A 922,746-nucleotide genomic window follows, 5' to 3' on the forward strand; every position below is an offset into this window, starting at 1 on the left:
GGTTGTCCGTCTGCGGGTGATCGGGGGCTGGTCGCGCGGTTGCCCGCGCTCCTGAAAAGCAGGGTCCGCGCCCCGTGCTTTCCGGCCCGCCAGGGCCGTCCTTCAGGGGCGCGGGGAACCGCGCGTTTCAGGGGCGCGGGGAACTGCGCGAGCAAGGCGGAGCCACCCCCGCCACCCCCGCCTCGTACAAGGCGTGCCCCACCCGCAGCACCACATCGTCCCGATGCCGGGCCGCGACCACCTGAAGCCCCACCGGCAGCCCGCCCCCGTCCACCCCCACCGGCACACTCGCCGCGGGCTGCTGCGTGAGGTTGAACGGATACGTGAACGGCGTCCACCCCGTCCACCGCCGGTACCCCGCCCCGCGCGGCACCTCCACCCCCGCCTCGAAGGCCGTCACCGGCAACGCGGGCGTGACAAGAACGTCGTACCGCTCATGAAACGCCCCCATCCGCCGTCCGAGGTCCATCCGCACATCCACGGCGGCCAGGTAGTCCAACGCGGAGGCCCTCGCCCCGATCTCCCGGATCTCCCGCAACCCGGGGTCCAGCACCTCCCGCCGCCGCGCCCCGAGCCGCTGTGTCACCCGGGCCGCCCCGCTGAACCACAGCGTGTGGAACGCCTCAACGGGATCGGAGAAGTCGGGGTCGGCCTCGGTCACGTACGCCCCGAGCCCGGCCAGCGCCTCCACGGCCCGCCGCACGGCGAGGGCGACGCCCGGCTGCACGGCGACCTGGCCGCCCAGCGAGGCCGAGTACGCGACCCGCAGCCCCCGCACCCCACCGGCGAGCGTGTCCACGAAGGACCCGGACGCGGGCCCGAGCGCCGACCAGTCGCGCGCGTCGGGCCCGCTGATCACGTCGAGCAGCAGCGCGGCGTCCGCGGCGTCCCGGGCCAGCGGCCCCACATGGGCCAGCGTGCCGAAGGCGCTCGCGGGATACAGCGGCACCCGCCCGTACGTGGGCTTCAGCCCGAACACCCCGCAGAAGGCGGCCGGGATACGCACACTGCCACCGCCGTCGGTGCCGAGCGCCAGCGGCCCGGCGCCGAGCGCGACGGCCGCCGCGGCGCCCCCGCTGGAACCCCCGGCCGTGCGGGAGAGGTCGTACGGATTCCGCGTCACCCCGCTCAGCGGCGAGTCGGTGACGCCCTTCCAGCCGAACTCGGGCGTCGTGGTCTTTCCCAGGAAGACGGCCCCCTGCTCCCGCAGCCGGGCCACGGAGGGCGCGTCCTCGTCCCAACTCCCCTTCGCCGAAACGGTTTTGGAGCCCTTCAGGGTCGGTGCGCCCCGCATCAGCAGGATGTCCTTCACCGTCACCGGCACCCCGTCCACCGCCCCGGCCGGCTCACCGCGCCGCCAGCGTTCCTCCGCTGACCGGGCCCGCGCGAGAGCCGCCTCGGCGTCGACGCGCACGAAGGCGTTAACCTCCGGCTGCACGCGCTCGGCCCGCTCCAGGGCGGCGCGCGTCACCTCCACGGGACTGAACTCGCCCTTGCGGAAGCCCTCCACGAGTCGTACGGCGGACAGTTCCGTCAGTTCCGGCATCCGGTTCCTCTCAGGGCGGTTCAGTGCCCGGGCACGTACCCGCGCCGCTTGTCGACCACGTTGGGCAGCGGCTTTCCCGCCTCCCACAGCTCGAACAACTCCACGAACTGGGCGCCGAGTTCGTCCCGCCACCCCACCGTGTCCCCGCTCATGTGGGGCGAGACGATCAGACCGGGCACGTCCCACAGCGGGTCGCCCGGGCCCAGCGGCTCGCGCTCGAAGACATCCAGCGCCGCCCCCGCGATCCACCGCTTCCGCAGCGCCTCCACGAGGGCGTCCTCCACGACGAGCTGGCCACGCCCCACGTTGACGAAGCGCGCGGACGGCTGCATGACCCCGAAGCGCCGGGCGTCGAACATGCCACGGGTCGACCGAGTCAGGGGCGCGGCCACGATCACCCAGTCGGTGCGGGCCAGCAGCCGGTCCAGCTCCTCGGGACCGTGGACGCCGGCGCGCGCGACCCGTCCGACCAGGGCCGTGTGGAGCCCGAGGGCCTTGAGGCGGTGCGCGATCGCCCGCCCGATGGGCCCGGAGCCCACCACGCACGCCCGGCCGCCCGCCACCCGCAGCGACTCCCGGTGCCGCCACTCCCGCCGCCCCTGCAGCTCCCAGGTGCGCGGCAGGTCCTTGGCCATGCTCAGGACGAGCGCGGCGACGTACTCGGCGATCGGCTCGTCGAAGATCCCGCGCGCGTTCGTCACCACGGTGTCGTCGTCGGCGGCGAGTTCGGGGCACAGCAGATGGTCCACGCCCGCGCTCGCGGTGTGCACCCAGCGCGGTCGCGGCCCGTCGCCCGGCCAGGCGTCCCGGACCGCACGGGAGGCGAAGTCCCACACCAGCAGCACGTCGGCGTACGGCAGCCGTTCGGCCAGCGTCGAGGCGTCGGCGTACTCGATCGTGGCCCGCCCGGTGAGCCGCCCGAGCCGGGGGCGCGGCTCGGCGTCGAGGACGAGGAGGTGGGGTCGGTGCGTCGAGGTCATAGGCCTGCGTGAACCTCCGTCGAGGTCATGGACGCGCGAAACCGCCCGTCGTACGTCCGGAGCCGGCCCCGCACCGCTCCCTCACTGACGGAAGCGGCTCGGTCGGCCCCGCGGGATGCTTGTGACATGCACTGATTGACCACGCTCGCACCCGAACCTACCTTCGTCAACACGGACTTGCGCACGGTCTGTCGTCCGCCCATCTCTTTCCGTGAGGCCGGTGGCTGTCATGAACGTCTCCTTCCTCGGTGGACCCCGGCCGCAGCGCGGCGTCGGTGTCATCGCCCCGTTCGACTTCGCCCTCGACCGCGAGCTGTGGCGATGGGTCCCGGACGACGTCTCCCTCCATCTGACCCGGACCCCGTACGTCCCGGTCGAGGTGAGTCTCGACCTGGCCCGGCTGGTCTCCGAGCACGAAACGCTCCACGAGGGGGTACGGGCCCTGAACGAGGTCGCGCCCGCGGTCGTGGCCTACGCCTGCACCAGCGGCAGCTTCGTCGGCGGGATCGCGGGGGAGCGGGCGATGGGAGAGGCGATGACCCGCGCGGGCGCCGCGCACGCCGTCACCACCTCGGGCGCGCTGCTCGACGCGCTGGCCGAGCTGGCCGTGCGCCGGGTCGCGCTGGTCACCCCGTACACCGTCTCGGTGACCCGGTCCCTGGAGGGGTACCTGGCCGAGGCGGGCGTCATGGTCACCGGCCGCGCCTCGCTCGGCCTGGTCCGGCACATCTGGAAGGTCCCCTACCGCGATGTGGTCGACATGGCCCGCCGCGCCGTCGGCCCGACCGCGCCGGACGCCCTCTTCATCTCCTGCACCAACCTGCCCACGTACGACGTCATCCCGCAGCTGGAAGCGGAACTGCGGATGCCGGTCATCTCGGCCAACCAGGTGACGATATGGGCGGCACTGCGTCACCTGGGTACTCGGGCGGTGGGTCCGTACCAGGCTCTGCTCGACGAGTCCGCCAGGCAGACCTTCGGCCGAGGATCCGTACCGCCACCGCCGGTACTGCCGGAAGAACAGGAAGGTTGGGCATGACCGCACTCGGTTTCCTCTACCCGGGCCACTCCGCCGAGGACGACTACCCGCGCATGGAGCAACTGCTGGGCAGTGACGTCCGGTTGGACCTGGTGCACACCGACATCGGCGAGGACGCGCACCGCGTGGACGCCCTGCGCGAGATGGGCGCCCCCGAACGGCTGGCCACCGGCTGCGAGACCCTCCGCCTGTCCGGCGCCGAGGCCGTCGTCTGGGCCTGCACCAGCGGCAGTTTCGTCTACGGCTACGAAGGCGCCCACGACCAGATCCGCGCCCTCGCCCGCGCCGCCGGCCTGCCCGCCTCCTCCGCCTCCTTCGCCTTCGCCCACGCGGCCCGCGAGCTCGGTGCCGGCCGGGTGGCCGTGGCGGCGACCTACCCGGACGACGTGGCCCGCCTGTTCGTCGACTTCCTGGCGGCGGCGGGCGTGGAGGTCCTCTCCGTGCGGGGCGCCGGCATCATCACGGCGGCGGAGGTCGGCACCTGGAGCCTGGAGGACATCCTCGCCCTCGCCCGGTCGGCCGACCACCCCGAGGCCCGGGCCCTCCTCCTCCCCGACACCGCCCTCCACACCGCCTCCCACATCCCGACCCTGGAAAAGGAAATGGGCAAACCGGTCCTCACCGCCAACCAGGTCACCGTCTGGGAGGCCCTGAGGCTGACGGACAGGAGGGTGAACGCGCCGGAACTGGGCGCCCTGTTCACCAGGGAACCCATCGTGCAGATGTGACCACCGGCCCGCCCCGCGCCCCGCTTCTCGCTCGTGCGGGGCGCGGGGCCGTGTCCCCGCGCGGCTGCGACACGTGGGCGGACCGGCCACGACGAGACCCGCGGTCCGGGAACAACCGGAGACTCCCTCCTGTTGCGGCATCTCGTACCCCGATGCCACACGCCCAGCAGGAGGCACCAGCCGTGACCGCAGACGAGATACGAGGCGGAGCCCAAGGCGCCGCCCCCGTCCCCCTCTCCGTCCTCGACCTGGTCACCGTGGGCGCCGGACGCACGGCCACGGACGCCCTGCGCACCAGCGTCACCCTGGCCCGCCAGGCGGAGCGCCGCGGCTACCACCGCTACTGGGTCGCCGAACACCACTCGATGCCGGGCGTCGCCTCGTCCTCCCCGGCGGTGATCCTCGCCCACCTCGCCGCCCACACCACCCGCATCCGCCTCGGTTCGGGCGGCGTTATGCTCCCCAACCACGCTCCCCTGGTCATCGCCGAGCAGTTCGGCACCCTCGAAGCCATGGCCCCCGGCCGGATCGACCTCGGTCTCGGCCGCGCCCCCGGCACCGACGGCGCCACCGCCGCCGCCCTCCGCCGCTCGACCGGGGGGACCCCCATCCGCGAGGGTGCCGACGACTTCCCGGAACAACTCGCGGAGCTGACCCGCTTCCTGGACGACGACTTCCCCGACGGCCACCCCTACCGCCGTGTCCACGCGGTCCCGGGCCCGATCCAGGGCACGTCACCCGGCGGCCTCCAGTCCCCGCACCGCCCCCCTGTCTGGCTGCTGGGCTCCTCGGGCTTCAGCGCCCGCCTGGCCGGCTCCCTCGGCCTCCCCTTCGCCTTCGCGCACCACTTCTCCGCGCGGAACACGATCCCCGCCCTCGACCTCTACCGCGAGTCGTTCCGCCCCTCGCCGGTCCTCGACGCCCCGTACGCGCTGATCGGCGTCTCGGCGCTCGCCGCGGACGAGGAGAAGGAGGCCCGCCGCCAGGTCAGGGCCGCCGCTCTGAACATGGTCCGCCTGCGCACCGGCCGCCCCGGCCTCGTCCCCACCCCGGAGGAGGCCGAGGCGCACGAGTTCAGCGTGGCCGAACAGGACTTCGTCGACACCTGGAACGCGGACGTCCTCCACGGCACCGTCGAGGAGGTCCGCACCCGCCTCGACGACCTCCGCAAGCGCACCGGCGCCGACGAGCTGATGCTCACCACGCACGCTCACAGCCCCGACGTGCGCCTGCGCTCGTACGAGCTGATCGCGGACGCCTACGGCCTGCCGGCAGCCGGGGGCGCTCCTCAGGCCTGAGGACAGGCCGCCGCCCCCAGCAGCTCCGCGATCCGTTCCGGCGGTACCGCGCGGGAGTACAGCCACCCCTGCCCGGTGTCGCAGCCGAGCCGGCGCAGCCGGGAGGCCTGCGCGTCGGTCTCCACGCCCTCGGCGGTCACGGTCAGCCCGAGCCGGTGGGCGAGCTGGACGAGGGCTTCGACGATGATCTCGTCGGCGGGGTTGGGCTGTCCGTCTTCCCCGGTCCCGCCCTCCTGCGGGCTCTCGTACTGGAACCCCCGTACGAACGCCCCGTCCAGCTTCAGCACCGACACCGGGAGCCGGCTGAGATACGCGAGGTTGGAGTAGCCGGTGCCGAAGTCGTCGATGGCGATACGGACGCCCATGTCGCTGAGGGCCCTGAGGGCCTGGAGCGGGCGGCCGGCGGAGCCCATGAGCGCGGACTCGGTGAGCTCCACCTGGAGCAGATGCGGGGCGAGGCCGGTCTCCGCGAGGATTTCGGCGACGTCGGCGACCAGGTCGGAGTCCCAGACCTGGCGGACGGCCACGTTCACGCTGACGAAGATCGGCGCCCGGTCGGGGTGGTCGATCTGCCAGCGGCGGGCCTGCCGACAGGCGGTGGCCAGAATCCACCGCCCGAGCTGGACGATCGAACCGTCCTCCTCGGCCAGTGAGATGAACCGATTCGGCGCCAGCACGCCGAACTGCGGGTGGTGCCAGCGCACCAGCGCCTCGACCCCGCGCACCCCGCCGTCCGCCATGCCCACGAGCGGCTGGTACTCAAGGACGAACTCGCCCCGGCCCACGGCCGCCCGCAGCGTGGAGGACAGGGCCTGACGGGTCATCCGGTGGGCGTTGCGCTCCGGGTCGAACAGCGTCCAGCGGGCCTTGCCGTCGGCTTTCGCCCAGTACAGCGTCGTGTCGGCGGCCTGCATCAGTCCCGTCGCCGTCGTGCTCGCCGACTGCCGCTCGACGACCCCGATCGAGGCGGAGACGGACAGCCGCTGACCGGACAGGTCGAAGGGGAGCTGGAGGGCCTTGAGGACGGAGTCGGCCAGGTCGGCGAGTTGTTCCGTTCCGGTGGAGTCCTCCACGAGCAGCGCGAACTCGTCGCCGCCGAGTCTGGCCACCAGCGGAGCCCCGGCCGCCGTGCCCGCCGTGCGGTGGAGGGCGGCCTTGTCGGCGCACCGGGTGAGCCGCTCGGCGACGGCCGTGAGGAGCTGGTCGCCCACCCGGTGGCCGAGGGTGTCGTTGACCGCCTTGAAGCCGTCCAGGTCCAGGTAGACCAGGCCGGTCCGGCCCGTCCCGGCCTCGTCGTACGCGTCCCGTTCCAGAGCGGCGGAGAGCTGTTCGAAGAAGAGGGTGCGGTTGGGGAGCCGGGTCACCGGGTCGTGCATCTGCAGATGGCGGAGCCGGGCCTGGAGCCGGCGGTTGGCGCTGATGTCGGTGACCGAGAGCAGAACCGCCCGCTCCTCCTCGGGCAGCGGCGCCACCGAGACCTGCACCCAGAGCCAGGTCCCGTCGGGTTGTTTCAGACGGCGCGTACAGCACAGCCGGGCCTGCCGTCCGCACAGCACCTCGCGGTACGCGTGCCGGATGCGGGTGTCCGAGGCCAGGTCCACCAGCTCGGCGGCGACCCGCCCGGCCAGCGCCTCCGCGCTCTCCGCGCCCGTCCCGAGCAGCGTCCCCATGGCCCCGTTGGCGGTGACGACCAGTCCGTCCCGGTCGACGACGGCCATGGCGAGCGGCGCGACGGAGAAGGCGGCAGGGGTGGTGGGACTCTCCTCACCCGGCTGAACTGACGCATTGGCGTGACGTTCTGTAATCGCCGGCCGGACGAGGTCTGCCGCGGGCGCCGGCCCTTGGGACGTTCCGCTCACCGTTCGCTCCCGCAGTGCACTCGTTTTTCGTACGGATCTCATGTGTCTCGTCGGAGCGGCCGAACCACGTACGTAAGGGCGCTCAAGCCGTGTCCGTGCAGGAAAGTGTGCCGATCATAGAGGCTGGCCCCAGAGCCTTCTAGCCACTCTCCAGTCTCCCTGAACAACGACCTGATCCGACAGATCGTTTCTGCCCCTTGCTGAACGGCTTCCCCGCTCCGTCGACCGCTTGTGACGTTCCGTAAGCATCCGGGGTGTCGGCGGCCGGAGTCCATCCGACTTCTGTTCATGCTCTCCTCACCCTTCTGGTGCAGGCAAACAGGGCAAAGTGCTACGAACTCCGAAAATCTGGACGCGTGTCCCCAAGATCCGCATCCGGAGGTCTCCGTGCAGCGTCCGCTCCCCTGGAAGGAAGCCCTCGGCGACCGGGCGCCCACTCTGCGCAGTACAGCGGCCATGCTCACCTCCCTGACCGCGCTCGCGGCGACCTCCCTGATCGCGGCGCCCTCGGTCGCCGTACCGCTGTCGGAGGTGTGCGTGCTGCGGCGTACCCAGGCGCACCACTCGGAGGGCCTCGACACCTGGAACTCCGCGTATCCACGCCCCACCCGCGCCCTCGACGCCGTACTCGTGTTCTTGTCATTCCCGGACGCGACCCCTCTCACCACTCCGGACGAGCTGACCGCCGACCACTTTCCGGCCACCAGCGAGTTCTTCGAACGCGCTTCCTACGGCAAGTTCGCCCTCCACCCGCATCCGCGCCGCGAGTGGCTGGAGATGCCGCAGCCCTCGACGGCGTACGCCATACGGCGTGACTGGAACGCGGCACACCGGGCCGCCTACCTCAGGGACGCGCTCGCCACGGCCGACCCGCACGTCGACTTCTCCCGCTACGACATCGTGTACTTCGTCGCCGACCCCCACGCGCCCGGCGTCGACTCGGACGCGACGAAGGTGGTCAACCTCGAAACCCCGCTGGAGGTCGACGGCGCGGGCCTGCGCCGGGTCGTCACCGTGTTCGAGCGGCACCCGCCGGACCGCCTCGTCCTCGCCCATGAGACCGGCCATGTCTTCGACCTCCCCGACCTCTACCACCGCCCCGTCGACGGCAAGGGCGACTGGGACACCCACGTCGGCGACTGGGACCTCATGGGCAGCCAGTTCGCCCTGGCCCCGGACCTGTTCGCCTGGCACAAGTGGAAACTCGGCTGGCTGGAGCCACGCCAGGTGACGTGCGTACGGGGGACGGGAAGCACGCGGTTGACGCTGGAGGCGGTGGGGGCGGGGCCGAGGGATGAAGGGCGGGTCGACGAGGTGGGGAACGCGGGTGCGGGTGCGGGAGCGGGTGCGGGTGACGGGCTCGCTGTCGGCGGCGCCGGGGTGATGACCGGGGTGCGGGGCTTCGGTGCCGGCCGGGGTACGAAGCTGGCGGTCGTCCGTACCGGTCCCGACAGCGCGCTCGGTATCGAGGCGCGGGGCGCTGTCGGCAACGACGCCTCCGTCTGCACCCAGGGCGTCCTCGTCTACCGGATCCGCAGCGGCGCCGAGTCCGGCACCGGCCCCATCGAGGTGCTGGACGCCCACCCCCACACCGAGTCCTGCGGGGAGGCGTCCGTCTACCCGCCCCTGGCGGACGCCCCGGTGGGCGTGGGCGAGAGCTTCACGGTGCCGGGGGAGGCCGTACGGGTGGAGGTGGAGGGGCGCACGGCGTCCGGGGGGTGGACGGTGCGGATCACGACGGGGCGGTAGGCCGGTGTGCCGGGACACGGAAGAAGCCCCTCGCGAAGGCGAGAGGCTTCTTCCGTGTCGTGCGCCGCCAGGGACTCGAACCCCGGACCCGCTGATTAAGAGTCAGCTGCTCTAACCAACTGAGCTAGCGGCGCCTGCTGACGTCGTAGACCTTAGCACCCTGATCGGCGGGAGGAAAAATCGATACCCGTACGGTCGCGGAGGTATGCGCACGGGCCGCCCGGACGGCCGCCCAGAGCAGTACCTCGGGCCCCGGCAGCCAGGGGCGCCGGGTGTCGGGCGCGACGAGCCAGCGGGACTCGATCCGGGTGGTGCGGGCCGCGTCGGCGTCACCGGTCTCGCCGATACCGCTGGTGGGGTCGAGGTCACCGGTGTGGCGCACGGCGGGGACGGTGACGGCGTCGCCGGTGCCGTGGCAGAGGAGGGGCGGGACGGCGTCGGTGCGGCCGGGGGAGCCCCACTCCTCCCACTCCAGGAGGGTGGGCAGCCGGTGGGCGGTGCCGGGGGAGGCGAAGAGCAGCATCCGCCCCCGGTAGACGGCGACCGGTCCGGAGCCGGGCCCCTCCTCCCATAACCGGTCGAGCATCCGCCGCCCGAAGACCGTCGGCACGCTGACGACGTCGAAGACGGTCCCGCACGACAGCACCACGGGCGCCGTCGGCCGCTCCTCCCACAACGTCAAGGTGCTCCGCGGATACGTTCCTGCCGAGGCCAGCCAAGCGGCCCCGTCCGCCGTGACCCACGCGACATCGCCCCCGCCGTGCGGGTACCTGCCCGTCTCCACTCCACCGCTCATGCGTCCAGATCTACCGCGTGTGACCACCCGACCCCGGGCGGTTGCCCGAAACGGGTACGGGAGGTGGGCAAGTGGGGTACCTTGCCCACCCGGCATATGCCAGGAGGTGTTACCCGGAGAGGTTCTTCCCGGCGCGCGCACTCCAGCCACGTGCAACGGCGCGGCCTGGTTGGCTGTTCTGGTCGACCCCGACTCCGGCCTCGACCCCGACTCCGGCCTCGACTCCGGCCCCGGCCCTGACTCCGGCCCTGACTCCGGCTCCGGCCCTGACCGCGGGCGGCGGTCGGGCGGCGATGGCGTCGGGAGGTCGGGGGTGCCCGCGCCCGACCGCCGCCGGCGTGCTGCCGGGGTTGTCCGCGCTGACGGCCGGCAGCGGAGCCGAGAGCCGGCCGCCCCCAGACCCGCCCTGCCGCACCGCTGGCGCGATGCGGCAGGGCGGGCGCGGCGGCACCCGGCGAGCGCCGGTGAGTGAACCCGCCCCGAGTTCAGCTACCGCGCCGGGTCATGCGAGGCCCCAGCCGCCGGACCCCCGCTCAGATGGACTCCGGACCGCTCACGTCCCGTCCCCGCATCAGATCCCGCCCGAACTCGACCATCCTCTTCGCGTAGTCCTCGGTCCACTCGGCCCGCTCCGCGATGTCCGCCGAGGTCAACCGATCGAACCGCCGGGGATCGGCGAGCTGCGCCGCCGCGATCGCCTGGAACTCCACGGCCCGGTCCGCCGCCGCCCGGAACGCCTGCGCCAACTCCGTCGACCGCGACAGCAACGCCCGCGGATCGTCGATCGACTCCAGATCGAAGAAGTGCTCGGGATCGCCGGCCGCCTCGGCCGGCTCGAAGAGCAGGGGCGCGGGGCGTAGCCGCGGTTCGTGCCGACGCGGCGTGGGCTCCGCCATGTCTTGTCCTCCTCGTACGACGGTTCAGTGGGCCGGTCCCGGGGACGTCCCGGAAGGAGGGCCACCGTCCATTGTCGCGTGACCGCGCAAGTGGGCATCGAGCCCGCCGAGCGCCCCATGAACGGACCCGCAGTTGGTCGCGGGCGTATGGCTCCGGTCAAGATCGTCAGTTGGCGGAGAAGTTCGCGGAAAGGGCTTCGCTGCGCTACGGCCGCCATGACACCCGGTGGTCGGACAGATGGTCGTACGTGGTCATCATCGCCTCCCAGCCGTCCGGGAACTTCACGGTCACCCCGAGCTGGACCGGCTCGGTGGACGGATGGTCGTCGAGGAGGTCGGTCACGCCCGCCCGGCAGACCACGACGCAGGCGTGCCGGTGCCGGGAGGCGAGGACGCACAGGCGCCCGGTCTCCAGGTGGAACGCCGTCGCGTCGGGGCGCCCGGACAGCGGGTGCAGGACGACCGTGACGTCGTACTCCCGCCCCTGGAGCCGGTTCGCCGTGTCCACGACCACGTCCGCGACCCCCAGTTCGGCCAGCGCGGAGCGCACGGCGGCGGCCTGGTCCCGGTGGGCCGTGCCGACCGCGATCCGGTCGGCGGTCAGCGGCACGGGGTCCTCGGACCGCTCCGAGGTCGCCGCGCCACCCCGGTCGAGGAGCCGCCGTACGACCCGCGCGACGGCCCGTACCGCCTCGGGGTCGGTGCGGGGTGTGTGCCGGGCCGGCAGCTCCAGCAGACCCCACCCCGACTCGGCCGCCTCGTCGATGACCCGGTCGGGGGCCGAACCGTCCGACGGCACCGCGAAGGCGAGCCGCCGGTCCCCGTGCCCCGTCCCGCTGCGGAACGGGGTGAACGGATAGAACGCGTCGGAGACCAGGGGCGCGGCGGACGCCGGGAGCCGCCACGACACCGGCAGCCGGTGCTGGGGCAGCTCGGGGTTGTGGGCGAGCAGCGTCGTCACCGCCGAGGCCGACGGGTCGTACGACAGCCCGGCCCACTGCTCGCTGCCCACGATCGCGAACGGGTCCAGTTGCCCGGGGTCGCCCACGAACAGCGCCCGCTCGAACAGCCCCGCCACGGCCAGCAGCGCGTCCGACCGCATCTGGTACGCCTCGTCGACGATCGCGTGCCGCCACGGTTCGACCCCCTTGACGTGCGCCCACTTCGCGGCCGTGGAGATCACGACGTCGAGGCCCGCGAGATCGGCCGCCTTCGTCGACTTCCGTACGTTCGCCAGGTCGTCCAGCGCCTTGTCGTACGGGTCGGTGTCGCTGCTGTGCAGCCGGCCGACCGGGAGGTCGGGGTCCTTCTCCGCGAGGCGGATCACCAGGTCGTCGACCTGCGCGTTCGTCTGCGCGATGACCATCAGCGGGTGCCCGGCGGAGGCGAGTTCGAGCGCGGCACGGACGACGAGGGTCGACTTCCCGGCGCCGGGCGGCGAGTCGACGACGACGCCGCGCGCCTCGCCGTGCAGGGTGTCGCGCAGGATCGCGTCGGTGGCGCGACCGGCGGCGGCCCCGGGGTCGAGCACGGCCTCGGCGGGGGTCACAGGACGTCCTCCTCGGTCACCGGGTCCGGTGGTGGTACGGCGTCGGGTTCACCCGGTGGCCCGCCGTGCGTCCACGGGGTCTCCTCGGGGTCCGGCAGCTTGGCGCCGCCCCGCTGGTCGTGCTCGAAGAGTGTGAAGCAGAGCAGATCGCCCTTCTCGGGCACGGATCCCGCCTCCGGCTCTTTGCCCCGCCCCATCTTGTCCATGATCCGCAGCACGAGGAGGCCTTCCTCCTCCTCGTACCCCACGAACTCCGCCGTCTGCGGCTTCCCGCCCAGCGAGCGGTACACCTTCGCGCGCTCCCCGAGATGCGGCCGGTCCCGCGTCCGTACGGTGACCAGCGGCCGTGGGCTGGGCCGCTTGCCCTCGCGGTACGCCATGACGACATCCGTGACCTCACCGGCGAACGCCTCCCCGGCCAGCCGTCGCCCGGCCATGACGAGCGGGTCGTCGAGGGCTTCCTGGGCGTCGAGCCGGGCCTGTTCGCGCTCCCGCGCGGCCAGTTTGTTCGCGGCGGTGACCGCGTCGTCGAGCCGGGGCTGCGGGGGCTCCCCGGCGACGATCCGGTCCCGGTGGCCGGTGAAGGACCAGCGGTCGCGGGTCCACCGGTCGGCCGCGTGGGCGCCCTCCGGCAGGGCGCGCAGCAGATCGAGGCCGTGCCAGACGGCGTCCCAGGTGGGCCGGGTGCGGCTCTCGACGAGGGCGCGGATCTCCCGCTCGGCGGCGGTCAGCGCACCGAACCGGTCGTCGGCCTCCAGGCCGTCCTCGGCGGCGGCCAGGGCGAGCCGTGCCCGGTCGTACCGCTCGACGGCCGGGGCCAGCAGCTCGTTGTCGAACGCCGGGTCGGTCGCGGGCCCGGAGGGCGGGCACAGCAGCTGGCCCTCGGCGTCCCGCGCCAGCTCGGCCCGCCGCGCCGCCGCCTCGCCCCGTTGCCCCTGCGGGGGGTCGATCCAGGCGAGCAGCGACCCCAGGTGCTGGTCCTCCACCCCGGACTGTCCGGTCGCCCAGTGCCGCGACAACAGGTCGGTGAGCGCGAGCAGCAGGGAGGAGCCCGGCACCCGCGCGCGCTCCCCGAAGTGGGTGAGCCACCGCCCGAGCAACGGCACGCGCGGCGGCGCCGGGTGGGGCGCCTCCGGGTCCTGCTCGGCGGTGCGTCTGAACCGCATGGACCGGCCGAGGAGCCGTACGAAGTCGATGCCCGTCCGGCTCGGCACGATCAACTGCGGGGCGTCCGCGCACAGTTCGACCTCGACCTTGGTGCGCTTGCCGGTCTCCGGGTCGGTTTCGTTGCGCTCGGCCGCCTCCACGACGTCGGCGTGGGCGTCGATGTACGGCAGGACGATGTCCGCCAGCTCGGCCAGGAACGCGAACCGCAGGTCGCGGTCCCGGGGCTGTGGCACCACCAGCAGCCGGGGGGCGTCCCGCTCGGTGCCGACGAGAGCGCCGAGCGGGGCGCCGGCCTCACCGGCGGTGGTGAGCGGCACGAAGACCAGCGGGCGGTCCGAGAGATGCCGGTGGCGGACGGTGGCGGCGGGCTGGGCGCGGCCCGTGCTGACGGCTTCGAGGCGGGCGAGGGTGGCGATCAGCGACACGGAGCCCCCTCCGGGACCGAACCGGGCAGCACGGCCGTGGTCTTCCGGCGCTCGACGGAGACTCCCAGCGCCTCCGCCCGCAGCTCCGCCGCCCTGCGCAGCGCAGCCACGGCGGGGTCGTCCGGGTCGCCGGCCCTGCCGTGAGCCGCCGCCAGGACGTCGTCGACCGTCGTGAGGCCGCCCAGCTCCGCCCGGGTGGCCCGGCCCAGGGACGTCACCGCGCCCTCCGTGCGGGAGCGGGCCCGGCAGTGGAAGGCCAGCTCGCAGGCGGCGAGGCACTCCGGGGCGTAGCTGGCGGGCAGCGCCTCGACGGCGGTCGTCAGCTCCTCCTGGGGGAGGGCGGGGGCGAAACAGGCGTTCTCGGGGAGGGCGTCCGCGATCTCCTCGATGCGCGTCAGCCGGGCCAACTGGCGGCGGGTGACCGCCCGCTGCTTGCGGACGTCCAGCGCGGCGGCCGTCGGCAGGTTGGTGAAGTCCTTGGGGCAGACCAGCAACACCCGGTGGCGGACCTCGGGGACGGGGGTGATCCGGGCGGCGACCTCCTCCAGCGCCAGTACGTAGACCGCGGACTGGCGGGCCGCCGCGCCCACCTTCGCCGGGTCCGCGGAACCGTCCAGCATCGGGAAGGACTTGATCTCGACGACCGACCAGGTGCCGTCCGGGTGGACCACCACCGCGTCCGGCTCCAGGAAGGCGGGGGAGCCCGCGACGTCGAGCGCGAGCATGGGGTGGTCGAGCAGTGCCCAGCCGCCGGCGTCCGTGGCCTCGCGCAGCGCCAGCGCCGTACGGGCGGCGCGGCCCTCGGGGCCGACGGCGGCGAGGTCGGGGACCGAGGCCGCGACCGGCGGCTCGGCGCCGGGGTCCAGTCTCTCGTGCGCCAGCCGCAGCAGCACCGCGCCGCCGTCCGCCTTGACCCGGGCCTCGAAGGCGTTGCCCCGCATGAAGGCGAACTGGGACTGGCCGAAGGCGGAGGGCGAGCCGAGGGCGTCCGCCAGTACCGCCTTGTTCACACCCGCGCCGTCCAGCAGCGCGCGGCGCTCGCAGCCCGGGTTGGCCGCGAGCGCGGCCAGGGCGCGCGCGTCCAGCGCCTTGGGTGGGACCTCGGGTCCGCGCAGCTCAGCGAGCCGCTGCCGGAGCGCCGTCCCCCGCGTCCGAGGGGCTGGCACCCGGCTCGGGTTCGATGATCCGCTGCCGTGGAATTCGCTCACCCGGGGAAGTCTGGCATCCGCCACCGACAACGGGGGAAACCGAGCCGCGTGAGGCGACCGCGCCGGAAGTGACGGGCTCCTCGACGCGCCCCCGCTCCCACCCCTTGACGCGCCCCCGCTCCCACCCCTCGACGGCCGCCCGCCCACCGCCGTCGACCCTGTCACCGGCACCGCCGTCGAACCGGCCTTCGGCCGCCGTCGCGAGGCCGGGTGCGAACCGGCACCGGTCCACGATCCGCAGCACCGGCGGTGTCAGCAGCAGGCCCGCGCCCATCACCGCGGCGCCCGCGACCGCGTCGAGGAAGTAGTGGTTGGCGGTGCCCATCACCACGACCGTGGTGATCAGCGGATACGCGACGGCCGCCGTCCTCACGAGGCGTGAGCCGCCGCCGAAGCGCCACAGGATCACACCGCACCACAGTGCCCAGCCCACGTGCAGGCTCGGCATCGCCGCGTACTGGTTCGTCATGCCGCCCAGGCCCCGGGGTGCGCTGGCCTCGCCGCCCCACCAGCCCCACGAGCTGTAGTGGGCCATGGTGTCGACGAATCCGTGCGACGGGTCGAGCAGGCGGGGCGGGCAGGTGGGGAGGAGGGTGAAGCCGATCAGGCCGATGAAGGTGGAGGTCATCAGCCAGGTGCGGGCCGCGCGGTAGCGCACGGTGTGCGACCTGAAGAGCCACACCAGGAGCACCGGTGTGACCAGGTAGTGCAGCGACGCGTACCAGAAGTCGGCGGGGACGCCGATCCAGGGCTCACGGGTGAACAGGCGGTTCAGCGGGTGCTCGGCGTTGAGCCAGAGGGCCTTCTCGATCCGCAGGATCGCCAGGCCGTGATCGACGGCGCCGGAGGTGTCACCGCGGGCGAGCAGCCGCCCGGCCGAGTACGCCCCGTACACCAGCAGGACCAGCGGCAGCTCGGCCCACCAGCGGAGCCGGGTGCTCGGCGCCGCCTCGGTAACCGGTGCGCCGGTGTCTCTGGTAGCCGGTGCTTCGGTCGCCTCGGTCTGCGGCATCCGAACGTCCTCCCCCGTCTCCGCGTGTGTCGGTGTTCAACTGTGTGTCGCTCAGGTGTGGCCCTTGTGCGGGACGCTGTCCAAGACGCAGAGATCGCCTCTCGGGTTGCCCTCCCACAGCGTGAGCGATGATGGACACATCCGCCTCGCAATTCTCCCTTCTCCCAGAAGGTGATCCGGAAAGGCTTCCCATGGCACCGCGCATTCTGCTGGCCCGGCACGGACAGACGGAATGGTCCCTGCTCGGGAAGCACACCGGCAGGACCGACATCCCCCTTCTCGACGAGGGCAGGCGCGGCGCCAAGCTCCTCGGGGAGCGCCTGCACCGGGCGCCCCTGGACGGGTTGTCCGGTGTCGACGTCCGGACGAGTCCGCTCAGGCGCGCGCGTGAGACCTGTGAACTGGCCGGCTTCGGGGAGCGGGCCACCGCGTGGGACACGCTCATGGAGGTGGACTACGGCGCGTACGAAGGGCTCACCCCCGCCGAGATCCAGGCCTTCCGGCCCGGCTGGCTCATGTGGCGCGACGGCGTCCCCGACGGGGAGACCCTTGAGCAGCTCTCCGCGCGCGCGGACGAGGTGGTCGCGTGGGCGCGGGGCGGGGACCGCGATGTGCTCGTCTTCGCCCACGGCCACATCCTGCGGTCCATAGCCGCGCGCTGGCTGGGCCTCGGCCTCGACTTCGCCGCCCGCGTCCGCCTCAGCCCGACGTCCCTGTCGGTCCTCGGCTGGGCCTACGGTGAGCCGGCGATCGAGTCCTGGAACGACACGGGGCACTTGGCGGGCTAGGCGTTCTGTCGGGCGTGCTTCGAAGGTCCCGTCCGGCTCGCGGCGTCTGGCACGGCACCGCGCCGGAGTGGTCGGGACCGCCCGCGTACGCGCCCGGGACGCGGGCGCCCCTCCGCCGTGCGACGCACCGCACGGGACGCCGCGAGCCCCGCCCCGGGCGGACGACGCCACTTTCGAAGCACGCCCTGGAGGCCGTTCTGAAAGTCCTGTGCCGCCCCGGTGGCACGACTGCCCGCGGCCGGGACGGGTGTCAGCGGCTGTGGCGAGCCGCTATGCCGACCGCGTGGCCCCCGCGTGCCGCTCCAGGAACGCCGACACCCCCGAAGCCCGCCGGTGCGGCAGCAGCACGCGCGCGGTCCCGGCGAGCATCTGCTGGACACGGGAGGACTGGACCTCGTCGAGGAGGTCGAGGACCCGCGTGCCGGCCGCCGTGGCCTCGTCGGGGCGCCCCCCGCGCGCGAGGTCGTCGGCGAGCTCGGCGGTGTAGAGCGCGATGTTGCGGGTGAAGTGCGGATTCTGGAGACCGGCCGCGCGGCGGGCGTGCCGGGCCGCGCGGGGCCAGTCGCCCAGCGTGGACCAGCACTGCGCCTCCAGGCCCTCCAGTTCGGCCTCCCCGTAGAAGCTCATCCACTCGGGGTCCGCGTCGCGGGCCCCGCGCGCGTACAGGGCCTGCGCGCGGGCGAGCGCCTGCTCGCAGCCGGTGCGGTCGGCGAGCCCCGCCCAGCCGCCCGCCTCCCGCAGGGCCAGCAGGGACATCAGCCGTGGCGAGCCCAGCGGCCGGGCGACCCGCTGGGCCGCCTGCGCGGCCCGTACCGCCTCGCGCGGCCGGCCCGCGTCGCGCGCGAGGAAGGCCGTGTTGCAGAACGCGTGCGCCTCCAGGCCCGGGTCCGCCGACGTCCGGGCCGTGGCCAGCGCCTCCGCGTAGTGCGAGCGGGCGTCGTCGAACCGCCCCGAGTCATGGGCCAGCCAGCCCACGGAGACGGCCAGCTCCCCCGCGCCCGCGTACAGGCGGTCGGAGGTGGACTGCCGGGTGGCGCCCGCGTCGAGCAGCGCGTACGCCGCCCGCAGCGGCGCCGAGGCCCTGCGGTACAGCCCGTCCGCGCCGTGCCGGTCGTCGAGCAGCCGGATCCTGCGTACGGCCGCTTCGAGGGCCCCCGCCTCCCCCGTGCCCGCGCGGTGGACGGTACGGCCCGAGGCCGAGGCCGTGCCCGCCAGGGCGAACGGGCCGAGCGAGGCCGCCACCGCGGCGGTACCTCCGGTCATGAACGCGCGACGTTGCACGTCGCTCTCCTCGTGGTTCTGGTACGTGTGCCGCGTGCCCGGCCGGCCGGGCACGCGGTCCGTGCCGCCTCGCGGGTCCTGCGTGTCGTACGTCTCTTGAGTGTCATACCGCTCGTACGCCCCCTGCGTCCCACCCCTCGTCCCGTGCGAGGAGTGCGAGCGGCTCTTGTCGTGAGAGGAGGGCGCCTCCTCGGCGGGACGCGCCCTCCGGCCACGTACCTCCGCGCGGGGCGCGAACCCCAGGTCGGTCAGGGTCCGGCCGGGGAACATATGCAGGAACACCCGTTCGTACGCGTAGTTGGGGCAGCGGATCTCGCCCGCCTCGACCCGCCCGACGTACCGCGCGTCACAGCTCACCCGCTCGCCGATCTCCCGCGCGGCCCGCCGTACCGCGGCGGCGAACTCGCCGGGTGAGCGCTTCCCGCGCAGCTGCCGGAAGGCGAGGTTCGGCCGCTGCGGACGGGGGGACTGGGATGAGGTCACCGATGACGACGCCATGGCCGGGCCCTCTCTCGCGAACCGTCGGACCGTGCCGGATTCAGGAGGACTCGTGTGCGTGCTGCACGGTTGGATCCCCTGTGTCCGGCGGGGCAAGAACGTACCCGCCCCGTCGGTGCCCCCACGCGAGGTTTGGCTACAAACCGGATATCTCATCCTTGATCTGCCATGAACCGCCATCCTTTGCGGCGCGGTTTCGCCGTAGCCGTTGACACACCGGCGCGTTGGGCGAAGTGGAGTTCGGCCCGGGGGGTGGGATGGGCCGGTGTGCGGGCCCGGTCGCCGGAGGGTTGTGGTGCTTCGGCGGCTGCGGGTTCGTCGTGGTGGATCGCGCGGTTCCCCGCGCCCCTTCAGGGCGCCCTTGGCGCCCGGCGTGCCCCCGCACCCGATAATGGCTGAATGGGCAGGTCGAAGAAGGGGCAGGGGCGGCGGGGGCAGGGGGCCGACGCCATGGTCGAGGCGGTCGACGGCGGGCTCGCGGAGCTGGTGCCGGACCGGGACCGGGCGCGGGCGTGGACCCTGCTCGTCGACGGGGCGCCGCAGTCGCATGTCGACCTCGATGATCCGGCGTATCTCTCCTTCGAGTACCAGCGCAGGCTCGGGCATGTCGTCGACCTCGTCGCCCCGCCCGGCCGGCCCGTGCACGCCGTGCACCTCGGCGGTGGCGCGTTCACCCTCGCCCGGTACGTCGCCGCCACGCGGCCCCGGTCCACCCAGCAGGTCGTCGAACGGGACGCCGCGCTCGTCCAACTGGTCCGGCGAGAGCTGCCGTTGGACCCGAACGCGCGGATACGCGTGCGGTCGACGGACGCGCGCGAGGGCCTGGCCAAGGTGCCGGACGGGTGGGCGGACCTGGTGGTCGCGGACGTGTTCAGTGCGGCGCGCACCCCGGCGCACCTGACGTCGACGGAGTTCCTCACGGACGTACGGCGGGTGGTGAAGCCCGGCGGACTCTACGCCGCCAACCTCGCCGACGGCCCGCCGCTCGCCCATCTGCGCGGCCAGATCGCCACCGCCGCCGTCGTCTTCCCGGAGCTGGCGCTGGTCGCCGACCCGACCGTGCTGCGGGGCAGGCGATTCGGCAACGCGGTCCTCGTCGCCTCCGACCGGCCGCTGCCCGTCGCCGAACTGACCCGCCGCGCCGCCTCCGACCCGCACCCCGGCCGCGTCGAGGACGGCAGGGCGCTCACCGACTTCACGGGCGGCGCGGCGCCGGTCGCGGACGCGGCGGCGGTGGCCTCACCCGCGCCGCCGCCCTCGGCGTTCCACTGACCCCCGGGCGGGCGGCGGTCGGGCGGTCACCGTCACGAGTTCCGCCGGCTCGCCGGGTCGACCGGCGGTGACGTACGCCTCGGGTCGTCGATGCCGGGCGGCACCGGGGTGCGGATGTGGATCCGACCGGCCGGTGAGGACGGGCGGGCGACCGCACGGAGGGGGCACCGGGGGGCGGTGCGGCGGCGCGGACCCGCCGGGTTGATCTCGGCCTTCAGGTGGTCGTGGTCGGCGCCTTCGAGCGTCAACTCAAAGCCGTCGCACCGCCCGCATCGCCCGCGTCGCCACCGCCGCGTAGCCGATGCCCACCGCGAGGGAGGCGAGGAGGGCGAGGGTGGGGAAGTCGTGCTGGAGGTGGGGGTAGACCTGGAAGTGGGTCAGGTAGATGTAGAGCGAACTGCCGGCGAGGAGGCCGGCGAGGCGGTTGAGGGGGCCGAGGCTGGGGAGGGTGGGGACCCAGACCAGCAGGGTCAGGCCGGCGATCACCAGGGCCGTGCGCAGGTGTTGGTCCGGTGAGAAGAGGCCGGGGGTGGTGAGCAGGAGGGTCGCCGTGAGCAGCAGGCGTTGCCGGGCCGTGGTCGCGCGGGCGGCTGCCCAGCCCAGGGCGAAGAGCCAGAAGACCACCGTGGGTCCGAGGTGGAAGCGGGCGGGGGCCAGGCCTGGCAGGTCGTAGCGGCCGAGGAGGCCGACGGCCAGCAGGGCGAGGGGTACGCCGAACGGGTGTCGGCGCTCCAGGCGGTCCAGCAGGGGGAAGGCCGTCAACACGGCCAGGGCGACCAGGAAGTAGAGCAGCGCCTCGATGAACCAGTAGTGCCACTCGTGGCGTTCGGTGCCCTGGTCGACGAGGCTGTTGAGGAGGAGGGCGTTGGCGGGGTCGTAGAGACCGGTCATGACGACCGCGCCGGTGATCCACACCGCGCTCGGTACGGCGATCCGGGCGATGCTGCGCCACAAGTGCCGTACGCGCTCGCGGTGTTCGGCGTCGGTGAGGTGGAAGCGGGCGAAGTTGTAGCCCGCGACGCCGATGAGGACGTGGGCGGCGCCCTGGAGAGCGAAGAGCTGGATGTGGGAGCCGACGATCAGGACGATGCCGACGGCGCGCAGGGCGATGCCGGTTTCCAGGGTGCGGCGGGTCCGGGCGGGAGCGGGAGGCGGCTGTTCCCCGGCCGTCGTCGAGGTGGAGGCCGCCGGCGGGCGCAGGTCGCGGATCCGGCGGGTGTGCCAGTCGGGTGGGAGGGCGCCGAGTGCCTGCTCCAGGCGGAGGGACATCTCGACGTAGCAGAGGGAGTCGCCGCCGAGGCCGACGAAGGTGCTGTCCTCGGTGACGTCGGTGCGGTCGAGGATCTCGGCGTAGAGGGCGCGCAGGTCGTCCCCGGGGGGCCTGCTGTGGGTCGTGCGCCCGTCGGCGGTGGGGTGGCCGTCGTCCGTGGAATGCCCGTCGGCGGTGCTTCCGTCGCCGGTGTGGCTCCCGTCGGCCGTGACGCGCCCACCGGTCGTGGGGCTCCCGGTACGCGTGGAGTGCACGTCGCTCGCAACGCGCCCGCTGTCCGTGGGGCGCGCCGGTGCCGTCGCGGAATCCGGCGCTGTCGCCGTCGTGGAAACCGCCGCGGAGGCCGGCGCGGGCGGGCGCGTCAGGCGGCGTACCGCCGCGTAGTCCGGCTTGCCGGTGCTCAGGCGGGGGAGACGGGCTTCGGGGAGGGCGCGGAGGCGGACCGCTCGGGGCGGGAGACCGCAGGACTTCGCCGCGAGCCGCCGCAGGCGGGGCTCGTCGGCGGTGGTGCCGGTGGCGGTGATCGCCAACTCCTCGCCGTCGCCGGTGCAGTACGCCTTCACGCCGTGCCGTTCCAGAGCCGCCTCGACGCGCTGGGGGTCGATGCGCAGACCGAGGATCTTCGCGAAGCGGCTGCGGCGGCCGACGATCTCGTAGAGGCCGTCGGGGGCCTGGCGGGCCAGGTCGCCGGTGCGCAGTTCGGTGATGGTGCGGCCGAGGGCGAGGTCGGCGGGGCTCTCGGCGTAGCCGAGCATCACGTTGGGGCCCGAGTACACCAGCTCGCCCACGTCCGGGCCGTGCCCGGCCCCCCTCACGTCACCCCCGTCCGCGTCGCCGTCGAGCGGGCGCAGGCGGAAGGAGCCGCCGGGGACCGGGATTCCGACGGCCTCCGGCCGGCTGGTGGCGAGGTGGGGCGGGAGGTAGGCCATGCGGGCCGTCGCCTCGGTCTGGCCGTACATGACGAACAGGTCCCAGCCGGAGCGCCGCCCCGACTCGGCGTAACGGGCGACGCGTTCGGGCGCGAGCCGGCCCCCGGCCTGGGTGACCCGGCGCAGCCGCGGCAGTTCCATCCGGTCGAAGCCGACCCGGTCGAGCAGGTCGAAGGTGTACGGAACGCCGGCGAGCGAAGTGGCGCGGGCGGCGCGGAACTCGGTCCAGAAGGCGTCGTCCGCGACCGACCGCTCGGTGAGGAGCAGTCCGGCGCCGCGCAGCAGGTGGCTGTGGATGACGGACAGGCCGTAGCAGTAGTGCATCGGCAGGCTGGTGGCCGCCCGGTCGGTGTCGGTGATGCCGAGGTAGCCGGCGATGGACTCGGCGTTGGCCTGGAGGTTCTCGTGCGAGAGCCGTACGAGTTTGGGGGAGCCCGTCGAGCCGGAGGTGCTCAGCAGCAGGGCGAGGTCCGGGTGGAGGGTGTGGGCGGTCCCGGGGTGGCGCTCGTCGAGGGTGCAGGTGCCGTCGGTGTCCGGGCGGGCCACCACGTCCGGGGCGTAGGCGGCCGTGAGGGAGGCGATGCTGTCGTCGCTGTCGCCGGGGACGAGCAGCACGGGGTGGCCGGCGGAGAGGGCGGCCAGGTAAGTGACCAGCACGTCCGCCCGGTTGGCCCCGGCCAGCAGCACCAGCCGCCGTACGGGCCCGAGTCGCTCGGCGGTGGCGGCGACGCGCTCGGCGAGGGCGCGGTAGGTGACCTCACCCGCGGGGGTCTGGAGGGCGACACGGTCGCCGTGCGCCGCGAGTTCGCGTGCGAAGGGCACCGCGTGCGGTCGTACGGGCTGCCTCGGGAACGGGACCGGGGCGGGGCGGGGAGCCGGGGCGGCGGACGGGGCCCGGACGGGGCCGGAAGGGTGGATCACAGGGCGCGGCCTTTCCGGGACAGCGTCCGCGGGTAGCACGGCCCCCTTGACGCTTAGGCAAGCTTTACCTTATTCATAGCATGTTCATAGTTGGCTAAAAAGCGTCACTTCGCCACTCGCCGATCGACGACGCGACCTGCGGCGTGGCGGCGAGCCACGCAGGAAAGGCACCCACATGCGACGCCCTCTGGCTGGCCGGATCACCGCGCTCCTCGCGGCCGGTCTGCTGCTCCCCGCCCTCGCCGCGTGCGGCTCCGGCGACGACACCGACACCGACGCCAGTGGCTCGGGGGACGGCGGTGACGCCGCCCTCGTCATCTACTCCGGCCGCAACGAGAAGCTGGTCAAGCCGATCCTGGACAAGCTGGAGAAGGCCGTCGGCGCCGATGTCGAGGTGCGCTACGGCGACAGCGCCGAACTCGCCGCGCAGATCCTGGAGGAGGGCGACCGCACCAAGGCCGGGCTGTTCTTCTCCCAGGACGCCGGGGCGCTCGGCGCGCTCTCCAAGGAGGGCATGCTGGCGAAGCTGCCGCAGGCCACCCTCGACAAGGTCGACCAGGCCTACCGGAGCGGCGAGGGCGACTGGGTGGGTCTGTCGGGGCGCGTCCGCGTCATCGCGTACAACCCGGACGAGGTGGCCGCGGACGAGGTCCCGGACAGCGTCCACGACGTGGTGGAGCCCGAGTGGAAGGACAAGGTCGGCTTCGCGCCCACCAACGCCTCCTTCCAGGCCTTCGTCACCGGCATGCGTGTCCTGGAGGGCGACGACGCCACGCGGAAGTGGCTGGAGGACCTGAAGGCCAACGGCGCCAAGACCTACGCCAACAACCTCGCCACCCTCGACGCCGTGGAGGCCGGCGAGGTCTCCCTGGGCCTCGTCAACCACTACTACTGGTACGAGCGGGTCGCCGAGAAGGGCGAGGACGAGGTCGACGCCAGGCTGCACTTCCTGCCCGGCAAGGACCCCGGCGCGCTGATCAACGTGGCCGGCGCCGGCGTCCTCGCCGACAACGGCGAGCAGAGCGCGACCGCGCGGAAGGCCGTGGACTACCTGCTGTCCGAGGAGGCGCAGACCTACTTCGCGGACAGGACGAAGGAGTATCCGCTGGCCGCGGGCGTCACCAGCACCGTCGAGGGGCTGCCGCCGCTGGAGTCGCTCGAATCGCCCGACATCGACCTCGGCAAGCTGGAGTCCCTCCAGGAGACGCTGGCCATGCTCCAGGACGTCGGGCTGGTCTGACCGGCCGTGAGTACAACCGAAGCCACCCCGCGCCCGGCGACAAACCCGGCGGGGCGCGGGGAGGGCGGCGGCGGGAAAGACCGCAGGCCGCCCCTGGTCCTGCTCGTCCCCGCCTGCGTGGCCGCCCTCTTCGCCCTGCTCCCGCTCGGCTACCTCGCCGTCCGCGCGCTCGAACGCGGTCCCGCCTTCGCCTGGGAGGTCGTCGCCGACGAGCGGACGCTCGACCTCCTCGGCCGCAGCCTAGGCCTGACGGCGGTGGTCGTGGCGGCCTGCGTGATCCTGGGGGTCTCGCTGGCCTGGCTGACCGTGCGTACGGCGCTGCCGGGCGCCCGGGTCTGGTCGGTCGCCGCGACGCTGCCGCTGGCCGTGCCCAGTTACGTGGCCGCCTTCGCCTGGCTGTCGGCGGAACCGGACCTCGCCGGGTTCGGCGGGGCCGCGCTCGCCCTGACCCTGGTCAGCTTCCCGTACGTGCTGCTGCCGGTCGCGGCGGCGCTTCGGGGCATCGACCCGGCGCAGGAGGAGGCCGCACGCTCCCTCGGGCACGGCCCACTCCGTACGTTCCTCCGGGTCACCCTCCCGCAGCTGCGCCCGGCGGCGGGGGGCGGGGCGCTGCTCGTCGCGCTGTACGTGCTCTCCGACTTCGGCGCGGTCTCGCTCATGCGGTACGACACCTTCACCCGGGCCATCCACACCTCCTACCGCGCCTCCTTCGACCGCACCCCCGCCGCCGCGCTGAGCGTCGTCCTGGTGGTGATGACGGTGGCCCTGGTCGCCGCCGAAGCCCGTACGCGCGGCCGTGCCGGACACGCCAGGACCGGCGGCGGCACCGCCCGCCCGGCCGCCCCCGTGCCGCTCGGCCGCTGGAAGCCGCTCGCCCTGCTGTGGTGCGGCGCGGTCGTCGCCGTGGCCGTCGCCTTCCCGCTCGGCACCCTCGGCTACTGGCTCACCGTCGGCTCCTCCGCCACCTGGGACCTGGGCGGCCTCACCGAAACCGCCTGGGCCACCCTCGGCGTCGCGGCGGCGGGCGCCGCCCTCACCACGGCCCTCGCCCTGCCCGTCGGGGTGATCGCGGCCCGGCACCGGGGACGCGGGGCCCGGCTCCTGGAACAGGCCGCGTACGCCGGGCACGCCCTCCCCGGCATCACGGTCGCCCTGTCCCTGGTCTTCTTCGCCGTCCGCTACGCCTATCCCCTCTACCAGCGACTCCCGCTGCTGGTCTGCGCGTACGCGGTCCTCTTCCTGCCGGTCGCGGTGGCCGCCACCCGCGCCGCCGTGCTCCAGGCCCCGCCCGTCCTGGAGGACGTGGCCCGCTCGCTCGGCCGTCGCCCCTGGCAGGTGCTCCGTGAGGTCACCGTCCCGCTGGCCGCGCCCGGTGTCACCGCCGGTGCCGCGCTCACCTTCGTCGTCTGCATGAAGGAACTCCCGGCGACGCTGCTCCTGCGCCCCACCGGCATGGACACGCTCGCCACCCGCCTGTGGACCGAGACGGGCGCGGGCTCCTTCGCCGCGGCGGCCCCGTACGCCGCCGCACTCATCCTGTTGGCCGCCGTGCCTTCGTACCTGCTGGGGAGGCACCGGACATGAACAAGCCGCACGCGAAGGACCCGCACGTGAAGGACCCGCATACGAGCGCCCCGCACACGAGTGACCCGCACGCCAACGAGCTGCACGTCGAAGGGCTCACGAAGTCCTACGCGACCGGGACCCCGGTCCTGCGAGGCCTCGAACTCACCGTCCCCGCAGGCGCGTTGGCCGCCGTCCTCGGCCCCTCGGGATGCGGCAAGACGACCCTGCTGAGGATCGTGGCCGGGTTCCTGCGGGCCGACGCGGGCACCGTCCGGCTGGGCGGCCGGCTCCTGAGCGGCCCCGGCGTCCACCTGCCGCCCGAGCGGCGCCGTATCGGGATCGTGCCGCAGGAGGGCGCCCTCTTCCCGCACCTGAGCGTGGCGCGGAACGTGGCCTTCGGGATCGCGGGCCTGCCCCGGGGGGAGCGACGGCACCGTACCGAGGAACTGCTGGAACTGGTCGGCCTCGCCGGATACGGCGACCGGATGCCGCACGAACTCTCCGGCGGCCAGCAGCAGCGCGTGGCCCTCGCCCGAGCCCTGGCACCGCGCCCCCAGCTCGTGCTGCTGGACGAGCCCTTCAACGCCCTGGACAGCGCGCTCAGGGCAGGCGTGCGGGCGGACGTGCGGGCCGCGCTGCGGGCGACGGGCGCCACGGCACTCCTCGTCACCCACGACCAGCAGGAAGCCCTCTCCACCGCCGACCTCGTCGCCGTCGTACGGGACGGCCGGGTCGCCCAGCGCGACACCCCGCAGGATCTGTACCGGCGGCCCGCCGACCCCTGGGTCGCGGGCTTCGTCGGGGACGCGGTGCTGCTCCCCGCCACCGTGAACGGCGACGGCACGGCCCACACCGCGCTCGGCGCCGTCCCGCTCGCCGCCCCGCCGGAGGGAACGCGCACCGGGACCCTTCTGCTCCGCCCGGAGCAGCTCCGGCTGACCGGGACGGCCGCCGAGGGCGCGGCACGGGGCACGGTCACCGACGTCTGCTTCTACGGCCATGACGCCATGGTCACGGTCGTCGTGGACGGGCACGACACCCCCGTCGACGTCCGCGTCGCGGGCCCGCTGCCGGTGCGGGCGGGAGACGAGACCGGCATCCGCGTCCTGGGCGAGGCGACACTGCATCGGCCCGACTGACGTCGTGGGGCCACGGCGTCCCGCATGGGTGTACCTGCCCGTCAGTGACCTGACACACGTCTGTGTCGGTCACGTTTCGACACATGCGGATTACGTTTCAACAAAGCGGGACAGGAAGTCTTGACGTATGACATGACATAGAGCTGTTATGGCGGCCACCGTGTTCGGTCGAGTTGGTTTCTGATTGTTTTCGATCAGTAGTCGGCGAGGGCCATGGAGACCGAACGATCTGCCCCCAGGGAGCCGCACATGCATCTCACACCTTCCGGTCTCTCCATCCCCGGCCCGAGCCGTCGCACCATGCTGCGCGGCATAGGCGGGGCCGCGGCACTCGGCGCGGGAGTCCCCCTGCTCAGCGCCTGCGGCGGCGGTAGCGGCTCGGCCGCCGACCCGAAGACCGTCAGCCTCGGCTCCAACGCGTCCGACGCGGTGCCGAAGAAGGCGTTCGCCGAGATCTACGCGGCCTTCAAGAAGCAGTCCGGGATCACGGTCGACGTGAACACCAAGGACCACAACACGTTCCAGGAGCAGATCAACTCCTACCTGCAGGGCACGCCGGACGACGTGTTCCACTGGTTCGCGGGCTACCGGATGCAGTTCTTCGCGGCCAAGGGGCTGGCCACCGAGATCGACGAGGTGTGGGACAAGATCGGGGGCAACTTCCCCGAGGCGATGAAGGGCCTGAGCAAGGGCGAGGACGGCAAGTACTACTTCGTGCCGCTGTACACGTACCCCTGGGCGCTCTTCTACCGCAAGAGCGTCTTCGCGGAGAAGGGCTACGAGGTTCCCACCACGTGGGACGAGCTGGTCGCCCTGTGCAAGCAGATGGAGAAGGACAAGCTCGTCCCGATCGCCTTCGGCGACAAGGACGCCTGGCCCGCGCTCGGTACCTTCGACCAGATCAACTTCCGCACCAACGGCTACGACTTCCACGTCGAGCTGATGGCGGGCAAGGCCTCCTGGACCGACGCCAAGGTGCGCAAGGTCTTCGACCTGTGGGCCGAGCTGCTGCCGTACCACCAGGAGGGCGCCGTCGGCCGCACCTGGCAGGACGCCGCGCAGACGCTGGTGTCGAAGAAGGCGGGCATGTACCTGCTGGGCACCTTCGTGGGCCAGCAGTTCACCAACCAGGCCGACCTCGACGACCTGGACTTCTTCGCCTTCCCGGAGATCGACCCGGCGTACGGTCAGGACACCGTCGAGGCCCCCACCGACGGCTTCATGATGAGCAAGGCGCCGAAGAACAAGGCGGGCGCGGTCGAGCTGCTGGAGTTCCTCGGCACCCCCGAGGCCGAGCAGATCTACCTCAAGGCCGACCCGAACGTGGTGGCCGCCTCGACCAAGGCCGACACCTCCTCGTACTCGCCGCTGCAGAAGAAGGCGTTCGAGATGATCTCCGGCGCCAAGAGCCTCACCCAGTTCATGGACCGCGACAGCCGCCCGGACTTCACCTCCACGGTGATGCAGCCGGCGCTGCAGAAGTTCGTCCGCGACCCCAAGGGCGTCGACAACCTGCTCTCGTCGATCGAGCGCCAGAAGAAGACGATCTTCGCGTCCTGACGGCCGACGTCCTGACGATCGGCCGGCCGCACACGTGAGCACCCCGCACGCACGAGCAGCCCGCACGCGTGAGCGGCTCGCACGCACGAGCGGCCGGCCGATCGACCGTCCTCACGACTGGATGACCTTCTGACATGACGACCACTCCCACCACGAGCCCGGAGGCGGCCACGCCGCCTCCGGGCTCCGGCCCTGCCGCCGAGACAACCGACAAGAAGGTGCCCCGGGGGCACCGGCGTCTGCTCACCCGCCGTGACCGGCTCACGCTGGGCCTGATGGCGGGTCTGCCGACGATCCTGCACGTCGCCCTCGTCTGGGTCACCGCTCTCGCGTCGATCGCACTGGCCTTCGCCACCTGGGACGGCATCGGCTTCGACTCGATCAAGTGGGTCGGGCTGCAGAACTTCCGTGAACTGTTCACCATCAACCCGCAGTTCTGGCCCGCCGTCCAGCACAACATCATCTGGTTCGCGGCACTCATCCTGATCCCGACCCCGCTCGGCCTGTTCCTGGCCGTGCAGCTGGACAAGCAGATCCGCTTCAGCCGCGTCTACCAGACCGCCTTCTTCCTGCCGGTCGTGGTCTCGATGGCGGTCATCGGCTTCGTCTGGCAGCTCGTCTACAACCCCGACACGGGCCTGATCAACAGCCTCATCGGCGCCAACCAGCCCGGCCACTACATCGACTGGATCGGCGACCCCGACCTCAATCTCTGGGCCATCCTCATCGCCGCCTCCTGGCGCCACGCCGGCTACATGATGATCCTGTACCTGGCCGGCCTCAAGAGCGTCGACCCGTCCCTGCGGGAAGCCTCCGCCCTGGACGGCGCCAACGAATGGCAGACGTTCAAGAGCGTCATCTTCCCCACCCTGCGCCCCACCAACACCGTCGTCCTGGTCGTCACCATCATCGAGGCCCTGCGCGCCTTCGACCTCGTCTTCGTCTTCAACAAGGGCGCCGAGGGCACCGAACTGCTCTCCATCCTCGTCACCAACAACATCATCGGAGAGTCCAGCCGCATCGGATACGGCTCCGCCATCGCCGTCGTCCTCCTGGTCATCTCCCTCGCCGTGATCATCCCGTACCTGATCGCGACCTTCCGGAAGGAGCGGCAAGCGTGAGCACCCTCGCCGACACCACCGCCGCGACCGGCGCTCCCAAGACGCGCACCCCCCTGCGCCCCGCCCGGATCCTCCTGCACCTCTTCCTCGCCGGCGCGGCACTGGCCTGGCTGGCCCCCCTGCTGTGGGCCCTGTACGCCGCCCTGCGCCCCTACGGCGAGACCAGCGACAAGGGCTACGTCTCCTGGCCCGACAAGCTGAACTTCGACAACTTCACGAACGCGTTCACCCAGTCGGACATGACGCACTACTTCGTGAACACGTTGATCGTCGCCGTCCCCGCGGTCCTGCTGACGCTGTTCCTGTCCTCCATGGTCGCCTTCTACGTCAGCCGCTTCGACTTCCGCGTCAACCTCTTCCTCCTGCTGGTCTTCACCGCCGGCAACCTGCTCCCGCAGCAGGTCATCATCACCCCGCTGTACCGCCTGTACCTGCTCATCGACATCCCCGGCATCACGATGAGCGGCAAGCTGTACGACTCCGCGCTCGGCCTGGTCCTCATCCACGTGGCCTTCCAGTCCGGGTTCTGCGCCTTCGTCCTCAGCAACTACATGCGCTCCCTGCCCCACGAGCTGACCGAGGCCGCCCTCGTCGACGGCGCCTCCGTGTGGCGCCTGTACTGGCAGATCGTGCTGCCGCTGTGCAAGCCCGCGATGGCCGCCCTGGCGACCCTGCTCTCCATCTGGATCTACAACGACTTCTTCTGGGCCCTCGTACTGATCTCCACCGGCGAGAACATGCCGATCACCTCGGCCCTGAACAACCTCTCCGGCCAGTACTTCACCGACCCCAACCTGGTCGCCGCCGGCGCCCTGCTCACCGCCATCCCCACCTTGATCGTCTACTTCGCACTCCAGCGACAGTTCGTCAGCGGCCTCACCCTGGGCGCCAACAAGGGCTGATCCACAGGAGCCGACGCCCGCCCGTGCGGGCCGACGCCCCACTCCTGAAAGAGAAGCTTCGTGCACCACCCCTTCACCCACGTGGCCTCCGTGCCCGTGGACACCGGCACCGCGAGGGTCCACGAGGAGGGCCGGCAGTCCCGGAGCGCCGGCGGCGCCTACGCCCTCGACGCGACCCCGTACCGTCCGACCGGCGACAACCGGGTGGAGTCGACGGGCGGCCTGATGGCCTCCAGCGACCGCCTGCTTTCACCGGACCCCTGGGGCGTGACCACAACGCGTCGCCTGCTGAGCGGAGTTGACCGATGAGTCGCGTGTTGTCCGTCCCCGGCATCGCGTACGGCGGTGACTACAACCCCGAGCAGTGGCCCGAGGAGGTCTGGGCCGAGGACGTACGCCTCATGCGCGAGGCCGGCGTCACCATGGTCAGCGTCAACATCTTCGCGTGGGCGCTGCTGGAGCCGCGCGAGGGCGAGTACGACTTCTCCCGCCTGGACCGGATCCTGGCCCTCCTCCACGACAGCGGCATCGCCGCCGACCTGGCCACGCCCACGGCGGCTCCGCCCGCCTGGTTCTTCCGGGCCCACCCGGAGGCCCTGCCGGTCGACAAGGACGGCCGCACCCTCTCGTACGGCAGCCGCCAGACCTTCTGCCCGTCGAGCCCCGCGTACCGCGAGGCGGCCCTGCGGATCGCCCGCGTCCTGGGCGAGCGGTACGCGGACCACCCGGCGGTGGTCATGTGGCACGTCCACAACGAGTACGGCTGCCACAACGCCGAGTGCCACTGCGACACGAGCGCGGCGGCGTTCCGGGACTGGCTGCGGACGAAGTACGACGACGACCTGGCGGCACTGAACCACGCCTGGGGCACGACGTTCTGGAGCCAGTGGTACTACGACTGGGACGAGATCATCCCGCCCCGCCCGACGGGCGCGGTGCCGAACCCGACCCACCAGCTGGACTGGCGCCGCTTCTGCAGCGACGCGTTGCTGTCGCTGTACGAGGCGGAGCGGGAGGTGCTGCGGGAGGCCGCCCCCGGCCTCCCCGCCACCACCAACTTCATGGTGATGCACAACTTCGACAAGCTGGACTACTGGCGCTGGGCCCCGGCGCTGGACATCGTCTCCAACGACCACTACCTCCGGTCCACGGACCCCGAGTCGCAGATCGACATCGCGTTCAGCGGCGACCTGGTCCGCTCCCTCGCGGGCGGCCCGTGGCTGCTGATGGAGCACTCCACGGGCGCGGTGAACTGGCAGCCGGTGAACCGCGCCAAGACGGCGGGCGAGCTGCGCCGCAACGCGCTGGCCCACGTGGCGCGCGGCGCCGACGGCATCGCGTACTTCCAGTGGCGGGCCGCCAAGGCCGGCGCCGAACAGTGGCACTCGGCGATGCTCCCGCACGCGGGCACGGACAGCCAGATCTGGCGGGACGTGGTGCGACTGGGCGCGGATCTCCGGGCGCTGGCGGAGGTGCGCGGCAGCACGGGCACGGCCGAAGCAGCCATCGTCTGGGACTGGAGCGCCTGGTGGGCGGTGGAACTCCCCTCCCAGCCGAGCGGCGAGCTCCGCTTCCAGGACCTCATCCGCGCCTGGTACGAGCCCCTGTGGCGGGCCGGGGTGGCGGTGGACTTCGTACGCCCCGACGCGGACCTCTCCTCCTACAAGCTGGTGTTGGCCCCGAGCCTGTACCTGGTGGACGACGAGGGCAAGGCGAACCTGACGGGCTTCGCTTCGGGCGGCGGCACCCTCGCCGTCGGCTTCCACAGCGGCGCGGTGGACGAGAACTGCCACATCCGGCTCGGCGGTTACCCGGGCGCGTTCCGCGAGGCGCTCGGGGTGCGCACGGACGAGCTGTTCCCGTTGCTGCCGGGGGAGTCGGTGGGCCTGGCCGGCCTGGACGAGAACAGCACGGGGACCCTGTGGTCGGAGCGGGTGGCCCTGGCGGGCGCGGAGGCGGTGGCGTCGTACACCTCCGGCCCGTTGACCGGCGTCCCGGCGGTCACCCGTAACGCCTACGGCTCGGGCACGGCCTGGTACGTGGCCACGCGCCCCGACCCGACGACCCTCGCGTCCCTCCTGGACCGCATCCGTGAGGAGGCGGGCGTGGAGTCGGTCCGCACGACCCCCGAGGGGGTGGAGGCGGTACTGCGCCGGGGCCCGGACGCGGACTACCTCTTCCTGATCAACCATGGGGAGGTGGACGCCGAGGCCGAGGTCTCGGCCGACGCCACCGAGCTGCTGAGCGGCAAGGGGATTGAGGGCGGCTCGGTGAAAGTCGCATCGGGTGACGTGGCGGTCGTTCGGGAACCGCGCTGACCACCTACTGACGATCACGGCGCGCAGGGCCGTGGCTCCGTTGGGGAGCCCGGCCTTGCGCTGTTTTCAGCACGGGGGACCGAATGCAGCGAAGGGCTACCCTCGATTTTGCCCCGATGCGGTGGGTCTTTGACTCGCGCCTGGTCGCTCTGCTCCATTTCGACGATGACTGTAACTCCCGCTCTCTACGGTCGTGTCCGGAGTCACACGAGCCGGGGAGACACGATGGCAGCCACGCGCCACAAGACCAGTTGCCCCGTCGTCACCGTGGCACCGCCCACGCCCGGGGCGCGATGCTCCCCTCGTGCACCGCGCCCCGGCCCCCCGCTTCCCCCCGGAGGGCTCCCCCAGCCCCCGGCTCTCTGCCCCTACGCCGTGGTCGTCACCAGCGGCGGCAGGGCCCCCGTCCTGGCCGCCTGGCTGTACCAGTACGCGCTCGACTTCGGCGTGCGGGTCAGGGTGGCGTAGTCGACGTACACCGCGCCGAACCGCTTCCCGTAGCCGTAGGCCCACTCGAAGTTGTCCATCAGGGACCACAGGTAGTAGCCGCGTACGTCCGCGCCCTCGGCGATCGCGCGGCGGACGGCGCGCAGGTGGCCGTGGAGGTAGGCGATGCGCTCGGGGTCGTGGACCCGGCCGTCCGCGTCCATCTTGTCGTCGTACGCCGCACCGTTCTCGGTCACGTACAGCGGCAGGCCCGGAGCCTCCCGCGCGTACCGCATGATCAGCTCGTGCAGCCCCGTCGGGTCGATGGTCCAGCCCATCTCCGTACGCTCGCCCGGCGTCTGGTGGAAGAGGACGTCGTCCGCGGCCGGCCACGGCGAGTGGTCGCTCGCGCCGTGACCGTCCGCGCGAGGTCCGCCCGCGTCCGCGTCCGCCGCCCCCACCAGCGCCGGCGTGTAGTAGTTCAACCCCAGCGCGTCCAACGGCTGGTTGGCCGCCGCCACGTCACCGTCCTGCACGAACGACCAGTCCGTCAGCGACGACGTGGCGGAGAGCAGGGTCTCCGGGTACACGCCGTGCAGCATCGGGCCGTGGAAGACGCCGTTGGCGAGGTCGTCGATCCTCCGCGCCGCCGCCTGGTCCTCCGGTGAGCTCGTGATCGGCCGTACCACCGAGGAGTTGAGGCTCACCGCGATCGAGTTGCGGGCCGGCATCGCCGAGCGCAGGGCCGAGACGCCCAGCCCGTGCGCCAGGTTCAGGTGGTGGGCCGCGCGCAGCGCCGCCACCGGGTCCGTACGGCCCGGCGCGTGCACCCCGGAGCCGTAGCCCAGGAACGCGGTGCACCACGGCTCGTTCAGAGTGATCCACTGCTCGACGCGGTCGCCCAGCGCCTCGCCCACGATCCGCGCGTACTCGGCGAAGCGGTACGCGGTCTCACGCTCGGGCCAGCCGCCCGCGTCCTCCAGCTCCTGCGGCAGGTCCCAGTGGTAGAGGGTGACGGCCGGCTTGATGCCCTTGTCCAGCAGCTCGTCGACCAGCCGGCGGTAGAAGTCCAGGCCACGCTGGATCGCGGGTCCCCGGCCCGTCGGCTGCACCCGCGACCAGGAGATGGAGAAGCGGTACGAGGTGAGGCCCAGCTCCGCCATCAGCGCCACGTCGTCGCGGTAGCGGTGGTAGTGGTCGACAGCGATGTCACCGGTCTCACCACCGGCGGTCTTGCCCGGGGTATGACTGAAGGTGTCCCAGATGGAGGGCGTCCGGCCGCCCTCCCGCACCGCGCCCTCGATCTGGTACGCGGAGGTAGCCGCGCCCCAGAGGAAGGCGGGAGGAAAGGTCACCGGCGTTGTGGGCTCAGGCATGGAAGCGCTCCCATAGGTGGTCGTCGCAGACCGACGGAGGTGGGTGGGGGAAAGAAGAGCGGGGAGGAAGGGGCCGAGGCTGCGCTGACCCGGCCCCCGGGGAACAAGCGGACGAGGGAGGGCCTCAGCCCTTCACCGCGCCCTGCATGATGCCCCCCACGATCTGCTTGCCGAAGATCGCGAAGACCAGGAGGAGGGGGAGCGTGCTGAGCAGCGCGCCCGCCATGATCAGGGCCTGGTCGGGGGTGTAGCCACGGCCCAGGCCGGCGACCGCGACCTGCACGGTCGGGTTGCCCAGCTGGGTCAGGACGAGGAACGGCCACAGGAAGTCGTTCCAGGTCTGGACGAACATCAGCATGCCGAGGACGGCCATCGCGGGCCGCGCGGTGGGGAACACCACGTGCCAGATCACCCGCCAGCTGCTCGCGCCGTCGACGCGGGCCGCCTCGATGATCTCGTCGGGCAGGGCCTGGAGCAGGTACTGCCGCATGAAGAACACACCGAACGCGTTGACCAGCGAGGGCAGGATCACCGCCTGGAGCTGGTCGGTCCAGTCGAGCTTGGCGACCATCATGTACAGCGGGATCACCTGGAGCTGTGGCGGCACCATCATCGTGCCGATCACGATCAGCATCATGGCGCCCCGGCCCCTGAAGCGCAGCTTGGCGAAGGCGAACCCGGCGATCGTCGACAGGAAGACGATGGTCAGCGACGAAACGCCCGCCACGATCGTCGTGTTGAGGAACGCCTCGCCCAGGTTGGCGTCGGTCCAGGCCACTTCGAGCTTGTCGAGGAGGTTCGCGCCGAACCAGAACGGCGGCGGGGTCTCCGCCAGCCGCGCGTTGTCGCGCGAGGCGGCCACCGCCGTCCAGAACAGCGGGAACAGCGAAACCAGGGTGAACACGATGAGGATGACGTACGCGACGGGCCCGGCGTGGTGCTGCCCGCCCGCGCGCGCCGCCTTCAGCCCGCGCCCGCGCCGCCCGTTCTTCGGCGGCTCCGGGGCCGCGTCGGCCGGGGGTTTGGTGAATGTCGTCGTCACGGCCGGTCTCCTAACTACTGGCGCGCAGCCGGCGCGAGATGACGTAGTTGATGATTCCGACCACGATGAGGATCAGGAACATCGTCCAGGCGATCGCTGAGGCGCGGCCCAGATGCTGGTTCACCCAGCCCTGCTCGTACAGGTACAGGCCGAGCGTCTGGAACTGGTGCTCGGGCCCGCCGGACGCACCCTTGTTGGCGTCGAACAGCAGCGGCTCGGCGAAGAGCTGCGAGGCGCCGATCGTCGACACGACGACGGTGAACAGGATCGTCGGGCGCAGCGACGGCAGCGTCACGTGCAGGAACTGCTTCCAGCGGCTGGCGCCGTCGAGGGCCGCCGACTCGTACAGGTCCTGCGGGATCGCCTGCATCGCGGCGAGGTAGATCAGCGCGTTGTAGCCGGTCCAGCGCCAGATGACGATGGTCGACACGGCGATCTTCGAGAACCACGTGTCGTTCTGCCAGTCGACGGCGTCGAAGCCGACCAGCCCCAGGAACCAGTTGATCATGCCGTAGTCGCGGCCGAAGAGCAGCACGAAGACCAGGGTGGCGGCGGCGATCGACGTGGCGTACGGGGCGAGCATCACGACCCGGTAGAAGGTCGAGGCGCGCAGCTTGTAGTTGAGGATGTGCGCGATCCCCAGCGCCATCAGCAACTGCGGGACGGTCGAGATGATCCCGATGATCAGGGTGTTCTTCGCCGCGTTCCAGTAGAACTCGTCGTCGAAGATCCGCGTGTAGTTGTGCAGCCCCGCCCAGCTCATGTCGGTGGGGGCGGTCAGCTCCACCGAGTGCAGCGAGGCCCAGCCGGTGTAGAGCAGCGGGAACAGGCCGAACGCGACGAACAGCAGGAAGAAGGGGGAGACGAAGGCGTACGGGCTCCAGCGCACGTCCCGCTGCCATCGGCGGGACAGCCGGGCCCGGTGGCGCTTGTCGGCCTCCGACTCCGCGGGCGGGCGGGCCGGGGCCGCGCCCCCCTTGGTGGGGGGCGCGGCGGTGTCGTGCCGTGTGGCCATACCGGTCACTTGTCCAGGGCGTTGTCGATGGTCTTGACGGCGTTCTTCCATGCCTCCGAGGCCGACTTGCCCTGGGTCACGAGGATCACGCCGTTGTCGGTCAGGCCCTGCTGGATGATCTGGTCCTTCGGGCCGATCGTCTGGACCGGGATGTTCGCGGCGGCCTCCGCGAAGATCGTGCCGATCGGCGCGTCACCGGTCATGTCGTTCTTCGCGTCCTTCACCGCGGTCGAGTCGTACGCGGCCGGGGTGCTCGGGAAGCTGCCCTGCACGGCGAAGAGCTTGGCCTGCTGCTCGGGTGCGGTCAGCCAGGCGGCCAGCTTCGCCGCCTCCTCCGCGTTCTTGCCGGACTTCGGCACGGTCAGGAAGGAGCCGCCCCAGTTGCCGGACTTCGGCGCCTGGGCGATGTCCCACTTGCCGGCCGCTTCGGGCTTCGACTTGCCCTTGATGTACCCGAGCATCCACGGCGGGCAGGACATCGCGGCGAACTTGCTGTTGGCGATCGTCGTGTCCCAGGCCGGCTGGAACTGCGTCTGGTTGCCGATCAGCCCGTCCTCGGCGGCCTGTGCCGTGAGGTCGAAGGCGTCCTTGACGGCCGGGTTCGTCTTGTAGATGACCTCGCCGGAGGCGTCGTAGAACCGGTCCTTCTCACCGCTGAGGATCGCCTGCAGCAGACCGCCGGGTGAGTCCAGGAAGGTGGTGCCGTCGGGCGCCTTGTCCTGGTACTGCTTGCCGACGTCGACGAACTTGTCCCAGCTGCCGGCCCACAGCTTGCCGACTTCCTCGCGGTCGGTGGGCAGACCGGCGTCCTCGAAGAGGTCCTTGCGGTAGCAGATGGCCATCGGGCCTATGTCGGTGCCGAGACCGACCGTCTGGCCGTTCGCCGTGGTGGCCTGCTTCCACTTCCAGTCCAGGTAGTCGCCCTCCTTGCCGTACTTCGACAGGTCGAGCAGCTTGTCCGACTGGGTCGCGACGATCTCGGCGATGTTGCCGACCTCGACGCCCTGGATGTCCTGGAGGCCGCTGCCGGTGGTCAGGTGGTTGAGGAGAGCGGGGTAGTAGTTCTCGTTCCGCTCCACGACGGTGTGCTGGACGTCGATGTCCGGGTTCAGCTTCTCGTACTCTTCGTAGAGCCCGGCCTCCTCGAAGCCGAAGGTGCCGAAGAGCCCGAGGGTGATCTTGGTCTTGCCGCCGCCGTCACCGCTCGACGACGTGTCGTCCTCGTCCTTGCCGTCGTCGGCACAGCCGGCCAGCAGCCCGGCGCCCAGCGCGGCGACGGCCGCGATGACCACCGTCTTGCGCGTCCTGCGGGCGATACGGGTGCCCCCGCCCGACCGCGGTCGGGAGTGGGGGAGGGTACGTGCTCGCATTGCGTCCTCCTGATGCCCTGACGTGCCGACCCCCCGGCCAACTGCGTTGTTGGGCCCGTCTTTTCAAGCTTCGGCTCGGGCGGGGAACGTGCGGGATGTGTAAGTGCCAGGTACTGTGGGAGCGCTCCCACAAGTGATGTGTTGAAGAGTCGTCGCTTCGTGCGGGGGTGTCAAGGGAACGAGCGCGGAGAGATGTCTTCGGTTATCGGGCTGTTAACTAACCCGGGGCCGCGGCCCGAGTATGTCCGAAAGTGGTCGGGCACGGCGCGGGTGGGGTGCCGATGGGGCTTCGGCGGCCGACGGGATCGGGCGGTGGGGCCGGGGGGCCGGGCGGGTGCCGGATCCGGATGACCACTTCCCGGGCGTCGTACGAGGATCAGGACTGTTAGATTCCACGCCAGCGCGGTGTGAACGGGAGGCGACCATGGTGGCAGGCCACGGGGCACGGGGCCGGAGCGGTGGGCGGCCGACGCTGGAAGAGGTCGCCGCACGGGCCGGCGTCGGCCGCGGCACGGTGTCCCGGGTGATCAACGGCTCGCCCCGGGTCAGCGACGCGACCCGGGCGGCGGTCGAGGCGGCCGTCGCGGAACTCGGTTATGTCCCGAACACGGCGGCCCGCGCCCTCGCGGCGAACCGCACCGATGCGATCGCGATGGTCGTCCCCGAGCCGGAGACACGTTTCTTCGCCGAGCCGTACTTCTCCGACATCCTCAAGGGTGTGGGCGCCCAGCTGTCCGACACGGAGATGCAGCTCCTGCTCATCTTCGCGGGCGGCGACCGGGAGCGCCGGCGGCTGGCCCAGTACCTGGCGGCGCACCGGGTGGACGGCGTTCTGCTGGTGTCGGTCCACGCGGACGACCCCCTGCCCGATTTGCTGTCACAACTGGAGATCCCGGCCGTGATCAGCGGCCCCCGCTCGGCACACGAGACGCTCCCGTCCGTCGACTCGGACAACTACGGCGGTGGCCGCTCGGCGGTGCAACACCTCATCGAGCGGGGCCGCACCCGCGTAGCCACGATCACCGGCCGCCTGGACGTCTACGGCGCCCAGCGCCGTATCGAGGGCTACCGCGAGGCACTGGAGGACGCCGGCCGCGAGGTCGACGAGCGCCTGATCGTCCCCGGTGACTTCACGGAGGAGGGCGGCCGGCGGGCCATGGCGGAGCTGCTGTCCCGCTGCCCCGATCTCGACGCGGTCTTCGCCGAGTCCGACGTCATGGCCGCCGGCGCCCGCCAGGTCCTGCGCGAGGCGGGCCGCCGCATACCCGACGACGTGGCGCTGGTCGGCTACGACGACTCGGCGATCGCCCGCCACATGGATCCCCCGATGACGAGCGTCCGCCAGCCCATCGAGGAGATGGGCCGCGCCATGATCGACCTCCTCCTCGACGAGATCGCCGACCGCCGTCCGGCGGTGTCACGAGGGCTGGAGCGGCGCCAGGTGGTGCTGCCCACGGAGCTGGTGGAGCGGGACTCTTCCTGAGTTCGGGCGGGGCTGGGCCTGCGGGACGCCGATCGGCCGGCGTCCCGCAGGCGGGCGGCCCGGCAAGCGTGTCGGTGCCGTGCGCGGGTGGACGGATCGGTACCCCGACCGCTGCCGACGGTTTCCGGCATGGGGTGTTTCCCGGTGGGTGCGTGCGGTGGATGGCTGCTCGGCTCGTTCGCCGAGGCCGTGCGTCCCGTCCTTCACGACGGTCGTCGCCGGGGCCGACCACCGGAAGGGGGTGGTCTCCACCTCACCAGGGGGCAGGCGTAGGGCGACGCCACCGTGTGCCCCTCTGTGACCTCCGGCACAACACCGGAAGCAACCCCTCCAACGGCGATCGGCCCCGGTCCGCTGTCGCGGGCCGGGGCCGATGCATCAGGGTGAGTGACGGGACTCGAACCCGCGGCATCCTGGACCACAACCAGGTGCTCTACCAGCTGAGCTACACCCACCATGACCGGCGGTTCACCCGAAGGTCTCCCTGACCGGCCGAGAAAAAGTGTACAGGGTCCGAAGGGGTGCCCGCGCACGCCTTTCGGTGAGGGCGTTCGGCGCCCGGAGGCGGGGCTACCGCCCGGGCAGGACGTGCTTCGCGGCGATCGTGCGGGCCGTGTCCGAGTCGGGACCGGGGTGCGGGACGAAGATCGCCTCGCGGTAGTAGCGGAGCTCGGCGATGGATTCGCGGATGTCCGCCAGGGCCCGGTGGTTGCCGTTCTTCTCGGGGCTGTTGAAGTACGCCCTCGGGTACCAGCGGCGGGCCAGTTCCTTGATGGAGGACACATCCACGATGCGGTAGTGGAGGTAGTCCTCAAGCGTCGCCATGTCCCGCAGCAGGAACCCGCGGTCCGTGCCCACCGAGTTGCCGCACAGGGGCGCCCTGCCCGGCTCCTTGACGTGCTCGCGTACGTACGCCAGGACCTGCGCCTCCGCGTCGGCGAGCGTCGTGCCGCCGGGCAGCGCGTCGAGCAGGCCGGACGCGGTGTGCATCTGCCGCACCACCTCCGGCATGGTCTCCAGTGCCGAGTCCGGCGGGCGGATGACGATGTCGACACCCTCCCCGAGCACGTTCAGCTCGGAGTCGGTGACGAGGGCGGCCACCTCGATGAGCGCGTCGTCGGACAGCGAGAGGCCGGTCATCTCGCAGTCGATCCACACCATGCGATCGTTCATGTGTCTCACCTTACGGCCCGTGACAGCCGTACGGTCCGGTCCTGCACCAAGGGTGATCGGTGCGGGACCGGACCGTCACAGGCCGATGAGGGCTAGGGCGCGCTGCGCTGGCCCGGCAGGCGGCCGGTGGCGTACAGCTCCGGCTTGGCGCCCTCCGCGGAGAGGGACGCCGACGGCGCCAGGGGGCGCTCGCCGAGGCCGTACGCCGGGCCTGGAGCGGCACCGGGGCGTGCTCCGGCGGCACCGGGGGCGGCCCCGGCACACCGTGCGGGCCGTCGTGGTGGTCGCCGGGCTTCTCGCCCTGCGGACGCCGGGCCCGGTACGCCGCCCGGTACGCCGCCGGCGACGAGCCCAACTGCCGCCGGAAGTGCCCGCGCAGCGCCACCGGCGAACGGAAGCCGCAACGCCCCGCGACCTCGTCCACCGAGTAGTCCGACGTCTCCAGCAGGCGCTGCGCCTGGAGTACGCGCTGGGTGATCAGCCACTGGAGCGGGGCGCTGCCCGTCAGCGACCGGAACCGGCGGTCGAACGTACGACGGCTCATGTACGCACGTGCCGCGAGCGTCTCCACGTCGAACTGCTCGTGGAGGTGTTCCAGAGCCCAGGCGACGACCTCGGCGAGCGGGTCGGCGCCGATCTCCTCGGGTAAAGACCGATCGAGGTAGCGCTCCTGGCCGCCCGATCGACGTGGTGGGACCACCAGGCGCCGGGCCAGCGCGCCGGCCGCCTCGTTCCCGTGATCGGTCCGCACGATGTGCAGACACAGATCGATTCCGGCCGCGGTGCCGGCCGATGTCAGTACGTCACCGTCGTCCACGAAGAGCTCGCGTGGATCGACGTGGACGGACGGATAGCGTTTGGCCAGCGTCGGCGCGTACATCCAGTGCGTGGTCGCGGGCCTGCCGTCCAACAGGCCGGCGGCGGCCAGCACGAAGGCGCCGGTGCACAGCCCGACGATACGGGCGCCCTCCTCGTGCGCTCGGCGCAGTGCGTCGAGCGCCTCCTCCGGTGGTGGTGAGGTGATCGAACGCCATGCGGGCACGACCACCGTGCCCGCCCGCGAGATCGCCTCAAGGCCGTTCGGTGCCGTGAGTTCCAAGCCCCCCGTGGTCCGCAGCGGACCTTCCTCGCCCGCGCACACCAGAAGGCGGTAGCGCGGTACGCCGGCGTCCTGGCGGTCGATCCCGAACACCGAAAGTGGTATGGAACTCTCGAAGATGGGGCCGCCGCTGAACAGCAGCACCGCGACGATCTCCTTGCGGCGTCGCCCGGACAGCTTCCGGGCCGCGGCTTCCGGCGCGGCGGTGGAGTCGTGGCTCATCCTGCTAAGCCCCCCTCGGTGGTCGCGGCTCCTCGGTTGTGTCGCTCCTGCACGTTTCCCCTCGGTCCTGCACGAGTCCCCCGCGTAAGACAGTCATGATCGAATCTACTGTGTCCCGTGGTGCCGGCGTGACCAGTTGGCCATCCGGCACATTGTCGACATGGCAACTTGGCGTAAAGCATTCGATCACGAAGCGTTGCACTCGTGGGCCGTACAGGGAAGTGCGCCTCGTCCCCGTGGCCGGTCCACATAGGGTGCGCACGGCCCCTGGGCCCCTTTCGGTGCAGGTCGAACGGGGGGTGGAGGGGCGTTCGGCCAAGGGAGGTGCAGGGCAACGAAGTTGGCTGAAAAGATACGGAGGTGTGCGCGGAAACCGGTCAGTCGACCGGCGTACTCGGGCCGTAGTGCCGTCCGCCCCTGTGCGCCCCGGCGCCCGGGCGTCCGTGCCGGCCGCGCTGGGGGATGCGATCTTCGGCCATCGAACGGGCGGTGCGGGCCGCTCCGCGTTCGGACTGGCGCAGCAGGACGCGGCAGACGCCGGTGACCGCGGCGAGGCCCAGCGCCGCGCCTGTCGCGCCGGCCAGGGAGGTGCCGTACCAGACGAGGACCACCGGGACGAGAACACAACTGAACGCCGCCCAGCGGACCACGTCCGTGGCGGTGTCGGTGGGGTGGGAATGCCGAGGGCTCTGCGGGTTGTGCGGGGTCTCGTGCAGGTCGTGCAGGCCGGGGGGCGCGCCGGATGCGGGGGTGGCGCCGGATGCGAAGGCGGACCGGGGCGCGGCGCGGTGTGCGGACACTTCCGGCTCCCTCCTTGCTCCCTCAAGTGCGGCTTACCGGGGTTCAACGCGTGTTCGACCGGTCGGTCACTGGTTCCGCCGGATCGGGTTTGTCGGCCCTCACGATGGCTCGCAGTCGTCCGGCAGCGCGCACTTCGAGCCATGAGCGCCCCCGGTACGGCGCGGCCCCTCGGTTCCCCGTGTGAACCGGCTGTACGTGGCAGCAACCATTGCGTTACGGGCCGGGGGTCGTGCATGCTCCCTGGAACTCCGCGCAGCCGGTGCGGAATCTGGGCGGAGGAGGCGTGCGGCCGTACCCTTGGGGGTATGGGGTCGGGAAGATGATTCCCGGACACGGCTCCGCCGCACGCTGACGTCCCCCTCCATACGTCCCACACGAGGATCCGAACGCCGAGACACCCATGGCCGCTCACGAATTCTCCGACTCCGCGGACCGCAAGCGCCGGCCCGTCGCCGACCCCGCCGCGACCGACCCCCTGGCGGCGGAGGAACCGCGCCCCGGCTGCGATCCCGCCTTCAAGCACGGCGTCGTCGTCGGTTTCGACGGTTCGACCTCCAGCGAGCGCGCCCTCGCCTACGCCATCGGCATGGCCGGCCGCTCCGGCTCGGGCCTGATCATCGTGCATGTCGCCAACCGGCTGCCCACGACCGTGTGGGCCGGTTGTGAGCCGCCCGTCTTCGTCGACGTCCCGGACCACCGGACCGAGGTCCTCGGACTTGAGCTCGCCTGCGCCGACTATCTCGCCGAGGTGCCGTGGATCCTCGTCGAGCGCGGCGGTGACATCTGCCACGAACTCGAAGAGGTGGGGCGGGAGTACGAGGCCGACGCGATCGTCGTCGGGTCCACGCACGGGATCGTCGGGCGGATCTTCGGGTCGGTCGCCGGACGGCTCGCCAAGCGGGCGCAGCGGCCCGTGATCGTCATTCCCTGAACCACGTCGTCCCCCGAGTCGCCGCATGTCCTCAGCCGTCGTGTCCTGTCGGCGTGCCGTCCCTGCTTCCCGCACGAATCCACTGACGCGTCGACGTGTTCGTGTGCTGGTGAAGGGCATGACCCGACCACCGGTGAAACGACCGCGGGCGCCGGGGTGCCGGGCGGCCCCGGCGTACCGGACGGGGCCCCGTGACGGATGGCGTCACGGGGCCCCGTCTGTCGTCGACCGGGCTGAGCGGCCGGCTTACTCGACCGTCACCGACTTCGCCAGGTTGCGCGGCTTGTCGATGTCGCGGCCCAGGGCCAAGGCCGTGTGGTAGGCGAGGAGTTGGAGCGGGATGCCCATCAGGATCGGGTCCAGCTCGTCCTCGTTCTTCGGGACGACGACGGTCTGGTCGGCCTTCTCCTGCTCGCGGTGGGCCACGGCGAGGATCTTGCCGCTGCGGGCCTTGATCTCCTCCAGGGCGGCGCGGTTCTTCTCCAGGAGGTCGTCGTCGGGGACGATGGCGACCGTGGGGAGGGCGGGCTCGATGAGGGCCAGGGGGCCGTGCTTGAGCTCGGAGGCGGGGTAGGCCTCGGCGTGGATGTAGGAGACCTCCTTGAGCTTCAGGGAAGCCTCGCGGGCCACCGGGTAGCCCCGGACGCGACCGATGAAGAGCATCGAGCGGGCCTCGGCGTACTGCTCGGCCAGCTTCTTGATCTCGTCCTCCTGCTCCAGCATCTCGGCGATCTGCGCGGGCAGCCTGCGCAGGCCCTCGATGATCCGCTTGCCGTCGCGGACGGAGAGGTCACGGGTGCGGCCCAGGTGCAGGGCGAGGAGCGCGAAGGCCACCGTCGTGTTGGTGAAGCACTTGGTGGAGACCACGCAGACCTCGGGGCCCGCGTGGACGTAGATGCCGCCGTCCGCCTCGCGGGCGATCGCCGAGCCGACCACGTTCACCACGCCCAGCACCCGGGCGCCCTTGCGCTTCAGCTCCTGGACGGCCGCCAGCACGTCGTAGGTCTCGCCGGACTGGGAGACGGCGATGTAGAGGGTGTCGGGGTCGACGACCGCGTTGCGGTAGCGGAACTCCGAGGCCGGCTCGGCGTCCGCGGGGATGCGGGCCAGCTCCTCGATCATCTGGGCGCCGATCATGCCCGCGTGGTACGAGGTGCCGCAGCCGAGGATCTTCACGCGGCGGATCTGGCGTGCCTCGCGGGCGTCCAGGTTGAGGCCGCCGAGGTGCACGGTGGAGAAACGGTCGTCGATGCGCCCGCGCAGCACACGGTCCACGGCGTCGGCCTGCTCGTGGATCTCCTTGTGCATGTACGTGTCGTGGCCGCCCATGTCGTAAGAGGCCGCCTCCCACTCCACGGTGGTGGGCTCCGCCGTGGTGCGGGTGCCCTCCGTGGTGTAGGTGCGGAAGTCGTCGGCCTTGAGGGTGGCCATCTCGCCGTCGTCGAGGGTGACGATCTGGCGGGTGTGGGCGACCAGGGCGGCGATGTCCGAGGCGACGAACATCTCCTTCTCGCCGACGCCGAGGACGACCGGGGAGCCGTTGCGGGCGACCACGATGCGGTCGTTGAAGTCGGCGTGCATCACTGCGATGCCGTACGTGCCCTCGACGATGCGCAGCGCCTGGCGGACCTTCTCCTCCAGGGTCTCGGCCTGGGAGCGGGCGATGAGGTGGGTCAGGACCTCGGTGTCCGTCTCGGAGAGGAACTCGACGCCGTCCGCTTCGAGCTTCCTCCGCAGGTCGGCGGCGTTGTCGATGATGCCGTTGTGGACGACGGCGACCGTGTTGTCGGCCGACATGTGCGGGTGCGCGTTGACGTCGGACGGGGCGCCGTGGGTGGCCCAGCGGGTGTGGGCGATGCCGGTGGTGCCCTTGAAGCGGGCGGGGACCTTCGCCTCCAGGTCGCGGACCCGGCCCTTGGCCTTGACCATCTTCAGGCCGGCCGCCTTGGGCGAGGTGACGACTATGCCCGCCGAGTCGTAGCCCCGGTACTCCAGGCGCTGCAGGCCCTCAAGGAGCAGCGGCGCCACGTCGCGCTTGCCGATGTAGCCGACAATTCCGCACATATATACGTATCCCCTAGCCGTAAACGATGCGGCGCAGCTGCCTGAGCGTGAGCTCCGGCGGTGCGACCGTCCGGTATTTCAGGTCCGCCTCGATCCGTTCGAAGATCGCCGAGTTGACCAGGCCCTGGGCCTGGAGCTCGCGGTGGCGGCGACGGACGTAGTCCTCCGTCGTCTCGTCGAAGTAGGCGAGCACGTCCTGGATCACACGCAGTGCCTCGCCCCGGCTGAGGGGCGAGGATCGCGTCAGGTGATCAACGAGTTCGTCGTGCACCCGGTAGATCCTGGGGGACGGGCGGCGGTTTCGCAAGAATCCTGCCCGATATCGGGCAGGGTTCCGTTACCGGTCTTTGGGTGAACATGGAATGTGTTATGCGTCCCTGTGCGCGAGCCGCCCATCCGGCGTCTCGCGTCCCGTCGTCCGAGGAGGCTCGCGTCACAGGCGTTTGAGGACCGCCTGCTTGGCCAGGGTGAACTCCTCGTCGGTGAGCACGCCGGACCTGTGGAGGTCGCCCAGCTCGCGCAGTCGCCGCAGCAGGGCGTCGTGGTCCTCCTCGGCGGTCTGCCGGTCCGGCGGGGTCGGGGCCGGTCGCTTCGGGGCCGGGGCGGCCGGATGCGGGAGCCGGGCCTGGACGGCCGCCGCGACCAGTGCCATCAACGGGTCCTTCTTGAAGCCCCACAGCTCGACGGCGTTCGGGTCGTACTTGGGCGGCGCCTTGGTCGGCGCGTTCCGCACGGTGAAGCGGAGGTGGCCGTTCTCCAGGCCGACGGAGGGGTGCCATTCCACGGCCGCGATGTCCGGCAGCGCCAGCGTCCGCGCACCGGCCGCCGCCTTGGCGTCCTCCGTCTTCCAGTTCCACTCCAGGCGTACGTGGCCGCCGTCGAAGCTCGCGGTGCCGTCCCCGGCGGAGACGGAGAGCGGGACGGCGGGGCCGGGCAGGAGGTAGGAGTCGACGGCGTCGGTGGGCACCTGGTCCAGAAGCAGCGCGTGCCGGATCTCGTCCGTGAAGTACTCGGCGACGCCGTACCGGTCCGACTCGACGCTCAGCTGGTAGGGGTCGTCGAAGTCACCGAGCCGGCCGCCGGTCGCCTGGAGGAGCGGGTCGCAGCCGTCACGCAGCCTGAGGCGCAGCCGCCCCGACTTCTTGCCCTGCTCGAAGGAGATGCCCGCCAACGCGCCCAGCGGCACGGAGAGTTCGCCGAGGGTCTTGCGGAGCAGGCTCACGTTCTTGTCGCGGCCCGGGGTCAGCCGCAGTCTGTCGCCGTCGAAGGTCCACGTGCCGTCCCGCTGGAGGATTTCCGCCATGACAGGGATTCTTCCACCGGCTGGCGGCGTGATGGTCTGGACCTGAATGTTCGGTGACGGGGACGCCCGCAGGTCCCGGCTCGCGGTGCGGGGCCCCGGGTGGGACGCGCTCGGGATTCGGGTACCACCGTTCGCCGCGGGCGCCCTTGGCCCGCGCGGTGGAGACCGGGGCACACGACGGGCACCTCGGAGGACCGTACTCCGAGGTGCCCGCCCGCCGGGGTGGGGCCGTGCCGGTGGCTACAGCCCCGCGATGGGGTTCTTCAGGCTGCCGACGAGCTGCAGCGCGCCCGCCGGGTCCGCCAGGTCGACCATCTGCCTGTTGTCGCGCAGCTGGAGCCGGTTGAGGCAGGACAGCGCGAACTCGGGGGCGAACATGTCGTACCGGGCGAACTTGTCGGCGAGTTCGGGCATCGCGTGCTGGTAGTCGCGGACGGTCTCGGCGACCGTGCGCCAGAACGCCTCCTCCTCCAGGACGCCTTCCTCGGCGAGGCCCGCGGCCAGGAAGCGGAAGAAGCAGTCGAATACGTCCGTGAAGATCGACAGGAGCTTCTTGTCCTCGGGGACGTCGACGCGCAGCCGCTCGACCGCAGGCGGCAGCACCGCCTGCGGGTCCATGACCGCGATCTCCTCGGCGATGTCCTTGTAGATCGCCCGCTCGACCACGCCGTCCTTCAGGACGAGGATGACGTTCTCGCCGTGCGGCATGAAGACGAGGTCGTACGCGTAGAAGCTGTGCAGCAGCGGGGTGAAGTACGCCTTGAGATAGCGGCGCAGCCACTCCGCCGGGGTCAGGCCCGAGCGCTCGACCAGCGCGGCGGCGAAGCCGTGGCCCTCGTGGTCGACGTGGACCAGGGAGGCCATCGTCGCCAGCGACTCGCCCTCCCTCAGCCCGGACACCGGGCTCTCCCGCCACAGCGCGGCCAGCATCTTGCGGTATGCGGAGAACTTGTCGGTGGCGGCCTCGTACTCCAGGTGCCGGTAGCCGACGGCCGCGCGCTCGCGGATGATCGACAGGCCTGTCGACTTGAGGACCGGGTCGTTGTCGATGAGGCCGGCCAGCCAGTCGTTGATCGCCGGGGTGGCCTCCATGTACGCCGCCGAGAGGCCGCGCGTGAAACCCATGTTGAGGACGGACAGGGCCGTCTTCACATAGTGCTTCTCGGGGCTGGAGCTGTTGAAGAAGGTGCGGATCGACTGCTGGGCCAGGTACTCGTCGTCGCCCTCACCGAGGCACACCAGGTTCCGCCGGGCGACCTCGGCGGCGAAGGTGACGGTGAGCTTGTTCCACCACTGCCAGGGGTGGACCGGGATGAAGAGGTAGTCGGCCGGGTCCAACTCCTGCTCGACGAGCACGGAGTCGAAGCGGGCGACCGTCTCCGCGCCCAGCTCCTCGCGCAGGAACGCCTCGTACTCGATGCCCACGCCCGCCGTGAACGCCGCCCGCGAGCGGTGCGCGGCCAGCCAGACCAGGCGGACCGGGCTCGCCGTCTCGGGGGCGTACGAGAGGTACTCGTGGACGCCGAAGCCGAGGCGGCCGTTGTTGGCGACGAAGCAGGGGTGGCCCTCGGTCATCCCGGTCTCGATCGCCTGGAACCCGGCGGCGGCCAGCTCGGCGACCGGCGTCTGCGGCTTGGTGAGCTTGTAGCAGGTGCCGGCGAGGGTGGAGGAGATCTCCTCCAGGTAGACCGGCAGGATCTCCTCGCTCAGGCCCAGGGACTGCCGCAGCTCGATGAAGAAGTCCAGCGCGGCGAGGGGGAGGTCGACGCCGTCCCGTCGACGGGAGATCGAGTCGGCGTCGACCTGCCAGTGGTCGAGGGCGCGGCGGACGGCCGTGAACCCGTAGCGGGTGTGACCGTCGTCGCTGCGCACCTCGAAGCGGCCGTCGGCGGTGGCCTCCGGAGTGATGAGCCGCTCATGGGCGAACTCGGCGAGGGCCTTGCGGATGAGCAGGCGGTTGGCCCGCGCCCAGCGGTGGGGGGACAGATGCGCTACGGCGTCGGACAGGGTCATACGGCTACTCCTCGGGCAGCTTCGAAGAACTGCTCTCGCGTGCAGAAGCTGAGCAGCGCGCGCTTCTCCGGCTTGTCGATCTCGCGCTCGGGGACGAAGCCGACGGCCTCGTTGAGCGCGTGCACGGCCTTGTTGGTGACGTCGGGCTCGACGACGACCCGGGAGGTGGCCGGGTCCTCGAAGAGGTGCGCCATCACGGCGGTGATCACGGACCTGGTGAACCCGTGCACCGGGGTGTCCGTGGGCGGCACCAGGAAGTGCATGCCGACGTCTCCGGGCTCGGACTCGTACAGGCCGGCCAGTTCTCGGTGGGCGGGGTCGTACTTCTCCATGAGGAAGGCGGGCTCGCCGTCGAGCAGCCCCAGCAGGGCGTGTTGGTGCGGGTCGGCCGCGATGTCCGTGTAGGCCCGCTCGACGTCCTCCGGTCCGGCGTCCTGCATCATCCAGTACGCCGCCTTGGGGTGGGTGACCCAGCCGTGCAGCAACTCGGCGTCGCTCAGCGGGTCGAGGGGGCGGAAGGTGAAGGTCATACGGCGAACTCCTGGAACGCGATGGTCTTCTCGACCGGGTAGTACTCGGTGCCGAGCAGCTCGCGGATGATGGACGCGTTGCGGTACGCGCCCATGCCCAGGTCGGGCGAGGTGATGCTGTGTGTGTGGACGCCCGCGTTCTGGAGGAAGACGCCGCGTCCGGTGGTGTCGATGGAGTAGTTGCGGGCCACGTCGAAGCGGCCGTGGCCGTCGAAGAGGAGCCGGTCGTGGATCGGGGCGAGGAAGGCCGGCGGCTGGTAGTGGTAGCCGGTGGCGAGGACCAGGCCCTCGGTCTCGATCTGGTAGTCCTTGCCCTGCTCGTCCTGGCGCAGGCCCAGGATGTAGCGCCCGTCCTCGTGACGCGCGCTGTTGAGGGACGAGTTGGCGAGGAGGCGGGTGGGGACCGGGCGTCCGGCGGCGGTGACGTTCTTCTGGTACAGCAGGTCGAAGATCGAGTCGATCAGATCCCCGTTGATGCCCTTGAACAGGCCCTTGTGCTGCTTCTCCAGCCGGTAGCGGGTCTCCTCGGGCAGCGCGCGGAAGTAGTCGATGTAGTCCGGGGAGGTCATCTCCAGCGTCAGCTTGGTGTACTCCAGCGGGAAGAACCGCGGGGAGCGGGTGACCCAGTTGAGCTGGTAGCCGTGGACGTCGATCTCGGAGAGGAGCTCGTGGTAGATCTCCGCGGCGCTCTGGCCGCTGCCGACGATAGTGATCGACTTCTTCGCCCGGAGCTCCGCCTTGCGGTGCGTGTAGCGCGCGTTGTGGAAGAAGTCGCCGCCCAGGCCCCGGCAGGCCTCCGGGACGTACGGGACGGTTCCCGTGCCGAGGACGAGGTGACGGGCGTGCAGAACGTCTCCGCCGGCCGTCCTCACGGCGTAGAGGCCGTCCTCGTACGTCACCTCGGTGACCGTGGTGCCGAAGCGCACGTTGCCCAGCCGGTTCGCGGCCCAGCGGCAGTAGTCGTCGTACTCGACCCGCAGGGGGTAGAAGTTCTCGCGGATGTAGAACGAGTACAGACGGCCGGAGTCCTTCAGGTAGTTGAGGAAGGAGTACGGGGACGTCGGGTCGGCGAGGGTGACCAGGTCCGACATGAACGGGGTCTGGAGGTGGGCGCCGTCGAGGAACATCCCCGAGTGCCACTCGAAGTCGGGCTTCGAGTCCAGGAAGATCCCGTCGAGTTCGGCGATGGGCTCGGTGAGGCAGGCGAGGCCGAGGTTGAAGGGTCCCAGCCCGATGCCGATGAAGTCATGGGCTCTCACGACGGGTTCAGGAAGCGACGCGGTCAAGGGATTCTCCCAGGTACTGCTCGGCGTGGCCGGCGATCAGGTCGAGTACGGCGCTGATGTCGGCCACCGTGGTCTCGGGGTTGAGCAGGGTGAACTTCAGATAGTGGCGACCGCCCACCTTGGTGCCCGCGACCACGGCGTCGCCGGAGGCGAACAGGGCCTTGCGGGCGTAGAGGTTGGCTCGGTCGATCTCGGCCGGGTCGGTGACGGCCTCGGGGATGTAGCGGTAGACCAGCGTGGAGAGCCGGGGCTCCACGACCACGTCGAAGCGCGGGTCGGCGGCGAGCAGTCTCCAGCCCTCCTCCGCCAGGTCGCAGACCTCGTCGAAGAGCTGCCCGACGCCGTCGGCGCCCATCGTGCGCAGCGTCATCCACAGTTTGAGCGCGTCGAAGCGGCGGGTGGTCTGGAGGGACTTGTCGACCTGGTTGGGGATGCGCTCGGTGACCATGCGGCGCGGGTTGAGGTACTCCGCGTGGTAGGTGGCGTGGCGGAGCGTGGACTCGTCCCGGACGAGCACGGCGGACGAACTCACCGGCTGGAAGAAGGACTTGTGGTAGTCCACGGTGACGGAGTCGGCGCGCTCGATGCCGGTCAGCAGCGCGCGGCGCCTGAGCGAGACGAGCAGGCCGCAGCCGTAGGCGGCGTCGACGTGCATCCACGCTCCGAACTGGCCGCAGAGCTCGGCTATCTCGGGCAGCGGGTCGATGGAGCCGAAGTCGGTGGTGCCGGCGGTGGCGACGACGGCCATGGGGACGAGGCCGTCGCTCTCGCAGCGCTCCAGTTCGCGGGCGAGGGCGACCGTCTGCATGCGCTTGTCGCCGTCGACCGGGATGGACACGACGGCGTCCGGGGCGAGGCCCAGCAGTTTCGCGGACTTTCTGACGCTGAAGTGGCTGACCTCGGAGGCGAAGACGCGCAGTTCGGCGGTGTCGTCGGTCTTGGCCTCCTCGCGGGCGAGGAGCAGCGCCTGGAGGTTGGACTGTGAGCCGCCGGAGGTGAACACGCCGTCGGCGGAGGGCCCGAAGCCGATGCGCTCGTTGGTCCAGTCGATCAGTCTGCGCTCGATCAGGGTGCCGCCGGCCGACTGGTCCCAGGTGTCCAGGGAGGAGTTGACGGCGGAGAGGACGGCCTCGCCGAGCACGGCCGGGATGACGACCGGGCAGTTGAGGTGGGCGAGGTAGCGCGGGTGGTGGAAGTAGACCGCGTCGCGGAGGTAGACGTCTTCGAGTTCGTCGAGGACGGCGGCCGTGTCGTGCAGCGGCTTGTCGAGGTCGATCCGCTCGATGCCGGGGGAGAGGGTGTCGACGGTGACACCGGTGAACGGTCGGTCCGTGGTGGCGAGTCTGGCCGCCACCCGCTCCACGCCTTCGGTCACGGTGCGGCGGTACCGCTCCGCGGTCGTGTCATTGAGCAGGTGCGAGCGCATGGGGAGGTCCTCCGAGCGGGGCGGTCCGGGGCGGGGCGGGGCGGAGAGGTGAGCGTGAGTGTGGGGCGGCATCCCGTCATTCAACTTAGGTTAGCCTAACCTAAGCTATCGAGCCGGAGCTCTGACTCCGCCGTGACCGTGATCACTTCGGTGTCCTCGGCAACTGCGGCTACTCGCCGCGCTCCCGCAACTGCTCCTCCGTCAGGCCCTCACGCCAGTACCCGACGAACGTCACCCGCCGACGGTCGATCCCGCGTTCCCGCACGAGATGCCGGCGCAGCTCCTTCACCCGGCCGGACTCACCGGCGATCCACGCGTACGGCCGTTCGCAGGGCTGCAGTTCGGCGGCCCGGACCGCGTCGAGGGCGGTCGGCGCGCCCTTCCGCCGGACCAGCCAGGTGATCTCGGCGTCGGCCTCGGTGGCCAGGTCCTGGATGTCCCCGGCCTCGTGGACCTCCAGCCAGACCCGGGCCCGCGTCCCCGCGGGCAGCGACTCCAGGATCGCCGAGGCGGCGGGCAACGCCGTCTCGTCCCCCCAGAGCAGCACCAGGTCGGCGTCCGCCGGCGGCCGGAAACGGATCGCCCGGTTGTCGGCGATCGCGGGCCCGAGCAGCACCACCCGGTCGCCGGCCCGCGCCGCCGACGCCCACCGGGACGCGGGCCCTGCGGGCACGGCGGCGCCCGGCTCCACGCCGTGCAGCACGAAGTCGATGTCGATCTCGGTGGTCTCGCCGTGGAGGCCGCGGCGCAGTCCCCGCAGGGTGTACGAGCGCATCACTGCCCGCACGTCGTCCGGCAGTTCCCGCCACGCCTGCCACCAGCCGTCGCCCAGTTCACAGGGCACGGCCGGGGCGTCCTGCCCCGGATGCGGCAGGAAGAGCGAGAGCGACTGATCCCGGCCGTCGGAGTGGAACGACCCGAGATCGTCCCCCGCGAACGAGACACGCACGAGAGACGGCCCCAGCCGCTCCGTCCGCACGACCTGAAGGGCAAAGAAACGGAAGGGGGCGGCTACGGCCGTCGTCATGGGGTGGCTCCTGAATCAGGGGCGGGAGCGTATGCAGGAAAGGGCGAGCCCGGGAAACCCGGGGTCGCGGGGAACCGCGCGGTCAGCCACGACGGGCCCGCGGTTCACCCACTGCCTCAACTGACCTTCTCGGCCTTCTCGATCGCCTCGGCCAGCTCCTCAAGGAGGGGCGCGCACTTGTCGTAGGACAGGATCGGCTCGGGGTTACGGCCGATGACCTGCCCCGCCTCCACCGCAGGCAGCTTCTTCCACGTCGCCTCTTCGATCGCGTCCGGCTGGATCGCCGACGTGCGGTTGTCCATCATGATGACGTCCGCGTCGTACTTGTCGACGTTCTCCCAGCTGAGGTTCTCGAACCAGCCGCCGCTCGCCTTCAGCGCGGCGGCGCTCGGCTCGACGAAGTTCACCCCGAGGGCCTTGAAGTACTCGAGGTCGATGGAGAGGTTGGAGCCGGACACGTAGAAGATGTCCTGGCTGGCGGAACCGGCGAGCACCTTGATGTCGGGCTTGGCCTTGGTGGCCGCGCGCAGCCGGGCGGCGGCGTCCTCGAACCGCTTCTTGGCCGCGGTGGTCTTCTCGGACTCCGTGTCGGCGCCGAGCGCCCCGGCCAGCTCCAGCATGCGCTGCAGCGGCTCGGTCATCTGACGGTCGTAGACGGAGACGCCGACGCTCGGGGCGAGCTTGGCGATCTTGTCCTTGGAGGCCTCGGGCACGTACCAGAGGGTGCCGGCGTCGTCGAACAGCGTCGTGATGAGGACGTCCGGGGAGAGCGCGGCGTACTTCTCGACGTTGAACTCGTCCCAGGTGTTGCCGAGGATGGTGACCTTGCCGATGTCGAGGTCGCCGGCCTGGACGTCGGCCTTGCCGTCGGTCGTCCTGGTCGGCCCGAAGACGCCCTTGACGCCGACGCCGTAGTCGTACAGCGCGGCGGCGACCCCCACGAACGCGACGATGTCCGCCGGCACCTGGTCCGTCCTGACGGTCTCGCCGCGGTCGTCCTTGAACGACCAGGGGCCGGACCCGGCGGCAGCCGACTCCTTGTCGGAGCCAGCGCCGCTGCTCGCGTCCTCGTCCCCGCAGGCGGCGAGGACGGCACCGAGACCGAGTGCGCCACCGGCGGCGAGGATGCCACGGCGGGTGAGGTGAGCGGCTCTGGCGTTGGACATGTGTGTGGCTACTTTCGAACGGGGCGGAGTACCGCCCGAGGGCGAGTTCGAAGATAGGTTAGCCTAACCTCACTGCTTGTCCAGAAGGTGGTCCCGGCAGAGGGGTGCCCGGGTCGACGCCGGTCCTGACCTTTGATTCGCCTGTGAATCTAAGGTCGGGTGGGTTGCTGATGGTCCAACAGGTGGTACCTCGACGTGATGCGCGTGTCTTGCCGTTGCAGGGCCCAGTCCATCCTCAACTCGGCGGACTGGAGATCGTGGGCCGATCGGCCTTGACGGCCTCGGCGACCCGGGACGCCGTCTCGCGCAGCCAGATGTGTGCCGCGTCGTGTGTGTGCACCGGGTGCCACCACAGGGCTTCCTGGAGCGGCACGGCGTCGTAGGGCGGTTCCATGACGCGAACGGGGACGAGTCCGTCCAGCCGCCCGGCCAGACGTCCCTGGATGAGGGCCACCCGGCGAGTGCCGGCGACCAGGAGGGGCATCAGCTGGAAGCTGTCGACGGAGACCTCCACGCGCGGCTCGATACCGAGCATGCCGATCTGGCGGGCGGCGGGTGCGTCGTAGGTGCGCTGGTACGTCACCCACGGCAGGCGGGCCAGGTCGTCGAGGGTGAGGTGTTCGCCGACCTCGGGGTTGTCGTCGGCGACGAGGTAGACCCAGCTGTCCCGGTAGAGCTCGACCGTGGGGAAGCCGCTGATGATGCCGTGTGGCATCAGCAGTCCGTCGGCGGTGCTCAGCAGCGCCCCGGTGTTGTCGATGATTTCCGTAGGTGCCTGTTTGAACCGGAGCCGGATGCCTGGCGCCTCGGCGTGGATGGCGCGGGCGAGTTCGGCACCGAAGACGGCCACCGCGTAGTCGGAGGCGATCAGAGTGAACTCGTGCTCCTCGTGCGCCGGGTCGAAGTCGGCCTGGCTGGAGAAGACGCGCTCCAGCAGGTCGCAGGCGGTGGCGGTGCGGTCGAGGAGGGCCAGACCGAGGGCGGTCAGTTCGTAGCGTCCGCCGGCCCGGGAGAGCAGCTCGTCGTCGAAGTGGTGACGCAGCCGGGCCAGGGCGGCGCTCATGGCGGGCTGGCTGAGCCCGATGCGCCGGCCCGCCCTGGTGACGTTGAGCTCCTCCAGAAGGGCGCGCAGGGCGACGACGAGGTTGAGGTCGAGGCTTGCCAGATTCACGAAGCGTCCCAGTGCCGTGTCGGAAGCGTACGGGTATTTGTCGCCTGGATTGAGATCATCCAGGGAATCGATTTCCCAGATCAGAAGTTACGGGCCAGATTAGTGGAACCGCAATCGGGAGGACATCTCCGTGACATCCGCTGCCGCGTCGGCACCCCTCATCCCCTTCTCCGGCCCGTTCGCCCTCGGCACGCTCTCGGCACCGGGCGAAGCCCGGTGGCCGGGCCTCGTGGCGCCGGACGGCCGAGCGCTCGACCTGCGTACGGCACTGGGTGAACCCGCGCTGACCACGCTCGCGCTCCTGGAGCGCTGGGACGAGGAGCTGCCGCGGCTGCACACCCTCGCCGGGGACCCGACGCGCGACTGGCGGCCGGTGGCGGACCTGGTGGTGCACGCGCCCGTCGAGCCCCGGCAGATCTTCCAGTCCGGCGCCAACTACCGGCAGCACGTGATCGACCTGGCGGTCGCACACCGCGCCCCGGACGACCCGCGCACCGTCGAGGAGGCCCGCGCCGAGGTCGCGGCGGTCATGGACGAGCGGGCCGCCGAGGACCTCCCCTACGTCTTCATCGGCCTGCCGACCACGATCAGCGGCCCCTACGACGACGTGGTACTGCCCGCCCGGGCCCAGAAGCCCGACTGGGAGCTGGAACTGGCCGCGGTGATCTCCCGCCCCACCTACCAGGTCACCGTGGAGGAAGCCCTGGATCACGTCGCGGGCTACACCATCGCCAACGACCTCACCGACCGCGCGACCGTCTTCCGCCGGGACATGCCCCCGATCGGCACCGACTGGCTGCGCAGCAAGAACGCCCCCGGCTTCACCCCGCTCGGCCCGTGGATCGTCCCGGCCGGCTCCATCACGGACCCCTCCGACCTGCAGGTCACCCTGAAACTCAACGGCGAGACCATGCAGGACGAGTCCACCAAGGACATGATCTTCGGCGTCGCACGCTTGGTCTCGTACATCTCCCAGAGCGCCCGACTGCTTCCCGGCGACCTGGTCCTGACCGGCAGCCCGGCCGGCAACGGCATCCACTGGGGCCGGCTGCTGCGCGACGGCGACGTGATGGACGGCTCGGTCACCGGGCTCGGAGCCCAGCGCACCCGCTGTGTCACGGAGGAGGCCCGATGACCGCCGACCGTATCGACCGTACGGATCCCGAGGCGGCGATCGCCGAGGCCGCGAAGGCCTGCTCGAACTGGGGCCGCTGGGGCGAGGACGACGTGCTCGGCACGCTCAACTTCCTCGACGAGGCCAAGCGCCGCGAGGGCGCGGCCCTGATCCGCGACGGCGTCAGTTTCTCCTTGTCACAGGCCTTCGACATGGACGGCCCGCAGAAAGGCTGGCGGCGGCGTACGAACCCGGTGCACACGATGCTCGCCACCGGTACCGACGCCGCCCTGGGCGGCCAGGGCTTTCCGCACGGTTTCGGCGGCGCCGACGACGTGATCGCCATGCCCCTGCAGTGCTCCACCCAATGGGACGGGCTCGGGCACATCTTCGATCACGGCAAGGCGTGGAACGGCCGCCCGGCGGAGAAGGTCGTCACCTCCGAAGGCGACCTGGTCACCGGCATCGAGCACATGGCTCCGCACGTCGCCGGGCGGGGCGTCCTCCTCGACGTGGGCCTGGTCATCGGCCAGGGCGGCGAACTGCCCGACGGCTTCGCCATCACCGAGGAGCACCTGACCGCGACCGCCGCCTCGCATGGTGTGACCGTCGGTCGCGGCGACCTGGTCCTCGTGCGCACCGGGCGGCTGGCACGTGCCCGTCACGAAGGCTGGGGCGACTACGCGGGCGGGCCCGCGCCGGGGCTGAGCTTCAGTACGGCCGGCTGGCTGCACCGGAGCGAGATCGCCGGGATCGCCACCGACACCTGGGGCTTCGAGGTGCGGCCCAACGAGTTCGACCACGCCTTCCAGCCGCTGCACCAGGTCGCCATCCCCCACATCGGTCTGCTCATCGGTGAGATGTGGGACCTCGACGCCCTCGCCGCGCATTGCGCCGCCGACGGCCGGTACGAGTTCTGGCTCACCGCCGCGCCACTGCCCATCACCGGTTCCGTCGGCTCACCGGTGAATCCCATCGCCGTCAAGTAACGCCCCTGGACGGCCGGGCGCGCCGCGCCCGGCCCGCAACACCCCCTTGCCGCTCGAAGTCGCGCGGCACCATCTCAGGGAGAACCCATGGAAGATTCCCGCCTCCGCACCGTCCTCGTCATCGGCGGCGGCGCGTCCGGCAACGCCGTGACCGTGCTGCTGCAGCGGGCGGGTGTCGCCGTGGAACTGATCGAGGCCAAATCCGACTGGAACGTGCTCGGCTCCGGCATCACCCTCCAGGGCAACGCGCTGCGCGTGCTGCGCGAAGTGGGCGTGTGGGACAAGGTCCGGGAGAGTGGCTACGCCGTCGACGCCGTCAGCCTGGCCGCGCCCGACGGGACCGTGTTCCATGTCCAGCAGGACATCCGCACCGGTGGGGACGACCTGCCCGCGACCGTCGGCATGCAGCGGCCCCGGCTCCAGGAGATCCTGTGTGAGGCCGTTCGCGAGAGCGGCGCGACGGTGCGCCTGGGTACCACCGCCGAGGAACTGGTGCAGGACGCGTCCGGCGTCACCGCCCGGTTCAGCGACGGCACCGAGGGGCGCTACGACCTTGTCATCGCCGCCGACGGCGTCAGCTCCCGCACCCGCGCGATGATCGGCATCAGCGACAAGCCCGAACCGACCGGCATGGCCATCTGGCGCGCCCCCGCGCCCCGCCCCGCGGGCGTGGAGCGCATGGACCTGTCCTACGGCGGAACGTGCTACATCGCCGGCTACTGCCCCACCAGCAAGAACACCATCTACGCCTACCTCGTCGAGGCCAACCGCGACCGCGCCTCCATCGACCCGGCCTCGTACGCGGACGAGATGCGGCGGCTGGCCGCACCCTACGGGGGTGTGTGGCCGGAGATCGCCGCGAGCATCACCGACCCCGCCAAGGTCAACTACACCTGGTTCGACCGGCTGCTCGTCGAGGGCTCCTGGCACCGCGGCCGAGTCGTGCTGATCGGTGACGCGGCCCACGTCTGTCCCCCCACGATCGCCCAGGGGGCGGCCATGTCGCTGGAGGACGCCTCCGTACTGGCCGAGATGCTGAGCGAGGAGCAGGACTGGAGCTCCCTCGACGCCCTGCTGACCGGCTTCTACGAACGCCGGATCGACCGTGTCCGCATGGTGGTCGAAGCGTCCGTGCAACTCGGACAGTGGCAGCTGGACGGCGTCCGCGACGCCGACGCACCCGGTCTGATCGGCCGCACGATGTCCGTCCTGAGGGAGACCCCGTGAACCCCGTGAACCCGGTGAACCCCGTGAACCCGGTGAGTCCCCCGAACAGCGCACCGACGATCGACGTCCACGCGCACGTCCTGCTCCCGCCGGTCGAGGACGCCGTCGCCGGACACCCCGGGCTGGCCGCCGCCCGCGATCTCGACGCCCGCCGCAACGGCCCCGAGGCCGTCGCCGTCAGCGGCCCGATGTTCCGGGACCGCATCCCGAGGCTGACCGACGTCAAGGCCCGGCTCGCCGCGATGGACGCCTCCGGGATCGACGTCCAGCTGGTCTCGCCGTCTCCGTCGCACTACCACTACTGGGCCCCCGAGGACCTGGCCCGTACGGTGTGGGAACTTGCCAATGAGGGCACCGCCGCGCACGTCGCCCAGGCCCCGCAGCGGCTGCACGGCCTCGGCCTCGTCCCGCTCCAGCACCCGGGCCTCGCCGTCGAAGCACTCGAGCACGCCCTCGGCCTGGGCCTGCGCGGTGTCGAGATCTCGAGCCACGCGCCGGGACGCGAACTGTCGGACCCCGCATACGAACCGTTCTGGACACGGGCCGAGGAAACCTGCGCGATCCTCTTCCTGCACCCCTTCGGCTGCACGCTCGACGAGCGCCTCAACCGGTGGTACCTGTCCAATACCGTCGGCCAACCGGCCGAGAACGCCGTCGCCCTGTCCCATCTGATCTTCTCCGGAGTCCTGGACAGGCACCCGGGGCTGCGCGTCGTCGCCGCCCACGGCGGCGGCTATCTGCCCACCCACATCGGCCGCTCCGACCACGCCTGGCGCGCCCGCACCGACACCCGCGGCTGCGCCGGCCCGCCCAGCAGCTACCTCAAGCAGCTGTACTTCGACTCGCTTGTGCACGACCCGGACGTCCTGCGCGAGCTGATCCGCGTGGCCGGCCCCGACCGGGTCCTGCTCGGCTCCGACTTCCCCTTCGACATGGGCACCGACGACCCGCTCGGCGCTCTGCGCGACGTCACGGACCTGCCCGCCCCCCACTTCCACGCTGTCCGCGGCGGCAACGCCGCAGCGCTGCTCCGCCTTGTCTGAACCGTCTGAACCGCAAAGAGGAGAACCCCCACCATGAGCGCACGTCTGCTCACTCACCTGCGCCACGTCGACCTGGCCGTGCCGGACTACGACAAGCAGCTCGACTTCTACGCCGGCGTCTGGGGCCTGACCAAGGTCGCCGAAGACTCGGGCATCTCCTTCCTGGCCGCCGAGGGCTCCCCCGAGCAGTACATCGTCCGGCTCCGCAAGGCCGAGGAGAAGCGCCTCGACCTCATCTCCTACGGCGCGGCGAACCCCGCCGACGTGGACACGCTTGCCGAGCAACTCCTCGCGGGTGGAGTGCAGTTGGTCTCCCAGCCGGGCAAGGTCGACACCCCCGGCGGCGGCTACGGCTTCCGCTTCTTCGACATCGACGGCCGCACCATCGAGGTCTCGGCCGACGTCGAGGCGCGCCGGCACCGTCGTGTCGAGGAGAAGGAGTCCATCCCCGTCCGTCTCTCGCACGTCGTCCTGAACTCTCCCGACATCAGCGCCACCCGCGCCTGGTACGAGCAGCACCTCGGCTTCCGGCTGTCCGACACGATGACCTTGCCGCACATGGGCGAGGTCATGCACTTCATGCGGATCAGCAACCAGCACCACTCCATGGCCATTGCCAGCGGTCCGCACACCTCCCTGCAGCACCTCTCCTTCGAGCTGCGCGGCATCGACGAGTACATGCGCGGCTCCGGCCGCGTGATGCGCTCCGGCACTCCCAAGATCTGGGGCCCCGGGCGGCACATGGCGGGCGACAACACCTTCACGTACTTCCTCGACCCGCACGGCAACACCGTGGAGTACACCACCGAGCTCGAAATGCTGGACGAGGACACCTGGCACCCGCACATCTACGACCTGACGAAGCCCGAGAACGCCGACCAGTGGGGCACGTCCAACCCGATGAACGAGATGGTCGCCAAGGAGATGCAGAACGACGTCGACCGCGGCGTCTTCGTCGCTCCGCCGGTCTGACCCCTTGTCCCCGGGGGCTCGGCGCGCTCCCTCGCCCTGCCATGCCGCCGCGCCCCCGGCCTGTGTCAACCCACCCAGCTCCCTAGGACTGCCATGCGTTTCGCCACTTACGAACAGCACGGCCGCAGCCGTCTCGCCACCGTCGAGGACGACGGCGTCCTCTACCCCCACCCCGGCCGAGCCTCGCTTCTCGATCTGATCCAGGCCGGTCCCGAGGCGCTGCGCGAGGCGGGCAACGCAAGCCTGGACGTGCCGAGCGGCCCGCACGTCTCCGAGGTGCGACTGCTGGCGCCGCTCCAACCGCCGTCCGTACGCGACTTCGTCACGTTCGAGGAGCACGTCGAGGGTGTACGACGCAGCATCGACGGAATCCCGGGCGCCCCGGACGCCTGGTACGACGCGCCCACCTTCTACTTCACCAACCCCTACGCGGTCATCGGCCCGAGCGATCCCGTCCCCGTGCCGCCCGGCTGTCAGGCACTGGACTTCGAGCTCGAAGTCGCCGCGGTCATCGGCCGTGAGGGCCGCGACCTCACCCCCGAGCAGGCCCGCGACCACATCATCGGCTACACCATCTACAACGACTGGTCCGCACGCGACCTCCAGTCCCGCGAGATGCAGGTCGGCCTCGGCCCCTGCAAGGGCAAGGACACCGCCACCACCCTCGGCCCCCACCTCGTCACCGCGGACGAGCTGGAGCCCTACCGCGACAGCGACGGATTCCTGCGCCTGGCGCTGACCGCCGAGATCAACGGCGAGGTCGTCGGCAAGGACCTGCTGTCCAACATGAGCTGGACGTTCGAGGAGATGACCGCATACGCCTCCCGCGGCACCTGGGTCCGCCCCGGCGACGTACTCGGTTCCGGCACCTGCGGCAACGGCGGCTGCCTCGCCGAACTCTGGGGCGTACGCGGCCGCCAGGACCCGCCGCCGCTCAAGCCCGGCGACACCGTCACCCTCACCGTCGAGGGCATCGGCACCGTCTCCAACACCGTGGTCGCCGGGGTGGACCCGGTGCCCTTGCCGACCGCCCGCAGACGCCCCCGGCTGCGCCCGTGAACCGCGCGGCGGAATCCAAGCCGGACGGCAGGGTCTTCGTCGTCTCAGGGCCGCGCGCGGACAGGGCGCGGCCGTGGCCGAAGCGCTGACTCGGGCGGGGCGACGGGACGGTGATCGCCACTGATGCCAGCTGCGGCGACCGAGCTGGGCCCGCGAGGGATCCGCGTCGACACCATCCATCCCGGCTTCATCGAGACCGAGATGACCGCCTCCGCCCTCCACGAGGCGAACATCCGAGACACACCGCTCGGCCGAGTCGGCATCGCCGACGAAATCACCCCGCTGGTGGCCTTCCTCCTCTCCGACGACGCCTCCTTCGCCACCGGCACCGAGATCCCCGTCGACGGCGACGCCGGCCTCACCGCACACGACGGAGCCAAGTCCGTCTCCCACACCCTGCGATCGGCCTCCCACCGATCTGCGACCGATCCGCGGCCGACCTCCGACTGAAAGGCCCCACGTGAACAAGGTCAGCGCGAGCGCCGCCGAGGCGGTCGCCGACATCCCCGACGGAGCTTCGCTCGCTGTCGGCGGCTTCGGGCTGTCCGGGGTACCCGCCGCCCTCATCGGTGCCCTGCACGCTCAGGGCACCACCGACCTGAAGGTCGTCTCCAACAACTGCGGTGTCGACGGCCAGGGGCTGGGCGTACTCCTCGCCGACGGCCGCATCAGTCGCGTGACCGGCAGTTACGTCGGCGAGAACAAGGAATTCGCCCGCCAGTACCTCAGCGGAGAGCTGGAGGTCGAACTCGTACCGCAAGGCACCCTGGCCGAGCGACTGCGGGCCGGCGGGGCCGGCATTCCGGCCTTCTACACACCGGCCGGCGTGGGCACCCAGGTGGCAGACGGAGGCCTGCCATGGCGTTACGCGGCGGACGGCGGCGTCGCCCTCGCGTCCCCCGCCAAGGAGAGCCGCACCTTCGGCGAACGCGCGTACATCCTCGAACACGGGATCACCACGGACTACGCCCTCGTCCGCGCCCGTCGCGGCGACACCCACGGCAACCTGGTCTTCAACATGGCCGCCGCCAACTTCAACCCGCTGGCCGCCATGGCAGGCCGCATCACGATCGCCGAGGTCGAGGAACTCGTAGAGCCCGGCGAGCTGCCCCCCGACGCGATCCATCTGCCCGGCGTCTTCGTCCAGCGGGTCCTCGCCCTCACGCCCGCGCAGGCCGCCGACAAACCGATCGAACGGCGTACGATTGCCGCGCCCCAGGCACGAGAGAGGGTGCACAGCTGATGTCCTGGACCCGCGACCAGATGGCCGCCCGTGCCGCCGCCGAACTCACCGACGGCTCCTACGTCAACCTCGGCATCGGCCTGCCCACCCTCGTCCCGGGCCACCTCCCGCCCGGCGTCCACGTCGTCCTCCACTCCGAGAACGGCATCCTCGGCACCGGGCCCTACCCCGGTGAACGCGACGTCGACCCCGACCTCATCAACGCCGGCAAGGAAACCGTCACGGTGCTCCCGGGAGCAGCCTTCTTCGACTCAGCCCTGTCGTTCGGAATGATCCGAGGCGGTCACATCGACACTGCCGTGCTCGGTGCCATGCAGGTCTCCGCGACCGGCGACCTCGCCAACTGGACGATCCCCGGAAAAATGATCAAGGGCATGGGCGGTGCCATGGACCTCGTCCACGGCGCCCGCCGCGTCATCGTCCTCATGGACCACACCGCCAAGGACGGCAGCCCCAAGATCCTCGACGAGTGCACCCTGCCACTCACGGGCCAGGCCTGCGTCCACCGCGTCATCACCGACCTGGGCGTCATCGACGTCACCGACAACGGCCTGGTCCTCGTCGAAACCGCCCCCGGCGTCACCCACCACGACATCACCGCCGCCACCGCCGCGAAACTGCACACCGCCGCTTGAGGCACGACGACCGACACCTCGTCCGCATACGCCCAGGACGAGGTCCGGCAAATGGTCCGGCAAATCACCCTCCAGACCCCGGAACGCCCAGGACCGCACCAACCAGTTCGGTTCGCCTACGTCACCGACGCCAACAGCATCGACCGGAATCGGCCGGCCCTTTCAACCGTGGATGCACCTCGGTTTCCGCCGCGACCATCCCCGTCCCCAGAGGCACACATGCTCATAGTGACCGGCAGTGCGCGGCCCGCCCCGGCGGCCGGAACGAACTGATCGGGGCGACACGCAAGATCACCGAAGCCGCAAGCCGAGGCCGGGACAGCCACGACCCGCTCGACGACCACGGGGCCACGCACACCCAGGGCTTCCTGGCCGGGCACCGATCCCGTATGGGAGAAGCCCGCCCTCACCATCTACCAGGTCAACGACAACCAGGAACGAGGAACCCACGATGAAGAAGCTTCCCGCCAAGCGCGGCCGCGTCGCCGTCATCGGTGCCGGGCCCGGTGGCATGGCCGCCGCACTCTCCGTCCACCAGGCCGGCCACGACGTCGTGCTGTTCGAGCGTTACCCGCACGCCAGACCCGCCGGCAACATCCTCAACCTGTGGCCGCCACCCATCAAGGCACTCGGGCTGCTCGGAGTGAACACCGAGGACCTGGGTGCGCCCTGTACCGCCGAGTTCCGCAACGCCCGCGGCCGGCGCCGGGTCCTCGCGGCCCTTCCGGAGCAGGTTGTCCGCGACTACGGCGGCGGCTTCATCGGCCTGCTGCGCCCCGAGCTGTACGAGCGGCTGCTCGACGCGCTGCCCAAGGGAGTCCTGCAGGTCAACCACACGGTGGAGCGCGTCGAGCAGGAGGAGAGCGGTGTCCGGCTGCACCTCGCGGACGGGCGGGTCCACGAGGCGGACCTCGTGATCGGCGCGGACGGCATCGATTCCCTGGTCCGCCGCACGCTGTGGGGCGACAGCCCCAAGCGGGAGCACAACCTGCACATCTTCGGCGGCTACACCTTCGACGAGAGCGTCGAGACCGAGCCCGGGATGTGCGTCCTCTCCCACACCCGCACTGTGCAGGGCAGCTGGACCGCCATCCGCGACAAGGGACGTGACGGCCACCAGTGGTGGATGCTCGAAGCATTCGACGCAAGCCGGGAATTCACCGGGGACCTGCACTCGACCGCGACCAGGCTCGGCCAGGCCTTCGCCCGTCCGCTCCCCCAGCTGATCGCCGCGACCGACCCCGCGCACGTCCAGCACTGGGTGATCCGCGACCGCAAGCCGCTGAAGCAGTGGTCCAAGGGCCGCGCCACTCTCGTCGGCGACGCCGCTCATCCCACGTCCCCGTACGCGGGGTACGGCGCCGGTATGGCCACCGAGGACGGCTACTTCATCGGCCGCCACCTGGCCGGGGTGGACCTGAGCGACTACGCCGCTGTCCGCCAGGCACTCGACGCCTTCGAAGCCCCCCGCAAGCCGCACACCGCCCGGCAGTCCCAGCAGGCCTATGTCCTCGGGCAGGTCTTCCACCACGCGCCGCGCGCTCTGCGACCGATCCGGGACGCGATCCTGGACCGCACCCCTCTGATGCAGAAGGTGGTCGGTGACTCCACCCCCAGTTCGATCCTCACTCAGCTCGGTGAGATCGACCGGGCCGAAGACCGCTTCACCGCACTCCTCGGCCTCGGCGGGACACACGACACCGCTTCCTGAACCACGTGGCCGGGGCCGCGTTGCGGGGCGGGGCCAAGCCGCAGGCCAACACCCTCAAGCAGGCAAGAAGGAGACGCGTTGCCCAGCTGCGCGGACGCCGAATCCAGTGCCAACTATCCCTCTTTCTCGGTGCGCCAGTGGTGCTGTTGGAGCTGGTAGGTGTCGCTGTGATGGGGCGTCAAAATGGTCAGGGCAAGGAGCGTGGCCAGAGCGGGGATGGTGAGCCGGATGCCGGGCAGGAGTGCCTGGGCGGTGCGGGCGGGGGTGAACCGCGAGGTCAGCGGGGTTGCGGGACTGGCGTCACGGCTTCGACTTTCCCTCGGCGTGGATGGTTTCGGTGGGTCCTGGACCACGATGATGCTGGCAGGTGGTGCTGTACCCAAACTGGACACAGCTGTTCGCGACGCACCTCACGCCACAGCCTTCACCGACCCCCTCAAGCGGCCCCACTCCACCGTCACCGACTTCGCCAGGTTCCGAGGCTGATCCACCTCGTTCCCCCGGGCCGTCGCCAGGCGCAGGCGAAGACCTGCACCGGCACCGTCGCCACCGGCGGCTGGAGCAGCGTCGGCGTGGTGGGGATGTGGATCAAATGGTCGGCGTACGGGACGACCGCCTCATCCCCTCCTCCGCGATCACGATCGTCCACGCACCCCTCGCCCGGATCTTTGTAAGCGGAGCGCTACTACGCGCAGCCGGGTGCGCCGACGGTGCTGCGGCACTCGACCGGCGGTGGGGCGTCGGAGTTGTCGGCGCAGGTCACGGACCAGAACGGCACGGCCTATGTGAACGTGACGCTGGCTGCCGGGAACCGGGTCAAGTTCTCCAAGACGGACCCGTTCGGTGTGGAGCGCACGGAGCATTCGAGCTGGCGCTCGCACCGTTCGTACGTGGGCGGCGGCGACGACGCCTCCTCGGGTCTGGTCCATCTGGGGGCGCGGGTGTACGACCCGGCCACGGGCCGGTTCCTGTCCGCGGACCCGGTGCTGGACCTGGCGGACCCGGTCCAGATGAACGGCTACGTGTACTGCGAGAACAATCCCGTCACCTTCGCCGACCCCTCCGGACTGGCCTCGGAGGGCGGGAACCTGACGGAGTACGGCGGCCCGACCGCCTCACAGGAGGCATGGGCACGGAAAACCCTGAACACCTCCGTCTCCGACATCATCATGTCGGTGGGCTGGGCGGCACTGAAGGAGTTCGTCGGCTGGAACGACGTGACCGGCTGCTTCTCCCGGGGCGATCTGTGGGCGTGCGGCAGCCTGTTCGCCAACGCCATCCCCTGGTACAAGGTCGCCAAGATCCCCGGGGTGTTGAAGGCGGCGTACCGGATCGGCAAGGCCGTCCACGCGCTGATGAAGGCCAAGGAGAAGGCCCGCAAGATCATCGAGATGGCCAAGAAGGCCCGCGAACTCGCCCGCAAGGCCAAGGAAGCCAAACGCAAGGCCGCCGAACGCGCCGCCCAGCTGAAGAAGAAGGCGAAACAGGCAGCCACCAGAGCCGCCAAGAAGGGGGCACAGAAGACCGGCAACGCGGTCCACAAGACCCAGAAGGCCACAACCAAAGCCAAGGAGACGGTCAAGACCGGATACCAGCGGGCCAAGGCCAGAGTCACCGGCGGCAAGGGCGGCAGCTGCCAGGACGAGGACAACAGCTTCACCCCCGGAACCCTGGTCCTGATGGCCGACGGCACCACCAAGCCCATCGAGGACGTGACCAACGGCGACAAGGTCCAGGCCACCGACCCCGAGACCGGCGAGACGGCCGTGGAAACGGTCACCGCCGAAATCACCGGCGAGGGCGTCAAACACCTGGTCAAGGTCACCATCGACACCGACACCGACACCGACACCGACACCGACGGCGACCAGGGCCAGACAACCGCCGACATCACCGCCACCGACGGACACCCCTTCTGGGTCCCCGAACTGGGCGAGTGGATCGACGCCACCGCCCTGACCGCCGGCCAGTGGCTCAGGACCGGCACCGGCACCCACGTCCAGATCACCGCCATCAAGCGCTGGACCACCGCATCAGCCACCGTCCACAACCTCACCGTCAGCGACCTCCACACCTACTATGTGCTGGCGGGGGCTACGCCGGTCCTGGTTCACAACTGCGGTAACGCGGCGACTCATGACGTCGGGAACGTTGTCGATAATCTCGACGACAACGTCTACTTCCATTACACGAGCGAGGGAGGGCACAGTGGGATTTTGGCCGATGACGGCAGTCTCAGGATTGGCGCCAACTCCGCTGGCAAGGTCCATGTGACTCAGGAAATTGGAAGCCCGGCAGAGATCGAGCAGAACATCTTCATCGGTAACCCAATGTATGCCGGAAAAGCTGACTATATGTTCGCCTTCCGGATGCCTGAAGGTGTCGAGCTTGGTCCGGGATCTCAGCCAAATGAGCTGATTACGAGAGGCTCGTTGAAGATTCCGGCGGGGAATGTCCTATTCCACGGAAGGAACCCCTTCTGATGTCAGAACTGGTCGAGTTCGACAACTTTGCCCAGGTGGAGATGCTGCTCCGTGCCGGTATGGAGCTCAAGTTTGAGCTCTCCGGTGATGCGGACGTGCTCAACGGGAGTCCGGTCTATGCGTCGGCGCTGAATCACCTTCGTGAAGGTCTGGTCTCTGGATTGCATTCGAGCTCAACACCAGGGAGAGCGCAGAAACAGGCTGACTGGTATCGGCTCTCGCAGCACCAGCATCGCTGGCGGCTCATTGCGAGAAGGGCTGCCCTGCATCCGCGTTGGCGAGACCTAACCGCGGTCGAAGTGCGTCACTGGGTCGAAACGCTCGCAGCGCCACTCGCAGTGGATGATGGGGCGCTGGAAGCCATCAAGGCGGTAGTCGAAGAGATACTTGATGGTGACTGACGGAAACCCTCTCCGATAATCCAGTCGAGGCCCCACCGGATTTGTTTCCGGTGGGGCCTCCGGAGCGTCTGACGGCAACGGTGACGGCAACGTCAGCGGACGACAGCTGCGGTGGGCGGGACGTCGGGGCTGTCGTCGCCCTAGCCGAGGGCTTCGCCGAGGGAGTCGATGGCCTGGCGTTGGAGGCGGAGCCGAACGTGGGCGTAGACGCCAGCGGTGACGCCGATGTGGGCGTGGCCGAGCAGTTCCTTGATGACGACGAGGTCGACGCCTTGTTCCAGGAGGAGGGTGGCGGTCGAGTGTCGGAGGTCGTGAAAGCGGATGTGGCGGAGCCCGGCCCGGTTGACGATTCGGTCGAAGCGGCGGGTGAGATTGGCGGGGTCGAGAGGGCCGCCGGTCGGGGTCGTGAAGACGAGCCTGTTGTCTGACCAGGCAGTCCCGGCGACTCGGCGCTCTTCCTGCTGTCGTTCCTGGTGGGTTTTGAGGGAGTTGATGCATTCGGTCGGGAGGGCGATGCGGCGTTCCGAGGCGCGGGTCTTGGTGTGCAGGATGGTCAGGCCGCCGGTGGGGGTGCGCTGGAGCGAGCGGTGGATGCTTGCGGTGCCAACTTCGAGGTCGAGGTCTTCCCAGTGCAGCCCGAGGAGTTCGCCCTTGCGGAGTCCGGTGCGGAGGGCGAGCTCGTAGAGAGCGTGCATCCGGTCGCCGCTGGCCGCGTGGAGGAACCGCCGGGCCTCGCTCGCGGTGAAGGGCTTGAAGCGCCGAGGGCGGGGTGCGGGGGTCTTGATGTTCCGGGCGACGTTGCGGGGCAGGTCGTCTTCGCGGACGGCGTGCTCCAGTGCGGACTTGAGAACCGAGTGGACGTAGGTCACGGTCAGTGGGGAGAGCCGTTTGTCGCAGCACTGGCCGATGGCGCAGCACTGCCGCCGGGCCGTGTCCCTTCCCTGGGCGCAGCACTGGCAGGTGGCGCGGAGCCCGTCGAGGAAGGTGCGGACGTCGCGGGCGGTGAGCCGGGCGAGCTTCTTGGCCCCGAGGCCGGGTATGAGGTGGAGGCGGACGCAGGCGGCGTAGCGAGTGTGGGTGTTCTCCCGTACCTGGTGGACGGCGACGCCGTTGAGCCAGTACGTCAGGTACGCGCTGACGGTGCTGTCGGCTGCCGCGACGGGCAGGCCGAGGTTACTGGCGGCGATCTTCTCGGTGAGCTTGGCCAGGGCTTCCTTACGGGTGGTGCCGTAGACGCGGACGCGCTTGCGGGTGTTGCCGGGGGCGAGGACGTACCCGGCGGCTTCCCACCGTCCGTCCTTGCGCTGGTAGACGGTTCCGTCGCCGTTGGCGCGGGAGCGGGTGCGGCGGGATGAGGCGGGGTGCGGCGTGGTCATCAGGCGGCGGCTTCCTGTTCAAGGCGGGCACGGATGAAGTCGGTCAGCGCGTGGGCGGGGATGCGGCGGGCGCGGCCGAGGGTGATCGAGGCGAGCTGGCGGGTGCGGAGCAGGTCGTAGACGGCGGAGCGGCCGAGTTGGAGGCGGTCCATGACCTGCGGCACCGTCAACAGGTCCTCTGGCGTGCTGGGCCCCTGGCGGGGCGCGGCGGGTGTCTGCGCCGTCATCAGCAGCCCCCTTCCGCGATGAACCGCCGCTCCAGTTCCTGGCGGTGCCAGATGGCGGCGGGGGCTGGCTGCTGCCGTCCGGGCCGTCGAGCCGGATGACGGCGTGGAAGCGGACCAGACCGCGCTGCTGGTACTCGGCGACCTTGGCGAAGGAGATCCGCAGGACCGCGTGGGCGGCTTTCTGGGTCATGCCGAGCCGGGCGGCGAGCTCGCGACGCAGGTAAGTGGTGAAGCGGGCCCACAGGGCGGAGGCGTGGGCGTTGAACAGGACCGCGCCCGCGTAGTCGTACGTCGCCGGATTCAGCGGCGTACCGAGCAGGGCGTCCGTTGGTTCGTGGAGCTTGCGGCAGCGGCAGGGACGGACGCCGCCGCCGGGCGTGGTGGGGCGGTTGTGGACGGGGCCGAAGGACGGTGGAGTGAGGGTGACGAAAACGCGCGGGTGGGTGCGGACGGTGTCAGGCACGTCCTTGCCGCCGGAGAGGCCGGCGCGGATGAGGTGGTAGGTGTCGGCGGCGTAGATGCGGGAGGCACCCCGAACGTCTGCAAGGCCCGGACGAAGGCCGCACAGACGGCCCGCCCGGTCGCCCGCTCGACCACCGATGCAATCACGCAGTACCGGGAATGGTCGTCCACTCCGGTCACGACCTTGGCCTCGGTCAGCTCGCCGGTGACCGGGTTGACCAGCACCACCCCGCCGACGATGTCCATCTGCCACAGCTGCATCGGACGGTCCCGCTGCCAGCGCTTGTAATCCGACCGCTTCCGGCGCCGAACCCCCGGCTCCACCAGGCCGTGACGGACCAGGATCCGATAGACGGTCATCCGCGACGGCACCGGCGTGACTGTCCCGGACCGCTCCAGCACGAACGCGATCCGCCGCGGACCCCACTTCGGGTGCTTGCGCCGCAGCTCACACACCGCCGCCTCCACCTCGGCAGAGGCCTGATGCGGACACGACGCCGGCCTACGGCAACGGTCCGCCAACCCGGCCAGACCCGAGGCCGCATACCGGGACTTCCACCCGCTGACCGTCTGCCGCGACACCCCCAGCGACGCGGCGACCTCCGTCACCGTCGCACCCGCCAGCACCGCAAGCACAGCCCGGTATCTCTGCTCGACAACCGACAACTCCACCAGCGCCAATCCCGGCCTCCCCACACGCACCGCAACGACGCGCACAGAAAAGCCGAACACGGCCACTGTCAACCATCAGCTGGGACCGAATTGTCAAGCATCTACCGGGACCGGACATGCGGCGACAGGGTGAGCTGTTCAGAGTTTCTTTACTTGATCAAGGGCGTCCCGCTGACGCGGGCCCTGCGCGCCGGCGGTCGGTGACCGCCGCCCGCTCCTGTCTGCCGCCCCGCTGGCGACGGCCGCCGACCACTCGGCGCGCAGGGCCCAGAGGCATAGGCCGGACTGTCAATCGGAAGCCTCGCTGTCCAACCGCTCAGCAGCAGACCGGCCGGGTTCCCGAGAGGCCGTCCGGCGAGCTCGTACCGCGCGGCGTCAACACCCCGGCGGAGCTGTCGTCCGGAACGCGGCCGTTGTGCCTGGCTGGGACCGTCACGATGGAGATAGCTGGGCTGATGCCGGTGCGGGGTTGAGCGAGACACACGTGACGGGTGATCGGGCGGCGCGCCCGCCGTCGTGGCTGACTTTCTGTGGCTGAGGCCAGAACCTCATGGCCATGGGCACGGCACGCACGTAAGGGCCCGTCCCTGCCGGGGCTGACGAGTGCGGGGGAGCCTCGATCGGCTGCGCCCGGCAGGGACGGGAGTCGGGTGGGTCAGCGCGGTGCGGCGCCTGGGCGAGCGAGGCGGGTCATGTTTGGCGCCAGGTCCGCCAGGGGCGGGTGATGATCTCCCGGTAGGTGTGGTGGGACGGGTTCTGGCCGCAGTGGCGCAGCACCCAGTTCTGCGGTTCGGCGAAGTCCTCGCTTGTCGGCGAGGTTTCTCCGTCCACCGCGCACTGCATCGCGTACAAGACCGGCTCCGCATCCGGCTCGCGGTCGGGCTGGAGAGTCCAGGTCTCGTATCGCAGGACCGAGCGAGGGGTCACCGTCCCCACCTCCGGTTGGCCACGGCCACCTTCGCGCTCAACTCCTCCGTCGGAGTCGGTGGACGTACCTCCTCGGGCGGTACGTCCCACTCCCGGCCACCGCGCGGTGGCCGGGAGTGGGACGTACGGCCCCACATGCCCCATCACCACGCCCACCTTGCCGCTCCGCTGGTCGACCACCAGAGCGCCAGCATCGGGCGAGAGGGTGTGCCCGTCGGCATCAGGGGTGGGGGCCGTCATCGTGACCACCCCGGCGAGGCGGCGCGCGACCGGGCATCCAGTCGCAGGGCGGGAACACATGGGGTGGCGCTCATTCGCACGGTGACGCTCCTCGACGGCGTTGATGCGTGCCCCTGGGCCTGTTGGTGCCGCAGAGTCGGCATCGATCCTCACGCCGGTCACGAGGACGAAGGAACCTCCACCAAACCCCACTGAGGCTCCGCCAAGCTCGTTTCCGCAGTTCAGTGGGGCTGGTGTGATGCGTTGGTGAGGTCCTCACGCTGGCAGGTGGCGTGATCGTCGGGGCGAGATCATCCGCCCGCTCCGTCAGCGCTGTACTTCGCTGTTCGCCAGAACGAGCAGGGCCCGCAGGAGCGTGGTCGCCTGCCGGGTGTCCGTGCGGAGTTTGGTCAGGATCCGCCATGACTTGAGGTTCGCGAAGCCATGTTCGTTGGCGGCGCGTTCGCGGCTGACCAGGCGGTTCGCTTCCCTCTCGGCGACGGTCAGCTTGTGGTTGCGGGTGGCCTTGCGGCCGGTGATGATCACCGGGTCGTCTTCGGGCTTGTCGTCGAGGCCGACGAAGCCGAGGTCGGCCAGGGCGCCGAGGCCGGCTTCCCTCAGGTGTCCGGTGATCTTGTTGTGGCGGGCGGTGGTGATCTCGCTGGACCGGCCGGGCTTGGCCGCGGAGATCCAGATCAGGTTGCCCTTCTCGTCGGTGACAGCGAGAAACAGCAGGCCATGGGCCTTATGTTTGCCGGAGTAGTTCTTCCGGTCGTCCCTCCCGGTGCGGCGGTGGGTGCGGATCAGGGTGCCGTCGAGGAGGACCACGACCCCGCCGCTGCGGGCGATCTTCTTGCATGCGCGGTCCAGGCGCGGGGCGCGGGCGGCCAGCAGCTTGACGACTTCCTTCACCCAGCGGCGGACGGTGGATTCGCCGACCTGGTTGCCGCCGGCCATGTCGGCCAGGCGCTGGTCGTGACGGAGTACGGCGAGCACGATGACGGCCTGCTTACCGGGTTCGGCCTTGCGCCAGACAGAGCGCATCCGGTTGCGGCGTTGGCGTATCAGGTCGGCGACGAGATCGATGGTCCGCTTCGACAGCGGGAGGCGGACCTGGTAGACAACATCCCGAGGGCCCTCGGCGGGCTGGTTTTTGGTCACACACTTACCAACTCCCGCCGGGGGCACTCGCGTTATGGCAGGAATCGGCCCGTCCGGCCAGCGGCGTTACTGGTCAGCGGGGAAGGTAACGCCCGGACGCGGTACGTGAGAGCCAGCCCCGGTCGGCAAGTTTGCGCAGCTGGCCCCGGACCGGCTCGATCTTCGCCGGACTCGCCTCCCGGCCCAGCCCGAGGGCGACGTCCTTGGCCATCACCGGACCGTCCGCCCCGGCCACGATCTCCATGATCCGTCGATATTCTGAGGTCAGGACCTCCAGTCCCATCCCCTCGACGCGGTCCGGCACCACTCGCATCCCGCCCGCACCCGGACCCACCGTCACAACGGCCGGCTCCGGCTCCGGCTCCGGCTCCGGCTCCGGCTCCGGCTCCGGCTCCGGCGACACGATGCCCGGCGGTCGCCGTCCACCATCAGTGGCCTCGGCCCACTGCCCGAACACCACCTCGGCGGCCTCCAACCGGGCGACCTCCGTTTCGAGTTCACCCAGCTCCTTGCGCAGCAGCTCGGCACGTTTCGCCAGCTCAAGCCGCCGCTCGATCGTCCACGCCAGCACGTCCGTCATGAACATCCCTCCCAGCGCAGAACCTACGCGGCGACCCCCGAACCTCACTCCAGAACCCACGAGAACACCTGCGCCAGACGATCTCGTGCTAACGATCACCCCACCTGCCAGCGTGAGGACCTCACCGACCCATCACACCAGCCCCACTGAACTGCGGAAACGAGCTTGGCGGAGCCTCACTCCAGGACGTCCTGCACCGTGTAGAACGTCCCTAGTGCCGTCCTGAGACGAGGGGGAGACTCGTGCCGAACGAGAGACTACGAGCCGTCATGGCGGCGGGAGGCTGGACGTACGCCGCACTCGCTCAGCAGGTCGAGGTCGACCCCAAGTCGGTCGAGCGCTGGGTGAACCTCGGGCGTATCCCACGTCGTGCCACCGCCCTCCAGGCGGCCAAGGCCCTGGGAGAAGACGTGCACGCACTCTGGCCGGCGCTCCGCCAGGCCCGCCCCGCCCGCGCCATCAGCCCTGAGCTGGTGGCGCTCTACGAGCAGCGGGCCGACATCCCCGTCTCGACGTTCACCGACCTGATTGCCCAGGCCCGGGAACGGATCGACATCCTCGTCTACGCGGCCGTCTTCCTCCACGAGGCATACCCCCGGCTGAACGAACTCCTCACCGAACGCGCCGCCGAAGGCTGCACCGTCCGCATCGCGATCGGGGACCCTGACAGGGACAACGTCCAAGCCCGCGGCCAAGAGGAGCGGTTCGGCCACGGCATCGAATCCCGCTGCCGCCTCGCACTAATGCACTAAAGGCCGCTCGCCGGCACCCCCGGCATCGAAGTCCGCATCCACGGAACCACGCTCTACAACTCCCTCTACCGCGCCGACGACCAGCAACTCGTCAACGCCCATGTCTGGGGCGTCAACGCGTACGCCGCCCCCGTATGGCATCTTCGCCGACACGAGGCAGGCGGCATGTTCGACACCTACGCCGAGAGCTTCGGCGCTGTGTGGGCGACGGCAACCCCCGTGCGAGAGGAAGGCTGACCGTGGCCCGCACCGAGTACTACGACGACCCGAACGCGCCCAGGCCGAACAGCATGGTCGTCGCCGCATCCGCCGTCGTCACCGACGACCACGGGCGCATCCTCCTCCAGCGCCGCCGCGACAACGACCTGTGGGCCTTGCCCGGCGGAGGCATGGACCTCACCGACTCCCTGCCCGGCACAGCCGTCCGTGAAGTCAAGGAAGAGACCGGCCTGGACGTAGAGATCACCGGCCTGGTCGGCACCTACACCGACCCGAAACACATCATCGCCTACACCGACGGCGAGGTCCGCCGCCAGTTCAACGTCTGCTTCACCGCCCGCATCACCAGCGGCCAACTGGAGATCTCCGACGAGTCCACCGAACTCCGGTTCGTGCCACCCGAAGAGATCGAGCAGTTGCCGATGCACCACACCCAACGACTCAGGCTCCAGCACTTCATGGAACACCGTGAAATCCCCTACCTGGGCTGAACCGCCTGACGGCAGTAGCGACGGCAACACCCACGGATTTCCACGCACAACCACGGATACCAGCGGAACGCAAAACCCACGCTGACCAGCGAAGAAGCAGGTAGAGGGGTACCGCATAGCACACGTACTATGTGCTGGCTGGCGCCACCCCGGTCCTCGTCCACAACTGCAAAGAGTCGATGGACTTCGTGCATGGGACGAGCTCGTCTCATGCCGATAACATCGAGGCGAATGGGCTCAGTGGTGATGCGGCTCGCGCGAATTCGAGTGGCGGATCTGTTGGGCAGCCAGGGAACCTGTTTACATATCGGGTGAGTCCCGGGGATTCGGACACTCTCAGTGCTGCTGCGACATTCGGTGGAAGTCGCACCGCTTCCGGAGAGCGCCCAGCCATTCTCATCTTCCGCATGTGTAAGTGCACGTACGATCGATTGACGGCAGAAGGTCATATAACTACACGGGTCACTGACGAGGTGAGCGGGAGGGTCGAGCACATCTTTGGCCCAGGAGCGCTGCCGCACCTGCAGCAGGTCTATCGCAGGAACCTATGAGTGCCGTGTGGCCCTGAAAGTGATAGGTGGTGACGTTCGCATGGTCGATCCCGCAGAGTACGACAAAGACATTCCTCGCGTTCAAGAGCATTTGCGTAAATTTGAACGCGCCTTTGGGAAGGTTCGCGGGACCCACAAGGGGCGCCCGGTGGACAAAATTCGGCAGGCCCTCCTGGAAGAATTCGGATCCGAGGGGTTGATCGTGTGGAGCGAAGTTGCGGATGACGCGGCTCGCCGCATTGCCGAAGAGCAGGCGGATGAGGCGTAAGGTTTCCCGCGCATAGGCTGCATCGTTTTCGTAGAGTTGTGACAGCAAACCTGAGGCCTTACAGGTAGTCGGGTCGCCCGGAGGAATCTCACCCCCGGGCTCCCACGGAACGGAACGTGACAGTCTCCCGTCATTCCGCTCTTGTCGTCCTGGTCCTCAGCCCGTCGGGGCCACCCAGGTCCAGTGAGCGAAGTACTTCGGACGGCGCGCATGGCCCTCGGTCAGCCGCCGCAGGGCTTGTTTCATCCCCATCCGGTACTTCTTCCTGATCCACCGCAGCAGGTAGGTGTTGATGCGGTCGAACAGCGGGTATAGCGCCGAGCGATAGAAACGCCCGTAGTAGTTCGCCCATCCCCGGATGAGGGGCCCCGAAGTTTCCGGACAGGCACCCAATAGGGTTGTCCTGAACAAGGAAACGAGGAAGAAGTGGCGCCACCCAGTAAGTACTCGCCGGAGTTCCGCGAGGAAGCCGTCCAGATCGCGTTGAGGTCAGGCAAGACGATCTCCGAAGTCGCCCGGGATCTTGAGTTGAACTCGGAGACTCTACGCGGCTGGGTGAAGAAGTACCAGAAGCAGCAGGAACCGGCCCCTGATGCGGAACTGACGGTTAACGAGCGGGCGCGCCTGAGGGAACTCGAACGACGTAACCGTGAGCTGGAGATGGAAAATTCTTTCCTGAAAAAAGCCGCAGCGTACTTCGCGAAGGATCCCCGGTAGCAAGTAAGTACGAGTTCATCGACGAGATGCGACTCGACACCGAGGAGTACGCATACAGCGTCAATTTCATGTGCGGTCGGCTCGGCGTATCCAGATCCGGCTACTACGACTGGCGCTCCCGCCCGGAATCCGCGACAGCCCAGCGGCGCGAAGATCTGAAATTGCTCATCGAGAAGGCCTTTGACATGTCCGACAGCACCTACGGGCACCGGCGCATCCAGGCCCAGCTGCATCGCTGGGGCGTTGCCGCAGGCGTGGAGCTGGTCCGCCGCCTCATGCGCGAACTGGGCCTGGTGCCCTGCCAGCCACGCCCGAAGAGGTTCAACCTCACTCAGGCTGCGGCCGGCCAGGTGCCAGACCTCGTCGGCCGCGCCTTCACCGCGGATGCGCCCGGTGAAAAGCTCGTCGGCGACATTACCTATATCGCGACCGGGGAAGGCTGGCTGTACCTCGCGACGGTCATCGACTGTTGCACGAAAGAAGTGATCGGCTACGCGATGGACGACCACTACCAAACTCCGCTGATATCCAGGGCGATCCGCAACGCGGCACGGAACAGGAACCTCTCGGCCGGCGCGATATTTCACTCGGACCGTGGCAGCAACTACATGTCAGCCGAGTTCGGGAAGACGCTCGACCGGTTCGGGCTCCGCAGATCTTCCGGTCGCACCGGGATCTGTTTCGACAACGCCATGGCCGAATCATTCTTCGGTGCCCTGAAGAATGAGCGCGTATCAAGGGTGACTTACCTGACCCGCGAAGCCGCCCGGCAGGACGTCACTCGCTACATCGAATTCTGGTACAATCGCAAACGCCTCCACTCGGCGGTGGGCTACCGCCCTCCGCGCGAAGTCCACGCCGAGTACGAGAAGTTGCGAATCGCCGCGTGAAATAGACGGTCAGAAGCCTGTCCGGAAACCGCGAGGCCCCTCACTTGGCCCTCAGTGCGACGGACAACGGACCCGACGACCCACCCTCCGCACACGTCGTCCACTGACGTTGCCGTCAACACGTGAGAAGCCCCACCGGACTGACTCTCCGGTGGGGCTTCTGCTCATTCATTCAGAAATACCTCGATGGCCCGAGCCACCGACGCTGGGGTCGACTCATCATGTGGATCATCCATTCCGAGCATTGGTAGATCCAGCGCCACGCTTACCGAGTCTCCGAATTCATCCCTCACCGTTCTGAGAGACTGGAGCACAGCATAATAGGCAGGGCTGATTTGCTCGAAATCTTCCCTGATGGAGAATTCCCCGTCCCGTTCAACGATCGGACGAAACGGCGGGACGACAATCCACTCCGGCAAGCCGTCACCTCTCGAATTCGACAATACCTGCGCGGTCTCTCTGTTCGGCCTGCCGCCGTAGCGGTCGAATGCCCAAACTCCAGACATCACAAGCACGTCAGTCCGAATCGAGCGGCTACTTTCGTTTACGAACTCGATCGCCATCGATTCAGGCAGCAGCCTCGACCAGCGGTCCAGGGTCGATTGCTGGAGGGACGTCACGTAGATCTTCATCGATTCACCTAAGGGATCGGCATGGAGGGAAGGATACGAACTCGGCCGATCGTACTCATTGAATCCTTCCAGAGCGCGAAGGCATCGATTCCTCCACCGCCGTCAGCGAGATGCTCAATCCTACTCTCCGCAGGAATGTGTTCGGTTCTGATTACGCCACGCACCAGCGTGTAGGCGCCTTCGTCAGGGAACGTCGCATGGGCGGACCTGGCATAGAGAGCTGCACCCTCTGGAGTCGAAGAGAAGTACTTCGATTCGATGCCCCGCGGATTCTGAAAGCGTCGAGTGTCTAAAAGTTGCTTCATCTCGTCATCCTTCACGGCACGGTAGACATATTGCTCACCGTCTTTGAGCTTGCTTCCCCCGCAATTGTGAACCAGGACCGGCGTAGCACCCGCGAGCACATAGTAGGTGTGCAGGCCAAGCCGCCCCTACCTGCAAGTCTGCTGGTCAGCGGGCGATTTGACAGTCGCCGGATGTTCGTGCTCGTGCGCTGGAGTCTGCTGGTGTTGCCGTCACTACTGCCGTCAGTGGTCTACACCGCCTGGGGAATTCCAAGAATTCCGAATGCGTGTCAAGCGGCTTTGTCGTGCGGGGTGAGGCTGATGGTCAGGTCGGCGCCGAGAGCCTGAGCCAGGCGGCGCAGGAGGGGAAGCGTGGGCACGGTCCCGCCGCCTTCGAAGCGGGAGATCTGCGGCTGCTTCATCCCGCACCGCTCGGCCAGCTCGGCCTGGGACAGCCCGAGCTCGATGCGCCGGTCGTGGACGAGTTGCCCGAGCTCACGGGCGAGCGCGGAAGGCGGGTCCTGCATGGTTCCTCCCCGCCTCAGGCCGCTGGGGCGACGATGGTGACGGTGGGCTCGTCTCCGCCGGCGAGGTGCACGTCCACCGTGAGGTCCAGTGCGCGGGCCAGGCGCATGATGACCGCGATGGGCGGCAGCTCGGTGGCCGTCTCGATGCCTTCGATGTCCTCGACGTCGACGTGCATGCGCTCGGCGAGGTCGGCCTCGCTCAGCCCGAGTTGCTTACGCCGGTCGTAGACGGCCTTGCCCAACGTCATGGCGAGCCCGGCCTCTTCGTAGACCCGGTCGTACTCGGGGTCAGCGTCCAGGTGTTCGCCCAGTAGCTGGCGGTGGCGACGGGTCCTCCATTCGCTGTGGTTCATCGGTTCTCCTTGAGGTTGCGGCTGTAGAGGTCGTGCTCGGCGGCGGCTTCATGCTCTGCCTCGCACAATCGCTGTGCGGCGTGGGCGCGGTCCACTTCGGCCTGCTCGCGCATCTTGGTCTTGCGGAACACGGTGAGCAGCACGACACGTCGGCCGGGCGCCAGCCAGTAGGTGATCCGCTGATGGGCATCGCCCAGGCGGAAGCGCAGCTCGCGGAGTTTGCCGCCCAGGTGGCGGGAGTGCGGTTCGTCGAGGGTGGTGGGCTGCTCGGCGAGCAGGTCGGCGACGCGTTCGGCCTGCTTGTAGTGATGGGCGGGAATGCTCTCCAGCCACAGCCGCACCTCCGGCTCGATCTCGATCGAGTACCGCCCGCTGTCCATATCGCCGATGATATATGGCACGGGGTGCGAGAGCGCGACTTCGTAGTTCAGGTCGTGTGCCGTCGCCGCGATCGCAGCCACTCCAGCGTCACACACCCCCGTACTCCCCCCTTCGTCCTGATGCCACGGCGCCGCCGCAAACCAGCGGCAACCTGCCGAGGCGGTGCAGGGGCGGCTTCTTTCGGCGGGATCGGGAGCGGGAGAGGCAGCGTACGGCCGGGCTGGTGCGTCGCCCAGTCTGGCGGCGCGGGTCCGGGGCGGGAGGAGTCGGCCCCGACGGGCGGGCGTGAGGGTCGGCCCCCTGGTCGGCCATGTGCCTGTGATCCGGCCGTAGGACGGTCGTGGGCGACAACTTGCTCCGCCAGGAGCCCGGTTCCGGCTATCCCGGCAATCTGGCCGGTTGCCGCTCGCAGTCCTGGACCGTCCCCTTGCCGGGGCGACCGGCCTCCCGAGCGAACGGCGGGCTTGTCGGCGACGGCGGTCAGCCAATGCGGGCGAGGCCCGCCTTGAACCTCGTAGAGAAAATCTGAACGCACGCCCCGGGCGGCCCGGTGTGTCCCGGACCGCCCGGCATGGTGGGTCAGCGGCCCCGCCCACCGCCGCCCGACTCCAGCGCCTCGACACGAGCGCAAAGGTCGGTGATTTGCTCGACGGCGTCGGCCAGTGCCCGTTCCAACGCCTCGACGCGGGCCGCCGCCTCGCTGACGAGTGCGGTCGCCTCCGGGCTGTCGAGGTCATCAGCATCGTCTACGCCGTGGTCGCGGTGGGCGACGAAGGCACCCTTGCCGGGGCGGGAGACCGCCCACCCGTCCTGTTTCAGCAGGGCCATGGCCTTCTGCACAGTCAGGCTCGAGGCCCCGAACTCCTGCATCAGCATGGCCTGCGTCGGCAGCGCGTCCCCCGGCCGCAGCCCGCCGGAGCGGATCCGCTCGCGCACGGTCTCGGCAACGACCTCGAACGTCAGCGGTACCCCGCTGCCCGCCTGCCTGCGCCCGCGCCTCGCCGCCACCACGCCCGGTCACCCCCCCGCTTTCCACGCCCTCTACCAGCACAATCCGGCCCGGCCAAACCGGGAAACCGGCCCCACACTACCCGCGCCCCACCGCCCACAGAAAGGAATGAGGAGGGATGCACTTGAATGCGCCAGTGGGGCGATGTTAACGTCACGCACTCGCCGGTGATCATCACCGCGCCCCGCCGACCAGCCCTCACTGGTCCGGCCCCCGCGCCCAACTCCGAGGCGCCCCGTTCCCCTGTGAGCCGATCGCTTCGGCCTGCCCACGCCATCCCGCGCCGTACCGCTTCCGCGCTCCCGCCGAAAGGCCTCTTTCCGTATGCCCGCACAGCTTCAACTCTCGTATCCCGCGACCGTTCCAACCGCCTCGCGTCCGTCGTCGGCGTTCACGGCACCGACCTGCCCGGCGGACGTCACCGCCTCTGCGGCGGCAGGGCGGGCGCTGGAGCGTCGCGCCCGGCTCACCGCCAAGCTGGCGAAGCTCGCCGCCACCGGCCAACTCGCAGCCCTCGCACGACAGATAACCGGACTCGGCGGCTGCGCGCACCCGATCCGCCTGACCGGGCACCGTACGCGCCTGGACGCCGTTACCGGTGCGATCCTCGACCACTTCGACTCCGGCCGACTCCCGGCGGGCGAACTGCTGGTCCGCTGCGGCAACCGCCGTGCCACCCGCTGCCCGGCCTGCTCCACCGTCTACCGCTACGACACCTACCAGCTCATCGCCGCCGGACTGCGCGGCGGCAAGACCGTCCCCACAAGCGTCGCCGTGCACCCGCGCGTGTTCGCCACCCTCACCGCGCCCGGCTTCGGGCCCGTCCACAACCAGCCCGACACCGGCCGTTGCCACTGCGGCCAGGTCCACCCCGACGACGACCCGCTCCTCGGCACCCCGCTCGACCCCGAGCGCTACGACTACACCGGCGCGGTGCTGTGGAACGCGCACGCCCCGGCCCTGTGGGCCCGCTTCACCACCCACCTGCGCCGCGAGATCGCCAAGGCCGCCGGGCTCACGCAACGGACCCTGCGGGACCACGCCACTCTCTCGTACGCGAAGGTCGCCGAGTACCAGAAACGGGGCCAGGTCCACTTCCACGCCGTCATCCGCCTCGACGGCCCCACCGGCCCCACCAGCACCCCGCCCGCCTGGGCCACCACCCAGCTCCTCGACCACGCCGTCCGCGCCGCCGCCGCAGGCACCCGCGTCCACCACGAGGGCGAACCGTCGAAGCAACCGCAGCCCGCCGGGGACATCTCCGCGTTCCAGCCCCAAAACTCAGATCGGGCAGAGCGGTTGGTGTTCCGGCTCGGGCGGCAGATCGACATCCGCGCAATCCGCGGCACCAACTTCGCCGGCGGCCCGGTCACCGACCGGCACGTCGCCGCCTACATCGCCAAGTACGCCACCAAGGGCGCCGAGACCATCACCGGCACCCTCGACCGCCGACTCCGCCTCCTCGCCGAGCTGCACAAGTACGACATCACCGACCACGCCCGCCGCATGATCCACACAGCCTGGCACCTCGCCACCAACCGCCGGCACGCCCACCTCCGCCTGCGCCAATGGGCCCACATGCTCGGCTTCCGCGGCCACTTCTCCACCCGCACCCGCCACTACTCCACCACCCTCGCCCACCTCCGAGCCGAACGCACCACCTGGCGAACCGGCCGACCCGACACCCAGACCCCAACCCCGGCGTCGGCTGAGACGCAGACCGGCCAGACGGACGGCAGTCAGGTCAGCGACGACGCCGGACACCTCACTGACCTGGCCGCCGGTCACCGCAACATCGCCGGTCAGCGCGTGGATTCGGACACGATGCTGGTCATCTCCCACTGGCAGTTCGCCGGAACCGGCCTCCTGCCCGAACTCGAACACCTCGCCGACCTCCTGGCCGCAAAACGGCAGACCCGGCCCGAACAACCGACCCGAACCCGCCACTCGGAGCGCCGAGGTGACCGCGCCGGTCAGTCCGCCGGTCACCCGGTCGGCCACGCCACTCATCGGCTGACCAGCACTGTCCGGACGGGGGCCCTCGCGTGACCGCCGGCACCGAACTCCTCACCGTCCCCCAGGTCATGGAACGCCTCCAACTCGGCCGCACCGCTGTCTACGACCTCATCCGCACCCGGCAACTCCCCTCCATCACCCTCGGCCGCGCCCGCCGCATCCCCGCCCCCGCGCTCGACTCCCTCATCACCACCCGACTCGAACAGGAAGCCGCCGCCTGATGACCACGCCCCGCGACACCCCCGCCTCTCACCGTGTGCGCGCCAACGGCGACGGCACTGTCTACCAGCGCAAGGACGGCCGCTGGGAAGCCGCCGGATACGTCCTCGCCCCCGGGAACACCCGCAAGCGGGTCCGCGTCTACGGCACCACCCGCAAGGAAGCTCTGGCCAAGCTCACCGAGAAGATTGCCGCCAGCAACCGCGGCCTCCCCGTCCCTTCCGCTCAGGGCAGCGTGGCCGCGTATCTGACGTACTGGCTGGAGAACGTCGCCGTACATCAGCTCCGCGAGAACACCCACACGCGATACGCCGCCTGCGTCGACCGGTACCTGATCCCCGGCCTGGGCAAGAAGAGGATCACCAAGATCACCGCCAAGGACGTCCGCACCTGGCTCAACCAGCTCCGCACCACCTGCCAGTGCTGCGCACGCGGCATCGACGCCGACCGCGATCAGCCCCGCTGCTGCGCCGCCGGAGCATGCTGCTCCAAGCGGCTCTCCCCACTGACGCTCACGTACATCCACTCCGTACTCAAGTCCGCCCTGGAGCACGCCGTCCGCGAGGAAGAGATCCCGCGCAACGTCGCCCGCAACGTCCGCACCGGCACGCCCCGACCCCGCCGCTTCGAGCCCCTCACCGCCGACGAGGCCCGCCAGTTCCTCACGGCCACGCGCGGACACCGGTTGCACGCGCTGTTCGAACTCGCCCTCCACACCGGACTCCGCAAGGGCGAACTCCTCGGCCTGCACTGGGAAGACCTCGACCTCGGCTCGGGCACCGCCGCAATCCGTCGCACCCTTCAGCGCACCAGCGCAGGCGGGCTCACCACGCTGCCCACCAAGACCCGGGCCTCTGAGCGCCGCATCGCCCTCCCCGCCCGCTGCCTCCAGTCGCTGAAGCACCACCACGAACAGCAGCAGCACGAGTGTGAGGCCGCAGGCACCACGTGGCAGCACAACGGGCACGTCTTCACCACTCCCCAGGGCAGGCCGATCGACCCGACCAACCTCACCCGCACCTTCACCACACTCCTCCGCAAGGCCGGCCTCCGCCGCATCCGCTTCCACGACCTCCGCCACTCGACCGCCACCCTGCTCCTGGAACAGGGCGTCGAACTCGTCGTCATCAAGGAACTCCTCGACCACGCCCACATCGGCGTCACCGCCACCGTCTACGCCCACGTCCGACTCCGACTCCAGCGCCAAGCCATCGACACCCTCAGCAACGCCCTCGGCGACCAGGATGGCGACCCCGACGGCCCGCCCTCCGCACCCGTTGTCCGCTGACGTTGCCGTCAGCGTTGCCGTCAAACGCCATATGGGCCCCGCCCGGAAGTCATTCCGGGCGGGGCCCATATGCATTGATCTGGACGGCCAGCGTCAGCGTATAGCGAGAAACTCACTCACCAGACGGCTACTCGGAAACGTTCAGTCCGATCAGTTCTGGTCGCTTCTCGGGGGCTCCCCAGTCCAAGATCTCACGTAGCTTCATGGACAGGTTCGTGATGTCAACTCCCGAATCACGCAGGTCCACTTCCACGACAGCCGAGATTTCAAGAATCTCCGCGTCTTCAGCTGTGAACTCCAGGTCCAGCATCGCGCCGTTAAGCCGCACGCGCCGCAGACAGCCGTAAACCGTGAACCCCTGCTCGTTCGAGACGTTGTAGGAGTCCATTCCAGACTGCACTTCCTGCTCGTCTGGCTCATAGGTGGATCGCTGGATCGAGAATGATCTCTGAACGCCAGCGTCGTCGATCCCGCTGACGCCTACCTCAAGCGCCTCCTCGTCCTCGTAGTCCTCAAAGAACCCGACCTCTGTGGCGGTCAGCCTCATCTCTAACCTCTCGCCTTCCATGTTCCGGCGCCCTTGGCCCCGTCCCATGTATACGTAACCGACACTCCCAATTCCCTGACCATGCGGTTCATCGCCCCCTTGCACCTTGAGCAGGGCGGAAGCTGGCCTCGCATTGTCACTGCGTCACCAGGACTCAACGGGTACTTACCAGCGAACGGATCGTTCGGAAGTGAGACCTTCGGCCCTGTGGAGGCACCTGCCATACGTGAGAACCGGTGCTCCGTGTGCGTGAAAGCGGAATTATTGGGATAGCCGAGAGCAGCCTCCTCCGGAGTCATGTCACCGCTCTCCAGCTTCACATCGACACGCGTGCTCCCGTCAGGAGCTGTCGCGGTGATATCGCACATGTGGCCGCTGCCGCCGGTGTTATGAACGAGGACCGGAGTTGCCCCGGCCAGCACATAGTAGGTGTGGAGGTCGCTGACGGTGAGGTTGTGGACGGTGGCTGATGCGGTGGTCCAGCGCTTGATGGCGGTGATCTGGACGTGGGTGCCGGTGCCGGTCCTGAGCCACTGGCCGGCGGTCAGGGCGGTGGCGTCGATCCACTCGCCCAGTTCGGGGACCCAGAAGGGGTGTCCGTCGGTGGCGGTGATGTCGGCGGTTGTCTGGCCCTGGTCGCCGTCGGTGTCGGTGTCGGTGTCGGTGTCGATGGTGACCTTGACCAGGTGTTTGACGCCCTCGCCGGTGATTTCGGCGGTGACCGTTTCCACGGCCGTCTCGCCGGTCTCGGGGTCGGTGGCCTGGACCTTGTCGCCGTTGGTCACGTCCTCGATGGGCTTGGTGGTGCCGTCGGCCATCAGGACCAAGGTTCCGGGGGTGAAGCTGTTGACCGCGCAGCTGCCCCCGTCACCGCTGGACTGGTTCCCGGACGCCTTCTTCGCCGGTGCCTGGGCCTGGGCCTGGGGTTTGGAGGCCGACTTCGCCGCCGTCGCCTTCTGGGTCTTGTGGACCGCGTTGCCGGTCTTCTGTGCCCCCTTCTTGGCGGCTCTGGTGGCTGCCTGTTTCGCCTTCTTCTTCAGCTGGGCGGCGCGTTCGGCGGCCTTGCGTTTGGCTTCCTTGGCCTTGCGGGCGAGTTCGCGGGCCTTCTTGGCCATCTCGATGATCTTGCGGGCCTTCTCCTTGGCCTTCATCAGCGCGTGGACGGCCTTGCCGATCCGGTACGCCGCCTTCAACACCCCGGGGATCTTGGCGACCTTGTACCAGGGGATGGCGTTGGCGAACAGGCTGCCGCACGCCCACAGATCGCCCCGGGAGAAGCAGCCGGTCACGTCGTTCCAGCCGACGAACTCCTTCAGTGCCGCCCAGCCCACCGACATGATGATGTCGGAGACGGAGGTGTTCAGGGTTTTCCGTGCCCATGCCTCCTGTGAGGCGGTCGGGCCGCCGTACTCCGTCAGGTTCCCGCCCTCCGAGGCCAGTCCGGAGGGGTCGGCGAAGGTGACGGGATTGTTCTCGCAGTACACGTAGCCGTTCATCTGGACCGGGTCCGCCAGGTCCAGCACCGGGTCCGCGGACAGGAACCGGCCCGTGGCCGGGTCGTACACCCGCGCCCCCAGATGGACCAGACCCGAGGAGGCGTCGTCGCCGCCGCCCACGTACGAACGGTGCGAGCGCCAGCTCGAATGCTCCGTGCGCTCCACACCGAACGGGTCCGTCTTGGAGAACTTGACCCGGTTCCCGGCAGCCAGCGTCACGTTCACATAGGCCGTGCCGTTCTGGTCCGTGACCTGCGCCGACAACTCCGACGCCCCACCGCCGGTCGAGTGCCGCAGCACCGTCGGCGCACCCGGCTGCGCGTAGTAGCGCTCGCTGTAGGCCACCGTGCCGGCCGCGCTCATCGCCACCGTCGCCTCGCCCAGGTACAGCGTGCGCTCGGAGGCGCTGACCGCCATCAGCCGCTGCCCGGAGGCGTCGTAGACGTACTGCGTCTCCGCGTCCGGCTTCCAGGACTGCGCCGGACCGTTCGTGTCACAGGTGTACAGCTGCAGATCCGTGCCCGACGCCGGGTTCGAGGCCGGCACGTCCAGGCACTTGCCGGAGGAGACGTGCTTGAGCTTGCCGCCCGCGGACACGGCGGTCCACTGCTGAGCGGCCTTGCCCGTGCAGTCGGCGATCACCACCGCGGTGCCGTTCGCCGTACCGCCGGCCTTCGGCTCCGCGCACTTGCCCAGCACCTTCAAAGCGCCCGTCGACGCGTCCGCCGAGCCCGCCGCCGCGTCGACGCGGAACTTCTGCGCCTTGGTCCCGTTGCAGGAGTACAGCTGCACCGCCGTACCCGCCACCGTCGACGACCCAGACAGGTCCAGGCACTTGTCCGCCAGGCCCAGCCACGCCCCGGACCCGTTCTCCCCGAACCCGGTGACCTTCCCGACCTGGCCGTCCCACGTCCACTCCAGCGCCTGCTCGTCACCGCCGGACGCCCGCGAGACCGTGTTGCCCGCCTCGTCGTACGACACCGACGCCGCCTCGGTGACCTTCGCCCCGCCGTCCGCCGTGTACGTCGACGACATCCCGGTCAGCGTGTGCGGCTGCGAGCCGTCGGACCTGCCGTAGGAGTACGTCGTCGTCGCGTCCTTGCCGGTGTCCCCACCGGCATCGTGCTCGACCAGCTTCTTCCGGTTGCCCAGCGCGTCGTAGGTGTACGACTGCCAGTACCCCGCGTTCGCGTCCGTCACGTTCCTCGTGCCGTCCGCGTACGAAGGCGCCGCCTCCTCCTTGCCCTCCGCGGCACAGCCGGCCGGCGCCGTCCACGCCTCGGTCAGCTGGCCCAGCGCGTCATAGGTGAAGCACTGCCGGTCCGTCACCCCGTTCGCACGGTCCGCGATCGAGGTGACGTTGCCCGCCGGGTCGTAGGCGTACGCACGGGAGTTGACCCGGTGCCCGGTCACCGCCGTCGTGTCGCTCGTCGACTCCCGGTCGACGATGCTCCGCGTCAGCTCACCCGTCGTCTCGTCGAACAGGTTCGTCGTCCACACCCGGCTCGGCTGCTCGCCGCTCACCGTGCGCAGCACCTCACCGTACGGCGAGTACGAGGTCTCCCCCGTGTACCAGTCATGACCCGACGTCGAGACCGGCAGACCGTCCTCGTTGTAGCGGACGACCAGTTCCTCGGCGTCCAGCGAGCCCACCGCCGGCAGTTTCGCCGACTTCAGCAGGCCCGTCCGCGAGTACGTGTAGCCGTAGGCGTACGTGTCCTGAAGCCCGTATTCGGTCGCGACCGACTCCGGGAGCCTGACCCTCTTGCCCAGCGGCTGGTAGTCGGCCGTGTAGCCGGTGACCTCCGTGGTGTACCCGAGGCCGTCGGTGTAGCGGGTCGCCGACGCCGGCAGGCCCACGCCGCCGGTCAGCGTGTCGTACACCGTCGACGTCAGCCGCTCGCCCCCGGAGCCGCCCAGGCGCTGCTCGACCGGGCGCGACAACTCGTCGTAGCCGGTCCACACCTTCACGCCCCGCGCGTCGGTGGTGGTCACCGGGCGGTTCAGCGCGTCGTACGTCATGCGCGTCGTACCCGTGTCCGGATCCGACGCCGTCACCTGACGGCCCCGCGCGTCGTACGTCCACGACCACCGGTTGCCCTCGGAGTCCTCAGCCGCGACCTGATCACCGCGCTCGTCGAACTCGTACCTCGTCGAGCGGTACTCGGTGCGGTCCTCGTTCGTGAAGGTGTCGACCCGCACGACCCGGCCCAGCGCGTCCGTGTAACTGCGCTGCGCCGCCGCGCCCTCCGGCTCGACCACCATGGAGTGGTCCTCGGCGTACTCGTACGTCGTCGCCTTGCCAGGCTTCTCCACACCCGCCAGATAGGGCGTCTCCGACAGCACCCGGCCCAGGCCGTCGTACGCGTACAGCGTCGCGTTCGCCACCTGGAAGTCCGAGTCCAGCTCGAAGAGGGTCGTCGACGGCGCGCCCTTCACGAAGTACCCGTTGTTGGACTGCGCGATCGTGCCGTTGGCCGAGTACAGGACGTCCGTGATCAGACGGCCCCCGCCGACCGCCGGTTCCTGCCTCTGGCGTTCGCGGCCCAGCCCGTCGTAGACGACCGTGGTCTCGTCGTAGGAGCCGTCGTCCTGGAGCGCGGACGTCACCACCGACACCGGTTCCCCGATGGTGGTGTTGTAGGTGAACTTCACCGCGGGCGCGCCGGACGTGGTCCGCGTGGTGTCGCCCCACGCGGACTTCGCCCGGCCCAGGGCGTCGTACGCGTACCGCGTGACGTGGCCGTTGGCGTCGGTCTCCTTCAACGCGGTCCCGCGGCCCGGTTCGACGACCGTCGTCTCGGTGTGGTTCAGCGCGTTGGCCGTGGTGATCGAGTGCACCTGGCCCGAGCTGGGGCGGTAGGTGGTGGTGTCGGTGTTGCCCTTGGCGTCGGTGGTGGACTTGACCCGGCCGAGGGAGTCGTAGGCGACCGTGCCGTTCTCGGTCCAGCTTCCGCCGCTGCCGCTGATGTCCCAGGTGGTGGTGGCCAGGCCGGTGGCCGGTGTGTCGCCGTAGGCGCCGTCGTCGTACGCCACGCGCGCACCGGAGATCCAGTCGGCCGCCGTCGCCGAGGCCGCCGCGGCGCAGGTGCCGGCGGTGGTCAGGGTCTGCTTGTCCAGGCCGATGAGGTGCTTGCCGGTGTTGTGGACGTACGACATGACGGTGCACGACTCGTCACCCGTCTTGCCGGTGTCGCCCTGCGACTCGACCCGGACCGGCAGGCCGTGGGTGTCCTCGTACTCCGTGACGGTCCTCAGGGTCCGCAGGTCACGGTCGTCGTCCCCGTTGCCGGAGGAACGGTTGTAGGAGAGCGAATCGGGGGTGAGCACCCGCCACGCCTTGAGGGCCGGGATGCCTCCGCCGCGGGCGCGGGAGGCCAGTTCCACGGCCTTCGGCTTGTCGACGGTACGGGTCAGCCAGGTGTCGGCCCTGGCCGAGGCGTAGGTGAGGGTCTCGGCGACGCGGCCCCGGAAGGCCTCCCGGTCCTTGGCGATCTCCTTGCCCGTGGCGTCGGTGACCGCCACCGAACGGGTGCTGCCGTCCGGCAACGGGTCGCCGTGCATGCCGCGGAAGTAGCGGGTCTCGGACATGCCCCGCTTGGTGGACATGTACCGGATGGAGGAGTCGTCGCCCGTGTACGTCCTGACCCGGGCGAAGCCCCGCCACTGGTCGTAGGTGCGCGTCTTCTTCTTGGAGAACTCGGCCTGGTTCAGCGCCCAGGCCGCCCCGCCCACGTAGTCGTACTCCGTGGTGACCGGGTCGACGCCGGTCAGGGCGGGCAGTTCCTGGATGGACTCGACGACGTACTTGTGGAACCAGTCGATGGTCTCCTCGTCCGGGTCCGGGTTCCAGTAGACCGGGAAGCACAGCCCGGTGTTGCTCTGGGGCTTCGGGAAGCCGCTGCCCGTCCTGCAGGCGCCGGTGGGCTTCCTGTAGGTGACGAAGGTCTCGCCGCCGTACTCGCTGACGACCCGCTCGATGCGCAGCCGGTCGAAGAGGGGGTTGGGGTCGTCCGCGCCGCGGACGACCCGGTTGGGCATCGACTCGGTGTTGGCGACGAACCGCACCGGGTTGAGGGTCTCGGTGGTCTCACCGTCGGGGGCGTACCCGGTGCGGGTGAGGGACTCCAGCCACAGGGCGGTGCCCTCGTCGGTGCGGTTGGCGGGCAGGGACTGTTGGAGGACCCAGCGGTCCACCTTCGTCAGGCCGCTGGAGCCCTCGGTGCGCTGGGCCCAGGTGGTGACCTGCGAGAGCCGCTTGCGGGACCAGAAGGTGGGGACCGGTACGTAGCACTCCTTGCCCTGGGCGCAGTACAGGTCGGCCGGGGTGTCGTACCAGATGCGGTTCTGGGAGAAGTTGCCCGAGGTGAAGTTCTCCTCGGAGCAGGTGAGTTCGCCCTCCTTGAAGCAGCGCTCGTCGGTGTCGAACGTGACCCGGGCGATCGGGGCGGCGAACAGGGCGCCGCTGCGCAGACCGTAGTCGATCCGCTTCAGGTAGCCGCCGCGGTGGTAGGAGACGGACGCCTTGTACTTCTGGTCCTTGGCGTAGTGGTTGCTCTCCCGTCCCCACCACAGGGTCATGGCGTTGCCGTGCGGGTCGATGACGTAGTCGAGGTTCCAGCGCCAGGCCTGCTTGCAGAAGGAGTCCTCGAACTTCGCGGTGTAGCAGGGCTCGTCGCTCTGGTTGCCGGCCACGGGGACGGAGAGCACGGAGTTCGTGGTGGGGTCGCCCTCGCTCCAGCCGGGGAGCCTGTGCCGCCCGAACCAGTACTGGGTGCCGTCGCGGGTGGTGACGCGCCAGTACTCGCCGTCGGCGTCCCCGTTGCCGAAGCCGGTGTTCTTCAGCAGTTCGACGCGGGAGCCGTCGCCGTTGGCGGTGACCCAGTCGCCGGTGTCGTCGTCCTTGACCAGCTCGGTCGTCGTGCCGCCGAGGGTGAGGACGGCGTTGTCCGAGCCCCAGCACAGGTCGCTGGTCTTGCGCTTGGCGTTGTTGCCGTTCGTGCGGTCGTCACGGCAGGCCTTGTACGTGCGGGTGACGGAACCCGCGTTGTACTCCCAGCCGTCGCCGATCCAGGAGGCCTGGTTGTTGGTGGCGGACGTACGGCCGTCCACGCCCTGCGAGTTGTAGCCGAAGGCGACGGACGGCGAGGGGCCGCCGGGGACGGTGGGGGCCTGGAGCGGGTACGAGTAGGTGAAGGCGCCGGAGTTGCCGCCCGCCGACCAGGAGCCGGCGGCGACCAGCGGGGTCGCGGAGAAGTCGCCCTTGGAGCCGCTGCCGGAGTCGGTGGCGACCAGGACGGAGGAGGCGGAGTCCGTGTCGGCGGCCTGGGTGGCCGTGCGGTCGCTCGCCGACGACGGCTTGCGGTACAGCGTGTCGCCCACCGTGCCCTCGGTGGAGGCGGCGGCCGTCTCCGTCGTGCTCCCGGTCGCGGTCTCCGTCGTGGTCCCGGAGGCCGTGCCGCCGTCGGCGAGGGCCTCGGTGTCGACGGTGGCGAGGATGCGCCGCTCCAGGTCGGCGGTGCCGTCACCGTCGGCGTCGGTGCCCGTCTTCTGGACGACGTTGTCGGTGGGTACCTCGGTGGGCTCGGAGCAGCCCTCGGTGTCCGGCGTCCGAAGGAAGCACGCGGGGTACTGGACGAACTCCAGCCGGTCCGCCCAGTCGGCGCCGTACAGCTCGGCGAAGTCCGTGTAGTCGAGGGCGATCACGGCGTCGCCGGTGGCCTCGGCGGGCGGGGTGACCTCCAGGGCCAGGCCCTCGACCTCGATGCCGGCGGCCTCGGTGATGTCGTCCTGGTCGGAGAGGACCACCTGCCACTCGCCCTCCAGGGCCGCGGCCTCCTCGGTGGTCGCCTCCTCCGGCGCGCCGACCTCGACCGGGAGTTCCGCGCCGTCCTCACCGACCGGAACGAGGTCGCCGGGGGCGAGACCGGTCAGGGTCTCGGTCGCGGTGCCGCCCTCGGGGGCGGCGATCGCCTCGGGCTCGTACTCCGTGGGGTCCTCGACCTCGGACGTGGTCAGCTCTTCGAGTCGGCCGCCGTTCTCACCCGTGGCCGGTTCGGCATCGGGCAGGTCGACCAGTTCGACGTCGGTGCGGTCGTCGTCGGCCGGGGGGAGGGCGGAGGCCGCGGGGAGCACGCCGACCAGCAGCGCCGCCACGACGGCGGCGATCACTCCGAGGCGGGCCCGCGCCCGTCTCTCCCCGGCGGCACGGGTACGGGGTCGCCGTCTCCGGCCGCACCACGACGGCTGCGACGCCAGCAACGAAAGCAGCGCTGAACGCAGCGACGACAGCGATCCCCACACAGTGGTAGCCCCCAGGCCCATTCGCATGCCGACTCCCGCGGTTCTTTCGGTCACCGCGCCCACAGTTCCGGCAATTGATGAGCCTGAATGCTCTGGGACTTCTTTAGAAAAAGTCAACAAGTGATCAAGTGGGGTGATTTACCTCACAGTGCATTCCATTGCACACTGCAAACGGCAGGGAATTACGGACATGACGAAAAGGAGTCGTGCGACTCTCGCATTTGACCTGATCTGTTGCCTGAAGGTGCAAGAGATGCCTAACTACCCGTCAACCATGAAGAGGAGTGGGGTAGTTCACGGCAGCGTGCCCTATTCGCCCGGTCGGTCTATCGCTCAGGACGCCCACACACCGCACAACGAGCCGCCCACATTCCGCTCCGTCCATCACCGTCACCGCACCGGCGCGGAATCCCACAGGCGTGGCGCGATCCCGACTCGTAGGACATGCTCTGTGCTCGCACTCCACGGACCAGAGGGACACAGGAGCTGGGACGCAAGGGCAGGGGGAAGAGCCGGGAGTAGCGGTGGAGGGAATTCACAGAGTTCTCGGTTCTCCGGGAATTCAGGGGGAGGGGACCCAGAACCGTGGAACGTCGTGGCTTCGGACTGTCCGGGCGGGACGCGTCGGACGCACAGAACACGTCGGACACCCCGGAAGTGGCGGAGGTGCCGGACGCAGCGAAGGGGGCGGACGCAACGGGCTCCGCGGACTCCTCGGTCTCGTCGAACGCGTCGGCCAAGCCCCGCACGTCACGGCGCGCCAAGGCGGGCGTCGTCGGCCTGGTCGCCGCCGCGTTGGGCATCGGGCTGCTCGCCGTCCCGCCCCTGCTCGACGGCTCGGACGGCTCCTCCGACTCCCCCGCGAAGACGAAGAGCGACGCCTCCGGGCCGCTCGACGAGGACGCGGCCCAGGCCCGCGCGGTCTCCGCCGGCAAACGCGTCGAGGTGACGGGCCTGCGCACCGAGACGTCCACCACGTACGCGAAACCCGACGGTTCCTTCGAACTCGTCGCGTACGGGGCTCCGGTGCGGGCGAGGGTGAAGGGGGCCTGGAAGCCCATCGACACCACGCTCACCGAGGTCGACGGCGGCTGGGCACCCAAGGCCGCCGCCGACCCGGTGGTGTTCTCCGGCGGCAGGGGCCGTACGTCCTCCGCCTCCTCCGCCCGCAGGGCCGTGCACCAGACCGTGCGCCAAGCCGTGTACACCGTCGCCGACTCCGGAACCGCCGTCCGTACCACGGACGACACCGACACGTACACCCCGCTGGCGACGCTCACCAGCGACGACCACGAGGTCACCCTCAGCTGGCCCGGGGAGCTGCCGGAGCCGGTGATCAGCGGGGCGAGCGCCCTCTACCGGAACGTGTTCACCGACGTCGACCTGCTGCTGACCGCGCAGGACAGCGGCTTCAGCCACGTGCTGGTCGTGCACACCCCCGAGGCCGCCGCCGACCCCGCGCTCGCCAAGGTCTCGTACGGACTGTCCTCGCCCGACCTGACCTTCCGCCTCGACCCGGTCACCAAGGTCGTCACCGGCGAGAACCGGGCCGGTGAGGAGATCGCCGTCTCCCCCACCCCCTACATGTGGGACTCCGCGGGCGGCCCCGCCGTCACCGAGGGGGACGACCCGGAGCCGGCCGAGCCCGGCGAGGACCCCTCACCCTCGTACTCCGAGGACCCGGACGAGGAGGTCGGCGAGGAGCCCGACGTGCCCTCGGACGGCGACGACACCGCCGCACCCGAGACGACGCCGGGTGACGGGACGTCGGCGGACGCGGCGGCGTACCGGGACGAGGACCTCGGCCACGGTGCCGCCGCCCGGGCGGGGCACGCCGGACACGTACGCACCGGCACGACAACGGACGTGACACGCACCGGCACCACCACGAACGTCGTGCGCACCGCCCTCACCGACAGCGAGGTGCTGGCCCTGCCGGGGCTGGCCGGCCCCGGTGTCGGTTCGCATCTGGCCGTCGCCGACGCGGAGTTGAGCGCGCCGGGCACCGGCTCCACCGCCCTGGGCATCACCCCGGACACGGACTTCACCACCGACGAGGACACCGTCTACCCGGTCTTCGTCGACCCCACGATCTACGGCAAGACCAAGAACTGGACCACGGCCTACAAGAAGTACCCGAGTTCCAGCTTCTACGACGGCGCCAACTACAACAGCGGCACCACCGAGGCCCGGGTCGGCCTGGAGACCACCACCTGGGGCCTGTCCCGCTCCTTCTTCCGGCTCAACTGGGGCAAGAGCATCAAGGGCGCCGTCGTCTCCTCAGCCTCCATCAAGCTGCGGGAGACCTACTCCTGGTCCTGCTCCAACCGTGAGATGCAGGTGTGGCACACCGGAGGCATCTCCTCCAAGACCACCTGGAGGAACCAGCCCAGCTGGAAGAAGAGGATCGGCACCAAGTCCTTCGCCCACGGCTACAACTCGTCCTGCCCCGACGCCTACGTCAAGTACAACGCCAAGTCGATCGCCCAGGACGCGGCCAACGGCGGCTGGAAGGAGTTCACCATCGGGCTGCGCGCCACGACCGAGACCTCCGCGTACGCGTGGAAGAAGTTCCGGGCGGAGGGATCGAGCGCACCGAAACTCACCATCACGTACAACCGCAAGCCGAAGGTCCCGAGTTCGCTGGACCAGGCACCCGGCCCCCGGTGCGACCGCACCAAGCCGTACGCGCACATCGGCAAGCGTGACCTCACCCTGTCGGCCAGGTCCTCGGACCCCGACGGCAACCTGAAGTACCTGCACTTCCAGCTGTGGCGCACCGGCTACGGCGACAGCAAGATCCTGGACAAGAGGGTCGTCACCGCCGCCCGCGCGGCCTCGGCGACCGTCTCCAAGAACAAGCTCACCAACGGCCACACCTACTCGTGGCGGGTGCGGGCCATCGACAGCAGCGGGGCGGCCTCCCGCTACGCGCCCACCGCGGACCCGAAGGTGTGCCGGTTCGTCTTCGACAGCGACGTACCGAACGAACCCCTGGTCACCTCCACCGACTTCCCGGAGGCGGACGAGGACGGCTCGGTGTGGTCCAAGGCCGACTTCGGCACGGCGGGCCGCTTCACCTTCGCGCCCGACGAGGACAAGGACATCACGAAGTTCCAGTACTCCTTCAACACCACCAGCTACAGCACCACCGTGCCCGTCGGCGCGGGCGCCTCGGCGACGGTGACCCGCAAGCCGCCGTTCGCCGGGCCCAACGTCCTCTACGTCCGCGCCGTCGACAGCGCGGGCAACCCCTCACTCGGCACCAAGTACCTCTTCTACGTCACCCCGCGGGACTCCGCCGACAGGCCCGGCGATGTCACCGGTGACGCCATCCCCGACCTGTTCGCCGTCACCTCCGGCGGCAACCTGCGCATGTACCCCTCCAGCACGGCCGGTGACCTGCACGGCAGTCTCGAAGCCGCCCACGAGGACGGCGTCCCGTTGCTCGCCGACCCCGACGAGGACGGCGAGGACCACCTGCCCGGCTACTGGATGGGCGCCGACGGCAACCCGGCCCTCATCGCCCACGGCGGGGACGGCTACCCCGGCGACGGCATCAGCGACCTCTTCGCCCGCATGCCCGACGGGGGGCTGTACGTCTACCCCGGCGACGGATACGGCAGCGTGGACATCGCCCGCCGCATGACGGTCAGGCTGCCGTCCAACGCCCCCGACCCGGCCGTCTTCGACCAGTTCATCGTGGGCGACCACGACTCCGACGGCCGCACCGACCTCTTCGCCACCACCGAGGGCGGCGGCATGTGGGCCTTCGAGGGCTACACCGGCGCCACGTTCACCACCGCCACCAAGATCGCCGCCAGCGCCTGGGCACCGCGCGACCTGGTCTCCATCGGGGACCACGACGGCGACGGCGCCCCCGACCTGGTCTGGCGCTCCGAGGTCTCCGACCGCCTCTACGTCCGCTACGGCGTCAAGGACACGGAGGGCACGGCCGGCGGCTCGACCATCGCCTCCCTCGCCACCGCCGCGGCCTCCAGGACCGGCAAGGACGAGATCTACGCCGAGGGGTGGGCCGAGGGCTCCATGCCGGTCACCCACCTGTACGGCACCCCCGACGTGACCGGGGACGGCATCCCCGACCTCTGGAGCCTCGCCTCCGACGGCAGCGTGAGGTTCTACAAGGGCGGCAGGACGAGTCTCGGCTCCGGCACCGCCGTCATCAGCTCCGGCAGCAAGTGGGCCACCACGAAACTCACCTTCGGCTGATCCGGGAGGGGGACTCCGATGAGCAGGACCGACAACCGCCGGCGGCAGCGGCTCGGGACAGGCCTCGTGCTGTGTCTCGCACTGTCGACCGCCGGTTGCGACACGGAGGGCGGGAGCGGGGCTCCGGAACCGGGCCTGAAGAAGGCTCCCGAGGCGAGTGCGGGCGTGGTGCCCGCCGAGGGACTGGCCGGAGCATCGCTGGCCCCGGGCGATGTGGACGGGTACGCGGTGAAGGCGCCGGCCGCGGGTGACGTGGTCGGGCCGGAGGACGTGCGGGTGACCGACGCGGCGTGTGCGCCGGTGGCGTACGCGCTGGCGGGCACGGTGGCCGGGAAGCCGTCGGCCACGGAGGTCCGGCACGTGGTCGGCGGAGGCGTGACGACGACGGTGGTACTGGCCACCCACGACGAGACGGCCACCCGGGGCGACCAGGCGAACCAGGGCGACCCGGCGAACCGGTCCGCGGCGTCCGCGGCGTTCGCGGGGTCCGCGGAGGCCGTGCTGGAGTCGCTGAGCGAGTCGGCGGACGACTGCGCCTCGGGGTTCACCGCCACCGTGAGCGGCGCGGAGTGGCGGGTCACCGACGTGACCCGCCGGGTCGTCCCCGAGGGGGCGGACCAGGCCCTGGGGCTCGGCGCCACCCTGGAGCGGGACGAGGACGGAGATGAGGGAGACGTGGAGAGGGCGAGTGCGGCCGTCGTCGTACTGCGCAGGGGCAGCACGGTCGCCCACGTCAGCAGCGTCGGCGAGGGCGGGCGCAAGGCCTCGGGCCGGAACGGGGACGGCGTTCCCGTCGAAGTCGTCAACGCCCAGCTGGCCAGGCTCACCTGACGGTCCCGGCAGTACCTTGACGCCTTGGGAACGTCGAGCTGTGGGCGTGTGGAGGGCGGGCTGTGGTCACCGGCGGGTTCTGGTCGCCCGCCCTCGAAGACACAGGTGCTGAGGGTGTCGAGAACGGCGTTCCCACGGAGCGTGCGAGCGGTCGGCGGTCGAGTCGCTCCGCTGACGGACGAGGCGTCAGTCCGTCAGGCCCAGTTCTCGGGCGATCAGCATCCGCTGGACCTCGCTCGTGCCCTCGCCGATCTCCAGGATCTTGGAGTCGCGCCACATGCGGGCGACCGGGTACTCGTTCATGAAGCCGTAGCCGCCGTGGATCTGGGTGGCGTCGCGGGCGTTGTCGACGGCGACGGTGGAGGAGTAGAGCTTGGCGAGGGCCGCCTCCTTCTTGAAGGGGTCGCCCAGGACCAGGCGGGAGGCCGCGTCGCGCCAGGCGAGGCGGGCCGTGTGGGCCTTCATCTCCATGTCGGCGATCTTGAACTGGATGGCCTGGTTGGCACCGATCGGCCTGCCGAAGGCGTGCCGTTCCTTCGCGTACTTCACCGACTCGTCGACGCAGCCCTGGGCGAGGCCCGTGGCGAGGGCGGAGATGGCGATGCGGCCCTCGTCGAGGATGCGCAGGAACTGGGCGTAGCCGCGGCCGGGTTCGCCGAGGAGGTTCTCCGCCGGGACCCGTACGTCGGTGAAGGACAGCTCCCGGGTGTCGGAGGCGTTCCAGCCGACCTTCGAGTAGGGCGCCGCCACCGTGAAGCCCGGCGTGCCGGACGGGACGATGATCGAGGAGATGAGCGGGCGGCCGTCCGGCTTGCGGCCGGTCACCGCCGTGACCGTGACCAGTTCCGTGATGTCCGTGCCGGAGTTGGTGATGAAGCACTTGCTGCCGTTGATCACCCACTCGTTCGTCGACTCGTCCAGGCGGGCTGTCGTCCGGGTCGCACCCGCGTCCGAGCCGCCGTCCGGTTCGGTCAGGCCGAACGCGCCCAGTATCTCGCCGGAGCAGAGGCGTGGCAGCCACTGCTCCTTCTGCGCCGGGGTGCCGTAGAGGTGGATCGGCATCGCTCCCAGGGAGACACCGGCTTCGAGGGTGATCGCCACGGACGAGTCCACCCGGGCGAGTTCCTCCAGCGCGATGCCGAGGGCGAGGTAGTCGCCGCCCATGCCGCCGTACTCCTCGGGGAACGGCAGCCCGAACAGCCCCATGCGGCCCATCTCACGCACGATCTCGTACGGGAACTCGTGCCGCTCGTAGTGGTCGCCGATCTTGGGTGCGACGACCTCGTGTGCGAACTCCTCGACCGTACAGCGGAGTTCTTCCAGCTCGGGGGAGAGGCGGTGGTCCATGAAACGTCACTGCTCCTTGGGGTCCTCGTGGGACAGGGCTCGTACGGTGCGGGACGGGCTGGGTCGGCCCAGGTGTCCGGCCATCCACGCGCTCGTGGCGACGAGGCGGCCGAGGTCGACGCCCGTGTCGATGCCGAGGCCCCGCAGCATCCACACGAGGTCTTCGGTGGCGAGGTTTCCGGTGGCGCTCTTCGCGTAGGGGCAGCCGCCGAGGCCGCCGGCCGACGCGTCGACCGTCGTGACGCCGTGCCGCAGCGCGGCGAGGGTGTTGGCGAGGGCCTGGCCGTAGGTGTCGTGGAAGTGGACGCCGATGGACGGGGTCGGTACGTCCGCGCCGTTCAGGGCGGTGAGCAGTGCCTGGACATGACCGGGGGTCGCCACACCGATCGTGTCGCCGAGGCTCAGCTCGTCGCAGCCCATGTCGAGCAGCGCCCGGCAGACCCGTACGACCTGGGGGACCGGGACCGGGCCCTCCCAGGGGTCGCCGAAGCACATCGAGAGATAGCCGCGGACGTGGCCGCCCTCGGCCTTCGCGCGGGTCACCACGGGGTCGAACATGGCCAGCGCCTCGTCGACCGTCCGGTTGAGGTTGGCCCTGGCGAAGGACTCCGTGGCGCTGGCGAAGACGGCGACCCGCCGGGCGCCCAGCGCGAGGGCACGGTCGAGGCCGCGCTCGTTGGGGACGAGGACCGGCAGGGACACCGTCTCCGGGAGGTCGCCGAGAAGGGGGAACAGGGCCTCGGCGTCCGCCAGTTGGGGCACCCACCTGGGGTGCACGAAGCTGGTGGCCTCGATCGTCGTCAGGCCCGCGTCGGCCAGGCGGTGGACGAACTCCGCCTTCACCCGCGTCTGGACGGTGGCCTTCTCGTTCTGCAGGCCGTCCCGGGCGCCGACCTCGTGGATACGGACGCGGGCGGGCAGGCCGTCGGCGGCCGGTGCGGCCACGGTCATGGGGAGTCCCCGGACGGTCATCCGGCCGCCTCCTCGTCCTCGTGGGGTGCGACGACGGCCAGCACCTGGTCCATGGCGACGGCCGTACCGGGCGTGACGTCCAGCTCGGTGACCGTCCCGGCGTGCGGCGCGGAGACGACGTGCTCCATCTTCATCGCCTCCACCACCAACAGGCTCTGACCCGCCGCCACCTCGTCGCCCACGGCCACCTTCACCACGGTGACCGTGCCGGGCATCGGCGCGGTCAGCGAGTCGGCGCCCGCGTGGGCGCCGCCGGTGAGGGCGGCGGCGACGGGGTCGTGGTCGCGCACGTGCCAGGTGTCGCCGTCGCGGCCGATCCAGTCGGCGGCCCGGTGGAAGGTGTGGCGGACGCCGTCCAGGGTCACGGAGACCTGGTCGTCGGTGACGGTGTGGGAGCCTCGGGGGCGGTGGGTGACGGGTTCGAGTCCCGCCACGCGCAGATCGACGGCCAGGGGGGCCGGTTCACCGCCCAGGCGCCAGCCGTTCGGTACGGAGAAGGGGTCGGTCCAGCCGTCCCCGCGAGGCTTCAGCCCGTCCAGTCGTACGGCCGCCGCCGCCTCGTACACCGCCTCCGGGACCTCGGCCGGGACCAGCCCGTCGGCCTCCCGCTCCACCAGCCCGGTGTCCAACTCGCCCGCCACCACCGCCGGATGGCCCAGCAGCCGGCGCAGGAAACCGGCGTTCGTCTGCACGCCCAGCGTGACCGTCCCGGCGAGGGCCGCGCGCAGGCGGCGCAGCGCGGTGGGCCGGTCGGGGCCGTAGGCGATGACCTTGGCGAGCATCGGGTCGTACAGCGAACCGATCTCGGTGCCCTCGCTCAGCCCGGAGTCGGTCCGTACGCCGTCGCCGTCCGGCTCGCGCATGCGCAGGATCGTGCCGCCGGAGGGGAGGAAGCCGCGCGAAGGGTCCTCGGCGCAGATCCGGGCCTCGACGGCGTGGCCCGTCAGCCGCACGTCCTCCTGGCCGAACGCCAGCGGCTCGCCCGCCGCGACCCGGAGCTGCCACTCCACCAGGTCGACACCCGTGACCAGCTCGGTCACCGGGTGCTCGACCTGGAGGCGGGTGTTCATCTCCATGAAGTAGTAGGAGGAGGGGTCGCCGCCGGGGACGATGAACTCGACCGTGCCCGCGCCGGAGTAGCCGCAGGAGCGGGCCGCCTGCACGGCCGCCGCGCCCATCGCCGCCCGGGTGGCCTCGTCGAGCAGGACGCTGGGCGCCTCCTCGATGATCTTCTGGTGGCGGCGCTGGAGGGAGCACTCGCGCTCGCCGAGGTGGACGGCGTTCCCGTGGCCGTCGGCCAGGACCTGGATCTCGATGTGCCGGGGGCGGTCGATCCACCGCTCGACGAGGAGGGTGTCGTCGCCGAAGGAGGCGCGGGCCTCGCGTCGGGCGGCGGCGATCTCGTCGGCCAGCCCGTCCGCGTCCCGCACCAGCCGCATGCCCTTGCCGCCGCCGCCCGCGCTGGGCTTCAGCAGCACCGGCATGCCGATCTCCCCGGCGGCGCCGGCGAGTTCGGCGTCGGTCAGACCGCTGCCGCTCGAACCGGGCACCACCGGCACGCCGGCCGCCCGTACCGTCTCCTTGGCGCGGATCTTGTCGCCCATGAGGGAGATCGCCTCGGCGGGCGGGCCGATGAAGACCAGCCCGGCGTCGGCGCACGCCCGCGCGAACCCGGCGTTCTCGGCGAGGAAGCCGTACCCCGGGTGCACCGCCTGCGCGTCCGTCCGGGCCGCGGCCTCCAGCAGCCGCTCCACCGACAGATAGCTCTCGGCCGCGGGCGCCGGGCCGATCCGTACGGCCGTGTCGGCCTCGCGTACGTGCCGGGCGTCGGCGTCCGCGTCGGAGAACACGGCGACGGAGCGGACACCGAGGGCGCGCAGGGTGCGGATGACGCGGACGGCGATCTCGCCGCGGTTGGCCACCAGCACTGTGTCGAACATCGTCATTCTCGAAGCCCCCTCACATTCGGAAGACGCCGAACCGGGGGTCACCCAGGGGCGCGTTGGCACAGGCGGTCAGGGCGAGGCCGAGGACCTGCCGGGTCTCCAGCGGGTCGATCACGCCGTCGTCCCAGAGGCGGGCGGTGGCGTAGTAGGCGTTGCCCTGGTGCTCGTACCGGGCGCGGATCGGGTCCTTGAAGGCCTCTTCCTCCTCCGTCGGCCAGTCCGCGCCGCGCGCCTCCAACTGGTCCCGCTTCACGGTCGCGAGGACGGACGCGGCCTGTTCGCCGCCCATCACGGAGATCTTGGCGTTGGGCCACATCCACAGGAAGCGCGGTGAGTACGCCCGGCCGCACATCGAGTAGTTGCCCGCGCCGTACGAGCCGCCGATCACGACCGTCAGCTTGGGGACCCGGGTGCAGGCCACGGCCGTCACCATCTTGGCGCCGTGCTTGGCGATGCCACCGGCCTCGTAGTCCCGGCCGACCATGAAGCCGGAGATGTTCTGCAGGAAGACCAGGGGGATGCCGCGCTGGTCGCACAGCTCGATGAAGTGGGCGCCCTTCTGGGCGGACTCGGAGAACAGGATGCCGTTGTTGGCGACGATGCCGACCGGGTGGCCGTGGATCCGGGCGAAGCCGGTGACCAGGGTCTGCCCGAACTCCGCCTTGAACTCGGCGAAGCGCGAACCGTCGACCACGCGCGCGATCACCTCCCGTACGTCGTACGGCGTGCGGGAGTCGACCGGCACGGCGCCGTAGAGCGTGTACGGGTCCACCTTGGGCTCGACGGCCGGCTCGACCGACCAGGGGAGCGGGCCCCGGGCGGGGAGGGTGGAGACGATGTTCCGCACGATGCGCAGGGCGTGGGCGTCGCTCTCGGCGAGGTGGTCGGTGACGCCGGAGATCCGGGAGTGGACCTCGCCGCCGCCCAGTTCCTCGGCGGTGACGACCTCGCCGGTGGCGGCCTTCACCAGCGGGGGGCCGCCGAGGAAGATCGTCCCCTGGCCCCGGACGATGACGGCCTCGTCGCTCATGGCCGGGACGTACGCCCCGCCGGCCGTGCACGAGCCGAGGACGGCCGCGATCTGGGGGATGCCGGCGCCCGACATCCGCGCCTGGTTGTAGAAGATGCGGCCGAAGTGCTCGCGGTCGGGGAAGACCTCGTCCTGCAGGGGCAGGAAGGCGCCGCCGGAGTCGACGAGGTAGAGGCACGGAAGGCGGTTCTCCAGGGCCACCTCCTGGGCCCGCAGATGCTTCTTCACCGTCATCGGGTAGTACGTGCCGCCCTTGACGGTGGCGTCGTTGGCGACGACGACGCACTCCCGGCCGCCGACCCGGCCGATCCCGGCGATCACGCCCGCCGCCGGCGCCTGTCCCTCGTACATGCCGTCGGCGGCGAGAGGCGCCAGCTCCAGGAAGGGGGAGCCGGGGTCGAGGAGGGCGTCCACCCTGTCGCGCGGCAGCAGCTTGCCGCGTGCGGTGTGCCGGGCGCGCGCCTTCTCGCCGCCGCCGAGCCGGGCCGCGGCCAGCTTGGCGCGCAGCTCCTCGCCCAGCGCGCGGTGCGCGGCCTCGTTGGCCCGATACGCCTCGGCCGCGGGATCTGCCGCGGTCGTCAGCTCCGGTGCCTGGTCCATCGTGCGGTCCCCTCACCCAGTGGTCACTGTTAATGAGCGTTAACGCGTTTCCACCAGGTTAACGACCGCTAACCTCCCTGTCTAGAATCGGCTCCATGGCCACCAGAACCGATGCGCCCACCCGCCGGGAGCAGATCCTGAAGGAAGCCGCCCGCCTCTTCGCCGAGCGCGGCTTCCACGGCGTCGGCGTCGACGAGATAGGCGCCGCCGTCGGCATCAGCGGGCCGGGGCTCTACCGGCATTTCGCCGGCAAGGACGCGATGCTCGCGGAGCTGCTGGTGGGGATCAGCGGACAGTTGCTCACGGGGGCGAAGCGGAGGGTGGTGGAGGCGGACGCCTCCGGGCGGGGTGCCGACGGGGGGCCTGCCGGGCGGGACGCCGAGGCGGTCCTCGACTCGCTCATCGAGGGGCACATCGACTTCGCGCTCGACGACCGGCCACTGATCACCTTGCACGATCGCGAGCTGGACCGCCTCCGGGACAGTGATCGCAAGCTCGTGCGGCAGTTGCAGCGGCAGTACGTGGAGCTGTGGGTGGGGGCGCTTCGCGCGGTGTACCCGGGGCTGGCGGAGCCCGCGGCCCGGTCGGCCGTGCACTCGGTGTTCGGGCTGCTGAACTCGACGCCGCACCTGGGGCGGCCGGGGCCGTTGCCCGGACGGGCGGCCACGGCGGGGCTGCTGCACCGGATGGCCCGGGGGGCGTTCCAAGCGGCGGCCACGGGGGAGTGACGAGCGTTACGGAGGGATTGGTCTGGACGGGCTCGCCTACCCGCCGGTACGGTTGTCTGAGCAAGCGCTTAGCCGTGTCGGGTGAAACCGCAACCAGCGATTGAGGACCCCGGACGGCGAGCGACCACATCCGCGAGAGCGGCGCCGGCTTAGGCGCAGAGAGGGGCCGGCGGTGCGCCGTACGGTGTTCAACGAGGATCACGAGGCGTTCCGGGAGACCCTGCGTGCCTTCATCGAGGCCGAGGTCGTGCCCGTGTACGACGAGTGGTTCGCCGCCGGCCAGGCGCCGCGCGACTTCTACTACAAGATCGCCGAGCTGGGCCTCTTCGGTATCAACGTGCCGGAGGAGTTCGGCGGCGCCGGCATCGACTCGTACAAGTTCGAGGCCGTGATGTACGAGGAGACGGCCCGCGCGGGCGTCCACTTCGGCGGCTCCGGTGTGCACGTGCTGCTCGGTCTGCCGTACATCAAGATGCTGGCCACGGACGAGCAGAAGAAGCGGTTCCTGCCCAAGTTCGTCTCCGGTGAGGAGATGTGGGCGCTGGCCATGACCGAGCCGGGCACCGGGTCCGACCTCGCGGGCATGAAGACCACCGCCAAGCTCAGCGAGGACGGCACGCACTACGTCCTCAACGGCTCCAAGACCTTCATCACCGGTGGCGTCCACGCCGACCGCGTGATCGTGTGCGCCCGCACCGACGCGCCCACCGCCGAGGACCGCCGTCACGGCATCTCCCTCTTCGCCGTGGACACCAGGGCCGAGGGCTACTCGATCGGGCGCAAGCTCGACAAGCTGGGCCTGCGCACCTCCGACACCGCCGAGCTGGCCTTCGTCGACGTCAAGGTCCCGGTCGAGGACCTGCTCGGCGAGGAGAACAAGGGCTTCTACTACCTCGGCCACAACCTCGCCTCCGAGCGCTGGGGCATCGCCTTCGGCGCGTACGCCCAGGCCAAGGCGGCCGTCCGGTTCGCCAAGCAGTACGTCCAGGACCGCACCGTCTTCGGCAAGTCCGTCGCGTCCTTCCAGAACACCAAGTTCGAGCTGGCCGCCTGCCAGGCCGAGGTGGACGCGGCCGAGGCCGTCGCCGACCGCGCGCTCGAAGCCCTCGACGCCGGTGAGCTGACGCCGGCCGAGGCCGCCAGCGCCAAGCTGTTCTGCACCGAGGTCGCCCACCGCGTCATCGACCGCTGCCTCCAACTGCACGGCGGCTACGGCTTCATGAACGAGTACCCGATCGCCCGCCTGTACGCGGACAACCGCGTCAACCGCATCTACGGCGGCACCAGCGAGATCATGAAGTCGATCATCGCCAAGGACATGGGTCTGTAGGCCCGGGAAATCACCGTCCGGTACACCCGACCTCATGAGCCAGGCACCACTTGAGGATCTCCTCGATCTGCTCGACCTGGAGCAGATCGAGGAGAACATCTTCCGCGGCCGGTCCCGGCCCGCCATCGTCCCGAGGGTCTTCGGCGGGCAGGTCGCGGCCCAGGCGCTCGTCGCCGCCGGGCGGACGGTCCCCGAGGACCGGCTGCCCCACTCCCTCCACGCGTACTTCCTGCGCATCGGCGATCCCGGCGCCCCCATCGTGTACACCGTGGAGCGCATGAACGACGGCCGCTCCTTCACCGCGCGCCGCGTCGTCGCCGTCCAGCACGGCCAGCCGATCTTCGCCCTCTCCGCGTCCTTCCAGCGGTACGAGGACGGCCTCGACCACCAGGCCCCGATGCCCGCCGCGCCCGCCCCGGAGACCCTCCCCACCGCCGAGCAGCGGCTCCCGGCGTACGGCCTCGACCCGGCCGTGGTGGAGAAGATGCTGGAGGCCCGGGCCGCCGTCGACCTGCGCTACGTCGACGACCCGCCCTACGGCCGCTACGGCGAGCCTCGCGAACCGCGCTCCCAGGTCTGGTTCCGCGCCAACGGCAAGCTCGACGACGACCCCCTTCTGCACGTCGTCCTCGCCACCTACGTCTCCGACATGACGCTCCTCGACTCCGTCCTGCTCGCGCACGGACGCGGCGGCTGGGCGGTCGGCGATGTCGTCGGGGCCTCCCTGGACCACGCCATGTGGTTCCACCGGCCCTTCCGCGCCGACGAATGGCTCCTGTACGACCAGGAGTCGCCGTCCGCGGCGGCCGGCCGGGGCCTCGGCCAGGGCCGGATCTACACGCAGGACGGCCGGCTCGCGATCTCCGTGATCCAGGAGGGCGTCGTCCGCGCACCGAGGCCGAAGACCCCCTGACCCCGCGGCCCTGGTAGTGCTCCGTTAGGTGGTGCCGACCTGCGGCGATTCGACGACGCGGTGGAATGGACGACGTCCCGGCCACGGCGGTCTCCGCAGGTCGTGACCGGGGGCCGGGCGCCGCCGAAGCCCGGCGCCACTCGGCGGGTCCGCACTCGACGGAGCCCTACCGGCTGTCCTTGAGCCCCGCCTGTTCCAGCAGGTACGCGGTCATCGGGTCGTAGAAGCGCGGGCTGACCACGTGGTCGTCCAGGGGGACCGCGACCTGGAGGGTGCCCTCGGACTCGCCGAGGAAGAGGGCCGGGTCGTTGGAGTCCGCGTAGCCGACGGAGTCGACGCCGAGCTGGCCGGCGCAGCCCGCCCAGCCGTGGTCGGCGACGACCAGGTCGGGCAGCGGCCGGCCGGCGCCCTGAAGTCCCCGGAGGACGGCGCGCATCGGCTCGGGGGAGTGGGTGTGCCAGAGGGTGGCGCCGTGTTCGAGGACGGCGATGTCGGCGAACTGCATGACGTACCCCTCCTCCGTCTGGAGGCCGTCCGGGATGACGACGATCTCGCAGCCGGCCGCGCGCAGCGCCCGAGCCGTCTCGTGGTGCACCTGGAGCAGGCCGCCGGGGTGGCCGGTGGCGAACAGGACCCGCTGACCGCCCTCGGCGGCCTTGCGCAGCCGGGCCGCCATACGCTCCAGCGCGTCGATCGTCAGGTCCGGGTCGATGGTGTCCTGGCCGTAGCGGTACCCCGGGTCGTCGTTCACGCCGACGCGCTCCGCCATCACGGCCAGCACGTCCTGCTCGTCGCTCCAGCGGTCCCCGAGCTCCAGGCCCAGCCAGTAGTGGCGGTTGCCGTTGGCCAGTTCGCGGTAGTGGGAGAGGTTGTTCTCGCGCGGCGTGGCGACATCGCCCGCGATACGCGTCCGTACGAGGTGTTCGACGAGCTCGGCGCGGCTGGGGGTCCCGGGTATCGGCATACGTCCATTGTGAGGCAGACGACTGCGGGAGTCGCGGGCGTCGGGACCGCTGCGACCTGCGTCACTCCGTGCGGCGTTCCGAGTCCGAGCCGGTCCCGACTCGCCAGTAGGATCACATCCAGTAGTACATATCGGAGCATATCTATGCGTGCGCGACGAAGCGTATGCAGGAAGTAGGCAGTTCCCATGAGCAGCAACGAGACGCCCCGCGGCCCGGTCGACTCGCCCCGAGGTCCGGTCGACTCCTCCCGCGTCCCGCGGTACGCCGGGCCCGCGACGTACGCCCGGCTGCCCCGCCTCGACGAGGTGGGCCGCGCGGACGTCGCCGTCGTGGGCGTGCCGTTCGACTCGGGCGTCTCGTACCGGCCGGGCGCACGTTTCGGCGGCAACGCGATCCGTGAGGCGTCCCGGCTGCTGCGTCCCTACAACCCGGCGCAGGACGCCTCCCCCTTCGCGCTCGCCCAGGTCGCGGACGCCGGCGACATCTCCGCCAACCCCTTCGACATCAACGAGGCGGTGGAGGCGGTGGAGGCGGCGGCGGACGAGCTGCTGGGGACGGGTGCCCGGCTGATGACCCTCGGCGGCGACCACACCATCGCGCTGCCCCTGCTGCGCTCGGTGGCCAGGAAGCACGGCCCGGTCGCGCTGCTGCACTTCGACGCCCATCTCGACACCTGGGACACGTACTTCGGCGCCGAGTACACCCACGGCACCCCGTTCCGGCGGGCGGTGGAGGAGGGGATCCTGGACACGGAGGCGCTGTCCCACGTGGGCACGCGCGGTCCGCTGTACGGCAGGCAGGACCTCACCGACGACGAGAAGATGGGCTTCGGGATCGTCACGTCCGCCGACATCTACCGCCGGGGCGCGGACGAGGTGGCGGACCAGCTGCGCCAGCGCATCGGCGACCGCCCGCTGTACGTCTCCATCGACATCGACTGCCTCGACCCGGCCCACGCGCCGGGCACGGGGACGCCGGAGGCCGGCGGCATGACCTCCCGCGAGCTGCTGGAGATCCTGCGGGGCCTGGCCTCCTGCAACCTGGTCTCCGCCGACGTCGTCGAGGTGGCGCCCGCGTACGATCACGCCGAGATCACCGCGGTGGCCGCCTCGCACACGGCGTACGAACTCACCACGATCATGTCCCGCCAGATCGCGCGGGAGAAGCGGGAGAAGGCAGCGCAGTGACCCACGACCACGACCTGGTACTCCGCCCGACGGCCGCCCAGAGGGAGGCCGCGCTGAACCCTCCCCCGGGCCGCAACGGCGGAGACCTGGTCGTGGAGACGCTGGCCGGACTCGGCGCGACGACGGTGTTCGGGCTCCCCGGCCAGCACGCCCTCGGTCTGTTCGACGCGCTGCGCCGCTCGGACCTGCGGTATATCGGCCTGCGGGTCGAGAACAACGCGGGCTTCGCGGCGGACGCGTACGGCCGCGTCACCGGCGAGGCGGCCCCGCTGCTGCTGTCGACGGGACCGGGCGCGCTGACGTCACTGGCGGCGCTGCAGGAGGCGGCGGCGGCCTCGGCGCCGGTGCTGGCGATCAGCAGTCAGGTCCCGACGGCGGGCCTGGGCGGCGGCCGTCACGGTTACCTCCACGAACTCCCCGACCAGGCGGCCTCCTTCAGGGGCGTCGTCAAGTCCGTCCACACCGTCCGCGCGCAATCTCAGATCCCCTCCGCGATCGCCGCCGCGTGGCAGTCGGCGCTCACGGCTCCGCACGGCCCGGTGTGGGTGGAGATCCCGCAGGACGTGCTGCTGGCGAAGACGCCTCTGCCGGTGGTGACGGGGGTGGACGCGACGCCGGAGGAGCTGGTGCCGCGTCCCGAACTGACCGCCGTGGCCGCCGGCCTGCTGTCCCGGGCGGCCCGTCCGGCGATCATCGCGGGCGGCGGGGTCGTACGGGCGGACGCCTCCGGCAAGCTGCGCCGACTGGCGGAACGGCTGTCGGCGCCGGTCGTGACGACCTTCGGGGGAAGGGCGCGTTCCCCTGGACGCACCCGCTGTCGCTCCAGTCCTGGCTGGAGGACCGGCACACGACGGACTTCCTGGAGGACGCGGACGTCCTGCTGGTGGTGGGCTCAGGGCTCGGTGAACTCTCCTCCAACTACCACACGTTCAAGCCCCGGGGCCGAGTGATCCAGATCGAGGCGGACCTCGGGAAGCTGGAGTCCAACCACCCGGCGCTGGGCATCCACGCGGACGCGCGGCCGGCGTTGCAGGCGCTGCTGGAGACGATCGAGGAGCCACGGGAGGACGAGTCGGCGCCGGGGCGGGTCCGCGCGGTGCTCGACCGCGTCCGTGAACGCATCGACGCCCAGCAACTCACCCTGGAACAGGACCTGTTGGCGTCCATTCGACGGGCCCTGCCACCCCGCGCCCCCTCCTTCTGGGACATGACGATCCTGGCGTACTGGGCCTGGTCGGCATTCGATCCGCGGGGCGCGAACACCATGCACTCCGCCCAGGGCTCCGGCGGCCTCGGCTACGCATTCCCGGCGGCCCTCGGCGCGGCGGCGGCCGACCCGACGCAGCCGGTGCTGGCCGTCTCGGGCGACGGCGGCGCGCTGTACTCGATCGCGGAACTGGCAACCGCCCGGCAGTACGACCTGAACGTCACCTGGCTCGTCGTCGACGACGGCGGCTACGGCATCCTGCGCGCGTACATGACCGACGCGTTCGGCGGGACGACCGGCACGGAGCTGACCCGCCCGGACTACGTGGCCCTCGCCGAGTCCTTCGGCGTCCCCGGCCTGCGCACGACCCCCGAGACCCTCGCGGAGGACCTCGCCAAGTGCCTTGCCGCGCCCGGCCCCTCGGTGGTCGTCCTGCCGGTGGTGCCGCGGATGTTCGCGCCGACGCACACGGAGAACCCGGCGCGCACGGAGAACCCGGCGGACCTGTAGAACCCGGCGCACCGGTAGAGCCGGTGGGCGGCGGCTGCCCGGCGTGGACGTGATCCGATCCGCGCCGGAGGCGGCGGTGGTGGTGCCGCCGCCTCCGGGACGGGCCTTACCTCCGCCCGCCGTGCTCCGGCTCAGCGCAGGGCCGCGCCGAACATCGCGTCCGTGTACGGGGCGGACACGTCCTTCGGGCCGAACGCGAGGGCCGACCCGGTGGTCAGGCCGGTGGCCGTGCCGCCGAGGATCCAGACGGCCCCGTTGTCGCTGTTCTCGGTGGGGGAGCCGGCGGCGAGGTCGGCGTGGCCGTCGCCGTCGAGGTCCAGGAGGGCTGTGGCGGCGCCGAACCTGTCGTCCTTCTCGGCGACTCCGGGGACCCCGGCGGTGTTCTGGTGGAAGACCCGCGTGCCGGTGCCCGTGATACCGGAGGCGGTGCCGGGGACGAGGGCGACCGAGCCCGCGTCGGCGATGTCCTTGACATCCTCGTACGCGATGCCGAGGGCGAGGTCGGCGTATCCGTCGCCGGTGACGTCGGCGACGGAGACCGCCGAGCCGACCAGGTCGCCGGACTCCTGCGCGCCGGGGAAGCCGGGGAGGCCCTGGTCGAAGGTCTGCGTGTTCGCCCCGGACGGGCCGGTGGGGGAGCCGTAGGCCACCCGGACCTGGTCGGACCAGCCGTCCGCGCCCACGACCACGTCGTCGTAGCCGTCGCCGTTCACGTCGCCCACGCCCGTGCCCGCCGGATCGCGGCTCACGTCGTCGCCGGGCACCCAACCGCGGGTGAAGCCCGAACCGCCGCCCAGGAGAAGGCGGTTGCCCCAGGTGCCGTCGCCCGTGTAGTGCCACTGGACCAGGTCGTCCCGGCCGTCGCCGTTGACATCCCCGACCTGGCCGGAGACGACCGGGCCGGTGATGGAGGACGGGCCGTCCTCGCAGCCGCCGCCGCTCGCGCAGGAGGCGTCGTCCTCGTCCCAGCCCCACCACAGGGACTTGTCGAGGAGGTTGACTACGGCGGTGGGCTTGCCGGCACGGGATATCGGGCCCTTCCACAGGGCCGCCGGTGCGCCCTCGGGGTCGTCGCCGCCGACGGACCGGGCGGAGAAGAGCGCGAGGTCGGTCCTGCCGTCGCCGTCGAAGTCGCCCGCCTGCGGGGCCGCCCCGAACCCGGCGACGCTCGTACCGCCGGTCAGTCCGGCGGCCGACCCCCAGACGATCACGGAGCCCGCCGCACCGCCCGCGAGCACCAGGTCGCCGTAACCGTCCCGGTCCAGGTCACCCTTGGCGAACGTCGAACCGAAGCGCTGGTTCGCGGTGGCGGAGCCGGGCACGCCGCTCGTCGAACGGCTGAGGAGCTTCTTCTTCGTCGTGGAGATCCCGCTCTTCGACCCGTACATGACGGCCACATAGCCCGCCTTGGCCTTCCCGGACACCGTGGCGTTCGGGGCGGCTATGACCAGGTCGGCGTACCCGTCCCCGTTGAAGTCGTCCGCCACGCCCACGGACGGGGTGGCCGCCGAGGCGGGGCCGAGCGACCAGGCGGTCAGGCCCCCGGCCAGCAGCACCACCGCGGCCAGGGGTGCGCTCACTCGGGCTGTGCGGATACCGCGTCGTGCTCCTGCTCGTGACATGCACGTGCCTTTCGGGTCGGTGGGGTCCGGCGGGCGGAAGTTCCGCGTCCGTGTAGTAGTCCGACTCGAAGGGGGCTCCACCAGTTGTACGTCCGCATGTCATGAATGAGTAACCGACGGCACGCACACGGGGAGACCCCCGGCCGCCGGGCCGGGGGTTCGCACACGGGTGCCTACCAGATCGCCTCGACCCACTCCGGGTGGTCGATGAACGGGTTCCGGTTGCCCTGGTACCTGTCGTAGATGATCTCGTTGCGGCGCTCCTCGAAGGAGTCCGGCGGGTCCTCGTCGTTCCAGGTCTTCAGGACGGAGAGGCGGCCGTGGAAGCGGGTGCTTCCGTTGTTGACGGAGTCGTTGGGCTCCAGGTCGGGCCGGCCGTCGTCGCCCTCGTACCGGACCGCCATGTAGAGGATCATGCGGGCCACATCGCCCTTGACCGCGTCGCGGGGCTCGAAGGAGTTCGAGTCGGCGAGGCTGCCGCCGCTGTCCGTGAAGCTGCTGCCGCCGTTGTCGAAGTCCAGGTTGCCGCGCCGGGCGTTGACCCGTACGTCCTCGGCACGCACGTGGTGCAGGTCGGTGCCCGGACCGGCGGAGGTGCCGAAGCCGCCGTGGGACTGGGCCCACACGTGCTCGCGGTTCCAGTCGCCGGTCGAGCCGCCGTTCAGGGACTTGCTGCGGGAGATGCCGCTGTACAGCAGCTTCACGTTGCCGCTGTTGTCCGGGTCCTGGTCGGTGACCTTCAGCGCGTTCCAGACCGCGGAGTACGAGATCGTCGTCTGGTCGCTGATGATCGTGTGCAGCGAGGACTTCAGGGCCGTGCCGGTCTTGCCGATCGCGTTCGCGTAGTACGTGTCGTCGTACGCGGTCGTCGTCGCCGAGGCGGGAGCGGCGGTGGCCGTCGGCAGGACGACACCGACGAGCACGGCCGACGTCGCGAGTGCGACCGTCTTCCAACTGCGTATCCGCGCAGCGGGCATTGGGGTGTCCCTTCCCAGAGGGCCGCGCGGAACGGGGAGTTGCTGAGGGGAGCCTCGTTCTACGCGGGTTGACTATGTGGGTAACCGAGAGATTGGCATGGACGGGTCACTCGGTGTGTTACCGGGAAGGGGCGATTCGGTGACGTTATCGAAAACAGGGCAACCCTCGTGCCCCGACGGCCCCTCGGTGGCTCCATGTCGAGGGAAGACCCCGATTGACGTGGGGAATCAGGTGTGCTGCGCACATGCTGCGCTGGTCCGGTCCACCGAACGGTCGGAACCGAAGGCCGCCGCATCAGCGCGGCATCCGGAACCGCGGCCCGAATTCGTCTGAGCGGTTCCCGAGACGGCGAGCCCGGCGCGGGTCGCGTCCCGCCGGGTGGTGCAAGCGTCAAGGGCTTCACACTCCGGTCCCCGGCCCGCGACGATCTGTCCGGCGGACGCGGCCCCGCGAAGCGCCCCGGTGGAGCGGCGGAGGGGTCTCATCGGCGGCCGTATCCGACGCGAACTGCGCATGCCGGTCCGCTGATCGTCCACACCATCCGGCGGGACGCCGTCCCGGCGCGTCGGACAGGACTCAGTCCTTCAGGCGCTCCCGCAGTTCGTCGACATCGGCCAGGAACCACGTCTGCTGCCCGCGGTTGCACTCCCGGACGAAGTCGCGCAGGGACGAACTGGCAGTGGTGTGGCGGGACATGTCACCGACGACGGCGAGGCCGACGCGGTACTGGACGAACTTCTGGATGATGTCGCCGGCGACGCGGGTCCGCAGCCGGAAGAACGACTCGTCGAAGCGCTCGACGGGGACGACGACCCATGTGGCGCCCTGGTACCCGGCGTTGCCGATGAGATCCAGAGCGTCGCTCTCACGGGCGATCGTCTCCCCGTCGGGGGCGCACAGGAGAACGGGCACGTCGTGGATCGTCTGCAGGGTGGTCGTCATGGGGGTCGAGGCTACGTTCCGACCGGGCGCGCGGTCGACGCGATTTCGAGGCGGCGGGGACCGGTTCACGCTTCCCGTTCGGGACGCGGCCCCAGCAAGGCGATGAACGAGGCCCAGCTGGCCCGTGAGAGGGCAGGGCGGGGCCGTGGGGGTTCCTTGGAGTCACGGACGGGGCCGGCCAACTCCTCGACCACGCGGTCGACATACTCGCCGACCGCCGGGCGACCGCCCCACGACTCCGTTTCCTGCCGGCCCGGATGGTTGGGCTGTTCGTCCGAGAAGGGAACGCGCGTACAACTTTCGGCCGTCCTTGCGAGTCGACTGGTGTGGACGCGCCGCCGGCGTGCTCCTGTCGTTCCAGGGGATGGGAAGGTTTCATGACTCACCGGATAGCCCGGGTGGCTCGGGCGTCCAGACGGGCTCGCGTGCTCGCCGCGGGGGTCGGGGCGGGGCTGGTCGTCTCGTCGGTGGCGGTGGCGTTCGCGCCGGCCGCCGGGGCCGCGGGAGCGCAGGTCAGTTGTACGTCGAAGCGGGCGGGGCTGGCCGAGAAGCTGCAGGCGGACATCACGGCGGCGCTCGCGAAGCGGAAGGGGACCGTGGCGGTCGGGCTGCACGACCGGGTCACCGGCACGACGTGCACCCTGCGCGGCGGCACCGCCTTCGACTCCGCCAGCGTCGTGAAGGTGACCGTGCTCGCGGCGCTGTTGCACGACGCGAAGAAGAAGGGGCGGTATCTCACCGACCGGGAGGCCAAACTGGCCAACGCCATGATCACCAAGTCGGACAACGCCTCCACCAGCACACTGTGGAAGCAGCTCGGCCTGACGAAGGTCAAGGCGTTTCTCACGGCCGCCAAGATGACCCAGACCCAGCCAGGAGCGAACAACTACTGGGGGCTCACCCGGATCACCGTCCGGGACGAGCAGCGCCTGCTCGCGCTGCTCACCGCCAAGAACAGCGTCCTGAGCGACAACTCCCGCGCCTACATCCTCAAGCTGATGAACAAGGTCGTCACCTCGCAGCGCTGGGGGACCCCGGCCGGAGCGCCGTCGACCGTGAAGGCGCACGTCAAGAACGGGTGGCTGTCCCGGGCCACGCACGGCTGGCGGGTGCACAGCGTCGGCACGTTCAAGGGCGGCGGACGGGATTACACGATCACCGTCCTCACCCACGGCAACCCCGACATGAAGTACGGCGTCAACACCATCCAGGGTGTCGCCAAGGTCATCCACAAGGACCTCGTGCCCGTCACGGCGTCCTCGAGCACGCAGCGGTACGTGCCCACCGACCGGCCCGCGGAAGCGACCGTGCCGGTGCCGACGACCATCACGACCGGCGGCTGATATCGGGGACGTTCACGGCGAGGTCATCTCCGAGCACCGGTGTCGTCCTGCCATGACGCCACGCCCCAAGGCGGGCCGGGTCCGCTTCCGGATCTCCTGCGCGTGCTTGTACGGCGTCATCCGCCGCTCCGAGTACGACTTCACGCACGACGCGTCCACGACGCCGAGCTTGCCCGGCCGGGCAGTCCACGACCTCCCACGGTGCCGCCGGCGGATCACCTCCGAGGAACGTGTCGGCGTAGCGGACAGCGCGGATCCGCACCGTCATCCCGGGCGGTGCCCGTCGGACCGCCGCAGCGCGATCAGGCCGCGGTCGCCGTCCACGAGGAAGAAGCGCTCCAGCCCGGGGCGCGCGCGGGCACCTCACCGAAGGCCCTGTGGGCAGCGGCCTGCTCATCGGTCAGGAATTCCACCGGCACACCCGGACCAGTCCCCGCCGAGGGTGCGCCACGGGTGGCGGCACCTCGGGGCGGGCTCCGGCCCGGGGCCGTCGCCGACCGGTCCTACACCATGCGGACGTGGCTGGTGAGCCGGCCTTCCTCGTAGAGATGGAACGTCAGACCGACAGGGCCGCCGTGGGTCTTCCAGGAGGCGCCCGGGCCTTGTTCCCAGGGCATCAGGGCCGTCGAGGCGATGCTGGGCGCACACAGCAGCGGGCGCCCAGCGAAGGACGTCGTGGCCGCCGTGTGGGCGTGGCCGCAGAGCACGGCGGCCACGTGTGTGTGGCGTCGGAGCACCTCCGCCAGGGCGTCCGGTCCGCGCAGTCCGATGCGGTCGATGTACGGCAGGCCGAGCGGCGCGGGCGGATGGTGGAAGGCGACGAAGGCCGGCCGGTCGGGGGCGGCGGCGAGGGCGTCGTCCAGCCAGTCCAGTGTCACCGGTTCCAGCAGGCCCTCGGACCGGCCGGGTACCGAGGAGTCGCACATCAGCACCCGGACCCCGGCGACGTCCCGGACCTCGTTGACCGGCGCCGTACCACCGCCGCCGAGGAGCACCTCGCGGTACTGCGCACGGGCGTCGTGGTTGCCCGGGCACAGGAGCACCTCGTGGCGCTCGTACAGCGGGGCGAGGAGCTCGACGGCCTGGCGGTACTCCGCCACGGTGCCCCGGTCGGCGACGTCTCCGGTGACCAGCACGGCGTCCACCGTGCCGGGCAGTCCGGTCAGATGGGACACGGCCCGGCGCGTGCGCTCGGCGCTCTCCTCGGTGCCGTCCAGGTGCAGATCGCTGAGGTGGGCCAGTACCGTCACGCCTTCGCCTCCGCCTGGGGCGCCTTGTCCTGTCCGGGCTCCCCGACGTCCCGCCTGCCCGCCCGCCAGCGGGCCCAGGTGCCCAGGCACATGGCCAGGGAGATCGCGAGGACGCCGTAGAAGGTGTCCTGCGACTGGTGCAGCCGCGGGTCGACGTACTGGATCACGTAGGTGATGACCAGGTTCGTCCCGAACAGCATGGAGACCGTGATCGGCTCGGTCCGTACGATGCCCTGCTGGAGCAGGTACAGCGAGATGATCACGCCGACGAGGCTGATGGCGAGGATCGCGCCGACGTTGCCCGGGGAGTACGGGCCGAAGCTGCCGCGCACCACGAGGATGACGAAGGTCGTGACGATCAGGGCCACGAACCTGGAGGCCATCATCTGCCGCACCGACATCCCCGCGTCGCCGAGCCGCTTCGTGTAGTAGGTCACTCCCGACAGCGAGATGGTGGTCAGCACGCACATCACGATGCCGAAGACCAGCTGCCGGGTCGGCACATCCCCGATGGCCGACTCCCCATTGGAGGCCGTGACCAGCAAGTACGCCATGGCGACGATCATCGCTCCGGCCGCGACCAGTTCGAGCGGGAGTGCCTTCGTGCCGGGCCGGAGCTTGAAGCCGAGTGCGATGGTGACGGCCGGGCCCAGGCCGATGATCATCGAGTTGGCCATGGCCGGTTCGAAGACGGTGAACGCGTACAGCACCGCGATCCAGCAGACCGCGGTGGAGACGTTGAGCATCACCACGTCGGCGAGGCAGCGTTTCACCACGACCCTCAGCCCGCGCTTGTCGCGCAGGGTGAAGAAGTAGAAGGCCTGGGCCACCACGAAGGAGTGGAAGGCGATGAACTCCGGTGAGAGATCCTGGACCAGGGCGCCCTCGAACACCGACTTGGTCGAGTTGATGAGGCAGTAGCCCAGCACCAGCAGGGGACCGGCGGCCAGCGCGAGGCGGCGGCTAGACGACATCGTAGAACCCCTCGCCGTCCAGGTAACGGGCCGTCATGTAGTCGTGTGTGACAACGCCCTCCACCTCGTGCAGGAGGTGCACGAGCATCGGGTACGTGAGGTCGTTGACCGTCCGCGAGATCTCCTCGCCAGGCCGCACCTTCAACAGGACGTCGTGGAAGCTCTCCAGCGCGCGCAGGTCCGCCATCTTCGGCAGACCGACGAGCTTGCCCGCCTCGGGGGCGATCATGTTGACGCAGACCGCGTGCCGGGAGACCTCGTACTCGGTGTGCCTGCGTGCCTCGAAGGCCTCCGGGTCCGTGTACGCCAGCACCGTCCACTCCAGCTGGCTCTCGCCGATCGCCGCCCGGGTCAGCAGGGGGAGCATGGCGCCGCACACCCGGGCGCCGGTCTCGACCAGCCGGGGGCCCTGCGGGGTCAGTTTCAGCTCGGTGTGGGCCGGTCCGTTGCGGATGCCGAGCGCGTCCAGCACCGAGAACGCGTACTCCGTCAGCAGGTCCTGCTCCGGCCCCCGGCGAACCATCAGTGCCGACCCGCCGAGCAGGTCGCGTACGCCGTTTACCCCCAGATGCTGGGTCTTCCACACGTCGCACACGTAGTGCTCGCCGTCCAGGCTCACCGTGTTGACGTAGTACTCGGCGCCCACGAGGTACTCCTGGGCGACCACGGCGTCGTTGCGCAGCCCGAGCGCGCTATCCGCGCCGACGAGCGCTTCGAAGGCGGCCCGTACCTCACCGGCCGTGCCGCAGAATGACACTCCGTCGTTGAGCGCGCTGCGGACCGGCTTGAGGACCACGGTGCGGTCGTCCTCGCCGTACCAGTCCAGCAGCGTTGCCAGATCGGTGGCCAGGATCTGGTCGGCGGCGGGCACCCCGGCGGCCTTGACGGTCTCCATCATGCGGAACTTGTCCCGCCGGGCGGTGCTCAGCGCGGTGCCGTTGGTCCGCAGCCCCAGCGCCTCGCTGAGCGCGTCGGCCAGCTCGACACCGATCTCCGCCCCGGGCAGCAGTGCGACCGGGGCGTACGGGGCGACGGCGGCCAGCGTCCGAGCCGTGTCGCCGCGGTGCACCACGGTGGCGAGGAAGTCGCCCGGCCGGAACGACGAGCCGAAGACGTCTGGCGGCTGCTCCAGGCTCTGCACGTGCAGGCAGTCGTAACCGGCGTCGTGGAAGAGGGGTGCGAGGTGGCTGGCGGTGGAGTAGGCGTCGACTATCGCGACGACCGGCCGGTGGCTCTGAGGGGTACTCACGCTGGGGGTTCCTTTACCTGTGGGGCGGGGGTGGAGCGGAGGGGTGACGGTGACACGGACGGCGGCGGCTCTGCGGCTACGGGGCTGGTCAGCCCGCCCTGGCGTCCACAGGTGACTTCGCGTCACCCCTGTCCGGTGCCTGCGGTACGAATGCGCTGTCCGCGTCGAACGTCCCCCGGGAAACGGCCCGTTCCAGCCACCACCCGGCGATCTGCGAGGTGATGACCGCGGTGAGCACCAGGGTCGTGAAGAGCGACGCGTCGACGATCCCCGCGTCGAACGACACCGTGGCCAGCACGATGCCCGGGCCGCCCCGTGCGTTCAGCGCGACCGCGAGATCGAGCGACTCGCTCTTCGGCCGGTCCGAGAGCCGGGCCCCGGCGTACGCGCTCGTGGCCTTCGCCAGGCAGGCCACCAGGATGAATCCGGCGGTGAACCACAGGTCGAAGGAGTGCACCAGATCCAGCTTGAGGCCGACCGTCGCGAAATAGACGGGGATGAAGAACCCCGCGGCGAAACCGCGCAGCTGGCTCATGGAGCCGCCCTGCGCGCTCTCGCCGGTCATGCCGGACAGCAGCCCCACGACGAACGCGCCGAACATGGGAGCGACGCCCAGGAACACACAGCTCGCGGACACTGCCAGGAGCACAGCCATGCGTACGGCCACCGTGCCCGGCGGACGCTCGGCCGCGCCGGCCGTACCGCCCGCTCGGCGCCGCAGCGCCATGGCCACCAGCGTCATCAGCCCGAAGAAGGCCACCGAGGCCACCGAGTGGTAGACGGCGGAGGCGTTGGCCGACGTGACGCCCAGGGTGTGGGCAAGTCCGAAGCCGCCCTCCTCGCCGCCCGCGACCATGCCGAGCGCCACGGAGAGGACCACGTTCAGGATCACGTCCTCGACCACCGCGACCGACAGCACCACCCGGGCGAACCGGGTCCTGATGATGCGCAGGTCGAGCATGATCCGAGAGATCACCGGGATGCTGGTCACGGCGATCGCGCAGGCCAGGACCAGGGTGAGCGCGGAGACGTTGCCGGCCGGTCCGAGGAGGCTCTCGGTGCCGACGGCTCTGACGGCCAGCAGGCCGATCCCGAAGGGCACGGCCATACCGGTCAGGGCGATCATCGCGACGGACCGGCCGTCCTGCCGGGAGAAGACCCTGCGCATCTCCGCCCCCGCCGTGAACATCAGCAGGAGCATCCCGAGCTGGTAGACCAGCATGGTTCCGGAAGCCACCGGCCCCTCGTCGGGGAACAGCCAGGACTCGGCCCGGGGGAGCACCTGACCCAGCACCGTCGGCCCCAGCAGCAGCCCGCCGAGGATCTCACCGATCACGGGCGGCTGCCGGAACCGGGCGAAGAGCCTGCCCATGCCGTGCGCCGCGAACAGCAGGAGGGCGAGTGCCGCGAGGACACGGAAGAGTTCAGTCTGGGACACGGGCGTCCAGGCTGAACCGGGAGGCCACGGCGGAGGTGGAGCCCGTGTACTTGCCGTCGTAGCCGGCCGGCTCGCCCTGCATCGACCAGAACGCCAGCTTCCCGACCACCATCCCGGGATAGACCCGCACCGGGTGCGCGACCTTCATCTCCAGCGTCCACGGAAAGACCGCTCCGCTGTGCCCGAGCGGGGCCGAGAACTGGATCCAGATGCCGAGGGTCGAGGCGGACCGGCAGGCGTACAGGGTGGCCGCGTAGTGCGGGCTGCCCATCGCCTCCATGGTGCCGCCGAGGTAGAAGCGGCCCGGCTCGAGGACCATTCCCCCGGGACCCATCTTCAGGTGCTCGGCCTTCGGCGGCTCGAAGCAGTCGATCGCGTCCTGCTCGTACCGGAGGATGTCGTCGGCGAGCCGGAAGCCGTAGCTGTTCGGCTCCAGGCGCTCCGGGTCGAAGTCGTCGATGTGGATGCGCCCGGCGCGTACCTCGGACAGGATCTCGGGTCCGCTCAGAATCACAGCCAGCTCCCCAGCAGCGCGTGGACGGCCGACCGGTACGCCATCAGGTCCGCCCCGTTGTCGATCACGGCGTCCGGGGTGACCAGGCCGATCTCCCGGGTCGAGCGGTCGGCGCGGGACGGGTCCCCCCGGTCCTCCAGCCGCCGCAGGCGCACCTCTTCGTCGCAGGTGACGCGCAGGACGCGGAAGCCCTGCCCGCGCAGGGCCGGGGCGTCCACGTGCGGGTCGCGCAGGTCGTCGTTGACGACCAGGTCGGCGTCGGTGCCCGCCAGACGGGCGGTGAAGTCCGCGGCAAGCGAGTCGGGGCGGATGCGCCGCATCGCGTCGGCGAGCGCCTCCATGAGGACCTGGTCCTGCGCGCCGTCGTGGAGCTGCGCGCCGGCCTTCCGGTACACCTGCTCCTGGAGGTCGTACAACGGCTTGGCGAGCTTGATCCGGGCGTGGGTCAGGCCCTTGTCCCGGGCGTACTCCTCCATGAGGGAGGCACAGGTGGACTTGCCCGCACCCGCCAGGCCTATGACGGATATCCGCAGCGGGGATCGTCGGCCGGCCGTCATCGTGCGTTCTCCTTGCCGGTGGTCCGGGCCAGGACGGCGTCCGGATCGACGTCGAGAGTGCCCCGCAGCCGCACCATGTCCACGCTGCCGAGGACCGTGCGCAGTTCGGCCAGGCCCCGGTAGAACGCCGTGTAGTCGGGGACCAGGTAGGTCTGCCAGGTGAAGAACGTGGTGTCGACCTGGCGGTCCACGATCTTGTTCAGGTGCGCCCAGCGCTCGTTGCCGTCCGTCAGGTGCCGCACGGTCAGCGGCTCCCCGGGTACGACCTCGGGCAGCAGCAGCGCGGCCAGCCGCTTGGGCTCTGCCGTGAACTCCGCGCCGAGCCACGACTCGAAGACCTCGGGGTCCATCAGGATTTTGTGGCCGGGCTCGTACGTGTCGATCAGGGCGTCCACACCGTCGCGGACCATCTTCTCCAGACGCGCGTCGGCCCGGATCGTGCCCACCCCCACGTACGGGTAGTCGCGCCAGGGGTGGACGAGGATCTCGCCGTCCTCGATCGTGCAGAACAGCTTGTCCCCGGTGAAGTACTTCCAGCCCGGCCGGCGCAGCGCCGACAGCAGGGTGGTGGTCTTGCCCGCGCCCTTGGGACCGGCGATGATCACGGCCTCGCCGTCCCGGTGCAGGCCGGAGGCGTGCAGCACCACCGTGCCGAGGTCCTCCTCGTGCCGGATGACGAGATCGCGCACGAAGTCGAGGATCTGCACCGTGGACCGCTCGGTGATCCGGACCAGGAAGGTGCTGTCCTTCGCCGCGTCGGCCGGGGCGTCGAGCAGCGTGTCCCGGTTGACGTACCGCCGGCGGCCGTCGGTGTCGACGAGGTGCGCGTCGAAGTTGAACTCGGCGGCGTTGCTGCGCCGGATGACCGACTGCGGCAGCTCCCACACCTCGGGCGCGACGTCCGTGTCCGGGTCGTAGGAGTGTACGACGACCGAGAAGGTGACCTCGCCGGCCGGGGCCGGGGCCATCAGGTGCCGGAAGAAACGGCGGACGGGTTCGAACACGCCCTCCGCGTCATCGGCCACGTCGAACCGCACGGTGGTGTGCAGGAAGTTCAGGTAGACAGTCATGCTCAGGCGCTCTCCATCTACGCGGCGCAGGCCGTGAGGGCCCGCAGCAGCTCGTCGGCGTGGGCTTGGAAGGACTGGGACCAGATGGGGTCGAGCAACGGCGCGAGGCCGTCCACGCCCAGTTCGTAGGCGAGGACGAACGAGACCCGGGTACCGGCGCCGGCCGTGGTCAGGGACCACTCGCCCGACAGCCTTTCCAGGTCACCCGCCGTCTGCTCGAAGCACAGCCGCAGCCCCGGCCCGGCTGCCTCCCGCTGCCTCCAGGTCACCTCGCTGCCGTTGAGCAGAACGGTCCACTCGTGGATGCGGAAAGTCCTGTCCGGGTCGGACACCGGTCGGACGGCCACCACGTGCCGGGCCCGGGACGCGACGAGCGCACTGTCCTTGACCCGCGCCCACACCTCCTCCGGGGTACGCCCCTCAATCAGCGTGTCTGCCTGAATCTCAGGCACGGGCACCTCACTTCCGTGTCGCGGACGCTTTCAGGCGGCCTTCATGAGCGGGGCCAGGAACCCGATGTCGAGTCCGGCCGTCCGGGCGAGCTCCGCCCAGATCCGCAGGGTCCGCAGCATGTCCCGCTGCCCCTCGGCGACCAGCCGGTCGGGCAGCTCACCGGGGAAGCCGTCCAGCAGCCGCTCCCACAGCACGTAGATCTCCTCCACCGCGCAGCCGCCGCCACCGAACTCCTCGTGCAGGCCGAAGACGCCGGCCAGCTCGGGGCCGGTCGCGTCGACCACCTCGCGCATCCCGTACTCGAGCGCGAGCGCCAGGCAGTGCGCGTCGTCCACCGCGACCCGCCCCGCCAGACGCTGGTCGATGTCGAGCAGCTGCTCCAGGAAGCGCAGCTTCGCCGCCTGCTGCATCTGCGGCTGCTCGGTGCCCCCTTCGAGGTCCTCGACGTACGCCCGCCCTTCCGCCAGCATCAGCCAGGCGGCCTGCACCCAGACCTCGACGGCCTGCGGGCCCGCCATGACATGCCCGGCCCGTACCGAAGGAAAGGCTGTGAGCTCCCGGGCGCCGCGCGATGTACGCGGCGCCCGGCCGTGGTCCTCGGTCATGTCCGACCAGCCCCTGTCTGTCGTGGTGTGTGCTGTCATCGCCCGGCATCCCGGCCCTGGTAGCCGATCCGCAGCCGGGCCACGCCCGCCCGCAGCGCACGCAGCAGGGAGGCGGCGGCCGGCGCGTCGAGCGCGGACAGCTCGTCCAGGCCGACCGGGCCACGGGTGAACGGCAGATCCGATTCGGTGCCGACCCCGGGCAGCACGACACCGCTGTCCGCCCCCAGCACAGCCGCCGCACCGGGCAGGAAGGCGCGCACCCGGCCGGTGATCTCGACTTCCACCGTGACGGCCCGGGCGGTGCCGGTGGCCCGTACCGCCTCCAGGGCCAGCTCCGCGTACGGTGCCGCCACCGGCTCACCGGCCAGGGCCGGGCCGAGCAAGGTGTGCACGTCCTTGCGGAGCCTTTCCAGGCCGACGGCCACCGTCCGGAGGCTCTCGTCGTGCCATCCGCCCTCAGTCATCAGCCGCGTCCAGCGCAGTACGTACCACTTGCGGGTGGTGTACACGTCGCCGTGGTGCGAGAGCAGGCCGTCCATCAGGTGCAGCAGCACGTTGTACGCGTAGCCCACACGCCCCCGTGTCTCGCCCGCGGTCTCGGCCAGCGTGGTGTGCACGACCTGCTCGATGGCGGTGTGCAGGGCGGCCCGGCTCCAGACCCGGCTGAGGGAGGGCAGCCACCCCAGGTACGGCGCGGAGCCGTCCATCGTGATGCCGTTGACGATGCGCTCGGTCTGCTTGCGGCGTGGTTCGCGCTGCTTGTCCCACGCGCGGAAGCCCGCCACGGTCCGCTCCGCCGGGAGGTCGGCGAGCCGGTCCAGTTCGTCGAGATTCGAGGCGAGTTCGGCCTCGCTGAAGGACACGACCTCCAGGTGGTGACCGTTCTCGAAGATCTTGGTGGATATCCGGGGGCCGTCGATCGCGGCCTCCTGGATCCGGATGAAGTCCAGGTCGCTGGTCGGGTTGGCCAGTCCGTGCACGGGGGAACTGGTCAGCAGCAGCAGACCCGCGCCGACGCGTTCGCGCATCAGCTCCGACAGCCACACGGGGTCCAGGTCCCGGCTCCCCAGGAAGGCCGTCACCTGCGCGTGGCGGCGAGCTGTCAGCTTGTCGGGGGAAAGGCCATGGGGAAAGCCGGACGGCATATCCATCATCTTTTCGTCGGTCGGTTCGAGAGGGCCGTTGCGGTACAGGGCCGCGGGGCCCGGGCCCAGGCCCAGCTGGCCGAGAACCAGGGCGGCCGGCAGGGTGTTGTCGACAGAACCCGCCGCGGTGCCGGATCCGATACCGGGGCCGACCGCCGCGTGGACCGCGTGGAGCCTGCTGTCCCCGGTGTTGACCACATGGGCCCCGGTCTTGGCGACCCGCCGCACCGTCGGGCCCTCCCCGAGCAGCTGGGCGCTCGGCTGGTAGTCGTCGGCCAGGGCGACATAAGCCACCCCCGCGTCCGCCTGCGCACCGGCGAGTGGCTCCCCGTCGCGGTCGAGGAAGCCGGCCACCACGGGGCGGCCCGTCTCGGGGTCGGTGATCGAGGACAGGACGGCCCGCGCGCGCGACATGACCTGGCGGACCCGCACGGGATCGTCGGCCGCGCCCTCGGCGACCCACAGGGAGCCGTTGTTCGCCGGGTGGTAGAAGACCTGGGAACCGGCCGGGTCCAGGGCCCCGTCGGCATCGCGCGCCGCCAGGCCCGCGCGCACCAACTGGTCGTTCAGATACACCAGATGGGTGCTGCCGACCATGCCGTGGTCGGCGCCGAGCACCACGGTGTCCTCCGCGCCGGCCCGGTCCAGGACCCGCCCGAGAATCGCGTCCGACCAGGTGTAGCAGCGCCGGATGTACGACCACACCCGCGCGGACATGTCCGGGCGGTAGGCCGCGCTCCGCTCGTCGCACCAGCCCAGGAACTCATGGCCCACGTCGTCGGTCATCGGCAGGTAGACGACCACCAGATCGGCGTCGTGCGTCTCCAGGACCGCGTCGGTCGCGGCGCCGAAGGACCGGGCCACGCACTCCACGGAGGAGAGGAAGACCTCCTCGGCCGAGCCGTCCCCGCCTTCGGCCAGCCGGGGACCGAACGCCGCCCGGCGGTAGAGCGGACCCACCCCTTCGCCCGCGAAAGGCGGGCACTGCGCCAAGCGGTGCAGCATCTTCGGGTTACGCCCTGCGGTACGCGCCCGCCAGACCCCCGTGTGCACCAGCATCAGCCGCTCGGCCACCCGGACACAACGCATCCACGTGCCGTGGTACCGGTCCAGGCCGAAGGGCTGCCACCCGCCGTCCGGAGAGAGCAGCAGGTGCTCGCCGGCATCGACCCGCACCCGCTCCGATCCGTCCGGGCTCCGCTCGACGGCGGCATCCACGCGGTACGCGCCGATGTCCCAGTGCTGTAATCCGGCACCCGGTTCCAGCATGTGCAGTGCGTGCCGGGTCCGCCGGCCGCTGTACGCCTCCACCGCGCCGTCGACGTGCGGTCCGACGCGGCCGTCGGCTCCGAAGACCCAGGGAACGTGGACCAGCGCGCTGGTCAGGTCGTTCTCGGACATCGCCTCCCACACCGGCGGAGTGGCCGGGAATCCCGGCGCGAAGCCGCTGACCTGGCTGGCGACCCCCTGCCCCGCACCCGGCACGGTGAATCCGGTGACCTGGTGTTCGGCCGGCCAGGTTCCGGTGAACAAGGTCGCGAGGGAGGGCGGCGTCTGGCAGTTGGGGCGCGCGGGGCGTGCCGCGCCGAAGACACCGCGCTCCCGGATGCGTGTGACGGCGGGCAGCGCGCCCTCACGTTCCAGTCGGTCCACGACCCAGTGCGCCCCGGCGTCCCAGACCACCCAGTACACGGTCACGCGACGCCCCACTCCCGGACGAGCCGCGGCAGTCCCGCCACGGAGTCCAGCTCGTGGGTGGCCTGCCCGGTCAGACCTTCCGCCCGCTGGTCCTCGTACTTGCCCGTCCGCACCTGGACGGTCGGGCACCCGGCGGCGCGGCCGCCCGTGATGTCCGTCGTGGCGTCGTCACCGACGACCACGCACGCGGCGGCCGGCACACCGAGGGACGCGGCCGCGAGTTCGAAGAAGTCGGTGGCCGGCTTCCCCAGCACCCTCGCCTCCGTTCCGGAGGCGTACGTGACCGCCGCGACCACCGCGCCGGTGTCCAGGTGGTCCCCGTCGGGCCGCTTGAAGTAGCGGCCCGTCTGCAGGGCGAGCAGCTGTGCCCCGTCCCGTACGGCCCTGAACGCCCCGTCGAGCGAGGCGTAGTCCAGGGTGTCCCGGCAGTCGCCGATCAGCACATGGCTGTACGGGGGTTCGCCGGTCAGGGTCGGCAGCACCTCGCGCAGTTCACGCGAGACCAGCGGGTAGGTGCGGGCGCCCGCGGCGGTCAGCAGCCGTGCGGCCGCCACCACCGGTGTGAACAGTTCCTCCGCCGCCACCGTGAGCCCGTACCCGGCCAGTTCCGCCTGGATCCGCTCGGCGGGCTTGGAGTCGGTGTTGGTCAGGAAGCGCAGTCCCACCCCAAGCTCACGCAGGGCGTCCACCGCCTCCGCCGCGCCGTCGACCACGGCGCCCCGGGCGTACAGGGTTCCCTCCAGGTCGAGCAGGACCGCTCGCACCGCAGCGTCCGTCATCAGCCGACCTCTCGCGCCAGCTCGGGGCGGGCCGCGACGGCGTCCTTGAGGAAGGTGCGCTTGGAGTAGAAACCGCGCTGGTCGTTGAGGCCGCGCGCCCGCAGGAACGCCTCCAGCCAGACAGCGATCTCGTCCATCTCGGCCAGCACCGCGGCCGGGTCGGGCTCGACGGTGACCCGACTGCGCAGGTACTCCAGCTCGCACTGGTTGAGCGTCACCTCGCGGGCCTCGACCAGGCTGCAGTGGTCGAAGAAGACACCGTAGACGTGCCCGGTGCGCACCGACTCGAAGTTGACGTCGTAGCGGACCCGGCGGAAGGACGGCAGGCGGACGGCCTCGACCTTCAGCTCCTGGAGGATGTGGCGCTCGAAGCCGCCGTCGTCTGCCAGGTCGAGCCCGTACGTGTGGCTCTCCCTGCGGTCGAAGGTGTCCTCGGCATACCACTTCCGCTTGAGCAGGTGCTTGCCGTCGGTGGTGGGGATGAAGGAGGCGTAGCCGAGTTCCGCCTCGGTGGGGCCGGTGACCTCGAAGAGGTGGTTGAGGTAGTCCCAGGCCTGGAACTCGTCACGGTATTCCATGATGTAGTCCGGGAGTTCGGCGTTCAGCAGGCTCTGGTACAGCTCGACCGTCAGCGTCCAGACGTCCACCGGCGCAGTCAGCGTGTACTTGTACTCGAGTTCCTTCCCGCTGAAGCACTTGCGGTAGTAACGCTGGTGGTTGTTGAGGAAGAGGAAGCTCTCCGCGTGCAGCCGGACCGCGTCCGGCAGCCACCCCAGCGCCTCGACGCCGGCCGTGGCCACGGCCGTCGGTGTGACGCGGATGAAGCAGGCGTCCTCGTCCAGGAAGCGGATCTGGCTGTGCACATGGGCCCGGTCACCGTCCGCGGTGACGTAGAACAGCGGCACGACCGGCCCGGCGGGCAGACCGGTGACCTCGGTCACCGCCTCGCGCAGGGCGTGGCCCACCAGCATGCCGGGGAAGAGCTCGTCGCCGCGTGCCTTCGCCGTGTGGTGACGGGTCCCGTCGACGGTACGGACCGACAGCTCCAGTGGCCCGAGACGGTCCCAGCGCAGGACGACCGTGTTGCTCGGGAAGTGCTGTTCCACCGGGGCGCCGAGTTCCACGAGGACCACGGGGTCGGTGCCCGCGAGCGGGGCCGTGCCGTTGAGGAGGTGCAGCCCGCCCAGGACCAGCCAGGACCGCCGCACGGCCGGAGCGGTCGCGCACGCGGTGGGTGTGGTGGTGTCGCTCACGGCCGTTCTCCCTTGTGGCTGGTCGTCGCGACAGCGCCGTCGCTGATCACCGCCTCGGCCCCTGAGATCCCGGCGGCGGTCACTGCGGGGATCCCGGCCTCGCGCAGCAGGATCGCCAGGTGCCCCAGCGCGGAGCCCTGGTCGAAGACGAATCCGGCGACGTGGTCGAGGAGGACGGAGAGCACCGCGTACGGCCGCGCGGCGCTGATCACGGGCTTCTCGTCGTACGACGTGACCAGATCGAGGATCCGGGCGAGGCCTTCGTGCTCGGTGACGTCCTGGGACTTGTCGATGCTCACGGCCGGGCCGATGGAGAGGCGGCGCAGGGTCGCGTCGTCGTCCAGGCGCAGGAGCGGCCCCCGGGCCGTGCCGGGTGAGATGCAGACCTCTCCCAGCGCGACCGAGACGGTGTCGTCGCCGCCGAGCACCGAGTAGTCGACGAAGTACAGCGTGCCGCGGTCGAAGACCCATTCGAGGGTCACCGGCCCGTGCCTGGCGTGCATGACCGCCGTGAAGCGGGCCAGTTCGTCGAGGTGAGGGCGCAGAACTTCCCCGCCGGCGGGGCAGGTCACGTTCGCCGTGTCGTCGAATCCCGCCGCCACGTCCGTGACGATGACGGCCTCACCGCCCGCGGTGCCGCGGTTCAGGGCCATCAAGCCCTCGTCGGTGTACTCGACGATGAGTCCGCTCTCGCCCGCCTCGCGGGAGATCACGCCGAGCTCGCCGCGTATGAAGTCGCGCACGATCACCGTGTGCAGGCTCGTGCCGTCCGCGCTCGCTCCGGTGGTGACGGCGAGCTGGCGCGGCACCTCCTCCTTGGGCACCACGATCTGGCGCAGGGTGTCGCCGAAGTCCAGTACGCACTCGTCGGTGCCGCCCGAGAGCGTGCCGCGCAGGGCGGATCCGCCGTCGGCGCCGTGCAGGCCCAGGCCGTTGAAGCGGATGACCCACCCCGCCCCGGTGGACACTCCGTGTTCGTGGGCCAGCCGGTGCGCGGGTCCGCGCTTGGCGGCGTAGCCGCTGTGGACGGCGGCCACCGCACCGAGGCCGAAGCCGGCGGGGAGCTCGTCGACGTACAGCCGGTGCGCCTCGACGACCGGTTCGACGGAGCCGTGGGACTCGCGGGACGCGGTGAGCGGGCGTACCTGGACGAGGTGGACGCCGTCGGCGTCGGCCGCCCACTCGATGTCCACGTCCTGCTCGCGGCTCTCGCGCAGGCGCCGGGCCAGGCCCACGACGTCAAGGAGGACCTCGTGTTCGGCTGCACCGCGCTGGGCCGGTCCTTCGGCCAGCTCGGCCGAGTCGGTGCGTCGCGGCACGGCGACACCGGCGACGAGCTCGTCGGCGAGACCCTCGACGTACTCGACGGACACCCGGTCGCCGTCGCCGTCGAGGCCGGTGAACGCGACGCCGGCGAAGGACGGGTGGACGAGCTTCTGCACGATCACGGCAAGGCGGGGGGCCGGGGAGAAGTGGCCGGCCCGGATGCGGGCGGCGACGGCCGGGGCCTCGTAGTACGAGCGCCAGCACTGCTCGACGGCCTCGATCACGGCGTCGACGCCGCTGACACCTAGGACGGACTGGTGGATCCCGGCGAGACTGGAGCCCTCGGTGTCCTCGTCCAGACCCGAGGACCGCACGGCCAGTTCGGTCTCCGTGTCCGCGGAGCGCGGGAACATCTCGTGCACCCGGGCGGCCAGCAGCTTCCGGACCTGCGCGGGAACACGGATCTCGGCGCCGATCTTCTGGATCTTGGCCACGGAGTCGGTGAAGAAGGCGCCGACAGTGGCCTTCAGGTCCCCGAAGGCGTCGGCGAGTGCGGCGTTCTGCTCGGCGGTGAGCGCGTCGGTGAACTCGCCGGCGGGCACGCAGAAGGCGGGCGGCACACGGAAGTCGTGGCTGGAGGCGGCGAGCTGGGAGAACTTGGGGCCCACCTCGCTCGCGTCGAAGCTCGCACCGAGCCCGGGGAAGCGCTGGCGGGCGAACTGCTTGTCGAAGTCGATGTGGATGTCGCTGGAACGGGGGCCGACGGACCCCTGGTACTTGCCGTCGTAGAGGACGATCTCGCCCTGCGGGCGCCACCACATCATCTGGCCGATGTTGATTCCGGGATACACCCGGACCCGGTTCATGGTGTAGAGCTGCAGTGTCCACTGGCCGGTGTAACCGATGTCCCCCAGACTGGCGGACAGGTTGATGAAGATACCGAGCCGGGCGACCGAGGAGCGCGCCGCGAAGGTGGGCGCGTAGTGCTCGCTGCCCAGCACCTCGATGGTGTGGGCGAGATAGAGCCGGCCCGGTTCCAGGACATAACCGTCGTCCGGGATCTCGATCTCTTCGAAGTCGTTCGTACGCCGGGCATCCAGCGGCATGCCCTGGTAGGTCCGCAGGGTCTTGCCGAGACGGAAGTTGTAGCTGTTGGGGTTGACCTGCTCCGGCGTGAACGGCTCGATGGTGATACGGCCATTCGTCCGTTCTCGCTCGATTTCGGCACCGGTCAGAATCATGGGACGTCCCGTTCGCTCGTTCTCGACAGAAGGTGTGAAGAGCCTCGGATGGCCGACGCGAAGACCGGCCGAAGGAGCGTCAGCCCCAGTCGGTGCCGAAGGCGCCGCCCGCGCTCGTGTCCGCGCCGCCGCAGGTCCCGATCACTCGGCCAAGGCCCGGCCGACGAGAACCGTTTCACGTAAAACGTTCATGAATCCGCCTTGCCTGTGTGTTGAATCTGGTTCATCTGCCTACCGCGGACACTCCTTGCGGGAATGGGCGGCGGGATGAATCACCATGCCAGATCTTGCAGACGTATGAGCGGGCAGAATGGATCAGCAAGCTGCATGGCAGCTTGCTGCCACGCCACGTAGAGGGGGAAAGATGGAAAATGTCGCCAATACGGACAAAGGTAGAGCACCGCAGGAAATCCTCCAGTCCGTGTATGAATATGCTCTGCAATGCGCCTCGGGGGATGCGTTATCGGCCAATTCCGTCAGTGTGAATACCGGCCTGCCCCTCGCAGACGTCAGTGACGCGGTGAGAGAACTCCAGGCCCTCGGACTGCTGCGCGGTGGTCCTGGCGACGAACTGCGGGCGGTGGCGCCCGAGGCAGCCGTGGCCTCCGTCGTCGGGCCCCTCGACCGCGACATCCGGACCCGCCGAGCGCTCGCGGAACAGGCGCGGGCGTCGATCATGGGCTTCCTGCCCGTCTTTCAGTCGAGCCGGTCCTCCCGGGAGAGGGAGAGCGAGTTCGAGGTCCTGGAGGAGCCCACCCAGGTGCGCGCGGTCGTCGCCGACCTGGCGGCGCGGTCGCGCACCGAGATACTCACGGCCCAGCCGGGCGGCGGCCGAGCCGAGGGCAGCCTCAAGGAGGCGGCGCCCAGGGACCGCGACGCCCTCGGCCGGGGCATCCGCCTGCGTGTCCTCTGCCAGCACACGGCCCGGTTCAGCCCGGGGACATCCTCCTACATCGACCACATGACGGAACTGGGCGCCCAGGTGCGGACCTTGGACGACCACTTCAGCCGTCTCCTGGTCTTCGACGCGGAGACGGCGATCATCTCCCTGCCCGCCAACCCGCTGGGCGCGGTGGTGGTCCGCGAACCGCACGTCGTCGCTTTCATCGTGGAGACGTATGAGCGGCTGTGGCTGACGGCGGACCCCTGCGCGGTGGCCCCCGGTGCGCGGGCCGAGGTCGCGGGCGACGTCCGTCAGGCCATCGTCCGTCTGCTCGTCGAAGGGCTGACGGACGCCTCCATCGCCACGCGTCTGGGCATGTCCGTGCGCACCTGCCGCCGCCACATCGCGGACATGATGGAGGAGTTGGGCGCCCAGAGCCGCTTCCAGGCCGGTTACCTGCTGGCGTCGCCGGCCCAGCGGGACCGACGGTTCGCACGCGTAGGGGCGTCGGCATGCCTCCGCGAACGTCCGGGCAGGACCGGGTGACCGAGAACATCAACCGGCGGGCCGCGGACCGTACGCCGTCCGCGGCGACGACGAGGCCCGCCTCCACGCGAGCGGGAACGACAGGGAGAGGCATGACGAGCGATCACCGGACCGGCGAGGGCGAGCGGAGCGTGCACGGACACGTGCACGCTGGATTCGAAGGCGTGCGCGAGGCCTTCGCACAGGTGGTGCGGGAACAGCCGCAGCCCACCGGGCAGCAGCTGGCGGTGTACCGGAAGGGGGTCCGCCTGGTGGACCTCTGGGCCGGCCCAGAGGTGGACGGGGACACCCTGACCGGCGTGTTCTCGGTGAGCAAGGGGGCCGCACACCTCGTTGTGGCGATGCTCGTCCAGGACGGCGTACTCGACCTGGACCGTGCGGTGTGCGCGGACTGGCCGGAGTTCGGCCAGTCCGGCAAGGATCGGATCACTCTGCGGCAACTGCTCGCCCACCAGGCGGGTGTGGTCGGTGTCGACGAGGTCTTCACGATCGAAGAGCTGGCCGACGACCGCCTGATGGCCGAACGCCTCGCCGCGCAGGCTCCCTACTGGACACCCGGTACGGCCTTCGGCTACCACGGGCTCGTCATCGCCGCCCTCACGGGAGAGGTCGTACGCAGGGTCACCGGCCGGAGCCTGCAGGACTGGTGGGAGCACCGTGTCCGCCGTCCGTACGACGTCGACTTCTACCTGGGGTTGCCCGAGGAACTGGAGCCCCGCTACCTGCCCGTACAGCCCGCTGTCCCCGAGCCGGGGGAGAGTGCGCAGAGCCCACAAGAAGTGGGGAGGCTGCTGGAGATAGCCTTCAGTACCACGTACATGCCGGACCTGTCCGTCTTCCCGAACTTCCGGCGCACCAGGTCCCTCGGCCAGGGGTCGGCGGGCGGAGTGGCCTCCGCCCGCGGCGTGGCGGGCGCCTACGCGGCGGTCATCGGAGGGCTGGACGGCAGGCCGGCGCTGCTCACCTCGGACACGATGGAGACGTTCAGCCGGATCCATTCCGAGGGCATCGACGTGGTGGGTGGCGTTGAGAGCCGCTTCGCCCTGGGATTCCAGGTCCTCGACGACCGCTACAAGGCACTGGGGCCGGACGCCTTCGGCCACGGGGGCGCGGCCGGCGCCATGGCGTTCGCCAGCCCGCGCCACGGCCTCGCCTACGCGTACGTTCGGAACCGGTTCGCGCTCGGGGACAGTGCGGACAGGGAGAACACGCTGCTGATCGAAGAGGTGATGAGGTCGGCGGCCCGCGGCAAAGGGTAGGGATGCCCGAAGACCACGCCGGTGGGACGGCCCGGCCGCTCCCTGAAGGCGTCTGGCGCGTCCGGGTTACCAACGAGTCAATATCATCGGTCTTGGCCGAGTCCCTGTGAGGGGTGCGGTGGTGGTCCGCACACGGGGGCGAGGCATGCATACAGAAGGCACCGGACCAGAAGCGATGTCCGAAGCAGGACATCCGCGTTTCCGGATTCTCGGACCGCATTCACGCAGGGCCGTGTCTTCGCGGGGCGCGGGGAACCGTGCGACCCGCCCCCACCGGACCCGCACCCGCTCCGCAACCCCTCTCCCGAGCCCCGCCGCGCGGCGCCCGAGCCGCGCGGCGGGATGAAATCCGCTGCTCCCCGCGTTGGTGCCTTCCGGAAGACCATGACGACGAGGAGGGCACCGCGTGGCCGCGCGACAGGGGGAGGAAGCCATGGGGGAGCCGGTGGAGAAACCCGCGGGTGACAAGGCCGGCGCCGGGTGGGCGCGGCGGCTGGCCGGATACGCCCGGCGGTACCCCAGGGACGTGGTCCTCGCCCTCGGCTCCTCCCTCGGCGGTATGGCCGTGATGGCGCTGGTGCCGCTGATCACGAAGGTGATCATCGATGACGTGATCGGGGACAACACCCGGGACATGGCACCCTGGGCGGCTGCTCTGATCGGCGCGGCGCTGCTGGTGTACGTGTTCACCTACATCCGCCGCTACTACGGCGGCCGGCTCGCCCTCGACGTCCAGCACGATCTGCGTACGGAGATGTACGGGACGATCACCCGGCTCGACGGCCGTCGGCAGGACGAGCTGTCCACGGGGCAGGTCGTCGGCCGGGCGACCAGCGACCTGCAGCTGATCCAGGGCCTGCTCTTCATGCTGCCGATGACCATCGGCAACATCCTGCTGTTCGTGATCTCGCTCGGGGTCATGGCGTGGCTGTCACTGCCCCTCACCCTGGTCGCGGTCGCGGTCGCCCCCGCCCTGTGGTGGATCGCCCAGCGCAGCCGCACCAAGCTGCACCCGGCCACCTGGTACGCCCAGGCGCAGGCCGCCGCCGTCGCGGGCGTGGTCGACGGGGCCGTCAGCGGCGTGCGCGTGGTGAAGGGGTTCGGGCAGGAGGAGCAGGAGACCGGGAAACTGCGCGCAGTGGGGCGGCGGCTCTTCGCGGGGCGGCTGCGCACGATCCGCTTCAACTCCCGGTACACCCCCGCCCTGCAGGCCGTCCCCGCCCTCGGCCAGGTCGCGATGCTGGCGCTCGGCGGCTGGCTGGCCGTGCGCGGGCACATCACGCTGGGCACGTTCGTCGCCTTCTCCACGTACCTCGCCCAACTGGTCGGCCCGGTGCGGATGCTCGCCCTGGTCCTGACCGTCGGGCAGCAGGCCCGTGCCGGCACCGAGCGCGTCCTGGAGCTGATCGACACCGAGCCGACGCTCGCCGACGGGACGAAGACGCTCCCGGCCGACGCGCCCGCGACGGTGGAGTTCGACGACGTGTCGTTCGGGTACGAAGGCGCCTCCGGCAGGACCCGCCCCGTCCTCGACGGGCTGAGCTTCGAGATCCGGCCCGGCGAGACCCTCGCCGTGGTCGGCTCCTCCGGCTCCGGCAAGTCGACCGTCTCCCTTCTCCTGCCGCGCTTCTACGACGTGAGCCGGGGCGCCGTCCTCATCGGCGGCCACGACGTCCGCGAGCTGACCTTCGACTCCCTGCGTGCCGCGATCGGCCTGGTCCCGGAGGACTCGTTCCTCTTCTCCGACACGGTCCGCGACAACATCGCCTACGGCCGCCCGGACGCCACCGACGAGCAGATCGAGACCGCCGCCCGTGCCGCCCAGGCCCACCGCTTCATCGCCGAGCTGCCCGAGGGCTACGACACCAAGGTCGGCGAACACGGCCTGACCCTCTCCGGCGGCCAGCGCCAGCGCGTCGCCCTGGCCCGCGCGATCCTCACCGACCCCCGCCTGCTCGTCCTCGACGACGCGACCTCGGCGGTGGACGCCCGCGTGGAGCACGAGATCCACGAGGCGCTCCAGCAGGTCATGGCCGGCCGTACCACCCTCCTCATCGCCCACCGCCGCTCCACCCTCGGCCTCGCCGACCGCATCGCCGTCCTCGACGAGGGGCGCCTCGCGGACATCGGCACCCACGAGGAACTGGAACGGCGCTCCGCCCTCTACCGCCGGCTCCTCACCGACCCGGACGAGCTGGGCGGCGTCTCGCCCGGCCACACCCCGCCGACGAGCCCGGCCCAGGCCGACGACACCCCCGTTCGCGACTCGATACGGGACGAGCTGGACGCCGAGTTCGACGCCGAGCGGGGTATCACGCCCCATCTGTGGACCGGTGACCGGGAGCCCCGGGACACCGCCTTCGACGGCACCCCCGCCACGCCCGAACTCCTCGCCCGGGTCGAGGCGTTGCCCCCGGCGGACGACACCCCGGGTATCGACGAGGCCCACGCGGTCGCCCCCGAGGACTCGTACGGCCTGAAGCGTCTGCTGCGCGGCTTCGGGCTGCCGCTGCTGCTCAGCCTGGCCCTGGTCGCCGTGGACGCGGGCACGGGTCTGCTGCTGCCCGTGCTGATCCGGCACGGCATCGACCAGGGCGTCTCGCAGGCGGCCCTGGGCGCGGTCTGGGCCGCGTCCCTGCTGGGGCTGCTCGCGGTCCTCGCCCAGTGGGCCGCGCAGATCGGCGAGATGCGGATGACGGGCCGTACCGGCGAACGCGTCCTCTACTCCCTCCGCCTGAAGATCTTCGCCCAGCTCCAGCGCCTCGGACTCGACTACTACGAGCGGGAGTTGACCGGCCGGATCATGACCCGGATGACGACCGACGTGGACGCCCTGTCGACGTTCCTGCAGACCGGCCTGGTCACGGCCTTCGTCTCCGTCGTCACCTTCTTCGGCATCATGGTCGCCCTGCTCGTGATCGACGTGCAGCTCGCCCTCGTCGTCTTCGCGACGCTCCCGCCGCTGATCGTCGGCACGGTCTTCTTCCGCCGGGCCAGCGTGAAGGCGTACGAGCTGGCCCGTGAGCGGGTGTCCGTGGTGAACGCGGACCTCCAGGAGTCGGTGGCCGGGCTGCGGATCGTGCAGGCGTTCCGCCGCGAGCGCGACGGCGTCGCGCGGTTCACGGCCGGCAGCGACAGCTACCGTCAGGCGCGCGTCCGCGGCCAGTGGCTGATCTCGGTCTACTTCCCGTTCGTGCAGTTCCTGTCCTCGGCGGCGGCGGCGGCGGTCCTGATCGTGGGCGCCCGCCGCATCGACGCGGGCACCCTGACGACCGGCGTCCTGGTCGCCTACCTCCTCTACATCGACCTCTTCTTCGCGCCCGTCCAGCAGCTCTCCCAGGTCTTCGACGGCTACCAGCAGGCCACCGTCTCCCTGGGCCGCATCCAGGAGCTCCTGCGGGAGCCCACCTCCACGAAGTCCGCCGACGAACCCCGTCAGGTGCGGTCCCTGCGCGGCGACATCACCTTCGAGCACGTGGACTTCGCGTACGGCTCCTCCGGCGACGCCGAAGCGGCCCTGAGCGGGATCGACCTGACCATCCCGGCCGGGCAGACCGTCGCCTTCGTCGGCGAGACGGGCGCCGGCAAGTCGACCCTCGTCAAGCTCGTCGCCCGCTTCTACGATCCCACCGGCGGCCGGGTCATGGTCGACGGCGCCGACCTGCGGGACCTGGACATGACGTCGTACCGCCACCGCCTGGGCGTCGTCCCGCAGGAGGCGTACCTCTTCCAGGGCACGGTCCGCGACGCCATCGCCTACGGCCGTCCCGAGGCCACCGATGCCGAGGTGGAGGCCGCCGCCCGTGCCGTCGGCGCCCACGACATGATCGCCACCCTCGACGGCGGTTACCTCCACGAGGTCGCCGAACGCGGGCGGAACCTCTCCGCCGGCCAGCGCCAGCTGATCGCCCTGGCGCGGGCGGAGCTGGTGAACCCCGACATCCTGCTCCTCGACGAGGCGACCGCCGCCCTGGACCTGGCCACGGAGGCCCAGGTCAACCAGGCCACCGACCGCCTCGCCGGGCGCCGTACGACCCTCGTCGTCGCCCACCGCCTGACCACCGCCGCCCGCGCGGACCGCGTGGTCGTGATGGCGGACGGCCGGGTCGCGGAGGACGGCACCCACGACGAACTGCTCGCCCGGGGCGGGCGGTACGCGCGGCTGTGGCGGACGTTCGTGGGGGAGCCGGTCCTGAGGCCGTAGGTCTGGGATCCGTGACTTCGCCAGCGATGAAGGCGGCCGGGCAGCGGTGGATCGGCGAAGCCGCGATCGCCTGGACAGCGACCACGTACCGTCGCGATCTCCGTCGGGCCTCTTCCGGTTTTCGGAGTCGGCGAGGAACGCGAGCTCTCTGACGGGCCTTCGCCTCGGATCGGTCGGCTGGACAGGGCGTGTCGGGGTTGGGTTCCCGGCCGGCCTATTTCCGTAGGGCGTCCAGAGTGTCGGCGAGGTCGGTGGTGCGGGGCTGGTTGTGGGGGAGCTTGGCGAGGAGGGCGGCCATGCCGCAGGTGTCGGTGGCGGCGGAGAAGACCAGCCCGGTGCCGATCGCGGCCGAGAGCCAGCGGGCGGGCTTGTAGCGGGCGCCGACGGCGAGTCCGAGAACGACGAGGGAGCCGGCGGCGAGGCGGACCTGGCGCTCCATCGCCCAGGTCGTGGCCGCGCCGTCGGCCCGGGTGAGGGTGTGGCCCTGCTGGGCCCACGCGGTGGTGCCGCCGGTGAGGGTGACGGCGGTAACGTCCGCGGTGGCGAGCTGCTCGCAGGCGGTGGCAGAGCGGGTGCCGGAGGCGCAGACCAGGAGGAGGTCGCCGCGGGCGGCGGCGGCCTTGAGCGCGGGGAGGGCGGTGTGGAGGTGGTCGAGGGGGATGTTGTGGGCGCCGGGGACGTGGCCGGCGGCGTATTCGCCGGGGGTGCGGACATCGATGACGGTGTACTGCTCCAGGCGGGATGCGGCCCGGGCGGGTGCGACGGCGGTGGGGGTGTGCATGAGGGGGTGTCCCTTCGCGGGGTCGGGATGGGGTGTATCGGACACGGGTACAATACCCCTAGGGGTATTGGTGAAGGAGGAAGCGTGGAGTTGGACATGGCAGCCGCGGAGCTGAAGTCGGTCCTCAACCGGCTGCGCCGGGCCCAGGGGCAGATCGCCGGGATCATCAAGATGATCGAGGACGGCCGGGACTGCGAGGACGTGATCACGCAGCTTGCCGCGGTGTCGCGGGCGCTGGACCGGGCGGGTTTCGCGATCATCGCGACCGGGCTGCAGCACTGCATGGCCGAGGGCGGCCAGGCGTCCGGCGACCGTGAGCAGATGCGGGCACGCCTGGAGAAGCTCTTCTTGTCCCTGGCGTGAGCCGTGGAGCTCCGTCATACGCATGCGTCGAGAAGCATCCACGCGGCCACGGTCAGCAGTACGGCGGCGAAGACGCGTTGGAGGAGCGGTCCGGAGACCTTTGCGGCCAGGCGCTTGCCGTCCCAGGCACCGAGGACCGCCGCGCCGGTGAATGGTCCGATGAGTGCCCAGTCCAGGCCGGCCGCGCCGCCGGAGCGGGTCATCAGGGACGCGAGCGAGTTGGCGGTGATGACCAGCAGGCTGGTACCTGTCGCGGCCTGCATCTCGAAGGCCAGGACGGTGACCAGGGCCGGGACGGCGAGGAATCCTCCGCCGACGCCGAGCAGCCCGGTCAAGGCCCCCAGCCCCGCGCCGATACCGGCGGCCTTCACCGGCCGCACCCGTTGTCCGGTGGTGGTCGACGGTGGGGTGGGGCGGAGCATTCTCGCGGCGGCGAGGGCGGCTATGACGGCGAACGCGGCGGTCAGGACGGGCTGCGGCAGTCGGGTGGCGGCGGCTCCGGCCAGGGCTGCGGGGATGAGGCCGGCGGCGGCGAACGCGGTGCCGGCTTTCCAGCGGACGTGTCCGGCGCGGGCGTGGGCGTAGAGGGCTGTGGCGGAGGTGGCGGTGACGATGATGAGGCCGGCTGTGGTGGCCGCGGCCGGGGAGAAGCCGAGCAGGTAGATCAGGGCGGGGACGGCCAGGACGCTGCCGCCTCCGCCCAGTGCGCCGAGCGCGAGCCCGACCACGGCCCCGGCTGTCAGGGCCAGGATCAGAGCACTCACGCTATCGAGCCGCCCTTGCCGCGCTCGTCGACGACCGGCAGGCCCTCCTTCGCCCAGGCGGTCATGCCGCCCTCGACGTCTTTCGCGTCGATGCCGCGTTCGGCGAGGAGCTGTGCGGCCTGCTGAGAGCGGTGCCCGGAGCGGCAGATCGCCACCACCGGTTTCCCGGCCGCCTCGGGCGGCAGAGCAGCGCCTTTGAGCAGGTGTGAGAGCGGCAGGTGCAGTGCGGTGGGTGCGTGTCCGGCCCTCCACTCGGGGTCTTCGCGTACGTCCAGCAGGGCGGTCTGCCCGTCGCTTGCGCGCTCGTGGGCCTGACCGGGGCTCAGGCGGGTCCGGTTGCGTCGGAAGAGGGACACCGGTGTCTCTTTCTGCACGGGGACACGATCAGCGGACAAGGGTGAGGCCGGCGCTGTGAGCGGCGTCGAAGCCGTCGTCGACGGCGACGACGTCCCGCCCGGCCGCGCTCAGGAGGGAGGCGGCGATAGCGGCGCGCATCCCGCCGGCGCAGTGGACCCATACCGTCCCCGCCGGGACTTCTCCGGCACGCTCGTGCACCTCGTGGACGGGGATGTGCACCGAACCTTCGATGTGGCCCCGGGCGCGCTCGGAGGCGCGGCGCACGTCGAGCACCACCATCTCTCCACCAGCGTCCCGGGCCTTCTTCAGAGCGTCGAAGTCCGCGCGGGGGAAGGAGCGCATGCTGCCGCCCTCGCTCAACCACGCGGCGGGATCGCCGGTGGCGGCGGCAGCGGGCCTGTCGATGCCGACCCGCACCAGCTCCCGCTGCGCGTGGGCCAGTTGTCGCGGGCTGTCGGCGAGCAGGGTGAGGGGCTTGCCCCAGGGAATCAGCCACGCCAGGTAGGTGGCGAGTTTCCCCTCTGCCTCGAAGTTGAACGTGCCCGCGACGTGCCCTTGGGAGAACGCGGTACGGCTGCGCAGATCCACCACCCACTCACCGGCCGCCAGCCGCTCGGCGATCTCCCGCCCGCAGACCGTCTTCGGCGGGGTCAGGTCGACCGCTGCGGGGCCGGCGGCATTGAGCGGGCCCATGTGCGCGTAATAGGCGGGCACGTCATCGAGTCCGGCGAGCATTCCGGCGATGAAGGCGTCGACGTCCTTCGTCAGCGCGTCGTTGGTCTTGCGCTCCTGGCCGATGGTGCTGGCATCGCCCTCGGACCGGGAGGACGAGCAGAAGCTGCCGAAACCGTGAGTGGGCAGCACCCGCACCGCATCGTCCAGCTCGGACGCCAGGCGGTGGGCGGAGGCGTGCTGGGCACGGGCCAGCTGCTCGGTCAGTCGCGGCTCGACCAGGTCCGGGCGCCCCACGCCGCCGATCAGCAGCGACCCGCCGGTGAACGCCGCCACCTCCCGACCGCTCTCCGCCAGGACATAGGAGGTGTGGTGGGGCGTGTGGCCGGGGGTGGCCAGCGCACGCAGCGTCAGCCCGGGCTCCACCGTGACGCTGTCGCCGTCGGCGACCGGGACACGGTCGAAGCAGACCCGCGCCGCGGCCGGCACCAGGTACCGGGCCCCGGTCAGCCTCGCCAGCTCCAGGCCGCCGCTGACGTAGTCGTTGTGCACATGTGTCTCGGCCACGTACGCGATCCGCACACCGCGCCCGGCCGCTGCCGCGACCACCCGCTCCACATCGCGGGGAGGGTCGATCACGACGGCCGCCTCCCGGCCTCCCGCCAGGTAGCTGCGGTTGCCCAGGCCCTCGGTCTCCAGCACGTCCACGAAGAACACAGACGGACTCCTTCCCTAAACAATTTACCCGGGGGGTATTCTGGTTCCACCGTAGCAGATACCCCCTAGGGTATTTTTGCGGGCGTGAGGGCCTCCCGGCACCGTGACCGCTCATCCCGCCAGGCCTCTGACGTTTCCGTGGGGGCCAATGCGCACGAAATCGCGGAACTGCGATAAGGGGGGTCTCTTCGGGTTGCCGCCCCGGGGCGCGCAACCGTTCGGCGGGGTTGTGCGTCCGTACACCAGTACGCATGTGGGGCGAGAGGGGCAACAGTGAGCGGGCGTGGAGCGCGCCGGCCGATGGCGCTCGGCCTGGTCGTGCTGACGGCGGCCGGGCTGCTGACGCTGGCCGGGCCGGCGGGGAGCGCGGAGGCCGCCGCCTCTTCGTGTGCCGGGCGCAAGGTGCGGACCCTGGCCTTCACCGGTGGGGCCGTGCACGTCCACCGGAGCGGGCGCCGGGTCTGCGCCGTGACCGTGCGGGGCAAGGGGGGCAAGAAGGGCCGCACATGGATGATGGTCAGCCTGCGGGCCCGCGGCGGCGCGGCGGTGCGGCACCAGGGGTCGGCCCGGCGGCAGACCCTCCCCGTGACGGTGCACGCCGGCCGCCGGCCCGTGCTGATCAAGGCGGCGATCGGCTCGATGCACTACACGTCGAGGTGGATCCGCGTCTGAGCGCCGGTCCCGGTGCCCGCCGCACAGGGTTTTCCCTATCTCCGTCATCTCCGCCCGGAAGCAGTCCAGTTGGCCCCTTTCCTCCCTGGTGCCCCGGCGATCACTCCGATAGCTTCCGGCGCACAGCCGCTGCATAGGGGAGAGACGCATGCGCAAAGCACTCAGATGGGTGCTGTCGCTCGTGGTGCTCATAGGCACGTTGAGCACGGCGGGGGCGGCCACCGCCGCGGAGCCGGACACCGCTGACATCAAGGACCGACTGCTCGCGATACCGGGTGTGAGCCTGACCGAGGAGAAGCTTTACCCGGGGTACCGCTTCTTCGTCCTCGACTTCACCCAGCCGGTGGACCACCGGAACCCGGCCAAGGGCACGTTCCAGCAGCGGGTCACCGTGCTGCACAAGGACACCAGCCGCCCGACCGTCTTCTACACCGGCGGCTACCACGTCTCCACGAACCCCGGCCGCCGCGAGCCCACGCAGATCGTGGACGGCAACCAGGTGTCGATGGAGTACCGCTACTTCACCCCCTCCCGTCCCGCCCCGGCCGACTGGTCCAAGCTGGACATCTGGCAGGCGGCCAGTGACCAGCACCGCATCTTCAGGGCGCTGAAGAAGATCTACGGCAAGAAGTGGATCTCGACCGGCGGGTCGAAGGGCGGCATGACCGCCACCTACTACGAGCGCTTCTACCCCAAGGACATGGACGGCGTCGTCGCCTACGTCGCCCCGAACGACGTGGTGAACAGGGAGGACTCGGCGTACGACCGGTTCTTCGCGACGGTCGGCACCAAGGAGTGCCGCGACCGGCTGAACGCCGTGCAGCGCGAGGCGCTGGTGCGCCGTGAGTCGCTGGAGAAGAGGTACGCGGGGGTCGCCGCCGCCGAGGGCTTCACCTTCGACACGATCGGCAGCCTCGACAAGGCGTACGAGGCCACCGTGCTCGACTACGTGTGGGGCTTCTGGCAGTACAGCCGGCTCGCCGACTGCGACAGCGACGTCATCCCGAAGGACGCCCGGAACGCCACGGACGACGAGATCTGGACGTCCGTCGACACGATCTCCGGCTTCTCCTTCTACGCCGACCAGGGCCTGGAGCCGTACACGCCGTACTTCTACCAGGCCGGTACGCAACTGGGCGCGCCCACGATCCGGTTCCCGCACATCGAGAGGAAGTACATCCGCTACGGCTACCAGCCGCCCCGGAACTTCGTCCCGCGCGACATCGGCATGAGGTTCCAGCCGCACGCGATGCGGGACGTCGACACCTGGGTCCGCGCCAACGCCAAGCAGATGCTCTTCGTGTACGGCGAGAACGACCCGTGGGGCGCCGAACCCTTCCGCCTGGGCAAGAAGGCCCGCGACTCGTACGTCTTCACCGCCCCCGGCGCCAACCACGGTGCCAATGTCGCCGGCCTCGTCGAGTCGCAGAAGGACCTGGCCACGGCCCGGATCCTCAAGTGGGCGGGCGTCGCCCCGGCCACCGTCCAGGAGGACCCCGGCAAGGCGAAGCCGCTGGCGAAGTTCGACTCCAAGCTCGACCGGCGTGACATCGAGCGGGAGATGACGCTCAGGCCGTAACGCGTCCGAGCCGTAGGCGAGTCGAGCCCGGGTGCCGCCGTCCGGCGGCACCCGGGCTCAGACGCTCCGGGACCCTCACACCGGCACGGCGCATCCCACCGGGCGGCCCCCGCCCAACTGCACATACAGGTCCGTGGCGGCCGGGCACCGCGCCTTCGTGTCGACGGCCGCCGTCACCTCGTACTCCGGGTCGTGCCTGCCTTCGCCGTCGCAGGCGGTCTCGCGGACCTCGCCCCGCCCGGCACCGTAGAGGCAGTCGCCGACGATGGTGCGGGGGCCGCCTCCGCCGCCGGGGTCGCCCGGGTGCGGCGGCTGGAGCTTGCGCATGCAGGCGTAGCCCTGGGGCGCCGAGCCGTCGCCGCCCTCGTCCGCGCCGGAGGAGGGCCGGGGCTCGCTGATGTGGAGGACGAAGTCGGTGGTCGGCGGGCACAGCGGCCCCAGAGCCACCCGGCCCCCGTGCCGCGCCACGACCCGGGCGGCGGCGCGCTCACTTGCGCAGGGCACCTCGGTGAAACTGGTCGTCCCGAACGAGCTGCACTCGTCGACCCCGAGGAACGCCGTCCCGTACCCGGACGGCCGCGTCGGCGCGGTCGCGGACGTCCGCTCGCCGGGATCCCCACCCACCCCGCCCGACCAGGCCTGACACCCTGAGAGCGCGGTTGCGGCCAGCGCGACGGCAGCCGCGAGCACCCCCGTACGCCCCCTGCCGACGCGCCGCACTCCTCGCATGGCATACCCCCGATGCACCCCGCCCAGCGTGGCCCGGTGGCGGGGGCCACGCCAGGCGTACCGTGTGCTTTGCGCCCGTTGGGGGTGGTGCGTGAGGTGGGGGGCGTAGCCGCCGTACGTCAGGCCCCGTACGCCGGGCGCGGGGTGCCGGACGTCGGTGCGTCCGGATGTTCCCGTGTCCGTCCGTCAGTACGCCAACGCTCGCGTCAGTACGTCGACCCGTCCGTCAGTACCTCAACCCGTGCCCGACCGGGTACAGCACCCGCGCCGGGTCGTCGGCCCGTTGCACCGGCACCGGCAGTTTCCCGCGGGGTGCCACCCGTCCGGCCAGCACCCGCGCCGCCGCCCGCACCTCGACGTCGGTCCACGAGTACGACGCCAAACAGCCCTTGACCTCCGGCAGTTGAGCCACGTCGTACGGGTTGCGGACCGCGACCGCCACCACCGGGACCCCGGTGGAGAGGAGTCGGGCGACAAGGGTTCTCTGCGTACTGGCCGCCGTCACGTTGTACGTCGCCACGACCACCGCGTCCTGGCCGCGCGCCGCCGCCACGGCCTGGTCGATGACGGCCGGCGTGGGGGCCGTACCGGTCGACAGGCGGGCCGTGGTGAAGCCGAGGGAGGTGAGTTCGGCCGCGAGGACGGCCGTCGGCGGTCCCGTGGTGCCCGACGGGGACGCCGGATCGGCGCCGACCACCAGCACGTTCCGGTGCGTACCACGGGACAGCGGCAGCAGCGGCCCCTCGTTGACCAGCAGGGTCGTGGTCCGCTCGGCGATTCGGTCGGCGGCGTCGCGATGGCGCCGGACCCCCACCACCCGGTCGACGCCCGCGTCACTGACGTACGGGTGCTCGAACAGCCCGAGCTTCGCCTTGAGCCGCAGGATCCGCAGGACCGACTCGTCGAGCCGGGCCTCGGTCAGCTCACCGGCGCGGACGGCGTCCAGGACGGCGTGCCACGCCACGTCGATCGACGGCGGGTTGAGGAGCTGGTCGACGCCCGCCTTCAGCGCCAGTACCGGCACCTGCTCGTCGCCGTACTTCTCCCGCACGCCCCGCATGGCGAGCGAGTCGGTGACGACGACCCCGTCGTAGCCCATTTCCTCGCGCAGCATGCCGGTGAGGATCGGGCGGGAGAGGGTGGCCGGGTCGCCGGAGGGGTCCAGGGCGGGGACCATGATGTGCGCGGTCATGATCGAGTCGATCCCGGCGTGGATCGCGGCCCGGAACGGCGGCGCGTCGAGGGCCGTCCACTGCTCCCGGGTGTGGTCGATGACCGGGAAGCCGTGGTGACTGTCGACGGCCGTGTCCCCGTGCCCCGGGAAGTGCTTGGCGGTCGCCGCCACCCCGGCCCCCTGATAGCCCTTCACCTGCGCGGCGACCAGCCCCGCGACCGCCTTCGGGTCGGCGCCGAAGGACCGTACGCCGATGACCGGGTTGGCCGGGTCGACGTTCACGTCGGCGACCGGCGCGTAGTCCTGCCGGATGCCGATCGCCCGCAGTTCGGCGCCGCCGATGCGGCCGGCCTCGCGGGCGTCGGCGCGTGAGGCGCCCGCGCCGAGGGCCATCGCGCCCGGCAGCAGTGTCGCGGGCTCGCCGACCCGGGCCACGATCCCGTGCTCCTGGTCGGTGGAGACCAGGACGGGCAGTCCGCGCGGGAGACCGAGGGAGGCGCGCTGGATCCCGTTCGACAGACCGGCGATCTGGTGCGGGTCCCGGGTGTTGTGCGCCCACGAGAAGTAGATGATCCCGCCGACCCGGTACTTCGCCAGCAGCTCGGCGGCCGTCCGGACGCCGAGCTCCTGGAGGTTGGCATCGATGTCGGCCTGGTCGGGTGCGGTCGCCGAGTGTCCGTAGACCCGCATCACGAAGAGCTGGCCGACCTTCTCTTCGAGCGTCATACGGGAGAGGAGCGCCCGGAGTCTCTCGTCGTCGGGGTCGCCGGCCCGTGCGTCGGTGCCGAGGGCGAGGGTCGCGGTGACGCCTGCTGCGGCGGCGAGAACGGTACGTCGGGAAGGCACGTGCGCTCCTTGTGGGGGGGATCCGCTGAAGGAAACTTCCGAGGCGTCACGAAGCGTCCGGGGAAGTTTTCTTCCGGTCAGGGGAGTGCACAGTAACGCCGGGGCACAGGGAAACGGCACCCGGCCCACCGGGTCGGCCCTGAGGGGCCGTCACCGGCGCTGTCGGAGGGGGCGCGCCGGTGACGGCGTGCTGCCGGCCGCAGGCGGCGGAGAGGGGTGGTCAGCGATCGCAGCCAGCCGCGAGGCCGACGTCCGCGCTGCGGAGACTCACCCGGCAGCATGCCGGTTGGACGGGGCGGGGCGGGTTCGGGTTCCCGGGGATCGGTTAACCTTCGGGAAGTCGGTGCGGGTGGGTGTGCCGGTGCGCGGGAGAGCTCGGGTGGTGTGTGGTTGCCCGCGCGCACACGGCGGAGCCGCACATCGATACGGCCCCGCGCCCGAGAAGCGGGGGCCGATCACGACCACCTCGGTGTTCTCAGCCATGGTCTCTCCTCCGCTTCAAGGGGGTTCGACCTCAAGACACCGCCGGATCGACCGTTGTGACAGGCGCGCGTGGATTTCTCGGCGCGGTGGCGCGCACGCCGGCGGACTCACCACCGCTGGATGCGGTGTCCGGTGCTCTGCGGCTGCCGGTGGGCCCGGCGGGCCGCCGGTGCGAAGAGGGAGTCGGCGGAGTCGTCCGGGTGCTGCGGCGGTACGTCGGGGCGGTCGGCGCGCCAAGGCTGTCGTGGGCCCTCGCGCCGCCGGACAGCCGACCGGTCCCAGTCCCCCTCGCCCAGCACCAGCATCGGGTCGAACATCACGACCACCCCCGCCAGCAGCAGGAAGATGACCGGCCCGATGAGCATCGGCAGGAGCATGGACATGGGTGACTCGCCGGTGAACGTGCCGCCGGTCGTGCCGTGGAGGTGCACCCCCACCGCGGCCATCCCGGTGTAGTGCATCCCGGACACGGCGACCCCCATGACCAGGCTGGCCCCCAGGCTGGTCAGGAAGCCCCGGATCGACACGGCCGCCCACAGCGCGGCGGTCGCGGCGACGATGGCGATGCCGACGGAGAGGGCGACGACGGCCATGTCGTACCGGATGTAGCCGTTCAACTGGATGGCGGCCATGCCCAGGTAGTGCATGGCGGCCACGCCGAGCCCGGTGACGCACCCCGCCGAGCACAGCGTTGCCGTGCTGACGCCGCGGTAACCCACCGCGAAGACCCCGACGGCGACGACGGCGACGGCCACGACCAGGCTGAGTACCGTCAGCCCCACGTCGTAGTGGATCCGGCTCTCCTTCACCCGGAAGCCGATCATCGCGATGAAGTGCATCGTCCAGATGCCGCAGCCGATGGAGCACGCCCCCATGGCGAGCCAGCCGGGCTTCCAGGACCGCTCGTTGTAGACCGACCTGACGACGCAGCGCAGTCCTAACGCCGCGCCGAGGCAGGCCATGATGTAGGCGGCCACCGGAGTGACCGCGCCGTAGCTGAAACCGTCGACTGTGCCTTGCATATGCCAGATCCCCCGGTACACGGCGAGTTGAGTGTGGCGGGTCGCGGGTGGCAAGTCTGGTGCAAGGCAGGGCGAAGCGCTCCGTTTTTCAAAGGTTACTGTCGGTACTTGCTCAACGGCCGATCGGCTTTGGGTGACTCGGTGCTGATTCGCGGTCAAATCCCGCCCGGACGGGGCCTGAGCTTGATGCTTCAAGCTCAGGCCACACCTTTACGCCGCGTCGTTGAGCAGCCGTCCGAGGTGTGCCCGCCCCGCCGCGAGCAGTTCCGGCAACGGCGCGGCCCCCTCGTACCACCGCTTCTCGTACTCCCAGCAGAGCCAGCCGTCCCACTCCTTGCGGGTGAGGAGGTCGACGCACTCGCCGAGCGGGAGGACGCCCGCGCCGAGCGGGAGGGGGTTCGTGTCGTCGGGGGAGGCGATGTCCTTGACCTGGACGTAGCCGAGGAAGGGGGAGAGGGCGGCGTAGGAGTCGGCGGGCTGTTCGCCGCCGAGCCAGGTGTGCATCACGTCCCAGAGCGAGCCGACGCTGCCGTGGCCGACGGGGCCGAGCACACGGATCGCGTCGGCGCCCGTGCGGTGCGAGTCATGGGTCTCCAGCAGGATCCGTACGCCCCGGTCGGCGGCGTCCTTCGCCGCCGTGCCGAGCCGCCGTGCCGCGACGACGTCGGCCTCGTCCGCGCTCTGCCCGCCGGCGAGGTCGGCGCCGGGGAAGACGCGGACGAAGGGCGCCCCCAGGTCCCGCGCCAGGTCCAGCAGCCGGCGGATCTCCTCCAGTACGGGCCCGTCCTCGCCCGGCGCCGCGACCCGCGCGTAGCCCGCGACCCCCAGGATCTCCACACCCGCCGCCTTGAACTCGGCGACCGCCTCGGCCCGCGCCCCGGCCCCGATCCCCGGGTGCACCGGTTCCTCGGGATGGGCGCGCAACTCGACGCCGTGATAACCGTGTGTGGCGGCGAGACGGACGACGTCAGCGAGGGGGAGACCGGGAACACCGAGAGTGGAGAACGCGAGTTTCATGCCTTCGGACCCTACTCGCCACCCCGCGATGTGCCACCCCACCGGGGTGCGGCGGTGCGGGTCGGCTGTCGGACCGGGACTCCGGGGTGCGTTCGCCGGCCACGGCCCCGACGAGCCGGTCACCGATGAGCGGCCCCCGCGCGTCAGATGTCGCGCCGCTTCAACGGCTTCGTCGCCGGTCCCTGGACGATGGTGCCGTCCGGGTCGAAGCGGGAGCCGTGGCAGGGGCATTCCCAGGTGCGTTCGGCGCGGTTGAAGCCGACCAGGCAGCCCATGTGGGTGCAGCGGGCGGAGACGGCGTGGAGGGAGCCGGCCTCGTCCCGGTGCACCGCGCAGTGGTGGCCGCGGACCCGGACGACCGCACCGTCCCCGGGGGCGATGGCGTCGACGGAGGTGGCCGAGGACGGCGCGAGCCGGTCGCCCACGAAGTGGCGGGCGACCTGGGCCTGGTGCTTGAGGAAGCTCGGCGCCTCGCGCACCGCGCTCAGCACGCGGCGCGGGTCGTACAGGTCGCTCCACGGCGCCTTGTGCCCGGTGATCTGGTCGGCGAGCAGCCGTCCGGCCATGATGCCGCCGCTCATGCCCCAGCCGCCGAACCCGGTCGCCACCCAGGTGTGCCGGCTGCCCGCGTGGAAGGGGCCGACGAGCGGTACGGAGTCGGTGGAGTCGTTGTCCTGCGTCGCCCAGCGGTGAGTGAAGTCGAGCTGCCCGAAGCGCTCGACGGCCCACTCCGCGAGCAGCCCGAACCGTTCGTCGACGTGGCCCGTGCCGGGTGTGAAGTGCTCCCCGGTGACGATCAGCAGCCGCCGCCCGTCCTGGTACGGGGCGGTCCGCACGGAGCGGGTGCGCTGCTCCTGGGTGATGTACATGCCGTGCGGGTCGGCGTCGGCCGGGATCGGCGCGGTGAGCACGAGTTCGCGGCGCGGGGAGAGCCGGGTGAAGAGCAGCGCCCGGTCGAAGACGGGGTAGTGCGTGGCGACCACGACGTCCCCGGCGGTCACCGTGTACCCCGCCTCGGTCGTCAGCCTGCACGGCGTACCCTCCTTGAGCCGCACCACCCGCGTCCGCTCATGGACCAGCGCGCCCTGCCGCACCAGCTCGTCGACGAGGGCCAGCAGGTACCTGCGGGGATGGAACTGCGCCTGCTCCTCGACCCGCACCGCCCCCGCGACCGGGAACGGCAGCCCCGTCTCCGTCACGAACTCGGCGGGCAGCCCGGCCTCCCGCGCCGCCTCCGCCTCGGCCCTCAGCTCCTCGACGCGTCCCTCGTCCTCGGCGTACGTGTAGGCCGCCGCGTCCTCCCAGTCGCACGCGATCCCCAGCTCCTCCACCAGCGCGGCGGCGTGCCGGACCGCCTCCGTCTGCGACCGCGCGTACAGCGCCGCCGCCTCGGCGCCCCGGGTGCGCCGCAGCCGGTCGTAGACCAGCGTGTGCAACGCGGTCACCTTGGCCGTCGTGTGCCCCGTGACCCCGGCGGCGACCCGGTCCGCCTCCAGCAACGCCACGCGCCGCCCCCGCCGCGCTAGCTCCCACGCGGCACTGATCCCCGCGATCCCCGCCCCGATCACCGCCACGTCGACGGCCAGGTCCCCGTCCAGCGCCGGGTGCACGCCCTCCTGGGGCGCGTTCGCGATCCAGTACGACTTCTGCTCGGGCTGCTTGTGCTGCATGGCTCGGGTCCCTTCAGGCGGGCGGTGGGGAGCGGCGCGGGTCGTCCGTGTCGGAGCGGCGGCGGGTGTCGGCGGCGGCCCGTCGCCGGTGGCTGGTGTCGCACCACGGGTAGATGCCGCTGCGACGACAGGTGCACAGGGCCACGCAGAAGCGGTCCGACGACACGGTCGAACCGTCCTCCGACGTGACCTCGACCGGGCCCTCGACCAGCAGCGGACCAGGGCGTTGGACGGTGACGCGGCGGCGTTCAGCGGGGACGTTCGGCACGGATGACCACCAGCTCTTCCTTCTCGTCGCCGTCGCCTCCGTGTGCGTCTCCCAGTAGCCCGCGCTCACGCAGCCATGCGCTCCGCGACCGCAGAACGGGCCCGAAGGCGACCCTGCGATGGTCCACCACCTCGGCCCGCAGCCCCGCCGCCCGCAACTGCGCCAGCGTCCGCTCCGCGTCGCTGAAGGCCGACTGGACCAGCAGCAGCACCCCGCCGGGCCGCAGCAGGGACGGCGAGTCCCGGCAGATCCGGTCCAGCACGAGCCGGCCGTCCCGCCCGCCGTCCCAGGCCCGTGCGTCACCCCGCACGGGTGTGACCCCCTCGGAGCCCGCACCTCTGCCGGGACCCCGCCCCGGACCCGGTCCACGCTCCGGCTCCGGCTCCGGTCCCGGCACGTACGGCGGATTGGAGAGGATGAGGTCGAAGGACCGCCCGGACACCGGACCCAGCAGGTTTCCCTGGACGACCGTCATCGGCAGCCCCGCGAGAACGGCGTTGACCTTGGCGTTGAGGACGGCCCGCCAGGAGATGTCGACGGCCGTGACCCGCGCACCCCGCCGCGCCGCGACCAGCGCGACGGCTCCCGTCCCCGTGCCGACGTCGAGCACCCGCGCCCGCGGGGCGAGGGGCTCGTGCTTCAGGGCGTGGACCAGGAGATCGGTGTCGTCCTGCGGGGCGTAGACGCCGGGCAGGGAGACGGGCAGCGAGAGCGGAATCACGGGGGATTGGCCTCCAGGTCAGTGGTCGGCGGTGGTCGGTCGGTGGCTGGTGGTCGGCGGACGTGGCGTCAGGTCCGCGGTCGTCAGACGGGGGTGCGCAGCGACGACCGGCCCGCCCGCCACGCGCCGAGGAGCCGGTCGGCGAGGGCGTCCTCCAGGTGGTTGGTGGCGTCCACGCCGAAGGCCACGTCGCTGTCCAACTGCGGCTCCTCCTCCAGCAGACCGGCGACGACGTCCCGCCGGACGATCTGCTCGTGTACGGCGTCGGCCTCCACGTGCTCGTCGTAGAAGTGCTCGGCCGCGGCCCCGGCCCCGGTCCGCCGCATCGCGCGGGCGAGGCGCCGGGAGCCGGGGGAGGAGGTGATCTCGACCGTCGCGAAGTGGCCCACCAGGGCGCCGCGCAGGGCGCGGTGCAGGCCAAGGAGGGACATCAGGTTCACCAGGGCGAGTGCCTCGGCACCGGCGGCGTCCACGTAGCGGCCGTACGCCGGGTCGAGCCGCAGGTCGGTCATGAGGTCGGCGAAGAGGCGCGCGTGCACCCGCTCCGCCCGGCCGCCGCCGAACTCGTCGAACTCCACCGCGGCCATCCCCGCCTTCGCCCGCCCCCACAACCGGGGCAGCACCCACGCGTGCGGGTCGGCCTCCTTCAGGTGGTACAGCGAGCGCTGCGCCGCGTACTCACGCACCTGCCACAGCTCGCCCTCGTCCTGCAGGAAGCCACCGACCCCGCCCCCGTCCTCGCCGGCCGGTTCCACGAGCAACTCGTCCAGCGCCTCCTGGGCGCTCACATGCCGCGTGGCCCGGTCGCGCAGCGCTTCGAGGAACGGCCACTCCAGGGCCGCCCGGCACCGCAGCAGCTCCGGGTCCCATTCCAGGTCGGCGTCGACGCCGTCGAAACCCCGGTAGTGCAGTTCGTAGCAGACGTAGAGGGCCAGCTGGAGATCGTCTCCGAAAGGGTCGGCCCCGGCGATCTCCCGGCTGCCCGGCGGCGGCCCCTGCCTCCGCAGACACTCCAGGACGGCAGCCGAGACCCGGCCCCTGCTCTCCGGCAACGCCGGCCCTCTCACCCGGGTCTCCATGCCGCACCGGGTACCCGTGATGCGCGGGTACTCACCTGTGCTCCTGACCGCGGGGCCCACGGCGAGGAGGGCTCCCACGCTCACGGGAGCCCCCCTCGACCGGCGCCGTACTCGGGTACGCCCACGGGCGGTACTCAGCTACGGTCGCGCTTCGCCGAACGCTGCGTGTGCTGAACGCGTTCCTGCGCCTTGCCCTTCAGCTTCTTGGCCTCGCCGCGCGCCCGCTGCAGCTTGCCCTCGCCCTGCTTCTCACGGTCGCCGGTGACCTTCCCGGTCATCTCCTTGGCCTTACCCGTGATCTTGTCCATGTGGCCCTTGCCCTTGTCCTTGTCCTTGGCAGCCATGGTTCCTCCTTGGTGGTGGGGTTGAGGCGATGGCTCTCCCGCCCAACGTAAGGCGGTCCGACAGTGCTCGCGCGCCGAACCATCACCCTGCGTGACACACCCCGATCGTGGGGGCTCAGCCACCTCCCAGAGACGGGGCCGAAGGGGCAGCACTCCTGGAGAACGGGACGCGGAGGGGATGGGGACGGGAGGCAGGGGCGGCTGGGGGGCGAGATCAACTCCCCGCGGCAGACTCCCGAGGTGCCCCGGAAGACCCCCGCACCATCAACTCCCCCCGAACCGTGGCGATCCCCCCCGGCGGCGGCTCCTCCCGCCCCATCGCGATCCGCCCGGCCCGAGCCCCCGCCTCCGACAACGGCAACCGCACGGTCGTCAGCGCGGGAACCGCGTCGATGCTGAACGGCAGATCATCGAAACCGGCCACGGAGACATCGTCCGGAATCCGCAGGCCGGAATCCCGCAGCGCCGCACAAGCCCCCAGCGCCACCGTGTCGTTCGCCGCGACCACAGCCGTCAGCGCAGGGTCCCGCCGCAGCAGCTCCAGCGTCGCCTCGTACCCGGACAGCCGGTCGTAGCGCCCGTACACGGTCCGCCTCGGATCGTCCTCGATCCCGGCCGCGGCCAGCGCCGCCCGGTGCCCCTCCAGCCGATGCCGAGTGGTCGTCCGCTCCTGCGGCCCGGCGATGTACCCCAGCCGCCGGTGCCCCAGTCCGATCAGGTGCTCGGTGAGCCGCTGCCCGCCGCCCCGGTTGTCGAAGGTGATCGCGATGGCCTCCGGAGTGGGCGGCCGTCCGCACAGCACCACCCGCGTCCCGGCCTCCGCCAGCCTGCGCAGCTTGTTGCCGACGGCGGCCAGATGGACCGGATCCTCGACGGCCCCACCGGTGAGCACGACCGCCGCGGCGCGCTGCCGCTGCAACAGAGTGAGATAGGTCAGCTCACGCTCCGGGGAGCCGCCCGTGTTGCACACCACGCCCAGCCGCTCTCCGCCCGCCCGCCCGCCCGGCCCGCCGATCTCGGACTGGATGGCCGCGGCCATGATCCCGAAGAAGGGGTCGGCGATGTCGTTCACGAGGATGCCGACCAGGTCGGAGGTGGCGGCGGCGAGCGCGCTCGCGGGACCGTTGAGGACGTAGTCCAGCTCGTCGACGGCCTTCAGTACCCGCGCACGCGTGGACGCGGCCACCGGATAGTTGCCGTTGAGCACCCGGGAGACGGTCGCGGGCGACACCCGCGCACGGGCCGCCACGTCCGCCAGGGTCACAGTCATCGTTCCTCGTCCTCCGGTGCGCGTCTCGTTCGGGCTGTCGGGGAACCATACGGCCGCGATCACCGTTCGCCCCCTCGAACAACTCGACCCCCTCACGGTCTTGTCCCGACCGCTGCACAGAGGCTAGCTTCTCCTCAGATAGAAAGCGCTTGCTGTCACGCTCACCTCTCCCATGAGTTCTCCGGGCGTACGCGGCGCCGGACGCGTACGCACCTAAAACGAACGCATGAACGAAGGGACCGGCTGTGACACGCAGAACCGTACGGATCGCCATGAACGGTGTGACCGGACGCATGGGCTACCGCCAGCACCTCGTCCGCTCCATCCTCGCCCTCCGCGAGCAGGGCGGCCTCGACCTCGGCGACGGCACCGTGCTGTGGCCCGAGCCGATCCTCGTCGGCCGCCGCGAGCACGTCCTCAGGGCGCTCGCCGAGCGGCACGGCCTGGAGCACTGGGCGACGGACGTGGACGAGGTCCTCGCCGACGAGTCCGTGCAGATCTACTTCGACGCCCAGGTCACCTCGGCCCGCGAGGAGGCGATCAAGAAGGCGATCGCCGCCGGCAAGCACATCTACACGGAGAAGCCGACCGCCACCGGCCTCGACGGCGCCCTGGAACTGGCCCGCCTCGCCAATGCCGCCGGCGTCAAGCACGGCGTCGTCCAGGACAAGCTCTTCCTCCCGGGCCTGCTCAAGCTCAAGCGCCTCATCGACGGAGGCTTCTTCGGCCGCATCCTCTCCGTCCGGGGCGAGTTCGGCTACTGGGTCTTCGAGGGCGACTGGCAGGAGGCCCAGCGCCCCTCCTGGAACTACCGCGCCGAGGACGGCGGCGGCATCGTCGTCGACATGTTCCCGCACTGGGAGTACGTCCTGCACGAGCTGTTCGGCCGGGTGAAGTCCGTCCAGGCCCTCACCGCCACCCACATCCCGCAGCGCTGGGACGAGCAGGACAAGCCGTACGACGCCACGGCCGACGACGCCGCGTACGGCGTCTTCGAGCTCGACGGCGGCGCGATCGCCCAGATCAACTCCTCCTGGGCCGTCCGCGTCAACCGCGACGAACTGGTGGAGTTCCAGGTCGACGGCACGGAGGGTTCGGCGGTGGCAGGCCTCCGAAACTGCCGTGCCCAGCACCGCTCCGCCACCCCCAAGCCGGTCTGGAACCCCGACATCCCCGCCACCTACTCCTTCCGCGACCAGTGGCAGGAGGTGCCCGACAACGCCGAGTTCGACAACGGCTTCAAGGCCCAGTGGGAGCTGTTCCTCAAGCACGTCTACGCCGACGCGCCCTACCACTGGGACCTGCTGGCCGGCGCCCGCGGCGTCCAGCTCGCCGAACTGGGGCTGAAGTCCTCCGCCGAGGGCGTCCGTCTCGACGTACCGGAGATCCAGCTGTGACGATCCGACTGCCGGGCGCGGACGGGCTGTTGAGGCCCTACACCCCCCGCACCGAACCGCTCGCCCTCTCCACGGGCGCCCCCTTCACCTCCCGTACGGTCTTCTCGGCGGCGCACGTCGTCGCCGACCCCTTCGCGGACGTGTCCCCCGACTCGCCCGCCGCCGTCGACTGGGACGCCACCCTCGCCTTCCGCCGCCACCTCTGGTCGCACGGTCTGGGTGTCGCCGAGGCGATGGACACCGCCCAGCGCGGCATGGGCCTCGACTGGGCGGGCGCGGCGGAGCTGATCCGCCGCAGCGCGGCGGAGGCCCACAGCGTCGGCGGCAGGATCGCCTGCGGCGTCGGCACCGACCAGCTCACGGGCCCGGCCTCCCCGGCGGAGATCCGCAAGGCGTACGAGGAGCAGCTGGCCGTCGTCGAGGAGTCGGGCGCCCGGGCGATCCTGATGGCCTCGCGCGCGCTGGCAGCCGCCGCGCGGGGCCCCGAGGACTACCTGGAGATCTACGGCCACCTGCTCCGCCAGGCCGCCGAGCCGGTCGTCCTGCACTGGCTGGGCCCCATGTTCGACCCGGCGCTGGAGGGCTACTGGGGCTCGTCGGACCTCGACGCGGCCACCGACACCTTCCTCGCCGTCATCGCCGCCCACCCCGACAAGGTCGACGGCATCAAGGTCTCCCTGCTGGACGCCCAGCGCGAGATCGACATCCGCCGCCGCCTCCCGCAGGGCGTCCGCTGCTACACGGGCGACGACTTCAACTACCCCGAGCTGATCGCGGGCGACGAGCAGGGCTTCAGCCATGCGCTGCTCGGCATCTTCGACCCGCTCGGCCCCCTGGCGGCGGAGGCGGTCCGGGTCCTGGACACGGGCGACGTGAAGGGCTTCCGGGAGCTTCTGGACCCGACCGTCGAGCTGTCGAGGCACCTCTTCCAGACCCCCACGCGCTTCTACAAGACGGGCGTGGTGTTCCTGGCGTGGCTGGCCGGCCACCAGTCGCACTTCACGATGGTCGGCGGCCTCCAGTCGGCCCGCTCGCTCCCGCACTTCGCGCGCGCCTACGAACTCGCCGACGGCCTGGGCCTGTTCCCGGACCCGGCGCTGGCGGAGGCCCGCATGAAGAACCTGCTCTCGCTGTACGGAGTGTCCCAGTGACCGGTCTTGAGCGTTTCAGCATCAACCAGATGACGGTCAAGCAGCTGACGATGCCCGAACTGGTCGCCGGCTGCGTGGAGTCGGGCATCCCGGGTGTGGGCCTGTGGCGCGAGCCGGTGGCCGGGTTCGGCCTGGAGGCCACGGCCAAGCTGGTCCGCGACGCGGGCCTGGCGGTCACCACCCTCTGCCGGGGCGGCTTCTTCACGGCCGTCGACCCGACGGAGCGGGCGGCGGCCCTGGCCGACAACCGCCGGGCCATCGACGAGGCGGCGACCCTGGGCACGGACACGCTGGTGCTGGTCTCCGGCGGCCTCCCGACCGGTTCGAAGGACCTGCGCGGCGCCCGGGAGCGCATCGCGGACGCCCTGTCGGAACTGGGCCCGTACGCGGCGTCGAACGGTGTCCGCCTGGCGATCGAACCCCTCCACCCCATGTTCGCCTCGGACCGCTGCGTGGTGTCGACGCTGTCCCAGGCCCTGGACATCGCGGAACGCTTCCCGGCCGAGCAGGTGGGCGTGACGGTCGACACCTACCACATCTGGTGGGACGACACGGCCCCGGCGGCCATCGCCCGCGCGGGCGCGTCGGGCCGCATCCACACCTTCCAACTCGCCGACTGGATCACGCCGTTGCCCCAGGGTGTCCTGACCGGCCGCGGCCAGATCGGCGACGGCGCGATCGACATGAGGGAGTGGAAGGGGTACGTCGAGGCCGCCGGCTACACCGGCCCCATCGAGGTCGAACTCTTCAACGACGACCTGTGGGCCCGCGACGGCCGGGAACTGCTGGCCGAGACGGCACGGCGGTTCGTGGAGCACGCGGCGTAGCGCTCCGGTGGCGAGCCGGGAGGGTGTGATGCCCGGCTCGCCACCGGACCGAGACCAGAACGATCTGCGGCCCGTTCCGGTGTGTGGCCGGGCCTCACAGGCAGGAAGCGTGGCTGCCACGATCGCCGCGAGGACCAGGAGGAGGACCGCGACGTGCCTGGCCTTCACCCTTTCCACGGACCGGCCTGCTCATCGGACGACCCGGGCGTTGGGCTTGTTGACGCCGGTCGCCGTACCGGTGCGGTGACCTCCAAGCGCGCGGGTCCGACCCACACGGTGACTGAGTCGTCGACTGTCGCGTCTTGATCCCGGCCTCCGGAGGCCCCGGGGAAGCCGGCCGAGCTGAACAAGCGGACTGGCCGCCGCCTCCGCACACGGGCTGATGACGTACCCGTCGGACCTCGAAAAGCCAACAGACCGGACCATCGGACCACTTGTGGGCGCCGCTACGGTGACCCGCATGACCGACAACAGCTTCTGGACCCTCCCGCCCGACCGCATGGTGCGCGGCTCCATGGGCCACTGCAACATCACCGTTCTCCTCCCGCCGTTCGACGTGGACGCGCGCACGCTTCCCGCCGACGCCCCCGTCCGGGCCGCGGAGTTCGCCGCGTCGTTCGGAACCGTCGACGAGGTTCTGGAAGAGATCGGGCCCCGGTCCGTCCTCGACGTGCCCTACCCGAACACGCGGACCGCCCTCGACGTCGTCCTAGCCGCAGCCTGGGGGGCATGTCCTCGGCTTCAGTGACCCGGCGCTGGCCGACAACGGCAACGACGCCCCGCTCCTGTCCGAGGCCCGCACGCTTCGCGAGCGCTATCCGGACGCCCGCATCGTCGGCCGCGTCCACTTCCACGGCGGGGCCTCCCACACCGAGGACATCGTCTGGCTGCCCGACGGGGCCATGTTCCACGCATCCGGCTGGCCCGGGGACGAACCGTTCGAGGTGACCGGCGATCCGGGCGTCATCGCCTCCGCCCTCGGCATCAGCGCCGAGAAGCTGGAGGACCTCGGCCTGGACGAGGAGGACCCGGCCGACATCGAGTGGGCCGACTTCGCCGCCCTGGCCCTGGGCAAGGCCGACCCCTGGGGGTGGCAGCAGATCCAGACCACGGCCTTCCGCGTACGGCACACCGAGTTCGCCACGTCCACGATGGAAGTGCGGTCCGACGACGCCTCTTACCGGGACACCGACACGCTCTACCTGGGGGGCGGCAAGGTGACCGCCTCCGACGGTGACGACCCCAACCCCAACCCGACTCCCACCCCGACACCGACGCCGACGCCCACGGAGACGGACAAGCCCGATCCGACCCCGACCGGCAAGCCCACCGACGGTGCGGACAAGCCGGACCCGGGCGACACCGGAGACAGGCCGACGCCCCCGGGCGGCGACCTCGCCGACACCGGATCCGACACTCCTGTCGGCCTGATCGCCGCCGTTTCCGCAGCCCTGGCCGCCACGGGCGGTGCCCTGGTGTGGTGGATGCGACGCCGTAGGACCACGGCCGGCTAGCCACCCGACCGTACGGCACGACGCCCCCGCCGGATGCCTCCGGCGGGGGCGTCGCTGTGGGGAGGCGGCCCTTCGGGGGAGTGGGGAGGGGGCGGTCAAGCGGCGACGGTCATGACGTCACCGTCAGCAGGTCGCGCTGGTCCTCCGGCAGTTCCACCTTGTCGGCGTACAGCAGCGCGTGGTCCGGGGCGAAGACCAGCGCCACCTCGCCCGCCAGGCCCCCGTTGCCGCTGAGGACCTGGACGACCTGGTCGCCGAGGCGGACGTCGTACTCGTAGCGGGAGCCGACGTAGGAGCTGGTGATGACCTGGGTGCTGAGCTTGTTCACCCCGGCCGGTATCTCGGCGGAGGCCACGACCTCCAGGCGCTCGGGGCGGACCGCCACGGTGACGGAGTCGCCGGCCGGTACGCGCGCGTCGCTGTCGACCCGTACGACGTCCCCGCTGGAGTCGAGGAGGACGGTGTGCCGGGTGCCGTCCAGGCTGACCACCTTGCCGGTGAGGAAGTTGCAGCGGCCGACGAAGGCGGCGACGGCGGGGGCGGCGGGGCGTTCGTAGATCTCGTGCGGGGTGCCGATCTGGATCATGTTGCCGCCCTCCATCACGGCGATCCGGTCGCTGAGCGCCAGTGCCTCCTCCTGGTCGTGGGTGACGTACACGGTCGTGATGCCCAGGTCCTCCTGGAGCCGCTTCAGCCAGGCGCGGGCCTGCTCGCGGAGTTTCGCGTCCAGGTTGGACAACGGCTCGTCCAGGAGCAGGACAGTCGGCGAGTACACCAACGCCCGTGCCAGCGCCACGCGCTGCTGCTGGCCGCCCGAGAGCTGGTGCGGGTAGCGACCGCTCAGGGCGGCGAGGCCGACCTTGTCCAGGGCCTCGTGGATCAGGGTCTTCTGCTTCTCCCTGGGCACCTTGCGGATGTTGAGCGGCAGCGCGAGGTTCTTCGCGATGGTCATATGCGGCCACAGCGCGTACGACTGGAAGACCATGCCGAGGTTGCGTTCCTCGGGCGGGAGGAAGACCCCGGCGCCCGCGTCCACGAAGGCTCTCCCGCCCACCGCGATCGAGCCCTCCGTCGGCTGCTCCAGACCCGCGATGCAGTTCAGGGTCGTCGACTTGCCGCAGCCGCTCGCGCCCAGCAGCGTGAAGAACTCGCCGTCCTTGATGGTGAAGGTGACGTCGCGCAGGACGGAGTTGTCGCCGAACGTCTTGGCCAGGTTCTTGACGGTCACCTCAGGCATGGTGCTTTCCCTTCATGAGCAGTCCCGCGAGTGCGACGAAGACCGCGGTGATGCCGATCTGGAGGGTGGCCAGCGCGGCGACGGATCCGGCCCTGCCCTGCGTCCAGAGACTGAGCATGGTGGTGCCGAGGATGTTGTTGTCGGCCGAGCTGAGGAAGACGGCCGGGGAGTACTCCTTGAGCATGATCACGAAGGTGAGTACCAGGGCTCCGGCGAACGCCGGGGTGATCAGGGCCCGCAGGACCCGGAAGAAGGTCATCAGCCAGTCGGCGCCGGACACCCGGGCCGCGTTGTCCAGCTCACCGCCGATCTGCATGATCGCCGGTGCGACCGAGCCGAACGCGCTGGGCAGGGCCCGCATGCCGAAGGCGATGATGACGGCGAAGATCGTGCCCTGGAGCACCGAGCCCATCCCGAACGGGGCGAGCGCGAAGGCCCAGAAGAAGCCGATGCCGATGATGATGCCGGGGAGCGACTGGGGGATGAGGGCCAGGTATTCCACCGCCCGGCCCCAGCGGAACGTGGAGCGGCGGGCCACCATCACCGCGAACACGGCGAGGACGCTGACGACCACCGAGCCGACCCCGGCCACGATGAGGCTGTTCCACAGCGACTGCACGTAGTTGTCCGAGTCGAAGACGATCTCGTAGTTCTTCGTCGTGACCGTCCTGAACGGCGACTGGAGCGGGGTGAAGACGAGGGTGAAGGACCGCATCACCAGGCCCGCGATCGGGATCAGCGCGCCGACGATCACATAGAGCCAGATGCACGCGATGCTCACCCACTTCAGCCAGCCCAGGTCGAGCTTGCGGGGGCGGGTCACCTTGCCGCGTACGGAGACGAAGCGGGCGGCGTCCTTCAGCAGCTTCGCCTGTACGGCGACCAGGCTGAGGGTGACCACGAGAATGACCGTGGAGGCGGCGCCCAGCATCGTGTAGTCGGGGTCCACCGACTGAAGTCCGTTGTGGTAGAGGAAGGTCGAGAAGACGTCGATGCGGACGGGCTGGCCGTACAGCAGCGGCACGCTCAGCGTCTCGATCGAGACCGAGAAGACGAGGATCGCGCTGTAGACGATCGGCGGACGCAGCAGCGGCACGATCACCTGGCCGAGGATGCGGAGCGGTCCCGCGCCGCAGACCTGGGCGGCCGATTCGAGCGACGCGTCCGACTGCCTGAGCGCGTTGGCGCAGAAGACGTACGCGATCGGGGCGAGCGCCACGGCCTCCGTGAGCGCCATGCCGGGGATCGAGTACAGGTTCCACGGCACGGAGCCGAAGATCTGCTGGACCTTGACGCTGACGAACCCGGCCGGGCCGTACATGATGATCCAGCCGAAGCCCAGGATCAGTGAGGAGATGAAGAACGGCCACTGCATCGCCAGCGCGATCAGCCGGCCGCCCGGCAGCTTCGTCCGGACCACCACGATCGCCATGGGGATGGCGATGGCGAGGCTCAGGACCGTCGTCAGTGAGGCGAACAACAGGGTGTTCAGGGCGACTTCACCGAAACCGGCCTCGGTGAACAGGTTGGTGTAGCCGCTGAGGGTGAAGGCGCCGCCCGCCTCGTAGAGCGGGCGGTTGCGGATGCTCTGGTAGAGGGTCGGGACGATCGGGGCCAGCACCAGGACGGCCAGGAACGCCAGGACCGCGTACTGGACGACCGTGTCCCGTCCGATGCCGAGGGGGCGGAGGTAGCGCGGCGGCTCGAACGTTTCCGTGGGTGACTCGCCTGCCGGTGTACGGGGCGGCTGGGTGAGGGTTGACATCTGCTCTGACTCCGATCGTCCCTGGGAGGCTGCCTACTTGCGGAGTCCGTCGAAGCGCTCCAGCCAGGCGGCGGCGTCCTCCTTGGTGACCGGCTCGTACTTCACGTGGATGATGTTGTCCTCGCCGACCGCGTCGACGACCTCCTGGTAGGTGTGCAGGCCCTCGCCCTCGACGCCCTCGCGGTACGAGGCCAGACCGCCCTCGGCGATCGCGCGCTGGCCCTCCTCCGAGAGGGTGAAGTCCAGGAAGAGCTTCGACGTCGCCGGGTGCGGCGCCTCGGCGGCGATACCGAGGCCGCGCGGCAGGACGACCGTGCCGTCCTCCGGGAAGACGATCTTCACCAGGCCCGCGCTGTCCTCGACCACCGGGTAGGCGGGTGAGGCGCTGATCAGGAAGCCGGCCGAGTACTCACCGGAGACGATCTTCTCCAGCTGGGTGCCGGAGGAGGTCTCCGGGCGGGTCAGCGGGAGGATCTTCTTCAGGTCGTCCCACGCCTCCGGGTTGCCCTCGGTCAGCGCACGCGTGATCGTGAAGCCGAACGAGCCCTCCGGGTCGCGGACCGTCACCTTGTTCTTGTACTTGTCCTCGTCCGACGTCACGGTCTCCGCGAAGTCCGACAGACTGGTCGGCGGCGTCTCCATCAGCGCCGTGTTGTAGGCGATCGTCATCGGGTCCTGCGACATCGAGTACACGCTCGGCAGCAGTTCCGCGCTCTCGCCCAGCTCCGACAGCTCCGGCGACTCGTACTCCAGGACCGTGTTCTTCCGGGCCGAGAAGTCCGCCCACGCGGTCGCCGCGCTGGAGATCAGCACGTCCGCCGGGGAGGACCCGGCCGCGTTCTCGGAGAGGGTCTTCTGGAACAGCTCGTCGCTGTCCAGCTCGTTGACGGAGACGGTCTTGATGAAGTCGTACTTCTTCTTGAAGTCCCGGACGATCGGCGCCATGTTCTCGTCGCCGAGGTTGGAGTAGACGGTGAGTTTGCCGCCCTCCTTCTTCGCCTCCTCGATCAGGTCCGTGTACTCCGCCGGGTAGTAGTCGGGCACCTGGCCGGCGGAGATCTTGTTCTCCGCCACCTTCGGCGCCTCCTCGCCACCGCCGCATGCGGCCAGGGTGCCGAGCGCGAGGGTCACCGCGAGGGCCGCCGTCAAGGGGCGCCGGGCGGGGCGCCGCCGGGCGGGCGCCGTGCTGGTGACGGCGGGGTGTCCGGTGCCGTTGTGGCTGGATCTGGCCATGGTTCTCCTCCTGGCGCGTGCCTTCTGGCAGCTGTTGCCGGGAGGTTAGGGGCCCAGTTCAGGCCAGTAAATCCTTCACCCGTCAGAGCTCGTACTGCTCGTATTGGTCGTTGTGTTCGTGACGCGAGTCACTCTTGGTGAGCAGGGCTGGACGGCCGCGAACGACCGAAAGACCGTGGGGCCGTGCCCGCGCGACCGCCGTCGTAGGATCGACGGGCCTGAAGGGTTCCTCGACCCGAACGGACGGGCCTCGACTTCCCTACGGCAAGGCGAGGGAGGTTGCCCGCGTCGCCTGGAACCGCCCCCTCGCCGACGTGCTGGTCGCGATGTTCCACCAGGCCGAACAGCCGGCGGCCGAGGCCCTGTTCGCGGGCGAGGACGAAGTGCTCGCCCTCCTTCGCGCCCCCGAACCGCGCGCCGGGTTCCTGGACCAGGGAGGACCGAACCGTGGCCGGAACGGCGGTCGTGCTGGAAGCGGCACCGCATGGCGGCAGGATGCCGGGAGGACGCAGCCGCATCACGTCGCCGACCTCAGATGCGCCGTCAGCTCCTGCAACCGCCCCCACCCCCCGGCGTCCGTACCGTCCCCGAGCGGGTAGTGCAGCGCCGGGCGGGCCGTCGGCCCCAGGTGCACCGCCCGGACCTCGACCGGTGGGCGCCGCGCGTGGTCGAGGCCGATGGTGTGCACGTCGTCCGGGCCGAGCGTGAAGGCCGCCGGCAGGGGCGGTCCCTCCAGACGGGGCGCGGTCGTCAGGTCGGCGCGCGCGACCCGCACGGAGGTCAGCATGGTCATCAGCCCGTGCTCCCTGACCAGGGTCCCGGCCAGCGGCTCGACCCGGTCCAGCGGCAGCTCCTCACCGGCCGCGTACCCGACGGTCAGGACCACGTCCTCCTCCACACCCTTCGCCGTACGCGTCACCCGGACCGTCGCCATGGCGGGCCGGTCGGGGGTGCCGACCACGATCAGCTGTGACGGCTCGGGCGCCCGCTCGCGGGCCAGGTCGGTCAACTGTCTTGGCGACCAAGGCAGGTTGACCGGTTCGGCCGTGCCCCAGCCCGCCGGCGCCGTACCCGTCAGCGCCTCCCAGGCCGCCTCCAGCGCGCCGCCCAGCAGCAGCCGCTCGTCCGGCTTGCGCACGGTACGGAGGGCGACGATCAGCTGCCGGCCCGGCGCCTCGTCCACCGGGCGTGTGAAGGCGCCGGCCACGGTCGCTGTCCCGTCCTGCGCGAGCGCGGGCGAGAACACCCCGTCCCGCCAGCGCAGCACCGCCCCCGACAGCCCGTCGTAGTACCCGCACTCCGGGTCCTGGACGACCCACCGGTTGGGGACGCGGGCGAGGGTCGTACGGGCCGCGGGGGTCAGCCGTACGTGGGGCGGTGTGACGATCTGGAGGGCCCGCCGGGACGCCACGGCCGTGCGCATGATCTCCGCGAGCCAGGTGGTCAGGGCCACCACCGGGCGGTCGACGAGGACGACGGCCGCGTGGTCCGTCACCACGTCCACGGCGGGCTGCCCGGACCCCGCCGACGGTACGGCGGACACGTCCACCACCTTCGTGCTCGCCGCCCCGGGAGGCCAGGTGGAGCCGCCCAGCAGGGCGTTGAGCCGCCCGCACACCACGCCGGCCAGCTGCTCCGCCTCCGGCACCGCCGTGGACGCCCGCGCCTCCGTCCACCAGAACGGGGCTTTGACGCTCAGCCCGAGCAGCCGCTCCGCCTCCCCGGGCACCTGTACCAGCACCGGCGACTCCACGGACACCAGCGGACGCCCGCCGGGCCCGTGCAGCTGGACGACCGCTCCGTCGGCCGCCGCCGACAGGTCCAGATCGGCGCCACCGGCGTACAGGCTCGCCATGAGCGCCCACACGTGGGGCATCTTCGGGGTGAGGGCGATGACGTCCTTGGTCACGGCGAGAGTCCTTGGGGGTTTCCGTCGTCCGCCACGGCGGTCTGGACGAGTCGGTGGGCCCGGCCCCGGCGCACCAGCGTGCCGCGCCCCGTCGGCTGCGCCGAGGCGTACAGGCCGGGGAGGAGCTGGCCCTCACCGCGCTCACCGGTCATCAGCAGCGCGGCCGTGCCCGTCTCGCGGAGGGTCTGGAGCAGCGGCTCGTACATCGCCCGGGAGGCACCCGCCACCCGGCGCGTGATCACGAAGTGCAGGCCGATGTCCTGCGCCGACGACACGTACGGCAGGAACGGTGCCAGCGGCTGCTGCCCCGCGGTGGTGAGGATGTCGTAGTCGTCGACCAGGATCACGATCCGGGGGCCCTGGAACGCGGGCTCGTCGGTCGGCGCGTCCGGGTCGGCGGTCTCCGGCATCCGCTTCTCCAGCTCGCTCGCGATGCCCGTCGACAGCGCCGCCGCGAGCTTCGCGTTGTGCGCGTACCCGCCCCGGTACGGTTCCGGGATCACGCCCCGCAGTCCGCGCCGCGGGTCGAAGACCCCGAAGACCAGCTCCTCGTCCGAGTACCGCTCCACGAGCTGCGCCGCGACCAGCTTGAGCAGGTTCGTCTTGCCGCACTCGTTGTCGCCCAGGACCAGCAGATGCTGGTCCGAGCCGAACAGGTCCAGGAGGGCGGGGGCCAGGGCGTCCTGGTCCACGCCGATCGGGACCCGGTGCGGCTCGGCGACCGGTGACGGCAGTCGGCCGGACGGCAGCCGGGTCGGCAACACCCGTACGGGCGCGGCGAGTTCACCGTGCCAGGTGGAGCGGATCGTACGGGCCGCGTCCTCCAGCGCCGGACCGAGGTCGCCCGTCGACGGCCGCCCGTCGAGGCGGGGGAGGGCGGCCTGCGCGAATAGCTTGCCGTCGGTCAGGACCCGTCCCGGGGTGTCGGGCGACAGCGTCTGGGAGAGCTTGCGGTCCACGCTGGAATCGCTCGGGTCGTTGAGCCGCAGCTCCACCCGCGTCCCGAACATCGACTGCGTCGCGATGCGCACGTCGTTCCAGCGCAGCATGCCACCGACGACATGGATGCCGTAGCCGCCACCGCGCTTGAGCAGGTCCACGACCGTGTCGTCCAGCTCGGCGAACTCGTCGCGCAGCGCGCCGAACCCGTCGATGAGCAGGACGATGTCGGTGGATCCCAGTTCACGCAGCCTGCCCTGCGCGCGAAGCCGCCGCAGCTGGTCGACGGAGTCGATCCCGTGCTCGCGGAACAGCTCCTCCCGCTCGGTCAGCATCGTCCGCACCTCGGCGACCGTCCGCGCCGCCCGCTCCCGGTCGGCCCGCCCGGCGATCCCGCCGACGTGCGGCAGCCCGGAGAGGGCGGACAGGCCGCCACCGACCAGGTCCAGTCCGTAGAGGGCGACCTCGGCGGGCGTGTGGGTGGTGGCGAGCGAGAGCGCGAGGGTCCGCAGCAGCGTCGTCTTGCCGGACTGCGGGCCGCCGATCACCGCCGCGTGACCGCCCGCCACCGTCAGATCGAGCACCCAGTGGCCCTGCCACTGCTTGGCCGGATCGTCCAGCACACCGAGCGGCACCCGCAACGGGCCCTCGGACGCCGACAGTCGAAGCCCGCGCTCGTCCACCTGCACGGGCCCGGCCGCCGCGTCCAGCGTGATCGCGTCCGGCAGCGGCGGCAGCCAGATCCGGCGCACCGGCCGTGCGGCGGAGGCGAGTTGGTCCACCATCACCGACATCACCGTCGGCCCGGTCTCCCGCTTGGCCGCCTTCGGCTCCTGTGGCGCGTCACTCGCGGCGGGTGCGTCGGCGAGCGTGTTGTACGTCGGATACGGCCAGGCCAGCGGCGTGTCGTCCTCCTGCGCGACGAGGGCCGGGCCCCGGTAGGCGCCGGACACGTACCCCGCCTTGAACCGCTCGTACGTCGACGTGTCCACCTTCAGGTAGCCGAAGCCCGGCAGCGGCGGAAGGTGGAAGGCGTCGGTGGTGTCCAGCACGGTCCGCGACTCGTCGGCGGAGAAGGTGCGCAGCCCCAGCCGATACGAGAGATAGGTGTCCAGGCCCTTGAGCTTGCCGCCCTCGATGCGCTGGCTGGACAGCAGGAGGTGGACGCCGATGGAGCGGCCGATACGGCCGATGGAGAGGAACAGGTCGATGAAGTCCGGTTTGGCGGTGAGGAGTTCACCGAACTCGTCGATCACGACGAAGAGATGCGGGAGCGGGTCGAGGTCCGGTCGCCCGGTCGCGCGCAGCGCCGCGTAGTGCCCGATGTCGGCCACGTTCCCCGCGTCCTTCAGCACCTGCTGACGGCGCTTGACCTCGCCCGCGAGGCTGGAGTGCACGCGCTCGACGAGCCCGGCCTGGTTCTCCAGGTTGGTGATCACACCGGCCACGTGCGGGAGATCGGTGAAGGGTGCGAAGGTCGCCCCGCCCTTGTAGTCGACCAGGACGAGCGCCAGGTCCTCGGGGGAGTGGGTGGCGGCGAGCGCCAGCACCAGTGTGCGCAGCAGTTCGCTCTTGCCGGAACCCGTCGCGCCCACACACAGCCCGTGCGGGCCCATGCCCAGCTCGGAGGACTCCTTGAGGTCGAGCAGCACCGGCTCGTGACGGTCGGTCAGTCCGATGGGCACCCGCAGGAACTCACGCTCACCGCGCGGTGCCCACAGATCGGCCAGGTCCAGCACGGCCGGATCGTCGATGCCGAGGAGGCCCGGGAAGTCGACGGGTCCGGTGACCGGGGTGCCCTCGGCGGCCGACTCGGCCGACAGCCGGAGCGGCGCGAGCAGCCGGGCGATCCCCTCGGCACCGGCGGCGGTGACGTCGTCGGAGGTGCCCTGCGCCGTGGCGGCCGGCTGCCCCTCGCCGGCCGCCCTCGCATGCGGGTCGCGCAGGTCCTCCACGACGACCTGCCCGCCCCGCACGGTGATCCGCACCGACACCTGGTCCGGCTCGTGCACCTGTTCCGCCAGCAGATGCAGCACGGTGACGCCCATGTCCGCCAGCCCGACCGCCGTGTCGGGGCGCGGCAGTTCGGCGGCCGTCTCCCCGTACTCGTCGCTCACGACGAGCATGCGGGACGCCAGCCGGAGCGCGCCCCGGTCGGCGAGCCCCCGGCGCACCTCCGCCGCGTACGAGGCCCGTCGGCCCAGCTCGTGCCGGACGTGCCGGGCCAGCTGCGGCAGGCTCGGCGCGATCCGGCGGGCCGCGACCGGACCGTCGTGCTCCTGCCCGTCCAGCACGTGGGGCAGCCACTTGGCCCACTCCCAGTCGGACAGCCGCTCGCCCGGCACCCCGAGCGCCACGGCCACGTCGTCCGGCGCGTGGGTGACGGCGACCTGGACGAGGAGCGCGCGGGCCACCCGCAGCACACCCTCCCGGTCGCCCACCACGCTGACGTTGCCCGCGCGGTCCAGCGGCACGGTGACCGGGCAGTCATTGGCCACCGAGTAGCGGGCCAGCAGCGCCCGCGCCTCGTTCAGCATGAACGGGTCCGGCGGCGTCAGCACCCCGCCCTGGTTCTGCCCGATGGCCAGCTCCGCCACGGGCACGTCACCGGTACCGACCCGCACCCGCAGGAAGTCCGGGTCCTGCCGCCGCCGCTCCCAGAGCCGGGCGGGGTCGCGCACCAGGTCGTACAGCGCCTCCGGGGGCGGGTTCAGCACCCGCGCCTGCTGCCGCCGGTTCCGCTCGTCGGTCCCGAACTCCTCGCGCAGCTCCTCCAGATACTCCAGATACCGTTCCCGCTGCGTACGCCGGGTGCGCTGGGCCTTGCCGCGCTGGGAGAGGAAGAGGGCGACCGCGCCGAGCAGCGCGAAGACCAGCACGACCGCGCCGAGCGCCGCGAACCGGCTGCTCCGGATCACGGTCATCATCACGACCGAGCCCATGACACCCGCCATCGGCAGCAACGCCGTCGCCGCCGACCCCGCCTTGCCCTCCGGCAGGTTCGGTGGCGGCTCGATCGTCCGCGCCGCGGTCGCACCGAGCGGGCGGGTGCGCCGCGCGGGCCGATGGATCACCTGCTGGGTCACGGACGGACCCCTTCTTCCTGTCGGTGGTAGCTCATCGCATCCTCACCGCCCGGGTCATCGCCTCCGCCGCCAGTTTGATCGCCGCGTCGCGGGTCTCCTGGCCCAGCAGGGCGGTGCGTATGGGGCCGCCCTGGGCGAGGTGCCGGTCGTAGGGGACGGCGACGACGTGGACGCCGGACTCCTTGAGGTGGGCGACGGCCGTCCTGCGGTCCAGCGTGAGGTCGGGGGAGTTGGCCGTCAGCGCGACGACCGTCGAGGCGAGCGCGGAGTGCGGCAACCGGCCGAGCCAGTCCAGGACCTGGCGGGTTCCGTTGACGCCCTCGGCGGTCATCGGGGCGACGACCACGCGGGCGTGTGCCGTGTCCATCGCCGTACGGGCCACCTCGCCCGGCAGCGTCTCGCAGTCCACCACCGTCACCGCGAAGTAGCGCCGCAGCGCGAGCGTCACCGTGCGGTACGTACGGATGTCCAGCGGGGCGCCGACCCGGCCCTGGCTCGCGGGCAGCAGCCAGCCGCCGTCCGACACCGGCACCAGGTACCCGGTGACGTCGGTGAGCTGCATCGCCGGGTTCAGGATCCGCGCGAGATCGGCCGCCGCCCAGCGCACCGACTCCGCCCCCATCCGCACGGGCAGGGTGCCGAGCGCCGCGTCCGCCTCCAGCGTGAGCACCGGGTCGTGCCGGTAGTGGTTGAACGTCCGCCCCAGCAGCGCGGTCATCGTCGACTTCCCGACCCCGCCCCGGATGGACGTCACGGCGATCACCCGCCCCGTCGTCACCGGCTGCTGCAACTCCCGCGCGATCCGCGTCTCCTCCGCCACGTCCCGCGCGGCGGACGACGTGAGCTTCCGGATCGACCGCCCCGTACGCCGGGTCACCGAGTCCCCGTGCTGGGGCCGCCCGAGCGCGTGGGCGAGCCTCGGGTCGATCGTGGGCACCGAGTCGGGGGTGGGCAGGGGGGACCGGGGCATACGGGAGCCCCGGGGAGCGGGTGCGGCCGGGGAGGTCCCGGGCGCCGGAGAGGGGTGCCCGCCGGGTTCCCCGGCCTGCCCCGGCCCAGCCGGATCGCCGGGGGCGCCCGGGGTCTGCGCCCCGGCGTGCGGGAGGCCCGCGCGGGGATCCGCGACGGGAGTGTGCGGCGCGGGCGGCTGCACGACGGGCCGCGCGACCGGCGGCTGCACGACGGGCGTCGGATGTGCGGGCTCCTGTGCGTCGGGCCTCGCCTGAAGCGGCTCAGGTTGCACCGGCTCAGGCTGAACCCCCGCAGGCTGAACCGGCAGCGGCTGCACAGGCCCCGATTGAACGGGCAGTGGCCGCTCGGGCACCGAGCGCACGGGCCGCTCACCCTCGGCCCCCTCCGAAGGCCCGGACGGCACGGACGGCACGGATGGCTCGGGCGACACCGACCGCGCCGACGGCTCGGACGGCACCGACCGCACCAACCTCAGCGTCGGCTCGGCCCGCCGGGCCGGTGCTCCGGGCGCCCCCGCCGCACCGGACGCCGAACCCGCGTCAGCCGCTGTACCCGCGTCCGCGTCAGCCTCCGCACCCGCGCCGGAGCCCCTGTCCCCGCCGGGACCGTCCCCGGCCCCCGCCTGCCCCAGCTCGCGCAGTACATCCCGCTGCCAGTCCTCTGCCTGCGCCATGTGCGGTCCCCAGCTCCTAAGCGAAGGTGTCGAGCAGTCGTCCGTACACGCCGAACACGCCGACGAGCAGCGGGAGCAGGGTGATGACGCCGATGGTCTCCAGGGTGTCGCCGAGGCGCCGGAGCCGTACGCGTACGTGCTCGGCGGGCTCCACGGCGAGCACCAGCAGCGGCAGGACGGCGAGGAGGACGAGAACGGCGAGCGGACCGGCCGCCGCACCGGAGTGCTCCAGCCAGGCCGAGACCAGCCGCACGGCGAGCACGGCCGCCGCAGCGATCAGCACCACGACCTCGGCGACCAGCGGGAACGCCCGCGCGCGCAGGGCGAGGACGACCATGGTGACGACGGCCAGCAGGACGGTCCACCGGGTGGGCGCGCGCAGGGCGAACACCCCGGCGGCGGTCGCCGAGACGGCCATGGTGACCGTGGCGAGGACGAGCCCCCGGTGCGTGGCGGTGAGGGCCGCCGCCACCTGGAGGCGGCTCACGGAGGCCCCGCCGGAGCGCCGGTCGTCGAGGCCGGAGAGCCCCGACGCCATCAACGCCAGCCGGGGCAGCAGCCCGAGGACGATCACGGAGACCACCGCGAGGACCGCCCCCATCTCGGCCTGGTCCGCCGCCGACAGCGACACCCCGCCCGACACGAACGCGGCGACCCCCAGCCAGCACACCGCGGCCCCGGCCAGCGCCCCGGCTCCTACCAGCCCGCCCCGCCCGAGAGGGGTGAACAGACCGAGCAGGGCGAGGGTCACGACCCCGGCCGCAGCCATCGCCGCGACCCGGGGTGTGCCGGACCAGTCCTGGGCCTGAGTCAGTGTCGAGGCACCGAGCAGGCCCAGCGCACCGGCCGTGGCGATCAGGGTCGTCGCCAGTCCCCGCTTCCCGAGCCGCCCCAGCAGCGCGCCCGCGAGCGCGGCCACCACAGCGGCGGTGAGGAGCGCGCCGGCCACGGCCCGGGGCTCGTACTCGGCCCGCGCGAACGTCCCGGCGGCCAGCGCCCAGCCGACCGTGGCGAGCCCGGCGGTGATGCGACGGGTGGCCGGACGCCAGCGCCAGGCACGGGCGCCCAGATCCTCGGCCGCCTCGTCCGTGACGTCGTGCACGACGGGTGCCGACGGCGCGTCCTCGGCCCGGACGAGCCGCAGCACGGCGCCGTCCGGGATCCCGGCCGTCTCCAGCGTGCTGTCGTGCGCGAGCGCGGAACCATCGGCGGTGACGAGATGGCGCAGTTCGGGCCGCCCGCCGACCTGGTCGTCGAGCAGCCGCATGATCTCCGGCAGCAGCAGGCCGACCGGCTCCCGCGAGGGCAGCACGAGGTCCACACGCCGCCGCTCGCCCACCAGCGTGACCCGGCTGAGCGCCGTCCGCACACCGTCCGTGGTCTGCCCCAAGGCCCCCGTAGACATCACGCGTTCGAACCTATCACCGGGTAGAAGCGCTGTTCGGAGCTGTGGAAACGCCCGGCGACGGCGTGACCGACGGCGTGACCGACGGCCGCACCGAACTCCCGTACGGACTCTTGCCGATGATGCGGTTCGACACGAAAGACCACCCCACACATCCCGCGCACAGCACCGCCGCGATGACGATCCCGACGAAGACCTTCCCGACCCGTTCGTCCACCGAGCGCCGCTGCCGCTGCGCCCCGAACAGCAGGGCGTCGCGCAGCCGTCGGCGGCGCACCGACACCGACTCCAGCAACTGGCTGTCGTAATCCTGCGCCGCCACGGCCGCCTTCCCCCACTCCCTCACGTCACCCACGTACGCGCGTCCGTCGCCGGCGCGCCCCGGCTCAGCCGATCTGGTCGACCGCCGCGCGGGCCTTGGCCAGCGTGGACTGGGCCGTGCCGTCGTTCTGTTCCAGCGTGGTGCGGACCAGGCGGATGATCTCGCGCACCTCGCCCGCGGCCTTCTGCCAGCGGGCTTCCTTGCCGTGGTAGTCGTCCGAGACGCCGTCGGCCTGGAACTCCGTCATCGCGGCCTTGACGGCTGCGTCGCGGTCGCTGAGCACCCGCTCCAACTGCCCCACGATCGTGCCGAGCGAGGTCTGCACCTCGCCCGAGGCCCCGGTGTCGTACGAACGGCGGTCCTGGTTCTGACCCATGTGGATCCCCCTCCTGATGCTCTCGAAGCTCTCGGTGGCTTATCGGGCGCCGAAGCGGGCCCCGTCGAAGTTGGCCAGGCCCATGTTCTGGTTGGCGTTGTCCTGGGACTCCACGTCACCGGTGCCGAACGCGTTGTCCATGCCCGACTGACCGCCCAGGATCGCGGCGAGCGAGCCGTTCAGGTCGGCGGTGATCTCGTCCGCGCGGTTCTTGAACGAGTCGAACGCCACCTTGCCGGCGCCGTTGAACTTGCCCTCCAGCGGTTCCGCCGCGCTGATCAGCAACTGGATCAGCGTTCCCAGGTCGTCGCTCGATCCCAGTGTGCTCTTGCCGAGGTCCGCCAGGGTCGTCGACCCCATGTCGAACTTCACGTCGTGTCCACCCCCGTCTGTCTGGGTCACCTACGTCTCGAACATGCTCTCCCACACCGCGTTGCACCCGCAACGAGCTTGCCTGTGAAGTGACATCATCGGGACATAGTTCGAACGGGCCTGTGGCGCGGTCGGCCCCGACCGGATGCCGAAAGAACTCTCGTGACACCGTGCAACCCTCTCCGTGCGTCGCGTGTCGTACGTGGCATCAGGACTTCTCGGAGGGGGATCCGGGGGGATCGCGGGAGTTCTGACACGGAGGGGAAAGCCGAGGGGCCCGGTCGAGGACCGGGCCCCTCGAAACGTGTCCACCCGCTCAAAGGTGGCCACCCGCTCAGCAGAACACCCCGCACCGCAACAGCACATTCGAGTACGGCCGCGCCTCCCCGGTCCGTACGACCAGCCGCGCGCCCGCCGACAGCTCCTTCAGCCTCTCGTGGGAGACCAGTTCCAGCTCGGGGAAGCGGTCCTCCAGCAGAGCAGACGCCTCCGGATTCGCCTCGCGCACCTCGTACGCGGCGGTCGCGCCCTCGACCACGATCTCGTCGAGCAGCCCGTCCAGCACCTCCGCGAAGGACGGCACCCCGGCCCGGAAGGCGAGGTCGACCACGCGCGGCCCCCGCGGCACGGGCATGCCCGCGTCGCACACCAGCACCCCGTGCCCGTGCCCCAACTCGGCGACCGCGCCCGCGAGGTGACGGTCGAGTATCCCGGCACGCTTCACTCGGGCCCCCCTCGCGAGGGCTCGGCCGCCTCGTCCCCGGGACGGAACGGCACGGTGCGGCGACCTCGTCGGCGGTCGGGAAGGACACCTGCGCCCCGGCCTTCGTGACGGCGACGGCCCCCACCCGGGCCGCGTACCCGGCCGCCTCGGCCAACCCCGCGCCCGCGCCCAGCTTCCACGCCAGCGCCGCGGTGAACGCGTCCCCGGCCCCCGTGGTGTCCACGGCGTCCACCTTCACCGCCGGCACCCGCACACCGCCCTCGGCGGTCGCGACCAGCGCCCCCTCCGCGCCCAGCGTGACGACCACGGAACACGGCCCGAGCGCCAGCAGCGCCCGCGCCCAGTCCTCCGGCGACCCCGCCAGCTCACCCCCGACGATGACCTTCGCCTCGTGCTCGTTCACGATCAGCGGATCACAGGCGGCCAGCACCTCCACCGGCAGCTCCCGCGGCGGCGACGGGTTCAGCACGAAGCGGACGCCCTCCGGGAGCCGCCGCACGACCTCCACCACCGTCTCCAACGGGATCTCCAACTGCGCCGAGACCACCCGCGAGGCCCGCAGCAGCGCGTCCGCCGACCGCACGTCCCGCGGCGTGAGCTTCCCGTTGGCGCCGGGCGACACCACGATGCTGTTGTCGCCCGACGGGTCCACCGTGATCAACGCGACCCCGGTGGGCGCCCCGCCGACCAGCACGCCCGCCGTGTCGACGCCCGCCACGCGCTGCGAGTCGAGCAGCAGCCGCCCGTTCCCGTCGTCGCCGACCCGCGCCAGCAGCGCCGTACGGGCCCCGAGCCGGGCCGCCGCCACCGCCTGGTTGGCACCCTTGCCGCCCGGATGCACGGCCAGGTCGGAGCCGAGCACGGTCTCGCCGGCCCCCGGCCGGCGCTCGACGCCGATGACCAGATCGGCGTTGGCCGACCCCACCACCAGCAGGTCGTAGTCGTACATGAAGCATCTCCCTGTCTGCGCGGGTGGACTGGAGCCGCACGGCGCCCGGTCGCGCCGACGGGCGGAAGGACCGAAGCACACGGAAGGACCGAAGCACACGGAAGGACCGAAGCACACGGAAGGACCGAAGCGCCCGGAAGGACCGAGGCGGCCGGAAGGTTCGCCCCTCCCGGCCATCGCATGGGGAACGTCTGCCGTATGCCTTCGACGCGCGGCAACTCGTCCGGGTCGCTCACGACGTACTCCTGTTCGTTGCGGGGGACTCGCCGCACGAGTGGCGTACGACGAGACGGGCGGGGAGGGTGACGGACCTGGGGGTGCGCCCCTCGACGCGGTCGACGAGCGCGCGTACGGCGGCCCGCCCCAGCTCGCCCGTCGGCTGGGCGACCGCGGTGACCGGTGGATCGGTGTGCACGAACCAGGGGATGTCGTCGAAGGCGGCGAGCCCGATGTCCTCGGGAACCCGCATCCCGCGCGCGCGGATGGCGTCCAGCGCGCCGAGCGCCATCAGGTTGTCGGCCGCGAACACGACCTCGGGCGGCTCGGGCAGGTCGAGGAACCCCTCGGTGACCCGCCGCCCGCTCTCGGCCTGGAAGTCGCCCTGCCCTGTGTACGCGTCCGGCAGCGGCAGCCCGTGCTCGCCCAGGGCCTCCCTGAAGGCCTCGACACGCTCCTGCCCGGTCGTGGTGGCCGCCGGCCCCGCGATGATCGCCAGCCGCCGCCGCCCGAGCTCGTACAGATGAGCGACGAGATCCCGCACGGCCCCCCGCCCGTCCGCCCGCACCACCGGCACGTCGACCCCCGGGATCCACCGGTCCACGAACACCATCGGCGTGCCGGCCCGCGCGGCGTCCAGCATCAGCGGGGAGCCGCCGTCGGTGGGGGAGACGAGGAGCCCGTCGATCCGCCGGTCCAGCAGGTTCCGTACGTGGTGGTCCTGCAGGTCCGGCCGCTCGTCGGCGTTCCCGATGATCACGCTGTACCCGAGCGCCCGCGCCTCCTCCTCCACCGACCGGGCCAGCTCCGTGAAGTAGGGGTTCATCACGTCGCTGATCACCAGCCCGAGGGTGTGGGTCTGGTCCGTACGCAGCGACCGGGCGACGGCGTTGGGCCGGTACCCCAGCGTCTCGACGGCGGCCAGCACACGCGCGCGTGCGTCCGCACTGACCGACGGATGGTCATTGAGGACCCGCGACACCGTGGCGACCGAAACGCCCGCCTCGGCCGCGACGTCCTTGATGCCGGCCATCGCCGCCCCACCTCCTCGTGGACTCGTGGAGCTCTCGTGGAACTCGTGGAATCGATTACACCGCCGTGTGCGGAGGATTGGAATCGATTACAAGGAGGTAGATCAAGCCCCCGAGACCGGATTGTGACGGGGCGCCGCTCCTCCACCGTCCCCCGCCCTGTCAGCGGCACCCGGTAGCGTCGGATCATGCCCAATCAGACGGGGACCGGCGAGCGCAACCTGGCCGTCCTGGAAGGCGTCCTGGAACGCATCACGTACGCCAACGAGGACAACGGCTACACGGTCGCGCGCGTGGACACCGGCCGGGGTGGCGGCGACCTCCTCACCGTCGTCGGCGCTCTGCTCGGCGCCCAGGTCGGCGAGTCCCTGCGCATGGAGGGCCGCTGGGGATCGCACCCGCAGTACGGCAAGCAGTTCACCGTCGAGAACTACACGACGGTCCTCCCGGCCACCGTCCAGGGCATCCGCCGCTACCTGGGATCGGGCCTGGTCAAGGGCATCGGCCCCATCTTCGCCGACCGCATCACCCAGCACTTCGGCCTGGACACCCTGCAGATCATCGAGGAGGAGCCCAAGCGGCTCATCGAGGTCCCCGGCCTCGGCCCCAAGCGCACCAAGAAGATCGCCGACGCCTGGGAGGAACAGAAGGCGATCAAGGAGGTCATGCTCTTCCTCCAGACCGTCGAGGTGTCCACGTCGATCGCGGTCCGCATCTACAAGAAGTACGGCGACGCCTCGATCTCGGTGGTCAAGAACCAGCCGTACCGCCTCGCGTCCGACGTCTGGGGCATCGGCTTCCTCACCGCCGACAAGATCGCCCAGTCCGTCGGCATCCCCCACGACAGCCCGGAACGCGTCAAGGCGGGCCTGCAGTACGCCCTTTCGCAGGCCACCGACCAGGGCAACTGCTACCTCCCGGAGGAGCGGCTGATCGCCGACGCGGTCAAACTCCTCCAGGTCGACACGGGCCTGGTCATCGAGTGCCTGGCGGAACTGTCCGAGCCGGACGAGGACGGCGAGTCCGGCGTCGTACGGGAGAAGGTGCCCGGTGAGCACGGCGAGCCGGTCACCGCGATCTACCTGGTCCCCTTCCACCGCGCCGAACTCTCCCTCTCCGCCCAGCTGTTGCGCCTCCTGCGCACGGGCGAGGACCGCATGCCCGGCTTCCACGACGTGGCCTGGGACAAGGCGCTGGCCTGGCTGAGGGGGCGTACGGGCGCGGAGCTGGCCCCGGAGCAGGAGGAGGCGGTCCGGCTGGCGCTCACCGAGAAGGTGGCCGTCCTGACCGGCGGTCCGGGCTGCGGCAAGTCCTTCACGGTCCGCTCGATCGTCGAACTGGCCCGAGCCAAGAAGGCGAAGGTCGTGCTGGCCGCCCCCACCGGCCGCGCCGCCAAGCGACTCTCCGAGCTGACCGGCGCCGACGCCTCCACCGTCCACCGCCTGCTGGAGCTGAGGCCCGGCGGCGACGCGGCCTACGACAAGGACCGCCCCCTGGACGCCGACCTGGTGGTCGTCGACGAGGCCTCCATGCTGGACCTCCTGCTGGCCAACAAGCTGGTGAAGGCGGTGCCGCCGGGGGCGCACATCCTCTTCGTCGGAGACGTCGACCAGCTCCCCAGCGTCGGCGCGGGCGAGGTCCTGAGGGACCTGCTGGCCGACGGCAGCCCGATCCCGGCGGTCCGCCTCACCAAGGTCTTCCGCCAGGCCCAGCAGTCCGGCGTGGTGACCAACGCGCACCGGATCAACTCCGGGCACCACCCGGTCACCGACGGCATGAAGGACTTCTTCCTCTTCGTCGAGGACGACACGGAGGAGGCCGGACGGCTCACCGTGGATGTGGCGGCCCGTCGCATTCCGGCCAGGTTCGGGCTCGACCCGCGCCGGGACGTACAGGTACTGGCGCCCATGCACCGGGGCCCGGCCGGCGCGGGCAACCTCAACGGGCTGCTCCAGCAGGCCATCACCCCCGCCCGCCCCGACCTGCCCGAGAGGCGCTTCGGCGGCCGGGTCTTCCGCGTCGGCGACAAGGTCACCCAGATCCGCAACAATTACGAGAAGGGCGAGAACGGCGTCTTCAACGGCACCGTCGGCGTGGTCACCGCGCTCGACCCGGTCGACCAGCGGTTGACGGTCCTGACGGACGAGGACGAGGAGGTGGCGTACGAGTTCGACGAACTGGACGAGCTGGCGCACGCCTACGCGGTGACGATCCACCGGTCCCAGGGCAGCGAGTACCCGGCCGTGGTGGTCCCGGTCACGACGGGCGCGTGGATGATGCTCCAGCGCAACCTCCTCTACACGGCGGTGACCAGGGCGAAGAAGCTGGTCGTCCTCGTCGGCTCCCGCAAGGCGATAGGGCAGGCGGTGCGGACGGTCTCGGCGGGCCGGCGGTGCACGGCTCTCGACTTCCGGCTCGCGCCGCGGGCGGCGGTGAGGACCTCTCGTGAAGACGCGTCGCCCCGTGAGTGAAATCTGATCGATCAAACGAGTCGTAAAGGTCACACAGCCCTTCCAGATGCCGGACGGAAGGGGCAGGATGAGCGGGTTGGCGGCACTCAGTGCCGCCGATAGGCCCGATGGTCGACCCCGAGTGCACTCTCCTGAGCCGATTGGGGGATGGTAGAGACAGTCAGGGCACCTCGAAGATGAGGCACTACGTCGGTGAGGGAAGACGTGAGCGACAACTCTGTAGTACTGCGGTACGGCGACGGCGAGTACACCTACCCGGTGATCGACAGCACCGTCGGCGACAAGGGCTTCGACATCGGCAAGCTCCGGTCCCAGACCGGTCTGGTCACCCTGGACAGCGGTTACGGCAACACCGCCGCCTATAAATCCGCCGTCACCTATCTCGACGGGGAGCAGGGCATCCTGCGCTACCGCGGCTACCCGATCGAGCAGCTGGCCGAGCGCTCCACCTTCCTTGAGGTGGCGTACCTGCTCATCAACGGCGAGCTTCCGACCGTCGACGAGCTCTCCACCTTCAGGAACGAGATCACACAGCACACCCTGCTGCACGAGGACGTCAAGAACTTCTACCGGGGCTTCCCCCGTGACGCCCACCCGATGGCGATGCTGTCCTCCGTGGTCAGCGCCCTGTCGACGTTCTACCAGGACAGCCACAACCCGTTCGACGAGCGGCAGCGCAACCTCTCCACGATCCGCCTGCTCGCCAAGCTGCCGACCATCGCGGCGTACGCGTACAAGAAGTCGATCGGTCACCCGTTCGTCTACCCGCGCAACGACCTCGGCTACGTCGAGAACTTCCTGCGCATGACCTTCTCGGTCCCGGCCCAGGAGTACGACCTCGACCCGGTCGTCGTCTCCGCGCTCGACAAGCTGCTGATCCTGCACGCGGACCACGAGCAGAACTGTTCGACCTCCACGGTCCGCCTGGTCGGCTCCTCGCAGGCGAACATGTTCGCCTCGATCTCCGCCGGTATCTCCGCGCTCTGGGGCCCGCTGCACGGCGGCGCCAACCAGTCCGTGCTGGAGATGCTGGAGGGCATCCGCGACGCCGGCGGCGACGTCGACTCCTTCATCCGCAAGGTGAAGAACAAGGAGGAGGGCGTCCGTCTGATGGGCTTCGGCCACCGGGTCTACAAGAACTTCGACCCGCGCGCCAAGATCATCAAGGCCGCCGCGCACGACGTCCTGTCGGCCCTCGGCAAGTCCGACGAGCTGCTGGACATCGCGCTGAAGCTGGAGGAGCACGCGCTCTCCGACGACTACTTCGTCTCGCGCAGCCTCTACCCGAACGTGGACTTCTACACGGGTCTGATCTACCGCGCCATGGGCTTCCCGACCGAGATGTTCACGGTCCTCTTCGCCCTCGGCCGCCTGCCGGGCTGGATCGCCCAGTGGCACGAGATGATCAAGGAGCCGGGTTCCCGGATCGGCCGGCCGCGCCAGATCTACACCGGTGTGGTCGAGCGCGACTTCGTCCCGGTCGAGTCCCGCTGACCTGCAGCCAAGGGGCCCGTACGGAGAGCCGTCCGTACGGGCCCACTGCTTGCTGCACCGCAGAAGAGGGCGTCGCCCTACGACGAGTGAGCCGGAGAGGCGCGCCGGTGTCGGGACGGCGAACGCGCGGAGGCCCCGAAGGGTCGAGCACGTTCGCCGTCCCGACACCGGCTTCTGCGCCCCGTAGGCGGACCGAGCCCCGAAAAACTGAGAGAAGGCGCCCTGCGTCGCTGGTCCCCCCACGGGCCGGCGAGCAGGGCGCCTTCCCATGTCCCGGTGCGGATTCCCCCACGGGATCCGGCCGGGCGTCTGGTGGCCAGCGCCTGAATCGCTGAGCTGAACGAGTGGAACTCGTCCTTGGTGTGTGCGGTCTGCCGGGACGCGTACGTACGGGAGGGCCGCTCAAAGCTCCCCGGTGCACGTGCCCCGGCAACGCAGTTCCGGGAACGTCCCCCAAGACATCCCCAGATGCCAGTCACGCCCCCCAAGACGCTTCTGACATCGCCAACTTAGACTCACCAACCCCTTCGATGGTTACGCTCACATCACTGTGATCTGCGTCTCTTGCCATATGTCCTGAAGTTGCGCAAGAGGCCCGAAACGGTGATCGAGGTCCCAGCGTAAGGATGATGCGCGAGCCTTGTGAAGAGCTTATGTGAGGCTGCTTCCGGACTCTAGGGGGACTTTGCCCCACGGTCAGGAGAAAGTCCCGAGTCGCAAGCTGTTCGTTACCACGAAAACGGACGAAAAGGCCATTGCGGTCCCGCGGTCATCGGGTTGAGCGGGCCGGCGGCGGCGCCGCCATGTTGTACCCGACGGCCCGGGCCGGATTTCCCCTGATCGTGGCCAGGGTCCGTCGCGACAGCCGGACGACGTCGGTGGCCACCCGCAGGTCCCCGCAGGCGAGCGTCAGGTCGCCGGCCTCGACCGCCGCGCGGCGGAGCCGGACACGGCCGACATGGGGCTCGCCATGGGCACGGGGGCGGACGCCGTCGTTGACCCCGTCCCCGACCGTCGCGACCGTACGGCCCTCGCCCGGGAGCCGGCGGACGATGTCGACCCTGTCCCGCGGCGGCACCTCGGCGATCGCGTGCTCGCAGGAGATGCCGACCGCCCCGCCGCGGCGACGGACCGCGCCCCCGCTCGTTGTCGCCCGTCAGCGGCACCGGCGTGAGCCCCGGCGCCCGCAGCCGCCGTACGGCTTCGGCGCTGGTCTCCCTGGTCGCGTCGGCGACCGTGACGAAACCCGGTGCCAGGCCGTCGCGTGTGACCATGACGGCCGTGTGGCCCACTCGGACGAGCTATACCTCATAGGGGTATAGATCCAAGAGAGGTTGACGGGGCGGCGGGTGCCGGGGATCACGTGGTGGCTCCCCAGGGAGGCCGGGGGCGGTCAGGGGGTCGGGGTGCCTGTGAGGCTCGACGGGCCGGCGGGTGGCCGGTCGCCCACCAGTGGCTCCAGGTAGCGGAGCAGGACGTGCTTCAGTTCCTGGACGTACGCCTCGCGCTCGGCGCCCTCGCGGCCGAGCACCAGCTCCAGGCCGGCCTTGTACACGGCCAGGCAGACGTGTGCGGTGCGTGCGACGTCGGCGGCCGGAGCGTCGGGCAGGGAGGGGGCGAGCAGGGCCTCCACCCGCGCGACCAGGGTCGTGAGCAGGGCGTCGTGCTCCTCGGCGATGCGGCCGGGAACGTCCGGGCCGTGCATCAGCGTGAAGAACACCGGGTGCCGGCAGTTGAAGTCGATGAAGCGGTCGACGGCGGCGGCGACGGCCTCCTCCAGCGGGGTCGCCGGATCGACCGGGGCGAGCGCCTCCCCGTACGTCTCGCGCATCTCGCGCATCAGCCGCTCGCCCAGCTCGATCGCGATCGCTTCCTTGTTCGGGAAGAACTGGTAGAGCGTGCCCGGGGAGACCCCTGCCTCGCGGGCGATTGCGTTGGTGCTGGCGGCGGTGTACCCGGTCTCGCAGAACACGGACGCCGCGGCTTCGAGGAGTTGGGCGATGCGGCGCTCGCCGCGGGCCTGGCGGCGACGCGGCTGCTCCTTCGCCAGGGGCTGGTCCTTCTCCTGGTGGGTGGGCACGCGGTTATCCCCGGCTTTCCGTACGTGATTGACAAACGCGAGTGGTCGCTCGCATTCTGGTGAAACGCGAGCGATCTCTCGTGTTTGCCAGTGTATGGCTCGGCTCTCCCGTGCTGCCTGGCTGCGCACAGCACGGATCAGAGTGAAGGGGACACCGCACCATGACCGAAGTCAACCGGCCACCCCGAGCCGGAGGCTGGACCCGTTTCGTGACCGCCCGCCCCCGGCTCTCCCTGCTGGTCACCCTGGTGCTCACCGCCCTCGCGGTCGTGGCGGGCAGCGATGTGGCGGACCGCCTCGGCAGCGGCGGCTGGGAGGACCCGGGTGCCGAGTCCACCTACGCGACGAAGGCCCTGCAACGCGAGTTCCCCGACTCCCAGCCGAACTTCCTGCTGCTGGTCGACGCGGGCGGCGCCTCGGTCGACGACCCCGCCGTCGCGGCCGAGGCGAAGAGGCTGACCGAGCGGCTCGCCGCCGAGAAGGGCGTCGCGGGCGTCGGTTCCTACTGGCAGACCGGTGCCCCGACCCTGCGCGCCGAGGACGGCGGTGAGGCACTGATAGCGGCCCGCCTCACCGGCGACGAGACAGCGGTGAACAAGACCCTGGACCGCATCGCGCCCGAGTTCCGCGGCACGCACGGCCCGGTCGAGGTCAAGGTCGGCGGCATCCACGCCGTGCGCCACGAGATGCAGACGATCATCCAGGAGGACCTGCTGCGGGCCGAGCTGATCGCCCTGCCGGTGACCCTCGTCCTGCTGGTCATGGTCTTCGGCAGCGCGGTCGCCGCCCTCCTGCCCCTCGGCGTGGGCATCGTCGCCATCCTCGGCACCAACGCGATCCTGCGAGGCCTCACCGAGGTCACCGACGTCTCGGTCTTCGCGCTCAACCTCACCACGGCCATGGGCCTGGGCCTCGCGATCGACTACGCCCTGTTCATCGTGCGCCGCTTCCGCGAGGAACTGGCCACCGGTGCCGAACCCCGGACGGCCATCGCCACCACTCTGCGCACGGCCGGCCGCACGGTCCTCTTCTCCGCCCTCACCGTCGCCGTCTCCCTGGCCGCCATGATGGTCTTCCCGCAGTACTTCCTGAAGTCCTTCGCCTACGCGGGCATGGCCGTCGTCCTCCTGGCCGCCGCAGCCGCCCTCATCCTGCTCCCGGCCGCCCTGGTGCTGCTGGGCGAGCGGGTCAACGCCCTGGACCTGCGCAAGCTGTTCCGGCGCCGCGGGGCCGCCGGGACCGAGGGGGACTCCCCGGCCAAGGAGGCAGGCGCGGCCTGGGGGCGCACGGCAGACCTCGTCATGCGCCGCGCCCCCTACTTCGCCATCGCCACGACAGCCGGCCTCGTCCTCCTCGGTCTGCCCTTCCTGGGCGCGAAGTTCGGCACGGCGGACGACCGCCAGCTCCCCCGACCGCGGAGTCCCACGTCGTCCAGCAGCACATCCGGGAGGGCTTCCCGGGCACCCCCGGCGTCGGCCTTGACGTACTGGCCGAAGGGAAGGCGACCGAGACCGAGTACGCCACCTTCAAGGAGCGGATCGAGGACCTGCCCGAGGTGCTCCGCGTGGAGGGCCCGTTGGTACAGGGCGACTGGGCCTACTTCACCGTGCAGCCGAAGGGCGAGGCGGTCGACGAGGGCGCGCAGCGCCTGGTGGAGGACATCCGGGCGGCGCCCGCCCCATTCGAGACCTCGGTGACGGGCACGGCGGCGGTCCTGGTCGACACGAAGGCGGCGATAGGGGACGGCATCCCCTGGGCACTGTCCTTCATAGCGATAGTGACCCTCATCCTGGTCTTCCTCCTCACCGGCAGTGTGCTGATCCCCCTCCAGGCGGTCCTGCTCAACGCGCTCAGCCTCACCGCGATGTTCGGCGCGCTGGTCTGGGTCTTCCAGGAAGGCCACCTCTCCGGCCTCCTCGCCTTCACCAGTCCGGGTTCCATCGAGACCACCCTCCCCGTCCTGATGTTCTGCGTCGCCTTCGGCCTCTCCATGGACTACGGCGTCTTCCTGCTCTCCCGCATCAAGGAGGAGTACGACCACACCGGCGACCACACCGCCTCCGTCCGCTTCGGCCTCCAGCGCACCGGCGGCCTCATCACCGCCGCCGCCGTCATCCTCGCCGTCGTCATGATCGCCATCGGCACGTCCCGGGTGACCAACACGAAGATGCTCGGCCTGGGCATAGCCCTGGCCGTCCTCATGGACGCCATGGTCGTCCGCACCCTCCTGGTCCCCGCGGTGATGCGCCTGACAGGGCACGCCACGTGGTGGGCCCCGGCCCCCCTGCGGAGGCTCCACGAGCGATTCGGCCTGAGCGAGGGAGAACCGGCGCCGACGAAGCCTCCGGCGGCCACCCCCGAGCGGGAGCCCGTCTCCAGCCGCTCAGGCCCCTGATGCCCCGCCGGGGGGGCACTCCCGACGGGGGTGGCATCCTGGCCGGGGCTCGGCAAGGGGCAGGGACCGGCAAAGTCGACCCCCGGTCGAAAGGTGAGGGACATGCGCGCGGTGACGTTCGAGGAGTTCGGAAAGCCGGCCGGAGTGAAGAACGTCGCGGACCCCACTCCCACACCCCACGGCGTCGTCGTCCGCGTCGAGGCGACCGGCCTCTGCCGCAGCGACTGGCACGCCTGGCAGGGCCACGACCCCGACATCACCCTCCCCCACGTCCCCGGTCACGAACTCGCCGGAGTCGTCGAGGCGACCGGCGCGGCGGTGACCGCCTGGCACCCCGGCGACCGGGTCACCGTCCCCTTCGTGTGCGCCTGCGGCAACTGCCCCGCCTGCGCGGCCGGCGACCAGCAGGTGTGCGAGCGCCAGACCCAGCCGGGGTTCACCCACTGGGGTTCGTTCGCCCAGTACGTGGCCCTGGACCACGCCGACGTGAACCTGGTGGCACTGCCGGAGGAGATGTCGTACGGCACGGCGGCCTCACTGGGCTGCCGCTTCGCCACGGCGTTCCGCGCGGTGGTGACGCAGGGCCGCGTCGCGTCGGGGGAGTGGGCCGCCGTCCACGGCTGCGGCGGCGTGGGCCTCTCCGCGGTGATGATCGCGGCGGCCTCCGGCGCCAGGGTGATCGCCGTGGACGTATCGCCCCAGGCCCTGGACCTGGCCCGGGAGTTCGGCGCGGCGCACTGCGTGGACGCGTCAGCCGTCACGGACACGGCCGCGGCGGTACACGACCTCACCGCCGGCGGCGCCCACCTCTCCCTCGACGCCCTCGGCTCCCCGGTCACCTGCGCGGCCTCCGTCGACAGCCTCCGCCGCCGGGGCCGCCACATCCAGGTGGGCCTGCTCCCGTCCGAGACGGGCACCACCCCCGTCCCCATGGCCCGGGCGATCGCCCTCGAACTCGAACTCCTGGGCAGCCACGGCATGGCGGCCCATGCCTACCCGCCCATGCTGGAGCTGGTCCGGGCGGGCGTCCTCCGCCCGGACCTCCTGGTCACGTCGACGATCTCCCTGGACGCGGCCCCCGAGGCGCTGGCCGCGATGGGCACGGCGCCGGGCAGCGGCGTGACGGTCATCGAGCCGTGGAGCTGACCCGGTCGCCGTCGGGCCACCCCCGATGGGCCGCCCACTCCGGGGCGAGGACCGACATCCGTACGGCATCGATCCACTGCCCGTCCTGCCACAGGGTCTGCCTCTCGACCCCCTCGGCCACGAACCCGGCCTTCTCGTAGGCGCGCCGGGCGCGGGGGTTGTGGGTGAAGACGGAGAGCGAGACACGGTGCAGGCCGAGCTGCTCGAAGGCGTGACCGACCGTCAGCCGCACGGCCTCCGTGCCCAGCCCGCGATCCCGCCCACCGGGACCGATCAGGATCCGGAAGCAGCAGCTGCGATTGGCCTCGTCCCACTCGTTGAGCACGGTCTCGCCCACCAGCTCACCGGTTGCTTGGTTCACGACTGCGAGGTCGAGGCGGTCGGTCTGGTCGTTGCGGCTGCCGTACCAGGAACGCAGCCGGTCCAGTCCGAACGCTTCCGTCGGGCTGCCGGTGAGCCGTACGACCTCCGGGTCGGCCAGAATCCGTGCCATCACGGGCACGTCGTCCTCGGTGAACGGCCGCAGCACGGTCTTGTCACCGGTGAGCACGGGTTTCGCGGAAAGGGTCACCCCTGCATCCTCGGCACCGCGCGGGCACGACGGCAAACCGATAACGGGCACGACGGCGAACCAACAAGCGCTGTGCCCCGTCCCCCCGTTGACACTTCCCACGGGACGGGGCACAGCGCGAGTACGCGGAGACCCGGCCACACGGTCCGGGGCGCGTCACTCCACCGTGCGCCCCCGGTTGCCCGGTCTGGAGGCGACCCAGGCGCGGACGGTGTCGGCGTACCAGTAGGGCTTGCCGCCCTCCACATGGTCGGGCGGCGGCAGCAGCCCGTGTTTGCGGTAGGAGCGGACGGTTTCGGGCCGCACACGGATGTGCGCCGCGATGTCCTGGTACGACCAGAGGCCTCGGTCGGTCATCAGTGGCACCTCCCTGCGCGCACCACGGCGGAGGCCGGGACGACCGTCGGGGAGCCGGGCGCTGCGCTGGCGATCACAAGCCTGTGCCCGGTGAACGACCAGCAGTGGCCACCGGCAAGCCCCCGTCGCCCACGTGTGACCCAGGACGTGCGTACACGTGACATACGTGACAGAGGGGTGTCTTTTGTGACACGAGTGACGAATTGAGGGTCGCGCGGTGCCCGGCGCTTCCGGGCGCACCACCGCTACCGCCCCAGGGGGCGCGCGCCGAGCCGGTCCGGGTGCGGGAGAGTGAGGACCGGGGCAGCGACGTCATGCGGGCCGGCTTCCGTCCCGGAGTGGAGGGTGCCCTTAGGATAGTCAGAATGTCTGGACAAACTATTGACAGGGGTGCTCCGGCGGAGCTAGACCTGTGTCGGAACCGGAGCGCGAAGGGAAGTCGATGGCGTACGACCTGATCACCATGGGGCGGATCGGTGTGGACCTCTACCCGTTGCAGACGGGGGTCCCGCTGCCGCAGGTGACCTCCTTCGGGAAGTTCCTCGGCGGATCGGCGACGAACGTCGCGGTGGCCGCGTCCCGTCTCGGCCGCTCCGCCGCCGTCGTCACCCGCACGGGAGAGGATCCCTTCGGCGACTATCTCCACCAGGCGCTGCGCGACTTCGGGGTCGACGACCGCTGGGTCACCCCGGTGCCGGGCCTGCCGACGCCGGTCACGTTCTGCGAGGTCTTCCCGCCGGACGACTTCCCGCTGTACTTCTACCGTCGGCCCAAGGCCCCGGACCTGGAGATCGGCGCCGACGAGCTGGACCTCGACGCGATCGGCGAGGCCCGGATCTTCTGGGTGACCGGCACCGGCCTGAGCGAGGAGCCCAGCCGTACGGCGACGCTCGCGGCGCTCGCCCACCGGGCCAGGTCCGGTACGACGGTCTTCGACCTCGACTGGCGCCCCATGTTCTGGGCCGACCCGGCCACGGCCCGCCCGTTCTACGAGGAGGCCCTGCGGCACACGACCGTCGCGGTCGGCAACCTGGACGAGGTCGAGGTCGCGACCGGCGTGCGCGAGCCGCAGGCCGCCGCCCGCGCGCTCCTCGACGCCGGGGTCGAACTCGCGGTCGTCAAGCAGGGTCCGAAGGGTGTCCTCGCGGTCAGCAGCAGGGGCGGGTCCGCCGAGGTCCCGCCCCTCCCCGTCGAGGTACTCAACGGCCTCGGCGCCGGTGACGCCTTCGGCGGCTCCCTCTGCCACGGCCTGCTCGAAGGCTGGGACCTGGAGAAGGTCATGCGGTACGCCAACGCCGCCGGCGCGATCGTCGCCTCCCGCCTGGAGTGCTCCTCCGCGATGCCCACCGTGGAAGAGATCGAGGCGGCCGTAGCGGCCGGAGCGGTCCGGTGACCGCCCACGAGCCCGGCGGCCCCACGGCCTCCGAGTCCGGCCGCTCCACCGCCACCCGGCCCGGCCGCCCCGCCGTCACCTCCCAGCCCGGCGGCCCCGCCGTGACCACCAGGCCCGGCGGCCCCACCACCGCCACCGCCAGGGAGCCCGGCCGCCCCGCCGGCGCCGCCCGCGGACCCCTCCCTCCCGTCGACGTCTCCGCCCTCGTCCGTACCCGGGCCCGCCACCCCGAGGCCGTCGCCGAGGCCGCCGCTCGCCGTGTCCGACGTCCCCTGATCGGCGACAGCGGCCGGCTGATGATCGTCGCCGCGGACCACCCGGCCCGCGGCGCCCTCTCCGTCGGTGACCGCGGGCTCGCCATGGCGAACCGCGTCGACCTCCTCGAACGACTGTGCCTGGCGCTGTCCCGCCCCGGCGTGGACGGCGTCCTCGCCACCGCCGACATCCTCGACGACCTGCTCCTCCTCGGCGCGCTCGACGGCAAGGTCGTCATGGGCTCGATGAACCGGGGCGGCCTATCCGGTGCCAGCTTCGAGCTGGACGACCGCTTCACCGGCCACCGCCCCCAGGACATCGAGCGCCTCGGCTTCGACGCCGGCAAGCTCCTCCTGCGCGTCGACTACGACGACCCGGGGTCCCTCACCACCCTGGAGTCCACCGCCCGTGCCGTGGACGCCATGGCCGAGCGGCGGCTCCCGGTCTTCGTCGAGCCGTTCATCAGCCGCCGGGACCCCGCGACCGGCAAGGTCCGCAACGACCTGGGCGCCGAGGCCGTCACCAGGTCGATCGCCATAGCGGCGGGCCTCGGCGGCAGTTCGGCGTACACCTGGCTGAAGGTGCCCGTCACCGAGAACCCCGATGACATGGCCCGCGTGATGGAGACCTCGACGCTGCCCGCCGTACTGCTCGGCGGCGATGTCGGCCAGGACCAGGAGGGCGCGTACGACAAGTGGCGGAACGCGCTGCGACTTCCCACCGTGCAGGGTCTGGTGGTGGGCCGCTCGTTGCTCTACCCGGCGGACGACGACGTGACCGCCGCCGTGGACACCGCCGTAGGACTGTTGTGAGGGCCGCATGACACAGAAGACCGAGCTGTACGTACCCAAGGGCGCCACCTCGAACGACAGGTACGCCGTCGACATCGACCCGGAGCGGGCCGGCTGGACCCACAGCAGCCTGCGGATCGTGGAGCTGGGGCCCGACGGTACGCACCTGTTCACGACCGGGGACAGCGAGTGGATCGTGCTGTCCCTCAACGGCGGTTGCACGGTGCGGGTATCGGGCGAATCCGGCCGATCGGGCGGCGAAGAGGACGCCGAGTTCCAGATCCTGGGCAGGGAGAACGTGTTCGCCGGAGTCTCCGACTTCGTGTACGCGCCCCGCGACGCCCGGGTACAGATCGCCTCCGGCGCGGGGGGCCGCTTCGCTTTGGCAGGAGCGAAGTGCGAGCGACGACTCCCCGCTCGCTACGGCCCCGCGCCGGAGGTCCCCGTGGAAGAACGAGGCAGCGGCACCTGCGCCCGCCAGGTGCGCAACTTCGCCTCCGCCGACGCCTTCGCGTGCGACAAGCTGATCACCGTCGAGGTCATCACCCCCGGTGGCAACTGGTCCTCGTACCCGCCGCACAAGCACGACGAGGACCGGCCGGGGGAGGAGACCGAGCTGGAGGAGATCTACTACTTCGAGATCGACGGCCCGAACGGCTTCGGCTACCAGCGCGTGTTCCCCTCCCGCGAGGGCGGATCCGAGGTGCTGGCCGAGGTCCGCTCCGGTGACGCCGTACTCGTCCCCGACGGCTGGCACGGGCCGTCCATCGCGCAGCCCGGCCACAGCATGTACTACCTCAATGTGATGGCCGGGCCGGGCTCCGAGCGGCAGTGGCGGATCTGCTTCCACCCCGACCACACGGAGGGATACCGATGAGCTCGCGGACCCCGACGACGCGGCTCACCGTCGCGCAGGCCCTGGTGCGCTTCCTCGCCGCCCAGTACACCGAACGCGACGGCGAACGGCGGCGCCTGATCGGCGCCACCTGGGGCATCTTCGGGCACGGCAACGTCGCGGGCCTCGGGCAGGCGCTGATCGAGTACGCCGACGCCATGCCGTACCACCAGGGCCGCAACGAACAGGCCATGGTGCACGCGGCGGTCGGCTACGCCCGGCAGTCGGGCCGGCTGTCCACGCACGCCGTGACGACGTCGATCGGGCCCGGCGCCACCAACCTCGTCACCGGGGCCGCCCTGGCCACGATCAACCACCTCCCGGTCCTGCTCCTGCCCGGCGACGTCTTCGCGACGAGGCCCGCCGACCCGGTCCTCCAGCAGCTCGAAGTCCCCTACGCGGGTGACATCAGCGTCAACGACACCCTCCGCCCGGTGTCGAAGTACTTCGACCGGATCACCCGCCCCGAGGCGCTGGTCCCGGCCGCGCTGCAGGCGATGCGCGTCCTCACCGACCCCGTCGAGACGGGCGCGGTCACCCTCGCCCTGCCGCAGGACGTGCAGGCGGAGGCGTACGACTGGCCGGAGGAGTTCTTCGCCGAGCGGACCTGGACCGTACGCCGCCCGGCGGCCGACGTCGCCGAACTGGCCGCCGCGATCGGTGCGGTCCGCGGGGCCGGCCGCCCGCTGATCGTCGCCGGCGGCGGCGTCCACCACGCCCGCGCCGAGGAGGCGCTCGCCGAACTCGCCGACGCGACGGGCATCCCGGTCGCCTCCACCCAGGCGGGCAAGGGCTCGCTGCGCCACGACCACCCGCAGGACGTCGGCGGCATCGGCCACACCGGCACCGCGACCGCCAACGAACTCGCCCGCACCGCCGACCTGGTGATCGGTGTCGGCACCCGGTACACGGACTTCACCACCGCCTCCGGCACCCTCTTCGCCGCCGACGGCGTCCGTTTCCTCAACCTCAACATCGCGCCCCACGACGGCCACAAGCTCTCCGGGCTGCCACTGATCGCGGACGCGCGGGCGGGGCTCGAAGCGCTCGCTGAGGCGCTGGAACCGCACGGGCACCGGGTCGCGGACGCGTACGTCGCCGAGTACGCGCAGGACAAGCAGCGCTGGGAGCACCGCGTCGACGCCTGCTACGAGGCCGACGAACCGGACACCCGCCCCACCCAGGCCCAGGTCCTCGGTCTCCTCGACGAGATCGCCGACGAGACCGACATCCTCATCAACGCGGCCGGCTCCCTCCCCGGTGACCTCCACAAACTGTGGCGGACACGGTCGCGGGACCAGTACCACCTGGAGTACGGCTACTCCTGCATGGGGTACGAGATCCCGGCCGCGATCGGTGTCCGGATGGCCGCTCCCGGGCGGCCGGTGTGGGCGCTGGTCGGCGACGGCACGTATCTGATGATGCCGACCGAGATCGTGACGGCCGTGCAGGAGAACGTCCCGATCAAGGTGCTGCTCGTGCAGAACCACGGGTACGCCTCCATCGGCGGCCTCTCCGAGACGGTCGGCGGTGAGCGGTTCGGCACCGCCTACCGGCACCGCGACCCCGAGGACGGCCTGTTCACGGGCGCCCCGCTGCCCGTGGACCTCGCCGCCAACGCGGCCAGTCTCGGCATGCGTGTGCTGCGCACACGCAGCATCCGCGATCTGCGCGCCGCCCTCGCCGAGGCACGGGCGGCCGACACTCCCACATGTGTCTACGTGGAGACCCAAACGGCAGACACAGTGTCGGGCCCGCCTCCCGCGCAGGCCTGGTGGGATGTACCCGTGGCCGAGACCGCGACCCGCACGTCGGCGGTCAGGGCACGCGAGCAGTACGACCGGCACGTCTCAACCCGACGCCGCCATCTGTGAGTGAGGAGTTCTGGGCATGACGAAGATCGTCAACCACTGGATCGGCGGCAAGGCCGTCGAAGGCGCGTCGGGTACGTTCGGTCCGGTCACGGACCCGGCGACCGGCGCGGTCACCACCAAGGTCGCCTTCGCGACCGTCGACGAGGTCGACGCGGCGGTACGCACCGCCAAGGAGGCCTTCGCGACCTGGGGCCAGTCCTCGCTGGCGCAGCGCACGGAGATCCTGTTCCGCTTCCGCGCGCTGCTGGACGCCAACCGTGACGCGATCGCCGAGCTGATCACCGCCGAGCACGGCAAGGTGCACTCGGACGCGCTCGGCGAGGTCGCGCGCGGCCTGGAGATCGTGGACCTGGCCTGCGGCATCAACGTCCAGCTGAAGGGCGAGCTGTCGACGCAGGTCGCCAGCCGCGTGGACGTCTCCTCGATCCGCCAGCCGCTCGGCGTCGTCGCCGGCATCACGCCGTTCAACTTCCCGGCGATGGTCCCGATGTGGATGTTCCCCATCGCCATCGCGACCGGCAACACCTTCGTGCTCAAGCCGTCCGAGAAGGACCCCTCGGCCTCCGTCAAGATCGCCGAACTGCTCTCGGAAGCCGGGCTGCCGGACGGCGTGTTCAACGTCGTGCACGGCGACAAGGTGGCCGTCGACCGCCTTCTGGAACACCCGGACGTCAAGGCCGTCTCCTTCGTCGGCTCGACCCCCATCGCCCGCTACATCCACACCACCGCCTCCGCCAACGGCAAGCGCGTCCAGGCCCTGGGCGGTGCCAAGAACCACATGCTGGTCCTGCCCGACGCGGACCTCGACGCGGCGGCGGACGCGGCCGTCTCGGCGGCCTACGGCTCGGCCGGCGAGCGCTGCATGGCCATCTCCGCAGTCGTCGCCGTCGGCGCGATCGGCGACGAACTCGTGAACAGGATCCGCGAGCGGGCCGAGAAGATCAAGATCGGTCCCGGCAACGACCCGACCTCCGAGATGGGCCCGCTGATCACCGCCGTGCACCGCGACAAGGTGGCCTCGTACGTGACGGGCGCGACGGCCGAGGGCGCGGAAGTAGTCCTGGACGGCACCGGCCACACGGTCGACGGCTTCGAGAACGGCCACTGGATCGGCATCTCGCTCCTCGACAAGGTCCCCACGTCCGCGAAGGCCTACCAGGACGAGATCTTCGGCCCGGTCCTGTGCGTGCTGCGCGTCGACACCTACGAGGAGGGCATCTCCCTCATCAACGCCTCCCCGTTCGGCAACGGCACCGCGATCTTCACCCGGGACGGCGGCGCCGCCCGCCGCTTCCAGCTGGAGGTCGAGGCCGGCATGGTCGGCGTCAACGTCCCGATCCCGGTCCCCGTCGGCTACCACAGCTTCGGCGGCTGGAAGGACTCCCTCTTCGGGGACCACCACATCTACGGCAACGACGGCACCCACTTCTACACCCGCGGCAAGGTCGTCACCACCCGCTGGCCCGACCCCGCCGACGCCCCCACAGGCGTCGACCTGGGCTTCCCGCGCAACCACTGAGGCCCGTACAGGTGCCCCGCCCCATCCCTCTCGCGGGAAGGGGCGGGGCACCGCCCTGTCCGGCCCCCTGTCCGGCCCGACCTATCAGCTTGCTGTCAGTCCACCCCGCGCCCCGGCATACCGCGACCGCTGTATGCCGAATTCCTCCCGTACGACCGTGGTATGGCCCACTCTTCCGACCGGAGGGTGCCCCGGGGTGTCGATGGGGACCCTTACCGTTGACGCATGGATCTTCGACAGCCCGGACCGCGACTGCGCGGGGCGCTGCGGCGGAGGCCGCGGCGGACCATCGCCGCCGTGGCCGCCGTCGTCGTGCTCGCCGGCGCGGGCACCTGGACGGCCACCGCCTCGGACGAAGCGGCGCCGGTGAAGCGCACCGACCAGGCCATGGACACGGCCGAGGGCGTGCGCATCGACACCTCTTACTTCACTTCCGGCGCGGGTGGCCGCCGCCCGGCCGTCCTGCTCGGGCACGGCTTCGGCGGCAGCAAGAACGACCTACGGCGGCAGGCCGAGGACCTCGCCCGTGACGGGTACGCGGTCCTGACCTGGTCGGCGCGCGGCTTCGGGAAGTCGACCGGCAAGATCGGGCTGAACGACCCGAAGGGCGAGGTCGCCGACGTCTCCCGGTTGATCGACTGGCTGGCGAAGCGCCCCGAGGTCCAGCTGGACAAGGACGGCGACCCGCGCGTGGGCGCCGCGGGCGCGTCGTACGGCGGGGCGGTCTCGCTGCTGGCCGCCGGACACGACGACCGGGTCGACGCCATCGCGCCCGCGATCACGTACTGGAACCTGTCGGACGCCCTCTTCCCGAACGGCGTCTTCAAGAAGCTGTGGGCCGGTCTCTTCGTCAACACCGGCGGCGGCTGCGACAGGTTCGAGGCCCGGCTGTGCGAGATGTACCAGCGGGTCGCCGAGACCGGGCAGCCGGACGCGGAGGCCGTGAAACTCCTCGACGAGCGCAGCCCCGAGGCCGTCGGCGACCGCATCAAGGTACCCACCCTGCTGCTCCAGGGCCAGACCGACTCCCTCTTCCCGCTCGGCCAGGCCGACGCCGCCGCCCAGGCGATCAAGGCCAACGGCGCTCCCGTGGACGTCGACTGGATCTCCGGCGGCCATGACGGCGGCGACATGGAGACGGCCCGCGTCCAGGCCCGCACGCACGCCTGGTTCGACCGCTATCTGAAGGACGACAAGGGCGCGGACACCGGCTCGGCGTTCCGCGTCACCCGCACCCTCGGCGCCGGCTCCGGCGACGGTGAACCGCGCCTGAGCGGCACGGACGCCGACGCCTACCCGGGCCTGGAGAGCGACCTGCGGCCGATCGCCCTCGCCGGCCGCGAGCAGAGCTTCGCGAACCCGGCCGGCGCCAACCCGCCCGCCGTGTCCGCCCTGCCCGGCCTCGGCGCCGCCGGCGGCCTCGCCCAGCTCTCCTCGCTCGGCGTCGGCGTCTCCCTCGACTTCCCCGGCCAGTTCGCCTCGTTCGAGTCGAAGCCCGTCGCGGACGGCCTCCAGATCACCGGCTCGCCCACGGCCACGGTCCAGGTGAAGTCGACCGGCGAGGACGCCGTCCTCTTCGCCAAGCTCTACGACGTCGGCCCGAACGGCACCTCGCAGGTCCTGCCCTCCCAGCTCGTCGAGCCCGTCCGGGTGGAGGGCGCCAGGTCCGGCAAGGACGTCGAGCTCACCCTCCCGGCCATCGACCACGAGCTGGACGACGGCCACAGCCTCCGCCTGGTCCTCGCCTCCACCGACCTCGGCTACGCCTCCCCGGCCGCCCCGGCGACGTACACCGTCTCCCTCAAGGGCGACCTGGAGGTGCCCACGCCGCTCGGCGGGGCCGACCGGACGGACGTGCTGCCCGCCTGGGTCTGGTACCTGCCGGCCAGCGGCGCGGTGATCGCGGCCCTCCTGCTCGTCACCGGACGCCGCCGCATCGTCACCCCCGCCCCCGATCCCGCGCTGGCCGAGGTCCCGCTCCAGATCACGGACCTGAGCAAGAAGTACAAGAACGGCGACCGCTACAGCGTCCGCGACCTCTCCTTCCGCGTCGAGAAGGGCCAGGTCCTCGGCCTCCTCGGGCCGAACGGCGCGGGCAAGACAACCACCCTGCGCATGCTGATGGGCCTGATCCGGCCCGACGGCGGTCAGATCCGCGTCTTCGGCCGCGCGATCGTGCCGGGCGCCCCGGTGCTCTCCCGGGTCGGCGCCTTCGTCGAGGGTCCGGGTTTCCTCCCGCACCTCTCCGGCCGCGAGAACCTGGAGCTGTACTGGCGGGCCACCGGCCGCCCGGCGGAGGACGCCCACCTGGACGAGGCGTTGGAGATCGCCGGGCTCGGTGACGCCCTGGCCCGCGCGGTCCGCACCTACTCCCAGGGCATGCGCCAGCGCCTGGCCATCGCCCAGGCCATGCTCGGCCTGCCCGACCTGCTGATACTCGACGAGCCGACGAACGGACTGGACCCGCCGCAGATCCGCGAGATGCGCCAGGTCATGATCCGGTACGCGGCGGCCGGCCGCACGGTCATCGTCTCCAGCCACCTGCTGGCGGAGGTCGAGCAGACCTGTACGCATCTGGTCGTCATGGACCACGGGCAGCTCGTCCAGGCGGGCCCCGTCAGCGAGATCGTCGGTTCCGGCGACACACTGCTGGTCGGCACGTCCGAGACCGTGGACGAGCCGATCGTCGAGAAGATCGCCGCCCTTCCGGGCGTCGACTCGGCCGTGCGCACCGACGACGGCCTGGTGGTCCGCCTCGACACCGAGGGCAGCGCCCGGCACCTGGTCGCCGAACTCGTCCGGCTGGAGGTCCCCGTGGAGTCGGTCGGCCCGCACCGCCGCCTGGAAGACGCCTTCCTCACCCTGATCGGAGAGTCCGCATGAGCACGCTGGCCGAGCGTGCCGAGCACGCAGAGCCCGTCGAGGTCGCCGAGGGCTACCGCGCGGGCCGCACCCTGCCCCTGCGGGTCGAGCTGGTCCGGCAGCTGAAACGCCGTCGCACGATGGTCATGGGCGGCATCCTGTTCGCCCTGCCGATCGTGCTGCTGATCGCCTTCCAGGTCGGCGGCACACCGGGTGACGGCAACGGCCGGCTGAACCTGATGGACACGGCCACCGCGTCCGGGGCGAACTTCGCCGCGGTGAACCTGTTCGCCGCGGCGGGCTTCCTGCTCGTCATCCCCGTCGCACTGTTCTGCGGCGACACGGTCGCCTCGGAGGCCGGCTGGTCCTCCCTGCGCTACCTCCTCGCCGCACCCGTGCCCCGCGCCCGGCTGCTGTGGTCCAAGCTCGTCGTCGGGCTCACCCTCAGCCTGGCGGCGCTCGTGCTGCTGCCGGTCGTCGCGCTCGCCGTCGGCACGGCCGCCTACGGCTGGGGCCCGCTGGAGCTGCCCACCGGAGGTGAACTCGCCGCGGGCGCCGCCGCCCAGACCCTGGTGATCACCGTGGCGTACATCTTCGTGTCCCAACTGGTCACCGCCGCGCTGGCGTTCTGGCTCTCGACCAGGACCGACGCCCCCCTCGGCGCGGTCGGCGGCGCCGTCGGCCTCACCATCGTCGGCAACGTCCTGGACGAGGTGACCGCCCTCGGCGACTGGCGCCACTTCCTGCCCGCGCACTGGCAGTACGCCTGGCTGGACGTCGTCCGCCCGCAGCCCGAGTACACCGACATGATCCAGGGCGTCGCGATCTCCATAACGTACGCGCTGGTGCTGTTCGCCCTGGCCTTCAGGGGTTTCGGCCGCAAGGACGTCGTCTCCTAGGTCACCGGAGGATCACCCGCCGGTCTCGACCGGGGCCCGTCGTGGCCGCTTCGAGACGCATCCGCAACACCCCGTAGCGCACATCCGGGCCCCCTCGGCCGTCACAGTCGAACAATCGCCCGCGAAAGGGCGACAGGTGACGTGGCTAGGGGGCCCGGATGCACACGTATCGCAGGACAGGGACGACGACACGACGGCGGCTGGGCACCGTGCTCCTCGCCCTGGGCACGGCCGGCGCCCTCCTCCTCACCGGCTGCGGCCAGAGCGGCGACGGAAGCGACTCCTCGTCGCACGACCGGGGACAGGCCGACAGCCGCCCCGACGACGGCTTCCCGGCCCCGGCCCCCGAGGGCACCGGCGCGGGCGAACGGCGGGGCGAGCGACCGGACGACGAGTCCCGCGACGTCGCCCCGTCCCCCGACCACCTCTCCACCTTCGCCCTCGACGTCGACACCGCCTCCTACGGCTACGCCCGCCGCACCCTGAACGACGGCAACCTGCCCGACCCCTCGACGGTCCGCCCGGAGGAGTTCGTGAACAGCTTCCGGCAGGACTACGAACGCCCGGACGGCGACGGCTTCTCCGTGAGCGTCGACGGTGCCCGGACGAACGACGAGGACTGGTCCCTGCTCCGCGTCGGCCTCGCCACCCGCGCCGCCCAGGGCGACAGCAGACGTCCGCCCGCCGCCCTCACCTTCGTCATCGACGTCTCCGGCTCCATGTCCGAACCCGGCCGCCTCGACCTCGCCCAGGACGCCCTGCGCACGATGACGAACCGGCTGCGCGACGACGACTCCGTCGCCCTCGTCACCTTCAGCGACGAGGCCGAGACCGTCCTGCCGATGACCCGCCTCGACGACAACCGGCACGAGATCCGCGACGCCGTCGGCAGCCTGGAGCCCACCGACTCCACCAACCTCGCCGCAGGGGTCGAGACCGGCTACGAGACCGCGGTGGAGGGCCTGCGCAAGGGCGCCACCAACCGCGTCGTGCTCCTCTCCGACGCCCTCGCCAACACCGGCGACACCGACGCCGAGACCATCCTCGAACGCATCGCGGGCGAACGCCGCGAGCACGGCATCACCCTCTTCGGCGTGGGCGTCGGCAGCGACTACGGCGACGCCCTGATGGAACAGCTCGCCGACCAGGGCGACGGCCACACCACCTACGTCTCCACCGAGGAGGAGGCCGAAGAGGTCTTCTGCGAGGAACTCCCGCGCCACATCGACCTCACCGCCCGCGACGCCAAGGCCCAGGTCTCCTTCGACCCGTCGACGGTCGAGGAGTTCCGCCTGATCGGCTACGACAACCGGCAGGTCGCCGACGAGGACTTCCGCGACGACCGCGTCGACGGCGGAGAGGTCGGCCCCGGCCACACCGTCACCGCTCTCTACGCCGTCCGCATCAAGGCGGGCACCGAGGGCGGCCACCTCGCCACCGCCACCGTCCGCTGGCTCGACCCGGACAGCCGCACCCCGCACGAGGAGTCGGCCGCCCTGGAGGCCTCCGCCCTGCACGACGACCTGTGGGCCGCCGCACCGTACGGCCTCCGGGTCGCCGCCGTGGCCGCGTACTTCGCCGACTCCCTGCGCCGGGACGACGGACGCTGGTCCGGCCTCCCGGCAAGCCCCTCGATCCGCGAACTGTCCTACCGCGCCGACGACCTGGCCGGGGACCGCGAGGACAAGGACGTGTACGCCCTGGCCGAGGCCATCGAGACGGCGGACCGGCTGATGGGTTAGGGGCTGTTCTCACACACCGAGGCCGATGCCCGCACCAGGCCCTCCGCGTGCAGCCGGTCCAGCCGGTGTCCGAAGGCCGACCGGACCGCCGCCACCCGCAGCCGGGGCCCGCACGACGTCCCGGCCCGCAGGGTCCGCGTCTCCTGGAGCGCGGTCAGCAGCTGAGTGGTGATCCGGTCCAGCACCGGCCGGACCTCCTTCACCAGGTCGGGCCGCTCGGTGGGCCGCTCCTCGGGATGCGCGTCCCAGCGGGCGTACAGGCCCCGCTGCACCAGCTTGTTGGCCTCGATCTGGTCCCGGAACACGGCGGTCACCGCCTGCGGATCGAGGCCGAGCCCGGCGGCCCGCGCCGCCACGTCGTCCAGGATCGTCTTCTCCCGTACCGGATCGTCGATCGGCGTGGCCGTCCCGTACTTGGCCGCCGCGACCTTGTCCGCGACGAGCAGCCGCTCGGCGAACAGATCCGTCAGCGCGGTGAGCGAACCGGCACCCGCAACCGTACGAGGGGGAGCGGGGGAGGAGTGGGCGACGGCCGGTACGGCACCGGACAGGGCCACGGCGGACGAGACACAGACGGAGATCAGGACGGACCTGAGGCGATGGGGGCGCATGATCCACGCTTATCACATGTCCCACCCGCCCCCGGGAGTGCGCCGGAAACCATTGAAATTTCCTTACGCGCGGGTAAGTTGACTCGTCGGTAATGAAGCAGTCGTGGGCCTCGGGGAGCCGTGTGATGGGCGTACGCAAGGACTTGAGCCGGGCGAAGCAGCGCGGCGGCCTGGCCGACCGCGTCAGGGTCGAGGTGGTCAAGGACGCGCGGGGTGTCGTCCGTGAGGCACGCACCCCCGCCCTCGTGCCCGGCGCGACGAGCGGCAGCATCGCCGACCTCCCCTTCGTCAACGCGACCGAGGCCCCGGGCGCCGTGGTCCTGCGCCGCGCCGACCACCACGGCGACTACCAGCCGGTGACCGCCACCGCCTTCGCCCGCGAAGTCACCGCAACCGCCAAGGGGTTGATAGCCGCCGGTCTCGAACCGGGCGGCCGGGTCGCGGTGATGTCCCGCACCCGCTACGAGTGGACCGTCCTCGACTTCGCCATCTGGGCGGCCGGGGGCCAGTCCGTCCCCATCTACGCCACGTCCTCGCCCGAGCAGATCGAGTGGATCGTCCGCGACTCCGGCTCCCGCTTCGTGATCGCAGAGACGCCCGAGAACACGGACGCCGTCGCCGCCGCGACCGCCCGGCACTCCCGGCCCCCGCACGTCTGGCAGCTCGACGACGGCACGGGCGCCCTCACCCAACTCGCCGACCTGGGCCGCGACATCCCCGAGGACGAGGTCGCCAAGCGCCGCGCCGCCCTCACCCCCGACACGGCCGCGACCATCTGCTACACCTCCGGCACCACCGGCCGGCCCAAGGGCTGCGTCCTCACCCACGCCAACCTCCACGCGGAGGCCGCCAACACGGTCGAACTGCTCCACCCCGTCTTCCAGGAGGTCAGCGGCCAGGTCGCCTCCACCCTCCTCTTCCTCCCCCTCGCCCACATCCTCGGCCGGACCATCCAGATCGCCTGCCTGCTGGCCCGCATCGAGCTCGGCCACTGCCCGAGCATCAAACCCGCCGAACTCCGGCCCGCCCTCAAGAAGTTCCGCCCCACCTTCCTCGTCGGCGTCCCCTATCTCTTCGAGCGGATCCACGCCACCGGCCGCGCCACCGCCGAACGCATCGGCCGCGGCGCCTCCTTCGACCGCGCCCACCGCGTCGGCGTGCGCTTCGCCCGCGCCCACCTCGACAGGTTCCTGGACCGGGGCCCCGGCCCCACCCCCGGCCTGTACGCCGCCTGGGCCCTGTACGACCTGCTGGTCTACCGCCGCGTCCGAGGAGAACTCGGCGGCCGGATGCGCTACGCCATCAGTGGCGGCTCCCCGCTCGAACGCGACCTCAACCTCTTCTTCTACGCCGCCGGCGTCATCGTCTACGAGGGTTACGGCCTCACCGAGACCACCGCCGCCGCCACCATCGTCCCGCCCCTCAAACCCCGCCCCGGAACGGTCGGCCAGCCCGTCCCCGGCACCGCGATCCGCATCGCCGACGACGGCGAGGTGCTCATCAAGGGCGACATCGTCTTCGGCACCTACTGGAACAACCGGGTCGCCACCGAGGCCGCCCTCACCGACGACTGGTTCGCCACGGGCGACCTGGGCGCCCTCGACGAGGACGGCTACCTCACCATCACCGGCCGCAAGAAGGACGTCCTCATCACCTCCGGCGGCAAGAACGTTTCCCCGGCCGTCCTGGAGGACCGTCTCCGCAGCCGCCCGCCGGTCGGCCAGTGCATCGTCGTCGGCGACAACCGCCCGTATGTCGCCGCCCTGATCACCCTGGACCCCGAGGACGTCGCCCACTGGCTGTATGTCCGCGGCATGCCCGCCGACACCCCGCTCTCGGAGCTGGCGAACGACCCCCGTATGCGCGAGGACGTCCAGAAGGCCGTCGACTACGCGAACCAGGCGGTCTCCCGAGCCGAATCCATCCGCGCGTTCCGCCTGGTGGAGGGCGTTTTCACCGAGGAGAACGGGCTCCTCACCCCGTCCCTCAAGGTCAAGCGCCACGTGGTGACGACGGCGTACGAGGCTGAGATCGAGGCGCTGTACCACAGCTGACGCCCTCCGAGCCGGCTCCCGAACGGCGTCGGCCGCGCAGCACCAGGACTCCCCACGGGCCCTGTTGAGTGACTCCCTACGTGGTCGGCGTCGAACTCGCGAGGCCGCAACAGACCGTTCAGCCCGATGCTCAGCGGACGGCCACCGTCACGGTGCCCACGGTCCAAGCCGGTTACGCCAAAAGGTGCATAACCTGACTACTGCCCTTCAGCCGGATGTATCGGAAATGGTGTGTTTGGAGAGGCCCGTGTTAGTTTCGGTGACGAGTCGGACACGGTCCGTAAGGATGGTCGTGTGCGTGAAGAAATCGGAGACGTGATGAACAAGTTCAAGAGGGCTGCTGCCGTGGCGGCCATGGTCGGCGGTCTCGGTCTTGCCGGTGGCGGGGTGGCCAGCGCCAACGGCGGCGACTACTACGACGTCCCCTTCCCGTTCGCTGTCGGCAACCTGCAGGTCGTGGAGTGCGACCAGGAGTTCGACGGTGGTGCCGCGTTCGCCCCCATCGCCACGGCCACCGGTGACGTGGAGCAGAACATCGGCAACTTCTGCACGGTGATCGGCAGCGTGGACTGACGCCAGGACGTGCCGCGGAGGGGTGTTGACCTTCCGGGGCGTGCACGGAAGGCGCCTCCGGCGGGTGGTGGGACAAGGGTGTGTCTCTTGTTTCCGCTGCCTGTCGGAGGCGTTCTGTTTTGGTTTTCTGTGGCGGCGTGGCGGCGTGGCCGCCGCATCGTTCCGGTGCTTCGGCCTGATGGGTGACTGGCTCCGGCTGTTCTGATTTCCGTAAGGGCGTATAGCGGTATTGATGCTGATGCGTCGCTTGTGTCGGAAATGGTGGACTTGGAGGAGCTTGTGCTAGCTTCGGTGGCGAGTCAAACACGGTCCGTAAGGGCGGTCGTGTGCGTGAAGGAATCGGAGACGTGATGAACAAGTTCAAGAGGGCTGCTGCCGTGGCGGCCATGGTCGGCGGTCTCGGTCTTGCCGGTGGCGGGGTGGCCAGCGCCAACGGCGGCGACTACTACGACGTCCCCTTCCCGTTCGCTGTCGACAACCTGCAGGTCGTGGAGTGCGACCAGGAGTTCGACGGCGGTGCCGCGGTCGAGGCCCCCGTTACCCCGACCGTCGGTGGCGACCTGGAGCAGAACATCGGCAACTTCTGCACGGTGGTCGGCAGCATCGACTGACGTCAGGACGTGCCGCGGTGTCCGCGGGTGGCGTTGCTGCCTGAGGGTGACTGTGCCGCGGAGGGGTGTTGACCTTCCGGGGTGTGCACGGAAGGCGCCTCCGGCGGGTGGTGGGACAAGGGTGTGTCTCTTGTTTCCGCTGCCTGTCGGAGGCGTTCTGTTTTGGTTTTCTGTGGCGGCGTGGCGGCGTGGCCGCCGCATCGTTCCGGTGCTTCGGCCTGATGGGTGGCTGGCTCCGGCTGTTCTGATTTCCGTAAGGGCGTATAGCGGTATTGATGCTGATGCGTCGCTTGTGTCGGAAATGGTGGACTTGGAGGAGCTTGTGCTAGCTTCGGTGGCGAGTCAAACACGGTCCGTAAGGGCGGTCGTGTGCGTGAAGGAATCGGAGACGTGATGAACAAGTTCAAGAGGGCTGCTGCCGTGGCGGCCATGGTCGGCGGTCTCGGTCTTGCCGGTGGCGGGGTGGCCAGCGCCAACGGCGGCGACTACTACGACGTCCCGGCCCCCTTCGCCGTCGACAACCTGCAGGTCGTGGAGTGCGAGCAGGAGTTCGACGGCGGTCTCGCGTTCGCCCCCGTCGCCACGGCGGTCACCGGTGACGTGGAGCAGAACATCGGCAACTTCTGCACGGTGATCGGCAGCATCGACTGACGTCAGGACGTGCCGTGGCGTCCGCGGGTGGCGTTGCTGCCTGAGGGCGACTGTGCCGCGGAGGGGTGTTGACCTTCCGGGGTGTGCACGGAAGGCGCCTCCGGCGGGTGGTGGGACAAGGGTGTGTCTCTTGTTTCCGCTGCCTGTCGGAGGCGTTCTGTTTTGGTTTTCTGTGGCGGAGTGGCGGAGTGGCGGAGTGGCCGCCGCATCGTTCCGGTGCTTCGGCCTGATGGGTGGCTGGCTCCGGCTGTTCTGATTTCCGTAAGGGTGTATAGCGGTATTGATGCTGCTGCGTCGCTTGTGTCGGAAATGGTGGACTTGGAGGAGCTTGTGCTAGCTTCGGTGACGCGTCAAACACGGTCCGTAAGGGCGGTCGTGTGCGTGAAGGAATCGGAGACGTGATGAACAAGTTCAAGAGGGCTGCTGCCGTGGCGGCCATGGTCGGCGGTCTCGGTCTTGCCGGCGGCGGGGTGGCCAGCGCCTACTGTGACGGCGACTACGACGCCCCGGCCCCGTCCGCCGTCGACAACCTGCAGGTCGTGGAGTGCGAGCAGGAGTTCGACGGCGGTCTCGCGTTCGCCCCCGTCACCACGGCCACCGGTGACGTGGAGCAGAACATCGGCAACTTCTGCACGGTGATCGGCAGCGTCGACGACTGAACCGATGCGCGGTTGAGAGGGCGGGTCTCGTGCCTCCGGTGCGACACAGGTCCCTCCAGTGCTTGACGCATCGGACGCCCTGACGGCTCGGGGCCGCAGGGGGCAGAGGTAATGATGTACAGAAAAGGAGACGTCCGGGCTGTGGAAGCTGACGTTTCCTTTTGCTGTTCTGGTGGGGCCGCGACGTTTCGTAGTGGCCGCGAGTCGATCCATGGAGATACGCGTGCGCAGGTTCAAGAACATCATGCTGGTGACAACTGTTATCGGCAGCATCGGCCTGACGGGTGCCGGTGTCGCCCAGGCCCACGATGCTGGTGATGACCAGCCCGAGGTCGCCGTCGACAATGCACAGTTCCTGAAGTGTGAACAGGAATACAACAGCTTCTCCCTGGTCGAGGTCAATGTGCCGATCACCGTCGGGGGCGAGAGCGTCACGAATATCGGCAATTTCTGCACGCAGGTCGCTCCAAGCCGGTGATCGAATGATTGCCCGGAGGCTGGTTCATGCCGTGCGGCCCACCGGAGGCATGTGGTCTCCGGCCCCGGGCCATGCGGCAGTCGCTGAACGAGGAGATCTCGGTTCGGACTGACAATCGAATGAAGCCGGACCTCTCTGCGTGTGCGCAGCGTTGATCCGACACGGACAGCGGCCATCCTCCCGATGGTCGCTGACGTCTTTTCAGCTGTCGGGAGTGACGCTCTCCTGTGGAGTCGAACGGAGCACCGTGTTCATCTCGATATCATCCGATCAGTGCAATTCACATCAGCGGCCAACACGGGGCTATTCGGATGAAGCTTGATGGCTACTCATCCGTAAGGCGGTAACTCGCTTGATCCAGAGGTTTACTGCTGATGCGCCATCGATTCCATCCTTCCCGCCGAAGGGGAATCCGATCCGAATCGCACCTCGGAGGGAACATGACTGATGTGATTATCCTGCCGCGTTGCCCGGAGACGGGGAAGGCGTCGTTCCGCAATGAATCCGAGGCGAGGGACTGGCTGGTAAGGCAGCCGCTGTTGGACAGGATCCCGGATCGCATCTACCGGTGCTCCGACTGTCAGTACTGGCACTTCACCGGGTCCCATCACTGGACGAGTCGGCAAATCGGGTGGCGGCGAAACTATGGCAGGCGTGAAATCACTTCCCGGCGCAACGGTGGGAAGAGAAAAAGGAAGTGACCGCCGCGTCGGCCGGAAGTTCCCACTAATTCGATCAGACTTATTCGATCAGAAAGACAACGAGATTGCGAAAGAACCTGAGCAAGGGAATGGTCGTTACCGCCGCTGCGACGAGCGTGCTGTCCCTGTACGTCGTCCCGGCGTTCGCGGACTCGTCCCATGAGGAGACCTCGGGGGACTCACTCGGCGCCCTGTCCGACACGCCTGCTGCCCTGCCCGCCGACAGCGTCCTCCACGCCCTGGGGAACGGTCCCGCAAGCGCGGGCCCCGACACCAGCGACGTGAGTACCGCACCTGACCTGTCTCCCCTGAACTCCCGCGTCGGCGGCCCGAAGACCAGTGGGTCGCAGGGTGCTGCCCGCGACTCCGCCTCGGCTGACGGCCGCGAGCAAGGGGTCCACGGGCACGACAGTGGTTACGGCGACGACGGTGGTCACGGCCGCGACAGTGGTTACGGCGACGGCGGTGGTTACGGCGGCGACGGTGGTCACGGCCGCGACAGTGGTTACGGCGACGCTGCCGGGTACGGCGACGACTACGGCTATGGCGGCTACGGCGACACACCGCCCACGAAGCCCCCCACCACGCCGCCGGCGTCACCCCCCTCCACCACGCCGCCGGTGTCACACCCGCCCACCACGCCGCCGGTGTCACACCCGCCCACCACGCCGCCGGTGAAGTCACCGCCTACGTCGGCGCCCCCGACCGTTCCGGGCGGCATCCCACCGCGGAAGCCGCCGACCTCGCCCCCGACACAACCGCCCTCCCTCCCCGAGACCGGCGGCAACGAGCAGGTGCTGGCGGCGTCGGGCATCGCCGCGCTGCTGTTGACGAGCGGCGCCGTCCTGTACCGACGAGGCCGAGCCGCGTCCGGTCGATAGCGCTCCGCCCGGGGTGCCGGAGGAACCGCCTCCGGCACCCGGCTCCCTCCGCCGACGGCGCGTCTTTCAGGGGGATTCTCCGCGCCCCCGGCCCACCGGTACGGGGATCGCCTGGGGGGCGGGGCGGCGGTGCGCAGCCGGTGGCGCACTCCTCGTACGAGCGTTGTCGCCGTGAAGGTCGCTCCGTGGACGAAGCGCATGGCGGGGCCGAAGGTAGAGGCCGTCAGCAGGCCTGCCAGAAACAGCCCGTGGCGCGAGGACTCGAAATCCCGCCCGACAGCGGGGGAGCCGTCGGCTGTCGTAGTCAGGCTCGCTCGCAACTCCTCGGAGAGCAGGTCGAGCCGGTCCAGGGCCGCGTGGAATCCCGTGGCCGCGATCACGTGTTCGGTATCCAGGGAGCTCAGCTCCCCAGTCCGGCTCACCGTCTCCAGCCGTACGCCGCCCGGCACCGCACGGGCCGCGGTGACCTCGCGGCCGAGCAGCATCTCCACCACCGGTTCGACCCGGTCCCGCACCCACCAGGCGCCCGCCGGGCCCAGCGCCGTGGCCGAGACACGGGTGCGGGTCGACTCGGGGAGGCGGCAGAAGAGGTCCGGACGCTCGGCGTAGAACCAGTTGCGCCAGCCGCAGCCGAGGCCGCTGTGCGGAGCGCGGGCCGACTGCCACCAGAGGCGCTGCAAGGGCGGCGGCACGTCGTTCCAGCGCAGTTGTCGCGCCCGCGCCAGCAGCCTTACACGCGTGCCTTGTTCGGCGAGGAGCGCCGCTGTCTCCAGGGCTGCCTGGCCGCCGCCGATCACCGTGACGTCCATGCCGCGGAAGCGGCCGAGGTCACGGTGGTGGGTGCTGTGGGTGACGAGTCCGGGCGGCAGACCGCGCAGGGCGGAAGGCACCTCTGTGAAGGGCATGACGCCGACCGCCAGCGCCACCGTCCGGGCGCGCAGCACCTCTCCGTCCTCGGTCACCGCTTCGAAGCCGACCGGACCGGCCGCCACCCGGCTCACCATGCGCTCGTCCACCTCGGGCACGGCGTTGCGTGCGAACCACAGGCCGTACGAGGCGAACGTCTCCACCGGGATCGGCTCCGCGTGACGCGCCGTGAGCCCCGAGGCCGCGCAGTACGCGTCCAGACGCCAACGGCCGGCAGGGTCGGCGAGGTTGGAGGCCCATGGCTCCGACTTCAGGTACATGCCGCGGGCCATGTGGGCCCGCCAGGACGCCATGGGCCGCCCGAGGACGCGCAGGTCGAGCCCGGCGGCCGCGGCGTGCGACGCGATGGACAGGCCGTATGGGCCGGCGCCCACCACCAGCAAGTCGTACATCAGCAACTGCTCGCTTTCTCGTCGTTGGTGAGGGGAGGTGAGGCCGCCTGATGGACCACGCGTACCGGTGCGGGTGCCGACGGGGCCGCGCGCAGCCGCTCCCGCAGTCGACGGGACACGTGGCGGCACCACAGCGTCCACATCGCCCGGCCGGGAGCAGGGTCGTCCGGGGCGTGCCAGGCCAGTTCGCGCCCGCGTCGCGGCGCGGGCCGAAGCGCGGCGAGCGGTGCGTAGTTCTCCACCACGAACGTCCGCCCGATCAGCGGTGCGGCTGCCGGCAGGGGACGGTGCGTCAGGTCGAGATGCAGGGCGCGTACGACGTCCAGTCCGGCGGAGTCGGAGAAGAGCCGGAACTGGGCGCCGGGGCGCGGGTTGAAGTCGAGGAGGTGATAGAGGCCCGTCGTGCCGCAGCGGCGGAAGTCGAGGTCGAGGATGCCGCGGTAGCCGAGCTCGCCGGTGAGCCGCTCGGCGAGCGCCTGCACCTGCGGGTTGGCCGTCCAGCAGCCGACGGTGGTCAGGCCCGCCCCGCGCGGCCACGCCCGCTGCTTGCGTCCCGGCCCTCCCGCGCGCACCACACCGGAACGGTCGGCGTATCCGTGGAAGAACCAGTCGCGGTTCGGACCCGGCGGCAGATACGCCTGCAGCAGCAGCGGGCTGCCGGCCTCCTCGGTGCGCAGATACAGCTCCCGGGCCTGCCGGGCGGAGTTCACCAGCACCGTGCTGTGCAGCGTGCTGTCGGCGGGCACCAGCCAGGGCCGACTCCACTTCGCCACCAGCGGAAGTCCCAGCCGCCAGGCGGCGTCGGCGGCCTGCGCCGGGCTGTCCGGGACCAGGGTCACCGGGTGCGCGATGTCCAAGGACGCGCACACGGAGGCCAGACCGGCCTTGTCGGCGACGCGTTCGGGCAGTGCGCGGGGCCCGGCGGGCAGCAGATAGGAGGGCGCGAGTTGCTCACGCATACGGTCCACGGCGACCGCGCTCGCGTCGTCCATCGGGACCAGGACGGCGGGGCGCGCGATCCGGGTGGCCACCCGGCGCAGCGCGGCGGCGATCTCGCGGGGCGATGACCCGGGTGGCGGCGGGGGATGCATTTCCCGCAGAAAACGCGATCTGGGTACGGGACTTCCCGTGGAATCGGCGACCACATGCACCTCCACTCCTGCTCTGCCGAGCGAACGAACAGCGCCCAGCGTTCCGTGGTGAAAGGGGTTCCGGTCGATCCGCAGCAGAACGGCGGGGACGCGGGTGTCGAGCAGTTGCACGGAATTCACTCCTTCCGCTCGGCTCACCCGTGCGGGCGAGCGAGGCACTCGAAAGCCGTAGCGAAACTGGCGTCATGTCATTTCATGTGACTGACTTCGTTTGACCGGGTGTCAGGAATATGGAAAGCAATGCAGAGGACCAACAGCGGCAGCACAATCGCCAGGACAGAAGACGGCAGGAGACCGGAGGAAGGAGCAGGCATGGTTCTGCAGCAGTGTCGGGCCCGGACCGGGCGACTGGCGGTCGTCGCGGCGGCGGTCGCCGTTTCGGCCGCGCTGGCCTCCGGTACCGGCTTCGCGGCGGGGACGGGGTCCTTCGCCGGCCCTCCCGCTCCGATGGCGGCCACCCCGGCGCCCACGGTGCCCGCGGTGGGCGCATCGGCCGCGCCGCAGGCATCCGCGGTCACCCCGGACGTCACGACTGCGCCCGGCATCGAGCCGTCGGAACAGGCCCCGCCGAGTCCCGCCGCCGCGCCGACGACCTCGGCCCCCGGCGGTGAGCGCCCCGCCTTCGGTGCCTTCCTCGACTCCGGAGTCCGGGGTGTGAACGGCATCAGGGAATTCGGCAGGTGGCTGGGTGGCGCCGAGCCGCGCGTCGGTCACACCTATCTGCCGGGGGACCGTTGGAGCAACATCGAGGGCACCCACCGCTTCCTCGCACCGTGGGCGCGCTGGCGCACGGCGAAGGACGACCGGATCTTCGTCCTCAACGTGCCCATGCAGGAGCGCAACGAGGAGGGTGCCTCCGACGCCGAGGTCAGGTGGCTGCTGCGCCAGGGCGCGGCCGGACACTTCGACCATCACTTCCGTGCACTCGCCGCGCGGCTGGTCGCGTTGAACGTGCCGGACACGGTACTGGTGCTCGGCTGGGAGATGAACGGCACGACCTACACCCATCGCTGTGGACCCGACCCTAGGGCATGGAAGGCGTACTGGAACCGGATCGTCACCGCCATGCGTTCGGTCCCCGGCCAGGAGTTCCGGTTCGATTTCACGCCGAGCCGGGGCCGGGACGCCGTTCCCTGGACGCAGTGCTACCCGGGGGACGACACGGTCGACATCATCGGCATGGACACGTACGACCAGCCGCGAGGAATTACCTTCGACGAGCAGGTGACAGAGCCGTACGGGCTTCAAGCACAAGTGGACTTCGCGAAATCTCATGACAAGCCCATTTCCTATCCCGAATGGGGGCTCTTCCGTAACGGTGACAACGCCGAATACATGCGGCGGATGCTCGCCTGGATCGATGAGCACCAGCCGCTGTACAACACGCTGACCGACTACTGCCCGCACGGTGTCTGGCAGTGCGCGGCCAATCCCGGCTCTTCCCGGGTCTACCGGTCCGCCCTCTTCGGCCGCACGGACGAACCGCCGACGTGGCCCACGCCGCCGGGGTCCCCCGCACCGTTGTCTCCGACGGGCTGCTCGCCGCTGCGCCCCGGCGACCGGGACGAGTACTGGCTCGGCGGGAGGCTGTGCCTGCGTTTCGACTGGTGGTTGCGGACCCGATAGCGGACACCGGCGGCGGGGCCCTCGCGGGTCCCGCCGCCACCGGTCCGCTCCCGGAAGCGACGCAGCAACTCCTTGCCCCGCCGCCGCGCGGCCACGTCGCCGACCACCGCCGACATCAGCGGCGCTGTGCGCCGCCGGGCCAGCAGCAGCCGCTGGTTGACGACGGGTTCGGGGCGCCAGTGGTGTTTGTAGGGCTCGTCGCCGCGCAGCAGGCTCAGTGTGCCCGGTCCGCCGTCACCCGCGCGCTGAGCGCATGCGTCGAGGAGTATCACCGCCACGTCCGCCTTGCGTTCCCGCAGGCGTGGATGGGCGCCGTACAGGTAGCCGCCCGCGAGCCGCCGCGACAGCAGCGTCAGGTCCACGGCCACCACGTCGTCGTCGAGCCGGAACTCGGTGACCACCGCGTCGCCGGAGCACACCATCGGTCCCACGGAGCGCACCAGGTGCTCGCAGAAGCGTGTCTGCAGGTGTTCCGACGTCACGTTCCGGTCCTGCCACTGCAGCCGGTGCAGTTCGAGCAGCCGCTGAAGCGCCGCGCCCACCCGGTCCGCCGGTACGACGTGCCGCTCCACGCCGAGCGACCTCAGCTTGCGCAGCTTGGCGCGGACCCGCTGGGCCTTGCCGGACGCCAGCCGGGACGCCAGTTCGTCCATGGGCACGGCGGGCAGCTCCAGGCACAGCGAGTCCGGAAGCCGGCGGCGCGGCCCGCTCCAGCGCTCGTAGACGCGCTCGACCGCTCCGCCCGGCCGCACCTCGCGGAAGTCGATGAGAGCGGTGCGGGCGGCGGCCGACAGCGCCTCGGCGAGAACGGCGGCCGCCCGGTCCGCCCGCTCGTCGTCGATGAGGACGTCCGCGTAGTCGGAGATCGCCCCGCCGAGCGGTACGAGCCTGGGCACCGGGCCGCGCCGGAGCATCAGGGGCGCGGCGGCCACGAGTTCGGCACCCTCGCGCACGAGCACGAGCCGCAGCCGGCCGGGCCTGCCGTACGAGAGCCACCAGGAGTGCAGCCAGGCGTGGTTCTGGAACGGGGTCGCCGCGCCGCACCGCTCGTACAGCCGCCCCCAGCCCGGGGCCACCTCGGCGAAGGCGCGCCCGTCGGTGACGAGTTCCGTCGTGTACGGGGCGGTCACAGCTGCCCATGCACGTCGGCGGCGGTGGCCGGGCCGGGGACCGAGGCAGGGCGGGCGGTGTCGTAGTCGTCTCTTTCCGTCCGCCTCGGCCGTACGAGCAGCGCCAGGCTGCCGAGCAGGCCGCCCGCGCTCGTGCCGACCAGACCGGTCACCACCGGTGACGCGGACGACGGCTCGGTCGGCCGCACCGCCGGTGAGAACTGGACGAGTTCGACGTGGGTGCTGCTCTTGGTCTTGTTCGCGTGGCGGGTCAGCGCGCGGGTGACCGCGTTGGCCATGCCGGAGGCGAGGCGGGGGCGCGGGGAGGTGGCCGAGACGGCGATCATCGGCGCGTCCGGCGAGGTGGCCGTCCGCACGTTCCGCCGCAGCGTCCGCACCGACACGCCCGCCGACGACTGCGCGTCCCCGAGTACGGCGAGCTGCGTGGCGGCGCGACCGTACGCCTGCGCGAAACCGAGCGCCGAGGTCGGGTCGGAGCTCATGGTGGGTACGGCGACGACATAGCTGGTCGCCGTGTAGGTCGGGGCCTTGAGCGTGCCGTAGGCACCGCCGAGCAGGCCGCCGACGAGCAGGCCGGTCGCGAGCAGCAACCAGGCCCGCAGGGTGCCGGAGCGGGCCGGGCGGCCGGGCTGTCGGCGGAATCGGCTGGGGTTGTCGGTCATGACGAACTGGCTCCCTGGGGTGAGAGGGGCAATGGGCTGGACACCGCTGCCGTGTACACGTCCATGAGCCGGGCAGCGCTGCGGGAGATGCTGTAGTGGTGCGCGGCGTCCGCGGCCGTACGGGGCCGGGGGCCTGCCGCGCGCACTGCGGCGACGGCATCGGCGTACGCCTCGTGGCCGCCGCGCACGCGCAGGGCACCGGCGGCGGCCCGCGGAGGCAGGTTCTCGATCGCCGGGCAGGACGCGTAGAGCACGGGCAGGCCGGACGCCAGGGCCTCCACGACCGCCAGCCCGAAGGACTCCTCCGGGGACGGCGAGGCGAGCAGGTCCATGGCGAACGTGAGCGAGGGCACGTCGGGGCCGGGGAAGCCGTGGGGGACGTCGGGGCGCTCGCCGGTGAACAGGACGCGGTCGGCCACGCCCGCCTCGTGGGCGGTACGGCGCAGGAGGCTCTCCTCCGGGCCGCCACCGACCAGCAACAGCCAGTGGTCGCCCGGGAGTCGGGTCATCGCCCGGATCAGGACGTCGAAGCGCTTGCCCGCGGTGAGGCGACCGATCCCGCCGACGACGTAGGCGTCCTCCGGCAGGCCGAGGCGTCGGCGGGTGTGGTGGCGCCGGGACGCGTCGAAGTCGAAGCGGGCCAGGTCGATTCCGTTGGGAACGACCTCGACGCGAGAGGAGGGCACGCCCCAGCGTCTGAGGCGGTCGGCGACCGCGGGGGAGACGGCGACCGTGGCGTAGCCGAGGCGCTCGCTGGCCAGGTAGAGCGCGCGGACGCCCGGCGTCAGCCTCCGGCCTTCCATCTGGGAGTCGCCGAGGGAGTGCTCGGTGGCGACCACCGCCCTGACGCCGGCGAGTCGGGCGGCCAGCCGGCCGTAGACGCAGGCGCGATAGAGGTGGGTGTGGACCAGGTCGTAGCCACCCGCGCGGATCAGGCGGACCAGGCGGGGGAGCGCGGACAGGTCGTGGTTGGCGCCCATGCCGAGGTGGTGCACGCGGACGCCGTCGGCGACCAGCCCGTCGGCGACGGCGCCCGGGTTGGTGAGGGCCACCACCTCGCAGTCGACGGTGAGGTGCCGCAGCAGCAGGCGGAGCTGTTGTTCGGCGCCGCCGACGCCGAGACCGGTGATGATGTGCAGCGCTCTCATGTCACACGCCCTCCACGGGACGCCGGCGCAGCCGGTGCAGCTTGTGTTTCAGGTGCAGCCGCCAGGCCGTGTCGTTCTGGCCGATGTGCAGACGGGGCAGGGCGTGCCGGCCGGTCAGGGTGCCGGGGTCGATGGCACAGGCGTAGGTGTACCCGGCTTCGCGTACGGCGGCGACGGCGCGCCGGTCGACCGTTCCGTACGGGTAGCAGAAGCCGTCGACCGGAGTACCGGTCAGCTCCGACAGCAGCGCCCTGCTGTCGGCGACCTCCGCCTTCAGCGTGGCATCGTCGGCCCGGGTGAGATCGACGTGCGTCAGCCCGTGCGAACCGATCTCCACGCCCGCGGCAGCCGCCCGCCGGACGCCGTCCGCGGACAGCAGCGGCTTGCGCGGGCCGAGCGGATCCCAGGAGTTGGCGCCCCCGAGCCGGGCGGGCAGGACGAAAAGGGTGGCACCGCAGTTCCAGGAGCGCAGCGCCGGAAGAGCGTGGGAGAGGAAGTCGGCGTATCCGTCGTCGAAGGTGAGGCCGACCAGGCGCCGCCCGTCGCCCCGGGCGCGGGCGGCGAACAGTTCGCGCAGGGACACGCCGCGCAGCTGGTGCCGGCGCAGCCAGGCAAGCTGCCGTTCCAGCCGCTCGGGCGTGACCGTGACGCGGTACGGGTCGTCGGAGCAGTCGCCCACGGAGTGGTACATCGCCACCCACGGGAGCGGACAGGGGCGTGTGGCGGGGCGTCTGCCCGTGCCGACGGATTCAACTGGAACGGCCATGCCTCAGCCTCCGTGTGACGGCACCTACGGAATGAAGCGCGGACGTGCGGCCCTGGGTGCCCAGGGCCGGTCCGAGCAGGAGGAAAACGGCGGTCACGGTCACGCAGCCGACCGCGAAACCCGCCACCGGGGACCCCGGGGCGCTTGAGGCGAACGCCCCCGCCACCGTGGCGACCCCCGCCGCCCGCAGTGGCCTGCCCAGATCGGACAGCACGTGCCGGGTGCGGATGGGAACCCCGCGTGACCCGCTGTGCCGCGCGGCTCGACGGCGGGCCGCGGTCCAGGTCGAGAAGACGAACGAGCTCGGTCCTGCGGGTTCTTCCGCTCGCCGCGCGCTCTTGTGACGGGCGCGCCCGCTCCGTTCCTGCGCGAGGCCGGCGAGCAGCAGCGCGGCAGTGACGGTGATGCCGGCGGCGTTGGCGGCGGCGATCGCCAGCACGCCCCAGGAGCCCACGGTCCCCGCCCCGATCCAGGTGGTCGCGACGACACCCGCGGTCATGGCGCCGATCGGATACCAGGTGGGCCGCCCCGCCGAGAAGTACGTGCGGATCAGCACCCCCACCAGGGTCTGGCCGAGCAGCCCGAGGGCGTACACGCGCAGGACGCCCGCGGTCACCACGGTGTCCTGCGCCGTGAACGCGCCCCGCTGGAACAGGATGGCGATGATCTGCGGCGCGCAGGCGATCACCGTGGCCGCGCCGAAGAGCACCAGGCGGCAGGCCAGCGCCAAGTCCCGCTCCACGCGGTCGCGAGCCCGTTCGGTGTCGCCGTCGGCGAGGGCCTGCGCGACCACCGGAAAGGTGACGGTGCACAGCATCAGCGACAGCGTCATCGGGATCTGGGCCACCTTCTGCGCGTAGTTGAGGTGCGAGATGGCCCCGGCGGGAAGGGTGGAGGCGAGGAAGCGTTCGATCAGGACCTGGGACTGGCGGCACATGGCGAAGAGGAGAACGCTGCTGAGCAGGGCGAGGCTCATCGGGCGTACCTCGGCCGCACCGCCGGAGACGGACGGGCGACTTCTCAACAGTCGTCGCAGGGACGGCAGCTGGACGGCGACCATCAGGAAGCCGCCCACTGCCACACCGGCCGCCGCCGATCGCACGCCCCAGCGCTCGCCGAGCAGGAACATCGCGGCGATGATGCCGGTGTTGTAGGCCACGTAGATCGTCGCGGGCGCCAGGAAGCGACGGTGCGCCCGCAGAGCCGCGCTGCAGTACCCGGCGAGCCCGAAGCTCAGCACACAGGTCGCCGTCAGCCGGGTGCAGTCGGCGGCGAGGTCGGGTTCGGGCAGGCCGGGTGCCAGAACCTCGACCACGTAGGGGGCTCCTACGATGATCAGCGCGGATACCGCGACGAAGCCGAGGGACAGGCGGGGCAGGGTGCTGGCGACGAGGGAGCGAACCGGGTCGCCGGAGGCACCCTGGGCGCGCCGGGCCAGGGCCAGGCTGAAAGCCGGGATCATCGCGATGGCCAGGCCGTCCTCGATGAGCAGCGTGGCGGCGAACTCCGGTACGGTCCACGCGACCAGAAAGGCGTCCGTCTCGACGCCCGCCCCGAAGAGCTGGGCCAGTGTCTGATCCCGCACCAGGCCGAGCAGCGCCCCGGCGACCGACAGCGATGCCGTGATCAGGGTGGCCTTCGCGATGAAGTTCCGGGTGGCCCCAGGGGAGTCGGTGCCGTCCACGTCCTGCGTGGCTGCCCGCGCCGCGGGTACGGCCGCCACGCCGGTCATGCGACTGGGCCCACGCGGAGTCTGCGGCGGGGTCACGGGCATCGCGCCACGCTCTCCCGCTTGTTTCCGATCACCGGAACCGGCCGGGCGGCCGGCTTGTCGCCGTTCCCGACCAGAGCCCACCACGCCACCAACCCGAGGGACACGGCGGTCAGAACGGTGGAGGGGCCGCCGATGTCGGCGTACACGAAGTCGGTGAGCTGCCAGACCAGCAATCCGCAGGCGACCAGCCCGCAGTCGAGGCCGTGCGGCCCCGACGCGCGTGCCCGCACCGTCGCCCGCAGGACGCACACCAGCAGCGCCAGCCAGCTCCCGGCGAACGCCATCAGCCCGAGCAGGCCCTGTTCGCTCAGCACCAGCAGATACATGCTGTGCGGTGACAGCAGCGGCTGCCTCCGGTACGCGGCCCCCGCGCCCTCGGTGTCGCTGCCCGACGACAGCGCCGGCGAGGCGTACGCATCCCGGTACTCGGGGAAGCCCTTCAAGCCGACGCCGGTCAGCGGGTGTTCGCGCCACATGTCGGTCGCGGCGGCCCACATCGTGAACCGGTCGGCGACGGACTGGTCGGGGGCGTCGGTGACCTGTGTGATGCTGTCGATCCGCTCCTGAAGCATCGCCGTGCCGACACCGAGACCGCCCACCAGGACCACGCCCGTCGCGGCTACGACCGCAGCCACCGTGAGCGCGCGCCGCAGCCCGGCCAGGACCAACTGCACCGCGCAGGTCACAGCCGTCGCGATCCACGCGCCCCGGCTGAAGGACATCGCCAGCGGCAGCAGCAGCGCCAGCGCGCACGCGAGGGCGACCGCCCGTTGCCGTACGGACGTCCGCCCGAGCGCGAGGCCGAACGCGCACACGAGGCCGATGCCGACCACCGTCGCCATCCCCATCACGTCCTGTGGCCCGAACGTGCCGACGGCCCGGATCTGCTCGCCCTGGAAGGAGGCGCCGGTCCGGGTGACGTACTGGTGCACTCCCACGGCCCCCTGCCAGCCCGCGAGTCCCACGAACGACCAGGCCAGCAGCCGGAAGTCGCCCGGGCCGCGGATCAGCAGCAGGACCGCCGCGGGGACCAGCACGAAGATCTGCAGATACCGGCCCATACCGGCGATCCCGGCCTCGGGCGAGTATGAACCCAGGGCAGCGACGGCCAGCCCGAGGACCGGCAGTCCCAGTACCAAGGCGGCCGTACGCGGCAAGGGGCGTCGCCGGTCCCGTACGAGGCGGATCGCGCAGAAGAGCACCAGGAACCCGGAGACCGCGTCGGCGGGACCGGGGCCGCCCTCGCTGCTCGGGTCGAGCGGCAGCGCCAGCAGGGCGAGCACGGCCATCACGGGCAGGACCGGTGTCAGGGCGGTGCCCCTGCGCATGAGCGGCGTCTGTGCGAGGCTCATCGTCTCTCAGCTTCCCGTCGGGCGCATGAGCGTGGCCGCGGTGCGCAACAGGATGCACACGTCCTGCCACAGCGACCAGTTGTCGATGTAGAGGTTGTCGAACCGGAAGCGGTCCTCGATGGACGTGTCGCCACGCAGCCCATGGATCTGGGCGAGGCCGGTGATGCCGGTCCGCATACGGTGGCGAGCCGCGTAGCCGGGGTGGGACTCGCTGAACTGCGCGACGAAGTAGGGGCGCTCGGGCCGAGGCCCGACGAGACTCATGTCGCCCCGGAGCACGTTCCACAACTGGAGGAGTTCATCGAGCGAGGTGCGCCGCAGCATGCGGCAGAACCCGCGCATCTCGTGCTCGTTCGCCACACTCCACCGGGTCGCCGCCTCGTGCTCGTCGACGGGACGGTGGGTGCGGAACTTCAGCAGCGTGAACGGCCTTCCGTCCTTGCCGACGCGCTCCTGCCGGAACACCACCCCCGGCCCGTCGCTGATCCGCAGTGTCACCGCGAACAACAGCAACAGGGGGCTGACCAGCAGCAGCAGCGTCGCCGACACGACGATGTCGAAGGCCCGCTTGCCCACGCTGCCGCGTGGCGTCGTAGCCCTTTCCAGACGCCGGCAGGAGAACCCGGCCAGTCGGTCCTTCGTCGCGTACGACGGAGAGTCCGCGTCCAGCTCCCACACCACGCAACCCCGCTCGGCCAGCGCGCTCAGCAGCGGTCCCTGTTCAGCTCGTACGCAGGGGTGGACGGCCAGCACCGCCCGCACGCTGTTCTGGACGACCGCCCTCTCGACCTCCTCACCCGTCGTCAGAACCGGCAGGCCCCCGGCGTCGTCCTTCCGCTCGGCCACGATCCCCACCGGCCGCACCCCGCACCGAGGGTGCCGCAACACGGCAGCGGCCACTCGCTGCGCGGTCGCCGCCGGGCCGATGACGAGCGCGGTGGGAGGGTTGCGCAGCAGCACCGTGCGCCACCTCGCGTGCACGGTGCCGCGCAGCGCGCAGCTCGCCGCAGCCTGCACGGCGAAGCCCACCACAAGGGTGTGCGTGGACAGCGCGTCGTCCGGCCGGTACGCCGCGACCAGTGCGGCGAGCACCAGCCAGGCCACAGCTGTCCGGCGGCAGATGGCGGGCAGTTCGTCGAGGACGCCCGGCCCCGGCGGGCGTGCGCGGGGCGGGCGCAGCAGCAGCGACGCGGCCAGCAGCAAGGCCGACGGGAGCGGGCGGAGCTGAGTTCCGGTCAGTGTCAGAGCACCCAGCAGGGCGGCCGTGCCGTCCGCGACGATCAGGGGCACCGGCGAGGCCGACCGCGCGGGCCGCCCGCTTGCGGGGGACGGGGGCCTCGGGACGGCGCCGCGCGGCGGCATGACCGAGACGGGCGAGTAACCGTGATCCCGGGGCTGTGTGCCGGGGGAGGAGATAGTGCTGTCCGCGGTCACGACTGGATGGACTCCCTGTGCTCCGTGCGTGCGACGCGTGGTGCGGGTCGCACGCCGATCAGATGGCGGTAGACGTCCGCGACCGCCTCGGCCGCGTGCCGCACGTCGTGCGAGGACAGGACGTACTGGAGCCCCTGGTGGCCGAGCGACGCGCGCAGCAGTGGGTCGAGCAGCAGTTCGGCGACGGCCTCGGCCAGCACCGCCGGGTTCTCGGGCGGGACCAGGCAGTGGGAGGCGAGTGAGGGAGGCAGGCTTTCGCGGGCCCCGTCGACGTCCGTGGCCACCACCGGCCGGCCGCAGGCCATCGCCTCCAGCGGGGCCAGCGCCATGCCCTCCCAACGGGACGGCAGCACGACGAGATCTGCGGCCTGATACCAGGGGACGACGTCGGCGACGGCGCCCGCGAACAGCACGGATCTCGGCGCGCCCGCCCGAAGCCGGTCGCGGTCCGGACCGTCGCCGACCAGGACGAGACGCGCGCCGGGCACCCTGCGGGCGACGGTATCCCACGCCCTCAGCAGGACGGCCTGGCCCTTCTGCCGGCACAGCCGACCTACACAGACGACGAGCGGCGCGGCGGGATCGACCTCGTGCAACGGCCCCAGCCCAGCTCTCACGGCACCGACCGGGGCGGGGCGGAATCGCTGCGGGTCGACGCCGTTGCGGATCACGCTCCAGCGCCCGCTGATCCCGGCGCGCACGCCGGTCATGCGCTCCGCCTCGCTCACGCACACCACCTGGTCGGCCCAGCGCGCCCCCCACCGTTCCCACGCCCGCGCGAGCGCCGAGGCGGGCCCGCCGGTGGCCTCGAACGACCAGGCGTGCGGCTGGAACACGGTGGGGATCCTCCCCGGACGGCGAGCCGCCCGGCGAGCCCGGCCTTCGCGCTGTGCGCGTGCACCAGATGAGGGCGCACTTCATCGATGACGCGTGCGAGATGGCGTACCTCCCGGACGAGTGACGGACCCGGTGACCGCGTCGCGTGCCAGTGCCGTACGTCCGCGCCCAGTCGCCCAAGCCCTGTGCTGAGCGGGCTGTCGGGGCAGGCCACCGTGACGGCCAGGCCGGCCGTGAGCTGTGCCTGTACCAGGTCCGTCACGACGCGGGCGACCCCGCCGTCCACGGGCTGGGTGAGGTGAAGGACGCGCGACCGAGGGCCGGTTGATGACGTGTGCATGCGTGATGTCCTCGCTCACGATGGCGCTCGGGACGGGTGAGAACACGCCTTAGCGCTGGGCGTCGACGGCGACGAAGAGCACGCCGGCCCAGATCACGTCCCCCTGGGAGGCGACTCGGAAGGCCAGTTGGTCGCCGCCGAGGCGCAGGCCTGTTCCGAGATCGAACACATCGGAGTCGTAGCCGAGCGTGCGGGCGTACGCCGGCACCCGCTCCGGCCCGGACGCTCCCGGTTCGCTGATCGTGGAGTTCAGGACGTCGTCACGGGGACTGGCGGGGTTGGTGAGGGAGGTGACCTCGGTGCGGTGGGGCAGAGAGGCGGTGGACGTGCGGGTGGTCGTGAGGGTGAGAGTGTCGCCGGTCGCGCCATGGTCGCCGTCGTATGTCACCAGGCCCGCCCGGCCGCCCGCGCCGGCCGGGAAACGCATTCCGCTCAGCCGGATCTCCTGCCCCGCGCCTGACCTCAGTGCGTCGAAGCCGTCCCAGACGGCGAGGTGCCGCAACGGCTGCTTCGGGTTCTCGTACGCCACCACCAGCGTCCAGCCACCCCACGCGCCGGCCGTGGACCGTCCCATCGCCACGTTGACCTGTGCCACGGTGTACAGACCCGGCCCGCTCTCCCTCACCAGCCTCGTGACGTCCGCCGAGGCTTGGAAGGCATCCGCACCGTGCGCCACACGGTGGCCGACGACCGTGTCCGCGAGGACCTCCTTGTACTCCCCGCCTGGTTCGGCGACCAGCACCCGCCCGTTGTCCTCGGGCGGCTTCTGCTCGCCGACGCGCAGGTTGCCGCCCCAGTACAGCCGTGCGTAGCTGACCCGTGAGCCCTCGGGCACACGGACCTCCGCGCGGGAGGAGTTGTAGGTGTTCGGGTCCTTGTCGACGTCGACGTACGTCATGTCGAAGTCGCCGTTCACCCCGGCCCCGCCCTCGCGAGCGGCTGGGCAGGAACGCGCCGTCGACGGCGGGGACTGGTGGTTCGACTGTGGCATACGGCAGGTGATGGAGACGTTGGCCGCGCGGACGATCCCGCCGTGCTGGAGGGCGTGGTACCGCTGGGCGAACGGGAGTTGGCCGGCCTCCTGTGACGACGGTGCGACAGGCGCGACCGCCAGGGCGCTGGCGGGAGCCCACATCCCGGCGAGGGCGAGGGCGCCCACCGTTGTACGGCGCAGCAGGAGGGCTAGGGAGTTGCGCATGACCGGCGTTGGCCTTTCGGAAAGGGGGATGCCAGGGGGCAAGAAGCGATGCGCGTGCTGTAGGGACGCGTCAAGAGGTGCGCAAACTCTAGCCGATATCGGATATAATTCCGTCAAACATGACAAGTGTGTCGGATTAGTGCAGTAAGGGGCGCCCAAGGCTTGCTTCCCACCCCGCGAGGGGAAGCGGGCCCACGGCTCGGAGGTGCCCCCTCCGCACGCGGTTTGCCCGCGCGGCGTATCACGTCCACCTGGCTCCGCAGGCCGCGGGCTGGGTGACGCGGCGAAGGATGCCCCGGCCGAACCGCGCCGGCGCGACGCTGTTCCTTTCCGCTCTTTCTCGTGGCCCGTCCCGGCTTACGGAGTTAAATCCTTCAGAGGTCTCATATGAGTACTCGGCCGTCTTCTGCACGCGGGGTTTCCGGACCGGCAGGCGCTCGTTGTGCACGACGTCAGAATCCGCCCCGGCCAACCACGTTGCCGAAGAAAGGAACTCCATGAAGTCTCTGAAGGCTGCTGCTGTCGTCACCGGGTCCCTGATCATCGCCGGTGCCGCCGCGCCCGCGTTCGCCCAGAACGCCACCGAGGTGGTGCACAAGAGCCTCAACGACACGGTGAACACGCTCAACGAGGGCCCCGTCCGGGCGCAGCCGCTGAAGGGGGACGTGCTCGACGCGAAGGAGAAGAAGGAGGTGCTGCTGAAGGCGGTGGATCGCACGTCCACCGCCCTGGGCAACGGCACTCCGCTGCTGGGCGGTCTGTCGCAGCAGAAGTGAGAACGTCCCCGGCCGCGATTTCCGCCGCGTCTTGATCCGGCGCTTCCGGCATTTCCCGGTGGCTGCTCCGAAGAGGCCGATTCCGCGCCGCGCGGTGTCGGCCTCTGCTTTGTCGGGACTGTCCGTCGCACGGTGTGGCTTCCGTGGCCGGATTCATTTCACCAGCGGTGAGCCTGCACCCGCGATGCTGAAATCCCTTGTTCAGGCGATGTGAGGGGAGTCCGGGGGTTTGGATAGGATGAAGAATTCTTGGTGCCGGCCTACGAGTTGGGTGCGAAGTTCTGGACGAGGGTCCTGGAGCCTGCCTCGTGTGATCATGCTGGCGCGTATGCACCGCTCGGGTGAGGGGACGTCCGAGGCCGGTCGGTGGTCGCCGAGGTCGGTCCCCGGGGAAGCCGTGACCGGGCCGTCACTCGCCGTCGACCCCACGGAGCCCACCGGGCGGAGGCGGGTGCTGCGGGGGTTGTTCGCGTCGGCGGCCGGGGTGGCGCTCGCACCGTCCTTGGCGGCATCGGGGGCGACCGGGCCGGAGGGGGCGTGGTTCCGTGAGACGTATCGCGGACGGCGCATCGTCGGCATCGCGGACGACGCCGGGCGGTTGGGAGATGACGTCTCCGGCGTATGGCACGTCACTGTGGACGGGCGGCCGCTGCACCTCATGCGGCGCGTCGACGGCAGTTGGATGACCATGGTCGACCACTACCAGTCGTATCCGACGCCACTCGCCGCGGCGCGCGCGGCCGTGGACGAACTCGGCCCCACCGCGCGGTTGGCCGCGTCGGGCGGAACCGGCAGCCGCACGGACGACAACGGTACGCCGAACGGCGGACAGGGAACCGAGGGGGATCACCGCCATGGTGTACACGCGTAAGGACGTCAGCACGCTCACCTCCGCCGAGCGGCGCCGATTCGTCACCGCACTGCTCGAGGTCAAACGCCGAGGTGAGTACGACGAGTTCGTCCGCACGCACATCCAGTACTTCGTACCCGACGGCGAGAACGGCCGGCGCACGGCCCACATGGCGCCCTCCTTCCTGCCCTGGCACCGCAGGTTCGTGCTGGACCTGGAGGGGGCGCTGCGCCGCGTGGACGAGTCGGTGACCGTGCCGTACTGGGACTGGACGCGCGACCGCGCCCCGACGGCCGTGCCGTGGACCGAGGATCTGCTCGGCGGCACCGGGCGGCGTTCCGACCGGCAGGTCATGACCGGCCCCTTCGCCTACCGCCATGGCCGGTGGACCGTCAAAGAGGGGATCACCGACGCCCCCTACCTCATGCGGGACCTGGGCCGCTCCCGGGACCCGATCACTCTGCCCACGGCCGGGGACGTGGAGGAGGCCCTCGCGGACCCGGTCTACGACACGGCCCCCTGGGACTCCACGTCCGCCAAAGGGTTCCGCAACCAGTTGGAGGGGTGGGGGCCGGGGCGCGGCGCCGTGTCCTGGCGCAACCACAACCGGGTCCACCGATGGGTCGGCGGCCACATGGTGAGCGGCGCCTCCGTCAACGACCCCGTCTTCTGGATGCACCACGCCTTCGTCGACCTGGTGTGGTCCCGCTGGCAGCGGCGGCACCGGGACACCCGCTATCTCCCCGCGAAGCCACCCGGCCCCGGGGATGCCCAGCAGGGCCGGGTCGTCGCGCGGCACGAGAGGATGCCGCCGTGGGACGTGACCCCGGAGGAACTGGAAGATCACAGCGCGGTCTATCGGTACGCGTAGGAGACACGACCACCTGCGGGTGGGCCTCCCAAGGCCCGGCCCCATCGGGCTTCGTACGCGATGCCGGGCGAGGACCGGCGCGGCCACGAGGACCACGATGCCGATGATCAGCAGGTAGCCCGACCACTCCGTGGCCACTCCGTTGATTCCCGGCACGACGGCGACCGGAGCGGCGGGCAGCAGGACAGCCATGGCGCCTACGCCCCACTCGGGTGGCTGAGCGCGGGCGGTCAGCGGCGCGCGAGTCGACGAAAACGGCTGCTATCCGGTCCGCATGGGCGCGGCGATCCGCTCCACGATCTCCTCGATCCGAACCAGGCACTCGTGTACCTGTGGTGGAGGTGCGCCAAGAGGGTCGTTCACGTCCACGTCACCCCTGCGTGTCGACACGGCACCTCGGCGAGCGGCCGCGCCCTGGACGAGGGTCACCAACCGTGCGACCGGATCCACCACGTCTGCGGCGTCCTCCGAACGCACCAGCCGGGCGAACTCGCGGAAGGTGAACGCACGGGACAACGCGCGCACAGGGGACAGCCGCACAGCGGCCTCACGATGCTCCGTCGCAGCGCCCAGCACCAGGTCCGCGTTTTCGACCATCTCCTTGGTCAGCCGACGGGAGCCCACCCCGTGGGGCTGCACGCCACGTCCGAGGAGGAAGGAGGTGACAGCAGCCGCCATGGGCATACCCGCGACGGCCCGGGTGCCGGCGCTGCTCAGACGGATCACCTGCCGATGCTCGAGCAGCCGGTGCCTGAGCAGGCACTCGGCGAGCGGAGAGCGATAGACGTTGCCGGTGCACACCACAAGTACGTGGAACGGGGGCACGCACCCTCCAGGAGCGGGAAGAAGAGGAGACCAAGACGTGCGGCGCGACGCCGGTGTTCGTCAGTATTCATCCGACATCTTCGCCGGGTGAGGACTTCAAGGAGCGTTTCTTCCCGGCTGTGGTGTTCGGATCGAGATTTCAGGGTCGCGCCATCCGATCGAGCAGCGGTCGTCGGGTGAGCGCCGCGGCCGGACGGGGTGCGGATGCTTCACGGCACCGGCCTCATCGGGAAAGGCGCCACGCCGGCCGGGGTCGGCCTGCAGTGCGCCAGCCCCAGACGCGAGCAGCTTCACTCCTCGCGTCTGGGGGCTGGCGACCGGTCCGGTGATCTGCATACGCCATATGGTGCCTCATCTCCCGAAAATGCCTAACCGGCACTATTCGGTGCTATCTATACGCATACCGTAATCGCGGGTCGGACCGTGCCGTCGCCCGATTCCACTTGAGGAGCGTGAATGCGATGACGGCGTCATCGAAGTGTCGTACCGCCTTGGCGGCCACGGCAGCCTCTGCTGTCCTGGCCGTGGTCCCCGTCGTAGGGGCCCAAACTGCCCACTCCCAGCCGTATCCACCCGATTCCCCGAGCCTGACCCTCACCGCCACCACCGTCGACGCGGGAGACGACCTCGGCTTCACGGGGACCGGTTTCATTCCGGACGAGGAGGTGGGCGCATTCCTCCTCTCGAAGCCGATCAAGCTGGGTCGCTTCACCGCCGACGCGAACGGCACGGTGGAGGGTACCGTCACCATCCCCAAGTGGACTGATCCGGGCAAACACATCTTCCGTCTCAAGGGAGAGGAATCGAAACTGACCCTCTCGGCCGAAATCACCGTGAGGTCGCACAAGCCTCACCCCGGCTACGGTGAGGACCGCTCGTCCGTTCCGTTGGCCGGGCCTCACTTTGCCGACACCGGTGAGACCCGCTCGTCCGCTCCGTTGGGCGGGCCGCATCTCGCCGACACCGGTGAGACCCACTCGTCCGTTCTGCTGGGCGGAGCCGCAGGGCTGCTCGCCCTCGGAGCCGGCACGATGACGGCCGTCCGGCGACGGAAGCGCAACTGAACACCCCGTACACCCCGTTCCATCGGGCAGCTGCGAAGCCTGTGGCAATACCGGCGGCCGACAGCGGATCTTCCGACGCGTGGCCTCGCGTTGTCGTCGGGGGACCCGCTGGCGGCCGCTGCCGCTCTGACCGCCTGAAGCAAGCCCCTCCGGGATGGCTGTCGGCTTCGCAGGCAGCGGGCATTCGCACCTGGATCCGGCCGTCGCGGGACGGCCGCCGTCGAGGAGCGGCATACCGTGGGGCCCTTTCCGCGATGGCGCCGCGGGGTGGGCCGCCGTCGGCCCCGACCCCGGCCGCCGTGGAGTCCGTCAGCGCCGCAGCGTGCCGGACTCGAGATTCTCCACGTACCAGGAGTACGTCCGGGCGATTCCTTCCCGCAGGCCGATACGAGGACCCCAGCCGAGCGCGGTGAGCCGGGAGACGTCGAGGAGCTTGCGCGGGGTACCGTCCGGCTGCTTCGTGTCCCACTCGACGCTCCCCCGGTACCCGACGACGTCCGCGACGAGCTCCGCCAGTTCCCGGACGGTCAGGTCCGTGCCGGTGCCGACGTTGACCGGACTGTCCGCGTCGTAGTGCTCGATCAGGTGCAGACACGCCCGCGCCAGATCGTGCACATGGAGGAACTCCCGACGAGGGCTGCCACTGCCCCAGTTCACCACTCGCCGCGCACCCGACTCCTGCGCCTCGTGGAAGCGCCGCATCAGGGACGGCAGCACGTGAGAGTGCTCGGGGTGGAAGTTGTCGCCCGGCCCGTACAGATTGGTCGGCATGGCGGAGATCCAGGGCAGGCCGTACTGGCGTCGTACCGCCTGCACCTGCAGAACGCCGGCGATCTTGGCAATGGCATAGGCGTCGTTGGTCGGCTCCAGCGGACCCGTCAACAGCGCCTCCTCGCGGACGGGCTGCTCGGCGAACTTCGGGTAGATGCAACTGGAGCCCAGGAACAGCAGCCGCTCCACCCGGTGCTCCAGGGCCGCGTCCAGCATGTTCACCTGGATGCGCAGGTTGTCGGAGAGGAACTCGGCGGGCCGGGTGGAGTTCGCCTTGATCCCGCCCACCCGCGCCGCGGCCAGCACCACCACGTCCGGGCGCAGGACCGCGAACCAGTCGAACACCGCCTGGCGCTCCCTCAGGTCCAGCTCCGCCGAGCCTGGCGCGACCACATCGGTGAACCCCTCACGGCGGAGTTCCCCGCGCACCGCCGAACCGACCAGCCCCGAGCCGCCGGCCACGAACACGCGCGCCGAGCGGTCGAGGGGGCGGTGCACCTTCCCGTCTGATGCCGCGCCAAAGGAATTCACCGCTGAGGCAGCGGCGGCCGGGGGTGCGACACCGGTATTCGTAGAATCAGCCATGAGCTTTGCTCTCCTTCTTCACTTCCGCATTGTGATCCAGGTGGAAACGCTCCACATAGAGTGAATGCGACACACCGTCAGGTGCGGTGTCAGAGGGCAGTTTCCGCATTCCGGCCAGGCGCCCGAGCCGCCGTGCTCTGGGGCCGACTGCCGCCTGCTCTGACAGCTTCGCCGGTACGGACTCCGGTTTCGAGGAAACGAGGCATGGAAGACCGCGCCGCGGTACGCGGCCAGGAACCAGTATGCTGAAGACAGGGATCGGCGACCCCCAAGGCGGGGCCCCTCGCTCACTCGGCTCGCGCCAAGCGCTGGGACGGACTGTTGCGCCGGACTGCCTAAGTGGCTGGCCGCGAGGAAGCCACTGGCAATACCACCGTGTCAGGACGTGCTTCCCGATCGTCTCGCGGCCGCTGAGTCCCGGGTGATGAGGAAGTTCGCATAGCGGCCCGGCGGGACGAGGTCCGCCGTCACGGGCGCCGGTCCCCTGCTGCTGAGATGCTGAATGTGACGGTAGCCCAGGTCGAAAGCGGTCTCCCGTAGCCTGCTCAGCGCTGCCTTGTCCAGGCACTCCGCGATGATGGTCGGGTGGTGGGCGCGGATGCTCTTCTCCATGCCGCGCAGGACCTGCGGTTCGAGCCCCTCCACGTCGACCTTGATGAGGTCGACCGCAAGTCCGTCGAGCACCTCGTCCCCCGTCGTGACCTCCACGTCGACGACGCTCCGGGCGGTCCTCCGGTCCAGGAGTGAGGCCGCCGTCGTGTCGGCGGGGATCCTCAGCCAGGTGCGCCCCGGCGTGTCCGAGAGTGCCTTGTCGATGATGGTGACGCGGCTTTCGAACCGGTTGGCCCGGACGTTGCGGTTCAGCATGCGGGCGGCGACCGGGTTGGGTTCGATGGCCACTGCCTCCAGCTGCGGGTTGGCCCGGCAGGCGAGGAGGGTGTAAATCCCGGAGAACGCCCCGATGTCGACGAACCGGCGGGCATTTCGGGCGAGCCGGTAGACGAGCGGGTGGGTGGTCTCCTCCCAGTGCCGCATGTTGGTCCAGATCAGGCTCCGGGCCAGGATGTCCGCGTCGCTGCTGACGTAGCGGAAGGTGCGTCCGTCGGGGGCCCGCAGGCTCCACTCTCCCGTGGGATGCAGGCGCCCCCACACCGTGCGGGGCACCAGACCTCGCAGGGCCCCGGCGCGGAGAGCCCGTTGGCAGCCCGGAACGCGCATGAAGAGGTCACGTGTGCTGGACAAGATGTCTTTTGAGGGCACGGACGGCAGCATAATGAGGGCATACGGTGTATAGCTCACCTGTGAGGTGTGTTGTTGCGCGGGGGCGGCCGAATTCACTCCGGCGCCGCACTCCGGCATCCCACCGTTGCGCGCAGCTCAGCACCCGGCGGTCGCACCCTCGTTGAGAAGCGCGTCGAGCCGATCCAGTGGTGCGACGCCCCCTCCTTCTTCGGTGGGCGACGCGACGACGTAGTCGTAGTCGATGCCGAGGTTGCGGCTCAAGCGGGCATAGCAGTCGTTGAAGCAGGCAGGAGGGAACACCTCGATCACACGCTCCGCCCGCTGAGCCCACACCAGGTTGGCCAGACCGGCCCCGTGCGGAGCAATGACCGTACGGGCGCCGGCGAACAGCGCGCGCTGCTGCTCGAAGGGCAGGTCTTGGGCGTACACCACGGTGACGCCCGCCTCCCGCATCGCGTGCTCGACCTCTGCCTCGTTCGACAATGCTCGCTTGTGGTCCTTCAAGCGGCTCACGTAGATGGCGTCGACGTCAGCGGGGTCCGTAGGGAAGGCTGCGCGCAGCCGGTCGGTCTCGGCCCGCTGGACGAAGCCGGACATGGGCTCGACGGCGGCGAGGAGGCACGAGTCGACGTGCGCGATGTCGTCCAGGCGGACGATCCTGGCGGGCCCGACCAGGTGCTCGGCAGCCGCCCGCACATAGGCCGGCACGTTTCCCGGTGTCAGGAGCAGTGCCTCGGGCTCGACGCTGAGAGCGAAGACCGCGGCGGGGAGTACCTCGAGCAGCCAGTGGTAATAGCCCGTCGGCGCGAAGGCGACGACGGGACGACCGGTGAGTCGTCTGACCGGCAGCAGCGGTTCGTGGCGGACGTCGCCCCAGCCGAGTGATCGGATGAGGGAGCCGTAGCTCTTCTTCCAGGACGGGGCCGCCGGGCAGCCAGACGAGGCCGCTGTGCGGGCTGACCAGCACATCGTGGAGCCGGTGCGCATGGCGTTCGTCGAACGCCTTGGACCGGCGGAACTGCGGTGGGAAGTCCGCGGGAAAGTCGTACCGCTCGACCACGGCTTCGGTCCTGGTCACCGACTCGCTCACATGCCTGGCGATCCTGGGCTGGTGCATGCGCTCAGTGACGGAGCGCACGTACTCCCGCGGAATTCCTCCTGAGACCGGTCCGAGCAGGGCCTGGTTGGCGGTCCTCGCCAGCAGAACTCGGCCGCGGGCTGTCAGGTCGCGCAGCTTCGGTGTCATACCCCGGAACGCTAAGACCTCGCAGCTGCCGTCGTTCGGTTACGCGCCCACCATCGGGCGCGTATTCACCCATCGCGACTGTGCCGTTATGTGCTGATTACTGAATCAGAGTGATCCCCGGCAGACACACGTGGCGAGGGAGGAAATCGGAGCGGCCGGGCATGCGACATTGGGATCGTGATGCTCCATTCTGAGGATACGGGGTGGTAGGTATGGGTAAACCCCCAATCCGGGATCAGCGCAAGTTGATCGTGGTCGGTCAGGGATACGTGGGGCTCCCGCTGGCCATGCGCGCGGTGGAAGCGGGCTTCTGTGTCGTCGGCGTGGACACGGACGAGTTGCGGGTCAAGCGTCTGGCCTCCGGCGACTCGTACATCGAGGGAATCGGCGATGCGCGTTTGATCAGCGCTCTGGACAGTGGTCGCTACAGGGTGACCACCGACTACGACGCGATCTCCGACTTCGACATCTGCACGATCACCGTGCCGACGCCGCTGCGCGAGGGCGTGCCGGATCTGAATTTCGTGGAATGCGCCGCCCGGAGCATCGCCCCTCATATCACCAGTGGCGCCACTGTGATTCTGGAGTCGACCACATATCCCGGCACCACGGAGAGTCTGCTGCAGCCGCTGTTGGAGGACGGCAGCGGGCTGAAGGCCGGCGTGGATTTCCACCTCGGGTACAGCCCCGAGCGTATCGACCCGGGGAATCCCCAGTGGCAGCTGGAGAACACCCCCAAAGTGATCTCCGGGATCGACCCGGCGTCGCTGCACGACATCGAGCGCTTCTACGCACGCATTGTCGAGCGCACCGTGCCGGTGTCCTCCTGCCGTACCGCAGAGCTGACCAAGTTGTTGGAGAACACGTTCCGCCACGTCAACATCGCCCTGGTCAACGAGATGGCGACGTTCGCCAGGGGGCTGGGGGCCGACATCTGGGAAGCCGTCGAGGCGGCCGACACGAAGCCGTTCGGCTTCATGGCGTTCAGGCCCGGCCCGGGTGTCGGCGGACACTGCTTGCCGGTGGACCCGTCCTACTTGTCGTGGCAGGTAAAGCGGCTGCTCAGGCAGAACGTCCGGTTCATCGCGCTGGCGAACGAGATCAACGATCACATGCCGGACCATGTCGTCTGGCGGATCAGCCGGGGCCTGAACGAACGCGGCAAGTCGGTCAGTGGCTCTCGGGTCCTGCAACTGGGCCTGGCCTACAAGAAGAACACCGGCGACATCCGCGAGTCACCGTCCATCGCGCTCGCCCGGTCACTGCAGAATCTTGGCGCCCGTGTCGCCGCGGTGGAGCCGCACACCGACTCCCATCTCCGTCCCACGGACATCATGTGTGTGGAACTGACCGAAGCAGAGATCCGGGCGGCCGACGTGGTCGTCGTGGCAACCGACCACGACGACTTCGACTATGAGCTCGTCGAGCGGGCCGGGGCGTACATTTTCGACACCCGCAACCGCTGCCGGCGGGGCCACCTCGAGGTCCTGTGATCCCGCCCTCCTCCGGTAATTCGACCAATGGGCGAACTCGTGTGAACCGGGGTGGCAAATGCCGAGCGCCATTCCGCGGCAACCTGAGCAGCGGCATGGGAATTTCGGTGGGGCGGCAAATCCGGAGTGGCAGTTCCGTTCAGAGCCCGGCCTGACTGAGTCTTCATGGGCAATGCATCCGGTAATGATCAGGTGTGCCAGTTGAGGAGTTTCACGTGCCACCAGTCCGCATCGCCGTGCTGATGACCAGTCACAATCGCCGCGCCAAAACCCTGTCCGCGCTCGCCGCGCTCGCTGGACAGCGAGAGCTGCCGGAGGACACCACCGTACGCACCTACCTGGTCGACGCCGGCAGTACCGACGGCACACCCGAGGCCGTCCGCGCGGCCCACCCCGAGGTGGAGGTCACCACGGTCGGCACCGACGTCTACTGGAGCCACGGCATGCGGATCGCGAGCCGCACCAGTCGGCGATCCGGCGAACCGGCCTGGGACTACCAGCTCTGGCTCAACGACGATGTCACGCTGGAGGGAGATGCCCTCGCCGTACTGCTCGACACCGCACACGCGGTCGGACCCGGCAGGGTCGTGGTCGGCGCCGTACGTGCCTCGGCCGAGGACCGCACCACGTACTCGGGGCGCCGCGGCCGTGCGCTCGCCCTGGTCGAGCCCACCGGTCGACCCGAGCCCTGCGACACGTACAACGGCAACGTGGTGCTGTTGCCCAGGACGGTGTGCGAACGGGTCGGCGACATCGATGAGGTCTTCCAGCACGGCATGGGCGACTACGATCACGGATTCCGAGTCCGCCGGGCCGGCATTCCCGCCTATGTGACGCCCTGCCACGTCGGCATCTGCGATCGCAACCCACCGCACACCGGGTCCCGGGAACCGGGCATCGGCGTGCGCGAGGCGCTGCGCCGGATCACCTCGCAGCGTGAACTGCCGCCCCGCCAATGGTGGGTCTACTGCCTGCGGCACTGTTGGCCGAGGGCTCCGCTGCTGATGTTCTCGCCCTATGTGAAGACCGCGGTGCGATGCTCTGTTCGTCGCTCTCCCGCCGGGGGATGATCCCTTGCTACTCGATCCGACGACACTGCTGCTCGGCTGCGCCGCGCTCATCGTCTGCGCGGCGCTCGTCGCGAGCTTCGTCCGCTGGCCCGTCTGGGGAATCGGCCTGTACATCGCCGTCCAGCTCTGGCAGACGCGGCAGAACACGCGCCAGCCACTCCCGGGCTCGGGTCTGGCTCTGTTGCCCACCGATGTGCTGGCCGTGTGTCTGCTGGTCGCTGCCCTCATCATGCTCACGGGGAATCGCGGGCGCCGGGCCCCGGCCCCGCTCCTCGCCCTGTTGGTTTTGACCGCCTATGCGCTGATCCGCGGGTTCGGACTCTTCGGCGTCCAGACGGCCGGCAATGAAGCCCGAACCCATTTCATCCAGCTCTTCTGTGTCGCACTCTTCGTCGCAGTCCTCTCCCCCGGTCGGAACCTGGTGCGCTCAGTCACCCTCATCTGGGTGCTGGCCGCCTGTGCTCTGTCCTGCCTTGCCCTGGTGGGGTGGCTGATCGTCGGTATCGGCTCCAACTCCGACCGGATCATGGTCGACGGAGTGCTCACCGGCACACGCCCGGTAAGCGCTGCCGAAGCAATGATCATCGGCCAGGCGGCCACGATACTGCTGTGTGGTCGCGGCCCTGGGCGGGGGAGAGCGCTGGCTTGGCTGCTCCTGGTGGTCGTCATCCTGGCCCAGCACCGCACCGTCTGGCTGGCCACCGGCGTCATGATCACGGGCTGGTTGCTGTCTCGCCACCGGCGGACAGGATCCCGTGCCGCGGCTCTGGGCGTTCTGGGCTCCCTCAGCACGCTCTACTTGCTGGCCGTTTCCTGGGGAACCGCCGACGAGGTCACCTCAAGTCTCGCCGCCTCCAGTGAAGATGATCGGACGCTGGTATGGCGGATGGAGGGCTGGCACGCTCTGCTGCCGCAGCTCGAAGAGGTGCCGGACTGGCTACTGGGTCTGCCCTTCGGTTCCGGGTACGACCGTGTGATCAACGGAGCACTCGTCGCTGTTTCACCCCACAACTACTATCTGGAGGTCTTGATGCGTCTCGGCCTCCTCGGCGTTGCGGTACTCCTCCTGGTGTATGCCACGGCATGGCGCGCAGCAGGAGCGGACAGCGAGCACAGACTGGTGCTCCGGCTGCTCATCTGCAGCCAGTTGGTCTACATGATCACCTACTCCCTGACCCCCGAACAGGCCGTGATCCTCGGCCTGCTGGCGGCCTGCGCACAGCCGCGCAGCGCACGTCGTCCCCCCACTCTTCAGGAGTCGCCGTGTCCGACAAAACCGCGCTCATCACCGGTATCACCGGCCAGGACGGCTCGTATCTAGCCGAGCTCCTGCTCTCCAAGGGCTATCTGGTGCACGGCCTCATCCGCCGCTCCTCCACCTTCACCACCCAGCGGATCGACCACCTCTACCAGGACCCGCACGAGCCCGACGCCCGCCTCCGGCTGCACTACGGAGATCTGGCCGACGGCTCCCGTATCGCTGCCCTGCTGGAGGGCATCAAGCCCGACGAGGTCTACCACCTGGCCGCCCAGTCGCACGTCCGGGTCTCCTTCGACGAGCCCGAGTTCACCGGGACCACCACGGGCCTGGGCACCACCCGTCTCCTCGAAGCCATCCGGATGACCGGGCTGCCGTGCCGTTTCTACCAGGCCTCCAGTTCCGAGATGTTCGGGACGACCGCGCCCCCGCAGTCGGAGTCGTCGACCTTCCACCCGCGCTCGCCGTATGCGGCCGCCAAGGTGTACGCGTACTGGATCACCCGCAACTACCGTGAGGCGTACGGCGTTCACGCCGTCAACGGAATCCTCTTCAACCATGAGTCCCCGCGCCGCGGTGAGACCTTCGTGACCCGCAAGATCGCCCGCGCCGCGGCCCGCATCGCCCGCGGCGAGCAGGACGTCCTCCACCTCGGCAACCTGGAGGCCCGCCGGGACTGGGGCTACGCGCCCGAGTACGTCGACGCGATGTGGCGCATGCTCCAGCAGGACGAGCCCGGCGACTACGTGGTCGCCACCGGCACCAGCTACAGCGTGCGCGACTTCCTGCGCCTCTGCTTCGAGCACGCGGGCCTCGACTGGGAGAGGCACATCCGCTTCGACGAGCGCTATCTGCGTCCTTCCGAGGTCCCCGACCTGGTCGGGGATGCCTCGAAGGCCGAACGCGAACTGGGCTGGCGCGCCACCGTGCACGCTCCGGAACTCGCCCGGATCATGGTCGACGCCGAACTGGCCGCGGTCCCCATTCCGGCCTCCGAGCGTTCCCTGACGGGAGCCTGAGCGATGATCACCACCGTCCCGCAGCTGAGCCATGTCAAGCCCGTACTGCGCGGTGCCCGTGACCTGCTGATGCGATCGCGAACCTTTCAGCGGGCAGTACGGGCCGGAACCGTACGTGGCCATGTGCCGGTCACCGTCTGGCAGCATCTGCGCCCCACCGGCGTCTGGCAGCTGCACGCACCCGACGGCAGCACATTCCGCTACTACTGCGGCCCGGACGACGTACTCGCCGGGCCGGTGGTCTGGACGGATCTGCGGCTGTGGGAGGAGGCCACCCATCCGCTCTTCTACCGGCTCGCCCGCACCGCGCGCGGTTTCCTGGACGCCGGAGCCTACGCCGGCATCTACACCCTGCTGGCCTGTCAGGCCAATCCGCGGCTGCAAGCCGTCGCGGTCGAGCCCAACCCGGTCGCGGTGCGGATGCTGCGCCGCAACCTCGACGTCAACCATTTCGGGCCCAGGGCGCACGTCGTCGCCAAGGCACTCTCGCAGGCGCCGGGCCGGGCACGTCTCACCGTGCCCGAGCGCATCACCACGGCCACCCTGCGCGAGGGCGCCGACGCCCCCGGGCGCAGCACCGTCGACGTGGAAGTGACCACGGCGGACCTCGCGGTCGGTGACCGGCCAGTCGACCTGGTGAAGATCGATGTGGAAGGCTTCGAACCGGAAGTGCTGCGCGGTATGTCCCGGATTCTGGCCGCCCACCGTCCCGTCGTGATCGCCGAGTGCCTCGACCGGCCCGCTCTGGAACGGCTGCGCTCCACGGCCGCCGAGTTCGGCTACCACCACGTCCAGCACATCGCTCCGCACGCTCCTCTCGCCGTACCGCCCGGCTTCGTCCCTCCCCCACGCCACCAGAACTTCCTGCTGACCACCGCCCCCTTCACCCCCTCATGAGCGATGCCCCGAGATCCGCAGGTCGCGTCCTCTCCGTGGTGAGCTGGGGTTACGGCGGCGCCGCCGTGTCGGTCGTCCTCCAGCTCGGCTACACCGCCTGGACCGCGCGGATGGCGCCGCACAGCGCCTTCGGTGCCTATGCGATCGCTCTCACGGTGACGCAGGTGCCTGGGCTGATCGCCACGGCGGGCCTGGCGACCTGCGTCCTGCGTGCCGAGCAGCTCAGCCGCTCCCTCTTCCGCGCAGCGCTCAGGCTCTCGCTGCTGACCGGCGTGGCCTGCTGGGTGGTCGTCGAGCTCGCCGCCCCGTGGTGCGCTGCGCTTTGGGGGATGCCCGACTTGACCCTCTTCCTCCAGCTGTTGGGCTGCCAGTATCTGGTGGCGCCGACGGGTTGCGTGCTGTTGGCCGCGCTGCGCCGGGTCGGCCTGCCGGGCTACGCAACGGTCGCCGAGCTCACCGGGCAGGTGGCCGGCTGCGTGGTCGCGGCCGTTGTTCTCGCCCGTACCGGCTCCCCTGCCGCCCTCGCGCTGGCCCTTCCGGTCGCGGCGTTCGCCACCTTCGGTCTCTCCGTGTGCGCATCGGCGAAGCTCGTTCTGGCGCGGGACTCGGGCGCTCCGCCCGGCTCCCTGCTGGGACTGTCCGGGTTCCTCACCGGCTTCGCGCTGCTGCGCGCACTCGGAGGCAGTGCCCCGCTGTGGATGGCGGGCCGACTGCTCGGTCCCGGCGCGGCCGGGCTCTGGTCGCGTGCCCAGCTGCTGTCCGACGTACCGGTGAACGTCCTGGTCAAGGGGCTCAACCAGGCAGCCGTACCGTTGCTCGCCGACCGCCGCAGCCAGGGACTGCCCCTGACCCGGCCCGCGCAGCATCTGCTGTACGCCGCCTCCGCCGGATTCGTTGTCTTCGGCGCCCTGGCCGGCGCCGGACCCGCCGTGCTCGCCCTGTTGCTCGGCCCCGGCTGGGAAGGGGCCGTGGCGCTGGTGCCCGCGTTCGCCGTGGGCGCCGCGCTTCAGGTCGTCTACGCGGCCGGATGTGCGCTGGACCTTGCCCGCGGCGCTCAACGTGATCTCGTACGCACTCAGCTGGTTCTGCTCGCCGTCACCGGGGCGGGGCTCGTCGGCGCAGTCGGCTCGCGCGAGCCACTTCCGTTCATCGCGGCTGGAGCGGCCGGGCTGGCCGTCGGCCACGCCGTTCAGTTGGTCAGCTGGTGCAGGACGGACACGCTCGGCGCCGGCGCCGTGGTCCGTGCCCATCTCACGCACCTTGCGGCCGGGGTCTGTCTGGCCGCGGCCGGCAGCTGGGGCGACTCCGCGCTGGGCGGTCTGCCCGGCGCGGCGCTCGCCATGTCTCCCGTACTGCTGGGCTGTTGGCTGTTGCGCGGTCGGCTGCCGGCCTACCAGGCAGCCGCCGGGATCGGACTGCTGGGCCGCCCAGGTCGGCGAGCGAAGAAGCCCGTGACCGTACCCGTTTCCCGGCCGTGAAGGAGCCTTGGAGGAATCCCCGTGCACATCGGCCTCACCGGACCTGTCGACCTCAGCCCTCTGCTGCCCGCGCTGGACCGCCCGCTTCCCGCCGTCCCGACGGGGCCCTCCACCGGCTGGCTGGCCCGCACCTGGCTCGACCAGGGCCACCGGGTCACCGTCTTCGCGATGAGCCACGAAGTGACCTCTCGCGCGGTGTTCGGCTCGGAGCGCCTGCAACTCGTCGTCACGCCGATGCGCCCCTCCAGACAGGTGCGCGATCTCTACAGGTACGAGCGACGGCAGTTGGCAGCCGCACTGCGTGAGCACCCAACCGATGTGGTCAGCGCGCACTGGACGTACGAATACGCACGCGCGGCCATCGCCAGCGGCCGCCTCGCCTTCGTCACCGCCAGGGACACGCCGCTGCGCTGTGCCTGGGAGATGCGCGACGCCTACCGCTGGTTGCGACACACCCAGGCCCTGCCCGCCGTCCACCGTGCCACCGCGCTCAGTGCCAACAGTCCCTACACCGCACGGCACTTGAGGCGCTGTCTGGGGGTGCGCCGACCGATCGAGGTGATCCCCAACGGAGTGCGGACCGACGCTCTGCCCACCCTCTGCGCGCCGCCGCCCGGTGACACGCCCGTGTTCGCCGCGGCTCTGCAGGGCTGGGGGCCGATGAAGAACACCAGGGCGCTGCTGCGGGCCTTCACCTTGGTACGCACGCGGATCCCGCGCGCCAGGCTGCTGCTCCTGGGCTCGGACCACGGTCCCGGCGGTCCGGCGCAGGCTTGGGCGGCGGCCAGGGAAACCACCGCCGGGGTCGAGTTCGCCGGACAACTGCCGCATGCCGCAATGCTGGACCGTCTCGCCACCGAGGCGCACGTGCTCGTCCATCCGTCCCGTCTCGAGTCCTTCTCCATGATCTGTGCCGAGGCCATGGGCATGGGTCTGCCGGTCGTTGCCGGACGGCGCAGTGGCGCCGTGCCCTGGGTGGTCGGCGACGCCGGCCTGCTCGTCGACATCGACCGACCCGACCGGATCGCGGAGGCGATGACTGCGCTGGCCCGGGACGACGAGCAGCGGAAGGCTCTCGGCGCGGCGGGGAGGGCTCGGGTGCGTGGGCACTTCTCGCTGGACGACATCGCGCGGCACTACGTCGACTGGTTCACGACAGCCGATCGGCGTGTGCCCTGACGTACCGTGCGCCCTCCTGCCGTGCCGGCCCCGCCGAGTCGACGACGCACCTCACGCATCGCCCCGGACAAGGGCTTCCAGACCGGGGACGAACCTGGCGGCCATGTCCTCGACCGTGTACCGCGTCGCGTCCGCACGACAGGCCTGTCTCAGCTGAGCCAACCGCTCCGGCCGCAGGAGGAGTCCGGCCACAGCGGCCGCATAGCGGTCGGTGTCCCCGTCGACCACCAGGGCGTTGCGCCCGTCCTCCACATAGTCGAACTCGGGGCCGTGGAAGGGCCAGACACAGGTCACCAGAGGGGTCGCCAGTGCGAAGGAGTCCACCACGCACAACCCGACCGCCCCCGGTGCCAACATGATGTCCGCGGCGGCGCCGAGCAGCGCCTTGTCCCTCCCGTGGGCGGGCCCGACATGGATCACCGCGCCCCCCGCGGCCGCCACCAGATCCCGCTCAGCGCCGTCGCCCGCGACCAACAGCCGGAATCCGGCGACGCGGCGGGCGATCTCCTTCGCCGCGGTGAGCAGGTAAGGGATCCGCTTGTGGCGGTCGAGCCCGCCGATGTAGAGCCCGGTGAGTCCGGGAGTCAACCCGTATCGCTCGCGGACAGCAGTCAGTTCGGCTTCCGTGACCGCGTTCGAGGCGGCGGCCAGCGCCGTGGTGTCGAGTGCGTTGCGCACCACCGTGACCCGCTGCGGCGGCACGCCGGCCCGCACCGCGTACTCACCGCCCGCGTCGGTGTATGCGAAGAACCAGTCGGCCCTGCGGGTCAGCGCGGCCTTGGTCCACCGCGCGGCTGCGCCGTGCCGCACGCAGTGGGTCCGCCCATGGCCCCACAGCGCGACCGGCGTACTGCGCCTGCGGCGGGCGAGAAGCGGATAGGCGTCGAGCTGGTTCAGAGCCTGAGGGAGGACCAGAGCGTCACAGGAGCGCGCCAGTCCAGCGAGTGGGCGCCAGACGATCCGGCGGCTGCCGAGCAACCAGTCGCGCTGGGGCAGCTCGACCGCTCCGGGCAGTACGACATTGTCGCGGCGGGCCACCCAGTCACCGGTCGGCGCGCCGTGGGCAACGGTCAACTCGATGCCCCGACGGGCCAGTTCATCGGCGAGTCGGGCATAGAAGGGGAGTCGGTACGCGGTCAGGTACGGCTGCACGAAGGTGACGCGAGCCTTCCTCGTGCCGGTCATGCCCGGTCCAGGGCTTTCGGCGCACCGCAGAGTTCACCGTAGAGCTGGACCACACGTGTGGTCCAGATCTGCTCGCTGTATGCCTCCTCGTAGACTCGTCGACAGTGGTCACGCAGCCCCGGGAACCGGCTCGCCGCCTCGCGCAGCACCTGGTTCAGCGGGTCGTCCCAGGCGGTGACGGTTCCGGTGCCCTCGCCCCGTACCGCGCCGGGCGCGGCCGATCCCTCGAAGGTGAGCACCGGCAGACCGGCGGCGAGCGCCTCGATGTACACGAGGGGGACAGCGCCCTCGTAGCAACGGCTCGAAAAGACGAGGCCGCGGTACCCCGGCAGCCGGCGACGCAGTTCGGTGCGCTCGAGCGCACCGTGGAACCGCACCGAGCGGGGTGCGGCTGCCCGGCAGGCCTCTTCCAGCGGGCCGTTTCCGATGACGTCCAGCAGCTCGTCGGCCGGCCAGCGTCGCAGCAGTTCAAGGATGCCCTTCTCCGTGGTGAGCCTGCCGACGTACACCCAGCGTTCTCCCGGCTCGGCGTCCGTACCGTTCACTCCGGGCACGAAGTTGGGGATGAGCGCCAGGCGCCGCTCGTCCACCCCGGCTGCGGCGTAGGTGGCACGGCTGAGCCCGGAGAGGACCACCAACCGGTCGGCGCGACGCAACAGAGGGTCGGCAGTGGGGCCGCGGCGTCCAGCCCAGGCCAGCGGCAGCGTGGCGAGCCGGGACCCGCGGTAGCAGCCCGCGCGAAGCCCTGCCCAGCGGTCGCCGTCCGGGCAGCGGGTGCAGACCGCGCCGTCGCGGTAGAGCGTCGCTGCCGCGCACAGTGGGCGGAAGTTGTGCAGGGTCGCCACGAGCGGGCCGTGCCAATCGGTCACCCAGGCCCGGCCGAAGTTGGGGAAGAGATTGTGGACGTGCACGACGTCCGGGGCGAAGGCCCGCAGGTCGGAGAGCGGCGAACGGCCGCGCCCGCCCGCCACGGTGACCGCGCAGCGCATCGCGTACAGCGGCTGGCGCTGCAGCTCGTCGGTGTGTGCGGCGACCATCCGAACCTCGTGTCCGGCCCTGCGTAGCGCCTCCGCCTGGTCGAGGGGGGCCTCGTTCTCGCCGCCGGGAGCGGAGGAACGGTAGAAGCTGTGGACGAGTGCGATCCGCAGCGGCTTCATACGTGCGCCGCCTGTCGTTCGCGGAAGAGCACCACATCGCATTGCAGCATCTGGCCCGACTTCGGGTCGGTGAAGCCGGGGACGACGGACATCAGGGTGAGGCCGAGCTCGGCCTGGAGGAGGGCCAGTGCCTCGTTGAACAGCAGCCCGCCCTCGTACAGCGGGACGAAGGACGTCTCGGTCTGGACACCGACGCATTCCGCCGTGTGCTTGCCCGCACCACGCAGCACGTGTCCCTCGTAACCCTGGACGTCCATCTTCAGGAAGACCCGCTCGCCGGGAATGACGAGCTGCTCCCACAGCTCGTCGAGCCGACGGACCTCGGCGGTCTGCTCACCGGTGTAGGCGGCATGGGGGGCGGCCTGCGAGTGGCGCTCCAGCATGGGGAGGACGGAGCTGCTGGCGCCCGAGTTGCCCGCGACATTCATCACGGTGGTGCCACTGCGGTCGCCGAGCGCGAACGGCAGCACGGTCCAGGACGGGTCCGACGACGCCCGGCGGCGCAGTTCGGTGCCCGGCCCGTTGAGCGGCTCGAAGGAGATGATGCGGCCTCGGTAGCCGCCGTGGCGGAGCATCGTCGCGTAGCCGCCGCAGTGTGCGCCCGCGTCGATGACCACGCTGATCTCGAACTTCTGCAGGAGTTGGACGAGTCGCTGACCCGACCAGTTCGCTGGATAACGGGTGATGTCGATACCGAGCCGCTGTACTGCGCTGCGCGCGCGGTGGAGGAGGGTCACGTCGTACTGCTCCTTTGCCTGCTGTCCAGAGAAACGGGGGCACTCGCACAGCCCCCGCCGACGCATCCGGTGCTGGCACGGTGGGGTCGGGTTCGCAGTGATGCAGGAGCGCGCGTCTGCATTCCGTATTTGCTCCAACCGTCCACACCTTAGTGCGCTTTACTCACATACCCGGAAGGTGACACGACCGGCTCTTCGCTCGTCCGGCGTTCAAAAGATCCGTCGCCGGGCCCGATTCGCAGTGCCGAACGCGTGAATTCCGCCATGTCCGGTCTCATCGTCCCCTCCGGGGCGGATACGGCATGCATAGCGTGTCGTGCGTGACGACCACTTCAACCAAGCCTTCCATGGGGCAGTTGCAGGAGCAGGGACACGGCGACGGGCACGACTACGCCAAGGGTTCGCCGCACATCCGCCACCACAGCGTCCGCGAGCGCGTGATCGCAGAGCTGCACACCCTCGTGGGGGAGGTCATCGACCTGAACGGGGAATGCCGGGTGCTGGAACTCGGCGCCGGGCACGGCACCTTCACCGATCATCTGTTGGCGGCCGGCGCCGAGGTCGAGATGACGGAGATGAGTGCGCCCAGCGCGGCCGTTCTGCGGCAGCGCTTCCGGCACAACCCCAGGGTCACGGTGATCCATGACCCTGACGGTCGGGCGGCCTGTGACGGGGGTCCCCTCGGCGCTGTCGTATGCATCTCCGTGCTGCACCACATTCCGGACTACCTCGGCACCGTCCAGCGGCTTGTCGAGCGCATCGTGCCCGGCGGTGGGTTCCTCAGCATCCAGGACCCGCTCTGGTATCCGCGGCGGTCCGGAATCTCCATGGGAAAGGACCGCAGCGCCTACCTGCTCTGGCGGCTGGGACAGGGTGAATTCCGCCGCGGTTTCGCCACCCGGATGCGCCGCTTGCGCGGAGTGCACGACGAAACAAATGAGGCCGACATGGTCGAGTACCACGTCGTGCGCAACGGTGTGGACGAGGATGCTCTGTGCGGGCTGCTTGCGCCCGCTTTCGAGGAGACGGAGTTGCGGCGCTACTGGTCCACGCAGTCCGGGATGCTGCAAAGCATCGGCGAACGGATCGGGCCACCTAATATGTTCGGAATCGTTGCCCGGAATCGTCGCTGAAATGCGCCTGCGTTGACGGCCTGTCGGCCGGGATCCGAACCGCCGTCCACCGCCGAAGCGGTGCACGGCGGTTCGCAGTCCGGTGAAAGGTCCGAGGTTCGGGTCTGTCTGCTTCAGCCGTGGCCTGCTCTGCTGACCGCCACCAGTGACTTCGGCAGTCCAGCGATGCGTTCGGGCCAGATTTCGGAGTGGGGGAAGCACCGGCGCATCCCGGTGAAGTCCAGCAATTCCACCCATGCCGCGTCGTCGACGGCGGCTCCGAGGCCGGTGGACCTGGTGTGGCCGAAGGGCCAGCGGACCGAGACCTCGGCGCGTGCCCTGAGGGGGAGGAACTGGAATCCGGGGAAGAGCCAGTGCGGTTCGACAGGAAAGTATCGGTACGGGGTCTGAATCCAGTGCTGGTCCGACATCGTGTGTACTGTCTCGGCCAGGCGCAGCCGGTTGGCGTGACCACCGACATGCTCCAGGAGGGAGTTCGAGTACACGAGGTCGAATCGCTCCTTGACCAGCAGGGCGGGAAGAGCACAGGCGTCACCGACGACGGCCGTGACACCCGGCTCGTCGGCCGACAGGGTCTTCGGATCCAGGTTGACGGTGACGACTTGGGCCGGTCTCACCGGGACGAGTCGCCACGCCTCGGGCACTCCACCGAGGTCGAGCACGCGCATGTCGCTCAGCGTCGGGAACCGTCGCAGCAGTTCTGCCCAGCGCTTGGTACGGGCCCGGTGGGAGAGGGAGCCCGGCCTGCCGGGATCGCTGACCACGTTCCGGATCGATGTGCGTGCCAAGGCAGTTGCTGACCTCAGGCGTGAGCCGGCGGAAGGGGATGCGGCGCCGCACGCCCGCGCGCTGCCTGCCGCGTCTGTTGCTTCTGTTGCGCGCGTGGTCACGTCAGGCCTCCTGGGACGGGCGCAATGGCCGTTGCATTTCCTGGTGCGGCGAGGGGCCGATCACCTCGGGGGTCGGCGACTGCCGTTCGAAGGCCGACGCCGCCCGGGGACGGCGTGGCCGCTCGAACGAGGCGCCTGGTGGGGCTTCCTGCGCCATGTCATCGGGCCTCGGACACTCGAACACTCGGACCCGTGGGGCGTCCGGCGTCACAGGGCGCCATTCCCCGTACAGTGCGTGGGCTCGCGGTGCTCCCGCCGACCGTAGCCTGCCGGGTCACCCCCCACAGGAACCGCGCGTTGCCGAACACGTACCGCCGCCACAGGCGGCGCGGCTCGCAGCCGAGACGGAACAGCCATTCCAACCCGTTGTGCTGCATCCAGGGCGGCGCCTGGCGCTTGGCGCCGGCGATGAAGTCGAAGGCCGCACCCACGGCCACGGCGACCACGGGCAGTTCGGCGCACAGTTCGGCGGCCCAGCGGTCCTGTTTGGGCGTGCCGAGGCCCACCCAGACGATGTCCGCTCCCGCGGCGCGGATGTCCGCCGCTTGTTGCCGCAGTTCTTGGGCGGTCAACGGGCGAAAGGGCGGGGAGCAGGTGCCGGTGATCCGTGTCCGGGGGAAGCGCCTCTCCAGTTCCCGGTGCAGTGCGTCCAGTACGTCGGGCGTGGAGCCGAGGAGGTAGTGCCGCAGGTCGGTGTGCTGGCTCAGGGCGAAGACGTCCAGAAGGAGGTCGGGGCCGTACACGCGGGTGCCGGGGAGGGTGTCGTCGCGGTGGAGAAGCTGGCTGGCCCAGGCGACCGACTGTCCGTCGGGCAGGTTCAGGGAGGCCGAGCGGAGGATGCCGTGGAGTTCGGGGTCCCGGTCGGCGAGGGCGAGCGTGTAGGCGTTGGACAGGTGTACGTCACTGCCGCGCTGCATGCCGGAGGCGCCGGGTCCGTCGGTGAGCCCATCACGTGCCTCGCGCATCCGACCGGCCAGGTGCACGACATGGCGGGCCGCGCTGTCGCGGGTGTGCGCGGTGATGGGCACACCGAGGCACTCGACCACGGGAGCCGCCGGCACCGGTGTCGTCCGGCTGCTCGGAGGGGCGGTCATGAGCGGACGGCTTCGGTGCTCGGCGTGGACCCGGCGGGCCGCGTGCCGCTCCCGGCGAAGTCGTCGGGGGCCAGACGCCGGCGGAAGTCGGTGATGGTGTCGCACAGGCCGCGTTCCACGGGAGTCGTGGGCTCCCAGTTCAGCAGTTCGCGGGCCAGGGTGATGTCCGGACGCCGTCGCTCGGGGTCGTCCTGGGGACGCGGGGTGAGCATGATCTCGGAGCCGGACCGGGTGAGCTTGCCGATCCACTGCGCCAGCTCCAGCATGGAGACCTCGTGGGGATTGCCCAGGTTGACGGGTCCGCAGTGGTCGCTGGCCAGCATGAGAAGCAGGCCTTCGACCACGTCGTCGACGTAGCACAGGGACCTGGTCTGGCTGCCGTCGCCGGTGACCGTGATCGGCTCGCCGCGCAGCGCCTGGCGGATGAATGTGGGGATCGCCCGTCCGTCGTCCGGGCGCATCCGCGGCCCGAAGGTGTTGAAGATGCGCACGATCTTGGCGTCCACACCGCGGCTCCTGCGGTACGCCATCGTCAGTGCCTCACCGAAGCGCTTCGCCTCGTCGTACACCGAACGCGGGCCCACGGGGTTCACATGTCCCCAGTAGCTCTCCGGCTGAGGATGGATCAGGGGGTCGCCGTACGACTCCGAGGTGGAGGTCAGCAGGAAGCGGGCGCCCTTGGCGGCGGCCAGGTCCAAGGCGTGCCAGGTGCCGGCCGAGCCCACTCGGAGTGTCTCCAGAGGCAGTCTCAGGTAGTCCGCGGGCGAGGCTGGTGAAGCCATGTGGAAGACGGCGTCCACCGGCCCCGGCTCGTCCACGCCCTGGGTGATGTCCCCGTGGCGGAACTGGAAGTGCCGGTCGCCCATGAGGTGCTCGATGTTCTCGGGGCTGGAAGTCAGGAAGTTGTCCACGCAGAGCACGTCGTGGTCCGCCTGAAGCAGCCGCTCGCACAGATGGGAGCCGATGAACCCGGCCCCACCCGTCACTACTGCACGCATGCAGGTCCTCTCGGCCGCCCCGCCCAGACTGGTGGACGAGGGCAAGCGTCGGTGTCATTGCCGAAGCTCGGATTGATGTCGTGTTTCTATTCATTAGTCAGAATTGAACCGATTGAGACGTCGTGCGGGTCGAAATGCCCCTAGTCAGGGCAGGTTTCACCCGTTCTGCCGTAGAAGGCGAAGGGATGCGGAATGCCGGTATCCACCGCGAAGACGGCTCATCACCGGCCGGCTCCGTGTGGGCGGGCGCACTGGGGAGTCCGGGCGGCCAAGCGGTCCATCGACTGTGCGGGGGCCGCCGTCCTGCTTCTGTTGGTGGCGCCGGTACTCCTCGCCGCCGCCGTCGCGGTGAAGCTCGACACTCCGGGCCCGCTGCTGTTCCGCCAGCGCCGGACCGGCTGGCGGGGCAAGGACTTCCATGTCCTCAAGTTGCGGACGATGCACGTCGGTTCGGAGCGGTTGCGCGCGGCCATGGAGGTGCGCAACGAGGCGGACGGGCATCTCTTCAAGATCCGCGAGGACCCGCGGGTGACCGCTGTCGGGCGGTGGTTGCGCCGTTACTCCCTGGACGAGTTGCCGCAGCTGGTCAATGTGCTGCGGGGGCAGATGTCCCTGGTCGGTCCCCGTCCGCTCCCGGTCGTGGACTCGGCGTTCACCGGGGAGGCCCGTCGCCGCCTGCTGGTCCGGCCCGGGATCACCGGACTGTGGCAGGTGAGCGGACGGTCCGACCTCGCCTGGGAGGACGCCCTGCGCCTGGATCTGGAGTACGTCGACACCTGGTCGGTCAGGCTGGACCTGACGATCCTCTGGCGGACCCTCCCCGCCGTGCTGCGCGGTGACGGCGCCTACTGAGCAGGCGCCCCGCGCGTCGCACGGAGGGGCTCACCTCCACACCCGGCGCGCGGAGGACGTTGCGCGGGGGCGGGCCACGGGTCCCACGAAACAGATCAGCCAGGGAGTGACACCGGATGTCCGAGAGTCGTCGTGGTGCGCCGCGTGTGCAGGAACCCCCGCTCGGCGCCGAGCGGGCCGGACGGATTCCGCGCCGGTGGAAAAAGCGGGTCCTGCCCGTCGTCATCGTCCGCCGACTGCGCGACCGTCGCGTCAGGCTGCCGGTGTACGCCGTGGCGGGACTGCTCCTGGCCGGTGCCGCCTGGATCGCGGTCACCGGAGTGCTCGCCCGCAATGAGCTGCTGGCCGCCCAGCGGAGTCTGGAGGCGCTGCGGAGGCAGCACCTCGCCCAGCCCGCAGTGGACCCGGCCACCGCGGCCGGCCCGCCGACGACGCGGACCGCGACAGCGCAGGACGCGGTGCGCAGCGCCGCCGGCCATGCCGCCCGGGCGCATCGGCTCACCACCGGCCCCGCCTGGTTCCCGGCGGCCCATCTGCCCGTTCTCGGCGGCCCCGTCCGTACCGTACGCGGTATCGCGGAGGCCTCCGACCGGCTGACCCACGACGTGCTCTCCCCCATGGCGCGCACCGTCGCGGAACTCGGTTCAACCGGTACGGACGACGGCCGACACCTGGACCTCTCCGCGCTGCGCCGTGTGGCTCCCCTTCTCGAACAGGCTTCGCGCAGCGCGTCGGAGGTGCGCGCCGATGTCGACGACCTCCCGCACGGAACCTGGCTGCCGGCCACCGACCGGGCGCGCACCGAACTCGCCCGACAGCTCGATCGGATCACCCCTCTCACCCACGATGCCGCCGCGGCGGCCCGGTTGCTGCCCTCGATGCTCGGAGCGGACGGACCGCGGCGGTACCTGGCGGTGTTCGAGAACACCGCCGAGGCTCGTGGTACGGGCGGGCTTCCCGGGGCTTTCGCGGTGCTCAGGACGGAACGGGGCCGACTGAGCTTCGAGTACTTCGGGAACGACACCGAACTGAGCGAGGCGTATGCGGACGTCGACCTGGGAGCGGAGTTCGGCGCGCTCTACGGCCCCGGCGCCCCGACCCGGACGTGGGTGAACTCCAACATGAGCCCGCACTTCCCGTACGCGGCGCGGATCTGGGCCGCGGCGTGGCAGCGGCACAGTGGCCGGACCGTGGACGGCGCCTTCGGCCTGGACCCCGGTGCGGTCTCCGGGCTCCTCGCCGCCTCCGGCCCTGCCCGGCTGCCCGACGGGAGCGTCGTCGCCGCCCACAACGTCGTGGATCTCAGCGAGCGCGCCAGCTACGCGCTCCACCCGGACGTCAAGCGGCGGAAGGCCTACTTCCTCGACGTGGCGCGTGCGGTGGCCATCCGGCTGCTCGGTGCCTCGGCCGACCCCGCGCGCCGGGCCGACCTCTTCTCGGCACTGCACCGGCAGCTGGGAGAGGGACGGATCAAGGTGTGGAGTGCCCACTCGGCGGAGCAGCGCGAACTCCTGGCGCGGTCGTTCGGCGGAGCGCTGCCCAAAGAATCCGCTCCGCTGGCCGGACTGGTCGTCAACAACGCGGCGGGTACGAAGCTCGACTACTACCTCCACCGCCAACTCGTGTGGGCACCGGGCCGGTGCGTCGGCGGCCAGCGAGAAGTCACCGTGACCGTCCGCCTGACCAACCGGGCTCCGGTGTCGGGACTCCCGCCGTACGTCGTCCAGCGGGTGGACGACCCGCCCTACGACACACGGCCAGGCGACAACCGCCTGTTGGTGTCCTACTACGCCAGCGCGGAGGCCACCCTGTCCGGTGCCACCCTGGACGGCCGCCCCACTCAAGTCGGCCACGGCGCCGAGCGGGGCCACCCGGTCTTCACCCTCGATGTCGAGCTGCCCGCGCGCGGCACGCGCACCCTCGTACTCCACTTGCTGGAGCGGCCTTGGGACCGCTCTCCCGTCGTGCTGCGTCAGCCGCTGGTGCACCCCCTGCGGGCCACGGTGCTCCCGAACGGTCCGTGCGTCGGCTGATGTCCCTCGCCGGGGGCATGGATGCCGACGTCATGCCGGACATCCACGCTCCCGAATCGTTTCGGAAGGATCATCCAGTTCAGGCGTTCCGCGTACTCGCCGTGCGCACCGTGACCTCCACCGCTCGGCGCTCGCCGAGTGCCTGCTGAGGCAAGGGCCGGCCGCGGCACGGGAGCTGGTCCCGGTCGGCAGCGCCCGGGACGCACGCCCTGCCGGGCAGGCCGATGGCGGCCGTGACCGCCTCCATCCCGGTACTGGACGCCGCACGCGGCTCCGGCTGACTCAGCGGAAGACCGTCACCCTGCACGTTTTTGCCGGACATCGCGGATATGATCCCCGAGTTAGTGAATGCCCCACATTGCCGCCTATTCATATATCTGGGATGGATGCCTTGGATCTGTCCGACTACCTTCGATTCCTGGTCAGGCGTTGGCGCGCCATCGCGGCGCTGGGCCTGCTGGGAGCAGCGATCGGCGCGTTCGTCACCCACGCCACCACACCGCAGTACCGCGCCACCTCGACGCTTTTCGTGTCTCTTCAGGACAGGGACGACACGGTCAAGCTAAATCAGGGCAACACGTTCGCCCAGGCTCGCGTCCGCTCCTACGCGGAAGTGGTCACCAGTCCCCGCGTGACCGAGCCGGTCGCCGAGTCTCTGCGCCTGGACCTGACGCCCTCACAACTGGCCCGAAAGATCACCACGGAGGTACCCCTCGAAACGGTACTTCTCAAGATCACCGTCACGGACACCCAGCCGTCCCGGGCGGCCCGGATCAGCAACGCGATCGCCCACCGCTTCGCCGAGGTCATCGCTGACATCGAACGACCGGAGGGCGCCCGGCTCTCGCCCGTCCGGCTGAGCATCACCGAGCCCGCACACCGACCGAACGCACCGGCTTCCCCGAACCTGGTGCTCAACCTCGCGCTCGGGCTCGCGGCCGGTCTGGGCCTCGGTACCGGCCTGGCGGTCGCCCGGGAGTCGTTGGACACCTCGGTGCGCAGCCGCAGCGACCTGACCCGGTGTCTCGCCGACACCGGCGGACCGGCCGTACTCGGCAGCGTCGTCCTCGACCAGCGTGCCTCCCGACACCCGGTGGCGACGGACGACGACCCGTTCGGCCGGCGGTCGGAGGACTTCAGGCGGCTGCGCACCAGCCTCCGGTTCGTGGACATCGACGCTCCGCCCAAGGTCATCGCTGTCACCAGCGCAGCACCCGGCGAGGGCAAGACGAGCATCTCGATCAACCTGGCGTCCGCCCTGGCCGAGTTCGGCTCCTCGGTCTGCCTGGTCGACGCGGATCTGCGGCGCCCCAGCGTGGCCCAGACGCTCGGCCTGGTACGGGACGCCGGACTGACCACCGTGATGATCGGCCAGGCGAACGCCGAGGACGTGATGCAGTCGGCGGGCTCCTTCTCGGTGCTGTCCAGCGGGGTGCTGCCGCCGAACCCGGCGGAGATGCTGGGCTCGGCGCAGTTCCGCACCGTGGTGCGCTCGCTCGCCGACCGGTTCGACCACGTGGTGATCGACACCGCGCCGGTACTCCCGGTGGCGGACACACCGGCGATGGCCTCGGCGGTCGACGGCTACCTGCTGGTGGCCCGGTACGCGAAGAGCACCCGGGGTCAGCTCACCGACGCCGTGCGCACCCTGCGAGGCGTCGGCACGACTGTGCTCGGCAGCGTCCTCAACAGGGTGCCCGCCAAGCGCGACAGCGAGCAGTACGGCTACGGGTATGCGTACCGACCCAGGATTTCGGGACGCCGAGACCGGCTCCGGCTCCGGCTTCGGCTTCGGCTTCGGCTCCGGCGTGGCAGGCCGGCGACGATCAGCGACTTCCCCGCGCCGACCGCGCCGGCGGGGAAGGACACCGTCCCGGCGGTCGCCAAGGAAGGCGGAGAGCATCACTGAGCGAAGGGGGGATGCCGCGGACGCCCGGGACCGTGTGGCCGTGCCGGGCGTCGGCGTCCGGCAGGCGTCGCGCCGTCGGACCGGCGTTCGCAGGCGCCGGGCATCCGGCGCGGCGGTTCGCGTCTCCCGGTCGACGGCCCGGTCCGCGCGGATGCGTGCGCTCCTGGCGCTCCCGGCCATCGCGGCCGCGGCCCTGGCGGGTGCGATACCGCTTACCGCGTGTGAGGCTGACGGCCGCTCACCGGTGCGCACGCAGGCCGCGGCCGGGTCTGCCGCGGGGCGGGTCGAGCAACTCGGGGTCAGGGTCCTCGACGTCCTGCCTCATGACCCGAAGGCCTACACACAGGGCCTCGAGATGGCCGGGCGAACGCTCTACGAGGGGACGGGCATGGCCGGCGAGTCGTCGGTCCGTCTGGGCCCGCCCGGCCGGCCTCCCACCGTCCGTGCCGACCTGCCGGCACCGCTGTTCGGGGAGGGGATCACCGTCCTCGGGCCGACGCTGTGGCAGTTGACCTGGCGGGACCACATCGCGATCGAACGGGACGCCGGAACGCTGGCCGAGCTGCGTCGTCTCCCCTACGAGCAGGAGGGCTGGGGGGTATGCCACCAGTCGGGACGCGGGCGGCTGGTCACCAGTGACGGTTCGGCCCGGCTGACCTTCCGGGACCCGCGGACGCTGGCCCCGACCGGTGAACTCCTCGTCACCCTCCACGGCCGTCCGGTGCCGCGGCTCAACGAGCTGGAATGCGAGGGCGACCTCGTGTACGCCAATGTCTGGCCCTCCCACCGGATCGTGCGCGTCGACGCGGGCACCGGCGCGGTGACCGCTCAGATCGATGCCTCAGGGCTGTTGACCTCGAAGGAGCAGCAGCACGCCGAGGTGCTGAACGGCATCGCCGCCGTCCCCGGCACCGATGAGTTCCTGCTCACCGGCAAATGGTGGCCGAAGATGTTCCGAGTGGTCTTCGTCGCCACGTGATCCGGTCTCCGGCCCCGTCGGCAGGGCTGTGCGGACGGGGCGGGGACGGATCAGGGCGGGGGCGGCCGGCGCCCAGGGTGGAAGTGCGCGCATCCCGTCGGCGGTGCGCCTTCCCCGCCACGGAAGCCGCCGCAGCGCCCACAGTGACCGTTGCCCCTCGCCCGGGGACAGCCGTATCGGCGTCGGCGGAGCCGGCCTGACCGATGCGGCGCCCCCTCGGCCGAGTCCTCGACCCCAACAGCTGTGCGAAGTACGGAAGTTGAAGAACGGGCTGCGTGCGACACCCATGCGGCTGAGAATGGGTGGAAACCGGATGATGCGTCGATCTTTACGCCATACTTTCGCCGGGACAGGCAAGTTGGCGGGCCTGCGTGGGCGTGGGGTCCGCTCGGCGGAAGGGCACACATGAGCGACACCATCAAGATGAGCGTTCCGAGCGAGCTCGCGGAACTCCTGGTCACCGACGGCCACGCCACGGTGACACGTGGTCGGCGTAGCTCCCAATGGGCGCTCGACGGGGACTTCCTGGGTCAGACCGCAACCGTGATCGCGCTGCTCCAGGCGCCACAGACCATTGCGTATCTGGCGAGCGCCATCAGGTCGTTGGCTTCCCGGCGCCGCGCAAGCGACCCCGGCAACCGATCGACGCTGTACGTCGAGGCGATCGGCCCGCGCGGGCAGATCCGCTTCGACGGGGAGGCGACCGTGGCGGAGATTGAGCGTCTGCTCCAAGGGACGATTCTCGCCGAGCCGGGCGACCGGCCAGAGATCCGCAACGCCAACGGCAGCGGCACTACTGACGCGGACTGACGGTTCATCACCATGAGGTCATGGCGCCAGCGTTTCGAGTCCTTCGTCGTCACGGCGGTTCAGGGCCACCTGAACGTGGATCTGTTGGCGGAGCTGGAGGACGTCGATGCCGCCGACATCCGGGCTATCGCCCGGCTCTATCAGGTGCTCGATCGGCGGCCCGTGTATTCGGTCGGGCTCGAACACATCGTGTCGACCATTTCCCAGCACTACTCTCGTTCATCGCACAAGCCGCTCACCAGTTGTCTTCTCTCCTCTCTGCTGGATGAGACGGGGCAGGCATTCGAGGGGCTCGGACGCCGGACGGAAGCAGCGGAGTGCCATCGACTTGCTGCCGCCTTGATGCCAGGGGGGCCGGACAGGGTCATTCTTCACCTGCTGTCTGCGGCTTCGAGTGAGCAGCAGTTGCACCTACTCAAACCCCTCACCGTCGATGCGGTCCTCCGGGCACTGCTGTATGAGATCAGTCGTAGCAGCCGCCGCATCCGACGTGCGCGCATCCTCAGCAGCATCGCCTACGCCGCCCACACGACCGGCAACATCGAACGGCTCCGCACCGCCATCGAGGGTCTTGCCAAGACGGCGGACTCACCCGGCTACCGGGCTCTCACCACGTACTACCGGTCCCGTCTCCTGATCGCCACGGGACGCATCGACGAGGGGCTGGCCGCGGAAGCGGAGTTCAGACTCGAGGCGGCCGAAGTCACCAAGAAGGACCGCGCCCACGAGCACGTGATCCTGCTTCGAGCGGCCTTCACGGAAAGCTCCAGCGCCATGGCGCGGGCGTCGGAAGCCGCCCTCCGAGGCGATGACGTGGAGGCGGCCGGATGGTACGGGCAAAGCGCGGAAGAGCTGCCGTTCAGCCCACTCCGGTCGGCGATGCGAGCCTTCTCCGAAGTAGCACGGGTCAACGGCGGCCTGCTGCCCTCATCGGCCGCTCTCCGTGCGTCGCTGTCCCGGCTCTGCGCTGACAACGTGTTCGCAGCCCGCTCGGTGATCGATGTCGAGCTGGTCCTCACGGGGCTGCTGATGAGGGCCGTCGACCTGTACGAAGCGGCCCAGGACAGCGGACGTGACGCGGCGCTCGTGGCGGAAGTCGCGGACTTCCTGGGTGAGTTCCGAGGTGGGACCGCTGTCGGCCGCCCTCAAAGAAGGGACGCGTACGGCAACGACGCGCTCGCGGATCTCACGCTCGTGGGATTCCTTTCGCACACCACCGAGCCGGTGACGCCGACCGACCTCGCGGAGAACTTCCCGGAGCACCACGTCGTATGGGTCAACGTCACCGGCGCGGAAGTCGGCGAGCACTTTCTGACCGTCGTGACACTCCGCCCCGCGAACCCGGTGCCGTGCGTGAGGCGTACCCGGCTCTCGGCCGCCGACGGAAAGGCACTCGCGCAGTGCCTCGACGAGGAATCGGAGGAGGCGCCCGCCGAAGCAGTCCGACGGGTCTCAGGCATGTTCTTCCGCGACGTGGATCCGGACGCCGTCACCACGCGCGTCGTCGTCGTTCCCGACTCGGTCACCTGGTCCATGCCCTGGAACGAACTCGCGCCGCGAAGCGCCCGTGACCTGGTCATCACCATGTCCATGGGTGCCGCCCTGCGTGCACGGCCCGCCCCAGAGGTCGTGCTGCCGCGGGTGATTGGCCTCTTCGACGAGAAAGAGCTCAAAGGCTCCCGTCTCGAAGCGCGGGCCCTGGAAGGGCTCAGCGCACGGGGATGCATCCGCTTCACGCGCGTGCACTCACTGGCCGAACTCCGCAATGCACTGGACACCGCCTCGTACGACATCCTCACGGTCAGCGTGCACGGTACCCAGGGCGACGGCTTCGAGTACCGCATGCTCCTGCCCGATGGACCATCCTCACCCGCAGCCCTCCTCCAGCTTGGGCTCCCCCCGGTGGTCATCCTCGGCTGCTGCTGGTCAGCAAAGTCCACCGAAAGATCCGACACCGCTGCCGCCGCCCTGTCCTGCCTCGTGGCCGGAGCGTCACAGGTCGTGGGCGGCCTCTGGGCCATCGACGACGAGCTGGCCGGGGAACTGCTGTCCGGCACCTACGACCGGCACCTGCGCCAAGGCATGCCTCTCCCACAAGCCCTGCGCGAGGCGCACTTGGCACTCCCACACGACCGCCGTCCCGGAGCCGCGGGGCTCGCGTTCATGGGCCGTGCCTAGCCCTGGCTATTCAGTGGGATTGGCAGAGCTGACACCATGACAGCAGAAAGGTGCCGTTGACCTGCGAGGATGCGAGTGTCTAGGTCGTATCCGTGGCAGAGAGCAAGGCACCTTTCTGGTGGTCGAGAGTACAGGGTGGGACCGTCGGCTGTCCGTGGTGGCTGACGGGAAGAGGCTGGTCGGGCATGCCGGGGCGGTGCTGCTGCGCAGGTGTGCGGACCGCACGGGAGTGACGGAGGCGCTCGCCGGGGTGCTGCCGTCCAGCACGGCCGCAGGCTGGCGGGACCGTGCCGGGGTACTGGTGCACCTCGCGATCGCGATCGTGCTGGGGGCGGCGAACCTTTCGGAGGCCGAGCAACTCCACTTGCGTCGCCGGCCGTTGTTCGGGCTCGCGGCCTCGGACTCCACCGCCCGCCGCACGCCGGCCGCGCTCGACGAGGCCGCCCTGGCGCGGATCGCAAGGGCGCGGGCGGGGGTGCGCCGGCACGTGTGGGGGCTGCTGCACCTGCGGCCGGGCGGCTTCCCGTGGCTGACGGTGGCTGGCAAGCGGCTGACCGGCTGGATCGTCATCGACCTCGACGCCACCATCATCACCTCGGCGTCGAAGAAGGCCGGGGCTGCGGTCACCTTCAAAAGGATGTTCGGGTTTCATCCGCTGGCCGCGTGGTGCGCGAACACCACCGAATCGCTGGCGATGCTCCTGCGACCGGGCAACTCCGGAGCGAACACGGTGACCGACCACATCCGCGTGCTCACCGACGCCCTCGCGCAGATCCCCGGGTCCTCCACGGTGAAAATCCTGGTCCGGGTGGACGGGGCCGGAGCCACCCACGGACTGCTGGAACACCTCGAAACGCTGAACACCACGCGGCGCACGGTCCGCTACACCGTCGGCTGGAAGATCACCGAAGACGACGAGAAGGCCATCGCAAAGCTGCCCGAGGCCGCCTGGGAGACCTCCCTGCACCAGGACGGCAGCCTCCAAGAAGGCTACTTCGTCGCCGAGCTGACCGGGCTGAACACCCGCGAGGGCTGGCCGCAGGGCATGAAGCTGATCGTGCGCCGCGTCAAGCCCACCCGGCGGCACCTGAGGAAACTCACCGCGTTCGAAAAGAAGACCGGCTGGCGCTACTGCATCACCGCCACCAACATCGGCCGCATGTGGGGCACCGCCGGCTCCGGCCACGCCCAGTTCCTGGACGTACTGCACCGCTCCCACGCCTGCGTGGAAGACCGGGTCCGCACCAACAAGGCGATGGGACTGGACAACCTGCCCTCCGCCTCCTGGGAGGTCAACCGCGGCTGGATGCTCACCGCGAACCTCGCCGCCGATCTCGACGCATGGCTGCGGCTGCTGGCCCTGCACGACATCGACGATCTGGCCGAGGCGGAGCCGGACACCATGCGCTTCCGCCTCTACCACCTGCCCGCCCGCCTCGCCGACCACGCCCGCCGCCGATGGCTGCGGATCGAGCGGGCCTGGCCCTGGGCGAAGGCGTTCACCACCTGCTGGCAGCGGCTCACCGCCCTCCCGGCCGTCACCTGACGACCGGCCGCCAGCCCCGACGAAGACCAGGAAGGAGCACGACCAGCACACTCCGGGAGCCGTGGACCCCGGCGCAGCCGCAGCGATAAGCGAAGGCCCCGCCCGCGATCACGCGGAACAAACAGGGCAAACCGACAGCCCGATCAGGCAATCACAGCCGCTGACGAATCGAGGCTAGTACTCCAGCCGGACTTCGCGTCTTGACTTGCGAGGATGTCGAGCGGTGGGAGTATAGCGGGCAGGGCGCCGTCACGGGCGGGTTCTGCCCGCCCGCCCCTCAAAGGAGTGTTGCCGACGGCGGTAGTGGCAGTCGCGGGCCACGGCTTGGCGTCGTCGGCGCCAGTGCGACCAGTTCAGCGCGTGGGTGTGGGCATGGGGGTGTCGGGGAGCGTGAGCTGCCAGGAGCCGCTGCTTCCGCCACGGTGAGCTCGACAACCTCGGTTTCCTCACCGGTGCGGCCCCGTTTCCCGGGCCTGCTCGGTCGGTGCTCCGCGCACCGTCGTTCAGTCGGCGATGTCGACCCCGTATCCGCGTGCGAGGGCGTCGAGGCCGTGGTCGTAGCCCTGGCCGACGGCGTGTAGGCGCCAGACCGGACCCCTGCGGTAGATCTCCCGAGCAGCATGGTGCGTTCGGTGGTGGCGGCGTCCAGGGTGGCCCGGGCGAGAGGCGCCCCTCTGCTGCCGGGGGCCGCACCGATCATCGACAACCGACACACCTTCGGCGAGCGCGCGTCGGGCCTTCGCCGAATCAGACGCCGGCAGCGTGGCCATGCTCTATGCCACGTACGCGCGCTGCATCGTCGGCCAGACCAAGGAACTGGAGGCTCGTATCGAGTCAGCACAAGATCTTTGGGCGCTGGAAGCAGCGGCGGCGTAGTACGACTCAGTGGCAGCGCAGGAGCGCGCAAGGTCATTGGGCACGTCGGTAGGGATCCGCGTACGGCTCCATGGACTGGCGGACCTCCTCCCGGACTGGGTCCATGAGGGGGCCGGGGGCGTAGTAGCGGGCCCTGGCCTTGCCGTGGGGGACGAGCCAGCCGCGGGCCACGAGCTCACGAATGTCACGGATGGCTTGCTGGTCGCTGAGGTCCGCGTCCTGCTGATAAACGGTGCGGCGGACCTTCGCGTCCGAGAAGGCGGGCAGCAGGGCGTAGACGACGCGCTCGTCCAGGCCGGTCGCCTCGACGGCTTCGACGAGGTGGGTCCAGGCGCGGGACATGACATCGAAGCGCCGCTGGGCTTGCTGGGCCTGGCGGTGGTGGGCGGTCAGGCAGAACCGGATCCAGGGGCGAGTGTCCCGTTCCGGACTCCAGTGCGGGCCGCCTACGTCTTCCAGGACCTGGTAGTAGGCGTACGTGTTCTGCCGTCGTCCGAGCCACTCCTCGATGGACGAGAACTCGGGCGGCATCAGTGCCTCGCGGGAGAACACGAGGGTGGAGAGGGCTCGGGACATGCGGCCGTTCCCGTCCTTCCACGGGTGGATCTTGACGAGGTTGAGGTGGGCCATGGAGGCGCGGACGTGTACGGGGACGTCGAGGTCGCCTTCGTTGAGCCAGTCGATGAACTCTCGCATCAGCGCGGGGACGTCCCCGTGGTCAGGTGCGGTATAGGCGGGGACCAGGGGGTCGTCGGGGCTGGTGACGTAGACGGGGCCGTCGCGCCAGCGGCCGGGGCGCTTGTCGAGGTGGTGGCCTTGCAGCATGAAATGCAGGCCGTTGAGCAGCCCGGCGTCGTACCTGAAATCGTCACCGGCGTCGGCGAGGGCCTGGATGTAGGTCATACCGCGCTGGTAGCCCTCCAGCTCCGCGCGCGTTTTCTCGCCGGTCTCCAGGGGTTCCTCGCCGGACATGAGGGCTTCCACATCGTCGACCGTCGCGGCGTATCCCTCAATGGTGTTCGATCCGGCGATCGCGCGGGCGGTGAGGTTGCGGCGCAGTTGGCGGGTCCAGCGGGGGGTGGCGCGGAGCATGTGGCGCAGGGCGCGGCGCATGGCCTCGATCTCGTCGAGAGCCCGACGGTCGTCGGCGTCCAGGGAGGGAGTCGCATACAGCATGACACCATGACACTATTATTGCGTCATGGGGTCAAGTTCGAGAATGTGAGGTACTCGCTTGCGCCGTGTCTCAGGCCGTCTGGAGAGGTTTAGGTAGGGGTTGGATTCCCGCGCCTCAAGGCCTCCAGGTTGCGCGTGCGTGAGTCATAGCCACGAAGAGCAGTGACCGGGCTCTTTGCTCCTTGCGGCGGTAGTGCGCGGGGTCGCTGTCCCGTGGGACGGTTCACGGCATCGCGAGGCGCCAGGCCGTCGCTAAATCCAGCGATGATCATGCGCTGGTATTCGAGGCCCTTGAACCTGTACATGGCGCTGATGTGGGCACCGCTGTCACCACGCGGACCGTCGCAGCCGATTTCGAGGGCTCGGGTGCCGTACTGAGCCAAGGTGTAGGCGATCTCGCTGGCCACGCCCAGCCATTGTGATGACGTACCCACCAGGCATCCCCCTGACCCGGGTTCGACGTAATTCGCGCGTTCTAGAGCTCGCGCGAGGCTGAAGGCGCAGGTCATCGGGCTGCGATGGGCGCGGACGCCGCAGAGTGCCTAGAGACGCGACTTTCCTGATTCACCTGCGTTGGCCTGTGGCTTCGGCCTATCGTCTGGAGCCGTGTACGTGAAGACGACGAAGCGGGAGAACAAGTCCGGGACGGTCCGGTACCTGCACCTGGCCCACAACGAGTGGGATCCGGTGAAGGGGCGGGCGGTGCCGAAGGTGCTGTTCACCTTCGGCCGCGAGGACGACCTGGACCGCGACGCGGTCAAGCGCCTGGTCGCGTCTCTATCGAAGCTGCTGGAGCCGGGTGACGCCCTGGCCGCGACCACCGCACCGGGCCTGGAGTTCACCTCCTCGGTGCCGTTCGGCGGCACCTACGTGCTGGACCACCTGTGGCGCCGGCTTCGGATCGACCAGATCGTGGGCCGGGTCGGGCAGCCCAAGCGGGGTCGCCGCCGGGACATGACCGCGACCGAGCGAGTGCTGTTCGCCCTGGTCGCCAACCGCGCGCTGGCCCCGTCCTCGAAGCTCGCGGCGGCGGACTGGATCACGAACGACGTGCACATCGACGGCCTGGCCGAGACCGGTGAACAGACCTGTTACCGGGCGATGGACTGGCTGCACGAGGTGAAAGACGACCTGGAGAAGCAGGTGTTCGACGAGGTCGCGAACCTGCTGAACCTGGAGGTGGACCTGCTGTTCTTCGACACCACCAGCACCTACTTCGAGCTGGAAGAGGCCGACGAACCGGTCGCCCGCGACGACACCGGCCGCAAGCTGGAGGGCGGCCGGGCAGACAGCGACGCGAAGCAGGTCGGGTTCCGCACCTACGGCAAGTCGAAGGACTCCCGCGACGACCTGCCGCAGATCGTGATCGGCATGGCGGTCACCAGGGACGGGATCCCGGTCCGTTGCTGGTGTTGGCCGGGCAACGCCTCCGACCAGGCCCTGATCCGGCAGGTCAAGGACGAGATGCGGGACTGGACCCTCTCTAAGATCGTGTGGGTGGCCGACCGGGGCTTCTCCTGCGCCGAGAACCGCCGCTACCTGCGCAAGGGCGACCACGCCTACATCATCGGCGAGAAGCTCCGCTCCGGGAGTCCCGAGGTGCAGGCCGCCCTGTCCCGGCAGGGCCGCTACCAGGACGTCGGCGAGAACATGCGCGTCAAGGAGGTGCGGATATCCGACACCGACCGGTTCGTCACCTGCCACAACCCCGAAGCCGCGGAGCGCGACCGGCACATGCGCGGACAACTCGTCGCCCAGCTGACCGACTTGATCGCCGACACCGACAAACTCAGCGACTTCAAGCGGGGCGAACTGCGCGGGAGGATCGCCGACAAGCCGGGCCTGAACCGCTACCTTCGCACCACCCCGGCCGGCAAGCTCCGCATCGACCAGGCGAAGATCAAGGCGGAGGAGAACCTCGACGGAAAGTACCTCCTGCGCTGCTCGGACCCCCACCTGAGCGCCGAGGACATCGCCCTGGGCTACAAGCAACTCCTCGAAGTCGAGCGCGGTTGGCGCGACATGAAGCAGATCATCGACCTGCGGCCCGTCTACCACCGACTCGAAGAACGCATCCGAGCCCACGTCATCCTGTGCTGGCTCGCCCTCCTACTGATCCGGATCACCGAGACCACCACCGGCGACATCTGGCCGCACATCCGACGCGAGCTCGACCGCCTCCATCTGGGCACCTTCACCGGCCCCACCGGAACGTTCCAGCAGGTCACCGCCCTGACGAAGCCCCAGCGAGACCTGCTCGCGAAGCTGGAGATCCCCGTCCCCAAGCAGGTCATCGCGCTTCAGCCCACACCCCGCTGACCAGCTGAAACGCGGCCGCCTAGAGAAACGCCCTCCAGGCGGACACACGCACGTCCACCCAGGTCAAACCCCGGATTCGCGACTCCAGGCTGCCGAATTACGTCGAACCCGGGCCTGACGGATCAGCATGGCCATCCTCGGCACGCCACTGCCGACCCCTGGGTCCAGAGGAGCAGGAAGTATGGACGACGGCAGGGCCCGAGTCGGCCAAACTTTGCGCCTATCCGCGCCTGGCAGGGGTTCCGCCTGGCGTACTCGTCCGTTGGTGCAATGCTGACCTCGGCACAGCTCCAGGGTCTCGAAGATGAAGAGCTGCTTGCGCTGGCCGCCTAGCTAGCGCGAATGTCTTGACCGACCGTCCCCTCAGCCCGGATCCACCGGCTGACGTCTGTGGACCTCCGGGAACAAGGAAGAGCCTTGTGACCTGCGATGATGGGAGTTCTTGAGGCTTCCAGCACGCACGATGACAAGGCTCTTCCGAGATGCAATCTTCCCATGCCGCCGTCCATGTCTGCGCACTCTTCGACGAGCCGAATCTGATCGCGGATGCGGGACTGCTTCCGCTGGTCGCGCTCGCCGAGCGGGTCGGCCTGCCCGGTCTGGCCGCCCAGGTCCGCATCGAGGCTGCCGACAACAGCGGCGGTGCGTATCCGGCGGCCAAGGTGATGTCGCTGCTGGGCGCGATGTGCTCCGGGGCCGACTCCATCGATGATGCCGACCGGCTGCGGCACGGCGCGATGGACCGGGTCTTCGCCGGGATACGCGCCCCGTCCACGCTGGGCACCTTCCTGCGCTCCTTCACCCACGGCCACAACCGGCAACTCCACCGGGTGCACCGGGAGTTCCTGGCCCGCCTCGCGACCCACACCCCGCTGCTTCCCGGCGCCGGGCAGCTGATGTTCATCGATATCGACCCCACCCACCGCCGGGTCTACGGCCGGGCCAAGCAAGGCGCCGAGCACGGGCGCCTGAAGGGGCAGCGCACCCTGCACCCGATCGTGGCCACCCTGTCCACCCCGCTCGCCCGGCCGGTGATCGGTGCGGTCCGCCTGCGCCGCGGCAAGGCGGCCGATGTCCGCGGCGCGAAAAGCTTCGTCGCCCAGGCCCTGGCCATCGCGAAGGACGCGGGCGGAACCGGAATCCGGATGGTGCGGGCGGACAGCAAGTTCTACACCGCCGATGTGGCCGCCGCCTGCCACAGGGCCGGTGCCCACTTCTCCCTGACCACGGGCATGAACCCCTCCGTCGCCGCCGCGATCGGCCGCATCGCCGAGGACGCCTGGGTCCCGATCCGCTACCCCGAGGCGTTCGTGGATCCCGACACCGGCGAGATGGTCTCCGACGCCGAGGTCACCGAGACCGAGTACACCGCGTTCACCGGACGCAAGAAGGCCGAGCAGGTCACCGCCCGTCTGATCGTGCGCCGGGTGCGACGCCTGAACCCGCAAGCAGCCACCGGGCAGGGCGAGCTGTTCGACTCCTGGCGCTACCACCCCGTCTTCACCAATAGCCCCTTCGGCATGCTTCAGGCCGAACTGCACCACCGGCAACACGCCGTCGTGGAACAGGCGATCGCGGACGGGAAGTCCTCCGCGCTCGCCCACCTGCCCTCGGGAAACTTCCAGGCGAACGCCGCCTGGCTGACCCTGTGGGCCATGTCGCACAACCTGCTGCGGGCCGCCGGCGCCCTGGCCTCGGCCTTCCACGCCAAGGCCACCACCTCCACCCTGCGCGCCCACCTGATCCACGTCCCCGCCCGACTCGCCCGCACCGCGAGGACCAAGCTGACCGCCCACCTGCCCGCCAACTGGCCCTGGCAGGGCGCCTACCAGGACTTGTTCGAAGCCGTCCACCACTCGCCATCGACACCCTGACGGCCTCCATCGACACCGCACACTGACGGCCGCACCGGCCACCGGCGACACCACCACCGCCCCAGCCCCGACTCGAAAGACACCTCGGACAGGCCGCGACCCGAGCGCGGCGGGCGCTGCACGCCCTCGAACCCGTGCCCCACACCACCATCAGCCCTCGGCGAGAAATCGGACCTCGGAAACATCAGCCGGTGGATCCGGGCTCAGTGCTGGGCATATGGGGCGGTTCTCCTGTCGTGCCCTCTCAGGCTAACCCCGCAGAGCGGGACGTCTCACCCAAGGCTGACAGAGAGGGGCGAGGCCCGGGGCGGAGAGTACTCGCCGGCACAGGTCCTCGCAGGTGGCGCTGACATGCTTCTCCTCCGGCGTCTCCCACTCCAGCGCTTCCTTGCCGTCGCGTGGCAGCTGAACCAGCACCTGTTGGAGCAGGGCTGCCTGAGCCGCCGTGCCGCCTTGGATATAGCCGAGTGAGTTGCTCCGGTCGAGCCACGGCTTGGCGGGTACGGGCTGGCGGCTGTCCATCTGCTTCCCTTCGTGGCGGTACTCGTAGCTCTTCCTGAGAGTAGATGGAGGTACCGACAACGCCGACGGGTTCCACCGTCAGGACTGCGCAGGGATCGGCTGCGGGGTGGCGGGTCAGGCCACGCCGTGGATGCTGCTCAAAGTATGAACAGAGCAGGTGTCTTTTGCCGCCTGCTCTATGTCCCCCCCAATGGGACGCCAGAATGGGCTCTGACCAGGCATTTCTCGCCCGCAGACGGTGACTGGCCGTGGAACGACTCCCGAACTGGGGGACGCATATGGGACGGGGAGTCCGATTCAGGGGTGTGAATCGGGGCGAAACGGCCTCCGGGGCACCGGAAAAACCCTCCGCGACTGATCTCGCGAAGGGCTAAAGAGCGGCTCTGACCTGCAAAAATGTGCGCCCCCGGCAGGACTCGAACCTGCGGCCAAGCGCTTAGAAGGCGCCTGCTCTATCCACTGAGCTACGGGGGCCGGTTGTGGTGGCATCTGCCGTGGTGCCCGGGTGTGGGCTGATCCGTGACGTTGCCGGGGACAAGGATAGGGCTCCCGGGTCCTTGTCCCTGTTGCTTCGCCTCCGTGGCTCAATGTGGAGGTTCAGTGAAGCGGTCCCGATAATCGCAGGCAGGTACGAATCGTGCACCACTTTTGGCGTCCCGGGCATCGGGTGTTGTGCACTCGTTATGCCTGCGCCCCTCTCATCCCCTCCGCCCCGAGTGTCCTGTCGGCGCGCAGGCGTACTTATATGCTTCAGAAAGTCCACAAAGTTGGGCATTCTTCGCATGTGGTGACCTTGGACGTACGGCCTCAGCTGCTCGACGCGCTCTCCGCCCTGCGCGACCGTGTCGCCGCCGCGCGCTTCCCGCTGCCCCTGGCAGGAGCCCCGCGCGCGCGTGCCAACCGCGACGAACTGCTCGCGCAACTCGACGATTACTTGGTGCCCCGGTTGCGGCAACCCGAAGCGCCGTTGCTCGCGGTGGTCGGGGGATCGACCGGAGCCGGTAAGTCCACTCTCGTCAACTCCCTGGTGGGGCGGAAGGTCAGCGAGGCCGGCGTACTGCGGCCGACGACCCGCACGCCCGTTCTGGTCTGCCATCCTGAAGACCATCACTGGTTCAGTGGCATGCGCGTCCTGCCCAACCTCACTCGCGCGTGGCTGCCTCCACAGGAGCCAGACCAGGACCCGTGCGACGCGCCGTTTCCGCCGGGCGGGGACGGCGGCGACCGCGTACTGCGCATCGAGACCGCCGAGAGCCTTCCGCCCGGTCTCGCCCTCCTCGACGCGCCCGACATCGACTCCCTGGTCGCCGACAACCGCGTGCTCGCCGCCGAACTCGTCTGCGCCGCCGACATCTGGGTGATGGTGACCACGGCGGCCCGCTACGCCGACGCCGTGCCATGGCATCTGCTGCGGACCGCCAAGGAGAACCGGGCCACCCTGGTCACGGTGCTCGACCGGGTCCCCCACCAGGTGGTGTCCGAGGTCTCCCGGCAGTACGGGGCGCTGCTGACCAAGGCCGGGCTCGGCGACGTGCCCCGGTTCACCGTGCCCGAACTGCCCGAGTCCGCCTGGGGCGGCGGGCTGTTGCCGACCACCGCCGTCGCACCCCTGCGCACCTGGCTCATCCAGCAGGTGACCGATCCGGCGGCCCGGCATCAGGCCATGGCCCGCACCGCCCACGGCGTTCTCGACTCGTTGAAGTCCCGGATGCCCGAACTGGCCAGCGCGGCGGCCCAGCAGTACTCCGCCGCACTCCGGCTCACCGCGGCCGTCGACGCGGCGTACGACAGCGAGCACGCGCGCGTGAAGAGGCGTCTGCAGTCAGGGGCCGTGCTCGCGGGCGACGCGCTCAAGCGGTGGCGCAGCTATCCGCTCGACTGCACTGCCGGTGAACTGCTCGACGCCCTCGTCGAAAGCCTCGGCACCCTGCTGCTGTGCGCCGTCACCGCCGCCGACGAGCGGATCGGTGAGGCCTGGCGCCGCGAACCGGCCTCCGTGGCCTCCGGACTGGCGGAACGCAACGTGACACGGGAGAGCGTCGAACACCGGATCGGGATGACCGTACGGCGCTGGCGGCGCGTCCTTGAGGAGTACGCCGAGGAGGAGATGCTCGTCCTCGACCGGAGCGTCGCGCCGGACGCCGAGGTCGTGGCCGCCCTCGTCGCCACCGCCCTGCTGGGCGGTCACCGGGCCCGGTCCGCTGGGGAGGGGCTCGCCGAACGAATCGGGGCACACGGCGCGCTGCGGCTGCGCGACCGCGGTGGACGGCTCCTCACCGAATACCTCGACCGCGCACTCGACACCGAGCGCGACCGCCGCCTCGCACCGCTCGACGCCCTCGACGTCCACCCCGAGCCACAGGCCGAACTCATCGCCGCCCTGTCGGTACTGCAGAAGGAGAGGTGACCGCCGCTGTGACTGCCGTCACTGACCACGCGGATCAGACCGGAGACGGCGCCCCCGAGAAGGGCGACGAGGAAAGCGACAAGAACATCGACAAGAACATCGACAAGAACATCGACAAGGCAGTCGAAAGCGCAGCCGAGAGGGAGGTCGAGAGGACAGTCGACAAGAACGGTGACGACGGTGAGAAGGGCCTTCTTGCAGAGGGCACCTCCGACGACGTGCACTCTGGGGGCCGGGAGAAGGAGGCCCCGGGGAGCGCTGAGGATCAGTGTCCCGAGGCTGCCGCGAAGCGTGACGAGGCCGAGAGCCGCCTCGAAAGCCGTCCGGGGTGCGAGGAGCGCCGGACACGCGTAAACGGTGTCCACGCGCGCGTGCCCGACGGCGACAGGGCCTCCGAGGTGGGCCCGTCCGGCGACCGTTCCGGTCGTACGGAAGCCGATGATCCCTGGGACGACGGGCTCATCGCCCGGCGCGTCACCGCGACGACCGCCGCCGAGCGGGTCCCGCTGGTGGAGACCAGGGTTCCGGTCGTGCAGCCGGTCACCCCGCTCGCGTACGACGGGCCCCTGCGGTCGCGGCTCGACGCGTTGCGGGAGCTGGTGGGTCTGTCCCGTACGCGACTGGACAGCAGGACGCTGGCCGAGGCGGGGCGCGTCCTGGACGAGGCGGCGGCGCGGCGCAGACTCTCGGGGCACCACACGGTCGTCGCCATCGCGGGCGCCACCGGCAGCGGCAAGTCGACGCTGTTCAACGCGCTCGCGGGTGTGGCGATCTCGGAGGCCGGCGTACGCCGGCCCACCACGGCCGCGCCCGTCGCGTGCAGCTGGAGCGACGGCGCGGCGAGCCTCATCGACCGGCTGGGCATTCCGGGGCGGCTGCGGCGGCGGCCGTTGCAGAGCCCGGAGGCGGAGGCGCAGTTGCGCGGCCTCGTGCTGGTGGACCTGCCCGACCACGACTCGGCGGCGGTGCAGCACCGGGAGCAGGTCGACCGGATCCTGGCGCTCGTGGACGCGGTCATCTGGGTCGTCGACCCCGAGAAGTACGCCGACGCCGTCCTCCACGAGCGCTATCTGCGGCCCATGGCGGGCCACGCGGAGGTCATGCTCGTCGTCCTCAACCAGGTGGACCGGCTGCCCGGGGAGGCCGCCCACCAGGTGCTCGACGATCTGCGGCGGCTGCTCGACGAGGACGGGATCGCGCTGGGGGAGTACGGCGAACCGGGCGCCAGCGTGCTGGCGCTGTCCGCACTCACCGGGGACGGGGTGGGGGATCTGCGGGAGGTGCTGGGGCAGTTCGTGGCAGAGCGGGGCGCGCCGGCGCGCCGGGTCCGCGCCGATCTGGACGTCGCCGCCGCCCGGTTGTGGCCGGTGTACGCCAATCAGCGGCGCGCGGGGCTCAGCGAGCGGGCGCGGGACGAGTTCGCCGCGCGCCTGGCGGACGCCGTCGGCGCCACCGCGGCCGGCGAGGCCGCCGAGCGTGCCTGGCTGCGCAACGCCAACCGCGCGTGCGGTACGCCCTGGCTACGGCTGTGGCGGTGGTACCAGGGCTGGAGCGAGTCCCCGACCGGGCGGCTCGACCTGGCGGCGCCCGTGGACGAGGAGGCCACCGCGCGGCAGCGCGTCGAACACGCCGTACGCACCCTGTCCGAGCGCGCCGCGACGGGGCTGCCCGCGCCCTGGGCCCAGGCGGTGCGCGAGGCGGCCGTACGGGGGGCACAGGGGTTGCCCGAGGCGCTGGACGAACTGGCGGCGCGCGCCGGTGCGCCCACGGGACGGCCACCACGGCCCGGCTGGTGGCCCGCCGCGGTGCTCGCGCAGGCGTCCATGACCATCCTGCAGGTGCTCGGCGGGCTGTGGCTGCTGGGGCAGATCATCGGCTTCATGGCACCGAACCTCGGGGTGCCGGTGCTGCTGATGGTGATCGGCATCGTCGGCGGCCCGGCCGTCGAGTGGAGCTGCCGACTGGCGGCACGCGGTCCCGCGAGACGGTACGGCTACGAGGCGGAGCGTCGGCTGCGGGAGGCAGCCGCCGGGTGCGGCCGGGCGAGGGTGCTGGATCCGGTGGTGGCCGAGTTGCTGCGGTACCGGGAGGTGCGGGAGCAGTACGGGCGGGTGTTGGGGGCGGCGCCGGTGGGGTGAGGGCGGCTCCCGCAGGAACAGTTCACCCCGTCGGGTGACGGAGTTTTCCACAACCGGCGGGTAGCACACAGGGCTCAGCGGGCTCGGCCCGACGGCGGCAGTCTGAACACGCGGCGATCACAGCGCACCGGCCCCCACCGCACCACCTCGCACGGTGGGGCGTGGAGGGGCTGGTGCGATCACCGCGACAGACGCAGCAGCCGTACGGGACGGGCCTGTACGCGTGTCCGGTCGGCACCGGTGTCGGTGCCGGCGTGAAGGAGGGGTTCGCGAGATGAACGAGACGATGGTGTGCGTGGTGGGGAACGTGGCGACGCAGCCGGTCTGCCGGGAGTTGTCATCGGGTTCGTCGGTCCGGTTCCGGCTGGCGGTGACCTCGCGGTACTGGGACCGGGAGAAGAGCGAGTGGACCGACGGCCACACCAACTTCTTCACGGTGTGGGCGAGGCGCACCCTCGCCGCGAATGTGGCGTCGTCCGTGTCGCTGGGCGATCCGGTCGTGGTGCAGGGGCGGTTGAAGGTCCGCACCGAACAGCGGGACGGGCAGAGCTGGGCCTCGGCGGACGTCGACGCGGTGGCGATCGGCCATGACCTGGCGCGGGGCACCTCGGCGTTCCGTCGGCCGCCCAGGGGAGAGACGGCGGTGGCCGCCCAGGCGCAGCCGGAGCCCAGCTGGGAGACACCGCCACCCGGTGGCCCGCTCGACATGGCTGCCGAACTGCGGCCGGAGCCCGCCGGTGTGACGTGACATCACCCGCTTCACAAGGGTCGTTCGGCCGAACTGCCGCTTATCAGCGAAGGTGTTGTGAAGAGTCGGCGTGCGCACCTCATGGATTTGTCGATAAGTGCTGTTCGCGAGCTGTGTGAGCGATAACGATTCCGATTCGGATCGGTTGTCCGACGATACGACTGGGAAGTGTGGTGCGCCGTATCCCTAGGATGCCGGGCATAGCTCACGGGGCTTCTGATTCTGCTGGTGGGACCACACCCCCCACGTCAAGGGGTCCTGCTCGAAGGGAAATTCTGTGGTTTCTTCGTTCTCGGCGTCGATCGCCACGTGGTCCGCGCGCAGGCGAGGGGCAGCCCGCGTTGCCGCCGTGTCACTCGCCTCCGGACTCGCCGTCGCGGGTGCGTTCGTCACCGCGGGCCCGGCCGCCGCCGACGAGACGGCGCCGAGCTCGGGCGGAGCGACCGCGACCATGGACGGCCTCAAGACGTACGGGGCGGCCGTGCTCCGCACCGACGGCCAGGAACAGCAGCTCACCGCAGGTCTGTTCGAGATGTTCGTCGACGGCGGCGGCACCCTGCAGACCTACTGCGTGGATGTCCAGAACCCGACGCAGAAGGACGCCAAGTACCAGGAGACCCCCTGGAGCGGCACCTCGCTGGGCGCCAACGAGGAGGCCGGCAGGATCCGCTGGATCCTGCAGAACTCCTACCCGCAGGTGAACGACCTCGCGGCGCTGGCCGCCAAGGCCGGTGCCAAGGGCCTCACCGAGCAGGACGCGGCGGCGGGTACGCAGGTGGCGATCTGGCGATACTCGGACGGGGCCGATGTGACGGCCCTGGACCCGGAGGCCGAGATGCTCGCGGACTACCTGGAGAAGAGCGCGCGGAGCCTGGCGGAGCCGGCCGCCTCGCTGACCCTCGACCCGTCGGCGGTCTCCGGCCGGGCGGGCGAGCGGCTCGGACCGGTCACGGTGCACACCAACGCGGACGGCGTGACGCTGACGCCGCCCTCGGAGGCGACGGCGGCCGGTGTGAAGGTCGTCGACGCGGACGGCGAGGCCGTCATCTCCGCCGGTGACGGCAGCGAGCTGTACTTCGAGGTGCCTGAGGACACCGCGGACGGATCGGCCGAGCTGACCGTGCAGGCCTCGACCACCGTGCCGGTCGGCCGGGCCTTCGCCTCCGACACCCGCAGCCAGACCCAGATCCTCGCGGGCTCCAGCGCCTCCACGGTCTCCGCGACCGCGACCGCGAACTGGGCCGAGAAGGGTGCGATACCCGCACTGTCCGCCGAGAAGAACTGCGCCGAGGGCGGCCTGGACGTCACGGCGGCCAACCAGGGCGACGAGCCCTTCACCTTCGAGCTGATGGGGATCAGCTACACCATCGACGCGGGCGAGACCCGCACGGTGACGATCCCGCTGCAGGAGGACCAGGCGTACGACTTCACGATCAAGGGGCCGAACGGCTTCGCGAAGCGCTTCCGCGGCGTGCTCGACTGCCGGACGGAGACCGAGGCCGGTGCGAGCGGCGACTCGGTCCAGACGCTGAGCGAGCCGAGCCCTGCGACGGTGGGTGGCAACGCCGTCGCCGACTCCGGCGCGGACCTCGCCGAGACCGGCAGCTCCGGCGCCACCCCGGTGATCGGGGGCATCGCCATCGGCCTGGTCGTGATCGGTGGCACGGCGATGATCATCCTCCGCAAGCGGAACCCGTGAAGAGGGAACCGCCGATATCCGCGTTGTGGGCTGTGAGAGAAAGAGCTCCTTGGTAACTCAACAGTGAGTGACCGTGCGGTGACACGCGCGTGCGAGCGGCCCCGGTACGCCTTCAAGGCGCCGGGGTCGTGTCGCTCGTCCGAGGGGGTTCGCCAGCCGGTTTCCGTCGAGGGCTGGCCGTGCGGCAAGATGGGTGGTACTGCCCACTGCCAGATTTCAAGTTGCCGGACGGTTTCTCTTGGCTGAGTACATCTACACGATGCGCAAGACACGCAAGGCGCACGGCGACAAGGTGATCCTTGACGACGTCACGCTGAGCTTCCTGCCCGGCGCGAAGATCGGTGTGGTCGGCCCGAACGGTGCCGGCAAGTCCACCGTTCTCAAGATCATGGCGGGCCTCGAGCAACCGTCCAACGGCGACGCGTTCCTGTCGCCCGGCTACACCGTCGGCATGCTCCTGCAGGAGCCGCCGCTGGACGAGTCGAAGACCGTCCTGCAGAACGTGCAGGACGGCGCCGCCGAGATCATGGGCAAGCTCAGGCGCTTCAACGAGGTCGCGGAGCTCATGGCGACCGACTACTCGGACGCGCTCCTCGACGAGATGGGCAAGCTCCAGGAGGACCTGGACCACGCGAACGCGTGGGACCTGGACACCCAGCTGGAGCAGGCCATGGACGCCCTGGGCTGCCCGCCCGGCGACTGGCCCGTCACCAACCTGTCCGGTGGTGAGCGCCGCCGCGTCGCGCTGTGCAAGCTGCTGCTCGAAGCCCCCGACCTGCTGCTGCTCGACGAGCCCACCAACCACCTGGACGCCGAGTCCGTGCAGTGGCTGGAGCAGCACCTCGCGAAGTACCCCGGCACCGTCGTCGCCGTCACCCACGACCGGTACTTCCTCGACAACGTCGCGGGCTGGATCCTGGAGCTCGACCGCGGACGCGCGATCGGCTACGAGGGCAACTACTCCACGTACCTGGAGACCAAACAGACCCGTCTCAAGGTCGAGGGTCAGAAGGACGCCAAGCGCGCCAAGCGGCTCAAGGAAGAGCTGGAGTGGGTCCGCTCCAACGCCAAGGGCCGCCAGGCCAAGTCCAAGTCGCGTCTGGCCCGCTACGAGGAGATGGCGGCCGAGGCCGACAAGATGCGGAAGCTGGACTTCGAGGAGATCCAGATCCCGCCGGGCCCGCGCCTGGGCAACGTGGTCGTCGAGGTCAACAACCTCAGCAAGGCATTCGGCGAGAAGGTCCTGATCGACGACCTCTCCTTCACGCTGCCGCGCAACGGCATCGTGGGCATCATCGGCCCGAACGGCGCCGGCAAGACGACCCTCTTCAAGATGATCCAGGGTCTGGAGGATCCCGACTCCGGTTCGATCAAGGTCGGCGACACCGTCAAGATCTCCTACGTCGACCAGAGCCGCGAGAACATCGACCCCAAGAAGACGCTGTGGGCCGTCGTCTCCGACGAACTGGACTACATCAACGTCGGCCAGGTCGAGATGCCCTCCCGCGCCTACGTGTCCGCGTTCGGCTTCAAGGGCCCGGACCAGCAGAAGCCGGCCGGGGTCCTCTCCGGCGGTGAGCGCAACCGCCTCAACCTGGCGCTCACTCTCAAGCTGGGCGGCAACCTGCTGCTCCTCGACGAGCCGACCAACGACCTCGACGTCGAGACCCTGTCGTCGCTGGAGAACGCGCTCCTGGAGTTCCCCGGTTGCGCCGTGGTCGTCTCCCACGACCGCTGGTTCCTGGACCGGGTGGCCACGCACATCCTCGCGTACGAGGGTGAGTCCAAGTGGTTCTGGTTCGAGGGCAACTTCGAGTCGTACGAGAAGAACAAGATCGAGCGGCTCGGTGCGGACGCGGCCCGTCCGCACCGCGCCACCTACAAGAAGCTGACTCGGGGCTGATCTTGCGGCACATCTACCGCTGCCCACTGCGCTGGGCGGACATGGACGCGTACGGCCACGTCAACAACGTGGTCTTCCTCCGCTACCTGGAGGAAGCCCGTATCGACTTCCTGTTCCGCCCGGAGAAGGACTTCAAGCAGGGCTCCGTGGTGGCACGCCATGAGATCGACTACAAGCGCCAGCTGGTGCACCGGCACAAGCCGGTGGACATCGAGCTGTGGGTCACGGAGATAAGAGCGGCGTCGTTCACGATCACCTACGAGGTCAAGGACCCGGACCAGGTCTATGTCCGGGCCTCGACGGTGATAGTGCCGTTCGACTTCGCGACGCAGCGGCCCCGCCGGATCACCTCCGAGGAACGTGAGTTCCTGGAGGAGTACAGGGATGAAGAGGAGGAGGCCGTCGCCGCATGACGGTGCTCCACCTCGCCGACGAGGGGGAGGCGGCGGATCTCGCGGCCTTCCTCTCACGGTTGCTCCACTACGACCGTGGGGCCGCGGTCCGCCTCCAGGCGGTCGGCACCGCTCTGGCCGTCTTCGGCCGGCCACCGTCCTTCGAGGTCCTGGCGATCCGCGCGGTGCGCCTCGCCAAGCCGTACGAGGACGGCTTCCACGTCATGCTCGACGTGACCGTGTCGGCCGGTGAACTCCTGGAGTACATCGACGAGTCGGCGGCCACGGCCGTCGTTCCGGGGGCGGTGACCGGGCCGCCGTGGGCCGGGGTGCTTCCCCCGCGCGGCGGCTGGCGGTCTGAGGCTGGGCTGCCTGAGCCGGACGCGTTGCGGGCCATGGTCTCCGCCGCGGTGAGGGAATTCCGGTCCCGGACCGAGGAACTGCCGGCCGAGCGGCGTACACGGGCCGAACTCGACCGGATCGGGCGGGAGATCTGGTCCCGGGCGGTCGGGACCACCCGTCTGCCGGTCCGGGCGGTGCACGCGGCCCAGTCACTCGGCTTCCTCCGTCCCGCGCGGACGGCCGACCCGGTCGGCGAGGCGTCGCTGGGACTGTACTCGTCGGGAGCCTGGCTGCGGTTGCGCACACCGTACGGGGCGATCGCCGTACGGATGGCGGGACTCGGGGCGCTGGACCTCAGCGTCCGCTGAGGCCGCCCGTTTCGCTGGAGCAGTGGCGGGACGGCGGCCGTGAAGGCGCAGCCGACGCGGCCCATGACCGTGGTGAGGACCGTCCAGCCGCACTGACCGTTCGCCGCGTCCAGGCCGGCGAGCCTGACGAACATCCAGTGGCTCGCGTCGTTGCTGTGCGAGCTCGGTCCCCGGGGGAGAGCGCATGTCCGGCGGGCAGGTGCCGTCGATGATCGTGCTGAGCAGACGCTCGGCGAGGCCTTCGCAAGAGCGACATCGTCGGGCCTCAAACCGTCAACGCTTCTGCGGGACTGCGGCGCGGTGCTCGGCCTGCGGTGGGTCGGTCGCGGGCGCAGTCGTCCTGGCCCGTGGTGGATCCGGTCAGCCCGGGGCATTCACCATCGATGCTGCCGCGTACGTGAGGTAGTTCCACAGGGTGTGCTCGTGTTCCTCGGAGAGGCCGAGCTCGTCGACGGCGTCGCGCATGTGCTTCAGCCAGGCGTCGTGGGCCGCGCGGTCGACGGTGAACGGAGCGTGGCGCATACGGAGTCGGGGGTGGCCTCGGTTCTCGCTGTAGGTGGTGGGGCCGCCCCAGTACTGGATCAGGAACAGCGTGAGCCGGTCCTCGGCCGGGCCCAGGTCCTCCTCGGGGTACATGGGCCGCAGGACCGGGTCCTCGGCGACACCCTCGTAGAAACGGCGCACGAGGCGCCGGAAGGTCTCCTCGCCGCCGACCTGCTCGTAGAAGGTCTGCTCCTGAAGTGTGCCTCGCCGAATCTCTTTCACGTCCCCCATGGTCTCAGACACGGAGACGGAGGACTCAAGGCTTAGGACCACCCACGACCGGGCCGGTGACCGCGCCGGTGTGCCGTGGTGCTCGCCTCCGGCCGCCTCTCGCCGCACAGTGGAGGTATGGGCACGCATGCTGTGGACCACGACCTGGAACGCCTCGCCGCCGAGGCGCGGTCGGCGCTGGTGCGCGAGATCGAGGCGAGCGGGGCTTGGGAAGCCGACCCGGAGTGGCGGAAGGCGTTCGAGACCGTCCCCCGGCACCTCTTCGTCCCGTACTACTACGCCGGCGGTTCGGGCGGTTTCGAACGGCGGTGGGGCGAGGAACGCGACCCCCGGCGGCGTGAGCGCTGGGTGCGGGGCGCGTACGCGGACGCCCCGCTCGCCACGCGGGTGCGCGACGGGGAGCTGATCTCCTCCAGCAGCCAGCCCTCGCTGATGGCGAAGATGCTGGCCGAACTGGAGGTGGAGGAAGGCGACAGGGTGCTGGAGATCGGCGCCGGCACCGGTTACAACGCCGCCCTGCTCGCGCACCGGCTGGGTGACGACCTGGTCACCACCGTCGACCTGGACGCCGACATCACGGAGGCGGCGCGCAGGCACCTGGACGCCGCCGGGTACCACCCGACCGTGGTCACCGGGGACGGGGCGCGCGGAGTGCCCGAGCGGGCGCCGTACGACCGGATCATCGCCACCTGCACGTTGCACTCGATCCCGCGCCCCTGGCTCGCCCAGTGCACCACCGGCGCACGCATCCTGACGCCGCTGGCCACGGGGCTGGTACGGCTGCGGGTCGAGGAAGCCGAGCACGCCGAGGGGCGGTTCCTGCACACGTCCGCGTACTTCGTGCCGTTGCGTGGGAGCAGCGAGACGGAGGCGGTGCGCCCGCATCTGGGCGGGTTGCCGCGACAGGCCAGGGACCACGAGCTCTTCCGGTTCCTGCTGGCCCTCACGGCGGGCAGCCTCGACCCGCACGAGGCGCTCGCCCTGTGGCAGCGCGAGGACATGCCCTCCCGTGACCGCTACGGCATCACGGTCCGCGGCGAGCACGCCTGGGCGTGGCTGGACGACCCGGAGGGCCCGTACGCCTGGCCCTTGCCGTGATTCGGACGGCCCGAGGACCCGGACCGACGAGTCGGAGCCGACTGAACCGTTCAGTCGGCCCCGGTCGTTTCGCGGCTGCGGTGCGCGTCAGCCCCGGTGGATGGTGATCGTCGTCCACGCGCCCACGTGTACCCGGTCTCCGTCCTGGAGGGGGATGGGGACGAAGGGCTGGATGGGGTCCTCGGAGCCGTTGACCGTGGTTCCGTTGGTGGAGTTCTGGTCGACGACCGCCCAGCTGCCGTCCGGCTGCTGCACCAGTACCGCGTGCTGGTGGGAGACGCCCGGGTCCTCCGGCGGCACCGAGAGATCGATGTCGGGGGTGTCGCCGGTGGAGTGGCGGCGGCGGCCGATGGTGATCTGGTTGCCGGTGAGGGGACGCCGCTGCTCGGGGGAGTACGCGGGCAGGTTCAGGCCCGCGGCCTCGGGGCCCGAGCGCTGCATCATCGCCATGAAGTAGTCGCGGTCCGGGCCGATGGTCGCGCTCCAGGTCGTCGGCGCCTGCGAGTACGCGGGGCCGGGCGGGGCCTGGGTGGCACCGGGCTGCGGGTAACCGTAGCCGCCGGGGCGGGCACCCGCGCCGCCGGGTCCGCCGGCACCGCCGGGTCCACCGCGCCCACCTGGTTGGCCCGGACCCGTCGAGGACGGCGGGGAGATCACCCAGTCGTCGTCGCCACCGAAGGCGGGGCCCCCACCGGACTGCGGACCACCGGGTCCGCCAGGGCCCCCGGGCTGCGGTCGCCGGGTTTCCTGTGGGAAAGCGGGCGGAGCCGGTGGCCCCGACTGCTGGAACGCCTGCGGTGCCCCACCAGGGCCCTGACCACGGCCCTGGTCACCGGGGCCCTGACCGCCGGGATCCTGGCCACGGGGGCCGCCAGGACCACCCGGTCCACCAGGCCCGCCGAATCCGCCCGGCCCACCGGACCCGCCAGGGCCGCCGAATCCGCCCGGCCCACCGGACCCGCCAGGGCCGCCGGGCCCACCCGGCGTAGGTCCGGGCGGTGGCGGAACCGGTCGTGACGGATCGCCGCTGAAGCCAGAAGGCCCGGGTCGTGACGGATCGCCGCCGAAGCCCGGGGGGCCGGGCCGCGAAGGGTCACCGCCGAAGGCGGACGGGCCGGACTGCCCCGGCCGACCGCCCTGTCCCGGACCAGGCTGTCCGGGCGGACCCGAAGGCCCACCACCGAACCCGGAGGAAACCCCCGGCCCGGAGGGGCTTTCGGGCCCGCCGGGACGACCAGACTGCCCATGACCACCGGGTCCGCCGTGACCCCCGGGACCGCGCGGCTCGCCGAATCCACCGGGACCACCCGGACCGTTAGGTCCGCCCGGTCCGCCCCGGCCCGACGGGTCGCCGCCGAACGGCGGCCCCGACGGGATCGGCTCGGCGGGACGGTTCATCTGTGAGGGTCGTGAGCTCTGGTAGTCGTACGCGTCACCACCGCCGAACGACGGCGGAGGCTGCTGGAAGCGGAGCGCGGGGTTTCCGCCGGCACCGGGCCCGGCACCCGGACCAGGTCCACCGGGGCCCGCTCCAGGCCCAGGCCCGCCCGGACCGGCACCCGGCGACGGCGCCGAGGGCCGAGGCGCGGCCGGTGTGTAAGTCGTCGCCGTGTTGGTCAGGAAGTTCCAGCGGCACTCCTCGCAGAAGGGCGCGCCGCCCTCGCGGGGCGTGCGGCACTGCGGGCAGAGTTCCGGCTCGGCGGCGAGGCGCGGTCGTCCTCCGGGACCCCCGGGGCCCCCCGGTCCCCCCGCGCCCGGGGGAGGTGAGCCGGGCGGCGGGTATCCGTAACCGGCGCCCGGTGGCGGCGGCGGTGGCGGCGGGGGTGGCGGCGGGGGTACGGCACCGGCCATACGGTGACCGCAGACCTCGCACCAGTCGTCGGAACCCGACTGGTGTCCGTTCGGGCAGGTCGGCATGTCGGCGCTTCCCCCTCTCCTTTCCGGCCTCTCGGCCGGGTGCTGTGGCCGCGACGGGCCGGTGTGGCCGGTTCTGTCCGGATCCCCGGTGGGGGAGCCCGGCTCATGTGCAGCGGTGTTTCCGGTTGCTTCTTCTTACTTCTTTACACGAACAGTCTTTGTCGACCGGGTTTCGAGAGTCATCTCGTCGGCCTCCGTGACCTTCGCTTTCAGTCGCACAGTACCTGTCGTCGCGTCGACCACGTCCACCACCTTCGCAAGCAGTTTCGCAGTATCCGCGTTCCCCGACGCGCTCGCGAGCTGAACGGCCCGCCCCAGCTTGGCCGTTGCGCCGTCGAAATCACCGGCTTTGCGGGCGTCCATACCCTGTTGGATGACTTGTGCCAGTTCCGCCTGACCCGTGTAGTGCGCGACCTGGGGGTTGATCGAGGTGGACGCGGCCATGTCGTCGGTCCACACGGCCTTCACCAGGCCCTGGGCGCCGAGGTTCTGCGCCGTGCCGTCGCCGGGCTGCGGGATGACCAGGGACACCCGGGCGGCCAGCATCTCCTGGCCGAGGGATGCGGCCGGGACCTCGACGCAGACGTGGTAGTCACGCGACTCGTCTCCCCACGAGCCGGTCGGGTAGTCCCCGGCGCGCGGTCCCGCCTCACTGCGGCGGTCGGTCAACTCCTCGACCGTGGGGGCCACTTGTTTGACGAACTTGATCTGTGTGCCGACCGGGGTCCACAGCCGCAGGGCGACGTCCGCGACCTCCTTGCCCATGGCCGTCTCCATCATCTGTGTGAAGTCGGCGGACAGGGCGGCCGGGTCGGCGATGATGTCGGCGGTGCCGAGGAGCGCGGAGGCGATCCCGGTGACCTCCTTGACCTCCCAGTCGGTGCCGACTCCACGCGCGTCACAGGTGAACCGTCCGGCACAGGCGTCCAGCGCGGCCTTCAGGTCCTGAGGTGACTCGTGCTCGTTGCGGCCGTCGGTGAGCAGGACGCCGTGGCGTATGGCGACGTCGGCGGAGGCGAGCAGCCGGTCGGCGAGCTTCAGCCAGGTGCCGATCGCGGTGCCGCCGCCCGCGCTGAGCCTGCGCAGCGCCTGCTTGGCCTGGTCCCGGGTGGTGGAGTCGGCGACGGCGAGCCGGCCGCCGCCGGGATAGACCTCGCGGGCCACATGGGTGCCGTCGATCACCGCGAAGTGGACGCCGTCACGCAGGGTGTCGATCGCGGCGGCCGTGGCGTCCCGGGCGTTGCGTATCTTGGTCGGCGGATAGTCCATCGACCCCGAGCAGTCGACCATGACCGCCACGGCGGCGGACGGGCCCTGGCCGGGCGAGTAGAGGTGCGGCGCGGTGACCGCGCTGCCGATGGTGCCACCGCCGGTCGCGCTGACCGTCACGATGGCGTTGACCTCGCGGCCGCCTTCGGGCAGGTACTCGTTCTGGTACACCTCGACCGAGAACTGCGGCACGTTCGACTTCGAGAAATTGGCCATGCCTACTCTGATCCCCCTAGCAGCCCCACTGGTAGCCCCACAGCACGTGGGGTGATGACTGTGCGTGCCCGTGCCCGTGCCCGTGGCCGGACCGGTCCCCTCCGGTCCGGCGGCCGTACCCGCCCGGCCGCCGAGTCGCCCGCGAACATCCCGCCCGCGAGCCCCTCAGGCCGATCCTGCCCCCTGGGGCAGTGCGGGGAACGGCAGGACGGCCACTGTTACGTTGTCGTGGCCGCCGCCGTCGAGGGCGCGGCCGACCAGGACCTGCGCGCAGTGCAGCGGTCGCTCGGCCGCGTCCAGGGGCACGGCCCCGGCCATCTCCTCGGCGGCCTCCGCGTAGTTCCACAGTCCGTCGGTGCACACCACCACTACACCCGGCCGGTCGGGTTTGAAGGAAGCGGTGTGCGGCTCCAGTTCGTACGCGTCCGCGCCGAGCCAGCCGGTGATCGCGTGGGCGCGCTCGTCGGCATACGCCTCGGCCTCGTTCATCAGTCCCGCGGCCACCATCTGTGCCGCCCACGAGTCGTCCTCGGTGAGCCGGGCCGGGGGCGCGCTGCGGTCCACCGGGACCCAGTAGGCGCGGCTGTCGCCGACCCAGCCCACGACGAGCAGGGTCGGGGTGACGACGGAGCCGACGATGGTGCACGCCGGAGCGTTCTGGTGCGGGGAGTGCTGATGGGCCGTCTCCGGCTCCCCCGCCAGGGCGTTGACGGCGTTGGCGGCGGCGACGATCGCGTCGTGCATCGCCTGCTGCGGGTGGGTGCCGCGCGGCAGGGAGTCCAGCAGCGTTTCGCCCGCGGCGCGGGCGGCGGCGAGCGAGGCGTCGTCGGGGCGGGTCGCGGAGGACACGCCGTCGCAGACGATCGCGACGACCGCGGGGGAGCCGTCGGGCAGCGCCGTCGAGGAGATCGCGAACGCGTCCTCGTTGCGGTGGTGGCGCAACCCCCGGTCGCTGACCGCGGCGACCGCGCCCAACTCCTGTTCCACGTGGTCGCGTTCCCGCGGCTGGGCGTGCCCGCAGTTCTCGCAGTAGCCGTCCTCGTCGACATGCCCTCCGCGGCAGGCCACGCACAGCTTCGTGCCGGCCGGCGGTGTGGCCGGGTCGACGGTCCGCGGGTCCGGCGGCTGGGGCGCGGCCAGCGGATACTCGTCGGGCTCGTGGGCCCGGTCGAACCGGACGCCCCGCCCCGGACCGGGCAGGTCGCCGCCGCCCGAGTCGGTGCCCGGGATGTCGGTGGGACGGACCACCGGCCCGGGGGTCTCGGAACTCGGCTCGGAGGCGACGGGCCAGTCCACGGGCATGGCCTCCTCGGGCGGCTCGCCCGCCGTCCCGTTCAGGGTGACGGTCGGCTGGTCCTCCGGCGGCGCGGGCACCGCCGAGAGGTCATAGCCGCACGCACCGCAGAAGCGGTCGTCCGAAGCGAGGGGCCACTCGCAGATCGGGCACTTCGTCAGCGCGGTCGGCTGGGGCATCTGCGACATGAACTACACCCACGTCCGGGGGCGGTAACGGTTGGCACGTTCCACCAGGTCGATCCTCTCATCGCCGCCTTGAGCGAGCCGGGCCAGTGTGCGGTACGACCGCTCCAGTCCGAAGCGGAGGCCGCGTTCGTCCAGCGCGCTGCCGAGCAGCACCCGCTCGCCGGCCGGGGGCGCGGCACCCTGGCTACCGGAGAGTACCCAGTCCAGGGCACAGCCGAGGACCTCTGTGGACAACTGCTCGCGGCGCACCGCGTCCAGACCGTACCCGCCGAGCGCCTCGACCTGCCCGGCGGCGGCGGTCAGGTCCTCCAGGAACGGCGCGTCCGGTACGGCACCGGACGACGCGGTCCCGGGCGCGAGCGCCGCCTCCGTACGGTGTCTGAGCCGCGCCCGTACGGCGGCGACGCGGGCGGCGGTGTAGTGGATGGACGCCTCCGGTACGGACTCCAGGACGCGGACGGCGTTCTGCCGGTCCCCGGCGGTCAGCCGCACCCGGGCGAGCCCGAACGCGGCGCTGACGAAGCTGGGGTCGGTCGTCCACACCAGGCGGTAGTACTCGGCGGCGTTGTCCAGCTGCCCCAGCACCTCCGCGCACAGGCCGAGGGCCAGCTTGGGAGCCGGCTCGCCCGGGAAGGCGTCGTAGATCGCGTCGAAGGACAGTGCGGCGTTCTCGTGGTCGCCGGTGGCGAGTGCGGCCACACCGCGGTACCAGACCACCCGCCAGTCGTCGGGGTGATCCCGCTCCAGGGCGTCCAGGGTGGCCAGCGCGATGCTGAACTCGCCCATCTCCAGGCGGGCCCGCAGTTCCCGCAGCCGCAGCTCCAGGGAGCCGCTGGGCGCCGCGTGCAGCGCCGTGATCAACTCGGTGGGCGCGGAGGCCATGAGGCCCGCCAGGAACCCGGCGTTGGCGTCCCCGGGGTCCACGCGCGGGACGGGCAGCGCGAGGGCCGAGGCGGCGGTGTCCAGCTGCTTGGTGAGCTTCGCGGGGGAGGGCGAGCCACCGGTCAGCAGCGCGGGCGTACCGGAAGGCGAACCGCCGTTCTTCACGGCCGCCTTGTCGCGCCGTGTCCCCAGCCGGGACACCTCCCCGTCCAGCTCCGCGAACAACTCCGTGTCCGTGACCTTCAGTTCGGGCCCGAAGATCGTCGACAGCGCGGGCCGTGCCCGGCCCGTCTGCAGTGAGACGACCTCGCGCAGCACCCCCGTCAGCTGCTCCGCCATCTCCTGCGCGGAGGCGAACCGGCGGGCCGGGTCGGGGTCGGTGGCCCGCACCAGCAGGCGGTAGAAGGACTCGTACTGGCGGAAGACCTCGATGTTGTCCGGGTCGGGCAGGGAGTCCACGAAGACGTTCGTGTAGCCCTGGAAGTCGAAGGTGAGTACCGCGAGCGTACGGGCGACCGTGTAGAGATCGGAGGCCACCGACGGGCCGACGTCGGCCACTTCGGGCGCCTGGTAGCCGACCGTGCCGTAGATGGCCGACTCGTCGTCGTCCATCCGGCGCACCGCGCCCATGTCGATCAGCTTGAGCTGGTCCTCGGTCTGGATCGCGTTGTCGACCTTGAAGTCGCAGTACAGCAGATTGCGGCTGTGGAGGTGGCCGAGCGCCTCCAGGGCCTCGATGCCGTACGCGCAGGCCTGCTCGACCGGGAGCGGATCACGCCGACCGTTTGCCGTGCGGCGGTCGTTGGCGATCTCCTTGAGGGACTTGCCGCCGACGTACTCCATCACGATGTACCCGTCCAGCGAGCCGGTGCGCTGGTCGAGGTGTTCGACGAAGTTGTAGATGCGGACGATGTTGGAGTGCTCGATCTCGGCGAGGAAACGCCGCTCGGAGATCGCGGCGGCCATCGCGTCCTGGTCGCCCGTGTCGAGGAGGCCCTTCAGCACGACCCACCGGTCCGACACCGCCCGGTCTACGGCGAGGTAGATCCAGCCCAGGCCGCCGTGCGCGAGACAGCCCACGACCTCGTACTGGCCGCGCACGATGTCGCCCGAGTGCAGCTTCGGCACGAACGAGTACGGGTGGCCGCACTTGGTGCAGAAGCCCTCCGTGCGCCCCGGCCGGTCACCGCGCGCCCGCCCGACCGGCGCCCCGCAGTCGGAGCGTGAGCAGAACCGCTTCCGCTCGGGTACCTCGGCGGTCTCCAGGACCATCGAACGCGGGTCCGGGCGCGGCACGTCCGGGACCTGGACCAGACCGACGCCGAGCCGCGCCCGCCCGGAGGAGGAGGCGGTTTTGCCGGAACTGCGCACCGACACCGAGCGGCCCGTCGACTTGCCCGACAGGGCGCGCGAGAGCCGGCCCGAGACAGAGCGCCGGGACTGCGAGGAGCGGGCGGACGTCCGCGAGGAGCGCGAGGAGCGTGAGCTGTTCGGCCCGGAGCCGCGTGAGCCCTTGCCGCCCCCGGTGATGCCGGTGGGCGGGGAGGAGACCATGCCGCCGGCCGAGACGACCGGGGCCAGACCGCAGGTTTCGCAGTACAGCTCGCCGCCGCCCACGTCCTCGTACGAACCCGAGCAACCGGGCCGCTGACACGACTGCTGCCGCCCCTGCTCGCTGGCGGGGTCCTCGTCCGTCCGACTCACGATTGCTCCTCCCGCCGGTCCTGGGGGACGCGCGGGCCGGGCACCGAGGTGCCCAGCAGTTCGGCCGCCGCCTGCTGGTAGCGCAGCACCGCCTGCTCGGCGACGCGCAGGTCGCAGGGGGCGCTCCACAGCATGCGGCGTGCCGCGTCATACCGCTCGACCAGCAGCGAGTCCTCCGCGAAGCCGTGCCGGGCGACCTTCGCCTTGTACGCGTCGAGCCGGCCGCGCAGCTCCGCGCGGATCGCCAGCGGTGCGGTCACGGCCGTCAACGACTCGCGAGCGCGCAGCAGTTCGTCGTCCGCCTTCCGCTCCAGGGACTCCAGGAGCGGGGACAGCCGGTGCCACTGCGCGTGTCTGCGGTACTCGGCCGCCATCGCCAACTGCTCCTGGAGCACCGTCGGCGGGCCGCTGACCACCGGCACCTCGGTCGCGGCGATCTTCGCCAGCACCTCACCGCGCGCGCTGCGCGCCTCGGCGAGCGTACGGTCCGCGCGGCTGAGTACGTCCCGCAGCTTCACCAGCCGCGACTCCGCGTCCTGCCGGACGGTCAGCACGGCCTCGATCTCCCGCCGTACGTCCTCCAGGGCACGTGCCTCACGGTCGTACGTGGAGGTGTCCGGCCGGCCGCCGCCGGGCGCCGAACTGCCCGGTGCGGGCACCCAGAAGGCCAGCGGGTCGGAGATGACCCGCTCACGGAGCCCGCTCAGGGTGCGGGTGATCCGCTCCAGGTCGTCACCGGCCGGGTGCTCACCGGGGCGTACGCCGACGGAGTGCGCGAGCTGGCGGGTGCGCTGGAGCTCGGCGGCCAGCAGATCGATCCGGGCGGGCAGCGCGGACCACACGGCGTCGGCGGCCACCACCATGTCCAGCGAGGAGGCGTACAGGTCGTTCATCCGGTCCACCAGCGTGACCAGTGAGAACTGCTCGCTGAGACGGCTCGCGCCGTGCAGCGTCGGCGCGTTCGCCATCGCCGTCGCGGAGCCGGCGACCGTGACGGCCTCGCCGCGCAGCAGCCCGGTCAGCTCCACCAGGTCCTCACGGCTGGACCAGCGGCGCCGGGAACGGATCTCCCGGGCGGAGCGCAGCGCGTCCGTGTACGCGTCGAAGTACGCCCACAGGAGCGTGATCGACGCCTCCGCCGAGGTCCAGCGCTCCTTGGTGACGCCGGTCAGTTCGGCACCTTCGAGCAGCCTGCGGCCCGCGTGGTCCTGCAGGGCGAGCAGCGAGGTCTCGATGGCCTCGTGCTCCGCGCCGAGCCGCGCGAGCGCACGGTCCACCTCGTCCCGGTCCATCACCGGCCCGGTGGATCCCGCGACGCCCATCGATCACCTCTCGCTGCTGTCGGTGTCGGTCATTTCAGTTGGGTCGGTTGCCTCAGTCCCGGTACTTCTGGTCGGCTGGTGGCCGGGAGTCCGCCGAGTTGTCGCCGAGCGTCGCGGACAGCCAGGTGTTGTACGAGGCTTGCCAGCCGTCCTTCAGGTACTCCTCCAGAACCTGGTTGACCCGGCGTACCAGAGCTTCCGCCTCCAGGTGCATCGCCACGCCGTAGTACTCGGTGGTGAACGGCTCGCCCATCAGATCGACCGTCGGGTCCTGTGCCGCCTGGCTCGCGGCGAGGGCGCCGTCGGTGACCACGGCGTCGACCTCGCCGAGCTGGAGCCTTACCAGGCAGTCGAGTTGGTTGGGCGGGTTGACGGAGGTGATGTCGGCGGAGGCGGGCAGCTTGCCGGACTTCTGGTCGGCCTTCAGGATCTCCCAGGCGGTGGAACCGCTGGCCGAGCAGACCCTCTTGCCCGCCAGCGTCCTGCCGTACCCCTTGACGGTGGAGGACTTGGGGGCCAGGACCTGCTGTCCGGTCTTGAAGTACGGCTGGGAGAAGGCGACTTCACGCATGCGCGTGCAACTGATCGTCATGGTGCGGACCACCATGTCGACCTGCCCGGATTCGATCGCCGGGATGCGCTGGTTCGTGGGAACCGCCCGGAAGCGCACCTTGTCGGGGTCGCCGAGGATCTCGTCGGCTATGTGGTGCGCCAGGTCGATGTCGAAGCCTTCCAGCTCGGCGCCCGCGGTGGTGTTGTTCGGGTCGCGGTAGCCCCAGCCGTAGCTGTTCTGGTCGACGCCGACCGTGATGAAGTCGTTCTTCCTGATCCTCGCGATGATCGGGCCGGACTCGTCGGAGGAGGGCCTGAGGCTCTGGTTCTCCGGATCGTCCATGGTGTCGCACTCGTCCGCCCGTGCCTGGGAGCTCCGGGCGACACTCTCGCCGCCGGTGCCCGTGGCGCCGTCGCCGCGTGTTCCGCTGACCGGCAGAACCAGGGCGAAGACGACGGTCAGGGCGCAGAGGACCACCATCGTGCCCACGCCGCCCCAGCCCCTGAGGCCGGCCCGCAGGCGTCGTACCGCACTCATCACTCCCCTTTCCACCGCGTCTCCTCCCGCCGTCACCGGTACTCCGAAAGCCTGCGCCCGATGCCCAGCACCGCGCCCGCCGCGCCCAGCACGGCCAGCACCGCGGCGCCCACCGGGAGGCCGGTCATCGCGTCGCGACCGCCCTGGGCCGCCCGCTCGAACTCGCCTTCCTCGTGCCTGCTCGCGGTGCCCAGGTTGTCGTCGACGTTGTCGAAGCACTCGCGCGTCGGCTTGTCGCCCTGTCGGCATTCGGGCCTCGCCTCGCCGCCGATCACCTGGTCGAGGGCGCATTGGTAGTCGCCCTTGTCGTCGGCCTCGCGGGCACTGTCATGCCGCTCCAGCCACACCTTCATGTTGGCGGAGGCGGCCTTCACGGGCTTCTCGCCGCTGTCGTCGTCGGCGATGTCCTCGGCGGCGGCCAACTGCTTCTCGAGCGTCGCCATGTCGGTGTCGAATTGGAGGTCGAACTTGTCCACGACCTCGCCCTTCGCGTTCTTCGCGGACTCCGCGCCCCGGCTGATCAGCGTCAGGTTCTCGTTGCCGCGGGCGCTGAGGGAGGCGATGCGCGCGTCGTTCAGCGCGGTCAGGGACCGTACGCCGTCGTCGTAGGAGTCGTTCAGCCCCGAGCGGGCGACGGTGTGGCCGACGGCCAGCCACACCAGGACGACCGTGGAGGCGGCCGTCGCCGCGACCAGGCCGTGGTTCAACACCCGGTTCGTTCGCCGGTAGTTGCGCCGCTGGGCCCAGACGAGGCCACCGATGGCGAGGACTCCGAGAGCGATCGCGGCCCATGGATACGACGTGGCGTCGGCGTAGTCCGCACGGAGCCGCTCGTTCTCGTTGTCGTAGATCTCCTTCGCCTTCGGGAGCATCTGCTTCTGCATCTTGTCGTTCGCGTAGCGCAGGTAGGCGCCGCCCAGCGGGTACCCCAGCCGGTTGTTGGCGCGGGCCCGCTCGACCAGACCCTTGTACTCCGGCAGCAGGGCGTTCAGCTCGGCGACGCGCTTCCCCGAGCCGGAGCCGCGCTCCGACGCGGCGGCGGCGGTGGCCAGACCGTCGGCGGCCTCCCGGATCTCCCGCTCGTATCTCTCGCGCGACTCCTGCGTCTCCTGGCCGCCCGCGAGGAAGCCGCTGGAGGCCGCCGTGTTGGCGGCGGCCAGGGAACGGTAGATCTCGGCCGCGGCGGAGCTGAGGGGCTGGCTGCCGTGCAGTACGTCGTCGGCGGCGGCCGAGCGGTCGTTCATCTGCCAGGCGGTGACGGACCCGAACGCGACGACGAGGAGGGCGAGGACGGCGCCGATGACGCGCAGCCGGCCGGGCTCGGTGGTCGCGGCGGCGCGCAGTCGGTCGACGCCCTCCGCGAACGCGGTCCGGCGGGGCGGGCCGCCGTCCGGGGCCGGAGGCGGGAATGGTGACCGGGACGCGTGCGTGGCCTGCGGCGGCACGGCCGGGCCCGGTCCCGCGGGTGGTGCCGGCGGTGGCGCGCTGCCCTTCGGCGTGTATGTCACCTGACCTCCCCCTGGTCATCCGTCCATCACATCCGCCCGCTCGCACGGACGGAGGTGCACGGCCGCAAGTATCGCCGTCGGGACTGACATCGCACAGGCCTTGACTCGATCTTGTTCCCCGATCGTGTCCGTACGTCGTGTGCTTGTCGAACTCCGGTGCGGCACAAGGCTTCCCGCACCACCCCCTGCCCATGAATACGCGCTCCGGTTCGGTTCGGTTCCCGGGGGTTCGAACGCGTTCGAGATGAAAAGTGAGGGGGCACGGGCCCGTCAGGTCACCCTCTTTCGTCATGCGCCCGCACGCGCGCGTGCACGGTCCTCGGCGCGCCCACACGGTCCAGGCCGAGCAGGGCCGTGCCCAGGACAGGGGTGGCGGCGACGCCCCGACCCCGCCCCAGTCACTGGAGACCCGTCTGAGCGCGGGAATGCGGGCGGTGCGGCCGTCGGGGCGCGACTTCGTCACGGGTGGCGGCGAGCTCACTCTCCAACGCCTCCCGCAGCACAGGGAGTTCACATGAGAGCTGGGCGTTGGGGACGGGTCGGCCCGCACCGGGAACGCAGCGCGGCACGGTCGTTCGTGGCACGCGGCACGTAACCGGTGCAGGCGCGCCTGGCCCAGTCGGCCCGGGTGAGCTTGCCCTTGACCGTGAGGGTCCTGTCCTTGACGGCCGGCTCCGGCGTGGCGTTGACCGTGACCTTGGCGATCCGCTGCAGCTCGGCCGTGCCGAGGCCGCCCCACATGGCACCTATGGCGAGCTTGCGCATGAGTCCCCACATTCGAAGCGGCCCCTGGGCGTTGCGCTCCAGAGCAAGGGGCCCACTGTTGGGGTGACAGTAGGCGATCACGCTGGTGGGGGGAACGGGGGGTACCTGTGAAGACGGTGATGAAGCCGCAGGTCGAGTGGATGTGAGCGCTCCGGGCGCCCCGTGCTGGAGCGCCCGGTCATGCAAAAACCCGGATCGTCAGGCGGAGATGCCGTCGATCCGGGCCAACGCGTCGTCCGCGCCGTACGGCTGCAGGTAGGGCAGCCAGCGCGGGTCCCTATGGCCGGTGCCGATGATGCGCCAGGCCAGGCCGGTGGGCGGAGCGGGTTTGTGACGGAGCCGCCAGCCGATCTCGACGAGATGACGGTCCGCCTTGACGTGGTTGCAGCGGCGGCACGACGCGACGACGTTGTCCCAGACGTGCTTGCCCCCGCGACTGCGCGGGATGACGTGGTCGACGCTGGTTGCGACGCCACCGCAGTACATGCACCGGCCCCCGTCACGGGCGAACAGCGCCCGGCGGGTGAGAGGAACGGGCCCCCGATAGGGGACCCGGACGAAACGCTTGAGCCGGACCACGCTGGGTGCGGGGAGTGTGACGGTCGCGCTGTGCAGATGGGCGCCGGATTCCTCCAGGGAGACGGCCTTGTTCTCCAGGACGAGGACGAGCGCGCGGCGAAGCGGTACGACGCCGAGCGGCTCGTACGACGCGTTGAGGACCAGGACGTGCGGCACGGATGCCTCCTTGTACGCCGGCGGCGCGTGGCTCGCGCCGTGGACGATCCGTAGTCAGTCTCCCCTCATGCCTGGTGGAAGCGCCACCATGTCCCGGTAACGGGCTGGGAGTGTTTTCGACCACACCCTGATTCATCCCCCGCTGAGTGCGCCCTTCACTCCCTGGTGAGCGCCCTGTCGCCCTCGAACATTGCGGCGACCTTCACACGATGCCCCGTTAGTGTGGTGGGCCTGCCCGTCCGGTGACCTTTCCGTGACCCGACGGATCTTGACCGCCGCGCCGAGGGCAGATAGCGCACCTGGAGGTATCCGTCGTGTCGTCCGTTTCTTCCCCGCTTCTCCCGCGGGCCGCCGCCTCGCCGTCGCCGTCCCCCTCCCAGACGCCGACGACGCCGGCCGTGCCCACGCTGGAGGACGCCCAGGAGAGCGCGACCAACGCCGCCAGCTGGGTGGAGGAGAACTGGTCCACATGGCTGGCGATCGGTCTCCGCGTCCTGCTGATCGTGGTGATAGCGGCGGTGCTGAGAGTGGTGGTCCGGCGGGCGATCACCAAGCTCATCGACCGGATGAACCGCTCCGTCCCGGACGTCGAGGGCGCCACCCTCGGCGGCCTGCTGGTCAACGTCGAGCGGCGCCGCCAGCGCTCGCAGGCCATCGGCTCGGTGCTGCGCTCGGTGGCGTCCTTCCTCATCGTGGGCACCGCCGCCCTGATGGTCCTCGCCACCTTCGAGATCAACCTCGCCCCGCTGCTGGCCTCCGCCGGTGTCGCGGGCGTCGCCATCGGTTTCGGCGCCCGGAACCTGGTCACGGACTTCCTCTCCGGTGTCTTCATGATCCTGGAGGACCAGTACGGCGTCGGCGACACCATCGACGCGGGCGTCGCCTCCGGCGAGGTCATCGAGGTCGGCCTGCGCGTCACCAAGCTGCGCGGCGACAACGGCGCGATCTGGTACGTCCGCAACGGCGAGGTCAAGCGCATCGGCAACCTCTCCCAGGGCTGGGCCACGGCCGGTGTCGACGTCACCGTCCGCGCCGACGAGGACCTCGACAAGGTCCGCCGCACCCTCCTGGAGGTCGGCGAGGCGATGAGCAAGGAGGAGCCCTGGAACGAAATCCTCTGGGGCCCCGTCGAGGTCCTCGGCCTCGACGACGTCCTCCTGGAGTCGATGGTGGTCCGCGTCGCCGCCAAGACCATGCCCGGCAAGGCCCTCACCGTCGAACGGGAACTGCGCTGGCGCATCAAGAAGGCCTTCGACGCCGCCGGCATCCGCATCGTCGGCGGCGCCCCCGCCCTCGCCGACGACCCGGACGACCCGACGGCGGGCGTGGCGGCCCCGTCGGCCTACGCGTCCACCACGTCACCGCAGTCGGAGCGGGCCACACCGATCGCACCGGCGAGCCTGCCGAGGTAGGGCGGCGCGTACAGGTGTGGACAGGTGGGGGCGCCCGGAGAGGCCCCGGGCGCCCCCACCTGCTGCCCCCCGTCCCGGAAACACCCCCGTGCCTCCCGGGTCGCCGAGTCTCCGCCGCTACGCGGCCCGCCCTCCCACGGCCCTCACGTGTATCGCAGCTCTCCCGGCCGCACGGTCCGGCGCAGCAGCGGCACCGACGTGGCCGCCGCCAGCAGGCAGGCGCCGTAGACCGCGACGGGGACCAGGAGCGCGCCGTAGGGGATCACCAGGATGTTGCCCATGGCCGAGGCGTACGCGACGGCGATCGCCGTGCCGCCGAGGCCGGCGACCAGCAGCGGCGGTGCCAGGGGCAGGGCGGTCTCCAGCAGCAGGGCCCGGCGCAGGGCCTCGTACGGCACCCCGGCGGCGACCTGCGCGGCGAGGCCCCGGCGGCGGGTGGCGAGGGACTCGGCGGTGCCGACGGCCAGCGCGAAGAAGGTGATCGCGAAGCCGACGAGGACGGCGGCGGCGGTCAGGTTCAGACCGGTGACGTAGAAGGACCTGCTCGCGGCGAAGCCCGTCCCGTCGTCGAGGTCCGCCAGCAGCGCCTGCCGCACACCGATGTACCCGGCGCCGACGACGGTCCCCATGACCACGCTCGCGTGGGTGCGGGCCGCCGCCCACGGGTCGGACCGCAGCCGCTCGGCGGCGATCAGCACCGCCGGGCTCCCGGTGCGTGCGGCGAACCATCGGCCGGTCAGCGTCGACACGATGCCCGACAGCAGCACCGCGCCCGCGCCCACCGCGAGCAGCGCGCCGAAGAACACCAGCGGGGTCTGCCTCAGGGAGTTGTCGGGCATGTTCATGCTGGTGCTGGCGACGGCGCCCAGAGCCGCGATCACCAGCAGCGCCACCGCCCCCAGGAACACCCAGCCGGGCCCCCGCCCCGAGCTCGGCCCCACGCGCCGCACCCAGCCCAGCGGGGAGGTCACCACCCGGCGCAGCGCGAGTACGCTCGCGACCGCGCCAAGCACCGGCACGCCCAACGCCACCAGCGCGATCCCCGCCCAGGCCAGGAGGGAGGGGCTGTGCCACTCGCGCAGCAGGAACAGCACGAACAAGAGGGTGGCGACCGCCGAACCGGCCAGGCAGGACACCCCGGTCTCCAGCGCCGCGATCCTGCGCACCTGCCCCGCCGACGCCCCGGCCAGCCGCAGCCCGGCGAGCCGCCGGTCGCGGTGCACGGCGCCCACGCGGGTGCACTGGCCCAGGAACCCGAGCACCGGTATCAGCAGGACCATCAGGGTGAGGATCGCCCCGGCGCGTTCACCCGGGTTGTTCAGCAGTCCGTCGGCGACCGGCACGCTGTACCGGCCCCGCAAGGAGGCCAGCACCGCCGCCGCCATGGCGAAGGCCGTCGCCAGCGCCGCCCCCAGGCCCGTCAGCGTCACCCGCCACCACTCGCGCCGGTCGGAGCCCCCGGTCAGCAGGACGGCCAGCCGGAGGTCGTTCACCAGTGCGTTCACCGGGACACCTCCAGGGGGGCGTCGGCCTCGGAGACCACGACACCGTCCTTCAGGGTGACCTCGCGGTCCGCGTACGCCGCGGTCTGCGCGTCGTGCGTGATCAGCAGTACCGCCGTACCGGACTCCCGGGCCGAGTGCGTCAGCGCCGTCATCACCTGCTCGCTCGCCAGCGAGTCCAGCGCCCCGGTCGGTTCGTCCGCGAACACCACCTTCGGCCCCGTCATCAGCGCCCGCGCCAGCGACACCCGCTGCGCCTGGCCACCGCTCATCTCGCCGGGCCGCTGCTCCTCCTGCCCGCGCACACCGAACCTTTCCAGCCACTCGCCGGCCCGCTCCCGCGCCTCCTTGCGGGAGGTGCCGGCCAGCAGCAGCGGCAGCGCGACGTTGTCGACGGCCGTCAGCTCGGGGATCAGCTGCCCGAACTGGAAGACGACTCCGAAGTCCGTCCGGCGCAACTCGCTGAGCTCCTTCTCGGGGAGCTGGTCGAGCCGCTTCCCGGCGTACGCCACCGAGCCCTCGTCCGGCCGGACGATGCCCGCGAGACAGTTCAGCAACGTTGACTTGCCGCTGCCGCTGGCCCCCGTGACGGCGAGGATCTCGCCCTCGCGCAGCTCCACCGAGGCGCCGCGCAGCGCCCGTGTCCTGCCGTGCTCCTTGACGAGGCCACGGGCCGCGAGCAGCGGCGCCGGGCCGGGGTTCTTCTCGTTCATGCTGCGTCGACCTCCGCGGTCAGGGTGGTCAGCCGGGCCGTGGTGGTGTTCATCCAGCGGAGATCGGCGTCGAGGTGGTTGAGGGCGTAGTCCGCCGCGAGCACGGTCGCGAGATCGGCTCCCGGCGTGGTCTTCACGGCCGTCAGCTCCCGCATCCGCGCCATGTGCGCGGTGCGCTGCGCCTGTAGATGGGCCGCCGGATCGCCGTCGGCGAGGATCGAGACGACGAGCTTGGCGAAGATCTCGTTCGTCACGAATGGCGCGGGCGGCGTGATCTCTCCGGCCCATTTGGCCAGTTCGCGCGCCCCCTCGTCCGTCGAGCGGTACATCGTCCGCTCCGGGCCGCTGTCCGCCTCGGTGCCGTCGACCTCGGCGAGACCGTCGCGGACCAGGCGCTGAAGAGTCGTGTAGACCTGCCCGTAGGCCAGCGGGCGGGCCTGCGGGAAGCGTTCGTCGTGCCGTCGCTTGAGGTCGTAGCCATGGCTGGGTCCCCCTGCGAGCAGCCCCAACAGGATGTGACGGATGCTCATGAGAGCCAGTATGCATCGAGTACATGTACTGAGTGAATAGCGTCGGGGGAGATCGTCCGGCCATGCCGATACCGAGGGAAGCGGGGCCCCGGCGCCGGAGTGATCGGAGTGAACCACACCACGATGTCCCCACACCCACGTCTGCGGCGGCGCCCACTGGGTAGGGCTGGAGTACCCCGGACCCGCACATCGAAGCCGTACGACCACAAGGAGACCCCCGTGGCCACGCCCACCTACCTTCCGACCCTGCCCCGCTCCAAACGCGTCGCGGAGCCCTACGAACTCCGCGAGCCCCACCTCTGTGTCTTCAGCGCCGAGGGCCCCTGCGCCGACGTCCCCCTCACCAGCGAGCCCCCGCTTCCGGACGCCGCCCCTCTCACCAGCGAGCCGCCCCTCGCCGACGCGGCCCCCCTCACCAGCGAACCCACATCCAACGGCGCCGCATCGGGGGTCTAGATGCCACCGCGCCCGGCCGATTCCGACGATCCGCCGCCACCACCGGCGAACCCCGGCCCCCCGCCACCCCCCGCCCCGGCCACCTCCGACCCGCCGCGCCCCGCCCCGGCAGACTCCGGCGATGTGTCACCTGACCCGGCCGACCCCGGCAGGCCGCGCCCCGGCTCCGCCGGCTCCGGCGCGCCGTCGTCGGGCCCGGTCGAGCCGGGGAACCCGCTGTCGGAGGCGTCGCTGGCCCGGCTCGCCGCGCTGCACGGTGTGGCCACCTCCTACAGCCCCTCCCGGGACCGTACGGTCGCCGTCCCGGTGGGGGCGGTCGTGGCCGCTCTCGCCGCGCTGGGCGTCGACGCGCGCACCCCCGAGGCCGTGCGCGCCGCCCTCGCGGCGCGCGAGCGGGAGCTGGCCGAACGGTTGTTGCCGCCGACGGTCGTCTACTGGGCCGGCGGCGAGCTCCCCGCCGCGCTGGCCGCCCTGCCGGACGGCACCCGGCTGCGTATCGAGACGGAGCGGGGCGAACTCCGCTCCACCGTCGAGGAGTTGCCCCCGGGAGCGCACGCCCTGCGGGTCACCGCCCCCGACGGCCGCACCGCCGAGGCCCACCTCGTCGTGGCCCCGCCCCGGCTGCCCGCCCCGCCCGGCCGGACGTACGGTCTCCTCGTCCAGCTCTACTCCCTCCTCTCGCACCGCAGTTGGGGCATGGGCGACCTCGGCGACCTCGCCGAACTCACCGCCTGGGCCGGCCGCGCCCTCGGCGCCGGATTCGTCCAGGTCAACCCGTTGCACGCGGCCGTCCCCGGCACCCCCACCGACCCCTCCCCGTACCGCCCCTCCTCCCGCCGCTACCCCGACCCCGTCCACCTCCGCGTCGAGGACGTCCAGGAGTACGCCCGCGCCCTCACCTCCGCCGACCACCGCGACCGCGTCGGCACGCTGCTGGAAGGGGCCGCGCGGCTGCGGGAAGCCGTCCTGGCCAAGGGCGAGCTGATCGACCGGGACGCGGTGTGGGACCTCAAGCGCGAGGCCCTGGAAGTGGTGCGCACCGTGCCCCTCGGCCCCGGGCGGCGCGCCGCCTACTGGGACTTCCTCGCCGAGGAGGGCGAGGCACTGGAGGACCACGCCACCTGGTGCGCGCTCGCGGAGGTCTACGGCTCCGACTGGCAGCGCTGGCCGACGGGCCTGCGCGACCCCCGCTCCGCCGAGACCGCCCGCGCCCGCGGCGAGTTGATGGACCGCGTCGACTTCCACACCCGCCTGGCCTGGCTCACCGACGCCCAGCTCGGCACCGCGCAACGCTCCGCGCGCGACGCCGGCATGCCCGTCGGACTGGTGCACGACCTCGCGGTCGGCGTCCACCCCGGCGGCGCCGACGCCTGGGCCCAGCAGGAGTACTTCGCGGCCGGCATGTCCACCGGCGCACCCCCCGACGCCTTCAACTCCCGAGGCCAGGACTGGGGCCTGCCTCCCTGGCGCCCCGACCGCCTGGCCGAGTCCGGCTACGCCCCCTACCGCCGTCTCCTGCGCGCCCTCCTCCGCCACGCGGGCGCCCTCCGAATCGACCACGTCATGGGCCTCTTCCGCCTCTGGTGGGTCCCGCGGGGCCAGGCACCGACCGAGGGCACCTACGTCCGCTACGACGCCGACGCCATGCTCGCGATCCTGGTCCTGGAGGCCTCACGGGCAGGCGCCCTGGTGATCGGCGAGGACCTGGGCACGGTCGAGCCCGGCGTACGCGAGGCCCTCGACGCGCGCGGCGTCCTGGGCACCTCCGTCCTCTGGTTCGAGCGCGACTGGGAGGGCACGGGCCGCCCCCTCCCGCCCGAGCGGTGGCGCGCGAACTGTCTCGCCACCGCCACCACCCACGACCTCCCGCCCACCGCCTCCCGGCTGACCTGCGACCATGTCGACCTCCGCCACGGCCTGGGCCTGCTCGCCCGTTCCCTGGACGAGGAACGCGCCGAGGCCGCCGCCGACACGGGCGAATGGCTGGCCCTCCTGACCCGGCTGGGCCTGCTGAACGGCGCCGGCGGCGGCATCTCCGCCCCTTGCGAGGAAGCCCAGATCCAGGCCCTCCACCGCTTCCTCCTGCGCACCCCCGCCCGCATGATCGGCCTCTGGCTCCCCGACACCGTCGGAGACCGCCGCCCCCAGAACCTCCCCGGCACCTGGGACCAGTACCCGAACTGGCGCCTCCCCATCGCCGACGCGACCGGCCGCCCGGTGACCTTGGAGGACCTGGCGGCCTCGCCCCGGCTGCACGCGCTGGCGGATGTGCTGCGGGGGCGGTCGGGGAATGAGGGGGGCGAAGCCTCTTGATCAACCCACCGCTGTGCCACCCCGGACGAGTGTCCCTCCCCGGCGTTGGGTACTTTGGTCCCGTGGACAAGAAGAACACCCTGCGCGTCGGCGCCCTGGCCGCCGGTACGACGCTGATGATGCTGCTCATGTCGTCCCCCGCGCTCGCGCTGACGCGCGACGACGGCGACGACCCGGGTCCGGGCCTCAGCGTGATCGAGACGCTGGGGCTCTTCGTCGTGGCACCGATCGCCCTGTTCGCGGTGATCGTCGGCCTGGTGATGGTCCTGGACAGGTCGACCGACCGCCAGCCGAAGGCCAAGGCGAAGGCCTGACGCCCGCGGCTCCACCGCTTCGCACGCCCGCGGCTCCGCACACCTGCGGTTCCACCGCTTCGCCTTTCGCGTCGCTTCACATCCGAGGGCGCCCCCTCCGCACACCAGTGCGGAGGGGGCGCCCTCGACGTGTTCCATGGCGCGCGGACCCGCCGGGGCGCGGCCGGCGGCCCTTCCGCGCTCCCCAGGGTTACGGCGTCGAACACGCGCCGTGAGACACCGGCGCGCCGCCGGCCGCAGCCCCACCCCGTCCGCAGCGCCTGTGACGCCGAGCGCGCCGCCCGGGTCCGGGTCGCCGCATGCTCGGGAGTCGGACACCCACGCCCCCAGCGGCGGCGACCGGTCCCCGAAGAATCACCCCGTCCGCTCGATGCCCGCCTGGCCGGTGGCGCGGAGCATGGGGCGAGCGGCCGTCGTAGGACCGTGCCGCAACGGCCCGACGGACACGTGGCCCGGGGCGGCGGAGGACGCGGACGGCGTGACGGCCGAGGAGGCAGGGGCCGCGGCGTCGCCGACGGCCGTCTCCCGGAGGCTCACGCCCCAGTCCCCACCACCAGCGTCCGCAGCAGGTCGGCCAGTTGGCCGGTCTGCTCCTCGTCCAGGTGGGAGAGCGCCTCGGTCTGGACGGCCAGGCCCGCGGCGACGGCCTCGTCGGTCAGGCGCAGGCCCTCGTCGGTGAGGGTGACCTGGAGGGCACGGCGGTCGTGCGGGTCGGGGGAGCGGCGGAGCAGGTCCGCCCGTTCGAGCTTGTCGAGGCGGCCGGTCATGCCGCCGGTGGTGAGCATGAGGGTCGCGGAGAGCTGGCGGGGCGAGAGGGTGTACGGCTCGCCGGACCGGCGCAGGGTCGCGAGCACGTCGAACTCACCGCGCGAGATCCCGAACCGCGCGTACGCCTTCTCCATCCGGTCGCCGAGTGACCGCGAGAGCCGGTACACGCGCCCGAACACCTCCATCGCGGTGGTGTCGAGGTCGGGCCGCGCGACCGCCCACTGGTCGATGATCGCGTCGACGGGGTCGCGCAGGGGCTGGTCCGGCCGCTCCGGCCGGTCGGGCTCGGAGCGCTCGGACCGCTGGGGCTGGGGGCTCGCGTTCATGTGAGGAGTATCCGGCGCGGGTCGGTCGGCCGCAAGAAAGCGGCTTGACGGAAAGTTGCTTACCGCTAAGCTAATCGCGAGCAAGTCAGTTGAGCAGTCTCCTCAGCCGCCGCGAAGGGCCGCGTCCCATGACCGCGAAGACCTCGGAGTCCTCCGACTCCGCGAAGACCTCGAACCGCCTCACCCTCACAGCCGTCACCGCCCTGGCCCCCGTCTCCTGGGGCACCACCTACGCCGTCACCACGGAGTTCCTGCCGCCCGACCGCCCCCTGTTCACGGGCCTGCTCCGGGCGCTCCCGGCGGGGCTGCTGCTCCTGGCGGTCTCGCGCACACTGCCGCGCGGGGTCTGGTGGGGGAAGGCCGCGGTGCTGGGCGCGCTGAACATCGGCGCCTTCTTCCCGCTCCTCTTCCTCTCCGCGTACCGTATGCCGGGCGGCATGGCCGCGGTGGTCGGTTCGGTGGGCCCGCTGTTCGTGGCCGGTCTGGCGACCCTGCTCCTCGGCGAGCGGCCGACCGTACGCACGCTCCTCACCGGCATCGCCGCGGCCCTCGGCGTCAGCCTTGTCGTCCTGAAGGCGGCCGGCGCCCTCGACCCGGTGGGCCTGCTCGCGGCCCTCGCCTCCACCGCCTCCATGTCCACCGGCACGGTCCTCACCAAGCGCTGGGGCCGCCCCGAGGGCGTGGGCCCCCTCGCCTTCACCGGCTGGCAGTTGACGGCCGGCGGCCTCCTGATCGCGCCCGTCGCCCTGCTCGTCGAGGGCGCACCCCCCGCCCTGGACGGCCGGGCCGTGGGCGGCTACCTGTACCTGGCCCTCGCCAACACCGCCGTCTCCTACTGCCTCTGGTTCCGAGGCATCGGCCGCCTCCCCACCACCCAGGTGACCTTCCTCGGCCCGCTCTCCCCCCTGACCGCCGCCGTGCTGGGCTGGGCCGCCCTGGGCCAGTCCCTCACCCCTCTGCAACTCCTGGGCATGACCATCGCCTTCACCGCGACGATCCTGGGCCAGCTCCAGCCCCGCGCACGGTCCACGCCGACGCCCCCGAGGCCCCCGGGCAAGCCACCCGCCGGGTCCGCCCCGCGCCGACCCGCCGACGCTCGGGACCACCAGGCTGCCGAACTCTCCGGCTGGCGGCTCACGTAAGGGGGCGCCCGGTGACCACACCGGGCGCCCCCTTACGCGTACGACGGGCCGCCTACTCCGTGGCCGCCGCCGCGTCCGCGGCCTGTGCCCTCAGTGCCCGCTCGACGCCCGCGCGGGACTCGGAGACCAGGCGGCGCAGGGCCGCGTTGGGCTGGGCGGAAGCCAGCCAGGTGTCCGTCTTGTGCAGGGTGTCGGTCGAGACCTGGATGGTCGGGTAGAGGCCGATGGCGACCTGCTGGGCGATCTCGTGGGAGCGGGAGTCCCAGATGGTCTTGACGACCTCGAAGTACTTGTCGGTGTAGGGGGCGAGGAGGTCGCGCTGGTCGGTCTGGACGAAACCGGCGATGACGGCTTCCTGGAGCGCGTTGGGGAGCTTGTCGGACTCGATGACCTGGGACCAGGCCTCCGCCTTGGCCTCCGGGGTCGGGCGGGACGCTCGGGCGGTGGCGGCGTGGCGTTCGCCGGCCGCCGTCCTGTCGCGCTCGTACTCGGCGGCGATCTCCGCCTCGTCGTAGCGGCCCACCGCCGCGAGCCGCTGGACGAAGGACCAGCGCAGCTCGGTGTCGACGGCCAGCCCCTCGATCGTCTGCGTGCCCTCCAACAGAGCCTCCAGGAGGTCCAGTTGCTCGGGAGTGCGGGCGGTCGCGGCGAAGGCGCGGGCCCAGGCGAGCTGGTGGTCGGAGGCGGCCGACGCGGCGCGCAGGTGCGCGAGCGTGGCGTCCGTCCAGCGGGTCAGCAGCGCCTCGCGGGCCGTCGGGTCGGCGTACAGCTCGACCGCCAGCTTCACCTGGCGGTGCAGGGACTGCACGACGCCGATGTCCGACTCCTTGCCGATGCCGGAGAGGACCAGGGACAGGTAGTCACGGGCCGCCAGTTCGGCGTCGCGTGTCATGTCCCAGGCCGAGGCCCAGCACAGCGCGCGTGGGAGGGAGGACTCGAAGTCGCCGAGGTGCTCGGTGACGAAGGCGAGCGACTGCTCGTCCAGGCGGACCTTCGCGTACGACAGGTCGTCGTCGTTGAGGAGGACGACCGCCGGGCGGCGCCTGCCCACCAGCTCGGGTACGGCGGTCAGTTCACCGTCCACGTCCAGCTCGATCCTCCCCCGGCCTTCGGCCGGGGGACCCCCACGTCACGGACCAGCTTGCCGCTCGCGTCGTCCAGCTCGTACAGGCCGACCGCGATGCGGTGCGGGCGGAGCGTCGGCTCGCCCTTCGCGCCCGCGGGCAGCGCCGGGGCTTCCTGGCGGATCGCGAAGGAGGTGATGACGCCGTGCTCGTCCGTCTCGATCTCGGGGCGCAGAATGTTGATGCCTGCCGTCTCCAGCCACGCCTTCGACCAGGCCTTCAGATCACGGCCGGAGGTCTCCTCCAGAGCGCCCAGCAGGTCGGACAGGCGCGTGTTGCCGTACGCGTGCGCCTTGAAGTACGCCTGCACGCCCCGGAAGAACTCGTCCATGCCGACGTACGCGACGAGCTGCTTGAGCACGGACGCGCCCTTGGCGTACGTGATGCCGTCGAAGTTGACGAGCACGTCGTCCAGGTCGCGGATCTCCGCCATGATCGGGTGCGTGGACGGCAGCTGGTCCTGCCGGTACGCCCAGGTCTTCATGGAGTTGGCGAACGTGGTCCACGAGTGCGGCCAGCGCGAGCCGGGGGCGTCCGCCTGGCAGGCGATCGACGTGTACGTGGCGAACGACTCGTTCAGCCACAGGTCGTTCCACCACTCCATCGTCACGAGGTCGCCGAACCACATGTGGGCCAGCTCGTGCAGGATGGTCTCGGCGCGGACCTCGTACGCGGCGTCCGTCACCTTCGAGCGGAAGACGTACTGGTCGCGGATGGTCACCGCGCCCGCGTTCTCCATCGCGCCCGCGTTGAACTCCGGCACGAACAGCTGGTCGTACTTCTTGAACGGGTACGCGTAGTCGAACTTCTCCTGGAACCACTCGAAACCCTGCCGGGTGACCTCGAAGATGGCGTCGGAGTCCAGGTACTCGGCCAGCGACGGTCGGCAGTAGATGCCGAGGGGCACCGACTGGCCGTCCTTCTCGTACACGCTGTGCACGGAGTGGTACGGGCCGACGATCAGGGCCGTGATGTACGTGGAGATACGGGGCGTCGGCTCGAAGACCCAGACGTCGTCCTTGGGCTCGGGCGTCGGCGAGTTGGAGACGACGGTCCAGCCGGGCGGGGCCTTCACGGTGAACTGGAAGGTGGCCTTCAGGTCCGGCTGCTCGAAGCTCGCGAAGACACGGCGGGCGTCCGGCACCTCGAACTGGGTGTACAGGTACGCCTGGTCGTCGACCGGGTCGACGAACCGGTGCAGGCCCTCACCGGTGTTGGTGTACGCGGCGTCGGCCACGACCCGCAGGATGTTGCGGCCCTCCAGCAGGCCGGGAAGCGCGATCCGGGAGTCCTTGAAGACCTCCGCCGGGTCCAGCGCGTCGCCGTTGAGGGTCACCTCGTGGACGGTCGGGGCCACCAGGTCGATGAAGGACGCCGTGCCGCCACGGGTCACGTCGAAGCGCACCGTGGTCACGGACCGGTAGGTGCCGCCCTCCTGCGCGCCGGAGAGGTCGAGATCGATCTCGTACGAGTCAACGCTGAGCAGCTCCGCCCGCTGCTGAGCCTCTTCGCGGGTCAGGTTTGTGCCAGGCACGCTGTCATCTCCTCGGTATGTGTGGGTTGCGTCATCCTTCCATGGCCGTGGTGCCGGTGACCTCCCACGTCTCCCGCCTCTCCCGTGTGTGGCCGCTTCAGGTCCTCCCGCATGCCGCGGAACCTGGCCCGCGGACGGACTTTTGGGCACAGTGCGAGCGGATTGGGGCGCTTGACCTTTCGCGATTCGGCCATCGAATCGGCGTCGTGCCACCGCACGCGCTCAGGGAGACCGACCGGGCACTGCGGCGGCAACCGGCTCTCTGCACACGCCGAAGGGGCGCCCACCGGCATCCGGTGGGCGCCCCGCCACTGTGTCCTGCCCGGTTATTCGCTCAGCTCCGCCGCCACCAGCTCCGCGATCTGCACCGCGTTCAGTGCCGCGCCCTTGCGGAGGTTGTCGTTGGAGACGAAGAGGGCGAGGCCGTTGTCGACGGTCTCGTCGGCGCGGAGGCGGCCCACGTAGGAGGCGTCCTGGCCGGCGGCCTGGAGAGGGGTGGGGATGTCGGAGAGGGCGACGCCCGGGGCGCCGGCCAGCAGCTCCGTCGCGCGCTCCACGGAGATCGGGCGCGCGAAGCGGGCGTTGACCTGGAGGGAGTGGCCGGAGAAGACCGGGACGCGGACGCAGGTGCCGGAGACCTTGAGTCCGGGGATCTCCAGGATCTTGCGGGACTCGTGGCGGAGCTTCTGCTCCTCGTCCGTCTCGTTCAGGCCGTCGTCGACGATCGAACCGGCGAGCGGGACGACGTTGAAGGCGATGGGGCGCTGGTAGACGCCCGGCTCGGGGAAGTCGACCGCCGCGCCGTCGTGCGTCAGCCTGTCCGCGTCCGCCACGACCTTCTGGACCTGGCCGTGCAGCTCCGCGACGCCCGCGAGGCCGGAGCCGGAGACCGCCTGGTAGGTGGCGACGACGAGCGCTTCGAGGCCCGCCTCGTCGTGCAGCGGACGCAGCACCGGCATCGCGGCCATCGTCGTGCAGTTCGGGTTGGCGATGATGCCCTTGGGGCGGTCGGCGATCGCGTGCGGGTTCACCTCGGAGACGACCAGCGGCACCTCGGGGTCGCGTCGCCACGCGGAGGAGTTGTCGATCACGACCGCGCCCTGGGACGCCACCTTCTCGGCCAGCGCCCGGGAGGTCGCGCCGCCCGCGGAGAAGAGGACGATGTCGAGGCCGGAGTAGTCGGCCGTCGCCGAGTCCTCGACCGTCACACCGTCGACGACCGAACCGGCCGAGCGGGCGGACGCGAACAGGCGCAGCTCACGCGTCGGGAAGTCGCGCTCCTTGAGGATCCTGCGCATGACCGTGCCGACCTGACCGGTGGCTCCGACGATTCCGACCCTCACGGCGACTCCTTTTAAGTGGCTTGTCTGTGTCTGCGGCATGGCCGAGGCGTTTCCATCATGCGGTCAGTCCGGGCCCGCCTGTCCAGTCGTTTGAGCGGAAGGCGGGAACGACGGGCCGTGACGCCCCCGGTCCCGGAGCCGCTTCTTTGACCGTCACCCCGGTTGAGCTGGAGGAATTCGTCCTACGGCGGTCCCGTACCGCAAGCTGTGCTGCCTCGACCCTGCCCACGGCACCCGGGCGCACGCGGAGGTGTGACGTACGCCTCTGCGGCAGGCGGTGCGCGGCGGGTCCGGGAGGTCTGCGCCGCGGGCCCGGGGAAAGGTGCGCGGGCGTTGCGAACGTTTCCGCCCGCACCGGCGTCGTAGAGGAAACGCGGGAGGGGAGGGGTGGCTGTGCTGCGCAGAAGGGCGGGCCGCGTCCAGGAGGTGGACGATCCGCCGCACGCGGGCGTCGGCCCCTGGACCAAGGGCGGCGACTCACCGGCGGTGACCGGGAACGCGGGGGACGCGGCGGACACGGGCGCCGACCCGCTGGACGCGGCCCAGGAGCGGCGGGTGCGGGCGGTGCTCGCGCTCGGCGGTGTGCCGCAGTCGGACCTGCCGGACGGGGTGCAGCAGGTACGGCTGCGGCTGCTGGAGCGGGCCGCGAGCGGGCGGGAGGCACCGCGCGACGTGTCCGCGTGGGTGGCGGTCGTCGCCTCCAACCTGGCGATGGACTGGCACCGCGCCAAGCGCCGCCAGGAGCGCCTCGGCGAGCGCCTGGCCTCACTGCGCCCGCCGGCGCACTCCTCCGGCGAGGACTCCAGCGTGCTCTCGCTCGCCGTCGCCCGAGGCCTGGACGAGCTGCCCGACGCCCTGCGCCAGGTCCTCGTCCTGCGCTTCTACGCCGACCTGCCGGTACGAGGGATCGCCGACGAGCTCGGCATTCCCGAGGGCACGGTCAAGAGCAGGCTCCACTCGGCGGTCCGCGCCCTGCGTACCCGCCTGCACGAGGACGAGGTGGTGTGACATGACCGCCCGGGACGACAACCGACACGACGCGGAGCACGGCGACACGGCGCAGGGGCGCCCTGAGCGCGGGAAGCTCGCGGGCGCCGCGTACGACGACCTCGTGTTCGACGGTCCCGCGTACGCCGGCATGGACGCGTTGATGGCCGCGCTCGTCGATGAACCGTTGCCCGAAGAGGCCTCGGGGGACGCCGAGTTCGTGAGGGCGCTGGACGCGGCGGCAGCCGATGTCGCTCTGTTGAGGCAGCAGTTGGGGCTGATCGGGGAGGCGCTGGTGGCGGAAGGGGCCGGGAGCGCGCCGGGGCGACTCGTGGCCGCGGGGGAGGGGGACGCGGCCGGGGCCGAGACGGACCCCGGGGCGGTGCGCGGGCCCGCGGCGGCCGCCCTCCCGCCGGTGAGGCCCCTGCCGACGTGGCGGACCCGCACCCGCCGCGCCCGGAACGTCGCCTTCGGCACCCTCGCCGCCGCGGTGGCCGCCTCCGTCGTCCTCGGCGCGGGCTGGGTCGTCGTACAGGCCGGCGGCGGCGGGGCGAGCACGGCCTCCGACTCGGGGGCAGGCTCCGACGAGGCCGCGAGCAGGGAGGACAGCAGTGCGGGGGGCGGCTCGGACGCCTCGCTCAGTGGGGAGGGGTATGTCGCCTGCGCCCGCCTCATCGTGGAGGGCACCGTCGTCGAGGTCGAACCGGTAGCCGGCGTCCGGCAGGACCGGATCACGGTCGAGGTGGACCGCTACCTCAAGCCCGACAAGGGCGCCGACGAGATCGCCTTCCCCATGGACCACGACGTCGACCCCCGGCTGAAGACGGGCGACCGCGTCCTCGTCGGCATCCCGAAGGGCAGCGCCCAGCCGGACATCTGGACCACGAAGGAGGCGGACATCGCCCGCGACCGGGCCTGGATCGAGCAGGCGCTGCCGGGCTCGCAGGGGCTGTCCTGCGAGTGACCCGCCGAACGCCGAAGGGGCGGGTGTCCTCCCGGACACCCGCCCCTCACGTCCTACCGGTACCGGGGTGTTACGGCGTGACCTTCTCGATCCGCACGCTGCCGGTGCCCGCGGCGGTACCGCGCGCGTTCACCAGCTGGACCTGGCCGAAGAACTCCCGGCCGGCCGGCGCCTCGGCAGCCGCGACGACCTCACCGGAGACGGTCGTCGTGGCACCCGTGCCGAGCTTGACGGCGGTGCCCGCGACCTTCACCTCGCCGAGGGCGGAGGAGAAGAACACGTCGCGGTAGTCGTACGCGGTCGACCCGGCCGGAACCGAGTAGCCGACGACCTCGACGGTGTACTCACCGGCGGTCGGCGACGGGATGGAGACGGACTCCTCGGAGTCGCCGTCCGCGGAGTTGGCGACCTCGTTGCCGTCCGCGTCGTAGACGTACAGGTCGAGGTCGGCGGCGGGGTCCGCCGTGTTGCCGATGGCGACGTCCAGGGACCCGGCGCCCGCGGGCACCTCGACCGTGGAGGTCTGGGTGTCACCGGTCGCGATGGTCGGCCGGTCGGTGTTGGCCGAGCCCAGCGGACCGCCCACCAGCTTGCCGTCGACGGCGGCGAGCGTGTTGTTCACCTTCCAGGAGACGGCGGTCGGGTTGCCGACCTTCGCCTCGGGCACGGTGACGACCTCGGGGTCGAAGTTCGCGCCGTACACGGCGAAGTTCAGCTTGAAGGTGTTGTGGAGTACCGGCGACGTCCGGCGCGACTCGACCTCGAACTCCCAGACGCCGGGCTGCGGGTCGGCGTACGAGCGCACGTCCGGCTTGCAGCCGTTGCCGTCGAGGTGGTTGCTGTAGCAGGTCAGGGAGCTGGTGCTCTCGACCGCGACGCCGTACGGGTGGTTGGCGATGAAGCGGGTCTGGCTCTTGTCCTTCAGCCCGCTGATCGCCACCTCAAGGGTCTTCGCGCCCTCGGGGACGGTGACGAAGTACGACTTGGTGGCGTTGCGCTGGACCTTGCCGGACGCCGAGTGGGTGTACTTCAGCGGCGCGGAGACGACCACGGTGTTGAGGATCTGCTTGTCGATGCCCGGGGTCTTCCAGTCGTCGACCTCAAGGATCGCGCTGCTGATGCCGGAGTTCTCCGGCTTGGCGGCGACCTTCACGGTGACCGGCTTGTTCAGCGGCAGGGAGACCACCCGGCTGCCGACGATCCGGAACGTGTTGTCCCGGTTGTTCTTCAGGCGCAGCTTGTGGCGGATCGCCCGGTCGTCGCCGGACGTACGGGTGATGGTCACGTCGTACGTCTTCTTCTGGCCGGCCTTGAGGCCGCCCTCACGGTCGTAGATGCCGGTGCCGAAGCCCGGGGTCTTGAGCGCGGAGTCGAGCGCCGTGTCGACCGGGGCCTTGACCGCGTAGTCGTGCGCCGTCGCGCCCGCCCTGATCGACTTCCACGCGTCGACGATGTCGATCAGGCCCGCGCCCTCGGCGTACGCCTGCACACCGCTGATGTGGTCCGCGGTCGAGGTCAGCGCGGTGCGCAGCTTCACGGGCGTCAGGTCGATGCCCTTCTGCTTCGCGGCACTGAGCAGCAGCGCGGAGGCGCCGGCCGCCTGCGGGGAGGCCATCGAGGTGCCGTTGAGCATCTGGTAGCCGGCCGGGAGCGTGTAGCCCGCCTCGGGGACCGCGACGCCCGGCAGCCAGGTCTGCGCGGTGTTGATCGCGGCACCGGGCGCGACCAGCGTCGGCGTGAAGCCGCCGTCCTCACGCGGGCCGCGCGAGGAGAAGTTGAACAGCTGGTTCTTCTTGATGACCTGCGAGCCGTAGTTGGCCGCCCAGGTCGCCTTCGAGACGGACGCGCCGACCGAGATCACCTTGTCGGCGAGGCCGGGGTCACCGATCGTGTTGGCGCCGGGGCCGGAGTTGCCGGCCGAGATGACCAGCTGGACGCCGTACTCGTCGATGAGGCGCGTGTAGAGCTCGGCGCGCGCGTTGTTGCCGTCGTTCAGCGCGGGCAGGCCGCCGATGGACATGTTGACGATGTCGACGCCACGGGTGGCGACAAGGTCGATCATGCCCTCGGTGAGCGCGACGTTGGTGCAGCCGGCGGCGAAGAGGCAGGCACGGGAGGAGACGATCTTCGCGCCGGGGGCGGCGCCGTCCATCCTGCCCCCGAAAAGGCCGTTCGCGGCGGTGATGCCGGCGACGTGGGTGCCGTGCTCGCTGGAGATGATGCCGATGTTGACGAAGTCGGACTTCTTGCCGACCCAGTCGCCGCCCAGCGGGTCCATCGGGACGTCCTTGCGGTACTCCACGACGAACGGCTGACGCTCGGCGACCTCGGTCGCCGGGTCGTCGGTGCCGAAGTAGCCGATCTGGTAGCCGTCCTTGTACGGCTTCATCGGCTTGTCGTCGGTGAAGTCGAAGTTCTGGTTCACGTCGACGGTGACCGTGCCGGCCGCCGCGTCGTAGAGCACGCCCCACGCGTCGGTGGTGTCGCCGTCGCGGTTCACGTCGCCCGCGGCGTCACCGCCCGCGGTGATGGACTCGCGGAAGGTGTTGACCGAGTACGAGCCCGAGGGCGCGGTCCAGGTCCGGCCGCCGAAGGTGAAGGTCGGCCCGGAGACCGAGGTCAGCATCGGGCGCCAGGTGCCGTCGCCGTCGGCGATCGGGTCGGTCGCCGTCACCCAGTCGACGATCTTGCGCTCGCCGGTGGTGGTCTTCTGCAGCGCGGGGTGGGCGAGGTCGACACCGGTGTCCAGGACGCCGATGGTGACGCCCCGGCCGTCCGCCTTCCGGTTCTGCTTCACGAAGTCCACGGCGCCCGTCTCGAAGGACGGGTTGTACGGGTTCTTCGCGGGGGTCTTCTTGCTCGGCGCCGGGTACGACTTCGTCGCGGTGCCCCGCGCCTTGGCGCCCTTCTCGGTCTTCGCGACCGGTGACGGGTCGTCGAGGACGATGTCCTGGCGCAGGTCGATGCCGTGCACCGAGGAGAGCTTCGCGGCGGCCGAGATGGCCGAGTCGGCGCTCTTGGTGGGAACCGTGGCGCGGACGTAACCGAGCTTGTCGTCGGCACGGCCCACGGAGCCGCCCTTGACCGCGTCCAGCTGCTCGGCGACCTGTTCGGTCTTGCCGGGCGCGGTGGCGATCATCACGGTGACGTTCTTGGCGCCGTCGGCCTTGGCCTCGGCGAGCAGATCGGCGTCGGCCGAACCGAGCTTGTCGTGCGCGGACTTGACGCCTCCGTCGCCGGGGACGGAGGTGGACGGGGCGTCCGCGGAGAAGGCCATGGGTATCGGCCCGGCCGCGGAGAGTGCGGCGACCAGTCCTGCGGCCACGGCTATGCGCGCCACGCGTCTCGCACCCGGCCGGGGGCCGGGCTGGGGGGTGAGGGTCATCGACATCCCTTGTAGGTAAGGAATTCAGGTGAGAACGAGCTTTGATGATCCGAGCGGCGGGTTCGGATCGGTCCGGTCCGTTATGCGGTCCCGGACGGTCGCTCAGCCTTACTGAAGTGACACATGTTTGGGGAGTGTTGACCGAGGCGGGATTGCGTCATGGCGTAAACCCGCCAGAATCAGTGCGGGGCAATGGTCGCTGATGGTGGGACATTTCGTGGAGTTGGTCTCAGGCGTAGCCGCGCGCGTTCCCGTGAGCTCGCCGGTCACCTGCCCGGTAACGTCTGGGTATGCGCGAGGAGTTGAGGGTGGCGGCCTACGCCGTGTGCGTCCGGGACGGACGGTTGCTGCTGGCCCGCTGGGTCTCCCGGGACGGGATGAGGAAGTGGACCCTGCCCGGCGGCGGCATGGACCACGGCGAGGACCCCTGCGACACGGTCGTCCGCGAGGCCGCCGAGGAGACCGGCTACGACGTCGAGCCCACCGCCCTCCTCGGCATCGACTCCGTCCGGCGCGGCTACCCCCGCCGCCTCGGCACCCACGCCGACTTCCACGGCCTGCGCATCGTCTACGAAGCCCGCGTCACCGGCGGCGAACTCCGCCACGAACAGCACGGCTCCACCGACATGGCCGCCTGGCACCCCCTGGAGGAGGTCCCGGCCCTTGAGCGGGTGGGCCTGGTCGACGCGGGCCTGAGGCTGCGGAGGGAACGCCCGCCGAACGGCCACCTGAGACCGCCGGTCAGCTGCTGAGGCTTTCCGGGGCGCGGGAGCCGCGCGGCAGGCCACGACGCGCCCCCGGCCACGAAACCGTCGAAGCCCCCACGGCGAATGGACGCTGTGCCCCGCCAGATGAACAAGGAGTGACCGCCTGCGCTCATTCCCGCTCACATTCGGGAACCCCCGGTGAACGCGCGCCGCACTCGAAGATCCACGTACGGCGATCGGCGCCACCCGTTGCGGCCTCGTTAACGTCCAGGTCACCCCTGCTGCCAAGCATCAAGTACGAGCGGGAAGCACCGTCGGCCGAAACCCGGTCCAAGGCCCCCGCGACCACTACCGACGCGTTCGCACTCGGGGAGACCGCGCCATGTCGCGCATACGCTCAGTCGCTGCAGCCGCCACCCATCCCGACCGCAGGGCCTTCCTCGCCGCCGCCGGCGCGGTCGGCCTCGCCGCGGGGGCCGGATTCGCCCTGCGGCCGGAGACCGCCGCCCACGCCGCCGCCGAGGTCCCCCTGTCGAACCTCTCGAACAGACAGGCCCCGGCCGCGCCGCTCGCGCCGTACACACGCGGCACGACGCTCGCCTCGGCCGCCGCCCCGCGCGGCACCTCCGGCTACCGCCGCCTCGGCGACGGCCCCGCCTGGCGGCGGGTCGTCCGCGGCGACCTGGCGGCCCCCAGGTCCGGCCGCGAGAACCGCCGTACGGCGCTGGCTTCGTTCGTCCAGTTCACCGACCTGCACGTGGTGGACGTGCAGCACCCGCTGCGCTACGAGTACCTGCGCGCCCGGACCGCAAGCGCCTGGCGCCCGCAGGAGGCCCTTTCGGTGGCGGGTGCGGTCTCGCTCGTCGAGCGGGTGAACGCGCTGCGCGGAGCCCCCGTCACCGGCTCGCCGCTGCACTTCGTGATGACGACCGGCGACAACACCGACAACAACTCAAAGACGGAGCTGGACTGGTTCCTGAAGGTGATGAGCGGCGGCCGGGTCACCCCCAACTCCGGTGACCCGCGCCGCTACGAGGGCGTCCAGAACAGCGGCCTCAAGCTCTACTGGCAGCCGGACGACGCCCTCCGCGACGCCGACAAGCAGCTCGGCTTCCCCCACCTCGACGGCTTCCTCGCCGCCGCGATCCGCGAGGTCAACAGCCCGGGCCTGAACGTCCCCTGGTACTCCACCGTCGGCAACCACGACTCCCTGCCCGGTGGTTGCTACGCCCCCGGCGACTCCTTCTTCGCCGAATTCGCGGTCGGCGGCAGGAAGCTGATGACCCTCGACGAGCAGGCCGGCAAGGCCCTCTGGGACAACGTCAAGAGCGGCGGCGACCCCCGGGGCGCCGACTGGAAGGCCGTGCTCAAGGCCCAGGCGAAGCACATGCGTCCGGTCACCCCGGACGAGAACCGCGCCCCCTTCACCCCGCTGGAGTACCTGAAGGCACACCTCGACCCGGCCCACACGGGCCCCGGCCCGGTCGGCCACGGCTACTCACGGGCCAACGTCGACGCCGGCACCCAGTACTACGCCTTCCGCATCGCCGACGACGTCATCGGCATCAGCCTCGACTCCACCGATCCCGGCGGCCACTACGAGGGCTCGCTCGGGACGGCCCAGCTCAAGTGGCTGGAGCGCACGCTGAAGGAGAGCGCCGGAAACGGCTCGTACGCGATCGTCTTCAGCCATCACACCAGCAAGTCGATGCGGAACCTCCGCAAGGACCCCTCCCGCCCCGGCGAGGCGCGCCACGGCGGCGACGAGGTGCTGTCCCTGCTCGGCCGTCACCGCAACGTGCTGGCCTGGGTGAACGGCCACAGCCACCGCAACCGCGTCACCCCGCACCCGTCCCCGGGCGGCGGCTCCTTCTGGGAGATCTCGACGGCCTCCCACATCGACTTCCCCCAACTGGCGCGCGTCATCGAGCTGGTGGACAACAAGGACGGCACGCTCTCCCTGTTCACCACGTTGATCGAGTCGGCCGCCCCGCACGCCACGGACTTCGCGGACCTCTCGCAGACCGGCCTCGCGGCCCTCTACCGGGAGCTCTCCTACAACGCCCCGGGCCGCCGCGACACCCTCAACGGCACCTCGGAGGACCGCAACACGGAGCTGGTGCTCAGGAAGGGCTGAAAGCCGCTCAACCGGCATTCCCTGCTCAACCTTGCCCCACGCCACAGCGGTCCCTCCCCCGACCGATACTTCTCGGAACCGCCGAGAGGGCCGGACGACAGGGGGAACACCATGTCAGTACGTACGGGTCTGGTGGCGGCCACAGCGCTGGTGGCGGCGGTGGCGACGGTCGCCCCGGCGGTGGCGTCACCGGCCCGAGCCGACCACGGCGCGACCCGGAAGGCCATGGAGGCGGCGGTGAGGGACGGCGTCCCCGGAGTGGCCCTGCAGGCCAAGGACAGGCACGGAGTCTGGAAGGCCACCTCCGGCGTCGGCGACCTCAGGACGGGCAAGCCGCGATCGGCCCACGACCGCTACCGCGTCGGCAGCGTCACCAAGAGCTTCGTCGCGACCGTCCTGCTCCAACTGGAGGCGGAGGGGCGGCTGTCGCTGGACGACCAGGTGGACACCTGGCTGCCGGGCCTGGTGCGCGGCAACGGCCACGACGGCCGTGAAGTGACGCTCCGTCAACTCCTCAACCACACCAGCGGCATCAACGACTACACGTCCGACGAGACCTTCGCCCGCACGTACTTCCTGAAGGACGGCTTCTTCGAGCACCGCCACGACACGGCGGCCCCGCGCGACCTGGTGGCGATCGCCATGAAGCACAAGCCGGACTTCGCTCCCGGCACCGACTGGAACTACTCGAACACCAACTACGTCCTGGCCGGCCTGGTGATCGAGAAGGTCACGGGCCACGCGTACGGGGAGGAGATCCGCGACCGCGTCATCGAACCCCTCGGCCTGCGCGCCACCCTCGTCCCCGGCATCTACCCGAAGGTCCCGAAGCCCAGCAGTCGTGCCTACGGCAAGCTGGCCGAGACGAACACGGGACCGACGTACGACGTCACCGAGCTGAACCCGTCCCTGGCCTACGCGGCGGGCGAGATGATCTCCGACTCGGGCGACCTCAACCGTTTCTACACGGCGCTGCTCAAGGGCAGGCTCCTGCCGCCGAAGCAGCTCGCCGAGATGAAGACCACGATCAAGCTCGACGAGTACCCCCACGCCGGCTACGGCCTGGGCCTCATCGGGCGCGAGCTCAGCTGCGGGATCACCGTCTGGGGCCACGGCGGCGGCATCCACGGCTCCATTTCGGAAGCCGTCACCACGGCCGACGGCCGCCACGCCCTGGCGTTCAACTTCAACGGCGACTGGGCGGGTGACGGCGAGGCGATCCTGGAGGCGGAGTTCTGCGGGAAGTGGCCCGCCGGACGAAACGCGCCCGTGGGCGGAGCCCTCGGTACATGAGGGAGGCCGCCGAGCGGGCGGCGGCCTCCCTCTCCCCTCCTGCCGGATCCGGGTTACCCGGTCACCGGGGAAGCACCACGACGTACGCGGCCGGATCACGGTCGCACGACGCCATCAGGGCGGTTCGGACGACGGCCGCCTGCTGCTCCGGACAGTCGCGGAGCTTCCTGGGAGTGATGTGGACGACGGTGATGCCGAGCCGCTCCAGCAGCTCGCGCTTGCGGGCGTACTCGGACCACAGGGCGTCGTCCTCCTGGCGTGGGGCGCGGGTGTCCAGTTCGACCGCGACGGCCTGCTCCGGCCAGTACGCGTCCAGCCCGCCGAGGTGAGGGCCGCCGGGCAGTCGGAGGTCGACGTTCCACACCGGGTCGGGAAGAGCGTACTCGCGGACCAGCCGGTACAGGTGGTCCTCCGCGATCGCCCGCCCCTCCGCGAGCAACGACTCCACGGCGTCGACGACATGCGGTCGGCTCAGCAGCCGCGCCCTCTTCAACTCCCCTACCACGGCCGCGGGTTCGGTGTGACCGCCGCGCACCGCCTCCGTCAGCAGCCGGCGTACGGCGCCCGCGTCCGGGAGTTCCGCGACCGCGTCGGCCAGCGCGCGCGGCACGGGGGCGACGGGCAGACCCGTCACATACGACGGGGTCGGCATGTCGGCTGTACGGACGATCCGCACGCATCCCGCGTTCCGCAGCCGACGCATCCGCGGCACCAGGACGTCGACCGCGTCGGAGGAGGGAAGCGGGGGGCGGACGTGAACCCGTGGAGCGTCAGGGCGGCCGGTCCGGTGATCACCGCGTCCGGGTAGCGGGGCGCCTGGCGGGGCTCGTCCGGGTTCGGCTGCGCAGGGACTCCGGCGGCCCCGGCGGACGTCTCACGGAACGGTGAGCGGGCCGCGTACGACAGCACCGCGTGCAGCCGCTCCTCGGACGTGGCCGGCCCGGGGTGCAGCAGGAAGACGCCCGGAAGAATCTGCTGCCAGGGCCCGTCGGGCCGGCACCGCTCGTTCGTCTCGGCGGCGGTGACGCCCTGCGCGCGCAACTGCGCGGCGGTCAGGACCCGGCGCGTGACGTCCGAGAGGTGGAGCGGGCGAGGGGAGAGCGGGGTGTTGTGGGTCATGCCCCGGAGGTTCCCGCTCCGGGGCCGCCCATGAACCGCTGTTACACGCTTGTCGACAAATCCGGACAAGAACGCACTAAAGTACGTGCGTTCGACTGTCGATAGTCGCTGGTCCGGACGAGGACCGGAAAAGGTTACGGCTCCGCATACCCGAATCCCGTAACCCCGAACCCGGTCGCCCCCGCCCGTCCGGCCGCGGGCAGCCGTGCCGACGTGCAACAACGCGGGAGTGCCACGGCAGTTACCCCGCAGCCTCCGCCGCCGCGTCACATGCCTGTCCGCGCAGCACCCGGGCCAGGTCGTCCCGGGCCTCCAGCACCAGCCTCCGCAGGGCCGGCGCCGCCCCCGCGTGCGCGGCCAGCCACTCGTCCGTCGCGTCCAGGGTCGCCCGGGAGTCCTGGAAGGAGGGGAAGAGCCCCCGGACCACGTCCATCCCGATCTGGATGGACCGCTCGGCCCACACCCGCTCGATCACCTCGAAGTACCTGGAGGCGTAGGGGGCGGTCAACTCCCGCTGCGAGGGCCGCGAGAAGCCCGTGATCGTCGCCTCGACCAGCGCGTTCGACAGGGTGTCCGACTCCACGACCGACGTCCAGGCCTGCGCCTTGACCGCGGCGGACGGCCGGGCCGCCAGGCACCGCACCTGGTGCCGCTTGCCGGAAGCCGTGTCGTCGCGGGCCAGCTCGGCCGCCAGGACGGCCTCGTCGGCGACGCCGTGCGTGGCCAGCGGCTCCAGGAAGGCCCAGCGCAGCTCCTGGTCGACCGCCAGCCCGTCGACCTTCTCTGTTCCGGCCAACAGCCCTTGCAACACCGCCAGATCGGCCTCGCCCGACGCCACCGAGGCGAAGAAACGGGCCCAGGTCAGCTGGTGCTGACTGCCCGGCTCGGCCGCCCGCAGCTCCCGCAGGGCGCCCTCCGCCAGCAGCCGGCCACCGGTCTCCCGCCACGCCGGAGCCGCGTAGTGCGTGAGCGCCGAGTCGGCCCACGCGTGCAGCATCTGGAGCACCCCGATGTCGGACTCCCGCCCGGCGAACCGCAGCACGAGGTCGACGAAGTCCCGCGCCGGCAGCAGCGCGTCCCGGGTCAGGTTCCACAGCGCCGACCAGCACAGCGCCCGCGCCAGCGGGTCGGAGACGTCCCCGAGCCCGGCCCGCAGCGTGTCCAGTGACGCCGCGTCGAAACGGATCTTGCAGTACGTCAGGTCGTCGTCGTTGACCAGCACCAGCTCCGGCGCCTCGGCCCCGGCCAGCTCGGCCACGACCGTACGCGGCCCGTCGACATCCACCTCGGCCCGCGCATACCGCTCCAACCGGCCCGCGCCGTTCTTGTCGCCGCTCGCGCGCCGGTACAGGCCGATCGCCACCCGGTGGGGCCGCAGCTCGGGGTGCGACTCGGCGGCCTCCTGCACCACGGCCAGCTCGTCGATCCGGCTGTCCCTGTCCAACAGGACCTGTGGAGTCAGGGAGTTCACCCCCGCCGTCTGGAGCCACGCACGCGACCAGGACGCAATGTCCCGCCCGCTGGTCTCCTCAAGGACCGACAGCAGATCGCCGAGACGTGTGTTGCCGTACGCGTTCCGCTTGAAGTAGCGCCGGGCGCCCTCCAGGAAGGCCTCACGCCCCACGTACGCGACCAGCTGCTTCAGTACGGACGCGCCCTTGGCGTAGGTGATGCCGTCGAAGTTGAGCTTCGCGTCCTCCAGGTCGCGGATGTCGGCCGTGACGGGATGGGTGGAGGGCAGCTGGTCGGCCCGGTAGGCCCATGACTTGCGGTTGTTGGCGAAGGTGATCCAGCCGTTGGTGAAGCGCGTCGCCTCCACCATGGAGAAGGAGCCCATGAAGTCGGCGAACGACTCCTTCAGCCACAGGTCGTCCCACCACACCATGGTCACGAGGTCGCCGAACCACATGTGCGCCATCTCGTGCAGGATGACGTTCGCCCGCCGCTCGTACGACGCCTGGGTGACCTTGCCGCGGAAGATGAACTCCTCACGGAAGGTGACGAGCCCGGGGTTCTCCATCGCGCCGAGGTTGTACTCGGGCACGAAGGCCTGGTCGTACTTCCCGAACGGGTACGGGTAGTCGAAGTGGTCGTGGAAGAAGTCCAGACCCTGCTTGGTGATCTGGAACACGTCGTCGGAGTCGAAGTGCGGTGCGAGGCCCTTGCGGCACATCGCGCCGAGCGGGATCTCCAGCCGCGTACCGTCCTCGAAGACGCGCTCGTAGGAGTCCGTCACGTAGTGGTACGGGCCCGCGGCGATCGCCGTGATGTACGTCGAGATCGGCTTGGTCTCCGCGAACCGCCACACCCCGTCCGTCCGCTCGCCGACCCCGTTGCTCCACACGGCCCACCCCTCCGGCGCGCGCACCTCGAAGCGGAAGGGGGCCTTGAGGTCCGGCTGCTCGAAGTTCGCGAACACGCGGCGCGAGTCGGCCGGCTCGTACTGGGTGTAGAGGTAGACCTCCCCGTCCTCGGGGTCGACGAAGCGGTGCATGCCCTCGCCGGTGCGGGAGTAGGCACACCGTGCGTCCACCACCAGCTCGTTGTCGGCGGCCAGGTCGTCGAGGACGATCCGGGCGCCGTCGAAGACCTCGCTCGGGTCGAGGTCCCGGCCGTTGAGGGAGACGGCCGTCACGCTCGGCGCGATCAGGTCGGCGAAGCTGCCGGCGCCGGGGTCGGCGCAGCGGAAGCGGACGGTTGTCACCGACCGGAAGGTGCGCGGCTCGTCACCGGACGCGCCGACGGCGGACCGCAGGTCGAGAAAGACCTCGTAACCGTCGACCAACAGCAGCGCGGCCCGCTCCCGGGCCTCGTCACGGGACAGGTTCTCACCGGGCACGGGCGGCACTCCCTCAGGGTGGTGTTCAGTATGCGGACGGAGCCGATCCTGCCATGCGCGCCCGACGGCGGGCAGTCGGGAATGACACGCCCGGCCGTCGGTGTTGCCAGCTGAAACGGCTGAACCTCCAAGGAGAACCATGTCCGAGCAGACGTCCGGCAAGACCCCCGTCGACTTCTGGTTCGACCCCCTGTGCCCCTGGGCGTGGATGACCTCGCGGTGGGTCCTGGAAGTGGAGAAGGTCCGGGACATCGAAGTCCGCTGGCACCTGATGAGCCTCGCGGTGCTGAACGAGGACAAGCTCGACGAACTTCCCGAGGAGTACCGCGAGCTGTTGGAGGCCAAGGCCTGGGGTCCGGTGCGGGTCGTCATCGCCGCGCGGCAGGAGCACGGCGCCGGGGTGCTCGGCGACCTCTACACCGCCATGGGCACGCGGGTGCACAACCGGGGCGAGGGCATAGAGAAGGACGTCGTCGCCGCCTCGCTGAAGGACGTCGGCCTGCCCGACTCCCTCATGGACCACTGGGACTACACCCCGTACGAGGCCGAGCTGCGCGCGTCCCACAAGGAGGGCATCGACAAGGTCGGCCAGGACGTCGGCACCCCGGTCATCGCCGTCCCCGGCGCCGACGGTGAGCAGATCGCCTTCTTCGGCCCCGTCGTCACCCCCGCCCCCCGGGGCGAGGAGGCCGGCCGGCTCTGGGACGGCACCCTCCTGGTCGCCTCCGTCCCCGGCTTCTACGAGATCAAGCGCACCCGCACCAAGGGCCCGGACTTCAGCAACCTGTGATCGGCCGGGTCACCTGAAGGACTCGGGGAGGGTCAGCCCCTTGCTCTGGTTGCCGTACGGCTGGACCCACAGGCAGCGCCCCTTCTCGCCGCGGTTGCCGCAACGCCACCAGCCGGCCGGGTCCATCCCCAGGGACTTGAGGTACTGCCGCACCTCCTTGTCGGCCTCATGGAACGCGAGGGGCTTGCGTCCTCCGCAAGGGGGGCAGTACTTGTAACTCGGCATGCGACCTCCCGGTCCGGTCGGCCGGATCGGGAATCCGGCCGGAAAACGGGAGCATAGGGCGAAATGGCAGGAAATCGTCTGACCGGAACGCGTCCCGCCGCGGCGTTTTCCGGCGATCGGAAGACGGGGACCCCCGCGAGTCACGCCCTCGCGGGGGTCCCCCTTCTTCTGCCTGCCCGGTGAAGGTTGAGAAGACGATCACGAGCAGGGCATCCCGGTCACTGCCTCAGGGGGCGAGCAGCAAGACATCCGCGCGGGACTTGGCGGCCTCGTGACGCCGGGCCACGTCCTGCCAGTTGACGACGGCCCACATGGCGTCGATGAAGTCGACCTTCTGGTTCTTGTACTGGAGGTAGAAGGCGTGCTCCCAGGCGTCGAACACGAGGATCGGCGTCGAGCCCTGGCCGACGTTGCCCTGGTGGTCGTAGACCTGCTCGACGATCAGCCGCCCGCTCAGCGGCTCGTACGCCAGTACGCCCCAGCCGGAGCCCTGGGTGGTGGCCGAGGCCTTGGTCAGCTGGGCCTTGAAGTTCGCGAAGGAGCCGAAGGACTCGGCGATGGCGTCCGCGAGTTCGCCCACGCCGTCCTTCTCCAGCGGCTCACCGCCGCCCTCTCCCGTCATGTTCTGCCAGTAGATGGAGTGCAGGATGTGGCCGGAGAGATGGAAGGCCAGATTCTTCTCCAGGCCGTTGATCGCGCCCCAGGTCTCCTTGTCCCGCGCCTCGGCGAGCTGCTCCAGTGTGTCGTTGGCTCCCTTGACGTACGCCGCGTGGTGCTTGTCGTGGTGCAGTTCGATGATCTCGGGGCTGATCACGGGGGCGAGTGCCGCGTAGTCGTACGGCAGTTCAGGGAGCGTGTAGACGGGCATGGGGTCCCCCTCGACTCTTATTGCAACATGCTTGCAAATGCACGCTAACAGCAAAACGCTGTGTGGGTGTGCCCAGGTGCGCCGAAGGGTCCTCGCGCGGACCGATCGTCCGTCCTCCGTGCGAGGGCCCTGAATCCGCGTGTGCCCGCGGGCGCGTCAGCGGTCGGCGCGCGCCCTCTGCCGGGCGTGTCCGACGGCCGCCGGGTTCGTGCCGAGGAAGACCGGCATGAAGAGGGCGACCCACGCCCACTCCGGCGTGCCCGGGAGCCGGCCTGTCGCGATCTTCGCGGCGCCGATGGCTTCCAAACCCACCGCCGTGCAGAGCGGCACCCAGAACGACCGGCCGGCCGCGAAGCCCGCCCACGGCCCGATCGCGCGTTCGGCGTGCGCCGAGAACGAGCCGGACGAGTGGCACGCGGCGGACATCTCGCCGAGCATCCGCATCACCAGCATGACGAGGAGCCCGGAGAGGGCGTACGCGACGACGATCGACGGACCGGCGACGGCGATGTCCGCCCCGGATCCGACGAAGAGGCCCGCGCCGATGACCCCGCCGAGGGCGATCATCGAGAGGTGGCGCCGCTTGAGGCCGTGGGAGAGGGAGGCGTCCGGCTCTTGTGGAGCCTTGACCGGGGTGCTGGGCGTGGGCGTGGTTCGTCCAATGGGGGCGAGACGGGCAAAAACGCCCACAGTCTGGGTGGCCCCTCCGTTCGCACGAAGAAGCCGTCCGTTATCCGGACGCGTCCGGTGCCAGCCGTGTCCGCACGGCTACGGAGCCGGCTTCGAAGGCCCTGCCGCCGGATTGGAGAGACCCTACAGACGCCACCCTGGCGCCCGCGCGTGACAGAGGCCACCTCACCTCAGTGGCCGGCGTCACGCCTTACCCGGTGTAACCCGCATCCTTTGTGTGAAGGCAACCAAGCCGTCGTTCCCGCCTTTGTCGAGCGCTGACGGTGCCCGGCGCGCGGAGGCTGGGATAGCGTCGCCGTGTTTCCGCCGTCTTCACCCGCCGGAGTGAGCCCGAACATGAGCACCGCCGCCCCGTCAGTCCGCCCCGGCGAGGTCCTCGCCGACCGCCTGCCCGCCTTCCGCGTCCGCGACATCGCGCTCGTGGCCGGCGGTGCCGCGCTCACCGGGCTCGCCGCCCAGATCGCCGTGCCCGTGCCGGGCTCCCCGGTCCCGGTCACCGGCCAGACCTTCGCCGCCCTGCTCGTCGGCACCACCCTCGGCGCGGGCCGCGGTGTCGCCGCGCTCGCCCTGTACGCGCTGGCCGGCCTTCTCGGCGTGCCGTGGTTCGCGAACGGCACCTCCGGCGTCGGCGTCTCCTTCGGCTACATCCTCGGCATGATCCTGGCCGTCGCCGCCGTGGGTGCCCTGGCCCGCCGCGGCGCCGACCGCTCCACGCTGCGTATGGCGGGCACGATGCTCGTCGGCGAGGTGATCATCTACGCCGTCGGCGTCCCCTACCTCGCCGCCACCGCCGACATCACCCTCTCCTCCGCCGTCGCGGCGGGCCTCGTCCCCTTCCTGATAGGTGACGCGATCAAGGTCGTGCTGGCCATGGGCCTGCTGCCGACAGCGTGGAAGCTGCTCGAGAAGTGACACCGGAGTCCGGCCTCGCCCAGCGGCGACGCCGTGACTCCTTTGGAAAGGGGCCCTGCGGGTTTCGTGGTGCGGCCCACGGCTCGGAGGGTCGGCACCCCGTAGCGCCGCACCGAATCCCGCGTGTCACACTCGGATCATGCGCGTCTATCTCGGCTCGGATCACGCCGGCTACGAACTCAAGAACCACCTCGTCGAGTGGCTGAAGGCCGCCGGCCACGAGCCCGTCGACTGCGGGCCCCACATCTACGACGCCCAGGACGACTACCCGCCGTTCTGCCTCCGCGCGGCGAAGCGTACGGCCGCCGACCCCGGGTCCCTCGGCGTCGTCATCGGCGGCTCCGGCAACGGCGAGCAGATCGCCGCCAACAAGGTGTCCGGGGTTCGCGCCGCCCTCGCGTGGAGCGCCGAGACCGCCGCGCTGGGCCGTGAGCACAACGACGCCAACGTCGTCGCCGTCGGCGCCCGCATGCACTCCCAGGAGGACGCGACCGAGTTCGTCGGGACGTTCCTCAACACGCCCTTCTCCGGCGACGCGCGCCACATCCGTCGTATCGACATGCTGGCGGCGTACGAGACCACCGGCGACCTCCCGCCGATCCCGGCGCACCACCCTCAGCCGTAGGGTTCTCGCCCGGGAGCTGGGGAGAGCGGACTCGTCGGCGCGGGTAGCCCGTGGTCGCTCGCGCAGTTCCCCGCGCCACTGCAAGACGAAAAACAGGGGCGAATCCCCGTCTTCAGGTGCGCGGGGAACTACGCGACCAGCCCCCACCCACCCGCACCCGAAACGCACCCCCGACACCCCCACCCCCTGCCGAACCGCCGGAGGCAACCGTGCCGGAAGGGCACACCATCCACCGCCTCGCCGAGGACTACCTCGCCCACTTCGGCGGCCGGAGAGCCCACGTCGCGAGCCCCCAGGGCAAGTTCACCGACGCGGCGGCCCTCCTCACGGACAGCCCCCTCACCACCGCCGAGGCCCACGGCAAGCACCTCTTCCTGCATTTCGGGGACGCCGACGCCGAGGAATGGGTCCACATCCATCTGGGGCTCTTCGGCAAGGTCGACTTCGGTCCGGCACCCGCACCCCCGCCCACGGACACCGTCCGCCTGCGGCTGCGCAACGACACGTCGTACGTGGACCTCCGGGGGCCGACGACCTGCGCCCTGATCACGGACGCCGAGAAGCGGGCCGTGCACGCCCGCCTCGGCCCGGACCCGCTCCGCCCCGACGCCGACCCCGCGCGGGCGTACGCCCGTGTCTCCCGCAGCCGTACGACGATCGCCGCGCTCCTGATGGACCAGAAGGTCATCGCGGGCATCGGCAACGTCTACCGCGCGGAGATCCTCTTCCGGCAGGGCATCGACCCGTACCGCGTGGGCAAGGACATCAACTCCCGTGAATGGGAGGCGATGTGGGCCGACCTGGTGATGCTCATGCGCGAGGGCGTGCGCAACAACCGCATCGACACCGTCCGCCCGGAGCACACCCCGCAGGCCATGGGCCGCCCGCCCCGCGTCGACGACCACGGCGGCGAGGTGTACGTGTACCGCAGGGCCCGACTCCCCTGCCACCTCTGTGGCGGGGAGATCCGCACCGCCGATCTCGCCGCCCGCAACCTCTTCTGGTGCCCGGCCTGCCAACAGAGCTGACACCGGCCTGGGAGGAGCCCCCCGACTCGCCGCACCGGGCGCGGACCCGAGGACGCCTCCCGGCGACGAGGGGAAGGCCGGACAGGTTCCTCAGAACCCGTGCGGCAGCCAGGGGGCCGGTCCCGACGCGAAGAACCCCATGGACGCCTCGGCCAGCGCTCCCTGCCGCAGCTCCCGCACCCGCCCGGCCTCCGCCAGGGACGCGAGACTCACACCGCCCAAATAGGCCGCCCCCAACTCCCGTACGGAGAGGGAGAGGTCGGCGGGGTCGGCCGTCCGTTCGCAGATCGCGCCCTTCGGGTCGCCGGTGAGCCGCCAACGCCCCTCGTTCCAGGGGCAGAAGACGTCCTCCACCTCGAACACCACATCCACCGGCGCCTGATATGTCCGCGCCCGGAGGGCGGCGCCGACGTCCACCAGCCGTAGATGCAGGTCGTCGCTCACCCGTGGCGCGCACCGACGGAGGTCCGACACCAGGTGCAGCACCGGCTCGTCCACCGGCAGCCGATGGGCGACCAGCTTCGAGGTCAGGTCGATGTCGAAGAGGAACCGCCACAACGCGGCGCGCGCCGCGGGGTCCACGCCCTCCAACGAGCTCAGCTGGACGATCCCGTCGGCCCCGCTCGGCCCCCAGTCCGCCTTGATCCGGAACCGCGCGTACCCGATCACACCGGAGCCGCCCCCCTCGCCGCCGGCCCGCTCGGCCACCACGCACTGCAAGGGCGACGCCCCGTCCCGGTGCTGGTCCGTGTCGAGCAGTTCCACCCGCTCCCAGCCGGGCCGCCGCGCCAGCATCCCCGCCCGCTCCGGCACCCGGCGGGCGTACACCGCCTCGCACGCGTCGAGGACTTCGGCGGGGTCCGCGTACCGCAGCCGTACGTCGTCAGTGCCGGGCGGCACGGACAGCCGTACGCGGGCGGTGTCGATCTCGACGGCGAGCCGGTGCGTGGCGAGGCCGTACCCGAACCGGCCGTAGATGACCGGCTCGGACGCGGTCAGCACGGCCAGCGACTCGCCCCAGGAGCGAATGTCGTCCAACTGCCGCCGCATCATGGACGTCAGAACGCCCCGCCGCCGGTGCGTGGCCGCGACGCCGACCATCGTGACGCCCGCCGCCGTGACCTCGGCGCCGCCGGGAACCGTGAGACGGAAGTCGAACGCCCCGGCCGTGCCCACGCATTGGTCGCCGTCCCAGGCGCCGATGGAGCGGTCGTACTCCGTGAGCGTCCGCCACACCTCGCGTTCCTCGGCCGGTTCGGGAACCCCGCCGAAGGCGCGGACGAGGTTGTCGTACCAGACGTTCCAGTCTTCCCTGCGCAGTGCCCGCAGCTCAGTCGTCATACGCCATGCCTAGCAGGGCGATTCGTTACGAGCGAGTGAATTACCTCCGCGCGTCGCCGGTCGACGTGGGATCCTTTTTCGGTGCCGCACGGAGGGCGCACGGGGGCCGAAAAGCGCGTTCCCGTGTGAGATCTGTGTGAGATTCGTCGTGAACCGGCCCTCGGAAGGGGGACAAGTGGGACCTCCTGTGCACAGGGGCTGGTCCGATGGATAAGGTCCCGAATCAATGGCAGCAGGACGAGAGCGGCGCGCGGCGGCCGATACGTTCCCGGCCCGGATGAAGAAGCTGTTTCACCGGGCCCGCACCGGCGTGCGCAAATCCGCCGTCGACTACTTCCGCGGAGACGGCTCCGACTGGATCGCCCTGGCCGGTCTGCTCCTGATGATCCCGGTGATCACCTGCCTCACGATGGTCGACGAGGTGTGGTTCTCACCCGCCGCCCTCGTCCTCCCCATCGTCGCGGGTGGCCTCCTGCTGCGCCCCGCCAGTCTGCTCGGCCTGTACGCGGTCGCCGCGACCGCGCTGATCGTGGAGTCCGTGCAGCTCGGGCCCTACACCGAGGGACCGGCCCGGGTGACGCCGGGCACCGTGCTCGTGGTCGCCGCCTGCGGTTTCTTCGGCCTCCTCATCGCCCAGTTCCGCAGCCGCGTCGGCGTGCCCTGGCGGCGCGGCGGCACCATGCTCTTCGACCTGCGGGAACGTATCCGGGTCCAGAGCAAGCTGCCGCAGCTGCCCGCCGGTTGGCACCGCGAGATGGCCCTGCGCCCGGCGGGCGGCCAGTCCTTCTCCGGCGACTTCGTCGTCGCCGCCCGTACGAACGGCGGTCGCACCCTCGAAGTCGTCCTCACCGACGTCTCCGGCAAGGGCATGGACGCGGGCTCCCGCGCCCTGCTCCTGTCCGGGGCCTTCGGCGGTCTGCTGGGATCGCTCCCACCACACGCGTTCCTCCCGGCGGCCAACGGCTATCTGCTGCGCCAGGACTGGGACGAGGGCTTCGCGACCTCCATCCACCTCGTCCTCGACCTCGACTCCGGCGACTACGAGCTCTTCTCCGCCGGCCACCCCCCGGGCCTCCAGCTCAGCGCGGGCACCGGCCGCTGGGAGGAGAAGTCCGCCGAGGGCCCCCTCCTGGGCGTGTACGACGGCGCCCAGTTCGACCCGGTCAAGGGCTCCCTGCGCCCCGGGGACGTCCTGATGCTCTTCACCGACGGCCTCGTCGAGACCTCCGAGCGGGACATCGTCGAGGGCATCGACCGCCTCACCGGCGAGGCCGACCGTTATGTCGCCGGCGGCTTCCACGGCGCCGCCTGGCATCTCATCGAGGCCGTCGCCAAGGACGTCAACGACGACCGTGCCCTCCTGCTCATATGCCGCGAGGGCTCCACGGCGGCCAGGTGACCGCATGGGCGCCCCGAAAGGGGCGGGGGGGACCGCACAGTAAATCACGACCAACCCGCACTCGCCGGCCAGCCCCGTCCTCCCGAGCTCAGGCGGTCCATCCGATGCCCCGAACTTCCCTCTCCCTCCCCGAAGTAGAGGCCCTCGCCCGTGCCGCGCACGCCGCCCAGACCGACAAGGCGGGTCGTCCCTACGCCGAGCACCTCCAGGCGGTGTCGTACCGAGTGAAGGCGCGCGGCGGCGACGAGGAGCAGATCGCGGCAGCCTGGCTGCACGACGCCGTCGAGGATGACGCCCTCACCGAGGAGTGGCTGGCCGAGGCCCCGCTGACCGCCCGTACGAAGGCCATCGTGCTGGCCCTCACCAAACGGCCGGGCGAGCCTCCGGAGGAGTACGCCGCCCGTGTCCTCGCCACCCCGGGCGCCCTCCTCGTCAAGCGGGCGGACCTCGCGCACAACGCTGACCCGGCCCGGCTGGCCGCCTTGGACGAGCCCACCCGCACCCGGCTGACCCACAAGTACGCCCACATGCGAAACCTCCTCGGCCTGCCGGACGAACCGGCGGCCGAGGAGGCGTAGCGCAGCCGCGCCCGAACGAGGGCCGAAGGCGGGCCTACGCCTTGGTCCCGACCTTCCCGCGCTCCCGCGCCAGTTCCGCGGCGTCCCGCTTGAACGCCCACTCCATCTTCGGTTCCATGGCGAACCGGAACATCCGCTGCACCGGCGGGGTGCACAGCAGGGTGATGACGGCCATCGCGACGAAGGTGACGAAGAGCTCACCGAGCGGCTGGTACACCCAGGCGTTCGCGTCGTACCAGCCCCAGAAGCGCGAGCCCTGCACGACGAACCCGTGCAGCAGGTAGCCGTACAGCGTGCCGGCGCCCAGGACGGTGAACCACATCTTCCGCCGGGGCACCCAGGCGAAGAAGCACGCGGTGAGCGCCATCGAGCAGCCGAAGAGCGCGAAGGTCATGACGATGCCGGCCCACCACGGCGCACCCAGCTCCTGTGCGCTGTCGCGGTGGTAGAACCACGCGGAGTTCATGTGCGGGCCCACCCAGTACGCCAGCGCCAGCGCGCTCGCCGCCACCGGGACGGACAGGATCCGCACCTCCCGGCGCCGCATGAGCTGGAAGTGTGTGGGCTTCATGAAGAGGCCCACGACGAAGAACGGCAGGAACTGCAGGACGCGTTGCAGGTCCAGGTCGTCGCCGATGTCGGGGGAGACGGAGGCGAGCGCGGCGATGCCGAGCGCCACCGGGATCGGCCAGCGCACCACCTTCCACAGCGGGGTCGTCAGCCGCCACACGAACAGCGCGATCAGGAACCAGGTGAGGTACCAGGGGTCGAGCAGGCTGATCGAGTGCGTGGGGTCGTCGTCGCCGTACCGCTTGAAGAGGGAGTACGCGACCTCGAAGAGGACGTACGGCACGGCTATGCCGGTGACCAGCCGCCGGAGCCGGTCGGGGCGCATGTCGAAACTGCGCGAGAAATAGCCGGAGATGATGATGAACGCCGGCATGTGGAACGTGTACACGACCATGTAGAGCGCCTCGGCGGCGCGGCTGTGGTCGGTCAGCGGCTCCCACGCGTGGCCCATCGCGACGAGCACGATGGCGAGGTACTTGGCGTTGTCGAAGAACGCGTCTCGTTGTTTGGCCGGTCTGGCCTCCGGGGAGGCGTCACTCGGCGCGGGGTGGGGGACGAGGACTTCAGCGAGCGTGGACTCGTCACTCCGTCCGCCGACGACTGTGCCGGGGGGAGGGGCGTCCTGGGCTGGCCGTGCGGTCGCAGCGAGTTCGTCACAGACCCTCCCGCCGGAAACTCCGGGGGGCGGTCCGAGCACTCGCTGCGCACGAGGGGGACGAGGCAGCGGTGAACATCTGAGGCACCCTAGCGCTGTCTGAACGATTTCGTAAAACCACCGACGTGCATCCCGTATTGAGGAGTACGTGTCACCTTCGTGTACCCCGGATTCGGTGAAGTCTTCATCGGGCAGAGCGTCACCGTCCGCGCACCGCACGGCGGATGACATCGTGACCTTCTGTCCATATTAATCCGGACTAAATGGTGCATTACGTGCGCGGGCGACTCCGGTCGAATGCCTGGTTCGTCACCGTCCCTGTTGTCGCGCTCGATGTGTCTGTGGCAACAATTCGAATTACCTGCGAACGAGATGTGTGTGCACGGAAACGATCACGGTGAATTCACTCCCCGCGTCGGCTTGTTGGCGGAGGATGCGTGGGGGGCGTACGTGGGGGTTCCGCGTACGCGTGGCCGACGTTGCCTCAGCAGCCGCATACGAAGGCCTGGTTGGTGGCACGATGGTTCTGGCGGGGTGCGCGTGGGGTCGGCGCCCCGGGCCGGGAGTGCGGACCGACCGAGGGTGTGATCTGTTGTGGCCATTTCGCTGTCAGTGGTGCTCTTGTTGGGCATCATCCTTGTGGTCCTGATGCGAGGAGGGACGATCAAGGCCGGTCCGGCCGTCGTCGCCATCCTCTTCGGCTTCTTCCTCGCCTCCACCGGCATGGCCGACGACATCCAACGCTTCCTGAGCTCGATAGCGGACACGATCAACTCGATCCAGTTCTAGGGCTCTTTCGAGAGGCCTCGGCGACCGGGCGGATGCGTAGCGTGCGCATGCCACGCCACGCCGTGCCATGCCGCGTGCGCGGCGGAACAGGGCAGGAAAGACCTCCGGCCCGGTCCGAGGAATCCCTCGAAGCCGGGCCGGAGGCCGTTGGAGCGGGCGACGGGAATCGAACCCGCGTAGCTAGTTTGGAAGACTAGTGCTCTACCATTGAGCTACGCCCGCACAGCTCGCGCCGCAGGTCGGGTGACCGCGGCACAGAAGGCATCGTAGCGGGTCGGGCGCCCCCGCCGCACACCCCTTCCGGACCGCGCCCCGCGCCCGCCGTCGCACGTGCCCGCGCGCTCGGTGACTCGCGCCCGCGCGCTGCGGTAAAGCGGTAACCGCACGGCCTGCGGGCATGTACCCTACGTGTCGCACCAGACGGGGTGTGGCGCAGCTTGGTAGCGCGTCCGCTTTGGGAGCGGAAGGCCGTGGGTTCAAATCCCGCCACCCCGACCACCGTGCCGGACGGCGCGCCCGCCACCGGCAAGATCGCCTTTTGGGGCGTGTACCGCCTGCGGTTACTATGCAAGCTGCGCGCCCGTGTGTCTGCACTCTCACGTCTCTCAAGGGCCGCGAATCCGCTGGAGCCCTGTCGTACCCGGCAGGGGCCCTCCGCAGAACCCAAAGAAGTCAGCCCCCAAGGAGACCGAACCGTGAAGAGCGCCGTGGAGACCCTGAACCCGACCCGGGTTCGGCTCAGCATCGAGGTGCCCTTCGAGGAGCTCAAGGACAGCCTCGACGCGGCGTACAAGAAGATCAACCAGCAGGTCACGGTGAAGGGCTTCCGCAAGGGCAAGATCCCGGCCCGCATCATCGACCAGCGGTTCGGCCGCGGTGCGGTCCTGGAGGAGGCGGTCAACGACGCGCTTCCGAAGTTCTACACCGACGCGGTCAACGAGGCCGAGCTCAACGTCCTGGGCCAGCCCGAGGTCGACATCACCGAGCTGAAGGACGGCGAGACGCTGAACTTCACCGCCGAGGTCGACGTCCGCCCGGCCATCGAGATCCCGGACTACTCCGGCATCGAGGTCGAGGTCGACGCCGTCGAGGTCACCGAGGAGGACGTCGACGAGGCGGTCGAGCAGCTCCGCGAGCGCTTCGCCTCGACCTCCCCGGTCGAGCGCGCCGCCGAGGACGGCGACGTCGTCACGATCGACCTGGAGGCCAAGGTCGACGGCGAGGTCCTGGAGGACGGCGTCGCCGAGGGCGTCTCCTACACCATCGGCTCCGGCGAGCTGCTGGACGGCATCGACGACGCCGTGAAGGGCCTGGAGGCCGGGGCCGAGACCACGTTCACCTCCGAGCTCAAGGGCGGCTCGGCGGCCGGCAAGGAGGCCGAGGTCACCGTCAAGGTCAGCCAGGTCGCCGCCCGTGAACTCCCGGCCCTGGACGACGACTTCGCTCAGCTCGCCTCCGAGTTCGACACTCTTGAGGAGATGCGAGGCGACAGCCGCAAGCGCCTGGAGAACATGAAGCAGTACGACCAGGCCACGCAGGCCCAGGAGCGTGTCCTGGAGAAGCTGCTGGAGATCGTCGAGGTGCCCGTTCCCGAGAAGCTCCTCGAGGACGAGATCAACACCCGCAAGCACAACCTGGAGCACCACCAGCTCGGCCAGATGGGTCTCGACCTGGAGAAGTACCTGGAGATCCAGGGCAAGACGGTCGAGGAGTTCGACGCCGAGACCAGGGAAGCGGCCGTCAAGGGGATCAAGACCCAGTTCGTCCTCGACGAGCTGGTCTCGAAGGGGAAGCTGAACGTCAACCAGGAGGAGCTCACCGAGCACCTCATGCGGCGCGCGGCCTCCTCGGGCATGTCCCCGGACCAGTTCGCCCAGGCCGTCGTCCAGAACAACCAGGTCCAGCTCCTCGTCGGTGAGGTGGCCCGCGGCAAGGCCCTCGCCCTCGTCGTCGAGTCCTCCACCGTCAAGGACACCAACGGCGAGATCGTCGACCTGGACGACGAGGACGAGGACGAGACCACGGAGAGCTCCACCGAGGAGACCCCGGCTGCGGCCGAGGCCGAGGAGAAGGCCCCCGAGGCCTGATCGCTCCGCTCGTGACGCCGTGACGGGCCCCCGGGACACTTCTGGTGTCCCGGGGGCCCGTCCGCTTCCCCGCGCTCCTTTCGGGGCGGGGGCACCCGGTGCTCCCGGCCCCACCGGCGGAGCACATGCGCTGACAGCGAACAGTTCCCTTTGCGGGATTCACCGGCCGGGCCACCGCGTTAGGGTCCATGAATACGAGGGCAGGGGAGTCGGCGAACGGCTGGACGCCCAGTCCTCCGCAGGGAAACGTGAGACGGCCCGGCGCCGTCGTAAGACGAGCAGGTGGATACGTGACGAATCTGATGCCCTCCGCCGCCGGTGAGCCTTCCATCGGCGGTGGCCTCGGCGACCATGTCTACAACCGGCTGCTCAACGAGCGGATCATCTTCCTCGGCCAGCCGGTCGACGATGACATCGCCAACAAGATCACCGCACAGCTGCTGCTCCTTGCCGCCGACCCGGACAAGGACATTTACCTCTACATCAACAGCCCGGGCGGTTCGATCACGGCCGGTATGGCGATCTACGACACCATGCAGTACATCAAGAACGACGTGGTGACCATCGCCATGGGCCTCGCCGCCTCGATGGGACAGTTCCTGCTCAGCGCGGGCACCCCGGGCAAGCGCTTCGCGCTGCCGAACGCCGAGATCCTGATCCACCAGCCCTCCGCGGGCCTGGCCGGCTCCGCCTCGGACATCAAGATCCACGCCGAGCGGCTGCTGCACACCAAGAAGCGCATGGCCGAGCTCACGTCCCAGCACACGGGCCAGTCGATCGAGCAGATCACCCGTGACTCGGACCGGGACCGCTGGTTCGACGCCTTCGAGGCCAAGGACTACGGCCTCATCGACGACGTCATCGCCACCGCGGCGGGCATGCCGGGCGGCGGCGGCACCGGGGCCGGGCAGGCGTGACGGCACCCGCCGGCACGCACACCCCCGTAACGCCCCCAGCCGACCGCCTCAGCCCCTCTCAGGCTCCCAGGAGACACAAGTGAACGACTTCCCCGGCAGCGGCCTCCACGACAGCGGACGCTCCCAGTACTCGGGCCCCACGGCCGAGTCCCGTTACGTCATCCCCCGCTTCGTCGAGCGCACCTCGCAGGGCATCCGCGAGTACGACCCGTACGCGAAGCTCTTCGAGGAGCGGGTGATCTTCCTCGGCGTGCAGATCGACGACGCCTCGGCCAACGACGTCATGGCGCAGCTGCTGTGCCTGGAGTCGATGGACCCCGACCGGGACATCTCGGTCTACATCAACAGCCCCGGCGGCTCCTTCACGGCGCTCACGGCCATCTACGACACGATGCAGTTCGTGAAGCCGGACATCCAGACGGTCTGCATGGGCCAGGCGGCCTCCGCCGCCGCGATCCTGCTGGCCGCCGGTACGCCGGGCAAGCGCATGGCCCTGCCGAACGCCCGGGTGCTGATCCACCAGCCGTACAGCGAGACGGGCCGCGGCCAGGTCTCCGACCTGGAGATCGCCGCGAACGAGATCCTCCGGATGCGTGCGCAGCTGGAGGAGATGCTGGCCAAGCACTCGACCACGCCGATCGAGAAGATCCGCGAGGACATCGAGCGCGACAAGATCCTCACGGCCGAGGACGCGCTGTCGTACGGCCTGATCGACCAGATCATCTCCACGCGGAAGATGAACAACGAGAGCGTCCGCTGACGCGGGAAAGGCTGTATTGTCTGCCGCCCCTTGGCATGGTGGCACCGTTCGACCCAGTGCACGACAAGGTGCACGTCAAAGCGAACCGTGCCAAGGGGGCCCCGAACGAGGGGCCCGGCAAGGTACCGTCGACATAAGGCAGCACCAGGAGTCGCTGGACTTGTAAGCGTCCAGTCGTCTCCCAGGCGAAGGGGAAGCACACCGTGGCACGCATCGGTGACGGCGGCGATCTGCTCAAGTGCTCGTTCTGTGGCAAGAGCCAGAAGCAGGTCAAGAAGCTCATCGCAGGGCCCGGTGTGTACATCTGCGACGAGTGCATCGACCTCTGCAACGAGATCATCGAGGAAGAGCTGGCGGAGACCAGTGAGGTCCGCTGGGAGGAGCTTCCCAAGCCCCGCGAGATCTACGAGTTCCTCGAGGGCTATGTGGTGGGCCAGGAAGCGGCCAAGAAGGCCCTCTCCGTCGCGGTGTACAACCACTACAAGCGGGTCCAGGCCGGCGAGAACGGCGGCGGTCAAAGCCGCGAGGACGCCATCGAGTTGGCGAAGTCCAACATCCTGCTGTTGGGCCCCACCGGCTCCGGCAAGACCCTCCTCGCCCAGACCCTCGCCCGCATGCTGAACGTCCCGTTCGCCATCGCCGACGCGACGGCGCTGACGGAGGCGGGGTACGTCGGCGAGGACGTCGAGAACATCCTCCTGAAACTGATCCAGGCGGCGGACTACGACGTCAAGAAGGCCGAAACAGGCATCATCTACATCGACGAGATCGACAAGGTCGCGCGGAAGAGTGAAAACCCCTCCATCACGCGGGACGTGTCGGGCGAGGGCGTCCAGCAGGCCCTGCTGAAGATCCTGGAGGGCACCACGGCCTCGGTCCCGCCCCAGGGCGGACGCAAGCACCCCCACCAGGAGTTCATCCAGATCGACACGACGAACGTCCTGTTCATCGTGGGTGGCGCCTTCTCGGGCCTGGAGAAGATCATCGAGTCCCGCGCGGGCGCGAAGGGCATCGGCTTCGGCGCCACGATCCGCTCCAAGCGAGAGCTGGAGTCCAAGGACCAGTTCGAGGACATCATGCCCGAGGACCTGGTCAAGTTCGGCATGATCCCGGAGTTCATCGGCCGCCTCCCGGTCATCACCTCGGTCCACAACCTGGACCGCGAGGCGCTGCTCCAGATCCTCATCGAGCCTCGCAACGCCCTGGTGAAGCAGTACCAGCGCCTCTTCGAACTCGACGGCGTCGAGCTGGACTTCGAGCGCGAGGCGTTGGAAGCCATCGCCGACCAGGCCATCCTCCGCCAGACCGGCGCGCGCGGCCTGCGCGCCATCATGGAGGAAGTCCTCATGTCCGTGATGTACGAGGTCCCGTCCCGCAAGGACGTCGCCCGAGTCGTCATCACCGCGGACGTCGTCCACTCCAACGTGAACCCGACGCTCATTCCGCGCGACGCGCGCGGCCGGGGGCCGGGGGAGCAGAAGACGGCGTAACGCCGGCTCGGTCGACCCACTTGAGGGGTCTGACGAGGGCGGTGGACAACACCGAGGGCGCCCAGCGTGTTCCGCTGGGCGTCCTCGCATCGTCGGGGTACGCGAGGTCAGGCCTTGACGCGCACCTCTTCACGGAACTTCGCCGTGGTGTCCGCGGCGGCAGCCTGGTCCGTCGCCTTCTCCGCGATGACGTCGGCGAAGTCCATCGGCATCACGACGCCCAGCGTGCTGTAGTCGCCCCACACGCAGAAGGACAGGTTCATCACGCTCGGCCCGTCGCCCGTGCTGCCGTCGGTGGGCTCCATCTTGGCGTCCTGGCACTTGAGGACGGCACCCTCGGCGGAGTCGTACGACTTGGGGTCACCGACCATGGTGACCTTCACGTCGTCGTCCCCCTTCCCGGACTGCGACTGCATGTGATCCAGCATGGCGTCGACGACCGTCTCCGGGTCCTCGATCTCGCCGTGGACGCCGCTGAAGTGAAGCTGCTTCTGCGACAGCGGGTTGTTCTCGTTGCCGGACGCGTACGTGGCGCTGACATCCTGGGGGTCGGTCACTCCCCACTTCTCGGCGTCCTTCACGTCACTGTCGGACAAGGCACCGCCGCTGCTGTTGTCCTTCTTGTACTCGCTGAGCACAGTCTCCGGCGTAGTCAGCCTGTGCGCGCCGTCGTCCGCGATGTCCGCTCCACCACCCCCGCCGATGACGAGGTAAGCGCCCACGGCGATCGCCGCCACGACGGCCACCGCGCCGAGGACGATGCCGACCTTCTTGCCGCCGCCACCGCCGGAGACGGGGGGCTGGGGCACGGTCGGGTAGGGCTGCTGGCCGTACGGGGCCTGCTGCTGGCCGTAGGGCGGCGTCTGGGACGGGACGCCCTGGGGGGCCTGCTGGGGGTACCCGTAGCCGGGCTGCGGCGGCGTCTGCTGCGGGTAGCCGTAGCCGTAGCCGGGCTGGGGGGCGGCCTGCGGCGGCTGCTGGCCGTAGGGGCCCGGCTGACCGTACGGCCCGGGCTGCTGGGGCTGCCCGCCGTACGGGCCCGGCTGGTTGTGACTCATTTCTGGGTTTCCCTCCAGATACTTATGTGGTTCCGACATACTCGCTCAACCGCGAGGCACTGGAAGCGCCGGGGGCACACCGTTACCGAAGAATCGAGTTTCGGGACCACCCCGTGACACCCCTAAACTGAGCGGGTGACCGAGAACGCTCAGCAGCAGCCTCCAGCGCCCGCCACCGATCTGCCGACCCAGTACGCGCCGGCCGATGTAGAGGGGACGCTGTACGAGCGCTGGGTGGAGAGGGGTTACTTCGCGGCCGACGCCAAGAGCGACAAGCCCGCTTACACCATCGTCATCCCGCCGCCGAACGTCACCGGCAGCCTGCACCTCGGGCACGCCTTCCAGCACACGCTCATGGACGCCCTCACGCGCCGCAAGCGCATGCAGGGTTACGAGTCCCTCTGGCTCCCCGGCATGGACCACGCCGGCATCGCCACGCAGAACAAGGTCGAGCAGCAGCTCGCCGAAGAGGGCAAGTCCCGCCACGACTTGGGGCGTGGGGAGTTCGTCGAGCGCGTCTGGCGGTGGAAGGAGGAGTACGGCGGCAAGATCCTCGGCCAGATGCGCCGGCTCGGAGACGGCGTCGACTGGGACCGTGAGCGGTTCACCATGGACGAAGGGCTCTCCAAGGCCGTCCAGACCATCTTCAAGCGGCTCTACGACGACGAGCTGATCTACCGCGCCGAGCGCATCATCAACTGGTGTCCCCGCTGTCTGACGGCCATCTCGGACATCGAGGTCGAGCACCAGGAGGACGCCGGCGAGCTGGTCTCCATCCGGTACGGAGAGGGGGACGACTCTCTCGTTGTCGCCACCACCCGTGCCGAGACGATGCTCGGCGACACCGCCGTCGCCGTCCACCCGGACGACGAGCGGTACCAGCACCTCATCGGCAAGCGGATCAAGCTGCCGCTGACCGACCGCACCATCCCGGTCGTCGCCGACACCCACGTCGACCCGGAGTTCGGCACCGGCGCGGTCAAGGTGACCCCGGCCCACGACCCGAACGACTTCGCGATCGGCCAGCGCCACGGCCTGCCGTCCATGACGATCATGGACGAGCACGGCGTCATCACCGTCCACGGCCCCTTCCTCGGCCAGGACCGCTTCGAGGCCCGCTCCGCCGTCGTCGGCGCGCTGCGCTCGCAGGGCCGGATCGTCGCCGAGAAGCGGCCGTACACCCACTCCGTCGGCCACTGCTCGCGCTGCAAGACCACCGTCGAGCCGCGGCTGTCCATGCAGTGGTGGGTCAAGGTCGCGCCCCTGGCCAAGGCGGCCGGCGACGCGGTCCGCGACGGCCGGGTCAAGATCCACCCCGAGGACATGTCGAAGCGGTACTTCGACTGGGTGGACAACATGTTCGACTGGTGCATCTCGCGCCAGCTGTGGTGGGGCCATCGCATCCCGGTCTGGTACGGCCCGAACGGCGAGACGGTCTGCGTCGGCCCCGACGAGGAGCCGCCCACCGGCGAGGGCTGGACCCAGGACACCGACGTCCTGGACACCTGGTTCTCCTCCGGCCTGTGGCCGTTCTCCACGCTCGGCTGGCCCGAACAGACCGAGGACCTGCGGAAGTTCTACTCGACCGACGTCCTGCTCACCGGCCACGACATCATCTTCTTCTGGGTCGCCCGGATGATGATGTTCGGCCTGTACGCGATGGACGGCGAGGCCCCCTTCAAGACCATCGCGCTGACCGGCCTGGTCCGCGACGAGCGCGGCAAGAAGATGTCGAAGTCCTTCGGCAATGTCGTCGACCCGCTCGACTGGATGGACAAGTACGGCTCCGACGCACTCCGTTTCACCCTCGCGCGCGGCGCCAACCCGGGCACCGACGTCCCGATCGGCGAGGACTGGGTCCAGGCCTCCCGCAACTTCGCCAACAAGATCTGGAACGCGACGCGCTTCGCGCTGATGAACGGCGCGACGGTCCAGGGCCCGCTGCCGGAGGCCTCGAAGCTCTCGGCGACCGACCGCTGGATCCTCGCCCGTCTGAACGAGACGGTCGAGCAGGTCGACGCCTACTACGAGGACTTCCAGTTCGCGAAGCTCAGCGACGCCCTGTTCCACTTCGCCTGGGACGAGGTCTTCGACTGGTACGTCGAGCTGTCCAAGACGACGTTCCAGGCGAGCGGCGAGCCGGCCCAGGTCAGTCGGCGTGTCCTCGGCGAGGTCCTGGACGTGACGCTGCGGCTGCTGCACCCGGTCATCCCGTTCGTCACGGACACCCTGTGGACGACGCTGACCGGCGGCGAGTCCCTCGTCATCGCCGACTGGCCGAAGACCGTGGTCGTTCCCGGGGCCGACACTCCGGGCGGCTTCCGCGACGACGCAGCCGAACGCGAGATCGAGCTGGTCCAGCAGGTCGTCACCGAGGTCCGCCGCTTCCGCGCCGACCAGGGCCTCCAGCCCGGCCAGCGCGTCCCGGCCCGCCTCACGCTCGACGGTACGGCGCTGGCCCCGCACGAGGCCGCGATCCGTCAGCTGCTCCGCCTCCAGCCGGAGGGCGAGGGCTTCTCGGCCACCGCGACCCTGCCGGTGGCGGGCGCCGAGGTCGCCCTCGACCTCTCCGGCGTCATCGACGTCGTGGCCGAGCGCAGGCGCCTCGCCAAGGACCTCGCCGCCGCCGAGAAGGAGAAGGCCCAGGCCACGGCCAAGCTCGGCAACGAAGCGTTCCTCGCGAAGGCACCGGACCAGGTCGTGGACAAGATCCGTGGCCGCCTGGCCAAGGCGGACGAGGACATCGCCCGCATCGCCGCGCAACTGGAGCGGCTGCCGAAGGCATAGCTCTCCGGCTCACGTACGGAGGGTGGAAGGCCCCGGTGCTTTTCAGGCGCCGGGGCCTTCTGGCTCGGCGGGGGTGCGTTTCGCTCACCGGTGCTCGCCGGGTGCCGCCGCGCCCACCCGTGCCACGGGCGGCACGACAGCTCGTGGCTGAGCATGGCGGGTCGGGCCCCGCAAGGCGTGCGGGGAACCGCGCGATCAGCCACGTACCACCCGCAGTCGCCGTACATCGCGCACCCCGAGCCACTGGGCGCCCGGCCGTCAGCCCTCCGTAGACTGAACCCCGTGAGCGAACGCAGTGAGCAGCCAGAGCCGATCGACCCCTTCGAGGAGATCATCGCCGCCGAAACGGACCGTGACCCGGACCTCGCGGTGATCGAGGCCGGCAGCCGCACCCTGCGTGCCCAGGGCGGCGCGCCGCAGGCCGACGTACCGACACGGCCCGCCGACCCGGCCGTCGACAAGGCGCTGCGCGAGGTCGAGAGGGAACTGGCGACCCGCTGGGGCGAGACCAAGCTGGAGCCCTCGGTCAAGCGGATCGCCGCGCTGATGGACGTCCTGGGCGAGCCGCAGCGGTCGTACCCCTCCATCCACATCACCGGTACCAACGGCAAGACCTCCACCGCACGCATGATCGAGGCCCTGCTCGGCGCCTTCGAGCTGCGCACCGGCCGGTACACCTCCCCGCATGTGCAGTCGATCACCGAGCGGATCAGCCTCGACGGCGCGCCGGTCTCGGCCGAGCGGTTCATCGAGACGTACGACGACATCAAGCCGTACATCGAGATGGTGGACGGCTCGCAGGAGTACCGGCTCTCCTTCTTCGAGGTGCTGACCGGCATGGCGTACGCCGCCTTCGCGGACGCGCCCGTGGACGTGGCCGTCGTCGAGGTCGGCATGGGCGGCACCTGGGACGCCACCAACGTCATCGACGGGGACGTCGCCGTCGTCACCCCCATCGACCTCGACCACACCGACCGGCTCGGGGAGACGCCCGCCGAGATCGCCGCGGAGAAGGCCGGGATCGTCAAGCAGGACGCGACCGTGATCCTGGCGCAGCAGCCGGTGGACGCGGCGCAGGTCATGCTGAAGAAGGCCGTGGAGGTCGACGCTACGGTGGCCCGGGAGGGCCTGGAGTTCGGGGTCGTCTCGCGGCAGGTCGCCGTCGGCGGGCAGATGCTCACCCTGCGCGGCCTCGGCGGCGAGTACCCCGAGGTCTATCTGCCGCTGCACGGCCCGTACCAGGCGCACAACGCGGCGGTCGCCCTCGCGGCGGTCGAGGCGTTCTTCGGCGTCGGCTCGCAGCGCCCGGAGCCGCTGGACGTGGACACGGTCCGCAGGGCCTTCGCGGCGGTGTCGTCGCCGGGGCGGCTCGAAGTCGTACGGCGGTCCCCGACGGTCGTCCTGGACGCCGCGCACAATCCGGCGGGCGCGCGGGCCACGGCGGAGGCCGTCGGTGAGGCGTTCGACTTCAGTCGGCTGATCGGCGTGGTCGGGGCCAGCGGCGACAAGAACGTCCGGGGGCTGCTGGAGGCCTTCGAGCCGATCTTCGCCGAGGTCGTGATCACACAGAACTCCAGCCATCGGGCCATGGACGCCGACGAGCTGGCAGCGCTCGCGGTCGAGGTGTTCGGCGAGGAGCGGGTGCAGGTCGAGCCGCGGCTGCCCGACGCGCTGGAGGCGGCGATCACGCTCGCCGAGGAGGAGGGGGAGTTCGCCGGCGGCGGCGTCCTCGTCACCGGTTCCGTCATCACCGTCGGCGAAGCCCGGCTTCTGCTGGGGAAGGGCTGAGTCTCACCACATGCGTACTCTCTGTGCTTCGACGCTGATCGGCGAGTTCTTCGTCATCGGCTTCGCCGGACTGGTCGCCATGAAGGACCCGGATCTGGCCATGTCGACGGTCTGGACGGTCAGCGGCATCGCCATGTTCCTGTGCGTCGTGCTGTGCGGGCTCGTCACCCGGCCCGGCGGGATCCAGCTCGGCTGGGCCCTCCAGGTCGCGCTGATCCTCTCCGGGTTCTTCGTCCCGACCATGTTCTTCCTGGGCGCTGTCTTCGCCGTCCTGTGGTGGGCCTCGGTGCACTTCGGGCGGAAGGTCGACGAGGCGAAGGCCCGGTTCGCTGCGCCGGCCTCCACCGGGGCCGGCGCCGGGGCCTCCTGACGCTGCCTGACACGGCGTCGGGCTCGCCCTGTAGCCTCTGACCTCCGCACCCTTGTGAAATGAAGGAGTCACCACCGTGAGCCAGCGCACCCTCGTCCTGCTCAAGCCCGACGCCGTACGGCGCGGCCTGACCGGCGAGATCATCAGCCGTATCGAGCGGAAGGCCGGCTGGCAGATCACCGCGCTGGAGCTGCGCACACTGGACCAGGAGACGCTGGAGCAGCACTACGGCGAGCACAAGGGCAAGCCGTTCTACGAGCCGCTGGTCGCGTTCATGGCCTCCGGGCCGGTCGTGGCCCTGATCGTCGAGGGCGAGCGCGTCATCGAGGGTGTGCGGGCGCTGGCCGGTCCGACCGATCCGATCGCCGCCGCGCCGGGGTCGATCCGTGGTGACTACGGCGTGATCGTGCGGGAGAACCTGATCCACGCGTCGGACTCCGAGGAGTCGGCCGAGCGCGAGGTGAAGATCTTCTTCCCCGGCCGGGCGTAGCACCGTCCTCGACGGCGGGGGCCGGTGATCTCTCTCGCCCCCGCCGCCTTTACCCTTCTGGAACACCCGGCCGCCACCCACACGGCCCACCCCCGCCTGACCAGCCACCCTCGCAGAAAACGCGGCCGTACAACGGCATATGCGTGGCGATCGGGGGAACGTGCACCCCCGATGGACCGTCTCCACAGGCGAGGCGGCGCATCGCATGCCCACAATGGCGAAGACCCTCGCGCAGTGTTCGTGCGGGCGAGACTACGATGTAAGCCTTCACGTCACAGCACCCACTTCGCCGACCCGAAAAAGCCTGAAACGCCCTCAAAAGCCCTCAGTGCTCCGCTTGGGAAGGCCAGACGAATCCTGATGGGGAACTCAATGTCGTTCATCGGCCGTGACATGGCTGTCGACCTCGGGACCGCCAACACGCTGGTGTACGTCAGGGGTCGCGGGATCGTACTGAACGAGCCGTCCGTCGTCGCGATCAACACCAACACCGGTGGCATCCTCGCGGTCGGCGTGGAGGCGAAGAAGATGATCGGGCGGACGCCGGGCAACATCGTTGCCGTACGTCCGCTGAAGGACGGCGTCATCGCCGACTTCGAGATCACCGAGCGGATGCTCCGCTACTTCATCCTGAAGATCCACAAGCGGCGGTATCTCGCCCGTCCTCGGGTCGTCGTCTGTGTGCCCTCCGGCATCACCGGTGTCGAGCGGCGTGCCGTCATCGAGGCGTCCTCCCAGGCCGGGGCCCGTCAGGTGCACATCATCGAGGAGCCCATGGCCGCGGCCATCGGCTCCGGTCTGCCGGTCCACGAGGCCACGGGCAACATGGTGGTGGACATCGGCGGCGGCACCACGGAGGTCGCGGTCATCTCCCTCGGCGGCATCGTCACCGCCCAGTCCATCCGCGTCGCGGGCGACGAGTTGGACAACGCGATCATCCAGCACATCAAGAAGGAGTACAGCCTCCTCCTCGGTGAGCGGACGGCCGAACAGATCAAGATCACGATCGGTTCGGCGTACGACCTCGACGCTGACGAGCACACCGAAATCCGCGGCCGGGACCTGGTGTCCGGCCTGCCCAAGACCGTCGTCATCTCCGCCGCCGAAGTACGGAAGGCGATCGAGGAACCCGTCAACGCCATCGTCGACGCCGTCAAGACGACCCTCGACAAGTGCCCGCCGGAACTCTCCGGGGACATCATGGACCGAGGCATCGTCCTCACCGGCGGCGGTGCCCTGCTGCGCGGACTCGACGAGCGGCTGCGCCGCGAGACCGGAATGCCGATCCACATCGCCGAGGACCCGCTGGACAGCGTGGCGCTCGGGTCCGGCAAATGCGTCGAGGAGTTCGAGGCGTTGCAGCAGGTGCTCGACGCCCAGCCGCGCAGATGACGTAACACTTCGATTCCGCCGTACGGGACGTTCTCTTCTCGTGCGGCGGATCGTTGGTATAGAGGCATAAGCTCCCGCAAAGCGCCCTGTCGTTCCCGTCTTGGGATTCCCACGGGCACCCGAATTCCCCTATTCCTGTTGAATTCCTATGAGGAAGGCACGGCCGCCGCACGTGAGGGACACACGAGAGAGCCGGCTGCTCCTGGTGCTGCTGGTCGCCGTCGCGTTCGCGCTGATCACGGTGGACATCCGCGGCGGGGAGGACTCACCGGTCGACAGTGCCCGACGTGGCGCGGCCACCGTCTTCGGCCCCATCGAGGACGGGGTGTCGACCGCCGTCGACCCGATCGGCAACGCCATAAGCGCGGTCCGCGACTCCGGCTCCCGCCACGACCGACTCGCCGCGCTGGAGAAGGAGAACGCCGAACTGAAGGCGTCCCTCGGCAGCGACGACCGCAACCGCAGCAGAGTCCGGCAACTCGACAAGATGCTGAAGACCGCCGCGAACGGGCAGTACGGCATCAAGGGCGCCGAGGTCATCGCCGTAGGAGCGGCCCAGGGCTTCTCCTGGACCGTCACCATCGACATCGGCACCGACGACGGCATCACCCGCGACATGACCGTCCTCAACGGCGACGGGCTCGTCGGCCGCGTCACCACCGTCGGACCGAACACCGCGACCGTGCTCCTCGCCAACGACCCCGACTTCACCGTCGGCACCCGTATGGAGGACACCGACGAACTGGGCTTCGCCTCCGGCCAGGGCGACCGCCCGCTGCGCGTCGAACTCCTCAACGGCAAGGCCAAGGTGAAGGCGGGCGACCGCCTCGTCACCTTCGGTTCGCAGGCCGACAGGCCGTTCGTACCCGGCGTCCCCGTCGGCGTCGTTTCCCGCGTCGACCCCTCCGGCGGCGACCTCACCCGCACCATCCACGTCAAACCGTTCGTGGCCTTCACCCGGCTCGACATCGTCGGCGTCGTCGTCCAGCCGCCCCGCAAGGACCCGCGCGACACCGTGTTGCCGGACAAGCCGAAGGCCGCCCCCACGCCGACCGTGACGGTCACGGTCACACCCGGCGCGGACGAACCCGGCGATGGTGCCGACGGCCAGCCGCAAGAGCAGTAGGACGTAGGACAGTAGGAGCTGAACCCTCATGCGTTTCAACCGGATGCTGCTCTCCACGACCCTGGTGATCGTCGCCCTGGTGATCCAGGTGAGCGTCCTCGCCAGACTCCACCTCCCGGGCGCCGTACCCGACCTGGTGCTCCTCACCGTCCTCGGCCTCGCCCTGGTCTACGGCCATGTCGGCGGAGCCCTGATCGGCTTCGGCGCCGGGCTGCTGTCCGACTTCGCGCCACCCGCCGACCACGCCGCCGGACGGTACGCCCTCGTCCTCTGCGTCATCGGCTACCTCGCGGGTCTCGCCAAGCCCGAGACAGGCCGGCTCAAGTCGGCGACCGGGCCGATGGCCGTGGTCGTCGTCGCCGCGCTCGGCTCGACGCTCCTCTACGCCGGTGTCGGCGCCCTCGTCGGCGACGACGCCGCCCGCCATGTCGGCCTGGGCAGCCTGCTGTTCACCGCCGCGCTCTACGACCTGCTGCTCGCGCCGTTCGTCGTCCCCGGCATCATGGCGCTCGCCCGGCGCGCCGACAACGACCCGCTCGCCGAGACCGGCAGCGCCGCCAAGGCGTCCGACGTCTCCTCCGGCTGGCTCTCCTCCGGCACCGGCCTGCGCATCGGCAACCAGCGCGGCGGCCTCCGCATCAAGGCCGCGCGATCACGCATGGCCAGGGCGGGACGCATCAAGGGGGTCAAGCGGCTGTGAGGGGACGTCACATGGCACCCGGGACGGATGCGGGAACCGATCACGGCCGAGCGGTGTACTCCATGTACCGGCACCACGCGCACCACCCGTACGCGCACCACCCGTACGCGCACCACCCGTACGCGCACTGAGAGGGGGAGACAGTGACCAACATCCCAGAGACCGGGCGGACCCCACGGGTCCGGATCCGGCTCGTCATCATCCAGATCCTCGTCTTCTCCCTCCTCGGCACCCTCGGCGGTCGCCTCTGGTACCTCCAGATCCGCGAGGGCGACGCCTACGCCAAGGAGGCCTCCGGCAACCACGTCCAGCAGGTCGTGCAGCCCGCCATGCGGGGCTCGATCCTGGACGCGCGCGGTGTGCCGATCGCCGACAACGAGACACGGCTGGTCGTCTCCGCCTCCCGCACCGACCTGCTGAAGATGGACGATGACGGCAAGGCGGTCCTCGCCAAGCTCGCCGACGTCCTGGACATGAAGCCCAAGGAGGTCATGGACAAGGTCCGCCTCTGCGACTCCGAGACCCCACAACCCTGTTGGAACGGCTCGCCGTACCAGCCGATCCCCATCACCGACGAGGCCACCGTCAAGCAGGCCCTGCAAATCCGCGAGCGCTCCGAGGACTTCCCCGGCATCACCGCCGAACCCCAGGCCGTACGCCGCTACGCCAGCCCCGGCGGCGCCGACACCGCCCAGGTCCTCGGCTATCTCTCGCCGGTCACCGACGAGGAGGTCACCAAGGCACAGGACACCGACTCGCCGTACCTGCGCTCCGACCAGGTCGGCCGGTCCGGCCTTGAGCGCCAGTACGACAAGGAGCTGCGCGGCAAGGCCGGCGTCACCCGCTACGAGGTCGACAACCTCGGTCGCGTCATCGGCGAGGCCGAGGCCGACCCCGCCAAGCCCGGCGCCAACCTCGTCACCAGCATCGACGCCCGCGTGCAGCGCATCGCCGAGTACGAACTCAACGAGGCGATGAAGGAAGCCCGCAAGCAGATGGACCGCAACACGGGGACGAACTACAAGGCCGACTCCGGCGCCGTCGTCGTGATGGAGGCCAAGACCGGCCGCGTCGTCGCCATGGCGTCCAACCCGGACTACGACCCGAACGCCTGGGTGGGCGGAATCTCCGCCAAGGACTACGCGAGGCTCACCGGAAAGAAGTCCAACTACCCGCTGCTGAACCGCGCGATCCAGGGCCAGTCGGCCCCCGGCTCCATCTTCAAGGTCATCCCGACCGCGGCCGCGATCAACGCCGGCTACTCCTTCAACGGCCCGTACGAATGTTCCAGTTCGTACTCGATCGGCGGCCAGGTCTTCAAGAACTTCGAGTCCAAGGGCTACGGCGCGATCAGCCTCGGCAAGGCGCTGGAAGTGTCCTGCGACACCGTCTTCTACCGTCTGTCCCACCAGGAGTGGAAGCGGGACGGCGGCATCAAGCCGAAGAAGGGCGCCAACGACTGGTTCTACAGGACCGCCCACCAGTTCGGCCTCGGCGCCGAGACCGGCATCGACCTGCCGAACGAGGTCACCGGCCGCATCCCGGACCGCCAGTGGAAGCAGGAGTACTGGGAGGCCAACAAGGACGCCTGGTGCAAGTACGGCAAGAAGGGCGGCTCGTACGCCGAGCAGATCGCATACGAGAACTGCCTCGAAGGCAACCGCATGCGCGCCGGTGACTCCGTCAACTACTCCATCGGCCAGGGCGACACCCTCGTCACCCCCATCCAGATGGCCACCATCTACGCGGCCATCTCCAACGGCGGCACCCTCTACGACCCGACGGTCGGCAAGGCGGTCATCAGCGCCGACGGCAAGAACGTGCAGGAGATCGCACCCAAGTCGCACGGCAGGCTGCCGATGACGAAGCAGGCGCGCGACAAGATAGACGAAGCTCTTGAGGGAGTCGCGACCCGTGGCACGGCCGCCTGGCGCTTCCAGGGCTGGCCGCAGGACGAGATCCCGATGCACGCCAAGACGGGTACGGCCGAGGTCTACGGCAAGCAGACGACCTCCTGGTTCGCCACGTACACCAAGGACTACTCGATCGTCATGACGATCTCCCAGGGTGGTACGGGCTCCGGCGCCTCGGCCCCCGCCGTGCGCAAGCTCTACAACGCGCTGTACGGCGTCTCCGAGGACGGCGAGATCGACAAGAGGAAGGCGCTGCTGGCCACGCCGCAGAAGGGCCTGCCGAAGATCGAGTCCGACGGCTCGATCGACGCCCCGAAGCTGGAGGCGTACCCGCCGAAGAAGACCGAGGAGGAGAAGGCCGCGGAGGACGGCACCCAGGCCGTCGCCGCGGGACCGGCCGGCCGACCGGTCTCCTTCGAGCAGGACGAGGGCGCCGTGGTCACCGCACCCGGCACCGGGACCCGGGTCACCGGGCCGGCCCCGGGAGGCCTCGTCACCGGACCCGGCGCCGGGTCCGCGGTCGCCGACGACCTGGTGGCGACCGCCGGTCCGCGCGGCGGCAGCGGCAACCGGGCCGCCCGGCGGCGTACGGACCGTGGCCGTGGCCGAGGGAAGAAGCGGAGGACATCCGTATGACCGGCAACAGCTTCTCCGTCTCCGGGTACGGACCCGAACGCTCCGGCTGGGCCCGGCTGTTCGCCCGCGACTCGCTCGCCCGCCGGCTCGACTGGCCGATACTGTTCTCGGCCATCGCGCTCTCCCTGATCGGCGCGTCCCTCGTCTACTCGGCGACCCGCAACCGCACCGAACTCAACCAGGGCGACCCGTACTACTTCCTGCTCCGGCACCTGCTCAACACCGGCATCGGCTTCGCCCTGATGGTCGGTACCGTCTGGCTCGGCCACCGCACCCTGCGCACGGCCGTACCGATCCTGTACGGCATCTCGGTGCTGCTGATCCTGCTGGTACTCACCCCGCTCGGCGCGACCATCAACGGCGCGCACGCGTGGATCGTCCTCGGCGGCGGCTTCTCGCTCCAGCCCTCGGAGTTCGTGAAGATCACGATTATCCTGGGCATGGCGATGCTGCTGGCGGCCCGGGTGGACGCGGGCGACAAACCACACCCCGACCACCGCACGGTCGTCCAGGCCCTCGGTCTCGCCACCGTCCCGATACTGATCGTCCTGCTCATGCCCGACCTCGGCTCGGTCATGGTCATGGTGGTCATCGTGCTGGGCGTGCTGCTCACCTCCGGCGCGTCCAACCGGTGGATCTTCGGCCTCATCGGCACGGGCGCGATCGGCGCGATCGCCGTCTGGCAGCTCGGAGTGCTCGACGAGTACCAGATCAACCGCTTCGCGGCCTTCGCCAACCCCGAGCTCGACCCGGCCGGCGTCGGGTACAACACCAACCAGGCCCGGATCGCCATCGGCTCCGGCGGACTGCTCGGCACCGGGCTGTTCAAGGGCTCGCAGACCACCGGGCAGTTCGTGCCCGAGCAGCAGACCGACTTCGTCTTCACGGTGGCGGGGGAGGAGCTGGGGTTCGTGGGCGCCGGGCTGATCATCCTGCTGCTCGGTGTCGTCCTGTGGCGCGCCTGCCGCATCGCCCGCGAGACCACCGAGCTGTACGGCACGATCGTCGCCGGCGGCATCATCGCCTGGTTCACCTTCCAGTCCTTCGAGAACATCGGCATGACCCTCGGGATCATGCCGGTGGCGGGCCTCCCCTTGCCGTTCGTGTCCTACGGCGGCTCGTCGATGTTCGCGGTGTGGGTGGCGGTCGGGTTGCTGCAGTCCATTCGGGTGGAGCGCCCCATGTCGGCGTAGGGCTCCGCGGCCTTCGGAGGGTGCGGTGGTCTGCCGCTGTGCCGAAAGTGCGACTAGATTCAATTCATGGCGGATACCAAGCGTGAGATCGAGCGGAAGTACGAGTCCGGTGAGAGCGGGCTGCCGGATCTCACCGGTGTGGCCGGGGTCGCGACCGTGCTGGGCAAGGGCGTGGCGGAGCTGGACGCCGTCTACTACGACACTCTGGACGAACGCCTCGCCGCCGCGTCGATCACACTGCGGCGCCGTACCGGAGGCAAGGACGCGGGCTGGCATCTGAAGTTCCCCGTTTCCCCGGGCGTCCGGGACGAGATCCGGGCGCCGCTGTCCGACACGCTGCCCGACTCTCTCGCGGGGCTCGTCCGTTCCCGGGTCCGGGAGGCCGAGCTGATACCGCTGGTCCGCCTCCTCTCCACCCGTGACGTCAGCGAGCTGCTCGACGCGGACGGCACTTTTCTCGCCGAGCTCAGCGTGGACGCCGTGGTCGCCGAACGGCTGACCGACGGCGGTCGGACCGCCCAGTGGTCCGAGATCGAGGTGGAACTCGCCGACGACGGCGACCCGGCCTTCCTGGAGAAGATCGACAAGAAGCTGCGCAAGGCCGGCGTACGGCCGTCGCAGTCGCCGTCGAAGCTGGCCCGAGCCCTGCAGGAGACGGCCCCCAAGAAGAGCGGGAAGAAGGACAAGCAGCGGGGCAAGGGCGAGGGCGGGGGAGAGGTGCCGGGGAAGCCCGTCACCCCGGGCGAGCATGTCCTCGCCTACGTCCGTGTCCAGCGCGACGCGATCGTGGCACTCGATCCCGCCGTGCGCCGTGACGTCTTCGACTCCGTGCACGGCATGCGGGTCGCCACACGCCGACTGCGCAGCACCTTCAAGTCGTTCCGGAAGGTCCTGGACCGGGCGGTCACGGACCCGATCGGCGTGGAGCTGAAGTGGCTGGCGGGGGAGCTGGGCGTCGACCGTGACCAGGAGGTCCTGACGGAACGTCTCACCGAGGCACTGGACGACCTCCCCGAAAGCCTGGTGACCGGACCGGTCCGTACGCGGTTGCGCACCTGGTCGCAGAAGGACGGCGGTACCGGCCCCCGGCCCGAGCTGATCGACGCACTCGACGGGCAGCGGTATCTGGAGCTGCTGGAGTCGCTGGACGCCGTGCTCACGGACCCGCCCCTGCTCAAGGCCGCCGGGGGCGACCCCGAGAAGGTGATCACCAAGGCGGTCAAGAAGGACTTCGCCAAGGTGGCGACCCTGGTCGAGGAGGCCCTGGCGCAGCCGTCCGGCGCCGACCGGGACCTCGCCATGCACGAGGCCCGCAAGAAGGCCAAGCGCACCCGGTACGCGGCCGAGGCGGGGCGCCCCCTCCTCGGCAAGCCCGCCAAGGAGGTCGTACGCGGCATGAAGTCCCTGCAGCGCCTCCTCGGCGACCACCAGGACAGCGTGATGGCCCGCGAGTTCCTGCGCCACATCGCCTTCCAGGCCCACGAGGCGGGGGAGAGCGCCTTCACGTACGGGCTGTTGTACGGCAGGGAGGAACGGCGGGCGGAGCTGGCGGAAGGGGCGCTGCCGGAGACGTGGGCGACGATCAGTGACGACCTGCCCTTCTGACGGCCGCTGCCCGGCCGGCGCACGGTGGCCGGGCAGCGGAGGGCCGGCCTACCGCGGGCTGCCACGACTTGCGTGCGAAGGGTCCCTCCGGGGGCGTTAGGCTAGATGGTCACCCCTGCCAGCTCACGAAGGTAACCCCCGCGATGTCTGTCGAGTCGGTCTTCCCACAGCTCGAAGCCTTGCTCCCGCACGTGCAGAAGCCGATCCAGTACGTGGGTGGCGAGCTCAACTCCACGGTCAAGCCCTGGGAGTCCTGCGACGTCCGCTGGGCGCTCATGTACCCGGACGCCTACGAGGTCGGGCTGCCCAACCAGGGCGTCATGATTCTTTACGAGGTGCTCAACGAACGCCGAGGCGTCCTCGCCGAGCGCACCTACAGCGTGTGGCCGGATCTGGAAGCGCTGATGCGTGAGCACCGCGTTCCTCAGTTCACGGTCGACAGCCACCGCCCGGTGAAGGCCTTCGACGTGTTCGGCCTGTCCTTCTCCACGGAGCTGGGCTACACCAACATGCTGACCGCCCTGGACCTGGCGGGCATCCCCCTGGAGTCCGAGGACCGCACGGTCGACGACCCGATCGTGCTGGCCGGCGGCCACGCCGCCTTCAACCCCGAGCCGATCGCCGACTTCATCGACGCGGCGATCATCGGCGACGGCGAGCAGGCCGTGCTCGACATGACCGAGATCATCCGCGCCTGGAAGGCCGAGGGCCGTCCCGGCGGGCGCGAGGAGGTCCTCTTCCGCCTCGCGAGGACGGGCTCGGTCTACATCCCCGCGTTCTACGACGTCGAGTACCTCCCCGACGGCCGTATCGCCCGCGTGGTCCCCAACAGGTCGGGGGTCCCGTGGCGGGTGTCGAAGCACACGGTCATGGACCTCGACGAGTGGCCGTACCCCAAGCAGCCGCTGGTCCCGCTCGCCGAGACGGTCCATGAGCGCATGTCGGTGGAGATCTTCCGCGGTTGCACCCGCGGCTGCCGCTTCTGCCAGGCGGGCATGATCACCCGACCGGTCCGCGAGCGCTCGATCACCGGCATCGGCGACATGGTGGAGAAGGGCCTCAAGGCGACGGGCTTCGAGGAGGTAGGCCTGCTGTCGCTGTCGAGCGCCGACCACAGCGAGATCGGCGACATCGCGAAGGGCCTCGCCGACCGCTACGAGGAGGACAAGGTCGGCCTGTCCCTCCCCTCGACCCGCGTGGACGCCTTCAACGTCGACCTCGCCAACGAGCTGACGCGCAACGGCCGGCGCTCGGGTCTGACCTTCGCGCCCGAGGGCGGCTCCGAGCGCATGCGCAAGGTCATCAACAAGATGGTCTCGGAGGAGGACCTGATCCGGACGGTCTCCACCGCGTACGGCAACGGCTGGCGCCAGGTGAAGCTGTACTTCATGTGCGGCCTGCCGACCGAGACCGACGAGGACGTCCTCCAGATCGCCGACATGGCGACCCGAGTCATCCAGAAGGGCCGCGAGGTCTCCGGCTCGAACGACATCCGCTGCACGGTGTCGATCGGCGGGTTCGTCCCCAAGCCGCACACCCCCTTCCAGTGGGCCCCGCAACTCTCCGCCGAGGAGACGGACGTCCGTCTGGAGAAGCTCCGCGACAAGATCCGCGGTGACAAGAAGTACGGCCGCTCCATCGGCTTCCGCTACCACGACGGCAAGCCGGGCATCGTCGAGGGCCTGCTGTCGCGCGGCGACCGCCGCATCGGCGCAGTGATCCGCGCGGTCTACGAGGACGGCGGCCGTTTCGACGGCTGGCGCGAGCACTTCTCCTACGACCGCTGGATGCAGTGCGCGGACAAGGCGCTCGCGGACTTCGGCGTCGACGTCGACTGGTACACGACGCGCGAGCGCACGTACGAGGAGGTCCTGCCCTGGGACCACCTGGACTCCGGCCTCGACAAGGACTGGCTCTGGGAGGACTGGCAGGACGCGCTCGACGAGACCGAGGTCGAGGACTGCCGCTGGACGCCGTGCTTCGACTGCGGTGTGTGTCCCCAGTTGGCCACGGCCATCCAGATCGGCCCCACGGGGAAGAAGCTGCTGCCGCTGTCGGTCGTCAAGTAGCCGGACGGGGTGAGGGCCCGACGTGGACGAGGAAGGCGTGGACAAGGAGGCGGGCGGGCTCCTCGCGCCTTCGGACGGGTTGTCCGGCCCGTAGGTCCGAGGCTCTTCCTGGCGAACGTCTTCCGATGGATCGTCGTCGAGCCGACCCGCTGGGTGTACCGGACCGTCCTCACCCCCGCCGGTCACTTCGTACGGGACGCGGTGTGGAAGCCGGCCGCGGCGGTCGCGCGCGGGGTGGCCCTCACCACGCGGCAGGCCCTCGCCACCGCCCGCGAATCCGTCCGCCAGGCCCGCGCCGGTGTGCGCCGGGCACTCTTCGGCAAGCCGGAAGAGCCGCGGCCGGTCACCCGGAGGGAACCGAGGGCCCTCGACACACGTACTCTTGGTAGGAGTACGACCGCTCTCACGAAGGACTGAACGACACTGGGCAAGCGACAGCCCGAAGGCCCGCCGCCCGCACCCGCGGTGCAGCGCATCCGACTGCGCTACACCAAGCGCGGCCGCCTCCGGTTCACCAGCCACCGTGACTTCCAGCGCGCCTTCGAGCGTGCGTTGCGCCGAGCCGAGGTGCCGATGGCGTACTCGGCGGGGTTCACGCCGCATCCGAAGGTGTCGTACGCCAATGCCGCACCCACCGGCACGGGCAGTGAGGCGGAGTATCTGGAGATCGCGCTCACCGACGCGCGCGATCCGGAGAAGCTCAGGATCCTGCTCGACGAGTCGCTGCCCACGGGCCTCGACATCGTCGACGCGGTGGAGGCCCGGACCTCCGGGCTCGCCGACCGGCTGACGGCCTCCGTGTGGGAGCTGCGCCTGGACGGCGTGGACCCGGCGGACGCCGGGCGGGCGGTCGAGGTCTTCAAGGCAGCCGACCTCGTCGAGGTTCAGCGCCGGACCAAGAACGGCGTACGGACCTTCGACGCCCGCACCGCCGTCGTCGACCTCGACAGCCTCGACGGTTCTGGGACGCACGGTCCGCAGCCCGCCGCGGGCGTCGGCTCCACCGGAGCGGCTGACGCCGCGGCCCTTGCTGGGCCGACGGACCAGCCCTGTGCGATACTGCGGCTGGTTGTTCGGCACGTGACGCCTGCCGTACGACCCGACGACGTCCTGTCCGGTCTCCGCGCCGTGGCCGACCTGGCGCCGCCGGTCCCCGCAGCGGTGACCAGGCTGGCGCAGGGGCTGTTCGATGAAGAGACCGGCACGGTGACCGACCCGCTCGCGCCCGACCGCGAGGCAGCGCCGGCCCCCTCAACGGCCGAACCCGCTGCCGCCGCGAAGGCGTCGGCGCCGGAAGGCCCCGCGTAAGGACGGACGTCGTAGCGCCGCCCTCGTATCCGGGAGCCACCTGGGTCGGGCAGCGCACCGACCACAAGACTTTCGCCAGGCCGTAGGCAACACGGCGTACGGAACCGGCGAGACAGGACACAGAGAGTTCCCGTGCGGCGCCCGCGCCCCGGACGGCGGCAGTCGCGCACAACGCGAGCCGCGGACGTCACCGGCCACGCCGGACCGGGTGCGGCGCCCGGGAGCCTGACGGGAGAAACGCCCGCATGCCCGAATCGATCGAACCCGCAGAGTCCGCTCAGGGCTCAGAACAGAACACACCGAGCGACACGCTGCCGCCGCGCCGTCGCCGCCGTGCGGCGTCCCGCCCGGCGGGACCGCCGTCCGCCGTGTCCGAAGCGACCGCGGAGACCACCGCGCCGGCCGTACCGGCCGCCGAGCCCGAAGACCTCGAGGCCGCTGAGGCGGACGAGAGCGCCGTGACCGGTGAGACCGCGCAGGTCGCCGAAGCCGACGCGATCGCAGAGGCCGAGGGAGATGACGAGGCCGACGAGGCCGGGACCGTCGCAGCCGAGGAGCCCGCGCCCGTCGCTCGTACGCGCCGTCGTGCGACGCGCCGGGCGTCCGCGCCCGCCGGTTCGCCCAAGGAGGCCGAGGCCGCCGAGACGGTGGTGCCCGCTGCCGCCGTTGAGAGTGCAGCCGGGACCGAGAGCTCCGCCGCTGACACGCCTGCCGTGGTCGAGGAGGCCGCGCCGGCCGGTCGTACGCGGCGTCGTGCGACGCGCCGGGCCTCGGCCCCCGCCGGTGTGCCTGAGACGGTCGAGGCTGCCGAGAGTGCGGCGACCGCCGAGAGCGCCGCGCCGACTGAGCCGGACGTGGCCGCCGAGCCCGAGGCCGTCGTGGCGGCGCCCGCCGCCGAGGAGCCTGCGCCCGCCGCTCGTACGCGCCGTCGTGCGACGCGCCGGGCGTCCGCGCCCGCCGGTGAGCCCAAGGCCGCTGAGGCCGCCGAGGTCATGGAGGCTCCGGCGGAGGCCGTGGAGACCGTGCCCGTCGCGGCTCAGGAAGCCACGCCGGTGGAGGAGGCGGCCGAGGAGGCCGCGCCGCGTCGTACGCGCCGTCGTGCCACCCGTCGGGTGGCCGCGCCCGTCGGGGTCCCCGAGGGCGAGGCCGCCGAGGCCGAGACCGTTCAGGCACCCGTTGCCGACGCCGCCGAGACCGCGTCCGTCAAGCCTGCCGAGGCGACCGCTGTCGCCGAGAGCGAGCCGGCCGAGGCCGCGCAGGCGCCCGCCGCCGAGGCCGAGGCCGCCGGCCCGCGTCGCACGCGCCGTCGGGCCGCGCGCAAGGCCGCCGTCGGTTTCTCCGCGCCTGCCGCGCCGGTCGCGGAGGAGGCCCCGGCCCGGCCCGCGCGGCCCGCTGTGGCCGTGTTCCAGGCGCCGGTGTTCGCCGAGCCGATGTTCCAGACCCCGGAGCGGGCCGCCGCGCAGGCCGTCGCCGAGGCGGAGACCGAGACCGTGGAGGTCGAGGAGGGCGCCCGGACCACCGACTTCGGCGGCGCCTCGGAGGAGGAGAGCACCGGCGGGTCGCGCCGTCGGCGCCGCCGTCGGGGCGAGTCCGTCGAGCCCGAGCAGCCCGTGGCCGCCGCAGTGGAGGCCGACGAGCCGGAGGAGCCGGAGGAGCCCGAAGAGGCCTCCGAAGACACTGGCGAGGGTGACGAGTTCGGCGACGAGGAGTCCACGGGGTCGCGCCGTCGCCGTCGTCGGGGTGGCCGTCGCCGTCGCCGGGGCGAGTCGGCCGAGGACGCCGCCGAGGGCGACGAGTCCGCCGCCGAGCAGGACGCCGAGGACGCCGCCGAGCAGGCGGACGAGGACGCCGAGGACGAGGGCGACGAGCGCGAGGAGTCCGGTTCCAGCAGCAGCCGTCGGCGCCGTCGCCGTCGTCGTCGCGCCGGTGACTCGGGCCCCGAGGCCGAGCCGGCGTCCGACGACCCCGAGCGCACGGTCGTCAAGGTCCGTGAGCCGCGCGAGCGGCGCGCCAAGGACACCGAGCCGTCCGACGAGGTGCAGTCCATCAAGGGCTCGACGCGTCTGGAGGCCAAGAAGCAGCGCCGCCGGGAAGGCCGTGAGCAAGGGCGCCGTCGCGTCCCGATCATCACCGAGGCCGAGTTCCTCGCACGCCGCGAGGCCGTCGAGCGCGTCATGGTCGTCCGCCAGAGCGGCGAGCGCACCCAGATCGGCGTCCTTGAGGACAACGTGCTCGTCGAGCACTACGTCAACAAGGAGCAGTCGACCTCCTACGTCGGCAACGTCTACCTCGGCAAGGTGCAGAACGTGCTGCCGTCGATGGAGGCCGCCTTCATCGACATCGGCAAGGGGCGCAACGCGGTCCTGTACGCCGGTGAGGTCAACTTCGAGGCGCTGGGGATGGCCAACGGCCCCCGGCGTATCGAGTCCGCCCTGAAGTCGGGCCAGTCCGTCCTCGTCCAGGTCACCAAGGACCCGATCGGGCACAAGGGCGCGCGTCTGACCAGCCAGGTCTCGCTGCCCGGCCGCTATCTGGTCTACGTCCCCGAGGGGTCGATGACCGGCATCAGCCGCAAGCTGCCCGACACCGAGCGGGCCCGGCTGAAGACCATCCTCAAGAAGATCGTCCCCGAGGACGCCGGCGTCATCGTCCGCACCGCCGCCGAGGGCGCGAGCGAGGACGAGCTGCGCCGTGACGTCGAGCGGCTGCAGGCGCAGTGGGAGGACATCGGGAAGAAGGCCAAGAACGGCGGCAGCTCAAACGCACCGTCGCTGCTCTACGGCGAGCCGGACATGACCGTCCGCGTCGTCCGCGACATCTTCAACGAGGACTTCTCCAAGGTGATCGTCAGCGGCGACGAGGCGTGGGAGACCATCCACGGATACGTCTCCCATGTCGCGCCCGACCTGGCCGACCGGCTGCAGAAGTGGACCTCCGAGGTCGACGTCTTCGCGACGTACCGCATCGACGAGCAGCTGATGAAGGCACTGGACCGCAAGGTGTGGCTGCCCAGCGGTGGTTCGCTGGTGATCGACAAGACCGAGGCCATGATCGTGGTCGACGTCAACACCGGCAAGTTCACCGGCCAGGGCGGCAACCTGGAGGAGACGGTCACCAGGAACAACCTGGAGGCGGCCGAGGAGATCGTGCGTCAGCTGCGGCTGCGCGACCTCGGCGGCATCGTCGTCATCGACTTCATCGACATGGTGCTGGAGTCCAACCGGGACCTGGTGCTGCGGCGCCTGCTGGAGTGCCTGGGACGCGACCGTACGAAGCACCAGGTCGCCGAGGTCACCTCGCTGGGCCTGGTCCAGATGACCCGTAAGCGGGTCGGGCAGGGGCTGCTGGAGTCCTTCTCCGAGACCTGTGTCCACTGCAACGGGCGCGGCGTGATCGTGCACATGGACCAGCCGACGACCGCCGGCGGTGGCGGCAAGCGCCGAAAGCGCGGTCGGGGCGGCGCCGAGCACGACCACGAGCACGTGTCCGCTCCCGAGGCCGTGGAGCCGGCGGAGTTGGCCGAGGCCGAGGTGGCCGCCGAGGTCGCCGAGCCCGTGGCGCTCCCCGCCCCCGAGTTCGAGCCGGACGAGGAGCTGTACAGCAGCGTCGCCGAGGCGGAGGCGGCGGTCACGCGTGGTCGTTCGCGCCGTCGGGTGACCCGGCGTGCGTCCGCGCCCTCCGGTGCGCCGAAGGGGCGGGAGACCGCGGTCACCACCGTGTCCGAGGACCGTGCCCCGAAGTCGCGGGAGGCCGCTGAGGCGGAGCCCGTCGCCATGGAGGACCCGGTCGTCGAGACGCCGCCCGCCGCGCACGTCGAGGAGGCCGCGCCCAAGGGCCGTACGCGTCGTCGGGCGACCCGGAAGGTGTCCGCCCCGGCGGGCGCGCCGGCCGTGGACGACGCCGTGGTGACGGTGGCCGAGCCGGTCGCGGAGCCCGTGGCCGAGCCGGTCGCGGAGCCCGTGGCGGAGCAGGCCGAATCGGCGGTCGCCGAGAGCGCTGCGCCGGCTCGCCCGAGGCGGCGTGCCGTGCGCAAGGCGACGGCGCCCACCGCGTCGGAGGGGGCCGCCGTCGTGGTCGTTCCGTCGGCTCCCGCGCCGGACGCGGCCGGGGCTCCGGCCCAGGCCGAGGAGTCCGCCGCGGTCTCGGAGGAGACCGAGGCGCCCGCCAAGAAGGCGGCGCGGAAGACGGCCAAGAAGGCGACGGCGAAGAAGGCCGCCACGAAGAAGACGGCGGCCAAGAAGACGGTCGCGAAGAAGGCCACGGCCAAGAAGGCCGCGACGAAGAAGTCGGCCGCGAAGAAGAGCACGGTCGCCGCCGAGCAGACGTCGGCCACGGTCACGGCCTCGGCCGACGAGAGCTGAGCCCACGGGGCGGGCGCGTGGCCCGCTCCGACTGATGCCCCTGCCGGGCGGTTTGACAGCTGGGCAGGGGCATCGGCGTGCTCAGGGGGAGCGACCACCCGGCCCGGCCGGAAGCTGATCGCGCCGTACACCATCCACACCGAGTGCCTCCGGTCGACGGCCGGTACGACGGGGTGTGCGACAAGGTCGGTTTCACCGGCTCGGGCGACTACACCGGTCCCGCGCCGCGCGAGAACGACGAGGCGATCGTCAAAGGTCGACGACGACGCCGTGCACGACACGTACGGGACCCACTTCGACAAGGTGATCGCCGTCGCCCACCCGGGCAAGGCGGACACCACGGACCCGTGCACGGGCGTGAGGCCGCGCCCCGCGGACGGCGAGAGACCGACGGTGTGACGGGGAGAAGGCCGAGGGAGGGACTCGGTTTGACCCCTTCGGGCATGGCCCCGTAACCTTGACCGTCGGCGTGTCCGTAGGTGGAGACGCGTCACATCCCCGTAAACCTCATCCTTCCGGGCGCCGGGCGCCGCGGGAGAGGCCGTTCGCGTGTCGGACGGCTGGACTGCGGGGGTGCCGTTCCCGAGCGAGAGAGTGAGACCCGCGTGTACGCCATCGTGCGCAGCGGTGGTCGCCAGCACAAGGTTGCTGTCGGCGACATCGTTGAGGTTGACAAGATTTCCACTGCCAAGGTTGGCGACACGGTCGAGCTCTCGACCCTGCTCGTTGTCGACGGCGACGCTGTGACCAGCGACCCGTGGGTGCTGGCCGGCATCAAGGTCCAGGCCGAGGTCGTGGACCACCACAAGGGCCAGAAGATCGACATTCTGCGCTACAAGAACAAGACCGGCTACCGCCGTCGTCAGGGCCACCGCCAGCAGTACACGGCGATCAAGGTCACTGAGATCCCCGCGGCTGCGAAGTAAGGGACTGAGGAGAGATGGCACACAAGAAGGGCGCATCGTCCACTCGGAACGGTCGCGACTCCAACGCTCAGCGGCTCGGCGTGAAGCGCTTCGGCGGTCAGGTCGTCAACGCCGGTGAGATCCTGATCCGCCAGCGCGGCACGCACTTCCACCCGGGCTCGGGTGTCGGCCGCGGCAAGGACGACACGCTGTTCGCGCTGAACGCCGGCGCGGTCGAGTTCGGCACCAGCCGTGGTCGCAAGGTCGTGAACATCGTTCCGGTCGCCTGAGTCCTCGGACCAAGGCTTCCGTAGAGCGATTCGTCGAGGCGGACCTCACTTCTCGTACGGGATTCCGTACGGGGAGCGGGTCCGCCTTTGACGTGTTACAGCTAAGACATTCTCGAACACCACGCTTATCGCGTAACTGGAGGCACCCACCATGACCACCTTCGTGGACCGCGTCGAACTGCATGTCGCCGCGGGTAACGGAGGCCACGGCTGTGCCTCCGTCCACCGGGAGAAGTTCAAGCCGCTCGGCGGCCCCGACGGCGGCAACGGCGGCCGGGGCGGCGACGTCATCCTGACCGTCGACCAGTCGGTGACGACCCTCCTCGACTACCACCACTCCCCGCACCGCAAGGCCACCAACGGCAAGCCCGGCGAGGGCGGCAACCGGTCGGGGAAGGACGGGCAGGACCTGGTCCTTCCCGTGCCGGACGGCACGGTGGTGCTGGACAAGCAGGGCAACGTCCTCGCCGACCTCGTCGGTCACGGCACCTCCTTCGTCGCCGCGCAGGGCGGCCGGGGCGGCCTCGGGAACGCGGCCCTCGCCTCCGCCCGCCGCAAGGCGCCCGGTTTCGCGCTGCTCGGTGTGCCGGGGGACGCGGGCGACATCGTCCTGGAGCTCAAGACCGTCGCCGATGTGGCGCTGGTCGGCTACCCGAGCGCGGGCAAGTCCTCGCTGATCTCGGTGCTGAGCGCGGCCAAGCCGAAGATCGCGGACTACCCGTTCACGACCCTCGTGCCGAACCTGGGAGTGGTCACGGCGGGCGCGACGGTCTACACGATCGCGGACGTGCCGGGTCTCATCCCGGGCGCCAGCCAGGGCAGGGGCCTGGGCCTGGAGTTCCTGCGCCACGTCGAGCGCTGCAGCGTCCTCGTCCACGTCCTGGACACGGCGACGCTGGAGTCGGACCGCGACCCCCTCTCCGACCTCGACATCATCGAGGAGGAGCTCAAGCAGTACGGCGGTCTCGACGACCGGCCCCGGATCGTCGTCCTGAACAAGATCGACGTGCCCGACGGCAAAGACCTCGCCGAGATGGTCCGGCCGGACCTGGAGGCCCGCGGCTACCGGGTCTTCGAGGTGTCCGCGGTCGCCCACACCGGGCTGAAGGAGCTGTCCTTCGCCCTCGCCGACCTCGTCGGCAAGGCGCGTGCCGCCAAGCCGAAGGAGGAGGCGACCCGGATCGTCATCCGGCCCCAGGCCGTCGACGACGCCGGCTTCACCGTCGTACGCGAGGAGGACGGCCTCTTCCGGGTGCGGGGCGAGAAGCCGGAGCGCTGGATCCGCCAGACGGATTTCAACAACGACGAGGCCGTGGGGTACCTCGCCGACCGCCTCAACCGCCTCGGTGTCGAGGAGGAGCTGATGAAGGCGGGCGCCCGCTCCGGCGACGGCGTCGCCATCGGGCCCGAGGACAACGCGGTCGTCTTCGACTGGGAGCCGACCGTGATGGCCGGCGCCGAGATGCTCGGCCGCCGTGGCGAGGACCACCGCTTCGAGGAGCCCCGACCGGCCGTCCAGCGCCGCCGCGACCGCCAGGCGGAGCGCGACGAGGTCCAGAAGGAGTACGACGACTTCGAGCCGTTCTAGGCGTCGCGTTCCTGGGCGCCGGGGGCTCCCACGGCTGCCCGTAGCTGGGTCGAGGCCCGTAAGGGGCGCGGGGAACCGTGCGATCAGCCACATACCACCCGCAGTCGCCGTACCAGCGCACCCCCGAGCTCTTGAGCGGCACACACGACCTACACACGACGAAGGGCCCCGGAGGTTTCGATCCTCGGGGCCCTTCGCCCTGTCCCTAGCGGAGCGCCCCCGCGTCCTCCGAGTCGCTCGGCTCTCTCTCAGGCACCTCGTCCCTCGCCTCCCGGGGCGCGGGGATCTCGTGGGCGAGGCGGGACTCCATCCGCACCCGGCGGTCGTCGGCCCTGGCGCAGAGCGCCTTCACCGCGGCGTCGAAGCGGACGAGGGAGGGCGGGTCGGAAGGACCGAGGAGCTGTTCCTTGAGCTCGGCGCGGGCCTTGGTGTAGCGGTCCTTCTCGGGGTTGCGGACCGCGTCGAGGAGAGCCGGGACACCGCCCGCCTTCGGCGTGAGGACGACACCCGCGGAGACCGTCGGGAAGGCCGCCCGGAACGCCGCCTCCGGCAGACCGGACGTGTTGGCGACCGAGTACGGCTTCTCGCTGGACAGCCAGTCGGAGACCACCGAGGAGACATCGCTGATCAGCAGGTCCGACGCGTTGAAGCAGGCGAAGATCGCGGGCCGCGCCTCGGTGACGATCAGGTGCTCCCACTCGGGGAACGACGCCCAGTACGCCTTCTCCCAGGCCAGCGTCGCCTCGGCGATGGCCGCCTCACGGTCCCCGCTCGGTGTGCCCTGCAGCAGCATCCGCTCCATCTCGTCCGCGCTCGTCCGGAACGACGTGGAGGTCAGCTTGTCCAGCTCGGCGGTACGGCGAGCCAGCTCGGCGGCGGCCTCGGGTCCGGGGCGCGCCCCGGACCGTTTGGTGTTCGCCTCGCGGATCATCGCCATGACGCGCTCGTTCGCGGCACCCGCGCGCGGGTCGACCGAGCCGGTCATCGGGTGCGGCTTGTACAGCAGCCGGACCTTGTCGTCGGCGAGGAGCTTGCGGACGATGTTCTCGCCGGCCAGGACCACGGAGGTGTTGCCGGGGTTGCCGTCCCAGCCCTCCCAGGTGGGGGCGTAGAGGACGGTCGTGTACGTGCCGGTCGGCGGGCCGGCGTACGGGCGGATCGGCGCCAGCTGCGGGCGGCCGACCTCGACGATGTCCTTGTCCTCGACGCCGACCTCGGCGAGCGCGTACCGCTCGCGTGCGGCGGGACCGGCGACCCACACCTCGTCGTACGCCTTCGCGTACGGGTTGCAGGAGGACAGCTTGTCGCTCTCGCCGTGGTTGATGAAGGCGTGCTTGATGGTGGGGATGCGCAGCACCTGGGAGGTCTTCGCGGCGTTGGCCGGGTGCAGCATCATCTTCAGCGTCGAGTTCTCCAGCGAGAACATCGTCGACACCTTCGGGAAGCAGATGACCGGGACGTCCGTCGCGTCGATCTTCTGCACCATGAAACGCTCACGCAGCACGATCAGCGGCTTCTCCAGCTGGGAGAGCGTGGAGAGCCACATGTTCGCCTGGTACGCCGAGGTCGTACCGCCGGAGAAGTACATCGCGGTGGTCGGCTGGTACGTCGCCAGCCACTTGTCCAGCCACTCCGTGACCTGCCGCTCGGTCTTCGCCCGTTTCTTCGGCAGCAGCCAGGTCGCCAGGTACGCGGTGCCCAGGACGAGGAGGGTGAGGCCGGCGCCGAGGCCCATGCCGCCCCAGGTGGCGTTCTGCGTGGCCGCGGTGAGGACCAGGCCGGCCGTGACCGGCAGGGAGAACGTCAGCAGCCGGTGGGCCTGGCGGCGGGCCAGGATGCGCGGCGGGGCGGCGCTCAGCCGCAACTCGGAGGCGTCGATGTTGCGGGTGACGATGGGCAGTGTCCGGGTGCGGCGGACCAGCACCGAGACGGCCTGGCAGGTGAAGTGCACCGCGTAGAAGACACAGAGGCCGACCAGGAGGGGGGCCTGCTCGCTCAGCGGGTCGATGCCTTCGATGCGCAGCAGCCCCACCAGGACCAGCATGTCGCGCAGCAACTGGCGCACCAGCGCGTCGAAGCGGACCTTGGCCAGCAGAGCGAGGAGTCCGGGGTCCCGGTACTGCAGGAACGTGTCCAGGACGAGGCCCGCGGCGCTGGCGGCGACGAACACGGGAATGTTCGGCAGCAGCGCGGAGACGATCTGGGCCGTGAAGAGCGCGAACATCGCGAGCAGCGCTGACAGCTGCGCGATGCGGCGGGATGCGAGGCCTGCGGAGGGCACGGGCGGGGCTCCTGCGGAAGGTGCGACGGACGGAGGGGGAACATGAGTCTGGGAGCGGCCTGAGGGAGGCCGATCCCTGACCGTATGACCTAGGGTGCCCGGGGAGCAATCTCCCGAGGGAGTAATGGACAGTACTCGGACATAACGCCCGGAAGTGTGAGAGGTGCTCGGCCTCTCCTCGTCAAGTGCTCAGGAGCGGACCGGCACCGTCCGCCCCTCGAAATGAAGACGCGGCAGCCCGGCCCGCTCACGTAGATTGCGGACTGCACACACCGGGCTGGTTCGGAACATTGGGGATACGGGTGTCAGCGGCTAGACAGGGCGTGGTGGACGCGCACCGGATCGTGGTCAAGGTGGGCTCCTCGTCGCTGACGACGGCGTCCGGCGGCCTCGACGCGGACCGGGTGGACGCTCTGGTGGACGTCCTCGCCAAGGCCCGAAGGGCCTCGGTCGAGGGTCGTGGTGGGAGACGGGCGGGCGGGGGAGAGCGGGAGATCGTGCTGGTCTCGTCCGGCGCCATCGCCGCCGGACTCGCGCCGCTGGGCCTGCGCCGCCGCCCCAAGGACCTCGCCCGCCAGCAGGCAGCCGCCAGTGTCGGCCAGGGCCTGCTGGTGGCCCGCTACACGGCCTCCTGCGCCCGCTACGGCGTCCGGGTCGGGCAGGTGCTCCTCACCTCCGACGACATGAGCCGCCGCTCCCATCACCGCAACGCCTCCCGCACCCTCGACGAACTCCTCGCGATGGGCGCGCTGCCCGTCGTCAACGAGAACGACACCGTTGCCACGGACGAGATCCGCTTCGGCGACAACGACCGGCTCGCCGCCCTCGTCGCCCACCTCGTACGGGCCGACCTGCTGGTCCTGCTGTCGGACGTGGACGGCCTGTACGACGGCGACCCCAGCAGGCCGGGCACGTCGCGGATGGCGGAGGTACGGGGCCCCGAGGACCTCGCGCACGTGGAGATCGGCAGCGCCGGCAAGGCGGGTGTCGGCACCGGCGGCATGGTCACCAAGGTCGAGGCGGCCGGGATCGCCACCGGAGCGGGCATCCCCGTGGTCCTGACCAGCGCCGTCCACGCGGCCGACGCCCTGGCCGGCCGCGACACCGGCACGTACTTCCACCCCACCGGCAGGCGCTCCGCCCACCGGCTGCTGTGGCTCCAGCACGCCTCCGCCCCGCAGGGCGCGCTCACCCTCGACGACGGGGCCGTACGCGCGGTCGTCGAGCGCCGCACGTCGCTGCTGCCGGCCGGCATCGCGGCCGTCGAGGGTGACTTCGCCGCGGGCGACCCCGTGGAGCTGCGCGACGGGGCGGGCCGGGCCGTCGCCCGCGGCCTCGTCAACTTCGACGCCAAGGAGATCCCCCAGCTGATCGGCCGATCGACCCGGGAACTGGCGCGCGAGCTGGGTCCCGCGTACGAACGAGAGGTCGTACACAGGGACGATCTCGTCCTCCTGCACCCCTGACCAGCGACCCCTTGGAAGGGCGAAAGCACGGGCCCCGGCGGTGCGCGTTCCGTAAAACCGCCACGCGAAGCCCTTGAGCCTGCTCAACTTTGTCTCAGGGAGATCCCCCACGACCTATTGCGAAGCACGAATCGTTGCGAAGGAGGCCGTCGTGAGACGAGTGCGCCCCGGGACCCCGGCGTCCCGTGGTGGTGGTACCTCCCGTGCGGCCGGCGAGGAACGGGCGCTCACCAGCGTCACCGCTTCGGACACGTACGAGGGCGACAGCGCCGAGAAGCCGCAGGACCTGCCCCGGCTGTGGCACATCACGCTGAGCGTCTCCGGACCCGAGACCCCGCTGAGCGAGGTGCGGCGCGGCCTCGAACAGCTCGCCCACGACCACCCCTTCCTGCTCACCAGCCGCTACGCCGACGACCACGCCGAGATCCGCTACTGGGAGGAGGCCCGCGACCTCCACGACGCCGCCGCCGTCGCCCTGCGCCTGTGGGGCGAGCACCGGCGAACGGCCGGGCTGCCGCCCTGGGAGATCGTCGGTCTGGAGGTCATCGACCGCCAGACGTACCACCAGCGGATCGCCGAGGGATACGGGCCTCCGCCGGCGACACCGGTCGGGGTGCACCCGTTCTGACCGTCCCGGCCGGGGCCCCGGGGGGCGTGTCTCGCGCTGTGGAACAGCCGACGGACGCCCCCGCAGGGCGCACTACCCTTCCCTTATGACCTCGCTCTCACCGTATGACTCCATGACGCCGGTCACCCGGGCCGCCTACCGTGCCAAGGCCGCCGCCGCCGACCTCGCGCCGCTGCCGCGCGCCGACAAGGACGACGCGCTGCTCGCCGTCGCCGACGCGCTGGAGGTCCGCACGAGTGAGATCGTCGAGGCCAACGCCAAGGACATCGAGCGCGCCCGTAAGGCCGGCACCAGCGAGGCGATCGTCGACCGGCTGACGCTGACCCCGGAGCGGGTCCGAGCGATCGCCGCCGACGCCCGCGACGTGGCCGCGCTGCCCGACCCGGTCGGCGAGGTCGTGCGCGGTTCCACCCTCCCGAACGGCATCGACCTGCGTCAGGTCCGCGTCCCGCTCGGCGTCGTCGGCATCATCTACGAGGCCCGCCCGAACGTCACCGTGGACGCCGCCGCCCTCTGCCTGAAGTCCGGCAACGCGGTCCTGCTGCGCGGCTCCTCCTCCGCCTACGAGTCGAACACCGCCCTCGTGCGCGTGCTGCGCGACGCCGTCGGCGGTGCCGGGCTGCCCGCCGACGCCGTCCAGCTGGTCCCCGGCGAGAGCCGCGAGTCCGTCCGCGAGCTGATGCGCGCCCGCGGCCTGGTCGACGTGCTCATCCCGCGCGGCGGCGCCTCCCTGATCCGTACGGTCGTGGAGGAGTCCACCGTCCCGGTGATCGAGACCGGCACGGGCAACTGCCACGTCTACGTCGACGCCGGCGCCGACCTCGACACGGCGGTCGAGATCCTCATCAACTCCAAGGCGCACCGCGTCAGCGTCTGCAACGCTGCCGAGACCCTCCTCGTCCATCAGGACATCGCCCCCGCGTTCCTGCCCCGCGCCCTGGACGCCCTCGCCGACGCCGGGGTCACGGTCCACGCCGACGAGCGCGTGCTCGCGTTCGCCAAGGAGAGCCGGGCCACGGTCGTCGAGGCCACCACGGACGACTGGGAGACCGAGTACCTGTCGTACGACATCGCCGCCGCCGTCGTCGACTCGCTCGACCGGGCCGTGGAGCACATCCGGCTGTGGAGCTCCGGCCACACCGAGGCGATCGTGACGACCTCCCAGCGGGCCGCCCGCCGCTTCACCCAGCTGGTCGACTCCACGACGGTCGCCGTCAACGCCTCGACCCGCTTCACCGACGGCGGTCAGTTCGGCTTCGGCGCCGAGATCGGCATCTCCACCCAGAAGCTGCACGCCCGCGGCCCGATGGGCCTGCCCGAGCTGACTTCGACGAAGTACATCCTTACGGGTGACGGCCATGTGCGCGGCACGGGCAATATCGGCTGACGGCGTTTTCGTACTCGCCCGAGCCAGGGCGAGCCGGCCGCAGGGCATGTGGTGACAGGGCGTGGCAGCGAGAAGCTCTGGCGACTCGTGAAGCGCTGAATCCCCTTTGTCGGCGGATGCGTTGATGTCGGGGATTCCCTGGACGTGAGTTCAGGGAGAGTGCCAATCTGGATCCGTGCCGGACGAACCGGATAACCAATCACCGATCCACGAGGGCGATCAGCCCGACGATCGAAGCCGCGGGGGCGCGGACGAAGAGTTCGCCTCCGTGGTCTTCGACGAGGACTTCGTACGGGCGGCCGTGGTCCATGAGCCGACCGCGGTCGAGCGCCTGCTCGCGGCGGCGGAGGCCCGTGCCGCGGCCCAGGAGGCCGAGGCGCGCCGGGCGCACTCCAGAGGCACCCGCGACGACGACCACTACGACGACCGCTTCGGGCGCGGCGGCCCCGATGCCGGGCACGGTCGTGATGACCTACCGGACGATCTCGACGACACCGAGATCCTGGAGGGCCGCTACGGCGCCGACGGGCCGTGCGGCAGGCAGACCCGCTGGCACCGGCCCGTCGCCTGGGTCCTCGCCCTCGTCATGGGCATAGGCATGGTCGCACTGGCCTTCACCGCGGTCTACCGGGGCGCCTCCTCCTCCGGGCGGGGCGAGCAGTTCCCACCCGCCACCACCGGCGTCGAGCAGGGCACCCCCACGGGCCCCTCGGCCTCCGCGGACTACTCCCGGCCGGCGGTCTCGGCGGAGCCCCGCACACCCTGAGAGGGGCCCGAAGGGCCTGGTCGCACGGTTCGAAAGCTGTTCGAAAACCTGGTGAGGACCTGTCAGAACTTGTCGTGTTCCACGGCGTTTACCGAGGCCGCCGGAGACCTACTCTGAAGGTATGGGCGGGCCTGGCAACCCACCTGAGGGTGCTCCCGAGGGCGCCCCCGGCGGTGGAGAGGACGAGTACCGATCCGTCGTCTTCGACGAATCGTTCGTCCGCGCTGCCCGCCTCCAGGAGTTCTCCGCGCGGGAGCGCCTCTCCGATCACGCCCCGGCAGTGCGCCGCCGCTCGCCCCTGCGCCGCGGCCTCTCCCGGCAGGCCCTGCTCCTCGTCCTGCTGATCGCCCTCGCCTTCGGCACCGCGATCTACATGGGCGTCCGCCACCCGTACGACATCCCGGCCGCGAAGCCCGCCGAGCCGCTCCGGATGACGGTCATCCCGCTCTCCCCGCAGTCCGCGGTGCCCGGCGCCGACGAGCCCGAGAAGCTGTACGAGCACAGCCCGGCGGCCCAGTTCCGCATCGGCGCCGACGGCATCACGATGCCGGCCACCCGGCGCACCGAGCACTTCACCGACAGCCAGGTCGTGTCCGCGCTGGCCATCGCCAAGGAGTACCTGGTCGCCTCCGCGCTCGACCCGGAGGTGCTCGGCGGAGGCACCGTCCAGCCCGTGCGGCGGCTGCTCGACTCGGACCAGCTCGACCAGTTCGAGCAGAGTTTCGACCGCCCGGCGGCCGACGGGCGGCACGCACCCACCGGCTGGCTGGTCCGCTTCGACCCCTCCCGCGCGGAACTCGCCGACCGGAAGATCCGTGTCCAGGGCACACTCCAGGCCGCCGAGTTCGACTCAGGCACCCTGGAGGTCGTCGCCGCCCACACCTTCGTGTACGCGCTGCGCCCGCCGGGCGGTGAGACCGGCGCCGAGGCCTCGCTGTTCACCGTCCGGCGCGAGCTGCACTTCCGCTTCGACCAGGACGACCTGCGCACCCACCAGGCCGAGCTCGTCGTCTCCTACGTCCAGGCCGGGCCCCTGGCCTGCGCCGACGACGCCACGAACCACCTCCGCCCGCTCCTCGCCGGCCAGACCGCCGAGGCGGACACCCCCTCCGCCGCCACCGACCCCTACAGCACGGACGCCGCCACCGCCCTCTGCGGCTCTCTCGCCCAGAGCGCCCAGCCGAAGGTGTGACGCGGCGGCCCCTGACGGCCGCCCGGCGGGGAGACCGGAGGGTCCCGTCCGGGGGCGGGTGGAAGGGGCTGGCAGGAGGCTCTTCGGGCACGGCGAAAGCCCCTGTAGCGCCTCCCCACGCTCGACTCGCTCGCGCGGGAGGGGCCCTCATCGAGGGCCCCTCCCGCGCCTTGCGACGCACGGCACCAGACCACGCGACCTTATCGGGCGCTCATAGTGCAAACCCCTTGGAGCCGGGCGCTTCTCGCGTCAGTGGCGGTCGCCGGGTGTCACTCCTCGTCCGGGCGCCTGTCCCTGGCGGTGTCGGTGCCGCCGCCGGAACCGGGGTTGTTGCCGGTCCCCGAGCCGCTGCCGCCGCCTGCGAAGCCGCCGAATCCCCGGCGCACCCGGCCGCCGAGATCGCCCGCGCCGCCCGCGATGTCGGTGACCAGCTTCATCAGCGGGTCCTTGGAGTTCTTGACGCCGGTCGTGTAGTGCGCGGCCGACTCACGGAAGGAGCCGGTCACCGAGGTGTCCTTGTCCTCGCCACGCCGCGGGTAGTGCCCGTCCATGATCCGCTGGAAGTCACGGGACTCGGCCCACTTCTTCAGCTCGGCCGCGCGCACCGTGGTGAAGGGGTGCGAGCGGGGCAGCACGTTGAGGATCTTGAGGACGGAGTCGCGCAGGTCGCCGCCGGCCTCGTACTCCTCGGCCTGCGCGAGGAACGCGTCCACGTTCATCTCGTGCAGATGGTTGCCGCCCGCGATCTTCATCAGCCCGCGCATAGAAGCCTGCAGATCCTGACCGACCAGCAGGCCGGCCCGGTCCGAGGAGAGCTCCGACTTGCGGAACCACTCGCGCAGCGCGGTCACGATCGCCATGATCGCGATGTTCCCCAGCGGGATCCAGGCGACCTTCAGCGCGAGGCTCGTCAGGAAGAGCAGGATCGTGCGGTACACCGCGTGGCCGGAGAGCGCGTGGCCCACCTCGTGACCGACGACCGCCCGCATCTCCTCCTCGTCGAGCAGTTCGACGAGCCCGGTGGTCACGACGATGATCGGCTCGTCCAGGCCGATGCACATCGCGTTCGGCTGCGGGTCCTGGTTCACGTACAGCGGCGGGACCTTCTCCAGGTCCAGGATGTAACACGCGTCCCGCAGCATGTCGTTGAGGTGCGCGAACTGCTGGTCCGAGACCCGTACGGAGTCGGACAGGAACAGCAGCCTCAGGCTGCGTTCCGGCAGCAGCCCGCTCAGTGCCTTGAACACCGTGTCGAAGCCGCTGAGCTTGCGCAGCGCCACCAGCGCCGAGCGGTCCGCGGGATGTTCGTACGCCCGCGAGGAGATTCCCTCGAAGCGCCTGCGCTGCCTGCTCGGCACGTTCTCGTGCCCGTTCTGCTCGTGGCTGTCGTCCGGCATGTTTCCCCCATGCGTCTGAGTGCCCATGTTGCCCCCGAAGCGAGGTCCAGCCTAGGCGGAGTTACCGTGACAGGGCAGCAACCGTAAGGAGCGATCTCATGGGACAGCTCCCCGACCTGCCGGCGTCCGCCTGGTTCACCGAGGCCGCGGGGGTGGCAGCGAAGGAACAGGGCGCGGGAAATCTGCTGCGTGTCGTGCTGATCGTGATGGTCCTGGGGTCCGTCCTGGTGGCCTGGTTCCTCCTGCGGGGGTACAAGAGGGACGACTGACGGTACGGAGGCGGAGGCATCCTCGTTCACCTCCGGGCGGAGTCGCCGTGATCGCGGCGGAGGCCCCCGCTTACGATGGGCGGGTCTTCATCCCGATCCCACACCCGGATAGGTCACGCCGACGATGAGCTTCCACAGCACCGCTGCCGACTTGGTCACTCTCGCCGCCGAGGGCGGGGAGCACAGCGGCAACCACGAGAGCCTCAGCCCCTACCTGACCGGCGGCGGAGCCTTCGTCGCCCTGATGCTGCTGCTGTGGATCACCACCCGCTTCAACCGGGACCGCTGAGTCCCAATCCCCGTAAAAGGTCGTTCGAACAGGGCGCGTCGACCGGGCCGGTAGGCTCTCCACGCATGGGAGAGCAGGAATCGCCTACCGGTCCGGAACACGACAAGGCCGAGGACCAGGCGCACGACACCACGGACGGCCGGGCCGACGGCACCGCCTGCGTGCCGGGAAACCGCAGGTCGGAGCCGGGGCGGCGCCGCCTCGGCGTCATGGGCGGCACGTTCGACCCGATCCACCACGGGCACCTCGTGGCGGCCCAGGAGGTCGCCGCGCAGTTCCGTCTCGACGAGGTCGTGTTCGTGCCGACCGGCCAGCCCTGGCAGAAGTCCCACCGCACGGTCTCGGCGGCCGAGGACCGCTATCTGATGACGGTCATCGCGACGGCCGAGAACCCCCAGTTCTCCGTGAGCCGCATCGACATCGACCGCATGGGTCTCACCTACACCATCGACACCCTGCGCGAGCTGCACGCGCTCAACCCCGAGTCGGACCTCTTCTTCATCACCGGCGCCGACGCGCTCGCCCAGATCCTCACCTGGCGCGACGCCGACGAACTGTTCTCCCTCGCGCACTTCATCGGGGTCACCCGTCCGGGTCACGTCCTGGCCGACCCCGGCCTGCCCGCGGGCGGGGTCTCGCTGGTCGAGGTCCCGGCGCTGGCCATCTCCTCCACGGACTGCCGTGCGAGAGTCGCCAAGGGTGATCCCGTCTGGTACCTGGTGCCGGACGGTGTGGTGCGCTACATCGACAAGCGGCAGTTGTACCGCGGCGAGTGAGCCGAGAGGGGCACCGGTGAACGACCGATACGACGCTGGCCACGGGGGCGACCAGCAGTACGTACTCGTCGGCTATGACGAGTACGGGCAGCCGGTGTACCGACAGGTGCCCGACCAGCAGGTGCCTCACCAACAGGCGTACGACCCCTACGGGGCGCAGCAGCCCCAGGGGTACGGCCAGGGGTACGGCCAGGACTACGGCTACGACCCGTACGCGACCGGCCACGTCCAGCAGCAGCCCACGCAGGGCTACGGTGTGGACTACGACACGGGCCGGCAGGCGCCGACGCCCGCCTACGACCCGTACGACCCCTACGGGCAGACGGCGGCCACCGGCCGGCAGACCCCTGTCGCGGAACAGAACGCCTACATCCCGCAGCAGTCGGCACCGCCGGAGACCCCAGAGGCGAGCGAACCCCGGGCCGGTGACGCCTCCCCGAAGCGGGACTCCGCCGGACCGGAGTACCGCACCGAGCAGTTCGCCTTCGTCGAGGAGCCCGACGGTGACTCCGAGGACGTCATCGACTGGCTGAACTTCACGGAGAACCGCACCGAGCGCCGCGAGGAGGCCAAGCGCCGCGCCAAGAGCCGGCTGATCGCCCTGGTCGTCGTTTTCGCCATGGTCGCGGTCGGCGGCGTCGGCTACATGTGGTGGGCGGGCATGCTGCCCGGGGCGTCCTCGGACGAGCAGACCGGCACCACGACTTCCGCCGCCGCGCAGAAGCGGGACGTGGTCGTCGTCCATCTGCACGACACCAGGAAGGGCGGCACCTCCACGGCACTGCTCGTGAACAACAGCACCGCCGGGCAGGGCGCCACCGTCCTGATCCCCAACGCCCTCGCCCTGACGGGCGACGACGGCACCACCACGACCCTCGCCAAGTCCGTCGAGGACGACGGCTCCGCCGGCACCCGCGACGGGCTCGACACCGTCCTCGGCACCGACATCGAGGGCACCTGGCGGCTGGACACCCCGTACCTGAACAACCTCGTCGAACTCGTCGGCACCATCGACATCGACACCGACACCGACGTGCCCGACCCCGAGGCCGAGAAGAAGAACGAGGCCCCCCTCGTCAGCAAGGGCGAGCAGCAGACCCTCAGCGGCAAGATGGCCGTCGCCTACGCCACCTACCGGGCATCCGGCGAGTCGCAGGACGCGCAGCTCAAACGGTTCGGGCAGGTCATGCAGGGCGTGCTGCGCAAGCTGTCCTCCGACGCGGATGCCGCCACGACCACCGTGAAGACGCTGGCCCAGATCCTCGACCCGTCGCTGAGCGACAAGGACCTCGGCACCTTCCTCGCCAAGCTCGCCGACCACGCCAAGGGCGGCGACTACAAGACTGAGCCGCTGCCCGTCCGGCAGGACGGCACCCTCAGCACCGAGGCCTCCGACAGCGTGGTCAAGGACCTGCTCGGCGGCACCGCGAAGAGCCCCGACGCCGGGGACGCGGTCCGCGTCGGGATCCGCAACGCCACCGGCGACAAGGACGCCACCGAACAGGCCCGCGTGGTGGTCCTCAACGGCGGCTACACCTTCCTCGACGCCGGCACCACCGACACCGCCCAGGCCACCTCCCAGGTCACCTACTCCGACGCGGCCCGCAAGCAGGACGCCATCGAGGTCGCCAAGACCCTCGGCCTTCCCACCAGCGCCGTCAAGAAGGGCGACACCACCTCCAGCGCGGACGTCTCCGTCGTACTCGGCCAGAACTACGAGACGACGGACACGACCGGAACGGGGGCCACCGGGACCACGGACTGACCGACAGCAGGCCCCGGGGCCGCCACAGCGGCGATGCCCGGGGGCTGATCGTTCAACACGTGGGGCGGTGTCGGTGGGCCGTGAGACCCTTGGGGTAGCCCGAGAGGGTTCCTGACCGCCGACGGAAAGCCTTGTAGTGACCGCCACCGACCGCTCCCTGGAGCTCATCAACACCGCCGCGCAGGCGGCAGCCGACAAGCTCGCGCACGACGTCATCGCGTACGACGTCAGCGATGTGCTGTCCATCACGGACGCTTTTCTGCTCGCCTCCGCGCCCAACGACCGCCAGGTCAAGTCGATCGTCGACGAGATCGAGGAGCGGCTGACCAAGGAGCTCGGCGCCAAGCCGGTCCGCCGTGAGGGCGACCGCGAGGCCCGCTGGGTGCTGCTGGACTACGTCGACATCGTCGTCCACGTCCAGCACAGCGAGGAGCGCGTCTTCTACGCCCTGGAGCGGCTCTGGAAGGACTGCCCCGAGCTGGAGCTGCCCGCCGACGCCAAGGCCACCCGGGGCAAGGGCGAGGAGCACGCCAAGCTGCGCGCCGCCGAGGAGGCCGCCGAGCTGAGCGGGGAGCCTCGGTGACCCAGGGCGTCGACTCCGCCGCTCTGCCCCCGGGCCGGGGCCGCCGTCTCATCCTGTGGCGGCACGGCCAGACCTCGTGGAACGTGGCGCGCCGCTTCCAGGGCACCACGGACGTCGAGCTGACCGAGACAGGCGTCGGCCAGGCCCGCCGCGCCGCCCGGCTGCTCGCCTCCCTCCGGCCCGACGCGATCGTCGCCTCCGACCTGCGGCGCGCGGCGCGCACAGCCGCCGAGCTGGCCGCGCTCACCGGCCTGGACGTCAGCCACGACGAAGGCCTGCGCGAGACCTACGCGGGCGTCTGGCAGGGGCTCACGCACGACGAGATCATCGCCCGGCACGGCGAGGAGTACGCCGCGTGGAAGCGCGGCGAGCCGATCCGGCGCGGCGGTGGCGAACTGGAGACCGAGGTCGCCGACCGCGCCGCCCCCGTGGTCCTCCGGCACGCCGACAAGCTCCCGGAGAACGGCACCCTCGTGGTGGTCAGCCACGGCGGCACCATCCGCACCACCATCGGGAGCCTCCTGGGTCTGGAGCCCCACCACTGGGAGGGCCTCGGTGGCCTTTCCAACTGCTGCTGGTCCGTGCTCGGTGAGGGTGCCCGCGGCTGGCGGCTCCTTGAGCACAACGCCGGCACGCTGCCCGAACCGGTGCTCGGCGACGACGACTGAGCCGCGTACGGGGCCTCGTACCGGGTCCCGGACCCGGATTTCGCTTTCCGACTGGTCGCAGGCTAAAGTTCTTCTTGTTCGCCCCGCTGAGCGGGGCGAAACACCATGCGGCTCGGCCGCGTGGCGCGAGGGGCTATAGCTCAGTTGGTAGAGCGCCTGCATGGCATGCAGGAGGTCAGGAGTTCAATTCTCCTTAGCTCCACAGAATCGGCACAGAAGATCCCGTTCCCGTCAGGGGGCGGGATCTTTCGTGTGTGACCTCCGTCCCTCCTTGAGCACGGGTGGCTCTGGAGGCGTATAGCTCTGCGGACGTCCTTCTTTCCCGCCGCGTGTCGGGACCGGTACGAAGGCGTCGCTGACCGTATTGGTCCGGCCGTGGCAGAATCAAACGGCCGGAAGGGGGGCGCTGCCCGACGGGAGGGAGAAGCGATGCCTGCGAGCATCCGCGGAGAGGTCCACGACCTTCCCGCAGCGGTGGTGATGCGGAGCAGAACCGCCCTTCTCTGCCCTTCCTGCGGCTCGCTTCACGTTGCCCAAGTACTCGGTGACAACGGAGGGATCTCCTACGTGTGCACGGCCTGCGGCCACAGCTGGAGCTGAACGATGGGTGCACACAGGAGGAAATGCGACTGGTGCGGCAGCGGCACGCCCATCGTCCGCGACATGGAGCCCGTCAACGCCGACTACCAGTACTGGTGCGAGGAATGCGCCCGAGCGCTGATCATAAAAGGCGACCCCATCGAGACGTACCGTGAGCTGGAGGGCGAGCCGATCTACGGCCGGCTCCTCGAAGAACACTGCACGCTCAAGCGTTTCTACTCGTTCGTGACGGCCTGAGCGCTCGGCACCCCTCGGGGCCGGGAGAGGAGGCGGGTCGAGGGGGCGGGTCGTCGCGCGGAGACCCGGCTGCGCCAACTCCGCGCCGCTCCGCCGCTGTTCCGGTCGGCCGGCCCGCCTCCGTCGCCCGGCGGCGGCGCAGAGGAGGGTCGGCGGGCCCCCGTCAGCCCCCGGAGCCACCTCTGATCCGTGCATGACGGAAACGATTTGGTGGTGCGCGCGGGGACCGGTAATGTTGGCGCAGTCGCCAGGGAGACCGGGCGGACAGCACGGCAAGGGGCTATAGCTCAGTTGGTAGAGCGCCTGCATGGCATGCAGGAGGTCAGGAGTTCAATTCTCCTTAGCTCCACAGAATGGACCCCGTCCAAGTGGACGGGGTCTTCGCGTTGTTGACGGTGACAGGCAGAAGGCCGGGCCCCTCCCTCTCGGGAACGGGCCCGGCCTTCGGGTGCTCAGCGACCGCTGCCCAGGGCCCGACGGCCGCGGACCTGCGAGAGGACCGGCAGGTTGCGGGACGGGGCGGAGGCGCGGTTGTCCTCCTCGACGCGCAGGGCAAGGGCGGGGCAGCGGCGTACCGCGCGGAGGGCCTTGGCCTCGGCGTACTGGGGGACCTTCGCCTGGGCGACGGTGGGGAAGCCGTCGGCACCGAGCTGGAAGACCTCCGGGAGGACGTCGGCACACAGGCCGTGGCCCCGGCAGAGCGTCCAGTCGACGAAGATCCTCTGGCGGCTGGCGCCGCTCTCCTCGCCGGCGCCGCCAGGGATGCCGGTCGGCATCCTGCCGCCCTCGAAGAGCGGCAGCACGCCCTCCACCGGGCGTCCGCAGCCGTTGCCGAGGACATGCGCGGCGAGGTCGTCCGTGAACGCCTTGATGGTCGACTCCAGGAACATCGCGGAGCCGTCCGGGTGCGAGCACGCGCCGCGCCGCTTCACGTTCTTCGCGACCTGCTTGAGGGCCTCCAGGGCGGCCGGTCCGCCGCCGTTGAGAATGTCCTCCATGCCGCGCGCGGCGGCCGGCAGACCGAGGTAGCAGGGGCCGCACTGGCCCGCGCTCTCCTCGGCGAGCCACTTGGCGACCTGGAGCGACTCGCCGAGGGGGCAGGTCTCCTGGCTGATCGGCAGGATCGCGCCCGCGCCGAGCGCGCCGCCCACCGCGTCCAGCGAGTTCCGTGAGACGACCGCCTCGTTGACCGTCGCCGCGTCGATCCACTTGCCGTGGTAGCCGCCGGTCAGCACGCCCTGCGGGACCGGGGGCGCGCCGGCGAGCTGCAGGATGTAGCGCAGCGGCACGCCGGTGGGCGCCTCGATCACCATGGGGCGGGCGACCGCGCCGGAGACCGTGAGCATGACGGTGCCCGGCTCGTCGTACAGGCCCGTGTTGCCGTAGCGCTCGGAGCCGATGCGGGCGCCGATGGCGAGCTGGGCGAACGTCTCGGCGTTGGAGAGCAGGGTCGGCGCGCCACCGACACCGCTCTTGGACGCGCTGGTCTTGCGGCCCGGCGGGATGGCCGGACCGCCGTCGATCGAACGGATCAAGGACGCGGCGGCGCCGGTGATCATGCGGACCGGGTTGCGCTGCACACTCGCGCGGATGGCGGCGCCCCGCCGGTTGCTGAGGCCGCGCTCGGCGAGGGCGGCCTCCATCGACCGCTGGGTGGATTCACGTGTCACCCCTATGACCAACTGGCGGGCGCCCAGCGCCTCCGCCACCAGCAGGGCGCCGTCCAGGATGAGATGCGGGGCACGGTTGATCAGGACCGTGTCCTTGCGGCAGGCGGGTTCGTCCTCGCTGCCGTTGACGACCACGACGGGTCGGATGCCGCGCTTGATCGCCGACTCGGCGACCGACCGCAGCTTCTTGTGGAACGGGAAGCCCGCGCCGCCCCTGCCCTTCAGGTTGATCCGTTCGGAGAGTTGCGCGAGCTGTTCGCCGCCCATCGGTTCGAGCGGACCGTGCACCTTCAGGTGCATGGGGAGGTCGAGTCTCTCGACGAGGTCGAAGCCCGAGGTGAGCTGGGGGAGCCCCACCACACGGACTTCGGGCACGTCGGGAAGGGCCTCGTTCACTTAAAGCCTCCGGAAGGCGCGTTCCAGGGTTCACCTGAGTTCGGCGCGTCGTAGTCGAACGCGCCGGACACGGTTTCAGTGGCGGGACCGCTGTTGTACGTGTCGTTCGGGTTGTACGTGTCGTAGGGGGTGTTCGTCTCAGCCGTTCCGTAGGAAGTTTCGGAAACCCCCGTGTCGTACGTCTCGCCCTGGTAGGTCTGGCCCGGGTACGCAGGCCCCGTGAGCGGCTGACCGGCGAAGGTGTCCTGCATCGGGTCGTATGCCGACGGGGGCGCCTCGCCGACCGGCGGCGGGGACGGGGCCGGCCAGCGGGTGCCCGTGCCGCCGCCGTCGTCCATGCGGGGCATGGCCTGCGTGGGCTGCATGTCCAAGGGCTGCTGCTGGGTCAGATAGGGAGCCGTGGGTTCCGGGGAACGCGGGCTCATCGACACCGCGCGGTACGCCGCCGCGAAGCCGGGGCCGGAGTCGGCCGACGCGGACGCCGTCCGCTGCGGAGGGACAAGCGGGTCGCCGAGCGAGGGGCTCTCGCCGCCGAAGCCGGGCAGCGGGAACTGTCCGGTGTCGCGCACCTGGTCGCGCTGCCCGCCTTCGCGCCGGCCGCCCTCGCGGCGACCCTCGGGCTCCTCGCGCGACTGCAGGGCGCCGCGGGACTTCATGAGATCTTCGACCGCGGGGGGCCGCTGGCCGTCGGTGCCCATCATCCCGGTGATCCAGTCGACCACCGTGCGCTTGACCGGGCGGGGCGCGGCACGCAGCAGCAGCGCGGCGGCGACGGCGACGAGCGCGAGCGCGTAGAGGATCATGAAGAACGGCTTCGCCGGGCGACCCGCGTAGAGTCCGTGGACGAGCGCGAAACACCAGGCGGGGTAGGCCATCATGTGGTACGCCCGCCAGCGCGCCGCGACGGGCGCCGGGCTCGCGAAGCGGCTGCGGAGCGCGCCCGTGACAGCCGTGGCGATTATGAGCAGCGCGGCCAGCGAGCCGAAGCCGATGAGTACGGCCCTGCCCGCGAACTCCTCGTCCGAGAGAGCGAGGCTGAAGGGGATCAGCGCCGAGAGGAACGTGGTGTGGCCGAGCCCCACCTTGACCGCGATGTGCACCAGGAGGAAGACGACCGAGGCGATCGCGGTCGTCCGGTGCACCCCCTGCGCCATGATCCGATGGCGCGCCGTGAGGAGGACCCGGTCCTGGGCGATGAGTCCCCAGATCACGGAGGCGCTGAGGCAGACGAGCGACAGGACACCCGTACCGAAGTTGAAGAACTCCATCAGCCAGTCGTCTACGGTGCCGTCGTCCGTCGTCTCCGCTACCACGGCATACCTCCCCACATCGCGATGAAGGGCGTGCACAGCGGAACGGCGGCCGTCCCGGCGCCGTGGGGCGACCGGCCCGGCGCGGGGAGCGGGCCGTTACTGCTACGAGGGTTCATAGAGGCGACTCCGAACAGTTCGGGAAAGCGGGTCCCGTGACTCGCACTCTAGGTGGAGCCAAACCGGGCAGTACGAGGTTTGGGCCATCGCGTTGTTATCAAAGGCCAATCTCACATTGGCGATGCACCTTAGAGACCGTTACGCGAAGTAACATTTGAACGATGTTCAACTTTTTGGCTGATTCTGATGGCTGACAATCGACGCTCGCGTGTCCATGGAGCTCGTCGCGACGCGCGCGGAGGCTGCGGTACCCTGATCCCATGCGTGCCGTACGCCTTCTGCTTAGCGAGCCGCGCTGATCAGTCCCGGCCACCGGTGAACCGGGTGGGTCGGAATCGGCGCGGCGTCCCCTCCTGTGCGAGGGGATTTTTCGTTTTCGGACAACGAACAGCCGCTGGCAGAGACGATCGATGGAGCTTTGAGGATCATGAGCGAGACGAACCCCGCTGCCGCCGAGGTGGCCGCGCCGCACCGCTACACGGCCGCCGTCGCGGCCGAGATCGAGGCACGCTGGCAGGACTTCTGGGACGTCGAGGGTACGTATGCGGCGCCCAATCCCAAGGGCGATCTGGCGGGCGATCCCGAACTGGCCGCCCGGCCCAAGAAGTTCATCATGGACATGTTCCCGTACCCCTCCGGTGCGGGCCTCCACGTCGGGCACCCTCTGGGGTACATCGCCACCGACGTCTTCGCCCGCTATCAGCGGATGACCGGCCACAACGTCCTGCACACCCTGGGCTTCGACGCCTTCGGCCTGCCCGCCGAGCAGTACGCCGTGCAGACCGGCACGCACCCGCGCGTGTCCACCGAGGCCAACATCGAGAACATGAAGGTCCAGCTGCGCAAGCTGGGCCTGGGTCACGACAAGCGCCGGTCGTTCGCCACGATCGACCCGGACTACTACAAGTGGACCCAGTGGATCTTCCTGCAGATCTTCAACTCCTGGTACGACGACGAGGCGCGGAAGGCCCGCCCGATCGCCGAGCTGGTCGCCCAGTTCGAGTCCGGTGAGCGGGCGCTGCCCGGCGGCGGCTCCTGGAGCGCGCTGAGCGCCACCGACCGAGCCGACGTCCTGGGCGAGTACCGCCTGGCGTACGCCTCCGACGCGCCGGTCAACTGGTGCCCCGGCCTGGGTACGGTGCTGGCCAACGAGGAGGTCACCGCCGACGGCCGCTCCGAGCGCGGCAACTTCCCCGTGTTCAAGGCCAAGCTGCGCCAGTGGAACATGCGCATCACCGCCTACGCCGACCGTCTGCTGGACGACCTGAACGAGCTGGACTGGCCCGAGGCCATCAAGCTGCAGCAGCGCAACTGGATCGGCCGCTCCGAGGGCGCCCGCGTCGACTTCCCCATCGACGGCGAGAACATCACGGTCTTCACCACCCGCCCCGACACCCTGTTCGGGGCGAGCTACATGGTGCTGGCCCCAGAGCACCCCCTGGTCGACAAGTTCACCCCGGACGCCTGGCCCGAGGGCACCCACGACGTGTGGACCGGCGGCCACGCCACCCCGGCCGACGCCGTCACCGCCTACCGCGCCCAAGCCGCCTCGAAGTCCGACGTCGAGCGGCAGGCCGAGGCCAAGGACAAGACCGGCGTCTTCACCGGCTCGTACGCGACCAACCCGGTCAACGGCGACCGGGTCCCGGTCTTCATCGCCGACTACGTCCTGATGGGCTACGGCACCGGCGCGATCATGGCCGTCCCGGCGGGCGACCAGCGCGACTTCGAGTTCGCGCGCGCCTTCGAACTGCCGATCCGCTGCATCGTCGAGCCGACCGACGGCCGCGGCACGGACACCTCGACGTGGGACGAGGCCTTCACGTCGTACGACGCGAAGATCATCAACTCGTCGAACGACGACATCTCCCTGGACGGGCTGCCCGTCGCCGAGGCCAAGGCCCGCATCACCGAGTGGCTGGCGCGCAAGGGCATCGGCGAGGGCACGGTCAACTTCCGGCTGCGCGACTGGCTGTTCAGCCGCCAGCGGTACTGGGGCGAGCCCTTCCCCATCGTCTACGACGAGGACGGCATCGCCCACGCGCTGCCCGAGTCGATGCTGCCGCTGGAACTGCCCGAGGTCGAGGACTACTCGCCGCGCACCTTCGACCCGGACGACGCCGACACCCAGCCCGAGACGCCGCTGTCGCGCAACGCGGAGTGGATGAACGTCACGCTGGACCTGGGCGACGGCCCCAAGCGGTACCGGCGTGAGACCAACACCATGCCCAACTGGGCGGGTTCCTGCTGGTACGAGCTGCGCTATCTGGACCCGCACAACTCCGAGGAACTGGTCGATCCGGAGGTCGAGCGGTACTGGATGGGCCCGCGTGAGGGGCAGCCGCACGGCGGTGTCGACCTGTACGTCGGCGGCGCCGAGCACGCCGTGCTGCACCTGCTGTACGCGCGTTTCTGGTCCAAGGTGCTGTACGACCTGGGCCACGTCTCCTCCGTCGAGCCGTTCCACAAGCTGTTCAACCAGGGCATGATCCAGGCCTTCGTCTACCGCGACAGCCGTGGCTTCGCGGTGCCGGCCACCGAGGTGGAGGAGCGCGACGGCGCGTACTACCACCAGGGCGAGAAGGTCAGCCGCCTGCTGGGCAAGATGGGCAAGTCCCTGAAGAACGCCGTCACGCCGGAGTCGATCTGCGCGGAGTACGGCGCCGACACGCTGCGTCTGTACGAGATGGCGATGGGCCCGCTGGACGTCTCCCGGCCGTGGGACACGCGCGCGGTGGTGGGCCAGTTCCGGCTGCTGCAGCGGCTGTGGCGCAACGTCGTCGACGAGGCGACCGGCGAGGTCACCGTGGTGGGTACCGAGCCCGGCGAGGACACCCTGCGGGCCCTGCACAAGGCCATCGACGGCGTACGGCAGGACCTGGAGGGCATGCGGTTCAACACCGCGATCGCCAAGGTCACCGAGCTGAACAACCACCTGACCAAGGTGGGCGGCCCGGTTTCCCGGTCCGTCGCCGAGGCCCTGGTGCTGCTGGTCGCGCCGCTGGCCCCGCACATCGCCGAGGAACTGTGGCGCAAGCTGGGCCACACCGGCTCCGTCGTCCACCAGGACTTCCCTGTCGCCGACCCCGCGTATGTCGTCGACGAGGCCGTCACCTGCGTCGTCCAGATCAAGGGCAAGGTCAAGGCCCGTCTGGAGGTGCCGCCGGCCATCTCCGAGGAGGAGCTGGAGAAGGTGGCCCTGGGCGACGAGAAGGTGGTCGCCGCGCTGGCCGGGGCGCCGATCCGGAAGGTGATCGTGCGGGCGCCGAAGCTGGTGAACATCGTCACGTAGGCGCAGGTGGGGGAGGTCGCGTCGGCGTAGCGGCGACTGATCGAGCGGTACACGGCGGGCAGCGGATGGGGGCTTCCCCTACGGGCAGGTTCGGGGTTCCGGTACGGGCAGGTTCGGGGTTCCGGTGGAACTACGGACCTGTCCGTTGCGTTTACCGTTGAAGAGGGCCGCAGCACATCTCGTGCCGGTCGAAGGAGGAGCGCGTGGAAGCCGTGATCGCAGTCGTCGCCCTGCTCTTCGTGCTGCTCGTGGTACTGGGGGCGTACGCCACGGTGAAGGCGGTCGGCGCGGCCAAGCGCGGCGTGGACCGTACGATCACACAGGCCAGGCGGACCGTCGAGGACACCACTCTGCGCGCCAGGAGCCTCGCCCAGCCTGGACCGGTGGGACAACTGGCCGATCTGCGACTGAAGTTGCGCAGCTCGATGCGGGCCACGCAGGAGGCGTTGCAGGCGGGCGTGGGCGAGGACGAGTCCCTGAAGGAGTCCCTGACCCTCTTCGAACAGCTCAGCAAGCACGGCCGGGAGCTGGACGACGAGCTTCGACGCCTGGAGCCCGAGCCCGACCGCGCGAAGCTGTCCCAGCTGCTGCCCGCGCTGCGGGAGCGTACGGAGCGGATCATCAAGTCCGCCGACTCGCTGCGCTGGGCGGCGCACGACCGGGCCCGCAAGTTCGCGGAGGACGGCCTGGACACGCTCAGCGCGCAGATCGACGTCGAGGCGGGCGCACTGCGGCACTGGACGACCGAGCCCGAGTCCGTGTGGCCCCAGGCCCCCGAGACCCACACGCCCGAGGTCCGGAAGCCCAAGGCCCAGGCATCCAAGGCCGAGCCCACTCCGGTCTGGCCGGAGGCGCCGAAGCCCGAGTCCAGTGCCTCCACCGGGCAGACGTGGCAGGAGACGCCCGAGTCCCGCACCGCCGAGGAGTCGCCCCGGCCCGCGATCACCCCGCCGGCAGCGCGGCCGACCTATCCGTGGCAGAAGAAGCCCCGCCCGGAGAGCACGACTTGAGCCGGTCGGCTCGGTCTGCCCGGTCGCGGGCGGGTGGGGTCGGGCTGCCGTCGGCCGGACTTGGCGGGTAACCTCCAGCTCATGTCCCGCCATGTCGCGATCGTCACCGATTCAACGGCCTACCTGCCGCCGCCGGCGATGGAGCGTCACGGCATCACCGCGGTGCCGTTGACCGTGGTCCTCGGCGACCAGGCGCTGGAAGAGGGCACCGAGATCTCGGCCCGATCCCTCGCCCAGGCGCTGCAGAAGCGACGGTCCGTCACCACCTCCCGCCCCAGCCCCGAGCTGTTCGCGGAGACCTACCGCAGGGTCGCGGAAACGGGGGCCACTGGCATCGTCTCCCTCCATCTGTCCGCCGAGTTCTCGGGCACGTACGACGCGGCCGTGCTCGCCGCGCGCGAGGCACCCGTGCCGGTGCGCGTGGTGGACACCGGGATGGTCGCGATGGCCCTCGGCTTCTGCGCCCTGGCCGCCGCCGAGTCGGCGGCGGCGGGCGGCACGGTGGACGAGGCCGTCACGGCCGCCGAGAAGCGGGCCGCGGGCACGTCCGCGTTCTTTTACGTCGACACCCTGGACTATCTCCGCCGGGGCGGGCGGATCGGCGCGGCGCAGGCCCTGTTCGGTTCCGCGCTGGCGGTCAAGCCGCTGCTCCAACTGGAGGGCGGTCGCATCGAGATGCTGGAGAAGGTCCGTACGGCCTCCCGGGCGATCGCCCGCCTGGAGGAGATCGTCGCCGAGCGGGCGGGCGGCGCGCCGGTCGACATCGCCGTCCATCATCTCGCCGCGCCCGAGCGGGCCTCGGCGCTCGCGGAGCGGCTGCGGGACCGGGTGCCAGGGCTGGCCGATCTGCATGTGAGCGAGGTCGGGGCGGTGATCGGGGCGCATACGGGGCCCGGGTTGTTGGGAGCGGTTGTCTCGCCTCGGTGAAGGGCGTCGGCGATGTCTTGTCTCCGGTGGGTGTCCTGTCTCCGGTGGGTGTCTCGTGTCCGGTAGGTGTCTCGTTTCCGGTGGTTAGTCGCTCGTGTGAGTGACGGAGTTATCCACAACTGGGCGGTAATCCACGGGAATGGAGCAAGATCATCTCCAGTGCGCGGTCTTGCCTGATCCTCGTCGCATGGCACTTCGATCACGTTCACGTACTGCGACGGTCACCAGTGGTCCGGGCCGGGGCCCGTCCTCCGACGGGCGTGCCCGACACCGCTCCCGACAGCCCCGGGGCAGGGTCGGCCGCCGCCGGGCCTCGGCGGAGACGCTCCGCCTGCGCGCGGAGGCACTCTTCCCCGAGAGGGGCAGGGAGCCACGGGAGTCGGGGCATGGGCCGCCGGGGGAGTCCAGCGACAGTACGAGGGTCGGGCTCGGCGTCGCCCGGGCGGATGAGGCCGAGAGGCCCGGCGGTCCTGCCAGGGACGACGGCGTGGACGAGTCCGGGAGCCGGGCCGGCCATGACGTTCCGCGTGAGGATGCCGCCGGAGGCCGCCTCGCCGCTGTGAGCGGTGTCGACGGCCGGGCTGTCGGCTGTGATGCGAGGGGTGGGTGGCGGGAGCGGGTCGGGCCGGCGGTGCGGGAGCGGCTGCCGTTGTGGTTGCAGGTGCGGTGCGGCATCGAGCGGAAGAGCGCCGTCGCGCTCAGTGTGGTGCTGGTCGTCGCGGCGGCGTTCGCGGCACAGCATTTCTGGACGGGCCGGACCCAGCCGGTGAGGGCGCCCGAACTGGTGCGGGCCGGGGCCCCGGGTGGTTCGGGGGGCGGGGCGGCCTCCTTCGGTGATACCGGTGGTGGCCGGGCGGCGGAGCCGGGCTCCTCGGCCGGGGCGATGGCTCCCACGGCCGGGCCCTCGATCGTGGTGGACGTCAGCGGCAAGGTGCGCAGACCGGGGATCCAGCACCTGCCCGCCGGTTCCCGGGTCGCCGACGCGTTGCGGGCGGCCGGCGGGGTGCGGCCGGGTGCGAACACCGACGGACTCAACCGCGCTCGCCTCCTGGTCGACGGCGAGCAGGTGCTGGTCGGCAGCCCGGCGCCGGTGCCCGGACCGGGCGCGGTGCCGGGTGCGAGTGGCGGCGGTGCGGCCGGTACCGGTGGAGGGGGCACCGGAGCGGTGCCCGCAGCCCCCGTGTCCCTCAACACGGCCACGGCGGACCAGTTGGACACACTGCCCGGCGTCGGCCCCGTCCTCGCCCAGCACATCATCGACTACCGCACCCAGCACGGCGGCTTCCGCTCGGTCGACGAACTGCGCGAGGTGAACGGGATCGGCGACCGCCGCTTCGCCGACCTGCGGAATCTGGTACGGCCATGACAGCGACGGAGAGGACACGGGAGCTGGCGGAGGGGGTGCCGACGGCAGCCGGGGCGCGGGGCGGTCCACGGCGTCCCGCCGTGCACGCGGCCTCCGGTAGCCGCCTCGGTGACGCGCACCCGAGGCAGGAAGGACCGACGGATCTGCGGCTCGTGCCACCGGCGTCGGCCGCCTGGGGGACGGCGGCGCTGATGGTGCACGCGTCTCCCGGGTGGGTCATTGGAGTGGTCGTGGTCTGTGTGGTCGTGGGCGTGACCCTGCTCGTCGCTCGGAGAGGACCGGCACGGTCGGGAGCGGGAGCGGGGGAGATAGAAGGAGCGGGGGAAGGAGAGGGAGCGAAGGCGGGGGACGGAGCCGGGGCCGGGGTCGCCGGGGCCTGGACGAAGGTGTCTGTTGCCACCGTGCTGCTGTGCGCCGGCGCGGCTGCCGCCTCCGCCGGGCTGCATGGGGCGGATCTGCGGCGTGGGCCCGTCCCGGACCTGGCCGAGCGGTACGCCCGGGTGACCGCGGAGGTGGAGCTCGCCTCCGACCCGCGGCTCACCCGCCCCCGGATCAAGGGCAACCACGTGGCCCCGAGCGCGGTGCTCCTCCAGGCCGAGGTACGCCGGGTGACGAGCCCTGACGGGACGGTCGTGGACACGCGCACGCCGGTGCTGGTCATCGTTGACGTGCAGAGGCGGTGGCACGGCGGCCCGAGTGGCGGAGGTGGTCGTTCGCCGTGGCTCTCGCTGTTGCCGTCCACACGGGTGCGGGTGGCGGCGCAGGCCGTGCCGGCGATGGTCGGCGGTGACCGGGTGGCGGCCGTGTTGCGGGTGCGGGGCGGTGGGGCGCCGGAGGTGGTGGGGGAGGCGAGTGCCGTGCAGCGGTTCGCGGGGCGGCTGCGGGAGGGGCTGCGGGAGGCGACCGACGAGCTGGACGCGGACGCGCGGGCGTTGTTGCCGGGGTTCGTCGTCGGGGACACCTCGCGGGTCACGGCCGAGTTGGACGAGGCGTTCAAGGCGACCGACCTGACGCACCTGCTCGCCGTCAGCGGGGCCAACTTCACGATCCTGCTGGCCCTGTTCATCGGCCCGCCGGGGCTGGCCCAGCGGGCCGAGCGGCGAGGGCTCGCGCCCCGTCTCGGGATTCCGCTGCGGGCGACCGCGCTGGTCGGCGGTGCGCTGACGCTCGGTTTCGTGATCGTGTGCCGGCCCGATCCGAGCGTGGTGCGGGCCGCGGCCTGCGGTTCGATCGCGCTGCTGGCCATCGCCACGGGACGCCGCAGGTCCCTCGTCCCCGCGCTGGCGACGGCGGTTCTGCTGCTGGTGCTGTACGACCCGTGGCTGGCCCGCAGTTACGGGTTCCTGCTGTCCGTCCTCGCGACCGGCGCCCTGCTCACCCTCGCCCCGCGTTGGAGCGCGGCGCTCCAGCGGCGCCGGGTTCCGCCGCGTCCGGCGGAGGCACTGGCGGCGGCGGGAGCCGCGCAGGCGGTGTGCGCGCCGGTCGTGGCCGTGCTGTCGGCCAAGGTGAGCATGGTGGCGGTGCCGTGCAATCTGCTGGCGGAGTTCGCGGTGGCCCCGGCCACGGTGCTGGGGTTCGCCACGCTGGCGACGGCCCAGGTGGCGATGCCCGTGGCCGAGTGCATCGCCTGGTGCGCGAGTTGGCCCGCCGGCTGGATCGCGGACATCGCGCGGACCGGTGCGTCGCTGCCCGGCGCGGGAGTGGACTGGCCGGGCGGTTGGACGGGCGCGCTGCTGCTCGCCCTCGTCATCGTCGTGATCGTCTTCGTCGGGCGGCGACTCATGAGCCATCCGTGGCTGGTCGGGGCCTGCCTGGTGGTGTTTGCGCTGGTCGTGGCGCAGCCACCGCCCCTGACGAGGGTGATCACGGGATGGCCACCGCCGGGCTGGCGGTTCGTGATGTGCGATGTCGGCCAGGGGGACGCGACCGTGCTCGCGGCGGACGACGGCGCAGGGGTGGTGGTGGACGCCGGTCCTGATCCGGTGCTGGTCGACCGCTGTCTGACGGCACTCGGCATCACCAGGGTCCCGCTCGTGGTGCTCACCCACTTCCACGCCGACCACGTGGCGGGGTTGCCGGGGGTACTGCGAGGGCGTGCGGTGGGGGCGATCGCGACGACGGGGTTCGAGGAGCCCGCCGACCAGGCCGAGTTCGTGCACAGGGAGGCGGCGGCCCGTCGGGTTCCGGTGACGCGGGCCGTGGCAGGGGAGGAGCGGCGCACCGGGGACCTCGCGTGGAAGGTGCTGTGGCCGTCGGGCGACGCGACCGTACCGGACGGGCCGAACGACGCCAGCGTGACCATGCTCGTCCGCTCGGCCGGGCTGACCCTGCTGCTCCTCGGCGACCTGGAACCGCCCGGCCAGCGGGAGCTGTCGAGATCCCCGGCGGCGTCGGAGCTGGGAGCCGTGGACGTGGTGAAGGTCGCCCACCATGGTTCGGCCTACCAAGACCCGGGCCTGATACGCGCGATGAGCCCGAGGCTGGCGCTCATCTCGGTGGGCGCGGACAACCGGTACGGACACCCGGCGCCGCGTACGGTCGCGGCGCTGCGGGCCGGGGGCGCCACGGTGCTGCGTACGGACGAGGACGGCTCGATTGCGGTCGCGGGTACGGCGAGGGAGTTGCTGGTGGCGAGAGACTGACCTCATGGACACCGCAGAGCTTGACGCCTACCTTCGCCGCCTCGGGGCCGAGCAGCCGGCCTGGCCCACCGTCGACGTACTGCGGGAACTGCACCTGCGCCACCTGCGGGCAGTGCCGTTCGAGAACCTGTCGATCCACCTGGGAGAGGAGATCGTCCTGGAGGAGAAGCGGCTGTTCGACAAGGTCGTCGGGGAGCGCAGGGGCGGGTTCTGCTACGAGCTGAACGGGCTGTTCGGGGCGCTGCTCGCGGCCGTGGGGTTCGACGTGACGCTGCTCGCGGCGCGGGTGCACGACGAGGAGGGGAGGCTCGGCATCCCCTACGACCATCTCGCGCTGCGGGTGCGGACGGTGGACGGGGGCGACTGGCTGGCCGACGTCGGGTTCGGGGCGAACAGCCACTGTCCGCTGGAGTTCGGGGACCGGGGGGAGCAGGAGGATCCGGGCGGCACGTTCCGGGTGGTCGAGGCGGACCGGGAGAGCGGCGGGCGGGAGTTCGGGGACCTGGACGTGTTCCGGGACGGCAAGCCGCAGTACCGGCTGGAGGTGCGGCCGAGAGTGCTCGGGGACTTCGTGGCCGGGGCCTGGTGGCACAGCACCTCACCGGCCTCCCACTTCACCCGGTCGCTCGTCTGCTCCCGGCTCGACGAGGGCGGCGGACGGATCACCCTCAGCGGTCGCACCTTCACGGTGACGTCGGCGAGGGGCGACCGGCAGGTGACCGAGCTGGTGACGGACGCGGAGGTGCTGGCGGTGTACCGGGAGCGGTTCGGGATGGAGCTGGGGAGGGTGCCGGAGGTGGGGAGGGAGAGGGGCGCGTGGGGGCGGCTCGGGCCGGATCCGGGAACATAGGTGCGTGAGCGATGTGAGACATGTGCTGGTGCTGCCCGACCGTGACGCCGCGGAGGAGGCGGCCCAGGTGCTCGGGGAGCGGTTCGCGCTGGAGGAGGAGCCGCAGCTGGTGCGGGACGCGCTGGCCGGGGAGGACGACGCGGAGGACGCGCAGTGGCTCCTGGTGCTGCGGGACGAGAACGAGCGGCTTGATCCGGTGGCGTTGGACGAGTTCGCGGGGGAGTGGGAGGGATGGCGCGAGGAGCCGTAGCGCTCGGCTGGGGGTGCCGGGTGGCTGCCAGGTCGTTCGTCGGCCACGGGCCGGTGGGGGTGCTCGCGGGGTTCTCGGCGCCCCTTGCGAAGGCGGGGCTGCCGCGCGGTCGGGTTGTCAGTGGGCCGTGGGATGCTGTGCGCGATGGCCAAGAAGACTGCGAATGACGACCCCCTCGCCCCCGTGACGCTTGCCGTGGGCCCGGAGGAGCTACTGCTCGACCGTGCCGTGCGCGAGGTGGTGACCGCTGCCAAGGCCGCCGACGCCGACACGGACGTACGTGATCTGTCGCCGGACCAGTTGCAGCCCGGCACGCTCGCGGAGCTGACGAGTCCGTCGCTCTTCGCCGAGCGGAAGGTCGTCGTCGTACGCGACGCGCAGGATCTGTCGGCCGACACGGTCAAGGACGTCAAGGCGTACATCGGGTCTCCGGCGGAGGAGATCACCCTGGTGCTCCTGCACGCGGGCGGGGCCAAGGGGAAGGGGCTGCTGGACGCGGCGCGCAAGGCGGGGGCACGGGAGGTGGCGTGCCCCAAGATGACGAAGCCGGGGGATCGGCTGGCGTTCGTGCGGGGGGAGTTCCGGACGTTCGGGCGGTCCGCCACGTCCGAGGCGTGCCAGGCGCTCGTGGACGCGATCGGGAGTGATCTGCGGGAGCTGGCGTCCGCGGCGGCGCAGTTGGTCGCGGATGTCGAGGGGACGATCGACGAGGTCGTGGTCGGGCGGTACTACACGGGGCGGGCCGAGGCGTCGAGCTTCGAGGTGGCCGATAGGGCCGTGGAGGGGCGGGCGGCGGAGGCGTTGGAGGCGCTCAGGTGGTCGCTGGCGACCGGGGTGGCACCGGTGTTGATCACGAGTGCGCTGGCTCAGGGGGTGCGGGCGATCGGGAAGCTGTCGTCGGCGCGGGGTGGGCGGCCGGGGGATCTCGCGCGGGAGCTGGGGATGCCGCCGTGGAAGATCGATCGGGTGCGGCAGCAGATGCGGGGGTGGACGCCGGACGGGGTGGCCGTCGCGTTGCGGGCGGTGGCCGAGGCGGATGCGGGGGTGAAGGGCGGAGGAGATGATCCCGCGTACGCGTTGGAGAAGGCGGTCGTGACGATCGCGCGGGCTGCGCGGTCGCGCCGAGGCTGAGTTTTCTCGCCCCCGCCGCGCCTACCCGTCCCCTCCGCCGTGGCGTTGCCCCTGCGACCCCGGGCAAGGGTCTGCGGTGAGTGGGCGGGTGCGGGCGCGTCGTGGATTGTCGCGCAGTTCTCCGCGCCCCTGGAAGTGCGCGGTTTGCCGTGGCTCTCAGTGCGGCGCGGTCTGCCGCGCCCTGCAAGCGCGCATGCCGAAAGCCCCGTCGGTCGTCCTGGGGAAGGGCGGGCGGCGGGGCTTCTGGTTCGAGATGGTGGACCTGTACCCGCGTGGCGAACGCAGGCCGCGTACGGGTCCGGGGTGCCGGGTGGGAGCGGATGAGAGAGGGCCCGCTCTGGGTCCAGCCGGCGGTCAGATCAAAAGTGGAGCTCAGCCCTTGAGGGAAGTGACCTTGGAAGCAAGCGCCGACTTCTTGTTGGCGGCCTGGTTCTTGTGGATGACGCCCTTCGAGACGGCCTTGTCGAGCTGACGCGCGGCAGCGCGCTGGTACTCGGTGGCCTTCTCGGCGTCACCCGCGGCAGCGGCCTCACGGGCCTTGCGGATCGCGGTCTTGAGCGACGACTTGACGGCCTTGTTGCGAAGGCGCGCCTTCTCGTTGGTCTTGTTCCGCTTGATCTGGGACTTGATGTTCGCCACGAATGAGCCTTTTCAGCTACAGGTGCACAAGGCCATGAGGGTCATGCGGGACATGCCGCGCACGCCTCGGGCACCGTTTGATTTTCTTTGGGTTGTGCCTCCTGCGTAGAGGGGCATGAGACACAGCCGACCACGCTACCAGCAGCCCTCGGGTCGGCCCAAACCGGTCGCAGTTCTCCGCCCGTGGGACCATGGTGCCTACGTACAGAACCGCTAGCTCCGACCCGAGACCGCAGACGGCTGCGGACGCCTCAAGAATCAGGACCCTGCGTGCCCGCGATCCCTAGCCATGTGCCCGAGCCGAGCCGTACCGCCCCGGCTCTGATCCGCAACTTCTGCATCATCGCGCACATCGACCACGGCAAGTCCACGCTCGCCGACCGGATGCTCCAGCTGACCGGTGTGGTCGAGCAGCGACAGATGCGTGCTCAGTACCTCGACCGCATGGACATCGAGCGTGAGCGCGGCATCACGATCAAGTCCCAGGCGGTGCGTCTGCCCTGGGCGCCGACCGACGATCCGGGCAACACGCACATCCTCAACATGATCGACACCCCCGGGCACGTCGACTTCACCTACGAGGTGTCGCGGTCGCTGGCCGCCTGTGAGGGGACCGTGCTCCTCGTCGACGCGGCCCAGGGCATCGAGGCCCAGACCCTCGCCAACCTCTACCTGGCGATGGAGAACGACCTCAGGATCATCCCCGTGCTGAACAAGATCGACCTGCCGGCCGCCCAGCCGGAGAAGTTCTCCGAGGAGCTCGCCAACCTCATCGGCTGTGACCCCGGGGACGTCCTCAGGGTCTCCGCCAAGACCGGCGTGGGCGTCGACGCGCTGCTCGACAAGGTCGTGCGGGAGGTGCCGGCGCCGGTCGGCGTCAAGGACGCGCCCGCCCGCGCGATGATCTTCGACTCGGTGTACGACTCCTACCGGGGTGTCGTGACGTACGTCCGTGTCATCGACGGGCAGCTCAACAAGCGCGAGCGGATCCGCATGATGTCCACCAACGCCACGCACGAGCTGCTGGAGATCGGGACCAACTCGCCGGAGATGCTGCCCGCCGACGGGCTGGGTGTCGGTGAGGTGGGTTACCTCATCACCGGGGTGAAGGACGTCCGGCAGTCCAAGGTCGGTGACACCATCACCACCCTGCACAAGGGTGCGACCGAGGCGCTCGGCGGGTACAAGGACCCCAAGCCCATGGTCTTCTCGGGGCTCTATCCGCTCGACGGCTCCGACTATCCCGAACTGCGCGACGCCCTCGACAAGCTCCAGCTCAACGACGCCGCGCTGGTGTACGAGCCGGAGACCTCCGCCGCCCTGGGGTTCGGCTTCCGTGTCGGCTTCCTCGGGCTGCTGCACCTGGATGTGATCCGGGAGCGGCTGGAGCGCGAGTTCGGGCTCGACCTCATCGCCACGGCGCCGAACGTGGTCTACCGCGTGGTGATGGAGGACGGCAGCGAGCACACGGTCACCAACCCGAGCGAGTTCCCCGAGGGCAAGATCGGGGAGGTGTACGAACCCGTCGTGCGTGCCACGATCCTGGCCCCCTCCGAGTTCATCGGGTCGATCATGGAGCTGTGCCAGACCCGGCGCGGTGTGCTGCTCGGCATGGACTATCTGTCGGAGGACCGGGTCGAGATCCGGTACACGCTGCCGCTCGCGGAGATCGTCTTCGACTTCTTCGACCAGCTGAAGTCCAAGACCCGCGGCTACGCCTCGCTCGACTACGAGCCCACCGGCGAGCAGACCTCCAGCCTGGTCAAGGTCGACATCCTGCTGCACGGCGACAAGGTGGACGCCTTCTCGGCGATCACGCACAAGGACGCGGCGTACGCGTACGGGGTGCGGCTCGTCGCCAAGCTGCGCGAGCTGATCCCCCGGCAGGCCTTCGAGGTCCCCATCCAGGCCGCCATCGGGTCGCGCGTCATCGCGCGCGAGACCATCCGCGCCATCCGCAAGGACGTCCTCGCCAAGTGTTACGGCGGTGACATCTCCCGCAAGCGGAAGCTGCTGGAGAAGCAGAAGGAAGGCAAGAAGCGGATGAAGATGGTGGGCTCCGTGGAGGTGCCGCAGGAGGCCTTCATCGCCGTACTGTCCAGCGACGACAGCGCCGGGGGCGGCAAGGGCAAGAAATAGCCATCGGCGGCGAGTGTCGCCACCGCCGGAGGTAGCCGATGTTACCCGCGGTTACTCGGGCACAATGCGGGCCTGTCGCGTTTCGGCGCGGCGGGCCCGCAGCTCTTCCGGGGGACGCCGGTGCGTGTTCGTACGGTCGTTCTCGGTGGAAAGTGACGGCCTGCCGCCCCTTACGAACCGGCCAACCGGCCTCTACCCTGATCACCACTCGATGGTTACTCGCGAGTTAAACAACAGCCGCTTTGAGCCAGCCGCACAGTCCATGACCCAGCCGCGCTGTCGCGTGCCCCGGAGGATGTCGTGAGCGACACACAGACCCTGATCGAGAACCGTCCGCCGTCCATGGCGGCCCTCTTCCTGGAGCGCGTGGCGGCCACGCCCGATGCGGAGGCGTTCCGTTACCCGGTGCCGTCGGCCTCCGGCGAGGGCCCGGCCGACTGGAAGCCGCTGACCTGGGCGCAGGCCGCCGCACGGGTCGACGCCATCGCGGCCGGGCTGGTCGAGCTGGGGGTGGGGCCGGAGGAGCGCGTCGCGCTGTCCTCCGCCACCAGGATCGAGTGGATCCTGTGCGACCTCGGCATCATGTGCGCGGGCGCCGCCAACACGACGGTCTACCCGTCGACGAACGCCGACGAATCCGCGTACATCCTGGCCGACTCCGGCAGCAGGATCCTCATCGCGGAGAACGCCGAGCAACTCGCCAAGGCCCGTGAGAAGAAGGCCGAACTGCCCGAGCTGACCCATGTGATCGTCATCGACGCCGAGGGCGCGGACCTCTCGGAGGACTGGGTCCTGTCCCTGGCCGAGCTGGAGGAGCGCGGCGCCGCCTACCTGGAGAAGAGGCCCGACCTGGTCAAGGAGAAGGTCGGCGCGATCACCAAGGACCAGCTCGCCACCCTCATCTACACCTCGGGCACCACCGGCCGCCCCAAGGGTGTCCGCCTCCCGCACGACAACTGGGCGTACATGGGGAAGGCCATCGCCGCGACCGGTCTGCTCAACGCGGAGGACGTGCAGTACCTGTGGCTGCCGCTCGCGCACGTCATGGGCAAGGTCCTCCTCGCGGGGCACATCGAGATCGGGCACATCACCGCCGTCGACGGCCGCGTCGACAAGATCATCGAGAATCTGCCGGTCGTGCGGCCGACGTACATGGCCGCCGTGCCGCGCATCTTCGAGAAGGTCTACAACGGGGTCGCCGCCAAGGCCCGCGCGGGCGGCCCGGCCAAGTACAAGATCTTCCAGTGGGCGGTGGGGGTCGCCCGTGAGTACGCCAAGGTCAGCCAGGACAACTTCCGCCGCACCGGCACCGCGTCCGTGCCGTTCGGACTGGCGGCCAAGCACAAGGTCGCCGACGCGCTGGTCTACAAGAAGCTGCGGGAGGCGTTCGGCGGACAGCTGCGTGCCTGTGTCTCCGGCTCGGTCGCGCTGGCTCCCGAGATCGGCTTCTTCTTCGCCGGCGCCGGCATCCCCATCCTGGAGGGCTACGGCCTGACCGAGTCCTCCGCCGCCTCCTTCCTCAACCCGGGCGAGGCCTACCGCACGGGCACGGTGGGCAAGCCGCTGCCCGGCACGGAGGTGCGCATCGCGGACGACGGCGAGATCCTGCTGCGCGGCCCCGGCATCATGGACGGCTACCACGGGCTGCCCGACAAGACCGCCGAGGTGCTGGAGGCCGACGGGTGGTTCCACACGGGTGACATCGGGGAGCTGTCGCCCGACGGTTACCTGCGGATCACCGACCGCAAGAAGGACCTCTTCAAGACCTCCGGCGGCAAGTACATCGCGCCCACCGAGATCGAGGGCCGGTTCAAGGCGCTGTGCCCCTTCACCTCCAACATCATGGTGATCGGTGCCGACCGTAACTTCTGCGCCGCCCTCATCGCCCTCGACGAGCCGTCCATCCAGGGCTGGGCGGCGGAGAACGGGCTGGAGGGCAAGCCGTACGAGGAGGTCATCGCGGCGCCCGCGACGGTCGAGATGATCGAGGGGTACGTCAAGCGGCTCAACGAGGGGCTGCAGCGGTGGCAGACGATCAAGAAGTTCCGGTTGCTGCCGAGGGATCTGGACATCGAGCACGGTGAGCTGACGCCGAGTCTGAAGCTGAAGCGGCCGGTGGTGGAGAAGGAGTACCAGCACCTCATCGAGGACATGTACGCGGGGGTTCGGGAGGCGTAGCGCCGGATGTGTGTGTGGGGGACTGTTGGCGGCCGGGGGTCCGACCGGGCCTGTCGCGTAGTTCCCCGCGGCCCTTCGGGCCACCGGCCGTGGTCCCCTGCCACAAGGGCTCGGAGGGCTCGGAGGGTTGGGTGAGGTGGTCGGCGGCGGTTTCGAAGCCGGCCGTGCCGGGGGCGCCGGGCACGCGCTTCATGGCGCGGGTGCCTCGTTCCCGGCGGTGCGTCGGAGAGGCCGCCGTCGGCCACGGCTGTCGTCACCTGGGCGATGTGCCCCACCCGCGTCGTCAGGTTCAGCGCCCTCTTGTTCACGGCACGGCCCGACCGCCGCGCCGTAAGTCTCCACTGCCCGGATCGGTCCGTCCGTTCGGCTGTTCTTTTTGACCACTTACGAGCGTCCGCGTAGCACTGTTCTCACTCATGGTCGCCCACTTCGGTAACTCGGCGCTTATGAGCGTGGCCAGTCTGTCACTCTGTCCGTGCCGCCTGAGGCCTATTCGTCCGAACTTCTCAGGGAGCCGCTCAGTGGGGGCCATTCCGACGCAACGGGAGACCGTGTCCTGTGTGCCAGACGCGCCGGCGCACAAGGAGGTCGACCGGCGTCCGGTGGCGCATGTGTCGCTTCCCGGGGGTCCGCTCGCGCCGGGAGCCGCCCGGCGCTTCGTCGGCGCCGCGCTCGCGGAGTGGGCCGCGCTCGACCTGCCCGGCGCCGCCGCCCTCTCCGCCCGCCTCGTCGAGGACACGCGCCTCGTGGTCAGCGAACTGGTCACCAACGCGGTCGTCCACGCGGGCACGGACGTCGAGCTGTTCTGCCGGTTCGGCCGCGACGACCCCGACGCCTCCGGCTGGCTGCTTGTCGAGGTCTCCGACCAGCACTCCTCCCGGGTGGTACGGGACGAGGGCGCCGCACGCCCGTACCGCGCCGAACGGCCTTACGAAGCTGTGGAGTACGGACGCGGTCTCCGTCTCGTCGCCGCCCTCTCCGAAGCGTGGGGCATCACCTACCGGACCGGCATGAAGACCGTGTGGGCCCGGCTGTCGGTCGACGGGGCGCTGGATGTCGGGGACGCGTTGGAGGCGTACGCCGGGGATGAGGGATATGCGGGGGGAGCGGGGGCGTACGCCGGTGTGGGGGGCGTGGGGGCGTATGAGGATGGCGATGGTGGTGAGGCGCGGACGTACACCGGCGCGGTCGGCCTCGGACTGGGACTGGGACTGGGCCTGGTCGATCCGGTCGGCGCCGTGCCGCGGGGCGGAGGCGAGCGCGACCGGCAGTGGCTGAACCGGGGTGCGCTCTCCTTCCTCGCCGAGGCCTCCGATCTGCTCGCCGGGCAACTGGACGAGGATCTGGTCGCCGCCCTCGCCGGGCAACTGCTGGTGCCGAGGCTGGCCGACTGGTGCGCGGTGTGGCTGGAGGACGAGGGGCTGGGCTGGCGCGGCGGCGATGGTTCGCTCGGCCCGGCGCCCCGGCTCGCCCGCGTCTGGCACAGCAGCGAGAACCGCATCGAGGAACTGCGCCGGGCCCTGGAGAAGGACCCGCCGAGGCTGTCCGAGTCGGTGCGCTCGCGGGCGGTGCCCGTGCCATGGCCGGGAACGGGGAGCGAAACGGCCGAGGAGGAGAGCGGCGGTGCGGCGGCGGAGAAGGACGAGAGCGGGGTGGCGGGGAAGGGGGAGGGCGGGTCGGCGAAGGGAGGCGCAGGCGGGCTCGGGAAGGGCGTGGGCAGGGCGGCTGACAAGGAGAAAGGCAGGCCGGCGGAGCAAGGCGCAGGCAGGCTGGGGGCGCAAGCCCCAGGCGCGCCGGCGGAGGCGGTGGGCAGGGCGGCGGAAAAGAGGGCGGGCGGGCCGGCGGAGAAGGAGAATGGCCGGCCGGTGGAGAAAGGCGGTGTCCGGCCGGCGGAGGGACGTGAAGGTGGGGCCGCGCTCGCGTACCGGCTGATTGCCGGGGGGCGACCGCTCGGCACCCTTGTCATCGGCCGGGCCGGGCTCCTCCGTTTCCCGGACGAGGTGACCGGGCTGGTCGAGGATTTGAGCCGGCGCGTGGCGCTGGCGATCGGCGCGGCCCGGCAGTACGCCCGGCAGGCCACCATCAGCCGGGTCCTCCAGCGCGGACTGCTGCCGGGCGCGGTCGCCGAGATCCCCGGTGTGTCGAGCGCCCTCGTGTACGAGCCGTGCGACAAGGGCGGCCCCAGCGGCGACTTCTACGACCTGTTCCCGGCGGGCCGCGGCCGCTGGTGTTTCGCCATCGGTGACGTGCAGGGCAAGGGCCCGGAGGCCGCCGTCGTCATCGGCCTCGCCCGGCCCTGGCTGCGCCTGCTCGCCCGCGAGGGATACGGCGTCGCCGACGTGCTCGACCGCCTCAACCAGCTCCTCCTCGACGACGCGACCGAAGCGGCGGACGCGGCGGCCCGCGCCCTGGTCACGGCGGGTGACCCCGGCCTCGTCGACCCCGACGCCTCGCAGGTCCGCTTCCTCTCCCTCCTCTACGGCGAACTCGTTCCCGTCGACGGCGGCGTCCGCTGCACCCTCGCCTCCGCCGGGCACCCGCTGCCGCTGCTCCTCCGCCCCGACGGCGACGTACGGGCCGTGGCCGAGCCGCAGACGCTGCTCGGGGTGATCGAGGACAGCGAGTACGTCTCCGAGACGTTCGACCTGGGCCACGGAGACACCCTGCTCTGTGTGACCGACGGGGTCACCGAGCGGCGCAGCGGCCCCCGGATGTTCGACGACGGGGACGGCCTCGCCACCGCGCTCGCCGGCTGCGCCGGGCTCGACGCCCGGCTGATCGCCGAACGGATCCGACAGCTCGTGCACGAGTTCGGGCAACGGCCGCCGGAGGACGACCTGGCGCTGCTGGTGCTGCGGGCGGAGTGACGCGAGCCGCCGGCCGCCCGGTGCTGGACAATGGAAGGCATGCCTTCCGCACTCCCCGACGGTGAGCCCGTCCCCGACGACGGGGCGCTGCCCGCGCACGCCCTGGCCGGCGCGGCCGAGCGTCCCCTCGGGTTCTACCTCCACGTCCCGTACTGCGCGACCCGCTGCGGCTACTGCGACTTCAACACCTACACCGCGACCGAGCTGCGCGGCACCGGCGGCGTCCTCGCCTCCCGCGACAACTACGCGGACACGGTCGCCGACGAGATCCGCCTCGCCCGCAAGATCCTCGGCGACGATCCCCGACCCGTCCGTACGGTCTTCGTCGGCGGCGGCACGCCCACGCTGCTGGCCGCCGACGACCTCGTACGGATGCTCGGGGCGATCCGCGAGGAGTTCGGCCTCGCGGACGACGCGGAGGTGACGACGGAGGCGAACCCGGAGTCCGTGGACCCGGCCTATCTGGCGACCCTGCGCGCTGGCGGCTTCAACCGTGTCTCCTTCGGCATGCAGAGCGCCCGGCAGCACGTCCTGAAGATCCTCGACCGCACGCACACGCCCGGACGCCCGGAGGCCTGCGTCGAGGAGGCCCGCGCGGCCGGCTTCGACCACGTCAACCTCGACCTGATCTACGGCACACCGGGGGAGTCCGACGACGACTGGCGGGCGTCCGTGGACGCCGCCCTGGGAGCCGCCCCCGACCACGTCTCCGCCTACGCCCTGATCGTCGAGGAGGGCACCCGGCTCGCCCGGCGCGTCCGCCGGGGCGAGGTCCCCATGACGGACGACGACACCCACGCCGACCGCTACCTCGTCGCCGACGAGATGCTCACGTCCGCCGGCTTCGACTGGTACGAGGTCTCCAACTGGGCCACCTCCCCCTCCGGCCGCTGCCTCCACAACGAGCTGTACTGGCGCGGCGCCGACTGGTGGGGCGCGGGGCCGGGGGCCCACAGCCACGTGGGGGGCGTGCGCTGGTGGAACGTCAAGCACCCGGGCGCGTACGTGGGCGCCCTGGCCGCCGGGCGATCGCCGGGGGCCGGGCGCGAGGTGCTGGCGGACGAGGACCGCCGGGTCGAACGGATCCTGCTGGAGCTGCGGCTACGGGAGGGCTGCCCGTTGTCGTTGCTGCGGGAGGAAGGCCTGGCGGCGGCCGAGCGAGCCCTGTCCGACGGGCTGCTGGAGGCGGGACCGTACGAGGAGGGGCGCGCGGTGCTCACACTGCGGGGGCGGCTGCTGGCCGACGCGGTGGTTCGGGACCTGGTGGACTGAACGGTCAACCCCGCGGCGGCGGGGGAAACGCCCTGCCCTGCCGTGTGGACGAGCTGACCGACGGATCACCTCCGCGCGAGCGGAAAGCACTCCACCAGGCCCGGTGTGTCAACACGGACCGGAAGGCTTCAGGGCACGGTCACGTGGTCGATGAGACGCTCGACGCATCCCAGCAGCGCCGGCTCCAGGTCCTTGTAGGACCGCACCCGCCCCAGGATCCCCTGCCAGGCCGCACCCGTGTTCTCCGGCCAGCCCAGCGCCCGGCACACCCCCGTCTTCCAGTCCTGCCCGCGCGGCACGCGCGGCCACTCCGGGATGCCCACCGACGACGGCTTCACGGCCTCCCAGATGTCGATGTACGGGTGGCCCACGACCAGCGCGTGCTCGCTCGTCACCAACGCGGCGATACGGGACTCCTTGCTGCCGGGGACCAGGTGGTCGACCAGGACGCCGAGGCGGGCGTCCGGGCCCGGGGCGAAGTCGGCGACGATCGCGGGAAGGTCGTCCACGCCCTCCAGGTACTCGACCACCACGCCCTCGACGCGCAGGTCGTCGCCCCAGACCCTCTCGACGAGTTCGGCGTCGTGGCGGCCCTCGACGTAGATGCGTCCGGCGCGGGCCACGCGGGCGCGGGCGCCCGGGACGGCGACCGAGCCGGAGGCCGTGCGGGTGGGACGGGGCGGCGCCGCGGAGGGGCGTACCAGCGTGACCACCCGGCCCTCCAGGAGGAAGCCGCGAGGCTCCAGCGGGAACACACGGTGCTTGCCGAAGCGGTCCTCCAGCGTCACCGTGCCCGCCTCGCAGCGGACGACCGCGCCGCAGAAGCCGGTGGTGGGCTCCTCGACGACCAGACCGGGGTCGGCCGGGACGTCCGGGGCGGGCTCGGGCTTCTTCCAGGGAGGGGTCAGGTCGGGTGAGTACTGGCGCATTCGGATGACGATAGGAGAAGGGGCCCCGGGAGGCCGTACCTCGGGCTACGACACGCCGAAGCGCCGTGCCAGCGCGTCCCGTTGGGACCGTACGAACGCCGCGTCCACCACCGCCCCGTGCCCGGGGACGTACCGCGCGTCCTCGCCGCCCAGGGTCAGCAGGCGGTCCAGCGCGGCCGGCCAGCGGGAGGGCACGGCGTCGGGGCCCGCCTGGGGTTCGCCGGACTCCTCGACCAGGTCGCCGCAGAACACCACCTCCGGTGTCCCCGGCACCAGGACCGCCAGATCGTGCCCCGTGTGGCCCGGACCCACGTTCGCCAGGAGTGCCTGATGACCGCCGCCCAGGTCGAGGGTCCACTCGCCGATGACGTGGTGGCGGGGGTGGACGAGGAGGCCGACGGCCTCGGCGGCCTCGGCCTCGGGGAGACCGTGGTGCACGGCGTCGGCGCGGAGGGCGTCGCGTCCTTCGGCCAGGACACCGCCCAGGCCGACCGCGCCGAAGACCTCCGCCTCCGCGAACGCCGCCGCCCCGAGGACATGGTCGAAATGGGGATGGGTGAGCGCGAGATGTGTCACACGGGCACCACCGAGCAGCCGGCCCGCCTCGGCGCGCAACCGCGCGCCCTCACCCACGCTCGAACCCGCGTCGATCATGAGGGCCGAACCGTCCCCGACCACCAGCCCCACCGTGCAGTCCCAGCCGGGCAGGCGGCACCGTCCGGCCCGGGACGCCAATCCCTGCCATCCGCACTCTTCCCAAGTCACCGTCATGACCCGACGCTAGTGCCGCGACGGGTCGCACGTCGCCTGCCGCGGCACCGGCTCCAGCTCTCCGAGTGGCGGTCGAGGGAGGCGGAACGCGGTCCGACATCGCCGGACAGGTCGGTACACGTCGGCATGACGTGGCTGGACCGGCCTTGCCGGGGGCGCACCCCACCGCCGTACACTGGGCGGGGAGTGTTGGCACTCGCTTGTGGTGAGTGCCAATGGGGAGTCACAGGAGAGCGAGCTGGAGGTGTGCGCGATGCTCAGTGAACGCAGGCTCCAGGTGTTGCGCGCCATCGTCCAGGACTACGTGGGCACCGAGGAGCCGGTCGGTTCCAAGGCGCTCACGGAGCGGCACAGCCTCGGCGTCTCCCCGGCGACGGTCCGCAACGACATGGCCGCGCTGGAGGACGAGGGCTTCATCGCCCAGCCCCACACCAGCGCGGGCCGGATCCCCACCGACAAGGGGTACCGGCTCTTCGTCGACAAGCTGGCAGGCGTCAAGCCCATGACCCCGCCCGAGCGGCGCGCCATCCAGAACTTCCTGGACGGCGCCGTCGACCTCGACGACGTCGTGGCCCGGACCGTACGGCTGCTCGCGCAGCTGACGCGACAGGTCGCCGTCGTGCAGTACCCGTCGCTCACACGGTCGACGGTGCGGCACGTGGAGCTGCTGTCGCTGGCCCCCGCCCGGCTGATGCTCGTGCTGATCACGGACACGGGCCGGGTGGAGCAGCGGCTGGTGGACTGCCCGGCGCCGTTCGGAGAAACGTCACTCGCGGATCTGCGCGCCCGGCTCAACAGCAGGGTCGCGGGCCGCCGGTTCACCGACGTGCCCAGGCTGGTCGAGGACCTGCCCGAGGCGTTCGACGCCGAGGACCGGGGTACGGTCTCGACGGTGCTCTCCACCCTCCTGGAGACCCTCGTCGAGGAGAACGAGGAGCGGCTGATGATCGGCGGCACCGCCAATCTCACCCGCTTCGGACATGACTTCCCCCTCACCATCCGGCCCGTTCTGGAAGCCTTGGAGGAGCAGGTCGTCCTCCTCAAGTTGCTTGGTGAGGCCGGGGATTCGGGCATGACCGTACGCATCGGTCACGAGAACGCCTATGAGGGACTCAACTCCACATCCGTCGTCTCCGTCGGCTACGGTTCGGGCGGCGAGGCAGTAGCGAAGCTGGGCGTGGTCGGACCTACGCGCATGGACTATCCGGGAACGATGGGAGCGGTACGAGCGGTGGCACGTTACGTCGGACAGATCCTGGCGGAGTCGTAAGTGGCCACGGACTACTACGGCGTGCTCGGCGTGCGCCGCGACGCGTCCCAGGACGAGATCAAGAAGGCGTTCCGGAGGCTCGCGCGCGAGCTGCACCCGGACGTCAATCCGGATCCGAAGACCCAGGAGCGGTTCAAGGAGATCAACGCCGCCTACGAGGTGCTCTCGGATCCGCAGAAGAAGCAGGTCTACGACCTCGGCGGCGACCCGCTGTCCCAGGCGGGCGGCGCGGGCGCGGGCGGCTTCGGAGCCGGCGGCTTCGGGAACTTCTCGGATATCATGGACGCCTTCTTCGGTACCGCGTCCCAGCGCGGTCCTCGGTCGCGTACGCGCCGGGGGCAGGACGCGATGATCCGGCTGGAGGTCGACCTCGACGAGGCGGCCTTCGGCACGACGAAGGACATCCAGGTCGACACGGCCGTCGTCTGTACGACGTGCAGTGGCGAGGGGGCGGCCCCGGGCACCACCGCGCAGACCTGTGACATGTGTCGCGGGCGTGGTGAGGTCTCGCAGGTCACGCGATCCTTCCTCGGCCAGGTCATGACCTCCCGACCCTGCCCGCAGTGCCAGGGCTTCGGCACGGTCGTCCCGAGCCCGTGCCCCGAGTGCGCGGGCGACGGACGGGTCCGGTCGCGGCGGACGCTGACGGTGAAGATCCCGGCCGGTGTCGACAACGGCACGCGGATCCAGCTGGCCGGGGAGGGCGAGGTCGGGCCCGGTGGCGGCCCCGCCGGCGACCTCTACGTCGAGATCCACGAACTGCCGCATCCGATGTTCCAGCGGCGCGGCGACGATCTGCACTGCACGGTGACGATCCCGATGACCGCGGCGGCACTCGGCACGAAGGTGCCGTTGGAGACGCTGGACGGTCTGGAGGAGGTCGACATCCGTCCCGGTACGCAGTCCGGGCAGTCGATCCCGTTGCACGGGCGGGGTGTCACGCATCTGCGGGGCGGCGGGCGCGGCGATCTCATCGTCCACGTCGAGGTGCAGACCCCGACCAAGCTCGACCCCGAGCAGGAGGGGCTGCTGCGGCAGCTCGCCGTGCTGCGGGGGAGGAGCGGCCGACGGGGCAGTTCCAGCCGGGGCAGCAGGGCTTGTTCTCGCGGCTGAAGGACGCGTTCAACGGGCGCTGACCGTGTCCGTTCGGCCGCGGGCCGTGCGTGGTTGCCCGCGCAGTTCCCCGCGCCCCTGAGGGACGGAGGAACAGGGGCGCGGCCCCGTTCTCCCGAGGGGCGCGGAGCTGTGTCGGATCTGCGGCTTCGCCGCGGTCGGCGCGACGAGCCCCCACGCGCCCCGCGGCCGTACCGGATTCGGCGTTGTCCGGGGGACATGACACCATGCCGTCATGTCCTCCGCGCTGACCGATCTCGTCCCGCTGCCGATCGTGCAGGCCCCGATGGCGGGCGGTGTGTCCGTGCCGCGACTGGCCGCCGCCGTGTCCGAGGCGGGCGGGCTGGGGTTCCTCGCCGCCGGGTACAAGACGGCGGACGGGATGTACCAGGAGATCAAGGCGCTGCGGGCGCTGACGTCACGCCCCTTCGGCATGAACCTCTTCATGCCGCAGCCCGAGTACCCCGGTGCCGGCACCGGCTCCACCGGAGCGGCTGACGCCGCGCCCCCCGCCGCGGCGGCGGTAGAGATGTACGCGGAGCAGCTGGCCGGTGAGGCCACCTGGTACGAGGCCGAGCTGGGCGACCCCGACAGCGGGCGCGACGACGGCTACGAGGCCAAGCTCGCGGTGCTGCTCGACAACCCGGTGCCGGTGGTGTCGTTCCACTTCGGCTGCCCCGCCCCGGAGGTCATCGAGTCCCTCGCCCGCAAGGGCACGCTCACCCTGGTCACCGCGACCTCGGCGGAGGAGGCGCAGGCCGTGGAGCGGTCGGGGGCCCACGCGGTGATCGTGCAGGGCGTCGAGGCGGGCGGCCACCAGGGCACCCACCGGGACGACCCCGAGCGGGACTGCGCCGGCGTCGGCCTGCTCTCCCTGGTCGCCCAGGTCCGCGAGGCCGTGGCGCTGCCGATGGTCGCCGCCGGCGGCATCATGCGCGGCGGCCAGATCGCCGCCCTCCTCACGGCGGGCGTGAGCGCGGCCCAGCTCGGCACGGCGTTCCTCGCCACCCGTGAGTCCGGCGCCCACGCCGTGCACAAGCAGGCGCTGAACGACCCCCTCTTCGTCCGTACGGAGCTGACCCGCGCCTTCTCCGGACGCCCCGCGCGCGGCCTGGTCAACCGCTTCCTGCGCGAGCACGGCCCCTACGCGCCCGTCGCCTACCCCGAGGTCCACCACCTCACCTCGCCGCTGCGCAAGGCCGCCGCCAAGGCCGGGGACGCGCAGGGCATGGCGCTGTGGGCCGGGCAGGGGCACCGGATGGCCCGCGACCTGCCGGCCGGGGAACTGGTCGAGGTGCTGGCCGCCGAGATCGCAGCCGCGCAGGCCGAGCAGGCCTCCGCGCAGGTCGGCGGCCAGGGCGGGGGCCGGGCCGGGAGCGAGGGCCGATGACCGCTCCGGTGTTCGTGGTCGACTCGCTGGCCCTGCCGGACGGCTGCGGCGGCGAGTTCGTCCTCGACGGTCCCGAAGGGCGGCACGCCGTCTCCGTGAAGCGGCTGCGGGCCGGTGAGGACGTCGTCCTCACGGACGGGCGGGGCCGCTGGGCGGAGGGCATCGTCAAGGCCGCCGAGGGCAAGGACCGGCTCGTGGTCATGGACCTGGAGACCGTCCGCGAGGAGGCGCCGGAGCAGCCCCGGATCACCGTCGTCCAGGCACTGCCCAAGGGCGACCGGGGCGAGCTGGCCGTCGAGACCATGACCGAGGTCGGCGTCGACGCGATCGTGCCCTGGGCCGCCTCCCGCTGCATCACGCAGTGGAAGGGCGACCGAGGGCTGAAGGCTCTCGCCAAGTGGCGGGCCACCGCGCGGGAGGCGGGTAAGCAGTCGCGTCGGGTGCGGTTCCCGGAGGTCACGGACGCGGCCACCGGTAAGCAGGTCGCGGCGCTGCTCGCGAAGGCCGACTTCGCCGCCGTACTGCACGAGAGCGGCGAGGAGACGCTGGCCACGGCCGAGTTGCCGGCGTCCGGGGAGATCGTGCTCGTCGTGGGGCCCGAAGGGGGCGTGTCGCCGGAGGAACTGGCGCTCTTCGGCGAGGCGGGCGCGGAGGCGTATCGGCTGGGGCCCAGTGTGCTGCGTACGTCGACGGCTGGGACGGCGGCGGGGGCGCTGCTGCTGGGCCGGACCGGGCGCTGGTCCTGACGCACGGCCACTGCGGCCCGTGTTGAGTGACATGATCCAAACCCCTCCCCATATGGCCGCACGTTGCTTACAGTGACCGAGTGACCCAGTCCGCACTGTCCACGCAGTCCGCGTCGTCCACGTCGCCCGTGTCGCCCGGCTACCTCCGGTACCCGCATCTCCACGGCGACCTGGTCGCCTTCACCGCCGAGGACGACGTATGGGTCGCGCCTCTCGACGGCGGCCGTGCCTGGCGGGTCAGCGCGGACAACGTGCCCGTGAACCATCCGCGCATCTCCCCGGACGGCACCACCCTCGCGTGGACCTCCACGAGGGACGGCGCGCCCGAGGTGCATGTCGCGCCCCTCGACGGCGGCCCCGCCGAACGTCTCACGTACTGGGGCAGTTCGCGGACGCAGGTGCGCGGCTGGACCCCCGACGGGCGGGTCCTCGCGCTCAGCACGTACGGCCAGGCCAGCCTCCGGCGCAGCTGGGCGCGGGCGGTCCCGCTCGACGGCGGCCCCGCCACCACCCTCCCGTACGGGCCGGTCGGCGACGTCGCCCACGGCCCCGCCACCGTGCTGCTGTCCGCGCCGATGGGCCGCGAGGCCGCCTGGTGGAAGCGCTACCGGGGCGGCACGGCGGGCAAGTTGTGGATCGACCGCGCCGGCGACGGTGGCGAAGGCGCCGGGGAGTTCGCGCGGCTGCACGCCGAGTTGGACGGGAACCTCGAGTACCCCCTGTGGGTCGGGGACCGGATCGCGTTCCTGTCCGACCACGAGGGCGTCGGGGCGCTGTACTCCTCCCTCGCCGACGGGTCGGACCTGCGGCGGCACACAGCTGTCGACGGCTTCTACGCCCGGCACGCGGCCACCGACGGCACGCGGGTCGTCTACTCGTCCGTCGGTGAACTGTGGCTGCTGGACGACCTGGACGGCGCCGAGCCGCGCCGGCTCGGTATCCGGCTGGGCGGACAGCGCGCCGACCTCCAGCCGTTCCCGGTGAACGCCTCCCGCTGGTTCGGTTCCGCCTCGCCCGACCACACGGCCCGGGGCAGCGCGGTCTCCGTACGCGGCTCCGTGCACTGGATCACCCACCGCTCCGGCCCCGCCCGGGCGCTCGCCGCCGAGCAGGGCGTGCGGGCCCGGCTGCCGCGCACCTTCCGGGTGGAGGGCGAGGAGTGGGTGGTGTGGGTGACGGACGCGGAGGGCGACGACGCGCTGGAGTTCGCCCCGGCCACCGGCGTCGGCCCCGGCGCGACCCCGCGCCGGCTCGCCGCCGGGCAGCTGGGCCGTGTCCTCGGGCTCGCCGTGGCACCCGACGGCAGCCGGGTCGCGGTCGCCGCGCACGACGGCCGGGCGCTGCTCGTCGAGCGGGAGACCGGAGAGGTCCGCGAGGTGGACCGGAGCGAGGACGGCGAGGTGTCCGGGCTGGTCTTCTCGCCCGACTCGGCCTGGCTCGCCTGGTCGCACCCCGGGCCGGGCTCCCTGCGTCAGCTCAAGCTCGCCAACAGCGCCGACCTGTCCGTCACCGAGGCGACCCCGCTCCGTTTCCAGGACTTCTCACCGGCGTTCACCCTCGACGGCAAGCACCTGGCCTTCCTCTCCGCCCGTGCCTTCGACCCGGTCTACGACGAACACGTCTTCGACCTCCACTTCGTCAGCGGCGCCCGCCCGCACCTCATCACGCTCGCCGCGACCACCCCGTCCCCCTTCGGACCGCAGCGCCACGGCCGGCCGTTCGAGGCGCCCGAGAAGGACGAGACCCCCGACAGCGAGGGCGCCCCCGCGACCCGTATCGACCTCGAAGGGCTCGCCGACCGCATCGTCCCCTTCCCGGTCGAGGCCGCCCGCTACTCCACGCTGCGCGCCGCCAAGGACGGCGTCCTCTGGCTCCGGCACCCGGTCACCGGCGTCCTCGGCCACTCCCGGGCGACACCCGACGACCCGGACCCGAAGACCTCCCTGGAGCGCTACGACCTCGCCCAGCGCCGCCTGGAGTACCTGGCCTCCGACACCGACCACTTCTCGGTCAGCGGCGACGGCAAGCGCGTCCTGCTCCGGACCGACGGCAAGCTCAAGGTCGTCCCCAGCGACCGGCGCGCCTCGAACGACGACGAGAGCGACTCCAACGTCACCGTCGACCTCTCGCGCGTACGGCAGAGTGTCGACCCGGCCGCCGAGTGGCGCCAGATGTACGACGAGACCGGCCGCCTCATGCGGGACAACTTCTGGCGCCCCGATCTGGGCGGCGTGGACTGGGACGGCGTACTGGACCGGTACCGCCCGGTCCTCGACCGGCTCGCCACCCACGACGACCTGGTCGACCTGCTGTGGGAGGTGCAGGGCGAACTGGGCACGTCCCACGCCTACGTCACCCCGCGAGGCCGTGGCGGCTCCGGGGACCGGCGGCAGGGGCTGCTCGGGGCGGACATCTCGCGGCACGAGGACGGGAGCTGGCGCGTCGACCGCGTGCTGCCGTCGGAGACCTCCGACCCGGACGCGCACGCGCCGCTCGCCGCGCCGGGTGTCGCCGTCCGCGCCGGGGACGCGATCGTCGCCGTCGGCGGGCAGCCGGTCGATCCCGTGGCCGGGCCCGGCCCGCTGCTCGTGGGGACGGCGGGAAAGGCGGTCGAGCTGACCGTCCTGCCGTCCGGGGGCGGCGACCTCCGCCACCCCGTCGTGGTGCCCGTCTCCGACGAGGAGCCGCTGCGCTATCACGCGTGGGTGGCGGACCGGCGGGCCTACGTCCACGAGAAGTCCGGCGGCCGGCTCGGCTATCTGCATGTGCCGGACATGGTCGGCTCCGGCTGGGCCCAGCTCCACCGCGACCTGCGGATCGAGGTCGCCCGCGAGGGCCTTGTCGTGGACGTCCGGGAGAACCGGGGCGGGCACACGTCGCAGCTCGTCGTGGAGAAGCTGGCGCGGCGGATCGTCGGCTGGGACCTGCCGCGCGGCATGCGGCCGTCCAGCTATCCCGACGACGCGCCCCGGGGGCCCGTCGTGGCCGTCGCCAACGAGTTCTCCGGGTCCGACGGGGACATCGTCAACGCGGCGGTCAAGGCACTGGGGATCGGGCCGGTGGTCGGGACGCGGACGTGGGGCGGGGTCGTCGGGATCGACAGCCGGTATCGGCTTGTGGACGGGACGCTGGTGACGCAGCCCAAGTACGCCTTCTGGCTGGAGGGGTACGGGTGGGGTGTCGAGAACCACGGGGTCGACCCGGACGTGGAGGTCGTCCAGACGCCGCAGGATCACGCGGCGGGGCGGGACCCCCAGCTCGACGAGGCGATCCGGATCGCGTTGGCGGAGCTTGAGGAGAGTCCGGCGAAGGTGGCACCGTTGCTGCCGGAGTCGTAGTCTCCCCACGCCCTTTCAGGGGCGCGGGGAACCGCGCGACAAGCCCCCACTCAGCCGCGGACGACCAACGCACCACGGACACGCCCCGATACGATGCACCGGTACGGGTGTGACATCAGTGGCGAGGAGGCAACGGATGGCAGGGGAGCCGCAGGACGACTGTCTGTTCTGCAAGATCGTGGCGGGGCACGTACCCGCGACGATCGTGCGGGAGACAGAGACGACCGTCGCGTTCAGGGACATCAACCCCCAGGCACCGACCCACGTCCTCGTGATCCCGAAGGCGCACTACAAGGACGCCGCGACCCTCGCCGCCGAGGCCCCGGCCCTCGCCGCGGACGTGCTCCGCGAGACACGGGCCGTCGCCGACGAGGACAAGCTGGACAGCTACCGCGTCGTCTTCAACACCGGCACCGGCGCCGGCCAGACCGTCTTCCATGTGCACGCACACGTCGTCGGCGGGCGCGGCCTTCACTGGCCCCCCGGGTGACGAACCGTGTCCGTACGTGAATTGGTGGTGCTCGGCACCGCCAGCCAGGTCCCGACCCGGCACCGCAACCACAACGGCTACCTCCTGCGCTGGGACGGGGAGGGCCTGCTCCTCGACCCCGGCGAGGGCACCCAACGGCAGATGCTGCGCGCCGGCGTGGCCGCGCACGACCTGAACCGCATATGTGTCACCCACTTCCACGGGGACCATTCGCTGGGCCTCGCCGGTGTCATCCAGCGGATCAACCTCGACCGTGTTCCGCACGACGTCACCGCCCACTACCCGCGCTCCGGGCAGCGGTTCTTCGACCGGCTGCGGTACGCCACCGCCTACCGGGAGACGGTCCGCATCGTCGAGGCGCCGGTCGACGGGGACGGCGGGGTGCTGGCCGGGACCCCCTCGTACACGCTCGACGCGCGCAGGCTCTCGCACCCCGTCGAGTCGTACGGGTACCGGCTCGTCGAGCCCGACGGGCGGCGGATGCTGCCCGAGCGGCTCGCCGAGCGCGGGATCAAGGGGCCGGACATCGGGCGGATCCAGCGGGAGGGCGCGATCGGCGGGGTCCCGCTCGACGACGTGAGCGAGGTGCGGCGCGGACAGCGGTTCGCGTTCGTCATGGATACGCGGTTGTGCGACGGGGTCTACGCCCTCGCCGAGGCGGCCGACATGCTCGTCATCGAGTCCACGTTCCTCGACGAGGACATCGAACTCGCCGTCGACCACGGACATCTGACGGCCGGGCAGGCCGCCTCGGTGGCCCGCGACTGCGGCGTACGGCATCTGGTGCTCACCCACTTCAGCCAGCGCTACTCGGATCCGGAGGAGTTCGAACGGCAGGCACGGGCCGCCGGGTTCGAGGGGGAGCTGACCGTGGCGCACGACCTGTTGAGGGTGGCGCTTCCGAAACGGCGGTAGAGCGGCCGTACGATGCCTTGATGTCTCTCCCCAAAGCTGAACTGCACCTGCATATCGAAGGAACCCTGGAGCCGGAGCTGGCCTTCGCGCTGGCCGCCCGGAACGGGGTGGAGCTGCCCTACGCGGACACGGACGCGCTGCGCGAGGCCTACGAGTTCGAGGACCTCCAGTCCTTCCTGAACCTGTACTACGAGCTGATGGCCGTCCTGCGCACCGGGCAGGACTTCGCGGACCTCGCGGACGCGTATCTGGCACGCGCCGCCGCCCAGGGCGTACGGCACGCGGAGATCTTCTTCGACCCGCAGGCCCACCTCGTGCGGGGCGTGGGGATGGGGACGGTCGTCGAGGGACTGTGGCGGGCGCTGGGCAGGAGCGAGGAGACACATGGAGTCTCCACCCAGCTGATCCTCTGCTTCCTGCGGGACGAGTCCGCCGCCTCCGCCCTCGACACCCTGGAGGCCGCGAAGCCGTATCTCGACCGGATCGTCGGGATCGGGCTGGACTCCGCCGAGGTCGGGCATCCGCCGGCCAAGTTCCGCGAGGTGTACGAGGCGGCTGCCGCGCTGGGGCTGCGGCGTGTGGCGCACGCGGGGGAGGAGGGGCCGCCGGAGTACATCACCGAGGCCCTCGACATCCTCGGTGTCGAGCGCGTCGACCACGGTCTCAGGTGCCTGGAGGACCCGTCCCTCGTCGAACGGCTGGTGCGCGAGCGGGTGCCGTTGACGCTGTGCCCGCTGTCCAACGTACGGCTGCGGACCGTCGACACCCTCGCCGACCATCCCCTGCCCGCCATGCTCGACGCGGGCCTGCTGTGCACGGTCAACTCCGACGACCCCGCCTACTTCGGCGGCTACGCCGGCGACAACTTCGACGCCGTACGGCGGACGCTCGGCCTGAGCGAGGAGCGGCTGCGCGAGCTGGCCCGCAACTCCTTCACCGCCTCCTTCCTGGAGCACGACGAGGAGCGGCGGGCCCGCTACCTCGCCGAGGTGGACGCGTACGAGTTCGGGTGAGCGGGCCGGACGGCGGGTGACGGGGCGCCGCCGCCGGGCTGAGGGTGCCACTCGGTGACGGCCTCAGGCCGCCGAGAAGCGTGTCCTCGACCACCGAGGGAAGGTGTGGCCGTGGCCGGCGGCGAGCGGCGGGCCCGTCCGCGCGAGGCGGCGGGGGCCGGGGCGCCCACCTGGGCGGCGAGCGTGAAGCCCCGGCGGCCGAACCCGGCAGCAGGGCACTGCCGGTGGCGCCCGCCCCATAGATAGTGCCGCGCCAGGTCCGCCGACCGTGTTCCGCCGACCGTGGTGCGCCGAGGGCCGACAGCCGCTGAGGCGGCGGGTGGTGCGGGAGGCGCCCGGCGGGTGGGAGCGCCGGGCGCGGGGCGTCGCGGGCCAGGGCGTCGGGCGAGTGGGTCTTCGGGCGTGGGAACGTCAGGCCGAGCGGCGGAAACCGATGGTGGGGACGGCTCGGCGGAGGGGCCAGGGGCTGACTGGGCCCTCGGGGAGAAGACCCTCCAGGAAGGAGTACCGGCGCAGGGCGGCGGGGTCCTGACGGTCCAGGGACCGCACCCGGCGCCACCACGCGGCGATCTCGGACCAGCCGGGGGCCGACAGGGAGCCGCCGAACTCCTGGACGGACAGCGCGGCGGTCAGGCCCGCGAAGGCCAGACGGTCCGCCAGGGGCCAGTCCGCCAGGGTGCCGGTGACGAAACCGGCCACGAACACGTCACCCGCGCCGGTGGGGTCCAGAGCCTCCACGGCGAGGGCCGGCACCTCGGCCGTCTCACCGGTCCGGGCGTCCACGGCGTACGCGCCCTCCGCGCCCAACGTCACCACGGCCACCGGGACATGCTCGGTGAGGGCGTGGGCGGCGGCGCGGGGGACTCGGCGCCGGTGTACAGCATCGCCTCCTGCGCGTTGGGCAGGAACGCCTCGCAGTCGGCGAGATCGACGAGCCCCGCCAGGTCCCAGGCGCCGGTCTCGTCCCAGCCGACGTCCGCGAAGATCCGGGTCCCCCGGCCCGCCGCCTGCGCGATCCAGGGGGCGCGTACGCCGGGCGTGAGGGAGGCGACGGCGGCACGTGCGCGGGGCGGGCACTCCGGCATGGACTTCTCCGGGGGCGCCGCGTGCCCGTGGGAGACCATCGTGCGCTCCCCCTCGTACGCCATGGAGACGGTGACCGGGGAGTGCCAGCCGGGGACCGTGCGGGAGGCGGAGAGGTCGATGCCCTCGCCCTGCTCCAGGGCGTCCCAGCAGTACTCCCCGTAGTGGTCGTCCCCGAAGGCCGCCGCGAGGGAGGTCCTGAGGCCGAGGCGGGCCAGCGCCGTGGCCATGTTCGCCACACCGCCGGGGCTCGACCCCATTCCGCGTGCCCAGGACTCCGTCCCGCGCACCGGGGCGGAGCCGAGCCCGGTGAAGACGATGTCGAGGAAGACGGTGCCGGTCAGATAGACGTCCCAGGGCGGGTCATCCGGTGCTCGCAGGTCCCTCAGCGGGTCGACCTGGGGCCGGTCCGGTCGCTCTCCCCTGAACGCGGTCACGATGTGCTCCCTGGCGTGGTGCTGATCCAGCCAGTCTGCACCAATCGGGCCGCAGGGTGGTGCCGGTCGCGCTGCTGTGGGGCCTCGATGCGTCGCCGGTCGGGGAGGGGCCGCCCCTTTCAACCCCGCAGTGCGCCTTCCGGGGCGGTCCGGGAGGGCGGTCGGCGCGTGCGGGTGGGCGCGGTTGCCCGCAAGGTTCCCCGCGCCCCTGAGGAGCAGGGGCTGCGCCCCTTGCTCCCGGTCCCGTAGGCCGTCCTTGTGGACCGGCCCGCAGCCAGGCCAGGTGCTACCAGCGCGGCACGGCGGGCGTGACCCGGCCCGGGAGCCGCGCGACCAGTCACGACGGGCCCGCAGCCCGCGGAGCCCGGAACCTCCCGAGTTCTTCCCGTCCTTTCCCACACCCCGGCGAAAAGCCCTACGGCACTGTCACCCCCGCGTCGTACCCTGGAGAGGCAAGCGCAGCGCTACGGCTTCGAGGAGGAACCGCGGCCTACAGAGCCGGCCCATGACTCAGACACCCACAGCTGACAACCCCGCGCAGGGCAAGGCGAGAGCGCAGTTCACCGTCCCCGCGGCGCATCCCATGGTGACCGTGCTGGGCTCCGGCGACTCCCTCCTGCGCGTGATCGAGAAGGCCTTCCCGGCGGTCGACATCCATGTCCGGGGCAACGAGATCAGCGCACTCGGCGAGCCAGATGAAGTGGCTCTCGTCCAGCGCCTGTTCGACCAGATGATGCTGGTGCTCCGCACCGGACAGCCGATGACGGAGGACGCAGTGGAACGCTCGATCGCCATGCTGAGGGCGAGCGAGACCGGACAGAGCGACGGCCGGGAGACCCCCGCCGAGGTCCTGACGCAGAACATCCTGTCCTCTCGTGGCCGCACGATCCGCCCCAAGACGCTCAACCAGAAGCGGTACGTCGACGCCATCGACAAGCACACCATCGTCTTCGGCATCGGCCCCGCCGGCACCGGCAAGACCTACCTGGCCATGGCCAAGGCCGTCCAGGCCCTCCAGTCCAAGCAGGTCAACCGCATCATCCTGACCCGGCCGGCGGTCGAGGCGGGCGAGCGCCTGGGGTTTCTGCCCGGCACCCTCTACGAGAAGATCGACCCGTACCTGCGGCCTCTGTACGACGCGCTGCACGACATGCTCGACCCGGACTCGATTCCGCGGTTGATGGCGGCGGGGACTATCGAGGTGGCGCCCCTCGCGTACATGCGAGGCAGGACGCTCAACGACGCCTTCATCATCCTCGACGAGGCCCAGAACACCTCGCCCGAGCAGATGAAGATGTTCCTGACCCGCCTCGGCTTCGACTCGAAGATCGTGATCACGGGTGACGTGACGCAGGTCGACCTGCCGAACGGCACGAAGTCCGGTCTGCGGCAGGTCCAGGACATCCTGGAGGGCCTCGACGACGTGCACTTCTCCCGGCTGTCGTCCCAGGATGTCGTACGGCACAAGCTCGTCGGCCGTATCGTCGACGCGTACGAGAAGTACGACACCACGCACGGCACGGAGAACGGCACGCACAAGGGCGGCCGGGGCAAGGCCGGGCACAAGGGGAAGTAGACAAGCACCGCACCATGTCGATCGACGTCAACAACGAGTCCGGAACCGAGGTCGACGAGCGGGCGATCCTCGACATCGCCCGCTACGCGCTGACGCGGATGCGCATCCACCCGCTCTCCGAGCTCTCGGTGGTCGTCGTGGACGCCGACGCCATGGAGCAGCTCCACATCCAGTGGATGGACCTGCCGGGCCCGACCGATGTCATGTCCTTCCCGATGGACGAGCTGCGTCCGCCGTCGAAGGACGACGGCGAGCCGCCGCCGGGGCTGCTCGGTGACATCGTGCTCTGCCCCGAGGTCGCCGAGAAGCAGGGCGGGGAAGCGGACACGCGGCACTCCATGGACGAGGAGCTCCAACTCCTCACCGTCCACGGCGTGCTGCATCTGCTCGGCTACGACCACGAGCAGCCGGACGAGAAGGCCGAGATGTTCGGCCTCCAGGCGGCCATCGTGGACGGCTGGCGCGCGGAGAAGGGCCTCACCGGCCCCTCCCCGGCACCGACCGTGTCATGAGCGCGACCCTCGTCAGCGGTGCCGTCGCCCTGGTCGTCGTCGCCTGGCTCGCCGCCTGCGCGGAGGCGGGACTCGCGCGCGTCTCCAGCTTCCGCGCCGAGGAGGCCGCGCGGTCCGGGCGGCGTGGCAGCGCGAAGCTCGCGCAGATCGCGGCCGACCCGACCCGTTATCTGAACGTCGCGCTGCTGGTGCGCGTGGCCTGCGAGATGGCCGCCGCCGCGCTGGTCACGTACGCCTGTCTGCGGGAGTTGGACCAGACGTGGGAGGCCCTGGCCGTCGCCATCGGCGTCATGGTCCTCGTCAGTTACGTGGCCGTCGGCGTCTCCCCGCGGACCATCGGCCGCCAGCACCCCCTGAACACGGCCACGGCGGCGGCGTACGTGCTGCTGCCGCTGGCCCGCGTCATGGGCCCGATCCCGTCCCTCCTCATTCTCATCGGCAACGCGCTGACGCCCGGCAAGGGCTTCCGCCGGGGCCCCTTCGCCTCCGAGGCGGAGCTGCGCGCGCTGGTCGACCTCGCCGAGAAGGAGTCCCTGATCGAGGCCGAGGAGCGCCGCATGGTGCACTCGGTCTTCGAGCTGGGCGACACCCTCGTCCGCGAGGTGATGGTCCCGCGCACCGACCTGGTCGCCATCGAGCGTTACAAGACGATCCGCCAGGCCCTGACCCTGGCCCTGAGGTCCGGTTTCTCGCGTATACCGGTCACCGGCGAGAGCGAGGACGACATCGTCGGGATCGTGTACCTGAAGGATCTGGCCCGCAAGACGCACATCAGCCGGGACGCCGAGAGCGAACTGGTGTCCACGGCCATGCGCCCCGCCGTCTTCGTCCCGGACACCAAGAACGCCGGTGACCTCCTGCGCGAGATGCAGCAGGAGCGCAACCACGTCGCCGTCGTCATCGACGAGTACGGCGGTACCGCCGGCATCGTCACCATCGAGGACATCCTGGAGGAGATCGTCGGCGAGATCACCGACGAGTACGACCGGGAACTCCCGCCCGTCGAGGACCTCGGTGAGAACCGCTACCGGGTCACCGCCCGCCTGGACATCACCGATCTCGGCGAGCTGTACGGTCTGGACGCCTACGACGACGAGGACGTGGAGACCGTGGGCGGCCTCCTCGCCAAGGCTCTGGGGCGTGTCCCCATCGCCGGCGCCTCCTCGGTCGTCGCCCTGCCGGACGAGCGTGGACTGCGCCTCACGGCGGAGGCCGCCGCCGGCCGCCGGAACAAGATCGTCACGGTGCTGGTGGAGCCGGTCGGCCCGGCCGGGCCACCGGAGGAGGAGACGAAGCCGGAGTGAGCCCGGATGAGTTGCGCGCCTTCTGTCTGGCCTTCGGCGAGGCCGTCGAGGACTTCCCCTTCCGTCCCGAGATCTCCGTCTTCAAGGTCCTCGGCAAGATGTTCGCCCTCAGTTGGACGGAGCAGCGGCCCCTCAGGGTCAACCTCAAGTGCGACCCCGAGGACGCGGTCCGGCTCCGCGCCGAGCATCCCGGTCTCGTCGTCCCCGGCTACCACATGAACAAGCGCCACTGGAACACGGTGACACTCGACGGTGAGCTTCCGGACCGCCTGGTCAGGGAGCTGATCGAGGACTCGTACGACCTGGTGGTGGCGGGGCTGCCGCGCGCGGAGCGGCTCCGTCTCGACCGCCCGTGAGGGACCCCCGTCGCACGACGGGCCGCCCCGGTCTCCGTATGCTCGGCCCATGACCGACAGCAGCGCGCTCGCCCCCGAGGACCGCAAGATCGTCACCCTGGCCCGTTCCGCGCGGGCCCGCAACGGTGTGCCCGAGGGCGCGGCCGTGCGCGACGAGACGGGCCGTACGTACGTGGCCGGGACCGTGGCCCTCGACTCCCTGCGGCTCAGCGCGCTGCGCACCGCCGTCGCCATGGCGGTGGCCTCCGGCGCCAAGTCCCTGGAGGCGGCGGCCGTGGTGACCGACGCCGACACCGTCTCCGACGAGGACCGGGCGGCCGTACGGGACCTCGGGGGGCCCAGGACGCCGGTGCTGGTGGCGGGGCCGGACGGGGCGGTGCGGTGGACGGTGACGGCGGGCTGAGGCCGGCCGGTTCCTCGCCCACACGATAGTGTTACGGCCGGTAACAGGCCCCCGGGGTGCGGGAAAATCACGCGTCGGCGAGTGGACACCGGGGCTTCGTCACCGACAACCCGCGCGGCGCGGGACAGATCACCACGATCTCCCGGCCCCATCGGAGATCGGCCGGCGTCGTCGGCGAACGGCTTCGGCCAGTTTCGCCGATCCCCGGCGCGACCGGTGAACATCTCTTGCAATCTCGGGCCGCTCACGTCTCAATGGAGCCGTTCTCCTGGCGGACTGTCATATTCCGCCGCGCGGCCGCGCATCGCAACGCCCCCACATGGCAATGCCCGTACCGGGCTGTACGGGGCTCCCCCGGACCCCCTGCACCGCCCGTACCAGGGAAGGGAATTCGCTCGATGAGACGCATACGACTCGGAGTCGGCGCGGCGCTCGCGGCAGGGACGCTGGCGGTCACCGGCCTCGCGCTCGCCCCGACCGCCGTGGCCGTCGCCCCGGACACCGCGACGATCAACGCCACCTGCACGATCGGCGGTTCCGGCGAGGCCACGCTCACGGCCACGCAGAACGGCACCTCCGCCACCGTCACCGTCTCCTCCGAGGAGATCACCGCCCCGATCGCCCTCGCCGAGGACTCGATCCGGTCCACGCTCACCCTCGTGGACGCGAGCGGCGGCACGACCGCCTTCACCGGCACCGAGAACCCGGCGCTGGCGGGCGGCGACGGCGTCACCGTAGGCCCCCTCACCGGCACCGTCGCCCCCGGCGACACCCTGGAGGCCTTCGGCGGTTCGCTGCAGATGGTGATCCTGGGCTTCACCGTGACGTGCACCGCCGGCGAGGCACAGTCGCCGGGGCCGTTCGTCTTCGACTGATCCGCGCGGGCCAGAGTGAGGGGTGGTGCCGCCCGTCCGGCGGCACCACCCCTCATCTCGGCTCCCGCGCCTCAGAGCGCGTCGGGGCCCCGCTCGCCCGTCCGCACCCGTACGACCGTCTCCACCGGCAGTGCCCACACCTTGCCGTCGCCGATCTTCCCGGTGTGGGCGGCCTTCACGATCGTCTCGATCACGGCGTCGGAGTCGGCGTCCTCGACGACGACCTCGATCCGGACCTTGGGGACGAGGTCGACCTGGTACTCGGCGCCGCGGTACACCTCGGTGTGGCCGCGCTGGCGGCCGTAACCGCTGGCCTCGCTGACGGTCAGACCGTGCACGCCCCTCTCCTGCAGGGCGGTCTTGACCTCGTCGAGGCGGTGGGGCTTGACGATCGCGGTGATGAGCTTCATGCCTGGGCCTTGGCCTTCTGCGCGGAGGGGGCGGAGGACGAGTGACCGGGGCACCGTGGCCCGGGACGCCGTGATCGTATGCCGTCTCGGCGTGCACCGTAAGGCCGCGGCCGGTGTGCTCGTGCATCGTCCGACTGCGCCGAGTGCGGGCACGGCGACGAGGCGAACAGGGTCTCACCGGCCCTCTTCGCCTGCCGGTCCCGCGCCTGGCGTGTGACCTTGAGTATGCGAGGTGTCGCCGTCGGTGATTTTCGGTGTGGGAGGCCGGCGTTTCGGCGGCGGGTGGCGGCATCGGACTTCCGGCTCACGGCGTACGAAGGAGGGATCGGCGTACGGCGGGGCTCCGGGGATCAGGGAGAATGGGCGCCATGAGCGTTCGTACCCAGTCATCCGAGCAGCCGGCCGAGGCCGCCCACCGCGCCGGCTTCGCCTGCTTCGTGGGCCGCCCCAACGCGGGCAAGTCCACCCTCACGAACGCTCTGGTCGGCCAGAAGGTGGCGATCACCGCCGACCAGCCGCAGACGACGCGGCACACGGTGCGCGGCATCGTGCACCGGCCGGAGGCCCAGCTGATCCTGGTCGACACCCCGGGCCTGCACAAGCCGCGCACGCTGCTCGGCGAACGCCTCAACGACGTGGTCCGCACGACGTGGGCCGAGGTCGACGTGATCGGCTTCTGCCTCCCCGCGAACGAGAAGCTCGGCCCCGGTGACCGCTTCATCGCCAAGGAGCTGGCGTCCATCAAGAAGACGCCGAAGATCGCGATCGTCACGAAGACCGACCTGTTGGACGGCAGGAAGCTCGCCGAGCAGCTGATCGCCATCGACCAGCTCGGCAAGGAGCTGGGCTTCGAGTGGGCGGAGATCGTGCCGGTCTCGGCGGTCGGCGGTAAGCAGGTGGAGCTGCTGGCCGACCTGATCGTCCCCCTCCTCCCGGAGGGCCCCGCGCTCTACCCCGAGGGCGACCTCACCGACGAGCCCGAGCAGGTCATGATCGCCGAGCTGATCCGCGAGGCGGCCCTTGAGGGTGTACGCGACGAGCTCCCCCACTCCATCGCCGTCGTCGTCGAGGAGATGCTCCCCCGCGAGGACCGCCCCGCCGACAAGCCCCTCCTGGACATCCACGCCTTCGTCTACATCGAGCGCCCCAGCCAGAAGGGCATCGTCATCGGCCCCAAGGGCAAGCGCCTGAAGGAAGTCGGCATCAAGTCCCGCAAGCAGATCGAGGCGCTGCTCGGCACCCCGGTCTTCCTCGACCTCCATGTGAAGGTGGCGAAGGACTGGCAGCGGGATCCGAGGCAGCTGCGGAAGCTGGGCTTCTGACGTCGGCGGACCGGGGACGCGGGGGCGCTCCGCGGCGTCCCCGCGTCCCCTGACGTGGCCGACCGGCCCCTGCACATCCCCCTCCGCGCGCCACTGAGCCGACCCGTTGCCGGGTTGGTGGGTTTAACGGGGCGACCTCATTGGTCAAATTTGTCTAGGGTGGGAGGCGTGGCCGAGAAGACGATTCCGATCCTGCCGTGCCAGACCCTCCAGCCCGTTCTCGACTTCTACGAGGCCCTCGGGTTCGAGGTCACCTTCCGACAGCGCAGCCCCAATCCGTACGCCGTGGTGGAGCGGGGCGGTATCGAGCTGCAGTTCTTCGGGCTGAGGCAGTTCGAGCCGGCCCGGTCCGTGAGTACGTGTTACGTGCTCACGGACGACGTCGACGGGCTCTACGCTGCGTTCCGGGCGGGCCTCAAGGAGACGTACGGGCGGATACCGACCCGGGGGCTGCCGCGGATCGGGCCGCTGAAGGACATGTCGTACGGCATGCGGCAGTTCCTGATGACCGATCCGGGCGGCAACTGTGTTCGCGTGGGACAGCCGACGAGCGAGGAGCAGCACCACAGGCCCGCCCCGAAGGAGACCTTCGCGCGGGCCCTGCACCACGGCTCCCTCCTGGCGGACTCCAAGGACGATCCGGCGGGCGCGGCGAAGGTCATCGACCGGGTGCTGGGGAAGGCGGAGGCGGAGTGGCCCCCGCACGTCCTGCTGCTGCGGCTCCTCGTGCTGCGGGCCGATGTCGCCGTCAGGCTGGGCGACGAGGAGACGGCGACGGCCGTGCTCGGGCGTGCGGGGGCGGTGCCGCTCACCGACGAGGAGCGGGACGCGGCCCGCGACACCCTCCTACGGCTGGAGGATCTGCGCGCCCGGGACACGTGAACGAAGCGCCGCCGCCCCGGTGCTCCGGGGCGGCGGCGGTCAGGTCGGGTCCGGTGAGTCGCCGGTGGACGCTAGCGCGTCCACCAGGCGGCCGACGTGTTCCTCAGGGTGTTGGTGCCGCAGTGGATCTCGCCCATGCCGAGGTGGTACGTCGACCAGTCGTCGAGGTACGACACCTTCATGCCGGCGCCGGTGTACGCGGCCGTCACGGCCTCGGTGAAGATGTCCTTGCCGCCGATGACGGGGCCCCACTGGCGCGGTGCGAGGTAGTGGGTGCGGCTGAGGACGACGCCGTTGACGGCGCCGGGGACGTAGGCGCTGGTCATGACGGAGGGTGCGGGGGCCGCCGGGGGGGCCACCTGCGAGCCGTCGCCCGCCGCCGCGTCGTCGAGCATGCGCTGCTGGCCGTAGTCCCGTGCCACGTCCGGGAGTTCGGCGCCGGCGCCGAGGCGGGTCAGCCGGGGCAGGCGGCGCGTCTCGCCGTCACCGCCCGACTGCGACTCCCCCACCATCTCCGTGCCCTGGGTGTAGAGGGCGGGGACGCGGACGACCTCGGCGTCCGTCACGCCCGTCGCACGCTTCAGGACGGCGAGGTTGGCCGCGATGCGGCGCGTGGCCAGGTTGTTGTCGGAGACCAGGGTCTTGGAGGCGAGGGCCTTGGCGACGCTCTCCTTGGGGCCGCCCGGCACCGAGAACATCTTCGTCGCGCCGTGGCCGGCGGCCTTCGCGTCGCGCAGCAGCCCGAGGCCCGCCTCGGGGTCCGCGATCGCGATCTTCCAGCCGCGCGGGGTGTCGGCGGGCAGGAACTGCACGAACTCGTCGACGTGGCCGACGTGCAGCCAGGAGGTGTCGAGGAACAGGGGGTCCTGCAGGCCCTGGGACTTCAGGAACGTCCGCATCACCTTCGCCGGCTTGGAGCCGGTGTCCGGACGCTGGCCCATGATGATCCGGCCCGCCGGGAACGAGCGGTCGCCGTGCGCGTACGGCGGAATGGTCTCCAGGTTGCCCATGGAGTTGAGCGTCCACTCCTCCGACTCGCGGGCGCCCGTCACCTGCACGGCGCCGATGTTCGGGCCGCGCAGCTTCTCGAACAGCTCCCGGCCCGCCTCCCGGTCCAGCTGGGCCGAGCGCAGCATCACGCGCATGGACTGCCGGCGGCCGTTCGCGCCGGTCATGCTGACGTACGCGGGCTCGACGAAGTCCTGCGCCCAGACGTCCTGGTACTTGGTGAAGTTGATCGCCGGCTTGGTGATACCGGCGTTCCGAGCCGCCTGGTCCAGGCCTTTGCGGAAGACGCCGTTGAGCTTCGCGTACTCGTCCTTGCCGGAGATCTTGGTGACCAGCAACTGCTGGGCGTTCTGCAGGTGGTGGTGGGTGAGGAGCGGGGCGACGCGCAGGGTGACCGAGTCGGCGGAGGTGCCGGCGGAGGACTTCACACTCAGCCGGATCCGGGCGGTCCCGTCCCACTTGGCGGTGTCCCGGACGACGTCCCGGGCCTCCACGCCGAACTCCACGCCCGCGCGCAACTCGGCCCGCGACAGCCGGGTCCTGGCCGTGACGGGCTCCCACTTCTTGCCCCGCTTGACGAACACGCGGGTCTGCTGGGCGCCCGCCGTGACCTTCACGCTGCCCTGGGCCCCGGCCGGCACGCTCCGCATCGGCACGGACCGCACGCGGGCGAGGTCGGCCGCGTCGGCGGTGCCGTTCACCTTGGTGTCGGAGGCGTCGTTGCAGGCGGCCAGCCTGGCGTTGGAGAGGGGCTTGCCCTTGGGGCCGGTGGCCGGGCAACGGCGGCTGTCGTCATCGATGTTGGGCAGCATCAGCGCGCCCCGGGCGACGGTCCAGCCGTTCTCACCGGCGGTGTCCGTGGTGCCGGTGACGTCGACCCGCCCGTCCCGGTTCGTGTCCACCCGCAGATCGGTCGGGGGCGGCCCGGCCGCGAACGCGACGGGCGCGGCGAGAGACGGCGTGGCGAGCAGGGTGCCGGACACGGCGAGCACGGCTATCGCCTGCCGTGCGGGGCGGCTTCGGGAAGGTCTGGCTGAACGCTGGGGCACGGGACGTCCCTTCAGTGGTGGGGGTGGTCAGCACTGAAGAGGGGCGGTGGGGAGGAAGCGTTGCCTGTGAGGCCGATGTGACCTGTCTGTGGCCGTCCCCTGAAAGTGAGAAGCACGGGGCGCAGCCTCTGCTTCTCAGGGGCGCGGGGAACTGCGCGAGCAACCACGAACCACCCGCACCCGACCTCCGGCCCCGGTCACCCCCCGTTCTGCGTCCGCAGCAGCTCCCGGTACCAGCCGTACGACGCCTTCGGCGTCCTCCCCAGCGTCTCGAAGTCCACGTGGACCAGGCCGAACCGCCGCGCGTACCCCTCCGCCCACTCGAAGTTGTCCAGCAGCGACCACACGAAGTACCCGCGTACGTCGACGCCCGCCTCGGCCGCCCTGTGCAGCGCCCGGACGTGGCCGTCCAGGTAGGCGATGCGCCGCTGGTCGTCGACGCCTTCGTACGAGCAGCCGTTCTCGGTGATGACGACGGGCGGGAGCCGGTCGCCGTAGCGCTCGTGGAAACCGGTCAGCAGCTCGGTCAGGCCCTCGGGGACGACCGGCCAGCCGAAGTCGGTCGTGGGGACGCCCTCGATCTCCTTGACGGTGAAGGGGAGTTCGGCGGGGATCGTGACACCGCCGAAGTCGATGTCCGCGCCCTCGGGGGCGCCCACCCGGGTCGGCGCGTAGTAGTTGACGCCGTACCAGTCGATGGGCTCGGAGATGACCCTCAGGTCGGACTCGATGTCCGTGCCCGGCATCAACTCGCCGATCTCCTCGGGGTATTCGCCCAGCAGCACCGGCTCCGCGAACAGACGGTTCAGCAGCAGGTCGTAGAAGCCGGCCGCCTCCACGTCCGCCTGCTCCTCGGAAGCGGCCCACGTGGGCCCGTGCGAGTTGGCGATGCCGACGTCCGTGACTCCGGCCGCGCGCAGGGCCCGTACGGCCAGGCCGTGGCCCAGCAGCTGGTGGTGGGCGGCCGGGAGCGCGTCGAACATCAGCTGCTTGCCCGGCGCGTGGGTGCCGAGGGCGTGGCCCAGCAGGGTGTGCTCGGCGGGCTCGTTGATGGTGATCCACTTGGTGACGCGGTCGCCGAGGCGGGCGGCCACGACGGCGGCGTACTCGGCGAACCGTTCGGCGGTGTCCCGGTTCAGCCAGCCGCCCGCCTCCTCCAGCGACGACGGCAGATCCCAGTGGAAGAGGGTCGGCACCGGCCGTATGCCCGCCCCGGTCAGCTCGTCCACCAGCCGGTCGTAGAAGTCGAGCCCGCCGGGGGCGTTCACGCGGGGCCAGGAGATCGAGAAGCGGTACGCGCCCACGCCCAGGTCGCGCAGGAGGGCCACGTCCTCGGGGTGGCGGTGGACGTGGTCGCAGGCCACCGCCGCCGTCGAGCCGTCCCTGATACGGCCCGCCTCGGCCGAGAAGGCGTCCCACACGGAGGGCTCGCGCATGTCCGCGGCGCCCTCGATCTGATGGGCGGAGGTCGAGACGCCCCACAGGAAGCCGGCCGGGAACTGGGGTATCGGGTTCGTCGCCATGGGCGGATCATCCGTACCATGGGTAACGGAAGTCAACGTCCGAGAGCGAACTGCCCGTTACGCCCCCCGAGCACGCCCCGGGGGGCGGCTCACGCCCCTCTTTGAGTACCCGCCTGATCAGCTCCCGCTGCTCCTCCGTCAGCCGGGGATCCGCGCAGTGCACCGTCCTGCCGTCCGCGGTGATCTCGTACGCGAAGCCGTCCGGCACCCCGAGCGGTGGTGAGCCCCGGCCGGCGGCGAGTGCCCGCTCGGCCAGGGCGTGCCAGTCCCGGGCATCGGGCCGCCCGGTGGTGTCCACCACCGCGTGCCGCTCGATGCCCGCGAAACCACCCGTGCGCCGCACCTCGATACGCATGGGTCATGTCTAGTACGGATCGGGACCGAACCACAGCACCCGAGGCCCGCCGTCACAGCGTCCGCACGCCCACCTGCTCCCAGGCCTTCAGTACCGCCGTCAGTTCGTCGCCCTGCCCGTACCGGTCCTTCGTCGCCTTCACCGTCAGCGTGGCGAAGTCGACGAAGAGGGCCTGCTTCTTCAGCTCGCCGCCGGTGAGGACGTCGTACCAGATCTGTCCGGCCCGCTCCCAGGCGTAGCCGCCGAGGGCCGTGGCCGCCAGGTAGAACGCGTGGTTGGGGATGCCGGAGTTGATGTGGACGCCGCCGTTGTCGCGGCCGGTGCGGACGTAGTCGTCCATGGTCGCCGGCTGCGGGTCCTTGCCGAGGACGTCGTCGTCGTACGCCGTGCCCGGGGCCTTCATCGATCGCAGGGCGGTGCCCGTGACGCGTGGGGCGAGCAGGCCCGCGCCGATCAGCCAGTCGGCCTCGGCGGCGGTCTGGCCGAGCGTGTACTGCTTGATCAGCGCGCCGAAGACGTCCGACATGGACTCGTTGAGCGCGCCCGGCTGCCCGAAGTACGTCAGGTTCGCCGTGTACTGGGTGACGCCATGGCTGAGTTCGTGGCCGATGACGTCGACCGGGATGGTGAAGTCGAGGAAGATCTCCCCGTCCCCGTCGCCGAACACCATCTGCTCGCCGTTCCAGAAGGCGTTGTTGTAGTCGCGTTCGTAGTGCACGGTCGCGTCCAGCGGCAGCCCGTAGCCGTCGATCGAGTCGCGCTCGTACGCCGTCAGGAACAGCTCGAAGGTCGCGCCCAGGCCGGCGTACGCGCGGTTGACCGTGGCGTCCGTGCCGGGCTGGTCGCCCTCGCCGCGGACCTTGGCGCCGGGTAGGTCCGTGCCGTGCCGGGCGTCGTAGACGGTGCGGTGCGGTGTGCCCGCCCGGGCGCCGGTGGGCGCGGCGATGGCCGGGGCGCCGATGACCGTGGTCAGCCGGCGGTGGGTGCGCTCGAAGGCGTCGCGCTCCAGGGTCCTGCGCGCGGCGTTCGCGAGTGCCGGGTCCTCGGCCTGGGAGAGCTTGTCGAGGACGTGGGGTGGGACGACGGTGCAGAAGACGGGCTCGTGGCCCCCGTTGGCGGTCATGGCTCGCACGATCGCACTCCGTTAGGTCCTTGTCACTAGGGGCAACCATGATTGGTGAAATGTCGCCGTATGGGTTGCGTTCCGTTGCCGCCCGTTACTGAGGGCCGGGTGTGGGCCGCGAGTGCGTCGTGGCTGTTCGGGCCCGCACGGCGGAGCCGTGAAGTGGTGCGGGCCGCTTCCCCGAAGGGGCGCTCGGCGCGTCCCGTGTGGCCTTGCGCACCATTTGTCCCCCGTGTCGCCCCGGTCCCGCATACTGATACGGCCCCCCGCACCGAGTAGGACTCGGCTAGGCTGCGCAGCATCATGCGTTTCGGGCTGCTTCTCCTTAGCTGCCGCGGCGAGGGCCTGTAATCGAGGCCGACCCCCTCCCCGCGGTGCTTTGGCGTTGCGTCGTCGGCCGTCCTTTCCGGACCATCGAGGAGCCCACGCGATCATGGCCAACCGCCAGCAGCCCACTTCCATGCCGATCCACAAGTACGGGCAGTACGAGCAGGTCGACATCCCCGACCGCACGTGGCCGGCCAGCCGGATCACCACCGCCCCCCGCTGGCTCTCCACCGACCTGCGCGACGGCAACCAGGCCCTGATCGACCCGATGTCGCCCGAGCGCAAGCGCCGGATGTTCGACCAGCTGGTCAAGATGGGCTACAAGGAGATCGAGGTCGGCTTCCCGGCCTCCGGCCAGACGGACTTCGACTTCGTGCGGTCGATCGTCGAAGAGCCCGGCGCCATCCCCCACGACGTCACCATCTCCGTACTGACCCAGGCCCGTGAGGACCTGATCGAGCGGACCGTCGAATCCCTGAAGGGCGCCAAACGGGCGACCGTCCACCTGTACAACGCCACCGCGCCCGTCTTCCGCCGGGTCGTCTTCCGGGGCTCCAGGGAGCAGATCAAGCAGATCGCCGTGGACGGTACGCGACTGGTCATGGAGTACGCGGAGAAGCTGCTGGGCCCGGAGACGGAATTCGGCTACCAGTACAGCCCCGAGATCTTCACCGACACCGAGCTGGACTTCGCGCTGGAGGTCTGCGAGGCGGTGATGGACGTCTACCAGCCCGGCCCGGGCCGCGAGATCATCCTCAACCTGCCCGCCACGGTGGAGCGTTCGACGCCGTCGACGCACGCCGACCGCTTCGAGTGGATGGGCCGCAACCTCTCCCGCCGCGAGCACGTCTGCCTGTCCATCCACCCGCACAACGACCGCGGTACGGCCGTCGCCGCCGCCGAGCTGGCGCTGATGGCCGGTGCCGACCGTGTCGAGGGCTGCCTGTTCGGGCAGGGCGAGCGCACGGGCAACGTCGACCTGGTCACCCTGGGCATGAACCTGTTCTCGCAGGGCGTCGACCCGCAGATCGACTTCTCCGACATCGACGAGATCCGTCGGACGTGGGAGTACTGCAACCACATGGAGGTCCACCCGCGCCACCCGTACGTGGGCGACCTGGTCTACACGTCCTTCTCCGGCTCCCACCAGGACGCCATCAAGAAGGGCTTCGACGCCATGGAGGCGTCCGCGAGGGAGCAGGGCAAGACGGTCGACGACATCGAGTGGGCCGTCCCGTACCTGCCGATCGACCCGAAGGACGTGGGCCGCTCGTACGAGGCGGTCATCCGGGTCAACTCGCAGTCGGGCAAGGGCGGTATCGCGTACGTCCTGAAGAACGACCACAAGCTGGACCTGCCCCGCCGGATGCAGATCGAGTTCTCGAAGCTCATCCAGGCGAAGACGGACGCCGAGGGCGGCGAGGTCACCGGCGGCGACATCTGGGCGGTCTTCCAGGACGAGTACCTGCCGAACCCCGATAACCCGTGGGGCCGGATCCAGGTGCTGAGCGGCCAGTCGACGACCGACAAGGACGGCGTGGACACGCTCACCGTGGAGGCCGAGGTCGACGGTGTGCAGACCACCCTGGTCGGCACCGGCAACGGCCCGATCTCGGCGTTCTTCCACGCGCTGCAGGGCGTCGGGATCGACGCGCGGCTGCTGGACTACCAGGAGCACACGATGAGCGAGGGCGCCTCCGCGCAGGCCGCCTCCTACATCGAGGTCGCCATCGAGGACAAGGTCCTGTGGGGCATCGGTATCGACGCGAACACGACGCGCGCGTCACTGATGGCGGTCGTCTCCGCCGTCAACCGCGCGGCGCGCTGACCAGCCTGACCGACGGTTCAAGGGCCTCGTTCGCCGCATCCCGGCGGACGGGGTCCGTCGTTAACCGGCCAAACCCTGTGCAGGTCGCGGGTAGGCCTCGTCCGGAGTACTGACTGCGCCTCACTGATGTGGCTAACATCACGCAAGCGCGGCGATGGTGCCGATGGTGGCACCTCTCGCGCCTTATGTGCAGGTGTGGGGGAGTTACGGAGGTGCGACGTGCTGCCAGGACGGGAACCGATCGGCCGTGCCACCGGGCTCGCACGCCTCGGGCCCACCGGGCGTGCCACCGGACTCTCGCGTGTCATGGGCACCCGGGTCGCGTGGACCGGTGTCGGTGACGGCGAGTTCTTCTGCCCCGGCTGCGGAGGCGACCGCAACTACCAGCGCCTCACCGGCCGCCGCCGTTTCACCTTCCTCGGCGTGCCCGTCCTGCCGCGCGGTGAGACGGGCCCGGTGGTGGAATGCGCGGCCTGCCGCCACCACTACGCCCTGGACGTCCTCGACCACCCCACCACCGTCCGCTTCTCCGCGATGCTCCGCGACGCCGTCCACACGGTGGCCCTCGCGGTCCTGGCGGCGAGCGGCACCCGCACCCGCACCTCGCTGTCGGTCGCCGCGAGTGCCGTCCGCTCCGCCGGCTTCGACGACTGCACGGAGGACCAACTGAACGCCCTGGTCGAGGCCTTGGCCGCCGACACGGGCCGTGTCCTGGGCGAGCCCTGCGGGGCCGGGCTGGCCATAGAGCTCCACGAGGCCCTGGACCCGCTGGCCCCCCATCTGGCGCCCACCGGGCGCGAGGCGATCCTCCTCCAGGGCGCCCGCATCGCCCTGGCCGACGGGCCGTACACACCCGCCGAGCGGGATGTGCTGTCCACCGTGGGCGCGGCGCTGATGATCTGCGCGGACGACGTGACGCGGCTGCTGGCGACGGCGCGTACGCCGTCGTGACACGCGCCGGGGCTTGATTCCTACGCGCGCCCTTCGTAGTGACACCTGTGCTTCACGCGCCGTCGAGTGCGCTCGGTCGGGCCACACGGCCGTGAAGATCGTCGCCAGAGACACCCCACGGCACTGCGGGGTCCTCGGTGACGAAGCCCGACACGGCTCCCTCCGTTCCAGGCGCGGTCCCGCTCATCGGCCACGCGGGTCGGCTGACCCGCGACGGCTGGGCTTCCTCGACGACCTGCGTGCCCTCGATCGGTTCGATCCTCCACCGTCCTCCGCGGGCCGCGCAGGCTTCGCGAGGGGGCGGCCCGGGAGTCCGGCGAAGCGGCGGGCGGCGGCGGGCGGCCGTGCCTATGCTGGCCCGGTGACCGAGCCGAGGGAGCCGACCGAGACCCCACCGACCGAGAACCGGCCGTCCGGCACCGCTCCGGGCGGGGCCGCGGCCGAACCCTGGGACCCGGCCGGCCCCGGTGTGCTGCGGCTGCCCTCCGGACGGCTGGTGCGCGGCCGGGGACTCAGGCGACCGCTCCCCGACGGCCGGGTGCCCACGTACGCCGTGTACCTCCTCGGCAAGGAGCCGCCCGAAGTCCCCTGGGAGGCCCGCTGGTTGCGCTGGCCCGACTTCCGGCTGCCCGCCGACCGGGCGGAGGCGGCAAAGGTGCTGTGGGACGCCTGGGGCCGGGCGGCCGTCGAGCGGGTCGAACTCGCCTGCGGCGGCGGCCGGGGCCGCACCGGCACCGCCCTGGCCTGCCTGGCGGTCCTGGACGGCGTACCGCCGGAGGAAGCCGTGGCGTACGTACGGCGGCACTACGGCCGGCACGCGGTGGAGACCCCGTGGCAGCGGCGGTACGTACGAGGCTTCGGAGCCTGACCGGCGGCGGCACCACAGCCACTGTCGCCCCGCCCGGTCCCGCACATGACTCCGCCCGGCGTCGGACCGGTGCCCGGAGAGGCGTCGGTCTAGGCCCCCATCCGCGCGGGGCCGTACAGCGCGTTCGGCGCTCCGGTCATCAGCGCCCAGTACCTGTCCCCGTACGACCAGTGCCACCACTCGGTGGGGTAGTTGACCAACCCGGCCGTGGTGAGCGCCGCGCTCAGGACGCGGCGGTTGCGGCGGGCGGCGTCGGAGATGTTCGGGGCGTCGGTGTAGCAGGCGTCGTCGCTCTCCTCGGGGCTGGCGTCGACGCGGGTGCCCATGTCGAGTTCCTCCCCGGCGGCGGTGCACAGGGTCAGGTCGACCGCGGCGCCGGCGACGTGCGGCCCGATCTCCGGTGGGGAGAGGGACCGGCTGGTCTGGACGCGGAGGTGCTCCTGCGACCAGTCCGGGTGGGCGAGGCGCAGTTCGGCCGCGTACGCCTCGAAGTACTCGATCTGCAGGGCGAGCGGCCGGTACCCCTCGGTGACCAGCAGCCGCAGCCCGTCGGGCAGCAGCCGGGCGGCGCGGGCGAGGCGCCAGGCGACGCCCTCGCGGAGGTGCGCGTAACACCCCTCGGGGTCGGCCTGGCGGCGGTCGACCACCACGAAAGGCAGTTCCCGCAGGTCGACCAGGGGTTCACCGCAGTCCTGGACCGGGACGCGGGCGACCTCGGGGTCGCTCATGAGGATGATCGAAGGCATGCGTCGTCTTCCACCGGGCGGGAGGTGTGATGCGGCGGGGTGCGTCGCAGCACCCCGGGGAGGGACCTGATCCCCTGATGTCCCTCCCCGGGGGCCTCCCCCCTTGAGTGGTGGTCTGTGGACAGCGGACGGCCGTTTTTCCCCGCCCGTCCTGCCGCTGCGATCCCACTGTGTTCACGTCCCACCGGTCCGTCCCCTGTGCGCGCCGGTGGGCCGACCGGCCGGGCGGTGGTCGCCCGGCCGATCCGTTGTTCCCCCGAGAACGACGAGAATGCCGCACTCCGCTGGAAGTTCTCTGCAAGTCCGCCGCAAGCGGGTTTCGGCCGGGCCGGTTTCGGCGGCCGGCTCGGCCCGGCGGACCGGCCGTCACACCTGCGGCCAGGGCTCGTACCGCTCCCGGGCCTCGCAGGCCTCGAACACCGCCATGGCCTCGGCGCGCAGCGCGTCGGCGCCGGCCCGGTCGCCGAGGGCGGCGCGTACGGCGGAGAGGTTGCGCACGGCACGGGCGCGGGGGAGAGGGAGGGCGAGGACCTCCCAGAGGGCGACGGAGGCCCTCAGCAGGCCCTCCGCGTCCGCCAGGCGGCCCTCGGCCAGCGCGCACTCGCCGAGCGTTCGCACCGTCAGGGCCTCGCCGAAGCGGTCCTCATGGGTTTGGCAGACCTCCACGATCTCCCGCAGCGCGGTCTCCGCCTCCCGTGTGTGCCCCAGCCGCAACCGGGCCTTGGCGCGGGCCCGCAGCGCATAGGCCGCCATGTGCGGGTCGCCGAGGCCGCGCAGGATCTCCAGCGCCTGCTCGGCCAGGCGCGCGGCCTCCTCGTACGCGCCGAGCGACCGGTGCACCAGACTGAGCGTGCGCAGCGCCAGGGCCTCGCCGCGCCGGCTGCCGAGCCGCCGGTACGCCCGCAGCGACTCGTCGAGCAGCGGGAACGCCCCTTCCCGGTCGCCGAGTTCGAGGCGTACGGAACCGCCGTACCGGCAGGCCACCCCGACCCCGGTGTCGTCGCCGACCCGCCGGAAGCCGTCGGCCGCCTCGGTCAACGCCCTTTCCGCTTCGCGTAGTTCGCCGACCTCGCGGCAGGCGCTGCCGAGGCCGGCGAGGGCGGCGGAACGGCCGCGCACGTCGCCGAGTTCGGTGCAGATCCGCTCGGCGGTGCGGAAGTACTCCTGGGCCTCGGCGATGCGGTCCTGCTCGTAGCGGAGCTGGCCGAGGCCGATGATCAGCAGGGCCTCGCCCGAACGGTCCTCGGCGCGGCGGGCCGCCGCCAGCGCGGCGTCATGACTGCGCCACCAGGGGTCGAAGCGGTTGCTGATGGCGAAGGAGGACGAGCACAGGGCCGCTGCCGCTGCACAGGCGAGGGTGTGCAGGCCCATGGCCGCCGCCCGCTCGACGGCGGTGGTGAGGGCGTCGGCCTCGGCGTCGAACCAGGCGAAGGGGTCTGCCAGTGCGCGGCGGGTGGTGTGTGCGCCTACCGGGGTGGGGGGTTCGGTCGGTTCGCGGCGGCCGGTCGCGGGTGGTTGATCGCGCCCACGCGGCGGAGCCGCATGGGCGACGGCCCCCCGCTCCTTCACGGTGAACTGCTGTCTCAGGATCACCGCACCCGAGGGCGCCTGTTCCGTCACTCGGTCCATCAGCCACAGGCCGGCGGCCAGGGCCCGGCCCACCGCCGCCGTGCGGTCGGCCACCGGGTCCTCGGCCTCGGCGCGTTCGGCGGCGTAGACGCGGACGAGGTCGTGCAGCCGGTAACGCGGCTGGCCCACCTGGTCGGTGCCCGGGCAGTCGATCAACTGGGCGTCCAGGAGCCGCTCCAGGATCTCCTCCGCCTCGTCCTCCGGTGTGCCGGCGAGCGAGGCCGCCGTCCACAGGGCGACATCGGCGGCGCCCAGCGTGGCGATGCGCCGCAGCACCCGGCGGGCGCACTCGTCCAGCGCCTGGTAGCTGAGGCCGAGACTGGCCCGAACCTCCAGGTCCCCCACGGACAGCTCGTCGAGGCGGCGGTGTTCGTCCGCGAGGCGCTCGGCGAGCACACTGGGCGTCCAGTGCCGCCGGGTCGCCAGGCGCGCGCCCGCGATCCGCAGGGCCAGCGGCAGCCCGCCGCACAGCTCGACGATCCGCCGCGCGGCGGCCCCCTCGCGCGGATCGTCCGGGGTGCGCTCCGGCCCGGTGACCCTGGTCAGCAGTTCCAGGCCGCGTACGTCGTCCAGGACGTCCAGGTCGGTACGCCGGGCCCCGACGAGCCCGCCGAGCCGGGCCCGTGAGGTCACCAGCACCCCGCAGGTGGCGCTCCCCGGCAGCAGCGGGCGTACCTGCGCCTCGCCGTTCGCGTCGTCCAGGACCAGCAGGACGCGACGCCCGGCGACCAGGCTGCGGAACAGATCGCCGCGCTCGGCGGTGTCCTCCGGGGGGTCCGCGCCGAGCGCCCGCAGCAGCCGGCCCAGCACCTCGGCGGGCGGTACGGGTTCGCTGAAGCCGTGCAGTTCGGCGTAGAGCTGCCCCTCGGGGTACGCGTCGGCCACCCGGTGCGCGGCCTGCACGGCGAGCGCGGACTTGCCCACTCCGGCGGGCCCCGAGACCACCACGACGGGCATCGCCTCCCGCTCGCCGGTCAACCCCTCGACGACCCGCGCCATTTCTTCCTCCCGCCCGGTGAAGTCCCCGATGGCGGGCGGGAGGAGGGAGACGGGCCGGGGCGCGGCGACGGGTGCGCGCCGCGAGGCCGTGGCGCCGCCGGTGGTGGTGAGCAAGGTCGGATCGGCCCGCAGGACGGCCTCGTACAACCGGGTCAGCTCGGGGCCCGGATCGAGCCCCAGCTCCTCGGCGAGCACGGTCCGCCCCTGCGCGTACACGGCCAGCGCGTCGGCCTGCCGGCCCAGCCGGTACAGGCCCAGCATCAGCTGCCCGCGCAGCCGCTCCCGCGTCGGATGCACCCCGACCAGCGCGGTCAGCTCGGTGACCAGCTCCGCCTCGCGCCCACCGCGCTCCAGCTCGGCGGCGATGCCTTCCTCCAGGGCCGCCTGCCGGGCCTCCTCCAGCCGCCCGGCCTCGGCCCGCAGCGCCTCCCCGACCCCGCCGAGCGCCGGCCCGCGCCACAGCTCCAGCGCCTGGCGCAGCAGCCGCGCGGCCTCCTCGTGGTGCCCGTCGGCGGCGGCCCGCCGGCCGTCCGCCGCACGCGCCTCGAACTCCGCCACATCGACCCGCCCGACGCCGGGCCGCAGCACATACCCCGGCGGCCGGGTCCCGATCGCCTCGGCCGCCCCGGCGGGCAGGGCCCGCCGCAGCGCCGACACATACGTCTGCACCAACGCCCGCGCGGTGTCCGGGGGGTCGGCCCCCCAGACCACGTCCACCAGCGTGTCCGTGGGCACCACCTGTCCGGCCCGCAGCAGCAGCACGGCCAGCAGCGCACGCGGTTTCGGTCCGCCCAGCCGCAGGGGTCTGTCACCGTGCCATGCCTCGACCGGGCCGAGCAGTCGGAATTCCAGCTCCACGGGTCCCCATCTTCCGTGCTGTCGGACCGCCGGGACAGCGGTTGCTCACGCGACGTTCGACGCTCATGCACGCCGAGTGGTCTCCCCGGAGACATTGATGCGCCGGAGAGTCGTCGGACAACGGAGAACCGAAGGGAATCCTAGGTGGGCGGCGCGGAGATTCCGTACGCACGCGCGGACCACGTGTGGTGATGCCGTGGGGGAGCCGTGATGCCGCCCGGCGGTCACCGCTTCTCCTCCCCTTCGGCCCGCACGCCCCACATCCGGGCTCCGCCACCGACGGGCCGCAGGGGCGCGACGCGGGTCCGGGTCCCGGCCGCGCGCAGGAGGCCGGCCGCCCGACCACGAATACGCGGTTTCGCACACAGGGCATCGGTATTCCTTGGCCGAGGCCAAGGTCTTTGCGCTGTCCCGTGGTTGTGAAAGAAAGACAGACTCCTGCCGAGTTTAGGCACGGCAGGTCACCAGGGGGATGCGAAGAGTGAAATTCGACGGGGTGGGGGAGCACCGTTGAGGCAGGAGGAGAAAGGCTCGGGGGACGACAGTCGGCGGACGCGTCGAAGAGGCGGAGGAATCGGTGGAGGAATTGCGGCGGGCACCCGGGAAGGCGGGAATTGTTCCGCCGTCGCCGGGCGTTTTGGTGGCGGCCCTGCGGTGAGCGGCAACGGGAAGAAGCCGGCGGTCGGCACCTACGCAATCGACACCCGCACCGGGAAAGTCGGCCGGGTCATGGGCCACGAGGGGCCGTACGTACAGCTGCGGCCGGTCGGCGGCGGAAGGGAGTGGGACTGCGCCCCCGAGGCCGTACGGGCCGCGACGGCCATGGAACGGCTGCGCGCGGCGACGGCGTACGAGAACGCCCGTAGCCGAGGTGAGGTCCCTTGAAGGGGCGACCGTAGGCGAGAATGGGCGGCATGAGCCTGTTCCGCGACGACGGCGTCGTCTTGCGCACCCAGAAGCTCGGTGAGGCGGACCGCATCATCACGTTGCTCACTCGCGGTCACGGGCGGGTGCGGGCCGTTGCCCGGGGGGTGCGGCGGACGAAGTCGAAGTTCGGGGCGCGGCTCGAACCCTTCTCCCATGTGGACGTGCAGTTCTTCGCGCGGGGCAGTGAGCTGATCGGACGCGGGCTGCCTCTGTGCACACAGAGTGAGACCATCGCGCCGTACGGCGGCGGCATCGTCAGCGACTACGCCCGCTACACCGCCGGGACGGCCATGCTGGAGACGGCCGAACGGTTCACCGACCACGAGGGCGAACCGGCCGTGCAGCAGTATCTGCTGCTCGTCGGCGCCCTGCGGACGCTGGCCCGTGGCGAACACGCCCCGCACCTCGTCCTCGACGCCTTCCTGCTGCGCTCCCTCGCCGTCAACGGCTACGCCCCCACCTTCAGCGACTGCGCGAAGTGCGGCATGCCCGGGCCGAACCGGTTCTTCTCCGTCGCCTCCGGAGGATCCGTCTGCGTGGACTGCCGGGTGCCCGGCAGCGTCGTACCCTCGCCGCAGACGCTGGAACTGCTCGCGGCGCTTCTTACGGGAGACTGGGAGACCGCGGACGCGATCGAGCCGCGGCACGTCCGGGAGGGGAACGGGCTGGTCTCCGCCTACCTGCACTGGCATCTGGAGCGCGGCCTGCGCTCCCTGCGGTACGTGGAAAAGTCGTAAGCGTCACAGAGTCGTCAGCGTCACAAAGTCGTCGACGTCACAGAGTCCGTCGGCATCACGGAGTCGTCGGCACCCACAAGGTCACAAGCACCGCAGAGGAGACGAGAAGCACATGGTGGTACGCGGGTTCCTGGGGCGTCAGCGCCGCGAGTACAAGGCACCGACGCCGCACCCCTCCGGTGCCCGCGTGCCCAAGCTGCCCGGCGAGCTGGTCCCCGAGCACGTGGCGATCGTCATGGACGGCAACGGCCGCTGGGCCAAGGAGCGTGGGCTGCCGCGCACCGAGGGCCACAAGGTCGGCGCCGAGCGCGTGCTGGACGTCCTCCAGGGCTCGATCCAGATCGGCGTCCGCAACATCTCCCTCTACGCCTTCTCCACCGAGAACTGGAAGCGCTCGCCCGACGAGGTCCGCTTCCTCATGAACTTCAACCGGGACTTCATCCGCAAGTCCCGCGACCAGCTCGACGAACTCGGTGTCCGGGTCCGGTGGGTGGGCCGCATGCCCAAGCTGTGGAAGTCGGTCGCCAAGGAACTCCAGGTCGCCCAGGAGCAGACCAAGGACAACGACCTGCTGACCCTGTACTTCTGCATGAACTACGGCGGCCGGGCCGAGATCGCCGACGCGGCCCAGGCTCTCGCCGAGGACGTCCGGGCCGGCCGGCTCGACCCGTCCAAGGTGACCGAGAAGACCTTCGCGAAGTACCTCTACTACCCGGACATGCCGGACGTCGACCTGTTCCTGCGCCCCAGCGGCGAGCAGCGCACCTCCAACTACCTGCTCTGGCAGAGCGCCTACGCCGAGATGGTCTTCCAGGACGTCCTCTGGCCCGACTTCGACCGCCGCGACCTGTGGCGCGCCTGCGTCGAGTTCGCCTCCCGCGACCGCCGCTTCGGCGGCGCCATCCCGAACGAGGAACTGCTGGCGATGGAAGGCCGGACGGAGGACTGACCTTCTGCGAGGCCGGGGCCGAGCGGCCCGACCGGGCCGAGCTGGTGCACCGGGTGACGGCCGGGGAGAGTTCCGTGAGGCGCTGGACGCGTCGACGCGGGCCTCGGCCTCCCTCATGTCGTGAACCGGAGCGCCGCTCGGGCCGCGAGGCCCGGCAAGCCCCAGGCAGGGACGGCGAAGCCCCAGCCAGGGCCTGGCCTAAGAGCTCTTCGCCGCGCACTCCGCGCAGGTGCCGAAGATCTCCACCGTGTGGGCGACGTTCACGAAGCCGTGCTCCGCGGCGATCGCGTCGGCCCACTTCTCGACCGCCGGGCCCTCCACCTCCATGGCCTTGCCGCAGACACGGCAGACCAGGTGGTGGTGGTGCTCGCCGGTCGAACAGCGGCGGTAGACGGACTCGCCGTCGGAGGTACGCAGGACGTCGACCTCGCCCGCGTCGGCGAGGGACTGCAACGTGCGGTACACGGTGGTGAGCCCGACCGAGTCGCCCTTGTGCTTGAGCATGTCGTGGAGTTCCTGCGCGCTGCGGAACTCTTCGACTTCGTCGAGTGCCGCAGCCACGGCCGCCCGCTGCCGGGTGGATCGACCTCGTACGGGTCCGGCGGTCGTCACCGTTGCCTCCTCACGTCGCGGTCTTGCCGGGCCATTGTGCCAGCCCGGACGGACCCCGTTCGGACGCCGGTCAACCTGCGGACCCCTCGGCGGAGCCCCGGCTGGCCGGAACCGTATCCCTGACAACCTTCGCCTCGGCCACCTCACGCACCCCCGGAATCACACACTCCGCCGGGTCGCTCTCCCTTCGCTCCAGCGCCCGCGCACGCCTCCTGGCCAGCGGCGCGGCGAGCACGGTGAGCACCATGAACGCGGCGATGGCGAGCAGCACGATCGTCGCTCCGGGCGGCACGTCCTGGTAGTACGAGGTGACGGTTCCGCCGATCGTCACGGACACGCCGATGGCCACGGCGATCGCGAAGGTCGCCGCGAAGCTGCGGGTGAGCTGCTGCGCGGCGGCGACGGGGACGACCATGAGCGCGGACACCAGCAGCAGGCCCACCACGCGCATGGCGACCGTCACTGTCACTGCCGCCGTGACCGCCGTCAGCAGGTTCAGCGCCCGCACCGGCAGGCCCGTGACCCGGGCGAACTCCTCGTCCTGGCTGACCGCGAAGAGCTGCCGCCGCAGGGCCACCGTCATCACGATCACGAAGGCGGCGAGGACGCAGATCGCGGTGATGTCCTCCTGCGACACGGTCGAGAGCGAGCCGAAGAGGAAGGACATCAGATTGGCGTTGGTGCCGCCGGGCGCGAGGTTGATGAGCATCACACCGCCCGCCATGCCGCCGTAGAAGAGCATGGCGAGCGCGATGTCCCCGCGTGTCCTGCCGTACCAGCGGATCAGCTCCATCAGCACCGAGCCCAGCACGGACACCAGTGTCGCCGTCCACACGGGGGACCACGACAGCATGAAGCCGAGGCCCACGCCCGTCATCGCGACATGGCCGATGCCGTCGCCCATGAGGGCCTGGCGGCGCTGGACGAGGTAGATGCCGATCGCGGGGGCGGTGATGCCGACGAGGACGGCGGCGAGCAGGGCCCGCTGCATGAAGGCGTAGTTCAGGATTTCCATGATCGGGTGCCTTCTCAGCTCAGCAGACCCGTACGGAGGGGCTCGGCGCCCGGTGCCGCGTGCGGGTGGACGTGGTCGTGGCCGGGCAGCGCGTGCTGGCCCACGGCCTTGGGGGGCGGGCCGTCGTGCACGACGCAGCCGTCGCGGAGCACCACCGCCCGGTCGATCATCGGTTCCAGCGGGCCGAGTTCATGGAGGACCAGCAGGACCGTCGTCCCCTTCGCGACCTGCTCGCGCAGGGTCGCGGCCAGCACCCCCTGGCTGGCCAGGTCGACGCCCGCCATCGGCTCGTCCATGATCAGCAGCTCGGGTTCGGAGGCGAGGGCGCGGGCGATCAGGACGCGCTGGTGCTGGCCGCCGGAGAGGGCGTTCACCGAGTCCTTGGCGCGGTCCGCCATGCCGACCAGGTCGAGGGCACGCCGTATCGCGTCCCGGTCGGCCTTGCGGAGGATTCCCAGACCGGCGCGGGAGAGCCGGCCCGCGGCGACCACCTCCGTCACCGTCGCGGGTACGCCGCCCGCGGCCGTCGTGCGCTGCGGTACGTAGCCGAGCCGCCGCCAGTCGCGGAAGCGGCGCCGCGGGGTGCCGAACAGTTCGATCTCGCCTTCGGTGACCGGCACCTGGCCGATCACCGTACGCACGGCGGTCGACTTGCCTGAGCCGTTGGCGCCGAGCAGCGCGACGACCTCACCGTGGTGAACGGTGAGGTCGATGCCGCGCAGGACCGTGCGCGAGCCCAGTTCGGCGCGTACTCCGCGCAGAGATATGACGGGCTCGCTCATGGGCGGGTCCTCCGGATGGTCACTTGGCTCCCAGGGCCGTCTGGAGCGCCTTGAGGTTGGCTTCCTGGACCGAGATGTAGTCCTTGCCGCGGGACTTGTCGGTGATGCCCTCGATCGGGTCGAGGACGTCCGTCTTCAGCCCCGCGTCGTCGGCGAGTGTCTTCGCGGTCTTGTCGGACACCAGTGTCTCGTAGAAGACGGTGGTGACGCCGTCGGCCTTGGCCTCTTCCTGGAGTTCCTTGATGCGGGCGGGGCTGGGCTCGCTCTCCGGGCTGAGACCGGAGATGGCTTCCTGGGTCAGGCCGTAACGCTCGGCGAGGTAGCCGAAGGCGGCGTGGTTGGTGAAGAAGACCTTCGTCTTGGTGGTCTTCAGGCCGTCCGTGAACTGGGTGTGGAGGTCGTCGAGCTTCTTGACCAGCGCGTCGGCGTTCTTCTTGTAGACCGCGGCGTTGTCCGGGTCGGCCTTCTCGAAGGCCTTGGCGACGCCCTCGGCGATCTCGGCGTACTTCACGGGGTCGAGCCAGACGTGCGGGTCCAGGGCGTGTTCCTCTTCCTCGGGGTGCTCCTCCTCGGGGTGCGCCTCCTCGGAGTGCTCCTCCTCGGGGTGCTCCTCCTCGCCCTCGTGTTCGTGCTCGACGGCGCCGTGGTCTTCCAGTTCGGTCAGCGTGGCTGCGTCGATCTTGGTCTTGGTGTCCGCCTGCGCGACGGCGTCGTCGACCGCCGGCTGCAGGTCCTTGAGGTAGAGCACCGCGTCCGCCTCCTGGAGCGCGGCCGTCTGCTTGGCGCTGATCTCCAGGTCGTGCGGCTCCTGGCCGGGCTCGGTCAGACTGGTGACGTTCACTTGGTCCCCGCCGATCTGCTCGGCGAGGAAGGCCATCGGGTAGAACGACGCGACGACGTCGAACTTGTCCGTGTTGCCCGCGGCGGCGCTGTCGTTGGAGCAGGCCGAGAGAGTGGTGAGACTGAGGGCGGCGGCCGCGGTCGCCGCCGCGGGTATCAGAAGTCGTCGTCGTCGTTCTACGTTCATGACAGTCATTTTCAGCTCTTCTGGAAACGATTGTCAACAAGCCTGCTGGTGGGCCGTTGGCGAGGCCTTTGTCCGGCTCTGGCCCGTCTTTGGCTCCAGACCGATTTGATCGGAGGGCAGGCCCCGCCGGTAACCTGAACCATTCGCTCTGAAGCGCATCCGCTGCCCTCCAGGAGCGCACCGCTTCGTCGCCCGTCGTCGTAATGAAGAGAGCACCGTGGCCGCCGACAAGATCGACACCATCGTCAGCCTGAGCAAGCGCCGTGGCTTCGTATTCCCGTGCAGTGAGATCTACGGCGGCCAGCGTGCCGCCTGGGACTACGGACCGCTGGGTGTCGAGCTCAAGGAGAACATCAAGCGCCAGTGGTGGCGCTACATGGTGACGTCGCGCGAGGACGTGGTCGGTATCGACTCGTCCGTCATCCTGGCCCCCGAGGTGTGGGTCGCCTCCGGCCACGTCGCCACCTTCTCCGACCCGCTCACCGAGTGCACCTCCTGCCACAAGCGGTTCCGCGCGGACCACCTGGAGGAGGCGTACGAGGCGAAGAAGGGCCGCCTCCCGGAGAACGGCCTCGCGGACGTCAACTGCCCCAACTGCGGCACCAAGGGCCAGTTCACCGAGCCCAAGCAGTTCTCGGGCCTGCTCTCCACCCACCTCGGCCCCACCCAGGACACCGGCTCGATCGCCTACCTGCGTCCCGAGACCGCCCAGGGCATCTTCACCAACTTCGCCCAGGTGCAGACCACTTCGCGTCGCAAGCCGCCGTTCGGCATCGCCCAGACGGGCAAGTCCTTCCGCAACGAGATCACGCCCGGCAACTTCATCTTCCGCACCCGCGAGTTCGAGCAGATGGAGATGGAGTTCTTCGTCAAGCCGGGCGAGGACGAGAAGTGGCAGGAGTACTGGATGCAGGAGCGGTGGAACTGGTACACCGGCCTGGGCCTGCGCGAAGAGAACATGCGCTGGTACGAGCACCCGCAGGAGAAGCTCTCCCACTACTCCAAGCGCACCGCCGACATCGAGTACCGCTTCCAGTTCGGTGGCAGCGAGTGGGGTGAGCTGGAGGGCGTCGCCAACCGCACCGACTACGACCTCGGCGCGCACTCCAAGGCCTCCGGCCAGGACCTGTCGTACTTCGACCAGGAGGCCGGGGAGCGCTACACCCCGTACGTCATCGAGCCCGCCGCCGGTGTCGGCCGCACGATGCTCGCGTTCCTGCTGGACGCGTACACCGAGGACGAGGCGCCGAACGCCAAGGGCAAGCTGGAGAAGCGGACGGTGCTCCGCCTCGACCACCGCATCGCCCCGGTGAAGGTGGCCGTACTGCCGCTGTCCCGCAACCCCGAGCTGTCCCCGAAGGCCAAGGGGCTCGCGGCGGCGCTGCGGCAGAACTGGAACATCGAGTTCGACGACGCGGGGGCGATCGGGCGCCGCTACCGGCGCCAGGACGAGATCGGCACGCCGTACTGCGTGACGGTGGACTTCGACACGCTCGACGACAACGCGGTCACCGTTCGTGAGCGGGATTCGATGAAGCAGGAGCGGGTGTCGCTGGACCAGATCGAGGGGTACCTCGCCGGTCGGCTCGTCGGCGCCTGAGCGTCGGCGCCCGAGCGTCCGACCGGCTTGAGCGATCGGCCGGCCGCGGGTTGTCCGCGGTCGGCCGCGCGGTTCCCCGCGCCCCTGACGAGGCGGGGGAACCCGGTGTACAAGGTGCCCCTTGTCGAAGGGCTCGAAGGTCCGGGGCCGGCGTCGGGAGGGGAGGTCAGGTGAGGCCGGAGATCGGCGCGGCGCTGCGGGGAGTGCGGCGGATACGAGTACGCGGGTGCGCCCGGGCTGTGCCGCGTGCCGCGAACCGGTGGACGGCGTCGAAGGGGTCGTACGGGTCGTCGGGGTGGCGGACGGCGGCGTAGCCGCGGAAGACGTGGTGGCCGTCGTGTTCGGGCCACGGCGGCCTCGGGGAGGTTTCCCGTGAAGAGGAGGTGGGTGATCGGCCTGCTCGGGTCCTCCACCTCGTAGCCCAGCGCGGCGGCCCAGAATCGGCCAGGGGCTGGGCGTCCCGCATGTCGATGACGAGTTTCCAGTTCAGCGCGGCAGCCATGTAACCAGTTATATTGGTTACATGGTTTCGTCGTCCAGGGCATCCGCTCCGAAGGGGGCGTCGGGAGTGTCGGGCATCCCTCTGCGGTCCCACTCCGGGAACGTCTACCGGTTCGATCCGGGCGCCCTCTGCCTGGAGCTGCTCGTCACCGGCGGCCCCGGCGCCCTGACCCGGTACGAGGCGCTGCACACCCCCGGTGACCTGGTCGCCTGGGCCGACCGGTCCCGGCTCACCCCGACGCCCCCCGCGCTCCACGTCACGGAGGACGACGTGGCGTACGCCCGGCGGCTGCGCGACGCGCTGACCCGTACGGTCGTCTCCCTCGTCTGCGGCGGGCTCCCCGAACTGGGCATAGCCCCGGCGGACTCCGCCGACCTCGACATCATCAACGAGGCCGCCGCCCGGCCGCCCCTCGCGCCCGCCATCGGCGCGGACGGCTCCCGGGGCTGGGCCGTCGGCACGGCGACCGGGGCGCGGCTCCTCTCCACCGTCGCCCGTGACGCCGTCGACCTCCTCACCGGGCCGTACGCGGAACGGATCCGCATGTGCGCCGGCGACCGGTGCCATCTCCTCTACGTCGACACCTCCCGGCCCGGCCGCCGCCGCTGGTGCTCGATGGAGCACTGCGGCAACCGCCACAAGGTCCGCGCCCACCGCGTGCGCCGCTCCGGGGCGGGCCCGGTCATGAGGGAACAGAGGGAGGAACAGGCAGAGGAACGGTGAGAGCGGACGAACGTGCACTTGGAGCCGGTCGAGAAGAAAGGTGATCCTCATGTCCACTCGATCCACCGGACTCACCAAGGACGTCGGATGGCAAGTCGGCGTCTCCCGGACCCTGCCCCAATCGCCCGCCGTCGTATGGGAGTTCATCAGCGGCCCGCGCGGTGTTGAGCTGTGGCTCGGCTCCGGGGCGCGGCTCACCCCGGAGCCCGGTGCCCCGTACGCCACCCACGACGGCGTCACCGGTGAGGTGCGCGGCTACCGGCCCGGTGACCGCATCCGCGTCACCTACGGCGATACGACCGTCCAGGTGGCCGTCTCGGCGGCCGGCGGCGGCAGAGCCGTACTCGTCTTCCATCAGGAACGCATGGCGAGCGCCGAGGAGCGTGAGCGTCAACGGGCGCACTGGCAGCGGGTGATGGTCCAGGTCGCCGGGGAGCTCGACGACCTGGTTTGACGGCGTTCGTGGTGTTCCGGGCATTCCGAGGCTCCGGGCGTTCCTGCTTTGCGGGCCTAGCGGGCCTAGCGGGCCTTGCGGGCCTTGCGGGCCTCCAGGCGGTCCTGGGGCTCCGGTGCTCTGGCCGTTCGGCCCCCGCCTCTTCCGGGGCGAGTCCCACCGGTCTCGCGAGCGGCGTCGGCGTCGCCCTACGACCCCACGCCCGCCGCGTCCCGCACCTCCGCCGACTCCAGATCAGGAGGCTGGTGCAGCAGATCGCGAGCACCAGCAGGCGGTGGCGGTGGCTGAGCTCGGGCATGCGCTCCATCGTACGCGCGAATCGATAGTGTGCCTAACTAATGAATGGGCGGGCATCGGCCGCCGTGCGTGACAATGGGGGAATGTCCACGCCCTCGTCCACGCCCTCGACCGCGCCGCCCCCGCCGCTCCGGATCGGCCCGCACGCCGTCTCCCCGCCCGTCGTCCTGGCTCCCATGGCCGGCATCACGAACGCGCCGTTCCGCACTCTCTGCCGGGAGTTCAGCGGAGGCAAGGGCTTGTTCGTCAGCGAGATGATCACCACGCGGGCGCTGGTCGAGCGCAACGAGAAGACCATGCAGCTGATCCACTTCGACGCGACCGAGAAGCCGCGCTCGATCCAGCTGTACGGCGTGGACCCGGCGACCGTCGGCAAGGCCGTCCGCATGATCGCGGAGGAGGGTCTCGCCGACCACATCGACCTGAACTTCGGCTGCCCGGTCCCCAAGGTGACCCGCAAGGGCGGCGGTTCGGCCCTCCCGTACAAGCGGAACCTGCTGCGCGCGATCCTCCGCGAGGCCGTGCGCGGTGCCGGGGACCTCCCCGTCACCATGAAGATGCGCAAGGGCATCGACGACGACCACATCACCTACCTCGACGCCGGCCGAATCGCCGTCGAGGAGGGCGTCACGGCGATCGCCCTGCACGGACGCACGGCCGCCCAGCACTACGGCGGCACCGCCGACTGGGACGCCATCGCCCGCCTCAAGGAGCACGTCCCCGAGATCCCCGTCCTAGGCAACGGCGACATCTGGTCCGCGCGGGACGCGCTGCGGATGGTCCGCGAGACGGGTTGCGACGGGGTGGTCGTGGGGCGCGGCTGTCTCGGGCGTCCGTGGCTGTTCGCGGATCTGGTCGCCGCCTTCGAGGGCCGGACCGAGGCCCGTGCCGCGGGCGCTGACGAACGCGGTGCGCGGCCCTCGCTCCGCGAGGTCGCCGACGTCATGGTCCGGCACGCCACACTCCTCGGCGAGTGGATCGGCGACGAGCCCAGGGGCGTCGTCGACTTCCGCAAGCACGTGGCCTGGTACCTCAAGGGCTTCGCCGTCGGCTCCGAGCTGCGGAGGCGGCTCGCCATCACCTCCTCCCTCGCCGAACTCCGCTCCGGACTCGATGAGTTGGACCTCGACCAGCCCTGGCCGGCCGGCGCCGACGGTCCGCGCGGTCGCACCTCCGGCAACAACCGCGTCGTCCTCCCGGACGGCTGGCTCAAGGACCCGTACGACTGCGCGGGGGTGGGCGAGGACGCCGAACTGGACACGTCCGGGGGGTAGCAACGGGGCGCGCCCGGGGACCGGCCGCGCGACCGGCGCAGCCTGCACGGCTGTCGCACGGTCTTCGAGGCACCCGCGCTGCTCGCCCCCGACCCGGATTTCGCCGTGCCGCCGGACGCGCCGGCCGGTGGCACGGTCGCCCATACCGCCCGTACCCGGCCAGAACCTCCGGCAGCCGATACCCGGCGGCCGTGGCCGCGTCGACCAGCCCGGTCGCGACCGTACGGGCCTCGTCATGCAGCCCGTACCGCGCCAGCCCCAGCGTGATCAGCGCGTTGTCGTGCGGCCAGACCGAACCCCGGTGGTACCGGGCGTCCCGCACGAACAGCCCGTCCGGGGAACTGCCGCCCCGCACGCCGCGGATGTCGCCGCCGTCGCCCACGGCGGCGAACGTCCCGCCGCGCACGAGCAGGTGATGCCGGTCCGTCATCCCCGGTCCCCTCCCTTGGCCCTCATGCCGACCATGGCCTCGGCCTCGTTGTCGTGGTGCTGTCCGTCGTCGTGATCGTCGTCGCGGTCGCGCTGGTGGTCGCGCCGGTGGCCGTCGTCGTCCTGGTCGTCCCGGTGCAGCAGGTCGAGGGTGAGCGCGGCCGTCCAGCCGAAGCCGCGTGCTCCGCAGGCCTCGCCGGTGTACGGGTCCACGTACTCGGCGAACCCGGACGCGCCGGCCGTCTCCAGCAACGCAGCCCGCAGCCGGTCCGCCCGCCCCGGCTCCCCGTGCAGCCGCAGGCCCCGCTCCACCATCCAGTTCGTGTTGAACCACGCCGGACCACGCCAGTACCGGTGCGGATCGAAGGCCTCCCCGAGGAGGTCGTACGACGGCACGAACCGCGTGGCCCCGCCGAGCCCGAAGTGGGGGCCGTGGATCGTCCGCACGAGAGCGGCGGCGACCTCACGGGGGAGGCCGGGGACGAGAAGGGGGATCAGACCGGAGACGCTGCGCTCGGGGATGAGAGCACCGCTCTGCGAGCGCCGCACCGGAGCGGGAGCGGTGCTCGCAGAGCGGTGTTCGCTTTCGAGAGCGCTGCTCCGAGAGCGTTGCTCGCTTCCGACAGCGCCGCTCGGCGAGCGGCGATCTGGATCAAGAGCACCGCTCTCGCGCGTCCCGTTCACATCCCGGCAGAAGAACATCTCCTCCGCCGGGTCCCACAGCCGCTCCACCAGAGCCGCCGTCAGGCGCTCGGCGCGCGCGTACCGGGCCGTCCCGGGGGCGCCCAGCTCCTTCGCGATGTGCGCCAGAGCGTGTTCGGAGGTGATGAGGAGGGCGTTGAAGGCGGGGTCCTCGACGACGAACCCGCCGTCCCCGGAGCCGCTTCCCCCGGCCGCCCGGTCCCGGTACCCCCGGTCCCGGTACTCCGTCGCCAGGCGCACGTACCGCCCGTAGTCAAGATCCGTCGGCCGGTCCTCGGCCGCGCCGTGGTCGAGGTCGGCGCGGCGGAAGGAGCGGGCCGGGGCCGGGGTGATCCGGGCGAGGGGCGCGTCCCAGGTGGGGCTGTTGTCCATGCCCTGTTCCCAGGGGTGGACGACGGAGGCCAGCCCGCCCCCGCCCAGGTCGCGGCGGTGCAGCAGATAGCGGTGCCAGGCGGCCAGCCGCGGGTACACCCGGGGCAGGAAGCCGCGCGCCCGCGACAGCCCGGGGTCTGCCCGGTGCACCATCCAGGCGGCCAGCGCGTGCACCGGCGGCTGCACGATGCCCGAGGTCTGCGTGGTGAGCGGGGCGCCCGCGGCGCGCCCCGCCGTCGAGGAGCGCCAGAAGTCGGGGCTCGGGAAGTACGCGTCGAACGGCACGGAGGGATTGAAGACGATGTGCGGGACGCGTCCGTCGCCCCACTGCGCGGCGAGCAGCGTCTCCAGCTCGGTCTGCGCGCGCAGCGGCGACAGGTGCCGCAGCCCGATCGCGATGAACGCCGAGTCCCACGACCACTGGTGCGGATACAGCGTGCGCGAGGGCACGGTGGACCGGCCCGTCCAGTTGGCCGCCAGTACTTCGGCCGCTCCGCGATGCGGCGAACCGGCCGGCACGGTCACCGAGGCGGTCGCGCGCGCTGTCGCGGTCTCCGCCGTGGTCTTCGCGCGGTGCGCGGTGAGCTGGGGTGTGCGGTCCACGCAGGGCTCCCCGAGGACAAGGTGCCGATCGGTTCGGCGGTAGCCGCCATGAGGTTACGTCTATCTAACACGCAGAACCCGATATGTAATGCAGAGTTGGTGGACGCAAGAGGGTGTGCGGCAGCGGTCCCGCGCCGAAAAACGCTTGAGCGGTCGCACGAGCGCTCACGTCGGCGGTGCCGGAGAGTCGGCGGTGCCGGGCATGATCGGGTGAACGTTCGCACGACTGGGAGGACCGTGAAGGTGGGCAGTCACGCCGGTGCCGGAGATCTGCTGGAGCTGGTCCGCAGCGGCCGGGCCACCACCCGTGGCGCGCTCCAGCAGGCCACGGGTCTGTCCCGGGCCACGGTCGGCCAGCGCCTGGACCGCCTCTTCCGCGCGGGCTGGCTCCGCGAGGGCGCCGGCGGCCCCGTCGGCTCCCCGCTCGGGGGACGCCCCTCCATCACCCTCGAATTCGACGACGAGCACGCGGTCGTCCTCGCCGCCGACCTCGACACCCGCCACGCCCGCGCCGCCGTCCTCTCCCTCACCGGCGAGATCCAGGCCGAACGCACCGGCACGTCGGTCATCGAGGAGGGCCCCGACGCCGTACTGGACGGACTCGGGCGGTGGTTCGCGGAACTCCTGGAGAAGGCGGGCCGGCCGGCCGACGCGGTCTGCGGCATCGGCCTCGCCGTCCCCGGCCCGGTGGACGTCGACACCGGCCGGGTCGTCCAGCCGCCGATCATGCCCGGTTGGGACGGCTACGACATAAGAGGCCGTCTGGCCCGCGCCTTCACCGAGCACGCGGCCGGCCCCGTGGGCGTCCCGGTTCTCGTCGACAACGACGCCAACCTCATGGCGTACGGCGAACAGCGCACGGGATACGCCGACTGCTCGGCGTTCGCGCTGGTCAAGGTGTCCACGGGTATCGGCGCCGGGATGGTGGTCGACGGCGCCGTATACCGGGGCGTCGACGGCGGCGCCGGCGACATCGGCCACATCCGGGTCCCGCAGGGCGCTCAGGCGCTGTGCAAGTGCGGCTCGTACGGCTGCCTGGCGGCGGTCGCGAGCGGCGGCGCCGTGGCGCGGCGGCTGGCGGAGGCGGGGGTCCCGGCGGCCTCGGGCTCAGATGTGCGGGACCTGCTGACCTCGGGTCACCCCGCGGCGACGGCGCTCGCACGGGAGGCGGGCCGGGCCGTCGGGGACGTCCTCGCCACGGTCGTCACCCTGTTGAACCCCGGCGTTCTGATGATCGCCGGGGATCTGGCCGGAACCCCCTTCCTCACCGGCGTACGGGAACTGCTCTACCAGCGCGCCCTGCCCCGCTCCACGGCCCACCTGGACGTGGTGACCTCCCGGCTGGGGGAGCGGGCGGGCCTGGTCGGGGCGGGCGCACTGGTGGTCGAGCACCTGTACGCGCCGGCGCGAGCCGAGGAGCGGTTGGTGGCGCTGGGTGTGTGATGCCCCCGCCGGACCGGTCCGCATCGTGGAATCCGGCGCGCGCGGACTGCGTGATTCTCGCCACCCTTGATAAGGGTCGCGCTCATATGAGCGAATCGCATACGACTCCGCGACTTCAATGGGTGGCACTGGGTGCCACCCGTTGATCGTTCATCGGGCGAACTCAGGCGTGCCACTTGGTGCTCATGTGAGCACCAAGTGGCATCTGTCGATGCGATCGCGTTCAAGGGGTGAACGCATATCGGCGTCGTTCCTTGCCAAGCCTTGACTTTCGATCTGCTGGCGGACGGGTGGTTACAGGCGCATGACGCGCAAGTGGACGTACCCAGGAGCCTTTGATCTGGGTATGTTCCTCGCCGTCAGGGCAGCCACCGCGTCCTCAAGGAGTTGGGACCTGTGTCGGAAAACCAAGATCCCCACGTAGGCCACGTAGCTCGCAGTGTTGAGGGCGTGAAGTTCGTCTATGACTTCACCGAAGGCAACAAGGACCTCAAGGACCTCCTCGGCGGCAAGGGCGCGAACCTCGCCGAGATGACCAACCTCGGTCTCCCCGTGCCACCCGGCTTCACCATCACCACCGAGGCCTGCAAGGTCTACCTCGACAGCGGCGACGAGCCCGCGGCACTCCGTGACGAGGTCAGCGCCCACCTGACGGCCCTCGAAGAGAAGATGGGCAGGAAACTCGGCCGGTCCGACAACCCGCTCCTCGTCTCGGTCCGCTCCGGCGCGAAGTTCTCGATGCCCGGAATGATGGACACGGTCCTCAACATCGGCCTCTCCGACAAGTCGGTCCAGGGCCTGGCCAGGCAAGCAGGCGACGACCGCTTCGCCTGGGACTCCTACCGCCGCCTCATCCAGATGTTCGGCAAGACAGTCCTCGGCGTCGACGGGGACCTCTTCGAGGAGGCGCTGGAGGCGGCGAAGGCGGCCAAGAAGGTCGTCGTCGACACCGAGCTGGAGGCCGCGGACCTCAAGAAGCTCGTCACCAAGTTCAAGAAGATCGTCAAGACCGAGGCCGGCCGCGACTTCCCGCAGGACCCGCGCGAGCAGATGGACCTCGCCATCAAGGCCGTCTTCGACTCCTGGAACGGCGACCGCGCCAAGCTCTACCGCCGCCAGGAGCGCATCCCGCACGACCTCGGTACCGCCGTCAACGTCTGCTCGATGGTCTTCGGCAACCTCGGCCCCGACTCCGGCACGGGTGTGGCGTTCACCAGGGACCCCGCCTCCGGCCACCAGGGCGTCTACGGCGACTACCTGCAGAACGCCCAGGGCGAGGACGTGGTGGCGGGCATCCGTAACACCGTCCCCCTGGCGGAGCTGGAGTCGATCGACAAGAAGTCCTACGACCAGCTGATGCAGATCATGGAGACCCTGGAGAACCACTACAAGGATCTCTGCGACATCGAGTTCACCATCGAACGCGGCCAGTTGTGGATGCTCCAGACCCGCGTCGGCAAGCGCACGGCGGGCGCGGCCTTCCGTATCGCCACCCAGCTCGTCGACCAGGGCCTCATCGACGAGGCCGAGGCGCTCCAGCGCGTGACGGGCGCCCAACTGGCCCAGCTGATGTTCCCCGCTTCGACGAGGACGCGAAGGTCCGGCAGGTCGGCCGGGGCATCGCGGCGTCGCCGGGCGCGGCGGTCGGCAAGGCCGTCTTCGACTCGTACACGGCGGTGAAGTGGTCGCGGTCGGGCGAGAAGGTCATCCTGGTCCGCCGCGAGACCAACCCCGACGACCTGGACGGCATGATCGCGGCCGAGGGCATCCTGACGTCGCGCGGCGGCAAGACGTCCCACGCCGCCGTCGTGGCGCGCGGCATGGGCAAGACGTGCGTGTGCGGCGCGGAGGAACTCGAGGTCGACACCAAGCGCCGCCGGATGACCGTGCCGGGCGGACACGTGGTGGAGGAGGGCGACCTGATCTCGATCGACGGGTCGTCGGGCAAGGTCTACCTGGGCGAGGTGCCCGTGGTGCCCTCCCCGGTCGTCGAGTACTTCGAGGGCCGGATGCACGCGGGCGCCAACGACGCCGACGAACTGGTCGAGGCGGTCCACCGGATCATGGCCTTCGCGGACCGCAAGCGCCGCCTCCGGGTCCGGGCGAACGCGGACAACGCCGAGGACGCGCTGCGCGCCCGCCGCTTCGGCGCCCAGGGCATCGGTCTGTGCCGTACGGAGCACATGTTCCTCGGCGACCGCCGCGAACTGGTCGAGCGCCTCATCCTGGCCGACACGGAGGCCGAGCGCGAGGAGTCGCTCAAGCAGCTGCTCCCGCTGCAGAAGCAGGACTTCGTGGAGCTGTTCTCGGCGATGGACGGCCTCCCGGTGACGGTCCGCCTCCTGGACCCGCCGCTGCACGAGTTCCTGCCGGACATCACGGAACTGTCGGTACGCGTCGCCCTCGCGGAGTCCCGCCAGGAGCCCCACGAGAACGAACTCCGCCTGCTCCAGGCCGTCCACCGCCTGCACGAGCAGAACCCGATGCTGGGTCTGCGCGGTGTACGCCTCGGCCTGGTCATCCCCGGCCTCTTCACGATGCAGGTACGGGCGATCGCCGAGGCCGCGGCCGAACGGAAGAACTCGAAGGGCGACCCGCGCGCCGAGATCATGATCCCGCTGGTCGGCACGGTCCAGGAGCTGGAGATCGTCCGCGAGGAGGCCGACCAGGTCATCGCGGAGGTCCAGGCGGCGACGGGTACGGAGCTGAAGCTGGCGATCGGCACGATGATCGAACTGCCGCGCGCCGCCCTGACGGCGGGCCAGATCGCGGAGGCGGCCGAGTTCTTCTCCTTCGGCACGAACGACCTGACCCAGACGGTGTGGGGCTTCAGCCGCGACGACGTCGAGGCCTCCTTCTTCACGGCCTACCTGGAGAAGGGCATCTTCGGCGTGTCCCCCTTCGAGACGATCGACAAGGACGGCGTGGGCTCGCTGGTGAAGCTCGCGGCGGAGGCGGGCCGCGCGACCCGCCCCGACCTCAAGCTCGGCGTCTGCGGCGAACACGGCGGCGACCCGGAATCGGTCCACTTCTTCCACGAGGTGGGTCTGGACTACGTCTCCTGCTCCCCGTTCCGTATCCCGGTCGCCCGCCTCGAAGCCGGCCGCGCGGCCTCCCGGTCGACGGGCAGCGACCACCGCTGACCCCGCGACCACCGGTGCCCTCGCCTGTCACCTCCTGACCCTCACCGACAAGGCGACGGCACCGGCACATGGAGAGAGGGCGGCATCCCGTGCGGGGGGTGCCGCCCTTCTGGCCCGGCCACGCCTGCCGTACGCTGAATGCCCTACGAGCCGTTTCGGAGCGCTTCGAAGAAGGTGGCGTCATGACGGGCTGGAACGTGCGTGACATCCCCGACCAGGGCGGTCGCACGGCTGTCGTGACCGGCGCCAACAGTGGCATCGGGTACGCCGCCGCCCGGGAACTCGCCCGCCGCGGAGCCCATGTCGTCCTCGCCTGTCGCAGCACGGAGCGAGGGGCCGTGGCGTTGGAGCGGATGCGTTCCGAAGTCCCGGACGGCAGCGCCGAGTTGATGCGGCTCGATCTCGGGGACCTCAACTCCGTACGGGAGTTCGCCACGACGTACGGACGCGTGCACGACCGGCTGGATCTGCTCCTCGACAACGCGGGGGTGATGGCCGTGGCGCGGGGGCGCACGGCCGACGGGTTCGAGACGCAGTTCGGGACCAACCACCTCGGCCACTTCGCCCTCACCGGCCTGCTGCTGCCGACACTGCTCGGCACGCCCGGCGCCCGCGTCGTCACTGTGTCCAGCACCATGCACATGAGGGCGAACATCGATCTCACCGACCTCAACAGCGAGCGTAAGTACGGGCGTTGGCTCGCCTACGGCCGCTCCAAGACCGCCAACCTGCTCTTCACCCACGAGCTGGCGCGGCGGCTGGCGGCCGGCGGCTCGGACGTCGTCGCCGCGGCCGTGCACCCCGGTTACGCGGCGACCAATCTCCAGACGGCCGGCCCCAGCGCCGAGGGCCGCAAGGGCGTCGAGCGGTTCATGCGGATCGGCAACCGCTTCCTCGCCCAGTCCGCCGAAGCCGGGGCCCTGCCCACGCTCTACGCCGCGACCGCCCCCGGCGTACGGCCCGACTCCTTCATCGGCCCGTCCTTCGCGATGTGGCGCGGCGCGCCCGGCCCGTCCCGACGAGCACCCTGGACCCTCGACGACCGGGCCGGAGAGCGCCTGTGGGCCGCCTCGGAGCGACTCACCGGGGTCACCTACGACGCGCTGAAGGCCTGACGCGTACGGCTCGCGAAGCGGAGACCGCCGCCGCACCGCCGGTGCGGCCCCGTGGCCGCCGGCGACGCGGCGAGCGCGGTGACGGGGTCGGGTCTCCTCGGCCCCTCGGCCCGCTAAGCCGCCCGTATCTCGTACGTGGCGATCCGTACCGAATCGTCGTCCAGGCACTGCCCGCTCTCCAGGTCGAAGCGCTGCTTCAGGAGGGGGGAGGCGACGAAGGGGCGGCCCTGGCAGGCGCCGGTGAGGCCGCGGGAGAGGACGGCGGCGCCGCTGAAGGGGTCGCGGTTGTCGACGGCGTACAGCCTGCCGGCGCGGTCGAGGAAGAGCGCGGCCTGGTTGCCGTCGGGGAGCAGGGCGGCCACGCCGCGGCCCGGGATCAGCAGGGTCAGGTCGCAGACCGTGAACCAGCCGTCCGCCAGCCGCAGCTGGACCTTCACATCGGTTTTCTCGGGAGCGACGGTCATCGCTGTGCGCTTCCTTCCAGGACATCGGCGGGCCGCAGGCCGATGGACAGCAGCGGCAGGTCGGGCTTGATCTGGTCACGCTCGGGCACGAAGCCGACGACCGGGTCCGGTGTGTCGGGGGCGTTGACGAAGGACACGAACCGGGCGAGCTTCTCGGGGTCGTTGATGGTGGACGCCCACTCGTCGGCGTAGTGCGCGACATGGTCCGTCATCAGGGACTCCAGCTCCTCGCAGATGCCGAGGGAGTCCTCGACGACGACGTCCCGGACGTGGTCCAGGCCGCCGGGGATCCGCTCCAGCCAGGTCGACGTGCGCTCCAGCCGGTCGGCGGTGCGGATGTAGAACATCAGGAACCGGTCGATCAGCTTGATCAGTTCGGCGTCGGTGAGGTCCTGGGCCAGCAGGTCGGCGTGGCGGGGGGTGGCGCCGCCGTTGCCGCCGACGTACAGGTTCCAGCCGTTGGAGGTGGCGATGACGCCGAAGTCCTTCGACTGGGCCTCGGCGCACTCGCGGGCGCAGCCGGAGACCGCCGACTTGAGCTTGTGCGGGGAACGCAGACCCCGGTAGCGCAGCTCCAGGTCGATCGCCATGCGGACCGAGTCCTGGACGCCGTAGCGGCACCAGGTCTGGCCCACGCACGACTTCACCGTACGCAGCGACTTGCCGTAGGCGTGCCCGGACTCGAATCCGGCGTCCACCAACCGGGCCCAGATCAGCGGCAGTTGTTCGACGCGTGCGCCGAACATGTCGATCCGCTGACCACCGGTGATCTTCGTGTAGAGACCGAAGTCGCGGGCGATCTCGCCGATCACGATCAGGCCCTCGGGGGTGATCTCACCGCCGGGGATGCGCGGGACGACGGAGTAGGAGCCGTTCTTCTGCAGGTTGGCGAGGAAGTGGTCGTTGGTCTCCTGCAGCGCCGCCTGCTCGCCGTCGAGGACGTAGCCGCTCGCGCCGATGGTCGGGGCGAGGGAGGCGATGATCGAGCCGACCGCCGGCTTGCAGATGTCGCAGCCGTCACCGCCCTTGGCCTCGTCGCGGCCGTAGCGGTCCAGGAGGGCCTGGTAGGTGTTGATGCGCAGGGCGAGGACGATCTCGTACAGCTCCTCGCGGGTCTGCGAGAAGCAGGCGCACAGGCCCTTGTCGACGACCACGCCACTGGCTTCGAGCTCGGCGGTGACCAGCTGGCCGAGGACCTTGACGCAGGAGCCGCAGCCCGTGCCGGCCTTGGTGCACTTCTTGACCTCGGGCACGGTGGTGCACTGGTGGTCGGTGACCGCGCCGCGGATGGCGCCCTTCGACACGTTGTGGCAGGAGCAGATGACCGCCTCGTCCGGCAGCGCGGACGGGCCGAGCTGCGCGCCGCCGCCGGAGCCCGCGGGCAGGACCAGCGACTCGGGCGAGATGGGCGGGACGGAGCCGGTGAGCGCCCGCAGTGTGCCGTACGCCTCCGCGTCGCCGACCAGGATGCCGCCGAGCAGCTCGCCGTCCCGGCCGATGACCAGCTTCTTGTAGACACCCGAGCGGGAGTCGGCGTACACGACGTCCAGGCAGTCGGCGGTCGCGCCGTGCGCGTCACCGAAGGAGGCGACGTCCACGCCGAGCAGCTTCAGCTTCGTCGACATGTCCGCGCCCGTGAAGGCGGCCTCGTCCGCCGCGATCGTCGCGGCGGCCGTCTCGGCCTGCTCGTAACCGGGGGCCACCAGGCCGTACACCCGGCCGTCGCAGGCCAGCGCACACTCGCCGATCGCGAACACGTGCGGGTCGTTCACGGTCCGGCACTGCTCGTCGACGCTGATGCCGCCGCGCTCGCCGACCGTCAGGCCGCAGTCGCGGGCGAGCTGGTCGCGGGGGCGGACACCGGCGGAGAACACCACCATGCCGGCGGCGAGTTCGGAACCGTCGGACAGCTTCATCCCGGTGACCGCGCCGTTCTCACCGACGACGATCTCCTGCGTGCCCACACCGGTGTGCACGCTCAGGCCCATGTCCTCGATGGTGCGCAGCAGCGCCGCGCCACCGCCGTCGTCCACCTGCACCGGCATCAGACGCGGCGCGAACTCCACGATGTGCGAGGTGAGTCCGAGGCCCTTCAGCGCGCCGGCCGCCTCAAGCCCCAGCAGACCGCCGCCGACCACGGCACCGACCTCGACCTTCTTCGCGTACTCCTCGATCGCGAGCAGGTCCTCGATCGTGCGGTAGACGAAGCAGCCCTCGGCGTCCTTGTTCGGGACCGGCGGCACGAAGGGGTACGAGCCGGTGGCGAGGACGAGGGTGTCGTACTCGAAGACCTGGCCGGAGCGGGCGGTGACCTTCTTCGACTCACGGTCGATGGTCTCCGCCGGGTCGCCGACGAACAGCTCGATGCCGTGCGTCTCGATGAACGCCATGTCGGTCATCGACAGGTCCTCGGGCGTCCTGCCCGCGAAGTACGAGGTGAGCGCCACACGGTCGTAGGCCGGGCGCGGCTCCTCGCACAGCACGACCACGCGGTGCGTGGCGGTCAGGCCGCGCTCGGCGAGCGCTTCGAGGAAGCGCTGGCCGACCATGCCGTGGCCGACGAGCACGATCGTGGGGGTGGCCCCCAGGGCGGCGGTCATTCAGGGCCTCCATCGTTGGTGAGCAGGTGGAGCAGCGGAGCGCCGTTCGCGGGGAGCGGCTCCGCTCCCTCCCAGGCGCGGGCGAGCGCGCCCACGGTGCCGAGTTCGCCGACGAGCACCCCGCCGACCAGGCGGTCGTCTCGGACGACGACCTTGCGGTAGGTGCCGCGGGTGGCGTCGGCGAGCTGGATGACGTCGTCACCGGGCCGGGGCTCGGGCTCGCCGAACGCGGCGAGATCGAGGAAGTCCGCTCCGGCGAGCGTCAGTCGGGTCAGGGCGCGGGTGCCGGTGTAACGGGAGTCGAGGTTCCCGGCCAGCAACTCGGCCAGGACGTCCGCCTGTTCGAGCGCCGGGGTGGCGAGCCCGTACACCGTGCCCCCGAACTGGGCGCAGTCGCCGATCGCGTGGATGTACGGGTCGGAGCTGCGCAGCTCCTCGTCGACGATGACTCCCTTGTGCACCGCGAGCCCCGCCTCCCGGGCCAGACCCGCACGGGGGTGGACCCCGCAGGCGATGACGACGAGGTCCGCGTCGAGCGCGTACCCGTCGGCCAGCGACACGGACCGCACGGTCCCGCCGACGCTGCGCACGGCACGTACGCGCGTCTCGGTGTGCACCTCGACACCCAGCTCGGTGAGGTGGTGTCGGACCAACATGGAGGCGGACGGGTCGAGTTGACGCTCCATCAGTCGCTCGCCCTGCTGGGCGAGGACCACCTGGGCGCCGCGCCGGGCGAGCGCGCGGGAGGCGGAGACCCCGAGGAGCCCGCCCCCGATGACGACGGCCCGCGCGCCCGGCCGTACGGCCCGCGACAGCCGCATGCAGTCGTCCATGGTCCTGAAGGCGTGCACCCCGTCGGGGAACTCGTGCCGCTCCGGGTCCCAGAGACCGCGCAGCGGCGGCAGCACCGGGTTGGAGCCGGTCGCGAGGACCAGCCTGTCGTAGGCGATCTCCGCACCGTCCGCGAGATGTACGGCTCGCATCTCGCGGTCGATACCGACCACCCGGCCGCGCGTCAGCCCGGCGGGGGCGGGCAACGCGATGACCTCGGGCGCGTACCGCCCGGCCAGGACTTCGGCGAGCAGCACCCGGTTGTACGGTGTGTGCTCCTCCTCACCGATCAGCGTGGCGGGCACACCGAGGTCTCCGAGCCGCCGGGCGAGACGCACACCCGCGAGGCCGGAGCCGATCACCACCACACGTTCATTCGAGGTCATGTCCTTGAGCGTGCGGTGCCGGTGTTACCCGACCGCATCGCGTCTGTTTCCCACGAGGAACGCTGCCCTCCCCGCGGCCCCGAGGGGAGTGTGAGGGGTTTCCGGACGACCGGGGCGGTGCGTGAGGTCGTCCTGGATCAGCGCGCTGACCTGGCGGTACGGGGGTCATGCGGGCGTATACGGGAGGGCGGCGCCGACGGCGGCGCGACGGCGCTCGCCAGGGTGACCCCGGCACGGCAACCTCAGAAGACCCTCAGGTCGATGGACAGCACACCTGTCACCCCGCATAAGGTCGCGCTCATGCCCGACATATCGCTGACCATGGTCGTCGTCCTCTGCCTCGCCGCCCTCGCGGCCGGCTGGATCGACGCCGTGGTCGGCGGCGGTGGGCTGCTCCTGCTCCCCACCCTCCTCCTGGGGCTGCCCGACGGCGCCTCGGCCGCCCAGTACGCCCTCGGCACCAACAAGGCGGTCGCGATCGTCGGCACGACGGGTGCGGCGGTGACCTACGCCCGCCGCACCCCCGTCGACGTCGGGACCGCCGTACGGATCGGCCTGGCGGCGCTCGCCGGCTCGACGGGCGGCGCCTTCGTGGCCGCCGGCATGAGCACCGAGGTACTGAAGCCGGTGGTCATGGTGGTCCTGGTGGCCGTGGGCGCCTTCGTGATCCTCCGCCCCTCCTTCGGCACGGCTCCCGCCACCGGCCCGGTCTCCGCACGCCGCGTCCTCGCCGCGATCGGCCTGGCCGGCATCGGCATCGGCTTCTACGACGGTCTCGTCGGCCCCGGCACCGGCACGTTCCTCGTCCTGGCGCTCACCGCCGTCCTCCACCTCGACCTGGTCACCGCCTCCGCCACCGCCAAGATCGTCAACTGCTGCACCAACGCCGGCGCCCTCGCGACCTTCGCCTGGAAGGGCACGGTCCACTGGCAGCTGGCGGCCCTGATGGCGGTCTTCAACCTCGTCGGCGGGACCGTCGGGGCGCGGACCGCGCTCAGGAAGGGGAGCGGTTTCGTCCGGGCCGTACTGCTGACCGTGGTGTTCACACTGGTGGCGAAGATGGGATACGAGGAATGGCTGGCATGAGGACGCCGGGGGCCGGGGCAGGGGGCGGGGTGCGGGAGCGTGCGGCTGCGGACGGCTGAAGCCCGTCGGCGGTCATGCCGCGCGGCTGCCCGTGAGGTGGGCGAAGACGACCACGTTCCCCTGATAGCCGGTCGATCTGGAGTAACCGCCCCCGCAGGTGATGACCCGCAACTCCGGCCGTGGCGCCGCCCCGTACACCTTCTCGTCCGGGAAGTCCCGCGCGTCGTACACCTCCACCGCGTCCACGGTGAACACCGCGATCCCCCCGTCCCGCCGGTCCACCTCGATGGGGGCGCCCCGCTTCAGTGCGCCGAGGTGGTAGAAGACGGCGGGCCCGTCGGCGTTGTCCACATGCCCCGCGACGATGGCGGTGCCCCGCTCGCCCGGGGTGGTGCCGGCCGCGTACCAGCCGGCGAGGTTCTTCTTCTCGGCGGGCGGGACGTCGAGACTGCCGGCGGGGGTGAGGCCGAGCCCCATGAGGGGAGCGTCCACGCGGATGGAGCGGATGCGGACGCGGGAGGGCGGGGAGGGCGGCAGGGCTTCGGCGACCGACTCGGGCGTGGATGTGGACGATGACGCGGAGGGGGACGAGGACGCGGAGGTGGACGTGCTGGACGGGTTCGCCGTACCCGCCCCGCTCGCCGTATGCGGTGAACTCGAACGGATGTGGGCCTGCGCGGCCGACGGCTGCGGCGGCGCGTGCGACGCGAAGCCGTCGCGCAGCAACCACGCACCGGAACAGAGGGCGACCACGGTGACGCCCGCTATGACGGCGTTGGTGAACCGGCGCACCAGGGCCTCCTCTCGACTCCCCTTCGTTCCCCGCTCCTCTCCTCCGGGCCGAGGGGCGTCGGGCCCGGAGGAGAGGGGGACGGCGGTACCGGCGGACGGACTGCGGAGGTTGCCCGTCAGATCCCGTCGCCTCTCGCCCGGCGATGCAGGAGCCAGGTACCGCCCGCGGCGGCGACGGCCAGGGCCGCCACTCCCGCCGCGGTCTGCTCGGGGCCGGGTCCGAGCGCGCCGCCGACCCCCGTCTTGACACTTCCCCTCGGGTACGTCGACTGCTCGGTGAGTGTGCCGGTGAGCGTGACCACCAGGTCGCCGGTGACCCGTCGGCCACCGTGCGCGCAGGTCGCGACGATCTCGTACGTCCCCGGATGTGCGCTCGGCGGCACCTTGAACCGCCCGCTGAGCGGTGGCTGCCCGGAGCCGGGCGCGAGTGAGAAGGAGCCGGCGCCGACCGCGCTGGCGTCCCCGGCCGCCGTACCGTTCGCGCCGCAGGCCGCCGTACGGGCGGTGACCTCGTCGCCGGGGACGACTCCGGCGGGGGACAGTTCCAGCCGCCCGGAGCCCTCACCGCCGTACGCGGGCGCGGCGGCGAGGGCCGCGGCGGCGACGGCGACGGCGAGCGCGGTTCCGGACAGCGGCCGGGCGATACGTCGCATCTTGCTTGCTCCTCCGAGAGTCCTCCTTGTCCTTCCGAGGTAAGTGGCACGACGGCCCGAGCGCTTCCTGAAGGAGTGTCGAAATGAGGTGAACGAGTGTCGCGGAGGTGGTCGGCGGAGGGGCGGCCGAGAAGTGTTCGGGCAGGTCATGGGGGCGATCCGGGGGCCATCCGAGGGCTGCGGGAAAGAGAACGCGTTGGAGGTACGGCGAGGGGTGTGAACGGGTGACCAGGACCCTCGGATGCGGTGGCCCCCGACGACGGCTTGACCTCAAGCAAAGTCGAGGTACGAGAGTGGTGGCCATGAAGACCGCCACGCACAGCCACGCGGACGCATCATCGAAGTCCGCCCCTTCTCCCTCCCCTGCCCTCCCTTCCCCCACCCCGGTCCGGGTGACGTTGGTCATCGGCAGCAACCGGGCCGGCCGGTTCGGGCCGGTGGTCGCCGAGTGGCTGCTGGGGAGGGTGCGGGAACACGACGACTTCGAGGTCGACGTCGTGGACGTCGCCGAGGCCGACCTGCCGACGACCTTCGCCCCGACCTCCGAGAGCACGGCACGTCTGGCCGAGGTGACCCCCAGGCTGGCGGCGGCCGAGGCGTTCGTCGTCCTGACCCCCGAGTACAACCACTCCTACCCGGCGGCCCTGAAGAACCTCATCGACTGGCACTTCCACGAGTGGCGCGCAAAGCCTGTCGCCCTCGTCTCCTACGGCGGTCTCTCAGGCGGCCTCCGCGCCGTGGAGCACCTCCGTCAGGTCTTCGCCGAAGTCCACGCCACCACCGTCCGTGACACGGTCTCCTTCCACAACGCCCAAGCGGCCTTCGACACCACCGGCCACCTCAAGGACCCCTCCGGTCCGAACACCGCCGCCAAGGTGATGCTGGACCAGCTGGCCTGGTGGGGACGGGCACTGCGGGAGGCGAAGGAGAAGCGACCGTACGGGAGGTGACGCCCGCCCCGGCCCGCAGGACCTTCTTTCAGAGGCGAGGGGAACCGCGCGGCCAGCCCTCGCCCACCCGCAGCCGGCGCGGCCCCGAACGACCGGCGGGGGCGAGGCCCCTGGCCTCAGCCTCCGCAACCGCCCCCGGGCTCCGCAGGCACCGGCTCCGCAGGCACCGGCACCGGCTCCGCAGGCACCGGCACCGGCTCCGCAGGCACCGGCACCGGCTCCGGAGTTTCCGGCTCCGGTACCGCTGGAGTGGGCGCCTCGGGGGCCGGATCGGCAGCCTCCGGTGGGGTGGGCGCCTCCTCCGCGGGGACGGGATCGGCGGAGGCGGGAGCTTCCGGCGCCGGGGTGTCGGTGCCCGGTGTCTCGGTCTCCGGGTAGGCCGGGGTCTCCGGGTAGGCCGGGGCTTCCGGCGTGCCCGGCGTATGCGGAGTACCGGCGTCCGGGGTGTCCGGCGCGGCGTCGTCCTTCGGCGGGTCGTCGTCGGTCGCGTCGGCCGCCGGGAGCTCGGCCACCGGCTCCCGGGCCGAATCCCCGCCATCCTCCGCCTGAACCACGACCACGCCACTGTCGTCGCTCTCCACGCCACCGTCACCGAAGCCGGCCGAAGACACACCTCCGGAGTCGGCCGCACCGGCCCGGCCCTCCCGTGGGGCGGCGACCGCGTCCGTCGTGGCGTTTCGGTGTTCGGCCACCTCGGTCCAGGGGGCCTCGGGGCGCTGCGGCGCCGGGGCCTGGGCGGCCGGCACGCGCGGAGGCGGGACTGCCGCGGGTTCGAGGGAGCCGAGGACGATGCCGACCACGACGGCGGCGGCAGCGGCGGCGGTGCTGACGGCGGCCACGGCCGGACCCTTCGCCCCGCCGGCCGCGGCGTGCCGTACGGCGTGCAGCAGCTGCCCACCACCGTGCCCGCCCAGCGCGGCGGCCGTACCGGCGGACCCGGCGGTGAGGGAGAGCAGCAACTTGCCCCCGCCCCCGCCCACGACGAACACCAGCAACGCCGGACCGACGAGTGCGGGCAGCCGGTCGTTGGTGCGCATCAGGACCGCGAGCCGTGCCCGGCAGTCGTCGCAGGCGTCCACATGGCTGAGCAGTTGCTCGGACTGCCGCGACGTCGCCGTACCGCGCACATACGCCGGCATGCGCCCCCAACGCACCTGGCACGCCGGGTCGACCGGCGCCCCGGGCTGCTCGCGCAGGAAGGCCTGGCGCATGCCCTCGCGCGCCCGGTGCAGCAGTACCGCCGTGGCGCCCTGCTTGGCGCCGATGCGCCGCCCGACCGTCTCCAGCGGCTGCCCCTCCGCCTCGGCCAGCCACAGCGCCTGTACCCACCGCTCGGGCAGTTGGCCCAGCACGCGCACCAACAGATCGACGGAGGACACCTGTTCGGCCGGGTCGGTGGCGTCGTCCGCGTACACATCGGCCTTGAGCCCGACCCGCTCGGGAGCGGTCGGATCCTGTGGTGTCTCGCGCGTGGCGCCGCCCACGGAGGCCGCGAGATGCCGCACCGTCGTCATCAGATACGCCGGCACGTTGTCGATCTCGTGCCCCGCCGACAGCCGCCGCCACACCCGGAAGTGCGCCTCGGCGGCCAGGTCCTCGGCGGTCCAGGCGTTCCTGGTGAGCGAGCGCGCGTATGCGACGAGGCGCGGGTGCTGTTCCTCGTAGATCCGGGTGTACGTGGCTGTCGTGGACGTGGAACTGGGCGCGGACCCCTGAGCGGGTACGGCCGGCACGGTGGCGTGACCGTCGGTCATGGCAGGAACGCTCTCCAGTCGCCTGCTGATGGGACTAGTCGATTTTGTATGTCGAGATGACAAAAATCTAAAGTAATCACACAAAGTGATGCGCGTCACAGCGTGTGACTTCGAAAGCGGCGTAATACAGGGGCTCTTGCCGTGGTCGAGAGGGGTGTCGGCGCGGTCGGCCGACCGCGTACCGGAGAGCTGGAAGGGCTCACCGAACCCGAAGGGCCGGCCCGCGAACACATGAACTCGAAGCATCCGAGCATCCGGAGAGTCTGAAGCGCGTGAAGAAGTCGGAGCCCCCGAGCGGCAGACGGACCCGAAGCGCCCGAAGCATGCGAAGCACCTGAACCACCCAAAGCGCCAGAAGTACCCGAAGTACCCGAAGTGCTCGAACTGGAGAAGGCCCATGCACCACGCCAAGCCCGCCCGCCCCACCCCTCCCGCCCTCGAACAAGTCGCCCGCGCCCGCCTGGTCACCCCCGACTACGACGAGGTCTCGGTCCGCACGACCCTGCGCTACACCCCCGGCGACCCCCTGGCCGTGCACATCGACTTCCCGGCCGGCGCCTCGGCTGACGACGCCAACGTGACGTGGACGTTCGCCCGCACCCTGCTGGCGGAGGGGCTGGCCGCTCCGGCCGGGATCGGTGACGTGCACCTGTGGCCCTGCGGCCCCGCCCACACCGTCGTGGAACTTCACTCGCCGCAGGGCATGGCCATCGTCCGTTTCGACACGCCGGCGCTCCGCCGCTTCCTGCGCCGCTCGTGCGCCGTCGTCGCGCTCGGCGGGGAGGACCTGGAACCGGCACTCGACGACGGCCTCGCCTCCCTCCTGGGCGGAGTCTGAAGCGCGGCGTCCGGAGTGCGGCGTCCGGAGCGCGGCGTCCGCAACACGAAGCCCGCGGTGGTTCCCGGAGCGGTCACCCGGAGCGCTCGCCTGTCCGCGCCCGCTATGTTCGATCCGTTCATCCGACAGCGCGGAGTTGGCATGCAGAAGACAGACGAACCGGCCGAGGGGCCGGTGCCGGCGGAGGTGGCAGGGGCGGCGGAGGCGGAGACGGCCGTTGTGGTCCTCAAGGGGACCGCCGGCACGGCCACCGGCAACGCCGGCACGGCCACCGGCAACGCCGGCACGGCCACCGGCGACGAAGCGTCCCCCGACGAGGCCGCCGCCCACGGCTGGCCCCGGCACTGGCCCCTCCTTCTCCTCGGCGCGGCCGTCCTCCCCGGTGTCGCGCTGTTCGCCGTGGGCCGGTGGATGGAGGAACCGGCCGTGCAGGCGTGGCGGACTGTCTGTCTGTCCATCGCCGTGCAGGCGCTGCCGTTCCTGCTGCTCGGTACGGCCCTGTCGGGTGCCATCAACGCGTTCGTGCCTGCGCGGGTGTTCACCCGGTTGCTGCCCCGCAAGCCGGCGCTCGCGGTGCCGGTCGCCGGTGCCGCCGGCGTGGTGCTGCCCGGCTGTGAGTGCGCGTCGGTGCCGGTCGCGAGCAGCCTGATCGGCCGGGGGGTCAACCCGGCCGCCGCCTTCGCGTTCCTGCTGTCGGCGCCCGCCGTCAACCCGATCGTCCTGACCTCCACGGCCGTTGCCTTCCCCGGCAGCCCCGCCATGGTGCTGGCCCGGCTGCTCGCCTCGCTCGTCACCGCCGCGGCGATGGGCTGGCTGTGGCTCTGGCTGGGCCGCGCGGAATGGCTCAAGCCGGTCGCGCGGCACACGGGACACCGGCCCGGACACAGCCGCTGGAACGAGTTCCGGCTCGGCTTCCAGCACGACTTCCTGCACGCGGGCGGCTTCCTCGTCGTCGGCGCCATGGCCGCGGCCACCTTCAACGTGCTCGTCCCGCGCTCCGTGCTCGACACCTTCGCCGACTCGCCCTGGCTGTCGGTCCTGTTCCTCGCCGCGCTCGCCATCCTCCTCTCCGTGTGCTCCGAGGCCGACGCCTTCGTCGCCGCGTCCCTCACCGGCTTCTCACCCACCGCCCGGCTCACGTTCATGGTCGTCGGCCCGATGGTCGACCTGAAGCTGATCGCCCTCCAGACGGGCACTTTCGGCCGGGCCTTCGCGTTCCGCTTCTCCGCCGCGACGGTCGTCGTCGCGGTCACCGCCAGCGTCCTGATCGGAGCCGTACTGCTGTGAGACGACCCCTGCAGGCGCTCCTTCTCCTCCTCAGCGGCCTCGGCCTCCTCCACGCCACGCTCCTCACCGACCACTACCTCAGATACGTCAAGGAGGGCATGTACCCCTTCCTCGTCGCCTCGGGAGTGCTGCTGCTCCTGCTGGGTGGGCTGGAGGCATGGTCGGTGTGGCGGCCGGAAGGGACGAACGCGCACGAGACCCACGAGGGTGACCAGGAGGGGGAGGGGAGCGACCACGGTCATGACCACTCCACCCCGCCCCGCGTCGCCTGGCTGCTGTTCCTCCCCGCGCTGAGCCTGCTCTTCTACGCCCCGCCGGCCATCGGCGCGTACACCGCCTCCCGGGAGGCCCCCAAGGCGGTGGCGGTCACGGAGCAGGACGGCTTCGACCCCCTGCCGACGACCTCACCGCTCCCGATGACCCTCACCGACTTCACGCGCCGGGTGCAGCAGGACCGTGACCGGGCGATCGACGGCCGTACGGTCCTGATGACCGGCTTCGTCACCCCGGACACGGAGGGCGCCGACGGCGAAGGCGGCTGGTACCTGACCCGCACGATCTTCAGCTGTTGCGCAGCGGACGCCCAGTTCGTGAAGGTACGCGTCCACGGCGTCGCGCCCCCGCCCGCCGACACCTGGGTCACCGTCACCGGCACCTGGCACCCCGCCGGTACCCTCGGCACCGGCTCCGCCCAGGCGGCCCTCGACGCCGAGACCGTCGAAGAGGTCCCCCGCCCGACCAACGGCTACACCGACGCCCTCCCCCTCACCGGCTCCTGAGTCCCGAGCAGTCCCGAAGAGTCCCGAAGGACCCGACAGTCGGAGAGGAGAACGGTGCTCCCCTTCTTCGTCTACGGCACCCTCCGCCCCGGCGAGCCCAACCACGACCTCTTCCTCCACGGCCGCACCGACACCGAGAGGCCGGCCCTGGTGGGCGGCATGGTCCTGTACGACGGCCCCGGCTACCCGTACGCGGTGGAGGAGACCGGAGCGGAGCCCGGGGAGGGGGCACGGTGAGCGGCGACCTCGTCACCGTCCGGCCCGATGCCTACGCCGAACTTCTGCGCACCCTGGACCAGTTGGAGGAGTACGCGCCGGGTGACCCCGCGAACCTCTACGAGCGCGTGGAACGAGCGGCGACGCTCGATGACGGCACGGCGGTCCGCGCCTGGGTGTACGTCGCCGCTCCGGCCGTCGCCGCCGGGCTACGGGCCCGGGGAAGCTGATCGAAGGCGGTGACTGGCGCACGCGGCGCTGAGCCGGCGGCTGCCGGTGGCTGGTGCCGCGGCAGGCGACGTTCGCCCCGTCGCGGCACAAGTGGCCGCTCGCGCGGCCCCCGGCGCTCTCAGGGCGCGGCCGGTGTCAGCCGCGGCAACAGGACCGGCGGGGCTTCGGGCAGGCTCAGCCGGAGTCGTCCGTCCGGCCGGGGAGACCGAGCGGCCAGAAGGGTCCCCGACGGGACCTCCGACTCCCCTCCTCAGTCCCCCACTGCCTCCACCCGCACCGCGCACGCCTTGAACTCCGGCATGCGTGAGGTCGGATCGAGGGCGGGGTTGGTGAGGGTGTTGGCGCGGCCCTCGCCCGGCCAGTGGAAGGGCATGAAGACCGTGTCGGGGCGGATGGTCGTCGTGATGCGGGCGGGGGCCACGGCCCGGCCCCGGCGGGAGACCACGGCCACCGGATCGCCCTCCGCGGCGCCGACCCGCTCGGCGAGCCGGGGGTGCAGTTCCACGAACGGGCCGGGCGCGGCGGCGTTCAGCTCGTCGACCCGCCGGGTCTGGGCGCCCGACTGGTACTGGGCGACGACGCGCCCGGTGGTGAGCAGCACCGGATACTCGGCGTCCGGCTCCTCGGCCACCGCCCGGTGCACGACGGGCACGAACCGCGCCCGGCCGTCGTCCGTGGCGAACCGGTCGAGGAAGAGGCGCGGTGTACCGGGATGGACCTCGTCGGCCGGGGCGGGGCAGGGCCAGAACACCCCGTTCTCCTCCGCCAGCCGCCGGTAGGTGATCCCCGAGTAGTCGGCGGGCCCGCCCGCGCTGGCCCGGCGCAGTTCGCCGAAGACCTCCTCGGCGTCGGTCGGGAATCCCTTCTCGACGCCGAGCCGGTCGGCCAGCTCGTGCATGACCTCCAGGTCGCTGCGGACGCCCTCGGGCGGGGTGATCGCGCGTCGCCGCAGCAGCACCCGGCCCTCCAGGTTGGTGGTCGTGCCGGTCTCCTCCGCCCACTGGGTCACCGGCAGCACGACGTCCGCGAGTTCCGCCGTCTCCGACAGCACGACGTCGCACACCGCCAGGAAGTCCAGCGACTTGATCCGCTCCTCGATGTGCGCGGCCCGGGGCGCCGACACCACCGGGTTGGAGCCCATCAGCAGCAGGGACCTGATGTCGGTGCCGAGCGCGTCGAGCAGCTCGTAGGCGCTGCGCCCGGGGCCGGGCAGGCTCTCCGGGTCCACGCCCCAGACCTCGGCGACGTGCCGCCGCGCCTCGGGGTCGACCAGCTTGCGGTAGCCGGGCAACTGGTCGGCCTTCTGGCCGTGTTCGCGTCCGCCCTGCCCGTTGCCCTGTCCGGTGAGACAGCCGTACCCGGACAGCGGCCGGCCGGCCCGGCCCGTCGCCAGCGTGAGATTGATCCACGCGCCGACCGTGTCCGTGCCCTTGGACTGCTGCTCGGGCCCGCGCGCGGTGAGCACCATCGCGTGCTCCGGCTCGCAGAACAGCCCTACCGCCTCGCGGAGTTCGGGAACGGACACCCCCGTGATCCGTTCCACGTACTCCGGCCAGTGCGCCATGGCCGCTGCCCGCGTCTCCTCCCACCCGCTGGTCCGCTCGCGGATGTACTCCTCGTCCGTCCGTCCCTCGGCCACGATCAGATGCAACAGGCCGAGAGCCAGGGCGAGATCGCTGCCGGGGCGCGGCGCCAGATGCAGGTCGGCCTGTTCGGCCGTGCGGGTGCGGCGCGGATCGATGACGATCAACGTGCCGCCGTTGTCGCGCAGTTCCGTCAGATACCGCAGCGCCGGCGGCATGGTCTCCGCGAGGTTGGAGCCGACGAGGACGACACACCCCGTCTTCGGGATGTCCTCCAGCGGGAACGGCAGCCCCCGGTCCAGCCCGAAGGCCTTCATCCCGGCAGCCGCCGCCGAGGACATGCAGAAGCGGCCGTTGTAGTCGATCTGCGAGGTGCCGAGCACCACCCGCGCGAACTTGCCGAGCAGATACGCCTTCTCGTTGGTGAGCCCGCCGCCGCCGAACACTCCGCACGCGTCCGGGCCATGCTCCGTACGCGTGCGGGTGAGCCCCTCGGCGATCCGGTCGAGTGCCTCGTCCCAGGAGGCGGGCTCCAGGACGCCCGCCCTTCTGACCAAGGGACTGGTCAGCCTGACCCGGGACGAGAGCACCGCCGGCGCCGTACGGCCCTTGCCGCACAGCGCTCCCCGGTTCACCGGGAAGTCCGCGCGCTCCGTGACCACTGCGACACCGTCGGACCCGTCCGCACCGGGCGTCAGGTTCATCCCGCACTGCAGGGCGCAGTACGGGCAGTGGGTGGGCGTCGCGGAGTTCGGCATACCGCTCAGCGTGCGTCGGGCGTGTTACGCGCCGCGACGCTCCCCGTTACGCGACCGGCACGGGGACCTCCCGGCGGCCCCGGGCCCGGCGTGAGGAGCCGGCCCGACGACGTCCCGGCTCTGGCACCGTATGTGGTCGCTCCACCGCTGACCGTCCACGCGTTCGGGCCCCGCGTGCCAAGAACCACGGGCGTCACGGACACGGGGGGTCGTGCCGCGAGCCCTCTGGCGCCCGTCCTGTCACCTGGCCCGCGAGGGGGCCCCGCCGGAGCCGCGTCCGCCGCGCCGGAGGCCGCCGGCGGCCTGGTCGAGATCTCCACACCGAAGCGCTTCTACGAAGGTCAGCCTCACGACCAGCGAGCTCAGGAACCTGACGTCCGGCTACACGACGCCGGCCAAGGGCAGCAGGAAGACGCGCATGGGGAACGTCAACAAGATCACCAGGGCTGTGGGGCACCATCAAGCACTGACGCGAGCACTGACGCGAGCACCGCCCCAGTGCTAACGGGCTGCCGCCAGCGCCCGCTCGACCCCCGGTTCCTCAGGCCCGAGGAATTGGGGGTCCGGCTCGAACAGCGCGTCGATCGAGGCCTTGCCCGCGGCGAACAGCTCCCGCGTCGCGCCGTAGTACCAGGTCCCGTCATGCCGGTCCCGCACCCCGACGCCGTACGCCTCGACGCCCGCCTCCCGACACAGCGCGACGGCCCGGCGTATGTGGAAGCCCTGGCTGATCAGCACCGCGCGGTCCACGCCGAAGATCTTCCTGGCGCGGACACAGGAGTCCCAGGTGTCGAACCCGGCGTAGTCACTGACGATCCGCCCGTCGGGCACCCCGTGCTCGGTGAGATAGACGCGCATCGCGTCCGGCTCGTCGTACTCCTCCCGGCTGTTGTCGCCGGTGACCAGCACCACCTCGATCCGGCCCGCGCGATACAGCTCGGCCGCCGCGTCCAGCCGCCGCGCGAGGTACGGGGACGGTTCGCCCTGCCACAGCCCCGCGCCGAACACGACGGCGACGTCCGTACGCGGCGCGTCGGCCGTGGTCCGCAGCCGCCCGTCGGCGGCGGTGAACATCCAGGTCGAGGGCAGCAGCGCCAGCACGCACAGCAGCATCGCCGCCTGCACGGCCCGCCGCCGTCCCGCCCGAGTACGCGGCACACGAGGCAGCAGCGCGCCCCAACCGACCCGCCTCACTCTTGGCCCCCGTTCGCCGACTTCTGTGTCCTGGGTGTTTCCGACGGGTCCGACAGCACCCGTCCCTCCGACCAACGAAGACGCCGTACGAGATGATCCGGTTCACCCGACAGGGTGATGAGCGTCACGTGACGCTGCCGAAACCGCAGGTCACGTCAGGTTCACACACTGGCGCAGCGCCCCGTGATCCCCCGGAAAACGCCCGTCACTCCCGTGCAACGGGAAGGCAACCTCCCCCGGCACCATCGGTGCATGACGGCGACGACGAGGAGGTCGAACGCGGACCTCGACGGTACGGCCCACCTGATGAACCGGATCAGTGGCCGGTCGGCCGGCCGACTCGGCCTCGTCCCGCGCGAGGGGGCCCGGCGCCCCGCCCCGCCCGTCCTCGTCCTCGTCGCACACGGCAGCCGCGACCCGCGCGCCCTGGCGACCGTGCGCACCCTCATGGACCGCGTCCGCGAGCAGCGTCCCGGCCTGTCCGTCCGCCTCGGCCACATCGAGCTGAACGAGCCCCGGCTTCCCGACACCCTCGCCGCCCTCGGCGACCGGGAAGCGGTCCTCGTCCCCCTCCTCCTCAGCCGTGGCTACCACATCAAGCAGGACATCCCCGAGATGGCCGCCGCGGCCGGGGCCCGCACCCGCCTGGCCGCCCCTCTCGGCCCGCACCCCCTCCTCGTGGAGACCCTGCACACCCGCCTCGTCGAGGCCGGCTGGCGCACGCCGGCGGACGACGCCACCCGCCGCACCAGCGCGGTCGTCCTCGCCGCCGCCGGCTCCCGCGATCCCGACGCGGCCGTCGACACCGGCCGCACGGCCCGACTCCTGGCCGCCCGCCTCGGCGTCCCCGTCATCCCCGCCTACGCCTCCGCCGCCGCCCCCACCGTCCACGACGCCGTACGCTCCCTCACCTCGCGAGGCCGCCACCGCACAGCCGTGGCCTCCTACTTCACGGCCCCCGGCCGCTTCGCCACGGAGTGCGCGAGCGCGGCCCCCCGGGCAGCGGCGGCCCCCCTGGGCGCCCACCCGGCCATGGCGAGGCTGATCCTGCACCGCTACGACGAGTCCTTGGCGACCCCCGAGACGACGACGGAGCGAGCACTGGCGTCGGCATAGCGAGCACTGGCGTCCGTACAGCCCCGCACCCGCCGCCCACCAGAACCCGGCGGACGGGTAGGCGCCCGATAGCCACCGCCTCCGCTTACTGTCGAGTCATGGAAGGCACCGCACCACCCAACTACGACGCACCCTCGGCACAACGATGGGCCCCCGAGCCGGACAAACGCCCCGGCCGCACCGCCTTCCAACGCGACCGCGCCCGCGTACTCCACTCCGCCGCCCTGCGCAGACTCGCCGGCAAGACCCAGGTGGTGACACCCGGCACCCGTAACCAGGCCTGGGACGCCAGCCCCCGCACCCGTCTGACCCACTCCCTGGAGTGCGCCCAGGTCGGCCGGGAGCTGGGCGCGGCCCTCGGCTGCGACCCGGACCTCGTGGAGGCCGCCTGCCTCTCCCACGACCTCGGCCACCCTCCCTTCGGTCACAACGGCGAACAGGCGCTCAACGAATTCGCCGAGGACTGCGGAGGCTTCGAGGGCAACGCCCAGTCCCTGCGCCTGCTGACACGCATCGAACCCAAGCGCTTCGTAGGGTCGGACGCCACCGGCGAACTCGTCAGCGTCGGCCTCAACCTCACCCGCGCCGCCCTGGACGCCGCCACCAAGTACCCCTGGCCGCGTGGCGCCCACCCCACCGACCCGAAGTCCTCCAAGTTCGGCGTGTACGACGACGACCGCCCCGTCTTCGACTGGGTCCGCAAGGACGCCCCCGGCACGAGCACGACCTTCGAGGCCCAGGTCATGGACTGGTCCGACGACGTGGCGTATTCGGTGCACGACGTCGAGGACGGTCTGCACGCGGGCCACATCGACCCCAACTGCCTGCACGCCGAGCCCGAACGGCAGGCGGTGTTCGAGGTGGCGCGCGGCCGGTACGTACCCGCAGACACCGACCCGGCCGAACTCGCCGAGGCCCTCGACCGCCTCCTCGACCAGGAGTGGTGGCCGCACGGCTACGACGGAACGGCCGTCGCGCAGGCCCGGCTGAAGGACGCCACCAGCCAGCTCATCGGCCGTTTCTGCCTCGCCGCCGAGAGCGCCACCCGCCAGGCGTACGGCGACGGGCCCCTCACCCGGTACGCCGCCCAGCTGGTCGTGCCGCGCGGAACCCGCCTGGAGTGCGCGGTCCTCAAGGCCGTCGCCGACCGGTATGTGATGCAGCGGGCCGAGCAGGAGCGGCTCCGCGCCGACCAGCGGATCGTCGTCGCCGAACTCGCCGAGGCGCTCACGCTCCGCGCACCGGAGGGCCTGGAGCCCCAGTTCCGCGCCCTGTTCGACACGGCCCCGGACGACCGTGCCCGCAAGCGGGTGACAGTCGACCAGATCGCCTCCCTCACCGACACCTCGGCCCGCTCGCTGCACGCGAGACTGACGGGGCGTATGTGACACGGACGTGACCCTCCGTGGCCTGATCGGGTCACTACCTCTTCCCGCATCACGCTGTGTGCGGGACGCTCGCATGTGGACGCACCCTCAAGAGGAGGCATCAAGTGGTCGACGCGGATCAGACATTCGTCATCGTGGGAGGCGGTCTCGCCGGCGCGAAGGCGGCCGAGACGCTCCGAGCGGAGGGCTTCACCGGCCGCGTGATACTGATCTGCGACGAACGCGACCACCCCTACGAGCGCCCGCCGCTGTCCAAGGGCTATCTGCTCGGCAGGAAGGAGCGCGACAGCGTCTTCGTCCACGAGCCGTCCTGGTACGCGCGCAACGACATCGAGCTGCACCTCGGTCAGACCGTCGACGCGATCGACCGCACGGCGAAGACCGTCCGCTTCGGCGACGACGGCACCCTCGTCCACTACGACAAGCTGCTGATCGCGACCGGCGCAGAGCCCCGCCGCCTGGACATCCCGGGCACCGACCTCGCGGGCGTCCACCATCTGCGCCGCCTGGCCCACGCCGAGCGCCTCAAGGGCGTCCTCGCGGCCCTCGGCCGTGACAACGGCCATCTCGTCATCGCGGGCGCCGGCTGGATCGGCCTGGAGGTGGCGGCGGCGGCCCGCGAGTACGGCGCGGAGGTGACCGTCGTCGAGCCCGAGCCGACGCCGCTGCACGGCGTCCTCGGCCCCGAGCTCGGCAACCTCTTCGCCGAGCTCCACCGTGAGCACGGCGTCCGTTTCCACTTCGGCGCGCAGCTCACCGAGATCGTCGGCCAGGACGGGATGGTCCTGGCCGCCCGGACGGACACGGGGGAGGAGCACCCGGCCCACGACGTCCTCGCCGCGATCGGGGCGGCGCCGAGGACCGGCCTCGCCGAGGCCGCGGGGCTGGAGGTCGCCGACCGCGCGTACGGCGGGGGCATCGTGGTGGACACGGCGTTGCGCACGTCCGACCCCGCCGTCTACGCCGCCGGGGACGTCGTGTCCTTCCCGCACGCCCTGTTCGACACCCGGCTGCGGGTCGAACACTGGGCCAACGCGCTGAACGGCGGGTCGGCGGCGGCGCGCTCGATGCTCGGGCGGGACGTCACCTACGACCGTGTGCCCTACTTCTTCTCCGACCAGTACGACATGGGTATGGAGTACTCGGGATGGGCGCCGCCGGGTTCGTACGACCAGGTGCTGATCCGGGGGGACGCCGGGAAGCGCGAGTTCGTCGCCTTCTGGGTGAAGGAGGGCAGGGTGCTGGCCGGGATGAACGTGAACGTGTGGGATGTCACGGAGCCGATCCAGAAACTGATCCGGTCCCGGGCCGCGGTCGACGTGGAGGCGCTCTCGAATCCCCAAGTGCCGCTGGAGAGCCTGATCGCCTAGGCGCCCGCCCGGTGGGGGCGCGCGGCGACCACGGGCCGTACGCGGCTGGTCGCGCCCACGCGGCCGCAGGTCGGCACGGCCCCGCGCCCCTTCCGGGCGCTGCCCGTGCCCCATGGCTGTCGGTGGACCACCGTAGAATCACCGCGTGGCAGGACGGATCAACGACGAGGACGTGAAGGCGGTACGGGACGCGGTCCCGATCGACGCCGTGGTCTCCGAGTACCTCCAGCTGCGCAACGCGGGCGGGGGGAACCTGAAGGGGCTGTGCCCCTTCCACGACGAGAAGTCGCCGTCCTTCCAGGTCAGCCCGAGCAAGGGCCTCTTCCACTGCTTCGGCTGCCAGGAGGGCGGCGACACCATCACGTTCGTGATGAAGGTCGACCACCTGTCCTTCTCGGAGGCGGTCGAGCGCCTGGCCGCCCAGGCCGGCATCACCCTCCGCTACGAGGAGGGCGGGTACAACCCGTCGCACCAGCGCGGCGAGCGGATCCGTCTGGTCGAGGCGCACAAGATCGCCGCCGAGTGGTATGCGGAACAGCTCGCCACCGGCCCAGAGGCCGACACCGGCCGGATCTTCCTCGCCGAGCGCGGCTTCGACCAGGCCGCCGCCGTCCACTTCGGCGTCGGCTACAGCCCCCAGGGCTGGGACCACCTCACCCGCCATCTGCGCGGCAAGGGCTTCACCGACAAGGAACTGCTCCTGTCCGGGCTCTCCCAGGAGGGCCGCCGCGGCCCCATCGACCGCTTCCGGGGCCGCCTGATGTGGCCCATCCGCGACATCGGCGGGGACGTCGTCGGCTTCGGGGCGAGGAAGCTGTACGAGACGGACAACGGGCCGAAGTACCTCAACACCCCCGACACGCCGATCTACCGGAAGTCCCTGGTCCTGTACGGCATCGACCTCGCCAAGAAGGACATCGCCAAGGCCAGCCGGGCCGTCGTGGTCGAGGGCTACACCGACGTCATGGCCTGCCACCTCGCCGGCGTGACGACTGCCATCGCGACCTGCGGCACCGCCTTCGGCGGCGACCACATCAAGATCCTCCGCCGGCTCCTCATGGACAACGGCAGCGCACGCGTCATCTTCACCTTCGACGGCGACGCGGCCGGCCAGAAGGCGGCCCTGCGCGCCTTCGAGGACGACCAGAAGTTCGCCGCCGAGACGTACATCGCCATCGCGCCCGACGGCATGGACCCGTGCGAGCTGCGGCTCGCCAAGGGCGACGAGGCGGTCGCCGAGCTGGTCGAACCCCGCACCCCGCTCTTCGAGTTCGCGCTCCGGCAGATCGTCGCCCGCTACGACCTGGAGACCCCCGCCGGGCGCGCCGCCGCCCTCGACGAGGCGGCGCCCGTGGTGGCCCGCATCAAGAACAGCGGTGCCCAGCACGAGGTCGCCGTGGAGCTCGCCGGCATGCTCGGCATCCTCGACACCCAGTTCGTCGTCAAGCGCGTCGCCCAGCTGGCCCGCTGGGCCCGCGATCGCGGCGGCCAGGGCCCCGCCCCGGCCGCCCGGCGCCCCTCCCAGCCGTACGAGTCCGCCGCCCGCCCCCCTCCGGCCCGGCCCTCCACCTCCGCAACCCGGTCTACGCCACCGAGCGTGAACTCCTCAAACTCGCCCTTCAGCGCCCTGAGCTGGTCGCCCCCGCGTTCGACGCGTACGGGGTCGACGAGTTCACCGCCGACCAGTACGCGGCCGTACGCCAGGCGATCATCGAGGCGGGCGGCGTCGAGTACGGCGCGCAGGACCCGCAGGAGTACCTGGTCCGGGTCCGTGAGGCGGCGCCGGACGACACGGTGCGGGCCATGGTGACGGAGCTGGCGGTCGAGGCGATCATGCGCAAGACGGTCGACGACGTGTACGCCGGGGCCCAGCTGGTCACCGTGCGCCGCCGGGCCGTCGAGCGCCGGGTGCGTGACGTCCAGGGCAGCCTGGCAAGGGCGAGCGCCCATGGCGATCCGGCCCAGCTGGCCGCCGTACAGAACGAGTTGTGGGTTCTCCAGCAGTACGACCAGGCGCTTCGGGAGCGGGGCGCGGAGGCGCTCTGAGGCCCCGCCGGCCGGCCTCGGGGGCGTGAACGTCCCCGGCGCCCAGGCCAATGCCGGGCCCCCGGCCCCCCACTCCGTACGGCCTTCAAGCTGTTTCAGGCCCTCCCGGCGGCGCACTCGTACGGCAAGGTAATCGTGGGGTCACGGACCGGACGCAAAAAGTCATCGCACGCCCCTCGTGGCGGCTGTGTGTCGTACTCCACACTGGGTTCCGGTGCCTGAGCCCTCGGAGCGCGGCCGACCCGTCCCCCACGGGTCCATGATCCCCGCGGTTCCGCTCGATGAGTACGGGATGGACGGCGGTGAGACCGTCCGCGCCATCCCCGACGTACCGCCGTCGTACGCCTTGGCAGCGACATTCCTGGAGGTCGCCCCCGTGCAGACCCAGACCCTCATACAGAACGACATCAGTACGGCCATCGGCACGGACGGTGCGGAGCCGGACGAGCCGGACGCGGAGACCGACGTCATCTCCGCGGTGCCCGCGCAGAGCCGCGCCGCGCACCACCCCGAGGCGGCGCCGGAGGTCCCGCCCGGACCCGACGAGCCGCCGGCCGCCCTGGTGGAGGCCGTCGAGACGGCCGATGCGCCCGAGCCCGTGGAACTGCCACGCGGCCGCGCGGACACCAGCGGCCCGTCCTCCGACCTGTTCCGCCAGTACCTGCGCGAGATCGGCCGCATCCCGCTGCTCACGGCCGCGGAGGAGGTCGAGCTGGCCCGCCGGGTGGAGGCCGGCCTCTTCGCGGAGGCGAAGCTGGGCAGCGCGCCCGACCTCGACACCCGGCTCGCCCACGACCTGGACAAGCTGGTCGTCATGGGCCGCATGGCCAAGCGCCGCCTCATCGAGGCGAACCTGCGGCTCGTCGTGTCGGTGGCGAAGCGGTACGTGGGCCGTGGCCTGACCATGCTCGACCTGGTCCAGGAAGGAAATCTGGGCCTCATCCGGGCCGTGGAGAAGTTCGACTACGCCCGCGGCTACAAGTTCTCGACGTACGCGACCTGGTGGATCCGCCAGGCCATGTCCCGCGCCCTCGCCGACCAGGCCCGCACGATCCGGGTCCCCGTCCACGTCGTCGAGTTGATCAACCGGGTCGTCCGCGTCCAGCGCCGCATGCTCCAGGAACGGGGCTACGAGCCCAGCCCGGAGGAGGTCGCCGCCCACCTCGGCCTCGCCCCCGAACGCGTCCGCGAGGTCCTCCGCCTCGCCCAGGAACCGGTGTCGCTGCACGCCCCGGTGGGCGAGGAGGACGACGTCGCCCTGGGCGACCTCATCGAGGACGGCGACGCGGCGAGCCCGGTGGAGTCGGCGGCGTTCCTGCTGCTGCGTGAGCACCTGGAAGCGGTCCTCTCCACCCTCGGCGAACGCGAACGCAAGGTCGTCCAACTCCGCTACGGCCTCGCGGACGGCCGCCCCCGCACCCTGGAGGAGATAGGCCGCATCTTCGGTGTCACCCGTGAACGCATCAGGCAGATCGAGTCCAAGACCCTCAACAAACTCAGGGACCACGCCTTCGCGGACCAACTGAGGGGTTACCTGGACTGAGGCGGGGGTGCCGCTGCCGCTGTCGTAGCTGCTGGCAGTCTCGTGCCGCCGGGGCGGCACGGGTGGGCGCAGCGGCACCCCGGCGTCGGGCAACGGCTCAGTCCACCTCGACCGCGGCCTCAGCGAACTGCGCCTTGTACAGCCGCGCGTAAGCCCCGTCCGCGGCCAGCAACTCCTCGTGCGCGCCCTGTTCGACGATCGCCCCGCTCTCCATCACCAGGATCGTGTCCGCGTCCCGGATCGTCGACAGCCGGTGCGCGATCACGAACGACGTACGTCCGTGCGCGAGTTTGGCCATCGCCTTCTGGATCAACACCTCCGTACGCGTGTCGACCGAACTCGTCGCCTCGTCCAGCACCAGGATCACCGGATCCGACAGGAACGCCCGTGCGATGGTGATGAGCTGCTTCTCACCCGCGCTCACCCCGGTTCCCTCGTCGTCGATCACGGTGTCGTACCCGTCGGGCAGCGTCCGGATGAACCGGTCCGCGTGCGCCGCCCGAGCCGCCTCCTCGATCTCCCCGCGCGTGACCTTCCGCGCGGCGGACGCCCCGTACGCGATGTTCTCCGCGATGGTGCCCCCGAACAGCCAGGTGTCCTGCAGCACCATCCCGATCCCGTCCCGGAGTTCGTCCCGCGACATGGACGCGATGTCGACCCCGTCGAGCTCGATACGCCCGCCCGTGACCTCGTAGAACCGCATCAACAGGTTCACCAGGGTCGTCTTGCCGGCCCCGGTCGGGCCCACGATCGCCACGGTGTGCCCCGGCTCGACGACCAGCGACAGGTCCTCGATCAGCGGCTTGCCGGCCTCGTACCGGAAGGACACCCCCTCCAGCGCGACCCGCCCCCGCAGCTCCTCCGGGCGCACTCCGGGCACCGCGTCGGCCTCCTGCTCCTCCGCGTCGAGCAGTTCGAAGATCCGCTCGGCGGACGCCACACCCGACTGCACCAGGTTCGCCATGGACGCCACCTGCGTCAGCGGCATCGAGAACTGCCGCGAGTACTGGATGAAGGCCTGCACGTCACCGATGGACAGGGCACCGGACGCGACCCGCAGTCCGCCCACCACGGCCACCAGCACATAGTTGATGTTCGACACGAAGAACATCAGCGGCTGCATGATCCCGCTGTTGAACTGGGCCTTGAACCCGGCCTCGTACAACCGCTCGTTCTCCTCGGCGAACCGCTTCGCCGACTCCTCCTGCCGCCCGAACACCTTCACGAGCGCGTGCCCGGTGTACATCTCCTCGACGTGCGCGTTGAGCGTGCCCGTCGTCCGCCACTGCGCGACGAAGTGCGGCTGTGACCGTTTGCCGACACGCGTGGCCACCAGGAACGACACCGGTACGGTCACCAGCGCGACCAGCGCCAGCAGCGGCGACACCCAGAACATCATCACCAGCACACCGATGATGGTGAGGAGCGAGTTGACGAGCTGGCCCATCGACTGCTGGAGCGTCTGGCCGATGTTGTCGATGTCGTTGGTCGCCCGGCTCAGCACCTCACCCCGCTGCCGCTGGTCGAAGTACGACAGCGGCAGCCGCGACAGCTTCGCCTGGAGTCCTTCGCGCATGTGGTAGAGGGTCCGGTTGATGGCCCGGTTGGAGAGCCGGGTGGCCGCCGCCATCAGCAGCCCGGCGACCAGGAAGATGCCGAGGGCAACCAGCAGAACGCCGGCGACGGCCTCGAAGTCGATGCCCTCGCCGGGCGTGAAGTCCGTGCCGCGCAGCATGTCGGCGACCTGGCCGTCCCCGCGCTCGCGCAGGGACTCGAGGACCTCGGCCTTCGTGTCGCCCGCCGGCATCTCCCGCCCGACGACCCCCGCGAACACCAGGTCGGTCGCCCTGCCGAGGATCCACGGCCCCAGCACCGACAGCCCGACGCTGAGCACGGCGCACACGACCATCGCGTACATCGTGAACCGCTCGGGCCGGAACTGTGCGAGCAGCCGCTTCCCGGACCCCTTGAAGTCCATGGAGTGCTGGTCCGGGGCCCCGGCCCCCGCCATCCGTGCCAACGGCCCGGCCATCAGGCTGCCTCCGCTTCCGTGAGCTGGGAGAGGACGATCTCCCGGTAGGTCTCGTTCTCCGCCATCAGCTCGTGGTGGCGCCCGGTGCCGACGACCCGTCCCTCGTCGAGGACGACGATCTGGTCGGCGTCCCGGATGGTCGCCACCCGCTGGGCGACGATCACGACGGTCGCGTCGGCGGTCTCCCGGGCCAGCGCGGCGCGCAGGGCGGCGTCGGTCGCGTAGTCGAGCGCGGAGAACGAGTCGTCGAACAGATAGATCTCCGGCCGCTGCACCAGCGTCCGCGCGATCGCGAGCCGCTGCCGCTGCCCGCCCGACACGTTCGTCCCGCCCTGCGCGATGGGGGAGTCCAGCCCGTTCTCCAGCCGGGACACGAAGTCCCCCGCCTGCGCCACCTCCAGGGCGTGCCACAACTCCTCGTCGGTGGCGTCCGGATTGCCGTACCGCAGGTTCGTCGCCACGGTCCCCGAGAAGAGATACGGCTTCTGCGGCACCAGCCCGACGGTCCTGGCCAGCAGCCGCGGATCGAGGGTGCGTACGTCGACGCCGTCCACCAGCACCTCGCCCTCGGTGGCGTCGAACAGCCGGGGGACCAGCCCGAGGAGCGTCGACTTGCCGCTGCCGGTCGACCCGATGACGGCGGTCGTCTCACCCGGCCGCGCCACGACCTCGATCGACCTGAGCACCGGCTCCTCGGCACCCGGGTAGCGGAACCCCGCGCCCCGGACCTCCAGGTACCCGTGCCGCCGCAGCTCGCGCACGGGCTCGGTGGGCGGCACGACACTCGTCCCGGTGTCGAGCACCTCCTGGATGCGCTCGGCGCACACCTCCGCGCGCGGCATCATCATGAACATGAAGGTGGCCATCATCACCGCCATGACGATCTGCATCAGATAGGCGAGGAACGCGGTGAGCGCGCCGATCTGCATGCCGCCGCTGTCGATCCGGTGAGCCCCGAACCACACCACCGCGACCGACGAGAGGTTGATGACCGTCATCACGATCGGGAACATCAGCGCGAGCATCCGCCCGGTCCCCAGGGAGACATCCGTGAGCTCGACGTTCGCCTTCCGGAACCGCTCCATCTCGTAGTCGTCCCGCACGAAGGCCCGGATGACCCGGTTGCCGGTGATCTGCTCCCGCAGCACCCGGTTCACGGTGTCCAGCCGCTCCTGCATCGTGCGGAACAGGGGGCGCAACCGGCGCACGATCAGGCTGACGGAGATCCCGAGCACCGGTACGACGGCGAGCAGCACCCCCGACAACGGCACGTCCAGCCCCAGCGCCAGCACGATGCCGCCGACACACATGATCGGCGCCGACACCACCAGCGTGAACGTCATGAGCACCAGCATCTGCACCTGCTGCACATCGTTCGTCGTCCGCGTGATCAGCGACGGCGCCCCGAAGTGGCCGACCTCACGTGCCGAGAACGACTGCACCCGGTCGAACACGGCCGCCCGGATGTCCCGGCCGACCGCCGCCGCCGTACGGGCGCCGTAGTACACGGCCCCGATGTTGCAGACGACCTGCACCAGCGAGACACCGATCATCAGCGCGCCGAAGGACAGGATGTAACCCGTGTCCCCCTTCACCACGCCCTCGTCGATGATGTGGGCGTTCAGAGTGGGCAGATAGAGCGTGGCGCACGTCTGCACGAACTGCAGCAGCACCAACAGGACGATCGGTTTCCGGTACGGACGGAGATGACTTCTCAGCAGTCGTATGAGCACGCGGGATCTCTCGGAGTGGAGGACGGGGATGTGGATGCACCACCCCCCATCGTCGGACACTCCACCAGCGTTACCTCAACCGAATTAACCCGACGGTGAAGATCCGACGCCGGGCCCCCGCGAACCGAGGGGTGCCGTCACGCCCGGAACGCCCCCGGATGCGTCTGCTCGCGAACCGAGACGTACTGCTGCCGCACCGCCTGCCCCACGGCCAGCTCGCCCCCCGGCTCCAGCACCTGCGCCGCCGCCCCCGGCCACATCGGCGGCGTCCGCGGATCGAGCGTCCCCTGGGACACGCCCAGCGCCCAGGCGGCCTGCCGCGCCGCCCCCACCGCCGCGTAGTCCGCCGGCTGCGGCACCACCACCTGCACCCCGAAGAGCGCCGGCGCCGCCGCCTGCACGGCCGGCAGCCCCGCCGCCGCGCCCAGCAGGAAGATCCGCCGTACGTCGACGCCCCGCCCCCGCAGCACGTCCAGCGCGTCCGCGAGCCCGCACAGCATGCCCTCGAACGCGGCCCGCGCGAAGTGCTCCGGCTTCATCGACTCCCGCCGCAGCCCGGCCACCGTCCCGGCCGTGTGCGGCAGGTTCGGCGTCCGCTCACCCTCCAGATACGGCAGCATCACCAGCCCGTGCGACCCGGGCGTCGACTTCATCGCAAGGTCGGACAGCCCCTCCAGATCGGCCACCCCCAGCATCTCGGCGGCCCCGCGCAGCGCCCGTACGGCGTTCAGCGTGGTGACGACCGGCAGATGCATGCCCGTGGCGTCGGCCAGCGAGGTGATCATCCCGGTGGAGTCGACGAGCGCCTCGGTGTGCACGGCCATGACCGACCCGGAGGCCCCCAGCGACACCACCGCGTCACCGAGCCCGATGCCGAGTCCGAACGCGGCGGCCATGGTCTCGCCGGTGCCGGCGGAGATGAGGAGCCCCTCCGGCGTCGTACCGGCCGCGTCCGAGGGCCCGAGCACCTCGGGGAGCATGACCTGGTGCCCGAGGGCCATCTCGACGAGGTCCGTCCGGTACTGCCCGGTCGCCGCGTTCCAGTACCCGGTCCCGGACGCCCCGCCCCGGTCGGTGGTCCGCCGGACCGGCCGCCCCAGCAACTGCCAGACCAGCCAGTCGTGCGCCTGCAGCAGTACGGCGGTCCGCATCGCGGCGTCCGGTTCCGTACGGCTCATCCAGCGCAGCTTCGTCACCGGCTGAGCGGCCCCCGGCACGCACCCCACGGCCTCCGCCCACGCCCCGCGCCCACCGAGCGCGTCGACGAGGTCGGCCGCCGCGACCTGGGTCCGCTTGTCGCCGCCGACCATCGCCGGGCGCACGGTGTTGCCCTGGGCGTCCAGCGCGATCAGCCCGTTCTGCTGGGACGACACCCCGATCGCCTGCACGCCCTCCAGCAGCCCGCCGCCGGCCGCCTCCCCCAGGGAAAGCAGCCAGGCCTGCGGATCGACGTCCGACGGGCGCCCTCCGCTCTCCGCCGGCTCCAACGGGTGCGGGGCATACCCCTGCCTGAGCACGGCCCCTGTGTCCGAGTCACAGACGACAATGCGCGTAAATTCGGGCGAACTGTCCAGCCCGGCGACTATCCCCATGGCGGAAATTCTGCCGCACGGGAAGGGGTGGGGGTGCCGCGCGTCCGCCCGGCCGACGCGATCCGGACCTTACGTATTACTGGTACCCCAGTCGTCTCCGGCCGAGCCGTTCGCGTTGCGCTCGCGCAGAGAGCGGACCCGCCCGGCGACCGAGTCGGGCACGCGGTCCCCGACCTTCTCGCTGACCACGTGGTACGCCTTGCCGGCGAACACGCGCCCCTGCTGGGCCGCCGACTCCGCGGTGTTGCGCACCGCGGGGTTCTGCGCGACCTGCTGGGCGGACTTCTTCAACTGCTCGTAGCGCTCGCGTCCGGCGCGTGTGCCGAGCACGTACCCCAGGGCCAGTCCGGCAAAGAACGTGAGCCGGTAGCGCATGGTGACCACCCTTCCCTTACGTCTGCGTCGGTCCCTTGCGTTGCCCTGTGAGGGGCGACGGGCGCGGGGGGATACCGATTGGCGGAGCACCCCCCTGCTTGCGCTAATGTATGTGTCGCAGCGAGCACACGCCCCCTGGCGGATACCCAGGTAGGTACGTTCGATGCAACGAGGCATTCCTCCGTAGCTCAATTGGCAGAGCAGCCGGCTGTTAACCGGCAGGTTACTGGTTCGAGTCCAGTCGGGGGAGCTCGGTCCTCCGTAGCTCAATTGGCAGAGCAGCCGGCTGTTAACCGGCAGGTTACTGGTTCGAGTCCAGTCGGGGGAGCAGCCTGAACGAGGACCCCGTCGGGGTCCTTTTTCATGCCCGGGGGAACCGCGCGGGCCGCGCCGAAGTCCGCAAGGTCAAGAAGCGCAGGCGAAGGCCGACCATCCGAAGCAGGAGATCGTATGAGCGGCTATGCTGCGGCAGACGGCGCGCACACATGTGCGCGACACGCCGTACGGGGCGGTAGCTCAGCCGGTTAGAGCAGCGGACTCATAATCCGTCGGCCGTGGGTTCGAGTCCCACCCGCCCCACCTGCGCAGGCTTCTGACCTGCGGAAACGTTCATTTTGTCCTGTCGGATCGTCAACTTTGCCTGAACGGACTGAATCCGCTGCTCGCGAGTTTGGTGCTACGGCGGTCTGCGTCAGCTGATACTTGTCTGACCTGCACGTATGCGTGCCAGCAAGGAGTCGACGAGACCCGTTCTGGGCGCCTGCGCTGCGAGAGCGGCAGTAGTTGAGGCCATCCTGAGGCCGCCAGTACCGGGAAGGTGGCCGGGCGGCTGAGCTCTGGCCAGTCGTCCGAGTGTGCTCAGTGCGTTGTGGCAAAGGGAGTCCCTGTTCGATGAGCAGGGGCTTCTTCGTGTGCGGGGCATGATCGCCTTGGGGTAGGGGCAGGCAGCGGACGGCTTGTTGTGGATCGAGGAGGGTGCGATGCCGTCGGTGCTGGGGTTGATGGAACAGCGTGAGGCGCGGGCGAGGCAGGATCTGGAGTCCTGGACGGAGGTCCTGGAGCAGGCTCAGGCGGAGGTGGATGCCGCGCGGGAGCGGGTCGAGCGGGCCCGGGTGGGGCGTGAGGAGCTTGTGTCGGTGCTGGCCGTGGAGAGCCCGGTAAATACGCCGGTTCTGGTGCCGTCCGGTGGTGAGATGGCTGTCGCCGTGGGATCGGGCGGCCCGGGCGCGGGGCATGGCGAGCGGCCGCCGGTGTGGCGGTCGGGCATGGGCGAGGAGGTGCTCGGCGGCTTGTATCGGGAGGTGTTCGCCGCGGTGGTGGCCGCTTCGGGGCCGGTGAACGGGGTGGAGCTGACGCGGGCGGTGGGCCGGGAAGCGGAGATCAAGAACGAGGTGGAGAAGATCCGGCACCGTGCCTATGTGCTGGAGAAGCGGGGCTGGCTGGTGCGGGCGAAGGACGGACGGTTCATGCCCGCGCCCGGAGCAGTCGGCCGGGACGCTTCTCCGGCCAGCGCGGAGCGTCTGCGGCCAGGCGCCGGGAAAGTCTGATCACGGCGGCCCACCACACCATCTGGGCATGGTGGTCGGGGCGGCGTTCGTGGTCGCGGTTGAGGCGGCGTGAGCGGGCCAGCCAGCTCAGCGTCCGCTCCACGACCCACCTGCGGGCCAGTACGACAAATCCGCGTTGTCCGTCGGAGCGGCGCACGACCTCGGTCCGGACTCCGTGACGGGCGAACGCCTTCGCCAGCGCCGGACCCTGGTAGGCGCTGTCGACCCACACCAGTTGCAGCAGCCGGCCCGGCTGCTGCATGAACGTCTCCAGCAGTGCGGGGGCGGCCTTGGAGTCGTGCACATCGGCCGTGGTCACGGTCACTTCCAGGAGCAGGCCCTCGGTGTCGGTCAGGATGTGACGCTTGCGGCCGTCACGTGACTTGCCGCCGTCGTATCCGCGGCTGTCCTCGCCGACGGTCTCGGAGGCGTCCACCGACTGACTGTCGATGATGCCCGCACTGGGCTCGGCGTTGCGGCCGGCGCGCTCCCTCGCCGAACATCGCAGGCGTTCGTACAGTTCACGCGCATAGTCGTAGGCCCGCCAGCGGCGGAAGAAGTCGTAGACCGCCCGCCAGTACGGGAAATCGACCGGCAGAGCCGTCCACTTCACGCCGTTGTCGACCAGGTAGCGCACCGCGTCGAGCATTGTCCGGTGGCAGTACGCCTCCGGACGCCCGCCCCGCTTCAGGAGCCAGGCCGGCACCGGCATCGCGGCGCGGACCTCGGCCCACTCCGCATCCGTCATGTCACTCGGATAGCAGCCTGCCCGCCGTCCCGGAGCGAGCGAACCGAACCGGTGCACGTAGCAGTCACACCCAGGGGTGACCGCGGTGGACGCATGCACAGAGATACTGCTCAACTGATCAGGCAACGGGCTTCCTTGGTCGTGCTGGTGTCGTAACCGCGTCACTACCAAGGGGCCCGTTCTCTCATGCCCGCGACCGCACCCGAACCTCCGTCCAGATCATCACCCGCTGCCGCTCGAACAAGATCCGGTTTGCCACAACGCACTCAGTGGAACGATGCAGCAACGTCTAGGTATCAGGCCTCGTGAGGACTCTGCCTGGCGATGGCCAGTAGTGGCGGGGAAACGGCCCGAACAGAAAACGGCCCCTCAGGGATCACCCGACGGCGTTCGGGCCGTCGAGATCGAGTGTCGTTGAGGTGACCGGACAGGGAACCGCGAGGATGGAAGATCGATGAGCCTGTTCGGGAGCCGCTGCCCGCCATGAGTGTGCCGATTCTTGCGCGCTGACGCTGCGCTGCCGCCCACCTCGCGGGGTTGCCCGTAAGGAATCGCCGGAGAGACAGCCCATCCTGCCTGAGTCCACTGGAACCACGGTGCTACGCAGCTGCGTTATGTGTGTTGCACAGCATCACTGCGATATTGGATGAAGCGGCGGGCCGTCAGCCGATCGGCGGGCGTGCCGCTGAAGCAGGGGGATCAGCATGACGCAGGCATGGAAGGTCACGGTCATCGTGCTGGCGGCGGCGGGAGTCGTCTCCACGCCGCTGATCTGGCTGCTGGACAGCCCCGGTGCAGGACAGCTGGCCGGGGCCTCCGTCCAGGCCGCTGTCGGCATCGCGGCCCTGGTATGGGCGCTGTTCCAGCACCCGGGAAACCGCACGGACGACACGGCGACCCGGACCGGAGTGGCAGACGCGAACGACGGGGGCAAGGCCGTCACGGGCATCAGGCGCCCGCAGGGCCGGGGCAGCGGATCAGCGAAGGCGGAAGACACCGGAAATGCCACTGCCACCGGCGACGCCAGCAGCGCCACCACCGGCATCGACTACACCTGAACCGGCCTGGCCCGGCCAGACCACAGAAGGAAGAGGGGACGGTCGCGTGGCCCGAGGCGACAAGCGCCGGCAAGACCCCGAGGATGCCGTCGGCCCTGAGATCACAGTGACTGCCACCGGGAACGCCGCGGCCGCATCCGGGGGCACGGCGGTGACCGGCTACCGCGGCCCGGCCCGCGGAACCGACCGCGCTCCCGACGCCCCGGTACACCTGTCCGACACCGGAGACACAACCGCCACCAACGGCGGAATCGCCATCAGCGGCTACGTCGGCGCCCTGAACATGGTGCAGCGCGCACCCCAGGAACCGGCCCCCTGGCCGCACCAGGTCGGTGTCATCCCGCTCCGAGCGCGGTCCTTCCAGCACCGCACCGCGGTGGAACAGCTACGGACGAAGGTCGACGGCGGCGGCACCGCGGTGCTGGCCCAGGTCCTGACCGGCATGGGCGGGGTGGGCAAGACCCAGCTCGCTGCTGACTACGCCCACACCGCCTGGGAAAAACGGGGCGAAGCCGTCGGCCCGGACGTCTTGGTCTGGAACACCGCGAGCACCCGGGAGGCCATCGTGACCGGGTACGCCCAGGCCGGCGTCGAGCTGTGCCGGGCCGATCCAGGCGATCCGGAGAAGGCCGCCTGCTCCTTCCTGGCCTGGCTCACCCCCAAGACCGGAGCGAAGCCGTGCCGGTGGCTGATCGTCCTGGACGACGTCACCGACCCCGCCGACCTGCGCGGCTTGTGGCCGCCCGCCAGCGAACACGGCCGCACCCTGGTCACCACCCGCCGCCGTGACGCAGCCCTGGCTGGAGACGGCCGACACCTCATCCATGTCGGCCTGTTCACTGAGGCACAGGCAGTCACCTACCTGGCCCGGTCCCTGAGCGCCTGCGGCCGACACGAACCCGCCGAGCAGCTCGCGGCCTTGGCACGTGATCTCGGATACCTCCCCCTCGCCCTTGCCCAAGCCTTCGCCTACCTCATCGACACGGACCTCGACTGCGTCGCGTACCGTGAACTGCTGGCCGACCGGGCGACCAAGCTCGCGGATGCCGCCCCAGACGTGCTGCCTGACGACCACGCTGCCCCTGTCGCCGCCGCTTGGTCGCTGTCCTTCGATCGTGCCGATATGCTGCGCCCGGCAGGTTTTGCCCGGCCCATGCTCCAACTGGCTTCGATGCTCGACCCCAACGGCATTCCCAACAGCGTCCTGACCAGCGAATCGGCTGTCGCTTACCTTGCTCAGCACCGGACCGTTGGGCAAGCAGACTCTGCTGAGCCCCTGGGGCGCCTGTCGCCCCGGGAGGCGATGCTCACCTTCAGGGCACTGCACCGGCTGAGCCTGATTGAGCACACTCCTCAGATGCCACATCAGGCCGTCCGCGTCCACCAGCTGATCCAACGCGCTGTACGCGATGATCTCGCACGAGACGAATACAACCAGGCCGCAAGAGCAGCCGCTGATGCCCTTGCGTCGGCGTGGCCCGACGTAACCCGTGATACCCAGCTTGAGCAATCCCTGCGAGCTAATAGCACCGCGCTCAGCCAGTGCGCCGAAGAGGCCTTGTGTCATCCCGAGGCGCACCATGTGTTGTTCAGGGTCGGAAGGAGCCTCGGCGATACCGGGCAGATCTCTGCGGCCCGCGACCATTTCGAGCAGCTCGTTGGAACCCTCAGCCGCCATCTGGGCCCTGACCACCCCGACACTCTCGCTGCGAGGGGCAACCTGGTTCAGCGGCAAGGACAGGCCGGCGACGCAGCAGGCGCGGTAGATGCCTTCCGGCAACTATTGGATCAGGCGGTACAGATCCTTGGGCCTGACCATCCGCACACCCTAACCACCCGCAGTCACCTTGCCTTTTACCAAGGTCAGGCGGGAGATGCCGCAGGCGCCGCCGCTTCAGCGGAAGCACTCCTCCAGGACCAGTTGCGGGTCCACGGGCCGGACCACTCCAATACCCTCATCACGCGCGGCAATCTTGCCCGTTGGAAGAGCGAAGCAGGAGACCCAGTTGGTGCTACAGAGGCTCTTGAGTACCTATTGAAGGACCAGCTGCGCATCTTCGGCCCTGATCACCCGGACACTCTGGTCACGCGCAGTGCTCTCGCAGGCTGTCGGGGCCAGGCAGGGGATCCGGCAGGTGCAGCAGATGACATGGCGCGAGTGGTGCAGTGCATGCTGCAGGCCCTTGGCCCTGACAACCCCGAGTTCCTGTCTGCAAGCCACGACCTGGCTCACTGGAGAGGTGAAGCGGGGGACCCCGCTGGCGCCGCAGAAGTAGTAGAACGGTTGCTGGAGCAGACGCTGCGAGTGCTGGGGCCCGACCACCCCACTACCCTCGTGTCCCGAGGCGTTCTCGCAAAATGGAAGGGACTGACAGGGGATCTGGCCGGCGCCGCGAACGACATGGAGCGGCTGCTTGAAGACATGCTGCGAGTACTGGGTAAACAACATCCCCACACACTCTCGTGCCGGGGCAACCTTGCATTCATACGGAGCCTGGCGGGAGACCTGCCCGGTGCTGCAGACGCTGCCGAAGAACTACTCGAGGGTGAGCTGGAGATCCTCGGGCCCGACCATCCTTCCACCTTCACTGTCCGTAACAACATTGCTCGGTGGAGGGGGCAGTCGGGGAGTCCGGTCAGGGCAGTGGGCGTCCTTGAACAGCTGCTGGCGGATAGGCTGCGAGTGCTCGGACCAGACCATCCCGATACGTTCACTACTCGCCACGATCTCGCCCTCATGCGAGGGCTGGCAGGGAATCCGGTCAGCGCGGCGGATGCCTTCGAAGAGCTGCTGGCAGATAGGCTGCGAGTGCTCGGACCACACCATCCCGATACGTTCACTACTCGCCACGATCTTGCCGTCATGCGAGGGCTGGCAGGGGATCTAGTCGGTGCAGTGGACGCCCTCGGACAGCTGATGAAGGATGAACTCCGGATCCTCGGGCCTGATCATCCTGATACCCATGCGACGCAAGGCAGCTTGGATCAGTGGCGCGCAGTGACAGGGACACCGTCGTCAGGCCAGTGATCCGCCGGTTGCTAGTGATCACTGCACGAGTCGCATTCCCCACCACACGACTATGATCAACGTTCAAGAACCCGACGTCTCACCGCCTACCGCGCACGAGTCACCGCCTACCGCGCACGAGCTCGTTCGTGAACTCGAGTCGTAGTGAGTTGACCGCTCTGCAGCGGGTCAGCGGTTAGTGCAGTCAAGCGCCAACCCGCATAGTGAACGTGTGGAACGTTGATGCGGTGAAACAATTCTTTAGCCTCTCCGCTACGGCGAGCAAGGATGCGGGGCGGAGGCGGAAGTAGGCCAGGCCCTCCCTCACGCAGAGAAGAGCATGCGCCAGAACCGCGAACTCAAGCGTCCGGGATGCCCTCGGCCTTCTTCCGCCAGTGAGCGAGGTTGTGCTGGATAATCCGCAGATGGGGGTGGTCTTCGCCGAGCACCCGTGCCATCTGCTCCAGCAGTTGCTCAGTCACGGCGACGGCCCCGCCTGCATCCCCTGCCACCCCTAGCCAATGGGCGTAGCTGCCGCAGGCGGCGAGGGTGTCAGGATGGTTCTCGCCCAGGAGTCGACGCCGAGCAAGCAGGAGTAACTTATGAGCCTCGGCAGTCCCCGATGCATCACCTATCCGGCTACTCCACCGAATTAGACTGTGCAGGGCATTGAGGGTGATGGGGTGATTGTCACTCAGGGCTCGCTTTGCGTCAGCCGCTAGTTCGGCGAATGCGGTGGCTGCGCCGGCTGCGTCTCCCGCCTCCCCCCGCCACCGTGCCAAGTGACCTCGGGCATTGAAAGTGTTGGGGTGGTCTAGGCCATGTATCCGCACCTGGGCAGTCATTAGTTCGGCGAATGCGGCGGCGGCTCCGGCTGCGTCTCCCGCCTCCCCCCGCCACCGTGCCAAGTGTCCCCGAAGGTCAAGAACATACGGGTGTTCGTCGCCCAGGACCCGCTTCCCGTCCGCCAGCAGTTCGGTGAACGCGGCCTTGGCCCCAGCTGCATCACCCGCGCGACCTCGCCACCGGGCAAGCTCCCCTTGGGTCGCCAACGTGTGAGGGTGGTCGTCGCCCACGGCCCGACGTCGGTCAGTGAGCAGTTCGGTGAATGCGGTGGCTGCGCCGGCTGCGTCTCCCGCCTCCCCCCGCCAGTAAGCGAGGTTGTGCCGTGCCATAAGGGTGTCGGGGTGATCTGGGCCCTGCACCCGCACCTGGTCGGCCATTAGTTCGGCGAATGCGGCTGCTGCTGCGGCTGCATCTCCTGCCTCCCCACACCAGTGCGCAAGGTTGCGGCGGACTCTGAGGGTGTCGTAGTGGTCTTTGCCGAGCACCCGCGCCATATGTTCTAGCAGTTCGGTGAGTGCGGCGGCTGCTCCGGCTGCGTCTCCCGCTTCTCCCTGCTGTCGCGCGAGCTCGCCCTGAGTACCAAAAACAGAGGGGTGATCATTGCCGAGTACCCGCCCCATGTGGGGCAGCAGTTCCGCGAACGCGGTGGCGGCCCCGGCGGGGTCGCCCGCCTGGCCTCGCCAGTAGGCCAGGTTCTGCCGAGCGGCAAGAGTGTCGGGGGCATCCGCGCCGAAGTGATGGTGAGCCATGGCGGCTATATGGGTGAATGAGTCACGGGCAGCGATGACTTGTCCCATCTTCCCTAGGCTAATGGTGGCCCAGTAGAGAACCGCATGAGCGCGAGACCGGTACAACGCGTCTTCCGCACAGTTGCTGAGGGCAGTGGTATTCGCGCGCAGAGCTTGCGTGAGGTCGGTGTCGCGTTCGTTCTTGGGCCAGGTGGCCATGAGGGCGTCAGCGGCCGCGTGGGCAGTCTGCTCGTGGTGGTGGGGGGTGAGGGGTGTCGCGGGTGGCGCGTTGGATGAGCTGATGGACGCGGACGGCATGGTGCGGGGTGTCAGGGGTGTGGTCGATGAGGCTGAGCCGGTGCAGGGCCCGCAGAGCGTGCACCGTGTCCCGGAGAGATACAGGGGCGGCTTCCTCGGCGGGGTTCGGACCGGTGCGAGTGCGGTGCACAGTGAGGTGGGCGCGGGCGGGCTCGCTGGTCAGGACGGTTTCGGGGATGCCATTGGCATTGAGCAGGGAGGTGAGCTGGAGCATGGGGCGGGCCAGGCCAGCGGGACGCAGGGTATCGGCACGGTCGACGGACAGAGACCATGCGGCGGCCAGCGGCAGGGCCTGGTCATCGGGGAGGACGTCGGGGGCGATGGCGGCAAGTGCGGTGGTGCGGTCGGCAAGCAGGGCGCGGTAGGTGGCCACGGCGTCGGCGGTGTCGATGATGTACGCGGCAGCCTGGGACAGGGCCAGGGGCAGGTATCCGAGATCGTTCGCCAAGGCGGTCAACTCGTCGGCGGAGTCGTAACGACCGTGTCCGGCCAGGGACGCGGTGAGGTAGGCGAGGGCTTCCGCGGCAGTGAATAAGCCGATCTCGATAGTGTGGCGGCTGTCTGCGGCGAGGGCGGCATCCCGACGGCGCGTGGTGACCAGAGTGCGGCCGTGGGCGCCGGCGGGCGGCCACAGACCACGCAGATCGGCGGGGTCGGCGACGTCGTCCAGGACGATCAGCCACCGGCACGGCTTCGTCCCGGCCTTGGGGGTGAGCCAGGCCAGGAAGGAAAGCGCGGCCTTCTCTTGATCATTGGGATCGCCCCGGCATAGCTCGACGCCAGCCTGCGCGTATCCGGTCACGATGGCCTGACGGCTACTCGCGGTGACCCACACCAGGACATCCAGGCCGCCAGCCGCGCTGTCGTCGTCCCATGCGGTGCGGGCGTAGTCGGCGGCCAGCTGGGTCTTACCTACCCCGCCCATGCCAGTCAGCATCTGGGTCAGCACGGCGGTGCCACCCCCGTCGACCTTCGTACGTAGCCGGTCTGCTTGGGCGCGGTGCTGGAAAGACCTGGCCGCAGGTGGGATGACGCCGACCTGGTGCGGCCAAAGGGCCGGTTCCTGGGGCGTGCGCTGCTCCATGGTCACCGTGCCGATGTAGCCGGTGTTAGCGAGTCCGCCCCCGGTGGCGGTGGCGGCCCCGGTGCGGGACAGGTTTACCGGGCTGCAGGGAGGGTCGGTGCCCAGGGCAGGGCTGCGGTAACCGGTCACCGCAGTGCCTCCGGACGTCGCTGTTGCATCCCCGGTATTGGCTAACGTGACCGCGGTCCGGGCCTCGGCGGGGCCTTGCTGGCGCTTGTCCCGGGCCATCGTCGTTCTATTCCCCACTCTGCTGCCCGTGCCTTCGGCCGGACGCTAGCTGTAGTCGATACCACTGTTGGCCTTGCTGCCCCCGCCCGTCGAGGTGGCGTTTCCGGCCCTCTTCACCTTCATCGACACACTGCCGCGGCCCTTAGGCCGCTTGATACCTGTGTTGGCCGCGCCTCGCCTCGTATGAGCCTTCCCGGTTTGGGGTGGCTGTGTAGCCTCCATGTGACTACACATGGTAACCGTTCGTGCCGGACGGCACCCGCGTTGCTCCGGAGTTCTCAGTCTCGCTGCAGTGGTACTGCCCAGCCGATCTTGAACGATCCATAACTGGGTAGCCCAGCGCCGTGCAGCTCCGATTTCCTGTACGGGTGTGGCGGAGCGGCTCCGCGACACCCACGGGTTGCCCTCGTTGTGCTGGCCATTGGATGGTCTACTCGTCGAGCGCGGTGGCTACGACGCCGGCGTGGCGGACCCGCATCTCCTAGTTCGCTGCGTCCCGTACTGTCAGGGCCGCAGGTGCGCCGCGCGGGAGCCTTGTGAGGGCTATGTCTGGGCCTCGGATCCCTGTAGGCGTGCGCTCTGTCATGTGGAGCCTGCTCGCCTTGTTGCTCCTGTTGCCCCAGTGCGCCAGGTGTCGGCTGGCCTCCGCAATGGTTCGTGACTAGCTAGCTGCCTGCATCGCCTGTTGGTGTGCGGAGATTGCTGATTCAGCACAACGCTAGCCATCGGAGTACGTTTGGAGTACATTCTAGACATGGGAACCAAGACGGAACGTGGGGCTGTCCGTCGGGCAGCTCCGAAGAATGACCGCATCCAACTCAGAGTTTCTGATGAGCGTCGGGCGCGGTACGAGGCAGCCGCAGCCATCCAGGGCAAGTCACTGACTGAGTTCGTCACCGCAGCTGCCGATACAGCAACGGAACACGCTCTTGCTGACAGGCGTCTCTTCCCTCTCGATGATGAAGCGTGGGAGAAGTTCAACGCAATGCTGGACGCTCCTCCAAAGGTCATCCCCGAGCTGGTGGAGCTGTTCGCCCGTCCGGATGTCTTCGGGGGCGATGAGTGAGCCGCTGGAACCGACCTGAGCCGCTGGCCAGCATCCACGATACTGCGAGCTTCGACTGCGGTGATCCGGTGCTGGACCAGTGGCTCAAGCGGTATGCGCTGACCAACCATCGCAGTGGTGCGGCGCGCGTGTTTGTCTCAACGGTCGAGGCTGATCGGGTGGCGGGGTATTACTGCCTCTCTACTGCGTCGGCGCCTAAGGCGGATCTTCCTGACCGTACTGGCAAGGGGATGCCGCAGCCGGTTCCGCTGATCCTGCTAGGGCGGCTCGCAGTGGACTCGGTGCATCAGGGGAGTGGCCTTGGTGGTGGCCTGTTGCGTGACGCAATCCAGCGGACCCTCATAGCAGCAGAAGCCGTTGGTGTCAGGGCGATGCTGACCCACGCCGCCACCCCCGAGGCGGCCAAGTTTTATGCACGGTTCGGGTTCATTCCTTCCCCCACGGATGCGCTGCACATGGTGCTCTTGCTCAAGGATGCCCGCGCAGTGCTTGGGCCGGAAGTCAAGTAGTCGATCATTCGCCGCACCGTCGGCTTGAGGCCGCTAGGCATGCTGGCCTGTGCAAGGTTCCGCCCTGGTGCCAGGGCGGAACCTTTGCGCGTTGGAAGGGGAATCCGCTGCTGGCGGGTTCCAATCCCCGTGCCCGAGCTGGCGAGATCGTCCAGCGTGCCATGGGTCTGGCTCCTTGGGGCCTCATTGAGGCCGCGTTGAGGCCACAAGGACAGGTACAGACTGACAAGGGCTGCGAAGCATCAGCAGAGGTTCACAGCCCTGACCTGCAAAAACGCCAAGAATGAGCGAAGAAACGCAAGGGCCGCCAAGATCCTCAAAGGACTCTCATAATCGTCGGCCGTGGGTTCGAGTCCCACCCGCCCCACCATCCGCTACTCGCGCGGAATCGATCTGACCAGCAACTTTGCTGGCGGATCGGGTGACTTGAAGGATCTTGGCAGCCGTGGTGATCATGGTTTCATGGCGTTGAGGCCGAAGTTGAGGCCGGGAAATTCCTCAAATCGGATATGTCGCGCCACTGCCGGATTGATCGCAGCCGTCGCGTGTGCGCCGCGCATCGGCTTCACGACCGCGGTACGAGGTCTGGCGCCTGTCGAACGTGATCCGCGCGCGCAGTGTTTCGGTGGCGGTCCTCTCCTGGTCAGCGAGTGGTCCGGTAGCCGCTACTGCATCGGGTGTTGCGCGTGTCTGTCGCGCCAGTGCCGCGCAAGGAACCGCCCAGGCCTCGCCCCGTCACCTCCGGCAGGCGGTCCTGAGAGGTGGCCGGCTCCAATGTTGGCGATGTATCATGATAGCATACATCACGGATGCTGGAGGGTGCCCGATGTCCGTCACGCAAATTGATCTCGATGACGAGGCGCTCGCCGAGGCTATGCGGCTGATGGGTGTCACGACAAAGAAAGAGACGGTCAACGCGGCCCTGCGGGACTACGTTGCACGGATCAAGCGGCTCGATGCCGCCGAGAAGCTGGCCGCGCGCGGTGCTCGTGGTGAGTTCGAGCAGGCCGCGGCGGCGCACGACGCAGGTAAGCGTGCCCGGCGCGAGGCCTTCGGGTGATCACATACCTGCTCGACACCTCCGCCCTGTGGCACCTGTTCCGCACCCCCGGAGCATTGCCGCCCTGGGAGGGGCACATCGCCGCCGGGGTGTTCCACCTCTGCGAGCCGACACGCGCCGAATTTCTCTACTCGGCAACCAGCCCGTCCCACCGGGACGAGCTGGCGGAGGAGCTGGACGCGCTCTGCCACCTCTCTCCCGTTCCTAAGAATGCCTGGCGTTGGGTCGACACTGCCCAGTACAAACTGACCCAGCGGGCCCAGCATCGCGCGGCAGGAGCGATCGACCTGTTGGTGTGTGCGACCGCGGTCCACCACGGGCACACCGTCCTCCATGTGGACAACGACTTCGCGACGGTGGCCGGAGTACTCAAAGAAGTTCAGCAGCGAGACGTACGAGCCTAATCTGCTGGGGCCGGTCCACGTTGTCGGCCTGTCGGCCTGTCGGCCTGTCGGCCTGTCGGCCTGTCGGCCTGTCGGCCTGTCGCTGATCGATGACAAGTCACTGTCCCAGGACTGTGAATCTGGTCGGTTCTATGAGCGCAGCCGTCGCACCGTCCAGATCTGCGAGTCGTGCGGCCAGGGTGGCCTCTGCGAGCCGGGTTGGCAGCGCGGCGCTGAACTTGAGGCCGTTCAGCGCACGCGCATCCACTGCGGGAAGGCATAGTTGATCGGCGGCCTCGGAAATGGCCTTCCTCCATTCCGCGGGCGTCACGTCCTCGCGAAGTCGGATGCAGGTGTCCGTTGGCCTCTGGAGTGGATCGGCGATCGTGGTGAGTGTGGCCGCCAGGGTCGCGTTGGCCCGGTAGCCGGCCCAGGTCCACCAGCGCACGTTGGTGTCGCGCCCACCCCTTACGACCACTGTCCCGTCGGGGTGGACCAGTTCCGAACTGCCCTCGCGTGCCTGGGTGAGCGCGGTCTTGGCACGCAGAGTGAGGGCGACCGGCGGGTCGGCACCGAGAAGTACTTCCCGTGCCGCGCGAGTCAGTTCGTACGAGGCGGTCCGGCCGGAACCAGCTCCTCCCCAGCGCGCCTTGCCGCCGCCGTCGACCGGTTCGACGAAGCATCGCCGTCGGGACCAGTCGATGTACGTCACCTGCCAGCTCTGTCCGGCGAGGAGCAGGCGCCGAGGACCCGCCACCTCTTCGGTCAGCAGCGCGGGATTGGTCGTGCCGATCTCGGTACGGCCCGAGATCACCCTGAATTCCGGAGCCGCGGTGAACACCGCGGTGAGGTCCATGAAGTGCCGGTAGCCGAAGCGGCGTTCCGCCTCGGGGCCGATGAACAGCATCCCTCCGTCCCGGTCCAGGAACCCCTCCTCGATCAGGTGGCGCACGATGGGCTCGGCCGACGTTCCGAAGGGACCGAGCCCTCCCCACCATTCCTGCCACAGTCGGTCCCCGACCCGATGTTCCTGCAGGCAGAGGGCCAGTACTTGTTGGGCGACGATGTGCCGGGGCTCCGGTGGCGCCACCACTGGCTCCACCCAGCCGCGCGACCACAGAAGCAGCAGGGCTGCCGCACCGATCAGTCCATCCTCGTCGACGGTGAGGAACAGGCAGTTGCGGGTGGAACCCGGCCGCCGGCCGGTACGGCCAAGACGCTGGAGGAAGGAAGCCACGGTGGCGGGCGCGTCGATCTGGATGACGCGGTCCAAGTCGCCCACGTCGATACCGAGTTCCAGGGTGCTGGTCGAGACGATCACGCAGTCGCGTGCTTCGGCGAAGGCTTCCTCTGCCCGCCGCCGTTCATCCACTGACAGGGACGCATGGGACAAGAAAGTGGTCACGTCCTTGGCCCGCAGGCTCTCTCCGAGCTTCTCGACCTGTCGGCGCGATTCGCAGAACACCAGCCGCTTCTCGCCGCGGTGCAGGGCTGCGATCACCGTGGCCGCGTTCTCCAAGGAGCCCACAAAGTCGACCTGGATGTCGCCGGGCGGTGGCAGCGGGGGGATTTTTCGCGCAGGTGCGGGGCGACGACCCGCGCCGTGCGGTGCCCGCTCCCTGAGCCCTGCAGCCAGGTGAGCAACTGCTCCGGGTTGCCCACCGTCGCGGAAAGCCCGATGCGTTGTACCGGTCGTCCAACGACCCGCTGCAACCGCTCGAGTACGGCCAGTAGGTGCCATCCCCGGTCATCCCCCGCAAAGGCGTGCACCTCGTCGACGACGATGGCCTGCAGTCCCGAGAAGAACGCCCGGTGATCGACATTGGTGCTGACGAGCATCGCTTCCAGCGATTCCGGAGTGGTCAGCAGTACGTCCGGCCGGTTCCGCAGGATCTTCTTACGGTGCGGCTGCGACACGTCTCCGTGCCACAGGGCGGCGGTCCGCCCCAGCCAAGAGGTGTACGTCTCCAGGCGCGGCAGAAGGTTGTTCAGCAGCGCCTTCAGCGGACAGACATACAGCACCGAGGTGCCGGTCCAGTTGTCCTGCGCCATTCTCGAAAGCAGCGGGAAGGAGACAGCCTCAGTCTTCCCGCCGGCGGTCGGGGCCAGAAGAACAGCGTCCGAGCCGTCAAGCAGCGGCTCGATCGCCTCCTCCTGCAGAGGACGGAGCCCGCGCCATCCCAGGGTGTTGACGATGTGATGGACCAGTCCGGGATGCAACCGGTCGAGCGGTTCGGGGGCGCCTGTCATGGCAGCTCCAACTCGATCTCGTCGGCGCTGTCGGCTGCCGCGTTGCGCTCGACCTCGCTCAGCTCGATGGTGTTCACCGTCAGCGCGTAGTGCTGGCGCGGGTCGAAGTCGTCGAATTCGTCGACCCGGTCCAGTACGTCCGCGACAAGCTTGCGCAGGAACAATCGTGGGGCGATCCCGGCCCGCCCGCCGAGCCTGCCTGTCATGGCGGTGGCCAACTCGGCGACGTACGCATCGTCGACCCGTGCGGCGATGCGCTCAGGGTTCTTGGCTGCGCCCGCGTACAAGTCCCTTACAGAACAGCCGAGTTCGCCGAGTCGCACGAGGTCGAAGCCGGTCAGTCGCAGCTGGACCGCCCGCGGCGAATCGAAGCGCGGATCGGTCGAGAAGTCAGTCGCCAGCCGCTGCGCGAGCGGCGGGAGCCGCTGTACGCCCTGCTGTCCGTCATAGAAGGCGGGGGTGCCGGTGATCACCAGGAAGAGTCCGGGGAAGCGGCCTGCGTCGATCTCGTCGAGAAGCTGACGCAGTGCGTTCAGCCCTTTCTCCCGTACGTCCCCCCGGACCCGTTGCAAGGTCTCGATCTCGTCCAGGACCACCAAGAGCCCGGGATGGCCGCAGTCCTTCAATACGGTGAGCAGCCCCTGGAGGAAGCCGAGCGCCGCGAAGTGGTCCAGGTCTCCGCGTACCCCTGCGGTCCGTCGTGCGGAGGCCGCCACCGACTTCTGGCCGCCGAGCCAGGCGATCACAGCCTCGGCGGTCGCTGAATCCCCGGCAAGCGTGGCCTTGCGGTAGCCGCGCAGAGCCGCTGAGAACGCCGGCGTGGTCTGGGCGACCGCGCGCAGTCGCGCCTCCAGCAGGTCCTCGACAGCAGCCTCCAACGCCTCGTCGTCCTCGGCGAGTTCGGGATGCGCCTCGTCCACCTCCTGCTCAAGGGTGTAGAACCATCCGTCGACCACCGAGCGCAGCGCGCTGGCCGGTTCGGTCGCGGTGGTCAGCCGCTCGGTGAGCCGGCGGTAGACGGTCTCCAGCTTGTGCAGCGGGGTCTCCGTCTCAGAGATCTGGATCTCGGCGGTGGCGAGCCCGGCCCGCTTGGCCCGTTCGGCGAGCCAGCGCGCGAAGAAGGTCTTGCCGGACCCGTACTCTCCGCGGATCGCATGGAAGGACGCGCCCCCCGATGCGATCGTTGTGATCCGCTCATCCAGCGCGGGCGTGAAACGGTCCAGACCGACCGCGAACAGGTCGAGTCCCGACTGCGGCACGGTCCCGCGCCGCAGCGCGTCGATGACCTCGCGGCGGCGGGCCGCGCTGACGGATGCGGCGCTCACACGCTCTCCTCGGACAGCTCGAACTGCTCGCGCAGCGTCTCACGGTTGAGCCGGACCCTGGTCCGGGAGTCGATCAGGCTGATGACCTCGTAGCCCTCGATGTTCAACAGCCGGGTCAGCACGGTCACAAGGCCCTCGGGACGGGTGTTCGTACGGCCACCCGAGCCGATGGCGGCCGCGGCGACCGCCGCGAGCGAGAGCGTGCCGCCTGCGTGGTCGAGCGCGTCGATGACGGCGGCCACCACCTTGTGCTCCGGCGGCTTGCGGACGAACTTGCGCTGATGCTTGTAGATCGTGGTGCCGACGATCTGCTGGCCGAGGGTGAGCACGGTCGGTTCCGCCGGTGGGGCGGCGGGCACCTCGACCGCGTCGTCTGCGAACAGCTCGCCCTCCTGCGGCCGTGGTTTCGGCTTGGCCTTCGCTGCCCTCTTCGCCGGCTTGACGGGGGCGGGTACGGGTGCGGACGCGGCCTCCGCCTCCCACCACGACGGCTGTACGGACTCGCGTGGCAGCTCGCTCCACCCCGCGGGTGCCAGCTCGGCCGACGGTGCCAGGACCAGCACCGGTACCGTCATCTCGGCGAGCGCAGCACCGCCGTGGTACCCGGCCTTGCGCGGGGAGTAGCGGATCTCCTCCGACCAGGGCACGGTGACCCGGCCACCGTTCTCCAGCACCCGAGGCCCGGCAAGCGCGACCTCGCCTTCACCGGCCACCGTCCCCGTACGCCAGCGGGCCGACTCCACACCCTCGACGGCCAGCGGCCCGACCTCGACGCCTGTCCGGTCCAGCACATGCCCGTGGTCGGACACCAGTACCACCGGACGCCCTTGCCCACGCGCGGAGTTGAGGAGCTCGGCGAGGTACTTCACCCGGCTCACCGACCAGTCGGCGAGTGAGCTCTGCTGCCCGTGATCGAGACTCTCGTCGATCGTGTTCAGTACGACACCGACCACGTCGTCCGAGGCGATCGCCGCGACCAGTCGTGCGTCGATCAGCTGCCCGGCCGGCCCGGGGATCTCGCTCTTGTGGAAGAGGACCGCCGGGCGCTTGTGCTGCTTCCAGAAGGCGGCGAACCCCTCCTTCTCCACGCTCTGCCCGCCCGACACCGGCCGTCCGCACAGCAGCGTCGCCCGGCTGATCACCGTCACCGAAGGGATCATCGCGACAGCGGCGGCCCGCCGCCCTTCACTGCAGAGTTCGCTCCAGCGCCCCGCACCGGTCAGCTCCTCGCCGAGCTGCGCCACGACCGCGCTGCTCATCCCGTCCAGCACGAGGACCAGCGGCGGTCGCTGCTTCGCCAGCGGCACTGCGACCTTCAGCAGGACGTCCTCGATGGGCAGCGCCCCACCGGGCTGTGCGGCGGTGGCGTGCTGGACCCACGGCCCGAGCTGGGCCGCGAAAGCCTCGTCGAGCAGGGCCCGCCGCCGTCGCGCCGCATCGTGCACCGTGCGATACGCCTGCGCCAGAGCGGGCTCGGCCTCTCCGTCCCCCACCCACAGCTGCGCCAGGGCCCGGTCCACCCACCCCCAGTCGGCGACATGCGCGCGCACAGCCTGGCCGACCGAGGACACGGCCGGTTCCGGCGCGTCCAGCCAGCGACGCAGCCGTACCGCCATGCGCGCGAGCTCGACCCGCTTCGGGTAGAGGACGGCGGCGAGTTGATGCTCCGCCACATGTTCCCAGGCGGCCTGAGCGGCCTGAGGCCCTTCGGACAGGGCGTCGGCCAGCCGGTGCAGCCGCGCCTGGAAGCCGGACGGAAGAAAGGGGTTCCTGGCCAGCGCGGCGGTCAGATGTGCGTTGTCTGCCAGTCGATCAGCCTGGTGCAGCACATCGACAACCCGCTGTCGGGCCTCCTCACTCTGTGGCCCCCGGCCCGAGGCCTCGCCGATCCAGCGGGTCAGGGTGCCTTCCACTGCCCGTGCGTAGGCGCGCAGTTCGGAGGGCCGGGATCCCGACCCGAACACCGAGCCCAGTGCCACAGCCGCGTCGGCCGACGCCGTGTCCTCGGTCATGACGGACGCCAGCACACCCAGTGCGGTGGCTTCGGCCCCCCGTCCCTGGAGCGCGAGTCGCAGCAGCACGGGCGCAGCCTCTCCCGCGCTTTGCGCCAGCCATTCGGTGATGCCCTGGCGTTCGGCCTCCGACAGCGCGGCGAGGCGCTCGGGGCCTCCCGGCGTACGGGACCAGGCCAACAATGCGTCGACATCCACCGACGCCCCGTCTTCGAAGACGCCATCGAGCCTGAGCCGCACCCCGACCAGCGCACGCATCGCCGCGTCGAGGGTGAGCACGGCCCCGCGCTGCGGCCAGCAGCCCTGAGCGGCATCGGGCTCGGCGTCGATCAGTGCGCCGGGCAACCACAGCCACGGGTCGCGCCGCATCCGCGGGTCGAGGTCGGCGGCGCCGAAGAGCTGCTTGACGATATCGGCCTCGTCGACGGCGATGATCTTCGAACGCACCATCTCGCCCAGCAGATCGAGACTGATTCGTTCCCCCGGCACATCCGTGGTGACCACCAGCAAGTCGGCGCCCTCGGTGGCCAGATGGGCCTGCCAGGCGTCGGTGAGTCCGAGTACCGAGGTGGTGTGGGCGACCCGGACCTTGCGCCGTGTCCCGTCGCCGGCCGGCACGCTGAACTCCTCGGGCCCGCTCGCCGCGTACTTCCCGTGCACCAGCAGCAGCCGCCGCCCCTTGGTGTGGGCAAGGCGGGTGGTGAGCAGCCCGGTGATGACCCGCTGGTCGAGTTCGGGCACGAGGGCTCCCATCAGAGATCGCCGCCCGGCAGACTCGACGAGCCGTCACCCTGACCGGCGTGCAGCACCTGCCAGTTGATCTCGATCTCCACGTCCGGATGTGCGGCGGCGTAGTCGCGAATCTCGTCCTGTACGTCGGCGAGAGCCCGGCTGAGTGCGCTCTCCAGCACGCTCCCGCCCTCCGCGGCCTTCACCCGCCGCGAGCGACGAGAGGACGCTGTCGCAGTGGTGGGAGGGGAGGGCAGCGGCGGCCGGTCGCCCGTGGTCGGGCTGACATCGCTGGGACCGGTACCGGAACTGGGCGAGTCCACCTCGGGCTCGACGGCCGGCGGGGGCGGGAGTGACACGGGCGCGACGGTGCTCAGCCGCGCCGCCTCGTTGATCAGAGCCACCGCCTGACTGCGCGCCCCGCTGAGGACCGGCTTCAGCCTGGTGTCGAACTCGTTCCTCGACGCGGCGTCCGCGATCTCCGCGAGCAGCCGCTCGGACCGGTCGGCGAGGCCGTCCCCGCGGCCGGTGTACTTCCGCACGCTGTCGATCAGTTCCCAGTCGGTGTCCTCCAGCGCGTCCAGCACCTCCTGGGCCGAGGAGATCACCTTGCCCAGTTCGAAGTACGTAGTCGCATACGTAGCCGCCGCCAGGTCCCGGGCGAGCGGTGTCGCCTCCGGAGTCTGCTTGATCCGCGCAAGGAGGTCGGCCGCGTCCCGCACCGACTGCTCGCGTGCGGTCGGCGCCTCGCCGGTGATGCCGAGGGCGGAGCGGTAGCGGACCAGCGCCCGCCGCAGCCCGTTGACGGCACCCTCGCGCGCCTCCGCCTTGGCGCGGACGTCCGCCGCGAGCGCGTTGACGTTACGGGTGAACAGCACGGTCGGCACGCTCGTTCCGAACAATGCCGCGGCCCGCTCGTGCGCCCTGGTGTACTCCTCCTCGCTCGGCCGTTCCTGTGCCCGCAGCGCCCAGCCGGGGCCGATCTGGTCCAGCGCCGGCGCCTTGTCGGCCTTGCCGTTGTAGACCCAGGAACGGTCCGCGAGCAGGGCATAGGTCGCGATCACCAGATTGGAGACCAGTCTGTCCAGCCCCGTCCAGCCTAGCTCGGCGATCCAGGTGCGGATGTCCTCGACCCCGAAGTCGCCCTTCGCGCCGTGCTTGCCCGCCTGCTGGTCGATGTGCCGGCGCCAGTCCGTGGAGACGTTCAGCGGCCCGTCGTGCACCTCGCCCAGCTCCAGCGGATGCACGATCCGTGCCACATCGCCCAGCTCGCGGCTGTCGACGACGGCCCGGCGCGAGCTGTCGTCCATGGCCTTGACGATCCAGCCGTACGCCATCTTGAACTTCGCGGCGGTGACCGGCTTGCGGCTCTCCTGACGGTCGAAGTTCGGGTGCTTGGGATACATCGCGTCCAGCAGACCGTCGGCGAGTTTCAGCAGGTTGTACTCGAAGGCTCCGCCGCCTTGGAGCTGCGGGGTGTGCCCGGCGTACAGCGCGTGGACGTGCTTGCCCTCGGTGACCTGGGCGCCCAGGTCGCTCTCGTTGGCCTTCGCGATCCCGTACGCCTGCTGCAGCACCTGCCCCAGCTGCGCGACGAGCGTCTCGCGCTGCGCCTCCAGCTGATGCCGCACCCGCACCTGGTCGTCGGAGCCCAGATGGGTCGCGAAGTCCTTCAACCGGTCGCGGTCCAGCAGGTAGTTGATCTTCAGTAGGCGGCCGAGCTGGGTACCCCGCTGGCCGGAGACGAAGGACGGCAGCCAGACGACGGTCGCCGCGTCCGGCTTCTCCCGCTGCAGGCGGTAGACCCGGTTCTCGTCCGCGCTGGGTGTGCCCTTCTCATCCTCGTCGAAGGGGTAGTCGATGACGAAGCGGATCCGGTCAGGGGTGGACGGCTCGAACTGCGCGTCGGGCAGGATCTGCGGATCGCGTACGTTCTCGAAGACGAACTCCGCGGTCCGGCGCGTTCCGTGCCAGACGATCTCACGGTCGGCGACGAGCGTACCGTTGTCGGCGATCTTCAACTCCCGCCACAGCCAGTCCTGCACCCACCGCTTGCGTGCCCCGAGGGTGTCCTTCTCGCCGACGCTGTCCAGGATCGGCTCCACATCCAGATCGGACAGATGCAGCGTGAACACCGGGTCCAGATCATGGCCGTCGCTGCGCAGCTCGCCGGGGAACTGAGCCTGGAGCTCCTGCATCCGCCTGACCACGATCCGGTCCTCCTGACCGGTGCGCGAGCGGATCGACCCATGGTTGAGCGCGTTCAACCGCGGCCCGGTCAGCCGGGCGAGAGCCGGCACCTCGGGTGCGAGATAGGCGAGCAGCATCGTCTTGACGAAGCGTTCGTCGGCCTTGTACTTGGCGTCCTCGGCAGACCCGTACTTCTGCAGCAGGTGGTCCTTCACCTTGTCGTGGAAGCGGGTCGCCGCCTCGGCCTCGCTGCGCAGCCGGTCGGTGAACGCCTCGCCCATTCCCTCGGCCAGTACGTCCCACAGGTCGCCCAGCGGGATCAGCTCGCCGACCAACATGTCCTCGCGCCGCTGGTAGAGCATCTGCTGGAGCAGCTTGAGACCGGTGCGCTCGCGCTGGAGCGCGCCGGAGAGGGCCACCAGGACGTTGAGCAGGACGGGCGAGACGGGGTAGAGCGCCTTGAAGTCCTTCCAGTCGGCGTGGGTGACGCCGTTGGCGTCGAGGAGTACGTCGCGTACCGACTGGTTCGAGGTCTCGATCCGGGCGAAGGCCGCTTCGAGGGCGGCTTTCGCGGCGTCGTCCTTGGGCTTGAGGACGCGTTCCTTGATGATCTCCGGGAGGTTGCGGTCCTCCAGGCTGATCGGGTCGATGCGCCCCGCCAGGTACTTGACCTGCTGTTCGAGGTTCTTCGCCTCGGCGCCGACCGCGTCCGAACCGATCAGCTCGGACAGGTCGCGCTGGCGGGAGATGAAGGAGACCACCGGCAGGGCACGGCCGCCCGTGCCGGACTCGATCAGCTTGACCAGCTTGTTGACCTCGTCGTTGACGAAGGTCCGCTCACGCAGATGCGCCTGGAGCCAGAGAATCAGCTCGTCGAGGAAGAGGATCAGACCGTCGTAGCCGAGGGACTTGGCGTGCCGGCTGATGATGTCCAGGCCGTTCTCGAGCGGCAGGAAGGCGTTCTTCGCGCCGAGAGCGCCACGGGAGTACGAGGAGTACGGGCCCGACAGCAGCGCGGACGCCAGCCACTCGCGGACCTTCGGGTCGGGGGAGGGGGCCAGAGCCTGGTTGAGGAGGGCCGGGGTCCAGACCTTCGGGGCCTCCTTGACGTCGAGGTCGACCAGGTCGGCCTCGTCGTCGGCTGTGGTTGCGGCCTGCTGGGCGGGTGCCTTCTCCTCTGTCGGCAGAGCGGGGTTGCCGAGCCAGCGGACGAACTGCTCGTCGTCGGCGAAGAACTCCCGCTGTCGGCGGGCGTCGTCGAACATCGCGTCAGCCCGGTAGACCGGCGGTACCGGCGCGTCCGGGTGCAGCTGCCGGACCGTGCGTACGTAGCCGCCGAGGATCGCCGAGTCGAGGTCGGTCGCGCCGACCAGGTGGAACGGCACCATCAGGAACTTCCGGTCCCGCAGCCAGGCGTCGTGGTCCGCGATGACCGGCTGGAGCTTCGGCTTGGCACGGGCGGCCGGGTCGTTGGAGAGGATCGCGTGCAGCACGGTCATGAAGTGGCTCTTGCCGGACCCGAAGGAGCCGTGCAGATAAGCGGCGTTGGATGACCCCGCCCGCACCGACGCCTCGACGATCTTCAGGGCCCGGCGGAGCGCCTGCTCCAACTGCGGGGTGACCACGTACTCGCCCACGCGCTTGGCGGTCTCGTCGAAGCCACCGGACAGCTCGATCTTGAACGACCCGGCGAGGACATCCTTGGACAGGTCCAGTACGTCCCTGAGGTAGAGGTCGCCGTTGCCGCTACTCATCGTCTTCCACCGTTTCCGTTGTGATCGCCGTCTGCTTCTGCTTCGTCTTCGCTGCCGTGGCTGTCGCCGCCTTGCGTGCTCGGGTCTTCTTCACCGGACGCCATTCGGTGAGCGCGGCCGGGGTGAGCTGTGCGCTCGCCAACTCCCCGTCCAGAAAGCTCTGGAACTCCTCGGCGGCCGACTCCTCACCCCACTCCTCATCGACCTCCCCGAACCACTGCCGTAGCCACGGCATGAGCTCCACGATTCCGGAGAGCAGCGGTACGAGCCGCTCGGTCGGCCAGTCCTGCTGCTTGCGGCGATCGCTGACGAGGTTCAGCAGGGCGGTCGCCTGGTCGCGCTGGTCCCAGCCTGCCCAGCCGAGGAGGAGGGTCGGGTCGGAGTCGGGGTTCGCGTCCGGGTAGGACACGAAGCGTTCCTTGGGCACGTCGAGCTTGCCCCGGTTCGACCAGTAGGACTGCTTGGTGAAGTCCGCGGAGGTGTACTTCGGCGGTACGGCGATGTCGAGCCGCTCCCCGGTGCGGTCCTCCTCACGCTGCTGCTCCCACACGTTCTCCCACTGCGCGCGCTTGCGCAGGCCGGTGTCCTTGTAGCGGTACGCGGCGAGGTAGGGGACGTGCTCGGCGTCGACCACGTCGGCCAGGACCTGGGTGAGGGAGAGGTTCGGCTTGCCGAGGTGGGTCGCGTAGAGGCGTGCGGTGTTGAGGATCGCGTCCGCGTCGGGACGCTTCTCCAGCTCGTCGGCGAGCTGGCCGACGGTGAGGGTACGGGGCTGCTCGAAGTCGTTGAGGATGTGGAACCAGAGAGCCTTGTCCTCGCACCGGTCCAGCAGCCAGGTCCGCAGGGCGGCCTTCTCGCGCTTCTCCCAGGGGTCGGTGGCCCAGCGCCGCTTGCACTCGGGGCGCTCGATGAGCGCGAGGTCGCGGCGGGCGGAGATGGTGTCGATACGGGCCTGCACGATGTCCCGGTACCAGTCCGGCCAGCGGGTTGGGATCTCGGTGACGGGGGTGGATCCGTGGCGGTCGAACCAGGCGGTCTCCACCTCCCCGGCGGCTTGCTTGCGCGCCAGCACGATCTCGAACGCCCGCTCCCCGAGCTTGACTCGGGGGATGGTGGTGGGCGCGGGGGAGGGGGCGGTCAGGCGGGCCTTCTCAGCGTCGGTGAGGAGGTCGTAGGAGTGGTAGACCTCCCAGTCGAGCTCCTCCTGGAGGGCGATCATGCGCTGGCGGGTACGGGTCCAGGCGGTGTGGGCGGCGTCGAGACGGGCGCGGGTGGGCGGAGTCTCTGCTCCGCAGACGGCGGAGGGCTCGTGGGCGGCGAGTTCCTGGGCGAGGGCGTCGAGGGAGCGGCTGAGAGGGAGGGGGAGGTCGGAGGGGAGGGGGAATTCCTTGAGCTTGGTTCCGGTGAACTCGTAGCGCTCAATCCAGGGCTCCGGACTCCACCGATTGCCACCCCCACTAGAGTTGTCGGCGCCGCCCTTCGGCTGGCTGACCTGCTTGAGCCAGAAGCACGCCGACGACGAGTTGAGGATCCCTAGAAGTGAGATTGGTTCACCGATGTATTTTTCCTTTTGGAATTGAACTACCGGCGCGTGCTGGTTGTGCAACACGGAGCTCCCGCTAAGGGAGAAATGATTGTGTGTCGCCACGCAAGAGAAGGTAATGAGAGCGTCATTCGCTTTGACGGTATTTGACAGCATGGCATATTCGTTCCATGCCATGTCTCTCTCTTCGCGCGTTTTGCCGAAGACCAGGCCGTTCCGCAGCTCGGTCCTGCACGGCCAGTACGCTGGTGATGTGCGCAGGCGCTCTGCCTCGACACGCTCCGAGTAGGGCCACAATGCATATCGAGTGGATGCCGACCAGTCTCGAATGTTATCGCCTGCAGAAATTTCCTTGAACGGTGCCGACTCTGCAGCCCATTGGAGGGTCGGTCGATCGGCCATGAAGGCGTCATTGTTTCCGAGGATGGCGTGAACCTTCACCGAAATGCCCTCTCGGGAATCCAGCGGATGGGTGTCGCGAATTAGGATGGACATTAGGCTGCTCGCGCCGCCGCCCGAAAGACTCCATGGGTAGGATGAAAAGTTCATGCGATGGGAATCGGTAGAGCTAATCCATTCAGATTCGCTGTCGGATTCGCCAATCTGTTTGACAATCGCGGCCCATACAAATCCCTTCTCGGCAACTTGAGGCTGCGTCGGCTCCCCCCGAACCCCCAGCACCGCCCGAATCGGCTCTTCCGGACGCGGCACATAATTCCGCCCCACCAGAATCACCGTTGGCGTCCCATGCCCCGGAATGTACGCCCCCGACGTGTCGATGACATGCGTCAGGTGGACCTTCAGCCGGAAGAACTTCTCGATTAGCTTCTTGCCGAACTCCCGCTTCATGAAGGAGTTCGCCGTGATCTGCCCGACGTACCCCGCGTCCCGCTCCGACCCCGAGGTCCGCACCGCCAGCTGGAACAGCCGCTCGGCGAACGGCACCGACAGCGCGTACTTGCCCGAGCAGGACTCGTACACCCGGTAGTTCAGGTTCTCCTGCTTGTCCTTGACCGTGATGTACGGCGGGTTCCCGACCACCACGTGGTACGTGTCCCGCGTCAGCAGGTCGCACCGTTGCGCGTAGTCCTCGATGTCCTCGGTCCGGTAGTGGAAGACCTCCTGGGAGGAGAACAGGTCCTCACTCTCGCGCTTCGGCGCCCCGCGACCGTGCAGCAGGGAATCCCCCACCGCGATATTGATCGGGAACTCCCCCAGCGCATCCAGCCGCCGCTTCTCCGGCACTTCCTCGGCCGCCTTCAACACTGCCACCAGCAGCCGGAACCGGGCCACCGCCACCGCGAACGGGTTCTTGTCGCAGCCGTGGACCGCATCCAGCGCGCGCCGGATCAGGGTCCAGTCGTCCGCCGCCTTGTCCATGTCCCGCCACTTCGCCAGCAGCCGCTCGAACATCCCCAGCAAGAAGTGCCCCGACCCGCACGCCGGGTCGATAGTCCGCAGACCCGCCGGGAGTTCGCGTACCCCGCCGTGCCCGTCGCGGATCTCGACGACCGGTGACAGCCCGAACTCCGCCACCGCCGGCTCCAGCGTCAGGTCGAGGATGAACTCCTCCACGAACACCGGGGTCTGGAGCAGCGCGTACGTCTTCCGGGCGTGCTCGCTCAGGTCCTGGTAGAGGTCGCCGAGGAATCGCGTGTCCAGGTCCTCGTCCACGAAGGAGTGGACGATCTCGCCGTCCGCCCCGACCCGCCGCCAGAACTTCAACAGCCCCGTCGCCGCCTCGTACGACGGTTCGATCTCCCACAGCGGGTTGTGCGCTCGGTCGAAGAGGCCCGCGACCGTTGGGTTGGTCCCCGCCAGGTGCTCGAACGCCGCGATGATCCAGTCTCGGTCGTTCTTCTCCGGGTGTGCCGCGAAGAACGCCGCGTCGTGGTCTTCCGCGTCCTTCAGGCGTTCGCCGACGCCCGCCAGCCACGGCCGTGCGATCAGCCCGTTGTCCTCGCAGAACCGTACGAAGACGCAGCCAAGGACCCACGCCGCCGCGACCTGCGTGACCCGCTCGTCCCGCCACGCCTCGTACGTGGCCGCCGTACGCTCCGCCTCGAAGGCCCTCCCGTACTCGGCCCTCAGCTCCGCCCGGTACACCTCCACCGAGTCGCTGCGCGCCCGCAGGTCGTCCTCCAGGAGCGAGACCTGCTTGCGGAGGTCCTTCAACAGGCCATTGTCACCACTACCGCGCGCGCTCACTGTGTCAGTCCCTCTCGAAGTGCAGCCAAGTTCTTGAGGAAGTCCTCGGTCAGCACCACGCGTTCCGCGTCGCCGCCGGTCACCTCCACCGTGTGTCCGTCCAGCTCCGGCGCGCCGTGCGGATTGTGAGAAGGAGCGAGCAGCCACAGCCCGTGCGGCCGTCCGCCCGGTTTGCGGGCCTCCCGCTGGAGCCCCACCAGCAGCTCGTGCCCGCCCGCCTCGTAGTAGTGGGCGAGCAGCCCGGCCGTATGGACGAACAGAGCCGTCCCCGGCTCCCGGGAGGCCGCCTCCTCCAGTCGCTCCGCGACCCGGGGCCATACCCGGACCACGAACGACCGTAGTCCGCCCGGCAGTTCGCCGCTCCTGGTGTACCGGGTGTCCGCGCCCAGCACCTTGGACCAGTCCGTGCCGTGCTCAGTGGCCAGCGCCTGGAACTCCTTGAGGAAGACCCGCGCCAGATTCACCGGCACCACCGGGAACGCGCCCGCGACCGCCTCCGTCACCGATCCGCTCTCGCCGCGCAGCCGCTTGACGGGCACGGTCAGTGCGAGGAAACCGCCTTCGCGTACCGCGGAGTTGAGTTTCGCGGTGAGCAGGGCCACCGGGTCCCGCCCGGCGCCCGCCCTCGCCGCCTGCGCGCGGGAGGCCGCCGTCACCGTGCCAGTGGAGGACGAGTACAGCCAACTGCTGCCACCGCCCACCGGCGCGAGGGGCAGCGGCGGCTTGAAACGCTGCTCGGCCATCTCGTACGTCAGCGGGAAGCCGGCCTTCTGCAGCGCGTCCTCGACCTCGACATACGTGGGATTCCCCAGCGCCATCTCGGGGAAGCGTGAACGCAGCCGGGCCAGCAGCCCGTCCAGGCTGATGCCGACCTCGCGGCGCACGCCCGCCGCGGCCTGCGAGATCTGCAGGGCCCGCCACAGTTCCAGCGTCCTGGGGTACACCTCAAGACGCGGTGAGGCGGCTGCCCCCGCCGAGGTCGCGGCGGCGAGTGTGACCAGTCGGGCGTCGGGCAGCGGGTCCATGCCCTCGGGTGTGCCCACGGCCCGCAGGTCGCGCAGTGCCGCACTCCGGTCGGGCAGGGGATCGGTGGCGGCGATCTTCTCGGCCGCATCGCCCAACTCTATGGCGTACGAGGCGAGTTCGTCGGAGGTCGGGGCGTCGGACCCGTCCAGCGACTCCAGGGCCACGATCAGTCGCCCCCGGCGCCGGAACTGCGCGAGTCGGGGCTCGTGCTCCTCGTCGCGGCCGGTGAGCAGCGTCTCGGCGGTGACCGCCGCCCGTACGACGGCGAGCGCGGCGGCCTCCGTTCCCTCGCTGGTCTCGCTCTCCGAGCCATGACCGGCGGCGAGCACCCGGGCCAGTTCGCGGGCGGTCATCACACGGCCGGCATCCCGGACCGCGTCGACCAGTTCATCGCACAGGATGCCCATCCAGCCTGCCTCGGCCCAGTCGCCGATGGCCGAGCCGAGGTGCTTGGAGGCCGTGTTCTCGGAGACCTTGACCGCCTCCGCCACCTGTCGGTTGGTCGGCCAGGCGCCGACCTCCGACGTGCCGTCGAGCCCGAGCCATGCCGCGACCACCTGCGGTCGCTTGTTGTCCTTGCGGCCGGCCGGCACCGGGTTGAGGAGGCTCGCGAGCCGCTCCACGTTCTGCCGGGCCTCGTGCTGCGCGCTGAGCTTGTCGTCCGCGACCGGTACGACATCCTCAACCGGCTTTACCAGCACGGCAGTCGCGGCCTTGGACTTCTTCGGCCGGAGCGCCGCCGTCCACTGCCTGTGTCGCCGGTTGAGCTCCTTCTTGACGACTGCGCCGATCCCGCGCTTGTTCCGGAAGCGGGGCAGCGGTATGTCGAGCAGCTCCCCGACCGTCACCGCGCCGAGCTCCTCGGCCACCGCCGCCGCCCGCTCGGTCAGCCCCGCGTCCCTGAGCGTGGTGGAGACCTTCGCCTTCTCCGCGTACAGGTCTCGGACGTCGTCCTCGGACAGCCCCTCTGGCAGCCCACCGACCCCAAGGAGCGACACGGTGTCCGTGGTCGGAGGCGGCTGGGTGCGGTCGGCATCGGTGAAGATCGCCCGCCAGGCGTCCCGCATCTGCCGCAGCGTCTCGAAGCGGCGGTTGACGTCCCGGTGCAGGGCCCGCTCGAAGAAGGCCTCAAGGCCCGGCCGCAGTACGGCCACGAAGGCGTCGGAGGCGAGGATCGGCGTCTCGTCCTCCATGGCGGTCAGCGGGTCGTCGGTGCCATTGCCCCACGTGGGCCGCTCGGCGGCGGCCATCTCGTGCAGGACGACGGCGGCTGCGTACCGCTCCGCGTAGTCGTCGTACACAGGCCGCCGTGCGTCACCCAGGAACGGGTCGAGGTAGCCGCGGGTGCCCGCCTTGATGTCCCGGTCGGAGACGGCCGCCAGAGAGAAGTCGAACAGCATCAGCTGCTGCTCGCCGTCCTCCCTGACCTTGATCCCGAGGTTGTCGGGCTTGAGGTCGCGGTGGCGCATGCCTCTGGCCGCCAGGTCGTCGAGCGCCGTGAAGAGGTCCTCGCCGCAGGACGCCAACTCCTCGTAGCCCAGCGGGCCGTGGCTGCGCAGCCGCTGGCCCAGCGTCTCGGGACCCGCGCACTCCAGGGCCAGTACGGTCCGGCCGGCGAGGGTGCGCGGACCCTCGTACAGTTTGACGATGCGGCCGCTGCTGACCTGCTGCAGGGCTGCGGCCTCGGAGGCCAGACGCTCGTTCTTCTCCGCGTCCAGAGCGACCTTGAGGACCCGCTCCTCCTCCACCCTCCGCCCACGTTCGTCCTCGCTGACGCGGGTCACATACAGGGCGCGCGCGGTGGCGCCCGAGCCGAGCACCCGCTCCACCGTCCAGTCGCCGTCGACGGCCTGTCCGGGTGTGGCGTCGAGGGGGTCGGCCTCCACGGCGATCGCTTGGGCGGCACTGGCCTGCTCGGCCTCGTCGAGCCGGGCGAGGAACGCGTCGGCGGAGTCGAGGCGCTCGTCGACCGAGGCCCGGGTGGCGGCGTACACCAGCTCGTCGAGGCCGGAGTCGACGGCGTCGCTGACCGCGTACATGTGCAGTCCGCCGTCGGCCTGGAGCCGCTCCTTGAGCGCGGTGCGGGTCCCGGCGGGCGGCATCCCCGTCAGGATGTGGTGGGCGACCGCGCCGAGGCCGAAGACGTCCAGGTCCACCGGGTCGGGGAAGTCGGCATCGGTCTCAGGCGCGAGGTAGCACTGGGCGGCGTCCTCGATGTGTTCCCCGGTGAAGGAGGATTCACCGAGCGAGCGCAGCGAGGTGGTGTCGAAGTCGCGTGCGGACGCCTGCCAGTCGATGATCCGCAGGACCGGGTTGCTGCCGCTCTCCCGCGCGCTGACGTACACCGAGCGGGCAGCCAGCGCGCGGTGGTAGAGCGAGCGGCGGTGGGCGTAGCGGACGGCCTCGGCGAGCTGGCGGACCATGTCACGGCGTACCGCATCGGGCAGCTTCGCGCCGTGCACCGCAAGGTAGTTGTCCAGGCGGAGATCGCTCTCACGGTGGCGGAACAGGATCGCCGGACCGCCCTGGTGCTGGCGGATGGTGACAGCCTGGGCGATACCGCGGTGGGTGATGCCCTGGAGCACCTGGTACTCGCGCTCGGCGGCCCGGGTGGCGGAGCGGCGCTTCTCCTCGCTCGCCAGCTGCTCGACGAGGTAGACCCGGACCCGACCCTCCTCGTGGATCATCTCCTTGCGCTCCGCGAGCCGGTCCTCCCAGGTGGGGCCCGCGTCCAGAGGGCGGGAGGAGAGCTTCCAGCCGTCGCCGAAGTCGAGGTGGGCAGTGGAGGCCCGCACCCCGATCTTCTTCATCAATGCGGGCAGGTGCCGGGCCAAGTTCTCGGTGATCCGCCAGTTCTCGCGCTCCGGCGCGAGGCTCAGAAAGTCGTCCCAGATGCCGGGCAGCCCCGTCCCGGCGCCGTCACGCCCGTACACATGGGTGCGCTGCACCGTGTCCAGCCGGCTCTCAAGCAGTGGGTCGGACAGGAAGACCGCCGGGTCGATGCGCGGGATCCGTTCTCCCGGACAGATCTCGCGGGCGGCTTCCTGGAGGCGGGACTTGAGTTCCTTGGACTTCAGGTCGGTGAGGTGCAGCGGATTGCGGATCGTGCGGATCCGGCCATCGGGGGCGTGGAAGCTCCAGGTGTCGCCGCTGTTGACGACCCGGCCCGGGTGCCCCTTGAGCTCGACCAGGTACAGCCCACGGGGTACGGCGATGAAGAGATCGCACTCATTGATACGGCCGCTCATCGCGGTGAAGGAGAAGGTCGCCCAGGCGTAGTGCGGGGCGGTGACCGGCATCCGCTGCCTGATGTGATCGAGGGCCGCCTGCTCCCAGGGGAACGGTGACGGGCGCGTCTGATACCAGCGTTTCACCTGAGGTGGACCGGGTTTGGGGGTCGCCTGGCCGACTGCTGCCGCCACCGCCGTTCACCGCACCTTTCCGCTGCCCGACCCGCTTGCTTACCGACGTGATCCGTGTGACGGGTGATGGTATGCGGCGAATCGTGGCTGTTTGAAATCGTCAGACCACTGAATTGGACATCTTGCCAGGTGGGAGGCGGTATCGCAGGGGTCGGTCGAAAAGCTGAGACGGTTGTGAGGCGGACGAGGAATGAGATTGCCGTGATCAGGCCATTCTGTGGCCGGCATGCCGTGCGCCACCATCCATCCGTCTACGGTCATGGGGCACTCAGTGAGCCGCAGGCGGGGAGACGGGTATGGCGGGGACGGCACGCAAGCGAACCGTGTTCTTCTTCGAGATCGTAGAAGCCAAACGCGGCCAGCCCCGCATGGAGCCCCAGCCCTGGCGCAACTTCCTTGACCGTGTCGCGGCCTCGGAGCCGCACGAGCGGATCGTGCGCAGCGCGGACGATCAGCTGGTCGGGATCGTGGATACGACCGCCGCAGCCGACCATCTGCAGCTCGCCAAGATCACCGGTGAGGTGCCGCACCAGCTCGACCACAGCAACGGCACCATTGAAGCTCTGCAGCTCGCTGCCGGCACGGATGTCGTCCATGTGACCACGCTCTGCTTCCTGCCGTACGGAAACATCATCGGCGCCCTGCACGGAGGCTTCTCCGCACCGCGCGTCAGCGCCATCACCAAGTGGCTGAACGGGATCGGACTCCCGTGCGGCGAGGTCGTACTCAAGCCGGTCATTCACGCGCGAGCCCGTGAGAAACTCAACCGCATCGAGGCGGTATCGGAGTTCACCGTCCAGCTGGAAGGCGCACCGGCGGACACTGTCAGCGCCTTGAGGGCGCGAGGCGACCTCGCGGACTCGCTGCGGAGCTTCGGGCAGCGTCATCCCGACACTTCCATCACACTCTCGCTGAAGGTTCCCAGGCGCGGGGGACGGCTGAGCAAGTTCCGCAGGAACCGTGCCGCGACCCAACTGCGCAGCGATGTACTGCAGTTCATTCCCGACCTCGACGAGTGGATGGACGAGTCGGGTGTGGTGCGCTCGGTTAGCGGCCAGGTCGCCATACGGGACCCGCACCGACAGTCCCTGGAGTACGAGCCGCTCGACTTCCTGGCACACCGCATCACAGCGCAGTGCGATGTGCCGATCGCGTTCACCGACGGCCGATCGGTCGATCTGCGCTACGCCGTCGACGCGATCTTCGCTGCGGCCCGTACGCATGAACGTGCGCTCCAGGAAGCCTGTCAGTACCGGCCGCTAACCTGAGCAGCAGCGCAGGACTGGGGGCCGACGTGCTGGATTGGCTGTGGCGACGTTGGGTGGGGCGGCCGGCGGTGGACTGGGTCCTCGCGCTGACGGTCACCGGCGTGCATGTGGCGGTTGTGCAGATCGCAGGTGCCGGGGATGTGCTGGCCTGGCCCGACAGGGAACAGCGGATCGCTGCCTACACGGCGACGGCGACCGTCGCCGCTGTCGTCGGCAGCTTCATCACCGCGGCCGTCACCCTGTACGCCGCATCCACCGGGCAACGTATGCGCACGCTGCGCACGCATCCCGTACAGGGGCCGCAGTTCCGCCGGAACTGGATGAGCATCCTCAGCGCGACGCTGGTGATCTCAGGACTGTGCCTGCTGGCCATCATCCTCGACACGACGCAGCGGGACCCAGGCGGGACACACTGGCTGGCTGAGGTGGCCATAGCCCTGGGGGTGGCGCGGGCGACGCGGCTGGTGTGGCTGTTCGGCAAAGTCATCGCGGGGGGCGACATCGATCTCGCGGATGTCGCACTCACTCCGTCGGGTTCGCCCCCGACGCCGCCGCCGGTGCCGGGGCGGCGGCCGGGAGTGTGAGTGGCGCCGGGGCGGAGTCTGTATGCGTTGGAAGGTCAATCCGCTGCGGACGAGTTCGAGACGCTTATCCGAGCTGGCGAGATCGTCCCGCATGCCTTCGGTCTGACCCCTTGGGGCCTTATTGAGGCCGAGTTGAGGCCGCAAGGACAGGAACAGACTGACAAGGGCTGAGGAGCACCCACATGGATAACCTCATCTGACCTGCGAAAACGTCAAGGATGAGCGTTGATCGGCAAGGACCGCCAAGATCCTCAAAGGACTCATAATCCGTCGGCCGTGGGTTCGAGTCCCACCCGCCCCACCATGCAGGCCTCTGACCTGCTGAAACGTCTCTTCGTGCTTACGGATTAAGGACTTTGGGTCAACGGACTGAATCCGCTGCCCACCAGTTCAACGGCACTGCCGTCGGCGGCGGTTCGAACGGTTCTGACCTGTACGGATGTGCTTCTCGGTAGTCGGAGAAGCCGCCGAACGCGGCGTATGCGAGGGCTTGGGCGCCGGATTCGGGACGTTCGCAGGACGCAGGGGAACAGCAGGGGCTGTCTCGCAGCTGCTTCGTCGATGCGTCGATGCCGCGCGGGTTGAGTTGGCGCGGTGCGGCGGGCGACCGACGACCGGGGCCCCGCGCAGATCTCGCAGGAACTGCTCCTACGCCTGCGCGACGATGAACACCTCCAGGCCGCCAAAATCATCAAGTCCGGGCGTGTAGCCTCTGGCTCCTCGCGAAAGAGGGGGCCAACGGCCTCGTACCGGAGGGGACCGGCCATCGACCCGAGGAGGCGGTCCCGGAACGCCTCGCCGTGGACTGCGCGGTGCGGCTGCTGACGCTGGCGGTGGTATCAGTACCCGCCGGTGGTCATCAGGGCCTGGGAGTGGTCGCTCGTCGCGGGCCACTCCTGTCTCTGGTGGCCGAGCTCGAGATCGTCCGGCGCGTTCGGACCGCCCATTTTGGCCGGCACCCAGTCCGAATCCACGGCGTTGCTCAGCAGTCCGGGGCCACGCGCGGGGTCTGGGCTGGCGCCACCGCGCCGGGCATGAGTGCCGGCGCACCGTTGCCAGGCGTGTTGTCACGCCGAGGGCGCTTGGACGGTCGGCTTGTCCCACTCGTCGGCGTCGGCAGAGGTGATGTCCGGCGACATCTCGCCGGGGCCACAGCGGGCTGGGAAGCCAGCACCGGCAGGAGATGGTGGAAGCCGTCGCGATCAGACCGGCCCCCCATCTCAGTACCGAAGCCGACCGGTCTCTTGTTCAAGCGACAATGAATGCCCCTCATGGGGAGTTCGTGCCGGAGCCCACGACGTCGAGGCACGGGCCCGAGTTCGTGCGGTCCCCGCATCCGTGTGTGGCCGCCGTCCGTCGCGGAGCACTCGCACACGGCTGCCTTGCCCGACGACGTCTGCTCGGCCATCGGGAGCCAACTCGCCGGCAGGGAGCTCAAACGCTGCTGGAGATCACGCACGGTCACCGGTAGTAGCGGGCGGAGCCCTGCGTCCGAGCGGTGTCACGAACATCGCGGCCGTCCCCGCACGTTCCGTTGACTCAGCGTCTTGAACGTGAAGGACGGCCGCGTCACGTGCGACCGGAAACGGGAAATCTCAGCGGTTCGCACGACATGCGGGAGGAGAGAGCAAGGTCAGGCGTAGCAGCGCAGGCTGGACGCCTGATGATCCCGGCCGGGCAGTCACGACCGGCAATCTGGAGTGCCGGACCGGCAATCGACCGGCACTGCTCGTACACCCACCCCACCGCAGCGTCGAACAGCACCTTCGGCCCCTCCCCGGTCATCCACACCCGCGCGTCCACCCACGCACGTGATCCAGCCGGGTGTTCGCCCGCTCGCCGTACGCCTTCAGCACCGAGGCGTCCGCGACGCCAAGCTGCTCGGCGGCATCTGCGGCTCGATCAGCGCCCGGTCCGCGTCGCCCAGGAAGAGGAACCGCTCCGGCTCGGCGCGCCAACGCCCCGTCGCGCGACCGTCTCAGCGAACGACGGCCACAGCCTCGTCAGCCGTCGGTGCGGGAGCGGAGCCCTTCCATGTCCACCGTGGAGGTGAGCCGCTGCCGTATCGCCTCGGCGACACGGGAGGGGCCGAGCGTGTGGAGGATCTCCAGGGCCTCCTTCCAGTACGGGGCCGGGTCCTCCTCGCCCGTTGCGTCGACGGCCTGGCCGAGGATGTCGAGGGCCAGGGCCTGTCCCTTGCGGTGGCCGGTGGCGCGGTGCACCGCGAGGGCCTCGCGGGCGTGGGCGGCCGCGACGGTGGGTTCGCTCCGGTCCAGGTCGGCGCGGGCCAGGGCGGTCAGTGCCTCGCCTTCCACCAGGCGGTACTCCGTGCGGCGGGCGATGTCCAGCGCCTCGGCGGCCTGTTCGTGGTCCAGGGGATGCCGGACGGACGCCAGCCCGATCAGGGAGCGGGCCTCCAGGTCGTGGGCGCCTCGGTCGCGGGCCAGCTTCAGCGCCTGCCGGTAGGCGTCGGAGGCTTCGTCGTGGCGGCCGAGGGCGAGCAGCACACTGCCGAGGGTGAGGCGGGCGGCGGCCCTGAAATAGCCGTCGACGTCCTGGTCGCTGAGGGCGGTGGCGGCCCGTGCCAGTTCCAGGGCGCGGACGAGGTCGCCTGCGTCCCTGCGGGCGGCGGCCGTCAGCCGCAGCACATACGCCTCGCCTCCCAGGTCGCCGCACTCCCTGGCCATCGTCAGGGCCGCCTGAAGGTGGCGCGCCGCATCCGTCGTGTCGCCGAGCAGGTGTCGGGTACGGCCGAGGTCGGCCAGCCTGCGTATCTGGTTGTGCTGGTTGTCCAGGGCCGCCGGAAGGCGCTCCGCCCGAACGAGGCAGTCGAGTGACTCGGACAGGCGGCCCAGGTCACGCAGGACGTGGGCAAGGTTGCCGAGGACGACGGGGTGCCCGTCCGACAGGCCGCCCTGCTGGTCGAGTTCCATCGCCCGCTCCAGATGCTCCGCGCTGCGCCGCAGCCGGCCGCTGAGCCGGGCGACCATGCTGAGATTGGTATGCGCGATAGCGGCGCCCTCCGGCCAGCCGACGGCCTCGGCGAGGGCGAGCAGCTGCTCGAAGTGGGTGACCGCGGTGCCGGCGCGGCCCTGCTGCACGTGCGCGTGGCCGAGTACATGGTGCATGGCGGCCTCGGCGAAAGGCTCTCCGGCAGCGCGGGCAGCGGACAAAGCGGCCTGGCCGAGGGCCCTCCAGTCCACAGTGTGCTTGCGGATCCAGGCATAGCCGCGCAGGGCGTTGGCGAGCAGCCAGGCCGTCGGATGGCCCTCGGCGGCGGCCTGGTGAACGGCCGCAGCCAGGTTGAGCAGTTCGGCGTCCAGCCAGCGCATCGCCGCCGCGGCGTCGGTGATCTCCGGCAGCGCCGCATCGCTCCGGGCAGCGTCCTCGTCACCGGGCAGGCGCTGTTTCATCCCGGGGTAGAGCAGTAGCGCACAGCGATCCACCGTGGCCAGCAGCCAGGCGTAGAGGGCGTCGGAGGCAGATCGGCGGGAGGTGTCGGTCTCCTCCAGGCGGAGCCGTTCGGCGGCGTACAGTGCCACGAGGTCGTGAAAGCGGTAGCGTCCGGGCCGGTGCTCTCGGAGCAGGTGGGCGGCGGTGAGCCGCTCCACCAGCCGAGCGGCGTCCTCGATGGTGGTGCCCGTGACGACGGCGGTGGCCTGGAGGCCGGTTTCCGGGCCGGGCAGCAGGGCCAGCAAGCGGAACATCCGCCGGACCGGGGCGTCGAGGGCGTGGTAGGAGAGACTGAAGGCAGTCCCTACGGCGGTGGTCTGGTCGCCGGTGACGGACAGGGCGGTCAGCCGGTCGCCCTCGTGCAGGTAGTCGGCCTGTTCCCGCAGGGTGCGGACGGGGCTGTCGCCGAGGTTGGCGGCGGTGATCCGTAGCGCCAGAGGGAGGTGCCCGCAGGCAAGGGCGAGGTCGGCTGCGGCTCGTGGGTCCGCGTCGACGCGGGCCTTGCCGAGGGTACGGACGAACAGCAGCCGGGACTCCTCGGCGCTGAGCACGTCCAGCGCGATGCGGTGGGCACCGTCGCGGGCGGCCAGTCCGGCCAGCCGGTCGCGGCTGGTAACCAGGACCAGGCAGCCGGGGCCGCCGGGCACGAGCGGTCTGATCTGCTCCGGGTCCGCGGCATTGTCCAGGATGACCACCATCCGTCGGTCGGCGGCCAGGGTGCGGTACAGGTCGGCGGCGGCCTCGGGTGTCCCGGGGATACGCTCCGCGGCGACACCCAGCGCGAGCAGGAACCGGGTCAGCGCCTCGACGGGGCGCAGTGGGGCCCCCTGTGCGTGTCCGCGCAGGTCCACGAAGAGCTGGCCGTCCGGGAAGCGGTCGCGTACCCGGTGCGCCCAGTGCACCGCCAGGGCGGTCTTGCCCGCCCCGGCGACACCGGTGAGGGCACACAGCACGCTGCCCCGGCCGAGGCCCGGCCCGACCTCGGCGAGCAGGGCGTCCAAGCGGGCCAGGTGGTCCGTACGGCCGGTGAAGAACGCGGCGTCGTACGGCAGTAGCGCGGGGGCGGCCGACGGGGTGGGAGGTGCCGGGGACACGGTCACCCGGGCCGCGTGGGCCCGCGGGACGTCCATGCGCAGGATGCGCTGATGGGCGTCGGTCACCTCCCGTCCGGGGCGGACGCCGAGTTGGTCGTCCAGGCGGTCGCGGAGTGCCGTGTACAGGCTCAGGGCCTCGGCCTGCTCGCCCGAGGCGGCGAGCGCCAGTATCAGCCGGGCGTGGACTCCTTCGTGCAGCGGCTCTAGGTCGGCGACCTTCTGGAGCTCGCGCACGGCGTCCGTGGGTCTGCCCATGACGAGGGCGCCGTCGGCGTGGGCCTGTACCACCGACAGCCGCAGTCGGGCCAGGGTGATGGCCGAGGGGTGGTCGCGCACCCGGGACGGCGCACCCTGGAGGACGGGTCCGCGCCACAACCGTAACGCCGACTCCGCCTGGGCGTACGCCTCGCCCGGGGCACCGGACGGGGTGGGGAGCAGGCCGTGGGGGAGACCTGGGCGGCCAGGGCGGTGAACTCCGCCGCGTCGCACTGGTCCTGGTCCAGTTGCAGCAGGTAGCCGGTCCGGGTACGGCGCAATACGCCGCCGGGTGTGTCCCTGGGGCGGGCCACCGGGGTGAGCAGATGGCGCAGCCGGGACACATAGGTGTGCACCACGTTCAGACAACTGGCGGGCGGGCGGCCGCCCCACAGGACATCGACGATCTCGTCCCGGGACACGGACACACCCGGATGCAGGCCGAGCAGGGCGAGCAGGCAGCTCTGCTTCGTCGCGCCGGACTCCACGGGTCGGCCGGCCACACGCAGGACAAGAGGACCAAGGACCTTCAGCCGGACAGGTTCTGGGCCGCGGACTGGCTCCGGTTCGGCCTCCGGTCCCAGTGCCGTGATCAGTCTGAGCACCGAGGGGCTGCGCAGCGAGCGTGCCCGGCCGTGCTCGATGTCGCGGATGCTGCGCGTGCTGACACGGGCCAGGACCGAGAGTTTTGACTGGCTCAGCCCCAGCTGCCTTCGGCGGCCTTCGAGCCAGGCCCCCAACTGCTCAGGCGTGCGCTCCAAAGTCTCCCCATCTCGAATGTGCCACTGAGCAGTCAACCCGGACCGACACCGCAGGTCAGAGGCGTCCCTGACGCAGCGTCATCGACGGTACATCGCTCATGCTGTTCCGGAGAGACGATTCTCGGTCAGCTGGATCCCGGCAAGGACCGGAAACCTCACCCTCCGGGAAGCGTGGACGCCTGGGCGCGGTACGTCGTCGAGACCGTGGCTGACAGTCGTCGCGATTGCGACTGACATGGGTGACTGCCCGGTGGGCGCGGTGCCGACACGAGTACGGGCGGGCGACCGCATACATGGGGCCACGGGGTGCTACAACGGCTTCTTAGAAGTGCTCGAAGCCCCCGCCGGCGCCTGGTGAAGGCTTCTGGCTGCTGTTATCCGTGCACATCACGTGACGTCGGCGATGATGTCGGCGATGGGGCGGTAGAGGCGCTGCGGGCGGTCGTCTGCGACCGCCCGCATGTCCTTGAAGCCGTGCGCTCGGTAGAACTCGGCCGCACGGTCGTCGATGGCATCCACGACCAAGAGGCGCCCCGCCGCCCTCTGTGACGCTTCTGCGACCAGCTCTAGTGCCTGTGTCAGCAGGCGCGTGCCAAGCCCTTGGCCGTGCAGTGCTTTGTCCAAAGCGAGGCGAGCCAGCATATAGCCCGGTACAGGCCGGTCACGCTTGCCATACCGGTTGCGGCTCGCGACGCTTTCCTGGCGGACATCGTGAGGGGCCAGCGTGATGTAAGCCACCACGCGAGTCTCGTTCCGCCACAGGTGCGTCCGCCCTAGTCCGGCCCGTTCGACCCCTATGGCAGGGCCGCGCAGCCAGTCATTGAGGCTCTCCACACCACAGTCGAAGTCCTCGGCGCCCGTCAGTGGGTCGTCGATGGGCTCCGTGAAATACAAGGTCACTGATGAGCCGCCCTTTCCTGCCGCATCTGGGCAGCGGCGCGGCGGGTACGTTCGTTTGGCTCAGGTGCGGCGTCCAACGCGTCCAGGAGGTCGCTGAACTCCTCCTCGCTGAGCAGGGTTGAGCGGTACTCGGCGATGGCGTCCTTGGCATAGGCGCGAAGGGCGCGCACCATCAGGTCAGTGCGAGTCAGCCCGAGCAGCGCCCGCGCTTCCTCAATCAGCTCGTTGTCCTCGTCGGATAGCCGCGCCTCAAACCGATGCTCCTTGGCACGGCGCCCGGTGGTCTCCAGTGAATTCGCCATAGTGCCACCGTACTACGTTTGTCCGTACATCACCTCTGTTCAACCCTGCAAAGCTTCTGACCTGCTGCTCTGTGCATCACCCATGTTTACGATCACGAAGCCGCTGCGACCGATACCTCTGTGATTGGCGTGCTCATTGAGGCTGATGTGGCGAGCGCACGGGGGCTGCCGCGGAAAGTTCAGATCGCTGGCGTACGACCGAGGCTGGTCAGCACAGGGCGCGGCGGCCCGTACTGAAACAGTCCGGAGGATCACCTCTGCTGGCTCCGGCGGGGACCGCAGCTCGCAGCCAAGGTCACTGGCCGCTGTGGACCACCGGCGATCCGGCAGATTCTCTTTGGGCTGCCCCGAGAGGAGGCAGCCGTGACTGCCGAGGCCGGATGCACCGGAACCGCAGCGAGCGTCATGTCGATCGCGGCGGGGTCGGCCATGAAGGCCAGTTCCAGCACGGCGGGCCGGTCGAGGAGTCCGGCCCAGTCGGTCTGCTCCACGGTGTCGAACATGTAGCCGTGCTCGCCGCAGAGCAGGGCCCGGACGCGGGTGGCGAGGGCCGGGAGGACGTTGAGGGCCTGGCCGCGGTAGGCGCTGTCCTCCTGGAGTGTGTCGAGGACGCGCTCTGTCTGCTCTCTCCTGTTCCGAAGAACGCCTGGCGGTGGGCCGACACCGCCCAGTACAAACTGACCCAGCGAGGCCAGCATCGGGCGGCGGGAGCGATCGACCTGTTGGTGTGTGCGACAGCTGTACACCATGGGCACACCGTCCTCCACGTGGACAATGACTTCGTGACGGTGGCCGGAGCCCTCAAGGAAGTTCAGCAGCGAGACGCACGAGCCTGATCTCCGGAGGCAGGATCACATCTGTCGGCTTGTGACCTCTCGGTGATCGATGTCTCCGGGGCGCATGGCTGTTCGCCGAGACTGGCTCTGAGGTGGCGGCCCGTCCTGCAACGGCCAGCGGGTCAGCGGTGTGGGCGGTGTCCGGCCCGTCCTTCTCCAGACCTGCCGCGTGCCAGGGCCGTACGAATCACGCGGTAGCGGAGGTAGACGACTCTTGAACTGAAGGTGCGGGTCTCGACGAGTTCGAGATCCACCCGGCGCTCGCGCTGGGGGAAGAACGGAATGCCATCGCCGACCAGCCGGGTAGACCCTGGCCCGGTACTCGTCGATCAGACCCAACGAGGCCGCCTCGGCAGCGAGAGTCGTGCCGCCGATCGCGGTGTCGTCCCCTCCCGGCTCGGCACGCAACGCTCGATCTCCTCCGTCATGCCCGCCGGAGGCCAGGCGGGCATGACCCTGCACCGACAGCGTGGTGGAGAACACCACCTTTGGGAGCGGCTTTGAGATCGCGGCCCGTTGCCGCAACGCACTCAGCCGTTGGCCAGGGCGCGGCCGAGAAGGGGCAGCAGGCGGTCCCAGTGGCGCTGCAGCGCGGCGGGGTTGAAGGCGTCGGTGTCGGACATGGTGAAGCCGTGGAGGGTGCCGGGGTAGATCTCGGAGGTGTAGCTGACACCTGCGGCATCCAGGGCCTGGTTGAGCTCGCCGAGGGCCTCGGGCGTCAGGTCGGATTCGGCGTGGCCGAGGTGGACCTCGGCGGTGAGGTGGTGCAGGCTGTCGGGCCCGTCGGCGCCCACGGGGCCGTGGAATCCGGCGACAGCGGCCACCTGGACGGGGTGGGCCGCGGCGGTGCGCATCGCGAGGAGGCCGCCTATGCAGTAGCCGGTCACCGCGACCGGTCCGGCACCGACCTCGGGCTGGGTGGTGAGGAACCTGAGGTAGGCGTCGGCGTCGCTCAGGACACGTTCGGCGGTGTGCGCCTCGATCAAGGGCATCAACTGGGCGAAGACCGCGGGCCGGACCTCTTCTCCGATGTGCTCGGGAAGTTCGATCACCGGTGCCGGACCGTGCCGGTAGAAGAGGTTGGGGACGAGCACGTAGTACCCGTGCCCGGCCAGTTCGCAGGCCATCTCCCGCAGCACGGGCCGGATGCCGAAGCCGTCCGCGTACATCAGCACCCCCGGGTGCGGCCCACCACTGTCGGGGAAGGCGGCGAACGCGTCGGCCTGGCCGTCTGCGGTGGGAATCTGCAGCATCTTGTTCAGCATGAATTCTCCTGTCGTGGCTGACGTGTCGAGCCTATGATCAACACGACGGAGGCGGAGCCCGCGCAGCAGCGCCAGATCCTCGATCCAACAGCGGGCCAGCAGCGGCCCCTGCCGCATTTGCGGAGTAGTCCGTCTTCGGCCCGGCGTGAGAGCTGTCTGTATATGGCGCCGAGGGTGATGTCGCCGAGGTGCTGAGCGATCTCCCGGCTGTGCCAGTGACGCTCTGGGTCCGCGCGGAGCAGGGCCAGGACGGAAGGCGATGGTGAACCCGCAGCGGTCCGGGTCGGTGCCGGGGCAAAGCGCGTGCCCGACGCAGTCCCTACACGCGGCGCGGGCACACATGCGTGGGACGATCCCGGCAAGACCGTCCCACGGCCACCGCACCCCCACCGCACTCCCCGCTGCCAGGACGGTGACCAGGGGAAATCCAGAAGTCCGGCTGGACTACCAGTCCGGGGGCGCGAGCATGTGCAGTCCGCGGGGTCGGACTCGGCCGCCTACGTGGTGACCTGCGCCGCGATGCTCGTACTGCGAGCGGTGCAGCCGTCGGCCGGGATGCTGCTTGAGCAGGCCGTCTACCTCGGCGCCGCCGGGCTCTCGGGGATCGGACGCTTCCTGGTCCTGCGCCTGTTCGTCTTCGCCGGCGGCGGGACCGGGACCGCGGTGCGGACGAAGAGTTTCGCGCGGGTTCGGGAGGCGAGCGGGACGCTGTCCTGGTCCATCCCTGTGCCGGCCTGAGCAGGGGCGTGCCGACGGCGAGCGGAGGATGGCGGGCAGCAGTTGGACGGCCTGCGGTTCGCGCTCCGGCACGGCTTATCGAGGCCGAGCGCTATCTGCGGGACGGCGACACGATCCCGTGGATCGGCCTGCGGCGGACGGGCTGACCGCCGGAGCGACGGCACGCCGCTTCTTGGCCGTTCACAGCTTCCCCGCGATATCCCGTGCCGCCACGTACCCGAACGTCATCGCGGGCCCGATCGTCGAGCCGGCCCCCGCGTAACTGCGGCCCATGACCGCGGCGCTGGCGTTGCCCGCCGCGTACAGGCCGGGGATGACCGAGCCGTCCGGGCGGAGGACGCGGGCGCGGGCGTCGGTGAGGAGGCCGCCCTTGGTGCCGAGGTCGCCGGGGACGATCCTGAGGGCGTAGTACGGCGGCAGCCACAGGGGCGCCAGGCAGGAGTTGGGCCGCACCGACGGGTCCGTGTAGTAGTGGTCGTACGCGCTGTCACCGCGCCCGAAGTCGGGGTCGTCTCCTTGCCGGGCAAGGGAGTTGAAGCGGTCGACGGTGGCGCGCAGCGCGCCGGCCGGGACACCGATCGCGCCGGCGAGCGCGTCCAGCGTCCACGCCTTGTGGACGGCCCCGGCGTCGTACCACTCGTCGGGGAACGGGAACGTCGGCGCGATGTCCTTGAAGAGGTACCGGTTGCGGTAGTTCTGGTCGACGACGAGCCACGCCGGGATGTGCCCGGCGGACGGGGTGTCCCGCTCGTACATCGTGTGGACGACATCGCCGTACGGCGCCGCCTCGTTGACGAACCGCGCCCCCGCCGCGTTGACCAGCAGCCCACCGGGCAGTGTGCGTTCGGCGAGACAGAACCACGGCTGGCCGGGCGTGGGAATGGCCGGGCCCCACCACGCGTCGTCCATCAGGCCCACATCGGCGCCCGCGCGTTGCCCGGCGCGAATACCGTCCCCGGTGTTCTCCTTCGCCCCCACCGTCCAGCGTGTCCCGACGGGCTGCTCCTGGTACTGCTCCCGCATGGCCGCATTGTGCTCGAAGCCGCCGGAACCGACGATGACGCCCCTGCGGGCGCGGACGAGGCCGGGGGCGCCGTTCCGCGTGACGACCGCTCCGGTCACCGACCCGTTCTCCAAGTGCAGCTCCGTCAGAGGGGTGTCGAGCCACACCGGTACGTCCGCGCCGAGCAGTCCGGCCCGCAGTCCGGCCGCGAGTGCCTGTCCCATGGTGAGCGGCTGCTGCCCGAGCAGCGCGGCCCGGGCCCCCCGGGCGAGGCACTCCGTGGCGACGGCCAGCCCCTTCGCGCTCACGGCGGTCAGCGCCAGCCACTTGTAGTCCGCGCTGAAGACCACCATGCCGTCCGGGACGGCCAGATAGGGAGGGTTCAGCCGGGCCAGTTCCTCACCCAGTACGTTCCCGTCGAGCTGGTCGGGTTCGATGGACCGCCCGTTCGGCAGGCCGCCCGGCAGCTCCGGGTAGTAGTCGCTGTACCCCTCCATCCACCGGAATCGCAGCGGGCTGTTCGCCATGACGAACGACAGCATGGCGGGCCCGTGGTCGAGGAAGGCCTTCTGCCGGTCGGCGGGCACCTCGTCCCCGACCACGGCCGCGAGATACCGGGCGGCCTTGGCCGGCGTGTCCGGCACCCCGGCCGCCTTGATCACGCTGTTGTTCGGCAGCCAGATCCCGGCTCCCGACCGCGCGGCCGACCCCCCGAACGTCGGCGCCTTCTCCACGACCACACAGCTCAGGCCCTGCTTGGCCGCGGTGAGCGCGGCGGTCATCCCGGCGGCGCCGGAACCGATGACCACGACGTCGTAGGTGCCGAGCAGGGGCGGGGCGGCGGCAGCGGCCGTCCCCGCGAGCCCACCGGCCGCCGCGACCGCGACACCCGCCCCCGCGGCCGTGCCGAGCACCCGCCGGCGTGAGGGCCCGCCCGGGGCCGTTGTACGTCTGTCAGGATCCGCGCTCTTGGACATACCGGACGCTCCAGCCTCGGGAAGGGACGGGTGGCCGTGCTGTTCCCCGGGAGGCAGAGGGTCCCCTTGCGCCCCGGACGTGGTGCGGAGCCTCGAATCTGACGTGCGGGGGGCGTGAAGTCAAGGCTGTCACTGACGTCGTATCAAGTCCCTTTGATTCAGACCTATTTGGCCTGCGCAGTCGTTTCGCCGGGTAGGCGCGCGGGAAATGTTCGGGCAGCGTGGTCCCGGTCCGCGGACCGAGGGAGGGGGACGCTGTGCATGACCTCGTGCGGACGCCGGACCATGTCCGGACGGCCGACGGGCGGCGGTTGCGCGTCGAGTGCGCGGGGGATCCGGACGGGCGGCCGGTGTTCCTGTTGCACGGGATGCCGGGGAGCAGGGTGGGGCCCAGGCCGCGGTCCATGTTCCTCTACCACCGCGGCGCGCGGCTGATCAGCTACGACCGTCCCGGGTACGGGGGGTCGGACCGGCGACCGGGGCGGCGGGTCGTGGACGTCGTGGAGGACGTCGCAGTCGTCGCGGACGCACTGGGGCTGGACCGGTTCGCGGTGGTGGGCCGGTCCGGCGGGGCCCCGCACGCGCTGGCCTGTGCCGCGCTGCTGCCCCACCGGGTCACCCGGGCCGCCGCGCTGGTGACGCTCGCGCCGCAGGACGCGGAGGGGCTTGACTGGTTCGCGGGGATGGCGCCCCACAACGTCCGCGAGTTCCACACGGCGCTCACCGACCCCCGGGGGTTCGTCGCCAAGCTGATTCCCCGCTCGGCCGCCATCCGCTCCGACCCCGCCCGGCTGCTCGACGAGCTGCGCGGCGACCTCACGGACGAGGACCGGATGATCGTCTCGGACGACGGCATCCGGTCGATGCTGCTGCGCAACTACCACGAGGCGCTGCGGACCTCGCCGTACGGCTGGATCGACGACGCGCTCGCGCTGACCGGACCCTGGGGGTTCGACCCCGCCGAGATCAAGGTTCCGGTGCTGCTCTGGCACGCCGGGAAGGACGTCTTCACCCCGTCCGCCCACTCCTCCTGGCTCGCCGACCGCATCCCCCGCGCCATCGCCGTCTGCGAACCGGCCGCCGCCCACTTCGCCGCGATCCGAGCCCTCCCGAACGTCCTGACCTGGCTCCTCACCACCACCGACCCATCGACCACCTGAACCACCCCCCTGCCCGGGCCGCCGGGCCGCCGGGTCCCAGAGGCGCCAGGGGCTATGGGCGGGGGGAGCGGTCGGACCACTGTGTGGTCAGCGCGGGCGGGTGAAACCTTGAGCAGCGTGAGCCGCAGGGCACCGACCGGTCGGGGTGCCGCCGGCCCGTCGTCGCCGCCGTGCCGCGGGGCTGTCGTGCCGTCGGCGGCACCGGGCCGACGAAGTCTCGGCGCGGCGTGTGGGCCGCCGGGTACCGGCTGCTCGGTGGTGTCGCCCGGCCGTGGGAGCCGGCTCGGTCGGTGGTGTCGTCGGCCGGTGGGGCCGGTCGTGGTCCGTCAGACCGCCAGGGGCTCCAGGTCGCGGTACACGCGGCGGCGTTGGCCGACCAGGCGCGTGATGCCGTTGCCCTCGCCCAGTTTGGGGCCGAGGCGGCGGAGGTCGGCGAGGGTGGCCTCGCGGAGGCGTTGGGCTTCCTCCTCGCGGCCGAGGGCGCGCAGCGTCAGGGCGGAGTTGCTGACGACCGCGAGGGTTTCGGGATGCTGGGGTCCGAGGACCGGCTTGAGGATGTCGCGGACCGGCTCCTCCAGGGCCCAGGCCTCCTCCGGCCGGCCCTGCTCCGCGAGGACGTTGGCGTGGTTGGCGCGGGCGAAGAGGGTGTGGGGGTGCTCGTCGCCCAGGGTCGCCGCCATGCGCTCCGTCACCTGCTGGAACACCTCCTCGGCCTCCTCGGCGTCCCCGCAGGCCCACAGGTAGATGCCGAGGTTGTTGAGCGCGGCCTGGGTGTAGGGGTGCTCCCGGCCCGGGACCTTCACATAGTGGTCCAGCACGCTTCTGACGGTCTCCCGCGCCCGGTCGGGCTCGTCGGCGGCGTACAGATCGGCCGCCAGGTTCAGCTCGCACGCGAGGGAGTCCGGGATCGGGTCCGGATACTTGTCCCGTGTGTACTGGGTCCGGTACTGCGCGAGCGTCGCCCGGGTCAGCCGGTGCGCGTCCACGAACTGGCCCGCCCGCCGCAGCGACACCGCCAGCGACTTGGCGCAGCTGAGCGTGCCGGGGAAGTCCTTGCCGAGGATCCGCTTGTGCGTCTCGTACGCCTCCGACAGGACCACCACCGAGTCGGTGTAGCGACCGACCTCCCGCAGATCGCGGCCGAGACCCTGCGCCGAGATCAGGGTGTAGGGGTGGTCGGGGCCGAGGACCTCCCGGCGGCGGGCGTAGGTGTCCTGGTCGACGTCACTGGCCTCGTTGTAGTGGCCGACCATGCGCAGCGCGAGTGCCAGGTTGTTCGCGGCGTTGAGCGTCCGCCCGTGCGACTCGTGAAAGATCTGGCTGAATCCCTGGTGGGCCTCCCGGGCGAGCTCCACCGCCTTCGCGTACTCGCCGAGTGCGGCGAGGTCGCTGGCGAGGCTGGACGTGGTGACGTACGTGTGCGGATGGGTGGCGCCGAGGACTTGGAGCTGCCGGTCGAGCACATCGGTGTCGATCTCCCGGGCTTCCACGAAACGCCCCTGCGAGCGCAGTACGTTGGCGAGCTGACCGCGCAGGTACATGTACTGCAGATCGTCCTCGCCGAGGGTCTCGTGCCAGTGCGCCGCCAGCTCCTCGGCGAGTTTCCGGGCCCCGGGGAAGTCGCCCCGCTTCCACAGATAGCGGACCCGGTCGATGAACAGGCGGCGCGGCTCGGCCTCACCGCAGTCGCGCAGCTCGGAGGCGTTCAGATGCGGCCAGATGATGCCGAAGCGGGGCCAGGTCTCGGCGTCGTCGATGGGTTCGTCTCCCGGCGGACGGGCGCCGGCGAGCATGGTGTGGACGACGTGCCGGGCCTGCCGCTGCTCGTCGGCGGTGAGCCGGGAGCGGATCACGGCCTGCACCAGCCGGTGGATCTGGATGCTGGTGCTGGCCTGGTCGACCTTGGCGAGCGCGAAGCGGCCGATCTCCCGGATGACCCGGCCCAGCATCAGGCTCTCCTGGAGGCTGGGGTCGACCTTCTTCAGTTCGTCGAGCATCTCCCGGCTGTACAGCAGATGCGAGGAGATCGGCTCGGGGGCCATGAACGCGCACAACTGGAGCAGCCGGACCGACGCGGGGGAGCGCTCCCGCAGTCGGGCGATGGAGATGTTCCAGGTCGCCGCCACCGTCTCCGGGTAGTCGGTGGGCTGGTTGAGATCCAGCACACCGGTGGTCTGCTCGTTCAGCTGCCGCAGGTACTCCTCGATGGGTGTGGCGGTCTCGGCGAGCCAGGCCGCCGCCTGCTCCACGGCCAGCGGCAGATCGCCCACCGCCTCCGCCACCCGGTCGGCCTCCTCGGCGCTCAGCCCGGGGGCCCGCCGGGAGAGGTGCTCGACGCTCTCCTGCCGGGGAAGACGTCGACGGGCAGCGAGGTGCCCCGCTGCTCCCAGGTCTGGTTACGGGAGGTGACGAGGATGTGCCCGCCGCCGCCCTGGGGGATGAACCGGGTCAGTTCCTCGGGGTTGTCGGCGTTGTCGAAGACCAGGATCCAGCGTTGGGTCGGCACGCCCTCGGCGAGCATCCGTACGGTCTCCTGGCTGACCAGCGTCATGTCGTCGCCGCCGGGCGCACCGATCCGGGCGCCGAGTTCGGCGAGGGCCGCGGTGACACCGTCGCCGAGTTCGGCGGAGATCCACCACACCAGGTCGTAGTCGGCCATGAACCGGTGCACGTACTCCAGGGCGACCTGTGTCTTGCCGACGCCGCCGAGGCCGAACAGGGTCCTGGGCCGGCTCCCCACGGCCGACACCCCGCCGCGCAGCTGTTCGCGCAGCTCGTCGAGGAGCCGGCCGCGCCCGGTGAAGGTGGTGTTGCGCTGCGGCGCGTTCCACACCGTGGGGACGCTGCCCGGGAAGCGCGGCTCCACGGTGCCGAGGTCGTCGGGCCGCTCCGGCAGTTTCAGCGCGCCGAGCAGGGCACCCACGCACTGGGCCGCGTCGAGCCGGTACAGGTCCACCGGCTCGTGGTCGATGTAGGCGTCGGGGAAGCGGGCCTCGTCGACGCGCAGCGGCACCATCGTGGTGCGCGGCATCGCCAGCGCGGTGTCTGTGAAGGAGCGCCAGACGGCCTGGGCGTGCCGGGACTTCTGGAAGGCGTGGGACAGCAGCAGAACGGCGCGTGTCGCCGTGTCCAGGCGCTCCCGCGGCCCGGCGGAAACGTCGTACAGCGTGACGTTGCAGCCGGTCTGCCTGAGGACGGCCTCCACCCAGTCCGCCCACATCCTGTTCTCCGCCGCGTACACCACGACGATGTCCGTCATCGGCTGCCGTCGGGTGAACGCCTCCAGACAGCGCTGCCGCACCGGCTCGGGCACCGGCGGCAGCGCGGTGACCTCACCGTCGGAGATCACCTTCGTCAGCCGCTCGAAGGCGGACAGCAGGGAGTTGGCGATGTTGCTCTTGTCGCCGACCGTCGCGAGGGTCTCCTCGTACGCGTAGAACGGCACGTACGGTATCTCCATCGCGCCCCAGTAGGCGTCCTGCCGCTCGGCGCTCAGTTCCTCGCCGTCCAGGCCCCTGGGCAGTCCCTCGAACCGCAGCCGGGCCAGCGCCCGGCCCGCGTCGACCTTCCGCTTCTCGCCCTCGTCGATGCGCATCAGCACCGGCAGCACCCTGATCCGCCGCTTGTGCTGGCCTCCCTCGACGCTGCGGGCCACCGCGGCGGCACCGTCGAGCGCCTGGCCGCTGAGGGTGAAGCAGTCGACGAGGACGTCGGGCATCTGGATGGTGCAGATGTCCGCGCTGTCGGACAGGCCGGTGCGGCTGTCGATGAGGATGTAGTCGTACGACGCCTTCATGTCCTCGCGCAGCGCGTCCAGGAACTGGCCGCCCCCCAGCCGCTCGTAGAAGTTGTCCCATTCGAACGACGACACGGTCGCGGAGTACTCCCGGTTGCGCCGGCCGGCCGAGAGGAAGTCCAGCGAACCGCCCTCGGGGAAGGACAGCCCGAGCCGCTCGGGGCCGAGGGACACCGCGTGCTGCTCGACCCGCGCGTAGTCACGGTGCCAGGGTCCGGAGCGCGGGCCGCCGGTGGTCGCGGCCCAGCAGTACTCGGTGATCATGTCGATGACGCCGGTGGTGGACGCGAGGACGCTCAGGTCGAGGAACGGCTGGAAGAAGCGGTCGAGGCCCGGCGCCTCCAGGTCCCAGTCGACGGCCAGGACGCGCTTGCCGTTGGCGGCCAGGATCCAGGCCGCGTTGGCGAGGGCCATGGTGCGGCCCGTGCCGCCCTTGTACGAGTAGAAGGTGATGATGCGTCCGTCCTGACGAGCCGTCATGCCTGTCCTCCGTGGTCGGAATCCGCATCGGGGTCGTTCGGGCCGGCGAGACTGAGCCGGGGCCGTGGCGGGGTGGGGCCCGGTGGCGGGTGTGCCTCGGCGTGTCTGAGGAACTGCCGGGTCGCCTGGGCCACCACCACCGGCAGTACGTCGGTGAACGCCTTCAGGGTGGGGACGCCGTTGACGGCGGCCCAGCACTTGGCGCGGCGCCCCCGCTCCAGCAGCAGCGGCAGGGTGTCCTCCAGCTCCTCCCGCAGCCGCTCGCCCTGCTCCCCGCGGCACTGCAGGTCGAAGCGGTTCCAGGGGACGATCGCGCCGACCCAGGGGCGCGCGGCCGAGTCGAACGCCTTGAGCCGGTGCCGCCGGTCCCGGTCGAGCAGCGCCCAGCGGTCGAGCAGCAGGATCCCGGGGTGCGGCTCGGGCGGCTGTCCGCCGCCTTCGGCCTCGGACCCGGCCGTGGTGAGGCCCTCGGCGCCGGGGTCCGGGAGGTCGAAGTCCGAGACGGTGATGCGGTAGTCGAGCGACCGGATCAGTTCCTCCGCCAGCGTGGACAGCGGACGTCTCGACTCGCTGTGGTACGGGTTCCACTCCGTGGCGTCCTCCCCGTACGGGACCGCGTCCCGGCCCTCCGGCACGGAACTCCGGCTGGGCGCCGCCACGGTGAGGTGGATACGGCGCGGCCCCTCGCCGTGCGGCCGGAACGCGCTGTGCGTGGACTCGTACGGCCGGGGCCGGCTCGACGGCAGCGGGGTGTTCTCGGCGACCTGCACGATCCGCTGAGCGAGCCCGAACACGATCTCCTGGTATTCGTCGCGTAGCCGCTTGAGTTTGATCAACCCGTAGATCCCGTACGACGCGTAGCGCTCCCCGAACTTGGCGCGCTCGACCTGGATCTGCCGGACTGACTCGGGGAGCCCTTCGAGGTCCATGCTCGTCCACAGCACCGGGACGATGGCCGGGATGTCACCGTGGCCGGCGTTGCGTGCCTCGCGGATGCGCTCGTCGAAGGTGAACCACTCGCGCCCGCAGTTGTCGCTGGAGAAATAGCGGGGTGAGTACAGCGGCACGAACACCCGGCAGTGCGCGAGGTTCTCACTGAGCCGGTCCGGCCAGCCCTCCCCCGACCGCATCTCCCGGTCCAGGAACCCCGCGGGCGTTCCCCGCGGATGAGCGGTGAGGGCCAGAACGTCCGCGCACAGGTCCTTGTACAGCGTGTGCACCCAGTGGTCGGGGTCACCGCCGTCGGGTCCCGAGGGAGGGGTGTGCGCATAACTGAGGAAAAAATACGGCCGGTTGTCCGCAGTCGGCCCCCGCGCAGATACGTCCACACGCCCCCGCCTTTCGATGCCCTCGTGCCCCCGCCTAGGCGCCATCCAGCCGGAACCAACAATGTGCCCGATCAACTCCGGTGGCACCTGGCTCGTTTCACGCCATTTCCCAGCGATATCCGGACATCAGGCGTCGAGCCGTGTCGACGGCATCGCGCATCTCGAACAGAAACATCGGTTTTCCCGCGAACTCCCCTTCCGCGCGGAGACCCTGCGGCAGGCGAGCCCCGATCGCCGCGAAGTCCCCGTCGAACAGGGAGAGATCCTCGTACTCGATCCAGTTCCCCTTGTCCTCCACCACACAGCGGTACGTCCGTGTGGGGGGCGTCGGGGTCATCCGGTACTCGGCGAGATGGAACGCGGTGCACACCTCGAAGCCGACCCGCAGCAGCAGGACCTGGGCGTCGGCCCCGTACAGCGCGGCCATCGGGGACCGCTCGCCGAGGTGGCAGTGCGGGTCGTGCCCGGCGAGCAGCTCCTCGGCCCGGGGCCCGAGCGCGGCGAAGGAGGTCTGCGGATGGGCGCTGCGGAACGCGCCGGGCGTGGTCCGCACGCACTCGGCGAGCGCGCCCATGGTCGTGCAGGGCGTGGCGTCCGGCTCGAACGGCGGCATCGACGCGCGGAACTCGGCCTTTTCCGCCCCGGTCATCCCCTCGGTGCGGCACTGGTACTGGGGCGAGGTGTCGGAGTTCTCCGGGGTGAAGGCGGGCACGACGAGCGTGCCGTCGGGCCCGAGCACGTCGAGCAGGGCGTTGCGTATCGCGGTCGGGCTCTGTCCGGTGCCGCGCAGCGAGGAGTGCACCATGAGGACGCCGCCCCGTCGGACGCCCAGCCGGCTCAGGACGCCGGGGAGCCGAGGGCTGTCAGCCATCCGCCACCGCCAGCTCCGCGCGCAGTGCGTCGGCCAGGCGGGCCCCGCTCTCGGTGAGCTCAGTGCGCCGGGAGGCCAGTGTCCCCAGGGCGGCACGCGCCCGCCGCAGCGAGGCGGCCGTGTCGTACGGGGCCGCGCCGGCCCGGCCCAGGTGCTCGCTCGCCTCGTCGAGCAACCGCCCGGCGGCACTGCCCGGCACGTTCAGATCCGTGACCTCGCGCAGGGCGGCCAGCCGGGATCTGCGCCCGAGGAGCGGCAGTTCCCGTAGGAACTCGTCCTGCCGGAAGTCGACGGCCATCCCGAGCGCGCCGAACGCGTGTGCCGCGAGCCGCAGTCCGGCGCCCGGGGCGAGCGGGGTGACGGTGGTGACCAGAGGCGCGTCGGCGCCCTCGCGCCAGCCGGGCTCGCGGGCGTCCAGCGCCTCGTGGGCCGCCCGCACCCGCTCGCCGAAGAGCGCGAGGTCGGCCGGGGACAGCGGGTCCGCGACCGGTGTCTCGAAGCGGTCACGATACGGATCGGCGTCGTCGAGGAGCAGTGTCCGTCCGTCGGTGAGGTCGATGGTCTCCAACGGCCGCCAGCCGATGTCGAGTTCACCACCGCCCCGGCCGGTCCCACGGACCTGGAGGCCCGTGGCGGTGATGGCGCACTCGACCTGTCCGGGGGCCGAGAGCCGCAGGGTGCCGAGGGTCGGGAGGTGGAGGTCCCGGTCGGGCTGGTGCCAGGTGAGGGTGGTCTCCGTCCCGGCCGGTACGGCGGCGGCCGTGACCGCAGCCAGCAGCCGGGGGAGGTCGGCGGGGCCGTCCAGGCAGCGGCGCAGCACGGCGCGCAGATACGGGTGGGCGAGGACGGTGTTGAGATGGGCGGCGGTGGCGGCGTCGGAGTCCAGCTCGACCAGTACCTGCCAGGCGGGCTTCCAGTCGGGGTGACCGGAGAGCTCGGCGTTCACCGTGGACAGCAGATCGCGGTCCAACTTCAGCTGAGCCAGGCGGAGTTCGTCCGGGTCCGTGACCGCCGGGTGCAGCGCGCGGTCGGTGATCCGCTCGGCGATGCCCTCGATCAGGCCCCGCAGGTCGGCGCAGAACACCGAGGGGTTGTCGAAGCCCTTCTCGCCACCGTACCGGTGGGCGTAGAGCCCGCCGCCGCAGGACTCGACGACCGGGCAGCGGCGGCAGGTGTCGCTCACGCCCGCGATGCCCAGCTGGCGGGCGCGGACGCCGGGATGCTCGGCGAACTCCGCGAAGCCGTGCCGGAAGACGTCGTAACCGGTGGCCGGGGCACCCTCGTACGCCGTCTTCAGCGAGTCGGCCTGCTCGAAGGTGCCGTCGGTCTCGATCACCGCGAGATCGGACGGCGCGAGGCCCAGTGCCTCGGTGAGGCTGGGGCCGCCGCGCAGGGTGCTGAGCACCGACTCGAAGGTGCGCACCGGCATGGGGCGACCCTGCTCCTCCCACCGGTCGAAGACCTTCAGCAGCCAGTCGGCGTACGGTGTCGCCGGTCCGCCGGGCCCATGGCCGGGGGGCGGGCTGTCCCAGGTGGAGTGCGGGAGCAGATAGTCGATGCGGGGCGGATCGAGTGAGGTCAGCGCGTCGTGCACCGCCACCGGGTCATTCGCCACGTCCACCGTGCACAGGAGGCCCTGGTAGAGATGCCGGTGTTCCGGCAGGCGGAGGAGGTCGATCGCCCGCAGCACCCGGTCGTAGCTGCTGCGGCCCCGGCGGTCGAGCCGGTGGCGGTCGTTGGCGACCCGGTCCCCGTCGAGTGAGACGCCGACCCTGACGTCGAATTCGTCGAAGATCCGCAGATGGTCTCTGTTCAGCCGCACCGCGTTCGTGTGCATACGGAGATCGAGCGCGGTGACCGGGGCGAGAGCGCGGGTGAGTTCCGCGCAGATTCGTCTGAGCCGGGCCGGGCCGACAAGAAGGGGTTCGCCCCCATGGAGAATGCAGGTGACGGATTCAAGATTTCGCGCCAGCACGTACTCGGTGAGCCGAAGGGCCACCTGATCGAGCGTTTCCTCGGAGATGACGGTCGGCCGTGATCGCCACGACTGGTCGGATGCCGCATACACATAACAGTGGTCGCACGCCAGGTCGCACCGGCTGTGGATCTTGAGCACCAGTTGCTGGATCGCGGGGTCCCTCACTTCGGCAGTGTAAGCCCTCGCGCCGCTCGGAGAAGACATGGCGACGGGGCCCAACTTCCTTGATCGACAAGGAGGTTGAAGCCCCGGATGGCCTACGTCAGATGCTGGAGGTGAACCCCGGCCTGGCAAGGTGCGAGCCCCGGGCGTCCGTCACCCGTCCGGTGGAGCGCTGGGTGCGGGGCTCGTGTGCGGCGACCGTCGCGAGCGGGGCGAGCCTCTTGTGGGCCGACCGGGCGGTGTCCGATCCAGGCGTCGTCTTGGGGAAGGAAAGGTTCATCTCGTCGCTCCAGTTCGAGAAAAGGGACGCTGTCATCGGTCCCTTGCTGGCGAGATCCTTTTTGTCGAGGCTCGGACATGAGGGTGGACGACAGAGTGCAGACTTGCGCGTTTCTATCATGCGCCGACATGGGTTCGCTGCGCGATATGGCGAGGTGGCGATCTGGCGCGGATTCAGGATTGACGAGAACATGACCGTTCCGTCGACTCCCAGCGTCCGTACGAGGTGTGCATGGCTGCGACGCCCGGCCCGAGCACCACGGTGAGTGATCGAGACCTGCCCCGTTGTTCCGTGTCAGTGATCAGCAGGCGCTGACCCGCCAGGGTGAATCCTTCCGGGTGGTCCGCACCCAGCTGGTCGTCCTGCTGCTGGCCACGGCGACCGCCTCGCTGGCGGAACGGGTGGGCAGCCGCGTTCTGTCGGCGGTCGCGGCCGTGTTCTACGCCCTGACGGTCGGGATCGGCCTCTACGTCTCCCGTCGCCGCGCGCGGGCGCAGTGGCAGGCCCATCGGGCCGCCGCCGAGGTGATCAAGTCGCTGGCCTGGCAGTTCATGGTCCACGGCGGTCCGTTCCACTCCCGGCTCGTCAACCCCGAGGCGCTGTTCGCCGAGCGACTGGAGGAACGCCTCAGCGAACTGCGGAAGGTGGGGTGGGAGGACCCGCGGGAGGGCATCACCGAACTCGGCCTCGGGCAGATCACCCCGATGATGCGCGCGGTGCGCGCCAAGCCGTTCGCGGCCAGGCGCGACATCTACCTCCGCGACCGCGTGCTGGAGCAACTCGCCTGGTACGGCAACCGGGCCGGGCAGGCCCACCGCGCCTCCGTGCGCTGGTCGGGCGTGACCACTTTCCTGACCCTGCTGGCCCTCCTCGCCGCCGTGCTCAGGGCGTTCGGCACGATCGGCGGGCGCTGGGACCCCACCGGTGTCCTGAGCGCGGCAGCCGCGGCGGGCGTGGCCTGGCAGGAGGTCCGGCGGCACCGGCCGCTGACGTACGCCCACTCGCTCGTCGAACAGGACCTGGACACCCTGCGCGTCGCCATGAGCACCACCGTCGGCGAGGACGGCTGGGCGGACGCGGTGGCGGAGGCGGAACGGCTGGTCTCGCCGCAGCACACGGACTGGCTGGTCAGGTTCGGATCTTGATGAGGTGTCGGTCAGGCGCGGCGTACGCCAGGGCTCCACAGCACGGTCACCGGGACGCCCGCGCGGCGCGCGTAGTCGACGATGTCGGCCGTGCCGCCCAGGCCCCGGGCAGGGGCGCCGTCCCAGACGGCGACCATGCGGTCGGCGTGGTCCACGATGTAGCGGCCGGCGGCGTAGTACGCCTCTTCGTGGGTGGGCTCGTACGGCAGTTCCACGTGTTTGTCGCAGCACTTGAGGAGCCGGCGGTAGGAGGCCCGGACCTCGTCGTCGCCCAGATGGGTCTCGTAGTCCATGCCGGGGATCACGGCGGTCACCGGGAGCCCGCTCTCCAGGGCGATCTCCGCGAAGAGCTGGTCGGCGCCGGCGGCGAGGCTGCTGAGGGCCCGGGAGGCGGGGCGGCTCCGCAACTCCGCCCGGATGCCCGACCGGACGGCGGCCAGGGCGGCGTCCGGGACCTCCCGGTGTCCGGTGATACCGATCCGGGTCACGGGGCCTGGCATCAGGGCGCTCACCTCCGTGGCCGCGTTCCTCCGAGTAACCCTAGCGGCGGGGGACTTCGGCGAGAACGCCACGCACGGGCGTTCGGTGGGGCGCCGCGGGCTCACGGGGGCGACCACCAGGTGACCGCAGTGGGGCCGGCCGCCCCCGCGTGCTCCGGGGTGCTGCCGCCCGCGGGAATGTTCGAAGGGGGTGCGTGGAGGGGGCGGGCTGCGGGGGCGCACGTACGGGGAGGGACGTCGGTCAGTCGCCCACCGGGTCCAGAGTGAGGGGGACGATACGGCCCTCCAGCATGGCGCCGACACCGAGGGCGGCGCAGACGTCGGGGCGTTCGGCGATGTGGACCGGCATGCCGGTCGCCTGCCGCAGCATCTGGTCGAAGCCGGGGAGCAGGGCGCTGCCGCCGACCATCATGATGCCCCGGTCGGCGAGGTCGGCCACCAGGTCGGGCGGGCAGTCCCGCAGCACCTTGCCGATGCCGTCGACCACGGCCGTGAGGGGGGTCTGGATGGCGTCGCGCACGGCCGCCGTGTCCACCTGCACGGAACGCGCCAGCCCCGTCGCCACGTCCAGCCCGTGGATCTCGGTGGAGGCGGGGCCCTGCGGGGTGAGGCCGTTGCCGGAGAGGGCGAGCTGGAGGGGCCGTACGGACTGGCTGGGCAGCGTCAGCTCGTGCCGCAGGCGCAGGTGCTGCACGATCGCGTGGTCGATGGCCTCGCCGCCGACGGGGATGCGTACGGCGTTGACCACCGAGCCCAGGGAGAGGACGGCCAGCTGGGTGGCCGCCGCGCCGCAGACCATGATCATGGTGGCCTCGGGCTGCTCGACCGGCAGGCCGCAGCCGACCGCCGCCGCGATCAGGGTGTCCACCAGTTCCACCCGGCGGGCGCCGAGGCCCACCAGGGTCTCGATCGTGGCGCGCTGGGCGAGCGGGTCCGCGTCGTGCGGCGTGCAGGCGGCGGCGCGCAGGACGGGCTTGCGGCGCAGCGTACGGCGGACCTTGTCCCCCAGCAGCTGGCGCAGCATGCGCTGGGCCATCTCGATGTCGACGACCGTGCCGCCGGAGACGGGCCGCACGACCCGGATGTAGTCGGGCGTACGGCCCGTCATCTTCTGCGCGAACTCCCCGACCGCGATGAGCGCGCCCGTCCGTGTGTTCACGGCGGCCACGCTCGGCTGGTCCACCACCAGGCCCGCGCCCCTCACGTACACCCGGGTCCGCGCGGCCCCCAGGTCGACGCCGAAGTGACAGCGGCGCAACTGCTCCAGGCTGGCGGTCATCGCGGTCATTGAGCATCCTCCCGAGAGCACGGACCGTACGGGCCGCCGCCGGTCGGCGGTTCCCTGGTTCCCTTGCATCGTGCGGGGGAAGGGGCCGGTGCGCCTGTTGGGGTGGGCCGGGCGGGGTGCGGCTGGACGGGTGGTCCGGTGACGGGGGGTCAGTCGGGGGTGCGGCCGGGTGAGGGGTGCGCCGCGGGCCCGACGACCCCTCGTGCCACCCCCAGCTCCACCAGGTCCTGCGGACGCAGCCGGAGCTCGTCCGCCGTCGCCCGCACCCGGTCCGCCGGCCGCTTGAGGATCGCCGCGGCCGACTCCGGTGCGATCACCGAGAAGTAGCTGTCGGGGGTGGCCCAGGTGTTGTCCGGGGCGGCGAGGGCCAGGGCTCCGCCCGAGCCGCCCTCGCCGATGAGGAGGGTGGTGACGGGGGTGCGGGCGGTGGCCACGGCGGCGAAGAGGTCCGCGATGGCGGGGCCCGCGCCCTGGCGTTCCGCGTCGGCGTCGTCGGCGGCTCCGGGGGTGTCGACCAGGGTCAGTACGGGGATGCCGAGGCGGTCGGCGAGGCGGATCAGGCGGGCGGCGGTGCGGTAGCCCGCCGGGCGGGTCGCCGTGCCGCACTGCGCCGCGTAGGCGATGGTCCGGCCCTCGTGCTCACCGAAGCCGCACAGCATGCCGGGGTCGGTGCCGCCGCCCGCCCGGTCGCCGCCGATCGACGCGCGGCGGGTGAAGTAGGCGTGCAGGTAGGCGTCGGCGCGGGGGCGCCGGGGGAGCGGGCGCGTTCGACGGCCTCCCAGCCCGTTGCGGGGAGAGCGCTTGGGGTGCCCGGGGTGGCTCGCGCGGTTGCCCGTGCACCTTCAGGGGTGCGGTCGAGGGGAGACGAGGACGGCATGGGCAGGTGGGGCGGCGGAGGGGCCGGTCGCGTCGACGGGGTCGTCAGCAGCCGGAGCCATCGCCCCAGCGTCTCCCGCAGCGACTCCGGCGGGACCACCGCGTCCACGGAGCCCGCCGCGACCTGGGACTCCGCCGTGTACGCCCGCGGGTCCGCCTCCGCCGGGCGGACCCGCGAACCGGCGAAACCGACCTGTGCGGCGGGGAGGGCGAGGACGACGTCCGCGCCCGCCCCCAGGGCCGCCCAGCCGCCGCCCGTCGTCGGGTCCCGGAGCACGGCGATCCGGGGCAGCCCGGCCTCGCCCGTCAGCGCCGACTGACGGGCCACGCGCTGGAGTTGGGTCAGGGCGCGCATGCCCTCCTGCATCCGGCTGCCGCCGGTCGCGATCAGGGAGACGACCGGCAGTCGGTGCTCACGCGCGTAGGTGTACGCCGACTCCAGGCGGTCGCCGGCGCGTTCGCCGAGTGAGCCGCCGAGGAAACCGAACTCGAAGGCGATGAGCACGGCTCGCGTCGTACCGCCGATCGCAGCCCGCCCCCACACCACCGACTCCTCCTCCCCGGTGCGTTCGGCGGCGCGGGCGCGCGAGGAGCCGTAGCCCAGCCAGCCGAGGGGGCCGTCGGGGGCGTGCTCCCTTTCCCGGGAGGGGAGCGGGGTGAAGTCGTCCGTCAGGAAGGCGATGGCCTCGCGGGCCGAGAAGCGTCGGTCACTCATCCGTCTTCAGCGCTCGCTTCATGATCTTGCCCATGTCGTTGCGGGGGAGTGAGGAGAGGTGGTGGACGGTTCGGGGGCGCTTGTGGGGGGCCAGACGGTCGGCCACGTGGGACGCCAACTCATCGGCCGTGGGCGGGGACTGGGGGTCTGCGGGGACGATCCAGGCGACGACGCGTTCGCCGAGGTCGGGGTCCGGCGCTCCGGTGACCGCGGCCTCCCGCACCCCCGGGTGCTCCAGGAGCGCGTTCTCGATCTCGCCCGCGCCGATCTTGTAACCCCCGCTCTTGATCAGGTCGGTGGCCTTGCGGCCGACGATGCGCACGTAGCCGTCGGGGTCGCGGACGGCCATGTCGCCGGTGCGGAACCAGCCGTCGGCGGTGAACGCGGCGGCGGTCGCGTCGGGGCGGTTGAGGTACTCGGTGAAGAGGTTCGGGCCGCGCACCTGGATCTCGCCGACCGACTCGCCGTCCCGGGCGGTGAGGGGGGTGCCGTCGTCCTCGACCAGCCTCAGCTCCACGCCGGGCAGCGGGACGCCGACCGTGCCGGCGCGGGGTTCGCCGTCGGCGCGGACGCTGGTGTTCATCAGGGTCTCCGTCATCCCGTACCGCTCGGTCACCCGGCGCCCGGTCGCCGCCGCGATCCGCTCGTGGTCGTGCACCGGCAGCGCGGCCGAGCCGGAGACGAGGAGGCGTGCGCGGCCGAGGGCCTTCGCCAGTTCCGCATCGGCGGGCAGGGCCTCGGCGATCCGGTGGTACATCGTGGGGACGCCGAACAGCATGGTCGCGCCGTGGTTCAGCTCCCGGGCGACGCCGTCGGTGCTGAACCGCCCGAGGTGGCGGACCGAGCCGCCGCGCCGCAGCGGGCCGAGGACGCCCAGGACCAGGCCGTGGACATGGAAGAGAGGCAGGGCGTGGACCAGGACGTCGTCGCCGGTCCACCGCCAGGCGTCGGCCAGTGCGTCCAGGGTGCTCGCGACGGCCCGGCGGGGGATGACGGCGCCCTTGGGCGGGCCGGTGGTGCCGGAGGTGTAGACGACGAGGGCGGGATCCTCACCTGCCCCCGGCCGCTCGCCCGGGTCGGCGTGGGCCGTGCCGTCCACGCCGACCTCGATGCGCTCCGGTCGCCGTACGGGCAGGGGGAGTTCGTCGCCCGGGGCGGTCAGCACGAGCGACGGTGCGCTGTCGGACAGGATGTGACCGAGTTCCTTCTCCCCGGACCTCGGGTTCAGGGGGACGGCGGGCACGCCGGCCCGTAGCGCCGCCACGACCGCCACGGCGGTCTCCAGCGTGGGGGTCGCCCAGACGGCGACCCGGCCGCTGCCCCTGAGGCGGTCGGCGAGGGCGCCGGTCACGCCGGCGAGTTCCCCGTACGTCAGGGACCGCTCGCCGAAACGGAGGGCGGGCCGCTCGGCCTGGGCGCCGCCGGTGAGGGCCGGGAAGAGAGGGGACACGTCTCGTACTCCTTGGTTGTCGCCGTCCGGTGTACCGCTACCGCCATGTGACTACCCGAGTCCCGGCCCGACCAGCACCCGCCACGCCCCCGAGGTGTCACCGCCCTTGCGGCGGGTTCCTCCACGGCGCCACCACGTCCGCCACCACACAGCGGTGGCCCTGCTCGCGGGTGCTCCGGCGGGGCCGAAGCCGTCGGCGACGGCGAGGACGCGGGTGCCGGCGTGGGCGGTGTCCTGGTCGGCGGCGCGGAGCAGGCCGGTGTCGGAGAGGGCGGCGTAACGGAGTCCAGCGTCGTGGCGTCCTCCTCGGACGGATGGTCGAGGCGATCCTGGCGGCGGCCACCGGCTGGCCCCGCAAGCCCCTCTCACCCGAAGAGGCGGGAAATCCGCGAAGCGCACGTCCCGCCCGTGCCCGCTGCCTACCCTTCGGGGTTACACCAGCGCGTACGGGAACCACAACTGAGGGCGTGACCAGGGTCGTGGGCGGATCGGAGTCGCGGTGCACTTCCGGTTTCCCGGCGGAGCTGACGAGCTTCGTGGGGCGACGGGACGAGACGGCGGATGTCAGACGGTTGTTGTCGGCGGGCAGGCTGCTGACACTGACGGGGCCCGGCGGGGTGGGCAAGACCCGGCTCGCCGGACATGTGGCGGGACAGGTCGCACGGGCCTTCCCGGACGGGGTGTGGCTCGTCCCGCTGGCCGCGCTGCGGGACGAGGCGTTCGTCCCGCACGCCGTGAACGACGCGTTCGGGGTCCGCAACGAGACCGTACGGCCCCCGCTGGAGATCCTCGTCGACCATCTGCGCGAGCGGCGGTTATTGATCGTCCTCGACAACTGCGAGCATCTGCTGCGCAGTTGCGCTGTGCTCGCCGGGACCGTGCTGGCGGCCACCGAGGGCGTGCGGATCCTCGCCACCAGCCGGCACCGGCTAGGGCTGGCCGGGGAACAGCTCTTCGAGGTGCCGCCGCTGCCCGCGCCCGCGCCGGAGGAGCTGAGCCCGTCGGCGGTCGAGTCCTTCCCCGCGCTGCGGCTCTTCGCCGACCGGGCGGCGGCCGTGGTCCCCGGCTTCACCCTCGGCGAGGGCAATCAGCAGGCCGTGGCCCGGCTCTGCCGACGGCTCGACGGACTGCCGCTCGCCATCGAGCTGGCGGCCGTCCGGGTGCGCGCCCTCGGCGTCGACCAGCTCGTCGAACGCCTCGACGACCGCTACCAGCTCCTCACCGGCGGCAGCCCCGCCTCCGCGCCCCGCCACCGCACCCTGCGCTCCGCCGTCGACTGGAGCCACGAACTGTGCACTCCGCAGGAGCAGTTGGTGTGGGCGTGGCTGTCGGTGTTCGTCGGCGGCTTCGACCTGGCCGCCGCCGAGGCGGTCTGCGCCGGGGCGGGCGTCGATCCGCCCGCCGTCGTGGACGCCGTCGCAGGGCTCGTCGACAAGTCGGTCCTCGTCCGGGAGGAGCACGCCGGCCAGGTGCGCTACCGGCTGCTGGTCTCCCTGCGCGACTACGGACTGGAGAAGCTGCACGACCTGGGCGAGGCGACCGGCACCCGGCGCCGGCACCGGGACCACTTCACGCGGCTGGGCGCCGAGTACGAGCAAGCCTGGTTCGGCCCCGACCAGGTGGAGATCACCGAACGGCTGCGGATCGACCAGGACAACTTCCGGGCCGCGCTGGACTTCTGTCTCACCACCCCCGGCGAGGCCCAGCACGGACTGCGGCTCGCCGCCGGCCTCTGGTTCCACTGGGCCGCGGGCGGCATCTGGGGCGAGGGCCGGCACTGGATGGACGGCGCGTTGCGGGCCGGGGCCCGGCCGGACGTGGCCCTGACCCGGGCCATGTGGGCGGGCGCCCTGACCTCGCTGGTCCACAGCCGCTCCGCCGCCGTCCTGGTCGGCCTCGACCCGGTGCGCACGGCGGCCGTCGCCGACAGGGAACTCCCGGTGCCCGTGCCCCCGCCGGTGCCGGCCGGCGCCCTCGGACAGGGCCGGGTCCCGGCATCCGCCGCCTTCATCGTGCTCACCCGCGTCGAACTGGCCTGCACCCTCGTCAGCCGGGGCCGCGCGGCGGACGCGATCCCGCTGTGCGCCGAGGCCGTCGCCCTCTGCGAGGCCCACGGCGAACAGTGGGCGCGGTCCTGGGCGCTGCGCACCCTCGCCCTCGCGCACTGGTCGACGGGCCGGTACGACCGTGCCGCCGAGCACGCCCGCGCCTGTCTCCGGCTGCCGTACACCGTGCGCCAGCACCAGAGCCTCGCCCGCACCCTCGACCTGCTCGCCGCCGCCGAGGCCCTGGCGGGCGACGCCGAGCGGGCCGGCGTCCTGCGCGGCGCCGTCGACCGTATCTGGCACGACATCGGCGGCAACCCCGTGGAGTCCCTCCGGCCGGGCCGCCCCCGCGCCGCCGAACAGCACGCCCGCCGCGCCCTCGGCGACCGTGCCTACGCCCTGGCCCACCGGCGCGGCGGCTGTCTGTCGGCGGAGGAGGCCGTCGCGTACGCCCTCGGTGAGCCGCGCGAGGGCGCCGCCTTGGCCGGGCGGGCCATGGGCGCGGCCCCGGCGGTGAGTCCCGACCCCCCCGCCGCCCCCGTCCCGCTCACCCGTCGTGAACTCCAGGTCGCGGCCCTCGTCGCCCAGGGCCGCACCAACAAGCAGATCGCCGACCATCTCGTGATCGCCCGGCGCACCGCCGAGGGCCATGTCGAACGCATCCTCGTGAAGCTGGGCTTCCACAACCGCAGTCAGGTGGCGGCCTGGTTCAGCGCGCGGTCGGGGTCGTAGCGCGGGGCGAGGCCGCCGTTGCCGTGTCCGGCAGGGGTACGGTCAGGGTGGCCGTGGTGCCCCGGCGGGTGTTGCGGAGGCGGAGACGGCCGGTGCCGCCGATGAGCGACGCGGCGAGACGCAGCCCCGGCCCCTCGGCCCGCGCTGCCGGATCCCCGGGTCCCCGGTCCGTGACCGCGCAGCGCAACTCACCCTCCGCCACCCGAAGTTCGACGCTCCCGGCGCCGCCCCCGTGCACCACGGCGCTCGTCGCCGCCTCCAGTACGGCCTGTACGGACACACCTCGGTCGGCGGCGGCGAGACGACCCCGGATCGCGCCCTCCTCGACCAGGGCGCGGACCAGGGGAAGTTCGCCCGCACAGAACTCCATCCGCAGCACCAGTTCATCGCTCACCCGACCCCGTCCTCCTCCCCTTTCCCGTCCCCTTCCCCGTCGTCCTCGTCCTCGCCCTCCACGCGGACGACCAACTGCGGCACCTCTTCGGCGCCCAACTGCTCCAGTACCAGCCCCAGCAGCTCGCCGCAGCGCACGGTGACCTCGCTGCCGGCCGGCAGCGACGCGGCGACGCTGATCAGCTGCCAGGCGCAGTGGGCCTCCATGAAGCACAGATCACGGAGGTCGAGGACGACGTGGCTGGGGCCGGCGTCGTTCCGGTGTTCCAGCGCCTCGCGCAGCGCCTCGACGAACTCGGTCCGCGTGCTCAGCTCCGCGGTGCCGGCGAACCGGCCGCCGTCCGGGGTCTCGGTGACCTCCAGGGAGTCCAGCCGCTCCATGACCCGCAGCGGGTGCACCTTGCCGACGCGGGCGGCCAGGTCGTCGTCGAACCGCTGACGGTCGTACCAGCAGATCGCGGTGAACAGCGGGTCCGCGAAAAGCGGCGCCACCGAGGCCTCGTAGTCCAGCAGCCGGTCGTGGCCGAGGTTCATCCGGGGCGCCCAGCTCATGTCGGCGGTGACCCGCAGCCCCGCCCAGCCCTCGTCGCGGGCGCGGTCGACCTCGGAGGCGTACGCGTCCATCGTGCGCCGTTCCTGGAAGCGGCCGTCGGGAACGTAGATCTCCGTGCTGCGTTTGAGTGACAGCTGGCCGCCCGCCCGCGCCGCCACGACCTGCCCGCTGCCCCGGTCCAGCAGCGCGACCACCTCGTCGTCGGTCAGGTCGTCCGGGTCCATGACCAGCAGGACCTTCTCCCCGCGCGCCAGACTCGTCCGGGTGTACGCCGTGAACACCTTCCACGGCGACTCCCCGGCCCCCTCGATGTCCCCCGGCCCCATGCACGCGTGGTCCCCCAGTCGTAGCCGCTCGACGGGCACGGTTCGCTCCGCGGGGTGCTGGGGCGTCATGGCGGTGCCTTCCCGTGAGGATCGGACTCTGCACGGACAGTAGGCCCCCAGGCGACGCCGACGGCCGGATGACCGCCAATCTTCTGCTTAGGCGGCTTTTGGGAGTGGTTGGCGAGAAGGCTGATCGAAAGCGAGCGTGACCTGACACCGTGCGACCACACCGCGCCCTGAAGGGACGCGGGCGGCGTGGCGCCGAACGCGGACGCCGCGCGGGAATTCCTCGGCCACGCCCCGTACCCGGGTGCGGCCCCGACGCCCAGCCCGCCCCGCCCCGCCCCGCCCGGCCTCGGACCGGGACGGGGACGACATCGCAAGCCCTGACCCCCGCTCAGGCGATCCGCTGCAACAACCCCCACGTGAACTCCGCGACGCACTCCCGCCGCACCCCCCGCCGGTCGGGCGCGACAAAGGCCAGCCCCCACCGGGTCGGCGCCGTCCCCTCCAACGGCCGCGCGGGCACGAAGGCCCGTGCCACCTCGTCGACCGTGCAGGACCAGGGCGTCAGATCCTCCAGAACCCGCGGCTCAGGCCCCGTCGCCCCCGGTGCCCGTACCAGCCACTCGTTCCACACCGCCCCGTTCGGCGCGAGCAGCACCTCGAAGCGGAGGTCCGGCCACAACGGCACCGACCACAGCCGGGCCTCGCAGTCCAGGTCACCGATACGGCGCCGGGCCACGGTCTCGGGCGCGCCCAGGACCGACCGGTACCGGGCGGCCGAGCCCCGCGCCCGGGGCGACCGCACCATCGCCTGCCACCGCTTGTTCGCCTCGCGCATCTGTGCGAGGGAGACGCCCAGTTCACGCCGGGCCTCGTCGACGAGGTCCGGGTTGTGGTCGGCCATCCGGCGCAGCAGCACGAGCTGGAAGTCGAGCGGCGTGAACGGGCCGGAGGGCTTATCGGGGCCGGGGCGTTTCGGGGAGGGCATGCGGTCCATCGTCGCGTACGGCGCCGGACGCGGGGGCCGGCTCACCCGGACGGCGCCCGTCCGGCAGGAACAGCACCGAGTTGACGTACCGGGGGCCGGCGAACGGCAGGACGCGGCGGAGCAGCCCCCGGGACGCCACGTACGACGTACGCGCCTGGTGGGCCTCCAGGACGGCCGGGTCGAGGCGGAGCCAGGTCCCGGCGGGCAGGACCCAGCCGGCGTAGCCGAGGCCGGCGAGGAGGTCGACGACCGGGGCGATCGGCTGGATACGGGACTCCAGCTCGACGAAGAGGGCCGGGCGGTCGCGGGCGAGGAGGCCGGACGCGCCGCGCAGGACGGCCAGTTCGTTGCCGTCCACGTCGATCTTGACGAACCCGACGTCCGTCAGGCCGAGACCGTCGAGGGTGACGCAGCGGACGTCCAGCGCGCGGGCGTGGATGTCCCGGCGGACCAGCGACGACACGCCCCGACCGCCGTCGTCGCCCGGCGGCAGCCAGAGTCGGGCCGTGCCCGGCTGGTCGGAGGCGGCGGCCTCGACGACGCGGACGTTGGCGGGGGAGGTGGAGGTGAGCAGCCGGGCCAGCCGGGGCACCGGCTCGACGGTCACCACGCGCCCGGCGCGCCCCGACAGCCGGCGCGTCCAGGGGCCGTACCAGCCGCCGACGTCCACCGCCGTGCCGCAGCCGGGCGGGCACAGTTCGTCGAGCCGGGACAGTTCCGGCTCGAAGCGCGGGTAGACGAGCCGGGCGGCCACGGCGATCACCCGGTCCGGCAGGAGCGGCGCGAGCCGTGCGGCGAGGGTGGTCAAGAGCTCGCCCTTCGGAGAAGTTCCTGGAGTTCCTGGTGCTCGTCCTCCGTCACCTGTTCGCCGGACGACGGCAGCAGTTGCGGAACGCCGTCGACGATCGGGTAACGACGGTGCAGTCTCGGGTTGTAGAGCGACTGCGACGCCTCGGAGGCGTCCGATCGCTCCTTCTCGCGGACCACCAGGTGCAGCGGGCCCTTGTCCAGCGGGCACGCCAGGATCTGGAGCAACGGGTCGTCGGGATTCATGGCGGTGTCAACTCCTTGGCGGAAACGGGCTGTCGGGGTGGCGCGGACGGGGGACTGTCGTGCTTGGGCATGCTCAGCAGCACGGCGACCGCCAGTACCGTGCCCGACAGCCGCAGCGTCAGCCGCAGCGGATCGTCGGGCAGCGACTCGCCGAACGACAACGTGCCGAGCACCGCCGTGAACAGGCAGGTCACCGTCGTACAGACCGGCACGATCAGCGAGGCCCGGCAGCGCTGCAGCGCCGCCTGCGACATCACCAGACCGAACGCGCCGGTGAAGAGAAGGAGATACGGGTACGGGGAGCGCAGCAGGCCGACCACCGTGTCCCCGAGCCCGCCGACGGTCAGATAGCTCGACACGCCCTTGATCGCGAGCGAGCTGACGCCGTACAGCAGGCCCACCGCCACGCCGTACTCGACACCCGTCGTCGGCAGCCGGTGCCGGTGCCGCGCGCGCCGCTCGGCGGACCGGTACAGCCCCACACCCGCCGCCAGCGCGGGCAGGCAGATCGTCAGGACCAGCGCGTACGGCGCCTGACGGCTGACGGTGTCGGAGCTCTCGTCCAGCGACAGCACCACCATCAGCAGCGCGGCGAGGATGGCCCCGAGGGCGAACCGCTCCCGGCCCGTGGTCTGCTCGCCGAGCAGCCGCGCCGAGAGCAGGACGAGCAGCACCAGCCCCGACACGAAGATGCCCTGGGCGGCGGCGATCGGCAGCGTCCGGTACACGGCCAGCTGCGCGGCGAACCCGGCGGCCAGCGACAGCGAGCCCGCGATCCACAGGGGGCTGCCGACGACCAGCCGCAGCAGCCGCACGGGCTCCCGGACCGTCACCTGCGGCATCGCGGTGAGTGCCCGTTTCTCCAGGACGAATCCGGTGCTGTACAGCGCGTTCGCCAGCAGGGCCGCGGCCACTCCCCACCACATCGTCGCCCCCTACGTCCGTCGGGTCGTGCGTGAGGCCGGCGGGGCGGGCCTGCGCGCGTGCAGCAGCAGGATCGACGCGGCCGACGGGGCCGCGCAGGCCAGCCGGTCCAGTGGACGCAGCGGGCGTGGTACGCCGTGGAAGGGCGCCCCGCGAAGTCGTACGACCTCGAAGCCGGACGCGGCCACGAACTCCCTCAGCGCGCGGGCGGTGTAGAGCCGCAGATGGCCCACGACCTCCGTCCCCGGGCGGCCGTGGATGCCGCGCAGGCTCACCTCCGAGAACACCGGCTGGACGCCCGCGAGCAGCAGCGCGCGGTTGTACCAGGCCGCGAGGTTCGGGGTGGAGAGCATCAGATGGCCGCCGGGGCGCAGGACGCGGTGGATCTCGTCGAGGGCCGCGTCCGGGTCCACCAGGTGCTCGATCACCTCGCTGAACAGGACGGCGTCGGCCGACTCCGACCTGAACGGCAGCCCGCCGTCGGCCAGTTCGCCGCGGACCGCGTGCGGGATGCGGGTGCGGGCGCGTCTGAGGGCGTCCTGGGACCAGTCGACGCCGATGACGCGGTGGCCGGTGAGGAGGGGGGCGGCGGTGGCCGCGGCGGTGCCGTCGCCGCAGCCGATGTCGAGGACGGTGCGGGGCCCCGCGGTGACGGCCGGGCCCAGGGCCGCCGCCAGCATGCGGGCCTGGGCGAGGCTGCGGGGGGTGCCGGAGGCGACCGGCACGGACGGGTCCTCGTAGAAGTCCCGAAGTCCTCCTCGGGGCGCATGAGCCGGGGTGTCGGGGGGTGTCGTGGCCGGCATCACTCGGGGTCCTCTTCCGTCGCGTGCAGGTAGTGCTCGAAGAGGTCGCGGAGGTGGGCGCCGTCGCCGTGGCCGAGCAGGGCCCGGGACCAGCGCAGGGCCAGGTGGAGGCGGCCCGCCGTGGAGGCGGTCGTGACGGTGAGGCCGCGCGGCATGCGGGCGGGGGCCGAGAACCACACGGCGTGGGCGCGGCCGGCCTCCTCGCCGAAGTCCAGCGCGTACGGGACGCGGCCGATGTTGCTGAGCAGGGTGGTCGACGTCCACGGCGCCGCCGCCCTGCGCAGGCCCCGGGTGAGGGCCGCGCGCCAGGCCACGGGAACCATGGGCGCCGTCAACAGGGATGCGCCATGCCCCAGTTGGGGCTTCTGAAGGGACTTCAGGGTGCGGGTGCGTTCCGCCGTGCGGCGCAGAAGGGTGGGCAGGGGGGTGCGGGCCGGGTCCACCTCGCTCGGCGAGAAGGGGACTTCGACGAGGCGGGTACCGTTCCCGATCGGCATGTCCGTGTCCCTCGTGCGGTCGTCCACGGGCATCGTGATGCGGAGGGGGCGGGGGCGGGCGCCGTGTTCCCGGTTCCAGTGGGCGAGCATCAGGGCCGTGGTGACCATGAGCTGGTCGTTCACCGTGTACGGGGCGGACCTGGGGCGGCGGGGGACGGGGAGTTCGGTGACGAGCAGGCCGTTGCCGGGGGAGGGTTCGGGGGTGCCGGGGGCCACTCGGGCGGGGCGGGCCCAGTGGGAGGGAGGATCCGGCTCGGCCGGGGCCGCTTCGTCCGGTGTGGCGGTGCGGCCGGGGCGGACGGGTGGGGCCGTGGCGGAGTTGTCCTTGCCGCCGTACAGTTCCGCCGCGGTGGCGAGTATGCGGAGGCAGGCCGGGCCGTCCAGGGCGGTGTGGTTGATGGTGAGGACGAGGACTGTGCCGTTGCCTTTCGGACGTCCGGGGGTGGTGTCGGCCGGGGGGTCTTTCCGCTGCTCGGCGGTACGAGGCGCCGCCGTGCCCACCCGTGCCGCCCCGGCGGCGCCGCTGTCCGCGGCCGGGACGGCGGAGCGGGAGGCGTGGCCCACGTCGTCGCGGGCCGCGCTGCCCACCGCCGGCCCGGCCCCCTCCACCACCGACAGGCGGATCGGTGGGGACATCGACAGCGGGGGCGCCTCCACCAGGGCTCTTGTTCTCGCGTCCCGCAGGGCGTGCGGCCCGGCCGGCGGAAAGGCCACCACCTCGGTTTCCGGCTCCTTGGTCAGTTCCCACTCGTAGCGGCGGCTGTACCAACGGCCCGGGACCTCACGCATGAGGATGCGGGGGTGGCGGTGCAGGGCGCTGGTGAAGGCGGCGCGCAGGCGGTCGGGGTCGAGGCGGCCGGGGAGGTGGACCTCGATGTGCACGGTCTCGGGTTCCTCCTGCTGGAGGCAGTGCCGGGACACCTCGTCGACCACGGGGAAGGGGACGCGGACGGACCCGTGGGCGGCTTCGTCCCGTGCGGGGTGGTGCAGTGCGGTCATGCCCGCTCCTCCCTTCCCGTGCCGCCGTCCTCGCCCGGCGGCGTCGCCTTGGACTGCGGCTTGGTGAACCGGGTCCGCCGGGCCGGGGTGTCCGGCTCCTCGTGCGGGGAGCCGGGTCCGCGCGCGGAGATCGTCGGGCTCGCGAGGGATCCGCCTGCTCCTCCCGGTCCGTCCGGTCCGCCGTTCGGCGTCCCGTCCACGCGCCTCCGCCGCGGCAGCGGCTCCGTCGGCTCCTCCGCGCCCGGCGGTGCCTCGAACCGCCGCGTGGAACCGGGGCGGTCGGACGGGGACCCGACGCCCGCACCCACGCTCACGAGTGCCGAGAACAGACCGGTCAGCGCGAGGAGTTGGGCCACATGGCCGAACGCTCCCTCGTCCGCCGCGACCGGCTCTCCCGCTCCGAGGGCGGCGGCGAGGCCGGCGCCGGCCAGGGCCAGGAAGGCGATCGGCACCAGCAGGGTGTGCCGTTTCCAGGCGAGGAGGGCCAGAAGGGGGACGAGGAGGGCGAGGAAGCCCGCGATGACGATGCCGACGAGGGTGAGGGCGATCGTGCCCAGCCACAGTCCGGGGCCCGGCGGGGCGGGCTGCGGCTCGTCGGGGTTGGGCTCCTGGCGGCGCCACAGGGCGAGGCCGATGAGGACCGCGAGGCCGACGCCGGCGCCGATCAGCCCGGCCTCGTACGTCACGGCCGGCTCGTACGACAGCTTGACGGTGCCGCCCGAGCCGCCGGGGACGCGCCAGCCCTGCTGCCAGCCGTCGAGCCGTACGGGCGTGAGTTCACGGCCGCCCAGCGTGGCCTTCCAGCCGTCGTTGAAGTTCTCGTACGTCGTCAGGTAGGAGGCCGCGCCGTCGCCGACGGTGACCTCGCGGCGGTCGCCGAGCCAGTCCCGTACGCGGAGGTCACGGCCGGTGGCGGTGGGCTCGGTGACCGTGCCCCGGGTGAGGGTCACGGTCGTGACGGCCAGGGCGCCCGAGTCCTCGGACTCGAAGGTGTGCCGGTCGGCCGCACCGAGCTCCAACTCCGCGTTCTCGCGGTCGTCCTGGCAGAGGGTCAGGTCGACGGGGCGCCGTTCGGCCAGGTCCCGTACCGTCCCCCGGGCGCTCGTCTGGTACGGCGTCCCGTCGACCTCGACCACCGGGCCCTCGCCGCACGGGAGCTCGAAGTCCCGGGTCGGCGCGGGCTGCGGGGTGCGGAACTGGTCGAGGGCCGGGACGTACGCCTCCGTGAGGCCGACGGGGAGTTGCAGGTCCTCGTCGGCGACGGGGTTGTGGACGGTCAGCGGGGCCGTCTCGGTGACGGTGATGTCGAGGCGGTCGGTCGTGATCGGGTCGAAGCGGACCCAGCCGTTCTCGTCGACACCGGCGATGGCGGCGCCGTCCGGTGAACTGATCTCGACCTGCGTCGGGCGGGTCGACAGACCGCCCGCCGGGGCCAGGACGAGCGAGCTGATCGGCCACTTGTCGCCCCAGCTCAGATGGATCGTCGGCTCGTCGCCCGCGATCCACGCCGTCGTCAGGTCCCCGTCGGTGAGGTTGCGCGGCGAGAGGGACGCCCCGAGGGAGGCCGTGGAGTCGGCGGTCGCCGTGATCCGCGCCTGCTGCTCGGGGGCGACCTCGTACAGCAGCTTGTCCAGCTCCTCGCCCGGTACGGGGACGGCCGTCGCCTTCATCTCGTACGACCCCGCCGTGGAGGTGGCGAAGACGCGGTGCAGCCCGGGTTCCGTGCCCGTGGGGGACAGGCCGGTCGGATCGGCGGCCCGCTGGAGCGAGACCACCTCGGCGGAGGCGGCCGTGACGTCGGGGTCCCGGGTGTCCGTCGGCAGCCGCAGCATCCGGGTGACCTCGACGCCGGGGATGTCGATCTCGGAGAAGCCCGCGCCGACGAGCCCGGTGTGCCGCTCGGCCGAGTCGAGGATCGTGATCTTCAGCCAACCGCTCTCTCCGGGACGGGCGTTGACGGTCTGCGTGGAGCCGTCGGTCCGGAGGTTCGTGGAGCGCGAGCCCCGCTCGGTCTCCACCTTGATCCGGGTCGGGGCCGACCGGACCCCGTCCCGCGGCAGCGGTGTGACCTCGAACGTCTCCGGGATGTCCTGGCCGCCGTCGAAGTCGATCCGCAGCCACTGCCCGTTCGCCGATCCGGCCGAGCCCTCCGCCCAGGCGGTGCTCCGGTCGCCGTCGAAGGCGTTGACCGGATCGTACTGCGGCAGATGGAACAGCCAGTTGCCGCTGGTGGACGCGGTCACCGACTCGGCGCCCCGCAGCCGCGCCACCGTCTGATGGTCGAGGCCCGACACCGGCAGGATCTGTTTCGGCTGCTCACCGGGGTTCTGCACGCTCCCGCTGGGGTTCCGCTCGTCGGCCGTGTACGTGTACGACGTGTTGGCGTTGACCAGGCCGAAGCGGGTGTCCGCGCGGCGCAGCCCGTCACCGACCACCTGCACGGCCGGGGTGCCGAGGCCGGGGTGGTTGTCGCCGGTCAGCACGGTGGCGCGGTCCCGCAGCTCCGGGTCGGCGGCCAGCGGCAGCAGCGACTCGGGGCCGCCGGAGACGACGGCGGTGTCGGCGATCGCCTTCAGCCCGGCCTGCCCGGGACGCGGCACGCCCTCGGCGGGCCGGTAGATCTCGACCGCACGCTGCCGCGCGTACAGCCCCTCCACCTGGAGCGGGGTGCCCTCCGCGATCCGCCCGCCGGTCATCACCGGTCCGAGCCCCGTCACCCGCTCGTACCCGGACTGCTCCAGGGTCCGCTTCACGGTCGTGGTCGGCACGTAGCCGATCTGGTCGGGGTCCAGGTCGTTGCGTACGACGACGTAGTACAGGCCCGCACGGCTCAAGTAGTCGGCCAGGCCCGGGACTTCGCCGCCGGTCAGCAGTGCCTGCTCGACGGCGTCCATCGCGCGCCGGTTGCCGGCGGTGCCGAAGGGGACGTAGTCGCGCTGCGCCCAGCGGGACTCGGCGAGCACGTCGAGCGGCTGGTCGACGGTGGTGCCCCAGGTGTGGATGCCGTGCGCGGTGGCCGGCACGACCAACGCCCGCGAATCCGGGGAGTTCTTGTCCAGCCAGTCGGCCGTGGCCTGCCAGTACCGGGGCAGCTCCTGGAACGAACCCGGTTGCAGCACCGATCCGTTGAGATACGGCCACAGCAGCCCGGGGACGACGAGGACGGCCGCGACGAGGGGTGCGAACCGCCGCCCCCGCACCCGACGGGCGCCACGCGACTGCGCGGCCACCCCCACCAGATGCGCGAGTCCCAGGACGAGCGCCAGCGCCAGCCCGGTCTGGAACTTGTAGATGTTCCGGAAGGGCGCGAGGCCCCCGTTCAGCCAGTCCTGGACCACCCCGTGGAAGGGTGCCCCGAACGCACCGCCGTACCCGGCGAGCGTGATCAGCGCGACCACCAGCACGGTCAGCACCAGCCACCGCCGCTCGGGCATGTCCCGTCGCGCGAGCCCGGCCAGACCCAGCCCCGCGGCGAACGCCGACGCCAGGATCACGACGACGGACGCGGCGACGCTCCACCCGGCCGGCAGCCAGGGCTCACCGAAGTTCAGATACGCCACCCAGTTACCGGCGCCCCGCAGCGCCTCGGTGGCGGACATGGTGGCCGTCGTGGTCTGTGAACTCTCCACGTAGGGAAGGAAGTTCTCCCCGTGGATGCCGAGCAGCAGCAGCGGGACCACCCACCACGCGGTCGCCAGGATCACCCCCGGCACCCACCAGGCGATCAGCCTCCGCTGCCGTGTCCCCGGCGTCCGGGTGAGCAGATACAGCCCCACGGGCAACAGCGACGCCAAGGTGGCGGCGGCGTTCACCCCGCCCATGAACGGAATGACGAGCGCCGACCTCAGGGCGGCCACCCGCGCGCCGTACCGCTCGTTCGTCAGCGGCAACAGCACCCACGGCAGGAAGGCCCCCGGCAGCGCGGCGGCCGACGTCGACCCGACCACCGTGGTGAACACGGGCCACAGCGCGTAGGCGACGGCGGCCGGCAGCCGTGAGGCGGAACTCCCGACCCCCAGCCGCTCGGCCAGCCGCAGCGCACCCCAGAAGGCGACCGACACGATCAGCGACAGCCACAGTCGCTCCGCGAGCCACACCGGCAGTCCGACCAGATCGGTCAGCCCGTAGTACGGCAGCATCGGCCACAGGTAACCGACGTACTGGTCCTGGATCCCGCCGAACCCGCTTCGGTCGTGCCACAACTGACCGAGGTCGGAGACGAACTGCCAGGGGTCGGTGGTGACCCCGAGCTTGGTGTCGAAGGTCTGCCGCCCCGGCTGCGCGGCGACCAGCAGTACGAACACCACGGCCCAGAACCCCAGCAGCCAGCGCCGCGACCGAGGGCCCTCGGGAGGCCTCCCGGTCGTGCCCGCCGGTCGTACCGGCGCGGGAGGTGGAGCCTGGACCGTGCTCGTCATGGTGGACACCGCCGGAGGATGAGAAGGAGGTTCCAGGTGGCGAACTCGCGAAGTCCCGGCGCTTTCACGACGGTCTCCGCGAGAAACGGCCAGTAGCGGGAGCGCGCCGACACGACCGTCACGTCGTCCCGGCCGCGCACCTGCCGCAGAGTGCGTCCGATGTGCACGGCGAAGAGGTTCTCGCCGAGAGTGTGCTTGGCGTCCTGCCCGGTACGGCGCCGATAGCGGGCCCGCGCCCGCTCCGCGCCCAGGTAGTGCCACGGCGCCCACTCGTGCCCGCCCCAGGGGGACAGCCAGTTGGTGAACGACACATAGATCAGCCCGCCGGGCCGCGTGACCCGCACGAGCTCGCTGATGAAGGTCGGCGGATCGGCGACGTGCTCCAGCACGTTGGAGGTGAAGGTGACGTCCGCGACGCCGTCGCCCAGGGGGAGGAGGTACCCGTCGGCGACGACTGCCCCGTCCGGCGGCTTCGCCCCCAGCTCCCGCGGATCCGGCTCGAAGAGATATGCCCGCGCTCCGCGCCGCCGGAACTCCTCGGTGAAGTACCCGCTCCCACCGCCGACGTCGACGATGGTCCGCCCGTCGACCGGACCGCCGTAGGCCTCGACCTGGTCGACGGCGTCACGAGCGAGCAGGGAGTAGCAGTACTCGGGATCGTCCTGCTCCCGCATGAAGGCCCGGAAGAGGGTGAGGGAGCGCCGCAAGGAGGGATCCTTCACGGCCGCCGGTCCGCTTGCGGGGCGCGGGGCCGTGACCTGTGCGGCTCCGCCGCGTGGGCGCGGCCGGCCTTGACGGTCCCGCAGCCACCGACGCCCCTGCGAGGCATCCCGCTTCGCGCTCACGGAGTCCAGCCCCGCACCGCTTCCGCGGCCACCGCCCGGAACTGCCGCACCGTGTGCCCCCAGCGGTAGAGCGCGGCCCGCTCCCGCGCGGCCTTGCCCATCCGCACCCGCCGATCGGTCGACAACGCCAGCGCACACCAGGCCGCGGCGAACGAGGACTCCCCCGGGCCAGCACCCCGGTCTCCCCGTCCACGACGGAATCCCGCAGGCCGGGCACATCGAAGGCGACCGAGGGCGTCTCCCGCACGGCGGCCTCCGTGACGACGAGCCCCCACCCCTCGACGGCCGAGGGGTGCAGCAACAACCAAGCGGCGCACAGCAGTCGGTGCTTCTCGGCCTCGGAGACATGCCCGGCGAACTCGACACCGGGCCCGGCCATCGCTTCCAGCCGTTCCCGTTCGGGCCCGTCACCGACGATCACCAGCCGCCCGCCCGTGACGGGGCGCACCCGTTCCCACAGCCGCAGCAGCAGATCGATCCGCTTGTACTCGACGAGCCGTCCCACCGCCACGAACAGCGGCTCGGGAGACCGTTCGGCGCGAGGCCCCGGCTCCTCGACTCCGTTGTGCACGACCCGTATCCGCTCCCGCTCCACGCCGATCGCGCGGAGCGCGGTGGCCGTGGAGGAGGAGACCGCGACCATCAGGTTGCGACGTTGCGCGGCGGTGAGCGCCCAGTGTTCGAGTCTCCGGCCGAGCCGCGCGGCCGGCGCCAGCGGGCCGCCGAACCGCAACTGCCACAGGTCCGTGTGCACATGGTTGACCAGGCACAACGTCGGACCGTGGTGCCAGAGCGGCGCGAGATAGGGCATGCCGTTGCAGACCTCGACGAGGAGGTCGCAGTCGCCGACCTGACGGGCGAGGGCCGACCTGGCGCGCAGATGGTGGCTCAGATCCCCGCCCGCCGACACGACCCGGTAGTCGCGGAAGGCGGCCGGGCCGCCGCACACCAGGGTGACCTGGTGGCCGAGTCGGGTCAGGCCTTCGGCGAGCCGGTCGACGAGGAGCTCGGAGCCCCCCGCCGCCGGATTACCGAGGTCACGGCGGGCGAGAAAGACGATCCGGCGCGGCTGCGGGGGGACTGCCGGCCGGTGCTGGTCGAGGCGTGGAAACGCCTCGACCAGCGAGAACGGCACGTGCTGGGGCATGGGTGCTCCAACTCGTCTCGGGGTGCGGAACTCAGCGGGGAGAAGGACGTTCGCTGTGGGGGATGTTCCGGAGGGAGGGGGGGGCCGGGTGGGTCGTCAGGGTCTCGGTTCTCGTAGGTGCTTGTGGGCGAGGTGTGGGTGGGTTGTGCTCAGGTGGGGTGGACAGTTTTCGCCCAGCGGTTCGAAGCTGCTACTCACCGGCGTGACAATTTCCGGGGTTTGTTGAGCTGACGCCCTGTCATATCGTGATCGGTTCCTGGGACGACTCGGGCGTATCGGGGCGCTGCCTGCCGCGCACGACCAAAACGGCACCCGTCGCGGCGAGGGCGAAACCGAGCACAGCGGTACCGATCGGCACCGTGCGCCCCACCAGCCGCAGCAGTCCGCTGTCCTTCTCCGCCTGGTCGACCGCGAACTGCTGTGTCGCGGGGGTGAACGCGAGCTTCCGGCTGTCGAGGAGGACCGCCGCGTCCCGGTCCCCGCCGGGCGCGCGCAGGGTCCGGCGGGGACCGGTCTGCGCGTAGACGACCCGGCCGGTGCTCTGGTCGACGACCAGCTCGACGCCGTGGTTGGCGTACCACTCCTCGGCCAGCACCTGTGGCCGGTTCGGTTCGTCGACGAGGGCGCCGGGGACGAGCCGGGTGCCGGTCTTGGTGGCCGGGACCTTCGCGGTGAAGCGCAGCCCGTCGTAGCCCCGGATCTTCTTGCGGCCCTCGTAGTGGAGCGTCACCGTCGCGCCGAGGGTGTTGTCCCACCAGCGGTAGGAGCGTTCCTGCACGTCGAAGGGGAACTTCAGGTACGCCTCGCCCTCGATGTACGGCTTCTCGTCGCAGCAGTGCACCGGCCGGTTGGTCTTCCGGTCGCTGACCCAGCGGTGCGGGGTGAAGTCCAGCGCGTCGTGCGGGTCGGCCGCCGGCAGCGACTTGTCGGTGTCGACCGAGGTGACCACGTCCCACACCGCGGCCCCGCTGCGCTCGCTTTCGGCCACATCACCGCGTACCCGCTGGGTCACGGTGATCTTCTGGTCCGGCACGGTCCTCACCTGCTCCACGTCGAAGACGCTGCCCGTGCCGGTGTAGACGGCGGTCGTGTCGATGTCGATGGGGTTCACCGCGGCCCGTGGCTTCACGTACCACGCGAGCAGGGGCGCGAGGACCAGCAGGAACGTACCGAGGCCCAGCAGGACCAGGGAGAAGGGCGAGGCTGTACGGCGCATCCGGGCACTCCAGGGGCGTTGGGAGGTGCGACTCGGGTAGACGTGCGGAAGGGGCGACGTCAAGGGGGGAATGTGCGCGTGACGTATGGGCCGGGAACCGTAGGCGGAGTCTTGACGCAGTGTCAATGCATTGCCGACACTGAGCCTGCGGGGTGCCCTGGGTGGGGACGACCTTTCGATGGAGAGGCTGACCCTGCGATGTCCAGACTGCTCGCCGCCGCGCTGACCATGGTGGCCGCCGCCGCGCTCGCCGTGGGGGCCGCGCTCGGCATCGTCGCGCTGCTCGACGCGACGCCGGACCAGCCGAACAACCCCCTCATCACGTACGAGACCACCGGCCGGGAGCGCTGAGGCGTGGCCGGAGGCCCGGGAACCGTCACAGTCCGCTCCGCCTGGCACGACGTGCCGCGCCCGCAGGTGCGGGAGTTCGCCGCGATCGCCATGGCCGAGGCCCCCGCCCTCGCGGAGGAGATCCTTCGGGAGATCCGCCGCGAGTACCCGCACCTGCCCGTCGTCCTCGACGACTCCGGCGAGCCGATGGCCCTCATCGGTATCCGCCGTGCGATCGAGGTCTTCGTCCAGCACCTGGAGACGGCGGAGGGCCGGCCACGCGTCCCTCCCGGCGTCTTCCAGGAGTTCGGCCGCGGCGAGGGCCTGAACGGCCGCAGTCTCGACTCCCTCCAGGCGATCTACCGCCTCGGCGTACGCCTCGCCTGGCGCCGCTTCGCGGAGATCGGCCAGCGCGTGGAGATCCCGCCGCCCGCGATGTACGAACTCGTCGACGCCGGATACGAGTACCTGGACGGCCTGGTGGACCAGTCGGTGCGCGGCTACGCGGAGGCGGCGGCCCGGCAGGCGGGCGAGCGTCTGCGACTGCAACGCCGACTGACGGAACTCCTCCTCGCCGAACACCACCGGGGCGACCCGGCCGACGCGCTCAGCGAACGCGCGGCCCGGATCGGCTGGGCCCTCCCGGAGAAGGTCGCGGTCGGGGTCCTGTTGCGCCCGGCCCGTGAGGCCATGGCCCCCGCAGTCGGTCAGGGCGTCCTGCTCGACATGGAGTACGAGCGGCCGCGCATGGTCGTCCCCGAACCGGACGCCGCCGGCCGCCCCGAACTCCTCCACCGTGCCCTGACCGGCTGGTCCGGTGCGATCGGCCCGCCGGTGCCGCTGGCCGACGCGGCGAAGTCGCTGCGCTGGGCGGAGGCCGCGGTGCGCCTGATGGAACGCCGGCTGCTCCCCGGCGGCGAGGTCCTGTACTGCACCGAGCACACCGAGGCCCTCGTCCTCCTCCAGCCCGAGGAGCTGATCGACGACCTCGCCCTGCGCTGCCTCGCCCCGCTGGCCCACTGCGGCCCCACCCACGGCCGCCGTCTCGCCGAGACCCTGCTCGCCTGGCTGGAGACCCGTGGCGGTGCCCCCGAGATCGCCAGCCGGCTCGGTGTGCACCCGCAAACCGTCCGGTACCGCCTCCGCCAGATCCGCGAACTCTGGGGCGGCGAGATCGACGATCCCGACCGCCGCTTCGAACTGGAGCTGGTCCTGCGCGCGCAGCGACTGCGAGGGGAGCTGGGAGACCCGCGCGGCAGACGCTGAAGGGCGCGCCCCGCGCGACAGACGCCGAGGTGTCCGGTGTCACGCGGGCCCGGCCCGGCAGGAGCCCGCCCCGCGCGACAGGCACGGAGGCTCCAGGACGGGCCTCGGCCTGACGGATGAACCCGCCGAGCGTCCGCGGCGCCGAGAGGCCCCCGCCCGGGGCGGCCGTCGCTCCCACCGTCCGCGCTGCCCACCCCGCTCCCCCGAGCCCCTCACTCCGCGGAGGGGCACCGCCCGCCCACCGGCTACGGGAACGCCGGAGGTTCCCGGCCATTGCCCGGTCATGGGCACTATGACTAGCCTGTGTTCGTTATGCCGATCGACCGTTGAAATTTCGAACACCCACCGCAGACACCGCAGACACAAGGGAGGGGGCCGACCGTGGGACGCCTAGTACCTGCCGTGACCCGGGCGCTCGACATATTGGAGCTCTTCCTGGACGGGGACGGCACACTCTCCGCCCCCGACATCGTGCGCAAGCTCCAGCTGCCGCGCACCACGGTGCACGAGCTGGTCACCACGCTCGCCGCCCGGGGGTACATCGTCCCGGTGCAGGGGCAGCCGGGCCGCTACCGCCTCGGGGTCCGCCCGTACCAGCTCGGCAGTCGCTACGCCGAGCAGCTGGACCTGGCCGCCGAGGGCCTGCAGGTCGCCCGGTCCGTCGCCGAGACCTGCGACGAGACGGTGCACGTGGCGATCCTGGAGTACACGGACGTCATCTATATCGCCAAGGTGGACTCCACTCACGCCGTGCGCATGGTCTCCGCCGCGGGCCGCCGCCTCCCGGCGCACTGCACCTCCGTCGGCAAGATGCTCCTCGCCTCCCTTCCCGAGGTCGAGCTGAGCGCCCGGATCCCGGACGACGCCGACCTGCTCGCCATGACCCCCAACAGCATCACCGACCCGGCCGCCCTGCGCGAGGCCCTGGCCCGGATCCGTGAGCGGGGTCTCGCCGTGGAGAACCGCGAGTCCAACCCGGACGTCTCCTGCGTCGCCGCCCCGGTCCGCGACCGTACGGGCAGGGTCGTCGCGGCGCTCTCCATCTCCGTCCCCATGATCCGCTGGAGCGACGAGCGCCGCGTCGAGCTGGAGCAGCTCGCCGTCAAGGGTGCCGCGGAGCTGTCCGAGCGCCTCGGCCACCGGAGCGTGGCATGAGCGCGTACACGGACTTCGAGATCGCCGTACGGGAGTACGCGACCCTCGGCGAGGGCCCCACCTGGGACGCCGACGCCCAGCGGCTGATCTGGATCGACATCCTCGGCTCCCGGGTCCACACGTACGACCCGGCGTCCGGCCGCCGCACGGTCCTCGTCACCGAACAGCACGTCGGCGCCGCCAAGCCCCGCGTGGGCGGCGGCCTCGTCCTCAACCTGCGGGACGGCGTCGGGCTGCACGACCCCGACGGCGGTTTCCGCTGGCTGCACCACGAGCCGGTCCCCGGCCGCCGCGCCAACGACGCGGCCGTCGCCCCCGACGGCTCCCTCTTCGCGGGCACCATGCGCTACGACGAGGCGCCGGGCGGCGGCACCCTGGCCCGCTTCACCGCCGGCGGCCTCGCACGGACCGTCCTCGACGACGTCGCCGTCAGCAACGGCACCGGCTGGAGCCCGGACGGACGGCTGATGTACTACATCGACTCGCCGACCCGCCGGATCGACGTCTTCGACCACGCGGAGACAGAGGGTGGCCGGTTCCCCGCGGACCGGCGGCCGTTCGTGACCGTCGAGGACGGCGCCGGTTTCCCCGACGGCCTCACCGTCGACGCCGAGGGCTGTGTCTGGGTCGCCCTGTGGGAGGGCGGCGCCGTCCGCCGCTACACCCCGTCCGGCGAGCTGGACCGGGTGATCAGTCTCCCCACGCCCCGCCCCACGGCCTGCGCCTTCGGCGGCGCCGACCTCACCGACCTGTACATCACCACCGCCCGCACGGGCACAGAGACCCCGCATCCGCTGTCGGGTTCCCTGCTGGTGGTGCGGGGCGCGGGCAAGGGCTTGCCACAGCCGGCGTTCGCGGGCTGAGCCCCCGGGCCACAGCTCACGTCGGTCCGCCGCGGCGGTCGATCGCCGAGCCCGCCGCTCACCTTGTCTCCGCCGCGGCGACGCGCGACCACGACGGCGCTGTCCGGCGGTGCCGGGCGGGGCGCATGACTCTCGGCCGCCCCCTCGGCCGTCCCCCTCGGCCACGCGCGGCGGCCGAGCGGCGGTCAGATCCCGGCGGCCTTCCGCTCCTCCGCTGTCAGAGGTGCCCCCTCCAGTCTCGGCCGGAGGGGGCCGACGGCCGCCGCGAGCAGGACGCCCGGGGTGAGCAGCGCCGCAGGGCCGCGCTCCAGGGAGGTCACGTCGGTCAGGCGGCGGGCGATGCGGCCGTTGCCGGTGGCGGTGCGGAGCAACCGGTCGACGTACGCGGCCACCACCCGGTCGCGCAGGGCGGGGCCGGTCTCCGTCGCCCCCTCGTAGAACACGTCCTGACCGGTGGCGAGGTCCCAGGCCACGCCCACCGGACGGGCCAGCGCCTTCTGGATCCGCCGGGCCAGACCCGGAGTGCCCCATCCCTGACGCCGGATCACCTCCCGGAGCACGAGGGCGCTTTGGGCGGCGATCGCCATGCCGTGCCCGTAGACCGGGTTGTACACGGCGAGCGCGTCGCCGACGACGGTGAAGTTCTCCGGCCAGCGGGACATCCGCTCGTAGAACCAGCGGCGGTTGGCGGTGGACCGGGTGAACGCCACGTCGCCCAACGGCTCGGCGGCGGCGAGCAGTTCACCGATCACCGGGTGCCGCAGCTCCTCCCGGGCGAACCGAACGAAGTCGTCGTTGTCGGGGGAGGGCTCGCCGCCTCGCGTCCCGGACAGCATGACGATCCACTGTCCGTCCTCGATGGGCACCAGGAACGCCGAACGGCCGGGCCCGGGCTGCCGCGAGTCGGCCTGCACGGCGACGACCGGGAAGCCCCGCCGGGCCCCCTCGGGCGCCCGGTGGACCCGGCTGGCGTACGCGAGACCGGAGTCGATCTCCCGCTTCTCCGGTTCGGGCAGCCCGAGTTCCGCGAGCCACCGGGGCGCACGGGAGGAACGGCCGGTGGCGTCGACGACGAGACCGGCGTCCAGCGTGTGCTCGGTGCCGTCGTCGTGGCGGACCCGGACCCCGGTCACGGCGGTCCCGGTGCCGACGAGCCCCAGCACCTCGGTGCACTCCAGCAGCTCCACCCGGTCGTCGGCCAGGACCGCCGTACGGACGGTCGCGTCCAGCAGGTCCCGACTGGCCAGGAGGTTGTGGTGGGACACGGGCCAGCGCCGGTACCAGCCCTGGGGCGACAGGACCACCATGTCCGTGGTGACCGCCTGGCGGTGCGCCCCGGCCGTCAGCAGCCGCTCGGTGGTGCCCGGCAGCAGCTCCTCCACCGCCCGGGCCCCGCCGGACCACAGCATGTGGGCGTGACGGGCCTGCGGCAGACCACGGCGCGGACCGGGCCGCTCGGGCAGCGTGTCCCGCTCGACGACGGTGATCCGGTCCGCGAGACCGGCCAGGGCACGGGCCGCGAGCATGCCGGCGAGGGAACCGCCGAGCACGACGGCGGTCCGGCCGGCCCGGCCCGGCCGTAACGACCGGGGGGAGGGCCGGCCGGAGGTGGGGCGTTCACTCATGTGCGGGGACACCGCTCTCTGTTGGGGAGGCGACCGCGAGGGCGCGGACCGCTTCGATCTCGACGGGCTGGCGAAGCACCAGGGACACGGCTTCGATGTCCTGGAGCAGGTCCAGGGGGACTCTGGAAACCGCCAACTCGGGGAAGGCCGAACGGTCCGGGGAGGCCGAACGGTCCGGGAAGACGAGGGGCCCGGCCGTGAGCCTGGCCGGTGTCCCGCTGTCGGGCGACCGCTGCCGCGCGGCCACCGCGTCCTGGATCATGACGGCGGCGGCGAGGACCTTCGCGCGGCCGGGCTCGTGGCCGAGGCCCAGGGCGGCGTCGTACGCGCGGCGGCGCAGGTCCTCGTCGAGGTGGCGGGTCAGCCGGAGCAGGGCGTCGCGGATGAAGGTCTCGCGGCGGGTGAGGCGCAGTTCCGGGGTGGCGCGCAGCGCGAACGGGACCCGGGAGTCGTCGACGGCCCGGGTCAGCCGGTACAGGGGCCGCAGCCGCAGGTGGCTCCTCCGCACCCGCCAGCGGTCGTGCAGGTACTGGCCGCCGTGCGGCAGGATGAAGCCGACCGCGATGAAGATGGCCGCCACGGCCACGACGGGCGGCGCCACATGGGTGCTCAGCCAGTCCAGGTCGCGCCCCGTCCAGCGGGCGACCACCGCCGTGAGTTTCGCGGCGTCGAACACCAGGTTGAGCGCGCAGCCGATGCTCAGCGCCCGCAGACCGCCGCGCAGCCACAGGTCGAGGCCGTCCGCGCGGACCCAGTTGCGGATCAGCCGGTAGGTGACCAGACAGGCCGCCGTGTGAGCGACGAGGTAGAGCAGGATCTCCTCGCGCATGAAGGGCGTGGTGGCGTAGTACGTGTCCAGGTCGCGCAGCCGCTCGCGGGGGACGTCCGCCAGCGCGAACAGCACCCACAGGACGACGATCACCGCCGCGTACACGGTGACGACCCGGCGCATGGTCCGGCGGGTCGCCGGCGAGCGGTCGGCCGGGCCGTCGCGCCAGGCGACGATCAGCAGCAGACACGACGCGCAGAACGCGGTGATCAGGGAGTACACCCAGGGTGCGGCGACGTTCGGCACGCCCACGACCCGGTTGGTCCACGCGATGACCGACGGCACCGCGAAGACGAACACGGCGCAGGCGAGGAGCAGCAGCCCGCCGACCGCCCGCAGCAGCGTGTCCCGCCACAGCTTCACGATGCTCGGCAGTTTGATCACCAGGGCGGCGGTCAGCACGGCCGACGGGATCCAGAACGAGATGTACAGGTCGCCGAAGAAGTCGGCGGGACTCACGGCCCCGGTCGTCGTCGCGGGCACGGCCGTCGTCCCCCTCATCCCCGAGCCTGCGATAGCCCAGGGACGCCTGGATGGCCTGCCCGACGGGGCCGGCCGGATCGGCCGGCCCGCCCTGCCCGGTGTCCACCCAGGAACGGAAGGCGGTGGCGAGCCGGTGGCCGAAGTCCTCGGCCTCCTGCTCGTCCGACTCGTGCGAGCCGTTGCGGGCCGCGATGGGCGTCCCGCCCTGCCCGAGCGCGGCCGACAGCTCGGGGGAGAGCGGCGGGAGCCCGGTCGCGGGCCCGCCCGGTTCACCGGACAGTGCGAGCGCGGCGGCGTCCGCGCCCGGCACCCGGTGATGACAGTGCCCGGCGTGCATGTGCCACAACTCATGGCCCAGGATGACCAGTTGCTGCACCGTCTCGGCACGCTCCTCGACGATCACCAGGTCGAAGTCCGGGAACTCCATCCACAGCCCGGTGACCCCGATCCCGTCCGGGAACCGCTCGAACCACAGCTTCACCGGCCGCCCGCCCCGCCGGGCGCTCATCTCCGCGCACAGCGCCGCGCCCAACTCCCTTACGCCGACGGGCGCGTCGAACCTTCCCCGCACCGCTTTGCTCAGCCCGGCGGCCAGCTCACGCATCTCGGCGGTGGACCGGGAGGGCAGCAGCGCGGCACGGGCCCGGCCGGCGGCCCGCCGCAGACCCGCGATCCCCGTGACCCGGGCAACCCGCCCGGCGCGGCGGTCCCTCGCGCCCTCGCCACCGCTCATCACCGGGCCTCCTCCACGTCGTCGACGTCGAGCAACCCTTCGAGCATGACGGCGAGGGCCTCCTGCTTGCGGCGGGTCAGCCGATGGCCGCGCAGCGCGAGCGTGACGACCCCGTGCCGGGTGGCGAACTCGAGCAGCGGCCCGTCGTCCGCGTCGCGCGCCTCGTACTCAAGTGCCGCCAGAACGCGCCCGAGTTCCCGGTTCAGGACGGTGGCGGCCGGGTCGGTGAAGAACCGGACACCCTCCTCGATCCCGAAGAATTCGGCGAGTCGGGTCAGGTCGGGCACGTTCGGCATCTTCCTGCCGAGCAGCAGCTGCCGGGCCCACTCGGGGCTGATCGCGAGCCGCGCCGCGACCTCCTTGCCGACCTCGCCGGCCCGCTTCCCGCTCCGCGCGACATACGCCTCGTGCAGCGCCCGTACCCGCCCGCGCACCCGGTCGTCGACCCGGTCGGCCGGCGGTTCGACCCCGTCGAGCAGCGCCCGCACCTCGTCCTCGCCGAGGGCGGTGCGTTCCGCCAACGCTCGTACGCCGAGGAGCCGGTCCCGGTCGGCACCGGTCCCGGCGATGCGGGCGTCGAGTCGTGTCAGGGTCTCGGCGAGGGTGTCGGGCAGCACGGGCACGCGCCGACCCTACGTGGCCGGGAGCGCCCGCACCACGGGAATCCAACGATCGTTGAATTCCGGAGAACGATCCTTGCGGGCCGTCTTCGGATGTGGGACGCCACACGGGCCCCATTGACGGACAGGTGCGACGACCTTAGCGTCCTGTTCGAGTATGCGAGCGGTGTCCGGTATCTCGAACGACCGCTGCCGCAGAAGCCCGGCACCCCGAGCACCGGCCTCCCGAACACGCGAAAGGGCCCCATGTCCCGCACAGCCAGGTTCACCCTCGACCCCGCCTTCACCGTCGGCGAGGTCAACCCCCGACTTTTCGGCTCCTTCGTCGAGCACCTCGGCCGCTGCGTGTACACCGGGGTGTACGAGCCGGACCACCCGGCGGCCGACGAGGCCGGTCTGCGCACCGACGTGCTGGATCTGGTCCGGGAGCTGGGCGTCACCACGATCCGCTATCCCGGCGGCAACTTCGTCTCCGGCTACAAGTGGGAGGACTCCGTCGGCCCCGTCGAGGACCGCCCGCGCCGCCTCGACCTCGCCTGGCGCTCCACCGAGACCAATCGCTTCGGCCTGTCCGAGTACATCGCCTTCCTCAGGAAGATCGGCCCCCACGCCGAGCCCATGATGGCCCTCAACCTGGGCACGCGCGGTGTCGCCGAGGCCCTCGAACTCCAGGAGTACGCCAACCACCCCGCCGGCACCGCCCTCTCCGACCTCCGGGCCGCCCACGGCGACAAGGACCCCTTCGGCATCAACCTCTGGTGCCTGGGCAACGAGATGGACGGCCCCTGGCAGACCGGCCACAAGACGGCGACGGAGTACGGCCGCATCGCCGCCGAGACCGCCCGCGCGATGCGCCAGATCGACCCCGGCGTCGAACTCGTCGCCTGCGGCTCCTCCAGCCAGTCCATGCCGACGTTCGCCGAGTGGGAGGCGACGGTCCTGGCGGAGACGTACGACCTCGTCGACTACATCTCCCTGCACGCCTACTACTGGCCCACCGACGGCGATTTCGACTCCTTCCTCGCCTCCGCCGTCGACATGGAGTCCTTCATCGAGAACGTGGTCGCCACCGCCGACCACGTGGGTGCGAAGCTCAAGTCCAAGAAGAAGATCAACCTCTCCTTCGACGAGTGGAACGTCTGGTACCTCCAGGAGTGGGAGGACTCCGCCAAGGCCGACCCGCTGAACTGGCCCGAGGCACCGCGCTTGTTGGAGGACAACTACAGCGTCATGGACGCGGTCGTCTTCGGCTCGCTGCTCATCGCCCTGCTCCGGCACGCCGACCGCGTCACCGTGGCCTGCCTCGCCCAGCTCGTCAACGTCATCGCGCCGATCATGACCGAGCCGGGCGGGCCGGCCTGGCGGCAGACGACGTTCTTCCCGTTCGCCCAGGCCGCGAAGTACGGGCGGGGGGAGGTCCTCGACGTACGGGTGGACTCGCCGACGTACGAGACGAAGAAGTACGGCGAGGCGGATCTGCTGCACGCGACGGCCGTGCGGGCCGAGGACGGGTCGGTGACCGTGTTCGCGGTCAACCGGGGTCGCACGGACGCGCTGCCGCTGGAAGTCGCGCTGAACGGCCTGGAGCCGACCCGGGTCGTGGAGCACAGTGTGCTGGCGGACGCGGACCCGGACGCGCGGAACACGTTGGCGGAGCCCGAGCGGGTCGCCCCGCACGCGGGTGAGGGGGCTTCACTTCAGGACGGTGTGCTGAGCGCGGTTCTCGAGCCGCTGTCGTGGAACGTGATCCGGCTGGGCTGAGAGCTGGGCCGGGACTTCTGCCGGCCGGGTGCGGCTTTCCTGTGGCTGCTCGCGCCCCCGCGCGGAGTCGTCCTGTGTGGCGGGTCGGAGGCGGCGTGTCGAGTGGTGGGCGTCCCCTGCGGCTCATTCCAGCCGCACAGCCAACGTCACCTCGGCGCCCGCTCCGCGCCTGTCCGTGGTGACGGTCAGGCGGTCGGTGACCAGATCGGCGAGCCAGAGGCCTCGGCCGCGGCAGCCCTCGGTGAGGCCGGGGAGGAGTTCGGGGATGGCTGGGACGAAGCCGGGGCCGTCGTCGGTGACGCGGCACTCCAGTTCGTCCGGGAGGCGGCGGAGTTCCAGCCGGCCCTGGCCGCCGGCGTGCTCCACCGCGTTGGCGGCGATCTCGCTGACGGCGAGGGTGAACTCGCCGAGCCGTACCCCGCCGAGGCCCGCCGCGGCGGCCGTGTCCTCGACCTGGGCGCGCACCTGGGGGAGGTTCTCGCCGGTGAAGTGCCGTTTCAGCAAGAGCGTCTCGGTGGCGATGCCGGGGGCGTCCCCGCCCGGACCGCCGACCGTTCCGGCTTCGCCGTCCGTCTCCCCACCCGGCGTCACGGCCGCCTCCTCTCGATGGGTGTCGATGGGTCCGGGCACGGGGCGCTGGGCGTCAAGGGCAAACTGCCGCACCTCGCCCACGCTAGCCGTGCTCGCCGGATGAGTACCCAGGAGATCGACCGGACATCGTGCCTGGTCGCAACCGCACGAATCCGACCGAACGGTGATCGTTTCGGTCCGACCTCGGTCGATCGGTTGGCGAGAAACCGGCACACCGGGCCGACGGTGAGCCGCCCGGGGCCGACGGCGGCACGAGGTCGTCACTCCGGGGCCGAGCCGGACCAACCCCGCCCGGCCGGCCTCACCCCCGCTCGACCTCACCCCACCTGGTTGTACACCGCCCCCGCCGCGGGCCACCCCTGCGGCTCCTCCACCGGCTCCGGCTGCGTACGGCCGCGCACCTGGGCGGCGGTGAGGCCCTGGGCGGCGCCCACGGAGCGGCGGTCCTGGGCGGCGGCCGCGAGGCCGGGCATGCCGGTCTGGATGACGGGCTGGAGGCCGGGGGCCGGCATCGAGGCGGCCGGCGCGGCGGGCATCGGAGCCGGGACGGGAATCGGGGCCGGGGCGGGCATCGAAGTCTGGGCCGGGGCCGGGGCCGGGGCCGGGGCCGGAGCCGGGATGGGGGGTGTGAACTGGATGGGGGCGGCCGGGGCCGGGGGCGGGATGGGGGGTGTGAACTGGATGGGGGCGGCCGGGGCCGGGGCCGGGGGCGGGGTCGCGAACTGCATGGAGGACGCGGGGGCCGGGGCGGGCATGCTCATGGCCTGGGCGGCGATGCCCTGCATCCCGGTGCCGTTGCTCTCGCTCATCAGCCGGTCCACGGCCGCCGTACCCGAGCTGTAGCTGGTCCCGGTGCTCAGCTCGGGTACGGCGGCTCCCCTCCTGGACCCGTAGAGAACCGACTCCAGGCCTGACACCAGGCGACGCACGTCCACCTGGGGCCGGACCACGAGTCGCAGGAAGCGACTGGACGAGCCGACCTTGTTGCCGCACTCGCGGACCAGGATCCGGTGCTCGGAGAGGAGCCGGTCGCGGACCACGGTGCCCTCGGCGCCCACGGGCAGGCGCACGAAGAGGAAGTTCCCCTGCGACGGGTACACCGTCAGACCGGGGAGGGCGGAGAGCTGACGGGCCATGTCCAGGCGGTCCCGGCGGACCTGGTGCAGGCTCTCCATGTACTCGGCGCCATGGTTCTTCAGCATGAACACCACGTGCTCGGCGAAGGAGTTGAGGTTCCACTTCGGCAGCATCGAGCGGACCTTGCCGGCGAGCGCCGGGTTGGCGACCAGGTAGCCGAAGCGGATGCCGTGCAGACCGAAGTTCTTGCCGAGGCTGCGCAGTACGACGACGTTGGGACGCATCACCGCGTCCTGCACCGTGCTGGGCTCGGACTCGGCGTCGGCGAACTCCAGGAACGACTCGTCGATGACGATCAGGTCCAGGTCGGCCATCGCGTCCATGAACTGCACCAGTGCGTGCCGGTGCAGAAAACCGCCGTCGGGGTTGTTCGGGTTGCAGATGACGGCGACCCTGGTGCCGCGGGCGCGGATGAACTCGGCGTACTGCGCGAGGTCCAGGGCGAAGCCGCTGGACTCCTGGAGGGGGAACATGTCGACGCGCTTGCCCGTCTCCATCGGCTGGTCGGTCCAGCGGCCGAAGGTGGGGACGGGGACGGCGAGGGACTCCCGGACCAGCAGGTGGTCGAGCCACGTGATGAGTTCGGTCGAGCCGTTGCCCATCGCCACGCACTGCGGCGGCAGTTGGAGCAGGTTGCACAGCTCGGCCGTGATGGTGTCGGCGCTGCTCGGGTAGTACGTGATGATCTCCCGCAGCCTGCCCGCCATCTCGTCGAACATGGCGGGGGTGGGGAAGTAGGGGTTGCACGGGATACAGAAGTCCACCGGTCCCGCACCGTCGCCGCCCTCGCGCGTCAGCGCCGCCATCGAGGGGCTGTGCGCCGTCGTGCTGCGGAACAACGAGGTGACGTTGTCGGCCATGGAACCTCCGTAGGGGGCGGATCCGCTGGGGACGGCCGGATCCGACGACTAAGGGCGGCCCGTGCGGGGAGCACGGGCCGCCCCTACATACGAAGGCTCGGGTGACTCCGTTCAACCGCCGAGAATTCGGTCGGAAATTGTGGACCAGCTGTGAAGGCGGGTCGTCAGGTGAATGAGTGGATCGTCGTGGAACGGTACGTCTGCCCAGGTCGGAGCAGCGTCGACGGGTACGACGGCTTGTTCGGAGAGTCCGGGAAGTGCTGGGTCTCCAGGCACAGCGCGTCGCCCTGCCGGTAGCTCCTGCCGGTGGGTCCGACCAGGGTGCCGTCGAGGAAGTTCCCGGAGTAGAACTGCAGACCGGGCTCGGTCGTGGCGATCTTCAGCGTGCGGCCGGACGCCGGGTCCGTGAGCGTGGCGACCCACTCGGGACCGGCCGTCGCGCCCTTGTCGAGTACCCAGTTGTGGTCGAAGCCCTTGGCGTAGAGCAGCTGCCGGTCGGCCTCGCGGAGGTCCGCGCCGACCGTCTTGCCCGTGCGGAAGTCGAAGGGGGTGCCCGCGACCTCGACCGGCTCACCGGTGGGGATCAGACCGGAGTCGACGGGGGTGTAGCGGGAGGCGGCGATGGTCAGTTCGTGGTCGTGGACCGAGCCGCTGCCCTCGCCCGCGAGGTTCCAGTACACATGGCTGGTGAGGTTGACGACGGTGGCCTTGTCCGTGGTGGCCTCGTAGTCGACGCGCCAGGCGCCCCGCCCGGTGAGGGTGTAGGTGACCCGCACATCGAGCGTGCCGGGATAGCCCTGCTCGCCGTCGGCGCTGGTGTGGCTCAGGCGCAGGCCGACGTCCGGGCCGTCGGTGAACGGCTCGACGTCCCAGACGGCCCTGTCGAAGCCGGCGGCCCCGCCGTGCAGACTGTTGTCGCCGTCGTTGACGGAGAGCCGGTACTCCGTGCCGTCCAGTGTGAACCGGCCCGCGCCGATCCGGTTGCCGTACCGGCCGATCAGCGCGCCGAAGTAGGGGGAGCCGGCGACGTAGTCCTCGACGGTGTCGAAGCCCAGTGAGATGTCGGCGTACCGGCCCTCGCGGTCCGGGGTCCGCAGGGACTGCACGATCCCGCCGTACGACAGCACCTTCATGCGTGTGCCGCCGTTCTCCAGCGACCAGCGGTGGATCTCCGTCCCGTCGGCGAGCTTGCCGAAGAGCTCCTTCACCGGGTTCCTGCCTCTCGTGGAAAAGCCGAGAGGTCCCGCGGACCAGCGGCCCGCGGGACCCGACGACCTGCTTGACAACCTGTCTACGAACCGGACTTGCGCTTGTTCCACACGTCGAACCCGACGGCCGCCAGCAGGGCCATGCCCTTGATGACCTGCTGCCAGTCGGAGCCGACGTTGAGGAGGTTCATGCCGTTGTTCAGCACGCCGAGGACGAGACCGCCGATGATCGCGCCGAGGACGGTGCCGACACCGCCGCTCATGGACGCGCCACCGATGAACGCCGAGGCGATGGCCTCCAGTTCGTAGTTCAGACCCGCCTTCGGCCCGGCCGCGTTGAGGCGGGCGGCGATCGCCAGACCCGCCAGGGCCGCGAGCGCGCCCATGTTCAGGAAGACGTAGAAGGTGACCTTCTTGTCCTTGACTCCGGACAGCTTCGCCGCGGGCAGGTTGCCGCCGATCGCGTAGATGTGCCGGCCGAAGACGGAGTTGCGCATGACGTAGCCGTAACCGACCACCAGCAGACCGAGGATGATCAGGATGATCGGCGCACCCTTGTAGCTGGCGAGCAGCAGGGTGATGGTGAGCAGCGCGGCGACGATCGAGACCAGCTTGAGCAGGAAGATGTTGGTCGGCGTGACGTCGAGCGAGAACTCCCGCTGGCGCCTGCGGTCCCGGATCTCCTGGAGGACCACGCAGGTGATCAGGACGAGGCCGAGGAGCAGGGTGAGGTTGTGGTAGTTGGTCTCCGGGCCGGCCGCCGGCAGGAACCCGTTGCCGATCTTCTGCAGGCCCTCGGGGAAGGGGCCGAGGGTCTGGCCCTCCAGCAGGATCTCCGTCACACCGCGGAAGGTCAGCATCCCGGCGAGGGTGACGATGAACGACGGTATCCCGAGATACGCGATGAAGAAGCCCTGCATCGCGCCGGCCAGCGCGCCCACCATCAGGCACAGCACCACGGCGACGGGCCAGGAGACGTCGTGCTGCACGGTCAGTACGGCCGCGAAGGCGCCGACGAACGCGGTCAGCGAGCCGACCGACAGATCGATGTGACCGGCGATGATGACCAGCATCATGCCGATCGCGAGGATCAGGATGTAGCTGTTCTGCAGCACCAGGTTGGAGACGTTGCGCGGCAGCAGCAGGTCGCCGTCGGTCCACACGGCGAACAGCGCCACGATCACGCCGAGGGCGATCAGCATGCCGTACTGCCGCATGTTGCGTCGCAGACCGTCCAGCATCAGCTGGAGCAGGCCTCCGCCCGCCGCGCCCCCGCTCTTGCCGGGCGGCCCGGGGGCCGGGCTCTTGGCGGTCACATCCGTGCTCATCGTGCTACCTCTTTGTCCTTCGTCATCTGACGCATCAGCGACTCCTGCGTGGCCTCGGCACGCGGGAACTCACCTGTCAGCCGCCCCGCGGCCATCGTGTAGATGCGGTCGCACATCCCGAGCAGTTCCGGCAGCTCGGAGGAGATGAAGACGACCGCCTTGCCCTCAGCGGCCAGCTTGTCGATGACCGTGTAGATCTCGTACTTGGCGCCGACGTCGATACCGCGCGTCGGCTCGTCCAGGATCAGCACATCCGGCCCCGCGAAGATCCACTTGCTGAGGACGACCTTCTGCTGGTTGCCGCCGGACAGCTTGCCCACCCGCTCGAAGACGGTCGGCGCCTTGATGTTCATGGACGTGCGGTACCGCTCGGCGACCTGCCGCTCCTCGTGCTCGTCGACCACCCCGTGCTTGGCGACCTTGCCCAGGGCGCTGAGCGAGATGTTCCGGTTGATGGTGTCGATGAGGTTGAGGCCGTAGTGCTTGCGGTCCTCGGTGACGTACGCGATGCCGTGCTTGACCGCCTCCGGGACGGTCTTCGTGCGGATCTCCTTGCCGTCCTTGAGGACCGTGCCGCCGGTGTACCGGCCGTAGGTCCGCCCGAAGACGCTCATCGCGAGCTCGGTGCGGCCGGCGCCCATCAGCCCCGCCACCCCGACGATCTCCCCGCGACGCACGTGGAGCGACACGTCGTCGACGACCTTGCGCTGCTGGTCGATCGGGTGGTGCACGGTCCAGTTGCGGATCTCCAGGGCCGGGGCCGCGCCCGCCTCGGCCTCGTGCGGGGTGCGCTCGGGGAAGCGGTGGTCGAGGTCGCGGCCGACCATGCCGGAGATGATCCGGTCCTCGGTGGTCTCCTCGGCCTTCACGTCGAGGGTCTCGATCGACTCCCCGTCGCGGATGATCGTCACCGAGTCGGCGACCTTGCGGATCTCGTTGAGCTTGTGGGAGATGATGATCGAGGTGATGCCCTGGCTCTTCAACTCCAGGATCAGATCGAGGAGTTTGCCGCTGTCCTCGTCGTTCAGGGCGGCGGTCGGCTCATCCAGGATGAGCAGTTTCACCTTCTTCGACAGCGCCTTCGCGATCTCCACCAGCTGCTGCTTGCCCACGCCGATGTCGGCGACCCGGGTCTCCGGGTGGTCGTTCAGACCGACCCGGCGCAGCAGTTCGGAGGCGTGGCGCAGGGTGTCGTTCCAGTTGATGATCCCGCGCGTGGCGTGCTCGTTGCCGAGGAAGATGTTCTCCGCGAGCGACAGGAACGGCACCAGCGCCAGCTCCTGGTGGATGATGACGATGCCGCGCTGCTCGCTCGCCCGGATGTCCCTGAACGCGCAGACATCTCCCTCGAAGAGGATGTCGCCCTCATAGCTGCCGTGCGGATGGACGCCGGAAAGCACCTTCATCAAGGTCGACTTTCCGGCGCCGTTCTCACCGCAGATGGCGTGGACCTCGCCCTGGCGGACGGTCAGTGAGACGTCCGACAGCGCTTTGACACCAGGAAAGGTCTTGACGATCGAGCGCATTTCCAGGACGGGTCCCGCCATGGTCGTGCCTTCCAATCCGTAAGGGGGGACGCCTACTTGAGCTGGTCGGCCGTGTAGTAGCCGCCCTCGACGAGGATCTTCTCGTAGTTGCTCTTGTCGACGCTGACCGGCTCCAGGAGGTAGGCCGGGACGACCTTCGAGCCGTTGTCGTAGGTCTTGGTGTCGTTGACCTCGGGCTTCTTGTCGTTCAGGGCCGCGTCGACCATGTTCGAGGCGACCTTGGCCAGCTCACGGAGGTCCTTGTAGACGGTCTGCGTCTGCTCGCCCGCCATGATCGACTTCACCGAGGCCAACTCGGCGTCCTGGCCGGTGAGGACCGGCAGCGGCTTGTTCTTGGAGCCGTAGCTGTCCGACTTCAGGGCCGACAGGATACCGATGGAGATGCCGTCGTACGGCGAGAGCACCGCGTCGACCGTCTCGCTCTTGTACGACTTGGTGAGGATGTCGTCCATGCGCCGCTGGGCGGTGGCGCCGTCCCAGCGCAGGGTGGTGACCTGCGTGAGCTCCTCCTGGCCGGACCGGACGACGAGCTTCTTGTCGTCGATGTACGGCTGCAGGACGCTCATCGCGCCGCCGAAGAAGTACTTGGTGTTGTTGTCGTCGTTGGAGCCGGCGAACAGCTCGATGTTGAAGGGGCCCTTGCCTTCCTTCAGACCGAGCTTGTCGACGATGTAGTTGGCCTGGAGCTCGCCGACCTTGGAGTTGTCGAACGAGGCGTAGTAGTCGACGTTCGGGCTGTTGAGGATCAGGCGGTCGTAGGAGATGACCGGGATGTTCGCGTCCTTGGCCTGCTGCAGGACGTTGTCGAGCGACTTGTTGTCGATCGCCGCGATGATCAGTGCCTTGACGCCCTGGGCGATCAGGTTCTCGATCTGCGAGACCTGCTGCTCGGGCTTGTCCTCGCCGTAGACCAGCTGGGTCTTGTAGCCCTTGGCCTCCAGGTCCGCGACGACGTTCTTGCCGTCGGAGATCCAGCGCTCGGAGGACTTGGTCGGCATCGCGATGCCGATGGTGGCGCCCTTGGTGCTGCCCGAGGAGTCCTCCTCGCTGCCGCCCTCGGAGCTCTGACCACAGGCGGACAGGGTCAGGGCGAGGGAGGCGGCGGTGGCTATGGAGGCGAGAGCGGCTCGGCGGTTACGCATGGCATCTTCCTTGATGTACGACGGGACCCGGTCGGGCGAGGATTTGTGTCGGAGTCTGTGTGACTGCGTCGGGTTCTGTGAAGGGTGGTTTCCGGAACGTTATGAGGGAGTTCCGAATCGTTTCAGGGTGCCCGGCAGACGGGAGCCCAGCGGCGCCATGTCGCCGTCCGCTCCGTGGCGCGCGAGCAGGTCCAGGGCGAGCCGGCCGCGCCGGACCCGTTCCTTGGCGGTGGCCAGCGTCAGGTCCCGCATGTGGTGCCCGTAGGGGTAGATCCCCGGGGCCTTCGAGAGGCCGAACTTCAGATAGAGCGGCGCACCGCGCCGGATCAGCTCGGCGACCTCGTACATCCGCACATAGCCGCCGAGGTCGTCGGGGGCCTCGATGTACATGTCCATCGGGGCGCCGGAGACCCGGCGGATCTCGGTGAGGTGGTCGAGTGTCAGGTCGCTCGGCACGTTGATCGAGTCGCCGCCCAGGTTCTCGTACACGGCGTACGCGGTCGGGTTGACCGGACCGATCAGCGCCGACACCTTGAAGGTCGTGCCGGCCGGCAGGATCCCCGCGACACGCGCCCGGTGCAGCGTCCACAGCACGCCCTCGTCGGCCACGAGAAGGCACTTCACACCCAGCTCGGTCGCGCGGACGGCGTCCTCGACGCACCCGGCGACCGCGTCGTGCCCGCGGGCCCGCAGCCCGGCGCCCTTGGAGTCGGTACGGGTGGAGGCGCCGATGTCCCACGTGCCGCGCGGGCCGGTGAACAGGCACAGCTCGATGTCGCGCTCGGCGGTCGCCTCCACCATCTCGGTGATCTCGGCGTCGGTGAGCATCCAGACCCCGCTGCCCTGGCTGATCCGGTGGATCGGCACATCGAGCCGCGAGGCCTCCTTCAGGACCACGGCCAGCGCCTCGGGCCCCTCGACGGAGGGAACCTCGGTGCGCCAGCGGCCACCGCCGGGGAAGGAGTGCGGCGAGGCGTCGGAGGGGTCGAGGGCGGGCGCGTTCAGCCCGAGCGCGGCGAGCGCCTGCTCGCCGGGCCGGCGCGGGGCCGGAGCGGGGGTCTCGGTCACAAGCTGTCCTTCGCATTCGGTGTTTCGGACGAGGTTCGCGGCTCTGGGTACGGCAGGGCTCTTGGGTGTACGCCGGTACGAAGTCGTCAGGTACCCCGCACCGGCGTACGGCTCAGGGGTGGGTCATGGCCGCAGCAGGACCTTTCCGACCGCCGGGTCACCGGACCCCACCAGCTCGATGGCCCGGTGGAACTCCGCCAGCGGCAGCTCGTGTGTGACCAGCGGCAGCGGATCGAGGAGCCCGGCCCCGAAGACCCGCACCGTGTGCGCCCAGGCGTCCGGCGCCGCGCCGAACACGGTGTGCACCTCCAGTTGCCGTACCACGAGATCCGTCGGGTCGAGCCCGTCCGCGCCCGGCGCCGGGATCCCCGTCAGGACCAGCCGGCCGCCGCGCCGCAGCAGGGCGGCGGCGGTGCGCGCCGCGTCCGCGGATCCGGCGGTCTCGATGACGACGTCGAAGTCGTCCGGCAGTTCCTCGTCCTTGGTGCGGAAGTCCGTGCCGCCGAACCGCTTCGACAGCTCCGCCCGGTCCCGGCGGGTGCCCACGACGAGCAGCTCGGCCGGGGACGCCGCCTTCAGGAACTGAACGGCGAACATCCCCAGCGTCCCGGTGCCCACGACGGCGACCCGCTCGCCCGGGACGGCGTTCGCCTTCAGCGCGGCGGCTGCGATGCACGCGGCCGGCTCCAGCAGTGCCGCCGCCGTCAGGTCCGCGTCGTCCGGCAGAACGTGCAGCAGGCGGGCGGGGAGCGTGAGGGTGGTGGCCATGGCGCCGGGCTGGGTGAACCCGGTCTCCTCGTACCCGGCCGTGCACAGCGTGGTCTCGCCCGCGTGACAGCGGTCGCACACCTGGCAGTTGCGGAAGCCCTCGCCAACGACCTTGCGGCCTGCAAGACTTGAAGGAACCCCGTCGCCGACCGCCGCGACCGTCCCGGACCACTCATGGCCCGGGGTGAGGGGGTAACGGACGTACCCCTCCGGCCGGTTGCCCTGGTAGACCTCGCGGTCGCTGCCGCAGATCCCCGAGGCGTGCACCTGGACCAGGGCCTCGCCCGCCTCGGGCTGCCGGGGCTCGTGGGGACGAGCCGGTGCTCGCCCGGAGCCTCGATGACGACGGCGGTGGCCGCGTCGGACGAGGCGGTCACTGGGTCCCCTTCGGCTTGCGCTGCTCCCAGCCCTCGGCCCACAGGTCGAACCGGGCCTGCTGCTGCGGGAACTCCGCCGCCGCGTCCACGTCCAGCTCGACCCCGAGGCCGGGCTTGTCGGAGAGGTGGAAGTAGCCGTCCACGACCTCCGGCGCCCCGGAGACGACCTTCTTGATCTCCGCGTCGGCGAAGTCGTTGAAGTGCTCCAGGATCTTGAAGTTCGGGGAGGTGAACCCGACCTGGAGGGAGGCGGCGGTCAGTACCGGCCCGCCCACGTTGTGCGGCGCGACCAGCACGTAGTGGGTCTCGGCGGTGGCGGCCAGCTTGCGGGTCTCCCAGATGCCGCCGATGTGGCCGACGTCGGGCTGGATGATGTCCACGGCCTGGCTCTCGAAGAGCTCCCGGAACTCGATCCGGTCGTGGATCCGCTCACCCGTGGCCACCGGGATGTCGACCTTGGCGGCGACCTTCTCCAGCGCCTTGAGGTTCTCCGGAGGGCACGGCTCCTCCAGCCACGCGGGCTTGAAGGGCGCCAGGTCCTTGGCCAGCCGCACCGCGGTGGCGGGCGAGAACCGGCCGTGCATCTCCAGCATCAGCTCGGCGTCCGGCCCGATGGCGTCGCGCACGGCCTCGATCAGGGAGACCGCGTAGAGGGACTGCTCGTGGTCCAGCTCGAAGTGGCCGGTGCCGAAGGGGTCGATCTTGAGCGCCTTGTAACCGCGCTCCATGACCCCCTGGGCCGCCTTGTGGTACGCCTCGGGTGTGCGTTCCGTGGTGTACCAGCCGTTGGCGTACGCCTTGACCCTGTCGGTGACCTTGCCGCCGAGCAACTGCCACACGGGGACCCCGAGGGCCTTGCCCTTGATGTCCCAGCACGCCATCTCGATCACGGCGATGCCGGACATCACGATCTCGCCGGCCCGCCCGTAGTCGCCGTACTTCATGCGACGGACGAGATCCTCGACAGCGAACGGATCCGACCCGAGAATGTGATTGGTCTCTGCCTCGCGGAGATAGCCGAGCAGTGCGTCGGTGTGGCCCAGCATGCGGGTCTCGCCGACGCCGGTGAGTCCCTCGTCGGTGTGCACCTGGACGTAGGTCAGGTTTCGCCACGGCGTCCCGACCACGTGCGTGCTGATTCCCGTGATGCGCACGGTACTCCCTGTCCTCTTCGGTCTGTTCGAAATATCGGCACTCGTTCGAAATGCTGGTCGCGACAGTAAGGACGACCCGGTCGGAGTGTCAATGGGTCGAACGCACAACGGTCTCGGAGCGACGGGGTGACGGCGGGGGCGGCGCGCGAGTGATCCGGCCTGTCCTCGCCCCGGCGCCCGGTCCCCGGAGCCCCGGTCCACGGGGTTCCTACACAACTTTCACGGGCCCGCCCGGGAACGTCACCGGTGCGGAACATAATCTTCCGGCGTCATGGATTACTGCCACCCGTGCCAACGGCACCTCAATGGCGCCTTCTCCTGCTCGGGGTGCGGCGCGTCGGCCGATGAGTGCCGGGCCTATGCGGACTCGCTGTCGGGCGGGGGCGACGCGGCCGTGGACGAACACGACGACACCTCCGTCGGCGACACCCGGGAGGACGGCGGACGCCGGTCCCGGTCCCGGGGCCGCGGCCGTGCCCGTGACGCGCGGACCGGCCGGCGCGACCGCAAGGCCGCGGCACACCGGCGTCGGCGCCGACGGGCGCTGATGATCGGGACGGGACTGCTGCTCGCCGCCGGCGGGCTGAGCCTCGCCGAACTCGGTGCGGAGGCGCCGCCGGCGGACCCGCGCGCCACCACCGTGGACGACGACGCCGACGCGTCCCCCTCGGCCTCGGCGACGGGCGCCGCGAAGCCCGACGGGGAGTCCGCGGACCCGGCCGACGCCGAGGAGGCCGACGCGTCGCCCGAGGAGTCGGCGTCGCCCTCGGCCTCGGGGTCCGAGAAGCCCGAGCCCGACGCGGACGAGGGCGGGCCCACGGACCGCTCGGACTCCAGGGCGACGGCGGACCCCGCCCCCTCGGCTCCCGCGCCGACCTCCGGCCCCGGAGACGCCGGCACCCCGACGGCCGGCCCCACCGTGGACCGCCCGACCCCGCGACCGAGCCCCTCGGAGACGTGCACGCGCTTCCTGTGGTGGTGTTCGTAGGGCTCCGGACGCCCTCCCGTGTCACACGTGTCCATGGCTTGCGCGTCGACTCGGCCACGGTCCGGCCGCCCTGCCCCGCGCCTCGCTGCCAGTCGGTGAACCCCCAGGCCAGAGCCCCCGGATCGGAGTCCGCGCCCAGGGGCTCGGCCGTGTCACGGCAGGCCGTCACCGCACCTGGCACCGGACGTCGCGTTATTCAACCGTGACGCCTTCCCTGTTGCAGCCCTCTTGACCGCCGTGAATTGTTAGCGCTCACAATGACCTCCGCGTTCACCAGTCCACGCCCGAGGTCATCCGAGGAGGTACGAGCGCCGTGTCAGCACCGCTCCAACTCGCCTTACCAGCGGTTGCCCTGGGACTTTCCGGAATCCCGGTGTGAGGCCGGCGACGCGGAACCATCCGCCCGCAGCACAGGACTTACCGGCAGGCGATCGCCAAGGAGGTGCGGCCGTGACCCACTCACAGCTCAGGCCGCCCACCATGGCGGACGTGGCACGCCAGGCCGGCGTGTCCCACCAGACCGTGTCCCGCGTCCTGGGGGACCACCCCAATGTGCGTGAGGAGACACGGGCCAGGGTCCAGCGCGCCATCGAGGAGATGGGCTACCGCCGCAACTCCTCCGCGCGCGCCCTGGTGACCCGGCGCACCCGCACCCTGGGTGTGGTCGCCTCCAACACCACGCTCTACGGCCCGGCCAGCACGTTGTTCGCGCTGGAGGAGGCGGCACGGGCCGAGGGGTATCTCGTCTCCACGGTCAGTCTGCGCAGGCTGACCGTCGAGACGCTGTCCGAGGCCCTGGACCACCTCAGCGAGGGCGGTGTGGAGGGGGTGATCGCCATCGCTCCGCAGCGGTCGGCGGTCAAGGCCCTCGCCGAACTCCGCCAGCCCTTCCCGGTGGTGGCCGTGGGCACAGGCTCCGGCGCGGAGGTCCCCAGCGCCAACGTGGACCAGCGACTGGGCGCACGGCTGGCCACCGGCCATCTGCTGGCCGCCGGCCACCGTACGGTCTGGCATCTCGCCGGACCCGAGGACTGGCAGGAGGCGGCGGACCGTGCGGACGGCTGGCGGGCGACCCTGGAAGAGGCGGGCGTCGAACCGCCGCTGCCGCTGAGGGGTGACTGGAGTCCGTTGTCGGGCTACCGTGCGGGTCAGGAACTGGCCGGCTGGGTGGGCCGCGGCCTGACAGCCGTCTTCGTGGCCAACGACCAGATGGCACTGGGGGTGCTGCGCGCGCTGCGGGAGGCGGGCGTACGCACTCCCCAGGACGTCGCGGTGGTCGGCTTCGACGACATCCCGGAGTCGGAGTTCTTCGCCCCGCCGCTCACCACGGTCCGGCAGGACTTCTCCACGGTGGGCAAGCGGAGCATCGCCCTGCTGCTCGACCTCATCGAGGGCCGGACCCCCTCCGGGACGTCCACCGTCGCCATCGAACCCCAGCTCGTCGTCCGCGCCAGTACCTTCCCGTACCACCCTCAACCGGGGACCCCTCCCGGTTGACGCGGCACCACCCCACGTTCTCCCTCCCTCAACGTGGCCGACATATCGAACAATGATCGACAGGTTGGACGTAGTGCGGCCGGCCCATCGAGTACAAACGGTCCATCCCCGGGCCGGCTCTTCAAAGGAGAAAAATATGCTCAACAGACGGAACTTCCTCACCGCGGCGGTCGGCGTCGCGGCAGCGACCGGTCTGACGGCCTGCGCCAAGGACGACGGCAGCACGTCCAGCTCCTCCTCCTCTTCCGACGGCGGTGGCGGCAAGATCACCCTCGGCTTCTCCCAGGTCGGCTCGGAGAGCGGCTGGCGCTCCGCCAACACCGACTCGGTGAAGTCGGCGGCCAAGGAGGCGGGTTACACCCTCAAGTTCTCCGACGCCCAGCAGAAGCAGGAGAACCAGATCTCCGCGATCCGCAGCTACATCGCGCAGAAGGTGGACGTCATAGCCTTCTCGCCGGTGGTCGTCACCGGCTGGGACGCGATCCTCAAGGAGGCCAAGGCCGCGAAGATCCCCGTCGTCCTGACCGACCGGTCCGTCGAGAGCGACGAGTCCCTGTTCGTCACCCTGGTCGGCTCCGACTTCACCGACGAGGGCCGACGCGCCGCCAAGATCCTGGAGAAGGTCCTGGACAAGGCCGGCCACAAGGGCAAGGTGAAGATCGCCCAGCTGGAGGGCACCACCGGTGCCGCCCCCGCGATCGAGCGCGCCAAGGGCTTCAAGGAGGTCATGGACGCGGAGCACAAGGACGACTGGGAGATCGTCGTCAGCCAGACCGGTGACTTCACCCGCGCCGGCGGCAAGCAGGTCATGGCGGCCTTCCTGCAGTCCAACCCGGACATCAACGTCCTCTACGCGCACAACGACGACATGGGCCTCGGCGCCATCCAGGCCATCGAGGCGGCCGGCAAGAAGCCCGGCAAGGACATCCTGATCGTCACGGTCGACGGTGTGAAGGACGGCTTCATCGCCATGTCCGAGGGCAAGATCAACGCGATCGTCGAGTGCAACCCGCTGCTCGGCCCCCAGCTGATGGAGGTCGTGCAGAAGGTCAAGGACGGCGAGAAGGTCGAGCGCTGGATCAAGACCGAGGAGAGCGACTTCATGCAGGACCAGGCCAAGGACGCCCTCCCGACCCGCAAGTACTGACCCACCGGCAGGGAGCCTCCGGCCGGCCGAGATCTCGGTCGGCCGGGCCCCTGCGGGCCTGCAGCGATTCGACTCCATGAGGAGCGCTGCCGTGACTCCGCCCCGTGTGAGGGCTTCCCACCCGAAGGTTGCGGTCCCAGCCCGAACCGACCCCTTTTGGGGCGGAACGAACACAACACAGCCCAGGTAAGTGAATTTCCCCCACCGGACGAAGCCGGTGGTCCTCGCTAGGAGACTTATGGCAGAGCCGCGGCCCGTCCTGGAGATGACGGGCATAGTCAAAGAGTTTCCGGGGGTACGGGCTCTGTCGGGCGTCGACTTCCGGCTCTTCCCCGGCGAAATACACGCTCTGATGGGCGAGAACGGTGCCGGGAAGTCCACCCTGATCAAGGTGCTGACCGGGGTCCACTCCCTGGACGGCGGCACGATCACCCTCGACGGTGAGTCCGTGCGCATCGCCAGCCCGCTGCAGGCGCAGCAGGCCGGAATCAACACGGTCTACCAGGAGGTCAACCTCTGCCCCAACCTGTCGGTGGCGGAGAACATCTTCATCGGCCGTGAACCCACCCGCTTCGGCCGCATCCAGTGGAAGCGGCTGCGCAAGGAGGCCGCGGAGCTGGTCGACCGGCTCGGCCTCGACATCGACGTGACGGCGCCCCTGTCCTCGTACCCGCTGGCCGTACAGCAACTGGTCGCGATCGTACGGTCGGTCAGCAGCGGCGACGGCGAGGGAGCGGGCACCAAGGTGCTGGTCCTGGACGAGCCCACGTCCAGCCTCGACCGCGACGAGGTCCTCGAACTCTTCCGTCTGATGCGGCGGTTGAAGGACGAGGGGGTGGCGATCCTGTTCGTCTCCCACTTCCTCGACCAGATCTACGAGATCTGCGACCGGATGACCGTCCTGCGCAACGGCACCCTCGTCGGCGAGCACCTGGTCAGCGAACTCGACCAGGTCGGACTGATCCAGCTGATGATCGGCAAGGACCTGGACCAGCTGGACGAGCTCCACGAGCACCAGCTGCGCGCCGACGTCGGCGACACCCTGCTCCACGCCGACGGCCTCGGCCGTACGGGCGGCGTCGCCCCCTTCGACCTGGAGATCAAGAAGGGCGAGGTCGTGGGCCTCGCCGGCCTGCTCGGCTCGGGCCGCACCGAACTCGCCCGGCTGCTCTTCGGCGCCGACCAGCCCGACAGCGGCAAGGTCACCGTGGGCGGCAGGCAGATCCCGATGAACGCCCCGAACGACGCCATCGGCGCCGGAGTCGCCTTCTGCTCGGAGAACCGCAAGACCGAGGGCCTGGTCCCCGACCTGACGGTGCGTGAGAACATCATCCTCGCCCTCCAGGCGGCCCGCGGCTGGGTCCGGCCCATCCCGGCCGCGCAGCGCGACGAACTCGTCGCCAAGTACATCAAGGCACTCGACATCCGGCCCGCCAACCCCGAGGCCCGCGTCGGCCAGCTCAGCGGTGGCAACCAGCAGAAGGTGCTGCTCGCCCGCTGGCTGATCACCCAGCCGAAGCTGCTGATCCTCGACGAGCCCACGCGCGGCATCGATATCGGCGCCAAGGCCGAGATCCAGAAGCTCGTGGTGTCCCTCTCCGAGGACGGCATGTCCGTGCTCTACATCGCGGCCGAGCTGGAGGAGGTACTCCGCCTCAGCCACACCATCGGCGTGCTGCGCGACCGCAAGCTGGTGGCGCGGCTCACCAACGGGCCGGAGATCACCACCAGCAAGATCCTGGAGACCATCGCGAGCGGAGAACACCAGTGAGCACCCCATCCGTGGCCACGACCTCCCGCTGGCGAGAGCTGACGCGCCATCACCTGTTCTGGCCGGTCGCGGTCCTGGTGGCCCTGCTGCTCGTCAACGTCCCCTTCACCCCCGACTTCTTCTCGATCCGGATGACGGACGGCCACCTCTACGGCAGCCTCGTCTCGATCGTGCTGTTCGGCTCGCCGCTGATCCTGGTGGCGGTCGGCATGACCCTGGTCATCGCCACCGGCGGCATCGACCTCTCCGTCGGCGCGGTCGTCGCCATCACCGGCGCCCTGACCTGTTCGTACATCAGTGACCAGGCCGACCAGAACGCCCTGTCCGCGGTCTTCCTGGCCATGGGCATAGGACTGGTCGCCGCGGTCGTCTGCGGCCTGTGGAACGGCTTCCTGGTCGCCCGGATGGGCATCCAGCCGATCATCGCGACCCTCATCATCATGGTCGCCGGCCGCGGTGTCGCCCAGCTGATCAGCGACGGCCAGATCATCACGATCAACAGCGAGCCGTACAAGCTGATCGGCGGCGGCTACTGGCTGACGCTGCCGTTCTCCATCTTCGTGGTCGCCGCGGTCGTCGCCGTCACCGTGGCCCTGACCCGCAAGACCGCGCTCGGCCTGCTCGTCGAGTCGGTCGGCGGCAACGCCGAGGCCAGCCGTCTGGTCGGCATCAGGTCCCGCCGCATCAAGATCATGGTGTACGTGTTCTGCGCGCTGTGCGCCGGCATCGCGGGCCTGATGATCAGCTCCAACACCTCGGCTGCGGACGGCAACAACGCCGGCCTGTGGATCGAGCTCGACGCGATCCTCGCCGTGGTGATCGGCGGCACCTCGCTGCTGGGCGGCCGGTTCTCCATCGGCGGCACGGTGGTCGGCGCCCTCGTCATCCAGACCCTGACCACCACGATCTACACCATCGGCGTGCCGACCCAGACCAACCTGGTCTTCAAGGCCGTCGTCGTCATCGTCGTCTGCCTGCTGCAGTCCCCGAAGTTCCGCGCGAAGGTCTTCGGCGCCAGGTCCGGCTCCAAGCCCGGTGCGACCGGCGGCGGCACGCCGTCCGCGACCCCGGCGAAGACCGCCACGACGCCCGCCGAGGCAGCCCCCAAGATGGAGGTGTCGTGATGACCGCGACCACCAAGACCCCGACGGCCCAGGACAGCCGTACGACATCGACCTCGACGCCGGTGTCCACGGCGGCGCGGCTGCTCGGCGACCGGCGGCTGCCCGTCCTGGTGACCGCCGCGCTCTTCCTCGCCATGTACATCGGGGGCCTGAGCCGCTATCAGAACTACGGCTTCGGCGAACCGCAGGTCTTCCTGAACCTCTTCATCGACAACGGCTACCTGGTGGTCGCCGCCGTGGGCGCCACCTTCGTCATCCTCTCCGGCGGCATCGACCTCTCCGTCGGCTCGGTCATCGGCTTCACCACCATGTTCACGGCGTGGCTGGTGGAGCGTCAGGGCCTGCCCATCCTGCTCGTCATCCCCATCGCACTGGGAGTGGGCGCGTTCGGCGGCTTCCTGATGGGCTATGTGATCCACAACTTCGAGATCCAGCCCTTCATCGTGACGCTGGCCGGTCTCTTCCTCTTCCGGGGCCTGTGCCTGGTCATCAGCAAGGAGTCCATCGCCATCGGCGACTCCACGGTGAGCAGTCTGGCGCAGGCGCAGGCGTCGCTCGGGTTCGGCTTCCTGTCGATCGGCGCCATCATCGCGCTGGTCGTCCTGGCCACCGCCTTCTTCGTGTTGCACTACAGCCGCTTCGGCCGCCGGGTCTACGCCATCGGCGGCAACGAGCAGTCGGCCATGCTGATGGGCCTGCCCCAGGGCGGCACCAAGATCGCCGTCTACACGGTGAGCGGCTTCTGTTCGGCCCTGGCCGGTCTGCTCTTCACCCTGTACATCCAGTCCGGCGACCCCCTCCACGCCACCGGCATGGAGCTGGAGGCGATCGCCGCGGTGGTCATCGGCGGCACCCTGCTCACGGGCGGTTCCGGCTACGTCCTGGGCACCCTGTTCGGCGTCCTCGTCCTCGGCCTCATCAAGAGCATCATCCAGTTCGAGGGCACCCTCAGCTCCTGGTGGACGAAGATCGCCACGGGTGTGCTGCTGTGCGCGTTCATCCTGATCCAGCGGGCGATGACGGCACGCAGACAGACCTGACCGGCAGGAAGACCCCGCCGACCTCCGAGTGACCCGGGCGGTCCGCCACGCGACACACGCGTGACGGACCGCCCGGTCGTTCGCCGCTCCCCGGACGGGACACAAGAGCCGGGGAGCGGCCGAGCGCGGAGCGAGGAGACCGGCGCCGGGTCCCGCCCAGTGTGCGGATCGCCCGGCGCGCTACGCCTCCAGCATCCGCCGCAGAAGATCCCGCAACGACTCCCGTTCGGCCGTGCTCAGCGCCGCCAGGGGCTCGCGGGCGAAGTGCAGGGAGTCCCGCAGGCCGCGGGCCACCCGGCGCCCCTGAGCCGTCGCGGCGGCCAGCTTCACCCGGCGGTCGTTGGGGTCGGGGCGGCGCTCCACCAGGCCCCGGGCCTCCAGCCGGTCGACGATGCCCGTCACGTTCGACGGCTCGCAGCGGAGTTTCCGGGCGAGCTGACGCATGGGCAGCGGTTCCAGGGAAAGGAGGCCGAGGAGGCGGGCCTGGGCGCCGGTGAGGGCGTGTTCGGCGGCGGCTTCCTCGTACTCCTCGTGGTAGCGGGCCACCACCGTGCCGATGAGTTCGACGACCTCCATGGTCAGCGGGTCGACGCGGGGGGTCGGCTTCTGCGTGGGCATGGATCCAGGCTACCTCTTTACTTGACAATATGAAATATTCAAGCGCATGGTTGTTTCAGGTGATGAAGTAACCGGCCGGTGTGCGCGGCGGGCAGCGCCGTGCATGCGGTACGGGGCGATCGGCGCGTATGTATCACGCCACATGCGTGCGTCGGTGGCCGGTCACCGGTAACACGACAGGCAGAACAACCCGAACCACCCGCGAGTCTCAGGAAGGCCCCCATGCCCGACATCACCGCCCTCCCCGCCACCAGCCGCGAATGGCACCTGCTGAGCCGTCCCGTCGGCTGGCCCAAGGACGAGGACTTCGCGCTGGTCGAGGCGGAGATCCGGCAGCCCGGCCCGGGTGAGGTCCTCGTACGGAACACGTACCTCTCCGTGGACCCGTACATGCGGGGCCGCATGAGCGACGCGAAGTCGTACGTCGCCCCCTTCGAGCTGGGCAAGGCCATGCAGGGCGGTGCCGTGGGCGAGGTCGTCGCCTCCGAGGCCGAGGGCGTCGCCGTCGGCGACCACGTGCTGCACTTCGGCGGCTGGCGCGAGTACGCCACGATCGACGCCAAGCAGGCCGTGAAGGTCGACCCGGACGCCGCGCCCCTCTCCACCTATCTCGGCGTCCTCGGCATGACGGGCCTGACCGCCTACGCGGGCCTGCTGCGCGTCGGTGCCTTCAAGGAGGGCGACGCGGTGTTCGTCTCCGGTGCCGCCGGTGCCGTCGGCAGCCAGGTCGGCCAGGTCGCCAAGCTCAAGGGCGCCTCCCGGGTCATCGGCTCCGCCGGCTCCGACGAGAAGGTCAAGCTTCTCGTCGAGGAGTACGGCTTCGACGCCGCCTTCAACTACAAGAACGGTCCCGTCTGGGAGCAGCTCAAGCAAGCCGCCCCGGACGGCATCGACCTCTACTTCGACAACGTCGGCGGCGAGCACCTGGAGGCCGCGATCGGCGCGCTCAACCTGCGCGGCCGGGCCGTGATCTGCGGAATGATCTCCCAGTACAACGCGACCGAGCCGGCTCCGGGCCCGCGCAACATGGTCAAGATCCTGCAGAACCGGCTCCGCGTCGAGGGCGTTCTCGTCGGCGACCACTACGACCTCCAGCCCCAGTTCGTCCAGGAGGTCGGCCCCTGGGTCGCCTCGGGCGCGCTCAAGTACCGCGAGACCGTCGTCGAGGGCATCGAGAACAACCTGGAGGCCTTCCTCGGCGTCCTGCGCGGCGACAACACCGGCAAGATGATCGTCAAGGTCTGAGCCCGCCGCCGCGCTCGTCTCCGGGCTCGCCACCGTGACGGACGCCCGCTCACGTTCGTTGCACACGGCGGAGTCCGCACCCCTGGACGTGGGGTGCGGACTCCGCCGTGTGTGCGGGAGGAGGTGTGCGCTCTCAGGCCGCCAGCGCCGCCGAGTGGACCGCACGCACCAGACCCGTGTTCTCCGGTGCCGACCCGCCCGGGTAGGCCATGCGGCGGCGGGTGTAGCCGTAGGCGAGTCCGCTGCGGGGGTCGGCGAAGGCCTGGGAGCCGCCGGCGCCGCTGTGGCCGAAGGCGCCGGCGCCGAGGAACGGGTACAGGATCTCGGCGGTGGCCTGGAAGCCGAGCCCGAAGGCCTTGGGGGCACGGGCGACGAGATCGTGGCCGAAGGAGTGGATCTGGCCGATCTCGGCGATGGTGTCGGGCTTGAGCAGCGGCGGCCGGCCGTCCACCGTGCTGATGGCCGCCGCGTACATCCCGGCGAGCCCGCGCGCGGAGGCGATACCGCCCGCCGACGACTGCCCGCTCGCGCGCACGATCCGGGCGTTGGGGAAGTCCGTCAGCTCTCCCGGCTCCGGCACCTGGTTGTTGAACGCGATCGACGCCAGCGTGTGCGGGCCGTGCGGCACGGCGTCCAGCTCGGCCTGCTGCGCGGGCGTCGGCAGCATCGGCAGTACGGTCCGGAAGCGTGGCTCGTGCTCGGCCGGCAGCCCCAGGAAGAGGTCGAGCCCGTGCGGGGCGCGGACCCGCTTCTCGTACACCTCCTGGAGCGTGCGGCCCGTCGCCCGCCGGACGACCTCTCCGGTGAGCGCCCCGATGACGAGCGCGTGGTAGCCGAAGGCACTGCCCGGACGCCAGAACGGCCGCTGCGTGGCGAGGCGTTCGGCGATGAAGCGGTCGTCCGCCAGTTCCTCCAGGGTGAACCCGGCGTCGGTGCCCACGAGCCCCGCCCGGTGCGCGAGCAGGTCCCGCAGAGTCACCGAACCCTTGCCCTCGGCCGCGAACTCCGGCCAGTAATGGGCTACTTCACGGTCCAGTTCCAGCACGCCGTCCTGGACGAGGAGCGCGACGACGAGATGGGCGGCGCCCTTGGTGGAGGAGAACACGCCGTGCAGCGTGTCGCCGCCCGTCTGCGCGTCCGACTCCGGGCCCGCCCACAGGTCGACGACCCGCCGCCCATGCACATACGCGGTCAACTGCCCCTCGTAGTCGGACCGTTCGGCGGCCACGAACGCGGCGAACCCCTCGCGCACCGCCTCGAAGCCGTCAGCGACCGTGCCGTGGACGGTGGCCCCTTGTCTCCGCTGTGTCATCGCGCTCCCGTCTGAATCGGCCGATGGGTCGTAACATCGTGAGCAACGCCAGGCCCACCTGCGGGAATTCCCCCGGTCGGGCGGTCGCGGAGGAGGGGTTCCGTGCCGTCTTGGCCGACCAGCCCGTGGGTGGCGGGAAACCGGACGAGCCGGAAGATGCGCGGGAAGTCGGTCGTGCGGACGTCCGGACCTTCGCCGGTTGGACATGCATTCCGCTGGGAACGCGTCCTCGACGCCCTCGACGCGCTGCTGTGCACCTGGCCGGCCCCTCCACCCCACCGACCCGAAGGTTGAGGCCATGCAGACCCACCACGACTGGATCACTACCCCCCTCACCGACGAACTCCTGCGCGGCGCCCTGGAGTTGGAGCACACCGAGCACGGCGTACTGCCGCACCGGCTGCCCGCCCGTGCCCGCGTCCAGTGCACCGACCCGCAACTCGCCGTGGTGGAGTCCCAGCCCTCGGGCGTACGCCTGGTCTTCCGCACCCGTGCCACAGCCGTCGAACTGGACGCACTGCCCACCAAACGAGCCTACGTGGGCGCCCCGCCCCGCCCGGACGGCCTGTACGACCTGGTCGTGGACGGTGTGCTGACCGACCGGGCGAGCGTGCCGACCGGCAACACCGTGACGATCGACATGACCGACGGGTCGACGCGGTACCGCGCCGGCGCACCCGGCACGGTGACCTTCTCAGGCCTGCCCGCCGGCCCCAAGACGGTCGAGATCTGGCTCCCGCACAACGAGACCACCGAACTCCTGGCCCTGCGCACCGACGCCCCCGTCGAGCCCGCCCCGGCCCCGGACCGCAGGGTGTGGCTGCACCACGGCAGTTCGATCAGCCACGGCTCCGACGCCGCGGGACCCACCGGTATCTGGCCGGCCCTCGCCGCCTCCCTCGGCGGCGTCGAACTCATCAACCTGGGCCTCGGCGGCAGCGCCCTTCTCGACCCCTTCACCGCCCGCGCCATGCGGGACACCCGAGCCGACCTGATCAGCGTCAAGATCGGCATCAACCTGGTGAACCACGACGTGATGCGCCTGCGTGCCTTCACCCCCGCCGTCCACGGCTTCCTCGACACCCTCCGCGACGGCCACCCCACCACCCCCCTCCTGGTGATCTCCCCGATCCTCTGCCCCATCCACGAGGACACCCCCGGCCCCAGCGCCCCCGACTTCGACGAGATCACCGAGGGCCGCCTCCGCTTCCGCGCCCTGGGCGGTCCCCAGGACGGCACCCCCGGCAAGCTCACCCTCCGAGTGATCCGCGAAGAACTCTCCCGCGTCGTGGCCCAGCGAGCGGCCGACGACCCCCACCTCCACTACCTGGACGGCCGCGCACTCTACGGCACCCCCGAATCGACCACCCTCCCCCTCTCCGACGACCTGCACCCCGACGCCCGGACCCACCGTCACATAGGGGAACGCTTCGCGGAGCTGGCCTTCACCGCCGATGGCCCCTTCGCCCCGTGACAGGGCCGCGGCCCCGGAAACCCGCTCCCCGCTCCCGCTGGGTAAAGTTCGCCCCATGCGCGATCTAGGGGTGGGCTTCCAGTACCTCGTCCAGGGCCAACGCTGGGTGGCCCGGCACGGCAGGCAGTACGGTTTCGGACTCATCCCGGGCCTGATCACACTCGTCCTCTACCTCGGCGCCCTGGTCGCCCTGGCCGCCTGGGGCCCGGACTTCGTCACCTGGGCCACCCCCTTCGCGGACGACTGGTCCAGCCCCTGGCCGGGCCTCTTCCGCGGCTTCGTCACGGCCGTACTGTTCGCCCTCGCCCTCCTCCTCGCGGTCATCACCTTCACCGCCATGACCCTCCTCATCGGCCAGCCCTTCTACGAGAACCTCTCCGAGAAGGTCGACCGGGACGTCTCGCCCGACGGCACGGCACCGGAGTCCGGCCTGCCGCTGACGCGGGAGTTGTGGATCTCGGCCTGCGACAGCCTCCGTATCGTCGCGCGGGCGTTGCTGTGGGGCGTGCTGCTCTTCTCCCTGGGCTTCGTGCCGTTCCTCGGCCAGACGGTCGTCCCGGTGATCGGCTTCTTCGTCACCGGCTTCTTCCTCACCGAGGAACTGACGGCCGTCGCCCTCCAGCGCCGCAGCGTCGAACTCCGCGACCGCCTCGCCCTGCTCCGCTCCCGCAAGACGCTCATCTGGGGTTTCGGCACCCCGCTGGCCCTCGCCTTCGTGGTGCCGTTCGTCGCCGTCTTCCTGATGCCGGGCGCGGTCGCGGGCGCCACCCTCATGGCCCGCGACCTGCTGGGCGAGGACCCGAACGGCGAGGACGAGCAGAGCCCGGCCGCCTCCGCCGGCCGGCCGGACACCATGTTCCAGAAGCCGGGGCCCGGCGCCTGACCGGGCCCGGACACGAACCGCCCGCCCCCGTCGGCCGGCGGGCTTCACGACGGTCGAGGCCTCTCCCGGTGAAGCGAACCCCGCCTCACGACCGCTCCTCGCTGATGATCCGGTACGCGATCTCCGCCAGCCGGGCCTGTCCGTCCACGCTCGGGTGGAACCAGTCCCACGGGCTGAGCTGGGCCTGCCCGAAGCGGTAGTCGAAGACGGCGTCCCCGTCGTAGCGGCAGTGACGGTCCTCTGCGCACACCTCGCGCAGCACGTCGTTGTACGCCTCCACCCGGGCCCGGACGGCGTCGCGCCGCTCGGTGGCCGCCGCGGTGAGGAGGTCGGGGTCGGCCAGCATCGACGGGCAGATGCCCAGCTTCCAGACCTGCTTGCCGACCGGGCTCGTCCGGCCCTCGGACCACAGCCGCTTCAGGTCCGGCACGCTCGCCACGAACACCTGCGCCTTGGGCAGGGCGTCCCGCAGGGTCGCCATCGCGTCCTCGAAGTCGGTGCGGAAGTCGGCGACCGGGGTCATGGCGGTGGCGGTGGCGCGGCACGCGTCGTTCGCGCCGATCATCACCGTGACCAGCTCCGGCTCACGGGTCACCGCCCGCGCCACCTGGTTCGGCAGGTCGGCCATCCGGGCGCCGGTCACCGCGTAGTTCCAGCTCCGCCGGGCCGCCCCGGACGCGCCCAGCAGCCGTACGGCGAGACTGTCGACCGAGGCGTCGCCGCCGGTCGCCCACGACACCTCGGGGCAGTCGGACAGCACCTCGCACGCGTCGAAACCGCGGGTGATGGAGTCGCCGACGGCGACCAGCGACTCCGGGGTGCTGTCCCAGGCGGGGGCCGGCGACGCGGAGGGCCCGGCCTTCGTCCCCGTCCCCTCGGGGCCGGGGGAGTTGCCGCCGGTGGCGTCGCAGCCGGTCACGGCCAGCAGCGCCGCCGCCAAGGCCGCGCCGAACACCGCCCTCGAACGGTGGCGTCGCTTCCGCATCCCCTGGTCCCCTCGTCGGTCACACACGTGCACGTTCCCACCCATGACAACGCGCGAGAGTTCCCGGAAGAGGAAAGCCCCCGGGCCGACGCGGCAGAAGGCGCGACTGTTCGATCCGGGTCGGCGTCCTCTCCAGTGGCCGTGGTTTCCCACAGGACGCGTCTGCGATGTGTGGCCGCGCCGCGTGCCGTGCCCCCGGTCGAGGGTCGGACACGCGTCCCGCCGGGTGAAACAGCGCTGCTTCCCGGCGTTGGCTCCGACGGTACGTCACACTCCTTGCCCCGCCGCACGGTAGCCTCGCCACGTGGCCGCTCCGCCACTGCCGTTCCATCAAATGACAAGACGTCCTGCTCTGTGGAGGCCCCGGTGACGACACGTGGAGTCTTGTACGTGCACTCCGCGCCGCGTGCGCTGTGCCCGCACGTCGAGTGGGCCGTCGCGGGGGTTCTCGCGACACGCGTGAACCTCGACTGGATCCGGCAGCCGGCCGCCCCGGGTACCTGGCGCTCCGAGTTCTCCTGGCAGGGCCAGACCGGTACCGCCTCCAAGCTGGCGTCCGCGCTCCGCGGCTGGCACCTCCTGCGCTTCGAGGTCACCGCCGAGCCCTGCGCCACCGCCGAGGGCGAGCGCTACAGCTGCACCCCCGACCTCGGTATCTTCCACGCCGTCACCGGCATCCACGGCGACATCCTCATCCCCGAGGACCGCCTCCGCGCCGCCCTGACCCGCTCCCAGCGCGGCGAGACCGACCTGGAAGCCGAGATCGCCAAGCTCCTCGGCAAGCCCTGGGACGACGAGTTGGAGCCGTTCCGGTACGCGGGAGAGGGCGCCCCGGTGCGCTGGCTGCACCAGGTGGTGTGAGCACCGCCCAGCACGGACGAAGGGCCCCCACCGTCCGGTGGGGGCCCTTCACCTCGTACGACGGGACATCAGACCGTCCGGAACGCCAGCACCACGTTGTGCCCGCCGAACCCGAACGAGTCGTTGAGGGCGGCGATGCGGCCCTCAACCGGCAGCTTGCGGGCCTCGCCCCGCACGATGTCGGCGTTGGCCTCGGCCTCGGGGTCGAGGTCGTTCACGTTGATCGTCGGCGGAGCGACCCGGTGGTACAGCGCGAGCACCGTCGCCACGGTCTCCACCCCGCCGGCACCACCGAGCAGATGCCCGGTCATGGACTTCGTCGCGGACACCGCGAAGTGGTCGGTGTCGTCACCGAACACCTTCCGCAGCGCCTTCAGCTCGGCGATGTCACCGGCCGGCGTCGACGTCCCGTGCGCGTTGACGTGCATGATCTCCGCCGGGTCCAGGTCGGTCCGGTCCAGCAGGTTCTGCAGGGCGTGGGCGATGCCGCGCCCCTCCGGCTCCGGCTGCACGATGTCGTGGCCGTCGGCCGAGATGCCCTGGCCCACGGCCTCGGCGTAGACCCGGGCACCCCGCGCCGCCGCGTGCTCGGCGGACTCCAGGACGACGACACCGGCACCCTCGCCGAGGACGAAGCCGTCACGGCCGGTGTCGTACGGACGGGACGCGCCCTGCGGGTCCTCGTTGTTCTTGGACATCGCCATCATGTTGCCGAACGCGGCGATCGGCAGCGGATGGATGGCGGCCTCGGTGCCACCGGCGACCACCACGTCGGCGCGGCCGGTGCGGATCATCTCGATGGCGTAGCCGATGGCCTCGGCGCCCGACGCGCAGGCGGAGACCGGGGTGTGCACACCGGCGCGGGCGCCGACGTACAGACCGACGTTCGCGGACGGGCCGTTGGGCATCAGCATCGGCACGGTGTGCGGGGAGACACGGCGTACGCCCTTCTGCTTCAGCACGTCGTACTGGTCGAGCAGCGTCGTCACACCGCCGATGCCGGAGGCGATGACCGCGCCGATCCGGTCCGCGTCGACAATGCCCTCGTCGGCCGAGGTCTCCGTGTAACCGGCGTCGGCCCACGCCTCCTTGGCCGCGATCAGCGCGAACTGCGCCGAGCGGTCCAGGCGGCGGGCCTGCGGCCGGGGAATGACCTCGGTCGGTTCCACGGCGATCTGCGCGGCGATACGGACCGCCTGGTCGGCGGCCCACTCCTGCTCCAGGGGACCGACACCGGACCTGCCGGCGATCAGTCCCTCCCAGGTGGAAGTCGCGTCGCCACCCAGCGGTGTGGTTGCGCCGATACCGGTGACGACCACGGTGCGATTGGTCGAGCTCACGGGAATGTTCTCCAACGTTTACGAGGATTCAGCGGCGCCACCGCCGGGTGGCGGGGCAAACGACTGCTCCGAGGGCCGGGCCGGGCCCGGCCCGCCGGATCAGGCCTGGTGCTTGAGGATGTACTCGGTCGCGTCGCCGACGGTCTTGAGGTTCTTGACGTCGTCGTCCGGGATCTTGACGTCGAAGCGCTCTTCGGCGGCGACGACGACCTCGACCATGGACAGGGAGTCGACGTCCAGGTCGTCGGTGAAGGACTTGTCCGGCTGGACGTCCTCGACCGGGATGCCGGCGATCTCGTTCACGATGTCGGCGAGACCGGCGACGATCTCTTCCTGAGTGGCGGCCATGTCAGGCGCTCCTTCGTAGATTCCAGAGGGTGGGCGGCCCGCCGCGTCAGCGGCAGGTTGTGCGTTTCCCCGCGCCGGACCACAAGATCCGAAGCGGTTGCCTAGGGGAGGGTAACGACCGTCGCGGCGTACACGAGACCCGCCCCGAAGCCGATGACGAGCGCGGTGTCGCCGCTCTTCGCCTCGCCGGTCGCCAGGAGCCGCTCCATCGCGAGCGGGATCGAGGCGGCCGAGGTGTTGCCGGTGGTGCGTACGTCACGGGCGACCGTGACGTGCTCCGGCAGCTTGAGTGTCTTCACCATCGAGTCGATGATCCGCTCGTTGGCCTGATGCGGAATGAAGACGTCCAGGTCGTCCGAGGTGATCCCGGCCGCGTCCAGCGCCTGCTGCGCGACCTTCGCCATCTCGAACACGGCCCAGCGGAACACCGCCTGGCCCTCCTGCGTGATCGCAGGGAACTTGACATTGCCCTCGCTGTCGAGCGGGAGCTTTTCGACGTCACCGGTCCGGAACTCGTTCCACGGGACGGTCTGCTTGATCGTTCCGGCTTTGTCGCCCTCGGAACCCCACACCGTGGGGCCGATGTGCGGCTCCTTGGAGGGGCCGACGACGACCGCGCCGGCACCGTCGCCGAAGAGGAAGGCCGTGGCCCGGTCCTCCAGGTCGGTCAGGTCGGACAGCCGCTCCACACCGATGACGAGGACGTACTCCGCCGAGCCCTCGACGACCATGCCCTTGGCGAGGGTGAGGCCGTAGCCGAAGCCCGCGCAGCCGGCCGAGATGTCGAAGGCGGCGGCCTTGGCGGTGCCGAGCTTGTCGGCGATCTCGGTGGCGACGGCCGGGGTCTGGCTGAAGTGCGAGACGGTCGAGACGATGACACCGCCGATCTGCTCGGCGGAGATGCCGGCGTCGGCGATCGCCTTGCCGGACGCCTCGATCGACATGGCGGCGACGGTCTCCTCGTCGTTCGCCCAGTGCCGGGTCTCGATGCCGGAGCGGGAGCGGATCCACTCGTCGGAGGAGTCGATCCTCTCCAGGATCACGTCGTTGGGCACCACCCGGACCGGGCGGTAACCGCCCACGCCGAGGATACGTGCGTACGGGGCGCCCTTGCTCGGCCTGATCTTCGACATGCTCCAGGGCTCCTAGTTCAGGTGCTCGGCGATGAGCGCGCGAGCGGCGTCGAGGTCGTCGGGTGTCTTGAGTGCCACCGTCGCGACACCCGGCAGCGCGCGTTTGGCGAGACCGGTGAGCGTGCCGCCGGGGCACACCTCGACGAGCGCGGTCACCCCCAGCTCCTTGAAGGTCTCCATGCACAGGTCCCAGCGGACCGGGTTGGCGACCTGACCGACCAGACGGGAGAGCACCTCGGCGCCGGTGGCGACGGCCTGCCCGTCCTTGTTCGAGACGTAGGTGAGCTTCGGGTCCCCGGGGGCGAGGTCCTCGGCGGCCTTGGCGAGGGTGTCGACGGCGGGGGCCATGTGGTGTGTGTGGAAGGCGCCGGCCACCTTGAGGGCGACCACGCGGCGGACGCCCTCGGGCTTGTCCGCCTCCAGGGCGGCCAGTTGCTCCAGGGTGCCGGCGGCGACGACCTGGCCCGCGCCGTTCACGTTCGCCGCGGTCAGCCCCAGCTTCTCCAGGTGAGGGATCGTCACCTCGGGGTCGCCGCCGAGCAGCGCGGACATACCGGTCCCGGTCACCGCGGCGGCCTCGGCCATGGCCAGGCCCCGCTTGCGGACGAGGGCCAGCGCGGCCGTGTCGTCGAGGACACCGGCGAACGCGGCGGCGGTGATCTCGCCGACGCTGTGCCCGGCGACGGCGACGGCGCCGGGTACGGCGTCCAGGGCGGCGGCGGACAGCAGCCCGGCCGCCACGAGCAGCGGCTGGGCGACGGCGGTGTCGCGGATCGCGTCGGCGTCGGCCTCGGTGCCGTAGTGGGCGAGGTCCAGCCCGATGGCGTCCGACCACGCGCCGAGGAGGTCGGCGGCACCGGGGAGGTCGAGCCAGGGAGTCAGGAAGCCGGGCGTCTGGGCGCCCTGGCCGGGAGCGACGAGTACGAGCACTCTCACACTCTCTCTTGGGGACGGCTACGGCCGCCCGTGGGGACAGGGACGAAGAACACGAGGGGGTTTTGTAGCCCTCCGACAAAACCCTAGAACTGAGGATCCCCATCCACCAGGCGCCCCAGGATCAGCGCGATCCGCAGGGTGAAGGCAGAGCGTACATCTGACGGTGACCAGCCGGTGACGTCAGTCACACGTCGAAGCCGGTAGCGCACGGTGTTGGGGTGGACGAACAGCATCCGGGCCGCTCCCTCAAGACTTGAGGCTTGTTCGAGATAGACGCTCAGCGTCTCCAGGAGCGCGGAGCCGGCCTCCTCCAGTGGTCTGTAGATCTCCTCCACCAGTTGCTCACGCGCACTGGGATCACCCGCGATCGCGCGCTCCGGAAGAAGATCGTCCGCCAGAACCGGGCGGGGCGCGTCCTGCCACGCCGAACAGGCCTTGAGTCCCGCCGCCGCGGCCTGTGCGGACCGGGTCGCGGCCAGCAGGTCGGGCACGATCGGGCCGGCCACCACGGGGCCCGCCGCGTACGGTCCGATCAGCGACTTCGCGACCTGCAACGGGTCGTTGCTGCCGCCGGCGATCACCACCAGCCGGTCGCCCAGCACACCCGTGAGCACCTGGAGCTTGGCGTGCCGCGCCGCGCGCCGGATGGCCTCCACGGTCAGCTCGCTGTCGCCGTTCGGGGCGGTGCCGAGGAGCACGCAGACATGGTCGGGGGAGTTCCAGCCGAGGGCGGCGGCACGGGAGACGGCCCCCTCGTCGGCCTCGCCGCTGAGCACCGCGTTCACGACCAGGGACTCAAGGCGGGCGTCCCAGGCGCCGCGTGCCTCGGCGGCCTGCGCGTACACCTGGGCGGTGGCGAAGGCGATCTCGCGCGCGTAGACGAGCAGGGCCTCGCGCAGCACGCTCTCGTCGCCGGGGGCGGCCACCTCGTCGATGGCGGACTCCATGACCTCGATGGTCGTGCGCACCATCTCCACGGTCTGCCGGAGCGTGATCGCCCGGGTCAGTTCACGCGGCGCGGTCCCGAACACATCCGTCGAGATGGCCTGCGGGGCGTCCGGGCGCCGGAACCACTCGGTGAACGCGGCTATACCGGCCTGGGCGACCAGCCCGATCCACGACCGGTTCTCCGGTGGCATCGCCCGGTACCAGGGCAGCGTCTCGTCCATCCGCGCGATGGCCTGCGCGGCGAGGCTTCCGGACGACTTCTCCAGCCGCTTCAACGTCGCGACGTGGGCGTGTACGGGCGGTGCGGGCCGGGCCTTGCTGGTTTCTGGTTCGGGCACGGGACAAGACTGCCTCATCGGGGCGCCCACATGCGGCGCGGGTCGCTACCGTGGAGTACGTGATGGACGTACGGCGCGCGGACACGCGCTACCGCGGAGGGGATCCGGAGGCCGGCACAGCCAGCCTGCACGCCTTCTCCTTCGGGTCGCACTACGACCCGGACAACCTCCGTTTCGGCGCGTTGATCGCCTGCAACGAGGAGCGGCTCGCCCCGGGCGCGGGCTTCGAGGAGCACCGGCACAGCCACACCGAGATCGTCACCTGGGTCGTCGAGGGCGAGCTGACCCACCGTGACACCACGGGTCACCAGACGGTCGTCCGCCCCGGGGACGTCCAGCGGCTCAGCTCGGCGGAGGGCGTACGGCACGTGGAGCGCAACGACGGCTCAGAGCCGCTGACCTTCGTGCAGATGTGGCTGGCCCCGCTGGAGTCGGGCGGCGACCCGGCGTACGAGATCGTCCGAGGCATCGCCGACCCCACGCCGTACGCCGTCCCGGAGGCGGGGGCGATGCTGCACGTACGGCGGCTGGGCACGGCGGGGGAGCGGACGGCCGTGCCGGACGCGGCGCGGACGTATCTGCACGTCGTGCGGGGTGCCGCGCGGCTCGGGCCGCATGAGTTGGGGCCCGGGGACTCGGTGCGGGCCGAGGGGGAGAAGGGGCTGGAGCTGGTGGGGGTGGCAGGGCCGGCGGAGGTGCTGATCTGGGAGCTGTCCGAGTGAGCGGGCTCAGCTGCCGTCGTCCGGCTCCTCCGCGTTGCGCCACAGCCTGAGGTCCACCGTCACGTAGTCGCTGAGGTCGCTCTCGGGTGCGCTGCCCTGGTAGATGACCTGGTGCGATGTGCCCGGAGCCGGTGTGCCCTCGCTCGGCGTTCGGTCCAGCACGGCGGGACCGATGGCAACGTGCGACGTCCGTACCCGACCTGAACATCACGCTGAGCGACATGGCACTTGGTTCGCCGCGCGTCAACGACACTCCATCGTGCGGGATGGCACGGTCGTCCACGGCTTATCTCAGCGCCTGCTGTCGCCGTGCGCGAGCAGGCTGGTGACTTCGGCGTTCGCCTCCGCCGACGGGTGGAAGCAGCGCCGAACGTTCGAACTCGCCGAAGGCGGGCGTGGCCTGCTCATCGTCGAGGCGGTCACCGACCGGTGGGGGGTGGATCCGCACCCCGACGGGAGGGGCAAGACGGTGTGGCTCGAGTGCCTGGCCAAGACGCCGGGCGTAGGGTGATGCCTCCCGGTGATCAGCAGTACCTCAGCCTCGCAACTCCGCGAGCACGGCGTCCGTGAACGGCGTCCACGCCTCGATGGCCCACGGTCCGAACGCCCGGTCCGTCAGCGCCACACAGGCCGCCCCGGCCGCCGGGTCGATCCACAGGAACGTCCCCGACTGCCCGAAGTGCCCGAACGTCGCCGGCGAGGACGAAGTCCCCGTCCAGTGCGGCGACTTGGAGTCCCGGATCTCGAAGCCGAGGCCCCAGTCGTTGGGGTTCTGGTGCCCGTAGCCCGGCAGGACGCCCTTCGTGCCCGGGTACTGCGCGGTCATCGCCTCCGCGACCGTACGCGGGTCCAGCAGCCTCGGCGCCTGCACCTCGGCGGCGAACCGCACGAGGTCGTCGACGGTCGAGACGCCGTCCTTTGCCGGGGACCCGTCGAGCGAGGTGGCCGTCATCCCCAGGGGGGCCAGCACCGCCTGCCGCGCGTACTCCGCGAACGGGATGTCCGTCGCCTTGGCCACATGCTCCCCGAGCGCCTCGAACCCGGCGTTGGAGTACAGCCGCCGCTCCCCGGGCGGCGTCGTCGCCCGGTGCTCGTTGAAGGCCAGCCCCGAGGTGTGCGCCAGCAGATGCCGCACGGTCGATCCCGTCGGTCCCGCCGGTTCGTCCAGCTCGACAGCCCCCTCCTCGTACGCCACCAGCACGGCGTACGCGGCGAGCGGCTTGGTCACCGACGCCAGCGCGAACCGCTGCCCGAGCGGGCCGTGGGTCCCGAGGACGGTGCCGTCCGCCCGTACGACGGCCGCGGCAGCGGTGGGGACCGGCCAGTTCTCGATCAACGCGAGGCTCTGCAGAGACATGCCCACGAGCCTAAGGGGTCCTTGCACTGTGAGCGCCCGGGTCGAGCGGCCTGGCACCGCGCCTCGCCGTGTCGCCGAAAAGCCCTGGTGGCTCCTTCCCCACGCTCGACTTCGCTCGCGCGGGAGGGGCCCCATCGAGGGCTCTCCGGCGCCTTGCGACGCACGGCACCGGACCACGCGACCTCATCGGGCGCTCATAGCGCAAGGATCCCCAAGCGCCTCAGAGGCGCAGCCGCATCGAGGGGTCCGGCTTACGTACGAAGCCCAACGAGGCGTAGAGCGGCTCGGCCTCGGCGGAGGCGTTCAGGTCGACCTGCGCGACACCCCGCTCGCGGAACCAGTCGAGGACGGCCTCCATACAGGCACGGGCGTGGCCCCGGCGCCGGCAGTCCGGGTCGGTGGCCACGCTGAAGACATGGCCGACCGAGCCGTGCGGGTTCCCGGTCCGGCCGATCCGGTACTCGATCGTCCCCGCCACCAGCGCGGCGAGCGCGCCCGGCCGCTCCGGATGGTCGATGACGAAGGCCGCGAACTCCCCGTCAGGGTCGGCGAGTCGGTGGCGTACGGTCGGCAGGGACTCGGCGTGCCAGTCCGTGGAACCACCCGTGCTCGCCATCGAGTCGATCAGCACCTGTCGCAGCCGGAGCACTTCCGCCGCGTCCGTGGCCGTGGCACGTCGTACGAGACCCATGCCCGCACGTTAACGAGCGCGATCACGTCGTGTCCGCGGGTTTTCTCACCTGTTCGCTTGCTTGGAGCGCACTCCAAGGTTTTAGCGTGGTGGGCATGACGGTGATCGAGACCACAAGTACCACCAGTACGGCCGGTACCGACAGTTGTGCCGGTCCGCCACGCCAGTCCCGGCGGCCGGACGGGCAGGACCGGTACACGATCAGCGAGGTCGTCGACCTCACCGGTCTGACGGCGCACACACTGCGCTGGTACGAGCGGATCGGGCTGATGCCGCACATCGACCGCTCCCACACCGGCCAGCGCCGCTACCGCAACCGCGACCTCGACTGGCTCGACCTCGTCGGCAAGCTGCGGCTGACCGGCATGCCGGTCGCCGACATGGTCCGGTACGCGGAACTGGTGCGCGAGGGCGACCACACCTATACCGAGCGCTTCGAACTGCTCAAGGCGACCAGGCAGGACGTCCGGTCCCGGATCGCCGAGCTCCAGGACACCCTGAACGTGCTCGACCGAAAGATCAACTTCTATGCGGACACCGGGCGGGACCTGCCGTCTGAAAGGGCCTGATGACGGACGACAGGATCGCGCGGACACGGCTGGGAGCCGACCGGCCCCGAGGCCGGCGTACAGGGCCTCGGCTGCATGGGCACGAGCTCGCGTACGGCCCCTCGGACGCGGGGGAGCCGAGGGCACCCTGGAGCGCGCGCTGGAACTGGGTGTGACCCTCTACGACACGGCGCACGCGTACGGCGGAGCGGAGAACGAGAGTTCCTCTCCCCGTTCTTCAAGGCACACCCTAGAGCTCCGCCAGGAGTTCCGCCTTCTTCGCACTGAACTCCTCGTCCGTGACCAACCCCGCCTCGTGCAACTCCCCGAGATGCCGGATCCGGTCGGCGATGTCGGCCGGATCCCGCCGGGGCACGGCCCCGGCCAGGGCCGCACCCGCGGGCCCCGCGGAGCGCACCGCCGCCAACACCGCCGCGGCGAACGGCAACGACTCGTGCACCGGCCCGTACCCGAGCCCGAACACCACGGTCGCGGGATCCTGGTCAGGCTGCGGCTGCTGCCCCGCGTCGCGCGGGAGCAGCCGCAGATACCCCTCGAAGATCTCCGGCGACCGCCACTCCACCCCGCTCAGCGCACCGACCGGAAACGTCTGGTCACCGGCCTTCCACTTCGCCGAGGAGGCCCCCGTCCAGGACCACCGGAACGATACCGACCGCCCGTCGAACGACGCCTTGCCGTCGTAGGCCTTGAACTGCAACGGCACTTCGGGCGCGGCCACGAGGAACCGCTCGGCCGGCCCGGACTCGGTCAGCCGTGCCCGCAGCTCGTCGGCGTAGTACTCCGCGAGTGTCTCCTGCTCGGCCGGCAGCACCAGCCGGTACGGGTCGGAGCCCTCCTTGAGCTGGTCGGCCGCCGTCTCCATCAGTGGATCGGCGCCCGGTCGCGGTGCGGCACGCAGAACCACGGTGCCCCGCTTCCCCCGTGTCAGAGTCACCCCCGCGATCGCTTCCAGGGGGATGCGCCGCTCACCGAGCGCCTGGAAGAGCTTCGGCGTGCGAATCCCCCGTTCGAAGCGGATGAGCACGGAGTCGGACCCGAACTCCCAGGCGGCATGAAATCCGGCCAGTACGTCACCCATGCGGCTCATCGTATGCGTGCGACGCGGCGAAGTCCCGACCGAGGCGAACCGCACTTTTTCGCTCCTCTACGCGCGTCAGGCCGCAGCGCTGTCGGAGAGACCCGTCAGACACGCGTCGTCCTCCCGCGCACAGTGCACCGACTGATACGTGCCGATGCCGATCTCGGCGAAGTTGTACAGGCTCTCGGTGCCCGGCTCGAAATAGCCGCTGTGTCCCTCGGCGTCGGCCGCCGACAGGATGCGCGCACCGAACTCCGCGGACATCGGGTCGGCGCCGTGGCCGAGCCCGCCGACCTCCAGGTAGGGCACGTCCTGGACCCAGTCGTCGGCGTCCCGCATGGCCCACACCCGGGCAGCCGTGCGCAGTTGGGCGGCCGTGTCGGCGCGCATGCCGGGGCTGCCCGCGACCGCTATGTCGGTGACCCGCGACGGCAGCGAGCGAGCGGCGACCCCGCACACCACGGAGCCGTAGCTGTGGCACACCAGCGCGACCGTGGAGCTGCCGGGCAGGCTGCGCACCAGCGCGTTCAGCCGGATCGAGCCCTGCTCGGCGCGGAGCGCGGTGGCCGAGTCGAGGCCGAGCCCGCCGGGCGCGGTGTAGTCGGCCCAGGCGATCACGGCCGTACGCGTCACGGGGCTCGCCGCGCGCTCGGCCTTGTAGAGCGACTCGGCCATGCCGACGGGCGCGGAGTACCGGCGGTTGGTGCGCTGGAAGTTGATGACGTTGGTGTCGACGCCCGGGACGACGACCGAGACGCGCTCGGCCCGGTCGAGGTCACCGAAGACCTCGGCGACCCGGCCGGTGCCCTCGGGGTCGAAGGCGAGGATCTGCCGGTTCACCGCGGCCAGCATGTCGAAGCGGTGCATCCGGCGGCCCGCCTGCTGTCGGCCGGTCCCGGAGAGCCGCTTGTCGTGCATGCGCTCGCGTTCCCGCCCGCTCTGCTCCTTCAGCGCGATGCGGTTGGCCCGGTAGCGCAGCTCGACGGGGGCGCCGTTCATGTTGCCGACCGCGAGCGGATAGCGGTGGACGAGCCCGGTGCGCTGCCGGTCGGTGAGCGAGGTGAAGAAGGCGGCCAGGCGGTGCGGGGAGGCGTCGGCGTCCGGCAGTTCACGGCCGTCGAGGTGGCCGCGCTGCCACGCGGAGAGCGACGCCTGGAGCGGCGGCTCCGCTCGATGACTGCGGATCGCCGTCCAGCCGGTGGTCGCCAGCATCACGAAAACCACGGCCAGCGCCAGCAGTAGGCGCCAGACGTTCGGTTGCGGGGAGGTGTCGAAGGAAGTCACTGAAAGGACACACTAAGAGAACGGAAGGGTCTCGCGTTAGCCGAGTGAGGGGGATCACGTTTCGATCACACCCGTTCAGCGTGCTGCGCAGAGAACCTCCGGATGCTGCCGGTACGGGTGCGCTTCAGTCACCAAGCGCGGCGAGAACGCCGAGGCGGTGCCGGAGGGGCGCACATCTAACAGCCACCGCTCCGCTCCGTGCACGGGTTTGCGCCCACGTTCGCCTATCAGGGTGACAAGACCGAAGACCGCTTCCACCCGGTGCGCGTCGCAGGTCACAGTAAGTCAAGTCCTCCGCACGGCATGGTCCATCGACGGCGGAGTGACCCGGGAGTCTGCGGCGCGCTGCCGGAGGGGGCAGCGCGCGCAGACAGACCCGACAACTCTCCCCGGTTTCAACCACACCGTAGGGGTACTCGCCGTTCTGTACGCGAACTGACCGCGAGGTTCAGGGAGTTGTTGACGATGGCGGGCTTCGGACACGGTACGCGCAGGCACCCCCGATCACGTGGCCGGACGTGGTCACGGACCGGGCCGGATCGCGCGACCCTCGGCATCATCGGAGTCATCTGCGCGGTCGCGGGCTTCTTCGTCCTGGGCATCATCCTCGGCCCTGTCGCGATCCTCTGCGGCTGGCTGGCCATGAACCGCAGCTGGTCCGGCGCCCGCCCCGTCCCCGCGGTCATCGCGGTCGTCCTGGGTGCCATCGACACCGTCCTGGCCATCGTCTGGCTGGCGGGCACCGCCACTCCCGGGACCGGTTTCCTCTGAGTCGCCAGGAGTGAGGGAAAGGGCAGGACCCTCGGCAGAAGCCGAGGGCCCCTTTCCCCGTCCCCGAGGGTCGGCGGACCTGCTTCTCAGAGGTGCGCGCAACCGCGCGACACGCCACGACGCGCCCGCGCACGCACCGGCGGACCCACGATCATCGGCTCTGCTTCTCCGTGCCCCCCGCAGGCGCGGAGCGCAACGACGCGACCTCCGCCCGCAGCAACCGCACCTCCTCGGCCAGTTCCGCTATCGCGGCGGTCTGCCGCCGCTCCTCCGCGTCGTCCTTCTCGAACCGCGATATGAACCACGCCGCGATGTTCGCCGTCACCACACCCAGCAACGCGATCCCCGACAACATCAACCCGACGGCCAGCACCCGCCCCAGCCCGGTCGTCGGCGCGTGGTCCCCGTACCCCACCGTCGTCATCGTCGTGAACGACCACCACACCGCGTCGCCCAACGTGCCGATGTTCCCGTCGGGCGAGTCCCGCTCCACGGAGAGCACCGCCAGCGACCCGAACATCAACAGTCCGAGCACCGACCCGCCGACGTAGGTGGTGAGGCGGATCTGCGACGCCATCCGCGCCCGCCTGCCGACCAGCAGCAGCGTCGCCACCAGCCGCAGCAGCCGCAGCGGCTGGATCATCGGCAGCAGCACCGCGCACAGGTCCAGCCAGTGCGACCGCACGAAGTCCCACCGCCGCCGGGCGAGTACGAGCCGGGTGACGTAGTCGACCGCGAAGGCGCCCCACACGCCCCACTCGGCGACATCGCACCACCACGTCACCTCCGCGCTCGCGTCCGGCCGGACGATCGGCACGGCGTAGGCCACGGCGAACACCACCGCCAGGCCGAACAGTGGCCGCTGTGTGTGCTGTTCCCAACGGATCCGGGCCGAGACCGATCGCTGCTTCATGGCCGCATCGTAGGAAACGTGAAGGGGTGGCGTACCCCACGGGTGCACCACCCCTTCACGCGGACAGCTGTGCTATGCGGCCCCCGCCGTGCGACTACGCGTCGCCGCCCGCCGCCCCCGGATCCGCCGCCGCCACGTCGAGCAGCTGGTAGCGGTCGATGGCCTGCTTGAGCACCGAACGGTCGACCTTGCCCTCGCGCGCCAGCTCGGTCAGCACCGCGACCACGATCGACTGGGCGTCGATGTGGAAGAAGCGCCGGGCCGCGCCCCGCGTGTCCGCGAAGCCGAAGCCGTCCGCGCCCAGCGACTGGTACGTGCCCGGCACCCACCGAGAGATCTGGTCCGGCACCGACCGCATCCAGTCGGAGACGGCCACGAACGGCCCCTCGGCGCCGCTCAGCTTCCTCGTCACGTACGGGACGCGCTGCTCCTCCTCGGGGTGCAGCAGATTGTGCCGCTCCACCTCGACGGCCTCGCGGCGCAGCTCGTTCCAGGAGGTCGCCGACCAGACGTCCGCCTTCACGTTCCAGTCGGCGGCCAGGATCTGCTGCGCCTCGACCGCCCACGGCACCGCGACACCGGAGGCGATGATCTGCGCGGGGATCGAACCCGCCTCGCCGGCCTTGAAGCGGTGGACGCCCTTGAGGATGCCCTCGACGTCCACGTCTTCCGGCTCGGCCGGGTGCTGGATGGGCTCGTTGTAGACGGTCAGGTAGTAGAAGACGTCCTCGCCCGGCTTGCCGTCGGCGGTCTCGCCGTACATCCGGCGCAGACCGTCCTTCACGATGTGCGCGATCTCGTACCCGAACGCCGGGTCGTAGGCGACACAGCCCGGGTTCGTCGAGGCGAGCAGCTGCGAGTGCCCGTCGGCGTGCTGGAGACCCTCACCGGTCAGTGTCGTACGGCCGGCGGTCGCACCGAGTACGAAACCGCGCGCCAGCTGGTCGGCCATCTGCCAGAACTGGTCGCCCGTGCGCTGGAAACCGAACATCGAGTAGAAGACGTAGACCGGGATGAGCGGCTCGCCGTGCGTGGCGTACGCCGAACCGGCCGCGATCAGCGAGGCCGTGCAGCCCGCCTCGGAGATGCCGTCGTGCAGCATCTGCCCGGTCGGAGACTCCTTGTAGGCGAGCAGCAGGTCGCGGTCGACCGCCTCGTACTGCTGGCCGAGCGGGTTGTAGATCTTCGCGCTCGGGAAGAACGAGTCCATGCCGAAGGTGCGGTATTCGTCGGGCGCGATCAGTACGAACCGCCTGCCGATCTCCTTGTCCCGCATGAGGTCCTTCAGCAGTCGCACGAACGCCATGGTCGTGGCGATCGACTGCTGACCGGAGCCCTTCTTCACACTCGCGTACGTCTTGTCCTCGGGTAGCGGCAGCGGCTTCGCGCGCACGACACGTGTGGGGACGTACCCGCCGAGCCCCTTGCGGCGGTCGTGCATGTACTGGATCTCCTCCGAGTTCCGTCCCGGGTGGTAGTACGGCGGGACGCCGGACTCCAGCTCCTTGTCGGAGATGGGCAGGTGGAGGCGGTCACGGAAGCCCTTGAGGTCGGCGACCGTCAGCTTCTTCATCTGGTGCGTGGCGTTGCGGCCCTCGAAGTTCGGGCCCAGCGTCCAGCCCTTGATCGTCTTGGCCAGGATGACCGTCGGCTGGCCCTTGTGCTCGTGGGCCGCCTTGTACGCCGCGTAGATCTTGCGGTGGTCGTGACCGCCGCGGCCCAGGTGCAGGATCTGGTCGTCGGTCATGTTCTCGACCATCGCACGCAGCCGGTGGTCGTCACCGAAGAAGTGGTCGCGGATGTACGCGCCGGTCTCGGTGGCGTACGTCTGGAACTGGCCGTCCGGCGTGGTGTTCATCCGGTTGACCAGCACACCGTCACGGTCCTGGGCGAGCAGCGGGTCCCAGGAGCGGTCCCAGACCAGCTTGATCACGTTCCAGCCGGCGCCCCGGAAGACCGACTCCAGTTCCTGGATGACCTTGCCGTTGCCGCGCACCGGGCCGTCGAGGCGCTGGAGGTTGCAGTTCACCACGAAGGTCAGGTTGTCGAGGCCCTCACGGGCGGCGATCGTGAGCTGGCCGAGCGACTCCGGCTCGTCCATCTCGCCGTCGCCGAGGAACGCCCAGACATGGGACTTGGAGGTGTCCGCGATCCCGCGCGCCTCCATGTACCGGTTCATCCGCGCCTGGAAGATCGCGCCCAGCGGGCCGAGGCCCATGGAGACGGTCGGGAACTCCCAGAAGTCCGGCATCAGCCGCGGGTGCGGGTAGCTGGACAGGCCGTGGGGCGCCTTCGACTTCTCCTGGCGGAAGGCGTCGAGCTGCTGGTCACCGAGCCGGTCCAGCAGGTACGCGCGGGCGTAGATGCCGGGGGAGGCGTGCCCCTGGAAGAAGATCTGGTCGCCGCCGTCGCCCTCGTCCTTGCCCCGGAAGAAGTGGTTGAAGCCCACGTCGTAGAGGGAGGCGGAGGACGCGAAGGTCGCGATGTGGCCGCCGACGCCGATGCCGGGCCGCTGGGCGCGCGACACCATGACGGCGGCGTTCCACCGGGTCGCGTTGAGGATCTTCCGCTCGATCTCCTCGTTGCCCGGGAAGAACGGCTCGGCCTTGGTCGGGATGGTGTTGACGTAGTCCGTGCTGCGCATCTCGGGCACGGCCACGCGCTTCTCGCGGGCCCGCTCGATGAGCCGGAGCATCAGGTAGCGCGCGCGCTCACGGCCGCGCTCGTCCACGGCGGCGTCGAGCGAGTCGAGCCACTCCTGGGTCTCCTCGGGATCGAAGTCAGGGACCTGACTCGGAAGGCCGCCAATGATGATCGGATTGCGATCGGATCCGGAAGCCACGCTGTTCCTTAGCTGTCAGAGGGCCGCTCTTCATGGGTGTTCCATAGGTGCCTGCACCGTCCCCCATCGTGTACCTCGGGGACTCAAACGTCATCTCTACCGAGAGGTAACCAGGGGGGATACTCGCTCGACAAAGGTAGTAAAGGTAATCGAGTCCCGTCCCCCGGGATGGTTGCCCAATTCGCAAACCGGGCAGAAAGGTGTGGCGTGTGTCACGTGGGGCTGTGAATCCAGGCAGAGAGTTGCGGTGACACGGCCCGGATCGTCACCGTTTCGGCGGTCTCGGAGGCTGGGTACTTGCGCGATCCGTCCCGCCCGTGTGGACTACGGCCAATGCTTCGCGCACGCGCGTGGCTGATTCCCCAGGGGGCGACCCCACCCGAACATGATCAGGAGGCAACCCGTGAGCGCGACCGCGGACCACGCGGAGGAGCGGACGAACCCTGCCGCAAGGCTGGGGTTCCAGCCCGAGCAGGTGGTCCAGGAGATCGGCTACGACGACGACGTCGACCAGGAGCTCCGCGAGGCCATCGAGGAAGTCGTGGGCAGCGAGCTCGTCGACGAGGACTACGACGACGTGGCCGATGCCGTCGTGCTGTGGTTCCGAGACGACGACGGCGACCTGACCGATGTGCTGGTGGACGCCACCACGTACATCGAGGAAGGTGGCTCGATCCTGCTGCTGACGCCCAAGACCGGGCGGGACGGCTATGTGGAGCCCAGCGACATCTCCGAAGCCGCGACGACCGCGGGGCTGTCCGCGTCGAAGAGTGTCAGCGTCGGCAAGGACTGGAGTGGCAGCCGGCTGGTGACGCCCAAGGCGGCCAAGGCGAAGAAATAGCGTCGACCAAGTAGCCCGGGGGTTCCGCGCCTCGTCGGGTCACGACTTCGGCGTGGCTTGTCGCGCGGTTCCCCGCCCCCCGGAGATGGGCCTTTCCAGGCCCCCTCCGGGGGTTTTCCCGTCTTCCGCATAGGGTGGGCCACCCGAACAGTCCATGAAGGGACCACGAATCATGGGGATCCGGGTCGGCGACAAGGCACCCGACTTCGAGCTCAGGGACAACCACGGCGCCACCGTGCGGCTCTCGGACTTCCGGGGCGAGAAGAACGTGGTCGTGCTGTTCTACCCGTTCGCGTTCACCGGCGTGTGCACCGGCGAGCTGTCGGAGCTGCGGGACAACCTGGCGACGTTCGTCAACGACGAGGTGCGGCTCCTGGCGGTGTCCAACGACTCCATCCACACGCTGCGGGTCTTCGCGGAGCAGGAGGACTTCGGGTTCCCGCTGCTGTCGGACTTCTGGCCGCACGGCGAGGTCTCCCGGGCGTACGGCGTCTTCGACGCGGACAAGGGCTGCGCGGTGCGCGGGACGTTCGTCATCGACAAGGAGGGCGTCGTCCGCTGGTCGGTCGTCAACGCTCTGCCGGACGCCCGCGACCTGAACGAGTACGTCGCCGCCCTCGACACCCTGTGATTGTTCGGTTCCAGGGCCTGCGGGGAACGGGAACCCGTCACTAGGATCGACACGTTGATCCGATACCAAAGCGCACGACGGGGCTCCCCGCCCCTGACATCCAAGGGAGGACTTCGTGGGAGTCAGCCTCAGCAAGGGCGGCAACGTATCGCTGACCAAGGAGGCCCCGGGCCTGACCGCGGTCATCGTCGGTCTGGGGTGGGACATCCGCACCACGACCGGCACCGACTTCGACCTGGACGCCAGCGCCCTGTTGCTCGACTCGTCGGGCAAGGTCAGCAGCGACGCCAACTTCATCTTCTTCAACAACCTGAAGAGCCCGGACGGCTCGGTCGAACACACCGGGGACAACCTCACCGGTGAGGGCGAGGGCGACGACGAGCAGATCAAGGTCAACCTCGCGACCGTCCCGGCCGAGATCGAGAAGATCGTCTTCCCGGTCTCCATCTACGACGCCGAGAACCGCCAGCAGTCCTTCGGCCAGGTCCGCAACGCGTTCATCCGTGTGGTGAACCAGGCGGGCGGGACGGAGATCGCCCGTTACGACCTCTCCGAGGACGCCTCCACCGAGACCGCCATGGTCTTCGGCGAGCTGTACCGGCACGGCGCCGAGTGGAAGTTCCGCGCCATCGGCCAGGGCTACGCCTCGGGCCTGCGCGGTATCGCCCAGGACTTCGGTGTGAACGTCTGAACCACCGGGGAAGACCCACTCGTCACGTCCGGCGCCGCAGTCGTCACCGACCGCGGCGCCGGACGCGCTCGCATGGGCAACCGAACGGCTGAGCAACGGAAGCTCGAAATCGGGGAGGACCAGCACCATGGGCGTCACGCTCGCCAAGGGAGGCAATGTCTCCCTCTCCAAGGCCGCGCCGAACCTCACTCAGGTGATGGTCGGGCTCGGCTGGGACGTCCGGACCACCACCGGAGCCCCTTTCGACCTCGACGCCAGCGCACTGCTGTGCCAGAGCGGCCGGGTGCTGGGGGACGAGTGGTTCGTCTTCTACAACAACCTCAAGAGTCCCGACGGCTCGGTCGAGCACACCGGCGACAACCTCACCGGCGAGGGTGACGGTGACGACGAGTCGCTCATCGTCGACCTCTCCCGGGTGCCGGCCAACGTCGACAAGATCATCTTTCCGGTCTCCATCCATGACGCGGAGAACCGCGGCCAGGCCTTCGGCCAGGTCGGCAACGCCTTCATCCGTGTGGTCAACCAGGCGGACGGCCAGGAGCTCGCCCGCTACGACCTCTCCGAGGACGCTTCCACCGAGACCGCGATGATCTTCGGCGAGCTCTACCGCTACGGCGGGGAGTGGAAGTTCCGCGCGGTGGGACAGGGGTATGCGTCCGGCCTGCGAGGCATCGCACTCGACTTCGGGGTCAGTGTCTCGTAGCGCTATATGCGCAAAAGCCGGGGCCGTGCGGGGTGCGGGAGGTGCCCGACTAGACTTCGGGTTCAAAGTTTCGTAAAGCCGCGCGCGGCGCGGGGGAACCCCAGTACACACGATTGGGTAGCCAGTGGTTCTGAAAACCTTCGGGTGGTCGTTCACGGTCACCGCGCTCGGCTTGGTCGCGGCGTTCTTGTTCGGAGGATGGACGGCCTTCGGGATCGTGGCCATCCTCTCCGTCCTGGAGATCTCGCTCTCCTTCGACAACGCGGTGGTCAACGCCGGGATCCTGAAGAAGATGAATGCCTTCTGGCAGAAGATCTTCCTCACCATCGGCATCCTCATCGCCGTGTTCGGTATGCGCCTGGTCTTCCCCGTCGTGATCGTCGCCGTCAGCGCCCAGCTGGGCCCGATCGAGGCCGTCGAGCTCGCGCTCAACGACAAGGACCAGTACCAGCAGTACGTGACCGACGCCCACCCGTCGATCGCCGCCTTCGGCGGCATGTTCCTGTTGATGATCTTCCTCGACTTCATCTTCGAGGACCGGGACATCAAGTGGCTGGGCTGGCTGGAGCGCCCGCTGTCCAAGCTCGGCAAGATCGACATGCTGTCGGCCTGCATCGCGATGATCATCCTGCTGATCACCTCGATGACCTTCGCGACCCAGGCCCACCAGCACGGCGGCGCCCATGTCGACAAGGCGGAGACGGTACTGATCTCCGGCCTCGCCGGCCTCATCACCTATCTCGTCGTCGGCGGTCTCTCCAGCTTCTTCGAGAACAAGCTGGAGGAAGAGGAGGAGCGCGAGCACGAGGCGGAGGAAGCGGCGGAGCGCGCCGGCAGGCCGCGCTCGGCCGTCGCCCTCGCGGGCAAGGCCGCGTTCTTCATGTTCCTCTACCTGGAGGTCCTGGACGCGTCCTTCTCCTTCGACGGCGTGATCGGCGCCTTCGCCATCACCAACGACATCGTCCTGATGGCGCTCGGCCTCGGCATCGGCGCCATGTACGTCCGGTCACTGACCGTGTACCTGGTCCGCCAGGGCACCCTCGACGACTACGTCTACCTGGAGCACGGCGCGCACTACGCGATCGGCGCCCTCGCGACGATCCTGCTCATCACCATCCAGTACCAGATCGACGAGATCATCACCGGTCTCATCGGTGTCGTCCTGATCGGCTGGTCCTTCTGGTCCTCCGTCCGCCGCAACAAGGCGCTGGCGGCAGCGGAGGGAAAGGCTGACGCCGCCGACAAGGCGGAGGTCTCCTCCGGGGTGTGACCCGCCCGGAACCCGGGGCCGGTGTGTCCGGTTCCGGAGTGTGACGGCCCTCCGGCGGAGGGAACGCTCTGAGCGGGGCGGCCGACGAGGACTCGTCCTCGTCGGCCGCCCCGCTGGTGGTTGACGCGACGACACGGCAGTTGTGGGGCGGGCATGAGTTTCCTGGACAACCTCTGGCGCGGGCGGGCCTCGGAGTTCGACTCGGGCAACGCGGCGACCAACGCCATCGAGCTGACCAAGCGGCACCAGAAGGTCTCGCTCAGCAAGCAGAACGCCGCGGGCGGTCATCTGCGCGTCAACCTGTCCTGGCGGATGCGGACCTCCGACATCGGCGCGCCGAAGCGGCAGAGCGTGCTGCGCCACCCCTTCAAGGCGCTGCGGCCGGAGGAGGTGCAGGCGCACAGCCAGAGCATGGTCAACGTCGACCTCGACCTCGGCTGTCTGTATGAACTGGCCGACGGGACGAAGGGGGTCGTGCAGCCGCTGGGCGGCTTCCTCGGGGACATCAACGAACCGCCGTACATGCGGCTCAGCGGGGACGACCGGTTCGGGTCCGGGTCGGGCGAGACGATGTACATCAACCTCGACCACCGGGACGACTTCAAGCGGATGCTGGTGTTCGTCTACATCTACGACCAGACGCCGGCGTTCGACCGTACGCACGCGATCGTGACGCTCTATCCGAGCAACGGGCCGCGGATCGAGATAGGCCTGGACGAGAGGCACCCCCAGGCACGGTCGTGCGCGGTCGTGATGATCGAGAACGTGAAGGGGGAGATCACCGTGCGACGGGAGGTGAAGTTCGTCTACGGCTTCCAGTCGGAGCTCGACCGGTTGTACGGGTGGGGGTTGCAGTGGGGGCGGGGGTACAAGACCAAGGCCGGGCGCTGACGGGTGTCCCGGCCCACACGGCCGGCCCGCAGGCCGGGCCCCGCGCCCCTCACGCGGCGCTCACCGGCCGACGAACCGGGGGCCCTGCGGCGGGAGGCGGAAGTTCGGGTCCAGGGGCGCGGCTGTGGGCTGGGGGTAGCCGTAGCCCGGGCCGTTGGCGGTGGCGGGGGCGGGCTGCGTGGGGGGCGCCGGAGGGTAGCCGTACGAGGGCTGGGACGGGACGCCCGTGGGAGGCTGCTCGGGGGGCAGCGGCACCGAGATCTCGGGTACCTGAGCCTGGGTCGCGGCGGTCTGGTCGGCCGCGGCTGCCGCCGCCTCCGACTCGTCGACCGAGATGCCGTAGTCCGTGGCGAGGCCCTGGAGGCCGTCGGTGTAGCCCTCGCCGAGGGCGCGGAACTTCCAGCCGCCGCCACGGCGGTAGAGTTCGCCGCAGATGAGGGCCGTCTCCTCGCCGGTCTCGGGTTTGACGTCGAAGTACGCCAGCGGTTCGGCGTCGGCGACCGTGGCGTCGTACAGCAGGATGCGCAGGGACCGTACGTGGTCGAAGGTGACGTCGTCGGCGGAGGCCACGAGGAGAATCTGGCTGACGGCGGACTCGACACCCGCCAGATCTGTCTGGATGGTGTCGGTGAGGCCGTCGGCCACACGCTTCTTGCCGAGCCGCCACACCTTGCCCGAGGGGTGGCGCGGCTGGTTGTAGAAGATGAAGTCCTCGTCGGACCGTACGCGGCCGTCGGGGCCGAGGAGCAGCGCCGAGGCGTCGACTTCCGGGGCGCCCTGCCCCGGCGCCCAGCGCAACACGGCGCGGACCGCCGTGGCTTCGATCGGAACGTTCGACCCCTTCAGCATCGCGTGCGTCATGCGGTCATCCTGCCCTCTCGGTCCTGATCACGACAACGCGGGGGCGGCGATGCGCCGGTGGACTCGTCCGGCGCCCGACATGGCCGGGTTACCAGAACTTCACGCCTGGCGGGAACTGATGTCACATATTTGTACGTACTATTACCGGCCACCATCGCGACCGGCCGCCCAGCAGCCACGGGGGAACACATGCGTCACTTCGGGCACGTCGCCCCTGAGGAGCGGCAGCGCCTCTTCCACCGGGAGCCCGGCGCCTTCGACGCCGACTCGCCCGCCCGGGTGCTCGCCGCCGCCCTCGGCGCCACGCTCTACAGCCCTGCGACCCGGGAGCGGCTGGCCGACGACATCGTCAAGCAGGCCCGGCGCGGAGTCGTCTCCATGGTGCTCTGCCTGGAGGACTCCATCGACGACGCGGAGGTAGTGGGCGCAGAGGAGAACCTGGTCCGGCAGTTCGCCGACCTCGCCGGGCGGCCGGACGCCGAGCTTCCGCTGCTGTTCATCCGGGTCCGCCGGCCCGGGCAGATACCCGACCTTGTCCACCGTTTCGGCCCGGCGGTGCGGCTGCTGTCCGGGTTCGTGTTCCCGAAGTTCACCGAGGAGCGGGGCGTGCCGTTCCTGGAGGCGCTCACCGCCGCCGAGGCCGCGAGCGGGCGGCGGCTGTTCGGCATGCCGGTGCTGGAATCACCCGAGCTGATGTACCGGGAAACGCGGGTGGAGGCCCTTCAGGGCATCGCCCACACCGTCGACAAGTACCGCGACCGCGTCCTCGCGCTGCGCCTCGGCGTCACCGATTTCTGCTCCTCGTACGCGCTGCGCCGACCGCCCGACATGACCGCGTACGACGTCCAGATCGTCGCCTCCGTGATCGCGGACGTGGTGAACGTGCTGGGGCGCGCGGACGGCACCGGGTTCACGGTGACCGGGCCAGTGTGGGAGTACTTCCGGGTCCAGGAGCGCATGTTCAAGCCGCAGTTGCGGACCAGCCCCTTCCTGCAGAACCGGGCCGGGCGGCTGCGCGAGACGCTCATCGAGCACGCGCTGGACGGTCTGCTGCGCGAGGTCTCCCTCGACCAGGCCAACGGGCTGCTCGGCAAGACCTGCATCCACCCCTCCCATGTACTGCCGGTGCACGCGCTGTCCGTGGTGAGCCACGAGGAGTTCGGCGACGCCCAGGACATCGTGCGGCCCGACCGCGACGGCGGCGGCGTCCTGCGGTCCGCCTCCCGGAACAAGATGAACGAGGTCAAGCCGCACCGGGCCTGGGCGGAAAGGGTTCTGCAGCGGGCCGAGGCGTTCGGTGTGGCCAACGAGGACATCGGGTTCGTGGATCTGCTGGCCGCAGGGCTGCCCGACTGAGTCCGCGGCCCGCCCGCGCACCGACGTCCGCTTTCATGTCGTACCGACTGAGGAATCGATGACTGACGCAGTGAACGACACGTCCGGCGCGTCCGGCGCCGCAGGTGCCCTCTGGTCCGGGGCCTGGGTCGCCGAGCGGCTCGGGGTCGAACTGGTGGGCGGTGAGGAGCTGAGCGCCCTGCTGGGGCTCGCGCTGCGGCGCAACCCCAAACGGGCGCATCTGCTGGTGTCGAACGTCCTCGGCAAGCATGTGCCGCGGTCGCCGGCCGTCGTGCACGGGCACGGGTTCGCGCTCGGCCGCCGGGTGCGGGACCTGCTGGGCGAGGACGGGAGGCGGGGCACGGTCGTCCTCGGGTACGCCGAGACGGCCACCGGGCTCGGCCACTCGGTCGCGGACGGGCTGGGCGACGCGCCCTACCTCCACTCCACCCGGCGCCCGGTCGACGGCGTCGAGCAGGCCGGCGGCTTCGAGGAGTCCCACTCCCACGCCACGTCCCATCTGCTGCTGCCGGAGCACCCCACGCTGCTCGCCGGGCGGGGGCCGCTGGTGCTCGTCGACGACGAGTTCTCCACGGGGAACACGGTCCTCAACACCGTCCGGGCGCTGCACGAGCGGTATCCGCGGGAGCGGTACGTCGTCGTGGCGCTGGTCGACATGCGGTCGGCGCGGGACCAGGGGCGGTTGGCCGAGTTCGCGCGTGAGATCGGTGCCCGGGTGGATCTGGTCGCCGCGGCGAAGGGGACCGTGCGGCTGCCGGAGGGGGTGCTGGAGAAGGGACGGGCACTGGTCGCGGAGTACGAGGGGGCCGCGGCCGGGGCCCCGCCGCCGGCTTCGGCCGCGCGGGTCGTCCGGGTCGGGCTGGGCTGGCCCGACGGGGTGCCCGACGGCGGGCGGCACGGGTTCACGCCCGCGCACCGCTCGCGTCTGGAGAGCGCGCTGCCCGGCATGGCCGCGCGCCTCGCCTCGGCCCTGCCGCCGGGTGCCCGCCGTGTGCTCGTCCTCGGCTTCGAGGAGCTGATGTACGCGCCGCTCGCGCTCGCGCGGGAGCTGGAACGGCTTGTGGAAGGGACGGAGATACGGTTCTCCACCACCACGCGGTCACCCGTCCTCGCCGTCGACGACCCCGGCTACGCGATACGCAGCCGCATCGTCTTCCCCGCGCACGACGACCCGGCGGACGGGCCGGGGGAGCGGTACGCGTACAACGTGGCGGGAGGGGGATTCGACGCGGTGATCGCCGTCGTCGACTCGGTGGCCGACACGCCCGCGCTGCACGCCGCCGACGGGCTGTTGGCGGTCCTGGCCACGCACACCCCGACCGTACTGCTCACCGTCGTCCCGTCCTACGTCCCCCCACCCCGGCCCCTTCGCGGCACGCCGCCTCGGCCGAGCGCCGTCGCGGCGGGGGAAGGGGGCGGGCGGTTGGAGACGGCCGGGCAGAAGGAGGTGGCCGAGGTGCAGGAGACGCCGTGCGGCGACCCTGGGCCCGGCGCCGAGTCCTTCGCCCCGTTCTCCTCGATCGGACCCCACGCGTCGGCGCGCCCGGTCGCGTCCGCGACCGAAAGGCCCCCGATGCTCCCCGAGCCCCTGCGCGGTCCCGACTTCTCCTCCTACGCGCCTGACGAGGTCGGGTGGTTGTTGCGGGATCTCTCGGCGGTGACGTTGGAGGCGCCTACCGAGGAACGGGAGGAGGCGATTCAGAGTGGTGGGGCGCACTACGCGGAGTCGCTGCCGGTGGAGTACCAGCCGAGTGGGCAGTATCAGGCGCTCTTCCACAGCGCCCTCGAAGCGTCGGCCGAGCGGATCGCCCTGGCCGTCGGGGTCGTGACCGAGACCGTGCTGGCGGAGCGGTCGTCGCGGCCCGTCATCGTGTCGTTGGCGCGGGCCGGGACACCCGTCGGGGTGTTGATGCGGCGGTGGGCGCGGTACCGGTACGGGGTCGAGCCGGCGCACTACGCCGTGTCGATCGTGCGGGGGCGCGGGATCGACGCCAACGCGTTGCGGTGGCTGGCGGCTCACCATGACCCCGCCGACGTCGTGTTCGTCGACGGCTGGACCGGCAAGGGAGCCATCACCCGCGAACTCGCCGCCGCGATCGAGGAGTTCGAGGCATCGGACGGGATCACCGGGTTCGACCCGGAGATCGCGGTGCTCGCCGATCCGGGGTCGTGCGTGCGGACGTACGGTACGCGGGAGGACTTCCTCATACCGTCCGCCTGCCTCAACTCGACCGTGTCCGGGCTGATCTCGCGGACCGTGCTGCGCGCGGACCTCGTCGGGCCCGGCGACTTCCACGGGGCGAAGTTCTACCGGGAGCTGGCCGGCGTCGATGTGTCGGTGCGGTTCCTGGACGCGATATCGGATCGCTTCGCCGCGGTGACGGACGACGTCGACGCCCGCACCAAGGAGCTGCTCGCCGCCGACCGCACGCCCACCTGGGAGGGGTGGGCGGCAGTCGAACGGATCAGCGAGGAGTACGGGATCCACGACGTCAACCTGGTCAAGCCGGGTGTCGGCGAGACCACTCGGGTGCTGTTGCGCCGGGTACCGTGGAAGATCCTCGCGCGGGCCGGGGCGGGCGCGGACCTCGACCACGTACGTCTGCTCGCCGAACAGAGAGGGGTACCGGTGGAAGAGGTGGCCGAACTGCCGTACACATGCGTGGGGTTGATCCACCCGCAGTACACGCGGGGCGCGACCGGCGCCGACGGCAGGGCGGTGGCGGTCTGATGCCGGGGACCCGGGTGCTCGTCGCGAGCGACCTCGACCGTACGCTCATCTACTCGTCCGCCGCGCTCGCGCTGACCATGCCGGACGCGCGGGCGCCCCGGCTGCTCACCGTCGAGGTGCACGAGAGCAAGCCGCTGTCGTACATGACGGAGACGGCCGCGCGGCTGCTCGCCGAGCTGGGCGACGCGGCGGTGTTCGTGCCGACGACGACCCGCACCCGCAAGCAGTACCAGCGGATCAACCTGCCGGGCCCGACACCGCAGTACGCGATCTGTGCCAACGGCGGCCACCTGCTGGTGGACGGCGTCTCGGACACCGCCTGGTACGAGCGGGTCACCGCCCGGCTCGCCGACGAGTGCGCGCCGCTCGCCGAGGTGCGCGACCACATGGCGGCCACGACCGACCCGGCCTGGGTGCGCAGGCACCGGGTCGCGGAGGACCTCTTCGTCTATCTCGTCGTCGAGCGTGAACTGCTCCCCGACGAGTGGGTGAAGGACCTCGCGGTGTGGGCCGAGAACCGGGGCTGGACGGTCTCCTTGCAGGGCCGCAAGCTGTACGCCGTGCCGAAGCCGCTCACCAAGAGCGCGGCGATGCGGGAGGTCGCGCGGCGGACCGGGGCCGAGCTGACGCTCGCCGCCGGTGACTCCCTGCTCGACGCGGATCTGCTGCTCGCGGCGGACCGGGCGTGGCGGCCGGGGCACGGGGAGCTGGCCGACGCGGGGTGGGCGGGGCCGGCGGTCACCGTTCTTCCGGAACGAGGTGTGACGGCGGGGGAGCGGATTCTTCGGGAGTTCCTGCTGGCCTCACGGGAACGCTGAGCGGGGAGCCTGTGCCGTTCAGGGGGCGGGGCTCGCCGTGGTGTGCGCTGCGGGTTCGTCGTGGCTTGTCGCGCCCCGCGGCGGAGCCGCACATCGATACGGTCCCGCGCCCCTGTCAGCGCGCCCCTGTCAGCGCGCCCCTTCTCAGGAAGCGGACGATCACGAACGCCAGCACTGCCACGGCCGCCCCCGCCAGCACGATCTTCGAGTACGTCGAGACGATCGCGGTGACCTCGGTCCAGTTGGCGCCGAGGAAGTAACCGGCGAGGACGAAGACCGTGTTCCACAGGGCGCTGCCGAGAGCGGTGAGGAGGGTGAAGACGGGCAGGGGCATGCGTTCGACGCCGGCCGGTACGGAGATCAGGCTGCGGAAGACGGGGAGCATGCGGCCGAAGAAGATCGCCTTGGTGCCGTGCTTGAGGAACCAGGCCTCCGTCTTCTCGATGTCCGACACCTTGACCAGCGGCAGCCTGGCCGCGATGGCGACCGTGCGCTCGCGGCCGAGGAGCGCGCCGACGCCGTAGAGGGCGAGGGCGCCGACGACGGAGCCGACGGTGGTCCACAGCAGGGCGGCCAGGAGGTCCATCCGGCCGGTGCTCGCGGCGAAGCCGGCGAGGGGGAGGACGACCTCGCTGGGGATCGGCGGGAAGAGGTTCTCCAGGGCGACGGCCAGACCGGCGCCCGGCGCCCCGAGGCGGTCCATCAGATCGATGATCCACAGGGGCGCGCCGCTCACTGACTCCGCTTGCATGGCTGTCATGGGGGCACGCTAGGCGAGCGAAGCTGAAGAGACCCTGAGGGGCGGGTGAACGTTCATGGCCCGGGGGCCGTAGTTCGAAGTGTGCCGATCAACCGCAGCAGCCGCCACCGCAGCATCCGCCGCCGCCGCCACCGCCCGACCGGGGCGTGGGCGCTGACGCGGCGGCCGAGCCGCCGACCGCGACCGTAGACAGAAGTTTGACCGTGTCGGAGTGGCCCGAGGGGCAGTCCGCGGGGGCGGACGACGCGGCCATCGGACGGCTCAGTTCGAAGGTGTCGCCGCAGGTCCGGCAGCGGAATTCGTAGCGAGGCATGGGCACAGGCTAACCGCTCGCCCGCGCGGCGACAGGGGGCCTCGTTGATGGCTGGTCCGTCACACTGGCCGAATTTTCGCACTGCCGACCGAAGCAGTTGTGAAAGCGACTGATAATTTGTGGTCGCAGTGTGGAGGCCGAGAGGCCGGGGGAGTAGGGGGCTCGCAGCCGCGAACGCGGCGGCTGTGACCGTCCACACGGGCGATGCCAAGTGGGGAAGGGGGGCAGTCGTGACCGCTGTCCTGGGACGATCGGGAGCCACGTCTCCCGGTCGTATGGTCGCCGCGCGCGGGCGAAAAGTTGCCGCGCACCGCCGAATAGTCGCCGCACATCGCGCGGAGCACCACCGAGCAGGTGCCGCGCGTCGCTCGGACCGCCCGTGCACGGGAGTCCGCCGTGGCTAGGCCGGGGAACACGACCGGCCCTGAGGGCGAAGGCCGCCCGCACCGCTCACGTCTCCCGGCGAAGGAGAGGGTGCGGGGGGCACCGGAGTCCGACCTCACGATGCAGTTGAAGCTTCCCCGTCGCGGCGGACGAGACCATGCAGCTGCGGGTGCCCGAGCAGCGTGCGCTCGACAGGCGGGAGGAGGAGCGGAACCCGGGGAAGAGGGGCCGGCGCAAGGCGCCCAGGCCGTCCGTCCTGGCCAGGGCCTCCGCCGTCGCCGGTTCGCGGCTGGCTCCCTTCGCCCCCTTCGCCCGCCGTCTGCGTCCCCGGTACCCCCGACCGGGCCGCACGGACTGGCGCCGCTGGGTGCCGTCCTGGCGCCAGTCGCTCGGGGCCGTGGGCCTGACCGTGGGTGTCAGCGGCATGCTGCTGACCGCCGCCTACGCCGCCACGGACATACCGGAGGATCTCAACACCTTCGCCACCCAGCAGGACAACGTGTACTTCTGGTCCGACGGCACCCCGATGGCCCGTACGGGCTGGGTGCGGCGTCAGGCGATGCCGCTGAAGGACGTGCCCGAGGACGTGCGCTGGGCGGTCCTCGCGGCGGAGAACGCGAGCTTCTACTCCGACCCCGGCATCTCCGTCAGCGGTATCACCCGCGCGCTGGTGCGCACCGTCGGTGAGGGCGACACCCAGGGCGGCTCGACGATCACCCAGCAGTACGTCAAGAACGTGTACCTCTCCCAGGACCGCTCGCTGGGCCGCAAGTTCGACGAGGCGATGATCGCCCTCAAGCTCGACAACAGGATGAGCAAGGACCAGATCCTGGAGGGCTACCTCAACACCAGCTGGTTCGGCCGCGGCACCTACGGCATCCAGCGGGCCGCCCAGGCGTACTACGGCAAGGACGTCGGCGAGCTGAACGTCAGCGAGGCCGCCCTCCTCGCCTGCCTCCTCAAGGGCGCGGGCCTGTACGACCCCGCCCTCAGCCAGGCCAACCGCGAACGGGCGGTGGACCGCTGGGAGTGGATCATGGACCGGATGGTGGCCATCGGGAAGCTGTCCAAGGCCGAGCGCGCCAAGTACACCAAGTTCCCCGAACCGCTGGAGCAGTCCAGCCAGTACGACACCGGCAAGCAGAGCGACTACCTGGTGGAGCTGGCGGCGCAGTACGCGAAGAAGGCCGCGAACCTCTCCGACCAGGACTTCGACCGGGGCGGCTACCAGGTCTACACGACCTTCGACCGCGACCGGCAGTCCGAGCTGACCGACGCCGTCACCGAGGCTCGTAAGAAGGTGCGCAAGGACGATCCGAAGAAGGCGAAGGCCGCACACTTCGGGGCCTCCTCGGTCGCCGCCGACGGCCGGATACTCGCCGTCTACGGCGGCCCCGACCACCGCAAACAGGGCTTCAACGAGTCGAACGCGACCACGGTCCCGGCCGGCTCCGCCTTCCTGCCGTTCGTCTACGCCGCCGGTCTGGAACACGGTGTCGTCAAGGAACGCGACGGCGAGGCGACACCTGTCACCCCGCAGACGGTCTACAACGGCGACGACGGCGTCCCGGTGACCACACCGGAGGGGCCGTACTGGGACCGGGGCGGCAAGCGGGTCGCCGCCCACAACGACGGCGAGAAGTCCTACGGCCCCATCACCCTGCACGACGCGCTCGCGGGCTCGGTGAACACACCCTTCATGCAGCTCGGCATGGACACCGGCCTGACCAAGGTGCGCGCCACCGCCGAGGCGGCCGGACTGCTCCCCTCCAGCTTCGGGGCCCAGGTGCCCGCGCTGTCGGTGGGCAGCGCCAGGCCCAGCGCGATCCGTATGGCCAGCGGCTACAGCACCTTCGCCGCCCTCGGCAAGCACACCGAGCCGTACTCCGTGCGGAAGGTGACCCACAACGGATCCAAGGTCGCGCTGAAGACCCCCAAGCCCCGGCGGGCGATGGGCGGCAAGGTGGCCGCCCAGGTCACCGAGGCGCTCACGGACGCCTTCCGCCGCGACCACCCCGCCTCGCCCGGCGCCGCCTCCTTCGAGGTGGCCGGCAAGGGCGGGACCACACAGGACGACAAGGCCGCCTGGTACGTCGGGACGGCGGAGGACGTGTCGACCGCCGTCGTCGTCTACCGCATCGACCTCACCAAGAGCCTGGAGCCGCTACCGCTCGACGGGATCGCCGGAACCCCCAACTCCGGTGTCCCCTACGACATCTGGTCCAGTGCGATGAGTATCGGCTGACCACCGATGAGCATCCGCGCCCGCCACCCTCGCAGAATGAGCCGTACATGAAGCCTGGCAGCAAGTCGCAACGGGGCCGCCGCCGCAAGGCCCGCCCGCCGCGCCGCACCACCCGCCCGCAGTTCCTCACCCTGGCCGCGCTGCTCGTGGTGGCCTCGCTGGTCGGCGGCTACATGGTCCTCAACCGTTCGGCCGACACCGCGCCGACCGCCTCCTCGGCCGGCGGCGGGAACGACAAGGACTCCACCAAGGCCTCCACGGAGCCCGAGTGGGACGGCAAGACGAAGATCATCGGCGACGGCTCCACCTCGTACACCGGCCCGCAGAAGGGGCGGTTGAAGCCCGTACCGCTCAAGGAGGGCGAGAAGCCTCCGCAGTTCGTCGTCTTCTCCTGGGACGGCGCGCTGGCCGGCGACGACGAACTCTTCCAGCACTACCGGCAGATGGCCAAGCAGTACGACGCCCATATGACGTTCTTCCTCACCGGCATCTACCTGCTGCCCAAGGGCAAGCGGCACCTGTACGACCCGCCGCAGCACGACAAGGGCGCCGCCGCGATCAGCTACCCCACGGACGAACACGTCCGCACCACCCTGGAACAGCTCGGCAAGGCGTGGAAGGAGGGCAACGAGATCGGGACCCACTTCAACGGCCACTTCTGCGGCGAGAAGGGCGGCGGGGACTGGAGCGTCTCGGAGTGGAAGCAGGAGATCGAGGAGTTCAACTCCTTCGTCGAGAACTGGAAGACCCACACCGGCTACACCGACCTCGACCCGCTGCCCTTCGACATCAAGGCCGTCAAGGGCGGCCGGGCCCCCTGCCTGGAGGGCCAGGAGAACCTGATGAAGGCCTCCGAGGAGTTCGGCTACCGCTACGACGCCAGTTCCGCCGGCGACTTCCAGATATGGCCCATCAAGAAGAACGGCATCTGGGACTTCCCGCTGCAGATGCTCCCCTACGAGGGCGGCGACTACCAGGGCCTGTCGATGGACTTCAACTTCCTCTACAACCAGTCCGACGGCTCCACCGAGGGCGACCCCGCCATGTACCCGACCTGGCAGCAGGAGACCATCGACTCCTACATGGCGGGCTTCAACCGCGTGTACTACGGCAGCCGGGCGCCCCTGTTCATCGGCAACCACTTCGAGCAGTGGAACGGCGGTATCTACATGAACGCCGTCGACGAGACCATCAGGACCGTCTGTGTGAAGAAGGACGTGAAGTGCGTGTCCTTCGACGAACTGGCCGACTGGATGGACGTCCAGAAGCCGGAGACCCTCGCCAATCTGCGCGCTCTGGACCCCGCCCAGTCGCCGGACTGGTCGACGGTCGTGAAGTAGCCGCACAGTTGCCCACTTGTTATTCCCCCCGGCCTCACTCCGGTTGAGGAGGTCATGTAAAGATTCGCTCCCGGGGACGACCAACCCGGGGCAAGGAGAAAACCAGTGAGATCAAGGATGTTGAGCCGCAGAGGCTCGACCGTCGCGACGGCCGCGCTGGCCGTCGCGCTGCTGCCGGTGACGGCAGCCCACGCGGCTCCCGCCGCGCCGGCCCCGGCCGACACCTTCGGCCGCGTCGCCGACGCCGTGCTCACCGCGCGCACCGCCGCCCTGCTCGACAACGGCAAGCCGGCCCGTGCGGCGCTGAAGTCGACGAACGGCGTCAAGCTGTCCGCCGCCCGGTCGAAGGCCGAGGGCACCGCCCTGACCGCCCTGCGGGGCACCAAGTCCCGGCTGGCCGCCCTGGGCGAGGCCTACTCGGCCGCCGACACGGACGTCAAGGTGACGAGCACCAAGGTCAAGGGCAGGAAGGCCACGGTCAAGGTCACCGAGACCACGACGCTCACGTACAAGAAGATACGTGGCGACGAGCCGTCCACCACGGGCTTCAGCGCGCACCACGAGCTGACCTTCGCACGGCAGGCGAACGGCGGTTGGCAGCTGACCGGCCTGCGCGCGACGGACGAGGGACCCGGACAGGTCAACACGCCCGTCACCACGACGGACGGGCCCCGGATGTCGCCGATGGCCATCATCAGCGCCCCCAAGGCCGCCACCACCCGGCCCGCACCCGCCAAGCCCAAGACCCTCACGGGCGGCGCCTACGACTACAGGGCGATGGCCACGTACACCGAGAGGTACTGGAAGAACTACAACCCGGCGTACCGCAAGTACAACGCGGTCGGCGGCGACTGCACCAACTACCTCAGCCAGGGCCTCCTGGCGGGCGGCTGGAAGCAGATCTCCACGGTCACGCCCGAGGAGTACGACACCTGGTACTACGCGTCGAACGGCACGGCCGACGCCTGGATCGGGGTCAACGAGTGGTCCTGGTTCACCCAGACCGCCAAGCGGACCACCCCGCTCGCGAACGTCTACCAGATGGACATCGGCGACGTGCTGCAGATCGACTTCAACAGGGACGGGTCCAAGGACCACTCCATGATGACGACCTACCGCAGCTCCAGCGGCGTCCCGTACCTGACGTACCACGACGTGGACACCTACCGCCGTTCGATGGCGAGCATCATCGCGTCCTACCCGAACGCGAACTACTTCGCCTACCGCACCTGATCCCCAGGCCTCACCAGGGGCCTGCCGACGACCTTCCCGTCCGTCTCGGATTCTCCGTCCCGGTTCCGGGGAGGGCGTCGGCCCGCCTCGGCTTCCCCGTCCCCGCCCGCAACCCGGGGGCCGGGCCCATGTCAGGTACTGCCGCCCCCGCGCTCCTTGCGGATCCGCTCCACCACGCCCGCCACGGTCTGCCGTACGGCGTCGGTCTCCGTCAGGAAGTGCCAGTAGTCGGGGTGGCGCCCCTCCAGCGTGGCGATCGCCCGGTCCAGGCGGGCGACGGAGTCGTCCAGCGGACGGGCGTCCCGGGGGTCGGGCGTGTCGCGGCCGGCCATGGCCAGCCGCTGGGCGTCCCGGATCGCGAACCGGGTGCGGTCGATCTCCTGCCGGGGGTCCTTCTGCACGGCGTTCAGCTGTCGCAGCCGCTCGCCCGCCGCCGAGACCGCCTCGTCGGTGTCGTTCAGCAGCGCCCGCACGGTCGACAGCAGCGCGGTCGCGTCCGGCCAGCGCTGGGCGTCCCGCGCGGCCCGCGCCTCGCGCAGCTTCAGCTGGGCCTGCTCGACGTCCCGCGCGGCCTCGTCCGGCACCTGCTGGAGGTCCTGCCAGCAGGCCGCCACGAACCGCCGCCGCAGCTCGCTCAGCACCTGCGGCACCTGTCCCGCCCTGGTGCCCAGCGCCTCCGCGCGGGTCCGCAGCGACACCAGCCGGCGGTCGATCTCGGCGGCTCTCTCCGGCAGCCGCTCGGCCTCCGCCCGCACCGCCTCCGCCTCGCGCACGACGCGATCGGCCCGCTCCAGCGTCTCCCGTACGCCGTGCTGCCCCGCTCCCTGGTTGAGCTTGGTCAGCTCCGGCGCGAGGGCCGCGAGCCGGGCGGCGAGGTCGTCGGCCTTCAGCCGCGAACCGCGAACGGCGTCCAGGGCGTTGGAGGCGGCGAGCAGTGCCTGCCGGGCGCGCTCCACCGCCGGGACCAGCCGGGCCAGCTGGGTCTCGGCCTTGCCGAGCAGCGGCCCGAGACTTTGGGCGAATCGGTCCAGTTCCTGCTTGACCCGCCCCAGCTCGTCCTTGGCCGCCGTCAGCTCGGTCCGGGCCCGTGCGGCGGCGGAGGCATCCAGGTCGTCCCGGTCCAGGTCATGGGAGTCGACGGCGTTGATGTACTGGTGACTGACCTCGTCGATCCGCCGCCCCAGCGCCTCGAAACCGGAGACGGTCTGCCGGGCGGCGGGGGAGTCGTCCACCGCCGAGATCGTCTCTATCGAGATCCGCAGATCGCGCTGCGCGGTGTCCAGCTCGTAGAACGCCGCCGCCGCAGCGTCCTTCGCCTCCTGCGCCTCGGCCCGCTGACTCTCCGCCCGCCCCCCGAACCACCGCCGCGTGCCGCCCCCGGCGAAGGCGGCGGGCAGCGCGAGCGCGGCGAGGAGGGGGAGGGCGAGGAGGGTGACGGTGTCCCGGCCCGCCGAGCGGCGGACGCGCCGCGAGCGGGCCGCACGGCTGCCGGCCGGTCGTGGTGCACGGCTGTGCCGTTCTGGTCGTGGTGCATGGCTGAGGGGATCTGGTCGTGGCGCACGGCTGTGGGGTTGGTGTGCGCTCGGCACCATCGGCGTGTACGGCTCTGCAGGTGTCGCCGTCACATCCCTCTCCCGTGCTGTCATCCACCCTGGCCGCTGCCATTCTCCCACCGGTCGAAGACGAAAACACGGGCGATCGGTTCAGGGTTTCCCGCCGAGGGCTCAGCGCACGGTGACCGAGCCGTCCTCGGTGTGGGCGCTCACCACGTGGGAGCTGTCCTCGTCGCGGGGCACGGACACGTCCACGGAACCGTCGTCGCTCCCGGTCTCCACCCGGTACGACGCGCCGCGCGGCAGCCCGACGCTGATCGAGCCGTCGTTGCTGCGGGACTCCACCAGGTCCGGTACGACGCCGAGTTCCAGCTTGACCGAGCCGTCCTTCGTGCTCGCCCGGACGCTCCGCGACCCGACACCGAGCGCGCGCACCGCACCGTCGTCGGTGTGCAGCTCCAGGGGCCCGGTGGAGTCGCTGACGTGGACGGAACCATCGCCCGTCCGAATCCTCAGCGGCTCCGCGAAGCCCTTCGCGCTCACGCTCCCGTCCCCGTCCTCCACGGTGACGGTGACCCCGCGCGGCACCTCGATGCGGTGCTTGGCCGAGCAGTCGGCGACGATGCCGGAGCACTTCAGCCGCAGCTTCAGCCGGTCGTCCTTCATCTCCCAGGTCACCCGCGGGCTCCCGCCCACCATGACCCGTCCCTCGAACCACCGGGTCACCTCGACCTCGTCCACGTCCGCCGCGACCAGTTCGAGCGCGGAGTCGTCCGAGTCGACCGTGAGCGTACGGCCCTCAAGGGCGAAGCTCCGGTGCTCGGGGTCCCGGTCCTCCCCGGCGTCCGCCCCGCACGCGGCCACCGACGCCATGAGCGCGACGGCGAGACCGGCGACGGCCACCGCTCCTGTGCGTGACCTGCGAGCCGTGCGAGCCGTGCGTGCCATGACGATCTCCCCCTGGGCCGGTCTTCCGTCGTCCCGGACTCTGCCGAGCCGTTCCGAGCCGTTCCGCGCTGTCCCGCGATGTACGTCGACCGTACGGAGCGGGCGCGTTCGGGGGATCCGGCCCGCTCCCGGATCGGGGGTGGGGTTAGCCCCCGGACCGGCCCCGAGGGCGGGCCGGACACGGGTTTGCGGGGCACGCCCTCGGGCAATGTAGGCTGTCGGCTCGTACTCGGGTGCGTAGCTCAGGGGTAGAGCGCCTGCCTTACAAGCAGGATGTCGGCGGTTCGAAACCGTCCGCGCCCACTTTGACGAAGACCCCGGCCGATCACGGCCGGGGTCTTCCGCGTCTCAGGACTCGCGCGCGTGTTTCAGCCGGGTCCGGGCGTCGACCTTCTCGTCGGTGGAGACCTCCGCCCAGAAGCGGTGGCAGCTCACGAACACCGCCAGCTCGCGCTCGCGTTCGCGGAGCTTCTCCACCTCGGCCTGCTCGTCGGGTGTCCAGCCAGGGGAGGCGGGGCGCTCGACCTTGCGCCAGCCGTTGTCGTCGTGGAAACCGTCCAGGGGCTCCACCGACCAGGGCAGTCGCTTCAGCAGCGCCAGGAGTTCGGCCCGGACCTGATGCAGCTCCTCCTGACCGGCGAGGAGGTCACTGGGGAAGTCGTAGGTCTTAGCCACACGGCAATGCTACGCCTGTTCGATTTCGGGATGCGAGTTCCTTCTGTCACTTCGGCCACAGCTTCATCCGAACGAGCGGATGAGTGAAGGGCCGCCTTGAGGACGGCTTCATGCCCCAAGGCCGGGCTTGGGTATCGTCGGTCCATGACCCTCGACGATCTCCGAGTCTTCGTCGCCGTGTGCCGGGCCGGGAGCCTCAGCGCGGTGGCCCGTGAGCTGGGCTGCACGCAGTCGGCGGTGAGCCAGCACGTGCGGCGGCTGGAGCGGGAGGTGGGCGTCGGGCTGGTGGAGCGGCAGGCCCGTGGGGTCGTGCCCACCCGGGCCGGGCGGGTGCTCCAGGAGGCGGCGGCCGAGGGGATCAGCGGGCTCGACCTGGCGTTGCGGCGGCTGGCCGAGATGGTGCGTGGGGACGGCGGTGCCGTACGGATCGTCACCGGCGGCACGACCGTGCGGCACTTCATGGCGCAGGGCATCGTCGACTTCCGGCGCTCGTACCCGGACGTGGGCCTGGAGTTCCAGACCGTACGGTCGAGCGCCGGGTGCTTCGAGGCGCTGGCCGACCCCTCCCGCGACCTCGACCTGTCGTGGGTGACCCTCGGGCCCGCCGTCCGCGGCATCGAACAGCGGGCCGTGGCGGAGCTGCCCTGGGTGCTCGCCGTACGCGCCGACGACGAACTCGCCGGCCGGGAACGGGTGGAGGGCCGGGAGCTGGACGGGATGCGGCTCATCGGGCTGCCGGAGAACTCCACCTCCTACGCCCATCTCGACGCCGCCTACCGTGCGTTGGGTGTCGCCGTCAGCCCGTCCGGCGCCGGTGTCGCCGACTGGGACACCGCGATCCTCCTCACCGAACTCGGCGTCGGCCACGCCGTCGTCCCCGCGCTCCCCGGCTGGACCGGCCCCGGCCACCCCGGGCTGCGTTTCGTCCCGGTCCCCGATCTGCCCCCGCTCACCGTCGGCTGGGCCGTGCGACGCTGGGAGGCCCTGTCGCCCCCGGCCCGCGCCTTCGCGGACACGGTGGCCCGGCATGCGGTGCGGGTGGGGGGCGGGGTGCGGGCGGTCGACGGGTGAACGCCTCTCGGCCGGTCAGTGGCCCGCCGCCCGCAGTTGCTCCACCACCTTGGCCGCCACCGGCACCGGTACGCCGTGACGCCGCGCCGCGCGGAGCAACGCGCCGCCGATCGCGTCCAGTTCGACAGGGCGGCCGGCCTCGGCGTCACGCTGCATGGACGACCTGGTGGCGGGCCGGAAGGCGTCGTAGCGACGCAGGGCCTCGGCCGGGTCCATGGGGGCGCCGGAGGCCGCGCTGACCGCCGCGGTCTCCTCCACCAGGGCGGTCAACTCCGCGCGGTGGCGCGTGCGGATCTCGCCGAGGGGCAGGCCGTGGCGGGTGGTCAGCAGGGCGAACGGCGCCAGGAACGACATCTTCGCCCACAGCACCGCCGTCTCGTCCGCCAGGACCCTGGTGCTCACACCGGACCATTCCAGGGCCCCGGCAAGGGAGTTGAGCCGCTCGCGCGGGACCGTGTCGCCGGTGAGGTCGACCTCCGCGAAGGGACTGCCGTGTTCGATGACGCCCGGGGCGACGCGGGTCGACTCGACGCGGATGGTGGCCGGGGCGACGGGGGCGGCGTCGCCGTAGTGGGCGCGGAGAGCCGCCGGGTGTTCGACGCCGTTCAGGAACGGTACGACGAGGGTGCCGCCGTCCAGCGCCGTCGCCGGGAGCCGGTCCAGGGCCGCCGTCAGGGCCGTGTGCTTCACCGCGATCAAAGCCGCGCCGACCGGTTCACGGAGTTCGGTCGCGGTCTCCACGCGGCTGGTGAACTCCCCGAAGAGGGGGCTCCTGACCGCGATCCCGTCCTTCTCCAGAACGCGTGCCGATTCCTCACCGGCCAGGCAGACCACGCGGTTCCCGGCGCGGGCCAGCAGCGCGGCGAGCAGGCCGCCCACGCCGCCCGGACCCAGAACCGCCACCGTCCGCCGTTCGTCCGTCATGATTTCCCTCGTCTCTGTCGGTCGATCCGGCCTCGGTGATGATCACAAGGAGCCGAGAGCGTAGTCAATCCTCTGGATAACTCGCTGATGCCCAAGGATTAGCTTGGGTAGGGTGTGGCCTGGCCACCAGTCCGGTCCCGGGGTGTGGGTCGTACGGCGGACGCGCGAGACTGGTCCCATGTGCCGCAGCATCAAGACCCTCCGACCGCCCGTCCTCCCCGAAGAGGCCACCGAGGACGACATCCGCGCCGCCGCCCTCCAGTACGTCCGCAAGGTCTCCGGCTTCCGCGCCCCCGCCGCCCACAACCGCGAGGTCTTCGACCACGCGGTGGACGCGATCGCGACGGCCACGGCCGAACTGCTGGCCGGTCTGGAAGTACGGGGTGCCCCGCGCCGGGCGGGGTGAGGGGGCGGCTGTTCGTGCGCGGGTGAGCGGGGGTTGCTCGCGCGGTTCCCCGAGCCCCTGAAGAGCGGGGCCGCTGAAAGCAGTGGCAGCGCCTCGTGCTCTTCGTTCGGCCGGTCAGGCGGGGCGGCGCATGAAGTGCGCCGCCGCCGCGCCCGCTCCGAAGAGGGCGGCGAACGGGACCGCCGTGGCGAGCCAGGACGGGCCCAGCCACTGGGCGCCGAGGTAGCCCAGGGTGACGCTGTACGCGGCCCAGGTGAGGCCTGCGACGGCGGACCAGGGGAGGAAGTCGCGGGCACGGTGACGGGCGGCGCCGGCGCCGAGGGAGACGACGGAGCGGCCGGCGGGGGCGAAGCGGGCGACGACGACCAGGAGGCCGCCGCCCCGGGCCAGCGCCGAGCCGAGACGTTCCTGCGCGTTCCGCAGCCGCCGGGAGCGGGCGATCGCGCGGTCGAGGCGCGCGCTGCCCCGCCAGGCTAGCCGGTACGCCACCAGATCACCGAGCACGGACGCGGTCGTCGCCGAGAGCAGCAGTACCAGGATGTCGGGGACCTCGCGGGACATCGCCCCCGCCGCCGTCTCCGCCGCCGCGGCCGTGGCCACCGCGATGACCAGGACACCGCTCGGCAGGACCGGGAGGAACACGTCCAGCACGACGGACGCGGCCACCAAGGCGTAGATCCATGGGCCGGCGGCCAGCCAACCCAGACTCTCAAGCACCGAGCACTCTCCTGTTTTCCCCGACGGCACGGTTGACCCGTGACAGCCGGAAAGCGTACGCCCCGAAGATGAGAGACGGCTGACAGGGGCTCATGTGTCCGTCACACCGTGTTCATCCCGTTGCCCGGCCGTCCGGCGACGGCGGGCGTCACCCGGCTGCCGTCCAGGAACGGCGTACCGCCCGGCGATGCCGTGCGCGTGGGATCGACGGGGGATCGGGGGAATCGATCGAGGAGTTGGCAGCGATGGTGCCGGGTATGGCCCTCGCCCTCACCACGGCCGTGTTCACGGCGACCGGGGCCGGGTCGTCCGAGGGTTCGGGTGGGCCGCCGGGGGCGGGTGACACCTCCGGCGACCTGGTCGTGCGAGCGGCGAGCGATCCGGGTCAGGCCGCCACGGGTGCCTCGCGCGTGGCCTTCTGGTCCGTGGACGAGGCCTGGCGCCTGGTGAGGAACTGGTCGAGGCCGAGCGCCCCGGAACCGGTGAAGACCAGGAGGAACATGGCCCAGCAGTAGAGGGCCGCGCCCTCGCCGCCGTTCTCGATCGGCCACAGGCCCCCCGGCTGGTGCACCTTGAAGTACGCGTAGGCCATCGCACCGGAGGCGATGAACGCCGCGAAGCGGGTGCCGAGGCCGAGAAGCACCAGAGCGCCGCCGACGAGTTGGATGACGGACGCGTACCAGCCGGGCCAGGTGCCGGCCGAGACGGTGGCACCCTGCCCGTCCACACCACCGAGGACGCCGAAGAGGCTCCGGACGCCGTGGCAGGTGAAGAGCAGGCCGATGACGATGCGGAACAGACCGAGGACGTATGGCTGGGCGCTGTTGAGGCGTCCGGTCATCGTGGGGACTCCTTCGGTGGTGACCCGGTCCGCGTGCGACCGGTGGGGACGGTTGTTACCAGTGAGTCACCTACGTTAGGCAGGGCTAATCAATACTTTCAAGTTCAACATCTGGCCAGGTGTTCGCCTGCGCCTGAGGGCTTTCCCCGCATGTCGTCGCACGTAGAACCGCTCGCGCCACGGCATCCGCATCCGAAAGAGTGACCGAATCCACCCCTGGGCGGGCGCCCGCGGCCGTCACCCAGTGCACCCCTTCCGTGGGAACCCCGAACGCGAATCGCCGTGTGTGTGCGACACCTTGACGGTCTATCAGGTGATACGGCCGGTGCGTCACGTCCAGTCCGCCCGTTTCGTACCCGTCCACCAGGTGCGGACGGCACCCTCCCTCCCTCAGCAGGCTCGCGAGCAGGTCGTCGGCGGTCCTGCGCAGGTCCGGCTCCGGAAGGCGGGCCTCGACGACGGTCGTCACCCGGACCGCCGACCCCGGCACATCGGGCGAGTGCGCCAGCCAGGCCCCGCCCTCCGGCCGTACCTCGAGGCGCGGGCCGAGCACCGTCAGCACGCCCGCCTCGACCAGCGCGGACATCTCCTCGATACGGCTGCGGGGCGGGCCGATGGACAGGAACGCGTTCAGCGGCGTGTACCAGCGGTCCAGATGCTCCCGGCGTGACGCCCCCGCCAGTCCGCCGTGGTCCACGATCAGCCGCAGTTCGTTCCGCAGGTCCCGCAGCACGTCCAGCGCCGCCTTCAGCGGACCCTCGACGTTCCCGAGCGCCGCCTGCGCGGCGTCCTCCCGCAGATATCCCAGCAGCCAGTCCTGCCAGGCCCGCGGGCCCGTGAACACCCGTCCCGTGTACGGCCGTGAGATCCGGTCCCACGACCACCGGTCGGCCTCCACGACCCCGAACTCGTCCAGGACGGCGGCCTCTTGGGCCGAGCGGTGGGGTACGGCGAGGAAACGGTCGCGGAAGCGGCCGAGGGGCGCGTCGGCGCAGGAGGGGCCGAAGGCCCCGCAGCACGCGGCCGGGACCCCCGACGCCCCCAGCACCCCCTCGTAGTAGACCGTTTCGACCTCCTTGGCCACCAGCGGCCATATCTCCGCGAGGAAGTCCGGCGCCTCCCCGGAGTCCGCGCGCTTGCGGAAGCCGGTGATCACCTCGGAGGTCAGGACGAGCGGGGTGTGGCGGCCGTAGGGGCCCTTGGCGTTGTCGCCGCGCGCCTGGTACGGGACGCCGCGCCGGGAGCCCGCGTACAGGCGCGGCTCGCGGCCCGAGGGGACGTACCGCAGCCGCCCCTTCCCGCCGCCTTCGCCACCCCCGTCGTCGTGTACGAAGAGGCCGCCCCGGCCGGTCGTCAGCAGGGCCATGTGATCGAAGAAGTTGAGGCCGAGGCCCCGAAGGAGGACCGGCTCGCCCGGGGTGACGGGGGAGAGGTCGAGGTCGGCCGGGTTGGCGGGCGGGAAGTGGCGCAGGCCGTGGCGGGCGGCGTACGCGGTCAGGCCCCGTGCCGCCTCGTCCGGGACCGTGGGGAGGTGGCCCTGGGTGAGGACCACGGCGGCGAGGCCGGTCAGGACACGGCCGGTGGCGAGGGTCAGCCGCTGGCTGCCGTCGGGGGCGTCGTCGAGGCGGACCGCGCGGGTGCCGTGGACCTCGACCCGGATCTCGGGCGGCGCGCCCCGCACCACCTCGGCGAAGACCCACTCCAGGTAGCGGCCGTACCGGGCCCGGGTCGGATAGTCGTCGGGCCCCGGCCCGCCCGCCGCGCCCACCCCGTCCACCGCACCCGGATCTCCCGGGTTTCCCCGATCTCCCGGCCCGCCCGCCGCGCCGGTCGCCCACTCGTACAGGCTCGGGCCCGGCCGTATCGGACCCGAGCAGTCCACGCTGTCGTCGGTGAAGAGGGTGACCTGGGAGGCCACGGTGTTCATCAGCAGGTGGGGGGACTGGTCGGTGCGCCACACCTGGCCCGGGCCCGGCGGCGCGGGGTCGACGACGTGGACGGTCAGGCGGGTGCCGGGGCGGAGCAGTTCGGGGGCTGAGGCGCAGAGGCGCTCCAGGACGCTGGTGCCACGAGGGCCGGCGCCGACGAGAGCGATGCCGATGCCACTGATCCCTAGCAAATCGGACAAGGGTGGTAACTCCCGTGCGATTGGGGCGCATCGTGGGGCGCGGTGCGGCGGACCGTCCGCCGGGAAGCGGACGGTCCGCCTCATCATGCCGTCGTACGCGACGGGGGCAGAGCTTGGGCACCCCTCGGGAACGCCGGGTGTGGGATGCCTCACGAGCATCTCGGACAACAGGGGTGACAACCGTGCGCAATCGGCGTATTAGGGGGTGAGTACCGACTCGGTCGCCGTTTCCAGCCGGGCCTCGCGGCCCCGTGCCCGGTCGAGTCGCAGCCGTGCCGAACGGCCGCGCAGCGTCAGCGTCATGAGGTGGTTGCCGAACCACGGGCCGCCCGTCCTGCGCCAGTCGATCGAGGGCCGCGCACCCCGCCCGTGCCGTTCGAACCACCGGCCCAGGGCCTGCCCCGTCCCGCTCCAGCCGAAGCGGAAACCGAGCTTCATGGAGAGCGGGACGGAGTTGTGCACGGGGGAGCAGGTGAGCTGGAGGACGCGGGCGTCGGGGGGGCCCGGGGCATCGCCCGAGTCGCCCTCGGGCCAGGACGGTTCGGCGGTATAGGCGTGGTGCACGTCCCCGGAGAGTACGAGCACGGTCGCCGGGGCCTCGGCCCCCGAACCCACCTCGGCGATCAGCCGGGTCAGGGCCTCGAAGGACTCGGGAAAGGCGGCCCAGTGCTCCAGGTCGGCGCGCTGCCGCAGATCCTCCCCGAGCCGCGCCCAGCGGTCCCCGCGCTCGCCCCGGCACAGGGCCGCGCTCCAGGCCTCGGCGTTGTGCACGAGGTGGGGCAGGAGCCAGGGCAGCGAGGTGCCGATGAGGAGATGGTCGTACGAGCCGCGCGCGTCCAGTGCCTCGGTGCGCAGCCACGTCGCCTCGCCGGGGTCCAGCATCGACCGGTTCCGCTCGTCGAGGACGCGCGCGGCCCGGCTGTCGAGCATCAGGAGCCGTACCCGCCCGAAGTCCCGTCGGTAGCTCCAGCGGACCGAAGCCGCGTCCCGGTCGGCCTCGGCGGCGTGGGTGCGCAGCGCGTCCGTACCGTCGGGGGTGGCGCGTACGGCGGCGTAGACGCGGTCGGCGGCCAGTTCGGCGGGGGAGAGGTTGCCGAGATGCTGGTGGACCCAGTACGACATCAGGCCGCTCAGGATCCGCTCGCGCCACCAGGGAGTGGCCCGCATGCCGGCGAGCCAGGCCTCGCTGGTGTTCCAGTCGTCGATGACGTCGTGGTCGTCGAAGATCATGCAGGTGGGGACGGTGGAGAGCAGCCAGCGGACCCGGGGGTCGAGCCAGGATTCGTAGTAGAGGTGGGTGTACTCCTCGTAGTCCGCCACCTGGTCGCCCGGCGGGTCGGCCGGATCGCGCCGGGCGGCGAGCCAGCGGCGGGTGGCCTCGGAGGTCTCGTCCGCGTAGACCTGGTCGCCCAGTAGGAGGAGTACGTCGGGGCGCGGGGCCCTCGGGTCCTCGGCCAGGCGGGTCGCCAGTGCGTCCAGGGCGTCCGGGCCCACCGGGTCCGGCTCGCCCCGGGGCGGCGCGGCCCAGCGGCAGGAGCCGAAGGCGATCCGGACGGTGTCGCCCTCGGCCGGCGTGCGGATCTCGGAGGGCGGGAAGGCCGAGTCGGGCCGAGGCCACACGGGTGTGCCGTCCAGCAGCACCTCGTACGCCGAGGTCGTGCCCGGCGCCAGTCCCGTCACCGGGACCAGCGCGTAGTGGTGTCCGGCGACCTGGAAGGTGGGGGCCTCGCCGCCCCCGCCCCCGGCGCACCGCACCTCGACGGCACACGGACGGCTCGTCTCGACCCATACGGTCGCGGACGAGCCGTCCACATAACGCAACAGCGGCCCCAGACGCAGCCTTGCCATCGGCGATCACCTTCCTCCGTCGCCCCGTACGGTACGGAACGACCGGGGTGGGTGGGGAGGTTCCGGGGCCACGGCTTCGAGCCGGTTCAGCAGTTGGCCAGGTGACCGGTGAGCGCGCTCTTCTCGGCGGAGTCGACCGAGAGGTCGTAGTAGTACTTCACCTGGACCCAGGCGCGGACGTACGTGCAGGTGTACGCGGAGCGCGAGGGCATCCACTCGGCCGGGTCCCTGTCGCCCTTCGACTGGTTCACGTTGTCCGTGACGGCGATGAGCTGAGGGCGGGTCAGGTCGTTGGCGAAGTTCCGGCGCTGGGTGCCGCTCCAGCTGCCGGCGCCGGAGTCCCAGGCCTCGGCCAGCGGTACCAGGTGGTCGATGTCCAGGTCGGAGGCGGCGGTCCAGGTGGCGCCGTCGTACGGGGAGTACCAGCTGCCGCTGGTGGCGGCGCAGGCGGAGCTGGTGACGACGTTCGTGCCGTCGCGCTTGAGGACGGTCTCGCGGGTGTTGCAGGTCCCGCTGATGGTGATCCAGTGGTTGAACAGGTCCCGGCTGTACCCGGTGCGGTTCTCGCTCGTCACGTCCAGGGCGGCGAGGTAGGACCGGGCGGTGGCGGCGCTGACCGGGGTCGGGAGGGCGGCGGAGGCGGTCGGGGCGTGGAAGAGCGCGGCGGAGGCTATCAGTCCGCTGAGCGCCGCGAGTATGTTCACTCGTCGACGCGCGTAGAACCTGCGCATGTGAACTCCTTGTGGGGCCGGGGGCGTTGGGGTGCGAGCGATTGAAGGGTCGCGTCGCGGTGTTACCGGCGGATGTTCGTCTGGTGAGAAGCTAGTGACGTGTGCATGACGCGACAAGGGTTGCGGCCGTGATCGGTGGACGGTGAGTGCGCGGCGAGTGGCCGGGGCGGGGACGGGAAGCGGGGCCGGGGCAGGGGTGGTTCGGTGCCGGGGACGGCGCGTGAGTGGTTCCGGGACCGGCCGGGAAGTGGTCCTGTGGCGGGTTCGGGGTTCGGCCCCCGGGTGGTCCGGGGACGGCCGGCCGGGAGGCGGTCCTGATGGGGCCGGGCCTTGGCGGGGGTGGTCGGTGACGCGGGCGGGGATCGGCCCGGAGGTGGCCTCGGGATCGGCGCGGGGGTGTCGCGTACGATGGGTGGCGCAGAAGGGGAGTAGCTCTACGCCGGACCGTCGACACACTGCTCAGCTCGTCTGAGCCGGCGCCCGGAGGCAGGTTCCGTGATCACGGGGCCCGCCAGCGAGACCTTCGGCAAGCAGTGCGCCGTCCGTGCCGTTCGTTCGGCACGGGCCGTCCGTCCCGTGCCGTCCGGCGCGGGTGACCGTGTGCTGCCGTGCCGAGGTGTCGCGTCAGCGGTTGATTTCTCTCGGTGGGGCGGCCCGACCGATTGAGGAACCTTGATCAGCTTCAGTGTCACGGCGCTCGTCTTCGGCGTCGTCCTCCTCGCCGAACTCCCCGACAAGACCGCGCTGGCCGGTCTCGTCCTCGGCACGCGCTATCGCGCCTCGTACGTCTTCGCCGGTGTCGCGGCGGCGTTCGCCGTCCATGTCGCGCTGGCGGTGGCGGCGGGGAGCGTGCTCACGCTGCTGCCGCAGCAGATCGTGCACGCGGTGACGGGTGTGCTCTTCCTCGGCGGCGCGGCGGTGCTGCTGAGGACGAAGGGCGGGGCCGACGACGACGCGGAGATCCGGCGGCCCGAGGACCAGGGCTTCTGGAAGGTCTCGGGGGCGGGCTTCATGCTCATCCTGGTCGCCGAGTTCGGGGACCTGACCCAGATCATGACCGCGAACCTCGCGGCCCGTTACGACGATCCGCTCTCCGTCGGGCTCGGGGCGGTGCTCGCGCTGTGGGCCGTGGCCGGGCTCGGCATCCTCGGCGGCAGGGCGCTGATGAAGCGGGTGCCGCTGAAGCTGATCACGCGGATCGCCGCCGTGCTGATGGTGGGGCTCGGTGTGTGGAGTCTGTGGGAGGCCGTGACGGGATGAGGGAAGGGGGTGGCGGAGAGCCGCGCTCTTTTGTACCGTAGAGAAACAAAGTGGCTCCCGCCCGCACTCCCTGACCGGCGGGCGGGGCCGCCTTGTCCCTCCGGGGCCGCCCGGTCCTCGCGGACCAGGGCTCCTGGCCGGAATTCAAGGCCTGGGGCCTGGGACTCGGGGCTTCCGGGTCCGACCGGTCGTGGCCCCCTTTCCCGCGCCTTGGAGCTGCTGATGACGGCCACCACCGTTCTGACCGCCCGCGCCCTCCTGCTGGACATGGACGGCACCCTCGTCAACTCGGACGCCGCCGTCGAGCGCGTCTGGCGGCGCTGGGCCGAGCGGCACGGGCTGGACGGCACCGAGATCATGCAGGTCGTGCACGGCCGCCAGGGCTACGCCACGATGGCCGTACTCCTGCCCGACCGGCCCATGGAGCAGAACCTCGCGGACGACGCGCGGATGCTGGCCGAGGAGACCGCCGACGTGGACGGTGTCGTCCCGGTACCCGGCGCGCCGGAGTTCCTCGCCTCCCTCGTCACCGCCGGGGTGCCGCACGCCCTGGTGACCTCGGCGAACGTCCCGCTGTCCACGGCCCGGATGGCCGCGGCCGGGCTGGCGCTGCCCGGGGTGCGCGTCACCGCCGAGTCGGTCGGCGCGAGCAAGCCGGACCCCGAGGGCTTCCTGAAGGGGGCCGCCGAGCTGGGTGTCGCGCCCGAGCAGTGCGTCGTCTTCGAGGACTCCGGGGCCGGGATCGAGGCCGGGCGGGCCGCGGGGATGCGGGTCGTGGGGGTCGGGCAGCGGGCGCGGTTCCACGGGCCCGACGTGGTGGCGCCCGACCTGCGGGCGGTGCGCGTGGAGGCGGCCGGGGGCGGGCTGGTCCGGCTGCACGTCGGGTAGGGGCGGGCCGCCGTTCGGGTGCGGCCGTTTCCTCCTGCCCAGGCGTCGTCGGCGGCCGACCGTTCCCTCGGCCGACGGCTGCGGGGGCCAAGTCGCCCCCGCCCGGCGGCTGTTACGTGGCCGTCGGCGGGGGGCGGTGGTCGGTTCGAGGCGCTCGGGGCGGTCGTCAGGCCTCGGTCTTCGGGCCCGTCTGCTGGAGGACCTCGAAGGTCCAGACGGACGAGCCGGAGGCGGCCGGCTTGGGGCGCTCGCCGCCGCCCTGGTGGGCCTGCTTCATGGGGCCCTCCATCCACGCCTGGAAGGCGGCCTCGTCGCGCCAGCGGGTGTAGACGAGGTAGTTGTCGGTGCCGTCGACGGGGCGCAGCAGCTCGAACCACTCGAAGCCGTCCGAGTTCTCGACCACCCCGGCGCGGGAAGCGAAGCGCTTCTCCAGCACCTCGCGCTGCTCGACTGGGACCGTGAGGACATTGATCTTGACGATGCTCATGGCTTCATCCTGCATCACGCACCGCTGGAGGGCGCGCGCCGACCCCCACGGGTTGCCCAGCGCCCAAGTCGTTTCGTCGGCTGTCCGTCGGCTGGTGGGCGTCCGTCGGCCCCGGCGGTCACGGTTCCTTCGTCTCGGACTCCAGTTGGCCACAGGTCACCGGGCCGTAGACGCCCGGCTCGTCCTGTTCCTTCCCGATGCCACGGATGTTCTGGTAGAAGAGGACGGCCTGTTCGACCTGGCTGTCGTAGTACTGGTCGATGTCGCCGTTGTAGATGCCCAACTGGTGCAGCCGCAGTTGGAGTTCGGTGACCTCGGGGCCGCTGTCGCCGGGGCGCAGCGTCTGGGGCGCCGCGAGCCGGCTGCCCGACTCCTCCACGCCGGCGGCCGACGAGTCGGCGGAGTCGTCGGAGGCATCGGCGCTGGGCGTGCTCTGCGGCGGGGCCGCCGAGGCGGACGCCGACGGTGAGCCGGACGGCTCCGAGGGCGACGGGGAAGGGGACGGGCTCTTCGTCGGGCTCGGCGGCGGGGCGTTGCCCGGCGGCGCCGGCGCGGGTGCTCGGCCCCCGCCCGCCCCGGACGGCTTCACCGGCGACGCGCCCCCGTCGGGGTCGGTGTCCGGCGCGCTCGCCCGCAGATCCTCCGGCAGCGCGCGGTCCCGCTCGGGCGCGTCGTAGGAGAACAGCCCACTCGCGAGTCCGGCGGCCGTCAGGACCCCCGCGGCGGCGGTGCCCGCGAGGGCGGCGACGACTCCCGTACGGCGGCGCCGCCGACGCCTCGCGTGCCGCATCGCGGAGGAGACGGGGGAGACGGGGGAGGTGGGAGGACCGGACACGGTGGAGGGGCCCGAGGTGGCAGGGGACGCGAAGGGTGTGAGGGCCGTAGCGGTGGCCCCTGGGCCCGACGAAGCGCCGAACCCGTTCGCGCCCGCTTCCCCGCCCCGCTGCTCGAACGGCCGTACGTCCATGGCGCCCGGCCCTGCCGCGCTCGCCGTCGTGGTCATCGGCGTGCGCACGGCCATGGGCATGGGCGTCGTCGGAGTGTGGTCGAACCCGGGAGTGCCCGACCCGGGCGTACTGGCCCCCGGCCGCGCCCGACCCTGCTGAATCGTTAAGGCTTCATCGCTCGCGGGGTCTCCGGCTTTTCCGGGGCCCGCGTAGTACCCGCGGTGCCCGCCATGCGCGCCGCCCTGGTGATGCTGGTGGTTCTCGTCCCCCAACTCCACATACGGCCGTATCCGGAGGGGGTCGAAGTCCTCCGCGGCTGCCGCCTCGGCTGAGCGGGTTTCGAGGAGGGCCTCGGAGGCGCGGCGGCCACACGGGCAGGACGGTGTGCCGTCCGATGCCCGGGGTGTGAAGCACTCCGGGCATATGTGGCTGTTCGGTTCACTCACGTGTGGTCCCTCCCCGCGAAGACTTCAGAGTTTAAGCAAATGATCGCCACGGAATCTTCCAGGCACCTCAGGAATCACGGGTTCCGGAAAACCTCGACAGGTCATAACCGGTCACACCAACCACGATGGAAGGGAAAGCGGAGGATGGGGAGACTGAGGACGCCCTCAACGCGTGAGGCCCCGGTCGACGCGTGAGGCCCTCTGTCTCGGCCGCTGACGAACGGCGGCCCGCCCTCCTCCGACGCTTGCCGTTTGAACGAAGTCGTTCGGGCAACTCGGTGCGCAAGGCGGCCCGGTGGGGCGAGAAGCCCGGGCCGAGGACTCTGGAAGGCATTCATGTCCACAGGCTTGATCATCGCTTTGATCGTGATCGTGGCGGCCGTGGTCGTCGTGGCGGCCGTCCTGACCCTGCGTGCCCGTGGCGGTGCGAATGGCGGCGGATCGTTGAAGCGGCGTTTCGGACCCGAGTACGACCGGACCGTGGCACGCCATGACGGTGACGAGCGGGCCGCCACGCGGGAACTCGCGGAGCGGGTGAAGCGGCACGGCTCGATGGAGAAGAGGGCGCTGCCCGGCGCGGAGCGCGAACGGTACGAGTCCCGCTGGGCGGCGGCCCAGGAACGCTTCGTCGACTCGCCCCGTGAGGCGGTCGCGGAGGCGGACCGGCTGCTCTCCGAGCTGGCCGCGGCGCGCGGCTTCCCGGACGGCGGTCGCTACGAGACCCAGCTGGAGGCGCTCTCCGTCCACCACGGCCCCCACGTGCACGGCTACCGCCGGGTGCACCTCGCGGCGCACGGCACCGGCGACACGGCCGAGGGCCGCGCGGGTACCGCCGACGGCGTCGCTCCCGGCACCGGTACGGAGGAGATGCGCGAGGCCATGATCGAGGCCCGCGCGCTGTTCGACGATCTGGTGGCACCGGACCGCCGGGACGCGCGGTCGGACCGTGACGGCCGCGCCGAGCGCGACGGCCTGGGCCACCGCGACGGCAAGGCGCGGCGCGACGAGCGCGACGGGACGGCCCCCGGCGGCCGGCACCGGTCCCATCTGCCATGGGCGCCCACCAGGCGCCACGCGAAGGGGAGTTGAGGGGGATGACTGACGACGTGACGAGGGGCGAGGACATCCGAGGCCGACACGAGGCGCGGGAAACCCACGGGAGGCGTGACGGCATGAAGGGGAGCGGGACGGCACCGGGCACCCGGGCGACGGACACCACGACCTCCGCGGGCGCCGCGGGCACCCGGGCCACGGTGGTGCCGGGCCACGACACCGAGGCGGGCCGCAAGGACCAGGCGACACCCACGCCGGCCGGGTCCCGGACCGGGCCCCAGCAGAACGGGTCGTCGACCGGGACGCCCCTGCTCCCGCATGACGAGTGCGACAAGCTGGACTTGCGGCTGCAGCACGCGGTCGGCGAATTCGTGGACGGGCCCCGGTCCGCCGTGGAGGAGGCCGACCAGGTGCTGGAGGAGGTGGCCGCCCGCGTCACCGACGCGGTCAGCCAGCGGCGCCGCACCCTGCGCGCCTCCTGGCAGACCACCGCCGACGACCGTCCCGCCTCCTCCGACACCGAACAACTCCGCCTGGCCCTGCGCGACTACCGCGAACTCACCGAACGGCTGCTGCGGCTCTGACGCCGACAGCGGCACACGACGAGACCGCGCCCCGGATCGTGCACCGGGGCGCGGTCTCATGCGTGCGCGGGGCCTGCCACGTCAGGGGCGCGGGGAACTGAGCGGGGACGCCCCCGCTCACCCCTCCCGCCGCGCAGCCCACTCCCGTACGACCTCGTCGACGTCGTACGGCTTCAGGCCCAGCGGTGGCCCCGGCGGCGGCTTGAACATCATCTCGCGGATCTTGCCGTTGATCTCGGTGATGATCTGGCGGACGACGCGTTCGGAAGGGGCCGAGGCCGCCGCGGCCAGTGCGTCCTCCGCCTCCTTGCGGAGCGCCAGCGTGGGCGGCAGGACGGACATCCCCTCGCGGGCCATCTTCTGCTTGATCCACCAGAGTTCGTCGTAGGTCGTGTCGTCGCCGCGCAGCGGCCGGCCCACGCCGGGAAGCGCCGTGAAGTCGCCGCGCGCCTCCGCGTCGCGGATCTGTTTGTCGACGAAGGACTCGAAGCTGACACCGGGTGGCTTTCGCTCGGTCATACGTCCATTGTGCCGGAGCCCGCACACCAGGACGATCCGGCGATTTATCATGCGGCGGCGGTGCGCGCAGTGCGCCGTGCGCAGCGACAACCGGAGTTTGACCCGTTAAGGAGTGGTACGTGCTCGAACTCACCATGGCCTCGGTCTCCGAGGCGGACGCCGGGGCGACGGCCGGTATGCAGATGGCCGACGCGCCCAGCGAGCCGGGCAACGTGCTCCGGGTGGGCCGTGATCGGGTGGTGTGCCGGCTCGCCACACCGGACGACTGGCTCTTCGTCTCCCGCGTGCACCTGGAGTTCCTGTGCGGACCCGACGGCACCTGGCAGGTCACCTGGCTGCGCGGCTCGCACGCCGACCCCTCCTCCGAGGTGCGGCTGGCGCTGCTCGGCCACCAGCCCCAGCCGCTCCCGTACGGCGGCACGGCGAAACTCCCGCACGGCGGCTCCGGTGAACTCGTCGTCTACGACCGCACGGGCCCGCGCAGCGTCAACGTGGGTTTCTACCACGAGGCCTGACCGGACGGCACGGCGGTGACGCTCACTCCAGCACCCGGGCCAGCGCGAACCCGTCGTAGCCCTTGCCGCCCACCGTCTGGATCGCCGTGCCGCTCAACTTCGGGTGCGTGGCGATGAGTTCGATGGCGGCCCGGGTGCCGCGGATGTCCGGCTCGGCGCTGTCGGCGTCGGTGACCCGGCCGCCGCGTACGACGTTGTCGACGACGATCACGCTGCCGGCGCGGGTGAGCCTGAGGGCCCACTCCACGTAGTGCGGGTTGTTGGCCTTGTCCGCGTCGATGAAGACCAGGTCGAACGGCTCGGGGTTCTCGTCGGTGAGTTGGGGAAGCGACTCCAGGGCGGGGCCCACCCGTACCTCGACGAGCGCGTCGAGTCCGGCGCGCGCGATGTTGCGGTTGGCGACCTCGGCGTGCCGGGCGCTGTACTCCAGGGAGATCAGCCGGCCGTCGGCGGGCAGCGCGCGGCCCAGCCAGATGGTGCTGTAGCCGCCGAGGGTGCCGATCTCCAGGATGCGGCGGGCCCCTTGGATCTGGGCCAGGAGCTGGAGGAACTTGCCCTGGTTGGCCGTGACGTTGACCTGCGGGAGTCCGGCGGCGGCGCTGTCGCGCAGCGCCGCCGCCAGAGGCTCGTCGTCGGGGGAGAGGTGGGTGGTGAAGTAGTCGTCGACGTCGTCCCAGGCCTGCGACTCGCTCATGAAGCTCTGCCTCCTGTGCCCTTCGTGTGTCTAGTTAGGTCAGCTAACTAGTTGCGCTAACGAATATAGGCGCAGGTCGACGCTCTGTCAGTGATTCCCCCTCTCGCGGCGTGCGAGTTCAGTCGATCGGGCCGGACTTCGGGTCCGTCGGCGACACCGGTGCGGGCGGACCCTGCGGGTACGTCCCGGGCGGTACAGGCGGCCCCTGCGGGTAGGCCCCCGGCGGTGTGAAGGCCGCGCCCGGCGGCGGTGGCGGGGGCAGTTGCTTGCGGGTGTTGCGCCGGAGCACGATCGCGACCGCCACCGCCTTGATCGCGAGCACGGCGATGCCGATGCCGAACGACAGCAGCCAGCCGGGGATGCCCCACACGGTCCACATCTCGTCCACGTAGATGACCTTTCGATAGGTTTCGTCGGCGGCGGCCCGCCGCAGGTGTGCTCGCCGGCGATCCCGGGCCATGCTTCCAGGTGTTTGTCAGTGGCCTGTCACAGCCCCACCCGTGATGTGCGTCCGTGATCCGCGTCGCACTCGTGGGGTGCGGGCAACCGTCCGCGCACTATCGTCATCCGGAAAAACATGGGCGACTCTCAGGTGAAGCGAGGGTTGCCCGCGTCTCACAGCGCGGGCAGTGCGAGCCTTCTGTGAGGCGATGACGGGGTGGGAGGGCGACGGGGCGTGGCGACGGAGCAGAGCAGACCGGGCGGTGCCGCAGGTGCGGGCTTGGCGGCGGCGCGGCTGGGGACGGTACGGGCCGCGCTGTGGCTGTTCGCCACGGTCCTGGCGGTGCGGCAGATCGCGGTCGTGCTGAACCCGCCCAAGGGCGAGCGGCTGACGGATCTGGAGACCTGGGTCGGGCCGAGCGGTGTCCTGCGTGTGAAGGGCTCGCTGTACGAGTCGACGCAGTTCACGGGCACACCGTTCGGCGGCCTCGTCCTCAAGCCCCTGACCCGGACGGCCGAGCAGGCGCTCGGCTGGGGCTGGACCTTCGGCACCCTCCTGCTGGTCGTCGCCCTCGGCCTGGTCGCCGCGCGCGCCCTCCCACAGCCCGTCACCCGGCGTACGGCCCTGCTCGCCGCCCCCGTCGCGGTCACCCTGCTGATGCTGTCGCTGCCGGTGCGCAACACCCTGTACCTGGGCCAGACCAGCATCATCCCCGTGCTGCTCGTCCTCGCGGGCTGCTTCGCGGTCCGGGGAGAGCGCACCAGCGGGTTCTGTGTCGGGCTCGCCGCGGCCTTCCAGCCGACCGTGCTGCTCTTCGTGGTGCTGCTGTGGTTCACCGGCCGCAGGCGGGCCGCCGCGAGCACCGGGATCACGTTCGCCGGGGCCACCGCGCTGGCCTGGGCCGCGATGCCGCACGACTCGTTCACCTACTGGGTGCACCATCTCGCGGGCGTCGGCCTCGGCGGCCGGGCGGACGACCTCGCCAACCACTCACTGCACGGCGCGCTGCTCCGGCTCGGCCTGGAGGGCCCGCTGGAGATCGTCGTCTTCCTCGCGCTGGCCGTCGCCGTCGCCGTGGTCGGCATGCGGCGGGCCGTCCACTACGCCCGCGACGGACAGCTGCTGCTGGCCGTCGCCCTCACCGGCTGCGTCGTGGTCGCCGTCTCGCCGACGTCCTGGAAGCACCAGTTGCTGTGGGTGCTGCTCGCGGTGGTCGGCCGGGTCGGCAAGAAGGCCTCCTCGCGGTATGTGTGGCCGGTCGCGGTGGTGCTGGTGATGACGCTGCCCGCGAAGATGATGGTGCCGAACATGGGTGCCCTGCACCCGGTGCGCGACAACGTCGTCCTGCTGGCCGCGCTCGCCGCCGCCCTCGTCGTGCCGTTCCTGTCCCGCACCTCGGAGTACTACCGGGCGCCGATCCCCACGGAGTACGCCCCCAGGGCCGAGACCCGCTTCAGACGGGCCCCGCTGCTGCGCCGGGTCGCCACCCGCCCGAACCTGCTCCTGGAACTGCTGCTGATCCGCGTCACCTACGCCGCCTACCAGCGCACCCGCCTGGAGGCCACCGGCAGCCGGGCCGCCGCCGAGGAGCACGCCGGGCAGGTCCTCGCCGTGGAGAAGGCCCTGTTCATCGACGTCGAGCACTGGTTCAACCACGCGGTGGTCCAGGTCGACTGGCTGCGGGGCTTCTTCGACTTCTACTACACGTCGTTCCACTTCGTCGTGCCGCTCAGCGTCCTCGGCATCCTCTACTGGCGCCGCCCCGCCGACTACCGCTGGGCCCGCACCTCCATCGGCTTCACCACGGTCCTCGCCCTCGTCGGCTTCTTCTTCTACCCGCTGGCCCCGCCGCGCCTGATGCCCGGCCTCGGCATCATCGACACCATCTACGGCGTCCAGGACTTCTCCAGGCCGGACTACGGCAGGCTGACCGAGCTGACCAACCAGTACGCGGCGATGCCGTCCCTGCACTTCGGCTGGTCGCTGTGGTGCGGGCTCACGATCGCGCTGGTCGCGCCCAAGGTGTGGATGAAGGTGCTGGGCCTGCTCCACCCCTTCTTCACGGCCCTGGCCATCGTCGCCACCGGCAACCACTGGATCCTCGACGCGGTCGGCGGCGCCGCGGTGGTGGGCGCGGGCTTCGGCCTGACGTACCTCCTGACCGGCCCTCGCACGAGCGCGCCCCGCAGGGCGCGCGGCGAGCCGCGTGAGCAGCCGCAGCCGGACGGCCCACTCGTGCCGGCCGTCCAGCAGGGCGGGGGAGGCAGGGGCGTGGCGTAGGGGTGGGCCCCGGCCTCCCGCGGGACGGGCCGACGGCGCCGGGAGGCCGTCGGCCCGGGTCCGAGGGGGTGGGGTCAGGTGATGGTCACCTTGAGGTGCTTCACCCCGTTGATCCACGCCGAGCGCAGCCGGCTCGGTTCGCCGACGAGGCGGAGGTCCGGCATGGCGTCGGCGATCGCGTGGAAGATGAGGTCGATCTCCAGGACGGCCAGGGACTTGCCGAGGCAGAAGTGGGGGCCTCCGCCGCCGAAGCCGAGGTGGGGGTTGGGGTCGCGGGTGATGTCGAAGCTGTCGGGGTGGTCGAAGACGTCCGGGTCGTGGTTGGCGGAGGCGTAGAAGATGCCGACGCGGTCGCCCTTCCTGATGAGTTTGCCGCCCAGTTCGACGTCCTGGGTGGCGGTGCGCTGGAAGGAGTTGACCGGCGCGGCCCAGCGGACGATCTCCTCGGCGGCGGTGGCCGGGCGCTCACGCTTGTAGAGCTCCCACTGGTCGGGGTGGGTGAGGAAGGCGTGCATGCCGTGGGTGATGGCGTTGCGGGTCGTCTCGTTGCCCGCGACCGCCAGCATCAGCACGAAGAAGCCGAACTCGTCGGAGGTGAGGTTGCCCTCGTCCTCGGCGGCCACCAGCGTCGTCACGATGTCCTTGGCCGGGCACTGCTTGCGGTCGGCGGCCATGTTCATGGCGTACGCGATGAGTTCCATGGCCGACTCCTGGCCGGCCTCCTCGGTGACGGCGTACTCCGGGTCGTCGTAGGAGATCATCCGGTTCGACCACTCGAAGATCCGGATGCGGTCCTCCTGCGGGATGCCGATCAGCTCCGCTATGGCCTGCAGGGGCAGTTCGCAGGCGACCTCGGTGACGAAGTCGAAGGGGCCGGGGTGGGCGACGGCCTCCCGCGCGATGGCGAGGGCGCGGTGGCGCAGGTTGTCCTCCAGCGCCCGGATCGCCCTCGGGGTGAAGACGCGCTGCACGATCTGGCGGACCCGGGTGTGCTCCGGCGGGTCCATGTTCAGCAGGATCAGCCGCTGGGCGTCGATCGCGTCGCGCTCGATGTGCTCGTTGAAGCGGATGATCGCCGTGTTGACCGTGGAGGAGAACAACTCGGGGTGTGTGGAGACGTACTTGACGTCCGCGTGCCGGGTGACGGCCCAGTAGCCCTCGTCCGAGAAGCCCGCGATGCCGGGCGCCTGCGGGATCCAGCGGACCGGTTCCGTGCGGCGCAGTTCGGCGAACTCCGGGAGAGGGACACGGTGGTGCAGCAGGTCGGGGTCGGTGAAGTCGAACCCGTCGGGCAGCGCTGGACAGGGCATCGGCAACTCCTGACGGAGCATCAGATATGCGGGATTGCGGTGACCGTAGTAACGGGTTCTACAAGTAGCAAGGGGTACGGGGCTTTCAGTTGGCGCACGCCCCTTGCGGTTCCGGAGCCGCGCTCAGCAGACTGCTGAAGAGAACTAGAACGCGTACTAGTTCTGCGTGGCGGGCCGGGCCGGGACGCCCCGCGCCGCGCGGGTAACCGTTGAGAGGATCCCCATGGCCGCGGAACCCGTGATCGTCGAAGCCGTACGCACCCCCATCGGCAAGCGCGGCGGCGCGCTCGCCAACCTCCACCCCGCCTACCTCCTGGGCGAGACCTACCGTGAACTCCTCGGCCGCACCGGCATCCCCGCCGACTGCGTCGAACAGATCGTCGGCGGCACGGTGACCCACGCCGGCGAACAGTCCATGAACCCCGCGCGCACGGCCTGGCTGACCATGGGCCTGCCGTACGAGACGGCCGCGACGACCGTCGACTGCCAGTGCGGCTCCTCGCAGCAGGCGTCGCACATGGTGGCCAACATGGTCTCGGCAGGCGTCATCGACGTCGGGATCAGCTGCGGGGTCGAGGCCATGTCCCGGGTGCCGCTCGGGTCGGGGTCCAAGCACGGGCCCGGGAAGCCGTTCCCCGAGGAGTGGAACGTCGACCTGCCCAACCAGTTCGAGGCGGCCGAGCGGATCGCCCGGCACCGGGGGCTCACCCGGGAGAACGTGGACGCGCTGGGCCTGGCCTCCCAGGAGCGGGCCGCCGCCGCGTGGGCCGAGGAGCGGTTCAAGAAGGAGACGTTCGCCGTCCAGGTGCCGACGACCGAGGCGGAGCAGGCCGCAGGGCAGGGCATGTGGCGGCTCGTCGACCACGACGAGGGGCTGCGCGACACCTCCGTGGAGGCGCTGGCCCGGCTCAAGCCGATCATGCCGACGGCCGTCCACACGGCGGGCAACTCCTCCCAGATCAGCGACGGCGCGGCGGCGATCATGTGGGCGTCCAAGCGGATGGCCCGCGCGCTGAAGCTGCGGCCCCGGGCGCGGATCGTCGCCCAGGCACTCGTGGGAGCCGACCCCCACTTCCACCTCGACGGGCCGATCGACGCGACGAAGGCCGTCCTGGGCAGGGCCGGGATGTCGCTGAAGGACATCGACCTCGTCGAGATCAACGAGGCCTTCGCCTCCGTGGTGCTGAGCTGGGCGCGGGTCTTCGACCAGGACCTGGCGAAGGTGAACGTCAACGGGGGCGCCATCGCCCTCGGCCATCCGGTGGGCGCGACCGGCGCGCGGCTCATCACGACCGCGCTGCACGAGCTGGAGCGGACGGACAAGGAGTTCGCGTTGGTGACGATGTGCGCGGGTGGCGGACTGGCCACCGGGACGATCATCCAGCGGCTGTAGAGCGCCGGTGGCGCTGACGGAAGCGGCCCTGTCGGTCGTCCCACGACCAACAGGGCCTTCCCCCGTCGAGCGGTCCCCCGGCCGCCCTTTCCCCCGTGAGCGGCAGGTCGGTTGCGCCGCCCTTGTTCCCCCGTGAGCGGCGAGTCCCCCGTGCCCGGCCGCCCTTGTTCCCCCGTTCGTGCGCGGCCCCCGCACCGCCCACACCACTGATTCCATCGGATCGCGCATTGTTTGGCAGGGGTGGTGCACCTGCCAAACAATGGCCGGACGCGATCTCGCCGCTCAGGTGGCCGGATGCGTACGTTGGCTGTCCGAGATGGTGCGGGTGTGGCGGGAGGGGAGCACAGCGGTGGCGGGGCGTCGTGAGGTACCGGTCGATCCGGGGGCCGGACCGGTGCAGCGGTTCGCGTTCGAGTTGCGCAAACTGCGGACCGAGGCGGGCGGCCTCACCTATCGGGCGATGGCCCGGCAGGCCGGCTACTCGATCACCACCCTGTCCCAGGCCGCGGGAGGCGACCAGCTGCCGACGCTGCCGGTGGCTCTGGCCTTCGTGAGGGCCTGCGGGGGCGACCCGGCGGAATGGGAGACCAGGTGGCACCAGGCGGCCGAGGAGGCCGCCGCCTTCGACCCGGACGACGACGGGGCGGGCTCGGAGCCGCCGTACCGGGGGCTGTCCCGGTTCGAGACCGACGACAGCGACCTCTTCTTCGGCCGGGACCGGCTCACCACCGAACTCGTCGGTCTGCTGCGCCGCCGACGGTTCGCGGCGGTCTTCGGCCCCTCCGGCATCGGCAAGTCCTCGCTCCTGCGCGCCGGACTCATCCCCGTCCTGCGGCGTCCGCAGGAGGCGGGCCCGCCCCTGTCCGGCATCCGCGTCCTGACGCCCGGCGACCAGCTGGCCCGCACCCGCGAACTGCTCCTGGAGGGCGGCGGCACCGGTGAGGACGGCGGTGACCGGCTCGTGGTCGTCGACCAGTTCGAGGAGGTCTTCACCCTCTGCCACGACGCGGCCGAACGCGCCCGCTTCATCGACCTGCTGCTGACCGCCCGCGACCCGGAGAGCCGGCTGCGCGTCCTGCTCGCCGTTCGCGCGGACTTCTACGGCCGGTGCGCCGAGCACCGCGAGCTGGCCGAGGCCCTGGGCGACGCCAACCTGCTGGCCGGGCCGATGAGTCCGGCGGAGCTGCGCGAGGTCGTCGTCAAGCCGGCCGCGGCGGCCGGGCTGACCGTGGAACGGGCGCTGACGGCCCGGCTGGTCGAGGAGATCTCCGACGCGCCCGGCGGTCTGCCCCTGCTGTCGCACGTCCTGCTGGAGACCTGGCGCCGCCGCCGGGGCAAAACCCTCACCCTGGCCGGGTACGAGGCGGCCGGCGGCCTGGACGGGGCCATCGCGAAGACCGCCGAGGACGTCTACAGCCGCTTCACCCCGGGTGAGGCCGCCACGGCCCGCCGGGTGCTGCTGCGGCTGATCTCCCCCGGCGACGGCACCCCCGACACCCGCCGGCCCGCGGGCCGCGCCGAGCTGGAGACCACCGGCACCGGCCGGGAGGAGGTCGCCCAGGTCCTCGAAGCGCTCACCCGGGCCCGCCTCCTCACCCTCGACGGCCCCACCGTCGAGCTCGCCCACGAGGCGCTCATCACCGCCTGGCCCCGCCTGCGCGGCTGGATCGAGGAGGACCGGGAGCGGCTGCGCGCGCACCGGCAGCTCACCGAGGCGGCCCGCGCCTGGGAGGAGCTGGGCCGCGACGAGGGCGCCCTGTACCGGGGGAGCCGGCTCGTCACGGCCCGGGAGCACTTCGGCGGCCCCGGCCGCACCGACGACCTGACCGACCTGGAAGCCGCCTTCCTCACCGCCGGTGTCACCGCCCTCGAACAGGAGGAGCGCGCCACGGCCCGCACGACCCGCCGCCTGCGCCTCCTCGTCACCTCCCTGGCCTGCCTCCTCGCCCTCGCCCTGACCGCGACCGCCCTCGCCTACTGGCAGCGCCAGACAGCCGTGAACGCCCAACGCGAAGGCCTCTCCCGGCAGCTGGCCGCCCAGTCCGCCGCCCTGCTGGACAGCGACACCGACCTCGCCTCCCTCCTGGCCATCAAGGCGTACCGCACCAGCCCCACCCGCGAGGCCACCCGGAGCCTGTACGCCGCCGCGGCCGTCCCGCTCGAACGGCGGCTGACCGGCCACACCGGCACCGTCGCCTCCCTGGCCTACAGCTCCGACGGGAGGACCCTCGCCACCGGCAGCTACGACGGCACGGCCCGGCTGTGGGACACGGCGAGCGGACGCACCCGGAAGGTGCTCACCGACGGCACCGGCTCCGACGGCACCGGCTCCGACGGTCCCGGCCTCGTGCGCACCGTGGCCTTCGGCCCGGACGGCGGGACCTTCGCCACCAGCGGCAGCGACGAGGCACGGCTGTGGGACCTGGACACCGGACGCGTCCGGGCCTCGGTCGCCGTCCGCGACCCCGACGACGACAACATGGCGGCGGTGGGCTTCGCCGGGGACGGCCGCGCCCTGGCCGTCGCGGAGGGCGGGCAGGTGCTGGACGTGGCCACCGGCCGGGTCGCCACCACCCTCAAGGGGCCCACCGGTCTGGAGATGGCGGTCGCGTTCAGCCCCGACGGGCGCACCCTCGCCACCAGCACCCGGGACCGCACCGCCCAACTGTGGGACCTCGACACCGGCAGCGTGCTGGCCAGCGTCAAGAGCAGTACGGGCGTGGTGAGTTCGCTGGCGTTCGACTCCGACGGCAAAACCCTGGCCACCGGCACCGAGGACGGCACCGTACAGCTGTGGAACGTCGCCGACGGCAAGCGGCGCACCACGCTCACCAGCGCCAGCAGCCGCGTCGAGTCCCTGGCGTTCGCCCCGGACGGCAAGACCCTGGCCGCCGGCAGCTACGACAGCACCGTACGCCTGTGGGATCTCGCCACCGGGCGCGTCGAGTCCACCCTCACCGGCCACAACAGCCCCGTGACGGCGGTGGCGTTCAGCCCCGGCGGCCACGGCCTGGCGACGGGCGACGAGGCCGACAGCTTCGGCGGCGGCGACGTAGGCGTCCGGCTGTGGAACGTGGCCACGAACCGACCCCGCGCCACGATGGCCGTCCCCGGCGGCTCCCTGGAGTTTGTCGCGTTCGGCCCCGACGGCGACACCATCGTCACCAGCAGTGTCCGGACGACCGCCGACTTCGGTGACATCACCAGCACGGTACGCCTGTGGGACACGGCCACCCGCCGCAGCCGGGCCACCCTCGACGAGGGGCTGACCCACGTGGGGCCGGTCCTCTTCAGCCCCGACGGCAGGACACTCGCCCTCACCGACGAGGTCGAGGCGCAGTTGTGGGACGTCCGCACCCGGCGACCGCGGACCACTCTGCCCGGCCGGTTCGTCAACGGGATGGCGTTCAGCCCCGACGGCCGCACGCTGGTGACGGTGGGCGACGGCCTCGTGCTGTGGGACACCGCGACCGTGCGCCCCCGAGCCGAACTCCCCAAAGCCGAGGAGGGCTCGCAGGTTGCGTTCAGCCCCACGGGCGACGTCTTCGCCACCACCGGAGGCCAGGAGGGGGAGATCCGGCTACGGGACGCCGCCACCGGCCGAATCCGGACCAGGCTCGTCGAACCCGCCGGCCGCGCCACGCCGAAGGGAGCCGAGGAGGACCTCGCCCTGATGTTCAGGCAGGTGGAGTCGATGGCCTTCAGCCCGGACGGCCGCACCCTCGCCTCCGCCAACGCCGACGGCCGGGTACGGCTCTGGAACACCGGCACGGGAGAACTCGACGCCACCCTGACCGTGAGCCTCACGGAGGGCCCCGTGCAGGTGGCGTTCAGCCCCGACGGCCGCACCCTCGCCACCGCCGCCGGTGGCACGGTACGGCTGTGGGACGCCACCACACACTACGCGCGCGCGACGCTCCCGGTCCGAGGCGCCAGGACGCTGGCCTTCAGTCCCGACGGCCGCACCCTCGCCACCGGCGGGTACGACGACCGCCTGCGCCTGTGGAACGCGGCCCTGCCCCGCCCCAACCAGGCGATCATTAACCTCTGCCGGGCCCTGCACCGAGACCTCACCCAGCGGGAGCGGGCCCTGTATCTGCCGGACGAGGAATCAGACCGCGTGTGCTGACGCCCAGCCGAGGAAGGCGCTGAACGCGGCGGGGCCGAGGGCGAGTCGGGGTCCCGCAGGGCTCTTGGAGTCGCGGACGGCGATGGTGGGGCAGGGGGTTTCGGCGACTTCTACGCAGTCGCCGCCCTGGTCGCCGCTGTACGAGGACTTACGCCAGGTGAGGGGGCCGACGGGGGCGCACTCGATGCATTCGCCCCCCTGGTCGCTGCTGTAGGACGACTTACGCCACCGGGTCCCCATCGGGATCGCGTTGCTCTCCATAACGCTCCTCCATCACGCGTCGGATCAGCTCCGCCGAATCCCTGAGGGAGAGGGCGGCGGCTTGAAGATGATCGTAACGGAGCGAGCAGTTCTTGACGGTGTCTGGGTTGGCGGTCGGGTGCCCGCTCCCGTAGCCCTCTGTGTAGACGATGTCCGGGTCTTGCCGGCAGCGGAAGAGCGTGAATGAGCCGGTCAGTCCCGCATGTGCCCCGGCGTCGAAGGGCAGGATCTGGATGTTGATCCGGGGATTCTTCTCGAAGGCCAACAGTTTCCGCAGTTGGCCCCGCATCACTTTCGTGCCGCCGATCTGCTGGTACAGCGCGGCCTCACTGATGACGGCCCACAGGATCGGCGGCTCTTCCTTCTCGAAGATGCGCTGGCGGGCCAACCGTACGGCGGTCCGGTCGTCGAGACCGGTGTCGTCCAAGGCGCCCAGCACGGCACGGACGTAGTCCTCAGTCTGTAGCAGTCCGTGGATCAACTGCGTCTGGAACGAGCAGATCTCGGCGGCCCGAACCTCCAGCTCCGCCACCTGCTGGAACCAGGCCGGAAGTTGATGGCGCATCACCAGCACGGCGAGCCGGGACAGCAACCCGCCCGTCTCCAACGCCACATCCACCCGCTCGCTGAACTCCAGCGTCGGTACCTTCCTCGCCGTCTCGATCTGCCCGACCAGCGACGCGGTGTAGCCGAGGATGTCCCCCAGTTGCCTCTGTGTCAGGCTCGCGGCCTCGCGGCAGCGCCGCAACTCGTAGCCGTAGTAGTCCAGTGGTGAGGCGCCGGGATCGAGGGTGTGGATCTGGGTCACGGGCGGTCCCCTCTTTGAGACTTCAACTCACTTTTGCACGCGTTGTGTCTGATCTGTGGCTGACGGTAGTCGCGGTGGGCCAGTCTTGTGGTGTGAACGGACACTTTCCGTCCTTCCTTCTGGGCGCCCTGCCCGCCCAGTACCGGATCTGCCTCACCGTCGGCGAGCACTCCGCGCATCACATCCGCCGTATCGTCCGCTCGTATCTGGACGAGTGGGAGATGGCGGAGCTGACCGACGCGGTCGAGCTGGGCGTGACCGAGCTGCTCGCCAACGTCGTACGGCATGTGCCGGACCGGCGGTGCACCCTGCTGTTGCTGCGCGCGGCGGCCGGGGTGAGGGTGGAGGTCGCGGACGGGTCGGCCCGACTGCCCTCCCCGCGGGAGGACCTGCCGCCGGACTCCGAAGGGGGGCGCGGGCTGCTGCTGTTGGACGCGGTGGCCCACAAGTGGGGCGTCGGGCCCCGGCTCGCCGGAGGCAAGACCGTGTGGTTCGAGTGCCGTCGCGGCTGAGGCGGTCACCGCTCCGGCGGGCGGAGCCGCGTCAGGTCGGCCGGGAGCAGTTCGGGATGGTAGGCGGCGAGGCCGGCGCCGCCGAGCCACCAGCCCCGGTGGACGAGTGCTCGGCACAGGGACGGCGCGAGACGGTCGAACACCGTCGGGACCAGGGCGAGATCGCGGCCGTCGTGGGTGCGGTGCTCGGGGAAGGTCGCCCGCCAGCGGTGCAGAACCGGGTCCGCGAGCGGGAAGTCCGTGGACAGCTGGACCAGGAAGCCCCGGCGGGCGCCGCGCCGGAAGCGTTCGACCATGGCCCGGGTGCGCAGCGCGGTGCTCTGGCGGTAGAGGAGGGAGTTGGCTCTCGCCAGGTCGCGGATCACCGGGATGCGGCCGTACATGCCGGGGCGGAGCAGGCCCCCGGCGTTGAGGACGCACAGGAACGTGTGCCGGTAGGTGTCGCTGTCCAGGGCCTCCAGGCCGGTGTTGTCGTAGGTGCCGCCGTCCAGGAGGGCCGGGCGGTGGGTGGCGCAGGGGAAGGGTCCACGGTCGAGGACCACGGGCGGGAAGGCGCCGGGGACCGCCGCCGAGGCCGAGACGGCGCGGCTGAGGCGTAGGCCCGTACCGGCCGTGGGGGCGAGACCGATCGTGTAGTCGCCGTACACGTCGCGTTCGAAGGTGAAGCGGACGCCGGTGGTCAGGTTGGCGGCGTTGACGATCCAGCGGACCTGAGGGTCCAGGTGTTCCAGCTCGGTCTGTCCGAAGAACCAGTCGTCGAGCCGTCCGGCCAGCAGGTCCGTGCGGGTGGTCGGGCCGAGGGTGCGCCAGACGTCCCGCAGGAGCGTCCGCTTGAGGGAGCGGGCGGAGACCCGGTCGACGAGGGGCGTGATCACCAGCTCGTCCACCGCCTGCGCGGTGAAGTCCCGCTCGCGCAGGGCCGGCCAGGCGCGGGCCAGGCAGCCGTTGGCTATCGAACCCCCGGACACGGAGGAGGAGTAGCGCAGGTGGGGGAGGAGCCCGGTGTCGGCCAGCAGACGGACGAAGCCCAGCGCGGAGAGCGTGGCGCGGAAGCCTCCGCCGGAGAGGGCGAGGGCGAGGGGGGTGGCCGTGGCGGGTGGTGGTGGGGCCGGGCGGAGGAGGTCGCCGCAGGGGCGGGCGGTCAGGCCGGTGCCGACTGCGGGGGAGTCGACGGCCCACGGCGACACGCCGTTCGGGGCGGCGGACGGGACGGTGTCCGTGAACGTGTCCGGTGCGTGGCGGGACTTGGTCATGGCCGGTCTCCGATCGCGATGACGAGTGCCTGGTCGGTGGGGCCTCTGACGTCGACCTCGAAGGCACGGTCCGCGCGCAGTTCCTCCAGCGCCTCCTCGGCGAAGGGGATGTGGTTGGTGAGGTGGATGACGTACGTGTCGTCGGGTGCGCGGGACTCGACGAGCCGGCGCAGGGTCTCCTCGTCGGGGTGGTGGTGGCGGACGCCGTCGGCCGAGATGACGTAGTGGTCGGCGTGGATCCACTCGAAGAAGTCGGGTTCCACGTTGCGGTCGCTGCCGTGGTGCGGCAGCTTCAGCAGGTCGAGGTGGAGCGGGGCGGAGTCGTCGAGCAGGTCGAGGGCGCGCAGGCCGGCCAGGACGTGGTCGCCCCGTGCGTCGCCGGTGAGCAGGGCGGTCCCGTCCTCGTGGCGCAGGAGCAGCACGATGCTGGAGAGGTTCTGCACCGAACCGTCCGTGTACGCCGCCGAGATGATCTTCGGGTCGCCGCGCCGCCTCGCCTCGCGCCACTTCTTCTCCAACCGGGCCAGCGCGGCCTCGTCCGGCGCGACGACCGTGACGTCCAGGTCGTGGAGGGTCGCCTCGGCGCCCTCGGTGAGGGGGCCGAGGAAGGGGGAGTTGCCGTCCAGGCGCAGGGCGCCGGCCGCGTCGCGGAGGTCCCGGCCCTGGTTGTAGCTGGCGGTGACCGCCGAGTCGGAGGCGGCGGCGCGTTCGAGGAGCGGGTGGACGGAGGCGCTGAGGCCGGGGGCCCGCTGGTCGACCAGTTCCTCCACGGAGTTGAACCACAGGGCGTCGACCGCGTACGGCAGGGCGTCCCCGTCCTGCTGGGCCCGGCGCATGTCGCGGAAGAGCCGCAGAAGTCCGCCGGCGTGGTCGTCGTCGACGTGGGAGAGGCAGACGACGTCGAGGTGGGGCGGCGCGAGGCCGTCGCGGCTCTCCTCGTCGGCGAGTCGGCGCAGTCGGCCCCGGAGCGTGGACGTGTAGACGCCGGCCGGGCCGCCGTCGACGAGCATGACCCGCTCGCCGGTCGGGCGCCGCTCGTCGTGCGTACGCTGCTCGCCGGGCCGTTCCCGCTCGTCCTGCGTGTCCGGCTCGTCGGGCGGTTCCGGCTCGTCCTGCGTGTCCTGCTCGTCGTGCGTGTCCCAGCGGACGAGGAAGCAGTCGCCGTGGCGGGCGTCGAGGAAGTCGAAGGTCAACATGGGGTCTGCCTCGCCGGGCGGCGGCCGTCACACGGACTGCATGGCACGCAGCACGTCGACGAGCCCATGGCCCTGGAAGTCGCGTTCACGGTCGAGGTCGGTCGCCGTCGCGCACAGGATCTGCTTCACGCGCTCGGGGCGGCCGAGCAACTCGCGGTAGCGGGCCAGCAGCATGGCCGCGGCCCCGCTGACATGTGCCGCCGCCTGGCTGGTGCCGTGCATGGCGGCGATGCCCTCGCCGGGGATCGGTCCGTCGATGTCCTCCCCCGGCGCCACCAGGTCGGGCTTGCGCCGCCCGTCGCCGGTGGGGCCACGGCCGGAGAAGTAACTGACGCCGTGGCGGTGCGGATTGCTGCGGTGGGTGGAGCCGACGGTGATGACCGACTCCGCGTTGCCGGGGTCCGAGATGCTGATGTCGTGGTAGCCGGTGCCCAGGGTGCGCGCGGTCCCGGTGAACCCGGAGTTCCCGGCGGCGGTCACGACCACCACGCCCGACCGTGTCAGCCGGTCGCACTCGACGCACACCGGTGTCCACCCAGTGGAGTGGGCGGCGACGTCGTGCGGCACCGACAGGCTGATGTTGACCCCGGCGATGACGAACCGGCCGGCCTGCTCGTTGATGTGCCGGACCGCCTGGAGCGCGGTGACGATGGAGAACTCGTCGCCCTCCCCGTCGTCGTCCAGGACCCGGAAGTCGTACAGCCGGACGCGCGGACAGATGCCCCGGAACTCCAGCTCCGGCCACCACCCGCCGATGATCCCGGCGATGTGCGTACCGTGCTGGTCGCCGGGCGGTACGTAGGGGTCCGGCCGTCCCGGCGAGGGCGGCCCGGGGTCCGACGCGGTCTCGACGGACGGCAGGGCGGCCGACCAGTTCACCAGCCCGTTGATCAGCGCGTCGTCGGGCAGTTTCTCCCGCACGCACGTGAAGTCGAACGACCGGGCGATACGCGTCTCCAGCCGCCGAGGCGGCGAGACGCCGGTGTCCCACTCGTGGAACGCCGAGTGGCGTGCGTCGATCCCGCTGTCGACCACCGCCCAGCCGATGGAGGCGCTGTCCACCGAGAACACCTGCTCGGCGGCGTCCGCCTTGATCGTCCGCCGGGACCGTACGACCGCGCGGGTCGCCCGGCGGTTCGTCGTCACGGAGACGACGGGGTACTTCTGCCGCCGGTCCACGACACGGCCGACGGGGGTGTGGGGGCCGCGCACCGGGTGCGTGTCCGGGACGGCGGCGGCCAGCATGCGGACGAGTACGCCGGTCACGTCCCGTTCGCCGGGGTGGGAGTCCGCCACGACCCGGCGCAGCAGGTTCAGGAACCAGGTCAGCTGACGGCCGCGTTCCTGACGGCGCTGCATGCTGTCGTGGATCTCGCTGGTCGCCGGAGCACGGATGTGCCCGTGCAGAGCCGCCTCCATCCCCTCCGCGCCGCTCTCCACGGCGAGTTCATGGGCGACCCGCACCACCCCGGCGAGACTCGTCAGCGGCAGCAGGGCCCTGACCAGTTCCTCCAGCGTCATCCGCACCGCCACGAAGCTCCCGGCCGCGACCGGCCGGCACTCCCGCGTCAGCCGCAGCCGCTGAAGACGTTCGAGGGCCCGCTCGACCCCGTGCTCCTCACGGACGGAGAGGATCAGGTCCTGCCGGTACGGCGACGGCGGTGGCTCTGAAGGCGATGACGGCGCTTCTGAAGGCGACGGCGGCGGCCGGGACGGCGTTGACGGCGGCTCTGAAGTCGACGGCGGCGGCCGGTACGGCGACGGCGGCTGCGCGAACGCCAGCCACACGTCGAAGTGCACGGGACAGCCCGTCGCCCACAACACCGGGACGGGCCCCTCCCCGTAGAACACCGCCAAGAGGTCCGCTCGGTCCATCAGGGCTCCCGATGCGCGTGGCGTGGGGGGAGGGCTGACTCCATTCTCCGCCCTGGTCATGAACACCGCATCATGACGCGCGGTACAGGCCGGCGGGGGCCCCGGGGAGGGCCGGGCTCACGGGGCGCGAAGGCGGCGGCCCCGGGGATCGGGGGCCGCCGCCTTCAGTCGGGGGGCGCCTGGTAGTGATCGCGGATCAGTACCAGTGGTTGGCCTGCCAGAAGTTCCACGCGCCACAGGGGCTGCCGTAGCGGTCCTTCATGTAGTCCACGCCCCACTTGATCTGCGTGGCGGCGTTGGTCTTCCAGTCGGAGCCGGCGGAGGCCATCTTCGAGCCGGGGAGCGCCTGGACCAGGCCGTAGGCGCCGGAGGACGCGTTCCTCGCGTTGACGTCCCAGTCGCTCTCGCGGTCCACGATCTTGGCGAAGCAGCTGTACTGGACCGGGTCCCCGACCATCTTCTTCGCGACAGCCTGGGCCTGAGATGCCTCCGACGCGGCCTGGGCGGGCGCGGCGCCGAGCAGCGTACCGGCGGTGGCGGCGGCCACGGCGGCACCGGCGAGGGCCTTCTTCGGGGAGGCGATGCGGCGCAGGAGGGTGAGGGACACGGGGAACCTTCTCTTCGGGGACACGGCCGTCGCGGGCATGCCTTCACCACGCGGTGTGCGGTGGGGGCGTAGGTCGGCGCCGAGGCCCGGGAGGGCACGTCGGCGCCGTGCGACTCGTCCAGAGAAACAGCCGGAGCAGCCGCCCGCAATGACCCCTTTTGCTAGTGGCCGTCGTACCCGAGGAGGATGCGCCTTCTGTGACGTGGCTCTCAATGCGCAGGTCAGAGCCCGAATCGTCGCGCGCATGCCACGTACTTCGATCTACGAGCCCGCTTCGTATGTGACGTGCGTCCTGTGGGGTGGTTCACGCCTCATGCGACAGGCCTCATAACGCCCTCTGAAGCCGCCGGGCCCGGCTTGTGGCCGGTTCGGGGAGATGGAGACCGCCGGTGCCGATCCGGGTCGGTTGTGCATCGTGACGTTTGCGGGTCGCGAGTCCGGTGGGAGGCGCGGGCGGGATACTCACGCCGGTCGTCGGCGGGTGTTCACGACGCACACCCCATTGAACTGCGAGAGGCGAGGCATCCGTGTGTCCTGGCCCGCGCTCAGAGGTCGTCCACGTCGACCAGCCCGTCCTGGACGGCGCGGGCCACCAGGCTGGCCTTCGTCCGCGCGGGGCGGCCGACGTTCGCGTACTTGATCCGCACGCGGTCCAGATACGAGTTGACCGTCCGTACGGAGATGCCGAGACGCTGCGCGACCAGCTCCTTCGACTCCGACTGGAACCATTCGATGAGCACGTTCTCCTCGCGCGCGGAGAGCTGGGGGCGGTCGGCGCGGGCGTTCGTTCCCAGCGCGCCGGCCAGCGCGGGCGGCATGTAGGGCCGCTCATCGGCTGCTGCCAGCGTCGCCTCGACAAGGTGTTGTCGGCCCTCGCTCTTGGTCAGAAAGGTCGCGGCTCCCAGGTCAAGGCAGCTGAGCGCTGTCTTCTCGTCATCCCGCATCGAATAGACGACCACCTGCCGCCCGGCGTCGACGAGTCTTCGAAGGCTGCCGAAGGCGGGGGCGCCCTCGCCCAGTTGCAGATCCAGGATGACGACATCGGCCGTGCTGCCCGGCGCGGTCCAGGCTTCCCCTACGGAGCCGCCGGCCGCGACCACGGTGATGGGTCGCCGCGATGCGGCGTACCACGCCTCTACGCCCGCGAGGATGGCGGGATGGTCGTCGACGACGACCACGCTGACTGGTGCGTTGGTGCTCATGTCAGGTCAACTCCGGAGGCCGCCGGTCGTCTCCAACCAGCCTCCACCCACACACTTCCGCCACGCGTCGTTCTGGCCACGGTCACGTTCGCGGCCGTGGCGCGGCCGCGAGCTTGAGCGGCCTCTGCCGTGTCATGGCTGTCGGTGCAGTCCTCGCTGATCACGCTCACGCGTACCGCGCGGGGTGTCCACACGACGGTCACCCGCGCGGTCGAGCGGGTACGGCCCAGAACCACCGCCACCGGGTCGATCAACTCCCTGCGTACCTCCACAGGCACCTCACCCTGCTGGCCTCGTACGGCCAGGCTCACCGTCACCCCCTGGTGCTCGGCCACCTCGACGCATGCCCGCAACTCGTTCAGCAGCGGGTCGGAGACGGCGTCGCTCTCCGCGAACAGGCGGCGCATACGGGCGGCTTCCACACCGCACCGCAGCCTGACCTCCTCGTCGTGCGGGCTCAGCACACCGTGGCCGAGGCCCACGAGCAGCGGCACTGTCGTCATCGTCAGGGCGCGGTAGCGCTCCTTGTGACCACGCTGCATGTCCTCGAGGATGCGTTCCCGGGTACGCAGTTCTTCCTCCCGTGCGGCCGCGGTCCCCGCTGCCGGCGCCGTACCGTGGAGCAGGTGCGTCACCAGTACACCGACGGAGAGCTGGAAGCCGCAGGCGCCTATCGTGGCGATCCCCATGGTGGCCGACTCGGCGGCGGTTGGCGCCCCGGACAAGAACACAGCGGTCGCGTTGAGCCCCGTATGCGCCCCAAGGAACGCCGCGAACACCCTGACCCGCAGGTCTGCCAGCAGGAACAGCGCATGCCAGCCGACCACTCCGAACGCCCAGTCCGCCGGACCCGTCGACTGTTCCGGCGGGATCGTGAACGCGCATACCGCCGAAACGGCCAGCACCGAGCCCAGGCTCCACCCGCGCACCCTCGGCGGGATCTGCCTGCCGCGCAGCAGATAGGCGCCCCCGGCCACCGCGACGGCGGCGAGGCAGACGAAGGCGGCTGTCTGTGCCCACGCGGGGCGGTACACGTCCTGGTGGACCGTGAGCCGGCGCAGCGAGACGGTGAACTGCCACACCAGGCTGATCAGCAGCACGGCCAGTTGGGCTCCGTAAAGGAGATGCCCGCGGATGAAGCGGACGGCAGCCGTGTGCTGTGCCTGGGCGCGAGGCGGGCGCGGTACGCCCGTCACGTGCGCTCCGTCCCCTGCCTGTGACGCCCGGGTCCGGTCGTGCCAGCGCCACCGCACGCGGGTCCCGGTGCCCGGATGTGAGGTGACGGAAGCGGAGCCTCCGACCGCGTGCATCCTGCCGATGATGGAACCGGAGATGCCCCGGCGCCGTGCGGGGACGGACTCCGGGTCGAAGCCCCGTCCCGCGTCGGTCAGTTCGACGACGGCGCCGTCCCCCTCTGGCCATGCCCTGAGCTCCGCTTCCCGCACCCCGGCATGGCGTGCCACATTGGTGACGGCCTCCCGGACCCCGTTGAATATCGCAAGCCCAGGGCCGGACGGAATCGCGAGCGGGCCGTCGACGTGCGTCTTGAGCCGCACCCTGGCCTGTCCCTCGCCCTCGGGCACACAGCCGAGAAGCGCCGCGAGGTCGACGCTCCCCGTCTCGAATCCGGGCACGGCGGACAACGCCTCCAGATCCTGTCTGGCACGCGGAGGCAGCCACGACCAGTCCCGGCCGTCGCCCTGGGAGACCATCAGCAGCGTCGCGCTCGCCGTATCGTGCAGGGTCGCCAGGTACTCGCGCTCGGTTGCCCTCCGTGTGGCGGCGACCTCGGCCTCCCGGCGCGCCGCCGCCCTGGCCGCGGCCGACCGGTCAGCCGCCCTGGCCCGCGCCCGAACCATGAGGTAAGCGGCCCTCGACAGGGCCACCTGGACAAACATGCGTACCAGGGGTATCAACTCCGGGCTGTGCCCGGGCGAGGAGAGGACGTCGCCCAGCACGAAGACGACAGCCCCCAACCCGGCCAGGGCGGCACCGGCCACTGGGCGCGTCGCCCACTCGTACTGGAAGGCGATGACGCTGATGCCGACGATCGCCTCCACCATCACATCCGCGCCGTCGCCGCCGAGCACCGGCTGAGACAGCCCCGTCAACACCACCACGGCCGCGTCCAACGTCCACAGCAGGGCGAGCGGGAACGGGCGCGGGCGGCGCAGCGAGTAAAGGCGCACACCACAGGCGAGGAGAGCGGGCACCAGCAGAGACATCGCCAGGGGAATGTCCGCCACGTCCGCCGAGACGACGCCCAGCGCACCGCACAGGCAGACCACGGTGGACCGGAGCCACACCCCGTACCGCTCGAGGGTCAGGATCAACAGGCGCTCGCTGGACCTGGGACCGTCCAGCGGCTCAGCGGCTCCGCGCCCGTTCCCCTCGCGCCCCTCGTGCCCCATGGGGTCAAGGGTAGTTGAACGGCGATCGAGGTAGCCGCTCCTTGTGGGGCAAACAACCGGCACACCCGGTGACCGGGCCGGGCTACTGTGCTCGTCGTACGGGGCTGGGAAGTCCACACTCAATCACGGGGGAATCTCTATTACGCTGTTCGTTCGCGAATTAGAGTTGCTCGCACAACAAGAACACTCAAAGAAGGCCGCACGCTTGGCGCCCCACACGTCGGAACCAAGTGGTCCAGCACCTGAGAAGGTGCCGAATTGCGGGGGATCCGGGCCTCGCACCGCTGTTCCCGCCCGCCACTGAAGGTGGCCGGGGCCGGCGCAAGGGGCCGCACAGGTCCCTCATCAGCGAAACCATGGCCATGTATCGCGCGGAGAGTAGTTCCACGCTGCTCTCACGCGTGCAGGCCTCCACCGGGTTCACCACCCTTGTCCCCGAGTAATTCTCAACCAGGGAGATTCATGTCTTCACTCCGCTCCATCCGTCGTGTGCTGCGTAAAGCGGCTGTCCCCGTCGTCGGCGCGGCGTTGGCCTTCAGTGTCACCGTCACCATCGCCACGCCGGCCGCGGCCAGCGGCTCCTACAGTGGCAGGGCCTACGTCTACGGCAACGGCGGGGTAAACAACGACTTCGACAACGAGGGCGTCGTCAACGTCGCCACGCACCGCTACTCGAACGTCGCCTGTCTGTGGCAGACGATTCTTTGGGCACATGGTTACCTGCCCTCGTCCGGGATCGATGGCGTCTTCGGCGACCAGACCGACGCCGCAACGAGGAAGTTCCAAGCTGACAAGGGCCTCGTCGTGGACGGCTCCGCCGGCCGGAACAGCTGGACAAAGGCAGGCAACAGAATCAGGCAGCACGACAACCAGAACGGGTGGCTGTACGTGGTGTATGACGGCGTGACAGGTTCCAGGAGCCCGTACGGCTCGCACGACTTCGTGCTGCAGCGTTCACCCAACGGGAACTACCGATTCTACCCGCCTCAGGGGGGCGGCCCTTATTGGGCCTCCTACAACTCCCGCACCTGCTGACCTCGCCTGGCCTGAGCCACGGCAATCCGGACGTCGCGGGGCCGGGGCAGGCTCGCCGGCCCCGCGAACAGGCCGGGTCGCCGGGGCGCTGGTCGTACAACCCCCGGCCTCCGGAGCGATGAGGACGAAGGTAAGCGGGAATCCCGGCTTCAGCCGGGAGAGCACGTCAAACCGCCACGTACGTCACCGGATCGCTCCCGGTCACCGCCTCCGCGCGCCCCAGCTTCACCAGGCGCCGCAGGTGGGCCTCGGCCTCGGAGACGGCGATGTTGCGGGAGCCGAAGGGGATCTGGGCCCAGGGGCGGTTCCACTCCATGCGTTCGGCGAGCTGCCAGGCGGTGAGGGGCTCGGCGAGGAGGGCGAGCAGCCCGGTGAGCCGGGACTCGTGGTGGGCCAGCAACTCCCGCACGCGGGCGGCGGTGTCGGTGAACGCGTACTGGTGGGCCGGTAGGACCTCGGCGGGAGCGAGGCGGCCGACGCGTTCGAGGGAGTCCAGGTAGTCGCCGAGGGGATCGGTGACGGTGTCGTCGTCCGGATCCTCGTACAGACCGATGTGCGGGCTGATCTCCGGGAGGAGATGGTCGCCGGAGAACAGGCGGCCGTCGCCCGGGAGCCGCGCGGGATGCGCCTCCTCCAGGTGGAGGCAGACGTGGCCGGGGGTGTGGCCCGGGGTCCAGATCGCGCGGACGCGACGGCCGGGCAGGCCGAGGAGTTCGCCGGGGACGATCTCACGGTCGGGCAGCGCGGGGGAGAAGCCGGGCAGGGCGCGGGGGTGGCGCGGGGCGCGCAGGACGGCGAGGTGCTCCTCGGGGGCGCCGGCGGCCGTGAGCCTGTCCGTCAGGTACGAGAACCAGCGGTCGGGGCCGGTCACCCGGGTGCGCCGTACGATCGCCGTGTCCGCCGCGTGCATCGCGATCCACGCGCCGGACGCCTCCCGCACCGCGCCCGACAGGCCGTGGTGGTCGGGGTGATGGTGGGTGATCACGACGCCGTGGATCTCCTCGACCGACGTACCGCACGCCGTCAGGCCCGCGATGAGCGTGTCCCACGACGCCGGGTCGTCCCAGCCGGTGTCGACCAGCACGGGTCCGCGGTCGGTGTCGACGACGTACACGAGCGTGTGGCCCAGCGGGTTGTCCGGAATGGGAACCTCGACGGACCGTACGCCGCCGCCGTGGTCGTGCACGTGTGCCATGGGCTCCCCTGCCGTCGATACCCCGATCGCCGCGCTGCGTCCACTATAACTAGAACGGGTTCCAGCAGGGTGTGCCGGTGGGTGTCGGCGGGTGCGGGCGCGGGTTCGCCGTGGTGGCTCGCGCGGTTCCCCGCGCCCCTGGGAAGCAGGGGCCGCGCCCCGCGCTCTTCGCCTCCACTCGCCCGCGTGCGGAGGGCGATCCGGTGTGCGTTCCGTGGACTCCTCCCACCGGAACTGGTATCAGTTCCCTACCTCCATCGAACTGATGGACCGTCAGAGAACTTGCTGGAGAAGCGAACTGGCTCCGGGAGGCAGTCGGCATGACCGAACTCGTGGAACACGGACAGCTGTTCATCGGCGGGGAGTTGACCGACCCCCTGGGCACGGACGTCATCGAGGTGGTCTCGCCGCACACGGAGGAGGTCATCGGCCGCGTCCCCCACGCCTCACGGGCGGACGTCGACCGGGCCGTGGCCGCCGCGCGGAAGGCATTCGACGAGGGGCCCTGGCCCCGGATGACCCTCGCCGAACGCATCGAGGTCGTCGCACGGATCAAGGACGCCTTCGCCGTCCGGCACGAGGAGTTCGCCCGGGTCATCAGCTCCGAGAACGGCACCCCGTTCACCTCCAGCGTGATGGTGCAGTCGCTCGCCTCGATGATGGCGTGGGACGCGGCGATCACGACGGCGCGCGGATTCACGTACGAGGAACGACGGGACGGCGTGCTCGGCCGGATCCTGGTCCGGCGCGAGCCGGTCGGGGTCGTCGCGGCGATCGTCCCCTGGAACGTCCCGCAGTTCACCGCCGCCGCCAAACTCGGCCCGGCCCTCCTCGCGGGCTGCCCGGCGATCCTGAAGGTGTCGCCCGAGACCCCGCTCGACGCCTATCTGCTGGCGGAGATCGCGGTGGAGGCGGGACTGCCGGAGGGCGTGCTGTCGATCCTGCCGGCCGAACGCGAGGTCAGCGAGTACCTGGTCGGGCACCCGGGCGTCGACAAGGTCTCCTTCACCGGTTCCGTCGCCGCCGGCAAACGGGTCATGGAGGTCGCCGCCCGCAACCTCACCCGCGTCACCCTGGAACTGGGCGGCAAGTCGGCGGCCGTGATCCTGCCGGACGCGGACGCGCGCACCGCCGTCGAGGGCATCGCCCCCTTCGCCTGGATGATCAACGGCCAGGCGTGCGTCGCCCAGACCCGCATCCTCGTCCCGCGCTCCCGCTACGACGAGTTCGCCGAGGCCTTCGCGGCAGCCGCCTCCGCGCTGAAGGTCGGCGACCCCCTCGACCCGGCCACCGAACTCGGCCCGCTCGTCGCCCGGCGCCAGCGGCGCCGCAGCCTCGACTACATACGGATCGGCCAGGAGGAGGGCGCCAAGATCCTCACCGGCGGCGGCCGTCCCGCCGGCCTCGACCGTGGCTGGTACGTCGAGGCGACCCTTTTCGGCGACGTCGACAACTCCATGCGCATCGCCCGCGAGGAGATCTTCGGCCCGGTGATCTGCCTTCTCCCGTACGGCGACGAGGCCGAGGCCGTACGGATCGCCAACGACTCCGAGTACGGCCTCAGCGGCAGCGTCTGGACCGCCGACGACGAACGCGGCGTCGACATCGCCCGCCAGGTCCGCACCGGCACCTACTCCGTCAACACCTTCAGCCTCGACATGCTCGGCCCCTTCGGCGGTTACAAGAACTCCGGCCTGGGGCGGGAGTTCGGCCCCGAGGGCTACGGCGAGTACCTGGAGCACAAGATGATCCACCTCCCGGCCGGCTACGAGCCGCCCGCCGCCACAGCCGACGGCGCCGGACGGGGGTGACGGGTGATGGGTGACCGCTGGCACGTGGAGGTCGACCGTTCCCTCTGCATCGGCTCCGCCCAGTGCGCACACCTCGCACCCGGCGCCTTCGGCCTCGACTCCGCCATGCAGTCCCACCCCGCCGCCCCCGACACCGACGCCGACGAACGCCTCCTGAAGGCGGCGGAGGGCTGCCCGGTGGAGGCGATCACGATCACCCTGGCGGCGAGCGGGGAGCCGGTGTTCCCGCCGGAGGAGTAGTCGCCCACCTCCCGCACCCCCACTCATGTCCGCTATCGCCTGAGAAAATCCCTTGAGGGGGTTGCGTTACCGTATGAGAGTTATATCGTAGATATCAGCCTACGAGGCGAGTGAGGGAGTCGACCGGAGTAGCCGACATTGGCGAGACACGCAGAGCCGCCGGTGCCGACGTCGACGGTCGGGCTGAGAGGCCGGAAGGTCGCAGGACAGGACTGGAAGGCGACCCCCAGCACCTGATCCGGGTAATGCCGGCGCAGGGAACCCGTCTCGTAGGTCTTTTCGCGCGCCAGGGCCCCCGTGGGGCCCTATTTCTGTCGGCTCGGTGCCGTCAGGTCGATCAGGCGGCACACCGTCTCGATGTCGATCTTCACCTGGGCGATGGAGGCGCGCCCTGAGAGCCAGGTGATGAGGGCCGAGTGCCAGGTGTGCTCGATGACGCGGACGGCCGACAACTGCTCGGGGCTCGGGTCCTCCAGGCCCATGGCGTCGAGGATGATCGCGGTGGTCTGGTGGGAGACCTGGTCGACCTCGGGGCTGACGCTGCGGTCGGCGAAGGTGAGGGCGCGGACCATGGCGTCGGCGAGGTGGGGCTCGCGCTGAAGGGCGCGGAAGGCGCGCATCAGGGTCTCGGCGACGCGCTCGGCCGCCGTCTCGCCGGTCGGCGGCTTCCTGCGGAGCGTGCCGTGCATGTGCTCCAGCTGGGCCTGCATGGTGGCGACGAGCAGGTGGATCTTGGAGGGGAAGTAGCGGTAGAGCGTGCCGAGGGCGACCTGGGAGGACTCGGCGACCTCGCGCATCTGTACGGCGTCGAAACCGCCCCGGCTGGCCAGCTGGGCGCTCGCGTGCAGGATGCGGCGCCGGCGGGCTTCCTGCCGCTCGGTGAGGGGCGGTGCGTCCGGCCGCGCGGTACCGGCTTCCACCTTGACTTCCGCAGGCATGGGTCTCGTTCCGTGACAGTCGTGACGTTCGGTGAGGGTATGCGATCAAATAGCATGCCAGGGCGGGTGCCGTGGCGTGAATCACCCGCTCCGCCTCTCACAGCGGTTCTACCAGCCGGTAGATTCAAAGCCTCTTGAACGATCAACTCTGAAACTTGTTCTAGATTACCGTCTCGTCGTAATCTCGCGGGAAATCGCAGTGAGAAGGGGGCCAGGAGTGACCGCTGAGGCCAGTCAGGCGGGGTCTCGGCATGACCTCGCCGCGGACGGCGAGCGACCGCTCACCATCGCGCTCCTCACCTATAAAGGGAACCCGTTCTGCGGGGGCCAGGGCGTGTACGTACGGCACCTCTCGCGTGAGCTGGCCCGCCTCGGCCACCGGGTCGACGTGATCGGCTCCCAGCCGTACCCGGTGCTCGACGACGGCCACGACGACCGGCTCACCCTCACCGAACTGCCCAGCCTCGACCTCTACCGGCAGCCCGACCCGTTCCGCACTCCGAAGCGGGACGAGTACCGCGACTGGATCGACGCCCTCGAAGTGGCGACGATGTGGACCGGTGGTTTCCCCGAACCCCTGACCTTCTCCCTCCGCGCCCGCCGCCATCTGCGCACCCGGCGCGGGGAGTTCGACGTCGTTCACGACAACCAGACGCTCGGCTACGGACTGCTGGGGGACGTCGGCGCGCCGCTCGTCACCACCATCCACCACCCCATCACCGTCGACCGGCGGCTGGAGCTGGACGCGGCCGAGGGCCGACGGCGGCGGATGTCCGTACGCCGCTGGTACGCCTTCACGCGCATGCAGAAGCGGGTCGCGCGCCGGCTGCCGTCCGTGCTCACCGTCTCCGGCACCTCCCGCCAGGAGATCATCGACCACCTCGGCGTCCCCGACGACCGTATGCACGTCGTGCACATAGGCGCCGACACCGACCTCTTCTCGCCGGATCCCGCCGTGGCCCGGGTGCCCGGCCGGATCGTCACCACCTCCAGCGCGGATGTGCCGCTCAAGGGGCTCGTCTTCCTCGTCGAGGCGCTCGCGAAGGTGCGCACCGAGCACCCCGCCGCCCATCTGGTCGTCGTCGGCAAGCGGCCCGCCGAGGGCCCGGTCGCCCAGGCCGTCGAGCGGTACGGCATCGAAGGCGCCGTCGAGTTCGTCAAGGGCATCTCGGACGTGGAGCTGGTCGACCTGGTCCGCTCGGCCGAGGTCGCCTGCGTGCCCTCGCTGTACGAGGGGTTCTCACTGCCCGCCGCCGAGGCCATGGCCACCGGTACGCCGCTGGTCGCCACCACCGGCGGGGCCGTACCGGAGGTCGCCGGGCCCGACGGCGAGACCTGCCTCGCGGTGCCCCCGGGCGACCCGGGCGCCCTGGCCGCCGGGCTGAGCCGGCTCCTCGGCGACCCGGACCTCCGGCAGCGGCTCGGTCGCGCGGGACGCGAGCGGGTGCTTGAGCGGTTCACCTGGGCCAGGGCCGCCGAGGGCACGGTGGCCCACTACCGCGAGGCGATCGCCCGCGCGGAGAGGCGCCCCGCGGCCGTACCGGTGACCGCCCCCGCTGTCGAAGAAGTAGCTGAAGCCAACCGCGAAAGCGCCAACCGCGAAAGCAGGGCCACGTGCTGACCGTCGACTTCTCCCGCTTCCCGCTCGCCCCGGGGGACCGGGTCCTGGATCTCGGCTGTGGAGCGGGCCGGCACGCCTTCGAGTGCTACCGGCGCGGCGCCCGGGTCGTGGCCCTCGACCAGAACGGCGAGGAGATCCGCGAGGTCGCCAAGTGGTTCGCGGCGATGAAGGAGGCCGGGGAGGCCCCCGAGGGCGCGACCGCCACCGCGATGGAGGGCGACGCCCTCGCGCTGCCCTTCCCCGACGAGTCCTTCGACGTCGTCATCATCTCCGAGGTGATGGAGCACATCCCCGACGACAAGGGCGTACTCGCCGAGATGGTCCGGGTGTTGAAGCCCGGCGGCCGGATAGCCGTCACCGTCCCGCGCCACGGCCCCGAGAAGGTCTGCTGGGCCCTCTCCGACGCGTACCACGAGGTCGAGGGCGGCCACATCCGCATCTACAAGGCGGACGAACTCCTGGCCAGGATGCGCGAGGCGGGCCTCAAGCCGTACGGCACCCACCACGCCCACGCCCTGCACTCCCCGTACTGGTGGCTGAAGTGCGCGTTCGGCGTCGACAACGACAAGGCGCTGCCGGTGCGGGCGTACCACAAGCTGCTGGTCTGGGACATCATGAAGAAGCCCCTCGCCACCCGGGTCGCCGAGCAGGCGCTCAACCCCCTGATCGGCAAGAGTTTCGTGGCGTACGCGACCAAGCCGCACCTCCCGCGTCTCCCCGAGGACGAAGCGCAGCCCGGTGCCGGTGCCGGTGCCGAGGCCGGGGTGGCCGCCAAGTGACCACTCCCCGGACAGAACACCTCGTCCTGCCCGGGGTCCTCACCCCCGAGCAGGCCGCCGCCACCGTGCGCGGGATCCTCGCGGTGCAGCGCGCGGACGGTGCCATCCCGTGGTTCCGCGGGCACCACCTCGACCCGTGGGACCACACCGAGGCGGCGATGGCCCTGGACGCGGCCGGTGAGCACGAGGCCGCCGGGCGCGCCTACGAGTGGCTGCGCCGGCACCAGAACGAGGACGGTTCCTGGTACGCCGCGTACGCCGACGGGGACGCCGCCGACGTCACCGACCGGGGCCGCGAGACCAACTTCGTCGCCTACGTGGCCGTCGGCGTCTGGCACCACTACCTGGCCACCGGCGACGACCCGTTCCTGGACCGTATGTGGCCGGCCGTCTACGCGGCCGTGGAGTTCGTGCTGCGGCTCCAGCAGCCCGGCGGCCAGATCGGCTGGAAGCGCGAGGACGACGGCACGCCGGTGAACGACGCCCTGCTGACGGGCAGTTCGTCGATCCATCACGCGCTGCGCTGCGCGCTCGCCATCGCCGAGCAGCATGAAGAGCCGCAGCCCGACTGGGAGTTGGCGGTCGGCGCGCTGCGGCACGCGATCCGCCGGCACCCCGAGCGGTTCCTCGACAAGGACCGCTACTCGATGGACTGGTACTACCCCGTGCTCGGCGGCGCGCTCACCGGAGCCGAGGCCAAGTCCCGTATCGAGGACGGCTGGGACCGTTTCGTCGTGCCCGGCTCCGGGGTCCGCTGCGTGGTCCCCAACCCGTGGGTGACCGGCGGCGAGTCGGCCGAACTGGCCCTGGCCCTGTGGGTGATGGGCGAGTCCGACCGGGCCCTGGAGATCCTCCAGTCCATCCAGCACCTGCGCGACCCCGACTCGGGCCTGTACTGGACGGGTTACGTCTTCGAGGACCAGGTCGTCTGGCCCGAGGAACTGACCTCCTGGACGGCGGGATCCCTGTTGCTGGCCGTGGCCGCCCTGGGCGGCGACGAGGCCACCTGCGCGGTCTTCGGCGGGGAGCGCCTGCCGCGCGGGCTCGACGACTTCGACGACTCGGAGTGCTGCTGAGGGCGGGTTACGCCTCGCAAGGGGCACGGGGAAGCGCGACCAGCCCCGCGCGACCCGCGCCCGTCCACAAGCCCGACCTCGCGAGTCCCGACGCGGTTCGGCCGACGCGGCGGAGCCCTCAGCGCCGCTGCATCCGGTTCGCGACGGCGTGCCCCACGAACAGGTAGACGACGGCGGCCAGGCCATAGCCGGCCACGACCCGGGCCCACTGCTCGTCGAAGGTGAACAGGTCGTGGGACCAGCCGGCGAGCCAGCGGGCCGCGTCATGGATGAACTGCACGAAGTCGTTCGTGCTGTTCGCGTCCAGCAGATACATCAGGATCCACAGGACGATGACGAAGGCCATGACGTCGGCGATGATCGCTATGACCCGGCCCGCCTGGTTGGAGCCGCTAGATCGAGACATGGTGGACGAGTTGCCCGCCTCCCTTGGATGAAACCTATGAAGGGTCAGGAGTTGAGCTCCGCCAGCACCCGCAGCGTGTGCGGATCCGGGGCGAGCACCAACAGGTCCGTCACCGGCCCCTTCCGCCACAACTCCAGCCGCTCCGCGATCCGTCGGCGCGGCCCGACCAGCGAGATCTCGTCCGCGAAGGCGTCCGGCACGGCGAGTACGGCCTCCTCGCGCCGCCCGTCGAGGAAGAGCCGCTGGATCCGCCGGGCCTCCTCCTCGTATCCCATGCGGGCCATCAGATCGGCGTGGAAGTTGCGCTTGGCGTGCCCCATCCCGCCGATGTAGAAGCCGAGCACGGCCTTCACGGGCAACAGCCCCTCGGCGACGTCGTCGCAGACCTTCGCGCGGGCCATGGGCGCGATCAGGAAGCCGTCGGGCGCGTCGGCCAGCGACGCTTCGTAGACGTCCGTCCGCGTCGGCGACCAGTACAACGGCAGCCAGCCGTCCGCGATCCGGGTCGTCTGCGCGATGTTCTTCGGTCCCTCGGCACCGAGCAGGACGGGCAGGTCGGCGCGGAGGGGGTGGGTGACGGACTTCAGCGCCTTGCCGACGCCGGTGCCGTCCGGCCCGTCGTAGGGGAGGCGGTGGAAGCGGCCGTCCAGCTCGACCGGGCCCTCGCGCCCGAGGACTTGGCGTACGACGTCGACGTACTCCCTGGTCGCGGTCAGCGGGGACCTCGGGAACGGCCGCCCGTACCAGCCCTCGACGACCTGCGGCCCGGAGAGCCCGAGACCGAGGAGGGCGCGTCCGCCGGAGAGGTGGTCCAGGGTGAGGGCGTGCATCGCGGTGGTGGTGGGCGACCGGGCGGCCATCTGGGCGATCGCCGTGCCCAGCTTGATCCTTGAGGTGTGCGCCGCGATCCAGGTGAGAGGGGTGAAGGCGTCCGAGCCCCAGGACTCGGCGGTCCACACCGAGTCGTAGCCGAGCCGCTCCGCCTCCCGCGCGAGCGGGACGTGGTCCGCCGAGGGGCCGCGTCCCCAGTAACCGAGTGCCAGACCGAGCCGCATACGCCTGCCTCCTGACGGTACGTCAGCTCTACGAACGGGAGGCGACTGTACGACAACGGCCCCCCGCGCGGAAGAGCGGGGGGCCGTTCGTACGGGGTGGGCTCTGATCAGCCGCGCTGGATGCCGCTGGTGTCCTGCAGGACGCCGCGACGGCCGTCCTGGGTCTGGGCGACCAGGTTGGGGCCGCGCTGCTCGACCGCCAGGTACCAGGTGCCCGGCGCCAGTTCGGCGATCGGTGACTGCGAACCGTCCTCCGCGAACAGCGGACGCGCCACCGGCACCGCGAACCAGAACGGCGAGAAGTCACTGGCCGGCGGCTGCGGCGCCGCGGCCTGCTGCGAAGCACCGAACGGCGCACCCGGCCCCGGCTGCCCCGGCCCCGGCTGCCCCGGCTGCGGCTGCCCCGGCTGCGGCTGGCCCGGAGCGAAGGGGGCCTGGGCACCGGCGCCCGGGTAGCCGTAACCACCGGGCGGCTGCGCACCGTACGGCTGCGGCGCGGCCGGACGCGGGGCACCGACGAGGGAGGCCTTGAGGGCGGGGACGAGCGGAGTGGCGACGGCGGCGGCGGCCATGACCAGGGTGGCGATGAGGGCGAGGATGAGGCCCATGCCCGCGTCGGTGCTGCTGGCGCCCGTGCTGCCGAGGTTGTCAACGCCGCCGGTCGGGTCGAAGACGTTGCCCAGCGCACTCCACGCGGCGAAGATCGTGAAGGCGATGCCGAAGTGGCCGAGGTCGATACCGGCGATCTTGGGTGACTGCGGCAGTCCTCTGGCGATGACGATGAACGCGGCACCGAACAGCCCCGCCAGGACGACGCTGAGCAGCACCGGGCCGCTCTCCCAGAGGTTCGGGAAGTCGAAGCTGTCGGGAGCCTCGTCGACGGAGTAGTTGTCGAGGAACGACGCGATGAACAGCAATACCGCTGCTCCGATCACGACGCCGTCGCCTCTGGTGAGGGAGCGGATATTCACTTCAGGTCCTTCGTCAGTCGTCTCGTCATCGGTGGAGGCGTCGCCGTCACCATGTCGCCGTCAGGCCGCGGTGGGAAGCGCGGGAGGTGGCCCCTCATCGTAGGGACGACCATATCGTCCGACCGATGTGGCTGTCCGCCGGGATCAACTCGCTGATCACGACCCGCCCCCTACCCTCGCAGGAAACCCACGATTCCCTCGGAGTTTCCCGGCCGCCGCATTCCGCCGCCAGGCACCGCTGGTCAACGGTGCCGCGTCATGGATATCGCGCATCCCGGCGCACACGAGGAACACGGCGGGAACCGTTGACAGATCGAGACCGCCCGAACGTCATTGCGTCGTCCTGCGGGTAAGGGTCGCAAGCGGTCGAAGTTCCCCGAAGAGGGGAGTTGTTCAGTTCTGCAGGAAGCCCGTGATGCCGTCCGAGATTCCCTCGGCCGCTTTCTGCCGCCACGCGCCGCTGGTGAGGAGGGCCGCGTCCTTGCTGTCGCGCATGTTGCCGCACTCGATGAACACCTTGGGGACGGTCGACAGATTGAGGCCGCCGAGGTCCTTGCGGGTGACGAGGCCGGTGCCGTCGCCGACGTAGTTGGAGGGCGCGCTGCCGGTGGCGCGGACGAAGTTGCCGGCGATCCGCTCGCCGAGTTCGCGGGAGGGCGCGACGATGGGGCGGGTGTCGGCGGCGCCGTCGTTCACCGAACCCGGCAGGATCATGTGGAAGCCGCGATTGCCGGCGCCCGAGCCGTCCGCGTGGATCGAGACCACCGCGTCCGCCTTCGCCTCGTTGCCGATCCGCGCCCGCTCGTCGATGCACGGGCCCCAGTCCCGGTCCCCGTCCTGCGTGAACTCGACCGTGGCACCCTGCTGTTCGAGGAGTGTCCGCAGCCTGCGTGACACGTCCAGCGTGAACTTGGCTTCCGGATAACCGTCGTTGGTGGCCGTCCCCGTCGTGTCGCACTCCTTCGAGCCCGTCCCGATGTCCACCTTGCGGTTGATCTCGGTGGTGTGCCGGAAGTTGCCGGGGTTGTGCCCCGGGTCGATGACGACGACCTTCCCCTTGAGCGGGCCGGTGGCGGCGGGCGCGGAGGAGGAGCCGGAGGGACTCGCTTCCCTGCCGTCGCCGGACGCGGCCGGTTCACCGGACGGAGGGGGAGTGGTCGCGGACCGGGTCTGCGGGACCGCCGCGCTGTCCGGCCCGGCGTCCCCGCCCCCGGAATCCCCGACGGCCTGCCACACCCCCCACCCGGCCACCGCCCCCACAGTGACCGCGGCCAACGCCACGGCGAGCGGACGGCGAAGGGCGGAACGGCGGGACTGGGGCGGATCGAAGTCCGGTCCTACGTACGACACGCCTGCCACCTTACGGGGCGGGCCGGGCGGTGGCGGGCCGCCCCCGCCCGGCGGCACGGCCGGAGTTTCGTACTCCTCCCCGACACGCGGGACGCGCACGGCGAACCGGACCGGCCAGTGCCGCGACGGGGCGAACGCCGCCTGCCGCGGCACCGGCCGAGAGCCCGTGTACGTCCAGGCCCTTCGGGCGGATGACGCCTTCCGGCCGGCACACCGATAGCACGCACCGGACGCCGCTCCTTCACGGGCGAACGTCGCCTGTCGCGGCACTAGCGTCTCGGACCCGCGAGGGCGTAGGCCGCGGTGCCGGTGACCGCGAGGGCCAGGGCCGTCCAGGTGGCCGTCGTGGTGCCGGGCGGCAGCAGCATCCAGGTCGCCGCCTGCATCGGCACACTCGTCGGGGGCGGGGCGAGGACCGAGAACGACAGCCAGGCGATGGGCGGGGTCCACGCGTACCGCGCCCCGCACACCACCGCTCCGAGGGCGACGAGACCCATCAGCCCCGCGCTGTCGCGGACGACGAACGCGGTGGTGGCCAGGTCCGCGCCCATCGTCTGCGCCGCGAGGAGCACGGCGCCGACGACCGCGCCGATGAGCAGCACGTGTGCCGCCCTGCGGGGCCGCCAGCGCATCGCGGCCGTGCGGTCCAGCGCGAGGTCCTGCCCACCGAGCCCGGTCGATGCCGCCGTCACTCCCGCGACGAGGACGAACACGGGCACCTTCGGATCGGCCGGTCCCCCGCCGCCGTCCCGGGCGATTGCCCACACCGCCACGGCACTGAGCACCACCGCGACGAGCGAGGCGGGCACCTGTCGGGAGCGCGCGTACAGGGTCAGCCATCTCACCGGGACGTACCGCCGTCCAGCATGCCGAGCGGGTCGCCGTCGCAGGAGACGGCGGCGGCGTGCGCCGCCTTGACACGCGCGACCTGTTCGGACCGCGGCAGCGCCTTGAGTTCCGTCCACACGGGGCGGGCCGCCTCAAGCTGGTCGCTCGACGAGTACATGGTGCCGCCGAACGGCTTGAGGTCCCCGAGGAACCAGCTCGCCGCGACGGTCTGCGCGGCGAGTTCCCGGAGCGTGCCGCTCTCGTTGGCGCTGCGGGCGAAGCAGATCGGCGCCACGCCCTGGGCGAGCAGGGCCCGGGTCAGCTCCTCGCCCTCCGCGTCGGCGATCACGCTGTCGTCGAAGTCGACGAGCACGGCCGTGCGGGACCGTTCCGGCGGGTCGAGGATCCCCCGCAGGCCGGTCGGCCACAGGAAGATCAGCAGGCAGCGGGTCCACAAGGCCATGGACGTCCACTGGGCCGTCCACTGCGCGGTGCCCCTCGACCACGATCCGGGAACCAGATACAGGAACGCCACCGAGGCCGCCAGGAGCACGACGGACGCCCACGGCGCGACGGAGCGCCTCGACTCGATGCGCAGGACACGGACGTTCACCAGGTGCCCCTTGCCTGCTCGGGGTTGAGCAGCAGCGCCGAGTAGCCGCGCTCCAGCGGGCTGTCGCCCACGTGCTCGGGTCCGCCCGCCGCGGCCAGCCCGTCCGGGGTGCCCTGGAAGACCAGCCGGCCCTCGGCGAAGAGCACCACGTCGGTGCAGGCGGCGGCGACGGTCCTCCACCAGATGGGTCGAGACGACCACACAGGTGTCCGTGCCCAGCTCCTGCAACAGCTCACGGAAGCGCAGCCGTTGGGCCGGGTCCAGCCCGACCGTCGGCTCGTCGAGGAGCAGGATCGCCGGGTCGTTGACGATGGCCTGCGCGATCCCGACGCGCCGCACCATGCCGCCCGAGAGCGCCTTCATCCGCTCGTCGGCGCGGTCCGCGAGGCCGACCCGCTCGACCGCCCGCTGCACCGCCGCGGGGATGTCCGCCTTGGGAACCTCCTTCAGCCACGCCATGTACTCGACGAACTCGCGCACCGTGAAGCGCTTGTAGTAGCCGAACTCCTGCGGCAGATAGCCGATCCGGCGGCGCAACGCCCGGTGTTCGCCCAGGCCTCCCGCGGACTCGCCGAGCAGTTCCAGGGTGCCCCCGGCGGGGCGCAGCACCGTGGCCAGCGCCCGGATGAGGGTGGTCTTTCCGGCCCCGTTGGGTCCGAGCAGGCCGTGCACGCCGGTGCCCAGCGACAGGTCGAGCCCGTCGACGGCCATCCGTTTCCGACCGACCCTGACCTTCAGCCCCGTGGCCCGGATCTCCCAGGCGTAGGGCGTCGGCGCGAGGTCGGCCGCGCTCACCGCGGACATCACGTCATGTTCCTTCCCGTTGGTCATCGATGGGCTCCCAGCACGGCGTACGCGCCCCTGCGGGCGATCACGACACCGATGCCGAGGGTGAGAACCAGCCCCCACACGGGCAGACCGTCCGTCTGCAGGGCGAAGGGCGTACGGCTGGTGGCCAGGGTCGGCGCCACGACCACGGCGGTCCACACCGCGACCAGCGCGACGGCGGCACGGGTCACGCCGACGACTCCGCCGAGCGCCAGGGTCGTCGAGGTGAACGCCAGACAGGGAAGCAGCCACTGCGCGGCCGTCACCCCCGTCACCCATCCGCCCGCCAGCAGCGCGGGGACGACGACGGCGAGCACGGACGCGGTGCGCCGCAGGACCAGGGGAAGCCCGGCCCTGGGCACGGAGGCCGTCAGCTCGTACGCCGGGTCCAGGCCGCGCGCCCACGACGCCGCGACGCCGAGCACGGGCAGGACGGGGGCGACGCCGGGCCCGAGCGGCAGGTTTTCCCCTCGCTGTGATCCCCGTCACTCTAGGGGGTGCGGCTCAGACCCCGGTTCCCGTCCGCCGCAACACCCGCAGCGAGTCCGTCGCCGACACCTCCGTGAAGGCGCCGGAGGCGAGGGCGCGGAGGTGGACGCGGTACGGGGCCTGGCCGGTGAACTCGTCTTCGGGCTCGGGGAACACGTCGTGGATGACGAGCAGGCCGCCGGGGGCGATGTGCGGGGCCCAGCACTCGTAGTCGGCGGTGGCGTGCTCGTCGGTGTGGCCGCCGTCGACGAAGACGAGGCCGAGCGGGCTGCCCCAGAAGGCGGCGACCTGCGGGGAACGGCCGACGATCGCGACGACGTGGTCCTCCAGGCCGGCCCTGTGGAGGGTGCGGCGGAAGGTGGGCAGCGTGTCCATACGGCCCACCTCGGGGTCCACGGTGGACGCGTCGTGGTACTCCCAGCCCGGCTGCTGCTCCTCGCTGCCCCGGTGGTGGTCGACCGTGACCGCCGTGACCCCGGCCTCCCGGGCCGCGTCCGCCAGCAGGATCGTGGACCGCCCGCAGTACGTTCCGACCTCCAGCAGCGGCAGCCCGAGCCGTCCCGCCTCCACCGCCGCCGCGTACAGCGCCAGCCCCTCACCCACGGGCATGAAGCCCTTGGCCGACTCGAATGCCGCGAAGACCTCCGGCCCGGGGGCCGGGGGAGGGCCGGGGTGGGCGCCGCGGACATGGGGTCCTCCGTGATGTCGTACGCGCTGACGGACGCCGCACGGGACCACACGCCCGTACGGCACTGGGGGCGCCCCATGCTGCCATGCGGGCGAACGGCGGGGGACCGGCGGGACGGGTGGGCGGCGAGGAGTGGGCGAGGCCGATGACCGTGCCTGCCTGCCTGCCTTCTGTCTGTCTGCCTGCCTGCCTGACGAAAACCTGACCAGCTCATGGGGAAGTGACACAGCGTCAGGCGGCAGCCTTCACAAGTGCACGCGGCTCGGCTATACAGAGGGGCGCCGGACTGGAACGCGTTCTAGGCGGGCGGGTTCCGGGTCCCCGTGACGGCCTCGGTGCGACCGCTGGTGCGGACGGTCGTGCCGAGGTTCTCCACGCAACCGTCTGACGTGTCGTGAGACAGGAGTCCCATGCCCATCGACGCAGCCGAGGCCCTCGCGGCCGAGCCCCGTTCCGCCGAGATCGCGTGGACCCGTAAGGACGTCCTGCTCTACCACCTCGGTATCGGCGCCGGCGTCCCCGCGACCGACCCCGACGAGTTGCGCTACACCCTGGAGTCCCGGCTGCACGTCCTGCCGAGCTTCGCCACCGTCGCGGGCGCGGGCTCACCGGACGTCATCGGCGGCCTGGACGTACCCGGTGTGGACGTCGACCTCTCCATGGTCCTGCACGGCGGCCAGCGCGTCGAGCTGCGCCGGCCGATCCCGGTCGAGGGCCGGGCGACCGCGACCTCGCGGGTGGCGGCGGTGTACGACAAGGGCAAGGCGGCCGTCCTCGTGATGCGGACCGAGGTGGCCGACGCCGAGGGCCCGTTGTGGGTGAACGAGGCGCAGATCTTCGTACGGGGAGAGGGCGGTTGGGGCGGAGAGCGCGGGCCGTCCGCCCGGCGGGAAGCACCGGCCACCGCACCCGACAAGGAGGTGGAGCGGGCCGTCCGAGAGGACCAGGCGCTGCTCTACCGGCTGTCCGGCGACTGGAACCCGTTGCACGCGGACCCGGAGTTCGCCGGGCGCGCCGGGTTCGACCGGCCGATCCTGCACGGGCTGTGCACGTACGGGATGACGTTGAAGGCCGTGGTGGACACGGTGCTCGGCGGGGACGTGGGCCGCGTCCGCTCGTACGGCACACGCTTCGCGGGAGTCGTGTTCCCGGGCGAGACCCTCCGCGTCCGGATGTGGCGGCCGGAGGACGGCTCGGTGCGGGTGACGGTGACGGCCGTCGAGCGGGACGACGCGCCGGTGCTGGCGGACACCCTCGTCGAGCACGAATGAGCGGAGGAAGCGTGCGGACGAGACGAAGCGCGCGGACGAAGCGCGCGGACGAAGCAGGCGGACGAAGCAGGCGGACGAACGAGCAGCGATGAGCAGCGAATGAGCAGCTCAGCACAACGGTAGGTCAGGGACTCCTGCACAGGTCCTGACAGGTACTCCTGAGGGGAGCCGCACCATGCGCGCAGCCGTACTGCACGAGATCGGCCAGGACAAGCTCGATGTGCTCGACGACGTCGAGGCGGTGGGCTTCGGGCCGGGCAGGGTGAGGATCCGGGTGCGGGCCACGGGGCTGTGCCACTCGGACCTGTCCGCGATGGCCGGGGTGCTGCCCCAGCCCGGACCCTTCGTCCCCGGGCACGAGGGAGCCGGTGAGATAGTCGAAGTCGGGGAGGGCGTACGGGACGTGAAGCCCGGTGACCGCGTCGTCGTGTGCTGGCTCCCGGCCTGTGGCACCTGCCCGTCCTGCAAGCGCGGCCAGACCCAGTTGTGCCTGGCCGGTTTCCTGAACGCCGGTACGCCCAACTTCAAGCGGCCCGCCGGGGACGTCTTCGGCTTCGCGGGCACCGGCACCTTCGCCGAGGAGGTCGTCGTCGACGCCGGCTGCGCGGTGCCGATCCCGGACGACGTGCCCTTCGACATCGCGGCCCTCATCGGGTGCGGCGTCACCACCGGGCTCGGCGCGGCCCTCAACACCGCCGATGTGGAGGCCGGTTCGTCGGTCGCCGTCATCGGCTGCGGAGGCGTCGGCGTCTCGGCGATCCAGGGTGCCCGGCTCAAGGGCGCCGCCGAGATCGTCGCCGTCGACCCGGTGGCCTCGCGTCGTGAGGCGGCGCTCAGGTTCGGTGCCACGCAAGCGGTTCCGCCGCAGGAGCTGGCCGACGTCAAGCAGGCCCTCACCGGCGGCGAGGGCTTCGACTACGTCTTCGAGGTCGTCGGCCGCTCGACCACCGCGCGCACCGCGTACGAGACCACCCGGCGCGGCGGCACGCTGGTCGTCGTCGGCGCGGGCGCGATGGACGACTTCCTCCAGCTCAGCATGTTCGAGCTGTTCTTCGACGAGAAGCGGATCCTGCCCTCCCTGTACGGCGGCGGAGACGTCCTGCGTTCCTACGAGCGGGCCATCGCCCTCTGGCGGGCCGGCCGCATCGACCTCGCGGGCCTGATCACCCACCGGGTACCCCTCAGCGACATCAACGAGGCGCTGGACCAGATGCGGACGGGCGCGGCCCTCCGCACCTGCATCGAGATCTGACCGCCGGCGCCAGAACGAGCGGATCCACGTACGGACCACGAACGGGTCGACGTGCGGCTCCTCGTACGGGTCGACGTGCGGTGTCATGAGTAAATCGGCTTGAGGTGAAGGGACTCGGCGGTGTCACTGCCCCTTGAAGGACTGTCCGCGATCGTCACCGGCGCCGGGCGCGGGCTCGGCCGGGCCGAGGCGCTGGAGCTGGCCCGCCTGGGCGCGGCGGTGGTCGTCAACGACTACGGCCGGCCGGGACGGGACGGTTCCGGCGAGGTGTCCACCGGGCCCGCCGAGGAGGTCGCGGCGTCGATCCGCGCGGCGGGCGGTCGCGCGGTGGCCCATGTCGGGGACGTCTCCGACCACGAACAGGCCCGGGAGCTGGTCGAGTCGGCGGTCGCCGAGTTCGGCAGGCTGGACATCCTCGTCAACAACGCGGGCATCCTGCGCGACCGGATGGTCTTCTCCATGTCCGAGGAGGAGTGGGACTCGGTCATCCGGGTGCACCTCAAAGGGCACTTCAACACGACCCGGTTCGCCTCCGCGCACTGGCGCACGCGGGCGAAGTCGGGCGAGGGCGGGCCGGTCTACGGGCGCGTCGTGAACACCTCCTCCGAGGCCTTCCTCGCCGGGTCCGCCGGGCAGCCCAACTACGCCGCCGCCAAGGGCGGGATCGTCGGGCTGACCACCTCCACGGCCCTCGCGCTCGCCAAGTACGGCGTCACCGCGAACGTCATCTGCCCACGCGCCCGCACCCGGATGACCGAGGACGTCTTCGCGGGACTGCCGGGCGCGGCCGACACCGACGGCACCGGCCTCGACCCGCTCGCCCCCGAGCACGTCGCCCCCCTCGTGGGCTACCTGGCCTCACCCGCCGCCGCCCGGATCAACGGCCAGCTCTTCGTCGTACACGGCGGCATGGTCGTGATCGTCGAACGGCCCCGCGTACAGGCGAAGTTCGACACCAAGCAGGACGCGTTCACGTACGACGAACTGGACGGGTTGCTCACGCCGCACTACGTCGACCGACCGGAGGGGGAGACCTTCGCGGCGGCGGAGGTGCTGGGGCTGAGGCACGGGACGGCGTGAGGAACGCGGCGGCCCCGCCCGTCGATGACGCCGATGACGGGCGGGGCCGAATGCCGTGCCGGCTGTGCCGACCGTGCCGGCTGGTTCTGGCGTCGAATTGACGTTTCTCCAGAGGTGACCGAAGGGGACTCGCGGCGCCGATCAGGCGGCCGTCGTCGACTCCGTGTGCTGCTCGGCCGGCCTGCGGTGGCGCCCGCGCGGGGTCGTCTTCTCGGCTTCGTGGGCCGAGATCTGGCCCCGGTGCCTGCCATGGCCTTCCGCCTCGTGGGGGTTGGCGGTGGGCGGCTGGGCCGTGTGCGTGTCGTTCATTGGAAGTGTTCACCCCGTCGCATGATCTTTTTTACGGGCGGTGAGTTTAACGGGTGACCGGGCACGGTCCGAAGGCGGCCAGGGCGTGTCGGCACCCCCGGGGGGAGTTCGCCCGGAACCGGCACATCACCGTCACCCGACGGTCACACCCTCCGGCACCCGCCCCTCCAGCGGCGCCTGCTGCAAGGGCACGGGCCGGGCGACGGCGGGCGCGGGCGGCCCGGCGTGCGAAGGGTCCGCGCAAGGTCCCGCGCCCAACGGCTCGGCACTCGGCGTCCCCGTGCACGGCGTCCCCGTGCACGACGGCTCGCGACTCGGCGGCTCGGCCTGGGCCGACGCGTGCCCAAAGCCCGCGCCCAGGGCCTCTTCGCCGACCGGACCCGCGTCCCCCGGCCCCTCCCGAGCCTCTTTCCGGACGTCCTCTCGGACCCCCTCCCGGACCGCCTCTCGGACCACCTCCCGGACCGCCTCCCGGTCCTGAACCACGTCCTGAGATTCCTCGGCCTCCACCGCCCAATGCACCCCCACCCGGGCCACCCCGCACCGCACCACCCTTGTGGTGTAGGGCAGGTGGAGCACGCCCTCGCGGCTCCACAGCCCGGCCCCTGCCAACCAGCCCCCGGGTGCGGGCAGATGAAGGATGCGGCGGGCGGCGGGACGCCAGACTCCGACCCAACTGCCCCGGGGGCCGTCGACGCGCAGCGCGACCGCACAGCTCTCGGGGGTCAGGATCTGGCCCGGCTGGATGGCGAAGGGGGTGATGCGGTGGCCGTCGGGAACCCGCAGGCACTCCGGGAAGCGGACCGGCAGCGTACTGCCCAGCACGCCCCAGCCGAGCCGGCCATGACCGGGGGAGGGCGCGTCGGAACGGATCAGGAGCAGCCCGCTGTCGGGGTCGGCGAGCAGCAGCCGGTCGTCGCTGTGGTCGGCGATCTGCAGCAGCGGCGAGACCGCGCCGCCCTGCTCCAGGTCGACCACCACGGACTTCGTCCGGCCGTTCAACTCCTGGTCCAGGGCCAGCAGCCGGCCCGCCCCGTCCAGCCAGACCCCGCCCGAGCACCGTCCCGGAACCTGCGCCAGCAGCTCCGGCCCGAACGTGCCGCCCGCCACCAGCCACACCGCGGTCGCGCTCCGGCCCGGGGAGAGGGCGTACGCCCTCTCCCCGCACGGCGCGGGCGGCAGCAGTCGCAACCCGGCCGCCGGATCGGCGCATTCGACCCCGCCGAGCAGCAGCTCACCGGTGCCGGGCCCGGTCGGGTAGAGGAGCGAGAACAGGTGCCGGTCCGCCGCCAGCCGGTGGATGAGGACCCGACCGTCGGTCATGGGAAGCACTTCGGTGCCGGGTTCCTCCGGTTGGTTGCCGGGCAGGGGGACGGCGTACGGCTCGGGGCCGTCCAGGGTCCAGCGCTCGGGGAACCAGGACTCGCCGTCGAGGGCGAGGCGTGCCGCGTACGTGCCGTCGGCGGTGATGACGCAGCCGGGCGGCGCCCCGGGCCCCTCGGTCCCGGTCGCCGCGCCCTGTCCGGTCGCCGCGCCCTGCCCTTCCGGCTCGCCCTTGCCCTCGTTCCCCTGTCCCGTCTCGTTCCCGTGGCCCGCCGCGGGTGAGGGGGATGCACAGGCCGTCATGGTTCGATCACCTCCGGCGACGAAGTTAGTTTTCGCACGCACAGACGTGGGACAACGGGCTCCCCCTTCACACATAAGGATGCTCGTCCCCCGATTCACCTGAGGGAACGGCGGCCCATGTGCTGGCGGTGGCGAAAGTCGACCGAATGCCGACCGGGTGGAGACCGAATGCCGACCGGGTGGAGACCGAACGCCGGCTGGGACTTCGCCGCGAGTTCACCGGGAGCCGGCCCGGGGGTGTCCGAGGTCGGCTGGTCGAGTGACCCGCGGCAGGTCGGGGACGGGAGCAGGGCAGGTAGCCTTTGGTGCGTGCCCCGTCTGTCTGAAGTCATCGCCGCGCTCGACGCCCTCTGGCCGCCCGAGAGGGCCGAGGGGTGGGACGCGGTCGGCACGGTCTGCGGAGAACCCGACCAGGAGGTCACGCGGGTCCTCTTCGCCGTCGACCCGGTCCGGGAGATCGTCGAGGAAGCGGTGAAGCTGGGCGCGGACCTGCTGGTCACCCACCACCCGCTCTACCTGCGCGGTACGACGACGGTGGCGGCCTCCACCTTCAAGGGCCGGGTCGTGCACACGCTCATCAGGAACGACATCGCGCTGCACGTCGCCCACACCAACGCCGACACCGCCGACCCGGGCGTCAGCGACGCCCTGGCGGGCGCCCTGGACCTGAGGGTGGTACGCCCCCTCGTGCCCGACCCGGCCGACCCCGGCGGGCGGCGCGGGCTCGGCCGGGTCTGCGAGCTGGACCACCCGCTGACCGTACGGGAGCTGGCCGCGCGGGCCGCCGGGCGGCTGCCCGCCACCGCGCAGGGCATCCGGGTCGCCGGCGACCCCGAGGCGCTCGTCCGCACGGTCGCCGTCAGCGGCGGCTCGGGCGACAGCCTGTTCGACCACGTACGCGCGGCCGGTGTCGACGCCTTCCTCACCGCCGACCTGCGCCACCACCCCGCCTCCGAGGCCGTCGCCCGCACCACGGAAGGCGACGGCCCGCCCCTCGCGCTGCTCGACGCGGCGCACTGGGCCACCGAGTGGCCCTGGTGCGAGCTGGCCGCCGCCCAGCTCGACGGGATCTCCGACCGTGAGGGATGGGACCTGCGCGTCCACGTCTCGAAGACGGTCACCGACCCCTGGACCGCCCACGCGGCGTCCGCCCGCCCGTCGCCCGCCACCGCCTTTTGAACGAGCGCTTCGCGCGCCCCTTCTTCTTTCACCGACACACTGGGAGCCCCCAACTGAACGCCGCGCCCGCCGACCAGATCCGACTCCTCGACGTCCAGGCCCTCGACGTACGCCTCCAGCAGCTCGCGCACAAGCGCAGGTCGCTGCCCGAGCACGCCGAGATCGAGTCGCTGACGAAGGACCAAACCCAGCTGCGCGACCTCCTCGTGGCCGCGCAGACCGAGGAGAGCGACACCGCCCGCGAGCAGACCAAGGCCGAGCAGGACGTGGACCAGGTGCGCCAGCGCGCCACCCGCGACCAGCAGCGCCTGGACTCGGGCGCGATCACCTCCCCGAAGGACCTGGAGAGCCTCCAGCGCGAGATCGCCTCCCTCGCCAAGCGGCAGGGCGACCTGGAGGACATCGTCCTGGAGGTCATGGAGCGTCGGGAGTCCGCGCAGGAGCGGGTCGCCGAACTGACCGAGCGGGTCGGCGCCGTCCAGGGGAAGGCCGACGACGCGACCGCCCGCCGGGACGCCGCCTTCGAGGAGATCGACGGCGAGGCGGCGACCGTGACGAAGGAGCGCGAGGTCATCGCGGCGGCCATCCCCGCGGACCTCCTCAAGCTCTACGAGAAGCTGCGCGAGCAGCAGGGCGGCATCGGCGCGGCCAAGCTGTACCAGCGCACCTGCCAGGGCTGCCGCCAGGAGCTGTCCATCACCGACATCAACGAGATCCGCCAGGCCGCCCCCGACACGGTCGTCCGCTGCGAGAACTGCCGCCGCATCCTGGTGCGCACGGCGGAGTCCGGCCTGTAGGAGGGCCGGTACGAGGCCCGCCCAGACACACCAAGAGGGTTACGTGGTACGGGAGTTCATCGTCGAGGCCGACGGCGGTTCCCGGGGCAACCCGGGGCCCGCGGGCTACGGCTGCGTCGTCCTCGACGCGGTGACGGGGGAGACGTTGACGGAGGCCGCCGAGTACATCGGGGTCGCCACGAACAACGTCGCCGAGTACCGGGGGCTCATCGCGGGCCTCAGGGCGGCCCACGCACTGGACCCGGCCGCCACTGTCCGGGTCCGCATGGACTCCAAGCTCGTCGTCGAGCAGATGTCGGGCCGCTGGAAGATCAAGCACCCCGGCATGAAGCCGCTGGCCGCCGAGGCCGCGCGGGTCTTTCCGCCCGCCCACGTGACCTACGAGTGGATCCCGCGAGACCAGAACAGACACGCCGACCGCCTCGCCAACGAGGCGATGGACGCGGGCAAGCGGGGCGAACAGTGGTCGCCGTCCACGTCCACGGCAGACCTGGACACCCGCGCGGCGAGGGCCGCCGCCCCCGGCGGCAGCCGGTCCGCCGATGCCGAAGCCGCCGCCGACATCCGGGCCGCCAGGAGCGTCGCCTCCGTCGCCCCCGACCTCGGCACCCCCGCCACCTTCGTGCTGCTGCGGCACGGCGAGACGCCCCTCACCCCGCAGAAGCGGTTCTCGGGGAGCGGCGGTTCGGACCCGTCCCTCTCCGAGGTCGGCCGGTATCAGGCGGAGCGGGTCGCCGCCGTGCTGGCCGCTCGGGGGACGATCCACGACGTGGTGTCGTCGCCGTTGGCCCGCTGCCGTGAGACGGCGGGGATCGTCGCGGACCGGCTCGGACTCGAGGTCACGGTCGAGGACGGGCTGCGGGAGACGGACTTCGGCGCGTGGGAGGGGCTGAGCTTCGGTGAGGCGCGGGAGCGGTACCCGGACGACATGAACGCCTGGCTGGCCTCGCCGGACGCCGAACCCACCGGCGGGGGCGAGAGCTTCGAGGCGGTGGCCCACCGGGTCGCCGCCACCCGGGACGAACTGGTCGCGGCGCACGCGGGCCGTACCGTCCTGCTCGTCACCCACGTCACGCCGATCAAGACCCTCGTGCGCCTGGCCCTCGGCGCACCCCCTCAGTCCCTGTTCCGCATGGAACTGTCCGCCGCCTCCCTGTCGGCCCTGGCCTACTACGCGGACGGCAACGCCACCCTCCGCCTCCTCAACGACACCTCACACCTGCGCTGACCACTCACGAAGGGCCGCCGCCTGCCGCGCAGGCCCCTCGACCCGCCGACAGTCCCGCACCGCCACCGCGTACGCCGACAGCACCCAGGTGCCGCCCACGCAGCCGGCGTCGGGGAGGGACGGATACTCCGCCGCGGTGCCCGGCCCGATCCCACCGGGCGGGCGGAAACGGGGCCCGCGGCGCCGACCCCGCGAGCGACTTCGCACGCATGCGGGTGGATGCGGGTGGATACGGGTGGAGAGGGAGTCAGTGGACCTCGGTCACCAGCACATCCAGCGTCCACGCCTTCCCTGCCCCCGCCGGCGGCTCGACCTCCACCACGTACCCGAGGTCCCGCAGCGCCTCCACCAGCCGCGCCGGGCCCTCGGGCGCGATCCCGGCCGACAGCAGACTCCGTACGATCCGGCCCTTGGTCGCCTTGTTGAAGTGGCTGACGACCTTCCGGGTCGGCGCGTGCAGCACCCGTACGGTCGCCGTCCGCCCTGCCACCTCGCCCTTCGGCTTCCACGCGGCCGTGTACGCCGAGGACCGCAGGTCGAGGACGAGTCCGTCACCGGCCGCCTCGGGGAGCGCCGACGCCATCGGCGTACGCCAGTGCGCGCCGAGCGCACCGATGCCGGGCAGCTTCACGCCCATCGAGCAACGGTAGGAGGGGATCCGGTCCGTTACCCGGACCGCGCCCCACAGTCCCGAGAAGACCAGCAGCCACCGCGCCGCCCGCTGCTTCGCTGCGGTCTCCAGGGTGGCCAGAGCGAGGGCGTCGTACAGCACCCCCGTGTAGATCTGCCCGGCCGGCCGCGTCCCCGCCGTCAGCAGTTCCGCGTTCTTGGCGACCTCGCCGCGCAGCCCCTCACTCAGCCCGAGCACCTCACACGCCTTGCCCTCGTCCCCGGCGCACAACTCCACCAGCTCACCGAGCACGGCTTCCCGCGCCCCGGTCAGCGCCGGAAGCGAAAGCCCCTCCAGCTCCAGAGGGGCACCGCCCGCTGAGGGGGCCTTGCCTTCGGACGGGGGCAGCAGGACGAGCACGGGTACTCCTTCTTCCGGGGCTCCGCGACAGGGTACGGGGTGGGAGGGCGCGGACCCGCCGGGGCGCCCGCCGCACGGTCTTCCGCGACGGCGACCTGCGGAGTCCCCGGCGGTCATCGGCCGGGTGACGGGTTCCCCGGCGAACGGCTGCCACCGGGATCCGGCAGGTGCTCCTCATGGGCGGTCCTCCATCAGTATCCGGAGCGTGCGGCGGACGGCCTCCGCCTGGGCCGGGGCCAAGTCGGCGTACAAGGCTCGCAGGAAGCTGCCGGCACCGCTGCGCCTGTCCTCGATGTCCCGCGGTACCAGTTCCGGCGGGATCAGGTCGGCCAGCAGCAGGGCCGCCTCCGCCACGCGGAGGTCGTCGGGTCCGGCGTCGGCGAGCGCGTCGAGCAGTGCGTACGCCTCGTGCGCCCGCTCCACCGCGCCGGGCGCCGCCATCATGCTCTCCAGCGCGGCCAGCAGCTCCGCCCGCGCCTCCGGCGTCGCGGTCGTCTCCAGGAACGCGAACATCTCCCGGTCCTTGGCGGCCATCGAGGCCTGCGGTGCGGACCCGAACTGCCCGAAGAGCACAGCGAGTTCGGGCGAGACCGGCCCCTCGGCGGGTAGCAGCCCACACCGTGCGTCCTCCATCAGGACACGGAGCCGGGCCCGCCGCTCCCGGACCGCAGTCTCCTGCCGGGCCAGATCCTCATCCAACTCGCCCAGCACCTCGACGAGTTCGCGCCCCGCGTCGTCCGTGAGCACATCCCGCACCTCGGCGAGCCCGAGCCCCAGCTCCGTCAACCGCCGAATCCGCGCCAGCACGACCGCGTGCCGCAACGTGTAGTCCCGATACCCGTTGGCCCGCCGCTCCGGCTCCGGCAGCAGCCCGAGATGGTGATAGTGCCGCACGGCCCGTGGGGTGACACCGACGGCCGTGGCCAGTTCTCCGATCCGCATGCGACCAGTAGGAACGTTGACGCTGCGGCAGGGTCAAGCGACGGGCCCGGCGGCTGACGGTGACCGAGATCATGTGCCACGATCGAGGGAACGGTTCTGGATCTCACGGCCAGGTGATCAGCCGATGTCCCAGTCCGGCGAGCGACCGAAGAAGGAGGGGCGTGACGTGACTGCCATGGCCCACGAGCCGCTCACGCAGGAAGACGTCCTGGGTGAGCCGGGCCCGCGCCCTGCTGGAGGCAGGCGCCCGCCCGGCGGACGTCGCCGGCCAGGTGGGCTTCGCGGACCAGGCCCACCTGACGCGCTGGTTCAGGCGGGTGCTGGGGGTGACGCCGGCGGCGTACCGGACGAGCGTGCGGACGTAGAGGCGCCCGGGTGCCGGGCCCCCCAACAGCGTTCAAGACGGACGCCGCCGAGCTGGCCGGGACTCCCCCCATGGCCGCACGCGGCTGGTTCCTCTTCTCCCTGATGGGAGTCCTCTGGGGCATCCCCTACCTGATGATCAAAGTGGCCGTGGACGAGGTGTCGCCGTCCATGGTCGTCCTCGTGGCGAGGGCGACGGTCTTCACGTACGTCAATCCGGCGGTGGCGGTGGCGGCCGGCGCACTCTTCCTGGACGAAAAACTGACTCCCGGAGTCCTGTCCTCCTTCGCCCTGATCCTGGCGGGCTCCTTCCCGGCGACGGCATCGCCGACACCGTCGGGACCAGGGACCCGTGGGCGCCCGGTAGCATGGTCCACACGGCAGACGAGCCGGGCGGACGGCCGCGTGGAGGTTCTTGTGGACCTCCCCGAGGAACGTCCGGGCTCCACAGGGCAGGGTGGTGGCTAACGGCCACCCGGGGTGACCCGCGGGACAGTGCCACAGAAAACAGACCGCCGGGGATCGTACGCGTACGGACCTCGGTAAGGGTGAAACGGTGGTGTAAGAGACCACCAGTGCCCAGGGTGACCTGGGCAGCTAGGTAAACCCCACCCGGAGCAAGGTCAAGAGGAGCCGCCGTAAGAAGCGGCTCTGCGCGGACGTTCGAGGGCAGCCCGCCCGAGTCCGCGGGTAGACCGCACGAGGCCGGCGGCAACGCCGGCCCTAGATGGATGGCCGTCTCCCGGCCGACCGCGAGGTCGACCGGTGACAGAACCCGGCGTACAGCCCGACTCGTCTGCCGCCACCTGCGGCTTTGCCTTGGAAAGGGCCTCTGACCTGCGTCGGAGGTCCTTTCCGATCTTTCAGGGGCTTGCCGCGTCAGGCGGCGAAAAGTCCCTCGGAATTCCCTCGGACAGAGCTGAAAGTCCCTGAAAAGTCCCTGGAGCGGAGGGGCGCGCGAGGCCTCTGGGCTGGGCGTTTGCGACAGCCGTTGGAGCATGGCGCTGGAGCCGCTGGCATGGGGGTCTTGGCTCGGCCGGGTTACGCGGCCTCGGCGTTGGCCGTCGTGTCGGTCCGTGAGGCCCATTCGGCGCGGGCTGCGGTGAGCCGGGAGCACATTGCGCGAAGCTCGTCCAACTGTCCAGTCGCCCCTTCGATGTACTCGCCCAGTTGGTTCGGATCCATCGGGCGGTGTACATGTCGGCGGCCACTTGACCAGAACGTGCGGGGCTTGGCCAGCTCCTGACCACCGCCGCGTCCTCCAGCGCCTGATTCAGGCCTCGGGCTTTCGCCGGTCCGCGCAGGGACTTGGCGTCCACGGGCAGGTCGCGCAGTCCGGCGCCGACAGGCCATTCGCCCCCTGAAGCCGGGTGCCACGGTCGATGCGCGCGAGCAGCCCACGGACCGTCGCTATGTGTCTGAGCTGTACTGAGATTTGTGGAGTCCCTGATGCCAGGGTTACGGTCCTGGCGAAGGAGAACCACGAGCACCATGGCAGCACCCCGTAAGTACCCGGACGAGCTCCGCGAGCGCGCGGTCCGTGAGGTCCGCAGCACCGGCCGACCGATTGCCCACGTCGCGAAAGACCTCGGCATCCACAAGGAGGCCCTGCGCGGCTGGGTCCGCCAGGCCGAGGCCGATGGCGGCGAGCGTGACGACCGGCTCACCACCGCCGAGCGCGAGGAACTCAAGCAACTCCGCAGGGAGAACGCCGAGTTGAAGCGGGCCAACGAGATCCTGAAAGCCGCCAGCGTGTTTTTTTTGCCCAGGAGATCGACCGTCCCCGGACGAGGCCGAGCAGGTGATCGACCACCTGCGTGACAAGGGCCTCGGGGTCGATCCCGTCTGCCGGGTTCTTGAGCTGTCGCCGTCGACGTACTTCGCCCGCAAGAAGCGGCCGAAGTCGGCCCGCCGGCTCCGCGACGAACAGCTCATGCCGCTGATCGAGCAGGTCCATGGCGAGTCGGGCGGCACCTATGGTGCCCGCCGGATCACCCGGGCCCTGCGCCGCAAGGGGGTCGACGTGGCCCGTTGCACCATCGAGCGGCTGATGGCCGAGCTGGGTCTGGAGGCGTGATCCGTGGTCAACGCCGGCGGACCACCGTGGCGGAGCCGTCGGCGCCGCGCCCGCCGGACCTGGTCGACCGCGACTTCACCGCCTCACGGCCCGATCAGCTGTGGGTGGCGGACATGACGTATGTCCGCACCTGGTCGGGCTGGGCATACGTGGCGTTCGTCCTCGACGTGTACTCGCGGATGATCGTCGGCTGGCAGATCGCGAACCATATGCGGACCGAACTGCCCCTGGAAGCCCTGGAGATGGCGCTGTGGAGACGGAGGATCAAGAAGGACTCCGGCCTCATTCATCACAGCGACCGCGGGTCGCAATACGTATCCATTCGGTATACCGACCGGCTTGCCGAGATCGGCGCCTCGGCGTCGGTCGGGTCCGTCGCGGACAGCTATGACAATGCGATGGCCGAGGCTCTGAACGGCACTTTCAAGGCCGAGCTGATCGAGATGAGCTGCCCCGAGTTTCGTAGAGTCCGGTGATCTTGTTTCAGGCGGACTGCGGGGTGGCTTCCTGTTGTCGCCACCAGTCGTGTTCGTACTCGGCGGGCGGTAGGTAGTCGAGGGCGGAGTGGAGCCGTTCCTCGTTGTACCACGTGACCCACTGGAAGATCGCCCGTTCGACCTGGTCGACATCCTTCCAGGGGCCCTGCATCTCGATCAGCTCGGCCTTGAAAGTGCCGTTCAGAGCCTCGGCCATCGCATTGTCATAGCTGTCCGCGACGGACCCGACCGACGCCGAGGCGCCGATCTCGGCAAGCCGGTCGGTATACCGAATGGATACGTATTGCGACCCGCGGTCGCTGTGATGAATGAGGCCGGAGTCCTTCTTGATCCTCCGTCTCCACAGCGCCATCTCCAGGGCTTCCAGGGGCAGTTCGGTCCGCATATGGTTCGCGATCTGCCAGCCGACGATCATCCGCGAGTACACGTCGAGGACGAACGCCACGTATGCCCAGCCCGACCAGGTGCGGACATACGTCATGTCCGCCACCCACAGCTGATCGGGCCGTGAGGCGGTGAAGTCGCGGTCGACCAGGTCCGGCGGGCGCGGCGCCGACGGCTCCGCCACGGTGGTCCGCCGGCGTTGACCACGGATCACGCCTCCAGACCCAGCTCGGCCATCAGCCGCTCGATGGTGCAACGGGCCACGTCGACCCCCTTGCGGCGCAGGGCCCGGGTGATCCGGCGGGCACCATAGGTGCCGCCCGACTCGCCATGGACCTGCTCGATCAGCGGCATGAGCTGTTCGTCGCGGAGCCGGCGGGCCGACTTCGGCCGCTTCTTGCGGGCGAAGTACGTCGACGGCGACAGCTCAAGAACCCGGCAGACGGGATCGACCCCGAGGCCCTTGTCACGCAGGTGGTCGATCACCTGCTCGGCCTCGTCCGGGGACGGTCGATCTCCTGGGCAAAAAACACGCTGGCGGCTTTCAGGATCTCGTTGGCCCGCTTCAACTCGGCGTTCTCCCTGCGGAGTTGCTTGAGTTCCTCGCGCTCGGCGGTGGTGAGCCGGTCGTCACGCTCGCCGCCATCGGCCTCGGCCTGGCGGACCCAGCCGCGCAGGGCCTCCTTGTGGATGCCGAGGTCTTTCGCGACGTGGGCAATCGGTCGGCCGGTGCTGCGGACCTCACGGACCGCGCGCTCGCGGAGCTCGTCCGGGTACTTACGGGGTGCTGCCATGGTGCTCGTGGTTCTCCTTCGCCAGGACCGTAACCCTGGCATCAGGGACTCCACAAATCTCAGTACAGCTCAGTCCGAGACCAGCCGCCGTGGCAGCACTGGCTCGGGGCACACGCCGACCAGGTTCAGCATTGCGCCGAGGTCGGCACGGTCTTCCAGACACGAGGCGCAGAAACCGCCATGGCCTTGAAAGCCGTGCCTGTCCTGGTTCCGCCCCCGCCCGATGAACCGTCGCGAACCGGACGGCGGTCGGCTGCGACGAGACCCTTCTTGTCATCTCGCGTCTACCCGCTGCGGCCTGGCTGCGCGACTTCTGGTTCGCACGGGAACACACTGGGGCAGAGTGGTACCGCGCGCAGGCACGATGCGCGGCCAAAAAATCTTCCGGGAGGGGGTTGCGGTCGCCGCCTTCCGACCGACGTACGAGTGATGGACGAGCCTGGGACGGATACCGAAGCCGAAAGACTGCAGCTGCGATGGCGGCAGGGGCGGCTCGACGGGCTTGAGCTCTATGCGGCGGTTCGCGGAGCCATGTACCAGGCCGCCCGGCTTGGGATTCGCTCGATCACCTCTTCCATCCCCGATCCCCACGACGTCGAGGATGCCGTCTGTGAGGCGTTCGAGCAGTTGCGTGATAAAGATCCCGCTGATGTGTCATCGGTCACCGGGCTGGCGAAGGTAATCGCTTACCGACGGGGGCAGGACATCGGCAGGGGAGTCGTGCGCGAGCGCGAAGGGATCAAGAAGTTCCTTGCCGACCGGGTAACTACCGCGGCGGTGCAGTTCCACGACGAGGACGTGCGAGCTGCAGAGGAAGACGAACGAGTAGTCGCCCTGGCCGAGGGGTGCTTCGGGTTTCTGACCGATGAGCAACGCGATCTCGTCGTAGAGACGATCATGGGAGAGGAGCTCTTGTCCGACTGGGCGTTCCGCAAGGGCAAAACGCACCAAGCAGCGAGTCGGCAGCGAAGGCGTGCCATCGAAGCGATTAGACGCTGCGTCGAATCGAAGCGCAGCGAAGCAGAGGAACCACGGGACGGGAGGTGGCACAGTGACTGACAACGAGGAACTGGATAACCTGAACGACGCGCTTATCGAGGAGTACCTACTGTTCCTGCGCGGCCTCGGCCCTCAGCCGGACCTGTCGGATCTGCCGCCGAGCCGTCGAGAGGCGATCACGGGGCAGTTCGAGATCGTGAAGGCGTTGGCTGATCGAGACCCGGAACTCCCACCTCTCGAGCAGGACCCCGTCGCTCGGCGATTGGGCCTGGTGGCGGATACGTCGTCCGCTCCGTTGCCTATGGCCGCCGACGCGGCTCTGCGGGCCGCGGGCGGAGAAGTGGACGAACTGCTCAAGGCCTCGCTTGAGGAGGTGGCCTATCGGTTTCGAGGTCGGATCTCGATGGAGTTCCACCCCGCATGGTCGCCGGAGGTACCCGAGGGTATGCGGGCTTTTGCGCAGTGCGCTGTGCTGGCGGAAGCGGTAGCCGTCCTCGTGGGTGACAGCGACACGTGGTCGAGCGCACCAGAGGGGCTCGGGCGGTTCTTTAACCTGTACGCCGATATTTCGGCGATTTGCGTCACTTCCTCGGACGCCGAGCGGGCTGTCGTTCTCGCGCCTGCCGACGTGACGCGTTCCATCAGCCCGCTGCTGGGCTGGCTCGACCCTCACAGCTCGATGTTCGCAGAGCCTCTGGGGCTTGCCTTGGGGCGCTTCTTCGAGCGGCGCCTGCCGCGCTGGGACCGGGTCGCCGATTTCGACGTGCTTCCGGATACAGCAGCTCTCGATGCCGTGGCGAGGGAGGTGAGTGGGGCACAGATCGCGCAGGCTCTTCGTGCGAAGCCTCGGCTCGAGTACAAGAAGGAAGGCCGGCTTGCACTCGGCAACGTGGACGCGGCGGAACTCGGCGCCCTCGTAGTGAGTGTGCAAACGGGCGGCCTGACGCCAGATGACTTCGTAGATCGTCTGGCGGAGATGGCGGGGGCTGCCGCATCGTGATCCGACGCATTCGCCTGAGCCAGTGGCGGGCCTACGAGACGCTGAACCTGGAGCTCAGCCGCCCGGTCACGTTCTTCGTCGCTCCGAACGGCGTCGGCAAGACGTCGCTGGTCGAGGCCGTCCGATGGGGGCTGCTCGGTGCGCCCCCGGCTCGCCGACTCGGCCAGGCGGTCCGCGTCGGCCACGAATCGGCGACAGTGTGCCTGGACTTGGTGTTGGCGGACACCGAGGTGCAGCTGACCAGGTCGATCAAGCGCAGCGGCACCGCTCGCTTCGATGCGAAGGCCAACGGCATGGTGATCGACGAAGCGGCCTACACGCAACTCCTGCGCCGTGCTTGGGCGGCCGATCCGGGACTTCTCGATACTCTGATCTTCGGCGTCGGGGCGAAAGGCGAGGTCACCGGCTTTCCGATCAAGGACCACCTCGCCGACATCTTCGGCATCACGCCGATGCTGCAGGCCGCCAAAGCGATTAATACGCGGAGGTCCGAGCTTGCGGCGAAGATCAAGACTCTGCGCGATGACTTGAGCGGAACCGACGAGGCCATCGCATCGGTGACCGAGACCGTCTCACGGTTGGAGGCGGAACTGTCTGGGATCGCAGATCAGCGAGAGGCCGCGCACGCTTTGGCGCGGCGACTGGAACCGGCAGCAACTCTCGCGCAGGCCTGGAGCGACTACCGGGAGAACGCCCATGCCTTCGACGAGCAGGTAAGGCGACTCGTCGCAGGCATGGCCGGTTCTATCGATCTCGGCGATCAGGATCCGAGGGCTGCGATCGCCAGAAACGAGCGTGCCGCCTCGAGCGAGCTCGAGTCCAGCCTGGCAGCTGCGTCGGCGGCGGAGGTTCGAGCAGCGCGTGCAGCATCGGCTGCTGAGGTCCTTGCGTCTGCCACGGATCAGTGCCCGACCTGCCTTCGCCCGCTGACGCCGGCCGAACGCGAGGCTGCGGCCTCCGCACACGGCGGTGTGGACGACGCTGCGCACGCCGAGATCGAACAGCGCTCGCGCGACACCGCGCGGGCTCGCGAGCGGCTGATCGCGATTACCGGGTTCCGCGACTCGCTCAATGCGCTACACCCCCCGACGGAACCGGGCGGCGACGATCCTGGTGCAGAGGCAGTCACCGAGCTGGCCGAAGCACGTCAACGCCTCTCGGATCTCGCTGAACGCCACGGTGATGCAGCAGCTCGACTCGGAGCAGCCAGGAGTGAGCTGGCGAGACTACGGCAAGCCGCACACGATCAGTCGACCCTCGTCGCGGCCGCGCGTGAAGACACGGTCATGGAGGTCACCGAGAAGACCATCCACGAGCTGGCCGACCGCTACCTGACCGACTACATCGAACCGATCGCGCACGAGGTCGGCCGCCGCTGGAAGCTCGTGTTCGGCACGGACGGACTGCATTTCGACGCCGATGGACACCTCACCATCCCCCACGGGGACGCCACGCTGATGGTGGGCGACCTGAGCGGCGGAGAACGGTCCACCGCTCTGCTCGTGACGCGCCTGCTGCTGGCGAGTTCGGTTGCACGTGCCTCGACCGTGTGTTTCGACGAGCCGCTCGAGCACCTTGATCCGCGCCGCCGCGCCGCAGTTGCCCAGACCTTGGTGTCGGCCGTCCAAGCGGGCACCGTAGGGCAAATCCTCATCACCACCTACGAAGAACGGCTGGCGCGCCGTCTGGCCAGCGCCGCACCGGACGTCGTGGAGCTGACCTACGCCACCACAGACTCGGCCTAAAAAATTCTTGCGTGAAGGGGGTTGCGGACGGCCTGCTGCCAACGACCAGGAGGTGAAAGCCCGCATCCGACGGGTCGATCCTTGGAGGCCCCGCAATGGCAGCCACAGACAGTCAGACCGAGACAGGCCACACCAAGCACCCCACATTCGTGTTCGAGGTCGACGGCGTGGAATACACCCATGACAAGCCGACGATCACCGGCGCACAGATCATGGCGATGGCTGGCATCAACCCGGCCGACGGCCTGGTTCAGATCCTGCCGGACGGAACCCGCATCACGATCACGCCCGACGAGACAGTCCGCCTCGTTCCCGGCGCCCAGTTCAAGCGCCGTCCTCGCTTCAAGCGAGGTTGATCGCGTGTCCGTGCCCGACCGGCTCGCCGAGCGCCTGGCGCAGGAGGAAGACCTGCTGCGCCAGGCGTTCCCGAACGCCACCATCGACCCTGAAGCCCTCGTCGTCACACTGCGAGACCACCCGCTGCCCGCAGGTTGGTCCCACAGCGACACCGACGTCCTGTTCGCCGTCCCCGTGAACTATCCCGCTGGTCAGCCGGACAACATCTGTGCCCGACCGGACCTGACACTTGCCAGCGGCGCAACGCCCGGCAACAGCCAGGGCATACAGCAGCACGCTGGACGCTCCTGGCTGCAGTTCTCCTACCACATAGACCCGAACGACTGGCACCCCCACGTGAACCTCACGCTGGGCAGCAACCTCGTCGACTATCTGACCGGCGCTCTCACCCGCTTCGAGGAGGCGAGCTGAACCGATGAGCACCCTGAAGTTCACGCGGCCCGAGCACTGGGAGCGCATCGAGCAGCATCTGGCCGAAGCGCGCGGCGAGCGATTCGCCTTTGCCTTCACCAAGCTGCTGCACAACGGAGAGAACGGCCCCGTCCTTGAGGTCGTCGCCATCGCGCTCATCGGCGACGAGGAGATCGAGCCGAACCACGACGGCTGGCGCCTGGCCGACAGGGCGCTCGATCGCATCCACAACCGGGCGGTCGCCACCGGACGAGGCCTCGTCGAATTCCATAACCACCGGCTGGAGCCACCACGATTCTCGGCCATCGATGAGCGCGCGCTCGCTGAGATGTCGCCATATGCGGTCGACCTGCTGGACGGGAAGCCCTATGCGGCCGCCGTGTGGGCGCGAGGAGTGGTCCGCGCCGACTGGTGGCGCCCCGGCACAGACGGCGAGCTCGAACGTAAGCCGTTCGACACGGTCACCGTGCTCGGCGACAACATCAAGGTGCTCGACGCGTCAGCTACCACCGATACCCGGTTTGCCCGCCAGACCCCGCTCCTCGGACCCCGGGCCCAGGCGGCCGTCGCCGCCTTGCGCGTGGCGGTCGTCGGCGCCGGAGGCACCGGATCTCACGTCGCTCTCGGGCTCGCCTACCTCGGCTTCCGTAATGTCATCGTCCTTGACGACGACCTCGTCGAGACAACCAACCTGAACCGGCTCATCACCGCCGACCACGCCGATATCGGCAGCCCGAAGACAATCGTCACGCGCCGCCGCATGCGCTCGATCGACCCGAGAATCGAGATCCAGATTTTCCCCGGGCTCACTCCCGCAGGGGAACATCCCGAACTGCACGACGTCGACCTGCTCATCAGCTGCGTCGACCATGACGGCCCGCGGCACCGCCTCAACCAGATCGCCATCGACACACATACCCCGCTTCTCGACATCGCCACCGGCGTCGATGACCATCAGCAGCCTGTCGCGCTCGGCGGCCGTGTCTTCTTCATGCTCCCTGGCGCCGCGTGCCTGACCTGCCTGAACGAACTCGACTCGGCGGAGATCTCGCGCTGGGCCAAACCGGACCACCAGCAAGCTGTCGACCGCCTGCACGGGTACGGAACCGGTGTCGCCAACCCCTCGGTTGTCTACCTGAACGGGCTGACCGTCCATGCAGCGCTCGCCGAGCTCGGCGCATGGATCTCCGGTGCCCGCGAGCCAGCACGATGGCTCGATATCGACCTGCTCGGAGCCGTGAAGGCTCCAGGCACACAGGTCGGACCTCGCCGGATACCCGAACGTGTTCCCGGCTGCATCGACTGCGGGTACGACAAGTGAGGGGATCTTGCGTGGGGCGTGCAGGGTTTCATCGCAGTGGGCCGCCGTCCGGTTCGTGATGGTTCGTTGGGCGGTTGGGGGGCGGAACCATGGTGGGCATGGGCTTCCAAGAGCATGTCGGTTTTGACGCCCCGTGACCTGCCTGGAACAGTTTCTGGTGCTCAGTGCTGTAGCCCTGCTGTGCCTAGCTGGGCTGGGGACAATCTCGGTCGCCCGTCGCGCGGGTACCAGTCGGCGAAGTCCTCATCGCGCCACAACCCATCCGGCCGTTCACGGACCAACATCGTGGTCGTCCCGTTCGGGTTGCTCGCTCGTGCCATCTGCCCGGTCAATGAGCGTTGTTCAACCTGAATTCGCTGGTCATGGGGCTGGCGTGGGCGGGGGCTGAGGTGCTCGTGCCGGTCGGGGGTGTGATCGGTAGCAGGTGATCATCCGACGCATTGCCGGTTCGCCGGAATCGCGATGCCGGGTTGGGAGTGCCTCGTAGGCTCCGAGGAGAGCCGGGTGGGAGGGGGGCTGCTGGTGGCGGACGTACTGGTCTGGGTGATGCAGCGAAGGGTGGTGCTGGCCGATCGCGCCGAAAGGCTGCGCAAGGAACTCGCCGAGGTCGATGCCGAGGTGGCCCGGCTGGAAGCCGCCGAGGTGGTGATCGGGCAGTTCATCGAGGCCGAGCGGAGCGGGCAGGCCGACGACCCGGCCGCGGCTGAGGAGTTGGAGAGAGTGACGACTCCGGGTGCGGGCGGGATGCTGCTGGTCCCGCACCGAGAGCCGGGCACGGACGAAAGCGCGCTGCCCGCCGACTACCAGGCGATCATGAAGATCGTGGCCGCAGCCTCGGAGCCGGTCCCGGCCAAGGACGTCAGCGTCCACCTCGGCAGGGGCACCCAGCCCGGGCAGGTCGAACCGGTACGCGACAAGCTCAGGCGCCTGGCCGACCGGGGCTGGCTGCACCGCACCCCCGCCGGCCGCTTCACCGCCTTGCCGCAGCCGCCGGTCTGACCGGCCGCGGCCTGATTCCGGCGTAACACGCAGGCCCCCGACGGGAGTTGGGGATTCCATGCGAAAGAACACCAGTCCCGCCGAGGGCACTGAGGGGCTTGTCTACCAGTGCCGCCTGCCGCTGTCGAGCTCGACCCTGGACCTGGTCGCCGGCCTGGTCCGCAGCCACCTGAAGAAGATCCGCTCCCGCTGGCGCAAGCTCCCACCCGGCCGGATCGCCCTGATCGTCCTGGCAGTCCTCCGCCACGACCAGCGGCTTTCCGACATCGCGGGCGGCAACGACGTCTCCGCCTCCACCGTGCGCCGCTGGCTACTGGAAGTGATCGGGTTGCTGTCGGCCCGTGCCCCGCGCCTGGACCGCGCTCTGAAGAAAATCGCCCGGAAGGGTGGCGTCGTCGTCTTGCTCGACGGCACTCTCGTCCGTACTCGCCGACGCACCGGGGACGAGAACCGGCCGAACTATTCGGGCAAGCACAAGGCCCACGGCCTGCTGTTCCTCGCCCTGACCGACGAGGCGGGCAACCTGGTCTGGATCTCGGCGGCAAAGCCTGGGCGCTCCAGCGAGATCACCACCGCCCGCCACAACAGGATCACTACCCGCCTGCGGGAGGCCGGTCTGGGCGCTCTGGCAGATCTCGGCTTCGTCGGCCTGGACGACGCCCCCGACGACCCGGTCATCGTCACCGGCCGACGGGCGAGTCGCGGCCATCCGCTCACCGACGCCCAGAAGGAGGCGAACCGGCTGGTCAGCCGCGAGCGAGCGGCAAACGAGCACGGCTTCGCCGACCTGAAGAACTGGCGGATCCTCACCAAGGTCCGCATGAACGCCCGACACGCGACCACGCTGCTGCGGGCGCTCCTCGTGCTGACGAACGCCGAGGTCCACCGCTGACGGACGATCACCTCCTACCGATCACACCGCCGACCGGCACGAGCATCCCAACCGCGACCCACGCCAACCCCCGGACCTGCAACTTCAGGTTGAAACGAGCTCAATGATGGAACTTGCTCACCCAGGACATGAAGCGACACCGACTCACCTCGTGAAGACGACCGACCTTCGAAACCGAGCGGAGCCTGCCCGACGACCAAGCCACCGCGCCGACGAATCTCAAGTTCCCCGCCAGAGTCGCTCAATAGCCGCACTTCCATCCACGCCCCGACAGCTGCCCCGCGATGACCTGGGCTTGGCCAGCAACGGCATCGTCAAGGTCCTCGCAGAAGGCCAGGGAGACACCTACCCCGACGTCCCCTGGGAGCCCAAGGCCGCGTGTGAACTCTTCGCTCTCCCAGACGGCCAACTGGCGGCGTCCTGGATGGATTCGGTTGCCGCCAGCTCACTACCGCGATGGCGATTGCATTCAGCCACCTTGCCGAGGTGAGCCGTTGTGCCCACAAGGCTCACGCGAGATCATGTTCGGTGATCGACAGGGTGTACGCGCGTCGCTGGGGCATCCACTGGCGGACGGCAGCGGAATCCACCCTTCATGCGCGACGAGCACTACGTACGGGGGTAAGGGGATCAGCGTGACGGGGTGGGACATAGACCCGGTCGGGGTGCGCGGTGTTCTGGAGACGTCGGGTACGCATGCGGAGAACCTGTCCAAAGCGGGTTTGGGGGCGCAGGGGAATCTGGAGGAGGCCGCTTCGGCGGCTGGGATGATCACCAGCCAGTACGGGCCCTACACCAGCACGATCGGAGTGGTCGGCGCCGCGCTGGGGGAGTTCCTGCAGCGGTGGAGCCATGACCTGCTCTATGTCGCCAAGCGCACGTCCAAGTCGCTGAGCGGGGCGGCGGAGGCCACCGGGCACTATGTCGAGGGCGACCTGGATCTGGCGGCCAACGCGCAGCGTGAGGCGGCGAAGGAGCCGAAGGTCGTTCTGCCCGGACAGGGTCAGTGATGTCGGACGAGGCGAATCTGATCGACCCGTCCGGGATACCGCAGTTCCTCGGGGATCTGTCCACGCTGGGCGTCGACGTGATGCTGCTGTACGCGAACGCGGGCCAGTTCCGGGCCTCGGGCGCTGATCTGCACACCGCCTTCCAGGGCTTGTCCGCCTTCTACCGTGCCCCGGAGGCCCATGACCTGTTCTCGTCGACGCAGCCGGTGAAGGCGAAGTCGGACGCGTTCGCGGACGATCTGGAGAAGGTCGCCGGGGCGCTGGACGAGTACGGCGTCGAAGTCAGGCCGCTGGTGGAGAAGCTGGCGACGCTCAAGGCGGACGCGCGGGCGTTCGTGGACTCGGTCGCGGGGGACGACGACTGGCGCAAGGACAAGGACAAGGTCGACACCAACAACGACCTGTGGCACGACGTCAACCACACGGTCGCCGCCTTCCAGGCCGCCGAACTCGCCTGCCACAACAAGATCACCGCTCTGGTCGGCGGCACCACGCTCACCGTCGACGACGGCTCGCACGGCGAGAACATGTACGGCTACCGCGCCGAGGACCTCGATCACGCCGGGGAGACCCCGTGGGGTTCGGCGGTTGAGCAGGAGTACGAGGGCTGGGACTGGTTCACGCACACGTCCGGGCAGGTCTGGGACGGCTTCTGGACCGACGGTGTGATGGGCACGGTCCACGGCGTGGGCACCCTGTTCGGCGCGGACGGTTCGGACGCGGCGGGCGAGGCGTGGAAGGGCCTGGCCAAGCTCGGCACCGCCTCGTTCCTGACCAGCGTCACCCTCGGCACGTGGTGGCTGGTCCCGGACGACAAACTCCCCTCGTGGCTGCGCGACTCCCGCACCACCTACAAGCAGACCGTTAAGGGCTTCGTCGTCTGGGACACCTGGGAGAGCAATCCGGCCCGCGCGGCCGGCACCGTCAGCTTCAACGTCCTGGGCCTGCTGGGCACCGAGGGGGCGGGCGCGGCGGCCACCGGTGCCGGCCGGACCGGTGCGGCGGCCCGCGCGGTGTCGGTCGTGGGCAAGGTCGGCCGGGCCGTCGACCCGTTCACGTATGTCGGCAAGGCGGGCAAGTTCGCCTACGTCAAGGTCGGCGACGCCTTCAGCGCGCTGAAGAACCTGGACACCGGGGCCCAGTTGGACTTGGCAGGCAGCGGCGGCAGGTACACGCTGCCCGACCAGCCGACCCCGTTCGCCGAACGCGCCGCCTCCGTCCCCGAGCATGCTGTCGAGTACGTCGACCAGGCGGGCAAGCGCGTCTACCTCGATACCAGGACCGGCGACGTCCTCAACGCCAACGGCACCGTCCGCCAGTATGCGGACGAGGCCACGCACGAACTCTCCGCGAACGACCATACGGAGCTGAACGCGCCCGCTCACGCGGATCGCCCGCGCGAGCCGGCCGGGGTCGGCGCCCGAGCGGAACACACCACTGATGCCGCGCGTGCCGGTGAACAGGCACCGGGGCGGACAGGCCGGACCGACGGCGGCCATGCAGCCGCACGCGACGGCGACTCCGGAAGACATTCAGGGGGAGGAGCCGCCGAACGCCCCGGAACCGGCGGCGGGACAGGAGGGCGCGGCGGCGCAGGAGCAGGGACAGGTCACGGCGACGGCACTCACGGTTCCGGGCATGATCACGGCTCGGCGGAGCGCGAGCCCGCGGATCCGCAGAAGCCGGACGACTCACCCGCCGAACCGGGTGAGGGACCAGATCAAGCGCGCCGGCCCGACACGCCTGACGGTGAACCCGACTTGACTCGTCCTGAGCTTCTGCCGGGCCGGGCGGAACGTACTCTGCGCGAAATGCAGCGTATGCGGCACAGCCGGGCGCGCTACAAGGGAGCGGAGGATTTCGTCCGTCAGATGGTGGGGGGCGCGGCCGAGCGGCACTATCGCGTGTCACCCAACGAGCATCCGTACCACCCTGTGCAGACGCCAGGGGGCCGCAATGTCGACGTTCCGGTGGACATGCCGGGCGGCCGTACGCTGGCCGTCGAGGTCAAGCACTACCTGGAGTGGCGCACGATCACTCTCAAGGACGGCAGTAAAAAGTCTGTGAGGGGCGAAGTCCCCCTGAGCAAGGGGATCATCGAGCAGATCAACAAGGATCTGGCGCTACGCCGCCAGGACCCGGGGTTCGATCCCCGCTGGGTCTTCACGCACGCGCCACCGTCACAGGCCCTGCGGAACTATCTGATCCAGGCGCGCATTATCTTCGTTGAGTACGGCCCGCCCCCCAAAAAGCTCTGAAGCCGCGAAAGGCGCACCAGATGGTGAACGTGAACGAACCGAATCTAGAGGAATGGGCGGAGGAGAGGCGTCAGAACGCCATCGATATCGCGGACATGCTCGGGGTCCCTGCCGAGATCTACTCGCGTGACCCGGTGAGCGTCATTCCGGCTTTGGACGACTACGTGTCCCGCGCTCCCCTGGACGAGTTCGAGGAGTCCGACTGGGTGACCCTGCATCTGGACCTGGTGTCCTTCGTCGCCGACTTCCTGATCCAGACGTACGGCGCGCGCTGGCTCCTCGTGGACGATCCCGCAAGCCCCACCGGGTACCGCTACGTCGTCGAGGCCACCGGGCGCGACGGACTCACCCGTCGGGTCGATCCGATCGATGTCGTGAGGACGGAGTTCGCCAACCGCCCGCTCGAGATCACCCGCCTGCTGGCGAGCGCGGAACTCACCCTGGGATTGGCATCAGAAATCGAGAACAACGGATGACGCTGTCCACCGTCCGCGAGTAGGAGCACCTGCGAGGAACCGCAAGTCGAAGTGGCACAGCTGAGAGACGACCCCGGTGGCACTCGGCCGACTGCCACTCCGCCCGCGCCCTCTGACAGACCGCGCCCGCTGAACGTTCCCGGAGCACCCCGCAGCCGTCGGAGACCCGCTCGTGACCAAAGACGTCATCGCCCTTACCCCGAAGATGCCGGACACCCGTTCCCTGCTCACCGGTCTCTTCGCCGGCGGCCCCGACCTGGGGCTGACCTCCACCGGTGACGGCGGCGTCCTCCAGCTGTGCACACGCGTCGGCCGTCCCTTGGTCTCCGTCGAGGCACCGCTCCTGATCCACATACCCGGCGAAGCCGAACGCCTCCTTGGCCCCGACGTGTCGGCACCGCCGCTGCCCTACTGGTGGACAGAGGCCCGCGCCTCGACCGCCGTACCCGAAGCGGAACCCCTCGCTGGCTCAGTGTGCGGACGCCTGACCACGCTGCTCGGCGGGACGGTGTGGCCGCGCGCCGCGGGTACGACCCGTGTGGTGGCCATCCCGCAGGAGCAGCCGCCCCACGAAGCACAGGACGTCGTCGCTCCGTCCGCTCCCACCGTGCCCTCGGTCGATGTCCTGACCGAGTCCACAGCGGTCGTCATCTCCGACCGTCCTGTCCTCGCCTTCACCACCTACCTCTCCGACGTCCTGCGCACCGCGAGCGCCACCAATCGCGCCCTGCATCTGATCACTCCACCCCACACCCGGCTCACTCTCCCTCTGCGCACAGCGCTCAGGGGCGCCCCCAACCGGTGGGTGATCCAGGACCAGGCCAGCGGCTACTACGACGGCCTGTCCGGGGTCCCCCTCGCGTGGCGGCAGGGCACGTTCACCCCGACCAGCACAACGGTCGTCGACGCGTTCACCCAGCAGACCGAGCCCATTCCGGAACGCCAGCTGACCCTCACGTTCCGCACGGTCCACGCCCCCACCGCCGACCTTCTCCTCGGCCGCGGTCTGGAGACCGCCTGGCGCCACCTGACGGGCTCGGCACCGGTGGGCTGGAGCACGGCGGAGCCGGTCAACCTCCCCTGGTCACCCCGCCAGTTGACGGATCTGGCCCGCGAACGGTCACCTGCTCCGACCCACCTGGTCGCGATCGGCGCAGCGGATCACCCATCCATGGCCACCCTCCGCACGGCGAGTACGAAGGCTGGCGTCGCCCAGGACATCACGCTCACCCTCGGATACACCTCCGCTGCGGACGTCCCTCTGGACGCCGTCGAATCCCTTGCCGCCGCGTTGGTCGACGAGCACGGCCTGGTGTCGATGCTGACCACGCTCCGGTCAGCTCGCGCGGACCTGACGCTGACCCCGCGTCTGGAGGCCCCGCCCATCCCGGTGTCCTTCACCCTCGGCGCCCGGGACGTCAACGCCATCGGCCTCACCCACGCCCGAAGACCACCCCTCGCCCCGCGCCCGCGACAACTCGGCACACACACGCACCCAGCCCTCTACTACCGCTTGGGCGACGGAACCGACGCCGACGCCTGGATTGTGCTCCAACATCTCACCACCCACCTCAAGGCCACTCCTGGAGCGGAGCGAATCGGCCTGATGTTGAAATGAGTGAGCGTGACCGAGCGTATGTAGGCAGTGACGGGACCGAAAAATCTACTTCGGACGGAATACCCCTGTTATTCCAGTGACGGTCGGGGAGAACTGAGTGGCCGTTGACACGAAGGGGTACGGTTCACTCGACGGACAGCACCTCGCCAGCCTCGGCTAGGCCGGACATGTATCACAACTCGCCGAAGCATCAAGGTGTCTTGCATTAGGAGCTATGGACAGACTGTCCTCACACAGCTCTTGCCGGGTGGAAGGCTTCTGCTTACTGAGGCCGCTACCAAGGTGAGGTTGTCGTCATGGCACGTCGCGATCCCGAACGTACGAAGTACGGATTCACGGTTGCGGCGGCTGTCGACGCTGTTCCGGCCGCGCGCCGCCAAGTCATCGCGCTCGCCCAGGACTTGGGCCTCCTCTTGTCGGATCAAACGCTGGAGAACGTCGAGCTGCTGGCGAGCGAGGTGATCGCCAACGCAGTCCTGCGGGAGTGTTCAATGATCGGCGGATCCGATGATCAAGGAGACGCCAGATGAGCGACACGGCCATCGAGCAGATACCGGGCGGCGAGCCCGCGGCGGTGAGTGACGAGCAGTTGGTTGCGATGCTCGTGGATCGGGCCCGGTCGGAGGGCCTGCAGCTGACGGGGGAGGGCGGGCTGCTCCAGCAGCTGACCAAGCGGGTGGTGGAGTCCGCCCTGGAGGGCGAGATCACCGATCACCTCGGATACGAGAAGCACGACGCCGAGGGCCGGGGCAGCGGCAACAGCCGCAACGGGACCCGGGCGAAGACGGTGCTGACCGATGTCGGCCCGGTCGAGGTCAAGGTCCCCCGGGACGTGGCCGGGACGTTCGAGCCGGCCATCGTCAAGAAGCGGCAGCGGCGCCTGTCCGGGGTGGACGAAATGGTGCTGTCGCTGTCCGCGAAGGGCCTGACGCACGGGGAAATCTCCGCACATCTGGCCGAGGTCTACGGCGCGAGCGTGTCCAAGGCGACCATCTCCACGATCACCGACAAGGTGATGGACGGGATGGCGGAATGGTCCAACCGCCCCCTGGACCGCGTCTATCCGGTGTTGTTCGTCGATGCGATCAACGTGAAGATCCGGGTTCTGTCGACGATCTTGTGATCCGGACGGTTGAACGGGTCGTGCCGACTGTTCGCGATCATGCATCGCGTGCTCTCGTGATGTGCTCTTGGAGCTGTTTCCGCACCTGTCCGCGCTGCTGATCGAGGAGGTCGAACGACGGCCGGAAAAGGTGGTGTTGAGGACGCGGGTGCGGGCCACGACTGGGGCCTGCCGGTGCGGCCAGAGGTCGTCTCGGGTGCACGGTCGGTACGTACGGAGGTTGCGCGATGTCGCCGTTGGCGGGCTCGGCGTGGTGATCGAGTTGTGCGTGCGCCGATTCCGCTGCGAGAACCCTGACTGCACAGCGGTGACGTTCGCCGAACAGATCGCGGGGCTGACCACCCCGCACAGTCGCTATGGCCCGCTGCTGCGTGGGGTGTTAACGCGGGTCGGGCTGGCGCTGGCCGGCAGGGCAGGAGTCCGACTCGCGGCCGCGGCCGGTATCACCGTGGGCAAGGACACGCTGCTGCGGCTGGTCAGAGCCCTGCCCGACCCGGAGATCGGCCAGGTGGAGGTACTCGGTGTCGACGACTTCGCCTTCCGTAAAGGCCGCCACTACGGCACTGTGCTCATCGACATGGCCACCCACCGTCCACTGCACCTCTACGACGGACGTGAGGGAGAGGACCTGGCTGCCTGGCTCCGCGGTCACCCTGAGGTGAAGGTCATCTGCCGTGACCGTTCCGGCGGATACGCGGAAGGTGCACGGGTCGGGGCACCGCAGGCCGAGCAGGTCGCTGATCGCTATCACCTGTGGGCCAACCTCGGACAGGCGGTCGAGAAGTCGGTGAACGCCCATCGTTCCCGCCTGACCGAACCAGTTCCCGCAACTGACGGTAACTCCGATGCCCTGGAGGCGGAGCCCGAGAAGGTCCAGCCATCGACGGAGCTGAAGATCGTGACTCGATTGCGTGAGCAGCATGCCGCCGCCCACGAACTGTGGGAGAAGGGCATGTCCAAGGCGGCGATCGGCCGGAAACTCGGGCTGCACCAAGCCACCGTCCGCAAGCTGGTCAACGCCCGCTCCGCGGACGAAGTCGTCGCCAAGAGCCTGCAACGGGCGCATATCGTCGATCCGTACGTCGGCCACCTGCACCGGCGCTGGAACGAAGGTGTCAGAAACGCCGCCCAGCTCTACCGCGAGATCCAACAACTGGGCTATCCAGGTGGCGAGTTGGCCGTCCAGCGTCATCTGCGGCGCTACCGAACCGGGCGCGGACATGCACCCGTCCCCGGCCCCAAGCCGCCATCGGTCCGCGAGGTCACCTCCTGGATCATGACCCACCCCGAGCACCTGCGGGACGAGGACGCCGACAAGCTCCACCGCCTACGCAAACGGGATCCCGAGCTCGACCGGCTCACCCTCCACGTCAGGAAGTTCGCCGCGATGATGACCGGACGCCACGGCGACCGCCTCGAAGACTGGATCACCAACGCTGAGCAAGACACGCTGACCCCGCTCGCGGGCTTCGCCCGCAACCTCCGCCGCGACTTCGACGCCGTCCGCAACGGACTGTCCCTGCCACACAGTTCCGGCACCGTCGAAGGCAACATCAACCGGCTGAAGATGCTGAAACGCCAGATGTTCGGCAGGGCCAGCCTCGATCTCCTACGCAAACGCGTCCTACTCGCACGGTGAGTCTGAACCGTCCGGATCACAAGATCGTCGACAGAACCCGGATCCGGGACGGGCAGGTGGCGAACCGTCCGATCTACGTCGTCATGGCCGTGACCGCCGAGGGCCACCGCGACATCCTGGGGATCTGGGCAGGCGACGGGGGCGAGGGCGCGAAGTACTGGCTGAGCGTGTTCACGGACCTGAAGAACAGGGGCGTCGACGATGTCCTGATGCTGGTCTGCGACGGACTGAAGGGCCTGCCCGAGGCGGTGGAGGCCGTCTGGCCTCGAACGATTGTGCAGACCTGCGTCGTTCACCTGCTGCGGAACTCCTTCCGGCACGCGGCCCGCCAGGACTGGGACAAGATCGCCAAGGCGTTGAAGCCCGTCTACACGGCACCGAACGAGAACGCCGCGACCGAGCGGTTCAGCGAGTTCCAGGAAGCCTGGGGCAAGAAGTACCCGGCGGTCATCCGGCTCTGGGAGAACGCCTGGGCCGAGTTCGTGCCCTTCCTCTCCTTCGACGTCGAGATCCGCAAGGTCATCTGCTCGACGAATGCGATCGAGTCCGTCAACGCCCGCATCCGCAAGGCCGTTCGCGCCCGCGGCCACTTTCCCAACGAGGCCGCGGCCATGAAGTGCGTCTACATGGCGCTGATGAGCCCGGACCCGACCGGCAAGGGCCGCAAGCGATGGACCATGCGCTGGAAGGCGCCCCTGAACGCCTTCCAGATCGCCTTCGAAGGCCGGCTCACCCCGGCCGCCAACTGACCCCTACAAAAACTGGATCAGCCGTCTACTGGACACACCCGGATCTCCTGCGCAACCGCGAGCGTCTGGCCGCGTTCACCGACGCCGACGACTGGGCCAGGGGCGAGGCGATGCCCTCAGCGACGAGATCAGCCGAGTGCGCGGCCTGGTCCAGCGCGTCCGCGCCGACCTCGACGACCTCACCGACGAGGACCGGGCCCAGATCCAGCAGGCCGTCACCACCGTCCGCGGAACGCGAGCGGGTGCCGTCTCCCTCGGCATGCCGAAGGTGCGGCAGCCCCTGCCCGACCGCCGCCCTGGGAGAAGTGCATGACCTCCGGCATGACCGAAGGCAAGCGAGCCGACTCAGCCCGGCGCCGCGATCGCGTGCTCAAGGCCCTGGACGCGGCCCTGCGCACCGGAGGCGACATCACCGTCTCCGGCCTCGCCCGGACCGCCCGAGTCGACCGCAGTTTCCTCTACCGCCACCGCGACCTCCTCGCACGCGTTCACGCCGCTGCCGGCACGCCTGTCGAGGATGGGCGACTGGCTGCTGTCAGCCGAGTCTCCCTGCAGACCGACCTGGCCAACGCCCTGGAGCGCAACGCCCGTCTCGCGGCGCGGGTGCGCCAGTTGGACAAGCGGCTTTCCGAGCAGCTCGGTGAGCAGGTATGGAGCGAGTCCGGGCTCGGGGCCCCGCTGAACGTCGATCAACTCCAGCGGCGCATGGTCATGTTGGAACAGGAACTCGCCGAGAAGAACGGAGAGCTTGAGGAAAAGGAGGAGGAACTCAAAGCAGCGAGGGCTGCCAACAGGGAGCTGACCCGAGCACTGAACGAGCCTCACTGAGCTGCACTGCCAGGAATCTTGAGGTGCCGCCGGTCACGGCCCTTGCCCCCGTGCTGAGGGCCTTCTTCTGTCTCGGGACACGGTGTGGCGCCGGCAGTACCCCGATCTCCGATGCGGGTGTGGCCGCGGCGGCGATCAGCAGGTCCGGTACCGGCTCGGTGGGCACCTCGTCGACGCACTCGCGGGTGTTCCCGTCCCGGGGCCGACTGACGGCGGCGGGGCGGCGCCCGTATCCTGGCACCGCCTGTCCACCTCCCGCAGTCCGCTTGCCCACCATCCGCGCGTGCGCCGGGCCGACCGCGCGCCGGTCTCGGACGACGCCGGGTGACCACCGACGGGACACCGCGTGACCACCGACCAGCCGGCAACTTCTCTGACTCCCCATCCGGCCCGCGTCGCGGTGCCGGGCCGGCGCGACTGGTGGCCGGCCCTGCGCAGGACACCGGCAGCCCTGTGGAGGGAGGACGCGACGGACTGGGCTGCCGCGCTGACTTATTACGCGGTGCTCACCATCTTCCCCACCCTGCTGGTGGCGCTCTCGCTGCTCGGGATCGCCGGCGGCCCGGGAGCCGGGCACCTCGTCGACCAGGTGGCCGCCGTCGTCCCGGCGCGGGCGCGCCCCGCTGTCCTGGGCGCGCTGGAGAGCATGGCCGACCAGCAGACCTCCGCACGGCTGCTGGCCGCCTTCGGCACCGTCGGTGCCCTGTGGTCGGCCTCCAGCTATCTGAGCGTCTTCCGTCGCGCGGTGCACGCCATGAACGGTGTCCAGGACCGCCGCCCGCTCTGGAAGAAGGCCCCGCTCACCGTGATCACCGCGCTCGCGCTGCTGACGCTGCTCGTCTCCAGCGTGCTGGCCCTGGTCCTCACGGGCGACGCGGCCCGCGCGGCGGGCCGGATCATGGGGGTGGACGGCGCCGCCGTCGCGGCGTGGAACATCCTGAAGTGGCCGCTGCTGGCGTGCCTGGTCACCGTCCTGGTCCTGGTGCTGTTCCGCTCCGGCCAGGCCACTGCCTACGGCCTGCGGCACCGGGCCGTCGGCGGCATGCTCGCCGTCGTCCTGTGGCTCCTGGCGTCCGCGGGCTTCACCCTGTACACGACCAACTACGCGGGTACCTACGACCGTCTGTACGGGTCGCTCGCGGGCATCGTCGTCTTCCTCGTCTGGCTGTGGATATCCAACCTCGCCCTCCTTGCCGGAGCCCAGTTCAACGCCGAACTCGCCACGCTCCGCCACACCCGGCCGGCCCCTTCCGACCGAGCCTGACGCCCCGGCACGGGCGCCTTCCGGCCCGCGGTACCCGCACCGGGCCGCACACCGCCCGACCGGCCGGGCAGAGACCGGAGGCCACCGAACCCCCTGCGGTGCGGTGTCGCACCAACGGCGCCGTGGACCCGGTACTGTCGCACTGCCCTGATGCCCGTGCGCGGCGGACTGTACAGAGCCCTCGACGGGACAGGCTGAGCCGTCGGCGCCCGTCCGCACGCCGGCCGACCAAAGGACCCGTATGCGCCCGTGGTTTCGCCGAATACCGACCGTCCTCGGGTACGCTGCCGCCGTCCTGGCCGTCGCAGCCCTGTCCGTGTGGCTGTCGGTGCGCGTCACCCCCATGCAGACGGTCACCCCGGCCGGCCAGACCGTGCAGGTGGGCGCGGTCTCACCGGACCTGAGCCTGTCCGGGCCGGGGGAACTGGACCTCTTCGGCCAGGTGATCCCCACCCGGCCCCGCTTCGAAGGCCCCATCCGCCCACGGCTGAAACTGACCAGCATCGCCCTGAACGCCCAGGCAAGGGCTCTCACCCAACCGGGAGGCGCCCAAGCCGCCGGGACGGACCTGAGCCGACAGCTCACCTCCGCCTGGACGCGCTACCTGCTGTGGGAAACACTGATCGCCGCGGGATTCGCGGCGATGATCGCCGTCACGGTGGCGAGCATCCGCCGCTCCAGCCGCACGACGACGCTGCGGATGCTCGCCATCGCCGTCACGGGCGTGTGCGCCATCAACGCCCTCGGCGTCTACCTCCTGGCCTCCGCCACCCCCGAGGCACTGCGGCAGGTCCGCGGCATCGAAGACCTGGTGGGACCGAGCACACCCACCCCCGTGACAGCTGTCGGCGCGCCAGCCCGGCCGGGAGTGCAGGCCGTGGTCATCGGAGACTCCACCGCCGCCGCGATCGGCAACGCGCCCCTGGACGACCCCACCGCTGCCGACAAGGCATGCGGACGCAGCAAGGACGCCTACGCGGTGTATCTCGCCGCAGCCAACAACTGGAATACCCTCAATCTGGCCTGCAGCGGCGCCACCATCCGCGACGGCCTGCTCGGCTCGCAGCAACGCGGCACCACCCGGGTGCCGCCCCAGCTCTCGGCCGCGATGGGGGCCACCAAAGCCTCGGTGATCATCGTCAGTATCGGCGCGAACGACATCCGCTGGTCCACCCTGACCGCGCTCTGCGCCGCCGCCAACGCCTGTGACGACCGGGCCTCCACCGCCTATTTCCAGCAGCAGATCGCCGGATTCACCACCGCGTACTACGACCTGCTCGACAATCTCGCCGCACTGCCCCAGAACCCCCGGGTGCTGATCAACGAGTACTACAACCCCTTCGGCGAGAACGTCGACTGCCTCATGGACCAGAACATCACCGCCGCCAAGGCCAAGATCCTCAAATCCCGCCTGGACGAACTCAACTCCGTACTGCGCCAGGGCGCACAGACCTTCAACTTCACCGCCGTCCCCCAGCACTTCGACGGCCACCGCCTCTGCAGCGACCAGCCCTTCGTCCAGGGACCCGACGCGAACGCACCACTGCACCCCAACGCCGCAGGCGAACTCGCCATCGCCCTCGCCGACCAGCAGGCGCTCTCACGCACCGGCACACCCGCACCCACCCCCACGGCGCAGAAGACACCGTAGCCACCGCTGCGCGCATCAGTACCACCGCTGTCTGCCAAGCCCCCGGTGCCGGATGTCGGCGGTACAACCCGAGACGGAGAGGAAATAGCCTGCCGGTCTCCCGCCGGGACGTGAGTAAGGTGCCTGCGAGAGCGTCGTCGGACCGCTGCGCGCGCAGGATGTGGCAGCGGCGGGAACGGGCACGTTCACCGGGCAGGCCAACGCCATGCGCTCGCAGACCGGTTGTCCGCCCCGCGGCCGGATCTTCAAGACCGGCGACGGCTGCTTCACTCCCGAGTCGTGCCACCAGCTCCGGCTGCTGCCGCGTTTCAGGACGGGCGGGGCCCGACCGCACCATGGGCAGGGCTCCTTCCTCCGACGGGAGGCCGCGGTGAACCCGGCGCAACTGGGACGAAAGAGCCCCTGCGACCTGGATACCCACGGTCGTTCGGCAGGCGAGTCAGCCCTCGCCTCCCTTGCCGGCAGGCGGGCCGCCTCGACCGCTCGGCCTGCGGCTGTCCGTCCTGGCCGTTCGGTGCGGAAGGTGACCCGACCACCGAACGCCGCCCCGGCCAACTGACCCGTGCCACCTCGCTGAAGGCGGCACGGGACGCGCCGAGGCACGCTCGCAGCGTGAAGGAGACGCCCGATGCCAGGAGTCGACGGGCCGGTCCCTATTCTGGTCGCCCTCGGGAGGACCCGAGCGACTCATGGGGATGCCGCGCGGCCCACCCGGACCCGCGGTCCGGGGGCGGCGCAGGCCGCAGACATGCCACGCCCCCCGGGGCTCGGCCGGCGAACGGCACCCAAGGGGGAACGGGCGAGATCGGTGAAAGCAGGGTGCCGGGCTCTCTGGACAGACGTCTGTCCCGGAGAGACCCTGTTCAGGGAACGTGGCGGCACGTCCCCCACCCCGAGGCGGAGGTGCCTGCAGTGGCCTGGTGGGTCTGGCTCATTGTCGTCGTGGTCCTGCTCGCGGCCGGGGCCGGGATCCTCGCGGGCGTCCAGAGCAAACGACGCCACGGTGGTGTGATCGTCGTGCGGCGCACCCGCCCGAAAGGGAAGGGAAAGGCCGCATGAACGCGCTGATGCTGGCCTCGGACATCACCAAGCGTCCTGTGGTGACGCTCGGCGGTGAAGCCGTGGCCCAGGTAAGAGACGTCGTCTTCGACGGGCACGCGGGCCGGGTCTCGGGATTCACACTCAGCGGCCGTGGCCTGTTCTCCGGCCCCCTACGCCAGGCACTGCCCTGGGAGGCCGTGTCGAGCCTCGGACCTCATGCCGTGATGATCCACGACGAGACGGCGTTCGAGTCCCGCGACGAGGTGGCCGACTCCGCCGAGGTTGCGAACGGCCACGTCCTGGGGGCACGGGTCCTGACGGACACCGGCACTGACCTCGGACACGTCACCGATGTGGTGATCGAGGTGACGGCGTCCCAGGCACTGGTCGCGGGCTACGAGATCACCCCTGCCAAGACCCTCGGCCACCACGGTCGGACGGTGTTCATCCCTCTGGCCAGGACCATCGCCGTATCCGGCGAGGCACTGGTCGTCCCCGCCGCCGTGGCCGACTACGTGACCGACGACCTGTCCGCCCTCGAAAAGGCCATCCCTGAGTTCCGCAGCCGCATGAGCGGGAAAGAGGCGTGATGCTGCTCTCCGAGATCACGGACCGTCCGGTGATGGACACAGAGGTGGCCCAGAGCATCGGTCAGGTCGACAGCCTGGTCATCACGTCCCGCCCGGCCCACATCGCCGCGCTGCGCCTGAAGAAGACCAACGGCGGCGGCACCCTGCTGACCTGGCAGAAAGTGCACGCCATCGGCCCCGACGCGATCATGGCCCGTGCCCACGCCCAGGAAGGCGCCGACGAGGACATCACCGAGCAAGCCGCCGCGTGCCGCAACCTCCTGGGCCGACGCATTCTGTCGGAGCGCGGTATCGAGATCGGCCTCCTCCAGGACATCGACTTCGACCCCGAATCCGGCCAGGTCCAGGGCCTGCTCACCTCGTCCGGCACTCTTCCGGGACAGAGACTGATCGGCATCGGCTCCTATGCCGTGGTCGTCCAAGAGTCGTGACGCACATCTTGCCGACACTCCGTCAAATTGGATGCACTCCGTGCCACGGGTGCGTTTTGGCCCTCACCCCAACGCGCATCAAGGCCGTGCAGCCCGGAAGCTGAGCTGGTTCGTCGTTACGCGCGGGCTGCCTGCTCCGTCTCGCCACCGGCGGGGGCATCGGCCTCGGGGGCCTGCTCGAAGAACTTCATGGCCATGAAGCCGTGCGCATAGCTGCCGCCCGCCCGGAGCGCCGCAGCGATCATGACCGTCTCGGCCAGCTCCGCTTCGCTCGCCCCGGCCGCCTTGGCCGACGGGACGTGGGCCCCGATGCAGTAGGCGCACTGCGTGGTCAGCGCCACCGCGACGGCCATCAGCTCGGTGTACTTGCGCGGGATGACCTTCCCCGCCCCGGCGAGGGCTTCCTGATCGAAGGCCATGAAAGCCTTGACGGCCTCAGGAGCCCCCTTGCGGAGGTTGCGCAGGTAACGGTGGTCCGTGTGCTCGTGGTAGCCCATGTCGGGGTGGTGTCCGGAACCGACCTCCAATCGGTGCCAGGCGAAGCCTCCAGGATGGCCGTCCTGGAGGACTTCGTATGCCTGGCTCCTCAGCGGAGGCAGGCGTCCCCATCGCGGCTCGACCGAGATCGACTCGGAGTGCCGCCAGAGGAGTCCTGACCCGTTCGACACCGCTCCGACCTCGGCCGATTCGGGGCCAAACAGAGGGCGATTGCCTCTGACTGGCTCCGAGCAGCTCGGGTCGAACCCGGGCCTCCGATCGCCTCTGCAACCCGACCTAGCAGGTCACAGCCGATCCGGCCCGCAAAGGCGCAGGTCAGAAAGGTGCGTCAGGAAAACCCGGCGTACAGCCCGACTCGTCTGCCGCTACCTGCGGCTTTGCCGGGAAAGGGCCTCTGATCTGCGTCGGAGGCCCTTTCCGATCTTTCAGGGGCTTGCCGCGTCAGGCGGCGAAAAGTCCCTCGGAATTCCCCCGGACAGAGCTGAAAGTCCCTGAAAAGTCCCTGGAGCGGAGGGGCACACAAGGCCTCTGGGCTGGGCCTTTGTGAGGGCCCTCGATGGTGCGCAGGCGTTGGTAGACGGTTTCCCGGGACAGGCCGCCGTGGCGGGCGGCCACCGTCTTGTTGGCAGCCGCGTCCAGATGGTGGCGCAGGGTGGTCAGCAAGTCGGTGTCGTGGCCGGGGGCGTGGTCGTGGTCGACGATTCGGCCGAGGTGCCGTTCATCGTAGTCCTGGATCCGGGTGTCTTCGCGGAGTGCGAAGAGGAGACGGCGCAGGCCGATGTCGGACCGCTCGTGGTAGGAGCGTCCCGCAGGGAGCGGCCGGCCGGGTTCGGTTGCCTCGGCGACTCGGATCGCCTCGCCGAAGGAGCGGGCGGCCCCTGGGAGATCCGTGGCCTCGCTGCCGACGCTCACTGTTCAGGAGGATGTCGAGGCGGGTTAGGTCGAGGAGGCCGATGAGGGCCTGTGTTCCCTTGAGCTCCTCGGAGAGGAGGGCTTCGGCCTTCGTCGTCTCGTCCTCGTGAGGTACGTCCGTCAGCACGGCGATGAAGCGGGAGTCTCGTGGGCAGGCCCAGTGCGGCCACCGTGACAGAACACCTGGCCGCCCGGGGGGAACCGTCCTGCGGCAAGGGGGGAAACGAAGGGGAAGTCAGCCGGGGCCCACACCGTCGGCCGGCACGGCTGTCTCCGCCGCCGAGCGCAGCGCCTCCAGTACCGGCCGGATCAGGGGGTGTTCCTCTGCGCCGCGCCGCACGGTCGCGAAGACCCGGCGGGTCACCGTCACGTCGTCGACAGGGCGGACCACCACGCCAGTGAGCTCCGTGGCCCGCAGGGCGGAGCGCGGAACCAGGGCGACGCCGGCCCCTGCGCCGGCGAGGGCGACGACGGCCCGGAAGTCGTCGGACGAGTGCTGCAGTCGGGGCTGAAATCCGGCGTACTCGCAGGCCAGCACCACCACGTCGTGGCACGGGTTGCCGGGGTACGGGCCGATCCACGGCTCGTCCGCCAGGTCGGCCACCCGCACCTTGCCCGCCCCCGCGAGCCGGTGGCCGACCGGCAGGACGGCGTCGAACGCCTCGGAGTACAGCGGCACCCGTACGAGACGCTCGTCGTCCTCCCGCGGTGCGCCGCGGTACTCCACGGCCACCGCCACGTCCGCCTCCCCGTCCAGCACCATGGGCAGGCTCTCGTCGCCCTCCGCGTCGCGCACCCGGATCCGGATGCCGGGTGCGCTGATCGCGAGTTCCGTGATGGCCGGTGCGAGGACGAGTGCTATCCCCGTAGCGAAGGAGGCGATGGTCACTTCGCCGGCGGCACCCGAGGTGTACGCGGCGAGTTCGGCCTCGGCCCGTTCCAGCTGGGCGAGGATCGCGTTCGCGTGGACGAGCAGGATCTCCCCGGTGGCCGTGATGCGGATGCCGCGGCCGTTGCGCTCCAGCAGCCGCTGGCCGGTCTCGCTCTCCAGTGCCGCGAGCTGCTGGGAGACCGCGGACGGGGTGAGGTACAGCGCGGCGGCAGCGGCGGTCACGGTCCCGTGGTCCGCCACGGCGCGCAGGATCCGCAGCCGCCGCACGTCGATCATGTCGCTCAGTCTCCCAGGGTCTCGCGGGCCGCGACGAATGCTGCCACGGCCCGCTCCACGTCACCAGGGGAGTGGGCGGCCGAAAGCTGCACCCGGATGCGCGCCTGCCCGAGGGGGACCACCGGGTAGGAGAAGCCGATGACGTACACGCCCTGCTCCAGCAGCAGCCCGGCCATGCGCCCGGCGCGGGCCGCATCACCGATCATGACGGGCACGATCGGGTGGTCGCCGGGCAGGATGGCGAACCCGGCCTCCGCCATCCGCGACCGGAACAGCGCGGTGTTCGCGTCCAGCCGCTGCCGCAGGTCGGCCCCGAGGTCCTTGTCGGAATCCTCCAGGAGGTCCAGGACCTTCAGGGAGGCGGCGGCGATGACCGGCGCGAGCGAGTTGGAGAACAGGTACGGCCGGGAACGCTGGCGCAGCAGCGCGACGATCTCGGCACGGGCGGCGACATACCCGCCGGAGGCACCGCCGAGGGCCTTGCCGAGCGTGCCGGTGACGATGTCGACCCGGTCCATGACACCGTGCAGCTCGTGCGTGCCGCGTCCGCCGGGGCCGACGAAGCCGACGGCGTGCGAGTCGTCGACCATGACCATCGCGTCGTAGGCCTCGGCGAGGTCGCAGATCTCCCGCAGGGGCGCCACGTAGCCGTCCATGGAGAAGACGCCGTCGGTGACGATCAGGCGGCGCCGCGCGTCGGAGGCGTCCTTCAGCTGCCGCTCCAGGTCGGCCAGGTCGCGGTTGGCGTAGCGGTGGCGGCGGGCTTTGGACAGGCGGATGCCGTCGATGATGCTGGCGTGGTTGAGGGCGTCGGAGATCACCGCGTCCCGTTCGTCGAGGAGGGTCTCGAATACGCCTCCGTTCGCGTCGAAGCAGGAGGAGTACAGGATGGTGTCCTCGGCACCGAGGAAGCCGGAGAGCCGGTCCTCCAGCTGCTTGTGGACCTCCTGGGTCCCGCAGATGAACCGTACGGAGGCCATGCCGTAGCCCCAGCGGTCCAGTGCCTCCTTGGCCGCGGCGACCACTTCCGGGTGGTCGGCGAGGCCGAGGTAGTTGTTGGCGCAGAAGTTCAGCACCTCCCCGTGACGGCCGCCGGAGGTGACGGTGACGGCCGCGCTCTGCGGGGTGCCGATGACGCGCTCGGGTTTGTGCAGCCCGGTGGCGGTGATCTCGTCAAGGGTGGCGCGCAGGTCATCGCGCACGGAGTCGAGCATGGCGGTGGCTCCTGGTCTGGGGCAGCGGGCGTACGGGCGGAGTGGCGGGAGGGAAAGCGGGGGCGGGCGCAGGGCGGGGGTCAGGCGGTCCAGTCGAGGACGACCTTGCCGCACCGACCGCTCGCGGCGTCCTCGAAGGCCGCTTTGAAGTCCTGGTAGGGATAGCGGCCGGTGATCACGGGGCTGAGGTCGAGGCCGCGTTCCAGCAGCACCGACATGGCGTACCAGGTCTCGAACATCTCGCGGCCGTAGATGCCCTTGATCGTGATCATGGAGGTGACGATCCTGGCGAAGTCGACCGCGAACTCCTCGGCGGGCAGTCCCAGGACGGCGATGCGCCCGCCGTGTGTCATGTTGGCGATCATGTCGCGCAGTGCTTCGGGGCGGCCCGACATCTCCAGGCCGATGTCGAAGCCCTCCCGCAGTTCCAGCCGCCGCTGGGCCTCCTCGATCGTCGTCTCGGCGACGTTGACCGCCAGCTCGACGCCGACCTTGCGGGCGAGCTCCAGGCGGTACTCGCTGACGTCCGTGATGACGACGTTTCGGGCTCCGGCGTGTGCGGCGACCGCGGCGGCCATGATGCCGATGGGCCCCGCTCCCGTGATGAGCACGTCCTCGCCCACCAGAGGGAAGGACAGCGCGGTGTGGACGGCGTTCCCGAAGGGGTCGAAGATGGCCGCGGTGTCGAGGTCGACGGGCACCCGGTGCACCCACACGTTCCCGGCCGGCAGGGCCACGTACTCGGCGAACGCGCCGTCGCGGCCCACGCCGAGCCCCACCGTGCTCCGGCACAGGTGCCGCCGGCCGGCCAGGCAGTTGCGGCACCTGCCGCAGACCAGATGGCCCTCGCCGCTGACCAGGTCGCCGACCTTGGTGTCGGTGACGTCCCTGCCGACCTCGGCGACCTCCCCGACGAACTCGTGGCCCAGCACCAGCGGGGTGCGCACGGCCTGCCGCGCCCACCCGTCGTAGGCGCGGATGTGCAGGTCCGTTCCGCAGATGCCGGTACGCAGAACTCTGATCAGGACGTCACCGGGTCCGATGGACGGCTCCGGCACGTCCCTCAGCCACAGACCGGGCTCCGCTTTGTCCTTCACCAGTGCTTTCATGGTGCGGCTCCTGTGCGTGAGGGATGGAAGACGCCGGTGTGCGGGGTGGCGCGGTGGGCGCCGACGTCCGAACCCTCACCGGGCAACAGCAATCTGCCTGCTGCCGGCCGTCCGGTCCATCGAGGATTTCTTAACCGGGCCGACAGCACGTCTTCACGATCGACCGCGAACGTTTCCTCGCACTCATGGGTGCCTCCCGGGTGGGGCGGCGGACCGATCCCGGTGTCTCCCGGCTCCCGGGACCGGAGGGAGCTTCCGGGCGAGTGGCGACACATCGCCGCCGCACACCCCGCCACCGGACGCGCCGCGCGCTGGGCCGCCCTGTGCCCGGCACTCTCCCCCGGCCGGGCACAGGGTGATGGCTGCTGGCGTGAAACGCGCCGAGGGTCGGCCCCGCGCGTCAGCGTGGGGGGCCGGCCCTCGGCAAAGAGGGGCTTGGTCACGGCCTCGCGGTCAGGTGCCCAGTCGGCGCCCTGTGATCTCCGCGGCCGTGTCGGCGACCAGGCGGCCCCACTCGGGCAGCCGGTCCTCGTCGAACCGGGAGTCGGGCATCGACATGGCCACGGTGGCCAGCGGCGTGCCGTCCCCGTCGAGGACGGGCGCGGCGATGGCGCACACGCCCGGCCGGTACTGGTTGCGGTTGACCGAGTAGCCGTCGGTGCGGATCTGCTTGATTTCGGCCCGCAGGTTCTCGGGATCAGTAGGCGTCGTGTCGCTGAAGCGCTCCCGCACCTGCTCGATGAGCTCTTCGACATCCTGCTTCGGCAGGTGGGCGAGGACGGCGCGGCCGGTGGCGGTGGCATGCAGCGGCGAGGTGTCGCCGATCGTGTGGAAGGTCCGTACGGCGTGGTCGCAGTCCACTCGGTCCACCACGACCATGCACTGCAGAGCGTCCGGAACCGACAGGTGGATCGTCTCGTTCACCGCGTCCCGCAGGCGGACCATGGGCTCGCGGGCGGCGGCGAACAGGCTGGATCCCTGCAGGGCGGCGGGCCGTACGGCCAGTACCCGGGCGCCGATCTCCCACCGGGTGGTATCTCTGCGGTTGGCCCGCAGCCAGCCGGCCTCGGCCAGCGTGACCAGGCTGCGCTGCACGGTCGACTTCGGCAGGCCGAAGAGCTTCGTCAGCTCTCCGACCGTGACCGGCTGATGTTGTGCGACGGCCTCCAGGATGCGCAGTGACCTGGTGACGCTCTTCATTTCCATCCGGTTTCCCCCCGTTAATCCTCAGAATTCCTTGCCGACACCCTCTTGACTCCCCTCCGGGTCACTGTCATTCTCTGTGCCAGATAGTAGCACGGTGTTCCACAATGTGTACGGCTCCGCGGAAGATCCCGAAGAAGTGAGCCGGAGTGGTGGGTCTCTGAAGGGCCCGGCCTTCCGTCCCGAACACCTCGCATCGAACAACCTCACGCTGGGGCCCCAGCTTGTGCCCCGGTGATACGAAAGGAAAGTCCTGTGTCAGCTGCCAGGAAGCGCGTCGCCGTCGTCGGCGTCGGAACGATGGGCAGTCAGGCCGCCTGGCGGCTCGCGGCCCGTGGCGCCGAGGTCGTCGGCTACGACCGGTTCGCCCCGGGGCACGACCGCAGTGCCGCCGGCGGTGAGACCCGGATCTTCCGCAGCGCGCACTTCGAGGACTCCCGGTACGTGCCGTTGCTCCAGCACGCCGACGTCCTGTGGGAGCAGCTCCAGCAGGAGACCGGCCGCGAGCTGCGCCGACTGACCGGGTGCCTGCTGATGGGGCCGACCGAGCACCAGCAGATGGCCACCGTCCTTGAGTCCATCGCGGAGCACGGCCTCGACCATGAGGTGCTGGATGCCGAGGCCCTGGCGAAACGTTTCCCCCAATACCGGCTCGAGGACGGCGACGCCGTCGTGCTCGACCGCCGTGCCGGGTTCATCCGCCCCGAGCTGACGGTCCAGACCGCGGCCCGCCGCGCCGAGGAGCTGGGCGCCCGTATCCACCGCTACACGCCGGTACGGGAGATCACGCCGGTGAACGGCGGGGTGGAGGTCCGCACCGACTCCGGCAGCGAGCGCTTCGACGCGGTCGTCGTCACCGTCGGCCCCTGGGTCAACGACCTGCTGCCCGCCCTGCCGTGGGAGGTGGATATCCGCCGCCTGATCAGCGCCTGGTATGTGCCCACCACCGACGTCTGGTTCGGCGAGGAGCGTCCCGCGTTCATTCGCACCTCCCCCACCCACTGCTACGGTCTGCCCTCCCCGGACGGCGTCTCCGTCAAGATCGGGCTCAGCAAGGAGCTGCACCGCCCAGCCGGCGATCCCAACGCGCTGGACCGCAGCGTCCAGCCGGAGGAGCTGGAGATCTTCACCGAACTGGTCCGCCGCCACATGCCGGACCTGCACCCGTACCCGACCCGCCTGTCCGTCTTCATGGAGGGCTACACGGAGAGCAGCCGCCCGCTGGTCGGTCCGCTGCCCGGGGCCGGCAACGAGAACGTGGTCCTGCTCGCCGGGTTCTCCGGCCACGGCTTCAAGCTTTCCCCGGCCTTCGGTGACATCGCCGCCGACCTGGCGCTGGAGGGCTCTTCCTCGCAGCCCATCGACTTCGTGTCGACCGTGGGCCGCACCTCGTCCTGAACCGCATCCGACCACCATCGGGCACATCCGCAGGGAGAACCACATGGCCACGAGGAAACGCGTCGCGGTCGTCGGTACGGGCACGGTGGGCAGTCAGGCCGCCTGGCGGCTGGCGGCCCGGGGTGCCGAGGTCGTCGGCTACGACCGCTTCGCCCCGGGGCACGACCGCAGCGCCGCCGGCGGTGAGACCCGGGTCTTCCGCAGCGTGCAGACCGACGACGGCGGCTACGTTCCGCTCGTCCGGCACGCCGACGCCCTCTGGCGGCAGTTGCAGGCGGAGACCGGCCGCGAGCTGCGCCGACTGACGGGATGCCTGTTCATGGGACCGGCCGACGACCCCGAGATGCGCACCGTCGTGGACGTCATCGCCGAGCACGGCCTCGACCACGAGGTGATCGACGCCGAGGCGATGGCCAAGCGTTTCCCGCAGTTCCGCGCCGACGACGGCGACCTGGTGGTTCTCGATCGCCGTGCGGGGGTCATCCGGCCCGAACTGACGGTCCAGACCGCGGCCCGCCGCGCCGAGGAACTGGGCGCCCGGATCCGCCGCTACACCCCGGTGCGGGAGGTCACTCCCGTCGCCGGGGAAGGGTGGAGATCCGCACGGACACGGATACGGAGCGTTTCGACGCCGCGGTGGTCACTCCGGGCCCCTGGGTGGGCGACCTGCTGCCGGATCTGCCGTGGGGGGTGAGCGTGTACCGCGCGATCAGCGCCTGGTTCCTGCCCGACGAGGACCAACGGGCCGGTGCCGAGCGCCCCGGCTTCATCCGCCGGGGCGACGTTCCCTTCTACGCGATCCCGTCCCCGGACGGCCTGTCCGTCAAGCTCGGACTGTCCCAGGCCCACCACCGGCCCGTGGACGATCCGAACAAGCTGAACCGGATCGTCGCGCCGGAGGAGCTGGAGACCTTCACGGCGGCGGTGCGGCGCCACCTGCCCGGCCTGAACCCGGACCCGGTGCGGCTCGGCGTCTTCATGGAGGGCTACACCGACAGCACCCGCCCGCTGGTCGGCCCCCTGCCGGGATGCGACGACGTCATCGTGCTGGCCGGCTTCTCCGGCCAGGGCTTCAAACTCTCGCCCGCCATGGGTGACATCGCCGCGGACCTCGCCCTGGAGGGCCGCACCACACAGCCGATCGACTTCATCAGCACGCTCGGCCGCACGGCGGCCTGAGCCCGAACGAGGTAGGACGCATGACACTGACCATCGGCCCGCTGCGGGCGGAGCCCGGCCAGAAGACCCGCGGGAGCATTCCCGCCGACATCGGCCCCACGACGGTGGAGGTCCCCCTGATCCTCGTCAACGGCTCCCGCCCCGGCCCCAGGGTCGTGATCACCGGCGGCGTCCACGGCGGCGAGTTCATCGGGACCGACGCCGCCACCCGCCTGGCCGGGCTGCTGGAACCGGACGAGATCGCCGGCCAGGTGGTGATCTGCCCCGTGGCCAACCCCCCGGCCGTCTACGGCGGCAGGCTCAACATCTCCCCGCTGGACGGCGTCAACATCAACCGCGTCTTCCCCGGCGACAAGGACGGCGGTCCCACCGACCGGATGGCGGCCTGGCTGTTCGAGTACGTGATCAACGGCGCCGACGCCTACGCGGACCTGCACAGCGGCGGCATCGACCAGCGTCTGCTCGACTTCGTCGGCTACCGCCTGACCTCCGACGCCGAGCTGGACGCGAAGATCAAGGGAATGGCCCACGCCGTCGGATACGAGCGGGTCATCTTCGGCACCAGCCCGGACGGCGGCAACAGCCACGCCGCGGCAAACCGGCAGGGCATCCCCGCCGTCCTCATCGAGACCGGGCAACTCGGCGACCGGGACTCCGTCACCGTGCGCAGACTCCTCGACGGCCTGTACCGGCTCCTGCACCACCTCGGTGTCATCGAGGCCCCGCAGCACGTCGACCCGGTGGCCGCACAGCCGCGCGACTGGATCTGGACGGGCGACGTCGTCTCCCCGGCCACCGGCCTGTGGTACCCGGACGCGATCACCGGCGACGAGGTGACCGAAGGACAGACCATCGGCCGCGTCATCGACCCGGTCGACGGCACCGAACACAAGGTCGCCGCCCCCGCCACCGGAAAGATCATCTACGACATGGACGGGCTCACCGTCCGCCCCGGCACGGAGCTCTCCGCCATCGCCGCCCCGCACGGCTGACGGGCCGTCGAGCCCGCCACCCACCCCGATCCCCACACGTCCCCACCCCCCCGCCCAGCTGGTCCCGACGCGCCAATATTCAGGAGATTTGTCATGAGTGATCCCACGATCGGTCGCAGAGCGCTCCTGCGCGGAGCCGGCGGCCTGGCCGCCATAGCCGCCCTGCCCGCCCTCTCAGCGTGCGGCACCGGCACCAGCCGCACCCCGGCCGGTGGCGGCAAGGGCGGCGGCAAGACGGTGATCGTCCGCGACAGCGGCGGTTCCTTCGGCGCGGCCCTCCAGAAGGCGATCTACACGCCGTTCACCCAGGAGACCGGCATCAAGGTCCAGGTCGTCAACATGAACGACGCCCCGCTGCTCGCACAGATCAAGCAGGGCCGCCCGCAGGCCGACCTCATCAACAACTCGATGATGTCCCACGCCAAGTACGTGACCCAGGACGCCCTGGAGACCCTGGACCGCGACCGGATCAAGAGCCTGAAGGCCGCCGAGATCCCCGAGAACCAGATCACCGAACACGCCGTCGCCAACAGCTTCTACGGCGCGTGCATGGGGTACCGCACCGACGCCTTCGGCGGCAAGAAGCCCGAGTCGTGGGCGGACTTCTGGGACACCAAGGCCTTCAAGGGCGGCCGCTCGATGTGCAACCCGGACGGCGACCTGCCGGAGCTGGAGTTCGCGCTGCTGGCCGACGGCGTCCCGATGGACAAGCTGTACCCGCTCGATGTGGACCGTGCCTTCAAGGCGCTGACCCGGCTGCGGTCCGACATCAAGAAGTTCTGGGACAGCGGCCCGCTCCCCGGTGTGCTGCTCAGCCGCGAGGAGGTGACGCTGTCCACCGTCTGGGACGGCCGGCTTGCCGATCTGCAGAAGCAGGGCGCCCCGGTGGCGCGGCAGCTCAACGGCATGCGCCGCCAGTTCCAGGGCTACGCCATCGCCAAGGGCGCGGCCCACGTGGACGCCGCCTACCGGCTCATGGACTTCTCGTTGCGTCCGGAGTCGCAGGCCGCCCTGGCCAAGGCCTTCCCGTCGAACCCGTCGTCCCCGGTGGCCTACAAGAAGCTCACCCAGGAGGAGCGCAACGCGCTCGCCGGTGCGCCGAAGTACTACGACAAGGGCTTCGACGCCGACATCGACTGGTGGCTGAAGAACGAAGAGGCCGTCAGCAAGCGCTGGCTGGAGTGGGCTCGTGGCTGAATTCGGTGTCGCCACACCGTCCGTCGAGGTGGCCGGCGTCGCGCCGGCCAGCGCGACCGGCAAAGCGCTGTCGGTAGTGGCCCTGCGCAAGACATACGGAGACGTCGTCGCGGTCGACGAGGCGTCCATGGAAATCGCGGCGGGGGAGTTCGTCACCTTCCTCGGCGCCTCCGGGTCGGGCAAGACCACGACCCTGATGATGATCGCCGGTTTCTGCGAACCCGACTCCGGCACCATCACCGTCGGGGACCGTGACGTCACGCGGCTCGCCCCGCAGAAACGCAACCTCGGCTTCGTCTTCCAGCAGTACCTGCTCTTCCCGCACATGACGGTCAGTGAGAACGTCGCCTTCCCGCTCACGCTGCGCGGCGTGCCGAAGAGCGAGATCCGCAGGCGGGTCGGGGAGACCCTGGAGATCGCCGGCCTGTCCGGCTTCGGCGGCCGCAAGCCGCGCGAGCTGTCCGGCGGCCAGCAGCAGCGCGTCGCCCTGTGCCGCGCGCTGGTCTACCGCCCGCCGGTGATCCTCATGGACGAGCCCCTCGGCGCGCTGGACAAGAAGCTCCGCGACCAGCTCCAGGTCGAGATCAAGGCCGTCCAGCAGGAACTCGGCCTGACCGTCATCTATGTGACGCACGATCAGGAAGAGGCGCTGGTCCTGTCGGACCGCATCGCGGTGATGCGCAACGGCCTGATCGAGCAGTTCGACACCCCGCGGGAGCTGTTCGAGCGGCCGAGGACGCCGTTCGTGGCGGACTTCCTCGGCGCGGCCAACTTCATCCCAGGCCGCGTGGAAGAGCACACCGACGAGCACACCCTGGTCCGCCTCGACCAGTGCGGGAGCCTGCTGAAGGCGCGGCGCCAGGATGTGGCCATCGGCGCCCCGGTCAAGGCCGCCGTCCAGCCGGGCCGACTGCGGGCCTGCGCCCCCGGCGACGGTTTCTGTACCGGCACGGTCGAGATCGCCACCTACGTCGGCACCCTGGTCCGCGCCGGGGTGCGGATCGCCGACGGCGACGCGCCGCTGTTGCGCCTCGAAGTACCGGCCGGCCGCGGACCCGTCTCCGGTGAGCGGGTCGGGATCACCATCGATCCCGACGACGTCAACCTCTTCCCCACCGAACAGGGCGGGTGAGCCATGGCCGCCACCCTGACCGCCAACGCCCCCGCCCGTCCGCGCAGGCTCCTGGCCTCCCGCAGGACCCGGGTCGGGATCCTGTACGCGCTGCCCGTCGTCGTGTACCTGCTGGCGCTGTTCGTCTACCCGATCTTCAGCACGCTCTTCCTCAGCCTGAAGAACGCCGACGGATCGCTCACCCTGCACTGGTACGTCGAGGCGCTGACGGGCATCAACCTCTCCGTGCTGTTCACCACGGTGCGGATCTCGGCGGAGACGGCGCTGTTCAGTCTGGTCTTCGGGTTCGTTCTGGCGAACGCGATCTCCCGGCTCAAGCCCCTGTGGGCCGGAGTGGCCATGCTGATCGTGGTCGTCCCGCACTTCATCAGCGCCCTGGTCCGCACCTACGGGTGGATCATCATGCTCGGCGACAAGGGCCTGGTGAACGAGAGCCTGGTGTGGGCGCCGGGTGCGCCGTTCCAGCTGCTCTACAACGAGCTGGGTGTGGTCATCGGCACCACCTCCGTGATGCTGCCCTACACCGTGCTGCTGCTGTACGGCGTGATGCGCGGTGTGGACCGAAGGCTCCTGGCCGCAGCGGCCAGCATGGGCGCCGGGCGCGTGACGATCTTCCGCCGGGTCTACCTGCCGCTGGTCGCCCCCGGCCTGGTCAGCGCCGGACTGCTCAGCTTCATCCTCTCGCTGGGCTACTACATCACCCCGGCCCTGATGGGCGGTCCCGACCAGACGATGATCGCCTCCCTCATCAACCAGCAGGTGATGAAGCAGAACCAGTGGAACGGGGCGGCCGCCGAGGGCGTCGTCCTGCTGCTGATGACCTTCGCCGGACTGCTGCTGGTCAAGCTCGTCACCTCCCTCGGCGCCAGCCGTAAGAGGAGGAGCACGTCATGATGGAGCTGCGCAGCACCCTCGCCGGGCGGATCGCCCTGACCGCCATCGCCACCGTGATCCTGCTGTTCCTGGCCCTGCCGATCGTCGTCATCCTCGTCACCTCCTTCAGCAGCAACGCCTTCGGCTCGTTCCCGCCGGAAGCCTGGACGCTCAACTGGTACACGTCGCTGTTCGCCGACGGCAGCAAGTGGCCGGCCGCGATGTCGACGAGCGCGCTGGTGGCCTGCCTCAGCACCGTGTTCTCGCTGATCATCGCTGTGACCGCGGCGACCGCCCTGACCCGCAGCGAACTCCCGCTGCGCTCCGCGGTCTACGCCCTGGTCCTCGGACCGCTGCTCATCCCGCAGATCGTCACCGCCCTCGGCCTGTTCCTGCTCTTCGAGCCCGCCTCGATGCTGGGCAGCCCGCTGGCGATCGCCCTGGGGCACACCGTGCTGGCCTCACCGATCGCGATCCTGATCCTGATCGCGACCCTGCGCGGGATCGACGAACGCCTCGAGGACGCCGCAGCCAGCATGGGCGCGAACCGGCTGACCATCGCCCGCAGGATCACCTTCCCCCTGGCCGCCCCCGGAATGATCGCGGCAGCGATCTTCTCCTTCATCACCAGCTTCGACGAGTTCTACATCTCCCAGTTCCTGTCCTCGGTCGACACCGTCACCCTGCCGGTGCAGATCTACAACTCCCTGACCTTCGACATCGACCCCAGTGTGACCGCGATCAGCGCGCTCCTCACCGCCTTCGCGATCCTCGCCCTCGGCCTGGTGGCCCTGGTGCGCTGGCTCGGCTCCGGCCGGCAGGGCTCCCTGCTGTCGGTCGAGAACACGGCAGGGGTCGCCAACCCCGGAGGCGAGACGGTATGACCACCGACACCGCTCAGCTGACCACCGCCACCGCTCAGCGGCACCTGCTGCTGAACATGACCGCCAACGGGTCGCTCGCGAAACCGGGCAAGGAACTCTTCGTCGTACGCCACGGCGAGGGACCGTACGTCGACGACGCGGCCGGCAACCGCTACATCGACGGCCTCTCCGGGCTGTACTGCTGCCAGATCGGCTACTCCTACGCCGACGAGATCGCCGAAGCGGCCCAGAAGCAACTGCGTGAACTCTGCTACAGCCCTCTGTGGTCGGAGTCCGCACATCCCACCGGCCTGGCTCTCGCGGAGCGTCTCGCCGCCCTGGCCCCCGACGGCATCGAGCACGTCTTCTTCAGCGGCGGCGGCGCCGAGGCGGTGGAGACCGCCTGGAAGATCGCCCGCAGGTACCACACCCTGCGCGGCGAAGCGGGCCGGACCAAGGCCATCTCCCGGCGCGGCGCCTACCACGGGCTGACGCTCGGGGCGCTGTCCTTCACGGACGACCCCGGCCTCACCGAGCCGTACGGGCCGCCCGCCGTGGAGACCCACTTCGTCGCCAACACCAACCGGACCGCCCTGCAACAGCCCCTCGACGAGGCGGCCTTCACCGAGTACCTGCTCGCCGACGTGGAGGCCACGGTCCTCGCCGCGGGACCGGAGAGCGTCGCCATGCTCATCGCCGAGCCGGTGCAGAACCGGGGCGGCTGCATCACCCCGCCCGAGGGCTACTGGCAGGGGCTGCGGGCGCTGGCGGACCGTTACGGCTTCCTTTTGGTCGCCGACGAGGTGATCACCGCGTTCGGCCGGCTGGGGGAGTGGTTCGGCGGCGAGTGCTACGGCGTCCGCCCGGACATCGTCACCGTCGCCAAGGGCATCACCGCCGGCTACGCCCCCATGGGCGCGACCCTGGTCTCGGACCGCGTCGCCGAGGTGATCAACCAGCCCGGCGAGGTCCTCAACCACGGCTACACCTTCAGCGGCCACCCTCTGAGCGCGGCCATTGCCCTGCGCAGCCTGGACATCATGGAGCGGGACCGGATCCTGGAGAACGTCCGCGGCCACCAGGGCCACCTGGCCCAGCGCATGGCGTCCCTGGGCGAGCTGCCGATCGTGGGTGACGTCCGCGGCGCCGGATTCTTCTACGCCCTCGAACTCGTCGGCGACCTCGACGGCGGCGGCTTCGGCGACACCGCCCGCGCCACGCTCGTCGCCGACCTCATCCCGCGCCGGCTGCGCGAGGCCGGGCTGCTCGCCCGCGTCTACAACCGCGCCGCCCCACTGGTCCAGATCGCGCCCCCACTGATCAGCGACCGCGACCTCCTGGACCGTGTCGCCGACATCATCGCGGACACCCTCGACGAGGCCTCCGCCCGCCTGTGATCCACGCATTCGCGTATTGAAAGGAACGACATGTACTCCATCGGTCCCCTGACCGTCGCCCCCGGCGAGCGCGCCCAGGGTCTGATCCCGGTCGGCACCAGCACCTACGGCGTGGAGCTCGGCATCCCGCTCATTGTCATCAACGGCACCGAGGACGGCCCGGTCCTGTGCGTGGACGCCGGTGTCCACGGCGACGAGTACGACGGCCAGGAGGCCATCCGCCGCGTCCTCGCCGCGATCGACCCGGCCGGCCTGCGCGGCACCATCGTCGGCATCCCCTGCATGAACACCCCCGCCTTCGAGGCGGCGGCCCGCACCAGCGGCCTGGACTACCTCAACCTCAACCGGATCTTCCCGGGTGACGCGGACGGCTCGTACTCGCTGCGCCTGGCCGCCACCTTCGTCGAGCAGGTCGTCCCCGCCATCGACGCCCTCGTCGACCTGCACACGGGCGGCACCTTCGGCGAGATCGCACCGCTCGTCATCCTCCAGGGCGGCTACGAGGACCTGGCCACGGACCTCGCCCTCGCGGCCGGGCACGAGCTTGTCTGGAAGGGCGGCAAGTGGGGCGGCACGGTCCGCCACCCCACCCTCGCGGCCGGCAAGCCCGCGATCACCATCGAGGTCGGCGGCGCCACCTACCGCGAGCAGAACGTAGCCGTGCACGTCCAGTCGATCCGCAACATCCTGCGGCAACTCGGCATGATCGACGGCGAGGTGGAGCTGCGCGACAGCTACACGACCGTCTCCGGCACCTTCGCCCGCTCGGACGCCGGCGGCTTCTTCGTCGCGCACGCCGAGCCGGGGGAGACGTGCAAGGAAGGCGACCTGATCGCCCACGTCGTGGACCACTACGGCAACACGCTGGAGGAGGTCCGCGCCCCGCAGGACGGCATCGTGCTCTGGGTGCGCCGCATCCGCACCGTGCGGCCCGGCGACGAGGTGGTCATCTTCGGTGAGGTGCAGGGGGAGATCCAGCCATGAGCGGCGAACTCCCGCTGACCGGGCTGCTGCTGATCGACGGCAAGCAGATTCCTGCCGCCGACGGCCGGAGCCTCACGGTCTTCGACCCGTCGGAGGGGACGGCCGTCGCCGAGGTCTCCCACGCCGGCCCGGCCGACGTGGACCGGGCGGTGGCCGCGGCCCGCGCGGCCTTCACAGCACCCGAGTGGTCCCGGATGCGCGCCGCGGACCGGGGCCGGCTCCTCCACCGCATCGCGGAGGCGATCCGGCGCGAGGGCGAGTGGCTGGCGCGTCTGGAGTGCCAGGACGTCGGCAAGCCGCTCAGCCAGGCGAAGGCCGATGTCGAGTCCGCCGCCCGCTACTTCGAGTTCTACGCGGGCATCGCCGACAAGCTCGGCGGCACCACGATCCCCCTCGGCCCGGGCCTGATCGACTACACCGTCCGCGAGCCGATCGGGGTCTCCGGCCAGATCATCCCGTTCAACTACCCGCTCCAGAACACGGCGCGGGGTTCGGCACCCGCACTGGCCGCGGGTTGCACGGTGGTGCTCAAGCCCTCCCCGGAGGCACCGCTCACCCCGCTGGAGATCGGCCGTATCGCGCTGGAGTGCGGGCTGCCGCCGGGCGTGCTGAACGTCGTACCCGGTGACGGCGAGACCGGCGCCGCCCTCGCCGGGCACCCCGGCATCGACCAGGTCACCTTCACCGGCTCGGTGCCGACCGGCATCAAGGTCGCCCAGGCCGCCGCCGCCAACGTGGTGCCCTCCGTGACCGAGCTCGGTGGCAAGTCGCCGTTCGTCGTCTTCGCGGACGCCGACTTCGACCTGGCGCTGAAGGCCGTCCTGGGGGCGTCGTTCAGCAACGCCGGGCAGATGTGCTCGGCGGGCACCCGGCTGCTGCTCCAGCGCGGTGCCGAGGAGTTCCTGGACCGGCTCGTCGAGAAGATCGCGGGCCTGCGCGTCGGGCCGGGTCTCACGGACCCGGACATCGGCCCGCTGGTCGCCGCCCGGCAGCGCGACCGGGTCCTCGGGTACCTGGAACTCGCCCGGCAGGAAGGCGCCGTGGCGCGGGCCGGGGGAGGCGCACCGTCCGACCCGGCCCTGGCCGACGGCTACTACATCGAGCCGACCGTCCTCACCGGGCTGACCAACCAGGCCCGCTGCGCCCGTGAGGAGATCTTCGGCCCGGTCGTGACCGTCATTGACTTCGATGACGCCGAGGAGGCCCTTCAGATCGCCAACGACAGCCCGTACGGCCTGTCCTCCTACGTCTGGACGCGCGACATCGACAAGGCGATGCGCCTGGCCGAGGGGATCCGGGCCGGCCAGGTCTACGTCAACGCCACCGGTGTCGGCACCGGCGTCGAACTCCCCTTCGGCGGCTACAAGCACAGCGGCTGGGGCCGGGAGAAGGGCCTGGAGGCGCTGGCGAGCTATACGCAGACCAAGAACGTCTGCATCGGATTCGGTGACCGGTCATGAGATACCGCACGCTCGGTGACCGCGGCCCGACCGTCTCCGTCGTCGGCGTCGGCGGCAACAACTTCGGCTCCCGTCTCGACGAGGACGGAACGAAGGCGGTCGTCCACGCGGCCGTCGACGCGGGGATCACCCTGTTCGACACCGCCGACATGTACGGCGGGTTCGGTGAGCGGGGCGGCTCGCGCGGCGACGGCGAACGCCTCCTCGGCGCCGCCCTCAAGGGACACCGCGACCAGGTCGTCCTGGCCACCAAGTTCGGCATGGAGATGGGGCCCGCCGCGGACCTGTACGGCCGGCGCGGAGCGCGTCCCTACATCCGGTACGCCGTCGAGGCATCGCTGCGCCGCCTGGGCACCGACCGGATCGACCTGTACCAGTACCACGAGCCGGACGGCGTGACCCCGCTGGAGGAGACCGTCGCCGCCCTGCAGGAGCTCGTGGACAAGGGCAAGATAGGCCACATCGGCTGCTCCAACCTCCCGGCCGAGCAGCTCACGGACGCCTTCGTCAGCACTCAGGCCCGCTACCACCTGCTCGACCGCAGCGTGGAGGCCGACCTGATCCCCGCCTGCTTGCGCCACGGCATGGGTCTCCTGCCGTACTACCCGCTGGCCAACGGCCTGCTCAGCGGCAAGTACCGGCGTGGCCAGGAACCCCCGCCCGGCAGCCGGCTGTCCTGGCGGCAGGGCTGGCTCACCGACGCGGCCCTCGACCGCGTCGAGGCCCTCACGGCGTACGGCGCCGAACGAGGGCTCACCCTCCTCCAGGTCGCCGTGGGCGGACTGGCCGCACTGCCCGCGGTCGGCTCGGTCATCTGCGGCGCCATGACCCCGGCCCAGGTCACCGCCAACGCGGCGGCGGCCGACTGGATCCCCGACGCGGCCGACCTGGCCGCCCTCGACGCGATCGTCACCCCCGGCGAACGCATCGTCTGAAACCCAACATCTCGCCAACGCACATGAATTGAGGATGACCCGTGAGAGAGATCGTCACCTTCGACGCTTATGCAACACTGATCAACTTCGAGCTCGGCCCCACGACCCTGAAGGCCATCGAGGACCGGCTGGACCTGGACAACCTGGACGTCGACGAGTTCCTCGACGACTTCCGTGTCATGCGCTTCCAGGCCGTCCTGGAGGCCTACCGCCCGTACCACGAGATCCTGCACTCCAGCCTGCGCAACGCCATGCGCCTGCACGGTCTGGAGTACCGCGAGTCCGACGGCGACGCCCTCGTCGAGGCCGTCCCCACCTTCGGTCCCTTCCCGGAGGTCCCGGACGCGCTGCGCGCCCTGAAGACCAAGTACGAGATCGCCATCATCTCCAACACCGACGACAACCTGATCGCTCGGAACGTCGAGAACATCGGCGTCGAGTTCGACTACGTCATCACCGCCCAGCAGGCCGGCGCCTACAAGCCGGACCGCCAGACCTTCGAGCACGCCTTCAAGACCATGGGCGTCGAGCCGTCCCAGGTCATCCACACCGCCCAGGGCTGGGAGTACGACCACATCCCGACCCGCGACCTCGGCCTGAAGCGCCGCGTGTGGATCAACCGCTACGGCCGCCCCGGCAGCGCCGACTACCAGCCGTACGACGAGCTGCCCGACCTGTCGGGCCTGCCGAAGCTGCTCGGCTGCTGACCGACGGCGCAACGGCGAAACAGACCGAGAACACAAGAGGACGCACGCCATGAAGCAGATCCCCTACTGGCTGGACACAGCCCCCGCCTTCCCCGACCGTTCCGGAAAGGACCTGCCCGACGAGGCGGACGTGGTGGTGATCGGCGGCGGCCTCACCGGACTGTCCACCGCCTACCACGCCGCCCGAAAGGGCGCCCGGGTCGTCCTGGTCGAGAAGGACAAGGTGGGCTCGGGCGCCTCCGGGCGCAACGGCAGCATGTGCACCCAGGGCATCACCATCAGCCCCGCCGAGGCCCGCAAGCGCTATGGGCAGGAGCGGGCCCGTGAGCTGTACGACGCCTTCCGCGAAGCGGTCGACGTCGTCGAGGAGCTCACCCACACCGAGAACATCGACTGCGACTTCCACCGCGCCGGGCGCCTCGGCGCGGTCTGCAAGCCCCAGCACTTCGACGGCCTGCGGGCCAAGCAGCGCGACCTGGCCGAGAACTTCGGCCACGAGACGATCGTCCTGAGCAAGAGCGAACTGCGGGCCGAGCTCGGCACGGACTATTACCACGGCGCCCTGCTCGACCCGCTCAGCGCGGGCCTGCACGTGGGCAAGTTCGTCGGCGGCCTGGCGGACGCCGCCGAGCGGGCCGGCGCCGAGATCCACGAGCGCAACGCCGCCACCGGCCTCACCCGCCTCCCCGGCGGCGGCTTCCTGGTCGAGACCTTGCACGGCACCATCCGTGCCAAGCAGGTCATGGCGGCGACGGACGCCTACACCGACAAGTCGATGCCGTGGTTCCGCAAGCGGCTGATCAACGTCGGCAGCTTCATCATCGTCACCGAGCCGCTGGGGGAGGCACGCGCCAAGGAGCTCATCCCGAACGGCCGACTGCTGGTCGCCCACAAGAACGTCGGCCACTACGTCCGTCTCACCCCGGACAACCGCCTCGCCTTCGGCGGCCGGGCCCGCTTCGCCCCCTCCAACCCGGCCTCCGACGTCAAGAGCGGCGACATCCTCAAGCGGGAGATGACCGAGATCTTCCCGCAGCTGGCCGGGACGCGGATCGACTACGTCTGGGGCGGCATGGTCGGCTTCTCCTGGGACCGCATCCCGCACGCCGGTGAGGTCAACGGCCTGTACTACTCCATGGGTTACTGCGGTCACGGCGTCCAGATGGCCACGTACATGGGCCGCGCGGTGGCCGAAATGATGGACGGCAAGCCGGAGGCCAACCCGCTGCGCGGCTTCGGCTTCCCGAAGGTGCCCGTCCCCTTCTACAACGGCACGCCCTGGTTCCTGCCGTTCGGCGGCGCCTACTACAAGGCGAAGGACAAGCTGCTCTGAGTCGGTGGTACTGCGGGGGCTCCCCGGGAGGTTGGCGTGGTGAGCCCCCACAGTTCGGGGACAGGAGTACTCCCGTGGATGTTCACTGCGGCGGCTGGGACCCGGTGACCGCGATGCGCCCCTCTTCTCGATGAACCCGTCGGCAGCGTTCCCGGGCTTTGGCTCGTGCGCTCGACCCGCTCCCGCAACTTGCGTACACCCACGACTGACCTCTTACACCCTCGTCTCACATCGCACGGGAGAAGGCCCGCACCGCGATGACCGCCGCAGCCACCCGCAGCGAGCACGCCATGATCGGCGACCGAGACGTTCCCGCCGACGTGTACCGGGGCGGGCACACCCTGCGCGCCACGGAGAACTTCCCCATCACCGGGACGCCGATCTCCGCCTACCCGCACCTGATCGACGCCCTCGCCGCCGTCAAGGAGGCCGCTGCCCTCGCCAACGAGGAACTCGGCCTGCTGGAGGCGAAGAAGGCCGCCGCCATCGTCGCCGCCTGCAACAAGCGGTCACTCCCGCAGAGAAGTCCCACCTGCTGACTCTTGAGGAACGAACATGAGACTCCAGGACGTCAACGCCGTGATCACCGGAGCGTCGAGCGGGATCGGTCAGGCAGTCGCCTCCCACTTCCGCCGCGAGGGCGCCAACCTCCTGCTCACCGGGCGGCGCCCCGAGCTGCCCGAGGACCATCCGGACGATCTCTACCTCCCGGGGGACCTCAACGACGAGACCTTCGTCTCCGAGCTCGCCGCCCGAGCCACGGAGCACTTGGGGGACGTGGGCGTGGTCGTCCTCTGCCACGGGCTCCAGGCGTCCAGCCCGATCGCGGAGATGACCTACGACGACGCACGCGACGTGCTCCACGGCAACCTCCTGAGCGCGTTCCTGGTCATGAAGCACCTGATGCCGCTGGCTCCCGAGTCGGGCGCGTCGATGGTGTGCGTCAGCTCGCGCCTCGGCATGGTCGGTATGCCGAATCAGACCATGTACTCCGCAGCCAAGGGCGGCCTCATCGCTCTCGCGCGCGGCGCCGCCATCGAATGGGCACCCCGCAACATCCGCGTCAACGTGGTGGCGCCCGGCCTGACCGCGACGCTGATCATCGAGGCCGGCTTCCAGCGGCGCCCCGATCCCGCCGCGTACCGGCAGATGAAGGAGGACTCCATCCCGCTGCGCCGGCTCGCCACACCCGAAGAGGTCGCCGACGCGGTTCTCTTCCTCGCCTGCCCGGAGTCGTCGTACATCACCGGTGCCGTGCTTCCCGTGGACGGAGGCTACACAGCGTTCTGAATGGGCCATGTTGAAGTTTGCCGAGGAGACGCCGGTTCACGCCTGGGCCGCGTTGACCTCCTGCGTCCGAGGTCGTGGAGGGCGCTGTCAGGCCCGGTCCGCTCACCGACCGGCTCGCCCGCCACGCCGACATGTGCATCGAACGGAGCCCGGCCAGTCGCGGCTGCGCGCCTGGCCGGCCTCAAGCGGCACGCCTCGTACTCCAGTCGAGTTCGCTACCGCCCCTGGTCAGGGGCGTGTTCTTGGCTGATTGGTGAAGGTGTTGTGGCCGGGGCCGTACTGGCCGGTCGCGGCGTTGCTCCTGAACACCGGCGTGGGGGTCTTCGTCCAGGAGGCCGGGTTCATGAGGTCGGCGGTGGCGTCGGCGGTCAGCAGACCGAGGCAGTAGTTGGCGTCGGTGGCGCTGGCCGAGAAGGTCATGAAGACCCTGCCGTTGCGCTGGATGACGGCCGGGCCCTCGTTGACGCGGTGGCCGACGGTCTCCCAGGAGTGGGTGGGCGTGGAGATCCGCACCGGGGTGCCGCTGATGGTCCAGGGGTTGGACATCGGGGCGAGGTAGATGTTCGTACCGCTGCCGACGGCGGGGTCGTTCTGGGCACACAACGTCGGCCTTCACGACCACAACGGGTCATGAAGGCCGACGTCACGTTCGCCCCCAGGAGTCGCCAACGGTTACCCGGCGGGCTGTCCCTGCTTGCCAAGGGCGCCGGACGGGCGCGGCGCAGCCGGGACGGTGTCCGCCGGTTCAGCCGGTGGCCGCGACCTTGTCCCACAGCGCGCAGTGGTGGGCGGCGGTGAAGTCACCGGCCGGGCGCGGGCCGCCGGCCGACGTGGTCTGCAGGACCATTACCTCGCCTGGACGGAGGCGCTGGTCGGCCATGTCGGGGAGGCCGGGGGCACGGGGGACTCCGTGTGCGACGAACGACGACCAGTACTGGATCATCTGCCGGGACAGCTGCCGCTCCTCGGCGTTGAACGGCGCCTCGCGTCCGTTGTGCCGGAAGAGGTACTGAAGGTCGTTGGTGTGCGTGGCCCCGAAGTCGTAGTCGGTGTTCTGGTTACGGAGATTCTCGGCGGGCGGACCGGTCACGTCCGCGAACTCGTACTGGTACACCGGGGCACCCTGGGCGAGTTGCCGACTGACCCGGGCGGTCGGGCAGGAGTAGTCCCGGTCGCCGCGGGCGGCGGCGTGCGCGAGCGTCGGGGTCGGGTGCCCGGTCAGCGGATAGCGCGCCAGCACCTCGTCGGCTATGTCCTCGCCGAACCAGTCGCGCATGGTCCGGGGGTACTGCTCCGCCGTCAGCGGCTGTCCCCTGCCGTCGAAGTCGAAGTAGTCGAAGTACCGTCCCTCGGTGCGGGTGGTGCCGAAGAGGGTCGGCACCTTGGCCTGCTGGCCGGCCGCGAAGGCCTCGGCAGGCTGGCGCGGCAGCACGCGGTCGCCGACGATTGGTCCCCAGCCGTGACCGGACTGTGCGGCGAGAAGTTCCTGCGGGGTTTTGGTGCGCAGGCAGTCCAGCACGGCGTCCGAGTTGGTGTCCGTGCAGCCCAGAGCGTCGGCGTAGGCGCGACCGGTGGTCTCAGCACTCTTGACGGGGATGGCCGCGCAGTCGCGGTAGGAGGCGGACTGGCTGATCGCGGCCCGGAACAGCCCACGTGCGGTGGGAGAGGCCAGCTGGGTGCACACGGCACGGCCGCCCGAGGACTCACCGGCGATGGTGACCGCGTGCGGGTCGCCGCCGAAGCGAGCGATGTTGGCGCGTACCCAGCGCAGAGCCGCCTGCTGGTCGAGCAGGCCGTAATTGCCCTGCACACCGGGCAGGGTGAGGAAGCCGGAGGCGCCGAGACGGTAGTTGATGGTCACCACGATCACGTTGCCGTCCGCGGCGAAACGGTCGGCGACGTAGTCTTTGCCGCCGCCCTGGATCATGCCGCCGCCATGGATCCACACCATCACAGGCAGCCGCCGCGGGCTCGCCGGAGTGTAGACGTTCAGGTTCAGGCAGTTCTCGGTGTAGGTGCCCTGTTGGGGGTTCGTGCCCTGCAGGCAGCGGGGGCCGAACGCCGTGGCGTCGCGTATGCCCTTCCAGGCCGGGTGGGGCTGTGGCGGACGCCAGCGCAGCGCGCCGACCGGATCGGCGGCGTATGGAACGCCGAGGAACTGCCGCCCCTCGACGGTCGCCTGGCCCCGGAGCGGGCCGGCGGTGGTCTGTATCACCGGGGACTTGCCTAAAGCGGTCCGCGCGGGATCGGCGCCAGAGGCAGAGGCAGAGGCAGGGGTGAGCACAGCCAGCAGGGTCGCGAGACACGCTACGGCAGCTGTGCGACGGGCTCGGAACATGGGGGGTTTGTCCTTCCACCGCTCGACGTACTGCAGTTGTGCAGTAGGCAGCACTGGAAGGATATTGAAGACTCAAGGTCTTGTGCTCGAAAAAGCGGAACTGCCCACTCACCGGGAGAGCGGTTGGTCCAGGTGTTGCCGACGGACACCGTCGATGGCGCCAGCTCGACCGGGCCCCCTTGTTGCCCGCGGCGCGGTTCCCCCTCGGAGCCGCGCCTTGCCCGTGACGAAGAAGAAACCAGTGCCGACGTAAGCGGTACTGCGGTGGAGGGCGCCGGTGTTGGCGTTCTCGGTGAAGCCGTTGCCTTTGCCCTCGCGCCGAGTAGACCCTCAACGGGCCGGATTCGCCAACAGTGTCGCTGACTTGCCGGGGACGAGTCGGCCGCGGCGACCTGCTGCTGGTCCGCACCGGCCAGCTCACCCGGGCCCGGCGCGGCATCGCCCCTGGTCTGTCGTTCACCACCGCCGACTGGCTGCACGCCAGCGAGTTCGCCGGTATCGCCACCGACACCTGGGGCTTCGAGGTCCGCGCCGGGGACGTCCTCGGCCCGGGCACCTGTGGCATTGGCGGTTGCCTGGCCGAGCTGTGAGGCCGCCGTGGCCGCCTGGCCCCGCCGCCGCTGCAGCCCGGCGACGTCGTGGAGATGACCGTCGAGGGTATCGGTACCATCCGCTGCACAAGGAAAGGTGAACTTCATGAAGGCAGCCGTGATACCCGAGGTCAACGGCAGGTGGGAACTGCGCGAGGTGCCTACTCCGGAGCCGGGGCCCGGCGAGGTGCTGATGCGGGTGCGCGCCTCCGGCGTATGCGTCAACGACGTCTTGGCCACCACCGGGGCGATCCGGTTCCCTTCGGTCAACCCTGCGATCACCGGGCACGAGCCTGCGGGCGAGGTCGTCGCGGTCGGGCCGGGGGTCACCACGCGCCGCGTCGGCGACCGGGTGGGCACCCACTGGGTCCGGGCCGCCTGTGGACGGTGCGACTACTGCCGTCTGGGGCTGCCGGTGACCGGGCAGGCCGCCTTCGCGTGCGCGGCACCCACCACGACCGGTTTCAGCGTGCAGGGCGGGCACGCCGAGTACATGGTCGTGGGCGCCGACGAGACCGTGCTCCTGCCCGACGGGCTCGCCTTCGAGTCGGCCGCGCCCATGTTGTGCGCGGGCTACACGGGCTGGTCCGCCCTGCGCGCCGGGCAGCCTGAGCCGCACGAGCGGGTCGCCGTGCTTGGCATCGGCGCGGTGGGCCATCTGGCGGTGCAGTTCGCGCACGCCTGCGGCCTCGAGACGATCGCGATGACGCGCTCGCCGGACAAACGCGACGTGGCACGGCGGCTGGGCGCGGACGAGGTCGTGGCGAACGGCGCCGAGCTGCGCGCAGCGGGCGGCGCCGACGTCATCCTGGCGACCGCCAAGTCGTATCCGGCCGCGGCGGAGGCGATGACGGGCCTGCGGCCCGGCGGACGACTGGTCCTGTCGGGCATCGACCCCACCGACCCCTTCACCGTCCCGCCCGCCAGCAGGGGCCTTCCGTTCATCGGCATGCGGCTCCAGGTGATCGGGTCCACCCACAACGGGCCGCAGTACCTCCGGGAGGCCCTCGACCTCGCCGCCACGGGAAAGGTCACCCCCATGGTCGAGACGTTCCCGAAGGAGGAGGTGGCCACCGCGGTCGACAGGGTCGCCAAGGGCTCCGTCCGCTTCCGTGCCGTGGTCACCTATTAACAGACCGTTTTCCTCCGTGCGCCCGGTGCTCACGCTGTCCGTCCATTCGGGGCGTAGCTGCGTGGGTTTCCCGGACGCGGAGGCCCCGGAGGCTCGGCCTGCCGGGGCTTCCTCACCCGGATTCTCGATTCAGGTCCCGGTCCCGACCGTCAGGCGGCACCGGGCGTGACGTCCAGGTAGTCGATGTTCGGCAGGCCGTCGGAACCGGTCGCGGTCAACGAGATCGCGTTGTCGCCCGCCTTCAGCCGCAGGGTGACCGTCGCGGTCGCCCAGTCCGCCCACGCTCCGGTGGCCTTGAACGAGATGGACTGCGCCCTCGCGCCGTTGACGACGATGTCGGCAGGTCGGTCGGACGAGCCACCGTTGGCGTAGCGGATCTTCACCGTGGCCGTGCCGGAACCGGCGGCTTCGACAGTGAACCGCGCGGCCGCACCGGAGGCACTGTCGGTGTTGCAGAATCCGGTCCCGGAGTATCCGGCGTGGTTGGCGTCGATAGAGCCGGCGCAAGCGGCCGGAGCGTTCTCGGCCTCGTAGCGGGCAGGGCCGCCCGGGTTGCCACCGTCGCCGCTGAAGTCGGCACCGAGGCCCGAATGGTCCCGCGGGAGCAGGAAGTCCGTGGCGGGAATCGAGCCGTCGGCCTCGCGCGGGCCCTGGATGGTCGAAGTGCCGGTGCTGAGAACAGCGCGACCACCACCGCGGCCAGGGCGACCAGCGGTCCCACGGTCCACAGCCAGTCGCCGCGGGCGGCCGCCTCGACGGCGAGCAGGCCCCAGCTGGACGGCAGCGCCCGCACCACCGTGGAGAAGGTGGGTGGGAAGCCGTATTCCAGCAGCAGGTAGACCCCGATGATCAGGACCCAGGAGAACGAGCACAGCGACACCATCGCCGCAGTGACGGTCGCGGTGACGGCTCCGCCGATGCGGGACCTGGCCAGGCTGCGGAACAGCAGCGTGACCACTCGGGACAGCAGCAGCAGCACCACCAGCAGTAGGAGCAGCACCACCGCGGGCACCGACACCACGACGGCCACCCAGTTCAGCCGGGCGGCGAAGACGATGAGCGCGCCGAAGGCCACCAGGGTGATGGCGGTGGTGGTGGCGACCAGGGCGGCGGCGAGCAGGCCCATGGCCAGGGTGCGGCGCGGGATCGGCTGGCGGTGGAAGTGCTCCCCGTTGAGCGCGGGTTCGCCGGCGAAGATCGGGCCGGCCATCCAGCCGAGCGCCCACAGCGCGAACGTCACCGCGAGCAGGTCCATCAGCAGCCGCGGGTGGGAGAAGTCGAAGGACGCCAGGACGAGGGTGGTGATGGCGAGGCAGATTCCGGCGGTCCAGCCGAGGCCGCTGAGGGCCATCTTGGCGTCGGTCGTGCTGTGGCGCAGCACGGCCAGTTTCATCCGGATCAGGACGCCAACCACGACAGCCCCTCCCCGCCGCCGATCTTGACGCCGACCAGGCCGACGAAGGTGTCCTCCAGCGAGCGGCCGCCGCGGACCTCGTCGAGGGGGCCTTCCGCGACGACACGTCCCCGGGCCATCACACCGACGGTGTCGCAGAGCTCTTCGACGAGGGCCATGACGTGGCTGGAGATCAGTACCGAGCCGCCGCGTTCCACGAGCAGTACCGGGAGGATGCCGAGGCCGGGCACCCTGACGCCGCGGCCTGGCAGCAGGCCCTGGAAGAGGCCACCGGCGGCACGCCCGGAGCCGCCGGCCAGCTGCTGATGGCTACCCGTGGTCAGCCTGTGGCTGAACGAGGTCCGAGCGGGCCTTGACACCAACGAGGTGACAAGTTTCCTTGACATCCACTGGAGTGACAAGGAAACTTGTCACCGTGCGAAGCCATGTGCGGGAGTACCGACTCGAGCGACGGATCTCTCAGGCCGAGCTGGCTGAGGCCGTGGGTGTGTCGCGGCAGACCATCAACGCCATCGAGACCGGGCGCTATCTCCCCTCGCTCCCGCTCGCGTTCGCGCTGGCCGGCTTCTTCGGCACGGTCATCGAGCAGCTGTTCACACCGAGCGAAGGTGACGCGTGATGATGGACGTAGATCCCGTGACGGCGTGGCGGGCCGACATGGCCTGGTACCTGGGCATCGCCGTCGCGTCAGGGCTGGCTTTCGGATTAGGCCAGGGGCTGGTGGCCGGGCTGCTGGCCGGTACGAGCATGCTGGTCTTCGCCCTTGTCCTGGCGCTGGGCCGCCGCCGCATCGACGCCATCCGGGCCGTCGGGGGCGCCGGCGACGAGCGCAACCGCGCTCTGTACATGCGCTCGTTGGCGGTAGCCGGTGGCGTTCTCGGCCTGGTCGTCACCGGGTGGTACCTGGTCAGTGTGGCCCGGGGCGAGCCCGACGGGACACTGCTCGCCCTCACCCTGCTGTTCGCGGGCGTGTTCGTCGGCGCTGGCGTGGTCAGCTCGTGGCGGGGGTGACGCCAGCCGAGGTGCCGAGGGCCGGCACGCCCGACCGCCGACGGCGCCGTCGTCTCGCCTGGGCGCTGGTGGCCACAGCGCCGCTGGTGGCCGAGTTCGCCTCGGGCAACTTGCCGGTCATCTACGTATGGCTGCTGGTGATCTACGCGCCCCTGTACGGCGGCGCCGCCGTGTTCATCCGCGACTTGGGCCGTCGCTCCGCGCGGCCCTGGCCGGTCATCTTCACTCTGGGCTTGGCCTACGGCGTGGTCGAGGAGTCGTTCATCAGCTTCTCGCTGTTCAACCCCGACTATGCTGACCTGCGGCTGCTCGACTTCGGGTGGATCCCGGCGCTCGGTATCGGGTCGTGGTGGACGACGTTCGTCGTACTGCTCCACGCCGTGTGGAGCATCTGCGTGCCCATCGCTCTGGTGGAGGCCCTGGCCGGCGACCTCGCCGATCGCCCCTGGCTCACCCCCCGCGGCCTTGCCTGGGCCGTGCTGGCCATCGGCCTGGGCGGAGCGGCGACGGCCGGTATCACCTTGTCCGAGGACGATTTCATGCCGTCGTCCGCACACCTGGCCGGCGCCGCGGTGGCGGTGACGGCACTTATCGCGCTCGCCGGGTGGCTGGCCCGCACGCCGCGCCGTCCGTCCCGAGCCGCAGGTGACGGCGCTGCCCCTCCCGCGGCGTCACCCGAGCTCGCTGCCTCAGGTCAGCCCGTGGTTCCCGCCGGGGCGGCGCCCACGCCTCAACGGGCCACAGCAGCTGCGGTGAGCGCCACGCTCCTCTTCGTCGCCGGCGCGGCCCAGGTCGGGCCCGCGCCGGCGGTGGTGACGGTCTACCTGGTCCTCGTCGCCTGGGGCGTGACAGCGGTCAGACGATGGTCGGCCCGCCCCGGCTGGTCGCCACGCCACCGCCTCGCCCTGGCCGCCGGCGCACTGGTGCCCCACCTGGCTTTCGCCGTGGCGCAGCGGTCGCTGGTCGAGGTCCCACTGTGGCTGGACCTGCTCGGCAACCTGATCTTCATCTCCGGCACAACCACCCTGGTGATGGCCGGCTGGCGGGCCGTCGGTCGCTCCGCCACCCCTTGACACTGGCCCAAGCGGCCCTGCTGGTGTGGTCAAACACCATCATTGAGGAAGTTTCATCGTGATTCGTACAGGTCAACGGTCCTGGTGTGATGAGCCGTTGGGGTGCTCGCGCAGCTCATCACGGTGATCATTGCGGGGAGATTACCGGTCACCGAGCCACCTGGTGGTGCGTCAGCACCAGCAGGGCCCGCACCAGCGCGGTCGCGTGCCGCGGATGCATGCGCACCTTGGTCAGGATCCGGAAGGTCTTCAGGCTCGCGAAGCCGTGCTCGACCGACGCCCGCAGGCTGCTGACCAGCCGGTTCACGACCTTCTTCGGTGACGACAGGCGCTTGCCGCCGCTCGCCTTGAACCCCGTGATGACCGCCGGCTGTTCCTCGGTCCCCTCGTCCAGACCGACGAACCCCAGGTCGGCCACCGCTGCAAGCTCCAGCTCGCGCAGTCGCGCGCACAGCTTCTCGTAGCGGGCCGCCGTGATCTCGCTGCAGGCGCCGCGGCGGGCCGGGGAGATCCACAAAAGCCGCCCCTTCGCATCGGTCAGGGCGAGAAACAGCAGGCCATGCGCCTTGTGCTTCCCCGAGTAGTTCTTCCGGTTCGCCCGCCCACTGCGCCGCCGGGTGTGGATCAGCGTCCCGTCCAGCAGGACATCGCAGCCGCTGTCCTTGGCCACCTTGGCCAGCGCGCGGTCCAGGCGGGGGAACGTGCGGCCAGCAGGCCGAGCACCTCCAGCACCCAGCGCCGCACCGTGGAGGCCGAGACCGCGTTCCCGCCGGCCAGGTCGGCCAGGCGCTCGTCGTTGCGCAGGTGGGCCAGCACGATCAGCGCTATCTGCCCGGCGTCGAGCTTGCGCCACCGGGAGCGGATCTGTCTGCGGTGGGCGCGGATCAGGTCGGCCACGCGGTTGACGGTCGCGCTGGACAGCGGCAGGCGGACGGAGCAGACAAGGCCGGTGTCGCCCTCGGCGGGGCTGGTCTTCTTGTTCACGCATGGACCAACACCCGCCGGGGGCACTTGCGTTGCGGCCCGAATCGGCCGTTGTGGCAGTCGGCCGCAGGTTAACGGGGCAGGTAGCGTCCGGCGGGGGTGCGGGTGATCCAGCCGCGCTCGGCCAGCTTGCGCAGCTTCCCGCGCACCGGCTCCGCCATCGCCGGCACCGCATCCAGTCCCAGCTCGCGGGCCACGTCCTTGGCCTGCAGCGGGCTGTCGCCGCCCGCGACGATCTCCATGATCTTCTGGTAGTCGGCGGGCAGGTCGTCCGTGCCGGTGTCGGGGCCGTGGTGGGGAATCAGCAGCTGGCCGGCGGCTCCGGGCGTGCCGCCGGTGGCCTCTTCCAGGGCCTGCTGCCAGGCCGCGGCGTCAGGGTGCCCGGCCTCGGCATCCTCCCGGTATCCAACTCGACACACGGTAAGGGCAACATCACCCACCGTCGAGAGGGTCTTCAAGGCTGGTACTCCAGTTGCGCTTCGCGACTCTCAGCTGCGAAGGCCACGCGGCCCACACCGCCCCTCGCATACAATTCCGCTTCGTGTCCCGGGCGGTGGAGCGGACGGTCCGGCCGGGGTCCGGCAGAGATCACACCACGCAGGGGGAGGCCCGCGGCCCGTGGAGCCACTGAGGGACGACGACCCGCGGAGCGTCGGCGGATACACCCTGGTGTGCCGGCTCGGCTCGGGCGGGATGGGCCAGGTCTATCTCGGTGAGTCGGCCGCCGGTTTCCAGGTCGCCGTCAAGGTCATCAAGCCGTCGGTGCTCGACGAGGACGGCAGGGCGCGTTTCCTGCTCGAAGTGGACAGCCTCAAGACGGTGTACGGGCCGTTCATCGCGTCGTTCGTCGCGGCGGACGCCCATGCGGACAGGCCTTGGCTGGTGGTCGAGTTCGTCGCCGGTCCCGACCTGCTGACGTATGTGAGCGGGCACGGGCCGCTGCCGCTCGTCGAGACCGCCAGTCTCGGCGCTCTGCTCGCCGAGGGGCTCGGCACGGTGCACGAGGCCGGGCTGCTGCACCGTGACCTCAAGCCGCAGAACATCCTCCTCTCCTCCTACGGCCCCAAGGTGATCGACTTCGGTCTGGCCGTGCTCGCGGAGCGGCGCTCCACCCTGACCGCGACCGGCGTGGTGGTCGGCTCGGTCCTGTGCATGCCGCCGGAGCAGGCCCGGGGCGAACACCAGCTCGACCACCCGGCCGACGTCTACGGTCTCGGCGCCGTCCTGCTGTACGCCGCCACCGGCCACTACCCCTACACCGGGCCCAGTTGGCAGGCGGTCGCGCTCAGGATCGAGGACCCGGCCACTCCGCCCGACCTGAGTGGCCTGCCGTCCGAGCTCGTGCCGCTGGTCTCCGCGATGCTCGCGCTCGACCCCGCCGACCGACCGACGCTGGAGCAGGTCACCCAGCGGTTGGTGGGCGTCATCGCCGACCGTGGCCTGACCGCTGCCCAGGCCAAGCGCCGGCTGACCGACCGCACCCCCGCTGTCGAACTGCCCGAGCCGTCCACGACGAATGACCTCCCGGAGGGGTGGACCGGCTACACGCCGACCGTCGTGGACGTGGCATCGCGGGAGGACGACGAGGCGCAGTGGGGCGAGCGGTCCGACGCCGAGCACGATGCCGAACCGGACGACTACTGGTCCGCTGCCCCGTCCGATGCCCCGCCTGCCGAGGTTCCGGTGCCGTCGGCCGCTTCGGCGCCGGGAGACGCCGCCTCCGCGCGCACCGGCGTCCGTCCCTCCGCACCGCTGCGGATCGCCGAGCAGCTGCGGGCGGCCTACGCGCGGGAGGCGCGTTTCTGAACGGGCCCGTCCCCGAACGGCTCCGGCAGGCCCGTCCCGCACGTGACCTGGCATATCGGCACGGCCCTCGCGGACCGCGTGAAACACTTGCGGCGCACTGATCGCGACGCGTTCTCCACGTGCCCGACGGCACGCGCAAGGCATGTGCATGCCGGGTGACCCAGCCGGCGACGGCGGGACCCGCAGCGCGGCGGGCGGTAAAAAGGCGGGGCGTACGGCATGACGACGGCAGGGACGATGGAGGGGACACCGGTGGCACAGCAGGGGGAGACCCGGTATCCGCCCGGCGCGCAGATTCTCGTACGGGACGAGGAGTGGCTGGTCAGGACCGCTGTTCGGGCCGGCCATCCGGACGACGGTGACCAGATCGAGGCGATCGGTGTCTCGGAGTTCGTCCGGGACGAGGAGGCCGTCTTCTTCACCGGGATCGACAAGGTCGAGCTCCTGGAGCCGGAGAAGACGCTTCTGGTGCCCGACACCTCCTCCTACTTCCGCCGGGGCCGGCTGTTCCTCGAAGCGGTTCTGCGCAAGACGCCGCTGCCGCAGTCCGAGCGCGGTCTCGCCCTGACCGACCGTTTCCTCCTGGACCCGCTTCCCTACCAGCAGCGCCCGGCGGAACTCGCCCTCTCGATGCGCAACCTCCGTCCGCGCATCCTGATCGCCGACGTCGTCGGCCTGGGCAAGACGCTGGAGATCGGGCTGACCCTCGCCGAGCTGATCCGGCGCGGCCGGGGCGAGCGCATCCTGGTGGTCACCCCGCAGAGCGTTCTGGAGCAGTTCCAGCACGAGCTGTGGACCCGTTTCTCGATTCCGCTGGTGCGGCTCGACTCCCTGGGCATCCAGCGCATCCAGCGGGAGATCCCCGCCGGCCGCAACCCCTTCACGCACTACAAGCGCGTCATCATCTCCGTCGACACGCTGAAGAACATCGGCCAGTACCGGCACCACCTGGAGCGTATCCAGTGGGACGCCGTCGTCATCGACGAGTCGCACAACCTGATCAACCAGGGCAGTCAGCGCCGCGCCCTCGCCGAGACCCTCGCCCCGCGCACGGACGCCCTGCTGCTGGCCAGCGCCACCCCGCACAACGGTGACAAGCGGTCCTTCGCCGATCTCATCACCCTCCTCGACCCGGCGGCGATCGCCGACCCGGACCACTACGACCCGGCCGCCGACCTCGGCCATCTCTTCATCCGCCGTACGAAGATCAGCCCCGAGGTCCGCAACGGCATCGGCACCGAGTGGGCGGACCGGGGCCCCACCAGGTCCCTGCACTGTGCCGCCACCGAGGCCGAGGAGAAGATCTTCGCGGAGCTGACCGAGCACTGGCTGCCCGCGCCGTCCGGCAGCACCGAGTTCGGCACGGCGGACCAGGACCCGGGCGGCTCGGTGAGCACCGACCCGCTGTTCGCGTACAACGTCCTGAAGACGTTCCTGTCGTCCCATGTCGCTCTCGCCGAGACGGTCACCCGCCGTATCGCCGCACTGGAGGAGCGGGTGCGCAAGGCCGGGGAGAAGGGCCTGCGCCCTGACCCGGCGATCGGCCCGGAACAGGCCGCCCTGGCCCGCCTGCGCGCCCTCACCGCTTCCATGGGCGACGGCACGGCGCAGGGCGACTCCGCCAAACTGGACGCGCTGGTCGAGCAGTTGAGGGAGATCGGGGTGGGCCCGCGCAGCGACACCCGCGTCGTCGTCTTCTCCGAGCGGGTGCCCACCCTCAAGTGGCTGGCGAAGGTGGTGCCCCCACGGCTCGGCTTCCGCGCCGACAAGGCCGACAAGGGCGTGGTGAAGGCCGTACGGGTCATGCACGGCGGCCTGAGCGAGGAGGAGCAGCGGCTGTGCCGGGAGGCGTTCGGCCTCGCGGGCGATCCGGTGCGGCTGCTGTTCACCGGCGACGTCGCCTCCGAGGGCGTCAACCTGCACCGCCAGTGCCACCAGCTCATCCACTACGACATCCCGTGGTCCCTGATCCGTATCGAACAGCGCAACGGCCGTATCGACCGCTACGGGCAGCGCCACGAGCCGCAGTTCCGGGCGCTGATCCTCACCTCCTCCCAGCCTGGCGCGAAGGACGACCGGACCGTCGCCGAGAAGCTCCTCGCGCGCGAGGAGGAGGCCCACAAGCTGAACGGCACCGCCGAGGCGGAGACCGGCTACTACCGGGCCGACGAGGAGGAGCGGCGCCTGATCCGCGAGCTGGTCGAGGGCGGCACCGTCGAGGACTTCCTCGCCTCCGCGCCCGCCGCCGACGACACCGACCTCGCCGGGCTCTTCGGACAGGTCGACACCATCACCGAGGAGGAGCTGCCGCCGCGCGCGGAGGTCCCCTCGCTGTTCGGCGGTGACACGGCGGCGTTCGTGAACACCGCGTTCGCGGAGCTGTACGCGGACCGGGCGGAGGACGCCATCGGCCTCTCGTACGCCGAGGACGCGAAGCGGCGCCCCTCCTTCTCCCTCTCCCCGGACAAGGCGCCCGACCTGCTGCGCCGGCTCAAGGCGCTCCCGCCGTCCTACCTCAAGGAGCAGGGCGTCGCCGAGCGCATGATCCTCACCTTCGACCGGGAGCTGGCGCAGGACAAGCTGACGGAGGCCCGCGAGGCCACGGACTCCATGTGGCCCACGGTCTCCCACCTGAGCGACATCCACCCGGTGGTCGAGTGGCTCACCGACAAGGTCCTGGTGCAGTTCGGGCGGCAGGAGGCCCCCGTCATCACCTCGCCCCATGTCACCCACCCCACGTTCCTCATCCAGGGCATCTACTCCAACGCCCTCGGCCGCCCCACCGTCGTGCGCTGGATGGCCGTCAGCTCCGAACCCGGCGCCCCCGTCGAGCCGATGACCGACGCCCTGGCCGCGGCCCGGGTGGGTCCCGCGCTCGCCCGCACCGGCGGCCCCCGCGATCTCGCCCGCCTCCAGTCGCTGGTCCCGGCGGTGGTGGCGGCGGCACGCGACCACCTGGAGAAGTACAAGGCCGAGTGGGCGGAGCAGATCAGCGGCCCGCTCACCGAGTACCGCGACCGGCTGAAGGAGTGGCGCCAGGATTCCCTGCCCGGCGCGAGTGCCCGGCGGGAGCGGCAGATCGAGGAGACCGCCGACGAACAGGCCCACCTCCTGGAGCAGTTGAACACCACGGGCCTGCCGCTGCTGCGGGTCCTGGCGGTCCTGGACAAGCCGGCGCCCGACGGCGCGCTGCCGGAGGCACCCGGTGGCGAAGAGTGCGGAGAGGGAGAACCGACGTGACGTACGACTCGCTGGTCAACCACGGCGACTACCTCTCGGCGCACTACCTCGCCGAGGTCCTGCCGAAGGACCTGAAGGCCAAGGACGGTCTCCTCGCACGCTGGGCGACGGCCGAGGACGACGCGCGCCGCGCCCACTCCGCCGCCGTGGCCGCGGCGAAGGCGGCGGGCGCCGACCCGGCCACCGTCCCGCCCCGCGCCCGCACGCCCCGCGAGGGCCTGCGCGCCCTGCACGGCCCCTACTTCGCGAGCCGGGCCGACTTCGCGCAGGACGCCGCCGCCCTCGCCGAACCGGACGCGCCCGTCCCCGCCGACTGGGCCAAGCGCCTCACCGACCTCCACCTGGCCACTCTCCGCGCTCTCGGTTACGGCGACGCGCACGAGCAGACCGTCACCGTCCACCGTGCCGGACACGAGTACAGCGTCCAGGCCGCGCACGCCGAGCCGGGCCTCATCGCGGTCTCCTGCGGCTGGACCGCCGAGCCCGACGCCGCCCTCGACCCGGACGGCGCGGGCCGCCTGCTGCACCCGGTGGCACTGGAGGCGTCCGGCCGCCTCACCGACGCCAAGGCGGTCACCGACTTCCTCTTCGAGGGCGAGGAGCCGCCGCGTTACGTCCTTCTCCTCGCCGGTGGCGTCATCGTCCTCGCGGACCGGCTCGCCTGGCACGAGGGCCGCTATCTCGCCGCCGACCTGGACGCCGCGCTCAACCGCCGCGACGACCGTAACGGAGGCGAACTCGACACTCTGGCCGCCCTGTTCGGCGCGGACTCGCTGCGCGTACCCGAGGAGGGCGGCGCCTCGCCGCTCGCCGGGTTCGTCGACAAGTCCGGCAAGCACGCCGTCGGCGTCTCCACCGAACTGCGCGAGGGCCTGCGGCTGTCCGTCGAGTGGATCGCCAACGAGGTCCTGGCCCGCCTCCGCTCGCCCGAGAACGGCGTCTCCCCGCAGCAGCTCGACGACCCGGCGCGCCTCGCCAAGGAACTCAGCCGCGAGTCGCTGCGCTACCTCTACCGCATCCTGTTCCTGCTGTACGCGGAGGCCCAGCCCGCGCTCGGCATCCTGCCCGCCGACTATCCGGAGTACGCGCGCGGCTACGGCCTCCAGCGCCTCGGCGACCTCGTCGTACGCGACCTGGTCGGCGAGCGCTCCCGCCGCGGCTTCCACCTGTACGAGTCCCTCGACCTCCTCTTCCGGAAGGTCGAGGAGGGCCACCGGGAGTACGGCAGCGAGCCCGAGGACCTGATCGCCGAGGAGGCAGACCGGGCCGCGACGAAGGCGGAGCAGGAGGCCGCCGCACAGCTCGCCGCCGGAGCCGTCACCCGGGCCGAGTACACCGACCTGATCCGCGAGGCCGACCGTGCCCGCCGCGCCGCCGCCCGCAGCGCCGACGTGGGCCTGCGCTTCGAGCCGCTGAAGTCGGAGCTGTTCCAGAAGGACGCCGTACGCCTCATCTCGTCGGGCCTCATCGAGAACCCCTCCTACGAGGGGGAAGCCGAGGGTGCGGACGAGGGCGGGAGCGGGGGCCCGAAGCGCGGCGAGTTCCTGGACACGCGGCTGCGCAACGAGACACTGCACAAGGTGCTGCGCCGCCTGATGCTCACCAAGGGCAAGGGGCGCGAGCGCGGCGGCTTCATCTCGTACGCCCAGCTCGGCATCAACCAACTGGGCGCCGTCTACGAAGGGTTGATGTCGTACTCCGGCTTCATCGCCGAGGAGGACCTGTACGAGGTCGCCAAGGGCGGGGACGCGTCCGGCGGCAGCTGGATGATCCCGGCGTCACGGGTCCAGGACTACCCGGAGTCGGTGTTCGTCGAGCGCGCCCACGAGGAGACCGGCCGGCCCATCCGTGTGGTCCACCCGAAGGGCTCGTTCGTCTACCGCCTGGCGGGCCGCGACCGCCAGACCTCGGCCTCGTACTACACCCCGAAGTCCCTCACCGAGGTCACCGTCGAACTGGCCCTCAAGCACCGCCTGGACCAGGACGGCACCACCACCCCGGCGCGCGAACTCCTGGAGTGGAAGATCTGCGAGCCCGCGCTCGGCTCGGGCGCGTTCCTCAACGAGGCCATCGACCAGGTGGCGGCGGAGTACCTGCGGCGCCGCGAGACCGAGTTGGCGCCACGCCGTGTCGACGCCGAGCAGCGCCAGATCGAACTCCAGAAGGTCAAGGCGTACATCGCCCTCCACAACGCGTACGGCGTCGACCTGAACGCCACCGCCGTGGAGCTGGCGGAGGTGTCCCTCTGGCTCAACTCCATGCACCCCGGCATGCGGGCCCCCTGGTTCGGCCTGCACCTGCGGCGCGGCAACTCGCTGATCGGCGCGGGCCGGAAGGTGTACGCGGCGGATGCGCTGCCGCACGGCGACTGGCTGTCCAAGAAGTCGCCGCTGCCGCCGACCGAACTCCCCTTCCGCGCAGGGCCGTTGCCCGAGGGCTCCGTTCACCACTTCCTCCTCCCGGCGATCGGCTGGGGCGCGGTCGCAGCCGAACCGGAGGCGAAGAAGCTCGCGGAGGATCAGGCGAAGGCGCTGGGGCAGTGGCGCAGGGGCGTCCAGCGGGCGCCGAAGGCATACAAGCCCTTCGAGGAGCAGGAAGAGGAGCCGAGGGAGAAGCGGCAGAAACGGTACGACCGCTGGGCCAAGGCGGCGGAGAAGACGGAGATGTGGCGCGTCCAACGGGTCGCCCGCCGGGCCGAGTTCCTGTGGAGCCTGGTCGCCAAGCGCCTGGAACTGTCGGAGCGGAAGGTGTCCCGGCGGATCGACGTCTGGGGCGCCGACTGGCTCGAACCGTCCGCCGAGGCGACCGACAAGCAGAAGGTCCTCGACGACCTGACCGCCCTCGGCACACCGTACTGGCGGCTGAAGACCGTCATGGACGCCTGGTGCGCGCTGTGGTTCTGGCCGCTGGACAAGGTGGCCGACCTCGACGGTACGAGTCCGGACTACGCGGCGGGCGGGGGCGTCGTCCGCGAAGAGGAAGTGGCGGCGCTGCTGGCCGGGGCGGCGCCGGCCGCTCCCGCAGAGGCCCCCGTGCCGACCGGGCCCGCACCGGGGGACCTCGCCTGGCAGGCGGCGGGGCTGTTCGACGATCCGGATGGCGAGCAGGGGGAGTTGGGTGAGGTGAACGCCCTTGCCGCCGACGGCGGGAAGGGCCTGAAGAGCCGTACCCGCCGGGCCGGTGAGAAGGGCGGGCGCGAGGCGCAGATCGGGGCGGACAGGTGGCGTGAGGTCATCCCGCTGAAGACGTTCGCGGACTGGCTGGACTTCCTGGAGACGACGCTCGGCACCAACGACGCGGACGGGTCCTTCCTGGACGGCCTGGACGACCTCCCCGTGGACGAGGCGCTGCCCATCCTGGAGGACTTCGAGCGCGACATGGACGGCGCGCTGGGCATGGACCGCGCGTTCAACCTCCGGTCGCGGTTCCCGTGGCTCCACGTGGTGGAGGACATCGCGGGCACGACCGAGAAGGACATAAAGGCGGAGGACGGGCACGGGTTCTTCCACTGGGAGCTGCACTTCGCGCATGTTTTTCGGGGGTCTGGTGGGGGGTTCGACCTTCAGGTGGGGAATCCGCCTTGGGTCAGGCCGGACTGGAACGAGGGCGTGGTGCTCGCCGAGTTCGAGCCCTGGTTCCAGCTCTCGGAGAAGCCGTCGGCGACGACGTGGCGCGAGCGGAAGGCCGACGTACTGTCAGATCCCGGCCAGCGAACGTCCTACTTGCACGACTTGGTCGCCACAAGTGGCACGGCCATGTACCTGAGCAACTCGGTGACGTATTCGCTGATCGCGGGTACGAGACCGGACCTCTACCGGGCGTTCATGTGCGCCACATGGGCTCACACGGCTGGCAGGGGAACGGTGGGCCTCGTCCACCCTGACTCGCACTTCAGCGGTGACAAGGAAGCGCGACTGAGGGAGGCGGCCTACGAACGGCTTCTGATTCATGGAGACTTCGTCAATGCGGGCAACCGGTTCTTCCCGCCGCCGGTTGGGCGATCCAGTCACTTCGGGGTGCACATCTACGGACAGCCCGGCGAGATCGGCTTCGACCACCTGTCTTGGTTGTTTTCTGTGGATGCCCTACGCAATTCGGAGCACGACGACGGCACAGCGCCGGATCCAGGAGTTCGGTACGGCAGCACGTGGGACGAACGGCCTCATCAAAAGCGCATCGTGCGGGTGGACGAAGAGACTCTTGCCCGGTGGCAGCGCCTGACGGGTGAGGAGGATCAACCTGTCCGGCAGGCCCGGCTGTTGTCACCCGTGAGCACGGCAGAAGCTCAGGCAATCAACGCCCTAGCGGACTATCCGGTTCGGCTGGATGCCTACTCTCCACAGATCAGCAGCGGCTACAACGAGAAGATCGCCAAGGACGATGGCCTCATTGGCTACAACAGGCCAGACGAGCGCGGCTTGGTTCATAGTCCAGCCGATTGGTCCGAGGTGATCCTCAAGGGGCCTCAACTCGGCCTGGCAAACCCGATGTTCAAGCAGCCGAGCCAGGGCGGGGGCGAGGTCCTGGGTCTCAACCCGATGACGCTCGCTGATGACGCCGTGCCAGAGTCCGAATACGTGTACGTGGCGGAGAAGGCCGTCTACCGCGCGGCGCAGGACAAGTGGAGCGACGGCCGGACCTTGGACCAGCTGAAGGCTTCGGCGCGCGAGGTGGCGAAGACGCGGATCGCTGTCGCCAAGGGTCGGGAGATTGCGCCGGAGAAGGTTACGGAGGAGGAAGTCGAGGGGCAGCTGGTGAGGCAATTGCGGCGGCCTTATACGGAGTTCTATCGGGTGATGTGGCGGGAATTTATCGCCCCCGATACTGAGCGTAGCCTGTATGTCGTATTGGCGCCCCCCGGACCTGCTCACATCCACGCTGTGCGGAGTGCGGCACTGGTGGACAATCGGAATACTGCGCTGACAGCGGGCTTTTGGTCAGGAATTCCTATTGACTATCTCTTGCGGACGACGCGTGTTAGGCATCTTGATGCAGCGTCGGCTCGGCGACTTCCAGTTCCGTCAGAAGGGCATCCGCTAGCTTCTGCGCTACTTCTGCGAACGCTACGACTTAACTGTCTTACCTCTGCTTACTCGGACCTATGGGCCGAGCTATACGATCCCTCGTGGCCTGGATACGAGCCGTGGGCGGTGGGCTGGTCGGGCATGCAGGCACTCCACGACGTGGGCCCAGCCTGGCAGCGTGGTACTCCGTTGCGCAGCGAGAGAGCCCGGAGGGCGGCACTTGTTGAGATTGACGCCATTGTTGCAGTCTGGCTTGGGGTGAGTGCTGACGCGCTGGTAGCAATGTACAAGTCACGCTTTCCGATCATGCAAGACTTCGATGCCTCCACTTGGTTCGACGCGAACGAACGTAAGGTCGCCGGTGATCGCTACACCTATGGCCACGGACAAACTAAAGAGGACTACGAGCAGTTCCTTACTTACGAGAAGGGTGAGCGGCCTGAGCCCCCTGCGGGTTACGCAGCGCCTTTCTTTAAGGCGAATCGTGAGCAGGAAATGCGTGCAGCACATGCGTACTTCGCTGACCGTCTTCCAGGGGCAACGAACAAGGGTGAACGGGTGTCCGACAGTGCGTCAGGGTGATCTGGCACAGGGGTGTCGCTGTCATGAGGCCCTTGAGCGCACGCTGTGAGGGGGCAAGCCCCTCCCGTCAATCCTGACGCGGATTGGCTCGCGCATTTGTGGGCAGGCGGTCGAGATCCGCTGACACCTCTGCTGGCGAGGTCTCAACCCTCAGGGAATCAGTGCTGCGAAGTGGATCAATTCACTCCGGATGTGTGGATTGATCTGCATCTCTTGACCTGCTGGCGGTCCACCATCAGTCTTACGAGGGCAGACGAGGTCGCATGGCCTTGTCTGCCCTCGTTCAGTCTTGGACGAGGTCGGAATGGGGAGGGTTCGTGGTGACCGAGACTGTCCAGGTGTCCATAGGTACGGGGCGTACCTTGCGTTCGATGGCGGCCATTCGTGGCTGCTCCGCAGGCGAGGTGATCGATTGGCTTCTGGAAAGAGGGGTTGGGAGCGCTCAGGGGGTGGAGGGGACGCGAAGTCTGCTGCCCGGAGAAGTCGCCGTTTTCGCTACGTACAAAGGCGAACGAGTATCTGGGGTCCTGGATAAGACGAGTCGTAGGGTTCAGGTGACCTCTGGTTCGCTCGCTGGCAGTTGGTTCGGGTCCCCGAGCGGAGCGGCGAAGTCCGTTGTGGGTGCACTCAATCCTGGCCGTCGGCATTCAGAGCAGAACGGTCTGACGTTTTGGAGGACTGAGGATGGGCGGCAGGTGAAGGAGATTCTCAACTGACGCTTGATACGTACCGCGCCCGCGCCCGCGCCTGGCTCGTGGTCTCGGTGCGGGCGCGGTACGGCGCGCACTGAAGGAACGGAGGGGTCAGGCCCGGGCAGCGTGCGCGAGGAAGGCAGTCCAGGTTGCCGAGGTGAGGGCGAGTTGCGGTCCCCCCGCACCTTGGAGTCCCGGACATGGACGGTATCGGGGCAGGACGCCACCTCGACGCAGGCGTCCTCGAAGTCGCTGCTGTGGCTGGACTTGTGCCAGCAGAGGGCCACCTCGACGCAGCTGTCGCCGTCGGAGCCGCTGTAGCTGCTCTTGAACCAGGCCAGTTCGTACGTGCTCATAGCGCTCCTCGCAATCGCTTCAGCAGGCTCCGGGAGTCCTCAGGGGGCAGAGCCTGTGAGCGCATCCTGGCATACCGCTGGAGCATGATGCTGACCTCCTTGGAGTCGGAGACCAACATCCCGCCGCGCTGGCCTTCGGCATAGCCGAGCCACTTATTGTCGGAAGTTTCCAGAAGCTGCATGGGCCCGTCGAACCCCGCATGATCCGGCTGCCGCAGCGGCATGATCTGAAGCTCGACGTTGAACTCGGCCGCCCGCTCCAGCAGATGGTCGATCAGATTCCGAGTCGCCTCCACGCCACCCGTACCACGCTCGATGAGTGCCTGCTCGACGATGAAGCTGAATGCGATCGGCGGCCTGCGCCGGAACAGTTCCTGGCGCTCCAGCCGGGAAGCCACTTGCCGGTCGACCTGCTCCTCGTCCTTGACCGGAGGGACGCTCTCGGTCACCGAGCGCGCGTACGCCTCCGTCTGCAACAGGCCCGGGATCACTCGGCATTCGTACGTCCACAAAGTGATCGCCTCCGCCTCCAGCCGAGCCCACTGCCTGAACCAACTCGCCAGCCCCGGCTGACGTGACAGACGCCGTGACGCGGCCCGCAGGATGCCGAACGCGTCCAGGATCTCCTCCGCCCTGTCCACGAATGCCGCAGGCGGGAAGCGGCGGCCCTGTTCGATGGAGGCGACCGTCGGCACCGAGTACTGCACCCTCAGCGCGAACTCCTCCTGCGTCACGCCCGCCCGCTTACGGAACCCCTTGACGACCTCGCCGAACGTCCTGAGACTGTCCGACACCTCGGGCTCGCCGCCGCCCGAACCGGCCCCCGTCCCACCCGTACCGTCCGCCATGCCAGGACACCTCCCACACGTCCGCCCCGCTGCTCGCGCCCAACGCGACCATGGTCACGTTCAGTTACCCATACTGTCCACCCTGCGTACCCGTACGCTGACACGGCGTACGGGTCGCTGACCTGGTGAACAGACCCCTGACCACGTCAGATTGGGGCCATGAGGCCCATCTCCACTCTCCAAAGCCCCGTTACCGTACGTGTGTTCGCTCAACGATTCAGCTCCACCCCGCTGGGCGCCCGCCTGGCCCGCCACCTCGCGGTGCACCGGCTGCACGACTGGGGCATCCCGTACGGCTCGGGCACCTCCGACACCGCCGCCCTCCTCGTAGCCGAACTCGCCAGCAACGCCGTCACGCACGGGCGCGTACCGGGCTGGGACTTCGAACTCCGGCTCAGTCTCGACACGTACGCGTACGCGCGCACCCTGCGCGTCGACGTCTCCGACGCGCGCGGTGAGCGCAGGCCTCTCCGGCCCGACGAGATCACCGTCCCGGAGGCAGGTTCCGAGGACGGGCGAGGGTTGCTGCTCGTCGCGGAGCTGGCCGACCGCTGGGCCGTCCTGGACCGCGTACCGGTCGGCAAGACCGTCCGCGTCGAAGTGGACCTGCCGCACTGACGTGTTCGCCCGTCGTCCACGGTGGTCGAAGACCAGCTCAGCCGGGTCGTCCGCTGCGCGGGCGCCCCACGCGAGCGGTCCACTTGCGGCGCCCGGACAGGTCCGGACGCCGCAAGAAGTGGTGAACTACCGAGTGGGAGTGCCGGAAGGCTGTGGTTCCTCATCCGGCGGGCGGGTCCTGGTGCCGGGGACCGTTGGGGTTGGCGGAGAAGTCGCCATGCGAGCCGGGTCGAGAATGACGGCGCCGAACTCGCGGGCCAGAAGACCGTGGATGGTCTCCCAGGTGCGGATACGGCTGCGCTCGCGCCGTTCAGTCCAGCGTTCGTGCAGTCGCATCCCGCCGAAGATCCCCATGGCGCAGGCCAGTATGAGGGCGATGAGCGCGTAGATCGGCGTGTAGCTGTCGTCGAACATCGACCGGTGTTCGTCCACCTGTCGAGCGTTGATGCCGAAGAAGCCGAAGAGCAGGCTGAGGGTACCGGTGACCGTGGTGACGAAGGTGACCGCCACGACCGTCCGAATCCGACGGCGGTCACCGGCTCGCTGCTCGGTGCTCTCGACCGAGGTCAGTTCGGCGGCGATGGCGTTGCTCAGTCGGCTCAGCATCTGTCCGATGGTGGTGGAGCGCTCGGTGAGCCCCATCGCGGCGTAGAGGGCGTTGTGGAAACTCTCCACTCGTAGCGCCGGAACGAGAGTTCCGATGTCGCCGCCGGCCTCCACGCTGTAACTGAGCTCCAGTTCGAGGTGGCTCAGTCCTTCGGAGATGGACTCCAGCATGGTGCGGCGGCGGTGCATGTCGCGTTCGTCGTCGGACCGGGCTCGGAAACGGTGCCCGTAGGCGTAGGCGACTTCTCGGATCTCCCGCAGACGTGCTGCTGATCCCACGGTCTGCACGGCGGAGAGCAGGGCGCAGTTCTCTATGTAGTCCTGATGGCCGCAGATGAGGCTCGCGTACGGCCCGAGAGCACCCACGGTTGTGGGCCGTCTGTTGAGTTCGGCCGGATAGGTGATGGAGCTGTGCTCCGGTCGGTACGGGAGGTCGGAACGGTAGATGACCCGCTGGATGGTGTCGTCGTCAGGGGCGTCCTCTGGGGACGCGACGCTGCGGAAGACCAGCTGGTGCCGCTCGGGGAGAAAGCCGGGGGTTCGCCCCTCCGTACGCTCCGGGCGGTAGCCGACGCGCTCACCCGCGAGCCGCTCCAGTGGCACGCCCGAGCATTGGATACTCGCGTAGTAGAGATCTTCCATCAGCGGAACGGATTCGACGAGGCTCAGCGGGACGTCCATCGTCAGGGCGACCAGAACCTGGCCCGAAGGATGCAGGAAATGCCAGAGCGTGGCGGCCGTGGGTGCGCCTGGTTGCCAGCGTTGGCATACGAGAGACGCGCAGTCGAGGGATTCCTTCCGAAGAACCCTTGGTAACTGATTTCCGGCCATCTCGTAGAACGGTGCCAGACGCCCGAAGGCGAGCGCGTCCGTCGGAGCGTGGCCATTCGGAGGCAGCCGGGCCGGGTCGCAGACCCAGGACGTCGAGTAGACCGTCGTGATACGGAGATGAGGTCGGGAGGCATAAGGGGCGAAGAGGTCGCCGCCCGAGCCATTAGAGCGCGTGCCAGCGCCGTTCAAGGTCACCCTTTCGCAGAGACTCCATACGCACCGCGAACTCGTCCGCCGCCGGACCGGACTGGGCGTTCTGCATGAGCCAGGTCGTCATACCCAGTTCCCGCGTCGTGCGGAGCACCGGATAGCCGTGCCACTCGGTGACATCGGTGCCGTAGGTGTGGACGAAGTCCGCATAGTCGTCTGGTGGCAGGCCGAACCGGTCCACGGCCATGGCGGTGGGGACCAGGTCCCAGGCCCGTGGACCGATCGCCACCGCCTCGTAGTCGATGAGCAGGGCGCGGTCGCCGTCGCACAAAACGTTGCCGCGATGGGCGTCGCCGTGCACCAAGTGTCGGGGTGAGGAGTCGACAAGGGCGCGGAAGTCGTCTTCCGCGTTGTCGCAGGCTTCGGCGAGGAAGCGGACGTCCTCGCGTCTGATCCCGGAGACGACCTCAAGACGACGGCGCATGATGGGGAACGGATCAAGGACGGGCAGCGGGAAACCTGGATCCGGCAGGGCGTGCAGGTCGCGGAGAAGTGCGGCCAGAACAGTGAAGGAGGCGGGGGAGAGCTGTCCGGCACGTATTCCCAGAACGTCACCAGTCGGCCGTCGGCCTCGATGGGCTGTGGGGCTCCCGTCGGGTGCACGGACGGGAATGCGTGCCCTGCGAGCCAGTGGGCTACAGCCAGTTCCTTGGCTACTTTGTCGGCCATCTCCGTCGAGCGGGCGACCCTGACAACGACGCCGACCTCGGGGAGAGCGAACAAGGCGTTCTCTCCGAGCCGCAGGAGATCCGCGTCCGGGAACTGGGGCAGTCCGGCAGAGTTGCACGCGGCAAGCATGGCCCGCCGCGCGTTGTCCTCGGTTAACCCTTCACGGGCTTGGTGGGAGTCCATCCCGGCCAGCCTCCCGAGGTGGCTGATCAACTGTCAAGACAGCGCCGCGTACCGGTCGGCAAGACCGTACGCGCCGAGCTGGACCTGCCGCGCTGACGGGCGCGTACGCCGTCTATAGGGTGACCGGAGGAGTTGCGAGGTCACGGATGAGGGGCGGCGACGCGGAGACATGGCGGGCCTGGAGGACAGCGGCAGCAGGCGGCGGACCGGCGGGGGCGAGCGCCCCAGCAGGTTCCAGCGGTATCTGCCGCTCGACGAGAGTGACGACCCGGAGCTGTCCGGGCTCTTCCCGTCGCTGTTCGCCCCTGTCGAGGTCGGTGACGACGGGCGGCCGACCGGAGTCGAGCTGGAGGAGCCCGCCGACGAGGCCGACTCCGAAGACGGGGACCAGGACGACGGACCCGACGCGATCTCCGCTCCCTTCCGACCCGAGAGCATCAAGATCGAGACGCAGGCGACCACCGTCGACCTGCTGCTGTCCCGGATGCGGGAGGAGATGATCGATCTCGCTCCCGACTTCCAGCGCCGCGCCGGAATCTGGAGCGACGTCGACCAGAGCCGCCTCATCGAGTCGCTGCTCCTGCGCATCCCCATCTCGTCGTTCCACATGGCGCAGGACGCCGACGACAACTGGGCGGTCGTGGACGGCATCCAGCGGCTCACCGCGATCGCCCGCTTCATGGCCCCCGGGGCTCTCGGGATGCGTCCGCTGACCCTGCGCGGGCTCGACTACCTCCACCAGTACCACGGCTGCGGATACGAGGAACTGTCCGGACGGCTGAAGATCCGGCTGCGCGAGACCCAGCTCGTGGTGCACATCATCCAGCAGGGGACTCCGGAGACCGTCAAGTTCAACGTCTTCTCCCGGATCAACACCGGCGGTATGCCCCTGAAGCCGCAGGAGATCCGGCACGCAATGATCAAGGGGCCCGCCAGGACGTACCTGGCCGACCTGGCGGAGGACCCCGCGTTCATCACCGCCACCGGCGAGAGCGTGTCGAACGAGCGGATGGCCGACCGCGAGATGGTCCTGCGCTTCATGGCGTTCCGGCTGACCGACCCGTCCGAGCACAGGGAACGGGACTTCGACCAGTTCCTCGTCGACTCCATGCACCGCGTCAACCGGCTCAGCCTCGGCCGGCGCTACGACCTGGCAGTGGAGTTCAAGAAGGCCATGTGGTGCGCCACCGAACTGTTCGGTGATCACGCGTTCCGGAAATGGCGTGGCGGCAAGGGCAAGTCGCCCATCAACAAAGCCCTGTTCGAGGCTGTCGCGGTCAATCTCGCCATCCTGGACGATCACAGGCGTGAGGCTTTGGTAACGTCCCGTGACAGGGTGCTCGAAGGGTTCTTCGAGCTGATGAAGGACTGGGACTTCGACCGCGCCATCTCCGTCGCCACCGGCGACCCGAAGAAGGTGCGGACCCGGTTCGGCATGCTGAACGAGCTCTTCTCGGGGGTGGCGAGCGGTGATTGACCGGCTGACGCTGACGAACTTCAAGGCGTTCCAGCACGCGGACCTGGAGTTGGGGCCGCTCACTCTGCTGACCGGTCTGAACTCCTCCGGCAAGAGCAGCGTCCTGCAGGCGTTAGCCATGCTGCACCAGTCGTACACGGCGGGGGATCTCGACCGGGCGGGCGAGGCGGCCCGCGAGGGACAGCTGAAGATCGGGACCGTCCCCGGCAACGGCTTCCTGCTCAACGGCGAACTCGTCGGCCTCGGCACCGGCCGGGACGTCCTGCACGAGAACTTCACCGAGGACGAGCCGGAGATCACGCTCGCCGTGAACGAGGGCGCGTACCGCTACTCCTGGACCGTCGCCTACGAGCCCGAACAGAACCTGCTGCCGCTGAGCGCCGTCGACCTGCCGCTCACCAGCGAGGGTGCCACTCCGCCGGTCGGAGACGCCGCCGTCATCCCCGGCTACTTCACCGCGGGCTTCCAGTACCTGCACGCCGACCGGATCTCCCCGGCCGAGTTCTACCCGCGCGACCACCACACGGCCATCGGCCGCGGCTTCCTCGGCGTACGCGGCGAACACACCGTCAACTTCCTTCGCCACCACGCCACCGACGAGGTCCCCGAGGGGCCGCTGCGGCACCGGAGCACCGCCGCGAAGGGGCTGCTCGCGCAGGCCGCCGCCTGGGTGGGGGAGCTGTGCCCGGGGGTGGACATCCAGGCCGCCGCCATCGACGGCACGGACGTGGTGCGGCTGTCGTACGGCTTCTCGGGCCCGAACGGTACGCGCCGGCGCCCGACCAACGTCGGTTTCGGGCTGACGTACGCCCTGCCGATCGTCGTGGCCTGCCTGACCGCGCGGCCCGGCTCGCTCGTCCTCCTGGAGAACCCCGAGGCGCATCTGCACCCGCAGGGGCAGACCCGCATGGCGGGGCTCGCCGCCGCTGCCGCGGCACAGGGCGCGCAGCTCGTCGTCGAGACACACAGCGACCATGTGCTGAACGGTGTTCGCCTCGCGGTGAAGCGAGGGGTGCTCGCCCCTGAGCAGGCCGTCCTGCACTACTTCCGGGGCGACGGTGAGGGCGTCGACGTCGTCAGCCCGAGCATCGACCGGGACGGCCGGCTCGACCAGTGGCCCGAAGGGTTCTTCGACGAGCTGGAGAACACGCTCGACCAGCTGCTCAGCTGACCGTCCGGTCACCGGACCGCCGGGATCCCACCGGCCACGAAAGCGCGCGTACGCCATCACGAGGGGGAGATGTGCCGCTGCTGTTCCTGAACGAGAGATCCTGCGGAACCGGATGCGACCCGGCGCGCGCCGAGCGTGCCATGACCGGGCTCGCCGAGGCGGTGCTCGCGGTGTTGCTGGCCGACCGACCCGGCACGGTGCTGGTCAGCCGGGAGCCCATCACCGGGCTCCAGATCGCCGACGGTCATCCGATCGGCAAGTGGCACGGGGCGCCGCGCAACAAGGAACTGTGGCAGCGGCTGCTCCTGATGCAGAGCAAGTGGCCGTACCGGACCGTCTTCCCGGAGGGGGAGAGCTACTTCGACGTCGAGTACCGCCACCGGGGCGAGACGGTCGACGGGCTCGGCGCGGCCCACCTGATGGACGGGCTCGGCGTCTCCTTATTGGTGGACGCGTGCTGGAGTGAGCACCAACTGACGCTGGAGCGCGAGCAGTTGGTGGAGAACGACGACGGGGAGTCGGACGAGTCCGAGACCAGCGAGGTCTCCGTCCGGCACATGGCGGAGCAGGATCACTTCGAAGCGCACCGGGCCTGGATCAAGGACGGCGTAGAGGCGGTCCGCAGGGGTGGGCTGAACGCCGTACGGCGGGGCGAGGAGTTGTGGGAGGGGCGGGCGTCCCTCTTCCCGCACCTTCGGTTCCTGCCCAGGGTCGAGGCGGATCTGCGGCAGCTGCGTGAGGCATGGGTGAGGCCGCTCGGCATCCGGCTGGCCGAGCTGGACCAGACGGTGGCCGCCTGGAATCCGGCGACCGAGCCCGACGGTCCGCAGTGGCGGTCGAAGATCACGCCGGAAGGCCAGAACCGCAGGAAGCTGTGCGTGTTCGAGGACTTCGACGGCAGGTCGCGACACTTCGACACGCATGCCCGTTTCACTCCCGGGCCGGGGCGCGTGTACTTCCGTGTCGTGGCCGAGCCGAAGACGCTGCACGTCGCCCACGTCGGCCTCAAGATCGGCATCTGACCCCAGGAGAGCCGTCGACGCTGGTCGTGGCCCTCCCGGAGGGACCGGAGTGCCAGCCCCGCCGACTACCTTTGGTGCGAGGAAGAAGCAGACGGAACGAAGGAGGAGCCGGGGTGCGACCGACCCTCGCCGCCGAACAGGTACGCGACAGCCTGAGCCAGTACCTGTCGACGACGTACGCCCTGGCGGACGAAAGCACCCGCGGCGCCCTGGAGCGGTTCCTCGGCGACGCCGAGGACGGGATCTTCCGCGGGCCCTATCTGCGGATCCGTACGCCCTTCAGGGCGGCCGAGGGCGACGACTGGCAGCGGCACCTGACCTGGTGGCCGCGCCCCCCTTCCACCCGCACCGCCACCAGGAGGCGGCCTGGGAGCGGCTGTCCACGCTGCACGGGCCGGCGAGGCCCACCCTGGTGACCACCGGCACCGGCTCCGGCAAGACCGAGTCCTTCCTGGTGCCGATCCTCGACCACTGCCGCCGCGAGCGCGAGGCCGGGCGGGACGGGGTCAAGGCCGTCCTGCTGTACCCGATGAACGCCCTGGCCACCGACCAGGCCCACCGCATCAACAACCGCCTCGACGACCCCAGGGACGCGCGGCTCAGGGACGCGGGCGTACGGGCGGGCCTCTACATCGGTGACCAGGCGTCCAAGGAGTTCAAACAGGCCAACCCGCGCGTGGCCGTCGACCGCGACGAGATCCGCCGCACCCGCCCCGACATCCTGATCACCAACTACAAGATGCTCGACCTGCTGCTCCAGCGGCCCGAGGACCAAAGGCTGTGGCAGTCGGAAGGCGGCGGAGCCGGCGGATCGGCCCTGGCCTACGTCGTCCTGGACGAGTTCCACACCTACGACGGGGCGCAGGGCACCGACGTGGCGATGCTGCTGCGCCGGCTCGGCGCCATCACCGGCCTCGCCGAGCCGGGCCGGCCGCTCGGCAAGGTGTGCCCCGTCGCCACCTCGGCCACCCTGGGCGAGGGCGCGCCCGGCATCGGCGGCAGCTCCATGCTGGACGTCGCGGAGCAGGTCTTCGGAGTGCCGTTCCCGCCGGACGCAGTGGTGGGCGAGAGCCGGCGCGGTGTTCAGGACTTCGCAGGGGACAGCGACTTCACGCTGCCGTTCCCGCCGCCGCACGAGGTGGCCGCGCTCGGCGACCCCACCCGGGACCGGGAGGCGCTGGACCAGCTCGCGGCGGCCTTCACCGGCAAAAGCGGACTGAGCCCGGAGCAGCTCGGCCGGCAACTGCGCCGCCACCGGCTGACCGCCGCCGTCCTGGAGATCCTGGACGGCAGCCCGCGCACCATGGCCGAGGTGATGGAGGTCCTGCCGCGCTACGCCTACCACTGGGGCATGGCCGTGCAGCAGAACCCGGCCGTCGCGGCCCGCGCCCTGGCCCGGTACGTGGCACTGCTGTCGACCGCGCGCGACCCGAAGAATCCGGGCAGCCCGCTGCTGTCCATCGAGATCCACCACTGGGTGCGGTCCGTGTCGCGGGTGCTGCGCGGAATCAGCGCCGCGCGCGCGGAGTTCCGCTGGGACGACGAGCGGGTGGTCTCGGGCGGGAAACTGGCCCGGAGCTCAAGTGGCGGTGCGTCCAAGCCGGACGGCGGCGCCTCCGGGCCGGACCAGGCCGCGGACGCGGCGGACGCGGTGCCCGCGGGCGACAGTGCCGTGCCGCCCGCCCAGGTGTTCCTGCCCGCCGTCTTCTGCCGCGAATGCGGGCGCTCCGGCTGGGCGGCGCTCTCCCCGGAAGCAGACCCGGCGGAGCTCGACATGACCGCCACGAAGATCCGCCGCGCCTCGGTGAGCCGGGACAAGCGCCGCGTACGCAACATGATCGCCGCCACCCCGACCCAGGCCCACGACGCGGCCTTCGCCACCGAGAAACCCCGCAGCGGGCCGATCGTGATGGTGCTCGACGGGACGAGCGGACGGCTGCGGCCCGTCTCGCCCGAAGCGGACTTCGAGACGGATCAGGGCGACGGCGCACCGCGCGCGCCGAAGGCGCTGCACGACAGCGCGTTCGTGCTCACCGACCTGGCCGACGACCGGGCGGCGCAGGGCGACCAGTGCCCGGCCTGCCGCACCTTCAACTCCATCCGCTACCTCGGTACCGGCCTCGCCGCGCTCGCCGCGGCCTCGATCACCCAGCTGTTCACCGGCGGCGAGCTCGACAAGAACCTCCGCGAGGACAAGACCCTCCTGTTCAACGACTCGGTGCAGGACGCCGCCCACCGCGCCGGTTACGTCGCCAGCCGCTCGTACACCTTCTCCTTCCGCTCGCTGCTCGCCAGCCGCATCGACGAGGACGAACCGGTCGCGCTCAGCGATCTGGCGGCCGACCTCATCGCGGACGTCGTCGACAGCAGGGCCGTACAGGCCGCCGTCATCCCGCCCGACCTGCACGTCGTGCGCGGCGTGGACGCCCTCCTGTCCGGGCGCGGCCACGGCACCGAGCCCACCTGGGAACTCATCGCCCAGCGCCTCGCGTTCTCGGCCGTCCTGGAGTTCGGACTCCGCTCCCGGCGGGGCCGCACCCTGGAACTGACCCGTACGGTCGCGGCGGACGTCCCCCTCTCCGACCCCGGCGCCGTCGCCGAGATCGTCCGCGAACTGCTGCACACCACGCCCGGCGACATCGCCCTGCCGGACGGCTCCCTGCCCGGACCCGACGACTGGATCGGTCACGTCCGGGGCCTCCTGGAGCGGTTGCGGACCCGTGGCGCCGTCCGGCACGCCTGGCTCGACGACTGGATCAACGAGGCCGGTGTGCGGCGCTGGCTGATCTGGGGCGGACGCAGGACCGGCATGCCCGCCTTCCCGCCCGGCGTCTCCGCCCCCGGCTTCCTCCTCGGCAGCCCCAAGCAGGGCAGCGCCGACTTCGACGTGGTGACCGGACGCCTCGGCTGGTACCAGGACTGGACCCGGCGCAGCCTGGGCCTGCGCCCCGACGCGGCGAACGCCTTCCTCGTCCGGCTGCTGCCCGCCCTCGTCGACGCAGGTGTGCTCTCGGCCCGCACCGCCAGGGACGGCACGACCCGCGTGTTCGGACTCCAGCCCGGCCACATCCAGGTCCGCAAACTGGCGGACGACCTCGTGGCCGACGCCTCCGCGCACTGCCCGGACTGCTCCTGGCAGCAGACCGTCCACCCCGACCTGGCCGACCAGTGGCACGGCCGGCCCTGCCCGCGCTACCGCTGCGGCGGCCGGCTGCGCACCGGACAGGACCTCGAAAGCGGCGTACGGCGACGGGACTTCACCGAGGACTTCTACCGGCGGATGTACCGCGACGCCGGAGTGTTCACCATCAACACCGCCGAGCACACCAGCACCCTCAGCCGCCCCAAGCGCGAAGCCGTCGAGAAGGCGTTCCGGGCGGGCACCGAAGCGCACTACGCCAACCCGCAGGTCCTCTCCTGCACCCCGACGCTGGAACTGGGCATCGACATCGGTGACCTGTCCGCAGTCGTCCTCGCCTCGTTGCCCAAGGGACCGGCCAACTACGTCCAGCGCGTCGGCCGCGCGGGCCGCGCCACCGGCAACGCCTATCTGCTCACCATGGTCGACCGGGGCCCCAGAGACCGCTACTACCTGGACGACCCCCGGCAGATGATCGCCGGTGACATCCAGCCGCCCGGCTGCTACCTGTCCGCCATCGAGATCCTGCGCCGCCAGTACCTCGCGCATCTCCTCGACCTCGCGGGCGCCGGACGCCTGCCCTCGGCACCGGAGGACGGCGGCGCCCCGATCCACCCGACGCCGCACCTGGCCACCGCCCTGTTCGGACCGTCCGGCTGGCTGGCCGAGTTCCGGCGGGCCGCGCTCGCCGACGGAGCCCGCCTCGTCGAGATCTTCCTCGGGCTCTTCCCGCCGTACGACGAGAAGAAGGGCACCGGCGTCAGCCCGCAGGCCGCCGACGAACTGCGCGCCTACGCGACCGGCGGCCTGGCCGACGCCCTGGACGGCGCCCGAACCCAGTGGGACAGCCGGCGCGACGAGATGCGGCGCCGGATGGAAGCCATCGACGCGGCACACCGGGCCCTGGTCGCCGGTGACCCCGAACACGACCGGCAGGGAAGGGAGTTGAGGGCCGAGCGGCGTGCCGTCGCCTACCGGGCGGGCGACATCAGCCGCGGTACGGCGCACGGCACGCTCGTCGACCTCGGTCTGCTGCCCAACTACAGCCTCGTCGACTCCGTGACCGAGCTGGAGGCCACGCTCACCTGGCGGGAGGAGCAGACCGGCGCGCGTGCGCGTGCGGAGACGGGTGCGGGTGCCCGCGGCGAGCACCGGAGCAAGGTGCTCAAGTACGACCGTTCGGCGCGCCTGGCCCTGGAGGACTTCGCGCCCGGCAACCACTACTACGTACAGGGCTACAAGCACCGCATCACCGGCCTCGACATCGGCAGCCCCGGCCGCCCGTCCTGGCTGTGGTGGCGGATCTGCCCCGACTGCGGACACGTGCGCACCCACCAGGCACGGCAGGACTCCAGCGCCTGCCCGCGCTGCCGCTCGGCCGCCATCGGCGACGTCGGCTGCCTGCACAAGGTGCTCGTACCCCACCGCGTCCTGGCCCGGGACGAGCGCGACGACGTACGCGTACGGGACGACACCGACGAACGGGAGCGCCGCCACTACACCGTCGTACCGGCCGTGGACATCCCCCAGGAACACGTCGAGTCGGGGTGGAAGCACCAAAAGGCCACCTTCGGCTGGGAGTTCACCCGGCAGGCGGTGATCCGGCACATCAACGTGGGCGCGTCCCGCGTGGACGGCGGGGCGGACGACGCCTTCGCGGGGCGCCGGGTGCGGCTCAACCCCTTCTGGGTCTGCGACTCCTGCGGCTACGCCGACCCCGACGGCGGGCCCGACCGGCAACAGGAGACGCTCGTCCCGGTCCGGGCCGCCAAGTACCACCGGCCGTGGTGCCCGAGACTGCGGGACGGGCTCGACGAGAGCAGGGCCGCACAACAGGGCGTGAAACTGCTCCTCGCGCACGAACTGCGCAGCGAGGCACTGCGCATCCTCATCCCCGCCGTCACCGCCCACACCGCGGAACGGCTCGCATCCTTCAAAGCGGTGCTCCTCGCGGGCATCGCCCGCAGCTACGGCGGCGACCCCGACCACCTGGCCGTGGTCACCGACTCGATGCCCGAACCCGGCGGCGACGGGGACGTCCGCAGACACTTCCTCGTGCTGTACGACACCCTGCCCGGCGGCACCGGCTATCTGCACCGGCTGGCGGGACCGGACGGGCTGCACGACGTGCTCACCCGGGCCCGGCAGGTCATCGAATCCTGCGTCTGCGTCGCCGAGGGGCGGCCCGCCTGCCACCGCTGCCTGCTGCGGCACGTCGGCAACAGCGAGTACGAACTGGTCTCCCGCGAGCACGCCCTGGACATGCTCGGCGAACTGCTCGGCCGGGCCGGCGACGGCTGGCACGTCGAAGAGGCCGCCACCACCAGGGACATCTCCCTGGTGCAGCAGGTCGAGAGTGAACTGGAGGCCCTGTTCCGGCGGGGACTGCTGGCCTGGGCGGAACGTGACGACGAGGTCAGCGTGCGCACCGCGCTCACCCCGGACGGGGAACGCGACACCACGCTGCGGTTCACCGCACCCGACGGCACGGTCTGCGGCTGGCGCATGGAGACACAGACCGACCTCGGCTTCACCGTGCCCGACGTCGTATTCCGCAGCCTCGACGACGACCGGCGGCGCGTCGCCGTCTACCTCGACGGCTACCGCTACCACGCGAGCCCCCACCACAACCGGATCGCGGACGACGCGACGAAACGCACCCGGCTGCGCTCCGAACACGGCTGGCAGGTCTTCCAGTTGACCTGGGACGACGTGAGGGCCTGGACCGGGCAGTCGAAGCCGGCCGCCGACCCCGCCTGGGTGCCCTACCAGAACACGGCGCAGAAGACCGCTTCGGACATTCACCGGAGGATGCACGGCAGCGACCCCCGCGACCTGCCGAATTTCGTCTGGGCCAACCCCGTCGAGACCCTGATCGGCTACCTCACCAGCCCGGACGCCGGTGTGTGGCGGCGGCGCACACAGAGCGCGCTGGCCGGGTTCGCGGCGGTCTCGGCGACGAGCAGAGCCCTGGCGGACGGCACGGAGACCGCAGACCGCCTCGTCGAGGCACTGACAGGCAGGAGGCTGTCCGGAGGACGTGGCGGAGTACAGGTCATGGCGACGAAGGACAGCAGCGGCTGCCCCCTCACCATCGCGCTCGACCTGCGCAAGGGGCAGGCCGGCGCGGCCTGGACCGGGCTCACCGTCCTGGACGACAGCCCGGAGACGATCAGCGGCGACGAGAACGCGCACCGCAGACGCTGGCAGGCCTGGCTGTACTGGTCCAACCTGCTCCAGTTCCTCAACGAGGGCGACGGCGACGGCGTGCAGCTCGCGGCCAGCCAGGTACCCGGCTTCGACCCGGTCGAACTGGCGGTGACCGGCGGCGCCGGGTGGCTGGAATCGCGGCGACGCGGACACGAGCGGGAAGCGGACGGCGCCGAGCAGACGAGTGAGGTCACGTCCGTGCGCGCCGAAGCGGTGCGCGACCCCGCCTGGGACGAGGTCATCGCCTATCTCGTCGAGGAGGCCGGTCTGGCCGAACTCGCCGAGGGCCTGGCCGCCCTCGGAGTCCCCGCACCGGAAGCCGGCTTCGAACTGGGCGACGCGGCCTGGCCCGCCGAACTGGCCTGGCCCGCGCACCGCATGGGCGTCGTCCTGGCCCCGGACCGGGACGCCGACGGCACCCCGGACCGCGATGCGGAGGACCGCGACCGGGCGTACGCGCGAGCGGGCTGGCTGGTGCGCCCCGCGGCCGAGTGGGATGTCCGGGAACTGGCGGACGCACTGGCAGGACCGGCCGCGACGGACAACCGTCCGGACAACGACAACGACAACGACAACGACGACGGCACCGACGACGAGGAGCGAGCACGATGACCGGCACCGGCACGCCGACCAAGGGCGTGACGCTCCGCCTGCTCGACAAGGCGGACAAGGAGATCGTCAAGCTGGACCGGGCGATCGTCGGCGCGGTCTACAAGTTCCAGCACGAGTTCCGCAAGAACCCCGACGCGGGCGGCTTCGACCTCAAGCAGCTCAAGGGACACGAGCGGCTGTGGTCCGCGCGCGTCAACCGCGAATACCGGGCTCTGCTGCTCCGCCTCGGCGGCGACGACTGGCTCCTGGTCTCGGTCAAGCACCGCGGACACGTCCACCGGAACCTGGACCGCCTCGCCTACGGCATCAACCAGGTCACCGGTGCGATCGAGTACGTGGATCTCCAGGTCGTCGAGGAGGACGTCCTGCGCCGATCGGCCTCCACGGCACCGGCGCCCCCGTCCACCCGTCCCGACGCCCCGGCCGCGCGGACGGAGGACGCGACGACGCTCTTCGCCCGGTTCAGCGCCCAGCAACTGGCCGACCTGGGCGTGGCCGAGCCGCTCATCCCCATCGTCCTGAAACTGACCACGGACGACGAGCTGCTCGGCCTCGCCGAGTACGCGCCGCGGCACACCGGTGAAGTTCTGCTCCGGCTGCGCGACGGGATCCCGTACGAGCTGGTGAAGGAGCAGGTCACAGCGCCGGTCTCCGTCAAGGGCGACGAAGGCCCGGACGGGTCCCCCGCCGACGACTGGCAGGCGGCCGTCGACCGTTCGGGGGCCGTGGTGATCACGGACGACGCATCGCTGCGGAGCATCATCGAGGAAAGCGACTTCGGCCGGTGGAAGGTCTTCCTGCACCCCACGCAGGAGAAACTGGTGCATCGCACCTACTCGGGGCCGACCCGGGTCGGCGGTGGCCCCGGCACCGGGAAGACGATCGTCGCCCTGCACCGGGTGAAGCATCTCGTCGACCAGTTGCCCCCGGGCCACACCAAGCCCGTGCTGCTCACCACGTTCAACAAGAACCTGGCCGCCGACCTGCGTACCCGTCTGATGTCGCTGGGCGGCCCCGAGACGCTGGCCCGTGTCGACATCACGCACGTCGACCAACTGGCCACGCGTGTCGTCAGCGAGTCCGACCCCGGCAACAGCAAGCGCAGGATCGACGACACCCAGGCCCTGCGTGAATGGCGGCAGCTCCTGGTGGAGGCGGGCGACAACCGTTGGGACGCGGAATTCCTGAGCGACGAGTGGAACCAGGTGATCCTGGGGCAGGCCGTCGCCTCCCGCGTCGACTACTTCAAGGTCCGGCGGGCCGGCCGGGGCCGCAGCATCACCCGTGCCGACCGTGCCGAGGTCTGGCAGCTCGCCGAGCGCTTCACCCAGCGGCTCGACGTCAAGGGTCTGGAAACCCACCGCCAAGTCGCCGAGCGGGCAGCCCAGTTGGAGATCGCCCGCAAGCACAAGATCGAGGAGCGCCGGCGGGACGAGGAGGAGCGCGGCGGCCCCGGCAACATCCACGCCGAGTCGGGCACCGGAGCCTGGCTGCGCTATCGCTACCGTCACATCGTCGTCGACGAGGCCCAGGACCTCAGCCCCGCGCACTGGAAGATGCTGCGCGCCATGGCGCCGCAGGAGCCGAACGACCTCTTCCTTGTCGGCGACACCCACCAGCGTATCTACGACAACCAGGTCACTCTCGGCAGCCTGGGCGTTCATATCCGGGGCCGATCCTCGAAGCTGACACTCAGCTACCGCACGACGCGCGAGATCCTGAAGTCGGCGATCCACCTGCTGGACGGGACTGAGTACGACGACCTCGATGGCGAGACCGACGACCTGGCGGGCTACCGGTCGGTGCTGCATGGACCGCGGCCGCTGCTGCGCCGTGCCGAAAGCTGGGAGCAGGAACTCGACCTGGTGGCGGATCAGGTGCAGGCGTGGCACGACGTAGCACGCGAGTCGGTTGCGATCTGCGTTCCGACGAATGACATGGCCGATGACGTGGTGGCCCGGCTCGCCAAACGAGGCATCATGTCCGCGAAGATCACCGGTGACGGGCCGCGACGGGACGAGGGCGTGCACGTCGGCACCATGTACCGCTTCAAGGGGCTGGAGTACCGGCGCATGATCATCGCAGGGGTCAGTGAGGGGAAAGTCCCGCGCTCCTCCGTGGATGCCTGGGAGCAGAGCGACCGGACACGCCACCAGCGCGAACTGCAACGGGCACGGTCTCTTCTCTTCGTAGCGGCGACCAGGGCTCGCGACGCCCTGGCCATCACCTGGAACGGGGAACCGAGCCGCTTCCTGCGCCCGCTGAGGGCGCAGAGTACGGGTGCTTGAGTCTGGGACGCACTGGCCGGCAACCGCATGCGTCAGTGGGCGGAAACCAGACAGCCTACGAGGGGGTGCGGTGGCAGCACCCCGTCTTGCTCACCGCAGCCGGGGCGCCGGCCGCCAGCCGGGACTGCGAGGTCCTCGCCGATGTCGGCGGGGTTGAATCTGATCACTGGTACATCGCGCCGGTTGAGTTCGGTGATCACCATGTCGGCGGTGATGTCGTCCGCTTCGGTGATCACCAGAACCGGCCTCTCCGAGAACGGCGAAGCCCCCGTGCGGACTGCCTCCGGCGCGGGGCGCCTCCCTGCGTAGCCATCCAGGTAGCCACGAAACGCCCACCCTACACGTTTGCCCAGGTCATAGCGCTACGGCGACTCTTCCCGGCGGACAGCCCGACTCGTCTGCCGCCATCTGCGGCTTTGCCTGGGAAAGGGCCTCTGACCTGCGACGTAGGCCCTTTCCGGTCTTTCGGGGGCTTGCCGCGAGAAACTACGGTCCTTCAGGTCGGACCGCACCTCGTCGAGGAAGACCTCAACCCCTTGCCCGTCCTCAACGGAGCGAGCGGTCTGCCCGTCCACTCCGGCCGAGCGAGCGCCCCTGTTCCTTCGCACCCGATCCCACGCGACCAGCAAGAACGCGGGATCGGCCCTCGATCTTCCGGACCGGGTGCCGGGAGAGCGGGGGCGACCGCAGGCGGTTCCCACGTTCACCATGTGCCGATCGGCCAGGTCGGCGCCCCGCTACTACCCCGGCAGCATCACCACGCCTACGCCGCAGACCTTCAGCGTGGCCTCCCCACCGGCAGTTGGAGACCGGCTTCGGAGTTGACCACCCCTGTCGAAGCGAGCGGTCACGCACCAGGCATGAGACGCCAAGAATTCACTTCTGCTTCGAAGGGAATTCGCCTCTCCGCACCTCGGCCGATGCCGTTCCCTTAAGGGGCGTAGTTAGCCTGTTCAGGCTGCCCCAATCTCCAACCTTCGAGCGTGAGAGGCCCGCGTGCCGAAACTGTCCGTTGTCGTGCCCATGTACAATGTGGGAGCCTTCGCCGCGAGTACTCTGAAAAGTCTCGCCAACAACGCGGACCCCGACTTCGAGTTCCTGCTCGTCGATGACAACTCCACGGATTCCACTCCATGGGTGGTCGATCGCTGGGCGGACAGGCTTCTCAACGCTACGGTGATCCGACACGAGAGGAACATGGGCATCGCCGAGGCACGCAACAGCGGTATCGACGCGGCCAACGGCGAGTTCATCACGTTCCTCGACGGCGACGACTGGTACGGACCGGGCCATCTTGCCGAACTGGTATACGCGATCAAGGAGTTGGGCTGCGACTTCGCCCGCACCGATCATGTCCAGGCAACCGGCACCGAGCGGGTGATCAAGCGGCCCCCGGCCCGGGTGCGCAATACCGTGATGGATCCGCGCGATGGAATAGCGCCGGCCCACATGGAGACGATGGTCGATTACCCCTTCGTCTGGGCGGGAATCTACAGTCGGCACCTCTTCACGGACGGGGGAATGCGATTCGCGACCGAACTCCGTACGGCCGAGGACCGGCTGTGGATCTGGCGCCTGCACCTGAAGGCCAAGACGTGCGCGTCCCTCGGTCTGCACAGGGTGTTCTACCGGCGGGGAGTCGCGACCTCGCTCACACAGATCAGGGACTCCCGTCAGCTGGATTTCATCCCGGCGTACGACGCGCTGCTGCAGGACGTGCTGAAGGACCCGGAGACCGAGCGTTTCCTCCCCAAGGCCGTGCGGACCTACTGCGCCATGATCGCCTTCCACATCGGCAAGGTGAACGAGTACGAGGCCTCGGTGGCCCAGCGGCTGCGGCGTGAGGCGAGGGCCGCGCTCCACCGTATGCCCGAGCATGCGCTCGAGGAGACCCTCAGAACCATCGACATGACTCGGAGCAGGTTGCTCAGCCGCCTGCGTGACGGGCGGAAGGCTGCTTGATCCATGCTCCACAAGACCCAGATCTTCCAGGTCTCGACCCTGTACGGAGCGGCCACTCTCGCCGCGGCCCTCGACGCGGGCCTGTTCGGACCGCGCGACGAGGCCCGGCGCATCCTGCTGGTCTCCAACAATGCCGCCATACCGGAGACCGCGCTGCGCCTCGACGAGATGCACGGATACGAGCGCCTGGCCGACCGGTTCGACTCGGTGGTCAGCTGGAACGAGGCGATCAGCCCGCACCACCCCAGCACCTGGGGTCCGCGTGGGAACGACACGGCGATGTGGCAGAAGGCGTTCCGTCTCGCCTGGGGCATCGACACACGGGACCTGATCGAGATCGCCGTCGAGTCGGTCCAGGTCAACCCGGCCCGCGGGTTGGCGGCGATCTTCTCCGAGAGCGCCATCCACGTGTACGCCGACGGCCTCATGAGCTACGGCCCGACCCGGGAGAAGCTGCCGCTGACCATCGCGTGCCGCATCCAGCGACTGCTCCACCTCGACCTGGTCCCCGGCATGAAGCCGCTGCTTCTGTCCGAGTACGGCGTCGGGCCCGTGATCGTCCCGGATGAGGCGTTCCGCAGGGTGCTCGACCAGATCTCCCAGGACGCGGCGGACGACCCGCAGTTTGCGCCCGTCCTGACGGAGGAGCCGACGGCCGTGCTACTGGGCCAGTACCTGGCGGCGATCAACATCCTGAGCCCGGCGGAGGAGGAGGACCTCCACGTCCGCATGCTCACCGGAGCCGCACGCGCCGGGCACCGCTCAGTGGTCTTCAAGCCCCACCCGACGGCCCCCGCCAGCTACTCGGCGGCGCTGAGCAAGGCGGCGGCGGACGCGGGCGTCCGGCTCACCGTGCTGGACGCGCCGCTGCTGGCCGAGACGCTGTACCACCACTGCAGACCCGAACTCGTCGTCGGCTGTTTCTCGACGGCGATGGTGACCGCCTCCGCCTACTACGGCGTGCCCATCGCCCGGGTGGGGACCGCGCTGGTGATGGAGCGTCTCAAGCCGTACGCGAACAGCAACCGCGTGCCTCTGGCCGTCGTCGACCATCTGGTGCCCGATCTGGAGCGCGGGCAGACCCCGGCTCTCGTCGGTGCAGCCCCCGAGACGTTGTCACCCCTGGTCCGGGCGATCGGTTTCTGCATGCAGCCCAAGACGTACACGGAACTGCGGGAGTCGACGGCGACCTGGCTGCAGAGCAACCTGGACGGCAGCCCCGGCTACTACTTCCCCGAGCTGCGGCTGACCGAGCTCGGCCTTCCCGGCAGCCGCCCGGGGGCACGCGCGAAGCTCCAGGTGAGCCGTGCGAAGCGCGTGGTGCGCAGGGCGGTACGGCGCGGCGCCCGGAAGACCCGGGCTGAAGACCGGAGCTGACGGCAGCGGCGCCCCGCTCGGCCCAGCCGGCCGCAGCCGCGTCCGTAGCAGCAAGGCGACGAAGGACGGCCCGACCGTGGCCACCGTCAGCCCGGCGGGCTCGCCGACACCACATGCACGGCGGCGCTGCCAGGAACTTCAACACGCGGGCCTGCGTTCGGCCGCGCCCCTGGATCGGACAGTCGCGTGGTCTGTCGACTCTCCCGAAAGAACTCCCCCTTTGTATTCACCTGATCCGGTCGGCCAGCCGGCACTCACCAGTCATGGGGAATCGACCCACTCTTCAACTCCTGTCCATCGAATACCAAGAGAGTTGCGCGGTGCCGAATAACATAGCCGCAAGCCTGCCCCAGCAGTGCAGCGCTCCTTCCGGACAGATCGCCGAACCGCGGGAACACCGCCTTGACATCGATCTGATGCGGCTGATCTGCTCCGCCACCATCATGCTGGGCCACGTAGGCGCCCAGTTCATCCGCTCGACCGGGAACACCCCCGCCAACGGCACAGGGTCGTACTGGGCAGGACACGTGGCCGAGGCGATCAACCCGTTCGCTGTTCCCATGTACTTCGCCATCGCCGGCTGGGCCGTGCTGGTCGGCGCACCCCCGCGAGACAGCGACAGGATGTGGAAGAGGATCGTCCGCAATATCGTTCCGCTCTTCGCGTGGACGGCGATCTACCTGGTCTGGGCCTGGCTGCGGAACCGCAACGACCGGCCCATGACCGAGCTGGCGGCAGACTCCTTCTTCGGTTCTGTACAGCCCGCCTACCACCTGTGGTTCATGTACAACTACATCCCGATCATCGCGCTGCTTGCCTTCGCGATGCTGATCAAGGCCGGGAAGCGGCCCTGGGGGCTGGGAGCCGCACTGCTCGGGATCGCGGTCCTGCCGAGCGTGTTGACCACCTTCTCCGAGGTCACGGGTCGGGAAATGCCGTCCGTGGCCTGGGGATTCGGTACCTATTCGCTGGTGTACGCGGTCGGGGGCGCGATGTTGTTCGCCATCCCGGCCGGGGCCGTACGGTTGCGCTGGCCGCTGTTCGCTCTGCTGCCGATCACGATGGCCGCGTCCCTCTGGTACAACACGCAGGTCCATTACGTGATGCCCAACGCTCACCTGTTCGTCGCCGTCATGAGCATCTGCATGCTGCTCCTGATCAGCAGGATCCGGATCCCGGAGAAACGGCGGCCACTCCTGCAGAAGCTGGCCGGCGCCGCGCTCGGCGCGTACATGGTGCATGTGCTGTTCGTCGAGGAACTCGTCACCCCCCTGGTGTCGCCGGACCTGAGCGGACCGGTGGCGGGGCTACTTCTGATCAGTCTGGTGCTCACGGTCATGGCGCTGTCGTTCGCCACCAGCCTGCTGTGGGGCAAGCTGAACCTGCGGCGCCTGCTTGGCTGACCGGCCGGGCATGCATGCGCCACGAGCCCTGCCCCGCCGAGTCGATCGGACTCGCGAGGGGCGGGCCTCTGCGCATCCGGCGGCCGGGCGCGTCCAGCCCGGAAGGCACCCCACGGCACATACGCCCCCGACACCTCCCGCAGCGCGTTGCACACTTCGCGCACCGTCGCCCGGGCCTTCAGCGCCTCCTTCATCGGGCAGAGGACAGGCCATGGGCGGCACAAGACTTTCGACACGGCGCGGGCCGGACCGTGCCCGCCGGGAGGCGGCCCGGCGGCCTTCGGCACACCGGGACCACGTGGCTCCGCCATGCGGAGTTCGCCACTTGTTCGTGCTCCGATCAATTCCGCACCCCTTCCCCGCAGGAGACGCACACCTAGCCTGTCCCCGACCCGCGAACCGCACCACTGCGAATCGACTCCCGATGGATTGAGGTCTTCGGTTCCATGAATAGCCGCCCCCTGCTCACCAGTTCGGCTTCCCGACGTCTGCTGCGCCCGGTCACCGACCTCATCGACCAGCGCATCGAGCGGCGGATCCGCTCGGCGGCCGCTGCGAAAGAGGCAGAGGACGCCGTGGAGAAGAAGCAACTCCGTGACGCCGTCGAACTGATGAAGCACCATCAGCTCACCCTCGAACTACTGCTCGGCCCTCGCGCTCGCGGGCTCTCGCGGATCGTGAGCCATGGCCCCCTGAACCGCCTGTACTCCGAGGTGGAGGCACTGTCCGGAGACCGGGACGCCGCCGTCCGCAATGTCGCCACCGCGTTCCGCCTGCTGGTCGCGCTGGAGTCACTCGGGGTCGGCCGGATCGCCGGCGGCACCATGAACATCTGCGGCAAGCTCGGCACGATTCCCCTGCTCGACCCGCCGAACGACGAGATACTCGAGATCGGCACGCTATACGGCATGTTCTCCGCCGGGCTGGTCCGGATGATGGAGCGCGACGGCCGCAGCCCGAGCGTGACAATCGTCGACCCGTTCGCCGGCGTGCAGCTCCAGCCCGGCTCTCCCGAGCGGCCCGACCCCTCCGGCGCCCCGGTCGACGAGCACGCCGTCCGCACCAACCTCGCCCTGGCCGGCCCGGCGGGCGTGGGCGCCCGGATCCAGCGGGGCTTCTCCGAGAACGCCGACACCCGCGCGGCCGTCTCGGACCGCAGCTACGGCGTGATCGTCGTCGACGGCGACCACTCGGCCGAGGGCGTCCTCGCCGACCTCCAGTGGGCCGAGCAGGTCGCCGCGCCGGGCGCGGTGATCGTCCTCGACGACTACGGCGACCCCAAGTGGCCCGGTATCAAGGACGCGCTCGACAAGCACCTGACCGGCGAGACGCGCTTCACCTACCTGGGCAAGGCCGCCCTCTCGGCCTATCTGCGCGCCTCCTGAGCTTGAGATCTAACCCATCGGATTCGAACGCCTCTGACCGGCGCTTTCGGATGCGATCAACGCTCCTGCGGCAGCCCTGAATCGGGCGAAAACGCCCAGCTCGTACGGCGGAGGGTCGTGTTCGAACGGCGAGGATGAATCTCAAGCTGAGGGCCCGTTGGGCAGCGCGGCCGCGAATCGTGTCACGGGAAACGGGAGCTCGCCGTCCACCGCCTTGGGGTTGACGGGTACGGCCGTTCCTCCGGCCCGGTGCACCCGGTGACGGGTGCGCCGGATTCAGCCCACAGCGCCTACGAGGAGTGCCCGCACGACCCCGACTGTCATGAGCACATCCATATCGCGACGCGGCGCGACCGTGCACGCCGACGGGGTCGGTCTCCGTGATCACCTTCAGGTCGGGTGCCAGCAGCGGGCCCGCGCCCAGGGTCTCGCGGGCCTCGGCGGTGTGTTCCGGGGTCACGGGATACGGGTGGGAGCCGGCGGCGCGGTCGCGGGACAGCCGGAGCATCTTCGGGCCGAGCGCGGCGAGCACCCGGCGGTCGGCGGGGACTCCGGCCGCGTCCAGGGCGTCCAGATGGTCGACCATGGCGGCGTACGGGCGCCGGTACTGCTCCGCGCGCTTGGCGTGGCTCACGCCGAGGCCGAGCAGGAAGCGTCCGGGGTGGGCGGCCTCCAGCTCGGCGAAGCGCCGGGCCGTGTCGGCGGGCTCGTGCTGCCAGACGCCCTGGATGCCGGTGGCGACGGTGATATGTGCCGTCGCCTCGATGAGGGGCGCGGCGTGGTGCGCCGCGGTGCTGCCGCCGAGCCAGATGGCACCGAAGCCGAGCCCCTCCAACTCGGCTGCCGCATCCATCAGTTCACCTCTTCTGGCCGGGTCCTCGCTGCGCAGGCCGACGCTCCAGACGCCGTACCGCCCCACCTGTTTCGCCGGCCCTGTCCGCCCCGGCCGTTCCGCCCGTCCCGCGCTCTTCGGTTCCACCATGCAAACGCCAACCCGCCCGCCTGCGCGATCTACTCCTGACAACCCGTCGACAAAAAACGTGTCGCATCCATTGACGCCCCTCCCACCTCGCCTTTACGTTCTGGCCGAAGTTACGCACAGTGTTCGCAATATCGAACGTATCGAGTGAGCAGAATTCCTGACAACGAGCCGCTCCCGGAGGGACTAGTCGTGTTCCCCATCCGTGCCCGCCGCCGGCGGACCCCCCGCCGCAGTCTGATGCTGGGGGCAGCGCTGCTGGCCCTGTTCGCCTCGCTCCTCTCCGTGCAGACCGTCCAGACCGCGCCGCCCGCCGCCGCGGCCGACGGCAAGCCGTACACCAACCCGGTCAAGTCCCAGAAGGGCGCCGACCCGTGGCTGGAGTACCACGACGGCAACTACTACCTGGTGACGACCTCGTTCACCGGTGAGCTGACCATGCGGAAGTCGCCGACGCTGGCCGGGCTGAGCACCGCGCCCAGCGTGCAGGTGTGGTCCGACAGCACCAGCAGCCGCAACTGGAACATGTGGGCCCCGGAGATCCACTTCTTCGACGGCAAGTGGTACCTGTACTACTCCGCCGGGCCGCGCACATCCGACTGCTGTGACGATCAGCGCACTCACGTGCTGGAGAGCGCCGGGTCCGACCCGATGGGCCCGTACACCTTCAAGAACACCCTCACCGGGTCCAACCTGAACCCGAACGGCTGGCTGATCGACGTCAGCGTGCTCAAGCACGACAACAAGCTGTACCTGGCGGGCAGTGGTTCGGTGGGCGGCAGCAGGCAGAGCCTCGTCATCGCGCCGCTCAGCAACCCGTACACGCTCGCCGGCTCCACCTTCACCGTCATCTCCAGCCCGACCCTGAGCTGGGAGAGGCAGAGCGGGGACGTCAACGAAGCGCCCGAGCCGCTCTACCGCAACGGCCGCACCTTCCTCATCTACTCCGCGAGCGCCTGCTGGGGCCCCGACTACAAGCTCGGGCAGCTGGAGCTGACCGGCTCCGACCCGCTGCTCGCCTCCTCGTGGACGAAGAAGCAGACGCCGGTCTTCCAGCGCAGCGACGCCAACAGCGTGTACGCGCCCGGCCACAACGGGTTCTTCACCTCGCCCGACGGCACGGAGAACTGGATCGTCTACCACGCCAACGACTCGGCGAGCGACGGCTGCGACAACGGCCGTACGACGCGTGCCCAGAAGTTCACCTGGAACGCGGACGGCACCCCGAACTTCGGCACCCCCGTCGCCCTCGGCACGACGCTCGCCGGCCCCTCCGGTGAGACGGCGACGACGCCGAACGCGTACACGATCGTCAACCGCAACAGCGGCAAGTGCCTGGACGTCAACGGCGGCAACACCGCAGACGGCACCGACATCTTCCAGTGGACCTGCAACGGCGGGGCCAACCAGAAGTGGCGCGTCGAGGACCGCGCCGACGACACCAGCCGGCTGGTGAACGTGGCCACCGGCAAGGTCGCCGATGTCGCCGACTGCGCGAGCGCCGACGGCGCCGACATCCGGCAGTGGTCCTGGCTGAACAACGACTGCCAGAAGTTCCGCATGGTCTACCTGGGCGGCGACCACGTGCGGATCGTGAGCGCCGCCACCGGCAAGGTCATGGACGTCGCCGACTGCGGTACCGCCAACGGCGTCGACGTACGTCAGTGGTCCTGGCTCAACAACGACTGCCAGCAGTGGAAGCTCGTCCCCACAACCGCCTGATCCCCGTCCGCCGACTCCCCGACCTCGACTCCCCGACCTCGACTCCCCGACCTCGAAGGACCGCACACATGAGACGTCTCGTCAGACGCGTCGTGGTGGCCGCGGCGGCAGCGTTCGCCGTCCTCACCACCGTGACCACGCCCGCCCAGGCGGCGGCCCCCGCATCCCCGGCCGTGACCTTCACCAACCCGATAGCCGAACAGCGGGCCGACCCGCACATCTACAAGCACACGGACGGCTACTACTACTTCACCGCCACCGTGCCCGCATACGACAGGATCGTCATGCGGCGGGCCACCACCCTCCAGGGCCTCGCCACGGCCGCCGAGACCACCATCTGGACCAAGCACGCCAGCGGTGAGATGGGCGCCCACATCTGGGCCCCGGAGATCCACTTCATCGACGGCAAGTGGTACATCCACTTCGCGGCCGGCGCCTCCAACGACATCTGGAAGATCCGCCCGTACGTCCTGGAGACCGGCGCCGCCAACCCGCTCACCGGCACCTGGACCGAGAAGGGCCGCATCGCCCTGCCGCTGGACACCTTCTCGCTCGACGCGACGACCTTCGTCCACAACGGCACCCGCTACCTCAGCTGGGCCCAGAACGACCCCGCCGTCGGCAGCGGTACGAACATCTACCTCGCCCCGATGTCCAACCCCTGGACCATCAGCGGCACCCCGGTGCGGATCTCCACGCCCACCCACTCCTGGGAGACCGTCGGCCACCGCGTCAACGAGGGCCCGGCCGTCATCCAGCGCAACGGCAGGGTCTTCATGACCTTCTCGGCCAGCGCCACCGACGCCAACTACTGCCTGGGCCTGCTGACCGCCGACGCCACCGCCGACCTCATGAACCCGGCCTCCTGGACGAAGAACCCGAACCCGGTGTTCAGGAGCAACGCCGCCACCAGCCAGTACGGCCCCGGCCACAACACCTTCACCACGTCCGAGGACGGCAAGTCGGACATCCTCGTCTACCACGACCGCAGCTACAAGGACATCAGTGGCGACCCGCTCAACGACCCCAACCGCCGCACCCGCTACCAGAAGCTGTACTGGAACGCCGACGGCACCCCGAACTTCGGCATCCCCGTCGCCGACGGCACGACCCCGGTCCGCCTCTCCTCGTACAACTTCCCGGACAGGTTCATCCGGCACTGGGAGTACCGCGCGAAGCTGGAGGCCGACGTCACCAACCTCGCCGACTCGCAGTTCCGGGTCGTCACCGGCCTGGCCGGCAGCGGCACGGTCTCGCTGGAGTCGGCGAACTTCCCCGGCTACTACCTGCGCCACAAGAACCACGAGCTGTGGGTGGAGAAGGACAACGGCACGGCCCTCTTCGACGCCGACGCCTCCTTCCACCAGCGCGCCGGTCTCGCCGACTCCGCGGCCGGGGTGTCGTACGAGTCGTACAACTTCCCTGGTCGCTACATCCGGCACTACGAGAACCTGCTCTACAGCCAGCCGGTGAGCACGACCCTCGACCGGCAGGACGCCACCTTCTACAAGGAGTAGGGCTCAGGGATCATCAGTCAGCCGCCTGCGCGTCGCCCATAAGGTGGCGCGCAGGCGGCTGACCGTCACGAAGTGACAGCCGCGGTCCGCGAGTCGTCGTGGCCGGCCGCGCGGTCCCCCGCGCCCCTCACGGGCCGCCCCGATCCGGCGGTGCCACCTGGACCAGCCCCGACCGGTACGCCGTCACCACCAGTTGCGCCCTGGCCCGGGCCCTCAGCTTCGTCATCGCCCGGTGGACGTGGGTACGGACCGTCAGCGGGCTGACGTACAGCTTCTCGGCTATCTCGTCGTTGGAGCGGCCCTCGGCGGCCAGGGACATGACCTCGCGTTCCCGGGTGGTGAGGGTGGTCAGCCGGTCGGGGGTGGCGAGGCGCTGCCCAGGGGCGGGCGCGGCGAGGAAGCGGGTGATGACGGTGCGGGTGGCGGCGGGGGAGAGGGGGGTGTCACCGGCGGCCACGGTGCGGATGCGTCGCTCAGCCGCTGCGCCTGCTCGACGAACTCCGCGTACACCGTCCGCCGCGTCTCCCGCAGCCGTCCACCCGCTGCGCGCCCGCCGTCGTGTCCGCCTGTATCCGCGCCGCCCGCGCGGTCCCCTGGCTGGTCACCCAGCTCGCGAGCACGGCGGTGCCGGCGGTGAGCGAGGCGATCCAGAACGCGCTGTCAGCCACGGCGGGCGCCCAGGGAGCGTTCGGTCACCCGGGCCAGGTGGGTGGCGAAGACCGCGCGGGCGTCCGGGGTGAGGGTACGCAGGGCGACCAGGGCCGTGATGACGACGTCGCACAGCTCCGACCGGACGTCGTCCCACGTGTGGGTGGTGCCCTTGCGCGGGTTCTGGCCGGTCGCGCCGATGACCGCCTGGGCGACCTCGCCGACCTCCTCCTGGAGCTTCGGCATCCGCAGGAGCACGCCCTCCTGGCCGCCGTGCGGTCGGTCCGCCTCCAGCCAGGCGTGGAGGAGGGTGATGGAGTGCCAGAGGTCGTCGGGGGAGTGGGACTGCTCGCTCATGGGCGCAGCTTGCCACGCCCCTACGACAGTGACGGTCGTTCCTCGAAAGTGACGGTCACTCCTCGAACAGGGCCTCCTGCTCGCCCTCCTTCTCCTTGCGCACCCTCTGGTTCCGCGCGCCCACGACCACGGCCGTGACGGCGGCCGTACCGGCGAGCGCCACCGGGACCATCCAGCCCCGGTCGACGACATGGCGCAGTGCGTGGTCGAGGGAGAGCCGGCCGGGGCCGGCGACCGCGAGTCCCGCGGCGGCCAGGCCCAGGGTCGCGGCGTACTCGTAGCCGCCACCGGCGTTGAAGAAGCCGTTGGGCGCGTGGACCGCCGCCGCGCCGCCCATCGCGCCCGCCGCGGCGGCACCGGCCGCGGGCGTCGCGAGCCCCAGCGCGAGCAGCGTGCCGCCGCCCGTCTCGGCCAGCCCGGCCGCCGTGGCACTCGCCTTGCCGGGCGTGTACCCGACGGACTCCATGAACGCGCCGGTCCCCTCGATCCCGCCCCCGCCGAACCAGCCGAACAGCTTCTGCGTGCCGTGCGCGGCGAGTACACCGCCCGCGCCAAGCCGGAGCAGCAGCAGTCCCAGATCACGTCGGTCGAACGAAGCCATGAGCACTCCCGGACAGCCTGTACGTAGGTCCCCTCCCGCCTGTCCACCGTCGCACCGATCACACGTGTCCGGGCCGCCCGCGCGCCCGTTCGGGTGGCGCCGTGGCCTCGCCGCGCTTCCGGTGGCGTACGTGTCCGAACGGTGTGAGGCTGACCGCCATGACGATCGCACCCGCCAAACTCAGCGACCCGGCCGTCCGGGCCTTCGTCGCCGCGGTGAACGCCCACGACCAGGACGCGTTCTTCGCGCTCCTCACGGAGGACGCGACCATGTCGGACGACGGCTCCGACCGGGACCTCGCGGACTGGACCGACCGGGAGATCTTCTCCTCGCGCGCCCACATGGAGGTCCGGCGCGAGTCCGACGGCGGCCGTTCGCTGATCGCCGACTACCGCAACGACACGTGGGGCGAGATGCGCACCGCCTGGCGCTTCACGGTGTCGGAGGACGGCAGGATCAGCCGGTTCGAGACGGGCCAGGCCTGACGACGGGCCCCAGGGGGTCTTGCCTTCGTGCGCACTCCAACTCCTAGGGTCCCGGGGCATGGAGACGAACAGCCACACGCACACACGGCGGCTCGGCCGCAGCGGTATCCAGGTCAGCGCCCTCGGCTTCGGCTGCTGGGCGATCGGTGGCGAATGGCAGGCCCCCGACGGGCAGCCGCTCGGCTGGGGGACGGTGGACGACGAGGAGTCCGTACGGGCGATCCACCGCGCCCTCGACCTCGGCGTCACCTTCTTCGACACGGCCGACGTGTACGGCACCGGCCACAGCGAACGCGTGCTCGGGCGCGCCCTCGGCAAGCGCCGCGCGGACGTCGTCGTGGCGACCAAGTGGGGCAACCTCTTCGACGAGTCCACCCGCACCGCCGACGGCCAGGACGACACCCCGGCCCACGCCCGCCGCGCCCTCACCGCCTCCCTCGACCGCCTCGGCACGGACCACGTCGACCTGTACCAGCTCCACCTCTCCGACGCAGACCCCGAGCGAGCGGCCGAACTCCGCGACACCTGCGAGGAGTTCGTGCGGGAGGGCCTGATCCGGGCCTACGCGTGGAGCACCGACGACCCGGGCCGCGCCGCCGTGTTCGCGCGGGGAGCGCACTGCGCGGCCGTACAGCACCGCCTGAACGTCCTGCAGGACGCGCCCGGACTCCTCGCGCTCTGCCAGGAGTCCGACCTCGCGAGCATCAACCGCAGCCCTCTCGCCATGGGCCTGCTCACCGGCAAGCACACCGCCGGGCGCGCCCTGGCGGCCGGTGACATCCGCAGCGCCCCGCCCGCCTGGCTGCCGGGATTCACCGCGGATGCCGGTGCCGACCCGGAGTGGCTCGGCCGGGTCGAGGCGCTGCGCGACATCCTCACCAGCGAAGGCCGCACCCTCGCGCAGGGCGCTCTCGCCTGGATCTGGGCCCGCAGCCCGCGGACCGTCCCCATCCCCGGCTTCCGCTCGCCAGCCCAGGCCGAGGAGAACGCGGGCGCTCTCGCGAAGGGGCCGCTGACCGCGGACCAGGTGGCCGAGGTCGACCGGATCCTGGGCCGCTGACCCGCCCCGATCGCCGTCGGCCGCGGCGGGCAGCCGTTCCGCGCTCCGGTGCTCACCTCGCGGTCCCACGCGAGGTCCGCCCCCACCCGGACCATGGAACGGCTGCCGCTCCCCCCTCGGGTTGGCCGCGGAAGCCACCGTCTCCAAGTGTGAAGCTCTCGTGGAGACGCGACATGAGCATATGTCTGCCACGTGCTCGAATGGCCCGGAGTGAAGCCCTCCGTTTGTGCAGATTGAGTCCTGCGCGAGTGGCGCCGGCACTCGTATGGCCGTGCCCTGCGGCGTCTTCGCGGCAGGGCACGGCCGCGTCCGACGTACGGCGGCGTCGTCGTCGCCGTCGCGAACCGCACGTTCGCCTCCAGCGGCAGCTCCGCCATGTGCCGTACGGTGCGGGCCACGTCGGTCGCGTCCGTCACCGGCTCGGGTACGAGCTGCCCATGGGGCTGCGGGACCCCTTTCGCCATGCGCTCGGTCATGTCATTCATGCGCTCGCAGCGCAGGGGAGGCGGCGCGCCCGGCCGCGCGGGAAGGGGGTCCGCCATCCGGATCTCACCATCCCGCCATCTGACTGTTGCACCTCCCCGCGGCGGGAGCCGCAGCCGCCGCCCCGCCCGACGCGCGGCGGATCACCGAGAACCCCTTCCCCCGAGTTCCACCACACCGTGGACCGTGCCGTACGTGACACGACCGGGGCCGGGATCTCGACCGGGCGTTGTTCGCGGTGGAGGCGGCAGGCCGGGGCTCACGCCGGTGTAACCGCCAGTAGCTCGCCCCGACGGTCGTCCTCGCCGGGATAGCGCACGCCGACGCGGTCCCGGATCGCGTCGAGCGTGCGCATCACGGCGAGGGTGCCGTCGAGGGGGACGAGCGGGGACTCGGTCTCGCCGGCGCTCAGGGCCCGCATGACCTCGGCGGCCTCGTGGCGGAGGCTGTTGCGGGGGCCGTCGGCCGGGTCCGCGGCGAAGGCCTGCGGCTCGCGGCCGTCGCGGTGCAGGACGAAGTGGTCCGGGAAGAAGAATCCGGACGGGATGTCGATGCGGCCCTCGGAGCCGGTGACCGACGCGGAGGTCCCCGTGCCACCGACGATGGAGCAGTGCACCGAAGCGATGGCACCGCTCTCCCACGAGAGCAGTGCTCCTGTCTGGAGATCGACGCCCTCGTCGGAGAGCACCGCTCTCCCGGTCACGTCCGACGGCTCCCCGAGCAGCAACTGCGCGAACGACACCGGGTACACACCGAGGTCGAGCAGCGCGCCCCCGCCCTGCGCAGGATCCCGCAGCCGATGCGACGGAGGGAAGGGGCCCGCGAGCCCGAAGTCGGCCTGCACGGTCCGCACTTCACCGATCACACCGTCCCGCACCATCTCGGCGAGCCGCCGCACCAGCGGATTGCAGTACATCCACATGGCCTCCATCAGGAACCGCCCGCGCTCCCGCGCCAGCGCGACCAGTTCCTCCGCCTCCCGCACGTTCAGCGTGAACGCCTTCTCGCACAGCACGTTCCGCCCCGCCTCCAGACACATCCCGGCGGCGGCCCGGTGCGCCGAGTGCGGGGTGGCGACGTACACCACATCGACCTCCGCGTCCGCGGCGAGCGCACGCCAGTCGCCGTACGCCCTCGGTATCCCGAACCGTTCCGCGAAGGTCTTCGCCGAGTCCCCGCTCCGCGAGGCCACCGCCACCACCTCGGCGTCCGGCAGGTCGACGAGGTCGGCCGTGAAGGCCGAGGCGATCCCCCCGGTCGCCAGGATCCCCCACCGCACACGTCCGTCGTTCGCCATCGCCACCCCTGTTCTCGTCCCCGGGCCGGGACTGTGACCCCGCCCACGTCGTACGAGCTGAGAGCATAGGTGGCGGACCGAACGCAGAGGGAGGGGCACATGCCCGAGGGGCACATACCGGGCTCGGCACCGGCCGAGTCGAACACGGCGGCGGCACAGTACGCGCAGCCGGACACGGCGGCGGCACAGTACGCGCAGCCGGACACGGCGGCGGAACAGCGGCCGTCGCGGCAGCCGGAACAGCCGAAGCCGAACGCCACCGCTCTCCGCCGTACCGGCCTTCTCGTCACCCTCATCCTCGGCGGGCTCACCGCCACGCCGCCCCTGGCGATGGACATGTACCTCCCGGCCCTGCCGGAGGTCACCACCTCCCTGCACGCCCCCGCCGCCACCGTCCAGCTGACCCTCACCGCCTGCCTCGCCGGCATGGCGCTCGGCCAGCTGCTCATCGGCCCGATGAGCGACCGCTGGGGCCGCAGGCGCCCCCTGCTCCTCGGCCTCGCCGTCTACATCGTCGCCACCGCCCTCTGCGCCCTCGCCCCGACCGTCGAGACCCTCATCGCCTTCCGCGTGGTGCAGGGCCTCGCCGGCTCGGCCGGAATCGTGATCGCCCGCGCCGTGGTCCGCGACCTGTACGACGGCGACGCGATGGCCCGCTTCTTCTCCACCCTGATGCTGGTCTCCGGGGTGGCCCCGGTCATCGCGCCGCTCATCGGCGGGCAGGTCCTCCGGGTCACCGACTGGCGGGGCGTCTTCGTCGTCCTGACGGTCATCGGCGTCGCCCTGCTGGCGGTCGTGTGGGCGAAGCTCCCCGAGACGCTCACGCCCGCCGACCGCCACGGCGGCGGCATCGGCGAGACCCTGGGCGCGATGCGCGGCCTGCTCGCCGACCGGATCTTCATGGGCTACGTCCTCGCCGGCGGCTTCGCCTTCGCCGCCCTCTTCGCCTACATCAGCGCCTCCCCGTTCGTGATCCAGGAGATCTACGGCGCCTCCCCGCAGACGTTCAGCCTGCTCTTCGGCGTCAACTCCGTCGGCCTCGTCATCGTCGGCCAGGTCAACGGCAGGATCCTGGTCGGCCGGGTGAGCCTGGACAAGGTGTTCGCGGTCGGCCTCACCATCGTCACCCTGTCGGCGACCGTGCTGCTGCTGATGTCCCTGGGCGTCTTCGGAGAGGTGGGCCTGGCCCCGGTGTCGGCGGCCCTCTTCGTCCTGATGTCCGCGATGGGCGTCACCCTCCCCAACACCCAGGCCCTCGCCCTCATGCGGGTGCGCCACGCGGCGGGTTCCGCGTCGGCCCTGCTGGGTACCTCGTCCTTCCTGATCGGCGCGATAGCGTCCCCCCTGGTGGGCGTCGCGGGCGAGGACACCGCCGTACCCATGGCCGTCGTCCAACTCTCCGCGACACTGGTGGCCGCGACCTGCTTCGTGGCACTGTGCCGTCCTTGGACCAGGCATACGAAGGCGGAGGGAGCGGAGAGCTGAGCGCGCCGAGACTGCGCACGGACACCCCGGAACGGGCCGGGCTCGACCCCGAGGAACTGCGCCCTCTCGTACGAGAGGTGCGCGCGCTGACCGAGGGTGACCGCCCCCGGGCCCCCGCCGCCGTCGTACTCGCCGGCCGCGGCCCCGTCGTCGCCGTCGAGGAGGCGGCGGGCTGGGCGGTCCGCTACGAGGCCTACGACGAACACACCGACGCGGGAGTGGAGTTACCCCCTCGGTCCCGCGTGCCGGCCACCCCGGACACCCCCTTCGACCTGGCCTCCCTCACCAAGCTCTTCACCACGGTGGCCGCCGTCCAGCAACTGGAGCGCGGCACCCTCGGCATCGACGCCGAGGTCGCCGCCTACCTCCCCGACTTCACGGCCGCCGCCGCACACGGCCTCACCGTCCGTCACCTCCTCACCCACACCTCCGGCCTGCGCCCCGAACTCCCGCTCCACGCCTGCCCGTCCCGGGAGGCCCGGCTGGCGATGCTGCGCTCCGAGGCCCCGACGGCACCACCCGGCACGGCGTACGCCTACTCCGACCTGAACCTCCTGCTCCTCCAGCACGTCCTGGAGCGCCTGACGGGCCGGGGCCTGGACGCCCTCGTCCGCGAGGGCATCACCCACCCTCTCGGCATGACGGCCACGGGCTTCGGCCCCTGCCCGGCCGCGGCGGCGACGGAGGACCAGCGCCGTCCCTGGGCCAAGGCCGACCGGGGCATGCTCCGGGGCGACGCCCACGACGAGAACGCGTGGTCCCTCGGCGGTGTCGCCGGCCACGCGGGCCTCTTCTCGACGGCCCGGGACCTGGCGGTGTTCTGCCGCACCCTGCTGGCCGGCGGCTCCTACGGCCCCGCCCGCATACTGGGCCCCGACTTCGTCGAGTTGATGCTGACCCCGCCCGGTCTGGGCTTCGCTCTGGACCAGCCCTGGTTCATGGGGGAGCTGGCGGGCCGGGGCGCGGCCGGCCACACGGGCTTCACGGGCACGTCGCTGGTCCTGGACCAGGCGACGGACACTTTCCTGATCCTGCTCACGAACGCGGTCCACCCCCGCCGCCGGGACCCGGTCAACGCGGCGAGGGCGGCGGCGGGGACGCGGGTGGCACGGGCGGTGCGCGGAATGTGAGAGCCGGCCGACGGGCCGGGCCGAACGCCGCGGCCGAACGCCGGGCAGCGGCTCAGAGAGGACGGGTGCCGGCTCAGAGAGGACGGGTGCCGGACGGGGCGGTGCCGGACGGGGCGGTGCTCCCCGCGCCGCGCTGCCGCACCGGGACGATCACGCCGACACCCCCGTGCACGACCGTCCCGTCCGGCACGCACGCCCACCGGTCCAGCAACTACGCCACGACGCCGGGCGGTTCGGCGAGCCACACCGTCCTGGGCCCGCCCTCCCGCTCGACCGTGCTCCGTGCGAACGCGCCGGGTGTCTCGATCATCCCGGCGCCCTACGCGCCGGGCGCCCGCACCGGGGCCGGAACCGGGGCCGGAACCGGGGCGCCCTGCCGCCCCCCTCGTAGAATCGCCACGTGAACGCCCCTGCCTCCTCCTCGGCCGACATCCTCCGCGCCGCCCTCGCCGGCCTCCTCGACGGGCTTCCGCCGAAGTCGGCCACGCGGGCGGTGGAGCGGCTCATCGCGAACTACCGGGGGCGGACGCCGACGGACGCGCCGGTGCTGAGGGACCGGTCGGACGTGGTCGCGTACGCGGCGTACCGGATGCCGGCGACGTTCGAGGCGGTGTGCTCGGCGCTGGAGGCGTTCGCGGCGGCCGTGCCCGGGTGGGCGCCCGGCAGTCATGTGGACGTCGGCGGCGGTACCGGCGCGGCGACGTGGGCGGTGAGCGCGACCTGGGAGGGCGGGCGGCCGGTGACGGTGCTCGACTGGGCGGAGCCGGCGCTGGCGCTGGGGCGGGAGATCGCGGCGGCGAACCCGGAGTTGCAGGCCGCCGCGTGGCAGCGCTCTCGTATCGGATCGGCGCTCACCATCGAGAGCGCTGATCTCGTCACGATCTCCTACGTCCTCGGCGAACTGACCGACGCCGACCGCACCGCCGTCGTGGACGCGGCCACGGCCGCCGCCCAGGCCGTCGTGATCATCGAACCCGGCACCCCCGACGGCTACGCCCGCGTCATCGAGGCCCGCGCCCGCCTCGTCGCCGCCGGCTTCCACGTCGCCGCCCCCTGCCCGCACAGCGCCGCCTGCCCCATCGTCCCCGGCGAGGACTGGTGCCACTTCTCCGCCCGCGTCAGCCGTTCCTCCCTGCACCGCCAGGTCAAGGGCGGTTCCCTGGCGTACGAGGACGAGAAGTTCAGCTACGTCGCCGCCACCCGCTTCCTCCCGGACCCGGCCCCCTCCCGCGTCGTCCGCAAGCCCCAGATCCGCAAGGGGCAGGTCCTCCTCGACCTCTGCGCGGCCGAGCCCGCCCTCACCCGGACCACCGTCACCAAGCGCCACGGCCTCCGCTACAAGGCGGCCCGCGACGCAGAGTGGGGCGACGCCTGGCCGTCGGCCGGGGACGCCGACGCGCTCTGAGCCGCACCCCGCGCACCCCCCGCACCGACCTGTACCGACCCGCGCCGACCGTAAATCGCTTGCGGCCCCGACGCCTTCCGGCTATCTCATCGATCATGACAACCACCCCGCACCTGGACGAGATAACCCCGGCCAACCTCGACGCCGCGGTCGACATCCGCGTCCGCCCCGACCAGGAACACCTGGTGGACCCGGTCGTGAAGTCCCTCGCCGAGGCCTACGTCCACCCCGGCGTCGCCTGGCCCCGGCTCATCCGGGACGGCGAGCGGGCCGTCGGGTTCCTGATGGCCTTCTTCGACATCGACTGGACGGGCGACGGCACAGGCACCGGCATCCGCTCCGGTCTCTGGCGGCTCAACATCGCCGCCGGCGAACAGGGGCGGGGCTACGGCCGTTTCGCCGTCGAGTCCGTGGCCGCGGAGATCCGCCGTCGCGGCGGCACCCGGCTCCACGTCACCTGGCACCCCGGCCCCGCCGGCCCGGAGGCCTTCTACCTCGGCCTCGGCTTCCGCATGACCGGAGAGACCAGCGGGGGCCAGACGGTGGGCGTGCTGGACCTGACCGGATGACCGGCCGCCTCGGTCGCAGCCGCCTGGGTTCACCGAGAACGGCTGAGCAGACCGGAGGCCTCGCCTTCCCAGCGGTCCAGCCCCGGAGCCGCTGGAGCGGCGGTCCGCCCCGCCGAAGCCCCTACGGGCCTTGGCGGGGCGGACCCGCTCAGGTTCGCGAGGGCGTGTCGGTCGTACGGGCACCGGCCGTACGCCCTTGCTGCCGTTTCTCCTGGAGCTTGCGCAGCAGCTCCCGCTTCTGGGCCTGGGGGTCGAGGCCGCCGCCGACGCGGCCGTTCGCGTTGCCGCCGCGCAGGGCCTCGCGGCCGAGTTTCCGGCGGGCGCCGCCCACGCCCAGCATGTTTCCTGCACCACCTCGGGTCATGGCAGTCTCCCTTGATGCGACGATACGGTTCGTCTCGTTGACGGTCTCCACCGTGAGGCGAGACGTACCGTCTTGTCAAGCTGGTAGATTCGAAGCATGACCCACAAGACCGCCCCCGATTCCGCCCGCCGCAGTGAGAAGTCCCGCCGCGCCATCTACGACGCCGCCCTCACCCTCGTCGGCGAGGCCGGCTACCAGAGGACGACCATCGAGGGCATCGCCGCCCGCGCCGGCGTCGGCAAGCAGACGATCTACCGGTGGTGGTCCTCGAAGGGGGAGGTGCTGCTGGAGGCCTTCCTCGACCTGCAGGAACAGGCGGCGGAGCAGGCCGCGGGGCCGGGGCGGGAGACCGTGGAGTACGGCATCCCGGACACCGGCGATCTCGCGGCCGACCTCAAGAACGTCCTGCGGGCCACCGTCGACGAACTCCTCGATCCGAAGTTCGAGGTCCCCTCCCGTGCCCTCGCCGCCGCCGGGGTGGTCGACGAGAGGCTCACGAAGGACTTCGTCGCCAAGCTTCTCGAACCGCAACTCCAACTCTACGTCCAGCGGTTGAAGGCCGCCCAGGACGCGGGGGAGGTGCGGCCGGACATCGATCCGCGCATCGCCCTCGAACTCTTCGTCGCACCGCTCGCCCAGCGCTGGCTCCAGCGGACGGCACCCATCTCGTACGACTACACGGACACCCTGGTGGACTACGCCCTCCACGGCCTCGCGCCCCGTTGAGCCGGTCAACTCGCCGCCCGAATGTGACCGAACCGACCAGGTGGAACCTGCGGGCGGGCCGAAAATCAGCTCAAAGCACGGAATAGCCCACCATCTCTGCCCGCACTCCGGCATCGCCCCGCCCACCCCCGATGTGGGCTCCGGCCACCCGGGGCGCGCGATGGTGGGAGCATGGGGCATGCTGTCCGCACCACAGCGAGGCGAGGGGATTGATGAGCGCGACGTTCGGCGGCCGGAGCGGTCGGCAGGGCAAGATCTCCGAGTGGCTGCGCGCCCGTCGCACGAGCCGCCCGCTCGACGGGACCCCCGACGCCGTCGGCCGTGAGGAGCTGCTGCTCGCCGCCGCCGCTGCCGGACTCCCGCTCGCGCCCGCCGCGTACCCTTCGGACTACCGGTGTTCCTGCGACCGCGTCGGCTGCCCCACCCCCGCCCGGCACCCGGTGTCGTTCGCCTGGCAGACGCAGTCCACCACCGACCGCGCCCAGATCGAGCGATGGGCCCGGCACCAGCCGCAGGCCAACTTCATCACCGCGACCGGCATGGTCCACGACGTGCTCGACGTGCCGCTCGCCGCCGGGCAGGAGGCTCTGGAACGGCTGCTCGCCTCCGGGATCGAGGTGGGTCCCGTCGCCGAGGTCGAGTCCGAGTCCGACGACGGACGGCTCCTCTTCTTCACCCTCACCCGGGGCACACCCGAGGACGAGGACGAGTGGTGGCCCTGCGAGCTGGACTGCCATCCGGAGACCATGGACGAGCATCCCGGGCTGCGCTGGCACTGCCGGGGGTCCTACGCCCTCGTACCGCCGGCCCGACTCCCAGGTGACCTCGCCGTGCACTGGGTACGCGGCCCCGAGCACCCGCTCCCGGACCCGCTGACCCTGCTGGAGATCCTCACCGACGCCTGCTCACGCCACGTGGGCGAGGGGCCGGACCACACGGACGCGGCCTGGCCCCTGCGCGGCTGACCGGCACCACCCGGCAGACCTGTGGGGACACCGGCCAACTCCCGGCCGGGCCCGGGCGGTCACTCGCCCTTCGCCCCCGTCAGCCCGCCCACCCGGCTCAGGACCTTCACCGGCTGGTCCGACTCGGTCCTCGCCGGATCCAGGACCGCCTGGTTGTTCACGAACTCCAGCATCAGCGACTCCCTGGGCTCACCCGTCATCAGCGCCCGGACGGCCGGGTCGTTCACCGGGATGTCCACGCCCTGCGCGGCGGTCTGCTTCTGGTAGTGGCGGGTGGTGAAGAAGACCAGCGCCCCGCCGTCCGTGGTACGCAGACCGACCGGCGCGTAGTCGCCGTTGGTCAGGGACTCGTCGACGTACTGCCGCGCGATGCCCGGCTTCTTCGCGTTCTTCCGGCGTTCGGCGCGCTCCTCGGAGGTGTACGGGCCGTCCGCGAAGAGGGCGCTGTCCTCCTTCAGATATGTCACGTACTTGTCGGGCAGTTCCGCCGGCGCGACGGAGAGTTCGGGGTCGTCGGGCAAGACCACCTGCGCGTAGCCGTTCTCGTCCTTCTTGAACTCGGGCACGTCGGCGGCGGGCACGATCGTGAGGAAGGACACCTCCCACAGATCGGTGAGGCCGTCCCGGGTGAAGACGAACAGCCAACGGTCCGTGGAGCGGCCCTTGTTGGCGGCGGCGTCGGCCAGGAACCAGCGCGGCCAGGCCGCCTTCTCCGGGATCGTGTACGTGACGTCGGTCAGCTCCAGCGCCACGTGGTTCGGGTTGCCGCCCGGGTTGATCCGCGCCCCCGAGCGCAGCTTGCCGCCGTCGATGTCGGCGAGCGCGCCGGTCACCCGGGAGGCGTCCAGGGACTGGTCGTACGCCTTGTCCGCCTTGTTGTACGCGGTGGTGAAGTCCTTCAGCGCACGCGCCGCCTCCGCCTGTGTCGCCGCAGGCACGACCTCCAGGTCGCCGCGGACCACCACACACCCGCTCGCCGTCAACGACAGCGCGGTCACGGCCGTGGTCAGCAGCGCGCCGCGGCCGTACGCGAGCAGTCCGAGGAACCTCCCGCGCGTACGAACCGGACCAACCTCACGAAGCCACCGTGGGCTCCGGGCCCCGCGAACCCTGCTCATCAGGAATCTTCACCTTCCCCTTCCCGGAGGCGAACCCTACCGGGGCGAGGAACGGCGCGAACGCCGGGATCGGGTACGGGAGCCGGACCGTGACGTGGAGGACCGTCGGGCCGGGCCGGGCCCCCGGCGTGGCCGACGAGCTCCCGGCCGACGCCGAGTCGGACCGGCACACCGGTCAAGAGCAAGCGGCGAGGCCCGTTCCGACGGTCACGAACCCCGTTTCTCGGGTGCCGGTCCCGTACGGCCGACCCGCCTGCCACGTCGACCGGTGCGCGGGCGGCAGGCGGGGAGTCGTACCCCTGCGCCGCCTCTCCGCACGGCCCACGACCCGTTCCCCTTCCGGTCGTTGACCGGTGGTGCGGTGGCCTGGGACGACCTGGCGGCCCGGGTGATGTTTCAATGCGGGAGTGACTGACTTCGATGTGCTGCGGGTGTTCTGCGGACCCCGCGGCGGATACGGCAACGAACTGGGCGTCGTCCGCGAGGGCTCCGTGCTGCCCGACCGCGCCGAGCGCCAGGAGTTCGCCGCCAAACTCGGCTTCAGCGAGACCGTGTTCGTCGACGACCCCGAGCGCGGTGTCATCGACATCTACACCCCCACCCTGCGCCTGCCCTTCGCCGGCCACCCCTGCGTGGGCGCCGCCTGGCTCCTCGACGTTCCCGAACTGATCACCCCGGCCGGGCAGGTCGGGGTGCGGCTGGACGGGGAGTTCAGCTGGATCGAGGCCCTGCCGGAGTGGGCCCCGCCCCGCGCGTTCCGCCAGTACGCCTCCGCCGCCGAGGTCGACGACCTCCGCGTCCCGCCGCCCGGCGAGTGGATCTACGCCTGGGCGTGGGAGGACGAGGCCGCCGGCCGCGTCCGCGCCCGCGCCTTCCCCGGCCGCGACGACGGCATCGACGAGGACGAGGCCACGGGCGCGGCGGCCCTGCAACTGACGGCCCGGCTGGGCCGCGCCCTCAACATCACCCAGGGCGCGGGCTCCCAACTCCTGACGGCCCCGCAGCCGCATGGGTGGGTGGAGGTCGGGGGGCGTGTTTTCCTGGAGCGCTGAGCACGGGGCGGGCCCGCGGTGTCAGGGGCGCGGGGAACCGCGCGCCCAGCCCCCACGAACCCGCGGCGAACGAACGACCCGCCCGCCGAGCGCTCACGCACTCAGCGGAAACTCCTCCCCCAGAGCGAGAAAGACCGCGGTGTTGAGCGCGAACGCCCGCTTGCACTCGCTCACGATCCGCTGCCTCTCCAGCTCGTCGGCCCGCACCCGGTCCAGCAGCTCCCGGTAACCCCGCTTGAACGCGGCCGGGTTGGTGATCTCCTCGAAGACGTAGAAACGGACCCCGTCGCCCTTCTTGGCGAAGCCCCACGTCTTCTCGGCCCGGTCGCGGATGATCTGGCCGCCGGAGAGGTCGCCGAGATACCGCGTGTAGTGGTGGGCCACATAGCCGCCGGGCCAGCCGCGCGCGCACTCGGCGACCCGTTCCGCGTACGCCTCGGTCGCCGGCAGCGCGGTGAGCGTCGAGCGCCAGCCGGGGCCGCGCAGATGCTCTAGGTCCCGCTCCAGCGCGGTCAGCCGCATCAGCTCGGGCTGGATGAACGGCCCGGCGACGGGGTCGCCGGCCAGCGCCGGCGCCGCGCTCTCCAGTGCCTCGTACACGAACCACAGCTGCTCGGTGTACCGCGTGTACGCCTCGACGCCGAGTTCGCCGCCCAGCATGTCGCCCATGAACGTCGTGGTCTCCGCCTCGGTGTGCTGCTCGTGCGAGGCGGTGCGGATGAGCGTGGAGAACGCCGTGTCCGATGTGACCGACGCGTTCATGAAGGCCTCCGGTGCCGAGAAGGGATGGACGAGAACCTGCCGTCGTTTTGTGGTCAGGTTCACCTAAGCCAACAGGTTGCCGACCCCCTGTCGGTAAAACCGTACCCCGAATCCTCACCGTTCCCACCTGGAATGCGCGCAGGACGAAGCCCGCCCCGCGGCAGAGCCGGAGGCGGGCTGGAGGGGAGCGGGCTGAGGCGGGGGCCCGGAGAGGTCGCGGGCTACGGCAGCGTGAGGATCTCCGCGCCGCTCTCCGTGACCACCAGCGTGTGCTCGAACTGGGCGGTGCGCTTGCGGTCCTTCGTCACGACCGTCCAGCCGTCGTCCCACATGTCGTAGTCGTACGACCCGAGTGTGAGCATCGGTTCGATCGTGAACGTCATCCCGGTCTGGATCACCGTCGTGGCGTGCGGGGAGTCGTAGTGCGGGACGATCAGCCCCGAGTGGAACGACGAGTTGATCCCGTGCCCCGTGAAGTCCCGCACGACCCCGTACCCGAACCGCTTCGCGTACGACTCGATGACCCGCCCGATGATGTTGATCTGCCGGCCGGGCTTGACGGCCTTGATGGCACGGGCGAGGGACTCCCGGGTCCGCTCGACGAGAAGCCTCGACTCGTCGTCCACGTTCCCCACCAGGTAGGTGGCGTTGTTGTCACCGTGGACGCCGCCGATGTACGCCGTCACGTCCAGGTTGACGATGTCGCCGTCGCGCAGCACGGTCGAGTCCGGGATGCCGTGGCAGATGACCTCGTTGACCGAGGTGCACAGCGACTTGGGGAACCCCCGGTAGCCGAGCGTCGACGGGTAGGCCCCGTGGTCGCACATGTACTCGTGCGCGACCCGGTCCAGCTCGTCCGTGGCGACCCCGGGAGCGATGTGCCTGGCCGCCTCGGCCATCGCCCGCGCCGCGATCCGGCCGGCGATCCGCATCGCCTCGATCGTCTCGGGTGTCTGCACCTCCGGCCCGGTGTACGGAGTCGGGGCGGGCTTGCCCACGTACTCGGGTCGACGGATGTTTCCCGGGACGGTGCGGGTGGGGGAGAGCTTCCCCGGTGCGAGCAGCGACTGGCCAGACATGGCAGCGAGTTTAACCAGCTGTGGTGGGGGACCATGTCGGTGGCGGAGCGGCGGTGGATCGGCCGCGATCGGTGGTGACCGGTGAAAGGATCTCGACTCATGCCCCTCTTCAAACGGCGCACGGTCGGCAAGCCCGGCGAGTGGTTCTACTGCCTGGAGCACAGGAAGGTCGAGGAAGGCCCCGACTGCCCCGCCAAGGACCGCATGGGTCCCTACGCCTCCCGCCACGACGCCACCCGAGCGATGGAAACCGCCCGCGATCGCAACGCGGACTGGGAGAACGACCCCCGCTGGCACGACGCCCCCGCCGAGGGCCGGGACGACGACCGGCCCGACGACTGACCCGCCGCGCGGCGGTGAACTGCCCCGCCCACCCCCGCTTCCATTGGCCGGCCCGGTGGGAGAGGGCGGTCGCGCGGGCGGTGCGGAGCGCGCGGCCTCGCGAGGGCGTCTCGCCGGTCGCCGCGCCGGCGGGGTGCCGGGCGGTGTCGAGGCCGACGTCGGGTTCGGCGGGCACCGCCGGTGCGCCGTAGGCAATCGTCGACGGGCCGCCCCCGCGTACTCCGTCTCGTACGCGTCGGCGAGGAGACGGTCGAGCCGCTCCACGACGGGGGCGACTTCGGCGTGTACGAGACGATCACGTTCCGCCGGATCCCGGTCGCAGGGCTCGCCCGAGCCGGACGCCCGGGACCACGCTCGCCCGACCGCCACCCACGCCCACGACGGCGACAGGCGCGCACGTACAGTCGGCCCATGACCTCTACTGACAGTGCACAGCAGCCCACCGCGAAGGCCCCGGCAAAGGACCCCTGGGACCTGCCGGACGTGTCGGGACTCGTCGTCGGCGTGCTCGGGGGGACCGGGCCGCAGGGCAAGGGCCTCGCCTACCGTCTCGCCAGGGCCGGCCAGAAGGTGATCATCGGATCGCGGGCCGCGGACCGCGCACAGGCCGCCGCCGAGGCGCTCGGGCACGGGGTCGAGGGCGCCGACAACGCGGAGACGGCGCGCCGCAGCGACATCGTGATCGTCGCCGTGCCGTGGGACGGACACGGCAGGACCCTCGAATCGCTGCGCGAGGAACTGGCCGGCAAGCTCGTCGTCGACTGCGTCAACCCGCTCGGTTTCGACAAGAAGGGCGCCTACGCGCTGAAGCCGGAGGAGGGCAGTGCCGCCGAGCAGGCCGCCGTCCTGCTGCCGGACTCACGGGTCACCGCCGCCTTCCACCACCTCTCCGCCGTACTCCTCGAAGACCCCGAGATCGAGGAGATCGACACGGACGTGATGGTGCTCGGCGAGGTGCGGGCCGATGTCGAGATCGTGCAGGCGCTGGCCGGCCGCATCCCCGGCATGCGCGGCATCTTCGCCGGCCGGCTCCGCAACGCCCACCAGGTCGAGGCCCTGGTCGCCAACCTGATCTCCGTGAACCGCCGCTACAAGGCCCACGCGGGCCTGCGCCTGACCGACGTGTGAGCCGCCCTCGGGCATGGGGGACACTGGACGCCGTACCACCTCGTCCGACCGTCGACTGTCCTGTCAGGAGCCGACCCCCATGCCCCGCCTCGCCGTCTACGCGCTCATCGTCTGTCTCCTCGCCGTCACCGCCGCCGTGGTCTCCTTCGCCCGGGGCAGCTGGCTGGGTGTGGTGTGGGTGCTGATGGCCGGACTCTCGTCCAACATGGCCTGGTACTACCTGCGGAAGGCGAAGGCGGAGGCGGGGCGCCGGACCGCCACCGGCTGAGGCGCGCGGCCGTCACGGCAGGGTGAGGCACACGTCACTGTCCTCGCTCCAGAAGCGGTAGAGCCAGTAGCCGCAGTCGGACAGTTGGTCCTCGATCCCCAGGCCCCGCATGAACGTGTCGATCACGTCCCAGAACACGACGTTCACCCCCGGGATCCACAGCACCGCGAAGACCAGCAGCAGACCGAAGGGCGCGAGCGGCTCCACCTGGCGGCGGATCCGGTACGACAGCCAGGGCTCGATGACGCCGTAGCCGTCCAGGCCGGGAACCGGCAGGAAGTTCAGGAGGGCCGCCGTGACCTGGAGCATCGCGAGGAAGGCCAGGGCGAACAGGAAGGCCGCCGGAACGCCGTCCGTGACGCCCAGCCAGAAGGGCGCGGTGCAGACGGCCGCGAACAGGACGTTCGTCAGCGGGCCCGCCGCCGAGATCAGGCTGTGCTTCCACCGGCCCTGGATACGGCCCCGCTCGATGAAGACCGCGCCACCCGGCAGACCGATTCCGCCCATGATCACGAAGAGCACTGGGAGGACAATACTGAGGAGTGCGTGAGTGTAGGCGAGCGGATTGAGTGTCAAGTACCCTTTGGCACCGATCGTGATGTCGCCGCTGTGCAGCGCCGTGCGCGCGTGTGCGTACTCGTGCAGGCAGAGCGAGACGATCCACGCTGTGGTCACGAAGAGGAAAACAGCGACGCCCGGGGACGACGCGAAGTCCGTCCACACCGCCCAGCCAGTGACGGCCATGACTGCTGTGATCCCCAGAAAGACCGGGCTGACGCGCTGTCCTCTGATGGCGGTATCAGTGCTCATGGCCTGAGGGTAGCGGTGAGTGCTTCGTGCGCTGAGAGTGTGGGGTCATGGTCAACGCCTCGCTGGGCATGACCCACAGCCCTGGCGAGGCGCTGCTACAGACTGTCGGGAACGCGCAGGATGCACCCGCCCTTGTCGTGAGGGTGGCATCCGACTGTGATGCCCGTCCGTACAACGTCCTTCCTCACCGCGGCGATGTCCATGTCCCGCCATCGCCCGGCGAAGGACTTCCCGGTATTGACGTATGCCCAGTGGTCCGACCCGCATGGCACCACGAGGTTGGTGCCCCCTGTCGATTGGCGACTACTTCTCGGCTCTTCTCCATCCCATAGGCCTGATAGGGCGTGTGGCACCAGGGACAATGGACACCGTGCGCTACCGGATTCTCGGCACGACCCAGGCACTTCGCCCCGACGGCACCCCCGTCCCGGTCGGCGGCGCCCGGCTGCGCGCCCTGCTGACCGTGCTCGCGCTGCGGCCGGGGCGTACGGTGCCCGCGACCGCGCTCGTCGACGAGGTGTGGGCCGGCGATCCGCCCGCCGACGCGCCCGGCGCGCTGCAGGCGCTGGTCGGGCGGTTGCGGCGGGCGCTCGGGGCGGACGCGGTCGCCTCCGCCGAGGGCGGGTACCGGCTCACGGCCGCGCCCGACGATGTCGACCTGCACCGGTTCGAGCGGCTGGCCGGTGAGGGGCTGCGAGCCCTGGCCGACGGCGACCCCGCCAAAGCGGCCGTGGTCCTGGACGACGCCCTCGTCCTGTGGCGCGGCCCGGCCCTCGCCGACCTCCCCGACCGCGAAGCCGAGGCGTCCCGCCGGGACACCCGCCGCCTGGACGTGCTGCGCGCCCGCCACAGCGCCGCCCTCGCCCTCGGTCAGGCCGAGCAGTCCCTGCCCGAACTGACCGCCCTGTGCGACAGCCACCCCCTGGACGAACCCCTCCAGACCCTGCGCCTGCGGGCCCTGCGCGACGCCGGCCGCCCGGCGGCGGCACTGGACGCGTACGAGGACGTGCGGCGGCTGCTCGCCGACCGGCTCGGGGCCGACCCGGGGCGGGAACTGCGCTTCCTGCACGCGGAGTTGCTGAAGCCGGACGACGACAGCCCCGTGTCCGCACCCGCCGCGGACGCCCCGGCCGCCGGCAACCTGCGCGCCCGGCTTACCTCCTTCATCGGCCGCGAGACCGACATCGAGACCATCCGGGGCGATCTCACCGCCGCCCGCCTGGTGACGCTGCTCGGATCAGGCGGGGCCGGCAAGACACGGCTGTCGCAGGAGACCGCCGAGACCGTGCGGCACGCCATGCCGGGCGGCGTGTGGCTGGCCGAGCTCGCCCCGGTCGACGACCCCGCCGCCGTACCGGAGGCCGTGCTCACCGCCGTCGGCGCCCGCGAGACCGTGCTGTACGGCGCCGGCGCCGAGGGCATCCGGGCCGCCGTCGCCGACCGGCTCGACGACCCCCTCGAGCGGCTCGTCGAGCACTGCTCCAGGCCCCGCATGCTGCTGATCCTCGACAACTGCGAGCACGTCGCCGACGCCGCCGCCCGGCTCACCGAGGAACTGCTGGAGCGCTGCCCCGGCCTGACCGTCCTCGCCACGAGCCGTGAACCCCTCGGCGTGCCGGGGGAGTTGCTGCGGCCCGTGGAGCCGCTGCCCGAGCCGGTCGCGCTGCGGCTGCTCGCCGACCGGGGCGCGGCGGCCCGGCCCGGCTTCCGGGTCGAGGACGATCCCGAGGCGTGCGCCGAGATCTGCCGGCGCCTCGACGGCCTGCCCCTGGCCATCGAACTGGCCGCCGCCCGGCTGCGGATGCTGACGCCACGGCAGATCGCCGACCGGCTCGACGACCGCTTCCGTCTCCTCACCTCCGGCAGCCGTACCGTCCTGCCCCGCCAGCAGACCCTCAGAGCCGTCGTCGACTGGTCCTGGGACCTGCTCGACGAGGACGAACGGGACGTCCTGCGGCGGCTGTCGGTGTTCGCGGGCGGCTGCGACCTGCCCGCCGCCGAGGCGGTGTGCGGGCCGGTCGCCCTGGAGGCGCTCGGCTCGCTCGTCGACCGGTCCCTGGTCGTCGCCACGCCGCCGGGCGAGTCGGGCGACGGAGAGATGCGCTACCGCCTGCTGGAGACCGTCGCCGAGTATGCCGCCGAGCGGCTGGACGAGTCCGGGCTGCGCGCCCCGGCCGAGCGCGCCCACCTGACGTACTTCCGCGAACTCGCCCGCACCACCGACCCGTTGCTGCGCGGCCCGGACCAGCTCGCCGCGATCCGCCGGCTGGAGCGGGAGTACGAGAACCTGCGCACCGCCCTGCGCCACGCCGTCGCCCTGCGCGACGAGCAGGAGGCGCTGTGCCTGACGCTGTCCCTCGTCTGGTACTGGCAGATGCGCGACCTGCGCATCGAGGCCCGCAACTGGTGCCGCGAGGTCATGGCCCTCGGCCCCGACCCCTTCACCGAGCCCGTCCGCCGCGCCGCCCCGGTGTGGCAGCGCTGCACCGACGCCCCGCCCCCGATGACCGGCGAGGTCCTCCTGGAGGCGCGGCGCGGTGTCCATCTGGCCCATCTCGCCTGTATGGACACCGAACTGGACGCCTGGCAGAACCCGCGCTCCCAGCAGAAGCTGCGGACCATCTCCCGGACCTACGAGCCCGGCCTGCCGCAGAACTGCCGGATCCCGGGCCTGCTCTGGTTCTTCGCCGTGATGCTGACCGGCGACATGGACCGGCTGCGCGTCATCATGGACGCGTCCATCCGCACCTGCCGGGAGACCCCCGGCTTCGCATGGGAGCTGGCCTCCGGCCTCCAGATGCGGGCCAACTTCCTGGCCAACCGCACCGACTGGGCGGGCGACGCCACCCACGACGCCGACGAGGCGCTGGAGATCTACCAGCGCCTCGGTGACGCCTGGGGCACCGCCGAGGCCCTCTCCGCCCGCGCCGAGGCCCACGAACGCAAGGGCGACCACGTCCTGGCCGCCGCCGACTACGAGGCGGCCATCGCGCACGCCGAACGTGTCGGCGCCCGGGCCCAGGCGGCTGCCCTCGCCGCCCGGCTGGGCAATGCCCTGCTGGAGGCGGGCGAGGGCGAACGGGGTGAACGGCTGCTGCGCGAGGTGATCGACCAGCGCGAGGAGTCGCACAGCGAGGCCCTGCCCGCCGCCCTCCTCTTCCTGGCCGGCTGGCTCGGCATGACGGGCCGCGTCCCCGAGGCGCGGGAGCAACTGCGGCGGCTGCGCCAGGACTTCCGTATCGCCCACTTCATCGTCTTCGACGCGTTCATCCTCGGCGCGGAGGCCTGGCTGGACGCCATGGAGGGGCGCCACGAGGAGTGCCTGGACCTGATCCGCAGGGCGCTGGAGCGGGCCGGCGTCCCGCTCTCGGCGGCCATCGCACCCCATATGCGCGCGGTGTACCTGACCATCGCCGCCGGGTCCCTGGCCGGCCTCGACGGCGGGCACCGGGCCTTGGACGCGGCCCGCTGCCTCGGCGCCGCCGACGCACTGCTGCCGTCCGGGCACGTCGCCGCGCGGCAGGAGCGCGAGGCACGCGAGCAGGCGGAGCGGCGGGCGCGGGCGGTGCTCGGCGACACGGCGTACGAGTCCGCGTACGCGGAAGGTGGTGGCCTCTCCCTCGAGGAGGCCACCGCCCTGCTCTGACGCGATCCGCCCCGCCCGGTCAGCTCTTGGTGCGGAACTTGTGGATCGCGACGGGCGCCATCACCGCCGTGATCGCCACCGACCAGCCCACGGTCATCCGAGGAGGCCACCGCCCTGCTCTGACGCGATCCGCCCCGCCCGGTCAGCTCTTGGTGCGGAACTTGTGGATCGCGACGGGCGCCATCACCGCCGTGATCGCCACCGACCAGCCCACGGTCATCCACAGGTCGTGCGCGACCGGCCCGCCCACCATCAGACCGCGCGCGGCGTCCGCCAGCGTCGACAGCGGGTTGTAGTCGGTGAACGCCTGCAACCAGCCCGGCATCGACGTCGTGGGCGCGAAGATCGACGAGCCGAACTGGAGCGGGAACAGCACCAGGAAGCCCATCGCCTGCACGGACTGCGCGTTCTTCAGGATCACGCCCAGGGTGAGGAACACCCACATGATCGACGAGGCGAACGCCGTGGACAGGGCCACGGTCGCGAACAGCCCCGGCCAGTTCGTGATCTCGAACCCGACCGCGACGGCCACGATCATCAGCACGGCGGTCGCGAACAGCATCCGCAGCAGCTCCACCGAGATCTTCGCGAACAGCACCGAACCACGCCCGATCGGCAGGGACCGGAAGCGGTCCATGACACCGGAGTTGAAGTCCTGGCTGAAGCCGGTGCCGACGCCCTGGGACAGCGTCATGCTCATCATCGCGATCATGCCGGGGATCACGTACTGCACGTACCGGTCCTGCCCGCCGCCCAGCGCCTGCCCGATCGAGCCGCCGAAGACGAACACGAACAGCAGGGTGAAGATGACCGGCATCAGCAGTGCGTCGGCCATCGACTCCGGGTCCTTGCGGATCCACAGCAGGTTGCGGCGGATCAGGGCTCCGGTGTGACGCAGGTGGCCGCGCGGCGAGATACGGGCGCCCGCCCCGGCGTCGTTGATGGTCACGGCGCTCATACGGCGGCCTCCTGAAGGGCTTCGGCGGGCACGATGTCCTGCGGGGCACTGGCACGGTGGCCGGTGAGGGACAGGAACACCTCGTCCAGGCTCGGCAGTTCGGTGGTGATGGCGGAGAGCGTGATGCCGCGCGAGGTGACCGTGCCGACCACGGCGGTCAGCTGCTCGTCGCTGAGGATCGGCACGAGGACGTCACCCCGGTCGGCGTCCACGGTCGTGGTGGCGAGCCCGGTGATCCCCAGATCGTCCAGCGCGGCGGCGAGGGGCCGCAGATGCGCCGGATCGGCCGGGCGGACCCGCAGCGCCCGGCCGCCGACCTTCGCCTTCAGCTCCTCGATGGCACCGCCTGCGATGACCTGGCCGCGGTCCACGACCGTCAACTCGGAGGCGAGCTGCTCGGCCTCCTCCATGTACTGGGTGGTGAGCAGCACGGTGACCCCGTCGCCGACCATGCGCTTCACCTCGTCCCACACCTCGTTGCGGGTGCGCGGGTCGAGCCCGGTGGTCGGCTCGTCCAGGAAGAGCACGGCCGGTCGCCCCATCATCGACGCGGCCAGGTCCAGCCGCCGCCGCATGCCCCCGGAGTACGTCGCCGCCGGCCGCTTGGCCGCCTCGGTCAGCGAGAAGCGCTCCAGCAACTCGTCGGCCCGGCTGCGGGCGTCCTTGCGGGGCAGGTCGAGCAGTCGCCCGATCATGTACAGGTTCTCCCAGCCCGAAAGCTTCTCGTCCACGGAGGCGTACTGCCCCGTGAGCCCGATCACCCGCCGCAGCTGCCGGGGCTGCCGTACGACGTCGTAGCCGGCGACGGTGGCCTGGCCCGTGTCGGGAGCGAGCAGTGTGGACAGGATCCGTACGAGGGTCGTCTTCCCGGCCCCGTTCGGCCCGAGCACCCCCATGACGGTGCCCTCCCGCACATCCAGGTCGACCCCGTCCAGCGCCCTGGTCTCGCCGTAGTGCTTCACCAGCCCCCGCACGGTCACAGCGGCGCCGCCGGTGTTCTTGTCGATTCGCGTCATGTCCCTGACGGTGTCAGCTCCCACCGACAGATCACCGACAGACCGCCGACAGCCCTTGTCGGTGGTCCCGGCAAGGGGACAGCCCGTCGACGGGGGAAGATCGACGGGCTGTCCGTGGTACCGCTATGGCTCTAGTGGACGGAGTGCTCCTCCTGCGGGAACGTTCCACCCACCACATCCTCGGCGAACGCCTTCGCCGCGTTGCCCATGACCGCACGCAGGTCGGCGTACTGCTTCACGAACTTGGGCACGCGCCCACCGGTCAGGCCCAGCATGTCGGTCCACACCAGCACCTGCGCGTCGGTCTCCGGGCCGGCCCCGATCCCGACCGTCGGAATGTGCAGCACCCGCGTCACCTCGGCCGCCAGCTCCGCCGGAACCAGCTCCAGCACCACGGCGAACGCACCCGCGTCCTGGACGGCCTTGGCGTCGCGCAGCAGCTGCGCCGCCGCCTCCTCGCCCCGGCCCTGGACGCGGTAGCCCATCGCGTTGACGGACTGCGGGGTGAGGCCGATGTGGGCCATGACGGGGATGCCGGACTCGACCAGCAGCCGGATCTGTTCGTGGGACCGCTCGCCGCCCTCCAGCTTGACGGCCCCGACCCCGCCCTCCTTGACCAGCCGGGTCGCCGAGCGCAGCGCCTGCACCGGGCCCTCCTGGTAGGAGCCGAAGGGCAGGTCGCCGACGATCAGGGCGCGGCCGGTGCCCCGTACGACGGCCGAGGCGAGCATGGTCATCTCGTCGAGGGTGACGGGTACGGTCGACTCGTACCCGAGGTGGCAGTTGCCCGCGGAGTCGCCGACCAGCATGACCGGGATGCCGGCCTCGTCGAAGACGGAGGCGGTCATCGCGTCGTACGCGGTGAGCATGGGCCACTTCTCGCCGCGTTCCTTGGCGAGGGCGATGTCCCGGACGGTGATACGGCGTGTGCCCTTGCCCCCGTACAGCGCCTTGTTGCCGTCGGAGGGCTTCGTCTGGGCAGCCGCAAGCTGCGTCATGGCTACAGCTCCTTCATGTCATCTCGAGGCACCCTGACGGTGTCCCCGGACCGGTTCCATGGTGGCACCTCGTGCCAGGGAGTGCCAGGGGAGGGCCATGTGGCCGTTTCGGCATGCGACGCGTAAGAGCCGGGTAAAAGATTTTCGATACGAGACGGTCCCGTATCGAAAAAGGTCTAGGGTCGACGACATGACTACCGCAGTTCCCGACTCCCGCGTACCGGCGGCGGTGCACCGGCGCCGCTGGGTGATTCTCGGCGTGCTGATGCTGAGCCTGCTGATCGTGGTGCTCGACAACTCGATCCTCAACGTCGCCATCAAGACGATCTCCACCCCGGAGCCGACCGGCATCGGCGCGACCCAGAGCGAGCTGGAGTGGGCGATCAACGCCTACACGCTGGTCTTCGCGGGGCTGCTGTTCTCCGCGGGCCTGCTCGGCGACCGGCTGGGCCGCAAGAGGGTGCTGCTCGGCGGTCTCGTCGTCTTCGGCATCGGCTCGGCGCTGGCGGCCATGTCGGGCTCGCCGGCCGAGCTGATCGCCTTCCGCGCGGTGATGGGTCTCGGCGCCGCCTTCGTGATGCCCGCCACTCTCGCCGTCCTGATGAACGTCTTCGAGCGCGACGAGCAGCCGAAGGCCATCGGCATCTGGGCGGGCGGCGTCGGCCTCGCCATCGCCATCGGCCCGATCACCGGCGGCGTCCTCCTCGACCACTTCTGGTGGGGCTCGGTCTTCCTGGTCAACGTGCCGATCGTCGTCCTCGCGCTGGGCCTGATGATCTGGCTGGTCCCCGACTCCCGCGACCCGGACCCGGGCCGTATCGACCCCGTCGGCGTGCTGCTCTCCGTCGTCGGCCTGGTGCTGCTCGTCTACGGCATCATCCGGGGCGGCCAGCTCGCCGACTTCACCGACGTCACGGTCCTCGGGACCATCGCGGCCGGGCTCACGGTCCTCGCCGGCTTCGTCCTGTTCGAGAAGCGCAGCGACCACCCCTCCATCGACATCACGTTCTTCAGGAACAAGGTCTTCTCGGCCGCCGTCGGCGTCATCGGCCTGGTCTTCTTCGCGCTGATGGGCGTGACCTTCTTCTCCGTCTTCTACACCCAGACCGTGCGCGGCTACTCCCCGCTGCAGACCGGCCTGCTGATGCTGCCGCTGGCCGTCGCGCAGCTCGTCTTCGCGCCGCGCGCCCGTCTCGCCGTGGACCGCTTCGGCAACAGCGCGGTGTGCACGGCGGGCATGGTGCTGATCGCCGCGATGCTGGCCGCGTTCGCCGTGCTCGACGCGGACACGCCGATCTGGATCCTCGAAGTGATCTTCTTCCTCATGGGAGCGGGCATGGCACACGTGATGACCCCCCTGAGCGTCGTCATCATGCAGGCGCTGCCCCGCGAGAAGGCCGGCTCCGCCTCCGCGCTCAGCAACACCTTCCGCCAGGTCGGCGGCGCCCTCGGCATCGCCGTCCTCGGCTCGGTGCTCTCCACCGCGTACCGAGGCGGCATCGAGGGCGAGCTGCCCGCCGGCGCCCCGCACGCCGCCGCCGAGTCCATCGAGGCCACCCTCGGCCTCGCCGCCCGCCTCGGCGAGCGGGGCGAGGCCCTGGTCGGCCCGGCCCACGACGCCTTCCTGCACGCCATGCACGTGACCGCCCTGTGCGGGGCCGGCGTCGCCGTCCTCGGCGCGGTGGCCATGGCGGTGTTCCTGCCGGGCCGGACACCGACCGGAGAAGGGGACAAGGACGAGCCCGAGTTGGTGGCCGCCGACCACTGACGGGAGAATCGCGCCAGCCCCACGAGAGACGGAGTCGATTTTGAGCCTCGCCGAGAGCCACGCCGGTAACGGGCGGGTCCGGGACCAGAGCCCCGTACGCGGGCGGCCCCGGAGCGAGGCCGTGGAGCGGTCCATCATCGAGGGCGCGATAAGACTCCTGGAAGAGGGCGTGCCGCTCGCGGAGTTGTCCATCGAGCGGGTGGCCCGCACCGCAGGCGTCGGCAAGGCCACCATCTACCGCCGCTGGAGCGGCAAGGAGGCGCTCTTCGTCGACGTACTGCGCGCCGCCGAGCCCCCGGACCCGGTCCTGCCCGGCACCTCGATGCGCGACGACCTGGTCGTCCTCATGGAGGCCGCACGCCAACGCGGGCTGCTCAACCGGCCGTCGGCGATCCTGCACAACGTCATGGCCCAGATGAAGAGCAGCCCCAAGATCTGGGACGCCTACCACGCCGAGGTCGTCGCCCCGCGCCGCCGACGCCTCGCCGAGGTGCTGCGCCGGGGGCGGGACAACGGCGAACTCCGCGCCGACGTCGACATCGACCTCGCCGGTGATCTGGTCTTCGGCCCCATGCTCGTCCGCACCGTCATGCGCCCGGACTCGGCCCTCCCGGAGGGTCTCGCGGAGACCATCGTGGACACGGTGCTCGAAGGGCTTCGCGCTCCCGCGAAGTGAGTCACAGTGAATGTGCGCGTTTCGTTACAGACCGCGTAGCCCGTCCGCCGGTTCGGAACTCCCAACAGCGGGTTGTTCGTCCTCCTGCCCGTACGGCTGCCATGTGGCGGCAGGAGCGAGGGCAATCATCCCCTAGGGTTTTCAGAGCGCGGGGGGAAGAGTGCACGGCAGGTTGTGAGGCGACGGTATGGCGCAGGCGTACATGACGGAGACGGGCGGCGGCACGGGTCAGGGCCGCGAACAATCCCGGTTCCGACGCCTGTTGGACCGCCTGTTCGGCGGCTGGAGAGGAGACCGGCGGATCTGGCGGCGGGGCGTCGTCCTCGCGGTCCTCGCGGTCCTCGTCGCGCTGCTGATGGTGCTGCACGCCTACGTCCCGAACACCATCGGCAACCTCGGCAGCCTCACCGAGACGTTCCTGCCCTGGCTGGGCGTCGCGATCCCGCTGCTGCTGATCCTGGCGCTGGTCCGGAAGTCGGCGACCGCGCTCATCGCCCTCCTCCTGCCCTCGGTGGTCTGGCTGAACATCTTCGGCGGGCTCGTCACCAGCAAGACCGGCAGCGGCGGCGACTTCACCGTCGTCACCCACAACGTCAACGCGGACAACGCCGACCCGTCCGGCACCGCCCGCGACGTCGCCGCCTCCGGCGCGGACGTGGTCGCCCTGGAGGAGCTGACCGAGGCCGCGGCGCCGGTGTACGAGAGGGCGCTGGCGGCGACGTACGAGTACCACGAGGTCGTCGGCACCGTCGGCCTGTGGAGCAAGTACCGGATGAGCGACACCGAGGCCGTCGACATCAAGCTGGGGTGGAACCGCGCGATGCGTTCCACGGTGGCGACGCCGGACGGGCCGGTCGCCGTGTACGTCGCCCATCTGCCCTCGGTGCGGGTGAAGCTGGAGGCCGGGTTCACCGCGCGCCAGCGCGACAAGAGCGCCGACGCGCTCGGCGAGGCCATCGCGGACGAGCCGATCCGGCAGGTCGCCCTCCTCGGCGACCTCAACGGCACGATGAACGACCGCGCCCTCAACGCCGTCACCGCCCAGATGCGCTCCACCCAGGGCGCCGCGGGCAGCGGCTTCGGCTTCAGCTGGCCCGCGTCGTTCCCGCTGGCGCGCATCGACCAGATCATGGTCCGGGGCATGGAGCCGACGGCGTCCTGGACCCTGCCGCAGACGGGCAGCGACCACCTGCCGGTGGCGGCACGGGTGACGATCGACCCGTCCGGGAGCTGACGACCCTGGTGGGGCGGCTGCGGGCGAGGGGAGAACGGGGCACGGGTTCGAGTGTTCTCCGTCAGTGAACCTACTGGGGAACGGAACCTCGATTCCCCCTCTCCTTGAGAGGTCCCGCCATGCCCTTGGCCCTGCTCGCTCTCGCCGTAGGAGCCTTCGGAATCGGCACGACCGAGTTCGTCACGGGGGCTCCCGGCCCCCGGAGGATGCGACGCGGCCTCCCTGTGCGATGCTCACGGCATGGCTGATCAACGCGAGGTCGTCATCGTCCGCCGGCCTGGTCGGGCGCCTTCGGCCCGGGATGGGCTGGCCGAGCTGCTGGCGGCCTACCATCTGCAGACGCAGGCCGAGAAGGGCGAGGCCGTCGCCGGGGTGGACGGGTTGCCAGAACGCTACCGGGTCGAGATCGAGGATCCGCAGGCCGTGTTCGTCGACGACGTCGTGCTGCTGGCGTTGAGCGGGAACACCTCGGTGGGCTGCCTGGTGGTGACCGCCCCTGTCGAGGGACGGTCGGAGGTCAAGAGGCTCTGGACGGACCCGGCGTTCCGTGGGCGGGGCATCGCGTCCAGCCTGGTCGGCGCCGCGCTCGCGCAGGCCGGGGAGAGCGGCGTCAGCGCGGTGCGGCTGTCGGTGTGGAAGTGGCGGGCAGCCGCGATCGCCCTGTACGAGCAGCTCGGATTCACTGTCACCGAGTCGTGGGACGAGCGGGAGCAACTGGTCTGCATGGAACGTGCCGTGTGAGTGGGCACAGTCATGCGCCGATGGCGTTGACGCCGCACTCGATCGCGTGTCGGCACAGGTCGGCGCGGTCTCACGAGCGGCGGAGAGGACCGTGTCGCCGCGGACCCGACCGGCGTGACGCCGGGCTGGCGCGGCCCCAGCCGGATGGCCCTGGCGAAGGTCCGGCGAGTCCTGCGACCGTTAGAGCGTCCACATGACCATGGCGCCGAGCGCCGGAAGCGTTGCCCGTCCGCTCCCACGTCCGGACGGGCAGCCACGCGCACGGCAGCGGTGCCGTAGTGGTGATGAAGGACCCGCCCGAGCCCGTTACGCCCGCTCGCGCCACCGATTCGTCATGGGCAGCCGGCGGTCCTTGCCGAAGCCCTTGGGGGAGATCTTCGTCCCCGGCGGGTACTGGCGCCGCTTGTACTCGGCCGCGTCGACCATGCGCAGGGTCTTGTTGACCAGCTCCCGGTCGAACCCGGCGGCGGTGATCGCGTCGGCGCCCTGGTCGCGGTCGACGTACCGCTCCAGGATCGCGTCCAGGACCGGATAGTCCGGCAGGGAGTCCGTGTCGACCTGCCCGGGCCGCAGCTCGGCGCTCGGCGGCTTGGAGAGGGAGTTCTCTGGGATCGGCGGGGTCTGGCCCCGCTCCTCCGCCGCCCGGTTGCGCCACCGGGCCAGCCGGAAGACCGACGTCTTGTACACGTCCTTGATGGGGCCGTACGCGCCCACCGAGTCGCCGTACAGCGTCGAATAGCCCACCGCCAGCTCCGACTTGTTGCCGGGCGCCAGCACGATGTGGCCCTCCTGGTTGGAGATGGCCATGAGGAGGGTGCCGCGCAGGCGTGACTGGAGATTCTCCTCCGCCAGGCCCGTCAGCTCGGTCGACGCCATGTAGGCGTCGAACATCGGCGCGATCGGGATCGTGCGGAAGTTCAGGCCCGTGCGGCGCGCCAGCTCCGCCGCGTCGCCCTTGGAGTGGTCCGACGAGTACTTCGACGGCATGGACACGCCGTACACGTTCCGCGCGCCGAGCGCGTCACACGCGATCGCCGCGACGAGCGCGGAGTCGATACCGCCGGAGAGCCCGATCAGCACCGAGGTGAAGCCGTTCTTCGCCGCGTACGCCCGCAGGCCGACCACCAGCGCCGAGTACACCTCCTCCTCGTCGTCGAGGCGCTCCGCGTACCCGCCGGTCAGCTCCGGCTCGTACGCGGGCAGCGGCTCCTCGGAGATGACGAGCCGGTCGATGCGCAGCCCGTCGTCGACACGTTGTCCGTCAGCGGCTTCGCCGCGGGCCGTCACCGGCTCGGCGACGGCCGCCGGGAGGTCCAGGTCGAGGACGACACACCCCTCCGAGAACTGCGGCGCCCGCGCGACCACTTCGCCGTCCCGGTCGACGACGATCGAGTCGCCGTCGAAGACCAGCTCGTCCTGGCCGCCGATCATCGCCAGATAGGCGGTCGTGCAGCCGGCCTCCTGGGCCCGCTTGCGGACCAGTTCGAGACGGGTGTCGTCCTTGTCGCGCTCGTACGGCGAGGCGTTGACGGAGAGCAGCAGCCCGGCCCCGGCGGACCGGGCCGCCGGGACCCGGCCGCCGTCCTGCCAGAGGTCCTCGCAGATGGCGAGGGCGATGTCGACGCCGTGCAGCCGCACCACCGGCATGGTGTCGCCGGGCACGAAGTAGCGGAACTCGTCGAACACGCCGTAGTTGGGCAGGTGGTGCTTGGCGAAGGTGAGCGCCACCTCGCCCCGGTGCAGCACCGCGCCCGCGTTCCGCGGCGCCCCCGCCGGCTGACCGTACTTCGGCGCGGCGGACTCGGAACGGTCGAGATAGCCGACGATCACCGGCAGCTCCCCGAAGCCCTCGTCGGCGAGCCGCGCGGCGAGCGCCCTCAGCGCGGAGCGGGAGGCCTCCACGAAGGACTGGCGCAGCGCCAGGTCCTCGACGGGATACCCGGTCAGCACCATCTCGGGGAACGCCACCAGATGCGCTCCCTGCTCGGCGGAGTGCCGGGTCCAGCGGACGACCGCCTCGGCGTTCCCGGCGAGATCGCCGACCGTCGAGTCGATCTGATTCAAAGCGAGACGAAGTTGAGGCACGCGCCCAGTGTAATCGTCAGAGCGACGCAATGGGGTGTGGGGCGCCCCACGTTCGCAGCGCCCCACGGTTTCGGCCCGGTGCCCGCCGTCGTGACGACTCCGCGCGACCCGCGACGCCTGTCCGACGGGAACCGTCGGACAGGCCGGAGGAGATCCTGCGATCGCTCCTCCGCCGAGGACGCGTCACCGGTCTACCGCGGCGCGGCCCCCCGCTCCTCGAGCAGGTCCGTCATCAACGTGATCTCGGACTCCTGGGCGTTGACCATGCCCCGGGCGAGCTTCTTCTCGACGCCGACCGCGCACTTGGAGACACAGCCCTCCGCCATGTGGACGCCACCCTTGTGGTGGTCGGTCATCAGCTGGAGGAAGTAGATCTCGGCCTGCTTGCCGTTGAGTGTGCCGAGCTTGTCCATCTCGGTGTCGGTGGCCATGCCGGGCATCAGCGCGCCGTCCTCGCCGGAGGCCATGGCACCCATGCCCATCCAGGCCATCGGCTCCTGCGACGACACCTTCGGCAGACCCCACAGATCGAGCCAGCCGATCATCATGCCGCGCTGGTTGGCCTGCGTCTGCGCGATGTCGTACGCGAGCCGCCGGATCTCCTCGTCGTCCGTCCGGTCGCGCACGATGTACGACATCTCGACGGCCTGCTGATGGTGGACGGCCATGTCCCGGGCGAACCCCGCGTCCGCGGAGTCGGCGGCGGGGGCCTTCAGCCCGGACTCGTCGCCGTCGGCGACCGCGTAGGTGATCGCTGAGGCCGCGACGAGCACGGCCGCTGCCCCGGAGGCGATCCAACCGATGTGCTTCATGCTTCCCACTGTGCCAGGTTCCCTGCCGCTAGGAGACGCCGTTGGTGCAGGCGGCACCCGGCTCGGGGGTCTGCTCGCCCTGGACGTACTTCTCGAGGAACGTGTCGAGGTTCGGGTCCGTCGCGCTGGTCACCGTGCGCTGGTGGCCCCACGCGCTGAGCATGATCGGGTCCTTCTGACCCTCGACCGGGCTCATCAGCGTGTACGGGGTCTTCTCGACCTTCTCCGCGAGCGCCTTGACGTCCGCCTCGGACGCCTTGCTGTTGTACGTCACCCACACCGCGCCGTGCTCCAGGGAGTGCACGGCGTTCTCGTTCTTGATCGCCTTGTCGTAGACGTCGCCGTTGCAGTTCTGCCAGACCGGGTTGTGGTCACCGCCGACCGGCGGCTGCATCGGATACTTCACGGTCTTGGTGACGTGGTTCTGGGTGAGCTTGGCGCTCCAGGTGCGCACGCCGTCCGACCCCGTGGTGAACTTGCCCGAGCCCTTCGCGTCGCTCGCCGTGCTGCTGCTGTCGCTGCCGTCGGACTGCGAGCGGACCAGGACCGCGCCGCCCCCCACGAGGCCGGCGACTATCAGCACGCTGGCGCCGATCGTGAGGATCCGGTTCCGGCGCTCACGGGAGCGCTCGGCACGGCGCATCGCCTCGATGCGCGCCTTGCGCTCCGCGCTGCTGTTGGACTTGGCGGCCATGGGGTGCGTCCTTAGTGGGGGATGGGTCGGATGGGACGGTCGGACCAGCTGATCGTAATTTGATCCACTCCCTCTCGTAAACGAGGGACCACGCCTCCCATGCTCCCCGGGAGCGGCGCGGCCCGCCCCCGAACGACGCGGGCGTTACGGATATCGGTGCGAGCAGGCAAGATGGGCGGCAGAGCGGTTGAGCGGCGGAGCGAGCGGTACACCTGCCGTATGCCGGGCGTTCGACCGGAGGTCGGTCTGCCGATCAAGGTACGCAACGCGCGCGAAATGGTGTTGTGGTGGGATGGTGCCCGACCGCCTCCCGTCGCTCGGGAGCAAGGCGGCCTGACCAGCAAGGAATGGGTGGAAGCGGAAGATGGACAAGCAGCAGGAGTTCGTGCTCCGTACGTTGGAGGAGCGCGACATCCGTTTCGTACGCCTGTGGTTCACGGACGTGCTGGGCTTCCTGAAGTCCGTGGCCGTGGCCCCCGCCGAGCTGGAACAGGCGTTTGACGAGGGCATCGGCTTCGACGGCTCGGCCATCGAGGGCTTCGCCCGGGTGTACGAATCCGACATGATCGCCAAGCCGGACCCGTCGACCTTCCAGGTCCTTCCGTGGCGCGCGGAGGCCCCCGGCACCGCCCGGATGTTCTGCGACATCCTCATGCCGGACGGATCCCCGTCCTTCGCGGACCCGCGCTACGTCCTCAAGCGCGCCCTGGCCAGGACCTCCGACCTGGGCTTCACCTTCTACACGCACCCCGAGATCGAGTTCTTCCTCCTGAAGGACAAGCCGGTCGACGGCTCCCGCCCCACCCCCGCCGACAACTCCGGCTACTTCGACCACACCCCCCAGAACGTCGGTATGGACTTCCGCCGCCAGGCGATCACCATGCTGGAGTCCATGGGCATCTCGGTCGAGTTCTCCCACCACGAGGGCGCCCCCGGCCAGCAGGAGATCGACCTCCGCTACGCCGACGCGCTCTCCACGGCGGACAACATCATGACGTTCCGCCTGGTCATGAAGCAGGTGGCGCTGGAGCAGGGCGTCCAGGCGACGTTCATGCCGAAGCCGTTCAGCGAGCACCCGGGCAGCGGAATGCACACGCACCTGTCACTCTTCGAAGGCGACCGGAACGCCTTCTACGAGTCCGGCGCCGAGTACCAGCTCTCCAAGGTCGGCCGCTCCTTCATCGCGGGCCTCCTGAAGCACGCCGCCGAGATCGCGGCCGTCACCAACCAGTGGGTCAACTCCTACAAGCGCATCTGGGGCGGCTCCGAGCGCACCGCCGGCGCCGGCGGCGAGGCCCCCTCCTACATCTGCTGGGGCCACAACAACCGCTCCGCCCTGGTCCGCGTCCCGATGTACAAGCCCGGCAAGACGGGCTCGGCGCGGGTCGAGGTCCGCTCCCTGGACTCCGGCGCGAACCCGTACCTGGCGTACGCCATGCTCCTGGCCGCCGGCCTCAAGGGCATCGAAGAGGGCTACGAGCTCCCGCCGGGCGCCGAGGACGACGTCTGGGCCCTCTCGGACGCGGAGCGCCGCGCGATGGGCATCGAGCCGCTCCCGCAGAACCTCGGCGAGGCCCTGACCCTGATGGAGCGCAGCGACCTGGTGGCCGAAACTCTGGGCGAACACGTCTTCGACTTCTTCCTGCGCAACAAGAAGCAGGAGTGGGAGGAGTACCGCAGCGAGGTCACCGCGTTCGAGCTGCGGAAGAACCTGCCGGTGCTGTAGTCCCCGGACGGGGCTGCGGCCTGTGAAGGGGGCCCGGCTGTGGGGCTCCCCTTCCGTATGCCGGTGGGGGCAGGCATGACTGGCGCCCCCCGGCCCGGTGGTACCGCCGTCCCGAAGGCTGCCGGTACGCCGACCGGGACGGTCTGACGTGTGCCCGCCCTCACCGCCCCCGGTCGGCCAGGTCGGCCAGCACCTGGTGCAGCGGCTCGGTGACCCGGCGCCGGTACTCCTGGATGGCCCACCCGTTGCCGTCCGGGTCCTTGAAGTACATGAAGGTGGCGCCGTCGGCGGGGGCGTACTGGACGGGTTCGGACACGTCGAGGCCACGTTCGAGGAGTTCGGCGTGGGCGGCCTTGATGTCGGCGACGCAGAGCTGGAGGCCCCGGTAGGAGCCGGGGGCAGGCCTGGAGCCCTGGGCCATGTCCCAGATGGCGTCGCCGAGGGCGATCGAGCAGCCGGAGCCCGGGGGCGTCAGCTGGACGATCCGCATGCCCGGCATGACCTCCTGGTCGATGTCGACATGGAACCCGACCTTGTCCCGGTAGAAGTCCCGGGCCCGGTCGACGTCGTTCACGGGCAGCGGGATCACTTCGAGCGTGTACTGCATCCCTGGTCCTCCAAGTCGCCCTTGACGGGAGTGCCTGTGCACATGGGTATGTCACTCTCGGCCGAACCGCCACCGCGTCTGGCTGAACGGCTCCCCCTTACCGAATCCGAAAACCGTGCCGGGCGCCACAGCGAAGACCAGGGCGCGCCCCGGACCGTGGTGGAAGTACCCCGCCCGCACCTCGAAGTGCCAGAAGCTGCCGTACTTCGCCTCCCACGCGGCGGCCAGCTCCCGCAGCCTCCCGTCATCGGACACACGTACGGCCTCACCCTCCACCACCAGGTCGTAACCCTTGTCCCATGTGTTCGTACCGGTCGTCAGCACGACGTGCGGGTTCTCCGCGAGGTTCTTCGCCTTCCGTTCCTCCGGGCCGGTGCAGAAGTGCAGCGCCCCCTGGGACCACACCGCCGGCAACGGCGTCACATGAGGCCGCCCGTCCGGCCGTACCGTCGAGATCCAGAACAGTTCCGCCCCGGAGAGCCGCGCCTCGGCCTCCGGCCAGGGGATCGCGTCGGCGGCCGGGTCGCTGTAGCGGGGGGCGAGCCGGGTCTGCGGCTTGCCGGTGTTCGACATGGGCTGCCCTTCCTGTCGTCTCTCACCACACAGGGCAGAGACTCCCGTGGGCCCCAGAACTCATCGGACAGTCCCGGACCCGCCGAGATGCCGCCGGCGTGCGGTCTGCCCGCACACCGCTGGCCACACCCTGAGGACGACGCGCAGGACTCCGTCACCCCCCGTAGAACAGCTCCTCCACCACCGCCCGAGCCCGCCGCGTGGTGCGTCGGTAGTCGTCGAGCATGTCGCCCACGTGGCCGGGGCCGTAGCCCAGGTAGCGGCCCACGGCGCCGAGTTCGCGGCCGTCGGAGGGGAAGGTGTCGCCCGCCCGCCCCCGTACGAGCATCACGGCGTTGCGTACGCGCGTCGCCAGTACCCACGCCTCGTCCAGTATGGCCGCGTCCTCGGCGCTCACCAGCTCGGCGGCACGTGCCGCGGCCAGGGCCTGGCGGGTGCGGGTCGTGCGGAGACCGGGCTCGCGCCGGCCGTGCCGGAGCTGGAGGAGCTGCACGGTCCACTCGACGTCCGACAACCCACCCCGCCCGAGCTTGGTGTTGAGGGTGGGGTCCGCGCCTCGCGGCATCCGCTCCGACTCCATGCGGGCCTTCAGACGCCGGATCTCGCGGGCCGCGTCGTCGCCCAGTCCGTCCGCCGGATAGCGGAGCGGATCGATGAGGTCGATGAAGCGGCGGCCCAACTCCTCGTCCCCGGCGACGGGCTCGGCGCGCAGCAGGGCATGGGACTCCCACACCAGTGACCAGCGACGGTAGTACGCCTCGTACGACTTCAGGGTCCGTACGAGAGGGCCGGACTTGCCCTCGGGGCGCAGGTCCGCGTCGATGAGGAGGGGCGGGTCGGCGCTCGGGATCTGGAGCAGGCGGCGCATCTCGGAGACGACGGTGTTGGCGGCGCGGGAGGCCTCCTGCTCGTCGGCGCCCTCGCGCGGCTCGTGCACGAACAGCACGTCGGCGTCGGAGCCGTAGCCCAGTTCGTGGCCCCCGAAGCGGCCCATGCCGATGACGGCGAAGCGGGTGGGGAGGGTGTCCCCCCAGCCGTCGCGGACCACGGCGTGCAGGGTGCCCGCGAGGGTCGCCGCCGTGAGGTCGGAGACCGCGCCGCCCACGAGGTCGACCAGGGCACCCTGGTCGGCGGCGGCCGGGGACGCCTCGGTGCCGTAGGAGCCGACGATGTCCCTGGCGGCCGTACGGAAGAGTTCACGCCGTCGCACGCCGCGCGCGGCCGTGACGGCCTGTTCGGCGCCGTCGGCGCGGCGGACGGCGGCGAGGATCTCCTGTTCGAGGGGGGCGCGTTCGCGGGGTTCGAGCCCGCCGGCCCCACCGGCGACGCCGTCCCCGTCGCCGAGGAGGGCGACGGCCTCGGGGGCGCGCATGAGGAGGTCGGGGGCGAGGCGTCCGGCGGACAGGACGCGGGCGAGGTTCTCGGCGGCGGCGCCTTCGTCGCGCAGCAGCCGCAGATACCAAGGGGTTTTGCCGAGAGCGTCGGAGACCTTGCGGAAGTTGAAGAGCCCGGCGTCCGGGTCGGCGGAGTCCGCGAACCAGCCCAGCAGCACCGGCAGCAGCGTGCGCTGGATGGCCGCCTTGCGGGTGACGCCGGAGGCCAGGGCCTCCAGATGGCGGAGGGCGGCGGCGGGGTCGGCGTAGCCGAGGGCGACGAGCCGTTCACGGGCCGCGTCGGCCCGCAACCTGCTCTCGCCGGGGGCGAGCTGGGCGACGGCATCGAGGAGCGGGCGATAGAAGAGCTTCTCGTGCAGCCGCCGTACGACGGCCGCGTGGCGCCGCCACTCGCGGTTCAGCTCGGCGACCGGATCGGTGCGCAGGCCGAGCGAACGCCCGATGCGCCGCAGGTCGTCCTCGTCCTGGGGGACGAGGTGGGTGCGGCGCAGGCGGTAGAGCTGGATGCGGTGTTCCATGGAGCGCAGGAAGCGGTACGCGTCGTCGAGCTGCGCGGCGTCCGCGCGCCCCACGTACCCGCCGGCGGCCAGCGCGCCCAGCGCGTCGAGCGTGGTCCCGCTGCGCAGGGAGGTGTCGCCGCGCCCGTGCACCAGCTGGAGCAGCTGTACGGCGAACTCGACGTCCCGCAACCCACCCGGTCCGAGCTTGAGTTGGCGGTCCACCTCGGCGGCCGGGATGTTCTCCACGACCCGGCGCCGCATGCGCTGCACGTCGGCGACGAAGTTCTCCCGCTCGGCGGCCTTCCACACCAGCGGTTCGAGCGCGGCGACGTACTCCTCGCCCAGTCCGAGGTCTCCCGCGACCGGCCGGGCCTTGAGCAGCGCCTGGAACTCCCAGGTCTTCGCCCACCGCTGGTAGTACGCGAGATGGCTGCTCAGCGTCCGTACGAGCGGGCCGTTGCGTCCCTCGGGCCGCAGATTGGCGTCGACGGGCCAGATGCTGCCCTCGACGGTCGTCTCGGAGCAGATCCGCATCATGTGCGAGGCGAGACGGGTGGCGGCCGGGATCGCCTTCTGCTCGTCGGCCTCGTCCGCCGCCTCCCCGACGAAGATGACGTCGACGTCGGAGACGTAGTTCAGCTCGTGCCCGCCGCACTTGCCCATCGCGATCACGGCGAGCCGGCACAGCGCGGCGTCCTCCGGCGCGGCGGCGCGGGCGATCGCGAGGGCGGCGCGGAGTGTGGCGGTGGCCAGGTCGGCGAGTTCGGCGGCGCTCTGGGCGACGTCGGTCGTGCCGCACACGTCACGGGCGGCGATGGAGAGCAGGCAGCGGCGGTACGCGACGCGCAGCGAGACCGGGTCGGTGGCCTCCGCGAGCCCCCGCTCGAACTCCTCGATCCCCGGATGCAGGTCCTGCGGCTCGTACATCACGAGCGCCTGCCAGTCCTGCGTGTGCCGCGCGAGGTGATCGCCCAGCGCGGCGGACGCGCCGAGCACCCCCAGCAGCCGGTCCCGCAGCGGCTTGGCCGCCACCAGCGTGTCCAGCACCGCACGCCGCGCCGTACGGTCCGGCTGCGCCTCCAGCAGTCGTACGAGGCCCAGCAGCGCGAGATCGGGGTCGGCGGTCGCCCCCAACGCGTCCAACAGCACCGGGTCGTCCCGAACGGCCGCCAGTTCCTCGCTGTCCAGCAGCCGCTCCGCCGCGGAGGGGTCGGTGAAACCGTGCCGCAGCAGTCGCGAGAACGTGCTGCTCCTGCGCCCCGGCGCCGTCATCCCCGGCCTCCTCGTCGGATCAAGGTCGTACGGGCATGAGCCTAACCGGAGTGTGTGGGGGAAGCGCCGGTCGGCCGGGCGCGGGTTCCTCGGCACCGAGGGGCTTCGTACCGCCGCGACAGGCACCGCTGGTGCCGAGGAGGGCGAGGGCGCCGCAGGTCATCAGTCCCGTCTGTTGCCAGGGGGCGAAGATCAGCAGAACTCCGGTGAAGCCGAGGAGGAGGCCGGTGAGGCGGGTGAGGGAGAGGGGGCGGTCCGTGCCGAGGAGGAGTCCGGGGAGCAGGGACCACAGCGGGGTCGTGGCGTTAGGGGATGCCCTGCGGCCCTACGCCTTGACCTGCGCCGACTCCCGCACCCCGTCGCCCCCGGCCACATGCCGAGGCAGCGCGTACGGCAACGTCCCGTACCAGACCCGGGCCGCCCCGAACCCGTAGGCGAGGCAGAGCACCCCGCCCACCGCGTCCAGCCAGAAGTGGTTGGCGGTCGCGACGATCACGACGAGCGTCAGCGCCGGGTAGAGCAGACCCAGCACGCGCACCCACGGCACCGACGCCAGCGCGAAGATCGTCAGCCCGCACCACAGCGACCAGCCGATGTGCATGGACGGCATGGCCGCGTACTGGTTCGACATGTTCTTCAGGTCGCCGGAGGCCATGGAGCCCCAGGTCTGGTGGACGACGACCGTGTCGATGAAGTTCTCGCCGGTCATCAGCCGGGGCGGGGCCAGCGGGTAGAAGTAGTAGCCGACCAGGGCCACCGCGGTGGTGGCGAAGAGCACCAGACGCGTCGCCGCGTAACGGCCGGGGTGACTACGGTAGAGCCACACGAGGACACCGAGCGTGACGACGAAGTGCAGGGTCGCGTAGTAGTAGTTCATACCGATGACGAGCCACGTGACCGAGTTCACGGCGTGGTTGACGGTGTCCTCGACGGCGAGCCCGAGGTGGTGCTCGAACTTCCAGATCCAGTCGGCGTTGCTCAGCGCCTGGGCCCTCTGCTCGGGAACGGCGTTGCGGATCAGGGAGTACGTCCAGTAACTCACCGCGATCAGCAGGATCTCGAACCAGAGACGAGGGCGACGCGGAGCCCTCAGCCGGTGCAGCATCCCCTGCCCCGACGCGCCCGTGACGGACCGCGGGGCGGCCTGCTCCCGGCCTTCCTCCAGTGTCGTCACGGTCGCGTCACCCATGGGCACAGAGTCTGCCAGAGAAGCCGTTCTTCACCGATCATCCTCTGGTCGGGTTCACCGCGCACGTTCGTCGGGGTACCGCGAGGGGCCGTCTCCCGCGCAGGTATCGCACCGCCCACCGTCTTCTCCTTCTCGGGGACGACCCCGGCCCCCAGGAGCCGAAGCGGTCAGGCCCGCCCCGCCAGCTCCGGCACGGACACGACCTCACTGTGCGGTGCCGGAGACCTGCCGATCTCCTCCAGCGACGTACGCACCGCCGTCTGCCCCGTCGCCGGGACCGGCTTGCGGATCGTCGTCAGCGGGGGATCGGTGAAGACGATCAGAGAGGAGTCGTCGAAGCCGACGACCGACACGCCCCCCGGCCGTGCAGCCCCGCTCGATGAGCGCCATGGCCGCAGCCTGGCCGCCCCCAGGGTGCAGAGGGAGTGCCGGACGGACTCGGACTCGACGTTCGCCGCGTTCCGGCCCAGCTGGTCCCGCATGGTGCGGACGATGCCCTCGATCTTGCGCTGGACCGGCACGTGGCGCTTGCGGCCCATGGGCTGCGATGTCGGCAAGCCGTGTGGTCACAGCACCGGACTGTACCGGCCGGATGTCCGCTTGCCCACCGGCTCGGCGCCGGGTGCGCGTGGCCTACGGCATCCTGCCGCCGGCCATCCTGGCCTTCTTCACCTCCGTCCGCCGCCGCCGGCTGAGCCGCGATGAGCGGCGGTTCGCGATCTGCGGCAGGAGCCCCCGCGAGCACCACGACCGTCAGGACCACGGCTCCCGGGGGACCGGCCGGTCGCGCGGACCACCTCGGCGCCCAGGAATCGCCGACGGGGGCGAGGACGGCCACGCCGGATCCCTCGCCTCCCAAGCGATCCGCGTCGTGGCGAGCCCGGCCGCGCTCTTCCCGATCGCCCGGCTCGTCCTCCTGCCCCTCGGCCCGGACAAGGACGATTACCTGCGTCCCGGGCGCATCTTCGGCAAGATGACGTTCGACAACTACTCGTTCGTCCTTGGGGAGACGCCGTTCCTCGACTGGATCGTCAGCACGCTGGTCGTCCCGCTCGGCACCACCGTCATCGGGGTGCCGAGCGCCGCGACCACCGGCTGCGCGGTCTCCCGCACGCGCTTCCCGGGCCACCGGAAGTTCATGTGGGTGCTCCTGGTCACGCAGATGTTCCCGGTGGCCGTACCGATGGTTCCGATGTACGGGATCCTCCCGGAGCTCCAGCTCGTCGACAGCTACCTTGGACCCGTCCTCGCAACCTGATGGCCGCCACCGCGGCACTGGTCGCGATCCCCGTCTCCGCGTTCTTCTATCTTGTGTGGAGGAACCTGGTGACCCGGCTCACGGCGGGCGGCACGAAGGGGTGACGCGCCCTCCTCGGCTTCCGTACGCCTTGGCATACGGGTGGCGGCCCGTGGTGTCCGTCCGATCCCGTTGTCACCGCGGGCCGCCTCGTCAACCGACCGAGTTCCCGACGCCTCGACCCCATGTCCCGCACCCCGTTACGTACCAAGGACGTTATGAGCCAGCACGCCACCGACCCGGCCGACAACCTCGCGCTCGCCACCGTCGCCTCCCGCCGCGACTGGTGGCGCGACGCGGTGATCTACCAGGTCTATCCGCGCAGCTTCGCCGACAGCAACGGCGACGGCATGGGCGACCTGGAGGGCGTACGTTCCCGACTCCCGTACCTGCGTGACCTCGGCATCGACGCCGTATGGCTCAGCCCCTTCTACGCCTCCCCGCAGGCCGACGCCGGTTACGACGTGGCCGACTACCGAGCCGTCGACCCGATGTTCGGCAACCTGCTGGATGCCGACGCGCTGATCCGCGACGCCCACGAGCTGGGCCTGCGGATCATCGTCGACCTCGTCCCGAACCATTCCTCCGACCAGCACGAGTGGTTCAGGCGGGCGGTGGCGGACGGTCCGGGCTCGCCGCTGCGCGACCGCTACCACTTCCGCCAGGGCAAGGGGAAGAACGGCGAACTCCCCCCCAACGACTGGGAGTCCATCTTCGGCGGCCCGGCGTGGACGAGGGTTGCCGACGGCGAGTGGTACCTGCACCTCTTCGCCCCGGAGCAGCCCGACTTCAACTGGGACCACCCGGCGGTCGGCGACGAGTTCCGTTCCATCCTCCGCTTCTGGCTGGACATGGGTGTGGACGGCTTCCGTATCGATGTGGCCCACGGTCTGGTGAAGGCGGACGGCCTCCCGGACCTGGGATCCCGCGACCAGGTGAAGCTGCTGGGCAACGATGTCATGCCGTTCTTCGACCAGGACGGCGTGCACGCGATCTACCGCGAGTGGCGTCTGGTCCTGGACGAGTACGCCGGCGAACGCATCTTCGTGGCGGAGGCGTGGACCCCGACGGTGGAACGCACCGCGAGCTACGTCCGCCCGGACGAGCTCCACCAGGCCTTCAACTTCCAGTACCTGGGTACGGACTGGGACGCGGCGGAGCTGAAGGCGGTCATCGAGCGTACGCTGGACGCGATGCGCCCGGTGCACGCCCCCGCCACGTGGGTCCTGTCGAACCACGACGTCACCCGCCACGCGACCCGCTTCGCCAACGAGCCCGGCCTGGGCACGCAGATCCGACTGGCGGGAGACCGCGCACTGGGTCTGCGGCGGGCCCGGGCGGCCTCGCTCCTGATGCTGGCTCTTCCGGGCTCGGCCTACGTCTACCAGGGCGAGGAGCTGGGCCTCCCCGACGTCGTCGACCTCCCGGACGAGGTCCGCCAGGACCCCGCCTACTTCCGTGGCGCCGGCCAGGACGGCTTCCGCGACGGCTGCCGGGTCCCGATCCCGTGGACCCGTACGGGCCCCTCGTACGGCTTCGGCCCCGGCGGCTCCTGGCTTCCGCAGCCGGCCGAGTGGGGCGACCTGAGCGTCGAGGCCCAGAAGGGCGCGGTGGACTCGACCCTGGAGCTGTACCGCACCGCCCTGGCCGTGCGACGGGACGAGCCCGGTCTGGGCGCGGGCGACTCGGTCGAGTGGCTGAAGGCACCGGCGGGTGTCCTCTCCTTCCGGCGCGGAGACTTCGTGTGCGTCGCGAACACCACCTGCGAGGCCGTCACGATCCCCGCGTACGGCCGCGTCCTGGTCGCCAGCGGTGAGGTGACGGTGACCGAGGACGAGGCGAAGCTGCCGGGGGACACGACGGTTTGGTGGACCGCGCGCTGAGGCGGCCGTAGCGGACGGCCCCCGCAGGCACCCGCGGTCGACTTCGGGGGCCCGCCGCCCGGTTCTGGGCGGCGGGCCCTTTCGTCGGTTGCCCGTGTCGTGCCGCGCGACGTCCGCCCTGGTCCACCGGCTCTTCGCTGGTTCCCGTCGGGCTCACCGAAAGTCGTGGGCCACCTGGATCCTGCCGACGGCGTGGGCGTTGAAGTCGTCGAGGTCTTCAGCGGTTACCCGCGCAAGCTCCGCCGGGCCAGGGTTTCGAGCGCTGTCGGGGCGTCAGCACGCGGAACTCGTTGCCGTCGGGGTCGGTCATCGTCACGTAGGGAGACTCGTCCTGGCCGGGGGCAGTGCCGGTGCAGGTATCGGTGTCGGTTCGCGTGGCTCCGAGGGTGAGCAGGCGGTCGACCTCTGTCCGCCGGTCGCCGTCGACGCGTGGGGCGAGGTCGAAGTGGAGGCGGTTCCGGCCCGCTTTCGGGGCTACCGGTGGGCCACCCCACGTGATCTTCGGGCCGCCGTGCGGTGACTGGATCGCGGTCTCCTGGTCCTGGTCCCAGACCAGCGGCCAGCCGAGCGCCTCGCTCCAGAAGTAGCCGACTTCCTGCGAACCGTCGCAGGCCAGAGCCCCTATGAAGCCGCAGTCGGCGAGGAACTTGTTGCCCGGCTCGATGACGCAGAACTCGTTGCCCTCGGGGTCGGCGAGCACCACGTGACCCTCTTCGGGGCGTTGGCCGATGTCGATGTGGCGCGCACCGAGTTCCAGCGCCCTGGCCACCGTCTGCCGCTGGTCCTCCAGGGACGTGCTCGTCAGGTCGAAGTGCATCCGGTTCGGGCCGGCCTTCCGCTCCTGGGTCGGAAGGAAGCGGAGCCGGAACCCGGTGTCGTCGCCGGGCAGGAGCGTGATGCCGTCGTGTGGATCGTCGGTCAGCTCCCAACCGAGTACCCCGGACCAGAACCGGGCGAGAGCCGGGGGCCGGCTCGCGTGGAAGCAGAGTGCGAACAGGTGACACGTCATTCCCGGGATCCTAGAGGCGAGCCCGCCACACCGCAGCCGGGTTTCCCGGCGGTCGGAACGGGCCGACTCCATGGGCGACCGCTCAACTCTTCGGGCACTTTCCGATGTTCTCAGGACTCTCACCGAAGGAGTTGGCCGACGCCGCCGAACCGCCCACGCCGGACGAGTGGCCGCGGTCACTGTGACCGCGCTGACCGCAGCGCTCTCAGGTGCGGTCGGCACGGTCCTTCCCGCTGTCGGGGAAGGACGAGACGCCCGGTGTGACCGCCATGGAACTCGGCGACCTCGTCGTCGTCTTCCCCGAGACCCCCGAGAAGCGGAGGCAGACGGCAGACGGTGGTGGACCTGACCGGATCGGCGTATACCCCGCATCCGGTGCGGGCGACGGGCGCGGACTCTACCGTCCGCACCTCGTCGTACGAAGCGGAATCGCGGACGTTCGTCGTTCCGGGGGAGACCGTGGCGGTATTCGCCCGGTCGGACCGGTAGGGCGCTAGTTTGGGTGGCGCAGGCGGAGGGGGCCGCGCCACCCGCCCCGGGGACGCACGCCCTCTCGTCCCAGGCCCCCATACCCGGTCCCGGTCCCCGTCCCCCGTCCCCGCGCCCGGTTCCCGGGTATTCCGCGAGAGTCTCATGAGTCTCATGGCCGACGAAGCAGGCACCACGGTGCTGGTGGTCGACGACGCGGCCGCCAGCCGGTACGCCATGGGCGCGGTCCTGCGCCGGGCCGGGCACAGCGTCGTCCCCGTAGCCAGCGGCGGCGAGGCGCTCGCCGAACTCGACCTGCGGCTCCGCTCGGGTGCCCTGCCCGACGTGGCCCTCGTCGACGTCGGTCTGCCCGACATGAGCGGCTTCGAACTCTGCCGCCGCCTCAAGTCCCACCCCCCGATGGCCGCCCTGCCGGTCGTCCACTTCTCCGCCGCGGCAGTCGCCCCCAGCGACCGCTGCCGGGGACTGGACGCGGGCGGCGAGGCCTATCTGACGGTCCCCGCCGAACCCGAGGAGATCCAGGCCGTCGTCCGCGCGGCCGTACGCGGCGCCCGCATGCGCAACGGTGCCGAGGCCCTCGTACGACGGCTCACCCTGCTCTCCGAGACCATCGTCGACGTCCAGGCCGCCCGTACCCTGGAGGAGTTGGCCGGGGCCGCCGCCGAGGGTGCCGCCCGGCTCACCCGGTCGCCCGTCGCCGTGTTCGTGCTCGGCGAGGACGGCCACCTCTACCACGGCACCTCCCGCGCACGGGCCCGCACCACCCTCCCCGACGCCGGCGCCCACGACTCCGTCGCCCGGCTCCTGCGCCGCATCACCGACGGCGACCCCGGGCCGCACGACACGGTCGTCCCCGCACCCCTGTGGCCCCCGGGCTTCTTCCGGCCCGGCGTCACCGAGGACACCCGCCTGGTCCTGGCCCGCACCGAGAGCGGCACCCCCGTCTGTGTCGCCACACCCCTGCGCGACACCCGCGCCATGACCCCCGACACCGCGAGCCTGGTCGCCCGCCTCGCCCAGGCCACCGCCCTGGCCGCGCAGTCCCTCCTCATGTACCAGGTCGAACGCCATGTCGCGCTCACCCTCCAGCACAGCTTCCTGCCCAAGAGGGCGCCCGAGTTCCCGGGCCTCGAAGTCGTCGTCCGCTATGTCCCCGCCTCCCGCCGGACCGAGATCGGCGGCGACTTCTACGCGGCCCTGTCCACCCCCGGCGGCGTCCTCACGGCCGTCGGTGACGTCGTCGGGCACTCTCTGGAAGCGGCCACCGTGATGGTCGAGATCCGGCACGCCCTGCGTGCCTACTGCGTGGAGCAGTCCGACCCCGTGGCGCTCGCCGAGCGGCTCGACCGGATGCTCCAGCACTACCACCCCGAGGTAACCGCCACCGTCTGTCTGGCCCTCGTCGAACCGGGCAGCGGACGCGTGCGGATCGCCAACGCCGGCCATGTCCCGCCGCTGATCGTCCGCGACTCCGGCGAGGCCGAGTATGTGAAGGCCGCCGGGCCCCTCCTCGGTCTCGGCCTCGAACGGCCCGAGCCCACCGAGACGGTTCTGTGGCCCACCGACCGGCTCCTCATGGTCACCGACGGGCTCGTGGAGACCCGGGGCGTCGACCTCTCCCTCTGCCTGGAGCACCTGCGGACCGCGGCGGCGGACGCCCCGCTCGGAACGGCCGCCCTGTGTGACACCTTGCTGCACCGCTTCGGGCGGGACCGGGAGGACGACATCGCGATGCTGGCGCTGCGCCTGCGATTAGGGTGAGCTCATGCCGCAGATCACTGTTGAATACTCCGCTGTCCTCGCTGGTGACTTCGACCGGCCCGCGTTCGCCAAGGCCCTTCACGAGGAGGTCGTGCGGACCGCTGCCGCGAAGCCGGAGGCGTGCAAGACGCAGTTCCGGGCGACCGAGGACACGACGGTCGGTCCCGACGTGGCCGGACATGCGATCGTGCACGTCACCCTGGGACTGCTCGCGGGGCGCACCGAAGACACCAGGGTGACGTTGACGGAGAACGTGCTCGGGCTGCTGCGACAGCACGTGAAGCCTGCGGCGGGGCTGGCGTTTCACGCGTCGGCGGAGGTGCGGGACCTTGATCCCTCGTACCGGAAGTTCGACGTCTAGTGCCGCGGCACTAGGGTCCTTCGGAAGGGCACTGGGCGCGGTCGGGGTTCCCGAGGGGTGTCACCAGGCGCCCTACCAGCCCGCTGAACGGGCCCTCCCGGGGCTCGTCGGCGAGCATGCGGTGCACCAGGGCCGCCATTTCCTCGTCCTGGGCCGCGCTGACCGCGGCCAGGGCCGCGAAGGCGTGGACGAGCTGGATCTCCAACTCCTCTCTCGGAATGCGGCGGCCGTCCAGCCAGATCAGAGCCGTGGACTCGGCGAGGGAGATCCAGGAGCGGACGACGAGTTCCAGGCGGGCGGGCGGGTCCTTGACGTCGAGGTGCGAAAGGATCTGGACACAGGCGGCCTGGCGTACGCCGTCGATGAGGGCGTTGGTGCGGGAAGAGCCCACGGCGGGGCCCCCGCGCAGCAGGGCGGAGAAACCGGGGCCGTGTGCGTCGACGAAGTCGAAGAAGCGGTGCGTGACGCGGAGCAGGCGGGCGCCGAGCGGGCCCTCGTGTGGTTCGACGAAACGATTCGCCAGATCGTCGGCGGCACGTGTCAACGCGGCCTCGTACAGGCTGAGTTTGCCCGGGAAGTAGTGGTAGACGAGCGGGCGTGAGATGCCCGCCGCCGCCGCTATCTCGTCGATGGAGACCTCGTCGGGCGAGCGTCGGCCGAACAGTTCGAGGGCGACCCCGATCAACTGCTGCCGCCGCTCCTCCACACCCATCCTGCGGCGTGCACCGGTTCGCATGCGAACACCTTACCGATTGATTCCAGCCTGCCAGGGGCTGGATGGCGTAGGGATGTTCAGCGGGAGGGGTTCATGGGGGGAGGGGTTCAGGGTGCCTGCTGAAGTCCGTTGGTCTCCCGGCCGTTCGCCGGCGTGCCCGCTGGGATGGACCGGGGGCGCCTCATGGCTCGGGGGTGCCGGTCGGTCGGGGCGTTCGAAGCCGTGCCAGATGCCCTGCGGGACGACGTGCGCGTCACCGCCGTTGCGCTCCACGAACTCCTTGGGGACGTGCCCGTAGTAGCCGGGCAGGACCGGGGACATGCCCAGCTCGCGCAGCCGGTCGGTGATCCGCCGGCCGAGCGCCGCCCGGCGGGTGATCAGTTCGGGGAGAGGGGCCCGCCGTAGCCGGAGAGGTTCTGCAGCAGCCACCACGGCTGGTGCGAGGGGGCGGGCAGCCACGCCCGGGACTCCTCGTCCGAGTAGCCGAAGTCCTTCAGCAGCCGGTGGTAGACGGCCTCCATGCCCGCGATGACCAGCACCTCGTTGCAGCCGTGCGCCGCCAGCAGGTCGATCTGGTGCTCCCAGTACGACCAGTCCGCGTACGGGGCGGTGTAGCCGTCGTTGGTGTCGTTGAGGGCGAACCGGTGGGGGAGCGCCGTGGATCTCTCCAGCGGCCGGGCGGGCGCGGGGAGTCGGCGCGGGAGGTCGAGTCGGCTGCCGTTCCAGGCGAGGTGCGCCCCGCATACGTACTTGAGGTACCAGTGCACGCCCGTGAGCAGCGTGGCCGGTGTCGTGGCCCGCACCTGGACGCGCCCGGTGGTGCCGGTGACACGGAAGCGGTCGGCCGTACCCTGCCGCTCGACGAGGGTGAGCCGGAACTGGTCGGCGTGACGGGGGAGCTGCCGATTGAGTGCTGAGCGCGCGGCAGCCGTATCGAGAGGAGGGCCCTGGCCGGGGCTCTCGGCGGCGTGGACCGGGACCGTCGGTCCCAGAGTGGTTCCGAGACCGATGGCACCGGCCGAGCCCAGCACCGAGCGTCGCGACGGAGAGTTCATGACCGTGTGCCCCCTGTGTCGACAGATGCGGCACGCTAACCGGACGGACGCCTGTGCTCAACGGTGCGTACGGAGCAGGCGACGACTTCTCGCCGGAAGGGACCGGAGGAACAGATGAGGTTGACGAGAGCGGTGTTCCCGCTGGCCGGCATGGCGGCTGTCCTGGTGCTGGCGGGATGCGGATCCGGCGGGAGCGACCAGGCGGCCGTACCCGAGACGGCGGTCGGCACCCTCGAACAGCTCGCCGCCGAGGTGAAGTGCGAGCCCGACATGCAGATCGACGCCGACGAGCTCCGTCAGGCCATCTGCACGGACGGCGACGAGAAGTACATCCTCGCCACCTTCGCCACCGACCGTGGTCAGCGCGAGTGGCTCAACTCGTCCAAGATGATGGGCGGGTTCTTCCTCGTCGGCCGCAAGTGGGCCGCCGTCGGCCACGAGGACGTCGTGGCGGAACTGGGCGGGACACTCGGAGGGACGCTGGAGGTGGGCACCGACCACTCGAAGCACTGAGGCCGGCCGACCGCGACGGTCGGCCGGGTCCGACTCCTCCGGGCCGGGCACGAGAGAGCCGGCGGTGGGAAATCCCACCGCCGGCTCTCTCGTGGTCACCGGCTACCGGTTCCTACGGGGTCAGTCGCAGTTCTGGCCGCTGTTGATGCACTGGACCACCTGGTTCATCAGGCCCTCGTCCATGACGTTGATGAAGTCGTTGTGGTCGGTGATGGGCTTGTGCAGCTCCTCCGGGAAGCCGTCCACCGCGAACGGGGCCTTCAGCTGCCCGTTCTCGATGACCGGGGCCGGCAGGTTGTAGACCAGCCGGATCTGCAGCTGCGGGATGGCGACGAAGCCGTTGTCGCAGGTGCCGTCCGCGTTGACGAAGTCCACGTGGGCGCGGTGGTTGGCGCTGTCGATGTTCTGGCCGTCCCAGCAGCTCTGGAAGTTGGCCGTACGCACCACCTGGCTGCCGTCGGGGCAGATCGGGTACTTGTCCGTCAGCTGACGGTCCTCGAAGCCGGTGCAGCTCCAGGACGCGTTGGCGTTCGCGTCGCCGCCGGTGAACGCGTTGGCGGCACCGGTGATGATGCGCAGGAACCTCGGCATCGCGACGACGTCGCTCTGCTTGTTGCCGACGAACCTGATCTCGGCCTGCTGGGCCCTCTGGATGCTGCCGAGGTTGCCCTCGGCGCCACCACCGAGCTCGTTGGCGTCGAACTCGTCGGTGCCGTCCTGGATGCGCATCACCGGCCAGTAGTACGTGGACTTGTCGCCCTGGTTCTGGCAGCTGGTGTCCGCGTTGGCGAGATCCTGGTCGCTGGCGAAGCCGGTGTTGCCCTGGTTGCCGACGTAGTCGTGCGTGTGGCGCGCGCCGTTGTCGACGCCCGGGGCGACGATCAGGTTGTCGGTGTTGAAGTTGTTGTTCTCATTGACACCGCAGGACGTGGTGAAGGAACCCGTCGAACCGGAGTTTCCGTTCGCCTTGAACCCGTTCCCGTTCGACGGGGGGGTGTTGGGCTGGACGGAGGTGATGTCGACGAAGTCGGCGGCCACCGGGCCGGCGGCACCGTTGCCGTTGTCCCCGACCTGCTCCTGGCCGTTGTCCTGACCCTGGCCGTTGTCCTGGTCGCCGCCGTTCTGGCCGTTGCCCTGGCCGCCGCCGTCGTTGACCTGGTCGGCCCCCATGCCCTTGCACTCGGCGAGCTTCTCCAGCCCGTTCGGGGCGTTGCCGCCCACGCGCCGGATGTTGATGCCGATGCGGTCGATGACCGCGACGCGCTTGGACTTCAGCGGGCCGAGGATCGCGTTCTGCACGAAGCCCGCGTCACCCGCCTGGGCCTGCCGCGTCGACGCGAGCCGGGTGTACGCCTCGGTGATCTGCTTGTCGAGGTTGGCCAGCTCCTTGTCGACGCCGGCGCGAGCCTTGCCGGGCACGTTCCTCAACTGCTGTCCGACGTCCGGGCAGGCGATCGTGGCGATCTGCCCGCCCGCGGCCCTGACCCGGTTCTGCTGGTTGTTCGACGACTCACCCGCCGAGGCGTAGAAGTTCGCCCAGACCAGCCCGCCACCCGCGACCGCGAGCGCCGCGGATGCGGCAATGGCCCGAACGGCCAGCGGCGAACGTCGTTTTCTTGTATTGCGTCCCATGGAACTCCTCTGACTTCCTTGCGGGGCTATCGAGGCGCCCGACAGGAGTGAAGCGGCGCCATCTCATACGCGGGGAGTCCCAGGAGTGTTCAGCCGACTCAGAAATTGATGAGAGATTCGTGCGGCAAGCCGGTTTCAACGCCTCGTGCGGAACTGGGAGTTGTCGGTCCCTCACGGCGTGTGGGCACCGGTCACCGCCCCAGCACCCTCGCCTCCACCGCCGGATCAAGCCCCACCACCGGCCGATCCTCCCGCCGAGGCGCGACCCCGCCCAACCGCTTCAGCCACTCCCACGTGTCCCGCACGGTCTCTTCGACCGCCCGGCACCGCAGCCCGTCCCGGACGGCCCGGGACACATCCGCCCCGTGCAGCGCGGTATACAGGTCGCTCCCCTCCGGCACCCACACCGGCAACTGCGACCACGGCTCGACGCCCGCCCCGAGTACGGCCTCCGGCGCGGTCCACCGCAGCTCCGCCGTGCCACCGGTCACGCGGACACACGCGTCGAGCAGCGCCCCCGTCGTCGTGAGCCCCCGAGGTCCGACGAGGTTGTAGGCACCGCTCAACTCCCCTTCCACGGCGCCGAGAAGCCAGGACGCGAGATCGCGGACGTCCACGTACCGGAGGGGAAGGTCACGGGGGCCGGGAGCCAGGACCGGCCCGCCCCGGGCGACACGGGCGAGCCACCACGGCAGCCGACCGATGTTCTCGTACGGCCCGAGGATCAGCCCGGCCCGTACGAGGAGCGAGCGGTCGGCGCCGAACGCCTCGACCGCGGCCAGCTCGCCGCCCCGCTTGTCGCGGGCGTAGTCCGTCTGCCCCGCGTCCGCCGACGCGCCCCGAACCAGCGGCGCCCGCTCGTCGTACCCGGCGGGCGGCGGCGGCCACGCGTACACGGAGCAACTCGACACGTACACGTACCGTCCGGCCGTGCCGGCCAGCAGCCGCGCGGCGTCCCGGACGGCACGCGGCGCCGCCGACCAGGTGTCGACGACGGCATCCCACCCGCCGCGGGAAGCGGGGCCGGCGGCCACGGCGTCGGAGAGCGCCGCGAGCCCGTCCGGCGCGGTGCGGTCGCCCAGCAGCGACCGCACCCCGGCCGGAGGCGCGTGCCGGCCCCGGTGGAAGACGGTCACCTCCCAGCCGCGGGCCAGCGCCGCCTCCACGACGGCGCGACCCACGAACTCCGTACCACCCAGCATCAGAAGTCTCATGCCGCCGACTCTGCCCGCCGGGCGGCCGGCGGGGAACGGGAATCTGCTCTCAGGAGAGCGGCGCGGTCCCACCGGGCCCCGGTGGGACCGCGACCGTCCGCCCGAGGAGGGCCGTCGTCAACGACCCGGCGGCGGCGCGTAGGCGTATCCGCCCCGCCGCACCGTCCGGTTCGCCTGGCGGAACTCGGCGCCGGGCCTGCGGCGCAGCCGGGCGATGTGGCCGTGGATCTCCACGCGCCCACCATGGCACGCCCCACCGACAGCGCCGGAGGGCGCCCACCGGAATCGGTGGACGCCCTCTCGGAGTTCGGGCTCGAAAGGCCCGGGGCGACTCAGACCTGGCCGGCCTTGTCCAGCGCGGTGCAGCAGGTGTCGACGATCAGCCGCGTCACGACGTACGGGTCGACGTTGGCGTTCGGGCGGCGGTCCTCGATGTAGCCCTTGCCGTCCTTCTCGACCTGCCACGGGATACGGACCGAGGCGCCGCGGTTGGAGACACCGTAGGAGTACTCGTTCCACGGGGCGGTCTCGTGCAGACCGGTCAGGCGGTCGTCGATGCCGGCGCCGTAGTTCTTGACGTGGTCGAGCGGCTTGGAACCCTCGCCCAGCGACTCGCACGCGGTGATGATCGCGTCGTAGCCCTCGCGCATCGCCTTCGTGGAGAAGTTGGTGTGCGCGCCCGCGCCGTTCCAGTCACCCTTGGCCGGCTTGGGGTCGAGGGTGGCGGCGACGTCGAAGTCCTCGGCGGTGCGGTAGAGCAGCCAGCGGGCCACCCACAGCTGGTCGGCGACCTCCAGCGGCGCGAGCGGGCCGACCTGGAACTCCCACTGGCCGGGCATGACCTCGGCGTTGATGCCGGAGATGCCGAGGCCGGCGGCCAGGCAGTTCTGCAGGTGGGCCTCGACGATGTCACGGCCGAAGATCTCGTCGGCGCCGACACCGCAGTAGTAGCCGCCCTGGGGGGCCGGGAAGCCGCCCTTGGGGAAGCCGAGCGGGGTGCCGTCCTGGAAGAAGGTGTACTCCTGCTCGATGCCGAAGATCGGCTCCTGCGCGGCGAACTTCTCGGCGACCTCACGCAGCGCGGCACGGCTGTTGGACTCGTGCGGCGTCATGTCGATGTTGAGGACCTCGCAGAGCACGAGGACGTCGTCGCCGCCGCGGATCGGGTCCGGGCAGCTGAAGACCGGCTGGAGCACGCGGTCCGAGGAGTGCCCCTCGGCCTGGTTGGTGGAGGACCCGTCGAAGCCCCAGATCGGCAGCGCGACCAGACCGGCGGGCTCGCCCGCGATGATCTTCGTCTTGGAACGGAGCTTGGCCGTCGGCTCGGTGCCGTCGATCCAGATGTACTCAGCCTTGAAGGTCACGGGCCACATCCTTCGGGGTGGGTCACTAGGCGCATGTGCGGGTGCTGCGGCGCTGCGGCACTGAAACGCCGCGTTGATGCCGGGCAGCCTGTCAACGCGCGATTTCCCGGTCATTGCTCGAATGTGAACCCCGTGTTACCTGGTGACGCTGTGGCGCGACTCACGCGCCCGGCCCTGTGCTCCGCGCGGGGAGCGGTGGGGAGCACGGAACCGGGTGACCGGCTGAGGTCGCTCCGCGTTTCACCGGCGACCCTCAAGTAACCTGCTTCGAGCCGAAGTTGAGAGGCCCCTCTCCGCAGCCCTCTACCGGGACAGTGCGTCCCGTACGGCCTCGTCCGTGCGGGCCACCACCGCCGTGCCGTCGTCCGCGGTGATGATCGGCCGCTGCATGAGCTTCGGGTGCTCGGCGAGCGCCTTGATCCACCGGTCGCGCGCGCCGGCGTCCCGGTCCCACTCCTTGAGGCCGAGCTCCTTGGCGGCGGCCTCCTGGGTGCGGGCGATGTCCCAGGGTTCGAGCCCGAGCCGGTCCAGTACGTCGCGGATCTCGTCCTGGCTCGGGACGTCCTCCAGATAGCGGCGGACGGTGTAGTCGGCGCCCTCGGCGTCGAGCAGATTGATCGCGCTGCGGCACTTGGAACAGGCCGGGTTGATCCAGATCTCCATGCCGCCCACCGTAGCCAACCGGTCGCGGGAACCCGTGTTCCACTCCTGTCGCAGAGCCCCGAAATGCCTTCTGGTCAGGGGCGATTGTCAGTAGCGGGTAGTAAAATTGAAGAAGTGTTCGAGGGTTGCCGGCGGGGGGATTCCGGCGGCACCCAGACCGCGACAGGAGGATGTCCGTGCCCGCTGCCGCACTGAAGTCGAAGGCGCTGCCCACCCAGTCCACCGCCCAGCATCCCGTCCTGCTCGACCTGCCCTACGCGCCCGTGGTGAAGCACACGCTGCCGCCGGGCCGCCCGCGCGAGTGGTACATCACCCACAACCGGCGTCTGAAGGCCATGCGCCTCGCGATCGCCCTGCTCGACTCCGGTGTCCACATGCCGAACCAGGCGCGTAACGAGACGATCCGGAGCGCGGCGGAGGTCATCGGCGTGCACCCGCCGTCGGACACCACGTGTCACATGGTGCGCGCGCTGATGCGCTACAGCCGCTGACACCGCCCGGCCGGCCCTCCGGTGCCGTCCACTCCCCAAGGGGTGGGCGGCACCGCTGCGTTGGGGGACGCCGGTGTTCGGGAGCGGCTCGGCGGGGTGAGAGGGAGAAGGGTGATCTCCGGCCGCCAGGGTTGGCCGGAGATCGCTCTAGCCGTGTCGGCTCCGGGTCCATACGATGCGGTCGCCCCTCGGTCTTCACAGCCCTTTCACAGGGTGAGGGGCCCTCGCGCATGTCTATTGACATGTGCATGTCTCTGATGGGAGAACCCCCCAATGGTTCGTGGTCTCCTCCTGGGCGGCGCCGTAGCCGCCCTCTTCGCAGGCGCGCTTCCCGCGCACGCCGAGTCGTCGTTCGACAACCCGCCCCCGGACAAGATCGTCATCAAGGTCGCCACGGTGAACGGCTCCGGCTGCCCGCGGGGCACGGCCGCGGTCGCCGTCTCACCGGACAACACCGCGTTCACGGTGACCTACAGCGACTACCTCGCCCAGGTCGGCGGCGGCGCCCCGGCCACCGCGTTCCGGAAGAACTGCCAGCTCAACCTGATGGTTCATGTGCCGGGCGGCTTCACCTACGCCATCGCGAGCGTCGACTACCGTGGCTTCGCCTCGCTCCAGCGCGGTGCGAGCGGCACGCAGAAGGCCTCGTACTACTTCCAGGGCTCCCCGGACACGGCCTCCAGGACGCACGCGTTCAACGGCCCCTTCGAGGACAACTGGCAGACCACGGACGAGACCGACTGGGCCCAGCTGGTCTGGGCGCCCTGCGGTGTCGAGCGCAACTTCAACATCAACACCGAGCTGCGGGTCAACAAGGGAAGCTCCCCGGCGAACAGCACGAGCTTCATGACCATGGACTCGACGGACGGGGACATCAGCACGATCTACCACCTGGCGTGGAAGGAGTGTCCCTCCAGGTGAGGCGGGGTGCCGGGGGCCCTCTTGCCTGTTGGGCACCCGGCACCGTCCCCGGGCCTCACCGAGGGCTGCGCCCCCAGGCCCCCGTCACCTCGCCGGGTTCGTCGGCTGCGGATCGGTGGGGGCTTGTCGCGCGGATCCCCGCGCCCCTGGAAACCGGGGCACCTCCTGGTGCTCAGAACTCCGTCGGGTCCTTCAGGGGCGCGGGGACCCGCGCGAGCGACCACGCCCCACCCGCACCCGCACCCGACCGAACCCCCGAGCTCTCCCGCGACGTTCACGCCGACTCCCGCTCCAACGGCGTCCGAAAGCGCGGTGCGGCCCTCGTCGCCCCCACTCACCCCCGTGGCCGTTCCGCCTCCGCGGCGACCGACGCCTCCCCCTCCCGCCCCGCCCCTCCGGGGCAGCAGCTCTTGCCGCCCGCGTACACGAACCGCTGCCGCGACCTGGGTTCGTCCTCGGCGAGTTCGGACGTGGTCGCCCGGCCACGACGGGCCGGCGCGGCCGGCGCCGACTCCTCGACCTCTTTCAGCCAGACCGCGTCCGGGGCCCCGGCGACCGTCCTGTGCTTCAGCAGCGCGGCCCGCTCCTTCGCGGCGACCGCGATGCCGGTCGAGGCGTGTGGGGAGGGCGACCCGCTCCGGGTTCCCCGGGGCGGGTCACAGTCCCGGGGCACCCCAGATCGGGAACCACCGGTCCAGCTCGGGCTCGATCCGCAGATCGTCCGCGAGCGCGGCCCGCACCCGCAGTTCCAGCGCGCTGTCCCGCCGCCGCCCCCCACCCGGCAGCGGCGCGAACGGGTAGAACGTGCCGCGCTTGTAGAGATAGACGAGCCCGAGCCGCCCGCCGGCGCCGCCCTCTCCCTCGTCCTCTCCTCGGAAGCCGACCACCGAGCACAGCAGCTGCGGCCCGAACCCGTCGCTCTCCAGGGCGCTGTTGACCGCGTGCAGATCGCTCACCAGCGCGGGCAGGTCCCGCGGACCCCGCCGGGAGACCAGCCACGAGTAGCCGTACTCGTCCCGCTCGATCCCGACCGGAGGCCCGGTCCGCGCCGCGTCCGCGTCGAGCAGCGCCCGCACCTCCCGGCGTACGTCGTCGAAGGCCGCGCCCTCGACGGTCGCGAAGCACACCGCGCCGGTGCCGGTCGGCGTGAGAGAGACGGCCGCCTCCAGCGTGACGGCGGCCGAGGGCAGGGCGAAGAGCCGGTCGAGGTCGGGGGCGACCGGCTTCGTACGGCCGAGGATGATGTCCAGGAGCCCCATGCCCGCTCAGCCCGCCTTACCCGAGCCCGGCGCCTGGGTCTCGCCCAGTTCCACCGAGAGGCGGCCCAGTTGCGCGATCCGCTGGTCCAGCGGCGGGTGGGTGGCGAAGAAACGGCCCAGATGCGGCCGGCGGCCGAGCGCGGGGGTGAAGTAGAACGCGTTGAAGGCCTGCGAGCTGCGCAGGTCGCGGGTCGGGATGCGCGCGATGTCCCCGGTGACCTTGGTCAGCGCGGAGGCCAGCGCCGAGGGCCGGCCGGTGAGCAGGGCGCCCGCCCGGTCGGCGGCCAGCTCGCGATAGCGGGACAGGACCCGGATCAGCAAAAAGCTCAGCACGTACACGGCGGCGGAGACCCCTATCACCACGCTGAACACGACGGCGGTGTTCTGGTCCCGCCGCCCGCCGAACGCTTGCGAGTAGAACGCGAACCGTACGACCAGCCCGGCGATCACCCCGAGGAACGAAGCGATCGTCATGACGGCGACATCCCGGTGCGCCACATGGGACAGCTCGTGCGCGAGCACCCCCTCCAGCTCGTCCGGCTCCAGCCGTCCGAGCAGTCCGGTCGTCACGCACACCACCGCGTGGTCGGCGTTCCGCCCGGTCGCGAACGCGTTCGGCATCTCCATGTCCGCCACCGCGACCCGCGGCTTCGGCAGGTCCGAGACCGCGCACAGCCGGTCCACGACCCCGTGCAGCAGCGGATACTCCTCCCGCTGCACCACCCGCCCGCGCATCGCGTACAGCGCGACCCGGTCGGAGAACCAGTACTGCGCCCCCAGCAGTCCCGCCGCGATCGCCACCACCAGCACCCAGGACTCCAGCAGTGCGACCAGCACGGCCACGAACACCACGTACAGCAACCCCAGCAGAAACAGCGTGACCGCCATGCGCGCGGTCAGCCGAGGATCGCTCCGGAAACGGTTCGACATCCGTACCACCTCAGTCTCAGGCAGCCACTGGTCCCGCTTCCATTGTGCGCCCCGGGCGCTGTAAGGGGGTTTCTGCTGTCGCGTGCCGAGGCACTAGTACGACGATCGATAGTTGATGTAGCCGATCAGCGCGATGAGCCCCGCCACGCATCCGAACACGATCACTGCCGACACCCATGACGACCGGCGCCGTCGCGCGGGACCGGGGTCGGCGCGGAAGGGCTGCGGCGCGGGCGGGTTCTCCTTCCAGCGCGCGGCCAGCATCCGGGCCCGCGCGGAGGGCTCCTTGTGCTCGGCGTTGTCAGCCCACTTGATGTCGAACTCCCGCTCGTCGTCCTGTTCGGGCATGCCCATCTCTCCCCGTGGTCTCTCTCGAACAGCCGTACAAGAACGATACGACGGCGCCCCCGTCCCCGGGAATCGGGAACGGGGGCGCCGCCGAACGGCTCAGGGGCCGATCAACACCTCACGCGTGGAACGGGGCTCGATCACACGTCGAAGTACAGCTCGAACTCGTGCGGGTGCGGGCGCAGCTGGAGCGGGGCGATCTCGTTGTTGCGCTTGTAGTCGATCCACGTCTCGATCAGGTCCGGCGTGAAGACGTCGCCCTGGAGGAGGAACTCGTGGTCCCGCTCCAGGGAGTCGAGGACGGCCGGGAGGGAGGTCGGGACCTGGGGGACGCCCGCGTGCTCCTCGGGGGCGAGCTCGTAGAGGTCCTTGTCGATCGGCTCGGCCGGCTCGATCTTGTTCTTGATGCCGTCGAGGCCCGCGAGCAGCAGCGCCGAGAAGGCGAGGTAGGGGTTGCCGGAGGAGTCGGGCGCGCGGAACTCGACGCGCTTGGCCTTCGGGTTCGAACCCGTGATCGGGATACGCATGGCGGCGGAGCGGTTGCGCTGCGAGTACACCAGGTTGACCGGGGCCTCGAAGCCCGGGACCAGACGGTGGTAGGAGTTCACCGTCGGGTTGGTGAAGGCCAGCAGCGACGGGGCGTGCTTGAGGATGCCGCCGATGTAGTAGCGGGCGGTGTCCGACAGGCCCGCGTAACCGGCCTCGTCGTAGAAGAGCGGCGAGCCGCCCGACCACAGCGACTGGTGGACGTGCATGCCCGAGCCGTTGTCACCGAAGATCGGCTTCGGCATGAAGGTCGCGGTCTTGCCGTTGCGCCAGGCCACGTTCTTCACGATGTACTTGAAGAGCTGGAGGTCGTCGGCCGCGGCGAGCAGCGTGTTGAACTTGTAGTTGATCTCGGCCTGGCCGGCGGTGCCCACCTCGTGGTGCTGGCGCTCGACCTGGAGGCCGGACTTGGCCAGCTCCAGGGAGATCTCGGCACGCAGGTCGGCGAAGTGGTCGACCGGCGGGGTCGGGAAGTAACCGCCCTTGTAGCGGACCTTGTAGCCGCGGTTGTCCTCCAGCGCACCGGTGTTCCAGGCGCCCGCCTCGGAGTCGATGTGGTAGAAGGACTCGTTCTCCGAGGTCTTGAAGCGCACGCTGTCGAAGACGTAGAACTCGGCCTCGGGACCGAAGTACGCGGTGTCGGCGATGCCGGTGGACGCGAGGTAGGCCTCGGCCTTCTTCGCCACGTTCCGCGGGTCACGGGAGTACTGCTCACCCGTGATCGGGTCGTGGATGAAGAAGTTGACGTTGACCGTCTTGTCGCGGCGGAACGGGTCGACGCGCGCGGTGGACAGGTCGGCGCGGAGCGCCATGTCGGACTCGTGGATGGCCTGGAAGCCGCGGATCGAGGAGCCGTCGAACGCGAGCTCCTCGGCCGGGTCGAAGGCCTCGGCCGGGATCGTGAAGTGCTGCATCACGCCCGGCAGGTCGCAGAAACGGACGTCGATGAACTTGACGTCCTCGTCCGCGATGAACTTCTTGGCCTCGTCGGCGTTCTGGAACATCCAGCTCCTCCTACTCCCGACGTCTCCTGCCGGGGTGGTAGTTCGTTCGTGCGGCCAGTGCGGTGGCACACGCTGTTCCCGACACTAGGGACGGGTGGTTTCTCGTGCGTGACCCATTTGTTTCGCACAAGTTAACCGGACATCCCGCACCTCACCCCACCTGTCCGTATGGCAGAACGGTCGCAGTACGGTGGTCGGGTGGACAAGAGGCAAGCAATCGGATCGTGGCTCTCCGGCCCCCGCGCGGCCGCCGAGGACGCCGGGGTCGACTTCGGATACAGGGGAGAGCAGCTCGGTCTGCCGGAGGAGGGCCCGGGTTCCATCGCCCGCCCCGGACGGCGTCTCGGCGCCCTCGCCGTCGACTGGGGCCTCTGCCTCTTGATCGCATACGGCCTGATCACCGATGGCTACGGCCAGGCCACCGGAAACTGGGCCCTGCTCGTCTTCTTCCTGCTCCACGCCCTCACTCTGGGCACGGTCGGCTTCACCCCGGGCAAGCGCCTCTTCGGCCTCCGCGTGATCGCCCAGGACACCGGCACCGTGAACCCCTGGCGCGCCCTCGTCCGCACGGTCCTGCTCTGCCTCGCCCTCCCGCCCCTGATCTGGGACCGCGACGGACGGGGCCTGCACGACCGGCTGGCGCGCACGGTCGAGGTGAGGATCTGAGGTCCTTTTCGTCCGGGGGCCGGTCCGTCCGGGGCCGGAGGACACGACGATGGGGGCGTCCGGAGTGATCCGGGCGCCCCCATCGTCGTACGAGATCGTCGTACGGGCAGGGAGATCAGCGCGCCTTCGGGCCGCCCTTCGGCATGCGCATGCCCTTGGGCATCGGGCCCTTCGGGAGCGGCATGTTGCTCATGAGGTCGCCCATCGCGCGGAGCCGGTCGTTGGTCGCGGTCACCTGGGGGCCGGACAGGACGCGCGGCAGCTTGAGCATGGTCGTGCGGAGCTTCTTCAGCTCCACCTGGCCCTCGCCGGTGCCCACGACCAGGTCGTGCACCGGGACGTCGGCCACGATGCGGGCCATCTTCCGCTTCTCCGCGGCCAGCAGGCTCTTCACCCGGTTCGGGTTGCCCTCGGCGACCAGGACGATGCCGGCCTTGCCGACGGCCCGGTGCACCACGTCCTGGTTGCGGTTCATCGCCACCGCGGGAGTGGTGACCCAGCCGCGTCCCACGTTGTCCAGAACCGCCGCGGCGGCGCCCGGCTGGCCCTCCATCTGCCCGAACGCGGCCCGCTCGGCCCGCCGTCCGAAGACGATCGCCGTCGCGAGGAAGGCCAGAAGGAAGCCGAGAATGCCCAGATAAATGGGGTAACCGATCAAGAAGCCGATCGCGAGGAAGACACCGAAGGTGACGATTCCGACAGCCGCGAGTACAAGACCGATCTTCTTGTCGGCCCTGCGGGTCATCTTGTAAGTCAGAGCGATCTGCTTGAGTCGCCCGGGGTTCGCAGCGTCCGCTGCGGTTTCCTTCCTCGCCATGGCACGAAGTCTACGTGCCCGGGGAGGCGAGGACGACGGCGGTGCCGGTGGGGACCGGAGACCGGCGGCTGCGCTGGGGAAGCGGCGCCGGGCGGCGGCGGTGCCGACGTGGGGCGGCGGCCGTGCGCGCGGTGGTCGTGCGGCAGCGACCGTGGTGCGGATCGCGGTCGGGCCTTCCGGTGGTCGGCTCGTACGCGGGTGGTCGCGGCGGTGGTTACGACGTGCGCGCGGCGACGGCCTCTTCGAGGACGCGCTCGGTCTCGACACGGTCCTTGGCTCGGCGGCGGTCCTCCAGGACGGAGGTCCAGGCGTTGCGGCGGGCGGTGCGCTGACCGCTGCTCATGAGCAGCGACTCGACGGCACGGAGTGCACCGGTGAACGACGGAATCGCTGTGGCGCGAACGGGTGCGGCCTGCATGATGAGGTCCCCCCTCGGGTGATGGCCTGCTCTGGCTAGGACCCTGTACCGGGTGTGAAACCAGGGTCACTGATTGGTGTTACCAGGGCGTGACCGACTGGTCAAACGCCAGTGAAGCCTCGGCGCGCGGCCTTCAAACCTCGACGCGGCCCTGACGGCGCCCCCATCTGCGAGGACGGTCAGGACCGCGGTCAATCGGCCATTACCGACAAGTAGCCACTTGTGCTCAGATTCACACGAGCTGCTGGCACTCCGTGCCATTCGGTGGACGGTCAGACGGCCTGCGAGGCGATGTACGAGCCCCCCGCTCCGGAGCGGCTGAATGACGCTGCTCCATGGCCATCTGGTACAGCCGGCCGGCGCGGTACGAGGAGCGCACCAGCGGGCCGGACATCACGCCGGAGAAGCCGATCTCGTCGGCCTCCTGCTTCAGCTCGACGAACTCCTGCGGCTTGACCCAGCGCTCGACCGGGTGGTGGCGGACGCTCGGACGCAGGTACTGCGTGATGGTGACCAGCTCGCAGCCGGCGTCGTGCAGCTGCCGCAGCGCCTCGCCGACCTCCTCGCGGGTCTCGCCCATACCGAGGATGAGGTTCGACTTCGTGACCAGACCGTAGTCGCGGGCCTCGGTGATGACCTTCAGGGAGCGCTCGTAGCGGAATCCGGGGCGGATGCGCTTGAAGATCCGGGGGACCGTCTCGACGTTGTGCGCGAAGACCTCGGGGCGGGAGGCGAAGACCTCCTGAAGCAGTTCCGGCACGGCGTTGAAGTCGGGCGCCAGCAGCTCGACCTTGGTCTGGCCGGCCTCGCGCTCCGCCGTCTGCTCGTGGATCTGGCGGACCGTCTCGGCGTACAGCCAGGCGCCGCCGTCGGGGAGGTCGTCGCGGGCCACTCCGGTGATGGTGGCGTAGTTCAGGTCCATGGTGACCACGGACTCGCCGACGCGGCGGGGCTCGTCACGGTCCAGCGCCTCGGGCCTGCCGGTGTCGATCTGGCAGAAGTCGCAGCGCCGGGTGCACTGGTCGCCGCCGATGAGGAACGTCGCCTCCCGGTCCTCCCAGCACTCGTAGATGTTCGGACAGCCCGCCTCCTGGCAGACCGTGTGCAGCCCCTCGCTCTTGACGAGGCTCTGCATCTTCGTGTACTCGGGGCCCATTTTCGCCCGGGTCTTGATCCACTCGGGCTTGCGCTCGATGGGGGTCTGGCTGTTCCGGACCTCCAGGCGCAGCATCTTGCGTCCGTCGGGTGCGACTGCGGACACATCGGCTCCCTGTAGCTTCGATTCTTCGGCGTACACCAGGGTACGCCCGTGCGGTTCTCGGCCTCTGGGGTGGGCAACCTTGCGGAAGTGGGGCACATTCCCGTTCGCGCCCTTTCAGGGGCACGGGGAACCGTGCGACCGGGGTCCGGGGCGGGGCCCCAGGGACGGGACGGGCGGGGGCGGCGGGGGGCGAGGAACGGCAGGTCGGACTACGCCGACGCCCGTTCCACCTCACGGGGCTTCGGCTCCGCGTTCTCCAGGACGTCCCGCAGGTGCTTCTCGGCCACCGGAAGGACGTCGGCGATGCCGATGTCACGCCCCAGTTCGTTCGTCAGGGACGCGACGCCCGCGTCGCGGATTCCGCAGGGGATGATCCGGTCGAACCACCGGTTGTCCGGGTTCACGTTCAGCGCGAAACCGTGCATCGTGACGCCCTTGGCCACGCGGATCCCGATCGCCGCGATCTTGCGGTCCTCGCGCCGCTGTCCGGCGTTGGAGGGCGCGTACTCCGGCCCGTTCATCCGGGGGTCGAACTCGTCGTCGGTCATCCGCGGGTCGAGGTCGAGGGACAGCCCGCCGAGCCGCCGCTCGACGGGGTCGCCGAGCACCCACACACCGCTGCGGCCCTCGATCCGGGTGGTCTCGACCCCGAACTCCGCGCACGTACGGATCAGGGCCTCTTCGAGACGCCGTACGTGGGCCACCACGTCCACCGGGCGGGGGAGCTTCTGGATCGGGTAGCCCACCAGCTGGCCGGGACCGTGCCAGGTGATCTTGCCGCCGCGGTCGACGTCGACGACGGGGGTGCCGTCGAGGGGGCGCTCGTCGTCGGCCGTGCGCCGGCCGGCCGTGTAGACGGGCGGGTGCTCCAGGAGCAGCACGGTGTCGGGGACATCGTCGGCGAATCGTGCCGCGTGCACCCGCCGCTGCTCGTCCCAGGCCTCCTGGTACTCGACGGCCTCCGTGCCGAACCCCATGCGGACGAACCGCAACCCACTCACGGCAAGCGCCTCCCTCGGCGGTAGCGCCGGGCGGCGGCACCGCGATAGCCCTGTCAGGCGCGTGAGGCGCCCAAGCCACTGTACGACCGTACGGCCGGGCGGTGTTCGAGCGGTGTCCGGCGGCGGAGTCCGAGGCGAAGTCCGGAGAAGTCCGGCGTTCGCCGTACGCCGGGGCCGCCGGGCGTACGAGGGGCCCGGCCGGCGCACGTCGGAGGCCGACTCCGTCAGCCGTGCGATGAATCCTCACACGATCGGATGAATGGATGCGGAAGTATGCGATCGGACGCTTACTCTCCGCTACATTCGCGCCGTTCACAAGGCCGCAAAAGGCTTCTCACCAGGCAATCCGGGAAACCCCGCCGACACCCGGAAGGCAGGAGACCGCACCGCAGATGACGGAACGACCCGCGCAGCGCACCCCCAACCGCCAGCTCGCCGCCCTCATCGCAGAAGCGGGGTTCTCCAACGCGGGACTAGCGCGCCGAGTGGACCAGCTCGGTCTCGAACACGGCCTCGACCTCAGATACGACAAGACGTCGGTCACCCGCTGGCTGCGCGGTCAGCAGCCCCGGGGCACGACGCCCGCGCTCATCGCCGAGGTGTTCACCCGCCGACTCGGCCGCCGCCTCACCGCCCAGGACCTCGGGCTGGACGCCTGCGCCCCCGTGTACGCGGGCCTGGAGTTCGCCGCGACCCCCGAGGAGGCCATCGACATCGTCGGCGGCCTGTGGCGCAAGGACTCCGGCAGCCACGCCGAGCTCCGCAAGATCGCGTTCACCCCGGCCGGGCTGGTCGTGCCCAGCCGCGACTGGCTGATCGGCCGGGCCGACGACCGGGTGGGCCGGGGCGATCCGGTCGCCACCAGGATCCCCCCGCAGGGCCGCCCCGCCGTCCCGAGGCAGCGCGGCCAGACCGAGCGCGGCCCCGGCCAGAAGGTCACCGGCGGGGACATCGCCGCCCTCCGCTCGGTCGGCGAGCTCTTCCGCTCCCTCGACGACGCGTACGGCGGCGGCCACGCCCGCCAGGCCCTCGTGCGCTACCTGGAGCACGAGGCCGAGCCCATGCTGCGCGGCACCTACGGCGAGCAGATCGGCCGACGGCTCTTCGCCGCAGCCGCCGACCTGACCCGGCTGGCCGGGTGGACCTCGTACGACATCGGCGCGCACGGGCTCGCCCAGCGGTACTTCGTGCAGGCGCTGCGCCTGGCGCAGGCGGCGGGGGACCGGTCCTACGGGGCGTACGTCCTGGTCACGATGAGCCGGCAGGCGGTCTATCTGGGGCACGGACGGGAGGCCGTGCAACTCGCGCGCGTCGCCCAGCAGGGCGTCGGGTCCGCCGTGCCGCCGGTGGTGCAGTCGCTGCTGCACGCCGTCGAGGCGCGCGGACACGCGGTGCTCGGCGAGGTGCGGGCCGCCACGGCCGCGCTGGTACGGGCCGAGCGCGCCCTGGAGACGGCCCGCCCCGGGGACGAGGTGCCCTACTGGGCGCGGTTCTTCGACGAGGCCCAGCTCGCCGACGAGTTCGGCCACAGCCACCGCGACCTCCAGCAGTACCGGGCCGCCGCCCAGCACGCCGAGCGCTCCCTGCAACTGCGGGCGCCCGCCTACGCCCGCAGCCGCCTGTTCTGCCGCGTCGTCCTCGCCTCGGCCCGCCTCGGTCTCGGCGAACTCGACCAGGCCTGCCAGCTGGGCGCGGAGGCCGCCGGCCAGGCCGCCGAGATGCGGTCCGTCCGAGCCGTGGAGTACGTCCGCGACTTCGAACGCCGCCTGGAGCCGTACCGCGACGCGGCCCCGGTCAGGGGCTACCGCGACAAGGTGGCGGCGCTCGGGTAGGCGTACGACCCGAGGGGACGCCCGGTGATCGCCGGGCACCCCCCGCCGCTCACGAGGTCACGCGGCCGTGGCCGTTCCCAGTGGCTCCTCCAACGGCGTCGGGCGGGCGTCCAGGTCGGTGAGGACGGCGTGGGCGGCCCGGCGGGCGGAGTGGAGGGCGCCCTGGACGGTGCTGGTGTCGCGGTGGTCGCCGCAGACGTAGAGGCCGGCCAGGAGGCGGACGGAGCGCCGCAGGTCGTGGGGCGCGGGCATCGCGGGGACGGCCTCGGGGAGATGGTGCGCGGCGAGGAGTTCCCAGCGGGTCGTGGACGTGCGGTAGAGACGGGCCAGTTGGGCGCGGACCGTGGCGTCGAGGTGAGCGGCGTCCGGGGGCGTGCCGAGCACCGTGGAGGTGATCAGGGCGCGGCCCGCCGGTGCCCGGCTCGGATCGACCTGGCTGACGACCGCCGTGTGCGAGACGGGCCCGCTGCGGTCGGCGTCGAGGAGCAGCGCCGGCTCGCTCAGCGGCGGCTCGTCCGTGGCGTGGTGCAGCACCGTCACCGGGTGGAACCCCGGCACGCGCAGCCCCGGCAGCAGCTCGGCGGCCGAGCGGGCGTCCGTGGCCACCACCACGGCACGGCAGGTGAGTACACCGTGGTCCGCCGTCGTCACCGAGGTCGTGCTGACCGCTGTCGCCCGTACCCCCGTACGGACCGAGCCCGGCGGCAGTGCCGCCGCGAGGAGTTCGGGGAGCGCGTCGGCGCCGCCCTCCGGGAGGCACAGCCGGCCCGTCGCGAACGTGTGCAGGGCCAGGTCGGCGCAGCGGCTGGAGGTCTGCAGCCCCGGGTCGGCGAGGAGCGCGGACAGCAGGGGACGGACGAAGCCGTCGATCGTCCGGGGCGGGAAACCCCGTGTCTCCCAGGCCTGGGCGATCGGCACCTCCGCACGGGTGAGGAGCCGCTCGGGCGCGGTCGCGGCGAGCCGGGCCAGCGCCATGGCCAGCCGGGACTGGTCGGCGGGGGCGCCGAGCCGGCCTGGACGGGTGCCCGTGGAACGCGCCTGGGGGCGGCCCTGGTTCCGGGGGATCCTGGGGGCGCTTGCGAGGGCGCGCGCGGCGGTGAGTGCGCCCCTCGCGCTTCGGAGGGCAGGGGTGGCGCCGGCCCGGTGGTGACGGCCGTCGGCGTGCAGCAGGACGCCGGGGGCGAACGGGCGCAGGGGCAGGGCGGCCAGGCCCAGGGTGCGGCGCAGTTCCGGGTACGACGTGGAGAGCAGCTGGCTCGTCCGGTCGAGGCGGAAGCCGTCGATCTTCTCCGTGGACATCCGGCCGCCGACGGCGGGTGCGGCCTCCAGAACGGTGGCCGTCAGCCCCGCCCTGGTCAGATGTCCGGCCGCGGCGAGGCCGGCCACGCCGGCTCCTACGACGATGACGTCCACGTCCTCCGTGTCCGCCGGGTACGCCGACTGGTGCACCGACTCAAGCACGTGCCCCTCCCGAGGTCGCGCGGCTGCTGGGAACGTGATGCCCCCAACACCCTTCTGGAATACCTGAGTTCGCGACGAGGGTGACGGCGGGGACCGGTCCCGGGGAAGGAGCGTGTGACCTCGCACGGGGGCACGGACGGGCCGGCTGTGCGCCCGCGGCCGGAGCGTGGGCCGGGCGAGCCCCCGCGGAGGGAGGAGGAAGCCCCGGTCAGCCTCGGTCGGCCGCCGCCCGGATCGCGTCGTCGACCTCCGGATACCGGAAGGTGAAGCCCGACTCCAGCAGCCGCGTCGGGACGGCCCGGGTGGAGCCGAGGACATCGTCGGCGACGCCGCCGAGGACGAGCCGGAGCGCGGGGGCGGGAACGGCGAACAGGGTGGGGCGGCGCAGGACGCGGCCCATGGCCGCCGTGATCTCACGGTTGGTCAGCGGCTCGGGCGCCGTCAGGTTGAACGGACCGGACAGCGCCGGGGTGAAGAGGAGGTGGCGCAGGGCCGCGACCTCGTCGTGGAGGGAGATGAAGCTCCAGTACTGGCGGCCGTTCCCCATCCGTCCGCCCAGCCCGGCCTTGAAGAGCGGGAACAGCGGGCCCCAGGCGCCTCCGCCCCGGGCCACCACCAGCCCCGTGCGGGCGAACACCGTACGGATCCCCGCCTTCCGCGCCGCCTCGGTCGCCCCCTCCCACTCCACGCACACCGACGACAGGAACTCCGTCCCCGGCTCCGCCGACTCGTCCACCACCCGGTCACCCGTATAGCCGTAGAACCCGATGGCGCTGCCGTTGACGAACACGCTCGGGGGCGTGTCGAGCGAGGCGGCGGCTTCCGCGAGGGTGGTGGTGCCGAGCACCCGGCTGCGCCGGATCGTCGCCCTGTACGCCCGCGTCCAGCGGCGGGACGCGACCCCCGCGCCGGCGACGTTCACCACGGCCGCGCACCCCGCCAGCCCGGCCGTGTCGACCCGCCGCGCCTCCGGATCCCAGCGCGCCTCGCCCCGCACCCGGGGCGCCCGCCGCACGAGCCGGAGCACCTCGTATCCGTCGTCGGAGAGGGAGCGGGCCAGCGCCGAACCGATGAGACCGGACGCCCCGGCGATCGCGATACGAGAACCGGGCGCGATGGGCGATTCAACCGTCATGCCCCCATCCTGCCGGGCGAACGACGAAGAGGCGGCCCAAGGGCGACCGGGCCGCCCACGACCAGCCACCACCATCACCGCCGACGACCGCCCACGACCAGCCACCATCACCACCGCCGACCGTCCACGACCGGGCGCGCCCTCCGTACTGCCGCCGTACAGTGGCCGTCATGCCGGTTCCGTACATACGCGCCGCGACTGCCGACGACGAGGACGCGCTCGGCCGACTCGACCGCCTCACCTGGTCCACGCTGCACTCCGTCCAGGAACGCCCCACCCAGCCGTACGAGCCCTTCTTCAACGAGCGTTACGGCCCCCAGGACCACCTCGTCGCCGAACGGGGCCCGCGACACCCGGCGTTCGACCCGTCGCGACGCCCGGCACGAGGCGGCGGGGTCGTCGGCTACGTCCGCCTCGGCCGGCCCTCCCCGCTCGCCTGCCACACCCACGTCCGCCAGATCCAGGGCCTCGTCGTCGCCGACGAGGCCCGCGGGGCCGGCGTCGCGCGAGCCCTGCTGGGGGCCGCGCGCGACGAGGCCCGGCGCCGCGGTGCCCGCCGCCTCACCCTGCGCGTCCTCGGCCACAACACCCCGGCCAGGAAGCTGTACGAGTCCGAGGGCTTCGTGGTGGAGGGGGTCCTGCCGGAGGAGTTTTTGCTGGACGGGGTCTACGTGGACGACGTGTTGATGGGCCGTCGGCTCTGATCTCCCGGGGGCCCACGGCCGCCGGACCGGCCCCCGTGTCAACCACCGGGGCGACCCGGATATCGTCGTCGGCCGCCGCGGCGGCGAGGCACCGCCCCGCCCGTGCACCTCAGGAGGTCACGAGATCACCGGTGTCCACCGCCGCCGTCGAACTCGCCGCGCGCTCCGCGTCGGAGGCGACCTCGTCCACGGTCAGGACGTAGCCCGTCTCCGCGTCCGAGGTCGAGCGGGCGAAGACGACGCCGTAGACCTGGCCGTCGGTGGTGAGGAGAGGACCGCCGGAGTTGCCGGGGCGGACGGTGGAACGGATCGAGTAGATGTCACGGGTGACCGAGTCGGTGTTGTAGATGTTCCGGCCGGTCGCGTCGATACGGCTGGCGACCGTGGCCGCCTGGAGGTCGAGGCCGCCGTCCTCCGGGTAACCCGCGACGACCGCCGCGTCACCGCGCTTGGCGCTGTCGTCGAAGCGCAGGAGCGGGGCGTCGAGCCCCGGGACGTAGAGGACCGCCACGTCCTTGTCGGGGTCGAAGAGCACGACCCGCGCCTCGTACGCCCTGCCCACACCGCCCACCCGCACGCTCGGGTCGTCGATGCCCGCCACCACATGGGCGTTCGTCATCACATGCTCCGTGGCGTACACGAACCCGCTGCCCTCGCGCCCCTGGGTGCCCGCCACGCCCTCGATCTTGACCGTGCTGCGCTTGGCGGCGCCGGTCGCGGCCGCGGTGACGCTGTCCCCGGACGGTTGGGCGACCTCGGCCGTCGCCTCGTTCTCGAACGGGTTGAAGACCTGCGGGAAGCCCGCCTCGGCGAGCGCGGAGGTGGCGTTGGAGAACCAGGCCGGGGTGGTGTCCGGCATGGTGTTCTGCACGGCGCCGAGCAGCGCGGAGTTACGGATCGAGTTGGTCACCAGCGTGGACGAGGAGGCCCCGAGGACGCTCGCGACCACCCAGGCCACGATGAGCACGGCGACCGAGTTGGCCGCCGCCCCGCCTATGCCGTCGGCCACCCGCATCGGGCTGCGGTCTATCTCCCGGCGCAGCCGCAGCGCCAGCCGGCCCGCCAGCTCGTGCCCGATCACCCCCGGGACCAGCACCGTCAGCACCGCCGTGATCGTCGCCGCCGCAGTGCCCGGCTCCACCAGTTCCATCACCCACGGCAGCACCCACACGCCCGTCGCCGCGCCGCCCACGAAACCGGCCAGGGACACACATCCCGCGACCAGGCCGCGACGGTACCCGGACGCCGCATAGGCCAGGATCACCAGCATCAGCAGGATGTCGAGCACGTCCACTCCAGCCGCCTCTCTCTCGGGACCCTGTAGTACGCGCGCGGCGGGCGCAGTGATCAGTTGCGCCCGCACGCCACTTCGGCGGCCGACGCGAACCGGCCACCCGTACTCCATCCGCCCTGGGACCGTGAAAACGTCCCGGACCGGGACGTTGGTTCCATCCCCGTCCACCGGGTGGCACACCCCACATCGCGGTATCCGCGCGGCTGGGTGACGCTGGGGACATGCGTGCGTTCGGGATGTCACGGGGGGCGCGAATATGTCGGCTGCTCCGCGTGTGGCGCCGCCGCACACGGACACCGCGCGCCCCCGACCCGGTCCGGGAGCGCGTACGCCGGGCCCGGGAGCGCGCGAATCCGCCGCGCCCCGTCCTCCTGGCGCTGGCCTGTCTGCCCGGTCTCGCGGCCGTGCTCGCGCTGGTGCTGTGCGCGATCGGTGTGGACCGTACGGGGCAGCGCCCGGACCGGCCGGCGGCGGCCAGGACCGCGCTCCCGTACCAGGCGCCCCGACCGCCCATCGTGCCGAGGGCCCGCTGGCTGGAGCAGGACGCGCCCAGCCAGCCGCCCGCCCGCTACGACGACCGGGTCGCCGCGGTGTTCGTCCACCACACCGACTCCCCGAACGGCTACGACTGCGCCGACGCGCCCCGCGTCATCCGCTCCCTGTACGAGGGCCAGACCGGCGCCAAGGACTGGGACGACATCGGCTACAACTTCCTCGTCGACCGCTGCGGCACCATCTACGAGGGCCGCGCGGGCGGCGTCGACCGCCCCGTCACCGGCGCCCACACCCAGGGCTTCAACCACCGCACCACGGGCATCGCCGCCCTCGGCACCTTCACCGCCGGTGTCCCCGTCCCGAAGGTCATGAGCGACGCGATCGCCGCCCTCGCCGCCTGGAAACTCGGCCTCTCCGGCACCGACCCCCGCGGCAGCGTCCGGCTCACCTCCAGCAACAGCCTCAGCCGCTACGCCGCCGGCACCACCGCCCTGCTGCCCACCCTCGCGGGCCACAGCGACGGCTACATGACCAGCTGCCCGGGAGCGGCCCTCGCGGAACGCCTGCCCGCCGTCAGGGAACTGGCGGCACGGCTCCAGGGCCGCCGGTGACGCCGGCGGCGGATCTCATGAGGTTCACAGACAGCGCGCCGGGTCTCACAGAATTCTCCAAGATCCGCGCCCTAATTTCGTCGTGTCACGTCGACCGGAGGTGGGGAAAATGATCAGCCGTCGTACGAAGAACACGTCTCGCAGCCCGAAGAGGTCCTGGTCCTCGGCCCTGCGGAGCCCCTGGACGGTGGCCTGCGCGACCGTCGTGGTCGTGCTCGGCCCGTCCGCCGTCACCGCGTCCGCCCTGGAACGCGCCAACTCCGCACCCCTGCACGGGGCGTCCGCCCCCGAGCACCCGGCCCCGGACCGGGAACGCCACCGCGCCCAGGCGCACACCACCGAGCAGTACGCCTACCTGCCGCGCACCACACACCGGGGGCTGCGCGCCTGAACCGCGCCGACGCCGCCCCGACGCCGCGCCGGCAGTCCTAGGCCCGGAAGCGCTCCCAGAGCTTCGGACAGCGTTCCGCGAGCGCGGACTCGTTCTCGAAGTCGACCGGGGTGCCCTCGGGTTCGGCGGGCGCGGGCGGGATGCCGAGGTCGGGGGCGACCACGCCGGTGAGCTGCTCGTACGCCTCGTCCGCGGCGTAGCCCAGCTCCTCGCCGTCCCCGTCGATCTCCTCGTCGAAGTCGTCCAGCAGATCGGCGAGCGAGTCGGGGTCGTGCACCGCGCCCTCGAAGACCTCCCGGCCCTGACCGATCAGCCAGCACCGGAAGAAGTCGAACGTGTCGTCGCCGGCCCCGTCGAGCAGCACCCAGGCGGCACCCCACAACTCCCAGGTGTACGCGCGGTTGTAGCGGGCCTCGAAGTGACGGGCGAAGTCCAGGACCGACTCGGGGTCCAGCCGCAGGAGCCGCTCCACGAGCAGGTCGGCCTGTTCCTCCGGGTCGCCCTCGGCGTCCTCGCGGGCGGTGTCCACCAGGTCCCAGAACTCGGTCTCGTCCATCACGGGTCCAGCATCGGCCCTGGAACCGGGCGACGCACCCGGACTGCGGGATTCACCGCGGCCGGTACAGTTCCGCCAGCCGTGCCGCCTCCTCGGCGAACCGCTCCCGCAGGGTGCCGGGCGCCAGCACCTCGACCTCCGGCCCCAGCGCCGTCAGCTGGGTGTGCGCGACCTCCTCGGACTCCACCGGCAGGGTCACCGTCACCCACCCGTCACCGTCCGGTTCACCCGCGCCGGCCAGTGCCTCCCGCGCGGACGGCGAGTCCAGGGCGTACGGCAGTCCGCGCACCCCTTCCGCGGACAGCCGCACCACGACCTCGACCCGCAGGATCGACCGGGCGAACTGCTCCGCCCGCTGCTCCCACAACGCGGGCAGGGAGAACTCCTGGTCGCGTTCGAAGACCTCCTCGCCCGCCTCCACGGCCGTGAACCGGTCGATCCGGTAGACCCGGAAGGCCCCGTTCCCCGCCACCCGCGCGCACAGGTACCAGGCCCCCGCCTTCAGGACGAGCCCGTACGGCTCCAGCTCCCGCACGACCTCGCTCTCCCCGCGCCGGTAGCGCGCGGTGATCCGCCGGTCGTCCCACACGGCGTCCGCCACCGCGGGCAGCAGCTCGGGCGTCCTCGGCTCGTGGAACCAGTTCGGCGCGTCCAGGTGGAAGCGCTGCGCGGCCGTGCTCGAGGCGTCCCGCAGTGAGGGCAGCAGCGCGGCCGACACCTTCAGCCGGGCCGCCGAGGCGGCGCCCTCCAGGCCCATCTCGCGCAGCGCGCCCGGGACTCCGGACAGGAACAGCGCCTCCGCCTCGCTGCGGGCGAGACCCGTCAGCCGGGTCCGGTACCCGCCGACCAGCCGGTAGCCGCCGGCCCGCCCCCGGCCCGCGTACACCGGCACCCCCGCCTCGGACAGCGCCTGCGCGTCCCGCGTGACCGTACGCTCCGACACCTCCAGCTCCCGCGCCAGCTCGGCGGCGGTCATCGAGGTCCGGGACTGGAGCAGCAGCACCATCTTGATCAGCCGGGCGGCACGCATGACCGCCATTGTGCCGGGTGCGTCACCTGCACGGACGCACGCACCCTGTGGTGCCCGTGGAACCGCTGTTAACGTCGAGCGAAGTGCGTCATTCCGGAGGTTCTTCGGTCCGATCGGGACGTCCCTGAAGAAGGACAGGCACATGGCGAATCAGCCTCGCGAACAATGGGCCACACGAACAGGCTTCCTACTGGCGGCGATCGGTTCCGCCATCGGCCTGGGCAACATCTGGCGGTTCCCGGCCGTCGCCTACGAGAACGGCGGCGGCGCCTTCCTCCTGCCCTACCTCATCGCCCTGCTCACGGCCGGTATCCCGCTGCTCATCATGGAGTACACGATCGGGCGCAGATACCGGACCTCGCCCCCCGCCGCACTGCGGCAGATGGCCCGCCCGGCGGAGGTGATCGGCTGGTGGCAGGTGGCGATCTCCTTCGTGATCGCCACGTACTACGCGGTCATCATCGCCTGGGCGGTGCGCTACGTCGGCTTCTCCGCCGACCGGGCCTGGGGCGACGATCCGGAGGGCTTCCTCTTCGGCAGCTTCCTCAAGGCCTCCGACACGCCCGGCTTCGTCTCCGGATACGTCTCCGGGGTGCTCTGGCCGCTCATCGCCGTCTGGGTGGTGGTGCTGGGCATCCTGGCGTTCGGCATCCGGCGCGGCATCGAGAAGGCCAACAAGGTCTTCATCCCGCTGCTGGTGATCTTCTTCGTGGCTCTGGTGGTCCGGGCCGTCACCCTGAGCGGGGCCGCCGAGGGCCTGGACGCCTTCTTCTCGCCCGACTGGTCCGAACTAGCCAACGGCAGCGTCTGGGTGGCCGCCTACGGCCAGATCTTCTTCTCGCTGTCGATCGGCTTCGGCATCATGGTCACCTACGCGTCCTATCTGCGGCGCCGCGCCGACCTCACCGGCTCCGCCCTGGTCGCCGGATTCGCGAACAGCTCCTTCGAGATCCTCGCCGGCATCGGCGTGTTCGCCGCGCTGGGCTTCATGGCGCAGGCCGCGGGCGTGCCGGTCGGTGACGTGGCCACCGCGGGCCTCGGACTGGCCTTCGTGGCCTTCCCGACCGTCATCTCCGAGATGTGGATGGGAGGCCTGTTCGGTGTCGTCTTCTTCGTGTCGTTGGTGATCGCGGGTCTGTCCTCGCTGATCTCCATCGTGCAGGTGGTGGTCTCCGCCGTGCAGGACCGCACCGGTATGCGCCGCGTTCCCGCCGTCCTCGCTGTCGGCGGTGCCGTGGCGCTCGCCTCGATCCTGCTCTTCCCGACCAACGAGGGCATCTACCTCCTCGACGCCTCCGACCACTTCATCAACCAGTACGGCATCGCACTGGCCGCGCTGGTCGGCGTCATCGCGGTGGCCTGGCTGATGCGGAAGCTGCCCGAGCTGCAACGGGACGCCGACGCCACCTCCGCCGTGCGGCTCGGCCACTGGTGGCGGATCTGCCTCGGCGTCATCACCCCGGTGGTTCTGGGCTGGATGATGGTCGACAGTCTGCGCGCGGAGTTCGACGAGAACTACGAGGGCTACTCCACCGACTTCCTGCTGGGCGCCGGGTGGAGCGTGGCGATCGGCGCGCTGCTGGTCGGCGTGCTGCTCTCGCTGATCCCGTGGAAGGCGGCCGAGGGCGGACTGTCGGACCTGGGCCTGGAGACCGCCGAGGAACAAGGGGCGCACCGCAGGCACGGACGGCCCGACAGCGGCAGTGGCACGAGCGACGGAAGGGAGGACCGCTGATGTCCGCAGGCGCCATCATCATGATGATCATCGCGATTCTGATCGTGTGGGGCGGTCTGGTGCTGGCGATCGTGCGGCTGCGCGGGCACCCCGACCCGCAGGCGGAGCCCGACGAGGCACCGGTCCAGGACCCGGGACGGTAGGCCGACGGGCGGGAACCACGCCGGCTCCCGCGCCCGGTGCCCAGCGGCACCGGGCGTGGGAGCCGACGGCTCACGGGCTCACAGCCCGTACCGCTCGCGGGCCTCCTTCACGGCCGCCGCCTTCACCTCGCCGCGCCGGGCCAGCTGGGCCAGGGCCGCGACGACGATCGACTCGGCGTCGACACCGAAGTGGCGGCGGGCCGCGTCACGGGTGTCCGACAGACCGAAGCCGTCGGCACCCAGCGAGGACCAGTCCTGCTCGACCCACTGGGCGATCTGGTCCGGGACCTGACGCATGTAGTCGGAGACCGCGAGCACCGGGCCCTCGGCCCCCTGGAGCGCCCGGCGCACGAACGGCACCCGCTCCTCGCCGCGCAGCAGCGCCTCGTCGGCCTCCAGCGCGTCCCGGCGCAGCTCGCTCCACGAGGTCGCCGACCACACGTCGGCCGCCACCCCCCACTCCTCGGCCAGCAGCCGCTGCGCCTTCAGCGCCCAGTGGATCGCCGTACCGGAGCCGAGCAACTGGATCCGCGGCGCGTTCGCCGCCGGGGTCAGGCCCGCCGACTCCGCCGTGTTGAAGCGGTACAGGCCCTTGACGATGCCCTCGTCGAGGCCGGCGACGGACGGCTTGGCGGGCTGCGGCAGCGGCTCGTTGTAGACGGTCAGGTAGTAGAAGACGTTCTGGTCCTCGCCCGGAGCCGCCTCGCCGTACATGCGGCGCAGACCGTCCTTGACGATGGCGGCGACCTCGTAGGCGAACGCGGGGTCGTAGGTCATCGCGGCCGGGTTGGTCGCGGCGATCACGGGGGAGTGGCCGTCGGCGTGCTGGAGGCCCTCGCCGGTCAGCGTGGTGCGGCCCGCGGTGGCGCCGATCAGGAAGCCGCGGCCGAGCTGGTCGCCGAGCTGCCACATCTGGTCGGCCGTGCGCTGCCAGCCGAACATCGAGTAGAAGATGTAGAAGGGGATCATCGCCTCGCCGTGCGTGGCGTACGCGGTGGACGCGGCGATGAAGTCCGCCATCGAACCGGCCTCGGTGATCCCCTCGTTGAGGATCTGGCCGTCCTTGGCCTCCTTGTAGTACATCAGCTGGTCACGGTCGACCGGCTCGTACGTCTGGCCCTTGGGGGAGTAGATCCCGAGGGACGGGAACAGCGACTCCATGCCGAAGGTGCGGGCCTCGTCGGGCACGATCGGCACCCAGCGCCTGCCGCTCTGCTTGTCGCGGACCAGGTCCTTGACCAGGCGTACGAAGGCCATGGTCGTCGCGACGTTCTGCGAGCCGGAGCCCTTGTCGAACGAGGTGAACGCCTTCTCGGCGGGGGCCGGCAGGGGCGCGAGGGCGTGCGTACGGCGGGCCGGGGCGGGGCCGCCGAGGGCGGCGCGGCGCTCCTGGAGGTAGCGGACCTCGGCGGAGTCGGCGCCCGGGTGGCCGTAGGGCACGACGCCGTCGACGAAGTCGCTGTCCCTGATCGGCAGTTCGAGCAGGTCACGCATCTTCTTGAACTCGTCCACCGTCAGCTTCTTCATCTGATGGTTGGCGTTCTTCGAGGCGAAGCCCTCGCCGAGGGTGAAGCCCTTGACGGTCTGGGCCAGGATGACGGTCGGCGCTCCCTTGAACTCGACGGCGGCCCGGTACGCGGCGTGGACCTTGCGGGCCTCGTGACCACCGCGGGAGAGGTGGAAGCACTCCAGGATCCTGTCGTCGCTCAGCAGCTTCGCCATCTCGACGAGCGCGGGGTCGGCGCCGAAGAAGTCCTGGCGGATGTAGGCGGCGTCGCGGGTCTGGTACGTCTGGACCTGTGCGTCGGGCACCTCGCGCAGTCGGCGGACGAGCGCGCCGGTGGTGTCGAGCCGGAACAGCTCGTCCCAGGCGGAGCCCCAGAGCGTCTTGATGACGTTCCAGCCGGCGCCGCGGAACTGCGCCTCCAGCTCCTGCACGATCTTGAAGTTGGCGCGGACGGGGCCGTCGAGGCGCTGCAGGTTGCAGTTGATGACGAAGGTGAGGTTGTCCAGACCCTCGCGGGCGGCGAGGGCGAGTGCCGCCGTCGACTCCGGCTCGTCCATCTCGCCGTCGCCGAGGAACGCCCAGACGTGGGAGTCGGAGACGTCCTTGATGCCGCGGCTGGTGAGATACCGGTTGAAACGGGCCTGATAGATCGCCGAGAGCGGACCGAGTCCCATGGAGACGGTCGGGAACTCCCAGAGCCAGGGGAGGCGGCGCGGGTGCGGGTACGACGGAAGGCCGCCGCCGCCCGCCTCGCGACGGAAGTTGTCGAGGTGGTGCTCGTTCAGACGGCCGTCGAGGAAGGCGCGGGCGTAGATGCCGGGGGAGGCGTGGCCCTGGATGTAGAGCTGGTCGCCGGAGCCGTCGGCTTCCTTGCCTTTGAAGAAGTGGTTGAAGCCCGTCTCGTAGAGCCAGGCGGCGGAGGCGAAGGTGGCGATGTGGCCGCCGACGCCGTACTTGCTGCCGCGGGTGACCATCGCGGCGGCGTTCCAGCGGTTCCAGGCGGTGATACGGCGCTCCGTCGCCTCGTCGCCGGGCACGGACGGCTCGGCGGCGGTGGGGATGGTGTTGACGTAGTCCGTTTCGAGGAGCTTGGGCAGCGCGATGCCGTTGCCCTCCGCGCGCTCCAGGGTGCGGCGCATCAGGTACGCCGCGCGGTGCGGCCCGGCCGCCTTGGTGACGGCGTCCAGCGAGGCCTGCCATTCGGCGGTCTCCTCCGGATCACGGTCGGGGAGCTGGTCGAGCGCGCTCGGCTGGATGGCGTTGGGGTCGGTCATCGCGCCGCCTTCCTCAGTCGAAGGGGTTCCCTCATCGGTAAACGGGGTCGGGGGTTGCCCTTGTCTTTGGCAGGACAGGGCGGAAGGCCTCGCCGCGGTGTCGAGGTGTGACGCCGCCGCGTGGTCCGTCGGCGACTGTAACCCGCTGATCGATGATCGATCAAAGGATCCTGAGCAAAATCTCTCGATCACGAGAAAGTCGGCACGGGGTGCCCCCGGCAGAGACACCGGGTGCCGTGTCATGGCGGAGTTTGTGCAGGTGGGACGGCGTTCTGAGCGGAGGGCCGCTCGGCTGTCGAGGGCTCGCGCGGTTACGCCGGCTCGTCTCCCGTGTGCGGTGCGCAGCCCAGAACGTGGGACTTGACGAGGTCCGCGATACGGGGATCGCGACGGCGGAAGGCGGCGACCAGCTCTTCGTGCTCCTCGGCGTAGGACTGCTGGACCGTGCCCAGCCAGCGGATGGACAGGGCCGTGAAGACCTCGATGCCCAGGCCCTCCCAGGTGTGCAGCAGCACCGAGTTGCCGGCCGCCCGCACCAGCTCGCGGTGGAACGCCACGGTGTGCCGCACCTGGGACGTGCCGTCGGCGTTGCGGTCCGCCTCGTACAGCGCGGCCACATGCGGCTCCAGCGCCGAGCAGTCCTCCGCCAGCCGCTCCGCCGCCAGCTCCGCCGCGATCGCCTCCAGGCCGGCCCGCACCGGGTAGCTCTCCTCCAGGTCGGCCGCGGTCAGGTTCCGCACCCGGACGCCCTTGTTCGGCGCGGATTCGATCAACCGCAGCGACTCCAGCTCGCGCAGCGCCTCCCGCACCGGCGTCTGACTGACCTCCAGCTCCGTCGCGATCCGCCGCTCCACGATCCGCTCACCCGGCTTCCACCGCCCGCTCACGATCCCCTCCACGATGTGCTCGCGGATCTGTTCGCGCAGCGAGTGGACGACGGGCGCGGTGGTCATGCGGGCTCCTTCGGCGGGGGACAGAGCCCCAGGGGCGTTGACTTCTAGACAATAAAGCCGCGACCCCGCCGGTGAGAGGCGCACGGGGGCGCTTTCGCGCAGGTGAGACGAGACTTACACGCCCCCACGGAGGTCCGTTCTGTAAAGATCCGTACCGGCCGGACTCCCGGGCGGGCGTGGCCGTCCAGGGCCGGTTCCCTCTTCCCCGCAAGGGCGGCGAACGCACCGGTGCCCCGCCCGGAGAACTCCGGACGGGGCACCGTCGTACTGCGACCGGACGCCGCTGACCGGCGGCTCCGATCAGACGGCCCTGGTCAAGGGGGCGTCACAGGCCGAGCTCGACCTCGAACTCGCCCGCCTCCAGGATCGCCTTGACGGCCGACAGGTAGCGGGCCGCGTCGGCGCCGTCGACCAGCCGGTGGTCGTAGGAGAGGGTGAGGTAGGTCATGTCGCGGACGCCGATGACCGTGCCCTCCTCCGTCTCGATCACGGCGGGGCGCTTGACCGTGGCGCCGACGCCGAGGATCGCGACCTGGTTCGGCGGCACGATGATCGTGTCGAAGAGCGCGCCGCGCGAGCCGGTGTTGGAGATGGTGAAGGTCGCGCCGGAGAGCTCGTCCGGGGTGATCTTGTTGGCCCGGACCTTGCCCGCCAGGTCGGCGGTGGCCTTGGCGATGCCGGCGATGTTGAGGTCGCCCGCGCCCTTGATGACCGGGGTCATCAGGCCCTTCTCGGAGTCCACCGCGATACCGATGTTCTCGGCGTCGAAGTAGGTGATCGTGCCCTCGGCCTCGTTGATCCGGGCGTTGATGACCGGGTGGGCCTTCAGCGCCTGGGCCGCCGCCTTCACGAAGAACGGCATCGGGGAGAGCTTGACGCCCTCGCGGGCCGCGAAGGAGTCCTTCGCCTGCGCGCGGAGCTTCATCAGGCGGGTGATGTCCACCTCGACCACCGAGGACAGCTGGGCCTGCTCGTGCAGGGCCTTGACCATGTTGTCGCCGATGACCTTGCGGATGCGGGTCATCTTGACGGTCTGGCCGCGCAGCGGGGAGGCCTCCAGCTTCGGGGCCTTCCCGGCGGGGGCAGGGCCCCCGGCGGCGGCCGGTGCCGGAGCGGCGGCAGCGGCCTTGGCGGCCTCGGCGGCGGCGATGACGTCCTGCTTGCGGATCCGACCGCCGACGCCGGTGCCCTTGACGGAGGCGAGGTCGACACCGTTCTCGGCGGCGAGCTTGCGCACCAGCGGGGTGACGTACGCGCCCTCGTCCGTGGCCTTCGCGGCAGCGGGCCCTCCGGCGGTCGCGGCCGGAGCCGGGGTGGCCGGGGCGGGCGAGGGAGCCGGTGTCTCGGCGGCGGGCGCCGGGGCCGGCGTGGCGGGGGCGGCCGGCGCGGGGGCCGGGGCGGCGGGCGCGGGAGCAGCCGGGGCCGGTGCCTCGGCGGCGGGCTCCGGAGCCGGGGCGGCCGGGGCCGGGGCAGCCGCCGGAGCGGCACCCGGGGCGCCGATGACGGCCAGCTTCGCGCCGACCTCCGCCGTCTCGTCCTCGCCGACCACGATCTCCAGGAGCACACCGGAGGTGGGCGCCGGGATCTCGGTGTCGACCTTGTCCGTGGAGACCTCCAGCAGCGGCTCGTCGGCCTCGACGGAGTCGCCGACCTCCTTCAGCCAGCGGGTGACGGTGCCCTCGGTGACGGACTCGCCGAGCGCCGGGAGGACCACGTCGGTGCCCTCGGCGGAGCCACCGCCGGCGGAGGCCTCGGCGGTCGGGGCCGGAGCGGGCGCGGCCTGCTCGGTGGAGGGCTCGGCCTGCGCGGCCTGCTCGGGCTCGGCGGCCTGCTCGGGCTCGGGCTCGGCGGCCGGGGCGGCGGCGGGCGCGCCCGTGCCGTCGTCGATGACGGCCAGCTCGGCGCCGACCTCCACGGTCTCGTCCTCGGCGACCTTGATGGACGCGAGGACACCGGCGGCGGGGGAGGGGATCTCGGTGTCGACCTTGTCGGTCGACACTTCGAGCAGCGGCTCGTCGGCCTCTACGCGCTCACCCTCGGCCTTCAGCCAGCGGGTGACGGTGCCCTCGGTGACGCTCTCGCCGAGCGCCGGAAGGGTTACGGAAACCGCCATGGTTTCGGTTGCTCCTTAACGATTGCGGAAGTCTGGATCGTCGCTTGGTCGACCGAGGGTCAGTCGTGCGAGTGCAGCGGCTTGCCGGCCAGGGCCAGGTGGGCCTCGCCCATCGCCTCGTTCTGGGTCGGGTGGGCGTGGACGAGCTGCGCGACCTCGGCGGGCAGCGCCTCCCAGTTGTAGATCAGCTGGGCTTCGCCGACCTGCTCGCCCATGCGGTCGCCGACCATGTGGACGCCGACCACGGCACCGTCCTTGACCTGGACGAGCTTGATCTCGCCCGCGGTCTTGAGGATCTTGCTCTTGCCGTTGCCCGCGAGGTTGTACTTCAGAGCGACGACCTTGTCCGCGCCGTAGATCTCCTTGGCCTTGGCCTCGGTGATCCCCACGGAGGCGACCTCGGGATGGCAGTACGTCACGCGCGGCACGCCGTCGTAGTCGATCGGAACGGTCTTCAGACCGGCAAGGCGCTCTGCCACCAGGATGCCCTCGGCGAAGCCGACATGCGCGAGCTGGAGCGTCGGGACCAGGTCACCGACGGCCGAGACGGTCGGCACGTTCGTGCGCATGTACTCGTCGACGAGGACGAAGCCGCGGTCCATCGCGACGCCCTGCTCCTCGTAGCCGAGACCGGCGGAGACCGGACCGCGGCCGATGGCGACCAGGAGGACCTCGGCCTCGAAGGTCTTGCCGTCGGCGAGGGTCACGCGGACGCCGTCCTGCGTGTACTCGGCCTTCTCGAAGAAGGTGCCGAGGTTGAACTTGATGCCGCGCTTGCGGAAGGCGCGCTCAAGAAGCTTGGAGCTGTTCTCGTCCTCGACCGGGACGAGGTGCTTGAGGCCCTCGATGACCGTCACGTCGGTGCCGAAGGACTTCCACGCGGAGGCGAACTCGACGCCGATGACACCGCCGCCCAGCACGATCGCGGACTGCGGGACGCGGTCCAGCTTCAGCGCGTGGTCCGAGGAGATGATGCGGTTGCCGTCGATGTCCAGGCCCGGCAGCGACTTCGGCACGGAGCCGGTCGCGAGGAGCACGTGGCGGCCCTGGACGCGCTGTCCGTTGACGTCCACCGAGGTGGGCGACGAGAGGCGGCCCTCGCCTTCGATGATGGTCACCTTGCGCGAGGAGAGCAGCCCCGTCAGGCCCTTGAACAGGCCGTTGACCACATCGTCCTTGTACTTGTGGACGGCGGCGATGTCGATGCCCTCGAAGGTGGCCTTGACACCGAACTGCTCGCTCTCGCGGGCCTGGTCGGCGATCTCACCGGCGTGCAGCAGGGCCTTGGTGGGAATGCAGCCGTTGTGCAGGCAGGTGCCGCCCATCTTGCCCTTCTCGATCAGGGCGACGTCCAGGCCCAGCTGAGAGGCGCGCAGGGCCGCGGCGTAACCACCGCTACCACCGCCGAGGATCACTAGGTCGAAAACGGTGCTGGCGTCGTTCGCCACGTCACGTCCTCCATGCATGTGCGCCGTACGCCGGTCGTCCATGACCGGGCGGCGGCTGGGTGTCCGGCCGCTCTTCTTCGGCCCTGTGGTGGGGCCCTGTCCTGCCGAGCCCATCTTCGCACTTGTCGACGGGGAACGAGACGCCGGGCTGCTGTGTGAGACGTCGCACAGGAAACCCCGCGCCCCGAAAGGGGCGCGGGGAACTGCGCGATCAGCCGCACACGGCCCGCGGTCGCCCCGTACCAGGACGGACCGGGCCACTGGACGCGGCCTCAGCCCAGGTCGCCGGAGGCCGCCCGCTCGGCCAGCCGCACCAGAGTCCGGACGGCGGTCCCCGTCCCGCCCTTCGGCGTGTATCCGAAGGGACCCCCCTCGTTGAACGCCGGCCCCGCGATGTCCAGGTGCGCCCAGGTGATCCCCTCGCCGACGAACTCCTTCAGGAACAGCCCGGCGACCAGCCCGCCCCCGTACCGCTCACCCATGTTCGCGATGTCGGCGATCGGGGAGTCCATCCCCTTGCGCAGGTGCTCCGGCAGCGGCATCGGCCACGCCGGCTCGCCGGACTCCTCGGCGGCCTCGTGCACCGCCGTGCGGAACGCGTCGTCGTTGGCCATGATCCCGAACGTCCGGTTGCCCAGCGCCAGCATCATCGCCCCCGTCAGCGTCGCCACGTCGACGATCGCGTCCGGCTTGTCCTCGGACGCCTTGGCGAGCGCGTCGGCCAGCACCAGCCGGCCCTCCGCGTCGGTGTTGAGCACCTCCACCGTCCTGCCGCTGTACATGCGCAGCACGTCCCCCGGGCGGGTGGCGGAGCCGGAGGGCATGTTCTCGGCGAGGGCGAGCCAGCCCGTGACGTCGACCTCCAGCTTCAGGCGCGCGGCTGCGACGACCGCGGCGAACACGGCGGCGGCACCGCTCATGTCGCACTTCATCGTCTCGTTGTGACCCGCCGGCTTGAGCGAGATACCGCCCGAGTCGTACGTGATGCCCTTGCCGACGAACGCCAGGTGCTTCTTCGCCTTGGAGCTGGTGTACGACAGCCGCACCAGACGGGGCGTGGCCGCGGAGCCCGCGCCGACGCCGAGGATGCCGCCGTAGCCGCCCTTGGCGAGCGCCTTCTCGTCGAGGACGGTCACCTTGATGCCGTGCTCCTTGGCCGCGGTCTGCGCGACGGCGGCGAAGGCCTCCGGGTCCAGGTCGTTCGGCGGGGTGTTGATGAGGTCGCGGGCGCGGTTCAGCTCCTCGGCCACCGCGATGGCGCGCTCGGCGGCGGCCTTGTGGGCGCGGTCGCGGGGCTTGGCGCCGAGCAGGGCGACCTCGGCGAGCGGCGCCTTGCCGTTCTTCGCCTTCGGGTCCCTGGTGTTCTCCTTGTACGCGTCGAAGGCGTACGCGCCGAGGAGCGCGCCCTCGGCGACGGCGCTCACGGCGGCGGCGTCCGCGACGGGCAGCGCGAACGCGGCCTTCTTCGTACCGGCCAGCGCACGGGCCGCGGCACCGGCCGCGCGGCGCAGCGCCTCAGCGCCGAACGAGCCGTCCTTCCCGGGCTCCGATCCCAGGCCCACCGCCACGACGAGCGGCGCCTTGAAGCCGGACGGCGCGGGCAGCTTCGTGACCTCGCCCTCCGCGCCCGAGGCGCCGAGGGTCCCCAGGAGACCGGCCAGCTTGCCGTCGTACGCCTTGTCCACGGCCTCGGCACCCGGCGCTACGACCAGGTCCCCGGACCGGGATGCAGGGCCCTTCGCGACACCGACCACGATCGCGTCGGCACGGAGGCCCGACGCGGCGGCGGTACTGAGAGTGAGAGCAGTCACGGTGGTGGAATCTCGCTTCCGGTTGAGTTTCGGTGGCCGAACGGACGGGTCGACGTGCCGGGGACGAGCCTAGGCCCTTGTTCGGCCCATCGGACCTGAGGCGTGGCGCCGGTCGCGCACGCACCGCCCGCGCGGCGTCCGCTGCGACCAGCCTCCCTGAATTTCGGCCCGGCCCGTGCAGGGAGATCCCCATGACTCAGCCATAGGGGGATCCCTTGTCGCCGGGCCGGCGCCGTGGCTCCCGTGGTCAGCGCGGGTGGCCCCGCCGGTCTCCGCGCATAGCGCGGCAGCCCTTTTCGATCACCCCTGCGGGCGTTCACCCCTGTGTGGCGTCCTGGTCATTGTCGCGCCCTCGTTTGCCATGACCTGGATAGGTCCCGGCCGGTGAGTGATCAGCTCATCGGGTCGCGTCAGTTCCGCGGACTCCCCTGCTGAAGGAAGGGGAGCCGGGGGCGTGGCGCGAGGCATGCTGATCACCCGGAGGCCTTGGCGGAGGGTCACCCGAGGGTGAACACGACCAGCGCCGCCGTCGCCGCGGTCTCCGCCAGCGCGCCGAACACATCCCCCGTCACCCCGCCGAACCGCCGCGTACAGTGCCGCGACAGCAACTCGGCGGCACCGCAGCCGAGGGCGACCGCGACCACCGTACGGCCGATGTCGTACGGCCCGAAGAACGCTCCCCCGCCTGCCGCCGCACACCCGACCAGGCCGGCCGCGAGCAGCGCGCCCCGCACCGGCACCACCCCCGCCACCGCCGCGCCCAGCCCCTCGGGCCGGGCGGCCGTTACGCCCGTGCGCGCGGCCAGGGTCAGGGCCAGCCGGGCGGTGGTCGCCGAGACGGCCGCCGCGAGCGCGCCCAGCGTCCACGACCGGCCGTACACCTCGGCGAGCGCGGCGACCTGGGCCAGCAGCACCAGGACGAGGGCGATGACGCCGAACGGCCCGATGTCCGACTGCTTCATGATCCGCAGCGCGTCCTCGGCGGGCCTGCCGCTGCCGAGCCCGTCGGCGGTGTCGGCGAGCCCGTCCAGGTGGAGGCCCCGGGTGAGGACGGCAGGTACGGCGACGGAGGCCACGGCGGCGAGCGGCGGTCCGGCGCCCAGGACGAGCAGGAGGCCGCCGAGCGAGGCCGCGACCAGGCCGACGGCCAGCCCGGCCACGGGCGCGCACAGCATCCCGGCGCGCGCGGCCTCGCGGTCCCAGCGGTGCACCGTCACCGGCAGCACGGTCAGTGTGCCGAAGGCGAAACGGAGGCCGTCCGAGAGCGCGGGCGCGGGCGCGGACGCCGGGACCGTGGGACCGGGCTCGGGGGCCGTGGGCTCGGGGGTCGTGGACACCGGCGCAGGCTATCCGGCGGGCAGGGCAGCGCGCCCAGCGACGATGGTGGATAAAGTTCGCATATGGGTCTCTGGTGGGAGCGGAACATCATCGAGCCGGGCAAACTGCCGCTGCTTCTCGCGCTCACCGCGTTCGTACTGACGTTCCTGATCACCAGGGTCATCACCCGCCTCATCCGGGCGGGCAAGGGCCCGTTCCGCAACATCAGCGGCGGCGGGGGTGTGCACATCCACCACGTCGTCCCGGGTGTCGTCCTCGCCATCGTCGGCGGGTTCGGCTCGGTGGCCAGTGACCGGCACGGCTGGGGCGCACTGATCTCCGCCGTGCTGTTCGGCATGGGCGCGGGCCTGGTGCTGGACGAGTTCGCCCTGATCCTGCACCTCGCCGACGTGTACTGGAGTGAGGCGGGCCGCCGGAGCGTCGAGGTGGTCGTGCTGACGGCCGCCCTGGTGGGCCTGATGCTGGTCGGCTTTCTGCCCTTCGGTGTCAACGACCTCAGTGACGAGGAGCTCCAGGACCGCGGCGCCGTCATGGTCAGCATGGGGACGAACTTCCTCATCGCCCTGATCGCCCTCAGCAAGGGCAAGCCCCGGACGGCGATCTTCGGCGTGGTCATCCCGTTGATCGCCGTCATCGGCGCGATCCGTCTGGCCCGCCCCACCTCCGCCTGGGCCCGCCGTTTCTACCGGCGTCGCCCGCGCACCCGCGCCCGGTCCTGGCGGCGCGCCTACCGCCACGACCGCCGCTGGGCGGGCCCCGGCCGCCGCCTTCAGGACTGGATCGGCGGCACCCCGGACGTGACGCCGGCGCCGGGAGCAGCTCCGACGGCTGCCGCGAGTCCGCCCGGTCCGGCAGGGCCGACCGACCCGGCGCGGCGCCGCTGACGTACGGCGACGACCGCGCACACCACCAGCACCGCCGCGGTCGCCGCCAGATGCTCCTCGCCCGCGAGGTTCTCCTTCACCAGCACCTCGACGACCATGGCCACCACGACCGCGCCCGCCGTGACGTACGCCCGGTACCGCCACCCCGCGAACACGGCGAGCCCGACCACCGCCGCCGACGGCCCGGTGTCCACGACCCGCGCGTCCGACGCGGGCAGCCCCACGATTCGCCTGCCGGGGCACCGTCAGGTCGCGTCGTACTCCTCGGCGAGGTTCTTCTCCTCGGCCTTGTCCGCCGCGGGCGTCTCCGGCTCCGCCGGCTCCCGCTCCGGCAGCTCCGCCGCCAACGCCGCCGCGGCCTGCACGAGCGGCAGCGCGAGCAGCGCACCCGCACCCTCCCCGACCTTCACACCGTGATCGAGCAGCGGCTCGATGGCCATGCGGTCGAGCGCCTTGGCCTGGGCCGGCTCCCCACTGCTCTGCCCGGCGAGCCACCAGTCGGGCGCCCGGAAGGCGACCCGCTGGGCGACCAGCGCACACGCCGCCGACACGACTCCGTCCAGGATCACCGGCATCTTCCGCACCGCGCTCTGCAACAGGAACCCGGTCATGGCGGCGAGATCCGCCCCACCCACGGTCGCGAGCAACTGCAACTGGTCCCCGAGGACCGGCCGGGCCCGCCGCAGGGCGTCCCGTACGGCCGCGCACTTGCGCATCCACGCCAGGTCGTCGATCGCCCGGCCGCCGCGCCCGGTGACGACGGAGGCGTCGGTGCCGCACAGCCCGGCCACGAGGACGGCCGCCGCCGTGGTCCCGCCGACGCTCACATCGCCCAGGACGACGAGGTCCGTCCCGGAGTCCGCCTCCTCGTCCGCGAGGGCGACGCCCACCCGGAACGCGGCCTCCGCCTCCTCCCGGCTCAGCGCGTCCTCGACGTCGATGCGCCCGGACCCGCGCCGCACCCGGTGCCGTACGACCTCCGCGGGCAGCGTGTCCGGGTCGCAGTCGAGCGCGAGGTCCACCACGCGTACGGGGACGTCGAGCCGCCGCGCCAGCACCGCCACCGGGCTGCCGCCGTCGAGGACGCCCCGCACCAACTCCTCCGCGGTGCCCGCGGCCCGCGCGGAGACGCCGAGTCCGGCGATCCCGTGATCGCCCGCGAACAGCACCACACGAGCCTGGCCGATCGGCCGCACCGGCACGGCCGACTGCGCCGCAGCCAGCCACTCACCCAGGTCGTCGAGGCGGCCCAGCGCCCCGGGAGGCGCGATCTGCCTCTCCCGCCGCGCCTCGGCGTCGCGGCGCACCCCGCCGTCGGGGCGCTCGATCAGATCGGTGAAGTCGTCGAGATTAAGCGAGCTCATTCGCCGAACAGTACCGGCAGCGATCGAACACGACCCCGCCACACCGTGACCCCGCGACGTACGGACGCCGCACCACACCACCGGCACGTCATTGCACCCGGGATCGCGACCGTCTACGTACCGTTTTGATACGGAATATTGATACGTCCCTCCCTGTCGCAGGAGCCGCCATGTCCCCCACCCCACGGCCGGACCCCGGCCGACTCGCCCGAGGCGTCGATCCGTTCCATGCGCCGCGCCGAGACGACTGCCCGTGGTGCGGCTCGCGGGAACTGCGCACGCGGGTGCGTGGGCCGGAGGGCGAGCGGCGCACGCCGGGCACCTTCGTGGTAGACGAGTGCCGGGACTGCTCCCACGCCTTCCAGAACCCCCGGCCCACGGCGGACGGACTGCTGCTCCGCCACCACCGGCACCCCGCCGATGATCACATCCGCTCCAACCTCGCCGGACGACTGCGCCGCCGGCACCACCGGGCCGCCGCCCGCGCGATGCTGCCGTACCCCGAACCGGAGAGCTGGCTCGACGCCGGCACCGGCCACGGCTACTTCCCGGAGGCCGCGCGCGAGATCCACCCGTACACGGCCTTCGACGGCCTCGACCCCACCCCGCGCGTCGAACGGGCGCGGGTGGCCGGGCGCGTCGAGGAGGCGCACCAGGGGCTGCTCACCGACCCGGAGATCGCGGTACGGCTGCGCGCCCGTTACGACGTGGTCAGCATGTTCCACCACCTGGAACACACCGCCGACCCCCGCGAGGAACTCCGCGCCGCCCGCACCGTCCTGCGCCCCGGCGGCCACCTTCTCGTCGAAGTCCCGGACCCGGTCCGCCCGTTCGGCACGCTGGCCCTCAGAGGCCGCTTGCCCTGGAAGTCCTGCGACCGCCCGTGTCCCCTCCACCTGATGCCCCTGCGCAACCTGCTCGCCGAACTGGAGTCACTGGGCTACGAAGTGCTGACCGCCCGTGCCCGCGCCCCCTCCCGCCCCGCGCACACCGGATCATCGCGCGCTACCCGGCACAACCAGCCGCCCCCGCAGTCCCTCCGGCCGCCCCATCGGCCCCCACAGCCCCTCCGGCCCCTGCGGAGCCCCCGCGTGACGCCTCAGCCCCGTAGAGCCAGCGCCTGCCCGGCCACCACCAGGAGCACGTGCTCGCACTCCGCCGCGAACGCCGCGTTCAGGCGCCCGAGTTCGTCGCGGTAGCGGCGGCCGGAGGCGGTGGCCGGCACGATGCCGGAACCCACCTCGTTGGAGACGGTGACCAGGGTGCGGCGCGTGTGCCGTACGGCGTCGGTCAGCTCGGTGACACGCGCCCGGAGCGCGCGCTCCCCGCCCCCGGCCCACTCGGCGTCGTCCCACGCCCCCACCGCGTCCATGGCATCCGTCAGCCACAGCGACAGACAGTCGACGAGCAGCGGAGCCCCGTCGTCCTCCTTCAGCAGCGGTACGAGGTCGCAGGTCTCGACCGTGCGCCAGGAGCCGGGCCGCCGCTCCCGGTGGGCGGCGACCCGCGCGGCCCACTCCCCGTCCCCGCCCCGCGTCCCGCCCGTCGCCACGTACAGCACGTTGGGGAACGCCTCCAGCCGCCGTTCGGCCTCCACCGACTTCCCGGACCGCGCCCCGCCGAGCACGAGGGTGCGGCGCGGCACATCGGGCACGTCCTCGTAGACGCCCACCGTCAGCGTCGTCCCGTCCGGCACGGCGCGCGCGCCCGCCGCCGCGAGCCGGCGCGGCAACTCGCCTCCCGGCGGCACGTCGTGGTCGAGGTGCACGGCGACGACATCGGTCGTCGGCCCGACGGCTGCCACCGCTCGCAGCCGCGCCAGGGCGTCAGGCCGCCCCAGCACATCGGCGAGCACCATGTCGTACGGCTCCGCCGACTGCTCCTCCAGCCCGGCGGGCGCACCTCCCGGCGGCAGGTACAGCAGTCGCTGCCCGCCCGGCCCGGTCACCGCGTACCCGGTCCCCGGCGCGTCCAGCGCCTGTGCCAGCACCCGGTGCCCGGTCAGCAGCGCCAGCTCCCGCCCGTCCGGCACCCGCACCGGCTGCGGCAGCCCCGCCGGCACCTCCACGGCGGGCCCGTCGTGCGGATGCGACAGCAGCACCTGCCGCACACCGGCCAGCGACTGCCCGGCGCGCGCAGCCGCCAGTGCGGCGCCCGGAGTGAGGTCGAGCAGCAACGTGCCGTCCACGAGCAGCGCGGTCGCCCCGCGCGCGGCAGGGCCGTGCGCGGTCGCACACGCCGCGCACGGACAGTCGGGGCGGGGTAGTCCCGCGGGGGCGCCGGTACCGAGCAGAGTCAATTCCACAGACCCGATTTTCCCGTATTCCCGTCGGCACCCGCAGGTCTTGCTCGTCCGACTAGGCTCAGGGTGAACCGGATCTTGCTCGGTGCCGTGTGCGGTGCCGGGCCGGTACCTACGGAGGCGCACATGACGGCATGGACATGGCGGTTCGAGAAGGCCGACGGGACGGAGGTCCAGCCCGCGGTCCAGCCCGAGGAGTTCACGACCCAGGGGGATGCCGAGTCGTGGATCGGGGAGAACTGGAAGGCGCTCCTCGAAGGCGGCGCCGACCAGGTACGGCTCTTCGAGGACACGACGGAGATCTACGGGCCGATGAGCCTGAACGCGTAGCGCTCCGAGGCGGGGCGGGGCCGGCCCGGGACTCCGCCCCCGATCCCCGCGGGAGAGCCCGGGAGGGCGGGGTGCGTGGGCGGGTGCGGATACGTGGGGAACAGCGCGAACGGGGTCCGGGGCAAAGCCCCGAGGGGTGCGGAAAGGTCAGCCCCGTACTCCGCACAGGTGCAGCAACGCCGCCACCCGCCGATAGGGATCCGTCCGCCCCGCCCGCTCCTCCGCCGCGAGCAACGCGTCCAGCCCCTGCCCGTCGGGCACCCCCGCGTCGTCCGCCGCCAGGTCCGTGAAGACCCGCACCCCGTACCACGCGTGCAGCGGCGCCCCGATCCCCGCGAGCGTGCCCGTCAGGGCCCTCAGCCGGTCGGCCCGCACGTCGAGCCCCAGCCGGTTCCGGTACGCGGTGGTGTCGAAGGCGTCCAGCGCCCCCGCCCAGTCCCCGGCCAGCCCCGCCCGCATGGCCAGCGCGTCGCCGTTCCGCACGAGCAGGGAGAGCAGACCGCCGGGTGCCAGCATCCGGGCCAGCCCCGCCAGCAGGGCGTCCGGTTCCTCGACGTACATCAGCACGCCATGGCAGAGGACCACGTCGAAGCTGCCCGGCAGGAAGTGGACACCGGTGTCCCGGCCGTCGCCCTCGACGATCCGCACCCGGCCCTGGATGCCCTCGGGCTCCGCGGTGAGAGCCAGGCGGGCCACGGCGATCAGCTTCGGCTCCCGTTCGATCCCGGTCACCGCGTGTCCGGCCCGCGCGAGCCGCAGCGCCTGAGTGCCCTGCCCCATGCCCACGTCGAGAACCCGGAGCCGCTGCCCGACCGGGAAACGCCCGACTATCTGTTCGTCCACCTGGCGGGAGACCAGCTCCTGCCGTACGACCTCCCGCAGGGTGCCCAGCCGGTTCAGCCAGGCCTCCGCGGCGCCCCCGGAGAACGTGGTCGTGCTCAGGGCCGCTCTCCGCGCTTGACCTGCGGCTTCGGCAGCCGGAGGCGACGCATCTGGAGTGTGCGCATCAGGGCGTAGGCCACGGCGCCCTTCTTGTTCTGCTCGGGGAAGCGCGCGTTCAGCTGCTTCTTCAGACGGAACCCGAGACTGATCGAGTCGACCACGATCAGGATGATCACGAAGAGCCACAGCAGCAGCGCGACATTCTGCAGCGCCGCCACCTGCACCAGGCTGAGGACGAGGATGAGCACGGCCAGCGGCAGGAAGAACTCGGCGATGTGGAAGCGCGAGTCCACGTAGTCGCGGGCGAACTTGCGCACCGGGCCCTTGTCCCGCGCGGGCAGATAGCGCTCGTCGCCGGTCGCCAGCGCCTGGCGCTGCTTCTCGAGCACGGCGCGGCGCTCGTCGCGGGAGCGCTTGGAGGCCGCCTTGCGCGTCGTCGGCGTGTTGGCCACGCTGCGACGCTGGGACTGGGCCTCACTCCGCTTGGGAGTGGGCCGCCCCTTGGGGGCCTGCGGGTCACGGGTCTGCCTGGAGTCGGTCACCGGCGCCTTGTCGGCGGCCGGGTCCTTCTCGTTCTTGGCGCGGCTACGGAACACAAAACCCAAGGGTACGGGGTGCCGGGGCATGGACCCCAGCCGAGTGGGGAACGATCCGGCAACACCCGGCGTCCGTGCCGGGGACAGAGCCGGGGCGAAAGTGGACAGGGAGACCCGAAAAGTCGGAAAAGGGGGAGCGCGGTGGCCGTTTCTCCGCAGGCGGCTGAGGTTTTCCGGGGCGCGACCTGTACGCGGACCCGGGAGGCACCTACTCCCTACGCCGGAGCGGCGCCGTCCACAGTCGTCCTTGGGGATGAGCGCATCCGTCGCCGAACAGTGCGGTAATGGATGCAGGGCCCGTACTGTGGGTTCTGTCGCAGAACTGTGAGCTGGAGTCCGTCAGAAGGGGGCGCGCGAAGCCCATGAGCGGTGTCATGAAGCGTATGGGGATGATCTTCCGCGCGAAGGCGAACAAGGCCCTTGACCGGGCCGAGGACCCGCGCGAGACCCTCGATTACTCGTACCAGAAACAGCTGGAGCTGCTCCAGAAGGTGCGCCGAGGCGTGGCCGACGTGGCCACGTCCCGCAAGCGCCTGGAGCTCCAGCTCAACCAGCTCCAGTCCCAGTCGTCGAAGCTGGAGGACCAGGGCCGCAAGGCGCTCGCGCTCGGCCGCGAGGACCTGGCGCGCGAGGCGCTCTCGCGCCGTGCCGCCCTCCAGCAGCAGGTGACGGACCTGGAGACACAGCACTCCACACTCCAGGGCGAGGAGGAGAAGCTCACCCTCGCCGCCCAACGCCTGCAGGCCAAGGTCGACGCCTTCCGTACGAAGAAGGAGACGATCAAGGCCACCTACACCGCCGCCCAGGCCCAGACCCGGATCGGGGAGGCCTTCTCCGGCATCTCCGAGGAGATGGGCGACGTCGGCCTCGCGATCCAGCGCGCCGAGGACAAGACGGCGCAGCTCCAGGCCCGCGCCGGTGCCATCGACGAGCTCCTCGCCTCCGGCGCCCTCGACGACCAGTCCGGCACGCACAAGGACGAGATCCAGGCCGAGCTGGACCGCCTCTCCGGCGGTACGGACGTCGAGCTGGAGCTCCAGCGCATGAAGGCGGAGCTGGCGGGCGGTTCGTCCGCGCAGCAGGCCATCGAGGGCGGCCCGGGCCAGTCGGCCCAGCAGCAGCAGTCCCAGCAGCAGGACACCCCCCGCTTCGACAAGCAGTAGACCTGTGCCATCGGGCACTCGACATCCGGATCCCATGCCTGAGGAGGGCGACATGATCGTACGGATCATGGGGGAGGGGCAGGTGAGGCTGGACGACGTCCACCTCACCGAGTTGAACAAGCTGGACGACGTACTCCTGGCGGAAATGGAGGTCGGCGACGGCCCGGGCTTCCGCCACACCCTCCACGCCCTCCTGGACAAGGTCCGGGAACTGGGCACCCCCCTCCCCGACGACGCCCTGGAGCCGTCGGAGCTGATCCTCCCGGCGCCGGACGCGACGCTGGAAGAGGTCAGGGAGATGCTGAGCGACGACGGCCTGATCCCCAGCTGACGAAGAGTCCAGCGGAGGTCCGCGGGCACAGCGCCTGGCGGGAGCGGGACGGAGCCCCGGGTCCGCGCCGGCCCCGGGTACCGCAGCCACCGGTTCCGCCGGCTGCGGGGACCCCGTACGGTAATCAGTCGTGAGCACCTTCCAGCGCGCGAGGTCCTGGCTGACGGCGCACCCCATGGCGCTGGACGGGGCCCTCGCGCTCGGCGTCCTCGTCTGCATGCTGGCCGGCTCGTTCATCGACCCGCACGCCGAGCATCCCGGTGAGAAGTGGGGCACGCGCACCCCCGACGCCACGAGCGTCACGCTCATGGTGCTCGCCGCCGCGACCCTGGTGGCCCGCCGCCGCGCCCCCATGGCCGTACTGGCGGCCACCTGCGCCCTCACCCTCACCGAACTCGCCACCGGCGACCCGCGCGCCCCCGTCGCGATGTCCGCCGTCGTCGCCCTCTACACGGTCGCCTCCACCACCGACCGCCCCACCACCTGGCGCGTCGGCCTGCTCACGATGACGGGCCTGACCGGCACGGCCATGCTCGCCGGCCCCCTGCCCTGGTACGACCAGGAGAACCTCGGCATCTTCGCCTGGACCGGCATGGCCGCCACGGCCGGGGACGCGGTCCGCAGCCGCCGGGCCTTCGTGGCGGCCATAAGGGAACGCGCGGAACGGGCGGAGCGCACCCGCGAGGAGGAGGCCCGTCGCCGGGTCGCCGAGGAACGCCTCCGGATCGCCCGTGACCTGCACGACGTCGTCGCCCACCACATCGCCCTGGTCAACGTCCAGGCCGGAGTCGCCGCCCACGTCATGGACAAGCGGCCCGACCAGGCCAAGGAGGCCCTCGCCCACGTCCGCGAGGCCAGCCGCTCCGCCCTCAACGAACTGCGTGCCACGGTCGGGCTGCTCCGCCAGTCCGGCGACCCCGAGGCCCCCACCGAACCCGCCCCCGGGCTGGTACGGCTCGACGAACTCGTCGGCACCTTCCACAGCGCGGGCCTCGTCGTCGAGGTGGCCCGCGCCGACCAGGGCGTGGCCCTCCCGGCCGCCGTCGACCTCGCCGCGTACCGCGTCATCCAGGAAGCCCTCACCAATGTGCGCAAGCACGCGGGCCAGGAGGCGAAGGCCGAGGTCAGCGTCGTACACGTCGGCCCCAACGTGGAGATCACCGTCCTCGACGACGGCACCGGACACGGTGGACCGGACGGGGGCGGGCCAGAGGACGTGGCTGACGGCGGGGGCCATGGCCTCCTCGGCATGCGTGAGCGTGTCGTCGCCCTGGGCGGCACCCTCACCACCGGTCCCCGTTACGGCCGCGGCTTCCGCGTCCATGCGATCCTGCCGCTCAAGACCCGTACGACCGCCACCGAGGAAGCCGTACGACCGTGACCAGCGCCCCGGGGGACCCCGTATGACCATCCGTGTCGTGCTCGCCGACGACCAGACTCTGCTGCGCAGCGCCTTCCGGGTGCTCGTCGACTCGGAGCCGGACATGGAGGTCGTGGGAGAGGCCTCGGACGGGGCGGAGGCGGTGAAGCTCGCGAAGCGGGAGCGGGCCGACGTGGTGCTGATGGACATCCGGATGCCGGGCACGGACGGGCTGGCCGCCACCCGTATGATCAGCGCCGATCCGACGCTCGCCCATGTCCGGGTCGTCATCCTCACCACCTTCGAGGTCGACGACTACGTGGTGCGGTCGCTGCGCGCCGGTGCCTCCGGCTTCCTCGGCAAGGGCTCCGAGCCGGACGAACTGCTGAGCGCGATCAGGGTGGCCGCCGGCGGTGAGGCGCTGCTGTCGCCCGCCGCGACCAAGGGCCTGATCGCCCGTTTCCTCGCCCAGCCGGACGGCTCGGCCGACGGCGGCGGCGCCCGCACCGAGCGGCTGGGCACGCTGACCGGCCGTGAGCGCGAAGTGCTCGTGCACGTCGCCGGGGGCCTCTCCAACGACGAGATCGCCGAGCGTCTGGAGGTCAGTCCGCTCACCGTGAAGACCCACGTCAACCGGGCCATGGCGAAGCTCGGCGCCCGCGACCGGGCCCAACTGGTGGTGTTCGCGTACGAGTCGGGGCTGGTACGTCCACGGGTGGACCGAGCACCCCACCCCGGGCGGACGTCCGACTCGGGGTGAACGGCGGGGCGGGCCGGTCACTCGACCGGCCACGCCGCCGGAGCGTTACGGCCCGGCCACGCCAGGGCGTTACGGCAGCGCCAGCATCCGCTCCAGCGCCAGCTTCGCGAACGCCTCCGTCTCCTTGTCGACCTCGATGCGGTTGACGAGTTTGCCCTCGGCCAGGGACTCCAGGGCCCAGACCAGATGGGGGAGGTCGATGCGGTTCATGGTGGAGCAGAAGCAGACCGTGCGGTCGAGGAAGACGATCTCCTTGCCCTCGGGCGCGAAACGGTTCGCCAGCCGCCGGACGAGGTTCAGCTCGGTGCCGATGGCCCACTTGGAGCCGGCCGGGGCCGCCTCCAGGGCCTTGATGATGTACTCGGTCGACCCGACGTGGTCCGCCGCCGCCACGACCTCGTGCTTGCATTCGGGGTGGACGAGGACGTTCACCCCCGGGATCCGCTCCCGTACGTCGTTCACGGACTGCAGGCTGAAGCGGCCGTGGACGGAGCAGTGCCCCCGCCACAGGATCATCTTCGCGGCCCGCAGCTCCTCGGCGGTGAGGCCGCCGCCCGGCTTGTGCGGGTTGTAGACGACACAGTCGTCCAGCGACATCCCCATGTCCCGCACGGCGGTGTTGCGCCCCAGGTGCTGGTCCGGCAGGAACAGGACCTTCTCACCCTGCTCGAAGGCCCAGTCCAGGGCCCGCTTCGCGTTCGACGAGGTGCAGATCGTGCCGCCGTGCTTGCCGGTGAAGGCCTTGATGTCGGCGGAGGAGTTCATGTACGAGACGGGCACGACCTGCTCGGCCACGCCGGCCTCGGTCAGCACGTCCCAGCACTCGGCGACCTGCTCGGCGGTGGCCATGTCGGCCATGGAGCACCCGGCGGCGAGGTCCGGCAGCACGACCTTCTGGTCGTCACCGGTCAGGATGTCCGCCGACTCGGCCATGAAGTGCACACCGCAGAACACGATGTACTCGGCCTCGGGCCGCGCGGCCGCGTCCCGGGCCAGCTTGAAGGAGTCGCCCGTGACGTCCGCGAACTGGATGACCTCGTCGCGCTGGTAGTGGTGGCCGAGCACGAAGACCTTGTCCCCGAGCTTCTCCTTGGCCGCGCGGGCGCGCTCCACCAGGCCGGGGTCGGACGGGGAGGGCAGGTCGCCCGGGCACTCGACACCGCGCTCGCTCCTCGGGTCGGCCTCGCGGCCGAGCAGCAGCAGGGCGAGGGGCGTCGGCTGTACGTCGAGCTCCTGGGTCTGGGCGGTGGTCACGACACGCACCCTTTCTGTTCTGCGGCATCGCCGCCCGGGGGAGGGGCGGCGGGGCATTCGGGTTTCCTTTTCGTCGAATTGACGCTATCTATCATAACCGCTTCACGTCACTTTGACGATGCCCATAGCGTCGATGTGACATGAATCCCGGCGTGCGGTTGTCCACGGCGCTCTGCGGTCCGTGCCCGCCGCACGGGCCATGTGCGAGCATGAAGACAGACGCGTAGGAAATCCGCGCGGCCCGGAATGAATCCGGGGCTCCGGCGGTTGCACTCGTCGGCAAGCAGTCTCCGTACAACCCGGGAGAGATGTAGATGTCCGTATCGGACGAGACCAGCACCGTCACCGACGGCATCATCCTGACCGACGCCGCGGCGGGCAAGGTCAAGGCGCTGCTCGACCAGGAAGGCCGTGACGATCTGGCGCTGCGCGTCGCCGTCCAGCCCGGCGGCTGCTCCGGCCTGCGTTACCAGCTCTTCTTCGACGAGCGCGCGCTCGACGGTGACGTGGTGAAGGACTTCGACGGCGTGAAGGTCACCACCGACCGCATGAGCGCCCCGTACCTGGGCGGCGCCACCATCGACTTCGTCGACACCATCGAGAAGCAGGGCTTCACCATCGACAACCCGAACGCGACGGGCTCCTGCGCCTGCGGCGACTCCTTCAGCTAGGACTGTCGGGGTCACCGGGCGCGTGGTGGCACCACGCGTAGGTGCGAAGGCGACGTCCCCCTCAGGGGGACGTCGCCTTCGCACCTACGCGTGACCGAGGTGGGTGCGTGAGAGCCTGTCGGGCGCCAGACCGGAGGTCACCCGACAGGCGCTGAGCCGTCTACCGCGGTCGCAGCTCCGCGATCCCGCCCTCCGGGATCGCCCCACCGTCCGATCCGACCACCTTCCGGTCGCCCAGCGGCTCGTCCAGCGGCACCGTCCGCTCCACCGCCTCGGCGATCAGGACACAGACCTTGCCCTCCCAGGGGGTGGCGGTCACGCTGACGGTCACCCTGCCCGACTCCTCGCTCGCGGAGACCGCGTAGTCGCTGCACACCCCACCCCAGAAGGTCACGGTCAGTTCGTCGCCGTCGACCGTGTAGCCCTGGACCGGCACATCGTGCGAGGACGGGCCGGTGGGCTTCTCGGTCGGCTCCGACCGGGGCCCGGGGGCGGCCAGATACGTCGGGTCGATCGCCGGATGCGTCACCGTGAAGGTCTCCTCGGCCCCCGTCGGCCGCACCTCGAACAGCCAGGACGGCACCAGCGCCGGCCGGCCGTCCACCTGGTGCGAGGCGAGCCCGAACACCGCGCTCTCGACGGCGACCGCCTCCGGCTTCGGCAGCGTGGTCACCCGCTCGCACGGCGTCTCGTCCGCCCCGACCGTCCCGCGCTCGCCGGCCGTCCCGTTCTCGCCCTCCAGCGGTACGGGCCCGGTGCAGCCGCCGATGCCGCCGCGCGCCGTGCCGGCACCCTGACCGGAGCCGTTCATCAGCTTCAGCGCCCGCTCCGCGTCGACGACGGGGTACGTGTCGCTCTTCACCGGCGTCTTCACGTTTCCAGTGCCGCCGAGCACCTGGCCGTCGGCGCCGATCTGGATGCCGGTCGACCAGCCGTACGTGGGCAGCCCGCCGACCTCGGGATCGGCGTTCACCACCCGCGTGGCGCCCATGAGCTGGGTCGCGTCCAGCTTGGCGTCGTCCTGGCCGACGGCCTTGAGCACCGGGGCCGCCGCCTTCCTGGCCGCGGCCTCGCTCACCGGGTCGCCGCCCTCGGCCGTAGCGCCGGGGGTGCAGACGTCGACCTTCTGGCAGTCGTCCGTGCCGGGCGTGGACCGGCTGAACGTCCATGCCCCCGGCGACTGCTTGCCGACCCGGAGAACCGGTCCCGCACCGTCCCCGGTGTTCCCCACCCGCCAGACCTGATCCTCGGCCGTGGGCTTGCCCGCCACCCCGAGCGCCTTGGCGAGCCGGGCCACCTCGGCGGCCGTCACCTCGCCCTCGACCGGGTACACCGGAGCGGAGCCGGGGCCCTCGGGCAGGTCGCCGTCCGCGCGGTAGGTCACGCCATGGGGGTTCGGCTCACCGGGAGCGATGCCGTTCGAACCGCCCTCGGTGTGGCCGTCGAGCGCGAGCGGCGGGGGAGTGCCGTCACCGCCGGGTGAGCTGGAGCCCCCGTCGGCCGGGCCGGGCCCACCGGAGGCGGTCGTGGCGAGGAGTGCCCCGCCACCCCCGACCAACAGCACCGCGGCGGCCACCGAAGCGACGGCGGCCCGGGCACGACGACGAGGCCTCTCGGTACCGCCGACCTCCACGACATGGCGGTCATCGCCGCTGACACCGTCGTCGTCACCGGCTGGGGCGCGCTCATCCGTGTCGGCCGCATCGGCGACCCGCGCCTCTGCGTCACCTTCGGCATCGGCCCGCGCACCCTGGTCCGTCTCGGAGTCCGCGCCGCCGTCCGCGCCGCCGTCCGCGCCGCCGTCCGCGCCGCCGTCCGCGCCGCCGTCCGCGTCACCGCCCGTGGCCGCCGCGGCCTCGTCGGCCGCATCGGTCTCAGTGACGTCATCCCCGCCAGCCCTGATCTCCTCGGCGGCGTCGGGCTCGGGGCCCGCGTCCCGGTTCTCTGGGTTGTCGGGTCGCTCGGAGTTCACCGCATCGCTCCTTCGGCTGGTCGTACACCGCATCCCCTGGACGGGGGACAGCGATGGGACGCGGCAGGGGAGCCGACGGTTCCCTCAGTCGCCGTAGTCGGACATCGCGTCGACCATGCGCGCGGAGGTCGTCGGCACCGTCACCCCGTGGATGAGCGAAGGAGACACCGGAGCCGTAATGACCTTTGTGGGGGCCGCCCAGTGCGGAGCCATCCGGGCGCAGTCGCCACGCAGCGCCGCGAGGCCGCCGTCCGGGTCGAACGGGACGGTGCCGTGGATCTTGGGGTTCGTCATGACGGCACCGTACGCACGGTGAACCCCGCGAATAAAGACCTACTATCGGGTAGTTTTGCCTGCTTCAGGGCCGGTGGACGAGCCGGTAGCGTGAACTGTCAATCCCCTCTCCCTTCGCAGGAGTGTGTCCTCGCCGTGCGTATCGCAGTCTCCGGCTCCATCGCCACCGACCATCTGATGACCTTCCCGGGCCGCTTCGCGGACCAACTCGTCGCGGACCAGTTGCACACGGTCTCCCTCTCCTTCCTCGTCGACCAGCTCGACGTACGCCGGGGCGGTGTCGGCGCGAACATCGCGTTCGGCATGGGACAGCTCGGAACGCGGCCGATCCTGGTCGGTGCGGCGGGATCGGACTTCGGCGAGTACCGCGCGTGGCTCGACCGGCACGGTGTGGACACCGCCTCCGTGCGCATCTCCGAGACCCTGCACACGGCCCGCTTCGTCTGCACCACGGACGCCGACCACAACCAGATCGGCTCCTTCTACACCGGTGCGATGAGCGAGGCCCGCCTCATCGAGCTGAAGACCGTCGCCGACCGCGTCGACGGCCTCGACCTCGTCCTGATCGGCGCCGACGACCCCGAGGCGATGCTCCGCCACACCGAGGAGTGCCGTTCGCGGGGCATCGCCTTCGCCGCCGACTTCTCCCAGCAGATCGCCCGCATGGACGGCGACGAGATCCGGATCCTGCTGGACGGCGCGACGTACCTCTTCTCCAACGCGTACGAGAAGGGCCTCATCGAGTCGAAGACCGGCTGGTCCGACGCGGAGATCCTCGCCAGGGTCGGCCACCGGGTGACCACCCTCGGCGCGCGGGGCGTCCGTATCGAGCGGGACGGCCACGACCCGATCGAGGTCGGCTGCCCCGAGGAGGAGCGCAAGGCCGACCCCACGGGTGTCGGCGACGCGTTCCGCGCCGGGTTCCTGTCCGGGCTCACGTGGGGGGTCTCGCTGGAGCGGGCGGCGCAGGTGGGCTGCATGCTCGCCACGCTGGTCATCGAGACGGTGGGAACACAGGAGTACCGGCTGCGCCGGGCGCACTTCATGGAGCGGTTCACCAAGGCGTACGGCCACGCCGCCGCTGAGGAGGTACGGGCCCACCTCGGCTGAGGCCGGCCTCGGCGACAGCCGTACATCGGCACGGCCCCGCGCCCCTCAGCGGAAAGGGGCGCGGGCGTCCCCTCAGCCCAGCCTTCGCACCACGTACGCCGAACCGCGTTCCGCCGGTTCCTCGCCCACGTACTCCTGGCCCCGCATCTCGCACCACGCCGGGATGTCCAGGCGGGCGGCCTCGTCGTCGGACAGGACGCGGACCGTGCCGCCCGTCGGGACGTCGCCGATGACCTTGGCCAGCTCGACGACGGGGATCGGGCACCGCCTGCCGAGGGCGTCCACGACGAGGGCGTCGTCCTCGACGGCGGACACCTCGGCGGAGGGCGGCGCCCCCAGCTTCTCCCGTACGGCCGCGACCGCCCCCGGCAGCACCGCCAGGAACCGCTCCACGTCCTGCTCCGGTGTCCCCGGCGGCAGCGACACCCGGACGTTGCCCTCGCTGAGCACGCCCATGGCCCGCAGCACATGGCTGGGCGTCAACGTGCTGCTCGTGCAGGAAGACCCGGAGGAGACGGAGAAGCCCTCGCGGTCCAGCTCGTGCAGCAACGTCTCTCCGTCGACATAGAGACAGGAGAAGGTGACCATCCCCGGCAGCCGGCGCTCCGGGTCGCCCACCACCTCCACATCGGGCACCAGCGACGGCACCCGCGCGCGGACACGGTCCGTCAACTCCCGCAGCCGCACGGCCTCGGCGTCCGCCTCCGCCCGCACGGCCCGCAGTGAGGCGGAGGCCGCCACGATCGCGGGGATGTTCTCGAATCCGGGGGAGTGCCCCGACTCCCGCTCGTCGGCGGGCCCTTGCGCGGCGAACCGCACACCCTTCCGTACGACGAGCAGGCCGACTCCGGACGGACCGCCCCATTTATGGGCACTTCCGGTCAGCACCGACCAGTCCCCGCCCACTCGCCCCCACCCCAGCGACTGAGCCGCGTCCACCAGCAGTGGCACCCCGGCCGCCCGGCACACCGCCGCCACCTCGGCCACCGGCTGCTCCGTCCCCACCTCGTGGTTGGCGGACTGCAGACAGGCCAGCGCGGTGTCGTCCCGCAGGGCCTCGGCGTACGAGGACGCCGACACCGATCCGGTACGGCTCACCGCCGCCCGGGTGACCGTTCCACCGCCGGCCTCGTGCGTCTCCGCCGCGTGCAGCACCGAAGAGTGTTCGACGGCCGACACGATCAGGTGGTCCCCGACGCGCCGCCGCCCCGCCAGCACCCCCGCGATCCCGGAGTGCACCGCCCGCGTCCCGGACGACGTGAACACCAACTCGTCGGCCCGGCACCCCACGGTCTCGGCGGCGGCCTCCCGGGCGGCGTCCAGCAGCAACCGCGCCCGCCGCCCCTCCCGGTAGAGCCGGGCGGGATCGGCCCACCCCTCGTCCAGCGAAGCCAGCAACGCCTGCCGGGCAACGGGATGAAGGGGAGCGGAGGAAGCAGCGTCGAAGTAGGCCACAGGGCAACGCTAAGGGGTCCTTGCGCTGTGAGCGCCGGATGAGGTCGCGTGGTCTGGTGCCGTGCGTCGCAAGGCGCCGGAGAGCCCTCGATGGGGCCCCTCCCGCGCGAGCGAAGTCGAGCGTGGGGGAGGAACTGCCGGGGCTTCTCGGCAACGCGGCGAGATGCGGTGCCAGGCCGCTCGACCCGGGCGCTCACAGTGCAAGGACCTCTGAAGCCTGAGTTCGGAACAGACAGGGGCGCGGGGCTGTCACGTGCGGCTCCGCCGTGTGGGCGCGAACAACCGCAACGCGCGCGCACTCGCCAAACCACCCCAACCCCGGGCTATCAGGCGCACCCGGAACCGCCGAGCAGCCGCCGCGAATGCCCCCCGGCGAGTTGGCACCCCCTCCCGCGCGACCCCAAAACGCGTCCAGTAGGGTTTGGTCCGCATAAACATCCAAACCCCTGCCCGTCGCAGGGCGGCGACCGACCAGCGAGGAGGCCGCAGCCTTACCGCGCGGGCGAGACTCTCGGGAAGGCGCTACGTGAGTCCCAACGGCTCCGACCTCCCCCGCTGCCTAAAGGGCGCGGGTGGTACCCCCATGCCGCGGCGCCCGATGCGGCGGAAGCTGCTGCAGGCACTGACTGCGGGCCTGGTCCTGGCGACCGCCACCGGTTGCACATACAAGGACTTCCCCCGCCTTGGTATGCCCACCCCGACCACGGAAGAGGCTCCGCGGATCCTCTCCCTGTGGCAGGGCTCGTGGGCCGCCGCGCTCGCCACGGGCGTACTGGTCTGGGGCCTGATCCTGTGGAGTGCCTTCTTCCACCGGCGTAGCCGCACCAAGGTCGAAGTTCCCCCGCAGACCCGGTACAACATGCCCATCGAGGCGCTGTACACGGTTGTCCCGCTGATCATCGTCTCGGTGCTCTTCTACTTCACCGCCCGCGACGAGTCGAAGCTCCTCGACATGTCGAAGAAGCCCGACCTCACGGTCAACGTGGTCGGCTTCCAGTGGAGCTGGTGCTTCAACTACATCGAGAACGTCGAAGGCTCCTCCGGCGACGCGACCACCGACGAGAACCTGGCCGCGATCCCGGACCGGTACAAGAAGGACTTCCCGGCGAACGCCGGCGGTGTCTACACCTGCGGCATTCCCGGTGACGAGAACCCGCAGACCGGCAACCCCGGCCCGACCCTCTGGCTCCCCGAGGGCAAGACGGTCCGCTTCGTCCTCACCTCGCGTGACGTCATCCACTCCTTCTGGGTGGTGCCGTTCCTGATGAAGCAGGACGTCATCCCGGGCCACACCAACGCCTTCCAGGTGACCCCCAACCAGGAGGGCACCTTCCTGGGCAAGTGCGCCGAACTGTGCGGCGTGGACCACTCTCGGATGCTCTTCAACGTGAAGGTCGTCTCTCCCGAGCGCTACGAGCAGCACCTCAAGGAGCTCGCGGAGCAGGGTCAGACCGGTTACGTCCCGGCCGGCATTGAGCAGACGAGCCACGAGAAGAACCGGGAGACGAACCAACTGTGAGCATCCTCAACGAACCTCAGGGTGCCGATGCAGCGGGGTCCTACTACGAGGACGAGCTGCCGGTCAAGCGCCAGCGGCGTGGTGAGGTCGTCGTCAAGTGGCTGACGACCACTGACCACAAGACGATCGGCACGCTGTACCTGGTCACGTCGTTCGCGTTCTTCTGCATCGGCGGCGTGATGGCGCTCTTCATGCGCGCCGAGCTCGCCCGCCCGGGTACGCAGCTGATGTCGAACGAGCAGTTCAACCAGGCGTTCACGATGCACGGCACGATCATGCTGCTGATGTTCGCGACGCCGCTGTTCGCCGGTTTCGCCAACTGGATCATGCCGCTGCAGATCGGCGCGCCCGACGTGGCGTTCCCGCGGCTGAACATGTTCGCCTACTGGCTGTACCTCTTCGGCTCGCTGATCGCGGTGGGCGGCTTCCTCACCCCGCAGGGCGCGGCCGACTTCGGCTGGTTCGCCTACAGCCCGCTGTCCGACGCGGTCCGCAGCCCGGGTGTCGGCGCCGACATGTGGATCATGGGTCTGGCCTTCTCCGGCTTCGGCACCATCCTCGGCTCGGTCAACTTCATCACCACGATCATCTGCATGCGCGCGCCCGGCATGACCATGTTCCGCATGCCGATCTTCACCTGGAACGTGCTGCTGACCGGTGTCCTGGTCCTGCTCGCCTTCCCGGTCCTCGCCGCCGCGCTGTTCGCCCTGGAGGCGGACCGCAAGTTCGGTGCCCACATCTTCGACGCGGCCAACGGCGGCGCCTTGCTCTGGCAACACCTCTTCTGGTTCTTCGGACACCCAGAGGTGTACATCATCGCCCTGCCGTTCTTCGGCATCATCTCCGAGGTCATCCCGGTCTTCTCCCGTAAGCCGATGTTCGGCTACATGGGTCTGATCGGCGCGACGATCGCGATCGCCGGCCTGTCCGTGACGGTGTGGGCGCACCACATGTACGTCACCGGTGGCGTGCTCCTGCCGTTCTTCTCCTTCATGACGTTCCTCATCGCCGTACCGACCGGTGTGAAGTTCTTCAACTGGATCGGAACGATGTGGAAGGGCTCGCTGTCCTTCGAGACGCCGATGCTCTGGGCGACCGGCTTCCTGATCACCTTCACCTTCGGTGGTCTGACCGGTGTCATCCTGGCCTCGCCGCCGATGGACTTCCACGTCTCGGACTCGTACTTCGTGGTGGCGCACTTCCACTACGTGGTGTTCGGCACCGTGGTGTTCGCGATGTTCTCCGGCTTCCACTTCTGGTGGCCGAAGATGACGGGCAAGATGCTCGACGAGCGACTCGGCAAGATCACCTTCTGGACGCTGTTCATCGGCTTCCACGGCACGTTCCTCGTCCAGCACTGGCTGGGCGCCGAGGGCATGCCGCGCCGGTACGCGGACTACCTCGCGGCCGACGGCTTCACCGCGCTGAACACGGTCTCCACGATCGCCTCGTTCGTGCTCGGTCTGTCGATCCTGCCGTTCATGTACAACGTCTGGAAGACGGCCAAGTACGGCAAGCCCGTCGGCGTCGACGACCCGTGGGGCTACGGCCGCTCGCTGGAGTGGGCGACCTCCTGCCCGCCGCCTCGGCACAACTTCCTCACCCTGCCGCGGATCCGCAGTGAGTCCCCGGCGTTCGACCTGCACCACCCGGAGATCACGGCGCTCGAACAGCTCGCCCAAGGCGGCCCCGCCGCCGAGAAGCTCGCGGTCAGCGGCAAGGAGGCCGGCAAGTGAAGATCCAGGGCCAGATGTTCATCTGGCTGAGCCTCTTCGTCCTCGCCATGGCGATCGTCTATGGCGCGTGGTCGAAGGAGCCGGCCGGTACCACGGCGCTCTTCCTGGCCTTCGGCCTGTGCATCATGGTCGGCTACTACCTGGCCTTCACGGCCCGGCGGGTCGACGTGGGCGCGCAGGACGACAAGGAGGCCGACGTCGCGGACGACGCCGGTGAGCTGGGCTTCTTCAGCCCGCACAGCTGGCAGCCCCTCGCCCTCGGCGTGGGCGGCGCGCTCGCCTTCATGGGCGTCGTCTTCGGCTGGTGGCTGCTGTACTTCTCGACCCCGATCATCCTGCTCGGTCTGTGGGGCTGGGTCTTCGAGTACTACCGCGGCGAAAACCAGAACCAGTAGCACGCGCCCAGCGCACGGAAGCCCGGACACTCCGACAGGAGGTCCGGGCTTCCCTCTTTTGCCACGCCGGAAGTAGCCCATTCGGGTCACCCGGCGCGCCGCGCTTGACGGGCGTTCCTACGTTGAACCCATGAGCACTACAGAATCTTCCAGGGGCGTCATAGCCGGTGTCGAGAGCCCGAGCGTGCTCGACCCTCCGGGCGGCCTCCGCGCGCTCAGCCTCTCGACGCCGGCGCGCCCGTGCCGCCACCGCACGATCGTCAGCAGCACCCTGCTGGTGGTCTCCCTGGGGGCGGGCGTCACCGCCTGCGGTTCCGGCGGCCACCCGCTCTCGGCCAAGCCGTACGACGCGGCCGACCAGATCTCCTTCAGCGCCCCGACCGGCGACGGCGAGAAGGCCGACCCGGACAAGCCGCTGGAGGTCACCGCCGCCGACGGACGTATCACCGACGTCACGGCCGTGGACGCCACAGGACGGTATGTGGCGGGCGAACTCTCCGCCGACGGCGCCCGCTGGCACTCCACCTCACCGCTCGCCGCCAACGCCCGCTACACGGTCCGGGTGAGCACCGAGAACAAGGACGGCGCCCCCGGCCGGGAGACCCTCGCCTTCGACACCGGCCGCCCCCTCACCAAGAAGCGCCTGAACGTCACCTTCGGCCCCGAGGCGGGCGAGTACGGCGTCGGCCAGCCCGTCACCGCCACCCTGAGCGTCCCCGTCGAGGACAAGGCCGCCCGGGCCGTCGTCGAGCGGGCCCTGAAGGTCGACTCCACGCCCGCCGTGGAGGGTGCCTGGCACTGGGTGGACGACAAGGAACTCCACTACCGGCCCAAGGAGTACTGGCCCGCGAACGCCACCCTTCAGGTGCACAGCAACCTGGAGGGCATCAAGATCGGCGACCGGCTCCGGGGCGGCAAGGCCAAGCCGGTGGAACTCACCACCGGCGACAAGATCGTCGCCGTCACCGACGCCGCCGCCCACCAGATGACCGTCTACAGGAACGACAAGGTCATCAGGCAGATCCCGGTCACCACGGGCATGCCCGGCTACGAAACCCGCAACGGCGTCAAGGTCGTTCTGGCCAAGGAAGGCACCGTTCGCATGACCAGCGCCAGCATAGGTGCCGCGGACTTCTACGACCTGATCGTCCACAACTCCGTCAGGGTCACCCACAGCGGTGAGTACCTCCACGCCGCCCCCTGGTCCACCGGCTCCCAGGGATACGCCAACGTCAGCCACGGCTGCACCGGCATGAGCACCGGCAACGCCCAGTGGTTCTACGACACCATCAACGAGGGAGACATCGTGCAGGTCGTCAACTCGGCCGGCGACACCATGGCCCCCTTCGGCAACGGCTTCGGTGACTGGAACCTCGACTGGAAGAAATGGCGCGAGGGCAGCGCGCTGGTGGGCGGCACGAAGGAAGCACCCCGCCCGGAGGTCCAGGCACGACTGCGGCCGGAATCGGTCTGAGGGCCGGTTACGAACCGGCCCCGGACGCCCCGCACGCCGGGCACCCCGAGGTTACTGGGGCGTGTTGCGGACCCTAGGCGCTCAGTGCCCGCTTCTTGCGGAGCAACGAGGCGAGCGCCGAAGCGAACTCCACCGGCTCCACCGGCAGCGTCACCGCTCCGTCAGCCCGGCTCCACGTGGCCAGCCACGCGTCCTGCGGTCGCCCGATCAGCACCAGCGCCGGCGGACAGGCGAAGATCTCGTCCTTGATCTGCCGGCACACTCCCATGCCCCCCATGGGCACGGCCTCACCGTCCAGCACACAGACATCGATCCCGCCCTGGTCCAACTCCTTGATCACGGCGGCAGGGGTGGCGCACTCGACGAACTCCACGGCGGGAACGTCCGGAGCGGGCCGGCGCCCGGTGGCGAGCCGCACCTGCTCCCGGGTGTTGGAGTCGTCGCTGTAGACCAGCACCGTGGCGGTCGGCTGCATTGTTCCTCCGTTACGCAGAAGATCAGACGTCGTGCGGACAACAAGACGGACAGGGCCCGATGCGCGGATGCTACTCCCTTGAACACCACGTCAGCACCGGTACGGAACGGACCAACACTCCGAACGGCACCCCCCGGAGTGAGGGCGGGATAAGCGACCGACATAATGTCGGTCGTGGCGACAGCAACGACAGTAGATACCGGGCACGCGCACCCGTCGGTCAACCGGCCGAACCTCACCAGCGTCGGAACCATCATCTGGCTGAGTTCCGAGCTGATGTTCTTCGCGGCCCTCTTCGCGATGTACTTCACCCTGCGATCGGTGACCGGTCCGGAGTTCTGGTCGGAGAAGGCCGACACCCTGAACTTCCCGTTCGCGGCGACCAACACCACGATCCTGGTGCTCTCCTCCCTCACCTGTCAGCTCGGCGTGTTCGCCGCCGAGCGCGGGGACGTGAAGAAGCTCCGGATGTGGTTCATCGTCACGTTCGTGATGGGTGCGATCTTCATCGGCGGTCAGGTCTTCGAGTACACCGAGCTGGTCAAGCACGAGGGCCTGTCGCTCTCGTCCGACCCGTACGGCTCGGTCTTCTACCTGACCACCGGCTTCCACGGCCTGCACGTGACGGGCGGTCTCATCGCCTTCCTGCTGGTCCTCGGGCGCACCTACGCGGCCAAGAGGTTCACCCATGAGCAGGCGACCGCGGCCATCGTCGTGTCCTATTACTGGCACTTCGTCGATGTCGTCTGGATCGGCCTCTTCGCCACGATCTACATGATCAAGTAACCGGGGCGGCCGAGCCGGGCGGACCGTATACCTGCCTCGCACCGAGAACGACCCTTCCAGAAGCACCGACGCAGAAGATCCTGACACCGGGGTAATCCGTGAAAAAGCTCTCCGCACGACGACGCCATCCGCTGGCGGCGGTCGTCGTCCTACTCATCGCGCTGGCGGCCTGCGCGGGGCTGTACACCGCCTTCGCGCCCGCGGAGCGGGCCGTGGCCGATGAGACCGCTCAGACCCTCACCATCGAGGAGGGCAAGAAGCTCTACGCCGTCGGCTGCGCAAGCTGCCACGGCACCGGCGGTCAGGGCACCACCGACGGGCCGAGCCTCGTGGGTGTGGGCGCGGCAGCCGTCGACTTCCAGGTCGGCACCGGCCGTATGCCCGCCCAGCAGCCGGGCGCGCAGGTCCCGCGCAAGAAGGTCATCTACTCGCAGGCCGAGATCGACCAGCTCGCGGCGTACATCGCCTCGCTGGGCGCCGGCCCGGAGATCCCGACCGAGAACGCGTACAACCCCGAGGGCGCGGACATCGCCGAGGGCGGCGAACTGTTCAGGACCAACTGCGCTCAGTGCCACAACTTCACCGGCAAGGGCGGTGCGCTGTCCGAGGGCAAGTACGCGCCGGGCCTTGAGGGTGTCTCCCACAAGCACATCTACGAGGCCATGCAGACGGGCCCGCAGAACATGCCGTCCTTCCCCGACACCACGCTGTCGGAGGAGAACAAGAAGGACATCATCGCGTACCTCGAAGCGGTCAACAGCGACGACACCGTGGAGCCCGGCGGCCTCGGCCTCGGCGGACTCGGTCCGGTCAGCGAGGGCCTGTTCGCCTGGGTCTTCGGCCTCGGCTCGCTCATCGCCGTCGCCGTGTGGGTCGCCGCTCGGACCGCAAAGGCCAAGAAGTCATGAGTAGCCAAGAGATTTCAGAAGAGAACCTGCCCGCTGGGCAGTCCACCGACGCAGCACATGGCGCGGTGAAGGTCGCGGACGAGGAGCACCCCTTCGCGGACCCCGGCCTCCCGCCCCACGAGCACCGGATCCAGGACATCGACGAGCAGGCCGCCAAGCGGTCCGAGCGCACGGTCGCCCTGCTGTTCACGGTGTCGATGCTGTCCACGATCGCGTTCATCGCCTCGTACGTGGCGATCCCCGTCGACAAGGCCGTCTACATCTGGCCGATCGGGCACCTCAGCGCGCTGAACTTCGCACTGGGGACCACCCTCGGTCTGGCCCTGTTCTGCATCGGCGCGGGCGCGGTCCACTGGGCCCGCACGCTGATGTCGGACGTGGAGCTCGCCGACGAGCGGCACCCGGTCGAGGCGACCCCCGAGGTCAAGGCCAAGGTGCTGGCCGACTTCCAGCAGGGCGCCAAGGAGTCCGCGCTCGGCCGTCGCAAGCTGATCCGCAACACGATGTTCGGCGCGCTGGCCCTGTTCCCGCTCTCCGGTGTCGTCCTGCTCCGTGACCTCGGTCCGCTGCCCGGCACCAAGCTGCGCCACACCTCCTGGGCCAGGGGCAAGAAGCTCGTCAACATGAACACCAACGAGCCGCTGCGTCCCGCGGACGTCCTGGTCGGGTCGCTGACCTTCGCCATGCCGGAGGGCCTGGACGAGCACGACCACGACTTCCTGAAGGACATCGCCAAGGACGCCCTGATGATCATCCGGCTGGAGCCGAAGGACATCAAGGACAGGCGCGAGCTGGAGTGGTCGTACGAGGGCATCGTCGCGTACTCGAAGATCTGCACCCATGTCGGTTGCCCGATCTCCCTGTACGAGCAGCAGACGCATCACGCGCTCTGCCCCTGCCATCAGTCCACCTTCGACCTCGCCGACGGCGGCCGGGTCATCTTCGGCCCCGCGGGTCACGCTCTGCCGCAGCTGAGGATCACCGTCGGAGAAGACGGCTACCTCGAAGCGGTGAGCGACTTCGAAGAGCCCGTCGGTCCTGCCTTCTGGGAGCGCGGATGAGTACTACGAGGAACACCGCCACCGCCACCGCCTCGCGTTCGCGCGGGAAGGCGCCGGCCGGCGAGCGGGTCGCCGACTGGGCCGACGGCCGGCTCGGGATCTACTCCCTGGCCAAGGCCAACATGCGCAAGATCTTCCCCGACCACTGGTCGTTCATGCTGGGTGAGGTCGCGCTCTACAGCTTCCTCATCATCATCCTCACGGGTGTGTACCTGACGCTGTTCTTCCACCCGTCGATGAACGAGGTGGAGTACGACGGCTCGTACGTTCCGCTGCAGGGTCAGCTGATGTCCGAAGCGTTCAACTCGACCATGCACATCTCGTTCGAGGTGCGCGGTGGTCTGCTGATCCGGCAGATCCACCACTGGGCGGCGCTGATCTTCCTCGCGGCCATGTTCGTGCACATGATGCGCGTGTTCTTCACGGGTGCGTTCCGCAAGCCCCGTGAGGTCAACTGGCTGTTCGGCTTCCTGCTGTTCGTCCTCGGCATGTTCACCGGCTTCACCGGTTACTCGCTCCCGGACGACCTGCTCTCCGGCACCGGTGTCCGCTTCATGCAGGGCGCGGTCCTGTCCGTGCCGATCGTCGGCACGTACCTGTCGTTCTTCCTCTTCGGCGGCGAGTTCCCGGGCGGCGACTTCGTGGCCCGGTTCTACTCGGTCCACATCCTGCTGCTGCCGGGCATCATGCTCGGCCTCGTGGTGGCGCACCTGATCCTGGTCTTCTACCACAAGCACACGCAGTTCGCGGGCCCCGGAAAGACGAACAACAACGTCGTCGGCATGCCGCTGATGCCGGTCTACATGGCCAAGGCCGGGGGCTTCTTCTTCCTGGTCTTCGGTGTCATCGCGATCATCTCGGCCATCGCCACGATCAACCCGATCTGGAACATCGGCCCGTACCGCCCGGACCAGGTGTCCACCGGCGCCCAGCCGGACTGGTACATGGGCTTCTCCGAGGGCCTGATCCGTGTCATGCCGGGCTGGGAGATCAACTTCTGGGGCCACACGCTCGTCCTGGGCGTGTTCATCCCGCTGATGATCTTCCCGCTGGTCCTGGTCGCGATCGCGGTCTACCCGTTCATCGAGTCCTGGGTCACCGGCGACAAGCGCGAGCACCACATCCTGGACCGTCCGCGCAACGCCCCGACCCGTACGGCCTTCGGTGTCGCGTGGATCACCTGGTACATGGTCCTGCTGATCGGTGGTGGAAACGACCTCTGGGCGACCCACTTCCACCTGTCGATCAACGCCATCACCTGGTTCGTCCGGATCGCGTTCTTCGTGGGCCCGGTCCTCGCGTTCGTCGTCACCAAGCGCATCTGCCTCGGCCTGCAGCGCCGGGACAAGGAGAAGGTCCTGCACGGTCGCGAGACCGGCATCATCAAGCGCCTGCCGCACGGTGAGTTCATCGAGGTCCACGAGCCGCTCAGCCAGGAGCAGCTGCACATGCTCACGGCCCACGAGCAGTACGAGCCGGCCGAGATCGGTCCCGCGGTCGACGAGAACGGTGTCGCCCGGAAGACCACGCGCCGCGAGAAGCTCCGCGCCAAGCTGAGCAAGGGCTACTACGGCGAGGACAACCAGATCGCCAAGCCGACCGTCGAGGAGTACAAGGAGATCACGAGCGGCCACGGCCACCACTGATCGCTTCGCTTCGCCACACCACGGTCGAAGGGCCCCCGTCCGATCTTCGGACGGGGGCCCTTCGTCGTGCTCTGACCTGGATAGGGTGGGAGCACATCACTGAACACACGGTTCGCGAGGCATGTCCCGCGCCACGACATCCAGGAGCGGCTATGAGCGCTGTGCCCCCCGCTGGAGGCGACACCGCGGCGGGCCGTTCCTGGCCCGCGGTGTTGAACGCGCTGCTGTCCGGGCACGACCAGGACGCCGGTGCCACGTTCTGGGCGATGGACCAGATCATGCGGGGCGAGGCGACGGACGCGCAGATCGCCGGGTTCGTGGTGGCGCTGCGAGCCAAGGGCGAGACCGTCGAGGAGATCACCGGACTGGTGCGGGCGTTGTACGAGCACGCCCATGTGATCGACGTGTCGGGGAAGACCGTCGACATCGTCGGTACGGGCGGGGACGGCGCCAAGACGGTCAACATCTCCACGATGTCGTCGATCGTCGTCGCCGGTACGGGCGCGAAGGTCGTCAAGCACGGCAACCGGGCCGCGTCGTCGGCGTCCGGCGCGTCCGATGTGCTGGAGAGGCTGGGCGTCAATCTGGAGCTGACGCCGAAGCGGGTGGCCGAGGTCGCCGAGGAGGCCGGGATCACCTTCTGCTTCGCGGTGAAGTTCCACCCGGCGCTGCGTCATGTGGCCGCCGCGCGCGGGCAGTTGGGCATCCGGACCGTCTTCAACGCGCTGGGGCCGCTGGCCAACCCGGCGAAGGTCAGGGCCCAGGCGGTGGGGGTCGCCGACCCGCGTATGGCGCCCATCATGGCCGGTGTCTTCGCCGAGCGCGGCAACTCGTCGCTGGTCTTCCGGGGCGACGACGGCCTCGACGAACTGACGACCACGGCCACGTCACGGGTGTGGGTCGTGCGGAACGGCAAGGTGACCGAGGAGGCCTTCGACCCGCGCGACGTGGGGCTGGAGATGGTGCCGGTGGAGGCGCTGCGGGGAGCCGACGCCTCTTTCAACGCGGATGTCGCGCGACGGCTGCTGGGCGGGGAGACCGGCCCGGTCCGGGATGCGGTGCTGCTGAACTCGGCGGCGGCGCTGGTGGCCCTCGGGCCGACGTCCGGCTCCCTGGCGGAGCAGTTGCGCGCGGGGATGGAGCGGGCGGCCGAGTCGATCGACTCGGGGGCGGCGCGGAGGGTTCTCGAGCGGTGGGTCGCGGCGACCAACACGTAGCGCCCGGCCGCCCCAGGCCCGCGCCCCGGCTTTTCGGGGGCGCGGGGAACCGCGCGAGCCACCGACTCACTCAACCTCCTCGCCGCCGCGCTGCCCGCCGACTGCCAGGTCTTCGTCTTCGAGACGGAGCACCACGCCTCGCTCCTGCCGTGGGCGGAGGCGCGGGTGACGTACCTGGACGCGCCCCGGACGCCGCGGGAGGCCGTGGCCACGCTGGAGACCGCTCTCGCAGGCCGCGACCCGCACGGGCCGGCGCTGGTACGCGTCACCGGGGCCTCCAATGTCACCGGGGAGATCTGGCCGGTGCGTGAGCTGGCCGCCGCCGCGCACGCGCACGGTGCCCGGATCGTGCTGGACGCGGCCCAGCTCGCCCCCACCACCCGCTTTCCGTACGGGAGCCGGACGTGGACTGGGTCGCCTTCTCGGGGCACAAGCTGTACGCGCCCTTCGGCTCCGGAATGCTCGCAGGGCGCGCCGACTGGCTGCGTGCGGCGGACCCGTACCTCGCGGGGGGCGGCGCCTCCCGCAAGGTGAGCCGGCGCGCGGACGGGGGAGTGGACGTCGAGTGGCACGAGACCGCCGCCCGGCACGAGGCCGGCTCGCCCAACATCATCGGCGCCTACTCCACCGCCTCCGCCTGCAAGGCCCTCACCGAGGCCGGGGTGCGGGGCGCGGGTGTCGCGCGAGACGGATCCTCGGCGGACCGGTCCTGCCGGGCCGTCCGCGGTCTTCCGGTGGCGCGCTACCCGTCCAGCCCGATGGCGAACGCGGCCTCCAGGTCGTGCTGCGAATACGTCCGGAACGCCACATGCGTGTCCGTCGCCAACACTCCCGGGATCTTGCTGATCGCCCCGGGAATCACCTCCGCCAGATCGTCGTGCGCCTTCACCCGCACCATGGCGACCAGGTCGTACGTACCGGTCACCGAGAACACCTCGCTCACGGATTCGAGCGAGGCGATCGACTCCGCGATCTCCGGGATCCGGTCCACGCTGGTCTTGACGAGCACGATCGCGGTGATCACGGCTGTTTCTCTCCCTCGGGGGCCGGAGCTGGGACTTTCACTCTAGCCCTACGCCCATAACGCCCCCAGGCGTAGACGAACCCCAGTCCGAACCCCACCAGGTGTGCCAGATAGGCGACCTGCGGCCCCGACGTCTGCCGCCCCGCGGCAAGCCACTGCAGGCTCACCCAGAACGGCAGCGTCACCCAGGCCGGAAAGCGCAGCGGGAGGAAGAGGAGGAACGGGAAGAGGCTCGTGACCCGCGCCCGGGGGAACAGGAAGAGAAACGCGCCGAGCACCGCGGAGATCGACCCGGACGCGCCGACCAGCGACTGCGGTGACCCGGCGTGCGCGGCGGCGTACGCCACCAGCGCGAGGTAGCCGCAGCCCACGTAGAAGAGGGCGAACTCCACATGGCCCATGCGTTCCTCGGCCATCGCCCCGAAGACGAAGAGGAAGAGCATGTTGCCGAGGAGGTGCAGCCAGCTGCCGTGCACGAAGAGCGCGGTGACGGGGGTGAGCGCCGCGCGCGGGGTGCCGTTGAAGAGTTCCACGGGCACGACGCCCCAGCGGCGGAAGTACGCCCGCTGCGCGGCGAGCAGTTCGTCCCCGGTGCCGTACACGGGGTTGAGGCCCGCAGCCGGTCCGATCAGGAAGATCGCACAGCAGACGGCGATCAGCCCGTACGTCACCGGCGCCGACTCGTTGCGTACGGCCCCGCCGGCCGAGGTGTTCCACTTGCCGATCATGAACAGAGCATGACGTAACGGGACCGACCTGCACAGACCGCCTCGCCGCCGTCGGCGAACGGGCATCGGGTACCGGTCAGGCCGTAGGGTTACGAGCCACACGCACCGGGAGGCCGGCGCACCACGGAGACCGGAAGAAGGAAGAGCAGCCACGATGACGGTTCCCCTGCCGACGGAGACGACCCGCTGGCGCTGCACGCTCTGTGGCAACCTCACGCGGTTCGACGTGACCCGCTCCTCGAAGGTCGTCGAGTACGTTCACCTCGACCTCGCCGGGGAGCCGAAGGTCGAGGAGCGCGAGGTGGTCAGTGAGACCATCGAGTCGGTGCGCTGCCGCTGGTGCAACGCCGTGGACCAGGTGGAACTCGTGGACAGGCCGGGCGCCGGCTCCTGAAGGAGCGGGCCCCGCACAGACATTTGGGGTGACGGATGGTGGAGACCGCGGGCGGGGGGCCGGACGACGGCGCCGCTGAGGTGCTCGACCGGCCGCTGCCCGAGGGCGCGCGCAGACGTGTCGTGCAGATCGTCTCCGACGGCTTCGGCGGGATGACCGTCTCCGAACTGCCCGCCCAGCTCAGGCAGTACGCGCGGTTCGCCCCGAATCGGCGGGTGAAGTTCGCGGGCAACGCGATGGCGGCAGCCGTGGAGACCGACGCGCTTTTCCGGCAGCGGATCGGCGAGCGGTTCCGGGAGGCTCACCCGGAGTTGGCCGGCGCCCTCGACACGGGCACGCCGCCCCCGGCCGCGGACCCGCTGGACGTGGTGGCGGCGGCTTACGTACTGCGCCCCGCGGGCTGGGTGAAGCTGGTCGCCGCCGCCGGCGAGGAGGCGCAGCGGGCCCACGCCGAGCGGGCCGAGGAGGAGAACCGCGCCGAGCTGGAGCGGCTGCGTGAGCAGCTCGCCGAGGCGCGCGGCCACACGAAGACCGAGACGGAACGGCTGCGCGCGGAGCTGGAGTCGGCAAGGAAGGAGGCCGACTCGCTGCACCGCAAGCTCCGGGCCGCCCTCAGCGACGTCAAGCGCGGCGAGGCCGCGCTGCGCAAGCTGCACGCCGAGCTGGAGACCGTGCGGACCGAGGGGCACGCCCAGGTGTCCGCCGCCGAGAGCGAGACCCGGCGCGTGAAGGCCCGGCTCGGTGAGGCGGAGGCCGCCCTGGAGGCCGCCCGGCGGGCCGCCCGCGAGGGACGCAGTGTCGAGGACATGCGGGTACGGCTGCTGCTGGACACCGTGCTGGACGCGGCCCAGGGGCTCCGGCGGGAGCTGGCCCTGCCGCCGGTCTCCGTACGCCCCGCCGAGACCGTCGACGCGGTCGAGCCGGGGCGGATGACCCCGAAGGACATCGCCGCCCGCGCGCTCTCCGAGAACGACCCGGCGATCGTGGACCAGTTGCTGGCGCTGCCGCAGGCACATCTCGTCGTCGACGGCTACAACGTCACCAAGACCGGCTATCCGCAGATGCCGTTGGAGAAGCAGCGGCTGAGGCTCCTGGGGCAGCTCTCGCAGCTCGCCGCGCAGACCGGCGCCGAGGTGACCTGCGTCTTCGACGGGGCCGAACTGGCAGCGCCGGTGCTGCTCGCGCCGCCGCGCGGGGTGCGGGTGCTGTTCTCCAAGCCCGGTGTCACCGCCGACGAGTTGATCCGTCAGCTGGTGCGCGCCGAACCCCCCGGGCGGCCCGTCATCGTCGTCTCCACCGACCGTGAGGTGGCCGACGGGATCGCCAAGGCGGGTGCCCGGCCGGTGGCCTCCGCGGTGCTCCTCAAGCGGCTTTCCTGACCTTTCGGCCCCGTCCGCCCCATCGGCAACGTACAGGCGCTATGACCGAATTGACGGAAAAGTTGCGCAACATAGCGTCAATCGAACATGACTGTATGTGTGTTGAGTGTAAATTGTGCGCCGTGGGATGGGATTTTTCCCGGGGGGATTTGAAGTGATCACCGTTTGGTCACTAGGGTCTGGGCTCAAACCTCTGAACGGGTGATCGTCACCGGAGTCCCCGCCGGTCGGTCGCTCACATGAAGGAGTTCACCTACCGTGGCGTCCCACCGTCGACCGAAGCAGCCGAGCCGCACCCGCGTGACCGTGCTCACCACCGCTGCCGCCGCTGCCGTGGCCCTCACCTCGCAGGCGGCCAACGCCGCCCCCGGCGAGAAGCCGAGCAAGGACGAGGTCAAGGCCAAGGTCGACAAGCTCTACGAGGACGCCGGGCGGGCCACCGACAGGCTCAACGGGGCCAAGGAGAAGGAGGAGAAGCTCCAGAAGGAGATCTCCACCATCCAGGACAACGTCGCCCGTGGCCAGGAAGACCTCAACGAGCTGCGCGAGGGCATAGGTCTGGCGGCCAGCGCCCAGTACCGCTCGGGAGGCATGGACTCCTCGATCCAGCTCTTCCTCTCCGCCGACCCGGATGACTATCTGGACAAGGCCGCCACCCTGGACCAGTTGAGCGGCCAGCAGGTCGAGTCGCTCAAGAAGGTCCAGGAGAAGCAGCGCGCGCTCGCACAGCAGCGCCAGGAGGCCTCCGAGAAGCTGGAGGACCTCGCCGACACCCGCGAGACCCTGGCCAAGAAGAAGAAGGAAGTCCAGACCAAGCTGGCCGCGGCACAGAAGCTCCTCAACACCCTGACCGCCGAGGAGCGGGCCTCCCTGGACGAGCAGGAGACGCGGGCCAGCCGCGACGCCGGGGACCGTGTCGAACTCGGCAACGAGGTGCCCGCCTCCGAGCGGGGCGCCGCCGCCCTCGCCGCCGCCGACACCCAGGTCGGCAAGCCCTACGTCTCCGGCGGCAGCGGACCCAACTCCTACGACTGCTCCGGGCTGACCCAGTGGGCGTACGCCCAGGCCGGTGTGTCGATCTCCCGGACCACGTACACCCAGCAGAACGACGGCACGAAGATCGGGCGCGGCCAGCTCATGGTGGGCGACCTGGTCTTCTTCAACAACCTGGGCCACGTCGGCCTCTATGCGGGCAACGACACGGTTCTGCACGCCCCGTACCCGGGCAAGGTGGTCCGCTACGAGTCGATGAGCACCATCGGCACCTTCCAGTTCGGTGTCAGGATCTGACATCCGCGATGGCTTGAACAGGGCCGATCGTCACACAGCGTGACGATCGGCCCTGTTTTTCTCAAGATCAGGACACGGTGCCGCCCGAACGGGCGAATTCCCGCACCTCACGCTGACCCCGTCTCTCGCCGGTGACCTGGGCCCCAGGCCGGGCGTCACGCTCTGTACCCGCGGAGGTCGTTGGTTGTGACGCGGTCGCACGGCTACTGTCGGCCGCGCTTCCCTCACCCGCCGTGAGCGCGACCCCTCGGGGGCGTCGCCTCGGCTCCCGGGGGATGGCCCCTGTCCACCGTCGAAGGGAGTGCGGCGTCCCGTGGTGTCCCACAGTCGTCTTGTATCGTCCGGGTTCGACCGGGGCGCGGCCGCCGCCCTCGGTGTGCTGTCCGTCGCGGCCGCCGCCCTCGGCGCCGTCCCCGTCCAGTCGGCCGCCGCAGCGCCGCACGACAACACCCGGGCCGAGGTGGACCGGCTGTACGAGGAGGCCGAGCAGGCCACCGAGGCGTACAACAAGGCCGACGAGCGCGCCGACAAGCTGCGTGACCAGGTCGGCACCGTGCGGGACTCGATCGCCCGCCAGCAGGACCGCGTCAACACCATGCGCCAGTCGGTGGGTTCACTCGCCGGCGCCCAGTACCGCTCCGGTGCCGTCGACCCGTCGATCGCCCTGCTGTTCTCCGACGACCCGGACGACTACCTCGACACGGCCGCCGCCCTGGACCGCATCGGTGCCCACCAGGCGGGCGAACTGCACGACCTCCAGCAGGCCATGCGCGACCTCGCGCAGAAACGGGCGGAGGCCACCGACAAGCTCACCGAGCTGGAGAAGAGCCGCAAGGCCGTCGCAGAGCACAAGCGGACCGTCGAGCAGAAGCTCGCCAAGGCGCGCCGGCTGCTCAACTCCCTCCCGGACGAGGACCGCGCCGCGTACGACCGCGCCTCCCGATCCGGCGGCTCCGGCCGTACCGACATGCCCGACCGCGGCGGTGCCGTCGCTCCCAACGGCCGTGCCGCCGCCGCTGTCGCCGCCGCCCGCTCCGCCCTCGGCAAGCCCTACGTGTGGGGCTCCAGCGGCCCCGACGGCTTCGACTGCTCGGGCCTGGTGGTCTGGTCGTACGGACGGGCGGGCGTCGGCCTGCCGCGCACCTCGCAGGCCCAGCGGTACGCCGGCACCCAGGTCCCGCTCTCCCAGGCCCAGCCCGGCGACATCGTCACCTACCGGCCCGACGCCAGCCATGTCGGCATGTACGTCGGCAACGGCCAGGTCATCCACGCCCCCTACCCGGGCGCCCCCGTCCGCTACGACCCCGTCGGCATGATGCCGATCGCCTCGGTCACCCGCCCCTGACCGCCGCCGCGCGCCCGCCGGGCCCCGGTCGCCGTCCGGCGACCGGGGCCCGGCGCGCTGCCGTACGGCGACCGGGCCGCCGTACGATCGGACACGTGACTGGTCGAATGCGCTCGACGCGTTCCCGGTCCGGGTCGGGGCTCCGGCGCGGGCTCCCGGGCCGCAGAGGTGTCCCCGCGGTGCTCGCGCTCGCCCTGCTCGCCGGCTGCGGCGGCGACGCGGCCTCCGGCTCCGCCCGCGTCGACGTCCAGCGGATGCTCGACCGGCGGGCCGCGGCGGTCCTGGAGCGGGACGAGGCCGCGTACCGCTCCACCGAGGCCCCGTCGGCCGCCACGACCCGCCAACTGGCCACCGGAGCGGCCGAGTTCGCGAACCTCCGCAGCCTGCCGCTGACCTCCTGGTCCTACGACGTCACCGGCTTCCACCGCTCCGGCGACCGGGCCACGGCCGAGGCTGCCCTGCGCTACCGGATACGCGGCTACGACAAGGCATCCGTCACCGCCGTACGGACGCTGAGCCTGGTCCGGGACGACGGCGGGGCGTGGCACGTGGCCTCCGACGAGCCCTCCGAGAAGGGCACCGAACAGTTGTGGGAGCAGGGGCGGATACGCGCCGTCCGAGGGGAGCGGAGCCTCGTGCTGGGGGTCGGGCGGTCACCGGACGCCCTGCGGGAGTACACGAGGCTGGCGGACCGGGCCGTGCCCGCCGTGACGCAGGCGTGGGGCGAGGACTGGGCGCGGCGCGTCGTCGTCCTCGTACCGGAGTCGCTGGAGGAGATGGCGGGGCTGCTCGGGGCGCCCGAGTCCGGGTACCGGGGGATCGCGGCGGTCACCATCGGCGAGGCGGGAGGCCCGGCGGAGGCGCCCGCGGACCGGATCATCGTCAACCCCGACGCGTACGCCGTCCTCGGCGACTTCGGCAGACAGGTCGTCCTCACCCACGAGACCACCCACGTCGCCACCCGCGCCCACACCAACGCCGCCACCCCCCTCTGGCTCTCCGAGGGCTACGCCGACTGGGTCGGCTACCGCACGACCGGTCGCACGGCACCCGAGGTGGCCCCCGAACTGCGACGCGCCGTCACGGAGGGCCGCGCCCCCGACGCGCTGCCCGAGGACGACGACTTCGGCTTCTCCGGCGACTCGGGCACACTCGCCCAGGCCTACGAGGGCGGCTGGCTGGCCTGCCGCATGATCGCCGACCGCTGGGGCGAGGCCCGGCTCGACGAGTTCTACCGGGCCGTCGGCGCACACGGGAAGCGGGCCGGCGCGGTGGAGGGGGCACTGAAGGCGGTCCTCGGGACGACCCTCGGCGCCTTCACCGAGAAGTGGCGGGAGTACGTGCGCGGTCAGCTCGGCTGACCGGGGTCCAGTCGGGCGATCGCTTCCCTGAGCCAGGCCCGCTCCGCCTTCCCGGTCGCCCGCAGCATGCCCTGCCGGAACGGGTCGCCGGCCTCCTCCGCGCGCACGGGTTCGCCGTCCGCGTAGAAGAAGCTCGCCGGTGGGGCGAGGAAGACGAGGAGGTGCTGAAGCGCACCCGGCGGTCCAACTGCCCCTCGCGTACGGCCTGTCGGGGCTGGGCCTGCCCGGGATCCGGGTGGCGCTCGCGGTGTCCACGACGGTGCGGTGTGTGATGCGCGGCCTGCTGTTGCGTCGGGGGGCTCACGAGCCCAGCGGTTCCTTGGCGCGGGCCGGGTGATCCGGCAGTGGTGTCGGGGCGGGCCGGGTGACCGTGTCGTGCCACAGCTCGCAGGCGGCCAGCAGGGCCGCGAGGACGAGGAGGCCGTTGCGGACGAAGAGGAGGGTGACGCCCAGCCAGTCGCTGACCACGACGTGGGCGAACCAGACCGGGAACTCCAGGACGGTCACGAGGGAGGCGGCCAGGACCACGACCGCCGGCACCGCCATACGGCTGGCCCGGAAGCAGAGGCAGACGGCGGCGAGTCCGACCAGCCACACCATGTACTGCGGGCTGATCACCCGGCTGGTGGCCGTGAACATCAGCACCGCCACGAACGCGGCGTCCGCCGGCGTGTGCGGCGCGAACCGCCGGGCCCGCACCCGCCACAGCAGCATCCAGGCGAAGGCCGCCGCGCTGAGCAGCAGGGCCGCCTCGCTGACGATGTCGACGTGGTCGCCGAGGAACTCCACCGAGCCGTAGTTGAGCCGCACCTCGCCGTCCCAGCCGAACTGCCGGGCCACATGGAAGACGAGGGCGCCCAGCGACTCCACCTCGGTGCCCCGGTCGCGCTGGAAGGTCAGGAAGGCGAAAGCGCCGGGCATGGAGAGCGCGAAGAGAGCGGCCAGCGCGAGGCCGGTGACCGCCGCCCACACCCAGGCCGCGCGCTTCCGGGCGCCCAGGAGCAGCAGCGCCGGCCACACCTTCAGCAGGGCCGCGAAGGCCGTCAGCGCCCCCATCGCGCGCGGATGGCGGCTGCCGGCGATCAGCGCCGCGACCGCCACCGCCGTCACCATCACGTCGTACCGGGCGTACACGGTCGGCCCGAGCAGCGGCAGGCCCACCACCCACACCCACGCGCCGCGCCGCGACTTGCCGGGCCGGGCGCCCGCGTGCACGAGCAGCGCGAGCACCGCCAGGTCGGTGAGGAAGGCGAGGACGAAGAACGCCGACGCGTAGTCCAGGAAGGGCAGCAGCGCGGGGGAGAGGATCGCGAGGGCGGCGGCGGGCGGGTACTGCCAGGTGACGTCGTCCAGGGGATACGTTCCTGTGCGCAGGATCTCGTACCAGTCCCGGTAGATGACCGAGACGTCGCTGGTGACGTCCGGGCCCGGGAACACGTACACCTTGAAGACGAACAGCAGCAGGAGCAGCCGGGTCGCGCCCCAGACCGCCGGCAGCCCGAACGAGAGCCGTCGCGTGCCCGTCATGTCCATCTGAGCCACCTGCGCCCCTGTCCGATGTGCCGCCCGCGCCCGGCTGCCGTTCCGCGCGCGGTCCCACGCATGATTCCGCGCGGGTGGACATGATCTCCTGTCCACCTGTGAGGCGATGGTGAAGCATGGCCGGATCCTGTGAGAAGTGCCGGTGGGCGGGGGCGGACGCCCGTTCGGTAGGGTCGGCGGCGATGCACAAGACCCTGATCGTGACCAACGACTTCCCGCCCCGGCCCGGCGGTATCCAGGCCTTTCTGCACAACATGGCGCTGCGGCTGGACCCCGAGCGGGTCGTCGTCCACGCCTCGACCTGGAAGCGGAGCCGGGAGGGTGTCGAGGCGACGGCCGCCTTCGACGCCGAACAGCCCTTCACCGTCGTACGCGACCGCACGACCATGCTGCTGCCGACGCCCGGCGTCACCCGCCGCACGGTCTCGCTGCTGCGGGAGCACGGCTGTACGTCGGTGTGGTTCGGCGCGGCGGCCCCGCTCGGCCTGATGGCGCCCGCGCTCCGCAAGGCCGGCGCCGAGCGGCTGGTCGCCACGACGCACGGCCACGAGGCGGGCTGGGCGCAGCTCCCCGCCGCCCGGCAGCTGCTGCGGCGGATCGGCGAGAGCACGGACACGATCACCTATCTGGGTGAGTACACCCGCTCCCGGATCGCCGCCGCGCTCACACCGGGGGCGGCCGGACGCATGGTCCAGCTGCCGCCCGGCGTCGACGAGACGACCTTCCACCCGGGCTCCGGCGGAGCCGAGGTGCGCGCCCGGCTCGGGCTCACCGAGCGCCCGGTCGTCGTCTGCGTCTCCCGGCTCGTGCCACGCAAGGGGCAGGACACGCTGATCGAGGCGATGCCCGGCATCCTCGCCAAGGAGCCCGACGCGGTGCTGCTGATCGTCGGCGGCGGACCGTACGAGAAGGAACTGCGCCGGCTCGCGCACGGGGCCGGGGTCGCCGGCTCCGTCCGTTTCACCGGGGCCGTCCCCTGGTCCGACCTGCCCGCCCACTACGGTGCCGGTGACGTCTTCGCCATGCCCTGCCGGACCCGCCGGGGCGGCCTGGACGTCGAGGGCCTCGGCATCGTCTACCTGGAGGCCTCCGCGACCGGCCTTCCGGTCGTCGCCGGCGACTCCGGCGGCGCCCCCGACGCCGTACTCGACGGCGAGACCGGCTGGGTCGTTCCCGGCGGCTCCCCGGCGGAGACCGCGGAGCGCGTCGTCACCCTCCTGGGCGACCCGGAACTACGGGCACGCATGGGGCGGCGGGGGCGGGAGTGGGTCGAGGAGAAGTGGCGCTGGGACCTGCTGGCGGAGCGGTTGAGGACGCTGCTGTAGCAGGCTGTCCCGAAGGTCCGTTCCAATCCCTGCCGCGCATCTAGGCGGAGCCCGGAAATCCGCACATGCTGCGCACATGACAGCAAAACTGATGCAGCATCAACTGACGAGACGTCACATACTGGGCGTGGTGGCCCTGCGGACGGCCGCCGCGTCCGGTCTCACCCGCATCGGACTGCAGTCGGCGTCGGCCGTCGAGCCGGCCGCCGTCGACAACGCTCCCGCCATCGTCATCGGTTCGGGCTACGGCGCCGCCGTGGCCGCCCTCCGACTCGGCCAGGCCGGCGTCCGCACGGTCGTCCTGGAGATGGGCAGGGCCTGGAACACCCCCGGCTCGGACGGCAAGGTCTTCTGCTCGACCCGGGAGCCGGACGAGAGATCCATGTGGTTCAAGACCCGGACCGAGGCGCCGCTCGCCACCTTCCTGTGGCTGGACGTCGTCAACCGGGACATCAGCCCGTACCCCGGGGTCCTGGACCGGGTCCGCTACGGCGGCATGTCCGTGTTCGTGGGACGCGGCGTCGGCGGTGGCTCTCTGGTCAACGGCAGCATGGCCGTCACCCCCCGCCGGTCGTACTTCGCCGAGCAGTTCCCGACCGTCGACACCGCCGCGATGTACGCGACGTACTTCCCACGCGCCCGCGCCATGCTCGGCGTCAACACGGTCGACCCGGCGTGGTTCGAGTCCACCGAGTGGTACCGCTTCAGCCGGGTCTCACGGGCCCACGCCGAGAAGGCCGGCCTGCAGACCACCTTCGTGCCCAGCGTCTACGACTTCGCCCACATGGAGCGCGAGGCGGCCGGCACCGCGACCAGGTCGGCGCTCGCCGGCGAGGTCATCTACGGCAACAACCACGGCAAGCGCACCCTCGACCGGACCTACCTCGCCGCCGCCCTCGGCACCGGCAACGTCACCATCCACACCATGGAGCGGGCCCGGGGCATCCGGCGGCTGGGCGACGGCACGTACGTCGTCACCGTCGACCGTATCGACGCCACGGGCGCGGTCGTCCAGACCAAGGAGTACGGCTGCACGTACCTCTTCCTCGGCGCCGGCAGCGTCGGTACCACCGAACTCCTGGTCCGCGCACGGGCCCTCGGCACCCTCCCCGCACTGAACGCGAGCGTCGGCGCCGGCTGGGGCACCAACGGGAACGTGATGCTCGGCCGGGCCAACCATCTGTGGGACACGGTCGGGGCCAAGCAGTCGACCATGCCGGTCCTGGGCATCGACGACTGGGCCAACACCGCCAACCCCGTCTTCGCCGAGATCGCGCCCCTGCCCACCGGACTGGAGCACTGGGTCAGCCTCTATCTGGCGCTCACCAAGAACCCGGAGCGCGCGTCCTTCACCTACGACGCCGCGAGCGACTCGGCGAGACTCGGCTGGAGCGCCGCCCAGAGCGCGGTCTCCGTCTCCATGGCCAAGAAGCTCTTCGACCGGATCAACTCGGCCAACTCCACGATCTACCGGTACGACCTGTTCGGCTCGTCCAACAAGGTGTTCGCCGACGACTTCACGTACCACCCGCTGGGCGGCTGCGTGCTGGGCGAGGCGACGGACGACTACGGGAGGGTGAAGGGGTATTCGAAGCTGTACGTCACCGACGGCTCGCTGGTGCCCGGCTCGATCGGGGTGAACCCGTTCGTCACCATCACCGCGCTCGCCGAACGCACGATGGCGCGGGTCCTCGCCGAGGACACCGCGCCATGAGCATGAGGGGTGCGACCGCTGGTCACTTCTGGTAGATCGCCTCGATCTGGTCCGCGAAGTCCTTCGCCACCACAGTGCGCCTGAGCTTCAGGGACGGCGTCAGGTGGCCCGACTCCTCCGTGAACTGGGAGGGCAGAATGCGGAACTTCCGCACCGATTCCGCCTTCGACACCGCGGCGTTGCCGTCGTCGATCGCGGCCTGCACGGCCGCGTTGAGATCGGCGTCCGCGCTCAGCGACGCCGCGGTGCAGCCCGCGGGCTTGCCGTGCTCGGCGGCCCAACGGCCCAGGAACTCCTCGTCGATGGTGACCAGCGCGCCCACGAAGGGGCGGCCGTCGCCGACGACCATGCACTCCGCGACCAGGGCGTGCGACCGGATCCGGTCCTCGATCACGGCCGGCGCGACGTTCTTGCCGCCCGCGGTGACGATGATCTCCTTCTTGCGGCCGGTGATCCTGAGGTAGCCGTCCTCGTCGAGGGTGCCGATGTCACCGGTGTGGAACCAGCCGTCGGCCAGCGCCTCCTCGGTCGCGCCCGGGTTGTTCCAGTACCCCTTGAAGATGTGGTCGCCGTGCAGCAGGACCTCGCCGTCGTCGGCGATGCGGATCACCGATCCCGGCAGCGGCTGGCCGACCGTGCCGATCTTCTGGCGGTCCCACGGGTTGAACGCGGTGGGAGCGCAGGACTCGGTCAGGCCGTAGCCCTCCAGGACCGTGAAGCCGATACCGCGGAAGAAGTGCCCCAGACGCTCGCCCAGCGGCGCGCCGCCGGAGATCGCGTACTCGCCCTTGCCACCGAGCACCGCCCGCAGCTTGCTGTAGACGAGCTTGTCGAACAGCCGGTGCTTGATCTTCAGACCCAGGGCCGGCCCCGACGGGGAGTCCAGGGCCTTGCTGTAGGCGATCGCGATGTCCGCCGCCGTGTCGAAGATCTTGCCCTTGCCGTCGGCCTGCGCCTTGGCGCGCGCGGAGTTGTAGACCTTCTCGAAGACACGCGGAACGCCGAGGATCAGGGTCGGACGGAACGCGGCCAGCTCGTCGGTGAGGTTCTTGATGTCCGGGACGCAGCCGAGCTTGATCGGCGCCATCATCGGAGCGATCTGCACCAGGCGCCCGAAGACGTGCGCGAGCGGGAGGAAGAGGAGGACCGAGCACTCGCCCGTACGGAACAGGGGACGCAGCCGTTCGACGACGTTCCCGCAGTCCGCGAAGAAGTTGCGGTGGGTGAGCACGCACCCCTTCGGACGGCCGGTGGTGCCGGAGGTGTAGACGATGGTCGCAGGGTCGTCCGCCTTCGCCGTCGAGCTGCGCTCCTCGACCGCCTCGTCGGTGACGTCCTGGCCGAGACGCACCAGTTCATCGACCCCGCCGCCCTCGATCTGCCAGACGTGCTTCAGCGTCGGCAGCCGGTCGCGCACCGACTCGACGGCGGCCGTGTGCGTGTCCAGCTCCACGACCACGGCCGTCGCGCCCGAGTCGGCGAGGATCCACTGCACCTGCTCCGGCGAACTGGTCTCGTAGACCGGCACGGTGACCGCGCCGGCCGACCAGATCGCGAAGTCCAGCAGGGTCCACTCGTACCGGGTACGCGACATCAGTGCGACCCGGTCGCCCGGCTGGACACCGGCGGCGATGAGCCCCTTCGCGGCCGTCCGCACCTCGCTGAGGAACTCGACCGCGTTGACGTCCTGCCAGGCACCGCCCACCTTGCGGGCGATGACGGCGACATCGGGATGCTGCGCGGCGTTTCTACGGACGATGTCGGTCAGATTGCCGTCCGTCGGGACCTCGTACAAAGCCGGAAGGCTGAACTCGCGCAAAACTGCTGCTCCTCATAGGGCGCCGGCGCCACGACTGACGTATGTGCTGCGACGGTGCGGTCCAAGGCTGGGGCGAGCGCTCAGGTTTCACGCGGTTCCTCACTGGTTGAAAACCTGAGCACAACTGGACTGCCCGGACGTTACCCGTCGGTATGGCTTCTACGCGAGGGGGGCCGAGCGAGATGTTCGCCGCGTCACACATGTGGGCTTCTCCCGGGAACCATAATCCCCCGACTTACTGACTGGCCAGTAACCGCACGTCCGGCCGACTCTGTTCACGTGTGCCGCACAGGCCTACCCTTGATCGTCATGGCACCCACACCAGGCGGAAGCCGCAGGACGCGCATTCACGTGGTCAGCGACGTGCACGGCAACGCGCACGACCTGGCCGGAGCGGGTGAGGGCGCCGACGCCCTGGTGTGCCTGGGTGACCTGGTCCTCTTCCTCGACTACGCCGACCACTCCCGCGGCATCTTCCCCGACCTCTTCGGTGCCGAGAACGCCACCCGGCTCGTCGAACTGCGCACCGCCCGGCGCTTCGAGGAGGCGCGTGAACTCGGGACCCGGTTGTGGGCGGGCGTGGGGGAGGAGCGGGCCGCCGTGATCGAGGAGGCCGTCCGCAAGCAGTACGCCGAGATCTTCGCGGCCTTCCCGACGCCGACGTACGCCACCTACGGAAACGTCGATATGCCGATGTTGTGGCCGGAGTACGCGGCAGCGGGGACGACCGTGCTGGACGGGGAGCGGGTGGAGATCGGGGGATGGGTCTTCGGCTTCGTGGGCGGCGGACTCCGCACCCCCATGCGGACACCGTACGAGATCGGTGACGAGGAGTACGCCGCCAAGATCGAGGCGGTCGGAGAGGTGGACGTGCTGTGCACGCACATCCCGCCGGAGGTGCCCGAGCTGGTGTACGACACGGTGGCACGCCGCTTCGAGCGGGGGAGCCGGGCGCTGCTGGACGCGATCCGGAAGACGCGGCCCCGGTACTCGCTGTTCGGGCACGTCCACCAGCCGCTGGTACGGCGGATGCGGATCGGGGCGACCGAGTGCGTGAACGTGGGGCACTTCGCGGGGAGCGGGAAGCCGTGGGCGCTGGAGTGGTGAACCTCGGGTGGGGTGGCGAGGGTTCGGCGGGCGCGCGGTAGCCTTCACGCTGCACATACGTGCGCACCCACCTCCCTCACCGGACAGTCTCTGGAGGAGCCACGGCGATGGCGGAATTCACCAGTTCGAGCATCACGATCGAGGCTGCGGCGGCCGACGTCATGGGAGTGATCGCCGACTTCGCCCGCTACCCGGACTGGACGGGCGAGGTGAAGGAGGCGGAGGTCCTGCGGGCCGACGGTCAGGGCCGAGCCGAGCAGGTCCGGCTCGTCATGGACGCGGGCGCGATCAAGGACGACCAGACGCTGGCGTACACCTGGACCGGGGCGCACGAGGTGTCCTGGACACTCGTCAAGTCCCAGATGCTGCGGTCCCTCGACGGGTCCTACATCCTCAAGCCGGTCGGTGACTCGGTGACCGAGGTGACGTACCAGCTGACCGTCGACGTCAAGATCCCCATGCTCGGGATGATCAAGCGCAAGGCGGAGAAGGTGATCATCGACCGGGCGCTGGCGGGGCTGAAGAAGCGGGTGGAGTCGGGGGCGTGATCCCCGCTGGGCCTTGTGGCCGGGGCTCTCGAGCGACCCGCACCTCCATGGGCGACTGAGAGTGTGCGCCCATGGGCTCGCCGGGATCCGTCGCTTCGGGGCCGCGGCCCGTACTCGGCCGGTCGCGCGGTTCCCCGCGCCCCTTTCGGCCCGCGCCCGGCCCGCTCCGGGTGCCGGGGCGGCGTCGGCGCGCCCCTCGCTGAGTTACGGTTCAGCCTCATGCGCACCATCCTGATCACCGGGCAAGGCGGCAGCGGCCGTACGACGGTCGCGGCGGCCACCGGGCTGGGCGCGGCGCGGGCGGGGGCCCGGACGCTCGTGCTGAGCGCGGACCGGATGGACAGCCCCGGTGCCGTGCTCGGCGTGAACACGGGCGCGGAACCCGTGCGCGTGGCGCCGAACCTCACCGTGTGGCGGCCCGACGCGGCGGAGGGCTTCAGGGAGGACCTGGTCGCCTTCCAGGAGCGGGCCGCGTCCGTACTCGATCTGCTGGGGGCGAGCCGACTGGACGCCGAGGAGCTCACACCCCTCCCCGGCGCCGAGGAACTGTCCCTGCTGCGCGCGCTGCGCGACGCCGCGCTGTCCGAGGCGTACGACCTGCTCGTCGTCGACCTGCCGCCCGCGCCGCAGGCACTCGCGCTGCTCGGCCTCCCGCAGGAACTGCGGCGCTATCTGCGGCGGCTGCTCCCGCCCGAGCGGCAGGCCGCCCGAGCCCTCCGTCCCGTCCTCGGACGGCTCGCCGGCGTACCCATGCCCGCTGGGCGGCTGTACGAGACGGCTGCCCGGTGGGACGTCGAACTGGCCGCCGTCGCGGCGGTCGTCGAGGCCCCTGGGACGAGCGTGCGGCTGGTCGCGGAACCCGGCCCGGCCGGCGCCGATCACGTGCGCGCCGCGAGCGTGGGCCTCGCCCTGCGGGCCCTCCCCGTGGACACGCTGGTCGCCAACCGGGTCCTGCCCGACGGCGAGCACGACACCTGGCTCGCCGGCCTCGTCGCCCAGCAGCGGAAGACGCTGGAGGCGTGGGAGGAGACCCGCCCGGTGCACGGCGTCGCCCACCTGGGCCGCGACCCCCGCGGCACCGACGACCTCGCCGCCCTCGACGTCCCCGCCGCCGGCGACGGGGCCGCCCGTGTCGAGTGGGCCGTCACCGACCGCCTCGCCGACGAGGGCGTGCTGGTGTGGCACATACCGTTGCCCGGCGCGGTACGCGACGAGCTGGACCTCATCCGGCGCGGTGACGAGCTGGTCGTCACGGCGGGGCAGTTCCGTCGTATCGTTCCGCTGCCGTCGGCCCTGCGTCGCTGCACGGTCGGCGGCGCGGCCCTGCGCGACGGCGAGCTGAGGATCCGTTTCGCGCCGGACCCGCGGCTGTGGCCCGGGACCCGGTGAACCGCATACGCCCGTTCGGGTAACGTCGAAGGAACGAACCGTAGGCAGGAGCCCGCCATGAGCGAAGAGCGCCCCACGTCCGACTCCGCAGGCAAGGACGCGGCCGAGGAGGCGCGCACCGCCGAGCAGGTCCGCGCGACCGACCGGACGGGTGCGACCGACTCCGACGCCTGGGCCACGGCGTGCGAGGAGGACCTCGCCGCGGAGAAGGCCCGCCGCCGGGCACAGCACGGGCCGCCGCCGGGCTCGGCCGCCGAGGAACTGCGCAAGCTGGTCGACACCGTCGCGGACAAGCTCTCCGGACTGCAGTCGCCGCTCCTCGGCGCGGTCGCCGGGGGCGCCGCCCAGCAGATGGTCGACCAGGTCGTCCGCCAGGCCAAGGCCGCCGTCGAACCCGTCATCGAACGCAACCCGGATGTCTTCGACCATCTGGCCGCCGCCGGAGGCGAACTGCTCGCCGCGTACCGCTCCGCCGTCGAGGCCCAGGAGCGCCGCTGGACGAACCGCGACACCGCCCACCGGGAAGGCCGCGACGAGGGCGACGGTCCGGCCCCCGGAGAACGCATCGACCTGGACTGACGCCGGGCCGTCCGCCCGGCGGACGACGAGACCTTCGGGGCAGGGCCTCCGGTACGGTTGGCCGTAGCGGGGCTCGACCGGAACTGAGGGATTCATGGGACTCACCATCGGCGTCGACATCGGCGGTACCAAGATCGCGGCCGGTGTGGTCGACGAGGAAGGCAACATCCTCTCGACCCACAAGGTGCCGACCCCGGGCACACCCGAGGAGATCGTGGACGCCATCGCCGCCGCCGTCGAGGGCGCGCGAGCCGGACACGAGATCGTCGGTGTCGGCATCGGCGCGGCCGGTTACGTCAACCGTGAGCGGTCGACGGTCTACTTCGCCCCCAACATCGACTGGCGCAACGAGCCGCTGAAGGAGAAGGTCGAGGCCCGCGTGGCCCTGCCGGTCGTCGTGGAGAACGACGCCAACGCGGCGGCCTGGGGCGAGTACAGGTTCGGCGCCGGCAAGGGCCACCGCAACGTCATCTGCATCACCCTCGGCACCGGTCTCGGCGGCGGCATCATCATCGGCAACAAGCTGCGCCGCGGCCACTACGGCGTGGCCGCCGAGTTCGGCCACATCCGCATGGTCCCCGACGGCCTGCTGTGCGGCTGCGGCAGCCAGGGCTGCTGGGAGCAGTACGCGTCGGGGCGGGCGCTGGTGAGGTACGCCAAGCAGCGCGCCAACGCCACCCCGGAGAACGCCGAGCTCCTCCTCGGTCTCGGCGACGGCACCCCCGACGGCATCGAGGGCAAGCACATCTCCATGGCCGCCCGCCAGGGTGACCCCGTCGCCGTCGACTCCTACCGCGAGCTCGCCCGCTGGGCCGGCGCCGGCCTCGCCGACCTCGCCTCCCTCTTCGACCCGTCCGCCTTCATCGTCGGCGGCGGCCTCTCCGACGAGGGCGAGCTCGTCCTCGACCCCATCCGCAAGTCCTACAAGCGGTGGCTCGTAGGCGGCAACTGGCGCCCGGTCGCCGAGGTCATCGCCGCCGAACTGGGCAACGACGCGGGCCTGGTGGGCGCGGCGGACCTGGCGAGAGAACCCGACCCGATCATGTAGAACCCCCGGGCGACGCAAACCCCGCGCCCTCAGGGGCGCGGGGAACCGCCCGGGCGACCAGGACGCACCGTCAGCCGCAGACGGAAGAATGCTCCCGAGTTCCTGGGCGTATCTTGATCCGCATGGCGACCCCGCTGCCCAACTCCCGAACCGATCCCGACGGTTCGGCCACCATCCGCGTCCTCAGCTACAACATCCGCTCGATGCGGGACGACACCGCCGCCCTCGCGCGAGTGATCAGCGCCTGCGCCCCCGACCTGGTCCTCATCCAGGAAGCCCCCCGCTTCTTCCGCTGGCGAAAGAAGCTCGCCGGGCTCGCCGGGGCCTCCGGCATGGTCGTCCTCTCCGGCGGCGCCACCGCCTCCGGCCCCGCGCTGCTGTGCGACCTCCGCGCGACGGTCGAGCACACGGTGGACGTCCTCCTGCCCCTCACTCCCGGCCTGCACCGACGCGGCTTCGCCACGGCAGTGGTCCGCTTCGGCCGCGCCCGCCTCGGCGTCCTGTCCTGCCACCTCTCCCTCCAGAAGGACGAGCGGTACGAGCAGGGCGGCCTGCTCCTGGACCACCTGGCCGGCCTCGGCGTGTCCCACGCGGTCGCGGGCGGCGACCTCAACGAACGCCCGGACGGCCGCACCTTCCGCCGCCTGGCCGGCGAACTCCAGGACTGCTGGACCGCCGCCCCCTGGGGCACGGAGTACACCTCCACGCCCACCGACCCCCACCAGCGCATCGACGCGATCCTGGCCACCCCCGGCATCGAGGTCCTCGGCTGCGGAGTGCCCCTCGGCCACCCCGGCGTCACCGAGGACGACCTGAGGGCGGCCACGGACCACCTGCCGGTCCTGGCCGCCCTCAGAGTGCCCGCCGAGCCCTAGCTCGAGCCTTACCGGCCCACCGAAGGCGACCTCGCCTTCGCCCGGCGTTTCATCGACTGGAACACCATCGAGCACGGCATTCAGCGCGTGGACGCCTGCCGCACGCAGGACGGGGATCTCCTCCTGGTCGAGCTGGAAGACCTCAACCCCTATCTGTCGCTGGACCACGTCGACGAATCCACCCGTGACGCCTTCGTCACCAGCATGACGAGTTCCCTCCACCGGTTCCTGGAGGCCTCCCCGTAGTGCGCGGGGCTGAGCAAATACGTCATCGTTCGTGCGCCGTCGCGGCTCGCCTTCCTGCTGGCCGGGTGAGTCGTCCAGGAGTGCCGGGGCGCAGCGGCCAGGCGATCAGCATGCCCGCCACGAAGCCGCTCAGAACAGACCGGCACCTGGCGGCCGGTCAATGGCTCCTCTCCGCTGCGGAAGACACGCAGCGGGCCCGGAAGGAATGGGCGGACGGCATAACGGGGCGAAGTCCTGACGCACCCTGCGCAACAGCGTCCTGCTGCCGGAGCCGACCCTGGCACCGGCAGCAGGATCAGGAAATCAGGCGGTGGCCGTGATCGTGTGGACCCAGTCGTTCATCGCACGGTCGTCGTACACCGTAATTGTCACCTTCCTGCCCTCCGGAATATCCAGATTCACTTTCCTGGTGTCCCAGGCTGCGGACGTACCCGGGGGCGTGTACAGCCCGTACCGTCCACCATCACCTTCATAGGACACCTTGTAGTAGAGGCCGTCACCATCGTTCGCGACGTCGTACATCAACACTATTTCGTCGTACGGATGGAATTCGACCTTTGCCAGCGCGTAGCCACTCGCGTTACCGAAGACAGTCTTTGTCCCTAGCCCACCGTCATCCTTCTTGAAGTAGGTGCCGTCGATGTCGTCGTTGAACCGACAGGGGCAGTAGACCGTGTGCTGGGCATCATGCTGGATGACCCTCGGGTCAGGGTTGTAGGCGTTTGCCGGCGCGGCGGTCATGGCGACGACAGCGATTGCGGTAGATACCGCTCCGACAAGGGACGTGATTACCCGATTACGCATCTTCATCCTTTATGTGGTGAGGGAAACGTGGCAGCATCCGCGTGTGCGCCGCCACGGGCCTGATGGGTACGCGCGGTGAACCGCGCTATGCGGCCTGCCGGGCTTTGATCTTGTCCGCCTTCGCGCGGCGGCCGGAGGACCTTATGTCGACCGCCGAACCCGGGCCGGCGCCCGGTGTCTTGCGCCAGCCCTTGAGTTGGCTCTCCATGCGCCCCAGGCGGGCGTCCTCCGGCTGGGCGTCCAGGTAGAACAGTGATTCGTCGGGCTTCCTGTCGTCGCCGCCCCAGCGGACGGTGCCGTCGAGTTCGGCGAGTATGTCGCGGAGGACGGCGGTCTCATGGGGGTGGAACCCGCCCGTGGTGCCGGGCGGGTAATGGCCCGGCAGGATGGTGACGGCGGTGCCCGAGGCCCGGTTGCTTTCCGGCAGGCCCTTGCGGACCTTTCCGGGAGAGCACCAGCCGGTCACGTCGTCGGCGCCGAGTTCGCGGATCTCGTAGTGGAAGCGCTGGACGAGGTGGACGAGAATGAATTCCACACTGCCGATACGTACGTCGATCTCCGCCCTGGTGCCGGGAACCGGGCGCGTCCAGATGTGCCCGCCGCTGTTGACGGACCGTTGCATCTCCCATCCGTTGGTGCTGGCCCGGTGGCTGTGGATGTCCTTCTGCTCCGCGCGGAGCGCTTCCGCCTTCTTCCTGTAGCGGTCCTTGTCGGCCGCCGTGGCGGGCGTGGTGAGAAGCGTGGTTCCGCCGACGGTGAGCAGCGCTCCGGTTCCTACCAGGCCGAGCGCCTGCTTCATGGCGCTGCGCCGGGGTATCGATGTCACGGGTTGACTCCTTGGGGGAACGGGGGAATTACCGAAGGGGCGCGAAATGGTTCTCGATCACGCGGTAGAGACCGAGTTGGGTGTGGCCGTCGCGCTCTGCGACTTCGTCTTCCCCCCGGTAGCGCTCAAGGCACAGACGGGTACTTCTGTCCGGGTAGTCAAGGGTGGGTAGGCCGACGCCCATCATGGCTCCTGCATGCATCAGGGCATAAGCCACATGCTGAATGTTGTACGTGTTTCTGGTGTATTGTTCGCCATTGAGTTTCTGCCAGATTTCCCAGACGTCATCGTCGTTGTCCGGGTTCATGACGGAGGCAGTGATCCTGCCCTTGTCGATGAGGTGGTTGCGTGCCTTGATCGCGGTGGCTGCAAATATCTGACCGAGTCCGGTGCTGGAGTCCCGCTTGTTGTATATGTCCGTTGGGTCCCAGTCCACAGTGGTGTGATAGGTGACCACCCCGTGGTCAAAGAGGAAATCAAGGTTTTGCAGCTTGCGGATCTCCCACAGCAGTGGGCACATGACCATGGCTTTGCGTATCCGCATCTTCTTCGCCACGCTGGTGACGATGTGGTCGTGCTCCATGAGGAGGTTGAACGCCTCGGTGGTGGAGAAGAGCTGTACCACCCCTTCGGGGCCGCCGCCCTCTTCGGGAAGATTCTCCGACTCCAGATAGGCCTGGATGTCCTCCAGGAGCGCCGCTCTTCTGGAGGTGTCGAACAGGCCGTCGGGTTCTACGGACCGGGGCTTGGGGTCGAAGCTGTTCTGGCCCTTGTCGCGGCCCGAGGCGATGTTCTTGTCAATTTCGATGGCACCCTCACCGGAGCCGATGGTGATGGTGGCGATCTGGTCATAGGCCCAGTCGATGGGAAGTGAGTAGCCCAGGTTGCCGGAGAAGCCCGTCGACATGTCGGAGACGAAACTCGCCTTGGACAGACCCTCGCGGTGAACACGGGTGCACACGTTACGTGGCCCGTAGATGCCGACCCCGTAGCGGCCGTCAGCGGCCAGAACCCGGCGGATGGCCCTGAAGTGAGGAATGATGTTGCTGGTGATCTCGTGGTCGAGGGCGTCGAAGTCGACGGCGAAGAAGATGCGAGTTCCCGGCTTGAAGCCGTAGTGGACGGCCCGTTCGATGGCCGCGTACGCGTCCACGGTGCCCTGGGTGTTGCGGAAGTATCCGGCCGATGCGCCATAGGTCTGGTAGATGGGGAAGCAACGCAGCCCGCTCGTGGCGATGGTGTCGAGTTCCCCCGGTTTGATCTCCTTGTCCAGGAGCGAGCCGGGGACGTTGCTCAGATAGCGGCCGACGTACCGGTAGCCTTTGTCGTGCAGGGTCTTGGCGCGCGCCGGCGTGATGGTGGTGACACAGTCCGACGCGGTCCCCTCACGGCTGGGATCTCCGGTGGAGACCAGCAACGAGGCCCATGTCCGGAAGTCTCCCTGCCCCGTGACGGAAAGCCTGGTGAATTCCTGGAAGGCACTCACCGCGTCCCGAACCTCGCTGGTGAAGGTTGCGGTAAGCGGAATGGTCCGGTGGTTGAGGATCATGCCCGCGGTGAACAGCTGGACCCACACCCCCGTTGAACCGAGGGATACGGGGTGCTCCTTCAGCCCGCCCTGCGTGCCGGGGCCGAACACGCCGTTGGCGACACCGTCGGACATGCCGAGTTCATACTGGATGGCCAGCAACATGGACTTGGCCACATCGCGGGAGTGCCGGCCGTCGCAGGGGATGATGCGGAAGTCCCTGCGGGTGACGTAACGGCGGTTGAGCAGTTGCTGGACGATTCTGATGCCGGCGCTGCCGCCATCGACCCTGGTGTAGGCGTCCATGTTGAGCAGGCCCTTGAACACCTTGGGAGTGAGGTAGTCGCTGGGGTAGGCGCCTGTGACACTCATGTCCGACTTGAGCTTCTTGACGGCAGTGGAGACGCGCTCGTTGTACTTGCCGTCGATCTCACCGCCGTCGTAGCCCTTGCAGTACAGGGCGGACTGGATGATGCGGCAGAAGTTTGCCGAGGGCACGGTGTTGGCGTTGAGCTTGGGGTAGTTGGTCTCCAGCGCGGCCAAGGTGCCGGGCCCGAAGTTGTCCGACAGGGCGGTGAGGCCGAGCTCGTGCTGGAGGCAGCGGGTGAGAGCGTACATGGTGCCCCAGCCGGTGACGCCGTCCTCCGTGACGGTGGGTATGCCGTCGACGTTGTAGGTGTTGATGAACTTCTGTGCCCGCAGGACGAGTTCGTCTGCCATGAATACCCATTCGTCTGGTCGGACCGGCTGATGGCCATGCGTGTCCGCCGCTTCGGCCGCGCGGTGGATCGAGCGGATCACCACGGCAGGTGTCAGCTCGGTGGTCGTGTTCGGGGCGGGATCACATGCTGACGCGGTGACGAAGGCGCCGGTAGAGCTGTGGGACCGGATGGGACATGATGGGACGCGGGACGCGCCAATGTGCCCTGGACCAGGGGCGTGAGCAGGGAGAAGACGAGTGGGAACGGGACGGGACGGGAGACGCGGGGCCGACAGTTCACGCCGGGCAGCCGGACCCCTGGTCGAGCACCTACGTCTGCTGCGGCAGCGCAGCGGTCTGACCCTGGCCACGCTCGCGGGCAGTACGAGCTACAGCAAGTCGTCCTGGGAGCGCTACCTCAACGGCAAGGCACTTCCCTCCCGTCAGGCCGTACGGGAGTTCGCCCAAGCGGTCTCGGTCAAGCCCGACCGTCTGCTCCTTCTGCTGGAGATCGCTGAGCGCGGGCAGTCGGACGGAAACACCCCGGAGAACACCGAGCCCGCGGAGCGCCCCGCCCCCGCTGCCTCCGAAGCAGCCCCGGCCGTCCCTGACCCCGAGCCCGAGTCTGTTCCGAGCACGGACACGACCGGGGCCCAGCCACCTGAGAAGTCCGCGACCCGCCGACCCCTGCACTGGGGCGCCCTCCTCGGGACCACCGCTTTGGGGATGGCCGCGGGACTGCTCGGGGGATGCTCATCAACGCCCAGACGAGCCTGGGTGAGTCCATGCCGGAAGGCAGCACCGCGAAGTGCGCCGGGTTCGAGTGCCGGAACAAGGACGCCCAGCGCATGGGATGCCACATCGGGGTATGGACTGCTGCGGCCGAGAAGGTCGGGGAGGTCTACCTGGAGCTGCGCTACAGCCCCAGCTGCGGAGCCGCGTGGGCGCGGATCACCGAGGGCCGGGTCGGGGACACGGCCAGGGTCGAGGGAAAGCAGGACCGCTCGGCCGCACGCTCGATCTCCTATGACCGGGACACCTACTCCCCCATGATTGAAGCCCCCTACCCTGCGGCTGTACGGGCCTGCCTGGTCCTGAAGGACGGAGGCACGGAGGTCTGCACCTCGCACGGTGGCGCGTCACCCTTGCCCGCCGCGGTCACCGACGAGCGCAAACCGTAGTCACCGGCCGCTCCCGCCACGAGCCAGAATTGAGGTTGTGCGGTCGGCTCGGGCGCGGTGACGACGTTGCCGTCGTTCTGTTTCCCCGAGCCACCGACCCGAACCGGGCGTGCGGTTGGGTGGGCCGTCGGCGAGGTGCCTGTGACCAGGTCCTTTTCCGACGGCCCCCACCGATCCGGGCATGCTCGCTTTCCGGGCACCACGGCTCTGACCTTCCCTGCAGTCAGGGTCTCTAGGGGCGGTCACCCCCTCTGGAGGGCTCGTGTCGTGTCGACCCCGGCACTTTCACCACGGCTGCTGGGGCCGGGCCCGTCTGCCGAACAGCAGACCGCGCGGCTCCGGGGGTGGCGGGGTGCCGGGGCGGAGGGGCCAGGCGATCAGCATGCCGGTCAGGAAGCCGACGGCGGCGAGCGACCTACAACCGTTACGGCGGGGTGCGGCACCTGTTCGCCGCTCTGGATCTTTCCAAGGACAAGCTCTACGGCCACATCAAACCGGTCAAGCGGCGTACCCAGTTCCTGGAGTTCTGCCGCTACCTGCGCAGCCTCTACCCGGCCGACGTCCGGATCGCGATCGTGGCCGACAACTTTTCCCCGCACCTGACCACGAAAAGGTGTCAACGGGTCGGCATCTGGGCTGCCGCGAACAACGTCGAGATCGCCTACACACCGACCAATAGCTCCTGGCTCAACCGCATCGAGTCCCAGTTCACGGCCCTGCGCTACTTCACCCCCTGGACGGCACGGACCACGCCGACCACAAGGAGCAGGGCAGCATGATCCGCCGCTACATCATCTGGCGGAACAAGCACG

The 922,746-nt window shown here is 70.8% G+C and carries 721 protein-coding genes, 11 tRNA genes, 1 other RNA gene and 72 pseudogenes (1 of these 805 cut by a window edge); 419 read left to right on the top strand and 386 right to left on the bottom strand.

The annotated features are described in order from the left end of the window. Positions 1–127 precede the first annotated feature (127 nt). Both WBG99_RS22735 and WBG99_RS22740 read right to left on the bottom strand, forming a co-directional pair. Entirely contained in the window at positions 128–1,546 is a 1,419-nt protein-coding gene (locus WBG99_RS22735) for an amidase (protein ID WP_338898081.1), read from the bottom strand. 20 nt (positions 1,547–1,566) lie between these two features. Continuing rightward, complete coding sequence (locus WBG99_RS22740; RefSeq protein ID WP_338898082.1) at positions 1,567–2,526, bottom strand: D-2-hydroxyacid dehydrogenase; 960 nt, start codon at positions 2,524–2,526, stop codon at positions 1,567–1,569. A 229-nt stretch (positions 2,527–2,755) separates the two neighbouring features. Between WBG99_RS22740 and WBG99_RS22745 the strand changes: the two genes are divergently transcribed. From WBG99_RS22745 to WBG99_RS22755, 3 genes are all read left to right on the top strand, one after another. Next, positions 2,756–3,565 (top strand): decarboxylase, encoded by an 810-nt coding sequence (locus WBG99_RS22745; RefSeq protein ID WP_338900444.1) that lies wholly within the window; start codon positions 2,756–2,758, stop codon positions 3,563–3,565. Further along, the gene (locus WBG99_RS22750; protein ID WP_338898083.1) at positions 3,562–4,293 is read left to right on the top strand and encodes a decarboxylase; all 732 of its coding nucleotides are present in this window, start codon (positions 3,562–3,564) and stop codon (positions 4,291–4,293) included. Before WBG99_RS22745 ends, WBG99_RS22750 begins: the two co-directional genes overlap by 4 nt. Before the next feature lie 182 nt (positions 4,294–4,475). Continuing rightward, positions 4,476–5,591: an LLM class flavin-dependent oxidoreductase gene (locus WBG99_RS22755; protein ID WP_338898084.1), complete on the top strand. Its 1,116-nt coding sequence runs from the start codon at positions 4,476–4,478 to the stop codon at positions 5,589–5,591. On the opposite strand, the gene WBG99_RS22760 is transcribed toward WBG99_RS22755, so the two are convergent. Next, positions 5,582–7,450, bottom strand: coding sequence for an EAL domain-containing protein (locus WBG99_RS22760; RefSeq protein ID WP_338898085.1), 1,869 nt, complete (start codon positions 7,448–7,450; stop codon positions 5,582–5,584). The two genes, WBG99_RS22755 and WBG99_RS22760, sit on opposite strands and share 10 nt — an antisense overlap. A gap of 387 nt (positions 7,451–7,837) precedes the next feature. Between WBG99_RS22760 and WBG99_RS22765 the strand changes: the two genes are divergently transcribed. Then, on the top strand, positions 7,838–9,199 hold the full coding sequence (locus tag WBG99_RS22765) for a M6 family metalloprotease domain-containing protein (protein ID WP_338898086.1): 1,362 nt from the start codon (positions 7,838–7,840) through the stop codon (positions 9,197–9,199). 60 nt (positions 9,200–9,259) lie between these two features. Here the strand turns inward: WBG99_RS22765 and WBG99_RS22770 are convergent. From WBG99_RS22770 to WBG99_RS22800, 7 genes are all read right to left on the bottom strand, one after another. Next, positions 9,260–9,333: transfer RNA gene (locus WBG99_RS22770), tRNA-Lys, on the bottom strand. Continuing rightward, positions 9,324–9,995, bottom strand: coding sequence for a bifunctional DNA primase/polymerase (locus WBG99_RS22775; RefSeq protein WP_338898087.1), 672 nt, complete (start codon positions 9,993–9,995; stop codon positions 9,324–9,326). The genes WBG99_RS22770 and WBG99_RS22775 overlap by 10 nt, the downstream gene beginning before the upstream one ends. A 533-nt stretch (positions 9,996–10,528) precedes the next feature. Then, positions 10,529–10,891 (bottom strand): hypothetical protein, encoded by a 363-nt coding sequence (locus WBG99_RS22780; protein WP_338898088.1) that lies wholly within the window; start codon positions 10,889–10,891, stop codon positions 10,529–10,531. Between the two features lie 205 nt (positions 10,892–11,096). Further along, entirely contained in the window at positions 11,097–12,440 is a 1,344-nt protein-coding gene (locus tag WBG99_RS22785) for an AAA family ATPase (protein ID WP_338898089.1), read from the bottom strand. Then, on the bottom strand, positions 12,437–14,032 hold the full coding sequence (locus WBG99_RS22790) for a hypothetical protein (RefSeq protein ID WP_338898090.1): 1,596 nt from the start codon (positions 14,030–14,032) through the stop codon (positions 12,437–12,439). Before WBG99_RS22790 ends, WBG99_RS22785 begins: the two co-directional genes overlap by 4 nt. Then, positions 14,023–15,198, bottom strand: a complete 1,176-nt coding sequence (locus WBG99_RS22795; RefSeq protein ID WP_338898091.1) for a hypothetical protein — start codon at positions 15,196–15,198, stop codon at positions 14,023–14,025. Before WBG99_RS22795 ends, WBG99_RS22790 begins: the two co-directional genes overlap by 10 nt. Then, positions 15,149–16,252, bottom strand: a complete 1,104-nt coding sequence (locus WBG99_RS22800) for a phosphatase PAP2 family protein (protein WP_338898092.1) — start codon at positions 16,250–16,252, stop codon at positions 15,149–15,151. Before WBG99_RS22800 ends, WBG99_RS22795 begins: the two co-directional genes overlap by 50 nt. Before the next feature lie 191 nt (positions 16,253–16,443). Here WBG99_RS22800 and WBG99_RS22805 point away from each other — a divergent pair, with 191 nt between their 5' ends. After that, positions 16,444–17,040 carry a histidine phosphatase family protein gene (locus WBG99_RS22805; protein ID WP_338898093.1) on the top strand — a complete coding sequence of 199 codons (597 nt, stop codon included), beginning with the start codon at positions 16,444–16,446 and terminating at the stop codon, positions 17,038–17,040. A 270-nt stretch (positions 17,041–17,310) separates the two neighbouring features. Here WBG99_RS22805 and WBG99_RS22810 read toward each other — a convergent pair whose 3' ends face one another. After that, positions 17,311–18,819 (bottom strand): hypothetical protein, encoded by a 1,509-nt coding sequence (locus tag WBG99_RS22810; RefSeq protein WP_338898094.1) that lies wholly within the window; start codon positions 18,817–18,819, stop codon positions 17,311–17,313. Between the two features lie 399 nt (positions 18,820–19,218). Here WBG99_RS22810 and WBG99_RS22815 point away from each other — a divergent pair, with 399 nt between their 5' ends. Then, on the top strand, positions 19,219–20,091 hold the full coding sequence (locus tag WBG99_RS22815; RefSeq protein WP_338898095.1) for a fused MFS/spermidine synthase: 873 nt from the start codon (positions 19,219–19,221) through the stop codon (positions 20,089–20,091). Positions 20,092–20,123: 32 nt separating this feature from the next. Here WBG99_RS22815 and WBG99_RS22820 read toward each other — a convergent pair whose 3' ends face one another. Further along, entirely contained in the window at positions 20,124–20,339 is a 216-nt protein-coding gene (locus tag WBG99_RS22820; protein ID WP_338898096.1) for a hypothetical protein, read from the bottom strand. Position 20,340: 1 nt separating this feature from the next. Beyond that, positions 20,341–23,112 (bottom strand): AMP-binding protein, encoded by a 2,772-nt coding sequence (locus WBG99_RS22825; protein WP_338898097.1) that lies wholly within the window; start codon positions 23,110–23,112, stop codon positions 20,341–20,343. A 274-nt stretch (positions 23,113–23,386) separates the two neighbouring features. On the opposite strand from WBG99_RS22825, the gene WBG99_RS22830 reads away from it, so the two are divergent. The 8 genes from WBG99_RS22830 to WBG99_RS22865 all read left to right on the top strand — a co-directional run bounded on the left by WBG99_RS22830 (position 23,387) and on the right by WBG99_RS22865 (position 33,057). Further along, complete coding sequence (locus WBG99_RS22830) at positions 23,387–24,451, top strand: iron ABC transporter substrate-binding protein (RefSeq protein ID WP_338898098.1); 1,065 nt, start codon at positions 23,387–23,389, stop codon at positions 24,449–24,451. Positions 24,452–24,544: 93 nt separating this feature from the next. Beyond that, positions 24,545–26,035, top strand: a complete 1,491-nt coding sequence (locus WBG99_RS22835; RefSeq protein WP_338900445.1) for an iron ABC transporter permease — start codon at positions 24,545–24,547, stop codon at positions 26,033–26,035. After that, a complete protein-coding gene (locus tag WBG99_RS22840; RefSeq protein WP_338898099.1) occupies positions 26,032–27,156 on the top strand; it encodes an ABC transporter ATP-binding protein in 1,125 nt (374 codons plus the stop codon). The genes WBG99_RS22835 and WBG99_RS22840 overlap by 4 nt, the downstream gene beginning before the upstream one ends. Before the next feature lie 249 nt (positions 27,157–27,405). Further along, on the top strand, positions 27,406–28,716 hold the full coding sequence (locus tag WBG99_RS22845; protein ID WP_338898100.1) for an ABC transporter substrate-binding protein: 1,311 nt from the start codon (positions 27,406–27,408) through the stop codon (positions 28,714–28,716). 134 nt (positions 28,717–28,850) lie between these two features. After that, complete coding sequence (locus tag WBG99_RS22850; protein WP_338898101.1) at positions 28,851–29,837, top strand: sugar ABC transporter permease; 987 nt, start codon at positions 28,851–28,853, stop codon at positions 29,835–29,837. Beyond that, positions 29,834–30,739, top strand: coding sequence for a carbohydrate ABC transporter permease (locus WBG99_RS22855; protein WP_338898102.1), 906 nt, complete (start codon positions 29,834–29,836; stop codon positions 30,737–30,739). The genes WBG99_RS22850 and WBG99_RS22855 overlap by 4 nt, the downstream gene beginning before the upstream one ends. 60 nt (positions 30,740–30,799) lie before the next feature. Next, positions 30,800–31,048 (top strand): hypothetical protein, encoded by a 249-nt coding sequence (locus tag WBG99_RS22860; protein ID WP_338898103.1) that lies wholly within the window; start codon positions 30,800–30,802, stop codon positions 31,046–31,048. Beyond that, positions 31,045–33,057 carry a beta-galactosidase gene (locus WBG99_RS22865; RefSeq protein WP_338898104.1) on the top strand — a complete coding sequence of 671 codons (2,013 nt, stop codon included), beginning with the start codon at positions 31,045–31,047 and terminating at the stop codon, positions 33,055–33,057. The genes WBG99_RS22860 and WBG99_RS22865 overlap by 4 nt, the downstream gene beginning before the upstream one ends. Positions 33,058–33,425: 368 nt before the next feature. Here the strand turns inward: WBG99_RS22865 and WBG99_RS22870 are convergent, their stop codons facing one another. The 4 genes from WBG99_RS22870 to WBG99_RS22885 all read right to left on the bottom strand — a co-directional run bounded on the left by WBG99_RS22870 (position 33,426) and on the right by WBG99_RS22885 (position 38,286). Next, the gene (locus WBG99_RS22870) at positions 33,426–34,859 is read right to left on the bottom strand and encodes a GH1 family beta-glucosidase (protein ID WP_338898105.1); all 1,434 of its coding nucleotides are present in this window, start codon (positions 34,857–34,859) and stop codon (positions 33,426–33,428) included. Positions 34,860–34,983: 124 nt separating this feature from the next. Beyond that, a complete protein-coding gene (locus WBG99_RS22875) occupies positions 34,984–35,901 on the bottom strand; it encodes a carbohydrate ABC transporter permease (RefSeq protein ID WP_338898106.1) in 918 nt (305 codons plus the stop codon). A 10-nt stretch (positions 35,902–35,911) separates the two neighbouring features. Continuing rightward, a complete protein-coding gene (locus tag WBG99_RS22880) occupies positions 35,912–36,916 on the bottom strand; it encodes a sugar ABC transporter permease (protein ID WP_338898107.1) in 1,005 nt (334 codons plus the stop codon). A gap of 5 nt (positions 36,917–36,921) precedes the next feature. Continuing rightward, positions 36,922–38,286 carry an extracellular solute-binding protein gene (locus WBG99_RS22885; protein ID WP_338898108.1) on the bottom strand — a complete coding sequence of 455 codons (1,365 nt, stop codon included), beginning with the start codon at positions 38,284–38,286 and terminating at the stop codon, positions 36,922–36,924. Between the two features lie 427 nt (positions 38,287–38,713). Here WBG99_RS22885 and WBG99_RS22890 point away from each other — a divergent pair, with 427 nt between their 5' ends. Next, positions 38,714–39,769, top strand: a complete 1,056-nt coding sequence (locus tag WBG99_RS22890; protein WP_338900446.1) for a LacI family DNA-binding transcriptional regulator — start codon at positions 38,714–38,716, stop codon at positions 39,767–39,769. A gap of 382 nt (positions 39,770–40,151) precedes the next feature. Here WBG99_RS22890 and WBG99_RS22895 read toward each other — a convergent pair. From WBG99_RS22895 to WBG99_RS22910, 4 genes and pseudogenes are all read right to left on the bottom strand, one after another. Further along, a tRNA-His gene (locus WBG99_RS22895) sits at positions 40,152–40,224 on the bottom strand. Between the two features lie 115 nt (positions 40,225–40,339). Then, complete coding sequence (gene orn, locus WBG99_RS22900) at positions 40,340–40,942, bottom strand: oligoribonuclease (protein WP_338898109.1); 603 nt, start codon at positions 40,940–40,942, stop codon at positions 40,340–40,342. Between the two features lie 92 nt (positions 40,943–41,034). Beyond that, a pseudogene (locus WBG99_RS22905) lies at positions 41,035–42,263 on the bottom strand (helix-turn-helix domain-containing protein). Positions 42,264–42,640: 377 nt separating this feature from the next. Beyond that, the gene (locus WBG99_RS22910) at positions 42,641–42,979 is read right to left on the bottom strand and encodes a hypothetical protein (RefSeq protein WP_338900447.1); all 339 of its coding nucleotides are present in this window, start codon (positions 42,977–42,979) and stop codon (positions 42,641–42,643) included. Positions 42,980–43,464: 485 nt separating this feature from the next. Between WBG99_RS22910 and WBG99_RS22915 the strand changes: the two genes are divergently transcribed. Continuing rightward, positions 43,465–43,995, top strand: a complete 531-nt coding sequence (locus tag WBG99_RS22915; protein ID WP_338898110.1) for a universal stress protein — start codon at positions 43,465–43,467, stop codon at positions 43,993–43,995. 246 nt (positions 43,996–44,241) lie between these two features. Here WBG99_RS22915 and glmS read toward each other — a convergent pair whose 3' ends face one another. The 10 genes from glmS to WBG99_RS22965 form a co-directional block, all read right to left on the bottom strand. Beyond that, positions 44,242–46,059, bottom strand: a complete 1,818-nt coding sequence (glmS, locus tag WBG99_RS22920; RefSeq protein ID WP_338898111.1) for a glutamine--fructose-6-phosphate transaminase (isomerizing) — start codon at positions 46,057–46,059, stop codon at positions 44,242–44,244. A gap of 13 nt (positions 46,060–46,072) precedes the next feature. Next, positions 46,073–46,330, bottom strand: coding sequence for a hypothetical protein (locus tag WBG99_RS22925; RefSeq protein WP_338898112.1), 258 nt, complete (start codon positions 46,328–46,330; stop codon positions 46,073–46,075). Between the two features lie 162 nt (positions 46,331–46,492). Then, positions 46,493–47,362 (bottom strand): DUF4429 domain-containing protein, encoded by an 870-nt coding sequence (locus WBG99_RS22930; RefSeq protein WP_338898113.1) that lies wholly within the window; start codon positions 47,360–47,362, stop codon positions 46,493–46,495. Positions 47,363–47,602: 240 nt separating this feature from the next. Further along, positions 47,603–49,375 carry an IucA/IucC family siderophore biosynthesis protein gene (locus WBG99_RS22935; protein ID WP_338898114.1) on the bottom strand — a complete coding sequence of 591 codons (1,773 nt, stop codon included), beginning with the start codon at positions 49,373–49,375 and terminating at the stop codon, positions 47,603–47,605. Beyond that, positions 49,372–49,905 (bottom strand): GNAT family N-acetyltransferase, encoded by a 534-nt coding sequence (locus WBG99_RS22940; RefSeq protein WP_338898115.1) that lies wholly within the window; start codon positions 49,903–49,905, stop codon positions 49,372–49,374. The genes WBG99_RS22935 and WBG99_RS22940 overlap by 4 nt, the downstream gene beginning before the upstream one ends. Next, on the bottom strand, positions 49,902–51,191 hold the full coding sequence (locus WBG99_RS22945; RefSeq protein WP_338898116.1) for a lysine N(6)-hydroxylase/L-ornithine N(5)-oxygenase family protein: 1,290 nt from the start codon (positions 51,189–51,191) through the stop codon (positions 49,902–49,904). Before WBG99_RS22945 ends, WBG99_RS22940 begins: the two co-directional genes overlap by 4 nt. Then, a complete protein-coding gene (gene desA / locus WBG99_RS22950) occupies positions 51,172–52,617 on the bottom strand; it encodes a lysine decarboxylase DesA (RefSeq protein ID WP_338898117.1) in 1,446 nt (481 codons plus the stop codon). Before desA ends, WBG99_RS22945 begins: the two co-directional genes overlap by 20 nt. A 169-nt stretch (positions 52,618–52,786) precedes the next feature. Next, positions 52,787–53,644, bottom strand: a complete 858-nt coding sequence (locus tag WBG99_RS22955) for a siderophore-interacting protein (RefSeq protein ID WP_338898118.1) — start codon at positions 53,642–53,644, stop codon at positions 52,787–52,789. 116 nt (positions 53,645–53,760) lie between these two features. Further along, on the bottom strand, positions 53,761–54,810 hold the full coding sequence (locus WBG99_RS22960; protein ID WP_338898119.1) for an ABC transporter substrate-binding protein: 1,050 nt from the start codon (positions 54,808–54,810) through the stop codon (positions 53,761–53,763). 235 nt (positions 54,811–55,045) lie between these two features. After that, positions 55,046–55,981, bottom strand: a complete 936-nt coding sequence (locus WBG99_RS22965; protein ID WP_338898120.1) for a LysR family transcriptional regulator — start codon at positions 55,979–55,981, stop codon at positions 55,046–55,048. Between the two features lie 124 nt (positions 55,982–56,105). On the opposite strand from WBG99_RS22965, the gene WBG99_RS22970 reads away from it, so the two are divergent. From WBG99_RS22970 to WBG99_RS23015, 10 genes and pseudogenes are all read left to right on the top strand, one after another. Then, positions 56,106–57,116 (top strand): fumarylacetoacetate hydrolase family protein, encoded by a 1,011-nt coding sequence (locus WBG99_RS22970; RefSeq protein ID WP_338900448.1) that lies wholly within the window; start codon positions 56,106–56,108, stop codon positions 57,114–57,116. Then, positions 57,113–58,084, top strand: a complete 972-nt coding sequence (locus WBG99_RS22975) for a cyclase family protein (protein WP_338898121.1) — start codon at positions 57,113–57,115, stop codon at positions 58,082–58,084. Before WBG99_RS22970 ends, WBG99_RS22975 begins: the two co-directional genes overlap by 4 nt. An 87-nt stretch (positions 58,085–58,171) precedes the next feature. Next, a complete protein-coding gene (locus tag WBG99_RS22980; protein WP_338898122.1) occupies positions 58,172–59,311 on the top strand; it encodes an FAD-dependent oxidoreductase in 1,140 nt (379 codons plus the stop codon). Further along, a complete protein-coding gene (locus WBG99_RS22985) occupies positions 59,308–60,354 on the top strand; it encodes an amidohydrolase family protein (protein ID WP_338898123.1) in 1,047 nt (348 codons plus the stop codon). Before WBG99_RS22980 ends, WBG99_RS22985 begins: the two co-directional genes overlap by 4 nt. Before the next feature lie 33 nt (positions 60,355–60,387). Then, positions 60,388–61,326 carry a VOC family protein gene (locus WBG99_RS22990; protein WP_338898124.1) on the top strand — a complete coding sequence of 313 codons (939 nt, stop codon included), beginning with the start codon at positions 60,388–60,390 and terminating at the stop codon, positions 61,324–61,326. A gap of 93 nt (positions 61,327–61,419) precedes the next feature. Next, positions 61,420–62,385: a fumarylacetoacetate hydrolase family protein gene (locus WBG99_RS22995; protein ID WP_338898125.1), complete on the top strand. Its 966-nt coding sequence runs from the start codon at positions 61,420–61,422 to the stop codon at positions 62,383–62,385. Between the two features lie 129 nt (positions 62,386–62,514). Further along, positions 62,515–62,835: pseudogene (locus WBG99_RS23000) on the top strand (SDR family oxidoreductase); the annotation flags it as partial. 10 nt (positions 62,836–62,845) lie between these two features. Beyond that, on the top strand, positions 62,846–63,628 hold the full coding sequence (locus WBG99_RS23005; RefSeq protein ID WP_338898126.1) for a CoA transferase subunit A: 783 nt from the start codon (positions 62,846–62,848) through the stop codon (positions 63,626–63,628). After that, positions 63,628–64,263, top strand: coding sequence for a CoA transferase subunit B (locus WBG99_RS23010; RefSeq protein ID WP_338898127.1), 636 nt, complete (start codon positions 63,628–63,630; stop codon positions 64,261–64,263). Before WBG99_RS23005 ends, WBG99_RS23010 begins: the two co-directional genes overlap by 1 nt. A gap of 451 nt (positions 64,264–64,714) precedes the next feature. Beyond that, the gene (locus WBG99_RS23015) at positions 64,715–65,974 is read left to right on the top strand and encodes an FAD-dependent monooxygenase (RefSeq protein WP_338898128.1); all 1,260 of its coding nucleotides are present in this window, start codon (positions 64,715–64,717) and stop codon (positions 65,972–65,974) included. 410 nt (positions 65,975–66,384) lie between these two features. Here WBG99_RS23015 and WBG99_RS23020 read toward each other — a convergent pair. After that, a pseudogene (locus tag WBG99_RS23020) lies at positions 66,385–66,661 on the bottom strand (hypothetical protein); the annotation flags it as partial. A 23-nt stretch (positions 66,662–66,684) separates the two neighbouring features. Here WBG99_RS23020 and WBG99_RS23025 point away from each other — a divergent pair. After that, entirely contained in the window at positions 66,685–68,457 is a 1,773-nt protein-coding gene (locus WBG99_RS23025; protein ID WP_338898129.1) for an RHS repeat-associated core domain-containing protein, read from the top strand. After that, entirely contained in the window at positions 68,457–68,858 is a 402-nt protein-coding gene (locus WBG99_RS23030; protein ID WP_338898130.1) for a hypothetical protein, read from the top strand. The genes WBG99_RS23025 and WBG99_RS23030 overlap by 1 nt, the downstream gene beginning before the upstream one ends. Before the next feature lie 140 nt (positions 68,859–68,998). Here WBG99_RS23030 and WBG99_RS23035 read toward each other — a convergent pair whose 3' ends face one another. From WBG99_RS23035 to WBG99_RS23070, 8 genes and pseudogenes are all read right to left on the bottom strand, one after another. Then, positions 68,999–70,234, bottom strand: a complete 1,236-nt coding sequence (locus tag WBG99_RS23035; RefSeq protein WP_338898131.1) for a tyrosine-type recombinase/integrase — start codon at positions 70,232–70,234, stop codon at positions 68,999–69,001. Beyond that, positions 70,234–70,461, bottom strand: coding sequence for a helix-turn-helix domain-containing protein (locus WBG99_RS23040; protein WP_338898132.1), 228 nt, complete (start codon positions 70,459–70,461; stop codon positions 70,234–70,236). The genes WBG99_RS23035 and WBG99_RS23040 overlap by 1 nt, the downstream gene beginning before the upstream one ends. 55 nt (positions 70,462–70,516) lie before the next feature. Then, positions 70,517–70,987 (bottom strand): annotated as a pseudogene (locus tag WBG99_RS23045) (replication initiator); the annotation flags it as partial. Continuing rightward, positions 70,987–71,589: pseudogene (locus WBG99_RS23050) on the bottom strand (helix-turn-helix domain-containing protein); the annotation flags it as partial. The pseudogenes WBG99_RS23050 and WBG99_RS23045, both read right to left, overlap by 1 nt. 696 nt (positions 71,590–72,285) lie before the next feature. Further along, positions 72,286–72,531: a hypothetical protein gene (locus WBG99_RS23055; RefSeq protein WP_331462026.1), complete on the bottom strand. Its 246-nt coding sequence runs from the start codon at positions 72,529–72,531 to the stop codon at positions 72,286–72,288. Continuing rightward, positions 72,519–72,771: pseudogene (locus WBG99_RS23060) on the bottom strand (hypothetical protein). The gene WBG99_RS23055 and the pseudogene WBG99_RS23060 overlap by 13 nt, the downstream one beginning before the upstream one ends. Positions 72,772–73,068: 297 nt before the next feature. Beyond that, positions 73,069–73,902, bottom strand: coding sequence for a transposase family protein (locus WBG99_RS23065; RefSeq protein ID WP_338895175.1), 834 nt, complete (start codon positions 73,900–73,902; stop codon positions 73,069–73,071). A 73-nt stretch (positions 73,903–73,975) separates the two neighbouring features. Next, positions 73,976–74,482 carry a hypothetical protein gene (locus tag WBG99_RS23070; RefSeq protein WP_338898133.1) on the bottom strand — a complete coding sequence of 169 codons (507 nt, stop codon included), beginning with the start codon at positions 74,480–74,482 and terminating at the stop codon, positions 73,976–73,978. 242 nt (positions 74,483–74,724) lie between these two features. Between WBG99_RS23070 and WBG99_RS23075 the strand changes: the two are divergent. The 3 genes and pseudogenes from WBG99_RS23075 (at position 74,725) to WBG99_RS23085 (ending at position 76,763) form a co-directional block, all read left to right on the top strand. Then, positions 74,725–75,471, top strand: a pseudogene (locus WBG99_RS23075) (XRE family transcriptional regulator). Positions 75,472–75,473: 2 nt separating this feature from the next. Further along, positions 75,474–75,944 (top strand): NUDIX domain-containing protein, encoded by a 471-nt coding sequence (locus tag WBG99_RS23080; protein ID WP_338898134.1) that lies wholly within the window; start codon positions 75,474–75,476, stop codon positions 75,942–75,944. Between the two features lie 558 nt (positions 75,945–76,502). Beyond that, on the top strand, positions 76,503–76,763 hold the full coding sequence (locus WBG99_RS23085) for a hypothetical protein (protein WP_338898135.1): 261 nt from the start codon (positions 76,503–76,505) through the stop codon (positions 76,761–76,763). 156 nt (positions 76,764–76,919) lie between these two features. Here the strand turns inward: WBG99_RS23085 and WBG99_RS23090 are convergent, their stop codons facing one another. Then, positions 76,920–77,156, bottom strand: a complete 237-nt coding sequence (locus WBG99_RS23090; protein ID WP_338898136.1) for a group II intron maturase-specific domain-containing protein — start codon at positions 77,154–77,156, stop codon at positions 76,920–76,922. Between the two features lie 33 nt (positions 77,157–77,189). Here WBG99_RS23090 and WBG99_RS23095 point away from each other — a divergent pair. Further along, a protein-coding gene (locus tag WBG99_RS23095) for an IS3 family transposase (protein ID WP_338898137.1) occupies positions 77,190–78,370 on the top strand; the annotation gives its coding sequence in 2 pieces (ribosomal slippage) (positions 77,190–77,454 and positions 77,454–78,370; 1,182 coding nt in all). Between the two features lie 164 nt (positions 78,371–78,534). Here the strand turns inward: WBG99_RS23095 and WBG99_RS23100 are convergent. The 5 genes and pseudogenes from WBG99_RS23100 to WBG99_RS23120 all read right to left on the bottom strand — a co-directional run bounded on the left by WBG99_RS23100 (position 78,535) and on the right by WBG99_RS23120 (position 81,558). Next, entirely contained in the window at positions 78,535–79,002 is a 468-nt protein-coding gene (locus tag WBG99_RS23100) for a hypothetical protein (RefSeq protein WP_338898138.1), read from the bottom strand. Between the two features lie 574 nt (positions 79,003–79,576). After that, a pseudogene (locus WBG99_RS23105) lies at positions 79,577–79,798 on the bottom strand (helix-turn-helix transcriptional regulator); the annotation flags it as partial. Positions 79,799–79,827: 29 nt separating this feature from the next. Beyond that, positions 79,828–80,166 carry a helix-turn-helix transcriptional regulator gene (locus WBG99_RS23110; protein ID WP_334593536.1) on the bottom strand — a complete coding sequence of 113 codons (339 nt, stop codon included), beginning with the start codon at positions 80,164–80,166 and terminating at the stop codon, positions 79,828–79,830. Then, the gene (locus tag WBG99_RS23115) at positions 80,163–80,546 is read right to left on the bottom strand and encodes a type II toxin-antitoxin system RelE/ParE family toxin (protein WP_338898139.1); all 384 of its coding nucleotides are present in this window, start codon (positions 80,544–80,546) and stop codon (positions 80,163–80,165) included. Before WBG99_RS23115 ends, WBG99_RS23110 begins: the two co-directional genes overlap by 4 nt. A 580-nt stretch (positions 80,547–81,126) precedes the next feature. Next, entirely contained in the window at positions 81,127–81,558 is a 432-nt protein-coding gene (locus tag WBG99_RS23120) for a winged helix-turn-helix domain-containing protein (RefSeq protein ID WP_338898140.1), read from the bottom strand. 322 nt (positions 81,559–81,880) lie between these two features. On the opposite strand from WBG99_RS23120, the gene WBG99_RS23125 reads away from it, so the two are divergent. Genes WBG99_RS23125 through WBG99_RS23135 form a run of 3 tightly spaced genes read left to right on the top strand, consistent with a single transcriptional unit; the run spans position 81,881 to position 85,079 of the window. After that, complete coding sequence (locus tag WBG99_RS23125) at positions 81,881–83,605, top strand: replication initiator (protein ID WP_338898141.1); 1,725 nt, start codon at positions 81,881–81,883, stop codon at positions 83,603–83,605. Further along, the gene (locus WBG99_RS23130; protein WP_155058002.1) at positions 83,602–83,793 is read left to right on the top strand and encodes a helix-turn-helix domain-containing protein; all 192 of its coding nucleotides are present in this window, start codon (positions 83,602–83,604) and stop codon (positions 83,791–83,793) included. The genes WBG99_RS23125 and WBG99_RS23130 overlap by 4 nt, the downstream gene beginning before the upstream one ends. Further along, entirely contained in the window at positions 83,793–85,079 is a 1,287-nt protein-coding gene (locus WBG99_RS23135) for a site-specific integrase (protein ID WP_338898142.1), read from the top strand. Before WBG99_RS23130 ends, WBG99_RS23135 begins: the two co-directional genes overlap by 1 nt. Positions 85,080–85,206: 127 nt before the next feature. Here the strand turns inward: WBG99_RS23135 and WBG99_RS23140 are convergent, their stop codons facing one another. Beyond that, complete coding sequence (locus WBG99_RS23140) at positions 85,207–85,647, bottom strand: Imm10 family immunity protein (protein ID WP_338898143.1); 441 nt, start codon at positions 85,645–85,647, stop codon at positions 85,207–85,209. After that, a complete protein-coding gene (locus WBG99_RS23145; RefSeq protein ID WP_338898144.1) occupies positions 85,629–93,293 on the bottom strand; it encodes a ricin-type beta-trefoil lectin domain protein in 7,665 nt (2,554 codons plus the stop codon). The genes WBG99_RS23140 and WBG99_RS23145 overlap by 19 nt, the downstream gene beginning before the upstream one ends. A gap of 717 nt (positions 93,294–94,010) precedes the next feature. Here WBG99_RS23145 and WBG99_RS23150 point away from each other — a divergent pair. Beyond that, positions 94,011–97,655 (top strand): FG-GAP-like repeat-containing protein, encoded by a 3,645-nt coding sequence (locus WBG99_RS23150; RefSeq protein ID WP_338898145.1) that lies wholly within the window; start codon positions 94,011–94,013, stop codon positions 97,653–97,655. Between the two features lie 18 nt (positions 97,656–97,673). Next, positions 97,674–98,486, top strand: a complete 813-nt coding sequence (locus WBG99_RS23155; protein ID WP_338898146.1) for a hypothetical protein — start codon at positions 97,674–97,676, stop codon at positions 98,484–98,486. Positions 98,487–98,672: 186 nt separating this feature from the next. Here the strand turns inward: WBG99_RS23155 and WBG99_RS23160 are convergent, their stop codons facing one another. The 4 genes from WBG99_RS23160 to WBG99_RS23175 are packed head-to-tail and all read right to left on the bottom strand — an operon-like array spanning position 98,673 to position 104,381. Next, positions 98,673–99,833 carry an acyl-CoA dehydrogenase family protein gene (locus tag WBG99_RS23160; RefSeq protein ID WP_338898147.1) on the bottom strand — a complete coding sequence of 387 codons (1,161 nt, stop codon included), beginning with the start codon at positions 99,831–99,833 and terminating at the stop codon, positions 98,673–98,675. Positions 99,834–99,839: 6 nt separating this feature from the next. Continuing rightward, a complete protein-coding gene (locus tag WBG99_RS23165) occupies positions 99,840–100,805 on the bottom strand; it encodes a hydroxymethylglutaryl-CoA lyase (RefSeq protein ID WP_338898148.1) in 966 nt (321 codons plus the stop codon). Further along, complete coding sequence (locus WBG99_RS23170; protein ID WP_338900449.1) at positions 100,802–102,745, bottom strand: biotin carboxylase N-terminal domain-containing protein; 1,944 nt, start codon at positions 102,743–102,745, stop codon at positions 100,802–100,804. Before WBG99_RS23170 ends, WBG99_RS23165 begins: the two co-directional genes overlap by 4 nt. A gap of 19 nt (positions 102,746–102,764) precedes the next feature. Continuing rightward, a complete protein-coding gene (locus WBG99_RS23175) occupies positions 102,765–104,381 on the bottom strand; it encodes a carboxyl transferase domain-containing protein (protein WP_338898149.1) in 1,617 nt (538 codons plus the stop codon). A 95-nt stretch (positions 104,382–104,476) separates the two neighbouring features. Here WBG99_RS23175 and WBG99_RS23180 point away from each other — a divergent pair, with 95 nt between their 5' ends. The 3 genes from WBG99_RS23180 to WBG99_RS23190 all read left to right on the top strand — a co-directional run bounded on the left by WBG99_RS23180 (position 104,477) and on the right by WBG99_RS23190 (position 107,352). Continuing rightward, positions 104,477–105,109, top strand: a complete 633-nt coding sequence (locus tag WBG99_RS23180) for a TetR/AcrR family transcriptional regulator (RefSeq protein ID WP_338898150.1) — start codon at positions 104,477–104,479, stop codon at positions 105,107–105,109. 172 nt (positions 105,110–105,281) lie between these two features. Further along, a complete protein-coding gene (locus WBG99_RS23185) occupies positions 105,282–106,439 on the top strand; it encodes an acyl-CoA dehydrogenase family protein (protein WP_338898151.1) in 1,158 nt (385 codons plus the stop codon). 34 nt (positions 106,440–106,473) lie between these two features. After that, on the top strand, positions 106,474–107,352 hold the full coding sequence (locus WBG99_RS23190) for an acyl-CoA thioesterase II (RefSeq protein ID WP_338898152.1): 879 nt from the start codon (positions 106,474–106,476) through the stop codon (positions 107,350–107,352). A 166-nt stretch (positions 107,353–107,518) separates the two neighbouring features. On the opposite strand, the gene WBG99_RS23195 is transcribed toward WBG99_RS23190, so the two are convergent. Further along, positions 107,519–108,316 (bottom strand): phosphatase, encoded by a 798-nt coding sequence (locus WBG99_RS23195; RefSeq protein WP_338898153.1) that lies wholly within the window; start codon positions 108,314–108,316, stop codon positions 107,519–107,521. 186 nt (positions 108,317–108,502) lie between these two features. Here WBG99_RS23195 and speB point away from each other — a divergent pair, with 186 nt between their 5' ends. Continuing rightward, positions 108,503–109,504, top strand: coding sequence for an agmatinase (gene speB / locus WBG99_RS23200; RefSeq protein ID WP_338898154.1), 1,002 nt, complete (start codon positions 108,503–108,505; stop codon positions 109,502–109,504). Next, positions 109,501–111,221: pseudogene (locus WBG99_RS23205) on the top strand (thiamine pyrophosphate-binding protein). The gene speB and the pseudogene WBG99_RS23205 overlap by 4 nt, the downstream one beginning before the upstream one ends. A gap of 131 nt (positions 111,222–111,352) precedes the next feature. On the opposite strand, the gene WBG99_RS23210 reads toward WBG99_RS23205, so the two are convergent. The 3 genes from WBG99_RS23210 to WBG99_RS23220 all read right to left on the bottom strand — a co-directional run bounded on the left by WBG99_RS23210 (position 111,353) and on the right by WBG99_RS23220 (position 114,763). Next, on the bottom strand, positions 111,353–112,843 hold the full coding sequence (locus WBG99_RS23210) for a hypothetical protein (protein ID WP_338898155.1): 1,491 nt from the start codon (positions 112,841–112,843) through the stop codon (positions 111,353–111,355). A gap of 173 nt (positions 112,844–113,016) precedes the next feature. After that, complete coding sequence (locus tag WBG99_RS23215) at positions 113,017–113,820, bottom strand: endonuclease (RefSeq protein WP_338898156.1); 804 nt, start codon at positions 113,818–113,820, stop codon at positions 113,017–113,019. Positions 113,821–114,397: 577 nt separating this feature from the next. After that, positions 114,398–114,763 carry a DUF4180 domain-containing protein gene (locus tag WBG99_RS23220; RefSeq protein ID WP_338898157.1) on the bottom strand — a complete coding sequence of 122 codons (366 nt, stop codon included), beginning with the start codon at positions 114,761–114,763 and terminating at the stop codon, positions 114,398–114,400. Between the two features lie 377 nt (positions 114,764–115,140). Between WBG99_RS23220 and WBG99_RS23225 the strand changes: the two genes are divergently transcribed. Then, a complete protein-coding gene (locus WBG99_RS23225; protein ID WP_338898158.1) occupies positions 115,141–116,106 on the top strand; it encodes a serine hydrolase in 966 nt (321 codons plus the stop codon). Positions 116,107–116,609: 503 nt separating this feature from the next. Here the strand turns inward: WBG99_RS23225 and WBG99_RS23230 are convergent. The 13 genes from WBG99_RS23230 to WBG99_RS23290 all read right to left on the bottom strand — a co-directional run bounded on the left by WBG99_RS23230 (position 116,610) and on the right by WBG99_RS23290 (position 131,598). Beyond that, positions 116,610–117,356 carry a phosphodiesterase gene (locus WBG99_RS23230; protein ID WP_338898159.1) on the bottom strand — a complete coding sequence of 249 codons (747 nt, stop codon included), beginning with the start codon at positions 117,354–117,356 and terminating at the stop codon, positions 116,610–116,612. Next, positions 117,353–118,330, bottom strand: coding sequence for a DMT family transporter (locus WBG99_RS23235; protein ID WP_338898160.1), 978 nt, complete (start codon positions 118,328–118,330; stop codon positions 117,353–117,355). Before WBG99_RS23235 ends, WBG99_RS23230 begins: the two co-directional genes overlap by 4 nt. After that, positions 118,320–119,579 (bottom strand): ATP-grasp domain-containing protein, encoded by a 1,260-nt coding sequence (locus WBG99_RS23240; RefSeq protein WP_338898161.1) that lies wholly within the window; start codon positions 119,577–119,579, stop codon positions 118,320–118,322. Before WBG99_RS23240 ends, WBG99_RS23235 begins: the two co-directional genes overlap by 11 nt. A gap of 88 nt (positions 119,580–119,667) precedes the next feature. Continuing rightward, positions 119,668–121,017, bottom strand: a complete 1,350-nt coding sequence (locus WBG99_RS23245) for a cation:proton antiporter (RefSeq protein WP_338898162.1) — start codon at positions 121,015–121,017, stop codon at positions 119,668–119,670. Continuing rightward, positions 121,004–121,531 carry a deoxycytidine triphosphate deaminase gene (locus WBG99_RS23250; protein ID WP_338898163.1) on the bottom strand — a complete coding sequence of 176 codons (528 nt, stop codon included), beginning with the start codon at positions 121,529–121,531 and terminating at the stop codon, positions 121,004–121,006. Before WBG99_RS23250 ends, WBG99_RS23245 begins: the two co-directional genes overlap by 14 nt. After that, positions 121,528–122,088: a hypothetical protein gene (locus tag WBG99_RS23255; protein WP_338898164.1), complete on the bottom strand. Its 561-nt coding sequence runs from the start codon at positions 122,086–122,088 to the stop codon at positions 121,528–121,530. The genes WBG99_RS23250 and WBG99_RS23255 overlap by 4 nt, the downstream gene beginning before the upstream one ends. After that, positions 122,085–123,158: a hypothetical protein gene (locus WBG99_RS23260; protein ID WP_338898165.1), complete on the bottom strand. Its 1,074-nt coding sequence runs from the start codon at positions 123,156–123,158 to the stop codon at positions 122,085–122,087. The genes WBG99_RS23255 and WBG99_RS23260 overlap by 4 nt, the downstream gene beginning before the upstream one ends. Before the next feature lie 17 nt (positions 123,159–123,175). After that, entirely contained in the window at positions 123,176–123,610 is a 435-nt protein-coding gene (locus tag WBG99_RS23265) for an SRPBCC family protein (protein ID WP_338898166.1), read from the bottom strand. A gap of 30 nt (positions 123,611–123,640) precedes the next feature. Then, positions 123,641–124,216 carry a DUF6031 family protein gene (locus WBG99_RS23270; protein ID WP_338898167.1) on the bottom strand — a complete coding sequence of 192 codons (576 nt, stop codon included), beginning with the start codon at positions 124,214–124,216 and terminating at the stop codon, positions 123,641–123,643. 35 nt (positions 124,217–124,251) lie between these two features. After that, a complete protein-coding gene (locus WBG99_RS23275) occupies positions 124,252–127,059 on the bottom strand; it encodes a DUF6001 family protein (protein ID WP_338898168.1) in 2,808 nt (935 codons plus the stop codon). Then, the gene (locus tag WBG99_RS23280; RefSeq protein WP_338898169.1) at positions 127,056–127,838 is read right to left on the bottom strand and encodes an HAD hydrolase-like protein; all 783 of its coding nucleotides are present in this window, start codon (positions 127,836–127,838) and stop codon (positions 127,056–127,058) included. The genes WBG99_RS23275 and WBG99_RS23280 overlap by 4 nt, the downstream gene beginning before the upstream one ends. Further along, complete coding sequence (locus WBG99_RS23285) at positions 127,838–129,091, bottom strand: hypothetical protein (RefSeq protein ID WP_338898170.1); 1,254 nt, start codon at positions 129,089–129,091, stop codon at positions 127,838–127,840. Before WBG99_RS23285 ends, WBG99_RS23280 begins: the two co-directional genes overlap by 1 nt. Beyond that, positions 129,088–131,598 (bottom strand): PEP/pyruvate-binding domain-containing protein, encoded by a 2,511-nt coding sequence (locus WBG99_RS23290; protein ID WP_338898171.1) that lies wholly within the window; start codon positions 131,596–131,598, stop codon positions 129,088–129,090. The genes WBG99_RS23285 and WBG99_RS23290 overlap by 4 nt, the downstream gene beginning before the upstream one ends. 520 nt (positions 131,599–132,118) lie before the next feature. Here WBG99_RS23290 and WBG99_RS23295 point away from each other — a divergent pair. From WBG99_RS23295 to WBG99_RS23305, 3 genes are all read left to right on the top strand, one after another. Beyond that, positions 132,119–133,027 carry a LuxR C-terminal-related transcriptional regulator gene (locus WBG99_RS23295; RefSeq protein WP_338898172.1) on the top strand — a complete coding sequence of 303 codons (909 nt, stop codon included), beginning with the start codon at positions 132,119–132,121 and terminating at the stop codon, positions 133,025–133,027. Positions 133,028–133,119: 92 nt separating this feature from the next. Beyond that, positions 133,120–134,286 (top strand): serine hydrolase domain-containing protein, encoded by a 1,167-nt coding sequence (locus WBG99_RS23300; protein ID WP_338898173.1) that lies wholly within the window; start codon positions 133,120–133,122, stop codon positions 134,284–134,286. A gap of 433 nt (positions 134,287–134,719) precedes the next feature. Beyond that, positions 134,720–138,490 carry an ABC transporter ATP-binding protein gene (locus WBG99_RS23305; protein ID WP_338900450.1) on the top strand — a complete coding sequence of 1,257 codons (3,771 nt, stop codon included), beginning with the start codon at positions 134,720–134,722 and terminating at the stop codon, positions 138,488–138,490. Positions 138,491–138,704: 214 nt separating this feature from the next. Here WBG99_RS23305 and WBG99_RS23310 read toward each other — a convergent pair whose 3' ends face one another. Continuing rightward, on the bottom strand, positions 138,705–139,271 hold the full coding sequence (locus tag WBG99_RS23310; protein WP_338898174.1) for a rhodanese-like domain-containing protein: 567 nt from the start codon (positions 139,269–139,271) through the stop codon (positions 138,705–138,707). 84 nt (positions 139,272–139,355) lie between these two features. Between WBG99_RS23310 and WBG99_RS23315 the strand changes: the two genes are divergently transcribed. Further along, positions 139,356–139,634, top strand: coding sequence for a metal-sensitive transcriptional regulator (locus WBG99_RS23315; RefSeq protein ID WP_338898175.1), 279 nt, complete (start codon positions 139,356–139,358; stop codon positions 139,632–139,634). A gap of 14 nt (positions 139,635–139,648) precedes the next feature. On the opposite strand, the gene WBG99_RS23320 is transcribed toward WBG99_RS23315, so the two are convergent. The 3 genes from WBG99_RS23320 to WBG99_RS23330 are packed head-to-tail and all read right to left on the bottom strand — an operon-like array spanning position 139,649 to position 142,144. Continuing rightward, entirely contained in the window at positions 139,649–140,398 is a 750-nt protein-coding gene (locus tag WBG99_RS23320; RefSeq protein ID WP_338898176.1) for a sulfite exporter TauE/SafE family protein, read from the bottom strand. Next, on the bottom strand, positions 140,395–140,754 hold the full coding sequence (locus tag WBG99_RS23325) for a rhodanese-like domain-containing protein (protein ID WP_338900451.1): 360 nt from the start codon (positions 140,752–140,754) through the stop codon (positions 140,395–140,397). The genes WBG99_RS23320 and WBG99_RS23325 overlap by 4 nt, the downstream gene beginning before the upstream one ends. Positions 140,755–140,782: 28 nt before the next feature. Further along, on the bottom strand, positions 140,783–142,144 hold the full coding sequence (locus tag WBG99_RS23330; RefSeq protein WP_338898177.1) for an MBL fold metallo-hydrolase: 1,362 nt from the start codon (positions 142,142–142,144) through the stop codon (positions 140,783–140,785). A 300-nt stretch (positions 142,145–142,444) separates the two neighbouring features. On the opposite strand from WBG99_RS23330, the gene WBG99_RS23335 reads away from it, so the two are divergent. Together WBG99_RS23335 and WBG99_RS23340 are read left to right on the top strand one after the other, a co-directional pair. Then, the gene (locus tag WBG99_RS23335) at positions 142,445–142,816 is read left to right on the top strand and encodes a hypothetical protein (protein ID WP_338900452.1); all 372 of its coding nucleotides are present in this window, start codon (positions 142,445–142,447) and stop codon (positions 142,814–142,816) included. Between the two features lie 148 nt (positions 142,817–142,964). Further along, positions 142,965–144,395 carry a S28 family serine protease gene (locus tag WBG99_RS23340; protein ID WP_338898178.1) on the top strand — a complete coding sequence of 477 codons (1,431 nt, stop codon included), beginning with the start codon at positions 142,965–142,967 and terminating at the stop codon, positions 144,393–144,395. 75 nt (positions 144,396–144,470) lie between these two features. Here the strand turns inward: WBG99_RS23340 and WBG99_RS23345 are convergent, their stop codons facing one another. The 10 genes from WBG99_RS23345 to WBG99_RS23390 form a co-directional block, all read right to left on the bottom strand. Further along, positions 144,471–145,124 carry a hypothetical protein gene (locus WBG99_RS23345; protein ID WP_338898179.1) on the bottom strand — a complete coding sequence of 218 codons (654 nt, stop codon included), beginning with the start codon at positions 145,122–145,124 and terminating at the stop codon, positions 144,471–144,473. A 226-nt stretch (positions 145,125–145,350) separates the two neighbouring features. Continuing rightward, positions 145,351–147,144: a glycoside hydrolase family 3 protein gene (locus WBG99_RS23350; RefSeq protein WP_338898180.1), complete on the bottom strand. Its 1,794-nt coding sequence runs from the start codon at positions 147,142–147,144 to the stop codon at positions 145,351–145,353. 590 nt (positions 147,145–147,734) lie between these two features. Beyond that, positions 147,735–148,649, bottom strand: a complete 915-nt coding sequence (locus tag WBG99_RS23355; RefSeq protein ID WP_338898181.1) for an MHYT domain-containing protein — start codon at positions 148,647–148,649, stop codon at positions 147,735–147,737. Positions 148,650–148,859: 210 nt separating this feature from the next. Further along, entirely contained in the window at positions 148,860–149,666 is an 807-nt protein-coding gene (locus WBG99_RS23360; RefSeq protein ID WP_338898182.1) for a sugar phosphate isomerase/epimerase family protein, read from the bottom strand. Positions 149,667–149,809: 143 nt separating this feature from the next. Further along, a complete protein-coding gene (locus WBG99_RS23365; RefSeq protein ID WP_338898183.1) occupies positions 149,810–151,336 on the bottom strand; it encodes an FAD-dependent oxidoreductase in 1,527 nt (508 codons plus the stop codon). A gap of 13 nt (positions 151,337–151,349) precedes the next feature. Further along, entirely contained in the window at positions 151,350–151,604 is a 255-nt protein-coding gene (locus WBG99_RS23370) for a CDGSH iron-sulfur domain-containing protein (protein WP_338898184.1), read from the bottom strand. Beyond that, positions 151,585–152,325, bottom strand: a complete 741-nt coding sequence (locus WBG99_RS23375) for a methyltransferase (protein ID WP_338898185.1) — start codon at positions 152,323–152,325, stop codon at positions 151,585–151,587. The genes WBG99_RS23370 and WBG99_RS23375 overlap by 20 nt, the downstream gene beginning before the upstream one ends. Positions 152,326–152,408: 83 nt before the next feature. After that, positions 152,409–153,404: an iron-containing redox enzyme family protein gene (locus tag WBG99_RS23380; protein ID WP_338900453.1), complete on the bottom strand. Its 996-nt coding sequence runs from the start codon at positions 153,402–153,404 to the stop codon at positions 152,409–152,411. A 134-nt stretch (positions 153,405–153,538) separates the two neighbouring features. Then, on the bottom strand, positions 153,539–153,748 hold the full coding sequence (locus WBG99_RS23385) for a CsbD family protein (protein WP_338898186.1): 210 nt from the start codon (positions 153,746–153,748) through the stop codon (positions 153,539–153,541). A gap of 214 nt (positions 153,749–153,962) precedes the next feature. Beyond that, positions 153,963–155,018, bottom strand: a complete 1,056-nt coding sequence (locus WBG99_RS23390) for a LacI family DNA-binding transcriptional regulator (RefSeq protein WP_338898187.1) — start codon at positions 155,016–155,018, stop codon at positions 153,963–153,965. Positions 155,019–155,263: 245 nt separating this feature from the next. Between WBG99_RS23390 and WBG99_RS23395 the strand changes: the two genes are divergently transcribed. From WBG99_RS23395 to WBG99_RS23415, 5 genes are all read left to right on the top strand, one after another. Then, entirely contained in the window at positions 155,264–156,415 is a 1,152-nt protein-coding gene (locus tag WBG99_RS23395) for a Gfo/Idh/MocA family oxidoreductase (RefSeq protein WP_338898188.1), read from the top strand. Beyond that, a complete protein-coding gene (locus WBG99_RS23400) occupies positions 156,412–157,566 on the top strand; it encodes a dihydrodipicolinate synthase family protein (protein ID WP_338898189.1) in 1,155 nt (384 codons plus the stop codon). The genes WBG99_RS23395 and WBG99_RS23400 overlap by 4 nt, the downstream gene beginning before the upstream one ends. Before the next feature lie 29 nt (positions 157,567–157,595). After that, positions 157,596–158,393 carry a sugar phosphate isomerase/epimerase family protein gene (locus WBG99_RS23405; RefSeq protein WP_338900454.1) on the top strand — a complete coding sequence of 266 codons (798 nt, stop codon included), beginning with the start codon at positions 157,596–157,598 and terminating at the stop codon, positions 158,391–158,393. A gap of 460 nt (positions 158,394–158,853) precedes the next feature. After that, complete coding sequence (locus tag WBG99_RS23410; RefSeq protein WP_338898190.1) at positions 158,854–159,141, top strand: DUF6333 family protein; 288 nt, start codon at positions 158,854–158,856, stop codon at positions 159,139–159,141. Positions 159,142–159,178: 37 nt separating this feature from the next. After that, complete coding sequence (locus WBG99_RS23415; protein ID WP_338900455.1) at positions 159,179–159,907, top strand: DUF6333 family protein; 729 nt, start codon at positions 159,179–159,181, stop codon at positions 159,905–159,907. A gap of 109 nt (positions 159,908–160,016) precedes the next feature. On the opposite strand, the gene WBG99_RS23420 is transcribed toward WBG99_RS23415, so the two are convergent. The 13 genes and pseudogenes from WBG99_RS23420 to WBG99_RS23480 all read right to left on the bottom strand — a co-directional run bounded on the left by WBG99_RS23420 (position 160,017) and on the right by WBG99_RS23480 (position 177,118). Then, the gene (locus WBG99_RS23420; RefSeq protein ID WP_338898191.1) at positions 160,017–161,144 is read right to left on the bottom strand and encodes an ABC transporter ATP-binding protein; all 1,128 of its coding nucleotides are present in this window, start codon (positions 161,142–161,144) and stop codon (positions 160,017–160,019) included. Next, positions 161,137–162,909, bottom strand: a complete 1,773-nt coding sequence (locus WBG99_RS23425) for an iron ABC transporter permease (protein ID WP_338898192.1) — start codon at positions 162,907–162,909, stop codon at positions 161,137–161,139. The genes WBG99_RS23420 and WBG99_RS23425 overlap by 8 nt, the downstream gene beginning before the upstream one ends. A gap of 33 nt (positions 162,910–162,942) precedes the next feature. Continuing rightward, complete coding sequence (locus tag WBG99_RS23430; RefSeq protein ID WP_338898193.1) at positions 162,943–164,142, bottom strand: extracellular solute-binding protein; 1,200 nt, start codon at positions 164,140–164,142, stop codon at positions 162,943–162,945. Positions 164,143–164,659: 517 nt separating this feature from the next. Then, positions 164,660–166,051, bottom strand: coding sequence for a DUF6177 family protein (locus WBG99_RS23435; RefSeq protein WP_338898194.1), 1,392 nt, complete (start codon positions 166,049–166,051; stop codon positions 164,660–164,662). Then, on the bottom strand, positions 166,048–170,076 hold the full coding sequence (eccCa, locus tag WBG99_RS23440) for a type VII secretion protein EccCa (RefSeq protein WP_338898195.1): 4,029 nt from the start codon (positions 170,074–170,076) through the stop codon (positions 166,048–166,050). Before eccCa ends, WBG99_RS23435 begins: the two co-directional genes overlap by 4 nt. Before the next feature lie 31 nt (positions 170,077–170,107). Next, positions 170,108–171,046, bottom strand: coding sequence for a type VII secretion protein (locus WBG99_RS23445; protein ID WP_338898196.1), 939 nt, complete (start codon positions 171,044–171,046; stop codon positions 170,108–170,110). 691 nt (positions 171,047–171,737) lie between these two features. Continuing rightward, entirely contained in the window at positions 171,738–173,126 is a 1,389-nt protein-coding gene (gene eccD, locus WBG99_RS23450; RefSeq protein ID WP_338900456.1) for a type VII secretion integral membrane protein EccD, read from the bottom strand. A gap of 16 nt (positions 173,127–173,142) precedes the next feature. Further along, positions 173,143–173,448, bottom strand: coding sequence for a hypothetical protein (locus tag WBG99_RS23455; RefSeq protein ID WP_338900457.1), 306 nt, complete (start codon positions 173,446–173,448; stop codon positions 173,143–173,145). Positions 173,449–173,512: 64 nt separating this feature from the next. Beyond that, positions 173,513–173,824, bottom strand: coding sequence for a pore-forming ESAT-6 family protein (locus WBG99_RS23460; protein ID WP_338898197.1), 312 nt, complete (start codon positions 173,822–173,824; stop codon positions 173,513–173,515). A gap of 39 nt (positions 173,825–173,863) precedes the next feature. Next, positions 173,864–174,196, bottom strand: coding sequence for a hypothetical protein (locus WBG99_RS23465; protein WP_338900458.1), 333 nt, complete (start codon positions 174,194–174,196; stop codon positions 173,864–173,866). Between the two features lie 334 nt (positions 174,197–174,530). Further along, positions 174,531–174,920: a D-ribose pyranase gene (gene rbsD, locus WBG99_RS23470; RefSeq protein ID WP_338898198.1), complete on the bottom strand. Its 390-nt coding sequence runs from the start codon at positions 174,918–174,920 to the stop codon at positions 174,531–174,533. Positions 174,921–174,975: 55 nt separating this feature from the next. Continuing rightward, positions 174,976–175,869: pseudogene (locus tag WBG99_RS23475) on the bottom strand (ribokinase); the annotation flags it as partial. 232 nt (positions 175,870–176,101) lie between these two features. Next, positions 176,102–177,118, bottom strand: coding sequence for a LacI family DNA-binding transcriptional regulator (locus WBG99_RS23480; RefSeq protein WP_338898199.1), 1,017 nt, complete (start codon positions 177,116–177,118; stop codon positions 176,102–176,104). A gap of 186 nt (positions 177,119–177,304) precedes the next feature. Here WBG99_RS23480 and WBG99_RS23485 point away from each other — a divergent pair, with 186 nt between their 5' ends. Next, entirely contained in the window at positions 177,305–179,587 is a 2,283-nt protein-coding gene (locus tag WBG99_RS23485; RefSeq protein WP_338898200.1) for an ATP-dependent RecD-like DNA helicase, read from the top strand. 204 nt (positions 179,588–179,791) lie between these two features. Further along, on the top strand, positions 179,792–181,081 hold the full coding sequence (locus WBG99_RS23490) for a citrate synthase (protein ID WP_338898201.1): 1,290 nt from the start codon (positions 179,792–179,794) through the stop codon (positions 181,079–181,081). A gap of 696 nt (positions 181,082–181,777) precedes the next feature. Here the strand turns inward: WBG99_RS23490 and WBG99_RS23495 are convergent. Beyond that, a pseudogene (locus tag WBG99_RS23495) lies at positions 181,778–182,370 on the bottom strand (HAD family hydrolase); the annotation flags it as partial. Positions 182,371–182,474: 104 nt separating this feature from the next. Next, positions 182,475–183,161, bottom strand: a complete 687-nt coding sequence (locus tag WBG99_RS23500) for a TetR/AcrR family transcriptional regulator (protein ID WP_338898202.1) — start codon at positions 183,159–183,161, stop codon at positions 182,475–182,477. A 161-nt stretch (positions 183,162–183,322) separates the two neighbouring features. Here WBG99_RS23500 and WBG99_RS23505 point away from each other — a divergent pair. Further along, positions 183,323–185,556 (top strand): annotated as a pseudogene (locus WBG99_RS23505) (MMPL family transporter). A 102-nt stretch (positions 185,557–185,658) separates the two neighbouring features. Next, positions 185,659–186,702, top strand: a complete 1,044-nt coding sequence (locus tag WBG99_RS23510) for a zinc-dependent alcohol dehydrogenase family protein (protein WP_338898203.1) — start codon at positions 185,659–185,661, stop codon at positions 186,700–186,702. Here the strand turns inward: WBG99_RS23510 and WBG99_RS23515 are convergent. Both WBG99_RS23515 and WBG99_RS23520 read right to left on the bottom strand, forming a co-directional pair. After that, positions 186,683–187,273 carry a GNAT family protein gene (locus tag WBG99_RS23515; RefSeq protein WP_338898204.1) on the bottom strand — a complete coding sequence of 197 codons (591 nt, stop codon included), beginning with the start codon at positions 187,271–187,273 and terminating at the stop codon, positions 186,683–186,685. The genes WBG99_RS23510 and WBG99_RS23515 overlap by 20 nt on opposite strands. A 156-nt stretch (positions 187,274–187,429) precedes the next feature. Further along, the gene (locus WBG99_RS23520) at positions 187,430–187,630 is read right to left on the bottom strand and encodes a MerR family transcriptional regulator (RefSeq protein WP_338898205.1); all 201 of its coding nucleotides are present in this window, start codon (positions 187,628–187,630) and stop codon (positions 187,430–187,432) included. A gap of 442 nt (positions 187,631–188,072) precedes the next feature. On the opposite strand from WBG99_RS23520, the gene iolC reads away from it, so the two are divergent. From iolC to WBG99_RS23560, 8 genes are all read left to right on the top strand, one after another. Then, a complete protein-coding gene (gene iolC, locus WBG99_RS23525; protein ID WP_338898206.1) occupies positions 188,073–189,023 on the top strand; it encodes a 5-dehydro-2-deoxygluconokinase in 951 nt (316 codons plus the stop codon). Between the two features lie 101 nt (positions 189,024–189,124). Next, entirely contained in the window at positions 189,125–190,090 is a 966-nt protein-coding gene (locus tag WBG99_RS23530; protein WP_338900459.1) for a deoxyribose-phosphate aldolase, read from the top strand. Positions 190,091–190,097: 7 nt separating this feature from the next. Then, positions 190,098–190,946, top strand: coding sequence for a 5-deoxy-glucuronate isomerase (gene iolB / locus WBG99_RS23535; protein ID WP_338898207.1), 849 nt, complete (start codon positions 190,098–190,100; stop codon positions 190,944–190,946). Beyond that, complete coding sequence (gene iolD, locus WBG99_RS23540; protein ID WP_338898208.1) at positions 190,943–192,838, top strand: 3D-(3,5/4)-trihydroxycyclohexane-1,2-dione acylhydrolase (decyclizing); 1,896 nt, start codon at positions 190,943–190,945, stop codon at positions 192,836–192,838. Before iolB ends, iolD begins: the two co-directional genes overlap by 4 nt. A gap of 16 nt (positions 192,839–192,854) precedes the next feature. Further along, positions 192,855–194,357 carry a CoA-acylating methylmalonate-semialdehyde dehydrogenase gene (gene mmsA, locus WBG99_RS23545; RefSeq protein WP_338898209.1) on the top strand — a complete coding sequence of 501 codons (1,503 nt, stop codon included), beginning with the start codon at positions 192,855–192,857 and terminating at the stop codon, positions 194,355–194,357. 225 nt (positions 194,358–194,582) lie between these two features. Then, complete coding sequence (locus tag WBG99_RS23550; RefSeq protein WP_338898210.1) at positions 194,583–197,240, top strand: alpha/beta fold hydrolase; 2,658 nt, start codon at positions 194,583–194,585, stop codon at positions 197,238–197,240. Continuing rightward, on the top strand, positions 197,237–198,118 hold the full coding sequence (locus tag WBG99_RS23555) for an ABC transporter permease subunit (protein ID WP_338898211.1): 882 nt from the start codon (positions 197,237–197,239) through the stop codon (positions 198,116–198,118). The genes WBG99_RS23550 and WBG99_RS23555 overlap by 4 nt, the downstream gene beginning before the upstream one ends. A gap of 158 nt (positions 198,119–198,276) precedes the next feature. Further along, positions 198,277–199,860, top strand: coding sequence for a von Willebrand factor type A domain-containing protein (locus WBG99_RS23560; RefSeq protein ID WP_338898212.1), 1,584 nt, complete (start codon positions 198,277–198,279; stop codon positions 199,858–199,860). Here WBG99_RS23560 and WBG99_RS23565 read toward each other — a convergent pair. After that, positions 199,857–200,471, bottom strand: coding sequence for a chorismate mutase (locus WBG99_RS23565; protein WP_338898213.1), 615 nt, complete (start codon positions 200,469–200,471; stop codon positions 199,857–199,859). The genes WBG99_RS23560 and WBG99_RS23565 overlap by 4 nt on opposite strands. Positions 200,472–200,596: 125 nt before the next feature. Here WBG99_RS23565 and WBG99_RS23570 point away from each other — a divergent pair, with 125 nt between their 5' ends. The 7 genes from WBG99_RS23570 to WBG99_RS23600 all read left to right on the top strand — a co-directional run bounded on the left by WBG99_RS23570 (position 200,597) and on the right by WBG99_RS23600 (position 207,079). After that, entirely contained in the window at positions 200,597–202,525 is a 1,929-nt protein-coding gene (locus tag WBG99_RS23570) for an AMP-binding protein (RefSeq protein WP_338898214.1), read from the top strand. Between the two features lie 294 nt (positions 202,526–202,819). Then, on the top strand, positions 202,820–203,098 hold the full coding sequence (locus WBG99_RS23575) for a hypothetical protein (RefSeq protein WP_338898215.1): 279 nt from the start codon (positions 202,820–202,822) through the stop codon (positions 203,096–203,098). Between the two features lie 350 nt (positions 203,099–203,448). Then, positions 203,449–203,709, top strand: coding sequence for a hypothetical protein (locus tag WBG99_RS23580; protein WP_338898216.1), 261 nt, complete (start codon positions 203,449–203,451; stop codon positions 203,707–203,709). A gap of 393 nt (positions 203,710–204,102) precedes the next feature. Further along, positions 204,103–204,360 (top strand): hypothetical protein, encoded by a 258-nt coding sequence (locus WBG99_RS23585; RefSeq protein WP_338898217.1) that lies wholly within the window; start codon positions 204,103–204,105, stop codon positions 204,358–204,360. A gap of 401 nt (positions 204,361–204,761) precedes the next feature. Next, on the top strand, positions 204,762–205,019 hold the full coding sequence (locus WBG99_RS23590) for a hypothetical protein (protein ID WP_338898218.1): 258 nt from the start codon (positions 204,762–204,764) through the stop codon (positions 205,017–205,019). A gap of 223 nt (positions 205,020–205,242) precedes the next feature. Continuing rightward, positions 205,243–205,497, top strand: a complete 255-nt coding sequence (locus WBG99_RS23595; RefSeq protein WP_338898219.1) for a hypothetical protein — start codon at positions 205,243–205,245, stop codon at positions 205,495–205,497. A 790-nt stretch (positions 205,498–206,287) separates the two neighbouring features. Next, entirely contained in the window at positions 206,288–207,079 is a 792-nt protein-coding gene (locus WBG99_RS23600) for an LPXTG cell wall anchor domain-containing protein (protein WP_338900460.1), read from the top strand. A 66-nt stretch (positions 207,080–207,145) separates the two neighbouring features. Here the strand turns inward: WBG99_RS23600 and WBG99_RS23605 are convergent. Then, positions 207,146–208,398: pseudogene (locus WBG99_RS23605) on the bottom strand (NAD(P)-binding domain-containing protein). Then, on the bottom strand, positions 208,398–209,660 hold the full coding sequence (locus WBG99_RS23610; protein ID WP_338898220.1) for an ATP-grasp domain-containing protein: 1,263 nt from the start codon (positions 209,658–209,660) through the stop codon (positions 208,398–208,400). The pseudogene WBG99_RS23605 and the gene WBG99_RS23610 overlap by 1 nt, the downstream one beginning before the upstream one ends. A gap of 201 nt (positions 209,661–209,861) precedes the next feature. On the opposite strand from WBG99_RS23610, the gene WBG99_RS23615 reads away from it, so the two are divergent. Next, complete coding sequence (locus WBG99_RS23615; protein WP_338898221.1) at positions 209,862–211,175, top strand: glycosyl hydrolase; 1,314 nt, start codon at positions 209,862–209,864, stop codon at positions 211,173–211,175. A gap of 29 nt (positions 211,176–211,204) precedes the next feature. Here WBG99_RS23615 and WBG99_RS23620 read toward each other — a convergent pair. The 9 genes and pseudogenes from WBG99_RS23620 to WBG99_RS23660 all read right to left on the bottom strand — a co-directional run. Next, positions 211,205–212,305 (bottom strand): annotated as a pseudogene (locus WBG99_RS23620) (GNAT family N-acetyltransferase); the annotation flags it as partial. Next, on the bottom strand, positions 212,302–212,967 hold the full coding sequence (locus WBG99_RS23625; protein ID WP_338898222.1) for a lipopolysaccharide biosynthesis protein: 666 nt from the start codon (positions 212,965–212,967) through the stop codon (positions 212,302–212,304). The pseudogene WBG99_RS23620 and the gene WBG99_RS23625, both read right to left, overlap by 4 nt. Then, entirely contained in the window at positions 212,964–214,115 is a 1,152-nt protein-coding gene (locus WBG99_RS23630; protein WP_338898223.1) for a glycosyltransferase, read from the bottom strand. Before WBG99_RS23630 ends, WBG99_RS23625 begins: the two co-directional genes overlap by 4 nt. Before the next feature lies 1 nt (position 214,116). Beyond that, on the bottom strand, positions 214,117–214,881 hold the full coding sequence (locus tag WBG99_RS23635; protein ID WP_338898224.1) for a polysaccharide deacetylase family protein: 765 nt from the start codon (positions 214,879–214,881) through the stop codon (positions 214,117–214,119). Continuing rightward, positions 214,865–216,655, bottom strand: coding sequence for a lipid II flippase MurJ (locus WBG99_RS23640; protein ID WP_338898225.1), 1,791 nt, complete (start codon positions 216,653–216,655; stop codon positions 214,865–214,867). Before WBG99_RS23640 ends, WBG99_RS23635 begins: the two co-directional genes overlap by 17 nt. Then, the gene (locus WBG99_RS23645; protein WP_338898226.1) at positions 216,646–218,007 is read right to left on the bottom strand and encodes an O-antigen ligase family protein; all 1,362 of its coding nucleotides are present in this window, start codon (positions 218,005–218,007) and stop codon (positions 216,646–216,648) included. The genes WBG99_RS23640 and WBG99_RS23645 overlap by 10 nt, the downstream gene beginning before the upstream one ends. A gap of 6 nt (positions 218,008–218,013) precedes the next feature. Then, positions 218,014–219,441, bottom strand: a complete 1,428-nt coding sequence (locus tag WBG99_RS23650) for an exopolysaccharide biosynthesis polyprenyl glycosylphosphotransferase (protein ID WP_338898227.1) — start codon at positions 219,439–219,441, stop codon at positions 218,014–218,016. After that, positions 219,438–220,618 (bottom strand): annotated as a pseudogene (locus WBG99_RS23655) (glycosyltransferase). Before WBG99_RS23655 ends, WBG99_RS23650 begins: the two are co-directional and overlap by 4 nt. Positions 220,619–220,667: 49 nt before the next feature. Beyond that, positions 220,668–221,816 carry a DUF3344 domain-containing protein gene (locus WBG99_RS23660; protein WP_338898228.1) on the bottom strand — a complete coding sequence of 383 codons (1,149 nt, stop codon included), beginning with the start codon at positions 221,814–221,816 and terminating at the stop codon, positions 220,668–220,670. A gap of 497 nt (positions 221,817–222,313) precedes the next feature. On the opposite strand from WBG99_RS23660, the gene WBG99_RS23665 reads away from it, so the two are divergent. From WBG99_RS23665 to WBG99_RS23675, 3 genes are all read left to right on the top strand, one after another. Beyond that, the gene (locus WBG99_RS23665) at positions 222,314–222,592 is read left to right on the top strand and encodes a hypothetical protein (protein WP_338898229.1); all 279 of its coding nucleotides are present in this window, start codon (positions 222,314–222,316) and stop codon (positions 222,590–222,592) included. 397 nt (positions 222,593–222,989) lie between these two features. Further along, complete coding sequence (locus WBG99_RS23670) at positions 222,990–223,463, top strand: tyrosinase family oxidase copper chaperone (protein WP_338898230.1); 474 nt, start codon at positions 222,990–222,992, stop codon at positions 223,461–223,463. After that, entirely contained in the window at positions 223,447–224,313 is an 867-nt protein-coding gene (locus tag WBG99_RS23675) for a tyrosinase family protein (protein WP_338898231.1), read from the top strand. The genes WBG99_RS23670 and WBG99_RS23675 overlap by 17 nt, the downstream gene beginning before the upstream one ends. A gap of 261 nt (positions 224,314–224,574) precedes the next feature. On the opposite strand, the gene WBG99_RS23680 is transcribed toward WBG99_RS23675, so the two are convergent. Beyond that, entirely contained in the window at positions 224,575–225,138 is a 564-nt protein-coding gene (locus WBG99_RS23680) for a low molecular weight phosphatase family protein (RefSeq protein ID WP_338898232.1), read from the bottom strand. Positions 225,139–225,629: 491 nt separating this feature from the next. Here WBG99_RS23680 and WBG99_RS23685 point away from each other — a divergent pair, with 491 nt between their 5' ends. Further along, on the top strand, positions 225,630–226,202 hold the full coding sequence (locus WBG99_RS23685) for an LPXTG cell wall anchor domain-containing protein (protein ID WP_338898233.1): 573 nt from the start codon (positions 225,630–225,632) through the stop codon (positions 226,200–226,202). 309 nt (positions 226,203–226,511) lie between these two features. On the opposite strand, the gene WBG99_RS23690 is transcribed toward WBG99_RS23685, so the two are convergent. From WBG99_RS23690 to WBG99_RS23700, 3 genes are all read right to left on the bottom strand, one after another. Next, positions 226,512–227,504 (bottom strand): GDP-L-fucose synthase, encoded by a 993-nt coding sequence (locus WBG99_RS23690; RefSeq protein ID WP_338900461.1) that lies wholly within the window; start codon positions 227,502–227,504, stop codon positions 226,512–226,514. Positions 227,505–227,936: 432 nt separating this feature from the next. Further along, positions 227,937–228,800, bottom strand: coding sequence for an FkbM family methyltransferase (locus tag WBG99_RS23695; RefSeq protein WP_338898234.1), 864 nt, complete (start codon positions 228,798–228,800; stop codon positions 227,937–227,939). 135 nt (positions 228,801–228,935) lie between these two features. Next, complete coding sequence (locus tag WBG99_RS23700; RefSeq protein WP_338898235.1) at positions 228,936–229,787, bottom strand: glycosyltransferase family 61 protein; 852 nt, start codon at positions 229,785–229,787, stop codon at positions 228,936–228,938. A gap of 471 nt (positions 229,788–230,258) precedes the next feature. Here WBG99_RS23700 and WBG99_RS23705 point away from each other — a divergent pair, with 471 nt between their 5' ends. The 7 genes from WBG99_RS23705 (at position 230,259) to WBG99_RS23735 (ending at position 238,440) form a co-directional block, all read left to right on the top strand. Next, positions 230,259–231,539 carry a nucleotide sugar dehydrogenase gene (locus WBG99_RS23705; RefSeq protein WP_338898236.1) on the top strand — a complete coding sequence of 427 codons (1,281 nt, stop codon included), beginning with the start codon at positions 230,259–230,261 and terminating at the stop codon, positions 231,537–231,539. A gap of 215 nt (positions 231,540–231,754) precedes the next feature. Beyond that, positions 231,755–232,609, top strand: a complete 855-nt coding sequence (locus tag WBG99_RS23710; protein WP_338898237.1) for a glycosyltransferase — start codon at positions 231,755–231,757, stop codon at positions 232,607–232,609. A gap of 4 nt (positions 232,610–232,613) precedes the next feature. Then, positions 232,614–233,930, top strand: a complete 1,317-nt coding sequence (locus WBG99_RS23715) for an O-antigen ligase family protein (RefSeq protein WP_338898238.1) — start codon at positions 232,614–232,616, stop codon at positions 233,928–233,930. Continuing rightward, positions 233,873–234,886: a GDP-mannose 4,6-dehydratase gene (gene gmd / locus WBG99_RS23720; RefSeq protein ID WP_338898239.1), complete on the top strand. Its 1,014-nt coding sequence runs from the start codon at positions 233,873–233,875 to the stop codon at positions 234,884–234,886. Before WBG99_RS23715 ends, gmd begins: the two co-directional genes overlap by 58 nt. A gap of 3 nt (positions 234,887–234,889) precedes the next feature. Further along, positions 234,890–235,783, top strand: coding sequence for an FkbM family methyltransferase (locus WBG99_RS23725; RefSeq protein ID WP_338898240.1), 894 nt, complete (start codon positions 234,890–234,892; stop codon positions 235,781–235,783). After that, positions 235,780–237,261, top strand: a complete 1,482-nt coding sequence (locus WBG99_RS23730) for an oligosaccharide flippase family protein (RefSeq protein ID WP_338898241.1) — start codon at positions 235,780–235,782, stop codon at positions 237,259–237,261. The genes WBG99_RS23725 and WBG99_RS23730 overlap by 4 nt, the downstream gene beginning before the upstream one ends. 21 nt (positions 237,262–237,282) lie before the next feature. Beyond that, positions 237,283–238,440: a glycosyltransferase family 4 protein gene (locus WBG99_RS23735; RefSeq protein ID WP_338898242.1), complete on the top strand. Its 1,158-nt coding sequence runs from the start codon at positions 237,283–237,285 to the stop codon at positions 238,438–238,440. A gap of 51 nt (positions 238,441–238,491) precedes the next feature. On the opposite strand, the gene WBG99_RS23740 is transcribed toward WBG99_RS23735, so the two are convergent. From WBG99_RS23740 to WBG99_RS23750, 3 genes are read right to left on the bottom strand one after another with little or no spacing between them, the layout of a single operon-like run. Further along, positions 238,492–239,625: a glycosyltransferase family 4 protein gene (locus WBG99_RS23740; RefSeq protein ID WP_338898243.1), complete on the bottom strand. Its 1,134-nt coding sequence runs from the start codon at positions 239,623–239,625 to the stop codon at positions 238,492–238,494. Continuing rightward, on the bottom strand, positions 239,622–240,782 hold the full coding sequence (locus tag WBG99_RS23745; protein ID WP_338898244.1) for a glycosyltransferase family 4 protein: 1,161 nt from the start codon (positions 240,780–240,782) through the stop codon (positions 239,622–239,624). Before WBG99_RS23745 ends, WBG99_RS23740 begins: the two co-directional genes overlap by 4 nt. Continuing rightward, positions 240,779–241,519, bottom strand: a complete 741-nt coding sequence (locus WBG99_RS23750) for an FkbM family methyltransferase (protein WP_338898245.1) — start codon at positions 241,517–241,519, stop codon at positions 240,779–240,781. The genes WBG99_RS23745 and WBG99_RS23750 overlap by 4 nt, the downstream gene beginning before the upstream one ends. A 311-nt stretch (positions 241,520–241,830) precedes the next feature. On the opposite strand from WBG99_RS23750, the gene WBG99_RS23755 reads away from it, so the two are divergent. Then, a complete protein-coding gene (locus WBG99_RS23755; RefSeq protein WP_338898246.1) occupies positions 241,831–242,652 on the top strand; it encodes a class I SAM-dependent methyltransferase in 822 nt (273 codons plus the stop codon). A gap of 113 nt (positions 242,653–242,765) precedes the next feature. Here WBG99_RS23755 and WBG99_RS23760 read toward each other — a convergent pair whose 3' ends face one another. The 3 genes from WBG99_RS23760 to WBG99_RS23770 form a co-directional block, all read right to left on the bottom strand. After that, positions 242,766–243,440: a methyltransferase domain-containing protein gene (locus WBG99_RS23760; protein WP_338898247.1), complete on the bottom strand. Its 675-nt coding sequence runs from the start codon at positions 243,438–243,440 to the stop codon at positions 242,766–242,768. 260 nt (positions 243,441–243,700) lie between these two features. After that, a complete protein-coding gene (locus WBG99_RS23765) occupies positions 243,701–244,636 on the bottom strand; it encodes a WecB/TagA/CpsF family glycosyltransferase (protein WP_338898248.1) in 936 nt (311 codons plus the stop codon). Further along, the gene (locus tag WBG99_RS23770) at positions 244,633–245,634 is read right to left on the bottom strand and encodes a UDP-glucuronic acid decarboxylase family protein (protein ID WP_338898249.1); all 1,002 of its coding nucleotides are present in this window, start codon (positions 245,632–245,634) and stop codon (positions 244,633–244,635) included. Before WBG99_RS23770 ends, WBG99_RS23765 begins: the two co-directional genes overlap by 4 nt. 192 nt (positions 245,635–245,826) lie before the next feature. Here WBG99_RS23770 and WBG99_RS23775 point away from each other — a divergent pair, with 192 nt between their 5' ends. The 5 genes from WBG99_RS23775 to WBG99_RS23795 all read left to right on the top strand — a co-directional run bounded on the left by WBG99_RS23775 (position 245,827) and on the right by WBG99_RS23795 (position 252,217). Continuing rightward, complete coding sequence (locus tag WBG99_RS23775; protein WP_338898250.1) at positions 245,827–246,486, top strand: sugar transferase; 660 nt, start codon at positions 245,827–245,829, stop codon at positions 246,484–246,486. 116 nt (positions 246,487–246,602) lie between these two features. Next, a complete protein-coding gene (locus WBG99_RS23780; protein WP_338898251.1) occupies positions 246,603–248,519 on the top strand; it encodes a DUF4012 domain-containing protein in 1,917 nt (638 codons plus the stop codon). A 382-nt stretch (positions 248,520–248,901) separates the two neighbouring features. After that, entirely contained in the window at positions 248,902–250,428 is a 1,527-nt protein-coding gene (locus tag WBG99_RS23785; protein ID WP_338898252.1) for a polysaccharide biosynthesis tyrosine autokinase, read from the top strand. Positions 250,429–250,579: 151 nt separating this feature from the next. Further along, entirely contained in the window at positions 250,580–251,407 is an 828-nt protein-coding gene (locus tag WBG99_RS23790) for a glutaminyl-peptide cyclotransferase (RefSeq protein WP_338898253.1), read from the top strand. A gap of 405 nt (positions 251,408–251,812) precedes the next feature. Further along, a complete protein-coding gene (locus WBG99_RS23795) occupies positions 251,813–252,217 on the top strand; it encodes a hypothetical protein (protein ID WP_338898254.1) in 405 nt (134 codons plus the stop codon). 18 nt (positions 252,218–252,235) lie between these two features. On the opposite strand, the gene WBG99_RS23800 is transcribed toward WBG99_RS23795, so the two are convergent. Beyond that, the gene (locus tag WBG99_RS23800) at positions 252,236–252,403 is read right to left on the bottom strand and encodes a hypothetical protein (protein WP_338898255.1); all 168 of its coding nucleotides are present in this window, start codon (positions 252,401–252,403) and stop codon (positions 252,236–252,238) included. Positions 252,404–252,622: 219 nt separating this feature from the next. Between WBG99_RS23800 and WBG99_RS23805 the strand changes: the two genes are divergently transcribed. Together WBG99_RS23805 and WBG99_RS23810 are read left to right on the top strand one after the other, a co-directional pair. Beyond that, positions 252,623–254,395 (top strand): CHAT domain-containing protein, encoded by a 1,773-nt coding sequence (locus WBG99_RS23805; RefSeq protein ID WP_338898256.1) that lies wholly within the window; start codon positions 252,623–252,625, stop codon positions 254,393–254,395. A 118-nt stretch (positions 254,396–254,513) separates the two neighbouring features. Further along, positions 254,514–255,941 (top strand): IS1380 family transposase, encoded by a 1,428-nt coding sequence (locus WBG99_RS23810; RefSeq protein ID WP_338898257.1) that lies wholly within the window; start codon positions 254,514–254,516, stop codon positions 255,939–255,941. A 503-nt stretch (positions 255,942–256,444) separates the two neighbouring features. Here the strand turns inward: WBG99_RS23810 and WBG99_RS23815 are convergent. Together WBG99_RS23815 and WBG99_RS23820 are read right to left on the bottom strand one after the other, a co-directional pair. Beyond that, positions 256,445–256,638: pseudogene (locus WBG99_RS23815) on the bottom strand (TerD family protein); the annotation flags it as partial. A 212-nt stretch (positions 256,639–256,850) separates the two neighbouring features. Further along, on the bottom strand, positions 256,851–257,993 hold the full coding sequence (locus tag WBG99_RS23820; protein WP_338898258.1) for a Fic family protein: 1,143 nt from the start codon (positions 257,991–257,993) through the stop codon (positions 256,851–256,853). Between the two features lie 612 nt (positions 257,994–258,605). On the opposite strand from WBG99_RS23820, the gene WBG99_RS23825 reads away from it, so the two are divergent. Beyond that, positions 258,606–260,312 carry an IS1634 family transposase gene (locus WBG99_RS23825; protein WP_338898259.1) on the top strand — a complete coding sequence of 569 codons (1,707 nt, stop codon included), beginning with the start codon at positions 258,606–258,608 and terminating at the stop codon, positions 260,310–260,312. Between the two features lie 482 nt (positions 260,313–260,794). Then, a complete protein-coding gene (locus WBG99_RS23830) occupies positions 260,795–262,186 on the top strand; it encodes an IS1380 family transposase (protein WP_338897284.1) in 1,392 nt (463 codons plus the stop codon). Positions 262,187–262,435: 249 nt separating this feature from the next. On the opposite strand, the gene WBG99_RS23835 is transcribed toward WBG99_RS23830, so the two are convergent. Continuing rightward, positions 262,436–262,708, bottom strand: coding sequence for a hypothetical protein (locus WBG99_RS23835; RefSeq protein WP_338898260.1), 273 nt, complete (start codon positions 262,706–262,708; stop codon positions 262,436–262,438). Between the two features lie 401 nt (positions 262,709–263,109). Continuing rightward, positions 263,110–263,182, bottom strand: a tRNA-Arg gene (locus WBG99_RS23840). Positions 263,183–263,453: 271 nt separating this feature from the next. Between WBG99_RS23840 and WBG99_RS23845 the strand changes: the two genes are divergently transcribed. The 7 genes from WBG99_RS23845 (at position 263,454) to WBG99_RS23875 (ending at position 272,705) form a co-directional block, all read left to right on the top strand. Further along, positions 263,454–265,115 carry a dynamin family protein gene (locus WBG99_RS23845; RefSeq protein WP_338898261.1) on the top strand — a complete coding sequence of 554 codons (1,662 nt, stop codon included), beginning with the start codon at positions 263,454–263,456 and terminating at the stop codon, positions 265,113–265,115. An 8-nt stretch (positions 265,116–265,123) separates the two neighbouring features. Continuing rightward, on the top strand, positions 265,124–267,253 hold the full coding sequence (locus tag WBG99_RS23850; RefSeq protein ID WP_338898262.1) for a GTPase: 2,130 nt from the start codon (positions 265,124–265,126) through the stop codon (positions 267,251–267,253). Between the two features lie 274 nt (positions 267,254–267,527). Continuing rightward, positions 267,528–268,001 carry a single-stranded DNA-binding protein gene (locus tag WBG99_RS23855; RefSeq protein WP_338898263.1) on the top strand — a complete coding sequence of 158 codons (474 nt, stop codon included), beginning with the start codon at positions 267,528–267,530 and terminating at the stop codon, positions 267,999–268,001. A 277-nt stretch (positions 268,002–268,278) separates the two neighbouring features. Then, on the top strand, positions 268,279–269,700 hold the full coding sequence (locus tag WBG99_RS23860) for a TQXA domain-containing protein (RefSeq protein WP_338898264.1): 1,422 nt from the start codon (positions 268,279–268,281) through the stop codon (positions 269,698–269,700). Positions 269,701–269,938: 238 nt separating this feature from the next. Continuing rightward, the gene (gene ettA, locus WBG99_RS23865; RefSeq protein ID WP_338898265.1) at positions 269,939–271,603 is read left to right on the top strand and encodes an energy-dependent translational throttle protein EttA; all 1,665 of its coding nucleotides are present in this window, start codon (positions 269,939–269,941) and stop codon (positions 271,601–271,603) included. A 2-nt stretch (positions 271,604–271,605) separates the two neighbouring features. Next, positions 271,606–272,016: a thioesterase family protein gene (locus WBG99_RS23870; protein WP_338898266.1), complete on the top strand. Its 411-nt coding sequence runs from the start codon at positions 271,606–271,608 to the stop codon at positions 272,014–272,016. Next, entirely contained in the window at positions 272,013–272,705 is a 693-nt protein-coding gene (locus WBG99_RS23875; RefSeq protein WP_338898267.1) for a hypothetical protein, read from the top strand. Before WBG99_RS23870 ends, WBG99_RS23875 begins: the two co-directional genes overlap by 4 nt. A 360-nt stretch (positions 272,706–273,065) precedes the next feature. Here the strand turns inward: WBG99_RS23875 and WBG99_RS23880 are convergent, their stop codons facing one another. Then, positions 273,066–273,479 carry a globin gene (locus tag WBG99_RS23880; protein ID WP_338900463.1) on the bottom strand — a complete coding sequence of 138 codons (414 nt, stop codon included), beginning with the start codon at positions 273,477–273,479 and terminating at the stop codon, positions 273,066–273,068. A gap of 117 nt (positions 273,480–273,596) precedes the next feature. Between WBG99_RS23880 and WBG99_RS23885 the strand changes: the two genes are divergently transcribed. Then, positions 273,597–274,577: a methyltransferase domain-containing protein gene (locus WBG99_RS23885; RefSeq protein WP_338898268.1), complete on the top strand. Its 981-nt coding sequence runs from the start codon at positions 273,597–273,599 to the stop codon at positions 274,575–274,577. 87 nt (positions 274,578–274,664) lie between these two features. On the opposite strand, the gene WBG99_RS23890 is transcribed toward WBG99_RS23885, so the two are convergent. From WBG99_RS23890 to WBG99_RS23935, 10 genes and pseudogenes are all read right to left on the bottom strand, one after another. Then, positions 274,665–276,494 carry an FHA domain-containing protein gene (locus WBG99_RS23890; protein WP_338898269.1) on the bottom strand — a complete coding sequence of 610 codons (1,830 nt, stop codon included), beginning with the start codon at positions 276,492–276,494 and terminating at the stop codon, positions 274,665–274,667. 135 nt (positions 276,495–276,629) lie between these two features. After that, complete coding sequence (locus WBG99_RS23895; RefSeq protein WP_338898270.1) at positions 276,630–277,979, bottom strand: VWA domain-containing protein; 1,350 nt, start codon at positions 277,977–277,979, stop codon at positions 276,630–276,632. Positions 277,980–278,144: 165 nt separating this feature from the next. Then, a complete protein-coding gene (locus tag WBG99_RS23900; RefSeq protein ID WP_338898271.1) occupies positions 278,145–279,461 on the bottom strand; it encodes a protein phosphatase 2C domain-containing protein in 1,317 nt (438 codons plus the stop codon). A 3-nt stretch (positions 279,462–279,464) separates the two neighbouring features. Continuing rightward, positions 279,465–282,047 carry a tetratricopeptide repeat protein gene (locus tag WBG99_RS23905; protein ID WP_338898272.1) on the bottom strand — a complete coding sequence of 861 codons (2,583 nt, stop codon included), beginning with the start codon at positions 282,045–282,047 and terminating at the stop codon, positions 279,465–279,467. Then, positions 282,044–283,369, bottom strand: coding sequence for a hypothetical protein (locus WBG99_RS23910; RefSeq protein WP_338898273.1), 1,326 nt, complete (start codon positions 283,367–283,369; stop codon positions 282,044–282,046). The genes WBG99_RS23905 and WBG99_RS23910 overlap by 4 nt, the downstream gene beginning before the upstream one ends. A 52-nt stretch (positions 283,370–283,421) precedes the next feature. After that, a complete protein-coding gene (locus WBG99_RS23915) occupies positions 283,422–284,459 on the bottom strand; it encodes a glutamate ABC transporter substrate-binding protein (protein WP_338898274.1) in 1,038 nt (345 codons plus the stop codon). A 32-nt stretch (positions 284,460–284,491) separates the two neighbouring features. After that, the gene (locus WBG99_RS23920) at positions 284,492–285,967 is read right to left on the bottom strand and encodes a hypothetical protein (RefSeq protein ID WP_338898275.1); all 1,476 of its coding nucleotides are present in this window, start codon (positions 285,965–285,967) and stop codon (positions 284,492–284,494) included. A gap of 275 nt (positions 285,968–286,242) precedes the next feature. Next, positions 286,243–286,353 (bottom strand): annotated as a pseudogene (locus WBG99_RS23925) (ATPase); the annotation flags it as partial. Between the two features lie 124 nt (positions 286,354–286,477). Continuing rightward, positions 286,478–286,732, bottom strand: coding sequence for a hypothetical protein (locus WBG99_RS23930; RefSeq protein ID WP_338898276.1), 255 nt, complete (start codon positions 286,730–286,732; stop codon positions 286,478–286,480). A 198-nt stretch (positions 286,733–286,930) separates the two neighbouring features. Beyond that, the gene (locus WBG99_RS23935; protein ID WP_338898277.1) at positions 286,931–287,467 is read right to left on the bottom strand and encodes an HNH endonuclease; all 537 of its coding nucleotides are present in this window, start codon (positions 287,465–287,467) and stop codon (positions 286,931–286,933) included. A 314-nt stretch (positions 287,468–287,781) separates the two neighbouring features. On the opposite strand from WBG99_RS23935, the gene WBG99_RS23940 reads away from it, so the two are divergent. Beyond that, positions 287,782–288,879: a mechanosensitive ion channel family protein gene (locus WBG99_RS23940; protein WP_338898278.1), complete on the top strand. Its 1,098-nt coding sequence runs from the start codon at positions 287,782–287,784 to the stop codon at positions 288,877–288,879. A 143-nt stretch (positions 288,880–289,022) separates the two neighbouring features. Here WBG99_RS23940 and WBG99_RS23945 read toward each other — a convergent pair whose 3' ends face one another. The 3 genes from WBG99_RS23945 to WBG99_RS23955 are packed head-to-tail and all read right to left on the bottom strand — an operon-like array spanning position 289,023 to position 291,624. Continuing rightward, positions 289,023–290,384, bottom strand: a complete 1,362-nt coding sequence (locus tag WBG99_RS23945) for an ABC transporter permease (protein ID WP_338898279.1) — start codon at positions 290,382–290,384, stop codon at positions 289,023–289,025. Further along, positions 290,381–291,094, bottom strand: coding sequence for an ABC transporter ATP-binding protein (locus WBG99_RS23950; protein ID WP_338898280.1), 714 nt, complete (start codon positions 291,092–291,094; stop codon positions 290,381–290,383). Before WBG99_RS23950 ends, WBG99_RS23945 begins: the two co-directional genes overlap by 4 nt. Next, complete coding sequence (locus WBG99_RS23955; RefSeq protein ID WP_338898281.1) at positions 291,091–291,624, bottom strand: PadR family transcriptional regulator; 534 nt, start codon at positions 291,622–291,624, stop codon at positions 291,091–291,093. The genes WBG99_RS23950 and WBG99_RS23955 overlap by 4 nt, the downstream gene beginning before the upstream one ends. A gap of 246 nt (positions 291,625–291,870) precedes the next feature. Between WBG99_RS23955 and WBG99_RS23960 the strand changes: the two genes are divergently transcribed. From WBG99_RS23960 to WBG99_RS23970, 3 genes are all read left to right on the top strand, one after another. Next, positions 291,871–292,080: a hypothetical protein gene (locus tag WBG99_RS23960; RefSeq protein WP_338900464.1), complete on the top strand. Its 210-nt coding sequence runs from the start codon at positions 291,871–291,873 to the stop codon at positions 292,078–292,080. 216 nt (positions 292,081–292,296) lie between these two features. After that, a complete protein-coding gene (gene malQ, locus WBG99_RS23965) occupies positions 292,297–294,393 on the top strand; it encodes a 4-alpha-glucanotransferase (RefSeq protein WP_338900466.1) in 2,097 nt (698 codons plus the stop codon). Positions 294,394–294,455: 62 nt separating this feature from the next. Further along, complete coding sequence (locus WBG99_RS23970; RefSeq protein WP_338898282.1) at positions 294,456–294,707, top strand: hypothetical protein; 252 nt, start codon at positions 294,456–294,458, stop codon at positions 294,705–294,707. Positions 294,708–295,061: 354 nt separating this feature from the next. Here the strand turns inward: WBG99_RS23970 and WBG99_RS23975 are convergent, their stop codons facing one another. Together WBG99_RS23975 and WBG99_RS23980 are read right to left on the bottom strand one after the other, a co-directional pair. Then, positions 295,062–295,244, bottom strand: a complete 183-nt coding sequence (locus tag WBG99_RS23975) for a hypothetical protein (RefSeq protein WP_338898283.1) — start codon at positions 295,242–295,244, stop codon at positions 295,062–295,064. Continuing rightward, on the bottom strand, positions 295,241–295,801 hold the full coding sequence (locus WBG99_RS23980) for a MarR family winged helix-turn-helix transcriptional regulator (RefSeq protein ID WP_338898284.1): 561 nt from the start codon (positions 295,799–295,801) through the stop codon (positions 295,241–295,243). The genes WBG99_RS23975 and WBG99_RS23980 overlap by 4 nt, the downstream gene beginning before the upstream one ends. Before the next feature lie 128 nt (positions 295,802–295,929). Between WBG99_RS23980 and WBG99_RS23985 the strand changes: the two genes are divergently transcribed. After that, positions 295,930–296,943, top strand: a complete 1,014-nt coding sequence (locus WBG99_RS23985; protein ID WP_338898285.1) for an EamA family transporter — start codon at positions 295,930–295,932, stop codon at positions 296,941–296,943. A 52-nt stretch (positions 296,944–296,995) separates the two neighbouring features. On the opposite strand, the pseudogene pepN (WBG99_RS23990) reads toward WBG99_RS23985, so the two are convergent. Both pepN (WBG99_RS23990) and WBG99_RS23995 read right to left on the bottom strand, forming a co-directional pair. Continuing rightward, positions 296,996–299,601: pseudogene (gene pepN, locus WBG99_RS23990) on the bottom strand (aminopeptidase N). Between the two features lie 326 nt (positions 299,602–299,927). Then, a complete protein-coding gene (locus tag WBG99_RS23995; protein ID WP_338898286.1) occupies positions 299,928–300,944 on the bottom strand; it encodes an aspartate-semialdehyde dehydrogenase in 1,017 nt (338 codons plus the stop codon). Positions 300,945–301,430: 486 nt separating this feature from the next. Here WBG99_RS23995 and WBG99_RS24000 point away from each other — a divergent pair, with 486 nt between their 5' ends. Beyond that, positions 301,431–301,952 (top strand): sigma-70 family RNA polymerase sigma factor, encoded by a 522-nt coding sequence (locus WBG99_RS24000; RefSeq protein ID WP_338900467.1) that lies wholly within the window; start codon positions 301,431–301,433, stop codon positions 301,950–301,952. Position 301,953: 1 nt separating this feature from the next. Beyond that, complete coding sequence (locus WBG99_RS24005) at positions 301,954–302,895, top strand: hypothetical protein (RefSeq protein ID WP_338898287.1); 942 nt, start codon at positions 301,954–301,956, stop codon at positions 302,893–302,895. 70 nt (positions 302,896–302,965) lie between these two features. Here WBG99_RS24005 and WBG99_RS24010 read toward each other — a convergent pair whose 3' ends face one another. Continuing rightward, a complete protein-coding gene (locus WBG99_RS24010; protein WP_338898288.1) occupies positions 302,966–306,280 on the bottom strand; it encodes a S8 family serine peptidase in 3,315 nt (1,104 codons plus the stop codon). Between the two features lie 290 nt (positions 306,281–306,570). Between WBG99_RS24010 and WBG99_RS24015 the strand changes: the two genes are divergently transcribed. From WBG99_RS24015 to WBG99_RS24025, 3 genes are all read left to right on the top strand, one after another. After that, entirely contained in the window at positions 306,571–307,032 is a 462-nt protein-coding gene (locus tag WBG99_RS24015; protein WP_338898289.1) for an NUDIX hydrolase, read from the top strand. Between the two features lie 337 nt (positions 307,033–307,369). Continuing rightward, positions 307,370–309,124 (top strand): TIGR03767 family metallophosphoesterase, encoded by a 1,755-nt coding sequence (locus WBG99_RS24020; RefSeq protein WP_338898290.1) that lies wholly within the window; start codon positions 307,370–307,372, stop codon positions 309,122–309,124. A gap of 111 nt (positions 309,125–309,235) precedes the next feature. Next, a complete protein-coding gene (locus tag WBG99_RS24025) occupies positions 309,236–310,417 on the top strand; it encodes a serine hydrolase domain-containing protein (RefSeq protein WP_338898291.1) in 1,182 nt (393 codons plus the stop codon). A 61-nt stretch (positions 310,418–310,478) separates the two neighbouring features. On the opposite strand, the pseudogene WBG99_RS24030 reads toward WBG99_RS24025, so the two are convergent. Together WBG99_RS24030 and pepN (WBG99_RS24035) are read right to left on the bottom strand one after the other, a co-directional pair. After that, positions 310,479–311,536, bottom strand: a pseudogene (locus tag WBG99_RS24030) (hypothetical protein). Positions 311,537–311,777: 241 nt separating this feature from the next. Beyond that, positions 311,778–314,375: an aminopeptidase N gene (pepN, locus tag WBG99_RS24035; RefSeq protein WP_338898292.1), complete on the bottom strand. Its 2,598-nt coding sequence runs from the start codon at positions 314,373–314,375 to the stop codon at positions 311,778–311,780. A 139-nt stretch (positions 314,376–314,514) separates the two neighbouring features. Between pepN (WBG99_RS24035) and WBG99_RS24040 the strand changes: the two genes are divergently transcribed. After that, positions 314,515–315,165, top strand: a complete 651-nt coding sequence (locus tag WBG99_RS24040) for a DsbA family protein (RefSeq protein ID WP_338898293.1) — start codon at positions 314,515–314,517, stop codon at positions 315,163–315,165. Positions 315,166–315,174: 9 nt separating this feature from the next. Here WBG99_RS24040 and WBG99_RS24045 read toward each other — a convergent pair whose 3' ends face one another. The 3 genes and pseudogenes from WBG99_RS24045 to WBG99_RS24055 form a co-directional block, all read right to left on the bottom strand. After that, a complete protein-coding gene (locus WBG99_RS24045; protein ID WP_338898294.1) occupies positions 315,175–315,390 on the bottom strand; it encodes a hypothetical protein in 216 nt (71 codons plus the stop codon). A gap of 226 nt (positions 315,391–315,616) precedes the next feature. Continuing rightward, complete coding sequence (locus WBG99_RS24050) at positions 315,617–316,258, bottom strand: superoxide dismutase (RefSeq protein ID WP_338898295.1); 642 nt, start codon at positions 316,256–316,258, stop codon at positions 315,617–315,619. 192 nt (positions 316,259–316,450) lie between these two features. Beyond that, positions 316,451–316,921, bottom strand: a pseudogene (locus WBG99_RS24055) (amino acid permease); the annotation flags it as partial. 363 nt (positions 316,922–317,284) lie between these two features. Between WBG99_RS24055 and WBG99_RS24060 the strand changes: the two are divergent. The 3 genes from WBG99_RS24060 to WBG99_RS24070 all read left to right on the top strand — a co-directional run bounded on the left by WBG99_RS24060 (position 317,285) and on the right by WBG99_RS24070 (position 319,513). Further along, entirely contained in the window at positions 317,285–317,860 is a 576-nt protein-coding gene (locus tag WBG99_RS24060; RefSeq protein WP_338898296.1) for a biotin transporter BioY, read from the top strand. A gap of 139 nt (positions 317,861–317,999) precedes the next feature. Next, the gene (locus WBG99_RS24065; RefSeq protein WP_338898297.1) at positions 318,000–318,485 is read left to right on the top strand and encodes a ribose-5-phosphate isomerase; all 486 of its coding nucleotides are present in this window, start codon (positions 318,000–318,002) and stop codon (positions 318,483–318,485) included. Between the two features lie 209 nt (positions 318,486–318,694). Next, the gene (locus WBG99_RS24070; protein WP_338898298.1) at positions 318,695–319,513 is read left to right on the top strand and encodes a DNA-formamidopyrimidine glycosylase family protein; all 819 of its coding nucleotides are present in this window, start codon (positions 318,695–318,697) and stop codon (positions 319,511–319,513) included. Between the two features lie 90 nt (positions 319,514–319,603). Here the strand turns inward: WBG99_RS24070 and WBG99_RS24075 are convergent, their stop codons facing one another. After that, positions 319,604–320,854, bottom strand: coding sequence for a GNAT family N-acetyltransferase (locus WBG99_RS24075; protein ID WP_338898299.1), 1,251 nt, complete (start codon positions 320,852–320,854; stop codon positions 319,604–319,606). A 226-nt stretch (positions 320,855–321,080) separates the two neighbouring features. Between WBG99_RS24075 and WBG99_RS24080 the strand changes: the two genes are divergently transcribed. Together WBG99_RS24080 and WBG99_RS24085 are read left to right on the top strand one after the other, a co-directional pair. Beyond that, complete coding sequence (locus WBG99_RS24080) at positions 321,081–322,253, top strand: PP2C family protein-serine/threonine phosphatase (RefSeq protein WP_338898300.1); 1,173 nt, start codon at positions 321,081–321,083, stop codon at positions 322,251–322,253. A 104-nt stretch (positions 322,254–322,357) separates the two neighbouring features. Further along, entirely contained in the window at positions 322,358–322,831 is a 474-nt protein-coding gene (locus tag WBG99_RS24085; protein WP_338898301.1) for an HD domain-containing protein, read from the top strand. A gap of 34 nt (positions 322,832–322,865) precedes the next feature. On the opposite strand, the pseudogene WBG99_RS24090 reads toward WBG99_RS24085, so the two are convergent. Continuing rightward, a pseudogene (locus WBG99_RS24090) lies at positions 322,866–324,058 on the bottom strand (acyltransferase family protein). Between the two features lie 592 nt (positions 324,059–324,650). Here WBG99_RS24090 and WBG99_RS24095 point away from each other — a divergent pair. Next, entirely contained in the window at positions 324,651–324,845 is a 195-nt protein-coding gene (locus WBG99_RS24095) for a hypothetical protein (RefSeq protein ID WP_338898302.1), read from the top strand. Positions 324,846–324,993: 148 nt separating this feature from the next. On the opposite strand, the gene WBG99_RS24100 is transcribed toward WBG99_RS24095, so the two are convergent. Further along, positions 324,994–325,067, bottom strand: a tRNA-Gly gene (locus tag WBG99_RS24100). A gap of 199 nt (positions 325,068–325,266) precedes the next feature. Between WBG99_RS24100 and WBG99_RS24105 the strand changes: the two genes are divergently transcribed. From WBG99_RS24105 to clpX, 5 genes are all read left to right on the top strand, one after another. Continuing rightward, positions 325,267–325,343: transfer RNA gene (locus WBG99_RS24105), tRNA-Pro, on the top strand. A 197-nt stretch (positions 325,344–325,540) separates the two neighbouring features. Further along, complete coding sequence (gene tig, locus WBG99_RS24110; RefSeq protein ID WP_338898303.1) at positions 325,541–326,932, top strand: trigger factor; 1,392 nt, start codon at positions 325,541–325,543, stop codon at positions 326,930–326,932. Between the two features lie 302 nt (positions 326,933–327,234). Then, a complete protein-coding gene (locus tag WBG99_RS24115) occupies positions 327,235–327,849 on the top strand; it encodes an ATP-dependent Clp protease proteolytic subunit (RefSeq protein ID WP_338900468.1) in 615 nt (204 codons plus the stop codon). Between the two features lie 79 nt (positions 327,850–327,928). Further along, positions 327,929–328,609: an ATP-dependent Clp protease proteolytic subunit gene (locus WBG99_RS24120; protein ID WP_338898304.1), complete on the top strand. Its 681-nt coding sequence runs from the start codon at positions 327,929–327,931 to the stop codon at positions 328,607–328,609. Positions 328,610–328,812: 203 nt separating this feature from the next. Further along, positions 328,813–330,099, top strand: a complete 1,287-nt coding sequence (gene clpX, locus WBG99_RS24125) for an ATP-dependent Clp protease ATP-binding subunit ClpX (protein WP_338898305.1) — start codon at positions 328,813–328,815, stop codon at positions 330,097–330,099. Between the two features lie 107 nt (positions 330,100–330,206). On the opposite strand, the gene WBG99_RS24130 is transcribed toward clpX, so the two are convergent. Further along, entirely contained in the window at positions 330,207–331,157 is a 951-nt protein-coding gene (locus tag WBG99_RS24130; RefSeq protein WP_338898306.1) for a hypothetical protein, read from the bottom strand. Between the two features lie 135 nt (positions 331,158–331,292). Here WBG99_RS24130 and WBG99_RS24135 point away from each other — a divergent pair, with 135 nt between their 5' ends. From WBG99_RS24135 to obgE, 18 genes and pseudogenes are all read left to right on the top strand, one after another. Further along, positions 331,293–333,944, top strand: a complete 2,652-nt coding sequence (locus WBG99_RS24135; RefSeq protein WP_338898307.1) for a valine--tRNA ligase — start codon at positions 331,293–331,295, stop codon at positions 333,942–333,944. 282 nt (positions 333,945–334,226) lie between these two features. Further along, complete coding sequence (locus tag WBG99_RS24140) at positions 334,227–335,732, top strand: folylpolyglutamate synthase/dihydrofolate synthase family protein (protein ID WP_338898308.1); 1,506 nt, start codon at positions 334,227–334,229, stop codon at positions 335,730–335,732. 10 nt (positions 335,733–335,742) lie between these two features. Then, on the top strand, positions 335,743–336,102 hold the full coding sequence (locus tag WBG99_RS24145) for a DUF4233 domain-containing protein (RefSeq protein ID WP_338898309.1): 360 nt from the start codon (positions 335,743–335,745) through the stop codon (positions 336,100–336,102). A 76-nt stretch (positions 336,103–336,178) separates the two neighbouring features. Further along, positions 336,179–336,592 carry a nucleoside-diphosphate kinase gene (ndk, locus tag WBG99_RS24150; RefSeq protein ID WP_184894113.1) on the top strand — a complete coding sequence of 138 codons (414 nt, stop codon included), beginning with the start codon at positions 336,179–336,181 and terminating at the stop codon, positions 336,590–336,592. Between the two features lie 372 nt (positions 336,593–336,964). Next, a complete protein-coding gene (locus WBG99_RS24155) occupies positions 336,965–337,984 on the top strand; it encodes a rod shape-determining protein (protein ID WP_338898310.1) in 1,020 nt (339 codons plus the stop codon). 172 nt (positions 337,985–338,156) lie between these two features. Next, entirely contained in the window at positions 338,157–339,110 is a 954-nt protein-coding gene (mreC, locus tag WBG99_RS24160; protein ID WP_338898311.1) for a rod shape-determining protein MreC, read from the top strand. Positions 339,111–339,138: 28 nt separating this feature from the next. Beyond that, positions 339,139–339,810, top strand: a complete 672-nt coding sequence (mreD, locus tag WBG99_RS24165) for a rod shape-determining protein MreD (protein WP_338898312.1) — start codon at positions 339,139–339,141, stop codon at positions 339,808–339,810. A gap of 143 nt (positions 339,811–339,953) precedes the next feature. Beyond that, positions 339,954–342,359, top strand: coding sequence for a penicillin-binding protein 2 (gene mrdA, locus WBG99_RS24170; protein WP_338898313.1), 2,406 nt, complete (start codon positions 339,954–339,956; stop codon positions 342,357–342,359). After that, on the top strand, positions 342,356–343,552 hold the full coding sequence (gene rodA, locus WBG99_RS24175) for a rod shape-determining protein RodA (RefSeq protein ID WP_338898314.1): 1,197 nt from the start codon (positions 342,356–342,358) through the stop codon (positions 343,550–343,552). The genes mrdA and rodA overlap by 4 nt, the downstream gene beginning before the upstream one ends. 66 nt (positions 343,553–343,618) lie before the next feature. Further along, complete coding sequence (locus tag WBG99_RS24180; RefSeq protein ID WP_338898315.1) at positions 343,619–345,157, top strand: CYTH and CHAD domain-containing protein; 1,539 nt, start codon at positions 343,619–343,621, stop codon at positions 345,155–345,157. A gap of 143 nt (positions 345,158–345,300) precedes the next feature. After that, positions 345,301–347,226, top strand: a complete 1,926-nt coding sequence (locus WBG99_RS24185; protein ID WP_338898316.1) for a TIGR03960 family B12-binding radical SAM protein — start codon at positions 345,301–345,303, stop codon at positions 347,224–347,226. 105 nt (positions 347,227–347,331) lie between these two features. After that, positions 347,332–347,643 (top strand): annotated as a pseudogene (locus WBG99_RS24190) (hypothetical protein); the annotation flags it as partial. A 48-nt stretch (positions 347,644–347,691) separates the two neighbouring features. Continuing rightward, positions 347,692–348,534, top strand: coding sequence for a TIGR03936 family radical SAM-associated protein (locus WBG99_RS24195; protein WP_338898317.1), 843 nt, complete (start codon positions 347,692–347,694; stop codon positions 348,532–348,534). A 245-nt stretch (positions 348,535–348,779) separates the two neighbouring features. Continuing rightward, on the top strand, positions 348,780–352,895 hold the full coding sequence (locus WBG99_RS24200; protein WP_338898318.1) for an Rne/Rng family ribonuclease: 4,116 nt from the start codon (positions 348,780–348,782) through the stop codon (positions 352,893–352,895). A 270-nt stretch (positions 352,896–353,165) separates the two neighbouring features. Next, positions 353,166–353,294 (top strand): hypothetical protein, encoded by a 129-nt coding sequence (locus WBG99_RS24205; protein ID WP_338898319.1) that lies wholly within the window; start codon positions 353,166–353,168, stop codon positions 353,292–353,294. A gap of 206 nt (positions 353,295–353,500) precedes the next feature. Next, positions 353,501–353,821 carry a 50S ribosomal protein L21 gene (rplU, locus tag WBG99_RS24210; RefSeq protein WP_004931419.1) on the top strand — a complete coding sequence of 107 codons (321 nt, stop codon included), beginning with the start codon at positions 353,501–353,503 and terminating at the stop codon, positions 353,819–353,821. A gap of 14 nt (positions 353,822–353,835) precedes the next feature. Then, entirely contained in the window at positions 353,836–354,090 is a 255-nt protein-coding gene (gene rpmA / locus WBG99_RS24215; RefSeq protein WP_338898320.1) for a 50S ribosomal protein L27, read from the top strand. Between the two features lie 151 nt (positions 354,091–354,241). Beyond that, on the top strand, positions 354,242–355,678 hold the full coding sequence (obgE, locus tag WBG99_RS24220) for a GTPase ObgE (RefSeq protein WP_338898321.1): 1,437 nt from the start codon (positions 354,242–354,244) through the stop codon (positions 355,676–355,678). A 205-nt stretch (positions 355,679–355,883) separates the two neighbouring features. Here obgE and WBG99_RS24225 read toward each other — a convergent pair whose 3' ends face one another. After that, entirely contained in the window at positions 355,884–357,959 is a 2,076-nt protein-coding gene (locus WBG99_RS24225) for a hypothetical protein (protein WP_338898322.1), read from the bottom strand. A 302-nt stretch (positions 357,960–358,261) separates the two neighbouring features. Between WBG99_RS24225 and proB the strand changes: the two genes are divergently transcribed. The 5 genes from proB (at position 358,262) to WBG99_RS24250 (ending at position 363,398) form a co-directional block, all read left to right on the top strand. Next, positions 358,262–359,425, top strand: a complete 1,164-nt coding sequence (proB, locus tag WBG99_RS24230; RefSeq protein ID WP_338898324.1) for a glutamate 5-kinase — start codon at positions 358,262–358,264, stop codon at positions 359,423–359,425. 160 nt (positions 359,426–359,585) lie between these two features. Further along, complete coding sequence (locus WBG99_RS24235; protein WP_338900469.1) at positions 359,586–360,053, top strand: hypothetical protein; 468 nt, start codon at positions 359,586–359,588, stop codon at positions 360,051–360,053. Between the two features lie 85 nt (positions 360,054–360,138). Then, positions 360,139–361,440 (top strand): glutamate-5-semialdehyde dehydrogenase, encoded by a 1,302-nt coding sequence (locus WBG99_RS24240; RefSeq protein WP_338898325.1) that lies wholly within the window; start codon positions 360,139–360,141, stop codon positions 361,438–361,440. Positions 361,441–361,615: 175 nt separating this feature from the next. Continuing rightward, the gene (locus WBG99_RS24245; RefSeq protein WP_338898326.1) at positions 361,616–362,206 is read left to right on the top strand and encodes a hypothetical protein; all 591 of its coding nucleotides are present in this window, start codon (positions 361,616–361,618) and stop codon (positions 362,204–362,206) included. A gap of 121 nt (positions 362,207–362,327) precedes the next feature. Then, on the top strand, positions 362,328–363,398 hold the full coding sequence (locus WBG99_RS24250; protein WP_338898327.1) for a hypothetical protein: 1,071 nt from the start codon (positions 362,328–362,330) through the stop codon (positions 363,396–363,398). A 269-nt stretch (positions 363,399–363,667) separates the two neighbouring features. Here WBG99_RS24250 and WBG99_RS24255 read toward each other — a convergent pair whose 3' ends face one another. Then, positions 363,668–364,795, bottom strand: a complete 1,128-nt coding sequence (locus WBG99_RS24255; protein ID WP_338898328.1) for a M48 family metallopeptidase — start codon at positions 364,793–364,795, stop codon at positions 363,668–363,670. A gap of 98 nt (positions 364,796–364,893) precedes the next feature. Between WBG99_RS24255 and WBG99_RS24260 the strand changes: the two genes are divergently transcribed. The 9 genes from WBG99_RS24260 to WBG99_RS24300 all read left to right on the top strand — a co-directional run bounded on the left by WBG99_RS24260 (position 364,894) and on the right by WBG99_RS24300 (position 370,331). Next, on the top strand, positions 364,894–365,064 hold the full coding sequence (locus WBG99_RS24260) for a hypothetical protein (protein WP_338898329.1): 171 nt from the start codon (positions 364,894–364,896) through the stop codon (positions 365,062–365,064). A gap of 124 nt (positions 365,065–365,188) precedes the next feature. Then, positions 365,189–365,353 (top strand): hypothetical protein, encoded by a 165-nt coding sequence (locus WBG99_RS24265; RefSeq protein WP_338898331.1) that lies wholly within the window; start codon positions 365,189–365,191, stop codon positions 365,351–365,353. A gap of 65 nt (positions 365,354–365,418) precedes the next feature. After that, a complete protein-coding gene (gene nadD, locus WBG99_RS24270) occupies positions 365,419–366,129 on the top strand; it encodes a nicotinate-nucleotide adenylyltransferase (protein WP_338898332.1) in 711 nt (236 codons plus the stop codon). A 16-nt stretch (positions 366,130–366,145) separates the two neighbouring features. Beyond that, positions 366,146–367,894: a LytR C-terminal domain-containing protein gene (locus WBG99_RS24275; RefSeq protein ID WP_338898333.1), complete on the top strand. Its 1,749-nt coding sequence runs from the start codon at positions 366,146–366,148 to the stop codon at positions 367,892–367,894. 136 nt (positions 367,895–368,030) lie between these two features. After that, positions 368,031–368,477: a ribosome silencing factor gene (gene rsfS / locus WBG99_RS24280; protein WP_338898334.1), complete on the top strand. Its 447-nt coding sequence runs from the start codon at positions 368,031–368,033 to the stop codon at positions 368,475–368,477. After that, a complete protein-coding gene (locus WBG99_RS24285; protein ID WP_338898335.1) occupies positions 368,474–369,145 on the top strand; it encodes a histidine phosphatase family protein in 672 nt (223 codons plus the stop codon). The genes rsfS and WBG99_RS24285 overlap by 4 nt, the downstream gene beginning before the upstream one ends. A 129-nt stretch (positions 369,146–369,274) precedes the next feature. Next, a tRNA-Ala gene (locus tag WBG99_RS24290) sits at positions 369,275–369,347 on the top strand. Positions 369,348–369,748: 401 nt separating this feature from the next. Next, positions 369,749–369,982, top strand: a complete 234-nt coding sequence (locus WBG99_RS24295) for a hypothetical protein (RefSeq protein WP_005479297.1) — start codon at positions 369,749–369,751, stop codon at positions 369,980–369,982. 276 nt (positions 369,983–370,258) lie between these two features. After that, positions 370,259–370,331: transfer RNA gene (locus WBG99_RS24300), tRNA-Ala, on the top strand. 103 nt (positions 370,332–370,434) lie between these two features. Here WBG99_RS24300 and WBG99_RS24305 read toward each other — a convergent pair. Together WBG99_RS24305 and WBG99_RS24310 are read right to left on the bottom strand one after the other, a co-directional pair. Then, positions 370,435–372,048, bottom strand: a complete 1,614-nt coding sequence (locus WBG99_RS24305; RefSeq protein WP_338898337.1) for an NADH-ubiquinone oxidoreductase-F iron-sulfur binding region domain-containing protein — start codon at positions 372,046–372,048, stop codon at positions 370,435–370,437. Then, positions 372,045–373,316, bottom strand: a complete 1,272-nt coding sequence (locus WBG99_RS24310) for a cytochrome b/b6 domain-containing protein (RefSeq protein WP_338900471.1) — start codon at positions 373,314–373,316, stop codon at positions 372,045–372,047. The genes WBG99_RS24305 and WBG99_RS24310 overlap by 4 nt, the downstream gene beginning before the upstream one ends. A 589-nt stretch (positions 373,317–373,905) precedes the next feature. Between WBG99_RS24310 and leuS the strand changes: the two genes are divergently transcribed. From leuS to holA, 8 genes are all read left to right on the top strand, one after another. After that, positions 373,906–376,770, top strand: a complete 2,865-nt coding sequence (leuS, locus tag WBG99_RS24315; RefSeq protein WP_338898338.1) for a leucine--tRNA ligase — start codon at positions 373,906–373,908, stop codon at positions 376,768–376,770. Between the two features lie 203 nt (positions 376,771–376,973). Continuing rightward, entirely contained in the window at positions 376,974–377,780 is an 807-nt protein-coding gene (locus WBG99_RS24320; RefSeq protein ID WP_338898339.1) for a hypothetical protein, read from the top strand. Positions 377,781–377,861: 81 nt separating this feature from the next. Beyond that, positions 377,862–378,707 (top strand): DegV family protein, encoded by an 846-nt coding sequence (locus WBG99_RS24325; RefSeq protein ID WP_338898340.1) that lies wholly within the window; start codon positions 377,862–377,864, stop codon positions 378,705–378,707. Positions 378,708–378,894: 187 nt separating this feature from the next. Further along, a complete protein-coding gene (locus tag WBG99_RS24330; RefSeq protein WP_338898341.1) occupies positions 378,895–380,073 on the top strand; it encodes a ComEA family DNA-binding protein in 1,179 nt (392 codons plus the stop codon). An 80-nt stretch (positions 380,074–380,153) separates the two neighbouring features. After that, a complete protein-coding gene (locus WBG99_RS24335; RefSeq protein ID WP_338900472.1) occupies positions 380,154–382,715 on the top strand; it encodes a ComEC/Rec2 family competence protein in 2,562 nt (853 codons plus the stop codon). Between the two features lie 4 nt (positions 382,716–382,719). After that, entirely contained in the window at positions 382,720–383,565 is an 846-nt protein-coding gene (locus WBG99_RS24340) for an arylamine N-acetyltransferase (RefSeq protein WP_338898342.1), read from the top strand. 4 nt (positions 383,566–383,569) lie between these two features. Continuing rightward, the gene (locus tag WBG99_RS24345) at positions 383,570–383,815 is read left to right on the top strand and encodes a hypothetical protein (RefSeq protein ID WP_338898343.1); all 246 of its coding nucleotides are present in this window, start codon (positions 383,570–383,572) and stop codon (positions 383,813–383,815) included. 144 nt (positions 383,816–383,959) lie between these two features. Beyond that, a complete protein-coding gene (gene holA, locus WBG99_RS24350; RefSeq protein ID WP_338898344.1) occupies positions 383,960–384,946 on the top strand; it encodes a DNA polymerase III subunit delta in 987 nt (328 codons plus the stop codon). Between the two features lie 372 nt (positions 384,947–385,318). Here the strand turns inward: holA and rpsT are convergent, their stop codons facing one another. Next, positions 385,319–385,585: a 30S ribosomal protein S20 gene (gene rpsT / locus WBG99_RS24355; protein WP_338898345.1), complete on the bottom strand. Its 267-nt coding sequence runs from the start codon at positions 385,583–385,585 to the stop codon at positions 385,319–385,321. A gap of 270 nt (positions 385,586–385,855) precedes the next feature. Between rpsT and lepA the strand changes: the two genes are divergently transcribed. The 4 genes from lepA to hemW all read left to right on the top strand — a co-directional run bounded on the left by lepA (position 385,856) and on the right by hemW (position 394,041). Then, on the top strand, positions 385,856–387,724 hold the full coding sequence (gene lepA, locus WBG99_RS24360; RefSeq protein ID WP_338898346.1) for a translation elongation factor 4: 1,869 nt from the start codon (positions 385,856–385,858) through the stop codon (positions 387,722–387,724). Between the two features lie 300 nt (positions 387,725–388,024). After that, positions 388,025–389,902: a long-chain fatty acid--CoA ligase gene (locus tag WBG99_RS24365; protein ID WP_338898347.1), complete on the top strand. Its 1,878-nt coding sequence runs from the start codon at positions 388,025–388,027 to the stop codon at positions 389,900–389,902. Positions 389,903–390,462: 560 nt separating this feature from the next. Next, positions 390,463–392,769 (top strand): ATP-binding SpoIIE family protein phosphatase, encoded by a 2,307-nt coding sequence (locus WBG99_RS24370; RefSeq protein WP_338898348.1) that lies wholly within the window; start codon positions 390,463–390,465, stop codon positions 392,767–392,769. A 39-nt stretch (positions 392,770–392,808) separates the two neighbouring features. Next, positions 392,809–394,041: a radical SAM family heme chaperone HemW gene (gene hemW, locus WBG99_RS24375; RefSeq protein ID WP_338898349.1), complete on the top strand. Its 1,233-nt coding sequence runs from the start codon at positions 392,809–392,811 to the stop codon at positions 394,039–394,041. Between the two features lie 128 nt (positions 394,042–394,169). On the opposite strand, the gene WBG99_RS24380 is transcribed toward hemW, so the two are convergent. After that, positions 394,170–394,970 (bottom strand): DUF3097 domain-containing protein, encoded by an 801-nt coding sequence (locus WBG99_RS24380; protein ID WP_338898350.1) that lies wholly within the window; start codon positions 394,968–394,970, stop codon positions 394,170–394,172. A 45-nt stretch (positions 394,971–395,015) separates the two neighbouring features. Next, on the bottom strand, positions 395,016–395,741 hold the full coding sequence (locus WBG99_RS24385) for an MBL fold metallo-hydrolase (RefSeq protein ID WP_338898351.1): 726 nt from the start codon (positions 395,739–395,741) through the stop codon (positions 395,016–395,018). A 253-nt stretch (positions 395,742–395,994) separates the two neighbouring features. On the opposite strand from WBG99_RS24385, the gene hrcA reads away from it, so the two are divergent. From hrcA to WBG99_RS24425, 8 genes and pseudogenes are all read left to right on the top strand, one after another. Continuing rightward, positions 395,995–397,011 (top strand): heat-inducible transcriptional repressor HrcA, encoded by a 1,017-nt coding sequence (gene hrcA / locus WBG99_RS24390; protein WP_338900473.1) that lies wholly within the window; start codon positions 395,995–395,997, stop codon positions 397,009–397,011. Then, positions 397,012–398,147: pseudogene (dnaJ, locus tag WBG99_RS24395) on the top strand (molecular chaperone DnaJ). Positions 398,148–398,359: 212 nt separating this feature from the next. Then, the gene (locus WBG99_RS24400) at positions 398,360–399,514 is read left to right on the top strand and encodes a nitronate monooxygenase (RefSeq protein ID WP_338898352.1); all 1,155 of its coding nucleotides are present in this window, start codon (positions 398,360–398,362) and stop codon (positions 399,512–399,514) included. Continuing rightward, on the top strand, positions 399,511–400,260 hold the full coding sequence (locus WBG99_RS24405; RefSeq protein ID WP_338898353.1) for a 16S rRNA (uracil(1498)-N(3))-methyltransferase: 750 nt from the start codon (positions 399,511–399,513) through the stop codon (positions 400,258–400,260). Before WBG99_RS24400 ends, WBG99_RS24405 begins: the two co-directional genes overlap by 4 nt. Positions 400,261–400,388: 128 nt before the next feature. Further along, positions 400,389–403,598 (top strand): S41 family peptidase, encoded by a 3,210-nt coding sequence (locus tag WBG99_RS24410; RefSeq protein WP_338900474.1) that lies wholly within the window; start codon positions 400,389–400,391, stop codon positions 403,596–403,598. A gap of 136 nt (positions 403,599–403,734) precedes the next feature. Beyond that, entirely contained in the window at positions 403,735–404,088 is a 354-nt protein-coding gene (locus tag WBG99_RS24415; protein WP_338898354.1) for a histidine triad nucleotide-binding protein, read from the top strand. A gap of 6 nt (positions 404,089–404,094) precedes the next feature. After that, positions 404,095–405,003, top strand: a complete 909-nt coding sequence (locus tag WBG99_RS24420) for a ribonuclease Z (RefSeq protein ID WP_338898355.1) — start codon at positions 404,095–404,097, stop codon at positions 405,001–405,003. A 20-nt stretch (positions 405,004–405,023) separates the two neighbouring features. After that, positions 405,024–406,016 carry an adenosine deaminase gene (locus tag WBG99_RS24425; RefSeq protein WP_338898356.1) on the top strand — a complete coding sequence of 331 codons (993 nt, stop codon included), beginning with the start codon at positions 405,024–405,026 and terminating at the stop codon, positions 406,014–406,016. A 411-nt stretch (positions 406,017–406,427) separates the two neighbouring features. Here WBG99_RS24425 and WBG99_RS24430 read toward each other — a convergent pair. Continuing rightward, positions 406,428–407,536 (bottom strand): annotated as a pseudogene (locus WBG99_RS24430) (PfkB family carbohydrate kinase). Between the two features lie 505 nt (positions 407,537–408,041). On the opposite strand from WBG99_RS24430, the gene WBG99_RS24435 reads away from it, so the two are divergent. The 6 genes from WBG99_RS24435 to WBG99_RS24460 all read left to right on the top strand — a co-directional run bounded on the left by WBG99_RS24435 (position 408,042) and on the right by WBG99_RS24460 (position 412,562). Continuing rightward, positions 408,042–409,112 carry a PhoH family protein gene (locus WBG99_RS24435; protein ID WP_338898357.1) on the top strand — a complete coding sequence of 357 codons (1,071 nt, stop codon included), beginning with the start codon at positions 408,042–408,044 and terminating at the stop codon, positions 409,110–409,112. 14 nt (positions 409,113–409,126) lie between these two features. Beyond that, positions 409,127–409,624 (top strand): rRNA maturation RNase YbeY, encoded by a 498-nt coding sequence (gene ybeY / locus WBG99_RS24440; protein ID WP_338898358.1) that lies wholly within the window; start codon positions 409,127–409,129, stop codon positions 409,622–409,624. Continuing rightward, the gene (locus tag WBG99_RS24445) at positions 409,621–410,928 is read left to right on the top strand and encodes a hemolysin family protein (RefSeq protein ID WP_338898359.1); all 1,308 of its coding nucleotides are present in this window, start codon (positions 409,621–409,623) and stop codon (positions 410,926–410,928) included. Before ybeY ends, WBG99_RS24445 begins: the two co-directional genes overlap by 4 nt. After that, positions 410,925–411,284 (top strand): MmcQ/YjbR family DNA-binding protein, encoded by a 360-nt coding sequence (locus WBG99_RS24450; protein WP_338898360.1) that lies wholly within the window; start codon positions 410,925–410,927, stop codon positions 411,282–411,284. The genes WBG99_RS24445 and WBG99_RS24450 overlap by 4 nt, the downstream gene beginning before the upstream one ends. A gap of 49 nt (positions 411,285–411,333) precedes the next feature. Beyond that, positions 411,334–411,687 (top strand): cytidine deaminase, encoded by a 354-nt coding sequence (locus WBG99_RS24455; RefSeq protein WP_338898361.1) that lies wholly within the window; start codon positions 411,334–411,336, stop codon positions 411,685–411,687. Positions 411,688–412,085: 398 nt separating this feature from the next. Beyond that, on the top strand, positions 412,086–412,562 hold the full coding sequence (locus WBG99_RS24460; RefSeq protein WP_338898362.1) for a hypothetical protein: 477 nt from the start codon (positions 412,086–412,088) through the stop codon (positions 412,560–412,562). 71 nt (positions 412,563–412,633) lie between these two features. Here WBG99_RS24460 and WBG99_RS24465 read toward each other — a convergent pair whose 3' ends face one another. Beyond that, positions 412,634–412,972: a P-II family nitrogen regulator gene (locus WBG99_RS24465; protein ID WP_338898363.1), complete on the bottom strand. Its 339-nt coding sequence runs from the start codon at positions 412,970–412,972 to the stop codon at positions 412,634–412,636. Between the two features lie 359 nt (positions 412,973–413,331). Here WBG99_RS24465 and era point away from each other — a divergent pair, with 359 nt between their 5' ends. Together era and WBG99_RS24475 are read left to right on the top strand one after the other, a co-directional pair. Beyond that, entirely contained in the window at positions 413,332–414,294 is a 963-nt protein-coding gene (gene era / locus WBG99_RS24470; protein WP_338898364.1) for a GTPase Era, read from the top strand. Between the two features lie 168 nt (positions 414,295–414,462). Next, on the top strand, positions 414,463–415,176 hold the full coding sequence (locus WBG99_RS24475) for a VOC family protein (protein WP_338898365.1): 714 nt from the start codon (positions 414,463–414,465) through the stop codon (positions 415,174–415,176). A gap of 71 nt (positions 415,177–415,247) precedes the next feature. Here the strand turns inward: WBG99_RS24475 and WBG99_RS24480 are convergent, their stop codons facing one another. From WBG99_RS24480 to WBG99_RS24495, 4 genes and pseudogenes are all read right to left on the bottom strand, one after another. Next, positions 415,248–417,176 (bottom strand): protein-arginine deiminase domain-containing protein, encoded by a 1,929-nt coding sequence (locus WBG99_RS24480; protein WP_338900475.1) that lies wholly within the window; start codon positions 417,174–417,176, stop codon positions 415,248–415,250. Between the two features lie 254 nt (positions 417,177–417,430). Beyond that, the gene (locus WBG99_RS24485) at positions 417,431–418,756 is read right to left on the bottom strand and encodes a GH1 family beta-glucosidase (RefSeq protein WP_338898366.1); all 1,326 of its coding nucleotides are present in this window, start codon (positions 418,754–418,756) and stop codon (positions 417,431–417,433) included. A 94-nt stretch (positions 418,757–418,850) separates the two neighbouring features. Then, positions 418,851–419,111: pseudogene (locus WBG99_RS24490) on the bottom strand (protealysin inhibitor emfourin); the annotation flags it as partial. A 52-nt stretch (positions 419,112–419,163) separates the two neighbouring features. Beyond that, entirely contained in the window at positions 419,164–420,234 is a 1,071-nt protein-coding gene (locus WBG99_RS24495; protein ID WP_338898367.1) for a M4 family metallopeptidase, read from the bottom strand. A 433-nt stretch (positions 420,235–420,667) separates the two neighbouring features. On the opposite strand from WBG99_RS24495, the gene leuA reads away from it, so the two are divergent. The 3 genes from leuA to WBG99_RS24510 all read left to right on the top strand — a co-directional run bounded on the left by leuA (position 420,668) and on the right by WBG99_RS24510 (position 424,208). Further along, on the top strand, positions 420,668–422,389 hold the full coding sequence (gene leuA, locus WBG99_RS24500) for a 2-isopropylmalate synthase (RefSeq protein ID WP_338898368.1): 1,722 nt from the start codon (positions 420,668–420,670) through the stop codon (positions 422,387–422,389). A gap of 306 nt (positions 422,390–422,695) precedes the next feature. Continuing rightward, positions 422,696–423,340: a TerB family tellurite resistance protein gene (locus WBG99_RS24505; RefSeq protein ID WP_338898369.1), complete on the top strand. Its 645-nt coding sequence runs from the start codon at positions 422,696–422,698 to the stop codon at positions 423,338–423,340. A 469-nt stretch (positions 423,341–423,809) separates the two neighbouring features. Continuing rightward, positions 423,810–424,208 (top strand): protein phosphatase, encoded by a 399-nt coding sequence (locus WBG99_RS24510; protein WP_338900476.1) that lies wholly within the window; start codon positions 423,810–423,812, stop codon positions 424,206–424,208. A gap of 89 nt (positions 424,209–424,297) precedes the next feature. Here WBG99_RS24510 and WBG99_RS24515 read toward each other — a convergent pair whose 3' ends face one another. After that, positions 424,298–424,954, bottom strand: a complete 657-nt coding sequence (locus WBG99_RS24515; RefSeq protein ID WP_338898370.1) for a M15 family metallopeptidase — start codon at positions 424,952–424,954, stop codon at positions 424,298–424,300. 366 nt (positions 424,955–425,320) lie between these two features. Then, positions 425,321–428,440: a BTAD domain-containing putative transcriptional regulator gene (locus WBG99_RS24520; RefSeq protein ID WP_338898371.1), complete on the bottom strand. Its 3,120-nt coding sequence runs from the start codon at positions 428,438–428,440 to the stop codon at positions 425,321–425,323. Between the two features lie 654 nt (positions 428,441–429,094). Between WBG99_RS24520 and WBG99_RS24525 the strand changes: the two genes are divergently transcribed. The 3 genes from WBG99_RS24525 (at position 429,095) to WBG99_RS24535 (ending at position 431,053) form a co-directional block, all read left to right on the top strand. Then, the gene (locus WBG99_RS24525) at positions 429,095–429,325 is read left to right on the top strand and encodes a hypothetical protein (RefSeq protein WP_338898372.1); all 231 of its coding nucleotides are present in this window, start codon (positions 429,095–429,097) and stop codon (positions 429,323–429,325) included. 29 nt (positions 429,326–429,354) lie between these two features. Beyond that, positions 429,355–430,104, top strand: coding sequence for a DNA repair protein RecO (recO, locus tag WBG99_RS24530; protein ID WP_338898373.1), 750 nt, complete (start codon positions 429,355–429,357; stop codon positions 430,102–430,104). A 112-nt stretch (positions 430,105–430,216) separates the two neighbouring features. Next, positions 430,217–431,053 carry an isoprenyl transferase gene (locus tag WBG99_RS24535; RefSeq protein ID WP_338898374.1) on the top strand — a complete coding sequence of 279 codons (837 nt, stop codon included), beginning with the start codon at positions 430,217–430,219 and terminating at the stop codon, positions 431,051–431,053. Positions 431,054–431,251: 198 nt separating this feature from the next. Here WBG99_RS24535 and WBG99_RS24540 read toward each other — a convergent pair whose 3' ends face one another. From WBG99_RS24540 to WBG99_RS24555, 4 genes are all read right to left on the bottom strand, one after another. Next, positions 431,252–431,665, bottom strand: coding sequence for a transcriptional repressor (locus WBG99_RS24540; RefSeq protein ID WP_338898375.1), 414 nt, complete (start codon positions 431,663–431,665; stop codon positions 431,252–431,254). 70 nt (positions 431,666–431,735) lie between these two features. Next, positions 431,736–432,680, bottom strand: coding sequence for a metal ABC transporter permease (locus tag WBG99_RS24545; RefSeq protein WP_338898376.1), 945 nt, complete (start codon positions 432,678–432,680; stop codon positions 431,736–431,738). A 14-nt stretch (positions 432,681–432,694) separates the two neighbouring features. Beyond that, entirely contained in the window at positions 432,695–433,462 is a 768-nt protein-coding gene (locus tag WBG99_RS24550; protein WP_338898377.1) for a metal ABC transporter ATP-binding protein, read from the bottom strand. A 19-nt stretch (positions 433,463–433,481) separates the two neighbouring features. After that, positions 433,482–434,489, bottom strand: a complete 1,008-nt coding sequence (locus WBG99_RS24555) for a metal ABC transporter substrate-binding protein (protein ID WP_338898378.1) — start codon at positions 434,487–434,489, stop codon at positions 433,482–433,484. Positions 434,490–434,706: 217 nt separating this feature from the next. Here WBG99_RS24555 and WBG99_RS24560 point away from each other — a divergent pair, with 217 nt between their 5' ends. Beyond that, positions 434,707–436,089: a glycine--tRNA ligase gene (locus tag WBG99_RS24560; protein WP_338898379.1), complete on the top strand. Its 1,383-nt coding sequence runs from the start codon at positions 434,707–434,709 to the stop codon at positions 436,087–436,089. A 271-nt stretch (positions 436,090–436,360) separates the two neighbouring features. Here the strand turns inward: WBG99_RS24560 and WBG99_RS24565 are convergent. Next, a pseudogene (locus tag WBG99_RS24565) lies at positions 436,361–436,591 on the bottom strand (VOC family protein); the annotation flags it as partial. 21 nt (positions 436,592–436,612) lie between these two features. Here WBG99_RS24565 and WBG99_RS24570 point away from each other — a divergent pair. The 3 genes from WBG99_RS24570 to dusB all read left to right on the top strand — a co-directional run bounded on the left by WBG99_RS24570 (position 436,613) and on the right by dusB (position 439,339). After that, positions 436,613–437,314, top strand: coding sequence for an ABATE domain-containing protein (locus tag WBG99_RS24570; protein ID WP_338898380.1), 702 nt, complete (start codon positions 436,613–436,615; stop codon positions 437,312–437,314). A 49-nt stretch (positions 437,315–437,363) separates the two neighbouring features. After that, positions 437,364–437,768, top strand: coding sequence for an SRPBCC domain-containing protein (locus tag WBG99_RS24575; protein ID WP_338898381.1), 405 nt, complete (start codon positions 437,364–437,366; stop codon positions 437,766–437,768). A gap of 380 nt (positions 437,769–438,148) precedes the next feature. After that, positions 438,149–439,339 carry a tRNA dihydrouridine synthase DusB gene (dusB, locus tag WBG99_RS24580; protein ID WP_338898382.1) on the top strand — a complete coding sequence of 397 codons (1,191 nt, stop codon included), beginning with the start codon at positions 438,149–438,151 and terminating at the stop codon, positions 439,337–439,339. Positions 439,340–439,765: 426 nt separating this feature from the next. On the opposite strand, the gene WBG99_RS24585 is transcribed toward dusB, so the two are convergent. Beyond that, positions 439,766–441,445 carry a hypothetical protein gene (locus WBG99_RS24585; RefSeq protein WP_338898383.1) on the bottom strand — a complete coding sequence of 560 codons (1,680 nt, stop codon included), beginning with the start codon at positions 441,443–441,445 and terminating at the stop codon, positions 439,766–439,768. 243 nt (positions 441,446–441,688) lie between these two features. On the opposite strand from WBG99_RS24585, the gene WBG99_RS24590 reads away from it, so the two are divergent. The 3 genes and pseudogenes from WBG99_RS24590 to WBG99_RS24600 all read left to right on the top strand — a co-directional run bounded on the left by WBG99_RS24590 (position 441,689) and on the right by WBG99_RS24600 (position 447,146). Continuing rightward, the gene (locus tag WBG99_RS24590) at positions 441,689–442,888 is read left to right on the top strand and encodes an ROK family protein (RefSeq protein WP_338898384.1); all 1,200 of its coding nucleotides are present in this window, start codon (positions 441,689–441,691) and stop codon (positions 442,886–442,888) included. A 450-nt stretch (positions 442,889–443,338) separates the two neighbouring features. After that, positions 443,339–446,031, top strand: a pseudogene (gene ppdK, locus WBG99_RS24595) (pyruvate, phosphate dikinase). Positions 446,032–446,213: 182 nt separating this feature from the next. After that, on the top strand, positions 446,214–447,146 hold the full coding sequence (locus WBG99_RS24600) for an oxidoreductase (RefSeq protein ID WP_338898385.1): 933 nt from the start codon (positions 446,214–446,216) through the stop codon (positions 447,144–447,146). A 113-nt stretch (positions 447,147–447,259) separates the two neighbouring features. On the opposite strand, the gene nirD is transcribed toward WBG99_RS24600, so the two are convergent. The 3 genes from nirD to WBG99_RS24615 are packed head-to-tail and all read right to left on the bottom strand — an operon-like array spanning position 447,260 to position 451,427. Further along, positions 447,260–447,610 (bottom strand): nitrite reductase small subunit NirD, encoded by a 351-nt coding sequence (nirD, locus tag WBG99_RS24605; RefSeq protein ID WP_338898386.1) that lies wholly within the window; start codon positions 447,608–447,610, stop codon positions 447,260–447,262. Next, complete coding sequence (gene nirB / locus WBG99_RS24610; RefSeq protein WP_338898387.1) at positions 447,607–450,210, bottom strand: nitrite reductase large subunit NirB; 2,604 nt, start codon at positions 450,208–450,210, stop codon at positions 447,607–447,609. The genes nirD and nirB overlap by 4 nt, the downstream gene beginning before the upstream one ends. Next, positions 450,207–451,427 carry an FAD-dependent oxidoreductase gene (locus WBG99_RS24615; RefSeq protein WP_338898388.1) on the bottom strand — a complete coding sequence of 407 codons (1,221 nt, stop codon included), beginning with the start codon at positions 451,425–451,427 and terminating at the stop codon, positions 450,207–450,209. The genes nirB and WBG99_RS24615 overlap by 4 nt, the downstream gene beginning before the upstream one ends. A 300-nt stretch (positions 451,428–451,727) precedes the next feature. Between WBG99_RS24615 and WBG99_RS24620 the strand changes: the two genes are divergently transcribed. Beyond that, positions 451,728–452,513, top strand: coding sequence for a TSUP family transporter (locus WBG99_RS24620; protein WP_338900477.1), 786 nt, complete (start codon positions 451,728–451,730; stop codon positions 452,511–452,513). A gap of 72 nt (positions 452,514–452,585) precedes the next feature. Here the strand turns inward: WBG99_RS24620 and WBG99_RS24625 are convergent, their stop codons facing one another. Further along, on the bottom strand, positions 452,586–453,305 hold the full coding sequence (locus WBG99_RS24625; protein WP_338898389.1) for a class F sortase: 720 nt from the start codon (positions 453,303–453,305) through the stop codon (positions 452,586–452,588). A gap of 116 nt (positions 453,306–453,421) precedes the next feature. Next, positions 453,422–453,958 carry a hypothetical protein gene (locus WBG99_RS24630; protein ID WP_338898390.1) on the bottom strand — a complete coding sequence of 179 codons (537 nt, stop codon included), beginning with the start codon at positions 453,956–453,958 and terminating at the stop codon, positions 453,422–453,424. 302 nt (positions 453,959–454,260) lie between these two features. On the opposite strand from WBG99_RS24630, the gene WBG99_RS24635 reads away from it, so the two are divergent. Further along, positions 454,261–454,908, top strand: a complete 648-nt coding sequence (locus tag WBG99_RS24635; protein ID WP_338898391.1) for an NAD(P)H-dependent oxidoreductase — start codon at positions 454,261–454,263, stop codon at positions 454,906–454,908. 116 nt (positions 454,909–455,024) lie between these two features. On the opposite strand, the gene WBG99_RS24640 is transcribed toward WBG99_RS24635, so the two are convergent. Then, a complete protein-coding gene (locus WBG99_RS24640; RefSeq protein WP_338898392.1) occupies positions 455,025–456,662 on the bottom strand; it encodes a sigma factor in 1,638 nt (545 codons plus the stop codon). Positions 456,663–457,059: 397 nt separating this feature from the next. Here WBG99_RS24640 and WBG99_RS24645 point away from each other — a divergent pair, with 397 nt between their 5' ends. The 4 genes and pseudogenes from WBG99_RS24645 (at position 457,060) to WBG99_RS24660 (ending at position 460,044) form a co-directional block, all read left to right on the top strand. Continuing rightward, positions 457,060–457,500, top strand: coding sequence for an SsgA family sporulation/cell division regulator (locus tag WBG99_RS24645; protein ID WP_338898393.1), 441 nt, complete (start codon positions 457,060–457,062; stop codon positions 457,498–457,500). 105 nt (positions 457,501–457,605) lie between these two features. After that, positions 457,606–458,787 (top strand): permease, encoded by a 1,182-nt coding sequence (locus tag WBG99_RS24650; protein ID WP_338898394.1) that lies wholly within the window; start codon positions 457,606–457,608, stop codon positions 458,785–458,787. Further along, positions 458,784–459,566, top strand: coding sequence for a TIGR03943 family protein (locus WBG99_RS24655; protein WP_338898395.1), 783 nt, complete (start codon positions 458,784–458,786; stop codon positions 459,564–459,566). The genes WBG99_RS24650 and WBG99_RS24655 overlap by 4 nt, the downstream gene beginning before the upstream one ends. A 54-nt stretch (positions 459,567–459,620) precedes the next feature. After that, positions 459,621–460,044 (top strand): annotated as a pseudogene (locus WBG99_RS24660) (gamma-glutamylcyclotransferase family protein). Between the two features lie 219 nt (positions 460,045–460,263). On the opposite strand, the gene WBG99_RS24665 reads toward WBG99_RS24660, so the two are convergent. Further along, on the bottom strand, positions 460,264–462,354 hold the full coding sequence (locus WBG99_RS24665) for a molybdopterin oxidoreductase family protein (RefSeq protein ID WP_338898396.1): 2,091 nt from the start codon (positions 462,352–462,354) through the stop codon (positions 460,264–460,266). A 501-nt stretch (positions 462,355–462,855) separates the two neighbouring features. Then, positions 462,856–463,521 (bottom strand): ElyC/SanA/YdcF family protein, encoded by a 666-nt coding sequence (locus WBG99_RS24670; protein ID WP_338900478.1) that lies wholly within the window; start codon positions 463,519–463,521, stop codon positions 462,856–462,858. 279 nt (positions 463,522–463,800) lie between these two features. Here WBG99_RS24670 and WBG99_RS24675 point away from each other — a divergent pair, with 279 nt between their 5' ends. From WBG99_RS24675 to WBG99_RS24695, 5 genes and pseudogenes are all read left to right on the top strand, one after another. Next, entirely contained in the window at positions 463,801–464,664 is an 864-nt protein-coding gene (locus WBG99_RS24675) for a sirohydrochlorin chelatase (RefSeq protein ID WP_338898397.1), read from the top strand. A 98-nt stretch (positions 464,665–464,762) separates the two neighbouring features. Next, positions 464,763–466,052 carry a deoxyguanosinetriphosphate triphosphohydrolase gene (locus WBG99_RS24680; protein WP_338898398.1) on the top strand — a complete coding sequence of 430 codons (1,290 nt, stop codon included), beginning with the start codon at positions 464,763–464,765 and terminating at the stop codon, positions 466,050–466,052. A gap of 104 nt (positions 466,053–466,156) precedes the next feature. Further along, on the top strand, positions 466,157–467,422 hold the full coding sequence (locus WBG99_RS24685; RefSeq protein WP_338898399.1) for an FAD-dependent oxidoreductase: 1,266 nt from the start codon (positions 466,157–466,159) through the stop codon (positions 467,420–467,422). Positions 467,423–467,567: 145 nt separating this feature from the next. After that, positions 467,568–469,468: pseudogene (dnaG, locus tag WBG99_RS24690) on the top strand (DNA primase). Positions 469,469–469,682: 214 nt separating this feature from the next. Then, positions 469,683–471,011: an RNA polymerase sigma factor gene (locus WBG99_RS24695; RefSeq protein ID WP_338898400.1), complete on the top strand. Its 1,329-nt coding sequence runs from the start codon at positions 469,683–469,685 to the stop codon at positions 471,009–471,011. 97 nt (positions 471,012–471,108) lie between these two features. Here WBG99_RS24695 and WBG99_RS24700 read toward each other — a convergent pair whose 3' ends face one another. From WBG99_RS24700 to WBG99_RS24715, 4 genes are all read right to left on the bottom strand, one after another. Further along, positions 471,109–473,043, bottom strand: coding sequence for an ABC transporter ATP-binding protein (locus WBG99_RS24700; RefSeq protein ID WP_338898401.1), 1,935 nt, complete (start codon positions 473,041–473,043; stop codon positions 471,109–471,111). Continuing rightward, the gene (locus tag WBG99_RS24705) at positions 473,043–474,776 is read right to left on the bottom strand and encodes an ABC transporter ATP-binding protein (RefSeq protein ID WP_338900479.1); all 1,734 of its coding nucleotides are present in this window, start codon (positions 474,774–474,776) and stop codon (positions 473,043–473,045) included. Before WBG99_RS24705 ends, WBG99_RS24700 begins: the two co-directional genes overlap by 1 nt. 137 nt (positions 474,777–474,913) lie before the next feature. Next, positions 474,914–476,368 carry an FGGY family carbohydrate kinase gene (locus WBG99_RS24710; RefSeq protein WP_338898402.1) on the bottom strand — a complete coding sequence of 485 codons (1,455 nt, stop codon included), beginning with the start codon at positions 476,366–476,368 and terminating at the stop codon, positions 474,914–474,916. 69 nt (positions 476,369–476,437) lie between these two features. Continuing rightward, the gene (locus WBG99_RS24715) at positions 476,438–476,743 is read right to left on the bottom strand and encodes a YtxH domain-containing protein (protein ID WP_338898403.1); all 306 of its coding nucleotides are present in this window, start codon (positions 476,741–476,743) and stop codon (positions 476,438–476,440) included. A 177-nt stretch (positions 476,744–476,920) separates the two neighbouring features. Here WBG99_RS24715 and WBG99_RS24720 point away from each other — a divergent pair. The 4 genes from WBG99_RS24720 to WBG99_RS24735 all read left to right on the top strand — a co-directional run bounded on the left by WBG99_RS24720 (position 476,921) and on the right by WBG99_RS24735 (position 478,290). Further along, positions 476,921–476,993: transfer RNA gene (locus tag WBG99_RS24720), tRNA-Asn, on the top strand. A gap of 5 nt (positions 476,994–476,998) precedes the next feature. Then, a tRNA-Asn gene (locus WBG99_RS24725) sits at positions 476,999–477,071 on the top strand. Between the two features lie 177 nt (positions 477,072–477,248). Further along, positions 477,249–477,322 (top strand) — tRNA-Ile (locus WBG99_RS24730). 401 nt (positions 477,323–477,723) lie between these two features. Then, positions 477,724–478,290 carry a hypothetical protein gene (locus tag WBG99_RS24735; RefSeq protein ID WP_338894347.1) on the top strand — a complete coding sequence of 189 codons (567 nt, stop codon included), beginning with the start codon at positions 477,724–477,726 and terminating at the stop codon, positions 478,288–478,290. Here the strand turns inward: WBG99_RS24735 and WBG99_RS24740 are convergent. After that, positions 478,208–479,038: an IS5 family transposase gene (locus WBG99_RS24740; RefSeq protein ID WP_338894346.1), complete on the bottom strand. Its 831-nt coding sequence runs from the start codon at positions 479,036–479,038 to the stop codon at positions 478,208–478,210. The two genes, WBG99_RS24735 and WBG99_RS24740, sit on opposite strands and share 83 nt — an antisense overlap. Before the next feature lie 704 nt (positions 479,039–479,742). Here WBG99_RS24740 and WBG99_RS24745 point away from each other — a divergent pair. After that, entirely contained in the window at positions 479,743–480,096 is a 354-nt protein-coding gene (locus tag WBG99_RS24745; RefSeq protein WP_338898404.1) for a hypothetical protein, read from the top strand. Positions 480,097–480,142: 46 nt separating this feature from the next. Continuing rightward, complete coding sequence (locus WBG99_RS24750; RefSeq protein ID WP_338898405.1) at positions 480,143–483,124, top strand: tetratricopeptide repeat protein; 2,982 nt, start codon at positions 480,143–480,145, stop codon at positions 483,122–483,124. Positions 483,125–483,462: 338 nt separating this feature from the next. Here the strand turns inward: WBG99_RS24750 and WBG99_RS24755 are convergent, their stop codons facing one another. Both WBG99_RS24755 and WBG99_RS24760 read right to left on the bottom strand, forming a co-directional pair. Continuing rightward, positions 483,463–483,585 carry a hypothetical protein gene (locus tag WBG99_RS24755; RefSeq protein ID WP_338900606.1) on the bottom strand — a complete coding sequence of 41 codons (123 nt, stop codon included), beginning with the start codon at positions 483,583–483,585 and terminating at the stop codon, positions 483,463–483,465. A 507-nt stretch (positions 483,586–484,092) separates the two neighbouring features. Next, a pseudogene (locus WBG99_RS24760) lies at positions 484,093–484,569 on the bottom strand (tetratricopeptide repeat protein); the annotation flags it as partial. Here WBG99_RS24760 and WBG99_RS24765 point away from each other — a divergent pair. Further along, positions 484,543–484,719 (top strand): hypothetical protein, encoded by a 177-nt coding sequence (locus WBG99_RS24765; RefSeq protein WP_338900607.1) that lies wholly within the window; start codon positions 484,543–484,545, stop codon positions 484,717–484,719. The pseudogene WBG99_RS24760 and the gene WBG99_RS24765 overlap by 27 nt on opposite strands. Before the next feature lie 184 nt (positions 484,720–484,903). On the opposite strand, the gene WBG99_RS24770 is transcribed toward WBG99_RS24765, so the two are convergent. After that, positions 484,904–486,208 (bottom strand): NB-ARC domain-containing protein, encoded by a 1,305-nt coding sequence (locus WBG99_RS24770; protein ID WP_338898406.1) that lies wholly within the window; start codon positions 486,206–486,208, stop codon positions 484,904–484,906. Between the two features lie 853 nt (positions 486,209–487,061). Between WBG99_RS24770 and WBG99_RS24775 the strand changes: the two genes are divergently transcribed. The 4 genes from WBG99_RS24775 to WBG99_RS24790 all read left to right on the top strand — a co-directional run bounded on the left by WBG99_RS24775 (position 487,062) and on the right by WBG99_RS24790 (position 489,346). Continuing rightward, the gene (locus WBG99_RS24775; RefSeq protein WP_338898407.1) at positions 487,062–487,373 is read left to right on the top strand and encodes a DUF1778 domain-containing protein; all 312 of its coding nucleotides are present in this window, start codon (positions 487,062–487,064) and stop codon (positions 487,371–487,373) included. Further along, entirely contained in the window at positions 487,370–487,882 is a 513-nt protein-coding gene (locus WBG99_RS24780) for a GNAT family N-acetyltransferase (protein ID WP_338898408.1), read from the top strand. The genes WBG99_RS24775 and WBG99_RS24780 overlap by 4 nt, the downstream gene beginning before the upstream one ends. Positions 487,883–488,708: 826 nt before the next feature. Further along, entirely contained in the window at positions 488,709–488,942 is a 234-nt protein-coding gene (locus WBG99_RS24785; RefSeq protein ID WP_338898409.1) for a type II toxin-antitoxin system VapB family antitoxin, read from the top strand. Next, positions 488,939–489,346 (top strand): PIN domain nuclease, encoded by a 408-nt coding sequence (locus tag WBG99_RS24790; RefSeq protein WP_338898410.1) that lies wholly within the window; start codon positions 488,939–488,941, stop codon positions 489,344–489,346. The genes WBG99_RS24785 and WBG99_RS24790 overlap by 4 nt, the downstream gene beginning before the upstream one ends. A gap of 97 nt (positions 489,347–489,443) precedes the next feature. On the opposite strand, the pseudogene WBG99_RS24795 reads toward WBG99_RS24790, so the two are convergent. From WBG99_RS24795 to pglW, 6 genes and pseudogenes are all read right to left on the bottom strand, one after another. Beyond that, positions 489,444–491,575: pseudogene (locus tag WBG99_RS24795) on the bottom strand (DEAD/DEAH box helicase). Continuing rightward, on the bottom strand, positions 491,572–492,900 hold the full coding sequence (gene brxD, locus WBG99_RS24800; RefSeq protein ID WP_338898411.1) for a BREX system ATP-binding protein BrxD: 1,329 nt from the start codon (positions 492,898–492,900) through the stop codon (positions 491,572–491,574). The pseudogene WBG99_RS24795 and the gene brxD overlap by 4 nt, the downstream one beginning before the upstream one ends. Next, positions 492,897–495,653, bottom strand: coding sequence for a BREX-2 system phosphatase PglZ (gene pglZ, locus WBG99_RS24805; protein WP_338898412.1), 2,757 nt, complete (start codon positions 495,651–495,653; stop codon positions 492,897–492,899). The genes brxD and pglZ overlap by 4 nt, the downstream gene beginning before the upstream one ends. Before the next feature lie 11 nt (positions 495,654–495,664). After that, positions 495,665–499,585, bottom strand: a complete 3,921-nt coding sequence (locus WBG99_RS24810; RefSeq protein ID WP_338898413.1) for a PglY protein — start codon at positions 499,583–499,585, stop codon at positions 495,665–495,667. After that, on the bottom strand, positions 499,578–503,303 hold the full coding sequence (gene pglX, locus WBG99_RS24815) for a BREX-2 system adenine-specific DNA-methyltransferase PglX (RefSeq protein WP_338898414.1): 3,726 nt from the start codon (positions 503,301–503,303) through the stop codon (positions 499,578–499,580). Before pglX ends, WBG99_RS24810 begins: the two co-directional genes overlap by 8 nt. A gap of 29 nt (positions 503,304–503,332) precedes the next feature. Beyond that, complete coding sequence (pglW, locus tag WBG99_RS24820; protein ID WP_338898415.1) at positions 503,333–507,784, bottom strand: BREX system serine/threonine kinase PglW; 4,452 nt, start codon at positions 507,782–507,784, stop codon at positions 503,333–503,335. A 296-nt stretch (positions 507,785–508,080) separates the two neighbouring features. Here pglW and WBG99_RS24825 point away from each other — a divergent pair, with 296 nt between their 5' ends. Together WBG99_RS24825 and WBG99_RS24830 are read left to right on the top strand one after the other, a co-directional pair. Then, entirely contained in the window at positions 508,081–509,052 is a 972-nt protein-coding gene (locus WBG99_RS24825; protein WP_338898416.1) for a hypothetical protein, read from the top strand. A gap of 26 nt (positions 509,053–509,078) precedes the next feature. After that, entirely contained in the window at positions 509,079–509,636 is a 558-nt protein-coding gene (locus WBG99_RS24830; protein ID WP_338898417.1) for a hypothetical protein, read from the top strand. Between the two features lie 2,003 nt (positions 509,637–511,639). Here WBG99_RS24830 and WBG99_RS24835 read toward each other — a convergent pair. The 4 genes and pseudogenes from WBG99_RS24835 to WBG99_RS24850 form a co-directional block, all read right to left on the bottom strand. After that, positions 511,640–514,831, bottom strand: coding sequence for a BTAD domain-containing putative transcriptional regulator (locus tag WBG99_RS24835; protein ID WP_338898418.1), 3,192 nt, complete (start codon positions 514,829–514,831; stop codon positions 511,640–511,642). After that, positions 514,810–515,043 (bottom strand): annotated as a pseudogene (locus tag WBG99_RS24840) (hypothetical protein); the annotation flags it as partial. The gene WBG99_RS24835 and the pseudogene WBG99_RS24840, both read right to left, overlap by 22 nt. A 543-nt stretch (positions 515,044–515,586) precedes the next feature. Further along, positions 515,587–516,099 carry a GNAT family N-acetyltransferase gene (locus WBG99_RS24845; RefSeq protein ID WP_338898419.1) on the bottom strand — a complete coding sequence of 171 codons (513 nt, stop codon included), beginning with the start codon at positions 516,097–516,099 and terminating at the stop codon, positions 515,587–515,589. Then, entirely contained in the window at positions 516,096–516,401 is a 306-nt protein-coding gene (locus WBG99_RS24850; RefSeq protein ID WP_338898420.1) for a DUF1778 domain-containing protein, read from the bottom strand. Before WBG99_RS24850 ends, WBG99_RS24845 begins: the two co-directional genes overlap by 4 nt. Before the next feature lie 363 nt (positions 516,402–516,764). Between WBG99_RS24850 and WBG99_RS24855 the strand changes: the two genes are divergently transcribed. Both WBG99_RS24855 and WBG99_RS24860 read left to right on the top strand, forming a co-directional pair. Then, positions 516,765–516,908, top strand: a complete 144-nt coding sequence (locus WBG99_RS24855; protein WP_338898421.1) for a hypothetical protein — start codon at positions 516,765–516,767, stop codon at positions 516,906–516,908. A 101-nt stretch (positions 516,909–517,009) separates the two neighbouring features. After that, positions 517,010–517,237, top strand: a pseudogene (locus WBG99_RS24860) (VapC toxin family PIN domain ribonuclease); the annotation flags it as partial. A gap of 122 nt (positions 517,238–517,359) precedes the next feature. On the opposite strand, the pseudogene WBG99_RS24865 reads toward WBG99_RS24860, so the two are convergent. Further along, positions 517,360–517,762 (bottom strand): annotated as a pseudogene (locus tag WBG99_RS24865) (dihydrofolate reductase family protein); the annotation flags it as partial. A gap of 5 nt (positions 517,763–517,767) precedes the next feature. Then, positions 517,768–518,502, bottom strand: coding sequence for a dienelactone hydrolase family protein (locus WBG99_RS24870; protein WP_338898422.1), 735 nt, complete (start codon positions 518,500–518,502; stop codon positions 517,768–517,770). A gap of 468 nt (positions 518,503–518,970) precedes the next feature. Between WBG99_RS24870 and WBG99_RS24875 the strand changes: the two genes are divergently transcribed. Beyond that, complete coding sequence (locus WBG99_RS24875) at positions 518,971–519,240, top strand: hypothetical protein (RefSeq protein WP_338898423.1); 270 nt, start codon at positions 518,971–518,973, stop codon at positions 519,238–519,240. A gap of 180 nt (positions 519,241–519,420) precedes the next feature. Here the strand turns inward: WBG99_RS24875 and kstD are convergent, their stop codons facing one another. Further along, complete coding sequence (gene kstD / locus WBG99_RS24880) at positions 519,421–521,220, bottom strand: 3-oxosteroid 1-dehydrogenase (protein ID WP_338898424.1); 1,800 nt, start codon at positions 521,218–521,220, stop codon at positions 519,421–519,423. A gap of 257 nt (positions 521,221–521,477) precedes the next feature. Here kstD and WBG99_RS24885 point away from each other — a divergent pair, with 257 nt between their 5' ends. Beyond that, positions 521,478–522,380: an alpha/beta hydrolase gene (locus tag WBG99_RS24885; RefSeq protein WP_338898425.1), complete on the top strand. Its 903-nt coding sequence runs from the start codon at positions 521,478–521,480 to the stop codon at positions 522,378–522,380. 326 nt (positions 522,381–522,706) lie between these two features. Here WBG99_RS24885 and fxsT read toward each other — a convergent pair. From fxsT to WBG99_RS24910, 5 genes and pseudogenes are all read right to left on the bottom strand, one after another. Next, a pseudogene (fxsT, locus tag WBG99_RS24890) lies at positions 522,707–526,656 on the bottom strand (FxSxx-COOH system tetratricopeptide repeat protein). Continuing rightward, entirely contained in the window at positions 526,653–528,029 is a 1,377-nt protein-coding gene (locus WBG99_RS24895; protein ID WP_338900480.1) for a TIR-like protein FxsC, read from the bottom strand. Before WBG99_RS24895 ends, fxsT begins: the two are co-directional and overlap by 4 nt. Before the next feature lie 52 nt (positions 528,030–528,081). Further along, positions 528,082–528,855: an AAC(3) family N-acetyltransferase gene (locus WBG99_RS24900; RefSeq protein ID WP_338898426.1), complete on the bottom strand. Its 774-nt coding sequence runs from the start codon at positions 528,853–528,855 to the stop codon at positions 528,082–528,084. Further along, on the bottom strand, positions 528,848–530,998 hold the full coding sequence (gene fxsB / locus WBG99_RS24905; RefSeq protein WP_338898427.1) for a radical SAM/SPASM protein FxsB, inactivated metallohydrolase extension form: 2,151 nt from the start codon (positions 530,996–530,998) through the stop codon (positions 528,848–528,850). The genes WBG99_RS24900 and fxsB overlap by 8 nt, the downstream gene beginning before the upstream one ends. A 97-nt stretch (positions 530,999–531,095) precedes the next feature. Further along, a complete protein-coding gene (locus WBG99_RS24910; RefSeq protein WP_338898428.1) occupies positions 531,096–531,311 on the bottom strand; it encodes a hypothetical protein in 216 nt (71 codons plus the stop codon). A 302-nt stretch (positions 531,312–531,613) separates the two neighbouring features. On the opposite strand from WBG99_RS24910, the gene WBG99_RS24915 reads away from it, so the two are divergent. After that, the gene (locus tag WBG99_RS24915; RefSeq protein WP_338898429.1) at positions 531,614–532,420 is read left to right on the top strand and encodes a DUF4231 domain-containing protein; all 807 of its coding nucleotides are present in this window, start codon (positions 531,614–531,616) and stop codon (positions 532,418–532,420) included. Between the two features lie 11 nt (positions 532,421–532,431). Here WBG99_RS24915 and WBG99_RS24920 read toward each other — a convergent pair whose 3' ends face one another. The 4 genes and pseudogenes from WBG99_RS24920 to WBG99_RS24935 all read right to left on the bottom strand — a co-directional run bounded on the left by WBG99_RS24920 (position 532,432) and on the right by WBG99_RS24935 (position 537,249). Continuing rightward, positions 532,432–532,920, bottom strand: a complete 489-nt coding sequence (locus WBG99_RS24920; protein WP_338898430.1) for a hypothetical protein — start codon at positions 532,918–532,920, stop codon at positions 532,432–532,434. Positions 532,921–533,161: 241 nt separating this feature from the next. After that, positions 533,162–534,199, bottom strand: a complete 1,038-nt coding sequence (locus tag WBG99_RS24925) for a rod shape-determining protein (RefSeq protein WP_338900481.1) — start codon at positions 534,197–534,199, stop codon at positions 533,162–533,164. A 158-nt stretch (positions 534,200–534,357) separates the two neighbouring features. Beyond that, a pseudogene (locus WBG99_RS24930) lies at positions 534,358–535,799 on the bottom strand (carboxyl transferase domain-containing protein). Then, entirely contained in the window at positions 535,792–537,249 is a 1,458-nt protein-coding gene (locus WBG99_RS24935) for an acyl-CoA synthetase (protein ID WP_338898431.1), read from the bottom strand. Before WBG99_RS24935 ends, WBG99_RS24930 begins: the two are co-directional and overlap by 8 nt. A gap of 467 nt (positions 537,250–537,716) precedes the next feature. Here WBG99_RS24935 and WBG99_RS24940 point away from each other — a divergent pair, with 467 nt between their 5' ends. Further along, positions 537,717–540,026 carry a LuxR C-terminal-related transcriptional regulator gene (locus WBG99_RS24940; protein WP_338898432.1) on the top strand — a complete coding sequence of 770 codons (2,310 nt, stop codon included), beginning with the start codon at positions 537,717–537,719 and terminating at the stop codon, positions 540,024–540,026. Here WBG99_RS24940 and WBG99_RS24945 read toward each other — a convergent pair. The 12 genes and pseudogenes from WBG99_RS24945 to WBG99_RS25000 all read right to left on the bottom strand — a co-directional run bounded on the left by WBG99_RS24945 (position 540,004) and on the right by WBG99_RS25000 (position 554,194). Continuing rightward, entirely contained in the window at positions 540,004–540,420 is a 417-nt protein-coding gene (locus WBG99_RS24945; protein WP_338898434.1) for an ATP-binding protein, read from the bottom strand. The genes WBG99_RS24940 and WBG99_RS24945 overlap by 23 nt on opposite strands. Next, positions 540,417–541,367 (bottom strand): MEDS domain-containing protein, encoded by a 951-nt coding sequence (locus WBG99_RS24950; protein WP_338898435.1) that lies wholly within the window; start codon positions 541,365–541,367, stop codon positions 540,417–540,419. The genes WBG99_RS24945 and WBG99_RS24950 overlap by 4 nt, the downstream gene beginning before the upstream one ends. 328 nt (positions 541,368–541,695) lie before the next feature. After that, positions 541,696–542,301 (bottom strand): hypothetical protein, encoded by a 606-nt coding sequence (locus WBG99_RS24955; RefSeq protein WP_338898436.1) that lies wholly within the window; start codon positions 542,299–542,301, stop codon positions 541,696–541,698. Then, positions 542,261–543,100: an FkbM family methyltransferase gene (locus WBG99_RS24960; RefSeq protein ID WP_338898437.1), complete on the bottom strand. Its 840-nt coding sequence runs from the start codon at positions 543,098–543,100 to the stop codon at positions 542,261–542,263. The genes WBG99_RS24955 and WBG99_RS24960 overlap by 41 nt, the downstream gene beginning before the upstream one ends. Further along, positions 543,097–543,345, bottom strand: coding sequence for a Trm112 family protein (locus WBG99_RS24965; protein ID WP_338898438.1), 249 nt, complete (start codon positions 543,343–543,345; stop codon positions 543,097–543,099). The genes WBG99_RS24960 and WBG99_RS24965 overlap by 4 nt, the downstream gene beginning before the upstream one ends. Further along, positions 543,342–544,259, bottom strand: coding sequence for a hypothetical protein (locus WBG99_RS24970; RefSeq protein ID WP_338900482.1), 918 nt, complete (start codon positions 544,257–544,259; stop codon positions 543,342–543,344). The genes WBG99_RS24965 and WBG99_RS24970 overlap by 4 nt, the downstream gene beginning before the upstream one ends. A gap of 21 nt (positions 544,260–544,280) precedes the next feature. Then, complete coding sequence (locus WBG99_RS24975) at positions 544,281–545,072, bottom strand: class I SAM-dependent methyltransferase (protein WP_338898440.1); 792 nt, start codon at positions 545,070–545,072, stop codon at positions 544,281–544,283. Then, complete coding sequence (locus tag WBG99_RS24980) at positions 545,072–546,568, bottom strand: condensation protein (RefSeq protein WP_338898441.1); 1,497 nt, start codon at positions 546,566–546,568, stop codon at positions 545,072–545,074. The genes WBG99_RS24975 and WBG99_RS24980 overlap by 1 nt, the downstream gene beginning before the upstream one ends. Further along, complete coding sequence (locus tag WBG99_RS24985) at positions 546,565–550,986, bottom strand: alpha-(1->3)-arabinofuranosyltransferase (RefSeq protein ID WP_338900483.1); 4,422 nt, start codon at positions 550,984–550,986, stop codon at positions 546,565–546,567. The genes WBG99_RS24980 and WBG99_RS24985 overlap by 4 nt, the downstream gene beginning before the upstream one ends. After that, positions 550,983–551,660, bottom strand: a complete 678-nt coding sequence (locus WBG99_RS24990) for a class I SAM-dependent methyltransferase (protein WP_338900484.1) — start codon at positions 551,658–551,660, stop codon at positions 550,983–550,985. Before WBG99_RS24990 ends, WBG99_RS24985 begins: the two co-directional genes overlap by 4 nt. Before the next feature lie 167 nt (positions 551,661–551,827). After that, positions 551,828–552,978: pseudogene (locus tag WBG99_RS24995) on the bottom strand (glycosyltransferase family 4 protein). Positions 552,979–553,216: 238 nt separating this feature from the next. After that, the gene (locus WBG99_RS25000) at positions 553,217–554,194 is read right to left on the bottom strand and encodes a DUF3068 domain-containing protein (RefSeq protein WP_338898442.1); all 978 of its coding nucleotides are present in this window, start codon (positions 554,192–554,194) and stop codon (positions 553,217–553,219) included. 198 nt (positions 554,195–554,392) lie between these two features. Between WBG99_RS25000 and WBG99_RS25005 the strand changes: the two genes are divergently transcribed. From WBG99_RS25005 to WBG99_RS25020, 4 genes are all read left to right on the top strand, one after another. Continuing rightward, a complete protein-coding gene (locus WBG99_RS25005) occupies positions 554,393–554,545 on the top strand; it encodes a hypothetical protein (RefSeq protein WP_338898443.1) in 153 nt (50 codons plus the stop codon). 3 nt (positions 554,546–554,548) lie between these two features. After that, on the top strand, positions 554,549–555,790 hold the full coding sequence (locus tag WBG99_RS25010; protein WP_338898444.1) for a helix-turn-helix domain-containing protein: 1,242 nt from the start codon (positions 554,549–554,551) through the stop codon (positions 555,788–555,790). Positions 555,791–556,171: 381 nt separating this feature from the next. Then, positions 556,172–556,945 (top strand): IclR family transcriptional regulator, encoded by a 774-nt coding sequence (locus tag WBG99_RS25015; RefSeq protein ID WP_338898445.1) that lies wholly within the window; start codon positions 556,172–556,174, stop codon positions 556,943–556,945. Further along, positions 556,942–557,808: an SMP-30/gluconolactonase/LRE family protein gene (locus WBG99_RS25020; protein WP_338898446.1), complete on the top strand. Its 867-nt coding sequence runs from the start codon at positions 556,942–556,944 to the stop codon at positions 557,806–557,808. Before WBG99_RS25015 ends, WBG99_RS25020 begins: the two co-directional genes overlap by 4 nt. 185 nt (positions 557,809–557,993) lie before the next feature. Here the strand turns inward: WBG99_RS25020 and WBG99_RS25025 are convergent, their stop codons facing one another. The 4 genes and pseudogenes from WBG99_RS25025 to WBG99_RS25040 form a co-directional block, all read right to left on the bottom strand. Continuing rightward, positions 557,994–559,334, bottom strand: a complete 1,341-nt coding sequence (locus WBG99_RS25025) for a pyridine nucleotide-disulfide oxidoreductase (protein WP_338900485.1) — start codon at positions 559,332–559,334, stop codon at positions 557,994–557,996. A 91-nt stretch (positions 559,335–559,425) separates the two neighbouring features. After that, a complete protein-coding gene (locus WBG99_RS25030; protein ID WP_338898447.1) occupies positions 559,426–560,763 on the bottom strand; it encodes an MAB_1171c family putative transporter in 1,338 nt (445 codons plus the stop codon). Between the two features lie 7 nt (positions 560,764–560,770). Beyond that, positions 560,771–561,478: pseudogene (locus tag WBG99_RS25035) on the bottom strand (toxin-antitoxin system, toxin component); the annotation flags it as partial. Next, complete coding sequence (locus WBG99_RS25040; RefSeq protein WP_338898448.1) at positions 561,478–562,101, bottom strand: transcriptional regulator; 624 nt, start codon at positions 562,099–562,101, stop codon at positions 561,478–561,480. The pseudogene WBG99_RS25035 and the gene WBG99_RS25040, both read right to left, overlap by 1 nt. A gap of 243 nt (positions 562,102–562,344) precedes the next feature. On the opposite strand from WBG99_RS25040, the gene WBG99_RS25045 reads away from it, so the two are divergent. Then, complete coding sequence (locus WBG99_RS25045; protein WP_338898449.1) at positions 562,345–563,859, top strand: alpha-N-arabinofuranosidase; 1,515 nt, start codon at positions 562,345–562,347, stop codon at positions 563,857–563,859. 123 nt (positions 563,860–563,982) lie between these two features. Here WBG99_RS25045 and WBG99_RS25050 read toward each other — a convergent pair whose 3' ends face one another. The 9 genes and pseudogenes from WBG99_RS25050 to WBG99_RS25090 form a co-directional block, all read right to left on the bottom strand. After that, positions 563,983–564,489, bottom strand: coding sequence for an ATP-binding protein (locus WBG99_RS25050; RefSeq protein WP_338900486.1), 507 nt, complete (start codon positions 564,487–564,489; stop codon positions 563,983–563,985). Between the two features lie 278 nt (positions 564,490–564,767). After that, on the bottom strand, positions 564,768–566,447 hold the full coding sequence (locus tag WBG99_RS25055; protein WP_338898450.1) for a histidinol-phosphate transaminase: 1,680 nt from the start codon (positions 566,445–566,447) through the stop codon (positions 564,768–564,770). Positions 566,448–566,611: 164 nt separating this feature from the next. Continuing rightward, positions 566,612–567,655: an aldose epimerase family protein gene (locus tag WBG99_RS25060; RefSeq protein ID WP_338898451.1), complete on the bottom strand. Its 1,044-nt coding sequence runs from the start codon at positions 567,653–567,655 to the stop codon at positions 566,612–566,614. A gap of 83 nt (positions 567,656–567,738) precedes the next feature. Then, the gene (gene mmsB, locus WBG99_RS25065) at positions 567,739–568,983 is read right to left on the bottom strand and encodes a multiple monosaccharide ABC transporter permease (protein WP_338898452.1); all 1,245 of its coding nucleotides are present in this window, start codon (positions 568,981–568,983) and stop codon (positions 567,739–567,741) included. Then, positions 568,980–570,530: a multiple monosaccharide ABC transporter ATP-binding protein gene (gene mmsA, locus WBG99_RS25070; protein WP_338898453.1), complete on the bottom strand. Its 1,551-nt coding sequence runs from the start codon at positions 570,528–570,530 to the stop codon at positions 568,980–568,982. The genes mmsB and mmsA (WBG99_RS25070) overlap by 4 nt, the downstream gene beginning before the upstream one ends. Positions 570,531–570,562: 32 nt before the next feature. After that, on the bottom strand, positions 570,563–571,672 hold the full coding sequence (chvE, locus tag WBG99_RS25075; RefSeq protein ID WP_338898454.1) for a multiple monosaccharide ABC transporter substrate-binding protein: 1,110 nt from the start codon (positions 571,670–571,672) through the stop codon (positions 570,563–570,565). A 99-nt stretch (positions 571,673–571,771) separates the two neighbouring features. Beyond that, on the bottom strand, positions 571,772–572,740 hold the full coding sequence (locus tag WBG99_RS25080) for a hypothetical protein (protein ID WP_338898455.1): 969 nt from the start codon (positions 572,738–572,740) through the stop codon (positions 571,772–571,774). 123 nt (positions 572,741–572,863) lie between these two features. Further along, positions 572,864–573,885 (bottom strand): annotated as a pseudogene (locus WBG99_RS25085) (alcohol dehydrogenase catalytic domain-containing protein). Further along, positions 573,882–575,039, bottom strand: a complete 1,158-nt coding sequence (locus tag WBG99_RS25090; protein WP_338898456.1) for a mandelate racemase/muconate lactonizing enzyme family protein — start codon at positions 575,037–575,039, stop codon at positions 573,882–573,884. The pseudogene WBG99_RS25085 and the gene WBG99_RS25090 overlap by 4 nt, the downstream one beginning before the upstream one ends. A gap of 394 nt (positions 575,040–575,433) precedes the next feature. On the opposite strand from WBG99_RS25090, the gene WBG99_RS25095 reads away from it, so the two are divergent. From WBG99_RS25095 to yjfF, 6 genes are all read left to right on the top strand, one after another. Further along, entirely contained in the window at positions 575,434–576,027 is a 594-nt protein-coding gene (locus WBG99_RS25095; protein WP_338898457.1) for a hypothetical protein, read from the top strand. Between the two features lie 450 nt (positions 576,028–576,477). Next, positions 576,478–577,524 (top strand): LacI family DNA-binding transcriptional regulator, encoded by a 1,047-nt coding sequence (locus tag WBG99_RS25100; RefSeq protein WP_338898458.1) that lies wholly within the window; start codon positions 576,478–576,480, stop codon positions 577,522–577,524. Between the two features lie 136 nt (positions 577,525–577,660). Continuing rightward, entirely contained in the window at positions 577,661–578,671 is a 1,011-nt protein-coding gene (locus WBG99_RS25105; RefSeq protein ID WP_338898459.1) for an ABC transporter substrate-binding protein, read from the top strand. 238 nt (positions 578,672–578,909) lie between these two features. Continuing rightward, a complete protein-coding gene (locus WBG99_RS25110) occupies positions 578,910–580,442 on the top strand; it encodes a sugar ABC transporter ATP-binding protein (protein WP_338898460.1) in 1,533 nt (510 codons plus the stop codon). Positions 580,443–580,453: 11 nt separating this feature from the next. Further along, complete coding sequence (locus tag WBG99_RS25115) at positions 580,454–581,566, top strand: ABC transporter permease (RefSeq protein ID WP_338900488.1); 1,113 nt, start codon at positions 580,454–580,456, stop codon at positions 581,564–581,566. After that, positions 581,566–582,606 (top strand): galactofuranose ABC transporter, permease protein YjfF, encoded by a 1,041-nt coding sequence (gene yjfF / locus WBG99_RS25120; protein WP_338898461.1) that lies wholly within the window; start codon positions 581,566–581,568, stop codon positions 582,604–582,606. Before WBG99_RS25115 ends, yjfF begins: the two co-directional genes overlap by 1 nt. A 180-nt stretch (positions 582,607–582,786) precedes the next feature. Here yjfF and WBG99_RS25125 read toward each other — a convergent pair whose 3' ends face one another. Further along, positions 582,787–583,224: a MarR family transcriptional regulator gene (locus tag WBG99_RS25125; protein WP_338898462.1), complete on the bottom strand. Its 438-nt coding sequence runs from the start codon at positions 583,222–583,224 to the stop codon at positions 582,787–582,789. Between the two features lie 222 nt (positions 583,225–583,446). On the opposite strand from WBG99_RS25125, the gene WBG99_RS25130 reads away from it, so the two are divergent. Then, positions 583,447–584,469, top strand: coding sequence for an NADP-dependent oxidoreductase (locus WBG99_RS25130; protein WP_338898463.1), 1,023 nt, complete (start codon positions 583,447–583,449; stop codon positions 584,467–584,469). A gap of 133 nt (positions 584,470–584,602) precedes the next feature. Here the strand turns inward: WBG99_RS25130 and WBG99_RS25135 are convergent, their stop codons facing one another. Further along, complete coding sequence (locus tag WBG99_RS25135) at positions 584,603–585,781, bottom strand: serine hydrolase domain-containing protein (RefSeq protein WP_338898464.1); 1,179 nt, start codon at positions 585,779–585,781, stop codon at positions 584,603–584,605. Between the two features lie 298 nt (positions 585,782–586,079). Between WBG99_RS25135 and WBG99_RS25140 the strand changes: the two genes are divergently transcribed. Together WBG99_RS25140 and WBG99_RS25145 are read left to right on the top strand one after the other, a co-directional pair. Beyond that, positions 586,080–587,255 (top strand): GDSL-type esterase/lipase family protein, encoded by a 1,176-nt coding sequence (locus WBG99_RS25140; protein WP_338898465.1) that lies wholly within the window; start codon positions 586,080–586,082, stop codon positions 587,253–587,255. Between the two features lie 55 nt (positions 587,256–587,310). Then, on the top strand, positions 587,311–588,138 hold the full coding sequence (locus WBG99_RS25145; protein WP_338898466.1) for an EI24 domain-containing protein: 828 nt from the start codon (positions 587,311–587,313) through the stop codon (positions 588,136–588,138). Between the two features lie 85 nt (positions 588,139–588,223). Here WBG99_RS25145 and WBG99_RS25150 read toward each other — a convergent pair whose 3' ends face one another. Then, positions 588,224–589,123 (bottom strand): SGNH/GDSL hydrolase family protein, encoded by a 900-nt coding sequence (locus WBG99_RS25150; protein WP_338898467.1) that lies wholly within the window; start codon positions 589,121–589,123, stop codon positions 588,224–588,226. Positions 589,124–589,489: 366 nt separating this feature from the next. On the opposite strand from WBG99_RS25150, the gene WBG99_RS25155 reads away from it, so the two are divergent. Then, a complete protein-coding gene (locus tag WBG99_RS25155) occupies positions 589,490–589,984 on the top strand; it encodes a DUF3145 domain-containing protein (RefSeq protein ID WP_338898468.1) in 495 nt (164 codons plus the stop codon). A 68-nt stretch (positions 589,985–590,052) separates the two neighbouring features. Here the strand turns inward: WBG99_RS25155 and WBG99_RS25160 are convergent, their stop codons facing one another. The 5 genes from WBG99_RS25160 to fasR form a co-directional block, all read right to left on the bottom strand. Then, a complete protein-coding gene (locus tag WBG99_RS25160) occupies positions 590,053–591,324 on the bottom strand; it encodes a beta-ketoacyl-[acyl-carrier-protein] synthase family protein (RefSeq protein WP_338898469.1) in 1,272 nt (423 codons plus the stop codon). Between the two features lie 99 nt (positions 591,325–591,423). Then, entirely contained in the window at positions 591,424–591,672 is a 249-nt protein-coding gene (locus tag WBG99_RS25165) for an acyl carrier protein (protein ID WP_338898470.1), read from the bottom strand. 101 nt (positions 591,673–591,773) lie between these two features. Continuing rightward, positions 591,774–592,805, bottom strand: a complete 1,032-nt coding sequence (locus WBG99_RS25170) for a ketoacyl-ACP synthase III (protein ID WP_338898471.1) — start codon at positions 592,803–592,805, stop codon at positions 591,774–591,776. A gap of 12 nt (positions 592,806–592,817) precedes the next feature. After that, a complete protein-coding gene (locus WBG99_RS25175) occupies positions 592,818–593,735 on the bottom strand; it encodes an ACP S-malonyltransferase (RefSeq protein ID WP_338898472.1) in 918 nt (305 codons plus the stop codon). 89 nt (positions 593,736–593,824) lie between these two features. Next, a complete protein-coding gene (gene fasR / locus WBG99_RS25180; protein ID WP_338898473.1) occupies positions 593,825–595,027 on the bottom strand; it encodes a fatty acid biosynthesis transcriptional regulator FasR in 1,203 nt (400 codons plus the stop codon). 62 nt (positions 595,028–595,089) lie between these two features. Here fasR and WBG99_RS25185 point away from each other — a divergent pair, with 62 nt between their 5' ends. Then, a complete protein-coding gene (locus WBG99_RS25185; protein ID WP_338900489.1) occupies positions 595,090–595,749 on the top strand; it encodes a pirin family protein in 660 nt (219 codons plus the stop codon). Between the two features lie 6 nt (positions 595,750–595,755). Here WBG99_RS25185 and WBG99_RS25190 read toward each other — a convergent pair whose 3' ends face one another. Beyond that, positions 595,756–595,911, bottom strand: a complete 156-nt coding sequence (locus tag WBG99_RS25190) for a hypothetical protein (protein WP_338898474.1) — start codon at positions 595,909–595,911, stop codon at positions 595,756–595,758. Positions 595,912–596,128: 217 nt separating this feature from the next. Here WBG99_RS25190 and WBG99_RS25195 point away from each other — a divergent pair. Beyond that, positions 596,129–596,260: pseudogene (locus WBG99_RS25195) on the top strand (ATP-binding protein); the annotation flags it as partial. Positions 596,261–596,284: 24 nt separating this feature from the next. Here the strand turns inward: WBG99_RS25195 and WBG99_RS25200 are convergent. Together WBG99_RS25200 and WBG99_RS25205 are read right to left on the bottom strand one after the other, a co-directional pair. Continuing rightward, the gene (locus tag WBG99_RS25200) at positions 596,285–597,106 is read right to left on the bottom strand and encodes a serine hydrolase domain-containing protein (RefSeq protein WP_338898475.1); all 822 of its coding nucleotides are present in this window, start codon (positions 597,104–597,106) and stop codon (positions 596,285–596,287) included. A gap of 220 nt (positions 597,107–597,326) precedes the next feature. Continuing rightward, a complete protein-coding gene (locus WBG99_RS25205; RefSeq protein ID WP_338898476.1) occupies positions 597,327–597,797 on the bottom strand; it encodes an N-acetyltransferase in 471 nt (156 codons plus the stop codon). A 95-nt stretch (positions 597,798–597,892) separates the two neighbouring features. Here WBG99_RS25205 and WBG99_RS25210 point away from each other — a divergent pair, with 95 nt between their 5' ends. Both WBG99_RS25210 and WBG99_RS25215 read left to right on the top strand, forming a co-directional pair. Beyond that, positions 597,893–598,366, top strand: a complete 474-nt coding sequence (locus WBG99_RS25210) for a MerR family transcriptional regulator (protein WP_338898477.1) — start codon at positions 597,893–597,895, stop codon at positions 598,364–598,366. Then, positions 598,366–598,594 (top strand): annotated as a pseudogene (locus tag WBG99_RS25215) (aldo/keto reductase); the annotation flags it as partial. The gene WBG99_RS25210 and the pseudogene WBG99_RS25215, both read left to right, overlap by 1 nt. A gap of 1 nt (position 598,595) precedes the next feature. On the opposite strand, the gene WBG99_RS25220 reads toward WBG99_RS25215, so the two are convergent. Together WBG99_RS25220 and WBG99_RS25225 are read right to left on the bottom strand one after the other, a co-directional pair. Then, positions 598,596–599,444 (bottom strand): DUF4429 domain-containing protein, encoded by an 849-nt coding sequence (locus WBG99_RS25220; RefSeq protein ID WP_338898478.1) that lies wholly within the window; start codon positions 599,442–599,444, stop codon positions 598,596–598,598. Between the two features lie 75 nt (positions 599,445–599,519). Then, on the bottom strand, positions 599,520–600,728 hold the full coding sequence (locus tag WBG99_RS25225) for an alpha/beta hydrolase (RefSeq protein ID WP_338898479.1): 1,209 nt from the start codon (positions 600,726–600,728) through the stop codon (positions 599,520–599,522). 465 nt (positions 600,729–601,193) lie between these two features. Between WBG99_RS25225 and WBG99_RS25230 the strand changes: the two genes are divergently transcribed. Continuing rightward, entirely contained in the window at positions 601,194–601,499 is a 306-nt protein-coding gene (locus WBG99_RS25230; RefSeq protein ID WP_338898480.1) for a small hydrophobic protein, read from the top strand. Positions 601,500–601,650: 151 nt separating this feature from the next. Here the strand turns inward: WBG99_RS25230 and WBG99_RS25235 are convergent, their stop codons facing one another. After that, positions 601,651–602,412, bottom strand: coding sequence for a potassium channel family protein (locus tag WBG99_RS25235; protein ID WP_338898481.1), 762 nt, complete (start codon positions 602,410–602,412; stop codon positions 601,651–601,653). Positions 602,413–602,506: 94 nt separating this feature from the next. Continuing rightward, entirely contained in the window at positions 602,507–605,254 is a 2,748-nt protein-coding gene (gene aceE, locus WBG99_RS25240; RefSeq protein ID WP_338898482.1) for a pyruvate dehydrogenase (acetyl-transferring), homodimeric type, read from the bottom strand. Positions 605,255–605,657: 403 nt separating this feature from the next. Here aceE (WBG99_RS25240) and WBG99_RS25245 point away from each other — a divergent pair, with 403 nt between their 5' ends. The 6 genes from WBG99_RS25245 to WBG99_RS25270 all read left to right on the top strand — a co-directional run bounded on the left by WBG99_RS25245 (position 605,658) and on the right by WBG99_RS25270 (position 610,281). Further along, positions 605,658–606,095: a DUF3052 domain-containing protein gene (locus WBG99_RS25245; RefSeq protein WP_338898483.1), complete on the top strand. Its 438-nt coding sequence runs from the start codon at positions 605,658–605,660 to the stop codon at positions 606,093–606,095. A gap of 172 nt (positions 606,096–606,267) precedes the next feature. Further along, entirely contained in the window at positions 606,268–606,726 is a 459-nt protein-coding gene (locus tag WBG99_RS25250) for a peroxiredoxin (protein WP_338898484.1), read from the top strand. 115 nt (positions 606,727–606,841) lie between these two features. Continuing rightward, a complete protein-coding gene (locus WBG99_RS25255) occupies positions 606,842–607,417 on the top strand; it encodes a calcium homeostasis/redox stress adaptation protein (protein WP_338898485.1) in 576 nt (191 codons plus the stop codon). Between the two features lie 127 nt (positions 607,418–607,544). After that, positions 607,545–608,120, top strand: coding sequence for a TerD family protein (locus WBG99_RS25260; protein WP_338898486.1), 576 nt, complete (start codon positions 607,545–607,547; stop codon positions 608,118–608,120). A 124-nt stretch (positions 608,121–608,244) separates the two neighbouring features. Then, a complete protein-coding gene (locus WBG99_RS25265) occupies positions 608,245–609,390 on the top strand; it encodes a DUF475 domain-containing protein (protein ID WP_338898487.1) in 1,146 nt (381 codons plus the stop codon). A gap of 153 nt (positions 609,391–609,543) precedes the next feature. Beyond that, positions 609,544–610,281 (top strand): Tellurium resistance, encoded by a 738-nt coding sequence (locus WBG99_RS25270; RefSeq protein ID WP_338898488.1) that lies wholly within the window; start codon positions 609,544–609,546, stop codon positions 610,279–610,281. Positions 610,282–610,341: 60 nt separating this feature from the next. On the opposite strand, the gene WBG99_RS25275 is transcribed toward WBG99_RS25270, so the two are convergent. Beyond that, positions 610,342–611,142, bottom strand: a complete 801-nt coding sequence (locus WBG99_RS25275; RefSeq protein ID WP_338898489.1) for a TerD family protein — start codon at positions 611,140–611,142, stop codon at positions 610,342–610,344. A 189-nt stretch (positions 611,143–611,331) separates the two neighbouring features. On the opposite strand from WBG99_RS25275, the gene WBG99_RS25280 reads away from it, so the two are divergent. Genes WBG99_RS25280 through WBG99_RS25290 form a run of 3 tightly spaced genes read left to right on the top strand, consistent with a single transcriptional unit; the run spans position 611,332 to position 616,047 of the window. Beyond that, complete coding sequence (locus WBG99_RS25280) at positions 611,332–612,498, top strand: HpcH/HpaI aldolase/citrate lyase family protein (RefSeq protein WP_338898490.1); 1,167 nt, start codon at positions 611,332–611,334, stop codon at positions 612,496–612,498. 58 nt (positions 612,499–612,556) lie between these two features. Beyond that, positions 612,557–615,229 (top strand): phosphoribosyltransferase, encoded by a 2,673-nt coding sequence (locus WBG99_RS25285; protein WP_338898491.1) that lies wholly within the window; start codon positions 612,557–612,559, stop codon positions 615,227–615,229. Further along, positions 615,229–616,047 carry an HAD family hydrolase gene (locus tag WBG99_RS25290; RefSeq protein ID WP_338898492.1) on the top strand — a complete coding sequence of 273 codons (819 nt, stop codon included), beginning with the start codon at positions 615,229–615,231 and terminating at the stop codon, positions 616,045–616,047. Before WBG99_RS25285 ends, WBG99_RS25290 begins: the two co-directional genes overlap by 1 nt. 118 nt (positions 616,048–616,165) lie before the next feature. Here the strand turns inward: WBG99_RS25290 and WBG99_RS25295 are convergent. Both WBG99_RS25295 and WBG99_RS25300 read right to left on the bottom strand, forming a co-directional pair. Continuing rightward, a pseudogene (locus tag WBG99_RS25295) lies at positions 616,166–616,807 on the bottom strand (DedA family protein); the annotation flags it as partial. 88 nt (positions 616,808–616,895) lie between these two features. Then, the gene (locus WBG99_RS25300) at positions 616,896–617,120 is read right to left on the bottom strand and encodes a zinc ribbon domain-containing protein (protein WP_338898493.1); all 225 of its coding nucleotides are present in this window, start codon (positions 617,118–617,120) and stop codon (positions 616,896–616,898) included. A 504-nt stretch (positions 617,121–617,624) separates the two neighbouring features. On the opposite strand from WBG99_RS25300, the pseudogene WBG99_RS25305 reads away from it, so the two are divergent. The 3 genes and pseudogenes from WBG99_RS25305 (at position 617,625) to WBG99_RS25315 (ending at position 622,322) form a co-directional block, all read left to right on the top strand. Continuing rightward, positions 617,625–619,749 (top strand): annotated as a pseudogene (locus WBG99_RS25305) (transglycosylase domain-containing protein). Positions 619,750–619,796: 47 nt separating this feature from the next. Beyond that, complete coding sequence (locus WBG99_RS25310; RefSeq protein WP_338898494.1) at positions 619,797–621,089, top strand: hypothetical protein; 1,293 nt, start codon at positions 619,797–619,799, stop codon at positions 621,087–621,089. 117 nt (positions 621,090–621,206) lie between these two features. After that, positions 621,207–622,322, top strand: a complete 1,116-nt coding sequence (locus WBG99_RS25315; protein ID WP_338898495.1) for an amidase domain-containing protein — start codon at positions 621,207–621,209, stop codon at positions 622,320–622,322. Positions 622,323–622,453: 131 nt separating this feature from the next. Here WBG99_RS25315 and WBG99_RS25320 read toward each other — a convergent pair whose 3' ends face one another. Both WBG99_RS25320 and WBG99_RS25325 read right to left on the bottom strand, forming a co-directional pair. Further along, positions 622,454–623,947 carry a hypothetical protein gene (locus WBG99_RS25320; protein WP_338898496.1) on the bottom strand — a complete coding sequence of 498 codons (1,494 nt, stop codon included), beginning with the start codon at positions 623,945–623,947 and terminating at the stop codon, positions 622,454–622,456. 99 nt (positions 623,948–624,046) lie between these two features. Beyond that, positions 624,047–624,823, bottom strand: a complete 777-nt coding sequence (locus WBG99_RS25325; protein ID WP_338898497.1) for a DUF4097 family beta strand repeat-containing protein — start codon at positions 624,821–624,823, stop codon at positions 624,047–624,049. A gap of 231 nt (positions 624,824–625,054) precedes the next feature. On the opposite strand from WBG99_RS25325, the gene WBG99_RS25330 reads away from it, so the two are divergent. Next, positions 625,055–625,126 (top strand) — tRNA-Val (locus tag WBG99_RS25330). 45 nt (positions 625,127–625,171) lie between these two features. Here the strand turns inward: WBG99_RS25330 and WBG99_RS25335 are convergent. Beyond that, positions 625,172–625,498 carry a hypothetical protein gene (locus tag WBG99_RS25335; protein ID WP_338898498.1) on the bottom strand — a complete coding sequence of 109 codons (327 nt, stop codon included), beginning with the start codon at positions 625,496–625,498 and terminating at the stop codon, positions 625,172–625,174. A gap of 144 nt (positions 625,499–625,642) precedes the next feature. Between WBG99_RS25335 and WBG99_RS25340 the strand changes: the two genes are divergently transcribed. Next, positions 625,643–626,569, top strand: coding sequence for a LysR family transcriptional regulator (locus tag WBG99_RS25340; RefSeq protein WP_338898499.1), 927 nt, complete (start codon positions 625,643–625,645; stop codon positions 626,567–626,569). Positions 626,570–626,584: 15 nt separating this feature from the next. Here the strand turns inward: WBG99_RS25340 and WBG99_RS25345 are convergent, their stop codons facing one another. Next, positions 626,585–627,493 (bottom strand): 2-dehydropantoate 2-reductase, encoded by a 909-nt coding sequence (locus tag WBG99_RS25345; RefSeq protein WP_338898500.1) that lies wholly within the window; start codon positions 627,491–627,493, stop codon positions 626,585–626,587. A 178-nt stretch (positions 627,494–627,671) separates the two neighbouring features. Here WBG99_RS25345 and WBG99_RS25350 point away from each other — a divergent pair, with 178 nt between their 5' ends. After that, on the top strand, positions 627,672–627,899 hold the full coding sequence (locus tag WBG99_RS25350; protein ID WP_338898501.1) for a DUF2277 domain-containing protein: 228 nt from the start codon (positions 627,672–627,674) through the stop codon (positions 627,897–627,899). Positions 627,900–628,013: 114 nt separating this feature from the next. On the opposite strand, the gene WBG99_RS25355 is transcribed toward WBG99_RS25350, so the two are convergent. From WBG99_RS25355 to WBG99_RS25375, 5 genes are all read right to left on the bottom strand, one after another. Further along, complete coding sequence (locus WBG99_RS25355; RefSeq protein ID WP_338898502.1) at positions 628,014–628,616, bottom strand: VTT domain-containing protein; 603 nt, start codon at positions 628,614–628,616, stop codon at positions 628,014–628,016. Between the two features lie 385 nt (positions 628,617–629,001). After that, the gene (locus WBG99_RS25360) at positions 629,002–629,457 is read right to left on the bottom strand and encodes a DoxX family protein (protein ID WP_338898503.1); all 456 of its coding nucleotides are present in this window, start codon (positions 629,455–629,457) and stop codon (positions 629,002–629,004) included. A gap of 85 nt (positions 629,458–629,542) precedes the next feature. Further along, the gene (locus WBG99_RS25365; RefSeq protein WP_338900490.1) at positions 629,543–631,669 is read right to left on the bottom strand and encodes an FAD/NAD(P)-binding protein; all 2,127 of its coding nucleotides are present in this window, start codon (positions 631,667–631,669) and stop codon (positions 629,543–629,545) included. A 114-nt stretch (positions 631,670–631,783) separates the two neighbouring features. Then, positions 631,784–633,433 carry an alkaline phosphatase D family protein gene (locus WBG99_RS25370; RefSeq protein ID WP_338898504.1) on the bottom strand — a complete coding sequence of 550 codons (1,650 nt, stop codon included), beginning with the start codon at positions 633,431–633,433 and terminating at the stop codon, positions 631,784–631,786. Between the two features lie 86 nt (positions 633,434–633,519). Then, entirely contained in the window at positions 633,520–634,164 is a 645-nt protein-coding gene (locus tag WBG99_RS25375; protein ID WP_338898505.1) for an HNH endonuclease family protein, read from the bottom strand. A 672-nt stretch (positions 634,165–634,836) separates the two neighbouring features. Here WBG99_RS25375 and WBG99_RS25380 point away from each other — a divergent pair. Together WBG99_RS25380 and WBG99_RS25385 are read left to right on the top strand one after the other, a co-directional pair. Further along, the gene (locus WBG99_RS25380; protein WP_338898506.1) at positions 634,837–635,424 is read left to right on the top strand and encodes a TMEM165/GDT1 family protein; all 588 of its coding nucleotides are present in this window, start codon (positions 634,837–634,839) and stop codon (positions 635,422–635,424) included. A gap of 222 nt (positions 635,425–635,646) precedes the next feature. Beyond that, positions 635,647–636,312, top strand: a complete 666-nt coding sequence (locus WBG99_RS25385) for an HAD family hydrolase (RefSeq protein WP_338898507.1) — start codon at positions 635,647–635,649, stop codon at positions 636,310–636,312. Positions 636,313–636,478: 166 nt separating this feature from the next. On the opposite strand, the gene WBG99_RS25390 is transcribed toward WBG99_RS25385, so the two are convergent. After that, positions 636,479–636,799 carry an antibiotic biosynthesis monooxygenase gene (locus WBG99_RS25390; RefSeq protein ID WP_338898508.1) on the bottom strand — a complete coding sequence of 107 codons (321 nt, stop codon included), beginning with the start codon at positions 636,797–636,799 and terminating at the stop codon, positions 636,479–636,481. Positions 636,800–636,917: 118 nt separating this feature from the next. After that, a complete protein-coding gene (locus WBG99_RS25395; RefSeq protein ID WP_338898509.1) occupies positions 636,918–637,589 on the bottom strand; it encodes a peptidoglycan-binding domain-containing protein in 672 nt (223 codons plus the stop codon). A 28-nt stretch (positions 637,590–637,617) separates the two neighbouring features. Here WBG99_RS25395 and WBG99_RS25400 point away from each other — a divergent pair, with 28 nt between their 5' ends. From WBG99_RS25400 to WBG99_RS25410, 3 genes are all read left to right on the top strand, one after another. Then, a complete protein-coding gene (locus WBG99_RS25400) occupies positions 637,618–637,905 on the top strand; it encodes a hypothetical protein (RefSeq protein ID WP_338898510.1) in 288 nt (95 codons plus the stop codon). Positions 637,906–638,528: 623 nt separating this feature from the next. Then, the gene (locus WBG99_RS25405; protein WP_338898511.1) at positions 638,529–639,281 is read left to right on the top strand and encodes a hypothetical protein; all 753 of its coding nucleotides are present in this window, start codon (positions 638,529–638,531) and stop codon (positions 639,279–639,281) included. A gap of 5 nt (positions 639,282–639,286) precedes the next feature. After that, positions 639,287–639,829 carry a hypothetical protein gene (locus tag WBG99_RS25410; protein ID WP_338898512.1) on the top strand — a complete coding sequence of 181 codons (543 nt, stop codon included), beginning with the start codon at positions 639,287–639,289 and terminating at the stop codon, positions 639,827–639,829. A 117-nt stretch (positions 639,830–639,946) separates the two neighbouring features. Here WBG99_RS25410 and WBG99_RS25415 read toward each other — a convergent pair whose 3' ends face one another. Beyond that, positions 639,947–640,348 (bottom strand): DUF1992 domain-containing protein, encoded by a 402-nt coding sequence (locus WBG99_RS25415; RefSeq protein ID WP_338898513.1) that lies wholly within the window; start codon positions 640,346–640,348, stop codon positions 639,947–639,949. Between the two features lie 119 nt (positions 640,349–640,467). Between WBG99_RS25415 and WBG99_RS25420 the strand changes: the two genes are divergently transcribed. Beyond that, on the top strand, positions 640,468–640,863 hold the full coding sequence (locus WBG99_RS25420) for a hypothetical protein (protein WP_338898514.1): 396 nt from the start codon (positions 640,468–640,470) through the stop codon (positions 640,861–640,863). 22 nt (positions 640,864–640,885) lie between these two features. Here the strand turns inward: WBG99_RS25420 and WBG99_RS25425 are convergent, their stop codons facing one another. Beyond that, the gene (locus WBG99_RS25425; RefSeq protein ID WP_338898515.1) at positions 640,886–641,557 is read right to left on the bottom strand and encodes an O-methyltransferase; all 672 of its coding nucleotides are present in this window, start codon (positions 641,555–641,557) and stop codon (positions 640,886–640,888) included. A 118-nt stretch (positions 641,558–641,675) separates the two neighbouring features. Beyond that, positions 641,676–642,017: a hypothetical protein gene (locus tag WBG99_RS25430; RefSeq protein WP_338898516.1), complete on the bottom strand. Its 342-nt coding sequence runs from the start codon at positions 642,015–642,017 to the stop codon at positions 641,676–641,678. A 216-nt stretch (positions 642,018–642,233) separates the two neighbouring features. Between WBG99_RS25430 and WBG99_RS25435 the strand changes: the two genes are divergently transcribed. After that, complete coding sequence (locus WBG99_RS25435; protein WP_338898517.1) at positions 642,234–644,279, top strand: bifunctional glycosyltransferase 87/phosphatase PAP2 family protein; 2,046 nt, start codon at positions 642,234–642,236, stop codon at positions 644,277–644,279. 74 nt (positions 644,280–644,353) lie between these two features. Here WBG99_RS25435 and WBG99_RS25440 read toward each other — a convergent pair whose 3' ends face one another. Then, complete coding sequence (locus tag WBG99_RS25440; RefSeq protein ID WP_338898518.1) at positions 644,354–645,589, bottom strand: cytochrome P450; 1,236 nt, start codon at positions 645,587–645,589, stop codon at positions 644,354–644,356. A gap of 223 nt (positions 645,590–645,812) precedes the next feature. Here WBG99_RS25440 and WBG99_RS25445 point away from each other — a divergent pair, with 223 nt between their 5' ends. Next, positions 645,813–646,982, top strand: a complete 1,170-nt coding sequence (locus tag WBG99_RS25445; RefSeq protein WP_338898519.1) for a steroid 3-ketoacyl-CoA thiolase — start codon at positions 645,813–645,815, stop codon at positions 646,980–646,982. Between the two features lie 349 nt (positions 646,983–647,331). Continuing rightward, a complete protein-coding gene (locus WBG99_RS25450) occupies positions 647,332–651,111 on the top strand; it encodes a helix-turn-helix domain-containing protein (RefSeq protein WP_338898520.1) in 3,780 nt (1,259 codons plus the stop codon). On the opposite strand, the gene WBG99_RS25455 is transcribed toward WBG99_RS25450, so the two are convergent. Continuing rightward, a complete protein-coding gene (locus WBG99_RS25455; protein ID WP_338898521.1) occupies positions 651,094–651,372 on the bottom strand; it encodes a DUF397 domain-containing protein in 279 nt (92 codons plus the stop codon). The genes WBG99_RS25450 and WBG99_RS25455 overlap by 18 nt on opposite strands. Further along, entirely contained in the window at positions 651,332–652,180 is an 849-nt protein-coding gene (locus tag WBG99_RS25460) for a helix-turn-helix transcriptional regulator (protein WP_338898522.1), read from the bottom strand. The genes WBG99_RS25455 and WBG99_RS25460 overlap by 41 nt, the downstream gene beginning before the upstream one ends. Before the next feature lie 92 nt (positions 652,181–652,272). Between WBG99_RS25460 and WBG99_RS25465 the strand changes: the two genes are divergently transcribed. Further along, positions 652,273–652,692, top strand: a complete 420-nt coding sequence (locus tag WBG99_RS25465) for an ATP-binding protein (RefSeq protein ID WP_338898523.1) — start codon at positions 652,273–652,275, stop codon at positions 652,690–652,692. A 5-nt stretch (positions 652,693–652,697) separates the two neighbouring features. Here WBG99_RS25465 and WBG99_RS25470 read toward each other — a convergent pair whose 3' ends face one another. From WBG99_RS25470 to WBG99_RS25495, 6 genes are all read right to left on the bottom strand, one after another. After that, complete coding sequence (locus WBG99_RS25470; RefSeq protein WP_338898524.1) at positions 652,698–653,945, bottom strand: patatin-like phospholipase family protein; 1,248 nt, start codon at positions 653,943–653,945, stop codon at positions 652,698–652,700. After that, positions 653,942–655,141 carry an MBL fold metallo-hydrolase gene (locus WBG99_RS25475; protein WP_338898525.1) on the bottom strand — a complete coding sequence of 400 codons (1,200 nt, stop codon included), beginning with the start codon at positions 655,139–655,141 and terminating at the stop codon, positions 653,942–653,944. Before WBG99_RS25475 ends, WBG99_RS25470 begins: the two co-directional genes overlap by 4 nt. 27 nt (positions 655,142–655,168) lie before the next feature. After that, positions 655,169–657,016: a S8 family serine peptidase gene (locus WBG99_RS25480; RefSeq protein ID WP_338898526.1), complete on the bottom strand. Its 1,848-nt coding sequence runs from the start codon at positions 657,014–657,016 to the stop codon at positions 655,169–655,171. 196 nt (positions 657,017–657,212) lie between these two features. Beyond that, positions 657,213–657,662 (bottom strand): transglycosylase SLT domain-containing protein, encoded by a 450-nt coding sequence (locus tag WBG99_RS25485; RefSeq protein WP_338898527.1) that lies wholly within the window; start codon positions 657,660–657,662, stop codon positions 657,213–657,215. Positions 657,663–658,168: 506 nt separating this feature from the next. Continuing rightward, on the bottom strand, positions 658,169–658,825 hold the full coding sequence (locus tag WBG99_RS25490) for a response regulator transcription factor (protein ID WP_338898528.1): 657 nt from the start codon (positions 658,823–658,825) through the stop codon (positions 658,169–658,171). Next, positions 658,822–661,236 carry an ATP-binding protein gene (locus WBG99_RS25495; RefSeq protein WP_338898529.1) on the bottom strand — a complete coding sequence of 805 codons (2,415 nt, stop codon included), beginning with the start codon at positions 661,234–661,236 and terminating at the stop codon, positions 658,822–658,824. Before WBG99_RS25495 ends, WBG99_RS25490 begins: the two co-directional genes overlap by 4 nt. A gap of 462 nt (positions 661,237–661,698) precedes the next feature. Between WBG99_RS25495 and WBG99_RS25500 the strand changes: the two genes are divergently transcribed. Then, complete coding sequence (locus WBG99_RS25500; RefSeq protein ID WP_338898530.1) at positions 661,699–662,271, top strand: peptidoglycan-binding domain-containing protein; 573 nt, start codon at positions 661,699–661,701, stop codon at positions 662,269–662,271. 166 nt (positions 662,272–662,437) lie between these two features. Here the strand turns inward: WBG99_RS25500 and WBG99_RS25505 are convergent, their stop codons facing one another. Then, positions 662,438–663,466 (bottom strand): MBL fold metallo-hydrolase, encoded by a 1,029-nt coding sequence (locus WBG99_RS25505; protein ID WP_338898531.1) that lies wholly within the window; start codon positions 663,464–663,466, stop codon positions 662,438–662,440. 320 nt (positions 663,467–663,786) lie between these two features. Between WBG99_RS25505 and WBG99_RS25510 the strand changes: the two genes are divergently transcribed. Both WBG99_RS25510 and WBG99_RS25515 read left to right on the top strand, forming a co-directional pair. After that, a complete protein-coding gene (locus WBG99_RS25510; RefSeq protein WP_338898532.1) occupies positions 663,787–665,277 on the top strand; it encodes an aldehyde dehydrogenase in 1,491 nt (496 codons plus the stop codon). A gap of 6 nt (positions 665,278–665,283) precedes the next feature. Further along, complete coding sequence (locus WBG99_RS25515) at positions 665,284–665,517, top strand: ferredoxin (RefSeq protein ID WP_338898533.1); 234 nt, start codon at positions 665,284–665,286, stop codon at positions 665,515–665,517. 305 nt (positions 665,518–665,822) lie between these two features. Here WBG99_RS25515 and WBG99_RS25520 read toward each other — a convergent pair whose 3' ends face one another. Beyond that, positions 665,823–666,455, bottom strand: a complete 633-nt coding sequence (locus WBG99_RS25520) for a TetR family transcriptional regulator (protein ID WP_338898534.1) — start codon at positions 666,453–666,455, stop codon at positions 665,823–665,825. A 217-nt stretch (positions 666,456–666,672) separates the two neighbouring features. Between WBG99_RS25520 and WBG99_RS25525 the strand changes: the two genes are divergently transcribed. The 3 genes from WBG99_RS25525 to WBG99_RS25535 are packed head-to-tail and all read left to right on the top strand — an operon-like array spanning position 666,673 to position 669,931. Next, positions 666,673–668,076: a glycosyltransferase family 4 protein gene (locus WBG99_RS25525; RefSeq protein WP_338898535.1), complete on the top strand. Its 1,404-nt coding sequence runs from the start codon at positions 666,673–666,675 to the stop codon at positions 668,074–668,076. Further along, a complete protein-coding gene (locus WBG99_RS25530) occupies positions 668,070–668,855 on the top strand; it encodes a class I SAM-dependent methyltransferase (RefSeq protein ID WP_338898536.1) in 786 nt (261 codons plus the stop codon). Before WBG99_RS25525 ends, WBG99_RS25530 begins: the two co-directional genes overlap by 7 nt. Continuing rightward, entirely contained in the window at positions 668,852–669,931 is a 1,080-nt protein-coding gene (locus WBG99_RS25535) for a prenyltransferase (protein WP_338898537.1), read from the top strand. Before WBG99_RS25530 ends, WBG99_RS25535 begins: the two co-directional genes overlap by 4 nt. 118 nt (positions 669,932–670,049) lie before the next feature. Here WBG99_RS25535 and WBG99_RS25540 read toward each other — a convergent pair whose 3' ends face one another. From WBG99_RS25540 to WBG99_RS25585, 10 genes and pseudogenes are all read right to left on the bottom strand, one after another. Then, positions 670,050–670,337, bottom strand: a complete 288-nt coding sequence (locus WBG99_RS25540) for a hypothetical protein (protein WP_338898538.1) — start codon at positions 670,335–670,337, stop codon at positions 670,050–670,052. 44 nt (positions 670,338–670,381) lie between these two features. Then, complete coding sequence (locus WBG99_RS25545) at positions 670,382–671,392, bottom strand: LLM class F420-dependent oxidoreductase (RefSeq protein ID WP_338898539.1); 1,011 nt, start codon at positions 671,390–671,392, stop codon at positions 670,382–670,384. A 107-nt stretch (positions 671,393–671,499) separates the two neighbouring features. Continuing rightward, positions 671,500–672,363, bottom strand: a complete 864-nt coding sequence (locus tag WBG99_RS25550; RefSeq protein ID WP_338898540.1) for a hypothetical protein — start codon at positions 672,361–672,363, stop codon at positions 671,500–671,502. Between the two features lie 170 nt (positions 672,364–672,533). Continuing rightward, positions 672,534–672,687, bottom strand: a pseudogene (locus WBG99_RS25555) (N-acetylmuramoyl-L-alanine amidase); the annotation flags it as partial. A 69-nt stretch (positions 672,688–672,756) separates the two neighbouring features. Beyond that, positions 672,757–673,713 (bottom strand): N-acetylmuramoyl-L-alanine amidase, encoded by a 957-nt coding sequence (locus tag WBG99_RS25560; RefSeq protein WP_338898541.1) that lies wholly within the window; start codon positions 673,711–673,713, stop codon positions 672,757–672,759. Between the two features lie 269 nt (positions 673,714–673,982). Next, entirely contained in the window at positions 673,983–674,558 is a 576-nt protein-coding gene (locus tag WBG99_RS25565) for a hypothetical protein (RefSeq protein WP_338898542.1), read from the bottom strand. Further along, positions 674,555–675,154: a hypothetical protein gene (locus WBG99_RS25570; protein ID WP_338898543.1), complete on the bottom strand. Its 600-nt coding sequence runs from the start codon at positions 675,152–675,154 to the stop codon at positions 674,555–674,557. Before WBG99_RS25570 ends, WBG99_RS25565 begins: the two co-directional genes overlap by 4 nt. Continuing rightward, positions 675,151–675,985, bottom strand: a pseudogene (locus WBG99_RS25575) (ABC transporter ATP-binding protein). The gene WBG99_RS25570 and the pseudogene WBG99_RS25575 overlap by 4 nt, the downstream one beginning before the upstream one ends. Then, a pseudogene (locus WBG99_RS25580) lies at positions 675,982–676,425 on the bottom strand (zf-HC2 domain-containing protein); the annotation flags it as partial. The pseudogenes WBG99_RS25580 and WBG99_RS25575, both read right to left, overlap by 4 nt. Before the next feature lie 61 nt (positions 676,426–676,486). Further along, positions 676,487–677,080 carry a class I SAM-dependent methyltransferase gene (locus tag WBG99_RS25585; RefSeq protein WP_338898544.1) on the bottom strand — a complete coding sequence of 198 codons (594 nt, stop codon included), beginning with the start codon at positions 677,078–677,080 and terminating at the stop codon, positions 676,487–676,489. A 489-nt stretch (positions 677,081–677,569) separates the two neighbouring features. Between WBG99_RS25585 and WBG99_RS25590 the strand changes: the two genes are divergently transcribed. From WBG99_RS25590 to WBG99_RS25600, 3 genes are all read left to right on the top strand, one after another. Further along, the gene (locus tag WBG99_RS25590; RefSeq protein ID WP_338898545.1) at positions 677,570–678,430 is read left to right on the top strand and encodes a MaoC/PaaZ C-terminal domain-containing protein; all 861 of its coding nucleotides are present in this window, start codon (positions 677,570–677,572) and stop codon (positions 678,428–678,430) included. 175 nt (positions 678,431–678,605) lie between these two features. Beyond that, positions 678,606–679,682: a Zn-dependent alcohol dehydrogenase gene (locus WBG99_RS25595; protein ID WP_338898546.1), complete on the top strand. Its 1,077-nt coding sequence runs from the start codon at positions 678,606–678,608 to the stop codon at positions 679,680–679,682. 120 nt (positions 679,683–679,802) lie between these two features. Further along, positions 679,803–680,762, top strand: a complete 960-nt coding sequence (locus WBG99_RS25600) for a 3-oxoacyl-ACP reductase (protein ID WP_338898548.1) — start codon at positions 679,803–679,805, stop codon at positions 680,760–680,762. A gap of 141 nt (positions 680,763–680,903) precedes the next feature. On the opposite strand, the gene WBG99_RS25605 is transcribed toward WBG99_RS25600, so the two are convergent. Then, complete coding sequence (locus WBG99_RS25605; protein WP_338898549.1) at positions 680,904–681,071, bottom strand: hypothetical protein; 168 nt, start codon at positions 681,069–681,071, stop codon at positions 680,904–680,906. Positions 681,072–681,203: 132 nt separating this feature from the next. Beyond that, positions 681,204–682,697: a hypothetical protein gene (locus WBG99_RS25610; protein ID WP_338898550.1), complete on the bottom strand. Its 1,494-nt coding sequence runs from the start codon at positions 682,695–682,697 to the stop codon at positions 681,204–681,206. Between the two features lie 309 nt (positions 682,698–683,006). On the opposite strand from WBG99_RS25610, the gene WBG99_RS25615 reads away from it, so the two are divergent. The 3 genes from WBG99_RS25615 to WBG99_RS25625 are packed head-to-tail and all read left to right on the top strand — an operon-like array spanning position 683,007 to position 685,901. Then, entirely contained in the window at positions 683,007–683,876 is an 870-nt protein-coding gene (locus WBG99_RS25615; protein WP_338898551.1) for a Nif3-like dinuclear metal center hexameric protein, read from the top strand. Positions 683,877–683,929: 53 nt separating this feature from the next. Beyond that, positions 683,930–684,673, top strand: a complete 744-nt coding sequence (locus WBG99_RS25620) for a C4-type zinc ribbon domain-containing protein (protein ID WP_338900491.1) — start codon at positions 683,930–683,932, stop codon at positions 684,671–684,673. A gap of 43 nt (positions 684,674–684,716) precedes the next feature. Next, complete coding sequence (locus WBG99_RS25625) at positions 684,717–685,901, top strand: bifunctional RNase H/acid phosphatase (RefSeq protein WP_338898552.1); 1,185 nt, start codon at positions 684,717–684,719, stop codon at positions 685,899–685,901. Between the two features lie 247 nt (positions 685,902–686,148). On the opposite strand, the gene yaaA is transcribed toward WBG99_RS25625, so the two are convergent. Further along, entirely contained in the window at positions 686,149–686,931 is a 783-nt protein-coding gene (gene yaaA / locus WBG99_RS25630; protein ID WP_338898553.1) for a peroxide stress protein YaaA, read from the bottom strand. 174 nt (positions 686,932–687,105) lie between these two features. Further along, the gene (locus WBG99_RS25635; protein WP_338898554.1) at positions 687,106–687,873 is read right to left on the bottom strand and encodes a MerR family transcriptional regulator; all 768 of its coding nucleotides are present in this window, start codon (positions 687,871–687,873) and stop codon (positions 687,106–687,108) included. Between the two features lie 212 nt (positions 687,874–688,085). Between WBG99_RS25635 and WBG99_RS25640 the strand changes: the two are divergent. From WBG99_RS25640 to WBG99_RS25660, 5 genes and pseudogenes are all read left to right on the top strand, one after another. Then, a pseudogene (locus tag WBG99_RS25640) lies at positions 688,086–688,238 on the top strand (helix-turn-helix domain-containing protein); the annotation flags it as partial. A gap of 383 nt (positions 688,239–688,621) precedes the next feature. Further along, positions 688,622–689,035: RNase P RNA component class A (gene rnpB, locus WBG99_RS25645), an RNA gene on the top strand. A 692-nt stretch (positions 689,036–689,727) separates the two neighbouring features. Continuing rightward, the gene (locus WBG99_RS25650; RefSeq protein WP_338898555.1) at positions 689,728–690,057 is read left to right on the top strand and encodes a transposase; all 330 of its coding nucleotides are present in this window, start codon (positions 689,728–689,730) and stop codon (positions 690,055–690,057) included. Then, the gene (locus tag WBG99_RS25655) at positions 690,038–690,313 is read left to right on the top strand and encodes an IS3 family transposase (RefSeq protein WP_338898556.1); all 276 of its coding nucleotides are present in this window, start codon (positions 690,038–690,040) and stop codon (positions 690,311–690,313) included. Before WBG99_RS25650 ends, WBG99_RS25655 begins: the two co-directional genes overlap by 20 nt. Before the next feature lie 26 nt (positions 690,314–690,339). Next, positions 690,340–690,789, top strand: coding sequence for an IS3 family transposase (locus tag WBG99_RS25660; protein WP_338898557.1), 450 nt, complete (start codon positions 690,340–690,342; stop codon positions 690,787–690,789). 7 nt (positions 690,790–690,796) lie between these two features. Here the strand turns inward: WBG99_RS25660 and WBG99_RS25665 are convergent. Then, positions 690,797–691,988 (bottom strand): annotated as a pseudogene (locus WBG99_RS25665) (IS3 family transposase). Positions 691,989–692,417: 429 nt separating this feature from the next. On the opposite strand from WBG99_RS25665, the gene WBG99_RS25670 reads away from it, so the two are divergent. The 23 genes and pseudogenes from WBG99_RS25670 (at position 692,418) to WBG99_RS25780 (ending at position 714,390) form a co-directional block, all read left to right on the top strand. Next, a complete protein-coding gene (locus WBG99_RS25670; protein WP_338898558.1) occupies positions 692,418–693,047 on the top strand; it encodes a hypothetical protein in 630 nt (209 codons plus the stop codon). Further along, a complete protein-coding gene (locus WBG99_RS25675) occupies positions 693,040–693,987 on the top strand; it encodes a hypothetical protein (protein WP_338898559.1) in 948 nt (315 codons plus the stop codon). Before WBG99_RS25670 ends, WBG99_RS25675 begins: the two co-directional genes overlap by 8 nt. Next, complete coding sequence (locus tag WBG99_RS25680; protein WP_338898560.1) at positions 693,984–695,732, top strand: AAA family ATPase; 1,749 nt, start codon at positions 693,984–693,986, stop codon at positions 695,730–695,732. Before WBG99_RS25675 ends, WBG99_RS25680 begins: the two co-directional genes overlap by 4 nt. 95 nt (positions 695,733–695,827) lie before the next feature. Then, positions 695,828–696,088: a multiubiquitin domain-containing protein gene (locus WBG99_RS25685; protein ID WP_338898561.1), complete on the top strand. Its 261-nt coding sequence runs from the start codon at positions 695,828–695,830 to the stop codon at positions 696,086–696,088. Positions 696,089–696,092: 4 nt separating this feature from the next. Then, positions 696,093–696,500: an E2/UBC family protein gene (locus WBG99_RS25690; RefSeq protein ID WP_338898562.1), complete on the top strand. Its 408-nt coding sequence runs from the start codon at positions 696,093–696,095 to the stop codon at positions 696,498–696,500. A 4-nt stretch (positions 696,501–696,504) separates the two neighbouring features. Continuing rightward, entirely contained in the window at positions 696,505–697,821 is a 1,317-nt protein-coding gene (locus WBG99_RS25695) for a ThiF family adenylyltransferase (RefSeq protein ID WP_338898563.1), read from the top strand. Positions 697,822–698,325: 504 nt separating this feature from the next. Next, a complete protein-coding gene (locus WBG99_RS25700) occupies positions 698,326–698,820 on the top strand; it encodes a hypothetical protein (RefSeq protein ID WP_338898564.1) in 495 nt (164 codons plus the stop codon). Between the two features lie 58 nt (positions 698,821–698,878). Continuing rightward, positions 698,879–699,712 carry a transposase family protein gene (locus WBG99_RS25705; protein ID WP_338898565.1) on the top strand — a complete coding sequence of 278 codons (834 nt, stop codon included), beginning with the start codon at positions 698,879–698,881 and terminating at the stop codon, positions 699,710–699,712. Between the two features lie 635 nt (positions 699,713–700,347). Further along, a complete protein-coding gene (locus tag WBG99_RS25710; protein WP_338898566.1) occupies positions 700,348–700,722 on the top strand; it encodes a DUF6507 family protein in 375 nt (124 codons plus the stop codon). Further along, positions 700,722–702,980 (top strand): hypothetical protein, encoded by a 2,259-nt coding sequence (locus WBG99_RS25715; RefSeq protein WP_338898567.1) that lies wholly within the window; start codon positions 700,722–700,724, stop codon positions 702,978–702,980. The genes WBG99_RS25710 and WBG99_RS25715 overlap by 1 nt, the downstream gene beginning before the upstream one ends. A gap of 20 nt (positions 702,981–703,000) precedes the next feature. Then, complete coding sequence (locus WBG99_RS25720; RefSeq protein ID WP_338898568.1) at positions 703,001–703,456, top strand: hypothetical protein; 456 nt, start codon at positions 703,001–703,003, stop codon at positions 703,454–703,456. Positions 703,457–703,628: 172 nt separating this feature from the next. Continuing rightward, positions 703,629–705,074 carry a DUF6177 family protein gene (locus tag WBG99_RS25725; protein WP_338898569.1) on the top strand — a complete coding sequence of 482 codons (1,446 nt, stop codon included), beginning with the start codon at positions 703,629–703,631 and terminating at the stop codon, positions 705,072–705,074. A 296-nt stretch (positions 705,075–705,370) separates the two neighbouring features. Further along, on the top strand, positions 705,371–705,604 hold the full coding sequence (locus WBG99_RS25730) for a hypothetical protein (protein ID WP_338898570.1): 234 nt from the start codon (positions 705,371–705,373) through the stop codon (positions 705,602–705,604). Positions 705,605–705,672: 68 nt separating this feature from the next. After that, a pseudogene (locus WBG99_RS25735) lies at positions 705,673–706,176 on the top strand (transposase); the annotation flags it as partial. Positions 706,177–706,345: 169 nt separating this feature from the next. Continuing rightward, positions 706,346–707,836: an ISL3 family transposase gene (locus WBG99_RS25740; protein ID WP_338900158.1), complete on the top strand. Its 1,491-nt coding sequence runs from the start codon at positions 706,346–706,348 to the stop codon at positions 707,834–707,836. A gap of 38 nt (positions 707,837–707,874) precedes the next feature. Next, positions 707,875–708,585, top strand: a pseudogene (locus tag WBG99_RS25745) (IS256 family transposase); the annotation flags it as partial. Between the two features lie 136 nt (positions 708,586–708,721). Next, complete coding sequence (locus WBG99_RS25750) at positions 708,722–708,898, top strand: hypothetical protein (RefSeq protein WP_338898571.1); 177 nt, start codon at positions 708,722–708,724, stop codon at positions 708,896–708,898. Beyond that, a complete protein-coding gene (locus tag WBG99_RS25755; protein ID WP_338898572.1) occupies positions 708,895–709,413 on the top strand; it encodes a DUF6262 family protein in 519 nt (172 codons plus the stop codon). The genes WBG99_RS25750 and WBG99_RS25755 overlap by 4 nt, the downstream gene beginning before the upstream one ends. Before the next feature lie 346 nt (positions 709,414–709,759). Beyond that, the gene (locus WBG99_RS25760; RefSeq protein WP_338898573.1) at positions 709,760–710,677 is read left to right on the top strand and encodes a YihY/virulence factor BrkB family protein; all 918 of its coding nucleotides are present in this window, start codon (positions 709,760–709,762) and stop codon (positions 710,675–710,677) included. Positions 710,678–710,918: 241 nt separating this feature from the next. Beyond that, entirely contained in the window at positions 710,919–712,328 is a 1,410-nt protein-coding gene (locus tag WBG99_RS25765; RefSeq protein ID WP_338898574.1) for an SGNH/GDSL hydrolase family protein, read from the top strand. 912 nt (positions 712,329–713,240) lie between these two features. Then, complete coding sequence (locus WBG99_RS25770) at positions 713,241–713,387, top strand: hypothetical protein (protein WP_338898575.1); 147 nt, start codon at positions 713,241–713,243, stop codon at positions 713,385–713,387. Continuing rightward, positions 713,384–713,959: a PRC-barrel domain-containing protein gene (locus tag WBG99_RS25775; protein ID WP_338898576.1), complete on the top strand. Its 576-nt coding sequence runs from the start codon at positions 713,384–713,386 to the stop codon at positions 713,957–713,959. The genes WBG99_RS25770 and WBG99_RS25775 overlap by 4 nt, the downstream gene beginning before the upstream one ends. Then, on the top strand, positions 713,959–714,390 hold the full coding sequence (locus WBG99_RS25780; protein ID WP_338898577.1) for a PRC-barrel domain-containing protein: 432 nt from the start codon (positions 713,959–713,961) through the stop codon (positions 714,388–714,390). Before WBG99_RS25775 ends, WBG99_RS25780 begins: the two co-directional genes overlap by 1 nt. Before the next feature lie 116 nt (positions 714,391–714,506). Here the strand turns inward: WBG99_RS25780 and WBG99_RS25785 are convergent, their stop codons facing one another. The 6 genes and pseudogenes from WBG99_RS25785 to WBG99_RS25810 all read right to left on the bottom strand — a co-directional run bounded on the left by WBG99_RS25785 (position 714,507) and on the right by WBG99_RS25810 (position 720,491). Beyond that, on the bottom strand, positions 714,507–714,887 hold the full coding sequence (locus WBG99_RS25785; RefSeq protein WP_338898578.1) for a carboxymuconolactone decarboxylase family protein: 381 nt from the start codon (positions 714,885–714,887) through the stop codon (positions 714,507–714,509). A gap of 553 nt (positions 714,888–715,440) precedes the next feature. Continuing rightward, positions 715,441–715,970: pseudogene (locus WBG99_RS25790) on the bottom strand (PucR family transcriptional regulator); the annotation flags it as partial. Between the two features lie 65 nt (positions 715,971–716,035). Beyond that, on the bottom strand, positions 716,036–716,968 hold the full coding sequence (locus WBG99_RS25795; RefSeq protein ID WP_338898579.1) for a LysR family transcriptional regulator: 933 nt from the start codon (positions 716,966–716,968) through the stop codon (positions 716,036–716,038). Positions 716,969–716,973: 5 nt separating this feature from the next. Then, entirely contained in the window at positions 716,974–718,182 is a 1,209-nt protein-coding gene (locus tag WBG99_RS25800) for a glycine C-acetyltransferase (RefSeq protein WP_338898580.1), read from the bottom strand. Between the two features lie 80 nt (positions 718,183–718,262). After that, on the bottom strand, positions 718,263–719,291 hold the full coding sequence (tdh, locus tag WBG99_RS25805) for an L-threonine 3-dehydrogenase (protein WP_338898581.1): 1,029 nt from the start codon (positions 719,289–719,291) through the stop codon (positions 718,263–718,265). A 453-nt stretch (positions 719,292–719,744) separates the two neighbouring features. Next, the gene (locus tag WBG99_RS25810; protein WP_338900492.1) at positions 719,745–720,491 is read right to left on the bottom strand and encodes an IclR family transcriptional regulator; all 747 of its coding nucleotides are present in this window, start codon (positions 720,489–720,491) and stop codon (positions 719,745–719,747) included. A gap of 258 nt (positions 720,492–720,749) precedes the next feature. Here WBG99_RS25810 and solA point away from each other — a divergent pair, with 258 nt between their 5' ends. The 16 genes and pseudogenes from solA (at position 720,750) to WBG99_RS25890 (ending at position 736,234) form a co-directional block, all read left to right on the top strand. Next, positions 720,750–721,892 carry an N-methyl-L-tryptophan oxidase gene (gene solA, locus WBG99_RS25815; protein WP_338898582.1) on the top strand — a complete coding sequence of 381 codons (1,143 nt, stop codon included), beginning with the start codon at positions 720,750–720,752 and terminating at the stop codon, positions 721,890–721,892. A gap of 43 nt (positions 721,893–721,935) precedes the next feature. Further along, positions 721,936–722,586: an FAD-dependent oxidoreductase gene (locus WBG99_RS25820; protein WP_338898583.1), complete on the top strand. Its 651-nt coding sequence runs from the start codon at positions 721,936–721,938 to the stop codon at positions 722,584–722,586. Next, positions 722,529–723,071 (top strand): FAD-dependent oxidoreductase, encoded by a 543-nt coding sequence (locus tag WBG99_RS25825; protein ID WP_338898584.1) that lies wholly within the window; start codon positions 722,529–722,531, stop codon positions 723,069–723,071. Before WBG99_RS25820 ends, WBG99_RS25825 begins: the two co-directional genes overlap by 58 nt. A gap of 20 nt (positions 723,072–723,091) precedes the next feature. Continuing rightward, positions 723,092–724,063, top strand: a complete 972-nt coding sequence (locus WBG99_RS25830; protein WP_338898585.1) for a succinylglutamate desuccinylase/aspartoacylase family protein — start codon at positions 723,092–723,094, stop codon at positions 724,061–724,063. A gap of 93 nt (positions 724,064–724,156) precedes the next feature. Next, on the top strand, positions 724,157–725,260 hold the full coding sequence (locus tag WBG99_RS25835; RefSeq protein ID WP_338898586.1) for an ABC transporter substrate-binding protein: 1,104 nt from the start codon (positions 724,157–724,159) through the stop codon (positions 725,258–725,260). Further along, positions 725,253–726,392: an ABC transporter ATP-binding protein gene (locus tag WBG99_RS25840; RefSeq protein ID WP_338898587.1), complete on the top strand. Its 1,140-nt coding sequence runs from the start codon at positions 725,253–725,255 to the stop codon at positions 726,390–726,392. The genes WBG99_RS25835 and WBG99_RS25840 overlap by 8 nt, the downstream gene beginning before the upstream one ends. A gap of 3 nt (positions 726,393–726,395) precedes the next feature. Further along, positions 726,396–727,286 (top strand): ABC transporter permease, encoded by an 891-nt coding sequence (locus WBG99_RS25845; protein WP_338898588.1) that lies wholly within the window; start codon positions 726,396–726,398, stop codon positions 727,284–727,286. After that, positions 727,283–728,149 (top strand): ABC transporter permease, encoded by an 867-nt coding sequence (locus tag WBG99_RS25850; RefSeq protein ID WP_338898589.1) that lies wholly within the window; start codon positions 727,283–727,285, stop codon positions 728,147–728,149. The genes WBG99_RS25845 and WBG99_RS25850 overlap by 4 nt, the downstream gene beginning before the upstream one ends. Next, complete coding sequence (locus WBG99_RS25855) at positions 728,146–729,525, top strand: aminotransferase class III-fold pyridoxal phosphate-dependent enzyme (RefSeq protein ID WP_338898590.1); 1,380 nt, start codon at positions 728,146–728,148, stop codon at positions 729,523–729,525. Before WBG99_RS25850 ends, WBG99_RS25855 begins: the two co-directional genes overlap by 4 nt. Before the next feature lie 30 nt (positions 729,526–729,555). Continuing rightward, complete coding sequence (locus tag WBG99_RS25860; RefSeq protein WP_338898591.1) at positions 729,556–730,509, top strand: M14 family metallopeptidase; 954 nt, start codon at positions 729,556–729,558, stop codon at positions 730,507–730,509. After that, positions 730,506–731,969, top strand: coding sequence for an aldehyde dehydrogenase family protein (locus tag WBG99_RS25865; protein ID WP_338898592.1), 1,464 nt, complete (start codon positions 730,506–730,508; stop codon positions 731,967–731,969). Before WBG99_RS25860 ends, WBG99_RS25865 begins: the two co-directional genes overlap by 4 nt. After that, positions 731,966–732,904, top strand: coding sequence for an aldo/keto reductase (locus WBG99_RS25870; protein WP_338898593.1), 939 nt, complete (start codon positions 731,966–731,968; stop codon positions 732,902–732,904). The genes WBG99_RS25865 and WBG99_RS25870 overlap by 4 nt, the downstream gene beginning before the upstream one ends. A 41-nt stretch (positions 732,905–732,945) precedes the next feature. After that, on the top strand, positions 732,946–733,611 hold the full coding sequence (locus tag WBG99_RS25875) for a haloacid dehalogenase type II (protein WP_338898594.1): 666 nt from the start codon (positions 732,946–732,948) through the stop codon (positions 733,609–733,611). A gap of 49 nt (positions 733,612–733,660) precedes the next feature. Next, positions 733,661–734,944 carry an FAD-binding oxidoreductase gene (locus tag WBG99_RS25880; protein ID WP_338898595.1) on the top strand — a complete coding sequence of 428 codons (1,284 nt, stop codon included), beginning with the start codon at positions 733,661–733,663 and terminating at the stop codon, positions 734,942–734,944. A gap of 257 nt (positions 734,945–735,201) precedes the next feature. Then, positions 735,202–735,444, top strand: a pseudogene (aspA, locus tag WBG99_RS25885) (aspartate ammonia-lyase); the annotation flags it as partial. 55 nt (positions 735,445–735,499) lie between these two features. After that, the gene (locus tag WBG99_RS25890) at positions 735,500–736,234 is read left to right on the top strand and encodes an SDR family NAD(P)-dependent oxidoreductase (protein WP_338898596.1); all 735 of its coding nucleotides are present in this window, start codon (positions 735,500–735,502) and stop codon (positions 736,232–736,234) included. Between the two features lie 252 nt (positions 736,235–736,486). Here WBG99_RS25890 and WBG99_RS25895 read toward each other — a convergent pair. Together WBG99_RS25895 and WBG99_RS25900 are read right to left on the bottom strand one after the other, a co-directional pair. Further along, positions 736,487–736,831, bottom strand: a pseudogene (locus tag WBG99_RS25895) (family 43 glycosylhydrolase); the annotation flags it as partial. A 148-nt stretch (positions 736,832–736,979) separates the two neighbouring features. Next, a complete protein-coding gene (locus tag WBG99_RS25900; protein ID WP_338898597.1) occupies positions 736,980–738,449 on the bottom strand; it encodes a carboxylesterase family protein in 1,470 nt (489 codons plus the stop codon). 500 nt (positions 738,450–738,949) lie between these two features. On the opposite strand from WBG99_RS25900, the pseudogene WBG99_RS25905 reads away from it, so the two are divergent. After that, positions 738,950–739,243 (top strand): annotated as a pseudogene (locus WBG99_RS25905) (cyclase family protein); the annotation flags it as partial. A 25-nt stretch (positions 739,244–739,268) separates the two neighbouring features. Then, positions 739,269–740,294 (top strand): alcohol dehydrogenase catalytic domain-containing protein, encoded by a 1,026-nt coding sequence (locus WBG99_RS25910; RefSeq protein ID WP_338898598.1) that lies wholly within the window; start codon positions 739,269–739,271, stop codon positions 740,292–740,294. A 149-nt stretch (positions 740,295–740,443) separates the two neighbouring features. Here WBG99_RS25910 and WBG99_RS25915 read toward each other — a convergent pair whose 3' ends face one another. Genes WBG99_RS25915 through WBG99_RS25925 form a run of 3 tightly spaced genes read right to left on the bottom strand, consistent with a single transcriptional unit; the run spans position 740,444 to position 742,067 of the window. Continuing rightward, a complete protein-coding gene (locus WBG99_RS25915) occupies positions 740,444–740,788 on the bottom strand; it encodes a carbohydrate-binding protein (RefSeq protein ID WP_338900493.1) in 345 nt (114 codons plus the stop codon). Beyond that, positions 740,674–741,708, bottom strand: coding sequence for a hypothetical protein (locus WBG99_RS25920; protein WP_338900608.1), 1,035 nt, complete (start codon positions 741,706–741,708; stop codon positions 740,674–740,676). Before WBG99_RS25920 ends, WBG99_RS25915 begins: the two co-directional genes overlap by 115 nt. Next, positions 741,693–742,067 (bottom strand): hypothetical protein, encoded by a 375-nt coding sequence (locus WBG99_RS25925; RefSeq protein ID WP_338898599.1) that lies wholly within the window; start codon positions 742,065–742,067, stop codon positions 741,693–741,695. The genes WBG99_RS25920 and WBG99_RS25925 overlap by 16 nt, the downstream gene beginning before the upstream one ends. A gap of 56 nt (positions 742,068–742,123) precedes the next feature. On the opposite strand from WBG99_RS25925, the gene WBG99_RS25930 reads away from it, so the two are divergent. The 3 genes from WBG99_RS25930 to WBG99_RS25940 are packed head-to-tail and all read left to right on the top strand — an operon-like array spanning position 742,124 to position 743,792. Continuing rightward, on the top strand, positions 742,124–742,327 hold the full coding sequence (locus tag WBG99_RS25930; protein WP_338898600.1) for a helix-turn-helix transcriptional regulator: 204 nt from the start codon (positions 742,124–742,126) through the stop codon (positions 742,325–742,327). Then, positions 742,327–742,719: a hypothetical protein gene (locus WBG99_RS25935; RefSeq protein WP_338898601.1), complete on the top strand. Its 393-nt coding sequence runs from the start codon at positions 742,327–742,329 to the stop codon at positions 742,717–742,719. The genes WBG99_RS25930 and WBG99_RS25935 overlap by 1 nt, the downstream gene beginning before the upstream one ends. Next, positions 742,716–743,792 (top strand): hypothetical protein, encoded by a 1,077-nt coding sequence (locus WBG99_RS25940; protein ID WP_338898602.1) that lies wholly within the window; start codon positions 742,716–742,718, stop codon positions 743,790–743,792. The genes WBG99_RS25935 and WBG99_RS25940 overlap by 4 nt, the downstream gene beginning before the upstream one ends. 148 nt (positions 743,793–743,940) lie before the next feature. Here the strand turns inward: WBG99_RS25940 and WBG99_RS25945 are convergent, their stop codons facing one another. From WBG99_RS25945 to WBG99_RS25955, 3 genes are all read right to left on the bottom strand, one after another. Further along, positions 743,941–744,462, bottom strand: coding sequence for a transposase family protein (locus WBG99_RS25945; protein ID WP_338898603.1), 522 nt, complete (start codon positions 744,460–744,462; stop codon positions 743,941–743,943). After that, on the bottom strand, positions 744,417–744,776 hold the full coding sequence (locus WBG99_RS25950) for a transposase family protein (RefSeq protein WP_338898604.1): 360 nt from the start codon (positions 744,774–744,776) through the stop codon (positions 744,417–744,419). The genes WBG99_RS25945 and WBG99_RS25950 overlap by 46 nt, the downstream gene beginning before the upstream one ends. Positions 744,777–744,847: 71 nt before the next feature. Continuing rightward, complete coding sequence (locus WBG99_RS25955; protein ID WP_338898605.1) at positions 744,848–745,195, bottom strand: winged-helix domain-containing protein; 348 nt, start codon at positions 745,193–745,195, stop codon at positions 744,848–744,850. A 199-nt stretch (positions 745,196–745,394) separates the two neighbouring features. On the opposite strand from WBG99_RS25955, the gene WBG99_RS25960 reads away from it, so the two are divergent. From WBG99_RS25960 to WBG99_RS25970, 3 genes are all read left to right on the top strand, one after another. Further along, positions 745,395–746,582, top strand: coding sequence for a serine/threonine-protein kinase (locus WBG99_RS25960; RefSeq protein ID WP_338898606.1), 1,188 nt, complete (start codon positions 745,395–745,397; stop codon positions 746,580–746,582). 219 nt (positions 746,583–746,801) lie between these two features. Next, positions 746,802–749,822, top strand: a complete 3,021-nt coding sequence (locus WBG99_RS25965) for an SNF2-related protein (RefSeq protein ID WP_338898607.1) — start codon at positions 746,802–746,804, stop codon at positions 749,820–749,822. Continuing rightward, entirely contained in the window at positions 749,819–755,428 is a 5,610-nt protein-coding gene (locus tag WBG99_RS25970; protein ID WP_338898608.1) for a DNA methyltransferase, read from the top strand. Before WBG99_RS25965 ends, WBG99_RS25970 begins: the two co-directional genes overlap by 4 nt. A gap of 803 nt (positions 755,429–756,231) precedes the next feature. Here the strand turns inward: WBG99_RS25970 and WBG99_RS25975 are convergent. Together WBG99_RS25975 and WBG99_RS25980 are read right to left on the bottom strand one after the other, a co-directional pair. Next, positions 756,232–756,476, bottom strand: a pseudogene (locus WBG99_RS25975) (DUF397 domain-containing protein). Next, on the bottom strand, positions 756,473–757,324 hold the full coding sequence (locus WBG99_RS25980) for a helix-turn-helix transcriptional regulator (RefSeq protein WP_338898609.1): 852 nt from the start codon (positions 757,322–757,324) through the stop codon (positions 756,473–756,475). The pseudogene WBG99_RS25975 and the gene WBG99_RS25980 overlap by 4 nt, the downstream one beginning before the upstream one ends. A gap of 159 nt (positions 757,325–757,483) precedes the next feature. On the opposite strand from WBG99_RS25980, the gene WBG99_RS25985 reads away from it, so the two are divergent. Further along, positions 757,484–757,942: an ATP-binding protein gene (locus WBG99_RS25985; protein ID WP_338898610.1), complete on the top strand. Its 459-nt coding sequence runs from the start codon at positions 757,484–757,486 to the stop codon at positions 757,940–757,942. Between the two features lie 126 nt (positions 757,943–758,068). Here the strand turns inward: WBG99_RS25985 and WBG99_RS25990 are convergent, their stop codons facing one another. Together WBG99_RS25990 and WBG99_RS25995 are read right to left on the bottom strand one after the other, a co-directional pair. Further along, a complete protein-coding gene (locus tag WBG99_RS25990; RefSeq protein WP_338898611.1) occupies positions 758,069–759,574 on the bottom strand; it encodes a hypothetical protein in 1,506 nt (501 codons plus the stop codon). Beyond that, positions 759,543–760,376 (bottom strand): phosphotransferase, encoded by an 834-nt coding sequence (locus tag WBG99_RS25995; protein WP_338898612.1) that lies wholly within the window; start codon positions 760,374–760,376, stop codon positions 759,543–759,545. Before WBG99_RS25995 ends, WBG99_RS25990 begins: the two co-directional genes overlap by 32 nt. Before the next feature lie 234 nt (positions 760,377–760,610). On the opposite strand from WBG99_RS25995, the gene WBG99_RS26000 reads away from it, so the two are divergent. From WBG99_RS26000 to WBG99_RS26025, 6 genes are all read left to right on the top strand, one after another. Then, positions 760,611–761,918, top strand: coding sequence for a DUF262 domain-containing protein (locus WBG99_RS26000; RefSeq protein ID WP_338898613.1), 1,308 nt, complete (start codon positions 760,611–760,613; stop codon positions 761,916–761,918). Then, positions 761,911–763,089 (top strand): DUF3696 domain-containing protein, encoded by a 1,179-nt coding sequence (locus WBG99_RS26005; protein ID WP_338898614.1) that lies wholly within the window; start codon positions 761,911–761,913, stop codon positions 763,087–763,089. The genes WBG99_RS26000 and WBG99_RS26005 overlap by 8 nt, the downstream gene beginning before the upstream one ends. 71 nt (positions 763,090–763,160) lie before the next feature. After that, on the top strand, positions 763,161–764,111 hold the full coding sequence (locus WBG99_RS26010) for a hypothetical protein (RefSeq protein ID WP_338898615.1): 951 nt from the start codon (positions 763,161–763,163) through the stop codon (positions 764,109–764,111). 113 nt (positions 764,112–764,224) lie between these two features. Next, a complete protein-coding gene (locus tag WBG99_RS26015) occupies positions 764,225–764,527 on the top strand; it encodes a hypothetical protein (protein WP_338898616.1) in 303 nt (100 codons plus the stop codon). After that, complete coding sequence (locus WBG99_RS26020) at positions 764,434–771,072, top strand: DEAD/DEAH box helicase (protein ID WP_338898617.1); 6,639 nt, start codon at positions 764,434–764,436, stop codon at positions 771,070–771,072. The genes WBG99_RS26015 and WBG99_RS26020 overlap by 94 nt, the downstream gene beginning before the upstream one ends. Beyond that, positions 771,069–773,360 carry a UvrD-helicase domain-containing protein gene (locus WBG99_RS26025; RefSeq protein WP_338898618.1) on the top strand — a complete coding sequence of 764 codons (2,292 nt, stop codon included), beginning with the start codon at positions 771,069–771,071 and terminating at the stop codon, positions 773,358–773,360. Before WBG99_RS26020 ends, WBG99_RS26025 begins: the two co-directional genes overlap by 4 nt. A gap of 116 nt (positions 773,361–773,476) precedes the next feature. Here WBG99_RS26025 and WBG99_RS26030 read toward each other — a convergent pair. Beyond that, positions 773,477–773,599, bottom strand: a pseudogene (locus WBG99_RS26030) (ATP-grasp ribosomal peptide maturase); the annotation flags it as partial. A 757-nt stretch (positions 773,600–774,356) separates the two neighbouring features. Here WBG99_RS26030 and WBG99_RS26035 point away from each other — a divergent pair. From WBG99_RS26035 to WBG99_RS26050, 4 genes are all read left to right on the top strand, one after another. Then, a complete protein-coding gene (locus tag WBG99_RS26035) occupies positions 774,357–775,322 on the top strand; it encodes a glycosyltransferase family 2 protein (RefSeq protein WP_338898619.1) in 966 nt (321 codons plus the stop codon). A gap of 3 nt (positions 775,323–775,325) precedes the next feature. Beyond that, positions 775,326–776,699 (top strand): polysialyltransferase family glycosyltransferase, encoded by a 1,374-nt coding sequence (locus WBG99_RS26040; RefSeq protein WP_338898620.1) that lies wholly within the window; start codon positions 775,326–775,328, stop codon positions 776,697–776,699. Between the two features lie 320 nt (positions 776,700–777,019). Then, a complete protein-coding gene (locus tag WBG99_RS26045) occupies positions 777,020–778,102 on the top strand; it encodes an acyltransferase (protein ID WP_338898621.1) in 1,083 nt (360 codons plus the stop codon). Positions 778,103–778,548: 446 nt separating this feature from the next. Then, positions 778,549–779,487, top strand: a complete 939-nt coding sequence (locus WBG99_RS26050; RefSeq protein WP_338898622.1) for a class I SAM-dependent methyltransferase — start codon at positions 778,549–778,551, stop codon at positions 779,485–779,487. A gap of 367 nt (positions 779,488–779,854) precedes the next feature. Here the strand turns inward: WBG99_RS26050 and WBG99_RS26055 are convergent. Next, positions 779,855–780,469, bottom strand: a pseudogene (locus tag WBG99_RS26055) (TIGR03620 family F420-dependent LLM class oxidoreductase); the annotation flags it as partial. Positions 780,470–780,706: 237 nt separating this feature from the next. On the opposite strand from WBG99_RS26055, the gene WBG99_RS26060 reads away from it, so the two are divergent. Together WBG99_RS26060 and WBG99_RS26065 are read left to right on the top strand one after the other, a co-directional pair. Beyond that, the gene (locus tag WBG99_RS26060) at positions 780,707–782,188 is read left to right on the top strand and encodes a family 43 glycosylhydrolase (protein WP_338900494.1); all 1,482 of its coding nucleotides are present in this window, start codon (positions 780,707–780,709) and stop codon (positions 782,186–782,188) included. 68 nt (positions 782,189–782,256) lie between these two features. Beyond that, complete coding sequence (locus WBG99_RS26065) at positions 782,257–783,705, top strand: family 43 glycosylhydrolase (RefSeq protein WP_338898623.1); 1,449 nt, start codon at positions 782,257–782,259, stop codon at positions 783,703–783,705. Between the two features lie 127 nt (positions 783,706–783,832). On the opposite strand, the pseudogene WBG99_RS26070 reads toward WBG99_RS26065, so the two are convergent. From WBG99_RS26070 to WBG99_RS26085, 4 genes and pseudogenes are all read right to left on the bottom strand, one after another. Next, a pseudogene (locus tag WBG99_RS26070) lies at positions 783,833–784,171 on the bottom strand (response regulator transcription factor); the annotation flags it as partial. A gap of 2 nt (positions 784,172–784,173) precedes the next feature. Then, positions 784,174–784,373: pseudogene (locus tag WBG99_RS26075) on the bottom strand (hypothetical protein); the annotation flags it as partial. Further along, positions 784,366–784,710, bottom strand: coding sequence for a MazG-like family protein (locus WBG99_RS26080; RefSeq protein WP_338898624.1), 345 nt, complete (start codon positions 784,708–784,710; stop codon positions 784,366–784,368). The gene WBG99_RS26080 and the pseudogene WBG99_RS26075, both read right to left, overlap by 8 nt. 55 nt (positions 784,711–784,765) lie before the next feature. After that, positions 784,766–785,311, bottom strand: coding sequence for a DoxX family membrane protein (locus WBG99_RS26085; protein WP_338898625.1), 546 nt, complete (start codon positions 785,309–785,311; stop codon positions 784,766–784,768). 158 nt (positions 785,312–785,469) lie between these two features. Between WBG99_RS26085 and WBG99_RS26090 the strand changes: the two genes are divergently transcribed. Further along, positions 785,470–785,796, top strand: coding sequence for a nuclear transport factor 2 family protein (locus WBG99_RS26090; protein WP_338898626.1), 327 nt, complete (start codon positions 785,470–785,472; stop codon positions 785,794–785,796). 58 nt (positions 785,797–785,854) lie between these two features. Further along, positions 785,855–786,856 (top strand): aldo/keto reductase, encoded by a 1,002-nt coding sequence (locus WBG99_RS26095; RefSeq protein ID WP_338898627.1) that lies wholly within the window; start codon positions 785,855–785,857, stop codon positions 786,854–786,856. 302 nt (positions 786,857–787,158) lie between these two features. On the opposite strand, the pseudogene WBG99_RS26100 reads toward WBG99_RS26095, so the two are convergent. Further along, positions 787,159–787,335, bottom strand: a pseudogene (locus WBG99_RS26100) (3-oxoacyl-ACP reductase); the annotation flags it as partial. Between the two features lie 263 nt (positions 787,336–787,598). Then, a complete protein-coding gene (locus WBG99_RS26105; protein WP_338898628.1) occupies positions 787,599–788,636 on the bottom strand; it encodes a Gfo/Idh/MocA family oxidoreductase in 1,038 nt (345 codons plus the stop codon). 99 nt (positions 788,637–788,735) lie between these two features. On the opposite strand from WBG99_RS26105, the gene WBG99_RS26110 reads away from it, so the two are divergent. From WBG99_RS26110 to WBG99_RS26125, 4 genes are all read left to right on the top strand, one after another. Further along, positions 788,736–790,121, top strand: a complete 1,386-nt coding sequence (locus WBG99_RS26110; protein ID WP_338898629.1) for a multidrug effflux MFS transporter — start codon at positions 788,736–788,738, stop codon at positions 790,119–790,121. Further along, positions 790,082–791,251 carry a serine hydrolase domain-containing protein gene (locus tag WBG99_RS26115; RefSeq protein WP_338898630.1) on the top strand — a complete coding sequence of 390 codons (1,170 nt, stop codon included), beginning with the start codon at positions 790,082–790,084 and terminating at the stop codon, positions 791,249–791,251. The genes WBG99_RS26110 and WBG99_RS26115 overlap by 40 nt, the downstream gene beginning before the upstream one ends. Before the next feature lie 400 nt (positions 791,252–791,651). Continuing rightward, entirely contained in the window at positions 791,652–792,656 is a 1,005-nt protein-coding gene (locus WBG99_RS26120) for a small ribosomal subunit Rsm22 family protein (RefSeq protein ID WP_338898631.1), read from the top strand. 95 nt (positions 792,657–792,751) lie between these two features. Next, positions 792,752–793,225, top strand: a complete 474-nt coding sequence (locus WBG99_RS26125; protein ID WP_338898632.1) for a GNAT family N-acetyltransferase — start codon at positions 792,752–792,754, stop codon at positions 793,223–793,225. A gap of 148 nt (positions 793,226–793,373) precedes the next feature. Here the strand turns inward: WBG99_RS26125 and WBG99_RS26130 are convergent, their stop codons facing one another. Then, complete coding sequence (locus WBG99_RS26130; protein WP_338898633.1) at positions 793,374–793,589, bottom strand: DUF6243 family protein; 216 nt, start codon at positions 793,587–793,589, stop codon at positions 793,374–793,376. A gap of 96 nt (positions 793,590–793,685) precedes the next feature. On the opposite strand from WBG99_RS26130, the gene WBG99_RS26135 reads away from it, so the two are divergent. Then, on the top strand, positions 793,686–794,315 hold the full coding sequence (locus tag WBG99_RS26135; RefSeq protein WP_338898634.1) for a TetR/AcrR family transcriptional regulator: 630 nt from the start codon (positions 793,686–793,688) through the stop codon (positions 794,313–794,315). A 212-nt stretch (positions 794,316–794,527) separates the two neighbouring features. Continuing rightward, positions 794,528–795,280 carry a bifunctional DNA primase/polymerase gene (locus tag WBG99_RS26140; protein ID WP_338898635.1) on the top strand — a complete coding sequence of 251 codons (753 nt, stop codon included), beginning with the start codon at positions 794,528–794,530 and terminating at the stop codon, positions 795,278–795,280. A 59-nt stretch (positions 795,281–795,339) separates the two neighbouring features. Here the strand turns inward: WBG99_RS26140 and WBG99_RS26145 are convergent, their stop codons facing one another. Continuing rightward, positions 795,340–796,398, bottom strand: coding sequence for a hypothetical protein (locus WBG99_RS26145; RefSeq protein ID WP_338898636.1), 1,059 nt, complete (start codon positions 796,396–796,398; stop codon positions 795,340–795,342). Next, positions 796,355–796,516: pseudogene (locus WBG99_RS26150) on the bottom strand (iron transporter); the annotation flags it as partial. The gene WBG99_RS26145 and the pseudogene WBG99_RS26150, both read right to left, overlap by 44 nt. A gap of 289 nt (positions 796,517–796,805) precedes the next feature. On the opposite strand from WBG99_RS26150, the gene WBG99_RS26155 reads away from it, so the two are divergent. Then, positions 796,806–797,450 carry a PhzF family phenazine biosynthesis protein gene (locus WBG99_RS26155; protein ID WP_338898637.1) on the top strand — a complete coding sequence of 215 codons (645 nt, stop codon included), beginning with the start codon at positions 796,806–796,808 and terminating at the stop codon, positions 797,448–797,450. 93 nt (positions 797,451–797,543) lie between these two features. On the opposite strand, the gene WBG99_RS26160 is transcribed toward WBG99_RS26155, so the two are convergent. Both WBG99_RS26160 and map read right to left on the bottom strand, forming a co-directional pair. Then, positions 797,544–798,212 carry a biliverdin-producing heme oxygenase gene (locus WBG99_RS26160; protein WP_338898638.1) on the bottom strand — a complete coding sequence of 223 codons (669 nt, stop codon included), beginning with the start codon at positions 798,210–798,212 and terminating at the stop codon, positions 797,544–797,546. A 221-nt stretch (positions 798,213–798,433) separates the two neighbouring features. Beyond that, positions 798,434–799,291 (bottom strand): type I methionyl aminopeptidase, encoded by an 858-nt coding sequence (map, locus tag WBG99_RS26165; RefSeq protein ID WP_338898639.1) that lies wholly within the window; start codon positions 799,289–799,291, stop codon positions 798,434–798,436. A 99-nt stretch (positions 799,292–799,390) separates the two neighbouring features. Between map and WBG99_RS26170 the strand changes: the two genes are divergently transcribed. The 3 genes from WBG99_RS26170 to WBG99_RS26180 all read left to right on the top strand — a co-directional run bounded on the left by WBG99_RS26170 (position 799,391) and on the right by WBG99_RS26180 (position 801,029). Then, on the top strand, positions 799,391–799,633 hold the full coding sequence (locus WBG99_RS26170) for a hypothetical protein (protein WP_338898640.1): 243 nt from the start codon (positions 799,391–799,393) through the stop codon (positions 799,631–799,633). 411 nt (positions 799,634–800,044) lie between these two features. Beyond that, on the top strand, positions 800,045–800,761 hold the full coding sequence (npdG, locus tag WBG99_RS26175) for an NADPH-dependent F420 reductase (protein ID WP_338898641.1): 717 nt from the start codon (positions 800,045–800,047) through the stop codon (positions 800,759–800,761). A 13-nt stretch (positions 800,762–800,774) separates the two neighbouring features. Then, the gene (locus tag WBG99_RS26180) at positions 800,775–801,029 is read left to right on the top strand and encodes a hypothetical protein (protein WP_338898642.1); all 255 of its coding nucleotides are present in this window, start codon (positions 800,775–800,777) and stop codon (positions 801,027–801,029) included. 12 nt (positions 801,030–801,041) lie between these two features. On the opposite strand, the gene WBG99_RS26185 is transcribed toward WBG99_RS26180, so the two are convergent. Further along, a complete protein-coding gene (locus WBG99_RS26185) occupies positions 801,042–801,839 on the bottom strand; it encodes a site-2 protease family protein (RefSeq protein ID WP_338898643.1) in 798 nt (265 codons plus the stop codon). 361 nt (positions 801,840–802,200) lie between these two features. Between WBG99_RS26185 and WBG99_RS26190 the strand changes: the two genes are divergently transcribed. Continuing rightward, on the top strand, positions 802,201–805,485 hold the full coding sequence (locus WBG99_RS26190; protein ID WP_338900495.1) for a BTAD domain-containing putative transcriptional regulator: 3,285 nt from the start codon (positions 802,201–802,203) through the stop codon (positions 805,483–805,485). 142 nt (positions 805,486–805,627) lie between these two features. On the opposite strand, the gene WBG99_RS26195 is transcribed toward WBG99_RS26190, so the two are convergent. From WBG99_RS26195 to panB, 3 genes are all read right to left on the bottom strand, one after another. Continuing rightward, a complete protein-coding gene (locus WBG99_RS26195) occupies positions 805,628–806,443 on the bottom strand; it encodes an ABC transporter permease (protein WP_338898644.1) in 816 nt (271 codons plus the stop codon). After that, entirely contained in the window at positions 806,440–807,459 is a 1,020-nt protein-coding gene (locus tag WBG99_RS26200) for an ATP-binding cassette domain-containing protein (RefSeq protein WP_338898645.1), read from the bottom strand. Before WBG99_RS26200 ends, WBG99_RS26195 begins: the two co-directional genes overlap by 4 nt. A 131-nt stretch (positions 807,460–807,590) precedes the next feature. Next, positions 807,591–808,457, bottom strand: a complete 867-nt coding sequence (gene panB / locus WBG99_RS26205; protein WP_338898646.1) for a 3-methyl-2-oxobutanoate hydroxymethyltransferase — start codon at positions 808,455–808,457, stop codon at positions 807,591–807,593. Between the two features lie 190 nt (positions 808,458–808,647). Here panB and WBG99_RS26210 point away from each other — a divergent pair, with 190 nt between their 5' ends. From WBG99_RS26210 to WBG99_RS26225, 4 genes are all read left to right on the top strand, one after another. Further along, positions 808,648–810,225, top strand: a complete 1,578-nt coding sequence (locus WBG99_RS26210) for an MFS transporter (protein WP_338898647.1) — start codon at positions 808,648–808,650, stop codon at positions 810,223–810,225. A gap of 40 nt (positions 810,226–810,265) precedes the next feature. Beyond that, positions 810,266–810,901, top strand: a complete 636-nt coding sequence (locus WBG99_RS26215; RefSeq protein WP_338898648.1) for a TetR/AcrR family transcriptional regulator — start codon at positions 810,266–810,268, stop codon at positions 810,899–810,901. A 187-nt stretch (positions 810,902–811,088) separates the two neighbouring features. Next, positions 811,089–812,135, top strand: coding sequence for an endonuclease/exonuclease/phosphatase family protein (locus tag WBG99_RS26220; RefSeq protein WP_338898649.1), 1,047 nt, complete (start codon positions 811,089–811,091; stop codon positions 812,133–812,135). Positions 812,136–812,375: 240 nt separating this feature from the next. Continuing rightward, positions 812,376–812,876 (top strand): GNAT family N-acetyltransferase, encoded by a 501-nt coding sequence (locus tag WBG99_RS26225; protein WP_338898650.1) that lies wholly within the window; start codon positions 812,376–812,378, stop codon positions 812,874–812,876. 306 nt (positions 812,877–813,182) lie between these two features. Here WBG99_RS26225 and WBG99_RS26230 read toward each other — a convergent pair whose 3' ends face one another. The 3 genes from WBG99_RS26230 to WBG99_RS26240 all read right to left on the bottom strand — a co-directional run bounded on the left by WBG99_RS26230 (position 813,183) and on the right by WBG99_RS26240 (position 816,467). Next, the gene (locus WBG99_RS26230) at positions 813,183–814,961 is read right to left on the bottom strand and encodes an NAD+ synthase (RefSeq protein ID WP_338898651.1); all 1,779 of its coding nucleotides are present in this window, start codon (positions 814,959–814,961) and stop codon (positions 813,183–813,185) included. 191 nt (positions 814,962–815,152) lie between these two features. Further along, complete coding sequence (locus WBG99_RS26235) at positions 815,153–815,773, bottom strand: DUF305 domain-containing protein (protein WP_338898652.1); 621 nt, start codon at positions 815,771–815,773, stop codon at positions 815,153–815,155. 28 nt (positions 815,774–815,801) lie between these two features. Further along, positions 815,802–816,467: a DUF3105 domain-containing protein gene (locus WBG99_RS26240; RefSeq protein WP_338898653.1), complete on the bottom strand. Its 666-nt coding sequence runs from the start codon at positions 816,465–816,467 to the stop codon at positions 815,802–815,804. 364 nt (positions 816,468–816,831) lie between these two features. Between WBG99_RS26240 and glnA (WBG99_RS26245) the strand changes: the two genes are divergently transcribed. Continuing rightward, positions 816,832–818,193 carry a type I glutamate--ammonia ligase gene (gene glnA, locus WBG99_RS26245; protein ID WP_338898654.1) on the top strand — a complete coding sequence of 454 codons (1,362 nt, stop codon included), beginning with the start codon at positions 816,832–816,834 and terminating at the stop codon, positions 818,191–818,193. A 160-nt stretch (positions 818,194–818,353) separates the two neighbouring features. Here glnA (WBG99_RS26245) and WBG99_RS26250 read toward each other — a convergent pair whose 3' ends face one another. The 5 genes and pseudogenes from WBG99_RS26250 to WBG99_RS26270 all read right to left on the bottom strand — a co-directional run. After that, positions 818,354–818,800 (bottom strand): VOC family protein, encoded by a 447-nt coding sequence (locus tag WBG99_RS26250; RefSeq protein ID WP_338898655.1) that lies wholly within the window; start codon positions 818,798–818,800, stop codon positions 818,354–818,356. A gap of 51 nt (positions 818,801–818,851) precedes the next feature. Then, the gene (locus WBG99_RS26255) at positions 818,852–819,373 is read right to left on the bottom strand and encodes a pyridoxamine 5'-phosphate oxidase family protein (protein ID WP_338898656.1); all 522 of its coding nucleotides are present in this window, start codon (positions 819,371–819,373) and stop codon (positions 818,852–818,854) included. A 154-nt stretch (positions 819,374–819,527) separates the two neighbouring features. Beyond that, positions 819,528–822,539, bottom strand: a complete 3,012-nt coding sequence (locus WBG99_RS26260; RefSeq protein ID WP_338898657.1) for a bifunctional [glutamine synthetase] adenylyltransferase/[glutamine synthetase]-adenylyl-L-tyrosine phosphorylase — start codon at positions 822,537–822,539, stop codon at positions 819,528–819,530. A gap of 325 nt (positions 822,540–822,864) precedes the next feature. Next, on the bottom strand, positions 822,865–823,728 hold the full coding sequence (locus WBG99_RS26265) for a phosphatase PAP2 family protein (RefSeq protein WP_338898658.1): 864 nt from the start codon (positions 823,726–823,728) through the stop codon (positions 822,865–822,867). A gap of 54 nt (positions 823,729–823,782) precedes the next feature. Next, a pseudogene (locus tag WBG99_RS26270) lies at positions 823,783–824,267 on the bottom strand (substrate-binding domain-containing protein); the annotation flags it as partial. A 299-nt stretch (positions 824,268–824,566) separates the two neighbouring features. Here WBG99_RS26270 and WBG99_RS26275 point away from each other — a divergent pair. Together WBG99_RS26275 and WBG99_RS26280 are read left to right on the top strand one after the other, a co-directional pair. Beyond that, positions 824,567–825,090: pseudogene (locus tag WBG99_RS26275) on the top strand (hypothetical protein); the annotation flags it as partial. 153 nt (positions 825,091–825,243) lie between these two features. Further along, complete coding sequence (locus WBG99_RS26280) at positions 825,244–826,908, top strand: glycoside hydrolase family 13 protein (RefSeq protein WP_338898659.1); 1,665 nt, start codon at positions 825,244–825,246, stop codon at positions 826,906–826,908. 217 nt (positions 826,909–827,125) lie between these two features. Here WBG99_RS26280 and WBG99_RS26285 read toward each other — a convergent pair whose 3' ends face one another. Next, complete coding sequence (locus WBG99_RS26285) at positions 827,126–827,917, bottom strand: VOC family protein (RefSeq protein WP_338898660.1); 792 nt, start codon at positions 827,915–827,917, stop codon at positions 827,126–827,128. 375 nt (positions 827,918–828,292) lie between these two features. Here WBG99_RS26285 and WBG99_RS26290 point away from each other — a divergent pair, with 375 nt between their 5' ends. From WBG99_RS26290 to WBG99_RS26300, 3 genes are all read left to right on the top strand, one after another. Next, complete coding sequence (locus WBG99_RS26290) at positions 828,293–828,406, top strand: hypothetical protein (protein WP_338900496.1); 114 nt, start codon at positions 828,293–828,295, stop codon at positions 828,404–828,406. 153 nt (positions 828,407–828,559) lie between these two features. After that, on the top strand, positions 828,560–830,167 hold the full coding sequence (locus tag WBG99_RS26295) for a fused response regulator/phosphatase (RefSeq protein WP_338898661.1): 1,608 nt from the start codon (positions 828,560–828,562) through the stop codon (positions 830,165–830,167). A 4-nt stretch (positions 830,168–830,171) separates the two neighbouring features. Beyond that, positions 830,172–830,528, top strand: a complete 357-nt coding sequence (locus tag WBG99_RS26300; protein ID WP_338898662.1) for an isomerase — start codon at positions 830,172–830,174, stop codon at positions 830,526–830,528. Positions 830,529–830,538: 10 nt separating this feature from the next. Here the strand turns inward: WBG99_RS26300 and WBG99_RS26305 are convergent, their stop codons facing one another. Continuing rightward, positions 830,539–831,264 carry a TetR/AcrR family transcriptional regulator gene (locus WBG99_RS26305; RefSeq protein ID WP_338898663.1) on the bottom strand — a complete coding sequence of 242 codons (726 nt, stop codon included), beginning with the start codon at positions 831,262–831,264 and terminating at the stop codon, positions 830,539–830,541. A gap of 183 nt (positions 831,265–831,447) precedes the next feature. Then, a pseudogene (locus tag WBG99_RS26310) lies at positions 831,448–832,298 on the bottom strand (alpha-N-acetylglucosaminidase TIM-barrel domain-containing protein); the annotation flags it as partial. 114 nt (positions 832,299–832,412) lie between these two features. Between WBG99_RS26310 and WBG99_RS26315 the strand changes: the two are divergent. After that, a complete protein-coding gene (locus WBG99_RS26315) occupies positions 832,413–832,811 on the top strand; it encodes a hypothetical protein (RefSeq protein WP_338898664.1) in 399 nt (132 codons plus the stop codon). A gap of 120 nt (positions 832,812–832,931) precedes the next feature. Here WBG99_RS26315 and WBG99_RS26320 read toward each other — a convergent pair whose 3' ends face one another. The 4 genes from WBG99_RS26320 to WBG99_RS26335 form a co-directional block, all read right to left on the bottom strand. Beyond that, the gene (locus WBG99_RS26320) at positions 832,932–834,443 is read right to left on the bottom strand and encodes a DUF1996 domain-containing protein (RefSeq protein WP_338898665.1); all 1,512 of its coding nucleotides are present in this window, start codon (positions 834,441–834,443) and stop codon (positions 832,932–832,934) included. Between the two features lie 191 nt (positions 834,444–834,634). Then, a complete protein-coding gene (locus tag WBG99_RS26325) occupies positions 834,635–835,657 on the bottom strand; it encodes an NAD-dependent epimerase/dehydratase family protein (protein ID WP_338898666.1) in 1,023 nt (340 codons plus the stop codon). A 332-nt stretch (positions 835,658–835,989) separates the two neighbouring features. Next, positions 835,990–837,021 (bottom strand): glutamine synthetase, encoded by a 1,032-nt coding sequence (glnII, locus tag WBG99_RS26330; protein ID WP_338898667.1) that lies wholly within the window; start codon positions 837,019–837,021, stop codon positions 835,990–835,992. A 303-nt stretch (positions 837,022–837,324) separates the two neighbouring features. Then, positions 837,325–837,684 carry an arsenate reductase family protein gene (locus WBG99_RS26335; protein ID WP_338898668.1) on the bottom strand — a complete coding sequence of 120 codons (360 nt, stop codon included), beginning with the start codon at positions 837,682–837,684 and terminating at the stop codon, positions 837,325–837,327. Between the two features lie 176 nt (positions 837,685–837,860). Here WBG99_RS26335 and WBG99_RS26340 point away from each other — a divergent pair, with 176 nt between their 5' ends. Both WBG99_RS26340 and WBG99_RS26345 read left to right on the top strand, forming a co-directional pair. Continuing rightward, positions 837,861–838,175: a hypothetical protein gene (locus tag WBG99_RS26340; protein WP_338898669.1), complete on the top strand. Its 315-nt coding sequence runs from the start codon at positions 837,861–837,863 to the stop codon at positions 838,173–838,175. A 273-nt stretch (positions 838,176–838,448) separates the two neighbouring features. After that, positions 838,449–839,096, top strand: coding sequence for a DUF4360 domain-containing protein (locus WBG99_RS26345; protein ID WP_338898670.1), 648 nt, complete (start codon positions 838,449–838,451; stop codon positions 839,094–839,096). Positions 839,097–839,502: 406 nt separating this feature from the next. Here the strand turns inward: WBG99_RS26345 and WBG99_RS26350 are convergent. From WBG99_RS26350 to glnA (WBG99_RS26370), 5 genes and pseudogenes are all read right to left on the bottom strand, one after another. Further along, positions 839,503–839,715: pseudogene (locus WBG99_RS26350) on the bottom strand (winged helix DNA-binding domain-containing protein); the annotation flags it as partial. A 37-nt stretch (positions 839,716–839,752) separates the two neighbouring features. Then, the gene (locus WBG99_RS26355) at positions 839,753–840,355 is read right to left on the bottom strand and encodes a hypothetical protein (protein ID WP_338898671.1); all 603 of its coding nucleotides are present in this window, start codon (positions 840,353–840,355) and stop codon (positions 839,753–839,755) included. A 6-nt stretch (positions 840,356–840,361) separates the two neighbouring features. Beyond that, the gene (htpX, locus tag WBG99_RS26360; RefSeq protein WP_338898672.1) at positions 840,362–841,285 is read right to left on the bottom strand and encodes a zinc metalloprotease HtpX; all 924 of its coding nucleotides are present in this window, start codon (positions 841,283–841,285) and stop codon (positions 840,362–840,364) included. Between the two features lie 93 nt (positions 841,286–841,378). Next, positions 841,379–841,633, bottom strand: coding sequence for a hypothetical protein (locus WBG99_RS26365; protein ID WP_338898673.1), 255 nt, complete (start codon positions 841,631–841,633; stop codon positions 841,379–841,381). Positions 841,634–841,773: 140 nt separating this feature from the next. Continuing rightward, complete coding sequence (glnA, locus tag WBG99_RS26370; protein WP_338898674.1) at positions 841,774–843,183, bottom strand: type I glutamate--ammonia ligase; 1,410 nt, start codon at positions 843,181–843,183, stop codon at positions 841,774–841,776. A gap of 198 nt (positions 843,184–843,381) precedes the next feature. Here glnA (WBG99_RS26370) and WBG99_RS26375 point away from each other — a divergent pair, with 198 nt between their 5' ends. Then, the gene (locus tag WBG99_RS26375; RefSeq protein WP_338898675.1) at positions 843,382–843,849 is read left to right on the top strand and encodes an RDD family protein; all 468 of its coding nucleotides are present in this window, start codon (positions 843,382–843,384) and stop codon (positions 843,847–843,849) included. Positions 843,850–843,964: 115 nt separating this feature from the next. Here WBG99_RS26375 and WBG99_RS26380 read toward each other — a convergent pair whose 3' ends face one another. The 4 genes from WBG99_RS26380 to lipB form a co-directional block, all read right to left on the bottom strand. Continuing rightward, positions 843,965–844,666, bottom strand: coding sequence for a DUF4191 domain-containing protein (locus tag WBG99_RS26380; RefSeq protein ID WP_338898676.1), 702 nt, complete (start codon positions 844,664–844,666; stop codon positions 843,965–843,967). Between the two features lie 214 nt (positions 844,667–844,880). Continuing rightward, on the bottom strand, positions 844,881–845,084 hold the full coding sequence (locus WBG99_RS26385; RefSeq protein ID WP_338898677.1) for a hypothetical protein: 204 nt from the start codon (positions 845,082–845,084) through the stop codon (positions 844,881–844,883). 232 nt (positions 845,085–845,316) lie between these two features. Then, a complete protein-coding gene (gene lipA / locus WBG99_RS26390; protein WP_338898678.1) occupies positions 845,317–846,345 on the bottom strand; it encodes a lipoyl synthase in 1,029 nt (342 codons plus the stop codon). A gap of 209 nt (positions 846,346–846,554) precedes the next feature. After that, positions 846,555–847,346, bottom strand: coding sequence for a lipoyl(octanoyl) transferase LipB (gene lipB / locus WBG99_RS26395; RefSeq protein ID WP_338898679.1), 792 nt, complete (start codon positions 847,344–847,346; stop codon positions 846,555–846,557). A gap of 392 nt (positions 847,347–847,738) precedes the next feature. Here lipB and WBG99_RS26400 point away from each other — a divergent pair, with 392 nt between their 5' ends. Next, the gene (locus WBG99_RS26400) at positions 847,739–849,178 is read left to right on the top strand and encodes a regulator (protein ID WP_338898680.1); all 1,440 of its coding nucleotides are present in this window, start codon (positions 847,739–847,741) and stop codon (positions 849,176–849,178) included. Positions 849,179–849,235: 57 nt separating this feature from the next. On the opposite strand, the gene WBG99_RS26405 is transcribed toward WBG99_RS26400, so the two are convergent. Further along, positions 849,236–850,639 carry an NAD(P)/FAD-dependent oxidoreductase gene (locus tag WBG99_RS26405; RefSeq protein ID WP_338898681.1) on the bottom strand — a complete coding sequence of 468 codons (1,404 nt, stop codon included), beginning with the start codon at positions 850,637–850,639 and terminating at the stop codon, positions 849,236–849,238. A gap of 208 nt (positions 850,640–850,847) precedes the next feature. Then, positions 850,848–851,774, bottom strand: a complete 927-nt coding sequence (locus WBG99_RS26410) for a TIGR01777 family oxidoreductase (protein ID WP_338898682.1) — start codon at positions 851,772–851,774, stop codon at positions 850,848–850,850. A gap of 170 nt (positions 851,775–851,944) precedes the next feature. Between WBG99_RS26410 and WBG99_RS26415 the strand changes: the two genes are divergently transcribed. Further along, positions 851,945–852,478: a GNAT family N-acetyltransferase gene (locus WBG99_RS26415; RefSeq protein WP_338898683.1), complete on the top strand. Its 534-nt coding sequence runs from the start codon at positions 851,945–851,947 to the stop codon at positions 852,476–852,478. Positions 852,479–852,587: 109 nt separating this feature from the next. Here the strand turns inward: WBG99_RS26415 and WBG99_RS26420 are convergent, their stop codons facing one another. Then, positions 852,588–853,772, bottom strand: coding sequence for a MarP family serine protease (locus WBG99_RS26420; protein ID WP_338898684.1), 1,185 nt, complete (start codon positions 853,770–853,772; stop codon positions 852,588–852,590). 371 nt (positions 853,773–854,143) lie between these two features. Between WBG99_RS26420 and WBG99_RS26425 the strand changes: the two genes are divergently transcribed. After that, positions 854,144–854,878 (top strand): peptidoglycan recognition protein, encoded by a 735-nt coding sequence (locus tag WBG99_RS26425; RefSeq protein WP_338900497.1) that lies wholly within the window; start codon positions 854,144–854,146, stop codon positions 854,876–854,878. A 109-nt stretch (positions 854,879–854,987) separates the two neighbouring features. Beyond that, positions 854,988–855,269, top strand: a complete 282-nt coding sequence (locus WBG99_RS26430; protein ID WP_338898685.1) for a hypothetical protein — start codon at positions 854,988–854,990, stop codon at positions 855,267–855,269. Positions 855,270–855,306: 37 nt separating this feature from the next. Here the strand turns inward: WBG99_RS26430 and WBG99_RS26435 are convergent, their stop codons facing one another. Then, the gene (locus WBG99_RS26435; RefSeq protein ID WP_338900498.1) at positions 855,307–855,825 is read right to left on the bottom strand and encodes a DUF4240 domain-containing protein; all 519 of its coding nucleotides are present in this window, start codon (positions 855,823–855,825) and stop codon (positions 855,307–855,309) included. Positions 855,826–855,877: 52 nt separating this feature from the next. Then, positions 855,878–856,855: a WYL domain-containing protein gene (locus WBG99_RS26440; RefSeq protein WP_338898686.1), complete on the bottom strand. Its 978-nt coding sequence runs from the start codon at positions 856,853–856,855 to the stop codon at positions 855,878–855,880. 142 nt (positions 856,856–856,997) lie between these two features. Between WBG99_RS26440 and WBG99_RS26445 the strand changes: the two genes are divergently transcribed. Continuing rightward, the gene (locus WBG99_RS26445) at positions 856,998–858,590 is read left to right on the top strand and encodes a sodium-dependent transporter (RefSeq protein ID WP_338898687.1); all 1,593 of its coding nucleotides are present in this window, start codon (positions 856,998–857,000) and stop codon (positions 858,588–858,590) included. Beyond that, entirely contained in the window at positions 858,590–858,733 is a 144-nt protein-coding gene (locus WBG99_RS26450; RefSeq protein WP_338898688.1) for a methionine/alanine import family NSS transporter small subunit, read from the top strand. Before WBG99_RS26445 ends, WBG99_RS26450 begins: the two co-directional genes overlap by 1 nt. Before the next feature lie 78 nt (positions 858,734–858,811). On the opposite strand, the gene aceE (WBG99_RS26455) is transcribed toward WBG99_RS26450, so the two are convergent. From aceE (WBG99_RS26455) to WBG99_RS26480, 6 genes are all read right to left on the bottom strand, one after another. Continuing rightward, the gene (aceE, locus tag WBG99_RS26455) at positions 858,812–861,514 is read right to left on the bottom strand and encodes a pyruvate dehydrogenase (acetyl-transferring), homodimeric type (protein WP_338898689.1); all 2,703 of its coding nucleotides are present in this window, start codon (positions 861,512–861,514) and stop codon (positions 858,812–858,814) included. Positions 861,515–861,825: 311 nt separating this feature from the next. Next, positions 861,826–862,467: a GntR family transcriptional regulator gene (locus tag WBG99_RS26460; RefSeq protein WP_338898690.1), complete on the bottom strand. Its 642-nt coding sequence runs from the start codon at positions 862,465–862,467 to the stop codon at positions 861,826–861,828. A 325-nt stretch (positions 862,468–862,792) separates the two neighbouring features. Beyond that, entirely contained in the window at positions 862,793–864,580 is a 1,788-nt protein-coding gene (sucB, locus tag WBG99_RS26465) for a 2-oxoglutarate dehydrogenase, E2 component, dihydrolipoamide succinyltransferase (protein ID WP_338898692.1), read from the bottom strand. A 59-nt stretch (positions 864,581–864,639) separates the two neighbouring features. Then, positions 864,640–866,028 carry a dihydrolipoyl dehydrogenase gene (gene lpdA, locus WBG99_RS26470; protein ID WP_338898693.1) on the bottom strand — a complete coding sequence of 463 codons (1,389 nt, stop codon included), beginning with the start codon at positions 866,026–866,028 and terminating at the stop codon, positions 864,640–864,642. Between the two features lie 272 nt (positions 866,029–866,300). After that, positions 866,301–867,839, bottom strand: a complete 1,539-nt coding sequence (locus WBG99_RS26475; protein ID WP_338898694.1) for a leucyl aminopeptidase — start codon at positions 867,837–867,839, stop codon at positions 866,301–866,303. A gap of 497 nt (positions 867,840–868,336) precedes the next feature. Next, on the bottom strand, positions 868,337–869,071 hold the full coding sequence (locus WBG99_RS26480; RefSeq protein ID WP_338900499.1) for an adenosylcobinamide-GDP ribazoletransferase: 735 nt from the start codon (positions 869,069–869,071) through the stop codon (positions 868,337–868,339). Positions 869,072–869,239: 168 nt separating this feature from the next. On the opposite strand from WBG99_RS26480, the gene WBG99_RS26485 reads away from it, so the two are divergent. Further along, positions 869,240–870,061: a hypothetical protein gene (locus WBG99_RS26485; RefSeq protein WP_338898695.1), complete on the top strand. Its 822-nt coding sequence runs from the start codon at positions 869,240–869,242 to the stop codon at positions 870,059–870,061. Here the strand turns inward: WBG99_RS26485 and WBG99_RS26490 are convergent. Together WBG99_RS26490 and cobT are read right to left on the bottom strand one after the other, a co-directional pair. Next, positions 869,947–870,285 (bottom strand): annotated as a pseudogene (locus WBG99_RS26490) (hypothetical protein); the annotation flags it as partial. The gene WBG99_RS26485 and the pseudogene WBG99_RS26490 overlap by 115 nt on opposite strands. 21 nt (positions 870,286–870,306) lie before the next feature. After that, a complete protein-coding gene (gene cobT / locus WBG99_RS26495; RefSeq protein WP_338898696.1) occupies positions 870,307–871,425 on the bottom strand; it encodes a nicotinate-nucleotide--dimethylbenzimidazole phosphoribosyltransferase in 1,119 nt (372 codons plus the stop codon). Positions 871,426–871,595: 170 nt separating this feature from the next. Here cobT and WBG99_RS26500 point away from each other — a divergent pair, with 170 nt between their 5' ends. Beyond that, on the top strand, positions 871,596–872,624 hold the full coding sequence (locus tag WBG99_RS26500) for a class I SAM-dependent methyltransferase (RefSeq protein WP_338898697.1): 1,029 nt from the start codon (positions 871,596–871,598) through the stop codon (positions 872,622–872,624). Here the strand turns inward: WBG99_RS26500 and WBG99_RS26505 are convergent. Next, a complete protein-coding gene (locus WBG99_RS26505; RefSeq protein ID WP_338898698.1) occupies positions 872,525–873,730 on the bottom strand; it encodes a bifunctional adenosylcobinamide kinase/adenosylcobinamide-phosphate guanylyltransferase in 1,206 nt (401 codons plus the stop codon). The genes WBG99_RS26500 and WBG99_RS26505 overlap by 100 nt on opposite strands. Before the next feature lie 123 nt (positions 873,731–873,853). Here WBG99_RS26505 and WBG99_RS26510 point away from each other — a divergent pair, with 123 nt between their 5' ends. Then, positions 873,854–874,057, top strand: a complete 204-nt coding sequence (locus WBG99_RS26510) for a hypothetical protein (RefSeq protein ID WP_338898699.1) — start codon at positions 873,854–873,856, stop codon at positions 874,055–874,057. 147 nt (positions 874,058–874,204) lie between these two features. On the opposite strand, the gene WBG99_RS26515 is transcribed toward WBG99_RS26510, so the two are convergent. After that, entirely contained in the window at positions 874,205–874,915 is a 711-nt protein-coding gene (locus tag WBG99_RS26515) for a methyltransferase domain-containing protein (RefSeq protein WP_338900500.1), read from the bottom strand. Positions 874,916–874,995: 80 nt separating this feature from the next. Next, on the bottom strand, positions 874,996–875,625 hold the full coding sequence (locus tag WBG99_RS26520; protein WP_338898700.1) for a DUF3043 domain-containing protein: 630 nt from the start codon (positions 875,623–875,625) through the stop codon (positions 874,996–874,998). 332 nt (positions 875,626–875,957) lie between these two features. Between WBG99_RS26520 and WBG99_RS26525 the strand changes: the two genes are divergently transcribed. From WBG99_RS26525 to WBG99_RS26540, 4 genes are all read left to right on the top strand, one after another. Continuing rightward, positions 875,958–876,758 carry a PspA/IM30 family protein gene (locus WBG99_RS26525; RefSeq protein WP_338898701.1) on the top strand — a complete coding sequence of 267 codons (801 nt, stop codon included), beginning with the start codon at positions 875,958–875,960 and terminating at the stop codon, positions 876,756–876,758. A 52-nt stretch (positions 876,759–876,810) separates the two neighbouring features. Beyond that, positions 876,811–877,089 carry a hypothetical protein gene (locus WBG99_RS26530; RefSeq protein ID WP_338898702.1) on the top strand — a complete coding sequence of 93 codons (279 nt, stop codon included), beginning with the start codon at positions 876,811–876,813 and terminating at the stop codon, positions 877,087–877,089. Between the two features lie 130 nt (positions 877,090–877,219). Then, positions 877,220–878,470, top strand: a complete 1,251-nt coding sequence (locus WBG99_RS26535) for a histidine kinase (RefSeq protein WP_338898703.1) — start codon at positions 877,220–877,222, stop codon at positions 878,468–878,470. Between the two features lie 22 nt (positions 878,471–878,492). Next, complete coding sequence (locus WBG99_RS26540) at positions 878,493–879,209, top strand: response regulator transcription factor (protein WP_338898704.1); 717 nt, start codon at positions 878,493–878,495, stop codon at positions 879,207–879,209. A gap of 69 nt (positions 879,210–879,278) precedes the next feature. Here WBG99_RS26540 and nadA read toward each other — a convergent pair whose 3' ends face one another. Next, a complete protein-coding gene (nadA, locus tag WBG99_RS26545; RefSeq protein WP_338898705.1) occupies positions 879,279–880,463 on the bottom strand; it encodes a quinolinate synthase NadA in 1,185 nt (394 codons plus the stop codon). A 314-nt stretch (positions 880,464–880,777) separates the two neighbouring features. Here nadA and WBG99_RS26550 point away from each other — a divergent pair, with 314 nt between their 5' ends. Beyond that, positions 880,778–881,134 (top strand): iron-sulfur cluster assembly accessory protein, encoded by a 357-nt coding sequence (locus WBG99_RS26550; RefSeq protein ID WP_338898706.1) that lies wholly within the window; start codon positions 880,778–880,780, stop codon positions 881,132–881,134. A gap of 160 nt (positions 881,135–881,294) precedes the next feature. Here the strand turns inward: WBG99_RS26550 and WBG99_RS26555 are convergent, their stop codons facing one another. Then, positions 881,295–883,106, bottom strand: a complete 1,812-nt coding sequence (locus tag WBG99_RS26555) for a hypothetical protein (RefSeq protein ID WP_338898707.1) — start codon at positions 883,104–883,106, stop codon at positions 881,295–881,297. Positions 883,107–883,190: 84 nt separating this feature from the next. Beyond that, positions 883,191–883,400 carry a hypothetical protein gene (locus WBG99_RS26560; protein ID WP_338898708.1) on the bottom strand — a complete coding sequence of 70 codons (210 nt, stop codon included), beginning with the start codon at positions 883,398–883,400 and terminating at the stop codon, positions 883,191–883,193. 135 nt (positions 883,401–883,535) lie between these two features. Between WBG99_RS26560 and WBG99_RS26565 the strand changes: the two genes are divergently transcribed. Then, positions 883,536–884,510, top strand: coding sequence for a carbohydrate kinase family protein (locus WBG99_RS26565; RefSeq protein ID WP_338898709.1), 975 nt, complete (start codon positions 883,536–883,538; stop codon positions 884,508–884,510). A gap of 72 nt (positions 884,511–884,582) precedes the next feature. Here WBG99_RS26565 and WBG99_RS26570 read toward each other — a convergent pair whose 3' ends face one another. Next, the gene (locus WBG99_RS26570; protein WP_338898710.1) at positions 884,583–885,965 is read right to left on the bottom strand and encodes an aminotransferase class V-fold PLP-dependent enzyme; all 1,383 of its coding nucleotides are present in this window, start codon (positions 885,963–885,965) and stop codon (positions 884,583–884,585) included. 583 nt (positions 885,966–886,548) lie between these two features. Between WBG99_RS26570 and coxB the strand changes: the two genes are divergently transcribed. The 4 genes from coxB (at position 886,549) to WBG99_RS26590 (ending at position 891,089) form a co-directional block, all read left to right on the top strand. Continuing rightward, a complete protein-coding gene (coxB, locus tag WBG99_RS26575; RefSeq protein WP_338898711.1) occupies positions 886,549–887,484 on the top strand; it encodes a cytochrome c oxidase subunit II in 936 nt (311 codons plus the stop codon). After that, on the top strand, positions 887,481–889,220 hold the full coding sequence (ctaD, locus tag WBG99_RS26580; protein ID WP_338898712.1) for a cytochrome c oxidase subunit I: 1,740 nt from the start codon (positions 887,481–887,483) through the stop codon (positions 889,218–889,220). The genes coxB and ctaD overlap by 4 nt, the downstream gene beginning before the upstream one ends. After that, a complete protein-coding gene (locus WBG99_RS26585; RefSeq protein ID WP_338898713.1) occupies positions 889,217–889,615 on the top strand; it encodes a cytochrome c oxidase subunit 4 in 399 nt (132 codons plus the stop codon). The genes ctaD and WBG99_RS26585 overlap by 4 nt, the downstream gene beginning before the upstream one ends. A 130-nt stretch (positions 889,616–889,745) precedes the next feature. Continuing rightward, a complete protein-coding gene (locus WBG99_RS26590) occupies positions 889,746–891,089 on the top strand; it encodes an Ig-like domain-containing protein (protein ID WP_338898714.1) in 1,344 nt (447 codons plus the stop codon). A 73-nt stretch (positions 891,090–891,162) separates the two neighbouring features. Here the strand turns inward: WBG99_RS26590 and WBG99_RS26595 are convergent, their stop codons facing one another. Next, positions 891,163–891,564, bottom strand: a complete 402-nt coding sequence (locus tag WBG99_RS26595) for a hypothetical protein (protein ID WP_338898715.1) — start codon at positions 891,562–891,564, stop codon at positions 891,163–891,165. A 165-nt stretch (positions 891,565–891,729) separates the two neighbouring features. Between WBG99_RS26595 and WBG99_RS26600 the strand changes: the two genes are divergently transcribed. The 6 genes and pseudogenes from WBG99_RS26600 to WBG99_RS26625 all read left to right on the top strand — a co-directional run. Further along, a complete protein-coding gene (locus WBG99_RS26600) occupies positions 891,730–892,350 on the top strand; it encodes a heme-copper oxidase subunit III (protein ID WP_338898716.1) in 621 nt (206 codons plus the stop codon). Between the two features lie 98 nt (positions 892,351–892,448). Continuing rightward, positions 892,449–893,258, top strand: coding sequence for a c-type cytochrome (locus WBG99_RS26605; protein WP_338898717.1), 810 nt, complete (start codon positions 892,449–892,451; stop codon positions 893,256–893,258). Next, entirely contained in the window at positions 893,255–894,319 is a 1,065-nt protein-coding gene (locus WBG99_RS26610) for a Rieske 2Fe-2S domain-containing protein (protein WP_338898718.1), read from the top strand. The genes WBG99_RS26605 and WBG99_RS26610 overlap by 4 nt, the downstream gene beginning before the upstream one ends. After that, positions 894,316–895,965: a ubiquinol-cytochrome c reductase cytochrome b subunit gene (locus tag WBG99_RS26615; protein WP_338898719.1), complete on the top strand. Its 1,650-nt coding sequence runs from the start codon at positions 894,316–894,318 to the stop codon at positions 895,963–895,965. The genes WBG99_RS26610 and WBG99_RS26615 overlap by 4 nt, the downstream gene beginning before the upstream one ends. A gap of 152 nt (positions 895,966–896,117) precedes the next feature. Continuing rightward, positions 896,118–897,182: an anthranilate phosphoribosyltransferase gene (gene trpD, locus WBG99_RS26620; protein WP_338898720.1), complete on the top strand. Its 1,065-nt coding sequence runs from the start codon at positions 896,118–896,120 to the stop codon at positions 897,180–897,182. 60 nt (positions 897,183–897,242) lie between these two features. Then, positions 897,243–897,844: pseudogene (locus WBG99_RS26625) on the top strand (aminotransferase class V-fold PLP-dependent enzyme); the annotation flags it as partial. A gap of 80 nt (positions 897,845–897,924) precedes the next feature. On the opposite strand, the gene WBG99_RS26630 reads toward WBG99_RS26625, so the two are convergent. Together WBG99_RS26630 and WBG99_RS26635 are read right to left on the bottom strand one after the other, a co-directional pair. Beyond that, complete coding sequence (locus WBG99_RS26630; protein ID WP_338898721.1) at positions 897,925–898,206, bottom strand: Lrp/AsnC ligand binding domain-containing protein; 282 nt, start codon at positions 898,204–898,206, stop codon at positions 897,925–897,927. After that, positions 898,203–898,934: a rhomboid family intramembrane serine protease gene (locus WBG99_RS26635; RefSeq protein ID WP_338898722.1), complete on the bottom strand. Its 732-nt coding sequence runs from the start codon at positions 898,932–898,934 to the stop codon at positions 898,203–898,205. Before WBG99_RS26635 ends, WBG99_RS26630 begins: the two co-directional genes overlap by 4 nt. Before the next feature lie 154 nt (positions 898,935–899,088). Between WBG99_RS26635 and WBG99_RS26640 the strand changes: the two genes are divergently transcribed. From WBG99_RS26640 to WBG99_RS26660, 5 genes are all read left to right on the top strand, one after another. Beyond that, positions 899,089–899,328: a hypothetical protein gene (locus WBG99_RS26640; protein ID WP_103843079.1), complete on the top strand. Its 240-nt coding sequence runs from the start codon at positions 899,089–899,091 to the stop codon at positions 899,326–899,328. Between the two features lie 35 nt (positions 899,329–899,363). Beyond that, positions 899,364–900,707 carry an NYN domain-containing protein gene (locus tag WBG99_RS26645; protein ID WP_338898723.1) on the top strand — a complete coding sequence of 448 codons (1,344 nt, stop codon included), beginning with the start codon at positions 899,364–899,366 and terminating at the stop codon, positions 900,705–900,707. Between the two features lie 258 nt (positions 900,708–900,965). Continuing rightward, positions 900,966–901,997, top strand: a complete 1,032-nt coding sequence (locus WBG99_RS26650; protein ID WP_338898724.1) for an NlpC/P60 family protein — start codon at positions 900,966–900,968, stop codon at positions 901,995–901,997. A 313-nt stretch (positions 901,998–902,310) separates the two neighbouring features. After that, positions 902,311–903,342, top strand: a complete 1,032-nt coding sequence (locus tag WBG99_RS26655; RefSeq protein WP_338898725.1) for an NlpC/P60 family protein — start codon at positions 902,311–902,313, stop codon at positions 903,340–903,342. A 179-nt stretch (positions 903,343–903,521) separates the two neighbouring features. Continuing rightward, entirely contained in the window at positions 903,522–904,703 is a 1,182-nt protein-coding gene (locus tag WBG99_RS26660) for a hypothetical protein (RefSeq protein WP_338898726.1), read from the top strand. Here the strand turns inward: WBG99_RS26660 and WBG99_RS26665 are convergent. Beyond that, positions 904,691–904,873, bottom strand: a pseudogene (locus WBG99_RS26665) (PadR family transcriptional regulator); the annotation flags it as partial. The gene WBG99_RS26660 and the pseudogene WBG99_RS26665 sit on opposite strands and share 13 nt — an antisense overlap. Before the next feature lie 130 nt (positions 904,874–905,003). Beyond that, positions 905,004–906,236 (bottom strand): glycosyltransferase family 87 protein, encoded by a 1,233-nt coding sequence (locus WBG99_RS26670; protein WP_338898727.1) that lies wholly within the window; start codon positions 906,234–906,236, stop codon positions 905,004–905,006. 191 nt (positions 906,237–906,427) lie between these two features. Between WBG99_RS26670 and WBG99_RS26675 the strand changes: the two genes are divergently transcribed. Further along, the gene (locus WBG99_RS26675; RefSeq protein WP_338898728.1) at positions 906,428–907,570 is read left to right on the top strand and encodes a glycosyltransferase family 4 protein; all 1,143 of its coding nucleotides are present in this window, start codon (positions 906,428–906,430) and stop codon (positions 907,568–907,570) included. Positions 907,571–907,646: 76 nt separating this feature from the next. Beyond that, the gene (locus WBG99_RS26680) at positions 907,647–909,284 is read left to right on the top strand and encodes a GMC oxidoreductase (protein ID WP_338898729.1); all 1,638 of its coding nucleotides are present in this window, start codon (positions 907,647–907,649) and stop codon (positions 909,282–909,284) included. 22 nt (positions 909,285–909,306) lie between these two features. On the opposite strand, the gene WBG99_RS26685 is transcribed toward WBG99_RS26680, so the two are convergent. Further along, positions 909,307–911,103, bottom strand: a complete 1,797-nt coding sequence (locus WBG99_RS26685; RefSeq protein WP_338898730.1) for an AMP-dependent synthetase/ligase — start codon at positions 911,101–911,103, stop codon at positions 909,307–909,309. A gap of 309 nt (positions 911,104–911,412) precedes the next feature. Between WBG99_RS26685 and WBG99_RS26690 the strand changes: the two genes are divergently transcribed. The 7 genes and pseudogenes from WBG99_RS26690 to WBG99_RS26720 all read left to right on the top strand — a co-directional run. Next, positions 911,413–912,210 carry a metallophosphoesterase gene (locus tag WBG99_RS26690; protein ID WP_338898731.1) on the top strand — a complete coding sequence of 266 codons (798 nt, stop codon included), beginning with the start codon at positions 911,413–911,415 and terminating at the stop codon, positions 912,208–912,210. A gap of 107 nt (positions 912,211–912,317) precedes the next feature. After that, a complete protein-coding gene (locus tag WBG99_RS26695) occupies positions 912,318–912,758 on the top strand; it encodes an SRPBCC family protein (protein ID WP_338898732.1) in 441 nt (146 codons plus the stop codon). A 219-nt stretch (positions 912,759–912,977) separates the two neighbouring features. Then, positions 912,978–914,147, top strand: a complete 1,170-nt coding sequence (locus WBG99_RS26700; RefSeq protein ID WP_338898733.1) for an ArsA-related P-loop ATPase — start codon at positions 912,978–912,980, stop codon at positions 914,145–914,147. A 57-nt stretch (positions 914,148–914,204) separates the two neighbouring features. Beyond that, on the top strand, positions 914,205–914,726 hold the full coding sequence (locus WBG99_RS26705) for a DUF5304 domain-containing protein (RefSeq protein WP_338898734.1): 522 nt from the start codon (positions 914,205–914,207) through the stop codon (positions 914,724–914,726). Between the two features lie 94 nt (positions 914,727–914,820). Continuing rightward, complete coding sequence (locus tag WBG99_RS26710; RefSeq protein ID WP_338898735.1) at positions 914,821–915,774, top strand: ROK family glucokinase; 954 nt, start codon at positions 914,821–914,823, stop codon at positions 915,772–915,774. A gap of 122 nt (positions 915,775–915,896) precedes the next feature. Next, positions 915,897–916,649 (top strand): endonuclease/exonuclease/phosphatase family protein, encoded by a 753-nt coding sequence (locus WBG99_RS26715; protein WP_338898736.1) that lies wholly within the window; start codon positions 915,897–915,899, stop codon positions 916,647–916,649. After that, a pseudogene (locus WBG99_RS26720) lies at positions 916,650–916,895 on the top strand (hypothetical protein); the annotation flags it as partial. It abuts the gene before it with no gap. Between the two features lie 303 nt (positions 916,896–917,198). Here the strand turns inward: WBG99_RS26720 and WBG99_RS26725 are convergent. From WBG99_RS26725 to WBG99_RS26735, 3 genes are all read right to left on the bottom strand, one after another. Further along, the gene (locus WBG99_RS26725) at positions 917,199–917,705 is read right to left on the bottom strand and encodes a hypothetical protein (protein ID WP_338898737.1); all 507 of its coding nucleotides are present in this window, start codon (positions 917,703–917,705) and stop codon (positions 917,199–917,201) included. Between the two features lie 79 nt (positions 917,706–917,784). After that, positions 917,785–918,525 (bottom strand): hypothetical protein, encoded by a 741-nt coding sequence (locus tag WBG99_RS26730; protein ID WP_338898738.1) that lies wholly within the window; start codon positions 918,523–918,525, stop codon positions 917,785–917,787. Positions 918,526–918,553: 28 nt separating this feature from the next. After that, on the bottom strand, positions 918,554–920,854 hold the full coding sequence (locus tag WBG99_RS26735; protein ID WP_338898739.1) for a glycoside hydrolase domain-containing protein: 2,301 nt from the start codon (positions 920,852–920,854) through the stop codon (positions 918,554–918,556). A 157-nt stretch (positions 920,855–921,011) separates the two neighbouring features. Here WBG99_RS26735 and WBG99_RS26740 point away from each other — a divergent pair. Next, positions 921,012–921,185: pseudogene (locus WBG99_RS26740) on the top strand (helix-turn-helix transcriptional regulator); the annotation flags it as partial. A 317-nt stretch (positions 921,186–921,502) separates the two neighbouring features. Then, positions 921,503–921,934 (top strand): DUF2690 domain-containing protein, encoded by a 432-nt coding sequence (locus WBG99_RS26745; RefSeq protein ID WP_338898740.1) that lies wholly within the window; start codon positions 921,503–921,505, stop codon positions 921,932–921,934. A gap of 285 nt (positions 921,935–922,219) precedes the next feature. Here WBG99_RS26745 and WBG99_RS26750 read toward each other — a convergent pair. Continuing rightward, a pseudogene (locus tag WBG99_RS26750) lies at positions 922,220–922,348 on the bottom strand (rhomboid family intramembrane serine protease); the annotation flags it as partial. On the opposite strand from WBG99_RS26750, the pseudogene WBG99_RS26755 reads away from it, so the two are divergent. Next, positions 922,333–922,746, top strand: a pseudogene (locus WBG99_RS26755) (transposase); its annotated part runs 50 nt beyond the window's last position; the annotation flags it as partial. The pseudogenes WBG99_RS26750 and WBG99_RS26755 overlap by 16 nt on opposite strands.

Source organism: Streptomyces sp. TG1A-60 (assembly GCF_037201975.1).
GTDB lineage: Bacteria > Actinomycetota > Actinomycetes > Streptomycetales > Streptomycetaceae > Streptomyces.

Bases quoted from the DNA above. Each gene is read 5' to 3' on its own strand.
- WBG99_RS24115 (WP_338900468.1), top strand. From the start codon at position 327,235: ATGCCCTCCGCCGCCGGTGAGCCTTCCATCGGCGGTGGCCTCGGCGAC.
- WBG99_RS25755 (WP_338898572.1), top strand. From the start codon at position 708,895: ATGACCTCCGGCATGACCGAAGGCAAGCGAGCCGACTCAGCCCGGCGC.
- trpD (WP_338898720.1), top strand. From the start codon at position 896,118: ATGAGCGCTGTGCCCCCCGCTGGAGGCGACACCGCGGCGGGCCGTTCC.
- WBG99_RS24570 (WP_338898380.1), top strand. From the start codon at position 436,613: ATGGTTTCGTCGTCCAGGGCATCCGCTCCGAAGGGGGCGTCGGGAGTG.
- WBG99_RS25375 (WP_338898505.1), bottom strand. From the start codon at position 634,164: ATGCGCAGGTTCTACGCGCGTCGACGAGTGAACATACTCGCGGCGCTC.
- WBG99_RS23180 (WP_338898150.1), top strand. From the start codon at position 104,477: ATGGCCACCAGAACCGATGCGCCCACCCGCCGGGAGCAGATCCTGAAG.
- WBG99_RS22775 (WP_338898087.1), bottom strand. From the start codon at position 9,995: ATGAGCGGTGGAGTGGAGACGGGCAGGTACCCGCACGGCGGGGGCGAT.
- WBG99_RS23835 (WP_338898260.1), bottom strand. From the start codon at position 262,708: ATGGACAGCCGCCAGCCCGTACCCGCCAAGCCGTGGCTCGACCGGAGC.
- WBG99_RS26380 (WP_338898676.1), bottom strand. From the start codon at position 844,666: ATGGCGAGGAAGGAAACCGCAGCGGACGCTGCGAACCCCGGGCGACTC.
- nirD (WP_338898386.1), bottom strand. From the start codon at position 447,610: ATGACCGTCGCTCCCGAGAAAACCGATGTGAAGGTCCAGCTGCGGCTG.
- WBG99_RS24575 (WP_338898381.1), top strand. From the start codon at position 437,364: ATGTCCACTCGATCCACCGGACTCACCAAGGACGTCGGATGGCAAGTC.
- holA (WP_338898344.1), top strand. From the start codon at position 383,960: ATGGCCAAGAAGACTGCGAATGACGACCCCCTCGCCCCCGTGACGCTT.
- WBG99_RS25985 (WP_338898610.1), top strand. From the start codon at position 757,484: ATGAGGCCCATCTCCACTCTCCAAAGCCCCGTTACCGTACGTGTGTTC.
- WBG99_RS26320 (WP_338898665.1), bottom strand. From the start codon at position 834,443: ATGGGACGCAATACAAGAAAACGACGTTCGCCGCTGGCCGTTCGGGCC.
- WBG99_RS25810 (WP_338900492.1), bottom strand. From the start codon at position 720,491: ATGAAGAGCGTCACCAGGTCACTGCGCATCCTGGAGGCCGTCGCACAA.
- WBG99_RS23665 (WP_338898229.1), top strand. From the start codon at position 222,314: ATGAAGTCTCTGAAGGCTGCTGCTGTCGTCACCGGGTCCCTGATCATC.
- WBG99_RS24060 (WP_338898296.1), top strand. From the start codon at position 317,285: ATGAGCACCGCCGCCCCGTCAGTCCGCCCCGGCGAGGTCCTCGCCGAC.
- WBG99_RS25405 (WP_338898511.1), top strand. From the start codon at position 638,529: ATGTCCACAGGCTTGATCATCGCTTTGATCGTGATCGTGGCGGCCGTG.
- WBG99_RS25850 (WP_338898589.1), top strand. From the start codon at position 727,283: ATGATGGAGCTGCGCAGCACCCTCGCCGGGCGGATCGCCCTGACCGCC.
- WBG99_RS26695 (WP_338898732.1), top strand. From the start codon at position 912,318: ATGGCGGAATTCACCAGTTCGAGCATCACGATCGAGGCTGCGGCGGCC.
- WBG99_RS26355 (WP_338898671.1), bottom strand. From the start codon at position 840,355: ATGGGGCTCCTGGACATCATCCTCGGCCGTACGAAGCCGGTCGCCCCC.
- WBG99_RS23705 (WP_338898236.1), top strand. From the start codon at position 230,259: ATGGGTAAACCCCCAATCCGGGATCAGCGCAAGTTGATCGTGGTCGGT.
- tdh (WP_338898581.1), bottom strand. From the start codon at position 719,291: ATGAAAGCACTGGTGAAGGACAAAGCGGAGCCCGGTCTGTGGCTGAGG.
- WBG99_RS26705 (WP_338898734.1), top strand. From the start codon at position 914,205: ATGAGCGAAGAGCGCCCCACGTCCGACTCCGCAGGCAAGGACGCGGCC.
- WBG99_RS25430 (WP_338898516.1), bottom strand. From the start codon at position 642,017: ATGGCCCGGGATCGCCGGCGAGCACACCTGCGGCGGGCCGCCGCCGAC.
- WBG99_RS22740 (WP_338898082.1), bottom strand. From the start codon at position 2,526: ATGACCTCGACGCACCGACCCCACCTCCTCGTCCTCGACGCCGAGCCG.
- WBG99_RS23660 (WP_338898228.1), bottom strand. From the start codon at position 221,816: ATGCGCAACTCCCTAGCCCTCCTGCTGCGCCGTACAACGGTGGGCGCC.
- WBG99_RS23195 (WP_338898153.1), bottom strand. From the start codon at position 108,316: ATGCCGATACCCGGGACCCCCAGCCGCGCCGAGCTCGTCGAACACCTC.
- WBG99_RS24255 (WP_338898328.1), bottom strand. From the start codon at position 364,795: ATGCCGGACGACAGCCACGAGCAGAACGGGCACGAGAACGTGCCGAGC.
- WBG99_RS23010 (WP_338898127.1), top strand. From the start codon at position 63,628: ATGTCCTGGACCCGCGACCAGATGGCCGCCCGTGCCGCCGCCGAACTC.
- WBG99_RS26530 (WP_338898702.1), top strand. From the start codon at position 876,811: ATGATCGTACGGATCATGGGGGAGGGGCAGGTGAGGCTGGACGACGTC.
- dusB (WP_338898382.1), top strand. From the start codon at position 438,149: ATGTCCACGCCCTCGTCCACGCCCTCGACCGCGCCGCCCCCGCCGCTC.
- WBG99_RS23165 (WP_338898148.1), bottom strand. From the start codon at position 100,805: ATGACCGTCCGGGGACTCCCCATGACCGTGGCCGCACCGGCCGCCGAC.
- WBG99_RS26680 (WP_338898729.1), top strand. From the start codon at position 907,647: ATGACAGCAAAACTGATGCAGCATCAACTGACGAGACGTCACATACTG.
- WBG99_RS26450 (WP_338898688.1), top strand. From the start codon at position 858,590: ATGTCCGCAGGCGCCATCATCATGATGATCATCGCGATTCTGATCGTG.
- WBG99_RS25300 (WP_338898493.1), bottom strand. From the start codon at position 617,120: ATGCCTCGCTACGAATTCCGCTGCCGGACCTGCGGCGACACCTTCGAA.
- hrcA (WP_338900473.1), top strand. From the start codon at position 395,995: ATGCTCAGTGAACGCAGGCTCCAGGTGTTGCGCGCCATCGTCCAGGAC.
- WBG99_RS23700 (WP_338898235.1), bottom strand. From the start codon at position 229,787: ATGCGCACCGGCTCCACGATGTGCTGGTCAGCCCGCACAGCGGCCTCG.
- WBG99_RS25005 (WP_338898443.1), top strand. From the start codon at position 554,393: ATGTCCAGACTGCTCGCCGCCGCGCTGACCATGGTGGCCGCCGCCGCG.
- WBG99_RS25485 (WP_338898527.1), bottom strand. From the start codon at position 657,662: ATGCCCGCGACGGCCGTGTCCCCGAAGAGAAGGTTCCCCGTGTCCCTC.
- WBG99_RS24735 (WP_338894347.1), top strand. From the start codon at position 477,724: ATGCCGTCGGTGCTGGGGTTGATGGAACAGCGTGAGGCGCGGGCGAGG.
- WBG99_RS25170 (WP_338898471.1), bottom strand. From the start codon at position 592,805: ATGTCGAAGATCAGGCCGAGCAAGGGCGCCCCGTACGCACGTATCCTC.
- WBG99_RS25515 (WP_338898533.1), top strand. From the start codon at position 665,284: ATGGGTGACCGCTGGCACGTGGAGGTCGACCGTTCCCTCTGCATCGGC.
- WBG99_RS25270 (WP_338898488.1), top strand. From the start codon at position 609,544: ATGAGTTTCCTGGACAACCTCTGGCGCGGGCGGGCCTCGGAGTTCGAC.
- WBG99_RS24460 (WP_338898362.1), top strand. From the start codon at position 412,086: ATGAGACGCATACGACTCGGAGTCGGCGCGGCGCTCGCGGCAGGGACG.
- WBG99_RS23635 (WP_338898224.1), bottom strand. From the start codon at position 214,881: ATGGCCGTTCCAGTTGAATCCGTCGGCACGGGCAGACGCCCCGCCACA.
- WBG99_RS22750 (WP_338898083.1), top strand. From the start codon at position 3,562: ATGACCGCACTCGGTTTCCTCTACCCGGGCCACTCCGCCGAGGACGAC.
- WBG99_RS26435 (WP_338900498.1), bottom strand. From the start codon at position 855,825: ATGGACGAGACCGAGTTCTGGGACCTGGTGGACACCGCCCGCGAGGAC.
- WBG99_RS23910 (WP_338898273.1), bottom strand. From the start codon at position 283,369: ATGGGCGTCGCGGGATCCACCGGGCCGGTGATGGACCGGGACGAGGTG.
- WBG99_RS26560 (WP_338898708.1), bottom strand. From the start codon at position 883,400: ATGACGAACCCCAAGATCCACGGCACCGTCCCGTTCGACCCGGACGGC.
- WBG99_RS22960 (WP_338898119.1), bottom strand. From the start codon at position 54,810: ATGTCCAACGCCAGAGCCGCTCACCTCACCCGCCGTGGCATCCTCGCC.
- sucB (WP_338898692.1), bottom strand. From the start codon at position 864,580: ATGGCGGTTTCCGTAACCCTTCCGGCGCTCGGCGAGAGCGTCACCGAG.
- WBG99_RS26640 (WP_103843079.1), top strand. From the start codon at position 899,089: ATGACGGTTCCCCTGCCGACGGAGACGACCCGCTGGCGCTGCACGCTC.
- WBG99_RS23335 (WP_338900452.1), top strand. From the start codon at position 142,445: ATGGCGCTCGGCCTGGTCGTGCTGACGGCGGCCGGGCTGCTGACGCTG.
- WBG99_RS24675 (WP_338898397.1), top strand. From the start codon at position 463,801: ATGACGGCGACGACGAGGAGGTCGAACGCGGACCTCGACGGTACGGCC.
- WBG99_RS24920 (WP_338898430.1), bottom strand. From the start codon at position 532,920: ATGCCAGGCCCCGTGACCCGGATCGGTATCACCGGACACCGGGAGGTC.
- WBG99_RS24975 (WP_338898440.1), bottom strand. From the start codon at position 545,072: ATGCCGGCCACGACACCCCCCGACACCCCGGCTCATGCGCCCCGAGGA.
- WBG99_RS26600 (WP_338898716.1), top strand. From the start codon at position 891,730: ATGTCGGTCGTGGCGACAGCAACGACAGTAGATACCGGGCACGCGCAC.
- WBG99_RS22830 (WP_338898098.1), top strand. From the start codon at position 23,387: ATGCGACGCCCTCTGGCTGGCCGGATCACCGCGCTCCTCGCGGCCGGT.
- WBG99_RS25720 (WP_338898568.1), top strand. From the start codon at position 703,001: ATGGTGAACGTGAACGAACCGAATCTAGAGGAATGGGCGGAGGAGAGG.
- WBG99_RS25780 (WP_338898577.1), top strand. From the start codon at position 713,959: ATGCTGCTCTCCGAGATCACGGACCGTCCGGTGATGGACACAGAGGTG.
- WBG99_RS25795 (WP_338898579.1), bottom strand. From the start codon at position 716,968: ATGATCGACGTGCGGCGGCTGCGGATCCTGCGCGCCGTGGCGGACCAC.
- WBG99_RS22955 (WP_338898118.1), bottom strand. From the start codon at position 53,644: ATGACGACGGCCGTAGCCGCCCCCTTCCGTTTCTTTGCCCTTCAGGTC.
- WBG99_RS23220 (WP_338898157.1), bottom strand. From the start codon at position 114,763: ATGACGACCACCCTGCAGACGATCCACGACGTGCCCGTTCTCCTGTGC.
- WBG99_RS25480 (WP_338898526.1), bottom strand. From the start codon at position 657,016: ATGGACCGAGCGGACCTCTTGGCGGTGTTCTACGGGGAGGGGCCCGTC.
- WBG99_RS26095 (WP_338898627.1), top strand. From the start codon at position 785,855: ATGGAGACGAACAGCCACACGCACACACGGCGGCTCGGCCGCAGCGGT.
- WBG99_RS25965 (WP_338898607.1), top strand. From the start codon at position 746,802: ATGACGACGGCAGGGACGATGGAGGGGACACCGGTGGCACAGCAGGGG.
- WBG99_RS24250 (WP_338898327.1), top strand. From the start codon at position 362,328: ATGGGCGGGCCTGGCAACCCACCTGAGGGTGCTCCCGAGGGCGCCCCC.
- WBG99_RS23215 (WP_338898156.1), bottom strand. From the start codon at position 113,820: ATGCCCGCTGCGCGGATACGCAGTTGGAAGACGGTCGCACTCGCGACG.
- WBG99_RS26105 (WP_338898628.1), bottom strand. From the start codon at position 788,636: ATGGCGAACGACGGACGTGTGCGGTGGGGGATCCTGGCGACCGGGGGG.
- WBG99_RS25360 (WP_338898503.1), bottom strand. From the start codon at position 629,457: ATGACCGGACGCCTCAACAGCGCCCAGCCATACGTCCTCGGTCTGTTC.
- WBG99_RS23460 (WP_338898197.1), bottom strand. From the start codon at position 173,824: ATGGGTCAGAACCAGGACCGCCGTTCGTACGACACCGGGGCCTCGGGC.
- WBG99_RS25495 (WP_338898529.1), bottom strand. From the start codon at position 661,236: ATGGGGCACGAGGGGCGCGAGGGGAACGGGCGCGGAGCCGCTGAGCCG.
- WBG99_RS23550 (WP_338898210.1), top strand. From the start codon at position 194,583: ATGGATCTTCGACAGCCCGGACCGCGACTGCGCGGGGCGCTGCGGCGG.
- glnA (WP_338898654.1), top strand. From the start codon at position 816,832: ATGGACAAGCAGCAGGAGTTCGTGCTCCGTACGTTGGAGGAGCGCGAC.
- WBG99_RS24985 (WP_338900483.1), bottom strand. From the start codon at position 550,986: ATGACGAGCACGGTCCAGGCTCCACCTCCCGCGCCGGTACGACCGGCG.
- WBG99_RS26675 (WP_338898728.1), top strand. From the start codon at position 906,428: ATGCACAAGACCCTGATCGTGACCAACGACTTCCCGCCCCGGCCCGGC.
- WBG99_RS26690 (WP_338898731.1), top strand. From the start codon at position 911,413: ATGGCACCCACACCAGGCGGAAGCCGCAGGACGCGCATTCACGTGGTC.
- WBG99_RS23630 (WP_338898223.1), bottom strand. From the start codon at position 214,115: ATGAGAGCGCTGCACATCATCACCGGTCTCGGCGTCGGCGGCGCCGAA.
- WBG99_RS25845 (WP_338898588.1), top strand. From the start codon at position 726,396: ATGGCCGCCACCCTGACCGCCAACGCCCCCGCCCGTCCGCGCAGGCTC.
- WBG99_RS26315 (WP_338898664.1), top strand. From the start codon at position 832,413: ATGAGGTTGACGAGAGCGGTGTTCCCGCTGGCCGGCATGGCGGCTGTC.
- desA (WP_338898117.1), bottom strand. From the start codon at position 52,617: ATGCGCTCGCACCTGCTCAATGACACGACCGCGGAGCGGTACCGCCGC.
- WBG99_RS23615 (WP_338898221.1), top strand. From the start codon at position 209,862: ATGGTTCTGCAGCAGTGTCGGGCCCGGACCGGGCGACTGGCGGTCGTC.
- WBG99_RS26325 (WP_338898666.1), bottom strand. From the start codon at position 835,657: ATGAGACTTCTGATGCTGGGTGGTACGGAGTTCGTGGGTCGCGCCGTC.
- WBG99_RS23770 (WP_338898249.1), bottom strand. From the start codon at position 245,634: ATGCGTGCAGTAGTGACGGGTGGGGCCGGGTTCATCGGCTCCCATCTG.
- WBG99_RS24555 (WP_338898378.1), bottom strand. From the start codon at position 434,489: ATGAACGTAGAACGACGACGACGACTTCTGATACCCGCGGCGGCGACC.
- WBG99_RS23565 (WP_338898213.1), bottom strand. From the start codon at position 200,471: ATGCGCCCCCATCGCCTCAGGTCCGTCCTGATCTCCGTCTGTGTCTCG.
- WBG99_RS23190 (WP_338898152.1), top strand. From the start codon at position 106,474: ATGAGCCAGGCACCACTTGAGGATCTCCTCGATCTGCTCGACCTGGAG.
- WBG99_RS23480 (WP_338898199.1), bottom strand. From the start codon at position 177,118: ATGGCCGGCATCAAGGACGTCGCGGCCGAGGCGGGCGTTTCGGTCGCC.
- WBG99_RS23830 (WP_338897284.1), top strand. From the start codon at position 260,795: ATGCAATCTTCCCATGCCGCCGTCCATGTCTGCGCACTCTTCGACGAG.
- obgE (WP_338898321.1), top strand. From the start codon at position 354,242: ATGACCACCTTCGTGGACCGCGTCGAACTGCATGTCGCCGCGGGTAAC.
- WBG99_RS23280 (WP_338898169.1), bottom strand. From the start codon at position 127,838: ATGACGGACGCTGCGGTGCGAGCGGTCCTGCTCGACCTGGAGGGAACC.
- WBG99_RS26050 (WP_338898622.1), top strand. From the start codon at position 778,549: ATGAATAGCCGCCCCCTGCTCACCAGTTCGGCTTCCCGACGTCTGCTG.
- htpX (WP_338898672.1), bottom strand. From the start codon at position 841,285: ATGTCGAACCGTTTCCGGAGCGATCCTCGGCTGACCGCGCGCATGGCG.
- WBG99_RS23115 (WP_338898139.1), bottom strand. From the start codon at position 80,546: ATGGACAGCGGGCGGTACTCGATCGAGATCGAGCCGGAGGTGCGGCTG.
- WBG99_RS24955 (WP_338898436.1), bottom strand. From the start codon at position 542,301: ATGGACCGCATGCCCTCCCCGAAACGCCCCGGCCCCGATAAGCCCTCC.
- WBG99_RS23430 (WP_338898193.1), bottom strand. From the start codon at position 164,142: ATGGCCAGATCCAGCCACAACGGCACCGGACACCCCGCCGTCACCAGC.
- WBG99_RS25345 (WP_338898500.1), bottom strand. From the start codon at position 627,493: ATGACGGACGAACGGCGGACGGTGGCGGTTCTGGGTCCGGGCGGCGTG.
- WBG99_RS23740 (WP_338898243.1), bottom strand. From the start codon at position 239,625: ATGACCGGCACGAGGAAGGCTCGCGTCACCTTCGTGCAGCCGTACCTG.
- WBG99_RS25145 (WP_338898466.1), top strand. From the start codon at position 587,311: ATGCGCGATCTAGGGGTGGGCTTCCAGTACCTCGTCCAGGGCCAACGC.
- WBG99_RS24635 (WP_338898391.1), top strand. From the start codon at position 454,261: ATGAAGACCGCCACGCACAGCCACGCGGACGCATCATCGAAGTCCGCC.
- WBG99_RS26180 (WP_338898642.1), top strand. From the start codon at position 800,775: ATGGGGGACACTGGACGCCGTACCACCTCGTCCGACCGTCGACTGTCC.
- WBG99_RS23445 (WP_338898196.1), bottom strand. From the start codon at position 171,046: ATGCCCCGGTCCCCCCTGCCCACCCCCGACTCGGTGCCCACGATCGAC.
- WBG99_RS25440 (WP_338898518.1), bottom strand. From the start codon at position 645,589: ATGCCCTGTCCAGCGCTGCCCGACGGGTTCGACTTCACCGACCCCGAC.
- WBG99_RS23255 (WP_338898164.1), bottom strand. From the start codon at position 122,088: ATGACGGCCGGCCGACGATCCCCGCTGCGGATATCCGTCATAGGCCTG.
- mmsA (WP_338898453.1), bottom strand. From the start codon at position 570,530: ATGGCGGGACCCGTCCTGGAAATGCGCTCGATCGTCAAGACCTTTCCT.
- WBG99_RS24950 (WP_338898435.1), bottom strand. From the start codon at position 541,367: ATGACGCCCCAGCACCCCGCGGAGCGAACCGTGCCCGTCGAGCGGCTA.
- WBG99_RS23405 (WP_338900454.1), top strand. From the start codon at position 157,596: ATGACGGTCAAGCAGCTGACGATGCCCGAACTGGTCGCCGGCTGCGTG.
- WBG99_RS25705 (WP_338898565.1), top strand. From the start codon at position 698,879: ATGCGAAAGAACACCAGTCCCGCCGAGGGCACTGAGGGGCTTGTCTAC.
- WBG99_RS25055 (WP_338898450.1), bottom strand. From the start codon at position 566,447: ATGGCCGACAACGTCACCTCGTTGTTCCGCAGCACGACGGCGCACAGC.
- WBG99_RS24895 (WP_338900480.1), bottom strand. From the start codon at position 528,029: ATGGCGCCTAGGCGGGGGCACGAGGGCATCGAAAGGCGGGGGCGTGTG.
- WBG99_RS26145 (WP_338898636.1), bottom strand. From the start codon at position 796,398: ATGAGCAGGGTTCGCGGGGCCCGGAGCCCACGGTGGCTTCGTGAGGTT.
- WBG99_RS26130 (WP_338898633.1), bottom strand. From the start codon at position 793,589: ATGACCCGAGGTGGTGCAGGAAACATGCTGGGCGTGGGCGGCGCCCGC.
- rodA (WP_338898314.1), top strand. From the start codon at position 342,356: ATGACCGGCAACAGCTTCTCCGTCTCCGGGTACGGACCCGAACGCTCC.
- WBG99_RS24295 (WP_005479297.1), top strand. From the start codon at position 369,749: ATGGGTGCACACAGGAGGAAATGCGACTGGTGCGGCAGCGGCACGCCC.
- WBG99_RS25150 (WP_338898467.1), bottom strand. From the start codon at position 589,123: ATGCGGAAGCGACGCCACCGTTCGAGGGCGGTGTTCGGCGCGGCCTTG.
- WBG99_RS24650 (WP_338898394.1), top strand. From the start codon at position 457,606: ATGTTCGATCCGTTCATCCGACAGCGCGGAGTTGGCATGCAGAAGACA.
- WBG99_RS26060 (WP_338900494.1), top strand. From the start codon at position 780,707: ATGCTGGGGGCAGCGCTGCTGGCCCTGTTCGCCTCGCTCCTCTCCGTG.
- WBG99_RS22995 (WP_338898125.1), top strand. From the start codon at position 61,420: ATGCGTTTCGCCACTTACGAACAGCACGGCCGCAGCCGTCTCGCCACC.
- WBG99_RS24330 (WP_338898341.1), top strand. From the start codon at position 378,895: ATGGCACTTCGATCACGTTCACGTACTGCGACGGTCACCAGTGGTCCG.
- WBG99_RS23300 (WP_338898173.1), top strand. From the start codon at position 133,120: ATGACGAGCGATCACCGGACCGGCGAGGGCGAGCGGAGCGTGCACGGA.
- WBG99_RS26235 (WP_338898652.1), bottom strand. From the start codon at position 815,773: ATGAAGCACATCGGTTGGATCGCCTCCGGGGCAGCGGCCGTGCTCGTC.
- WBG99_RS23590 (WP_338898218.1), top strand. From the start codon at position 204,762: ATGAACAAGTTCAAGAGGGCTGCTGCCGTGGCGGCCATGGTCGGCGGT.
- WBG99_RS24405 (WP_338898353.1), top strand. From the start codon at position 399,511: ATGACCGCTCCGGTGTTCGTGGTCGACTCGCTGGCCCTGCCGGACGGC.
- WBG99_RS24025 (WP_338898291.1), top strand. From the start codon at position 309,236: ATGTCAGTACGTACGGGTCTGGTGGCGGCCACAGCGCTGGTGGCGGCG.
- WBG99_RS24020 (WP_338898290.1), top strand. From the start codon at position 307,370: ATGTCGCGCATACGCTCAGTCGCTGCAGCCGCCACCCATCCCGACCGC.
- WBG99_RS24185 (WP_338898316.1), top strand. From the start codon at position 345,301: ATGTCTGTCGAGTCGGTCTTCCCACAGCTCGAAGCCTTGCTCCCGCAC.
- WBG99_RS23890 (WP_338898269.1), bottom strand. From the start codon at position 276,494: ATGCCGACCTGCCCGAACGGACACCAGTCGGGTTCCGACGACTGGTGC.
- WBG99_RS25500 (WP_338898530.1), top strand. From the start codon at position 661,699: ATGTCTTCACTCCGCTCCATCCGTCGTGTGCTGCGTAAAGCGGCTGTC.
- leuA (WP_338898368.1), top strand. From the start codon at position 420,668: ATGGCCAACCGCCAGCAGCCCACTTCCATGCCGATCCACAAGTACGGG.
- WBG99_RS25110 (WP_338898460.1), top strand. From the start codon at position 578,910: ATGGCAGAGCCGCGGCCCGTCCTGGAGATGACGGGCATAGTCAAAGAG.
- WBG99_RS22940 (WP_338898115.1), bottom strand. From the start codon at position 49,905: ATGACCTTCACCTTCCGCCCCCTCGACCCGCTGAGCGACGCCGAGTTG.
- WBG99_RS26520 (WP_338898700.1), bottom strand. From the start codon at position 875,625: ATGCCCCGGCACCCCGTACCCTTGGGTTTTGTGTTCCGTAGCCGCGCC.
- WBG99_RS26190 (WP_338900495.1), top strand. From the start codon at position 802,201: ATGGACACCGTGCGCTACCGGATTCTCGGCACGACCCAGGCACTTCGC.
- WBG99_RS25520 (WP_338898534.1), bottom strand. From the start codon at position 666,455: ATGCCTGCGGAAGTCAAGGTGGAAGCCGGTACCGCGCGGCCGGACGCA.
- WBG99_RS25045 (WP_338898449.1), top strand. From the start codon at position 562,345: ATGTCCCGCACAGCCAGGTTCACCCTCGACCCCGCCTTCACCGTCGGC.
- WBG99_RS24435 (WP_338898357.1), top strand. From the start codon at position 408,042: ATGACTCAGACACCCACAGCTGACAACCCCGCGCAGGGCAAGGCGAGA.
- WBG99_RS23600 (WP_338900460.1), top strand. From the start codon at position 206,288: ATGGTCGTTACCGCCGCTGCGACGAGCGTGCTGTCCCTGTACGTCGTC.
- WBG99_RS25165 (WP_338898470.1), bottom strand. From the start codon at position 591,672: ATGGCCGCCACTCAGGAAGAGATCGTCGCCGGTCTCGCCGACATCGTG.
- WBG99_RS25210 (WP_338898477.1), top strand. From the start codon at position 597,893: ATGACGGTGATCGAGACCACAAGTACCACCAGTACGGCCGGTACCGAC.
- WBG99_RS26335 (WP_338898668.1), bottom strand. From the start codon at position 837,684: ATGGAGATCTGGATCAACCCGGCCTGTTCCAAGTGCCGCAGCGCGATC.
- WBG99_RS26400 (WP_338898680.1), top strand. From the start codon at position 847,739: ATGACGGAACGACCCGCGCAGCGCACCCCCAACCGCCAGCTCGCCGCC.
- WBG99_RS23645 (WP_338898226.1), bottom strand. From the start codon at position 218,007: ATGAGCCTCGCACAGACGCCGCTCATGCGCAGGGGCACCGCCCTGACA.
- WBG99_RS26700 (WP_338898733.1), top strand. From the start codon at position 912,978: ATGCGCACCATCCTGATCACCGGGCAAGGCGGCAGCGGCCGTACGACG.
- WBG99_RS23875 (WP_338898267.1), top strand. From the start codon at position 272,013: ATGACGGTGCTCCACCTCGCCGACGAGGGGGAGGCGGCGGATCTCGCG.
- iolD (WP_338898208.1), top strand. From the start codon at position 190,943: ATGAGCTCGCGGACCCCGACGACGCGGCTCACCGTCGCGCAGGCCCTG.
- WBG99_RS23380 (WP_338900453.1), bottom strand. From the start codon at position 153,404: ATGGAGACCCGGGTGAGAGGGCCGGCGTTGCCGGAGAGCAGGGGCCGG.
- rpmA (WP_338898320.1), top strand. From the start codon at position 353,836: ATGGCACACAAGAAGGGCGCATCGTCCACTCGGAACGGTCGCGACTCC.
- WBG99_RS24515 (WP_338898370.1), bottom strand. From the start codon at position 424,954: ATGCCTTCGATCATCCTCATGAGCGACCCCGAGGTCGCCCGCGTCCCG.
- WBG99_RS23795 (WP_338898254.1), top strand. From the start codon at position 251,813: ATGAGCGACACCATCAAGATGAGCGTTCCGAGCGAGCTCGCGGAACTC.
- WBG99_RS26615 (WP_338898719.1), top strand. From the start codon at position 894,316: ATGAGTACTACGAGGAACACCGCCACCGCCACCGCCTCGCGTTCGCGC.
- WBG99_RS25910 (WP_338898598.1), top strand. From the start codon at position 739,269: ATGAAGGCAGCCGTGATACCCGAGGTCAACGGCAGGTGGGAACTGCGC.
- WBG99_RS25715 (WP_338898567.1), top strand. From the start codon at position 700,722: ATGTCGGACGAGGCGAATCTGATCGACCCGTCCGGGATACCGCAGTTC.
- WBG99_RS23270 (WP_338898167.1), bottom strand. From the start codon at position 124,216: ATGACCGAGGACCACGGCCGGGCGCCGCGTACATCGCGCGGCGCCCGG.
- WBG99_RS25140 (WP_338898465.1), top strand. From the start codon at position 586,080: ATGCAGACCCACCACGACTGGATCACTACCCCCCTCACCGACGAACTC.
- WBG99_RS25880 (WP_338898595.1), top strand. From the start codon at position 733,661: ATGAAGCAGATCCCCTACTGGCTGGACACAGCCCCCGCCTTCCCCGAC.
- WBG99_RS25260 (WP_338898486.1), top strand. From the start codon at position 607,545: ATGGGCGTCACGCTCGCCAAGGGAGGCAATGTCTCCCTCTCCAAGGCC.
- WBG99_RS23950 (WP_338898280.1), bottom strand. From the start codon at position 291,094: ATGAACGAGAAGAACCCCGGCCCGGCGCCGCTGCTCGCGGCCCGTGGC.
- WBG99_RS26240 (WP_338898653.1), bottom strand. From the start codon at position 816,467: ATGGCCGCCAAGTCCAACAGCAGCGCGGAGCGCAAGGCGCGCATCGAG.
- WBG99_RS22850 (WP_338898101.1), top strand. From the start codon at position 28,851: ATGACGACCACTCCCACCACGAGCCCGGAGGCGGCCACGCCGCCTCCG.
- WBG99_RS23260 (WP_338898165.1), bottom strand. From the start codon at position 123,158: ATGACTGTCTACCTGAACTTCCTGCACACCACCGTGCGGTTCGACGTG.
- npdG (WP_338898641.1), top strand. From the start codon at position 800,045: ATGACCTCTACTGACAGTGCACAGCAGCCCACCGCGAAGGCCCCGGCA.
- WBG99_RS26645 (WP_338898723.1), top strand. From the start codon at position 899,364: ATGGTGGAGACCGCGGGCGGGGGGCCGGACGACGGCGCCGCTGAGGTG.
- WBG99_RS25205 (WP_338898476.1), bottom strand. From the start codon at position 597,797: ATGGGTCTCGTACGACGTGCCACGGCCACGGACGCGGCGGAAGTGCTC.
- WBG99_RS26440 (WP_338898686.1), bottom strand. From the start codon at position 856,855: ATGCGTGCCGCCCGGCTGATCAAGATGGTGCTGCTGCTCCAGTCCCGG.
- WBG99_RS25385 (WP_338898507.1), top strand. From the start codon at position 635,647: ATGACGGCCACCACCGTTCTGACCGCCCGCGCCCTCCTGCTGGACATG.
- WBG99_RS26345 (WP_338898670.1), top strand. From the start codon at position 838,449: ATGGTTCGTGGTCTCCTCCTGGGCGGCGCCGTAGCCGCCCTCTTCGCA.
- WBG99_RS23790 (WP_338898253.1), top strand. From the start codon at position 250,580: ATGCGTGCGCTCCTGGCGCTCCCGGCCATCGCGGCCGCGGCCCTGGCG.
- WBG99_RS25445 (WP_338898519.1), top strand. From the start codon at position 645,813: ATGGCCGCGGAACCCGTGATCGTCGAAGCCGTACGCACCCCCATCGGC.
- WBG99_RS26040 (WP_338898620.1), top strand. From the start codon at position 775,326: ATGCTCCACAAGACCCAGATCTTCCAGGTCTCGACCCTGTACGGAGCG.
- nirB (WP_338898387.1), bottom strand. From the start codon at position 450,210: ATGACCGCCGCCCTGGGGGCCACCCCCACGATCGTGCTCGTCGGCCAC.
- WBG99_RS25860 (WP_338898591.1), top strand. From the start codon at position 729,556: ATGTACTCCATCGGTCCCCTGACCGTCGCCCCCGGCGAGCGCGCCCAG.
- WBG99_RS23640 (WP_338898225.1), bottom strand. From the start codon at position 216,655: ATGCCCGTGACCCCGCCGCAGACTCCGCGTGGGCCCAGTCGCATGACC.
- WBG99_RS24005 (WP_338898287.1), top strand. From the start codon at position 301,954: ATGACCGCCCGGGACGACAACCGACACGACGCGGAGCACGGCGACACG.
- WBG99_RS25470 (WP_338898524.1), bottom strand. From the start codon at position 653,945: ATGACCAAGTCCCGCCACGCACCGGACACGTTCACGGACACCGTCCCG.
- WBG99_RS23780 (WP_338898251.1), top strand. From the start codon at position 246,603: ATGTCCGAGAGTCGTCGTGGTGCGCCGCGTGTGCAGGAACCCCCGCTC.
- WBG99_RS24870 (WP_338898422.1), bottom strand. From the start codon at position 518,502: ATGCTGAACAAGATGCTGCAGATTCCCACCGCAGACGGCCAGGCCGAC.
- WBG99_RS25505 (WP_338898531.1), bottom strand. From the start codon at position 663,466: ATGGCACACGTGCACGACCACGGCGGCGGCGTACGGTCCGTCGAGGTT.
- WBG99_RS23425 (WP_338898192.1), bottom strand. From the start codon at position 162,909: ATGTCAACCCTCACCCAGCCGCCCCGTACACCGGCAGGCGAGTCACCC.
- WBG99_RS22745 (WP_338900444.1), top strand. From the start codon at position 2,756: ATGAACGTCTCCTTCCTCGGTGGACCCCGGCCGCAGCGCGGCGTCGGT.
- WBG99_RS24990 (WP_338900484.1), bottom strand. From the start codon at position 551,660: ATGCGGGAGCAGGACGATCCCGAGTACTGCTACTCCCTGCTCGCTCGT.
- WBG99_RS26460 (WP_338898690.1), bottom strand. From the start codon at position 862,467: ATGACCACCGCGCCCGTCGTCCACTCGCTGCGCGAACAGATCCGCGAG.
- WBG99_RS26635 (WP_338898722.1), bottom strand. From the start codon at position 898,934: ATGATCGGCAAGTGGAACACCTCGGCCGGCGGGGCCGTACGCAACGAG.
- WBG99_RS25200 (WP_338898475.1), bottom strand. From the start codon at position 597,106: ATGTCTCTGCAGAGCCTCGCGTTGATCGAGAACTGGCCGGTCCCCACC.
- WBG99_RS23070 (WP_338898133.1), bottom strand. From the start codon at position 74,482: ATGACGGACGTGCTGGCGTGGACGATCGAGCGGCGGCTTGAGCTGGCG.
- WBG99_RS23015 (WP_338898128.1), top strand. From the start codon at position 64,715: ATGAAGAAGCTTCCCGCCAAGCGCGGCCGCGTCGCCGTCATCGGTGCC.
- WBG99_RS23885 (WP_338898268.1), top strand. From the start codon at position 273,597: ATGGGCACGCATGCTGTGGACCACGACCTGGAACGCCTCGCCGCCGAG.
- WBG99_RS23765 (WP_338898248.1), bottom strand. From the start codon at position 244,636: ATGACCGCCCCTCCGAGCAGCCGGACGACACCGGTGCCGGCGGCTCCC.
- WBG99_RS23725 (WP_338898240.1), top strand. From the start codon at position 234,890: ATGATCACCACCGTCCCGCAGCTGAGCCATGTCAAGCCCGTACTGCGC.
- WBG99_RS24825 (WP_338898416.1), top strand. From the start codon at position 508,081: ATGGCGGGGACGGCACGCAAGCGAACCGTGTTCTTCTTCGAGATCGTA.
- WBG99_RS24465 (WP_338898363.1), bottom strand. From the start codon at position 412,972: ATGAAGCTCATCACCGCGATCGTCAAGCCCCACCGCCTCGACGAGGTC.
- WBG99_RS23555 (WP_338898211.1), top strand. From the start codon at position 197,237: ATGAGCACGCTGGCCGAGCGTGCCGAGCACGCAGAGCCCGTCGAGGTC.
- WBG99_RS25635 (WP_338898554.1), bottom strand. From the start codon at position 687,873: ATGCGGATCGGAGAACTGGCCACGGCCGTCGGTGTCACCCCACGGGCC.
- WBG99_RS25610 (WP_338898550.1), bottom strand. From the start codon at position 682,697: ATGACGGCCTGTGCATCCCCCTCACCCGCGGCGGGCCACGGGAACGAG.
- coxB (WP_338898711.1), top strand. From the start codon at position 886,549: ATGCCGCGGCGCCCGATGCGGCGGAAGCTGCTGCAGGCACTGACTGCG.
- glnA (WP_338898674.1), bottom strand. From the start codon at position 843,183: ATGTTCCAGAACGCCGACGAGGCCAAGAAGTTCATCGCGGACGAGGAC.
- WBG99_RS26745 (WP_338898740.1), top strand. From the start codon at position 921,503: ATGCTCATCAACGCCCAGACGAGCCTGGGTGAGTCCATGCCGGAAGGC.
- WBG99_RS22980 (WP_338898122.1), top strand. From the start codon at position 58,172: ATGGAAGATTCCCGCCTCCGCACCGTCCTCGTCATCGGCGGCGGCGCG.
- WBG99_RS23745 (WP_338898244.1), bottom strand. From the start codon at position 240,782: ATGAAGCCGCTGCGGATCGCACTCGTCCACAGCTTCTACCGTTCCTCC.
- WBG99_RS26305 (WP_338898663.1), bottom strand. From the start codon at position 831,264: ATGCGAACCGGTGCACGCCGCAGGATGGGTGTGGAGGAGCGGCGGCAG.
- hemW (WP_338898349.1), top strand. From the start codon at position 392,809: ATGCCTTCCGCACTCCCCGACGGTGAGCCCGTCCCCGACGACGGGGCG.
- WBG99_RS25820 (WP_338898583.1), top strand. From the start codon at position 721,936: ATGGCCACGAGGAAACGCGTCGCGGTCGTCGGTACGGGCACGGTGGGC.
- WBG99_RS25340 (WP_338898499.1), top strand. From the start codon at position 625,643: ATGACCCTCGACGATCTCCGAGTCTTCGTCGCCGTGTGCCGGGCCGGG.
- WBG99_RS25020 (WP_338898446.1), top strand. From the start codon at position 556,942: ATGAGCGCGTACACGGACTTCGAGATCGCCGTACGGGAGTACGCGACC.
- WBG99_RS26265 (WP_338898658.1), bottom strand. From the start codon at position 823,728: ATGGGTGACGCGACCGTGACGACACTGGAGGAAGGCCGGGAGCAGGCC.
- WBG99_RS25490 (WP_338898528.1), bottom strand. From the start codon at position 658,825: ATGAGCACCAACGCACCAGTCAGCGTGGTCGTCGTCGACGACCATCCC.
- WBG99_RS25315 (WP_338898495.1), top strand. From the start codon at position 621,207: ATGTTGAGCCGCAGAGGCTCGACCGTCGCGACGGCCGCGCTGGCCGTC.
- WBG99_RS23915 (WP_338898274.1), bottom strand. From the start codon at position 284,459: ATGAGTGCGGTACGACGCCTGCGGGCCGGCCTCAGGGGCTGGGGCGGC.
- WBG99_RS22810 (WP_338898094.1), bottom strand. From the start codon at position 18,819: ATGGCGTCGTCATCGGTGACCTCATCCCAGTCCCCCCGTCCGCAGCGG.
- WBG99_RS23290 (WP_338898171.1), bottom strand. From the start codon at position 131,598: ATGATTCTGACCGGTGCCGAAATCGAGCGAGAACGGACGAATGGCCGT.
- WBG99_RS26125 (WP_338898632.1), top strand. From the start codon at position 792,752: ATGACAACCACCCCGCACCTGGACGAGATAACCCCGGCCAACCTCGAC.
- mmsA (WP_338898209.1), top strand. From the start codon at position 192,855: ATGACGAAGATCGTCAACCACTGGATCGGCGGCAAGGCCGTCGAAGGC.
- recO (WP_338898373.1), top strand. From the start codon at position 429,355: ATGAGCCTGTTCCGCGACGACGGCGTCGTCTTGCGCACCCAGAAGCTC.
- nadD (WP_338898332.1), top strand. From the start codon at position 365,419: ATGGGAGAGCAGGAATCGCCTACCGGTCCGGAACACGACAAGGCCGAG.
- WBG99_RS26140 (WP_338898635.1), top strand. From the start codon at position 794,528: ATGAGCGCGACGTTCGGCGGCCGGAGCGGTCGGCAGGGCAAGATCTCC.
- WBG99_RS25185 (WP_338900489.1), top strand. From the start codon at position 595,090: ATGGACGTACGGCGCGCGGACACGCGCTACCGCGGAGGGGATCCGGAG.
- WBG99_RS22990 (WP_338898124.1), top strand. From the start codon at position 60,388: ATGAGCGCACGTCTGCTCACTCACCTGCGCCACGTCGACCTGGCCGTG.
- WBG99_RS26195 (WP_338898644.1), bottom strand. From the start codon at position 806,443: ATGAGCGCCGTGACCATCAACGACGCCGGGGCGGGCGCCCGTATCTCG.
- WBG99_RS24200 (WP_338898318.1), top strand. From the start codon at position 348,780: ATGCCCGAATCGATCGAACCCGCAGAGTCCGCTCAGGGCTCAGAACAG.
- WBG99_RS25800 (WP_338898580.1), bottom strand. From the start codon at position 718,182: ATGCTCGACTCCGTGCGCGATGACCTGCGCGCCACCCTTGACGAGATC.
- WBG99_RS22930 (WP_338898113.1), bottom strand. From the start codon at position 47,362: ATGGCGGAAATCCTCCAGCGGGACGGCACGTGGACCTTCGACGGCGAC.
- WBG99_RS24850 (WP_338898420.1), bottom strand. From the start codon at position 516,401: ATGGCGAATTCACTGGAGACCACCGGGCGCCGTGCCAAGGAGCATCGG.
- WBG99_RS26200 (WP_338898645.1), bottom strand. From the start codon at position 807,459: ATGACGCGAATCGACAAGAACACCGGCGGCGCCGCTGTGACCGTGCGG.
- WBG99_RS25220 (WP_338898478.1), bottom strand. From the start codon at position 599,444: ATGGGTGACGTACTGGCCGGATTTCATGCCGCCTGGGAGTTCGGGTCC.
- WBG99_RS23880 (WP_338900463.1), bottom strand. From the start codon at position 273,479: ATGGGGGACGTGAAAGAGATTCGGCGAGGCACACTTCAGGAGCAGACC.
- WBG99_RS25285 (WP_338898491.1), top strand. From the start codon at position 612,557: ATGACTGACGCAGTGAACGACACGTCCGGCGCGTCCGGCGCCGCAGGT.
- WBG99_RS23580 (WP_338898216.1), top strand. From the start codon at position 203,449: ATGAACAAGTTCAAGAGGGCTGCTGCCGTGGCGGCCATGGTCGGCGGT.
- WBG99_RS26715 (WP_338898736.1), top strand. From the start codon at position 915,897: ATGGCGACCCCGCTGCCCAACTCCCGAACCGATCCCGACGGTTCGGCC.
- WBG99_RS26185 (WP_338898643.1), bottom strand. From the start codon at position 801,839: ATGAGCACTGATACCGCCATCAGAGGACAGCGCGTCAGCCCGGTCTTT.
- WBG99_RS24785 (WP_338898409.1), top strand. From the start codon at position 488,709: ATGTCCGTCACGCAAATTGATCTCGATGACGAGGCGCTCGCCGAGGCT.
- WBG99_RS23980 (WP_338898284.1), bottom strand. From the start codon at position 295,801: ATGAACGCGAGCCCCCAGCCCCAGCGGTCCGAGCGCTCCGAGCCCGAC.
- WBG99_RS23785 (WP_338898252.1), top strand. From the start codon at position 248,902: ATGGATGCCTTGGATCTGTCCGACTACCTTCGATTCCTGGTCAGGCGT.
- WBG99_RS24455 (WP_338898361.1), top strand. From the start codon at position 411,334: ATGACCGACAGCAGCGCGCTCGCCCCCGAGGACCGCAAGATCGTCACC.
- WBG99_RS25650 (WP_338898555.1), top strand. From the start codon at position 689,728: ATGGCAGCACCCCGTAAGTACCCGGACGAGCTCCGCGAGCGCGCGGTC.
- WBG99_RS25855 (WP_338898590.1), top strand. From the start codon at position 728,146: ATGACCACCGACACCGCTCAGCTGACCACCGCCACCGCTCAGCGGCAC.
- WBG99_RS23625 (WP_338898222.1), bottom strand. From the start codon at position 212,967: ATGACCGACAACCCCAGCCGATTCCGCCGACAGCCCGGCCGCCCGGCC.
- WBG99_RS25415 (WP_338898513.1), bottom strand. From the start codon at position 640,348: ATGACCGAGCGAAAGCCACCCGGTGTCAGCTTCGAGTCCTTCGTCGAC.
- WBG99_RS26725 (WP_338898737.1), bottom strand. From the start codon at position 917,705: ATGAAGATGCGTAATCGGGTAATCACGTCCCTTGTCGGAGCGGTATCT.
- WBG99_RS26300 (WP_338898662.1), top strand. From the start codon at position 830,172: ATGCCGCAGATCACTGTTGAATACTCCGCTGTCCTCGCTGGTGACTTC.
- WBG99_RS26260 (WP_338898657.1), bottom strand. From the start codon at position 822,539: ATGACGGCGCCGGGGCGCAGGAGCAGCACGTTCTCGCGACTGCTGCGG.
- WBG99_RS25105 (WP_338898459.1), top strand. From the start codon at position 577,661: ATGCTCAACAGACGGAACTTCCTCACCGCGGCGGTCGGCGTCGCGGCA.
- mmsB (WP_338898452.1), bottom strand. From the start codon at position 568,983: ATGAGCACGGATGTGACCGCCAAGAGCCCGGCCCCCGGGCCGCCCGGC.
- WBG99_RS23570 (WP_338898214.1), top strand. From the start codon at position 200,597: ATGGGCGTACGCAAGGACTTGAGCCGGGCGAAGCAGCGCGGCGGCCTG.
- WBG99_RS25545 (WP_338898539.1), bottom strand. From the start codon at position 671,392: ATGCGGCTCGGTCTGGCACTCGGTTACTGGGGACGCGGCCCCTCGGCG.
- WBG99_RS26025 (WP_338898618.1), top strand. From the start codon at position 771,069: ATGACCGGCACCGGCACGCCGACCAAGGGCGTGACGCTCCGCCTGCTC.
- WBG99_RS22885 (WP_338898108.1), bottom strand. From the start codon at position 38,286: ATGCGAGCACGTACCCTCCCCCACTCCCGACCGCGGTCGGGCGGGGGC.
- WBG99_RS23030 (WP_338898130.1), top strand. From the start codon at position 68,457: ATGTCAGAACTGGTCGAGTTCGACAACTTTGCCCAGGTGGAGATGCTG.
- leuS (WP_338898338.1), top strand. From the start codon at position 373,906: ATGAGCGAGACGAACCCCGCTGCCGCCGAGGTGGCCGCGCCGCACCGC.
- cobT (WP_338898696.1), bottom strand. From the start codon at position 871,425: ATGAGCTCGCTTAATCTCGACGACTTCACCGATCTGATCGAGCGCCCC.
- WBG99_RS26065 (WP_338898623.1), top strand. From the start codon at position 782,257: ATGAGACGTCTCGTCAGACGCGTCGTGGTGGCCGCGGCGGCAGCGTTC.
- WBG99_RS23390 (WP_338898187.1), bottom strand. From the start codon at position 155,018: ATGACTGTGACCCTGGCGGACGTGGCGGCCCGTGCGCGGGTGTCGCCC.
- WBG99_RS26085 (WP_338898625.1), bottom strand. From the start codon at position 785,311: ATGGCTTCGTTCGACCGACGTGATCTGGGACTGCTGCTGCTCCGGCTT.
- WBG99_RS25425 (WP_338898515.1), bottom strand. From the start codon at position 641,557: ATGAGCGAGTCGCAGGCCTGGGACGACGTCGACGACTACTTCACCACC.
- WBG99_RS25475 (WP_338898525.1), bottom strand. From the start codon at position 655,141: ATGTTGACCTTCGACTTCCTCGACGCCCGCCACGGCGACTGCTTCCTC.
- WBG99_RS24810 (WP_338898413.1), bottom strand. From the start codon at position 499,585: ATGAGTAGCGGCAACGGCGACCTCTACCTCAGGGACGTACTGGACCTG.
- iolB (WP_338898207.1), top strand. From the start codon at position 190,098: ATGACACAGAAGACCGAGCTGTACGTACCCAAGGGCGCCACCTCGAAC.
- ybeY (WP_338898358.1), top strand. From the start codon at position 409,127: ATGTCGATCGACGTCAACAACGAGTCCGGAACCGAGGTCGACGAGCGG.
- WBG99_RS26110 (WP_338898629.1), top strand. From the start codon at position 788,736: ATGCCCGAGGGGCACATACCGGGCTCGGCACCGGCCGAGTCGAACACG.
- WBG99_RS24965 (WP_338898438.1), bottom strand. From the start codon at position 543,345: ATGAATCCCGACGACCCGTTGCTCCAGATCCTGGCGTGCCCGCTGGAC.
- WBG99_RS22880 (WP_338898107.1), bottom strand. From the start codon at position 36,916: ATGGCCACACGGCACGACACCGCCGCGCCCCCCACCAAGGGGGGCGCG.
- WBG99_RS24380 (WP_338898350.1), bottom strand. From the start codon at position 394,970: ATGCGCCAGTACTCACCCGACCTGACCCCTCCCTGGAAGAAGCCCGAG.
- WBG99_RS26525 (WP_338898701.1), top strand. From the start codon at position 875,958: ATGAGCGGTGTCATGAAGCGTATGGGGATGATCTTCCGCGCGAAGGCG.
- WBG99_RS23895 (WP_338898270.1), bottom strand. From the start codon at position 277,979: ATGGCCAATTTCTCGAAGTCGAACGTGCCGCAGTTCTCGGTCGAGGTG.
- WBG99_RS23930 (WP_338898276.1), bottom strand. From the start codon at position 286,732: ATGCGCAAGCTCGCCATAGGTGCCATGTGGGGCGGCCTCGGCACGGCC.
- WBG99_RS24145 (WP_338898309.1), top strand. From the start codon at position 335,743: ATGCGTACTCTCTGTGCTTCGACGCTGATCGGCGAGTTCTTCGTCATC.
- WBG99_RS25370 (WP_338898504.1), bottom strand. From the start codon at position 633,433: ATGGCAAGGCTGCGTCTGGGGCCGCTGTTGCGTTATGTGGACGGCTCG.
- WBG99_RS25670 (WP_338898558.1), top strand. From the start codon at position 692,418: ATGGACGAGCCTGGGACGGATACCGAAGCCGAAAGACTGCAGCTGCGA.
- WBG99_RS26080 (WP_338898624.1), bottom strand. From the start codon at position 784,710: ATGAGCGAGCAGTCCCACTCCCCCGACGACCTCTGGCACTCCATCACC.
- WBG99_RS26595 (WP_338898715.1), bottom strand. From the start codon at position 891,564: ATGCAGCCGACCGCCACGGTGCTGGTCTACAGCGACGACTCCAACACC.
- WBG99_RS23855 (WP_338898263.1), top strand. From the start codon at position 267,528: ATGAACGAGACGATGGTGTGCGTGGTGGGGAACGTGGCGACGCAGCCG.
- WBG99_RS25890 (WP_338898596.1), top strand. From the start codon at position 735,500: ATGAGACTCCAGGACGTCAACGCCGTGATCACCGGAGCGTCGAGCGGG.
- WBG99_RS25590 (WP_338898545.1), top strand. From the start codon at position 677,570: ATGCCCATCGACGCAGCCGAGGCCCTCGCGGCCGAGCCCCGTTCCGCC.
- aceE (WP_338898689.1), bottom strand. From the start codon at position 861,514: ATGACCGACCCCAACGCCATCCAGCCGAGCGCGCTCGACCAGCTCCCC.
- WBG99_RS25390 (WP_338898508.1), bottom strand. From the start codon at position 636,799: ATGAGCATCGTCAAGATCAATGTCCTCACGGTCCCAGTCGAGCAGCGC.
- WBG99_RS25000 (WP_338898442.1), bottom strand. From the start codon at position 554,194: ATGCGCCGTACAGCCTCGCCCTTCTCCCTGGTCCTGCTGGGCCTCGGT.
- WBG99_RS22865 (WP_338898104.1), top strand. From the start codon at position 31,045: ATGAGTCGCGTGTTGTCCGTCCCCGGCATCGCGTACGGCGGTGACTAC.
- WBG99_RS23355 (WP_338898181.1), bottom strand. From the start codon at position 148,649: ATGCAAGGCACAGTCGACGGTTTCAGCTACGGCGCGGTCACTCCGGTG.
- WBG99_RS25835 (WP_338898586.1), top strand. From the start codon at position 724,157: ATGAGTGATCCCACGATCGGTCGCAGAGCGCTCCTGCGCGGAGCCGGC.
- WBG99_RS26255 (WP_338898656.1), bottom strand. From the start codon at position 819,373: ATGTCGAACACCGGCAAGCCGCAGACCCGGCTCGCCCCCCGCTACAGC.
- WBG99_RS23585 (WP_338898217.1), top strand. From the start codon at position 204,103: ATGAACAAGTTCAAGAGGGCTGCTGCCGTGGCGGCCATGGTCGGCGGT.
- WBG99_RS26670 (WP_338898727.1), bottom strand. From the start codon at position 906,236: ATGGACATGACGGGCACGCGACGGCTCTCGTTCGGGCTGCCGGCGGTC.
- WBG99_RS24680 (WP_338898398.1), top strand. From the start codon at position 464,763: ATGGAAGGCACCGCACCACCCAACTACGACGCACCCTCGGCACAACGA.
- WBG99_RS23340 (WP_338898178.1), top strand. From the start codon at position 142,965: ATGCGCAAAGCACTCAGATGGGTGCTGTCGCTCGTGGTGCTCATAGGC.
- WBG99_RS26430 (WP_338898685.1), top strand. From the start codon at position 854,988: ATGATCAGCCGTCGTACGAAGAACACGTCTCGCAGCCCGAAGAGGTCC.
- WBG99_RS24535 (WP_338898374.1), top strand. From the start codon at position 430,217: ATGGTGGTACGCGGGTTCCTGGGGCGTCAGCGCCGCGAGTACAAGGCA.
- map (WP_338898639.1), bottom strand. From the start codon at position 799,291: ATGTCTGGCCAGTCGCTGCTCGCACCGGGGAAGCTCTCCCCCACCCGC.
- WBG99_RS25785 (WP_338898578.1), bottom strand. From the start codon at position 714,887: ATGGGCTACCACGAGCACACGGACCACCGTTACCTGCGCAACCTCCGC.
- WBG99_RS26510 (WP_338898699.1), top strand. From the start codon at position 873,854: ATGACGGCATGGACATGGCGGTTCGAGAAGGCCGACGGGACGGAGGTC.
- WBG99_RS24980 (WP_338898441.1), bottom strand. From the start codon at position 546,568: ATGACCGCACTGCACCACCCCGCACGGGACGAAGCCGCCCACGGGTCC.
- WBG99_RS23900 (WP_338898271.1), bottom strand. From the start codon at position 279,461: ATGTCGCAGATGCCCCAGCCGACCGCGCTGACGAAGTGCCCGATCTGC.
- WBG99_RS25730 (WP_338898570.1), top strand. From the start codon at position 705,371: ATGGCACGTCGCGATCCCGAACGTACGAAGTACGGATTCACGGTTGCG.
- WBG99_RS23170 (WP_338900449.1), bottom strand. From the start codon at position 102,745: ATGTTCGACACAGTGCTGGTGGCCAACCGCGGCGAGATCGCCGTCCGC.
- WBG99_RS26285 (WP_338898660.1), bottom strand. From the start codon at position 827,917: ATGACGTGTCACCTGTTCGCACTCTGCTTCCACGCGAGCCGGCCCCCG.
- WBG99_RS23310 (WP_338898174.1), bottom strand. From the start codon at position 139,271: ATGCACACCCCCACCGCCGTCGCACCCGCCCGGGCCGCATCCCGCCTG.
- WBG99_RS25870 (WP_338898593.1), top strand. From the start codon at position 731,966: ATGAGATACCGCACGCTCGGTGACCGCGGCCCGACCGTCTCCGTCGTC.
- WBG99_RS23955 (WP_338898281.1), bottom strand. From the start codon at position 291,624: ATGAGCATCCGTCACATCCTGTTGGGGCTGCTCGCAGGGGGACCCAGC.
- WBG99_RS24385 (WP_338898351.1), bottom strand. From the start codon at position 395,741: ATGACGGTGACTTGGGAAGAGTGCGGATGGCAGGGATTGGCGTCCCGG.
- WBG99_RS23675 (WP_338898231.1), top strand. From the start codon at position 223,447: ATGGTGTACACGCGTAAGGACGTCAGCACGCTCACCTCCGCCGAGCGG.
- iolC (WP_338898206.1), top strand. From the start codon at position 188,073: ATGGCGTACGACCTGATCACCATGGGGCGGATCGGTGTGGACCTCTAC.
- orn (WP_338898109.1), bottom strand. From the start codon at position 40,942: ATGAACGATCGCATGGTGTGGATCGACTGCGAGATGACCGGCCTCTCG.
- speB (WP_338898154.1), top strand. From the start codon at position 108,503: ATGAGCAGCAACGAGACGCCCCGCGGCCCGGTCGACTCGCCCCGAGGT.
- WBG99_RS24010 (WP_338898288.1), bottom strand. From the start codon at position 306,280: ATGACCCTCACCCCCCAGCCCGGCCCCCGGCCGGGTGCGAGACGCGTG.
- WBG99_RS23210 (WP_338898155.1), bottom strand. From the start codon at position 112,843: ATGTCACGAGCAGGAGCACGACGCGGTATCCGCACAGCCCGAGTGAGC.
- WBG99_RS23345 (WP_338898179.1), bottom strand. From the start codon at position 145,124: ATGCGAGGAGTGCGGCGCGTCGGCAGGGGGCGTACGGGGGTGCTCGCG.
- WBG99_RS25775 (WP_338898576.1), top strand. From the start codon at position 713,384: ATGAACGCGCTGATGCTGGCCTCGGACATCACCAAGCGTCCTGTGGTG.
- WBG99_RS23035 (WP_338898131.1), bottom strand. From the start codon at position 70,234: ATGACCACGCCGCACCCCGCCTCATCCCGCCGCACCCGCTCCCGCGCC.
- WBG99_RS23385 (WP_338898186.1), bottom strand. From the start codon at position 153,748: ATGGCTGCCAAGGACAAGGACAAGGGCAAGGGCCACATGGACAAGATC.
- WBG99_RS26590 (WP_338898714.1), top strand. From the start codon at position 889,746: ATGAGCACTACAGAATCTTCCAGGGGCGTCATAGCCGGTGTCGAGAGC.
- WBG99_RS23360 (WP_338898182.1), bottom strand. From the start codon at position 149,666: ATGAAACTCGCGTTCTCCACTCTCGGTGTTCCCGGTCTCCCCCTCGCT.
- WBG99_RS26500 (WP_338898697.1), top strand. From the start codon at position 871,596: ATGTCCCCCACCCCACGGCCGGACCCCGGCCGACTCGCCCGAGGCGTC.
- WBG99_RS26295 (WP_338898661.1), top strand. From the start codon at position 828,560: ATGGCCGACGAAGCAGGCACCACGGTGCTGGTGGTCGACGACGCGGCC.
- WBG99_RS24495 (WP_338898367.1), bottom strand. From the start codon at position 420,234: ATGACCGCCAACGGGGGCCACGAGCCCGTCTTCTGCACCGTCGTCCCA.
- WBG99_RS23410 (WP_338898190.1), top strand. From the start codon at position 158,854: ATGACCGACAACAGCTTCTGGACCCTCCCGCCCGACCGCATGGTGCGC.
- WBG99_RS24910 (WP_338898428.1), bottom strand. From the start codon at position 531,311: ATGACAGCGTCCCTTTTCTCGAACTGGAGCGACGAGATGAACCTTTCC.
- WBG99_RS25395 (WP_338898509.1), bottom strand. From the start codon at position 637,589: ATGCGGCACGCGAGGCGTCGGCGGCGCCGCCGTACGGGAGTCGTCGCC.
- WBG99_RS23125 (WP_338898141.1), top strand. From the start codon at position 81,881: ATGCCCGCACAGCTTCAACTCTCGTATCCCGCGACCGTTCCAACCGCC.
- WBG99_RS25830 (WP_338898585.1), top strand. From the start codon at position 723,092: ATGACACTGACCATCGGCCCGCTGCGGGCGGAGCCCGGCCAGAAGACC.
- WBG99_RS23100 (WP_338898138.1), bottom strand. From the start codon at position 79,002: ATGAAGATCTACGTGACGTCCCTCCAGCAATCGACCCTGGACCGCTGG.
- WBG99_RS25030 (WP_338898447.1), bottom strand. From the start codon at position 560,763: ATGAGGGGGACGACGGCCGTGCCCGCGACGACGACCGGGGCCGTGAGT.
- WBG99_RS26210 (WP_338898647.1), top strand. From the start codon at position 808,648: ATGACTACCGCAGTTCCCGACTCCCGCGTACCGGCGGCGGTGCACCGG.
- WBG99_RS24310 (WP_338900471.1), bottom strand. From the start codon at position 373,316: ATGGAGTTCTTCAACTTCGGTACGGGTGTCCTGTCGCTCGTCTGCCTC.
- WBG99_RS23235 (WP_338898160.1), bottom strand. From the start codon at position 118,330: ATGTCGTCTAGCCGCCGCCTCGCGCTGGCCGCCGGTCCCCTGCTGGTG.
- WBG99_RS24545 (WP_338898376.1), bottom strand. From the start codon at position 432,680: ATGGAAATCCTGAACTACGCCTTCATGCAGCGGGCCCTGCTCGCCGCC.
- WBG99_RS24715 (WP_338898403.1), bottom strand. From the start codon at position 476,743: ATGCGCTACCGGCTCACGTTCTTTGCCGGACTGGCCCTGGGGTACGTG.
- WBG99_RS23485 (WP_338898200.1), top strand. From the start codon at position 177,305: ATGCCCAATCAGACGGGGACCGGCGAGCGCAACCTGGCCGTCCTGGAA.
- WBG99_RS22935 (WP_338898114.1), bottom strand. From the start codon at position 49,375: ATGACCCTGTCCGACGCCGTAGCGCATCTGTCCCCCCACCGCTGGGCG.
- WBG99_RS23110 (WP_334593536.1), bottom strand. From the start codon at position 80,166: ATGAACCACAGCGAATGGAGGACCCGTCGCCACCGCCAGCTACTGGGC.
- WBG99_RS26090 (WP_338898626.1), top strand. From the start codon at position 785,470: ATGACGATCGCACCCGCCAAACTCAGCGACCCGGCCGTCCGGGCCTTC.
- WBG99_RS24065 (WP_338898297.1), top strand. From the start codon at position 318,000: ATGCGCGTCTATCTCGGCTCGGATCACGCCGGCTACGAACTCAAGAAC.
- WBG99_RS24340 (WP_338898342.1), top strand. From the start codon at position 382,720: ATGGACACCGCAGAGCTTGACGCCTACCTTCGCCGCCTCGGGGCCGAG.
- WBG99_RS22845 (WP_338898100.1), top strand. From the start codon at position 27,406: ATGCATCTCACACCTTCCGGTCTCTCCATCCCCGGCCCGAGCCGTCGC.
- WBG99_RS26170 (WP_338898640.1), top strand. From the start codon at position 799,391: ATGCCCCTCTTCAAACGGCGCACGGTCGGCAAGCCCGGCGAGTGGTTC.
- WBG99_RS24085 (WP_338898301.1), top strand. From the start codon at position 322,358: ATGCCCCGAACTTCCCTCTCCCTCCCCGAAGTAGAGGCCCTCGCCCGT.
- WBG99_RS24630 (WP_338898390.1), bottom strand. From the start codon at position 453,958: ATGCGACGTATCGCCCGGCCGCTGTCCGGAACCGCGCTCGCCGTCGCC.
- WBG99_RS25980 (WP_338898609.1), bottom strand. From the start codon at position 757,324: ATGGCGGACGGTACGGGTGGGACGGGGGCCGGTTCGGGCGGCGGCGAG.
- WBG99_RS22915 (WP_338898110.1), top strand. From the start codon at position 43,465: ATGGCCGCTCACGAATTCTCCGACTCCGCGGACCGCAAGCGCCGGCCC.
- WBG99_RS25230 (WP_338898480.1), top strand. From the start codon at position 601,194: ATGGCGGGCTTCGGACACGGTACGCGCAGGCACCCCCGATCACGTGGC.
- WBG99_RS24485 (WP_338898366.1), bottom strand. From the start codon at position 418,756: ATGGCGACGAACCCGATACCCCAGTTCCCGGCCGGCTTCCTGTGGGGC.
- WBG99_RS25455 (WP_338898521.1), bottom strand. From the start codon at position 651,372: ATGGAGAGCAACGCGATCCCGATGGGGACCCGGTGGCGTAAGTCGTCC.
- WBG99_RS26280 (WP_338898659.1), top strand. From the start codon at position 825,244: ATGAGCCAGCACGCCACCGACCCGGCCGACAACCTCGCGCTCGCCACC.
- WBG99_RS24620 (WP_338900477.1), top strand. From the start codon at position 451,728: ATGCCCGACATATCGCTGACCATGGTCGTCGTCCTCTGCCTCGCCGCC.
- WBG99_RS24415 (WP_338898354.1), top strand. From the start codon at position 403,735: ATGGCAGGGGAGCCGCAGGACGACTGTCTGTTCTGCAAGATCGTGGCG.
- WBG99_RS25585 (WP_338898544.1), bottom strand. From the start codon at position 677,080: ATGCCCGTGGGTGAGGGGCTGGCGCTGTACGCGGCGGCGGTGGAGGCG.
- WBG99_RS22840 (WP_338898099.1), top strand. From the start codon at position 26,032: ATGAACAAGCCGCACGCGAAGGACCCGCACGTGAAGGACCCGCATACG.
- WBG99_RS26220 (WP_338898649.1), top strand. From the start codon at position 811,089: ATGGCGCAGGCGTACATGACGGAGACGGGCGGCGGCACGGGTCAGGGC.
- WBG99_RS25410 (WP_338898512.1), top strand. From the start codon at position 639,287: ATGACTGACGACGTGACGAGGGGCGAGGACATCCGAGGCCGACACGAG.
- WBG99_RS23040 (WP_338898132.1), bottom strand. From the start codon at position 70,461: ATGACGGCGCAGACACCCGCCGCGCCCCGCCAGGGGCCCAGCACGCCA.
- WBG99_RS26710 (WP_338898735.1), top strand. From the start codon at position 914,821: ATGGGACTCACCATCGGCGTCGACATCGGCGGTACCAAGATCGCGGCC.
- WBG99_RS25275 (WP_338898489.1), bottom strand. From the start codon at position 611,142: ATGACGCACGCGATGCTGAAGGGGTCGAACGTTCCGATCGAAGCCACG.
- WBG99_RS24775 (WP_338898407.1), top strand. From the start codon at position 487,062: ATGGGAACCAAGACGGAACGTGGGGCTGTCCGTCGGGCAGCTCCGAAG.
- WBG99_RS25695 (WP_338898563.1), top strand. From the start codon at position 696,505: ATGAGCACCCTGAAGTTCACGCGGCCCGAGCACTGGGAGCGCATCGAG.
- WBG99_RS25280 (WP_338898490.1), top strand. From the start codon at position 611,332: ATGCGTCACTTCGGGCACGTCGCCCCTGAGGAGCGGCAGCGCCTCTTC.
- WBG99_RS25540 (WP_338898538.1), bottom strand. From the start codon at position 670,337: ATGTCTCGATCTAGCGGCTCCAACCAGGCGGGCCGGGTCATAGCGATC.
- WBG99_RS24155 (WP_338898310.1), top strand. From the start codon at position 336,965: ATGTCGTTCATCGGCCGTGACATGGCTGTCGACCTCGGGACCGCCAAC.
- WBG99_RS24240 (WP_338898325.1), top strand. From the start codon at position 360,139: ATGACCTCGCTCTCACCGTATGACTCCATGACGCCGGTCACCCGGGCC.
- WBG99_RS24550 (WP_338898377.1), bottom strand. From the start codon at position 433,462: ATGAGCGAGCCCGTCATATCTCTGCGCGGAGTACGCGCCGAACTGGGC.
- WBG99_RS25310 (WP_338898494.1), top strand. From the start codon at position 619,797: ATGAAGCCTGGCAGCAAGTCGCAACGGGGCCGCCGCCGCAAGGCCCGC.
- WBG99_RS25685 (WP_338898561.1), top strand. From the start codon at position 695,828: ATGGCAGCCACAGACAGTCAGACCGAGACAGGCCACACCAAGCACCCC.
- WBG99_RS25325 (WP_338898497.1), bottom strand. From the start codon at position 624,823: ATGGCACGCACGGCTCGCACGGCTCGCAGGTCACGCACAGGAGCGGTG.
- WBG99_RS24710 (WP_338898402.1), bottom strand. From the start codon at position 476,368: ATGGGGATAGTCGCCGGGCTGGACAGTTCGCCCGAATTTACGCGCATT.
- WBG99_RS24900 (WP_338898426.1), bottom strand. From the start codon at position 528,855: ATGGCTGACAGCCCTCGGCTCCCCGGCGTCCTGAGCCGGCTGGGCGTC.
- WBG99_RS23365 (WP_338898183.1), bottom strand. From the start codon at position 151,336: ATGCAGCACAAGCAGCCCGAGCAGAAGTCGTACTGGATCGCGAACGCG.
- WBG99_RS23420 (WP_338898191.1), bottom strand. From the start codon at position 161,144: ATGCCTGAGGTGACCGTCAAGAACCTGGCCAAGACGTTCGGCGACAAC.
- WBG99_RS22805 (WP_338898093.1), top strand. From the start codon at position 16,444: ATGGCACCGCGCATTCTGCTGGCCCGGCACGGACAGACGGAATGGTCC.
- WBG99_RS24075 (WP_338898299.1), bottom strand. From the start codon at position 320,854: ATGACGACTGAGCTGCGGGCACTGCGCAGGGAAGACTGGAACGTCTGG.
- mreD (WP_338898312.1), top strand. From the start codon at position 339,139: ATGCGTTTCAACCGGATGCTGCTCTCCACGACCCTGGTGATCGTCGCC.
- era (WP_338898364.1), top strand. From the start codon at position 413,332: ATGGGCGCCATGAGCGTTCGTACCCAGTCATCCGAGCAGCCGGCCGAG.
- WBG99_RS24700 (WP_338898401.1), bottom strand. From the start codon at position 473,043: ATGGCCGGGCCGTTGGCACGGATGGCGGGGGCCGGGGCCCCGGACCAG.
- WBG99_RS23140 (WP_338898143.1), bottom strand. From the start codon at position 85,647: ATGGAAGGCGAGAGGTTAGAGATGAGGCTGACCGCCACAGAGGTCGGG.
- kstD (WP_338898424.1), bottom strand. From the start codon at position 521,220: ATGTCCAAGAGCGCGGATCCTGACAGACGTACAACGGCCCCGGGCGGG.
- WBG99_RS25135 (WP_338898464.1), bottom strand. From the start codon at position 585,781: ATGACACAGCGGAGACAAGGGGCCACCGTCCACGGCACGGTCGCTGAC.
- WBG99_RS26550 (WP_338898706.1), top strand. From the start codon at position 880,778: ATGTCCGTATCGGACGAGACCAGCACCGTCACCGACGGCATCATCCTG.
- WBG99_RS26540 (WP_338898704.1), top strand. From the start codon at position 878,493: ATGACCATCCGTGTCGTGCTCGCCGACGACCAGACTCTGCTGCGCAGC.
- WBG99_RS24265 (WP_338898331.1), top strand. From the start codon at position 365,189: ATGAGCTTCCACAGCACCGCTGCCGACTTGGTCACTCTCGCCGCCGAG.
- WBG99_RS26445 (WP_338898687.1), top strand. From the start codon at position 856,998: ATGGCGAATCAGCCTCGCGAACAATGGGCCACACGAACAGGCTTCCTA.
- WBG99_RS25130 (WP_338898463.1), top strand. From the start codon at position 583,447: ATGCCCGACATCACCGCCCTCCCCGCCACCAGCCGCGAATGGCACCTG.
- WBG99_RS24740 (WP_338894346.1), bottom strand. From the start codon at position 479,038: ATGACGGATGCGGAGTGGGCCGAGGTCCGCGCCGCGATGCCGGTGCCG.
- WBG99_RS26000 (WP_338898613.1), top strand. From the start codon at position 760,611: ATGGCGGGCCTGGAGGACAGCGGCAGCAGGCGGCGGACCGGCGGGGGC.
- WBG99_RS24745 (WP_338898404.1), top strand. From the start codon at position 479,743: ATGACGCAGGCATGGAAGGTCACGGTCATCGTGCTGGCGGCGGCGGGA.
- WBG99_RS24640 (WP_338898392.1), bottom strand. From the start codon at position 456,662: ATGACCGACGGTCACGCCACCGTGCCGGCCGTACCCGCTCAGGGGTCC.
- eccD (WP_338900456.1), bottom strand. From the start codon at position 173,126: ATGTCTACGGGGGCCTTGGGGCAGACCACGGACGGTGTGCGGACGGCG.
- WBG99_RS23305 (WP_338900450.1), top strand. From the start codon at position 134,720: ATGGGGGAGCCGGTGGAGAAACCCGCGGGTGACAAGGCCGGCGCCGGG.
- WBG99_RS24400 (WP_338898352.1), top strand. From the start codon at position 398,360: ATGTCCTCCGCGCTGACCGATCTCGTCCCGCTGCCGATCGTGCAGGCC.
- WBG99_RS22735 (WP_338898081.1), bottom strand. From the start codon at position 1,546: ATGCCGGAACTGACGGAACTGTCCGCCGTACGACTCGTGGAGGGCTTC.
- panB (WP_338898646.1), bottom strand. From the start codon at position 808,457: ATGACGCAGCTTGCGGCTGCCCAGACGAAGCCCTCCGACGGCAACAAG.
- WBG99_RS26610 (WP_338898718.1), top strand. From the start codon at position 893,255: ATGAGTAGCCAAGAGATTTCAGAAGAGAACCTGCCCGCTGGGCAGTCC.
- WBG99_RS23560 (WP_338898212.1), top strand. From the start codon at position 198,277: ATGCACACGTATCGCAGGACAGGGACGACGACACGACGGCGGCTGGGC.
- WBG99_RS24130 (WP_338898306.1), bottom strand. From the start codon at position 331,157: ATGAGTCACAACCAGCCGGGCCCGTACGGCGGGCAGCCCCAGCAGCCC.
- WBG99_RS22780 (WP_338898088.1), bottom strand. From the start codon at position 10,891: ATGGCGGAGCCCACGCCGCGTCGGCACGAACCGCGGCTACGCCCCGCG.
- WBG99_RS26410 (WP_338898682.1), bottom strand. From the start codon at position 851,774: ATGACGGTTGAATCGCCCATCGCGCCCGGTTCTCGTATCGCGATCGCC.
- WBG99_RS23985 (WP_338898285.1), top strand. From the start codon at position 295,930: ATGACCGCGAAGACCTCGGAGTCCTCCGACTCCGCGAAGACCTCGAAC.
- WBG99_RS23155 (WP_338898146.1), top strand. From the start codon at position 97,674: ATGAGCAGGACCGACAACCGCCGGCGGCAGCGGCTCGGGACAGGCCTC.
- WBG99_RS26365 (WP_338898673.1), bottom strand. From the start codon at position 841,633: ATGCCCGAACAGGACGACGAGCGGGAGTTCGACATCAAGTGGGCTGAC.
- WBG99_RS24665 (WP_338898396.1), bottom strand. From the start codon at position 462,354: ATGCCGAACTCCGCGACGCCCACCCACTGCCCGTACTGCGCCCTGCAG.
- WBG99_RS26415 (WP_338898683.1), top strand. From the start codon at position 851,945: ATGCCGGTTCCGTACATACGCGCCGCGACTGCCGACGACGAGGACGCG.
- WBG99_RS25765 (WP_338898574.1), top strand. From the start codon at position 710,919: ATGCGCCCGTGGTTTCGCCGAATACCGACCGTCCTCGGGTACGCTGCC.
- WBG99_RS26160 (WP_338898638.1), bottom strand. From the start codon at position 798,212: ATGAACGCGTCGGTCACATCGGACACGGCGTTCTCCACGCTCATCCGC.
- WBG99_RS24505 (WP_338898369.1), top strand. From the start codon at position 422,696: ATGGGCACCCGGGTCGCGTGGACCGGTGTCGGTGACGGCGAGTTCTTC.
- WBG99_RS23820 (WP_338898258.1), bottom strand. From the start codon at position 257,993: ATGCTGTATGCGACTCCCTCCCTGGACGCCGACGACCGTCGGGCTCTC.
- WBG99_RS24050 (WP_338898295.1), bottom strand. From the start codon at position 316,258: ATGCCCGTCTACACGCTCCCTGAACTGCCGTACGACTACGCGGCACTC.
- WBG99_RS22975 (WP_338898121.1), top strand. From the start codon at position 57,113: ATGACCGCCGACCGTATCGACCGTACGGATCCCGAGGCGGCGATCGCC.
- yjfF (WP_338898461.1), top strand. From the start codon at position 581,566: ATGACCGCGACCACCAAGACCCCGACGGCCCAGGACAGCCGTACGACA.
- WBG99_RS26225 (WP_338898650.1), top strand. From the start codon at position 812,376: ATGGCTGATCAACGCGAGGTCGTCATCGTCCGCCGGCCTGGTCGGGCG.
- WBG99_RS23510 (WP_338898203.1), top strand. From the start codon at position 185,659: ATGCGCGCGGTGACGTTCGAGGAGTTCGGAAAGCCGGCCGGAGTGAAG.
- WBG99_RS24045 (WP_338898294.1), bottom strand. From the start codon at position 315,390: ATGCCGAGTTACAAGTACTGCCCCCCTTGCGGAGGACGCAAGCCCCTC.
- WBG99_RS25125 (WP_338898462.1), bottom strand. From the start codon at position 583,224: ATGCCCACGCAGAAGCCGACCCCCCGCGTCGACCCGCTGACCATGGAG.
- WBG99_RS25605 (WP_338898549.1), bottom strand. From the start codon at position 681,071: ATGAACGACACGCACACGGCCCAGCCGCCCACCGCCAACCCCCACGAG.
- WBG99_RS24325 (WP_338898340.1), top strand. From the start codon at position 377,862: ATGTCCCGCCATGTCGCGATCGTCACCGATTCAACGGCCTACCTGCCG.
- WBG99_RS26135 (WP_338898634.1), top strand. From the start codon at position 793,686: ATGACCCACAAGACCGCCCCCGATTCCGCCCGCCGCAGTGAGAAGTCC.
- WBG99_RS25595 (WP_338898546.1), top strand. From the start codon at position 678,606: ATGCGCGCAGCCGTACTGCACGAGATCGGCCAGGACAAGCTCGATGTG.
- WBG99_RS24040 (WP_338898293.1), top strand. From the start codon at position 314,515: ATGTCCGAGCAGACGTCCGGCAAGACCCCCGTCGACTTCTGGTTCGAC.
- WBG99_RS23520 (WP_338898205.1), bottom strand. From the start codon at position 187,630: ATGACCGACCGAGGCCTCTGGTCGTACCAGGACATCGCGGCGCACATC.
- WBG99_RS23135 (WP_338898142.1), top strand. From the start codon at position 83,793: ATGACCACGCCCCGCGACACCCCCGCCTCTCACCGTGTGCGCGCCAAC.
- WBG99_RS24925 (WP_338900481.1), bottom strand. From the start codon at position 534,199: ATGACCGCCAGCCTGGAGCAGTTGCGCCGCTGTCACTTCGGCGTCGAC.
- WBG99_RS25250 (WP_338898484.1), top strand. From the start codon at position 606,268: ATGGGGATCCGGGTCGGCGACAAGGCACCCGACTTCGAGCTCAGGGAC.
- WBG99_RS26485 (WP_338898695.1), top strand. From the start codon at position 869,240: ATGGGTCTCTGGTGGGAGCGGAACATCATCGAGCCGGGCAAACTGCCG.
- WBG99_RS25510 (WP_338898532.1), top strand. From the start codon at position 663,787: ATGACCGAACTCGTGGAACACGGACAGCTGTTCATCGGCGGGGAGTTG.
- WBG99_RS23730 (WP_338898241.1), top strand. From the start codon at position 235,780: ATGAGCGATGCCCCGAGATCCGCAGGTCGCGTCCTCTCCGTGGTGAGC.
- WBG99_RS24260 (WP_338898329.1), top strand. From the start codon at position 364,894: ATGGGACAGCTCCCCGACCTGCCGGCGTCCGCCTGGTTCACCGAGGCC.
- WBG99_RS24425 (WP_338898356.1), top strand. From the start codon at position 405,024: ATGTCTCTCCCCAAAGCTGAACTGCACCTGCATATCGAAGGAACCCTG.
- WBG99_RS25025 (WP_338900485.1), bottom strand. From the start codon at position 559,334: ATGCTCGCGGCCCGTGCCCTGGCCGGTCTCGCGGACCGGATCACCGTC.
- WBG99_RS25235 (WP_338898481.1), bottom strand. From the start codon at position 602,412: ATGAAGCAGCGATCGGTCTCGGCCCGGATCCGTTGGGAACAGCACACA.
- WBG99_RS25290 (WP_338898492.1), top strand. From the start codon at position 615,229: ATGCCGGGGACCCGGGTGCTCGTCGCGAGCGACCTCGACCGTACGCTC.
- WBG99_RS25865 (WP_338898592.1), top strand. From the start codon at position 730,506: ATGAGCGGCGAACTCCCGCTGACCGGGCTGCTGCTGATCGACGGCAAG.
- WBG99_RS22800 (WP_338898092.1), bottom strand. From the start codon at position 16,252: ATGCCGCAGACCGAGGCGACCGAAGCACCGGCTACCAGAGACACCGGC.
- WBG99_RS25350 (WP_338898501.1), top strand. From the start codon at position 627,672: ATGTGCCGCAGCATCAAGACCCTCCGACCGCCCGTCCTCCCCGAAGAG.
- WBG99_RS23160 (WP_338898147.1), bottom strand. From the start codon at position 99,833: ATGGACCACCGCCTCTCCCCCGAGCTGGAAGAACTCCGCTGTACGGTC.
- WBG99_RS24080 (WP_338898300.1), top strand. From the start codon at position 321,081: ATGGCAGCAGGACGAGAGCGGCGCGCGGCGGCCGATACGTTCCCGGCC.
- WBG99_RS23175 (WP_338898149.1), bottom strand. From the start codon at position 104,381: ATGGACCAGGCACCGGAGCTGACGACCGCGGCAGATCCCGCGGCCGAG.
- WBG99_RS24600 (WP_338898385.1), top strand. From the start codon at position 446,214: ATGACGGGCTGGAACGTGCGTGACATCCCCGACCAGGGCGGTCGCACG.
- WBG99_RS22870 (WP_338898105.1), bottom strand. From the start codon at position 34,859: ATGCCTGAGCCCACAACGCCGGTGACCTTTCCTCCCGCCTTCCTCTGG.
- glmS (WP_338898111.1), bottom strand. From the start codon at position 46,059: ATGTGCGGAATTGTCGGCTACATCGGCAAGCGCGACGTGGCGCCGCTG.
- WBG99_RS25935 (WP_338898601.1), top strand. From the start codon at position 742,327: ATGATGGACGTAGATCCCGTGACGGCGTGGCGGGCCGACATGGCCTGG.
- WBG99_RS24180 (WP_338898315.1), top strand. From the start codon at position 343,619: ATGGCGGATACCAAGCGTGAGATCGAGCGGAAGTACGAGTCCGGTGAG.
- WBG99_RS25365 (WP_338900490.1), bottom strand. From the start codon at position 631,669: ATGAGGCGGACCGTCCGCTTCCCGGCGGACGGTCCGCCGCACCGCGCC.
- WBG99_RS24015 (WP_338898289.1), top strand. From the start codon at position 306,571: ATGCGCGAGGAGTTGAGGGTGGCGGCCTACGCCGTGTGCGTCCGGGAC.
- WBG99_RS23225 (WP_338898158.1), top strand. From the start codon at position 115,141: ATGACTCACCGGATAGCCCGGGTGGCTCGGGCGTCCAGACGGGCTCGC.
- WBG99_RS24645 (WP_338898393.1), top strand. From the start codon at position 457,060: ATGCACCACGCCAAGCCCGCCCGCCCCACCCCTCCCGCCCTCGAACAA.
- WBG99_RS24445 (WP_338898359.1), top strand. From the start codon at position 409,621: ATGAGCGCGACCCTCGTCAGCGGTGCCGTCGCCCTGGTCGTCGTCGCC.
- WBG99_RS24615 (WP_338898388.1), bottom strand. From the start codon at position 451,427: ATGACCTCGAATGAACGTGTGGTGGTGATCGGCTCCGGCCTCGCGGGT.
- chvE (WP_338898454.1), bottom strand. From the start codon at position 571,672: ATGCGTAACCGCCGAGCCGCTCTCGCCTCCATAGCCACCGCCGCCTCC.
- WBG99_RS23845 (WP_338898261.1), top strand. From the start codon at position 263,454: ATGCTTCAGAAAGTCCACAAAGTTGGGCATTCTTCGCATGTGGTGACC.
- WBG99_RS23775 (WP_338898250.1), top strand. From the start codon at position 245,827: ATGCCGGTATCCACCGCGAAGACGGCTCATCACCGGCCGGCTCCGTGT.
- WBG99_RS22815 (WP_338898095.1), top strand. From the start codon at position 19,219: ATGGGCAGGTCGAAGAAGGGGCAGGGGCGGCGGGGGCAGGGGGCCGAC.
- WBG99_RS26250 (WP_338898655.1), bottom strand. From the start codon at position 818,800: ATGCAGTACACGCTCGAAGTGATCCCGCTGCCCGTGAACGACGTCGAC.
- WBG99_RS26385 (WP_338898677.1), bottom strand. From the start codon at position 845,084: ATGCAGGCCGCACCCGTTCGCGCCACAGCGATTCCGTCGTTCACCGGT.